Annotated in this window: 694 protein-coding genes, 7 tRNA genes and 6 pseudogenes (1 of these 707 only partly in view); 322 read left to right on the forward strand and 385 right to left on the reverse strand. The window is 71.0% G+C overall.

Annotation, left to right across the window (positions count from 1 at the left end; translation table 11 throughout):
• On the reverse strand, positions 1 to 510 hold the 5' portion of the coding sequence (htpG, locus tag HND91_RS00245) for a molecular chaperone HtpG (RefSeq protein ID WP_181704514.1). It extends 1,380 nt beyond the left edge of the window; only the first 510 of its 1,890 coding nucleotides appear in the window; it begins with the start codon at positions 508 to 510; its stop codon lies off the left edge, out of view.
• Positions 511 to 729: 219 nt separating this feature from the next.
• On the opposite strand from htpG, the gene HND91_RS00250 reads away from it, so the two are divergent.
• From HND91_RS00250 to HND91_RS00270, 5 genes are all read left to right on the forward strand, one after another.
• Positions 730 to 1,356: an NAD(P)H-dependent oxidoreductase gene (locus HND91_RS00250; RefSeq protein ID WP_181704515.1), complete on the forward strand. Its 627-nt coding sequence runs from the start codon at positions 730 to 732 to the stop codon at positions 1,354 to 1,356.
• 475 nt (positions 1,357 to 1,831) lie between these two features.
• Positions 1,832 to 3,349: a DUF6212 domain-containing protein gene (locus tag HND91_RS00255; protein ID WP_181704516.1), complete on the forward strand. Its 1,518-nt coding sequence runs from the start codon at positions 1,832 to 1,834 to the stop codon at positions 3,347 to 3,349.
• 8 nt (positions 3,350 to 3,357) lie between these two features.
• Positions 3,358 to 6,249: a glycosyltransferase gene (locus HND91_RS00260; protein WP_181704517.1), complete on the forward strand. Its 2,892-nt coding sequence runs from the start codon at positions 3,358 to 3,360 to the stop codon at positions 6,247 to 6,249.
• A 34-nt stretch (positions 6,250 to 6,283) separates the two neighbouring features.
• Entirely contained in the window at positions 6,284 to 7,615 is a 1,332-nt protein-coding gene (locus HND91_RS00265) for a polysaccharide pyruvyl transferase family protein (RefSeq protein WP_181704518.1), read from the forward strand.
• Positions 7,612 to 8,442 (forward strand): family 16 glycosylhydrolase, encoded by an 831-nt coding sequence (locus tag HND91_RS00270; RefSeq protein ID WP_181704519.1) that lies wholly within the window; start codon positions 7,612 to 7,614, stop codon positions 8,440 to 8,442. Before HND91_RS00265 ends, HND91_RS00270 begins: the two co-directional genes overlap by 4 nt.
• 43 nt (positions 8,443 to 8,485) lie before the next feature.
• On the opposite strand, the gene HND91_RS00275 is transcribed toward HND91_RS00270, so the two are convergent.
• The 9 genes from HND91_RS00275 to HND91_RS00315 all read right to left on the reverse strand — a co-directional run bounded on the left by HND91_RS00275 (position 8,486) and on the right by HND91_RS00315 (position 21,362).
• The gene (locus HND91_RS00275) at positions 8,486 to 9,808 is read right to left on the reverse strand and encodes a glycosyltransferase family 4 protein (protein WP_181704520.1); all 1,323 of its coding nucleotides are present in this window, start codon (positions 9,806 to 9,808) and stop codon (positions 8,486 to 8,488) included.
• Positions 9,805 to 12,084, reverse strand: a complete 2,280-nt coding sequence (locus HND91_RS00280; protein ID WP_181704521.1) for a glycosyltransferase — start codon at positions 12,082 to 12,084, stop codon at positions 9,805 to 9,807. The genes HND91_RS00275 and HND91_RS00280 overlap by 4 nt, the downstream gene beginning before the upstream one ends.
• Before the next feature lie 25 nt (positions 12,085 to 12,109).
• A complete protein-coding gene (locus HND91_RS00285; RefSeq protein WP_181704522.1) occupies positions 12,110 to 12,892 on the reverse strand; it encodes a hypothetical protein in 783 nt (260 codons plus the stop codon).
• Positions 12,892 to 14,151 carry a glycosyltransferase family 4 protein gene (locus HND91_RS00290; protein WP_181705163.1) on the reverse strand — a complete coding sequence of 420 codons (1,260 nt, stop codon included), beginning with the start codon at positions 14,149 to 14,151 and terminating at the stop codon, positions 12,892 to 12,894. The genes HND91_RS00285 and HND91_RS00290 overlap by 1 nt, the downstream gene beginning before the upstream one ends.
• Positions 14,148 to 14,981: a class I SAM-dependent methyltransferase gene (locus HND91_RS00295; protein WP_181704523.1), complete on the reverse strand. Its 834-nt coding sequence runs from the start codon at positions 14,979 to 14,981 to the stop codon at positions 14,148 to 14,150. Before HND91_RS00295 ends, HND91_RS00290 begins: the two co-directional genes overlap by 4 nt.
• A complete protein-coding gene (locus tag HND91_RS00300) occupies positions 14,978 to 17,179 on the reverse strand; it encodes a glycosyltransferase family 2 protein (protein WP_181704524.1) in 2,202 nt (733 codons plus the stop codon). Before HND91_RS00300 ends, HND91_RS00295 begins: the two co-directional genes overlap by 4 nt.
• Before the next feature lie 68 nt (positions 17,180 to 17,247).
• Positions 17,248 to 17,907: a calcium-binding protein gene (locus HND91_RS00305; protein ID WP_181704525.1), complete on the reverse strand. Its 660-nt coding sequence runs from the start codon at positions 17,905 to 17,907 to the stop codon at positions 17,248 to 17,250.
• 376 nt (positions 17,908 to 18,283) lie between these two features.
• Positions 18,284 to 19,627, reverse strand: a complete 1,344-nt coding sequence (locus HND91_RS00310) for an HlyD family type I secretion periplasmic adaptor subunit (protein ID WP_181704526.1) — start codon at positions 19,625 to 19,627, stop codon at positions 18,284 to 18,286.
• Between the two features lie 7 nt (positions 19,628 to 19,634).
• The gene (locus HND91_RS00315) at positions 19,635 to 21,362 is read right to left on the reverse strand and encodes a type I secretion system permease/ATPase (protein WP_181704527.1); all 1,728 of its coding nucleotides are present in this window, start codon (positions 21,360 to 21,362) and stop codon (positions 19,635 to 19,637) included.
• A 259-nt stretch (positions 21,363 to 21,621) separates the two neighbouring features.
• On the opposite strand from HND91_RS00315, the gene HND91_RS00320 reads away from it, so the two are divergent.
• Positions 21,622 to 22,860, forward strand: coding sequence for a glycosyltransferase (locus tag HND91_RS00320; protein WP_181704528.1), 1,239 nt, complete (start codon positions 21,622 to 21,624; stop codon positions 22,858 to 22,860).
• Positions 22,861 to 22,918: 58 nt separating this feature from the next.
• Here HND91_RS00320 and HND91_RS00325 read toward each other — a convergent pair.
• Positions 22,919 to 22,995 (reverse strand) — tRNA-Arg (locus HND91_RS00325).
• Positions 22,996 to 23,214: 219 nt separating this feature from the next.
• Between HND91_RS00325 and HND91_RS00330 the strand changes: the two genes are divergently transcribed.
• Together HND91_RS00330 and HND91_RS00335 are read left to right on the forward strand one after the other, a co-directional pair.
• Positions 23,215 to 24,117, forward strand: a complete 903-nt coding sequence (locus tag HND91_RS00330) for a thermonuclease family protein (protein ID WP_181704529.1) — start codon at positions 23,215 to 23,217, stop codon at positions 24,115 to 24,117.
• A gap of 80 nt (positions 24,118 to 24,197) precedes the next feature.
• Positions 24,198 to 25,712, forward strand: a complete 1,515-nt coding sequence (locus tag HND91_RS00335; RefSeq protein ID WP_181704530.1) for a M48 family metalloprotease — start codon at positions 24,198 to 24,200, stop codon at positions 25,710 to 25,712.
• Between the two features lie 77 nt (positions 25,713 to 25,789).
• Here HND91_RS00335 and HND91_RS00340 read toward each other — a convergent pair whose 3' ends face one another.
• The 6 genes from HND91_RS00340 to HND91_RS00370 all read right to left on the reverse strand — a co-directional run bounded on the left by HND91_RS00340 (position 25,790) and on the right by HND91_RS00370 (position 34,278).
• Complete coding sequence (locus HND91_RS00340; protein ID WP_181704531.1) at positions 25,790 to 26,656, reverse strand: RNA polymerase factor sigma-32; 867 nt, start codon at positions 26,654 to 26,656, stop codon at positions 25,790 to 25,792.
• A gap of 575 nt (positions 26,657 to 27,231) precedes the next feature.
• Positions 27,232 to 27,819 (reverse strand): CarD family transcriptional regulator, encoded by a 588-nt coding sequence (locus HND91_RS00345; RefSeq protein WP_181704532.1) that lies wholly within the window; start codon positions 27,817 to 27,819, stop codon positions 27,232 to 27,234.
• Positions 27,820 to 28,243: 424 nt separating this feature from the next.
• On the reverse strand, positions 28,244 to 28,582 hold the full coding sequence (gene fdxA, locus HND91_RS00355) for a ferredoxin FdxA (RefSeq protein ID WP_181704534.1): 339 nt from the start codon (positions 28,580 to 28,582) through the stop codon (positions 28,244 to 28,246).
• A gap of 135 nt (positions 28,583 to 28,717) precedes the next feature.
• Positions 28,718 to 29,212, reverse strand: a complete 495-nt coding sequence (locus HND91_RS00360) for an RNA-binding S4 domain-containing protein (protein ID WP_343057000.1) — start codon at positions 29,210 to 29,212, stop codon at positions 28,718 to 28,720.
• 45 nt (positions 29,213 to 29,257) lie between these two features.
• Positions 29,258 to 32,632, reverse strand: coding sequence for a helicase-related protein (locus HND91_RS00365; protein ID WP_181704535.1), 3,375 nt, complete (start codon positions 32,630 to 32,632; stop codon positions 29,258 to 29,260).
• Positions 32,633 to 33,420: 788 nt separating this feature from the next.
• Positions 33,421 to 34,278, reverse strand: a complete 858-nt coding sequence (locus tag HND91_RS00370) for a DUF3108 domain-containing protein (protein ID WP_181704536.1) — start codon at positions 34,276 to 34,278, stop codon at positions 33,421 to 33,423.
• Between the two features lie 408 nt (positions 34,279 to 34,686).
• On the opposite strand from HND91_RS00370, the gene rpmB reads away from it, so the two are divergent.
• Both rpmB and HND91_RS00380 read left to right on the forward strand, forming a co-directional pair.
• Positions 34,687 to 34,983, forward strand: coding sequence for a 50S ribosomal protein L28 (gene rpmB / locus HND91_RS00375; protein ID WP_181705165.1), 297 nt, complete (start codon positions 34,687 to 34,689; stop codon positions 34,981 to 34,983).
• Positions 34,984 to 35,322: 339 nt separating this feature from the next.
• Positions 35,323 to 35,877 carry a VUT family protein gene (locus tag HND91_RS00380; protein WP_181704537.1) on the forward strand — a complete coding sequence of 185 codons (555 nt, stop codon included), beginning with the start codon at positions 35,323 to 35,325 and terminating at the stop codon, positions 35,875 to 35,877.
• A 32-nt stretch (positions 35,878 to 35,909) separates the two neighbouring features.
• Here the strand turns inward: HND91_RS00380 and HND91_RS00385 are convergent, their stop codons facing one another.
• The 4 genes from HND91_RS00385 to HND91_RS00400 form a co-directional block, all read right to left on the reverse strand.
• On the reverse strand, positions 35,910 to 36,944 hold the full coding sequence (locus HND91_RS00385) for an esterase-like activity of phytase family protein (RefSeq protein WP_181704538.1): 1,035 nt from the start codon (positions 36,942 to 36,944) through the stop codon (positions 35,910 to 35,912).
• Positions 36,941 to 38,872 (reverse strand): cobaltochelatase subunit CobT, encoded by a 1,932-nt coding sequence (cobT, locus tag HND91_RS00390; protein ID WP_181704539.1) that lies wholly within the window; start codon positions 38,870 to 38,872, stop codon positions 36,941 to 36,943. Before cobT ends, HND91_RS00385 begins: the two co-directional genes overlap by 4 nt.
• Positions 38,873 to 39,081: 209 nt before the next feature.
• Positions 39,082 to 40,068: a cobaltochelatase subunit CobS gene (gene cobS, locus HND91_RS00395; RefSeq protein ID WP_181704540.1), complete on the reverse strand. Its 987-nt coding sequence runs from the start codon at positions 40,066 to 40,068 to the stop codon at positions 39,082 to 39,084.
• A gap of 193 nt (positions 40,069 to 40,261) precedes the next feature.
• Positions 40,262 to 40,885: a J domain-containing protein gene (locus tag HND91_RS00400; RefSeq protein ID WP_181704541.1), complete on the reverse strand. Its 624-nt coding sequence runs from the start codon at positions 40,883 to 40,885 to the stop codon at positions 40,262 to 40,264.
• A gap of 126 nt (positions 40,886 to 41,011) precedes the next feature.
• On the opposite strand from HND91_RS00400, the gene HND91_RS00405 reads away from it, so the two are divergent.
• Positions 41,012 to 41,275, forward strand: coding sequence for a BolA family protein (locus HND91_RS00405; protein WP_181704542.1), 264 nt, complete (start codon positions 41,012 to 41,014; stop codon positions 41,273 to 41,275).
• 13 nt (positions 41,276 to 41,288) lie between these two features.
• On the opposite strand, the gene aroB is transcribed toward HND91_RS00405, so the two are convergent.
• Entirely contained in the window at positions 41,289 to 42,437 is a 1,149-nt protein-coding gene (gene aroB / locus HND91_RS00410) for a 3-dehydroquinate synthase (protein ID WP_181704543.1), read from the reverse strand.
• A complete protein-coding gene (locus HND91_RS00415) occupies positions 42,434 to 43,105 on the reverse strand; it encodes a shikimate kinase (protein ID WP_181704544.1) in 672 nt (223 codons plus the stop codon). Before HND91_RS00415 ends, aroB begins: the two co-directional genes overlap by 4 nt.
• A gap of 163 nt (positions 43,106 to 43,268) precedes the next feature.
• Between HND91_RS00415 and HND91_RS00420 the strand changes: the two genes are divergently transcribed.
• From HND91_RS00420 to HND91_RS00440, 5 genes are all read left to right on the forward strand, one after another.
• Entirely contained in the window at positions 43,269 to 43,460 is a 192-nt protein-coding gene (locus tag HND91_RS00420; RefSeq protein ID WP_181704545.1) for a histidine kinase, read from the forward strand.
• Positions 43,453 to 44,382, forward strand: coding sequence for a site-specific tyrosine recombinase XerD (locus HND91_RS00425; protein ID WP_181704546.1), 930 nt, complete (start codon positions 43,453 to 43,455; stop codon positions 44,380 to 44,382). Before HND91_RS00420 ends, HND91_RS00425 begins: the two co-directional genes overlap by 8 nt.
• A 210-nt stretch (positions 44,383 to 44,592) precedes the next feature.
• Positions 44,593 to 45,552: an acetyl-CoA carboxylase carboxyltransferase subunit alpha gene (locus HND91_RS00430; protein ID WP_181704547.1), complete on the forward strand. Its 960-nt coding sequence runs from the start codon at positions 44,593 to 44,595 to the stop codon at positions 45,550 to 45,552.
• A gap of 252 nt (positions 45,553 to 45,804) precedes the next feature.
• Entirely contained in the window at positions 45,805 to 47,349 is a 1,545-nt protein-coding gene (locus HND91_RS00435) for a L,D-transpeptidase family protein (protein ID WP_181704548.1), read from the forward strand.
• Positions 47,350 to 47,544: 195 nt separating this feature from the next.
• A complete protein-coding gene (locus HND91_RS00440) occupies positions 47,545 to 48,057 on the forward strand; it encodes a GNAT family N-acetyltransferase (protein WP_181704549.1) in 513 nt (170 codons plus the stop codon).
• Between the two features lie 268 nt (positions 48,058 to 48,325).
• On the opposite strand, the gene HND91_RS00445 is transcribed toward HND91_RS00440, so the two are convergent.
• Both HND91_RS00445 and HND91_RS00450 read right to left on the reverse strand, forming a co-directional pair.
• On the reverse strand, positions 48,326 to 49,789 hold the full coding sequence (locus tag HND91_RS00445) for a Y-family DNA polymerase (RefSeq protein ID WP_343057059.1): 1,464 nt from the start codon (positions 49,787 to 49,789) through the stop codon (positions 48,326 to 48,328).
• Positions 49,790 to 49,805: 16 nt separating this feature from the next.
• Entirely contained in the window at positions 49,806 to 50,864 is a 1,059-nt protein-coding gene (locus tag HND91_RS00450) for an ImuA family protein (RefSeq protein ID WP_181704550.1), read from the reverse strand.
• A gap of 280 nt (positions 50,865 to 51,144) precedes the next feature.
• On the opposite strand from HND91_RS00450, the gene ppa reads away from it, so the two are divergent.
• The 3 genes from ppa to HND91_RS00465 all read left to right on the forward strand — a co-directional run bounded on the left by ppa (position 51,145) and on the right by HND91_RS00465 (position 53,359).
• Entirely contained in the window at positions 51,145 to 51,690 is a 546-nt protein-coding gene (gene ppa / locus HND91_RS00455; protein WP_181704551.1) for an inorganic diphosphatase, read from the forward strand.
• A 224-nt stretch (positions 51,691 to 51,914) separates the two neighbouring features.
• Entirely contained in the window at positions 51,915 to 52,520 is a 606-nt protein-coding gene (locus HND91_RS00460) for a LemA family protein (RefSeq protein WP_181704552.1), read from the forward strand.
• Positions 52,517 to 53,359, forward strand: a complete 843-nt coding sequence (locus HND91_RS00465) for a TPM domain-containing protein (protein WP_181704553.1) — start codon at positions 52,517 to 52,519, stop codon at positions 53,357 to 53,359. The genes HND91_RS00460 and HND91_RS00465 overlap by 4 nt, the downstream gene beginning before the upstream one ends.
• A 49-nt stretch (positions 53,360 to 53,408) precedes the next feature.
• Here the strand turns inward: HND91_RS00465 and HND91_RS00470 are convergent, their stop codons facing one another.
• Complete coding sequence (locus HND91_RS00470) at positions 53,409 to 54,005, reverse strand: N-acetylmuramoyl-L-alanine amidase (protein ID WP_343057002.1); 597 nt, start codon at positions 54,003 to 54,005, stop codon at positions 53,409 to 53,411.
• A gap of 312 nt (positions 54,006 to 54,317) precedes the next feature.
• Here HND91_RS00470 and HND91_RS00475 point away from each other — a divergent pair, with 312 nt between their 5' ends.
• A complete protein-coding gene (locus tag HND91_RS00475) occupies positions 54,318 to 59,111 on the forward strand; it encodes an NAD-glutamate dehydrogenase (RefSeq protein ID WP_181704555.1) in 4,794 nt (1,597 codons plus the stop codon).
• Positions 59,112 to 59,150: 39 nt separating this feature from the next.
• Here HND91_RS00475 and gluQRS read toward each other — a convergent pair whose 3' ends face one another.
• Positions 59,151 to 60,026 carry a tRNA glutamyl-Q(34) synthetase GluQRS gene (gene gluQRS, locus HND91_RS00480; protein WP_181705167.1) on the reverse strand — a complete coding sequence of 292 codons (876 nt, stop codon included), beginning with the start codon at positions 60,024 to 60,026 and terminating at the stop codon, positions 59,151 to 59,153.
• A gap of 205 nt (positions 60,027 to 60,231) precedes the next feature.
• On the opposite strand from gluQRS, the gene HND91_RS00485 reads away from it, so the two are divergent.
• The 9 genes from HND91_RS00485 (at position 60,232) to HND91_RS00525 (ending at position 66,804) form a co-directional block, all read left to right on the forward strand.
• Positions 60,232 to 60,873: a DNA-3-methyladenine glycosylase family protein gene (locus HND91_RS00485; protein ID WP_181704556.1), complete on the forward strand. Its 642-nt coding sequence runs from the start codon at positions 60,232 to 60,234 to the stop codon at positions 60,871 to 60,873.
• Between the two features lie 24 nt (positions 60,874 to 60,897).
• The gene (locus tag HND91_RS00490) at positions 60,898 to 61,551 is read left to right on the forward strand and encodes an alpha/beta hydrolase (protein WP_181704557.1); all 654 of its coding nucleotides are present in this window, start codon (positions 60,898 to 60,900) and stop codon (positions 61,549 to 61,551) included.
• A gap of 85 nt (positions 61,552 to 61,636) precedes the next feature.
• A complete protein-coding gene (locus HND91_RS00495) occupies positions 61,637 to 61,828 on the forward strand; it encodes a twin transmembrane helix small protein (RefSeq protein ID WP_181704558.1) in 192 nt (63 codons plus the stop codon).
• Between the two features lie 120 nt (positions 61,829 to 61,948).
• Entirely contained in the window at positions 61,949 to 62,563 is a 615-nt protein-coding gene (locus tag HND91_RS00500) for an acyloxyacyl hydrolase (RefSeq protein ID WP_181704559.1), read from the forward strand.
• 111 nt (positions 62,564 to 62,674) lie between these two features.
• Entirely contained in the window at positions 62,675 to 63,253 is a 579-nt protein-coding gene (locus HND91_RS00505) for a cob(I)yrinic acid a,c-diamide adenosyltransferase (RefSeq protein WP_181704560.1), read from the forward strand.
• Between the two features lie 36 nt (positions 63,254 to 63,289).
• Complete coding sequence (locus HND91_RS00510; RefSeq protein ID WP_181704561.1) at positions 63,290 to 63,997, forward strand: rhomboid family intramembrane serine protease; 708 nt, start codon at positions 63,290 to 63,292, stop codon at positions 63,995 to 63,997.
• A 146-nt stretch (positions 63,998 to 64,143) separates the two neighbouring features.
• Entirely contained in the window at positions 64,144 to 64,893 is a 750-nt protein-coding gene (locus HND91_RS00515; protein WP_181704562.1) for an electron transfer flavoprotein subunit beta/FixA family protein, read from the forward strand.
• Positions 64,894 to 64,915: 22 nt separating this feature from the next.
• The gene (locus HND91_RS00520) at positions 64,916 to 65,848 is read left to right on the forward strand and encodes an electron transfer flavoprotein subunit alpha/FixB family protein (protein ID WP_181704563.1); all 933 of its coding nucleotides are present in this window, start codon (positions 64,916 to 64,918) and stop codon (positions 65,846 to 65,848) included.
• Positions 65,849 to 65,925: 77 nt separating this feature from the next.
• Positions 65,926 to 66,804, forward strand: coding sequence for a 3-hydroxybutyryl-CoA dehydrogenase (locus HND91_RS00525; protein ID WP_181704564.1), 879 nt, complete (start codon positions 65,926 to 65,928; stop codon positions 66,802 to 66,804).
• Positions 66,805 to 66,826: 22 nt separating this feature from the next.
• Here HND91_RS00525 and purH read toward each other — a convergent pair whose 3' ends face one another.
• From purH to htpX, 4 genes are all read right to left on the reverse strand, one after another.
• Positions 66,827 to 68,413, reverse strand: a complete 1,587-nt coding sequence (gene purH / locus HND91_RS00530; RefSeq protein WP_181704565.1) for a bifunctional phosphoribosylaminoimidazolecarboxamide formyltransferase/IMP cyclohydrolase — start codon at positions 68,411 to 68,413, stop codon at positions 66,827 to 66,829.
• A gap of 82 nt (positions 68,414 to 68,495) precedes the next feature.
• Positions 68,496 to 70,247: a heparinase II/III family protein gene (locus tag HND91_RS00535; RefSeq protein WP_181704566.1), complete on the reverse strand. Its 1,752-nt coding sequence runs from the start codon at positions 70,245 to 70,247 to the stop codon at positions 68,496 to 68,498.
• 338 nt (positions 70,248 to 70,585) lie between these two features.
• Positions 70,586 to 71,890: a transcription antitermination factor NusB gene (locus HND91_RS00540; protein WP_181704567.1), complete on the reverse strand. Its 1,305-nt coding sequence runs from the start codon at positions 71,888 to 71,890 to the stop codon at positions 70,586 to 70,588.
• Positions 71,891 to 72,258: 368 nt separating this feature from the next.
• Complete coding sequence (gene htpX / locus HND91_RS00545) at positions 72,259 to 73,224, reverse strand: zinc metalloprotease HtpX (RefSeq protein WP_181704568.1); 966 nt, start codon at positions 73,222 to 73,224, stop codon at positions 72,259 to 72,261.
• Positions 73,225 to 73,469: 245 nt separating this feature from the next.
• Between htpX and HND91_RS00550 the strand changes: the two genes are divergently transcribed.
• On the forward strand, positions 73,470 to 73,706 hold the full coding sequence (locus HND91_RS00550; RefSeq protein ID WP_181704569.1) for a DUF1674 domain-containing protein: 237 nt from the start codon (positions 73,470 to 73,472) through the stop codon (positions 73,704 to 73,706).
• A gap of 399 nt (positions 73,707 to 74,105) precedes the next feature.
• Positions 74,106 to 74,621 (forward strand): disulfide bond formation protein B, encoded by a 516-nt coding sequence (locus tag HND91_RS00555; protein ID WP_181704570.1) that lies wholly within the window; start codon positions 74,106 to 74,108, stop codon positions 74,619 to 74,621.
• 25 nt (positions 74,622 to 74,646) lie between these two features.
• Here the strand turns inward: HND91_RS00555 and HND91_RS00560 are convergent, their stop codons facing one another.
• Positions 74,647 to 75,186, reverse strand: coding sequence for a DUF924 family protein (locus tag HND91_RS00560; RefSeq protein ID WP_181704571.1), 540 nt, complete (start codon positions 75,184 to 75,186; stop codon positions 74,647 to 74,649).
• Positions 75,187 to 75,223: 37 nt separating this feature from the next.
• Positions 75,224 to 77,020 (reverse strand): long-chain-acyl-CoA synthetase, encoded by a 1,797-nt coding sequence (locus HND91_RS00565; protein ID WP_181704572.1) that lies wholly within the window; start codon positions 77,018 to 77,020, stop codon positions 75,224 to 75,226.
• Positions 77,021 to 77,382: 362 nt separating this feature from the next.
• On the opposite strand from HND91_RS00565, the gene HND91_RS00570 reads away from it, so the two are divergent.
• The 5 genes from HND91_RS00570 (at position 77,383) to HND91_RS00590 (ending at position 79,294) form a co-directional block, all read left to right on the forward strand.
• Positions 77,383 to 77,883 (forward strand): copper chaperone PCu(A)C, encoded by a 501-nt coding sequence (locus HND91_RS00570; protein WP_181704573.1) that lies wholly within the window; start codon positions 77,383 to 77,385, stop codon positions 77,881 to 77,883.
• A gap of 2 nt (positions 77,884 to 77,885) precedes the next feature.
• Positions 77,886 to 78,494 carry an SCO family protein gene (locus tag HND91_RS00575; protein ID WP_181704574.1) on the forward strand — a complete coding sequence of 203 codons (609 nt, stop codon included), beginning with the start codon at positions 77,886 to 77,888 and terminating at the stop codon, positions 78,492 to 78,494.
• Positions 78,495 to 78,579: 85 nt separating this feature from the next.
• Positions 78,580 to 78,786, forward strand: a complete 207-nt coding sequence (locus HND91_RS00580) for a hypothetical protein (protein WP_181704575.1) — start codon at positions 78,580 to 78,582, stop codon at positions 78,784 to 78,786.
• A gap of 26 nt (positions 78,787 to 78,812) precedes the next feature.
• On the forward strand, positions 78,813 to 79,025 hold the full coding sequence (locus HND91_RS00585; protein WP_181704576.1) for a hypothetical protein: 213 nt from the start codon (positions 78,813 to 78,815) through the stop codon (positions 79,023 to 79,025).
• A complete protein-coding gene (locus HND91_RS00590; protein WP_343057005.1) occupies positions 79,022 to 79,294 on the forward strand; it encodes a sulfurtransferase TusA family protein in 273 nt (90 codons plus the stop codon). The genes HND91_RS00585 and HND91_RS00590 overlap by 4 nt, the downstream gene beginning before the upstream one ends.
• A 15-nt stretch (positions 79,295 to 79,309) precedes the next feature.
• Here the strand turns inward: HND91_RS00590 and HND91_RS00595 are convergent, their stop codons facing one another.
• The 3 genes from HND91_RS00595 to HND91_RS00605 all read right to left on the reverse strand — a co-directional run bounded on the left by HND91_RS00595 (position 79,310) and on the right by HND91_RS00605 (position 82,304).
• A complete protein-coding gene (locus tag HND91_RS00595; protein WP_343057006.1) occupies positions 79,310 to 80,677 on the reverse strand; it encodes an MFS transporter in 1,368 nt (455 codons plus the stop codon).
• A gap of 106 nt (positions 80,678 to 80,783) precedes the next feature.
• Positions 80,784 to 81,731, reverse strand: coding sequence for an AEC family transporter (locus HND91_RS00600; protein ID WP_181704578.1), 948 nt, complete (start codon positions 81,729 to 81,731; stop codon positions 80,784 to 80,786).
• 111 nt (positions 81,732 to 81,842) lie between these two features.
• Complete coding sequence (locus HND91_RS00605; RefSeq protein WP_181704579.1) at positions 81,843 to 82,304, reverse strand: tautomerase family protein; 462 nt, start codon at positions 82,302 to 82,304, stop codon at positions 81,843 to 81,845.
• Positions 82,305 to 82,408: 104 nt separating this feature from the next.
• Here HND91_RS00605 and HND91_RS00610 point away from each other — a divergent pair, with 104 nt between their 5' ends.
• A complete protein-coding gene (locus tag HND91_RS00610) occupies positions 82,409 to 83,275 on the forward strand; it encodes a LysR substrate-binding domain-containing protein (protein WP_181704580.1) in 867 nt (288 codons plus the stop codon).
• Here the strand turns inward: HND91_RS00610 and ureG are convergent.
• The 8 genes from ureG to HND91_RS00650 form a co-directional block, all read right to left on the reverse strand.
• Complete coding sequence (ureG, locus tag HND91_RS00615) at positions 83,265 to 83,912, reverse strand: urease accessory protein UreG (RefSeq protein ID WP_181704581.1); 648 nt, start codon at positions 83,910 to 83,912, stop codon at positions 83,265 to 83,267. The genes HND91_RS00610 and ureG overlap by 11 nt on opposite strands.
• Positions 83,909 to 84,742, reverse strand: a complete 834-nt coding sequence (locus tag HND91_RS00620) for an urease accessory protein UreF (RefSeq protein ID WP_343057060.1) — start codon at positions 84,740 to 84,742, stop codon at positions 83,909 to 83,911. Before HND91_RS00620 ends, ureG begins: the two co-directional genes overlap by 4 nt.
• A complete protein-coding gene (locus tag HND91_RS00625; RefSeq protein WP_181704582.1) occupies positions 84,645 to 85,313 on the reverse strand; it encodes an urease accessory protein UreE in 669 nt (222 codons plus the stop codon). Before HND91_RS00625 ends, HND91_RS00620 begins: the two co-directional genes overlap by 98 nt.
• Before the next feature lie 15 nt (positions 85,314 to 85,328).
• The gene (locus tag HND91_RS00630; RefSeq protein WP_181704583.1) at positions 85,329 to 85,820 is read right to left on the reverse strand and encodes a DUF29 domain-containing protein; all 492 of its coding nucleotides are present in this window, start codon (positions 85,818 to 85,820) and stop codon (positions 85,329 to 85,331) included.
• A 102-nt stretch (positions 85,821 to 85,922) separates the two neighbouring features.
• Complete coding sequence (gene ureC / locus HND91_RS00635) at positions 85,923 to 87,638, reverse strand: urease subunit alpha (protein ID WP_181704584.1); 1,716 nt, start codon at positions 87,636 to 87,638, stop codon at positions 85,923 to 85,925.
• A gap of 126 nt (positions 87,639 to 87,764) precedes the next feature.
• On the reverse strand, positions 87,765 to 88,070 hold the full coding sequence (locus tag HND91_RS00640) for an urease subunit beta (protein WP_181704585.1): 306 nt from the start codon (positions 88,068 to 88,070) through the stop codon (positions 87,765 to 87,767).
• Positions 88,071 to 88,082: 12 nt separating this feature from the next.
• The gene (locus HND91_RS00645) at positions 88,083 to 88,385 is read right to left on the reverse strand and encodes an urease subunit gamma (protein ID WP_181704586.1); all 303 of its coding nucleotides are present in this window, start codon (positions 88,383 to 88,385) and stop codon (positions 88,083 to 88,085) included.
• 141 nt (positions 88,386 to 88,526) lie between these two features.
• Positions 88,527 to 89,396: an urease accessory protein UreD gene (locus HND91_RS00650; protein WP_181704587.1), complete on the reverse strand. Its 870-nt coding sequence runs from the start codon at positions 89,394 to 89,396 to the stop codon at positions 88,527 to 88,529.
• A 626-nt stretch (positions 89,397 to 90,022) separates the two neighbouring features.
• Between HND91_RS00650 and HND91_RS00655 the strand changes: the two genes are divergently transcribed.
• The 4 genes from HND91_RS00655 to HND91_RS00670 all read left to right on the forward strand — a co-directional run bounded on the left by HND91_RS00655 (position 90,023) and on the right by HND91_RS00670 (position 93,358).
• Positions 90,023 to 91,288 (forward strand): D-alanyl-D-alanine carboxypeptidase family protein, encoded by a 1,266-nt coding sequence (locus HND91_RS00655; RefSeq protein WP_246329233.1) that lies wholly within the window; start codon positions 90,023 to 90,025, stop codon positions 91,286 to 91,288.
• Positions 91,289 to 91,326: 38 nt separating this feature from the next.
• Positions 91,327 to 92,589, forward strand: coding sequence for a GTP-binding protein (locus tag HND91_RS00660; protein WP_181704589.1), 1,263 nt, complete (start codon positions 91,327 to 91,329; stop codon positions 92,587 to 92,589).
• Positions 92,590 to 92,675: 86 nt separating this feature from the next.
• Entirely contained in the window at positions 92,676 to 92,861 is a 186-nt protein-coding gene (locus tag HND91_RS00665) for a hypothetical protein (RefSeq protein WP_181704590.1), read from the forward strand.
• Positions 92,862 to 93,112: 251 nt separating this feature from the next.
• Positions 93,113 to 93,358: a hypothetical protein gene (locus HND91_RS00670; RefSeq protein WP_181704591.1), complete on the forward strand. Its 246-nt coding sequence runs from the start codon at positions 93,113 to 93,115 to the stop codon at positions 93,356 to 93,358.
• Between the two features lie 225 nt (positions 93,359 to 93,583).
• On the opposite strand, the gene tlpA is transcribed toward HND91_RS00670, so the two are convergent.
• On the reverse strand, positions 93,584 to 94,231 hold the full coding sequence (gene tlpA / locus HND91_RS00675; protein WP_181704592.1) for a thiol:disulfide interchange protein TlpA: 648 nt from the start codon (positions 94,229 to 94,231) through the stop codon (positions 93,584 to 93,586).
• Between the two features lie 34 nt (positions 94,232 to 94,265).
• On the opposite strand from tlpA, the gene argH reads away from it, so the two are divergent.
• The 4 genes from argH (at position 94,266) to HND91_RS00695 (ending at position 99,992) form a co-directional block, all read left to right on the forward strand.
• Positions 94,266 to 95,669, forward strand: coding sequence for an argininosuccinate lyase (gene argH, locus HND91_RS00680; protein ID WP_181704593.1), 1,404 nt, complete (start codon positions 94,266 to 94,268; stop codon positions 95,667 to 95,669).
• 46 nt (positions 95,670 to 95,715) lie between these two features.
• Entirely contained in the window at positions 95,716 to 95,940 is a 225-nt protein-coding gene (gene lptM / locus HND91_RS00685) for an LPS translocon maturation chaperone LptM (protein WP_181704594.1), read from the forward strand.
• A gap of 54 nt (positions 95,941 to 95,994) precedes the next feature.
• The gene (gene lysA / locus HND91_RS00690; RefSeq protein ID WP_181704595.1) at positions 95,995 to 97,263 is read left to right on the forward strand and encodes a diaminopimelate decarboxylase; all 1,269 of its coding nucleotides are present in this window, start codon (positions 95,995 to 95,997) and stop codon (positions 97,261 to 97,263) included.
• A 128-nt stretch (positions 97,264 to 97,391) separates the two neighbouring features.
• The gene (locus HND91_RS00695; protein ID WP_181704596.1) at positions 97,392 to 99,992 is read left to right on the forward strand and encodes a TIGR02302 family protein; all 2,601 of its coding nucleotides are present in this window, start codon (positions 97,392 to 97,394) and stop codon (positions 99,990 to 99,992) included.
• A gap of 114 nt (positions 99,993 to 100,106) precedes the next feature.
• On the opposite strand, the gene HND91_RS00700 is transcribed toward HND91_RS00695, so the two are convergent.
• The 4 genes and pseudogenes from HND91_RS00700 to HND91_RS23315 all read right to left on the reverse strand — a co-directional run.
• Positions 100,107 to 100,502, reverse strand: coding sequence for a response regulator (locus tag HND91_RS00700; protein ID WP_181704597.1), 396 nt, complete (start codon positions 100,500 to 100,502; stop codon positions 100,107 to 100,109).
• A gap of 20 nt (positions 100,503 to 100,522) precedes the next feature.
• On the reverse strand, positions 100,523 to 101,068 hold the full coding sequence (hpt, locus tag HND91_RS00705; RefSeq protein WP_181704598.1) for a hypoxanthine phosphoribosyltransferase: 546 nt from the start codon (positions 101,066 to 101,068) through the stop codon (positions 100,523 to 100,525).
• A gap of 31 nt (positions 101,069 to 101,099) precedes the next feature.
• Positions 101,100 to 101,876, reverse strand: coding sequence for a hypothetical protein (locus HND91_RS00710; protein WP_246329234.1), 777 nt, complete (start codon positions 101,874 to 101,876; stop codon positions 101,100 to 101,102).
• 21 nt (positions 101,877 to 101,897) lie between these two features.
• Positions 101,898 to 101,996 (reverse strand): annotated as a pseudogene (locus tag HND91_RS23315) (zinc-ribbon domain-containing protein); the annotation flags it as partial.
• A gap of 209 nt (positions 101,997 to 102,205) precedes the next feature.
• Between HND91_RS23315 and ftsE the strand changes: the two are divergent.
• The 4 genes from ftsE (at position 102,206) to HND91_RS00730 (ending at position 105,545) form a co-directional block, all read left to right on the forward strand.
• Complete coding sequence (ftsE, locus tag HND91_RS00715; RefSeq protein WP_181704600.1) at positions 102,206 to 102,865, forward strand: cell division ATP-binding protein FtsE; 660 nt, start codon at positions 102,206 to 102,208, stop codon at positions 102,863 to 102,865.
• A complete protein-coding gene (locus HND91_RS00720) occupies positions 102,862 to 103,890 on the forward strand; it encodes a cell division protein FtsX (protein ID WP_181704601.1) in 1,029 nt (342 codons plus the stop codon). Before ftsE ends, HND91_RS00720 begins: the two co-directional genes overlap by 4 nt.
• Positions 103,891 to 103,968: 78 nt before the next feature.
• Positions 103,969 to 104,694: a YdcF family protein gene (locus tag HND91_RS00725; RefSeq protein ID WP_210272525.1), complete on the forward strand. Its 726-nt coding sequence runs from the start codon at positions 103,969 to 103,971 to the stop codon at positions 104,692 to 104,694.
• 59 nt (positions 104,695 to 104,753) lie between these two features.
• Entirely contained in the window at positions 104,754 to 105,545 is a 792-nt protein-coding gene (locus HND91_RS00730) for a lysophospholipid acyltransferase family protein (RefSeq protein ID WP_181704602.1), read from the forward strand.
• Between the two features lie 7 nt (positions 105,546 to 105,552).
• Here HND91_RS00730 and HND91_RS00735 read toward each other — a convergent pair whose 3' ends face one another.
• Positions 105,553 to 106,071: a gamma-glutamylcyclotransferase gene (locus HND91_RS00735; RefSeq protein WP_181704603.1), complete on the reverse strand. Its 519-nt coding sequence runs from the start codon at positions 106,069 to 106,071 to the stop codon at positions 105,553 to 105,555.
• Between the two features lie 137 nt (positions 106,072 to 106,208).
• Between HND91_RS00735 and HND91_RS00740 the strand changes: the two genes are divergently transcribed.
• Positions 106,209 to 107,204 carry a DUF2125 domain-containing protein gene (locus HND91_RS00740; RefSeq protein WP_181704604.1) on the forward strand — a complete coding sequence of 332 codons (996 nt, stop codon included), beginning with the start codon at positions 106,209 to 106,211 and terminating at the stop codon, positions 107,202 to 107,204.
• A gap of 48 nt (positions 107,205 to 107,252) precedes the next feature.
• Here HND91_RS00740 and HND91_RS00745 read toward each other — a convergent pair whose 3' ends face one another.
• The 3 genes from HND91_RS00745 to HND91_RS00755 are packed head-to-tail and all read right to left on the reverse strand — an operon-like array spanning position 107,253 to position 110,208.
• Entirely contained in the window at positions 107,253 to 108,179 is a 927-nt protein-coding gene (locus HND91_RS00745; RefSeq protein ID WP_181704605.1) for a prephenate/arogenate dehydrogenase family protein, read from the reverse strand.
• Complete coding sequence (hisC, locus tag HND91_RS00750) at positions 108,176 to 109,282, reverse strand: histidinol-phosphate transaminase (protein ID WP_181704606.1); 1,107 nt, start codon at positions 109,280 to 109,282, stop codon at positions 108,176 to 108,178. The genes HND91_RS00745 and hisC overlap by 4 nt, the downstream gene beginning before the upstream one ends.
• Before the next feature lie 53 nt (positions 109,283 to 109,335).
• On the reverse strand, positions 109,336 to 110,208 hold the full coding sequence (locus HND91_RS00755) for a chorismate mutase (protein ID WP_181704607.1): 873 nt from the start codon (positions 110,206 to 110,208) through the stop codon (positions 109,336 to 109,338).
• Positions 110,209 to 110,510: 302 nt separating this feature from the next.
• On the opposite strand from HND91_RS00755, the gene metX reads away from it, so the two are divergent.
• On the forward strand, positions 110,511 to 111,725 hold the full coding sequence (gene metX, locus HND91_RS00760; RefSeq protein WP_181704608.1) for a homoserine O-acetyltransferase MetX: 1,215 nt from the start codon (positions 110,511 to 110,513) through the stop codon (positions 111,723 to 111,725).
• Positions 111,726 to 111,729: 4 nt separating this feature from the next.
• Positions 111,730 to 112,359 carry a methionine biosynthesis protein MetW gene (gene metW / locus HND91_RS00765; protein ID WP_181704609.1) on the forward strand — a complete coding sequence of 210 codons (630 nt, stop codon included), beginning with the start codon at positions 111,730 to 111,732 and terminating at the stop codon, positions 112,357 to 112,359.
• 24 nt (positions 112,360 to 112,383) lie between these two features.
• On the opposite strand, the gene HND91_RS00770 is transcribed toward metW, so the two are convergent.
• Positions 112,384 to 113,151, reverse strand: coding sequence for a class I SAM-dependent methyltransferase (locus HND91_RS00770; RefSeq protein ID WP_181704610.1), 768 nt, complete (start codon positions 113,149 to 113,151; stop codon positions 112,384 to 112,386).
• A gap of 202 nt (positions 113,152 to 113,353) precedes the next feature.
• Here HND91_RS00770 and gloB point away from each other — a divergent pair, with 202 nt between their 5' ends.
• Positions 113,354 to 114,121 carry a hydroxyacylglutathione hydrolase gene (gene gloB, locus HND91_RS00775; protein ID WP_181704611.1) on the forward strand — a complete coding sequence of 256 codons (768 nt, stop codon included), beginning with the start codon at positions 113,354 to 113,356 and terminating at the stop codon, positions 114,119 to 114,121.
• Positions 114,118 to 114,564 carry a cupin domain-containing protein gene (locus tag HND91_RS00780; RefSeq protein WP_181704612.1) on the forward strand — a complete coding sequence of 149 codons (447 nt, stop codon included), beginning with the start codon at positions 114,118 to 114,120 and terminating at the stop codon, positions 114,562 to 114,564. The genes gloB and HND91_RS00780 overlap by 4 nt, the downstream gene beginning before the upstream one ends.
• Here HND91_RS00780 and yddG read toward each other — a convergent pair whose 3' ends face one another.
• Entirely contained in the window at positions 114,565 to 115,461 is an 897-nt protein-coding gene (gene yddG / locus HND91_RS00785; RefSeq protein WP_181704613.1) for an aromatic amino acid exporter YddG, read from the reverse strand.
• A gap of 158 nt (positions 115,462 to 115,619) precedes the next feature.
• Here yddG and HND91_RS00790 point away from each other — a divergent pair, with 158 nt between their 5' ends.
• Positions 115,620 to 117,776 (forward strand): bifunctional diguanylate cyclase/phosphodiesterase, encoded by a 2,157-nt coding sequence (locus HND91_RS00790; RefSeq protein ID WP_181704614.1) that lies wholly within the window; start codon positions 115,620 to 115,622, stop codon positions 117,774 to 117,776.
• A 92-nt stretch (positions 117,777 to 117,868) separates the two neighbouring features.
• Here HND91_RS00790 and HND91_RS00795 read toward each other — a convergent pair whose 3' ends face one another.
• From HND91_RS00795 to HND91_RS00810, 4 genes are all read right to left on the reverse strand, one after another.
• Complete coding sequence (locus tag HND91_RS00795; protein WP_181704615.1) at positions 117,869 to 118,426, reverse strand: HNH endonuclease; 558 nt, start codon at positions 118,424 to 118,426, stop codon at positions 117,869 to 117,871.
• 149 nt (positions 118,427 to 118,575) lie between these two features.
• Positions 118,576 to 119,424: an SDR family NAD(P)-dependent oxidoreductase gene (locus HND91_RS00800; RefSeq protein ID WP_181704616.1), complete on the reverse strand. Its 849-nt coding sequence runs from the start codon at positions 119,422 to 119,424 to the stop codon at positions 118,576 to 118,578.
• 57 nt (positions 119,425 to 119,481) lie between these two features.
• Positions 119,482 to 120,504, reverse strand: a complete 1,023-nt coding sequence (locus tag HND91_RS00805) for a patatin-like phospholipase family protein (protein ID WP_181704617.1) — start codon at positions 120,502 to 120,504, stop codon at positions 119,482 to 119,484.
• Between the two features lie 31 nt (positions 120,505 to 120,535).
• A complete protein-coding gene (locus HND91_RS00810; protein ID WP_181704618.1) occupies positions 120,536 to 121,318 on the reverse strand; it encodes a 3-hydroxybutyrate dehydrogenase in 783 nt (260 codons plus the stop codon).
• Between the two features lie 187 nt (positions 121,319 to 121,505).
• On the opposite strand from HND91_RS00810, the gene HND91_RS00815 reads away from it, so the two are divergent.
• Genes HND91_RS00815 through HND91_RS00825 form a run of 3 tightly spaced genes read left to right on the forward strand, consistent with a single transcriptional unit; the run spans position 121,506 to position 124,365 of the window.
• The gene (locus HND91_RS00815) at positions 121,506 to 122,063 is read left to right on the forward strand and encodes a transcriptional repressor (RefSeq protein ID WP_181704619.1); all 558 of its coding nucleotides are present in this window, start codon (positions 121,506 to 121,508) and stop codon (positions 122,061 to 122,063) included.
• Entirely contained in the window at positions 122,064 to 123,335 is a 1,272-nt protein-coding gene (gene ispG, locus HND91_RS00820; protein ID WP_181704620.1) for a flavodoxin-dependent (E)-4-hydroxy-3-methylbut-2-enyl-diphosphate synthase, read from the forward strand.
• A 25-nt stretch (positions 123,336 to 123,360) separates the two neighbouring features.
• A complete protein-coding gene (locus HND91_RS00825; RefSeq protein WP_181704621.1) occupies positions 123,361 to 124,365 on the forward strand; it encodes a 2-hydroxyacid dehydrogenase in 1,005 nt (334 codons plus the stop codon).
• A 63-nt stretch (positions 124,366 to 124,428) separates the two neighbouring features.
• Here the strand turns inward: HND91_RS00825 and HND91_RS00830 are convergent, their stop codons facing one another.
• Positions 124,429 to 125,361: a polyprenyl synthetase family protein gene (locus HND91_RS00830; RefSeq protein ID WP_181704622.1), complete on the reverse strand. Its 933-nt coding sequence runs from the start codon at positions 125,359 to 125,361 to the stop codon at positions 124,429 to 124,431.
• A 238-nt stretch (positions 125,362 to 125,599) separates the two neighbouring features.
• Here HND91_RS00830 and HND91_RS00835 point away from each other — a divergent pair, with 238 nt between their 5' ends.
• A complete protein-coding gene (locus tag HND91_RS00835) occupies positions 125,600 to 126,181 on the forward strand; it encodes a HupE/UreJ family protein (RefSeq protein WP_181704623.1) in 582 nt (193 codons plus the stop codon).
• A 241-nt stretch (positions 126,182 to 126,422) separates the two neighbouring features.
• On the opposite strand, the gene HND91_RS22510 is transcribed toward HND91_RS00835, so the two are convergent.
• Entirely contained in the window at positions 126,423 to 126,884 is a 462-nt protein-coding gene (locus HND91_RS22510; RefSeq protein ID WP_343057062.1) for an Lrp/AsnC ligand binding domain-containing protein, read from the reverse strand.
• Positions 126,885 to 127,702: 818 nt separating this feature from the next.
• On the opposite strand from HND91_RS22510, the gene mtgA reads away from it, so the two are divergent.
• A complete protein-coding gene (gene mtgA / locus HND91_RS00845) occupies positions 127,703 to 128,455 on the forward strand; it encodes a monofunctional biosynthetic peptidoglycan transglycosylase (protein WP_425485411.1) in 753 nt (250 codons plus the stop codon).
• A gap of 192 nt (positions 128,456 to 128,647) precedes the next feature.
• Positions 128,648 to 128,833, forward strand: a complete 186-nt coding sequence (gene rpmF / locus HND91_RS00850) for a 50S ribosomal protein L32 (RefSeq protein WP_181704625.1) — start codon at positions 128,648 to 128,650, stop codon at positions 128,831 to 128,833.
• Between the two features lie 206 nt (positions 128,834 to 129,039).
• Here rpmF and HND91_RS00855 read toward each other — a convergent pair whose 3' ends face one another.
• Positions 129,040 to 129,408 carry a hypothetical protein gene (locus HND91_RS00855; protein WP_181704626.1) on the reverse strand — a complete coding sequence of 123 codons (369 nt, stop codon included), beginning with the start codon at positions 129,406 to 129,408 and terminating at the stop codon, positions 129,040 to 129,042.
• 191 nt (positions 129,409 to 129,599) lie between these two features.
• On the opposite strand from HND91_RS00855, the gene HND91_RS00860 reads away from it, so the two are divergent.
• Positions 129,600 to 131,276: an EAL domain-containing protein gene (locus tag HND91_RS00860; RefSeq protein WP_181704627.1), complete on the forward strand. Its 1,677-nt coding sequence runs from the start codon at positions 129,600 to 129,602 to the stop codon at positions 131,274 to 131,276.
• Between the two features lie 207 nt (positions 131,277 to 131,483).
• Here HND91_RS00860 and phaR read toward each other — a convergent pair whose 3' ends face one another.
• Positions 131,484 to 132,071, reverse strand: a complete 588-nt coding sequence (phaR, locus tag HND91_RS00865) for a polyhydroxyalkanoate synthesis repressor PhaR (RefSeq protein WP_181704628.1) — start codon at positions 132,069 to 132,071, stop codon at positions 131,484 to 131,486.
• 337 nt (positions 132,072 to 132,408) lie between these two features.
• Here phaR and HND91_RS00870 point away from each other — a divergent pair, with 337 nt between their 5' ends.
• A complete protein-coding gene (locus HND91_RS00870; RefSeq protein ID WP_181704629.1) occupies positions 132,409 to 133,584 on the forward strand; it encodes an acetyl-CoA C-acetyltransferase in 1,176 nt (391 codons plus the stop codon).
• Between the two features lie 128 nt (positions 133,585 to 133,712).
• Positions 133,713 to 134,441: an acetoacetyl-CoA reductase gene (gene phbB, locus HND91_RS00875; RefSeq protein ID WP_181704630.1), complete on the forward strand. Its 729-nt coding sequence runs from the start codon at positions 133,713 to 133,715 to the stop codon at positions 134,439 to 134,441.
• Between the two features lie 122 nt (positions 134,442 to 134,563).
• Here phbB and HND91_RS00880 read toward each other — a convergent pair whose 3' ends face one another.
• Positions 134,564 to 135,436 (reverse strand): SDR family oxidoreductase, encoded by an 873-nt coding sequence (locus tag HND91_RS00880; protein ID WP_181704631.1) that lies wholly within the window; start codon positions 135,434 to 135,436, stop codon positions 134,564 to 134,566.
• 244 nt (positions 135,437 to 135,680) lie between these two features.
• Here HND91_RS00880 and HND91_RS00885 point away from each other — a divergent pair, with 244 nt between their 5' ends.
• The 4 genes from HND91_RS00885 (at position 135,681) to HND91_RS00900 (ending at position 139,183) form a co-directional block, all read left to right on the forward strand.
• On the forward strand, positions 135,681 to 136,769 hold the full coding sequence (locus HND91_RS00885) for an SDR family oxidoreductase (RefSeq protein WP_181704632.1): 1,089 nt from the start codon (positions 135,681 to 135,683) through the stop codon (positions 136,767 to 136,769).
• Positions 136,770 to 137,191: 422 nt separating this feature from the next.
• Positions 137,192 to 137,542, forward strand: a complete 351-nt coding sequence (locus HND91_RS00890; RefSeq protein WP_181704633.1) for a hypothetical protein — start codon at positions 137,192 to 137,194, stop codon at positions 137,540 to 137,542.
• Between the two features lie 138 nt (positions 137,543 to 137,680).
• Positions 137,681 to 137,766: transfer RNA gene (locus HND91_RS00895), tRNA-Leu, on the forward strand.
• 190 nt (positions 137,767 to 137,956) lie between these two features.
• Entirely contained in the window at positions 137,957 to 139,183 is a 1,227-nt protein-coding gene (locus HND91_RS00900) for an ATP-binding response regulator (protein WP_181704634.1), read from the forward strand.
• Positions 139,184 to 139,316: 133 nt separating this feature from the next.
• Here the strand turns inward: HND91_RS00900 and HND91_RS00905 are convergent, their stop codons facing one another.
• The gene (locus HND91_RS00905) at positions 139,317 to 141,317 is read right to left on the reverse strand and encodes a methyl-accepting chemotaxis protein (protein ID WP_181704635.1); all 2,001 of its coding nucleotides are present in this window, start codon (positions 141,315 to 141,317) and stop codon (positions 139,317 to 139,319) included.
• A gap of 220 nt (positions 141,318 to 141,537) precedes the next feature.
• Here HND91_RS00905 and HND91_RS00910 point away from each other — a divergent pair, with 220 nt between their 5' ends.
• Together HND91_RS00910 and HND91_RS00915 are read left to right on the forward strand one after the other, a co-directional pair.
• Complete coding sequence (locus HND91_RS00910) at positions 141,538 to 142,944, forward strand: lipopolysaccharide biosynthesis protein (RefSeq protein ID WP_181704636.1); 1,407 nt, start codon at positions 141,538 to 141,540, stop codon at positions 142,942 to 142,944.
• On the forward strand, positions 142,941 to 144,128 hold the full coding sequence (locus tag HND91_RS00915) for a GNAT family N-acetyltransferase (protein ID WP_181704637.1): 1,188 nt from the start codon (positions 142,941 to 142,943) through the stop codon (positions 144,126 to 144,128). The genes HND91_RS00910 and HND91_RS00915 overlap by 4 nt, the downstream gene beginning before the upstream one ends.
• A gap of 25 nt (positions 144,129 to 144,153) precedes the next feature.
• On the opposite strand, the gene HND91_RS00920 is transcribed toward HND91_RS00915, so the two are convergent.
• Together HND91_RS00920 and HND91_RS00925 are read right to left on the reverse strand one after the other, a co-directional pair.
• Positions 144,154 to 145,803, reverse strand: a complete 1,650-nt coding sequence (locus HND91_RS00920; protein WP_425485414.1) for an AMP-binding protein — start codon at positions 145,801 to 145,803, stop codon at positions 144,154 to 144,156.
• Between the two features lie 142 nt (positions 145,804 to 145,945).
• Complete coding sequence (locus HND91_RS00925) at positions 145,946 to 146,533, reverse strand: CAP domain-containing protein (protein ID WP_181704638.1); 588 nt, start codon at positions 146,531 to 146,533, stop codon at positions 145,946 to 145,948.
• A gap of 257 nt (positions 146,534 to 146,790) precedes the next feature.
• On the opposite strand from HND91_RS00925, the gene HND91_RS00930 reads away from it, so the two are divergent.
• Positions 146,791 to 147,957 (forward strand): M20 aminoacylase family protein, encoded by a 1,167-nt coding sequence (locus tag HND91_RS00930; RefSeq protein ID WP_181704639.1) that lies wholly within the window; start codon positions 146,791 to 146,793, stop codon positions 147,955 to 147,957.
• 42 nt (positions 147,958 to 147,999) lie between these two features.
• On the opposite strand, the gene HND91_RS00935 is transcribed toward HND91_RS00930, so the two are convergent.
• The 8 genes from HND91_RS00935 to HND91_RS00970 all read right to left on the reverse strand — a co-directional run bounded on the left by HND91_RS00935 (position 148,000) and on the right by HND91_RS00970 (position 156,436).
• Positions 148,000 to 148,974, reverse strand: coding sequence for a type II secretion system F family protein (locus tag HND91_RS00935; RefSeq protein ID WP_181704640.1), 975 nt, complete (start codon positions 148,972 to 148,974; stop codon positions 148,000 to 148,002).
• Between the two features lie 7 nt (positions 148,975 to 148,981).
• Positions 148,982 to 149,983 (reverse strand): type II secretion system F family protein, encoded by a 1,002-nt coding sequence (locus HND91_RS00940; RefSeq protein ID WP_181705173.1) that lies wholly within the window; start codon positions 149,981 to 149,983, stop codon positions 148,982 to 148,984.
• A 20-nt stretch (positions 149,984 to 150,003) separates the two neighbouring features.
• Positions 150,004 to 151,491 carry a TadA family conjugal transfer-associated ATPase gene (locus HND91_RS00945; RefSeq protein WP_181704641.1) on the reverse strand — a complete coding sequence of 496 codons (1,488 nt, stop codon included), beginning with the start codon at positions 151,489 to 151,491 and terminating at the stop codon, positions 150,004 to 150,006.
• Between the two features lie 24 nt (positions 151,492 to 151,515).
• Positions 151,516 to 152,802 (reverse strand): CpaE/TadZ family protein, encoded by a 1,287-nt coding sequence (locus tag HND91_RS00950; protein ID WP_246329236.1) that lies wholly within the window; start codon positions 152,800 to 152,802, stop codon positions 151,516 to 151,518.
• Entirely contained in the window at positions 152,802 to 153,524 is a 723-nt protein-coding gene (locus tag HND91_RS00955) for a CpaD family pilus assembly protein (RefSeq protein ID WP_181704642.1), read from the reverse strand. The genes HND91_RS00950 and HND91_RS00955 overlap by 1 nt, the downstream gene beginning before the upstream one ends.
• 26 nt (positions 153,525 to 153,550) lie before the next feature.
• Positions 153,551 to 154,978, reverse strand: a complete 1,428-nt coding sequence (locus HND91_RS00960) for a type II and III secretion system protein family protein (RefSeq protein WP_181704643.1) — start codon at positions 154,976 to 154,978, stop codon at positions 153,551 to 153,553.
• Between the two features lie 38 nt (positions 154,979 to 155,016).
• On the reverse strand, positions 155,017 to 155,805 hold the full coding sequence (cpaB, locus tag HND91_RS00965) for a Flp pilus assembly protein CpaB (protein ID WP_181704644.1): 789 nt from the start codon (positions 155,803 to 155,805) through the stop codon (positions 155,017 to 155,019).
• A gap of 112 nt (positions 155,806 to 155,917) precedes the next feature.
• Positions 155,918 to 156,436, reverse strand: a complete 519-nt coding sequence (locus HND91_RS00970; protein ID WP_181704645.1) for an A24 family peptidase — start codon at positions 156,434 to 156,436, stop codon at positions 155,918 to 155,920.
• Between HND91_RS00970 and HND91_RS00975 the strand changes: the two genes are divergently transcribed.
• A complete protein-coding gene (locus HND91_RS00975; RefSeq protein ID WP_181704646.1) occupies positions 156,420 to 156,566 on the forward strand; it encodes a hypothetical protein in 147 nt (48 codons plus the stop codon). The genes HND91_RS00970 and HND91_RS00975 overlap by 17 nt on opposite strands.
• Positions 156,567 to 156,637: 71 nt before the next feature.
• Here the strand turns inward: HND91_RS00975 and HND91_RS00980 are convergent, their stop codons facing one another.
• Positions 156,638 to 156,811: a Flp family type IVb pilin gene (locus tag HND91_RS00980; protein WP_181704647.1), complete on the reverse strand. Its 174-nt coding sequence runs from the start codon at positions 156,809 to 156,811 to the stop codon at positions 156,638 to 156,640.
• Positions 156,812 to 157,253: 442 nt separating this feature from the next.
• Between HND91_RS00980 and HND91_RS00985 the strand changes: the two genes are divergently transcribed.
• The 4 genes from HND91_RS00985 to HND91_RS01000 all read left to right on the forward strand — a co-directional run bounded on the left by HND91_RS00985 (position 157,254) and on the right by HND91_RS01000 (position 160,763).
• On the forward strand, positions 157,254 to 157,724 hold the full coding sequence (locus HND91_RS00985) for a pilus assembly protein N-terminal domain-containing protein (protein WP_181704648.1): 471 nt from the start codon (positions 157,254 to 157,256) through the stop codon (positions 157,722 to 157,724).
• Between the two features lie 124 nt (positions 157,725 to 157,848).
• Positions 157,849 to 158,412: a TadE/TadG family type IV pilus assembly protein gene (locus tag HND91_RS00990; protein WP_181704649.1), complete on the forward strand. Its 564-nt coding sequence runs from the start codon at positions 157,849 to 157,851 to the stop codon at positions 158,410 to 158,412.
• Complete coding sequence (locus HND91_RS00995) at positions 158,406 to 158,996, forward strand: TadE/TadG family type IV pilus assembly protein (protein ID WP_181704650.1); 591 nt, start codon at positions 158,406 to 158,408, stop codon at positions 158,994 to 158,996. The genes HND91_RS00990 and HND91_RS00995 overlap by 7 nt, the downstream gene beginning before the upstream one ends.
• Positions 158,997 to 159,122: 126 nt before the next feature.
• Positions 159,123 to 160,763 carry a hypothetical protein gene (locus HND91_RS01000; protein ID WP_181704651.1) on the forward strand — a complete coding sequence of 547 codons (1,641 nt, stop codon included), beginning with the start codon at positions 159,123 to 159,125 and terminating at the stop codon, positions 160,761 to 160,763.
• 143 nt (positions 160,764 to 160,906) lie between these two features.
• Here the strand turns inward: HND91_RS01000 and HND91_RS01005 are convergent, their stop codons facing one another.
• The 14 genes from HND91_RS01005 to HND91_RS01070 all read right to left on the reverse strand — a co-directional run bounded on the left by HND91_RS01005 (position 160,907) and on the right by HND91_RS01070 (position 175,947).
• Positions 160,907 to 161,815 (reverse strand): ribokinase, encoded by a 909-nt coding sequence (locus tag HND91_RS01005; RefSeq protein ID WP_181704652.1) that lies wholly within the window; start codon positions 161,813 to 161,815, stop codon positions 160,907 to 160,909.
• A gap of 111 nt (positions 161,816 to 161,926) precedes the next feature.
• Positions 161,927 to 162,556, reverse strand: a complete 630-nt coding sequence (gene upp, locus HND91_RS01010) for a uracil phosphoribosyltransferase (RefSeq protein WP_181704653.1) — start codon at positions 162,554 to 162,556, stop codon at positions 161,927 to 161,929.
• Positions 162,557 to 162,704: 148 nt separating this feature from the next.
• The gene (locus tag HND91_RS01015; protein ID WP_181704654.1) at positions 162,705 to 163,949 is read right to left on the reverse strand and encodes a URC4/urg3 family protein; all 1,245 of its coding nucleotides are present in this window, start codon (positions 163,947 to 163,949) and stop codon (positions 162,705 to 162,707) included.
• A gap of 90 nt (positions 163,950 to 164,039) precedes the next feature.
• On the reverse strand, positions 164,040 to 165,302 hold the full coding sequence (locus HND91_RS01020) for a GTP cyclohydrolase II (protein ID WP_181704655.1): 1,263 nt from the start codon (positions 165,300 to 165,302) through the stop codon (positions 164,040 to 164,042).
• Between the two features lie 64 nt (positions 165,303 to 165,366).
• Entirely contained in the window at positions 165,367 to 166,356 is a 990-nt protein-coding gene (locus HND91_RS01025) for an adenosine deaminase (protein WP_343057063.1), read from the reverse strand.
• Between the two features lie 58 nt (positions 166,357 to 166,414).
• Positions 166,415 to 167,632: a phosphopentomutase gene (locus HND91_RS01030; RefSeq protein WP_181704657.1), complete on the reverse strand. Its 1,218-nt coding sequence runs from the start codon at positions 167,630 to 167,632 to the stop codon at positions 166,415 to 166,417.
• Positions 167,633 to 167,673: 41 nt separating this feature from the next.
• Complete coding sequence (gene deoA, locus HND91_RS01035) at positions 167,674 to 168,990, reverse strand: thymidine phosphorylase (protein WP_181704658.1); 1,317 nt, start codon at positions 168,988 to 168,990, stop codon at positions 167,674 to 167,676.
• A gap of 99 nt (positions 168,991 to 169,089) precedes the next feature.
• Complete coding sequence (gene deoC, locus HND91_RS01040; protein ID WP_181704659.1) at positions 169,090 to 169,863, reverse strand: deoxyribose-phosphate aldolase; 774 nt, start codon at positions 169,861 to 169,863, stop codon at positions 169,090 to 169,092.
• Entirely contained in the window at positions 169,863 to 170,678 is an 816-nt protein-coding gene (locus tag HND91_RS01045; protein WP_181704660.1) for a purine-nucleoside phosphorylase, read from the reverse strand. The genes deoC and HND91_RS01045 overlap by 1 nt, the downstream gene beginning before the upstream one ends.
• A complete protein-coding gene (cdd, locus tag HND91_RS01050) occupies positions 170,675 to 171,097 on the reverse strand; it encodes a cytidine deaminase (RefSeq protein ID WP_181704661.1) in 423 nt (140 codons plus the stop codon). The genes HND91_RS01045 and cdd overlap by 4 nt, the downstream gene beginning before the upstream one ends.
• Positions 171,098 to 171,103: 6 nt before the next feature.
• Positions 171,104 to 172,075, reverse strand: coding sequence for an ABC transporter permease (locus HND91_RS01055; RefSeq protein WP_181704662.1), 972 nt, complete (start codon positions 172,073 to 172,075; stop codon positions 171,104 to 171,106).
• A gap of 10 nt (positions 172,076 to 172,085) precedes the next feature.
• On the reverse strand, positions 172,086 to 173,204 hold the full coding sequence (locus HND91_RS01060; protein WP_181704663.1) for an ABC transporter permease: 1,119 nt from the start codon (positions 173,202 to 173,204) through the stop codon (positions 172,086 to 172,088).
• Between the two features lie 64 nt (positions 173,205 to 173,268).
• Entirely contained in the window at positions 173,269 to 174,786 is a 1,518-nt protein-coding gene (locus HND91_RS01065) for an ATP-binding cassette domain-containing protein (protein ID WP_181705175.1), read from the reverse strand.
• 165 nt (positions 174,787 to 174,951) lie between these two features.
• Positions 174,952 to 175,947: a BMP family lipoprotein gene (locus HND91_RS01070; RefSeq protein ID WP_181704664.1), complete on the reverse strand. Its 996-nt coding sequence runs from the start codon at positions 175,945 to 175,947 to the stop codon at positions 174,952 to 174,954.
• Between the two features lie 413 nt (positions 175,948 to 176,360).
• Here HND91_RS01070 and HND91_RS01075 point away from each other — a divergent pair, with 413 nt between their 5' ends.
• Positions 176,361 to 176,759 carry a methylglyoxal synthase gene (locus HND91_RS01075; RefSeq protein WP_181704665.1) on the forward strand — a complete coding sequence of 133 codons (399 nt, stop codon included), beginning with the start codon at positions 176,361 to 176,363 and terminating at the stop codon, positions 176,757 to 176,759.
• An 80-nt stretch (positions 176,760 to 176,839) separates the two neighbouring features.
• Entirely contained in the window at positions 176,840 to 177,868 is a 1,029-nt protein-coding gene (locus HND91_RS01080) for a glucokinase (protein WP_181704666.1), read from the forward strand.
• Positions 177,869 to 177,875: 7 nt separating this feature from the next.
• Here the strand turns inward: HND91_RS01080 and HND91_RS01085 are convergent, their stop codons facing one another.
• From HND91_RS01085 to HND91_RS01115, 7 genes are all read right to left on the reverse strand, one after another.
• Positions 177,876 to 178,466, reverse strand: a complete 591-nt coding sequence (locus HND91_RS01085; RefSeq protein WP_181704667.1) for an NAD(P)H-dependent oxidoreductase — start codon at positions 178,464 to 178,466, stop codon at positions 177,876 to 177,878.
• 54 nt (positions 178,467 to 178,520) lie between these two features.
• Positions 178,521 to 179,099, reverse strand: coding sequence for an NAD(P)H-dependent oxidoreductase (locus HND91_RS01090; protein WP_181704668.1), 579 nt, complete (start codon positions 179,097 to 179,099; stop codon positions 178,521 to 178,523).
• Positions 179,100 to 179,106: 7 nt separating this feature from the next.
• Positions 179,107 to 180,531 carry an FAD-binding oxidoreductase gene (locus tag HND91_RS01095; protein WP_181704669.1) on the reverse strand — a complete coding sequence of 475 codons (1,425 nt, stop codon included), beginning with the start codon at positions 180,529 to 180,531 and terminating at the stop codon, positions 179,107 to 179,109.
• Complete coding sequence (locus HND91_RS01100) at positions 180,528 to 181,886, reverse strand: cytosine deaminase (RefSeq protein WP_181704670.1); 1,359 nt, start codon at positions 181,884 to 181,886, stop codon at positions 180,528 to 180,530. Before HND91_RS01100 ends, HND91_RS01095 begins: the two co-directional genes overlap by 4 nt.
• A 4-nt stretch (positions 181,887 to 181,890) precedes the next feature.
• Positions 181,891 to 182,745 carry an ABC transporter permease gene (locus HND91_RS01105; protein WP_181704671.1) on the reverse strand — a complete coding sequence of 285 codons (855 nt, stop codon included), beginning with the start codon at positions 182,743 to 182,745 and terminating at the stop codon, positions 181,891 to 181,893.
• A complete protein-coding gene (locus HND91_RS01110; RefSeq protein ID WP_181704672.1) occupies positions 182,745 to 183,560 on the reverse strand; it encodes an ABC transporter ATP-binding protein in 816 nt (271 codons plus the stop codon). Before HND91_RS01110 ends, HND91_RS01105 begins: the two co-directional genes overlap by 1 nt.
• A gap of 94 nt (positions 183,561 to 183,654) precedes the next feature.
• Complete coding sequence (locus tag HND91_RS01115; RefSeq protein ID WP_181704673.1) at positions 183,655 to 184,674, reverse strand: ABC transporter substrate-binding protein; 1,020 nt, start codon at positions 184,672 to 184,674, stop codon at positions 183,655 to 183,657.
• Between the two features lie 285 nt (positions 184,675 to 184,959).
• Between HND91_RS01115 and HND91_RS01120 the strand changes: the two genes are divergently transcribed.
• The 5 genes from HND91_RS01120 (at position 184,960) to HND91_RS01140 (ending at position 190,921) form a co-directional block, all read left to right on the forward strand.
• Complete coding sequence (locus HND91_RS01120) at positions 184,960 to 185,349, forward strand: RidA family protein (protein ID WP_181704674.1); 390 nt, start codon at positions 184,960 to 184,962, stop codon at positions 185,347 to 185,349.
• The gene (locus HND91_RS01125; RefSeq protein ID WP_210272527.1) at positions 185,346 to 185,924 is read left to right on the forward strand and encodes a Uma2 family endonuclease; all 579 of its coding nucleotides are present in this window, start codon (positions 185,346 to 185,348) and stop codon (positions 185,922 to 185,924) included. The genes HND91_RS01120 and HND91_RS01125 overlap by 4 nt, the downstream gene beginning before the upstream one ends.
• Positions 185,925 to 185,932: 8 nt before the next feature.
• On the forward strand, positions 185,933 to 187,276 hold the full coding sequence (locus HND91_RS01130) for an 8-oxoguanine deaminase (RefSeq protein WP_181704675.1): 1,344 nt from the start codon (positions 185,933 to 185,935) through the stop codon (positions 187,274 to 187,276).
• A gap of 152 nt (positions 187,277 to 187,428) precedes the next feature.
• Positions 187,429 to 188,226 carry a creatininase family protein gene (locus HND91_RS01135; protein WP_181704676.1) on the forward strand — a complete coding sequence of 266 codons (798 nt, stop codon included), beginning with the start codon at positions 187,429 to 187,431 and terminating at the stop codon, positions 188,224 to 188,226.
• Positions 188,227 to 188,644: 418 nt separating this feature from the next.
• Positions 188,645 to 190,921: a heavy metal translocating P-type ATPase gene (locus HND91_RS01140; RefSeq protein WP_181704677.1), complete on the forward strand. Its 2,277-nt coding sequence runs from the start codon at positions 188,645 to 188,647 to the stop codon at positions 190,919 to 190,921.
• Positions 190,922 to 190,962: 41 nt separating this feature from the next.
• Here HND91_RS01140 and HND91_RS01145 read toward each other — a convergent pair whose 3' ends face one another.
• The 3 genes from HND91_RS01145 to HND91_RS01155 all read right to left on the reverse strand — a co-directional run bounded on the left by HND91_RS01145 (position 190,963) and on the right by HND91_RS01155 (position 194,355).
• The gene (locus tag HND91_RS01145; protein WP_181704678.1) at positions 190,963 to 191,508 is read right to left on the reverse strand and encodes a TspO/MBR family protein; all 546 of its coding nucleotides are present in this window, start codon (positions 191,506 to 191,508) and stop codon (positions 190,963 to 190,965) included.
• A gap of 165 nt (positions 191,509 to 191,673) precedes the next feature.
• The gene (locus HND91_RS01150; RefSeq protein WP_181704679.1) at positions 191,674 to 192,498 is read right to left on the reverse strand and encodes an inositol monophosphatase family protein; all 825 of its coding nucleotides are present in this window, start codon (positions 192,496 to 192,498) and stop codon (positions 191,674 to 191,676) included.
• 180 nt (positions 192,499 to 192,678) lie between these two features.
• Complete coding sequence (locus HND91_RS01155; RefSeq protein ID WP_181704680.1) at positions 192,679 to 194,355, reverse strand: acyl-CoA dehydrogenase family protein; 1,677 nt, start codon at positions 194,353 to 194,355, stop codon at positions 192,679 to 192,681.
• 157 nt (positions 194,356 to 194,512) lie between these two features.
• Between HND91_RS01155 and HND91_RS01160 the strand changes: the two genes are divergently transcribed.
• Positions 194,513 to 195,427 (forward strand): YihY/virulence factor BrkB family protein, encoded by a 915-nt coding sequence (locus HND91_RS01160; protein WP_181704681.1) that lies wholly within the window; start codon positions 194,513 to 194,515, stop codon positions 195,425 to 195,427.
• Between the two features lie 90 nt (positions 195,428 to 195,517).
• Here HND91_RS01160 and HND91_RS01165 read toward each other — a convergent pair whose 3' ends face one another.
• The 4 genes from HND91_RS01165 to HND91_RS23005 all read right to left on the reverse strand — a co-directional run bounded on the left by HND91_RS01165 (position 195,518) and on the right by HND91_RS23005 (position 201,460).
• A complete protein-coding gene (locus HND91_RS01165) occupies positions 195,518 to 197,140 on the reverse strand; it encodes an FGGY-family carbohydrate kinase (protein ID WP_181704682.1) in 1,623 nt (540 codons plus the stop codon).
• Positions 197,141 to 197,291: 151 nt separating this feature from the next.
• The gene (locus tag HND91_RS01170) at positions 197,292 to 198,146 is read right to left on the reverse strand and encodes a sterol desaturase family protein (RefSeq protein ID WP_181704683.1); all 855 of its coding nucleotides are present in this window, start codon (positions 198,144 to 198,146) and stop codon (positions 197,292 to 197,294) included.
• Between the two features lie 154 nt (positions 198,147 to 198,300).
• Positions 198,301 to 201,162: a GGDEF and EAL domain-containing protein gene (locus HND91_RS01175; RefSeq protein ID WP_181704684.1), complete on the reverse strand. Its 2,862-nt coding sequence runs from the start codon at positions 201,160 to 201,162 to the stop codon at positions 198,301 to 198,303.
• A gap of 172 nt (positions 201,163 to 201,334) precedes the next feature.
• Complete coding sequence (locus tag HND91_RS23005; RefSeq protein WP_281378985.1) at positions 201,335 to 201,460, reverse strand: hypothetical protein; 126 nt, start codon at positions 201,458 to 201,460, stop codon at positions 201,335 to 201,337.
• Positions 201,461 to 201,801: 341 nt separating this feature from the next.
• Here HND91_RS23005 and HND91_RS01180 point away from each other — a divergent pair, with 341 nt between their 5' ends.
• Complete coding sequence (locus tag HND91_RS01180; protein WP_181704685.1) at positions 201,802 to 202,488, forward strand: D-lyxose/D-mannose family sugar isomerase; 687 nt, start codon at positions 201,802 to 201,804, stop codon at positions 202,486 to 202,488.
• A gap of 83 nt (positions 202,489 to 202,571) precedes the next feature.
• A complete protein-coding gene (locus HND91_RS01185; protein ID WP_181704686.1) occupies positions 202,572 to 203,456 on the forward strand; it encodes a dimethylarginine dimethylaminohydrolase family protein in 885 nt (294 codons plus the stop codon).
• A gap of 22 nt (positions 203,457 to 203,478) precedes the next feature.
• Here HND91_RS01185 and HND91_RS01190 read toward each other — a convergent pair whose 3' ends face one another.
• The 5 genes from HND91_RS01190 to HND91_RS01210 form a co-directional block, all read right to left on the reverse strand.
• Positions 203,479 to 204,225, reverse strand: coding sequence for an amino acid ABC transporter ATP-binding protein (locus HND91_RS01190; RefSeq protein ID WP_181704687.1), 747 nt, complete (start codon positions 204,223 to 204,225; stop codon positions 203,479 to 203,481).
• Complete coding sequence (locus HND91_RS01195; RefSeq protein WP_343057023.1) at positions 204,222 to 204,890, reverse strand: amino acid ABC transporter permease; 669 nt, start codon at positions 204,888 to 204,890, stop codon at positions 204,222 to 204,224. The genes HND91_RS01190 and HND91_RS01195 overlap by 4 nt, the downstream gene beginning before the upstream one ends.
• Before the next feature lie 59 nt (positions 204,891 to 204,949).
• Positions 204,950 to 205,711, reverse strand: a complete 762-nt coding sequence (locus HND91_RS01200; RefSeq protein WP_181704688.1) for an amino acid ABC transporter substrate-binding protein — start codon at positions 205,709 to 205,711, stop codon at positions 204,950 to 204,952.
• 128 nt (positions 205,712 to 205,839) lie between these two features.
• Positions 205,840 to 206,931, reverse strand: a complete 1,092-nt coding sequence (locus tag HND91_RS01205) for a patatin-like phospholipase family protein (RefSeq protein WP_181704689.1) — start codon at positions 206,929 to 206,931, stop codon at positions 205,840 to 205,842.
• A gap of 80 nt (positions 206,932 to 207,011) precedes the next feature.
• Positions 207,012 to 207,857, reverse strand: coding sequence for an SIR2 family protein (locus HND91_RS01210; protein WP_181704690.1), 846 nt, complete (start codon positions 207,855 to 207,857; stop codon positions 207,012 to 207,014).
• A gap of 172 nt (positions 207,858 to 208,029) precedes the next feature.
• Between HND91_RS01210 and HND91_RS01215 the strand changes: the two genes are divergently transcribed.
• Positions 208,030 to 208,206, forward strand: a complete 177-nt coding sequence (locus HND91_RS01215; RefSeq protein ID WP_181704691.1) for a hypothetical protein — start codon at positions 208,030 to 208,032, stop codon at positions 208,204 to 208,206.
• An 87-nt stretch (positions 208,207 to 208,293) separates the two neighbouring features.
• Here HND91_RS01215 and HND91_RS01220 read toward each other — a convergent pair whose 3' ends face one another.
• The 4 genes from HND91_RS01220 to ccrA form a co-directional block, all read right to left on the reverse strand.
• Positions 208,294 to 209,055, reverse strand: a complete 762-nt coding sequence (locus HND91_RS01220; protein ID WP_181704692.1) for an enoyl-CoA hydratase-related protein — start codon at positions 209,053 to 209,055, stop codon at positions 208,294 to 208,296.
• A gap of 13 nt (positions 209,056 to 209,068) precedes the next feature.
• Positions 209,069 to 210,691, reverse strand: coding sequence for an acyl-CoA synthetase (locus HND91_RS01225; protein ID WP_181704693.1), 1,623 nt, complete (start codon positions 210,689 to 210,691; stop codon positions 209,069 to 209,071).
• Positions 210,692 to 210,804: 113 nt separating this feature from the next.
• On the reverse strand, positions 210,805 to 211,710 hold the full coding sequence (locus HND91_RS01230) for a DMT family transporter (protein ID WP_246329237.1): 906 nt from the start codon (positions 211,708 to 211,710) through the stop codon (positions 210,805 to 210,807).
• 209 nt (positions 211,711 to 211,919) lie between these two features.
• The gene (gene ccrA / locus HND91_RS01235) at positions 211,920 to 213,203 is read right to left on the reverse strand and encodes a crotonyl-CoA carboxylase/reductase (protein ID WP_181704694.1); all 1,284 of its coding nucleotides are present in this window, start codon (positions 213,201 to 213,203) and stop codon (positions 211,920 to 211,922) included.
• Positions 213,204 to 213,696: 493 nt separating this feature from the next.
• Here ccrA and HND91_RS01240 point away from each other — a divergent pair, with 493 nt between their 5' ends.
• Positions 213,697 to 215,778, forward strand: a complete 2,082-nt coding sequence (locus HND91_RS01240) for a protein meaA (protein ID WP_181704695.1) — start codon at positions 213,697 to 213,699, stop codon at positions 215,776 to 215,778.
• Between the two features lie 106 nt (positions 215,779 to 215,884).
• Here the strand turns inward: HND91_RS01240 and HND91_RS01245 are convergent, their stop codons facing one another.
• The 3 genes from HND91_RS01245 to HND91_RS01255 all read right to left on the reverse strand — a co-directional run bounded on the left by HND91_RS01245 (position 215,885) and on the right by HND91_RS01255 (position 218,252).
• Positions 215,885 to 216,382: a pyridoxamine 5'-phosphate oxidase family protein gene (locus HND91_RS01245; protein WP_181704696.1), complete on the reverse strand. Its 498-nt coding sequence runs from the start codon at positions 216,380 to 216,382 to the stop codon at positions 215,885 to 215,887.
• A gap of 78 nt (positions 216,383 to 216,460) precedes the next feature.
• On the reverse strand, positions 216,461 to 217,231 hold the full coding sequence (locus HND91_RS01250) for an alpha/beta fold hydrolase (protein WP_210272528.1): 771 nt from the start codon (positions 217,229 to 217,231) through the stop codon (positions 216,461 to 216,463).
• 34 nt (positions 217,232 to 217,265) lie between these two features.
• Entirely contained in the window at positions 217,266 to 218,252 is a 987-nt protein-coding gene (locus HND91_RS01255) for an NAD(P)/FAD-dependent oxidoreductase (protein ID WP_181704698.1), read from the reverse strand.
• Positions 218,253 to 218,352: 100 nt separating this feature from the next.
• Between HND91_RS01255 and HND91_RS01260 the strand changes: the two genes are divergently transcribed.
• Complete coding sequence (locus tag HND91_RS01260; protein WP_181704699.1) at positions 218,353 to 219,636, forward strand: FAD-binding domain-containing protein; 1,284 nt, start codon at positions 218,353 to 218,355, stop codon at positions 219,634 to 219,636.
• Between the two features lie 40 nt (positions 219,637 to 219,676).
• On the opposite strand, the gene pyc is transcribed toward HND91_RS01260, so the two are convergent.
• From pyc to HND91_RS01285, 5 genes are all read right to left on the reverse strand, one after another.
• The gene (pyc, locus tag HND91_RS01265) at positions 219,677 to 223,117 is read right to left on the reverse strand and encodes a pyruvate carboxylase (protein WP_343057027.1); all 3,441 of its coding nucleotides are present in this window, start codon (positions 223,115 to 223,117) and stop codon (positions 219,677 to 219,679) included.
• Between the two features lie 336 nt (positions 223,118 to 223,453).
• A complete protein-coding gene (mdoH, locus tag HND91_RS01270) occupies positions 223,454 to 225,655 on the reverse strand; it encodes a glucans biosynthesis glucosyltransferase MdoH (RefSeq protein ID WP_181704701.1) in 2,202 nt (733 codons plus the stop codon).
• Positions 225,643 to 227,226, reverse strand: a complete 1,584-nt coding sequence (locus tag HND91_RS01275; protein WP_181704702.1) for a glucan biosynthesis protein — start codon at positions 227,224 to 227,226, stop codon at positions 225,643 to 225,645. The genes mdoH and HND91_RS01275 overlap by 13 nt, the downstream gene beginning before the upstream one ends.
• A gap of 555 nt (positions 227,227 to 227,781) precedes the next feature.
• Positions 227,782 to 228,450: an exopolysaccharide biosynthesis protein gene (locus tag HND91_RS01280; RefSeq protein ID WP_246329238.1), complete on the reverse strand. Its 669-nt coding sequence runs from the start codon at positions 228,448 to 228,450 to the stop codon at positions 227,782 to 227,784.
• A gap of 192 nt (positions 228,451 to 228,642) precedes the next feature.
• On the reverse strand, positions 228,643 to 229,461 hold the full coding sequence (locus HND91_RS01285) for a DeoR/GlpR family DNA-binding transcription regulator (protein WP_181704703.1): 819 nt from the start codon (positions 229,459 to 229,461) through the stop codon (positions 228,643 to 228,645).
• Between the two features lie 187 nt (positions 229,462 to 229,648).
• Here HND91_RS01285 and HND91_RS01290 point away from each other — a divergent pair, with 187 nt between their 5' ends.
• On the forward strand, positions 229,649 to 230,416 hold the full coding sequence (locus HND91_RS01290; RefSeq protein ID WP_181704704.1) for an SDR family NAD(P)-dependent oxidoreductase: 768 nt from the start codon (positions 229,649 to 229,651) through the stop codon (positions 230,414 to 230,416).
• On the opposite strand, the gene HND91_RS01295 is transcribed toward HND91_RS01290, so the two are convergent.
• The 5 genes from HND91_RS01295 to HND91_RS01315 form a co-directional block, all read right to left on the reverse strand.
• Complete coding sequence (locus HND91_RS01295) at positions 230,391 to 231,533, reverse strand: NAD(P)/FAD-dependent oxidoreductase (protein WP_181704705.1); 1,143 nt, start codon at positions 231,531 to 231,533, stop codon at positions 230,391 to 230,393. The two genes, HND91_RS01290 and HND91_RS01295, sit on opposite strands and share 26 nt — an antisense overlap.
• On the reverse strand, positions 231,530 to 232,252 hold the full coding sequence (locus HND91_RS01300; protein ID WP_181704706.1) for a methyltransferase domain-containing protein: 723 nt from the start codon (positions 232,250 to 232,252) through the stop codon (positions 231,530 to 231,532). The genes HND91_RS01295 and HND91_RS01300 overlap by 4 nt, the downstream gene beginning before the upstream one ends.
• A complete protein-coding gene (locus tag HND91_RS01305; protein WP_181704707.1) occupies positions 232,249 to 233,322 on the reverse strand; it encodes a type III polyketide synthase in 1,074 nt (357 codons plus the stop codon). Before HND91_RS01305 ends, HND91_RS01300 begins: the two co-directional genes overlap by 4 nt.
• The gene (malQ, locus tag HND91_RS01310) at positions 233,319 to 235,517 is read right to left on the reverse strand and encodes a 4-alpha-glucanotransferase (protein ID WP_181704708.1); all 2,199 of its coding nucleotides are present in this window, start codon (positions 235,515 to 235,517) and stop codon (positions 233,319 to 233,321) included. The genes HND91_RS01305 and malQ overlap by 4 nt, the downstream gene beginning before the upstream one ends.
• 82 nt (positions 235,518 to 235,599) lie before the next feature.
• The gene (locus HND91_RS01315) at positions 235,600 to 236,088 is read right to left on the reverse strand and encodes a YciE/YciF ferroxidase family protein (RefSeq protein WP_181704709.1); all 489 of its coding nucleotides are present in this window, start codon (positions 236,086 to 236,088) and stop codon (positions 235,600 to 235,602) included.
• A gap of 183 nt (positions 236,089 to 236,271) precedes the next feature.
• On the opposite strand from HND91_RS01315, the gene HND91_RS01320 reads away from it, so the two are divergent.
• Positions 236,272 to 236,718 (forward strand): response regulator, encoded by a 447-nt coding sequence (locus tag HND91_RS01320; protein WP_181704710.1) that lies wholly within the window; start codon positions 236,272 to 236,274, stop codon positions 236,716 to 236,718.
• Positions 236,719 to 236,878: 160 nt separating this feature from the next.
• Here HND91_RS01320 and HND91_RS01325 read toward each other — a convergent pair whose 3' ends face one another.
• The 11 genes from HND91_RS01325 to HND91_RS01375 form a co-directional block, all read right to left on the reverse strand.
• Positions 236,879 to 237,073, reverse strand: coding sequence for a hypothetical protein (locus HND91_RS01325; protein WP_181704711.1), 195 nt, complete (start codon positions 237,071 to 237,073; stop codon positions 236,879 to 236,881).
• A 157-nt stretch (positions 237,074 to 237,230) separates the two neighbouring features.
• Positions 237,231 to 239,126 (reverse strand): response regulator, encoded by a 1,896-nt coding sequence (locus HND91_RS01330; RefSeq protein WP_181704712.1) that lies wholly within the window; start codon positions 239,124 to 239,126, stop codon positions 237,231 to 237,233.
• On the reverse strand, positions 239,123 to 240,901 hold the full coding sequence (locus HND91_RS01335; protein WP_181704713.1) for a response regulator: 1,779 nt from the start codon (positions 240,899 to 240,901) through the stop codon (positions 239,123 to 239,125). The genes HND91_RS01330 and HND91_RS01335 overlap by 4 nt, the downstream gene beginning before the upstream one ends.
• Positions 240,898 to 241,932 (reverse strand): chemotaxis-specific protein-glutamate methyltransferase CheB, encoded by a 1,035-nt coding sequence (cheB, locus tag HND91_RS01340; protein WP_181705180.1) that lies wholly within the window; start codon positions 241,930 to 241,932, stop codon positions 240,898 to 240,900. The genes HND91_RS01335 and cheB overlap by 4 nt, the downstream gene beginning before the upstream one ends.
• Before the next feature lie 32 nt (positions 241,933 to 241,964).
• On the reverse strand, positions 241,965 to 244,508 hold the full coding sequence (locus HND91_RS01345) for a response regulator (protein WP_181704714.1): 2,544 nt from the start codon (positions 244,506 to 244,508) through the stop codon (positions 241,965 to 241,967).
• 16 nt (positions 244,509 to 244,524) lie between these two features.
• Positions 244,525 to 246,201, reverse strand: coding sequence for a methyl-accepting chemotaxis protein (locus HND91_RS01350; protein WP_181704715.1), 1,677 nt, complete (start codon positions 246,199 to 246,201; stop codon positions 244,525 to 244,527).
• Positions 246,201 to 246,764, reverse strand: coding sequence for a chemotaxis protein CheW (locus HND91_RS01355; RefSeq protein WP_181704716.1), 564 nt, complete (start codon positions 246,762 to 246,764; stop codon positions 246,201 to 246,203). Before HND91_RS01355 ends, HND91_RS01350 begins: the two co-directional genes overlap by 1 nt.
• 1 nt (position 246,765) lies before the next feature.
• A complete protein-coding gene (locus HND91_RS01360) occupies positions 246,766 to 248,334 on the reverse strand; it encodes a CheR family methyltransferase (RefSeq protein ID WP_181704717.1) in 1,569 nt (522 codons plus the stop codon).
• The gene (locus tag HND91_RS01365; RefSeq protein WP_181704718.1) at positions 248,331 to 248,843 is read right to left on the reverse strand and encodes a chemotaxis protein CheW; all 513 of its coding nucleotides are present in this window, start codon (positions 248,841 to 248,843) and stop codon (positions 248,331 to 248,333) included. Before HND91_RS01365 ends, HND91_RS01360 begins: the two co-directional genes overlap by 4 nt.
• Before the next feature lie 93 nt (positions 248,844 to 248,936).
• Positions 248,937 to 250,547 carry a putative bifunctional diguanylate cyclase/phosphodiesterase gene (locus HND91_RS01370; RefSeq protein ID WP_181704719.1) on the reverse strand — a complete coding sequence of 537 codons (1,611 nt, stop codon included), beginning with the start codon at positions 250,545 to 250,547 and terminating at the stop codon, positions 248,937 to 248,939.
• A 264-nt stretch (positions 250,548 to 250,811) separates the two neighbouring features.
• A complete protein-coding gene (locus tag HND91_RS01375) occupies positions 250,812 to 251,720 on the reverse strand; it encodes a diacylglycerol kinase family protein (RefSeq protein ID WP_181704720.1) in 909 nt (302 codons plus the stop codon).
• A 262-nt stretch (positions 251,721 to 251,982) separates the two neighbouring features.
• Here HND91_RS01375 and HND91_RS01380 point away from each other — a divergent pair, with 262 nt between their 5' ends.
• Genes HND91_RS01380 through glgB form a run of 3 tightly spaced genes read left to right on the forward strand, consistent with a single transcriptional unit; the run spans position 251,983 to position 260,786 of the window.
• On the forward strand, positions 251,983 to 255,264 hold the full coding sequence (locus HND91_RS01380; RefSeq protein ID WP_181704721.1) for a maltotransferase domain-containing protein: 3,282 nt from the start codon (positions 251,983 to 251,985) through the stop codon (positions 255,262 to 255,264).
• A 3-nt stretch (positions 255,265 to 255,267) separates the two neighbouring features.
• Complete coding sequence (gene treS / locus HND91_RS01385) at positions 255,268 to 258,585, forward strand: maltose alpha-D-glucosyltransferase (protein WP_246329239.1); 3,318 nt, start codon at positions 255,268 to 255,270, stop codon at positions 258,583 to 258,585.
• Positions 258,586 to 258,593: 8 nt separating this feature from the next.
• Complete coding sequence (gene glgB, locus HND91_RS01390; protein ID WP_181705182.1) at positions 258,594 to 260,786, forward strand: 1,4-alpha-glucan branching protein GlgB; 2,193 nt, start codon at positions 258,594 to 258,596, stop codon at positions 260,784 to 260,786.
• An 85-nt stretch (positions 260,787 to 260,871) separates the two neighbouring features.
• On the opposite strand, the gene HND91_RS01395 is transcribed toward glgB, so the two are convergent.
• The 3 genes from HND91_RS01395 to HND91_RS01405 all read right to left on the reverse strand — a co-directional run bounded on the left by HND91_RS01395 (position 260,872) and on the right by HND91_RS01405 (position 266,279).
• Positions 260,872 to 262,425, reverse strand: coding sequence for a TadE/TadG family type IV pilus assembly protein (locus tag HND91_RS01395; protein WP_181704722.1), 1,554 nt, complete (start codon positions 262,423 to 262,425; stop codon positions 260,872 to 260,874).
• A gap of 205 nt (positions 262,426 to 262,630) precedes the next feature.
• Positions 262,631 to 264,118, reverse strand: a complete 1,488-nt coding sequence (locus HND91_RS23155; protein WP_181704723.1) for a L,D-transpeptidase family protein — start codon at positions 264,116 to 264,118, stop codon at positions 262,631 to 262,633.
• A gap of 223 nt (positions 264,119 to 264,341) precedes the next feature.
• Positions 264,342 to 266,279 (reverse strand): AI-2E family transporter, encoded by a 1,938-nt coding sequence (locus HND91_RS01405; protein ID WP_181704724.1) that lies wholly within the window; start codon positions 266,277 to 266,279, stop codon positions 264,342 to 264,344.
• Between the two features lie 370 nt (positions 266,280 to 266,649).
• On the opposite strand from HND91_RS01405, the gene HND91_RS01410 reads away from it, so the two are divergent.
• Positions 266,650 to 267,177, forward strand: a complete 528-nt coding sequence (locus HND91_RS01410) for a Dps family protein (protein WP_181704725.1) — start codon at positions 266,650 to 266,652, stop codon at positions 267,175 to 267,177.
• Between the two features lie 544 nt (positions 267,178 to 267,721).
• On the opposite strand, the gene HND91_RS01415 is transcribed toward HND91_RS01410, so the two are convergent.
• From HND91_RS01415 to otnI, 3 genes are all read right to left on the reverse strand, one after another.
• Positions 267,722 to 268,606, reverse strand: a complete 885-nt coding sequence (locus HND91_RS01415) for an NAD(P)-dependent oxidoreductase (RefSeq protein ID WP_181704726.1) — start codon at positions 268,604 to 268,606, stop codon at positions 267,722 to 267,724.
• A gap of 113 nt (positions 268,607 to 268,719) precedes the next feature.
• Positions 268,720 to 268,923 carry a hypothetical protein gene (locus tag HND91_RS01420; RefSeq protein WP_181704727.1) on the reverse strand — a complete coding sequence of 68 codons (204 nt, stop codon included), beginning with the start codon at positions 268,921 to 268,923 and terminating at the stop codon, positions 268,720 to 268,722.
• Between the two features lie 558 nt (positions 268,924 to 269,481).
• Positions 269,482 to 270,264 carry a 2-oxo-tetronate isomerase gene (otnI, locus tag HND91_RS01425; RefSeq protein WP_181704728.1) on the reverse strand — a complete coding sequence of 261 codons (783 nt, stop codon included), beginning with the start codon at positions 270,262 to 270,264 and terminating at the stop codon, positions 269,482 to 269,484.
• Here otnI and HND91_RS01430 point away from each other — a divergent pair.
• Positions 270,263 to 270,403, forward strand: coding sequence for a hypothetical protein (locus HND91_RS01430; protein ID WP_181704729.1), 141 nt, complete (start codon positions 270,263 to 270,265; stop codon positions 270,401 to 270,403). The genes otnI and HND91_RS01430 overlap by 2 nt on opposite strands.
• Before the next feature lie 42 nt (positions 270,404 to 270,445).
• On the opposite strand, the gene HND91_RS01435 is transcribed toward HND91_RS01430, so the two are convergent.
• From HND91_RS01435 to HND91_RS01460, 6 genes are all read right to left on the reverse strand, one after another.
• On the reverse strand, positions 270,446 to 271,690 hold the full coding sequence (locus tag HND91_RS01435; protein WP_181704730.1) for a Gfo/Idh/MocA family protein: 1,245 nt from the start codon (positions 271,688 to 271,690) through the stop codon (positions 270,446 to 270,448).
• A gap of 37 nt (positions 271,691 to 271,727) precedes the next feature.
• Positions 271,728 to 272,768: a LacI family DNA-binding transcriptional regulator gene (locus tag HND91_RS01440; RefSeq protein WP_181704731.1), complete on the reverse strand. Its 1,041-nt coding sequence runs from the start codon at positions 272,766 to 272,768 to the stop codon at positions 271,728 to 271,730.
• A gap of 5 nt (positions 272,769 to 272,773) precedes the next feature.
• Positions 272,774 to 273,730, reverse strand: a complete 957-nt coding sequence (locus HND91_RS01445; RefSeq protein ID WP_181704732.1) for an ABC transporter permease — start codon at positions 273,728 to 273,730, stop codon at positions 272,774 to 272,776.
• 12 nt (positions 273,731 to 273,742) lie between these two features.
• On the reverse strand, positions 273,743 to 274,681 hold the full coding sequence (locus HND91_RS01450; RefSeq protein ID WP_181704733.1) for an ABC transporter permease: 939 nt from the start codon (positions 274,679 to 274,681) through the stop codon (positions 273,743 to 273,745).
• Between the two features lie 2 nt (positions 274,682 to 274,683).
• Entirely contained in the window at positions 274,684 to 276,186 is a 1,503-nt protein-coding gene (locus HND91_RS01455; RefSeq protein ID WP_181704734.1) for a sugar ABC transporter ATP-binding protein, read from the reverse strand.
• 123 nt (positions 276,187 to 276,309) lie between these two features.
• Positions 276,310 to 277,326, reverse strand: coding sequence for a substrate-binding domain-containing protein (locus tag HND91_RS01460; RefSeq protein ID WP_181704735.1), 1,017 nt, complete (start codon positions 277,324 to 277,326; stop codon positions 276,310 to 276,312).
• Between the two features lie 365 nt (positions 277,327 to 277,691).
• Between HND91_RS01460 and HND91_RS23160 the strand changes: the two genes are divergently transcribed.
• The 3 genes from HND91_RS23160 (at position 277,692) to HND91_RS01475 (ending at position 281,746) form a co-directional block, all read left to right on the forward strand.
• Positions 277,692 to 279,722 (forward strand): ATP-binding cassette domain-containing protein, encoded by a 2,031-nt coding sequence (locus tag HND91_RS23160; RefSeq protein WP_181704736.1) that lies wholly within the window; start codon positions 277,692 to 277,694, stop codon positions 279,720 to 279,722.
• On the forward strand, positions 279,719 to 280,996 hold the full coding sequence (locus HND91_RS01470; RefSeq protein ID WP_181704737.1) for an SEL1-like repeat protein: 1,278 nt from the start codon (positions 279,719 to 279,721) through the stop codon (positions 280,994 to 280,996). Before HND91_RS23160 ends, HND91_RS01470 begins: the two co-directional genes overlap by 4 nt.
• A gap of 66 nt (positions 280,997 to 281,062) precedes the next feature.
• Entirely contained in the window at positions 281,063 to 281,746 is a 684-nt protein-coding gene (locus HND91_RS01475; RefSeq protein WP_181704738.1) for a response regulator transcription factor, read from the forward strand.
• Positions 281,747 to 281,900: 154 nt separating this feature from the next.
• Here the strand turns inward: HND91_RS01475 and HND91_RS01480 are convergent, their stop codons facing one another.
• The 20 genes from HND91_RS01480 to motA form a co-directional block, all read right to left on the reverse strand.
• On the reverse strand, positions 281,901 to 282,335 hold the full coding sequence (locus tag HND91_RS01480; protein ID WP_181704739.1) for a hypothetical protein: 435 nt from the start codon (positions 282,333 to 282,335) through the stop codon (positions 281,901 to 281,903).
• Positions 282,336 to 282,502: 167 nt separating this feature from the next.
• Positions 282,503 to 282,952: a hypothetical protein gene (locus HND91_RS01485; RefSeq protein WP_181704740.1), complete on the reverse strand. Its 450-nt coding sequence runs from the start codon at positions 282,950 to 282,952 to the stop codon at positions 282,503 to 282,505.
• Positions 282,952 to 283,338 (reverse strand): flagellar protein FlgN, encoded by a 387-nt coding sequence (locus tag HND91_RS01490; protein WP_181704741.1) that lies wholly within the window; start codon positions 283,336 to 283,338, stop codon positions 282,952 to 282,954. The genes HND91_RS01485 and HND91_RS01490 overlap by 1 nt, the downstream gene beginning before the upstream one ends.
• Positions 283,335 to 283,835, reverse strand: a complete 501-nt coding sequence (locus HND91_RS01495; protein WP_181704742.1) for a rod-binding protein — start codon at positions 283,833 to 283,835, stop codon at positions 283,335 to 283,337. The genes HND91_RS01490 and HND91_RS01495 overlap by 4 nt, the downstream gene beginning before the upstream one ends.
• Positions 283,836 to 283,888: 53 nt before the next feature.
• A complete protein-coding gene (locus HND91_RS01500) occupies positions 283,889 to 284,290 on the reverse strand; it encodes a hypothetical protein (RefSeq protein ID WP_181704743.1) in 402 nt (133 codons plus the stop codon).
• A 33-nt stretch (positions 284,291 to 284,323) separates the two neighbouring features.
• Positions 284,324 to 285,079 carry a flagellar biosynthetic protein FliR gene (locus tag HND91_RS01505; RefSeq protein ID WP_181704744.1) on the reverse strand — a complete coding sequence of 252 codons (756 nt, stop codon included), beginning with the start codon at positions 285,077 to 285,079 and terminating at the stop codon, positions 284,324 to 284,326.
• Positions 285,080 to 285,103: 24 nt separating this feature from the next.
• Positions 285,104 to 287,194: a flagellar biosynthesis protein FlhA gene (gene flhA / locus HND91_RS01510; protein ID WP_181704745.1), complete on the reverse strand. Its 2,091-nt coding sequence runs from the start codon at positions 287,192 to 287,194 to the stop codon at positions 285,104 to 285,106.
• 116 nt (positions 287,195 to 287,310) lie between these two features.
• Positions 287,311 to 287,577, reverse strand: coding sequence for a flagellar biosynthesis protein FliQ (gene fliQ / locus HND91_RS01515; RefSeq protein WP_181704746.1), 267 nt, complete (start codon positions 287,575 to 287,577; stop codon positions 287,311 to 287,313).
• Entirely contained in the window at positions 287,574 to 287,963 is a 390-nt protein-coding gene (gene flgD, locus HND91_RS01520) for a flagellar hook assembly protein FlgD (protein ID WP_181704747.1), read from the reverse strand. Before flgD ends, fliQ begins: the two co-directional genes overlap by 4 nt.
• On the reverse strand, positions 287,911 to 288,393 hold the full coding sequence (gene flbT / locus HND91_RS01525) for a flagellar biosynthesis repressor FlbT (protein WP_181704748.1): 483 nt from the start codon (positions 288,391 to 288,393) through the stop codon (positions 287,911 to 287,913). Before flbT ends, flgD begins: the two co-directional genes overlap by 53 nt.
• Positions 288,390 to 288,737 carry a flagellar biosynthesis regulator FlaF gene (gene flaF / locus HND91_RS01530; RefSeq protein ID WP_181704749.1) on the reverse strand — a complete coding sequence of 116 codons (348 nt, stop codon included), beginning with the start codon at positions 288,735 to 288,737 and terminating at the stop codon, positions 288,390 to 288,392. The genes flbT and flaF overlap by 4 nt, the downstream gene beginning before the upstream one ends.
• Positions 288,738 to 288,769: 32 nt before the next feature.
• Positions 288,770 to 289,813, reverse strand: a complete 1,044-nt coding sequence (locus HND91_RS01535; protein WP_181704750.1) for a flagellar hook-associated family protein — start codon at positions 289,811 to 289,813, stop codon at positions 288,770 to 288,772.
• 5 nt (positions 289,814 to 289,818) lie between these two features.
• On the reverse strand, positions 289,819 to 291,288 hold the full coding sequence (flgK, locus tag HND91_RS01540; RefSeq protein ID WP_181704751.1) for a flagellar hook-associated protein FlgK: 1,470 nt from the start codon (positions 291,286 to 291,288) through the stop codon (positions 289,819 to 289,821).
• Positions 291,289 to 291,307: 19 nt separating this feature from the next.
• Entirely contained in the window at positions 291,308 to 292,543 is a 1,236-nt protein-coding gene (locus HND91_RS01545; protein WP_181704752.1) for a flagellar hook protein FlgE, read from the reverse strand.
• 179 nt (positions 292,544 to 292,722) lie between these two features.
• Positions 292,723 to 293,157 (reverse strand): hypothetical protein, encoded by a 435-nt coding sequence (locus HND91_RS01550; protein WP_181704753.1) that lies wholly within the window; start codon positions 293,155 to 293,157, stop codon positions 292,723 to 292,725.
• Complete coding sequence (gene flhB / locus HND91_RS01555) at positions 293,154 to 294,248, reverse strand: flagellar biosynthesis protein FlhB (protein ID WP_181704754.1); 1,095 nt, start codon at positions 294,246 to 294,248, stop codon at positions 293,154 to 293,156. Before flhB ends, HND91_RS01550 begins: the two co-directional genes overlap by 4 nt.
• A 62-nt stretch (positions 294,249 to 294,310) precedes the next feature.
• The gene (locus HND91_RS01560; RefSeq protein ID WP_181704755.1) at positions 294,311 to 295,339 is read right to left on the reverse strand and encodes a flagellar motor switch protein FliG; all 1,029 of its coding nucleotides are present in this window, start codon (positions 295,337 to 295,339) and stop codon (positions 294,311 to 294,313) included.
• Between the two features lie 25 nt (positions 295,340 to 295,364).
• On the reverse strand, positions 295,365 to 295,634 hold the full coding sequence (fliN, locus tag HND91_RS01565; RefSeq protein ID WP_246329274.1) for a flagellar motor switch protein FliN: 270 nt from the start codon (positions 295,632 to 295,634) through the stop codon (positions 295,365 to 295,367).
• Between the two features lie 130 nt (positions 295,635 to 295,764).
• Positions 295,765 to 296,679, reverse strand: a complete 915-nt coding sequence (locus tag HND91_RS01570; protein ID WP_246329240.1) for a flagellar motor switch protein FliM — start codon at positions 296,677 to 296,679, stop codon at positions 295,765 to 295,767.
• 27 nt (positions 296,680 to 296,706) lie between these two features.
• Positions 296,707 to 297,585 carry a flagellar motor stator protein MotA gene (gene motA, locus HND91_RS01575; protein ID WP_181704758.1) on the reverse strand — a complete coding sequence of 293 codons (879 nt, stop codon included), beginning with the start codon at positions 297,583 to 297,585 and terminating at the stop codon, positions 296,707 to 296,709.
• 154 nt (positions 297,586 to 297,739) lie between these two features.
• On the opposite strand from motA, the gene HND91_RS01580 reads away from it, so the two are divergent.
• From HND91_RS01580 to HND91_RS01700, 25 genes are all read left to right on the forward strand, one after another.
• On the forward strand, positions 297,740 to 298,993 hold the full coding sequence (locus tag HND91_RS01580; protein WP_181704759.1) for a DUF1217 domain-containing protein: 1,254 nt from the start codon (positions 297,740 to 297,742) through the stop codon (positions 298,991 to 298,993).
• A 3-nt stretch (positions 298,994 to 298,996) separates the two neighbouring features.
• Positions 298,997 to 299,722: a flagellar basal-body rod protein FlgF gene (flgF, locus tag HND91_RS01585; protein ID WP_181704760.1), complete on the forward strand. Its 726-nt coding sequence runs from the start codon at positions 298,997 to 298,999 to the stop codon at positions 299,720 to 299,722.
• A complete protein-coding gene (gene fliI / locus HND91_RS01590; protein ID WP_181704761.1) occupies positions 299,719 to 301,101 on the forward strand; it encodes a flagellar protein export ATPase FliI in 1,383 nt (460 codons plus the stop codon). Before flgF ends, fliI begins: the two co-directional genes overlap by 4 nt.
• A gap of 174 nt (positions 301,102 to 301,275) precedes the next feature.
• A complete protein-coding gene (gene flgB / locus HND91_RS01595) occupies positions 301,276 to 301,656 on the forward strand; it encodes a flagellar basal body rod protein FlgB (protein ID WP_181704762.1) in 381 nt (126 codons plus the stop codon).
• A 5-nt stretch (positions 301,657 to 301,661) separates the two neighbouring features.
• Positions 301,662 to 302,078, forward strand: coding sequence for a flagellar basal body rod protein FlgC (gene flgC / locus HND91_RS01600; protein ID WP_181704763.1), 417 nt, complete (start codon positions 301,662 to 301,664; stop codon positions 302,076 to 302,078).
• Positions 302,079 to 302,080: 2 nt separating this feature from the next.
• On the forward strand, positions 302,081 to 302,395 hold the full coding sequence (gene fliE, locus HND91_RS01605; protein WP_181704764.1) for a flagellar hook-basal body complex protein FliE: 315 nt from the start codon (positions 302,081 to 302,083) through the stop codon (positions 302,393 to 302,395).
• A gap of 10 nt (positions 302,396 to 302,405) precedes the next feature.
• Entirely contained in the window at positions 302,406 to 303,194 is a 789-nt protein-coding gene (gene flgG, locus HND91_RS01610; RefSeq protein ID WP_181704765.1) for a flagellar basal-body rod protein FlgG, read from the forward strand.
• 25 nt (positions 303,195 to 303,219) lie between these two features.
• The gene (flgA, locus tag HND91_RS01615; protein ID WP_181704766.1) at positions 303,220 to 303,690 is read left to right on the forward strand and encodes a flagellar basal body P-ring formation chaperone FlgA; all 471 of its coding nucleotides are present in this window, start codon (positions 303,220 to 303,222) and stop codon (positions 303,688 to 303,690) included.
• Positions 303,690 to 304,784 (forward strand): flagellar basal body P-ring protein FlgI, encoded by a 1,095-nt coding sequence (locus HND91_RS01620; RefSeq protein ID WP_181704767.1) that lies wholly within the window; start codon positions 303,690 to 303,692, stop codon positions 304,782 to 304,784. Before flgA ends, HND91_RS01620 begins: the two co-directional genes overlap by 1 nt.
• A gap of 65 nt (positions 304,785 to 304,849) precedes the next feature.
• Positions 304,850 to 305,356 carry a MotE family protein gene (locus HND91_RS22530; RefSeq protein WP_181704768.1) on the forward strand — a complete coding sequence of 169 codons (507 nt, stop codon included), beginning with the start codon at positions 304,850 to 304,852 and terminating at the stop codon, positions 305,354 to 305,356.
• Complete coding sequence (gene flgH, locus HND91_RS22535; protein ID WP_181704769.1) at positions 305,353 to 306,045, forward strand: flagellar basal body L-ring protein FlgH; 693 nt, start codon at positions 305,353 to 305,355, stop codon at positions 306,043 to 306,045. The genes HND91_RS22530 and flgH overlap by 4 nt, the downstream gene beginning before the upstream one ends.
• A gap of 11 nt (positions 306,046 to 306,056) precedes the next feature.
• Positions 306,057 to 306,557, forward strand: a complete 501-nt coding sequence (locus HND91_RS01635; protein WP_181704770.1) for a flagellar basal body-associated FliL family protein — start codon at positions 306,057 to 306,059, stop codon at positions 306,555 to 306,557.
• Positions 306,554 to 307,306 carry a flagellar type III secretion system pore protein FliP gene (gene fliP / locus HND91_RS01640; protein WP_181704771.1) on the forward strand — a complete coding sequence of 251 codons (753 nt, stop codon included), beginning with the start codon at positions 306,554 to 306,556 and terminating at the stop codon, positions 307,304 to 307,306. The genes HND91_RS01635 and fliP overlap by 4 nt, the downstream gene beginning before the upstream one ends.
• Before the next feature lie 126 nt (positions 307,307 to 307,432).
• Complete coding sequence (locus tag HND91_RS01645; protein ID WP_181704772.1) at positions 307,433 to 308,377, forward strand: flagellin N-terminal helical domain-containing protein; 945 nt, start codon at positions 307,433 to 307,435, stop codon at positions 308,375 to 308,377.
• 219 nt (positions 308,378 to 308,596) lie between these two features.
• Positions 308,597 to 309,550 (forward strand): flagellin N-terminal helical domain-containing protein, encoded by a 954-nt coding sequence (locus HND91_RS01650; protein WP_181704773.1) that lies wholly within the window; start codon positions 308,597 to 308,599, stop codon positions 309,548 to 309,550.
• A 236-nt stretch (positions 309,551 to 309,786) separates the two neighbouring features.
• Entirely contained in the window at positions 309,787 to 310,731 is a 945-nt protein-coding gene (locus HND91_RS01655) for a flagellin N-terminal helical domain-containing protein (protein WP_181704774.1), read from the forward strand.
• A gap of 142 nt (positions 310,732 to 310,873) precedes the next feature.
• Positions 310,874 to 312,550 (forward strand): flagellar basal-body MS-ring/collar protein FliF, encoded by a 1,677-nt coding sequence (gene fliF / locus HND91_RS01660; protein ID WP_181704775.1) that lies wholly within the window; start codon positions 310,874 to 310,876, stop codon positions 312,548 to 312,550.
• Positions 312,531 to 313,136, forward strand: a complete 606-nt coding sequence (locus HND91_RS01665) for a hypothetical protein (protein ID WP_181704776.1) — start codon at positions 312,531 to 312,533, stop codon at positions 313,134 to 313,136. Before fliF ends, HND91_RS01665 begins: the two co-directional genes overlap by 20 nt.
• Positions 313,133 to 314,527, forward strand: coding sequence for a MotB family protein (locus HND91_RS01670; protein ID WP_181704777.1), 1,395 nt, complete (start codon positions 313,133 to 313,135; stop codon positions 314,525 to 314,527). The genes HND91_RS01665 and HND91_RS01670 overlap by 4 nt, the downstream gene beginning before the upstream one ends.
• Entirely contained in the window at positions 314,524 to 315,960 is a 1,437-nt protein-coding gene (locus tag HND91_RS01675; protein ID WP_181704778.1) for a hypothetical protein, read from the forward strand. Before HND91_RS01670 ends, HND91_RS01675 begins: the two co-directional genes overlap by 4 nt.
• Complete coding sequence (locus HND91_RS01680; RefSeq protein WP_181704779.1) at positions 315,950 to 317,554, forward strand: flagellar hook-length control protein FliK; 1,605 nt, start codon at positions 315,950 to 315,952, stop codon at positions 317,552 to 317,554. The genes HND91_RS01675 and HND91_RS01680 overlap by 11 nt, the downstream gene beginning before the upstream one ends.
• A 52-nt stretch (positions 317,555 to 317,606) precedes the next feature.
• Positions 317,607 to 318,074, forward strand: coding sequence for a transglycosylase SLT domain-containing protein (locus tag HND91_RS01685; protein ID WP_181705183.1), 468 nt, complete (start codon positions 317,607 to 317,609; stop codon positions 318,072 to 318,074).
• 122 nt (positions 318,075 to 318,196) lie between these two features.
• Complete coding sequence (locus tag HND91_RS01690) at positions 318,197 to 319,729, forward strand: bifunctional metallophosphatase/5'-nucleotidase (protein ID WP_246329241.1); 1,533 nt, start codon at positions 318,197 to 318,199, stop codon at positions 319,727 to 319,729.
• A gap of 429 nt (positions 319,730 to 320,158) precedes the next feature.
• On the forward strand, positions 320,159 to 320,356 hold the full coding sequence (locus tag HND91_RS01695) for a hypothetical protein (protein ID WP_181704780.1): 198 nt from the start codon (positions 320,159 to 320,161) through the stop codon (positions 320,354 to 320,356).
• Positions 320,357 to 320,511: 155 nt separating this feature from the next.
• Positions 320,512 to 322,740 carry an MHYT domain-containing protein gene (locus HND91_RS01700; protein ID WP_181704781.1) on the forward strand — a complete coding sequence of 743 codons (2,229 nt, stop codon included), beginning with the start codon at positions 320,512 to 320,514 and terminating at the stop codon, positions 322,738 to 322,740.
• A gap of 21 nt (positions 322,741 to 322,761) precedes the next feature.
• On the opposite strand, the gene HND91_RS01705 is transcribed toward HND91_RS01700, so the two are convergent.
• Both HND91_RS01705 and HND91_RS01710 read right to left on the reverse strand, forming a co-directional pair.
• Positions 322,762 to 323,466, reverse strand: a complete 705-nt coding sequence (locus tag HND91_RS01705) for an HAD family hydrolase (protein ID WP_181704782.1) — start codon at positions 323,464 to 323,466, stop codon at positions 322,762 to 322,764.
• 90 nt (positions 323,467 to 323,556) lie between these two features.
• Positions 323,557 to 323,838, reverse strand: a complete 282-nt coding sequence (locus tag HND91_RS01710) for a DUF427 domain-containing protein (RefSeq protein WP_181704783.1) — start codon at positions 323,836 to 323,838, stop codon at positions 323,557 to 323,559.
• Between the two features lie 254 nt (positions 323,839 to 324,092).
• Here HND91_RS01710 and HND91_RS01715 point away from each other — a divergent pair, with 254 nt between their 5' ends.
• The 5 genes from HND91_RS01715 to HND91_RS01735 all read left to right on the forward strand — a co-directional run bounded on the left by HND91_RS01715 (position 324,093) and on the right by HND91_RS01735 (position 329,078).
• The gene (locus tag HND91_RS01715) at positions 324,093 to 325,196 is read left to right on the forward strand and encodes an ABC transporter ATP-binding protein (protein WP_181704784.1); all 1,104 of its coding nucleotides are present in this window, start codon (positions 324,093 to 324,095) and stop codon (positions 325,194 to 325,196) included.
• Positions 325,193 to 326,110: an ABC transporter permease gene (locus tag HND91_RS01720; RefSeq protein ID WP_181704785.1), complete on the forward strand. Its 918-nt coding sequence runs from the start codon at positions 325,193 to 325,195 to the stop codon at positions 326,108 to 326,110. The genes HND91_RS01715 and HND91_RS01720 overlap by 4 nt, the downstream gene beginning before the upstream one ends.
• Complete coding sequence (locus tag HND91_RS01725) at positions 326,103 to 326,903, forward strand: ABC transporter permease (protein ID WP_181704786.1); 801 nt, start codon at positions 326,103 to 326,105, stop codon at positions 326,901 to 326,903. Before HND91_RS01720 ends, HND91_RS01725 begins: the two co-directional genes overlap by 8 nt.
• A 36-nt stretch (positions 326,904 to 326,939) precedes the next feature.
• Positions 326,940 to 327,971 carry an ABC transporter substrate-binding protein gene (locus tag HND91_RS01730; RefSeq protein ID WP_181704787.1) on the forward strand — a complete coding sequence of 344 codons (1,032 nt, stop codon included), beginning with the start codon at positions 326,940 to 326,942 and terminating at the stop codon, positions 327,969 to 327,971.
• Positions 327,972 to 328,046: 75 nt separating this feature from the next.
• Complete coding sequence (locus HND91_RS01735; RefSeq protein ID WP_181704788.1) at positions 328,047 to 329,078, forward strand: histone deacetylase family protein; 1,032 nt, start codon at positions 328,047 to 328,049, stop codon at positions 329,076 to 329,078.
• Between the two features lie 81 nt (positions 329,079 to 329,159).
• Here the strand turns inward: HND91_RS01735 and HND91_RS01740 are convergent, their stop codons facing one another.
• The 6 genes from HND91_RS01740 to HND91_RS01765 all read right to left on the reverse strand — a co-directional run bounded on the left by HND91_RS01740 (position 329,160) and on the right by HND91_RS01765 (position 335,732).
• The gene (locus tag HND91_RS01740) at positions 329,160 to 330,731 is read right to left on the reverse strand and encodes a phospholipase D family protein (protein ID WP_181704789.1); all 1,572 of its coding nucleotides are present in this window, start codon (positions 330,729 to 330,731) and stop codon (positions 329,160 to 329,162) included.
• Positions 330,732 to 330,825: 94 nt separating this feature from the next.
• Positions 330,826 to 331,947 (reverse strand): sn-glycerol-3-phosphate ABC transporter ATP-binding protein UgpC, encoded by a 1,122-nt coding sequence (gene ugpC, locus HND91_RS01745; protein ID WP_181704790.1) that lies wholly within the window; start codon positions 331,945 to 331,947, stop codon positions 330,826 to 330,828.
• A gap of 12 nt (positions 331,948 to 331,959) precedes the next feature.
• On the reverse strand, positions 331,960 to 332,856 hold the full coding sequence (locus tag HND91_RS01750; RefSeq protein ID WP_181704791.1) for an ABC transporter permease subunit: 897 nt from the start codon (positions 332,854 to 332,856) through the stop codon (positions 331,960 to 331,962).
• Positions 332,857 to 332,865: 9 nt separating this feature from the next.
• Entirely contained in the window at positions 332,866 to 333,750 is an 885-nt protein-coding gene (locus tag HND91_RS01755; protein WP_181704792.1) for an ABC transporter permease subunit, read from the reverse strand.
• Positions 333,751 to 333,833: 83 nt separating this feature from the next.
• A complete protein-coding gene (locus HND91_RS01760; RefSeq protein WP_181704793.1) occupies positions 333,834 to 335,171 on the reverse strand; it encodes an extracellular solute-binding protein in 1,338 nt (445 codons plus the stop codon).
• Between the two features lie 192 nt (positions 335,172 to 335,363).
• Positions 335,364 to 335,732, reverse strand: a complete 369-nt coding sequence (locus HND91_RS01765) for a hypothetical protein (RefSeq protein ID WP_181704794.1) — start codon at positions 335,730 to 335,732, stop codon at positions 335,364 to 335,366.
• 272 nt (positions 335,733 to 336,004) lie between these two features.
• Between HND91_RS01765 and HND91_RS01770 the strand changes: the two genes are divergently transcribed.
• Both HND91_RS01770 and HND91_RS01775 read left to right on the forward strand, forming a co-directional pair.
• The gene (locus HND91_RS01770) at positions 336,005 to 336,937 is read left to right on the forward strand and encodes a sugar phosphate isomerase/epimerase family protein (RefSeq protein WP_181704795.1); all 933 of its coding nucleotides are present in this window, start codon (positions 336,005 to 336,007) and stop codon (positions 336,935 to 336,937) included.
• A 197-nt stretch (positions 336,938 to 337,134) separates the two neighbouring features.
• Positions 337,135 to 338,631, forward strand: a complete 1,497-nt coding sequence (locus HND91_RS01775) for a pyruvate kinase (RefSeq protein ID WP_181704796.1) — start codon at positions 337,135 to 337,137, stop codon at positions 338,629 to 338,631.
• A 12-nt stretch (positions 338,632 to 338,643) separates the two neighbouring features.
• Here the strand turns inward: HND91_RS01775 and HND91_RS01780 are convergent, their stop codons facing one another.
• Positions 338,644 to 339,882 (reverse strand): Zn-dependent hydrolase, encoded by a 1,239-nt coding sequence (locus HND91_RS01780; protein WP_181704797.1) that lies wholly within the window; start codon positions 339,880 to 339,882, stop codon positions 338,644 to 338,646.
• 846 nt (positions 339,883 to 340,728) lie between these two features.
• On the opposite strand from HND91_RS01780, the gene HND91_RS01785 reads away from it, so the two are divergent.
• The 13 genes and pseudogenes from HND91_RS01785 to HND91_RS01845 all read left to right on the forward strand — a co-directional run.
• Positions 340,729 to 340,818, forward strand: a tRNA-Ser gene (locus tag HND91_RS01785).
• Positions 340,819 to 341,463: 645 nt separating this feature from the next.
• Positions 341,464 to 342,315 carry a methylamine utilization protein MauF gene (locus tag HND91_RS01790; RefSeq protein ID WP_181704798.1) on the forward strand — a complete coding sequence of 284 codons (852 nt, stop codon included), beginning with the start codon at positions 341,464 to 341,466 and terminating at the stop codon, positions 342,313 to 342,315.
• Between the two features lie 78 nt (positions 342,316 to 342,393).
• Positions 342,394 to 343,689 (forward strand): methylamine dehydrogenase (amicyanin) large subunit, encoded by a 1,296-nt coding sequence (gene mauB, locus HND91_RS01795; protein WP_181704799.1) that lies wholly within the window; start codon positions 342,394 to 342,396, stop codon positions 343,687 to 343,689.
• Between the two features lie 7 nt (positions 343,690 to 343,696).
• Positions 343,697 to 344,251: a MauE/DoxX family redox-associated membrane protein gene (locus tag HND91_RS01800; RefSeq protein WP_181704800.1), complete on the forward strand. Its 555-nt coding sequence runs from the start codon at positions 343,697 to 343,699 to the stop codon at positions 344,249 to 344,251.
• A 13-nt stretch (positions 344,252 to 344,264) separates the two neighbouring features.
• A complete protein-coding gene (mauD, locus tag HND91_RS01805) occupies positions 344,265 to 344,888 on the forward strand; it encodes a methylamine dehydrogenase accessory protein MauD (protein ID WP_181704801.1) in 624 nt (207 codons plus the stop codon).
• Between the two features lie 48 nt (positions 344,889 to 344,936).
• Positions 344,937 to 345,494 (forward strand): methylamine dehydrogenase (amicyanin) small subunit, encoded by a 558-nt coding sequence (gene mauA / locus HND91_RS01810; RefSeq protein WP_181704802.1) that lies wholly within the window; start codon positions 344,937 to 344,939, stop codon positions 345,492 to 345,494.
• 83 nt (positions 345,495 to 345,577) lie between these two features.
• On the forward strand, positions 345,578 to 345,943 hold the full coding sequence (locus HND91_RS01815) for an amicyanin (RefSeq protein WP_181704803.1): 366 nt from the start codon (positions 345,578 to 345,580) through the stop codon (positions 345,941 to 345,943).
• A 21-nt stretch (positions 345,944 to 345,964) separates the two neighbouring features.
• Complete coding sequence (locus HND91_RS01820) at positions 345,965 to 346,840, forward strand: methylamine utilization protein MauJ (protein ID WP_181704804.1); 876 nt, start codon at positions 345,965 to 345,967, stop codon at positions 346,838 to 346,840.
• A complete protein-coding gene (gene mauG, locus HND91_RS01825) occupies positions 346,837 to 347,901 on the forward strand; it encodes a tryptophan tryptophylquinone biosynthesis enzyme MauG (protein WP_246329242.1) in 1,065 nt (354 codons plus the stop codon). Before HND91_RS01820 ends, mauG begins: the two co-directional genes overlap by 4 nt.
• Positions 347,902 to 347,911: 10 nt before the next feature.
• The gene (locus HND91_RS01830; RefSeq protein ID WP_181704805.1) at positions 347,912 to 348,265 is read left to right on the forward strand and encodes a cupredoxin domain-containing protein; all 354 of its coding nucleotides are present in this window, start codon (positions 347,912 to 347,914) and stop codon (positions 348,263 to 348,265) included.
• 40 nt (positions 348,266 to 348,305) lie between these two features.
• The gene (gene napG / locus HND91_RS01835) at positions 348,306 to 348,968 is read left to right on the forward strand and encodes a ferredoxin-type protein NapG (protein ID WP_181704806.1); all 663 of its coding nucleotides are present in this window, start codon (positions 348,306 to 348,308) and stop codon (positions 348,966 to 348,968) included.
• Positions 348,965 to 349,906 carry a quinol dehydrogenase ferredoxin subunit NapH gene (gene napH / locus HND91_RS01840; RefSeq protein ID WP_181704807.1) on the forward strand — a complete coding sequence of 314 codons (942 nt, stop codon included), beginning with the start codon at positions 348,965 to 348,967 and terminating at the stop codon, positions 349,904 to 349,906. Before napG ends, napH begins: the two co-directional genes overlap by 4 nt.
• A 241-nt stretch (positions 349,907 to 350,147) precedes the next feature.
• Positions 350,148 to 350,714 (forward strand): annotated as a pseudogene (locus tag HND91_RS01845) (integrase core domain-containing protein); the annotation flags it as partial.
• A 4-nt stretch (positions 350,715 to 350,718) separates the two neighbouring features.
• Here HND91_RS01845 and HND91_RS01850 read toward each other — a convergent pair.
• From HND91_RS01850 to HND91_RS01885, 7 genes are all read right to left on the reverse strand, one after another.
• Complete coding sequence (locus tag HND91_RS01850; protein WP_181704808.1) at positions 350,719 to 350,997, reverse strand: hypothetical protein; 279 nt, start codon at positions 350,995 to 350,997, stop codon at positions 350,719 to 350,721.
• Positions 350,998 to 351,278: 281 nt separating this feature from the next.
• The gene (locus HND91_RS01860; RefSeq protein WP_181704809.1) at positions 351,279 to 351,860 is read right to left on the reverse strand and encodes a DUF305 domain-containing protein; all 582 of its coding nucleotides are present in this window, start codon (positions 351,858 to 351,860) and stop codon (positions 351,279 to 351,281) included.
• 375 nt (positions 351,861 to 352,235) lie between these two features.
• A complete protein-coding gene (locus HND91_RS01865) occupies positions 352,236 to 354,632 on the reverse strand; it encodes a heavy metal translocating P-type ATPase (RefSeq protein ID WP_181704810.1) in 2,397 nt (798 codons plus the stop codon).
• An 87-nt stretch (positions 354,633 to 354,719) separates the two neighbouring features.
• Entirely contained in the window at positions 354,720 to 354,992 is a 273-nt protein-coding gene (locus HND91_RS01870; protein ID WP_181704811.1) for a hypothetical protein, read from the reverse strand.
• A complete protein-coding gene (locus HND91_RS01875; protein ID WP_181704812.1) occupies positions 354,985 to 355,197 on the reverse strand; it encodes a DUF2933 domain-containing protein in 213 nt (70 codons plus the stop codon). Before HND91_RS01875 ends, HND91_RS01870 begins: the two co-directional genes overlap by 8 nt.
• Positions 355,194 to 355,502, reverse strand: a complete 309-nt coding sequence (gene copM, locus HND91_RS01880; protein WP_425485415.1) for a CopM family metallochaperone — start codon at positions 355,500 to 355,502, stop codon at positions 355,194 to 355,196. The genes HND91_RS01875 and copM overlap by 4 nt, the downstream gene beginning before the upstream one ends.
• Positions 355,503 to 356,014: 512 nt before the next feature.
• Complete coding sequence (locus tag HND91_RS01885; RefSeq protein ID WP_181704813.1) at positions 356,015 to 356,404, reverse strand: hypothetical protein; 390 nt, start codon at positions 356,402 to 356,404, stop codon at positions 356,015 to 356,017.
• 140 nt (positions 356,405 to 356,544) lie between these two features.
• Here HND91_RS01885 and HND91_RS01890 point away from each other — a divergent pair, with 140 nt between their 5' ends.
• Entirely contained in the window at positions 356,545 to 357,366 is an 822-nt protein-coding gene (locus HND91_RS01890) for a F510_1955 family glycosylhydrolase (protein WP_181704814.1), read from the forward strand.
• A gap of 75 nt (positions 357,367 to 357,441) precedes the next feature.
• Here the strand turns inward: HND91_RS01890 and HND91_RS01895 are convergent, their stop codons facing one another.
• The 13 genes and pseudogenes from HND91_RS01895 to HND91_RS01955 all read right to left on the reverse strand — a co-directional run bounded on the left by HND91_RS01895 (position 357,442) and on the right by HND91_RS01955 (position 368,979).
• Positions 357,442 to 357,717: a copper-binding protein gene (locus tag HND91_RS01895; RefSeq protein ID WP_181704815.1), complete on the reverse strand. Its 276-nt coding sequence runs from the start codon at positions 357,715 to 357,717 to the stop codon at positions 357,442 to 357,444.
• A gap of 36 nt (positions 357,718 to 357,753) precedes the next feature.
• Positions 357,754 to 358,224: a cupredoxin domain-containing protein gene (locus tag HND91_RS01900; protein ID WP_181704816.1), complete on the reverse strand. Its 471-nt coding sequence runs from the start codon at positions 358,222 to 358,224 to the stop codon at positions 357,754 to 357,756.
• 66 nt (positions 358,225 to 358,290) lie between these two features.
• Positions 358,291 to 359,685, reverse strand: coding sequence for a multicopper oxidase family protein (locus HND91_RS01905; protein WP_181704817.1), 1,395 nt, complete (start codon positions 359,683 to 359,685; stop codon positions 358,291 to 358,293).
• Positions 359,686 to 359,699: 14 nt separating this feature from the next.
• Positions 359,700 to 361,148, reverse strand: coding sequence for a TolC family protein (locus tag HND91_RS01910; protein ID WP_181704818.1), 1,449 nt, complete (start codon positions 361,146 to 361,148; stop codon positions 359,700 to 359,702).
• Complete coding sequence (locus tag HND91_RS01915; protein ID WP_181704819.1) at positions 361,145 to 361,360, reverse strand: hypothetical protein; 216 nt, start codon at positions 361,358 to 361,360, stop codon at positions 361,145 to 361,147. The genes HND91_RS01910 and HND91_RS01915 overlap by 4 nt, the downstream gene beginning before the upstream one ends.
• A gap of 978 nt (positions 361,361 to 362,338) precedes the next feature.
• Positions 362,339 to 362,632, reverse strand: a pseudogene (locus HND91_RS01920) (transposase); the annotation flags it as partial.
• A gap of 255 nt (positions 362,633 to 362,887) precedes the next feature.
• Positions 362,888 to 363,553, reverse strand: a complete 666-nt coding sequence (locus tag HND91_RS01925) for a flavin reductase family protein (protein WP_181704820.1) — start codon at positions 363,551 to 363,553, stop codon at positions 362,888 to 362,890.
• A 7-nt stretch (positions 363,554 to 363,560) separates the two neighbouring features.
• Positions 363,561 to 364,250: a GntR family transcriptional regulator gene (locus HND91_RS01930; protein ID WP_343057031.1), complete on the reverse strand. Its 690-nt coding sequence runs from the start codon at positions 364,248 to 364,250 to the stop codon at positions 363,561 to 363,563.
• 101 nt (positions 364,251 to 364,351) lie between these two features.
• Complete coding sequence (locus tag HND91_RS01935; RefSeq protein WP_181704822.1) at positions 364,352 to 364,846, reverse strand: nucleoside deaminase; 495 nt, start codon at positions 364,844 to 364,846, stop codon at positions 364,352 to 364,354.
• Positions 364,847 to 364,870: 24 nt separating this feature from the next.
• Positions 364,871 to 365,950, reverse strand: coding sequence for an ABC transporter ATP-binding protein (locus HND91_RS01940; protein WP_181704823.1), 1,080 nt, complete (start codon positions 365,948 to 365,950; stop codon positions 364,871 to 364,873).
• A gap of 15 nt (positions 365,951 to 365,965) precedes the next feature.
• On the reverse strand, positions 365,966 to 366,778 hold the full coding sequence (locus HND91_RS01945; protein WP_181704824.1) for an ABC transporter permease: 813 nt from the start codon (positions 366,776 to 366,778) through the stop codon (positions 365,966 to 365,968).
• Positions 366,778 to 367,701 carry an ABC transporter permease gene (locus HND91_RS01950; RefSeq protein WP_181704825.1) on the reverse strand — a complete coding sequence of 308 codons (924 nt, stop codon included), beginning with the start codon at positions 367,699 to 367,701 and terminating at the stop codon, positions 366,778 to 366,780. Before HND91_RS01950 ends, HND91_RS01945 begins: the two co-directional genes overlap by 1 nt.
• Before the next feature lie 150 nt (positions 367,702 to 367,851).
• Positions 367,852 to 368,979 carry an extracellular solute-binding protein gene (locus HND91_RS01955; protein WP_181704826.1) on the reverse strand — a complete coding sequence of 376 codons (1,128 nt, stop codon included), beginning with the start codon at positions 368,977 to 368,979 and terminating at the stop codon, positions 367,852 to 367,854.
• Between the two features lie 613 nt (positions 368,980 to 369,592).
• Between HND91_RS01955 and HND91_RS01960 the strand changes: the two genes are divergently transcribed.
• The 7 genes from HND91_RS01960 (at position 369,593) to HND91_RS01990 (ending at position 376,314) form a co-directional block, all read left to right on the forward strand.
• On the forward strand, positions 369,593 to 369,745 hold the full coding sequence (locus tag HND91_RS01960; protein WP_181704827.1) for a hypothetical protein: 153 nt from the start codon (positions 369,593 to 369,595) through the stop codon (positions 369,743 to 369,745).
• 120 nt (positions 369,746 to 369,865) lie between these two features.
• Positions 369,866 to 370,756: a LysR substrate-binding domain-containing protein gene (locus HND91_RS01965; RefSeq protein WP_181704828.1), complete on the forward strand. Its 891-nt coding sequence runs from the start codon at positions 369,866 to 369,868 to the stop codon at positions 370,754 to 370,756.
• Between the two features lie 226 nt (positions 370,757 to 370,982).
• A complete protein-coding gene (locus tag HND91_RS01970; protein WP_181704829.1) occupies positions 370,983 to 372,464 on the forward strand; it encodes a sodium:solute symporter family transporter in 1,482 nt (493 codons plus the stop codon).
• 80 nt (positions 372,465 to 372,544) lie between these two features.
• Positions 372,545 to 372,847, forward strand: a complete 303-nt coding sequence (locus HND91_RS01975; protein ID WP_181704830.1) for a hypothetical protein — start codon at positions 372,545 to 372,547, stop codon at positions 372,845 to 372,847.
• 31 nt (positions 372,848 to 372,878) lie between these two features.
• Complete coding sequence (locus tag HND91_RS01980; protein WP_181704831.1) at positions 372,879 to 373,865, forward strand: LLM class flavin-dependent oxidoreductase; 987 nt, start codon at positions 372,879 to 372,881, stop codon at positions 373,863 to 373,865.
• Entirely contained in the window at positions 373,862 to 375,181 is a 1,320-nt protein-coding gene (locus tag HND91_RS01985) for an LLM class flavin-dependent oxidoreductase (protein WP_181704832.1), read from the forward strand. Before HND91_RS01980 ends, HND91_RS01985 begins: the two co-directional genes overlap by 4 nt.
• 89 nt (positions 375,182 to 375,270) lie before the next feature.
• A complete protein-coding gene (locus tag HND91_RS01990) occupies positions 375,271 to 376,314 on the forward strand; it encodes a YeiH family protein (RefSeq protein WP_181704833.1) in 1,044 nt (347 codons plus the stop codon).
• Between the two features lie 241 nt (positions 376,315 to 376,555).
• Here HND91_RS01990 and HND91_RS01995 read toward each other — a convergent pair.
• The 4 genes and pseudogenes from HND91_RS01995 to tnpB all read right to left on the reverse strand — a co-directional run.
• Positions 376,556 to 376,944 (reverse strand): annotated as a pseudogene (locus tag HND91_RS01995) (DDE-type integrase/transposase/recombinase); the annotation flags it as partial.
• A gap of 49 nt (positions 376,945 to 376,993) precedes the next feature.
• Positions 376,994 to 377,152 (reverse strand): transposase domain-containing protein, encoded by a 159-nt coding sequence (locus HND91_RS02000; RefSeq protein ID WP_181704834.1) that lies wholly within the window; start codon positions 377,150 to 377,152, stop codon positions 376,994 to 376,996.
• Positions 377,153 to 377,333: 181 nt separating this feature from the next.
• Positions 377,334 to 377,987 (reverse strand): annotated as a pseudogene (locus HND91_RS02005) (IS66 family transposase); the annotation flags it as partial.
• Complete coding sequence (gene tnpB, locus HND91_RS22420) at positions 377,936 to 378,313, reverse strand: IS66 family insertion sequence element accessory protein TnpB (RefSeq protein WP_343057032.1); 378 nt, start codon at positions 378,311 to 378,313, stop codon at positions 377,936 to 377,938. The gene tnpB and the pseudogene HND91_RS02005, both read right to left, overlap by 52 nt.
• Before the next feature lie 441 nt (positions 378,314 to 378,754).
• Between tnpB and HND91_RS02015 the strand changes: the two genes are divergently transcribed.
• Positions 378,755 to 379,504 carry a Stf0 family sulfotransferase gene (locus tag HND91_RS02015; protein WP_246329243.1) on the forward strand — a complete coding sequence of 250 codons (750 nt, stop codon included), beginning with the start codon at positions 378,755 to 378,757 and terminating at the stop codon, positions 379,502 to 379,504.
• 140 nt (positions 379,505 to 379,644) lie between these two features.
• On the opposite strand, the gene HND91_RS02020 is transcribed toward HND91_RS02015, so the two are convergent.
• The 6 genes from HND91_RS02020 to HND91_RS02045 form a co-directional block, all read right to left on the reverse strand.
• Positions 379,645 to 380,622 (reverse strand): 5-oxoprolinase subunit C family protein, encoded by a 978-nt coding sequence (locus tag HND91_RS02020; protein WP_181704838.1) that lies wholly within the window; start codon positions 380,620 to 380,622, stop codon positions 379,645 to 379,647.
• Positions 380,612 to 381,487, reverse strand: coding sequence for a 5-oxoprolinase subunit B family protein (locus HND91_RS02025; RefSeq protein WP_181704839.1), 876 nt, complete (start codon positions 381,485 to 381,487; stop codon positions 380,612 to 380,614). Before HND91_RS02025 ends, HND91_RS02020 begins: the two co-directional genes overlap by 11 nt.
• A gap of 19 nt (positions 381,488 to 381,506) precedes the next feature.
• Positions 381,507 to 382,886 (reverse strand): acetyl-CoA carboxylase biotin carboxylase subunit, encoded by a 1,380-nt coding sequence (locus tag HND91_RS02030; protein ID WP_181704840.1) that lies wholly within the window; start codon positions 382,884 to 382,886, stop codon positions 381,507 to 381,509.
• A 5-nt stretch (positions 382,887 to 382,891) separates the two neighbouring features.
• The gene (locus tag HND91_RS02035) at positions 382,892 to 383,134 is read right to left on the reverse strand and encodes an acetyl-CoA carboxylase (protein ID WP_181704841.1); all 243 of its coding nucleotides are present in this window, start codon (positions 383,132 to 383,134) and stop codon (positions 382,892 to 382,894) included.
• A 30-nt stretch (positions 383,135 to 383,164) separates the two neighbouring features.
• The gene (pxpA, locus tag HND91_RS02040) at positions 383,165 to 383,899 is read right to left on the reverse strand and encodes a 5-oxoprolinase subunit PxpA (protein WP_181704842.1); all 735 of its coding nucleotides are present in this window, start codon (positions 383,897 to 383,899) and stop codon (positions 383,165 to 383,167) included.
• A gap of 124 nt (positions 383,900 to 384,023) precedes the next feature.
• Positions 384,024 to 385,388, reverse strand: a complete 1,365-nt coding sequence (locus HND91_RS02045) for an amidase (protein WP_181705188.1) — start codon at positions 385,386 to 385,388, stop codon at positions 384,024 to 384,026.
• Positions 385,389 to 385,735: 347 nt separating this feature from the next.
• Between HND91_RS02045 and HND91_RS02050 the strand changes: the two genes are divergently transcribed.
• Positions 385,736 to 386,656: a LysR substrate-binding domain-containing protein gene (locus HND91_RS02050; RefSeq protein WP_181704843.1), complete on the forward strand. Its 921-nt coding sequence runs from the start codon at positions 385,736 to 385,738 to the stop codon at positions 386,654 to 386,656.
• 29 nt (positions 386,657 to 386,685) lie between these two features.
• On the opposite strand, the gene HND91_RS02055 is transcribed toward HND91_RS02050, so the two are convergent.
• From HND91_RS02055 to HND91_RS02110, 12 genes are all read right to left on the reverse strand, one after another.
• A complete protein-coding gene (locus tag HND91_RS02055; protein WP_181704844.1) occupies positions 386,686 to 387,924 on the reverse strand; it encodes an ABC transporter substrate-binding protein in 1,239 nt (412 codons plus the stop codon).
• Between the two features lie 92 nt (positions 387,925 to 388,016).
• Positions 388,017 to 389,105, reverse strand: a complete 1,089-nt coding sequence (locus tag HND91_RS02060; RefSeq protein WP_181704845.1) for a CobW family GTP-binding protein — start codon at positions 389,103 to 389,105, stop codon at positions 388,017 to 388,019.
• Positions 389,102 to 389,428 (reverse strand): hypothetical protein, encoded by a 327-nt coding sequence (locus tag HND91_RS02065; RefSeq protein ID WP_181704846.1) that lies wholly within the window; start codon positions 389,426 to 389,428, stop codon positions 389,102 to 389,104. The genes HND91_RS02060 and HND91_RS02065 overlap by 4 nt, the downstream gene beginning before the upstream one ends.
• A gap of 57 nt (positions 389,429 to 389,485) precedes the next feature.
• A complete protein-coding gene (locus tag HND91_RS02070) occupies positions 389,486 to 390,367 on the reverse strand; it encodes a polysaccharide deacetylase family protein (protein WP_181704847.1) in 882 nt (293 codons plus the stop codon).
• Between the two features lie 54 nt (positions 390,368 to 390,421).
• Positions 390,422 to 391,531, reverse strand: coding sequence for an ATP-binding cassette domain-containing protein (locus HND91_RS02075; RefSeq protein ID WP_181704848.1), 1,110 nt, complete (start codon positions 391,529 to 391,531; stop codon positions 390,422 to 390,424).
• A gap of 89 nt (positions 391,532 to 391,620) precedes the next feature.
• Positions 391,621 to 392,853 (reverse strand): ABC transporter substrate-binding protein, encoded by a 1,233-nt coding sequence (locus HND91_RS02080; protein WP_181704849.1) that lies wholly within the window; start codon positions 392,851 to 392,853, stop codon positions 391,621 to 391,623.
• 26 nt (positions 392,854 to 392,879) lie between these two features.
• A complete protein-coding gene (locus HND91_RS02085; RefSeq protein WP_181704850.1) occupies positions 392,880 to 393,635 on the reverse strand; it encodes an SDR family NAD(P)-dependent oxidoreductase in 756 nt (251 codons plus the stop codon).
• Positions 393,636 to 393,658: 23 nt separating this feature from the next.
• Positions 393,659 to 394,408, reverse strand: a complete 750-nt coding sequence (locus tag HND91_RS02090) for an SDR family NAD(P)-dependent oxidoreductase (RefSeq protein WP_181704851.1) — start codon at positions 394,406 to 394,408, stop codon at positions 393,659 to 393,661.
• Positions 394,405 to 395,250, reverse strand: coding sequence for an ABC transporter permease (locus HND91_RS02095; protein WP_181704852.1), 846 nt, complete (start codon positions 395,248 to 395,250; stop codon positions 394,405 to 394,407). The genes HND91_RS02090 and HND91_RS02095 overlap by 4 nt, the downstream gene beginning before the upstream one ends.
• A 3-nt stretch (positions 395,251 to 395,253) precedes the next feature.
• Positions 395,254 to 396,126 (reverse strand): ABC transporter permease, encoded by an 873-nt coding sequence (locus HND91_RS02100; RefSeq protein ID WP_246329279.1) that lies wholly within the window; start codon positions 396,124 to 396,126, stop codon positions 395,254 to 395,256.
• A 73-nt stretch (positions 396,127 to 396,199) separates the two neighbouring features.
• The gene (locus HND91_RS02105) at positions 396,200 to 397,276 is read right to left on the reverse strand and encodes an ABC transporter ATP-binding protein (protein WP_181704854.1); all 1,077 of its coding nucleotides are present in this window, start codon (positions 397,274 to 397,276) and stop codon (positions 396,200 to 396,202) included.
• Positions 397,277 to 397,424: 148 nt separating this feature from the next.
• Complete coding sequence (locus HND91_RS02110; RefSeq protein WP_181704855.1) at positions 397,425 to 397,778, reverse strand: hypothetical protein; 354 nt, start codon at positions 397,776 to 397,778, stop codon at positions 397,425 to 397,427.
• A 139-nt stretch (positions 397,779 to 397,917) separates the two neighbouring features.
• Here HND91_RS02110 and HND91_RS02115 point away from each other — a divergent pair, with 139 nt between their 5' ends.
• The gene (locus tag HND91_RS02115) at positions 397,918 to 398,931 is read left to right on the forward strand and encodes a GntR family transcriptional regulator (protein WP_181704856.1); all 1,014 of its coding nucleotides are present in this window, start codon (positions 397,918 to 397,920) and stop codon (positions 398,929 to 398,931) included.
• Positions 398,932 to 398,992: 61 nt separating this feature from the next.
• Here HND91_RS02115 and HND91_RS02120 read toward each other — a convergent pair whose 3' ends face one another.
• A complete protein-coding gene (locus tag HND91_RS02120; RefSeq protein ID WP_181704857.1) occupies positions 398,993 to 399,634 on the reverse strand; it encodes an NrsF family protein in 642 nt (213 codons plus the stop codon).
• Positions 399,631 to 400,170 (reverse strand): sigma-70 family RNA polymerase sigma factor, encoded by a 540-nt coding sequence (locus HND91_RS02125; protein ID WP_343057035.1) that lies wholly within the window; start codon positions 400,168 to 400,170, stop codon positions 399,631 to 399,633. The genes HND91_RS02120 and HND91_RS02125 overlap by 4 nt, the downstream gene beginning before the upstream one ends.
• 201 nt (positions 400,171 to 400,371) lie before the next feature.
• Between HND91_RS02125 and HND91_RS02130 the strand changes: the two genes are divergently transcribed.
• Genes HND91_RS02130 through HND91_RS02145 form a run of 4 tightly spaced genes read left to right on the forward strand, consistent with a single transcriptional unit; the run spans position 400,372 to position 402,853 of the window.
• Positions 400,372 to 400,668, forward strand: coding sequence for a BufA1 family periplasmic bufferin-type metallophore (locus HND91_RS02130; protein ID WP_181704858.1), 297 nt, complete (start codon positions 400,372 to 400,374; stop codon positions 400,666 to 400,668).
• Positions 400,669 to 400,728: 60 nt separating this feature from the next.
• Positions 400,729 to 401,586: an MNIO family bufferin maturase gene (bufB, locus tag HND91_RS02135; RefSeq protein ID WP_181704859.1), complete on the forward strand. Its 858-nt coding sequence runs from the start codon at positions 400,729 to 400,731 to the stop codon at positions 401,584 to 401,586.
• On the forward strand, positions 401,583 to 402,356 hold the full coding sequence (locus HND91_RS02140) for an HvfC/BufC family peptide modification chaperone (protein ID WP_181704860.1): 774 nt from the start codon (positions 401,583 to 401,585) through the stop codon (positions 402,354 to 402,356). Before bufB ends, HND91_RS02140 begins: the two co-directional genes overlap by 4 nt.
• Entirely contained in the window at positions 402,353 to 402,853 is a 501-nt protein-coding gene (locus HND91_RS02145; RefSeq protein WP_181704861.1) for a DoxX family protein, read from the forward strand. Before HND91_RS02140 ends, HND91_RS02145 begins: the two co-directional genes overlap by 4 nt.
• A 333-nt stretch (positions 402,854 to 403,186) precedes the next feature.
• Here HND91_RS02145 and HND91_RS02150 read toward each other — a convergent pair whose 3' ends face one another.
• The 12 genes from HND91_RS02150 to HND91_RS02205 form a co-directional block, all read right to left on the reverse strand.
• Positions 403,187 to 404,986, reverse strand: coding sequence for an NAD(P)/FAD-dependent oxidoreductase (locus tag HND91_RS02150; protein ID WP_181704862.1), 1,800 nt, complete (start codon positions 404,984 to 404,986; stop codon positions 403,187 to 403,189).
• Between the two features lie 182 nt (positions 404,987 to 405,168).
• Complete coding sequence (locus HND91_RS02155; protein ID WP_181704863.1) at positions 405,169 to 407,052, reverse strand: sigma-54-dependent Fis family transcriptional regulator; 1,884 nt, start codon at positions 407,050 to 407,052, stop codon at positions 405,169 to 405,171.
• A gap of 100 nt (positions 407,053 to 407,152) precedes the next feature.
• Entirely contained in the window at positions 407,153 to 408,922 is a 1,770-nt protein-coding gene (locus HND91_RS02160; RefSeq protein ID WP_181704864.1) for an ABC transporter ATP-binding protein, read from the reverse strand.
• Positions 408,919 to 409,863, reverse strand: a complete 945-nt coding sequence (locus HND91_RS02165) for an acetamidase/formamidase family protein (RefSeq protein ID WP_181704865.1) — start codon at positions 409,861 to 409,863, stop codon at positions 408,919 to 408,921. Before HND91_RS02165 ends, HND91_RS02160 begins: the two co-directional genes overlap by 4 nt.
• A gap of 2 nt (positions 409,864 to 409,865) precedes the next feature.
• The gene (locus HND91_RS02170; protein ID WP_181704866.1) at positions 409,866 to 411,485 is read right to left on the reverse strand and encodes an ABC transporter substrate-binding protein; all 1,620 of its coding nucleotides are present in this window, start codon (positions 411,483 to 411,485) and stop codon (positions 409,866 to 409,868) included.
• Positions 411,486 to 411,520: 35 nt separating this feature from the next.
• A complete protein-coding gene (locus HND91_RS02175; protein ID WP_181704867.1) occupies positions 411,521 to 412,441 on the reverse strand; it encodes an ABC transporter permease in 921 nt (306 codons plus the stop codon).
• Positions 412,441 to 413,328, reverse strand: a complete 888-nt coding sequence (locus HND91_RS02180; protein WP_181704868.1) for an ABC transporter permease — start codon at positions 413,326 to 413,328, stop codon at positions 412,441 to 412,443. The genes HND91_RS02175 and HND91_RS02180 overlap by 1 nt, the downstream gene beginning before the upstream one ends.
• Complete coding sequence (locus HND91_RS02185) at positions 413,306 to 413,914, reverse strand: ANTAR domain-containing response regulator (protein ID WP_181704869.1); 609 nt, start codon at positions 413,912 to 413,914, stop codon at positions 413,306 to 413,308. The genes HND91_RS02180 and HND91_RS02185 overlap by 23 nt, the downstream gene beginning before the upstream one ends.
• On the reverse strand, positions 413,911 to 415,005 hold the full coding sequence (locus tag HND91_RS02190; RefSeq protein WP_181704870.1) for a transporter substrate-binding protein: 1,095 nt from the start codon (positions 415,003 to 415,005) through the stop codon (positions 413,911 to 413,913). Before HND91_RS02190 ends, HND91_RS02185 begins: the two co-directional genes overlap by 4 nt.
• 399 nt (positions 415,006 to 415,404) lie before the next feature.
• Complete coding sequence (locus HND91_RS02195) at positions 415,405 to 417,669, reverse strand: xanthine dehydrogenase family protein molybdopterin-binding subunit (protein ID WP_181704871.1); 2,265 nt, start codon at positions 417,667 to 417,669, stop codon at positions 415,405 to 415,407.
• Positions 417,659 to 418,717 carry an FAD binding domain-containing protein gene (locus HND91_RS02200; RefSeq protein WP_181704872.1) on the reverse strand — a complete coding sequence of 353 codons (1,059 nt, stop codon included), beginning with the start codon at positions 418,715 to 418,717 and terminating at the stop codon, positions 417,659 to 417,661. The genes HND91_RS02195 and HND91_RS02200 overlap by 11 nt, the downstream gene beginning before the upstream one ends.
• Positions 418,714 to 419,229: a (2Fe-2S)-binding protein gene (locus HND91_RS02205; protein ID WP_181704873.1), complete on the reverse strand. Its 516-nt coding sequence runs from the start codon at positions 419,227 to 419,229 to the stop codon at positions 418,714 to 418,716. The genes HND91_RS02200 and HND91_RS02205 overlap by 4 nt, the downstream gene beginning before the upstream one ends.
• 186 nt (positions 419,230 to 419,415) lie before the next feature.
• On the opposite strand from HND91_RS02205, the gene HND91_RS02210 reads away from it, so the two are divergent.
• The 4 genes from HND91_RS02210 (at position 419,416) to HND91_RS02225 (ending at position 426,796) form a co-directional block, all read left to right on the forward strand.
• A complete protein-coding gene (locus HND91_RS02210) occupies positions 419,416 to 419,997 on the forward strand; it encodes a TetR/AcrR family transcriptional regulator (protein WP_181704874.1) in 582 nt (193 codons plus the stop codon).
• A 214-nt stretch (positions 419,998 to 420,211) separates the two neighbouring features.
• Positions 420,212 to 422,836 carry a bifunctional diguanylate cyclase/phosphodiesterase gene (locus tag HND91_RS02215; protein WP_343057038.1) on the forward strand — a complete coding sequence of 875 codons (2,625 nt, stop codon included), beginning with the start codon at positions 420,212 to 420,214 and terminating at the stop codon, positions 422,834 to 422,836.
• Between the two features lie 283 nt (positions 422,837 to 423,119).
• The gene (locus HND91_RS02220) at positions 423,120 to 423,926 is read left to right on the forward strand and encodes a substrate-binding domain-containing protein (RefSeq protein ID WP_246329244.1); all 807 of its coding nucleotides are present in this window, start codon (positions 423,120 to 423,122) and stop codon (positions 423,924 to 423,926) included.
• Positions 423,927 to 423,928: 2 nt separating this feature from the next.
• Entirely contained in the window at positions 423,929 to 426,796 is a 2,868-nt protein-coding gene (locus HND91_RS02225; RefSeq protein ID WP_181704877.1) for an EAL domain-containing protein, read from the forward strand.
• Positions 426,797 to 426,806: 10 nt separating this feature from the next.
• Here HND91_RS02225 and HND91_RS02230 read toward each other — a convergent pair whose 3' ends face one another.
• On the reverse strand, positions 426,807 to 427,832 hold the full coding sequence (locus HND91_RS02230; RefSeq protein WP_181704878.1) for a 2Fe-2S iron-sulfur cluster-binding protein: 1,026 nt from the start codon (positions 427,830 to 427,832) through the stop codon (positions 426,807 to 426,809).
• A gap of 40 nt (positions 427,833 to 427,872) precedes the next feature.
• Entirely contained in the window at positions 427,873 to 429,591 is a 1,719-nt protein-coding gene (locus HND91_RS02235; protein ID WP_343057039.1) for an ethylbenzene dehydrogenase-related protein, read from the reverse strand.
• Positions 429,592 to 429,914: 323 nt separating this feature from the next.
• Here HND91_RS02235 and HND91_RS02240 point away from each other — a divergent pair, with 323 nt between their 5' ends.
• Genes HND91_RS02240 through HND91_RS02250 form a run of 3 tightly spaced genes read left to right on the forward strand, consistent with a single transcriptional unit; the run spans position 429,915 to position 431,601 of the window.
• Positions 429,915 to 430,256 (forward strand): ArsR/SmtB family transcription factor, encoded by a 342-nt coding sequence (locus HND91_RS02240; protein ID WP_181704879.1) that lies wholly within the window; start codon positions 429,915 to 429,917, stop codon positions 430,254 to 430,256.
• Positions 430,253 to 430,729 carry an SRPBCC family protein gene (locus tag HND91_RS02245; RefSeq protein ID WP_181704880.1) on the forward strand — a complete coding sequence of 159 codons (477 nt, stop codon included), beginning with the start codon at positions 430,253 to 430,255 and terminating at the stop codon, positions 430,727 to 430,729. The genes HND91_RS02240 and HND91_RS02245 overlap by 4 nt, the downstream gene beginning before the upstream one ends.
• On the forward strand, positions 430,726 to 431,601 hold the full coding sequence (locus HND91_RS02250) for an SRPBCC family protein (RefSeq protein ID WP_181704881.1): 876 nt from the start codon (positions 430,726 to 430,728) through the stop codon (positions 431,599 to 431,601). The genes HND91_RS02245 and HND91_RS02250 overlap by 4 nt, the downstream gene beginning before the upstream one ends.
• 114 nt (positions 431,602 to 431,715) lie before the next feature.
• Here the strand turns inward: HND91_RS02250 and HND91_RS02255 are convergent, their stop codons facing one another.
• From HND91_RS02255 to HND91_RS02265, 3 genes are all read right to left on the reverse strand, one after another.
• Entirely contained in the window at positions 431,716 to 433,119 is a 1,404-nt protein-coding gene (locus HND91_RS02255) for an HWE histidine kinase domain-containing protein (protein WP_181704882.1), read from the reverse strand.
• Positions 433,116 to 434,588 (reverse strand): DUF7125 family protein, encoded by a 1,473-nt coding sequence (locus tag HND91_RS02260; protein WP_246329245.1) that lies wholly within the window; start codon positions 434,586 to 434,588, stop codon positions 433,116 to 433,118. Before HND91_RS02260 ends, HND91_RS02255 begins: the two co-directional genes overlap by 4 nt.
• A 288-nt stretch (positions 434,589 to 434,876) precedes the next feature.
• A complete protein-coding gene (locus HND91_RS02265) occupies positions 434,877 to 435,164 on the reverse strand; it encodes a hypothetical protein (RefSeq protein WP_181704884.1) in 288 nt (95 codons plus the stop codon).
• Between the two features lie 482 nt (positions 435,165 to 435,646).
• On the opposite strand from HND91_RS02265, the gene HND91_RS02270 reads away from it, so the two are divergent.
• Positions 435,647 to 435,931 (forward strand): hypothetical protein, encoded by a 285-nt coding sequence (locus HND91_RS02270; RefSeq protein WP_181704885.1) that lies wholly within the window; start codon positions 435,647 to 435,649, stop codon positions 435,929 to 435,931.
• Between the two features lie 186 nt (positions 435,932 to 436,117).
• Here HND91_RS02270 and HND91_RS02275 read toward each other — a convergent pair whose 3' ends face one another.
• Both HND91_RS02275 and HND91_RS02280 read right to left on the reverse strand, forming a co-directional pair.
• Positions 436,118 to 436,477 carry a c-type cytochrome gene (locus HND91_RS02275; protein WP_181704886.1) on the reverse strand — a complete coding sequence of 120 codons (360 nt, stop codon included), beginning with the start codon at positions 436,475 to 436,477 and terminating at the stop codon, positions 436,118 to 436,120.
• On the reverse strand, positions 436,477 to 437,823 hold the full coding sequence (locus HND91_RS02280) for a PQQ-dependent sugar dehydrogenase (RefSeq protein WP_181704887.1): 1,347 nt from the start codon (positions 437,821 to 437,823) through the stop codon (positions 436,477 to 436,479). The genes HND91_RS02275 and HND91_RS02280 overlap by 1 nt, the downstream gene beginning before the upstream one ends.
• 257 nt (positions 437,824 to 438,080) lie before the next feature.
• On the opposite strand from HND91_RS02280, the gene HND91_RS02285 reads away from it, so the two are divergent.
• The 4 genes from HND91_RS02285 (at position 438,081) to HND91_RS02300 (ending at position 443,856) form a co-directional block, all read left to right on the forward strand.
• Positions 438,081 to 439,880 carry a hypothetical protein gene (locus tag HND91_RS02285; RefSeq protein ID WP_181704888.1) on the forward strand — a complete coding sequence of 600 codons (1,800 nt, stop codon included), beginning with the start codon at positions 438,081 to 438,083 and terminating at the stop codon, positions 439,878 to 439,880.
• 171 nt (positions 439,881 to 440,051) lie between these two features.
• Positions 440,052 to 441,029, forward strand: a complete 978-nt coding sequence (locus tag HND91_RS02290) for an ABC transporter substrate-binding protein (protein WP_181704889.1) — start codon at positions 440,052 to 440,054, stop codon at positions 441,027 to 441,029.
• Between the two features lie 7 nt (positions 441,030 to 441,036).
• The gene (locus tag HND91_RS02295) at positions 441,037 to 442,770 is read left to right on the forward strand and encodes an ABC transporter permease (protein WP_181704890.1); all 1,734 of its coding nucleotides are present in this window, start codon (positions 441,037 to 441,039) and stop codon (positions 442,768 to 442,770) included.
• Positions 442,771 to 442,782: 12 nt separating this feature from the next.
• Entirely contained in the window at positions 442,783 to 443,856 is a 1,074-nt protein-coding gene (locus HND91_RS02300) for an ABC transporter ATP-binding protein (RefSeq protein ID WP_181704891.1), read from the forward strand.
• Positions 443,857 to 443,872: 16 nt separating this feature from the next.
• Here the strand turns inward: HND91_RS02300 and HND91_RS02305 are convergent, their stop codons facing one another.
• Positions 443,873 to 445,429 carry a flavin-containing monooxygenase gene (locus HND91_RS02305; protein ID WP_181704892.1) on the reverse strand — a complete coding sequence of 519 codons (1,557 nt, stop codon included), beginning with the start codon at positions 445,427 to 445,429 and terminating at the stop codon, positions 443,873 to 443,875.
• Between the two features lie 153 nt (positions 445,430 to 445,582).
• Between HND91_RS02305 and HND91_RS22540 the strand changes: the two genes are divergently transcribed.
• Both HND91_RS22540 and HND91_RS02315 read left to right on the forward strand, forming a co-directional pair.
• The gene (locus HND91_RS22540; protein WP_181704893.1) at positions 445,583 to 446,047 is read left to right on the forward strand and encodes a hypothetical protein; all 465 of its coding nucleotides are present in this window, start codon (positions 445,583 to 445,585) and stop codon (positions 446,045 to 446,047) included.
• The gene (locus HND91_RS02315) at positions 446,044 to 447,372 is read left to right on the forward strand and encodes a GAF domain-containing protein (protein WP_181704894.1); all 1,329 of its coding nucleotides are present in this window, start codon (positions 446,044 to 446,046) and stop codon (positions 447,370 to 447,372) included. The genes HND91_RS22540 and HND91_RS02315 overlap by 4 nt, the downstream gene beginning before the upstream one ends.
• 21 nt (positions 447,373 to 447,393) lie before the next feature.
• On the opposite strand, the gene HND91_RS02320 is transcribed toward HND91_RS02315, so the two are convergent.
• Both HND91_RS02320 and HND91_RS02325 read right to left on the reverse strand, forming a co-directional pair.
• Entirely contained in the window at positions 447,394 to 448,038 is a 645-nt protein-coding gene (locus HND91_RS02320) for a response regulator (RefSeq protein WP_181704895.1), read from the reverse strand.
• The gene (locus HND91_RS02325; protein ID WP_181704896.1) at positions 448,035 to 449,399 is read right to left on the reverse strand and encodes an ATP-binding protein; all 1,365 of its coding nucleotides are present in this window, start codon (positions 449,397 to 449,399) and stop codon (positions 448,035 to 448,037) included. The genes HND91_RS02320 and HND91_RS02325 overlap by 4 nt, the downstream gene beginning before the upstream one ends.
• A gap of 168 nt (positions 449,400 to 449,567) precedes the next feature.
• On the opposite strand from HND91_RS02325, the gene HND91_RS02330 reads away from it, so the two are divergent.
• A complete protein-coding gene (locus tag HND91_RS02330) occupies positions 449,568 to 450,092 on the forward strand; it encodes a DUF3280 domain-containing protein (RefSeq protein ID WP_181704897.1) in 525 nt (174 codons plus the stop codon).
• 140 nt (positions 450,093 to 450,232) lie between these two features.
• On the opposite strand, the gene HND91_RS02335 is transcribed toward HND91_RS02330, so the two are convergent.
• The 5 genes from HND91_RS02335 to HND91_RS02355 are packed head-to-tail and all read right to left on the reverse strand — an operon-like array spanning position 450,233 to position 456,858.
• Positions 450,233 to 451,075 (reverse strand): ferric iron reductase, encoded by an 843-nt coding sequence (locus HND91_RS02335; RefSeq protein WP_181704898.1) that lies wholly within the window; start codon positions 451,073 to 451,075, stop codon positions 450,233 to 450,235.
• A 5-nt stretch (positions 451,076 to 451,080) separates the two neighbouring features.
• On the reverse strand, positions 451,081 to 453,051 hold the full coding sequence (gene fhuB / locus HND91_RS02340) for a Fe(3+)-hydroxamate ABC transporter permease FhuB (protein ID WP_181704899.1): 1,971 nt from the start codon (positions 453,049 to 453,051) through the stop codon (positions 451,081 to 451,083).
• Complete coding sequence (locus HND91_RS02345) at positions 453,048 to 453,923, reverse strand: ABC transporter substrate-binding protein (RefSeq protein ID WP_181704900.1); 876 nt, start codon at positions 453,921 to 453,923, stop codon at positions 453,048 to 453,050. The genes fhuB and HND91_RS02345 overlap by 4 nt, the downstream gene beginning before the upstream one ends.
• Before the next feature lie 11 nt (positions 453,924 to 453,934).
• Positions 453,935 to 454,750 carry an ABC transporter ATP-binding protein gene (locus HND91_RS02350; protein ID WP_343057040.1) on the reverse strand — a complete coding sequence of 272 codons (816 nt, stop codon included), beginning with the start codon at positions 454,748 to 454,750 and terminating at the stop codon, positions 453,935 to 453,937.
• A gap of 5 nt (positions 454,751 to 454,755) precedes the next feature.
• Positions 454,756 to 456,858 (reverse strand): TonB-dependent siderophore receptor, encoded by a 2,103-nt coding sequence (locus HND91_RS02355; RefSeq protein WP_181704901.1) that lies wholly within the window; start codon positions 456,856 to 456,858, stop codon positions 454,756 to 454,758.
• Positions 456,859 to 457,226: 368 nt separating this feature from the next.
• Between HND91_RS02355 and HND91_RS02360 the strand changes: the two genes are divergently transcribed.
• Together HND91_RS02360 and HND91_RS02365 are read left to right on the forward strand one after the other, a co-directional pair.
• Entirely contained in the window at positions 457,227 to 458,090 is an 864-nt protein-coding gene (locus HND91_RS02360) for an AraC family transcriptional regulator (RefSeq protein WP_181704902.1), read from the forward strand.
• A 166-nt stretch (positions 458,091 to 458,256) separates the two neighbouring features.
• Positions 458,257 to 460,401, forward strand: coding sequence for a TonB-dependent siderophore receptor (locus tag HND91_RS02365; RefSeq protein ID WP_181704903.1), 2,145 nt, complete (start codon positions 458,257 to 458,259; stop codon positions 460,399 to 460,401).
• Positions 460,402 to 460,437: 36 nt separating this feature from the next.
• Here the strand turns inward: HND91_RS02365 and HND91_RS02370 are convergent, their stop codons facing one another.
• A complete protein-coding gene (locus HND91_RS02370) occupies positions 460,438 to 462,423 on the reverse strand; it encodes a response regulator (RefSeq protein ID WP_343057041.1) in 1,986 nt (661 codons plus the stop codon).
• A gap of 94 nt (positions 462,424 to 462,517) precedes the next feature.
• Positions 462,518 to 468,250: a HAMP domain-containing protein gene (locus HND91_RS02375; protein WP_181704905.1), complete on the reverse strand. Its 5,733-nt coding sequence runs from the start codon at positions 468,248 to 468,250 to the stop codon at positions 462,518 to 462,520.
• Positions 468,251 to 468,520: 270 nt separating this feature from the next.
• On the opposite strand from HND91_RS02375, the gene HND91_RS02380 reads away from it, so the two are divergent.
• Genes HND91_RS02380 through HND91_RS02390 form a run of 3 tightly spaced genes read left to right on the forward strand, consistent with a single transcriptional unit; the run spans position 468,521 to position 469,440 of the window.
• A complete protein-coding gene (locus HND91_RS02380; RefSeq protein WP_181704906.1) occupies positions 468,521 to 468,883 on the forward strand; it encodes a hypothetical protein in 363 nt (120 codons plus the stop codon).
• A gap of 5 nt (positions 468,884 to 468,888) precedes the next feature.
• On the forward strand, positions 468,889 to 469,158 hold the full coding sequence (locus HND91_RS02385; RefSeq protein ID WP_210272533.1) for a DUF5985 family protein: 270 nt from the start codon (positions 468,889 to 468,891) through the stop codon (positions 469,156 to 469,158).
• Positions 469,159 to 469,170: 12 nt separating this feature from the next.
• Positions 469,171 to 469,440, forward strand: a complete 270-nt coding sequence (locus HND91_RS02390; protein WP_181704907.1) for a DUF5985 family protein — start codon at positions 469,171 to 469,173, stop codon at positions 469,438 to 469,440.
• 183 nt (positions 469,441 to 469,623) lie between these two features.
• Here the strand turns inward: HND91_RS02390 and betC are convergent, their stop codons facing one another.
• Both betC and HND91_RS02400 read right to left on the reverse strand, forming a co-directional pair.
• Positions 469,624 to 471,138 carry a choline-sulfatase gene (gene betC, locus HND91_RS02395; RefSeq protein ID WP_181704908.1) on the reverse strand — a complete coding sequence of 505 codons (1,515 nt, stop codon included), beginning with the start codon at positions 471,136 to 471,138 and terminating at the stop codon, positions 469,624 to 469,626.
• Between the two features lie 69 nt (positions 471,139 to 471,207).
• Complete coding sequence (locus HND91_RS02400; protein WP_181704909.1) at positions 471,208 to 472,143, reverse strand: choline ABC transporter substrate-binding protein; 936 nt, start codon at positions 472,141 to 472,143, stop codon at positions 471,208 to 471,210.
• A 160-nt stretch (positions 472,144 to 472,303) separates the two neighbouring features.
• Here HND91_RS02400 and HND91_RS02405 point away from each other — a divergent pair, with 160 nt between their 5' ends.
• The gene (locus tag HND91_RS02405; RefSeq protein WP_181704910.1) at positions 472,304 to 473,227 is read left to right on the forward strand and encodes a choline sulfate utilization transcriptional regulator; all 924 of its coding nucleotides are present in this window, start codon (positions 472,304 to 472,306) and stop codon (positions 473,225 to 473,227) included.
• Positions 473,228 to 473,392: 165 nt separating this feature from the next.
• Positions 473,393 to 475,054: an amidohydrolase gene (locus HND91_RS02410; protein ID WP_181704911.1), complete on the forward strand. Its 1,662-nt coding sequence runs from the start codon at positions 473,393 to 473,395 to the stop codon at positions 475,052 to 475,054.
• Positions 475,055 to 475,139: 85 nt separating this feature from the next.
• On the opposite strand, the gene HND91_RS02415 is transcribed toward HND91_RS02410, so the two are convergent.
• Entirely contained in the window at positions 475,140 to 476,384 is a 1,245-nt protein-coding gene (locus HND91_RS02415; protein WP_181704912.1) for an extracellular catalytic domain type 1 short-chain-length polyhydroxyalkanoate depolymerase, read from the reverse strand.
• Positions 476,385 to 476,408: 24 nt separating this feature from the next.
• Positions 476,409 to 476,825 (reverse strand): CopG family transcriptional regulator, encoded by a 417-nt coding sequence (locus tag HND91_RS02420; RefSeq protein WP_181704913.1) that lies wholly within the window; start codon positions 476,823 to 476,825, stop codon positions 476,409 to 476,411.
• A 196-nt stretch (positions 476,826 to 477,021) separates the two neighbouring features.
• Here HND91_RS02420 and HND91_RS02425 point away from each other — a divergent pair, with 196 nt between their 5' ends.
• Positions 477,022 to 479,313 carry a fused MFS/spermidine synthase gene (locus tag HND91_RS02425; protein ID WP_181704914.1) on the forward strand — a complete coding sequence of 764 codons (2,292 nt, stop codon included), beginning with the start codon at positions 477,022 to 477,024 and terminating at the stop codon, positions 479,311 to 479,313.
• Between the two features lie 88 nt (positions 479,314 to 479,401).
• Here the strand turns inward: HND91_RS02425 and HND91_RS02430 are convergent, their stop codons facing one another.
• Positions 479,402 to 479,848 (reverse strand): SRPBCC family protein, encoded by a 447-nt coding sequence (locus tag HND91_RS02430; protein WP_181704915.1) that lies wholly within the window; start codon positions 479,846 to 479,848, stop codon positions 479,402 to 479,404.
• A gap of 110 nt (positions 479,849 to 479,958) precedes the next feature.
• Between HND91_RS02430 and HND91_RS02435 the strand changes: the two genes are divergently transcribed.
• Entirely contained in the window at positions 479,959 to 481,179 is a 1,221-nt protein-coding gene (locus HND91_RS02435; protein ID WP_181704916.1) for a helix-turn-helix domain-containing protein, read from the forward strand.
• 35 nt (positions 481,180 to 481,214) lie between these two features.
• Positions 481,215 to 481,847, forward strand: coding sequence for a Vgb family protein (locus tag HND91_RS02440; protein WP_181704917.1), 633 nt, complete (start codon positions 481,215 to 481,217; stop codon positions 481,845 to 481,847).
• A gap of 85 nt (positions 481,848 to 481,932) precedes the next feature.
• Here HND91_RS02440 and HND91_RS02445 read toward each other — a convergent pair whose 3' ends face one another.
• The 7 genes from HND91_RS02445 to HND91_RS02475 form a co-directional block, all read right to left on the reverse strand.
• Positions 481,933 to 483,558, reverse strand: a complete 1,626-nt coding sequence (locus tag HND91_RS02445; RefSeq protein WP_181704918.1) for a dihydroxyacetone kinase subunit DhaK — start codon at positions 483,556 to 483,558, stop codon at positions 481,933 to 481,935.
• A 14-nt stretch (positions 483,559 to 483,572) separates the two neighbouring features.
• Positions 483,573 to 484,568 carry an ABC transporter ATP-binding protein gene (locus tag HND91_RS02450; protein WP_181704919.1) on the reverse strand — a complete coding sequence of 332 codons (996 nt, stop codon included), beginning with the start codon at positions 484,566 to 484,568 and terminating at the stop codon, positions 483,573 to 483,575.
• A complete protein-coding gene (locus HND91_RS02455) occupies positions 484,561 to 485,658 on the reverse strand; it encodes an ABC transporter ATP-binding protein (protein WP_181704920.1) in 1,098 nt (365 codons plus the stop codon). Before HND91_RS02455 ends, HND91_RS02450 begins: the two co-directional genes overlap by 8 nt.
• A gap of 3 nt (positions 485,659 to 485,661) precedes the next feature.
• Positions 485,662 to 485,850, reverse strand: a complete 189-nt coding sequence (locus HND91_RS02460) for a hypothetical protein (RefSeq protein ID WP_181704921.1) — start codon at positions 485,848 to 485,850, stop codon at positions 485,662 to 485,664.
• Positions 485,847 to 486,785: a carbohydrate ABC transporter permease gene (locus tag HND91_RS02465; protein ID WP_181704922.1), complete on the reverse strand. Its 939-nt coding sequence runs from the start codon at positions 486,783 to 486,785 to the stop codon at positions 485,847 to 485,849. Before HND91_RS02465 ends, HND91_RS02460 begins: the two co-directional genes overlap by 4 nt.
• Positions 486,782 to 487,729 (reverse strand): carbohydrate ABC transporter permease, encoded by a 948-nt coding sequence (locus tag HND91_RS02470; protein ID WP_181704923.1) that lies wholly within the window; start codon positions 487,727 to 487,729, stop codon positions 486,782 to 486,784. Before HND91_RS02470 ends, HND91_RS02465 begins: the two co-directional genes overlap by 4 nt.
• 101 nt (positions 487,730 to 487,830) lie before the next feature.
• The gene (locus tag HND91_RS02475) at positions 487,831 to 489,156 is read right to left on the reverse strand and encodes an ABC transporter substrate-binding protein (protein ID WP_181704924.1); all 1,326 of its coding nucleotides are present in this window, start codon (positions 489,154 to 489,156) and stop codon (positions 487,831 to 487,833) included.
• A 175-nt stretch (positions 489,157 to 489,331) separates the two neighbouring features.
• Between HND91_RS02475 and HND91_RS02480 the strand changes: the two genes are divergently transcribed.
• Positions 489,332 to 490,381, forward strand: coding sequence for a LacI family DNA-binding transcriptional regulator (locus HND91_RS02480; protein ID WP_181704925.1), 1,050 nt, complete (start codon positions 489,332 to 489,334; stop codon positions 490,379 to 490,381).
• 339 nt (positions 490,382 to 490,720) lie between these two features.
• Here the strand turns inward: HND91_RS02480 and HND91_RS02485 are convergent, their stop codons facing one another.
• The 12 genes from HND91_RS02485 to HND91_RS02540 all read right to left on the reverse strand — a co-directional run bounded on the left by HND91_RS02485 (position 490,721) and on the right by HND91_RS02540 (position 501,815).
• Positions 490,721 to 492,037, reverse strand: coding sequence for a TRAP transporter large permease (locus HND91_RS02485; RefSeq protein ID WP_181704926.1), 1,317 nt, complete (start codon positions 492,035 to 492,037; stop codon positions 490,721 to 490,723).
• A complete protein-coding gene (locus HND91_RS02490; protein WP_181704927.1) occupies positions 492,030 to 492,620 on the reverse strand; it encodes a TRAP transporter small permease subunit in 591 nt (196 codons plus the stop codon). Before HND91_RS02490 ends, HND91_RS02485 begins: the two co-directional genes overlap by 8 nt.
• 70 nt (positions 492,621 to 492,690) lie before the next feature.
• Positions 492,691 to 493,704 (reverse strand): TRAP transporter substrate-binding protein, encoded by a 1,014-nt coding sequence (locus HND91_RS02495; RefSeq protein WP_181704928.1) that lies wholly within the window; start codon positions 493,702 to 493,704, stop codon positions 492,691 to 492,693.
• Between the two features lie 286 nt (positions 493,705 to 493,990).
• The gene (locus HND91_RS02500) at positions 493,991 to 495,187 is read right to left on the reverse strand and encodes a BatD family protein (protein ID WP_181704929.1); all 1,197 of its coding nucleotides are present in this window, start codon (positions 495,185 to 495,187) and stop codon (positions 493,991 to 493,993) included.
• A complete protein-coding gene (locus tag HND91_RS02505; protein ID WP_181704930.1) occupies positions 495,181 to 495,798 on the reverse strand; it encodes a hypothetical protein in 618 nt (205 codons plus the stop codon). Before HND91_RS02505 ends, HND91_RS02500 begins: the two co-directional genes overlap by 7 nt.
• The gene (locus tag HND91_RS02510) at positions 495,795 to 496,679 is read right to left on the reverse strand and encodes a VWA domain-containing protein (protein WP_181704931.1); all 885 of its coding nucleotides are present in this window, start codon (positions 496,677 to 496,679) and stop codon (positions 495,795 to 495,797) included. The genes HND91_RS02505 and HND91_RS02510 overlap by 4 nt, the downstream gene beginning before the upstream one ends.
• A complete protein-coding gene (locus HND91_RS02515) occupies positions 496,676 to 497,617 on the reverse strand; it encodes a VWA domain-containing protein (protein ID WP_181704932.1) in 942 nt (313 codons plus the stop codon). Before HND91_RS02515 ends, HND91_RS02510 begins: the two co-directional genes overlap by 4 nt.
• On the reverse strand, positions 497,614 to 497,961 hold the full coding sequence (locus HND91_RS02520) for a hypothetical protein (RefSeq protein WP_181704933.1): 348 nt from the start codon (positions 497,959 to 497,961) through the stop codon (positions 497,614 to 497,616). The genes HND91_RS02515 and HND91_RS02520 overlap by 4 nt, the downstream gene beginning before the upstream one ends.
• Positions 497,942 to 498,784: a DUF58 domain-containing protein gene (locus HND91_RS02525; protein ID WP_343057042.1), complete on the reverse strand. Its 843-nt coding sequence runs from the start codon at positions 498,782 to 498,784 to the stop codon at positions 497,942 to 497,944. The genes HND91_RS02520 and HND91_RS02525 overlap by 20 nt, the downstream gene beginning before the upstream one ends.
• On the reverse strand, positions 498,781 to 499,731 hold the full coding sequence (locus tag HND91_RS02530; RefSeq protein ID WP_181704934.1) for an AAA family ATPase: 951 nt from the start codon (positions 499,729 to 499,731) through the stop codon (positions 498,781 to 498,783). Before HND91_RS02530 ends, HND91_RS02525 begins: the two co-directional genes overlap by 4 nt.
• A 99-nt stretch (positions 499,732 to 499,830) precedes the next feature.
• The gene (locus HND91_RS02535; RefSeq protein ID WP_210272534.1) at positions 499,831 to 501,159 is read right to left on the reverse strand and encodes a sensor histidine kinase; all 1,329 of its coding nucleotides are present in this window, start codon (positions 501,157 to 501,159) and stop codon (positions 499,831 to 499,833) included.
• Positions 501,156 to 501,815: a response regulator gene (locus HND91_RS02540; RefSeq protein WP_343057043.1), complete on the reverse strand. Its 660-nt coding sequence runs from the start codon at positions 501,813 to 501,815 to the stop codon at positions 501,156 to 501,158. Before HND91_RS02540 ends, HND91_RS02535 begins: the two co-directional genes overlap by 4 nt.
• Before the next feature lie 212 nt (positions 501,816 to 502,027).
• Here HND91_RS02540 and HND91_RS02545 point away from each other — a divergent pair, with 212 nt between their 5' ends.
• The 8 genes from HND91_RS02545 (at position 502,028) to HND91_RS02580 (ending at position 511,120) form a co-directional block, all read left to right on the forward strand.
• Complete coding sequence (locus HND91_RS02545; RefSeq protein WP_181704935.1) at positions 502,028 to 502,672, forward strand: helix-turn-helix domain-containing protein; 645 nt, start codon at positions 502,028 to 502,030, stop codon at positions 502,670 to 502,672.
• Between the two features lie 265 nt (positions 502,673 to 502,937).
• On the forward strand, positions 502,938 to 503,333 hold the full coding sequence (locus HND91_RS02550) for a group II truncated hemoglobin (RefSeq protein ID WP_181704936.1): 396 nt from the start codon (positions 502,938 to 502,940) through the stop codon (positions 503,331 to 503,333).
• 193 nt (positions 503,334 to 503,526) lie between these two features.
• On the forward strand, positions 503,527 to 505,152 hold the full coding sequence (locus tag HND91_RS02555) for a trimethylamine N-oxide permease (RefSeq protein WP_181704937.1): 1,626 nt from the start codon (positions 503,527 to 503,529) through the stop codon (positions 505,150 to 505,152).
• A gap of 72 nt (positions 505,153 to 505,224) precedes the next feature.
• Positions 505,225 to 505,818, forward strand: a complete 594-nt coding sequence (locus HND91_RS02560; RefSeq protein WP_181704938.1) for a dimethylamine monooxygenase subunit DmmA family protein — start codon at positions 505,225 to 505,227, stop codon at positions 505,816 to 505,818.
• Positions 505,815 to 506,768 (forward strand): PDR/VanB family oxidoreductase, encoded by a 954-nt coding sequence (locus HND91_RS02565; RefSeq protein WP_181704939.1) that lies wholly within the window; start codon positions 505,815 to 505,817, stop codon positions 506,766 to 506,768. Before HND91_RS02560 ends, HND91_RS02565 begins: the two co-directional genes overlap by 4 nt.
• Positions 506,769 to 506,787: 19 nt before the next feature.
• Complete coding sequence (locus HND91_RS02570) at positions 506,788 to 507,843, forward strand: heme-dependent oxidative N-demethylase family protein (protein WP_181704940.1); 1,056 nt, start codon at positions 506,788 to 506,790, stop codon at positions 507,841 to 507,843.
• Positions 507,844 to 508,080: 237 nt separating this feature from the next.
• The gene (locus HND91_RS02575) at positions 508,081 to 509,796 is read left to right on the forward strand and encodes a trimethylamine N-oxide permease (protein ID WP_181704941.1); all 1,716 of its coding nucleotides are present in this window, start codon (positions 508,081 to 508,083) and stop codon (positions 509,794 to 509,796) included.
• A 196-nt stretch (positions 509,797 to 509,992) separates the two neighbouring features.
• Positions 509,993 to 511,120: an aminomethyl transferase family protein gene (locus HND91_RS02580; protein ID WP_181704942.1), complete on the forward strand. Its 1,128-nt coding sequence runs from the start codon at positions 509,993 to 509,995 to the stop codon at positions 511,118 to 511,120.
• A 360-nt stretch (positions 511,121 to 511,480) separates the two neighbouring features.
• On the opposite strand, the gene HND91_RS02585 is transcribed toward HND91_RS02580, so the two are convergent.
• The 10 genes from HND91_RS02585 to HND91_RS02630 all read right to left on the reverse strand — a co-directional run bounded on the left by HND91_RS02585 (position 511,481) and on the right by HND91_RS02630 (position 525,448).
• Positions 511,481 to 513,775, reverse strand: coding sequence for a trimethylamine N-oxide demethylase (locus HND91_RS02585; protein ID WP_181704943.1), 2,295 nt, complete (start codon positions 513,773 to 513,775; stop codon positions 511,481 to 511,483).
• A 74-nt stretch (positions 513,776 to 513,849) separates the two neighbouring features.
• A complete protein-coding gene (locus HND91_RS02590) occupies positions 513,850 to 515,205 on the reverse strand; it encodes an NAD(P)-binding domain-containing protein (RefSeq protein ID WP_181704944.1) in 1,356 nt (451 codons plus the stop codon).
• 625 nt (positions 515,206 to 515,830) lie between these two features.
• Positions 515,831 to 516,427: an aminomethyltransferase family protein gene (locus tag HND91_RS02595; protein ID WP_181704945.1), complete on the reverse strand. Its 597-nt coding sequence runs from the start codon at positions 516,425 to 516,427 to the stop codon at positions 515,831 to 515,833.
• Complete coding sequence (locus tag HND91_RS02600; RefSeq protein ID WP_181704946.1) at positions 516,417 to 519,395, reverse strand: sarcosine oxidase subunit alpha family protein; 2,979 nt, start codon at positions 519,393 to 519,395, stop codon at positions 516,417 to 516,419. The genes HND91_RS02595 and HND91_RS02600 overlap by 11 nt, the downstream gene beginning before the upstream one ends.
• A complete protein-coding gene (locus tag HND91_RS02605) occupies positions 519,392 to 519,709 on the reverse strand; it encodes a sarcosine oxidase subunit delta (RefSeq protein ID WP_181704947.1) in 318 nt (105 codons plus the stop codon). The genes HND91_RS02600 and HND91_RS02605 overlap by 4 nt, the downstream gene beginning before the upstream one ends.
• 19 nt (positions 519,710 to 519,728) lie before the next feature.
• Positions 519,729 to 520,979 (reverse strand): sarcosine oxidase subunit beta family protein, encoded by a 1,251-nt coding sequence (locus HND91_RS02610; RefSeq protein WP_181704948.1) that lies wholly within the window; start codon positions 520,977 to 520,979, stop codon positions 519,729 to 519,731.
• A 72-nt stretch (positions 520,980 to 521,051) separates the two neighbouring features.
• A complete protein-coding gene (gene glnT, locus HND91_RS02615; RefSeq protein ID WP_181704949.1) occupies positions 521,052 to 522,353 on the reverse strand; it encodes a type III glutamate--ammonia ligase in 1,302 nt (433 codons plus the stop codon).
• Positions 522,354 to 522,496: 143 nt separating this feature from the next.
• Positions 522,497 to 523,765: an FMN-binding glutamate synthase family protein gene (locus HND91_RS02620; RefSeq protein ID WP_246329286.1), complete on the reverse strand. Its 1,269-nt coding sequence runs from the start codon at positions 523,763 to 523,765 to the stop codon at positions 522,497 to 522,499.
• A 79-nt stretch (positions 523,766 to 523,844) separates the two neighbouring features.
• A complete protein-coding gene (locus tag HND91_RS02625; protein WP_181704951.1) occupies positions 523,845 to 524,552 on the reverse strand; it encodes a protein glxC in 708 nt (235 codons plus the stop codon).
• Positions 524,549 to 525,448: a class II glutamine amidotransferase gene (locus HND91_RS02630; protein ID WP_181704952.1), complete on the reverse strand. Its 900-nt coding sequence runs from the start codon at positions 525,446 to 525,448 to the stop codon at positions 524,549 to 524,551. The genes HND91_RS02625 and HND91_RS02630 overlap by 4 nt, the downstream gene beginning before the upstream one ends.
• Positions 525,449 to 525,854: 406 nt before the next feature.
• Here HND91_RS02630 and HND91_RS02635 point away from each other — a divergent pair, with 406 nt between their 5' ends.
• From HND91_RS02635 to treS (HND91_RS02645), 3 genes are all read left to right on the forward strand, one after another.
• On the forward strand, positions 525,855 to 526,520 hold the full coding sequence (locus HND91_RS02635; protein WP_246329246.1) for a hypothetical protein: 666 nt from the start codon (positions 525,855 to 525,857) through the stop codon (positions 526,518 to 526,520).
• Positions 526,493 to 527,017 (forward strand): DUF3124 domain-containing protein, encoded by a 525-nt coding sequence (locus HND91_RS02640; RefSeq protein WP_181704953.1) that lies wholly within the window; start codon positions 526,493 to 526,495, stop codon positions 527,015 to 527,017. The genes HND91_RS02635 and HND91_RS02640 overlap by 28 nt, the downstream gene beginning before the upstream one ends.
• Before the next feature lie 124 nt (positions 527,018 to 527,141).
• On the forward strand, positions 527,142 to 529,208 hold the full coding sequence (treS, locus tag HND91_RS02645) for a maltose alpha-D-glucosyltransferase (RefSeq protein ID WP_181704954.1): 2,067 nt from the start codon (positions 527,142 to 527,144) through the stop codon (positions 529,206 to 529,208).
• A 116-nt stretch (positions 529,209 to 529,324) separates the two neighbouring features.
• On the opposite strand, the gene HND91_RS02650 is transcribed toward treS (HND91_RS02645), so the two are convergent.
• The 4 genes from HND91_RS02650 to HND91_RS02665 form a co-directional block, all read right to left on the reverse strand.
• Positions 529,325 to 530,080: a sulfite exporter TauE/SafE family protein gene (locus HND91_RS02650; RefSeq protein WP_181704955.1), complete on the reverse strand. Its 756-nt coding sequence runs from the start codon at positions 530,078 to 530,080 to the stop codon at positions 529,325 to 529,327.
• Between the two features lie 156 nt (positions 530,081 to 530,236).
• Positions 530,237 to 531,457, reverse strand: a complete 1,221-nt coding sequence (locus HND91_RS02655; RefSeq protein WP_181704956.1) for an HPP family protein — start codon at positions 531,455 to 531,457, stop codon at positions 530,237 to 530,239.
• A 239-nt stretch (positions 531,458 to 531,696) separates the two neighbouring features.
• Positions 531,697 to 532,329, reverse strand: a complete 633-nt coding sequence (locus tag HND91_RS02660; protein WP_181704957.1) for an exopolysaccharide biosynthesis protein — start codon at positions 532,327 to 532,329, stop codon at positions 531,697 to 531,699.
• 182 nt (positions 532,330 to 532,511) lie between these two features.
• Entirely contained in the window at positions 532,512 to 533,231 is a 720-nt protein-coding gene (locus tag HND91_RS02665) for a hypothetical protein (RefSeq protein ID WP_210272536.1), read from the reverse strand.
• Between the two features lie 233 nt (positions 533,232 to 533,464).
• On the opposite strand from HND91_RS02665, the gene HND91_RS02670 reads away from it, so the two are divergent.
• Positions 533,465 to 533,860 (forward strand): hypothetical protein, encoded by a 396-nt coding sequence (locus HND91_RS02670; RefSeq protein WP_181704958.1) that lies wholly within the window; start codon positions 533,465 to 533,467, stop codon positions 533,858 to 533,860.
• A gap of 46 nt (positions 533,861 to 533,906) precedes the next feature.
• Here HND91_RS02670 and uxuA (HND91_RS02675) read toward each other — a convergent pair whose 3' ends face one another.
• The 4 genes from uxuA (HND91_RS02675) to HND91_RS02690 are packed head-to-tail and all read right to left on the reverse strand — an operon-like array spanning position 533,907 to position 537,984.
• The gene (gene uxuA / locus HND91_RS02675; RefSeq protein ID WP_181704959.1) at positions 533,907 to 535,115 is read right to left on the reverse strand and encodes a mannonate dehydratase; all 1,209 of its coding nucleotides are present in this window, start codon (positions 535,113 to 535,115) and stop codon (positions 533,907 to 533,909) included.
• Positions 535,116 to 535,153: 38 nt separating this feature from the next.
• On the reverse strand, positions 535,154 to 536,431 hold the full coding sequence (locus tag HND91_RS02680) for a TRAP transporter large permease (protein WP_181704960.1): 1,278 nt from the start codon (positions 536,429 to 536,431) through the stop codon (positions 535,154 to 535,156).
• 2 nt (positions 536,432 to 536,433) lie between these two features.
• Positions 536,434 to 536,952: a TRAP transporter small permease gene (locus tag HND91_RS02685; protein ID WP_181704961.1), complete on the reverse strand. Its 519-nt coding sequence runs from the start codon at positions 536,950 to 536,952 to the stop codon at positions 536,434 to 536,436.
• A 57-nt stretch (positions 536,953 to 537,009) separates the two neighbouring features.
• Positions 537,010 to 537,984 (reverse strand): C4-dicarboxylate TRAP transporter substrate-binding protein, encoded by a 975-nt coding sequence (locus HND91_RS02690; RefSeq protein WP_181704962.1) that lies wholly within the window; start codon positions 537,982 to 537,984, stop codon positions 537,010 to 537,012.
• 87 nt (positions 537,985 to 538,071) lie between these two features.
• Between HND91_RS02690 and HND91_RS02695 the strand changes: the two genes are divergently transcribed.
• Both HND91_RS02695 and HND91_RS02700 read left to right on the forward strand, forming a co-directional pair.
• On the forward strand, positions 538,072 to 538,776 hold the full coding sequence (locus tag HND91_RS02695) for a GntR family transcriptional regulator (RefSeq protein ID WP_181704963.1): 705 nt from the start codon (positions 538,072 to 538,074) through the stop codon (positions 538,774 to 538,776).
• A 123-nt stretch (positions 538,777 to 538,899) separates the two neighbouring features.
• A complete protein-coding gene (locus HND91_RS02700; RefSeq protein WP_181704964.1) occupies positions 538,900 to 539,589 on the forward strand; it encodes an alpha/beta hydrolase in 690 nt (229 codons plus the stop codon).
• Positions 539,590 to 539,594: 5 nt separating this feature from the next.
• Here the strand turns inward: HND91_RS02700 and HND91_RS02705 are convergent, their stop codons facing one another.
• From HND91_RS02705 to HND91_RS02725, 5 genes are all read right to left on the reverse strand, one after another.
• Positions 539,595 to 540,419: an ABC transporter ATP-binding protein gene (locus HND91_RS02705; protein WP_181704965.1), complete on the reverse strand. Its 825-nt coding sequence runs from the start codon at positions 540,417 to 540,419 to the stop codon at positions 539,595 to 539,597.
• Positions 540,416 to 542,164 (reverse strand): dipeptide/oligopeptide/nickel ABC transporter permease/ATP-binding protein, encoded by a 1,749-nt coding sequence (locus HND91_RS02710; protein ID WP_181704966.1) that lies wholly within the window; start codon positions 542,162 to 542,164, stop codon positions 540,416 to 540,418. Before HND91_RS02710 ends, HND91_RS02705 begins: the two co-directional genes overlap by 4 nt.
• Entirely contained in the window at positions 542,161 to 543,108 is a 948-nt protein-coding gene (locus tag HND91_RS02715; protein ID WP_181704967.1) for an ABC transporter permease subunit, read from the reverse strand. The genes HND91_RS02710 and HND91_RS02715 overlap by 4 nt, the downstream gene beginning before the upstream one ends.
• A 27-nt stretch (positions 543,109 to 543,135) precedes the next feature.
• A complete protein-coding gene (locus tag HND91_RS02720) occupies positions 543,136 to 544,707 on the reverse strand; it encodes an ABC transporter substrate-binding protein (RefSeq protein ID WP_181704968.1) in 1,572 nt (523 codons plus the stop codon).
• A 180-nt stretch (positions 544,708 to 544,887) separates the two neighbouring features.
• Complete coding sequence (locus HND91_RS02725; RefSeq protein ID WP_181704969.1) at positions 544,888 to 546,102, reverse strand: alpha-D-ribose 1-methylphosphonate 5-triphosphate diphosphatase; 1,215 nt, start codon at positions 546,100 to 546,102, stop codon at positions 544,888 to 544,890.
• A gap of 261 nt (positions 546,103 to 546,363) precedes the next feature.
• Here HND91_RS02725 and HND91_RS02730 point away from each other — a divergent pair, with 261 nt between their 5' ends.
• Positions 546,364 to 547,293 carry a DMT family transporter gene (locus HND91_RS02730; protein ID WP_181704970.1) on the forward strand — a complete coding sequence of 310 codons (930 nt, stop codon included), beginning with the start codon at positions 546,364 to 546,366 and terminating at the stop codon, positions 547,291 to 547,293.
• Here HND91_RS02730 and HND91_RS02735 read toward each other — a convergent pair.
• Positions 547,290 to 548,042 carry a YoaK family protein gene (locus tag HND91_RS02735; RefSeq protein ID WP_181704971.1) on the reverse strand — a complete coding sequence of 251 codons (753 nt, stop codon included), beginning with the start codon at positions 548,040 to 548,042 and terminating at the stop codon, positions 547,290 to 547,292. The genes HND91_RS02730 and HND91_RS02735 overlap by 4 nt on opposite strands.
• A 233-nt stretch (positions 548,043 to 548,275) precedes the next feature.
• Here HND91_RS02735 and HND91_RS02740 point away from each other — a divergent pair, with 233 nt between their 5' ends.
• On the forward strand, positions 548,276 to 549,244 hold the full coding sequence (locus tag HND91_RS02740; RefSeq protein WP_181704972.1) for a dienelactone hydrolase family protein: 969 nt from the start codon (positions 548,276 to 548,278) through the stop codon (positions 549,242 to 549,244).
• Between the two features lie 25 nt (positions 549,245 to 549,269).
• Here HND91_RS02740 and HND91_RS02745 read toward each other — a convergent pair whose 3' ends face one another.
• Complete coding sequence (locus tag HND91_RS02745; RefSeq protein WP_181704973.1) at positions 549,270 to 550,439, reverse strand: LacI family DNA-binding transcriptional regulator; 1,170 nt, start codon at positions 550,437 to 550,439, stop codon at positions 549,270 to 549,272.
• A 171-nt stretch (positions 550,440 to 550,610) separates the two neighbouring features.
• On the opposite strand from HND91_RS02745, the gene HND91_RS02750 reads away from it, so the two are divergent.
• From HND91_RS02750 to HND91_RS02795, 10 genes are all read left to right on the forward strand, one after another.
• Positions 550,611 to 551,885: an ABC transporter substrate-binding protein gene (locus HND91_RS02750; RefSeq protein ID WP_181704974.1), complete on the forward strand. Its 1,275-nt coding sequence runs from the start codon at positions 550,611 to 550,613 to the stop codon at positions 551,883 to 551,885.
• A gap of 91 nt (positions 551,886 to 551,976) precedes the next feature.
• On the forward strand, positions 551,977 to 552,861 hold the full coding sequence (locus HND91_RS02755; protein WP_181704975.1) for a carbohydrate ABC transporter permease: 885 nt from the start codon (positions 551,977 to 551,979) through the stop codon (positions 552,859 to 552,861).
• The gene (locus tag HND91_RS02760) at positions 552,858 to 553,757 is read left to right on the forward strand and encodes a carbohydrate ABC transporter permease (RefSeq protein WP_181704976.1); all 900 of its coding nucleotides are present in this window, start codon (positions 552,858 to 552,860) and stop codon (positions 553,755 to 553,757) included. The genes HND91_RS02755 and HND91_RS02760 overlap by 4 nt, the downstream gene beginning before the upstream one ends.
• A gap of 53 nt (positions 553,758 to 553,810) precedes the next feature.
• Positions 553,811 to 554,908: an ABC transporter ATP-binding protein gene (locus HND91_RS02765; protein ID WP_343057065.1), complete on the forward strand. Its 1,098-nt coding sequence runs from the start codon at positions 553,811 to 553,813 to the stop codon at positions 554,906 to 554,908.
• A 49-nt stretch (positions 554,909 to 554,957) separates the two neighbouring features.
• Complete coding sequence (locus tag HND91_RS02770) at positions 554,958 to 555,722, forward strand: sugar phosphate isomerase/epimerase family protein (protein WP_181704978.1); 765 nt, start codon at positions 554,958 to 554,960, stop codon at positions 555,720 to 555,722.
• A gap of 92 nt (positions 555,723 to 555,814) precedes the next feature.
• Positions 555,815 to 556,885 carry a Gfo/Idh/MocA family protein gene (locus HND91_RS02775; protein ID WP_181704979.1) on the forward strand — a complete coding sequence of 357 codons (1,071 nt, stop codon included), beginning with the start codon at positions 555,815 to 555,817 and terminating at the stop codon, positions 556,883 to 556,885.
• Positions 556,886 to 557,231: 346 nt separating this feature from the next.
• Positions 557,232 to 558,413, forward strand: a complete 1,182-nt coding sequence (locus HND91_RS02780; protein ID WP_181704980.1) for an ABC transporter substrate-binding protein — start codon at positions 557,232 to 557,234, stop codon at positions 558,411 to 558,413.
• A gap of 93 nt (positions 558,414 to 558,506) precedes the next feature.
• A complete protein-coding gene (locus tag HND91_RS02785; protein ID WP_181704981.1) occupies positions 558,507 to 559,727 on the forward strand; it encodes an ABC transporter ATP-binding protein in 1,221 nt (406 codons plus the stop codon).
• Complete coding sequence (locus HND91_RS02790) at positions 559,724 to 560,677, forward strand: ABC transporter permease subunit (RefSeq protein ID WP_181704982.1); 954 nt, start codon at positions 559,724 to 559,726, stop codon at positions 560,675 to 560,677. The genes HND91_RS02785 and HND91_RS02790 overlap by 4 nt, the downstream gene beginning before the upstream one ends.
• On the forward strand, positions 560,674 to 561,486 hold the full coding sequence (locus HND91_RS02795) for an ABC transporter permease (RefSeq protein ID WP_181704983.1): 813 nt from the start codon (positions 560,674 to 560,676) through the stop codon (positions 561,484 to 561,486). The genes HND91_RS02790 and HND91_RS02795 overlap by 4 nt, the downstream gene beginning before the upstream one ends.
• Positions 561,487 to 561,679: 193 nt before the next feature.
• Here the strand turns inward: HND91_RS02795 and HND91_RS02800 are convergent, their stop codons facing one another.
• The gene (locus HND91_RS02800; protein WP_181704984.1) at positions 561,680 to 562,129 is read right to left on the reverse strand and encodes a VOC family protein; all 450 of its coding nucleotides are present in this window, start codon (positions 562,127 to 562,129) and stop codon (positions 561,680 to 561,682) included.
• Positions 562,130 to 562,139: 10 nt separating this feature from the next.
• Entirely contained in the window at positions 562,140 to 563,636 is a 1,497-nt protein-coding gene (locus tag HND91_RS02805) for an amidohydrolase family protein (protein WP_181704985.1), read from the reverse strand.
• 112 nt (positions 563,637 to 563,748) lie between these two features.
• Between HND91_RS02805 and HND91_RS02810 the strand changes: the two genes are divergently transcribed.
• Entirely contained in the window at positions 563,749 to 564,225 is a 477-nt protein-coding gene (locus HND91_RS02810; RefSeq protein WP_246329247.1) for a nucleoside deaminase, read from the forward strand.
• A gap of 107 nt (positions 564,226 to 564,332) precedes the next feature.
• Positions 564,333 to 565,865, forward strand: a complete 1,533-nt coding sequence (locus HND91_RS02815) for an amidohydrolase family protein (RefSeq protein WP_181704986.1) — start codon at positions 564,333 to 564,335, stop codon at positions 565,863 to 565,865.
• Positions 565,866 to 566,000: 135 nt separating this feature from the next.
• Here HND91_RS02815 and HND91_RS02820 read toward each other — a convergent pair whose 3' ends face one another.
• The 3 genes from HND91_RS02820 to HND91_RS02830 all read right to left on the reverse strand — a co-directional run bounded on the left by HND91_RS02820 (position 566,001) and on the right by HND91_RS02830 (position 569,022).
• Entirely contained in the window at positions 566,001 to 567,302 is a 1,302-nt protein-coding gene (locus HND91_RS02820; protein WP_181704987.1) for an amidohydrolase family protein, read from the reverse strand.
• A gap of 109 nt (positions 567,303 to 567,411) precedes the next feature.
• Positions 567,412 to 568,197 carry a creatininase gene (locus tag HND91_RS02825; protein WP_210272537.1) on the reverse strand — a complete coding sequence of 262 codons (786 nt, stop codon included), beginning with the start codon at positions 568,195 to 568,197 and terminating at the stop codon, positions 567,412 to 567,414.
• A gap of 33 nt (positions 568,198 to 568,230) precedes the next feature.
• Entirely contained in the window at positions 568,231 to 569,022 is a 792-nt protein-coding gene (locus HND91_RS02830) for an SDR family NAD(P)-dependent oxidoreductase (protein WP_181704988.1), read from the reverse strand.
• Between the two features lie 292 nt (positions 569,023 to 569,314).
• Between HND91_RS02830 and HND91_RS02835 the strand changes: the two genes are divergently transcribed.
• Positions 569,315 to 570,022, forward strand: coding sequence for a Crp/Fnr family transcriptional regulator (locus tag HND91_RS02835; RefSeq protein WP_181704989.1), 708 nt, complete (start codon positions 569,315 to 569,317; stop codon positions 570,020 to 570,022).
• A 102-nt stretch (positions 570,023 to 570,124) separates the two neighbouring features.
• Entirely contained in the window at positions 570,125 to 571,786 is a 1,662-nt protein-coding gene (locus tag HND91_RS02840) for an HWE histidine kinase domain-containing protein (protein WP_181704990.1), read from the forward strand.
• Positions 571,787 to 572,042: 256 nt separating this feature from the next.
• Here HND91_RS02840 and HND91_RS02845 read toward each other — a convergent pair whose 3' ends face one another.
• The 4 genes from HND91_RS02845 to HND91_RS02860 all read right to left on the reverse strand — a co-directional run bounded on the left by HND91_RS02845 (position 572,043) and on the right by HND91_RS02860 (position 575,700).
• Positions 572,043 to 574,310, reverse strand: coding sequence for a xanthine dehydrogenase family protein molybdopterin-binding subunit (locus HND91_RS02845; protein WP_181704991.1), 2,268 nt, complete (start codon positions 574,308 to 574,310; stop codon positions 572,043 to 572,045).
• A gap of 11 nt (positions 574,311 to 574,321) precedes the next feature.
• Entirely contained in the window at positions 574,322 to 574,777 is a 456-nt protein-coding gene (locus HND91_RS02850; RefSeq protein ID WP_181704992.1) for a (2Fe-2S)-binding protein, read from the reverse strand.
• Positions 574,778 to 574,859: 82 nt separating this feature from the next.
• Positions 574,860 to 575,225, reverse strand: coding sequence for a hypothetical protein (locus HND91_RS02855; protein ID WP_181704993.1), 366 nt, complete (start codon positions 575,223 to 575,225; stop codon positions 574,860 to 574,862).
• A 256-nt stretch (positions 575,226 to 575,481) separates the two neighbouring features.
• Positions 575,482 to 575,700: a hypothetical protein gene (locus tag HND91_RS02860; RefSeq protein WP_181704994.1), complete on the reverse strand. Its 219-nt coding sequence runs from the start codon at positions 575,698 to 575,700 to the stop codon at positions 575,482 to 575,484.
• Between the two features lie 569 nt (positions 575,701 to 576,269).
• Between HND91_RS02860 and rplU the strand changes: the two genes are divergently transcribed.
• From rplU to HND91_RS02940, 16 genes are all read left to right on the forward strand, one after another.
• Positions 576,270 to 576,584 (forward strand): 50S ribosomal protein L21, encoded by a 315-nt coding sequence (rplU, locus tag HND91_RS02865; protein WP_181704995.1) that lies wholly within the window; start codon positions 576,270 to 576,272, stop codon positions 576,582 to 576,584.
• A 140-nt stretch (positions 576,585 to 576,724) separates the two neighbouring features.
• Complete coding sequence (rpmA, locus tag HND91_RS02870; RefSeq protein ID WP_181704996.1) at positions 576,725 to 576,994, forward strand: 50S ribosomal protein L27; 270 nt, start codon at positions 576,725 to 576,727, stop codon at positions 576,992 to 576,994.
• A gap of 133 nt (positions 576,995 to 577,127) precedes the next feature.
• On the forward strand, positions 577,128 to 577,784 hold the full coding sequence (locus HND91_RS02875; RefSeq protein WP_181704997.1) for a GNAT family N-acetyltransferase: 657 nt from the start codon (positions 577,128 to 577,130) through the stop codon (positions 577,782 to 577,784).
• Between the two features lie 138 nt (positions 577,785 to 577,922).
• Complete coding sequence (locus tag HND91_RS02880; RefSeq protein ID WP_181704998.1) at positions 577,923 to 578,516, forward strand: GNAT family N-acetyltransferase; 594 nt, start codon at positions 577,923 to 577,925, stop codon at positions 578,514 to 578,516.
• 225 nt (positions 578,517 to 578,741) lie between these two features.
• A complete protein-coding gene (obgE, locus tag HND91_RS02885; RefSeq protein ID WP_181704999.1) occupies positions 578,742 to 579,785 on the forward strand; it encodes a GTPase ObgE in 1,044 nt (347 codons plus the stop codon).
• Between the two features lie 53 nt (positions 579,786 to 579,838).
• Complete coding sequence (gene proB / locus HND91_RS02890; RefSeq protein ID WP_181705199.1) at positions 579,839 to 580,966, forward strand: glutamate 5-kinase; 1,128 nt, start codon at positions 579,839 to 579,841, stop codon at positions 580,964 to 580,966.
• Between the two features lie 51 nt (positions 580,967 to 581,017).
• Positions 581,018 to 582,304, forward strand: a complete 1,287-nt coding sequence (locus HND91_RS02895) for a glutamate-5-semialdehyde dehydrogenase (protein ID WP_181705000.1) — start codon at positions 581,018 to 581,020, stop codon at positions 582,302 to 582,304.
• A 94-nt stretch (positions 582,305 to 582,398) separates the two neighbouring features.
• Positions 582,399 to 583,052 (forward strand): nicotinate-nucleotide adenylyltransferase, encoded by a 654-nt coding sequence (locus HND91_RS02900; RefSeq protein WP_181705200.1) that lies wholly within the window; start codon positions 582,399 to 582,401, stop codon positions 583,050 to 583,052.
• A gap of 282 nt (positions 583,053 to 583,334) precedes the next feature.
• Entirely contained in the window at positions 583,335 to 583,766 is a 432-nt protein-coding gene (rsfS, locus tag HND91_RS02905; protein WP_181705001.1) for a ribosome silencing factor, read from the forward strand.
• Positions 583,767 to 583,829: 63 nt separating this feature from the next.
• A complete protein-coding gene (gene rlmH, locus HND91_RS02910; RefSeq protein WP_181705002.1) occupies positions 583,830 to 584,312 on the forward strand; it encodes a 23S rRNA (pseudouridine(1915)-N(3))-methyltransferase RlmH in 483 nt (160 codons plus the stop codon).
• Positions 584,313 to 584,436: 124 nt separating this feature from the next.
• The gene (locus tag HND91_RS02915; RefSeq protein ID WP_181705003.1) at positions 584,437 to 585,816 is read left to right on the forward strand and encodes a murein hydrolase activator EnvC family protein; all 1,380 of its coding nucleotides are present in this window, start codon (positions 584,437 to 584,439) and stop codon (positions 585,814 to 585,816) included.
• Entirely contained in the window at positions 585,813 to 587,153 is a 1,341-nt protein-coding gene (locus HND91_RS02920; protein WP_181705004.1) for a S41 family peptidase, read from the forward strand. The genes HND91_RS02915 and HND91_RS02920 overlap by 4 nt, the downstream gene beginning before the upstream one ends.
• A 452-nt stretch (positions 587,154 to 587,605) precedes the next feature.
• Positions 587,606 to 588,745: a divergent polysaccharide deacetylase family protein gene (locus HND91_RS02925; protein WP_181705005.1), complete on the forward strand. Its 1,140-nt coding sequence runs from the start codon at positions 587,606 to 587,608 to the stop codon at positions 588,743 to 588,745.
• A 143-nt stretch (positions 588,746 to 588,888) separates the two neighbouring features.
• On the forward strand, positions 588,889 to 589,398 hold the full coding sequence (locus HND91_RS02930; protein WP_181705006.1) for an RNA pyrophosphohydrolase: 510 nt from the start codon (positions 588,889 to 588,891) through the stop codon (positions 589,396 to 589,398).
• 173 nt (positions 589,399 to 589,571) lie between these two features.
• Positions 589,572 to 590,117, forward strand: a complete 546-nt coding sequence (locus HND91_RS02935; protein WP_181705007.1) for an RNA pyrophosphohydrolase — start codon at positions 589,572 to 589,574, stop codon at positions 590,115 to 590,117.
• Entirely contained in the window at positions 590,114 to 590,614 is a 501-nt protein-coding gene (locus HND91_RS02940; protein WP_181705008.1) for a flagellar protein FlhE, read from the forward strand. The genes HND91_RS02935 and HND91_RS02940 overlap by 4 nt, the downstream gene beginning before the upstream one ends.
• Positions 590,615 to 590,730: 116 nt before the next feature.
• Here HND91_RS02940 and HND91_RS02945 read toward each other — a convergent pair whose 3' ends face one another.
• The 6 genes from HND91_RS02945 to HND91_RS02970 all read right to left on the reverse strand — a co-directional run bounded on the left by HND91_RS02945 (position 590,731) and on the right by HND91_RS02970 (position 598,288).
• On the reverse strand, positions 590,731 to 591,132 hold the full coding sequence (locus HND91_RS02945; RefSeq protein WP_181705009.1) for a F0F1 ATP synthase subunit epsilon: 402 nt from the start codon (positions 591,130 to 591,132) through the stop codon (positions 590,731 to 590,733).
• A 109-nt stretch (positions 591,133 to 591,241) separates the two neighbouring features.
• Positions 591,242 to 592,678: a F0F1 ATP synthase subunit beta gene (atpD, locus tag HND91_RS02950; protein ID WP_181705010.1), complete on the reverse strand. Its 1,437-nt coding sequence runs from the start codon at positions 592,676 to 592,678 to the stop codon at positions 591,242 to 591,244.
• A 34-nt stretch (positions 592,679 to 592,712) separates the two neighbouring features.
• A complete protein-coding gene (locus HND91_RS02955; protein WP_181705011.1) occupies positions 592,713 to 593,585 on the reverse strand; it encodes a F0F1 ATP synthase subunit gamma in 873 nt (290 codons plus the stop codon).
• Between the two features lie 88 nt (positions 593,586 to 593,673).
• Entirely contained in the window at positions 593,674 to 595,203 is a 1,530-nt protein-coding gene (gene atpA / locus HND91_RS02960; protein WP_181705012.1) for a F0F1 ATP synthase subunit alpha, read from the reverse strand.
• A complete protein-coding gene (locus HND91_RS22545; RefSeq protein WP_181705013.1) occupies positions 595,203 to 595,763 on the reverse strand; it encodes a F0F1 ATP synthase subunit delta in 561 nt (186 codons plus the stop codon). Before HND91_RS22545 ends, atpA begins: the two co-directional genes overlap by 1 nt.
• Positions 595,764 to 596,047: 284 nt before the next feature.
• A complete protein-coding gene (locus HND91_RS02970) occupies positions 596,048 to 598,288 on the reverse strand; it encodes a primosomal protein N' (protein WP_181705014.1) in 2,241 nt (746 codons plus the stop codon).
• Positions 598,289 to 598,439: 151 nt separating this feature from the next.
• Here HND91_RS02970 and pdxY point away from each other — a divergent pair, with 151 nt between their 5' ends.
• The 5 genes from pdxY to HND91_RS02995 all read left to right on the forward strand — a co-directional run bounded on the left by pdxY (position 598,440) and on the right by HND91_RS02995 (position 603,298).
• Positions 598,440 to 599,321 (forward strand): pyridoxal kinase, encoded by an 882-nt coding sequence (gene pdxY, locus HND91_RS02975; protein ID WP_181705015.1) that lies wholly within the window; start codon positions 598,440 to 598,442, stop codon positions 599,319 to 599,321.
• Complete coding sequence (locus tag HND91_RS02980; protein ID WP_181705016.1) at positions 599,318 to 600,046, forward strand: DUF429 domain-containing protein; 729 nt, start codon at positions 599,318 to 599,320, stop codon at positions 600,044 to 600,046. The genes pdxY and HND91_RS02980 overlap by 4 nt, the downstream gene beginning before the upstream one ends.
• A gap of 169 nt (positions 600,047 to 600,215) precedes the next feature.
• Positions 600,216 to 600,923: a carbonic anhydrase gene (locus tag HND91_RS02985; protein WP_181705017.1), complete on the forward strand. Its 708-nt coding sequence runs from the start codon at positions 600,216 to 600,218 to the stop codon at positions 600,921 to 600,923.
• Between the two features lie 153 nt (positions 600,924 to 601,076).
• Entirely contained in the window at positions 601,077 to 602,189 is a 1,113-nt protein-coding gene (gene leuB, locus HND91_RS02990; protein ID WP_181705018.1) for a 3-isopropylmalate dehydrogenase, read from the forward strand.
• 272 nt (positions 602,190 to 602,461) lie between these two features.
• Positions 602,462 to 603,298 (forward strand): exodeoxyribonuclease III, encoded by an 837-nt coding sequence (locus tag HND91_RS02995; RefSeq protein WP_181705019.1) that lies wholly within the window; start codon positions 602,462 to 602,464, stop codon positions 603,296 to 603,298.
• A gap of 25 nt (positions 603,299 to 603,323) precedes the next feature.
• Here HND91_RS02995 and HND91_RS03000 read toward each other — a convergent pair whose 3' ends face one another.
• Together HND91_RS03000 and HND91_RS03005 are read right to left on the reverse strand one after the other, a co-directional pair.
• Positions 603,324 to 603,788, reverse strand: a complete 465-nt coding sequence (locus HND91_RS03000) for a cyclic nucleotide-binding domain-containing protein (protein WP_181705020.1) — start codon at positions 603,786 to 603,788, stop codon at positions 603,324 to 603,326.
• A gap of 53 nt (positions 603,789 to 603,841) precedes the next feature.
• A complete protein-coding gene (locus tag HND91_RS03005) occupies positions 603,842 to 604,525 on the reverse strand; it encodes a response regulator transcription factor (RefSeq protein WP_181705021.1) in 684 nt (227 codons plus the stop codon).
• A 114-nt stretch (positions 604,526 to 604,639) separates the two neighbouring features.
• Here HND91_RS03005 and HND91_RS03010 point away from each other — a divergent pair, with 114 nt between their 5' ends.
• Entirely contained in the window at positions 604,640 to 605,251 is a 612-nt protein-coding gene (locus HND91_RS03010; RefSeq protein ID WP_181705022.1) for a L,D-transpeptidase family protein, read from the forward strand.
• On the opposite strand, the gene HND91_RS03015 is transcribed toward HND91_RS03010, so the two are convergent.
• On the reverse strand, positions 605,232 to 606,461 hold the full coding sequence (locus HND91_RS03015) for a ubiquinone biosynthesis hydroxylase (protein WP_181705023.1): 1,230 nt from the start codon (positions 606,459 to 606,461) through the stop codon (positions 605,232 to 605,234). The two genes, HND91_RS03010 and HND91_RS03015, sit on opposite strands and share 20 nt — an antisense overlap.
• 125 nt (positions 606,462 to 606,586) lie before the next feature.
• On the opposite strand from HND91_RS03015, the gene tesB reads away from it, so the two are divergent.
• The 7 genes from tesB (at position 606,587) to HND91_RS03050 (ending at position 615,767) form a co-directional block, all read left to right on the forward strand.
• Positions 606,587 to 607,444 carry an acyl-CoA thioesterase II gene (gene tesB / locus HND91_RS03020; RefSeq protein ID WP_181705024.1) on the forward strand — a complete coding sequence of 286 codons (858 nt, stop codon included), beginning with the start codon at positions 606,587 to 606,589 and terminating at the stop codon, positions 607,442 to 607,444.
• A 486-nt stretch (positions 607,445 to 607,930) separates the two neighbouring features.
• The gene (locus HND91_RS03025; RefSeq protein WP_181705025.1) at positions 607,931 to 608,269 is read left to right on the forward strand and encodes a P-II family nitrogen regulator; all 339 of its coding nucleotides are present in this window, start codon (positions 607,931 to 607,933) and stop codon (positions 608,267 to 608,269) included.
• 32 nt (positions 608,270 to 608,301) lie between these two features.
• Complete coding sequence (locus HND91_RS03030) at positions 608,302 to 609,708, forward strand: ammonium transporter (protein ID WP_181705026.1); 1,407 nt, start codon at positions 608,302 to 608,304, stop codon at positions 609,706 to 609,708.
• Positions 609,709 to 610,024: 316 nt separating this feature from the next.
• Positions 610,025 to 610,363 carry a P-II family nitrogen regulator gene (locus HND91_RS03035; protein WP_181705027.1) on the forward strand — a complete coding sequence of 113 codons (339 nt, stop codon included), beginning with the start codon at positions 610,025 to 610,027 and terminating at the stop codon, positions 610,361 to 610,363.
• 434 nt (positions 610,364 to 610,797) lie between these two features.
• Complete coding sequence (locus HND91_RS03040; protein WP_181705028.1) at positions 610,798 to 612,027, forward strand: aminotransferase class I/II-fold pyridoxal phosphate-dependent enzyme; 1,230 nt, start codon at positions 610,798 to 610,800, stop codon at positions 612,025 to 612,027.
• Positions 612,027 to 614,924: an FtsK/SpoIIIE family DNA translocase gene (locus HND91_RS03045; RefSeq protein ID WP_425485416.1), complete on the forward strand. Its 2,898-nt coding sequence runs from the start codon at positions 612,027 to 612,029 to the stop codon at positions 614,922 to 614,924. The genes HND91_RS03040 and HND91_RS03045 overlap by 1 nt, the downstream gene beginning before the upstream one ends.
• Before the next feature lie 195 nt (positions 614,925 to 615,119).
• Positions 615,120 to 615,767 carry a LolA family protein gene (locus HND91_RS03050; protein WP_181705029.1) on the forward strand — a complete coding sequence of 216 codons (648 nt, stop codon included), beginning with the start codon at positions 615,120 to 615,122 and terminating at the stop codon, positions 615,765 to 615,767.
• Here the strand turns inward: HND91_RS03050 and HND91_RS03055 are convergent.
• Positions 615,745 to 617,568: a sensor histidine kinase gene (locus HND91_RS03055; protein WP_181705030.1), complete on the reverse strand. Its 1,824-nt coding sequence runs from the start codon at positions 617,566 to 617,568 to the stop codon at positions 615,745 to 615,747. The two genes, HND91_RS03050 and HND91_RS03055, sit on opposite strands and share 23 nt — an antisense overlap.
• Positions 617,569 to 617,827: 259 nt before the next feature.
• Between HND91_RS03055 and treZ the strand changes: the two genes are divergently transcribed.
• Both treZ and HND91_RS03065 read left to right on the forward strand, forming a co-directional pair.
• Positions 617,828 to 619,639, forward strand: coding sequence for a malto-oligosyltrehalose trehalohydrolase (gene treZ, locus HND91_RS03060; RefSeq protein WP_181705202.1), 1,812 nt, complete (start codon positions 617,828 to 617,830; stop codon positions 619,637 to 619,639).
• 58 nt (positions 619,640 to 619,697) lie between these two features.
• On the forward strand, positions 619,698 to 621,296 hold the full coding sequence (locus HND91_RS03065) for an alpha-amylase family glycosyl hydrolase (RefSeq protein WP_181705031.1): 1,599 nt from the start codon (positions 619,698 to 619,700) through the stop codon (positions 621,294 to 621,296).
• Positions 621,297 to 621,444: 148 nt separating this feature from the next.
• Here the strand turns inward: HND91_RS03065 and HND91_RS03070 are convergent, their stop codons facing one another.
• Positions 621,445 to 622,230 carry a hypothetical protein gene (locus HND91_RS03070; protein WP_181705032.1) on the reverse strand — a complete coding sequence of 262 codons (786 nt, stop codon included), beginning with the start codon at positions 622,228 to 622,230 and terminating at the stop codon, positions 621,445 to 621,447.
• A gap of 570 nt (positions 622,231 to 622,800) precedes the next feature.
• Here HND91_RS03070 and HND91_RS03075 point away from each other — a divergent pair.
• Both HND91_RS03075 and HND91_RS03080 read left to right on the forward strand, forming a co-directional pair.
• Positions 622,801 to 624,954: a GGDEF/EAL domain-containing response regulator gene (locus HND91_RS03075; protein ID WP_181705033.1), complete on the forward strand. Its 2,154-nt coding sequence runs from the start codon at positions 622,801 to 622,803 to the stop codon at positions 624,952 to 624,954.
• Entirely contained in the window at positions 624,951 to 627,122 is a 2,172-nt protein-coding gene (locus HND91_RS03080) for a sensor histidine kinase (protein ID WP_181705034.1), read from the forward strand. The genes HND91_RS03075 and HND91_RS03080 overlap by 4 nt, the downstream gene beginning before the upstream one ends.
• Before the next feature lie 55 nt (positions 627,123 to 627,177).
• Here HND91_RS03080 and HND91_RS03085 read toward each other — a convergent pair whose 3' ends face one another.
• Positions 627,178 to 628,170 (reverse strand): crotonase/enoyl-CoA hydratase family protein, encoded by a 993-nt coding sequence (locus tag HND91_RS03085; RefSeq protein WP_181705035.1) that lies wholly within the window; start codon positions 628,168 to 628,170, stop codon positions 627,178 to 627,180.
• 539 nt (positions 628,171 to 628,709) lie between these two features.
• On the opposite strand from HND91_RS03085, the gene HND91_RS03090 reads away from it, so the two are divergent.
• The gene (locus HND91_RS03090) at positions 628,710 to 632,087 is read left to right on the forward strand and encodes an error-prone DNA polymerase (protein WP_246329248.1); all 3,378 of its coding nucleotides are present in this window, start codon (positions 628,710 to 628,712) and stop codon (positions 632,085 to 632,087) included.
• Between the two features lie 131 nt (positions 632,088 to 632,218).
• Positions 632,219 to 632,803, forward strand: coding sequence for a septation protein A (locus HND91_RS03095; RefSeq protein ID WP_181705036.1), 585 nt, complete (start codon positions 632,219 to 632,221; stop codon positions 632,801 to 632,803).
• Between the two features lie 24 nt (positions 632,804 to 632,827).
• Here the strand turns inward: HND91_RS03095 and HND91_RS03100 are convergent, their stop codons facing one another.
• The 3 genes from HND91_RS03100 to HND91_RS23010 form a co-directional block, all read right to left on the reverse strand.
• Positions 632,828 to 633,298, reverse strand: a complete 471-nt coding sequence (locus HND91_RS03100; protein WP_181705037.1) for a GNAT family N-acetyltransferase — start codon at positions 633,296 to 633,298, stop codon at positions 632,828 to 632,830.
• A gap of 143 nt (positions 633,299 to 633,441) precedes the next feature.
• Entirely contained in the window at positions 633,442 to 634,851 is a 1,410-nt protein-coding gene (gene leuC, locus HND91_RS03105; protein WP_181705038.1) for a 3-isopropylmalate dehydratase large subunit, read from the reverse strand.
• A gap of 114 nt (positions 634,852 to 634,965) precedes the next feature.
• Positions 634,966 to 635,094, reverse strand: a complete 129-nt coding sequence (locus HND91_RS23010; RefSeq protein ID WP_281379004.1) for a hypothetical protein — start codon at positions 635,092 to 635,094, stop codon at positions 634,966 to 634,968.
• A 113-nt stretch (positions 635,095 to 635,207) separates the two neighbouring features.
• On the opposite strand from HND91_RS23010, the gene HND91_RS03110 reads away from it, so the two are divergent.
• Positions 635,208 to 635,753, forward strand: a complete 546-nt coding sequence (locus HND91_RS03110; RefSeq protein WP_181705039.1) for a Uma2 family endonuclease — start codon at positions 635,208 to 635,210, stop codon at positions 635,751 to 635,753.
• Positions 635,754 to 635,888: 135 nt separating this feature from the next.
• Here HND91_RS03110 and HND91_RS03115 read toward each other — a convergent pair whose 3' ends face one another.
• From HND91_RS03115 to HND91_RS03145, 7 genes are all read right to left on the reverse strand, one after another.
• Positions 635,889 to 636,725 (reverse strand): class I SAM-dependent methyltransferase, encoded by an 837-nt coding sequence (locus HND91_RS03115; RefSeq protein WP_181705040.1) that lies wholly within the window; start codon positions 636,723 to 636,725, stop codon positions 635,889 to 635,891.
• A 165-nt stretch (positions 636,726 to 636,890) separates the two neighbouring features.
• Positions 636,891 to 637,322: a 50S ribosomal protein L19 gene (gene rplS / locus HND91_RS03120; protein ID WP_181705041.1), complete on the reverse strand. Its 432-nt coding sequence runs from the start codon at positions 637,320 to 637,322 to the stop codon at positions 636,891 to 636,893.
• Positions 637,323 to 637,612: 290 nt separating this feature from the next.
• Complete coding sequence (trmD, locus tag HND91_RS03125) at positions 637,613 to 638,347, reverse strand: tRNA (guanosine(37)-N1)-methyltransferase TrmD (RefSeq protein ID WP_181705042.1); 735 nt, start codon at positions 638,345 to 638,347, stop codon at positions 637,613 to 637,615.
• On the reverse strand, positions 638,344 to 638,934 hold the full coding sequence (gene rimM, locus HND91_RS03130) for a ribosome maturation factor RimM (protein ID WP_343057048.1): 591 nt from the start codon (positions 638,932 to 638,934) through the stop codon (positions 638,344 to 638,346). The genes trmD and rimM overlap by 4 nt, the downstream gene beginning before the upstream one ends.
• 165 nt (positions 638,935 to 639,099) lie before the next feature.
• A complete protein-coding gene (rpsP, locus tag HND91_RS03135) occupies positions 639,100 to 639,456 on the reverse strand; it encodes a 30S ribosomal protein S16 (protein ID WP_181705043.1) in 357 nt (118 codons plus the stop codon).
• 151 nt (positions 639,457 to 639,607) lie between these two features.
• The gene (gene ffh, locus HND91_RS03140; protein ID WP_181705044.1) at positions 639,608 to 641,167 is read right to left on the reverse strand and encodes a signal recognition particle protein; all 1,560 of its coding nucleotides are present in this window, start codon (positions 641,165 to 641,167) and stop codon (positions 639,608 to 639,610) included.
• A gap of 283 nt (positions 641,168 to 641,450) precedes the next feature.
• Positions 641,451 to 642,479 carry an AraC family transcriptional regulator gene (locus tag HND91_RS03145; RefSeq protein WP_181705045.1) on the reverse strand — a complete coding sequence of 343 codons (1,029 nt, stop codon included), beginning with the start codon at positions 642,477 to 642,479 and terminating at the stop codon, positions 641,451 to 641,453.
• Between the two features lie 201 nt (positions 642,480 to 642,680).
• Here HND91_RS03145 and HND91_RS03150 point away from each other — a divergent pair, with 201 nt between their 5' ends.
• The 7 genes from HND91_RS03150 (at position 642,681) to HND91_RS03180 (ending at position 654,569) form a co-directional block, all read left to right on the forward strand.
• Complete coding sequence (locus tag HND91_RS03150) at positions 642,681 to 643,781, forward strand: helix-turn-helix transcriptional regulator (RefSeq protein WP_181705046.1); 1,101 nt, start codon at positions 642,681 to 642,683, stop codon at positions 643,779 to 643,781.
• 83 nt (positions 643,782 to 643,864) lie between these two features.
• Positions 643,865 to 644,743 carry a diaminopimelate epimerase gene (gene dapF, locus HND91_RS03155; protein WP_425485417.1) on the forward strand — a complete coding sequence of 293 codons (879 nt, stop codon included), beginning with the start codon at positions 643,865 to 643,867 and terminating at the stop codon, positions 644,741 to 644,743.
• Between the two features lie 113 nt (positions 644,744 to 644,856).
• The gene (gene mtaB, locus HND91_RS03160; RefSeq protein WP_181705047.1) at positions 644,857 to 646,113 is read left to right on the forward strand and encodes a tRNA (N(6)-L-threonylcarbamoyladenosine(37)-C(2))-methylthiotransferase MtaB; all 1,257 of its coding nucleotides are present in this window, start codon (positions 644,857 to 644,859) and stop codon (positions 646,111 to 646,113) included.
• A 45-nt stretch (positions 646,114 to 646,158) separates the two neighbouring features.
• Positions 646,159 to 647,460, forward strand: coding sequence for a signal recognition particle-docking protein FtsY (ftsY, locus tag HND91_RS03165; RefSeq protein WP_181705048.1), 1,302 nt, complete (start codon positions 646,159 to 646,161; stop codon positions 647,458 to 647,460).
• A 160-nt stretch (positions 647,461 to 647,620) separates the two neighbouring features.
• Complete coding sequence (locus HND91_RS03170; protein ID WP_181705049.1) at positions 647,621 to 650,932, forward strand: transglutaminase family protein; 3,312 nt, start codon at positions 647,621 to 647,623, stop codon at positions 650,930 to 650,932.
• Positions 650,933 to 651,067: 135 nt separating this feature from the next.
• Positions 651,068 to 653,599: a circularly permuted type 2 ATP-grasp protein gene (locus HND91_RS03175; RefSeq protein WP_181705050.1), complete on the forward strand. Its 2,532-nt coding sequence runs from the start codon at positions 651,068 to 651,070 to the stop codon at positions 653,597 to 653,599.
• A gap of 13 nt (positions 653,600 to 653,612) precedes the next feature.
• Positions 653,613 to 654,569 carry a transglutaminase family protein gene (locus HND91_RS03180; protein WP_181705051.1) on the forward strand — a complete coding sequence of 319 codons (957 nt, stop codon included), beginning with the start codon at positions 653,613 to 653,615 and terminating at the stop codon, positions 654,567 to 654,569.
• Positions 654,570 to 654,588: 19 nt separating this feature from the next.
• Here the strand turns inward: HND91_RS03180 and HND91_RS03185 are convergent, their stop codons facing one another.
• Together HND91_RS03185 and tsaD are read right to left on the reverse strand one after the other, a co-directional pair.
• Entirely contained in the window at positions 654,589 to 655,569 is a 981-nt protein-coding gene (locus tag HND91_RS03185) for an NAD(P)H-dependent glycerol-3-phosphate dehydrogenase (protein ID WP_181705052.1), read from the reverse strand.
• A gap of 25 nt (positions 655,570 to 655,594) precedes the next feature.
• Positions 655,595 to 656,671 carry a tRNA (adenosine(37)-N6)-threonylcarbamoyltransferase complex transferase subunit TsaD gene (tsaD, locus tag HND91_RS03190; RefSeq protein ID WP_181705206.1) on the reverse strand — a complete coding sequence of 359 codons (1,077 nt, stop codon included), beginning with the start codon at positions 656,669 to 656,671 and terminating at the stop codon, positions 655,595 to 655,597.
• Between the two features lie 190 nt (positions 656,672 to 656,861).
• Here tsaD and hemC point away from each other — a divergent pair, with 190 nt between their 5' ends.
• From hemC to HND91_RS03220, 6 genes are all read left to right on the forward strand, one after another.
• Positions 656,862 to 657,800, forward strand: a complete 939-nt coding sequence (gene hemC / locus HND91_RS03195; protein ID WP_181705053.1) for a hydroxymethylbilane synthase — start codon at positions 656,862 to 656,864, stop codon at positions 657,798 to 657,800.
• Between the two features lie 6 nt (positions 657,801 to 657,806).
• Positions 657,807 to 660,491 carry a uroporphyrinogen-III synthase gene (locus HND91_RS03200; protein ID WP_181705054.1) on the forward strand — a complete coding sequence of 895 codons (2,685 nt, stop codon included), beginning with the start codon at positions 657,807 to 657,809 and terminating at the stop codon, positions 660,489 to 660,491.
• Between the two features lie 19 nt (positions 660,492 to 660,510).
• The gene (locus HND91_RS03205; protein WP_181705055.1) at positions 660,511 to 662,328 is read left to right on the forward strand and encodes a heme biosynthesis protein HemY; all 1,818 of its coding nucleotides are present in this window, start codon (positions 660,511 to 660,513) and stop codon (positions 662,326 to 662,328) included.
• A gap of 119 nt (positions 662,329 to 662,447) precedes the next feature.
• Positions 662,448 to 662,523, forward strand: a tRNA-Thr gene (locus tag HND91_RS03210).
• A gap of 192 nt (positions 662,524 to 662,715) precedes the next feature.
• Positions 662,716 to 663,171, forward strand: a complete 456-nt coding sequence (locus HND91_RS03215; RefSeq protein WP_181705056.1) for a tellurite resistance TerB family protein — start codon at positions 662,716 to 662,718, stop codon at positions 663,169 to 663,171.
• A 66-nt stretch (positions 663,172 to 663,237) separates the two neighbouring features.
• The gene (locus HND91_RS03220) at positions 663,238 to 663,984 is read left to right on the forward strand and encodes a glutamine amidotransferase (RefSeq protein WP_181705057.1); all 747 of its coding nucleotides are present in this window, start codon (positions 663,238 to 663,240) and stop codon (positions 663,982 to 663,984) included.
• A 493-nt stretch (positions 663,985 to 664,477) separates the two neighbouring features.
• Here the strand turns inward: HND91_RS03220 and HND91_RS03225 are convergent.
• A tRNA-Ala gene (locus HND91_RS03225) sits at positions 664,478 to 664,553 on the reverse strand.
• A gap of 187 nt (positions 664,554 to 664,740) precedes the next feature.
• Between HND91_RS03225 and HND91_RS03230 the strand changes: the two genes are divergently transcribed.
• Both HND91_RS03230 and HND91_RS03235 read left to right on the forward strand, forming a co-directional pair.
• Positions 664,741 to 665,034, forward strand: coding sequence for a YggT family protein (locus HND91_RS03230; protein WP_181705058.1), 294 nt, complete (start codon positions 664,741 to 664,743; stop codon positions 665,032 to 665,034).
• A 56-nt stretch (positions 665,035 to 665,090) separates the two neighbouring features.
• Complete coding sequence (locus HND91_RS03235) at positions 665,091 to 665,393, forward strand: DUF167 family protein (protein ID WP_181705207.1); 303 nt, start codon at positions 665,091 to 665,093, stop codon at positions 665,391 to 665,393.
• A 47-nt stretch (positions 665,394 to 665,440) separates the two neighbouring features.
• On the opposite strand, the gene HND91_RS03240 is transcribed toward HND91_RS03235, so the two are convergent.
• The 4 genes from HND91_RS03240 to HND91_RS03255 all read right to left on the reverse strand — a co-directional run bounded on the left by HND91_RS03240 (position 665,441) and on the right by HND91_RS03255 (position 668,202).
• Positions 665,441 to 665,644, reverse strand: coding sequence for a Trm112 family protein (locus HND91_RS03240; RefSeq protein ID WP_181705059.1), 204 nt, complete (start codon positions 665,642 to 665,644; stop codon positions 665,441 to 665,443).
• 81 nt (positions 665,645 to 665,725) lie between these two features.
• The gene (locus HND91_RS03245) at positions 665,726 to 666,406 is read right to left on the reverse strand and encodes an LON peptidase substrate-binding domain-containing protein (protein ID WP_181705060.1); all 681 of its coding nucleotides are present in this window, start codon (positions 666,404 to 666,406) and stop codon (positions 665,726 to 665,728) included.
• A 213-nt stretch (positions 666,407 to 666,619) separates the two neighbouring features.
• Positions 666,620 to 667,561, reverse strand: a complete 942-nt coding sequence (gene trxA / locus HND91_RS03250) for a thioredoxin (RefSeq protein ID WP_181705061.1) — start codon at positions 667,559 to 667,561, stop codon at positions 666,620 to 666,622.
• 131 nt (positions 667,562 to 667,692) lie between these two features.
• Positions 667,693 to 668,202 carry a prolyl-tRNA synthetase associated domain-containing protein gene (locus HND91_RS03255; RefSeq protein WP_181705062.1) on the reverse strand — a complete coding sequence of 170 codons (510 nt, stop codon included), beginning with the start codon at positions 668,200 to 668,202 and terminating at the stop codon, positions 667,693 to 667,695.
• 174 nt (positions 668,203 to 668,376) lie between these two features.
• Here HND91_RS03255 and HND91_RS03260 point away from each other — a divergent pair.
• Positions 668,377 to 668,451, forward strand: a tRNA-Gly gene (locus tag HND91_RS03260).
• A gap of 193 nt (positions 668,452 to 668,644) precedes the next feature.
• Here HND91_RS03260 and HND91_RS03265 read toward each other — a convergent pair.
• The 5 genes from HND91_RS03265 to HND91_RS03285 all read right to left on the reverse strand — a co-directional run bounded on the left by HND91_RS03265 (position 668,645) and on the right by HND91_RS03285 (position 677,021).
• The gene (locus tag HND91_RS03265; protein WP_181705063.1) at positions 668,645 to 669,958 is read right to left on the reverse strand and encodes an NtaA/DmoA family FMN-dependent monooxygenase; all 1,314 of its coding nucleotides are present in this window, start codon (positions 669,956 to 669,958) and stop codon (positions 668,645 to 668,647) included.
• Positions 669,959 to 670,354: 396 nt separating this feature from the next.
• Positions 670,355 to 671,695 (reverse strand): HlyD family type I secretion periplasmic adaptor subunit, encoded by a 1,341-nt coding sequence (locus HND91_RS03270; RefSeq protein WP_181705064.1) that lies wholly within the window; start codon positions 671,693 to 671,695, stop codon positions 670,355 to 670,357.
• A gap of 63 nt (positions 671,696 to 671,758) precedes the next feature.
• A complete protein-coding gene (locus tag HND91_RS03275; RefSeq protein WP_181705065.1) occupies positions 671,759 to 673,825 on the reverse strand; it encodes a type I secretion system permease/ATPase in 2,067 nt (688 codons plus the stop codon).
• Positions 673,826 to 673,888: 63 nt separating this feature from the next.
• Positions 673,889 to 675,760 carry a hypothetical protein gene (locus HND91_RS03280; protein WP_181705066.1) on the reverse strand — a complete coding sequence of 624 codons (1,872 nt, stop codon included), beginning with the start codon at positions 675,758 to 675,760 and terminating at the stop codon, positions 673,889 to 673,891.
• Positions 675,761 to 675,866: 106 nt separating this feature from the next.
• Positions 675,867 to 677,021 (reverse strand): hypothetical protein, encoded by a 1,155-nt coding sequence (locus HND91_RS03285; RefSeq protein WP_181705067.1) that lies wholly within the window; start codon positions 677,019 to 677,021, stop codon positions 675,867 to 675,869.
• Positions 677,022 to 677,642: 621 nt separating this feature from the next.
• Here HND91_RS03285 and HND91_RS23320 point away from each other — a divergent pair.
• Positions 677,643 to 677,993, forward strand: a pseudogene (locus HND91_RS23320) (transposase); the annotation flags it as partial.
• 262 nt (positions 677,994 to 678,255) lie between these two features.
• Here HND91_RS23320 and HND91_RS03295 read toward each other — a convergent pair.
• On the reverse strand, positions 678,256 to 678,789 hold the full coding sequence (locus HND91_RS03295; protein WP_181705069.1) for a hypothetical protein: 534 nt from the start codon (positions 678,787 to 678,789) through the stop codon (positions 678,256 to 678,258).
• Between the two features lie 111 nt (positions 678,790 to 678,900).
• On the opposite strand from HND91_RS03295, the gene HND91_RS03300 reads away from it, so the two are divergent.
• The 3 genes from HND91_RS03300 (at position 678,901) to HND91_RS03310 (ending at position 682,037) form a co-directional block, all read left to right on the forward strand.
• The gene (locus HND91_RS03300) at positions 678,901 to 679,500 is read left to right on the forward strand and encodes a hypothetical protein (RefSeq protein WP_181705070.1); all 600 of its coding nucleotides are present in this window, start codon (positions 678,901 to 678,903) and stop codon (positions 679,498 to 679,500) included.
• Positions 679,501 to 679,749: 249 nt separating this feature from the next.
• Positions 679,750 to 680,745 carry a glycosyltransferase family 2 protein gene (locus HND91_RS03305; protein ID WP_181705071.1) on the forward strand — a complete coding sequence of 332 codons (996 nt, stop codon included), beginning with the start codon at positions 679,750 to 679,752 and terminating at the stop codon, positions 680,743 to 680,745.
• 302 nt (positions 680,746 to 681,047) lie between these two features.
• A complete protein-coding gene (locus HND91_RS03310; RefSeq protein WP_181705072.1) occupies positions 681,048 to 682,037 on the forward strand; it encodes a glycosyltransferase family 2 protein in 990 nt (329 codons plus the stop codon).
• Between the two features lie 51 nt (positions 682,038 to 682,088).
• Here HND91_RS03310 and HND91_RS03315 read toward each other — a convergent pair whose 3' ends face one another.
• Positions 682,089 to 682,565 (reverse strand): DUF2231 domain-containing protein, encoded by a 477-nt coding sequence (locus tag HND91_RS03315; protein ID WP_246329249.1) that lies wholly within the window; start codon positions 682,563 to 682,565, stop codon positions 682,089 to 682,091.
• Positions 682,566 to 682,717: 152 nt separating this feature from the next.
• Between HND91_RS03315 and HND91_RS03320 the strand changes: the two genes are divergently transcribed.
• The 3 genes from HND91_RS03320 to HND91_RS03330 all read left to right on the forward strand — a co-directional run bounded on the left by HND91_RS03320 (position 682,718) and on the right by HND91_RS03330 (position 684,258).
• The gene (locus HND91_RS03320; RefSeq protein WP_181705074.1) at positions 682,718 to 682,918 is read left to right on the forward strand and encodes a hypothetical protein; all 201 of its coding nucleotides are present in this window, start codon (positions 682,718 to 682,720) and stop codon (positions 682,916 to 682,918) included.
• Positions 682,919 to 683,048: 130 nt separating this feature from the next.
• A complete protein-coding gene (locus HND91_RS03325; protein WP_181705075.1) occupies positions 683,049 to 683,858 on the forward strand; it encodes an SGNH/GDSL hydrolase family protein in 810 nt (269 codons plus the stop codon).
• 64 nt (positions 683,859 to 683,922) lie between these two features.
• Positions 683,923 to 684,258: a hypothetical protein gene (locus HND91_RS03330; RefSeq protein ID WP_181705076.1), complete on the forward strand. Its 336-nt coding sequence runs from the start codon at positions 683,923 to 683,925 to the stop codon at positions 684,256 to 684,258.
• A 70-nt stretch (positions 684,259 to 684,328) separates the two neighbouring features.
• On the opposite strand, the gene HND91_RS03335 is transcribed toward HND91_RS03330, so the two are convergent.
• Positions 684,329 to 684,964: a GDSL-type esterase/lipase family protein gene (locus HND91_RS03335; RefSeq protein WP_181705077.1), complete on the reverse strand. Its 636-nt coding sequence runs from the start codon at positions 684,962 to 684,964 to the stop codon at positions 684,329 to 684,331.
• A gap of 92 nt (positions 684,965 to 685,056) precedes the next feature.
• Positions 685,057 to 686,106: an SDR family oxidoreductase gene (locus HND91_RS03340; protein WP_181705078.1), complete on the reverse strand. Its 1,050-nt coding sequence runs from the start codon at positions 686,104 to 686,106 to the stop codon at positions 685,057 to 685,059.
• A 175-nt stretch (positions 686,107 to 686,281) separates the two neighbouring features.
• Between HND91_RS03340 and HND91_RS03345 the strand changes: the two genes are divergently transcribed.
• On the forward strand, positions 686,282 to 687,313 hold the full coding sequence (locus HND91_RS03345) for a glutathione S-transferase family protein (protein ID WP_181705079.1): 1,032 nt from the start codon (positions 686,282 to 686,284) through the stop codon (positions 687,311 to 687,313).
• 146 nt (positions 687,314 to 687,459) lie between these two features.
• Positions 687,460 to 687,651, forward strand: coding sequence for a hypothetical protein (locus tag HND91_RS03350; RefSeq protein WP_181705080.1), 192 nt, complete (start codon positions 687,460 to 687,462; stop codon positions 687,649 to 687,651).
• Between the two features lie 316 nt (positions 687,652 to 687,967).
• Here the strand turns inward: HND91_RS03350 and HND91_RS03355 are convergent, their stop codons facing one another.
• The 3 genes from HND91_RS03355 to HND91_RS03365 all read right to left on the reverse strand — a co-directional run bounded on the left by HND91_RS03355 (position 687,968) and on the right by HND91_RS03365 (position 692,480).
• A complete protein-coding gene (locus tag HND91_RS03355) occupies positions 687,968 to 688,243 on the reverse strand; it encodes a hypothetical protein (RefSeq protein ID WP_181705081.1) in 276 nt (91 codons plus the stop codon).
• Positions 688,244 to 688,376: 133 nt separating this feature from the next.
• On the reverse strand, positions 688,377 to 689,678 hold the full coding sequence (locus HND91_RS03360) for a PQQ-dependent sugar dehydrogenase (RefSeq protein ID WP_181705082.1): 1,302 nt from the start codon (positions 689,676 to 689,678) through the stop codon (positions 688,377 to 688,379).
• Positions 689,679 to 689,780: 102 nt separating this feature from the next.
• Positions 689,781 to 692,480 (reverse strand): cation-transporting P-type ATPase, encoded by a 2,700-nt coding sequence (locus HND91_RS03365; RefSeq protein WP_181705083.1) that lies wholly within the window; start codon positions 692,478 to 692,480, stop codon positions 689,781 to 689,783.
• Positions 692,481 to 692,680: 200 nt separating this feature from the next.
• On the opposite strand from HND91_RS03365, the gene HND91_RS23165 reads away from it, so the two are divergent.
• The 9 genes from HND91_RS23165 to HND91_RS03410 all read left to right on the forward strand — a co-directional run bounded on the left by HND91_RS23165 (position 692,681) and on the right by HND91_RS03410 (position 700,250).
• Positions 692,681 to 693,895 carry a GNAT family N-acetyltransferase gene (locus tag HND91_RS23165; RefSeq protein WP_181705084.1) on the forward strand — a complete coding sequence of 405 codons (1,215 nt, stop codon included), beginning with the start codon at positions 692,681 to 692,683 and terminating at the stop codon, positions 693,893 to 693,895.
• 174 nt (positions 693,896 to 694,069) lie between these two features.
• Positions 694,070 to 694,444, forward strand: a complete 375-nt coding sequence (locus tag HND91_RS03375) for a DUF2382 domain-containing protein (protein WP_343057051.1) — start codon at positions 694,070 to 694,072, stop codon at positions 694,442 to 694,444.
• A gap of 5 nt (positions 694,445 to 694,449) precedes the next feature.
• Positions 694,450 to 695,427, forward strand: coding sequence for a YsnF/AvaK domain-containing protein (locus tag HND91_RS03380; RefSeq protein WP_181705085.1), 978 nt, complete (start codon positions 694,450 to 694,452; stop codon positions 695,425 to 695,427).
• A gap of 159 nt (positions 695,428 to 695,586) precedes the next feature.
• On the forward strand, positions 695,587 to 695,859 hold the full coding sequence (locus HND91_RS03385; protein ID WP_181705086.1) for a hypothetical protein: 273 nt from the start codon (positions 695,587 to 695,589) through the stop codon (positions 695,857 to 695,859).
• Between the two features lie 152 nt (positions 695,860 to 696,011).
• A complete protein-coding gene (locus tag HND91_RS03390; RefSeq protein ID WP_181705087.1) occupies positions 696,012 to 696,299 on the forward strand; it encodes a YciI family protein in 288 nt (95 codons plus the stop codon).
• A 5-nt stretch (positions 696,300 to 696,304) separates the two neighbouring features.
• The gene (locus HND91_RS03395) at positions 696,305 to 696,760 is read left to right on the forward strand and encodes an EVE domain-containing protein (RefSeq protein ID WP_181705088.1); all 456 of its coding nucleotides are present in this window, start codon (positions 696,305 to 696,307) and stop codon (positions 696,758 to 696,760) included.
• A complete protein-coding gene (locus HND91_RS03400) occupies positions 696,685 to 697,422 on the forward strand; it encodes a class I SAM-dependent methyltransferase (protein WP_425485412.1) in 738 nt (245 codons plus the stop codon). The genes HND91_RS03395 and HND91_RS03400 overlap by 76 nt, the downstream gene beginning before the upstream one ends.
• A gap of 298 nt (positions 697,423 to 697,720) precedes the next feature.
• Positions 697,721 to 699,664: an acetate--CoA ligase gene (gene acs, locus HND91_RS03405; protein ID WP_181705090.1), complete on the forward strand. Its 1,944-nt coding sequence runs from the start codon at positions 697,721 to 697,723 to the stop codon at positions 699,662 to 699,664.
• A gap of 169 nt (positions 699,665 to 699,833) precedes the next feature.
• The gene (locus tag HND91_RS03410; RefSeq protein WP_181705091.1) at positions 699,834 to 700,250 is read left to right on the forward strand and encodes a DUF2794 domain-containing protein; all 417 of its coding nucleotides are present in this window, start codon (positions 699,834 to 699,836) and stop codon (positions 700,248 to 700,250) included.
• A gap of 78 nt (positions 700,251 to 700,328) precedes the next feature.
• On the opposite strand, the gene HND91_RS03415 is transcribed toward HND91_RS03410, so the two are convergent.
• The 4 genes from HND91_RS03415 to HND91_RS03430 all read right to left on the reverse strand — a co-directional run bounded on the left by HND91_RS03415 (position 700,329) and on the right by HND91_RS03430 (position 705,217).
• Positions 700,329 to 700,865 carry a GNAT family N-acetyltransferase gene (locus HND91_RS03415; RefSeq protein WP_181705092.1) on the reverse strand — a complete coding sequence of 179 codons (537 nt, stop codon included), beginning with the start codon at positions 700,863 to 700,865 and terminating at the stop codon, positions 700,329 to 700,331.
• 152 nt (positions 700,866 to 701,017) lie between these two features.
• Positions 701,018 to 701,767 carry a Bax inhibitor-1/YccA family protein gene (locus tag HND91_RS03420; RefSeq protein WP_181705093.1) on the reverse strand — a complete coding sequence of 250 codons (750 nt, stop codon included), beginning with the start codon at positions 701,765 to 701,767 and terminating at the stop codon, positions 701,018 to 701,020.
• Between the two features lie 156 nt (positions 701,768 to 701,923).
• A complete protein-coding gene (locus HND91_RS03425) occupies positions 701,924 to 704,494 on the reverse strand; it encodes an ABC transporter permease (RefSeq protein ID WP_181705094.1) in 2,571 nt (856 codons plus the stop codon).
• A 12-nt stretch (positions 704,495 to 704,506) separates the two neighbouring features.
• Positions 704,507 to 705,217, reverse strand: a complete 711-nt coding sequence (locus HND91_RS03430) for an ATP-binding cassette domain-containing protein (RefSeq protein WP_181705095.1) — start codon at positions 705,215 to 705,217, stop codon at positions 704,507 to 704,509.
• A gap of 143 nt (positions 705,218 to 705,360) precedes the next feature.
• On the opposite strand from HND91_RS03430, the gene HND91_RS03435 reads away from it, so the two are divergent.
• Positions 705,361 to 706,017, forward strand: a complete 657-nt coding sequence (locus tag HND91_RS03435; protein WP_181705096.1) for an arylesterase — start codon at positions 705,361 to 705,363, stop codon at positions 706,015 to 706,017.
• Between the two features lie 178 nt (positions 706,018 to 706,195).
• Positions 706,196 to 707,248, forward strand: a complete 1,053-nt coding sequence (locus HND91_RS03440) for an aldo/keto reductase (protein WP_181705097.1) — start codon at positions 706,196 to 706,198, stop codon at positions 707,246 to 707,248.
• A gap of 258 nt (positions 707,249 to 707,506) precedes the next feature.
• On the opposite strand, the gene HND91_RS03445 is transcribed toward HND91_RS03440, so the two are convergent.
• A complete protein-coding gene (locus HND91_RS03445; RefSeq protein WP_181705098.1) occupies positions 707,507 to 708,538 on the reverse strand; it encodes an aspartate-semialdehyde dehydrogenase in 1,032 nt (343 codons plus the stop codon).
• Between the two features lie 468 nt (positions 708,539 to 709,006).
• Between HND91_RS03445 and HND91_RS03450 the strand changes: the two genes are divergently transcribed.
• The gene (locus tag HND91_RS03450) at positions 709,007 to 709,411 is read left to right on the forward strand and encodes a hypothetical protein (protein WP_181705099.1); all 405 of its coding nucleotides are present in this window, start codon (positions 709,007 to 709,009) and stop codon (positions 709,409 to 709,411) included.
• 92 nt (positions 709,412 to 709,503) lie between these two features.
• Here HND91_RS03450 and acnA read toward each other — a convergent pair whose 3' ends face one another.
• Positions 709,504 to 712,179, reverse strand: a complete 2,676-nt coding sequence (acnA, locus tag HND91_RS03455) for an aconitate hydratase AcnA (RefSeq protein WP_181705100.1) — start codon at positions 712,177 to 712,179, stop codon at positions 709,504 to 709,506.
• Positions 712,180 to 712,563: 384 nt separating this feature from the next.
• Here acnA and ccmA point away from each other — a divergent pair, with 384 nt between their 5' ends.
• The 6 genes from ccmA (at position 712,564) to chrA (ending at position 717,175) form a co-directional block, all read left to right on the forward strand.
• Positions 712,564 to 713,280 (forward strand): heme ABC exporter ATP-binding protein CcmA, encoded by a 717-nt coding sequence (gene ccmA, locus HND91_RS03460; protein WP_181705101.1) that lies wholly within the window; start codon positions 712,564 to 712,566, stop codon positions 713,278 to 713,280.
• Positions 713,277 to 713,945, forward strand: coding sequence for a heme exporter protein CcmB (ccmB, locus tag HND91_RS03465; protein WP_181705102.1), 669 nt, complete (start codon positions 713,277 to 713,279; stop codon positions 713,943 to 713,945). Before ccmA ends, ccmB begins: the two co-directional genes overlap by 4 nt.
• A gap of 156 nt (positions 713,946 to 714,101) precedes the next feature.
• Complete coding sequence (locus tag HND91_RS03470) at positions 714,102 to 714,830, forward strand: heme ABC transporter permease CcmC (RefSeq protein WP_181705209.1); 729 nt, start codon at positions 714,102 to 714,104, stop codon at positions 714,828 to 714,830.
• Positions 714,830 to 715,027, forward strand: a complete 198-nt coding sequence (gene ccmD / locus HND91_RS03475; protein ID WP_181705103.1) for a heme exporter protein CcmD — start codon at positions 714,830 to 714,832, stop codon at positions 715,025 to 715,027. Before HND91_RS03470 ends, ccmD begins: the two co-directional genes overlap by 1 nt.
• An 83-nt stretch (positions 715,028 to 715,110) precedes the next feature.
• The gene (locus HND91_RS03480; RefSeq protein WP_181705210.1) at positions 715,111 to 715,701 is read left to right on the forward strand and encodes a DsbE family thiol:disulfide interchange protein; all 591 of its coding nucleotides are present in this window, start codon (positions 715,111 to 715,113) and stop codon (positions 715,699 to 715,701) included.
• 157 nt (positions 715,702 to 715,858) lie between these two features.
• Complete coding sequence (gene chrA, locus HND91_RS03485; RefSeq protein WP_181705104.1) at positions 715,859 to 717,175, forward strand: chromate efflux transporter; 1,317 nt, start codon at positions 715,859 to 715,861, stop codon at positions 717,173 to 717,175.
• 93 nt (positions 717,176 to 717,268) lie between these two features.
• Here the strand turns inward: chrA and HND91_RS03490 are convergent, their stop codons facing one another.
• A complete protein-coding gene (locus tag HND91_RS03490) occupies positions 717,269 to 717,943 on the reverse strand; it encodes a YggS family pyridoxal phosphate-dependent enzyme (RefSeq protein ID WP_181705105.1) in 675 nt (224 codons plus the stop codon).
• Positions 717,944 to 718,138: 195 nt separating this feature from the next.
• Here HND91_RS03490 and leuS point away from each other — a divergent pair, with 195 nt between their 5' ends.
• The 3 genes from leuS to holA are packed head-to-tail and all read left to right on the forward strand — an operon-like array spanning position 718,139 to position 722,344.
• Positions 718,139 to 720,760 (forward strand): leucine--tRNA ligase, encoded by a 2,622-nt coding sequence (leuS, locus tag HND91_RS03495; RefSeq protein ID WP_181705106.1) that lies wholly within the window; start codon positions 718,139 to 718,141, stop codon positions 720,758 to 720,760.
• A complete protein-coding gene (gene lptE, locus HND91_RS03500) occupies positions 720,747 to 721,292 on the forward strand; it encodes an LPS assembly lipoprotein LptE (protein WP_181705107.1) in 546 nt (181 codons plus the stop codon). Before leuS ends, lptE begins: the two co-directional genes overlap by 14 nt.
• Before the next feature lie 5 nt (positions 721,293 to 721,297).
• Positions 721,298 to 722,344, forward strand: coding sequence for a DNA polymerase III subunit delta (gene holA / locus HND91_RS03505; RefSeq protein ID WP_181705108.1), 1,047 nt, complete (start codon positions 721,298 to 721,300; stop codon positions 722,342 to 722,344).
• A gap of 840 nt (positions 722,345 to 723,184) precedes the next feature.
• On the opposite strand, the gene HND91_RS03510 is transcribed toward holA, so the two are convergent.
• From HND91_RS03510 to hemE, 8 genes are all read right to left on the reverse strand, one after another.
• Complete coding sequence (locus HND91_RS03510) at positions 723,185 to 724,063, reverse strand: ParB/RepB/Spo0J family partition protein (protein WP_181705211.1); 879 nt, start codon at positions 724,061 to 724,063, stop codon at positions 723,185 to 723,187.
• A gap of 76 nt (positions 724,064 to 724,139) precedes the next feature.
• Positions 724,140 to 724,973: a ParA family protein gene (locus HND91_RS03515; RefSeq protein WP_181705109.1), complete on the reverse strand. Its 834-nt coding sequence runs from the start codon at positions 724,971 to 724,973 to the stop codon at positions 724,140 to 724,142.
• A 49-nt stretch (positions 724,974 to 725,022) separates the two neighbouring features.
• Entirely contained in the window at positions 725,023 to 725,679 is a 657-nt protein-coding gene (locus HND91_RS03520) for a 16S rRNA (guanine(527)-N(7))-methyltransferase RsmG (protein ID WP_210272543.1), read from the reverse strand.
• Between the two features lie 10 nt (positions 725,680 to 725,689).
• Positions 725,690 to 727,558, reverse strand: coding sequence for a tRNA uridine-5-carboxymethylaminomethyl(34) synthesis enzyme MnmG (gene mnmG, locus HND91_RS03525; RefSeq protein WP_181705110.1), 1,869 nt, complete (start codon positions 727,556 to 727,558; stop codon positions 725,690 to 725,692).
• Positions 727,559 to 727,760: 202 nt separating this feature from the next.
• On the reverse strand, positions 727,761 to 729,074 hold the full coding sequence (gene mnmE / locus HND91_RS03530) for a tRNA uridine-5-carboxymethylaminomethyl(34) synthesis GTPase MnmE (protein WP_181705111.1): 1,314 nt from the start codon (positions 729,072 to 729,074) through the stop codon (positions 727,761 to 727,763).
• A 194-nt stretch (positions 729,075 to 729,268) separates the two neighbouring features.
• Positions 729,269 to 730,534 carry a transcription termination factor Rho gene (rho, locus tag HND91_RS03535; protein ID WP_181705112.1) on the reverse strand — a complete coding sequence of 422 codons (1,266 nt, stop codon included), beginning with the start codon at positions 730,532 to 730,534 and terminating at the stop codon, positions 729,269 to 729,271.
• A gap of 421 nt (positions 730,535 to 730,955) precedes the next feature.
• Positions 730,956 to 731,393, reverse strand: coding sequence for a protoporphyrinogen oxidase HemJ (gene hemJ / locus HND91_RS03540; protein WP_181705114.1), 438 nt, complete (start codon positions 731,391 to 731,393; stop codon positions 730,956 to 730,958).
• Complete coding sequence (hemE, locus tag HND91_RS03545; protein ID WP_181705213.1) at positions 731,390 to 732,466, reverse strand: uroporphyrinogen decarboxylase; 1,077 nt, start codon at positions 732,464 to 732,466, stop codon at positions 731,390 to 731,392. The genes hemJ and hemE overlap by 4 nt, the downstream gene beginning before the upstream one ends.
• Before the next feature lie 634 nt (positions 732,467 to 733,100).
• On the opposite strand from hemE, the gene HND91_RS03550 reads away from it, so the two are divergent.
• The 5 genes from HND91_RS03550 to dnaQ all read left to right on the forward strand — a co-directional run bounded on the left by HND91_RS03550 (position 733,101) and on the right by dnaQ (position 736,880).
• Positions 733,101 to 733,949 carry a pyruvate, water dikinase regulatory protein gene (locus HND91_RS03550; RefSeq protein ID WP_181705115.1) on the forward strand — a complete coding sequence of 283 codons (849 nt, stop codon included), beginning with the start codon at positions 733,101 to 733,103 and terminating at the stop codon, positions 733,947 to 733,949.
• A 45-nt stretch (positions 733,950 to 733,994) separates the two neighbouring features.
• Positions 733,995 to 734,588 (forward strand): Maf-like protein, encoded by a 594-nt coding sequence (locus tag HND91_RS03555; RefSeq protein ID WP_181705116.1) that lies wholly within the window; start codon positions 733,995 to 733,997, stop codon positions 734,586 to 734,588.
• Positions 734,585 to 735,424 carry a shikimate dehydrogenase gene (locus tag HND91_RS03560; RefSeq protein ID WP_181705117.1) on the forward strand — a complete coding sequence of 280 codons (840 nt, stop codon included), beginning with the start codon at positions 734,585 to 734,587 and terminating at the stop codon, positions 735,422 to 735,424. Before HND91_RS03555 ends, HND91_RS03560 begins: the two co-directional genes overlap by 4 nt.
• Positions 735,421 to 736,011 (forward strand): dephospho-CoA kinase, encoded by a 591-nt coding sequence (coaE, locus tag HND91_RS03565; protein ID WP_181705118.1) that lies wholly within the window; start codon positions 735,421 to 735,423, stop codon positions 736,009 to 736,011. The genes HND91_RS03560 and coaE overlap by 4 nt, the downstream gene beginning before the upstream one ends.
• 140 nt (positions 736,012 to 736,151) lie before the next feature.
• Positions 736,152 to 736,880 carry a DNA polymerase III subunit epsilon gene (dnaQ, locus tag HND91_RS03570; RefSeq protein ID WP_181705119.1) on the forward strand — a complete coding sequence of 243 codons (729 nt, stop codon included), beginning with the start codon at positions 736,152 to 736,154 and terminating at the stop codon, positions 736,878 to 736,880.
• Positions 736,881 to 736,989: 109 nt separating this feature from the next.
• On the opposite strand, the gene secB is transcribed toward dnaQ, so the two are convergent.
• The gene (secB, locus tag HND91_RS03575) at positions 736,990 to 737,457 is read right to left on the reverse strand and encodes a protein-export chaperone SecB (protein WP_181705120.1); all 468 of its coding nucleotides are present in this window, start codon (positions 737,455 to 737,457) and stop codon (positions 736,990 to 736,992) included.
• A 167-nt stretch (positions 737,458 to 737,624) separates the two neighbouring features.
• Positions 737,625 to 738,128 (reverse strand): FxsA family protein, encoded by a 504-nt coding sequence (locus HND91_RS03580; RefSeq protein ID WP_181705121.1) that lies wholly within the window; start codon positions 738,126 to 738,128, stop codon positions 737,625 to 737,627.
• A gap of 229 nt (positions 738,129 to 738,357) precedes the next feature.
• Between HND91_RS03580 and HND91_RS03585 the strand changes: the two genes are divergently transcribed.
• Genes HND91_RS03585 through HND91_RS03600 form a run of 4 tightly spaced genes read left to right on the forward strand, consistent with a single transcriptional unit; the run spans position 738,358 to position 741,213 of the window.
• Complete coding sequence (locus tag HND91_RS03585) at positions 738,358 to 739,074, forward strand: Tim44/TimA family putative adaptor protein (RefSeq protein ID WP_181705122.1); 717 nt, start codon at positions 738,358 to 738,360, stop codon at positions 739,072 to 739,074.
• Between the two features lie 12 nt (positions 739,075 to 739,086).
• Positions 739,087 to 740,208 carry a murein transglycosylase A gene (gene mltA, locus HND91_RS03590; protein WP_181705123.1) on the forward strand — a complete coding sequence of 374 codons (1,122 nt, stop codon included), beginning with the start codon at positions 739,087 to 739,089 and terminating at the stop codon, positions 740,206 to 740,208.
• Positions 740,198 to 740,770, forward strand: coding sequence for a Smr/MutS family protein (locus HND91_RS03595; RefSeq protein WP_181705124.1), 573 nt, complete (start codon positions 740,198 to 740,200; stop codon positions 740,768 to 740,770). Before mltA ends, HND91_RS03595 begins: the two co-directional genes overlap by 11 nt.
• A gap of 50 nt (positions 740,771 to 740,820) precedes the next feature.
• The gene (locus HND91_RS03600; protein ID WP_181705125.1) at positions 740,821 to 741,213 is read left to right on the forward strand and encodes a helix-turn-helix domain-containing protein; all 393 of its coding nucleotides are present in this window, start codon (positions 740,821 to 740,823) and stop codon (positions 741,211 to 741,213) included.
• Between the two features lie 29 nt (positions 741,214 to 741,242).
• Here the strand turns inward: HND91_RS03600 and HND91_RS03605 are convergent, their stop codons facing one another.
• The 3 genes from HND91_RS03605 to HND91_RS03615 all read right to left on the reverse strand — a co-directional run bounded on the left by HND91_RS03605 (position 741,243) and on the right by HND91_RS03615 (position 745,491).
• Positions 741,243 to 743,762 (reverse strand): ATP-binding protein, encoded by a 2,520-nt coding sequence (locus HND91_RS03605; protein WP_181705126.1) that lies wholly within the window; start codon positions 743,760 to 743,762, stop codon positions 741,243 to 741,245.
• A 57-nt stretch (positions 743,763 to 743,819) separates the two neighbouring features.
• Positions 743,820 to 744,323 (reverse strand): putative pterin-binding protein, encoded by a 504-nt coding sequence (locus HND91_RS03610; protein WP_181705127.1) that lies wholly within the window; start codon positions 744,321 to 744,323, stop codon positions 743,820 to 743,822.
• A 118-nt stretch (positions 744,324 to 744,441) separates the two neighbouring features.
• Entirely contained in the window at positions 744,442 to 745,491 is a 1,050-nt protein-coding gene (locus tag HND91_RS03615; RefSeq protein WP_181705128.1) for an HD domain-containing phosphohydrolase, read from the reverse strand.
• 716 nt (positions 745,492 to 746,207) lie between these two features.
• On the opposite strand from HND91_RS03615, the gene HND91_RS03620 reads away from it, so the two are divergent.
• The 4 genes from HND91_RS03620 (at position 746,208) to HND91_RS03635 (ending at position 749,366) form a co-directional block, all read left to right on the forward strand.
• Positions 746,208 to 747,815, forward strand: coding sequence for a hypothetical protein (locus tag HND91_RS03620; protein WP_181705129.1), 1,608 nt, complete (start codon positions 746,208 to 746,210; stop codon positions 747,813 to 747,815).
• A 104-nt stretch (positions 747,816 to 747,919) separates the two neighbouring features.
• On the forward strand, positions 747,920 to 748,681 hold the full coding sequence (locus tag HND91_RS03625) for an RluA family pseudouridine synthase (RefSeq protein ID WP_181705214.1): 762 nt from the start codon (positions 747,920 to 747,922) through the stop codon (positions 748,679 to 748,681).
• A gap of 88 nt (positions 748,682 to 748,769) precedes the next feature.
• The gene (hemP, locus tag HND91_RS03630; protein WP_181705130.1) at positions 748,770 to 748,949 is read left to right on the forward strand and encodes a hemin uptake protein HemP; all 180 of its coding nucleotides are present in this window, start codon (positions 748,770 to 748,772) and stop codon (positions 748,947 to 748,949) included.
• A 105-nt stretch (positions 748,950 to 749,054) separates the two neighbouring features.
• Positions 749,055 to 749,366 carry a hypothetical protein gene (locus HND91_RS03635; RefSeq protein WP_181705131.1) on the forward strand — a complete coding sequence of 104 codons (312 nt, stop codon included), beginning with the start codon at positions 749,055 to 749,057 and terminating at the stop codon, positions 749,364 to 749,366.
• Between the two features lie 75 nt (positions 749,367 to 749,441).
• Here HND91_RS03635 and HND91_RS03640 read toward each other — a convergent pair whose 3' ends face one another.
• The 6 genes from HND91_RS03640 to HND91_RS03665 all read right to left on the reverse strand — a co-directional run bounded on the left by HND91_RS03640 (position 749,442) and on the right by HND91_RS03665 (position 756,890).
• Entirely contained in the window at positions 749,442 to 750,689 is a 1,248-nt protein-coding gene (locus HND91_RS03640; protein WP_181705132.1) for a Gfo/Idh/MocA family protein, read from the reverse strand.
• A gap of 375 nt (positions 750,690 to 751,064) precedes the next feature.
• Positions 751,065 to 751,895, reverse strand: coding sequence for a sugar phosphate isomerase/epimerase family protein (locus tag HND91_RS03645; protein ID WP_181705133.1), 831 nt, complete (start codon positions 751,893 to 751,895; stop codon positions 751,065 to 751,067).
• Positions 751,896 to 751,969: 74 nt separating this feature from the next.
• The gene (locus tag HND91_RS03650) at positions 751,970 to 753,397 is read right to left on the reverse strand and encodes an enolase-like domain-containing protein (RefSeq protein WP_181705134.1); all 1,428 of its coding nucleotides are present in this window, start codon (positions 753,395 to 753,397) and stop codon (positions 751,970 to 751,972) included.
• A gap of 1 nt (position 753,398) precedes the next feature.
• Positions 753,399 to 754,565, reverse strand: coding sequence for a dihydrodipicolinate synthase family protein (locus HND91_RS03655; RefSeq protein WP_181705135.1), 1,167 nt, complete (start codon positions 754,563 to 754,565; stop codon positions 753,399 to 753,401).
• 3 nt (positions 754,566 to 754,568) lie between these two features.
• On the reverse strand, positions 754,569 to 755,714 hold the full coding sequence (locus HND91_RS03660) for a Gfo/Idh/MocA family protein (protein ID WP_181705136.1): 1,146 nt from the start codon (positions 755,712 to 755,714) through the stop codon (positions 754,569 to 754,571).
• A gap of 384 nt (positions 755,715 to 756,098) precedes the next feature.
• Positions 756,099 to 756,890: a TetR/AcrR family transcriptional regulator gene (locus HND91_RS03665; protein WP_181705215.1), complete on the reverse strand. Its 792-nt coding sequence runs from the start codon at positions 756,888 to 756,890 to the stop codon at positions 756,099 to 756,101.
• Positions 756,891 to 757,334: 444 nt separating this feature from the next.
• Between HND91_RS03665 and HND91_RS03670 the strand changes: the two genes are divergently transcribed.
• From HND91_RS03670 to HND91_RS03695, 6 genes are all read left to right on the forward strand, one after another.
• Entirely contained in the window at positions 757,335 to 758,624 is a 1,290-nt protein-coding gene (locus HND91_RS03670; protein WP_181705137.1) for an ABC transporter substrate-binding protein, read from the forward strand.
• A 5-nt stretch (positions 758,625 to 758,629) separates the two neighbouring features.
• Positions 758,630 to 759,583: a carbohydrate ABC transporter permease gene (locus HND91_RS03675; RefSeq protein WP_181705138.1), complete on the forward strand. Its 954-nt coding sequence runs from the start codon at positions 758,630 to 758,632 to the stop codon at positions 759,581 to 759,583.
• Positions 759,576 to 760,439, forward strand: a complete 864-nt coding sequence (locus HND91_RS03680) for a carbohydrate ABC transporter permease (RefSeq protein WP_181705139.1) — start codon at positions 759,576 to 759,578, stop codon at positions 760,437 to 760,439. The genes HND91_RS03675 and HND91_RS03680 overlap by 8 nt, the downstream gene beginning before the upstream one ends.
• A gap of 89 nt (positions 760,440 to 760,528) precedes the next feature.
• On the forward strand, positions 760,529 to 761,554 hold the full coding sequence (locus HND91_RS03685) for a Gfo/Idh/MocA family protein (RefSeq protein ID WP_181705140.1): 1,026 nt from the start codon (positions 760,529 to 760,531) through the stop codon (positions 761,552 to 761,554).
• A complete protein-coding gene (locus HND91_RS03690) occupies positions 761,551 to 762,630 on the forward strand; it encodes a Gfo/Idh/MocA family oxidoreductase (protein WP_181705141.1) in 1,080 nt (359 codons plus the stop codon). Before HND91_RS03685 ends, HND91_RS03690 begins: the two co-directional genes overlap by 4 nt.
• A gap of 40 nt (positions 762,631 to 762,670) precedes the next feature.
• Positions 762,671 to 763,789, forward strand: coding sequence for an ABC transporter ATP-binding protein (locus tag HND91_RS03695; RefSeq protein WP_181705142.1), 1,119 nt, complete (start codon positions 762,671 to 762,673; stop codon positions 763,787 to 763,789).
• Between the two features lie 121 nt (positions 763,790 to 763,910).
• Here the strand turns inward: HND91_RS03695 and uxuA (HND91_RS03700) are convergent, their stop codons facing one another.
• The 7 genes from uxuA (HND91_RS03700) to HND91_RS03730 form a co-directional block, all read right to left on the reverse strand.
• Complete coding sequence (uxuA, locus tag HND91_RS03700) at positions 763,911 to 765,092, reverse strand: mannonate dehydratase (protein ID WP_181705143.1); 1,182 nt, start codon at positions 765,090 to 765,092, stop codon at positions 763,911 to 763,913.
• 124 nt (positions 765,093 to 765,216) lie between these two features.
• On the reverse strand, positions 765,217 to 765,480 hold the full coding sequence (locus HND91_RS03705; protein ID WP_181705144.1) for a hypothetical protein: 264 nt from the start codon (positions 765,478 to 765,480) through the stop codon (positions 765,217 to 765,219).
• 152 nt (positions 765,481 to 765,632) lie between these two features.
• Positions 765,633 to 766,472, reverse strand: a complete 840-nt coding sequence (locus tag HND91_RS03710; RefSeq protein ID WP_181705145.1) for an ABC transporter ATP-binding protein — start codon at positions 766,470 to 766,472, stop codon at positions 765,633 to 765,635.
• Between the two features lie 130 nt (positions 766,473 to 766,602).
• The gene (locus HND91_RS03715; protein ID WP_181705146.1) at positions 766,603 to 767,328 is read right to left on the reverse strand and encodes a TetR/AcrR family transcriptional regulator; all 726 of its coding nucleotides are present in this window, start codon (positions 767,326 to 767,328) and stop codon (positions 766,603 to 766,605) included.
• Positions 767,329 to 767,421: 93 nt separating this feature from the next.
• Positions 767,422 to 768,240, reverse strand: coding sequence for an ABC transporter permease (locus HND91_RS03720; RefSeq protein WP_181705147.1), 819 nt, complete (start codon positions 768,238 to 768,240; stop codon positions 767,422 to 767,424).
• A gap of 100 nt (positions 768,241 to 768,340) precedes the next feature.
• Positions 768,341 to 769,642 carry an NtaA/DmoA family FMN-dependent monooxygenase gene (locus HND91_RS03725; protein ID WP_181705148.1) on the reverse strand — a complete coding sequence of 434 codons (1,302 nt, stop codon included), beginning with the start codon at positions 769,640 to 769,642 and terminating at the stop codon, positions 768,341 to 768,343.
• Between the two features lie 157 nt (positions 769,643 to 769,799).
• On the reverse strand, positions 769,800 to 770,831 hold the full coding sequence (locus HND91_RS03730) for a putative urea ABC transporter substrate-binding protein (protein WP_246329251.1): 1,032 nt from the start codon (positions 770,829 to 770,831) through the stop codon (positions 769,800 to 769,802).
• A 606-nt stretch (positions 770,832 to 771,437) separates the two neighbouring features.
• Between HND91_RS03730 and HND91_RS03735 the strand changes: the two genes are divergently transcribed.
• The 4 genes from HND91_RS03735 to HND91_RS03750 all read left to right on the forward strand — a co-directional run bounded on the left by HND91_RS03735 (position 771,438) and on the right by HND91_RS03750 (position 776,403).
• Positions 771,438 to 771,896, forward strand: a complete 459-nt coding sequence (locus HND91_RS03735; RefSeq protein WP_181705150.1) for a Ros/MucR family transcriptional regulator — start codon at positions 771,438 to 771,440, stop codon at positions 771,894 to 771,896.
• A gap of 294 nt (positions 771,897 to 772,190) precedes the next feature.
• Positions 772,191 to 773,621: an amidase gene (locus HND91_RS03740; protein WP_181705151.1), complete on the forward strand. Its 1,431-nt coding sequence runs from the start codon at positions 772,191 to 772,193 to the stop codon at positions 773,619 to 773,621.
• A 106-nt stretch (positions 773,622 to 773,727) separates the two neighbouring features.
• Positions 773,728 to 776,013 carry a beta-glucosidase BglX gene (gene bglX, locus HND91_RS03745; protein WP_181705152.1) on the forward strand — a complete coding sequence of 762 codons (2,286 nt, stop codon included), beginning with the start codon at positions 773,728 to 773,730 and terminating at the stop codon, positions 776,011 to 776,013.
• 171 nt (positions 776,014 to 776,184) lie between these two features.
• A complete protein-coding gene (locus HND91_RS03750) occupies positions 776,185 to 776,403 on the forward strand; it encodes a hypothetical protein (RefSeq protein ID WP_181705153.1) in 219 nt (72 codons plus the stop codon).
• Positions 776,404 to 776,429: 26 nt separating this feature from the next.
• Here the strand turns inward: HND91_RS03750 and HND91_RS03755 are convergent, their stop codons facing one another.
• The gene (locus tag HND91_RS03755; RefSeq protein ID WP_181705154.1) at positions 776,430 to 777,164 is read right to left on the reverse strand and encodes a Crp/Fnr family transcriptional regulator; all 735 of its coding nucleotides are present in this window, start codon (positions 777,162 to 777,164) and stop codon (positions 776,430 to 776,432) included.
• Positions 777,165 to 777,434: 270 nt separating this feature from the next.
• Complete coding sequence (locus tag HND91_RS03760; RefSeq protein WP_246329298.1) at positions 777,435 to 778,739, reverse strand: HD-GYP domain-containing protein; 1,305 nt, start codon at positions 778,737 to 778,739, stop codon at positions 777,435 to 777,437.
• Positions 778,740 to 779,154: 415 nt separating this feature from the next.
• Here HND91_RS03760 and HND91_RS03765 point away from each other — a divergent pair.
• Both HND91_RS03765 and HND91_RS23325 read left to right on the forward strand, forming a co-directional pair.
• A tRNA-Arg gene (locus tag HND91_RS03765) sits at positions 779,155 to 779,228 on the forward strand.
• A gap of 70 nt (positions 779,229 to 779,298) precedes the next feature.
• Complete coding sequence (locus HND91_RS23325; RefSeq protein WP_181705156.1) at positions 779,299 to 780,480, forward strand: DUF6538 domain-containing protein; 1,182 nt, start codon at positions 779,299 to 779,301, stop codon at positions 780,478 to 780,480.
• Positions 780,481 to 780,699: the final 219 nt, after the last annotated feature.

Below are 780,699 nucleotides of genomic sequence, written 5' to 3' on the forward strand. Positions count from 1 at the left end.
GGCGATCTGGAACGTGCCCTTGCCGTCGCTCTCCCAGGCGAAGGCCTCGGCCGTGCCGGCCTTGCGCGAGACGACGCGCACCCGCTCGGCCACCATGAAGGCGGAGTAGAAGCCGACGCCGAACTGGCCGATCAGCTGGTTGCCTTCCTTGGCGTCCTTCAGGCTGTCCAGGAAGGCGCGGGTGCCGGAGCGCGCGATGGTGCCGAGGTTGTCCTTCAGCTCGTCGTGGCTCATGCCGATGCCGTTGTCGGCGACCACGAGCCGCCCGTCGGCGGCGTCGCCCGCGATCGTGATGGCGAGCGGGCTGTCGTCGCCGGCGAGGAGCGAGGTGTCGGCGAGCGACAGGTAGCGCAGCTTCTCGCACGCGTCGGCCGCGTTGGAGACGAGCTCGCGCAGGAAGATGTCCTTGTCGGAATAGACGGCGTGCACCATCAGGTGCAGGAGGCGGGACACCTCCGCCTCGAAGGCGTGGCGCTCGACGGCCGGCGTGTCGCTGTCGATGGTCGTCATGGGTCGCTTCTTCTTTGCACTGGCAGCCCGGCGAACGGGCGCTCGATGACGATGGGCGGGAAGATCGTCTCCTCCCCGGCGGCCGAGATATCGCCTCGGCTCGGCCCGGATTCAAGCTTTGATCGGGGCGCCGATCCGGGCGGCTGACCTGGATCAAGGCGCGCCGCCGGCGGTTCGGCGAGGATCGCATCCTCCCGGACCAGCCGAACGGCGCCAGCCATGACCGCAGACCAGTCCCCCTCCCCCGCCCCATCCGCCGCCCCGACCGGCCGGCGCATCGTCGTCGTCGACGGGCATCCGGACCCGGACCCGGCCCGGCTCTGCCACGCGCTCGCGGCCGCCTATGCCGACGGGGCGCGCGAAGCCGGGCACGCGGTGGAGGTGATCCCGCTCTGCCGGCTGGACATCCCGTTCCTGCGCACCCAGGCGGCCTTCGAGCACGGGGCGGTGCCGGACAGCCTGAAGCCAGCGGCGGACGCCATCGTGGCGGCGGACCACCTGGTGCTGGTGTTCCCGCTGTGGCTGGGGACCGCGCCGGCCCTGGTGAAGGCCTTCCTGGAACAGGTGGCGCGGCCGGGCATCGCCTTCGCCTACCGGGAGAAGGGCTTTCCGGAGAAGCGCTTCAAGGGCAAGTCGGCCCGCCTCGTGGTGACCATGGGCATGCCGGCGGCGATCTATCGCTGGTGGTACGGCGCCCTCGGGATCCGCGGCATCGAGCGCAACATCCTCGCCTTCGTGGGCGTCTCGCCGATCCGCCGGACCCTGATCGGCGGCGTCGGCGCCCCGGGCGGGGCCGCTCGAGCGGCCCTCGAGCGGATGCGGGCGCTCGGCGCGCGAGCGGCCTGACGGTCCAATCCAGGCCTGAGAACCGCCGCACGGGCCCGGCGGGTCGGGACCACACGCCGGCCGCGCCCGCGCCGAAGCGGCCGGCGCGCCCCGGCCTTTGCCGGTTTCTTCCCTGTATTCCGTCGATTGATCCGACCCCGTTAAGCATCGCTTCACGGCCCGCCCGCGGGCGCCGGTCCGCCGGCGCAAGGTCGACGCGACTTAACGGGGTTTCTGCGGCCGGTTTCAACGACGGTTAATAATGCGCTGCACCCCCGATCGATCTCCAGGCGGCGGAAACCCGGCTTGCGTTCAATTTGAACGATCGCCGGAAGTTGATGCGGCGGATTTTCTATAAAAAGATCTTGTTGCACGCATCCTTCGGAGCATCCACACTGGTGACAGTGAGATTGAGAGAAAATTTACTTCCATGAACGGGAGATTATCTGCCCGGATTGGAAGCAACTCTTGAAAACCGCGCGATCGGGAGTTTTCGATGGCCCAGGCGGCACAAAGGTTTGAGCTGAACCCGGAATACCTGAGCGGTCTTCTGTCCGAGCCGGTGGTGATCGCGGTCGGTCTCGATCGCGACGCGCTCGGGGACGAACTGATCCATGCGGCCACGGTGGTGTGGTTCGACGGCGTGCGCGACGGCGCCGCCACCTTCACGGACGCCCGCAACGTGGTGTCCACCCTCGTGGAGGCGCCGCTCTACACCGCCGCCATCCTGGTGCAGGAGCGCGGATCGCTGGCCGAGAAGCGGCTGCTGCGCTGGCTGGAGGACCGGGGCGTGACCGCCCGGGTGCCGGTGCTGGAATGGTGCCTGGAGCGCCGGGCCGACGGCATCGCCCGGGTGCTGAAGGAGATCACCAAGCTCGTGACCGTCAGCGCCCGCGGCCGGGTGCAGGCCTTCCGCGAGCTCTCGGCCCTTCGCCAGATGAACGAGGACCTGCAGAACCGCTTCGCCGCCCTGGAGGGCTTCCTGCAGCGCCGGGGCCTGCAGCCCCACGACCTCGTCTTCTCCAACGACCCGGTGATCGACCCGTCCCACCCGAACCTGATGGCCGAGTTCGCCGCGGACGGCATCGCCCAGATCCTGCCGGTCGCCTCCAACGGGGTGAGCGCCATCGGCATCCACTTCGACCAGCCGCCGGTGGACATGGACGCCCGGCTGCTCGTCCAGCTGGTCAGCCTGGAGGACCAGCGCATCCTGGACCGGTGGATCGTGCCGGCGAACGAGATCGCGACCGGCTGGACCATCCTCGGCCTTCGCCGCGCGCTCGCCGGCGTGCGCCGGACGTTGGAGCTGCGCCTGAAGCTGCAGGGCGACGAGCAGTCCATGCCGGGCCTCTCCCTCGGCGGCCTGCAGCCCCTGGAGATGTTCCGCATCCGCAACGCCGCCACGGGCGGCGCCATCCTGAAGAACAGCCTGGCGCTCCAGGTCTGGTGCGGCCTGCCGGGCGTCTCCCTGCCCGGCTGGGCGACGGTGATCCCGGCGGTGACGCCGGAAACCCTGCGCGACGGCTTCCGCGACGTGCCGGTGGCGCCGGGCATCGTGGACCTCATCGAGCTCGCCAACCCGGACGAGGTGTCGTTCGACTTCGCCGCCGTCGCGCCCATCCCGCAGGAGCGGGCGGTGCAGTGCCATCCGCCGGCGGTGGGCATGACCATCGGTCGCCTGCCGGCCGTGTGCCCGCCGTCGGTGATCCGGGTCTCCGGAACCGCGACGGTCGCCAACGAGAAGGCGCGGCCGGTGGAATTCGCCATCGTGGTGGCCGGCGACGCCGCCAAGGCCCGGGCGCTTCTGGCCGGCACGCGCCTGCCCGCCCCCGGCGAGGCCTTCTCCGGCTGGGTGCGGTGCGCCTCGGACGAGGAGCGCCGGGTGAGCGCGTTCATGACCGACCAGATCGACGCCTGGCAGAACATCTTCGTGGCGACCCGCATGCTGGAGCCCGGCGACAACAGCTTCGCCTGGGCCCGGATGTCCGACATCAGCCTGATGGTCAACGAGTGAGCGGCGCCATGTTCGATCAGCAGACCCTGCCCGACGGCCGCGCCGGCGCCCGCCCCGCGCACGCCCTGAAGCCCGCCGAGGCGGACGCCACCGTGGCGGTGGTGATTCCCGCCTACAAGCACTCGGTGCTCCTGACCGAGGCGATCGAGGCGGTGCTCGCCCAGGAGGCGCCCTTCCCGATCGCCACCATCGTGGTGGACGACGGCTGCCCCTTCCCGGAGACCCAGGAGATCGGCCGCACCTATGCGCTGGCCGAGCCGAGCGTGCACTACCTGCGCAAGCCGAACGGCGGCCTGTCGTCGGCCCGCAACCACGGCATCGCCTATGCGCTGCGCACCTTCCCGGATCTGGAGGCGATCTACTTCCTGGACGCGGACAACCGCATCACCTCCACGACCATCGCGTCGGTGCTGGCCTTCCTGAAGGCGCGGCCGAACGTGGACTGGGTCTATCCCAACATCGACAAGGTGGGCATCGGCTGGAACGGCAACTACACGGCCGAATACTCCCGCCTCCTGCACCTGACCTTCGACAACATCTGCGAAGCCGGCAGCATGGTATCGCGCAAGCTGCTGGAATCCGGCGTGCGCTTCGACGAGACCATGCGCCAGGGTTTCGAGGACTGGGACTTCTGGCTCCAGGCGATCGACCGGGGCTTCGAGGGGGCCAACTACCCGTTCTTCGGCTTTGAATACCGCCAGCGGGCCGAGAGCATGCTGCGGGACTCCAACCGCGCCCGGGACTCCATCCTCGGCTACATCCACAAGAAGCACAAACGCCTGTTCAAGGCCGACACCCTGCTGGCCTGGGAGCACGAGGAGGCGCCCCGCTACGCGGCCGTCGGCGTCGGCACCTACCAGGTGGAGACCTTCACGGACGCGACCCTGCCGCACGCGAGAATCGGCCTTGAGGAACTGGTCCGCCGGTTCTGGGCCGCCAAGGTGGAGCCCGAGACCTTCGGCGTGCCGCCCTTCATGCTCTGGATGACGCCGGGCCACCGGGACGCGCTGCGCCGCCTCGGCCTTCTGCACAACGTGCTCTGGCTCGGCGAGCGCCTTTCGGAACGGTCCAACTTCGTGGCGCTGCGCCTGGAGGTGAGCCCCGCCCGCATCGAGGTGGACGTGCGCCGGGCCGGCCCGGACACGGGCGTGCGCTTCGACCAGCCGGCCGCCTGGATGGCGACCCGCACCATCATCAACGCCTGCGTGGACGACGCCACGGACAGCTGGGTGCGGACCCTGCGCACCCAGGCCCCGTCGCCCTCGGTGACCGAGATCGTGATCCGGGCGCCGTTCACGGCGGACGAGATGCAGGGCAGCGCCCTTTCGGCCACCAACACGCTGCTCGCCACCCTGGGCGCCCTGCGCGACTCCGGCTACCGGTCCCAGGCCGGCAAGCGCTGGATCTGGCGCTCGCCCTACCTGCCGGAGCGGTCGCGCTACGGCGAGCAGCTGCGCCGGGCCGTGGGCTCCGGGGCCGTGATGCCGCGGGTCTCGGCCGAAGGCGGGCCGCTGCGCGTCGGCTTCCTCCTGCCGATCGCCAGCTTCGGCGGCGTCGAGAAGGTGGCCTACGCGGTCGCCCGGGTGCTGAAGGCGGCGGGCTGCGAGGCGCACCTCTACATTCTCGGCAAGCCGGTGTTCGCCCGCTCGCCGGAGGCGGAGGGCGTGTTCGCCTCGGTGAACTTCTTCGCCGACGACTACCCGATCTGGGGCGGGCCGAACACCTTCGCGGGCCACGAGGTGACGCTCGCCACCGACCCGTCGTCCCGGACGGAGGACCTCGTGGGCTTCCTGTCGGGCCTCGACGTGGTGATCAACAACCAGGTGGCGGTGGCCAACGCGGCGCTCGGCGCGCTGCGCCAGCAGGGCGTGAAGGTGCTGGACTACGTCCACGTGCTGGACAAGACGCCGGTCGGCCGCGACGCCGGCCACCCCTATCTGGCGCTCGCGTTCGAGCACGTCTACGACACCATCCTGACCTGCTCGCGGGACATGGCCAACTGGCTCCACGGCATGGGCGTGCCGGCCGCCAAGCTGATGCACATCCGCAACGCGGCGAGCTACACCATCACCGAGGAGGAGCGCCACCAGGTGCTGGCCCAGCGGCGGGCCAAGCCGACGGGACGGCCGCTGAACGTGCTCTTCCTCGGCCGCCTGGACCCGCAGAAGGGCATCGAGCGGCTCTATGCGGCCGCCCGGGAGCTGAAGCGCCGGGGCGTTCCGATCGAGTGGCGGGTGGTCGGCAGCGACGTGATCGCGACCGGCACGGGCGGCTCCTGGAAGGACCGCTTCCGCGACATCGGCGTGCCGGTGGTGCCGCCGATCCACACCAGCCGCGACCTGAACCGGGCCTATGGCTGGGCGGACGTGATGGTGCTGCCGTCCCGCTGGGAAGGCGCGCCGCTCGCCATCCTGGAAGCCCAGCGGCTCGGCTGCGTGCCGCTCGCCACGGACGTCGGCGCGGTCTGCGAACTGATCGACCACGGGGCCGACGGCCTCATGATCCGCGGCGCGGACGACGGCACCATCGTGCGCTCCATCGTGGAGACCCTGACCCGCCTCGCCGCCGACGAGGCCGAGGTGGCGCGCCTGTCCGAGGCGGCCAGCCGCCGCGGAGCCTCGGCCAACTGGAAGCGGCAGGTGGATCCCCTGGTCCGCCAGCTGGCCTCCTGGTTCCCCGACCGCATGGCCGTCCAGCCGCGGGTGGAGACCCTGAAGGGCATGCGCCTGATCCGGCGCTCCCGCAGCGAGACCGCGGACGCCCCGGCGCCCGCGCCGGCCATCCTTGCCCCCAATCCCCTACCCCCGGCCGACCGGCCCGCGGCGGGGCCGGACCTGACGGTCCGCCCGCCCGACCGGATCGCGCCGTCGACCATCACCGTCGCCGCCATTGCGTCGTGACGCCGACCGACCACGTTTTTGAGGAGTGGACCTGATGAAGAAGCTTTTCGTGCTGAACGGCGGCGCAGCCGTCAAGCCGGGAAACAAGTCGGCCTATCTGGATTTCAAGGATCCGGTCGCGGCCTTCATGAAGGGCGGCATCAACACGGGCGACGTGCTCGTCTACGACGCCACCCTGAAGGCCCTCGCCTATGACGAGATCCGCAACGTCCAGTTCAGCCACGCCAAGGACCAGAGCCTGTGGCCGGCGGACGGCACCTATGACGCCACCATCATCCGCGGCTCCAACTACCTGACCGAGACCCTGGACCTCGGCCACGTGGTGCCGCTGCTGGAGAAGCTGAAGGGCCCGATCGTGCCGATCGGCGTCGGCGCCCAGGCCGGCAAGTACAAGAAGCTGTCGCTGCCGGCCGGGACCGTGAAGGCCTGGAAGATCATCGCCGACAAGTGCGAGACGATCGGCGTGCGCGGCTTCTACAGCGCCGAGGTGTTCAACGACATCGGCATCAAGAACGTGCGCGTGATCGGCTGCCCGAGCTTCTACCGCTCGCTGCGCCCGTCGATCACCCTCGGCAAGCTGGACCCGGCCGCGGCGCGGGTGGGCCTGACGCTGAACAAGTACCTATCGGCGGACTACGCCTCCAACGCCACCAAGACCAACCGCATGCAGCGCGCCCTCATCGAGGCCGTCGCCAAGCGGCCGACGAGCACGCTCTACTCCCAGGGCGAGCGCGAGGAGACCCTGGCCATCTACCTGACCGGCGAGGAGAAGACCGCCCAGGTGCGCTCCATCCTGGCGAAGTTCGACCTCCTCGGCCACAAGGAGGCGGAGGACCTGCTCGCCAACCGCATGCGCGCCTGGTTCGACGTGGACGACTGGGCCAAGGACGCGGCCAAGACCGTGGACGTGATGGTGGGCTTCCGCCTGCACGGCAACGTGATCGCCCTGCACCAGGGCATCCCGGCGGTGTTCTTCACCTACGACACCCGCATCCGCGAGCTCGCCAACACCTTCGCGGTGCCGGCGGTGGAGATCGAGGACTACATGCCGGTGGACCTGGAGAAGATCCTGGAGAAGGCCGACTTCTCGAAGGTGGAGCATATCTACCGGCAGAACTATGCCGAGTATCACCGCTTCCTGACCGAGAACAAGCTGAACCACGTGCTCGCCAAGCCGGTGGCCCACCCGCCGGAGAAGGCCCTGTCGACCCCGAACCGGGTGGACGTGCAGCCGAGCATGGAGGACGTGATCGCCTGGTTCCGCGGCGAGGTGGACAGCCTTTCCGGCGAGATCGAGACCCTGCGCGGCCGCGCCTGGGGGCTGGAGCTGGCGCTGCGCGACGCCCGCCAGCCGAAGGCCGCGTGAGCGGCATCATCACGGCGCGGCGGGGCTTCACCCGCCGCGCCTTCCTTGCCCATGGGGCCGGCCTCGTGGCCGGCCTCGCCGTTTCGAAAGGTCCGGCCATGGCGACCGAACCGTCGCCGCCGTCCCTGCTGCCGGCCTCGCCGCCGGTGCCGCTTAAGGGCATCGGCGGCGCCTGGAACCTCGCCTTCTCGGACGACTTCTGCGACGCCCGCGCCGTCGACGACCGCTGGATCCGGATGGAGATCGGCGGCGACCAGCACCCGACCCAGCGCCTGCCGGAGAACGTGACCGCCGGCGCCTGCGACCTCGGCCTCGCGCTCGGCCACCAGGACGACGCCAAGCGTCCGTTCACCGGCGGCTACGTGAAGACCCGCCGCTTCCGCCAGACCTACGGCTATTTCGAGTGCGCCATGCGGATCGCCGCCGAGCCGGGCGTGAACAACGCCTTCTGGCTCGTCTCCGACCCGGCGAGCGAGCGGGACGGGGTGCAGTACGAGCTGGACGTGGCGGAAGCCAAGTATCCGGACCGGGTGAATCTGGCGGTGCACCGCTGGAAGCCCGGCCCGAAATGGGCCGACGGCCACTGGTTCCGCGCCCGCACGCCGCTGTCGAAGCGCTTCCACCGCTACGCCCTGTTGTGGACGGCGGAGACCTTCGTGTTCTTCTTCGACGATCGCGAAGTCTGGCGGTGCCCCAACACCCTCGCCCATTCGCCCGCCGAGATCCGCTTCTCCAACGCGGTCGCGCCCTTCGCCGGACGCCACGATGGCGACGTGCGGGGCGCCGCCACCACGATCGGCTGGGTGCGGGTGTTCGCCCCGGCGTGACGCGGAGCGCCGGAGGGCCGTCCGTGCGCGCCCGGGCCTCGGCTCAGCCCTCGGCCGCGCGCGCGAGCGTGTCGTCGCCGAGGGCCGAGCCGGCCTTGCGGGCGAGGATGTCCCGATAGAGATCCACGTGACGGCGGGCCGCCGCCTCGGCGGCGACCGGCGGCCGGATGCCGGCGGCGAGCCGGGCCCAGAGGCCGTCGGCGTCCATCGCGTGGCGGAGCGCGGCGGCGAGCGCGTCGGCGTCGCCCGGGCGCGCGTGGAGGCCGTCCACGCCGGGACGGACCGCTTCGGCGATGCCGCCGAGGCCGCTGCCGATCACCGGCCGGCGGTGCAGGAAGGCCTCCTGGATGACGACGGGCGCGTTCTCCCACCAGACCGACGGCACCACCACCCAGTCGACCGTGGCCATCAGGGCGGGCAGGTCCTCGTTGCGGTAGGGCCCGTGGAGGCGGACGCGCGGGCCGGCGGCGGCGAGGAGCGCCTCGACCCGCGCCTGGAACGCCGGCCGCTGCTTCTCCAGGTGGCAGCCGGCGACGAGAAGGCACGCGCCTTCCGGCCAGTGCGCCTGCGGGATGCGGGCGACCGCCTCCAGGAGCACGTCGATGCCCTTGTAGGGGTTGAGCTGGCCGAAGAAGCCGAACCGGACGGGCCTCGCCGTTCCGGCCGCCACCTCCGGCCGGTGCGGCGCCGGGTCGGCGCCCGCGAGCCCGTTCGGCAGGACGGAGAACCGGTCCGGGTCGAGGCCCCAGGCCACGTGCCGATCCTTCAGGAAGCGGCTCGGCGAGACGAAGTGGTCGGCGGCGCCGAGCATGGCCTTCAGGAAGCGCTCGCGCACCACGAAACGGCCGGCGGGCTCGTGCGGGAAGCAGCCGTGGCAGGCGGCGGGGCTCGGCTGGTGGCAAAGGTCGAGGGTGCCGGCCTTCACCATCTGCCCGTCGGACCGGCAGAGCGCCGCGTATTCGTGAAAGGTGACGACGATCACCGCCTCCGGCAGGGCGCGGCGGAGGCGCGGCAGAAGGTCGGCCCCGAAGCCGAACACGTGGTGGAGGTGGACGACGTCCGGCCTGAAGTCCGCGAGGGCCGGCAAGAGGTCCGCCTCCAGGGCGTCGTGGTCCGAGGCCGCGATGGTGAAGCCGTCCACCGGGCCGGCGTGGAGGAGGAGGTCGCGCGGCTCGCCCTTGAGGCCGGCGAGCGCGGTGCCGTCGTGAGGCGGCGGGCCGGCGGCGCAGGCGACGAACAGGCTCTCCACCTCCGGCATGGCCGTGAAGGCGCGGTGGAGGGCGTGGGAGGCGATCTCGGCCCCGCCGGCGGACAGGCGCGGGTGGCCGTGGGCGAGGACGGCGACCCGGAGCGGCGGACGCTTCATGCGGCGCGCCCCTCCCGGGCGCTGGTCGGAACGGGCGAGGCGAGCAGGAGACGGTCCGCCAGGCGCGCGATGCGCTCGGCGGGTCGAGGCGGATCGGTCGCGATGGCGATCGCGTCGGCGAGCCAGAACGACCGCACGCCGGCGGCGGCGAGCCGGCGGCCGAGGGCCTCGCCCCGGCCGGCGCGCCCGGTGAGCGGGCCCCGGTAGCCGCCGGCCGCCAGAAAGGCCTGGCGCGGGACGACGCAGCATTCGGCCGAAAGCATCTCCACGGCGATGCGGCCCTTGAGGCCCATCAGCTGGGCCGGCCGGCCCTTGCGCGCCGGACCCGCCCAGCGGACGGTGCCGTCGTCGTGGAGAAGCGTGGGCGCCACGGCCGCGTCCGGCCCGGCGGCTCTCGCAGCCGCGAGCAGAGCGCGGATCGTGCCGGGCGCGGCCGGCACCACGTGGTCGGGGACGAGGGCCAGCCAGTCGGCGCCCGCCTCCCGGGCCCCGAGCGTCATGGCGTCCAGGCCGACGGCGACGTCGTCGCAGAAGACGAGCCGGACCTTGAGGTCGTGGAAGGCGGCAAGACGGCGGATCTCCGGCACGGCGGCCCGGAGCGCCCGCGCCGGGGCGGCGACGACGATGCCGGTGCGGTCCGGATCGACCGCCTGGATGGCGAGGCGGGGGAGAAGGTCGGCAAGGTCCGGCCCGAAGCCCATGAGCACCGCCGTCCGGGCGCCGGGCTGGAAGCCGATGTCCTCCACGCCGGCGATCGACGGCGCGCGGGCGGCCTCCAGGCCGTCGAGAAGCGGCAGGAGGTGGCGCTCCACGGCGGCGGCGGCGGCCGCGGGCAGAGGAAAGGTGGCGTCGAGGAGGTCGTGGAGCGCGTCCCGGTCGCCCGGCCGGGCGTCCAGGGGCCGGTGGACGACGCCGTCCGGGCCGAGGTCGACGGAGATGTGCAGGCCGCCGGCCGGAAGACCGGTGGCGTGGGCGAGGAAGCCCTGGAGCGCGTCCGGCTCGCTCCGGCCGTCGAGGCCGGGATCGGCGCGGAGCGCCGGCCGGACGTCCGGCCGGGCGATGCGCGTCCACCGATCGTCGAGGCGCGCGCCGGCCGGGCCGCCGCCGACCATGACGGCGCGGACCCGGCGTTCCGGATCGAACAGCCAGCCGCAGAGGGCGAGGCCGCCGCCGGGCAGCGCGAGGCAGCGGTCGACGCCGAGGCGAACGGGAAGCGCCACCTCGGACAGGGTGTCGCGGCCGGCGAAGCGGCAGGCGGCGGCACGGACGGCGGCGGCCGTCTCGGGCGGGCCGCTCGCCTCGGCGAGGTGCGCGGCGAGATGGCCGGGGCAGGCGTCCGGCTCGACGACGAGGCGGTCGCGGTAGAGGTCGAGGGCGCGCCAGCCGGACGCGGTCTCGACCAGGACGGCGGTGGCGGCCGCCGCCTCGACCGGCCCGTCCACGGCGAGGACGCCCGCATAGCCCCGTCGGCCTTCGGGCAGGTCGGCCCGGGGGAAGCGCACGGCGGCGAGGCGGCCGCGCCGGGGCTCCGGGGCGAGCACGACGACGGGCGCGGGCTCGCCGGGCAGGTCGCCCGCCCAGCCCTTGACCATGAGGTCTCCGGCCGCGAACCGGCCGATGGCCTCCACGAGGCCGCCGGGCGTCGCCGCCGCATGGGCGAGGACCGCGGCGAGACGGGTGCGATCGGGGAATGGCTCGAGCTTGAGGAGAGCGCTCGCGAGACGGCCGGCGACGGTCGGAAAGGCTGCGCCCGCGGCGGCGGCGGCGGACTTCAGGACGGCCTCGACCGGCACCGCCTTCGGCTGCACCGGGTGGACGACCGGGCCGCCCTCCCCGTCCACCGCGACGGCCGACAGACTGCCGCGAAGGCCGCGCGGGATGGGGAGGAGGATGAGCGCGCCGGCGCCGTCCGGACCGGACCAGCCGGCGATGTCCGCCTCCACAAGGTGGGCGCCGTCCGCCCCGACCCGGACCGGCGTCGCCCCGTCGCCCACGGGATGGCGGCCGAAGGCGAGCACCAGGCGACGGTCGACGAGTCCCGCGACGAGGCGCATCGCGTCAGGTCCCGCCGGGAGTCGCTTCGCGTCAGGTTCCGCCGGGAGTCGCTTCGCGTCAGGCCCGGCGACGAGGCGCATGGCGTCGGGCGCCGCGACGAGGCGCTTCGCGTCAGGTTCCGCTGCGAGACGCTTCGCGTCAGGTCCGGCGATCAGGCGCATGGCGTCGGGCGCCGCGACGAGGCGCTTCGCGCTGTCCGTCTCGGGCGTGTCGGCCGCCATGGGGTGTCTCCGGAGAGCTTCGGGGTCAGAGCGCCGCCAGGGCGAGGGCCGCGCCGGCCACTACGCCGGCGAGGGCGGCCGCCACCAGGAGGAGCGGCCTCGCGTGATGGTTGCCGCTCGCCTGGAGGGCGAGAATGCGCTGGTCGAAGCTGCCGAGGGTGCTGTCGAAGCGGACGAGGAAGACCTCGATGTCGCCGACCCGCTCGGCGATCTCCCGCTGCATCACCTCGACGCCGCGCACGGCGGTCTCGAGCGACCCGCCCTCGGCGGCGATCTCGTCCATGCGGGCGGTGAGCCTGGCAAGGGCCTGGGCGGCGTCGCGCTGGGCGAGCTGGAGCTGACGCTGGGCGCCCGCCACCACGTCCATCTTCTCGAACAGGCGGTTGACGGGCGCCGCGATGGCGGCCTCCGCCGCCCGTTCGGCCGGGCGCGGCATGGGGAGGACGAGCGGCGGCTTGGCGCCGGACAGAGCGACCACCTCCAGGGCGTCGAGCCGGTCCATGGCCTCGGCCGGCAGGTCCACGTCGAAGGCGTGGCCGCCGTCGCCGACGCCGTTGCGGCGCAGGTCGACGCGCGGCCGGTCGGCGCTGACCGAGGCGATCTCCCGGCCGGCGAGCCGGACCTTGACGACGAGCCGCTCGCTCGGCGCATCCGGATCGAAGGCCCAGCCGAACAGGCGGTTGCCCTCCAGCGCGTCGAGCCGGCCCTGCAGGCGCGGGGCGGCGGGAGCCGGGGGCGCGGCGGTCGCGGGAGCCGAGGCCAGGGTCGGTGCGGGGGTCGGGGCGGGCTTCTGGTCGACGGCGCTCATCAGGCGACCTCCTCGATGCGGGTGTCGCGGGCGAACAGGGCGAGGTGCTCCGCCGCGCAGGCTTCCATGGTGCGGGCGGGCGGGATGGCGGCGGCCATGGCGCGGGCGAGGCCTCGCTCCTCGGCGGCCCTGCGCATCACCCGGGCGAGATCGGACGGGTCGTTGGGGGCGGCGTGGAGGCCTGTCACGCCGTCCGTCACCATCTCGGCCATGCCGCCGATGCCGCTGGTGATGACCGGGCGGCGGTGCTGGAACGCCTCCTGGATGACGAGCGGCGCGTTCTCCCACCAGATGGACGGGACGACGACCCAGTCGACCGCCGCCATCAGGGCCGGCACCTGGTCGGCCGTGTAGGCGCCGAGACGGACGATGTCCGGCTCCACGGCCTTGGCGAGCCGATCGATCTCGGCGCGGAAGGCGTCGGTCTGGAACGGGGCGCCGCCGTGGAGGCGCAGTTCGAACGGCACGCCCTGGTCGCGCAGGCGCTGGGCGGCCTGAAGGAGAACCGGCACGCCCTTCCAGCGGCTGAGGTTGCCGAAGTAGCCGAACACGACCGGCGCGGTGGGGGGCACCAGCCGGGTGGGCGCGGGGGTGACGGACGGGCGGGCGTTCTCGATCACCTCGATCCGGTCCGCCGGCAGGCCCCAGTCCACGTAGCGTCTGCGCAGGAAGGCGCTCGGTGCCACGAATCGGTCGACCGCGCGCAGGAGCGTCTTCAGCTGGCGCTCGCGGAGGAGGAACTTGTCGGCCGTGATCTCCGGGAAGCAGGCGTGGCAACGGCTCGGCGTGGCGCGGTCGCAGCGCTCCTCGCCGCTGGTGCGCACCATGAGGCCGTCCCGGTGGCAGATCGGGTAGTAGTCGTGGAGGGTGAGGACGATCCGCGCCTTCGGCAGGATGCGCCGGACCACGAAGGGGAATTCGGCGCCGACGAGGAGCAGGTGATGGAGATGGACGACGTCCGGCCTGTAGTCCTCCAGGAGCCGGATGAGGTCCTGGACCACGCCGTAGCTGTCCACCTGGGACAGGTTGAACCGGTCGAAATGGCCGGCCCAGAGCACCACCTCGTCGCCGGACGGGCCGACCGCCTGGAAGCTGGTGCCCGGCCGCTGCTCCCGGTGGAGCGTGTTGGTGGCGGCGAGGAAGAGCGCCTCGTGCCCGGCGGCCTTGTAGGCCATGAAGAGGTCGCGGGCGAAGATCTCGGTCCCGCCCGGGTGGAAGTCCGGATGGTTGTGGGCGACGACGAGGATGCGGGTCATCAGGCGGCGCTCCGCGGCTTCTCGGCGAGGACGATGTCCTGGTAGTGGGCCGCCTCGATGCCGCGCCAGCGGCCGAGCCGGGTGCGGACGGCCGCAAGGCCGCTGTCGGCGAGGACGCCCTCGATCCAGCCCTCGTCGAAGGCGACGGCCCCGAACGGCGCGGTCGGGTCCGCGTGCCAGTCGGGCCCGGCGGCGGTGCGCTGGAAGGCGCAGCGCGGATCGCGGGACCGGCCGGTGCGGCCGATCTCGTCCATCACGAAGGCGGTGAGGAAGAGCCGCCCGCCGGGGGCGAGCACGCGCGCGATCTCGGCCGCGTAGGCCTTCACCTCGTCCGGCGGCAGGTGCGTGGCGACGGAGGTGAGGAAGCAGAAGTCGAACCGGCCGTCCGGAAAGGGCAGCGCCATCTCGGCGCCCTTCAGCCGGCCCTTCGGATTGTAGATCGGGTGGTGCACGTCGAGGCGGGCGAAGCGGAAGGCCGGGTAGAAGGGCGTGATCACCCGGGCGCACCAGTCGACGCCCTCGGCGACCGGATCGAGCCCGTCGTAGGTGGCGGCCTCGTCCAGGAACTGGGTGAGCGGCATGGCCATGCGGCCGATGCCGGAGCCGATGTCGAGCACCCGGTCGGACGGGCGAAGGCCGCCGATGCGGACGAAATGCTTCAGGAATTCCGTGCCGATCGCCCGGTAGTCGCCGTCGCCGACGAAGACGCTCTCCGGGTCCGGCTCGGGCAGGAAGCGGTTGCGCTGGATGGCCTCGGCGAGAAGGTCGAGGCGGATCTCCTCGCGGGCGGAAAGGTCCGCCCGGGCCTGGGTGGTGAGAGCCGCCATGGTCATGCCGCAACCTCGCGCGCGATCGGATGGGAAGGGGTCATCAGGGCCTGCATCGTGTCGGCCCAGCGCCGGGCGTGCAGCCAGGAATTGTATTGGGACGTGACGCCGCGCATGTAGTCGCTGCTCGCTTTGATCGACCGGCGCTCCAGGTGGTAGAGCTCGGCGGCGGGCACGTAGCGGATGGACGCGCCGGCGGCCCGCATCTTGAGCGACAGGTCGCTGTCCTCGTAGTCGCCGATCACATAGTCCTCGGTGAAGCCGCCGACCCGGTCGTAGAGCGCCTTGGTGGTGACCACGCAGGCGCCGGTGATGGCCGGCACGTCGCGCTCCACGTCGGCGGGCGCGTAATGGCGCGGCATGCCCTTGTGATAGTGATGGTTGTGCCAGCGGCCCCGGTGGTCGCGGGCGAAATACATGCCGGCGTGCTGGACGGAGTCGTCCTCGAACAGGAGCTTCGGGCCGACCGCCCCGACGCCGCCGCGACCGAGCCGCTGGGCGAGGACGCCGAGCCAGCCGGGCTCGATCGGGATCACGTCGGAGTTGAGGAGCGCGAGGAGCGCGCCCCGCGCCACCGCCGCGCCACGGTTGCAGGCGGGCGCGTAGCCGGCGTTCCGCGGCATGACCACGAGGGTGATCGGCAGACCGTAGACCAGGTGGAGGCCGGTGAGGAGGTGGTCCACCTCCTCGGCCTGCTCGGGGCTGTCGAGGACGTAGACGATCTCGGCCTTCTGGGCGATCTGCGGATCGGACGCGAAGGCGGCGACCTGGAACTTCAGGAAATCCAGCACCTTGTAGAGCGGGATCACCAAGGAGGCGAGCGGCCGGTCCACCGGCGTGCCGATGCGCCGGACCGTGGGCGCGCCGAGCCCTTCGACCAGGCGGCGCTGCAGGTCGCCGAGGACCGGCGCGAGGCAGCCCTCCAGAACGGCGTCGTCGATCGCCTGGGGCGGCACGGCGCGCAGCGCCATGGCGCGGGCCTCGCCGAGATCCACCGGCTGCGGGTCCGGCACCAGGAGGTGGCGGGCGCCGGACTTCAGCTCCAGGAGGAAGCGCGGCTGCAGCAGCGGCGCCCGGACGCCCGGCACGAAGGCCGTGAAGCCGGTGACCGGCTGGCGCTGGCCGGCCGGGCCTTCCACGAGGCCCGGATAGGTGTGGAAGGCGCCGTCGAGCGGCCGGGGCGCGTCCGTCTCGTCGAGGAGCGACAGGCGGGACACGAAGCCGCCCGGATCGCGCCACCAGCCGGAAGCGAGAATGCCGACGGAGGACGACACGGCGAGCTCGATCTGGGCGGCCGGCAGGCCCTGGCCGCCGTTCACCCGCCGCGGCTCGATGGGGCAGCGGAGCTGGAATTCGAGCGCGGCGGCGCGCGCGGTCTCGGACCGGCGATCGAGCGCGCCGACGATCCACTCGCGCAGGGCGGCGTCCCGGTCGGGGCGGTTGCGCCACCAGGTCTCCAGGGCCGTATCGCGCTCGGGGCGGACGACGCGGCGGATCACCAGCGCCTTGTCGCCGCGAAGGATGAGCCAGTCGTCGCCGGCGCCCGCCTCGGGCAGGTCGGCGACGAGCCGGTGCAGGGTCTTGCCGTCCTTGGACCGGCGGTCGACCGTGACGTCGGCCTTCAACGGCAGGACGGCGCCGGCGCGGGCGAGATGGCAGGATTTCACCTTGAGGAGCGGCGCCTTGGCGGCGAACTCCAGGAGGCAGGCGCCGCCCGCCCGGGCGACCACCGGCGCGACGGACGCCTCGCCGGCGAGAACGCGGGCGAGGCGCTGGACGAAGGCGGCGTAGCTGCGGCTGCCCTTCAGCCGGAAGAGGCTGCTCCAGCCGTCCAGGATGGCGGACGCGAGGGTGAGGCGCGCGGCGGGCGTGAGGCCCTTGAAGAGGGCGGCCGGATCGACGGCCCGCGCCTCGGCCCGGGCGTAGCGGATCTCGGCGCGCACGCCGGCCATGCCGGTGCCGACGATCATGGAGACGTCGTCCTCCGCCGGGCGCGGCATGGCGACGACCACCCGGACCCCGCCGCCGACGAGCGGCAGGCGGACGCTGGCGAGGCGGGCGATCGGCTCGCCGAAGCTGCCCTCCACGGTGGTCGGCTCCTCCGGCGCGCCGGGAAGGCTCCACACCACCAGCGCCGCCTCGGCCGACAGAAGCCCAAGCACCGGCGCATCGCCGCCAACGTCGATCGGTCCCGCATCCGCCATGAACTGCCCCCGGAGATCTGACCAAGGTGGCGCTCCCTCGTGAGGGAGACGCCGGGATCGTTGCCGGATCAGGCGACGATGAAGTAGGCGCTCGGGTTGTTCTGAACGTCGGCCACGTCGACGTTCTTCAACACGATGCTGTCGCCGTTGCCGAGATCGATCACGGTGCTCCCGTTGACGCCGACGGCCCGTGCCGCGATGTCGTCGGCCGACGCGATGCCGGTGCCGTTGATGTCGGAATCGATCTGCAGCAGGTCGTCGCCGACCACGAAGTCGATGATGACGTCGTTGCCGCCGCCGCCGGAGAACACGAACACGTCCTGGCCGGCGCCGCCGGAAAGGATGTCGTTGCCCGCGCCGCCGTCGAGCACATCGTTGCCGATGCCGCCCTGGAGGATGTCCGCATCCGCTCCGCCATAGAGCAGATCGTTCCCCGTGCCGCCGGTGAGGGTGTCCCGGCCGTCGCCGCCGGCCAGGAAGTCGTCGCCGGCACCGCCGACGAGAACGTCGCTGCCGAGGCCGCCATCCAGGAAGTCGCTGCCGTCGTTGCCGAACAGCGAGTCGTCGCCGTCCTCGCCGAACAGCATGTCGTCACCGGCGTTGCCGAAGAGGGAATCCTTCCCCTCCCCGCCGATCACGATGTCGGACCCCGCACGCGCAAAGATCGCGTCGGAGAATCGGGACCCGAGGAGGGTGTCGTCAAAGGCACCGCCTTCGAGAGTTGCCATGTCATGCTCCTATGTTGCGCTGACCAGTTGGTCACTGGTCTCTCGGGCGTTCGCCCCCTATGCCGGCGGTTTACAGCACCGCTCTTGATGCCGATAATAGGAACGCGAAAGTAACAAGCAACAAAAATCATTCGGTTTAGACTATACTAGATGTATTGAGAAAATATCCGCTAAGGTGAAGTTCGTTTTACTAAAATTCCCGATCGGAATTAACTTTGCGTCAACCATGACGGAAAGGGCCGGGAGGCGGCGATGCCGAGGGCGCGGATGGCCGGCGCAAAGCTCGGCACGGGCCTGCTCGTGCCAGCCCTGGCGTCGACGACGGCGGGACGCGGCCGCGATGCGGACCGCTTCCCATGCGGCCGGGGGCCGGGCCTCACTCCTCGCGGAACGCCTTGCTGAAGCTTTCCGTGATCGGCGAGAGCAGGTAGTCGATGGCGCGGCGCGGCTGGTTCTTGATCTGCAGTTCCGCCGGCATGCCCGGGTAGAGTCGGACTTTCGGCAACTGCTCCAGCGAGGCCTCCGAGATGGTGGCCCGGACCACGAAATAGGACGACCGGCTCTGCTGGTCGACGGTGCGGTCGGCCGCCACGTAGGTGAGCGTGCCGTCGAGCGGCGGCACCTTGCCGTAGGTGTAGGCGGTGAGGCGCACGCGCACCTCCTGGCCCGGCTTGACGGTGTCGATGTCGCGCGGATCGATCATCGCCTCCACCATCAGCTGCTCGTTCTCGGGCACGATGTCGAGAATGGGCTGGCCGGCCACCACCACGCCGCCGGGCGTGCGGGTCTGGATGTCGGCCACGATGCCGTCCTGGGGGGCGCGGACCTGGACGCGACCGAGCACCTCGCTCGCCTGCTCCATCTTGTCCCGCACCGACTGGATCTGGATCTGGGTGTCCTGAAGCTCGCGGGCGACCTCGCTCTGCCACTCGGTCTCGATGCCGATGATCTCCAGCTCGGCGCCGGCCCTGGCCTGCTCGGCCTGGGCCCGCTTGGCCGCGTGCTCGCCCTCGTCGCCCACGATGGCGCTGTAGCTGGTCTGCAGATCGGCGAGCTGGGCGCGGGTGGCGTAGCCCTTGTCGACGAGACCCTGGATGGAGGCGATCTGCTCCTCGTAGAGCACCTTCTGCCGGCGGGAAGCGTCGGTCTGGGCGGAGGCGGCCGCGGCCTCGGCGGCGAACTCCTCGATGCGCTTGCGCTGGATGTCGATGCGGCCGGCCTTGGTCTCCTTGCGCCGGGCGAACAGTCTGCGCTCCGTCTCCAGCACGTCGATCACGAAGGGTTCGGCGCTCGTCAGGAGCTCGGGCGGGAAGGCGATCGCCGGGTCGTCCCGCTGCTCCGCCCGCAGCCGCGCGGCCCGGGCCTCCAGGCCGATCGCCTGGGCCTTCAGCTGGTTGAGCTCGGTGCGCGGCCGGGTGTCGTCGAGGAGGACCAGCGGCTGGCCGGCCTTCACCACGTCGCCCTCCTTGACGAGGAGGCTGTGCAGGATGCCGCCCTCCAGGTGGCTGACGGTCTTGCGCTTGGTGTCCACGATGACGGTGCCGCCCGCGATGGCGGCGCTGTCGAGGCTCGCCCCGTAGCCCCAGGCGAGGAAGCCGCCGAACGCGACGGCGATGACGAGGGACCCGGCGAGGATGGGCCCCTTCAGGGACGGCAGCGGATCGGAGGGGTCGGCCTGGAGGGTCCAGGACGCGGGGACGGCGGCGGACTTGGCGCTCATGGGCGTCTCACGCCTCCTTCACGGGGGGAACGGCCTGGGGCCGGAGCGGCTGGACCTTGCCGTCGCGATCGACGGCGCCGGCCACGGACGAGCGCGGGCCGAACTGCCAGCGCTGGTTCTTCTCCAGGACCAGGAGCTTGTTGGCCGCCTGCATGATCGACGGCCGATGGGCGATCATCACCACGATGGAGCCGAGCGCGCTCATCTCGCCGATGGCGCGCACGAGCGCCGCCTCCCCTTCCGCGTCGAGGTTGGCGTTGGGCTCGTCGAGGACGATCAGGCGCGGGTCGCCGTAGAGGGCGCGGGCGAGCGCGATGCGCTGCTTCTGGCCGCCCGACAGGGTGAGCCGGCCGTCGCCGACGGGCGTGTCGTAGCCGAGCGGCAGGCGGCCGATCATGTCGTGCACGCCGGCGAGGCGGGCCGCCCGGATGACGAGCGCCGGATCCTCGTCCTGCATGCGGGCGATGTTCTCCCGGATGGTGCCGTCGAGGAGCGAGATGGACTGGGGCAGGTAGCCGACCGCCCGGCCGAAGGAGCCGCGCTCCCAGCCGTAGACGTTGTGGCCGCCGAGGAAGATGCCGCCCGCGTTGGGCTTGATGGTGCCGACGAGGAGGCGGGCGAGCGACGACTTGCCGACCGCCGACGGGCCGATGATGCCGAGCACGTCGCCGGGCTCCAGGCGGAACTCCAGCCCGCGCAGAAGCGCCACCGTGTTGCCGGGCACGCCGTAGACGAGGCCTTCCACCACCAGCGGGCCTTCCGGCAGCGGCAGGGGCGTGGTCTCGCGGTTCGGCCGCCAGGCCTCCAGGGTGTCGCGGATGCGCTCCCAGGCGGACCCCGCCGAGCGCCACGAGCGCCAGTTCTCGATCATGTTGTCGAACGGCTGGAGCACCCGGCCCATGATGATGCTGGCGGCCACCATGGCGCCCGGGGACACGAGCCCCTCGATGACCAGGATGGCGCCGAGCGCGATGGTGGCGACCTGCATGCCGTAGCGCACGGTGCGGGAGAGGGCCGACACGGCCTTCGCCCGGCGGGTGCCGACGTCCATGAGGCCCATGGCGGTGCGCTGGGCCTTCTCCCATCGCCGGCCGACGGCGGGCAGCATGCCCATGGCCTCGATCACCTCCGCCTGGCGAAGGGCGGCGGCCATGCGGCCGGTGGCCTCCAGCTGGGCGTCGTTCGCCTCCTTCAGCACCTGCTTGGAGAGGAGGTCCGCCACAAGGCTGAGCGCCACCACGGCCACCGCCGAGATGAGCGCCACCAGGCCGTAGAGCGGATGGAGCAGGGTGAGCACGGCCATGAAGATGGGCGACCAGATCGCCTCCATGGGCGCGCCGACCGCGTTGCCGGTGATGAAGCCGCGCACCTCGGACAGGTCACGCAAGGCCTGGGTGGCCTTGCCGAGACCGTCCTGCTGGGCGGCGCCGAGGGCGGCCTCCAGGGTGGGCAGGTTGAGCTGGCGGATGAGCCGGTTGCCGAGCACCAGGAAGGTGGACGACCGCACGTATTCGAGCGCCCCGTAGGTGACCAGCGCCCCGACCGTCAGGATCGTCAGCATGGTCAGGGTGTCGTAGCTGTGGCTGGTGATCACCCGGTCGTGGGTCTGCAGCATGTAGATGGGCACGGCGAGCTGCAGGATGTTGATGAAGGCGCTGACCACGCCCGCCCACACGAGGCCGCGCAGGAACACGCGCCGCCCCTCGTTGATCGTCGCCAGGGTGTCATTGCCCATCCGCCGCCACCTTCTTCTTCGTCCGAACCGATCAAATTTGAAAAAATTTGAAGAACAAAACTCTCTTAACCAGACTGGCCGCTCAACAATTCCCTTATGGACTACGTATTCAACTTACGCAATGATCTGACGCGAAACCATGAAGGCTGGCTTAAAGAGCTGTTTTCTGTCGAATTGTCCGGATCGACATGGAAATCCGGTGGAAAAGCTCTGAAGCCGGCGGATGGAGCGGACACGTGGGCGAGCGGCGGGGGATCGGGTGAAGGTTCTGTTCGTGCACCGCAACGGCCCGGGCCAGTTTCTGCACTGGGCGAGCCGCCTCGCCGCCCGGGGCGACGACGTCACGCTCCTCTGCGAAACCGCCGACCAGCCGCTGCCCGGCGTGCGCGTGGTGACCCACGCGCCGGAGCCGCCGTCCGGGCCGGGCGCCCGGGCATCCGGGGCCGCGGTGGACTATCACCTGAGGCTCGGCGAACGGGTGGCGGCGGCCATGGACGCCCTCGCCCGGCGCACGGGCGCGCCGGACGTGGTGGTGGGCCATGGCGGCTGGGGCAGCCTCCTCTTCGCCAAGGACGTGCTGCCGTCGACGCCGGTGCTCGGCTACTGCGAGTTCTTCTACCGGGCGAGCGGCGCCGACGTGGGTTTCGACCCGGCGGACGTGGTCACCATGAAGGACCGCCAGCGGCTGAGCGCCCGCAACCTCGCGCAGACCTCCACGCTCGCCTCCGTGGACGCGGGCCTCAGCCCGACCCGCTGGCAGCGGGCGCTCTACCCGGCCGAGTTCCAGGGCAAGATCGGCGTCTGCCACGACGGCATCGACACCGCCCGCTGCCGGCCGGACCCGGGCGCCCGGTTCACCCTGCCGGACGGCCGGGTGCTGGACCGGTCGCAGCCGGTGATCACCTTCACGGCCCGGGACCTGGAGCCCTATCGCGGCTTCCCGCAGTTCCTGCGGGCCGCGGCCCGGGTGGCGGCGCGGCACCCCTCCGCCACCTTCGTGGTGGTGGGCGGCGACGGGGTGAGCTACGGGCGCCCGGCGCCCGATGGGCGGTCGTGGCGCGCGGTGATGATGGAGGAGACCGGACTCGACCCAGCGCGGGTGCACTTCCTGGGGCGCATTCCCTACGGCGACCTCATCCGCCTATTCCAGGTGACGACCGCCCACGTCTACCTGACCTATCCGTTCGTGCTCTCCTGGTCGATGCTGGAGGCGATGGCGTGCGGGGCGCTGGTGGTGGGTTCGGCGACGCCGCCGGTGCGGGAGTATGTGGCGGATGGCAGGAACGGGCTGCTGACCGACTTCTTCGACGCGGACGCCCTCGCGGACCGGCTTGCGGACGTGCTGGCGCGACCCGCCGCCTTCGATCCCCTGCGGGCGGCCGCCCGGCAGACCGTGCTGTCCCGCGCCGACCTCGACCAGTGCCTCGCCCGGCTGACCGGCGGGATCGAGAAGCTCGTCCAGCGGAGCGCGCCCCGCTATCCGATGGCGGCGCAGTAGGCCGACGGGGGCCTTCCCGCTGGCGGGCGGATCGGGTTCGGTATTCGGGTGGACGGCGTGGTGTCCCGGAAGGGATTCGAACCCCTGACCCCAAGTTTAGGAAACTTGTGCTCTATCCTGCTGAGCTACCGGGACGCCGTTCGCCTGTCGCAGGGCGGACGCGGCCCGGCGCACGCGCCTTTATGGGCCGACCAGGGGGCTTCGATCAAGAGGGCTTCGCGCGATCGACCGGCGTCGGAGGCGACCTCGCCGCCGCCGGAGCGTCCCGGTTTACGCATGGCGAAAAGCGGATGGCGCACTGCACCCAATCGCGAAGCATGATATGCTCTCCGACCAAATCAGGGAGTGCGAGGCGTGAGCGGGAACCGCTGCCCGTTGCGGCCGACGGGCCGCCTCACCGGTCCGCTCCGGCGGGCGCCGACGCTCGCGCTGATGCTGGCCGCGGCGACGGTCGCGTTCGGCCCTGAGCCGGGACGGGCGGACGACCAGGCGAATCCCGCGCCGACGGCGGCGAGCCGGCCGATCGACTGCGCCGGACCGGGGCAAATCGACCTTGCGGCGCGCGCGGCGCCGGTCGGGCCCGCGGGCGCGGTGCGGCCCGGCTTCGAGCCGGCGGAGACCGGACCGGGCCTCAGGCTGGACGGCGTGATCGTGCCGGCGACGGCGGACCGGTCCGCGCGGGCCGCCCTCGGCACCCGGCTGGCGGATGCCGCCGGACGGGGCACCATCGCGGTGCGCGGCGCGGACGGCCGGGCGGACCGGCACGGCCGGATCTCCGGCCAGGCGGAGGACGCGAGCGGCGCCTGGATCCAGGCGGCGCTGGTGCGCGACGGACTGGCGCTCGGCGACGGGACCGGCCCCTGCGCGGCGGCTCTCCTGGCGGTGGAGGCCGAGGCTCGCAAGGCGGGACGCGGGCTCTGGGCGGAGCCGCGGTTCCGGGTCCGGATCGGGCCCGGCGGCCGCGCCAGGACACCGGCGGACTTCGTGATCGCGGAGGGTCGCCTCGAATCGGTGGGAATCGCGGGGCGCACCACCTATTTGAATTTCGGATGGGCCTTCGGGCGGGATTTCACGATCCTGATCGACGGCCGAACTTATGCCCGCTTTGACGCGGACAACCGGCCCGAGACCTGGGCGGGACGATGGATCCGGGTCCGCGGCTGGGCCGTTCCCGACGACGGCGGCACGCTTCGCCTCGCCGACGTGGGGGCGATCGAGGTGACGAACGAGGAGCGGGACACCCGCTTGGGACGATGACCATGGCATGCGGCACCAATCCGGCGCGATCGGACGCGGACACGTCCGGCGCGATCGGTCCGGGGGCGACGAGGACTGGCATGACGGTTGGACGGCAGCAGGGACCGGGCGGGATCCGGCGCCTTCTGAAGGCGGGCTCGGCGCTCGCCCTGTCGCTGGCGCTCGCCGGTTGCGTGGGCGCGCTCGGCGGCCGGTCCATCGACGAGGCCGTGCAGGCCAACCAGCTGGCCGCGACGCCCCGGCCGGCGAGCCGCACGCCGGAGGTGGACGCCCGCGAGGTGGCCATCGCCGAACGCGAGCACCCGAAGATCCTGGCCTCCTTCGGCGGCACCTACGAGGACCCGGAGGCGGAGGTCGCCATCGCGCGCGCGGTCGGCCGCCTCGTGCGGGCGAGCGACGAGCCGTGGCGCAGCTACCGCGTCACCATCCTGAATTCGCCGGCCATCAACGCCTTCGCGCTGCCGGGCGGCTATGTCTACGTGACGCGCGGGCTGCTGGCGCTCGCCAACGACACCTCCGAGGTGGCGGCGGTGATCGCCCACGAGATGGCCCACGTGACCGCCCGCCATGCGTTCGCGCGCGCCGAGCGGGCCGAGGCGGCCGCCGTGGCGAGCCGGGTGGTGCAGGACGTGGTGCAGGATCCGGCGGTTGCCCGGCTCGCGCTCGCGTCCACGCAGATGTCGCTCGCGCGCTTCTCGCAGATCCAGGAACTGGATGCGGACGCCGTCGGCATCCGCACCCTCGCCAGGTCCGGCTACGACCCCTACGCGGCCGCGCGCTTCCTGACCTCCATGTCGCGTTTCGCCGCCTACAAGACCGCCTCGCCCGCCGACGACGGCAGCGCGGACTTCCTGTCGTCGCATCCCTCCACGCCGGAGCGGATCGCCCAGGCGAACGCCGCCGCGGCCGCGGCCGCCGTCGCGGCCGGCGGCGACCGGGACCAGGACGCCTATCTGAAGCGGGTGGACGGGCTGATGTTCGGCGACGACCCGGTGGAGGGCTTCGTCCGCGGCCGGGAGTTCCTGCACGCCAAGCTCGGCCTCGCCTTCGCGGTGCCGGCCGGCTTCACCCTGGAGAACACCGCGCGCGCCGTGCTGGCGACCGACCGGGGCGGCACGGCCATGCGCTTCGACGGCGCCGACGTGAAGGCCGGCGACGACCTCATCGACTATCTGACCTCCGGCTGGATCAACGGCCTCGACCCCGCGTCGGTGCAGACCCTGTCGATCAACGGCATGCCGGCCGCCACCGCGTCGGCGGCGGCGCGCGGCTACACCTACCGGGTGGCGGTAGTGCGCTTCGGCGACCAGACCTTCCGCTTCCTGTTCGCCACCCGCTCGCTGACGCCGGACTTCGACCGGGCCTTCCGCGAGACGATCGGCAGCTTCCGGCCGCTGGGGGCGGACGAGCAGGCGCGGCTGCAGCCGCTGCGGATCCGCATCGCGACGGTCCAGCCGGGCGACACGGCGGAATCCCTCGCGGCCCGGATGGCGCCGGTGGACCGGGCGGTGGATCTCTTCCGGGTGTTCAACGGCCTCGGGGCGGGCGAGCAGCCCGCGGTCGGCCGCAAGGTGAAGCTGATCGTCGACGGCTGACGGGATCGCGCCGCGCGGCGCAGGGGCGTGTCTTCAGCCCGCGATGCGCCGGGCGGGTCCGGCGTCGGGCGCGTCCGTCAGGCGGAGGCGCCGAACTCCGGATGGGCGGTGAGCAGCGCCGCCTTCAGCTTTTCCAGCGCCCGGTTCTCGATCTGGCGCACCCGCTCCTTGGAGATGCCGAGCCGTTCGCCGATGGCCTCCAGGGTGGCGCCGTCATCGCGCAGCCGACGTTCCTTCAGGATCCGCATCTCCCGGTCGGTGAGAACACCCATGGCCTGGCGGAGCCAGCGCACGCGGCGTTCGCCGTCGATGGCTTCGCCGACCGCCTCGTCCGGCAGCGGCTGGGCGCAGACGAGGAAGTCCATCCGGTCGGATGCGGCGCCGTCGCTTTCGCCGATGGGGGCGTTGAGGGACGTGTCCGGGCCGGAAAGGCGCGCCGCCATGGTGGCGACATCGTCAGTGGAGACGCCGATCGCCAGGGCGATCTCCTGGTGAACCTCGTTCTCTGTCTTGGTGGTGCCGGCGCCGGAAAGCTTGGCGCGCAGCCGGCGGAGATTGAAGAACAGCGCCTTCTGGGCGGACGACGTGCCGCCGCGGACGATGGACCAGTTGCGCAGGATGTAATCCTGGATGGACGCCCGGATCCACCAGGTGGCGTAGGTGGAGAAGCGCACGTTGCGGTCGGGCTCAAACCGGGCGGCCGCCTCCAGGAGACCCACGTGGCCCTCCTGGATCAGGTCCGCCATCGGCAGGCCGAAGTTGCGGAAGCGGGCCGCCACGGCGATCACCAGGCGCATGTGGGCCTGGGTCAGGAGATGCAGCGCCTGCTGGTCCCGTTCCTCTTTCCAGCGCACCGCGAGGGCGTGTTCTTCCTCGCGCGCCAGGTAGGGCGCCTGCATGGCGGCGCGGACGAAGGAACGGTTGGCTGCTGGTCTCCGCGGCATCCGGTTGCCTCCCTGGGGTGCGCTTGATCCACCCCCATCTCGGATTGGCTTACGGACCGCGATCCGCCTCGGATCAGACGCCGCCCTCCCCCTTTCGAAGGAGAGCGCGGCCGCTCCGCGCAAACGCGATCCTCTTGGTCCTGCCGGACGGTCACTCCACACGACGATAACGTCCACCCGCCCAACCCCGGCCGACACCGGCCGGTTCCGTCGCGAACGACACGCGGGCGGCGACCTGACGAGGACGTGAACGGGGTGCGGCGATCCGCTCAAAGGATCGGGAGCGAGCGGGGAGACGACCGGGGCCGGCCGGGCGGTCGCCAAAACGCGAAACGCCCGGCCAGGGCGGCCGGGCGTCTCGGTGTTGCTTCAAGGTGGCGTTCGGGCTTCGGCTGCCGGGCTTCGGCTATCGGGCCTCGACCGGTGAGGGCGCCGGCGTTCGGGCCGCCGGTACCCCGTCTCCGGATCCAGGTTTCCGGGGGCGATGGCCTCTTGGAGGATGTCCCCCAGAGGCTTGTTCCCGGAGCGCCGTACCCTGCCGTCCATGACCGGCGGCCGCGTGCGGCCGCGCCGGATCAGGCGGCTTCCGCCTCGTCCTCGTCGTCCTCCGCCTCGTCGGCGGCGTCGCCGCGGGCGGCGACCCGGCGCGGGCTCTTGTTCAGGCTGTCCTCGATCTTGCGGATGGCCTCGGTCTCGGTGGTGCGGTTCACCGCCGAGATCTCGCGGGCCATGCGGTCGAGGGCCGCTTCATAGAGCTGGCGTTCCGAATAGGACTGCTCCGGCTGGCTGGAAGCGCGATGCAGGTCGCGCACCACCTCGGAGATGGCGATCAGGTCGCCCGAATTGATCTTGGCCTCGTACTCCTGGGCGCGGCGGCTCCACATGGTGCGCTTCACCCGGGCGCGGCCCTTGATGATCTCGAGAGCCTTGTCCACCGTATCCCCGTCCGCCAGTTTGCGCATGCCGACGGTCTCGGCCTTGGCGGTCGGGACACGCAAGGTCATCTTGTCCTTCTCGAAGACGATCACGAACAGGTCGAGCTTCAGACCCGCGATCTCTTGTTCTTCGATCGACACGATTTGGCCCACGCCGTGGGCCGGGTAGACGATGTATTCGCTGGTCTTGAACCCATTGCGGACGGCGGATTTCTTCGCAGTGGCCATTCGGTCCATCCACTCCTGGTGACGGCAGACCGCCAGAACGCACGCAAGTCGCCCGACCCGGTGGCCGGCTTGCTCGCCTGAAAATGCGTCATGGTCGACGGACCGGACGGTCCGCCCTGCCGGCACGCTCTCGCGTTGTTTCAGTCGATCCGGGTGATGACCCGAGGGCGCGAAGAACCGGAGAGGGGTGCCGGTGAAACCGGTTCCGAGTAATCCGGAACACGGCCGTTCATAAAAAAGCCCCCGGAGGGGACTTTTCGCGCGATCGGGACGATATGTCGACTGTCGATGACTTATATAACACGAACCGGCGGAAGTTCAAAGCCTACAACGGCCGGCGTGCCGATTTCGCACACGCCGTCCGCGCTATTCACAGGGTCTTCGGCGAAACCCGACAGGAGCACCCGCCAAATGCGACGTGCCGTCAGTCCCCCTTGCCGGGGTTCGGCGAGAAGAACTTATCCAGCTTGCCCTCGACGCCGTCCATGGCCTTGGCGTCGTCCGGCGGCGTGCCCTTGGACGTGATATTGGGCCACTGGGACGCATAGTCCGCGTTGAGCTTCAGCCAGCTTTCAAGGCCCGGCTCGGTGTCCGGCTTGATGGCCTCGGCGGGGCATTCAGGCTCGCACACGCCGCAGTCGATGCATTCGTCAGGATGGATGACGAGCATGTTCTCGCCTTCGTAGAAGCAGTCCACCGGGCAGACTTCCACGCAGTCCATGTACTTGCAGCGAATGCAGTTGTCGGTGACGACGTAGGTCATGGTCGAGCTCTTTGATCCCGCTCCGCGCCGCCGTGGGCGCGAGCCGAGACGCTGGGTAACGAACTTCGCCCCAGGGCGCAAGAGGCAGATCCCGCAGTGCGGAACCGTGCCGCGGCGGGCGTCGGTCGCCCCGCCTCAGCCGGAGCCGTCCGGCTCGAACCGGTCGAACCGGCGGCGGTCACGCTTGGTGGGCCGCCCCTCCCCGCGCACCGGCCGGGGCCGATGCGGCAGTCCCGCGGGCTGCGGCGGGGCGCCCGGCGCGGTCGCGCCCGCGGCCGCATCGTCGTCCGGGCCTTCGGCGTCATCCTCGTCCGCCCCGTCGGGCCGTCCGGCGTCGTCGCCGGAGGCCGACGGCCTCGGCGGCGGCGGGGCGAGGTCCTCGTAGAGGAGCTGCGCCTGCGGGAAGGAGCCGCGACGCTCGGCGAAGGCCAGCACCTTCAGCACCCGCACGTGTCCGCGAAGGCCGAGGGTGAGCACGTCGCCGACCTTCACGGGCTGGCTGGCGGCGTCGATCTTGCGGCCGTTGATCCTGACGTGTCCTGACTGGGCGAGATCCTGGGCGACCGAGCGGGTCTTCGCCATCCGGGCGAACCAGAGCCACTTGTCGATCCGCTGGCGATCGTCCGCCACGTCAGCCTTTCCGCCGGGGGGCGGCCGCCGGGGCGGCCGGTCCGGTCACTTCTTCTTCTGCTTCTGCTCCAGGTCCGCCTTGAGGGCGAGGAGCGCCGCGAACGGCGAATCGGGATCCACCGGCTTCTCCGGACGGCGGGGCCGGTCGCCCTGGGGCGGACGGCGGTCGTCGCGGCGCTCGGGCCGGTGATCGTCCCGGCGCGGACCCCTGTCCTCGCGCGGACCGCGGGCGCCCTCCCCTCCCTGCGGGCCGCGCCCGCCTTCCGGACCCTGCGGGCCGCGGCCGGCCTCGGCGCCCTGGGGACCGCGCCCGCCGCCCTGCCAGGGACGACGCTCGCCGCGCCCTTCCGGACGCTGGCCCTCGCCACGGCCGCCGCGCTGGTCGCGGCCGCCGCGCTGCTGGTCGGCCCGGTTGTCGGGACGGCGGTGCCGGTCGAATCGACCCGGCCGCCAGACCTCGACCTCCTTCTCCTCGAAGGCGGCCGCCGGAGCGGCGGCATCGGCCGGAGCGGCGGCGCCCGTCTCGGCGGCGGCGTCGGCCGGAGCGGCGGCGGTTTCGGCGGCGGACGCCTCGTCCGGAGCGGCGTCGGATTCGGAGCCGTCGGCCGGCACGCCCGTCGACACGGGCGCGGGCTCCGGCGCCCCGGCGAGAACCGGCTCGGCCTCGATCGGCGCGGCTTCGGCCGGCGCGGCATCGGCGGAGACCGACGCGGCGGCGAGGTCCACGGCCGCCACGACGGCGGGCTCCACGTCCATGCGCGAGGCGTCCTGGACCGCCGGCGCGGCGACCAGGACGTCCGTCGCGGCCGCGTCGAGAGCCTGGGCCTCGACCTCGGCCGCCATGGCGACGTCGGACGGAACGTCAGCGGCGGCGTCGGCCGGGGTCGCGACGTCCGCCGAAACGGCTGCGTCGCCGGCGGGGCTCGCGCCCGGGCGCAGCGGAACGCGGATGGTGCGCTTCTCCATGCGGTAGCCCAGGCCGCGCAGGATGGAGGCGAAGTCCTCGCCCGAGCAGCCGAGGAGCGACGTCATCGACACCGTGACGGTGAAGCCGCCGCCCTGCGGAATGGCGCCGTCCGGCGGCGTGGCGTCGCCGACCGGCTTCCAGGCGATCAGCGGCCGGATGATGTCGGCGAGGCGCTCCAGGATGTCGAGGCGCACCGCCCGCTCGCCGGCGACGCGGAAACCGACCAGGCGGTAGAGCGTGCGGTCGAAGGCCGGGTCCACCTTGATGGAGGTGCGGCCCGACGCGGAGAGCTGGGGCAGTTCGGCGAGGCCCGGCATGTCCATGGAGCCGTGCTTCAGCGCCCAGAGATGGGCCACGAGGGCGGCCGGCGCCGGCTTCAGGAGCGCCGGCACGTAGATGTGGTAGGCGCCGAAACGGACGCCGTACTTGCGCATGGCGGCGCGGGCGGTCTGGTCGAGGGCCTTGACGTCGTCGGCCACCTCCTGGCGCTCCAGGGTGCCGAGCGCCTCCACGAGCCGGAAGGCGACACCCCGGGCGATGCCTTCCAGGTCGGGCGCGGTCTTCAGGTCGAGGAGCGGCTTCAGGAGGGTCTGGATATGGGCGCCGATCCAGAGGTCCAGGCGGCCCTGGACCTTGTCGCGGGCCGGGCCGGTCAGCTGCTCGTCGGCGAGCAGCATCACGCGCGGCGCCAGCGCGTCGTCGCCGGCGACCAGCTTGGCGACCGGCTGGCCGAGCCAGCGCAGCGCGCCGTCGGAAGCCAGCACGATGTCGTCGTTCGGCGCCTTGGAGAGGCGCTCGGCGCGCTTCTCGAGTTCGTTCGCCAGCGCCTTGGCGGCCGCGGCACGGACCGCCTTGCCGTCCGGACCCTCGGCGCTGGCCGTCTGGTCGGGCGCGAACCGGAACCCGTGGAGCTCGCCGACGTGCTGGCCCTCGACGAGCACGGCGCCGGTCTCTGTGATTTCGGCTTCGAGCATGGCGTTTTCTCTCAGTCGTTTCATCAGGACGGAAGTACGACGGTCGACGAACCGCTGCGTCAACCGCTCGTGAAGGGCATCGGACAGACGGTCCTCTATCGTGCGCGCGCGCTCCTGCCAATGGAGAGGATCGGCGAGCCAGTTCGGACGATTGGCCACGTACGTCCAAGTGCGGATGTCGGCAAGCCGCGCCGAGAGCGCGTCGATGTCGCCGTCCGCACGGTCGCAGTTCGAGACCTGCCGTGCAAACCATTCGTCCGGTATCACTCCCCGGCCGACGAGGAAACGGTAGAGTGCGACCACGAGGTCGCCGTGCTGCGCCGGGGAGATCTTCCGGAAGTCCGGCACCAGGCAGGCGTCCCAGAGCAGCTGCACGGCCTCGGGGGTGGACGCCGCGTCCTGGATCGACGGATCCCGGAGCGCGTATTCGAGCGCCCGCACGTCGTCGGACGGCAGGGCGCGGGCGAGGCCGTCGAGGCCGGGCGGCCGCTCCAGCGAACGGCGGAGCGCGTCCACGGACGCGAAATCGAGGGCGGTGTTGCGCCACTGGAAGGTGCGCACCGGCTCGAACTCGTGGCTCTCGATCGCCCTGACCACGTCGTCGTCGAACGGATGCACCTGGCCGGTGACGCCGAACGTGCCGTCGTTGAGATGGCGGCCGGCGCGCCCGGCGATCTGGCCGAGTTCGGACGGGTTGAGGTTGCGGTACTGGTAGCCGTCGAACTTGCGCGCCTGCGCGAAGGCCACGTGGTCGACGTCGAGGTTGAGGCCCATCCCGATGGCGTCGGTGGCCACCAGGAAGTCCACGTCGCCCTCCTGGAACAGTTTCACCTGGGCGTTGCGGGTGCGCGGGCTGAGGGCGCCCATGACGACGGCGGCCCCGCCGCGCTGCCGGCGGATGAGCTCGGCGATGGCGTAGACCTCGTCGGCCGAGAAGGCCACGACGGCGGACCGGCGCGGCAGCCGGGTGATCTTCTTCGAACCGGTGTAGACGAGCTGGCTCATGCGCGGCCGGCCCACGACCGTGACGCCCGGAAGCAGCTTCTCGATCAGCGGCCGCGCGGTGGCGGAGCCGAGCAGCATGGTCTCGGAGCGACCGCGGATGTTGAGGATGCGGTCTGTGAAGACGTGGCCGCGCTCCAGGTCGCCGGCGAGCTGCACCTCGTCGATGGCCACGAAGGACACCACGAGGTCGCGCGGCATCGCCTCCACGGTCGAGACGAAATAGCGCGCCCCGGGCGGGACGATCTTCTCCTCGCCGGTGATGAGGGCGACCTGGTTGAGGCCGGCGCGCGCCGCCACCCGGGTGTAGACCTCGCGGGCGAGGAGCCGGAGAGGCAGGCCGATGGCGCCGGTGTCGTGACCCAGCATGCGCTCGATGGCGAGGTGGGTCTTGCCCGTGTTGGTCGGGCCCAGAACCGCCGTCACGTTGCGGGTGCGGGCGGTCGCCGGCGTCGGCGCGATGGGGGAAACGGTCATGCTCGGATCTTCGGCCGGCGTCTGGTGAACGTCGTCTCGAGGGGCACGGGGGCGGACGCCGACCCGGATCATCGAGGGCCGAACATGTCCCGTCTGTAACACAGGGCCACGGAGCGTGCTCGCCTTTTCTCATGCCCGCGACCACGGTCCCGGACCCGGACGGAGGCGGACGGGCGCCCCGGCGGGGCGGACCGGCCCTCGCCCGGCCATATGGGAATCAACCATGAACAGAGCAAGACCGAATCGCAGTATGGAAGAGATTCAGGGTTCGTTCTCACATCATCTGGTGTCGCGGCGAGTCTAGACCGCATTCTGTTGACTCGTTCGACTCAGGTCCGGAGTCGAGCGACTCGCCGGGCCGAGTCGCTGTCAAGTCGATTCTTGCGGCTCGACTCGGCGGGCCGACAGGTTGACGCCTCGTTACTTGCCGAGTACCCGACGAGACCTCGGCCGTTAACCGGATCAACGAAGCCGGAACGGACGAAGCACGAATCGGCTGCCGGGTGGCGTTCCGGATTCGGACCCCACGAGCGGTGGCGTGGGCGGGGCCGCCCACCCCCAAGATGCAGGCAGGCAAAGCGAGGGTGGCGGCGGCGCGGCGCGCGGCGGTTAACCGCTTCGTCCCGGTTCGGCACGGCGAGGGGAGCGCCGGCGCGAACGGGACACCCATCCCGGCCGGATACACATGATGGCGCCGACCGTCGCCGAACGAAAAAGGGCGCCCGTCGAGGGCGCCCATCTTGGATGTCGAGGATCGGTCCCGGAGCCCGGCCGAGCGCCGCGGCCCGTCAGTTGGAGGCCTTGGTCATGGAGGATCCGTCGCCGAACTGGCGGGCCTGCACGACCAGCATGCCGCGCATGGTGCGGACGGCGATCTTGTACGGAAGCGCGATCGCGCCGTCCTCGCTCGGCACGAACCACGCCTCCAGGTCCTTGTTGTTCTGCATGAAGCGAGTGGATTCCTTGCCTTCCCGGTGACCGGCGACCGGCACCCAGCGGGCGCCGCAGACGATCGCGTCGCCCGCATAGCCCGGCACGTTCACCCGCTCGGTGGCCTTGTAGCTGAGCTTGATGTCGTAGCGGGTCCAGCCGTCGAAGATCGGCAGGGTGCGGTCGCAGACCTCGCGGCCGACGCCGTCCTTGCTCTTGGCGGGGATCGGCAGCAGCACGGCCGACAGCGGATCCATCACGTTGCGCTTGTGGGCGGACGTGACCGGGACCCGGTCGTCGCGCTCCATGAGTTCGGGAATCGCGCGGAGCGACTTGATCGACCCGCCGCCGAGCCCCATGGACACCTGGGTGACCTTGTCGCCCCTGGACATGAGCTCGTAGGCGGCCGGGGTGAGGCCGCGGCCGATCCGCCCCTTGGCGGTGGCGATGCTCTCCTCCGAGGAGATGATGCGGGCGAGACCCGACGTGGAGATGTGGAGCTTGGCCGCATAGGCGCCGCGGTCGACCTTGACGGCGAGCGAGCCCTTGGCGATCCCCAGCCCCATGAAGGAGACGTCGTAGAGCGCCTTGCTCTCGCCGGCCGAGGCGGTGGGTGCGGCGCCGGCGACCGGCGCCGACGTGAGGGCGGCGCCGACGGCGACCGCCGTGGCCGCACGGGCGACCTTGGAACGGGTACGGGAACCGAAAAGGGACACGGGTTTTAAGCCTCCAGGACGCCGGGTCGGCCGCGTCCGCCGGGGAACGGCCCTACGCGCCCCGCGTTCCGTGAGCCATCACGGCGGCGGAACACGACGGGTGGGTTGCCTTCGATCGGATGCGGCGGCCAGGAACGAGTGTCGCGTGTCCCGGCCGGCCCGGACGATCTTCGTGCCGATATGGTAACTGCTTCGTTAACGTCCGTCACCCCGCCGCGCTTCGCGAGCGCCGCCGCGCGCGAGGCCGTGGACCGGCCGTGGCGAGGGTTGACGCGGGCAGGCCGCGCCCTTATAGACGAGCGACTTTCGAGGCAGGGTGGCCGTTCCCGCGAGGAGCGGACGCCGACGCATGTACGGGACGGTCCGCCGACGCGGGATCTCCCCTTGAGACGAGAAGGAATGACCCCCATGGCTCGGCGGTGCGAACTGACCGGTAAGGCCGTGCTGACGGGCAACAACGTCAGCCACGCGAACAACAAGACCAAGCGGCGCTTCCTGCCGAACCTGCTCAACGTCACCCTGCTCAGCGACACGCTGGGCCAGAGCGTGCGCCTGCGCATCTCGGCGAACGCCCTGCGCTCGGTGGAGCATCGCGGCGGCCTGGACGCCTTCCTGGCGAAGGCCGGCACCGAGGAGCTGTCGACCCGCGCGCGCCTGCTGAAGAAGCAGATCGAGAAGAAGCAGAGCGAAGCCGCGGCCGCCTGACGATCGCGGCCGGGTTCGCCCGGCCCGACGCGGAGTTGCCCGTCGCACCGCCTCATCGGCCGTCGAAGCATCCCGACCGGGATCCTTTCGGCGGCCGTCTGCTTTGTCCGGAAGGGGACCGCATCGTTCCGGTCGGACACCCGGCCGCCCCACGACCCGGTTCGCCGGGCGCGCGCGACCGAAGCCGGCCCGAACGTATCCCGGCCCCGCGGAGGTCGGCTGACGGAGCGCCGGACGCGGCCCGCACGGCTTCGCGCCAAGGTTTCGCGCCAAGAGTGTCCACCGGCTCGCCCTCGTGGACCGGCTCACCCTTCATCGGATCACAAGAGGACTGCCCCGATGCTCGCCTTCGACCGCCGCCTCGTGCCGTCGATCGTCGCCATGGCGGTGATCGTGATCGCCTCCAACATCCTGGTCCAGTATCCGGTCACGGCTTTCGGCCTCGGCGAGATTCTGACCTACGGCGCCTTCACCTATCCGTTCGCCTTCCTGGTGACGGACCTCACCAACCGCTGGTTCGGCCCGGCGAAGACCCGGCTCGTGGTCTGCGTCGGCTTCGCGATCGCCGTGGCGCTGTCGCTGGTGCTGGCCGACCCGCGGATCGCGATCGCGTCCGGCGCCGCCTTCCTGTCGGCCCAGCTGATCGACGTGACCCTGTTCAACCGCCTGCGCGCCGGCACCTGGTGGCGGGCGCCGCTCGTGTCGTCCACGGTCGGCTCGGCGCTCGACACGGCGGTGTTCTTCTCGCTCGCCTTCGCCGGCACCGACGTGCCCTGGGTGAGCCTCGCCCTCGGCGACTTCGCCGTGAAAATGGCGATGGCGCTCGTCAGCCTCATCCCCTACGCGGGCCTGATGAACTGGGTGAAGCCCTACGGGAACGCGCTCGCCCGCTGAGGGGGCGCGGCGCACCGCCACGCCGGCCGTCGTCAGGGCGCGGCGAGCACGAATTCCAGGTAGACCGTCCGCTGCAGGAAGGAGCGGTTGTCGTCGGACAGGAGCGACAGGCGGGTGCGCCCCGCCCGGTCCGTCCAGACGGCGATCGCCTCCATGTTGTCGATCTGGTGCCGGAGGTCGGCCTCCAGCACCACCTCTCCGTCCACCCTCGCGCCAGGCTTCAGGTCCGCCGCCTTGATGCGGCGGATGCGGCAGCGCACGCCGTCGCCGAGGGAGAACGACCGCTCCAGGATGAAGAGGTCGTCCCCCGGGCCGAACTTGGCGTCCGTGACGCTGAACAGGCTGTTGTTGGCGACGAGGAAAGCGCCGGGCGCCGGGCCGCCGATGATCCAGCCGGGGTTGTCGTCGCTCGTTGCGCCCCGGGCGGGCTCCTCCGCGATCGTCACGATGGCGCCGTCGAACGGGCCGCCGGGCCGCCCGAACACCACCGTCTCCAGCCCCTTGGACCCGCGCAGGCCGCCGAGCGTCGGCGGCAGCCGGATCTCCTTCAACGGCCCGAGGAAACCGTCCGCCTCGACCGTGCCGGCGAGGATCTTCGGCCGGCGCCCCTCCACGCTGACGACCGCGTCGTGGCCGCGCACGTCGATGGATTCGGTGTCCGCGTCGATCTTGCCGCGGAACGGCCTGCCCTGCCGGTCGAGGAGCGGCTTCAGGCGCCCGTCCTCCAGCGCGACCGGACGGCCCGCGTCGTCGCGCCGGATGCGGGCCTGGAGGGCGAGGCCATCGTCCGTGATGGTCAGGAAGGCATCCCCGCCCTCCGTCATGACGATGCCGGAGAGACCGCCGACCGCCCGGACGGAGCCCTCGACCTCCAGGCCGCCGAGCCATTCCAGCGCGCCGAAGCGGGTGGTCTCCGGATCGCCGATCAGGAAGGAGCGGATCGGATGGGTGGCGAGCGTGACCGTGGGCGGCAGGGTGGCGGCCCCGGCGGAGAGGGCGAGCACCGTTCCGCCGACCGAAAGGGCGACCGCCGTGGAGGCGACGGCCAGCCGGCGGCGGAGCGTCACTTCAGGCCCACCCGGACGGGAGCGCGGCCGGCGGAGGGCCGCGGCGCCGGCCGGGCGGCGCCGGCGCGGTCGCGGGAGCGCTCCTCCTCGAACAGGGAGGCGAGCTGCTCGGTCATGGCGCCGGCCAGCTCCTCCGCGTCCACGATGGTGACGGCGCGGCGATAGTAGCGGGTGACGTCGTGGCCGATGCCGATGGCGATGAGCTCCACCGGCGAGCGGGTCTCGATCTCCTTGATGACGGCCCGCAGGTGCCGCTCCAGATAGTTGCCCGGGTTGACCGAGAGGGTGGAATCGTCGACCGGCGCGCCGTCCGAGATCATCATCAGGATCTTGCGGTTCTCCGGCCGGGCCAGCAGACGCTGGTGCGCCCAGTCGAGCGCCTCGCCGTCGATGTTCTCCTTGAGGAGCCCTTCGCGCATCATCAGGCCGAGGTTGCGTCGGGCGCGCCGCCAGGGGGCGTCGGCGGCCTTGTAGACGATGTGGCGAAGGTCGTTGAGGCGGCCGGGCTGCGCCGGCTTGCCGGCGGCGAGCCAGGCCTCGCGCGCCTGCCCGCCCTTCCAGGCCTTGGTGGTGAAGCCGAGGATCTCCACCTTCACGCCGCAGCGCTCCAGCGTGCGGGCGAGGATGTCCGCGCAGGCGGCGGCGACCGTGATCGGCCGGCCGCGCATGGAGCCGGAATTGTCGAGGAGCAGCGTCACCACCGTGTCGCGGAAGGTGGTGTCGCGCTCCATCTTGAAGGCCAGCGGCTGCATGGGGTCGGTCACCACGCGGGTGATGCGCGCGGTGTCGAGGAGGCCCTCCTCGAGGTCGAAGTCCCAGCCGCGGTTCTGCTGCGCCATCAGGCGGCGCTGCAGCCGGTTGGCGAGGCGCGAGACGACGCCCTGCAGGTGGACCAGCTGCTTGTCCAGGTAGGCGCGCAGCCGATCGAGCTCCGCCGGGTCGCAGAGGTCCTCCGGGCGGGTCACCTCGTCGAACTTCTGGGTGAAGACCTTGTAGTCGTTCTCCGGCGGCTGGTTGGTGAAGGGCAGCTCCGGCCGCTTGCTCTCGCCGGCGTCGCGCGCCTGGTCGGCGGCGTCCTCGTCGATGGTCTCCTCGGCGGCGTCGGCGTCCACCTCGGTCTCGCCGGCCTCCTGCTCCTCGCCGGTCGCCTCCTGCTCCTGCGGGGCGGCCTGCTCGGTGGCGGTCTGGTCGTCGGCCTCGCCGGAATTCTCCTCGGCGGCGGCCTCGTTCTCCTTGCCCTCGCCGTCGTCCTCCGGCTCCTCCGGCTCGCCGCCGAGTTCGTCGGCCATGTCGAGCGAGACGAGGAGGTGCCGGACCGCCTTGGCGAAGTCCTTCTGCCGACCGATCACCGCCTCCAGGCCGGCGAGATCGGGGCCGGCCTTCTCCTCGATCCAGTCGCGCCATTGGGCGAGCACCGGCTCGGCGCTCGGCGGCGGCTTCAGGCCGGCCAGGCGCTCGCGCACCAGGAGCGCGACAGCGTCCTCCAGCGGCGCGTCGGCGCGGTCGGTGACCTCCTGGTAGTTGCCGCGGAAGTAGCGGTCCTCCAGCATCACGGTGAGGTTCTGGGCGACGCCCGGCATGGCGCGAGCGCCGAGGCTTTCGCAGCGCGCCTGCTCCACCGCGTCGAACACCGCGCGGGCGGTCTTGCCCTCCGGCACGTAGTCCCGGTGGACCGAGGCGTCGTGACAGGCGAGCCGGAGCGCCATGCTGTCGCCGAGGCCGCGGGTCACCGCCACGTCGTGGGCGGTGGGCTTTCGCGGCGGCTCGGGCAGGCGCGCCCGGTGGCCGGAGAGCGACGGCCGGTCGGTGGCGTAGACGACCTCCAGCTCATGGTCGCCCGAGATCGCCCGCATGGCGACGCCCACCGCCTTCTTCAGCGGTTCGGTCTGCGGCTGGGTCCGGGCGGGATGGGAAGGTTCGCGTGCCATGGGTCGGGTCTTCAGGCCTTGTGGGCTTGGTGCCGCGGATCCTTCCCCTCGGGGAAGGCGGTCGGCGGGGCCGACCGGAAGGGGTTGATGTGGACCGCCGTCCGGCGGCTCCGCCTCTGGAGTTCCCGTGCGGCGGCCAAGGACGAAGGCGGGCCCTCCCTCTCGCCGCGCTCGAACCCTCCCTCAAGGGGAGGGGTTCGGGAACGCCCTCAGCCGAGCACCATGTTGGCGGCGCTTTCCGGCAGTTCCCGGCCGAAGCAGCGCTGGTAGAACTCCGCCACCAGGGCGCGCTCCATCTCGTCGCACTTGTTGAGGAAGGTCACCCGGAAGGCGAAGCCGAGGTCGCCGAAGATGGCGGCGTTCTCCGCCCAGGTGAGCACCGTGCGCGGGCTCATGACCGTGGAGAGGTCGCCGTTGACGAAGGCCGAGCGGGTCATGTCGGCGACGCGGACCATCTTGCCGACGGTCTGGCGCCCCTCCTCGCCCTTGTACTGCTTGGCCTTCGCCAGGATGATGTCGACTTCCTTGTCGTGCGGCAGGTAGTTGAGCGTGGTGACGATCGACCAGCGGTCCATCTGGCCCTGGTTGATCTGCTGGGTACCGTGGTAGAGGCCGGACGTGTCGCCGAGACCGACGGTGTTCGCGGTGGCGAACAGCCGGAAGGCCGGATGCGGGCGGATGACCCGGTTCTGGTCGAGCAGGGTCAGCTTGCCGGCCACCTCCAGCACGCGCTGGATCACGAACATCACGTCCGGACGGCCGGCGTCGTACTCGTCGAACACGAGCGCGGTGTTGGTCTGCAGCGCCCAGGGCAGGATGCCGTCGCGGAACTCGGTCACCTGCTTGCCGTCGCGGATCACGATGGCGTCCTTGCCGACGAGATCGATGCGGCTGATGTGACTGTCCAGGTTGACGCGCACCAGCGGCCAGTTGAGCCGGGCGGCCACCTGCTCGATGTGGGTCGACTTGCCGGTGCCGTGATAGCCGGACACCATGACGCGCCTGTTGTGCGCGAAGCCGGCCAGGATAGCGAGCGTGGTGTTGCGGTCGAACAGATAGTCCGGATCGTAGTCGGGAACGTACTCGTTGGCTTCCGAATAGGCCGGAACCTCGAGATCGCTGTCGATGCCGAACACCTGGCGGGCCGAGATCTTGAGGTCCGGAAGGGGCGCGGCGTCGATCGCAGTCTGAACCATGGAACCTCCAGGAGGCGCGCGGCGGGACGGTCTGGCGCGCGCCGAACTCGGATCGCGGGGTGCTGGATCCCCGGCTTGGCGAAAATCGGGTGACGTCCGCCGGAGGGCCGCACCCGTGCGGGTGTCGAACAGGCAAGATCCGTGCCCGGTCAACGATGCCGAGGCGGCAAAGCTGCCCGGGACGGCGGCGACGTTAGCAGAAGCCCGCCGCCTTGAGGTAGTTATAGGCTTGGATGATTTGCCGCAACCGTTCCTCGGACGTGCGGTCGCCGCCGTTGGCGTCCGGATGATGCCGCTTCACCAGCACCTTGAACTGCGCCTTGATGTCGGCCTTGTCGGCGTCGATGTCGACGCCGAGGGTGTCGAACGCCTTCTGGGTGGCCGAGGACACCCGGCGCTTGGGCGTCTCCACCCGGGCGTGGGAGCCGGCCGGACGCGAGCCGTGGAACATGCCGAACGGGTCGTGCACCGTCGCGTCGGGCGACACGGTGGCGTCGCGCGTGCCGTCCGCCGCCTGGCCCCAGCGGTTGACGCCCATGGTCCAGGTCGGGCGGTGTCCGGTCAGGGCGTCGCGCTGGTAGGCCTGGATGGCGTCGTCGCCCATGCCGGCGAAATAATTGTAGGACTTGTTGTAGAGGCGGACGTGGTCGATGCAGAAACGGTGATACTTACCCTCCTGCCCGCGACCCTTCGGCGCCTTGTGCTCGCCGGCGAGGTCGCAGCCCTCCCACTCGCAGGGCGGGAACTCGGCCCGGGCCTGCTCGGCCGCGTCGGGCCGGATCCTGATCTTGTCGAACAGCTTGGAGTTCATTTTCATGGTCGGTGGAGTATGGGGTGCGACACCCCCCTCGGCAAGCGGCCACACGGGATCGAAAAAGACCAATCCATGCATGACAGCCGCGTCGCGCGAGCGACTTGTCGAGCCTGACCAGGAGACAGACCGATGACCCGACGACAGGACCGGATCGTCCGCGCCCTCACCCAGGCCTTCGCGCCGCTGGAACTCCAGGTGGAGGACGACAGCCACCGCCACCATGGGCACGCGGGCGCCCGGCCGGGAGGCGAGACCCACTATTCGGTGCGCATCGTGGCCGAGGCCTTCACCGGCAAGTCGGCGGTGGCGCGGCACCGGCTGGTCAACGAGGCGCTCGCGGACGAATTCAAGTCCGGCCTCCACGCGCTCGCCATCGACGCGCGCTCGCCCTGAGGACCTTTCGCCGTCAGCCGGCGAGTTCGTCGTGGAGGAAGGCCTTCACGGCCTCCCCGGGCACGTCCCTGGCGATGAAGCTCTGGCCGATGCCGCGGGTGAGGATGAAGGTGAGCGCGCCCCGGCTCACCTTCTTGTCCTGGGCGATGAGGGCGAGGAGCCCGTCCGCGTCCGGGATGCCGCCCGGCACCTGGTCGAGCCGGGTCGGCAGGCCGACGGCCTCGAAGTGACGGCGGACCCGGATCGCGTCGTCCGGCCCCATCAGGTTCATGCGCACCGAGAAATCGTGGGCGAGCACCATGCCGATGGCGATCGCCTCGCCGTGGACGAGACGGTCGGAATAGCCGGTGGCCGCCTCCAGCGCATGGCCGAAGGTGTGGCCGAGGTTGAGGAGCGCCCGGTCGCCGGTCTCCTTCTCGTCGCGGGCCACGATCGCCGCCTTGGACCGGCACGAGACCGCGATGGCGCGGGTGCGGGCCGGGCCGCCGGCGAACACCTGCCGCCAGGTCTCCTCCAGCCAGGCGAAGAAGCCCGCGTCGTCGATGAGGCCGTACTTGGCGACCTCCGCGTAGCCGGCCCGGAAGTGGCGCTCCGACAGGGTGTCGAGCACCGCCGTGTCGGCGAGGACGAGGTCCGGCTGGTGGAAGACGCCGACGAGGTTCTTGCCGTGGCGGACGTTGATGCCGGTCTTGCCGCCGACCGAGGAGTCCACCTGGGCGAGAAGCGTGGTCGGCACCTGGACGAAGCGCATGCCGCGGCGGACGACGCCCGCGACGAAGCCGGAGAGATCGCCCACCACGCCGCCGCCGAGGGCCACGACCGCGTCGCCGCGCTCGTAGCGCCCGCCGATCACCTGATCCACCACGCTCTCGAACACCGGGAAGGACTTCGACCCCTCCCCCGGCGGAATGACGACGGCGCCCGCGTCCACGCCCGCCTCGTCGAAGCCGGCCTTCAGGGCGTCCAGGTGCCGCGCCGCCACGGTCTCGTCGGTGACGATGCAGGCGCGCGCCTTCGGCAGCACGGCGCGGACCAGCCGCCCGGCCTCGGCGAGGAGACCGTCGCCGATGAGGATGTCGTAGGACCGGTCGCCGAGCGCCACCGGCACCCGGACCGGGCCGGTTTCGCCGGCTCCGGCGCGGCTGGAGTCGTCGGCGCTCATGGGGTCTCCTCGTGGGGCGTGTCGTGGGACCGGTCGGCGGGCTCGTCGCCGGCGCGGGTCTCCAGCGCCTGCAGCACCAGGTCGACCACCTGGTCGTGGGGAACGTCGTGGGACGGGACGGTGAGGTCGGCGAGGGCGTAGACCGGATACCGTTCCTCCACCAGCCGCCGCAGGGTGCCCTCCGGGTCCGGCGTCTGCAGCAGGGGGCGGTTGGCGCGGCGCTTCACCCGGTCGAACAGGACGGCGACGTCCGCCTTCAGCCAGACCGAGACGCCCGCCTCGGCGATGGCGCGCCGGGTTTCCGGGTTCATGTAGGCGCCGCCGCCGGTGGCGATGACCTGCTGGCGTTCGCGCAGGAGGCGGGCGATCACCCGGCGCTCGCCGTCGCGGAAATAGGCCTCGCCGTGCTCGGCGAAGATCTCCGGTATCGACTTGTTGGCCGCCGCCTCGATGGCGTGGTCGGCGTCCACGAACGGCAGGCCGAGGCGCACGGCGAGCCGCTTGCCGACGCTCGTCTTGCCCGCCCCCATCATGCCGACGAGCACGATCGACCGGCCGCCGAGCCCGGGCAGGATGGCGGCGGCCCGGTCCGGATCCGCCGGGGCGGCCGGCACGAGCGCTTCGGCCGGATGAGGATCGGCGAGAACGCCGGGGTGGTTGTCCGTCATGACCTTGTTCTTGCGGCCCGGCCTCGCGATCTGTCAAGCGAGGGGAGGCTCCGGAACCGCCGCGTGCGGGCGCCATCGGCAAAACCGCCCCGGCTTGGCGCGGGCGCCGGCGTGGCGCACCATCCTTGCCGATCGTTAACCCTTCTCCCCCATGGTCGACGTCATGCCCACGCTCACCCGTTTCGTCCGCACCGTCGTCCTGGCCGTGGGCTTCGTCTACGCGGTGCTTTGGTCGCTGGCCACCCTGGTGGAACCCCGGTCTCGCCTGATGAGCGAGCCCGTGGACAGCCGCATCCTGCGCGATGCGGGCCGGGCGCCGGCGATCCGGGCGGAGAGGATCGATCCGAATGGCTGACGGACACCTGGTCGAGGCCTTCCTGGAGGCGATGAGCGTGGAGCGCGCCGCCGCCGACAACACCCTCTCGGCCTATGCCCGGGACCTGGAGGACTATCGCGCCCACCTGGCGGCCCGGGGCCGGGACGTGGCGAGCGCCGACCGGCCGGACGTGGAGGCCTACATGGCGAGCCTCGCCGGCCGCGGCTTCGCCCGCTCGTCCCAGGCGCGGCGCCTGTCGGCGGTGCGCCAGCTGCACAAGTTCCTCTATGCGGAAGGCCACCGGGGCGACGACCCGACCACCACGGTGGACCGGCCGAAGGCCTCGCGCGGGTTGCCGAAGGTGCTCTCGGTGGCGGACGTGGACCGCATGCTGACCGCCGCCCACGAGGCCGCCCGGGCGCCTGTGGAGAAGCCGGCCGACGCGCTGCGGCCGGCCCGCTTCGCCGCCATGCTGGAGGTGCTCTACGCCTCGGGCCTGCGCGTCTCCGAGCTCATCAGCCTGCCGGCCTCGTCGATCCGCCCGGACACCCGGGCCATGACCGTGCGCGGCAAGGGCCGCAAGGAGCGGCTGGTGCCGCTCGGCCCCAAGGCCCGGGAGGCGGTGCTGCACCATCGGGCGCTGATGAAGGCCGCCGGCCGCCACCAGGGCAGCCGGTTCGCCTTCCCGGCCCTCAGCGAGACCGGCCATGTGACCCGCCAGGCCTTCGCGCGCGACCTGAAGGAGTTCGCCGCCGGCCTCGGCATTCCGGCCGCCAAGGTGTCGCCCCACGTGCTGCGCCATGCCTTCGCCAGCCACCTTCTCGCCGGCGGCGCGGACCTGCGCGTCGTGCAGGAACTGCTCGGCCACGTGGACATCGCCACCACCCAGATCTACACCCACGTGCAGGACGAGCGGCTGACCCGGCTCGTCACCGATCACCACCCTCTGGCGCGCACCTGAGACCGGCCGCCCGCGGCTGTGTCCGGGACCGCCGGACCCGGGGCGGCAGCGGCCCGCCGGCCGGTTCGCGCCCGGCCGCGCTTGACAAGCGGCCGGGTTCGACGCCAGTGTCCGCGCCGTCGCGATCCCCCCGCCGGGCAGTGCCTGCCGTGACGCGGTGCGCCTTTCCCGCCGACCGCCGTCGGCCGGCGCGTGACCATTGAGAGACGGATGCGAAGCTATCTCGAGTTTGAAAAGCCGGTGGCCGACCTGGAAGGCAAGGTCCAGGAGCTGAAGGCGCTGTCCCAGTCGGGCGAGGCCGTGGCCATCGACGACGACGTCGCCAAGCTGGAGGCGAAGGCCGCCCAGGCGCTGGTGGACATCTACGCCAAGCTGACGCCCTGGCAGAAGACCCAGGTGGCCCGCCATCCGGACCGGCCCCACGCGCTCAACTACATCCAGGGCCTGATCACCGACTGGACCCCGCTCGCGGGCGACCGCTCGTTCGGCGAGGACGCCGCGATCGTGGCCGGGCTCGGCTCGTTCCGGGGTCGCCCGGTGGCCGTCCTCGGCCAGGAGAAGGGCAACGACACCCAGAGCCGGATCAAGCACAACTTCGGCATGGCGCGGCCGGAAGGCTACCGCAAGGCGATCCGCCTGATGGAGATGGCCGAGCGGTTCCGCCTGCCGGTGATCTCGTTCGTGGACACCGCCGGCGCCTATCCGGGCGTGGACGCGGAGGAGCGCGGCCAGGCCGAGGCCATCGCCCGCTCCACCGAGGCCTGCCTGAAGCTGACGGTGCCGAACGTGGCGCTCGTCATCGGCGAGGGCGGCTCCGGCGGCGCCATCGCGGTCGCCACCTGCAACCGCGTCTACATGCTGGAGCATTCCATCTACAGCGTGATCTCGCCCGAGGGCGCCGCCTCCATCCTGTGGAAGGACAGCGCCAAGGCCCAGGACGCGGCCACCGGCATGAAGATCACCGCCCAGGACCTGATGCGCTTCGGCATCATCGACGGCATCGTGAAGGAGCCCATGGGCGGCGCCCACCGGGACCCGGAGGCGGTGATCGCCGCCGCCGGCGAAACCCTGGAGGGCGCCCTGGCCGAGCTCTCCGCCCTGTCGCCGGCCGACGTGAAGAAGGCCCGGCGCGACAAGTTCCTGGCCATCGGGCGGGAGCTCAAGGTCTGACCGCCCGCGACGTCTCCGGTCGGACCGGGGACGGCCGCGGCGAGGCGGCCCGGGTTGCCCGGGGGGTTGCGTCGGCGGCCGGTTTCGGCGGATGCTGTGAATGTGGGTGACATCCTTCATATGGGATACCGCATACGATCCGTTCCGGTAACGGTCTGGTAAGGGTATCCGTCAAGGATGAATTCAGGCTTGTCCGAGGGGCTGGTGGGGCATCCCTCGTTTCCGACGACCGGGCGATCAGGCAGGAATATCATGGCTTCCACGACTTTGCGGCGGGCGGCTGCCCGTCTTCTCGGCGCGGCCCTCCTCACCGGCGTCCTGATGGGCTGCCAGGCGGACGAACTCGGCTACGGGCCGAAGCATCTTCGCGAAGTGTCGGCCCAGACCAAGGCCACCATGGCCAAGCTCGGGGTGGAGACCACCGCGCCGGTCCTGATGCGCATCTTCAAGGAAGAGAACGCCTTCGAGGTCTGGCGCAAGGACAAGGCCGGCCGCTACGTGCTGGTGAAGAGCTACGAGATCTGCAAGTGGTCGGGCAACCTCGGCCCGAAGATCCGGGAAGGCGACCGGCAGGCCCCCGAGGGCTACTACACGATCACGCCGGCCCTGATGAACCCGAACTCCCAGTACTATCTGGCGTTCAACACCGGCTTCCCGAACGCCTACGACCGGTCGAACGGCCGCACCGGCACCGCCCTGATGGTGCACGGCGCCTGCTCGTCGCGCGGCTGCTACGCCATGACGGACGAGCAGATCCAGGAGATCTACGCCATCGCCCGCGACGCCTTCCGGGGCGGGCAGAGGTCGTTCCAGCTGCAGGCCTACCCGTTCCGCCTGACGCCGGAGAACATGGCGCGGCACTGGAACGACCCGAACATGCCGTTCTGGAAGATGCTGAAGGTGGGCTACGACCACTTCGAGCTGACCCGGATGGAGCCGAAGGTCGACGTGTGCGGCCGCCGCTACGTGTTCAACGCCAAGCCCAAGGACGGCGTGGAGATGTCGCCCGTGCGCGACTGCCCCGTGCTGGAGGTGCCCGAGGAACTGCGCATGGCGGCCGAGCGCAAGGCCGCCGAGGACGAGCAGAAGGCCATGGTGATCGCCCAGCGGCTGGACGGCGAGAAGAAGGCCGCCGAGGAGCGCGAGATGATGATCGCGGCCCGCAAGGCCGAGGAGATCCGCGTCGCCGAGGAGCGCCGCCTGCTGCTGCAGGAGCGCGGCAAGGCGCTGGCCTCCCTGTTCGGCGGCTCCGCCGAGCCGGCCCCTGCCGAAGCCACGGTGGCCGAGGGGAGTGTGGCCGAGACGACGGCGACCATGGCCGCCGCCGCGCCCCTGCCGACGACCGGCCCGAACGGCGAGCCGCTGCCGCGCCGCAATCCGCGCGTGGACACCACCGCCCTCGCCATGGCGCCGGCGGAGGCCACCCAGGCGCGGACGAGCAGCTCCATGTTCTCGCGCCTCTTCTCCTTCGGAGGCGAGGCCGCCTCCACCGACGACGGCGCGCTCGCCGGGTCGGTGGCGACCGCCGCGCCGACCGCCGGATCCGACGCGAGCGCCGCCGTGACGGCGGTGGTGCCGACCGAGCCCCCGGCCGCGGCGGCGACGGCCGCTGTCCCGACGACCGCCGCTCCGGCGGCCGCGCTCCCGACCGGCGCGCGGCCGGCGGCGGCCGCGGCGGCGGGAGCCGCTCCGGCCGGGACCACGCCGGCGGAGGCCCCCGCGCCGGCCGCGGTGGCGGACGCCACGCCGCCGGCTCCGGCGAAGTCGTCCTTCTGGCCGTTCGGCAGCCTCTTCTGAGCATCGCCCGGCGACACGCGAACACCCGTCCACGGCCCACTTCGGCGGGCCGTGGCGCGTCCGGGGCCTGCGGCCCGGCCCCGTCGAGAGCGTCGGCGACACGCGCGCAACCGTGATCGCGGCACCGCGTCCGATGGGAGGATCGGGATCGTTTCCGACTTTCCCGGCCGCCATCGACGGGTTAAGCTCATCCCCATGAGCACCGTGTCGATCGATATCCGGCGTGCCCGGCTGGACGATGCCGCAGGCATCGCGGCCGTGCACGACCAGGCTTGGCGCTATGCCTACCGGGGGATTCTCCCGGGCATCGACCTTGAACGCATGGTGGAGCGCCGCGGACCCGCCTGGTGGTCCAAGGCCATCCGCCGGCACGTGATGGTCCTGGTGCTGGAGGTGGACGGCCAGGTGGTGGGCTATGCCACCGTCGGTCCCAGCCGCATGCGCACCTTGCCCTACAAGGGCGAGATCTACGAAATCTATCTCCTGCCGCAGTACCAGGGCCTCGGCCTCGGCCGGCGGCTGTTCCAGGCGGCCCGGCGCACCCTCGGCGACCTGAAGTTCAACGGCCTCGCCGTGCGGGCGCTGCGCGCCAACGACGGCGCGGTGGGCTTCTACCGCCGGCTCGGCGGCCGCACCGTGGTGGAGACGGGCGAGCGGGTGGGCGACACCGTGCTGCCGGTGCTGGTGTTCGGCTGGGACGCCGGCTGAGCGGCGGCGGGCAGCCTTTCTTTCCAGTGCGGGTCCCGTTCCGGCGCAGCGTTCTTTTGAGGACCGCCCTCCTTTCCAGGGCGGAGTCCCTTTCCGGCGCGGCGTTCCTTCTGGTGCCGCCTTCCCTTCCAGTGCGGGTCCCGTTCCGGCGGCGCCTTCCTTTCCGGTTCGGCCTTCGGGCGACGCCGTGCTCTTCTTCCGAAGCCCGGCGGCGGGGCCGGGATCCGGCCGGTCTCACCGCTTCCCGAGCCGGCCAGCCCTCTCCCGGTCAGGCGAAGAGGCCGTGCATGTACCAGCGCGGCGCCTCCACCTCGCGCACGTAGAGGCCGTCGCGGAACATCCAGAAGCGCCGGCCGTCCGCGTCCTCCACCCGGAAATAGTCGCGCGTGAAGGCCGCCTCGCCCTTCCACCACTCGGGCGCGATCCGCTCCGGACCCTCCGCCCGCACCACGTCGTAGAGCACGCGCCGCCAGCGGAAGCGCAGGGGCGGGCCGTCCGGCACGCCGGCGACGGTCTCCACCAGCTCCGGCTCGCCGAGGAGGCGGACCGGAAAGCGCGGCGGCTCGCCCGCGTCCGGCCGGGGCGCGTCCGCGAAGGCGAGCGCCCGCTCGGCGACGGCCGCCGCCGGGGCGAGCGCGGCGGTGAGCTCCGGCACGTGGCTGTCGAGGGGCAGGAAGCGGGTGACGGCCGAAAGGCCGAAGCGGGCGCCGAGCCGGTCGACGAGACGCTCCACCTCCACCGAGCGGTCCACGTCGCCGGAAAGGTCCGCCTGGGCGGCGTCGAGCGGCGCCGCGAGCCGCACCGTCAGGCGGACGAGGTCGTAGCCGAAGCCCGGATCGAGGCCGCCGCCCGCCCGGGTGGCGAGCCGCTCGCCGATGAGGCCGACGAGCGCCTTCGGGGTCCGGACCGGCCGGGCGGTGCCCACCTCCACCCGCGTCACGTGGCCGTCCGCCCGGAAGAGGGCGAGCTCAACGAGGCGGGCGCCCTCGCCCCGGGCCTCCAGGCCCTCGCAGAGGGAGCCGGCGAGCGACACCACCGTCGCCTCCACGGCGTCGAGCTGGGTGACCGGCTCGGCGAAGCGCCGTTCCGCCATGGCGGACGGGGCCGGCAGGCGCGGCGTGATCGCCTCCCCCTCGCGTCCGAAGGCCTGGTCCAGGCGGCGGGCGAGGAGCGGGCCGAAGCGGGCGGTGAGCGGCGCCCGCGGCGCTTCCGCCACGTCGGCGATCCGCTTCAGGCCCACCCGGTCGAGCGCCGCCACGGTCTCGGCCGGCAGGCGCAGGGCGGCGAGCGGCATGGAGAGGAGGAGCGGGCCGTGGCCGCCCGGCTCGGCCACCGGTCCGGGCCCCGGCCCGCCGGCGGGGGCGAAGCGGGCGAGCGCCCAGGCGGCGCCCACCGTGTCGGCCACCGCGCCCCGGACGGCGAAGCCCTGGGCGGCCAACCGCCCGGTCATGTCCGCCAGCATGGCCGCCTCGCCGCCGAAGAGATGGGCGCAGCCGGCCACGTCCAGCGCCAGCCCGTCGGGCGGGTCGAGGCCGACGAGGGGCGTGTAGCGGTCGGCCCAGTCGGCGATGGCGGCGAGGAGCGCCGCGTCGGCGGCCGGGTCCGCGTCGTCCACCGCAAGGGCGGGCAGCAGCGCCCGGGCGTCGGCGAGGCTGAGGCCGGGCCGGACGCCGGACGCCCGGGCGGCGTCGTCCACGGCGGTGAGCCGGACGGCGCCGGCGACGGTCTCCACCTGCGCCCGGGGCGGCTCAGCCGGAGCGCCGGCCGGCCTGGAACGCCACGACCGCCCCAGCCGGAGGCGGGCGAGACGATCGGTCGGCAGCCGGGGCAGCCAGATCGACAGGAAGCGGGCGCGGCGCGAGGTCTTTGAAGCGGCGTTCGTCACTGTTCCACTCCAGGTCCAGGCGGCCGGTGCGGCCGTCGCGGTTCTTTTCCAGGACGAGGGTCCAGGCCGGAAAGCCGGCCCCCTCGGTGAAGCCGTCCACCGGCTCGGACGGGCGTGGCGCCACCAGGAAGCGGGTCGCCGCCGCGGACGGACCGGGTGGCGCCCCCTGGAGCGCCAGGAAGAGCGGCACGCCGCTCTCCCGCGCCCGCAGCGCCAGCCGGCGCGAGGCGGTGAGGTCGAGCGCCCGCGGCAGGCCCTGCATCTCGCCGATCACCACGGAAAGGCCCGGGCAGCCGAGCCCCTCCTCCACCGCCCAGAGGACGTCCGCCGGCTGGCCCACCTCCACGACGAGGACGCGCGACGGGTCGAGGCCGAGCTGGGCGAGGCCGAGCGCCGCCGGCCGGCCGGCCTCGCGGGCGGCCCGGACGTCGCGCACCCAGAGCACCGGCCCGCGCCGCCCCTCGCCGAGGCTGGCCGCGAGCGCCGCCAGGAAGCCGCAGGCGGCCCCGGCCGCCCGGGTCTCGTCCGTGCGCACCATGTGGAGGGCGCCGAGCGGCAGGCCGCCGGCGAAGAGGCCGTCGAAGGCCGGCGCGCCCAGGCGGAAGCGCCCGCCCGCCTCGCCTGGACGGGCCGCCTCGCCCGGATCCGCCATCCCGCCGGCCGGCGGCGCGGACGGGCGCGGCGCCTCCAGGCGGGCGGCCGGGGCGATCCGCCCTTCCAGAACCGCCACGGCGCGCCGCAGGTCGTCGAGGCTGGGCGGCGCCGAACCGCCGGGGACCACCTCCGGGCGGCCGGCAGGGTCGCCGTCCGGACAGCCGTCCGCCGCCTCCGGCAGGAAGGCCGGGAGCGGAAGGGGAGCGGGCCGGTCGCGCAGGAACGCACGGATCCGTCCCGCGTCCTGAGGGCGGACGCGCGGCTGCATGCTCTCTCAAACTCTCTTTGTTCCACTTATGTTCTCATAGATTCCGAGCCGGCCCGAAAGAGTCAAGGGCTGGAGCGGAGCCGCGAGCGAAAGCACGCCCGCGCTGCCGGAAAGGCACAGGAGCCGGGTCCGCCGTCCGGCGCGGACCGGGTCCGTCCGGCTCCCGGGTTTGCTGCATCGCACAAAGGCGGACTTGGCGGCAGGCCCGGAAACGGCTAAACAGCCCCATCCTGCGCATGAGAAGCGCAGTCCGTTCGAGCAAGGATCTGGAGACTCGACCATGCGCATCGACGCCGTGCCGATTGGCAAGAACCCGCCCTACGACATCAATGTCATCATCGAGGTTCCGCTCGGCGGCGAGCCCATCAAGTACGAGATGGACAAGGAGGCCGGCGCGCTCTGGGTCGACCGCTTCCTCTACACCTCCATGCGCTACCCGGGGAACTACGGCTTCGTGCCGCACACCCTGTCGGACGACGGCGACCCGATCGACGTGATCGTCTGCAACACCCGCGCGATCATCCCGGGCGCGATCATGAACTGCCGCCCGATCGGCGTGCTGAAGATGCAGGACGAGAGCGGCGGCGACGAGAAGATCATCGCGGTGCCGGCCAGCAAGCTGACCAAGCGCTACGAGAAGGTCGAGAGCCACACCGACCTGCCGGACATCACGCTGAAGCAGATCGAGCACTTCTTCGAGCACTACAAGGACCTGGAGCCCGGCAAGTGGGTGAAGGTGATCGGCTGGGGCGACGCCGAGGAGGCCCGCTCGCTGATCCTGGAGGCGATCGAGAACGCCAAGAAGGCCAAGACCGCCGCCGAGTGACGCCGCCCGCCGGGGCAAGCCCGACATCGGAGCTTCTGGACGAAGGGTCGGCGCCGCGCCGGCCCTTTTGTTCATGGGGCCGCCCCAGAGCGGCGCCGGCACCGGCCGCCCCGCCGGGGACGGGCCTCGGTCCGGCGGTCTTCCAGGGGCGCGGGGTCTTGCCGAAGCCGGGCGGGCCGATCATCGTCCGGTGCCGAGCCGCTCCATTTTCCGCGGAGACCCGAATGACCGCCGCCGCCGTCCGTCCGCCGCTTCGCCTTCTCGTCGTCGCCCTCATGGGTCTCCTCCTCGCCGGCTGCGGGATGAACAGCATCCCGACCTACGAGGAGCAGGCCAAGGCCGCCTGGGCGCAGGTGGAGAGCCAGTACCAGCGGCGCGCCGACCTCATCCCCAACCTCGTCGAGACCGTGAAGGGCTTCGCCGCCCAGGAGCGGGAGGTGCTGACCGCCGTGGTGGAGGCCCGCGCCAAGGCCACCCAGGTGACCCTGCCGCCGGAGGCCCTGTCCGACCCGGACGCCTTGAAGCGCTTCGAGGCCGCCCAGGGCGCCCTCGGCGGCGCCCTCGCCCGGCTTCTCGCCGTGAGCGAGGCCTACCCGGACCTGAAGTCCAGCCAGAACTTCCTCGCCCTCCAGTCGCAGCTGGAGGGAACGGAGAACCGCATCGCCGTCGCCCGGCGGGACTACATCGAGGCGGTCCGCCTCTACAACACGGAGCTGCGCACCTTTCCGGGCCGGCTGTGGGCCTCCTTCCTCTATCCGGACGCCAAGCCCATGGCGACCTTCACGGCCGCCCCCGAAACGGCGACGCCGCCGAAGGTGAGCTTCCCATGACGGCCGCTCCGTTCGCCGGGCGCCGCGCGCGGCCGGTCGGCGCGGCCGCCCTGACCGGCGTCCTCCTCGCCGGCCTCGTGCTCGCCCTCGTGGCCCTCGCCGCGCCGGCGCTCGCCCAGGTGCCGCCCCTCACCGGCCGGGTGGTGGACGCCGCCGGCGTGCTGCCGGCGGACGTGGAGGCGCGCCTCACCGGGCGGCTGGAGGCCATGGAGCGGACGTCCGGCGACCAGCTGGTGGTCGCCACCCTGCCGAGCCTCGGCGAGCGGCCGATCGAGGACGTGGCCGTGGAGGCGTTCCGGACCTGGGGCCTCGGCCAGAAGGAGGAGAACAACGGCGTCCTCCTGCTGGTCGCCCCGACGGAGCGGCGGGTGCGGATCGAGGTCGGCTACGGGCTGGAAGGCGTCCTCACCGACGCCACCGCCCGGATGATCATCGAGACCGACATCCTGCCCCGCTTCCGCGACGGCGACCTGCCGGGCGGCGTGGTGGCCGGCGCGGAGGCGATCGCGGGCGCGCTTTCCGGCGACGCGGCGGATCTCGCCGAGCGGGTCGCCGCCTACGAGGCGCGCGAACGGCAAGCCGAGCGGGTGGAGACCCTGATGGTCTTCGGCGTCTTCGGCCTGGTGGCGGCGATCATGATCTGGCGCGTGGTGGCCGACTGGATCTGGCCGGAGCGCCGCGCCCGCCGCCTCGCCCGGCGGCGGGAGCGGGCGATGCGCGATCCCCTGTGGCCGAACCGGGGCTCCCGCACCGGCAGCCGCTCGTCCGACCGGCGGTCGGGCGGCTTCCGGGGCGGCGGCGGATCCTCCGGCGGCGGCGGGGCGTCCGGCGGCTGGTGAGGCCCGCGCCGTTCCCGGCCCGGAACGCCCGGCGGCGCCTCAAGCCCGGTCAGGCCCGGCCGAGGATGCGGGTGCGGACGGCATCGAGCGGGAAGGCCGGGCCGGGATCGGATTTGCGGCCGGGCGAGATGTCGTCATGGCCGAGCACGTCCAGGAAGCCGTAGGCCGCATGGAGCGCCTGGCCGATGGCGACGGTCTGATCGATCTGTGCGGCCGTGTATTCGTGCCAGCCGGCCTCGCCGGTCTCGTTCTTGTGGCGCGCGATCACCACGTCGGACGCCGGGACGGGCTTGCCCGTGCTGGTCTGCCAGGTGCCGTCCGCCTTCTTCGTCAACCGTCCCGCGTTGACGATCTCGATCCCGATCGACGAGCCGTTGAGCCCCTCGATCCCCTGCCAGCTGCTGCGGCCGGCATGCCAGGCGACCTTGTTGAACTCCACGAGCTGCGTGGCGGCGCCGGCCGGATCGAGGACGATGTGCGCCGAGGCCTTCGCCTCCGGGTTGGTGAGCCAGGACACCGCGCCCGACGCGGTGGTCCCGGCCGTGTAGTGGATGATGAGGTAGAGCGGCTTCAAGGCCCCGCCGCGGTTGGGCGACCGGTCGAACGGGACCGGCTGGCCGGCAAACTGCAGGACATGGGATTTCACCAAAAACGACATGTCGTCCCCCCGATGCATACGAATGATAGGCATGCCAAGGGAGTTTATACGGATTTTTGCTCGTGTGAATAACATGAGCGAGCACATGCAATCATGTCGCGAGCACCCGGCGCTGCGGAATGAACCGCGGGGTCGGGCGCCGTCGATTGGGCGCTTTCCGGCCATCTATTCCGTTTTTCGAACCGGCAGACTCACTCGGCATTGAACAAAGGCCGCCGCGGCGCGCTACAAGGATCGGGATCCCCGACGGGTACGGGACCGGGCGGCCGGCCCCTCCGCGAGGGATCCGGAGACCCTTGCATGCCGCAGACCTTCGACCTCCTCAAGGACGCCCGGATCGACGAAGCCGCCGCGATCGCCACGACGCGCGGCCAGACGGACCTCGCCGACTTCGTGCGCGTGTTCTTCGCCCGCGGCGCCGCGGAGGACGTGGCGGTCTACACGCCGGCCGAGCTGGTGGCCCTCGCCGAGGCCGCCATGGCGGATCTCGCCGGGCGCACCATCGGGCACCACCGGGTGACGGTGTTCGACCCGGACCATCCGGCCGCCGGCACCGCCCACACGGCGGTGACCGTGATCGAGATCCTCAACGACGACATGCCCTTCCTGGTGGACTCGGTGATGCAGGAGCTCGCCGAGAGCGCCGTGGACGTGCGCCTTCTCGTCCATCCCATCCTCAGCGTGCTCCGCGACGAGACCGGCGGCTTCCTGGGCTTCGCCGAACCGGGCGCTCCGAGCAGCGTGCGCGAGAGCCTGATCCACATCCACATCGCCCGGGTGCCGGACGCGGCGACCCGCAACGAGCTGGCCGCCCGGCTCGACACGGTGCTGCGGGACGTGCGCGCGGCCGTGACCGATTGGCCGGCCATGCGGGCGCTGCTCGCCGGCGTGATCGCAGACTACCGGGCCGCCCCACCGCCCCTGCCGGCCGAGGAGGTGGCGGAAGCGGTGGCTTTCCTGGACTGGCTCGCCGACGACAACTTCACCTTCCTGGGCTGCCGCGAATACGATGTCGAGATGGCGACCGGCGAGGCCGACCGCATCGCCCTGAAGCCGGAGACCGGCCTCGGCATCCTGAAGGACCCGGACGTGCGGGTGCTCCGGCGCGGGCGCGAACTGGTGCAGGTGACGCCCGAGATCCGCGATTTCATGAACCGGCCGGAGGCGCTGATCGTCGCCAAGGCCAACGTGAAGAGCCGCGTGCACCGGCGCGCCTACATGGACTACGTGGGCATCAAGCGCTACGACGGCGCCGGCACGCTGAAGGGCGAGGTGCGGATCGTCGGCCTCTTCACGGCGACCGCCTACACCCGCTCGGCCCGGGTCATCCCCTATCTTCGCAACAAGGTGGAGCGGGTGATCGCCAAGGCGGGCTTCGACCCGGCCGGCCATTCGGCGAAGACGCTGGCGGCCGTGCTGGAGAACTACCCGCGCGACGACCTCTTCCAGATCGACTTCGACACGCTCTACGAGTTCGCCATCGCGATCCTGGAGCTCGACGAGCGGCCGCGCATCCGCGTGCTGCCCCGCCGGGACAAGTTCGACCGCTTCGTCTCCATCCTGGTGTTCGTGCCGCGCGACCGCTACACCACCGAGGTGCGCATCCGGATCGGCGACTTCCTCGGCGCCATCTACCGGGGCCGGGTCTCGGCCTTCTATCCGTTCTTCCCGGAAGGCACCCTCACCCGCATCCACTTCATCATCGGCCGCGACGGCGGCGAGACGCCGAACCCGACCCGGCCGGAGCTGGAGGCGGGCGTCGCCGCCCTGGTGCGCACCTGGGGCGACGCCTTCCAGGACGCCGCGCGCCATCGCTTCAGCGCCGACCAGGCGCAACTGATGGTGAACCGCTGGGCGGGGGCCTTCTCGGCCGCCTACCGGGACAGCTACGACCAGAAGGAGGCTCTCGACGACGCGGCCGCGCTCGACCGGCTCGCCGCTCCCCGGACCACCGCCATCGCCTTCCGGGTGCCGCGCGACGCCTCGGCCGGCGAGGTGGCCATGAAGCTCTACCACCGTGGCGGCCCGGTCCCGCTGTCGGAACGGGTGCCTATGCTGGAGGCCATGGGCTTCCGGGTGATCGAGGAGCAGACCTTCGACGTGCCGCTGCCGGAGGCCGGCACGGTGATCCACGACATGCGCCTGGTGCGGGCGGACGGCCGCGAGGTGCCGCTCGACCGGTTCGCCGAGCCGCTCCGGGCACTCGCCATGGCGGTGATGTTCGGCGAGGCGGAGAGCGACCGGCTGAACGCGCTCCTCGTCTCGGCCGATCTCGCCTGGCGGGAGATCGCGCTCCTGCGCGCCCTGTCGCGCTATCTGCAGCAGGCGCGAATCCCCTACGAGCAGGGCTACATCGCCGACACGCTGAACCGGCATCCGGCGATCGCGGCCGTGCTCCTGGAGCTGTTCCGGGCCCGCTTCGACCCGGACCTCGCCGGAGACCGCGCCGTCGCAGAGGCGCGGGTGGCGGCCGACCTCGACGCCGCCCTGGAGGCGGTCACCAGCCTCGACGACGACGTGATCCTGCGCCGGATGGCCAATCTCGTCCGCGCGGCGATGCGGACCACCTTCTACCAGCTCGGCCAGGACGGCCGGCCCCACCCGGTGATCGCCCTGAAGTTCGACCCGACGAAGGTGGACGACCTGCCGGCGCCGCGTCCGTTCGCCGAGATCTGGGTCTATTCCCCCCGGGTGGAGGGCGTGCACCTGCGGTTCGGCAAGGTGGCCCGCGGCGGCCTGCGCTGGTCGGACCGGCCGCAGGACTTCCGCACCGAGGTGCTCGGCCTCGTGAAGGCCCAGCAGGTGAAGAACGCCGTGATCGTGCCGGTGGGCGCCAAGGGCGGCTTCTTCCCGAAGAAGCTGCCCGCCGGCCCGCGCGAGGCGGTGTTCGAGGAAGGGACCGCCGCCTACAGGCTGTTCGTCGGCACGCTCCTGGACCTCACCGACACCCTGTCCGGCGACGCCGTGGTGCCGCCGGACCGCACGGTGCGCCACGACGGCGACGACCCCTACCTGGTGGTCGCCGCCGACAAGGGCACGGCCACCTTCTCGGATACGGCCAACGGCATCGCGGACGCCCGCCGGTTCTGGCTTTCCGACGCGTTCGCGTCCGGCGGCTCCGCCGGCTACGACCACAAGAAGATGGGCATCACCGCCCGCGGCGCCTGGGAGGCCGTGAAGCGCCACTTCCGCGAGATGGACACCGACATCCAGACCACCCCCTTCACGGTGGTGGGCGTCGGCGACATGTCGGGCGACGTGTTCGGCAACGGCATGCTCCTGTCGCGGAAGATCCGCCTGATCGCCGCCTTCGACCACCGGGACATCTTCATCGACCCGGACCCGGACCCGGAGACGTCCTACCAGGAGCGCGAGCGCCTGTTCGCCCTCCCCCGCTCGTCCTGGGCCGACTATGACGCGACGCGGATCTCCGCCGGCGGCGGCGTCTTCTCCCGCAGCCTGAAGGCGATCGCGCTCTCGCCCGAGGCGCAGGCGGCCCTCGGCCTGGAGACGGCCCGCGCCACCCCGCAGGAAGTGATGCGGGCGATCCTGAAGGCGCCCGCCGACCTCCTGTGGTTCGGCGGCATCGGCACCTACGTGCGCGCCGACACGGAGACCGACGCGGACGCGGGCGACCGGGCCAACGACGCCATCCGGGTGACCGCGGCGGACCTCCGCGCCAAGGTGATCGGCGAGGGCGCCAACCTCGGCATGACCCAGCGCGCCCGCATCGCCTACAACCTGAAGGGCGGCCGCTCCAATTCGGACGCGGTGGACAATTCCGCCGGCGTCAACTCCTCCGACGTGGAGGTGAACATCAAGATCGCCCTCGGCCGGGCCGTCCGCGACGGCCGCCTGACGATCCCGGACCGCAACCGCCTGCTCGCCGCGATGACCCCGGACGTGGCCCGGCTGGTGCTCGCCAACAACTACCGCCAGAGCCTCTGCGTGTCCGTGGCCGAGACGGCCGGCATGGCCGACTTCGGCCACCAGCGCCGGCTGATCCAGTGGCTGGAGAGCCGAGGCCGCCTGGACCGGGCGGTGGAGACCCTGCCGGACGACGCCGCCCTCTCCGCCCGCGAGAAGGCCGGGCGGCCGCTCACCCGCGCCGAGATCGGCGTCCTCATGGCCTATGCCAAGATCGTGCTCTTCGACGATCTCCTGGAGAGCCGGGTGCCGGACGACCCGGCCTTCACGGATACGCTCATCGGCTACTTCCCCGCCGCCATGCGGGATGCCTACCGGGCCGACATCCTGGCCCACCGGCTCCGCCGCGAGATCGTCGCCACGGTGGTGGCCAACGCGGTGGTCAACCTCACCGGTCCGACCGTGACGGTGCGGCTCGCCGACCAGACCGGCGCTTCGGCGGGCGAGATCGTGGAGGCCTGGGCGGTGGCGCGGGCCGCCTTCGACGTGGACGCCCTGGTGGAGGCGGTGGACGCTCTCGACACCAAGGTGCCGGGCGCGGTCCAGAACGACCTCTACGGCCGAATCCGCACGGTGCTCCTGGAGGCGCCGCTCTGGATCCTCAGGAACGCGGACGCCACCGGCGGCCTCGACGCCCGCATCGCCCGGCTTAAGCCGGGGATCGCCGACTATGCGGTCCTGATGGACGAGGAGCCCCTGTCCGAGGCCGAGGCGGCGGACGCGGGCGCCCTCACACGCGCCGGCGTGCCGGCGGCCCTCGCCGCCCGGGCGGCGCGGCTTTCCCGGCTTGTGGGCGCGCTCGACGTGATCCGGGTGGCCGAGGCGGCCGGACGGCCGATCGCGGCCGCCGCGGAGGCGACCGCCGCGGTGTCGCGCCTGTTCCGGATCGACCGCATCGACGCCCTGGCGACCCGGCTGAAGCCCGCCGACTACTACGAGGGCCTCGCGCTCGACCGCGCCCGCCGGACCCTCGCCGAGGCGCACCGGCGTATGGCGACCGCCGCCGTCGCGCGCGGGATGAACGGCGCGGGCGTGGAAGCCTGGCTCGCCGACAATCGCGAGGCGGTGGACCGGACCTCCGCGACCATCGCCGAACTCCTGGCCGGGACGCCGAGCGTGGCGCGCTTCACCGTGGCGGCCGGGCTCCTCGCCGACGTGGCCGGCTGAGACGACGGACCGGGCCGAGGCGCCGTCCGCCGTCCGCCGTCAGAGCCCGACCATGCGGCGGATGTCCGCCGGGCTGGCGCCGGCGTCCCGGAGCGCCCTCAGGCTCGTCGAGCCGGCGGACTTGGAGAGCTTGCGTCCGTCGTCGCCGAGGATCAGCCGGTGGTGCCGGTAGACCGGCTCCGGCAGGCCGAGGAGCGCCTGCAGGAGCCGCTGCACGGCGGTGGCGAAGAAGAGGTCCTGCCCGCGGATCACCTCGGTGACGCCCTGGTCGGCGTCGTCAACCACCACGGCGAGATGATAGCTCGCCGGCGCGTCTTTGCGCGCGACGACGACGTCGCCCCAGGCGCGCGGATCGGCCGGGATCCGGCCGGTCCGGCCGTCCGGGCCGGCGCCGAGCTCGGTCCAGGCGAGTGGCCCCGCGAGCATGGCCGCCCGGTCCATCCTCAGACGCAGCGCGTGGGGCTCGCCGGCGGCCATGCGGCCCGCCGCCACCGCCGGATCGAGATCCCGGTCGAGCCCCGGATAGACGGGCGCGCCGTCCGGATCGCGCGGCCAGGGAACGCCCGTGCGGGCCTCCGCCTCGGCGATGGCCGCCTTCACGGCCGCGCGGCTCGCAAAGGACGGATAGGTGAGACCGAGGGCGTTCAGCCGATCGAGCGCCGCCCGATAGGCGGCAAGGTGCTCGGACTGCCGCCGCACGGGCCGTTCGTAGGGGACGCCGAGCCAGTCGAGATCGTCGAGGATGCGTTGAACGAAGACCGGGCGGGAGCGCTCGCCGTCGATATCCTCGATCCGCACCAGGAGGCGGCCGCCGGTCCGGTGGGCGGCCTCCTGGTTGAGGAAGGCCGACAGGGCGTGCCCCGGATGGAGGTCGCCGTTCGGCGACGGCGCGAAGCGGTAGACCGGCCCATCCATGCTCACCGAAGCGCCTCGCTGTTCCGTCCGGCCATGATGCCCTCCCGGTGATCCCGCCACGGCGTCCGGGCGAGCGCAGACGACCCCTTGCGGGTCCGGGACTTCTTCTACAGCCTCTTCGCCATCCGGCGGAACCGGCAGCCGCGAGCGTGGCTTTCGGGCACGCCGCCGGCGCCCTTGCCGGACGTGATGCCGAGAACCGCCCATGCGCCTCCTCCTTTCCGCCGACGACATGACCGAGGGCCTCGACGCCCTGGTGGCTGCCGATCCGCGCCTCGGGCCGCTTCGCGAGGCCTGCGGCACGGTGGAGATCCGCCACCGGCCGCCCGGCTTCGAGGGCGTCGCCCGAATCGTCGTCGCCCAGATGGTGTCGGTGGCGAGCGCCACCGCGATCTGGAACCGGCTGGACCAGACCCTCGGCACGGTGACCGCCGAGACCGTGCTCGCCGCCGACGACGCGACCCTCAGGGCGGCGGGCCTGTCCGGCGCCAAGTCCCGGACCCTGCGGGCGGTGGCGGCCGCCGTCCGGGACGGGCTCGACCTGCAGGCCCTCGCGGAGGCGCCCGCCGACGACGCGGTCGCGGCGCTCGTCGCCCTGCCGGGAATCGGTCGCTGGACCGCTGAGATCTTCCTTCTCTTCTGCGCCCGGCACGCGGACGTCTTTCCAGCCGGCGACCTCGCCCTCCAGGTGGCCGCCATGGAGGGCCTCGGCCTTCCGGCCCGGCCGACCGAGAAGGAGATGCGGCAGATGGCCGAGGCCTGGTCGCCGTGGCGGGGCGTTGCGGCCAAGCTCTTCTGGGCCTACCACAAGGTCTGCCGGGAGGGCCGCGCCGCCGTTCCGGTCTGACGCCCGCTTCAACCGGAGACGCCGATGAGTTCCCTGGATGGTCCCCGCCTCGCCCCCGCCGCCGGCGGCCAAGCCACCGGCCTCGTGGTCCTCGTCCACGGCTACGGGGCGGACGGCAACGACCTGATCGACATCGGACGCGCCTTCGCGCCGCATCTGCCCTCCGTCGCGTTCGCGAGCCCGCACGCGCCGAGCCCGTGCGGCATGTCGGCCATGGGCCGGGAGTGGTTCCCGCTCACCTTCCGCGACCCCGCCGAGTACCGGCGCGGCGTGCAGGCGGCCGGGCCCGCGCTCGCCGCCTTCCTGGACGCGGAGCTCGCCCGGCTCGGGCTTGCCGGCGACCGGCTGGTGCTGGTCGGCTTCAGCCAGGGCACCATGATGGCGCTCCACGCCGGCCTCAGGCGCACCGTCGGCCCGGCCGCGATCGTGGGCTACTCCGGCCTCCTCGCCGATCCGGAGGACCTGTCCGGCATCACCGCACGCCCGCCGGTGACGCTGATCCACGGCGACCGGGACGACGTGCTGCCGATCGCCTTCATGCACCGGGCCGCGGCGGCGCTCGGGGAGGCGGGCGTGCCGTGCGCCTTCCACGTCTGTCCGGGCGTCGCGCACGGCATCGACCAGCGCGGCCTCGCCCTCGGCCTTTCGGCGATCCGCAGCGCTCTCAGCCCCGCCTGACGCCGCGTGGCCGCCCGTCCCCTTGTGGGGTCGGCCGACCGCGCCATATGCCGTTGCCGTGCCGCTCCTCCCGCCAAGGATTCCCATGCTGACGTTCGCCCAGTTCCTCCTGCCGGTCGCCCTCGCCGCGGTGGCGATCGTGCTCTTCCTCGGTCTCGCCAACATGGTGCGGGGTGGCAGCTCGAGCCGGTCGCAGACCCTGATGCGCTGGCGCGTGGGCCTGCAGGCCATCGCCGTGGCCGTCATCATGCTGACGATCTGGCTGATGGGGCGCTGATGCAACGGTTCCCATAAAACCTGCATGACGGGTGATTGAAGGCGGCGGCGCACGGTTGTCCCGGCGACGGCTCTCGGCCACGGTCGAGGCCTTGATCGATTCGCCTCGCGGAGCCTTCCGATGCTGTTCAACCTCGGCCGCCGATCGGGCGGCCTGTCGTCCGTCCTCCTGACGGGCGCGGTTCTCCTCGCCCTCGCCGGTCCGGCCTTCGCGGCCGACCTGGATCCGTCCCACGCGGCCGCGACGCCCCTGGCCGAAGCCGCCCCGGCGGAGGCTTTCCGGCTGTTCGACGAGGTTCGCGCGCGGATGCTCGGCACGGCCGTGTTCGAGGACGACACGGGGGTCGGCGTCGGCGCCGAGATCCTCTCCTCCGGCCTGCCGATCGACAGCGGCAATTCGCTCGTGGATTTCGTCTTCGGGCCCCGCCTTCATGCGGGCGTGGTGGCGCCGGTCGACTCCGACCCGGCCTATGGCTACGCGGGCTTCACCTGGACGATCCCGGTGACGGACGCGCTGTTCCTGGAGGCCTCGCTCGGCGGCGCGCTCAACACGGGCGGCGACAACGGCCCGCTCGGCTGCGTGGCCACCTTCCGGGAAGCGGCGGCGGTGGGCTGGTCACTGGACGAACACTGGCGCATTCTCGCCGGCATCGAGCACCTGTCGCACGCGGACCTCTGCGGCGACGACAATCCGGGGATGACCTCCGTCTCCGCCTCCGTGGGCTACCGCTTCTGACGCCCGGCCCGCCGACCCGCGACGACCGTCGCGGAGGTCGGCCGCCGGTGTGAGATCCGGCTCCGGGCGCGGCGGGAGGCCCGTCGCGCCGGACACGGAAAGGCTGACCAGATGGTGGTTCTGAACCGAATCTACACCCGCACCGGGGACGCCGGCACCACGGCGCTCGGGTCCGGCGAGCGCCGGCCGAAGTACGACCTCCGGGTCTCCAGCTACGGCACCGTGGACGAGACCAACGCCACCATCGGTCTCGCCAGGCTCCATACCGCCGGCCTGCCCGACGTGGACGCCATGCTGGCGCGCATCCAGAACGACCTGTTCGACCTTGGCGCCGACCTCGCGACGCCGGACACCGGCGAGCCGCTCGGCTACGAGCCCCTGCGCATCCTCGCCTCCCAGGTGACCCGCCTGGAGGGCGAGATCGACGCGCTCAACAAGGACCTGTCGCCGCTGCGCTCCTTCGTGCTGCCGGGCGGCACGCCGGCGGCAGCCTACCTGCACCTCGGCCGCACGGTCTGCCGGCGCGCCGAGCGCCTGGTGGTGGAACTCGCCGCCGACCCGGCCGAGCCGGTCAACCCGGAGGCGGTCAAGTACCTGAACCGGTTGTCCGACTTCCTGTTCGTGGCGAGCCGCTGGGTGAACGACAAGGGCGCCGCCGACGTGCTCTGGGTGCCCGGCAAGACCCGCTGACGACCCCGCGACGGCGAGGCGGAGACCGCAAGACCGATGTTCGTGCCCCTCTACGACCACAACCCGCTGGAGCATATCCCGCGCCCATTCGTGAACTGGTCGATTATCGCGGTCACCTGCCTCGTCTACTTCGTGTTCCAGAGCGACATGGTGGTGGAGGCCTACTACGCCGCCGCGTTCGGGCTCGGCCTGACGCCGCTCTACCTGTTCGACGGCCTGCCGGCGCCGGAGGGGCTGGACCTCGTGCCCGAGTGGACCACGGTGGCGACCTACGCGCTCGTCCACGGCGACGTGTGGCACCTTCTCGGCAACATGGTCTTCCTGTGGGTGTTCGGCGACAACGTGGAGGACGCGGTCGGCCATCGGCGCTACCTTGCCTTCTACGTGCTCACCGCGGCCGCGGGCGGGCTGACCCATGCGGCCATGATGCCCCATTCGGACACGCTGCTGGTCGGAGCGTCCGGCGCGGTGGCGGGCGTGGTGGGCGCCTACCTGATGCTCCACCCGCGCACCAAGCTGTGGATCCTGGTGCTCGGCCGCATTCCGCTCCGCCTCACGGCCCGCTGGCCGCTGGCCCTCTGGGTCGCCATCCAGGTGGTCTCGGCCGTCACCACCGAGGAGGAGGCGGTCGCCTGGTGGGCCCACGTGGGCGGGCTCGTCGCCGGCGTGCTGCTCATCCTGGTGATGCGCCGGCCCGGCGTGCCGCTGTTCGACCGGAACCTGGTGGCGCAAGCTCCCACTTGACGCAAACGTAAGCCAAAGGTTCGATGCGACCACGGTATGCGTTGACAGTCCCTCGGCGCGGTCTTTAGGGTCCGCCGGGATATTGCGCCGCAATAAGTCCGATACATCGGCCGCCGCGACAGAACGGCGGCCCGGGAGGTATCCTCATGAAGATTCTCGTGCCCGTGAAGCGGGTCGTCGACTACAACGTGAAGATCCGCGTGAAGGCGGACGGCACCGGGGTCGACCTCGCCAACGTGAAGATGTCGATGAACCCGTTCGACGAGATCGCCGTCGAGGAGGCGCTGCGGCTGAAGGAGGCCGGCAAGGCGACCGAGGTGGTGGTGGTGTCGATCGGCCCGGCGCAGGCCCAGGAGACGATCCGCACCGCGCTCGCCATGGGCGCCGACCGCGGCATCCTCGTCCAGGTGGACGGCATCGTGGAGCCGCTCGCCGTCGCCAAGATCCTGAAGGCGGTGGCGGCCGAGGAGGCCCCGGGCCTCGTGATCCTCGGCAAGCAGGCGATCGACGACGACTGCAACCAGACCGGCCAGATGCTGGCCGCGCTGACCGGCTGGGGCCAGGGCACCTTCGCCTCCAAGGTCGAGCTCGACGGCGAGGCCGTGAACGTCACCCGCGAGGTGGACGGCGGCCTGCAGACCGTGCGGCTCACGCTGCCGGCGATCGTCACGACGGACCTGCGCCTCAACGAGCCGCGCTACGCCTCGCTGCCGAACATCATGAAGGCCAAGAAGAAGCCGCTCGAGACCAAGTCCGCCGCCGACTACGGCGTCGACACCGCGCCGCGGCTGAAGGTGGTGAAGACCGCCGAGCCGAAGGGCCGCGTGGCGGGCGTGCGCGTCGCCTCCGCGACCGACCTCGTGATGAAGCTGAAGACCGAAGCCGGCGTGCTCTGAGCGACGGGAGAGAGATGACACCATGACCACCCTTCTTCTCGCCGAACACGACAACGCGACGCTCAAGGACGCCACCGCCAAGTCGCTCTCCGCCGCTCTCCAGATGGGCGAGCCCGTGCACGTGCTGGTCGCCGGCTCCGGCGCCTCCGCCGTCGCCGCCGAGGCCGCCAGGTTCGCCGGCGTCGACAAGGTGCTCGTCGCCGACGACGCCAGCCTCGCCCACCAGATGGCGGAGCCGCTGGCGGCTCTGATCGTGGCGCTCGCCCCCGCCTACCGGGCGATCGTCGCCCCGGCCACCACCACGTTCAAGAACGCCCTGCCCCGGGTGGCGGCGCTTCTCGACGTGATGCAGGTGTCGGACGTCACCGCCGTCGTCGGCCCGGCCTCGTTCGAGCGGCCGATCTATGCCGGCAACGCCATCCAGACCGTGGAGGCGACCGACCCCAAGGTGGTCGTCACCGTGCGCACCGCCGCCTTCAAGGCGGCCGAGGCCGGCGGCTCCGCCCCGGTGGAGACCGTGTCCGCCGCCGGCGACCCGGGCGTCTCGTCCTTCGTCGGCGAGGCGATCTCCGAGAGCGACCGGCCGGAGCTGACCTCCGCCAAGATCATCGTCTCCGGCGGCCGGGCCCTCGGCTCGGCGGAGAAGTTCCAGGAGGTGGTGATCCCGCTCGCCGACGCCCTCGGGGCCGCCGTCGGCGCCTCGCGCGCGGCGGTGGACGCCGGGTACGCGCCGAACGACTGGCAGGTGGGCCAGACCGGCAAGGTGGTCGCCCCCGACCTCTACATCGCCCTCGGCATCTCCGGGGCCATCCAGCATCTGGCCGGCATGAAGGACAGCAAGGTCATCGTCGCCGTCAACAAGGACGAGGAGGCGCCCATCTTCCAGGTCGCCGATTATGGACTTGTCGGGGACCTGTTCGACGTCGTACCAGAACTCACCAAGGCGCTCGGATGATCGATGGTTCCGGCGCACCCAGGGCGGTGCGCCGGCCGCCGTCGGGAGCGGGCCCGCGTTAGAAGTCGAGGACGGGTATGGTCGAGATCAACTCCGTGGGCGTCATCGGTGCCGGCCAGATGGGCAGCGGCATCGCCCATGTCTGCGCCCTGAAGGGCTTCAAGGTCGGCCTGCACGACACGTCGCCCGACCGGATCGAGGCCGGTCTCGCGACCATCAACGGCAACCTGACCCGCCAGGTGGCCGGCAAGAAGATCAGCGAGGAGGAGCGCGTCGAGGCGCTCGGCCGGATCCACCCCGTGCTGACCCTCGACGAGTTCGGCGACTACGACCTCGTCATCGAGGCCGCCACCGAGAACGAGACGGTGAAGCGCAAGATCTTCAGCGCGCTCTGTCCGTCGCTGAAGCCGGAGGCGATGGTCGGCACGAACACGTCGTCCATTTCGATCACGCGCCTCGCCGCCTCCACGGACCGGCCGGAGCGCTTCATCGGCATTCATTTCATGAACCCGGTGCCGGTGATGCAGCTCGTCGAGCTGGTCCGCGGCATCGCCACCGAGGACGAGACCTTCGACGCCGCCAAGCAGTTCGTCGCGCGTCTCGGCAAGACCATCGCGGTGTCGGAGGACTTCCCGGCCTTCATGGTCAACCGCATCCTGCTGCCGATGATCAACGAGGCGATCTACACGCTCTACGAGGGCGTCGGCTCGGTGGACGCCATCGACACCGCCATGCGGCTCGGCGCCAACCACCCCATGGGCCCGCTGCAGCTCGCCGACTTCATCGGCCTCGACACCTGCCTGTCCATCATGCAGGTGCTCTACGAGGGCCTCGCCGACAGCAAGTACCGCCCCTGCCCGCTGCTGGTGAAGTATGTCGAGGCCGGCTGGCTCGGCCGCAAGACCCAGCGCGGCTTCTACGACTACCGCGGCGAGACCCCGGTTCCGACCCGCTGAGGCGTCGAGGCCCGTCCGCCGCTCAGTGGCGGAAGTGGCGCATGCCGGTGAACACCATGGCGAGGCCGGCGGCGTCGGCGGCGGCGATGACCTCGTCGTCGCGGACCGACCCGCCCGGCTGGATCACCGCGGTGGCGCCGGCCTCGATGGCGGCCTCCAGGCCGTCAGCGAAGGGGAAGAAGGCGTCTGAGGCGACTACCGCGCCCTCCGTGAGCCGCTCCGCGACGCCGGCCGCGCGGGCGGCGTCCTCCGCCTTGCGGGCGGCGATGCGGGAGCTGTCCACCCGGCTCATCTGGCCGGCGCCGATGCCGACGGTGCGGCCGTCCTTCACGTAGACGATGGCGTTCGACTTCACGTGCTTGGCCACCTTGAAGGCGAACAGCATGTCGGCGAGCTCCCGGTCGGTCGGCGCGCGCCGGGTCACGACCTTGAGGCCGTCCGCGGTGACGACGCCGTTGTCCCGCGACTGGAACAGGAGGCCGCCCGCGACCGTGCGCACGGACAGGCCCGGGGCCCGCGGGTCCGGCAGGCCGCCGGTGACGAGGAGGCGCAGGTTCTTCTTGGCGGCGACCAGCGCCACCGCCTCGTCGGTGGCGTCCGGCGCGATGATGACCTCGGTGAAGACATCCACGATCCTCGCCGCCGCGTCCGCGTCGAGGGTCCGGTTGAGGGCCACGATGCCGCCGAAGGCCGACACCGGATCGCAGGCGAGCGCCTTGCCGTAGGCCTCCGCGAGGCTGGCGCCGGTCGCCACGCCGCACGGGTTGGCGTGCTTGATGATGGCCACGGCGGGCTCGTCGGCGAACTCGGCCACCAGTTCGAACGCCGCGTCCGTGTCGTTGATGTTGTTGTAGGAGAGCTGCTTGCCCTGGAGCTGCCGCGCCGTGGCGACGCCCGGCCGGTTGCCGCCGCCCACGTAGAAGCGCGCCCACTGGTGCGGGTTCTCGCCATAGCGCAGCGCCTCCTGGAGCCGGCCGCCCACGGCCGCGAAGTCGCCGGTCTCGCCGCCGAGGGCGCCGGCGAACCAGCCGGAGATCGCCGCGTCATAGGCGGCGGTGCGGCTGAAGGCCTTCGCGGCGAGCCGCCGGCGGAGGTCGAACGGCACGCCGCCCGCGTCCAGTTCGGCGAGAACGGCCGCATAGTCGGCGGGCTCTACGACCACGGTCAGCCAGGCGTGGTTCTTGGCGGCGGCGCGGATCATGGCCGGCCCGCCCACGTCGATGTTCTCGATGGTGTCGTCCACGGAGGCGCCGCGGGCGACGGTGGCCTCGAACGGGTAGAGGTTGACCACCAGGATGTCGATCGGCTCGATGCCGTGCGTCCGCAGGGCCGCCTGGTGCTCGGTGTTGTCGCGCACGGCGAGGAGACCACCGTGCACCTTCGGGTGCAGGGTCTTCACCCGGCCGTCCATGATCTCCGGGAAGCCCGTCATGGCGGCGACCTCGGTCACCGGCACGCCGGCCTCCTCCAGCATGGCCCTGGAGCCGCCGGTGGTCAGGACCTCGACGCCCCGGTCGGCGAGCGCCCGGGCGAACTCCACCAGGCCAGCCTTGTCCGAGACGGAGATGAGAGCCCGCTTCGGCTGGATGCGGTCGAGGTGGCCGGTCATGAGAGGACTCCGGGGCAAGCGCAGAAGGGTGGCGCGCGCGATAGCACGGATCCGCCCGCGGCGGAACCCGGCGCGCCCCGCCTCAGCCGAAGAGATCGGGCCCGACCTGGCCGGCCCGCGCGCGGCCGCCGCGCACCCGGTTGGAGAGCCCCGTCCGGGTGAGGGTCCAGCCCACCTCCGGCGTCACCCGCGCGCCGCCGGACAGGACGATCTGGGCCGATCGGCGGCGGCCATGCACGTCGGAGAGGTAGATGCTTTCCGCCAGCACCGGCTCGATCAGCGGGCAGGAGAAGGTCCAGGCCTCCCCGTCCGGCGACAGGAGGAGGATGTCGCCGCCGGCGGTGCGGTTCGCCCGCACGGCCGGATGGAGGTGGAAGCGGATATCGAAGCGCCGCCGCCCGTCCGCCCCGCCGCTGCGGGTGATCAGCCGGTCGAGGCCGGTGAGGACAGACCCGTCGGCGTTCAGGACGATCTGCCGCTCGTGGATGAGGCCGAACCGGCGCGAATAGCCGTCGTGCCGCGCCACCACCTCGATGCCGGCAGGCCCCTCCGTGCGGCGCGCCGTCACCGACGACGGGCCGCTGACGAGGAGCGGCCCCAGGCGGCGGCGGAGGGCCGGCTGGGTGAGGAAGCTGGCGGACGAGGTTTCCTCCACGGTGAGGGTGGAGTGGGCCGGCGTGGCGCGGGCGATCTGGCGCCAGCGCTCGTCGCCCTCGGCGACCCCGCAGTTGACGATGAACCGATGCGCGGCGCCGCTCATCTCGAACGACAGGAAGCCCGCGTGGGCGCCGGCGCTGAGGGCGAGCGGCGGCGGGCCGCCCACGTCCATCAGCACCAGCGTGCCGCCCGCCTCCAGCCGCTGGTAGCCGGAATAGCTGGCGTCCTGCACCGGCCGGCCGCGCACGTCGTCGTAGGCGAGCACGGTGGCGAGCTGGTCCGCCGGGGTCGAGCCCATGCCGTTGAAATGCGCGAAGGCGCCGTCCGAATGGCGGAAGAAGCGCAGCATCGGCATCATCCGGTCGATCGCCCCGATGAGGGTGTTCGACGGGGTGAGGCCGCGCGCCGTATAGGCCTGGCGGAGCGGCAGGAGCTCGGTGAGGATCTCCAGGAGGATGCCGGGGTTCCGGCTCACATGGCCGCCGTCCGACAGCACCTGGTCGGACAGCTCCTGGTCGAGCCGGTGAGTCGCCTGGCGCACCAGGCGCTGCTGGCCGTCGAGGGACAGCGCCGCCTCGGCGACCGCGATCGCCGACAGGAGCCGCGGCCAGCCCTCCTGGGCGTCCAGGTAGCGGGTGCGCAGCCGGCGCAGCTGGCGGGTCAGCGAGCGCAGGAAGCGGCGGTAGAAGCTGCGGTCCGCGTCCTCCAGGATCAGCGGCGACTGGGTGATCCAGGCCAGCACACGGTGGGCCAGCACCTCCGCCTCGAAGGCGAGCGGCGGCGCCTTGGCCTCCTGGGCGATCCAGTCGGCCACCAGGGCGCGGGCGTTCTGGCGGGTCAGCGCCCCGTCGGCCGCGCGCAGGTGCCGGAGCCAGGTGAAGCCGTGGAGGACGCGCATCCAGTCGTCGGACGCCTCCCGGACCTCGAACGGCGATCGGCCGCCGGTCTCCACCACCTTGCCGGCGAAGGCGAACAGGCCGGCGTAGATGTCGGCGGCGAGGGTCGGGTCGGCGGTGCGGATGTCCTGGGGGGCGATCACGAGCCGTTCGGGCGTCGGGCCGGGCCAGCGCCAGCGGGCGAACGGACCCGCTTCCACGGCCACGACGGCGCGCCGCGCCGCGACGCCTGCCGCATGGGCCAGGAGTCGGGCGTATCCGGTGGCCGACTCCCAGGCCATGATGTGCGCGTCTCCTCTCCTCATCGCCCGCATCGACGCGGCTCGCGCTCCGGGCGCGTCGCGCCGGATCGGGGCCGACGGGCGTGAGCAGGGCCCGCGGGGCGGCTCTCCGCCGTCCGTCGCGCCGTCACCGGTCCGGCGACGCCGCGGCCCGACGCCGCCCGAATCGCGGACGGCCGCGGCTTGCCCACGCCGGACCATTGGACCCGGACGTGGTTACCAATTCGTGTTCATCAGTCATCAAATGAGATCGGTCTCCGCCCGGACCCGACATGCGGCGGCCCTCGATGCCGGCGTGAGACCGGCGTCGTCAGGGGCCGCGCGCCGGCCGTGCCGCGTCACACCCGCCGGCGGAGGCGGGCGGCGAAGAAGCCGTCGAGGCCGGACAGGCGCGGGTCCGGATTGGGCAGGTGGGTCGGCAGGGTGCGGATGTCGCCCTCCGGCGTCACCAGGTCGGCCATCCCGAACACCTCGTCGGAGGTGACCGGCACCCGGTCGACCGGGGCGTCGATCAGCATCAGGCGACGGATCTGGTCCGGCCCCTCCTCCGGCTCCAGCGAGCAGGTGGAATAGACGAAGAGGCCGCCGGGCTTGAGGCTGCGGATCGCCTGGTCGATCAGCTTGCGCTGGAGAGCGGCGAGGGACGCCAGATCGCCCGGCCCCTTGGCGGTGAGCCCGTCCGGATGGCGCCGGAGCGTGCCTGTGGCCGTGCAGGGCGCGTCGAGCAGGATCATGTCGAACGGGCCGGCGAGCCACTCGGAAATGTCCGCCGTCACCACGTCGGCCTTGAGGCCGAGGCGGTGCATGTTGCGCTGCAGGCGGGCGAGCCGGAAGCCGGACACGTCCACGGCCGTGACCTGGGCGCCGAGATGGGCCAGGAGGGCCGTCTTGCCGCCGGGGGCGGCGCAGAGGTCGGCGACCTTCTTGCCCTTCACGTCGCCGAGCAGGCGGACGGGCAGCGTCGCGGCCGCGTCCTGCACCCACCACTCGCCGTCGTCATAGCCGTCCAGCTTTTCGATGGCGCCCTGGGTCGGAATGCGGACCGTGCCGTTCGGCAGCACGATGCCGCCGAGCCGGGCCGCCCAGCCCTCCGGGTCGCTCTTCACGGACAGGTCGATGCTCGGGTCGACGAGCTGGATCTCGGCGATGCCGCGGGCCGTCTCCGGCCCGTAGGTGGCCGTCCACCGCTCCAGCATCCAGGCCGGGGTGTTGAGGACGGCTGCGTCCTGCTCGGCGAGGATCAGCTCCTTGGCGGCCGCCACCCGGCGGAGCACCGCGTTGACGAGGCCCTTGAACGGGCGGGCCGCCTTGTCGGCGTCCACCACCTCCACGCCGAGCGCCACGGCCGCATGGTCGGCGATGTCCATGAACAGTACCTGCGCCGCCGCGACCGCCATGGCGGCCTTCAGCGATCCGGCGTCGTCCGGCAGCGGGCGCTCCAGGAAACGCCCGATGGCGTCCTCGATCTGGCCGTGCCGGCGCAGCGTAATGCCCACGATGGCGCGCACGAGGCCGCGGTCGCGCGGTTCGAGCAACTGGTAGCGGTCGGCGAGCTTGCCGTTGTCGAGAACCACGTCGAGGAGCTTGCCCTTGCGCACCGTGGCGACGAGGTCGACGGCCAGCTGGCGGGCCGCGAGGCCCACCTGGGCCCGGCCCCGCGACGCTCTCTCTCCGTCCTGCGCTCCCCGCCCGCCGCGCGGGCCGCCCCGGAACCCGCCGGCGCCGGCCGGACGGGATCCGCCGCCGCCCGGCCCCTTGCCCCGGAACGGCTTGCCGCCGGCGTTTCCGCCCGCCTTGCCGTCGACCGACCGGGCCGGGCGATCATCCGCCGCGCGCGGCGGACGGTCGTCGGCACGACCCTCGCGTGAACGACCCGGCCCGCCGTGCGGCGGACCGTTGCGTCCCGGCGCGCCTGCGGGACGATCCCCCCGGCTCTGGCGACCGCGGCCCTGTCCCTCGCCGCCCTCGGGCGGGCGGCGTCCGGAGCCGGAGCCCGGTGTCTTCGGTGGTCTCATCCCCAGGGTCCACGACGGTTGCTGCGGCTGTCGGTCGGCGCGCTCGACCGTCCCCACGGACCCTGCCGGGCCGGCTCCGCCACGCGCTCCGTCCGCATGGGGGCGGCCGGGCGGCCGATCTCACGGGCGAAGTCCATCAGCGCGGCGATCCGGTTCTCGGTGGCCGGGTGGGTCGAGAAGAGGTTGTCCATGCGCTGACCCGACAGCGGATTGATGATGAACATGTGGGCCGTAGCAGGATTCGCCTCGGCCGTCATGTTGGGAATGCGCGCCGCGCCGCCGGCGATCTTGCCGAGCGCGGAGGCCAGCCACTGCGGGCTGCCGCAGATTTCCGCGCCGAGGCGGTCGGCCGAGTATTCCCGGGTCCGGCTGATCGCCATCTGCACCAGCATCGCCGCGAGCGGCGCCACGATCATGGCGAGAAGGACGCCGACGAAGCCGAGCGGGTTGCCGTTGTTGTCCCGGTTGCCGCCGAAGAAGAAGCCGAAGTTGGCCAGCATCGAGATCGCGCCGGCGATCGTCGCCGTGATCGTCATGATCAGGGTGTCGCGGTTCTTCACGTGGGCGAGCTCGTGCGCCATGACGCCCGCCACCTCCTCCGGCTCCAGCATCTCCAGGAGGCCGGTGGTGGCCGCCACGGCGGCGTTCTCCGGGTTGCGGCCGGTCGCGAACGCGTTCGGCTGCGGATTGTGGATGATGTAGACCTTCGGCATGGGCAGCTGCGCGTTGGCGGCGAGCTGGCGCACCATGCGATAGAACTCCGGCGCGGTATGCTCGTCCACCTCCTGGGCGTGGTGCATGCGCAGCACCATCTTGTCCGCGTTCCAGTAGCTGAAGAGGTTCATGCCCGCCGCGAACACGAAGGCGATGACCATGCCCTGCTGGCCGCCGATCAGGAAGCCGACGCCCATGAAGAGCGCCGTGAGGGCGGCGAGGAGAAGTGCGGTGCGGACCATGTTCATGGGGGACGAGACGCGACGCTAGGGCCCGAAGGTCGCCGGCGGGGCGGATCCGGCGTCCGGCACGGGACAAGGCCCGTGGGGACGCCTATATGATGGGGTGGACGACGCACCGCATCAAGAATGAGGCCCGTTCCGGCGCTTGACGCCCGGACCGCCGGTCTTCCCGAGCGGGCGCGCCCGACAGACCCCGCCCGTCAGACCCTCTGGCGTGGATCCATTTGCGCGCGACATCCGGACCGACGACCATGACCGACCCCGTTCCCGCCGCCCCGACCGCTCCCGAGCCCACCGAGGCCGCCCCCGCACGCCGGTTCGAGGACCTTCCTCCGGCCGCCCAGCGCGCCCTGAAGGAGGCGGAGGCCCGCCGGGCCGAGGCGGAAGCCGAAGCCGCCGCGGCCCCGCGCGAGGTGAACGGGCGCGGCGGCCTGGAGCCGGTCCGCTACGGCGATTGGGAGATCAAGGGCCTCACCGCCGACTTCTGACCCCGTGCACGGCGGGGTGGACCGCGGCGGTCGAGAGCCGGCGCGAGCGGTCGTTCGGACCGCACGATCGGGGTTCGGCCCCGCCGGACGGTCGGGCGCCGTCACATCCGGTTACAAACTTTCTTGAGATCGCCTCTTTTCGGTCCAGCCTCCGCCGTTCCGGGGCTTGAGGATCCTCCCGTTGTCCCGGACCGGTCGGCGGAGCGGCTTCGCATTCCAGCCCCCCAGCCCCACGGAGCCGAAACGACGACGTCGCGGGCCCTAGCTCGCGGGGTCCGGGGCAATCCTCTCCTCGTCGACGGCCCGCCGGTCACGGCGGCGCGAGGACGGGCGCAGCCGGATGGACGCGGCGGCCCGCCGATGCTAGGCGAAGGTCGCCCGCATCCCGCCGGAGTGTCCATGGCCGCTCTTTCCCCCCGCACGCCCGTTCCGGTTCTTCCTCTCGCCGCCGCCTTCGCGGTCGGGCTCGCCGCCATCGCGGCCGCCTGGGGCTTTCAGCTGATCGGCGGCTATGTGCCGTGCAAGCTCTGCTACCAGCAGCGCATTCCCTACTACGTGGGTCTGCCGCTGCTCCTGGTCGCCTTCCTCCTCCGCCGGCGGGCGCCGGCGCTGGCGCGTGTGGCGGCCGGGCTCGGCGGCCTCGCCTTCCTGGTCGGCGCGGCGCTCGGCGGCTATCAGGCGGGCGCCGAATGGGGCTTCTGGCCGGGCCCGTCCGACTGCGGCGGCGGCACCGGCCCGACCACGAACGCCGGCGACCTCCTGTCCCAGATGCGCGCGACCCGGCTCGTCTCCTGCACGGAGGCGAGCTGGCGCCTCCTCGGCCTGTCGTTCGCCGGCTGGAACATGGTGGCGTCCGGCTTCGTGGCCGTCGCCGCGCTCGCGGGCGCCGTCGTGAAGCCGGCGGAGCGCGCCTGACCGTCGCCCGGCAGGCGCCCGCCGCTCAGCCCTTGAAGCCGCCGCTGGCCAGATAGGCCTCCTCGGCCGGCGTGGACGGACGGCCGAGGATGGCGTTCCGGTGCGGGAACCGGCCGAAGCGGCGGATCGCGTCCATGTGGATCAGGGCGTAGTGGTAGACCTCCATGCCGAGCGGGCGGGTCATGTCCACGCAGATCTCCTGGGCGGCCATGTCCTCCGCATGGGTGAAGGGCAGGTAGAAGAACACCCGCACGTCCTTCGGATAGGCCCGGGGAAAGCCCTCCTCCATGGCCCGCCGCGCGATGGCGAGCGCCTTGTCGTCGGTGGCGAACGCCCGCGGCGTGCCCCGGAACACGTTGCGCGGGATCTGATCGAGCAGGATCAGGAGGGCGAGCGTGCCGTGCGGCGTCTCCTGCCAGCCGTCGAGCGCCCCGGCGGCGGCCTCCTCGTGGAGGGCGAGCAGCGTGTCCCGGCAGCGCTCGTCGAAGCCCGGATCCGCCCGGAACCACTCCGCCGGCCCGGCCTGCCACCAGAAGTCCAGCACGTCCATCGCCCGATCGTTCATCCGTCGTCTCCCGTCGCGCGCGGCCCCCCGGCCGTGGTCAGAGCCGGATCCCGCCCGAGACGATCGCCCGGTAGAGATCCCCGTCCAGCCGAACGTAGCGCTTTTCGGCCGGGTGCAGGAAGAAGATCGGATCGGCGATCCGGTCCGGGTCGAACCCTTCCTCGACCAGGTCCAGCTTCTTCAGCTTGAACGTGCCGGTCACCTCGATGTCCGACTTGATGCGCAGGAAGATGGGCTTCGCATAGGCCGGCAGCTGGGAATCGAGATGCCGGGACAGGCCGTCGAGGTCGATCTCGGTGGCGCAGACGATCGCCGCCATGCCGGCCCGCCCCTCGCGGCCGGGCACCGTGACGCCGTAGACGTTCGGCGTCGCGATGCCCGGGTAGACGCCGAGCGCCTCCGACACCTCCGACGTCGCCACGTTCTCGCCCTTCCAGCGGAAGGTGTCGCCGATCCGGTCGACGAAATAGAAGTAGCCGAGGGCGTCCTTGCGGACGAGGTCGCCGGTGCGGAACCAGCGGTCGCCGGGCCGGAACAGGTTTTCGGCGATCTTGCGGGCCGTCGCCGCCGGGTCCGCGTAGCCCTCGAAGCGTTGGGCGGGCTTCGCCGGGTCGTTGACGATCTCCGACACCATCTCGCCCACCTCGTCCGGCGCGCATTCGATCGCGTGGCCGTCGAGGTCGCGCAGCATCTCGCCCGTCTCCAGGTTGGTCTTCACCACCTTGATCGGGAAGCGTCGCTGGATCCACTTGGGCACCCGGCCGATCGAGCCCGGTTGGCCGTCCATGTTGAAGAGCGCCGCGTTGCCTTCCGTCGCCGCGTACCACTCCAGAATGCGCGGAATGCCGAACCGGCTCTTGAACGGCAGCCAGATGTCGGGCCTCAGGCCGTTGCCGCTGACGATGCGGATGCGATGCTGGCGCTCCTTCGGGTGCGGCGGCGAATTGACTAGGTAGCGGCAGAGCTCGCCGATGTACTGGAACATGGTGCAGTCGTGCCGCACGATGTCGTCCCAGAACCGGCCCGCGGAGAACTTGCGGGCGATCACCACCGAGCCGCCCACGGTCAGCACGGTGCCCACCGCCAGCACACCGCCGGACGTGTGATAGAGCGGCAGCGACACGTACATCCGGTCCTCGCCGGTCGCCCTCGTGGCGGCCGAGAAGCCGTTCATGATGGCCTGGACCCGGTAGTGGTTGATGTTCGCCGCCTTGGGCAGGCCCGTGGTGCCGGAGGTGTAGATGTAGAGGCAGCGGTCCTCGATGGTGAGGGCGGGCTTCATCTCCGGCGGCAGGTCCTCGTCGGACGTTTCCGCGATCGCGTCGTCGAGCCGGGAGCCGACGTTCGACGGCCCGAACGACCAGACCTCGGGCCCGCCGGCAAGATGGGGCCGCGCGGTCTCGAAGGCGCCGGCGAGATCGCTCGCCACGATCACGTGCTTGGGCTTCACGATGGCGATGCAGTGGGCGAGCGACGGCCCGGTGAGATTGGTGTTGACCAGCGCCACCACCCCGCCGGCCCGGGTGATGCCGAGCCAGATGGCGAGATATTCGGCCCGGTTCGGCATGAAGAGCGCCACGCAGTCGCCCTTTCCGACGCCGTGGGCCTGCGCCCAGCGGGCATAGCGGTTGCCGCGCCGGTGGTAGTCGCGATAGCTGAGGGTCTCCTCCTCGGAGATCAGCGCGGTCCGGTCGCCGAACCGGTCGGCGAGATCCGCGACCACATCCGGCCAGACCCGGTCGCGCGCCTTCGCGACGGGGGTGACCCGCCGCAGCATGCGGACCAGGCCGGACGCGTAGGCGAACTCGCTGCGGGCGCGGTGGGCGAAACTCATGCCGTCTTTCCTCCCCGAGAACCGTCTGCCGCGGTTCTTCTCGTCATGCCACCGGGACGGAGTCCCGATCCGTCCGTCACCATGTCCTGTTCACAATGTGACGTGAACGTAAGCGTCAACATGCCGGCTTGCACGGCAGCACGCAAGCGTGATCAGGCAAGTATACGGTGGACCCCGTGATTTTGGGGGCACGACACGATATGTGTGCGACCAAAGGCCGGATCGAAACGGGAAGGCGCTCAGGCAACCTGCGAAGGAGCCTGCGCGCCGGCCCGGACCGAAGCCGGCCGCCACCCGTCGTCCGCCCGGAAAGGCTCGTCCGACGGCGGGATCACGAACAACAACCGGAGGAAACCTCGTCCATGCGCCTCGATCCTCGTGCCTTGGCCCTCGCTCTCGCCGTCGCTGTCGCGCCCGCCGCCTTCGCCCAGTCCATCCAGGAGGCGCCGGTGGACTTGCCTTCCGTCCGGGTCGGCGACCTGGAGTTCGTGGCGCCCTGGTCGCGCGCGACCCCGCCCGGCGGCAAGGTGGGGGCCGGCTACCTGGTGATCCGCAACCACGGCGCCAAGCCGGCGGTGCTCACGGGCGGCTCGGTGCCGTTCGCCCAGCGGGTGGAGCTTCACGTCATGGGCGTGAAGGACGGCTACATGCAGATGCAGAAGACCGACACCCTGGAGGTGCCGCCGGGCGGCGAACTGGAACTGAAACCGGGCGGGCCCCATGTGATGTTCGTGGGCCTGACCCAGGCGCTCCGGGTCGGTAACGCCTATGACATGACCCTTTCCTTTGCCGACGGCACCAGCGCCACCGTGAAGGCGGTGGTCTGGGACGTCGGCCTCATGCGGACCGAGAAGAAGAGCTGACCATGATCAAGTGGGTGCGGATCGTCACCTGGGCCCTCGTCGCCTGTCTCGTCGCCGCCACCGGCTGGCTGGTGTGGGCCGGCCGGACCGGCGAGGGCCCCGCCGCGGTGACCACCACCGGGGAGGCCGCCGTGGGCGGTCCGTTCACCCTCGTCGACCAGGACGGCAAGCCGGTCACCGAAGCCCTGGTGGCCGGCAAGCCCTACGCGGTCTTCTTCGGCTTCACTCACTGCCCGGACGTCTGCCCCACCACGCTCGCCGACATGGCGCTCGCCCTGAAGGAGATGGGTCCGGAGGCCGACGACCTGAAGGTGCTCTTCATCACGGTGGACCCGGAACGGGACACGCCGGACATCCTGAAGAGCTACGTGGCGTCCTTCTCCGACCGGATCGTGGCCCTCACCGGCACGGAGGCCCAGATCGCCGACGTGGTGGAGAAGTATCGGGTCTACCGGCGCAAGGTGCCGAACGAGGACGGGACGGACTACGCCATGGACCATACGGCCGCCGTCTACCTGATGGGGCCGGACGGTCGGTTCCGCGGCACCATCTCCTACGGCGAGCCGCAGGCGGACGCCCTCGCCAAGCTGAAGCGCCTGGTGGCGGGCTGAACGGGAAGGCGCTAGACTGGCCAGGAATTCATCGAGCCCGGACGTGGAATGCCTCCCGCCTGGCCCGACACGCGGGATCGCCGCCATGTCCAGTTTCGATCGTCCCGCCCGGGACCCTGACGACGCCGCGCCTGGGGCGGCATGGGCGAGCCCGGCCGTGGAGCGGGGGATCGTCTGGGGCGGCATCGGCCTGATCGCGCTCGCGGCGGTCGCGACCGTCGTCCTCAACCTGATGTTCGGCGAGGCCGCCTTCGCGGCCCGCCTCATGGCCGGGATCGCCGGCTGCCTCTGACCGAGACGTTCCGCCGGGACCCGTCGATGCCCAAAACCTCCCCGACCGACACCGCCCCGATCGACACCACCCCGACCGCAGTCGACCCTGCCCGGATCGCGCCGGGCGTTCGCCGCAGCGATCTCGTTCTGTCGGTCCTGCTGCCGCTCGCCGTGATCCTGGTGGGCGTCGCCCTGTCCGTCGGCCCGTCGGCCGCCCTCGACGCTGTGGTCGACCTCTGCCTTTCCGTGATCCGGTGACGGCCGCTCCCGTGGACGGCGCCCCGGATCTTGAAGGGTCCGAGCCGCTGCGGCTCGACCTCCGCGGCCTCAACTGCCCGCTTCCGGTGCTGAAGACCCGCCGCGCCCTCGCCCGGCTCGCACCCGGAGCGCGCGTGCTGGTGGAGGCGACCGATCCCATGTCGGCGATCGACCTGCCGCATTTCTGCGCGGAATCCGGCCACCGGCTGGTGGACCGGGCGACGGACGGGCCGGTCCTCCGCTTCCTCGTCGAGAAGGGCGCAGGGTAGGCGCCGGCCGCCGCCTCAGCGTCGGGGCGCCGGAACGCCCCGCAGGAGCACCGCCCCGGTCACGAAGAAGACCAGGAGCGGCACCACGCCCATCCGCTGGCTGTCGGTTAGATCGGTGGCGATGCCGACGAGCAGCGGCCCGCCGAAGCTGGTGATCTTGCCGGTGAGCGCGAAGAGGCCGAAGAAGCGGCCGGTCTCGCCCTCCGGCGCGAGCCGGCAGAGAAGGGTGCGCGACGCCGCCTGGACCGGCCCGACCGCAAGGCCGATCAACGCCCCGAACAGCAGGTAGGCCTTCTCCGGCGGGCTGCCGTAGAGCCCGTCGCCCGGCTGCGGGCCGGTCGTCTCGACGACGAACAGGAGGTGGTTGGCATCCACCGACAGGATGAGGAGGCTGCAGGCCGTGAGGAGCGCGAGCGCGCCGAGCACCACCGCCTTCGACCCGAACCGGTCGTCCAACCGGCCGCCCACGAAGGCACCCAACGTGCCCGTGACCGTCAGGAGGATGCCGAACAGGCCGATCTCGATGGTGCCCCAGCCGAAGGTGCCCGCCGCGTAGACGCCGCCGAAGGCGAACAGGGCGACGAGGCCGTCGGTGTAGATCATGTTGGCGATCAGGAAGCGGCCCATGCCGGGGCGGTCCTTCAGCCGGCTCAGCGTCTCCTTCAGCGACGAGACGGCGCCCCGCACCGCCGCACCGACCGGCATGCCGCCGCCGCGCCGGCCATCCGGCGTGAAGAGGAGAAGCGGCAGCACGAGGACCGCGAACCAGATCGCCGTCAGCGGCCCGGCCGCCCGGTCGCCCTCCCGCGCGGCGGCGTCGAGGCCGAACAGGGGCTCGAACCCGGCGAGCGTGCGGCCGGTCTCCGGGTCGGCGGCGAGGAACCCGAGCACGAAGGCGAGCGACAGGAGCCCGCCCGCGAACCCCGCCGCCCAGCCCGTGCCGGACAGGCGGCCGAGCCGCTCCGGCGGCACCAGCCGCGTCATCATGGCGTTGTTGAAGATGATGGCGTATTCGGCCCCGATGGTGCCGAGGGCGAAGAGCACCAGCGCGACCGGCACGAGGTCCGTCCGCCCGGGCTCCACCACCCAGAGGCCCGCCGAGGCGACCGCCATCAGGCCGCCGAAGAGGGCCACGAAGGGCTTGCGCCGCCCGGTCTCGTCCGCGATGGCGCCGAGGAAGGGGGCGGTCAGCGCGATGGCGAGCCCGGCGGCCGCGGTCGCATAGCCCCAGAGCGCCTGGCCGGCCGCCGGCGTCTCGGCCACCGCGGCGGCGAAGTAGGGCGCGAACACGAAGGTGGTGACGAGCGTGAAGAAGGGCTGCGTCGCCGGATCGAACAGGATCCAGCCGATCACGCCGCGCCGGTCGGCATAGGGATGGCTCACCGTCACCTCGCGGGCCGAATGCTTGGGAAAGAGTGCGCTACCCTCGCCGAAGCCTCCGGGTTGGACAAGCGAATTTCCGGACAGGACCGGACCGCCACCCGCCGGATCAGACCCCGAGCAGGAGCGCCCAGGCGGTGACCGAGAGCGCCCCGAGCGCCGTCGTCAGCGTGATGACCGACGAGGCGAGGCCGTGGCCGACGCCGAAGTGGCTGGCGATCAGGTAGGCGTTGACCCCTGTCGGCACGGCGGAGGTGAGCACGATGGCGGCCGTCCAGGTGGGCGGCAGGTCGAGAAGGTGCGCCGCCACGAACACGCAGGCCGGCATCAGGAAGAGCTTCAGGGCCGCGAGCGTCACCGCCGGCGCCCCGTGGCCGGAGAACCCGTACTTGCGGACCGCCATGCCCATGGCCAGAAGCGCAGCCGGCCCGGCGATCTGGGCGATCTGGTCGATGATCACACCCGGCATGCCGCCGGTCGGCACCCCGAGCACCCGCGCGAGCGAGCCCGCCACGAGGCCGATCACCAGCGGATTGCGCGCCAGATTCCGGCCGACCTGGGTCAGGATGGCGCCGAGGCCCCGGCCGGGCTTGCCGGCCACCTTGCGGTCGGCCCGCTCCATCATGAGCGTGCCGGCGATCATCATCACCGGCAGATGCACGCAAAGGAGAATGGAGAGGGCGACGACGCCCTCCGCGTCGAGCACCCGGTCGATCAGCGGCAGGCCGATGAAGACGTTGTTGGCGAAGGCGGACGAGACGCCCGCCACCACGCCGAGCCGGGTTTCGCGCTTGAAGAGCCGGGTCGCCGCGAGGTGGCCGGCGGTCCAGGTGACCACCACGCCGAAGAAATAGGCGAGCCACAGGCCCCACGGCGAGGCGCCGTGAAAGTCAGCCCGGGCGACGGTGCGGAAGAGGAGCACCGGCACGGCGATCTTGAACACGAAGTCGCTGAGCGCGTCGCCCACCTCCGCCTTCAGGAGCCCGCCCGCCACCGCCGCCCATCCGATGGCGATGAGCACGAAGATGGGCAGCACGTCGAAGGCGATGTCGGTCATGGCGGGCGGATCGCGCGGGAGGAAGGGACCGCGGCGGTCGCGCGTCCAGCCTCCCTGGCTTAAGCCCGAACGGCTCGTCGGACAAGACGGAATTTGTCCGACAACCCCTCGTCAGCGGACGCCGTGGTCTCCGATCGCCGCCGCCGCCGCCGCATTCCGGGTGGCCGCGTCCAGGAGTTCGGCCACATGGCGGAATTCCTGGGTGAGACCGCCGTAGCCATAGGCTTCCGCCCGCGCGTCCGACACGTGCACGTAGCTTTCCGGGAACAGCGGTCCCAGCACCTCCGCCATTCCGGCATGGACGGCGGCCAGGAAAGCCGCCTTCTCCCGCTTGGTGTTGGTGCCGTCCGTGATGGTGATGGTCAGCGCGTAGGTGGCGAGGCCCGACCCGGCGACCGTGCGTCCGCCGACGGTCCAGGATTCGGCCGGCACCCGCTGGACGATCACAGCCGTGAGGTCCGGCCGCTTGTGCAGGCAGGAGGCCGCGAACCGGGTGACGAGACGGGCGATGGCCGGCTTCAGCACCTCCCCGTCGGGACGATCGGTGGCATAGGAAACGGTGATCAGCGGCATGGGTCCAACCCCTCTTCACGTGGGATGACCCACCCTAGTTCCTGCGCTTGCCATTTGTGAAAGGAATAGACAGAATATCAAAAATCAAGTTTCGGAATGGCCCTATGAGCCTCGACATCGACCTCCTCCGCACCTTCGCGGCCGTGGCGGACACGGCGAGCTTCACGGCCGCCGGCCATCAGGTCGGCGCGACCCAGTCGGCGGTGAGCGTTCGGCTGAAGAAGCTGGAGGAGCGGCTCGGCCGCCCGCTTCTGGAGCGGACGCCCCGGTCCGTGGAGCTGACCACCTTCGGAAGTCGCTTTCTGGTCGATGCCCGGCGCGTGCTGGCGGCCCATGACGACGCTCTCCGCCGCGCCCTCGTGGGCGACACCGCCGTGTCCCTGTCGATCGGCGTCAGCGAGCACGCGGGCGGCCTGTCGCTCGCCCGCGCCCTGGCGGAGGTGCGCGGGCTGATGCCGCGCCTGACATTGAAGGTGATGCTCGGCCTTTCCGACGAGCTGACCGGCGACTACGAGGCGGGCCGGCTCGACGCCATCGTCATCCGCCGCACGCCGGGACCGGGCGCGGGCCGGGTGCTCTATCGCGACGATCTCGTGTTCGTCGGCGCGCCCGACCTCGACTGGAGGCCCGGCGAGCCGGTGCCGCTCGTCTCGGTGGACCCGCCCTGCAACACGAGGCAGGCGGCCATCCGGGCTCTCGACGAGGCGGGCGTGCCGTGGACCGACGCGTTCGTGAGCCGGGGCGTCGCGGCCGTCCAGGCCGCCGCCGCCGCGGGGCTCGGCATCGCCTGCCTCGGCCGGCGGTTCCGGCCCGAGGGCACGACCGTGCTCGGCCGGGAGAGCGGGCTGCCGGCGCTGCCGGAGAGCGAGGTCGCGGTTCTCGATTCCACCCGCGACGCCGCCGCCTCCCTGGCGGTCCGGCGCATCGCGGACGCGCTCACGGCCGTCGTCATGGACGAGGTCAGCCGGTGAGGCCGCCCGCCTCCTCGATGAAGCGGACGACGTCCGCCACATTGTGGCCGGCGCGCACGTTGGTGAACACGAACGGCCGTTGGCCGCGCATCCGGCGGGCGTCCCGGTCCATCACCTCCAGCGAGGCGCCCACGTAGGGGGCGAGGTCGATCTTGTTGATGACGAGGAGGTCGGACCTGGTGATGCCCGGGCCGCCCTTGCGGGGGATCTTGTCGCCGGCCGACACGTCGATGACGTAGATGGTGATGTCGGCGAGCTCGGGCGAGAAGGTGGCGGCGAGGTTGTCGCCGCCGGATTCGATCAGGATGACGTCGAGGGTCGGGAAGCGCTCGTTCATGTCCGCCACGGCGGCGAGATTGATCGAGGCGTCCTCGCGGATGGCGGTGTGCGGGCAGCCGCCCGTCTCCACGCCGGCGATGCGGTCGGCAGGCAGGGCGCCCGAGCGGGTCAGGAACTCCGCGTCTTCCTTGGTGTAGATGTCGTTGGTGATGGCGGCGATGTCGTAGCGATCGCGCAGCACCTTGCAGAGCGCGTCCATCAGCGCCGTCTTGCCGGAGCCGACGGGCCCGCCGACCCCGACGCGAAGGGGACCGTGGGCTCGCGCGGGCTTCGGCGGGGTCTGGGTCTCTGCGCTCATGAGCGGAACAGCCTCGTATACTGGGTTTCGTGTTTCATGGACGCGATGTCGGCGCGGAGTGCCGCGCCGCCCAGGTCGTCCGGGTCGGCCGCGAGGGCCTCGGCCGCCGTCTCGGCCACCACGGGCGCCAGCGCCTGGATCAACCGCTGGCCGTCGGTCTGGCCGAGCGGCACGGCCCGAACGGCGGCGGAGACCAGATTGGCCACGAAGGCCGTCAGATGCGCCTCGGCCAGCGCGCCGAGCGGGACGTCATGGTCGGCGCCGGCGACACCCACCGCGACCGCGTAGGCGACCGGCGTGGGCGCAATGCTGGCGGCAAGCTCCGCCAGGGTCGGCGCGCCCCAGGTGGCGTCGACGGCGGTCACGAAGGCCTTGCCCTGGGCGCCCGCCTCCAGCCGCCGCTCCTTGGAGGGCTGGAGCGCGAAGGCGAGGTCGCCCACCGCCTTCAGACGGGCGGCGTCCCCCGCCCGCGCGGCGCGCCAGGCCTCGCAGAGAAGGACCGCGTCGGTCCGGCCGGCGCCGTGCCGGAGGATGTCGGCGATCCAGACGCGGAGGTCGTCCGCGGTGCGGACCGTGCCGTCCTCGATCGCCCATTCCAGGCCGTGGCTGTAGGTGAAAGCGCCCACCGGAAAGGCCGGCGACAGCCACGTCATCAGCCGCACGAGCGCCGCACCGTCGGGCGCCGCGCGTTCCAGGTCCGTCGACCGGGCGTCTCCCGGAAGGGACCGACCATCAGCCATGCTTGTGGCCATGGTCGTGGTCGTGGTGGTGGGCGTGGTCATGGTCGTGATGGTGGCCGCATCCGCACGCGTCGCCATGGGCGTGGTCATGACCGGGATGGGCGTGGTCGTGGTGCGCATGATCATGGGCGCCGTGTTCGTGATCGTGGCCGTGCCCATGGTGATCGTGGTGGTCGTGGTGCCCATGGTGGTCGTGGTGCCCATGCCCATGGTCGTGGCCCTGGACGGTCCCGTGCCCGTAGGCGCCGCCTTCCGGGTCGAACGGCGCGGCCACGTGCGCCACCCGGGCGCCGAGCTTCACCAGCATGTCCTCGATCACGTGGTCCTCGCGGATCCTGAGCCGGTCGCCGAGCAGTTGCGTCGGCAGGTGGCGGTTCCCGAGGTGCCAGGCGATGCGCACCAGGTGCCCGGCGTCGTCGGCCGTCACCTCCAGGAGCCGCTCGGGCTTGGCCACCACGGCAATCAGGCGGCCATCCTCCAGCTCCAGGGCGTCGCCCTCCTTCATGACCTGCGCCTCGGGCAGGTTGAGGAGGAAGACGGTCTTCTCCACACAGCGCATGACGAGCCGGCGGCGATGGCGGTCGTCGCGCTCCAGGACGAGGCTGTCGGCCGGTTCGCCCGTCCAGGTGCCGGCGGGAAGGATGCGGGTGGCGGTAATCATGAAGATGTCCTGTGCTCAGTCCAGAACGAGGTCGTCGGGGGACCAGGGCCGGCCGGGCATGAACCCATAGTCAAGACTATCCCGGACGTCATAGGGGCAGCGATCGGGAAGCGTCCGCAGATCGCGGCGCATCTCCTCGGCGGCTTCCCGGCGGGCCGTAGCATAGGCCTGATCGATCACGCTCTCCGGGAACGCGGCAAGGCTCGGGCTGTCCTCGATGAGACCGTCGATGTGCGTGCGCATCTCGCCGATCGTGGTCTGCCAACTCATCGAACGCCGTTCAGGCTGGTGCTCCCACTTGAGCAGATGAGCGAGGAGCTTGATCAGTCGGCTGCGGATCTCGCGCTTTTGCGAACGGCCCACGCTGTCGATCTCCTCGGCGAGGTTATCCCAGTCGATGTCGTTGTGGGCACGCCCGCGCAGCTTCGCCGCCTGCTCTTGCGTCCAGGCGAAGAAATCCTCCTCGTAGAGGTCGGGCCGTGTCGGCTTTTCAAGCGGTTTTGCCATGAGTACCAGTCTAGAACAGGACGGAGCGCTGCGCCATGGACTCCACGCCGAGCCGATCCACCTGCACCATTTGGTCGTCGGCCATCCGACCCTCTCCTCCAATCAGAACAGGAAGTAGCGCTGCGCCATGGGCAGCACCTCGGCCGGCTCGCAGGTGAGGAGTTCGCCGTCGGCGCGGACCTCATAGGTCTCCGGGTCCACCTCGATGTGGGGCGTCGCCGAATTGTGGACCATGGAGGCCTTGGATATGCCGCCGCGGACGTTCTCCACCGGCAGCACCAGGCTGTCGAGGCCGAGCCGTTCCTTGATGCCGTCGTCATAGGCGGCCCTGGACACGAAGGTGACGCGGGAGGCCTGAAGCGCCTTGCCGAAGGCGCCGAACATGGGCCGGTAGTGGACCGGCTGCGGCGTCGGGATGGAGGCGTTCGGGTCGCCCATGGGGGCCGCCGCGATGGTGCCCATCTTGATCACGAGATCCGGCTTGACGCCGAAGAAGGCGGGCGACCAGAGCACGAGATCGGCGAGCTTGCCGACCTCCACCGACCCCACGTGCCTGTCGAGGCCATGGGCGATCGCCGCGTTGATGGTCACCTTGGCGATGTAGCGCTTCACGCGGAAGTTGTCCGCCCCGGTACCCACGTCCTCCGCCAGGGTGCCGCGCTGGACCTTCATCTTGTGGGCGGTCTGGAAGGTGCGGATGATCACCTCGCCGACGCGCCCCATGGCCTGGCTGTCGGACGCGATGATCGAGAAGCCCCCCATGTCGTGGAGGATGTCCTCGGCGGCGATGGTCTCCTTGCGGATCCGGCTCTCCGCGAAGGCCACGTCCTCCGGGATCGACGGGTCCAGGTGGTGGCAGACCATGAGCATGTCGAGATGCTCGTCGAGAGTATTGCGGGTGTAGGGCCGCGTCGGGTTGGTGGACGACGGCAGCACGTTGGAAAGGCCAGCCACCTTGATGATGTCCGGCGCGTGGCCGCCGCCGGCGCCCTCGGTGTGGAAGGCGTGGATGGTGCGGCCCTTCATGGCCGCCACCGTGTTCTCCACGAAGCCGCTCTCGTTCAGCGTGTCCGTGTGGATCATCACCTGGATGTCGTAGGCATCGGCGACGGAGAGGCAGTTGTCGATGGTCGCCGGCGTGGTGCCCCAGTCCTCGTGAAGCTTCAGCGCGCAGGCGCCCGCCTTGATCTGCTCTTCGAGGGCCGCCGGCAGCGCCGCGTTGCCCTTGCCGGAGAAGGCCAGATTCATCGGGAAGGCCTCGGCGGCCTGGATCATGCGGGCGATGTGCCAGGGGCCGGGCGTGCAGGTGGTCGCCGCCGTGCCGGTGGCCGGGCCGGTGCCCCCGCCGAGCATGGTGGTGACGCCGGACATCAGCGCGTCGTCGATCTGCTGCGGGCAGATGTAGTGGATGTGGGTGTCGAGCGCCCCGGCGGTCAGGATCTTGCCCTCGCCGGCGATCGCCTCCGTGCCCGGGCCGACGATGATGTCGACCCCCGGCTGGACGTCCGGATTGCCGGCCTTGCCGATACCGACGATGCGCCCGTCCTTCAGCCCGACGTCGGCCTTCACGATCCCCCAGTGGTCGATGACGAGGGCGTTGGTGATGACCGTGTCGACGGCGCCTTCGGCCCGGGTCGCCTGGCTCTGCCCCATGCCGTCGCGGATCACCTTGCCGCCGCCGAACTTCACCTCCTCGCCATAGGTGGTGAAGTCCTTCTCCACCATCACAAAGAGCTCGGTGTCGGCGAGGCGCACCTTGTCGCCGACGGTCGGGCCGAACATGTCGGCATAGGCGGCGCGGGACATGCGGAAGGACATCGGGTCGGCTCCTGGGGTCGGGACGAGGCCGGCGCCGGGCACCGGCCGGGCCGAGGTCTGGCTAAGAGGAAAGGCGCGGGCGGAACAGGCGTGGGCCGCGACCGGACGGCGGGACGGCGGCGGGCCTTACAAGGGCCCCATCACCAGCTGCCGGAAGCCATAGACGGCGCGCTTGCCGCGGTAGGGCACCAGCGTGACGCTGCGGGTCTGGCCGGGTTCGAACCGGACCGCGGTGCCGGCCGGGATGTCGAGCCGCATGCCGCGGGCCTGATCGCGGTCGAACGCCAGGGCGCCGTTCGTTTCGGCGAAATGATAGTGGCTGCCCACCTGGATCGGCCGGTCGCCGGTGTTCGAAACGTCCAGCGTCACTGTCGGCAGACCGGCGTTGAGTTCGATCTCGCCGTCGGCGGCGATCACTTCCCCGGGGATCATGGCGCGTCTCCTTCAGCGGATCGGTTCGTGCACGGTGACGAGCTTGGTGCCGTCCGGAAAGGTGGCCTCCACCTGCACGTCGTGGATCATCTCGGCGACGCCGGGCATCACCTGCTCGCGGGTGAGCACGGAGGCGCCCGCGGCCATGAGATCGGCCACCGTCCTGCCGTCGCGCGCGCCTTCCACCACGAAGTCGGTGATGAGGGCGACCGCCTCCGGATGGTTGAGCTTCACGCCGCGCTCCAGCCGCCGGCGCGCCACCATGGCGGCCATGGCGATCAACAGCTTGTCCTTTTCCCGAGGCGTCAGATTCATGGCCCGTTCCCGCGCGTTCTTGAAACCCTGGATCCGGCATGGTCCAGATCCGAAATCCCGGAAGTCCAATGGCCGGGAGGACAGGCCTTGCGACCGTTCCCCCAAGCCTCGTTCCGCCGGCGCTGCGGCCGGCGGCCCTGGTCAGAGCGCCCACACCCGCGGCAGCGCTCCGCCGATCAGGTGCTCCATCAGCGGCGCGATCCCGTCCCTCAACGCGCGCCCGTCGGCGCCGAGCAGGCGCACGGCAAGGAGACCGTCGAAGGCGCTCACGCCCGCCTCCAGCCGCCCGCCGGCCCGCTCGCAGGCCTCGTCGAGCACGCCGCGCACCGCGTCCAGCCGCTCGGCCGCGTCCGGCGCCGCCTGGACGACGGACGCGAAGGCCCGGGCTCCGCGCCCCGTGGCGCCGCCGGACAGAATGGCCCGGGTGTCGCCTTCGAACCGGAGCGCATCCGCATAGACGAGGCGCCCGCCGCGGCGGATCCGCCACCGGTCGGAGAGCGACAGGGTGGTCACCTCCTCGCCCATGGCGGTGCGGCCCATCACCACCATCTCGCAGCCGGTGAAGCGGGCGTCGGCGGCGAGATCCACCTCGAGGGTGCGGACGAGACCCGCCCGGTCGAACACGATGGTCTCCTGGGGCAACCAGAAGGCCTCGGCGCCGGCGCCGACCACCAGGCGGTTCTCTACCCGGCCGACGCCCTCTGACCGGCGGTAGATGCGCTCGGCCGCCTGGGCGGTCACGGTGGCCCGCGCGCCGTCGCCCCACTCGGCCTCGTAGACCAGATGGTCGCCGCCGGTGATGCCGCCCGCCGTGTTGAGGAGCACGGCCACCGGCCCCCGCCCGTCGTAGACCCGCGGCAGGCGGATCTTGGCCGAGCCGTCCTGGACGAGATCCTGCAACCGGGTCTGGTCGCCCGCGCGACGGAAGGTCACCCGGCCGATGCCGCGCGCGCGCTGAAGGCGCGGCGGACCGGAGGCGGCCACGAGAAGACGCGGGGTGTGCAGGGTCATGCGGGTGTCGACGGATCCGAAGCCAGGGCGCGAGCGCTGAGGCACGAGAATAACCACGCCCCGCCCGCGCGCAAGCCGCCGATGACGGCATGACCAATTTTTCGGCAGATGTGGCCGGGCGACCCGACGTCGCGTGCGGGCAGGCCTCGGCCTGACGTCGCCCGGAACGCGCCGCGACAGGTGGCCCGGCCCGTCACATCGCTATTGCAGCACCTTGTGGACAAATCGGAATCGCTCTGGCCCACGCTCATCAAACGGCCATGATCGGCCGGTAACGGCGATCGTCCCGGCCGCCGGAGCCGCCGTCGCGCCGCACGGGATTCTGCATTGCACGGGACTTTGCAATGCACGAATGTCGGCCGGGAGGAGAAACGGGGACAACCACTGATATCGTGCGCCGGACGGGGGTCCGGCGCGGCCCGGCCGGGACCGTCCGGCCCGACTGCAAGGCCCGGCTCCCGGGCGTAAGCCTGGCGTCAGGTTCATGCCTGAACGCTGGAGCCGACCCGACGCCGCGCGAGCTTGAGGAACCGACCGCAATCGTGACCGCCCTTCTTCGCTCTTTTTCGACAGCAGCCCGCCCCCGCCGGGTTCGCGCGGCCCTGGCCGGGCTCCTGGTCGGCGCCTTGGCCCTCGCGGCGCCGGCGACCGCCGCCCCGTACCTGGTCTTCGACGCGGGCACCGGCGAGGTCCTTGCCGAGAACGACGCCTTCCACCCGTGGTATCCGGCGTCGCTGACCAAGATGATGACCGCCTACGTGACCTTCCGCTCCGTGCGCGAAGGCCGGATCCGGCTGGACAGCCCGGTGGTGATGACCGCCAACGCCGCCAAGGAGCCGCCGTCCAAGATGGGCTTCAAGCCCGGCACGGCGCTGACCGTCGACACCGCCCTGAAGATGCTGATCGTGAAGTCCGCCAACGACGTGGCGGTCGCGCTCGCAGAGGCGGTGGGCGGCACCGAGCAGGGCTTCGTGGCGCGCATGAACGCCGAGGCCCGCCGCCTCGGCATGGCGTCGACCCTCTTCACCAACCCGAACGGCCTGCCGGACGAGCGCCAGTTCACCACGGCGCGCGACTATGCGCTGCTGACCACCGCGATCATCCGCGAGTTCCCCGAGCACCACGACCTCTTCCGCATCACGGCCCTGTCGCTCGGCTCCAAGCTCATCAAGTCCCACAACCATCTCCTGGAGCGCTATCCGGGCACGGACGGCATGAAGACCGGCTTCATCTGCTCGTCGGGCTTCAACGTGGTCGCGACCGCGACGCGGGAGAACCGGCGCCTCGTCGCCATCGTGTTCGGCGCCCGCAACGCCAAGGTGCGGGCGGAGACGACGGCGCGCCTCCTGGAGACCGCCTTCCAGTCGCCGGGCGGCGGCCTGTTCGCCAAGCGCACCAAGATCACGGCGCTCCGCCCGTCCGAGCCGCCTCCGGCGGCGCCGACCGACCTGCGCCCCTACGTGTGCGGCAAGAAGGCTCCGGTGGGCGAGGACGCGGACGACCAGGCGGTCGCGCGGGCCGGAGTCGCCGGCGAGGTGAAGTCCTACCTGGTGGCTCCGTTCAAGCTGATGGACCCGGTGCCGGTGACCCTCGCCACCATCGCGGATCCGGCGGGCGCGGCCGCCGACCTGAAGGACGCCATCGGCGATCTGCCGCCGCTGCCGAAGGCCCGGCCGGGCCGCGCCGTCGCGTCCGGCGCCCCGTCGGGCGGCGCCGCGGCCTTCGCGCCCGAACCGGACGCCGGCTCCGGCGACACCGGGGCCGAGATGCCGACCGCCGGCGGCGTCGATCTCGTCAGCCCGCCCCCGGAAGCCGGCGCCCGCGTGCCCGCCCTGCCGGGCGCCGTGCCGCCGCCGATCGAGATCCTCGGGTTGAAAGGCCGGGGCGGCTGATCCATGGTGCCGGGCCGTCCTTCCCGGAGAGCCCGCCCGTGACCGCCCCGACGCCCCGCGCCCCCAAGGAGCCGATCCCCGTCACCGTTCTCACCGGGTTTCTCGGCGCCGGCAAGACAACGCTCCTGAACCGGCTGATCCGGGAGGAGGCCTTTCCGAACGCCGCCTTCGTGATCAACGAGTTCGGCGAGGTAGGCCTCGACCACCTGTTCGTGGAGGGCGCCGAGGACGGCGTGGTGGAACTCTCCGCCGGCTGCCTCTGCTGCACCGTGCGGGGCGACCTCGTCACCACCCTGGAGGACTTCCTGCGCCGGCTCGACAATGGCCGGATGGCGACCCTGTCGCGGGTCGTCATCGAGACCACCGGCCTCGCCGACCCGGCGCCGGTGCTCCACACCATCATGGCGCACCCCTATCTGGTGCTCCGCTACCGGCTGGACGGGGTCGTCACCGTGGTGGACGCCGTGAACGGGTCCGCCACCCTGGACGCCCATCCGGAGGCGGTGAAGCAGGCGGCGGTGGCCGACCGGATCGTGCTCGCCAAGTCGGACCTGCCGGAGGCCGCCGGCCGCGTAGGGCCCCTCCTGCGGCGCCTGAAGGCCCTCAACCCGTCCGCCCATGTGCTCGACGCCGCGAAGGGCGAGGCGATCGCGGCCGCGCTCGTCGACACGGGGCTCTGGAACCCGGCCACCAAGTCGGCCGACGTCGCGCGATGGCTCAACGAGGAGGCCTTCCTGGACCGGGAGAAGGCCCGCGCGGCCCTCGACGCCGAGGACCACGTCCACGACGAAACCTGCGGCTGCGGGCACGACCACCACGGCCACGACCACCATCACGAGCATGGGCACGACCATGGGCACGACCACGGCCATGGGCACGGGCACGGCCATGCCCACGACGTGAACCGCCACGACGCCGGCATCCGGTCGTTCGCGCTCGTCGCCGACAGGGCCCTGCCCCTTTCCGGGGTCGAGATGATGCTGGACCTCCTGCGCTCGGCCCACGGCCCGAACCTCCTGCGGGTGAAGGGAATCATCCGCATCGCCGAGGACCCGGACCACCCGCTGGTGGTGCACGGGGTCCAGGACATCTTCCATCCGCCGGTCCGCCTGCCTGCCTGGCCGGACGGCGACCACCGCACCCGGCTCGTCTTCATCACGCGCGACCTCGCGGAAGGCTTCGTCCGGCGCATGTTCGACGCGTTCGCCGACACGCTGGCGGTCGACACCCCGGACCGGGCCGCCGTGGCGGACAACCCGCTGTCGCTGCGCGGCTTCAAGCTCCCGCCCGCGACCGGCTGACCGATCCGGCGGACCTCGGGCGCCATTAACTCCGCCTTGACGACGTTGGCGCCAGGATGCGGGCCGAGCCCATCCGAGGACCCGTCATGGACGTTGCCGCCATCGCCGCCTTCCTGGTCGCCGCCAAGGCGGAAACCACCCGTTCGGCGGTGTCGACGGAGATGACCCGTCAAGCCCTGAAGCAGGGCGAGAGCGTCGTCTCGCTCCTGTCGGAGGGGCTGCAGGCCGCGCCGCCGGCCGGCATGGGCCAGGCATTCGACAGGACGGTCTGACCGGCCTCAGGCGGCGCTTGGCATCGCTCAATTGTCATTTTTGACGATTTCTGTTGCCTCTCGCACGGCGATATCGCACAGTCTGTGTCACGTGCTGCTGATTTGATCGCAGGTTGTGGCCCCTGGGTTGCGCCGTTAACCAGCGATTAACCAAATCGGCCGGAATTTGAACCGTAGCCGGACCGCGCTTCAGACTGTCGCACGCGACGTCTGGATGAACCGCAACACCCGGCAAGAGACGAGGCGAGCCCGTGCCGACAGATCTGACCCAGCCGGAAGACTATCTCATCTCGTTCAAGCACAACGGCGAGACCGTCGCCGTCCGGGTCCAGGGCTATTCCTACGCCGATGCGCGGGCCCGCTTCCTGGCCATGTCGCCGTCCGAGCGACGCGCCATGACCATCGGCCGCCTCGCCCCGCGCGACGAGGACCAGCTCGGTCGCTTCGCCGATTGGATCCGCGGCAAGGCCCGCCAGGCCGGCTTCCAGTTCGGCTGACGCCGCCACCGTCCAAGAGCGAAGGTCCCGGCCCGCCGGACGGCACAGTGATTTACGGGCGGATCGTCCGCTCGCCGATCCCCGACACGGCCGATCGGTCTCCAGCCGCCACGCCCCATATCCGGCACCACGGTCCCGATCCCCGTCCGCCGACCGATCGTCGGGCCTCGGCCGCGAACCGTTTCCGGACGGCCGCCTCCCGTCGGCGAACCGACGCGCCGCCCCTCACCCGGCGAGCGCCGCCTCGATGAGGCGGACCGCGTCCGGCGAGTCCCATTCCGCCGGGCCGTGCAGGGCGCCCACCTGGCAGCCGTTCGGGTCGATGAGGAGCGTGGTCGGCATGCCGAAGGCGAGGCCCTTGGCCTTCAGGGCGTTGAAGCTCGCCATCGTGGGGTCGCGCCAGTCCTTCAGGGCCGTGATGCCTGTCTCGGTGAGGAAGGTGGACGCCTTCGCCGGGTCGCCGATGTCGATGTTGACCGCCACCACCTCGAAGCGGTCCGACCCGTGGGCGGCCTGCAGCCGGTTGAGCGCCGGCATCTCCTTGCGGCACGGCGCGCACCAGGTGGCCCAGAGGTTCAGGAGCACGGTCCGGCCGGCGAAGGATCCGATCGTGACCGGCGCGCCGGACGGATCCTTGAACGCCACCGAGGTCACGTCCGCGGGCTCGTCGGCCGGCAGGAAGGCCGCCACCTCGCCGACCGCGAGCGGCTTCAGCCGGCCGGCGACGTCGGTCGCGCCGGCGCAGGCCCGGGCTTCCTCGTTGCCAGCCCCCCATCCGGTCACGTATACGCCTGCGAGCCCCGCGAGGAGTCCGGCGAAAGCGGCCACGGCCGCGATCTTCAGCGATCCGCCTCGGCGGGATGTCTCGGCCATGACTGTCTCGTCGACCTCCGGAGTTCCAAAAGACATGAGCAACCGCATGTGGGGCGGCCGCTTCGAAACCGGCCCCGCCGCCATCATGGAGGAGATCAACGCCTCCATCGGGTTCGACCAGAAGCTCTACGCTCAGGACATCCGGGGATCGAAGGCGCACGCCGCCATGCTGGCCGCCCGCGGCATCATCTCCGCCGAGGACGCGGCGACAATCGCCGAAGGGCTCGACCGCATCAAGGCGGAGATCGACGAAGGCCGCTTCACCTTCTCGCGAGCGCTGGAGGACATCCACATGAACGTGGAGTCCCGTCTCGCCGAGCTGATCGGCCCCGCCGCCGGCCGGCTTCACACCGCCCGGTCGCGCAACGACCAGGTTGCGCTGGATGTGAAGCTCTGGGTGCGCGACACCCTCGACCACATCGACGGCCAGCTCGCCGACCTGATGCGCGCCCTGGTGACGCGGGCCGAGGAGCACGCCGGCACGGTGATGCCCGGCTTCACCCACCTGCAGTCCGCCCAGCCGGTCACCTTCGGCCACCACCTGATGGCCTATGTGGAGATGCTCGCCCGCGACCGCGGCCGGATCCGCGACGCGCGCGCGCGCCTCAACGAGTCGCCGCTCGGCGCCGCCGCCCTCGCCGGCACCTCCTTCCCGATCGACCGGCACATGACGGCCGCGGCCCTCGGTTTCGACCGGCCGACCGCCAATTCCCTCGACAGCGTGTCCGACCGCGACTTCGCCCTGGAGGCCATGAGCGCCGCCTCCATCTGCGCCATCCACCTGTCGCGCTTCGCCGAGGAGATCGTCATCTGGTCGTCCGCCCAGTTCGGCTTCATCCGGCTGAGCGACGCCTTCTCCACCGGCTCGTCCATCATGCCGCAGAAGCGCAATCCGGACGCCGCCGAGCTCGTCCGGGCGAAGACCGGCCGCATCATGGGCGACATGACGGCCCTCATGGTGGTGATGAAGGGGCTGCCCCTCACCTACCAGAAGGACATGCAGGAAGATAAGGAGCAGATCTTCGACGCCCTGGAGACGCTCTCCCTCGCCATCGCGGCGACCACCGGCATGGTGCGGGACATGACCGCCAACGCAGAGCGCATGCGCGCGGCCGCCGGCTCCGGCTACGCCACCGCCACGGACCTCGCCGACTGGCTCGTCCGTGTGCTCGGCATCCCGTTCCGCGAGGCGCACCACGTCACCGGCCGCATCGTGGCGATCGCCTCGGCGCGCGGCGTCGGCCTGGAGGAGGTCACCCTGGAGGAGATGCGGTCCGCCCACGCGGGCATCACCGAGGACGTCTTCTCCGTGCTCGGCGTCGACCGGTCCGTGGAAAGCCGCGTCAGCCACGGCGGCACCGCCCCGGCCAACGTGCGCGAGCAGGCGGCCCGCTGGGCCGCGGCCCTTGCGGCGGAGGCGGATCCATCGGCATCCTGACCGGCGACCTTGCCGCCTCCCCTCTCCCCCAGCGCCGGACCCAGCCATGCCGAAACCCCGCCTGTCGACCCTCACCCGCGCGGTCGTGCTCGCCGCCGCCGTCGTGACCGCCCTCTCCGCCTGCGGCCGCAAGGGCGACCTGGAGCCGCCGGGCGGACTGCCCCAGCGGGACGCCACGCCGGCCTCGCTCTTGGGCGCGGCGGTCGGCGGCCCGGACCCGGCCGCCCCGCCGAAGCCGGACCGGCCCTTCGTCCTCGACCCCCTCATCTGACCTGATCCCTCACCGTCAGCGGCCCGCCGCGCCGCCGACCGGAGACCGACCGCCGTGCACCATTTCGCCTATCGTGACGGCGTCCTCCACGCCGAGGACGTCCCGGTCCCGCGGATCGCCGAGGCGGTCGGCACGCCCTTCTACGTCTATTCCACGGCGACCCTGACCCGGCACTACCGGGTGTTCTCCGAAGCCTTCTCGGGCATGCCGGCGCAGGTCTTCTACGCCATGAAGGCGAACTCCAACCAGGCGGTGATCGCCACCCTGGCGCGCCTCGGCGCGGGTGCCGACGTGGTGTCCGAGGGCGAGCTGCGGCGGGCGCTCGCGGCCGGCATCCCGGCCCACAAGGTGGTCTTCTCCGGCGTCGCCAAGACCGCCCGCGAGATGGCCTTCGCGCTCGACGCGGGCATCAAGTGCTTCAACGTGGAGAGCGAGCCGGAGCTCGAGCGCCTTTCCAGGGTGGCGACCGGCAAGGGCGTCGTCGCGCCCGTGTCCCTGCGCATCAACCCGGACGTGGACGCCAGGACCCACGCCAAGATCTCCACCGGCAAGTCGGAGAACAAGTTCGGCATTCCGTGGGTGGATGCGCCGCGGGTCTACGCCCACGCGGCCGGCCTGCCGGGCATCCGGGTGACCGGCATCGACATGCACATCGGCTCCCAGATCACCGAGCTCGGACCGTTCGACGCGGCGTTCGGCCGGCTCGGCGAACTGATCGGGCGGCTGAGGGCCGACGGCCATGGCATCGACCACATCGACCTCGGCGGCGGCCTTGGCATCCCATACCGGGACGACAACGCACCGCCGCCGGACCCGCGCGCCTACGCGGACGTGGTGCGCCGGCACGTGGAGGCGCTCGGCTGCGAGGTGCTGTTCGAACCCGGCCGGCTGATCGTCGGCAACGCCGGCATCCTGGTCACCGAGGTGGTCTACGTGAAGGCGGGCGCGTCCAAGACGTTCGTGATCGTGGACGCCGGCATGAACGACCTCATCCGCCCCACCCTCTACGAAGCCCACCACGAGGTGCGCCCGGTCCTGGAGCGCGCGCCCGGCGCCGCGCGCATCACCGCCGACGTGGTCGGCCCGGTCTGCGAGACCGGCGACTATCTCGCCCTCGGCCGCTCCCTTCCGGTGACGGAGGAGGGCGAGCTCCTGGCGGTCTTCTCGGCCGGCGCCTACGGGGCGGTCCAGGCCGGCACCTACAACACGCGCCTCCTGGTGCCGGAGGTGCTGGTGGACGGCGACGCCTTCCACGTGGTGCGCCCGCGGCCCACCTACGAGGACCTGATCGGCCTCGACACCCTGCCGCCCTGGCTCGCCTGAGCGGCCCGTCCGCCCGGCGGCACACGGGACTGTGAGTCCGCCCGCGACCCGCCGCGCTTGGCGAAACGCGCGCCTGTGCTATCTTCGGACGGGGATCGGGGGACGCTCCAGCGCTGAAGGACATCCGGGTGGCGGATCCGTTGCACACTGAACCATCGGCAAGGCCCGGACCGGAAACCGATCCGCTCGCGGCTCTCTCCCACAAGACCAGGCTCGCCAGGGGCTCGCTGATCTGGGAACGGATCTGGCCGCGGCTCCTGCCGGCTGTCGCCATCGCGGCGACCTTCGCGGCGCTCGCGTGGCTCGGCGTCTTCGAAAGCGTCGGGCCGGTGGTCCGGCTCGCCCTCGTGGCGCTGTTCAGCCTCGCCTTCCTGGCCGCCCTCGTCCACCTCGCCCGCATCCGCCTGCCGGGCCGGTCCGAGGCGCTCGGCCGGCTGGAGCGGGACAGCGGCTTCGAGCACCATCCGCTCGCGACGCTGGCGGACAGCCGCGCGACGGGCGGCGGCGACGCCGTGTCGGATGCGCTCTGGCGCGCCCATCGTCGGCGGGTGGCGAGCTCGCTCTCCGCAGTCCAGGTGCGCGCGCCGTCGCCGCGCATGGACCGGCGCGACCCCTATGCGTTCCGGGCCGCCGTCTTCCTCCTGTTCGTGGTCGGCCTCGTGGCCGCCCGCAACGATCCCTGGTCGCCGATCGCGAGCGCCTTCAGCCTGCCCGAGCCGCCGCCTTCCCCGGTGCGGATCGACGCATGGGTGACGCCGCCGGGCTACACCGGGCGGGCGCCCATCTACCTCACCACCGCCCAGGCGGCCGGCCCGGCCACCGCGGCCGACCCGTCCGCCGCTCCCCCGCCGGTGGCGAGCGCCGAGAACCCCCTGCAGATCCCGGAGGGCAGCGTGCTGGCGCTCCGCGTCAACGGCGTGGAGGGCCCGACGGCCCGCTTCGTGCCGGCCGGCGGCACCGACGCCCAGCCGATCGAGGGCGCCGCTCCGGCCGAGCGGGCGACCGGCCGTCCCGACGACGGCATCATCCGGCCGACCGCCTTCGAGTACACCCTGACGAACTCCGGTACCGTGGACCTCACGGCCGCCGACGAGGCGCTGCGCGCGTTCCACTTCAACGTCAGCCCGGACCTGCCGCCGACCATCCGCTCCGTCGAGGATCCGGCCGCCACCGTGAAGGGCGCCTTCCGGCTCGCCTACGAGGTGGTGGACGACTTTCGGGTGGCGGGCGCGCGGGCGATCTTCGAGGACCCGCGCACGGCCCTCTCGCCTTCGTCGGATGAGCCCCGGCCCCTGGTCGGCGCTCCCGAGATGCCGCTCGCCCTGCCCCGCAAAGGCGCCGAGAAGCCCGTGGCGGAGACCTTCCGCGACCTTTCCGCCCACCCCTGGGCGGGCGCCACCGTGGCGCTCCGCCTGGAGGCGCGGGACGACGCCGGCAAGGTGGGCGTCTCCGATCCGATCGACGTGGTCGTGCCGCCCCGGCCGTTCCGCAACCCGGTCGCCCGCATGCTGGTGGAGCAGCGGCGCGTGCTGGCGCTCGACGCCAACGCCCAGGACTACGTGTCGGACGTGGTCGGCACGGTGATCGATCGATCGCCGGCCTTCGTGGAGGACGCGTCGATCCACGTGGGCCTCGCGGTCCTGCACAGCCGCCTCACCAACGCCCGCACGGACGACGACCTCCGGAGCGCCCTCGACCTCATGTGGGAGATGGCGCTCGCCATCGACGGCGGCGACGCGTCGCTCGCCGAGCAGCGCCTGCGCGAGGCCCGCGAGGCGCTGCGCGACGCGCTCCAGAACGGCGCTCCGCCGGAGGAGATCGCCCGCCTGACGGAAGAGCTCCGCAAGGCGATGGAGGAGTATATGCAGGCCCTCCAGGAGCAGATGCGGAACGATCCGTCGCTCGCCCAGGAGATGTCGCCGCAACAGCAGCAGAACGCCCAGGAGGTCTCTCCGGAGGACTTCCAGAAGATGATCGACCGGATCGAGGAGCTGTCCAAGCTCGGCGACCGGGAGGCGGCCGAGCAGCTCCTCAGCCAGCTGGACCAGATGCTGGAGAACCTCCAGATGGCGCGGCCCCAGCAGGGCCAGCAGAACCAGCAGCAGGGCCAGCAGGGGCCGATGAACCAGATGATGAACGAGCTCGCGGACATGATCCGCCGTCAGCAGGAGCTGATGAACGAGACGTTCAACATGTCTCCGGACGGCCGCCAGCAGGGCAAGGACGGCCAGCCCATGACGCCGGAGGAGCAGGCCGAGGCCATGCAGCGCCTCCAGCAGGGCCAGGCCGACCTCCAGAAGCGTCTGGAGGAGATGATGGGCCAGATGCAGCAGGAGGGCATGCAGCCCGGCGAACAGCTGGGCGAGGCCGGCAAGTCCATGGGCGAGGCCCAGCAGTCCCTCGGCCAGGGCGAGAGCGAGAGCGCGCTCGGCCAGCAGGGCCAGGCGCTGGACCAGCTCCGCCAGGGCGCCCAGCAGCTGGCCGAGCAGATGGGCAACCAGGAGGGCCAGGGCCAGGGCCGCGGCGGCCAGCGCGACTACGCGGAGGACCCCCTCGGCCGGCCCCAGCGCCAGGAGGGCCCGGACTTCGGCGACAGCGTGAAGGTGCCCGGCGAGATCGAGGTTCAGCGCGCCCGCCGCATCCTGGAGGAGCTGCGCCGCCGCTTCTCCGAGCCGACCCGCCCGACCATCGAGCTCGACTACCTGCAGCGGCTCCTGAACCCGTTCTGACCGGACAGGCCGCCGGGCTCGGCGCCTCCGGGACGAGACTGAGCGAACGGCCGGCGGACGCCCTCCGCCGGCCTTTCTCCGTTCAGGTGGTCAGGAGAGGATCGAAGTCCGCGCTCAGCCGGCGAGCCGCTGGTCGCCCGGCCGCACGCCGGCAAGCGCCATGTCCACCGCCCGCCGGATCTCGGCGAGGCTGAACGGCTTCGACAGCACGTCGTGGACCAGCTGGTCGAGCCCGTGGGCGCGCTCGCGCTGCTCGGCGTAGCCGGTCATCAACAGGATGGTGAGTTCGGGAAAGTCGCGGGCGGCCGCCATGGCGAGCGCGATCCCGTCCATCACCGGCATCATGATGTCGGAGAGGAGGAGATCGAACCGCCCCTTCTCGGCGGTCAGGATCTCCAGCGCCATGCCGCCGTCCTCGGCGGTGGTCACCGTATGACCGTCCAGCTCCAGCGCCCGGCGGACGAAGGCCCGGACCGAGTCGTCGTCTTCGGTGAGAAGGATGTTGGCCATCGTATCGATCCTCTTGACCGTCACGCCGCCTTGTCGGCGTCGTCCACGACGACCCCGACGAAGGGCAGCTGGCGCCACTGATGCGCCGCGTCCATTCCGTACCCGACCACGAACTTGTCCGGGCAGACGAAGCCCACGTGGTCCGCTTCACACGCCGCCTGCCGCTTTCCCGGCTTGTCGAGCAGCACCGCCACCTTCACGGAGGCGGCGCCCCGTTCGGCCATCAGCGCCCTGGCGAAGGCGAGCGTGCGGCCGGATTCCAGGATGTCGTCCACCAGCAGCACCTGGCGGCCGCGCACGTCCGTGTCGATGTCCCTGACGATGCGGACCGAGCCGGACGACACGGTGCCGGCGCCATAGCTCGACAGCATCATGAACTCCACCTGCGGGGCGAGACCTTCCCGGTGCAGCGCCCGCAGAAGGTCCGCCGCGAACATGAAGCTGCCCTTCAGGATCGCCACCACCAGGAGATCGTCCGGACGCGGCGCCGCGACGGCGCGCGCCAGCGACCCCACCGTCTCGGCGATCACCTCCTCGGAAAAAAGAACCTCGATCCTCTTCGTCATCCGAACTCCTGAAAGCCCCCGCGGGCCTGCCTCAGCCGGGCGGCGCGTCGGAGAACCGCACGCTCACCGTGCTCGCCGCTTCCGGCGGCGCGGGCAGGCGGCTCTTGAACGGCATCGTCTCGCCCGGGTCCAGGGTGGACTTCGCCGGCTCCATGGTCCAGGCGTAGAGTTCGCGCCCCGTCGAACTGATGAGGCCGAACCGGATCCGCGCCACCGGGCGCGCGCCCTCCGTCACGTTGCGGACGCTGCCGTCCACCACCAGAACCGGCGTCGCCCCGTCCATCTCGCGACGCGTCTCCACCGGCCCGAACTCCAGGCCGCGCAGGTTCACCTCGAGGCCCGCCAGCGCATAGAGGCCGGCGAGGTCCGGCACGAGCCGCACCGCCGTCTCCCGCGCCAAGAAGGCCCCCGCGATGGTCCCGACCACGATGCCGCCCGCGATCGTCAGCACCGCCGCCGACAGGACGGCGGACGGACCCGCCTTCGCCTTCTTCACCGGCTTCTTCGCCCGGATCGGCCGACGGGGCCGATCGGCGGTTTCCACGAAACCGGCCGGGCTCGCCTCGATGGTGGGCGCGGCCTCGCGGTCGTCCACCTCGGGCTCCTCAGCCCGGAACGGCACCACGTTGGTGCCCGCCGGGTCGACCGCCTCCAGCTCGCCGCCTTCCGCCGGCAGGCCCGTGCCGGCGTCGGATGGCGTGGTGGGCTCGTCCTCCTCCAGGGCGCGGCGCCAGGCGTCCACCTCCTCGTCGCTGGCGCCCTCGGGCTGGCCCTCGGAGCCGGCCTCCGGCTCGAAGGGGTCTTCCATCCCCGGCATCGCTCGCCATATCGTGCCGCATCGGGTGCAGCGAACCTTCCGGCCGGTCGCTCCGAGAGCGCCGTCGGCCAGCTGGTAGGTCGACTCGCACGAGGGACACCTGATCTTCATGGCACCGGATCGTTGACGTCCCGGCGCCGCCCCGCCCGACGAGGCAGGACAACCGGACGGGCGAATCAGTTGCGACGGGAAGCCGCCGCTCTCCCCGCCGCACCCCTAGCGGACGCTCAGATGTTTAATGAAACGTTAAGATCGACATCCCACCATCCTTTCCGGCCGCGGCGCGTCGTCGTCAGGTGCCGATCGGCGAGGAGTTGGACGTGATCCGGTTCGAGAATGTGGGCCTGAGGTATGGAATGGGACCGGAGGTGCTGAGCGATCTCACCTTCGAGGTCGAGCCCCATTCCATGCAGTTCCTGACCGGCCCGTCCGGCGCCGGCAAGACCACGCTTCTGCGCCTCCTGTTCCTCGCCCTCAAGCCGACCCGCGGCCTCATCCGCATCTTCGGGCGCGAGACGACGCGCATCGACCCGCGGGAACTGCCCAAGCTGCGCCGGCGGATCGGCGTCGTGTTCCAGGACTTCCGCCTCCTCGACCACCTGACCACCTACGAGAACGTGGCCCTCCCCTACCGGGTGCTCGGCTACGAGGAGGCGACCTACCGGGCGGACGTGGTGGAACTCCTGAAGTGGGTGGGGCTCGGCGAGCGCATGCACGTGCTGCCGCCCATCCTGTCCGGCGGCGAGAAGCAGCGCGCCGCCATCGCCCGGGCGCTCATCACCAAGCCGGAGATCCTTCTCGCCGACGAGCCCACCGGCAACGTGGACCCGCCGCTCGCCCGTCGCCTCCTGCGCCTGTTCGTCGAGATGAACCGGCTCGGCACCGCCGTGGTGATCGCCACCCACGACATCGCCCTCATGGAGCAGGTGGACGCCCGCCGGCTGGTGCTCATGGACGGCCGACTGGAGATCTACGAATGAGCCGGTCGAAACGCCGCTCGCCCGCCCCTCCGGCCGCTCCGCCGCCCGACGCCGATGCCGGGGCCGAAGCCGCCGCGCCGGCCCCGGAGCGCGCCCCGCCGCGCCGGCGCGAGCCCGGCTTCCCGCGCACCGGCCAGACGCCCATCGTGCCGCCGCAGACCATCGCCGGCCGGGCGCTGACCCTCGTCATCGCCATCATGACCTTCCTGGCCAGCCTCACCATCGGCGCCGTCACCATGGTGGACGACGCCGCGCGCGCCTGGCAGTCGGACATCGGCCGGGAGGTGACCATCGAGGTCCGCCCCGTCGACGGCGTGGACATCGCGGCGGAACTCTCCGAGGCGGCGGCGCTCGCCTCCGAGTTCCCCGGCGTCGCCGGCGCGCGCGCCCTGTCCGACGAGGAGACGCGCCGGCTCCTGGAGCCCTGGCTCGGCGCGGGGGTGGACCTCGGCGCACTGCCGGTGCCGCGTCTCGTGGTGGTGACCGTGGGCGACCCCTCCGCCTTCCGGGTGGTGGACCTCGCCGCCGCGGTGGAGCGCGAGATCGCGGGCGGCAGCCTGGACGACCACGCCGCCTGGGTGGACCGCCTGCGCGCCATGGCGACCTCCATGGTGGCGATCGGCGTCGGCGTCCTGGTGCTGGTGCTCGTCGCCATGGTGCTGTCGGTGGTGTTCGCCACCCGGGCCGCCATGGCGGGCAACCGGCAGATCATCGAGGTGCTGCACTTCTGCGGCGCCGAGCACCGCTTCATCGCGGGCGAATTCCAGCGCCACTTCCTGCTCCTCGGCGTCAAGGGCGGGGCGATCGGCGGCGTCCTCGCCCTGGCGATCTTCGCGGTCCTCGGCATGGTGGTGCGCCGGTCCAGCGGCCTGCCCGGGGCGGACCAGATCGACACGCTGCTCGGCGGCCTCAGCATCGGGCTCTTCGGCTACGGGGCGGTTCTGCTGCTGGTGGTCGGCGTCGCTGTGTTGACGGCGGCGACGTCGCGCCTCGCCGTCCACCGCTCGCTGGCGTCCATCGACTGAGGCCGGAACCATGGCGAAAACGCTTGCCGCCCGGACGCCGCAATCCCATAGAATGATCCCGCCATGAAGCCGAGCCCCATGTCCGCCTTGGCCGACCCGCGCGAGGACCGACCGGCCGACGCCGCCCGCCCGGCGCCGGATCGCCAGGGCGCGCCCGGCGACACGGGCCTGCCGCCCTGGGTGCGGCACGCGGCCGTGACGCTCGTCTGCCTCGGCCTGTTCGGCACCGGCATGGCGGCGGGCGGCTTCCTCAGCTTCGCCCAGACCGTCTCCCGCCTCGCCGCGACCGCCCCGATCGACGCGGACGGCATCGTGGTGCTGACCGGCGGCGCCGAGCGCATCGCCGGCGCCATCGACCTCCTCGCCGGCGGCCACGCCCGGCGCCTGCTCATCTCCGGCGTCCATCCGGAGACGAGCGCCCGGCAGATCGGCAAGGTGCTCGACGCCGGCCCGAGCCTGTTCGACTGCTGCGTGGATCTCGACCGCCGGGCCGCCAACACCATCGGCAACGCCGAGGAGGCGGCCAAGTGGGCCCGGCGCCACGGGTTCCAGTCGCTGATCGTGGTGACGAGCGCCTACCACATGCCGCGCTCGCTCGCCGAACTCTCCTCCACCATGCCGGAAGTGGACCTGAAGCCCTATCCGGTGGCGCGCGACCGGCTGGGCCTGGAGCACTGGTACGGCAGCCGGGAGACCTTGACGCTTCTCCTGGAGGAATACCTGAAGTATATGGCCACCCGGGCGCGCCTGGCGTTCGCGACGGCCGACGGCATGCCGGCCCGCCTCGCGGCACTCGGACGCTGACCGGCGCGAGCGGTCGTCCCGTCGCGCCGCCGCCTCATCTGCAACGCCGCGGACGCTCGATGGTCATCCGGTCCCTCGTCTTCTACACCCTCTTCTACCTCGGCACCTTTACGGCACTCGTCCTCGGCACGCCCTTCGTGCTGCCGTTCGGCCAGAAGGCCGTGATGGCGGTCGCGCGCGCCTGGGGCGCCAGCGTCATGGCGGTCCATCGGGCCGTGCTCGGCGTGCGCCACGAGGTCATCGGCCTTCAGAACATCCCGGACGGCCCCTGCATCATCGCGGCGAAGCACCAGTCCGCCTGGGAGACCATGGCGCTCCTGCCGTTCGTGCCGAACTTCGCCTTCATCCTGAAGCGGGAGCTGATCTGGATCCCGCTGTTCGGCTGGTGGGCGGCCGTCGCCGGCATGATCCCGGTGGACCGGGGCCGCGGCGCGCAGGCCCTCGCCGGCATGACGGAGGCGGCGAAGACGGCCATGGCGAACGGCCGCCAGATCATCATCTTCCCGGAAGGCACCCGACGGGAGGCCGGGGCCGAGCCGCGCTACAAGTTCGGCGTCGCCCACCTCTACCGGGATCTCGGCGTGCCGATCGTGCCCGTCGCGCTCAACTCCGGCGTCGTCTGGGCGCGCCGCGCGCCCTGGCAGCGGCCGGGCACCATCACGATGGAATTCCTGCCGCCGATCCCGCCCGGCCTCGACCCGCGCGAGGCGTTCGAGCGCCTGCAGGCGACCATCGAGACCGAATCCGACCGCCTGCTCGTGAAGGCCGCCGACGAGGGCATGCGCCTGCCGCCCGCCGCCGCCGCCCGGGTGGAGGCGCTGCGCGCCGCCGGCGCCGTGCCGGCCGCCTGATCGGTCGTCACGCCAGCTCCGCTACCAGCCGCTCCACCCGGTTGTCGCGGATGCCGAGGTCCAGGAGGTGCGCGGCCGTGGAGCGCACGTAGTCCGGGTTGGGGCCCGACCGCCCGACGCCCGCGCGGACCAGGCGGAGCTGCTCGTCATGGTCGAGCCGGCCCGCATATTGCGGGTGCCGGCGGTCCACCACGTAGGTCACCGCCTCCACAATCGCGCCGCCGGCGAGACGCACCGGCCGGGTCGCCTCGATGTAGACGGAGGTCACCTGCTCGCGGGCGCGCAGATAGGCGAGCGTCGCCTCCCGGTCCTCCGGCTCCACCCGGAACGCCAGGCCCCGGCAGGCCCCGCCCCGGTCGAGCCCGAACACCAGGCCCGGTCGTTCGGGCGTGCCGCGGTGGACGTAGGAGTAGACGCAGAGGGACCGATGCGCGCCCTTCAGGAGCGCCGGCTCGACCCGGCTGTGGGGAAATCCCGGGTTCCACATCAGGGACCCGTAGCCGAACACCCACATCCCGTCGTCCATCGCCCGAGCGCCCCACCGGTTCGTGAGCGCGGTAGCAGACCCGGCCCCGGTGCCGCAAGGGCGCCGATGCGCCTTGACGCCGCCACACGGATGGGATCGACAGGGAGCCCTCGCCTTTTCAGACTTCCGGATCGAGCATGCGCCGCAACGTCGTCAGCCTCCTTCTCCTCGTCGCCCTCGTCGTCGCAGGATGGACCTATGCCTGGACGAAGGTGCGCGACCAGGTGGTGGCCGGGCTCGACCGGTCGATCGCCGACCTCGCCGCCGACGGCGTGACGGTGACCTGTCCGGAGCGGGCCGTGGGCGGGTGGCCGTTCCGGATCTCGGTGGACTGCGCCGACCCGAGCGTGCGCCTGCCGGACGGCAGCATCATCCGAGCCGAGCGGCTGGAGGCGAACGGCGCGGTGGTGGATCCCGACCTGACGGTGGTCCGGATCGCCGCGCCGGTGACGCTGACCGCCCCGGACGGGTCCCACGTGGACGCCACCTTCGCCGAGATGCGCGCCAGCGTGCGCATGGCCGAAGGCCGGCTCGGCCGCGTGTCCGTGGAGGCGCGGGACCTCGCGGTCAACGGCACCGTCTTGGAGCGCACCATCGGGCGGCTCACGGCTCGCCATGGCGAGGCGCACCTGTCGCCCCAGGCGAACGCCCCGGAGAGCCTGGAATTCGCCGTCGTGCTCACCGCCGCCAACCTGACCGCGGGCGCCGCGGACCTGCTGCCGGCGGAGGCGGACGCCGGCGCCTCCATGGTGGTCCGCCAGGCGGGACTGATCGACGGCTCGCCGGAAAGCTTCCGGGCCTGGACGGCGGCGGGCGGGGAGATCGGCATCACCCAGATCGCCCTCGACGTGGGCGAGACGCGCCTGGAGGCGAGCGGCACGGCGCGGGCCGACGACGGCGGCAGCCTTGCCGGCAACCTCGACGTGGTCGGCACCGGCCTCGCCTGGCTGACCAGGCAGGTCTCCGCCGGCAAGCCCCTCGCGGCCCAGCTCGGCGCGCTCGGCACCGCCTTCATGATCTTCGGAAAGCCCGTGGAGGGCGCCGAGGGCGCCCGCCGGATCAGCGTGGAGATGCGCGACGGCGCGGTCACGGCCAACGGCTTCGCGCTCGGCTCCGCCCCGCGCCTGTTCTGACCGCCGGTCCGGAAATCGGGTCCGGCGAGCCGCGCGGCCCGCCGGCGCTCAGCCGGTCTTGTCCGTCCGCCGGCCGAAGTCCGGCGCCGGCGTCTCCTGGCCGAGGCCGATGATGCCCCGGCGGATCGCCCGTGTGCGGGAGAAGAGCTCGTAGAGCCGGTCCGCCTCGCCCCAGCGGATCTGGCGTTGGAGAGCGATCAGGTCCTCCGTGAATCGGCCCAGCACCTCGATCACCGCCTCCTTGTTGTGGAGGAAGACGTCGCGCCACATGGTCGGGTCGGACGCCGCGATGCGGGTGAAGTCGCGGAAGCCGCCGGCGGAGAACTTCATCACCTCCGACTGGGTCACGGTCTCCAGGTCCGCCGCCGTGCCGACGATGTTGTAGGCGATGAGGTGCGGCACGTGGCTCGTGATGGCGAGCACCAGGTCGTGGTGGTCCGCCGTCATGGTCTCCACGTTGGAGCCGAGCGCCCGCCAGAACCGGCTCAGCGCCTCCACGGCCGCCGGGTCGCTGTCCTCCAGCGGCGTCAGGATGCACCAGCGGTTCTCGAACAGCTCCGCGAAGCCGGCGTCCGGGCCGGAAAATTCCGTGCCGGCCACCGGATGGGCCGGCACCAGGTGGACATGCGCCGGCAGGTGCGGCTGCATCTGCCGGATCACCGAGCCCTTGACCGAGCCCACGTCGGACACGATGGCGCCCGGCTTCAGGTCGCGGCTGATCAGCTTGGCGACCTCCTCCGACGCGCCCACGGGGACGCACGAGATGACCAGATCGGCCCCGACGACCGCCGCGTCGGCGCCCGCGTGCAGGCTGTCGCCGAGGCCGAGGGCCTCCGCCCGCTCCAGGTGGTCCGGCGAGCGGTCCGCGATGGCGATGTGGCCGGCGAGCCCCCGGGCCCTGACGGCGCGGGCGATGGACGAGCCGATGAGGCCGATGCCGATGATGGCGATCCGGCCGAACAGAGGATCCGTCATGCCGCCCCCAGGAAATCGCGGAGCGCCGCCACGGTGGCGCGGTTGGCCTCCTCGTCGCCGATCGACATGCGAAGCGCGTTCGGCAGCCCGTAGGCCGCGACCCGGCGCAGCACCACGCCGCGCGAGACCAGGAAGTCGTCCGCCTCGGCGGCGGTGCGGCCCGCCGTCTCGGGGAAGTGAATGAGGACGAAGTTGCCGACCGACGGGGTGACCTTGAGGCCGAGCTTGCCGACCTCCTCGCTCACGAAGGCGAGCCAGGTCTCGTTGTGCCGCACGGCCGCGTCCACGAAGGCCTTGTCCCGCACGGCCGCCGCCCCGGCGGCGATCGCCGGCGAGGACATGTTGAACGGCCCGCGGATGCGGTTGATCACGTCCACCACGTGCTCCGGCCCGTAGAGCCAGCCGATGCGCAGCGCCGCGAGGCCGTGCACCTTGGAGAAGGTGCGCGTCATCACGACGTTGTCGAACGAGGAGACGAGCTCGATCCCGCTCTCGTAGTCGTTCCGCCGCACATATTCCGCATAGGCCGCGTCGAGCACCAGGAGCGTGGACTTCGGCAAGGCCGCGTGCAGGCGCCGCACCTCCTGGATCGGCAGGTAGGTGCCGGTCGGATTGTTCGGGTTGGCGAGGAACACGACCCTGGTCCGCTCGGTGACGTGGGCGAGAAGCGCGTCCACGTCGGTGGTCAGGTCGGTCTCCGGGGCGATCACCGGCGTCGCGCCGGCGGCCAGGATGGCGATCTTGTAGACGAGGAAGCCGTGCTCCGTGTAGAGCCCCTCGTCCCCCGGCCCCAGGTAGGCCGACGCCAGGAGATGCAGGAGTTCGTCCGAGCCGTTGCCGCAGAGGATGCGGTCCGGATTGAGGCCGTGGGCCTCGGCGATCGCCTGCCGCAGCGCCGTCGCCGAACCGTCCGGATAGCGCTCCAGGCTGCCCGCCTCCTGGCCGAACGCCTCGATGGCCTTCGGCGAGGGACCGAGCGGCGTCTCGTTCGACGACAGCTTGTGGAGCTTCACGCCCGGCGCCGCCTTGGAGCGGCCCGGCACGTAGGCGTCGATCTGCATCAGGCTGGCGCGCGGGACGGGGCGAACAATCGTGTCGGACATGGGTCGGGCTCGGCGAAGGGGGACGAAGACGAAAAAGGAGCGGGAAAGGGCCGTCAGGGGGCCGGATAGGCGATCGGCGCCGCATAGCCGCCGATTGGCCGGAGCTCCGCCAGGATGACGCCGCACCGGTCGCGGGCCGCCTCCACGAGGCCCGCCGCGACCGCCGACGGCTCCCGGCCGTCCGCCGGAACGGCGATGACGAGCTCGGCGCCGACCGCGCCCGTGTGGTTACCCCACGGGGCGTGCCAGGCCAGCACTTCGGCCCTCAGGTCGGCGAGCGACGCGTGGGAGGCCGCGTCCGCCGGGCCGCGGCCCGCGAAAACGTGCACCTCCGGCGACACCGGATCCTTCAGCGGCATGGAGACCACCACCGCCGGCGTCGCCACCGGGCGCGGCACGACCCCGATGAAGGGCAGCCGGCCGATCACCCGCGGGCGGGCGTCCTCGGCGGACAGATCCAGCCACCAGGGCTCGGCCGCCTCGCCGAGCCGGACGACGGCGAGGTCCGAGGTGGACCGCGCGACCGCCGCCACCGCGTCCACCGGCTGGTCCACCGTCTCGAACGGCACGGTGAAGCCGAAGTAGAAGCGGGCGACGTCCCGCGTCTCGGCCGCGTCGCCGGTCGCCACATGGACCGTGTAGGGCGCCTGCAGCCAGGTGAAGGTGGAGATGATCTCCCGCCACACGTGTTCCACCGTCACGAGCGGCAGGTGGCCGCGGTGGCGATCGACCAGCGCGTGCATCATGGCGGCCTCCCGGGCCGGCCGGAAGGCGGCGCCGGTCTCGGCGATGCGCTTCACGCTGATCAGCTGGTCGATGATCTCGCTGCGGCGGATCAGGAGGCCGTGCATCTCCGCGTCGATCGCGTCGATGCGCGCCCTCAGGTCGGCAAGGTCGCGCGGCGGGGCAGGATCGTCGAGGGCCATGGCGGGTCTGTTTCAAGCAGGGTCGGAAAGGGTCGGCCGGCAAGGGCCGGCCCGGCGCGGCGGCGCTATTCATAGGCGTCGAACACCGCGAAGGCAAAGGAAAAGCCGGGCGGCCCGCCCCGCTGCGGCGACCTCGCGCGGCGACCCCGGCCGGCGGCCGCGCCGCCCCGCCCGCACCGGCGCGCGGTCGGCGCGGGCGGGGATGCCGGCAGGTAGGCGGACCCCCGAGCCCGCGCGCTTGACAGCGCCCCGTCCGGATCCCTAGCTAGCGGCCTTCGAACGGGTTTCTCCGAAAGTCCCCCATGACAGCCATCGACGCCCTCGATCCGGACGCGCAGAACGCCCTGAAGCGTTCCGAAGCGGACCACCCCTCCAGCCCGGTGCTGTCCTGTCCGGCCGACGCGCCGCTGGCGCTCCAGTCCGGCGCCGCGATCGGCCCCTGGCAGATCGCCTACCAGACCTACGGCACGCTCAACGCAGGCAAGTCGAACGCCATCCTGATCTGCCACGCCCTCACCGGCGACCAGCACGTGGCCAACGACCACCCGGTGACCGGCAAGCCCGGCTGGTGGACGCTGATGGTGGGCCCGGGCCGGCCGATCGACACCGACCGCTTCTTCGTCATCTGCGCCAACGTGCTCGGCGGCTGCATGGGCACCACCGGCCCGGCCTCCACCAACCCGGCCACCGGCCGCGCCTACGGGCTGGACCTGCCGGTCGTGACCATCGCCGACATGGTGAACGCCCAGGCCCGCCTGGTCGATCACTTCGGCATCGAAACGCTGTTCGCCGTGGTCGGCGGGTCCATGGGCGGCATGCAGGTGCTGGAATGGGCCGCCTCCTACCCGGAGCGCGTGTTCTCGGCGGTCGCCATCGCGGCGAGCTACCGGCACTCGTCCCAGAACATCGCCTTCCACGAGGTCGGCCGCCAGGCCGTGATGGCCGATCCGGACTGGGCGGGCGGGCGCTACCTGGACCAGGGTCGCAACCCGAAGAAGGGGCTCGCGGTCGCCCGCATGGCGGCCCACATCACCTACATGTCGGACCGGTCGCTGCACGCCAAGTTCGGCCGCAACCTGCAGGACCGGGAGCACCTGACGTTCGGCTTCGACGCCGACTTCCAGATCGAGAGCTACCTGCGCCACCAGGGCATGACCTTCGTGGACCGGTTCGACGCCAACTCCTATCTCTACGTGACGCGCGCGATGGACTACTTCGACCTGACCGCCCGGTCGGACGGTTCGCTGTCGCGCGTCTTCAAGGGAACCCGGACGCGCTTCTGCCTGATCTCCTTCACGTCCGACTGGCTGTTCCCGACCGCCGAATCGCGGGCCGTCGTCCATGCGCTCAACGGCGCCGGCGCGTCGGTCTCCTTCGTGGAGATCGACAGCGACCGCGGCCACGACAGCTTCCTCCTGGACATCCCGGAACAGTACCGGATCGTGCGCGGCTTCCTCACCGGCGCCGCCCGGGCGCGCGGCATCGACGGGCCGGCGCCGCCGCCGGCGGGAGAGTGAGCCGATGGCCGACCTGAGCCTGCCCAATCCCGACGTGCGCGTCGATTTCGATCTGATCGCCGACCTGGTGGACCCGAAAAGCCGCGTGCTCGACGTCGGCTGCGGCGACGGCGACCTCCTGGCGCTCCTGGAGACCGTGCGCCAGGTGGACGGCCGCGGCATCGAGCTGTCCCAGGCGGGCGTCAACAAGGGCGTCGCCCGCGGCCTCGCCGTCATCCAGGGCGACGCCGACCGGGACCTCGACCAGTATCCGGACCGGGCCTTCGACTACGTGATCCTGAGCCAGACCATCCAGGCCACGCGGAACCCGAAGGTCGTTCTGGAGAACCTCCTGCGGATCGGCCGCAAGGTGATCGTGTCCTTTCCGAATTTCGGTCATTTCGACGTGCGCCTTCGCCTCCTGCTCGGCGGGCGCATGCCGGTATCGAAGCGCCTGCCCTACACCTGGTACGACACGCCCAACATCCACTTCTGCACCATCCGGGACTTCGTCGCCCTGTGCGACGAGATCGGCGCCACGGTGGAGAGGGCGATCGCCCTCGACGGCAACGGCAACAAGCTGCCGTTCAACGCCCCCTGGTGGGTGTGGAACCTGATCGGCGCCCAGGGCGTCTTCCTGCTCTCCAAGCCCTGACGGGCCGGACGCGGCGGGCGGTCGTCAGCCCTCGGGCGGGGCCGGCACGGCAGGCGAGATGCCCGCGCCGGCGGGCGTCGGGATGAGCGCCGGCCGGAACGCCGGCGCGCGCACCGCCCGGCGGGTCACCGGCAGGCCCTGGTAGAGCTGCTTGGTCGCCTCCACGACGATCACCCCGGCGAAGGCCGGCCAGAGACGGCGGCCGATCTGCTCCCAGGTGTTGGCCGAGCGGCGGAAGCGGCGTCGGTTCAGCGGCATCATGTGCAGCGCCTCGCCCCAGCCGATCGGCGAGAACAGGCTTTCCCTCAAGAGCTGGGTCAGCTGCCCGCGCGAGAACGGCCGGCCGTAGCCGAACGGCGAGGTGTCGACCCGCGCCCAGAGGCCGCGCCGGTTCGGCACCACGGCGATCAGCCGGCCGCCGGGGGCGAGCACGCGCCAGAGTTCGCGCAGGAGTTCGCGCGGGTCCCCCGCCATCTCCAGGGCATGCACGAGCAGCACCCGGTCCACCGCCGCGTCCGGCAGGGGCAGCATGTCCTCGATGACGAGCGCCGAGGTGGACGGCCCGTCCGCCGGCCAGTTCACCACCCCTTGGGTGGCCGGCATGAAGGCGAGCACCCGCTCCGCCTGCGGCCGGAACGCGCCGAGATAGGGCGTCGCGTAGCCGAGCCCCAGAATGCGCTCGCCGGTCACGGTCGGCCAGCGCTCGGCGATCCTCTGGATGAGGATCTCCCGCACCGTGAACCCGAGGTCCTGGGTGTAGAAGTCGCGGAGATCGACCACGTCGAGATACATTGACCACCTGTCCCCGGCGCCGGACGGAGGCGGGCTTGCCGCCTTCCGCTCCCGCGCCATGTTCCCACGCGCCCGCGCGGCGTGCCAGCCTCGCCCGGCCGGCCGCGCCGCCGGGGCGGCTGCCGAACCGCCGCGACCTCGTCTATGGTGGCCGGGAAGACGTGAAGGCCGCGTTGCCGCCGACCACCCGCAAGGATTTCGCATGCCCCCGGACGTCGATCTGATCCCGTGCCTCGCCGACAACTACGCCGTGCTTCTCCACGATCCGGCGAGCGGCGCCACCCTGCTGGTGGACGCCCCCGAGGAGGCGCCGATCGCGGCGGCCCTCGACCGGCGCGGCTGGACCCTGACCCACATCCTGATCACCCATCATCATGGCGATCACGTGGGCGGCCTCAAAGCCCTGAAGGCGCGGTCCGGAGCCACCGTGATCGGCCCCGCCGCCGAGGCGTCGCGGATCGACGGCCTCGACCGCACGGTGGCCGACGGCGACCGGTTCGATGCCGGTCCCTGGCCGGTCCAGGTGATCGCGACGCCCGGCCATACCCTCGGCCATGTGGCCTACCACCTGCCGACCGCCGGGGTCGCGTTCACCGGCGACACCCTGTTCTCGCTCGGCTGCGGCCGCGTGTTCGAGGGCACGCTGGAGGCCATGTGGGGATCGCTCGACCGCCTGCGCGCCCTGCCGCAGGAGACGGTCGTCTACTGCGGCCACGAGTATACCGCCTCCAACGCCCGCTTCGCCCTGTCGGTGGACCCGGCCAACGAGGCGCTGAGGGCCCGCGCGGCCGAGGTGGAGGCGCTTCGCGCCGCAGGCCGCCCCACCCTGCCGACCACGATCGCGGCGGAGCTGGCCGCCAACCCGTTCCTCCGGGCGGACGACCCGGCGCTCGCCGCCGTCGTCGGCCTTCCCCCGGGCGATCCGGCCGCCGTGTTCGCCGCCCTCCGCCGCCGCAAGGACGCCGCATGACCGCCACCGCCAAGGACATCGTCCGCGCCCTCGGCATGCAGCCCCATACGGAAGGCGGCTGGTACGTGGAAACCTTCCGCGATCCCGCCACGGACGCGGACGGCCGGTCCCGCTCCACCGCCATCTACTTCCTTCTCGGCGCCGGCGACGTGTCCGCCTGGCACCGGGTCGACGCCGTGGAGGTCTGGCACTGGCACGCGGGCGCGCCGCTCGCCCTCACCATCTCGCCGAACGGCCACGACGCCTCGTCGATCCGGCTCGGCCCGGACGTGCTGACGGGCCAGCGCCCGCAGGCGGTGGTGCCGGCGCACCATTGGCAGACGGCGGAGAGCCTCGGCGCCTGGACGCTCGTCGGCTGCACGGTCGCGCCCGGCTTCCGCTTCGAAGGCTTCGAGCTCGCTCCGCCCGACTGGCGGCCGACGCCGCGGCCGGCCCGCGGCTGATCAGGCCGCGGACGGCTCGGGCTTGCGGCCGGCGAAGAGATCCTTGGCGGCGAGAAGCGCCCCGCCGGTGACGAGCAGGCACGCAAGGCCGGTGACCCGGTCGAGCGTGCCGTAGCCGGCCGCCACCAGCGTCAGCGTGGAGAGCACCGGCGCCGCATAGGCGGCCGCCCCGAGCACCTGGATGTCGCCCCGCTTCACCCCATGGTCCCACACGAAGAAGGCCGCCCCCACCGGCAGCGCCGCCAGGAGGCCCACCATGGTCCACTGCAGCGGACCGGCCGGCAGCACGGTCTCCTCGAACAGCGCGTGGGCCACGAAGGAGAGCGCCGCCGTCGCGAGGCAGAAGCCCGCGACCGCCTCCGTCGGCACCGACGCCATCCGGCGCGACACCACCGAGTAGATCGACCAGGTGAGCGCCGAGGCGACGGCCGCCCCGTAGCCGAGCGCGTGGGCGGAGGAGAGCGACAGGCCGCCGCCGCGTCCGATCAGGAGGGCGGCGCCGACGAAGCCGAGCCCGACGCCCGCGACATGGTGCGCCCGCAACCGCTCGCCCGGCAGGAGACCGGAGAAGAGCACGATCAGGAGCGGCCAGAGGTAGTTGATGAGGTTGGCCTCCACCGGCGGCGCGTGGCGCAGCGCCGTGAAGTAGAGCGCGTGGAAGCCGAACAGCCCGCCGGTGCCCACCAGCCACACGCCCGGCGGCTGACGCAGCGACGCGAGCGTGCGCCCGGACGCCACGAGCCAAAGCGTCGCCGCGAGCCCGGACAGGCCGAAGCAGAGCCCGTTCAGGAGGAACGGCGGCACGTCGCCGGAGGCGGCCGTGAAGACGCCGAGCAGCGACCACATGACGACGGCGGTGAGGCCGATGGCGGTGGCTCGGCGGCGGGTCGGGATCATGGCGGGCGGTTGCGTCCGGATGGAGGATCGGGTTTCTTCCCCTTAGGGTCCGCGCGCGGCGGCCGCAACCCCCGCCGGGTCGGACGTCGCCTGTCCGCACGCGCCGGTTCGTTTCCGTTAAGTCGCACCTGCTAGAACGGCCGTCGCGGAGGCAGGGGATGGGGCAGGCGAAGTCGCAGGATCGTCGTAAGGCCGAGTTCGTCCTCGGCGTGGCGCTGCCGGCCCTGCTCACGCTGGCGGCGACGGCGGTCGTGGTCTTCCTGGGTCTCGGCCGCATGGCCGACGAGGTGAACGCGATCGACCGCGGGCACGCCGTCCGGGACGCCCGCACGGCCCTCGAAATGGTGCTGTCGCGGATCACCGCCGGCCATGCGGACTATGCCATCTGGGACGACACCGTCCGCAATCTCTACGGCATTCCCGACCCGACTTTCGTGCGCGAGAACCTGCAGGACTCCACCGCGGTGGGCAAGGTCTTCGACACCGCCTTCCTGATCGACGAGGCGGGCCGGACCGTCAGCGCCTTCCACGGCGGGGAGAGGCTCCCCGGCCCGGCGGAAACCTATCTCGGCCCCGGTCTGAAACGCGTGACCGACGGCGCGTCGCCTGGCGGCCGATCCGCCGCCACGGTCGCCTTCCTGCCGTCCCCCTGGGGCCCGATGGCTGTGGCGGCGGGGCAGGTGGTGCCCTATTCGGATCTGGTCGAAATTCCCGCCGGCCAGAGCCGCATCCTGGTGCTGGGGCTCACCCTGACGGCGGAGCGGGTGGGCGAGTACGGCCGCATCCTCAGCCTCGCCGATCTCTCCCTGTCCGACGGCCAGCCCGCCCGCGGCCCGTTCATCCCGATCACGGACGTGGACGACCGGCCGATCGCCAGTCTCGCCTGGACGGACCGCAGCCCCGGCGACGAGGCCTATGCCAACGCCGTGCCGCCGGCGCTCGGCGTGCTGGCGCTCCTCGGCGGCGTCATGGCGGTGCTCGTCTGGACCTCGTGGCGCAACCTCAAATCCGTCTACCGGGGCGAGGAGGACGCCCTGCACGCCTCGCTCCACGATCCGTTGACCGGCCTCGCCAACCGGGCCGCCTTCCAGCGCCACCTGGACGAGGCGCTCGCGGCGACCGACGCGGAGGCGGTGAGCGTCATCTTCGTCGACCTCGACGGCTTCAAGGAGACCAACGACACCTACGGCCACGAGACCGGCGACACGCTCCTGCGCGTGGTCGCGGCGGCCTTCCGCGCCACCCTCGGCGGCGGCGGCTTCCTCGCCCGGATCGGCGGCGACGAGTTCGCCGTGGTGACCACCGGGTTCGAGGCGGGCCGGCGGGCCTCCCTTTCGGCGGAGCGCATGATCGCGACCCTGGAGCACCCGCTCGACATCGGCGGCCGGGCGGTGGCGGTCGGCGCCTCCATCGGCATCGCGGTCGCTGACGAGGAGACCATGTCGGCGGTCGAACTGGTCCGGCGCGCGGACGTGGCCATGTACGCCGCCAAGGAGCGCGGCAAGCAGCAGGCGGTGATCTATCGCCCCGAACTCGACGACCAGCGCGCCGAACGGGCCGCCGTCGCGTCGGCCCTCCTGGCGAGCCTCCGGCAGGACGACCTCGCCGTCGCCTACCAGCCGCTCGTGGACGCGGCCACGGGCCGGCTGGTCGGCGTGGAGGCGCTGGTGCGCTGGACCCGCCCCGGTTTCGGCGCCGTGCCGCCGTCGGACTTCATCCCGATCGCCGAGGAGATGGGCATCATCGAGGAGCTCGGCGCCTGGGTGCTCCGGCGGGCCTGCCGCGACGCGCGCCAGTGGCCGTCGCTGCGCGTGTCGGTGAACGTGTCGCCGGCCCAGTTCCGCAACCCGAACTTCGAGGTGCTGGTGGAGCGCGTCCTGGCGGAGACCGGCCTGTCCGGCACCCGCCTGGAGATCGAGATCACCGAGACCTTCCTGATCGCCCACCCGGACCGGGCGCAGGAGATGCTGGCCGCGGTGCGCCGGCTCGGCGTCAGCGTGGCGCTCGACGACTTCGGCACCGGGTTCTCGTCCATCGGCTATCTGCGGCGCTTCGCCTTCGACAAGGTCAAGATCGACCGCAGCCTGGTGAACGGAATGACGGCCGACAAGGCGACCCAGAAGCTGGTGCTCGCCTCCATCGCGCTCGCGAACGCCCTCGGCATCCGGGTGGCGGCGGAGGGCATCGAGACCGCGGCCGAGGCCGCGCTTCTGGCCGAGGCCGGCTGCCACGAGCTCCAGGGCTACTACTTCGGCCGGCCCATGGCGGCCGAGCGCATTCCGGCGGACCCCGCGCTGGTGGACCGGGCGTCCTGACGGGCGCATCGCCGCAGGCGGTCGTCGGATCGGCGCTCGTGTCGGCGAAGACGCTCGTGTCGGCGAGGGGGGTCCGCGCCGGGGCCCGGCGATCAGGGGTCGAGCTCGGTGTCCCAGTAGAGGAAGTCGAGCCAGCTGTCGTGGAGGAAGTTCGGCGGGAAGAGCCGGCCGTTGTTGTGCAGGTCCTGCACGGACGGGGCGAACGGGTGCATGTGCAGCACCATGCCGGCCTCGCCGACCGTCTTGTTCGCCTTTTTCAGATTGCAGGGGGAGCAGGCGGTGACGACGTTCTCCCAGGTGGTCTGGCCGCCCTTGGATCGCGGCACCAGGTGGTCGAACGTCAGGTCTTCCCGGGAGCCGCAATATTGGCAGCTGAAACGATCGCGCAGGAAGACGTTGAAGCGTGTGAAGGCAGGGTGTCGGGACGGCTTGACGAAAGTCTTGAGGGAGACGACGGAGGGTAATCGGAACTCGAAGCTCGGACTTCGGACAACGAGATCGTATTCGGATACGATGTTGACCCGATCCAGGAAGACAGCCTTGATGGCGTCCTGCCACGACCAGAGCGACAGGGGATAGTAACTCAGCGGACGGTAGTCCGCATTGAGAACCAGCGCCGGATGCGCGTCCGGCGAGACGGCAATCGTCACCTCACGCTCTCCTCGACCGAATCCGGGGTGAACCTTAGAGACGTGGTCGGGATAATGTATAGCGTCTGTGTCAGGCCTGTGAAGCGTGTGATTCGCCGAAAGATGTCTTTGTCACAGGCAAGTGGCCCGCGCTCCGGCGTTCCTCGCGGTCATTGCTCAGCGTCCGAGGCCTTCTCCAGGAACCGGTTCCAGACCCGCGTCGGCAGCACCCGCTTGACGATCGCGAGCGTCTTCGTCGGCGTGGTCACCCGGTAGACCGGCCGCGGCGACCGGCTCTCGCACGCCTCGATCAGGCACGCGACCACCGACTCGGGCGGCAGCTTGAAGCGCGACGCTCCGCCCCGCTCCATCCGGGCCAGCCGGCGCTTGTAGACCTCCCTGTGCGGCGAGGTCTCGATCGCGATGGTCTCATGGAACCGGCGCATGGAGGCGGCCACGAAATTGGTCGCGATCGGGCCGGGCTGGATCGACACCACGTCGACGCCCGTGCCGGAAAGCTCCAGCCGCATCGTGTCGCTGAGGCCCTCCAGGGCGTGCTTGGAGGCGATGTAGGCGCCCCGGTATTTCATCGCCATGAAGCCGAGGATGGACGAACACTGGACGATCCGCCCGAACCGGCGCGCCCGCATGGCCGGCAGCACCCGGCAGGTGAGGTCGTGCCAGCCGAACACGTTCGCCTCGAACTGCGCCCGGAGCACGTCCGGCGTCAGGTCCTCCACGGCGCCGGGCTGGCCGTAGGCGCCGTTGTTGAAGAGGGCGTCGATCCGCCCGCCGGTCTCGTCCAGCACCCGGTCCGCCGTCGCGGCGATCGTGTCAGGCTTCGTGTAGTCCAGGGTCAGCGCCGTCACGCCGGAAAGGGCGCCCACCCGCTCGGCGTCCGCGTCCGTCCGCACGGTCGCGTAGACCCGCCAGCCCCGCGCCGCCATGTCGCGCGCGGACGCGTAGCCGATCCCCGACGAGGCCCCCGTGATCAGGATCACCCGCTTGTCGTCCGCCATGGTCGCTGGTCTCGTCTCGTCAGGATGGGAGGGCATGATCGCCTGAAGGCCTGGATGTCACGCGAAGGCGCCGCGCAGGTCCAGCGTCCCGCGCACCCCGATGTCGTCGAAGTGGTCGTCGAGGAACCGGTGCGCCGCGTCCCGGCCGATCGCCTTCAGATCCTCGAAGAAGGCGAACGACGTGTCCAGGCGCGTGGACCCCGAATAGGCGGCGAGGTCTTCGGCCCCGTCGATCCGGTGCACCCGGTTGGTCTGGTAGAGCGTCGGGTCCAGGCGCCCTTCCGCGTTCATGCGGTTCACGAAGTCGATGGCGCGCAGTTCGCGCAGCAGCGAGCCGTTGAACGTGATCTCGTTCACCCGCTCCAGGATGTCCTTGGCGGTGCGCGGCACCTCCGGCCGGACGATGGGGTTGATCTGGACGAGCAGGATGTCGCCGGTGCGGGTCTCGCCGAAGAAGGGGAAGAGCGGGGGGTTGCCCATGTAGCCGCCGTCCCAGTAGTGCTCGCCGTCGATCTCCACCGCATGGAACAGCATGGGCAGGCAGGCGGACGCCATCACGGCGTCCGGCGACAGGTCCCGGTTGGTGAAGACCTTGATCTTGCCGCTGGTCACGGTGGTGGCCGAGATGAAGATCTTCAGGTCGCGGCAGCCTTTCAGCGCCTCGAAGTCCACCTGTTCGGCGATCAGGTCCTTCAGCGGGTTCACGTTGAGCGGATTGAAGTCGTAGGGGCTCGCCATCTGGGCGAACAGGTCCAGGAAGGGCAGCTTCGGCGTCTTGAACGGCATGTGCCAGGCGCCGAACCAGGTCTCCAGAAGCGTGGTCCGCGGCCCCGCCACCCGGCCCTCCAGGCTGATCCCGCGCCAGAACCGGTCGAGCGCGAGGCGCGCCCCCTCGGTGCCGCCCGTCGCATATCCGGCCGCCAGCACCACCGCGTTCATGGCGCCGGCGCTCGCCCCGGAGATCGCCTCGAAGCCGATGCGCTCGTCCTCCAGGAGCGCGTCGAGCACGCCCCAGGTGAAGGCCCCGTGGGCGCCGCCGCCCTGGAGGGCGAGGTTGACGATCTTGCGGCCGGGGCTCATGCGGCCAGCCGCCGGACGGTCTGGAGCACGCTCATTGGGCGGTCCAGCCGCCGTCGATCGGCAGCGTCGCCCCGGTGATGGAGCGGGCCGCGTCGGTGGCCAGATAGACCGCGAGCGCCGCCACCTCGTCCACGGTCACGAACTCCTTGGTGGGCTGGGCGGCGAGGAGAACGTCGCGCCTCACCTGCTCTTCCGTCAGGCCGCGGGCCTTCATGGTGTCGGGGATCTGCTTCTCCACGAGCGGCGTCCACACGTAGGCGGGCGCGATCGCGTTGACCGTGATGCCATGGGTGGCGAGTTCCAGCGCCACGGTCTTGGTGAGGCCCGCGATGCCGTGCTTGGCCGCCACATAGGCCGACTTGTAGGGCGACGCCACCAGCGCGTGGGCGGACGCCGTGTTGATGATCCGGCCGGAGCCCTGCCGCTTCATGATCGGCACCGCCGCCCGGATGGTGTGGAAGGCCGACGTGAGATTGATCGCGATGATCTGGTCCCACTTCTCGGCCGGGAAGTCCTCCACGGGGGCCACGTGCTGGACGCCCGCGTTGTTGACCAGGATGTCGAGCCGGCCGAACGTCCGGTCGGCGAGCGCGATCAGGTCGGCGATCTCCGCCGGCTTCGTCATGTCGGCGGCCGAATGGAGCACCCGCACGCCCGTCTCGGCCTCCAGTCCGGCCCGCACGCGCTCGATCTCGGCGGGATCGCCGAGACCGTTGAGCACCACGTCCGCGCCCTGGCGGGCGAAGGCCGTGGCGATCGACAGGCCGATTCCGGACGTGGATCCGGTGACCACCGCCGCTTTTCCCTTGAACATGACGGTCCTCCGATCGAACCTTTGCCGCAGTCGCACAAGACTATGGCGCGGCGCACCCTGAACGCCAGCCCCACCGGTTCCCGATCTGGTGATCGCCGCCCGCGACGGCGGCCGGACCGAACCGCCCTTCCGCCCCGGGGGCGAGGTGGCTATATGAGGGGCGAGGACAACCCGCGAGGCTCTCGCCGTGCACGGCCACGACGACCAAGACGACGGTCACGACCACGGTCACGACCACCAGATCTGCCGGCACGACGCCCTCAGCCGCGCCGAGAAGCGCTGCGAGACGCGCGGACTGCGGCTGACGGCCCAGCGCCGGCAGGTGCTGGACGTGCTCCTCGCCCGCCATGTGCCCATGTCCGCCTACGAGATCATCGACCGCATCGCCGACCGGACCCGGCGGCCGAGCCCGATCTCGGTCTACCGGGCGCTCGACTTCCTGGTCGCCAACGGCTTCGTGCACCGTATCGAAAGCCGCAACGCCTTCCTGGCCTGCAGCCACGACCACGGCGAGGAGCCCGGCAACCCGGCCCTCGTCTTCCTTCTGTGCGAGGCCTGCGGCGTAGCCGCGGAGGCGGAGGACGCCGGCCTCGGCGCCCTCCTCGACCGCATGGCGGACGCGGCCGGCTTCCGGCCGGCCTCCGCCGTCCTGGAAGTGCGCGGCGTCTGCGGCGCCTGCCGGGCCGTCGGCGCGACAGCGCGGACCGGCGCGGCCGAACCCGCCCTCACCTTCGGAGACGACTGAATGACCGATTTCACCGCGCCCCAGCCGCGCCGGGCGTCCGTGCCCGTGCGAGTCGGCTCCGTCCTCGTCGGCGGATCGGCGCCCATCGTCGTCCAGTCGATGACCAACACCGACACCGCCGACGTGGACGGCACGGTCGCCCAGGTGGCCGCCCTCGCCCGGGCGGGCTCCGAATTGGTGCGCATCACGGTCGACCGCGACGAGAGCGCCGCCGCCGTCCCTAAGATCCGGGAACGGCTGGAGCGCCTCGGCCTCGACGTGCCGCTCATCGGCGACTTCCACTACATCGGCCACAAGCTCCTCGCCGACCACCCGGCCTGCGCGGAGGCGCTCGCCAAGTATCGGATCAACCCGGGCAACGTCGGCTTCAAGGACAAGAAGGACAAGCAGTTCGGCGACATCATTGAAACCGCCGCCCGCTGGAACAAGCCGGTGCGCATCGGCGTCAACTGGGGCTCGCTCGACCAGGACCTCCTCACCCACCTGATGGACGAGAACCAGGCGAACGGCTTCCCCCTCTCGGCCCAGGACGTGATGCGCGAGGCGATCGTCCAGTCCGCCATCCTGTCCGCCGAGCGGGCCGAGGAGATCGGCCTGCCGCGCGAGAAGATTATCCTGTCGGCAAAGGTCAGCCAGGTGCAGGACCTGATCGCCGTCTACGTGGAGCTCGCCAAACGCTCCAACCACGCCCTCCACCTCGGCCTCACCGAGGCCGGCATGGGCACCAAGGGCATCGTGGCGTCGTCCGCCGCCATGAGCATCCTCCTCCAGCAGGGCATCGGCGACACCATCCGGGTCTCGCTGACGCCGGAGCCGAACGGCGACCGCACCCGGGAGGTGCAGGTCGCCCAGGAACTCCTGCAGGTGATGGGCTTCCGCGCCTTCGTGCCGGTGGTCGCCGCCTGTCCGGGCTGCGGGCGCACCACGTCCACGGTGTTCCAGGAGCTCGCCAAGACCATCCAGGACCAGATCCGCGAGTCCATGCCGGTCTGGCGCGAAACCTATCCGGGCGTCGAAGGCCTCAAGGTGGCCGTCATGGGCTGCGTGGTGAACGGGCCGGGCGAATCCAAGCACGCCGACATCGGCATCTCGCTGCCGGGCACCGGCGAGGCTCCGGCCGCGCCCGTCTTCATCGACGGCCGGAAGGCCGTCACGTTGCGCGGTCCGCGCATCGCCGAGGACTTCCAGGAGCTGGTGCTCGACTATATCGAGAAGCGCTACGGGCGGGGCGCGCCCGTCGCCCCGGCGCCGGAGAGCGAGACCGCCGCCTGACCGGCGGTCGGACAAGGGGTCGGCCATGGACGTCGCCGTCTTCAACACCAAGCCCTACGACCGGCGCTATCTGGAGGCCGCGAACGCGGACGGCCGCCACGGCCTCCTGTTCCTGGAGCCGCATCTCTCCCCGGAAACGGCGCTGCTTGCAAAGGGCCACGCGGCCGTCTGCGTCTTCGTCAACGACCGGCTGGACGCCCCCGTCCTGGAGCGCCTCAACGACGGCGGCGTCAGCCTGATCGCGCTCCGCTGTGCGGGCTTCAACAACGTGGACCTCGCCGCCGCCAAGGCGCTCGGCCTGACGGTCGCGCGGGTGCCGGCCTATTCGCCCCATGCGGTCGCCGAGCACACCATCGCCCTGATGCTCACCCTCAACCGGCGCATCCACCGCGCCTACAACCGCGTCCGCGAGGGCAATTTCGCTCTCGACGGCCTGATCGGCTTCGACCTCCACGGCAAGACCGCGGGCGTGGTCGGCACCGGCAAGATCGGCGCCCTCGTCGCCGGCATCCTGAAGGGCTTCGGCTGCCGGGTGATCGCCTACGACGCCCGTCGCGACCCGGCCTGCGAGGCGGCGGGCGTCGCCTACGTGGACTTTCCCACCCTCTGCCGGGAGAGCGACGTCATCACGCTCCACTGCCCGCTGACGCCGGACACCCACCACCTGATCGACGCCGAGGCGATCGCCGCCATGAAGCGCGGCGTCATGCTGGTCAACACCAGCCGCGGCGCGGTGGTGGACACGGCCGCCGTCCTGAAGGGGCTGAAGTCCGGCATGATCGGGGCCGTCGCCCTCGACGTCTACGAGGAGGAGGGCGACTTCTTTTTCGAGGACCTCTCCAACCGCTACATCGGCGACGACCTGTTCGCCCGCCTGCTGACCTTTCCGAACGTCCTCATCACTGGCCACCAGGCCTTCCTCACCCACGAGGCGCTGACCGCCATCGCCGAGACGACGATCGGCAACATCACCGCCTTCGAGACGACCGGACGGGCGCTCCATCCGGTGTCCGTCGAGAAGGTCGGCTGAGGCGGGCCCGACGTCGAGCGGGGCGCCCCCGACATCCGTCCGCGCTCGCGCCGCGGCCGGCGTTCAGCGTCGCCGCGTCGCCACGAAGGCCGCCGTCGCCGTCAGCACCTCTGCGGCCGGCCCGTAGGGTTCGAGCAGCATGCCCGCCTCCGTCACCAGGCTCTGAAGGGTGCCGCGGGCGGCGTCCACGCCCATCAGCGACACCAGCGTGCCCTTGCCGGCGGCGGCGTCCTTGGCGGTCGCCTTGCCGACCGTCGCGGCGTCGCCGATGACGTCCAGCAGGTCGTCGGCGAGCTGGAAGGCGAGCCCCAGGATCTCGCCGTAGCGGACCATCCGGGCCCGGTCGTCCGCGCCGGCGCCGGCGAGCCGCGCGCCCGCCTCGCAGGCGAAGCGGATCAGCGCGCCCGTCTTCAAGGCCTGCAGGCGCTTCACCGCGTCCGCGTCGAGGGCGAGCGGCGCGCCGCCGGCGAACCGGCCCTCGGCGGCGAGATCCAGCATCTGGCCGCCCACCATGCCGCCGAGGCCCGCCGCCCGGGCGAGGTCGCGCACGAGGGCGAGCCGCACGCCCGGGTCCGGGTGCACCGCGTCGTCGGCCATCAGGTCGAACGCCAGCGTGAGAAGCGCGTCGCCCGCCAGGATGGCCGTCGCCTCGTCGAAGGCCTTGTGCACCGTCGGCTGGCCGCGGCGGAGATCGTCGTCGTCCATGGACGGCAGGTCGTCGTGGACGAGCGAATAGCAGTGCACGCATTCGAGCGCCGCCGCCGCCCCGAGGGCGTCGATCTCCTCGCCCGCGCCGAACAGGCGCGCCGTCTCCACCACCAGGAAAGGCCTCAGCCGCTTGCCGCCGGCCAGCACCGCGTGCCGCATGGCGGCGGTCAGCCGGCCCGGCCGCTCCGTCTCCCCCGGCCGCGGCGCGTCGGCGAGCACGGCCTGGAGCCGCGCCTCCACGGCCGCCGCCACCGACGCAAGACGCTGTTCGAACCCGGTGTGCTGCATGGTCCCGCGCGGCTCCCTCATGTCGGCCGCAGCCCTGCCCGAACCCGCGCGGGCCGTCAAGCGCGGGCGTACCGGTCGTCCGGCGAGACCTCCGCGCCGAAGCTCGCGTCCGCGCCGGCGCTCGGCTCGCCGTCCGGCAGGCATCTTGCATGTCCAGCGTCGATCCTCGTCCTCGCCGGTCGCGACCCTGCCGTCGACCGGCCCCCGTCCACCACGCCTCACGTCCAAGGACCCGAAGATGCTTCGTTCTCTCTCGCTCGCCGTCCCCGTCGCCGTCCTCGCGCTCCTGCCGACCGGGGCCCTCGCCCACAGCGGCGCCGACCACGTGCACGGCTTCGCGGCCGGCCTCACCCATCCGATCCTCGGCGCAGACCACCTGCTCGCCATGGTGGCCGTCGGCCTGATCGCCGCCCGTGCCGGCGGACGGGCCATGGCTGCCCTGCCGGCCGCCTTCGTGGCCGCCATGGTGGGCGGCGCGGCGGTCGCCATGGCCGGCCAGGCGCTTCCCCTGGTGGAGGTGGCGATCGCCCTGTCGCTGGTGGCCTTCGGGCTGGTGATGGCTTTTGGCGCCGGCCTGCCGACGGGCGCCGCCGTCGTCCTTGCGGCGGCGGCCGGCCTCGCGCACGGCGCCGCTCACGGCGCCGAGGTGCCCGAGACCGCGAGCGGCCTTGCCTACGCGGCGGGTTTCGTGCTGGCCACCGGCGCGCTCCACGGCGTCGGCGTTGTGGCGGGCCGCCGGCTGATGCTGGGCACGCCCGGCCGCCTTCTCGGCGCCGGCCTCTCGGTGGCGGGCCTCGCCTTCGCGGCGGCGGCGGTCTGAAGCGGACACCCCGGGCGGACCGGGCGGCGGACCGTTCGCCCGCCCCTCCGTCCTCCGCCGCCCGCGACACCCGAGGCGACAACCCAGGCGACAGGGAGACCACCATGCGCGTGAGGCTCTTCCGCCAGCCGGACCCGAACCCCGCCCAGCGCCCGGCGCGCGCGCACCGCCTGCGCGCCTGGATCCACCGGCTGCTGGAAATCCGCGCCCGGCGTCTCTGATCCCGGGCGCGGCGGTGTCGTCACAGCGGCAGGGCGGTGGAGTGCTTCACCTCTTCCATCACCGGATAGGTGTGAGTCTCGCGCACCCCCGGCAGCGCCATCAGCACGTCGGCCAGGAAGGCCCTGTAGGCCTCCATGTCCTTCACGCGCGCCTTGACCAGATAGTCGAAGCTGCCCGCGATCAGGTGGCACTCCAGCACCTCCGGCGCCCGCGCCACGGCCGCCGCGAACTGGGAGAACACCTCAGGGTTCATCCGGTCGAGCTTGATCTCCACGAAGACGAGCAGCCCCCGCTGCAGCTTCCCGGGGTCCAGCCGCGCCGTGTAGCCCTGGATGTAACCGTCCCGGGTCAGGCGTTTCACCCGTTCGGCGGTGGCCGTCGGCGAGAGCCCCACCTTGTCGGCGAGTTCCAGGTTGGTGATTCGCCCGTCCATCTGGAGGGCGGAGAGGATCTTCCGGTCGATCCGGTCGAGGCCGGGTATCTCCGGGTCGGTGCGTCGGTTGAAACGTTCGCTTGTCACGCTACTCACGGCGGCAGGCCCTCCTCCGGCGGCGCAAGGCGGCCGAACGGTCCGTCGAAGCCCGGCTTTCGGCCGGGCCGTTCCCACGTGAAGGACACTCCGTGACAGGATCGCGGACGCAAGGCGGCACGCCTCACGCGTGCTCCCCGATGCCCCCGATCCCCATCCCCCGGGTGATCCCTCCCCTACCCCGCGCGCGGTTCTTGTTCGTCGACCTGCTGCGGGACGGAGAAGCCAAGCACGAACGCGACGAAATGGCCATGCGACACGTCCGTTCATGCCGACGGTGTGGCGAGACCGACCGGTGCTCTCGCGCCGCATGGGTCCATCCGGGACGCATCGGGAGGCGGAACGGTCGTGCGGGGAGGCTCGGGTGGCCCGGACCCGGCCGGCTCGCCGGGTCATGCGCGGGCGTCGCTGCCTTCGGACAGGCCGAAGGACAGGTTCGGGCAGGCCCATAAAAAAACAGGCCGGACAAACCGGCCTGAGTTTGGGAGGAAAGGTCAAGAGAAGCGCCGTCCCGATGGACCGCCGCGCGATCACCGGAAGGGCGATGCCCGGAAGCAACTCTCACGAACAGAGTCTCACGCTGCCTGTTTGCTGGCCATTTCAAATATTGAGCGAAAGCTGCTCATTCGTTAGGCAAGTGACGCTTTGCGCGGCGAACGCCGAACGCCCCGGTTGACGGATCGGCGACGGTCCCGCGCCGGTGCGCCCATCTGGAACGTTCGACGCGCGGCGCGCTTCGTATAGGATGCCCGCGAGCGGGCGGAGCGATGATGACGATCCAGGACGGCGATGCGATATCCGAAACCGACGCAGGCTCCGGCCGCACCGGCGCGGACGCGCGTGCGTGGTCGGTCCGCGCCATGATCCGCCGCATCCTGGTCGGGCTGCTCGTCCTCGCGGCGATCCCGCTGGTCCTGGCGCCCATCCACGCGGTCGTGCGTCCGGTCTCCACGCTCATGCTGTGGGATCTGGTGACCCTCAAAGGCTACACGCGCACCTGGACGCCCATAGAGACCATATCGCCCCACCTGATCCGCTCGGTGATCATGAGCGAGGACGGCCGGTTCTGCGAACACGGTGGCGTCGACTGGACGGCGCTCAGCCTGGTGCTGGAGGCGGCCGACGAGGACGGCCCGGCGCGCGGGGCCAGCACCATCAGCATGCAGACGGTGAAGAACCTCTATCTCTGGAATTCGCGCAGCTATATCCGCAAGGGCCTGGAACTGCCGCTGGCGATCTACGCGGATCTGGTCTGGTCCAAGCGCCGCACCATGGAGATCTACCTGAACGTGGCCGAATGGGGTCCCAACCTCTACGGCGCGGAGGCGGCCGCCCAGGCCTATTTCGGCAAGAGCGCCGCCAAGCTGACCCGGCGCGAGGCGGCCCTGATGACGGCCGCGCTGCCGAACCCGATCGCCCGCAATCCCGCCAAGCCCACCAACCGGCAGCGCCGCATCGCCGGCATCGTGGAGCGGCGGGCCGCCCAGTCCGGCGCCTACACGGCCTGCGTCCTCAAGTCCTGATCCGCCCGTGGCCGGCGCCATCGGCCAACCAACCGGATCCGGGCAACGCGGTCGCGTTTTCTCCGCCACCCCACTGGCCAAAGCCGGCCGATGTCTGTATACAGCCGCGATCTTTCTAGAACAGAGCGTCTCCGGCGCCGCGGCGAAGCCGTGCGCCAGGCCGGCGACCCGAGAGACGATGGAGTTTGTGACATGGCCGTCCCGAAGCGAAAGACGTCCCCGTCGAAGCGCGGCATGCGCCGCTCGGCGGATGCCCTCAAGCAGCCGACCTATGTGGAGGACAAGACCTCCGGCGAGCTGCGTCGTCCGCACCATGTGGACCTGAAGACCGGCATGTATCGCGGCCGCCAGGTCCTGGAGCCGAAGGAGACGGTCTGATCCGCCTCCGGCGCCGGCCCTTCGGAGGCCCGCCGACATCCTGCCAAGTTCGTGAAGAAGCCGGCGCCCGCGCCGGCTTTTTTGCGTCTGCGCCGGCTCTTTGCGTCCGTGACGGTGAGGGCCGCGGTCCTGCCGCGTGACCCGATCCGGCACGGCGGCGGCAAGCTTGTCCCGGAACGGTGCTCCCCCGGCGACCGGGTCCGGTCTCAGACCGATCGTTCGGTGAGGAAGCCGGGCTCCAGGTCGCTGCCCAGCCGGTCCGCCGACCGGTAGGCGGCGCTCGCCCGCGGGGCGACGCCCCGGGCGTCGCGGCGGACGCGGCGCTCGCCCTCGGCGGCCTCCACGAACCGGCCGGAGAGCAGCTGCGTGAGGTAAGGCGCGGCCCCCGCAGCTGGGACAGGCGACGTGTGCGAGAGGCGCGGGCCCGCGGCCACCAGGGCCCGGCCCGGCGCCGGCGCGCTCGGCCGGCGGTCGTCCCGCCGGGCGTCCGCCGCGGCCCCGGAGGGCGGCACGGATCGGCCGGTCGGGGTGGCCGCGCGGTCGTATCCGGTGATGGGGCGGGGTCCGTTCAGCATGGCCGTCGCGCTATCCGGGGGATCTGTGCCAGATCGGCACGGATCGGTTGATCATCCTCATCCATCGCAAGCCTGGGGCCAAGGTTTTGTCCGACTTGGCCGGAGCCATTGGCCGCCTGTTAACAGCCGCCGGCCTAATTCGGACGGACAGCGGACGGAGGTGATCCGTCGACGATCCATCGGGGAGTGGCATGCACGCGGCGACTTCATCGCTCTTCCAGACTTCGGCCGATCCCAGCCCAACGCTGGAGACCGAAGCGGGGTTCGCCTCGCTCGCCTGGTCCATGTCGTCGGATCGCATCGTCTTCTCCGACAACGCGGCCGCCGTGCTGCAGATCGACCCCGCCAGCCTGCCGGGCACCGGCCGCGCCTTCCACCGCCTGTTCACCCCGGACACCCAGGGCGCCCGGACCGCGGTCGTGCCCGCCCTCGGCCCCGGCCCGGACGGCGCCGACCGATCGGGGACCTACTGCGTCCGCTACCGGCTTCGCGCGGGCGACACGCCGATCCCGGGCGTCGTCATCGAGGAGCGCGGCCGCTGGCGCGTCGATGCCGCCGGGCGGCCGGTGAGCGCAACCGCCATCCTCTATCCGGTGGACGCCCCCGCCGACCGGACGGCCGCCAAGGCGGCATCCGCGGTCGTCTCCCGCGACGATCTCCTGGCCGATCTCGCGGCGGATCTCTCCACTCTGGTCCGCGACCGGCAGGGAACCCTCGGCTTCGTGATCATCGCGCTCGACGATCTCGCCGGGCTGAATCGGCACTTCGGCTTCGAGACCGGCGACCGGATCATCGAGGCGGTCGGGCAGCGCATCGCCCGGCGCCTGCGCGGCGGCGACATCCTCGGCCGCCTGTCCGGCCACAAGTTCGGCGCCGTGCTGCGCAACTGCTCGGAGACCGCCCTCGCGGTCGCGGCGGACCGGTTCCGCGACACGGTCGGCGAGGAGCCGGTCGCCATCGCGGAGACCCGGATCCGGGTGTCGGCGTCGGTCGGGGCCATCCTGGCGCCGCGTCACGCGCCGGACCTCGACGCCGCCCTCGGCCGCGCCGAGGAGGCCCTCGACGCCGCCCGGCATGCCGGGCGCGGTCAAGTCCGCGTCTACGCGCCCTCCACCGAGCGCGACCGGCTCCGCCGCCGCAACCTCGACCTCGCCGGCCTCCTGCAGGACGGCCTCGACGAGGCGCGGCTCGCCGTCGCCTGGCAGCCGGTTGTCGAGACGGCAACCCGCGCCGTGGTCGGCCACGAGGCCCTGGCGCGGGTCCGCGCCGCCGACGGAGCGTTCGCCGACACCCGCGCGGTGGTGGATCTCGCGGCCCGGCTCGACCTCGCCGACCGGCTGGATGGTCCCATGCTGCGGCGCGCCCTCGCCGTGCTTCGGGCCGACCCGGCCGCCTGCGTTTCGATCAACATATCCGCCGCCACCCTCGCGGGCGACGGCTGGCTCGCCGCCCTGGAGGAGGAGGAAGCCGCGGCCCCCGGCCTCGCCGGCCGGCTCACGGTGGAGATCGCCGAGGCCGCCGTCCTTGGCGACCACGGGAACCTCCGCCCCGCGCTCGACCGCCTCGCCGCCGTCGGGTGTCCGGTCGCCCTCGACGACGTCGGCGCGGCGGGCCTGCAGGCGTTCGGAAGGGTTCCGGTCGCCATGGTGAAGATCGAGGCGGGGCTCGTCCGGGCCGCCGTCACCCACGCCGGCCCGCGAGCCGTCATCCGGGCGATCGTCGAGGCGGCCACCGCCGCCGGGGCGGTGGTGGTCGGCAAGGGGGTGGAGTGCGAGGACGCGGCCGCCATGCTGGCCGCGTGCGGCGTCGCCCGGCTGCAGGGCCACCTGTCCGGCGCCCCGGTGGTCGGGCCGTCGCCCGCGCGCTGACGCGGGCAATCGCCAGCAGGGTCGAAAAGCGCAGCGAGCCGCCCGGCTCCGCCGCCTGTCCGGTTCTGAAGTCCTACTGCGAGCCGGCCCACCGGGCGCGGCGCGAACCGGCCGTTCAGGCGCGGCGCCGCGAACCGGGATCCGCCGGCCACGGCGGATCGGGCGGGTCGGCGCGTCGGCCGCCCCGCGCGGTCGGTCAAGCCCGGCTCACTTCTCCGGGGCGAGCTGATCCAGGCGCTTCTGCATCGCCTCGAGCTGCTTCTTCAGGGCGTCGAGGTCGTCCGAGCGCGGCGCCGTCGCCGGCTTGGTGGCCGCTTCGGCCTTCGCCTGGGCGTCCGCGTCGCCGCTGAACGGCAGGAACATCCGGAACGCCCGCTCGAAGATCTCCGTGTTGCGCCGGATCGTCTCGTCCATGGCCTCGAAGGCGACCGCGCCGCCGAAGGCCTGGCCGAGCTGCTGGCGGAACTTCTCCTGCTCCCGGGTCAGCTGGCCGATCGAATGCTCCAGGTAGCTCGGCACCAGGGTCTGCATGCTGTCGCCGTAGAAGCGGATCAGCTGGCGCAGGAAGGTGATCGGCAGCAGGTTCTGACCCTTGTTCTCCTGCTCGAAGATGATCTGGGTCAGCACGGAGTGGGTGATCTCCTCGCCGGTCTTGGCGTCGAACACCACGAAATCCTCGCCGCCCTTCACCATGCCGGCGAGGTCCTCGAGCGTCACGTAGGTACTGGTGCCCGTGTTGTAGAGCCGCCGATTGGCGTATTTCTTGATGATCGTCGGCTCGTCGGACTTGGCCATCGGTTTCATCGTGCCCCCTTGGGGTTCTTTGTCCTCGAGCGTCCGTCCTTTGCGGCCGGACACCTCTCCCGCCAGCGATGTTAGGAGCTTTTGTGCGGCGCGGCCATAGGTTTCGCACGGCCCCGGTCGCACCCGGATGCGCCGTTCGTCGTAGCGAAATACGCGCATGCGACAAAACGGAGGAGACGTCGTGCCGCGACCATAGGCCGGTCGTCTGAGTTGACAGCACCGCCGCCGTCGAACTGTAGTGCGACGCAAGAGAGCGGCGGTTCGGCGAGGGGGTCCCTTCGGAGGACGACAGCTGCCCGTACGGACCTAATCTATCGGGAGGTCAGGCATGTCCACGGATGTCGTCATCGTCGCCGCCAGGCGCACGGCGGTCGGAGCGTTCAACGGCTCGTTCGCGAACACCCCCGCGCACGACCTCGGCGCGGCGGTGATCAAGGCCGCGCTGGAAAGCGCCGGCGTGGAGCCGGGCGAGGTGGACGAGGTCATCCTCGGCCAGGTGCTCACCGCCGGCCAGGGCCAGAACCCCGCCCGCCAGGCCTCCATCAAGGCCGGCCTGCCGATCGAGACGACCGCCTGGGGCCTCAACCAGGTGTGCGGATCGGGCCTGCGCGCCGTCGCGCTCGGCCTGCAGCAGATCGCCAACGGCGACGCCGCCATCGTGGTCGCCGGCGGCCAGGAGAGCATGAGCCTGTCGCCGCACGTGGCGCACCTGCGCGCCGGCACCAAGATGGGCGACATGTCCTTTATCGATTCCATGATCAAGGACGGCCTCTGGGACGCCTTCAACGGCTACCACATGGGCACCACCGCCGAGAACGTCGCCAAGGCCTACCAGATCACCCGCGACGAGCAGGACGCCTTCGCGGTCGCCTCGCAGAACAAGGCCGAGGCCGCCCAGTCCGCCGGCAAGTTCAAGGACGAGATCGTCCCCTTCACCATCAAGGGCCGCAAGGGCGACATCGTCGTCGACAGCGACGAGTACATCCGCGCCGGCACCACGCTCGACGCGGTCGCCAAGCTCCGTCCCGCCTTCTCCAAGGACGGCACCGTCACGGCCGGCAACGCCTCCGGCATCAACGACGGCGCCTCCGTTGTGGTGCTGATGACCGCCGCCGAGGCGGCGCGCCGCGGCCTCACTCCGCTCGCCCGCGTGGCCTCCTGGGCGACCGCCGGCGTCGACCCGTCCGTCATGGGCACCGGCCCGATCCCGGCCTCCCGCAAGGCGCTGGAGAAGGCCGGCTGGTCGGTCGGCGACCTCGACCTCGTGGAGGCCAACGAGGCCTTCGCCGCCCAGGCCTGCGCGGTCAACAAGGACATGGGCTGGAACACCGACATCGTGAACGTGAACGGCGGCGCCATCGCCATCGGCCATCCGATCGGCGCGTCCGGCAACCGCGTCCTCGTCACCCTCCTGCACGAGATGCAGAAGCGCGACGCCAAGAAGGGCCTCGCCACCCTCTGCATCGGCGGCGGCATGGGCGTCGCCCTCACCGTCGAGCGCTGAGATCCGGCATCCGGGCCGCCACGCGAGGAGGCGCGGCGGCCTGTCTTCCAACAAGCATCACACGGCGGTCCGGACCGCGTCGGACGAGGACGCGGCCGAACAGCCCGGCATTTTTCGGGGAGCGAGACATGAGCAAGGTTGCAGTCGTCACCGGCGGCACGCGCGGCATCGGCGCGGCCATCTCCAGGGGCCTCAAGGACGCGGGCTACACAGTCGCCGCCACCTTCGCGGGCAACGTGGAGAAGGCCGAGGCGTTCAAGGCCGAGACCGGCATCCACGTCTACCAGTGGGACGTGTCGGACGAGAAGGCCTGCGCGGAAGGCCTCGCCAAGGTGGAGGCCGAGCTCGGCCCGGTGGAGATCCTGGTCAACAACGCCGGCATCACCAAGGACGGCATGTTCCACAAGATGTCGTTCGACCAGTGGCGCGCGGTGCTCTCCACCAACCTCGACAGCATGTTCACCATGACCAAGCCGGTGATCGAGGGCATGCGGTCGCGCGGCTTCGGTCGCATCATCAACATCTCGTCCATCAACGGCCAGAAGGGCCAAATGGGCCAGACCAACTATTCGGCTGCCAAGGCCGGCGTGATCGGCTTCACCAAGGCGCTCGCCCAGGAGAACGCCTTCAAGGGCATCACGGTCAACTGCATCTGCCCGGGCTACATCGACACCGACATGGTGGCGGCGGTGCCGGAGGACGTGCTGAAGGGCATCATCAAGTCCATCCCCGTCGGCCGTCTCGGCAAGGCGGAGGAGATCGCCGCCCTCTGCGTCTTCCTGTCGTCGGATCAGGCCGGCTTCTTCACCGGCGCCGTCCACACCATCAACGGCGGCCAGTACATCGCCAACGGCTGAGGGCGCAGGCTCGGCAGGCGTCATCCCGGCGAAGGCCGGGATGACGGTCGAGGCTCGCGGGACGTCGGAAACGAACGGCCACCTCCGGGCGGCCGTTCGCGTTCGGAAGGCCTTCGCGGCCCTCACAGCATCGGGCGGCCGCCGGTCACCGGGATGATGGCGCCGGTGATGTAGCTCGCCTCCGGCGAAGCCAGCATCACGTAGGCGCAGGCGAGCTCCACCGGCTGGCCGGCGCGGCCGAGCGGGGTGTTCTTGCCGAAGCTCTCCACCTGCTCCGGCGGCATGGTGGACGGAATCAGCGGCGTCCAGATCGGCCCCGGCGCCACCGCGTTCACCCGGATGCCCTTGTCGGCGAGAAGGCCGGCGAGGCCCGCCGTGTAGTTGGCGATCGCGCCCTTGGTGGTCGCATAGGCCAGAAGCGTCGGCGACGGGTTCTTGTGGTTGATCGACGTGGTGTTGATGATGGACGCGCCGGCCTTCATGTGCGGCACGGCCGCCTTGCACAGGTAGAACATGCTGTAGATGTTGGTGCGGAAGGTCACGTCCCACTCTTCCGAGGAGATGTCCTCCAGGCTCTCGAACGTCGCCTGGTGGGCGGCGTTGTTGACCAGGATGTCGAGGCCGCCGAGCTCGGAAACGGCCCGGCCCACGAGGCTTTTGCAGAAGGCCTCGTCCTTGATGTCGCCGGGCGCCACCACGGCCTTCCGGCCGGCCTGCTCCACCCAGCGGGCGGTCTCCTTCGCGTCCTCGTGCTCGTTGTAGTAGGAGATCAGCACGTCCGCGCCTTCCCGGGCGAACGCGATGGCGACCGCGCGGCCGATGCCGCTGTCGGCGCCGGTGATCAGCGCCTTGCGGCCCTCAAGCTTGCCGCTTCCCTTGTAGCTCTCCTCGCCGTGGTCCGGCTTCGGGGTCATCTCGGTGGTGGACCCGGGCATGTCCTGCTGCTGCTTGGGCTGCGGCGGCTTCGGGGCGTCGTTCTTCGGATCGAGGATCATGGGGCTCTCCGTCGGGGGTCGGCGAGGGGGCGGCGCGCGGCTGGACAGCCGTGGCGGGCCGTTGCGGGTGTCCCGTCCCTAACAGGGGCGTTCGCCCCCGGGTTCCTCGCCCGCCCGTCCTCGGGCGCGAAAACCCTGCCGCCCTCGGGCGCGAAAACCCACCACCGCCGACGACCAGGAACCGCCCGGCCCCAGGCACCGTTACCGTCATCAGCCCCATGGGACCCTGACGAGGAGGAGCGGCATGGCCGAAGCGACCACGACCGGACGGACGGTCGTCATCACCGGCGCGTCGAGCGGCATCGGTCGCGCCACCGCCGAGGCCTTCGCCCGCGAGGGCGCGCGGCTGGTGCTCGCCGCCCGGGGCCGGGAGGGTCTCGACGAGGCGGCCGCGGTCTGCCGGGCCCTCGGCGCCGCCGTCGTGGTGGCGCCGACCGACGTCACCGATCCGGCCGCCTGCCGGGCGCTCGTCACCGAGGCGCTCCGCGCCTTCGGGCGCATCGACGTCTGGTTCAGCAACGTGGGCATCGGCGCCGTCGGGCGCTTTCACGAGACGCCCATCGAGGCCCACGAGCGGGTGATCCGCGCCAATCTTCTCGGCCACATCAACGACGCCCATGCGGTCGTGCCGGTGTTCATCGAGCAGGGCCACGGCATCTTCATCAACATGATCTCGGTCGGCGGCTTCGCGTCCACGCCCTTCGCGGCGGCCTACGGGGCGAGCAAGTTCGGGCTGAGAGGCTTTTCCGAGGCCCTGCGGGCCGAGCTCGCCGTGCACAAGCGCATCCACGTCTGCGACATCTATCCGTCCTTCGTGGACACGCCCGGCATCGCCCATGGGGCCAACTACGTGGGCCGGCGCCTCGCCGTGCCGCCCGGATCCCACGACCCGCGCGCCGTCGCCGAGGCGGTGGTGCGCACGGCTGGGCGGCCTCGCCCCACCGTGGTGGTCGGACCGGAGGTGCAGGCCATCCGCTTCGCCCATGCGCTGGCGCCAACCTGGTACGCGCGCATCCTCGCCCGGTTCATGGACTTCTCCTTCCGGCGCGCCCGGCCGGTATCCCGGTCGGACGGCACCCTCTACCAGCCGCCCGCCCGGTCGGACGGGGTGGACGGGGGCTGGCGCTCGCCCGGTCAGCGGGAGGTGATCGGCCTCGCCGCGAGCGCGCTCCTCGCCATCGGCGCGGGCTACCTGGTCGGCGCCGCCACCCGGCGCTGGCGCGTCGCCGATCTCGTCGGCCGCAAGCCGCCCCGCAGGACCCTGGCGGACCGGACCGGGCTCGCCCGCGTCCTGCCGTCCCGGCCCTCCCGGCGCCGGTCCTTCTGGTCCTGAGGACGCCGGCCGACCGTCTGGACGGCATCGCGGCGCCTCTCGGCAATGCCACGAGCCGGCGCGCGCCGGCTCCGATGCCGGCCGGGTGGGTTTCACGCAAGCCCCGAGCCGATTCAAGCTTCCATCCAGAGTTCCTGGATTTCGTTTCGACGAATACCTGTCAGCGGATCGATGAGAGGTGGATTTCGGCCCGTAACAGCACGGCTAAGGCTTGAGTCTTGAAAATTCCTTCCGATGCGCAGGGTAGAAAACAGGGTAAAGGTGGCATCTTTTTTCTGAACGGCGAGTCCGGCAGCCACCGAGTTCTAAATTGCAGGCCTAAATTTTCCTGTACGGTAAAAATCGCCATTCAAAGCCTTGTCGACCAAAGTATATGGGAGCATGCTCAATACTGTAATTGGCTAGCCCGATAGGAGGGCGATATGCTTACCCATACTTTTATGACGACTTTCGTTGCCGCATGCGCAGTGTCCGGAGCGGCCTATTCTGGAGAATTGAAAGCTCTGCATGGCAAGAGTGTTATGCTGGGCACGGTCACCGGCAGCACATACTATACAGCCGAGCCTGGTGGCTATCAGATGGTGACGACATTATCGTCCGGTGACGATCAGTTGCCTGTGCGCTTCGTGACGACGCTTGTCAAAGGCCAACGGCTCACGATCGCGGTTCCGGGCGCCGTCGGCGAACCTGAGACGACCATGACGATCGAACGGATCGGCGATCAGGTCTTCATCAGCGACACCGGACAGAAGACGGCCGCGCTGGAGAACTGAGCGGTCCATCGGCAGGGCGAGATGGAGGCCATGTCGCCCTGCCCATGATGTCTCTGGGGGATCTTCTGCCGAAGACCTCGTGCCACCGCGCCCCGCGGCCTTTTCTTGGCGTCCCACAGCCGCTATAGGAGGAGGCAGGCCGCTGTGGTGGAATCGGTAGACACAGTTGACTCAAAATCAACCGCCCAAAAGGCGTACCCGTTCGAGTCGGGTCAGCGGCACCACACTCCCTCGCTTCACGCTTCCCCGCTTCCCTGGATGGTCGGCCCCGGCCGGTCCGCGCGCGCCCGCTCTCCCCGGCGCGGCGGCGAACGTGTTCAGTCGCGCTTGGTGATGTCGCGGCAGCTGAGGTCGCGGCTGGTCGCCCGGCCGGACGGCGCGGGGTAAACGCGGCCTTTACCCTGGTCCGGCATCATGGCCGCCATGGACGATTCCACCCGCACGGACCATCGCCGGAACCCATTGCCCGCCGCCGGGTCGCCGCCCGCCGCGACCGGACCGGCGTGCCTGGACGACCTCGCCCACGAGATGCGCGGTCCCTTGGGGGCGATGCTGGCGCTCAGCGACCTCCTGCTCGCCCGCGACCTCGACCCGGCCACCCGCCCCGTGGTGGACCTGATCCAGCTTGCCGGCCGTCACCTGATGGCGCTGGTGGACGGCATCGGCGAGGCCGCCGGGCGGGATCCAGCGGTCGGCGTCTCCGCCGGAGCGGTCCTTCCGGCCGAGCTGGCCCGCTCCGTCGCGGCCCTCTACGCGCCCTTCTTCGCCGCCGCCGGCGTCGCCATCGAGGTGGAGGTCGCGCCGGACCTCCCGGCGAGCGTGGCCGCGGACGAGACCCGCGTGCGCCAGATCCTCGCCAACCTCCTGTCCAACGGCCTGAAATTCGCCGCCCGCCGGGTGGTGATGGCCGTCCGCCCGGAGGGCGGAGATGTGGTCTTCCAGATCGCGGACGACGGTCCCGGCCTTCGGGCCGGCGCGCCCGGCCGCGCCGATCCGGTCACCGGCCGCCCGGGCTCCGGCCGGGGCCTTCCCATCGCGCGCCGCCTTGCGGCCGATCTCGGCGGATCGCTCCATCTGGAGGACGGCCCCGAAGGCGGCGCCCTGGCGGCCTTCCGGCTGCCCGTCGCGCCCGCGGCCGCCCGCCCCGGGCCGGCCGCGTCGTCCGAATCCCGGTCCGAGCGCCGCCTCGGCGGTCGCAGGCGCTTGCGGCGTCGGTTCGCCCTCAAGGGCCGGCGGGCCATCACGGACCTCGCCGGCACGTCCGTGCTGGTGGTCGACGACAGCCTCGTCACCCGGCTCCTGATGATGACCATCCTGGAGTCCTTCGACATGAAGGCGGTCGCTGTCGGGTCCGGCCAGGAGGCCGAGGCGGAGGTGCGCCGCCGGCGGCCGGACCTCGTCTGCCTCGACTGGACCCTGCCGGGCGAGACCGGCGAGGACGTGCGGCGGCGTCTCGCCGCTGTCCTCGACGACGACGCGCCGCCCATGATCGCCGTCACCGCCCTCCCGTCTCCGGCGCGCCTGCGCGAGGCCGGGTGGAGCGGCGGGCCCGTGGTGCCGAAGCCCTTCTCCCCGCGCGACCTCTACGTGGCCATGCACCACGCCCTGATCGGCGCGTCGTCCGCCGCCACCGCCGGCTGACCGCCGGCCCGGCCCGGCGCCCCTCCCGACCAACGAGAAAGTCCGCCGGCGCGAGCGCCGGCGGATGAAGAACGTCGTCGCGGGGGCTGACGAATGCCCGGCGTCGGCCGGGCGCTTCGCCCTCCTCGGGCCGTCAGGCCGCCACGGCCGCCAGGAACCGGCCGATCGCGGCGTCGAGGTCGCGGGTGCGATCGACCACCGAGGCGGCGGCGCGGCCCACCTCCGCGGCGGTCTCGTTGGTCTCGCCGAGCGCCATGGAGACGGACGCCACGTTGTCGGTCACCACCTGCGTCTCCGAGGCGGCGTCCTGGACGTTGCGGCTGATGTCGCCGGTCGCCGCGCCCTGCTGCTCCACGGCGGCCGCGATGGCGGCGGTCGTGTGGTTCACGTCCTCCATGATGGCGGCGATCGACTGGATGGCCGCCACCGCCTCGGTGGTGCTCGCCTGGATGCCGGAGATCTGGGCCGAGATGTCGCCGGTCGCCTGGGCGGTCTGGCTCGCCAGCGTCTTCACCTCGCTCGCCACCACGGCGAAGCCCCGTCCGGCCGCTCCCGCCCGGGCCGCCTCGATGGTGGCGTTGAGGGCGAGAAGATTGGTCTGCTCGGCGATGCCCCGGATCAGGGTCACCACCTGGCCCACCCGGCCGGCGGCTTCCGCAAGGCTCGTGACCGTGTCGTTGGTCCGGCGCGCCCGCTCGGTCGCGTCTGCCACGATCGCGGTGGTGCGGGCCACCTGGGCGCCGATCTCCCCGATGGAGGCCGCCAGTTCCTCCGCCGCCGCCGCCACCAGCGACACCTTGCGCGACGCGGTGCCGGACGCCGAGGAGGCGTCCGCCGCCCGCCCCGCGCTCTCGTCGGCGGTCCGGGAGAGCGTGCCCGCCGTCGCGTTCATCTCGTCCATGGTGGCGGCCACCGCCGTCGTCAGGCTGGCCACGTCCCGCTTGAAGGCCGCGATGGCGGCGTCGATCTCCTCCTGCCGGCGGGTCCGCGCCAGGGCGGCGGCGCGGCCGTCCGCCTCCAGGCGCCGGCGCTCCTCCGACATGGTCCGGAACACCGCCACCGCGCGGGCCATGCGGCCGATCTCGTCGCCCCGGTCGACGCCGGCGATGTCGGCCACCGGCCGGCCCTCGGCGAGATCCGCCATGGCGCCCTCCAGCCGGCCGAGCGGGCCGGTGATGCCCCGCGCGATCGCGAACGACAGGCCGAGCCCCGCCGCCACCGTCAGCGGCACCGTCACGGCGAGCACCGCCACGGTCCGGTTCTCCGCGGCGGTGAGCGCCGCTTCCGCATCCGTTTGCCGGGCGGCGGCGGCCGCCTCGATCTGGCGCGTCGCCGGTCCCACCAGGTCGAACGCGAGACCGATCTGGTCCACCACCCGCACCCGGTCGCCGACCGCGGCCGCCCAGGCCGTGAAGGCCGTCTCGGCGGCGGCGAGCGGGGCCGCGATCCGCGCCTTGGCGTCGTCCGGGATCTCCGCCCCGTCCACCGCCCGCCTCAGGCGCGAGGCGGCCGCGTCGAAGCCGCCGCGGGCGAGGTCGTCTCCCGTCAGGGCGAACTCGGCCCGGGCCTGGCCCATCTGGGCGAAGGCCTGCACCACCCGCGCGGTGGCCGGGTTCTGGCCGCTCTTGGAGACCTTGTTGATCTCCGTCCGGATCGCCGCGAAGGCCGCGTTCACCTCGCCCTCGAGGCCGGACGCCCCGTCGTGGCCGACGCGCTCCTGCAGGGCGGTCAGGTCCGCGATCGACGCGCCGATCCGCTCCAGCGCGGTCACCAGGTCGGCGACGGCCGCGTCGCCGGCGATCGCCGGGTCGGCCCGCATCGCGGACACCAGCGCCACCGCCTCGCCATGGCGCTCGGCCATCGCCTTGGCGCTCGCCGCGGAGGGCTCCAGGAGGAAGTCGCGCTCGTCGGCGATCAGCGCCGCCACGGAGGCCTGCACCGCGCGCGCCTTGTCGGCGACGCCGCCGGCGGCCTTCACCTCCTCCTCGGCCAGCATCATCCGGTCGAGCCCCGCGTAGGTGGACGCGGCCACGACGCCGAGGCCCAGGAACCAGACCGCCGACACGGCGATCAGCCGCGCCTTGATGCCGAAACGGCCGAGGCGGGCCCTCATGCCTTGAAAGGTATGTGGCATGCATTGTCTCCGAAGCGGGCGTGACAAACGCTGGTGCGGTCGCGCCCCGTCGTCTCTCCTTACGGTCTTTTACTTAAGACGTAGTGAATACTAGTTGCGATGAACACTGTGCCGAACGGCAAGCAACGGCTACCCGCGCCGTGCCCGCCCCGCCGCCTGACGGAAATTTAACGGCCAGCCTCGTAGCCTGCATCCATCGCCCCTCGCCCGGATGCCGCCCTTGACCGACCTCCTGCTGGCCCCCTTGCGGCGCCTTCTCCCGGCGACCGTCGCCGGCCGGGTCGACGCGCTCCTCGGCGCGGGCAGCCAGGCGGAGGCGGGGCGCACCGCGCTCGCCGCCTTTGCCCTGAGGGTCGCCGGCGCGGCGATCGCCTACCTGTCCCAGGTCGTGCTCGCCCGCTGGATGGGCATGTACGAATACGGCATCTTCGTCGTCGTCTACGTCTGGATCACCATCCTCAGCCAGATCGGCAACCTCGGCTTCTCCAGCTCGGTGATCCGCTTCATCCCCGAATACCGGGCGACGGGCGATCTCGCCCGCCTCTGGGGCGTCCTCAGGGCCAGCCGGCTCGCCGCCGCGGGCTTCTCCACCGGCCTCGCCGCCGTGGGGGCGCTCGCCGCCGTCACCCTCCCCGGCGCCGTGGACGAGCACTACGTGCTGCCCATCCTGCTCGGGGCCGTCTGCCTCCCGCTCTTCTGCCTGACGGAGGTCCAGGACGGCATCGCCCGCTCCTTCGCCTGGTCCGACCTCGCCTTCGGCCCCACCTACATCTGGCGCCCGGTCGGCGTCCTCGCCGTCATGGTGGCCTTCCACGAGGCCGACCTGCCCATGACGGCGGTCACCGCCTGCCTCGCCATGATCGTCGCCACCTGGATCACCGCCCTCGGCCAGCTCGTCGGCCTCCGTCGCCGGGTCGCCGCCGCCGTGGAGCGGCGCGCCGCCCGCACCGACTGGCGCGTCTGGCTCGGCGTCTCCCTGCCCATCCTGCTGGTGGACGGCTTCTACGCCCTCCTCACGTCCGTGGACGTGCTGATGATCTCTCACTTCGGCACGCCGGAGGACGTGGCGGTCTACTATGCGGCCACCAAGACCCTCGCCCTCGTCCACTTCGTCGCCTACGCGGTCCGGGCGGCCAGCGGCCCGCGCTTCGCCTACGACCACTACGCCGGCGACCGGGTCGGCCTGGAGGCCATGGTGCGCACGGCCGTGCGCTGGACCTTCTGGCCCTCGGTCGCCGTCTCCACGCTCGTGCTTCTCGTCGGCGACCGGCTCCTCGCCCTGTTCGGGGCGGATTTCGCCGGCGGCGCCGGCCTCCTGGTCATCCTGGTGTTCGGCATCCTGGCCCGCGCCTCCATCGGGCCGGTGGAGACGCTCCTCACCCTCGCCGGGCGCCAGACCACGTGCGCGGCCATCTTCGGCGTGGCGCTCGCCGTCAACGTGGCGCTCAACCTCGTCCTCATCCCGGCCTACGGCCTCTACGGCGCCGCCGCCGCCACCGCCGTCGCGATGGTGGCGGAGGCGCTCCTCCTCGCCGCCGCCGTCCGCCGCCATTTCGGCCTCACCGTATTCGTCTTCCGCCTGCCGCCGCGAAACGCCCTGACGGCGGCGCGGGGGTCGTCCGCATGACGGCCCTCCCCCGCCCCGCCCTCGCGCCCCTCGAGACGGGCGGCCCCGCTCCCCTGGTGCTGCCGCTCCGCGAGGCGACCGAACGGCTCGGCGCCGCCTGGGACCGGCTGGCCGACGAGGCGGCCGAGCCGAACGTCTTCACCGACCGGGCCATGCTGCGGGCCGCCGCCGGCCGGGTGGAGCCGGACGACTGGTCGGTGATCGCGCTCCCGGCGATCGGCCCGGAGGTGGGCCCGGCATCCGGCGGCGCACGCCCCCTCGACGCGCTCGCCGTCGTCCGGCGCGCCCGCGTCCTTCCGGGCGTCGGCCCGGTCGTCACCGACCTCTTCGCCAGCCGCTACGGGCCGCTCGGCACGCCCCTCGCCCAGCCCGGCTTCGACGCCGGCCGGCTGATCGACGCCCTCGCGGTGATCGGGCCCGTGGCGCGCCTCCCCTACCAGCGGCTGGACGGCCCCTTCGCGGCCTCCCTGGCGCGCGCCGCCGAGGGGCGCGAGATCCACCTCGCCACGGTCGACGCGCACCACCGCGCCGCTCTCCGCCTCGCCGACGGCCCGGACCTCTACGGCCCCGGCCTGCAGGGCAAGCGCCTGAAGGAACTCGGCCGGCTCATGCGCCGCCTCGACGGGGCCGGCGGCGTCCGCCACGAGGTCGCCACCACGCCGGTCGAGGTCGCCAACGCCTTTTCGCTCTTCCTCGCCCTGGAACACGCCAGCTGGAAGGGCCGGGGCGGCACCAGCCTTGCGGTCGCCCCCGGCGGCACCGCCTTCGCGGCCGATCTCGTCGCCGAACTCGCCCGCACCGGCCGCGTCCGCGTCGACCTTCTCGCCGTCGCCGGCCGGCCCGTCGCCGCCCTCATCAGCTTTTTCGCCGGCGTCAGCGGGTTCATCTGGAAGATCGCCCACGACGAGAGCCATGCCGCGGCCTCGCCCGGCGTCCAGCTGATCCGCCTCGTCTCGGAGGACTGGCGCGCCGCCGGCCGCCTTGCCGACGTGGACAGCCTCGCCACCCCGGGCCATCCCATGATCGACCGGCTCTGGGCCGGCCGGTTCGCCATGGGGACGATCATCCTCGCCACCCGTCCGGGCGCGAACGGCCTCGCCGCCCGGGCGGCCGACCTTCACGCCCGCCGCCGCTCGCTCGCGGCCGCGGCCCGCGCCGCCTTGGGCCGCCTTCGCGGCGGCTGAGCGCGCCCGACCCGAACGCCGGCCGTCAGCCGTTCCCCGCGGCGTCCTCGGTCTCCGCCCGCGCCCGGTCGCGGAAACCGCGCCGGATCAGCTTGCCGGTGGTGGTCATCGGGATGTCGTCCACGAAGGCGATCTCGCGGGGGTATTCATGGGCCGAGAGCCGCTCGCGCACATGGGCCTTCAGGGCGTCGGCCAGCGCGGCGTCGCCGGTCTCGCCCGGCTTCAGCCGCACATAGGCCTTCACCACCTCGGTCCGCACCGGGTCGGGCTTGCCCACCGCCACCGCCAGCTGCACGGCCGGGTGCGACAGGAGGCAGTCCTCGATCTCGCCGGGGCCGATCCGGTAGCCGGCGGAGGTGATCACGTCGTCGTCCCGGCCCACGAAGGCGATATAGCCGTCCTCGTCCATCATGCCGGCGTCGCCCGTGGTCATCCAGTCGCCCACGAACTTGCCCGCCGTGGCGGCGGGATCGCCCGCATACTCCAGGAACATCACCGGGTCCGGCCGCCGCACCGCGATCTCGCCCATTTCGCCCGGCCCCACGGGCTCGCCGCCCGCCCCGAGGATCGCCACCTCGTGGCCCGGTATGGCCTTGCCGATGAAGCCCGGCTTGCCGACGCCGAGGGCGTGGGCCGAGCCGATCACCGCGTTGCATTCGGTCTGGCCGTAGAATTCGTTCACCGGGATGCCGAGCTCCGCCTGCGCCCAGCCGTAGGCCTCCCGGCCGAGCGCCTCGCCGGCGGAGCCGACCGCGCGCAGCGACAGGGCGTGGCGCTGCCGGATGCCGGTCAGCTGGCGCATCAGCTTCAGGGCCGTCGGCGGCAGGAAGGCGTTGGTCACGCGGAAGTCCGCCATCAGGCGGCAGGCGAGCTCCGGGTCGAACTTCTCGAACCGGTGCGCCACCACCGGAACGCCGAAATGGAGCGCCGGCATCAGGGCGTTGAGGAGGCCGCCCGCCCAGGCCCAGTCGGCGGGCGTCCACATCACGTCGCCCGCCTGGCCGAGGCTGTCCTGCGACAGGTCGATGCCCGGCAGATGGCCGAGGAGCACGCTGTGGCCGTGGAGGGCGGGTTTCGGCATGCCGGTGGTGCCGGAGGTGAAGATCATCAGGGCCGGGTCGCGCGGGCCGGTCTCCGCCGCCGTGAAGGCGTCGGAGGCGCGCTCCATCAGCGCCTGCAGGGACACGGCGCCGGGCGCGCGTCCGTCCGCCGCGATCACCAGGCTAAGGTCCGGGCAGTCGGGCGCGACCTCGGCCACCCGCTCGGCCGCCTGCCCGGTGGCGATCACCACCTTGGCGCCGGCCCGGGACAGCCGGTACTTCAGTGCGTCGACGCCGAACAGGATGGAGAGCGGCAGCGCCACCGCGCCCAGCTTGTAGGCGGCCACGTGCGCCACCACCGCCTCCACGGACTGGGGCAGCAGGATGGCGACACGGTCGCCCCGGCCGACGCCATGGGCGGCCAGCACGTTGGCGAACCGGTTGGAGAGGCGGGCGAGGTCGCCGAAGGTGGTCACGTCCGCCCCGCCGTCCGGCCGGCGGCTCAGGATGGCCGGGCGCCCCGGATCCCGGGCCGCCCAGCGGTCCGACACGTCCACGCCCATGTTGAGGCGCGACGGGATCTCCCAGCGGAAGGTGCGCTTGAGATCGTCGAAGGTGAGGCGCGACAGCACGATGGCAACACTCGATCACGGACGTTGACGGCCGGCGAGTGTGATCGCGTGCGCTGCGGGATGCAATTGCGCATCGCCGAAGACGGCTAATGACTAGACAAAAGGCGGAGGCGACGCCCACGCCCTCGGCCGGTTCTGGCGCGCTTCAGCCCCCCACCCGGGCGCCGGCCACCGTCACGAGGCTCGGCGAGGCGGCAACGCCGGGCGTCCCCACCGCGACGCCGCGCGGCCGGGAGAAGATCAGGCACCAGAACACCTTGTACTTGGAGTTCGGGTTGAAGGCCGTGCCGATGCCCATGTGGGTCATGTCCCGGTCCTTCATGCCGCGATCGTGGGCCGGGCTCTCGCGCCAGCCGGAGAAGGCCTCCGCCAGGGTGCGGTAGCCGGCCGCGATGTTCTCGCCCGCGGCCTCGAACGCGTAGCCGTTCGCCTTCAGCCGGTTGCCGAGGCGCGCCTCGTCGGAGAGCGAATGGCTCATCCGGTCCGCCGCCGCCATCTCCCTGGCGTAGGCGCGGGCGATGCGGCCGAGCTCCGGGTCGAGCGACAGCGGCCCGGAGCCGTTCCTCAGCCGGTACTGGTTGATCATCGACAGGGCGCGCTGCTGGTCCACCTGGGCGGTCGGCGACGCGAGGTCCTCGTAGAAGGTGGGCTTGGTGGCGACCGCGGCCTTCTCGGTCTGGCAGGCGGCGAGAACGAGCGGGGCGGCGAGGAACACGCGGCGGCTGAGCGTCATGGCAGGCGGAATCCGGGAGGAGAACGGGTGGAACGGCGAATCGCCGATCGGCGCGAGACGAGATAGCACGTCGCCTGAGGCGGCGGTGTGGCCGCGACCTGCGGGGATGCGACGGCGCGAGGCGGTGTGGCCGTATCGCCGTGCCTGTGGGACCGGCGCGTTGATGAGGCGCCGTCCGCGCCCGCTTCATCTCGCGCGCTTGCGTTCCCGGCCCCGCTCCCCGAAGCTGCGGCTTCGCCCGTCCGGAGACCCCGCCCTTGCCCGTCCTCAACCGCGTCGCCGACCTCGCCCCCGACATCGCCGCCTGGCGCCAGGATTTCCACCGCCACCCGGAGGTCCTCTACGACGTGCACCGAACGGCCGCGATCGTGGCGGAGAAGCTGAGGGCCTTCGGCTTCGACCGGGTCGAGACCGGCGTCGGCCGGACCGGCGTCGTCGGCGAACTTCACGGCCGCGGCGGTCCCGGCGGCCGGCGCATCGCCGTGCGCGCCGACATGGACGCCCTGCCGATCGAGGAGATCGTCGACCGGCCGTACAAGTCCGCCATCCCCGGCGCCATGCACGCCTGCGGCCACGACGGCCACACCGCCATGCTGCTCGGCGCGGCCCGTCATCTCGCCGAGACCCGCGGCTTCGACGGCACGGTGGTGTTCATCTTCCAGCCGGCCGAGGAAGGCGGCGCCGGCGCCCGCACCATGCTGGAGGACGGGCTCCTGGAGCGCTTCCCGTTCGACGAGGTCTACGGCCTCCACAACATGCCCGGGATCGAGGTCGGCCGGTTCGCGATCCGGCCCGGTCCCATGATGGCGTCGGCCGACGTCTTCACCATCCACCTGGAAGGGTCCGGCGGCCATGCCGCCAAGCCGCACCTGACCGTCGACCCGGTGCTCGCCGGCGCCCACGTGGTGACGGCGCTCCAGTCGATCGTCGCCCGCAACGCAGATCCGCTGGCGGCGGCGGTCCTGTCGGTCACCCAGTTCCACGCCGGCGACACGACCAACGTCATTCCGCAGACCGCGACCCTCTCCGGCACGGTGCGCACCCTCGACCCGGAGGTGCGCAAAGCGGTCGAGGACCGCCTCCGGCAGGTGGCGATCGGCACCGCCGCGGCCTTCGGAGCCACCGCGACCGTCACATATAACGCGGGCTATCCGGTCACCCTGAACGACCCGGACGCCACCCGCTTCGCCGCCGACATCGCCCGACATGTGGCCGGCGATTCCGCGGTCGACGAGGCGACAGAACCGATGATGGGGGCGGAGGATTTCAGCTACCTGCTGGAGCGGCGGCCGGGCGCCTACATCTTCATGGGCAACGGCCCCTCCGCCGGCCTCCACCATCCCGCCTACGACTTCGACGACGCCGCCATCCCCTACGGGGTCAGCTGGTGGGTGACCCTGGTGGAGCGGGCGCTCGCGCGGTGAAGCCCGCGCGGGCGAACGCCAAGTGCTTGAATTGGCTCGCGATCAGAGCGACATGATCTTGATGATCGCCGGCGCCATGATGACGGCGAAGAGCACCGGCAGGAAGAAGACGATCATCGGCACCGTCAGCTTCGGCGGCAGCGCCGCCGCCTTCTTCTCCGCCTCGTTCATGCGCATGTCCCGGTTCTCCTGCGCCATCACGCGCAGCGTGGTGCCGAGCGGCGTGCCGTAGCGCTCCGACTGGATGAGCGCGAGGCAGACCGACTTCACGCCATCGAGACCCACCCGGTTGGCGAGGTTCTCGTAGGCGGTCTTGCGGTCGGGCAGGAAGGAAAGCTCCGCCATGGTGAGGCTGAATTCCTCAGCAAGCTCAACGGATTGCATGACGATCTCCTCGGCCACCTTGCGCATGGCGGTCTCGATCGACATGCCGGATTCCACGCAGATCAGCAGGAGATCGAGCGCGTCCGGAAAGGCCCGCTTGATCGAGGTCTGCCGCTTCTGGGTGGCGTTCCGGACATAGAGGATCGGCAGATAGAAGCCGAAAAAGCCGACGCCGAGGCAGATGCCCACCTTGAAGATCGGCGGCCGGTCGAGGGCCAGCACCACGTAGACGTAGAAGGCCGCCACGGCGATGAAGACGAACGGCAGCACGAAGCGGGCGAACAGGAAGATGGTCAGCGGCGCCTCGCCGCGATAACCGGCCTGGAGCAGCATCTGTTCGGTCTTCTCGTCGGCGAGCGCCTTTTTGAGGCTCAGCTTTTCGACGAGATCGCGCATGTAGCGCTTGGATTCCTTGCTGCGCAGGCTGCCGCGGGCGCTCTCGGCCTGCAGCCGCGCCCGTTCGCGCGCGCGGATCTTGTCGCGCTCCACCGCAACCGCCTTCATGCGGTTCTGCAGCTTGTCCGGCTGCAGCATGGGCACGGCCACGGAGATGACCGTCAGGAAGATGGCGACGGAAACGAACAGCGAGAGAAGGAAGACCGGGTCGCGGACCGTGTCGATGAAACCGCCCATGTCGCCCTCAGATCTCGAAGTTGATCATGTTGCGCATCACCAGCACGCCGCACATCATCACCAGTGCGGAGGCGCCGAGCACGAGCTGGCCGCGCGGATCCGTCCACAGGATCGAGATGTAGTCCGGGCTCGTCAGCCACACGAGGATCATCACGATGATCGGCAGCGAACCGATGATGGAGGCCGACGCCTTGGCCTCCATGGACACCGCCTTGATCTTGGCGCGCATCTTCTTGCGCTCGCGGAGCACCCGCGAAAGGTTGCCGAGCGCTTCGGAGAGGTTGCCGCCGGCCTTCGACTGGATCGAGATCACGATCACCAGGAAGTTGGATTCCGGCAGCGGCATGCGCTCGAACAGCCGGCCGATGGCCTCGTCGAGCGGGATGCCGATGGTCAGCGCCTCCACGACCGACCGGAACTCGGTGCGCAGCGGCTCCTTGGCCTCGGTGGCGATCATCCGCAGGCAGTCGTTGAGCGGAAGGCCCGCCTTCACGCCGCGCACGATCACGTCCACGGCGTTCGGCAGTTCCTCCAGGAACGCCGCCTGACGACGCTTGCGGATGAAGTTCACCAGGAAGCGCGGCAGACCGAACGCGCCGACGATCCCGAGCCCGACGGTCAGCGGCAGCGGCAGGGCCGAGGCGAAGCCGACGATGACGAAGATGAGGCCGACGACCACGCTGAAGACCACGTAATGGGTTATGCTGATCTTCATGCCCGCCTGCTGAAGGCGCAGCATCAGCGGCGGGTTGGTCGACCGGGCCGCCTTGAACTTCTGCTTGACCTCGATCTCCTTCAGCGTGTCCTGCACGGACTTGCGCCGGGACGACACCGGGTCCTGCTTGCGCCCGCCGGCGGGACGCGCGCCCACGCCGGCGATGCGGTCCAGCCGCTCTTCCGTCTGCTGGGCCGCCGAGATGCGCGTGTAGAGGAGCCCGTAGGCGAGGGCCGCCGCCGAAAGGGCGATCAGCCCGACGAAGGCGAGGATCGTGGTGTCGAGACCGAACAGCATGGTCGTCTCCGGTCCCGTCAGGTGAAGGTCTTGATCTCGTTCGCCTCGGCGGCGTCGAGGGCGGCGGCGAGCCGCTTGTCCTCGCCGTAGTAGCGGGCGCGGTCCCAGAAGCGCGGCCGGCCGATGCCGGTGGAGCGGTGGCGGCCGATCAGCTTGCCGTGCTCGTCCTCGCCGAGGATCTCGTAGAGGAACAGGTCCTGGGTGACGATCACGTCGCCTTCCATGCCGACCACCTCGGTGATGTGCGTGATCCGGCGCGAACCGTCGCGCAGGCGTGCCGCCTGCACGACCACGTCCACCGAGGCGCAGATCATCTCGCGGATCGTGCGCGACGGCAGCGTGTAGCCGCCCATGGTGATCATGGACTCCACGCGGGAGAGCGCCTCGCGCGGCGAGTTGGCGTGGAGCGTCCCCATGGAGCCGTCGTGGCCGGTGTTCATGGCCTGGAGGAGGTCGAACGCCTCCGGGCCGCGCACCTCGCCGACGATGATGCGTTCGGGACGCATGCGCAGACAGTTCTTGACGAGGTCGCGCATGGTCACCTGCCCCTCCCCTTCCAGGTTGGGCGGGCGCGTCTCCAGGCGCACCACATGCGGCTGCTGCAGCTGCAGCTCCGCCGCGTCCTCGCAGGTGATGATGCGCTCGTCGCTCTCGATGAAGGCGGTCAGGCAGTTCAGGAGCGTGGTCTTGCCCGAGCCGGTGCCGCCGGAGACGATCACGTTGCATCGGGACTTGCCGACGATCTCCAGGATGGTGGCGCCTTCCGGCGAGATCGAGCCGAACTTGACCAGCTGGCCGAGGGTGAGCTTGTCCTTCTTGAACTTTCGGATCGTCAGGGTCGGCCCGTCGATGGCGAGCGGCGGCGCGATCACGTTGACGCGCGAGCCGTCCGGCAGGCGGGCGTCGCAGATCGGCGAGGCCTCGTCCACGCGGCGGCCCACTTGGCTGACGATGCGCTGGCAGATGTTCATCAGCTGGGCGTTGTCGCGGAAGCGGATGCCCGTCTTGTGCACCTTGCCGGCGACTTCGATGTAGGTGGTGTTCGCCCCGTTGACCATGATGTCCGCGATGTCGTCGCGGGCGAGCAGGGGTTCCAGCGGGCCGTAGCCGAGGACGTCGTTGCAGATGTCGTCGAGCAGTTCCTCCTGCTCGGAGATCGACATCACCACCGCCTTCAGCTGGATGATGTCGCCGACGATGTCGCGGATCTCCTCGCGCGCGGTCTCGCTGTCGAGCTTGGCGAGCTGGCTGAGGTCGATGGTCTCGATGAGGGCGGAGAAGATGGACGACTTGACGTCGTAGTAGCCGTCCGACTTGCGCCGCTCGCCCGGCATGGGCGTGGCGGCGCCCTGGCCGGGCGGCACGTGGACGGGCGTCCTGGCGTCCTGGCGCGGCGGCGGGGCCGCGGCCGGCGCCACGGCGGGCGGCGGAGGGGCCATCGCGCCGGCTTTCACCGGCTTCGATGCCCCGTCACTCTGGCCGAAGGATCCACGCTTGCCGAACATTGTGTCTGATCACTCCCTGCCCGGTCAGCCGGCGGAACGGCGGCCGAGCGACAGACGCGACAGGATGGGCGCCAGCGCCGTCTTGCGCGCCTTGCGGACGGGCGCTCGCCCCATGACTCGGCGGGCGAGATCCGTGAAGGTTTCGGCGATCGGGCTCTTGGCGTTCACCTCGGCGATCATCTGGCCGTTGTTGGAGGCCGCCCCGAAGAGGGCCGGGTCGAACGGGATGACCGCCGCGAGTTCGATCTCGAGCGCCTTGCGGAAGTCGTCAGGCTTGATCTCCGGACGCTTCGGCACGCCGACCTGGTTGATGACGAGCCGCGGCGCGAGGTCGTTCGGCCGCATCAGCTTCAACTGGTCGACGAGGTTCTTGGTGTTGCGCAGCGAGGCGAGGTCCGGCATGGCCGTGATCACCACCTCGTCGGCGACGAGCAGCGTCTGGCGCACCCAGCCGGACCAGACGTGCGGCAGGTCCGCCACCACCGCCGGCACGCCGGACCGCATCACGTCGATCAGCGTCGTGAAGGCGCCCTCGTCGAAGTCGTAGGTCCGCTCCAGCGTCGCCGGCGCGGCGAGCAGGCTGAGGTTGTCGGCGCACTTGGCGAGGATGCGGTCCAGGTAGACGTCGTCGATCCGGTCCGGCGAGAACACCGCGTCCGCGATGCCCTGCGGCGGATCCTGGTTGAAGTCGAGGCCGGCCGTTCCCCAGGCGAGATCGAAGTCGCCGATCACCACGTCCGAATCGAAGCTGCGCGAGAGCGCGAAGCCCACGTTGTGCGCGATGGTGGACGAGCCCGAACCGCCCCTGGCGCCGATGAAGGCGATCGTCCGCCCCACCGGCCCGGCGGACGGCGACAGGTAGAGTTCGCCGATCTCCCGGATCACGTCGAAGAGATCGAACGGCGCCACCATGTAGTCGCTGACGCCGCGCTTCAGGAGTTCCCGGTAGAGGCTCACGTCCTCCGTGTGGCCGATCAGGATCACCTTGCTGCCGGCGTCGCACACGGCCGCCAGACGGTCGACCGCCTCCAGGGCCTTCTCGCGCTTCTCCCGGGTCTCCACGAACAGGAGGTTCGGGGTCGGCGCGGTCGAATAGAAGTCGGTCGCCGCCGAGATGCCGCCCATATGGATCTTCACGTGGGTGCGGGCCATGCGCCGGTCGCCGGCGGCCTGCTCCAGGGCGGCCGCCACCTCCGGCGTCTCGCAGAACGCCTGGATGGCGATGCGCGGGATGGGCCGCAGGTCCACGTTCTCGGCGATCCGCTCGGCGGCCACCGGCATGCCCCGGTCGGTCTTCTGCATCGGGTCCATCAACCGCCCCCTCCGACGCTCGACACGGAGCCGCCCTCGACGGGCGCGCTCGACGCCGGCGATTCGCCCGCCACCCACTTGCCGTACTGGTTCGAGCGGCGCGCGCCGCTGATCGGCGTCGGCGCCCGCGGGGCGATCAGGTCCTGCGGATCGGCCACCATGGCGGCGAGATTGGCCTGGGTGGAGCAGCCGAACTCCCGGTCGCTGTCGTTGGTGCCGTCCCGGTAGAGGTTTTCCGTCCAGGCGCCGCACGGGGGCGAGACCGCCTTGATGCGGCTGTAGCTGAGCCGGATCGGCGCCGCCGCGTCGGGTTCGGCGACCGCGTAGGGACGGGTCTCCACCAGCGCCCTCGGCAGGCCCGCCCGCTGGACGGTGGCGTGCACCGAGCGGGCCACCGCCGCGGCGGTCACGTCGTTGGCGGCGCCCGACGGCACCATGATGACGAGGGAGCCGGTGGCCTTCTCGCGGGCGTCCGCCGCAAAGGCCAGCACCCGGTCCCGGTCGTTCGGAGCAAGGCCTGGCGAGCCGTAGCCGACCGGGATGTCGAGGGTCTCCGGCGCTTCCTCGACCGTGATCGGGTTGCGCTTGCGCCAGTCGTCGCTCGGCAGCGAACCGGTGACGTCCGGCGGTGTCGAGCAGGCGGTGACGAGCGCCGCGACCGCGAGACCGAGGGCCGCGACCGAGCGCCGCCCCCGGCGGCCCGACGGACCAAGCTTCTGCATGGCGGGATCTCCTGGTCCTCTTGAGGTCAGTCGTAGACGAAGCCGACGCGGCCATGGTAGGCGCCCTTCGGCGTCGCGCCGGGGCTCGCATAGACGCGGTTCAGCTGGTTCAGAAAGACGGCCTGGGCGTCGCCCGGGGGGGCGAAGTTCTGGTCGGGCCGGGTCAGGGCCGCCTGGGCCACCGGGTTGACGATGTAGGGGCTGACGAAGACCGCGAGTTCGGTCTGGTTGCGCTGGTACTCGCGGCTCTTGAACAGGGAGCCGAGCACCGGCAGGTCCATCAGGCCCGGGTAGCCGGTCAGCGTCTGGCGGACGTTGTCGCGGATGAGGCCCGCCATCACGATCGAGCCGCCGGACGGCAGCTCCACCGTGGAGTTGGCGCGGCGGACCGTGAGCGCCGGAATGGTGAGGCCGCTCACCTGAACGGCGCCTTCGTTGGAGAGCTCGCTCACCTCGGTCTGGATCTTCAGGCTGATCCGCCCGGGCGACAGCACCACCGGCTCGAACGCCAGGCTGATGCCGAACTGCTTGAATTCGATGACGATCTCGCCGTCGGACTGGCTGACCGGGATCGGGAACTCGCCGCCGGCGAGGAAGCTCGCCTGCTCGCCCGACACGGCGGTCAGGGTCGGCTCGGCCAGGGTGCGGACGACGCCCTGCTGGTTGAGGAGCTTCACCACGTTGGAGAGCCGCATGCCGTCCGCGAGGCCGACGGCGCCGCCGGCGCTCCGGGCGATGGTCCCGGTGTAGTCGGTCACGGCGGACCCGTTCAGGGACGCGGCGGTCTCGGCGATCTCCTTGACGACCGAGAACGCGATGCCGGTGTTCTGGAGGAGCGACTGGGTGTCGATGCCGAGGTCCTTGATCACCGCCCGCTGCACCTCGGCGACCACCACCTTCAGGTGGACCTGGTCGCTGCCGCCGACGGCCAGCATGTTGACGACCTTCTCCGGGTCGCCGATGAACTTGGCGGCGAGGTCGGCGGCCTTGCCGGCCTCCTCCGCGCTCTTGGCCGTGCCGGAGAGCACGATGCTCTCGCCGATGGTCTGCACGGTGATGGCGTTGCCCGGCATGACGGTGGACAGCATGGCCTGGAGGCCGACCGTGTCGCGGCTCACCACCAGCTCGAACTGGGCGAGCTGCCGGTTGCCGTCGCCGAACAGGAAGATGTTGGCTTCGCCGGCCTTCATGCCGATCAGGTAGATCTTGCGGGCCGACCGGACCACGGCATCGGCCACCTGAGGATTCGATACGAGGACGTCGCGCACGTCCTCCGGCAGCTCGATCACCATCGACTTGTCGATGGCGAGGTGGATCACCCGGCCGGACAGCTCCGCGCTCGACGACAGCACCAGATTGGAGGCGTCGGCCGCGACGGCGGGCGCCGACCCCGATCCGAGAACGCCGGCGGCAAGAAGCACGGCCGCGGCGAGGCGGACGATCGAACGCTTCATGGAGCGGATCCTTGTGTGAGGGCGCGGTCGACGATGGGTCACTGCTTGTCCTTCGCGGTCACCCGGGTCGGGACGCCGAACTTGATGACGGTGATCCCGTCGGTGCCGACCACCTCGGTGACGGTGTCGATGTCCTCGATGGAGCGCAGCGCCAGGGAGATCGTGCCCACCTGCTGGGCCTGGATGATCAGCTCGGCCTGGTCGGGGGTCAGCTCCAGGGTGGCGGTGTCCTGCGCCACCACGGAATTCTGCTTCTGCTCCTGGTCCTCGACCACCTGGTCGATGGCGAGCACCCGGACGTTGCGCAGGATGGTCTCGCTCATCGGCTCGGCCCCGTCGGACTTCGGCGGCTTGATCAGGATGATGTCCACCCGGTCGTTGGGCAGCACGAAGCCGCCGGCCGTGGAGGCGGCGTTCACCCGGACCGCGACCGCGCGCATGCCCTTGGGCAGCACGGCGGAGAGGAAGCCCTGGTCGGTCCGGACGAGCTTGCCTTCCTTGATCGGCTCGCCGGCGAGGAAGGGGCTGCGCGCCAGCGTGCCCTGCAGTTCCGTGACGGCGTCCGGCCGGGCGGTGCGGGAGATGTAGTCCTCGGCGAGGCCTTCCTTCGGCCAGAGCCGCCAGGTGACCGTCTCCGGCGTGATGGGCGTGCCCATGCGGATGCTGCCGGCCGTGACGAGGATCTCGGCGGTCTCCATGGCCGGCGCGCTCGGCGCCTGCGCGACCACCGGTTCGGGCGTGGTGGCTGCGAGCCGCATGGCCACCATGCCGGCGAGGCCGGCGGCGCCGAAGGCGACGAGAAGAATGACGAGTTGAATGGGGCGCATCGCGAATCCTGACCGAGCGGTCCCGGAGGACCGACCTTCACGGATTTCAATGCAAAGCCCTGAATTTATGGTTAATGTCTTATTTCGTATTCGACAGGTGGCGGGACGCCCGTCAGAGAAGCGGCGCGAGGGCCTTGAACCACGGCGTCGCCGGGAAGGCCGCCATGGCGCCGGCCGCGATCGCGATGCCGTAGGGCACGCCGTTCTCCCGGCCGTGCAGGCGCAGGATCCACTCTTCGCGGAGCGCCATCTGCGGCAGCGGGATCGCCCGGAAACTCAGGAAGGCGAGCGTGAGGCCGCCCCCGAACAGGGCGGTGTAGACGCCGAAGGGCAGTCCCTGGCCGGGGCCCATCCACAGGGCCAGCGCCGCCGCCAGCTTGGCGTCGCCGCCGCCGATCCACCCGGCCGCGAACATCCCGAAGGTCAGGCAGAGCACGCCGAGGCCCACGAAGAGGTGTAGCGCGGCCGTCCACCCGTCGAGGCCGGCCACAGGCACGGCGAGGGCGAAGGCCGCCACCAGCACCAGGGAGATCCGGTTCGGGATCCGCATGGTGAAAAGGTCGGACACCGCCGCGTAGACGGTCATGACCGGCAGAACAAGGATCGGCAGGGCGATGACGATCGACGGCATGATGTTCGTTCCAGGATCGGCGCGCGGCCAGGACGTGGTGTGGATCCGGACTGTAGAGCGCGGCGGTAAACAGGCGGTTCCCGTCGACCAGGCGCTGATCCGACGTCTCCGGAACCAGGTTCTCCAATGAAAAAGGCGGCCCGCTGGTGGCGGACCGCCATTATCCGATCGACAGCGGCGCGAACGGAGCGCCGCCAAGGATCAGTTGGTCTTGGTGAGCTCGTCGGAGACCTTCTTGAAGGTCTGGCCGACCTCGGTGCCGAGGGTCGACGCGGCGGTGATGATCGCGACGGCGATGAGCGAGGCGATGAGGCCGTACTCGATCGCGGTGGCGCCGGACTCGTTCTTGATGAAGCGCTGGAAGAGGGTCTTCATGATCAAACTCCTACTCGACTTGGACAGCACAGGTTCGAGGGTCTTTTGTGATCGCCCGACCGATCTGAACCGAGATGAAATCTAATCTGAGCATGTTTCCACGAGGTTAAATCGGATGCAGAAGCTCCGCATCGTCCGGATCGAAGAATTCGCGGTTAAATATCTGCTAGTTTTTCCTCAAAGTCGAAGCATTAACCACCTTCCGAAGGCTTTCGTTTACACGTGCAACCCTCATTCAAACCGTTTTAGGTCGCGGATATCCAGAGTTTCCGGGGCTGCGAGGCTCCTCAACGCCATCGGAGCGCCGGCTTCGCGCGCCGCGCCGGCGGGCGTCGGGCAGCATGACCGGGGTCGCGTCTTTCGGAGGGTGCGTTAGCGAAATGTTCACTTAGATATCGAATGTTCTATGGAGTCTGAGCCTCGGAACCCGCTGGGGAACCCCATGCCGCTGCGCCGCGCCACCCTCCTCCTCGTCTCGCTGGCGACCATCCTCATGGCGGCCGTGTCGCCCGGAGCGGCCGAGACCATGGAACCGACGGCGCCGGTTGTCGTCACCATGGACCAGGCCAAGGTGATGCGAATCTCCGCGCCGGCCGCCACCATCATCATCGGCAATCCGTCCATCGCGGACGCCACCATGCAGGACAGCCAGACCCTTGTGATCACCGGCCGCTCCTACGGAGTGACCAACGTGATCATCCTCGACAGCGAAGGCGAGCCGATCGCCGACACGCAGGTTCAAGTCCAGGCGCCGACCTTCAATCTGGTGACGGTGCAGAAGGGCGGCAGCCGCTACAGCATGAGCTGCCTCGATCGCTGCGAGCCCACCCTGGTGCCGGGCGACGACACGGAGTTCTACACGAACATCCAGAACCAGAACGCCCTGCGCAACGGGACTGCGGGTGGAAACTGAGTCGCCGCTCCGTAACATGCATTAAATCCTATACGGAATCTCAACCACCCCCGTGTTGGTCTTGGCCGAAGGACCGCAGGGCGCCGGCCCGGCGCGTGCGGTCGATCAGGACGGGTGCGAAACCATGACGAGACTGCGAAAGCTTGCGACAGGCTGGGCGCGGCGGGGCTCCGGGCTATCCGGCCGGTTCGCCCGGCGGGCCGACGGGTCGGTGGCCGTCGAGTTCGCCATCGTGTCGGTCCCCTTCTTCGCCCTTCTGTTCGCCATCCTGGAGACGGCTCTCATCTTCTTCGTCGGCCAGATCCTGGACACGGCCGTGACCCAGGCCGCCCGGCAGATCCGCACCGGTCAGGTCCAGCAGACCAAGCTCAACGCGGACGGCTTCAAGGCGCTGGTCTGCTCCGGCCTCGCGGGCTTCGGCGACTGCGCCGGCAACCTGGCGGTGGAGGTGGTCCGCTACGACGACTTCAACAGCGTGACGCTCGGCTCACCGGTCGGAGCCGACGGCAAGGTCAAGGACGACTTCGGCTTCGATCCCGGCAAGCGGGGCGACGTGGTGGTGGTGCGGGGCTTCTACCAGTGGCCCGCGTTCTTCAACATGTTCGGCACCTCGTCGACGCCGCTCGCCAACGGCAAGCACCTCCTCGGCGCCGCCGTCGCCTTCCGAAACGAGCCCTTCCCATGGTGACCGCCGTGCGCGCCTTCCTGATCCGCGTCGCCGCGCGGGCAGCCGCCCTTCGGGCCGACCGCCGGGGCGTCTCGGCGGTGGAGTTCGCCCTCATCCTGCCGATCATGCTGGTGATCTACGCCGGCTGCGTGGAGCTGAGCGAGGCCCTGTCGATCGACCGCAAGGTCAACCGGATCGCCGCCACCATCGGCGACCTGTTCTCCCAGTATTCGACGATGACCGCGACCGACGTGACCAACGTCCTCAACGCCTCGTCTGCCATCATCGTGCCCTATGCGTCCGGGAATCTGAAGCTGATGATCTACACGGTCAACATCTCGGCCACCGGGGAGCAGAAGGTCGGCTGCGCCACCTCCCGCAACAGCCCCACGGGCGTGCCGACCAAGGGGTCGTCCGTCTTTCCGCACCCCATTCCGACCGGCATCGCCGAGAACAACAGCCAGGTCATCGTCGCCTACAGCGAATACAGCTACTCGTCGCCGTTCTCGACCATCCTGAAGCAGTATACCGGCAAGGATTCCTACAGTCTCAGCCACGTCTACATGATCCGGCCGCGCCTCGGCACGCCCGTGACCTGGTGCTGATCCGGTCCGGCCGGATATGACAGGTAATTAACCAATTCAAAACACGTTGTGTGATCTTGTCGACTGAAGATGGTCGGTCGCGCCCGTGACCTGACGACGATCATCGTGCGGCCGGGGAGGGATTCGGTGGCTGGAGACGGGGGACGTCGCCGCATTCTGGTCGCCGCCTCGGTGGTCGCCGGCCTGTGCGCCTTCGTGACGACCGCCCTCGTGGGCATCGGCGTCGGGACGATCCTCGCCCAGCGCGACCGAACCTACCACCTGGAACGTCTGTTCGCCGCCACCGAACTCACCTTCCAGGCCGCCCTCGACCCGCGCTACCAGACCAAGGCGGAGGAGATCGGCCGGGTCGCCACCCGCCTCTCCGTCCTCGACGTGGTAAAGGGCGGGGCCATCTTCGACACCTCCGGCCACCTGCTGCAGACCTTCGGCGAGGCCGCCTCCACGTCCTTCCGGGACATCACCGCGAACGCCCGCACCATCCACCCGACGGCCGATCCGGCCCGGGTGGAGTTCTACCTGTCGCCCGAGCTCACTGCGACGCCCTTCCACATCCTGACCCGCATGGACACGGGGCCGACGGCCGAGCTCCAGGCGCTCGCCCTCACCCACGCGGTGATCATATCGCTCACCGCGGCGGTCGGGGCGGCCCTCGGGGCGGCCCTGGTGATCGAGGCCCGGATGGCCGCGCCGCTGCGCAAGACGCTCGACATCCTCGCCCTCGTGATGAAGGACCCGGCGCTCGCCGACACCGGCGACCGCCTGCCGAGCGACCGCACCGAGGTCGGGCGGCTCGGCGCCGAGTTGGAGCGGTTCCGCGGCTTTCTCGCCGAGATCTGGCGCAAGAAGGTTCTGGTGGCCGAAAGCCTCCTGGAGCAGTCTCCCTTCGCCATCGTCCAGATGGTGGCCGACGGCACGCCCACCTTCGCCAACCCGCCCGCGAACGCCCTGTTCGACCGCGACCTGGTGCGCTCCCAGGTGTCGGCCCCGCTGGTGATCCGCGACGTGGAGAGCGGCGTGCGCTCCGTCCTCAAGGAACACGCCGACCGGTTCGGCGGCGAATGCCGGCTGGTGGAGATCATCACCGCGGAAGGCGCCCGCTACGCGATCTGCGGCGGCCTGATGGTGGGCCGGCAGACGCGGACGCCCACCTACGTGGCGATGTTCGCGGACGCCACCCAGGCCCAGCGGTCGCGGCTCGCGGCCGAATCCGACCTGCGCGAGCAGAAGCGCCTGCTGCGCCAGTCCGAGCGCCGGACTTTGGAGGTCAAGCTGTCCCTGGAGGCCTGTCTCGCCCTCATGGGCGGCGCCGGCGACGGCGCCAGCCAGCACATGGAGGTGGTGGACTTCGCGGAGGAGTGGTTCTCCGTCGCGCAAGGGTCCGGTCTCGTCACCGCCTTCAACATCGGCAAGGAATCGCCGCTCCTCGCCGGCGCGCGGGACGACCTGCGGGCCGTCATCCGCCTCGCGCTCCTGGTCGCCTATGCGCGGGTCGGCAGCGCGCCGGTGATGATGACCTTCGACCTGAAGGGCATCAACTTCGAGACCGCCGGCCTCAGCATCAAGGCCCAGCGCGCCGCCCTGGAGGCGACGGAGGACGACGCCATCGTGGCGGACTGGCACCTCGCGGTCGCGGCCCTCCGGGCGAGCGCCCGGCGCGTGGGCGCCCAGATCGGCGACATCGTCGCCACCGACGAAGGCACCCAGGTGCGCCTCATCCTGAAGGGCGCCGCCGAACGCCTGCAGACCGGCATGAAAGCCGGCTGACCGGCATGAAAGCCGGCTGACCGGCATGAAGACCGGCTGACCGGCATGAAGACCGGCTGACCCGGCCGAGCCTCGGCGCCGCCGCGGAGCGCCGGCACGGGCTCCCGGTCCTTGGACGATCGCCCGGCCTCTCCTCTTCGCCCTCAGCGCGTGGCCTTCAGGCCCGCCGCCCGGGCGCGGATCGCGTCCGCGCCGGGCAGGCTCGGCTGCGCGCCGGCCGCCTCGACCGCCAGGCTGCCGGCCGCCACGCCGTCGAGGAGCGCGTCGGCAAGGCTCGCGCCCCGATCGAGCGCCGCCGCGAACGCGCCGACGAAGCCGTCGCCGGCGGCGGTCGTGTCCACCACGGTCACGGCCGGCGGCGCGACCGACACGGTCTCGCCGCCCGACGCCGCGAACGCGCCCTCCGCGCCGAGCGTCACCACGCAGGCGCCGCCCGTGCGGGCCGCCCAGGCTGCCGCGAAGGCCTTCGGCTCGTCCGGCAGGCCGGCGCTCGCCGCCACCTCGGCGGCCTCGTGCTCGTTGACGATCAGGACGTCCAGGAGCGCCGCGAGAGCCGTCGGCACCGGGCCGGCCGGGGCGGCGTTGAGGATGACCCTGGCGCCCGCTCGCTTCGCCGCCTCGGCGGCCGCCAGCACGGCGGCGTCCGGCACCTCGAACTGGAGCAGCAGCCAGTCGCCCGCACCGATGCGGGACGCGACGCCCGCCGGGTCCGCGAGGGCGTTCGCGCCGCTCGCCACCACGATCTGGTTCTCCGCCCGTTCGTCCACGGCGATCAGCGCGATGCCGGTCGGCGCGTCCGCCGCCGCGACCCCGGACAGGTCCACGCCGGCCGCGTCGAGCAGGGACAGGGCCTCGGCCCGGAAGCCGTCGTCGCCGACCGCCCCCACCATGGCGACGGACGCGCCCGCGCGCCGGGCGGCCAGCGCCTGGTTCGCGCCCTTGCCGCCGGGAAAGGTGCGGTAGCCCGGGCCCTTCACGGTTTCACCCGGGCCGGGCAACCGCGGCACGGCGGTGACGAGATCGACGTTGATCGACCCGAAGACGACGATCATGGGCGGTCCTCCCGGGACGGTTCCGAGGCCCACGGCGGGCCGGGCGTCCTCATGGCATGGGTCTGGGGCGGGCTCGGCCGCGACGTCCGGCGCCGCGAACGCGCGCCGGCGTCACTTGGTGCCGTACATCCGGTCGCCCGCGTCGCCGAGGCCGGGCACGATGTAGCCCTTCTCGTTGAGGTGGTCGTCGACGGCCGCGGTGAAGATCTCCACGTCCGGGTGCGCGCCCCGGAACCGCTCGATCCCCTCGGGAGCGGCCAGCAGGCAGACGAAGCGGATGTCCCGGGCGCCGCGCTCCTTCAGCCGCTCCACCGCCGCGATGGCCGAATTGGCGGTCGCCAGCATGGGGTCGACCACGATGGTGAGACGGTCGGCCAGGTCGTCCGGCGCCTTGAAATAGTATTCCACCGCCTCCAGCGTGTGCGGATCCCGGTAGAGACCCACGTGGGCGACGCGGGCGGCCGGCACCAGGTCGAGCATGCCCTCCAGGAGACCGTTGCCGGCCCGCAGCACCGAGGCGAACACCAGCTTCTTGCCGACGAGGGTCGGCGCCTGCATGGGGCCGAGCGGAGTCTCGATGTCGACGGTGGTGAGTTCCAGCCCCCGGGTCACCTCGTAGCAGAGCAGCGTCGCGATCTCGCGCAGGAGCCGGCGGAAGCCCGCCGTGGAGGTCTCCTTGTTCCGCATGATCGTGAGCTTGTGCTGAACCAGCGGATGATCGACGACCGTGACGCCCTGCATGGAACCCCTCTTCAACTCCGGACCGACTTCTCTTCAGGCCGGCTTCTCTTCAGACCGACGTGTCCGGCCCAGACCCTATCGCGCTCCGCCGCCGTAGGGAATGCGCGTCCGTGACGATCGGACGCGCATTCCCTACGGCGGATCGGCGTCAGAACACCGTGCCGTCGCTCTCCACCGTCAGCGGCGGACCGCCGCCCGGCCGCAGCTTGCGGGCGATCTCCCGGCCCGCCGCCCACGTGCCGCCTTCCAGCACCTTGGCGAGCGGCAGGCTGACCGCGTCGCGGCCGAGGCTGCGGCGGATCTCCTCTGCGATCCGGTCGAGGAGCGCCACCGTGAGCGCCCGCCACTCCACCACGAGAGCGGATCCCACTGGGTGGGCGACCGCCGCCTCCGCCGGGTCCTTGAGGGCGATCACGCCCGTGTCGAGGAAGAGGCCGCCGTTGCGGTATTCGGCGAGCCCCGTCAGCCCGTCCACGTCCGTCACCCCGACCCCCGCCCAGGCGAGCGGCTCGATTAGCGAGTAGGCGAGCCACTGGGAGAGCTTGTGGAAAGGCACGAGACCGCTGGTCGCGTCCGCCGTGACGAGGGCCGGATGGTGCCAGGTGTCGCCGAGGTCCACCCCGGCGAGCCGCGTGCGCCCAGGCCAGATCGGCCCCAGCGTCTGCAGCAGCACCTCCAGGATGCGGGGCGCCGGCAGGCTCCCCTCCCCGGCTTCGGCCTTCAGGACGTCGAACAGGCCGCCGGGGCGCGCGGCGTCCACGCGGGCGAACACGTCGGGCGCCGCCTCCGCCACCCGGCCGAGCCGGTTCAGGAGCGCGGCCCGGCCGTCCAGGCCGACCATCGGATTGCGCTCGTCCACCTGGAAACCGGACGCCAGTTCCTCGACCGTCAGCCCGGCGAGCGCCGAGGCGTCCGCCCGGAACGGCTTCACCGGCACCGCCGAGAAGAGGCCGGAGGTCATCATGTTGAAGCTCGCCACCGCGAGCCCCTCGGAGCGCGAATAGGTCTCCCCGGTCACCGCGTCCGCATAGTGCCAGGACGCGCCGGCCCCGGCGTCGAGGAGGACGGACACGATGGCAAGGTCGTAGGCGGCGCGGCCCATGTCGTCCACGTCGTCGAACCCCACCGCCTCCGCATAGGCCGACCAGCGATCGAAGCCGCCGGCCTCGAAGTGGCGCCAGCGGGCATGGAACGGCACGTCCAGGCTCGGATAGGCCCGCCGCATCACCTGGAGCACGAAGTCGGCGGCGGCCGGCAGCTTGTCCAGGTGGACGGTGAAATGCTGCAGCCGGTCCGCGAGGCCGGCGTCCAGCATGGCGTGGGCGCGCTCGCGCACGGCGCCTGCGGTCAGGAGTCCGCGGGCGAGGGTCTCGTCGCTGGCCGCTGTGGTCATGGCATCCTCGAAGGCTGGCCGGGGGAAAGGACGTTCCGGCATCCCGCCCCGACCGGCGGTCCGGTGACGACGGGCCGCCGGACCCGCCGCTCAGAACTCGTCGAGCCCGCGCCCCTGGGTGGCCAGAAGCGCATCCTCGTCCGGCGGTGGCGCCGGGGTGAAGTAGCCGGCCGCCTTCTTGGCCTCCATCTCCACCCGCGCGTCCACCGGGATGCGGTCGTCCGGGATCGCCACCCGCTCGCCGATCTCGATCCCGGAGCGCACCACCGCATCGTGCTTCATGTCCGACATGGAGACGAACCGGTCGATCCGGGTGATGCCGAGCCAGTGCAGGACGTCCGGCATCAGTTCCTGGAACCGGGCGTCCTGGACGCCGGCCACGCACTCGGTGCGCTCGAAGTACTTCGCGGCCGTGTCTCCGCCCTCCTGGCGCTTGCGGGCGTTGTAGACCAGGAACTTGGTCACCTCGCCCAGCGCCCGCCCCTCCTTTCGGTTGTAGACGATGAGGCCGGCGCCGCCCGCCTGGGCCTCCGCCACGCACTCCTCGATGCCGTGCAGCAGGTAGGGCCGGCAGGTGCAGATGTCCGAGCCGAACACGTCCGAACCGTTGCACTCGTCGTGCACCCGGCAGGTCAGCCGGCGCGTCGGGTCGGTCATCGCCTGCGGGTCGCCGAAGATGTAGAGCGTGATGCCGCCGATCGGCGGCAGGAAGACCGACAGGTCCGGCCGGGTGACGAGCTCCGGATACATGCCCGCCGTCTGCTCGAACAGCACCCGGCGCAGCTTCTCCTCCTTGACGCCGAAGCGCTCCGCGATCCCGGGCAGGTACCAGACCGGGTCGACGGCCGCCTTGATCACCGACACGTCGCCGTGCTCGCGGACCACCGTGCCGTCCACCTTTAGGCGGCCGAGGCGGATCGCCTCCTGGATCTCGTTGAGGGTCAGGCGCGCCTTGGTGATCGCGATGGTGGGCCGGATGTCCACGCCTTCCGCGATCAGGTCCGCGTAGACGTCCGCTGCCAGATGGCCGAACGGGTCGAGCGAGACGATGCGGGCCGGGTCCGACCACTGCGGGAACGGCCCCATGGGCACCACCGGCGTGGTGTTGGTGAGGTCCGGTCGCTGGATCGGGTTGAGCGCGCCCGACGACACGGCGAGCGCCCGGTAGAGCGAATAGCTGCCGCCGTGCGTCCCGATGGTGTTGCGGTCCTGGGCGCGCGACACGCTGCCGATCACGGGCCCGCGCGTCTTCGGGTCCGCCTCGCCCCAGCGGATCGGGAAGCGGGTCGGCAGTCCCGCCCCGGGATGGGAGGTGAGGCGGATGTGGCTGGGCCGGTTGTCGGTGCCCGTCATGGGTGTCCTCTCCGGCGCAGGCGTTTGCGCCGCGTACTCGTCAAACCGGAAATATGACGTAGTCTCAGCCTCTTGGGAAGGCGGGTTCGTGGCCCTGAAGCCGCGCCCGAAGGCGCGCCCTGGTGGCGTCGTCGCAAAAGGCCGCTTCGATCGCCGCCGCCGTGACGGCCACGAGGTCCGCCTCGCTCTGGCCCAGGTGGTCGTGGGCGATGCGATATTCCCGCCCCATGGACGTCCAGAAGAAGGGCGGGTCGTCGGAGTTGAGCGTCACGATCACGCCGGCGTCCTTCAGCGCCTTGAACGGATGGTCCTCGAACCGGTCGAACACCTTCAGGGCGATGTTCGAGCCCGGACAGCATTCCAGCACGACGCCCTCGTCCGCGAGCCGGCGCACCAGGGCCGCGTCCTCGATCGCCCGCACCCCGTGGCCGATGCGCCGCACCGGCAGCGCGTCCAGGGTGGCGCGCACGCTCTCCGCCCCCATCACCTCGCCCGCGTGGGACGTGAGCGGCAGGCCGGCCTCGTGGGCGATCATGAAGGCAGGCGCGAACTCGGCGACGGCGTGAAGCCGCTCGTCGCCCGCCATCCCGAAGCCGACCACTTCCGGGATCAGGTGGGCCACCGCCGTCTTCGCCGCCTCCACGGCGGTCCGCGGCCCGAAGTGCCGCTCGATCAAGGGGATCAGGCGGCCGACGATGCCGTGCGCCGCCTCCGCGCGACGCATGCCGTCCACGATGCCGCCGATATAGTCCTCGTAGGGGATGCCGGTGCGCCGGGCGTGGTCGGGCGAGACGAACACCTCCGTGTAGATCACGCCCTCCGCCGCCGAGGCGGTGAGATAGGTCTCGGCGAGCTCCGCATAGTCCTCCCGGGTGCGGAACACGGCCGCCGCGCCGTCGTAGGCCGTGATGAAGCTGGAGAAGTCCGACCAGGCATAGTCGCCCGCCTCGTCGAACAGGCGGCTCACGTCCACTCCGTGCTTCCGGGCGAGCCGGCGGACGAGGTCCGGCGGCGCCGCCCCCTCGATGTGGCAGTGCAGTTCCACCTTGGGAATGGCGAGGGTCATCGAGGTCCGGATCCTTGAACGAGGGCAGGCGGCAGGGGGCGGCGGATCAGAGCATGGCGGTCCCGTGCGGACCGGTCGGCAGGCCGAGCCAGGCCGCCACCGTCTCGCCGATGTCCGCGAAGGTCGTCCGCCGGCCGGCGAAGCCGGGCTCCACGCCGGCGCCCGCCATCAGCACCGGCACCTGCTCGCGGGTGTGGTCGGTGCCGCGCCAGGTCGGGTCGCAGCCGTGGTCGGCGGTCAGCACCAGGAGATCGCCCGGCGCGAGAGCCGCCAGGAGCTCCGGCACGCGGGCGTCGAACGCCTCCAGGGCCGCCGCATAGCCGGCCGGGTCGCGCCGATGCCCGAAATTCGTGTCGAAGTCGACGAGGTTCGCGAACACCAGGTCGCCGTCGCGCGCGTCCGAAAGAGCCGCGAGCGTGGCGTCCACCAGCGCCCCGTTGCCGGCCGCCTTGCGCACCTCCGTGACGTTCGTGTGGGCGAAGATGTCGCCGACCTTCCCGACGCCGATCACCCGCCCGCCGGCCGCCTCCACCCGCGTCAGCAGGGTGGGCTCCGGCGGCGGCACGGCGAAGTCGCGCCGGTTGGGAGTGCGGGTGAAGGTGTCCGCCGTCTCGCCCACGAACGGCCGGGCGATCACCCGGCCGATGCCGAGCGGATCCACCAGCCTGCGCGCGATCCGGCAGTGCTCGATCAGCCGGTCGAGCCCGTAGTGGGTCTCGTGGGCGGCGATCTGCAGCACGGAATCCGCCGAGGTGTAGAGGATGGGCTTGCCGGTGCGCACGTGCTCCTCGCCGAAGTCGGCGATGACGGCGGTTCCGGAGGCATGCCTGTCGCCGAGGATGCCGGGCACGCCCGTCTCCCGAACGAAGGCCTCCACCAGGTCCCTCGGCAGGCAGGGCACCGTCTCGGGGAAGTAGCCCCAGTCGAACGGCACCGGCACGCCGGCGATCTCCCAATGGCCGGACGGGGTGTCCTTGCCCTTGGAGCGTTCCGCCGCCGCCGCGTAGCGCCCGGTGATCCGGTCTGCGTCGAGCCCCGGCGGGCGGCGGCCCGTGGCGGCCTCCGCCGCGGCGCCGAGCCCGAGGGCGTCGAGGTTCGGCAGCATCAGCGGGCCGGCGCGCAGGCCCTCCCGGTCCGCCGCGCCCGTCGCGCACGCCTCGGCGATGTGGCCGAGCGTGTCGGCGCCCGCGTCGCCATAGCGGTCCGCGTCCGGCGCGCCGCCGATGCCGACGCTGTCGAGGACGATCAGGATGGCTCTCGGCATGTGCTACCCTTCCGCCCGGGTCGCGGTCCCGCGCCCGGATCTCACCCGGTCACCCGCTCGATGATCACCGGCCCTGCCGGCGTGGCCGCGCCGAGCCGGTAGGCGGCCTTGAGGGCCGCCGCCGCCCGGTCGGCCATGTCGTCCCGCGCCGCGTGGACGACGCCGAGCGGCCGCTCCCCGTCCACCGCCGTCCCGATCCCGGCGAGGTCGGTGAAGCCGACCGCCGGGTCGATCCGGTCCTCCGGCCGGGTCCGCCCGCCGCCGAGCGCCACCACGGCGACGCCGATCGCCCTCGCGTCGATGGACGCCACGGTGCCGGGCTCGTCGGCGAACACCGGCCGCACCACCGGCGCGCGGGCGAGATGGGCGTCGGCGCGGGTCATCAGGTCGGCCGGGCCGCCGAGCGCCGCCACCATGCGGCCGAACACCTCCGCCGCCCGCCCGCTCGTCAGGGCGGCCTCGATCGCCGCCCGCCCCGCGTCGAGATCCGGCGCGAGCCGGCCGAGCACCAGCATCTCGGCGCCGCACGCCACCGTCACGGTCCAGAGCCGCGGGTCCACCCGGGCGCCGGAAAGGAAGTCGATGGCGACGCGCACCTCCAGGGCGTTGCCCGCGGCCGTCGCGAGCGGCTCGTTCATGTCGGTGATCAGGCCGACGGTCGGCAGCCCGGCCCCGTTCGCCACCGACACCAGGCTCTCCGCCAGGCCGCGGGCGTCGTCGAGGGTCGCCATGAAGGCGCCCGACCCCGCCTTCACGTCCAGCACGAGGCCGTGGAGCCCGGCCGCGAGCTTCTTCGACAGGATGGACGCCGTGATGAGGTCCAGGCTCTCCACCGTGGCGGTCACGTCGCGAATGGCGTAGAGCCGCTTGTCCGCCGGTGCGAGGTCGGCGGTCTGGCCGATGACGGCGCAGCCCACCTGCCGAACCACGGCGCGGAAGAGCGCGTTGTCCGGCTGGCTCGCATAGCCCGGGATCGCGTCCAGCTTGTCGAGCGTGCCGCCGGTGTGGCCGAGGCCGCGCCCGGAGATCATCGGCACGAAGCCGCCGCAGGCCGCGACCGCCGGCGCCAGCATCAGCGAGACCGTGTCGCCGATCCCGCCGCTCGAATGCTTGTCGAGCGCGGGCCCGGGCAGATCCGACCAGTCGAGCACCGTGCCGGAGTCCCGCATAGCGAGGGTCAGCGCCACGCGCTCGTCGCGGCTCATGCCGCGGAAGATCACCGCCATCGCGAAGGCCGCCGCCTGACCCTCGGTCACGGTGCCGCGGGTGAGCCCGTCGATGAGGAAGCGAACCTCCTCCGCCGAAAGCGACTGCCCGTCCCGCTTGCGGCGGATGATCTCCTGGGGAAGATAGGTCATCGGCCCTCGTCCTCGCGTGTCCCGTATCCGTCGTCCCGGCTCTTCGAGGCCCTCGAGCCGAAGCCGGCGCTGAAGGCCCGCCGGCCGCCGCCGGTCCAGTCAGTAGCCGGTGCCGCCGTCCTCCTGGCGCCCCTCCAGGGTGGCCACCAGGGCGTCGAGCAGCCCGCTCGCCCCGAACCGGAAGGTGGACGGCCGTGCCCAGGCGGACCCCATGGCGGCGTCGGCGACCGACAGGTAGTTGGCGGCGTCCTCCAGGGTCCGGATGCCGCCGGCCGGCTTGAAGCCGAGGTCCTGCCGGCCGGAGCGGGCGATCACGTCCAGCATCACCCGGGCGGCCTCCACGGAGGCGTTCACCTTCACCTTGCCGGTGGAGGTCTTCAGGAAGTCCGCGCCCGCCTCGACGGCGAGCTCCGCGGCGGACCGCACCAGCGCGAGGTCGCCGAGCTCGCCGGTCTCCAGGATCACCTTCAGCCGCGCGCCCTTGGCGCGCACGATGTCCGCCACGAGGGCGATCTGCTCGCGCGCCACCTCGGGCCGCCCTTCCCGGAAGGCCCTGTAAGGCATCACGAGGTCGATCTCGTCGGCGCCATCGTCGAGGGCGGCGCGGGTTTCGGAGAGCACCGCCGGCGTGTCCTCGCCGCCGGCCGGGAAATTCACCACGGTCGCGACCTTCACGCCCGTGCCGGCGAGGAGCCGCTTCGCCTGCGCGACGAAGCGCGGATAGAGGCAGACGGCTGCCACCGACCCGTGCGGCGTCACCGCCCGGGCGCAGAGCCGGTCCACCGCCGCGGGGGTGCATTCGTCGGAAAGGTCCGTGAGGTCCAGGAGGCCGATCGCCCGGCGGGCGACGGCGACGGCATCGGCGCTCTCCATCAGGCGCTCCCGTAGGCTGCGATGACGCGGGGCAGGAGACGCATCAGCTTGGCAGCGCCCATGGGTCCCACCTCCTTCACGTCCTCGTGGCTCAATTCCACGTCGGTCATGCCGGCCGCGTAGTTGGTGATGGTGGAGACCGCCGCGACCCTGAGGCCGAAGAAGCGCGCCAGGATGACCTCCGGCACGGTCGACATGCCGACCGCGTCCGCCCCCAGGATGCGCGCCGCCCGGATCTCCGCCGGGGCCTCGAACGACGGACCGGAGAACCACATGTAGGTGCCTGTCGCGAGGCGGATCCCTTCCTCGGCGGCGGCCTGGTGGAACAGGGCCTGGAGATGCGGGTCGTAGGCCTGGCTGAGGCCCACGAAGCGCCGGTCCGTCGGCTCGCCGAACAGCGGATTGGTCCCGGCGAAGTTGATGTGGTCGGTGATCAGCATCAGCTCGCCGGGCGGCACCTCCGGGTGGAGACCGCCGGCGGCGTTGGTGAGGATCACGGCCGTGCAGCCGAGCGCCTGGAAGGTCTCCATGGGCGTGCGCATCACGCTGGCGTCGCCGTGCTCGTAATAGTGCGCACGGCCCGCCATCACGGCCACCTCCACGCCCGCCACGGTGCCGAGCACCATCTCGCCCGCGTGGCCCGATACGCCCGAGAGCGGAAAGCCCGGCAGTTCGGCGTAGGAGAAGCGCACGGCCTTCTCCACCGCGTCCGCGAACGCGCCGAGGCCGGAGCCGAGCACCAGGCCGACCCGGGGTGCGCAGGGGCGCCGGGCGCGGATCACCTCGGCGCAGGACGGGCCGTGGGAGCCTTTCATCGCTCGGTCTCCAGCGAGAAGCCGGCCGGCAGCAGGTCCTTCATCAGCACCATCATGTGCCGGCCCTCCGGGTCGCACGAATAGATCGGCGTCTCCGGCCCGGCGAATTCGGATAGCCGCTGGCGGCAGCCGCCGCAGGGCGTGCAGAATCGCCCGCCCGGCGTGCCGGCGAGGTCGATCCGCGGCGCGACGACCACCGCCATCACGATCCGGCTGCCTCCCCCCATCACCAGGTGGCCGATGGCGGTGGTCTCCGCGCACCAGCCTTCCGGATAGGAGGCGTTCTCGATGTTGCAGCCCGCGTGCACCGTGCCGAGATCGTCGAGCAGCGCCGCGCCCACGTGGAAGCGCGAATAGGGCGCGTGCGCCTTGTCGCGGGCGGCCGAGGCGGCCTTGAACAGAATGTCGAACGTCGTCATGGGCGCTCACCGCTCCTTGGTGTAGGGCACGCCGCCGGCCTTCGGCGGAATGGCGGTGCCGATGAAGCCCGCCAGAAGGATGCAGGTGAGAATATACGGCAAGGCCTGGAAGATCTGCACGGGCACTTCGCCGACGAGCGGCACGGGCGTCCCCTGCAGGCGGATCGCGACGGCGTCGAGGAAGCCGAACAGGAGGCAGGCGAACATCACCGGCACCGGCTTCCACTTGGCGAAGATCAGCGCCGCCAGCGCGATGTAACCCTTGCCGGCGGTCATATCCTTGATGAAGCCCGCCGACTGGGCGATGGCCAGATAGGCGCCGGAGAGGCCGCAGAAGATGCCCGCGCAGATCACCGCCCGGTAGCGCAGCCACGACACCGAGATGCCCGCCGTATCCACCGCCGCCGGGTTCTCGCCCACCGCCCGCAGCCGCAGGCCGAACCGGGTGCGGTAGAGCGCCCACCAGGAGAAGGGCACGGCGATGAAGGCGAGATAAGTGAGGATGCTGTGGCCGGAGATCAGCTCCGCGTAGAGGTAGCCGACCACCGGCACATCCCGCGCCGCCGCCGCGCCGGGCAGTTCGATCGGGTTGAACCGGGCGGTATTGGGCAGCTGCGGCGTCCGCCCGCCCTGGCTGAACCAGTTCTGGCCGAGAAGGACGGTGAGACCCGCCGCCACGAAGTTGATGGCGACGCCGGAGACGATCTGGTTGCCCTTGGCCGTGATGGACGCGAAGCCGTGGACCAGCGACAGCAGGACCGCGATCAGGATGGAGCCGGCCAGCGCCAGCCACGGCGACCCGGTCACGATCGCGATGGAGCCGGCCGCGAAGGCGCCCGCCAGCATCTTGCCTTCGAGGCCGATGTCGAACACGCCGGCCCGCTCCGAATAGAGGCCGGCGAGGGCCGCGAACAGGAGCGGAATGGTGAGCCGGATCGTCGAGTCGAGGACGAGCACGGCGGTGGTGAAGAGATCCATGCCGCCCCCCTCAGGCCTTGGCCGCGGCCGCCCGCGGCGCGCGCCAGAAGAGCCGCGCCAGCGCCGGCCGGAACATGGTCTCCAGCGCCCCCGCGAACAGGATCACGAGGCCCTGGATCACCACGATCATGTCCCGCGTGATGGCCGGGATCCAGAACGAGAGCTCCGCGCCGCCCTGGTAGAGGACGCCGAACAGGATGGCGGCGAACACGATGCCGAGCGGGTGCGAGCGGCCCATCAGGGCCACCGCGATGCCGACGAAGCCGGCCCCGCCGACGAACTCCACCTGCAGGCGGGCGGAGGCGCCCATCACCGGGTTGAGCGCCATCATGCCGGCGAGCCCGCCCGACAGCAGCATGGTGACGATCACCATGCGCTTGTACGGGATGCCGGCGTAGATGGCGGCGGTCGGGTTGGTGCCCGTGGCGCGGATCTCGTAGCCGAGCCGGGTGCGCCAGATCAGCAGCCAGACGAGCACCGCCATCACGAGGGCGATCACGAAGGACACGTTGAAGGGCGCCGCCCCGAGCTTCGCGCCGAACAGCTCGAACGGCCAGGTCAGCTTCGGCAACTGGCCGCCCTCGGCGAACACCCGCGTCTCCGGCGCCATGGCGCCCGGCACCTTCAGGACGTTGACCAGCAGGTAGACCATCAGCGCGGCGCCGATGAAGTTGAACATGATCGTGGTGATCACGATGTGGCTGCCGCGGCTCGCCTGCAGCCAGGCGGGGATCAGCGCCCAGGCCGCCCCGAAGAGGGCGGCGAACAGCACGGCCACCGGCATGGTCAGGTACCAGGGCAGCACGTCGCCGAGCGACAGCGCCACCAGCGCGGCCCCGAGCCCGCCGAGGTAGGCCTGCCCCTCGCCGCCGATGTTGAACAGGCCGCAGTGGAAGGCGACCGCCACGGCAAGGCCCGTGAAGATGAAGTTGGTGGCGTAGAAGAGCGTGTAGCCGATGCCCTCGCCGGTGCCGAGGGCGCCGGTGAGGAGCACCTCCACCGCCTCCCACGGGCTTTCGCCGATGAAGGCGACCACGAGGCCGGAGATCAGGAAGGCGACGGCGAGGTTGAGCACGGGCATCAGCCCGTAGGTCACCCAGCGCGGCAGCGGAGCGGAGGCGGCGCTCATCGGGCGGGCATCCTGCGGTGCGGGGCGGACGGGGTCGGACGGCGGGACGTGGCGGATGCGCCGGTCATGGGCCGATGCCCGCCATCATGAGGCCGAGGGTCTGCTCGCTGGCCTCCGGCGTCTTCTCGCCCACCACGCGCCCGGCGAACATCACGATCACCCGGTCGGCCAGGGCGCGGATCTCGTCGAGCTCCACCGACACGAGCAGGATGGCCTTGCCGGCGTCGCGCATCTCCACGATCCGCCGGTGGATGAACTCGATGGCGCCGATGTCCACGCCCCGGGTCGGCTGGCCGATGATGAGCACGGTCGGGTCGCGCTCGATCTCGCGGGCGAGCACGATCTTCTGCTGGTTGCCGCCGGAGAAGTTGGCCGTCTTCAGCCGCGGGTTGGGCGGCCGGATGTCGTACTTGGCGATCTTGTCCCGGGCGTCGGCCCGGATCGCCTCGATGTCCAGGAAGGGCCCCCGCACGAAGCGCGGATCGTCGTGATAGCCGAGGATGCTGTTCTCGTACTCCTCGAACTTCAGCACCAGCCCCATGTGGTGCCGGTCCTCCGGCACATGGGCGAGGCCGCGCCGCCGCAGCATGGCCGGATCGGCCCCGAGTGTGCTCTTCCCCTCGATCAGGATGTCGCCGGAGGCCGGCTTGCGGATGCCCGCGAGCGCCTCCAGGAGTTCCGACTGGCCGTTGCCGGCGACCCCCGCGATGCCGACGATCTCGCCGGCCCGCACGTCGAACGAAACGTCGTCCACCATGGTGACGCCGCGATGGTCCCGGACCGTCAGGTTGCGCACCGAGAGCGCCACCGGGCCCGGCTTCGCCGGCCCCTTGTCCACCTTCAGCAGCACGCGCCGGCCGACCATCAGCTCGGCCAGTTCCTCCACCGTGGTCTCGGCGGTCGTGCGCGTCGCCACCATCTCGCCCCGGCGCATCACCGAGACCGCGTCGGTGATGGCCATGATCTCGCGGAGCTTGTGGGTGATCAGGATCACCGTCTTGCCCTGGTCGCGGAGCACCCGGAGGATGCGGAACAGGTGGTCCGCCTCGGCCGGCGTCAGCACGCCGGTGGGCTCGTCCAGGATCAGGATGTCGGCCCCGCGGTAGAGCGCCTTCAGGATCTCCACGCGCTGCTGGCGGCCGACGGGCAGGGTCTCGATCACCGCGTCGGGATCCACGTCGAGGGCGTATTCGGTCTCCAGGCGCTTCAGCTCGGCCCGGGCCTTCGCGATGCCGGTCTTCAGGAAGGCGCCGCCTTCCGCTCCCAGCATCACGTTCTCCAGCACGGTGAAGTTCTCCACCAGCATGAAGTGCTGGTGCACCATGCCGATGCCCGCCGCGATCGCCGCCTGGCTGTCCTTGATCACGATCGGCCGCCCGCCGACCCGGATCTCCCCCCGGTCGGCCTGGTAGAAGCCGTAGAGGATGGACATCAGCGTCGATTTCCCGGCCCCGTTCTCGCCGATGACGCCGTGGATGGTGCCGCGCCTCACCGTGAGGTGGATGTCCTTGTTGGCGTGGACCGGGCCGAAGCTCTTGTCGATGCCGACCAGCTCGATGGCGGGCGCGTCGGCGTCGGGCACGGTGCGGACGGGGGCGTTCAAGGCGGGGACACTCCGGCGACGCGGCGGGTCGTTGGGGCGGAAGGCCGGCGCGCGACGGCGCCGGCCTTGCCGTGGCGGGGGATCCGACGGGCGGAACGGCCGGGAACGGGGCGGCCGATGGGGGGACGGCCGCCCCGGATCCCGTCAGTTCGGGCAGCTGTTGTCGGTCATGTAGTCGTGCACCTTGATGGTGCCGGCGATAATGTCCGCCTTGGCCTTCTCCACGGCGGCCTTCATCTCGTCGGTCACCAGCTTGGCGTTGTTGTCGTCGAGCGCCCAGCCCACGCCGTCCTCGGCGACGCCGAGCGCCAGGACGCCCGGCTCGAACTTATCGTTCTTCACGTCCATGAAGGCGTTGTAGACCGCCAGGTCCACCCGCTTGATCATGGAGGTCAGCACCGATCCCGGGTGCACCCCGTTCTGGTTGCTGTCGACGCCGATGCCGAGCTTGCCGGCGTCGGCGGCGGCCTGCAGCACGCCGAGGCCGGAGGCGCCCGCGGCCGCGTAGATCACGTCGGCGCCCTGGTCCATCTGCGACTTGGCGAGCTCGCCGCCGCGCACCGGGTCGTTCCAGGCGGCGCCGGTGGTGCCGATCATGTTGCGCAGCGTCTTGGTGCCGTCCTTGGCCGCCGCGGCGCCCTGGGCGTAGCCGCAGGCGAACTTGGAGATCAGCGGAATGTCCATGCCGCCGACGAAGCCGACGGTCCCGGTCTCGGAGGCGAGGCCCGCCAGCACGCCGACGAGGTAGGAGCCCTCGTGCTCCTTGAACACCACCGAGCGGACGTTCGGCTTCTCCACGACGCTGTCGATCAGGTAGAACTTGGTGTCGGGGAATTCCGCCGCCACCTTCTCGATCGCCGAGGTCCAGGCGAAGGACACGCCCACCACAGGGTTGAAGCCGCGGCTGGCGAAGTTGCGCAGCGCCTGCTCGCCCTGGGTGTCGTTCGTCGGCTCGAAGTCCCGGTACTCGATGCCGGTCTCGGCCTTGAACCGCTCGGCGCCGCCATAGGCGGCCTCGTTGAACGACTTGTCGAACTTGCCGCCGGTCCCGTAGACGACCGCCGGCTTCACGTCGGCGGCATGAGCCGGCGCCGCGAGCGCCGCGGCCACCACGGCGGCACCGATCACCTTCTTGAACATAACCTGCCTCGCCCTCTCGGAAGTATTGTTTCAAGCGGCGGAGGCGCCCTCGCGTGGGACGCTTCACCACCACCCGACCGCAAGCTAATCACCTTTTCCGGCGGTTTGCATCGGCTTTGTTGTTGGTTTTTGACCAAGCGGACAATTAAAGCGGGACGCGTTTGCCGGATCGCCGGAGATCACTCTGGGCCGCCGCGCGATCCATCAAATGACCATGAGCAGGACACTTCTGACAAGGCCCGGGCGATGGCGCCGACGGCGGATCGCTCGGCTCCGCCCGCAAAGCGGCGTGGCCGACTCTCTGTTCCGCCGCACCGGGCCACATGGGATCTTTGTTCCCGGCGCGAAACGGAGTATGACGGACCATACTAATTACGGACCACAAAATAAGTGGCCCGACGGGAGGGATCACCATGAGCGCACGCCCCGCCCTCGCCCTCGTCGCCCATGACGCGAAGAAGGACGAGATGGTCGCCTTCGCGAGGGCCAACGCCGAGCGGCTGAAGGCCTTCGACCTCGTCGCCACCGGCACCACCGGCGCCCGCGTGGAGGCGGCCTGTCCGGACCTGCCGGTCACAAGATTGAAGAGCGGGCCGCTCGGCGGCGACCAGCAGATCGGCGCCCTCATCGCCGAGGGCCGGCTCGACGGCCTCATCTTCTTCGTCGATCCCCTGTCCCCGATGCCCCACGACGTGGACGTGAAGGCCCTCACGCGACTGGCCCTTGTGTACGACATTCCGATGGCGCTCAATCGCCGGACGGCCGACCTTCTGATCACGACCGACCGCCTCGCCGGTTCGGAGCCCGCCTGAGGCCGGCCTGTCGTCGCGGGACACGGCTCCCGCGCCCGCCGCATCCATTCCGACGCTGACGACGAAGAGCGAGTTACCCGATGGTCCGGCAGCTTTCCGAAGACGATCTCAAGGCCCTTCCCTTCCCGGTCCTGTTCGCCGACATCGGCGGCACCAACGCGCGCTTCGCCCTCCTGTCGGACACCCACGCGGAACTGCGCCACTTCGCCAACGTGGAGACGCGCGCCCACGCCTCGATCGAGGAGGCGCTCGCCGCCGAGGTGATCGACCACACGTCCATCCGCCCCCGCAGCCTGATCTTCGCCGTCGCCGGGCCGATCGGCGAGGAGCGGACCCAGCTCACCAACTGCCCCTGGGTGGTGGAGCCGCGCGCCCTCCTCGACCGCTTCGATCTCGACCACGTGATCCTGTTCAACGACTTCGAGGCCCTCGCGCTCTCCCTGCCGGCCCTGGAGGCGAAGGATCTCGTCGCGATCGGCCCCGCCCTGCCGCCGGACGACGGCACCAAGATCGTGGTCGGGCCGGGCACCGGCCTCGGCGCCGCCGGCCTCGTCCACGCGGCCCATTCGTGGATTCCCGTTCCCGGCGAGGGCGGTCACATCGACCTCGCGCCGGTCACCGCCCGGGATCTGCAGATCTGGCCCCACATCGATCGGGTCGGCGAGCGCGTGTCGGGCGAGACGATCGTCTGCGGCTCCGGCATGGTGCGCCTCTACCGCGCCATCGCGGCCGCCGACGGGCTTCCGGCCGTCTGCACCACTCCCGCCGAGGTCACGGCCGCCGCCGAGGCCGGCGACCCGCTCGCCGCCGAGACGCTCGACCTCTTCGCCGTCCATCTCGGCCGCGTGGCGGGCAGCCTCGCCCTCGCCTTCCTGGCCAAGGGCGGCGTCTATCTCGCCGGCGGCATCCCGCCCCGGATCGCCGCCACGCTCCGGAAGGGCGGTTTCCGCGCGGCCTTCGAGGACAAGTGGCCCCACGGCGCCCTTCTCGCCTCCATCCCGACCGCCATCATCACGCACGACCGTCCGGCCCTCGCCGGCCTCGTCGCCTTCGCCCGCACCCCCACCCGGTTCGGCGTCCACCTGAAGGGCCGCCACTGGGTCCGGTGAGGGGGCCTCAGCGCATCCGCGCGCAGCGCTCGCTCACCTCGGCGAGATAGCGCTCGCGCCGCTCCGCCGACACCGTGTCCATGCGGTAGAGCGCCGTGTAGCTCGTCCGGCAGAGCGGGTGGCAGATCGCCCGCAGCCCCCGGGTGAGCGTCTTCCGCCCCGGTTCGCCCATCAGCTTGGAGAGGGCCCAGGTGGCCCCGCAGGTGGTCACCACGTCGATGCGGCGGATGTTGCGCAGGTTGCCGCGGATCCCTTGCGTCTCCGTCGGCAGGGTGAAGGCCACGTGCGGCACGAACACCCGGTCGAGCCAGCCCTTCAGCATGGCCGGCAGGTTGTACCACCAGGTGGGATAGACGAAGAGCAGCGCCTCGGCCCATCTCACGTGATCCACATGGGCGGCGACCTCCGCCTCGTTCACGCCCGCGTCGTGGTACTGGCGGCGCTCCAGGGCGGTCATGTGCGGGCGGAACTCCTCCCCGTAGAGGTCCACCAGCCGCACCGCGTGGCCGGCCCTGCCGAGGCCCGCGAGCGCCGCGTCCTTCACCGCGGCCACGAACGAATCCGCGCAAGGGTGGCAGTAGACGACGAGTACGTTCACGATCGAAACCGCTCCAGACTTGATCCTTGAGAACGCCCGGCCAGGCGTTTCCGCTCAGAACCGCTCCATCGACCGCCGGACCTTCGCCAGGAACGCCGCCCGGCTGGCGTCCGTGGAGCGGTTCATGTCGTAGTGGGCGAGATAGGTGAGCGCCGGGAAGCCCATGGTGACCCGGAACACCCGCTCGGCGATCTTGCGCGGCGGGTCGCCGGCGAGGATCGCCCGCCAGCGCGTGCCGCCATAGGTGGTCACCACGGCGAGCTTGCGGATGTTCGTCAGGGTCGGCGCCACCTTGCCGTCCCGCATCACGAAGGAGACGCCCGGCAGAAAGACCCGGTCCACGAAGCCCTTCAGGATGGCCGGCAAGCCGTAGTTCCACACCGGATAGACGAGCACCAACGCCTCGGCGGCGAGCAGCCGGTCCACATAGGGCCCGACGCCCGCCCGGTTGGACGGGATGTCGTGGTAGCCGATCCGCTCTTCCCGGGAGAGCACCGGATCGAACGTCTCCGCGTAGAGATTGAGGTCGTCCACCTGGTGCCCCGCCAGGGCGAGGCTCTTCACGACGGCCGCGTGCAGAGCCGCGTTGTAGCTCGTCTCCACCGGATGGGCATGGATCACCAGAACGCGCATGGCGCCCTCACCCCGCCTGCCTGAGACCCGGGAAGAGATAGGTCTTCGCCGCCGAGAAGTCGTAGGCCGGATCCTCCCAGGCGATCATCTTGCCGGGATTGAGCAGGCCCTTCGGGTCCGCTTCCCGCTTGAACGCCAGCTGGATGGCGTCGGTCTGCTTCATGCCGCCCTCCTCCAGGGTGTATCGGTGCGGGTTGAAGATCGGGCAGCCGTGCTCCTCGTGGAGGCGGATGATCTCCTCCAGCCGCTCCTCGGTCGTGTAGCGGACGACCGGCAGGCCGAAGCAGGTGATCTTGCCGTCGAAGCGCACGAACTCCAGGTGGCCCGGCACTTCGTCGCCGAAGAGCGCGGTCAGCTTGGCCACCTTGGCGATCTGGTCCGGGAACGGGTAGAGCACCTGCAGGTAGGTGATGCCCGGATCGACCCGGAGCCCGCGCAGCGTCGTGTGGTTCCACGAGAGCTCGTAGGAGGGCGGCAGGCTCTTCAGGTCGTCCGCGCTCGCCCGGTCGGACCGGTAGACCACGTCCGCCCGGGCGTCGCGGGCCGTGAAGGTCAGCATGGCGTCGAGCGCGAAGGGCGCCACCATGACGGCCACCAGGGACTGGTCGCGGCGGATGAACTTCTGGTGCCTCAGGAAATAGTCGTGCGGCATGGGCGCCGCGATCACGGCGAGGTTCTTCAGGAGGATGCCGTCCTCGTTGCCGAGGGCGTCCGCGAAGGCGGCCGCCGCCACGAAGTCGTCGAAGCCGACGAGCACGTCCACCCAGTCGTAGGCGGGCGCGAGCGGCACCTCCACCTCGGTGATGATGCCGGTGGTTCCGTAGGCGTGGCTCACCTTCGCGATGTCCTCGCCGGTGAGGTCGAGGATCCTCGGGGTCGCCTCGCAGGTCACCACCCGGGCCCGGATGATGTTGCCGAGGTCGCGCAGGCCGCCCCAGCGGATCGACCCGACCCCGCCGGACCCGCCGGCGATGAAGCCGCCGAGGGTGGCGGTCCGGTAGGTCGACGGGTGAAGCCGCAGTTCCTGGCGCGAGTGCGCCTTCGTCTCCGCGTCGAGCTTCTCCATGATGACGCCCGCCTCGGCTGTCACCACGCCGGGCCGGATCGCCTTCACCCTGTCGAGGTCGGCGAGGTTGAGCACGACCCCGCCGGAGAGCGGCATCGCCTGGCCGTAGTTGCCCGTGCCCGCCCCGCGGGTCGTCAGCGGCACCCCGTGGGCGTAGGCGGCGCGGGCCACCTCGACCACCTCCGCCTCCGTCTTCGGCGTCACCACGAGATCGCCGGTCACATGCTCCAGCTGGCGCTTCAGAACCGGCGAATACCAGAAGAAGTCGCGGCTCTTCTGGCGCACGATGGCGGGGTTGTCCTCCTGGGCGATCGGCCCCAGGGCGGCGCGGAAGGCGGCAAGGTCGGCACTCGGGGCTGCGCTCATGGGCTGGCGTCTCCGAAGAGGTCGTCGAGGTCGCGGTAGTCGGGCAGCGCGGCGGCCGTCAGGCGTCCGTCGCGGAGAATGACGCGGTCCGCTTCCGGGCGCGCCAGCAATTCTGTGTAGGTCCGCCCCCGGAACAGCACGAGGTCGGCCGGCCCGCCCACGCGGATCCGGCCGAAGCCTTCCTCCCCGATGGCGTCGGCGGCGTCCCGCGCCACCGCGCCCGGCCAGCCGCCGTGGGGATGGTCGAGGTGCAGGATGCGCGTCGCCTCGCGGAACACCTCCAGGCCGTCCAGGTCGCCGTAGGCGTGGAACGGGTCGCGCGTGTTGTCGGAAGCGACCGCCACCCGGATGCCGCGGGCCTTCATCTCGTGGGCGAGCGTCACGCCCCGCCAGCGCGGCGTCCGGCGCGGCCCTTCGCCGGCCTCGTCATCGCCGGCGAGGTGGCGGTCCTGCAGGTACATGTTGCAGATCGGCAGCGACACCACGTCGATGCCGGCTTTCGCGACGAGGTCGAGGGTCCGGTCCACGGTCGCGTCGTCCTGGCGGGCGAGCGAGCAGCAGTGACCCGCCACCGCCCGGCCCTCGAAGCCCTGCGCCAGGATCTCCTGCGCGTAGATCGCCAGCGCGCCGGAGGACGGGTCCTCCGTCTCGTCCACGTGGAGGTCGAGGTCGAGGCCGTGGCGGATCGCGGTCGCGACCGTGGTGGCGACGGCGGCCCTGACCTCCGGGAAGGCCGCGATGGCGCCGCCGAGAGCGCCGCCCGCCGCTTTCGTCCGGCGCGCGACGGCGTCCATCACGGCCGGGTCCACCATGCTGTCCGGCCCCACCAGGGCGACACCCTGCACCTCGATCCGTCCGGCCCAGGCGTCGCGCAGCGCCTCGAACACCGGCCAGGACAGGCCGTCCTGGGGCGGGATGGAGTCGATGTGGGTCCGGATCACGCGGGTTCCGTGCGCATAGGCGCACCGGAGCGAGAACTCGAACCGCCGCCGCACGTCCTCCGGCGACCAGGCCGTCTCCCGGTCCGCCTTCACGGCGAGGAGCGCGCTCATGAACCGCCCGTCCGGGTTCGGCGTGCGCGGCCAGATGTGCCCCTTGTCGAGATGCGTGTGCATGTCGACGAACAGCGGCCAGACCATGCCCCTGTCCACGTCCACCGCCAGGGGGCCTTCCGCCGTCGCGCCGGCGGGCGCGATGGCGGCGATGCGGCCTTTCACCACGGTGAGATCCAGGCGCACGAGCCCGGACCGATCCGCCGGCGGCGCCGGGCCGTCCACCAGGCAGGCCGGCACGGTGGCGTTCGTCAGCCGGAAGGCCCCGTCGGTCCGGGACAGCGCGTCGCGCGGGTGCGTCATCGGGTCAGGTCTCGCGGGTCAGCGCGCTCTCGTGCCAGCGGCGGAGAGCCAGGTGGGACGCCAGGCTCGTCATCCAGAAGATGACGACCCCGGTCGCCGACAGGAGGATGAGGCCGGCGAAGAGGCGGGGGATGTTGAGGCGGTACTGGCTCTCCAGGATGCGGAAGGCGAGGCCCGACCCCGCCCCCGCCGACCCGGCCGCGAACTCCGCCACCACGGCCGCGATGAGGGCAAGGCCGCCGCCGATCTTCAGGCCGGCAAAAAAGTAAGGCTGCGCCGCCGGGATCTTCAGGAGCAGGAGGGTCTGCCAGCGGCTCGCTCCGTAGAGCTCGAACAGGTTGAGGAGATTGTGGTCGACGCTCTTCAGCCCCTGGGTGGTGTTGGAGAGGATCGGAAAGAAGGTGACGATGAAGGCGCAGAGAAGGACGGCGGCCTGGGTGTCCGGCACGTAGATGAGGATCAGCGGCGCGATCGCGACGATCGGCGTCACCTGCAGCACCACCGCGTAGGGAAAGAGCGCCAGTTCGACGATCTTCGACTGGACCAGCAGGATGGCGAGCAGCGTGCCGCCGACGAGCGCCAGGAAGAGCGCCGTGAAGGTGATCCGGATCGTCACGAAGAGCGCCCCGGAGAGCGTGCCCCAGTCCTTCACCAGGGTCTCGGCCACCAGGAAGGGACCGGGCAGGATGAAGGGCCTGATCGCGTAGGCTCTCACGTACCAGTCCCACACGAGCACGACGAGGACGAGGATCGCGAGCGGCACCAGCACCCGAAGCAGCCGGTCGCGCCACGGGCCGGGTTCCGCGGGCGCCCGGGCGGCGCGGTCGGACGCCGGAGCGACGGTCTCGGGCAGCGCCATCACGCGACCTCCCGCCCGGCCGCCTGCATCGCCCGCGTCAGCGCGTCGGACGCCTGCCGGCAGAGCGCCACGTAGTCCGGCGAGGTCCGGAAGGCTTCGTCGCGCGGTCGCGGCACCGGCACCTCGATCTCCTCGAACACCCGGCCGGGCCGGGCCGCCATCACGACGATGCGGGACGAGAGATAGACGCTCTCGAACACCGAATGGGTGACGAACACCACCGTCCAGCCGAGCTCGGCCTGCAGCTGCAGGATGTCGTTGTTCAGCTTGAAGCGCGTGATCTCGTCGAGCGCCGCGAACGGCTCGTCCATCAGGAGGAGCTTCGGCCGGGTCACCAGCGCCCGGGCGAGCGAGACCCGCATCTTCATGCCGCCGGAGAGTTCGCGCGGGTAGGCGTCGGCGAAGGCGGTGAGGCCCACCCGCTCCAGCGCCTCCATGACGGCGTCCCGGACCGACGCCTTCGACCGGCCTTTCAGGCGGAGAGGCAGCCACACGTTGTTGAACACGGTCGCCCACGGCATCAGCGTCGGCTCCTGGAAGACGAAGCCGATGGACCGCTCCGGAGCGCCGCCCGCGTCGTGGGGCGTCGCCGGCCAGTCCACCCGGCCGGCGGTCGGCTGGCCAAGGCCCGCGATGATCCGGAGCGCCGTGGACTTGCCGCAGCCGGACGGGCCGAGGAGGCTCAGGAACTCGCCCGGCCGCACCTCGAGGGTGAGCCGGTCGAGCGCCAGCGTGCCGTTGGCGAACGACTTGGTGACGCCCTCCAGCCGGACGACGGGGCGACGGGATGGGTCGGCGGAGGCGGTGGACGACATCGGTTCCCGGGGGCAGGCGGGGAACCGCCCGTCGGGGCGGCTCCGGACACGGAAGCGGACGGGCGGCGCCCGTCCGGCACGCACGGCAAGGGGCTCAGCCGCCGCCGAGCGCCTTCTTGACGTCGAGGCCGACGCCCTTGCACGTGAAGGCGAGCGTGTAGGCCTTGGTGACGTCCACGGAGGCGTCGATGACGCCGGCCTTGACGAGCTTGTCGGCGAAGGACTTGTGCTGCTCGTCCGTCATGCAGCCGATGCCCTTCTCCAGCGCGGCCCCGGATTCCAGGATGCCGTATTCCTTCATCTTGGCGATCGAGAAGGCGATCTGCTCGTCGGACATCTCCGGATTGTCCGCCTTGATCAGCGCGTTGGCGGCCGTGTTGTCGCCGTAGAGATAGGTGTACCAGCCGATCGCGCTCGCATCGACGAAGCGCTGGACGAGATCGGGGTTCTTCTCCACGAGTTCGGCCTGGGTGTCGATGGTGGTCGAATAGGTGTCGAAGCCCGCATCCGCCAGGAGGAAGATCTTCGGCTTCCAGCCCGCCTGCCGCTCCACCTCGAACGGCTCCGAGGTCAGATATCCCTGCTGGGCCGACTGCGGGTCGGCGATGAACGGGGCCGGGTTGAAGGTGTAGGGCTTGTACTGCTCGTCCTTGAAGCCCGGATAGGCCGACTTCATCCACTGGAAGAAGCTGATGAAGCCGTCCTTGCCCATGAAGATGGTGGGCAGCTTGGCCAGATCCTCGAACGTCTCCACGCCGGCGGTCGGGTGCGCCATCAGGATCTGCGGGTCCTTCTGGAACGTCGCCGCGACCGTGACGGTCGGGATGCCCTGCTTCACCGCGTCCAGGCCCTCCAGCATGTTGCCGCCCATGTAGAACTGGATCTGGCCGGCGATCAGCAGCGACCGGTTGGCCGCCTGCGGGCCGCCCTGGCGGATCGTCACCTTGAGCCCGTGCTTCTCGTAGGTGCCGTCGGCGACCGCCTGGTAGAAGCCCCCGTGCTCGGCCTGCGCCAGCCAGTTGGTGCCGAAGGTCACCTCGTCGAGCGCCAACGCGGGCCCGGCGGCGAGGGTGCCGAGAGCGGCGGCGGAGAGTACCAGAATTCGCGAAGCCATGATCGGAGCCCCTTCCCGCGACACGTCGCCTGAACCGATGGCGACATTTGAGATTTTGATCGGATGATTGGCAAGAGCCATGCCAGGGGTATTGGCCGGGCCCCGCCCCGGCCGATACCCCCGTCGTGCGGGCTTCTCTACGAGCGGCGATGCGCGTTTGGATCCCTTGCACAAGGATTGGGCAGAAAGCCCCGCCGGAAAGCCGGAGTCTGGCGCTTGCTTCGGCTTGTCTTGGGCGAGCGGCTCACCCTAAGGTGCCGCCCAGCCGACCACGTCGAGACGCCGATGGCGACGAGCCTCACCCCCACCACCATACGCCCGCCTTTCGGCCGCTACAGCCACGGCATCGTGGTGCCGGCCGGCGCGCGTCTCCTGGTCACCTCCGGCCAGCTCGGCGTCCGCCCCGACGACACCGTGCCGGACGACGTCTCCGACCAGGCGGAGATCTGCTTCGCCGCCTGCGCGGCCATCCTGGCGGAGGCTGGCATGAGTTTCGCCGACGTCATCCGGATCAACGCCTTCGTGACCCGCCGGGAGGACTTCCCCGCCTACATGGCGGTCCGCGACCGCTGGGTCTCCGCCCCGCCGCCGGCCTCCACCCTCGTCATCGTCACCGGCTTCACCCGGCCCGAGTTCAAGGTGGAGGTGGAAGTCACCGCCGCGAAGGTGCCATGATGGCCAAGCGGACGGCGCGGGGGCGCGCGATGGGCGACATGACGATCGAGCGCATGGACGCGGACACCTTCCTGGACTGGTGCACCCGGCAGGAGGGGCGGTACGAGCTCGTGGACGGCGTGCCGCGGATGATGGTCGGCGCGCGCAAGGCCCATGACCGCGCCGTCCGACATGGTCTGTCGGCGCTGGATCGGAAGCTGCGCGGAGGCCCGTGCGAACCCTTTACGGAAGCGATCGGCGTGCGGATTCCGGACGGCAATGTGCGCCGCCCGGATATCCTCGTCGATTGCGGCCGGGGCGACCCGGATCTCCTTCACGCCGACAAGCCGGTCCTCGTGGTGGAAGTGCTCTCGCCGACGAACCGGCAAGCGGACCTCATCCACAAGGTGGCCGAATACCAGCGCGTTCCGTCCATCGCCCACATCCTGCTGGTCGCGCCGGACGAACCCGCGGGCCTGCTCCACACCCGCGGCGACGGCGACACCTGGTCCATGCAGGCCCTCATCGGCCCGGACGCGCCGATTGCCCTTCCCGCCCTCGGCATCTCCCTCGCCCTCTCCGACTTCTACGAGTGACACCGCCCATGCGTCTGTGGATCAAGGACCCCATCGCCATCCTGGCCGACGGCGCCGAACGCGGCGTCGTGGTGGAGGACGGCCGGATCGTGGAGCTCGTCGGGGCGGGAGCCGAGCCGGCCGCGCCCGTCGACCAGACGTTCGACGCGTCCCGCCACGTGATCACGCCGGGCCTCGTCAACACCCACCACCACATGTTCCAGACGCTCACCCGGGCGCACCCGAAGGCGATCAACAAGGAGCTCTTCCCCTGGCTGGAGGCGCTCTTTCCCATCTGGGCGAAGAACGTCACGCCGGAGAACCTGCGCCTCGCCACCCGGCTGTCGCTGACCGAACTCCTGATGTCCGGCTGCACCACCGTGTCGGACCACCAGTACCTCTTCCCGCCGGGCCTCGAGGACGCCATGGACATCCAGGCGGAGGAGGCGGGCGCGATCGGCATGCGCATGACGCTGACCCGCGGCTCCCTCAACCTCACCGTGGAGGAGGGCGGCAACGCCATTCCGGGCGCCTGCCAGGACGCCGACGTGATCCTCGCCGATTGCGAGCGCGTCCTGTCCAAGTACCACGACCGGTCCGACGGCTCGATGCTGCAGGTCGCGCTCGCGCCCTGCGCGCCGTTCAACGTGACCAAGCGGCTGATGGTGGAAACCGCCCGTCTCGCCGAGACCTACGACTGCGCGCTCCACACCCACCTCGCCGAGACGCAGGACGAGGTGGACTACTGCAAGTCCAAGTTCCGGTGCACGCCGGTGGACTATATCGAGGAGACCGGCTGGCTGACCGACAGGGTCTGGGTCGCCCACGGCATCCACTTCAACGACGAGGAGGTGGGCCGGCTCGGCCGACACGGCGTCGGCGTCTGCCACTGCCCGGCCTCCAACATGGTGCTCGCCTCCGGCATGTGCCGCACCAAGGAGCTGGAGGCGGCCGGCGCCAAGGTCGGCCTCGGCGTGGACGGCTCCGCCTCCAACGACAGCTCCAACCTGATCGAGGCGGTCCGCCACGCCCTGATGATCGGCCGCCTGCGCTACGACGCCGCCTCCGTCACCCATTTCGACGCCTTCCGCTGGGCGACCGAGGGCTCGGCCAGATGCCTGCGCCGGGACGACATCGGCGTCATCGCCGTTGGCAAGCAGGCGGACCTCGCCTTCTTCACGCTCGACGAACTGCGCTTCTCCGGCGCCGGCGACCCGATCGCCGCCCTCGTCCTCTGCGGCGCCCATGCGGCCGACCGGGTGATGGTGAAGGGCGGCTGGCGGGTGAAGGACGGCATGCCGGTGGGTGTGGACGTGGCGCGCCTGCGCTATGAACACGGACAGGCCGCGCGGCGCTTCCTGGAAGCGATCTGACGGCGGCCGTCGCACGCCACCGGGGATCACCCGCGACCGGGGATCACCCGCGGCCGAACCTCGCCATCAACGGCCGCCCTTGAGGGCGGCCGACTTCCGCCCTCAAGGGTCGCCCGCCAGGGCGGCCGCCATAGCCTGTCCGGACCCTTGCCATGCCCACCCTCCCCCGACGCCACTGGCACGAGATGACCACCACCGACTTCCGGGACGGCGACACCGCCTCCTGGATAGCGATCCTCCCCGTGGCGGCGATCGAGCAGCATGGCCCGCACCTGCCGGTCTACACGGATGCCTGCATCGCCGAGGGCCAGGTGCGACGGGTGATCGACCTTCTCGGCGGCGAGCTCCCGGCCACCTTCCTGCCGGTCCAGGCGGTGGCGAAGTCCAACGAGCACATCGACAGCCCGGGCACCCTCACGCTCGACTGGGAGACGGTCACCAAGGCTTGGCTCGACATCGGCGACAGCGTCGCCCGGGCGGGCGTGCGAAAGCTCGTCATCGTCACGTCCCACGGCGGCAACGTGCCCATCATGGACATCGTCGCCCGGGAGCTCCGCATCCGCCACCGCATGCTGGCGGTCGCCACGTCCTGGGCCCGGTTCGGCCAGCCGGACGGCGTGTTCCCCGCCGAGGAGTTCGTCTATGGCATCCACGGCGGCGACGTGGAGACCTCCATCATGCTCCACCTGAGACCCGATCTCGTCCGCATGGACAAGGCGGCGGACTTCCGCTCCACCCAGCACGAGATGATCGACACCATGGCGCACTTGAGGGTCCATGGCCCGGCGCAGTTCGGCTGGAAGGCCCAGGACCTGAACCCGGCCGGCGCCGTCGGCAACGCCGCCGCCGCCTCGGCCGAGAAGGGCAGGCTCTCCCTCGACCACGCTGCCCGCGGCTTCGTGGACCTCCTCGCCGACGTCGCCCGGTTCGATCCCGCCCGTCTGACCTGATCCGGCCTCAGCTCTCCACTCGGTGGAAGCCGCGCCGGCCCGACCGGGGCGATGAGACTCGGCCGCCGTGAACCATTGTTATAAATGACGACTGAACAGATCGTGAAGGGATGAGCGTTTCATATATAGTTCTTTATCTATTTCGAACCGCCTGCCCTTAAGGTGCTGTAAACCATCATTGTTCAAGTTTCCGCATAAGAACAAACCAAGATCACAAAGGCTTACAATCAGCGTCCGCCCCGCTCCGCCTTCCCGTTCTGATGGCGGGTTCCGGGTGGCTGCCGGAGCCGTCGGCTCCGGCCGTTGCGCGTCCGGTGTCATTGCCCCTTGACCTTCCAGTCGCTGGAAGGCCCACCTTCCCGGCCGTCCCGTTGCGCCCGGCCTTGACCCGGGCGTCGAACCGACGCGAGGTGACAAGATGACGGCCCTGACCCGACCCAAGCCCGAACCCGCGCCCGACGGCGCCTCCACGCGCGTGTTCGACATCCGGGGCATGACGTGCGCCGCCTGCGCCACCCGGATCGAGACCGTCCTGAAGAAGACGCCGGGTGTTGCCGACGCCACCGTCAACCTCGCCCTGGAGCGGGCCGACGTGGTGCTGACGCCCGCCGCCGACGATGCCGTCGTGGTCGAGGCGGTGGACCGCGCCGGCTACGAGGCGAGCCCCCGCGCCGCCGACCCGGCCGAACGCCGGCGCCAGCGCGAGGCGGAGGAGGTGGCGCGCCGGGCCGCCTACCGGCGCACGCTTCTGGTGTTCGCGGTCTCCGCCGTCCTCACCCTGCCGTTCCTCGCCTCCATGGGAGCCATGCTGACCGGCGGCGGCCATCTGATGGATCCCTGGACCGAGCTCGTGCTCGCCACCATCGTCCAGGTGGTGGCCGGCGCGCGCTTCTATCGCGGCGCCGCCAAGGCGCTCGCGAGCGGCGGGGCCAACATGGACGTTCTGGTGGCGCTCGGCACCACCGCCGCCTGGGGCTTCTCCACCTGGATGGTGCTGACGCGCGGCCACGCGGCCGCCGGCCATCTCTATTTCGAGGCCTCGGCCGCCGTGCTCACGCTCATCCTCGCCGGCAAGCTGATGGAGGCGCGCGCCAAGGCCGGCACCACCGCCGCCGTGCGCGCCCTGATGGCGCTCCGCCCGGAGACCGCCACCCGCCTGCGCGACGGCCGCGAGGAGCCCGTGCCGGTGGAGGATCTTCGCGCCGGCGACCGGGTGCTGATCCGGCCCGGCGAGCGCATTCCGGTGGACGGCCGGATCGTGGAGGGCCTCGGCCACGTGGACGAGAGCCTCGTCACCGGCGAAAGCGTGCCCGTGGAGCGCGGCCCCGGCGACCCGGTGGTGACCGGCGCGCTCAACGGCGAGTCCGCCCTCGTGGCGGCGGTCACCGCCACCGGGGAGGACACCACGCTCGCCCGCATCACCCGCCTGGTGGAGAACGCCCAGAGCGGCAAGGCGCCCGTCCAGGTCCTGGTGGACCGGATCAGCGCCGTCTTCGTGCCGGTGGTCGTCGTCGTGGCGCTCGTCACCTTCCTCGGGTGGCTCGTGGCCGGCCAGGGCTTCGAGGCCGCGCTCGTCGCCGCCGTCTCGGTGCTGGTCATCGCCTGCCCGTGCGCGCTCGGCCTCGCCACGCCCACAGCGCTCGTGGCCGGAACCGGCGCCGCCGCCCGCGCCGGCATCCTGATCAAGGACATCGAGACCCTGGAGCGGGCGACCGACGTGGACGTCGTGCTGTTCGACAAGACCGGCACCCTCACGGTCGGCCGTCCCACGGTGGTGGACATCGCGGCCCGGCCGGGCGTTTCGGATGACGAGGTCCTCGCCCTTGCGGCCGCCGTCCAGCACTTCAGCGAACACCCGCTCGCCCGCGCGGTGGTGGACGCCGCCGCCGCCCGCGGCCTGCCGCTGAGGCCCGCCACCGGCTTCAGGGCCGCGGTCGCGCGGGGCGTCGCCGCCACCGTGGACGGCCATGCGGTCGCGATCGGCAACAGCGCCCTCATGGCCGAGCGCGCCATCGACACGGCCGCCCTCGCCGACGCCTTCGCGCGGTTCGAGGCGGCGGCGCGGACGGCGGTCTGGGTCGCCCGCGACGGCGAGGTCATCGGCGTCCTCGCTCTCGCCGATCCGGTCCGCCCGGAGGCCCGCGCGGCTGTCGCCACCCTGAAGGCGCGCGGCATCGAGAGCCGCATGCTCACCGGCGACAACGCCGCCGTGGCGTCGTCCGTCGCGGCCGACATCGGCCTCGGCGGCTGGCGCGGTCCCGTCCTGCCGGCCGACAAGGCGGGCGAGGTGGAGGCGCTCCGCAACGCCGGCAAGACCGTCGCGATGGTGGGCGACGGCGTCAACGACGCGCCGGCCCTCGCGGCCGCGGACGTCGGCATCGCCATGGGCACCGGCACGGACGTCGCCATGGAGACCGCCGCCATCACGCTGATGCGGCCGGACCCGCGGCTGGTGCCGGCGGCCCTGGAGGTCGCGAAGGCCACCCGGGCGAAGATCCGCCAGAACCTCTTCTGGGCCTTCGCCTACAACGTGATCGGCATTCCGCTCGCCGCCTTCGGCGTGCTGACGCCGGCCCTCGCCGGCGCCGCCATGGCGCTCTCCTCCGTGTCGGTGGTCACCAACGCCGGGCTTCTCACCCGCTGGACCGCCCGCCTCGCACCGGAGGGCGACGGGGCCGGACGTCCCGCCAACTGATCACGGCCGGCCGCGCCCGGCGATGCGGGAGGCGCGGCCGGTCAACCGTTCAGCGCGAGGATGGAAACGTTGAGCACCGCCGCGAAGGCCACCCAGGCGAGATAGGGCGCGAGCAGCCACGTCATGCCGCCGATCACCGGCCGCGCCGCCCGCATCAGCCACACGATCGCGGCGAGGAGCGCGGCGATCACCGCGATGCCGCCAGCCGGGGAGTGCAGGCCGAAGAACACGATCGACCAGGCCACGTTGAGCACGAGCTGCACCACGAAGGCGAACAGCGCCCGGCTCCGCAGCCGCCGCCCGCCGCCGTCCGCCGCCGGCGTCCGGTAGATCTGCCAGAGCACGACCGCCATCAGGCCGTAGAGGACCGTCCACACGGGCCCGAACACCCAGTCGGGCGGATTGAACGGCGGCTTCCGGAGCGACGCGTACCAGCCGCCGATCTCCGGCGTCGTCACCGCGCCGCCGATGCCGGCCGCCGCGAAGCAGAGCGCCAGCGACAGCACGAGGGCGACCGGCGCGAACGGCCGCGGGCCGTGGAAGGCGGGCGAGGCGCCCTCGCCGGGGCGGCGGTCGGCCAGGCTCATGACGATCGGTCTCCTGGTGGGGGGCGAGACAGGGTGTTTCCGTCGAAAAACGCCGCGCGGCGTCGAATGGCTCCGCCCGGCGGCATACGAGCCGCCGTCCCCGCCGGATCCCCGTCCGGCCGGCGCCGAAGCGCCCGGCGCCCAAGGGAGAGCCGCCCCGCAGGCTCAGTCGAACAGCACGTCCCGGAGAAGGTCCCACGTGGCCTTGTCCGGCGCCAGCAGCAGGCCGCCGTCCCGGTGTTCGGGCCGGTAGTCGGACCCGTCGAACCGGGCCGAATAGCCGCCCGCCTCCCGGTGGATCAGCGCGCTGCCGGCGAAGTCCCACGGCGAGAGCTTGCCGTAGAGGGCGAAATGGCCGCCGCCCTCGTTGATGAGGCGCATCTCCTGGCCGCCGCAGCGGTAGCTGTAACCGCCCCAGAGCCGCGCGGCGCCCTTCAGCATGCGTTCGCGCACCGGCCCGTCCACATAGGCCCAGTTGAGGGCCCCGTGCATCTGGTCAAGCGGCACCGGCTTCGCCACCCGGATCGCCCGGCGCGGCTGCTTCGGCCCTTCCAGGAAGGCGCCCCGGCCCTTGAGGGCGAACTGCCAGTCGTCCCGGATCGGGTCGTAGAGGACGCCCGCCATCGTCTCGCCGCCTTCGACGACGGCGGCGATCACCGCGAAGGCCGGAATGCCGTTGGCGTAGTTGAAGGTGCCGTCGATCGGATCGATCACCACGGCCCGCTCGGCGCTCGCCAGCCGGTCCACAACCGTGGCGTCCCGCTCGAAGATCTCCTCGCCGACGAACAGCACCTCGCCGAACCGCTCCGTCACCCGCGCCTCGATGAAGCGCTCCGCCGCCTCGTCCGCCACCGTCACCAGATCCGACGCATGGCTCTTCGCCTTCACGTCGCCCGCGGCGAGGTTGGCGAAGCGCGGCAGGATCTCCACCCGCGCGGCGTCGCGCAGGATGGCGATGAGGTCGGCGAGCTCGGTCTCGGAAAAGGCCATGGCATGGACATCCGGGCTGATGGAAGGAAGCCCGGGAGTAGCACGAAGCGTGTGGCGGCGCACCATGGAAGCGCCGGCCCTGGATCGGGATCGAACGGGATCAGGGGCGAGCCGGCGGAGATCGAAACGCCGGGCCGCCGTGATCCGTCCTGCCCGCCCCTTCCTCGGCCTCGGGCCGCCTCACCGGCCGTCGAGCAGCCGGCGGGCGATAACCTGGGCCTGGATCTCCGCCGCGCCCTCGAAGATGTTGAGGATGCGGGCGTCGCAGAGCACGCGGCTGATGGCGTATTCGAGCGCGAAGCCGTTGCCGCCGTGGATCTGCAGGGCGTTGTCCGCCGCCGCCCAGGCGATGCGGGCGCCGAGGAGCTTCGCCATGCCGGCCTCCAGGTCGCAGCGCTTGTCCTCGTCCTTCTGGCGGGCCGAGAAGTAGGTCAGCTGGCGGGCGATGTTGATCTCCACCGCCATCATGGCCAGCTTGTCGGCGACGCGCGGGAAGTTGATCAGCGCCTTGCCGAACTGGACCCGGTCCATCGCATACTGGAGCCCGATGTCGAAGGCCGACTGGGCGACGCCCACCGCGCGGGCCGCCGTCTGGATGCGGGCGCTCTCGAAGGTCTGCATCAGCTGCTTGAAACCCTGGCCCTCCACGCCGCCGAGGAGGTTGGCCGCCGGCACCTCGAACGCGTCGAAGGCGATCTCGTATTCCTTCATGCCGCGATAGCCGAGCACCTCGATCTCGCCGCCCGACATGCCCTTGGCCGGGAAGGGCTCCTCGTCCGTGCCGCGCGGCTTCGGGGCGAGGAACATGGACAGTCCGCGATAGTCGGTCGTGTCCGGGTTGGTCCGGGCGAGCACCGTCATCACGTCCGCGCGCACCGGATGGGTGATCCAGGTCTTGTTCCCGGTGATCCGGTAGACGTCGCCGTCCTTCACCGCGCGGGTGCGGAGCGAGCCGAGGTCGGAGCCGGTGTTCGGCTCGGTGAACACCGCCGTCGGCAGCACCTCGCCCGAGGCGATCTTCGGCAGCCATTCGGCCTTCTGCTCGGCCGTGCCGCCGCACAGGATCAGCTCCGCCGCGATCTCCGACCGGGTGCCGAGGGAGCCGACGCCGATGTAGGCGCGCGACAGCTCCTCGGACACGACGCACATGGATTCCTTGCCGAGCCCGAGGCCGCCGAACTCCTCCGGGATCGTCAGGCCGAACACGCCGAGTTCGGCGAGCTTGGCGACCACGTCCAGCGGAATGTAGGCATTCTCAAGGTGCCACTCATGGGCGTGCGGCAGCACCTCCTCCTCGGCGAAGCGGCGCATCTCGGCCCGGAAGGCCTCCATGGTCTCGTCGAGGCCGGAGTTGCCGACGATCTCCGCCGGCGTCTTCTGCTTCATGGTCTCCACGAGCGCCGCGCGGAGCGCCGGCTGGCTGCCGGTCTCCATCAGGCTCTCGGCCGCCGCCGTGCGGGCCTTCGCGACCGTCCGGGCGTCCACGCCGAGGTCCGCGAGGCGGATGAACTCGCCCTGGTTCATCGGGATGCCGCCGAAGATCTGGGCGAGGTATTCCGCCGCGCCGATCTCCACGAGAAGCCGCTCGGTGTCGCCGTAGGCGCCGGTCTCGCCCAGCCGGTCGGCATAGGAGAGGAGCTGCTTCAGGCTCTCCCCGTAGGTGGCGAGCCAGGCGAGGCCGTGGGCGGCATGCTGCTCGCGCTCCATCGCCTCGCCGGAAATCCTGCCCCCCACGGTCACCCGGGCCGCGACGGCCTGGGTGGCGGCCGCAATTAGATCCTCGATCGCCGGAAGCGCCTGCCTCAGGCGCTCGTGCGCGTCTTCGACGGCGGTCGTCAGATCGGTTGCAGCGCTCATCTTGCGTTCCTCCTCAGGGTCGGCATGATCGTCGTCGGCATGGATGTTTGGCGCGCACGCTCGGCGAACTGCCCAAGAATCTCAATGCATCTTTGGTACGGGTGACCCAAAGAAAGCGTGAAGGCGTACAAATTCGCAGGCCGGGAAAGGAATTCCGATGATACCGACCAAGTGGCTGCGGCAGACCATCGCAGTCGTCTGGACGGCGATCGACCAATTCAACAGAACCGATGGCTGGGCGATTGCCAGCCACGTGGCCCTCACCGCCCTGATGGCCATGTTTCCATTCCTGATCTTCCTCACCGCGGTGGCGGCCTTCCTGGATCTCACCGATCTCGCCCAGACGGTGGTGGACCTCATCTTCGCCGCCGTGCCGGCCTCCATCGCGGCGCCGATCGCCAAGGAGGTCAACAACGTCCTTCTGATTCCGCGCGGCGACCTCCTCACCATCGGCGTGGCGCTCGCGGTCTGGTTCGCGTCGAACGGCGTGGAGGCGCTCCGGGTCGGCCTCAACCGCGCCTACGGGTGCATGGAGGAACGGTCCTTCCTGCTCCTCAGGCTGGAAAGCATCGGCTTCGTGGTGATCGGCAGCCTGGTGCTGCTCACCCTGGCGGTCCTCGTCATCGTCGCCCCGGTCGTCTGGCACTGGGTGGTGGCGCTCGCGCCCATCGCCGACGAATTCTCCAAGACGTTCACGGTGCTGCGCTACGCGGTCACGCTCGTGATCCTCGGCGCCGCGCTCATCATCGCCCACCTGTGGCTGCCGTCCGGCAGGCGCACCCTGTCGGAGGTGATGCCCGGCGTGGTCGTCACCCTCTCGGCCTGGATCCTCGGCGGCGTCGGCTTCGCCACCTATCTCTCCAACTTCGGCAACTACGCCTCCACCTACGCGGGTCTCGCCGGCGTCATGACGGCGCTCGTCTTCCTCTACCTGATCGCCGCCATCCTGCTGTTCGGCGCGTCCATCAACGCCGCCCGGATCGAGCACAAGAAGATGGAGCCGCTGATCGAACAGATGTCCAGCCACGGCGAGGTGCCGATGGAAGAGACGCGCGAACTCGACAAGGTGTGAACGGACCGCACGGCTCGCCATCCGCGACGTCGGGCGCGGCGCGCCCGCCTTCGTCTCCCGCCGGGCGCGCGTCTGTCGACCCCCTGTGGCTCAGATCCCCGCCATCAGGGCGCGGCTTTCCCGGTCGAGGGCGCGCATCCGGTCGTAGACCGTGCGCTTGGCGGTATGGAAGTCCGCCACCCGTCCGCCCGCCGGCTCCACCACCGACGCGAGGGCGCACATGCGGTCGCCCGCGGCGGAAAGGTCCGGCATCAGGCCGCCCGCCACCGCGCCCAGCATGGCCGAGCCGAGCAGCACCGGCTCCGCCGTCGCCGGCACCGCCACCGGCACGCCGGTGGCGTCCGCCAGGATCTGCCGCACCAGGGGCGAGCGCGAGGCGCCGCCGCTCACCACCAGCATGTCGGCCGGCACGCCGGACCGGCGCAGCGCCTCCAGCACCTCCGCGGCGCCATAGCCGAGGCCGCAGAGGCCGGCCACGTACAGCCTGTCCAGGCTGTCGTCGTCGGCTTCGAGGCCGAGGCCCGCCATCACGGCCCGGGCGTCCGGGTCCGCGAAGGGCGAGCGGTTGCCGAGGAAGTCCGGCAGTACATGGACGGCGCGCGCCAGGAGCGCCGTCTCCGCCGGCGACGCGCCGCGGGCGAGCACACGCCGCTCCAGGAGCGCCACCGGGTCGCCGCCCTCGTCCCGGGCGGCGGCGGCGAGCTTGGGATAGGCCGGATGCAGGCGGATCAGGTGGTCGATCGCCGCCCCGGCCGCCGACTGGCCTCCCTCGTTCAGCCAGAGGCCCGGCATCAGGGCCGCGAAATAGGGCCCCCAGACCCCGTCCACGAAGCGCGCCTCCGGGGTGGAGGCCATCACGCAGGCGGACGTCCCCATGATGTAGGCGATCCGACCCTCCGTCCCGCCTCCCTCGCCGCCTCCCAGCGACCCGACCGCCCCCGCGTGCGCGTCGATCAGGGAGGCCGCCACCGGCGTGCCCGGCTTCAGGCCGAGTGCGGCCGCCGCCTCGGCGGTGAGACCGGCGCCGAGGGGGGTTCCGGGCGGCACGATCTCCCGGCCGATCCGGCGGTGATCGTCGGCGGTCAGGTCCTCCAGGCCCACGGCCCGGAAGAAGGCGTCGTCCCAGCGGGACTCGTGGGCGAGATAGGTCCACTTGCACGTGACCGTGCAGACGGACCGGGCGAGGCTGCCGGTCGCCTTGAAGGTGAGGAAGTCGGAGAGATCCAGGAAGTGCCCGGCTTCCGAGAAGGTCTCCGGCAGGTGCGTCTTCAACCATTTCAGCTTCGGCGTCTGCATCTCCGGCGAGATCGCGCCGCCCACGTAGGCGAGCACGCCGTGGTCGCCGGCGTTGATCGCCCGGGTCTCGGCCAGCGCCCGGTGGTCCATCCAGACGATCACGTCTCGCGCCGGATCGCCCGACGGGCCCACCGGCAGCGACCGGCCGGCAGGGTCCAGGACCACCAGCGAGCAGGTGGCGTCGAAGCCGATGCCGCGCACGTCGGACGGCGCAACGCCGGCCTCGGTCACCGCGCCGCGAATCGCCGTCGCGCAGGCCGACCAGATGTCGGCGGAAGACTGTTCGACGATGTCGCCGGGTTCGTGCCAGATGCGGATCGGCTGGCGGGCCGACCCGAGCAGGCGCCCGTTCAGGTCGAACACGCCGGCGCGCGCGCTGCCGGTGCCGACATCGACCCCGATGACGACTTCGCCCATCTCGTCTCCCTCCCTTGGTGCTCCGGCGTAGACCGCCGCGTGTGCTCCGGAACGCTATCGCCCTTCGGCCGCGCCCGCAAACGCTAGGCCACGGACCGCAAGGCCCGCGACTGCCGGCCGGAACGATCGTACCTTCGCGATCGCCCGGCCGTCACTCGGCGGGCGCCGCCGGGGCGTCGGCGGCCGCCGGGGCCCGGGCCGGCCGCTGCGGCTCCGGCACGGGCGGACCGACGAACCGCATGGGCGCCTGCTCGGCCTCCAGGGCCGCCACCATCCGGTCGTAGCCGGGGTGGGCCGTGCCGAGCAGCCGGTCCCAGACCGAGAAGTAGTTGGCGAAGTTGTACCTGAACTCGCTGTGGTGGAGATCGTGGTAGGTGGCGCAGAGGAGCGGCCATGGGTGCCGCGCCGTCCGGGATTCGAAGTATTCGAAGCCCGCGTGGCCGAACGTGCCGTTCACATGGTCGAACACCCGGTGGGCGACCAGGATCACGGGCGGGATCGGCAGGATGAAGGGCACCACCGCATAGAAGCCCTGGCAGATGGCCGTGTCCACGAGCCCGATCGAATCGCTGCTCCAGACCGTCGGCGCCACGCTGCGGTGATGCAGCAGATGGTACTTGTAGAAGGGCTTGGTGTGGAGAAGCCGGTGGCCGAAGTAGAACCAGGCGTCGAACAGCACCATGGTGACGAGGAAGAGCGGCACGGCCGTCCACCAGGTCAGCTCGAACGGCGTGAAGGGCGTCCATCCCTTCAGGAGCGCGAACACCCCGATGGACAGCGACGCCGCCGTCACGGCGATCGATTTCAGGCTGTGGCGGATCTCCTCGCGGATCCGCTTGTCGCCGCGCCGGGTCTTCTGGATCCGCCGCTCCGGATTGCGCCTGTTGAGGTAGTCGATCGCCCCGCAGACCGCGAAATAGGCCGCCACGTTGCAGCCGTACACCGCCGCGTAGAGGGCGGCGAACTCGAGGCAGGTGGTCAGGAAGGTCGAGAGTGCGACAGCCATCGGCCCCGATCGAGAAGTGAGGAGAGCGTCGAGAAAAGGGTCGGCGTCCGGAGCGGCCGTCCGGGCGCCGTCACCGGACGGCCGCGACACTAGCACCGGCCCGCCCCCGTTTAAAGGATGGGAGTCGCACGAAGGGCGCGCGCCGCGCCGGACCTCAGGCGCCGGGCGCCATCGTCCGGCGGCGTCCGCCGGCCTGGTGCCGGGAGAGGAAGAGCGGCACCTCGCCCGCCGGCATGGGCCGCGCGATCAGGAAGCCCTGCGCCACGTCGCAGGCGTTGCGGGCCAGGAAATCCCGCTGCCACCGGGTCTCCACGCCCTCCGCCACGACCCTGATCCCGATGTTGCGCGCCATGCCGAGCACCGCCTGCACGATGGCGGCGGAGTCCCGGTCGGTCTCCAGGTTGGACACGAACGAGCGGTCGATCTTCAGCCAGGACACCGGATGTTTCTTCAGGTGGGTCAGCGAGGCGTATCCGGTGCCGAAGTCGTCGAGCGTGATGGCGACGCCCGCCGCGTGCAGCGCCCGGAGCGCCGTCGAGACCGCCTGCTTGCCGCTCTCCAGGAGCACGCTCTCGGTCACCTCGATCTCCAGCACGGACGGCGGCAGGCCGCAGGCGGCGAGACGGCCGAGGATGCCCGGCACGAAGGACGGCTGATGGAATTCCGGCGCCGCCACGTTGATGGCCACCTGGCCGTAGGGCACGCCGGCGGCCGTCCAGGCGGCCATGTCGGCCGTCGTCTTGGCGAGCATGCAGGCGCCGAGCCGGGCCGAAAGCCCGGCGTCGGCGAACGCCTCCTGGAGGCTCGCGGGGCTGCGCAGCGCCCCGTCGTCGCGCCACCGGAGCAGCGCCTCGAACCCCACCACCCGCCCGTCGGCGAGCGAGACCTTGGGCTGGTAGACCGGCACGATGGCGTCGGTCGCGAGCGCCCGGCGGGCGTTCCGCAGCACCGTCACCCGGCGGTCGAGCTCGGACCGCATGGCCGGAGCGAACCGGAACGCCTGCCCGCGCCCGTCGTGCTTGGCGGCGTAGAGGGCGATGTCGGCGTTCTTCAGGAGCGCGGAGGGGTCCGGATCGTGCAGCGGATGGATGGCGTAGCCGAGGGTCGCGGCTCCGTCGAGGTCGCGGCCGGCCACCGAGAGCGGCTGGCGCAGGGCCTCCAGCACCGCGTCCACCGCCGCCGTCACGTCCGCCTCCCCGTCCGCCGGCAGCAGCACGCCGAACTCGTCGCCGCCGAGCCGCGCGATGGTGGTGGCCGCCGGCAGGGTCGCCCGCAGCCGGTCGGCCACGGTCGTCAGCACGTGGTCGCCGGCGTCGTGGCCGAGGCTGTCGTTCACCTCCTTGAAGTGGTCGAGGTCGATCAGGATCAGGCCGACGCAGCGCCCGTCCGCCCGCACCGCCGCCACCTGCCGCTCCAGGTCCTCGTGGAACAGCGCCCGGTTGGCGAGCCCGGTCAGGTCGTCGGTCCGCGCCGCCCTCAGGATCGCCTCCTCGGCGGTCTTGCGCTTGTGGATGTCCGCGATGATGCCGACCCATTCGCCGATCCGGCCGTCCTCGTCCACGAGCGGCACCACCCGGTCCACCACCCAGCGCCATTCGCCGCTCACGTGGCGCAACCGGTATTCGCTCGAATAGGGCCGGCCCGCCTCCATGGCGTCCCGGCTCGTCCGCCAGACCTCATCCCGGTCGTCCGGGTGGATCACCGCCAGCCAGCCCCGGCCGTCCGCCTCCTCCAGGGACTGGCCGGTGAACTCGGTCCAGCCGTTGCCGTCCTTGGCGTTCTGCTCCGCGTTGGTGTGCCAGACGATCTCCGAGGTGGCGGCGATCAGCGCCTGATGGCGCCGGAAGGCGAGCTTCAGGGCCAGCCGGGTCTCGTGCTGCTCGGTCACGTCCTGGAAGGTGCCGATCCGCCGGAGCGGCCGACCCTGCTCGTCCAGGACGACCCGGCCCTGCGACTTGATCCACCGCACCGCGCCGGTGTCGGCCCGCACCACCCGGAAGGTGGCGCTCGGGCTGCCGGCGGTCTGCAGGAAGGTGGTCACGTTGTGGCGCGCCACGTCCGCCCGGTCGTCCGGGTGCACCCGATCCAGGAGCAGGGCCTCGGTCTCCACCGCCTCCGGCGGCAGGCCGAGCATGGCCTTCAGCTCGTCAGACCATTCCCGGGCGCCCGTCCGCACGTCCACGTCCCAGGTGCCGAGACCGGTCGCCTCGATGGCGAGCCGCAGCCGCTGCTCGCTCCGCCGCAGCTTCTCGTCGGCCCGGCGCCGGTCGTGGATATCGGTGATGATCCCGATCCAGTCGGTGATCTCGCCGTCCGGACCGAGCAGCGGCACGCCGTGGTCCTCCACCATCCGCCACTCGCCGCTGCGGTGGAGAAACCGGTAGTCGATCATGTAGGGCCGCCGTGCCGCCGTGGCGGCATCGATGTCCGTCAGCGCCCGGTCCCGGTCGTCCGGATGCATCCAGGCGAGCCAGCCGTGATGGTCCTCCGCCGCCAGCGCGTGGCCGGTGAAGGCCTCGAAGCCGTGCCGGTCGCAGCGCCCGGCGCGGAGGTCCAGGTGCCAGACGATCTCCGCCGTCGCCTCCTTCAGCGCCCGGTGCAGGCGCTCGCGCCGGTCGAGGGTCGCCGTCAGCGCCGCCTCCTCCGACACGTCCCGGGCGACCGCCAGGAGCCGGACCCGCCCATCCTCAGCCGGTGCCCGCGTCACCGTGGAGCGCCAGTGGCGGACCGTGCCGTCCGGGCCTTCCACGCGGCCGGTGACCCGGGCACATCCGCCGTCGGCGGCGATCCTGAGGGCGTCCCCGGCCGGCGCCCTGTCGGCCTCGTGGAAGAAGTCCGGCCAGGACCGCCCGACCGCCGCCGCCGGATCGACGCCGAACGCCCCGGTGGACCCGCCGTCCGCCGAAAGCACCTCGCCTTCCGGCGACAGGACGAACAGGAGATCGCCCGAAGCCGCCACCGCGAGACGGAGGATGTCGGCGCCGAGAACTCCGGAAGGCGGCTGCTGGATCGACATGGGTGGGGTAATCGCGTCGGCAGGTCGCAAGATGTGCGAGCGGAACGCTAGGTCACCCGAGGTAAAGAAATGACAAAAAACGAAGTGTTACTCTCACATCTGTTTTTGCGGACATCAGGTTCGCGGACCTCTGGCCCGCACCGGCGCCCGCTTGTGCGCCGGCATCGGCACGTCACGCGTCCGACGGGCGGGTCTCCGACGTAGGGCGCTTGCGCTCCCGCGCGTCCAGGCGGCTGAGGAGATCCGCCATCCGGTCGCTCAGGGGTTCTTCCAGCACCGCGTCCGCACCCAGCCTCACGCAGCGTCCCAGGTGACGCTGCAGATCGTACGAAAGCTTCGGCTCATGGTTCGGCATCATTGGCGGCCCTCGGACCCAAGCGGCGCATTCGAATAAAATTCGCCGTCGCATGGTGAACACGCCAGACGCCCCGAGAGATCCCGCCTTGCGGCAACAGGGTTAACGCTCCGTTGCGATCCCATCGGTTTTCGCCGTCCGATCGGCAGTTCCGACAGGCCGCAGCCCCGCCCGTCGCGGCCCGCCCTCACCCCCACCGTGGACAGCCGCCCGGCGGTTGCCTACACACGACGGCATGGACCGAGACCGGCGCGTCGAACCGGTCCGGCGAGAGGAAAGCCCCCATGAAGAGGTCCGAGATCAACGCCCACATCGCCCGCGCGGAAGCGGACTTCCGCCGCGCCGGGCTCGCCCTCCCGCCGTTCGCCGCCTGGACGGCGGACGACTGGGCCGCCGCCGGCGAGGCCGCCCGCGGCCTGGTGGACACCGGCTGCGGCTGGGACGTCACCGACTTCGGCGGCGGCGACTTCGCCCGCCGGGGCCTCCTCCTCTTCACCGCCCGCAACGGCCGGCCGGAGGGCGGCGACGGCAACCGGCCCTATGCGGAGAAGATCATGATCTCTCGCCGGGACCAGCTGACGCCCATGCACCGCCACGTCCACAAGGTGGAGGACATCATCAACCGGGCGAGCCTCGATGCGGGCGCCACCCTCGGCATCAAGCTGTTCGAGGCCGGCCCGGACGGCGCGATCGACAAGACCCGGGTGGTCGTCGCCCACCTGGACGGCCTCGTCCGCCACCTGGACCCCGGCACCGTCGTCCATCTCCGGCCGGGCGAGAGCATCACCCTCTTCCCCGGCACCTTCCACGCCTTCTGGGGCGAGGGCGGCGACGTGGTGATCGGCGAGGTGTCGTCGGTCAACGACGACGCCACCGACAACTATTTCGCCGAACCTCTGGACCGCTTCTCCTCCATCGAGGAGGACGAGCCCGTCACGCGGCCGCTCGTGAACGACCGCCGCCTGCCCTGAGCGGCGCGCCAGCCCTCGCCAGCCGCCGACGGATCGGCCGTCGTGCCGGTCCGCAGACCGCAAGACCAGGAACAGGTGACGCGATGACCGCCCCCGCGCCGAAGTGGACGATCGACAGCGAGACCGGCGTCCTCAGGGACGTCCTCCTCTGCCCGCCCGACTTCTACGAGTGGATCCCCACCAACGACATCGCCCGCAAGACGCTCGCGTCCGGCGGCGGCATGCCGGACGTGCAGGCGCTCCAGTCCCAGTTCCGCGAGCTCACCGACTGCCTGGAGAGCGCCGGCGTCACGTGCCACTACCTGACGCCCGAGCCGCAGCTGCCCTACCAGATCTACACCCGCGACTCCTCGCAGGTGACGCCCTTCGGCCCGGTTCTCACCCAGCTGTTCCGGCCCCAGCGCCGGGGCGAGATCGCCTCGGTGATCCGCTTCTACGAGGAGAGCGGCTGCCCCATCGTCCGCTACGCCTCGTCCGGCGCCGTGGAGGGCGGCGACATCCACATCATCCGACCGGGCGTGATGGCGATCGGCTACACGGGCGAGCGCACCACCGCGGAGGGCGCCGAGCAGTTCGCCGCCTGGTTCCGGGCCGACGGCTGGGACGTGCGCGTCATACCCTTCGCCGAGCACTTCCTCCACCTCGACGTGATCTTCTCCATGGTGACGGACGGCCTCGCCATCGCGTGCGTGGACGTGATCGACGACGAGCACCTGGACTGGTTCCGCGCCCACGGCATCCGCCTCCTGCCGGTCACCTACAAGGAGGCCATGGGCCAGATGGGCTGCAACGTGCTCGCCCTCGGCGGCGACCGGGTGGTTAGCCCCCGCCACTCCCGGCGCATCAACGACATGCTGAAGGCGGATGGCATCGCGGTCTACGAGCCCGACCTCAACCTCTTCTCCGCCGGCGGCGGCAGCGTCCACTGCATGACCATGCCGCTCCGGCGCGATCTCCTCGCCCGCTGACGGACGCGGGCCGGCGGCCCGCTCAGCCGCCCTGCCCGGCCAGGATCTTGCGCAGGAAGCCGCGGGTGCGCTCGTCGGAGGGATCGGAGAACAGCCGGCCCGGCGGTCCCTCCTCGACGATCCGGCCCCCGTCCATGAACACGACCCGGTCCGCCACGTCGCGGGCGAAGCTCATCTCGTGGGTCACCACCAGCATGGTCTGGTGGCTTTCCGCGAGGCTCTTCATCACGTCCAGCACCTCCTGCACCCATTCCGGGTCGAGCGACGACGTGGGTTCGTCGAAGAGGATGAGGTCGGCCTCGAGCGCCATCGCCCGGCCGATGCCCACCCGCTGCTGCTGGCCGCCCGAAAGCGCCGCCGGATAGGCGTCCGCCCGGTCTCCGAGGCCGACGCGGTCCAGGATGGCGCGCGCCCTCTCCAGCGCCTCGCGCTTCGGCACCTTCTTCACCACGATCAGGCCTTCGGCGATGTTCTGGAGCGCGGTCTTGTTGGCGAACAGCGCGTAGGATTGGAACACGAAGGCGGTGGCGCGGCGGAGCGCCAGGATCTCGGCCTTCGTCGCCGTGCGGGCGTCGACCGTCACGTCGCCCACCCGGACGATCCCGGCGTCCGGCCGTTCCAGGTAGTTGAAGCAGCGCAGGAGCGTCGACTTGCCGGTTCCGGACGGGCCGATCACGACCACGATCTCGCCGCGCCGGATCGACAGGTCCACCCCGTCGAGCACGGTCCGGTCGCCAAAGCGCTTGACGAGCCCCTCCACGGCGATCATCGGCGGTACGCCCGGCCGAGCGCCGTCTCCAGCCGGCGCTGGACCACGGAGAGCGCCTCCACCACCACCCAGTAGATCACCGCCACGGCCAGGAAAGCCTCCAGGTAACGGAAGCTGCCGGCCGCCTCCTTCTGGGTCGCGCCCATCAGTTCGGTGACCCCGAGCGTGAAGGCGAGGGAGGTCGATTTGATCATGTCGATGAAGTAGTTCATCAGCGTCGGCGCGGCCACCCGCGCGGCCTGCGGCAGCACGATCCGGCGCATCATCTGGCCCGTCGTCATGCCGACCGAGAGCGCCGCCTCGCTCTGGCTGCGGTCCACCCCCACGATCGCCGCCCGGATCGATTCCGCCATGTAGGCGGCAAAGTGCAGCGTCAGCCCCAGGATGGCGGCGGTGATGCCGTTGATGGCGAGGAGGAAGCCGATCACCTGCGGCAGGCCGTAGTAGAACAGGAACAGCTGCACCAGGAGCGGCGTGCCGCGGAAGAAGGAGATGAACAGCCGGACGACGAGGTCGAGCCCCGGCACCGCCAGCACCCGCACGATGGCGAGCAGGCAGGCGAGCACCAGGGCGAAGGCCATCGACGCCGTCGCGATCTGGAGCGTCAGCGGCAGGTAGCCGAGGAGGACGGGCATCAGCCCGATCATGTAGCCGACGTCGAACACCGGGACGGCGCTCCCCGCGTGGCGATCAAGGGGTGGTCAAGGAGTGGTCGGGAAGGCGGTCAGGGCGCGGTGGTGACGTCGATCCCCAGCCACTTCATGGAGATCTCCTTCAGCCGGCCGTTCTCCTTCAGCGTCGTGATCGCCCGGTCCACCCGGTCGCGGAGCGCGAGGCCGGCCTCGTCGTTGCGGAAGGGCAGCGCGTTCTCGATGGTGGAGAAGGGCTTTCCGGCGAGCTGCAGCGGCAGTCCCTTCTCCTTGATCACCTGGCTGGCGCTCACCCGGTCCATCACGAAGGCGTCCACGCGCCCGAGCGCGGTGTCCTGCTCGATGTTGCTCTCATAGGTGCGGATGTCGATCTCGCTGGCGTAGGGCAGCGCCTTCATGAGTTCCTCGAAATTGGACCCGAGGTTGACCGCCACCGAGCGCCCCTTGAGGGACTCCGGACCGGTAATCTCGTCGTTGCCCTGGCGCGTCACCACCTGGGCGCCGTCGTAGACGTAGGGCTGCGAGAAGGCGAAGCGGGCCTTCCGCTCGTCCGTGATGGTGATCTGGTTCGCCACCGTGTCGATCCGGCCCGCCTGCAGCGCGCCGATCAGGCCGGAGAAGCTCATGGTCTCGAACTGGATCTCGGCGCCGATCTCCTCGCCCACCGCCCGCATGAAGTCCACCTCGAAGCCCTTCAGTTCGTCCTGCTCCACGAAGGTGAACGGGAAATAGCCGCCGGACATGCCGACCCGGACGGTCTCGGCGGACGCCCCCGTGGCGGCGAGCGCGCCGGCGGCGGCGAGAAGGGCGGCGAGGGTGGAGCGGATGGTCGGCATGGGGTCGGGCCTTCCTGGAACAAAGGTCTCGGGGAGAAACGGGCTGCGGGTCAGGCCAGAAAGGGTCGGGGCCCGGCCTTTGTTCCCGCGCGCCGGTCAAGCTCGCGCCGTCGAGCCGGCCCGCGCCGTCAAGCCGCCGCCGCGCGCCCCTCCCGCACCCGCACCACCGTGAGGCCGGCCGCCCCGCCCGGCACCGCCAGCGCCGCCGCCATGTCCTGCCGGCCGCGGTCCCAGCGGGCGTCCAGCATGGCGCGCGAGAAGTCGAACATCTTCTCCGAGTAGGCCTCGCGGCCGTCGTTCCGATAGGCCATGTGCACCACCAGCCGGTCGCCCGTCACCGCCTCCCGGCGGGCCGCCTCGTCGTCGCCCGCGAGCCGCCCGATCAGCCGCCGCAACCGGTCCTCCCGGCCGGCCGCCTCCAGGATCGAAGCGGTCTGGCCGCCGAACAGAAGGTCGAGCCGCCGTTCGGCGGCGGCTCCGAGGCTCCCCGGCCGCGCCCCGTCCACCGCGAAGAGGTCGAGCACGAGGCAGCGCAGGTCGCGTCGGCGCGCCTGCGGGTCGCCCAGCACCAGGTGGAGTGGCGCGTTGTGCCGGAAGGCGCCGTCGCCGAGCACCCGGCCGGCCACGGCCACCGGCGCGAAGTCCGGCATCAGGCCGGACGCCGCGATCAGGTGGTCGGCCCCGATCCGGTCACCGGCGGCGGTGTCGAACACCACCTCCTCGCCGGTCGCCACGTCCACCGCAAGGAGGGTGAACCGCACCGCGCCGTCGTTCAGCCGGTCGAAGTCGACGGAGCGCTCCAGAAGCCGCCGGAGCGGCGCGTTGTCGTAGAGACTCGGCACGCCGCCGCTGTCCGTGGTCGGCGGCACGCGCGGGCGGAAGAGGCCCGGGTTGCCGGCGAGATGGGTCTGAGCCGCCGAGGCGAGGCCGAGCGCCCGCTCCATCCAGTCCGGCCCCGTCCAGCCGACCGCCGATGGCCGCGGCACCGGCGGGCTGAAGCTCGCCGCGTCCCAGAAGGCCTTCAGTCGCGCGGCCGCGTCCTCGCGCGGTCCGCCGAGGAGGATGGCCCCGTTGACGCCGCCGATCGAGGTGGCGGCGATCCAGGCCGGCCGCACCTGCGCCTCGGCCATCGCCTCCAGGGCGCCGCCCTGGTAGGCGCCGAGCGCGACGCCGCCGGCGAGCACCACCGTTTCCATCCGGCCTTCGGACGCTTCGGACATGACGGGCCTTTCCGTTCGAGGTTCACCCGGGCCGAAGCATCCGCCGCGCCCTTCGGTTCCGACCGTCCGGGCGGATGCGCTCAGTCGCCGGCCGCCTCCGCCACCGCGGCCGCCAGGTCCTCCAGGAAGCGCCGGAGCGCCTCGCCCGGATCGTCCCCTTCGCCGGACAGCACGGTGATCCCCCAGTGGCCGAGCACGGTCCGCTGCACCGGGTTGTCCTCGGGCAGGAACACGAAGGAGGGCGGCCGGTCCGCGTCGTGGCCGGACGTCCTCCACACCCGCCAGAGCTGGTAGAGCAGCATGCGGATGTTGATGTCCGACATGGAATAGCCGACGAACAGCAGCGTCCGCCCCAGCGCGTCCGCCTTCAGCTTCATGTCGAGCGGCCCCTCGAAGGCGAGCCGCTCGAAATAGTCGCTCTCGGCGAGCACCAGCGAGAGGTCGTCGTCGAAGTCGCCGTGGAACTTGACGATCTGCGTCACCGTGTCGAGCGCGCGGGAGATGTCCTTGGCGTTGGTGACCTTGGCGAACGGCCGGCCGTGGATCTGGTGGGCGACCTCCAGGTTGCGGTCGAAGTTCGTCGTGTAGATCAGCGGAAAGCCGAGCGACACGATCAGCCGGTGGATCTCGGACCCGGCCACCGCCTCGGTCGAGACAGACCAGTGCCGGTCCATCCAGCTCCGCAGCGGCCCGATCGCGCCCTGGCGGATGCGGTAGTATTCGGCGAGCGTGTGGTAGCCGGTGCCGCCGCCGAGCCGGGCGAGCGTCGGGTCCACGCCCGCCTCCGCTGCCATGTATTCGATGAGGTCGGCCCAGGACGGCAGGCCGACCGCCATGGAGACGCCCGCGCCCGCGAACAGGATGCAGCGCCGGTCGCGGATCGCCGCCGCTAGGGTCGTGAGGTCTGCTCTTTGGGCCGTCGCCATCGGGTCCGTCGCCTTTTCGCTCCCGAACAGCCGGAACGGGCCGCCGTTCCCGCCGCGACGCCGGGACGCTCGCCGACCTCGTCCGGGCGGGCCGGAACGGGAGCGGACGACGGGGGTTAGCCTTCAGGCAGGCCCGGCTCACCGCCGGGTCGGACAGGAAAGGACCACGCACATGGCCGAATCCAACCAGCAGGGCACCATGGGCCAGGCTCTCCGCAAGGACATGGAGCACGACAAGGAGCTGGATACCGTCAAGGGCCAGAAGCCGGCCGGCAAGTCCGGCGGCGGCCAGGGGTCCGGCGCGGACAACGCCGGCGGGTCGAAGTCCGACCAGAGCCGCAGCGGTTGACGCACGGCTGTCGCGGCTGGCCGACGGTTTCGCCCGTCGGCCGCCGTCCCGCGAACCGGCCGGCCGCCCGGGCCGGCCGCGCGGCGCTCACGACCTGCCGAGGAAGCCGTCGATGAGGCGGCCGGTCTCGGCGAGGTCCATGTTCTCGGCCATGCGCCGGCCGGCGAGGTCGTAGGCGTCCGCGACGGCGAGCCCCGCCTGATCGCGGACGAGCCGCTTGCCGAGTTCCACCGCCGCCGGCGGTTTGCGGGCGATCAGCCCCGCCGCCTCGTCCACGGCGCCGTCGAGGTCGGCCGCCGGCACGGTCGCGCTCACGAGCCCGATGGCCGCCGCCCGCTCCGCCGGGATCAGCCGCCCGGTGAAGAGCAGGTCGAGCGCCTGCTTCGGCGCCACGGCCCGGGTCAGCGCCACGGACGGCGTCGAGCAGAAGAGGCCGAGGTTGATGCCGCTGACGCCGAACTTCGCTCCCTCCGCCGCATAGGCGAGGTCGCAGGTCGCCACCAGCTGGCACCCGGCGGCCACCGCCGCCCCCTGCACCTTGGCGATCACCGGCACCCGGCAGGCAGCGATCCGCTGCATCATGGCCGAGCAGCGGGCGAACAGCGCCTCCCGGGCCGCCTGGTCCGGCAGGTCGCGCACCTCCGCCAGATCGTGCCCGGCTGAGAAGATCCGCCCCTTGGCGGCGATCACCAGCACCCGCACCGCCGGGTCCGCGTCCGCCGCCTGGATCGCGCCGTCGAGCGCCTCGATCATGGCGGCCGAGAGCACGTTCGCCCGGTCCGGCCGGTTCAGCGTCAGCGTCGCCACGCCGTCCGCCACGGCGACGGTCACGTGCGGTTCCTCGGTCATGGCTTCCATCGGCCTAGCCCTTCACCTGGTCGCGCAGCTTGAACTTCTGGATCTTGCCCGTGGACGTGCGCGGCAGTTCGGAGAACACCACGTGGCGCGGCGCCTTGTAGTGGGCGAGGTTCTCCCGGCACCAGGCGATCAGCTCCTCGGCGGTCGCGGTCGCGCCGGGCTTCAGCTCCACGAAGGCGCAGGGCGTCTCGCCCCACTTCTCGTCGGGCTTGGCCACCACGGCGGCGCTCGCCACCGCCGGATGCTTGTAGAGCACGTCCTCCACCTCGATGGACGAGATGTTCTCGCCGCCGGAGATGATGATGTCCTTGGACCGGTCCTTCAGCTGCAGGTAGCCGTCCGGGTGCTTCACGCCGAGGTCGCCGGAGTGGAACCAGCCGCCCGCGAAGGCCTCGCCCGTGGCCTTGGCGTTCTTCAGGTAGCCCTTCATCACCACGTTGCCGCGGAACATCACCTCGCCGATGGTCGCGCCGTCCGCCGGCACCGGCGTCATGGTCTCCGGGTCCATCACGTCCAGGCCGTCGAGCAGCAGGTAGCGAACGCCCTGCCGGGCCTTGCGGGTCGCCCATTCGGAGGCGCCGAGCGCGTCCCAGTCGCTGTTCCACTCGTTCACCACCGCCGGCCCGTAGGTCTCGGTCAGGCCGTAGAGGTGGGTCACCGCGAAGCCGGCCGCCTTCATGGCGGCGAGCACCGCCTCCGGCGGCGGCGCGGCGGCGGTGAGGAAGGTCACCGGCACGGTCACGGGCCGCTTCTCCTCCTCCTTGGCGCCGAGGATGATCGACATCACGATCGGCGCGCCGGACATGTGCGTCACGCCGTGCTCCGCGATCGCATCATAGATCGGCGCCGCCCGCACCGCCCTCAGGCACACGTGGGTGCCGGCCACCGCCGACACCGACCAGGGGAAGCACCAGCCGTTGCAGTGGAACATCGGCAGGGTCCAGAGATAGACCGCGTGCTTCGGCATGGCGCAGGTCACCACGTTGCCGAGAGCCAGCAGGTGCGCGCCCCGGTGGTGGTAGACCACGCCCTTCGGGTTCGACGTGGTGCCGGAGGTGTAGTTGAGGCTGATGGCGTCCCACTCGTCGGCCGGCGCGGCCGTGAAGGCCTCGTCGCCCTCGTCAAGCAGCGCCTCGTAGTCGAGCGCGCCGAGCCGCGCGCCCGTCTGGGCGAACTCCGGATCGTCGTAGTCGATGACCAGCGGCTTCACGGTGGCTATCGACAGCGCCTCCGCGATCACGGCGGAGAACTCCCGGTCGGTGATCAGCACCTTCGCCTCGCCGTGGTCGAGGATGAAGGCGAGCGTCGCGGCGTCCAGCCGGGTGTTCAGCGTGTTCAGCACCGCCCCGCAGAGCGGCACGCCGTAGTGGCACTCGATCATCGCCGGCGTGTTGGCCAGCATCACCGCCACCGTGTCGCCCCGGCCGAGGCCACGCGCCTTCAGGGCCGAGCCCAGCCGGTGGGCCCGGGCGCGCAGGTCGCGGTAGGTCTGGCGCAGGCGCCCGTGCACGATCGCAACCCGGTCCGGGTAGACGTCCGCCGCCCGCTCCAGGAAGGTCAGGGGCGTCAGCGGCTGATGGTTCGCAGGGTTCTTGTCGAGGCCGACGTCGTAGATCGTGGTCGCCATGCACGCCCTCCCAGCCGAAGCGGCTTGTTCCGATGTGCGGCGATTTGGTCGGCTCGGGCCGGGGAAGTCCAGACCCCCTTTGGATTAGATCCCCCGGACCGCGCCTCGTCGGATCAGGCCTTGCCCTTGCGCGTCGCCACCCGCACCGCCGCCACCACCAGCACGGTGCCGACGATCTGCACCGGCTGCAGCGTCTCGCCGAAGGCGATCCAGGCGAAGAAGGCCGTGGTCGGCGGCACCAGGTAGAAGAGCGTCGCCACCGACGACACCGCGCCCCGGCGCATCAGCCACAGCATCAGGAGCACCGCCCCGATGGAGAGCACCAGCACCAGCCAGCCGGTCACGAGCGCCAGCTGCATCGAGGGCACGTAGGCGAAGCCTTCGGAGGCGGCCATCGGCACCACCACCAGCGCCGCGCCCACGAACTGCAGCGCCGTCCCCGGCACCAGCGCGCCGCCGGCGCCGGTCCGCTTGCTGTAGACGGTGCCGAACGCGATCGCCGCCACCGCGCCGAGCGCCACCGCCGCCACCACGGGATCGACCGAGTCGATCCCGGTCAGCTTCGGCGCCAGCACCAGGGCGATGCCCGCAAGGCCGAGCACGAGGCCGGCGAGATGCGCGCCCGTCAGCCGCTCGCCGAGGAGCAGGCGGGCGAACAGCGCCGTCAGCACCGGCTGGAGCCCCACCACGAGGCCGGAAAGGCCCGCCGGCAGGCCGTGCTTCACCGCCCAGAAGATGCCGCCGAGATAGACGCCGTGGATGAGCGCGCCCGCCACCATGGCGTGGACGGCGGCCCGGCCGCGCGGCCACTCGGCCCCGAGAAGCAGCGAAAGCCCGGCGAGGATCGGCACCACCAGGGCCATCCGGAGCGCCAGCAACGAGAACGGCCCGGCCACCGGCGCGCCGAACTTGGCGGCGATGAAGCCCGTCGACCAGAGCGCCACGAACACCAGCGGCGCCGCGCGCACCAGCGGCGGGTCCTTCGAAACGGTGAGGACGGGCGATGCGGTCTCGGCCAAGATGTCCTCCGCGGCGGCAGGCCTTGAGGTCCGTGGGTGATCCAGCACCGTCTATGCGGGCCCGCCCGGCCGGACAATGCCGAAATCCGACAAGGTGCTTCGCCGAAGACCGCTCGCCCGCCGGCCCGGCGGACCCGTCCGCCCCTCCCAGCCGAATGAAAAAGGCGGCCCCGGAGGGCCGCCTCGAACCGTCGCGTCGCCGTGCGCCGTCAGCGGGCGGCGCTCGCCTCCAGCACGTCCTCGTAGGTCACGAGGCCGGCCTTCGGGGCGCTGACGAGCACCGCCATGTTGCCGGGCGCGTGCTCGTTCCGCCACATCTTCATGTGCGCCGCCGGGATCTGGTCCCAGGCGAACACTTCCGACATGCACGGGTCCACCCGGCGGTCGAGCACGAAGCGGTTGGCCTCGGACGCCTGCTTCAGGTGGGCGAAGTGCGAGCCCTGGATGCGCTTCTGGTGCATCCAGACGTAGCGGGCGTCGAAGGTGATGTTGAATCCGGTGGTGCCGGCGCAGAACACCACCATGCCGCCGCGCTTCACCACGAAGGACGACACCGGGAAGGTGCTCTCGCCCGGGTGCTCGAACACGATGTCGACGTTGTTGCCCTTGCCGGTGATGTCCCAGATGGCCTTGCCGAACTTGCGCGCCTCGGCGAACCAGGTGTCGTACTCGGGCGAGCCGACCGTCGGCAGCTGGCCCCAGCACTTGAAGTCCTTGCGGTTGATCACGCCCTTGGCGCCGAGGCTCATCACGTAGTCGCGCTTGCTCTCGTCGGAGATCACCCCGATGGCGTTGGCGCCGACGGCCGCGCAGATCTGCACGGCGAACACGCCGAGGCCGCCCGAGGCGCCCCAGACGAGCACGTTCTGGCCCGGCTTCAAGGTGTGCGGCGCGTGGCCGTAGAGCATGCGGTAGGCGGTGGCGAGCGTCAGCGTGTAGGACGCGGCCTCCTCCCAGGTCAGGTGCTTGGGCCGCGCCAGCAGCTGGCGGCTCTGCACCCGGCAGAACTGCGCGAACGAGCCGTCGCCCGTCTCGTAGCCCCAGATGCGCTGGGTCGGCGACAGCATCGGGTCGCCGCCGTTGCATTCCTCGTCGTCGCCGGCGTCCTGGTTGCAGTGCACAACCACCTCGTCGCCCACCTTCCAGCGGGTGACCTTGGAGCCGACCGCCCAGACGATGCCGGAGGCGTCCGACCCGGCGATGTGGAAGGGCTGCTTGTGACCGTCGAAGGGCGAGATCGGCTTGCCGAGCGAGGCCCAGACGCCGTTGTAGTTGATGCCGGCCGCCATCACGAGCACCAGCACCTCGTTGCTGTCGATCTCCCAGGTCGGGACGACTTCCAGCTGCATGGCCGTGTCCGGCGGGCCGTGCCGCTCGCGGCGGATCGCCCAGGCCCACATCTTCGACGGCACGTGGCCGAGCGGCGGGATCTCGCCGACGTCGTAGAGGTCCTTCAGAGGGGGCTCGACGGCCTTGGATTGCACCGCGGTCATGACGTTTCCTTTCCTCGTTCGGGCCGGTCGCGCTCTTTTCCTGTCGCGCCTCTGCCGGATTGGACACGACGGCCACGCTCCTCCGGCGCCGTCATGCTGCACTGCGATGATCTTGGGTGACCCGTCCGGGATGCACCATACGACCTTCTGCGGATCCGGCCGGAGGTCTCCCGCCGGCGGCCCATCCGCCAACACATGCCCGAGACGCCCGCCAACCACCCACCAGTATTTTCTGAACGGCGCTTCAACGGAATTTCCGCCGCCCGGAAAAGCCGGGAAACCGCGGCCCGTCGCGCCGGATCCGCCCCGGACCCGCGACTTTTGGCCGGGTTCCTGCCGGATCGAACGGGCCTGTAGAGTGCGCTGCGAGAAGACCCGGACCCGAACCGCCCGTCAGGCCCAGCGACCGAGCGTCGCGGCGCCCGGGCGGACCGGCACCGGACATCCCGCGGCGGTCGGCGGCCCCGCGCGGCACCCTTTGGAGGAGAGCACGATGGCTGAGACGACCCCGACCGGGCCGGCGACCCCCCCACGCGGCCCCGTCAGTTCCGCCCCCCTCAGCTCCGGTTCGGCCAGCCCCGCCTCCGGCGCGGGCGCGCCGGTTAAGCGCGACCAGCCCTGGATCATCCGCACCTACGCGGGCCATTCCACGGCCGCCGCGTCCAACGCGCTCTACCGCTCCAACCTCGCCAAAGGCCAGACCGGGCTCTCCGTCGCCTTCGATCTTCCCACCCAGACCGGCTACGACCCGGACGACGTGCTCGCCCGCGGCGAGGTCGGCAAGGTCGGCGTGCCGATCGCCCACCTGGGCGACATGCGCCGCCTGTTCGACCAGATCCCGCTGGAGCGGATGAACACGTCGATGACCATCAACGCCACGGCCGCCTGGCTGCTGGCGCTCTACGTGGCGGTGGCGGACGAGCAGGGGGCGGACCGGGCCAAGCTCAACGGCACCACCCAGAACGACATCATCAAGGAATACCTGTCCCGCGGCACCTACGTGTTCGCGCCGACACCCTCCATCCGGCTCACCACCGACATCATCGCCTGGACCTACACGGCGATGCCCAAGTGGAACCCGATGAACGTGTGCAGCTACCACCTGCAGGAGGCTGGCGCCACGCCGGTGCAGGAGCTCGCCTTCGCGCTCGCCACCGCCTGCTCCATCCTGGACGGCATGAAGGCCTCCGGCGCCATCCCCGACGCGGAGTTCCCCCAGGCGGTCGCCCGCATCTCCTTCTTCGTCAACGCGGGCATGCGCTTCATCACCGAGATCGCCAAGATGCGGGCGTTCACCGAGCTCTGGGACGAGATCCTGGAGAGCCGCTACGGCGTCACCGACCCGAAGCTCCGCCGCTTCCGCTACGGCGTCCAGGTCAATTCCCTCGGCCTCACCGAGCCGCAGCCGGAGAACAACGTCACCCGCATCCTGATCGAGATGCTGGCGGTCGTCCTCTCCAAGGGCGCCCGCGCCCGCGCCGTCCAGCTGCCCGCCTGGAACGAGGCCCTCGGCCTGCCGCGGCCGTGGGACCAGCAGTGGTCGCTCCGGATGCAGCAGATCATGGCCTTCGAGACCGATCTCCTGGAGCACGAGGACATCTTCGACGGCTCCACCGTGATGACCGCCAAGGTGGAAGGCCTGAAGGCGGAGGCCCGCGAGGAGCTCGACAGGATCCAGGCCATGGGCGGCGCCGTCGCGGCCGTCGAGAGCGGCTACATGAAGCGGGCGCTGGTGGAGAGCAACACCCGCCGCCTCGCCGGCATCGAGAGCGGCGAGCAGGTGGTGGTCGGCGTCAACAAGTTCACCGAGACGGAGCCCTCCCCGCTCGCCGCCGGCGCCGACGGCGGCATCCTCACCGTGCCGGAGCACGTGGAAGAGGAGGCCGTGGAGGCCGTGAAGGCCTGGCGGTCCGGCCGCGACCAGAAGGCGGTCGAGGCGGCCCTGGAGGCGCTCCGCAGCGCCGCCGCCGAGGGGCGCAACATCATGGAGCCGTCCATCGCGGCCGCCAAGGCCGGCGTCACCACCGGCGAGTGGGGCCGGACGCTGCGCCAGGTGTTCGGCGAATATCGCGCCCCCACCGGCGTCGGCGCCGCCGCGTCGGCCTCCGCCGGCGAGATCGAGGCGGTGCGCGCCGCCGTGGACGCCCTGTCGGACGCCCTCGGCCGGCGCCTGAAGTTCCTGGTCGGCAAGCCGGGCCTCGACGGCCACTCCAACGGCGCCGAGCAGATCGCCGTCCGGGCCCGCGACTGCGGCATGGAGGTGGTCTATGAAGGCATCCGCCTGACGCCCGCCGAGATCGTCAACGCGGCCCTCGAAGAGTCCGTCCACGTGGTCGGCCTCTCCATCCTCTCCGGCAGCCACGTGCCGCTGGTGCGCGAAGTGATGGCCCGCATGCGCGAGAACGGCCTCGACGACGTGCCCGTGGTGGTCGGCGGCATCATCCCGCCCGACGACGCGGAGGCCCTCAAGGCCATGGGCGTCGCCGCCGTCTACACGCCGAAGGACTTCCAGCTCACCGACATCATGGCCGATATCGTCCGCATCGTCGGCACGGGCCTCAAGCAGGCTGCGTGAGGCGGGCTCGACCAGGTCTTGAACGCGAACCGGCGGCCGATCCCTCGGGAACGGCCGCCGGTTTTCCGTTCGGCAGGGTCGCGGTGCGGCCCGTCCGGCTTTTCGCTCAGAACGTCACCTTGCCCACGTCGCCCGGGTGCGGGCGCTCGCCGGTGAGGGCGGCCTTCACGTAGCCGTAGGCGTGCACCAGGGTGCTGGACGGGCTGTCCCAATAGGCGGCGCTGTCCACCTGCACGCGGATGAGCGCGATGTTCGGGTCGTCCTTGCCGCCCGGGAACCAGGTGCGCATGCTCTCCTGCCACAGCTGGTCGATGGTGCCCTTGTCCACCACGATGGAGGCCGTGCCGTCCACCGACACGTAGGTCTGGCTGTCCCAGTCGGCGTAGGTGAGCAGCACCCGGTGGTCGCCTTCCAGCTGGTCCACCTTGTGGCTCCGCTTGTCGGTGAAGAACCAGAGCACGCCGTCGAACTCCTGCTGCGTCGCCACCATCGGGCGCGCATGCATGTGGTCGCCGCCGGCATGGGTGGCCATCATGGCGACCTTCACCTTGCGGATCAGGTCCCAGATCTTCTGCTTGGACTCGGCGTCGGTCTTCTGGTCCATCACGTCCTCCGGTGTTGCTTTCCGAAGGGTATGACGCGTCAGGTCCGGTGAAGTTCCGCGCCGCCGCCGGCCTCTCCGTCAGTCGCCGCGGATCTGGTCGGCGATCAGGCGGGCCACCTCCCGGTGCGCCTCCAGGTGCGGCATGTGGCCGACCCCGTCGAACCGGTGCACCGCGACGACGCCCGGCAGCCCGTCCGCCTGGTGAACGGGCAGGATGCGGTCCTGCCGGCCCCAGATCACCTTCACGGGCGCGTCCAGGTCGCCGAGCGCGGCCCGGTCCACGGTCTTCTGCCGCGTCCCGTCCAGGATGGCCTCCGCCACCGCGGCCAGCACCTCCGACCGCCGGGACTCCTTCCGGCTCTCGGCGATCTGCCCCGCCATCCGGCGGGACGGCGGGCGGTCGAAGCCGAAGAACTGGTCGAGGAGCGGCGCGATCTCCGCCTCGCTCCGGGCGATCGCGAACGCCCTCAAGGTCCGGTGCGCGATCTCGGCCCCGAACCCGCCCGGCGCCACCAGCGTCAGGCTCGCGATCCGCTCCGGGGACCGGAGCGCGATCAGGCTCGCCACCGCACCGCCCATGGAGTGGCCGACGAGGTGCACGCGCCTCAGCCCCAGGGCGTCGAGGCTCGCCGCCACCGCCTTGGCGCTAAGGCCCGCGTGGCCCACCTCCGGCCAGTCCAGCGCCCGCCCGTGGCCGGGCAGGTCGAACGCCACCGTCAGCCGACGCCGCGACAGCGCCAGCTGCACGTTGGTCCAGCCGAGCGCATCGCCGGCGAAGCCGTGGAGGAGCACGACCGGGGGCCGGTCGTCGGCGATCCCGTGGTCGCTATGGGGCAGCACGTCGGGCATGCGCATCCTGGTCCGGGGGAAAGCGGGCGGGCCGTCAGCCGTGGGCGGCCTGCAGGGTGCGGGCGATCAGCGCGTCGGCGAGCCCGTCGCCGGAGGCCCAGGCGCTCTCCACCCGCGGGGCGATCAGCCAGTCGCCGCAGACGCCGATCCGCCCGTCCGGCGACAAAAGGAAAGTCTCGCCCACCGCCTTCTCGACGAGGGCGTAGCGCCACCGATGCACCGCCTCGTGGGTGCGGGCCGGCATCGGCCCCACGGCCTCCTCCAGAAGACGCAGGAGTTCGTCCCGGATGCTCTCCGCGTCCTGCTCCAGGTGCTCGCGCGACCAGGCCGGGTTGGCCTGCGCCACGATCGTCTCGCCCTGGCGGCCGGGCTTCGTTCCGCTGCAGGCGATCCACTGCAGCGGGCCGCGGTCGCGGGCGACGTCGAAGCCCGGGTCGAACGGCGCCGAGAGGGCGAGGATCAGCGTCCAGCAGGGCGCCATGGCGGCATCGGCGATGCGCTCGAACGGCGCTCCGAACGGCCTCACCAGGGCGGCCGCCTGCGGGGCCGGAACCGCCACCACCACCCGGTCGAAACCGGGCGCGGAGGTGCCATCCTCGAAGCTCAGGGTCAGCGCGCCCTCCATCTGGTGGATGGCCGTCACGCGCTTCTCGTTCGTCACCGTGTAGCCGTCCACCAGCGCGGTCACGAGCCCGCTCATCCCCGGCATTCCGACCAGCCAGTCGTCCTCGCCGTCCTTGCCGCGCGGCGCCCAGGAGGCTGCCGCCCCCTCCAGCTTGGCCCGCGCCACCCAGGCCTTGAAGGCCGGCTCGCGGGCGGTGAAGTATTGCGCGCCGTGGTCGACGCTCGCGCCCTCGACGCGGCGGGTCGCGAGCCGGCCGCCGAGCCCCCGGCTCTTCTCGAACACCGAGATGGCGGCGCCCGCCTTGGCGAGCTTGCGCGCCGCCGTCAGGCCGGCGATGCCGGCGCCCACCACCGCCACCGCGATGCCGTCGAGTGGTCTCAGATCATTGTCGGCCATGCGGGCTCCCCGGACGAGACGCGTGTTGGACGGGACGCGCTCCGACCCCGCCCTATATAGGCCGTCGGTGCCGCCCGTCTCCCCACCCCTTAAGTGCAGCATGATGGACGTCTTGGACAACAGCCTTGTTTTCCCCGCCACCCGCGCCGAGGGCCTCGCCCGCCTGCGCGCCTTCCTGCCCCGGGCCGGCCAGTCCTACGCCAAGGAGCGAAACCACGACCGGGGCGACGCGGAACCGTCCGCCGTATCGCGCCTCTCCCCCTACATCCGCCACCGGTTGATTCTGGAGGAGGAGGTGATCCGTCCGGCCTTCGTGCGCCACGGTCCCCGGCACTCCGCCCGCTTCGTCGAGGAGGTGATGTGGCGCACCTACTGGAAGGGCTGGCTGGAGCTCCGCCCGGACGCCTTCCTGCGCTACGAGGCCGATCTCGTGACGGCGGTGGAGCGGCTCCAGGCCGACGCCGCGCTGTCTCGCGACTACGAGGCCGCCGTCGCCGGCCGCACCGGCATCGACGCCTTCGACGCCTTCGCCCGGTCCCTCGCCGCCGACGGCTGGCTCCACAACCACGCCCGCATGTGGTTCGCGTCGATCTGGATCTTCACCCTGCGGCTGCCCTGGGAGCTCGGCGCCGACCTCTTCCTGCGGTCCCTTGTGGACGCGGACCCCGCCTCCAACACGCTCTCCTGGCGCTGGGTCGCCGGGCTCCAGACCAAGGGCAAGACCTATCTGGCCACCGCCGACAACATCGCCGCCTTCACGGGAGGCCGGTTCCGGCCGGAAGGCCTCGCCACCCGCGCCGAGCCGCTCGAGGAGGCGCCCCTGCCTCCCCCGCGCGGCCTGCCGGCCGCCGATCTCGCGCCGGCCGCCGACGGCGCGCCGCGCCTGCGCCCCGCCGACAGGGTCGGCCTCCTGGTGACCGAGGAGGATTGTCTCGCCGAAGCGCTGGGGCTCGATGGCGACGCGGTGGCGGCGATCGCCGCCGTGGCGCATCCCGGCGCCCGGGCTCGCGCCGGCTTCGGCGAGACCGGCGCCGCCGCCCGCGCCTTCCTGTCCGGCGCCCTCGACGACGCCCTCGCCCGCGCGGCCGCGACCGCCCCGGCCGCTTCGGCCGTTCGCCTGCCGGACGACGCGGATGCCGCCGCCGTCGCAGACTGGGCGGTCGCTCACGATCTGGAGGCGCTCGTCACCGCCTACGCCCCGGTCGGCCCGGTCGCCGCCTGGCTCGACCAGGCCCGCGCCGCCCTCGGCGACGCCGGCATCCCGCTCCTCACGGCCCGCCGCGCCTGGGACACCCGCGCCTGGCCCCTCGCCACCAAGGGCTATTTCGCCTTCCGGGAAAGCATCCCGAAGCTCCTGGACCAGGCCGGCATCCGGGCGGATTGAGAGCCGGCGGAGGCGCCGAAGCGATCGGCGCCGCCTCCCCTCACCCCGCGTAGACCAGCAGCAGGTCCTTGGCGTCGATCTGCGCGCCGCGGTTCGCCACCACCTCGGCGATGGTGCCGTCCCGCTCCGCGTGAATGGACGTCTCCATCTTCATGGCTTCAATGGAGAGGAGCACGTCGCCCGCCTTCACGGCCTGGCCGGCCTTCACCGCCAGGGTGGAGACGACGCCCGGCATGGGGGCGGCCACATGGTTGGGGTTGCCCTCCTCGGCCTTGCGGCGCACGCCCTTGCCGGCGGCGGCGAGGCTGCGGTCCGGCACCTTCACCATGCGGGGCTGGCCGTTGAGTTCGAAGAAGACGCGCACCATGCCGTCGTCGTCCGCCTCGCCGATCGCCTGGCAGATCACCACCAGCGACTTGCCCTTCTCCAGCTCCACCGACAATTCCTCGCCGGGCGTCATGCCGTAGAAGTAGACGGGGGTAGGCAGGGCCGACGTCGGGCCGTAGGTCTCCCGCGCCTTGGCGAAGTCGGAGAAGACCTTCGGGTACATGAGGTAGGAGGCGAGGTCCTCGTCCGTCGGCGTCGCGCCGATCTTCTGGGCGAGGTCCACCCGCACCGAATCGAGGTCCGCCGGCGGCAGCAGCGAGCCCGGCCGCACGGTGATCGGCTCCTCGCCCTTCAGGATCTTGCGCTGCAGGTCCGCCGGCCAGCCGCCCGGGGGCTGGCCGAGGTCGCCCTTGAACATCTGCACCACCGAATCCGGGAAGGCCACGTCCTTGCCCGGGTCGGTCACATCCTCCGGCTTCAGGCCGGACGCCACCATCAGGAGCGCCATGTCGCCCACCACCTTGGACGACGGCGTCACCTTCACGATGTCGCCGAACAGGCGGTTCACGTCCGCATAGGTCTGCGCCACCTCGTGCCAGCGGGACTCCAGGCCCAGCGAGCGGGCCTGTTCCTTGAGGTTGGTGAACTGGCCGCCGGGCATCTCGTGGAGGTAGACCTCCGAAGCCGGTCCCTTGAGGTCGCTCTCGAACGCCGCGTACACCTGCCGGACGGACTCCCAGTAGAAGGAGATCCGCCGGATGGCGTCCTGGTCGAGCCCGGTGTCGCGGGCGCTTCCCTCCAGGGCCGCCACGATGGAGCCGAGGCAGGGCTGCGACGTGGTGCCCGAGAAGGCGTCCATGGCGGCGTCGATGGCGTCCACCCCCTCGTCCACCGCGGCGAGCACGCTCGCCGCCGCGATGCCCGAGGTGTCGTGGGTGTGGAAGTGGAGCGGCAGGTCGGTCGCGTCGCGCAGCGCCCGGAACAGCACGCGCGCGGCGCTGGGCTTCAGGAGGCCGGCCATGTCCTTGATGCCGATCACGTGGGCGCCGGCCCGCTCCAGTTCCTTGGCGAGCGACACGTAGTACTTCAGGTCGTACTTGGCCCGGTCCGGATCGAGGATGTCGCCCGTGTAGCAGATCGCCGCCTCGCACACCTTGTCGGCGTCGAGCACCGCGTCCATGGCGACGCGCATGTTCTCCACCCAGTTCAGGCAGTCGAACACCCGGAACACGTCCACCCCGCTGTCGGCCGCCTGGCGAACGAAGTAGCGGACCACGTTGTCCGGATAGTTGGTGTAGCCGACGCCGTTCGATCCGCGCAGCAGCATCTGCAGCAGGAGGTTCGGCGCCCGGTCGCGCACCAGGGCGAGGCGCTCCCACGGGTCCTCGGTCAGGAAGCGCATGGCGACGTCGAAGGTCGCGCCGCCCCAGCACTCCAGCGAGAACAGCCCCGGCAGGGAGCGGGCGTAGGCCTCGGCCACCGCCGCCACGTCATAGGTGCGCATGCGCGTGGCGAGCAGCGACTGGTGGCCGTCGCGCATGGTGGTGTCGGTCACCAGCACCCGGCTCTGCTCGCGCATCCACCGGGCCAGCGCCTTCGGGCCACGCGCCTTCAGGAGGTCGCGGGTGCCGGGCTGGATCGACGTCTTGAAGGTCGGGGCCTCCGGCCGGGCGAGCGCGGCGGGCTTCGCCCGCTTGCGGGTCTCCGGATGGCCGTTCACCGTCACGTCGGCGATGTAGGTGAGGAGCTTGGTCGCCCGGTCGCGGCGCTTCACCTGGACGAACAGCTCCGGCGTCTCGTCGATGAAGCGCGTGGTGTAGCGGTTCGCCTGGAATTTCGGGTGGCTGATGATGTTGTCGAGGAAGGTCAGGTTGGTCGCAACGCCGCGGATGCGGAACTCGCGCAGCGCCCGCTGCATCCTGAGGATCGCCTCCTCGGGCGACGGCGCCCAGGCGGTCAGCTTCTCCAGAAGCGGGTCGTAGTAGCGGGTGATGAAGGCGCCCGCGTAGGCGGTGCCGCCGTCGAGCCGGATGCCGAAGCCGGTCGGCGCCCGGTAGGCGGTGATCCGGCCGTAGTCCGGAATGAAGGTCTGCTCCGGATCCTCGGTGGTGATGCGGCACTGCAGGGCGTGCCCGTTGAGGACGATTGCCTCCTGCGCCGGCACGCCCGACTCCGGCGTGCCGATCTTCGCCCCTTCCAGGATGTGGATCTGAGCCTTGACGATGTCGATGCCCGTCACCTCCTCGGTGACGGTGTGCTCCACCTGGATGCGCGGGTTCACCTCGATGAAGTAGAAGGCGCCGGTGTCGGCGTCCATCAGGAACTCCACGGTGCCGGCGCCGTAGTAGTTCGTCGCGTGGCCGATCTTCACCGCGTGGGCGGTCAGGTCCGCCCGCTGGGCGTCGGTCAGGTAGGGCGCCGGCGCGCGCTCCACCACCTTCTGGTGCCGCCGCTGGACCGAGCAGTCACGCTCGAACAGGTGCACCACCTGGCCGTGCTTGTCGCCGAGGATCTGCACCTCCACATGGCGCGCCCGCTCGACGAGCTTCTCCAGGTAGACCTCGTCCTTGCCGAAAGCCGCCTTGGCCTCTCGCTTGGCGGTCGTCACCTCCTTCAGCAGGGTCGCCTCGTCGCGGATCACCCGCATGCCGCGGCCGCCGCCGCCCCAGGAGGCCTTCAGCATCACCGGATAGCCGATGCGCCGCGCCTCCGCCTTCACCACCTCCATGTCGTCCGGCAGCGGGTCGGTCGCCGGCATCACCGGCACGCCGGCCGAGATGGCGAGGTTGCGGGCCGCCACCTTGTTGCCGAGCTGGCGCATGGTCTCGGGTGACGGGCCGATGAAGATGATGCCGGCCTCCGCGCAGGCCTCGGCGAACTCCGGGCTCTCCGACAGCAGGCCGTAGCCCGGGTGGATGGCGTCGGCGCCGCTCTCCTGGGCGACGCGGATCACGTCCGGGATGCTCAGATAGGCCTCGATGGGCCCCAGCCCCTTGCCGATCTGGTAGGCCTCGTCCGCCTTGAACCGGTGCAGGGCGAGCTTGTCCTCCTCGGCGAACACCGCCACGGTCTGAAGGCCGAGTTCGTTGGCCGCCCGGAAGACGCGGATCGCGATCTCGGAGCGGTTGGCGACGAGCAACTTCTTGATTGGCACTCTTGGCCCCCTGAACGGAACGCTGACCCAGCCTGAGCTGAATCCTTTTAGTAGATGAGTTTGTGCCCGAACAGACGGCATGCCCCGCCCTGCGGCGAAAGGGCCGACCTGAAAGTCGTATTGCCCTGCAGGAAGATCGCGGAACGTGCGGAGGGACGGCGCGCCGGGCGCGTCGGCCCGCATGTCTGGTCTGCAGAATCCGGGACCGTCGGCCTGTCGGGGCGCGGTCGGCGCGATCATCGGGCGCGGCCGCCGGCCGGCGCGGTCCGGCCACCCTCTTCACCGCCGGAGCTCTCCTCGCCGGAGCGGTCCGTCAGGGTTCACCGGCCGCGGCGCCTACTCCGCCGCGGCTTCGGAGCGCCGCACCGGCAGGCGCGCCAGCGCCTCCACCAGCTTCGGCGTCGCGATCAGGGTGGAGCGCTCCTTGGTGTCCATGAAGGACACCGCCTCCTCCGCCGTCTCGGCCTCGGCGATCTTGGCCGCCACCAGGGCGGAGATCGGGTCCACCTTGCCGCGCGGCCGCTCGGGCAGCTTGTCCACCAGGGACAGGTGCGCGCGCCGCCAGGCCGGGTCGCTGACGAGCCGCACGATATCCGGCGTCCGGTCCAGCGCCGCCTCGTAGGCCGGCCGCGCGCTCGCCATCAGGTGGCGGATCTCCGGCGGGTTCGTCTCCTCCGGCGTCTTCAGGAAGCCGATCCGCTTGACGGCCCGGCCGATCGCCGCCGAACCGGTCATGGCCGAGATCGGCACCGCCAGGAAGAGGCCCGTCACGGCCGGCGCCAGCCAGGCGAGCAGCACCCAGCTGTCCGCCAGCGCCGCCGCCGCGAGCGCGACGCCGGAGATCATGTGCCAGCGGTGCCGGTGGATCAGCTCGCGCAGCGGCAGGCCGCCGTCGTCGCGCCGCTGCGGCTTCCAGCCCGCGTCCCGGCGCATCAGGATCTCCGAGATGGCGCCGGTCTGGATCAGCATCATGATCGGCGCGATCAGGGCCGAGACGATCACCTCGAACACGAAGCTGCCGAGAAGGCCGAGGACGCCGCCGGAGGCCTTGCGGGCCTTGCCGTCCAGCATGAAGGCGATCAGCCCCATGATCTTCGGCCCGAACAGCACGCCCATGGTGAGCCCGAAGAGGGCGAGCGCGCGCTCCGGGTCGATCCGCGGCCAGGACGGGAACAGCTGGAACTCGTCCTTGAAGTATTCCGGCCGGATGAAGTGCGCCTGCAGGGCGAGCGCGAGGCCGGCGAGGATCAGCAGCAGCCACAGCGGCGAGGCCGCGTAGGACATGATGCCGGTCAGGAGGTGCATCCGGCTCACCCAGTGCAGCCCCTTGGCGCCGATCACCTTGGCGTGCTGCAGGTTGCCCTGGCACCAGCGCCGGTCGCGGACGGCGAGGTCGATCAGCGACGGCGGGCTCTCCTCGAACGAGCCGCTGAGGTCGTCGGCGATGATCACCGTCCAGCCGGCCCGTCGGATGAGCGCCGCCTCCACGAAGTCGTGGCTGAGGATGTGGCCGCCGAACGGCGGCTTGCCCGGCAGGTCCGGCAGGCCCGCGGCCGACATGAAGGCCTCGGTCCGGATGATGGCGTTGTGGCCCCAGAAGTTGCCTTCCTTCTGCACCCACCAGGACAGGCCGGTGCCGACCACGGGCCCGTAGACACGGCCGGCGAACTGCTGCAGGCGCGCCACCACGGTGGTGCCGTTGACCAGCATCGGGATGGTCTGGATCAGGCCCGCGTCCGGGTCCGCCTCCATCCGCCGGGCGAGCTCCACGATGGTGCGGGCGTCCATCAGGCTGTCGGCGTCGAGCACCAGCAGGTGGTCGTAGCTGCGGCCCCAGCGGCGGCAGAAGTCGGCCACGTTGCCGGCCTTCTTGGCCACGTTGTTGCGCCGGCGGCGGTAGTGGATCCGCGCCTTGTCGCCCAGCCGCTGGCGGGCGGCGAGCAGCGCCGCCTCCTCCTGGAGGGCGATCTCCGGGTCCGTCGTGTCGGCCAGGACGAACCAGTCGAACGCGTGGCCCTGGCCGAGATCGTGCACCGACACCGCCATCGCCTCGATGGCGGCGAAGATGCGCGACGGATCCTCGTTGTAGGTCGGCATCAGCATGGCGGTCCGCCGCGCCAGCGGCGCGGCCGGCGCCTCCGGCCGGCCGGCGAGGCGCCGGGACACCAGCGTGGCGAAGCCCGCCAGGGAGGCGACGAACGAGATGGCGATCCACGCGAAGGTGACGGCGAACAACGCCAGCACCACCGCCTCCACCGGCGTCAGGTCGCCGATGGAGAGCACGCCGTACATCTCCGACACCGCGTAGGCGATGAGGGCCAGCGATCCGCCCATCACCAGCAGGCGCTTCAGCCGGCTCGACCGGGACGCCGGGCTGACGAGGGCGCGCCTCGCCCGGCGGTCGAAGGTCGACAGGCTCTGCGCTGGCATCGCGCCGGGCGTTTCCGGCGGCATGGCGGCGGTCACGGTCGCGGTCGGGGCCGCGGACGTCGGGGCGCTGTCGGCCGGTTCGGCCACGAGGCTGATCACGCGGTCCATCGGTACACCCAGGTTTCGGCCGGCGCGCCCGTCTCGAAGGTCAGGTTGGCGCGCAGCTCGATCAGCGGTTCGTTCTGCGGGTCCAGCTGAAACGACAGCCGGAGCCCGCCGATGGTCGGGTTGTCGTGGATCACCACGTTGCGGATCGTGCCCTTGGAGGCGCTCACGGTCGCCTTCGGGGCGCCGAGGGTGCCCCGGTCGACGCCGGGCACGAACGTGTAGTCGATCACGAACAGCCGCTCGGGGGTCGGCTGGCCGATGTCCGCCCGCCCGGACCGGGTCGCGTGGATCACCGCCGAGCCGAGGCCCATGGCCGGATCGCCGCCCCAGGCGAGCCGGTAGGCGTAGAAATATTCCGAGCCGGCCGGGATCCGGTCCTGCGGCGACCAGAAGGCCACGATGTTGTCGTGGATCTCCGCGTTGGTCGGGATCTCCACCAGCGTCACCGCGCCCGCGCCCCAGTCGCCCACCGGCTCCACGAAGAGGCTCGGCCGCCGCTCGTAGCCGGCCTCCAGGTCCTGGTAGCTGTTGAAGTCCCGGTCCCGCTGGATCAGGCCGAAGCCGCGCGGGCTTCGGTCCACGAAGGCGGAGATCTGCAGGTCCTTCGGGTTGGCGAGCGGCCGCCACAGGCGCTCGCCGCGCCCGGTGATCATCAGGAGGCCGTCGCTGTCGTGCACCTCCGGCCGGAAGTCGTCCACGTTCTGTCGGCCGTTGGACGAGAAGAAGAACATGGAGGTGCCGGGCGCGAGGCCGATCCGCTCCAGGTCCACCCGGGGGAAGAGCTGCGCCTCCACGTCCATCAGCGTCGGGATGCCGGGCCGGACCGTGAACCGGAAGGCGCCGGTGGTGGACGGGCTGTCCAGAAGCGCGTGGATCACGCAGGTCTCGCTGCCGGCGACCGGGGTCTCCACCCAGAAGGCCCGGAACATGGGGAATTCCTCCCCCTCCGGGTCGCCGGTCTTGATGGCGAGCGCCCGCGCCGAGAGGCCGTAGATCTGCCCCCGGCCGAGGGAGCGGAAGTAGCTCGCCCCCTGGAACACCACCACCTCGTCATAATAGTCGGGCCGGTTGATCGGCCCGTGCAGGCGGATGCCCGAGAAGCCGATGTCCTCGGTCGGCACCGGCTGGGGCACCAGCGGCCCCATGTTGAACATGGTCGGGTCGTAGGCGAGGTGCTTCGCCTCGCCGTTCTCCACGATCGCCACCTCCACCGGCTCCTTGTAGTAGAAGCCCCGGTGGAACAGCTGCATCTGGAACGGCAGCCCCGTGTTGGCCCAGATGCCCCGGTCCGGCTTGAAGCGGATGTCCCGGTACTGGTCGTAGGTCAGTTGCGCCAGCACCTCCGGCAGGGAGGCGTCCAGCGGCTGGAACGGCGCCTTGGCCAGGCTTCGGGCTGCCTCGGCCACCGTGGAGCGGGTGAAGCGGCCCGTGACGGCGAAGTTCGCCTGCACGGCGGCCTGGGCGAGAGCCGGTTCGACCCCGGCCGCCAACAGGACGGTGGCGAGCGCGGACGCGGCGGTCTTGAGCACGTCGCGACGGTTGGGGTCGCTTGTTCCGAAATTGAGATCCACAGGGGCTCCACTCGACCAGAGATACGCCGCGGTCCGGCGGGTGGAGCACGTGCGGGGAGAGCCGGCGATCGGCCGTCAGACCCGGGACGCGTTCCGCCAGTCGGACCACGAATTCGCTGCGACGCAACATGTTTTCGCGCCGGCATCCGCCGTCCGGCCCGCCGATCGCCCGTCAGGTCTCGACATGCGGAGCCGGCCCGCGCCATGGCCCCGCGCGAGACCGACCGACGATGTCGGCCGGAGGCGGGGCACGGCTTGGAAGACCGGAACGAAATGACGGGACCGAGAAGACCGGGGGGATGCGGCGAAACGATGACGGTAGCTGTTTGAAATCATAATGAAGTTTGCGCCGGAACGGAATAGGCGAGCGCAGCCTTGGCCGTCGATGCCGCACGAGCGCGCGCAGCCGCACGGCGGCGTGCGGCCGGCAGGGCGGTACCCGACGTGGCGCTTCTCACTGGACATGGCGAGCCAACGCTCAAGGCGGGGCGTTGTTCCGCGCCCCGAAAAGAACCCGTTCATGATGCGGGTGCGAAGACAAGGCGCGGATTCTGCTCAGAAAACCGCCTCGCCCACGAAGAGGGCAGCCTTCGTCAGCGCGTAGAGGACGCCGCCCACGAGGACGAGCGAGGCCGACGACGACACGAGGCCGAGGAGCGCCGTCAGGCCGTCCCGCTCCAGGACGGCGATCGACAGAAGGCAGATCGAGAAGGCCGGCAGCATGTTGCCGAGGGGGATCGGCAGCACCAGGATCAACGAAAGGACGAGACAGAGCACGCCGATCACCCGGGCGAACGGGCCGCGCACCAGCCGCACCAGCCTCGGCCGGGACAGCCGCTCCGCCCGCTGCAGCCAGGGCAGCATGGAGCTGACGAGGCTGCCGAACGTGTCGCGCGGGATCGACCGGTCGGCGATCACCGGCGGCAGCCAGGGCCGGCGCCAGCCGAGCGCCAGCTGGGCGGCGAGGAAGATCAGCGGGATGCCGAGCACCGTGGAGGTTCCGGGCGGCGTCGGGATGGCGTTCGGCAGGGCGAACACGATGAGAAGTGCCCCGAAGGCCCGGTTCTGCATGCCTTCGAGGAGCGTCCCGATCGAGATACGGTCGCGCGCCGGATCGTTCGCCAGCGCCACGAGAATGTCCGACAGCCGCCGCCGGCCGCGGCGGCCGTCCTCGCGCGGCGGCCGCCGGCGCAAGAGGGCCCGCAGACTTTCAACCATACCCATCCGCACCAGGATCCCGCGTTCGGACGTCTCGCCCCACCGGACGTCCCATCCCACGAACCGGACCCTAGCAGGGCTTCGTGTCCGTATCATGAGGAGACCTCGCCGAATTTGAGGGCAGGGTCAACGGCCGGTTGGCGCCGTCCGCCTCCAGCGGCCCCTCGGCCGCCCCTCCCGGCCGGCGCCGGCCGGCGGTCAGCCGGCGCCGACGCCCGTCGCGTCGCCCGCCGCGCGGTCCGCCACCGCGCCTTCGTCCCTCAGCGCCTCCACGAGCCGCACGTCCGCCTCCGCGAGCAGGCGGCGCACCCGCTCGCTCGGGCACACGTCGGTCACGAACGTGTCCACCTGGTCCACGGTGCCGATCCGGACCGGGGCGGTGCGGTCGAATTTGGTGCTGTCGGTGACGAGGATCACGTGGCGGGCGTTGGCCATGATAGCCTGGGCCACCTTCACCTCGCGGAAGTCGTAGTCGAGCAGCGAGCCGTCCTCGTCGATGGCCGACGTGCCCACGATGGCGAAGTCCACCTTGAACTGGCGGATGAAGTCCACCGCCGCCTCGCCCACGATGCCGCCGTCCGACCGGCGCACCACGCCGCCGGCGATTACCACCTCGATCTTCGGGTAGGACCGCATGATGTTGGCGACGTTGATGTTGTTGGTGATCACCATCAGGCCGGTGTGCTGCAGCAGCGCCTGCGCGACCGCCTCCGTGGTGGTGCCGATGTTGATGAAGAGCGAGGCGTCGTTCGGGATCATCTCCGCGGCCGCCTTGGCGATCGCCGCCTTCTCCCGCGAGGCGATCTGCCGGCGGGCGTCGTAGCCCACGTTCTCCACCCCGGACGCCAGGATCGCGCCGCCGTGCACCCGGGCGAGCAGGCGCTGCTCGCAGAGCTCGTTCAGGTCCTTGCGGATCGTCTGGGGCGTGACGTCGAAGCGGCTGGCGAGGTCGTCCACCGTCACCCGCCCGATCTGCTTGGCGAGATCCAGGATGGCGTGCTGGCGCGCGAGTAGCATGATGTTCGATCGCCCTTCGGATTGGGTTCGCTTGGCCCGGAGGAGACGAAATCTAACGCACTTTCGCGAAGGGCGCATCCGCCGCCGATGGCCGCGTCCCCGGCCGCGGGAAACGGCGCGGTCTGGACAGGACCGACCGTTTCGGAGGATCCATGGGGTCCGATCCACCTGTTCAGGACCTGTTTCCATGCCGTCTCGCGCCTTCTATCCGGACCTTGCCGCCGCGTCCGTCTTCGTCACCGGCGGCGGCAGCGGCATCGGGGCGGCGCTCACCCGCGCCTTCGCGGCCCAGACGGCGCGCGTCGCCTTCGTGGACATCGCCGAGGAGGAGAGCCGCGCGCTCGTGGACGCGGTCGCGGCGGAGACGGGCGTCGCGCCCCTCTTCATCCCGTGCGACATCCGCGACGTGCCCGCCCTCCAGGCGGCGGTCCGCCGGGCCGGCGAGGTCCATGGCGACGTCGGCGTCCTTCTCAACAACGCCGCCAACGACCAGCGCCACCGGGTGGAGGACGTCACCCGCGCCTACTGGGACGACCGCATGGCCATCAACCAGCGGCCGATGATGTTCGCCGCCCAGGCGGTCCTGCCCATGATGAAGCGGCTCGGCGGCGGCTCCATCGTGAACTTCGGCTCGATCTCCTGGAAGCTCGGCAACGGCGGCATGCCCGCCTACACCATGGCGAAGGCCGCCGTGCACGGTCTCACCCGCGGCCTTGCCCGCGACTTCGGCCCGTTCGGCATCCGCGTCAACACCCTCCTGCCCGGCTGGGTCATGACCGAGCGCCAGAAGGCCCTCTGGCTGACGCCCGAAGCGGAGGCCGAGATGCTGAAGGGCCAGTGCCTGAAGATCCGCATCGAGCCCGACCAGGTGGCCGACCTCGCGCTCTTCCTCGCCTCCGAGGCCTCCTCGGCCTGCACGGCCCAGGAGTTCACCGTGGACGCGGGCTGGAGCTGAGCGCCCCCGTCGGCCGGTCGCGCGCCACCCGGGTCGCCGCCGCGACGCCGGCGAGGATCACGGGCGCCGCCCGCACCGCCATGGACGCGGCCGCCAGCGCCGCCGGCCGGTCGAGGAGCGCCGCCACCACGCCCGCCCGGCGCACCGGCGCACGGGTCCGCTCCGCGAGCGCCGCCTGGAAGTCCGCCGCGTTGCCGCCGGCCAGGAAGGCCTCCGCGGCGAGTCGCGCGCTCACGAGCGCGATCGCCATGCCGTCGCCCGTGAAGGACGGGATCACCGCCGCCTGGTCGCCGAGCCACCACACCGGCCCGTCCGTCCGCGTCCGCACGAAGCCGTAGGGCACGCGCGCGATCGCGAGCGGCTTGTCGGACAGCGGCGCCGCCCCGTCGAGCCGGGCGGCGAGGAGCGGCGATTCGGCCAGGAGGTCCGGCACCAGCGCGTCGAACCGCCCGCCGGCCGCGTGCAGGCGGCTCCGGTCCACCAGGAAGCAGAGGTTGAGGTCGCCGGTCCCGATCGGCTGGATGCCCGCGTAGCCGCCCCGGAAGGGCGCCACGTCCACCCGGTCCGCCGCGAGCCCGTCGAGGCCCCGGCCGCCCCGGTAGGCCATCTTGAAGCCGACGAGGTCGTTGCCGCCGGGCGGTCGCGGCCGGCCCGGCAGGTCGTGCTTGCCGGTCGCCACGAACACCGCGCGCGCCCGCACCACCTCGCCGTCGTCGAGCCGCACCGCCGCCCCGTCCGCCGACGTCACCAGGGCGCGCGCCGCACGGCCGCGCGTCACGGTCGCGCCCGCGTCCGCCGCCGCCTGGAGCAGCGCCTCGTCGAGCACGCGCCGGCTGAGGCTCGCGGCCGGAAACGGCAGGCGCGCCGCCACCAGCCGCCGGCCGGCCGCGAACCCGACCCGGCCGATCGGCACCGCGCCGAGGCGGCCCGGATCGAGCCCCAGCGCCTCCAGGGCCGCCATCGCCTCGCCGCTGAGGAAGGCCCCGCAGACCTTGTCGTGCGCCGCCGCCTGCTTCTCCACCAGCCGCACGCGACGGCCCGCCCGGGCGAGCCGGATCGCCGCCGCCGGTCCGGCGAGCCCGCCGCCGATCACCGCCACGTCCACCGGTCCGGTCATTTCACCCGCCCGAGACAGAGCCTGTAGGGCAGCCACCACTCGATCGAAACGCCCCGCGCCGCCAGTCCCGCCGCCACCAGCAGGCGCGACCAGTCCTCCCGCCGGAAGCCGCGGGCGATCGACAGCGGCCCGTCGTGGCGCACGAACCGGTGCCAGCGCGCCGCCGTCGCGATCGCCCGGAAGCCGTGGTAGGCGACCGGGTCCCGGTGGAGGTCGTTGACGAACCAGCCGAGCGCGGCCTCTTCCTCCATCCATTCCAGGAAGCGCACCAGCGCCGCGTCGTCCAGGTGGTGGGTGAAGAGCGCCGAGATCACCAGGTCCGGCGGATGGTCCGGCCGGAAGGCGAACGCGTCGCCGGTCACGAACCGCACCGGCAGGTCGTCCGGCGTCGCCTCCCGGGCCGCGCGGGTGGACCACGGGTTGAGGTCCACGCCCGTGAGCGCCACCGGGATCCCCCGCCGCCCCGCCCAGAGGGCGATCGCCCGCAGCGTGTCCCCGTAGCCGCTGCCCACGTCGAGCACCCGCAGCGGCCGGCCCTCGGGCAGCCGCCCGTCGCCGACGAACCGCTCCAGGAAGCTCAGGGTCGGCCGGTAGCCGAACGAGATCCGGTTGACGCTGGACAGGTCCTTGAGGCAGTCCCGGAAGTCCTCGAACGGCACCGTCTCGGTGTCCATCAGCTCCTGCAGCGTCGAGCGCCGGTCGATCCGGAACGCCGTCATGGCCCGCCCACCAGGCGGAAGCGCATGGTCTCGGCGGTCAGCCCCGGCCCGAACGCCATGGCGAGCCCCGGCCCCTCGCGGCCCGCCGCCATCATGCGGGCGAGCACGAACAGGATGGTGGCCGAGCTCATGTTGCCGAACTCCCGCAGCACCGCCCGGGAGGCGCCGAGCGCCTGGGCCGGCAGCCGGAACGCGGCCTCCACCGCGTCGAGCACCGACCGCCCGCCCGGATGCACGGCCCAGTGCTCGATCGGCGCGTCGGCGTTCTCGGTGAACCGGCCGGAGCGGGTCTCCAGGGCGCCGCGCAGCGCCCCCGGCACCTTGCCGGACAGCACCATGTCGAAGCCCGCGTCGCGCACCGACCAGGTGATCAGGCCCGGGTCCTCGGAGACCAGGATGGTCTGGAAGGCGTCGAGCGCCAGCCCGTGCGGCTCGCCGCTCACCAGGGCCGCCGCCGCGCCGTCGCCGAACACCAGGAAGGAGAGCACCTGCTCCAGGTCGGCGCTTTCCTGGAGGTGCAGCGTGCAGAGCTCCACCGACACCACCAGCACCCGCGCGGACGGCTCCGACCGCACCACGTGCCGGGCGAGCCGCAGCGCGTTCATGGCCGCGTGGCAGCCCATGAAGCCCACCACCGTCCGCTCGATGTCCGGCCGCAGTCCCAGCCGGTCGACGAGCAGCAGGTCCAGCCCCGGCGCCATGAAGCCCGTGCAGGTCACCACGATCAGGTGGGTCACCTCGCTCTCGCGGCCCTCAAGGTCCAGCGCCCGCACGGCCTCCTCCGCCAGCGCCGGCGCGGTCTCCTCGTAGCGGATCATGCGCGCGCCGGTGGACGGGAAGGCGCCCGGGCGGAAGAAGTCGCCGTCGTCCACGCTCGCGCCCGCCGCCCGGCTCGGGTTCGGCCGCAGCGCCGACCAGCGGTGCTCGATCTGGCCGCGTTCCGCCATGCGGCGGAACAGGGCCCGGTCCCGGTTGGTCGCCAGCATCCGCTCGGCGAAGGCGATGAAGGTCTGGTGGACGTCGTGGGGCGGCACCGCATGGCCCACCCGGTTCAGATAGGCAGCCGTCATCCGCTCTCCGTTTCCCGGCCGGACGCGTCCGGTCCGCCGGCCCGGGCGGCGTCGCCGTCGGCCCGCTCCGCCATCAGCCTGGCGATGTGGGCGAAGGCCCCGGACGTCGCCAGCCGTTCCACCGTCTCGGCGTACTTGCGACGCCAGTTCGGCGTCTCCCTGTCGGTCGCCGGAATGTTCACCTGGTCCTTCTCGCCGGTGATGTCGTCGAGCTGAACCACCGCGAGCGCCGAGGTGGTCAGCGACAGGTGCCGGTGGGCGGCGTCGACGAAGCTTTCCACCCGGATCGGCCCCTCGGTGGCCAGCAGCTTCTCCCGGTGGAGAAGGGTGGCGAGCTCGCGCCGCTCCCGGTCGCGCAGCTCCCGCTGGCGCGTCGCCTCCGCCTCGTCCGGATAGAGGCCGAGCGCGTCCTTGGCCTGCACGTCGCGGGCCTGCCACCAGCCCTTCAGGGTGGCGAGGTCGTGGCTCGCCGCCACCGCCACGGACAGCACCGGATAGGCGCCGGTCGGCGCGAAGCCGCCGGTCTCCTCGTCCTTCTCGAACGCCAGCACCCGGTAGGAGAGCACCTGCGCGTCCGCCATCCTGTCGCGGAAGCCCTCCGGCACCGTGCCGAGGTCCTCGCCGACCACAAGGCACCGGTTGCGCGCGCTTTCCAACGCCAGGACGCCGAGAAGGTCGTCCACCGGATAGCCAAGGTAGGCGCCCTCCCGCGGGCTCGATCCCTTCGGAATGCAGTAGAGGTGCTGCAGCCCCATCACGTGGTCGATCCGAAGGCCGCCCGCGTGGCGCATGTTCGCCCGCACCAGGTCGATGAAGCTCCTGTAGCCCTCCTCGCGCAGCCGGCGCGGGTGGAAGGGCGGCAGGCCCCAGCTCTGGCCGGCCGGGTTGAAGAGGTCCGGCGGCGCGCCCACCTCCACGCCGTCCAGCACCGCCGCGGCGTTGGCCCAGGTCTCCGCGCCGGCGAGGTCCGCCCCCACGGCGAGGTCCCGGTAGAGGCCGATCGCCATGCCGCCGGCCCGCGCCGCGTCGGCCGCCATCGCCAGCTGGCCGTCCGCCACCCACTGGGTCCAGGCGAAGAAGTCCACCGCGTCGCGGTGCTCCTCGGCGAAGCGGCGCACCTCGGCCGAACCCGGGTCGCGAAACGGCTCCGGCCACCGGTGCCAGTCGGGATTGTCCTCCTCGCGGGCGAAATGGTCGCGAAGGGCCAGGAACAGCGCGGCCCGCTCGAACCGATCGCCCCGCTCCGCCCGGAAGCGCTCGAAGGCCATCGCCCGGTCCGGGTCGGACGCGCGCCGGAAGGCCTGATGGCAGCGGCGCAGCGCCTCCAGCTTCAGATCCGCGACCGCCGTGTAGTCCACCAGCGGCGTCGCCCGGGCGGCGGCGATCCGGTCCGTCACCGCGTCGGAGCCGATCCAGGCCGCCACGTCCGGGTCCGCCGCCTCGGGGAGGAGCGGCACCGCGATGTTGAGGATGTTGAGGAGGAGCCGGCTCGCCGGCGAATAGGGCGAGGCGTCCTCCGGAGCGTCCATGAACTGGGCGTGCAGCGGGTTCAGGCCCACCACCGCGCAGCCCTCGTCCGCGAGCGCCTCCACCAGGAGCACCAGGTCGGCGTAGTCGCCGATGCCCCAGTTGGCTTCGGACTTCAGGAGATAGAGCTGGACGGACACGCCCCAGAGCCGGCGCCCCTCGGTCAGGCCCTCCGGCAGCCAGCAGGCGCCGGGCGTGACCACGAGCGTCGCCTCGGTCGCGGTCCCGTCCGCCTGAAGGTCGAGCCGGTGATAGCCGAACGGCAGGTCGCCGAGGTCGAGCGCGCCGCCGTCCACCGCGCCCTCCCGCTCGGCGCCGTCCTCGGCCACCGCCCGCCAGCGGCCGGCGACCGGCCGCGACAGGCTGATCCGCACGCGCCCGTCCGCCGGGCGCGCCACGATCACCGGCGGCAGCAACCGGCCGGCCGCCTCCTCCTCCAGCCGGGCGAGGGCGCCGGCGACGTCGGAGAGGTCCACGCCCATGGCGGCGAGGAGCGCCCGCCGGATCTCGTCCGAGGTCTCCACCGTGGCGCCGTTGGCGTCCACGAAGGACGGCTCGATGCCGTAGGCGTCCGCGAGCCGCGCGAGGGCGTCGCCCTCCGCGCCGGGGCCGCCGGCGGCCTCCATCGATGCCGCGTCGGCCGCCGTCACGTCCGCCATGGGGTCCATCAAGCCTCTCCTCCGCCGTCAGGTCGTTCCGCCGTCAGGGTCATCGCGATCAGGCGGCGCCCGCCGTCAGGCGTTTCCGCCGTCACGCGGCCTTGGGGTTCACCACGTCCTCGGCGAGTTCCGACAGGAGGTCGTCGGTGGACTCCTCCTCCGCCAGCGTCTCGGCGAAGAGGTCCGCCGCCTCGTCCTGGCCGAGCTGGATGGCCCAGGCCCGGAGCGTGCCGTAGCGGGCGATCTCGTAGTGCTCCACCGCCTGCGCGGCGGCGATCAGGCCCGCGTCCCGGGCGGCGCCCGCCGGGAAGGCGGCGACCACTTCGTCGGCCTCCTTGGCGAGGCCCTCCAGCGCATGGCACTTCTCGCCCGAAGGCTTCTCGTCCATCAGCTCGAACACCCGCTCCAGGCGCTTCAGCTGCTGGGCGGTCTCCTTGGCGTGGGCGTCGAACGCCTCCTTGAGGGCCTTGTCGCCCGCCGCCTTGGAGAGGGTCGGCAAATGCTTCAGGATCGCATTCTCGGCGTAGTAGACATCCTTCAGCGTGTGCAGGAAGATCGCCTGAAGAGACTGTTCGGCCATGGGTCTTCTCCTTCTTGGAGCGGTTACGACCCTCAACCGGCCGACGCCCGGATCGTTCCTGCGCCGTCCCGGCCCGGAGGCGGGCTCCGTCCGGTCGGGCGCCTGCCTGCCGGCCGGGAACAAAGGGTCGCCGTTCGGCGTTCGACCCATCGGTCGAGGGTCCTCGACCGGGAGGCCACGCTCTTGGACGCCATCACAAAAACGAAACCGGCCCACGCCATCCCCATGGAGGGCTTCGGCCTGGCCAGCCGCGGCTCGCCCCGGCAGGCGCCGCCGCTCGCCACCATCCTGCTCGTGGACGACGATCCGCTCGTCCGCGACGTCACCTCCGCCATGCTGGAACACCACGGCTACGCGGTCCTGGAAGCCGCCTGCGGCCGCGACGCGCTCGCCGTGATCGAGCGCGGCGAACCGGTGGACATGCTGCTCGTGGATTTCCAGATGCCCGGCATGAACGGCGTCGCCGTCGCCGAGGCCGTCACCCGCGCCCGGCCGGACATGCCGGTGCTGTTCCTGACCGGCTACGGCCAGGCCGCCGAACTCAACGGCGTCAAGGCCGACAGCATCGTGGAGAAACCGGTGCGCGACGCCGATCTGGCGCGGCGCGTCCGCGCGAGCCTCGCCGCCTGAGGCGGCGCCCCGGCTCGCGCCCGTCTTCGAAAACGACCGCCGCCGCCCGGACCACCGGGCGGCCGCCTCTCGTCGCGTGCCGCCGCCCGCGGTCTTTTCCGCGCTCCTGAGGCCGATCAGGCCCATGAAGCCCATCAGCCCCGGCCGCCGCCCGCGTTTGTCAGCCGCTGTTGGAATCCTGGTCCGCGGTCCCGTCCGCCGGCGGCAGCGCGCCGGTCCCGGGTGTCTTGTCCGGGTCGATCAGGGTCGGGTCCGCGTGCGGGCCGGCCGGCTCGCGGCCGGGTTCGGGCGGCCCCTTCCGGTTCCGGTCGTCTCCGGGTCCCCGTTCGGTCGTCGTCTTCGGTTCGTCCGCCATGGCCTGCCCAGCGTCTGGAGGTCCGCCGGCCCTCGAGGGCCGGCGCCGTCCGGGCGCGTCGCCCGGTCCGGTGGATGGCCCCCAATCGCCCGGCGGGCCGCCTGTTCCATCGCGCCCGCCGGCGCGGCTTTTTCCATCGCGCCCGCCGGCGCGCCTGTCAGGCCACCAGGTCGGCGATCGCCATGGCGAGGTCGTCCTGGCGGAACGGCTTGGCGAGATAGCGGTCCATGGCGGCCAGCGCCTCGTCCTCCGCGTGCCCGGTCACGAACAGCACCGGCATGCCGGGCCGGCGGCGGCGGGCTTCCTCGGCCACCTCCACGCCGGTCATCCCCGGCATGGCGTAGTCCACGATGAGGAGGTCCGGCCACAGCCCCCCGTCGAGGAGCGCCAGGGCGGAGGCCCCGTCCGCCGCCTCGGAGAGGGCGTGCCCCATGGCGGTCACGAAGGCGGCCGTCACCTGGCGCACAGCCGGGTCGTCGTCCACCACCAGGATGGTCAGCCGCCGCTTCGGCCCGGTCACCGCCGGCTTCGCCTCCTCGCGCCCGCCCTCGTCGCCGCTGTCGAGCGGCAGCACCAGGGTCACCGTGGTGCCGCGCCCCACCTGGCTGTCGATCTCCACCGTGCCGCGCGCCTGGGTGGCGAAGGTGTAGACCATGGACAGGCCGAGGCCCGTGCCCTTGCCCACCTCCTTGGTGGTGAAGAAGGGCTCGAACACCCGCGCCAGCACGTCCGGCGGCATTCCCTCGCCCGTGTCGGAGACGCTCACCGTCACGTAGTCGCCGGGCGGCAGGGCGCCTCCGTCCGGCACCGACCGGTTGCCGGTGGAGACGGTCACCACGCCGCCCGCCGCCATGGCGTCGCGGGCGTTGATGCAGAGGTTGAGGACGGCGAGCTCCAGCTGGTCCGGGTCCACCCTCACCTTGGCGGGCCGGGCCTCCAGGCGCCGCTCCACCGACACGGTGCCGCCGAGGGCGTGGTCGAGGAGGTCGCGCATCCGGCCGACCAGCGCGTTGGCGTCGACGACCGCCGTGCTGGCGTCGGTCTGGCGGCTGAAGCCGAGCAGCCGCTTGGTCAGCACCGCGCCCCGCTCAGCCGCCTCCCGGGCGCCGGTCACGTAGCGGTGCAGCCGCTCGTCCTCCGGCAGGCGCCGCTCGGCCAGCTCCAGGCCGCCGATGATGGCGGTGAGAAGGTTGTTGAAGTCGTGCGCGATGCCCCCCGCCAGGGTCCCGAGCGCCCGCATCTTCTCCGTCTGGGCGAGCCGCGCCTCCATCTGGCGGGCCTCGGTCACGTCCCGCTCCACGGTCATCAGGAAGGCCGGCCGGCCGTCCTCGCCCGGGATGGGCACGCGGCGGGTGGAGAGGTGGACCGTGCGGCCGGTCTCGTCCGTCTCCTCGCCCACCTCCTCGTCCTCCCGGCCGGAGGCGAGCGCCGCCCGGTCGGCCGCCTCCACGGCGGCGCCGTCGGGCCGGAGCTCGCTCTCCCTCAGCCCCACGCAGTCCGCCGGGTCGAGCCCGAAGGCGGCCGCCTTACGGGCGTTGAGACGCACGAAGCGGCCGTCCCGGTCCTTGAACGAGATGGCGTCCGCGCCGCTCTCCAGGAGGCCGCGCACGATCGCCCGCTCGGTCGCGAGGTCGCGGGCGAGGCGGGTGCGCTCCGCCGTCGTCGCCACCAGGCTCTTCAGGGCGGCCGCGTCCCAGGGCTTCGCCACATAGGCCACGATCCCGCCCCGGTTCACCGCCGAGGCGACCGCCCCGAGGTCCGCGTAGCCGGTCAGCAGGATGGCGCCCGCGTCGGTGATCGCCCGCGCCCGCTCCAGGAAGGCGTCGCCGGTCATGCCCGGCATGCGCTGGTCGGAGACGATCACGGCCACGTCGGGCTCGGCCCGGAGCCGGCCGAGCGCGTCCGCCGCCGAGGTGGCGGCCAGCACCCGGAACTCGTCCTCCAGGAGGTCCTCCAGGGCCGTCAGGATGTCCGGCTCGTCGTCGACCACCAGCACCAGCGGCAGCGGCCGGGTCCGGGTCGGCCCGAGGGCCCTCTGGGCGATCTGGCTCATGGCGTCCTCCGCGGGATCCGGATGACGAAGCGCGCGCCGCCTCCCGGGGCCGTCTCCACCGCGATGTCCCCGTTGTGCGCCAGCACCACGCCGTAGGAGATGGCGAGGCCGAGGCCCGTCCCGGCGCCCACCGGCTTGGTGGTGAAGAAGGGCTCGAAGATCCGATTCTTCAGGTCCGGCGGCACGCCGGGGCCGTCGTCGCTGATGGCGATCTCGTACGTCCTGTCGTCCGATCGCGTTTCGATGGCGATTGTTCCCCTGTCGCCGATGGCGTCGGCCGCGTTTCCGATGATGTTCATGACCACCTGGTTGAGGAGCGCCGGCGAGGCGACGAGCGTCGGCTCCGCCTCGTAGCGCCGGGTGACGGTCACGCCGTCGCCGAGCTTGTGGGAGAGGAGCGACAGCACCGTCTCGATGGACGACGGCACGTCCAGGGTGTCGGCGTCGCCCTCGTCGAGGCGCGAGAACTTGCGCAGGTTGAGCACCAGGTCCTGGATCCGCGTCAGCCCCACCCGCATGCTGGCGAGCCGGTCGAGCGCCTTGCCGGCGCGCGCGGCCGCCTCCGGGTCGTCCGCCACCCGGTCGGCGAGCGTGCGCACCGCCCGCTCCACCGTGCCGTGGTGGGCGAGCACGAAGGCGAGCGGGTTGTTGATCTCGTGGGCGATGCCGGCCACGAGCTCGCCGAGCGAGGCCATCTTGGCCGCGTGCACCAGCTGCGACTGGGTCTCCTGCAGGCGCTGGTTCGTGTGCGCGAGGTCCCGGTTGGCCTGCTCCAGTTCCCCCGCCAGCGCCGCCCGCGCCTCCGCCGCCTCCGCGTCCGCCCGCGCCCGCTCGACGGCGAGCTCGCGCGCCCGGAAGTCGCTCTCGATCCGCCGGTTCTCCTCGCGCAGCAGCTTGCGCCGGACGAGCGCCCGGATCCGGAGGTCCAGGAGATCCGGCTCCGCCGTCGCCGGCACCATGTCGTCGACGCCCGAGCCGTAGATCTCCGCCACCGCCGCCGAGGACAGCCGCTCCTCGTCGTAGAGCGCCACCAGCACGAAGTCCGGTTCCGCCGGCCCTCCGCCCTCCGGCCCGGCGCGCAGCCGGTCGAGCTCGGTCACCAGCGCCGGCCCGTCGAACCGCTCCGACATCAGGTCCACGATCACGCAGTCCACCGCCGAGGGCGCTTCGGCGAGCCGGGCGAAGGCCGCCTCCGCCGTCGCGGCCGTGCTCACCGCGAAGGCGTCGCGCGCCGTCAGGCCGCGGGCGAGCGCCGCCGCCGCCCCGTCCGGCGGCTCCCGGTCCGACACCAGGAGGAGGCTCGCCCGCCGGAAGGTGGAATAGCGCGGCGAGCCGGCGCCCGCCGATCCCTCCTGCGCCTCGGCCGTCCCCGGCCGGCGCCGCATCAGCGCCTTGATCCTGAGGAGAAGCAGCGTCTGCGGCGCCGACTTCGGCACGTAGGCGTCGGCCCCGCTCTCCAGGCCGTGCCGCTCCACCTCCCGCTCGGAGGCCTCGGTCAGCATGATCACCGGCAGCGTCCGGGTCTGCACGTTCATGCGGATCTGCCGGGCGAGCCCGTCGCCGTTCATGCCCGGCAGGTGGAAGTCCGCGATCACGAGGTCCGGCGTGCGCTCGTTGAGGATGTCGAACGCCGCCTCCGCGGACGTCGCCCACTCCACCTGGTAGCCGGCGGTCTCCAGCACGTGGCGCAGCTTCAGCGCCTGGGTGGGGCTGTCCTCCACCACCAGGATGCGGTCTCGGCGGCATTCCGGATCGGACACGGGCGGCGCCGTCATGAGCGCCCCCCCGCGAGCCGGAGAAGGCGCGGGCCGACCAGGTCCAGCGGCAGGCTCACCCGCGACCCGCCCATCCGGACGGCGGCCGCCGGCATGCCGTAGACCACCGCCGTGCTCTCGTCCTCGGTCACCGTGAAGCCGCCCGCCTGGCGCAGCGCCGTCAGGCCCGCGGCCCCGTCCTCGCCCATGCCGGTGAGGAGCACGCCCACGGCCCGCGGCCCGTAGACCGCCGCCAGCGAGGAGAACAGCACGTTCGCCGACGGCCGCTGGCCGCCGACCGGCGCATCGTCCGTCACCTTCAGGAGACCGCCGGCCGCCGCCACGCTCAGGTGCCGGTCCCCCGGCGCCACGTAGACGTGCCCGGCCTTCGCCACCTCGTCGGAGGCGGCGAGCCGCACGGTCATCGGCACCAGCCCGTCCAGCCAGGCCGCGAAGCCCTCCATGAAGGGCGCGCCCATGTGCTGCACCAGCAGCACCGGCAGCGGATAGTCGGCGGGCAGCGCGCCGAGCACGCGGGCGAGCGCGGGCGGGCCGCCGGTGGACGCCGCGACCGCCACCACCGCCGGCGCCGCCACCGGCCCGGCGAGGTCCGGGACCGGACGGCCGGGCGCCGGCCGCTGGCCGATGCTGCGCCGTCGGATCACCGGCACCTGGCTCATGATGAAGAGCTGGGTGCAGATCGTCCCCGCCACGGTCTCGTACTTGGCGTTGCCCAGACCCACCGGCTTCTCGACCACGGACAGGGCCCCCAGCCGGAGCGCGTTCAGCGAGATCTTGAGCGAGGTGTCCTCCACCGCGTCGGCGATCACCACGATCGGCGTCGGCCGCTCCGCCATGATCCGGCTGATCGCCTCCAGGCCGTCCATGCCGGGCAGGCGGATGTCCATGGAGATCACGTCCGGCTGCACCCGGTGCACCTCCATCAGGGCCTCCTCGGCGGTCTCCACCGCCGCCACCACCGTCAGGCGGGAATCGCGCGAAACGATGTGCGCCAGCAGGCGGCGGACGACCGCGGAATCCTCCACGATCATGACGCGGACGGGGGTGCGGGGGGCGCCGGCGATCACAGCAGCTGTCCGATCGTGGCCAGGAGGTCGCGCTGGTCGAAGGTCTGCTTCGTCACATAGGCGCTCGCACCGAGGTCGAGACCCCGGCGCACGTCCTCCGGCGCGGCGCGGGACGTCATCAGGATGACCGGCAGCGCCGCGAAGCGGCTGTCCGCCCGGATGGCCTGCAGGAGGCCGAAGCCGTCCATCCGGGGCATCTCCACGTCGGCGATCACCAGGTCGACGACCGCCTCGCCGGCGCGCAGCGCGTTGAGGGCGTCGAGCCCGTCCACGCTCAGGATCACCCGGTAGCCCTGCGCCTCCAGGATGCTCTTCTCCAGGGTCCGGGTCGTGATGCTGTCGTCCACCACCAGGATGGTCACGGGCTTCGCCTCGGCGGCCGGGCGCCAGTCCGACAGGCCGACGCCCCTCGCGGCGGCCCCGTCCGTCTCCAGCCAGCGCTCCACCAGCGCGGCGCCGTCCAGCACCGGCGCCGGCAGCCCGTCGTCGGTCAGCACCGCCCCGGACACGATCCTGCCGTCCGCCCCGAACCCGTCCACGGCGCTCACGATCATGGATCGGGCGTCCTTGAGGGCGTCCACGGCAAGGCCCAGCCGGCGGTCTCCCCGCCGGATCGTCGCTACGGTGAGGGTTCCGGCATGGACGGGAAGCGGCACGGCGGCAAGACCCAGAACGTCAGGCAATGTGATGATCGGAACCACAACGTCCTGTCCGCCGAATTCGATCCAGACCGCCGGCCGGCCCTCCACACTGTGAAGCGCCGCCTCGGGCACCCGCAGCAGGCGCTCCACCCCATGGCTCGGCAACCCGTAGGCGCGCCCGGCCGCCTCCAGGACGACGATCGACTGCAGCGCCGCCGCGAGCGGCACCGACAGCACCGCCTCGGTGCCGAACGGCCGGCGGGGCCGCAGCTCCACATGCCCCCGGTGCCGGCGCACCGCCTCGGCCACCACCGACAGGCCCACGCCGCGCCCGGACAGCCGGTCCACCGCCGGCGCGGTGGAGAAGCCCGCCTCGAACACCAGGGCCAGCAGCCGGTCCGGCGAGGGCGGCGGCGCCCCGAAGGAGCGCGGCTTCATCAGCCCCCGCTCCACCGCGACCGCCTCGATGCGGGCGAGGTCCGGCCCGCGCCCGTCGTCGGAGACGGTCAGCGTGAGCCGCCCTCCCCCGACGGCGGCGGTCACCGCCACCTCCATCTCCGCCGGCTTGCCGGCCGCCGCCCGCGCCTCCGCCGGTTCGCCCCCGTGGCCGACCGCGTTGCGGACGAGATGGAGCACCGGATCCTTCAGCCCCTGCAGAAGCCGCCGGTCGACGAGCGCCTCGAAGCCGTCCGCCCGGAACCGGACCGCCAGGCCCTGGGCGCGCGCAAGGTCGCGCACCATGCGGCCGAGCCCCCCGAGCACGGTCTCCACCGGCACCAGCGACACGCCCTCCACATCCTCGGCGAGGCGCGTGGCGGCGCGCTCCAGCGAGAAGGCCTGCCGGCGCTCCGCCTGGGCCAGCCGGTTGAGGTCCACCTGCAGCGCCGTCGCGACCGTCTCCACCTCCGCCAGCCGCCGCGCCAGCCGGCGCGCCACGGCGGCAGGCGTGCCCGGCCCGTCGCCCGCGCGGCCGAGGTCGGCGGCGATCCGGGCCGCCGGCTCGCGCACCTCGCCGAGCGCCCGCGCCAGCGAGCGCGCCGTCGCGGCCAGGTTCTTCAGCTCGGCCGGCAGGCCCTGGCGAGCCTGGACCTCCCCCAGCACGAGCGACAGGGAGGCCCCGAGCCGTTCCACCTGCCGGGCGGACACCCGCAGCACCTCGCTCCCCTCGTCGGGCGCCGTCGGCTCGGCGCCGCGCGCGGCCTCCTCCGCCAGCGCCTCCCTCCCGTCCCCCGACGCCGCGGCGCCGTCCGGCTCGGGCGCGGCGGCCGCCGGGTCCCGGCGCATCGCGTCGAGCCCCGCCGAACCCTCTCCGGCGGGCACGCCGCCGGGCGCATCCGCGCCCTCCGGAACCGGCGCTCCCGCCGTCCCGGCCGCAGCCGCCGTGTCCCCCGGGGCCCGGTCGGCCGGTTCGTCGCCGGTCACGGCGGCGGCCGGAGACCGATCCGCGACCCGCGGCTCCCCACCGGCTTCCGGCTCGGCACCCGGCGCGGGCTCCGGCCCCGCCGGCGACCCCTCCGCCCTCTCCGGCGCCTCCACCCTCTCCAGCGCCTCGGCCGCGGCCGCCATCGCCTGAGGGTCGCCACCCCCGTCGAGCGTCGCCACGTGTCCCTCGATCGCGTCGAGCGCCTGCTCCACCGCCGCCCGCACCGGCGCGTTGAGGCGGAGGTCGCCGTCGATCACCCGCTGCACCAGCGCCTCCAGCCGGTGCGCCAGATCCTCCACGGGGCCGATGTCCACCGCCCGGGCGGCGCCCTTCAGGCTGTGCGCCCGGCGGAACACGTCGGCGAGGTCGACCGGCTGGCCGGACGCGGCGCGGTCCAGCGCCCGCCGGATCACGCCGACGTGCTCCCTGTGTTCCGCGTCGAAGGCGGCCAGAAGCTCCTTGAGGAGGTCGCTCACCCGCTGTGGCCTCCCGTCAGATCCGGTAGCGGTTGGAGAGGGACAGGAGCGCGTGGGCGAGGTCGGCGAGCGTGCCGGCCGCCTGGTCCAGCTGGCGGGTGCCGGCGGCGGTCTGCTGGCTCGCCTGCCGGATGTTCTGGAGCGCCCCCATCACCTGCTCGATGCCGAGCTGCTGCTGGTTGGTGGAGGCCACGATCTGCTGGAAGGTGTGCACGCTGTCCTGCACCCGCTGGGTGATCTCGTCGATGGTCTTCTGGGTCACGTCCGACTTCTCCTTGCCGGCCGCCACCCGCTTCACCGCCTCCTCGGTCAGCATGACCGAGGCGTTGATGCCGCGCTGGATGTCGCCGAGGATGGAGCGCACCTGTCCGGTCGCCTCCTTGGCCTGGTCGGCGAGCAGCTTCATCTCCGCCGCCACCACGGCGAAGCTGCGCCCGCTCTCCCCGGCCGCCGCCGCCTCGATGGCGGCGTTGAGGGCGAGGAGGTGCGAGCGCTCGGAAATGTCGTTCACCGTCGTGATGATCTCGCCGACCGCCTGGGTCTTCTCGCTCAGCGCCACGATGTTGCCGGCCACCGCCTCCGCCTGCTCGCGGATGGCGTCCATCGCCCGGGCCGTCTCCTCCACGGCGTCGAGGCCGGCGGTCGAGGTCTGGGCGGTCGCCTGGGCCGAGGCGATCACCTCCTGGGCCCGCTTGCCGATCTGGCTGCCCGCGTGGGTGATCTCGTCCACGGTGGCGGCGGTCTCCTGCACGGCGGCCAGCTGCTCCTCCACGCTCGCCGCCTGCTCCTGGGTGGAGGCGCGGATCTCCGCCACCGCCGCGTTGAGGTTCTCGGTCGCCTCCCGGCTCTGGCCGGCCAACTGGCGCAGGCCCTCCACCATGCCGTTCAGCGTCACGCCGAGCCGGCCGATCTCGTCGCGGCCGGTCGCCGCCGCCGCGCCGGAGAGGTCGCCGCGGCCGATCTTCTCCACGAAGCCCATGAAGGCGGAGAGCGGCGTCACGATCGACTGGCGGATCGCGAGCCCGATGACGAGCGCCAGCAGCGCCGTCGCGCCGATCCCGATCGCGATCGACGACCGGCTTTCCGTGTAGACGTCCGCGACCCGCTGCTGGCCGAGCCGGACGGCCGCGTCGAGTTCGGCCTCCGCCGCCTGCAGCGAGAGCGCCAGGGCGTCGCGGATCGTCGCCACCGGGCCCGCGCCCGCCAGCACCGCGTCCACGTCGCCCGCCCGCACGGCCGCGATCTGGGCCTCGCTCGCCTCCCGCAGCCGGCGCATGTCGGCGGAGGCGTCCGCCAGGCGCTGGCGGATCGCCTGGAAGGCGGCGGCGCGGGCCGGGTTCACCGCCTGCCCGGCGAGCGCCTCCGCCTGGGCGATCGCCTCGGCGAGGGTCCGGTCGTTGACGTCGAGCTGGCGCTGCCACGCCACCAGCGGGTCCGCGTCGCCCGCCGCCGGCCGGCCGGTCGCCCGGGCGAGAAGGCCGGTCACGGCCGCGTCGCGGACGGCCGCCAACCGGCTCTGGTCCGCCTGCACGCGGGTCACCTGGCGCAGCACCAGCAGGTCGCGCGCCACGATGGTGCTCGTGGTGTCGCGCACGTCGGCGATCTGGCCGAGCGCGTAGGCGCCGATCCCCACCATGAGGGCGATGATCAGGAAGAAGCCGAGAAGGATGCGGTTGGCGATCGAGACGGTCATCAGGAGGTCACGCCTTTCGGAAAGGCCAGCGGAAGGGGAAAGAGCGGCGCGGTCAGCGCCGGAAGGTCGAGGAGGGTCACCGCGCCGCCCGCCGGGCCGTCGAGCCGGGCGTGCCCGGCCACCGCGCCGCCGGCGCTCCCGCCCGCGCGGGCGCCGTCGCCGACGGCCCTGCCGGCCTCGGCGACGGCTTCGGGCGTGGCGGTCCCGCGCACCGCCTCCACGGCGAGCGCCACCGGCGGCTCGGACCGGAGGAGGACGAGGAAGCCCGCCCGCTCCGCCGCCGGCAGGGCGAGCGCGGCGGAAAGGTCGATCACGCCCACGAACCGCCCCGCCTGGTGGGCGATGCCGACGACCGCCGGGTGCGTGCCCGGCAGCGGCGCGACGGCGCCCGCCGGCGTCACGCCCCGGGTGGCGGCGAGCGGGACGCCGAACACCGTCCCGCCCGTCTCCACCAGAAGCTGCGCCGTCCCGCGCGGCGCCGCCGGCGCGGACCGGCCGCCGCGGGCGAGCTCCCGGGTGCGGGCGTCGAGGATGCGTCGGCGGCGGCGGATCTCGTCGGGCATGTCAGCGCCCTCCCATCGATCGGTGCGCCGCCGGGCCGGACGGCGGCCGGCCGGCCGGAGCCGCCCCGTCGAGGAGGACGCGCGCCATGGCGTGCAGCGTGCCGGCAGTCAGGCCGTCCCCCTCCGGCAGCGGGTCGTCCTCCGGCAGCCGGGCCGCGAGCCGGGCCGCGTTGGCGACCGAGCGGCGGCCGTCCGCCGCCCGCCCCGTCTCGATCAGGGTGAGCCCCAGGTGGTAGTGGGCCATGACGAAGTCCTTCTGGAGGAAGAGCGCGCGCCGGAACGCCGCCTCGGCCCGGTCCGGCCGGCCGGAGGCGCGGTCCACGAGGCCTTCCAGGTGATGGAACACCGGGTCGGCCGGATGCCGCCGCCGCCCTTCCCGGCAGGCGGCGAGCGCGGCGGAGAAGTCCCCCCGGTCCGCGCTCGCCCGCGCGGCCGCGCCGAGCCTTGCCGCCGGTTCGGCGTCCCCGTCGAGCGGCTCCGGCGCCGATGGGGCGATCGGCGGCGCCGCCGCCCGGACCCGCGCCGGATCCGCCGCCCGCCGCTCCGCCCGCCGGCCCGTCGTGCCCGTCCCGCGCGCCGAGGCCCGTTCCGCGCCCGCCCCGGAGCGCCCGGACCGCATCGCCGTCTCGCCCACCGGCGCCGCCGTCCCGCCCGCCGCCGCCGTCTCGCCGGTCGCCGGGGCCGTCCCGCCCGCCGGGCGGCGGCGGAACACCAGCGTGCCGCCGAGGTCCACCGGCGTCACCGGCCCGCCGAAGGCCGGGTTGATCTCCGCGTGGCCGAGCAGCAGCCAGCCGCCCTCGGCCAAGGTGTCGCCGAGCGCCGCCACGATCCTCGCCACCGTGTCCGGGTGGAAGTAGATCAGCACGTTCCGGCAGAGGACGAGGTCGAAGTCGGAGAACTGCAGCGGCGACGTGCCGTCAAGGAGGCTGAGGAGGTTGTGCGGCTCGAACCGCACCAGCGACGCGTAGGGCCGCTTCAGCGCGAACGTGTTCGGCCGCTCCCCCGCCGTGAACCAGCGGTCCCGCTCCTCCGGCCCCAGCGAGCGCAGCGCCCAGCGCCCGTACACCGCCTGCCGCGCCATCGCCAGGAACTGCTCGTTGATGTCCGTGCCCACGATGGAGACGCGCCAGTCCCGGACCGCCTCGCCGAGGAGGTCCCGCACCAGGATGGCCAGCGAATAGGCCTCCGCCCCGGTCGCCGCCCCGGCGCTCCAGATCCGGATCCGCCGGCCAGCCGCGTTCCGCTCCAGGATCTCCGGCAGGATGGTGTCGCGAAGGGCCGCGAACTGCTCGGCGAAGCGGAAGAAGAAGGTCTCCCCGATGGTGATCTCGGCGACCAGCGCCGCCCATTCGGCGGGCCCGCCCGCGCCGTCCTCCAGCCGCGCCCGGTAGGCGGCCAGCCCCGCCGCCCCGGTCGCCGCCATCCGGCGGCCGATCCGCTCGGCGAGCAGCCGGTCCTTGTCCTCGTAGTAGTGGTGCCCGGTGCGGTCGATGACCAGCCGCTTCAGCGGCGGAAAGCCCGGGTCGGCCAGGATAGCCGCCACCGTCCCCTCGGGGTCCCGTCCGGTCATGCGTCGGCCCAGCGGGCGGCGCGCTCGGCCTCGAGCCGGGTCAGCGAGGCGAGCCGCTCCCGTTCGCTCGCGGTCAGCAGCCGGTCGGCGGAGACGAGCGGCACGAGGCCGCCGCGCAGGGCCACCTCCATCTCCACGCAGCCGTTCAGGGTCGCGTCCGGCGCCACCGGCGTGGCGGTCACCGGCCCCGCGGTGACGACGTCCAGCACCCGGTCCACCAGGAAGGCGACCGTCAGCGCCTCATGGCCGACCACCAGGAGATGGGCGTCGAGCGGATCGATCTCCGGCGCGCGGTCGGCGAGGCCGAACAGCATGGCGAGCCGCACCGCCGGCAGGGCCGCGCCGGCCCGGTCAAGGAAGCCGGCGAACGGGGCGGGCGACCCCGGCGGCCGGCTCAAGTGCGGCAACGGCAGGACTTCGCGCACGCTCGACAGCGGCACGGCGGCGGTCACGCCACCCACGTCGAAGAGCACGGCCGACAGCCGTTCGATCACCATGATGCGACACAAGAACCCGTTCCGCGGACGGATCGTTGAACGCACGGCGCGCCGATCGGTTCCGCTCACGGTGACGCCCGCCGGGTTTTTCACCGGCCGGCGCGGTCAGGCGGTCCGGCGCAGCGCCACCACCCCTTCGGCGGCATAGCGGGTAAGGAAGCCCGGCACCTCGTCGGCCGGCATGGCCGGGGCGAACAGGAAGCCCTGGCCGGTGGAGCAGCCCAGGCCCTCCAGCAGCGCCCGGTTGCTCTCCGCCTCGATGCCTTCCGCCGTGGTGGGCAGGCCGAGGCTGAGGCCGAGGCCGATGATGGCCTCCACGATGCGCCGGCTGTCGGCGTTCTCCCCCATGTCCTTCACGAAGGACTGGTCGATCTTGATCTTGTCGAAGGGCAGCGAGCGCAGCCGCTGCAGGCTGGAATAGCCGGTGCCGAAATCGTCGATCGAGATGGAGACGCCCTCGTCCTTCAGGGAGGCGACCACCAGGTCGAGCCCCGCCACCTCGTCGATGAAGGCGTTCTCGGTGATCTCCACCTCCAGGCGCTTCGGGTCGAACCGGCTCGCCTTCAGCACCTCGCGGAATCCGGCCAGGAAAGCCGGGTTGCGCAGCACCGTCGGCGACACGTTCACCGCCAGCATGATGTGGTCGCCCCAGGCCGAGGCGGCCCGGCAGGCCTTGCCCAGCAGGTCGAGCGTCAGCGGCTCCAGGATGCCGATCTCGTCGGCGATCGGGATGAACACCGACGGCGCGATGTAGCCGACGGTCGGGTGCTGCCAGCGGGCCAGGATCTCGAACCCGGCCACCTTGTTGCGCGACAGGTCGATCAGCGGCTGGAAGTAGGGCACGATCTCGCCGGCCTTCAGCGCGCCCGCGATGGAGGTCTCGATCATGGCGCGGTATTCGAACGCGGTCTTCATCTCGGCATCGAAGGCCGAGACCGCGCCGGGTCCCTTGCGCCGGCTGTGGTGGACAGCCAGATCCGCCCGGTCGAGCAGCGCCATGGCGCCGATCGTGCCCGCGCGCGCCGTGGCGGTGCCCACGTGGATCCGGGCCGGGATGACGAGGCCGTCCACCGCCAGCCCGCCCCGGAAGGCGGCCAGGATGGCGGTCACCTCCTCGTCCGTCGCCGTGAAGGCCGCCGGGCCGGTCACGGCGCGCACCAGGTAGAAGCTGCTGCCCGGGCCGCGGGCGAGGAAATCCCCCGTCCGGACCAGGCCGGTCAGCCGGTCGGCGATCTCCCGCTCCATCGCCTCCTGAAGCGCCGTCCCGTGGACGTCGCGGATCAGCGGCAGGTTGGCGAACTCCACCGCCACCAGGTCCACGAAGGCGCCCTCCCGGGCCTCGGCGAGGAGCCCGTCCAGATAGGCGAGGAGACCGTAGGTGTTCGGCAGGCCGGTCACCGGCTCGGTCAGCCGGTGGGCCTCGAAGGCGGCCATCAGGGTGCTGCGGGCGGCGTGCGCCCGGGCGAGCTCCACCCGGCGGCCGACGCTGAAGACGCCGAGCCCGGCCCAGAGGCCGCCCACCACCGCCACCACCACCGTGCTGCCGAACGGGATCTCCCGGGACAGGAACACCGCGACGGCGCTCATCAGGCCGAGGCGGAACTCCAGGAACACCAGCACGGCGCAGAGGCCCGCGATGCTGAGAAGCTCCACGGCGCTCCGGCCGTTCGGCGCCGCGCCGTCAGGCCCGCCGGCGTTCGGCGAAAGCGCGGTCATCGGCCGGCCCCCCAGGCCCGTTCGGCGCGTCCGGCGCGGACGTCGGGTGGGGTTGCGTTCTTCCGAGCAGACATCATCCGAACCGGACCCTCGCGGACGCTCATCCGAGCGCGACGACACGTCCCGCTCGGGCCTCGATAAAGCATCACAACCTCTGAATTTATCAATAAGCCGGCGCTTTCGCCCCAGGCGGCGGCGCGCGGGTTCTGGCGACAGGGTGAATTCCGTCTTGATGAAAAGCATCCGACTGGCCGGTGGCGGGTCTCAGCCCCTCGGCGCGGCCAGCACCGTCAGGGCGCCGGGGCGCTTCATCACCCGCGCGGGCAGGTCCACCCGCTCCAGCTCCCCGTCCACCGTCACCGCGAGGGTGCTCGAGCGCCCCTTGATGACGAGGTCGGTCGCCGAGGTCACGCTGATCCGCGGGTCGTCCCTCCAGGTGCCGCGCACCACCGCGGTGGTCAGCTGCAGGAGGTCCCCAAAGGCGCGCGACGTGCACACGTAGACGCCGAGCCGCCCGTCGGCCGGGTCGTCGGCGAACGGCAGGTGGCCGGCGCCGTAGAGGCTGTTGGAGACGACGAGGCCCGTCGCGGCGACCGGCGTCTCCGTCCCGTCCTCCACCAGCGTCAGCCGCATCACCCGGGGCCGCCGGAACACGGTGAACAGGGCCCGGGCGGTGGCGAACAGCTTGCCGGCCTTGCCGCCCACCAGCGCCCGCCGGCGCACCCGCGCCATGTGCGGCTGCACGCCGAAGCCGAGCTGGTGGATGAAGAGCCGCCCGTTCACCTCGGCGATGTCCGCCGGCCGGGGCTCGGCGGTCGCGAGCGTCCGGACCGCCTCCTCGAAGTCGATCGGCATGCCGAGGCTGCGGGCGAAGAGGTTCATGGTGCCGAGCGGCAGCACGCCGAGGGCGACGCCCGTGCCGGCCAGCCGGCCGGCGGCCGTGCTGACGCTGCCGTCGCCGCCGCCGATCACCACCGCCTTCGGGCCGCCGCCCGCCTTCGCCTCCGCCACCACGGCGTCGAGCCGCTGGGCGAGAGACTCGCCCGTCACGCCTTCGACGGTGACCGCGTGCCCGGCCCGCTCCAGTTCGGGGATGATGACCCGTTCGGCGGCCTCGATCCCGAGCGACCGCATCGTGCCGCTGTGGCGGTTCAGGAAAACCCGGATCTTCACCCCGCACCCCCTTCGCCCGCCGCGCCGCGCCGGGCAAGGCGGTCGGCGTCGGCGGATCCGGAGATGGAAACCCGCACGGCGGCGAAACGTTCGCCCGGTCCGGCCGGATTGGCGCCGGCGCGGCGTCCCGACGGGGCCACCCGCGCGGCGGACGGGTGGCGCTCCGATCCTGCCCGGTCGGAACAAACCCATCCCGGCACGGTTCACCGACCCCGAGGGCCGGCTCCGGTCCTTCTCCTGAAACGACGGCGACGGACGGTTCATGCGAGACGATCGGCTGCAGCGGCAACGGCTCTACTATCTCCATCCCCTCAACGTTGGCGACCTCGCCTCCTTTGACGGCCACTTCGACAGGGCGGCCGCGATGGCGTTCGACGCCGTCGTGATGGCGCCGCCCTTCCAGCCCGGGCCGGCGGGCAACATCCTCCTGGCGGCCGACGACGGTCGCCTCCACCCGGCCCTCGGCTTCGACGGGTCCGCCGAGGACGGACTGGCGCGCCTCGCCGACGCCGCCAGGGCGCGCGGCCTCGCCCTGATGCTGGACGTGGTGGCCGACCGGGTCGCCGCCGGCGGCCCGCTGGCGGAGCGCTTCGGCTTCCGGCCGGACGGCCGGTCCGACGGTCTCGATCCGCGAGTCGCCCCGGCGGAGCGCGGCTCGGCCAGCCTGCCCGCCGACCCGTCCGCCTGGCTCGACCACCTGGCCGACCGGCTCGCGGCGCTCGCCCGGCGCGGCGTCGCGGGCTACCGCTGCCTCGACCCGGACCGTCTCGGCCCGGACCGCTGGCGCGCGCTGATCGGCCGGGTCCGCGACAGCGCGCCGGACTGCCTCTTCCTGGCGGTCACCCCCGGCGTCGCCTTCGAGGCCCGCCGCGCGCTGGAGGGCGTCGGGTTCGACGCGGTCTTCTCGTCCCTGCGCTGGTGGGACGCCCGCTCGCCCTGGCTCGTGGACGAGAACGACATCCACCGCCGGATCGGCCCGTCCATCGCCTTCCCGGAGGCCCCGTTCGGCAAGCGCCTCGCCGGCGAGGCGGCCGGCGAGGAGGAGACCCGGCGCGTGCTCGGCCGCGCGCTCTGGCTCTCCGCCGCCCTCGGCGACGGCATCCTGGTGCCCATGGGCTTCGAGTACGGCGCCCGCGAGCCCCTGTCGCCCATCTCCGGCTCCCCGGCGGCGTTCGAGCGGCTGCGCTCCGTCGCGAGCGTCGACCTCTCCGACGAGATCGCCGCCGCCAACAGCTTCGTCGGCCGGTCCGACGGCGCCTTCGCGGCCGCCGACATGCGCGTCCTCACCGGGGCGTCCGCGCCCGTCACGGTGGTGCTGCGCACGGACGCGCCGGACATCCGCCAGGCGGACCGGGCCCGGCTCGTGCTCGTCAACCCGGACCTGCGCCGGGGCGCCGTGGCGGACGCCGACCAGTTCCTCACCGACACCGGCGGCCGCTTCCAGCGCTTCGTCGACATCGCCGGCGCCACCGCGCTCGGCCTGGACAGCACCCTGCCGCTCGGCCCGGGCGACGTGCGCGTCCTTGAGGGCGACGCGAGCGACCCGATCCTGCTCACCCGCCAGGGCGCGGTGCCGGACGTCATGGCCGCCGTCGCGTCGCCCCGCCTCGCCATCGAGGCGCTCCAGCCGACCGTGGACGGGGGCCGCTTCCAGGCCCGCCGCACCGTGGGCGAGGTGGTGCAGGTCACCTGCGACCTCATCGGCGACGGCCACGACAAGCTCGCCGCCGCCCTCCTCTGGCGCACCGCCGACCAGGACGTCTGGCGGGAGGTGCGCATGAGGCCGCTCGGCAACGACCGCTGGGGCGCCGACATGCCGCTGGAGCGCCTCGGCCGCCACGAGTTCACCGTGGAGGCCTGGCGCGACGCCTTCGCGACCTTCCACAACGAGCTGTCCAAGAAGCACGCCGCCGGCCTCACCGTCACGCTGGAGCTGGAGGAGGGCCGCCGGCTCGTCGAGCGCACCCTGGAGGAGACCGCGCCCGGCCCGCTCGCCTCCCGGCTCGGCGAACTCCTCGCCCGCGTCACCGACGGGCCGGACAGCGACCGGATCGCGGCCTTCCTCGCCGACGACACGGTCGCCCTGATGGCCGAGGCGGATCTCAAGCCGTTCCGCGTCCGCCACGAGCCCGCGATCCCGCTCGACGCGGAGCGCACCGGCGCGAGCTTCGCCTCCTGGTACGAGCTCTTCCCCAGGTCCCAGAGCGGCGATCCCAATCGCCACGGCACCTTCGACGACGTCATCGCCCAGCTGCCGCGCATCCGCGACATGGGTTTCGACGTCCTCTACTTCCCGCCCATCCACCCGATCGGCCGGACCAACCGCAAGGGCCGCAACAACAGCCTGAAGGCCGGCCCGACCGATCCGGGCAGCCCCTACGCGATCGGCTCGGAGGCGGGCGGCCACGACGCGCTCCATCCGGAGCTCGGCACGCTCGACGACTTCCGCCGCCTGGTCGCCGCCGCCGCCGACCACGGCCTGGAGCTCGCCCTCGACTTCGCCATCCAGTGCTCGCCCGACCACCCGTGGCTGAAGGAGCACCCGGACTGGTTCGACTGGCGGCCGGACGGCACCATCCGCTACGCGGAGAACCCGCCGAAGAAGTACGAGGACATCGTCAACGTCGACTTCTACGCCTCCGGCGCCGTCCCGTCGCTCTGGATCGCGCTCCGCGACGTGGTGCTCTTCTGGGTCAACGAGGGCGTCCGGCTGTTCCGCGTGGACAACCCGCACACCAAGCCTTTCCCGTTCTGGGAGTGGCTGATCGACGACGTGCGCGCCCGTCATCCGGACGCGGTCTTCCTCGCCGAGGCCTTCACCCGCCCGAAGGTGATGGCGCGCCTCGCCAAGATCGGCTTCTCGCAGAGCTACACCTACTTCACCTGGCGCAACACCAAGCAGGAGCTCACCGAATACCTGACGGAGCTGACCCGGACGTCGCTCAAGGACTATTTCCGGCCGCATTTCTTCGTGAACACGCCGGACATCAACCCGGCCTTCCTGCAGCGCTCGGAACGCTCGGCCCATCTCATCCGGGCGGCGCTCGCCACCACCATGTCCGGCCTCTGGGGCATGTACAACGGCTTCGAGATCTGCGAGGGCCGGCCCTATCCGGGCAAGGAGGAGTATCTCGACAGCGAGAAGTACGAGATCCGCGCCTGGGACTGGAACCGCCCCGGCAACATCATCCCGGAGATCACCCGGCTCAACCGCATCCGGCGCGACAACCCGGCGCTCCACAGCCATCTCGGCATCACCTTCCTCAACGCCTTCAACGACAGCGTCCTCTGGTTCCAGAAGGCGACGCCCGCGCGCGACAACGTGCTCCTCGTCGCCGTCAGCCTCGATCCGCACGCGGTCCAGGAGGCCGACGTGGAGATCCCGCTCTGGGAGTGGCACCAGCCCGACCACGGCTCCCTCGCGGTGGAGGACCTCGTCCGCGGCCACCGCTTCTCCTGGCACGGCAAGACCCAGCGGCTGCGGCTCGACCCCCACGAACTTCCCTATTCGATCTGGCGCATAGACGCGTCCAAGGAGAGCTGATCCATGGCGGACGGCACCAAACCGACCACCAGCGCGATGATCGGGAACGATCCCCTATGGTACAAGGACGCAGTCATCTACCAGTTGCACGTGAAGTCCTTCTTCGACAGCAACAACGACGGCATCGGTGACTTCGCGGGCCTGATCGCAAAGCTCGACTACATCGCCAGCCTCGGCGTCAACACCATCTGGATCCTGCCCTTCTACCCGTCGCCCCGGCGCGACGACGGCTACGACATCGCCGAGTACAAGGACGTCTCGCCCGACTACGGGACGATGCAGGACGCCCGCCGCTTCATCCGCGAGGCCCACGCCCGCGGCATGCGGGTGATCACCGAGCTCGTCATCAACCACACCTCCGACCAGCATCCCTGGTTCCAGCGCGCCCGCCGCGCCAAGCCCGGCTCCAACCACCGCAACTTCTACGTCTGGTCCGACACCGACCAGACGTATCCGGAGACGCGGATCATCTTCCTCGACACGGAGAAGTCGAACTGGACCTGGGACCCGGTGGCCGGCGCCTACTTCTGGCACCGCTTCTACAGCCACCAGCCGGACCTCAACTTCGACAACCCGCAGGTCCTCAAGGCCGTCCTCAACGTCATGCACTTCTGGCTCGACCTCGGGGTCGACGGGCTCCGGCTCGACGCCATCCCGTACCTCGTCGAGCGGGAGGGCACCAACAACGAGAACCTGCCCGAGACCCACGACGTCCTGAAGAAGATCCGCGCCGAGCTCGACGCCCACTACCCGGACCGCATGCTCCTCGCCGAGGCCAACCAGTGGCCGGAGGACACCCAGGAGTATTTCGGCGACGCGGACGAATGCCACATGGCGTTCCACTTCCCGCTGATGCCGCGCATGTACATGGCGATCGCCAAGGAGGACCGCTTCCCGATCACCGACATCATGCGGCAGACCCCGGAGATCCCGGAAACCTGCCAGTGGGCGATCTTCCTTCGGAACCACGACGAGCTGACGCTCGAGATGGTCACCGACGAGGAGCGCGACTACCTCTGGAACTTCTACGCCGCCGACCGGCGCGCCCGCATCAACCTCGGCATCCGCCGCCGCCTCGCGCCGCTCCTGGAGCGCGACCGCCGGCGCATCGAGCTGATGAACGCCCTCCTCCTCTCCATGCCCGGCACGCCCGTCATCTACTACGGCGACGAGATCGGCATGGGCGACAACATCCACCTCGGCGACCGCGACGGCGTGCGCACGCCCATGCAGTGGAGCCCGGACCGCAACGGCGGCTTCTCCCGGGCGGACCCGGCCAACCTGGTGCTGCCGGCCATCATGGACCCGCTCTACGGGTTCGAGGCGGTCAATGTGGAGGCCCAGTCGAGGGACCCTCACTCCCTCCTCAACTGGATGCGCCGGATGCTGGCGCTCCGCCGCCAGCGCCACGCCTTCGGCCGCGGCGCCCTGCGCTTCCTCTATCCGGGCAACCGCAAGATCCTCGCCTACCTGCGCGAGCACGGCCACGAGACCATCCTGTGCGTCGCCAACATGTCGCGCACGCCCCAGGCGGTAGAGCTCGACCTCTCCGCCTTCGCCGGCCGCGTGCCCGTGGAGATGACCGGCGGCTCGCCCTTCCCGCCCATCGGCCAGCTCACCTACCTCCTCACCCTGCCGCCCTACGGCTTTTACTGGTTTGATCTCATGACCGAAGCCGCCCAACCGGCCTGGCACGTCAGCGCGCCCCAGCAGCTGCCGGAATTCTCCACCCTCGTCCTGCGCAAGGGCATCGAAGAGATCGGCGAGGCCAGGCACCGTCAGGTCCTCGAGGGCGAGGTCCTGCCCGCCTACCTGCCCATGCGCCGCTGGTTCGGCTCCAAGGACCAGGCGATCGAGGGCGTCCGCATCGCGGCGCTCGCCCCCGTGCCGGGCGCCGGCGTCCTCCTCGCCGACGTGGCGGCCGAGCTCGACGGCCGGTCCGAGCACTACCTCGTGCCCCTGGAGATCTCCTGGGAGGAGCCCAACCAGCCGCCGCTGCCGCAGCAGCTGGCGCTCGCCCGGGTCCGCCAGGGCCGCCGGGTCGGCGTCCTCACCGACGCCTTCTCCGGCGAGGCCCTCGCCCGCGCGGTCATCGACCACCTGCGCCGCCAGACGCGGGTGCCCCTGGAGGACGGCGAGATCCGCTTCCTGCCGACGAGCCGGCTCCAGGAGCTGGACATCCCGGCCGACGCTGCCATCAAGTGGCTCTCCGCCGAACAGTCCAACTCCTCGCTCATCCTCGGCGACAAGGTGGTCGTGAAGGTGGTCCGCCACACCTTCGGCGGCATCCACCCGGAGGTGGAGATGACCCGCCACCTCACGGAGGCCGGCTACGCCAACACCGCGCCTCTCGTCGGCTCGGTGGCGAAGTTCGGCGCCGACGAGACCTGCCACGTGCTCATCGTCGTGCAGGGCTTCATCCGCAACCAGGGCGACGCCTGGACCTGGATGCTGGAGACCCTGAAGCGCGCCATGGAGGACGCGCTCCTGATCGGCGCCAACGCCGGCGACGGCGGCGCGCCGCCGGAGCGGCAGGACGGCGTGTTCGAGAGCGCCACCAGCTTCGCCCGCCTCCTCGGCCGCCGTCTCGGCGAGCTCCACGCGGTGCTCTCCCGCCCGTCGGACGACGACGCCTTCGCGCCCGTCGTCATCGGCGACGCGCAGATCCGGACCCTGGCGGACAGCGCCCGCGGCCAGCTCGCCGGCGCCTTCGAGGTGCTGGCCTCCCACGATGCCGGCGACGACGCCGGCCTCGCCGAGGCGATCCGGCTGGTGCTCGCCGACCGGCAGGCCATCGAGGCGGCGGTGGACCGGCTCGCCGAGGCCGGCCGGGGGGCGCTCGTCACCCGCATCCACGGCGACTTCCACCTCGGCCAGATCCTGGTCGCCCAGGGCGACGCCTACCTGATCGACTTCGAGGGCGAGCCCGCCCGCTCGCTGGAGGACCGCCGGTCCAAGTCCAGCCCGCTCCGGGACGTGGCCGGCCTCCTGCGCTCCCTCGACTACGCGGCCGCCACCGTGCCGCTGCCGGACGAGGACGGCAACCCGACGATCCGCGACCGCCGCGAGGGCCTCCTCGACCGCTTCCGCCGGGAGGCGGAGGCCGCCGTCCTGGAGGGCTATCGCGCGGCGCTCGCCGAGGCCGACCACAAGTGGGTGGAGCCGGCTGCCGAAGATCCGCTCCTCGACCTCTTCCGCCTGGAGAAGGTCGCCTACGAGGTGCGCTACGAGGCCGCCAACCGGCCGAAGTGGCTCGCCATTCCGCTCCGCGGTCTTGCCGCCGTCGCCAGCCGCATCCTCGCAGGAAAAGGAACCCCCTGATGGCGACAATGCTCTCGCTCGATCCGGCCGCCGGTCTCGACCCCGGCGCGGTGGACGCCCTCGTCCATGGCCGCCACGGCGACCCGTTCTCCATCCTCGGCCCCCACCGGCAGGGTGACGCCACGGTGGTGCGCGCCTACTTCCCCGGCGCGCAAGGCGTGGAGGTCCGCGCCCGCGGCGGCGGCGACAAGCTCGGCGACCTGGCGCTCGTCCACCCGTCCGGCCTGTTCGCCGGCCCCCTCTCCCGGGGCGGCCCCTACGTGTTCCGGGTCCGCTGGCGTGACGCCGTCCAGGAGACCGAGGACCCCTACAGCTTCGGCCTCCTCCTCGGCGAGCTCGACATGCACCTCTTCGCCGAGGGCAACCACTACGAGCTCGGCCGGGTCCTCGGCGCCCAGCCCATGGTGGTGGAAGGCGTCGCCGGCACCCGGTTCGCCGTCTGGGCGCCGAACGCCCGGCGCGTCTCCGTGATCGGCGACTTCAACGCGTGGGACGGGCGCCGCCATCCCATGCGGCTTCGCCGCGAGGCCGGCGTGTGGGAGCTGTTCGTCCCCCGCGTCGGCGTCGGCCAGCGCTACAAGTTCGAGCTCGTCGGCCCCGACGGCCAGCTCCTGCCCCAGAAGGCCGACCCCATGGCGCGCGCCAGCGAGGCGGCCCCGGCCACCGCGTCGGTCATCGCCCCGGCGGAGCCCTACGCCTGGACCGACCAGGCCTGGATGGAGTCCCGCGCCGCCCGGCACCGGGTCGACGCGCCCATCTCGGTCTACGAGATCCACGTGGGGTCCTGGCTGAAGGTGGACGGCCGCACCCTCGACTGGGACGAGCTGATCGACCGGCTGATCCCCTACGTGGCCGGCATGGGCTTCACCCATGTGGAGCTCCTGCCCATCATGGAGCACCCGTTCGGCGGCTCCTGGGGCTACCAGCCGCTGGGCCTCTTCGCCCCCACCGGCCGCTACGGCCGGCAGGAGGATTTCGCCCGTTTCGTGGACCGCTGCCACGAGGCCGGCGTCGGCGTCATCCTCGACTGGGTGCCGGCCCACTTCCCGACCGACCCCCACGGCATGGTCCGCTTCGACGGCACCGCCCTCTACGAGCACGCGGACCCGCGCGAGGGCTACCACCAGGACTGGAACACGCTCATCTACAATCTCGGCCGCAACGAGGTGCGCGGCTTCCTCCTCGCCAGCGCCTGCGAGTGGCTGGAGCGCTGGCACGTGGACGCGCTGCGGGTCGACGCGGTGGCGTCCATGCTCTACCGCGACTATTCCCGCAAGGCGGGCGAGTGGGTGCCGAACCGGTTCGGCGGCCGCGAGAACCTGGAATCCGTCGACTTCCTGAAGCACCTCAACGGCATCGTGCGGGACCGCAATCCCGGCGCGGTCACCATCGCGGAGGAGTCCACCGCCTGGCCGGGCGTGTCCGCCCCGCTCGAACAGGGCGGCCTGGGGTTCCATTACAAGTGGAACATGGGCTGGATGCACGACACCCTCCACTACATGGAGGAGGATCCGATCAACCGGCGCTGGCACCACGACAGCATGACCTTCGGCATGGTCTACGCCTGGTCGGAGAAGTTCATGCTGCCCTTGAGCCACGACGAGGTCGTCCACGGCAAGGGCTCGCTCCTCAACAAGATGCCGGGCGACCCCTGGCAGAAGCGGGCGAACCTTCGGGCCTACTACGGCTTCATGTGGGCCCATCCGGGCAAGAAGCTGCTCTTCATGGGCGGCGAGATCGGCCAGTGGCGCGAGTGGAACCACGACGGCTCCATCGACTGGCACCTCCTGGACGACCCGGGCCACGCGGGCATCCAGGCGCTCGTCCGCGACCTCAACCGGCTCTACGCGGCCGAGGCGGCGCTCCACGCCACCGACGCGGACCCGAACGGCTTCGCCTGGGCGGTCGGCGACGACCGGGAGAACTCCGTGTTCGCCTTCCTGCGCAAGCCCGCGGACGGCGGGCCGCCGATCCTCGCCGTCTCCAACCTCACGCCCGTGCCGCGCCACGACTATCGCGTCGGCGTGCCGCTGCCGGGCTTCTGGCGGGAGATCCTCAACACGGACGCGGCCGAGTACGGCGGCTCGGGGCTCGGCAACGGCGGCGGCCGGGAGGCCGAGGCGGTGTCCGCCCACGGCCAGCCGCAGAGCCTGCCGCTCACGCTCCCGCCGCTCGCCACCGTCTGGCTGAAGCCCGCCTGACGGCAGGCCGGCGCCCGCGCCGCCGCGGGGCGGCCGGACGGACGTTCGGACCAGGGCCGCCGCCGAAAGGCCGGCGGCCTTGCCGTCACTGGGACAGCCGGATCTTGCCCACGGACTTGCCGATCGCCTCGAAGACGGCGGTCAGGCTGTCGCTGGCGGACGGGAAGTAGGCGTGCCCCGTGGATGACGCGCAGGCGCCCATCAGCGTCCGGGTGGCCGTGTCCGACACGTCGTAGGTGATCGTGTAGACCTCGATCCCGGCCGCCTTCACGCCTCCGCAGAGGGTCGCGAGGCGCGCGTCCATCTTGTCCTGGATCACCGACGTGGTTCCCGTCGTGATGCCGAGCCGCCCCTCCGCCACATAGCCGTAGGCCGAATAGGTCGACCTGTTGATGTTGGTCTGGGCGTTGAGCGTGTTCTCGCCGTCGGTCATCAGCACGATCACCTTGCGCACGCCCTTCGCGTCATAGAGCTTGCCCTCCGTGAACGGCTCGCCGGGCGAGATCGCCCGCCAGCCCCAGGCGAGCCCCTCGGTGATGTTGGTGCCGCCGTAGGCCGTCATGCCGCCGATCGCCGCGTCGATCACCGCCGTGTCGGAGGTCAGCGGCTGGATGGCGGCGGAATCGCACATCATGTTCGGCCCGTAGCGGGTGCCCGCGACGAGGGCGGTCTTCGGCGTGGTGCCGTTGTACTTGCAGCCGTTGCGCTGGCGCGTCTGGTCGCCGGCCGAGCCGGACAGGGTCGTGCAGCCGCTGCCGACGTCGTCCGTCAGGTAGTTGTTCATGTAGCTGAAGGACTTGTTCGTGCTGAAGTCCGGCTCGTCCGGCGCGAAGGACGGCACGAAGTAGGTCGCCTTGTCGGCCGGCGTCGGAACCGCGTCGGTCACGTCGTGCCCGCCCGTCCGGGCCTCCACGCAGCCGCGCCAGGAGACCGACTTCATCTTGGAATAGAGGAGAAGCCGGTTCACCCCCACGTTGAAATTGGTCGAGTGGGAGGGCGCGGTCCCGCTCGTGTCGATCCAGGTCGCCGCCGCGTGGGCGGGTCCCACGTTGACGAGCGCCGCGAACGGCACCAGGGCGTAGCGCACCGTGCCGTGGGCGGTCGCCTCCACGGTGTCGACCAGGCTCCCGGCCGCGTCGCGCAGGCGCGCGATCCGGTTGTTCGCCGTCATGGATCCGGAATTGTCCAGCACCATGACGATCTCGATCTCGTCGTTGCCGATCCGCGTCTCCGACGCCGCCGCAACCGGCACGTCCGGGATGCCGGCGAGGCCAAGGAAGCTCGTCGGGCTGCGGACGGTCGCGGTGGCTTTCACGTAGCGATCGCCGTCCGTGCGCGACAGGGCCGCCTCGAAGCTCGTCAGCTTGTAGTCGAGGCCGTAGTCGGCCTTCAGGTGCTCTTCCAGCCGCGCCCGAGCCTCGTCCGCCGTGGTCGCCGGGGTCGAGGCGCTGAGCGCCGCCAGCGCCGCCATGTCGAGCGCGTTCTGCAGCCGGGTCTGCTCGCTGGCCGCCCGCGTGTAGTCCACCGCCGCCCCGACGGCGATCAGGAGCGGCACCACCGCCACCGCGAACACGATCCCGATCGTGCCGTTCCGGTCCTCGGCGAGCCGTCGAAGCACGGTCGAAAGCGATGCAGTCATCGGAAGCCGCCTGATTAAATCACACAATTCGGCTTCAGCTTGTATGTGTGAGGACTGAACGAGTCCTTACCGCGCCCGCCCTTCCTCCGAAGGTGGGAGATCGCCCTCCCGGCCGCGCCGATTCTCCCGCCCGCGCCCGGCGCTTCCCGCCCGCGCCCGGCGCCTCCCGGCCGCCGCCGCCCGCCTCGTCTCCCGTCCCCCCGCGTCAGTCCACGAAGTCCACCGGCACGCCCTTGGCGACCATGTGGGCCAGTTCGTCCGCGTCCCAGTTGGTCAGGCGCACGCAGCCGTGGCTGAAGCCCTTGTCGATGGCGTCCGGGTTGGGCGTGCCGTGGATGCCGTAGGTGGGCTCGCTCAGGTCGATCCAAACCGATCCCACCGGCCCGTTCGGCCCGGGCGGCAGGCGCAGCGGCTTGGTGTTGTTGCCCTGGCGGAAGTTCACGTCCGGCCGGTACCAGTAGTCCGGGTTGATGGCGATCGCCTCCACGGTGTGGCGCCTGCTCGGCGAGGGCAGGCTGGCGCTGCCGATGGTGGCCGGATAGGCCGCCACGATCCGCCCCGCCGCGTCATAGGCCACCACCTGCTTGGCCCTCTTGTCCGCCACCACGTGGGCCACCTTGGCGCGCACCGGCTTGCCGGGCCTGGCCACGGTCACCACCGTGCCGGCGCGGGTGAAGTCCGCGCCCGGGTTCAGCTGCTGCAGGAATTCCAGGTCCATGTGCACCCGCTCGGCCAGCCGCTCCGCCGGGTCCCGGTAGGCGAGCCCCGGCAGCTTGGCCATCTCGCCGTAGTCCGACGGCAGGTGCGGCACGAACGGGCCGGCCACGTCGTCCTCGGTCAGCGTGTAGGGCGCCAGCACCGCCTCGGTCTCGTAGAGCGACAGCGCCGACCAGGTCGCCCCGTCCATGACGCCGTCCGCCGGCAGGCCCTGGGCCGCCTCGAAGGCCACGATCGCCTTGCGGACGTTGAGCCCCATGTAGCCGTCGATCACCCCCGGCGACATGCCGGCCCGGTCGAGCAGCACCTGCATCTTCACCACCAGCGGCGACTGGGTGAGCTTGCCGGGCACCCGGTCGCCGAGGTCCGCCCCGGCGGCGAACCGGGCCTCCAGGGTCGCGGCGATCAGGGCGTCGGGCGACAGCGTCGGCGGCGCCGCGATGCCGGGCTTCGGCGGGGCCGCGATCCCCGGCACCCGCTCGCCCGCCACCGGCGGCTCCGCAGGCGGCGCGGCGGGCGGGGCCGCCGGACCCTCGTCCGGGGACGGCGGCTCCAGGTCCAGCGAGCCCGGCGGCCCCTCCTCGGGCGGAGTGTCCTCGTAACCCCGCCCGTCCCGCTCGTCCCGATAATCCCGTTCGTCCCGATAATCCCGCTCGTCCCGATAGTCCCGCTCGTCCCGATAGTCCCGCTCGTCCCGATAGTCCCGCTCGTCCGGATAGGGCTCCGGCGCGTAGTCCGGCTCCGGCGGATAGCCAGGATCATCCCCGTAGGGCGGCGGCGGACCGTAGGGGTCGTCCGGATAGGGCCGCGACGGGTCGCCGTAGGGGTCGTCGTCCCAGCCGGGGGGCGGGCCGAGGTCGCGCCGGTCCACCGGCGGTTCGAGGCTCCCTCCGCCCCAGGGGTCGTAGATCTGGGCGCTGGCGGGTCCGGCGAGCACCGGCAGGAGGAGAAGCAGGCCGAGGAGCCGGGGCGTCACGTGTGTTGTGTCTCCGGGCCGTATCCGGCCGTCTGGGGTCTCCCGGCCGTGTCCGGCCGTCTTGAGTCTCCCGGCCGTGTCCGGCCGTCTTGAGTCTCCCGGCCGTATGCGGCCGCCCGATCGTCGGGGGGAAGCCGCGCGCCGGCGTGGCCGGCGGGCGCTTCGCCGGCCCAGACACCACCGGATCTGGGCATCAGCAAGGCCCGTCCCGGCGCGCCGCCCGTCACACCCGGTCGCTCACCGGGTCCGCCGGCGCCGCCGCGGGCGTCTCGGCCGGCCGGGCGGCGGCGTCCACGATCCGCCCCAGCACCTCCTGGAACGAGGCCGCCGTCTCGTCGATCCCGAGCTCGCGCGCCGCCGCCGGGTCGACCGTCCGCTCCCCCGGCATCACCAGCATGATGCGGGCGCCCGGCAGCCGCCGGCGCAGGCGCCGCACCGCGTGGCGCAAGGGCAGCGCCCGCCCGGCGCTCATGGCGACGAGGCAGACGAGCCGCGTCCCGGCGGCGCGCAGCTGGAAGATCCGCCGGGCCGACAGGGCGTCCGCCCCCTCGCTCCGCGTCCCGATGCCGTGCTTGGCCACCAGCTGGCGCAGCATCAGGGCGGCCGCCTCGTCGAGGGCGCTCTCCGCCGCGATGCACAGCACGGCCGCCTCGCCGGTCCAGCCCTCCTGCAGCCGTTCCGGCGGCAGCACCGCCACCTCGGACCGGTCGGCGGTCGCCTCCAGGGCCGCCGCGCCCTCCGGCCCCGGCGGCCGCGCGGCGTCCGGCTGCACGTCCTCATAGGCGTCCAGGTCCTCCACCACCTCCTCCACGGTGGCGCGGATCCGCCCCGCCCGGTCGTCGCCGAGAAGGCCCCGCTCGCTGTCCTCCAGGGCCAGCCGCAGGCCCGGCACGGCGATCTGGTCGTAGTATTCCGACAGCGACCGCGCCCGCAGCACCTCCTCGGCCACCCCCACCATCTCGGCGGAATCCCCCGCCAGCGCCCGCTGGTAGAAGAGCTGCGGCGGCGACAGCGCCGGCCGGTCGCCGAGCAGCACCTCCAGGAAGGAGAGGCCCTTCACGTGGCGGCCGAGCACCACGAGGCAGACCGTCAGCGGCGTCGCCAGCAGCAGGCCGATCGGCCCCCACAGCCACGTCCAGAAGGTCGCCGCCACCACCACCGCCACCGGCGAAAGGCCCGTGGTCCGCCCGTAGGCGAGCGGCTCGATGAAGTGGCCGACCAGCGGCTCGATCACGGCGAACAGCGCCGCCGTCCAGATCAGCATGGTCCAGCCCGGGTCCACCGCGGCGGCGAGCGCCAGCGGCAGGGCCGCGCCGATGATGGCGCCGATGTAGGGCACGAAGCGCAGCACCGCCGCCAGGATGCCCCAGAGCACCGGGATCGGGACGCCGATGATCCAGAGCCCCGTCCCGATGGCGATGCCGAACAGGGTGTTCATGGCGAGCTGGATCAGGAGCAGCCGGCTCAGCCGCCGCGCCGCGTCGTCCAGCGCCTCGGTGGTCTTCTGCAGGTCGCGGGTTCCGATCAGCTTGATGAAACGGTTCCTGAGGTCCTCCCGCTGGAGAAGGATGAAGATCACGAAGATGATCACGATGCCGGTGATGGCGAACGGATGGAGCAGCGGCGTGATCAGCGCCGCCAGGGTGGAGAGCGCCCCGGGCTGCGGCTCCAGCACCTGCACGGTCAGCGGCCTCGGCTCGTCCGCGGGGGCCGGGGCCGCCTCCGGGGCGGTCGTCTCCAGCTCGCTCCCCACCGTCTCCAGGAAGCCGGAGACCTGCCGCAGCGCCTCGCTGGTGGCGGTCGCGCCCTTGAGGGACGCGATCTTGGCCTGCACCGTCTCCTGGTAGCGCGGCAGGTCGCGCACCAGTTCGGAGACCTGCGCGGTCATCAGCCAGCCGAGGGCGAAGAGGAGCGCGAAGGCGGAGAGGACGGACAGCACCACCGCGACGCCTCGCGGCAGCCCCACCCGGCGCAACAGCCGCACCAGCGGCGCGAGCACGAAGCTGAGGAGCACGGCGAGCGCCAGCGGCACCAGCAGTTCCCGGGCGATCGACAGCACCGCCACGATCATCAGGCAGAGCGCCACCAGGGCCGTCGTCTCCACCACGCCGCGCCGCCCGGGGGCGCGCGTCTCGTCCGGCGTGGCGAGGTCCAGGTCCATGGGCGGCGTCCTTGATCGGTGAGGAGGGTTCGGGTCGAGGCAGCGTCGGGCGAGAGCGGGTGTCGGTCGGCGGAGGTCCGTCGGGCGGAGAGGCTCGTCGGGGCGGACGGATCGCCGGCCTCGCCACCGGACGGCCGCCCGTGGTCGGGCCGCCCGAGACGTCCTGTCCGGGCGACATTCCACAACGTGCCGGCACGCCATCCGGATCCGGCCGCTCGCAAAAGCGTGACCGGGGGCACGGCCGTCCGGCGGGAACGGCCGGCGGGGTGTTCACGTTCGTGCCGGTGAGAGGGTGGTCGGCAGGGCGTGCCCGCGCGGCTGCCCGACCGCGTCCCGTCCCCCGCTCCAGGCCATCCCGAAGGAAGTCACCATGGGCAAGTCCGCCGCCAGCGACCGCGTCCGCCGCCCGCTCGCCACCCCGAGCGATCTCTCCAACGACGCCACCCGGGACGTCTCGGCGGCGCTGAACGGCCTCCTCGCCGACAGCTTCGCCCTCTACATGAAGACCAAGAACTTCCATTGGCACGTCAGCGGCCCGCACTTCCGCGACTATCACCTGCTGTTCGAGGAGCAGGCGGCCGAGATCCTGGCGAGCACGGACGAGATCGCCGAGCGGGTCCGCAAGATCGGCGGCACCACGCTCCGCTCCATCGGCCACGTCTCCCGCACCCAGCGGGTGGAGGACAACGACGCCGACTACGTCGACCCGAAGGACATGCTGGCCGAGCTCCACGAGGACAACAAGGACTTCGCCGCCCGCCTGCGCGAGGCCCACGGCCTCTGCGACGAGCACGACGATGTCGGCACCGCGAGCCTCCTGGAGGAACTCCTCGACCAGACCGAGAAGCGCGCCTGGTTCCTCTTCGAAGCCGGCCGCTCCCAGGTCGGCCACGCCTGACCGCCTGTCCGCCCGACGCCCCCAAGACGAAAACCGCCGGCCCACCAGGCCGGCCACTCACCACTGCGTCGGCCGCCTCATCCCCAAGTCGAGCACCTTATCCCAAGTCGGGCGCCCCATCTCAAGTCGGGCGCCTCATCCCAAGTCGGGCGCCTCATTCCCAAGTCGAGCGCCCCAACATCCTTCCCCTAAGGGGAAGGTGCTGAGCGCAGCGAAGCGGAAGGGGTCGTCTTTGTCCCTTCCCTTCGATCCGGCGGCCATCCAAACCCGCCCCGCCCGAACACAACCCCTTCCGGCGCTCCGCGCCACCTTCCCCTGAGGGGAAGGATCTCCCCTCCCCCATCAGCCCCGCCCGACAAACGCCGGCGTCGCCGAGCGACCAATCCCAACCTCAAGCTCGGCGCCCCAACATCCTTCCCCTCAGGGGAAGGAGCTGAGCGTAGCGAAGCGGAAGGCGTCGTCTTTGTCCCTTAACCCTCCAATCCGGCGGCCATCCAAACCTGCCCCGCCCGAAGACACCCCTCTCCCCCCGCCCCTCCCCCCGTCACCGCTCCGCCTTGTCCCGCAGCGCCAGGATCAGCCCGCTGTGGTCCACGTCGCCGTGGGCGGCGAGGAGGTGCTCGAACAGCGACCGGGCGAGCGCGCTGAACGGCTGGGCGGCGCCGACCGGCGCGCCGGTCGAAAGCGCGTTGTCGAGATCCTTGAGCTGGATGGAGGCGCGCCCAAGGGGCGTGAAGTCGCCCCGGACCATGCGGTCGCCGTGAAGGTCGAGGATGCGGCTTTCCGCGAAGCCCCCGCGCAGCGCCTCGCGGACCTTGGCGGCGTCGGCGCCCGCCCGCTCGGCGAAGGCCAAAGCCTCGGCGACGGCCCCGATGGTGATGCCGACGATCATCTGGTTGGCGAGCTTGGCCACCTGGCCCGCCCCGCTCTCGCCCACACGGGTCGGCCGGCCCATGGCCGACAGGACCGGGACGGCCGCGTCGAACACCGCCTCCGGGCCGCCCGCCATGATGGAGAGGGTGCCGGCCTCGGCGCCCACCGTGCCGCCGCTCACCGGCGCGTCGAGATGATGGACGCCGTGCCCGGCGAGTCGCCGGGCGTGGTCGCGCGCCTCCGCGGGCGCGATCGAGCTCATGTCGATCACCACCGCGCCCGGCCGGATCGCTTCCGCGACGCCGGTCTCGAACAGGACCGAGCCGACGGCCTTTCCGTCGGTCAGCATGGTGATGATCACGTCCGCGCCGGCCACAGCCGCCGTCGGGCTCGACGCCTCGACGGCCCCGGCGCCGGTCAGCGCCGCCGCCTTTCCGGGCGAGCGGTTCCAGACGGTCACCCGGTGGCCCGCCCCGAGCAGCCGGGCGGCCTGGGGCACGCCCATCCGGCCGAGACCGAGGACGGCGATGGAAGCGGGATGCGGCAGGGTGATCATGGGCGAGCTCCGGTCGTCGGCAGGCTCTCCCTGACTATCGCGCCGCCGCGCCGCCGGGAAGGCCGCGCCGGGCCTTTCCCGACTTGACGGGTATCCTCAGGAGACGAGCGTCCTCAGGACAGGACCGGGCCGCCGCCGGTCAGGATCAGGGCCGCGAGCACCACCATGGCGCCGGCCGAGAACATCCAGGCCAGCACTTCCAGCTGCGCCTTGTCGGTCGCGAAGGTCGGACCGTTGGGCAGCAGCACCCGAACCGCCGCCGCGCCCGCCGCCGCCAGCACGGCGACGCAATAGAAGAATTGAAGGCTCTCGCTCATGAAGGGCCGCGCTCCCACCACGTTATCGTCATCGACGCGTCCGCCCCGTCGCCGTGTTGCCTCTGACGGCGGCGGCCGGATGCAGTCTCGTCATGTGATCGACTCATTAATCACCGGAACGACAAGCCTTCTGATCGCTCGCGTCCTGGAGATCAAGTCGGGACTTCTACGCGACGGAGCGGGTTTTCAGGGGCGATTCCAGCAGGATGGCCCATCCGCGATGCCGGGCTCCGTCACCGCACGGACAAGATTACGGCCCAAATGCAAACGATTCGTTAACCATGCCGGGAGCTGTGCCGGGCCGGGGCGCGCGGGCGCGAAGCCTTTGGGCAGCCTCGTGAAAGTGACCCTGAAACGAAGAAACCGCCGCCCCGAGGGGCGACGGTTTCCGATTCAGCGCCCGCGGCGGTGGGGGGCGATGACTGCGAGCGCTGCTACTCCAACAACGACCTCGGCGGAGGTTCGTTCCACCCGCCCCGAACTTTTTTCGATTTTTTTTGCGGGCGCTCGCCGGACCCGCTCCGGGAGCCGCCCAGGCGATGCGTCGGCGCCCGTCGATCAGCCACGCCGCTCCGTCAGTGCGCCGAGCCAGCCGAGCCCGTCGAGGGTCGCGCCCCTCGGCCGGTACTCGCAGCCGACGTGGCCCCGGTAGCCGAGGTCGTCCAGCGTCCGGAGGATCCGGCCGTCGTCGAGCTCCCCGGTGCCGGGCTCGTTCCGCCCTGGCACGGCGGCGATCTGAACGTGCCCGATCAGCGGCATCAGCGCCGTCAGGGACGTGAGCACGTCACCGTGGAGGATCTGCCGGTGGTAGACGTCATACTGCAGGCGGACGTTCGGCCGGCCGACCCGGGCGATGATCTCCGCCGCGAGGTCGAAGCCGTTGAGGAAATAGCCCGGCATGTCCCGCCCGTTGATCGGCTCGATCATCAGGTCGAGCCCCGCCGCCCCCAACCGGTCGGCCGCCTCGGAGAGGCTGTCCTCGTAGGCGGCCCGCGCTGCCGGGTCCGCCGGGTCGGCGATCCCCGCCATCACGTGGAGCCGGGGCACCGTCAAGGCGGCCGCGTAGACGAGCGCCTCGTCCACCGACGCCCGGAACGCGTCGCGCCGTCCGGGGAGAGCGGCGAGCCCCCGGTCGCCCGCCGCGAAATCCCCGGGGCGGAGATTGAACAGCACCACGTCCACCCCCGCCGCCTCCCGCCGGGCCGCCACCACGTCGGCCGGGTACTCATAAGGAAAAAGGAATTCGACAGCGCCGAACCCCGCGTCGGCGGCCGCCTGGAAGCGGTCCGGGAAGGGCCATTCGGTGAACATCAGGCTGATGTTGGCGGCGAACTTGGGCATGGGCGACCTCCGGCCGACAGGAACGCCGATGGGGCGTGAGGTGGCGCCGACGTCGGGCGACGTCGGCCTCGCGTTTCAGGAATCGGCGGCCGACGTCGGCCACGTCATCGACGACCATGTGTCCCCGCCGGCGCGGTGAAAAGGGCCGTCGGTGTCACGCCCCGGATACCGCCCGGTCGGCTCAGGCCTCGGGCCGGGCGACCGCCGGCACGTAGTCGTCCAGCGGCTCGCCGGCCTTCACGGTCCGGCCCTCCTCGGCGCTCTTGTAGAGCGCCATCAGCATCTCCACCACCGCGACGCCGTCGTGGAACGTCTCCAGCGGGGTCTCCCCGCGGCGGAAGCAGTCCACCATGTGGCGGTTCTCGTCCACGTAGCCGTAGATGCCGGGCTCGTCCTCCAGCACCGGCATAAGCCCTTGTTCGGCATTCTGTTTCTCGACGAGGTCCTCGCCCTCCCCGCCACCGATCCGGCGCGACAGGAACACCTTGAGGCCCGTGGAAAGCGAGGAGAACTCCATCGCGTATTCCGGTCCCAGCAGCTCCAGCTGGATCCGCAGCCCCGCCCCCACATAGGCCCACGAGGTGGTCGCCTCGATGACGACCTCCTCGCCGGCCTCGTCCTCCAGGGTCAGCATCCCGCGCGCGAAGTCCTCAGCCGGCCGGCGGCCGTAGTCCACCGTCGGCCCCATCCGGGCCTTCAGGTCCGCCGCATAGGCGGGCCGCGTCCATTTCAGGTTCGCCACCGCCCCGGTGGCGGATTTCAGCCGGAGGGACGACCGCGGCGCCCCCGGCGCGGTCAGGAGAAAGCGGGCGACCTCGACGGAATGACACATCATATCAAGGAGAACGCCGCCCCCTTGGGTCTCGCCGCGCCAGAACCACGGCTCGTGCGGACCCGCGTGCTCCTCCGCCGCCCGGGCGAGATAGGGCCGGCCGGCGGACGGCACCGCCCGGCGCCAGATGATGTCCTTGCCCCGCTGGACCGCCGTGGAGAACACCTGGTTCTCCAGGTAGCCGTGGTTGAGCCCGGCACCCTCGGCGAGCGCCAGCATGGCCTTCGCCTCCTTCAGCGTCCGGGCCAGCGGCTTCTCGCAGGCGACGGCGAAAACCGTGCTGCGGCCGGCCTTTACGGCGTCCGCGAGGGTCTCCATGACGGCGAGCCGGGTGTCGTTCGGCGACAGGATCCAGATCGCGTCCACGTCCCCCGCCTCCACCAGCGCAGCAAGACTTTCATGCGCCGTGCACCTTCCGAGGTCGAGGTCCGACACCGCCCGCGCGAACGCGTCCCGCTTCGCCGGCGTCGGCGAATAGACGCCGGTCACCTCCACGTTGCGCACGCCGAGAAGCGCCTTCAGGTGGAAGTGCGCGATGAAGCCGCTGCCGACGAAGCCGACCCGCAGGACCGGACGGGGAAAGCTTGGAGCCATGGGACCTCCCTTGATTCTTTTGGCTTTTCTTCAGATGTCAGGGGGTCGCCGCCGCCAGCGCCCGGGTGGCCGCCGCACGGTCGGCGACCGGGGCGGTCGACGTGCGCACCACCAGCTGGGTCGGCACCACCACCTCCGCCTGGAACCCCGGCCCGGTTTCCAGCCGCTCGATCATCAGCGCCATCGCGCGGGCGCCGATCTCCCGCTTGGGCTGGCGGATGGTGGTGAGCGGCGGGTCCACCGCCGCGGCGAACACGGTGTCGTCGAAGCCGACCACCGACACGTCCTCCGGCACCCGCAGCCCGTGGGACCGCAACTCGTTGACGGCGCCCGCCGCCATCTCGTCGTTGGCGGCGAACACGGCGGTGAACGGCACGCCGCGGTCGAGGAGGCTCGCGACCGCCGACCGCCCGGCCTGGAGGCTATAGTCGCCCCAGACCAGCAGCGCCGGGTCCGCCTCCAGGCCGGCCGCCGCGAGAGCGGTCCGCCAGCCGTCGGCGCGGGCGATGCTCATCAACTCCGGCGTCGGCCCGCTGATGTGGGCGATCCGCCGGTGCCCGAGCCCGACCAGATAGTCCACGGCCGCCGCAGCGGCCGCCGCGTTGTCGATCCTGACGGTCGGCAGCCGGCCACCGTCGATGTATTCGAGCGCCACCACCACCGGCGGCAGCGTCTCCATGGCGAGGTCCGGCGGCAGCGAGCCGGTCATCAGGATCAGGCCGTCCGCGTGCCGCTCCCGCACCATGTCCAGGTAGAGGCCCACCCGGGCCGGGTCGCGACGCGCGTCGCCCATCAGCACCTTGAAGCCCGCCGCCGAGGCCGCCTCCTCCACGCCCTTGTAGACGTCGAGGTAGAAGGGGTTGCCGATGTCGCGGACGAGCAGGATCACCGTGTCGCTCGCCTGCCGGCGGAAGGCGCGCGCCTGGGCGTTCGGCACGAAGCCGAGCTCCGCCACCACCTTCAGCACCAGGTCGCGGGTCTCCGGCCGCACCTTGTCCGGCTCCTTCAGGGTGCGCGAGACAGTCGCGACCGAGACGCCGGCGCGCTCGGCCACCGTCCGGATGGTGGGGGTCGCCATGGCGGTCACACCCTCAGCCGGGCCTGCCGGCCGTAGAGCAGCATGAGGACGAGCAGCGTCGCCCCGAAGATCACCTGCCGGCTCCAGAACTCCATCTGCAACGTGGTCAGCACGCTCTGCAGGAGCACGAGCGCGATCGCCCCCAGGATGGTTCCCGTATAGCTGCCCGAACCGCCCGCCAGCGAGGTGCCGCCGATCACCACGGCGATCACCGACGGCAGCACGTACTGGTCGCCGACGGAGATGAAGCTGTTGCCCGTGTAGCCGATCACGCAGACGCCGGTGACGCCCGCGAAGAGGCCGCTGAGCCCGTAGAGAATGGTGCGGATCCGCCCGGCCGCGAGCCCGGTCAGCACGGCGGCGCGCTCGTTCGACCCGATCGCGTAGATGGACCAGCCGAAGGCGGTGCGCCGGAGCACGAAGGCCATCAGGACCGCGATGGCGGCCCACACGAACAGGATCCCCGGAATGCCGAGCACGAACGGCTGGTTGACGAAGGCCATCAGGGCCGGCGCCGCGTTGCCGGACGGAACGCCCCGGGAGAGCACCACGAGCGCGCCCTGGAGCACGCCCATCATGCCGAGCGTCATGACGAGCGGCGGGATGCGCACCACCGTGACGCCGAGGCCGTTGACAATGCCGACCAGGAAGCCCGCGCCCGCCGCGGCGGCGACCGCCGGCAGGATGGCGGCGTCGTTGCCGCTCATCACGTTGCCGGCGATGACGGCCCCGAGCGAGATCACCGCCCCGACCGACAGGTCGATGCCCTCGCGCCCGCCCAGCACCACGAGGTTCTGGCCGGCCGCCACGATGCCGAGGATGGCCGCCACCGTGAGCAGCCGGACGATCTGGTCGCCGCGGGCGAAGCCCGGCGACAGGAGTTCGCCGGCCCCGAGCAGCACCAGGATGGCGAGGGCGGCGATCAGCAGCGGGTCCTTCAGGATCTGGATGAGGCGGTCCATCGGGATCCTCCGTCAGCGCCGGGCGACCAGCACGCCGCCGGCGAGGGCGGCGAGCACGATCAGCCCCTGGACGAGCGTCTGGTATTCGAACGGCAGGCCGGCGAAGAAGATCACGTTGCCGATCATGCCGAGGACGAGCGCCCCGAGGAGCGAGCCGAACGGGCCGCCGACGCCGCCCGCGAGCGCGGTGCCGCCGAGCACCACCGCCGAGATGGACGACAGCGCCAGCGTCTGGCCCATCAGCGGGTCGCCGCTCGCGGTCTCGCCCGTGAGGCAGAGGCTGGCGAGCGCCGCGAACACGGCCGAGAGCACGTAGGCGGCGATGCGGAGCCGCCCCACCGAAAGGCCGGTCTGGAAGGCGGCGGTGCGCTGGCCGCCCACGGCCCGCAGCCGAGTGAAGAAGGGCCTCCGGCCGACGACGGCGATCGTCACCAGGGCGGCGGCGAGCACCAGGACGACGGTGGGCACGCCGAAGAGCCCGCCCGCATAGCCGCGCCAGTAGGCCTCCGGCACCGGCAGGCCCGCGTCCGGCAGGATGCGGAGCGCGAGGCCCGCGAACACGATGCTGGTCGCGAAGGTGGTGACGATCGGCTGGAACCGGAGCACCGCCACGAAGAAGCCGTTGACGAGACCGCAGGCGATGCCGACGCCGATCCCGGCGGCGAGGCCGGCGAGGACGGACTGGCTGTCGCCCCCGAGCGCCGCGATCACGCTCACCGTCGTGACGTTGACGAGCGCCACCACCGCCCCGACCGACAGGTCGATGTCGCCGGCGAGCACCACGTAGGTCTGCCCGATGGCGACCAGCACCAGCGGCAGGAAGGTGGTGAGGTTGGACTGGAGCACGGAGGGCTCCAGGAAGTTCGGCTGCAGCGCCGCGTTGACGCCGACGAGCACCAGGAGCGCCGTGAGGGTGATCAGCCAGAGCCGGCCGTCGAGAAGGGTCGCCATGGTCAGGCCGCCTCCCCGTAGGCGGCGCGGGTCAGCGCCATGGCGTCGAGGGTCGAGCCCGTGAGGTCGGCGGTGATCCGACCGCCGTTGAAGACGAGCACCCGGTGGCAGAGGCTGAGGAGGTCCGCATCCTCGGACGAGTAGATCAGGATGGTGGCGCCGGTGCCGGCGAGCGCCCGCACGATGGCGAAGAAGTCCGCCTTGGCGCCGAGGTCGATGCCCTTTGTGGGATCGTCGAGGAGAAGCACCGAGGGCCGCGCCGCGAGCCAGCGGGCGATGAAGATCTTCTGCTGATTGCCGCCCGAGAGCGACCCGATCGGCGCGTTGAGCCCGGCGTAGCGGGTCTTCAGCCCGGAGAGCGTGCGGCTGAACCGGGACCGGAGCGGCCCCAGCAGGATGAGGCGCGCCTTGTCCCGCACGAGGCTCGCCATGGCGGCGTTCTCCAGGATGGAGCGGCCCGGGAAGGCGGCGTCCCGGGCCCGGTCGCCCGAGACGAGGCCGAAGCCCGCCGCGATGGCGTCCGCCGGCCGGCGCGGCGCCACGGGTTCGCCATCGAGGAGCACGCGCCCGCCGGTGAAGGGATCGGCGCCGAAGAGGCCGGCGAGCAGGCGCTTCTGGCCCTGGCCCTGCAGGCCGCCGAGGCCGAGGATCTCGCCACGCCGGGCCGCGAAGGAGACGCCCTGCAGCCGCCCGCCCGTCACGCCCTCCACGGAGAGCCGGATCTCCGCCGCCTCGGCCGGGGCGGCCGTGCCGCCCTTCGGGCCGAGCCGGACGTCGCCGACCATCTCGCGCACGATCGCCTCCGGCGTGGTCTCGGCGGTGGCGAAGTCCGCCACGGTGGCGCCGTTGCGCATCACCGTGATGCGGTCGGCGACCCGGAACACCTCGTCGAGCCGGTGCGAGATGAAGATGGACGAGATGCCCTCGGCGCGCAGGTCCTTCATGATGCTGAAGAACACGTCCACCTGCCGCCGGTCGAGAGCGGCCGTCGCCTCGTCGAAGATGATGAGCCGGGGCTTGCGGGCGAGGACCTTCAGGATCTCGGTGATCTGCCGCTGGTCCGGGGAGAGGTCGGACACGCGGGTCCGCGCCGTGAAACCCTCGCCCGCGACGCCGGCGAAGCGGCCGATCAGGAGGTCGGTCCGGTCGTTGAGGGTGGTCTCGTCCACGAAGCCGCCGAAGCCGCGGGGCTCGTGGCCGAGGAAGACGTTCTCCGCCACCGTGAGTTGCGGGACGAGCGAGAGTTCCTGATAGTAGAGCGCGATGCCGGCCGCCTCCGCCGCCCGCGGCGAGGCGAGCGCCCTGGCCTCGCCGGCGACGCGGATCTCGCCGTCGTCGCGGGCCACCGTGCCGGCGATGATCTTGCAGAGCGTGCTCTTGCCGCAGCCGTTGGCGCCGAGGAGCGCGTGGACCTCGCCGCGCCCGACGGTCAGGCGCGCGTCGTTGAGCGCCACCACGGCGCCGAACCGCTTCGTGACGCCGGAGGCTTCCAGGGCAGGCGGCATGCGAAACCCTATCGACGGATCATGGACCATGGCGGACCGGCGCGGCGGGCGCGCCGGTCTGGTTGAGGCTGCCGGTCGACCGGCCGGACCGAGCGGACGCCCGGCCCGGCGCGACGCGTCGGGTCACTTGAAGAAGGCGGCGGCCTCGTCGATGGAGACCTGCGCGGTGACCGACCAGTAACCGGGCTTACCCTCTGCCGCTTTCAGGTTTTCGGCAAGGTTCTCGTTCGACACGAACGGGATTGGGATGTAGATCGCGTTGCCGTAAACGCCGCCGAACACGTCGTCCTTGAACTCCTTGCCCATCAGCCGGTGCACGGCCACGTTGAGGGCGCTCGCCATCACGCCAGGCGGGTTCACGGACGCGCCGGAGGTGAGGCCCTCCTTGGACCAGAGGTCGAGGAAGTCCTTGCGGATCTCGCCGGTGGCGACGATGTCCTTGGTCTTGCCGGCGGACATGATGGCGCGCCAGGCGCCCGCCGCCATGCCGTCCTGCACCCAGATGCCGTTCACGTCCGGATAGGTGGCGAGAAGGGTCTGGGTGGTCTGCTGGCCCTGGGCTTGGTCCCAGTTGGCGTTCGCCTCGTTGAGGATCTTGATGTCCGGGTGTCCCTTGAAGACCTCCTGGTAGCCCTCCACGCGCATCTGGTTCGCCGGGTGGCCGGCGACGCCGTTGATGGTCACGATGCTGCCCTTGCCGTCCAGGGTCTTGGCCAGCCACTCGGCCGACTTCATCGCCCAGCCCTTCTGGTCGATGCCCACGTAGATGGCGTCCTTGGAGGACACTTCCGCGTCGGTGGAGACCACCAGGATGCCCTTGGCCTTCGCCTGGGCGAAGATCGGGTCGAACGCCGTCGGGCTGTTCGGATTGATGATGATGGCGTCGACGCCCTGGTTGATGAAGTTGCGCACGTGGCCGATCTGGCCCTGCACGTCCACGTTGGAGCTCTGCACCACCACGTTGACCGTGACGCCCTTGTCCGCCCACGCCTTGGCGGCGGCCTCCGCCTCCTCGATCATCTGGGTGCGCCACTCGCTGCCGACCCAGCCGTTGGAGAGGCCGATGGTGAACGTTTCCTGGGCGTTCGCCCCGGTGAGCGCGGCGAGCGCGAGACCGGCCGCCAGAAATGCTGCCTTCATGATGTCCTCCCGATATGCCGAGCGCTTTTGGGGCTCGTGGTCCGAGAGTGTAACCGGTTACATCCCTTGTCAATGCGCCCAGGCCGCAACCGGATGCCACCTTGGGGGGATGGTCGGGGTGATCGGGTCTGGAGGAACGCCGGAAATCCGGTCCGGCCGGGTGCGCTGGCGTCTCCCCGCGACGGCCTTACCCCGCGCGCCGGGGCTGGCAGCGGTCGGATCCCGGCCGGGCCGGTCCTGCAACCGGGCGCTCCGTGGGGCGGAGATGGATGCGTTAACCCTTCGTTAACCATTCTTAAGCAGTTCTTACACTGCAATAAGCATTTATGCCGAATCAAGGCCGACCTGCAAGGGAGACGTCCTTCGTGATCTCCGGGCTCAACCTCGACTCCGCGGCCGCGGCCCTGCGGATCGTCCTGCCGGGCCTGCCGGCCCCCAGGCCGCGCGCGAGCGGCTACCGCGACCGGATCGAGACGCCGGCGAAAGCGGCCGGCCACACGGTGGAGCCCGTGGCCGCCACCTTCGCGGCGGTCGCGGCGGGCCGGCACGGCTTCCCGGCGATCCTGGTGCTGAAGACCGGCGACTGCCTGGTGGCCGAGCAGGCGGTCGCCAGTCGCGGCACCGTCGCGCTGATGCTGACCGACCCGTTCGCCGCGGAAGCGCCCCCTGTCGAGGTGGACGAGCTGCGCCTCCTCGGCGGCTGGGACGGCGCTGTCCTGCGGGTCCGGCCGGTCGGCGAGACGCCCCACCGGAGCGGCCGCTCCGACGTCGCGGCCGCCCTGGCGAGCCCGCTCGGCCGCTCCGTCGCGGCGGCCGGCGCCGCCCGCGCGCTGATCGTCCTCGCCGGCGCCGGCGCGGTCGGCTGGATGGTGGATTCGGCGGTCCACGGCTTCGAAACGGTTCCGCTCGCCCTCGCCGGGGCGGCGCTCACGGCGGCGGCGGTCGGCGCGGTTCTCGCCCATGTGGCGGACCGGGCCGTGCTCGGCGAGGCCGCCCTCCTCGCCGACAACGCCCGGTCCACGCTCCTCGACACGGCGCTCGACGCGCCCGACCAGGCGCGGGACATGGCGCGCAAGCTGCGCGACCTGGACGAGACCTTCGAGACGAACGCCCGTTCGGTGGCCTCCACCACGGCGGAGGCCGCCGCCTCGCCCATCGTGATCGGCGCGGTCGGGGTGATCCATCCGGCCGCCGCGATCGCCCTCACCGTCGGCGCCGGCCTCGGCGCCTGGACCGGGTGGCGCGCGATCCGGGCCGCCGAGGCGCTCCGCCGGCACGGCGACCGCCGCCGGCGGACCGTGGAGGACATGCTCTCCGCCCTCCCGACCCAGGCCTCCTGGGTCCCGTCGGCGCGGAACACCGGCCCCGCCCGCCGCTTGTGGCAGGTCGCCGGCCCGGCCGCCCGCCCGGACGCGCCGGCCGGCGTCCCGTCGGCCGGCCTCGCCCTCCTGGCTCCCTTGACGGCGGTGGGCGCGGTGGCGTTGATCGGGACGGCGGACAACATCCTGCCGCTGTCGGCGGCGGGGTTTGCGGCCGCCCTCTGCCTCCTGGCGGCCGCCACGGCGCTTCCCTTCGGCCGGGTGGCCGGATCGGCCGCCGCCTTCGCGGACCTCCTGGCCATCGTCCGGTCCGGAGCCGCCGCGAACACCGCCCTCGCGGCCGCCGGCCGCCGCTCGATGCACCGGCCGACGGTCGATCGCGGCCTCGTCCTCCGGGCGGTCAGGACCGGCTGGGACGGCCCGGAGGACGTCGTTCTCGACGGACTGGTCGCGGAGTTCCCGGCCGGAACCATGACCGGCGTCCTCGGCGCCCCGGGAGCCGGCAAGAGCACCATCGCGCGCATCCTGGGCCGCCGCATCCGGGACTATGGCGGCCGGATCGAGGTGGACGGCGTCGACCTGAGGGCGGTCGACCCGGAACACTGGGCCGCCACCCTGGCGATCGTGTCGGCCGAGGCGGACGGACTGCCCGGCGCCCTCGCCGCCGGCGGCGCGTTGCCCGAGGCCGACGAGGCGGCCCTCAGGGAGGCGCTGAAGGCGCTCGGCGTCGGCCGGCTCGCCAACCGGCTGCCGCTCGGCCCCGACGGCCTGCAGGCGGACCTGGAGCCGGCGCTCTCGCGCGGCGAACGCGTTCTCGTCACCCTTGCCGGCGCGCTCGCCTCGGACGCGCGGCTGATCCTGATTGACGGCGCCCTCGACGGGCTCGACGCCGGCAGCCGCGACCTGGTGTTCGCCGCGCTCGCCGCCCGGGCGCGCCAGCGCACCGTTCTCCTGCTGTCGGTCGACCCGGACGTGGTCGACCGATGCGACCGCCGGATGAGGCTCGAGGGCGGACGCCTCGTCGAGCCGGTCGTGGCCGCGCCGCCCCACCGCCTCAGACAAGGAGCCCGGTCTTGATCACCAAGCTGCTATCGAGGCGCCGGGGCGCCACGCCCGCCGGGTCCGACACGCCCGTCTTCTCGCCGGACCCCGCCACCGGCGTCGTGGCGGACGCGGAGCCCCGGCTGCGGCTGCGCCGGGTGCTGGCCGCCGCCGAGGCCGGCCACGTGGAGGCGATGCTGGATCTCGCCCAGCGCTACGAGACGGGCGACGGCACCCTCGCCAATCCGGCGGACGCGGCCCACTGGCTGCAGCGCGCGGTGGACGCGGGGTCGCCGGAGGCCTGCCGCAAGCTGGCCGCCCTGCTCCTGTCGGGCTCGACCGCCGGCCGGACGGCCGTGCCCGCGACCGACGCCATGGCGGTCCTCTTCCCCCACGGGGCGAGCCTGGAGCGCGACCCGCGCCGGGCCCGCATCCTGGTGCGCTCCGCGGCCGAGGCCGGCGACATCGAGGCCCAGGCGACCCTCGGCTACCTGCTAGCCACCGGCGTCGGCGGGCCGGCGGAGCCCTACGAGGCGGTGCTCTGGTATCACGAGGCGGCCTCCAAGGGGCACGCCAAGGCGTCCGTCGGCCTCGGTTCGCTGCTGTCCAGCGGCCAGGTCGGCGCCGCCGACCACCAGGCGGCGCGGCGCTGGTTCACGTCCGCCGCCGACAAGGGAAGCGGCGCGGCGCACCTGTCGCTCGGCCTGCAGTTCCTCTACGGCCTCGGCATCGCGGTCGACCACGACGCCGCCCGGCGCCACTTCGAGGCGGCGGCGACCCAGGGCAACGTCCAGGGCCTGCGCTACCTCGGCATCATGACCCTCGACGGCGACGGATGCGAGCCGGATCCCGCCGCCGCCGCGCTCCACCTGCGCCAGGCCGCCGCCCGCGGCGACACCGATTCCATGGTCCGCCTCGGCGACATCCTGGCGGCGGCCGGCACCGCCCCGGACCGGGCGAAGGCCGAGGTCTGGTACCGCCGCGCCGCGAAGGCCGGCCATGCGGTCGCCCGCTCCCGGCTGGTCGACCTGCGGAGCCGGCCGCACGTCCCGCCCCCGTCCGCGGAGGGCGCGGCGGCCGGGCCGGACGCCGTGCCGCCGCCCGCGCCGGTGCCGGACGCGCCGAGCACCGGCCGTTGGATCAAGACGGCGCTCGGCCCCGACCAGCCGTGGCCGGCCAAAGACGCGCCGCCACCGGAAAGACCGGCGACACCGCCGCCCGGCAGACCGGCGGCGCCCGCCCCCGCGACGGCCGTCGCGGTCGCCGACGCCCGCAGCGCCACCCCGCAACCGCTCGCCGTCTCCGGATGATCCGCCACAGACACGGCGATCAGCACACCGGCGCCAGCTCAGGCAAGTCCTTCGAGGCCCAATCCCATGTATGTCATCGTCGACAACCGCCAGCTCGTCACGACGGTCTATTCGTCCGGCTTTGAAAAGGCCGGCATCTCGGCGCTCGGCCTGGATCCGGGGTCCTTCTCGGACTGGATCCGCTCCGCGTCGGATTCCGACATCTTCGCGGTGGACGCCTTCTTCATCGGCAACGGCGACCAGCGCGCCCGATGGCCGAGGCAGATCCGCGTGCAGGGCAGCACCGCCCCCATCATCGCCCTCATCGAGGCCCCCTCGCTGGAGGAGACGCTGGAGCTTTTCGCCGCCGGCGTCGACGACGTGGTGCGCAAGCCCGTCCATGTGGCCGAACTGCAGGCGCGCGTCGGCGCCATCCACCGCCGCTCCGTCGCCGCCACCCGGCAGGAGGGCACCGACATCGGCGTCCTCAAGGTCTTCTTCGACGGCCGCGACCCGGAGGTCCACGGCGAGGCGATGCCGCTGCCCAGGCGCGAGCGCCGCATCCTGGAGTATCTCGCCCGCAACGTGGGCCGGCGCGTGAGCAAGACGCAGATCTTCAACAACGTCTACGGCGTCCTCAGCGAGGACGTGGACGAGGACGTGATCGAGAGCCACATCAGCAAGCTGCGCAAGAAGCTGAAGCAGGCCGCCGGCGTGGACCTCATCGATTCCCGCCGCTATCTGGGCTACACGCTGACGACGGACGCCTGAGCGGCCGCGCGGGCCCCACGCCCCCCGCGTCCACGTTCACCAAAGGCGGCGGCCGGTCCCCATCACGCGGGACCTTCAGTCCCCGTCACACGGGACCTTCGGTCCCCGTAACGTGGGACCTTCGGTCCCCGTCACGCGGGGCGTCCGGTTCCCGTCAGTTGCGGCGCGCGGCCCTGGAGCCGTTCACGCGGCAGTCCCGGATGGCGGCGCGCAGATCGTCCAGCCTTTCGCCGTCCGTCCGCCCGTCCCCGGCCGATCGGATCGCCAGCAGATGGACGCGCCCCTCCTCGGGGCCGATGTCGAAGCCGAGGTCGGCGCCGAGCCCCTCGTGCCGGAAGGCGACGGTCAGGCGCACCCGGTCGCCCCCGTCCGTCGACACCAGCGCGCATTCGCCCGCATAGGCGACGGTGCCGGCCGGGAACACGAGTTCCGCCGCGCTCTCGACCAGGTCGGCGATGTTGCCGTGCTCGCGGCGGAGCACATGGCCCTTCATCAGATGGAAGTCGATCAGAAGCAGGTCGGCCATCACCTCGGCGAAACCCGCCGCCATGTCGTCGCTGTCGTCGGGGGTCTGGCGCCGTCGTGACATGGTGCTTCTTGAGGATTGGCCAGGCCGGTCGACAGCCCGTGCCACGGAACGAGGGCACGGCACGCGACCGGGGCCGGACGACGCCACGCCGGGCCGCCGAGCGACAATAGGCATGGGGATGCCGGCTTATCAAGCGCGCCGGCCGGCGCTCCGCAGCGGGCCGCCCGTCAGCTCGCCAGCTCTTCCGGGCGGCGATAGCCGAACTGCTCCACCAGCACGTCGTGGACGATCCTGGTCCCGAACCGCTCGTTCACCGCGTCGCGCACCTTGGCGGTGAGGGCGCCGAGATCGGTCTTTCTCATCTTCTCGAAGTCGAGTGCGTCGTCCGCGTAGATCAACCGGAAGGCGAAGTCCGTCACATAGGGCTTCGGGTCCACCTTCATGCGGTGCAGCACGCTGGCGTCGGCCGTGAAGACGAGCTGGAGGAGGACATAGCCCCGGATCCGGCTCTGCCGGATCACCGGCACATAGATGGTGTCGGTCTTCTCGTACTCCAGCACGTCCAGGTAGGCGTCGTCGCTCTTGGTGGCCTTGTCGAGGAACCAGATGGTGCCGGCGAAACCCGACGCCACCATCACCAGACAGATCCAGATCGTCGCCAGCACGGTGGTGTTCATCAGGCCCTCCCGGCCGGCGCGCCGGTCACGCTGTAGGTTCCGTCGGACGTGTCCTGCCGAACCGCGTCGGTGATGATGTCGGAGATCCGCCGCACCGCGTCCATGTGGAGGGCGAGGAGCGCCACGTCCTCGGCGATGAGGGTCCTCAGGGCGTCGAGACGCCGGGCGAGATCCGGCGTCGGCCGCGCCAGGGCCGCCTCGCGGCCGAGGCGCACGAGGTCCAGATAGATCTGGCTCTTGCGGAAGGTGGTCTCGGAAAGATCGAGCGGATCGCCGGACCGCAGCGCCGCGATCTCCCGCCCGACCACGTCCTCCGCGCGGGCGAGCGCCGCCGCCAGGGGATCGGCCGCCACGGCGGCCTCGGCCGAAAGACCGGCAGGCGTCATGCGGTCTCTCCCAGGCGCCGGACGAGGTCGCCGATGCCGAGGGAGCCGCGCTTGGCGACCGCGTCGGCGATCTTGTCGGCCAGCATGGACCGCCAGACCGGCCCGGACACCTTGTCGCCGAAGAGAGCGTCGCCTTCGCCCGCCATCATGGTCTCCACGCTGGAGCGGACGATGAAGGATTCGAACCGCTGCTCGGGACTGAGGATGGGCTGGTCCACCCGCGTCTGGGACTTGAGGACGGCGAGCTGGTCGAGGACGTCGGGGCGCAGGTCCGCGCCGCCGGCGGCGCGGCCGGGCTCCTCGGGGACGTCGCCATTCTCGTCGAGGAAGGCGGTCGCGGTCCGGTCGAGGGTCGACGCGGCGCCCTGAAGGGCCGACGCGAAGGAGGAGGTCGGCCCTGCGGCCTCCGCGAGCCGCGCCACGGCGGCCCGGCTGCGGACGGGATCCGCCGCCCGCGCCACGTCGAGCACCAGATCCGACACGGGATTGATCGGCATCAGAACCTCTCGTCCTTCGGAAGAGCACCTTGCGAAACCCTAGGCGGACGACCTTATCCGAGGCTGTCGTCGGTCCGGCCGGCGGCGGCCTCGCCGATGTCCATCAGCGTGCGACGCTCCGCCTGGTCCGCCTCCCGGCGGGCGAGCGTCCGGTGCCGGCGCTCCAGCGCGTCCGCCCGTCCGGTCTCCGCCCTGGCCGCCTGCGCCGCCTCGGCCTCCGTCTTCGCGGCGGTGGCGATCGAGACGTCGAGCCGGGTCAGCCGCGTGGCCGCCAGGGTGACGATCAGGTCCGCGTGGGCCGCGTCCGCCTCCGACAGCGCCGTCAGCAGCCGTTGCCGGTCGGCCGAGAGGGAGGCGCTCGCCGCCGAGGCGCGCGCCAGCTGCCAGTCCGCGCGCTTGCGGATCTCCCGCTGCACTCTCAAGAGCCGTTCGATGCGCCGAAGGTCGTCTGCCATGGTGCGTCTTTCGAAATGGGTACGGGGCGCCGCTCAGCCGAAGGCGAGCCAGGCGGAGAAGACCTCGCCGTAGACGGCCACCACCGCCCCGAGCGTGGTCATGAGGAGGATGAACCCGCCGAGCATCACGAACGGCTGGGCGATGAAGAACACCGGCAGCGCGGGCATCATCTTGTTCACGAGCCCGGTGCCGAGGTTCACCAGGAAGCCGTAGAGCATGTAGGGGCTGGTCACCTGCAGGGCGGTCAGGAAGGCTTGGCTGATCCTGTCCACCAGCCAGTCGAGCCCCGAACCCGCCGGGTAGCCGGTTCCGACCGGAACGGTCGCGTAGCTCGCCCAGAGGCCGCGCAGGATCTCCAGGTGAAGGTCCGTCAGGAACAGGAGGAGCACGGAGAAGAGCGTGATCAGCGTCACCAGCGCGGGCGCCGCCTCGGTGTCCTCCACCGGCGCCCCGGGCATGGCCGCGATGCCGAGGAAGGAGTTCGTCGCCGTCGCGAGCGCCTGGAGGGCCGCCAGGAGCGACCGTCCGACGGTGCCGATCAGGAGGCCGACCACCACCTCCACGGCAACGAGCGCCAGGAAATCGGTCTCGCCCTCCGCCCTCACCACCGGCAGCACCAGCGGAACGAGGCCGGGCGCGAGCGCCAGGGTGACGCCGAACGCCAGGAAGAGCCGAACCTGCGTCGGCACCCGCGCGCTGCCCACCCCGGGCAGCACCATCAGGCAGGCGCCGATCCGGCAGAACAGGAGGAAGACCGACAGGATGAGGGCCGGCACCGTCTCCGCCATGGGGTCACGCTCCGGCGCGGGGCGTCACGACAGCGACCCCAGGGTCTCCACTTCGACGCCCTTGGCGATCTCCGCGTGGCTCAGCACCGGCAGGGTGGGGAACATGCGCTCCACCAGCATGCGCACGTAGGGCCGCGCGTCGGGCGTCACCAGAAGGGCGAAGCGCTTGCCGAGGGTGAGCCGCTCGCGCACCGCCGCCGACACCGCGGTGGCGAACTGCTCCACCAGCTGCGGATCCACGTCGAACTCCACCACGTCGCCGGCGCCGTCCCGCTTCAGGCTCTGGTGGAAGACGAGATCCCACCGCGGCCCGAGCCGCAGCACCTTGAGGACGCCGCCCTCGGAGATGTCGCCGCAGATCTGCTGGCTCATGCGCAGCCGAACGTGCTCGACGATCTGCTCGGCCCGGCGCACGTGCGGCACGATCTCGGCGATCGCCTCCAGGATGAGGCCGAGGTTGCGCACGGAGACCCGCTCGGAGAGCAGCCGCTTCAGGATGCCCTGCAGGCCCGAGAAGGAGATGTTCGACGGGCAGATGTCGTCGACCAGCCGCTTGTACTCCGGGTCGAGCCGGTCGAGGAGCGCCCGCATGTCCTTGTAGGAGAGAAGCTGCGGCAGGTTGTTGCGGACGGTCTCGCTGAGGTGGGTGAGCATGACCGACATGTTGTCGATGCCGGAGACGCTCTGCCGCTTCAGCTCCGCCTGATAGTTGCCGGCCACCCACCAGGCCTTCATGCCGTAGGCCGGCTCGCGGGTCTCGTCCACCGGCACGTCCGGCGGGCTGTCGCCGTCCGCCAGCACCAGCAGGTCGCCGATCCTGAGCGCGTGGCTCGCCACAACCGTGCCGTGGATGCGGATCTGGTAGCTCTTCGGGTCGATGGCGATGTTGTCGGAGAGCCGAACCTCCGGCACCACGAAGCCATACTGCTCGGCGAACTTGCGCCGCATGCGGCTGACCCGGTGGGCGAGGTCCGAATGGCTCGACAGCATGCTGACGGCCAGCTGCTTGCCGAGCACGAGCTCGATCTCGGCGGTGCGCAGGGTGTCCTTGACGCTGTCGCGGCCGGCGAGCTTGGCCTGCTCCTCCTCCTGCTGCCGCACCACCTCCATGGCGGCGCGCCGGGCCGCCTCCTTGCGCGGGATCGCGATGCCGACCCCGAGGAGCAGCGCGGAGAGGAGCGCGAAGGGCAGGAAGGGCAGGCCCGGCACCACCGCGATGACGAGGAGCAGGAAGCCGGCGAGCGTCAGCGCCCGCGGCTGGGCGCTGATCTGGCCGATGACCGCCGCGTTGGTGGCGCCCTGGGTGCCGCCCTTGGAGACCAGGAGGCCGGCCGCGAGCGACACGATGAGCGCCGGGATCTGGGTGACGAGGCCGTCGCCGACCGAGAGCTTGACGTAGACGTCCGCCGCCTCCGAAAGCGGCATGTCGTGGCGGGTGGCGCCGATGACGATGCCGCCGAAGACGTTGACGGACGTGATGATGAGGCCCGCGATGGCGTCGCCGCGCACGAACTTGGAGGCGCCGTCCATGGCGCCGAAGAAGGCGCTCTCCTCCTCCAGCTCCCGGCGGCGCAGCTGCGCCTCCTTGTCGTCGATGGTGCCGGCCGCGAGGTCCGCGTCGATCGCCATCTGCTTGCCCGGGATGGCGTCCAGGGTGAAGCGCGCCCCCACCTCGGCGATGCGGCTGGCGCCCTTCGTGATCACGATGAAGTTCACGGTGACCAGGATCACGAAGATGATCAGGCCGATCACGAAGTCGCCGCTCATGACCAGGTAGGCGAAGCCCTCGATCATCGAGCCGGCCGCGTGGGTGCCCTCGTGGCCGTGGGAGAGGATGAGTCGGGTCGTGGCGATGTTGAGCGCCAGGCGCAGCATGGTGGCGATCAGGAGGACGGTCGGGAAGGACGAGAAATGCAGCGGCTTCTCGATCCAGAGCGCCACCATCAGGATCACCACCGAAAGGGCGACCGAGATGGCGAGGCCGATGTCCGTCAGGATGGGCGGGATGGGCAGGAAGAGAATGCCGAGGATGATCGCGATGCCGACGGCGAACCCCATGTCCCGGCTGACCGGCGCACGGCCGATCGGCTTCAGCGGCGAGGTGATGTTCGTCATCCGGGCTCCGTCTCCTGTTGCTTCGCCGCGCGTCTGTCCGCGACGGCGCCCCGCGCCGCGCCGTCATGGCCCGCGCGCCACCCGTGTCCGCGGCCGCCGAACGAGCGGCGGCCGGTTCAGAAGCCGCTTTCGATCCGGCTGATGAGCCCGTCGGTGAACGTCGCCAGGTGGGCCCCGACGAACGGGCCGGTGAGCGCCGACACCACGAGGACGATCACGATCTTCGGCACGAAGGTGAGCGTCATCTCCTGGATCTGCGTCAGCGCCTGCAGGAGCGCGATCACGATGCCGATCACCATGGCGGCGGCGACCGCGGGGCCGCTGCCGAGCATGACCATCCAGATCGCCTCGCCGATGAGATCGAGCGCGTCTCCCTCGGTCACGACACCGACACTCCGTCGGTGATCTGGACTTCCTTGCCGGTGTCCAGCTTGGCGGAGCGGCCCTCGGCCGTGATCTTGACGGACGTCACGGTCCCGGTGGTCCCGTCCGGCGCGGTCAGCATCCGGCCGATCAGGCCTTCGGCGCTGCCGATGGAGAGGGAATTGTGCAGGGTGTCGAGCTTCTTGTTGATCTTGATACTCTGCTCGACCTGCGAGAATTGCGCGAACTGCGACATGGACTGGGCCGGGTCCATGGGGTTCATCGGATCCTGGCTCTTCATCTGTGCGATCAGGAGGCGCAGGAACGCGTCGTAGTCGAGGTCGGTCCGGTTCCTAGTAGGTTGCGGCGACGCGCCCGCGGCGGGCGTCACGCTTGGAACAGTCATCGGAAAACTCCTTTCCGGAGGGCATGGGGTCGGCCGGCGAAGCGCCCAGGATGGCGGCCTCCACCGGATAGAGGGCGCGAATGGCCTTCAGGGCGTCCACGAGGCGCCCGTCGGACACGAGCATGCCGATGTCGAGGAGGCCGGCCCGCAGCTCCGGCGATCGCACCGCGGTCAGCAGAGACGTGTGGAGGCCGAGATAGAGGGTCTCGGCCGGCTGGCGGTTGGCCGGATCGATCAGCATCGCCTGGACGGAGAAGTAGAGCTGGCGAAGCGGCGTGGTGGTGTCCTCCGCGTGGAGCACGTGCTGCTCCAGCAGGAAGACCGCGTCGTTCATGAGCTCGATGGGCGTCTTCTGGGCAAAGCGGATCACCGCCCCGTTCACGAAGAACCGCTCTCCGGCCCGAATGACCAACTGGATAGGCTTCTTCATTCGAGCCCCTTGGCGATGATCTGGTTGAGATCGATGAGCACGTCGAAGTCGGACGATTCGCCCTGGCGGATCCGCTCGGCGTGGTTGAGCATGAAGAGGCCGATGGAGATGAGGTCAGCCCTGAGGGCGGGCTGGAAGCCGTTCTCCGGCGTGGCGAGATCCTCGATCAGGATCGCCCACAGGCGACGCATCTGGTAGATCGCGTTGACGGCCTCGATCGAGTTCGGCCCCCGGTCGCGCGCCGACCGCAGCTCGCCGATGACGAATTCGAAGGCTTTGCGCTCGTTGGCGCGGCCTTCCGCGGCGGTTTCCTGAACGGCCTCAGCATAGTTGATTCTGTACATGTCGGGATCTCGTCCGATTGTCGTCGGTTCGCTCAGCGGAGGAAGGACAGAAGACTGAGATTCTTCAGGCGCGCGGTGATCTGGTAGGCGGCTTCCAGCTGCGTCTGGGTGGCGGAGAGCTTGGCGGCGGTCTCGTAGGGATCGACGCCCTCCAGGTCGGCGAGGCGCCGCTCCGTGATCTGGTCGCGCAGCGTCAATTCGGTCTCCACGCGCTTCAGCTGCTGTTCCGCACGGCCGAGGTCGCCCATGCGCTGGGTCAGGCGCTCCATGCCGGCGTCCACCTTCTGGAGCGCCTTGTCGATCAGCACCGTCGCGGCCTCCTTGGACAGGGTCGTGACGTCGAAGGAGGCGATCATCGCGTAGCCCTCGGCCAGATCGCGGAAGGCCTGGTCGTTGGCCGACATCGACGTCGGCACCACCAGCCCGTCGGCGATGCGCGCCGTCGGCGCCGTGTCGGACGCCCTCGACCAGGTGTTCGCCCAGGCCGGATCGTCGAAGAGCGCCGCATGGGGGCCGTCGAGGAAGGCCGTCATGGCGGCCGCCGTCGCCGAGCGGGCGGCCGTTCCGCCGGGGCCGCCCGGGAAGGCGGTCGTGAAGGCCGCCAGCACGGCGCTCTCTGGCGTGGTGCCGGTGCCCTTGTAGGACGAGAACGGCGCTTCGCCGGTGTTGATGCCGCCGAACAGATACTGGCCGTCGAACGACTGGTTCAGCGACGTCGCCAGTTCGGCGAGGCTGGACTGCGCCTTGGGACCGAGGGCCGCCATCGACCGCCCGTCGCGCAGGGCGATCAGGTCGGAGCGCAGGCTGGCCGCCGTGTCGAGGGCGGTCTTCAGGGACGCCTGGACCACGCCGAGGCGGGTCGTCACGACCGCGTTCGTGGTCTTGCGCGCGTCCAGCTCCTTGGCGACCTGGCGCAGGGAGACCGCTTCGCCGGTGTCGTTGCCAAGCGAAAGACCCGTGTCGGCCTTGCGGCCGGTGGTCTGCTCGGACTTCAGCTCGTTGAGGGCCCGCGTCTGCTGGGCGATGGCGAGGCGCGTCGCCTCGCTCATGGAACGGTTGGAGACGGAGGTGGTCATGGCGCTCACCGGACCACGGCCAGGAGGTCGTCGTAGAGGCGGTCGACGGCGCCGAGCAGCTTGGCCGACGCGCCGTAGGATTTCTCGATTTCGATCATCGCCTGGAGTTCCTCGTCGAGATTGACGCCGGTCCGGTTGGAATAGGCCTGGTCGGTCCTGGACAGCGACACTGCCGCCTGGTCCGCGGTGGCGCTGGCCGCCTTCCGCTTCGCTTCCAGCCACGACACGGTGGAGGCCGCGAAGGCGTTGAGGGTCGTGTTCGGGGTGGACGCCACGGCCGGGTCGAAGGCGCGGCTGGCCCCGAAGCCGTCCATCAGCGACCGCAGACGGTCGGAATAGGACGCGGCGCCCGCCGTGTTCTGCCGATAGGCGGTCCCGGCGATCCCGCCGTCGCGGATCCGCTCGATCACCCCGCCCTGGTCCGGGTCGGCGGCGGCGTTCACCCGGATGCTGCCGGCGATGCCGACGGACCGGGCGCCGGGCGCCGGCACGGCGGGTCCGCCCGACCAGGTGAACAGGCCGGCCTGGGCGGTCTGGCCCGTGGCGGTCTCGCGGAACGTCTCGACGAGCGCGCGCGCGATCTCGTCCAGCTGCGCCTGGAAGCCCGGCGCCGCCCGGTCGCGGATCTCGGCGAGGCCGGCAAGGCGGCCGCCGACCAGCGGCTGCCTGGCCGTCGGGCCGGTCACCGGGATCCCGTCCACATGCACCGCCGCGCCCTCGGTGCTCGCCCCGAAGGCATGGGTCCGCACCATGGTCACCGTGCGCGGCTCGGTCTCGAACAGCATGGCGCCGCCGTCGGTGAAGAGCACGAGGTCGTTGTTCTCGCGCTTGAGGGCGCGCACGCCGATCTCGGCGGACAGGTCCATCAGGACCTTGTCGCGGGCGTCGAGCGCGTCCGACACGTCCGCGCCCGCGATGGTGCCCTGGACAACCTGCTTGTTGAGGTCGCCGAAGCGGCGGAGCAGGTCGTTGATCCGCTCCACCGACGTCGCCATCTGGCTGTCCGCCTCGGTCCTCTGGGCGTCGGCGGCCGCGGACGCCTGGTTGAGGGAGCGCACCAGCATCTTGGCCTTCTCCAGCGTGTCGCGGGCGCTGTTCACGTCGCCCGGCCGGGCCGACTGGGCCTGGAGCGCCGAGAAGAGGTCGCCGAGCCGGGCCGCCGGCGACATCTCGTCGTGCGGCCCGCCGATGGCGTTGCGGAGCGCGTCCAGCTTCTCGATCAGAACCTTGGCGGCCGCATCGGCCGACTTGGCGGCGGAGAGGTCGCCGAAGAGGGCCGCGTCCTGCGCCCGGGAGATCCCGTCGACGCGGACGCCGCCGGTCTCCTTGCCCATGACGAGCGTGGACAGCAGCGCCGTCTTCCGCGAGAAGCCGGGCTGGTTGGCCCCGGCGATGTTGCGCGACGTGACCGAGATCTCCGTCTGTCGGGCAAGGAGGGCCGACGTCGCGATCTTGAAGGCGCTCGAGAGGCTCATGGCGGGATTCCGATCGCGGTCAGCGCTTCAGGTTGACGAGTTCCGTCAGGAGGTCGGCGCCGGTCTGGAAGACCTTGGAGTTCGCCGTGTAGCTGCGCTGGGACTCGATCATCTCGGTGAGTTCGCCGGCGAGATCGACGTTGGACTGTTCGAGCGCGCCGGACTTGATGGCGCCGAGGCCGCCGGTCCGCGGCAGGCCGACCTGCACCGCCCCGGACTCCTGGTTGGCCGAGTAGAGGTTGCCGCTGAAGACCGAGAGCTTGTTGGCCGCCGCCACGTCTCCGAGGGCGATCTGGAACAGATCGCGCGTGGTGCCGCTCTCGTAGACGGCGCTGATCAATCCGTCCTGGTTGATCTTGTACTCGCGCACCTTGGAGGGCGGGTTGCCGTCCACGTTGGCCTGCCGGACCTCGAATTCCTTGGCGAGCTGGGTCGTGTTGCCGAGGTCGAGCGCGAGGCTGCCGCCGCCGGGCACCGCCACCGTCAGGGACTGGCCGGCGGTGATCTGACCGTTGCCGTTGAAGGTCTGCGAAACGGTCGCGAGCGCCGCCGCGGTGTACGGCAGGGTGCCGGTCGTCGGCCGGTTGGCCGCGTTGAAGACCGCCACCTCCCAGGTGTTCGCCGCGGTCTTGGAGTAGAAGACGTCCAGGGTGACGGCGTTGCCGAGATTGTCGTAGGCGACCAGCGAGGTCTTGGAGGTGAACGACGGGGTGCCGGTGGTGGAGCTCGCCGGCGTGGTGACCACGGCCGCGTTGGAATTGAGGTTCACCGACAGGGTGCCGGCCCTCGACGGGACCGCCGACAGATTGACCTGCGACAGGTTGATCGGCACCAGGCCGGCGGTGCTGTTGGCCGCCATGGTGCCGCCGGGCACGGAGCCGAGCAGCTTCATGCCCGACGCGTTGACCAGGTTGCCGTTGGAATCCGGCACGAAGGACCCGGCCCGGGTCAGGAAGGTGCCGCCGGATTCGTCCTGCACCACGAAGAAGCCGCCGCCCTCGATGGCGAGGTCGGTGGTCGACTGGGTGCTGCGCATGGAGCCGGCGTCGCCGATCGAACGGATGATGTTCGACCGGACGGACCCGCTGTCGTAGTCGCCGCCGCCCTGTCCGAACACCATCGTGGAAAACTCGACGGACGATCGCTTGTAGCCGGTGGTGTTCGCGTTGGCGATGTTGTCGGCCACCGTCCCGAGCTTGTTGGCCTGGGCGTTCATGCCGGAGACGCCGGTGCGCAGGACGCTGCTGAGGCTCATGAGAGTTCTCCGTTCTGTCTGCCGCCATCTCGCCCGAACGAGCTTGTGCGGGGCTTTCCAAGCGGATCGACCGTGCGGTCCAGGTGTCCGGGGCCTTGCGTCGCTGGCGGGCGCGCCGCCGCGATCCCGCGGATCGCGCGCGGGCGCCGATCTGGACCGAAGACCCTCGCGGCGACCGGTCAGGCCCGGACGTTCGGCCGACGGGCCGCGTGCAGGGCCCGGACCACGTGGGCGAGGTCGTCTCCGCCGTCGGCCGTACGGCCGTCCACCATGAGCGCCATCACCGAAACGCCCGCGTCGACGGTTCCCATCGTGGCGCGGAAGGCGAGGAAGACGCCGGCGTGCTGGAACTCCAGGTCCAGGTGCAGCACCGGCGGGCGGCCCCATGCGACCTCCAGTTCGGACGACCAGGCGTAGGTCACCGCCCGCTCGCGGAAGTGGAGCTCGGTCGCGGAGACGACCACGTCCTCGATGTTGGCGTGGGACTGGGCGAAGATCAGCCCCGCCAGGGTGTCCATGTCGACCTGGCGCAGTTCGGCCAGCACGCCGACCATGCTTTCCGCCAGGTGGCGCTCGTAGGCGAAGACCGGAGCGGTTCGGACCTGCGCGATCATCGGGCGACCGACCTCCGGCCGACGTCCGATCCCTTCATGCAATGGACGTGATAGATGACTTCGGCCACGGCTCTGTAGAATTCAGGCGGGATCATCTGGTCGACCTCGGTGCTCCGGTAGAGCGAACGGGCGAGCGCCACGTTCTCGATGATGGGGATGCCGTGCTCCTCCGCGATGGCGCGGATCCTGAGGGCGACCAGGTCCTGTCCCTTGGCGAGCACGATCGGAGCGCCGCCCTCCGCCTGCACGTAGCGGAGCGCGACGGAGAAGTGGGTCGGGTTGGCGATGACGACGGTCGCCTTCGGCACCTGGTCCATCATCCTGCGCCGGGCCCGGTCCCGGGCGATCGAGCGCTGGCGGGCCTTCAGGATCGGGTCGCCCTCGCTCTGCTTGAATTCGTCCTTCACCTCCTGGTGGCTCATCTTCAGGTTCGACCGCCAGGCCATCCGGGAGCGGATGATGTCGAGCACCATGATCAGGATGGTCACGACGGTCACCACGCTGAGCAGGCGCACCGCGATGACGAGGATCAGCTCGGGCAGTTCGCCGGGATCGGTCCGCATGGTGCTGATGATCCTGTCCTGTTCGGCCTGCAGCTGCACAACCACGACGATGCCGACGGCGATGACCTTGAGACATGTGATGCCGAATTCGGCGAGACCCTGAAGGCCGAAGATCCGCTCCCAGCCGGCGATGAGGGAGATGCGCGACAGCTCGGGCTGGATCTTCTCGGCGACCATGCGGGGCGAATTCTGGGCCATGCTGGCGGCGAGTCCGCACACCGCCAGAATGGCGAAGAGCGGCGCCAGCACGGCCACGAGGGGCAGGACCAGCGCCGAAAGGGCCGCGATCGCGTCCCCTCCGGTGCCGAGCGGCCGCGCCGCCGCCGACGCGAAGCCGGCGGTGAGGCTGGCCACCAGCAAGGGCGCCACCGCCGGGAACACCATCACGAGGTAGAGCACAAGGCCGACCAGGGCCGCCACCACGCCCGCCTCCTTGGAGACGGGGATGTTTCCCTTCTCCAGCGCGTCCGAGATCTTCTTCTCGGTCGGCTGTTCGGTCTTGCTGTCCTTGTCCTCCGATCCGGCCACCGGCCGTCTCCTTTTCCGGCCGCGGCGATCGGCCGGCCGCCGCAGCGGCCGTCAGTCGGTCGTCAGTAGAAGGTGGCGCGCTCGTCCTCGGCGTTGAGGTCGATCACGCCCTTGCTGCCGAGGTCGAGGGCGAGGTCGGTGATGGCCCGCCTGGCGTCCAGCACCTCCTTCTGGGTGGACGGCGCGCCGGTCGCCAGCTCGGCCTGGACGATGCGCCGGGCCCGTGCCGTGAGCGAGCCGAGGACAATCTCGCGGAAGCCCTCGTTGGTGCCCTTGAGGGCGAGCACCAGGCGGTCCGTGGGCACCTGGTCGAACACCAGCATGAGCGAGCGGCCGTTGAGCTTGACGATGTCGTCGAAGGTGAACAGGAGGCCCTTCAGCACCTCCGCGGACTTCGGCCGCACCTGCGCCAGGTCGCCGAGCGCCTCCTCCAGCTGCGCCCGCTCCATCTTGTTCAGGATGTCCGCCATGCGGGCGTGGGTGTCGGAGCCGCTGGTGCGGGCGAAGTTCAGCAGGAAGTCCTCGTGGAGCGTGCGCTCCGCCTCGCGGACCACCGATTCCACGATCGGCTTCAGGCTGATGATGCGCCGGGTCAGGGCGTTGCGCCGGTCGGCCGGCATCTGGCCCATGATCTTGGCGGCGGTCGAGGGCTTGATCTTCGACAGGATGAAGGCGGCCGTCTGCGGGTGCTCCTTGTTCAGGTAGTTGGCCAGCACCTGTTCGGAGATGTTGGAGATCCGGTCCCAGATGCTCCGGTTGGAGTTGCCCATCACGTCGGACATGATCTCGTTGAGATCTTCCTCGGGCAGCACGCCGCGCAGCATCTTCTCCACGCCGTCGACGCTGCCCATCAGGCTCACGCCATCGGAGAACTTGCTCAGGAACTCGTCGATCACCTTGTCCAGTTCCTGGTGCGCCACGCTGCCGAGTTCGGTGGCGGACCGGGAGATCTGCAGGATGTCGTCCCGGTCGAACCGCTTTAGGATGCGGGCGGCGGCGTTCGGCGTGATCGCCAGGAGGAGCGCCGCCACCTTCTCGGCTCCGCCGAGGCGGGGCGTGCGGACAGTGGCCAGAGACGCCTTGTTGGACATGGATCAGCCTTTCTTCACGCGGGACTCAGACCGACCCGGCACCGCCGGCCGGAGAGACGATCTCGGTCAGGGACACGCCGAAGCGCGAGCTGTCGTCGTCGACGACCACGATCTCGCCGCGCGCCACCACGCGCCCGTTGACCGTGATGTCGACCAGTTCGCCGATCCGGTGGTTGAGCGGGATGACCGCGCCGCGGTTGAGCTTCATCAGCTGGGCCACCGGCATGGTGGCCGAGCCGAGCACCACCTGGATCTCCACCGGAATGGCGAGCACGGTGCCGAGGTGCTGGTCCATCCGGACGTCCGGCTCCGCGGCGGTAAGCTCGCTCTCGGCGAGGGTGCTGTCGGTCTTGGTGGTCCGGTTGGAACGGGCTGGCGTCTTCATGGGGCGGAGGCTCCGGGCGGTCGGGGTGTTGGGACGCGGGTCAGGGCAGCGTCTGGACCACGTCCAGGACGGACATGCCGTCCGGCGTGGCGGTGGCCTCGACCTGCAGCGTGTAGGCGCCGTCCGCCTGGCCGAGCAGGCAGTGGAACAGCGGCTGCCGGTTGCAGTCGAGGCGCACCATGGAGCGCGGCGTGGCGTTGAGCTCGATCACGTCGCCGACCTTGAAGGCCGCCACGTCGGCGAGCGTCATCGGCAGCTCCTCCAGGATGGCGTTGACCGTGACGGCCGACCGCTGCACCTCGGTCTGGAACTGGCGGGCCCACTTCTGGTCACCCGAGGAGGGTTCGCTCGACGTCACCCGCGCGAGGGCGTGGCGGAACGGGGTGAGCACCGACTGCGGGATGAGGACGAAGAGCTCGCCGCCGCGGCCGAGCGCCTGCAGGAGCAGGCTGCCCACCACGGCCGGGTTGTTGCGCCGGCCGAGCACCGCGAAGTCCATGCGCGTCTCGATGCGCTCGATCCGGAAGGTCACCGGCACGATGGCGCTGAAGGCGGACTGGAACGACTGCGCGCCCTCCACGAACAGCACCTTGGCGAGGCGCAGCTCGATGTTGGAGAAGGCGCGGTCCTCCTCGTGGGGCGGCTCGGTGCCGTCGGCGCCGAGGAGCACGTCCACCATGCTGAACAGGAAGTCCCGGTCGAACCCCATCAGGATGCGGGCGTCGAGCTCGGGCGAGTAGAGCACCGCCACGATGGCGGTCGATTCATACTGCTCCAGCGTGTCGCCGATCCGGTCGTTGCGGATGAAGCTGACCGAGATGTAGGGCGGCGTCGCCGAGAGCTGGCGCAGCGATTCCGCGAACGTGCTCGCCAGACGGTCGAAGATCACGTTCAGCATCGGCAGGCGGTCGACCGCGACCCCGCCGCTGTCCAGAAGCCGTTCCGGTCCGTTCATGTGGGCGTTCATCCTGTCCCTCGCGCGTCAGGCGGCTTCGGCGGTGGTGCCGATACTGGCGTTCACGGACTTCTCCTCCACCATGTCGATGGACGGGCGGTCCGCCGCCGCGATCATCTTGCGGCCGTGTTCCAGCGCGGTCTGCGGCGCGGCGCCGTTCATGAAGGCGAGCAGCGTCTGCTTGACGATCACGAGGCGCCGGATGTTCTTCTCGCGGATGTACTTGATCTTGTAGGCGATCGGCGCGCACAGCGAGTAGCTGAGGAAGATGCCGAGGAAGGTGCCCACGAGGGCGGCGGCGATCAGCGAGCCGAGCACGGCCGGGGACTGGTCGATGGCCCCCATCGCCTTGATGACGCCGAGGACCGCCGCCACGATGCCGAGCGCCGGAAGCCCGTCGGCCATGCTCATCAGGGCGTTGTAGGGCTTCATCTGCTCCCGCGTGATGGTGGCGATATCCTCGTCCATCAGCGCCTCGATCTCGAACGGCCGCACGTTGCCGATGGTGATCAGGCGGAAATAGTCGCAGATGAAGGCCACCAGCTCCCGGTCGGCGAGGACCTTCGGATGGGCCTTGAACACCTCCGACTCGCCAGGGTTCTCGATGTGCCGCTCGATCTCGTTGCGGCCCTTCGCCTTCATCTCCCGCATCAGCGTGTAGAGGACGGCAAAGATCGACAGGTAGGTTTCCTGGCCGGGCCCCTTGGAGAAGAGCCCCTGCCGGACCCCCACGAGGGTGTCGAGGATCGTCTTCGTCGAGTTGGCCATCACGAAGATGCCGACGGCGACGCCGCCGATGATCAGGAGCTCGAACGGCTGGATCAGCACGTTCACATGGCCGCCCATGGCCATGAAGCCGCCGATCAGCGAGCCGACCGAAACGATGAGACCGATGAAGAAGCTCACGGAAGACACCTCCGGGGCCGTGACGCGGACCGAACGGACCGGACCCTAGGCGGCGAGCCTTGCGCCGACCTTGAGCGATCACCCCGTCCCGGCCGGCCAGCCCGGCGCAAGGCTTCGGGGCGAAGCTTCCGGCCGAAGCGGAGAGGACGTTCCCATGGTCGACACCAGCTTGCGCTACCGGATGATCCTCCAGGACATCGATCGGCAGGCCAAACGCGCGGCCGCGGCCGCGGCTCCCCCGCCGACCGCGGCCGAGACGGCGGCGCGCATCAAGGCGGACCGGGCCTATTACGAGGCCAAGGCCACCTCCATCCGGACCGTCGACGACCTCCTCGCCGACGACCGGATGCTCGGGATCGTGCTGAAGGCCTTCGACCTGGAGCACGCCCGGAACGCCAAGGCGCTTCTGGCGCAGGTCCTCGCCGAGGGCTCGCGCCCGCTCGGCGAGGACAAGCAGCCGATCGCCCGGACCTTGTCCGACAGGCGCTTCCTCGGTCTCGCCGAGACGCTCGACTACAGGACCTTCGGCCCCCACACCTTGTCGGCCACGTCCGTCAGGACGGCCGTCCTCAACAAGTACGAGGCCGCCATGAAGGCGCCCCCGGCGCCGCGGCGGGACCTGCCGATCGACCGGCGGACGGAGGAGGACCCGAAGGTTCGGCGCGACACCGAGCACTATCTCGCCACCATCGAGAACGTCCGGACCATCGAGGACTTCCTGAAGAGCGGCCGGGTCTTCAACTACGCCATGAAGGCCTTCGGCCTGGAGGAGATGATCAACTCCAAGGGCCTGATCCGGAAGGTGCTGCAGAGCGACCTCTCGGACCCGAACAGCTACGCCCGGCGGCTGAGGGACGACCGGTTCCAGAAGCTCGCCGCTGCCTTCGACTTCCGCGGCTATGGCGAGAACGCCACCCGGCTCGCCGCCGTGCGCGAGCCGGTGGTCGCCGCCTACAAGCGGCAGGTCATGGAGGCGACCGTCGGCGCGGAGAACGAAGGCGTCCGGCTCGCCCTCAACTTCCGCCGCGTGATCGCCGACATGTCGCTGCCGCTCTCGGTGCCGAACCGCACCGACGCCGAGGTCAGGCACAACAACATCATGAAATTCCTCGGCGAGCCGGCGCTCATCAAGGTGGTCCGCACCGCCCTCGGGATTCCGGCCTCCAGCGCGTCGGCCAACCTGGAGGCCCAGGTCCGGGCGCTCGCCTCGAAGTTCAATCCGGCGGAACTGCAGCGCGATCCGAAGAAGCTCGACGCCTTCCTGCAGCGCTTCGCCACCCGCTTCGATCTGGACCAGGGCGGCGGCCAAGGGCTGAACCCGGCCGTCGCGCTCTTCACCAACCAGCAGACCGCCGCGACCGAGAGCCTGCTCCTGTCGCTCCAGACCCTTCGGCTCGGAGGCCGGTGACCCATGGGCATCTCCAACTACATCGCCCTGTCCGCCCAGGTGGCGACGGACCGGCGCATGGCCACCATCGCCAACAACATCGCCAACATGACCACCGTCGGCTTCAAGGCGGACGCCATCCGCTTCGAGGCGATCATGAAGGGCGTCGGCCAAGACAGCGCCGCCTACGTGGACGGCGGCACCACCTTCCTCGACCGCAGCCAGGGCGGCCTGAACGCCACCGGCAACGACCTGGACGTCGCCATCTCCGGCGACGCCTGGTTCGCCGTGGAGACGCCGAACGGCCGGGTCCACACCCGTGACGGTCGCCTGAGACTCCGCGACGACGGCAGTCTGGTGACGCTTCTCGACCATCCCGTGCTCGACCCATCCGGCCAGCCGATCCAGATCGATCCGGCCGCGGGTCCGCCGACCATCACGCCGCAGGGCCAGATCCTGCAGAACGGCCTCCCGGTCAGCGGCCTCGGCCTGTTCCGCCTGCCGGAGGACGCCACCCTCACCCGCGCCGGCAACTCCGGCGTCACCTCCGACAAGCCCGCCGAGCCCGTGCTCGACGGCCGGGACGTGGTCGTGCAGCAGGGCTACCTGGAACAGTCGAACGTCGTGCCCATCCTGGAGATGACCCGGATGATCATGGTCCAGCGCACCTTCGAGGCCGCGGCGAAGGCCGTGGAGACGGCGGAATCGACCGAGACCACCGCGGTCCGCGAACTGGGGGCGACCACGTGACGGCCACCGCCGCGGATCGCGCGGACGGCCCGGCGGCGGATCGGGCCGGCGGCCCGCCGCCCGCCTCCCTCCTCGACCGCCTCGCCGACGCGGTCGGCGCGACCGCGTCGGAGCCGGCGGTCCGCGTGAGCGGCCGCGTCACCGACATCCGCCCCTCCGCCTTCGCGGTCGCCGGCCTGTCGCGCTTCGTGCGTCTCGGCGAACGGGTGGGCTGCCCGGTCGACGGCCGGATGGTGGCCGGCGAGGTGGTGCGCATCGACGCCGGCACGGCCGTGGTCAAGCCCTACGACACGGACGTGGAGATCGGGATCGGCTCCGTGGTGGAACGGCTCGGCCCGCTCGCCCTCCACCCGGACCCGTCCTGGAAAGGCCGGCTCATCGACGTCTTCGCGCGCCCGATCGACGGCGACGGCCCGCTCGCGGCCGGGTCCGTCGGCCGCCCGCTCAGGGCCGCGCCGCCGCCGGCCGTCCACCGCGACCGGGTCGATCAGCCGGTCCGCACCGGCGTCAGGGTGATCGACCTCTTCACGCCCATCTGCGCCGGCCAGCGCATCGGCGTCTTCGCCGGCTCCGGCGTCGGCAAGACCACGCTCCTGTCCATGCTGGCGGCGGCCGCCGAGTTCGACACCATCGTGGTCGCCCTGGTGGGCGAGCGCGGCCGCGAGGTGCGCGAATTCGTCGAGGAGGCCCTGTCGCGGCACCGGGACCGGTCGGTCGCCGTGGTGTCCACCGCGGACGAGAGCCCGATGCGGCGGCGTCTCGCGCCCGTCACGGCCATGGCGATCGCCGAATACTTCCGCGACCGCGGCGAGAAGGTGCTGCTCATTCTGGATTCGGCCACCCGCTTCGCCCATGCGGCGCGCGACGTCGCGCTGGCGGCGGGCGAGCCGCCGGTGAGCCGCGGCTATCCGCCGAGCGTCTTCACCGAGCTTCCCATGTTGCTGGAGCGCGCCGGCCCCGGCGCCAAGGGGGCCGGCTCCATCACGGCCGTGATCTCCGTGCTCGTGGACGGCGACGACCACAACGATCCGATCGCGGACGCGATCCGGGGCATCCTGGACGGTCACATCGTGCTGGAGCGGTCGATCGCCGAGGCCGGCCGCTATCCGGCCGTGGACGTGTTGAAGTCGATCTCGCGCCTGTCCCACAAGGCCCGGTCGCCGGACGAACTGAAGCTGGCCGGCCGGCTGCGCGGCCTCGTCTCGCGCTACGAGGACACCCGCGACCTGCGGATGATGGGCGGCTACACGCCGGGCGCCGACACGGACCTCGACCAGGCCGTCGCGCTCGTGCCGAAGATCTACGAGGCCCTGATCCAGGGCCCCGCCGACCCGGTGTCGCAGGACGCCTACCGCGAGCTCGCCGCCGCGCTCACCTGAACCGGCCGCCCGCATGCCGGGTCGATCAACCCGCCCCGAAATCGCGCCCGCAGAGCTCGTCCGTCGGGCCCGTCCGGGGAGATCTGTCGGGGCGACCGGCCGGAGACCCCGGGCCAGCCTCGGGCAAGCTCGTCCCGGCATCATCCGCATCTGAAACGACCCGAAGGCAAACCGATGGATCCCGTCCACCTCTTCAAGCTCGGCTTCGACCGGCTGTCCTGGCTCTCCACCCGCCAGTCCGCCATCGCCGGCAACGTGGCGAACGCCAACAGCCCCGGCTACGCCGCCCGCGAGATCGAGCCCTTCGACCAGGAGATGAAGCGCTTCCATCTGCGGCTGACGGCGACCCAGCCGCGCCACATGGACATCCGCGGGGCCGAGGTCGCCCAGGGGATCGCCAAGGAAGCGGATCCCTGGGCCGTGTCGGCCTCCGGCAACTCGGTCTCGCTGGAGCAGGAGATGCTGAAGCAGGTGAACGTCGCCGCCGACCAGTCCCTCGCGACCGCGACGGTCCGGTCCTTCCACAAGATGATGCTGCTCGCCGCGAGGACCTGACGGCCATGTTCGATCCGCTCAACGCCACCCTGTCGATCGCCTCCCACGGCCTGCGCGCCCAGACCGTCCGGCTCCGGGTCGTGTCGGAAAACCTCGCCAACGCCCAGTCCACCGGCGAGACCGCCGGGGCCGAGCCCTACCGGCGCAAGGTCGTCAACTTCAAGACCGAGTACGACCGGGCCGCGGAAGCGGACCTCGTGGAGGTCAAGTCCATCGCCCGGGACAAGAAGCCGTTCGTCCGCGTCCACGAGCCGGGCCACCCGGCGGCCGACCAGACCGGCTACGTCCAGTACCCGAACGTCAATCCCCTGATCGAGCTCGCCGACCTCAGGGAGGCGAACCGCACCTACGAAGCCAACCTGGAAGTCGTGAAGCAGGCGCGCAGCATGACGATGCGCATTATCGACCTCATGAGGAGCTGAGCATGATCGACAACGTCTTCAAAGTCCTGCGGGGCGTCGCCGGCATCGGGGCCGCGCAGCGCCCGGACCTGGCCGCGCCGGTCTCGCCCGGCCCTTCGTCCGCCAGCTTCGGCGACGTCTTCCGGGAGGTGGCGAGCGAAGCCTACGACAAGCTCAAGACCGCGGAGGCGACCTCGATCGCCGGTCTCGCCGGCAAGGCCTCGGCCCAGGAGGTCACGGAGGCGACCCTGGCGGCGGAGCTCACGCTCCAGACCGCCGTCTCGGTGCGCGACCGGGCGGTCGCGGCCTATCAGGAAATCAGCCGGATGCCGATCTGAGGACCCCGCCATGCGCTCTCTCGCCATCGCCGCGACCGGCATGTCTGCCCAGCAGACCAATGTCGAAGTCATCGCCAACAACATCGCCAACATCAACACCACCGCCTTCAAGCGGGCCCAGGCGGAGTTCTCCGACCTGATCTACCAGACCGAGCGGCTCCAGGGCGTACCCAACCGCGGCTCGGATAGCCAGGTCCCGGAAGGCGCCCAGATCGGCCTCGGCACCCGCACGGTGGCGATCCGCAGCCTGCACCGCCAGGGCTCGCTCGCCCAGACCGACAACACCCTCGACGTCGCCCTCGACGGTCGCGGCTGGTTCCAGGTGGTCGGGCCGGACGGCGAGATGCTCTACACCCGGGCCGGCAGCTTCAACACCAGCGACGGCGGCCAGATCGTGACGGCCGACGGCTATCAGGTCGACCCGGCCATCGTGCTGCCGCCGGACTCCGTCGGCGTCACCATCAACGAGGACGGGCGCGTGTTCGCCCGCTTCAGCGACGGCCGCCAGCCGGTCGACGTGGGCCAGTTCAACCTCGCCCTGTTCGCCAACGACACCGGCCTGGAGGCGCTCGGCGGCAACCTGTTCCGCGAGACGACCGCCTCCGGGCCGCCGATCGGCGGCTTCGGCGGCGATCCGGGCTTCGGCCGCATCCGCCAGGGCTTCAAGGAATCCTCCAACGTGGATCCGGTGAAGGAGATCACCGAGCTGATCACCGCCCAGCGCGCCTACGAGATGAACTCCAAGGTGATCCAGGCCTCCGACGAGATGGCCGCGGTGGTCACCAAGGGCCTGCGCTGACGTCCGCTTCGAGGAGGATCCGACCATGAGCCCAAGCCTGAGCACCGCGGTCCGCGGCGGCGTCGCCCTCCTCTGGCTGTCCGGCGCCTCGCCGGCCGCCGCCGACCCCCTGATGCTGCCGGTGCCCCGGATGGTCATCTATCCGGGCGAGATCATCACCGGGGACATGCTCGACGACGGCCTCTTCCCGCCGTCCGCCGTGACGGAGGAGCCCCTCGTCCGTTCCCCGGACGAGGTGATCGGCCGGGCCGCCAAGCGCACCCTGCTGCCGGACCGGCCGATCCCGATCCGCGCCACCGCCGCGGCGGCGGTCATCTCGCGCGGCACCATCGTCAGCGTCGTGCTGGAGGATGGCGCGCTCGTCATCTCGGCCAAGGCCCAGAGCCTGGACAACGGCGGCGTCGGCGACCTGGTCCGGGTCCGCAACGTGGACAGCGGCCTGGTGGTGCAGGGCACCGTCGGATCGGACGGCACGGTCAGGGTCGGGATCAACTGATGCGCGCCCTCGTCGCCCTCGCCCTCCTGGCCGCGCTCGCCGGCCCGGCGCACGCCGCCCGGATCAAGGACATCACCCAGGTCCAGGGCGTCCGCTCCAACCAGCTCGTCGGCTTCGGCCTGGTGGTCGGCCTGAAGGGCACGGGCGACGGCGTCCGCAACATCCCGTTCGCCGAGCAGGCGCTCCAGTCCATGCTCGACAGGATGGGCATCAACATCCACGACGAGCGGCTGCGCACCAAGAACGTGGCGGCCGTGACCGTCACGGCGGACCTGCCGGCGTTCGCCGGCCCCGGCACCCGGATGGACGTGTCGGTGTCCTCCATCGGCGACGCCTCGTCGCTCCAGGGCGGCACGCTGATCGCCACCCCGCTCGTCGGGCTCGACGACCAGACCTACGCGATCGCCCAGGGGCCGGTGGCGGTCGGCGGCTTCGACATCCAGGGCGCGGCCGAGACCCTGTCCCAGGGCGTGGCCACCAACGGGCGCATCGCCAACGGCGGCGTCGTGGAGCGCGCGGTGCCGGACCGGTTCGCCGACCTTCCGGCCCTGTCGCTGGAACTGAGGAACCCGGACTTCGTCACCGCCGCGCGCATCGCCGACGCCATCAACGGCTACACCCGGCGGGTCTACGGTGCGCCGGCGGCGATCGACCGGGACCTGCGCACCGTGGCGCTCACCCTGCCGCGGGGCGTGTCGCCGAGCCGCTTCATGGCCGAGATCGAGCTCCTGCAGGTCGACGCGGACGTCGCCGCCAGGATCGTCATCGACGAGCGCACCGGCACGGTGGTGATCGGCAGCAACGTCCAGGTGTCGCCGGTGGCGGTCACGCACGGAGCGCTGACCGTGCGGGTCACCGACCGGCCGGTCGTGTCCCAGCCCGCTCCGTTCAGCGGCGGCGAGACGGCCGTGGTGCCCCGCACCGAGATCGACGCCTACCAGGAGGGTGGCCAGATCGCCATCGTCCAGGGCACAGACCTGCGCACGCTCGTGTCCGGTCTCAACCGCATCGGGCTCAAGCCCAACGGCATCATCGCCATCCTGCAGGCTATCAAGTCCGCGGGGGCCCTGCAGGCCGAACTCGTCGTCCAGTGACCGACCGCCCGGCGGGCCGCGGCCGCGGCGTCCGGGCGCCGGCCCCCTTTCCATGGAGGTGGTTCATGCACGCGTCCAGCCGTCGCCTCAGCTGTCGCGCCCTCGTCGTCCTCGCCGTCGCGACCGTCGCGCCGCCGGCGCTCGCCGCGGACGACGTCGCCGTGGTCGAGGCGAACGACTTCTGCCGCAACAACGCCCCCGTCGCCGAGGAGATCGGCCGGGAGCTGCAGATCCGCCGTCTCGTCCTCACCGAGCAACGCATCAACGCCCGGATCGAGGCGCTGAAGGCCGCCACCGAGGAGACCCGGCGCTGGCTGGAGCAGCGCGACGAACTCCTCGGCAAGGCCGACGACCAGCTGGTCGAGATTTACAGCCGGATGCGGGCGGACGCCGCCGCGGCGCAGCTGTCCGTGCTCGGCAACGACCTCGCGGTCTCGCTGATCATGCGGCTTCCGCCGCGCGCCATCGGGCCGATCATGAACGAGATGGAGAGCGGCCGCGCCGCCGCGCTCGCCGGGGCCGTGGACCGGCTGAGGCGGGCATCCGACGCGAACGGCGGGAACAACTCGTGAGAACGGCCGCCATCCTCGTCGCGGTCGCGCTCGGTGGCTGCCAGGCCATCCAGGACGTCGGCCAGGAGCCGCCGCTGTCGCCGGTCGGGTCGGGCTTCGCCCTGTCGCGCCACGACCTACCGACCGCGGCGGAGCCCCTCGGCCAGCGGTCGTTCAACTCCCTGTGGACCACCTCCGGCCAGGACCTCTTCAAAGACAGCAGGGCCCGCCGCGTCGGCGACGTGGTCACCGTCAAGATCTCGATCGACGACCGCGCCACCCTGGACAACGCCTCCAACCGGGAGCGGAGCAACCGATCCGGCTTCGGCCTGGACTTCCTGTTCGGCGCCGACGGGGTGCCCGCCAAGGCGAACGGGACCGTGGAGTTCGAGGGCTCGTCCAAGTCCCTCGGCCGCGGCTCGGTCGACCGGTCCGAGGAGATCAAGCTCTCCATGGCGGCGATCGTGGTGGAGGTCATGCCCGAGGGCAACCTCCTCGTGGCCGGCGCCCAGGAGGTCCGCGTCAACGCCGAGATGCGCGTGCTGCAGATGTCCGGCATCGTCCGCGCCCGCGACATCCGCGCCGACAACACCATCGACTACGACAAGATCGCCGAGGCCCGCATCTCCTACGGCGGGCGCGGGCGCCTCAGCGAATTCCAGCAACCGCCCTTCGGCCAGCAGGTCTTCGACCGCATCGCCCCCTATTGAGGATGACCGAGATGGCAGCCGCCGCGTCCCAGTCCGACATGACGGGCAAGAGGATCTCCCTCCTGAAGAGCGTCATCTTCGTCGTCCTCCTGTCGCTGACCGCCGCCGCGATCGGCGTCGGCTCCAGCGTCTACCTGGTGGAGCTCGCCAAGGTTCGGCTCGCCGAGGAGCAGGAGAAGGAACGGGAGGCCGCCAAGACGGCGAGCGAGATGGAGCGGGGCAGCCGGATGGTCCGCCTCCAGTCCATGGTGACGAACCTGCGCCGGCCGGAAAGCGTCTGGATCCGCCTGGACGTGAGCATCCTCCTCAACGCGGAGGCCGGCACCAGCACCGAGGTCACCCAGGCGGAGATCGAGACCGACTTCCTGGCCTATCTGAAGACCCTGGAACTCAGCCAGATCGAGGGGTCCATCGGCCTCCAGGCGCTCCGGGAGGATCTCCAGGAGCGAGCCATCCTGCGCGCCGACGGGGTCGCCCGCGAGGTGGTCATCAACGGCATGGTCGTCCAATGACGCTCCGCCTCCTCGCTGTGGCCGGCGCGCTCGTCCTGACCGCGGGCGCCGCCGCCGCCCAGACCATCGACCTGTCCCAGGTCCTTCCCGCCGGCGAAGCCTCCGCCGCCGGCCGCATCGTCCAGGTGATGGCGGTTCTGACGGTGCTGTCCCTCGCCCCGGGCATCCTCGTCATGGTGACGAGCTTCACCCGGTTCGTCATCGCCTTCTCGTTCCTCCGGTCGGGCCTCGGCCTGCCGAGCACGCCGTCGAACCTGATCCTGATCAGCCTGTCGCTGTTCATGACCTTCTACGTGATGGAGTCCACGTTCCAGGCCGCCTGGCGGGATGGTCTGAGGCCGCTTCTCGCCAACGAGATCACCGAGCAGGAGGCGTTCGGCAAGATCGTGGATCCGTTCCGCTCCTTCATGCTGGACCATGTCCGCGAGAAGGACCTCGCCCTCTTCCAGGACCTCCGGTCCGCGCCGGGGTCTCCGGCCCCGGCGGCCCCGGCGGCCGACGAGGCGGTGCCGCTCACCATCCTCATCCCGGCCTTCATGATCTCCGAACTCCGGCGCGCCTTCGAGATCGGTTTCCTGATCGCCCTGCCCTTCCTGGTCATCGACATGATCGTGGCCACCGTCGTCATGTCCATGGGCATGATGATGATGCCGCCGGCCGTGGTGGCGCTTCCGTTCAAGGTTCTCTTCTTCGTGCTGATCGACGGCTGGAACATCCTCGTGGCGGGCCTCGTCCGGTCCTACGGCTGACGCGCCAGCCTGGCGCAAGCTTCGCACGCTAGGGTGACCGCGTCGCTGCCGGATCTCCAGGCCGGCGCCCCCGCTCCAAGGCCCGCCGGACCGGTGGGCCCCACTCGACACCGGGAACATCGAGACATGGCCAGTATCCTGACCAATGCTGCGGCCCAGACGGCGCTGGCGACCCTCGCGTCGATCGACAAGTCGATCGACAAGACGTCGAACCGGATCGCCAGCAGCCTTGCCGTCGCCAACGCCGAGGACAATGCCGCCTACTGGTCGATCGCCACCACCATGCGGTCGGACAACAACAGTCTTTCGGCCGTGAACGACGCCCTCGGGTTCGGCGCCGCCACCGTGGACGTGCAGTACACCGCCCTCGTCGGCGCGGTCGACATCCTGGCCCTGATCAAGGAGAAGCTGGTCGCCGCCAAGAGCGTCGGCGTGGACCGGAACAAGATCCAGGCGGACCTCACCCAGCTGCAGCGCCAGCTCGCCCTCGCGGCCGAGAGCGCGTCCTTCAACGGCCAGAACTGGCTGTCGGTCGACAGCAGCTCCCCCGGGCACGACAACGAAAAGCTGATCCTGAGCAGCGCGGGTCGGCCCGAAGGGGCGCAGTTCTCGGTCGAATACATCACCGTGAACACCGACGACCTCACCCTGTTCGATCCGAAGACGCCGGGGCCGGCCGTCGGCATCCTCGATCGCACGCGCATCTACCCGGATCCGGGCGGCGACACCGCCGCGGTCTCGTCGATGACCGTGGCCGGCCTCACGGACGCGCCCGCCGACCTGGCGAGGATCGAGAACTACGTCACGATCGTGGATCAGGCGCTCAACGACGCGACCGACGCCGCGGCCCTGGCGGGAGCCACCAAGAAGCGGATCTCCCTTCAGCAGAGCTTCCTGAACGTTCTGCGGGACTCGGTGGATCGCTCCATCGCGGTCCTCGTGGAGACGGACCTGGAGCGGGACTCCACCCGGCTGAAGGCGCTCCAGACCCAGCAGCAGCTGGGCATCCAGGCCCTGTCGATCGCGAACGGCAACGCGTCGTCGATCCTGGCCTTCTTCAAGTCACCCTGATCCGGGGCGTCCCGATGCTCCGGCCCGGAGCATCCGCCCCGACGACCAGCGGTGAAGCCATAGCCGTCGCGGACAGCGGACCCGGAAACCGGTCCGCCCCGCGTCGGCTGCCGACGGAGGCGTCCCCCGATCCGGGCGGACGCCGGGCATGAGGCCGTATCCGTCGGGCCGGTGATACAACCCGGTATGTCCCACACGACCCCAAGAAGGGACAACCAAATGGCCAGCTTGCTTACCAACGCGTCCGCCCAGATCGCGCTCCAGAACCTCCAGTCCATCAACAGGACGATGGACGGCGTGCAGAACCGCATCGCCACCGGCATGCGCGTCAGCACGGCCGCCGACAACGCAGCCTACTGGTCGATCGCCACCACCATGCGGTCCGACAACATGGCCCTCGACGCGGTCAAGGACGCGCTCGGCCTGGGCGCCGCGACCGTGGACGTCCAGTACACGGCCCTCAACTCCACCGTCGACGTGATGAAGGAGATCAAGGCCAAGCTCGTCGCCGCTCTCCAGCCCGGCGTCGACCGGGTGAAGATCCAGTCGGACATCACCCAGCTCCAGGGCCAGCTTAAGACCATCGCCAACTCCGCCGTGTTCAACGGCCAGAACTGGCTCGACGTGAACTCCGCGGCGACCGGCTTCTCCTCGACCCGGAAGATCGTGAGCGCCTTCACCCGGGACGCGGAGGGCAAGACCTCCATCAGCACCATCGACGTGGACCTCTCGACGATCATTCTCAACGACGCGGTCACCGGCGCCACGTCCAAGGGCATCCTGAGCGTCGAACACTCCATCTCGTTCAGCGCGAGCGCCAGCATCTCGGGCGCGCAGACGGTCCTGGGCTTCACCATCAAGGCGCTCACCAACAGCGATGCCGACCGCGAGGCTCTCATCAAGCTCACCGACATGGTCGATGGCCAGCTCGGCAAGATCACGGCCGCGGCCACCGATCTCGGCTCCGCCAAGAAGCGCGTGGATCTCCAGAAGACCTTCGTGAAGGCGTTGACCGACGCGGTGGAGCGCGGCATCGGGCAACTCGTCGACGCGGACCTCGACAAGGACTCCTCGATCCTCAAGGCGACCCAGGTCCAGCAGCAGCTCGGCATCCAGGCGCTGCAGATCGCCAACGGCAACAGCCAGAACATCCTGGCCCTGTTCCGCAACTAAGCGGGCGGCGTTCCGGCGACGATCGCCCATCCGGGCGACCGTCGCCGGGCGCAAGCCGAATGACACATTCACCAGGTTTGTTTACGGTCCGGTAAGGGTCGGGGCCCTATGGTTCCATCACGTCGGACGAACCGCGCATTCAAACGACCGGTTCGAAGGCATGATGCCACCCTCCGACGGGCCGGTGCTCCCAATCCGGTATGTCCCAGCTGTATCGAGTCGACAGGGACATCACCATGGCTAGCTTGCTGACGAACGCGACCGCCCAGGTCGCGCTCCAGAACCTCTCGTCCATCAACAAGACGATGGACGGCGTGCAGAACCGCATCGCCACCGGCCTCAAGGTCGGTTCCGCCGCCGACAATGCGTCCTACTGGTCGATCGCCACCACCATGCGGTCCGACAACATGGCCCTCGGGGCGGTCAAGGACGCGCTCGGCCTTGGCGCAGCGACCGTGGACGTCCAGTACACGGCCCTCAACTCCACCGTCGACGTCATGAAGGAGATCAAGGCGAGGCTCGTGGCCGCCCAGAGCGGCAACCCCAAGCTGATCCAGGCCGACATCACCCAGCTTCAGGACCAGCTGAAGACCATCGCCAAGTCCGCGACCTTCAACGGCCAGAACTGGCTCGACGTCAACTCCGCGGCGACCGGCTTCTCCTCGACCCGCAAGATCGTGAGCGCCTTCACCCGCGATGCCGACGGCAAGTCCGCCATCAACACCATCGATGTGAACATCTCGAACGTCATTCTCACCGACGCGGTCACCGGCGCCACGTCCAAGGGCATCCTGAGCGTCGAACATTCCATCTCGTTCAGCGCGAGCGCCAGCATCTCGGGCGCGCAGACGGTCCTGGGCTTCAGCATCGCCACGCTGACCGGCTCGGATGCCGACAAGGAAGCCCTGGTCTCGCTCACCAACATGGTGGACGAACAGCTCGGCAAGATCGCCGCGGCGGCCACCGATCTCGGCTCCGCCAAGAAGCGCGTCGAGCTCCAGAAGAGCTTCGTCAACGCCCTGAGCGACGCCGTCGAACGCGGCATCGGTCAGCTGGTGGACGCGGATCTCGACAAGGACTCCACGCTCCTCAAGGCCACCCAGGTCCAGCAGCAGCTCGGCATCCAGGCCCTGCAGATCGCCAACGGCAACAGCCAGAACATCCTGGCCCTGTTCCGCTGATCGTCGCCTCTCAAGTCCTGCGGCCGCGCTCCTCCCCGGAGCGCGGCCGTTCGCCGTCGCGGTGCGCGGCGTGCCCATGGAGGCTCCGCGCAAGCTTGCGCGGGCAGAGTGCCGGGCAGTCCTGTCGAGGAGACTGTCGCCCATGGCAACGGCCCTGCCCCAAGCCGAACAGATCTGGTCCAACATTCTCAGCCTCGGTGCCCGACGGCTGGTCCTGCTCGCCGCCATCATGGCGGCCACTCTCGCGGCCGTCGGCGGCAGCGCCTACTATCTCAGCCGGCCGCAGCAGGCGGTTCTCTACTCCGGTCTCGCCAGCGAGGACGTCAGCCGCATCGGCGCCGCCCTGCAGGAGACCGGCATCGCGTTCGACGTCAGCGCAGACGGCACCACCGTGCTCGTCAACACCGGATCGACCGCACGGGCGCGCATGTTCCTGGCGGAACGCGGCCTGCCCCAGGGCGGCACCGCCGGCTACGAGCTGTTCGACCGCGTCGACGGCCTCGGGCTCACATCCTTCATGCAGGAGGTGACCCGCACGCGCGCCCTGGAAGGCGAACTCGCCCGCACCATCCAGACGCTCAACGGCGTCAAGGCGGCCCGCGTCCACCTGGTGCTGCCCGAGCGCGGCACCTTCCGGTCGGATCGCCAGCAGTCGTCCGCCTCGGTCGTCGTCCGGGGCGAGCGGTTCGACAATCAGGAATCCACCCGCGCCATCCGCCTGCTGGTTTCGGCGGCCGTTCCGGGCCTCGCGCCCGAACGGGTGACCGTGCTCGACACGACGGGCCGGTCCATCTCGTCCGCGCTCGACGCCACGGCGGCCGGAGGCGGCCAGATGGCGGACCTGGAGCAGTCCGTCGCGGAGCGGCTCGCCGAGAACCTCAAGCGGACACTGTCCCCGCACCTCGGCGTCGACAACTTCCAGATCAGCGTCACGCCGGTCCTCAACACCGACCGGGTGCGCATGGCCGAGACCACCTTCGACCCGGAAAGCCGGGTGGAGCGGTCGATCCGCACGGTCCGGGAATCGGAGATGGCCCAGAACGCCTCCACCGAACGGCCCACGACCGTCGAGCAGAACCTCCCGGAACCCGGCGGCGCCGGAACCCAGGCGGACAGGTCCAACCAGGAGGTCCAGAAGCGGGAGGAACTGGTCAACTACGAGCTGTCGTCCCGGACCACCGAGACCACCAAGGACGGCTACGACCTGAAGAAGCTCTCCATCGCGCTGGTGGTGAACCGCACCCGGCTGCAGGCGATCGCCGACGCCGAGGGCGGCGCGCCGGTGGCCGACCAGATCGCCAACCTGGAGCGGATCGCCGCCTCCGCGGCCGGCATCGACCAGAGCCGGGGCGACCAGATCACCGTCACGGCGGTCGACTTCCTCTCCGCCGACGAGCAGCTGACGCCGATCGAGCCGATCAGCATCCTGGAGGTGGTCAACCGGCACTTCGCGGACGTCATCAAGGCCGTCTCCATCCTGATCGTCACCTGCCTGCTGATCTGGTTCGGCCTGAAGCCCGCGGTCGCCGCCCTGGTGCCGGCGCCGTCGCCGAGCACCCCCGCCGGCGCCAACATGGTGGTCGGACCCGACGGCAAGTCGATCCTCGTCGGCCCGGACGGCAAGCCGTTGGACGGCAGCCTGCTGCCGCCCAACCCGGAGGAGACGCTCGCGCTCCTGGAGGACCTCGCCACCAAGCCGAACCGCGACAAGATCCGCCGGCTGGAGGCCGCCATGCTGGCCGACGAGGACCAGGCCATGATCGTCCTCAAGCAGTGGCTGTACCAGTGGGGGCCGAGCTATGCGTCGAATTCTGATTGACGAACTGGCCTTCATCCCGCCGGCCAATCGCGTCGAGGCGTCCCCGCCGGTGGAGCGGGCCCGGGTCGAAGCGGTCGTGGACCTGGACGCCGTCCTGGCGGAGGCGCGCGCCGAGGAGCGGGTGATCGCCGCGGAGGCCGCGGCCCTGGCCCGGGAGCAGGCCGATCTCGCCCGCGAGCGTGCCGTCGCGGAGGCGCGGGAGGCCTGGGCCGCGAGCGAGGGCGCGGTCCTGGCGGCGGCGCTCTCGGACGGCCTCGCCCGGATGGAGCGGGCGCTGGGCGACGCGGTCGCCCGCGTGCTTCTGCCCTATGTGGACGGCCTGCAGCACGAGCGCCTTCTCGCCGCCTTCGTGGAGGCCCTGCGCGCCGCCGTGGAGGATCCCGCCCGCCCGCCGCTGACGATCCGGGGCCGGCCGGACCTCCTCGACGCGCTGCGCCGCGCCTATCCGGACATCGACACCGTCGCGTCCCTGCGAAGCGCCGACGGCGCCAACCTCGTCCTCGACGCGGACCCGCTCCAGCTGGCCAGCCGCTTCGGCGACTGGGCCCGCCTTCTGACGCGCGCGACCGAGGCAGGTGAACCATGAGCGAGTTGACGTCTTCGGCCGTGATCGTCCGCCGCTACAACCGGGACACCGCCGAGGTCACCAAGGGCGGCGCCTGGAAGGTCGCCCATGCGGACTTCATGACCGCCATGATGGCCTTCTTCCTGGTCATGTGGCTGGTGAACTCCACCGACGAGGAGGTTCGGCGGGGCGTCGCGCGCTATTTCAACCCGATCCAACTGACCGAGACCCGCGCCGAAGGCCGGGGCCTCAACGACCCGAGCTTCTCCGCCGGCGCCGCCACCGACCGGGTGGCGAGCCAAGGGCAGACCCCCTCGACGGAACCGGGCGGCACCCCCGCCGCGTCGGCGACCGACGACGTGACGTCCGAGGTGGAGCTCTTCTCCGACCCCTATCTCGCCATCGAGACGATCGCGCAGGCCGCCAAGCCGGAGGCGGCCGGCGAAGGGCCGCGGTCGCCCCTGTCCGGAACGCCGGACGGAACCAGCGGCAACGGCGTCCGGGACCCGTTCGACCCGACCTCCTGGACGCGTCCCTTCCCGAAGACGTCCGAGGAGGTGGGCACCTCCCGGGCGGCGGAGGCCGACCACGCGCCGAGCAAGGTCGCGGCGGGCGCGGACGGCGAAGGCGCCCCGGACGCGGCCCGGCAAACCGCGCCCGCCGCCCGCGCGGGCGCGGACGGAACCCTGGACACGGCTAACCTCGACCCGCGGGACGGGACGCGCACCGGCACGGCCGCCGAGACCACAACCGGCGACCGGCCGGGCGACACCGCCGCCCCGCCCGCCGCCGCCCCGTCTTCCGCCGCCCAATCCTCCGCCGCCCAATCCTCCGCCGCCCAATCCTCCGCCGCCCAATCCTCCACCGCCCAATCCTCCACCGCCCAGGCCGCCACGGGCGCCGCCGCGAACCCGGCGAACGCGGCCGGCGGGGGTGAGGCGAGCGAGGAGACCCGCCTGGAGGCCAGGATCGACGGGCTGAGGCTCTCCCTGGCGAAGCTCGACGACGGCGAGGGTCCGCTGGTCGAGGTGGAACAGGTGCAGGGCGGCATGCTGATCAACCTCACCGACCGGGCCACGCGCTCGATGTTCGCAAGCGGCTCCGCCTCGCCGACCCCCGAACTGATCTCCGCCATCGACAAGATCGCCGCCGCGGTGAAGAGCATCGACGGCCAGATCATCGTCCGCGGCCACACGGACGGGCGGCCGTTCCGGTCGAAGTCCTACGACAACTGGCGCCTGTCCACCGCGAGGGCCCACATGGCCGCCTACATGCTGGTGCGCGGCGGCGTCGCCGAGACTCAGATCGACCATGTGGAGGGCCACGCCGACCGCAAGCTGAGGCGGCCGGAGGATCCCGGCGCGGCCGAAAACCGGCGGATCGAGATCCTGGTGAGGCCGAACGCCCCATGACACGCCTCCTCGCCCTCCTTCTCGGCGTGGTCCTCGCGTCGGGCGCGGCCGCCGCTCCCGAATGGCTGATCGCGCCGCCGGGCGCGCCCGAGGCCCCGCGCGCCGGACCTCGGCTCCCCGGCGGCGCGGGCGTCCCCGGCACCGCCCCGGATCCTGCGCGCGTCTTCGCGGTCCGACCGGGTCCGGTCATCGCCGATCGGCTCTGGCCGCCCGGCGACGTCACCGCCTGGCCCTGGGAGGCGGACCCGACCGCCACCGGGGCGATCTGGGGCTTCTTCGCCGAGCGGCCGCCCCTGCCGGAGGATCCGACCTTCCCGTTCCCGCAGCCGTTCGAACTCGTCCGCGCGCTCCTGCAGCAGCAGGAGCGGATCGGGCTCGGCGACGTGAAGGCCTACCAGACCCTGTCGGACACCCTTGAGCGCACCGCCGGGCAGATCGCCGCCATGCCGCCGGAGGTGTGGGCCGTGCGGCGGAACGGCCGCGCCCTCGCGGTCTTCGTGGCGATCGGCGGCGATCCCTCCACGGCCGAGCGGCTTCTGGCCGACGGCACCGACCTCGGCCTGCCGGCCGACCTCCTGGAGGGGCTCGTCGCCTATGGGCGCGGCGAAATGGACGCCGCCACCCGTCTCCTCAGGTCCATCGATCCCGGCGCGCTGCAACCCATCCTCGGCGGCCATGTGGCCCTCGTCAGGGCCGCCCTCGCCACCCGGGTGAAGAGCGACGACGCGGCCGCCCTCTTCGACATCGCCCGCGAACTCCTGCCCGGCACGCTGGTGGAGGAGGCCGCCCTCAGGCATGGCGCCGTCCACGCGGGCCGGTCCGGCGATTTCCAGCGGTTCAGGCGGCTGTCCGGCCTCTACGTCCGGCGCTTCCACCGCTCGGTCTTCTTCGGCGACATGCAGCAGCAGGCCGCCATGGTGATGCTCCAGCTCACCACGGCCCGCGCCAAGGGGCGCTTCGACGAGATCCGGACCCTGATCGACGAGTTCGAGCCCACCTACCGGCGCGACATCTACCTGCTGCTCGCCCGGCGCGGTCTGATCGGGGGCGATCCGGAGATCGCCGTCGTGGCCGGCGAGGTGGCGACGCCTCTCGCCGCCGACGACGACGTGAGCCGGGCCCGCGCGGATCTCTACCTCGGCACGGCCGAGATGTTGAACGGCCGCGTCCACAGCGCCCGCCGGAGGCTCGACGCGATCCGCGAGGAGGCGCTGCCCGATCGGGACCGTCCGATGCTGGCGGCGTCCAGGTCCTTCGCCCGGCGGCTCCTCACCCAGGCCGACGTGGGATCCGACGACGACCAGGCGCTGATCGACGAGACGAAACGGCGGGCGAGCCTGCCGGATCCGTTCGCCTCCGTCGTGTCGGCGCAGGCGGACCAGGTGGCCGCGGCCGCGCTCGACGTCCTCAAGGAGGCAAGCCATGTCCCATGATGCAGCGGCGGGCCCTGTCCGCGCGGCCCCTCCCGGGCGGCCGACGGCCCAGGCGCGTCCGGAGAGCGGCCCCGGCCAGGGGGACGGCTTCGCCGGCCACGTGGCCTCCGTGGCGGCCGAGCAGAAGCGCGAGCCGAACGGCGGGACGCCGGGCGCTGACGACCGTCAGCGGGGCGGGAACGGCGGCTCCGGCGGCGATGCCGCCAAGGCCGCCCGGACGCCGGCGCAGAAGGACGGTCGCGCGGACGCGACCGGCGCGACGACACCGGACGACAAGGCGGCCGACGCCGGGTCGACGGACGCAACGGCTCCGGACCGGCCGGCGCAGGCGGCGTCGGACCCTGGCGTCGGCGCCCAATGGTCCCTCGCGGCTCTCGCCGCCGCCGGCGCCCGGGACCCGGGCGCCAGCTCCGCGCCGCTGGATGCCGCCGCGGCCTCGCGGCCCGGACAGCGGCCCGGCGGCGCCGGGACCGACGGCCGCGACCCGTCCTCCGCCCGTGGCCCCGGCGGGCCGGACCTCATGGCGGACCTGGTCCTGCCGGACCTTGAAACCTTGAAGCGCCAGCTGGACGCCAGGGGGGACCGGGCCGCGCAGGGCCGTCCCGCTGGGGCCGACCCCGCGCGCCCGGACGGCCAAGGCGCAACCACGCTCGCCCTCATGCTCCAGGAAACGGCCCGGACGGCTCCGGCCGGCGCGCCGGGTGCCGCGGGCGGCCAGGGCGCGACCATGCTCGCCCTCATGCTCCAGGGGTCGCCCCGGACGGCGTCGGGGGGCGCTGGCGGCCCGCTTCCCGATACGCTGAACGGCATCGCCGGCGCGGCGGCGGACGGGTCCGACCCGGCCGAGGATGCCGGGCCGGAGCCGAAGGGCGGCCCGGAGGCACCCCGGCACGGCCGCACCTCCGCGAAGGCCCTCTTCGAGCGGATCGCCGCCAGGGTGGCGCCGGCCGTCGAGGAGACCATGCGTCGCGCCGACCGGTTCGACTTCGACGCCGCCGAGGCCATCCGGGCCGAGGTGGTCCGCCAGGAGACCCATCTGCCGGTCATGGCCGATCTATCGCTCGCGGGCCAGCAGGTGTCCGCGCGCCTGGAGTCCGCGCTCGCCGCCCTGCCGAAGCCGGGCGCCGCGCCGGGCGTCAAGGTCGATCTCTCCGCGCCTCCGGTGCACGTGATGGAGATCCAGCTGCAGCCGGAAGCGCTCGGCTCCGTCCGGGTGGAACTGCGCGCCGCCGGCGATCGGCTGGCGGTCAGGATCATCGCCGACAACCAGGAGACGGCGCGTCTCCTGGAGGCGGACTCCAGCGCCCTCACCCGGCGCCTGGAGACGGCCGGCTACGCGGCCGACCGCCTGCAGATCCAGGTGGTCACCGACGGGTCGGTGCCCCGCCTCGCCCTCGACCCGGCCGCGCTCCAGGCAGGCCTGGATCGGGGCGCGGCAAGCGCCGGAGGCGGAGCCGCCACCCCTGGCGGAAGCGGGCAATCCTCCTGGCGCCAGGGCCAGGACGAACGGAAATCCTCCCGGATCGACCAAGATGCATCGGATCGTCAGCCTGATCTCGTCCGCCGTCATCCTGACGGGGCTCTCTATCTCTGACGGGGGAGCCGCGCCCCGCGGCGCGGCGCCCGACCCGGTCTGCGAGCGGGAGATGATCCAGGCCTCCAAGGAATGGGGCGTGCCCCTCGGGGTGCTCTATGCGGTCGGGCTCACCGAGAGCGGCCGCAAGGAGAGCCTCAGCGCGCTGGCGCTCAACGTGGAGGGCACGTCGGTCTTCCCGGACAGCCGGGCGGCGGCGCTGCGCCGCGTCCGATCGGAACTCGCCCGTGGCCGCAAGCTCATCGACATCGGCTGCATGCAGATCAACCACCACTACCACCGGGACCAGTTCCCGTCCCTGGAGGCCATGTTCGAGCCGCGCGAAAACGTCCGCTACGCGGCCCGCTTCCTCAAGGAGCTGCGCCAGCGGCAGGGCAACTGGACCATGGCGGTCGCCCGCTACCATGCCGGGCCGAACAACGACCCGGCCCAGAAGCGCTACGTCTGCACGGTGATCCGCAACATGGTGGCGTCCGGGTTCGGCAACTGGACCCCGAACTCCTCCTCCTTCTGCAAGTGACGCCGGCGCGGAACGCCATTTGTCGGCCCGAAGTGTCTCGACGCTGTCGCCGTCGCCGTGCTCTCCTTCGTCACCGGTCGCGCCCGCGTCGCGACCTGCCGATCGACGGAGGTGCTCCTGTCATGCGGACCATGATGACCTTGCCGAGAATGATGACCAAGGGCCGGACGGCGGCCGCGGCCATCGCCGTCCTGGTGGCGCTCACCGGCCATCCGGCGCTCGCCGAGACGGTGACGCTGCGCTTCGTGCAGACCAACGACCTCGACCGGATGGGCGAGAAGGACGGGCGCGGCGGTCTCGCCCGGGTGGCGGCGGCCGTGAAGGCCGAGAGGGCGAAGCCCGGCACCACCTTCTTCGTCCACGCGGGCGACGCCATCTCGCCGTCGCTCCTGGCCGGCATCGACAAGGGCGCCCACATGATCACCCTCCTCAACGCCATGGGGGTGGACGTGATGACGCCGGGCAACCACGAGTTCGACTTCGGCGACGCCGTGTTCGCCGAGCGCATCGGCGAGGCCCGCTTCCCGATCGTCACCTCCAACGTGCGCGGCCCGGACGGCGCCCAACCGGCGAACACGGTGGACGAGAAGATCGTCGAGGTCGGCGGCGTCAAGGTCGGCTTCTACGGCCTCACCACGGAGACGACCGTGGAGGTCGCGAGCCCCGGCGCCTACACCTTCGCGCCGTCGGTGGAGACCGCCGAGGCGAAGCTGAAGTCCCTGCGCGACCAGGGCGCGGACTTCGTGGTCGCGATCGCCCACGAGGGCGTCGACGTGGACCGCGACCTCGTCGCCGGGACCCTGGCGGACCTCGTCCTCTCCGGCCACGACCACGACCTCACCATTTCGTACAACGGCAAGACGGCGCTGACCGAATCGAGCTCCCAGGGCGACTATGTGGTGGTCACCACCGTGACCCTCGACAGGACCGAGAAGGACGGCAAGACCACCGTGACCTGGCGGCCCGACTTCGACGTCCTGGATTCCGCCGCGCTGACGCCGGATCCGGAGATCGGCGCGCTCGTGAAGGGCTTCGAGGACAGGCTCGACGCGGAGCTCAACGTGGAGATCGGCAAGACCGACACGCCGCTCGACAGCCGCCGGGCCACCGTGCGGGGCACGGAGGCGGCGATCGGCAACCTCATCGCAGATGCGATCCGGCAGGCCGTGGATGCGGACGTCGGCATCGTCAACGGCGGCGGCATCCGGGCGGACCGGGAATATGCCGCCGGCACGGTGCTCACCCGCCGCGACATCCTGGCGGAACTGCCGTTCGGCAACCGCACCCTGAAGCTCGCCGTCACCGGCCAGCAGCTCTGGGACGCGCTGGAGAACGGCCTCAGCCAGGTGGAGAAGGGCGCCGGCCGCTTCGCGCAGGTCTCCGGCCTCGTCCTGGAGGCGGACCTGAAGGAGCCGGTCGGCAGCCGCCTGAAGACGGTGACCATCGGCGGCGAGACCCTCGACCTCGCCCGGACCTACACCCTCGCCATCAACGACTACGCGGCCGCGGGCGGCGACGGCTACGGGATGCTCCGATCCGCCGAGCGGCTGATCCCGGAGGCCGCGTCCGTCCTGATGGCGAGTCAAGTGATCGACCATATCGCCAAGGCCGGAACGGTCGCCCCGAAGACCGAGGGGCGGATCGTCTTCCGCTGACACGCGGCCCCCACATGCATGTCGCCGACACGCGGCGGCGGAGCGCGACCCGCTCCGCCGCCGTTCCTCGTCCGCCAGAGCCGCATCCCTTGGCCGCGCCCTTTCCGGTTCTCCGTCAGTCCGCCGCCGCCGCGCCGCGCGGCGGCCTACTCGCCCGGACCGCCTCCCTCCAAGATCTCACCAAGCCGACCGCGTGCAGCGCAGCATTCTCTTCCGCAGTGGCGCAGATCGATACGGAAGCGTGGACGCGGCCGCAAGCATTCGATCGGACTTGGTAAGTGTCTGTTAATCCTAATGGGGCCCTCTGTCTCATACGGGCACAGGACTAAGCTTAACGAGCACTGAATCGAACTGGCCCGATACTTGCGACGTGACCCGCCTCGGCGGGCAGCGGGTCCCGCCATCCTGTTGTGAGACGAGGAGGCTGACATGGACGAACTTCGCGCGATCAATCCGGCTCGCATCCAGCCGACCCAGAGCGTTCCGAAGGGCTTCGCCGCCGCCCAGCTCGGCGCGCGCACCGTCTGGTACGGCCCCCTCTACCGGGTCTTCGAGGCGCCGACCGACAGCGCGCTCCTGGTCCATCCGGCGGACGCCGCGGGCGCGACGGTCAAGGCCCAGGCCTGACCACCCCCACCGGGCGCCCCGCCCGGGAAGCCCATCCGGGCGCCGATCCTCGGCCGCTCCGATCGGGGGCATGCAAAAAATCAAAGGTGCGCGGGAACAAAGCTCGCGCACCGGCGTTTAGGGTCGTCGAAGGGCGGCCGAAGCGCCGGTGAGGGATGACGATAGGGTCGCACGACCGCCTGCTTGTTCTCCTGTCCGTTTTCATCGCCATCGCGGCCGCCTATACGGCGCTCGACCTGGCGGGACGCATCCGCGCGTCCGCCGGGACTGCTCGCCACGCCTGGACCGCGGCGGCCGCTGTCGCCATGGGTGGCGGCATCTGGTCCATGCACTTCATCGCCATGCTGGCGTTCCAGATGCCGATGCCGATCGGCTACGACGCCGGCGCGACCGTCCTTTCCCTCGTCCTGGCGATCGGCGCCACCGGCGCCGGCTTCGTGGTCGCCGGGCGGCGCACCCTGCCGGCGCTCGCGGCCGCGGGCCTCCTGATGGGGGTCGGCATCGGCGGCATGCACTATCTCGGCATGGCGGCGATGCGCATGGACGCCACGGTCCGCTACGACCGCGTCCTTGTCGCCGTCTCGCTCCTCATCGCCATCGGGGCCTCCACCGTCGGCCTCTGGATCGCGCTCCGCAACACCGGGCTCACCGGCCGCCTGATCGCCGCCATCTCGCTCGGCGTCGCCGTCTCCGGCATGCATTACACCGCCATGCGGGCCGCCGTCTTCACGGCGACGAGCCACACCGACGGCGTGCACGGCGCCGCCTCCCTGGCCCAGACCCAGCTCGCCATCGCGGTCGCGACCGCCACCCTGGTGATCCTCTTCCTCGCCTCCGTGGCGGCCCTGTTCGACCGGCGGTTCGGCGTCATGGCCGAGCGCGAGGCCGCCGCCCTCCGCGAGAGCGAGGCGCGCTTCCGCGCCCTCTACCGGGAGGCGCCGCTGCCGCTCTACAGCCTCGCCGAGGACGGCACCGTGGAGGAGGCGAGCGACGCCTGCCTGGACCTCCTCGCCCACGCGCGGGACGCCGTCATCGGCCGGCCGCTCACCGACTTCATGGACCCGGCGTCCGCCGAGGTCTACCGCGCGCGCCGGCGCGCAGGCCCGCCGAAGCCCGGTGCCGAGGAGGAATACTTCTTCCGCACCAGCGACGGCCGCACCCTCGACGTCGCCCTCCGCGAACGGCCGCACGAGGACCCGCGCGGCGCCCGCCGCGTCCTCGGCGCCCTCACCGACATGACCGCCCGCAAGCGCCTGGAGGCGGACCTCCGCCAGGCCCAGAAGCTGGAATCCATCGGCCAGCTCACCGGCGGCCTCGCCCACGACTTCAACAACCTCCTGGCCGTCATCATCGGCAATATGGACCTTCTCGCCCGGCGCGTCGCCGGCGACGAGCGCGCGGCCCGCATGGTGGCGAGCGCCTCGGCGGCGGCGACGCGCGGCGCCGCCCTCACCCAGCGCATGCTGGCCTTCGCGCGCCGCCAGGACCTGAAGCCCCAGCCGACGGCGCTCCACAGGCTGGTCGCCGAGATGCAGGACCTCCTCAGCCGCTCGCTCGGTCCGTCGGTCCGCATCGAGCAGCACGTCCCGGCGGACCTTCCCCCCGCCATGGTGGACGCCAACCAGCTGGAGATGGCGCTCGTCAACCTCCTGGTGAACGCCCGCGACGCCATGCCGGACGGCGGCCTCGTCACCATCGCCGGCCGGCACGAACCGGCCCTGCCGGGCGAGCGCCCCACCGGCGCCGGCTACGCGGTGGTGAGCGTCACCGACACCGGCGAGGGCATGGACGAGGCGACCCTCGCCCGGGCGGCCGATCCCTTCTTCACCACCAAGGGCGTCGGCAAGGGCACCGGTCTCGGCCTTTCCATGGTCCAGGGCCTCGCCGCCCAGTCGGGCGGCCGGCTGGTCATCCGCAGCCGCAAGGGCGCCGGCACCACGGCCGAGCTCTGGCTGCCCGTCGCGACCGAGGCGGCCGCCCTTTCGGCGCCGGAGCCTCAGCCGGCCGCCCGGCCATCCGGGCGGCTGACCATCCTTGCCGTGGACGACGACCCCCTCGTGCTGATGGGGACCGCCGCCATGCTGGAGGACCTCGGCCACCGGGTCGTGGAGGCCACCTCCGCGGCCGCCGCGCTCGCCGAGCTGGAGCGCGGCGTCGCCGTGGACGTGCTCGTGACCGACTACGCCATGCCGGCCATGAGCGGCGGCGAGCTGGTGGTCGCCGCCCGCAGGCTCCGCCCCGGTCTGCCGGCGGTGCTGGCGAGCGGCTACGCGGATCTCTCCAGGGCCGACGGGCTCGCGGCCGTGCGGCTGCCGAAGCCCTTCCACCAGTCCGACCTCGCGCAGGCGCTGGCCGAGGCGGTCCGCCAGACGGCGCCGGCCTGACCGCCCGCCCGGCGTCGCCGCTCAGCCGTCGTGGAGCCCCGCCACCAGGGCCGGCAGGTCGCCGAGCGTGTCGATCCGCCGGAAGCGCGGCGCGTCCTCGGGCGGCTCCGCATGCTCCAGCGCCCAGGTGAGCGGATGCGGCACGTGCACGCCCCAGGCGCCGGCGGCGATGGCCGGGATCACGTCCGACTTCAGGGAATTGCCCACCATCAGGGCCGCCTCCGGGCCGCCTCCGTGCCGGCGGAACACCCGCTCGTAGACCGCGGGGCTCTTGTCGGAGACGATCTCCACCGCGTCGAAGAAGTCGCCGAGGCCGGACTGGGCGAGCTTGCGCTCCTGGTCGAACAGGTCGCCCTTGGTGATGAGCACGAGCCGGTAGGCCCCATGGAGCGCCTGGAGCGCGTCCCGGGCGTGCGGCAGCGGGTCGATCGGGTGGGTGAGCAGGTCCCGGCCGATCGCCAGGATGTCGTCGATCACCCGGGTGGAGACGCGCCCCTCGGTCGCCTCGATGGCGGTTTCGATCATCGAAAGCGTGAAGCCCTTGATGCCGTAGCCGTAGAACCTGAGGTTCCGCCGCTCCGCTTCCAGGAGCCGGGCGGAGATCGCCTCCGCCTCCCCGTGCTCGGCGAGAAGCGCCGTGAAGCGCTCCTCGGTCAGCCGGTAGTAGTGCTCGTTCTGCCAGAGCGTGTCGTCGGCGTCGAAACCGATGGCGGCGAGGGACGGCATGGGCGGGCTCCGGTGGCCGGATCGGACGGGCGGATCGGACGGGCGGAGTGTACCGCCCGCCCCGCGTCCGTCCAGCCCCGGAGGTGGCGGTCAGGCCACCCGCACGCCCTTCCAGAACGCGACCCGGCCTTTGATCTCCGCGGCGGCCGGCTTGGGGTCCGGGTAGTACCAGGCGGCGTCCGGGTTCTCGGCCCCGCCGGCCACCACCGTGTAGTAGGAGGCGGTGCCCTTCCACGGGCAGACCGTCCTGGCGCCGCTCGGCTTCAGGGCGGCCGGATCCACAGCCTCCAGCGGGAAATAGTGATTGCCCTCCACCACGACCGTGTCGTCGGAGGTCGCGATGACCGTGCCGTTCCAGATCGCCTGAACCATGATGCCTCCAAGCTTGGGCGCGAGCGGCCGCCCGCGATCGAAGACATAGGGGGCCCGTCCCCCACATCCAGGCCGACCGGGCCGTGGCGCGAACGATCCGGTCCGGGCGAGTCGCCGTGCATTCATCAGACATAAAATGGAGACACGCTCGGGATTCCCGATTGTCAACGCGCGGCGCTTGTGATCACATTCGGCTACAGGGTGACGACAGGTTTGGGCCGAGGCCCTTCGAACAGCGGGTGAGTGTCTGATCGATGAGCGCGGCTGACGCGATCGCTGTTGCGGGCGTAACGAAAGTGTTCGGGTCCGGGAACGGTCAGGTCGCGGCCGTCGACGACATCACCGTATCGATACGGAAGAATGAATTCTTCACGCTTCTCGGCCCGTCCGGCTGCGGCAAGACCACGTTGCTTCGCCTGATCGCGGGTTTCGAGTTCCCCACCTCCGGCGCCATCTGGCTCGACGGCGCGGACGTCAGCGACACGCCGCCCTTCCGGCGCCCCATCAACACGGTGTTCCAGAACTACGCCCTCTTCCCGCACATGACCGTGGAGGAGAACATCGGCTTCGGCCTGAAGATGCTGAACCGGCCGAAGGCGGAGATCGCCGAGCGGGTCGCCGCCATGCTGAAGCTCGTCCGCATGGAGGCGCTCGCCGGCCGGCGCACCAACCAGATCTCCGGCGGCCAGCAGCAGCGCGTCGCCCTCGCCCGCGCGCTCGCCCCCGCCCCGAAGGTGCTGCTCCTCGACGAGCCCCTGTCGGCGCTCGACTACAAGCTGCGCAAGGAGATGCAGATCGAGCTGAAGCGCCTGCAGGCGGAGACCGGCATCACCTTCATCTTCGTCACCCACGACCAGGAGGAGGCGCTCACCATGTCGGACCGCATCGCCGTCATGGCGGCGGGCCGCATCCTCCAGGTGGGCAGCCCGCGGGAGGTCTACGACGCGCCGGCGGACCGCTTCGTCGCCGGCTTCATCGGCGAGAGCAACCTCCTCCCGGGCACGGTGGAGCGCGTGTCCGGCGGCCTCGCCTCCGTGACCCTCTCGGTCGGCGGCCGGATCGAGGCCGTGGCGCCGGACGGCTTTTCCGGCGGCGGACCCGCCACCGTGGTGCTGCGCCCGGAACACGCCCGGCTGATGCCTGCAGCCGGCGCGCCGGAGGGCGCCATCGCCGGCACGCTCGCCACCGCCGTCTACTTCGGCACCGACACCCACTATCACGTCCGCCTCGCCGACGGGTCGGACTTCACGGTCCGGGAGCAGAACCGCCCGTCCGTGGAGGCCCGCTTCCACGCCGGCGACGCGGTGGCGGCGGTGGTGGAGCCCCGGGCCGCCCGGCTCCTGAGAGAGCGGCCATGATCCGCCCGGACGGCGCCCTGGAGGCCGCCCGGCGGCGGGACGTGCGCGCGCGCTGGCTTCTCTCGGCCCCGGCCCTCCTCATCCTGGCGTTCGCCGCCATCGGGCCGCTCCTCGTCGTGGTCCTCTACTCCTTCCTGACGCCCGGCCCCTACGGCGACGTGATCTGGTCCTTCTCCACCGACGCCTGGGTCGGCGTCTTCCTGGAACGGGACATCTTCGACGACACCCTGTCCCTCGCCGACGCGCACATGAGCATCTTCGTGCGCTCGCTCACGCTCGCGACCGCCACCACGGTGCTGGCGCTCCTCATCGGCTTTCCCACCGCCTACTTCATCGCCACCCGGCCGGAGCGGACCCGGGAGCTCTGGCTCTTCCTGATCACCATCCCGTTCTGGACCAACATCCTGATCCGGACCTTCGGCATGCTGGAGATCATCCGCAACGAGGGCCTGATCAACACGTCCCTCCGGACCCTCGGCCTCATCGACCGGCCGATCCAGATGCTCTTCACCGACGGCGCCGTGATGGCCGGCATGCTCTACGTCTACCTGCCGCTCATGGTGCTGCCGCTCTACGCGAGCCTCGAAAAGCTGGACTTCCGGCTGGTGGAGGCCGGCTACGACCTCTACGCCACGCCCTTCCGGGTGCTCACGCGCATCGTCCTGCCGCTCGTCAAGCCGGGCATGATCGCCGGGTCCATCCTGGTCTTCATCCCGGCGCTCGGCGCCTACGTGACGCCCCGGGTGCTCGGCGGCGGCAAGACCATGATGCTCGGCACCCTGATCGAATTGCAGTTCGGCCAGGGCCGCAACTGGCCCCTCGGCGCGGCCCTGTCCATCACCCTGATGGCGATGGTCATGGTCGCCCTCCTGGTCTACGTGCGCTACGCCGGCCGGGAGGTGCGCCATGGCTAGGCCGTTCGACGTGCGCCGGCAGCGCGGCTTCACGGTTGTCGCCGCCTTCTGCTTCGCGCTCCTCTATCTGCCCATCGTGGTGCTCGTCACCTATGCGTTCAACGCGGGCGAATCCATCGCCAACTGGGAAGGCGTCTCGCTGCGCTGGTTCGTGGCCGCCGCCGGCAACGCCCAGGTGATCGATGCCTCGATTCGCTCCCTGCAGATCGCCACCGCGGCCGCCCTCATCGCCACCACGGCCGCCACGCTCGCGGCCCTCGCCACCACCCGAACGGCGCCCTACCGCGGCCAGGCCGCCACCTTCGCGGCGCTGAACCTGCCGCTCATGGTGCCGGAGATCGTCACGGCGGTCGCGCTCCTCATCGTGTTCGCCCGGATCAAGATGGCGACCGGCTACACCGGCCTCGGCTATCTGATCGCCGCGCACACGGCCTTCTGCATCCCGTTCGCCTACCTGCCGATCCGGGCCCGGCTCGACGGCATGGACCTCAACCTGGAGCGGGCCGCCGCCGATCTCTACGCCACGCCCGTCCGGGCCTTCCGGCACGTCACGCTGCCGCTTCTCTGGCCGGGCATCCTCGCCGGCTTCATGCTCGCCTTCGTGATCTCCCTCGACGACGTGGTGATCACCGAGTTCGTGAAGTCCGGCGGCCAGGAGACGCTGCCCACCTACATGCTGGGCCAGCTCCGCCGCGTGATCACGCCGGAGATGAACGCGATCTCGACCGCCTTCCTGGCGCTCTCGATCGTGGTCGTCACCGTGTTTTTCCTGGTGAGCCGAAAGCGGGACTGAACCCGCGGGGCCGCCTGACGAGAGGGGAAGAAGCCGATGCGCCTCAAGACCACGCTCGCGGTCGCAGCCATGTTCCTGGCGACGACCGGCCTCGCCCGCGCCGAGGGCGAGCTCAACATCTTCAACTGGGGCAACTACACCAGCCCCGAGCTGATCAAGAAGTTCGAGGACACCTACAAGGTCAAGGTCACCATCACGGACTACGACAGCAACGACACGGCTCTCGCCAAGGTCCGCCAGGGCGGCCACGGCTTCGACATCGCCATGCCGTCGCAGAACTACCTGCCGATCTGGATCGAGGAGGGCCTCGTCCTCGAGACCAATCCGGGCCAGATGGAGAACGCCAAGAACATGCTGCCCGAGTGGGCGGACCCCGAGTTCGACCCCGGCCGCAAGTACAGCGTGCCGTGGGCGCTCGGCACCGTCGGCGTCGTCGTCAACACCGACGTCTACAAGGGCCCGATCGACACCTGGGCGGTTGTGTTCGATCCGCCGGCGGAGCTCCAGGGCAAGATCAACATCGTGCCGGAGATGAACGACGTCATCCACGCGGCGATCAAGTTCCACGGCGGCGAGATGTGCTCGGCCGACAAGACGCTCCTGAAGCAGGTGCGCGACACCCTGGTGGCGGCGAAGCCCCTCTGGGTGGCGATGGAATATTCCACCATCGAGAAGATGGTCGGCGGCGACTTCGCCGCCACCACGGACTGGAACGGCTCCGCGCTCCGCCAGCGCCTGCAGAACCCGAAGATCCAGTTCGCCCTGCCGAAGGAAGGCTTCCAGCTCTGGTCGGACAACGCGGTCGTCCTCAAGGACGCCAAGAACGTGGAGAACGCCAAGCTCTTCCTGAACTTCATCATGGACCCGGAGAACGCCGCCATGATCTCGGCCTTCTCGCGCTACGCCAACGGCATCAAGGGCTCCGAGGCCTTCATGCCGGAGGACATGAAGACCGCCCCGGAGGTGATGGTGCCGGCCGACCTCCTCGCCACGGCGGACTATTCCAAGACCTGCCCGCCGGAGGCGCAGGAGCTCTACACCCGGATCTGGACCGAACTCCAGAAGTGACCGCACGGCCGCCGGGCGGGCGACGCTCCCGCCCGGCGGTCCCCGCATGAGGACCGGACAGCCGAGGGCGCCCCGATGAGAACCGTCTATTCCGAGAAGCACGCCGGCCACGCCGGCAACCTGGAGCTGGTGGCGGGCGCCATCGTGCCGGCCTTCGAGATGCCCTCGCGCGCCGAGTTCGTCCTCGCCCGCCTGAAGGCCGTCGGCCTCGGGCCCGTGGAGGCGCCGGCCGAGCACGACCTGTCCACCGCCGCCAAGGTGCACCGGAAGGACTTCCTCGACTTCCTGCCCACCGTCTGGGACCGCTGGACCGCCGCCGGCCGCACCGGCACCGCGCTCCCGTTCACCTGGCCGACGCGCGGGCTTCGCGGCGACAAGCCGCCGGCCTTCATCGACGGCCTCCTCGGCTACTATTCGTTCGACGCCGGCATCGGCTTCGTGGAGGGCACCTGGTCGGCGATCAAGGCGTCCCACGACACGGCGCTCTCCGCCGCCGCCCTCGTGGCCGGGGGCGAGCGGTCCGCCTTCGCGCTCTGCCGCCCGCCCGGCCACCACGCGGGGGCCGGCTTCATGGGCGGCTACTGCTACATCAACAACGCCGCCGTGGCCGCCCAGTGGCTGCGCGACACCGGCGCGAAGCGGGTGACGATCCTCGACGTGGACTATCACCACGGCAACGGCACCCAGGAGATCTTCTACCACCGGGCCGACGTGCAGGTGATCAACCTCCACGCCGACCCGATGCAGGAGTATCCCTATTTTCTCGGCCACGCGGACGAGCACGGCGCCGGCGAGGGCGAGGGCTTCAACGTCAACTACCCCATGCCCTGGGGCACCACGTTCGAGACCTGGAAGGCCGCGCTCGACGACGGCTGCGCCCGGCTCCTCGCCTACGCGCCGGACGTGGTGGTCGTCTCCCTCGGCGTCGACACCTTCGAGCGGGACCCGATCAGCCGGTTCAAGCTCACCACGGACGCCTACCCGGTGATCGGCGAGACCATCGCCCGGCTCGGCCTGCCGACGCTCTTCGTCATGGAGGGCGGCTACGCGGTGGAGGAGATCGGCGTCAACGCCGTCGGCGTCCTCACCGGCTTCGAGGGCCGCTGAGAGACCCGCCCGCGCGGCCGGCCGACCCGGTCCGGAGCCTCTTCTGGCCGGCCAGGTCCCTTTGCTCGGCCCGCGCCGGCGCTAGAGCTGCGCCTCCATGGGCAGGACGCCGACGAGCCGGGCGATCACCCGCTGCAGGACGCTCGCGCCCGGCTCCCGGCGCGCCACCTGCGTCGCGCCGCCGTCGTCCGCGGTCCAGACGAGCCCGCCCCGCTCCAGCGTCACCCGATAGCTGCGGCGCGGGTCGGCCAGCCGCTCCTGCTGGCGGGCGACCCGCTCGGCGAAGCGCGGCTCGTCGATGAGGACGCCCATCTCGGTGTTGAGGTTGGCGGACCGCTGGTCGAGGTTGAACGAGCCCACGAACGCGATCCGCCGGTCCACCACCACCGCCTTGGTGTGCAGGCTGGCGCCGCTGGAGCCGAAGATCCGGTGCCGCTCGCCGGGCGTCCGCTTCAACTCGTGCACCTCCACGCCCGCCTTCAGGAGCCGCAGCCGGTAGCGCGCGTAGCCGGCATGGACCGCCGTCACGTCGTTGGCGGCGAGCGAGTTGGTCACCACCGCCACCCGCACGCCCCGCGCCCGCAGATCCTCGATCAGCCCGGTGCCGATCTCCCCCGGCACGAAATAGGGCGAGATCAGCAGCAGCTCGCGCTCGGCCTTGGCGATCACGTCGTCCAGCCGGTCCGCCACCTCACGCGAGGCGGTGCGGTCGCGGGCCTTCTCGGGCCGGTCCGCGATCACCTCGGCCCGGCGCACCGGATCGAAGCGCAGGCTGCCGGCGAGGTCCTCCGGCGCCGCGTAGGTGGCCCCGAGGGCGTCCAGATAGGGCTTCGCCTCCGGGTCGGTCCGCACCTTGGCGATGCGCGCCCGGAAGGCGTGGAAGCGCCAGGCGCCGAGCCGGGTGTCGGGCTTCAGGAAGGTGCGCACCCCGCGCACCACCGTGCTCGTCCAGAAGGTCTCGAACACCCGAAGCGCCTCCGTCACCGGCGGGCCGAGGAGCAGCACGTCCAGGTCCTTGAAGTTGAACAGGCCCGAGGCGTCGAAATAGTGATCCGACACGTTCCGCCCGCCGATCAGCGCCGCCTTGCCGTCGGCGATCCAGGCCTTGTTGTGCATGCGGTGGTTGAGGTGCCAGCCGCCGAGGGCGAACTCGATCCCGAAGCCGATCAGCCCCTGCGACCGCCACGTGGTGGCGTTGAACACCCGCACCTCGATGTTCGGATGCCGGTCGATCAGCTGGAAGGCCCGTTCCCGGCCGACCACGCTGGTGTCGTCCAGGATGATGCGCACCTTCACGCCCCGGTCGGCGGCGGCCAGCACCTCCAGCGTCAGGAGGCGGGAGGTCACGTCCTTGTCCCAGGAGTAGTATTGCAGGTCCAGCGTCTCGGTCGCCGTGCGGGCGAGCATCACCCGGCTGGCGAAGGCCTGCACGCCGTCGGTCACCAGGGCGGCGGCGTTCGGCGCGCCGGCCGCCGCCAGCCGCTCCGCCACGATCGCGCCGAGCCGCGGCCCGAGGGCGCCGGTGGCCGGGTCCGGACCCGGCGGACGGGCGCGGCGCCGGACGAGATCGGCGAGGCGCGCTCGGGCCCCGGTCCGGTCTCCCGCCCGAAGGTTCCCCGTCTCCTGGTTCGCGCGGGCCGTGACGTCCGCCATGCCTCACCTCGTTGATGGCCTTCTACCACAACGAACGGCTGGCGAGCCGGTTCTATTCGGCGGGAGGCGGGCGAACCCGGCGCGGCCGGTCCGGTCAGACCGCCTCCAGCACCGGGGCGCCCGGAACCGCGGCCGGCGCGCGCTCGCCGGAAAGGCGCCGGCCCGTGCCGGCGTCGAACAGCTGCACCTCGCCCGCGGGCACGTCCACGCCGAACCGGTCGCCCGGCGACAGGTCCCGCCCGTCGGAGAGGCTCACCACCACCATGGCGCCGCCGGTCGTGCCGTGGACGAGGCGCGCCGCGCCGAGCTCCTCGGAGAATTCGAACACGGCGTCGAGGCCCTGGCCGGGCCGCGCCATGCGGGCGGCTTCCGCCCGGAAGCCCGCCATCACGCGCCCAGCGCCCGCCCCGGCCCAGCGCTGCCGGTCGTAGGCGAGCCGCTGGCCGCCCTCCAGGTGGACGACGCCGGCGCCCGGGTCGAGAGTGCCGGGCAGCAGGTTGAGGCCCGGCGTGCCGATGAAGCCCGCCACGAACGTGCTCTCCGGCCGGCCGTAGACCTCCTTCGGCGTGCCCACCTGCTCCACCTTGCCGGCGTTCATCACCACGATCCGGTCGGCCAGCGTCATCGCCTCCACCTGGTCATGGGTGACGAACAGGGTGGTGGTGCCGAGCCGCTGGTGCAGCTTGCGGATCTCCACCCGCATGGCGACGCGCAGCCGCGCGTCGAGGTTCGACAGCGGCTCGTCGTAGAGGAAGACCTTGGGCTCGCGGATCATCGCCCGCCCCATGGCGACCCGCTGGCGCTGGCCGCCGGAAAGCTGGCCGGGCTTGCGGTCGAGAAAGTCCTCAAGGCCGAGGGAGGCCGCCACCGCCTCCACCTTCGCGCGCCGCTCCGCCTTGCCGAGCCCCGCCACCTTCAGGGCGTAGCCGATGTTGTCGGCAACCGTCATGTGCGGATAGAGCGCGTAGTTCTGGAACACCATGGCGCAGCCGCGCTCGCGCGGCTCCAGCCGGTTCACCACCCGCCCGCCGATGGCGATCTCGCCGGCCGAGATGGCCTCCAGGCCGGCGATCATGCGCAACAGCGTGGACTTGCCGCAGCCCGACGGGCCCAGGATGACGACGAACTCCCCCGCCCGGACGGCGAGGTCGACCCCGTGGACGACCTGGACCTTGCCGTAGGTCTTCTTCACGCTGCGGATGGCGATCTCGGCCATGGAACGGCTCCGTCACTTGTCGGTGGAGATGAGGCCGCGCACGAACCATCGCTGCAGCAGGATGGTGACGAGCACGGGCGGCGTCAGAACGATGAGATTGGCCGCCATGGCGACGTTCCAGATCGGCGGCTCGCCGAAGGCCGGGCCGGGCGTGATCTTCTGCAGCTGCATGGTCGCGGTGGCGAAGGTCTGGTGGTCGGTCACCACCAGGAGCGGCCAGAGATACTGGTTCCACGACCAGACGAACATGATGGTGGCGAGCGCCGCCATGTTGGTCTTGGAGAGCGGCATCAGCACCTCCAGGAAGAAGCGGACCGGGCCGGCGCCGTCCATCTTGGCGGCCTCGGTCAATTCGTCCGGAACGGTCAGGAAGAACTGCCGGTAGAGGAAGGTGCCGGTGGCCGTGGCGATCAGCGGCAGGATCAGGCCCGAATAGGTGTTGAGGAGGTTCCACTCGGGCAGGTCGACCGACAGGCCGACGGCGTCGAACATGGCCTGGAACGGGCGCAGCGCGTCGGCCGCCACCGCGTAGGTGGGCACGATGCGCACCTCCAGCGGCAGCATCAGGGTCACGAAGATGACCCAGAACACCAGCATCCGGAGCCGATAGTTGAAGTAGACGATCGAGAAGGCCGACAGGGCCGCGATCACGATCTTGCCCACCGTCACGCCGAGCGCCACGATCAGCGAGTTCACCATCACCCGGTCGAAGTTGCCCTTCTGCCAGGCGACCGCCAGGTTCTCCGCCAGGTGGTCGCCCGGCCACAGCGGCATCGGCACCTGGTTCACCGTGTGGAAGTCGTGGCTCGCCGCCACGAACACGATCCAGAGCGGCATCAGGAGAAGGACGAGCCCGGAGACGAGCACCAGGTGGGTGACGAGGTTGAGCAGGGGCGTGCGCTCGATCATGGCGTCCTCTCAGGAGTAGTGCACGCGCCGCTCGATGAAGCGGAACTGGAGGAAGGTGAGGCTGACGACCAGAACCATCAGGACGATCGACTGGGCCGCCGCCAGGGAATAGTCCTTCCCCTGGAAGCCGTCCGAATAGATCTTGTAGACCATCAGGTCCGTGGCCCGGGCCGGCCCGCCGTTGGTGGTGATGTCCACGATGCCGAAGCTGTTCACGAAGCTGTCGGTGATGTTGATGATCACCAGGAAGAAGAGGGTCGGGGTGATCAGCGGCAGCTGGATGTCGCGCATCCGCCTGAGGACGCCGGCGCCGTCCATCGCGCCCGCCTCCACCAGCGTGCGCGGAATGGACTGGAGCGCCGCCAGGAAGAACACGAAGTTGTAGCCCGCCATGTTCCAGGCCTGCGCCATGATGATCAGCGCCAGCGCGTCCGTGCCGTCGAGGGCGGGGTTCCAGAGGTTGGGGAACACCCGGTTGATCGCCGACACGAAGCCGGCGTCCGGCGCGAAGATGAACCGGAACGCGAGGCCCACCGCCGGCGCCGCCAGGGCGTAGGGAATGAAGTAGGTGAACTTGTAGATCTGGTGGCCGGCGAGACGCCTGTCGACGAAGAGCGCCAGGAGCACCGCGATGGCGAGCGAGAGCGCCGTCGTCAGGAGCGCGAAGATGACCGAGACGCGAACCGAGTTCCAATACTTCGGATCGGCGAACACGGTCTCGAAGTTCATCCAGCCGACCCACTGGTTCGAGCCGCCGAACGGCGGCTCCAGAGTGACGGCCCAGTAGAGCGCCTCGCCCGACGGCCAGTAGAAGAACACGAACACGAGCAGGAGCTGCGGCGCCACGAGTGCGGCGGCGAGCCAGAGGTTGGAGAAGGTGGCGCGTTTTTCCACGGGATCGGCCGCTCTCGTGTCATCCGGATGGAAGGAAGGCGGCGCCGCGGGTCGCGCGGCGCCGCCGGTGCCGGGAGGCGCGATCAGGGCAGAGCGGCGCCCTTGTAGGTCTGCTCGTAGCGGCGCAGGATGTCGTTGCCCGCCTTCACGGCGTCGTCGATGGCGACCTGCATCTCCTTCTGGCCGGTGAAGGCCGCCTCGAGCTCCGAGCGGAGCTGGGCGCGGATGGAGGTGAAGTTGCCGAGGCGGATGCCGCGCGACAGCGGGCCGACCTCGGAGGCGGTCAGGGACTGGATGGCGATCTCGCGACCGGCATACTTCGGATCGGCGTAGAAGCCTTCGGCCTTCAGGAACTCGAAGCCCGCGGTCGTCACCGGGATGTAGCCGGTGTTGGAGACCATGAACTTCTCGCCGGTGTCGGAGGCGGTCACATACTTCAGGAAGGCGGCCGCGGCCTCGTATTCTTCCTTCGACTTGCCTTCCATCACCCAGAGCGAGGCGCCACCGACGAGCGAATTCTTGCGGGCCGCGGCGTCGATCACCGGCAGCATGGCGACGCCCCAGTTGAGGTCGGCCGCCTGGGTGTTCTTCACCGTGCCGTGGTTGGCGATCGAGGTGATCATGGAGGCGCAGGACTTGTCGGCGAACGCCTGGACCATGTTCTTGCCGACCTGGGCGGTCTGGATCTTGGCGTAGCCGGCGTCCAGCCAGGCCTTGTAGTCCTTCATGTGGTCCACGAAGGCGGTGGTGTTGAAGACGAGTTCGGCGCCGAGGCCGCCGTAGCCGTTGTCCAGGCTGGCGATCGGCAGGTTGTTGGTGGCCGAGAACTGCTCCAGGTTCTGCCAGGTGTCGAAGTCGAACGCGAAGCCGCACTCGACGCCGGCGGCCTTGAGGGCCTTCAGGTCCTCGCCGAACTCGGCCCAGGTCTTCGGAGCCTCGGACTTGCCGATCTTCGACCAGGCGTCCTTGTTCCAGTAGAACACGGCGGTGGAGGAGTTGTACGGGAAGGACCACATCTCGCCGCCGGCGGTGGCGTAGTAGTTCTTGATGCCCGGGAAATAGCCGTCCCAGTCGACCTGCAGGCCATAGTCCTCGGCGAACTTCTTGGCCGGGTAGATGGCGCCGGAGAGCATGAAGTTCACGGTGCCGGCGTCGTAGATCTGCACGATGGTCGGGTGCTGCTTGGCCCGGTAGGCCGCGATGGTGTTCTGCTCGGCCTTGTCATAGCCGCCCTGGCCCGTGCACACCGCCTCGTACTTGTCCTGGCTCTCGTTGAAGAGCTGGCAGTGCTTGGCCATCACCTCGCCGAGGTCGCCGGTGAGGCCGTACCAGTATTCGAACTTGATGCGCTCGGCGGCGCCGGCCGTGCCGGCGGACAGCGCGACGGCGGCGGCCGTCGCGAGGAAGGAAACGCGGGTCATTCGTGCTCTCCGGAAGGCTCCGGGCCCAGTCGGCCCGCCGCCCCTCGTAGCGAGCCCGAATGACAGGCTGACAACCGACCGATTGCGCCGCGATGACGGTTCCACGGCGCTTTGATGAACCGTCCGGCCGACCGCCCCGCGGGACGGCCGGAGCCGCCGGCGGTCCGTTTCGGCCTCCCCGCCGCGCGGTCGTCAGACGCCGAAGTCGCGGATCTCGAACACGTTGCCGCCGCTGGTCACGAACCGGCGGGCGGACACCCGCTCCACCGTGTAGCACTTCTCGCCGCCGGCCCGCATGGCCCGCCATGCGGTGCAGATCCGGTTGCCCTCCAGCGTCCAGCGCCCGGCATCCGCCTCCGCGCGCGGGCTGTCCACGGTGATCTCCGCCCGCCCGTCCGGCGCGAGCACCAGGCCGCCCGCGTGCCAGCCGCCCTCCTCCCACCAGCCGATCGCGTGCCCGACGAGCTCGTCGCGGATCTCCTCGGCGGTGAGTTCGGTGGCCGCCGCCGGAGCGGTCAGGCCCGAGAGCGCGACGAGGACGGGAACGAGACGGCGGGCCATGGGAGGTCTCCGGCTGATGCACAGTTGGATGACAGTGTGATGACGTTTGCCGGCTTCTGTCCAGCATCCGTTGGGGACAGGATCATGAAGAGGGCGCCCGGCTTGTTCCCGGCCGTCAACGAACCGTCACCGCCGTGTCAGCAGGGCGACATGCCCGCGCGTTTATGTGACTCTCGACGACGGGGATCGGCCGCCGTCCGGCATGTCGCCGACGTGGGGCATGTGGCCGCCCCGGAACGACCCGACACCGACCACAACGAAGGACATCGACCATGCTGGCGAACGGAGTTCAAGGAACCGGCATATCCGCCCACAAGCGGCTGAACGACCTGTCGGATTTCGGCGCCGAGCTCGACATGATCGAGGCCCTCGGCGTGGAGACGATCGAGCTGCCGACCTACGACATGGACATTGTCGTGGGCGGGCGTATCCGCCGCCCGCAGATGGAGGCGCTGAAGCGCGCCTGCGCCGGGCGGAGCGTCGTCTACTCGGTACACGGCCCCCTCGCCATCAACTTCATGGACGAGGCCTACCGGCTGCAGCGCCATTTCGACGTTCTCGCCGCCTCCCTGGAGGTGGCCGCGGAGGTCGGCGCCGGCAACTACGTGATTCACTCCGGCCTCGCCCCCATGCAGCAGGGCGCCGGCCTGGAGGCCGCCTACGCCCGGCAGCGCGAATGGCTCGCCAGGAGCGGCGACATGGCCCGCCAGCTCGGCCTAACCCTTTGCGTGGAAACGCTGTTCGCCGGTTTCGACGGCACCGTGCACGCCTCCTCGCCGCGCCGCCTCGCCGAGGAGCTGGCGGCGATCGGCCACCCGGCCGTGATGGCGACCCTCGACTTCAGCCACGCCTACCTGAAGCTCGACTACGACGGCGTCCGGACCACCTTCGTTGACGAGGTCGCGGCGCTGGCGCCCTATGCCAAGCACTTGCACATGCACGATAGTTTCGGCCGCCAGGACGACATCTGGATGTTCACCGAGGGCGAGCGGCTGGCCTACGGCCACGGCGACCTGCACCTCCCCGTCGGCTGGGGCGACATCCCGTGGGACGACCTGATGGACGCCTGCCGCTTCCCCGAAGGCGTGGTGTTCAACATCGAGCTCAAGGACCGCTACTGGTACGCCGCCGAGGAGTGCGTCGCCGCCACCAAGGCCCTCGCCGCCCGCGCCGTGACCCTGCGGTCCGCCGAAGCCGCCGAGTGACCCTGCCGGCCTCTCGGCCGGCGACTCGACCCGAAAGCGCCGGCGTCTCGGCCGGCGACCCGACCCGAAAGCGCCGGCCTTTCGGCTAGCGACCCGACCCGAAAGCGCCGGCCACTCGGCCGGCGACCCCGGACCTGACGGCGCCCGGCAGCCCGCCGGCGCATCCGCCCGGCCGCGGTCCGGCCGGAGGGGGACGCATGATGACCGACCAGCCCGCCCTGCCCGCTCCGCCTTCCGCCGAACCGGCCGACCGGCTGCTGGCCGACCTGATCGCGCTCCGCGCCGCCGTTCTCGCCGAGGCCGGGGAGCGCCTCGCGCGGCTCGCGCCCGGCGGCGACGCGGGTGCCGGAATCCACAACCTGGCCAACTACCTGGCGCTCCGCGGCCACGACCTGCGCCCGCTCCAGCGCCGCCTGATGAGCCGCGGCCTCTCGTCCCTCGGCCGGCTGGAAAGCCGCGTCCTGCCGACCCTCGACGCGGTGATCGAGGCCGCGGCCGCCCTTGCGGGCGCACCCTCCCCGACCGCCGCGCCCGATCCCGCCGCCTTCTTCGCCGGCGAAACCCGGCTCGCCGCCGAGGCCGACCGGCTGCTCGGGGAGGCGCCCGGCCACCGCCGCACCCGCATCATGGTGACGCTGCCGAGCGAGGCCGCCGGCGACCCCGGGCTCGTCATCGACCTCGCCCGCCGCGGCATGGACGTCGCCCGGATCAACTGCGCCCACGACGGCAGCATCGCCTGGCGCGCCATGGCGGCCCACGTGCGCACCGCGTCCAGCCTGACCGGCCGCCGCCTGACCGTGCTGATGGACATCGCCGGCCCGAAGATCCGCACCGAAGCCGTCGCGACGCCGGACAAGAAGGCCCGCATCGCCGCCGGCGACGCGATCCGCTTCGTCGCCGAGGGCGAGCCCCGCCCCACGGCGGACGCGCCGTTCTCGGCGGTCGTGTCCCTGCCGGACCTGGTCACCCGCCTCGCGGTCGGCGACCGCGTCCGCTACGACGACGGCAAGCTGGAGGGCGTGGTGGAGAGCCTCGCGCCCGGAGAAGCGGTGGTGCGGGTCCGGCGCGCCAAGACCGGCGGCGTGAAGCTGAAGTCGGAAAAGGGCCTCAACCTGCCGGACACCGCGCTCGGCCTGTCGCCCCTCACCGCCAAGGACGAGAACGACCTCGCCACGGTGATCGAGTGCGCCGACATGCTCGGCTATTCCTTCGTGAGCCGCCCGGAGGACCTGGACCTTCTGGAGGACGCCCTCGCCCGGCGCGGCGCCACGGAGAGCCGTCTCGGCCTCGTCGCCAAGATCGAGCGGCCCGAAGCGGTGCGCAACCTGCCGGCGCTGATCGCCCGGGCGAGCGGCCGCCGTCCCTTCGGCGTGATGATCGCCCGCGGCGACCTCGCCGCCGAGATCGGCTTCGAACGCCTCGCCGAGATGCAGGAGGAGATCCTCTGGATCTGCGAGGCCGCCGGCGTCCCGGCCGTCTGGGCCACCCAGGTGCTGGAGGATCTGGTCAAGGACGGGGTTCCGTCCCGAGGCGAGATGACGGATGCCGCCATGGCGGCGCGCGCCGAATGCGTGATGCTGAACAAGGGACCGGAGGTTGGCCGGGCGATCGAGCTCATCGACCGGCTGCTCTCCCGCATGGACGGGCACGTGTTCAAGAAGACCCCGACGCTGCGCGCCCTCGCGTCCTGGTGAAGACCGCCGGCGTCAATAGGCGAGGTCGTGCAGCCCCGCCGCCAGCACCCTGATCCCGGCGACGATGTCGTCGAGGGACGAAAACTCCTCCGGCGTGTGGCTGCGCCCGTCCTTCGATCGGACGAACAGCATCACGACGCGGGCGATCTCCGCCATTTGCTGGCTGTCGTGGCCGGCGCCGCTCGCCATGGTGAGGAACGGAATGTCCTGCCGCCGCGCCGCGTCCTCGAAGGTGCGGACCAGCGCCGGGTCGGACAGGCACGGGGCGTGGTCGACCAGGATCTCCCAGGAGATGTCGAGCCCCCGGCGCGCCGCGACCTCGCGCATCAGCGCCTCGTGGCGGGCGTAGAGCAGCGCCCGCATGGCCGGGTCGGGATGGCGGGCGTCCACGGTGAAGCGCACCGTGCGCGGCACGATGGCCGGATAGTTCGGATCCGCCGAGACCCGGCCGACGGTGGTGACCGCCGGCCGGCCCATGCGATGAGCCGTGTCGATCACTCCGCCGGCGATCTCGGCGAAGCCCGCCATCGGGTCGCGCCGAAGGTCCATCGGAAAGGCGCCGGCGTGGTTCTGCTCGCCCGTGAGCGTCACGTGGTAGTGTCGCATGCCCGTGATGGCGTCCACCACCGCGACCGGCTTCCCCGCCTGCTCCAGCACGGGCCCCTGCTCGATGTGGAGTTCCACGAAGACGTCGATGTCGTCCCGCCCCGCCTCCGGAATGCGCGCCGGATCCAGACCGACCGCCCGCATGGCGTCGGCCATGGTCTCGTCCTCGTAGCCGCGCATAGTCTCCGCGTCGCCCTGGCGGACGGCGCGGGTCACCGCGCGCGAGCCCCAGAAGTTGGCCGACGGAAAGCGGCTGCCCTCCTCCTCGCAGAAGGCCAGGGCTTCCAGCGTGCGCTTCGGGCGCCCGAACCGCCGGAACAGCGCCTCGATCGCCACGAGACCGCCGATCGACCCGAGCGCGCCGTCATAGCGGCCGCCGGGCTTCTGGCTGTCGATGTGCGACCCGGACACGATGGAACCGCCCGGCTCGGTTCCGGCGAGCCGTCCCCACACATTTCCGACCGCGTCGCGGCGCACCTCAAGCCCGGCATCCGCGCACCAGGCCGCATACTGGTCCGTGGCCGCCACCCACTCGGCCGAATAGACCGTCCGCCAGACGCCGGTGTCGAAGCAGGCGCCATGGCGCGCAAGGTCCAGGATGCGTCGCTCCACCAGCGACGGATCGATGTCGACGCTGACCCCCATGCCACCCTCCCTTCCATCCGCCGTCCGCCGCCCCCCCTGGGCGACCGCCTCCCCCGCCCCTCCGGCCGGTCAACCCGCCGCCCGGTGGCCGGCCCTGTCCATCGCGGAGGCGATCGTCCGGCAGGGACGACGATCCAGGCCGGCGAAACGAGCGTGCCGAACAGGCGCTGCCCGCATGATCGGGCGGATCCGCGCCGTCCCGGCCGTCGCGGCGGCCGGGAGACTGGAGGACGGTCCGGTTCGTTCGAGCCTGACGGCCACCCGGCGGTCGGGCAAGGCGAATTGCTCGCCATCGACGCTGAAAGAAACGACACGGGAATCCTGCAGCCGCGCATCGGCCGTCGCCGATGCGGTCCCAAGACCGACTTTCAACCCGCGCTGGGAGAAGCCACGCGGCCCCCACGCCGGCTCGGATCGGCGGCCGGTGACAAGGCCCCAAGACAGACACCCGTCCGGTGCCGGCGGAAACCACATGGACGGCACGCGGTCTCGGATCGGCGGCCGACGATGCGGTCCCGGGACCGACACCCGACCGGCGCCGGCGGAACCACAGGGACGGCGCGCGGTCTCGGATCGGCGGCCGACGATGCGGTCCCGGGACCGACACCCGTCCGGTGCCGGCGGAAACCACAGGGACGGCACGCGGTCTCGGATCGGCGGCCGACGATGCGGTCCCGGGACCCACCGCAAGATCCGCCTTCCCGCTGGACATCGCCCGGTTCCCTCGCTATATCACCGCCCGTCGACCGCTCCCGCCGACGCCATCGTCGCCGGGACACACCACCAGGCGCCCTCCCCAGCCGCCCTGCCAAGCAGCGAGCGGCAACCGGGAAGGATCCAGGTCACGGAGAGGTGGCAGAGTGGTTGAATGCACCGCACTCGAAATGCGGCATGCTCGCAAGGGCATCGGGGGTTCGAATCCCTCCCTCTCCGCCATTGTTTTCGTCTAAGCCATTGCGTTCAATTGAACTTTGGCGTTTGCGACTGTTCCTACCCTGTTTATCGCCCCAAGAGTCTGTTGATATGGAACGCCGATTCGCATGAGCCTTCGTGCGACTCCGCTCCTCTGAGCCTGATGCCTGCGTTAGCGCCAACTTGACCAGTTTTAGAGATCTGCGTCATGGCGGCGGGATGGAACTCGTCCCTGGTCCTGTTCAAACCACGCAGCCTTGATCGGTCTAGGCGTTCGGGCCGGCTTTGAACGCTTCTACGTGCCGGCTTGGGATATGGCTGGCGCGCTTCCTCCGCCAGACATATGGCAGATAAGCCAGTGGTTATAGTTGAAATAGGCTCGCGAGCGTTCACGAGCGGCAGAATGCAGCAGGTGCGCGGCTGATCCAATCGCAAACGCAGCTTCGGAATTGAAAGCCCCAAAGCCAATCCGCACAAAATCGGTGCACAGTGCCTTTTTTCTGGCGTTTCGAAATGCCGCCAGCGTGTGCTTATGCTTTCCTTCTAGGCAATCTTTTTGCGACAGTCTCTTGAAGAGAAATCGGAGTTCCTGTTAGTGTCCTCGCAACAAGAAATTTTGTTGCGCTCAAAGAACGCGGCAAAGCGAGGAAACAACAGGGAGACCGTGGCATGTCCACATTATCGCAGCCGTCCCCGCGGCGCGAAACGCTACCCCATGCCCTGGGCGAGGGCATCCCGGACCGGATCGACTTCTCCGAAGGCGGGTCCGCGATCAGGCGCGGCGTCCTCCTGGCCCTGGCGGCCGGTGGCGGCGTGGCGCTCGGCGTGACCGCCGAGGCGACCGGCTCGACCGCCTTCACGGCCTCGATGCTCGGCGGCCTTGCGTTCGCCGGCGGCCTTCTGTCCACCTGGTCCCCGTGCGGCTATTCCAGCCTCTGCCTCCTCCGCCCGATCGGCCGGTGGTCGGCGCAGACGATCCTGCGCTGGATGCCCACCTTCGCGGCCCACGGCCTCGGCTATGCGGCGGGCGCCCTCATTCTCGGCGCTGTCCTCGGCGGCGCCGGCGCGCTCCTCGGCTTCGACGGGCTGACCGGCGGCATTCTTGTGGCGCTCGCCCTCGGCGCGCTCCTCTACGGCGCCCACCAGTTCGGCTTCGTGCGGGTTCCCTATCCGCAGCGCCGGGCGCAGGTGCCGCACGACGCGCGCCAGCGCTTCTCCATGCCCTTCATCGGCGGGCTCTACGGCATCGCCCTCGGGCTCAACTACCTGACCTACGTGCAGACGCCGATCCTCTACCTGGTTACGGCCGCCGCCCTTCTCTCCGGCGATGTGGCGAGCGCCATCGGCCTCTTCGCGCTGTTCAACCTTGGCCGGTTCCTGCCCATTGCCGTCAATCTCTTGCCGGTGACGGACGTGCAGGTTCAGACGTGGCTGGCCAACCGCCAGGAAGCGGCCGCGACCCTCGACGGGGCGCTCCTGACCGCGGCGGGCATGGCCCTCCTCGTCACCGTGGTCCTCTGATCCCGGCGCGACAAGGCGCCGGCCCCTACCCTCGACACCGACCTATCCGCACTCCGCCTGAATAAAGGGAGGACAATGATGACTCATGCCTATCGCCCGGGGAAAGCCAGCCTCAGGAGCGGGATCGCCCTGTCCGCCGTCCTGCTTGCCCTGACTGCGCCGACCGGTGCCCTCGCCCAGGACACCCAGACCCCGACCGCCCAGACCCAAACGCCAGCTGAGACCGCTCCGGCCCCGCTCGCGGCCGGGGAGACGCACGGCACCCGAGCTGCGGCTGAAGCCGCCGCCCACCTCGCCGCCGGCGGCGAGGACGAGCCAGTCGTCCTGCAGGCCCCGGCCCCGGACGCCCGCCGCGTCTACGTGAACGACCCGGCCCACTTCGCGGCGATCACCCAGCAGTACATCGTCGACGGCAACACGGCCCGCGTGGTCGGCATGGTGGACGCCGGCTTCCTGCCCAACCCGGTGGTGGCGAGCGACGGCTCGTTCTTTGGCCACGTCAGCAGCGTGTGGTCCCGTATCGCGCGCGGCGAGCGGACGGACTACGTGGAAGTGTTCGACCCCGTCACCCACGAACCGACGGCCGACATCGAGCTGCCGAACACGCCCCGCTTCCTGGTCGGCACCTATCCGTGGATGTCGGCGCTCACGCCGAACAACAAGACCCTGCTCTTCTACCAGTTCTCTCCGACGCCGGCCGTCGGCGTGGTGGACCTCGCCGGCAAGCGCTTCGACCGCATGATCGAGGTGCCGGACTGCTACCACATCTTCCCGTCCAGCGATCAGACCTTCTACATGCACTGCCGTGATGGCAGCCTCCTGAAGGTCACGCGCGGCGAGGGCGGCGAGCCGCAGACCCAGAACACCGAGGTGTTCCACCGCGAGGACGAATACCTCATCAACCACCCGGCCTATTCGCCGAAGAACGGCCGCCTGGTCTGGCCCACCTACACGGGCAAGATCTTCCAGGCGGACCTCGGCGGCGAGAACGCCACCTTCCGCGAGCCCATCGAGGCGTTCACGGAGGAGGAGAAGCAGGCCGGCTGGGCGCCGGGCGGCTGGCAGCAGGTGGCCTATCACCGCGACAGCAACCGCATCTTCCTGCTCGCCGACCAGCGTCCGCAGTGGACGCACAAGACCCCGAGCCGGTTCGTGCTCGTGATCGACGCGGAGACCGGCCAGCGGATCGCCCGCTACGACCTCGGCCGCAACATCGACTCCATCGCGGTCAGCCAGGACGCGGAGCCGCAGCTCTACGCCCTCTCCACCGTGGAGCGGACGCTCTTCATCCACGACGCCGCCACCGGCGAGGAGACCAGCTCCGTCGATCAGCTGGGTCACGGCCCGCAGGTCATCACCACCGCCGACATGTGAGGCCGACATGACGCTCCCCGCCGATCCCCTGTTCGCGACTTTCGTCAGGGCCTTCCTGGTCATGCTGTTCCTCGGCGCGGCCATGTCCAAGCTGCCCCGCCGGGAGGAGTTCTACGGCGTGGTCCGGAACTTCCGGATCCTGCCGGAAGCCCTGGCCCGGCCGGTGGCCCTCGCCCTGCCGGTCGCCGAACTGGTCATCGCCGGGGCGCTTCTCGCCTCTCCGACAGCTCCCGCCGCCGCGCTCGCGGCGGCGGCCCTCCTCGCCGTCTTCGGGGTGGCCATCGCCGTCAACGTCCTGCGAGGCCGCACCGCCATCGACTGCGGCTGCCTGCGCGGCGGCATGAAGCAGCCGCTCGGCTGGATGCTGGTCGCCCGCAACGGCGTGTTCGCGGCGGCCGCCGTCTGGCTCTCCCTCACCCTCTCGACCGCCGGACCGGCCGACGTCCTGTCCCTCACCGTCGGCACGGCCGCCGCGGCCCTCGCCATGCTCATTACCCTCGGCGCGTCCCTCCTCGGCGGGCTTGCCGCCGCGGGCCGCAGCCAGTCCTCGTCCTCCACCTGAAAGTCACGTCCAAATGACGCAGTTTCTCATCGCCTCGAACGTCCTGCTCTGGATCGGCCTTCTGGCCATGGGCGTGGTCATGCTCGGCCTCCTGCGCCAGATCGGCCTCCTGCACGAGCGCTCCTCGCCGATGGGCGCCATGATCACCGACCATGGCCCCGACGTTGGCGACCTGGCGCCGAGCTTCGAGGTCGCCGACATCCACGGCAAGCCGGTCCGCATCGGCGGCCCCGGTGAGGGCGGACGCTCCACGCTCCTGATGTTCACCGCGCCGACCTGCCCCGTGTGCGACAAGCTCTTCCCGATCATCAAGTCGATCGCCCGGGCCGAAAAGGTCTCGGTCGTCATGATCAGCGACGGGGATGCCGTCGAGCACGAGCGCTTCCTCGCCAAGCACGACCTCGGCGGCATCCGCTACGTGGTCTCGGCCGAGGTCGGAATGCGTTTCCAGGTGGGCAAGATCCCCTACGGCGTCCTGCTCGATCCGACCGGCGTGATCCGCTCCAAGGGCCTGACCAACACCCGCGAGCACCTGGAAAGCCTGCTCGAGGCCGACCGCAGCGGCTTCTCCTCCATCCAGCAGTTCATGGCCAGCCGGCGCAAGGGCCGCCACGAACATGGATCCAACGCCGCCTGACGATCCGCGGCGTCTCAGCTTCGCTCTGCAATCAAAAGGAACAATGCCATGATGGGGAAATCGCACTTCGATGATCTGTTCGAGACGCTGTCCCGCAAGGTCGCCGGACACACCAGCCGCCGCGGCTTCCTCGGCCGGGTGGGCACGGCGGTCGCAGGCGTCGCGCTCGTGCCGCTGCTGCCGGTGGACCGGCGCGGCCGCGTGAGCCGGGCCAACGCCGCCGAGGGCGCCGCCGACCCGCGCCGCAAGTGGACGCCGCAGGACACCGACGTGCAGGCCTGCGACTACTGGCGCCACTGCTCGATCGACGGCAACATCTGCGACTGCTCGGGCGGTTCGCTCACCAACTGCCCGCCGGGCACCAAGCTGGCCTCCAGCTCCTGGGTGGCGAGCTGCTACAACCCGACCGACGGCCAGAGCTACCTCATCTCCTACCGCGACTGCTGCGGCAAGAACGTGTCGGGCCGCTGCGGCTGCCTGAACACCGAGGGCGAGCTGCCGGTGTACCGCCCCGAGTTCGGCAACGACATCATCTGGTGCTTCGGCGCCGAGGATGACGCCATGACCTACCACTGCACGATCTCGCCGATCGTCGGAAAGGCCTGAGCCCTCCCGTGCGCCGACGGCCGCGCAAACCCCCGGCGCACCCCAGGTCCCAAAACAACGCTTATCCAAGGAATGCTGCCATTATGCGTACCCTCGTGTCCGCGACGCTCTGCCTGACCCTTCTTTCGGCTCCGGCCTTCGCGGCTGACTCGATCCAGGTCATCACCGACGGGAACGCCGCCGCCGGCGGCGCCACCGTCGAAATCGCCAAGATGAAGTTCGCCACGCCGGAAGTGACCGTGAAGGCCGGCGAGGCCGTCACCTGGACGAACACCGAAGCGCTTCCCCACAACGTCCACTTCAAGACCGGCCCGGGCCTGACCGAGGAGCACGAGGGCCCGATGCTGCGGTCCAAGCAGACCTACACGGTGCAGTTCAACGAGCCCGGCACCTACGAATACATCTGCACGCCACATCCCTTCATGAAGGGCAAGGTGGTGGTCGAGTAGCCGCGGACCGGAGACGCGCCGATGTGGATCCCCTACGGACTGAGCGAAGCGGCGAAACCGGAGAGCGAGCCTGCCGTCGTGCAGGCCTCGCGCGACGACCGGACGATGCGCGACATCCTGGTCGGGTTCACCGTCCGCAATCCGGTCACCCAGGCCTACGAGATCGACGTGGCGCTGGCGACCGCCAGCCCCGTCACCTCGGACTCCGTCGGCGGCTTGCCGGCGGAGATCTCCTTCCACGGCGTCGACGGTGGCGCCAAGGTGAGCGAGATCGTCTACCGGGCGAAGGGCGTCGATCCCTTCGCCGTACTCCACGACTGCCGCAAGGACCTGGAGGATCGCCTCGGCCGCTGGTCGGTGCAGCTCGGCCGCGGCATGGCCGTCGCCGGCTGGCGCCTCGCCGATCCGAAGAACCGCGCCCGCTGGCGCTGCACGCCGTTCCGGCCGAGCGCCCTTGCGCTCGAGATGACGCGCGCCGACCAGGCGCCCGCCGCGTTCGCGGGCGTGCTCGACCTCTACCGCCGCGCCCGGAACGCCACCGATCCGGCGTGGCGCCTGCTGCTCGCGACCGCCGTGCTCGACCTTTGGCGGGCCGGCCGCCAGCCTTTCGCGCCCGCCGACCGGGACGCGGAGCACAAGGTGACCTTCGACATGCTGATCTACAGCAATGCCCTCTCGACCGCGGCGGACCTTCAGGACCAGCCCTTCGCGGCCCTTCTCGCCCGCCTCGACGGCCGCCGGGCGACGGTCCTGTCCGTCCTTGACGGCGGCGCGGACCCGGCCGCGCTCGCGGCCGACGACGGCCTCTCGCCGATGGCGGATCTCGCCGATCTGGCGGCCCGGCACGTGCTCCTCGCCGCGCTCGCCGCCCGCGCCCACGAGGGAGAGTTCGCATGATGCGCCGCGTCCCGGGCCGGTGGGGGGGCCTGCTTCTCGGCCTCTGCCTTTCCGTCGCCGTGCCGTCGGGCGCAGTCGCGGCGCAGATCGCCCCGGTCGCCTCGCCGGCGGCCGGGGGCGTGCCTCTCGACGCGTTGAAGCAGACCTTCCGGCGCCCGGCCGCGACGCCCTTCCCGGAGACGAACCCGTACACGCGGGAGAAGGCCGCGCTCGGCAAGGCGCTCTTCTTCGACCCGCGCCTGTCGCGCACCGGGTCCGTGTCCTGCGCCAGCTGCCACAACCCCAGCCTGGGCTGGTCGGACGGCCTGCCGCGCGCGGTCGGATACGGCATGAAGCCGCTCGCCCGGCGCACCCCGTCGGTCCTCAATCTCGCCTGGGGGGCGGCCTTCCAGTGGGACGGTCGCGCTCCCTCCCTGGAGACGCAGGCCGTGATGCCCATCTCGGCACCGGACGAGATGAACATGACGATGGACCTGGTCGCCGAGCGCCTGAAGGCAATCGCCGGCTACCGGCCGCTGTTCGACGCGGCCTTCGGCCCGGGCGCAGAGATCGGCTCGGAGACGGTCACCGCCGCGCTCGCCACGTTCCAGCGCACGCTCGTTTCCGGCGAGGCGCCGTTCGACCGCTGGGTGGAGGGCGACGACCGGGCGATCGGTCCCGAGGCGGTGCGCGGCTTCCAGCTCTTCACCGGCAAGGCCCGCTGCAGCAGCTGCCACGCCGGCTGGCGGTTCACCGACGACAGCTTTCACGACATCGGCCTTCACACCACGGACCTCGGCCGCGGCAAGTTCGTGCCGCCGGCGGTCGTCGCCATGCAGCATGCGTTCAAGACGCCGTCGCTGCGCGACCTGCGGCTCCAGGGCCCGTACGGCCACAACGGCGGCCTTGCGTCGCTCGACGCCGTGCTCGACCACTATGCCCGGGGCGGCGAGAAGCGGCCGAGCCTCTCCTACGAGATGCGCGCGCTGGAGCTTTCGCCCGCCGAGCGCGCCGACCTCGTCGCCTTCCTCAAAACGCTCCAGGCGCCGCCGGCGCCCATCGAGCTGCCCCTGCTTCCATGAAGAGGCCTGAATGACGCTGCATAGAACGCTTACCCGATGGACCGTCGCCGCCATCCTCGCGATGGCGGCTTTTGCGTGCGGCCCCGCCGCCGCCGAAGACTTCGAAATCGTGGTGCACCACGCCGAGATCAATGACGTCCGGATCAGCCCGAAGGTGGGCGACACCCTGACCTTCGTGAACGAGGCCGGCATCGCGCACAACCTCTACGTCACCTACCCGGACGGCACGTCGGTCACCCTGGACACCCAGCCCCCCGGCACCCGCCGGTCCGTCACCCTGACCCAGAGCGGACCGGCGGTCGTCCGCTGCTGGATCCATCCCATCATCCGCATGGACGTGACCGTCGGGCCGGCCGCCGAGTAGCGCGGCGGCTCGCGGCCGGGCGTTCGGAAGGAGCGCTGCGATGACCAGGAAGAGCACCATGAACCGGCGCGAGGTGCTGGCGAGCGTCGCCAAGGCCGGCGGAGTGACCTGTCTCGCCGGCCTCGCCCTCACGGCCTACGTGGAGTCGACCAGCAAGGCGGAGGCGACGGCCCTCCGCCCGCCCGGCGCACTCCCGGAGGACGACTTCCTGTCGGCCTGCGTGCGCTGCGGCCTCTGTGTCCAGGCGTGCCCCTACGACACGCTCCACCTCGCCACCCTCGGCGATCCGGCGCCGCTCGGAACGCCTTTCTTCCTGGCGCGGGACACGCCGTGCGCCATGTGCCGCGACATCCCCTGCACCCGCGCGTGCCCGACCGGCGCCCTAGACGCGGGCCTCACCGACATCCGCGAGGCGGACATGGGCGTCGCGGTCCTCGTCGGCCACGAGACGTGCCTGAACTACAAAGGCATGACCTGCAGCATCTGCCACCGGGTCTGTCCGATCCGCGACGAGGCGATCACCCTGGAGCGACAGACCATCGACGGCCGGAGCCTCGTCATCCCGACGGTCCACTCCGACCGCTGTACCGGCTGCGGCACCTGCGAGAAGCACTGCGTGCTCGGGCACGCGGCCATCCGGGTGCTGCCGCGCGATCTCGGCCTCGGCGGCAAGGGCCGGAACCAGGCGGGGCGCCCGACATGACGACCGCCCGCCTCACGCCGACCCGCTTCGCCGCCGCCTGCCGCCGTCTCGCCATCGCCGAGAAGGGCTGGCTGCGCGCCCACAAGTGGTGGCTGCTCCGCCGCGCCTCGCAGGCCGGCGCGCTCCTCGTTTTCCTTGTCGGCCCGGTGCTCGGCCTCTGGGTCGCGTCGGGCAATTTCGCGTCGAGCTCCATCCTCGGCGTCGTGCCGCTCAGCGATCCCTATATCCTGCTCCAGTCCGTGGTGGCGGGTCATGCGCCCGCCACGACCGCATTGACCGGCGCGCTCCTGATCGTCGTCTTCTACGCGATCGTGGGCGGGCGCGCCTATTGCGGCTGGATCTGCCCGGTCGGAGTCATCACCGACACGGCCCACTGGTTGCGCGAGAAGCTTGGCATCACCCGCGACCGCAAGCTCGATCGCCGGACCCGCTGGTGGGTCCTTAGCGGCACCCTGCTGGCGTCCGTGGCGACCGGCTCGGTCGCCTGGGAGTTCGTCAATCCGGTCAGCATGGTGCAACGAGGCCTGATCTTCGGCGTCGGCTTCGGCTGGGCCATCGTCGCCGCCGTCTTCCTGCTCGACCTGGTGGTGACGCGACGCGGCTGGTGCAGCCATCTCTGCCCCGTCGGCGCCTTCTACGGCATTGTCGGCACGGTCAGCGCCACCCGTGTCGCCGCCGCCCGGCGGGAGGACTGCACCAACTGCGGCGCCTGCTTCTCGGTCTGTACGGAGCCCCAGATCATCACGCCCGCCCTGAAGGGCGACGGCACGCGCCTGATCCGTTCCGGCGCCTGCCTCAACTGCGGCGGCTGCATCGACGTCTGCCCGGTGGACGTGTTCGAGATGACCGCCCGGGGCTGGGCCGCCGACCCCGCCGGCAAGGATGCCGCCGTCCGGCAGGATCTCGAGCCCCCCGCGCCGGCCCGTGAAGCCGCCTGACTGGCGTTCCTCCGCCGCCTGGCCGCGTGCCCCGCGCCGGAGGGTCGCCGCTCAAGTCAGGTGCCCGGCACCTTGTTCGTCCCGGCGACCGCATGGCAGACGTCCGCCATTGTCGTTGCTTGAGCTACTATAATTCCACGGGATCAAGCGCTTCAAACTATTGTTACCCTAGAAGCAAACTGGGCGACATCTGCTTGCGAGATGGTCCTGCCTTTGTAGCCGGTGACCTGCCACTGCCTCTTTCCTCCACGTCGCGTTCGAGTCCGGCCTGATCGACGACGTGACCCGGGAGTGCCTTGCAGCGATCCCGGACACGTCCATCTCCGGACGCCGCGTCGCGCGGGAACTGACGACCCTGATCGCCAGGCGCGGCAAGCCGGGCATGATCGTCTCCGATCACGGGACGGAGTTCACCCCCGCCTTCGCGGGGGCAGGCTCTCGAACGCCATGCTCGCCTGAGCGTCCGAGCAGCGGGTGACTTGGCACTTCATCGCGCCGGGCAAGCCGATGCAGAACGCTTGACGCGAGAGCTTCAACGGCCGCATGCGCGACGAGCTCCTGAACGAGAGCCTGTTCTTCGGCCTCGACCATGCCCGGGCGAAGATCGCCGCCTGGGCGGACGACTACAACCGGAGCCGACCTCGCTCGGCTCTCGGCTCACGGCTACCAGGCCCCGACCGTCTATGCGGCCAATCTCAACGCAATGGCCGATCGGCTGCGCAACCCAGACCAGCTCCGCCGATCGACCATTGCTCCACCCGCGCCAGACGGCGCACAATCCGCCGAGGCTCTAATCGCCGCTGGATGAAAGTTCAGTGGCAGGTCATCACCCGGAAGAGTTCAAGATCACCGAGCTCGGCAACTGGTCGATCAACCCGCGGATGGTGATCGCGCGCCGCTACGACCGTCCGATCCGCGCCTTCCTGATCGACCGCGGCCTGCAGGTGGACGAGGCGACCTTCGAGAAGATGCGCCACGAGGTCCGCCGCGCGCTGCGCCAGGTACACGAGACCCTCGGTCGGCACGCCGAGGGCGACTACCGCCCGGACCCGGACGCCGGCCGGTTCCCACCGGCCAAGATCATCAGGCACGCGCTTACGTCGGCGGAGGAGCGCAAGGCCAGGACGCGTGTCTCGCTGGCGCCGCCACTACAACACAAGGCGGCCACACTCCTCGCCCGGCTACCATCCGCCGGCACCCGCCGTGCCATGGCCGGCTGCCCTACCCCAACCCGCTTCGCCGGCCAGCTCAACCTTCGCCGAAAAGTCCACCATGCAATGGATTTGAACCGTGCCACCTCATGGGGGCAGGCCAGGCGGTTTGGCGTGACTGCCCGCACAAAGACTATAAACGCGCCGGGTTGCCTGCATGCCTACAGCGGCTTGTCCTGCAGCAGCTTGCCACTCAACAAATCTCGAGCCTCGCTCGCCCCCTCGTCCGTCAAAGTCGCAGGACCGGCCTCGAGTGGTGCGTTGCCACGCCTGCTATGCTGCTCGATATCATCGACCAGCATCTTCATTTCGGCGATTTCCTTGACTTGATCGCGGATAATCCGGTCCGCGAGATAGCGCACGCGCGGATCACGGATGTCGGCGCGCCGCGCATTGTTGATGGCGATGGAGTGATGAGGAATCATCGACTTCATGAAATTCGTGTCGCCGATGAGCGCCTGGCTGCGGTTCACCACCAGCAGCGCCGCGCATCCGATGATCGCGACCGCAAGGACAGCGATTTTCGCAGCCGCCGGCCGATACATGCGCCACATGAAAGCCAGCATGACTGCCGTCATCACGCAGCCCATGACCAAAGAAGAGACGAGCCGGGTCAAGCTGAACAGTGCATGATCCCAGCTGTAGACGAGTTGGTACATCAGGAAAAACATGATGACGGTCGAGGTGGTGATCATCGCAGCGAAGCGGCCCCAGCCCATGCTCATCGTCTGCTGCTGATCCATCGCAGTCTCCTTTCAATTCTGAAGCTGAACGGGCGACAGGAGCTGTAGGTTCACTATCCCGCTCCCGTCACCTTGGCCTCAGGTCATAGGCACCCCTCCGCCGGCGAATCCGCCGTTCTCGCTCCTGCCCCTCGCGACCCATCGAACCGATCAATCCGTCGAGATCCGTGGACTTCGCCGTACAGCCACAGGCCCATGCCTGGCCCCGGAGCCTCCAGGGTTGGCTTGCGAGCCGGTTCCACTTGCAAGCCGCTCGGCCGACCTCGGGAGAGAGAAAGCCTCACGAGGAGAGAGCACGTACGACGGCGGTGACCTCATGGCTCCTGCGGAGGACATAGTCCTGCCGAAGCCGCAGGCGCACTGGAGTGTTCCGCCTCAGATCCGGGTCACCCGCAGCCTCAGCGCATTCACGATCACGCTGAAGGAGGACAGCGCCATGGCCGCCGCCGCGATGATCGGCGAGAGCAGAAGCCCCATGACCGGATAGAGCACGCCCGCCGCCACCGGAACCCCCGCTGCATTGTAGACGAAGGCGAAGAAGAGGTTCTGGCGGATGTTGGACATGGTCGCCCGGCTGAGCCGGCGGGCCTGGACAATGCCCATGAGATCACCGCGCAGCAGCGTCACGCCCGCGCTCTCCATGGCGACGTCCGTGCCGGTTCCCATGGCGATGCCGACGTCGGCAGCCGCCAGCGCGGGCGCGTCGTTGACGCCGTCGCCGGCCATGGCGACCACCCGGCCTTCGGCCCGGAAGGCGGCGACGATGTTGCCCTTGTCCTCCGGCAGCACCTCGGCCTTCACCTCGTCGATGCCCAGCCTGCGGGCGACGGCCTCGGCGCTGGTCCGGTTGTCGCCGGTCAGCATCACGATGCGGATGCCGGCGTCGTGCAGGGCGCGGATGGCGTCCGGCGTCGTCGGCTTCACGGGATCGGCGATGGCGAGCACGCCCGCCGGCCGGCCGTCCACGGCGGCCAGGATGGCGGTGGCACCGTCGCCGCGCAGACGATCGGCTTCCGCCTCGATCGCGGCCACGTCCGTTCCGATTTCGGCCAGATAGCGGGCATTGCCGAGCGCCACGGTGCGACCGCCGATCCGGCCGATGACGCCCTTGCCCGTCGGGCTGTCGAAGTCCTCCACCGGGTCGAGCGCGAGGCCCTTCTCCCTGGCGACCGCCACGATGGCGGCGGCGAGCGGGTGCTCCGACGCCTGTTCCAGGCTCGCGGCAAGGCGCAGCAGCTCGTCCTCGGTGAAGCCCGGCGACGGGCGGAGGGCCGTCACCTTGGGCTTGCCCTCGGTCAACGTGCCGGTCTTGTCGACGACGAGGAGGTCGACCTTTTCCATCCGCTCCAGCGCCTCGGCGTTCTTGATCAGAACGCCCGCCTGGGCGCCGCGGCCGACGCCCACCATGATCGACATGGGCGTGGCGAGCCCGAGGGCGCAGGGACAGGCGATGATCAGCACGCTGACCGCCGCGATCAGCCCATAGGCCATCGACGGCTCCGGCCCCCAGATCGCCCAGACGACGAAGGCGACGATGGCGATCAGCACCACGGCGGGCACGAACCAGGCGGACACCTGGTCGGCGAGGCGCTGGATCGGCGCGCGGGAGCGTTGCGCCTTGGCGACCATCTGCACGATCTGCGACAGCATCGTGTCCGCGCCGACCTTCTCGGCCCGCATCACGAAGGAGCCTTGGCCGTTGATCGTGCCGCCGATCACCGTGGCGCCGGCCGCCTTCTGAACCGGCAGCGGCTCGCCCGTGACCATGGATTCGTCCACGTTGGAGCGCCCCTCCAGCACAGCGCCGTCGAGCGGGACCTTGTCTCCGGGCCGCACGCGAAGCCGGTCACCGACCTGGACGTGGCCGAGCGCCACCTCCTCCTCCGAACCGTCCTCGCGGATGCGGCGGGCGGTCGCCGGGGCGAGGTTCAGAAGCGCCCTGATCGCGCCGGAGGTCTGCTCGCGGGCGCGGAGTTCCAGCACCTGTCCGAGCAGCACCAGCACGGTGATCACCGCCGCCGCCTCGAAGTAGACCGCCACCGATCCGTCGTGGCCGCGGAAGGCAGCCGGGAAGACGCCGGGCGCGAGGGTCGCGACCACGCTGTAGATCCAGGCGATCCCGGTGCCCATGGCGATCAGCGTGAACATGTTGAGCGCGCGGGCGACGAGCGAGTTCCAGCCCCGCACGAAGAAGGGCCAGCCCGCCCAGAGCACGACGGGCGTCGCGAGGATCATTTGCAGCCAGTTCGACGTCCGGCCGTCGATGATGTGGTCCAAGCCGAGGAAGTGCCCGCCCATCTCCAGCGCGACGACCGGGACCGATAGCGCGAGCCCGATCCAGAAACGCCGCGTCATGTCGCGCAGCTCTTCGCTCGGTCCTTCCTCGCCCGTGGCGATCTCCGGTTCGAGCGCCATGCCGCAGATCGGGCAGCTGCCGGGTCCGATCTGGCGGATCTGCGGGTGCATCGGGCAGGTGTATATCGTGCCCTCGGGAAGGGCTGTCGCGACGGGTGCGGGCTTCGGTTGCGTGTGACGGTCCGGAGCCGCCTTGAACTTGGTCTCGCAGCCGGACGAGCAGAAGAAGTAGGTCTCGCCGCCGTGCTCCGCCCGGTGAGGGGTGGTTGCCGGATCGACGTCCATGCCGCAGACGGGATCCTTCACCGACGTGTCGGGTACGCCGTGGCGGTGATGGCCGTGCGCGTGCCCGTGTGCATGGCCGCTGTGACGGTTGTGGTTTTGACCGCCATGGTCGTGGTTCGTATCCGAGGTCATGGAAGCCTCCGGGTTCGTGAACGACGCGACCCTGAGGCTTCCAGCCACTGGAAGGTCAAGGGGACAAGACGTGCCGCCCCGAACGGTTCAGATTCGGCGCTCCCGGCCCCTGGCGAGCGCGTTGTATACCGGTGCGAAGGCGAGGGCCGCCAGCCACGCGGCCGCGACGTTCGCCAGGGCCGCACCCGCCACGCCGGCGGCCGTCAGCGGCGGGTAGCCGCCGAACAGCGCCAGCCAGGCATGGGTGAAGGCAAGTCCCGGAGCCGCCAACGCCACGACCGCACAAGCGGCATAGATCGCCACCAGCGCGGCGGAAAGGGCGGCGCCGAGCGCCACGAAGTCGATCGGTCGTTCAGACATGGCCGTGGTCCTTTCGATTGCCGTGCCTGCCCTGGCCCCGGTGCAAGGCGAGGTGCAGCAGCGGGCAGGCAAGTATGAGCAGATAAGGCAGCGCCCCGAAGAGGTGCGCCCGGTGGTCGATCGCGGCAAGCGCGATCCCGGCGGTCAGCATCAGAAGGATGATCCGGCCCGACGCCGTTTCGGGAAAGCGGGACGCGGGCGTCATCGAGCCGCTCCCTTGTGAGCGAGGAGCCACCGGCGCAACTCGGCCACCTCGGCCTCCTGCGCGGCGATCACCCCTTCGGCGAGCTTCCGGATCTCCGGATCCTCCCCGAACTGGAGGACGGTTTCGGCCATCTCGATCGAGCCGCGGTGATGGGCGATCATGCCTCGCACAAAGTCGGCGTCCGCATTTCCGGAATAGTCCACCGCCATCCCGGCGTGCATGCGGGCGTTGGCGATCCGATAGGCCTTCGTCGACGCGCTGTCGTCGGCCCTGCCGCCCATTCCCATGGAGGGTCCGCCCGGCATGGCGCCGCCCGGCATCGGTCCTCCCGGGGCGCCGCCGCCCATCATCATCGGCATCCCGCCGGACGCCGTTCCGCCCATCATGCCCATGCAACCCATGTTGCCCATCATGCCTCCCATGCCTCCCATGCCTCCCATGCCTCCCATGCCGGTCGTGCCGGGCGCTCCCGACCGGGCAGTGGACGCGGCGGGCGCGCCCGAAGTGGCGGGTGAAGCCGGCGCGACCGGTTCGGCAGGGGCGGGAATCCCCTGGGCCAGGGGCGTCTCACCGCCCGGATGATGCACGGAATGGTCCTCGGCATCTTGGGCGAAGGCCGGCGCGGTGATGAGGAAGGTGGCGGCCGCGAGGGTGCGGATCAGGTGCGTGGTCATGGCTTCGGTGTCCTGCGATGAGGGATTGCGTGGCCGTGGAGAACGGCTGGTTCGACGCGTCGGGCGCTCGATTGCGAGTTCGGCTGATCAGGTCCGACGCTATTCGTGCCGGGGAACCGGAGGAGACTCGACGATCCCGGGGATCAGACGCCGCGTCTGGGCGGGTCCAGCAGCGGTCCGACAGTCCGGCCCGACGCCGCTGTGTCGGCCGGCGCCCAGGTCGGCGCGACCGGCGGCAGGACGGCCGGCAGGGTTGCGGCGACGGAGAAGAGATCGCCGGCGGGACAACCGGGGTGCCGGCAGCAGGTCGTGTCCAGACAGGCGCCGGCCGCATCGGGGCAACCGGGATGGGCCACTGGCCGGGCGCCGGCATCGGCGTGCGGGCAATCCGGGTCTTCGCCGTCCTGCACCGTGGCGATGACGGCTTTGTCGGACATGACATGCTCACCGAACATGGCATCGGCCGCCGCCGACCCGGAAGTCGGGCCGAGGATCATCGCCAGCACGGCGAGAATGATCACGGCGAAGCGCACGACGGACGACTCCCTCAGTGCCCCCAATATACCTCTTCACAAATGTCCGATCTTTGACCGGGATCAACCAGGCGCGGGACATGGCCTCTTGAAATCGGCCGGCCCGGGCCGACAATGACACGAACGCCCGACCGGAGTGCATGATGAAGCCCGCCGCAGCCGCCTTGCTGGTTCTGATCGCCATTCCGGCCCGTGCCGCCTCTCTGGACGGCACGCATGTCCACGGTCTTGCGTGGGACCCGGCCGACCCGGATCGCCTCCTGATCGCCACGCATCACGGCTTGCTGGCACTCGAGGGCGGAGAACTGGCGATCGTCTCGGAACGCCAGGACGATTTCATGGGCTTTTCCGTCCATCCGGGCGGGAACGGCGTCTTTCTGGCGAGCGGCCACCCGAAAGGCGGCGGCAACATGGGCGTGATCGTCAGCAGGGACGGCGGCAGGACCTGGACGCCCCTCTCGCCGGGCGTGGGAGGCCCGGTCGATTTCCATCAGATGGATGTCAGCAAGGCTGATCCGAACATCATGGTGGGCGTGTACGGAAACATCCAGGCGAGCCGTGACGGGGGCAGAAGCTGGACGGTGACCGGCCGCCCGCCCGCGCCAATGATCGGCATCGCCCTGTCGGCGATCGACCCGGAGGTGCTCTACGCGGCGACGCAGGCCGGGCTCTTCCAGAGCCCCGACCTTGGCGCGACCTGGTCCAGAGCGGCGCGGGTCGAAGCGGCCGTCACCACCGTGGCGACGCTCGCCGATGGAACGATATACGCCTACGACGTGGAGAACGGCCTCACTCGCAAGGCGGCCGGCGCGGATGCTTTCGAGATCGTCGGGCCGACGATGGGCGACGACGCGATCCTGCATCTCGCCGTGAAGGACGGCGAACTGGCCGCCGCGACCTACAAGGGAGCTCTGGTTCGGTCCGTGGATGGCGGTCGGAGCTGGCAGCCTCTCGTGGACTGACAGCCTCTGGGCACTCGACACCGGTCGGCCGCAGAAGACGCGGGCGGCCCGAACCGGACCGCCGACGCGCTGACCTTACTTGGTGATCGACGTCACCGTGATGGCACCGTTCACGCGGTCGGCCTCGAAATTGACCTTGTCGCCAACCTTCACCTGCTTGAGAAAAGCCGGATCGGCGACGCGGAACACCATGGTCATGGCGTCCATGTCGAGGTTCGGAATCGGCTCGTGCTTGATGGTGATCTTACCGGCGGATTCGTTGATCTTCTTGATCTCGCCACCGACAGGCTCGGCATTCGCGGCGGTCATCGACAGGGCGGCGAGGGTCAGTGCAAAAGTGAGCGTTCTCATGGATCCGGTCCTTTCTGGGGCTTGAGGGACAGCGGCTCAGTCGACAGTGACCGAGCCGTGCATGCCGGCGTCGCGGTGGCCGGGGATCAGGCAGGCGAAGTCGAAGGTGCCGGCCTTGCTGAAGTGCCAGACGATCTCGTCACCGGCCCCCGGCGCGAGGCGACGGCCGTTCGGATCGTCGTGCTCCATGTCCGGGTTCTTCATCATCTCGATGGCGTGCTTGTCGTTCTCCTCGCGGGTGGCGAGCACGAGTTCGTGGTCCATCTCGCCCGTGTTGACGAGCTTCAGGCGGATGGTCTCGCCGCGCTTCACGGCGATGTGGCGCGGCTCGAAGATCATGGCGCCGTCCGCCGTCTCGCCCATGGCGATCTCGATGGTGCGGTCGGCCTTTGCCGGGTCGCCCGGCTCGCCGAAGGCGAACTCGTCGTCATGGGTATGGCCCGTCCCGGTCGCGAGGGCGGCCGAGCCGGCGAGGGCGAAGGCGGCGAGGGCAACAATCAGTCTCATGGCAACTCCTGTCTTGGATATCGTTCTGGGGCTTCCCAGCGCTGGAAGGTCAAGGGAGGTGTGCGTTCAGTGATGGCCGTCGTGGGCCGAGGCCCCGGGCTTGACGACGCGGACTTCCGCGTCCGTCGGCTTCACCGGGTCGGCGGGCGCGAGAACCGCGTTCTGGCTTTCGCCCGTCCACTCGTAGGACACGGTCCCGGGCGGGTGCTCGTACCAGCCGGGGTCGTTGTAATCGCCGGCGGCGAGGCCCTCGCGGACCTTCACCACCGAGAACATGCCGCCCATCTCAACAGGCCCGAACTGGGCGAAGCCCGTCATCATCGGCAGCGTGTTGTCGGGAAGCGGCATCTCCATCTCGCCCATGTCGGCCATGCCCGCCGTGCCCATGGGCATGTAGTCGGGCACCAGCGCCTGGATGCGCCTGGCGATCTCGCGCTTGTCCACCCCGATGTAGTTGGAGAGGTCGTGCCCCATGGCGTTCATGGTGTGGTGCGACTTGTGGCAGTGGATCGCCCAGTCGCCCGGCTTGTCGGCCACGAAGTCGAAGGCGCGCATCTGGCCGACCGCGCAGTCGATCGTCACCTCCGGCCAGGCCGCCGCCTCGGGCACCCAGCCGCCGTCCGTGCACGACACCTTGAAGTCGTAGCCGTGCATGTGGATCGGGTGGTTGGTCATGGTCAGGTTGCCGAAGCGGATCCGGACCTTGTCGCCCTTGGCGCAGACGAGATGGTCGATGCCCGGGAAGACGCGGCTGTTCCAGGTCCAGAGATTGAAGTCGGTCATCTCCGCGACCCGGGGCACATAGGCGCCGGGCTCGATGTCGTAGGCGCTCATCAGGAAGACGAAATCGCGGTCGACCCGGCGGAAGGCGGGGTCCTTCGGGTGGACCACGAAGAAGCCCATCATGCCCATGGCCATCTGGACCATCTCGTCGGCATGCGGGTGGTACATGAAGGTGCCGCTCTTCTGCAGCACGAACTCGTAGACGAAGGTCTTGCCCGGCTTGATGTGCGGCTGGGTGAGCCCGCCGACGCCGTCCATGCCGGAGGGCAGCAGCTGGCCGTGCCAGTGGATGGTGGTGTGCTCGGGCAGCCTGTTCGTCACGAAGATGCGGACCTTGTCGCCCTCCACCGCTTCGATGGTCGGCCCCGGCGACTGGCCGTTGTAGCCCCAGAGGTGGGCCACCATGCCGGGGGCGAACTCGCGGACGACGGGCTCGGCGACGAGATGGAACTCCTTCCAGTCGCCGTTCATGCGCCAGGGCAGCGTCCAGCCGTTGAGCGTGACGACCGGGTTGTAGTCCGGCCCGGTGGTCGGCACGAGCGGCGGCTGCATGGTCGGCTCGGCCATGGTCGGCGCTTCGGGGATCGAGGCGGCCTGGACGCGCCCGGAGACGACGCCCGCGCCGACGAGGGCGGCCGCGCCTGAGGCTCCGATGAAGGATCTGCGGGATACGGTCATGGGTTCGTCTCCTCTCAGTGTCCGCCGGCGTCGGCGACGGCGGTCGCGCCGCCGGTCTCCGCCCCGGAGCCGCCGCCGCTTCCCCCGCCGCCGATCAGCGCGGCCTGGAAGTCAACCTCTGCGATGAAGAAGTCGCGCTTGGCCTCGATGGCCGCGACGTTGCTGTCGATGGTCTCGCGCTCCGTGTTCAGGAGGTCGAGGATGTCGATCAGCATGCCGTTGTATTCGAGAAGGGATTCCTCCTCGATCAGGTTGCGCAGCGGGATCACCCGGTTCTGGTATTGCCGGGCGATGTCGTGGGTGGCGCGGTAGGCCCGGTAGGCCTCGCGCGCTTCGGACCGGACGTTCACGGCCCGCTCGACCAGGCGGTTGACCGCCTGCATGTAGGTCTCCACCGCGCGGCGGCGGCCGGTCTCGCCAAGGTCCCAGATCGGGATCTCGAGGTGAAGCTCTAGCGAACCGGTCTCCTCCCGCTCGGTCTCGCCGTCGTGCCGCACCCACTCGGTCGTGCCCGTGCCGGTGAGTTCCAGCACCGAGACGAAGCGGGTGGCGTTGGTGAGGCCGAGGTCCTTGGCCGTGGCGTCGAGCTCCAGCCGCGCGGCGATCAGGTCCACGCGCCTGCGGACCGCATCGGCCTCGACCTCTGCGACGGTGCGGAGCTTCGGCAGCTTCGGCAAGGTGGACGGCAGCTTGAAATCCGCTGCGGCCGTCCCCCACAGGCCCATCTGGCGCGTCAGCGCCTCCCGCGCCCGGTCGGCGTCGAGGCGGGCTTTGGCCAGCTCGGCCGAGACCTCGGCGTAGAAGGCGCTCGCGCGAGCCTGGGCGCCCCGGGTCGCGGCCCCGGTCTCACCGAGCTTGGTGGTGAGCTCGGCGGCGAGCGACGCCGTCTGGCGCGCTCGCTCCAGAAAGCCCACCCGCTGCCGCGCACCGACCGCCTCGTAGAAAGCCCGCCGCGTTTCGGCCGCTGTCCGGAAGGTCGCCTCGATCGCGCGGTACTGGGCCGCCTCGAAGCTCGTGGCGGCGATCGCCCTGCGCTTCGGCCACGTGGCGAGCTTCACGAGTCCGACGGCAAGGCTGCGCTCGATGCCGAACTCCCACTCCGTCAGCGCCCGCTCCACCGAAAGGGCCGGGTTGATCGGCGGCAGCGTGGCGGCGACATAGTCCGCCTCGGCGATGCCGAGCGCGTTGTACTCGGCTTGCAGACCGCGGTTGTTGAGGAGCGCCACCTGTACGGCGGCGTCCGCCGTCAACGACTTGGCGAGGAGGGCTCGAACGCGCTCACCGACGCCGAGTTCGTCGGCGGCGGAGGTGATCTTGACGGTGTCCTTTCCGAGTTCGAGCGACACGCGGCTCGCCACCGGAGCCATGCCGCCGTCAGGCGTGAAGGAGGCGCAGGCGCCGAGCAACAACGCGGTCGCGAGGCTCGGGGCGAGTCGCGCCGCGGGTGAATGGAGGCGCCTCATTCGGCCCCTCCCGGCGCCACGCGCTCGTTCACGTCGGCCCACGGGCGCGGGTCGACGGGTCGGTGGTCCACGGTCCCCGCCATGACCGGAACGGCAGCAACAGCGGGAATGGGGGCGAACGGATCGGCGACGGCAAGCGCCGAGGGGCCGGGTGGCTCGGCCGTGCAGGCGGACAACATGGCGGCGACTGCCACCACGATGGGAAGCTTCATGGAATCCTCGGGAGGGAGGAGGAAGAGGTCGGACCGCCATGAGAGGCGATCGGCACGGAGGCCCAAGGCTTCGCACGCGATCGGCGGACGCGGTCAGTTCGTGACGGGCGTCGGCAAAGCTCCGCCGACGGGAGGCGTCAGGCCGTTCTGGGCGGACGCTCAGGCCCGACCGGCACCGAACCCAGCAAGGCGGTGGGATCGGCGACACGATGCCGCCAGGTCTCGGCGGCATGGCTCAGGGTCGTGCCGCAGGGAAGGTCCGCAATCACGTGGCACGCGAACGCGCAGCAGGTGGACTCAGAGTCGTGACCATGGTCGACGAGGTCCGAGCAGCCATCCGTGTCAAGACAGGCGGCGTCCGCATGCGAATGCGCGTGATCGCCGTGGTCTGCCGACGCGGCAGCGGCGGCCGGCTGCAAGGCGGCTCCGTGGCCCGCCCAAGCGACGGACGCCACCGCGAGGAACGCGGCGACGAGCCAAGTCGTAAGGAGGCGGGCGAATCCGTGCATGTACGTAGCTAATGCCGAAGAAGCACGCACGATGCAAGGGCCGGCTGGTTTTGCTTTTTGAATGAGGCGGTCCTTGAGAAGGATTCCAGCCCCCGAAGATTTATAGCCCCGAGCCGTTCAGGAGAACCGCTTCTGGCGCAGAAGCTGCCACCGCCCTTTGCGGTCGTCGCTGCCTTCAGAGCTCGATCTGCTCCGCAATCTGCAGAGCATCCGGCTTGCCAAAAGGCTCGGCGCGATCGTCGTCATGATCGGCGTCAACGACGCTGTCCGCGCGGCCGCCTTGGTCGATCCCGTGCCGCTCGACGTAGACCGGCTGCTCGCGCGCGCCAACCGCGTCGCCGATCTCCTCGCCAGCCGCTGATGCTGACAAAGACGCAGCGGCAATCTTGACGAGCATTGCTACAGTCGTGATGGACGTTGTTACAACTGAAAAATACACTACTCTGCGTTCCTGCATCGATGCTTCCGCGCCATCCAGTCCGAGACGGCAGAACCAGCGGTAGGCCAGATTGATATGGACCTCTTCGCAGAGCCGGCGCTCCAATCGGATCCCGAAGCAGTAGCCCACGAGCAGCATGCGGATATCAGTTCCGGGTCGATCGAGGGGCGCCAGGTGGAGCTATAGAATGGCTTCAGGTGGGCTCGTATCCCGGAGGTCGACGAAGCGGTCGATCGCCCGGACGAGGTGACCGGCAGGAACGTGGCGCTCCAGGCTGAACTCGCAAAACAGAGCCTCCTGAACCCCGCTGCGTTCGCCCATCATCGCTCCGCCCTCCTGTTCGGAAGCCAAGTGAATCAAGACTTCAGGCCCGCAGCAACGCCGCGTTTTTCAACGGCATCGACGCGAAGCGGAAATGTCTTCCGAACACTCCGGACCGGAGCGGACATACGCCGGATCGTTGTATAGGCCCGCAAGGGCCAGACGGGCGGCTTGGTGACGTGAAGAATCAAGCTCGGCAGTCGCCATCCGTCCGGGAACAGGGGATCTCTCCACGCGAGTTCCGCGATCCGACGAGCATCACAAGGTATCCGGTTCGAAAGCGCTTGCCGGTCCTGCCTCAAATTCCGACGCCCTCGGCGTTGACATATCCCAACGGTCCCTGATCGTGCAGCAAGTATCGCCGCCGAGTCTGGCGATGGCATCGAGCACCGCCGGGTTCACGGCGAGGCGCTCCGTGTCGACGGCGTCTGCATGGAAATGCGCGTGGAGGATCTCGCCGAGGATGATCTGGCGCGATTTCCCGAGCTCCAGGGTCATCGTTCGCCGGCATTCGAATGAAGCGGGCGATTCTGCAATCCAGGGTGATGGGACGGCCTTGCCTGGCCGCGCCGTCAGGCGCGCGAGGGCCAGCTCGTTCGCGCCGTCGGGAAAGTCGGCCGCGCAGACGTGCATCGCCTCGGCGATCGCCACTGACACGATGTTGACGGTGAAGACCTCCGTCAGGCGGATATTGCGGGCCGTATGCTTGAGCGACATGTCGGGCCGGTTCTCGATCCCGAGCGCAAGGATGGGCGGGTCGGAGGAAAGGCAGTTGAAAAAGCTGAACGGGGCCGCGTTGATGCGACCCTCCGGATCGACCGTGGTGACCAGAGCGATCGGGCGCGGCACGATGGCGCCGATCATCAGCTTGTACTTGTCGCGGCCCGAAAGCGCGGTGAAATCGAAATCGATCGTGTTCGGCATCTTCGCTCTACCGCCCCTCGATGACGCGCAGGCGCTCGGCGAAGGGCGCCAGAATGTTCCGAACGTCCGTCTCCGGCGGGGGCTTCAAGAGCGCACGGCCCGCGACGTGGTCGAGATGACTGCCCATCAGGTCTGCGGCTTGTCCTGCATCCCCCTCCACGAGGGCGGCGAGGATCTCCTCGTGCTCGGTCGCGCCGCAGTCGGCCGAATGAGGGCGCGCATACATTGCCAAGATGAGCGAGCAGCGGGAGACCACTTCGGTGACGTAGCGGATCAGGAGAGGACGCTCGGTGAGGCGCGCGAGCACGAGGTGGAACTCGCCGGCAAGGCGGATGGATTCCGGTTCGTTGTGCCCGGCGACTTCCTTCTCGCGTTCGACATGGGCTCGAAGCGTCGCGCGTGCATCCGCCGTGAGGCGTCCGGCCAGGCATTCGGCGACGGTGCGTTCCAGGCTGCGGCGGACGAGAAAGGCGTCGTGAGCCTCCTCCAGTGAAGGATTGGCGACGAAGGCGCCACGATTGGGCAGCAGGTTGACGAGTCCCTCAACGGCGAGCCGGCCGAGCGCCTCGCGGGCGATGGTCCGGCTGGTCCCGAAGGTCTCGCCGATGGCGTCCTCCGGCAGTTTCGCGCCCGGCCGGAGCTTCTGTTCGATGATCGCTTGGCGAAGTGCCTCGTGGACGGCTTCGGTACGGGACACGGACCGGGTACGGTTTGCCGGACGGGGAGGTCCCTTGCCCTTCGCGGTTGGATCGTTCACAGAGCGGTCCGCCGCACCCGACGTCTTTCTTCCCGCCATGATTATCCGGCCTTCTTCAACTCGACCCAGTTCTCGAGAACGCGGACCGCGGCGGCGTCCAAGTGCTGCTCGGCCGGCATGCGTCGCTCCTCGACAGGCAGCGCGCACTCGGAGGAGAGCACATCCGGGTCGATAGGGTGCCGCTCTGCCTTCGTCAGGGTCTCGAAAGCCTTGCCCGCCTGCGCCATGGACGCGGCATAGTAGAGCCTGCCGATGCCGACGATGTTCATGGTGGCCACGCACAGCGCACAGGGTTCGCAGGTCGTGTAGAGCTCCGCACCCGTGAGGTCCACGCACTCAAATCTACGGCAGGCATCCCGGATCGCCTCGACCTCGCCATGGGAGGTGGGATCGAAATGGGCCGCCGAGTGGTTCAGGCCCTCGCCGACGATGACGCCGTCGCGCACGACGACGCACCCGAACGGCTCCGTGCCGGGCTTCGTCAGCGCCTCTCGCGACAGGTCGAGGGCGCGTTGCATGAAGCGCTCTTCGTACATGGTCATGCTCCTGATTGGCTGGGATCAGCGGAAGTCGGGAAGGAGCCAGGCATGGCGCGGCTCCCAGGATAACGAAATCTGACGGCCCGGCGCGAGATCGAGCGCCTCGATCTCGTGCTGCTGCTTCTGGATACGGAACTCGTGACCGGACGCCGTCTCGACGAACACGGTCTGGGTGGAGCCCACGAACTCCAGACCGATCACGGTCGCATCAAGGCCGCCGTATGTGCCCGCGGCAGCGAGGGCGATCCGGTCGGCGGCGATCACGAAGGCGGCCTTGCTGTCGACGGGATGGGTTTTCCTCGTGGGCACGTCGAAGCTTCCGAGCGGCGTCTCCAAGGCGAGGCGTCCGGCGCTCGCGCCCCGTACCGTGCCGCGGAGAATATTGTTCATGCCCATGAACTCGGCGACGAAGGCGTTCACCGGCTCGCGGTAGACGTCCTGCGGACGCCCGACCTGCTGGATCGCTCCGTCGCTCATGATGACGATCCTGTCGGCGAGAGCGAAGGCCTCGGATTGGGCGTGGGTGACGTAGACGAAGGTGATCCCGAGTTGCTTGTGGAGGCGCGAGAGCTCCGTCTGCATCCTCACACGGAGGTGCGCGTCGAGCGCCGACAAGGGCTCGTCGAGGAGCAGGATGGACGGCTGGGTGACAAGCGCCCGGGCGATCGCCACGCGCTGGCGCTGGCCGCCGGACAACTGGGCGATGTCGCGGTCCGCCATTCCGGCGAGGCCCATCCGGTCGAGCCATTCCAGCGCGCGCCGCCGCCGCTCAGCTGCGCCGACCTTCTTCATCCGCAGCGGGAACGCCACGTTTTCGGCGACCGTGAGGAACGGAAACAACGCCAGAGACTGCCAGACCATCGGCGTGTCGCGCTGGAAGGCCGGTATGCCGCGCATGCTGCGGCCGCCGATGCGGATGTCGCCGCCCGTCGGCTCGTCCAGCCCGGCGATCAGGCGTAGCGTCGTCGACTTGCCGCAGCCGGAGGGACCCATGATGGCCACGAACTCGCCGGCAGCGATCTGAAGGTCGATGCCGCGGACTGCATGGTGGCCGGGGAAGCGCTTGTCGAGACCCTCGAGGGCGACAAAGGGAGCGGACATGTCTGGGTCTCCGGCTCAGGTCGGGTCGGCGCGCTTGCCGACGCGCACGCCGACGAACCATTGGGCGAGAACGACGAGCACGATGCTCACGGCGAGCACGACGGTGCCGATGGCGTTAATCTTGGGGTTCACCTGCCCTTGAAGCAGGTTGAGGATGCGGACGGGGATGGTCTCGTGGACGCCGCCGACAAACCAGGCAATCATGAACTCGTCGAACGAAACCGCCGCCGAGAGAAAGAAGGACGCGATCAGCGCCGGCCGGCAGAATGGCACGACCACCGTGAAGAGCGCGGCGGCATGCGAGGCGCCGAGGTTCCAGGCCGCCGGCTCCAGGTCGCGGCCGAAGTCGTTGAGACGCAGGCGGATCAGCGCCATGGAGAAGGAGGACGCGACGGCGGTGTGGCAGGCGATAACCGCCTCCAGCCGGCCGAACAGGCCGAGTCGGGACAGGAAGGCGAGCATCGCCATGCCGAGGATCGTGACGGGCACCGCTGGCGGGATCGCGACCAGGAGAACGAAGGCGCGCTTGCCGAAGAACCGCCAGCGATAGTCCACATAGGCGGCCGCGAAGCCGAGCAGGGTCGAGAGCACCGCCGTCCCGAGCCCGACCAGGATGCTGTTGAGGAAGGCGTCGCGCACCATTGCGTCCTCAAGAATTGCGCGGTGCCACTCCAGGCTGAAGCCGCCCCAGGGGATGGTCGGGAAGCGGTTGGCGTCGAAGGAGAACACCACGATCACCAGCATCGGCGCCGCAATGAAGACGAACAGCCCCGCGAGGAAGAGATGCTGGGCGAGACGCGACAGGCGCGGGAGTATCCGGGTGGCCATCAGCGTCCTCCTCGGCGCAAGCGGGTCCGCCGCGACAGGACCTGGCCGAGGGCGAGCACCGCGACGAGGATCAGGAGCATGGAGACGCCGACGACGGAGGCGCGGGGCCATTGCGACCCGGACTTCACGGTGTCGACGACCACGATGGACAGTGTCGGCGGCTTGCTCCCGGTCATGAAGAGCGGGCTGACGTAGTCGCCGAAGGCGAGCAGGAAGCTCGTGGTCGCAGCAAGGGCGATCGCGGGGCGGATCGCCGGCAGCAGCACGTGGGCGACGACCCGGCCACGCCGGCAGCCGAGGTTCTCCGCCGCTTCGATCAGCGTGCGGTCCACGCCCGCGAAGCCGAAGGTGAGGATCAGCACGGCGATCGGCAGTGTCAGGGTGAGGAGGCCGATCTGCAGCGAGAAGGCGCCGCCGAGGAGCGGCAGCGGCTCGACGCCGATGAGGCCCGCGATGCCGTTGATCACACCCTGCGGCGACAGCACCACCTGCCAAGCGTAGATCCGCAGGATGTAGCTTGAGAACACCGGCACCACCAGGAAGGCGACCGCGAAGTCCCTGAGGCGCGGAGACAGGCGGAAAGCGATGGTGTAGGCGGCAGGAAGCGCGATGGCGGTCGCCAGCACCGTGGTGGTGCCGGCGACCGTGAGCGTATGCCCGAGGGCGCGGAGAAAGGCGGTCGACGTCAGCACCTTCTCCCAGTTGTCCGCCACGAAGGCGGGCGAGAGCCGGAAGGACTTCACCTGCCAGAAGGTGATGACGACCAGGAAGACCAGCGGCCCGGCGAAGAAGATGATCTGCCAGAGGAGGACGGGCAGCCCGAGCAGCATCGCGAACACGGCCGGCGATCCGGCCGTGGACCGGCTGCCGGTGAGGAAGCCGCGAGGGCTATCGGCTGCTCCTGGCGGTGAACTGCCTGTCATGAACGTCTCCGCGGGTCGAAGGGCATCGTGCTCTGCGCGAGATCCGGACTCCCGGGTCTCCATACGCTCGCAGCCTCCGTGGCCGACGCCCGATCGGGCCGACCTCGGCGCGGGTCGTCCCGACCGATCGGGACGATCCAGCGCCCTGGATCAGAGGCTTTTGAACTCGCTCCAGACGTCGTTCCACTCCTCGATCGACTGCTGCGACGGCAGCTGGCGGAACTGGATCTTCTTGGCCTTGTACTCGTCCATGACGTTCGGCGCGTCGAGTCGCATGCGCAGGATCTCCGCCTCTTTCGGCATGGTCTCGTTGAGCAGCTTCCAGCCGGCGATCGAGGGGATGGACTTCTTGTTGTCCACCTTGGTCGCCTGCAGCACCTGCCCCTGCGGCGAGGCGGTGTACTGGATGAATTTGCGGGCGAGGTCCTTCTTCGGCGTGCTTTTCACGATCGAGAGCGACTCCGTCCACTGCAGGCCGCCTTCCTCGGGGATGATGGTGTCGACCGGCACGCCGCTCTGGCGCAGTCCGAGCGTGATCCACTCGCCGATGCCCGGGATCAGATGCGCCTGACCGTTGGTCAGCGAGGAGAAGATGTCAGCGATGGTGTAGAAGCCCGACGCCTGGGGCTTCAGGGAGAACAGCTTCTCCTTCAGCGCCTCGAACTTGTCTCCGTCGATGTCGAAAGGCGGGCGATTGCCGTTGGAAAGGCTGACGCAGCCCATCGATGGCAGGTACCAGTCAAAGAAGCCGACCTTGCCCTTGGCCTTTTCCGCCCACATCGCGGCGTAGGAGGAGAGTTCCTCCGGCTTGTAGACGCTGGTGTTGTAGCTAAGGCCGAGATAGCCGAAGTCGGTCATCACGCCGTAGAGCTTGTCGTCGAACCAGTGCAGCGGAAACTTCTGGAACTCGGGCCAATAGTCCTTCAGCGGATAGTCAGCGGGGTCCAGTTCCTCGATGAAGTCGGCTTCGTGCAACAGATGCATGTACTCGGCATCGGCGAGAACCACGTCGAAGGAGCCGGGCGGGGACTGGTTGATGACGGCGAGCATCTGGTCACCGCCGACATATTCTTTGATACGTATCTTGCAGTTGTTCTCCTTCTCGAAAGCCTCGACGAGATAGGGATCGGCGTTGCCGGGCCAGGAGAGGTAGTTGAGCACACCGGGCTCGTCGGCGAGGGCCGGCGACCAGCGGGAGGTGGCGGCGAGCGCGCCGGCGGCGGCGCCGGCCTTGAGGAAACCGCGTCGGCTGAGGTCAGGAAGGAAGGGCTTGGGCACTGCACGGGACTCCTGATGCGAGAGGAATCTGCATGCGATAGTGCATGCAGATTATCTCTAAGCACGGTCCGTGCCATGAGCGGAATCGATCGACCGCGCCGGCTTCATGGACCCCGATTTCGGGCGCCGACGTCGTTTTCCGCAGCAAATGATGAATATCTACTCATAACGCGACGGCGCTGGATCGTATGCAATCGGGCGCACGGTTCTCCACGACATCAGGGTGCGGAGCGTTTCGCCGGAGGTGCCAAACGCCGGCGCGGATCGCCGCGATCCTGTTCGCGGCCGCCCATCGGCCGATCTCCCATCCCGTCAGCGCGAATGCCACCGGGTCCGGGAACTGGTCCGGTTTGCGGCGGCCGTGTCCTTGTCGTCGTAGACCGGTGTGGCCACCATGAACATCGTCGGCATCGGCAGGCGTCCCAACGCGCACCCATGCACGCGGCCAGCAGGGTAGCGCGCTGAAGATCCGAACCGGGCTTCCGGAGACCCTGGACGAGCAATTTCCGATCATCTCAGCTCCCTTTGCGATGCAGACGAGGCCGCGCACCAGGTCGGCGTCGCGTTCGGAGAAGGACCGGCGCTCCTTCGGTGCGCAGCGTGCGGCCCCGCCATGGAACCCCTGACCAGCGCCGAGCGCCGCACGTTGGACATGGACGGCCAAGACGACACCGTTTCCCTGGACGAGGGCGACCGCGAATCGGCCGGCCTGATGCACGCACGCTCGGCAGAGATCCTCGGAGACCGCAAAAACAATGTTTGGTAGGCCATCACAGGCGGAACGATTTAGGTAAGCAAAGCCGTTTTTGCGCTGCCAGTCGGCATCGCTGGCTTGGCACGATGACTGCTTGTCTTGACTTGCTTTCACAGTCAGGCAGGCGAGCCAGTGACGCTAGAGCAGTTGAGAATTTTCATTGCGGTGGCCCGACAGGAGCATTTTACCCGCGCCGCCGAAAAACTTGGCCTAAGCCAGTCATCGGTCAGCAGTGCGGTCGCGACACTTGAGCAGGATCTGCGCGTCACGCTGTTTGACCGCAGCCGCCGGCATGTGGAGTTGACGGCAGCCGGCAATGTCCTTCTTGCCGAAGCGGAGCGCATTCTCGGGGCGGTCGAACTCGCCTTGAGGCGGATGGATGACCTTGTGGAACTCCGGACAGGAAAGCTCGCCCTTGCCGCGAGCCAGACGGTTGCGAACTACTGGCTTCCCGACCGCCTCATCCACTTCAAAGCCCGTTATCCCGGCGTTGAAATCGATCTTTGGCATGGCAACTCGACCCAGGCCGAGAAGCGGGTCGCGACCGGACGGGCGGATCTCGCCATCATCGAGCAGGAGCCGACCGACCCTACGCTTGTGGTCGAACCGGTCGGCCGCGATCTATTGATCCTCGTCGTCGGCCCACATCATCCCTGGTTCGCCCGGGGATCCGTCGGGTGGCCGGATCTGCGATCGTCCACATGGATCGCTCGCGAGCAAGGATCCGGAACACGGGCGCTGTTCGAGGCTGCTCTTTCAAGGAACGGCGTCTCGCCGGCTGATCTCGACATCAGTCTGGTCCTGAAGTCCGGTGAAGCCGTCCGTCACGCCGTTCAGGTCGGCACATCCGCGGCCGTGCTCTCGGAATTGGTTGCACGCGCCGGACTCGACTGCGGCCTTCTGAGGAGGGTCGCCCCCTTGGCAATCGGCCGGCACTTCAACGCTGTCACGCCGGCGGACCGGCCCCCTACGAAGGCGCTCTCCACCTTTCTTGACCATCTCCGGACCACTGCGCAGGCCTGATTTCGGTCGAATCGGCTCTGCCTATCGCAGCAATCGCTTTGCCGGATGACCAAATCGCGCGCCTTGCCGGATTGCACGGCAAAGGTTCTTCGTATGGGCAGAACTTTTCCGATATTGGTATTTAACGGGCCAATAAGCGGTTACATCTTCTGGCACGCTCCTTGCCATTCCACCCTCCAGTGTGTCTCGCCCAACCCAAAGGTTGCGGCGGTTATTGGAGGCTGCCATGGACGCATCCACACTTACGATGTCATCAGGGTTATCAGCAGGGCTAGGCGTCGCCTTGATGGTCGGCAGCGGTCTTCTTTTTCTGATCATCGCTTTGATCGTCAAGAAGAGGCTTGTCCACAACACGCATGATTTTATCATTTCCAACCGTCAGATCGGCCTCGGCTTCGGCGTCGGAACAGTCATCTCGGTCTGGACCTGGGCGATGGCCGTGATGATGAGTTCCGCGATGACATACCAGTGGGGGCTGTCAGGCCTGTTCTGGTTCGTCGTGCCGAACGGCTTCGCGATCATGGCGATGATCCCTCTTGCCCGAGTGCTCCGGGCGCGCATGCCAGACGGATACACCATCAGCCAGTTCGCTCATGTGCGGTTCAACGGATCCAACCTCGCGTCCGGCGTGGTGACGGTGACCATGATCTTCAACGTCCTTCTGGAGATCCTGGTCAACCTCAAGGGAACGTCGGTCGTGATGTCGACCGTCTTCCCGATCGACTGGAAGGTGGCCACGCTCATCACGATCGTCACGGTTTGCACCTACGCCTACTTCGGCGGCCTGTGGACCAGTGTCATGACGGGCACCATCAACACCTGGATGATCACCGTTCCGGCGGCAATCGTCTTGGTGGCGGTGTTCGACGTCATCCCCGGCGGCGCTCCGGCCGTGTTTTCCGCGGTCCAGGGAGCCGACCCGACGAACCTGTCCATATTCGAGGCCGATGCCGCGGCCGGATTCGGCATCACGCTGGCCTTCGGTCTGCTCGCCTCGGTCGTCGCAGACCAGACATTCTGGCAGAAGGTCTGGGCGATCCGCGCGGATCAGGTCACCCGGACATTCCTCTGGGCGGGCGCCTGGTTCTACCCGATCCCGGTCTGCCTTGGTCTCCTCGGTCTCGTCGGGCTGGCCTATGGGATCACTCCGGAGATGATCGGCGGCGACATCGTGGCGATCGGCCCCTATGTGATCTCGCACATCGGCCTGCCGACTGTTCTCATCATCGCCTACGTGCTGGTGATCCTGGCGGCCTGCTACTCCACGATCGACGGTGCGAGCGCCGCTCTCTCCTCGATCGTCGCTGTCGATGTGGTGAAGCGCTACTTCAAGAGCACCACTGAATCGCGCCTCTTCTACATCACCAAGGCGTCCATGCTCTTCGGCGGCATCATCGCCACGATCATCGTCCTTTCCGGTGTCGACTTCACCAGCCTCGTTCTGGCGACCTTCGCCCTCAAGACGGCGATCCTCGTGCCGCTGGTGCTGGCGATCCTCTGGCCGCGCACGAACACCATCGGCTTCTCCGGCGGTGTGACGCTTGCCATCCTGATCGGCATGCCATTGCGCGAGGTCTACGGCGAACTCGTCGGCACCTTCGCCATCCTGGGCATCAGCGGGTTCGTGGTGGTGGCAGCGGCCTATCTGATCCCGACCGAATTCGACATGCGCCGCCTGAAGGAGGCCGACGTCGTTCCCGGCGAATGACCCCGCCGGAGCTGGGCGGTCGATCCGCCCAGCTCCCGTCCCGGCGTCGACTTCTTCCACTCATCGAAAGGAACCCAGCCATGTCCCTCTACATGACGATCGCTCTCCTGCTTGGGGCTGCCGCAACCCTGCTGTTCGTCCTCGGCTACGTGAAAGGAACCACGAACGCCATCCGGAATCATCAAAGCGGCACCCAACCGCCCGCCGCTGTCGCCGATGCCGGTGAGAGCTCGACCTGGAAGATCGCGTTTGCGGTTCTCGCGGCAGCCGCGCTCATCGGCCTGATCGGGGTGAGCCCGTCGTTCTTCTACTTGCCGCCGCTGCTTGTGATCGGGACCGCCGCCGTGAACGGATTCGCCTTCTTCTTCGACAAGGACGGCTGAGACGACGGGCAGACGGAGCGGGACGACAAACATGCAGCTCGGCCTTTGGCTTCCTGTCTATGGTGGTTGGCTTCGTTCGGCGGGCTTCATGCACGCGCCGTCCGCCGCCGAATGCCTGGAAGCCGGGGTCTTGGCGGAACGCCTTGGACTCTCGCTCGTCTATGCCTCGGAGAACTTCCTCAACTGCGTCCAGGGGCCGAACACGCCGGTGGTCGACGCCTGGACCCTCCTGGCGGCGCTCGCCGCTCGGACCGAACGGATCCAACTCGTCGGCGGATTGAAGCCGTCCTTCCGGCCGGCCGCGGTTGCTGCCCAGATGCTGAGAACCCTCGGGGCACTCGCACCCGGCCGCGTCGCGCCCAACGTGGTGTGCGGCTGGTGGCGGGAGGAATTCGACGCGTGCGGAGTGACTTGGCAGCCCCACGAGGAGAAGTACGCCGTCGCGGCCGACTACCTTGCCGATGTGCGCCGACTTGTCGGTTCGGGACTGGCGACGCCCTTCGTATCCGGCCACTCGGATCCCGCGTTTCGGCTGGCCGCGGACACGGGCGCCACTCTCTTCCTGAACGGCATGCCCCCGGAGGCGGTCGCGGACGTACGGCACCGCTTCGCCCGACTGACATCGAGCCGGGCCAAACCGAGGATCGCCGTCAATGCTCTCATTCTGCCAGCCGACACCGACATGGCCGGCGAGGACAGGCGCCGCGCGATCGCCGATGGCGCGGATGCCGCGCTGATCTCCCTGTTCAAGTCCGCAATTCTCACCTCGGGGGCGCAGTCCTGGGGTGTGCCATCCGACGCGGATCTGATCGACACGAACGGTGCCTTCACAACCGCGCTCGCGGGAGCGCCCGACACCATCGCGGACCGGCTTTCGGCCTATGCGGAGGCCGGGGTGGACCTGGTCCTCTGCCAGTTCCCCGACACGCTTCGAGACCTGGCGGCCTTCGGCTCAACCGTGATGCCGCTCCTCGATAGGCCGGTCATGCCGGCACCCAGATCTGGAGACGTTCCATGACCAAGAAGAAGGCTCATCTGCTCGGCTTCATCCAGCACGGCGTGAACAGCCATGCGACCGGGATGTGGCGGCATCCCAAGGACAAGGTCGGCTGGAACTTCGCCCGGCCGGCCTACTGGGAGCACATGGCCCGGACCATGGAGCGTGGCTTCTTCGATGCCATGTTCATCGCCGACGAACTCGCCCCCTACAACACCCACGCCAACAGTTCCGACGAGACCGTCCGTTGGGCGGTCCAGTGCCCGACCCACGAGCCGTCCACCATCGTGCCGATCATCACCGGCGCGACCACGCACCTCGGGGTCGGGGTGACGCTCTCGACGGCCTTCGAGCACCCCTATTCCATGTGCCGCCGGCTCTCCAGCCTGGACCACCTGTCCGGTGGCCGCGTCGCCTGGAACATCGTCTCGTCCTACTCCAAGAGCGAGTGGGAGGCCTACGGCGCCGAGATGAGCGAGCGCACGGAGCGCTACGAGCGGCTCGAGGAGTACATGGAGGTCTGCTACAAGCTCTGGGATTCCTGGGAGCCCGACGCCATCATCGCCGACAAGGCGAGCGGCATCTACGCCGACCCGGCCAAGGTGCACGAGGTGGTCCATGAGGGCCGCTATTTCCGCTGCCGCGGCCGCCACTTCGTGGCGCCATCCCCGCAGGGTCGGCCGGTGATGTGGCAGGCCGGCTCATCCGGCCGGGGCCGCGACTTCGCCGCCAAGCACGCCGAGGCGATCTTCGCCGTCCATCCCAACGTCGACCGCATGCGCCAGTACGCCGACGATCTCAACGAGCGCATGCACGGCAAGTTCGATCGGCCAGCCGGATCGGTCAAGCTCATCTACGGCCTCCAGACGGTCGTTGCCGAAACCCGGTCTGAAGCAAAGGAGAAGTACGAGCGGATCGTCGCCAATATTCCGCTGGAGGGCGCACTGGCCTGGATCTCCGGCCACTTCGGTCTCGATTTCTCCAAGATCCCGCTCGGCGAGTTCGTACAGAATATCGAAGTTCCAGGTATTCAGGGCCTCTTCGAGTCGATCATCTACGCCAAGGGCGGAGCACCGGTGACCGTCCGAGAGGCCGCCCTGATCTACGCGCAGGGCATGGGCATGCCGGTCGCTGTCGGCACCGCCGCAGACATCGCCGACCAGATGGAAACATACATGGATGTTGGCGGGGCCGACGGCTTCATGCTCGCCGCGACCTACACGCCGGGATGTTACGAGGAGTTCGTCGACCTTGTGGTTCCTGAACTGCAGCGACGCGGTCGACTGAGGACCCGGTATGAAGGGGCCACCCTTCGCGACAATCTCATGGAAACCTGAGCGATCGCAGCGTTGCCAGGACCGCCTCGTCATCTGCAGACGCGGTGCGCCGCCATGTTCGGCGCACCGGCCAGCGCGAGTAGCTGATCATGCCATTGCTTCCCGGAGCGCCGGCGTCCCGTAACGCGTTGTCGGACGTTCGCGCCATCGCCATTCAGCGCACCACCTGTGTTCTCGACCTCCTACCAGGTCTGACGATGGCGGCCTTTGGCGCCGCGCTTGCGACGTACCTGTCTGCCGTCACCGGAGGTCCGGCCTCGCTCTTCGCAATGATGGCAGGACTGGCTCTCCGCGCAGCCGCACATGACCCGAACTGCAGACCAGGACTGACATTCTCCTCCGGGCGTCTGCTCCAATGGTCCATCGTCCTTCTCGGTGCGCAGATTTCTTTTCACGAAGTCATTGCCTACGGATCGGGACCATTGATCGTAGTCGGCGTCAGCCTTGTCGGCGGATTGGCCATAGCGCTCGGGCTTGCCAAACTCCTGAAACTTGAGCCCGGATTCGCCTGGGTCGCCGGTCTGGGCGTGGCGATTTGCGGGGCTTCAGCAGCGTTTGCTGCGGCCAGCCTTCTGCCACGCACGGCCCAGCGTGACACGCACGCCTTGCTCGTGGCCTTGGCAGTGACGGTCCTTTCCACGGCTGCGATGGTGGTCTACCCGCTTCTAGCCGTTGTTCTGGGCTTCGACGCCACCGAAACAGGCATGTTGCTCGGCGCGACGATCCATGACCTTGCCCAGGTGATCGGCGCTGGTTACGGCGTGTCCGCGACGGCAGGCGATGCCGCAGTGGTGACGAAACTGATCCGGGTAGCCCTTCTGGCTCCTGCTTTGCTGGCGATGGCATGGGCAATCGGGGCCAAATCCGAGAACCGGATCGGTGTGCCGCCGTTTCTTTTGGCCTTCCTTCTTCTCTCTCTGTTGACGAGTACTGGCCTCGTCCCGTCCGCGATCGGAACGGTATTCGCCCAAATCAGCAGCGCTGGCTTTCACATGGCAATCTGTGTCATTGCCATGCGCCTACAATGGTCCGATCTCCTCCAGGCGGAGCCTCGACAGCTTGGCGTACTGGCTGCCCACACATTGGTGCTATTTTTGATAGCTACGGCTGTATTGGCTTTACTTCAGACCTAGAGTAAAAGTTTCCGAGGCGTACCGTACGATCTGCGGACCGGGAGAGCCGCCTGGATGGTCAGTTCGATGACCGATGGCAACTTTCAATACATTGATGACATGAGTTCCATTTGGGAAGAGCGCTCGTTAGATTGATGTATATCATACAAACAGCCACGCTAAGTTTTTCAGGCTTACCCTAGATGTTCATTTCCAGCATGTCATGGCTTGGTTGACGGACGAATAGCTCCGGCTTTTCGGCGCTGCGGATGGTCGCCTCCATGATCGTGCGGACCATCCGCTCGGCCCGGCCGTTGGTCCAAGGGTGATTTGGCTTGGTGAGCCTGTGCTCAATTTTGTGTTCGGCACAGACCCTTCCGAAGACGTGGGCGACAGAGCCGCCCTTGGTCCTCTTGTCGTGTTGGACGAACTGAACGCCGTTGTCGGTCAGCACCGTATGGATCTTGTAGGGAACCGCTTTGAAGAGAGCCCTGAGGAAGCCCGCCGCCAGCAGCTTCGTTGTTTCCGGTAGAGTCTGGCGAGGACCAGCTTGGAGGTGCGATCGACGGCCCCGAGCAGATAGGCCTTGCCGCCCTCGTATCGCAGTTCGGCGATGTCTAGATGGAAGTAGCCGATCTCGTATGCCTTGAACGTAAGCATCCGGCGAAGACCGCGGGGAAGCGGCTCGCGGGTATCCTGGTCAGGCCGCATTCGTCCGCTGGTCTGCCACGTTCCAGTTCCACGGCAGCAACTCGTCGATTGACTTGACCGGATGGCCGGGCATCTTGGCGAGGACGTCCGCGAGCCCGGCTCGCGGGTCCACGTCGTTGAGCCTAGCGGTCTCAATCAGGGCGTACATGGCAGCGGCGCGGCGGCCGCCGGCGTCAGATCCGGCGAAGGTCCAGTGCTTGCGGCCGAGCGCGATGCCGCGGACCGCCCGCTCGGCGGCGTTGTTCGACGGGCAGAGGCGTCCGTCGTCGAGGGTGAGCGCAGCGAACCGTGAAGGCCGGCCAGCGCTTCAGCATATAGTCGGTCGCCCAGGCGGTGTCGCACTTGGGCGAGAGCCTGGCGCGGTCGGCGCGCAACCGGGTTTCGAGGCCGGCGACCAGTTGGGCGCTGCGTGTCTGTCCGACGGCGCGGCGTTCGTCGTGCGGCCGTCCGTTGATCTCGCGTTCGATCTCGAAAATAGAATCGATCGCCTTCACGGTCGCTGCCGCCATCGGTGCTCGTCGTAGGTCGGCCAATTCGAAGAACTTGCATCGGGCGTGGGCCCAGCAGCCTACTTTGAGGATCGGCCCTGGCGTCCGATACGGCTCGTAGAGCCGGTTGTGGCCTGCGAAGGCGTCGGATTGCATCGCGCCGGCGTAGCCGGCGAGCCAAGCCTCGACGTGCTCGCCCGAACGGGTGGCCGAGTTGAAGTAAGCCGCAGCCGGCGCAGCCCTGCCGGTGAAGAGGCGGTCGTCGTGGACCAGGGTCCAGAGATGGCCGGTGCGGGTCTTGCCCGGCGCGAGGACCGGTACCGGCGTGTCATCGACTTGGATGCGGGACGCCCCGCGCACATGGGCCTCGATCCGCTCGACGAGGGGTGCGAGCGAGACCGTGACGGCGCAGAGCCAATCGGCCAGCGTGCTTTCGGTGAGGGTCACGCCCTCGCGGGCGAAGCGCTCGCCCTGACGATGGAGCGGCAGGTGCATGCCGTACTTGGCGGTGACAATCTCGGCCAGGAGGTATCCGGCCGCCGTCGGACGCCACGTCTTCTACGGCATCCGCAGTCGATCCCTTCCAGCAGGTATCCGAGTTGCGCTGCCGTGATCGTCACCGTGCCGTCGGCAGTCGACGGCCACAGGTACCGGCCTCGGTCCAGCCATTTGGAGAACAAGCACATGCCCTGAACGTCGTGCCAGAGGATCTTGATCAGGTCGCCCCAGAGACCCCTGAACACGATCAAATGGCCCGAGTGCGGGTCGCGCTTCAGCGTCTCCTGAGCGATGAGCGCCAGGCCGTCGGAGCCCTTGCGCATGTCCGTGTGGCCCGTCGCCAGCCAGACCCTGACGCCGGTCGGGACCGGGGTCACCGGCCCCCCAGGACATCGAGGACACGACGCAGCGCATCGGCATCGACATCGCGATCCACCCGTACTCGTCGACCTCACCGAGGGCGATCTCGATCAGACCCGTCACCCGGCGGGAGCGATCCGGCCCGCAATCAGCGTCGGTGGGAGAAGCAAGGCCCAGGAGGGAGTGGAGACGCGTTTTCGGAGCCCGTCGACGCGGCCACCGCCCGTGGTACGGGCGGCAGCGGCAGTGCACTTATGCCGCTCATGACGTCTTCGTTGGACAGCCGGCCTCGGGCCGTGGCGGGGCATGATCCCAGGTTCATCTACAGGAACCGCCCCGTCGCTGCCCCGGTTGTCGTTGGGTGGTCACACGAAGCGGCTACGCTGCGGGCGATGCTGAACACAATGTCCTACGTGATCTGCACGTCCCCGCGCAGCGGCAGCACTCTTCTGTTCAAGATGCTCGCCGCGACCGGCATAGCAGGACGGCCCGCCTCGTATTTCTTTGGACCTTCGCTTGAAGACTGGCTGGACGATCTGGGCATCGCGCCAGAGGAATCCAGTTGGGAGCGCGACCGTCTGGAAGCGGCATTCCGTGTGGCGCGTCTCAAGGGGTCCGGCAGCAACGGAGTGTTCGGCCTGCGCCTGCAGGGACACAGTCACGGCTTCTTCTGCGAAAAGCTGGCAGTCCTTCATCCTGAAGGAGCGACCGATCGCGAGCGTTTCGAGCGCGCCTTCGGACCGACGCTGTTTGTGCACTTGATGCGCCGCGACAAGGTCGATCAGGCGGTCTCGTACCTGAAGGCCCGGCAAACCGGACTGTGGCATGTGGCGCCGGACGGCACTGAACTGGAGCGCCTCGCCCCCCATGGAGAGCCGAGGTACGACCATGACGCGATCCAGGCCTGCATCGACATGATGGTCGGCTACGATCGCGGTTGGACCGACTGGTTCGTGCAAGAGGGGATCGAGCCGGTCCGCGTCTCGTATGACGACCTGTCCGCCGACCCCAATGGCACCCTCCGCCATGTCTTGGAGTGCTTGGGATTGGAGCCCACCGCGGCGGACGGCGTGACGCCCGGCGTGGCGAAGCTCGCCGACCGCGTCAATCGTGACTGGGTGGCGCGGTTTCGCGCCGAGCAAGGGTACGCTTGAAGCGATAGCGTCGTCGCACCGTCCGCAGCCTGCGCGACCGCATTCGGTCGACCCTGACGGCCTCGCCGAGCGGAAGCCCGCGGTCACGTCACGGTTTCCGGCCCCGGGCGGCGGTACGGGACCGCCACCCGTCCGGATCGTCAGCCGGCGAGCGCGGCCTTCACCTCATCCAGCATGCGGGCGCGGTCCTTGCGGGCCGCGAGGGCCGCGGGCATGTCCACGGCCTCGAAGCGCGCGGACTGGTGCGGCTGAAGCTGGCCGATCAGGTCCATGTCGGCCGAGATCACCGTGCCGATCATGAAGTATCCGCCGCCCGACACCGCGTCGCGGTGGAGCACGATGGGCTCCGTGCCGCCCGGCACCTGGATGGAGCCGTAGGGATAGCAGCTGTCGACGATGTTGGACGGGTCCGAGCCCGCCCCGAACGGCTGCTCGCGCGGCACGAAGTCGAGCGGCCGGCCACCGCGGAAGCGATAGCCGATCCGGTCGGCTTCCGGCGCCACCTTCCAGGTGTCCTCGAAGAAGCGACGGCCAGCCTCCTCGGTGATCCGGTGCCAGTAGAGGCCCGGCAGCACCCGGAGCACCGGCGATGCGCCCGGCCCGCGCCGGAGCGCCTCCGGCACGCTGGCGTTCGGCTGGGCCGCGCGGCGAACGGTGCCGACCGGCAGATTGTCGCCGGACTTCAGCGCCCTCCCCTCGTGGCCGCCGAGGGCGCCGAGCGGATAGGTCGATCGCGAGCCGAGGACGACCGGCACGTCGATGCCGCCCGAGACCGCCACATAGGCGCGGGCGCCGGATTTCAGAAAGCCGAACGACAGCACCTGGCCGGCCTTGACGGTGAAGGCCGTCCAGGTCGGCTGCTCCGCGCCGTCCACCTTGGGCGGCAGGTCCGCGCCGGTCACCGCCACTGTGGCGTCCGCGCCGAACCGGATCTCCGGGCCGAGGAAGACGGCCTCCAGCACCGCGTCGCCCTCGTCGTTGCCGACCAGCAGGTTGGCGGCGGCGAGCGCGTAGCGGTCCATGCCGCCGGAAAGCGGAATGCCCAGGTGGTAATAGCCGGGCCGGCCCAGGTCCTGCACCGTGGTGGAGAGGCCGGGCTTCAGGATCTCAAGCGCCATGGAGCACCTCCAGGAGCTTCGCGTTGGTGGCGGCCGGATCGGCCTGGAAGTCGTCGAGGGAGAAGCGCACCTTGCGGATCAGCGGGTCGAACCGGCCCTTGTCCACCGCCTCCACGGCGGCGTCGTAGTCGTCCCGGTTCACCGGCTTGAACTTCACGATGTCGCCCGGCTTGAAGAAGATCATGAATTCGCGCAGATAGCTGATCTCCTGCTTCGGATCGTAGATCGGCATCGGCGTGATGCCGAACATCTGGTAGCCGCCCGCGCCGCGCACCGAATAGATGCAGCCGAAGCAGCCTCCGTGGCCGACGGTGAGCTTCGGCGTGTCGGTGCGGGGGCGCAGGTATTTCGGGACCTGGATCTGCCTGGAGCGCTCGACCATCTGGTACATGAACGGCAGACCGGCGACGAAGCCCACCATGGAGACGAACCAGGGCGAGCCCGCGTGCGCGGCCACGAAGCTGTCCACGTCCGCGTAGCCGTTGATGCGCGCCCCGTAGTCGAGGTCGGTGCCGCTCGGGTCCTGGTGGCGCTCGCGGAAGCGCATCAGGGTCTCGTGGGTCCACGGGTCGTTGTAGAAGACCGGGATCTCGATGATCCGCGTCTCCAGGGTGGAATCCGCCTTGGCGGCCGCGTTCTCCAGGCTCTTCAGCTCGGCCAGCATGTCGTCCGGCGCGATCAGGTCCGGGTCGAACTTGATCTGGAACGACGCGTTGGCGGGGCAGATCTCGGTCACGCCGCGGATCCGGCTCTCCCTGACGGCGTTGGTCATGGAGAGGCTCTTGAAGAAGGCCTCGAGCGACATCTCCTCGTCGACCTCGACGAAGATGTGCTCGTCGCCCCCGAACGAATATCTCGTGTTCATCGGCACGCTACCTCCCGGTTCATCCGTTGCGGGGCGTCGGCGGCGCGAGCGGGTTGGCGTCCAGCCACCCCTCCAGCCACCGGGTGTGGAAATCTCCGGCGGCGACCGACGGGTCGGCCGCCAGGGCCTGGTGGAGCGCCGCCGTGGTTGTGATCCCGTCGACGCGCAGTTCGCCGAGCGCGCGGGCGAGACGCTTCAGTGCGCCGGCGCGCGTCTCGTCCCAGACCACCAGCTTGCCGAGCAGGCTGTCGTAGAAGGGCGGCACCGCGTAGCCGGGGTAGAGCATGGTGTCGAACCTGACGCCCATGCCGCCCGGCACGGCGAGCGCCGACACGACGCCCGGGGCGGGCATGAAGGCGTTGGCCGGGTCCTCGGCGTTGATGCGCACCTCGATGGCGTGGCCTGAGAGGCGCACGTCCTCCTGCCGGTAGGCGAGCGGCGCGCCGCCGCAGACGCGGATCATTTCGCGCACCAGGTCGATCCCGGTCACCATCTCGCTGATCGGGTGCTCCACCTGGATGCGGGTGTTCATCTCGATGAAGAAGAACTCGCCGGTGCGGGCGTCGTAGAGATATTCGAGCGTGCCGGCGCCGCGATAGCCGACGCTCTCGGCGAGCCTGACGGCCGACGCGCAGAGCGCCTCGCGCGCCTCGGGGCCGAGGCAGGCGGCCGGGGCCTCCTCCCACACCTTCTGGCGTCGGCGCTGGAGCGAGCATTCCCGCTCGTAGACGTGGATGGCGCGCTCCCCGTCGCCGAGGATCTGCACCTCCACGTGCCGCGCCTCGGCGACGAACCGCTCCAGGTAGAGCCCCCCGTCGCCGAAGGCCGCCAGAGCCTCGGCGCTCGCCTGCGGGATCAGGGTCTCCAGTTCAGACGGGCTTTCGGCCACCCTTATGCCACGCCCGCCGCCGCCGGCGGACGCCTTGATCATCACCGGATAGCCGATCTCGCGGGCCACCCGGCGCGCCTCCTCGACACCGTCGACCCGGCCTTCGGAGCCCGGCACCGTGGGAACGCCTGCCGCGGCCGCCATGGCGCGGGCGGTCGCCTTGTCGCCCATCGCCCGGATGGTCTCAGCCTTCGGGCCGACGAAGACGAGGCCGGCCGCCTCCACCCGCTCGGCGAAGTCGGCGTTCTCGCTGAGAAAGCCGTAGCCGGGGTGAACCGCGTCGGCGCCGCTCGCCCGGGCTCCGGCCAGCACGGCGTCGATGTCCAGGTAGGACTTGCGGGCGTGCGCCGGGCCGATCTCCACCACGGCGTCGGCCATGCGGGCGGCCAGCATGTCGCGGTCCGCCGCGCTCACCGCCTGCACCGTGCGGATGCCGAGCTCGCGCGCGGCCCGGATCACCCGGACGGCGATCTCGCCCCGGTTGGCCACGAAGAGGCTGGAGATCGCCATGGGCGTCACGCCTCGAGGTCGTAGAGCGGCTGGCCGGCCATGACGGCGTCCTCGTTCTCCACGTGGAAGGCGACGATGCGGCCCGCCTCCTCGGCCACGACCGGCGTGAAGGACTTCATCACCTCGATGAGCCCCACGGTGTCGCCGGCGGCGACCGCGTCGCCCTCCGACTTGAACACCGGCTGGTCCGGCGCGGGCTTTCGGTAGAAGGTGCCCGGAATGGGGGCCTGGACGGTCTTGGTCGGCATGCGGATCTCCTCGGGGAAAACGGGGTCGGGTCAGCCGGCGGGAACGAAGCCCTCGGCCGCGAGCGTATCGCGGAGCACGCGGGCGACGTCGGGGGCGCCCGGCGTGTCGGAGTGGACGCAGATGGTCTCGGCGCGGACGCGCACGTCGCGCCCGCCGACCGAGCGGACCAGCCCCTCCCGGCAGGCGCGCAGCGACCGCGCCGCGGCCGCGTCGGGATCCACCGCGTCGTGCTCGCGGGTGATGATCAGCCCGCCGTCGTCCGCATAGTCGAGGTCGGCGTAGAACTCGGCGATGAACCGGTGGCCGCGGGCGGCGTAGACCCGCTCGTGTTCGGTCTCGATCAGACCGAGCAGCGGCACCTTGAACACGTCGGCGGCGTCGCACACCGCGTGGGCGATCTCCGGGTCGCGGGCCGCCATGCCGTAGAGGGAGCCGTGCGGCTTGATATGGTGGAGCGCCATGCCTTCGGCGTCCAGGAATCCCTTGAGGGCGCCGATCTGATAGATCAGGCAGTTGGCCATCTCCTCGCGGCCGATCTTCATCTCGCGCCGGCCGAAGCCCTGGCGGTCCGGCAAGGAGGGATGCGCGCCCACCCGCACCCCGTGGCGCTTCGCCAGCCGCACGGTGCGGCGCATGTGGTTGAAGTCCGAGGCGTGGAAGCCGCAGGCGACGTTGGCGATGTGGATCGACGGCATGATGCGCTCGTCGTCGCCGAGCTTCCAGATGCCGAAGCTCTCGCCCATGTCGCAGTTGATGAGGGTCATGGGATCATCCTCGCTTGCCCCCCCGCCCGGGCCGGCCCGGCTGCCTCGCAGCCAACCTTGAACCGGGGCAAAGCCCTTGTAAAATCGCGAATATCGCAGGCCCGCATCAGCAAAATCGATAGGCTCAGCCGGCCGGTTCGGCCACGACCGCCTCGGCCGCGAGCGCGAACGACAGGACGGCCTCGTCCGTGTTCGCGCCGCCGGAGACGAGAAGCCCGACCGGCATGCCGGCGTCGCCGCGGCCACACGGCAGCGTGACGCCGCAGAAGTCCAGGAAGTTGCCCAGCATGGTGTTGCGCAGCGTCTTGGCGTTGACGGCGACGAAGTGGTCGTCGTCCGCCTCCAGGTCGGCGATGGGCGGAGCGACGTGCGGGAGCGTCGGATGGATCAGGACGGCGTCGCCGAGATCGGCCCGCGCGGTCTCGGTCAACCGGGCGCGTGCGGCCTGCACGGCGATGTAGTCGACGAGGCTGATCTTGGCCCCGAGCCGTGTGCGCGCCACCACGCGCCGGTCCATCTCGGACGCTCCCGGACCGGCGAGCCGGTCGGCGTGCAGCGCGTAGGCCTCGGCGGTGACCAGCGGCCCGTGCCTGCCGAGCACGGCCAGCACCTCGTCGAACGCCGGAAACGGCCGGCGTTCGACCGTCGCGCCCGCCGCGCGCAGCCGCTCGAGCGCCGCCTCGAAGGCCGTCACGACGCCGGACTCCGCGCCGTCGAAGACCACGTTGCTGGGCACCACCAGCCGGGCGCCCTCCACGCGTCCGCGCAGCACCGGCGATGAAACCCGGCCGGTGAGGGCGGCGTCCACCGCCACCGCGTCGGCGACGGTGCGGCAGAGCACGCCGAGGGAATCGAGGCTCGAGGAGAGCGGATAGACGCCGGCCATGGGGTAGCGGCCCCGCGTCGCCTTGTAGCCGACGATCCCGTTGAAGGCCGCCGGAATGCGCACCGATCCGCCCGTGTCGGTGCCGATGGACACCGGCACAAGGCCGGCCGCGACCGACACGCCTGAACCGGACGAGGATCCGCCCGGAATGCGCGGCACGTCCCGGCCATGCGGGTTTCGGGGGGTCCCGTAGTGCGGGTTCAGGCCGAGGCCCGAGAAGGCGAACTCGGTCATGTTGACCTTGCCGACCGACACCATGCCGGCGGACTTCAGACGCGCCACCACCGGCGCGTCCGCCGCCGCCGGCGGATCGTCTGCCAGCACCCTGGACCCGGCGGTGGTGACGATCCCCTCTATGTCGAAGAGGTCCTTCCAGGCGACCGGAACCCCATCCAGCGGACCGCGCGGCCGGCCGCTCCGGATCCGGCGCGCCGCTTCGCGCGCCTCCGTCAGGGCGCGCCCCGCGGTCACCCGCGTGAAGACGGCCGGATCGTCCGACGCCTCGATCGTCGCGATCGTGCTCTCGGCCACCTGCTCGGCGTCGAGAAGGCCGGACTGGATCAGCGCTCCGAGTTGAAGAGCAGACCTTGCCTTGATGTCGATGTCGCTCACTTCGCGCCTCCTCTCTCCGGCTTCATCAGCCCGCCATCATCCGCAGTCATATCCAATATACGCAGGACGATGTACTTTCGACGCCCTACTCTTGCGCAACGATGACGTTTCTGATCCGCAATGCTAAATGGATAACTTGAGAGAAATACAGAAACTATTCCTGTTCCATCTTGAAATTAAGGCCTGTTCGATCTAGAGGTCGACGGCAGGATCTAGCCCGGCGCGATGCGCAGAGCGCCAGTCTGGCCCTGCCGGCCATTTCGGCACAAATAGGATTTTGTCACCGGTGCTATCTGGTTTTCAGATAGACTGACCGGATTGGCCGGAGGTCGCGTCTCGTGTCGGTCTCGTTGAAGCAGATCCGCTATTTCATCGCCGCCGCGGAGTCCGGCCAGATTTCCCACGCGGCGGTGGAGCTCAACGTGTCGCAGTCGGCCGTGACGGCCGCCATCCAGCAGTTGGAGGCCATCCTCGGCGTCCGGCTGTTCGACCGTCATCCGGGCGGCGTCTCGCTGACGCCGGAAGGCAGCCGCTTTCTCCTCCACGGCCGCAACGTCATGGCGGCGGTGGAGGAGGCCATGCGCGTGCCCCGCACCTCCAACGCCAGCGCGTCCGGCACGGTCCGGGTCGGCGTCACCTACACGGTGGCAGGCTATTTCCTGCCGCGCCACCACGCCCGCTTCGCCCGCAACTTCCCCAATGTGACGCTCGACCTCTACGAGGCGTCGCGCAGCGTGATCGAGCAGGCGCTGATCGACGGCGCGCTCGACATCGCCGTCATGCTGGTCTCCAACCTGGAGGCGCGCGACCGGATCCAGTCCGAGATGCTGATGCGCTCCCGCCGGCGCCTGTGGACGCCACCGGACCATCCGCTGCTGCGCGAGCCGAGTGTCGGCCTCGCCCAGGTGGCCGAGCATCCCTACGTGATGCTGACCGTCGACGAGGCGAGCCACACGGCGGGCCGCTACTGGTCCCGCACCACCCACCGGCCCAACGTCATCTTTCGCACGTCCTCGGTGGAGGCTGTGCGCAGCATGGTGGCCGCCGGCATGGGCGTCACCATCCTGTCCGACATGGTGTTCCGACCCTGGTCGCTGGAAGGGCAGCGGATCGAGACCCGGCTCCTGGAAGACGAGATCCCCACCATGGACGTGGGCCTCGCCTGGAAGCGGGACGCGGCGCTCAGCCCGGCCACGCGGGCGTTCCAGGAGTTCCTGAGCCTCGCCTATACCGGGGGCGGCCAGGCCCTGACGGAGTGACGCCGGCGGCCGGCGGCGCGGCGGCGCGCTCATCGGCCGACGAACTGGGTCCAGCGACGGACCAGGTAGTTGTGCTCGTCCATGGTGGTGTTCCAGACCGCGATGCTGCTCGCCCGCTGCCAGTAGGAGCCGCCGCTGCGCGCCGAACCGGCCCGCACCGTGATGGTGCCGTCCGGCCCCGGCAGGTCCACGGGCGTCGGCTCGCCCTCGTACCAGTAGGCCCACTCGGCGGCCGAGAGGTGCGGGCGGACGCGGGTCGGGATCGAGACGTAATAGCCCTGGCGGGCCACCACCGCCCCGGCATAGCCCTCCAGCCACCAGTTCAGATACTCGTAGGCCACGTCCAGCGTGCGGCCGGACAGGCGGTTGGACAGGCAGAGGCCGCCGTGCCACGCGCGATATCCTTCCTGCGGCACCGCCTCGGCCACCGGCACGCCGCGGCGGCGGAGGGCGGTGACGCCCGGCGACCACATGCTCTGGATCACCGTCCGGCCGTCGGCCATCATGTCGGCCGCCTCGGCGGCGGTTCGCCAGAAGCCGTGGAAGTGGCCGGCGCGGCGGCGGCGGTCGAGAAGATCGATCAGCTGGTCGATCTCCGCCGTCGTCATGTTGCCGATGTCCCGGAAGGTCACCTCCCCGAGCGCCTGGGCGGCCAGCGCCGCGTCGAAGATGCCGATGGCGGGCTCGTCCACCAGGGCGGCGCGGCCGTGCCAACGCTCGTCCAGCAGCGCCGCCCAGGATGCCGCCAGATCGCTGTCGCCGTTCACCACGTCCGGCCGAAAGGCGAAGCTGTCCAGGTTGTGCACCGTCGGCAGCATGGAGATCCACCGCGACGGCATCGGGCCGAGCGACTGGCTCGGCTGCACGAACAGCTTGGTCACTGGCGCGTCGCCGTGGCCGAACGAGGCGTTCGGGCCGATGCGGCCCGTCTTGGTGAGGTCGGTCACCTCGTCCCAGCGCCGGATGCGGTGGAGGTCGATGGGCTGGATGGCGCGCCAGAACCACACGATGTCCAGGTTGTGGAAGCACTGGTCGTAGACGTCGTAGGCCTCGGGCCGGGTCGCGGCCTTGCGCTGGGCGCTGAGAAAATCGAGGTTTTCGAACTCCACCTCGATGCCGAGGTCCTCCTCGGCCCGCCGCTGCACTTCCCCGAGCGCGGTGATCTCCGTGCCCAGCACCTTGAGGCGCGGCCGACCCGCCGTCCGGACGGCCGGCATCGGCAGGGCGTCGGGCGGTTGCAGGTCTTCCGGGAGAAGGGTCTTGGTCATCGCGGGGAAAGGGTGTCTCGGCGGGCCGGCTGGAGGAAGGCGTTGGCGCGCGATACGGCGGATCGCCCGCGGCGGCAAGCGGGTCTGCGGCGTCAGCCGCCATCCCCGGCGGGCTGAAGCGTGCGAGCCGGCGCGGCGAGGCCGTTGAAGGCCGCGAGGGAGCGGCGGATCAGGTCCGGGTCGAGCCCGTCGACGATGAAGACGATGCGCGAGCGGCGGTCGTCGCTCGGCCAGCCGCTCATGTGGACGGGCGTGTGCACCAGGTGCTGGACGCCGTGGATGGCGACCGGCGCCACCTCCCCGGCGATCGACAGGATGCCCTTCACCCGCAGCACCCGCTCGCCGTGACGGTTGAGCAGCATGCTCAGCCAGATGCCGAAGGCGGTCCAGTCGATCGGCTCGTCCACCACCACCGTGAAGGACCGGATGCGGCCGAGATGGCTGTTCCGGTCGAGCGCGCCGTGCGGATGGGCGTCGCCCGCCGGCGCGCGGGTCGGGTCGTCGCTGCGGAAGGTCTCCGAGAACCAGGCCCGGGCCGAGTGCGAGGGACCGCTGGTCGCCGCCACGTCGCGGCCGATCAGGGCCTCCACGTCCAGGTCGTCCGCGGCGTCCACCAGCGGGGCCGCCGGGTTCAGCCGGCGCAGGCCCGCCGTCAGATCGGCCACCGCTGCCTCGTCGGCGATGTCCGTCTTGGTGATCACCAGCCGGTCGGCCACCGCCGCCTGCCGGGCGGATTCCGGATGCCGCTCGATCTGCCCGAGGCCGTTCACCGCGTCCACCGTGGTCACCACGTTGCCGGGCCGGACATGGTGACGGAGCACGGGGTCCGCCTTCAGGGTGGACAGGATGGGGAACGGGTCGGCGAGGCCGGTGCTCTCCACCACGATGCGGTCGAAGCCGGGCACAAGGCCGCGCTCGCGCTTGCCGAGGAGGTCGCGGATCGCCTGGGAGAGTTCGCCCCGGATGGTGCAGCAGAGACAGCCCGACTGCAGCAGCACCATGGTGTCGTCGATGCGGTCGAGAAGGTGGTGGTCGAGCCCCACCTCGCCGAACTCGTTGATGAGGACGGCGGTGCCGGCGAGCGCCGGGTCCGCCAGGAGGCGGCGCAGCAAGGTGGTCTTGCCCGATCCGAGGAATCCGGTGAGGAGGTTGACGGGCGTGAAGGCGGGGACGTCCGTCATGGCGCCCGCTCCACGGCGGCCATCACGGCGGGATCGAGAGGATCGCACGGCCGGCCGATCAGGCGCTCGGCGGCGGGCCACAGGTGGCCGAGATCCTCGATGATCTCGGTCTTGCCGGTGCGGGTGGAAAGCAGGAAGGAGGTGCCCTGCCAGTCCGCCAGGGACAGTCCGAAGGGCGCCAGCACCCGGTTGGCGAGCCGGACGCGGTTCATGCGCTCGCGGCGGCGGTCCACCCGCTCCGTGTTGCGGGTGTAGACGCCCGGCCGCGCCACCGCGTCGGCCCAGTGCTCGTTGCCGCCGATCACCCCACAAAGCGAACACATGATGCACGGCTCCTCGACGGTGAGGCCGGGCGTCTGGCGCCGCCCGGCCCCGTTCCGTCACTTCTGGCGCGGGAATCGGCGGGCGAAATCGTCCGCCATCTCGTTCATGGTGACGAACTTCACGCCCGGGTGCTTGATCATGTGGGCGTAGAGACGCTCCAGCATCATCAGCACCTGCGGCCGGCCGGCCACGTCCGGGTGGATGGTGATGGGGAACACCGCATAGTCCATCTCGCGGTAGACCCAGTCGAACTGGTCGCGCCACATCTGCTCGATGTCGTGCGGATTGACGAAGCCGTGGCTGTTCGGCGCCTTCTTGATGAACATCATCGGCGGCAGGTCGTCCAGGTACCAGGACGCCGGAATTTCGATCAGGTCGGTCTCCTGGCCGCGCTTCAGCGGCACCATCCAGTCCTCAGGCTTGCGGGAATAGTCGATCTTGGTCCAGCTGTCGCCGACGCGCACGTAGTAGGGCGTGAAGTCGTTGTGCATCAGGGAGTGATCGTACTTGATGCCGCGCTCCAAGAGCAGCTCGTTGGTGACGGTGGAGAATTCCCACCAGGGCGCCACGTAGCCGGTCGGCCGCTTGCCGCTGAGCTTGGTGACGAGCTCGATGCACTTGTCGAGCACCGCCGTCTCCTGCTCGCGCGTCATGGCGATCGGGTTCTCGTGGGTGTAGCCGTGGATGCCGATCTCATGGCCGGCGTCGGCCACCGCCTGCATCTGCTCCGGGAAGGTCTCGATGGAGTGGCCCGGGATGAACCAGGTGGTCTTGATGCCGAAGCGCTCGAACAGCTTCAGGAGGCGCGGGCTGCCCACCTCGCCGGCGAACAGGCCGCGCGAGATGTCGTCCGGCGAGTCCTCGCCGCCGTAGGAGCCGAGCCAGCCGGCCACCGCGTCCACGTCGATGCCGAAGCCGCAGAGAATTTCCTTCGCCATGTCCTGTCCTCCAGAGTGTCGCAGGGGTCTTGGATGTCGGTGTCCGGTCGCCGCTCAGGCGGCCGGGATCACGGTCGCCTCGGCCGGCGTCCAGGCGAGCAGGATGTCGCCGCCCGGACGGAAGGCGCCGGGCGGGTACTTGTCCACGTGGGCCTCCAGGGCCACGGCCCGTCCGCCCGGCAGGTCGACCGACAGGTGCGAGACGTGGCCGACCACGTCGGCCCGGCGGATGCGCCCGGCGACCACGTTGCCGCCGGTCTTGGCCGCCACGCTCTCCCGCGCGCCGGGAACGGCGGCGTGCACCTCGATCGCCTCGGCGGGCACCACCACCTGCGCGCGCCCGCCCTCCCGCACGGGGCCGTTGGCGGCGCCGCTGAGGACGCCGAGCGGCGTCTCCACCACGGCGGCGCCGTTCGCGAGGCCGCGTACCTCGCCGTCCAGGATCGTGTTGCGGCCGATGAATTGGGCCACGAAGGGCGTGTTCGGCCGGGTGTAGAGGGCGTGCGGCGGCGAGATCTGCTCGATCCGGCCCTGGTTCATCACCACGATCCGGTCGGACAGCGACAGCGCCTCCGACTGCGCGTGGGTGACGAACACGAAGGTGATGCCGAGGGTCTTCTGCAGCAGCTTCAGCTCGTTCTGGATCGCCTTGCGCAGGTTGGCGTCGAGCGCGCCGAGCGGCTCGTCCAGGAGCAGGATGTCGGGCTCCACCACGAGGCCGCGGGCGAGCGCGATGCGCTGACGCTGGCCGCCGGACAGCCGGTCCGGCCGCTTGTCCGCCACGTCGTCGAGGCCGAGCGTCGCGATGATGCGGTCCACCTTGGCGTCGCGCTCGGCCTTTGGAAGCCCTTTCACCTCCAGGCCGTAGCCGATGTTCCGGCGCACATTCATGTGCGGGAAGAGCGCGTAGTTCTGGAAGATCATGGACGTCGGCCGCCGCTCGGGCGGCAGGTCGTTGACCCGCGCGCCGCGGATCAGCACGTCGCCGGACGAGATGGACTCGAAGCCGGCGATCATCCGGAGCGTCGTCGTCTTGCCGCAGCCGGACGGTCCCAGGAAGGCGATGAACTCGCCCTTGGTCACGGCGAGGTCGAAGTCGATCACGGCCGGCGTGCCGTTGTCGTAGACCTTGCCGACGGTTCTGAGTTCGAGGTCGAGGGTCACGGCGCTGCGGTCTCCGGATGACGCAAGGGTCGGTCCGCCGGGCGGGCGGAGGGGGCGCGGCCGTCCGGCCGCGCCCGGCTTGATGGTCCTCAGGCGCTGAGGAACTCGTCCCACTTCTGGATCAGGTGGTCGTACTCGTCCGGCCACTGGTGCCAGTAGGCGACGTTCTTGGCGCGCTCCTCCAACGACCCGCCGTCGCGCAGGTCGCCTTCCTTGATGCCGCGCTCCTCCGCGCCCACCCAGGGCTTGCCCTCGTACCAGAAGGCGTACTTCTCCGGCGCCATCACGTCCTTGATGTTGGTCGACGGCGAATAGTAGCCCTGCTCGGACACGGTGATGCCCGGGGCGCCGGACAGCCAGTAGTCCGCGTAGGCGCTGACGGCGGCCGCGTTCGGGGAGCCGGCGATCATGGACGGGCCGATCGCCCAGCCGCGATAGCCTTCCTTCGGCACCGCGTACTTGCACGCCTTGCCCTGCGCCTTGACGGCCATCACGGCCGGCTGCCAGGCGTCGGACACCACCATCTCGCCCGAGGCGAGCAGGTTGACGAGCTCGCCGAAATCGCCCCAGAGGGCGCGGAACTGGCCTTCCTTCTTCTTGGAGATCAGGAACTTGGCCGCCTCGTCGATCTCCGCCGCCGACGGGTTGCCCGGGTTGGCCACGTTGGAGAGGCCGAGCGAGTTCATCGCCATCACGGCCTGGCCGAACGCGATCAGCGGGTCGGTGTTGAGGCCGGACTTGCCCTTCCACTTGCTGTCGAAGATGCACGCCCAGGTGTTGGCTTCCTCGGCCGATACGACGTCCGGATTGTAGCCCACGCTGTCGTAGTTATAGACGGCCGGGACCATGTAGAGCTTGGTCTGCGCCTCGTCGGCCCAGATCTGGCCGACGATCTGCGCCCGGCGCTCCCACTTGTCGCTCGGTGTCGTGAACGTGTCGCGGATGTTGGCCCAGTTCTTCAGCGACGAGGCCTCGATCGGCTCGACGTTGTTGGTCATCACCACGGCGGGCAGGCGCTCGCCGATGACTTCCCAGCAGTCGTAATCCTTGGAGCCGGACAGGATCTTGGTCTGGGCGTCCGGGAAGGTGGCGGCGGTGCCGGAGGTGGAGCCCACGCCGGAAGCGGCCTTGAAGTCCGCCAGGATGCGCTCCTGAACCGTCACCGACAGGCCGATCGTGCGCAGCTGCTGGCCCGCCAGGTCCTGCGCCTGCGCCCAGGCGGCGCGCGAGTTGAGGAAGGGGGTGCCGGCGCCCATCGCCACCGCCATCATGCCGGCGGAGCGCTTCAACAGCGACCGCCGCGTAAGCTCGTACTTGTCCATCGTTCCACCTCTTTGGTTTTTTGCTTTCAGTAGCGGCCGACCAGGAGGCCGCCATCCACCGCCACCACCTGGCCGGTCATGTACCGGGCGCCGGTGGAAGCCAGGAACGTGATGACGTCGGCGATGTCGTCGGGCTCGCCGATGCGTCCCATGGGAATGAAGGCGCCGGCGGCCTCGGCACCCTCGGGGCCGAGCGAATGCTCCCTGGAGAGGAGCTGGGCGGTGCGGATGTAGCCGGGCGCGACGCCGTTGACCCGGATGCCGTCGCTGGCGAGCTCCACCGCGAGCCCGCGCACCAGGCCGACGACGCCGGCCTTCGCGGCCGAGTAGTGGACGTGCTCGTCCCAGCCGTAGGCGACGCCCATGATGGACGACAGCGCCACGATGGCGCCGGACTTGCGCGCCCGCATGCCGGCGAGGGCCGGCCGAACCACCCGGAAGATGCCCTTGAGGTCGACGTCGAACGTGTGGTCCCACTTCGCGTCGGTGAGGGCGGCGAGCGGCACCCGGTGCGCGATGCCGGCGTTGGCGACGATCACGTCGACCCCACCACGGCGGGCTTCCACGTCCGCCACCAGGGCGTCGGCCGCCTCGGTGGAGGTGACGTCGAGCCGGGCGAACTCGGCCGACCCGCCGGCCGCCTCGATCTCGTCCGCCACCGCGCGCCCTTCGGCCTCCAGGATGTCGGTCACCACCACATGGTCGCCGAGCGTCGCGAAGGCCTTGGCCGTGGCCCGGCCGATGCCGATGCCTCCGCCGGTGATCAGGACAGTTCTGGACATGGGACGGCTCCAGGTTGGAAGGGTCAGAGCATCACGTCGCCGGAGTTCGGGCCGAGGGTCTGGCCGACGAACAGGCTGGCGGCGGGCGAGGCCAGGAAGGACACGACGGCCGCCACCTCGTCCGGCTCGCCGAACCGGCCGAGCGGCAGTTCGGCCGCCTTGCGGGCGCGCCAGTCCTCCGAGAGGGCCTGGACCAGGGGCGTGTTGATCGGGCCGGGCGCCACCGCGTTGACCCGCACCCCGCGCGAACTGACCTCGCGGGCGAGCGCCTTGGTCATCCCGATGATGGCCGCCTTGGCGCCCGAATAATGGACGAGTTCGACGCCGCCGATCTGGCCGAGCTGGGACGCCACGTTGACGATCACCCCCTCGCCGGCTTCCAGCATGGCCGGCAGGACGGCCCGCATCGCCAGGAAGGCGCCGCGCACGTGCACGGCGAACATGCGGTCGAAGTCGGCGGGCGTCAGTGTCTCGAACAGGCCCTGGTGCACGTGGCCGGCGCAGTTGACCAGGAGGCCGACGGTGCCGAACGCCTCCCGGCCGGCCGCCACGGCGGCGTCCACGTCCGCCTCGGACGAGACGTCGCCGGCGACCGCGACGGCCCGCCCGCCGGCTGCCCGGACGGCGGCGGCGACAGCCTCGGCGGTGTCCGCGTTGAGGTCGTTGGCGACCACCGGATAGCCGTCCGCCGCGAGCCGGAGCGCGATGGCGCGGCCGATGCCGGACCCGGCGCCGGTGACGAGGGCGGCCTTCAAGGGCGTTTCGGTCGTCATGCGTCCTCCTGGATGGCGACGCGCTTGGCCCGGCGGACCGACAGGGTCATCAGCACGGCGTAGACGCCGAGCAGCGCGAAGGAGAAGAGCGTGGTCAGCACGCCGAAGGCGAACACGTTCGGGTGGATCTCCACCGAGAAGGTGCCGTAGATGGCGAGCGGCAGGGTGAGATCGCGGCCCGACGCGAACAGGGTCCGGGAGAACTCGTCGTAGGAGAGCGTGAAGGCGAACAGCATGGCCGACAGCACGCCCGGGAAGATCAGCGGGAAGGTCACCTTGCGGAAGGTGCGGGCCGGCGACACGCCGAGCGACCAGGCCGCTTCCTCCATGCTCTGGTCGAAGCGGTTGAAGATGGCCAGCATGACCAGGAAGGCGAACGGGAAGGTGTAGACCACGTGGAGCACGAACGCGGTGCCCCACCAGTGCCGGTCGATGCCGAGCGTGTTGGCGACGAGCGCCATGCCGAGGCCGACCAGCACGCCCGGCACCATCATGCCGAGCACGATCAGGTAGAAGACGACGCCCGAGCCGCGGAAGCGGGTGCGGAAGGCCTGGGCCGCCGACACGCCGAGCACGGTGGAGACGATCATGGTGGCGACCGCCAGCACGAGCGAGCGCACCAGACTCTCCTCGATCGGCAGCGGCGCGATGCGGGACGGCGGCGTCAGCCCGAACAGGTGCTGGTACCAGTAGGTCGACCACTCGATGATGGGAAACTGCGGCCCGCCCTCCGGCCCGGTCTGGAAGGACAGGATGGCCAGCACCAGGAGCGGCCCGTAGAGGAAGAGCAGGAAGAGGCCGGTGTAGACCGCCAGGATCGGCTTGATCACGGTGGAGTGCATGGCTCAGAGCTCCTTGCGCAGGTCGACGACGCGCAGGAGCGCCGCCACCACAGCGCCCATGATCACCGTCAGCACCACGCCCACCACCGCGGCGAACGCCCATTTCAGCGAGCCGACCTGGGTGACGATGATGTTGCCGAGCAGGTTGACCTTGCGGCCGGAGAGCGCCGCCGAGGTGGCGAACTCGCCGAGCACCATGACGGACACGAAGATCGCGCCCACCACCACGCCCGGCATGGAGAGCGGCAGGATGATGGTGCGGAAGATCCGGCCGAACCCGGCGCCGAGGTCGCGCGCGGCCTCGATCACGTTGGGATCGATGCGGCCCAGCATGAAGGCGATCGGCCCGACCATGAACACGCAGTAGATCTGCGTCATGCCGATCACCACGGACAGCTCGGAGAAGAGCAGCGCCTCGATCGGCGTGTCGATGATCCCGAGCCCCTGCAGGATCAGGTTGATGGCGCCTTCCTTGCCCAGCATGGGCCGCCAGGCGAGAACGCGGATCAGGAAGGACGTCCAGAACGGGATGACGCAGAGGACGAGCAGGACGGTCTGCAGCGTCTTGTTGCGCACGAAGAGGCCGACGAAGAGGGCGGTCGGGTAGCCCACCAGCAGGGTGGCGACGAGCACGGTCAGCCAGATGCGGACCGTGGTCCAGAGCGAGCTCAGGTAGGTCTCGCTGGTGAAGAAGGTGACCCAGCTCTTCACCGTCAGCGTCGGCTCGATGGTGAAGGTGGTCTGGGTCCAGAACGACACGTAGACCATCATCAGGATGGGCAGCACCAGGAAGAGCACCATCCACAGGACGCCCGGCGCGAGCAGCCAGAGCGCGGTTCGGCGCAGGGCCCGCTGCCGTGCGGCGGCGGCCGGCATGCCCTCCGTTGCGGTGGTCGTCGTCATCCGGTGCGTCTCCCTCGAACTCGGTTCGGCCGCCTCGCCGGGCCGGTCATGCGAACACCAGCGCCGCGTCGCGCTTCCACACGAGGCCGTAGGTCTCCTGCGGGGCGTACACGGGCGGCGCCCGGTGGCTGAGATGGTCCTCCACCTCGAACACGCGGCCGTCCGGCAGCTGGAAGAAGGAGAGCACGGAGGAGCCCGTGTATTCGCTCGCCACGAACGCCCCGGTGATGCCCACCTCGTCGGGGGCGACGGGGGCATTCGGCGGGCGCACCTCCACGCGGTCGTAGCGGACCGCGTAGGCCGGGCCGCCGCCGAGCGGCTCGGCGCGTGGCGGCAACGGCAGCGCGCCGACCGGCGACACGAAGGCGCCGTCGCCGAGGCGGCCTTCGAACAGATTGTAGCAGTTGAGAAAGCGGGCCACGGCCGGCGACGCCGGCCGGTTGTAGAGCGCGTCCGGCCCGTCGATCTGCCCGACGTGCCCGCGGTCGAGCACGATCACGGTGTCGCCCATGGCGAGCGCCTCCGTCTCGCTTCCCGTGACGTGCAGGAAGGTGACGCCGAGCCGCTCCCGGATGGCGCGAAGTTCGCCGCGCATGCGGGTGCGCAGGTTGGCGTCGAGAGCGCCGAGCGGCTCGTCCAGGAGCACGAGGCGGGGCTCGGTGACGAGCGTGCGGGCGAGCGCCACGCGCTGCCGCTGGCCGCCGGAGATCTGGGTGACGCCCCGGTCCTCCAGCCCCTTCAGCCCGACGAGGTCGATCATCTCGGCGACCTTGCGGCGGATGGCGGCCGCGTCGAGGCTTGGACCGGTTTCCCGGTTTTCCAGCCCGAACGCCACGTTGCGGGCGACGGACAGGTGCGGGAAGAGCGCGAAGGTCTGGAACACGAAGCCGATGCCGCGCCGGTGCGCCGGCGTGCCGTCGATCCGCTTGCCGTCCAGCGTGACGGAACCGCGGTCCGGCTCCTCGAACCCGGCGATCACCCGCAGCAGCGTGGTCTTGCCGGAGCCGCTCGGCCCCAGGAGCGACACGTAGCTGTTGCCCGGCACGGACAGCGTGACGCGGTCGAGCGCCGGAACGCCCGCATAGATCTTCGAGACGTTCGACAGTTGAAGGACAGTCGTCAAGACCAACTCCCCTGTACGTCTTCGATCCTGCGAAGCACAGCCAATGGCGATCCGTTCCCCATCCACGGTTCACGCGGATGCAGGCAAGACGACATCGTCCGTCTACGCGCGTCGGCGCGGACGTTGCAACTCGTTCGGCGATCGAAGACTAGACAAACACCTCTGGAACGCTTCTGGCGGCGTTCGATTTCAAAAACGGTAATCCGAACGGTTTTTGTATGCAACAGCATTCTTCGCGGCAGTGCGCATAGATCGCGGGCAGATGCGAAAGCGGGCATATACCTCCATCAGGGCAATCGATGCGGCGCCGCGGCGGTCCTGATAACCGACCACCGTCTTCCGCACATGAAGGGCGGAAATGAGCCATTTCCGGATCAGGCAGCACCGCTTCGATCTGAAATTTCGATACCGGCCCGCAGCTTTGCTCATACCGCATGGCGCAACGAAACGGGCCGCGCCGGATGACCTCCGGAGCCTCCAGCCGCGCGCCGGGTCCGGTCATGTGGATCCTCCTGACGACTTGGCGTTTGCATTTGGTATGCAAAGCGCGTTTTCGTCTTTCGGACGCGGACATCGGGCGTGACGGTGGAAACCGGACCCGTCCCGCGCGATCATGCCGGCGCCGAGAGGACAGACGCGGAATGACCAGCAGTCGACCGAACCAGACCGCAGCCCAGCGCCGCTACGAGATCGTCGAGGACGTGTTGCGCGCCAATATCGCCGATGGCTCGCTGCCCGAAGGTCTGGTGCTGCTGGAGGGGCCGATCGCCGAGATCATGCAGACGTCCCGCGCGCCCGTGCAGCGCGCCTTGCAACGGCTGGAGGCGGACGGCATCGTGCGCCGGTTCGACGGGCGCGGCTTCCTGGTGGGCGGCCCGGCGAGCCGGGCGGCGCCGCTCCGCGCCGACCTGAAGACCGTCGGCCTGGTGGTGCCTCAGGCGGTGGACGAAGCGCTGCAGAGCCGGTCGTCCTGGGAGCGGATCTATGACGTGGTGGAGGCGGACGTCGCCGGCTGCGTGGTGTTCGGCCAGTACCGGATCGTCGAATCGGCGCTCGCGGAGCACTTCAGCGTCAGCCGGACGGTGGTGCGCGACGTGCTGAGCCGCCTGCAGGAGCGCGGCCTGGTGCGCAAGAACCAGAGCTCCCACTGGATCGCCGGGCCGCTGACCGCCAAATCCATCAAGGACCATTTCGCGCTCCGTCGGATCCTGGAGCCGCCGGCCCTGGTCAGCGCCGCGCCAACCCTGGACCGCACGCGCCTGGAGGAGCTGCACGCCCGCTTTCGCGAGCGGGAACAGAACCTCGCCGACATGGCGGACGACAGCCTGGAGCAGTTCGAGACCCTCCTGATCGACGCCTGCGTGCTGACGACGCCGAACGAAAAGCTGGCGGCGCTGATCCGCGACAATCTCCTGCCGGTGCTGGCCTCGGAGCGTCTCCTCCGGCAGCTCGGCCTGCCGAGCGACCGGGCGGCGGTGACGGAGCACAGGCTGATCGTGGAGCTTCTGTTGCGGGGAGCCGTGGAGGCGGCGGCGGAAATGCTGAACCGGCACCTGGACGCCGCCATGAACCGCAACATCGCCCAGATGAAGATCGTGGCGGTGATCCCCGAACCCAAGTCGATCGCCACCTACCTGACGCGGGTGGACGACTGAGGCCCGTGGCGCTCGGCCGGACGACCCGGGACCCGGGTCTCCGGCTTCCGGCATGATGGGATCACCAGCGCGCCACCACGCGCGCCGTCGCGGCGCCGAGCGCCGCGAGGCCGCCGATCGCCAGCAGGTACCAGGTGGCGACGAACAGCGGTGAATCGTCCGGGCAGTAGGCCGCGTAGACGGTCGCGGCGATCGCTCCGGCCAGCAGGCCCGCCGCGATCCCGGAGAGCGCCGGATGGGCGGGCGCGGCGCGGCGGAGGGCGAGAACGAAAAGCCCGAGCGGCCCGATCCCCATCAGCGACACGTTGACGAGGCACGCGACGCTGTTGCTGCCGACGAGGCTCCGCGTGACCGCGTCTGCCGGCAGGGCGGCGAGTTCGAACGCCACGCACGAAAGCACCACGACGGCCGGCACGGCGAGAACGAGCAGCCTGCGCCGATGCACGCCTTCCGGATAGGCGCTTTCGCGGAGCACCGCATAGGCGGCTCCAGCCAGGGACAGCGTCACGGCGAACTTCAACAGGAAGCGGATTTCGCCGACCGCGCCGGCGATGTCGGGCCTGATCTTGCCGACGAGGACCGCGAAGACCACCACGGCCAGGAGGGTCCCCGCCAGCGCGGCGGGCAGGATCGTCGGAGCGGGGCGCCGGGCGCTCCGCTTCGCATCGGCCGTCAGGCTCGCGATCAGGTCTTCGGTCCTCACGACGCACCTCCAACCAGCGCGCGGATGCGAGCAAGAGCCCGGTGGAAGGCGACGCGCACGGCGACCTCCGTCGTGCCGAGCCGCGATGCCGTCTCGCGGATGCTCCTGCCCTCGATCGTGAGGGCGCTCACCACCAGGCGCTGGCCGCGGGGCAGTGAAACGAGAGCGGCGTCGATCAGGTCCCGCGGACAGGTCTCGTCGTCGGAGGGCGCCGCCAGGACATCCACGACGTCGTCGATGTCCACCGTCCCGCGGGATCCTCGCCGGCGCATCTGGTCCACCATCTTGTGTCGGGCGATGGCGCCGATCCAGGGCCCGATCGGGCGGTCCCGGCGCCAGGTGTGGCGCTTGGCGTGGATGGCGAGGATCGTCTCCTGCACGATGTCCTCCAGGTCGCTCGGATCCGCCAGACGGAGCTTCCAGCGGGCGAGCGCGCGCACGTGCCCGGCGACGCGCTCCAGAAAGGCGCGGTAGGCCCGCTCGTCGCCGTCGAGGGCCCGGGTCATGAGATCCGCGAGCTCGCATTCGTCCCGCACCTGCCGCGCTCTCCTTGAAGCGTTGTTCGGGCGGCACCGCCCCTTGCGACCGTCGGCAGTTAAGCGGAGGTCGCGTTCAGAAGCACATCACGAAACTGTGGCGGCGGACGTGAGGTAACAAACCGGGAAGCAGCGCGAAGGATGAGCGCCGGACGATCCGGTCCAACCGGAACCCGGACCTGAACAGCGAAGGAGCGCTCCATGAACCGACGTACCGCCACGCTTGCCCTTGCCGGATCCCTCGCCGCCGCCATGACCGGCTTTGCCGAACGCGCGGCCCTTGCCGACGACGCCCAGGAAAAGTGCTTCGGCGTGGCCCTCAAGGGCCAGAACGACTGCGCCGCCGGTCCCGGCACGACCTGCGCCGGAACCTCCACCGTCGACTACCAGGGCAACGCCTGGAAGCTCGTCCCCAAGGGCACCTGCACGACCATGGAGCTTCCCGGGGACCGGACCGGCGCCCTGGCGGCGCTCGACCGCGACCTGCCGAAGTCCTGAGGCCGCCGGCCGCGGCTCGACGGGCCGCGGCCCACTCCCCGCCTGCCGTTCGAGGTCACCATGACCGCCACCGTCTCCCTCCCGCCGCGTTCGGGTCTCGGCCTGAAGCCGGAGCATTGCCGCGCCATCCTGGCCGAGACGCCGGACGTCGGCTTCTTCGAGGTCCATGCCGAAAACTACATGGGCGCTGGCGGCCCGCCCCACCGCTGGCTGACGGCCATCCGCGAACGCTACCCGCTCTCCATCCATGGCGTCGGCCTCTCGATCGGCGGCGGCGCCCCTCTCGACCGGGACCACCTGGCGCGCCTGAGACGTCTCGTCGACCGCTACGAGCCGGAGAGCTTTTCCGAACACCTCGCCTGGTCGACGCACGACGGCGTCTTCCTCAACGACCTCCTGCCGCTTCCCTACACGGACGCGACCCTCGCCGACGTGGTCCGCCACATCGACCAGGTCCAGGAGGCCCTCGGCCGACGCATGCTCCTGGAGAACCCGTCGAGCTATCTGGCCTTAGAGGAGAGCGCGTGGCCGGAGACCGACTTCCTCGGCGAGATCGCCGCGCGCACCGGATGCGGTCTCCTCCTCGACGTCAACAACGTCATGGTCTCCGCCGTCAACCTCGGCTACGACCCGGTCCTCTACCTCGAACGGTTTCCGATGCGGCATGTGGGCGAGATCCACCTCGCCGGCTACGACGAGACGGCCGATGCGGACGGCGCGCGTCTTCTGATCGACTCGCACGCAAGCCGCGTGCGGCCCGACGTCTGGGGCCTCTACGGCCATGCCCTCCGGCTGACTGGACCGGTGGCGACGCTGGTGGAGTGGGACAACGACGTCCCGCCGCTGTCCGAACTCCTCGCCGAGGCCGCCGTCGTGGACCGCAAACTGTGCGAGGCTTCCGCCCGGAGGGTCGCGTGACGTCCTGGTCCGGTCGGTCCGCCTTCGCCGGCGCGCTCGCGGATCCCGACGGACCGGTACCCGCCGGCATTCTCCGCGGGTCCTCGGAGGCGGCGCAGTCGCGCTTCGCGGTCTATCGCAACAACGTCGCCTCCGGCCTCGTCGGCGCTCTCGCGAGCCGCTTCCCGGTGACGGCCGCCATCGTCGGCGACGCCTTCTTCAGGGCGATGGCGTCCCGTTTCGTCGACGGATGCAAACCCACCTCGCCCCTCCTGATGACCTGGGGCGACGAATTCCCCGCCTTCATGGAGACCCTGCCGGCCGCCGCGGCGCTTGCCTATCTGGCCGACGTCGCGCGCCTGGAAGTCGCCGTGTCGGCGGCCTACCACGCCGCCGAGGCGCCGCCGCTCCCGGTTCCGGCTCTCGCCGGGATCGAGGCGGCCGCCCTGGCCGAGGCCCGACTGGTCGCCCATCCGGCGGCGCGGCTCTTGCGTTCGCCCCATCCGGTGGGGTCGATCTGGTCCGCGCACCAGCCGGGCGGCTCCCCGGCCGACGTGGCGTTCCGTGCCGAGACGGTGCTCGTGACGCGGCCCGGCGCGGAGATCCGCCTCTCTCTTCTGACCCCGGCCGAAGCGGCCTTCGCGGCGGCGCTTCTCGCCTCGAAACCGCTCGGCGAAGCCGCCGCCCTCGGCGTCGCCGCCGACGGGTGCTTCGACTTCGGGCAGTCCCTCGTCGCCGCCGTCGCCGGCGGCGCCTTCACCGCGATCACCCTGAAAGGCCCTGACCCATGACCGAGATCACCGTCCGGAAATCCACGCCCGCCCGGACAGCGCTGGCGGTCCTCCTCCGCGCCGATGCGCTCCTCGCCCGCTGCCCGCGGTCGATCCCGCTCTTCGCCCTGCGGATCGCCCTCGCGGTGCCCTTCTTCAACTCCGGGCTCACCAAGTGGGATGGCTTCCAGCTCTCCGCCGGGGCCCGTTACCTCTTCACCGAGGAGTTCCGCCTCCATATCCTCGGCGACACGTTTCCCTATCCGGCTCCCATCCTGATGGCCTATGGGGCTGCCATCGGCGAGATCGTGCTGCCCATCCTGCTCGTCCTCGGACTCGGAACGCGGCTGGCGGCGCTCGGCATCCTGGCGATGACGGCGGTGATCCAGCTCACCATTCCGGATGGATGGGCGAACTTCCACCTGCCCTGGGCGGCCATGGCCCTCGCGCTGCTCGCCTTCGGTGGCGGCCAGGCCAGCATCGACCACGCGATCCTGCGGCCGACCGACCGACGGTGACCGATCAGCCGGCGGCACGGCTGAAGGGGCCACGCCGGGAGGTCGGACCAGGGCGTCTGCCGGTCGCGGGCTGCGGGCGAGGCGGATGGCGTGGAGGGGGACGCGGCGATCCGGTGCGGCGCGCGGATCCCCTCCCTGTCGACAGGTCCGGCAGGCGCTTCGGCGGTCCCTGGAGGCGGTGGCTCGGTGGACCGGGACCGTGATCGGCTCGGACCGGGCGACCGGACGGCTCGGGCCGGACAGGATCCCTCCCCGGCCTGCCCCCGGCCCGCCAGCCCGGCATTGCCGACCGGGCGGCGCTCGTCACGGCGCGCCGCCCGTTTCACCTCGCCGTCAGCCCTTGTGGTGCACCGGCTGAAGCCCGTAGACCGGCGTCGGGATGCCTTCCATGCGCGCCTTCAGCTGCAGCGACAGATACTGGGAGTAGTGGCGCGACTGGTGCAGGTTGCCGCCGTGGAACCAGAGCCCCTCCTGCTGGGTGGGCTTCCACATGTTGCGCTGCTCGCCCTCCCACGGACCCGGGTCCTTCGGGGTGTCGGAGCCGAGCCCCCAGACCTTGCCGACCTTGTCGGCGGTCTCACGGTCCACGAGGTCGGCCACCCAGCCGTTCATGGAGCCATAGCCGGTGGCGTAGACGATCACGTCGGCGGGGATCTCCTGGCCGGTGTCGAGCTTCACGCCCGTCTCGGTGATCTCCTCCACCTGGCCGCCGACCAGCTTGATCTTGCCGTCGATGATGAGCTGGCTCGCCCCGATGTCGATGTAGTAGCCCGACCCGCGGCGCAGGTATTTCATGAAGAGGCCGCTGTCGTCGGCGCCGAAGTCGAGCCGGAAGCCGGCCTTCTCCAGGGCGGCGTAGAAGTCGGCGTCGATCTCGCGAATCTTGTCGTACACCGGCTTCTGGAAGGTGTGCATGATCCGATAGGGCAAGGACGCGAAGATGAGATCCGCCTTGGCGGTGGTCATGCCGGACTGGACGGCCCGTTCCGAGTAAAGGTCGCCGAGGCCGATCTCCATGAGCGGATCGGACCGGACGATGTGGGTGGACGAGCGCTGCACCATGGTGACGTCGACGCCGTTCTCCCACAGGGCGGCGCAGATGTCGTGGGCCGAATTGTTGGACCCGATCACCACCACCTTCTTGTCCTTGTAGCGGTCCGGTCCGGGATGCTGGGACGAATGGTGCTGCTCGCCCTTGAACCGGTCCATGCCCTTGAACGACGGGATGTTGGGCTTACCGGACATGCCGGTGGCGAAGACGAGCTGCTTGGGCTTGAGGACGATCTCCCGGCCGTCCCGCTCCACCACCACGGTCCATTCCTTGGCGGCGTCGTCCCAGGTCGCGCTCTTGGCGGTGGTGCTGGTCCAGTAGTTCAGCTCCATCACCTTGGTGTACATCTCCAGCCAGTCGCCGATCTTGTCCTTCGGGGCGAACACGGGCCAGGTCTTCGGGAAGTCGATGTACGGCAGGTGGTCGTACCAGACCGGATCGTGCAGGCAGAGCGACTTGTAGCGCTTGCGCCAGCTGTCGCCCGGGCGCTCGTTGCGCTCCACGATGATGGTCGGCACGCCGAGCTGGCGCAGGCGCGCCCCGAGGGCGATGCCGCCCTGGCCGCCGCCGATGATCAGCACATAGGGCTGGCGCGCGAAGCCGAGCGTGGCGGCCTCCTCCTCGCGCTCCTCCTTCCAGGTCTTCGCGCCGGCGTTGACGCCGTGCCTGGCACCGAGCGGACGGGTGAAGCCGGCCTTCTCCTCGTGGCCCTTCAGCTCCACCATGGTGGTGAGCAGGGTCCAGATCAGACCGTCCTTCAGCCGAATGAGGCCATAGCCGCGGGCCACCTCGGTCTCGAACGCGATCCAGGCCTCCGTGACGCCGCCGGCCTCCGTCGCCTCGGTGCCCTCGGCCACGTGCCAGCCGCGCGGCTTCACCGACGCGAGGCAACTGGCGAGGAGGTCGCGGACCTCGTCGCGGCCCTCCACGGTCTTGATGTTCCAGGTGAAGGCGACGAGGTCGCGCCAGTAGCATTCGGCCGCGAACAGGCTGACCGCCTTGTCGATGTCGGCCGCCTCCAGGGCGGCGCCGAAGCGCTCCAGGAACGCGTTCACGCGGGACGTGGGCGTGGTGTCGAGCATGGGTCTCCTCCCGATGGTTTCTTGGCGGCGGCTCCTCCAAGCCGCCTCGCCGGGGAGGATGGCAACGGCCGTGCCAAACGGGGCCGGCCGGAATTCCCTTGTCTTTCAGGGCTCGGAGCCGCCTTTGCGCGGATCGGGCCGTGGCGCGCGCAACGGCGGGCGCCACACCTGTGGCGCCACGGTCAGGACGCCCGGGCCTTGCGCAGGCGGCGGTGGACGGTGGTGCGGTCGACGCCGAGGCGGCGGGCGAGCTCCGAGACGTTGCCCCCGCAGGCGGCGAGCTGGGCGAGGAGGCCGTCCGCACGCGGCGGAGCGGGCGACGCCGACGGCCCGAGACCCTGCAGGCGGTCCGGCAGAACGGCGACGGTGATCTCCGCCTCGTCGGAGAGCGCGGCCGCGACCCGGAGCGCGTTGGCGAGTTCGCGCAGGTTGCCGGGCCAGGCATGGGCCTTCAGCGCCCGCATGGCGGCCGGCGACAGGTGGTGGGCCTCGCCGGTCTCCCGGTCGATGCGGGCGAGCACGTGCCCGGCGAGGCGTTCGAAGTCCAGCCGCTCGCGCAGCGGCGGCAGGCGAAGGGTGGCGGCGGCGAGACGGAAGTAGAGGTCCTCGCGGAAGCGGCCGTCGGCCACCAGGAGCTCCAGCGCGTGGTGGGAGGCGGAGATGAGGCGCAGCTTCACCGGCACCGGCTTGTGCGCGCCGACCGGCACCACCTCCCCTTCCGACAGGACGCGCAGGAGCCGGCTCTGGAGCGCCAGCGGCATGTCGCCGATCTCGTCCAGGAACAGCGTGCCGCCGTCCGCCGCCTCGATCAGCCCCGTGCGGCCCCGGGGGGCGGCGCCCGTGAAGGCGCCGGGGGCGTAGCCGAACAGCTCCGCCTCGATCAGGTGTTCAGGGATGGCGGCGCAGTTGACCGCCACGAAGCGGCCGGGGCTCGGCCGGCTGTCGTGGATGGCGCGGGCGAGATATTCCTTGCCGCTGCCGGTCTCGCCCTGGATCAGGATCGGGATGTCGCGGGCGGCGAGCCTCGCCGCCTTGGCCTGGACCGCCTCCATGGCCGGGTCGCCGAAGCTGAGGTCGCGCAGCGCCTTCGGCATCGCCGGCCGGGAGGCCGGCAGGCCGCGGAAGCTCGCCACCGGGGCGACGGCGCTGGCGAACAGGGCGAGGCCGGACCGGGTGCGGACGAGCCGCTCCCGGTCAGGCCGCCCGCGCATCAGGCGCGGCAGCTCGTTGACGTCGAGCTGAAGGAAGCGGTCCACCGGCTGGCCGACGAGGGCCGGCGTCTTCTGGCCGTCGATGCCGAGGAAGCCGGCGAGCGCCCGGAAGCCGCCGTGGGTCATGCCGGTGATGCGGCCGGAGCCGTCGAGCGAGAGCGCGCAGTCCGGGTCCACGTCGAGGAAGTCCGGCGAGCGGGACAGGCGGAGCACCCAGTCGTTGCGGGTGCGCGCCATCAGGTTGGCGAGCTCGATCCGCCGGGCGGTGGCCGAGACGAGGTGCAGCGCCAGCTTCTGGCTGGCCTTGGCGGTCGGCGAGCGGAGCTGGGAGATGTCCAGCACGGCGGTCAGGTCGCCGAGGGTGTCGAAGATGGGGGCGGCCGTGCAGGTGAGGCCGATGTGGCTGGTGTCGAAATGGTCGTCCTGGTGGATGATCACCGGCTCGCCGGACACGATGCAGGCGCCGACCGCGCAGGTGCCGGCGCGCTGTTCCGACCACTCCGACCCGAGGTAGAGGCCCGCCTTGCGCAGCTGGTTGTCGAAGGTCGGGTCGCCCATGAAGTCGACCGTGACGCCCCGCGCGTCGGAGAGGAGCAGCACGTAGTTCTGGCCGGCCACGTGGCCGAACAGGCCCTCTAGTCCCGACCGGCCGATGCGGATCAGCTCCTCGGCCTGCTCGCGGTGCTCCTTCAGGGTCGTCTCCGGCACGATATAGGCCTCCTGGCCCCGCGCCGGATCGAGCTGGTAGTCGTTGATGCAGCGCAGCCACGATTGCACCACCGGCGCGTCGCGCCGGCCGCGGTCGCCCATGGCGACGCGCGCGATCTCCTCGACGTGCGAACGGGTCGACACCATCGCGCAATCCTCCCGGGGCGAAGCTTGTCACCTGGAGGGCGCGGCCGCAAATACCAATCGCGATCGTGGATCCATCCCGCACGGGCGCGGTCGACGCGGCTCACTCCGCGACCAGATGCCCCCCGCCGACATCGACGAGGCGAACCCGGGCGGGACCGCCGCCGACCGGGTGGACCGGGCTCGGCACCTCGCCCGCGAGGCGCACCGTGGGGGCGCGCACATGGGCCGGGTCGGGCACCGGGACCGCCTCGATCAGCCGGCGGGTGTAGGGATGGCGCGGGTCGCCGAACACCTGGGCGCGGGTGCCGAGTTCCACGATCTGCCCGAGATACATCACCGCCACCCGATCGGAGATGTTCTCGACCACCGCCATGTCGTGGCTGATGAACAGGATGGCGATGCCGAACTCGGTCTGCAGCGCCCGGAGCAGATCGAGCACCCGGGCCTGGACGGAGACGTCGAGCGCGGAGACGGACTCGTCGGCGATGATCAGGTCCGGCTTCAGCGCGAGGGCGCGCGCGATGCAGATCCGCTGGCGCTGGCCGCCGGAGAATTCGTGCGGGTAGCGGTCGATCTGGTCGGCGGACAGGCCGACGTGCCGGAAGAGGTCGGCGACCCGGGCCCGCCGCTCGGCGGGCGAGCCGATCCGGTGGATCACGAGCGGTTCGGCGACGAGATCCCCGACGGTCATGCGCGGGTCGAGCGCGGCCATCGGATCCTGGAAGACGATCTGGACCCGTCGGCGCAGGGCCTTCTGGTCGGCCGGCCGGAGGTCGGCGAAGGCCGTGCCGGCGATCTCGATCCGGCCCTGGTGCGGCACGAGGCCGACGACCGCGCGGGCGATGGAGGACTTGCCGCAGCCGGATTCGCCCACGAGCGAGAAGGTCTCGCCGCGGCGGACGTCGAAACTCACGTGTTCGACCGCGTGGACCTGGCGGGTGACCCGGCCGAACAGGCCGGAGCGGACGGGGAAGCGCACGACCACGTCGTCGAGCCGGGCGACCGGCTCGCCGATGGCGGACGAGCGCGGCTTGCCGCGGCCGATCCGCGGCACGGCGGCGAGGAGGTCGCGGGTGTAGTCGGCGGCCGGCCGCTCGAACACGTCCAGGGTCGACGCGGTCTCGACCATCCTGCCGTGGCGCATCACCACCACGCGGCCGGCCATCTCGGCGACGACGCCCATGTCGTGGGTGATCAGGATGATGGCGGTGCCGAGGTCGCGCTGGAGGTCGCGCAAGAGGTCCAGCACCTCGCGCTGGACGGTCACGTCGAGCGCGGTCGTCGGCTCGTCGGCGATCAGCACCTCCGGCCGGAGGGCGAGCGCCATGGCGATCATGACGCGCTGGCGCATGCCGCCGGAGAGTTCGTGCGGATACTGGTCGAGGCGCTGCTCGGGCTGGGTGAGCCGGACCGCCTTCAGGGCCTCCAGGGCGCGGGTCCGCGCCGCGCCGCGCGAGACCGGCTCGTGGGCGCGGATCGCCTCGACGAGCTGGGCCCCGACGGTCAGCACCGGGTTCAGCGACGTCATCGGCTCCTGGAAGATCATGGCGACCCGGTCGCCGCGCAAGGACCGCATCCGGCCCTCCGGCAGGGACAGGAGGTCGGTGTCCTTCAGCCGGATGGTACCGCCGGTGACCCGGACGGCGGGCGGCAGGAGGCCCATGACGGCGAGCGAGGTGATCGACTTGCCCGAGCCGCTTTCGCCGGCGATCGCTAGCGTCTCGCCGCGCCTCAGCGCGAAGGAGAGGCCGTCGACGAGCGTCGTCTCGCCCGCGTCCGTCCGGACCGAGACCCGCAGGCCCTCGACGGCGAGGACCGTGGTGTCGTCCGGGGCCGTGGTCCCGGACGTGATCGTGGAAAGGGCGGTCATTCGAAGACGCACCGGGGGAAGTAGAAGCTGACCACCCAGTTCGGCATGTCGACGATCTCCGAGATGCGCAGGTCGCCGCAGGTGGACACCAGCATGTAGGCGTCGACCGGGTTCATGTTCCGCGTGGCGGCCAGGAAGTCGACCATGGCCGACACCGCGTCGCGGGCGGCGGTCATCAGGTCGGGCCCGATGCCGGTGGTGACCTCGTAGCCCTTGGCGTCGAGGTGACGGGTCACCGGACCCGGCGTCGTGAAGCGCGGCGTCCTCAGGTTGGCGCCCTTCACGAGGTCGAGCGTGAGGACGACGTCCATCGGGCTTTCGATCGCGGTGCCGCAGACCTCGCCGTCGCCCTGGGCGGCGTGGGTGTCGCCCACGCTGAACAGCGCGCCGGCCACCTCCACCGGCAGGTAGAGGGTGGTTCCGGCCGCGAGGTCGCGGATGTCGAGGTTGCCGCCGACCCGCCGGGGCGGGACGACCGAGTGGTGGCCCGGCTCCTTGAGCGCGTTGCCGATGGTGCCGGCGAAGGGCTTCAGCGGCACGCGGCCGTGGGCGCCGAACATGGCCGGCTCCAGGGTCGCGGGGTCGTACGTCCAGAGGTGCAGCGCCGGCTCGGTGAACTGGTCGGCGAGCAGCCCGAAGCCCGGAATGTTCGCCGTCCAGCCGAAGCCCGACGGCGCGAAGCTCTCGATCGTCACCTTGAGGGCGTCGCCCGGCTCCGCGCCCTCCACATGGATCGGCCCGGAGACCGGGTTGACCATGCCGAAATCGAGCGTCCGCACGTCCTCCACGGTGGACGACGGGCCGAGTTGGCCCGCCGAACTGTCACGGCAGTGGAACAGGATGGTGGACCCGGGCTCGACCCGCTCGGCCGGGACAAGCGAGTTGTCCCAGCCGAAGTGGCTCTGGTGTCCGTGGATCGTGTAGTTGCAGTGTTTGCACATGGTCACTTCACGTAGACGTAGTCGTAGTTGACCGGGATCGACACCGGGTCGACGTAGAGGGCGTCGGCGCCGCCCATCCGCTCCGACTTCATGGTGTAGCGCTGCTCGTTGAACACCGGCACCCAGGGAGCGTCCTCCATGACGCCCATGTAGACGTCCGACCAGAGCTTCATCCGCTCCTCGGTCTTCGCCGGATCGGTGATGCTGTCGGCCTCCGTCGCCTTGGCGTCGAGCGCCTTGTTGCAGTATTTCGCCCAGTTCCAGCCGCCTTCGGCCGCGCCGGAGCAGCCGAGGATCGGGCCGTAGAAGTTGGACGGATCGGGGAAGTCCGCGATCCAGGCCATGCCGCCCGACCAGATCATCGGCGCGGTGCCGGCGCCGCCGGCTTCGATGACGTTCGCCTGGGCGAGCGACTGGATCGACGCCTTGACGCCGATCGCCGCCAGATCCTGCTGGATCGCCTGGGCGATGCGCGGGTTCGGGTCGGTGTTCATGACGAAGAGCTCGGTCTCGAAGCCGTCGGCGAGGCCGGCGTCGGCGAGGAGCTTCTTGGCGCCCTCCACGTCGAAGGGGTAGCCGGCGTAGCCCTCGGTGTAGCCCGGCATCGACGGCGGCAGCGGCTGGGTCGCCGGCTTGGCGCGGCCGTTGATGATCTGGGTGATGCGCTCCTTGTTGATGGCCATGTTGATGGCCTTGCGCACCTCGGGCTTGTCGAGCGGCGGGACGGTGACGTTGAGCGTGATGTAGCCGGTGTGAAGCTGGCCGCCCTCCACCACCCGGGCCGCCTGGGCCGGGTCGCCCATCACCTCGACGAACTTCGCCGGCGGGATGCCGTCGCCCGGCACGTCGACCTCGCCCTTCTGGAGGCGCAGGAGGGCCACGATGGGCTCCTGGCCGACCTCGAACACGATGCTGTCCAGATAGGGCACGCCCTCGCGCCAGTAGTCGGCGTTCTTCTCGAACACGAGCTTCTGGCCGAGGGTCCATTCGGCGAGCTTGTACGCGCCGGTGCCGACCGGCTGCTTGCCGAAGTCGCCGCCCGCCGCTTCGACGGCCTCCCGGGGCACCACCGAGGCGAAGTTCAGCGCCATCACGTGCAGGAAGGTGGCGTCCGGGCGGGAGAGCTCGACCCGGACGGTGAGCGGGTCGACGACGGTGACGCCGGCGAGGCTCGTCGCGGAGCCGTCCATCATCTGGTCGTAGCCCTTGATGGACGCGAAGAACCCGGCGCCGGGCGACTGGGTGGCCGGGCTCGTGACGCGGTCGAGCGAATACTTGACGTCCTCGGCGGTCATCTCGCGGCCGTTGTGGAATTTCACCCCCGGGCGCAGCTTGAAGGTGAAGGTCGTGCCGTCCGGCGAGATCTCGTAGGAGTCCGCAAGGCCCGGCCGCAGCTCGGTGGTGCCGGGGACGTAGTCCATCAGGCCGTCGAAGATGGACTTGATCATCGACCAGTTCTGCCAGTCGTAGCCGATCGCCGGGTCGAGCGTGGCGACGTCGTCCTTGTAGGTGATGGTGATCGAGCCGCCGGGCTTGGCGTTCGGATCCGGCTGGTAGTCCGCCGCGACCGCCGGCGAGGCGAGCGACAGGGCGAGAGCCGTGGAAACGAGCCATTTTGTCATTGGTCTTCTCCTCTGGACAGACGGGCGGGATCCCCTCACCGCAGGCGGATGCGGGGATCGATCAAGGGGGCGACGAGATCGGCGACGAGGTTGCCGAGGACGATGGCGCAGGCGGAGACGAGGGTCACACCCATGATGATCGGGATGTCGACCCGCTGGATCGCCTGCCAGGCGAGCTGGCCGATGCCGGGCCAGCCGAACACGCTCTCCACCACCACGATGCCGCCCATGAAGATGCCGATGTCGATGCCGATCATGGCGATCACCGGCAGGATGGCGTTCGGGACGGCGTGGCGGAGCACGACGCGCGTCCGCGACAGGCCCTTGGCACGGGCGGTGCGGATGTAGTCGGCGCGCAGCACGTCGATCATCGACGAGCGCATCATGCGCGAATACCAGCCGGACCCGATGATGCCGAGCGTGACCGCCGGCAGCACCAGATGGGCGAAGGTGCCGTAGCCACCGATCGGGAACCAGCCGAGCTGGACCGCGAACACGTAGAGAAGCAGCAGGCTGACCACGAACTGGGGCGCCGAGACGGTGACGAACGACGTCATCATCAGCACCTGGTCGGTCGCGCGGCCGCGCAGGAGCGCCGCCGCGATGCCCATGCCGAGCCCCAGGACGAGCTCGCACACGATGCCGCCGGCCATCAGCTGGAGCGTCGCCGGTAGCCTGGAGGCGATCAGGGACGCCACCTCGGTTTTCTGGAGATAGCTGCGGCCGAGATCGCCCTGCAGCAGCCCGGTGAGGTAGTGCCAGTATTGGACGAGGAAGGGCTGGTCGAGACCGAGCTGGCGGCGGATGCTCTCCACGGTGGCGGCGGTCGCCGAGCGGCCGGCGATCTGGCGGACCGGATCCGCCGGCAGCACATAGAGCAGGAAGAAGGTGATGAAGCTGACGCCGAGCAGGATCAGCGCCGCCTGTCCCAGGCGACGGGCGAGATAGACCGCCATCACGCCCTCCCCCGCTGTGTGGGATCGAGCACGTCGCGCAGCGCGTCGCCGACGAGGTTGAAGGCGAGCGCGAGCAGCAGGATCGCGGCGCCCGGGATGAAGACCAGCCAGGGCGCGGCCTGGAAGTAGGTCTGGTTCTCGAAGATGATGTTGCCCCAACTGGGGGTCGGCGGCTGGACGCCGACGCCGAGGAAGGAGAGCGTCGCCTCCAGGAGCACGGTCGTGGAGATGCCGAGCGTGCCCCAGACGATGATGGTCGGCACCAGGTGCGGCAGGATGTGGCGCCACAGGATGCGCCCGGTGCCGGCGCCGAGCGTCTTTTCCGCCGCGATGAAGTCGCGCTCGGCGAGGGACGTGGTCTCGGTGTAGAGGATGCGCGCCGTCTGCACCCAGTTCACGAGCGCGATCACCATCGCGACGATCCAGAGCGAGGGCGAGAAGATCGCCGCGAGGCAGATCGCCAGGAGGAGAGCCGGAAAGGCCATCATCAGGTCCGTGAAGCGCATCAGCGCCGCCCCGACCGCCCCGCGGAACCAGCCGGCGGTGACGCCGACGAGCGTGCCGATCAGGAGCGCGAGCCCGTTGGCGACGACGCCGATGATCAGCGAGGTCTGCGCGCCGTAGAGCATGCGGGAGAGAAGGTCCCGCCCGAGGAGGTCCGTGCCGAGCGGGAAGGCCCCGCCCGGCGGCACCGGCGCGCCTTCCAGGGTCAGGCCGTCGAAATGCTGGGCGTTCGGATCGTAGGGCGCGAGCCAGGGCGCGAACACGGCGCCGGCGACCACGGCCACGATCAGGGCGAGCCCGAAGAGGGCGAGCTTGCGCCTGAGGAGCCGGACGAGCGCGCCGGCCGGCTTCGGGGCGGCGTCAGCCGCGACCACGTCGGTCATGCTCGCCCTCCTCGTCCGTGGTGCGCCCGACGATGCGGGCGGCGGCTTCCTCGAAGGTGATGCGCCAGGCCATGGCCATCTGGCGAAGCTGGGCGTAGGCGTCGGCTTCCGAACGACCGCGCGCCGCCAGCTTGCTGACCGCGAGCACGACGGTCTGGCGCTCGTCGAGCCGCCGGCGGAGGCCCGCGATCTCCGCCGCGAGGGCGCGCTCGGCGTCGAAGGCCGCGCGGGCGATCAGGAGGGCCGCGTAGGCGCCGTTGTCGCCGACGGGTTTCAGGAGATGAGCGTGGGCGCCGGTCTTCAGCGTCCACTCGATCCGGCCGGGAGCCTCCGAGCCGACGAGCGCGACCATGGGCATCGGCGGCGACCCCTCGGGCCAGGGGAACTGGCCCGCATGGCCCATGTCGGCATCGAAGAAGAGGAAGTCGGCGCCGAGGGCTTCGGGACCGAGCTCGCTCCAGACCGGCTCCACCTCCAGGCCGATCGCGGTCAGCTGGCGGGTGAGCGCCTGGACGGTCGGATGCGGGCGGTGGAGGATCAGCGCGCGGGCGCCGCCGAGGTTCTGGGTGCGGATGGGGCGTCTCATGAGACGACTCTCAAGGTGGGCTGGGCGGCGGCCGCGGAGCGCGATCGCGTGAGATACGGGTCGCCGGCCACCGAGCCGAGGTGCTGGAGGACGTGGAAGGCGCCGTCGCGCGCCTCGGCGATGATGACGGGCAGCGTCGTGTGGTGGGTTTCCGGGTCGATCACCCCGGCCCGGCCCTGGTCGCTCGCCAGAAGCCGGGTGAGGCTTTCCGTCTCCGCCCCGGGCCGGTGGGCGAGCAGGCGCGCGAGCTCCCGGACGGCCGCGAAGGCCGCCGCCTCGTGGGAGCTCCCGAAGCTGGCGCCTCCGGGCCAGCCGGACACGCCGCGGAAATAGGGCCCCGCCGCGACCAGCCCGCGGGCGTGGTCGCCGAGCGCGGGAAACTCGCACTCGGTCATGTTGCAGGAGAGGACCGGACAGGTCTCCGGCCGGAAGTGGGCGTCGGCGCGGCCGAGCTCGTGGTAGGCGGCCATGAAGGCGTAGGAGGACGGGCCGATCAGCGAGTTGAGAATGAAGTCGGGCCGGGAGAAGCGGACCTCCGCGATCATCCGGTCCACGTCCGGCGAGCCGATCGGCAGGTAGCGCTCCGCCAGGACCTCGCCGCTGGAGGACGTCAGGACCTCGCGGGCGAGCCGGTTCAGCTCCCAGCCCCAGATGTAGTTGGACGCCGCCAGGTAGGCCCGCCTGCCCCTAGACGTCATGGCCCAGTCGAGGAGCGGCAGCAGGTGCTGGTTCGGGCAGGCGTGGGTGTAGACCACGTGGTCGGAGGCCTCGAAGCCTTCGTAGGGGACCGCGTACCAGAGCGTGCCGCCGAACTTCTCCACGGTCGGGATCACCTCCTTGCGGCTCCAGGAGGTGACGCAGCCGACCACGTGCCGGGCCGAAGTCTCGCCGAGGATCTCGCCGCAGAGCGGGCCGTAGAGGTCCACGTTGCCGGCCGGGTCGCGCTCCACCGGGACGAGGTGGATGTCCAGGCGAGGGTCGGCGTTCACCATGGCGATGGCGGCCAGCGCGCCCGTCCGGCACGCCTCGGAGATGAGCGAGTAGCTCCCCGACCGCGAGTAGAGCAGTCCGACTTCGATCCGGCGTTTCATGCCGCCCCGTCGAGTGTTCGCGAAAAAAGAAAAAGCCCCGCAGCAGCCCACTCCCGTGGACCGCGTGCAAGGGCTCTGATGCCGCGCCGGCCTTCGCGGCCGATGTCCCGACAACGTTACCGGACCGACGGGACCAGTCAAGGCCGATGGGCGATCCGCCCGCCCCGCGGCGGCCGGGCGCGCATCTGATGGGCAGCGGACGCCAGGGCGTGTGCAGCCGCCGGACCGCGGAACGCCGGAATTGCGACCGGGCTCGGCGCATCCGGAGGGGCTTTGCCCGATTGGGAGGCACGGGTACGGAATGTCGCAGGCGCCCGCCCCGCTCCGGGACGGGCATGGCGGTCGGGCGGGGCCCGGCGCCGGAGCGGCGCGGGACGACGGGCGCCCCGCGGCCGGCGGTCAGCGCAGGTGGCCGATAAGGTCCTCGATGCGGATCGGGAAGCGCCGCGGCCGCACGCCCGTCGCGTGCCACACCGCGTTGGCGATCGCGCCGGCCGTGCCGGTGATGCCGATCTCGCCGACGCCCTTGACGCCGAGGACGTTGACGACCGGGTCCTCCTCCGGAACCAGGATCGCGTCCACGGCCGGCACGTCGGCGTTGACGGGAACGCGGTATTCGGCGAGGTCCGCGTTCATGATCCGGCCCGTCCGCGCGTCGGTGACCGCCTCCTCGTGCAGCGCGAAGGAAACGCCCCAGATCATGCCGCCGAGATACTGGCTGCGGGCCAGCCGCGGGTTGATGATCCGCCCGGCCGCGAACGCGCCGACGAGCCGGGTCACCCGCATCTGGCCTAGGCTGGGGTCGATCTTGACCTCGGCGAACACGGCGCCGTGCGAATACATCGCGTAGCCGGACGCGGTCGACGGGTCGCGCTCCGCCTTGGCGAAGCCCACCACCGCGGACTGGCCGGCGCGGGCGAGGATGTCCGCGTAGCGCTCGCTTCGGCTCTCGTCGTCTCGCCGGACCAGGCGGCCGCCGCGGGCCTCCACGCCGATGTTGCCGGCGCCGAACAGCGGCGAGGCCGGATCCGCCGTGGCGATCTCCGCCAATCGGGCGATGGCGTTCCGCCCCGCGCCGTCGATCGCCGAGCCGGCGCTGGCGGTGTGGGCCGAGCCGCCGGCGACGCCGCCGTTCGGCAGGGTGGACAGGCCGGAATGGAACTCCACCTGATCGAGGTCGAGGCCGAGCGACTCGGCCGCGATCTGGGCGAGCGCCGTCCAGGCCCCCTGCCCCATGTCGGCCCCCGCCGTCTCGACGAGCGCCGTGCCGTCGGCCCTCAAGGTCGCGCGGGCCTCCGCCGGGAAGTGGGGACACGGGAAGACCGCCGTCCCCATGCCCCAGCCGACCAGGAAGCCGGTCTCGTCGCGCATCCGGCGGGGCTCCAGCGGCCGGTCGGCCCAGCCGAACCGGCGCGCGCCGTCCTCGTAGCAGGCGCGCAGGGCCTTGGAGGAGAAGGGCTTGCCGTTGCCCGGCTCGGTTTCCGCGTAGTTGAGGAGCCGGAAGGCGAGCGGGTCCATGCCGCAGGCTTCCGCGGCCTCGTCGATGGCGACCTCCAGGGCGGCGGAGCCCGACGCCTCGCCGGGCGCCCGCATCGGCCCGGGCGTGCCGGTGTCGAGGCGCAGGCCCTCGTGCTCGGCCAGGATGGCCGGGCTGGCGTAGAGGGGCAGCGAGGCGTTCGCGGCCGGCTCCAGGAAGTCGTCGAAGGTCGACGTGGCGCTCAAGGACCGGTGGTGGAGGGCGGTGAGCCGTCCGTCCCCGTCCATGCCGAGCCGCAGCGACTGCCACGTCTGGCCGCGGTGACCGACCGGGCCGTACATCTGCGCCCGCGTCAGCACCAGCTTGACCGGGCGGTCCAGCATGCGGGCGGCCATGATGGCCAGCACCTGCGGGCCGTTCAGGATCGCCTTGGAGCCGAACCCGCCGCCGAGAAACGGCGACCGGATCGTCACGTTGCCGGGCGGCACGCCGAAATAGGCGGCGTAGGACGCCGCGCTGAGGGCGAGCGCCTGGTTCGGCATGTCGAGCGTCAGGCGGTCGCCGTCCCACTCGGCCACCACCGCGTGCGGCTCCATGGCGTTGTGGTATTGGGCGGGCGTCACGTAGTCGGCCTCCACCACCCGCGCGGCCTCGGCGAGGCCCGCCTCCACGTCGCCGTAGGACGTGCGCGGCGGACTGCCGACGCCCACCGCCTGCGGGGCGAAGCGCTCGCCGTCGTCACGGCTGGTGCGGGCCGGCAGGGTCTCGTAGCGCGGGTCGAGCAATGCCGCGCCTTCCGTGGCGGCCTCCAGCGTCTCGGCGACGACCAGGGCGATCGGCTGGCCGGGATAGCGCACCGTGTCGTCCTGCAGCACCTCGATGCGGAAGCCGAACGGCGGGATCTTTTCGTTCGGGTCGTGGGCGAGCGCCGGCCGGTTGTCCGGCGTCAGCACCTCCACGACGCCCGGGTGGGCCTTGGCGGCCGCCACGTCGAGGGCGACGACCCGGCCCCGCGCGATGCGGCTGGCGGCGATCACCGCGTAGAGCATGCGGTCCGGATGGTTGTCGGCGGCGTAGACGGCGCGGCCGGTGACCTTCAGCTCGCCGTCGCGGCGGGTCGGGGGCTGGCCGTCGTTGGAGCCGAAGCGCGTCGGCCTCGGCATCTGGGACAGGACGTCATGCGGCATGGTCCGCTCCTGCGGCAGCGGCGAAGGGGGAAGCCGGCAGCGCCGGCATGACGGCCGGCGTTCCGGCCAGGGCGAGCGCCAGCGCCCGCGCCACGAGGCGGCGCGCCAGCTCGATCTTGAAGGCGTTGTCGCCGGAGGGTCGAGCGTCGGCGAGCGCGATCCCGGCCGCTTCGGCGAAGCTCCGCTCGTCGGCGGGCCGTCCGGCGAGCGCGTCCTCCGCGGCCCGGGCGCGCCAGGGCCGGGCCGCGACGCCGCCAAGGGTGATGCGCGCGCCCCGGATCGTGCCGCCGTCGAGGTCGAGCGCCGCCGCGGCGGACACCAGCGCGAAGGCGTAGGAAGTGCGCTCCCGGAGCTTCAGGTAGCGGGCGTTGCGGCTGAACGCGGCGGAGGCGCCCGGAATCCTCAGCGCCACGATGAGGTCTGCGCCGTCGAGTTCGGTCTCCCGCTCCGGCGCGTCGCCCGGCAGCCGATGGAAGATGTCCAGCGGGATCTCGCGCCGGCCCGCTCGCCCTTCCACCTCCACGACGGCGTCGAGCGCCGCCAGTGGCACGCAGAAGTCGGACGGGTGGGTGGCGATGCACCGCTCGCTCCAGCCGAAAACGGCGTGCAGGCGGTTTTCGCCCTGGAGAGCATCGCAGCCCGAGCCGGGGTGCCGCCGGTTGCAGGCGCTCGCGGTGTCCTGGAAGTAGGCGCACCGGGTGCGCTGGAGCAGATTGCCCCCCACCGTGGCGGCGTTGCGCAGCTGCGCCGACGCGCCGGACAGGAGCGCTTCGGCCACCGCCGGGAAGGTCGCGGCGAAGCGTGCGTCGTAGGCGAGATCGGAATTGCGGACCAGGGCCCCGATCCGCACGCCGCCGTCCGGCAGCCAGTCGATCCGGTCGAGGCCGGGCAGCCGGCCGATGTCGATCAGCCGCGCCGGGCGGGAGACGCCGATCTTCATGAGATCGACCAGATTGGTCCCGGCGGCCAGATAGGCCGAGCCGGGCTCGGCCGCGAGCGCGACCGCGTCGGCCACGCTCGTCGGCCGAAGGTAGTCGAAGCGGTTCATGCCAGGCTCCTTTCGGTCCGTTCGGAGGGGGCTGTCCGTTCGGCGAGGGCGCGCCCGGCCTCGATCACCGCCTCGGTGATGCCCTGGTAGGCGGCGCAGCGGCAGATGTTGCCGCTCATCAGCTCCCGCACCCGCTCCGGATCGTTGCCGGCGCGGCCCTCGGCGATGAGGCCGACGGCGCTCATGATCTGGCCGGGGGTGCAGTATCCGCACTGCATGCCGTCGCAGGCGATGAAGGCGGCCTGCACGGGATGCAGGTCGTCGCCGTCGGCGAGTCCTTCGATGGTGGTGATCTCGCTGCCGTCGAGGCTGACGGCGAGCGCCAGACAGGCGTTGACGCGCCGGCCGTCGACGAGAACCGTACAGGCGCCGCACTGGCCGCGGTCGCAGCCCTTCTTGGCGCCGGTGAGGGCCAGCCGCTCGCGCAGAAGGTCGAGCAGCGTCACGCGCGGATCGTCGAGGATGATCGTGCGCAATCGGCCGTTGACGGTTAGACTGACGGAGAGTGACAAGCGCTACTCCCTTCAGGATCGGTGCTGTATGGATCGGACCCGCCGTCCGGCGGCGGAACGTGCGGGTGGGCGCTGGCCGCTGTGCGCGGGACTTTCGCCACGGTCGGTGCGTTTCAGGACGAACCACCCGGAATGGGTTATACGGAGGCACCCTCCGTTTAGCAAGCGGCAGGCGCTTCTTTTCTGATGGCGATCACGGAGAGTTCAAAGGCGAGACGGAAGACCCGGGCGGACTCGATCCGAAACCGGGAGCGGCTCCTGGCCGCCGCCGCGGACGTCTTCGGCGTCGGCGACGGCCAGGCGAGCCTGGAGGCGGTGGCCCGCAAGGCAGGCGTCGGGATCGGCACCCTCTACCGCCACTTTCCGACGCGCGAGGCCCTATTCGAAGCCGCCTACCGTCACGAGGTCGATCAGCTGGCCGCCCTCGCGGAGGATCTCGCCGCCGGATCGGACCCGGTCGACGCCCTCCGCCGGTGGATGCAGGCCAACGTCCGGCTCGTCGCCACCAAGCGCGGCATGGTCGAAACGCTCCAGCTCGCCGCCTACGGCTCGTCCGAGCTGAAGGCCTATTCCTCCGAACGGCTTCTCACGGCCGCGCGGCAGCTCGTGGAGCGCGGGGTCGCGGCCGGCGTCATCCGGGGCGACATTCCGGCGGAGGATCTCCTGCGCGCGCTGGCCGGCATCCTCTACGCCCAGACGGCAGGCGACTGGCAGCCCGCGGCGCTCCGGCTGATCGACGTCCTCGTGGACGGCATGAGGGCGCGCTGACCGCCGCCAAGCATGGCTGCCGCACTCACCAGATGAAAAAAATCAATGGGGAAACCGGCCTGATAACCAAATCGCAAGCCGGCCGGTCCAGGATCGGCGATGGCATGTCGCTGGACCGGTAAGGCCGCCTTGGATGACCGCTAAGCATCGGGAAGACTCCACATCGAAGTCGGCGCGCGTCTCCTGGTTTCGTGCAACGGATATTCCGGCCGTCGTGGCGCTTCTGGTGATCAGCTGCCTGGGGCTGCTGGCGGAATGGCAGAACCGGACGATCTACCAGCACGAGATCCGGTCGGACGTCGCGAGCAGGCTGTCGCTGGTCCGGGCTCGGCTGGAGGGCAATCTCGGCGGCGATCTCCAGTTGATCCGCGGCCTGGTGGCGACGCTCTCCACGCGCCCCGACCTGGACCAGGACCAGTTCGCCCGGCTGGTCGCCGTTCTGATGGAGAGCCGGACCGCGGTCAGGCACGTCGCGGCGGCGCCCGGCCTCGTGGTGCGGATGGTCTATCCGCTGGCCGGAAACGAGCGGGCGCTCGGTCTCGACTACGCGGCCAACCCCAGCCAGCGCGAGGGTGCCCTCAGGGCGCGGGACACCGGCCAGCTCGTGCTCTCCGGGCCGCTCCGGCTCGTTCAGGGCGGCGAAGGGCTGATCGGCCGCTTTCCCGTGTTCACGCGCGGCCCGGACGGCAGCCGCGCCTTCTGGGGCATCGTCTCCGCCGTCATCGACGTCGAGCTCCTGTTGCGGTCGAGCGGCGTTTCGGACCCGGAGCTCGGCCTCGACATCGCGGTCGCGGGGCGCGACGGCACGGGGGCCGGCGGCGAGATCTTCTATGGCAGCGCCGAGATCTGGGCCAACGATCCGGTCCTCGCCGACGTGCAGCTCCCGTCAGGCACCTGGATGATCGCGGCCGTGCCGACCGACGGCTGGCGGCTGCAGCCCCCCAACACCGTCACGCTGGTCGGTCTGGTGGTGTTCGCGGGCCTGTTCGTCGCCGTCCCGGTCCTGGTGATCGGCCGGCTCTACTCGGAGCGGCGTGAATATGTGAGCGAGATCGCCCAGCGGCGGGCCGAGCTGGAGAAGCTCTCCAACCGGCTGGAGCTCGCCCTCGACGCCTCCAAGGTGGGCGTGTGGGAGATGGACATCGCCACCAAGGATCTCGTCTGGGACGACCGGATGCACGAACTCTACGACGTGCCGCGGACCGGAGAGCCGATCTCGGAGAGCACATGGTCCGAGCGGCTTCATCCGGACGACATGTCGGCGGCGCTGGCGGACTTCGACAACGCGATCCGGACGAGGCAGCGCTACTTCTCCGAATTTAGGGTACTGCTGCCCGGCGACGTGGTGAGGACGATCCGCACCGTCGGCGCGGTGCGCCAGCTGGACGGGCGGGACAAGATCATCGGCGTCAACTGGGACGTGACCGCCGACGTGGCCCTGACCAGGGATCTTCAGACCGCGCGGTGTCTGGCCGAAGCCCGGAGCCGGGACCTGGAGGAGGCCAACCGGACCATCGAGCACGCGTCGCTGCACGACGCCCTGACGGGCCTTCCGAACCGGCGCTATCTCACCCAGTACCTGGGCGAACTGGAACAGGTGGGCGGCACGCCGGTGGCCGTCCTGCACCTGGATCTCGACCGGTTCAAGCAGATCAACGACACCCTCGGCCATGCGGCCGGCGACGCCGTTCTGCTCCATGCGGCCTCCGTCATGCGCGACGTGTTCCGCCAGGCGGATTTCGTCGCCCGGATCGGCGGCGACGAGTTCGTCGCCGTGCTGGTGGAACGCGACGTGGAGGTCGTGGCGGCCCGCCTCGCGGACGCGCTCGTGACGGCCATGAAGCGGCCGGTCCTCCACGAAGGGCACCACTGCCGCCTCGGCATCAGCGTCGGAATCGCGGTGTCGGCGGACGGCCGCTCTTCCAGGCGCCTCCTCGTGGACGCCGACATCGCCCTCTACCGGGCCAAGAACCGCGGCCGGGGACGCTACGAATTCTACACGGAAACGATCCACGGCGAGATCATCACGACGAAACGCATCGCCGACGAGATCCTCACCGGCCTGGAGCAGGGCCAGTTCGTGCCGTTCTACCAGCCCCAGTACGATGCCCGTACCCGCTGCATGGTCGGCGTGGAAGCCTTGGCGCGGTGGCGGCATCCGACCGAAGGCCTGCTCGCGCCCGACCGGTTCCTGAAGATCGCCGAGGACATCAACATGGTGTCCGCCATCGACCGGATCATCCTGGTCCAGGTGCTCGCCGACAGGCGGCGCTGGCGCAGCAAGGGGCTCGACGTCCCGCGGATCGCCGTCAACGTCTCGCTGAAGCGGCTTCACGAGCAGACGCTGGTCTGCGACCTGAAGGCGCTGGACATCGAGCCCGGAAGCCTGTCCTTCGAACTTCTGGAATCGATCTACCTCGACGAGCAGAACGAACTCGTCTCGTGGAACATCGACGGCATCCGCGAACTCGGCATCGCCCTGGAGATCGACGATTTCGGCACGGGCCACGCGTCGATCCTGAGCCTGGTCAAGCTTCGTCCGGACCGCTTCAAGATCGACCGTCAGCTGACCGCCGATGTGGTCTCCAATCCGGCCCAGCGTCAGCTCGTCCGCTCCCTGGTCGAAATCGGGCAGGCCATGGCCGTCGGCATCGTCGCCGAGGGCGTCGAGACTGCGGCCCAGGCGGACGTGCTCGCGCAGATCGGGTGCGAGACGCTGCAGGGTTTCCACTTCTCGAGGCCCATGGATCCCCTCGGCATGGAAAGGCTGCTGGCCGCCGCCGGGTCCGTCCCTCCGGCACCCGAGCGCCGGGCGGCAGTCACGGCCGGGGTGATCTGACCCGCGTCGCCGGCACGGATGGCCGCCCGCGCCGCGACCGTCGCGCGCGGCAGATCTGGTTCGCGATTTCGACCGCACGACCGGAGGCGTGCACGCGGTTACCGTGGACACTGGCGCGCATCGGAGTATTGTCCTGGTATTTATCACGATATGAGGGTTGCGTATGGCCAAGTACTGCCTCCGTTAGCCTCGGTAACGCAGATTCGCGACGCCGCCCGTAACCAAATCTTCAGGTCCGCGATCGATCACTAGTTGAGCTTGAACAAATATGTGGAGCTCGAGCATGAGACGGACAAAAATCATCGGAGCCCTACTGGCTTTCGGCTTGTCCCTGTCGCCGGCGTCGAACGCCGCCGCGAACGCGCTGACGATCGTCGGAACCGGCGATGGGCTCGACATGATGAGGGCCGTGGGCGCTCTCTACCTGACCAGCGAGGGCAAGGAGGTCGTCTTCCCGGCCAGCATCGGCTCCGGCGGCGGCATCGCGGCCGTCGCGGCCGAAACGAACGCGCTGGCGCGCGTGGCGAGGCCGCTGAAGCCCACGGAAATGGACGCCGGCCTCGTGGCCGTGCCGCTCGCGAGCCTGCGATCCGCCTTCATCGTCCATCCGGACGTCGGCGTGACGTCCCTCACCTCCGCCCAGGTCGGCGACATCTACGCCGGCCGTATCACCGACTGGGCGGACGTTGGCGGCAAGCCGCTGAAGATCAAGGTCGTCCGCCGCGAGGATGCGGACTCCACCCTGCAGGGCCTGCGGGCCGGCATGCCGGGCTGGAAGGATCTCGTCTTCACGGAGCGGTCCAAGGTGGCCGTCACCACCCAGGACGCGGTGGACACGGTCCGCACCGTGGAGGGCGCCATCGGCTTCGCGCCCTATTCCACGTCCCTCCTGGCGGACACGGTGGTGCTGAAGATCGACGGGCGGCGCCCGATCGATCCAGGCTACCCGAGCGCGGTCGAACTGTCCCTCGTCTACAAGAAGGACAACGTGACGCCCGAGGTCACCGCCTTTCTGGAATTCGCCCGCTCGGACAAGGCCCGAGACCTTCTGAGCGCCTATGGAGCCGTTCCGCCGCCTCGGAGTGACTAGTCGTGCAGGTCCGCTCGCTGTCCATACGATTCATTGTCTCGGCGCTGATCGCAGTGACGGCGGGCTTCACCCTGTTCATCAGCACGGTCTACACGCGGCTCGACGCCAGCCTGAAGATCCAGGTGGAGTCGCTCGAACAGTTGGCCACCGACAACATGTCGGACCTTCTCAAGGCCGACATGGACCTGGCGGCCGCGCGGCTTCGCTTCCTCTCCGAGGACGTCGCGCGGCGGACCGAGGCGATCACCTACCGGGCGGATGTCGCCGACGTGATCGCCTCGCGCAACAACGTCGCCATCTCCGAACTCCTCGGTCCGGCCGCCCGGAACGCGGACGTCGACACCCTGATCGTTCTCGATCGCGACCTCAACGTGATCGGCGGCTCGTCGGACACGTATGATCTGGTCGCCATCGGGCGCGCGATCGGCGGCAGCACCGCCGTCGCGGCCTTCCGGACCGCCATGCGGGACGCCGAGACGGACCGCACCCGGCCGCTGGTGATGCTCCTCACGTCCGCGGAACTGCCCACCGTGGACGGCTGGACGGCGAACGCCTTCGCCCAGCTGGTGGTGCTGCAGCCGATGTGGGACGAGTTCGGCGAGGTGGCGGGCGCCGTGCTCGCCCGGCGCTCGATCCGCCCGCGCGAGGCGACGCTGGAGGAGTTCGCCACCATCACCAAGGTCGGGATAGCGGTCTTCTCGGGGGACCGCCTGGTCTCGTCCGCGGGCCTGGACTTCGCCGACCTCACCGCCCCGCCCCAAGGCTTCATGGACCCGAGCCGCCATTTCGTCTCCCACTGCGGCGTGGCGATGGCCAAGCTGACGATCTGCACGCTGAAACCCATCGTCGAACTCTATCGGGCTCAGGACCAGGTCACCAAGATCGGACGGGCGGAGACGATCGACCTCGTCCGGTGGCTCGTCCTCGTCGGCGTCGGCTCGTCGGTCTGCCTCATGGGCGTGCTCTGGCTGGCCGCCCGGCCGATCACCCGGCCCATGCGGCGCCTGGCTCAGGCGGTTGGCCAGATCGCGGACGGGATCTACGACGCGCCGATCGAGGGCCAGCAGCGTCTCGACGAGGTGGGATCGATCGCCCGGGCCGTGGCGACGCTGAACGACAGCGTGAAGGAGCGGGATCTCCTGAGGGCCGACATCCTGGAGAAGAACGCGATCCTGCTGACGCGCGAGGCCCAGCTGCGCACCCAGAACCGTCTGTTCGACGCGGCTCTCAACAACATGTCCCACGGCCTCTGCATGTTCGACAAGGACCAGAGGCTGATCGTCTCCAACCGGCGGTACGAGGAGATCTTCGGCATGTCGCGCGGCGACGCCGCGCCGGGGCTCGGCTGGGAGGAGTTGAAGGCGCTGGAGAACATCGCGACCGAGACGGTCGAGGCGGCCTACGACGCGGTCGTGCCCGTGCACGGCGGCGAGTCCCAGCGCACGGTCGCCCACATCCAGCTCAACGACGGGCGCACGATCCTGACGACCCGCCAGCCGCTCGTCGGCGGCGGCTGGGTGGCCATCTACGAGGACGTGACCGAGCGCCAGCGCGCCCGGGAGCGCCTGGTTCACCAGGCCCGGCACGACGCGCTCACCGGGCTGCCGAACCGGGTGGCGCTGCGCGAGCACCTCGGCGCGCAGCTCGCGACGCTCCAGACGTCCGGCGGCGCCTTCGGCGTCCTCTGCCTCGATCTCGACGAGTTCAAGACCATCAACGACACGCTCGGCCATCCCGCCGGCGACCGTCTCCTCTGCGAGGTGGCGCAGCGGCTGCGCGCGTGCATCGACGAGACGGAGCTCGTCACCCGACTCGGCGGCGACGAGTTCGCGATCGTGACCTCGCCGGTGTCCTCGGCCGAAGGTCTGGCGATCCGCTGCGAGGAGATCATCCGGGCGATCTCGGGCTCGTTCACGATCGACGACCACGATACCCCGGTCAGCGTCTCCATCGGCGTCTCGATCGCGCCGACCAACGCCCGCGACCCGGACTCTCTTCTGAAGCAGGCCGATCTGGCGCTCTACAAGGCGAAGTTCGAGGGCCGCAACACCTACCGGTTCTTCGAGACGGAGATGGAGGTCGCCGTCCGGGCCCGCCACGACATGATCACCGACCTGCGCGGCGCCATCGCGGGCGGGGAGATGGAGGCCCACTACCAGCCGCAGGTCAGCTTCGCGACCGGCGAGGTGGTCGGCTTCGAGGCCCTGATGCGCTGGCGGAGCCGGCGTCTCGGCATGGTGTCGCCGATGGAATTCATTCCGCTCGCGGAGGAGACCGGGCTGATCGTCCCCCTCGGCGAGTGGATCCTGAGGGAAGCCACCCGCGAGGCGAGCCTCTGGCCGGATCCCGTCCGGGTCGCGGTCAACATCTCGGCGCGCCAGCTTCAGCGCCCCGACTTCCAGGAGGTGGTCCGCTCCGCGATCCGGGAGAGCGGCCTGCCGCCCTATCGCCTGGAGCTGGAGGTGACCGAGAGCGTGCTCCTGGGGGACGACGCCGTCACCCGGGACACCCTTTCCGCCCTGAAGACCATGGGCGTGAAGATCTCGCTCGACGACTTCGGGACCGGGTACAGCTCGCTCAGCTGCCTGCGCAGCTTCCCGTTCGACAAGATCAAGATCGACCAGTCCTTCGTCCGCGCCATCCCGACGAGCGACGAGGCGAAGTCCATCGTGGCGGCCGTCATCAGCCTCGCCCGGGAACTCGGCATCGCGACGACGGCCGAAGGGGTCGAGACCCAGGACCTCTACGACATGCTGAAGTACAGCGGCACGACCGAGGGCCAGGGATACTGGATCGGCCGGCCGGAGCCCGCCCGGAAGGCCTACGAGCGCCTCCATCCGCCGGCCGCGGCCTCGAACGGGCCCCGGTGAGGGCCGCCCGTCAGGGCTTCAGGAAGAGGAGATCCTTCGTCGCCGCGTGGGTGGCCCGACGGATCGGCGCGAGCAGCCGCCTCGTCAGCGACAGCGTCTTCTCCGCGGCATAGAATGGATCGGCGTAGAACATGGCGTCCTGCGCCAGGGCGATCGACCGCGCCAGATCCACATGGCTGGGCGAGCCGGCCGCATAGACCACGTCGTTGGAGCGGACGAACGACAGGAGGGCGGCGGGTCGCTCCCGCCGCACGAGACGCCCGTCGCCATCGCCGGCCGTCAGCACGACGAGGGCTCCGTTCGCCCGCAGCCATGCCGCCGCCTCGCCCATGTAGAGCTGGGACGAGGTCCGGGCGCCTGCGATCACGCACACCCTTCGGCCCGGCTGGCCCTTGAGGGCGGCGACCGCGATGGCCCAGACCGGCGCGAACCCGGTTCCGGTCGACGCGAGGACCAGGTTTTCCGGCTGGCGGCGAAGGAAGGCGTTGCCGAACGGGCCGCGGATCCTGACCTTGTGCCCGGCCTTGATGGCGCCGCCCAGGTTCTCCGACACCGCGCCGCCCGGATAGCGCCGGATGTGGAAGACGAGGGCCTCCTCGTCCACGTCCAGGTCGAACGGGAAGGTCGGGCTGTAGTCGCGGGGCGGGAAGCCGTTGAAGGTCAGGCGGACATACTGGCCCGGCAGCCAGGTTAGCTTCCGGTCCGGCCGCAGCCGGACCTCCAGGAGATCCAACCCGATCGGCCGGATGCGCTCGACGACCGCCGGCACGGAGCGGACGAGGGGGACGGCGTCGAACTCCACGACGGCGTCGCCCTCGACGGTGGCGAGACAGCCCAGCACGGTGCCGCGCTCCAGCGTTCCCTGGCTGTCGACCTCTCCAGAGATCACCCGAACCCGGCAGCTTTCGCACTGACCCGAACAGCAGTCGTGGGGAAGGACGACGCGCTGCGCCAGCGCGGCGTCGAGCAGGGTGTCACCCGGCCGCGCGACGACCGGCTTGCCGTTCAAGGTGAGCGTACACGTGGAACCGGACATGTCGTCCCCGCTCGGGCTGGATGGAGTGTGGAGGATGGCGTCACTGCAGGTCGAGGACGACCGGGCGCAGGTGCCGGGTGTGCCGAGTCTGGGTCCGGTCGAACACCGCGACCCACAGATAGAGACCGGTTTCGATCGGGAGGTCCTTCAGGTCGTCCTCCGTCGCGAGGCTCCTCGTCGCCTCGAGCGTCCAGTGGCCGTCCGCCCAGGACGCCGCGCCGGTCACATCCGCCCGGCTGCCCGAATAGGTTCCGGTGATGAGGACCGCCGGGATGACCGTGCCGACCGGGATGGCGGCGTCGGCTTCCGGGCTGTAGGGCACGGTCTCCGCCTCGTGCATCCACCACTGCGCGTCGGGAGAGTCGTTCTCGTTCGGATCCAGGCTGAACGTCCCGATTTTGGTCATCGTGGCGCGCCAGTCGGCCGGCAGCCGCTTCACCTGCACCGGGCCGCGGTAGCCGCCGGGCGGTTCGTCCACGTAGTTGTAGACGTAGAACTTGGATCCGGCATCCCCGTCGTAGCCCGCGCTGTAGCGTGCCGTTCCGGCGGCCTGCGCCGGATTGGGAGCGACCGGCGGGCCGAACCACATGTCGTCGATCTGGCCGAGCAGACCGCCGCGGGAGGCCTTCCACTGCCACATGTCCATGTAGGTGCCGTCGGTGGTGTAGTGGAGCCCGCGCTGGTTGAGGGCGCCGGGGCCGTCGGTGAGTGGCTTCGGCCCCATGTGCGTCGAGCCGTTGACGCCGTAGCCGGCCGTCCGCGAGAAGGTGACCGCGAACTTGTCCTCGTAGTAGACGTCCTCGTCGGCCACGTCGGCGCCTTCGTGCAGCAGGCGCCAGCCGTCCTCCGCCTTCACCAGCGGCAGGCGCTTGATCGACCGGTTCGGATCGGCCCACCGGAAGGCGAAGTAGACGCGTTCGGCGTCCCGGACCGCCCGGATCTCGACCGTCGACGTCCCCGAGCCTCCAAGGTTCACCCCCTGGTTCGTGTGCACGGTGACCGGCGCGGCTTCTCGCCAGACGGCGTCCGAAAGGTCGCCGTCGAGCGCGGGGGCGTCAGCGACCGCGGGGATCACGAGCCGGTCCACCACGCTCTCGTCCAGCAGATAGGCCGCCGCCGCGGTGGCAAGGCCCGCCGCGGACGCGACGGCGAGGGGCTTGGCGATCGCCCCCGGCCTGATCCTCAGCGGCTGCGGCCGGAACAGGCGGAGCCACTGGCCGACGCCGCCGTACATGTAGTGGCCGACCAGATGGACCACGATGTAGCCCATCACCACGAGGGCGGACACGTAGTGGACCTGGACCACCACCCCGCCCTGGCCGACGTAGAGCAGTATGCCCGTGACCGTGAGCACGAGGATCGCCCCGAACAGCACCCAGTGCAGGAGAGCGTTGACGGCGCCCCAGCGCACCTTCGGCGCCGTGGGAAGCGTCAGGACGACCGCCTTGCGCAGCGAGGTCCTCCGATGGAGGTTCGCGGCGTGGCGGTAGATCGGATAGGCCACCACGCATCCGAGAGCCGCGATGGCCGAGATGAGGTGCGGCGTCCAGATCTCGCCCTGGGGGAGGATGGCGCTCAGCGCGGCGGCGAACCAGGACCCCGGCGCATCGGCCGACAGGCGCAACCCGGTCGCCAGGCTGACCAGCACGGCCACCGTCATCAACCAGTGGAGGACGATTGTCCCCACGTCGCTTCGGGCCGGCAGCGCCTTCGGCGCGAGCCCCTCCACCATATGCCGGACAGGTTTGAGTTCGCCCACCTCTCCACCTCCGATTGGCCTGCATCGTGGTTGAGAAAAGGTTAATGCCTGTCTTTCGCGTATTTGGATATATGAATCTTACATCATGGTTAACACCGGACCGCGCCTTGTGATTAGGCGCATCCGGCCTTTCACCGATGGACGCGGCGCGCAGACCGGTGGCCGGATCTCACCGTTCCTTCACCTGGCGAGCGGCCGCATAGTCCTTCCGTCCGCGCGCCGGAAGGAACCGTCGTCCCAGCGTGCCGGGGAACGGTCAAAAAAGTTAGCCGATCTGCAAACTATTCCTTCCCAGCAGGGTCGGTCCGGTGATAGTTAGACGCATGGCTAAGCATGATGTGGATCTCTCGCAGATATTCCAGGCCCTGGCGGACCCGACCCGGCGGTCGATCCTGACCCGGCTCGCCAAGGGGCCCGCGCCGGTGAAGGAACTGGCCGGCCCGACCGGACTGCGCCTGCCGACGGTGATGCGGCACCTGTCGGTGCTGGAGGACGCGGGACTGATCGCCACGTCGAAGGACGGGCGGGTGCGCACCTGCGCCCTCGTGCCGGACGCCCTGACCGCGCCGCGGACATGGCTCGACGACCAGCGCGCCCTCTGGGAAGCCCGGCTCGACCGGCTGGACGACTACGTGATGACCTTGATGAAGGAGCGTGAGACATGATGCCGGACCTCGATCCGACCACGGACCTGAGCTTCACCCGAACGCTCGCCGCCCCGCGGCGGCTGATCTGGGAATGCTGGACGACGCCGGAGCACATCCCGCACTTCTTCATTCCCGCCCCTCACCGGGTGACGGCGGTGGACATCGACCTCAGGGTCGGCGGGCGGTTCAACACGACCTTCGAGGTGGAAGGCGCCGTGATGGACAACAAGGGCGTCTATCTGGAGGTGGTGCCGGAAACGAAGCTGGTCTTCACCGACGCCTACACGGAAGGGTGGAAGCCCTCGCCCGAGCCGTTCATGACGGCGATCCTGCTGCTCGGCGACGCGCCCGGAGGCGGCACGACCTATACGGCGATCGCCCGCCACCGCTCTCCCGACAGCCGGAAGACGCACGAGGACATGGGCTTCCTCGAGGGCTGGGGCACGGTGGCGACCCAGTTGGAGACCTACGCGAGGGGGCTGGCGCGATGAGCGGCCGTTTCGCGACCCTGACCTTCGAGCGCACGGTGGCGGCGCCGACGTCCACCCTGTGGCAGGCCTGGACGGCTCCCGCGGCACGCGCGGTGTGGGCCTCGCCGGCGGCGTCGGTCGCGGTGGAATTCCTGGAGGCCGACACCCGGGTGGGCGGGCGCGAGGTCTCGCTCTGCAAGGTCGAGGGCCAACCGGACGTCCGCTGCGACGTGGGCTGGCTCGACCTGCAGCCCGACGCGCGCAGCGTGAACTACGAGGTCGTCTCGTCCGAGGGCGTCACGCAGTCGGCGGCGCTCGTCACCGCCGAGTTCTCGGCCGCGGACGGCGGGAGCCGAGCGGTCGTGACCGTGCAGCTGTCCTCCCTCGCCGAGGACATGGAGGCCGGCTACCGGCAGGGCTTCGGCGCCGGGATGGACAACCTGGCGACCGTGGCCGGACGGACCATGGTGCTCCGGCGGGTGATCCGCGCGCCCCGCGCCCTCGTGTGGGACGCCTGGATGAATGCCGAGACGCTGCCGCGCTGGTGGGGGCCGGACGGGTTCTCCTGCCGGACCAGCCGGATCGAGCTCCGGACGGGCGGCGAATGGCTCTTCGACATGATCGGCCCGGACGGCACCGTCTATCCGAACCACCACCTCTACGGAGAAGTCCGGCCGACGGAAAGGATCGCCTACACGCTGCTCTGGGGCGAGAACGGGCCGAAACACGCGGACGCCTGGGCCTCGTTCGAGGAACGGGACGGGGCCACCCTGGTGACGCTCGGCATGATCTTCAGCACGGCCGCGGAGTTCCAGGACGCGCGGGGCTTCGGCGCGGAGGAGCTGGGCCTGCAGACCCTCGGCAAGCTGGCCCGCTTCGTCGGGGCGGCGTGAGCGACGAGCCCGAACGCCTGTCCGTCGTCATCAAGGATTCCGCGGCAGGATTCGCCAAGGTCATCGGCCGGCCGGCCGTGGCCGCGGCCGTGTGGCGGGATCGTCGCGGGCTCCTCACGGGAGCGGGATGACGGCCTCGACGACGAGACCCGGCGAGCCGTACCGGAACTGGACCTCGGCGCCGATCTGCTGCTTCAGCACCCGCTGCAGCAGCTTGGTGCCGAAGCCCGCGTGGGTGGGCGGCCGCACGGGCGGGCCGCCCGTCTCGCGCCAGCACCACGTCACGCTCGCCGGCGCGTCGCGCCGGAGCGTCCAGTCGACCTCGATGGCCCCGTTCGCCGCCGACAGCGCGCCATACTTCGCCGCGTTGGTAGTGAGCTCGTGGATGGCCATCCCGAGTGGCACCGCGATGTCCGACGACAGTTCGAGGTGCGGCCCGGAGAGGGTGATCCGCCTGCAGTCCGCGTAAGGGGCGAGTTCAGCGTCGAACAGGTCGCGGAAACTCACCTGCTGCCACTGATCGCCGGTGAGGAGCGTGTGGGTGCGGGCGAGGGCGGCGATGCGCGCCGAGAAGGCCTCCTGGAACTCCTGCATGCTCGTGGAGGCCCGCGCCGTGGACCCCATCACGGCCTGCACCGTCGCCAGGGTGTTCTTGACCCGGTGATGCAGCTCGCGGATCAGCAGGAGCTGCCGGTCCTCGGCGATCTTCTCGCCGTCGATGTCCTCGGTGGTGCCGTACCAGCCGACGATGGTTCCGTCCGGGTTCCGGCGCGGGAAGGCGCGGGAGCGCATCCAGCGGTACTCGCCCGACTTCATCCGGATCCGGTGCCGGACGTCGTAGCCCGTTCCCGTGGCGCAGGAGGTCCGCCAGGCGTCGATCGTCCGCTGGAGGTCGTCCTCGTGAATGGCGTCGCCCCAGGAATCGCCCAGTCCGGACGTCCCGGTCCAGTCCTGCCAGCGCGCCGCCACGCGGTCGAGCTCCCCATCGGGCCGGGCCGTCCAGGTCACCTGCGGGTTGAGCTCGATCGTATGCCGGTAGTGGTCCTGGCTTTCCTCGAGGGCGAGCGCTCCCGCCGTCAGTTCCTCCAGCATGCGCCGCGCCTCGTACTGCCGCCTGCGGCTGCGGATCGCCGCCGCCACGAGGCTGATGAGCGTGACCGGATGGAACGGCCGCTCCAGGAGGGACACGTTCCCGAGCAGAGCGCCGATCGACCGGGCGGCGGGGGCGGCAGTGCCGGCGCCCTTGTGCAGGCTCATGACGATGAATGGAAAATCCGACCAGGCCGGCTGGGCCTCCAACCAGGCCTCCAAAGGCCGGGTATCCTGGTTGCGGAGCGCCTCCTCGGCGACGATCGCGGCGCCGGCGCCGGCGTGAAGCGTTTCCGCAAGGGCCGCGAGGTCGGGGACGCAGAGGACGTCATGGCCCGCGCCGGAGAGGATGCCGGCGGCGATCGTCGCGTCTCTGCCGAAGGGCGCTAGAATGACGACCTGTTCCGACACTTGCGTCCGGCTGATCACGTGGCATCGTCCTTCAGGAGCCCGCTCCGGTCCCCATCGAAGCTCGGCACGCCTCTTAGCACACCGTGGAACCCCTTCACGGTCCTTCCGATCCGCAGACCCGAGGAGCCGATGCGGTACTCGCGGATCGTGTTCTCGTGCGAGCCCAGGCGCTTCTTCACCACCGACAGCGCCCGCCGCACTTCGCCGCCGGCCTCGAAGTATCGCAGCAGCACGACCGTGTCCGCCAGGTAGGTGATGTCGATCGGCGTGCGCATGTCGCCGACGAGGCCGTGCTGGGCGACGGTGAGGAAGGTCGAGGCGCCCCGCCGGTTCAGGAACTGGAGAAGTTCGTGCATGTGGAGGATGAGGAGGCGCTCGTCTGGCATGGCGGCCTGGTAGCCGTTCAGGCTGTCGATGACGACGCAGGTGGCCCCGAGTGTCTCGACCGCGCGGCGCACCAGGTGGGAGAACTCGCCCGGCGACATCTCGGCCGCGTCCACCTGCTGCACGTGGAGGCGGCCGCCCTCGCGCAGCTCGGACAGGTCGATCCCCATCTCGCCCATGCGCCTGGTCAGGAGCGCCCGTTCCTCGTCGAAGATGAAGATGGCGGCGGCTTCGCCGCGGGCCAGGGCCGCCTTGGCGAAATGCAGGCCGAACAGGGTCTTTCCCGTGCCGGCCGGACCGAGCACCAGCGTGCCGGAGCCCTGATCGACGCCGCCTCCGAGGATGTCGTCCAGTTCGGGAATGCCGCTCTGGAGCCGGGAGCGCCGGAACTCCGCGTAATGCTCGCCGGCCACCAGGCGCGGATAGACCCGGACGCCGCCGCGCCCGATCGCGAAATCGTGGTAGCCGCCGCGGTACTGCTTGCCCCGATACTTGAGCACCCGCAGGCGGCGACGCTCGGCGCCGAATTCCGGCGCGAGCTGTTCCAGCTTGATGACGCCATGGGTGAGGCTATGCATCGTCCGATCGTGCCCGTCGGACGTGAGATCGTCGAGCATCAGGACGGTCGCGCCGAACCGCGCGAAATGGTGTTTCAGCGCCAGGATCTGCCTGCGGTAGCGCAGGGAGCTCTGGGCGAGCAGGCGGATCTCGGACAGGCTGTCGATCACCACACGCGCCGGCCTGACCCGGTCCATGGCGGCGATGATGTCCTTTGCGGTCTCGCCGAGCTCCAGGTCGGAGGTGTACAGCAGCGACTGCTGGTTCTCCTCGCTGGCGAGGCTTTCCGGCGGCACCAGCTCGAAGATGACCACGTCGTCCCCGATGGTCCAACCGTGGGAGGCCGCCCCTTCGCGGATCTCCCGCTCGGATTCCGACAAGGTTATATACAGCGTCTTCTCGCCGGCCCGAGATCCGGCCAAAACGAATTGCAGGGCGATGGTCGTCTTGCCGGCGCCGGGCTCGCCCTCGACAAGAAAGAGATGCCCGCGCGTCAGTCCGCCGTTCAGAACATTGTCCAGACCGGCAACGCCGGTCGAAGCCATTTCCATCGTCGCCAGCCCACTGTTCGTTTCCATCTCGCGACCGAAGGCGGTCACCTTCGAGCCTACGCTGACTTCGGAAACTCGGAGCGGCTGAGAACGTTCGGTCGGCCCGCGTCGGGCGGGGCCGGCCCGACGGTCGGCAGGATTGCCGCCGGGCCGGCAGGATCCGGAGGCGGGTGGCGACGGAGCTCCGTCCGACCCGACGGGTTGGTCAGGTTTTCCGACTCGGTCGGAGAGCGCTCCAGCCCGGCCGGGCTTCAACACCCGGCCGAGGCTCCCACCGCCGGGTCAATAGTCGCCCTGGGACGCGAACGGATCCAGGGAGGGGGCGTAGACGACCGCGGCCCCGCTGTCGTTCGTCGCAACGGCGGTCGTTCTGGACGACAACTCCGCGAGATGGCGGTCCCGGCTGTTGCGCGCCGGATCGTAGCTGGAAACAGGCCCGCCGGTGCCGACCGCCCCCTTGCCGGCAAGCGAGGCGACATATTGGTCGCGGGTGGAGTTGGCGGGGTCGAATGCATGGACGTTGGTGGTGGACGCGACTATGGCCGCAAAGAAAGCAATGCACCTTCTCATTGTCTTTGTCCGAAAAAAGGGTGAGCCGGCCTACCTCTTCTCAGAGGTCTGCAAACAAAATACCGGGTCGGCTGGGGCGGCTCACCTGGAATGTCCGGCTCGGTGACGCTGAGTAAGGTACGCTCTGTTCTGGTCCGCGCCTAGCCGTTACCTGTTGAACATTCCAGGTGCAAAAACCAGGAACTATGAACGAAAGACTGCACGGGTCATGGAATACGGCCGCTCCACGGTCGATCCGGCCGTGAGGCTCGGCCTGGGCCGCGGGCGCGAGGCCATGTCGGGCACGGCTGTCCGGACCGAGAGGTCGGCGTCGGCGAATGTGCGCTGGCTCACAGAACGAGCCGCCGTCTCGCGGCACAGTCGCGTCATCGACCGGGCAATGACGTCGGCCGATGCGGCTCTCCCATGAGGACGGTTCGGGCAGCAAGGTCCGGGCGCTCCCGGAGAACCGCAGGTGAAGACCACCCACAGGATGACCCATGATGACCAAGATCACTTCGCTTGCCACCGCTCTTGTTCTGCTTGCCGCCCCGGCGCTCGCCTCGCCGTTCGACCCGGCCCACACCAGCCGCGACGCCTACGTGGACATGCTGGCGGCCAAGGGCCGCGTCGGCACCGGCGGCCCGGTGACAACCTACGACCCGTCCAAGACCAGCCGCGACCGCGCGCTCGCCGCTCTCGGCGCACGGGGCTCGGCGGTCGCCACGCACGGCCGCATGACGGTGCGCGTCCCGACGCTGGACCCGTTCTCCTACAGCCACGACTGACCTCATCCGCCGGATGACGGAAGAGAGGGGCGTCGCCGCGCGCGGCGCCCTTCCTCTCGTGCCGTGCCGGCCGATCTCCGGCCGACCGCCTGTCCCCTCCCGTCGAAGCCGCGGCGCCGATACGCCGCGTGGAGTGGGCGCGATCGGCCCGACCGCGTCCACGCCCGTCGCGCATGGATCCGAGGTCTACGGCAGCTTCGCCTCGACCTTCACGCTGGAATACCACTTCGCGAGATCTCGAATCGCCTGGTCTTCAAGACCCTTGGCGATGATCGACATCACCTCGTGCTGTCGCTGCCCGCTTCGATACGCCAGCAGCTGCCGCTCGATGTAGGTGGCGGCGCTGCCCGCGATGGTCGGCATGTCCGGCATCTTGGCGATGCCGTCCAGCCCGTGGCAGGTGGCGCACTGGCCGGCCAGCCGGCGGCCGGTCTCGGCGCTGGATTGCGCCGAGGCGGCCCCGAGCGGGACGACCGCCGATCCCGCCGCCGCCAGGACGGCGAGCAGGATCGGCAGCGGCAGGAACCCGACCGAGCTCCGGATCATCACTGGGCCGGCGCCGGTTCGGACGTGCCGGCGGGCCCCCCATCGGCCGCGGCGGGCGACGCCGTGGTGGTTCCGCCGGCCGAACTTGCCGTCGCGCCCGCCCCGCCGCTGTAGGAGATCCGGTAGATCGCGCCGGCGAAGTCGTCCGAGACCAGGAGCGACCCGTCGCGAAGCTGCGCCACGTCCACCGGACGGCCGAGGTATTCCCCGTTCTCGTTCAGCCATCCCTCGGCGAAGACCTCGGTCTCGCCCGCGGTCCCGTCATCGTTCACCGGCGTGAACATCACGCGCGCGCCGACCGGGGTCGTCCGGTTCCAGGAGCCGTGCTGCGCCGAGAAGATGCCCTTCCGGTACTTCTCCGGCAGGTTCGTGTTCCGATTGAACCGCATGCCGAGGTCGGCGGCGTGGGCGACCATCTCCACCTCGGGGAAGACCGCGTCCTTGGGCGGCTCCTCGCTTTCATACTCCGTGGTGCGGATCTTGCCGCCGCCGTACCACGGGAAGCCGAAGTTCTGGCCGGCTTCGGTCGCGCGGTTCAGTTCGCCCGGCGGGATGTCGTCTCCCATGCCGTCGACCTGGTTGTCGGTGAACCACAGGTCGCCGTTGGCGGGGTTGAAGTCCATGCCGACGGAGTTCCGGATGCCCCGGGCGTAGACCTCCCGGTTCTTGCCGTCCCGGTCCATCCGGATGATGCCGCCGATCCCGACCTCGTTGTAGAGCTCCCGCTTCTCCGGCGGCGGCACGTTGAACGGCTGGCCGAGCGAGATGTAGAGCTTGTTGTCCGGCCCGACCGTGCAGACCCGTGCCCCGTGGTTGAAGCTCTCCTCGGAGACGGGGATCAGCTCGCCCTGCTTGACGATCTCGCCCACGGCGACGTCCGGGCTCTCGTAGAAGAATTCCGCGGCCGGGAAGACCAGGACGCGGTTGTGCTCCACGATGTAGAGGAACCCGTCGGGGGTGAAGCAGACGCCGTTCGGCACGGCCATCTCGAGAGACGGCGCGAAACGCTTCACCTCGTCGGCGATCCGGTCCCGGTTGCGATCGGTCACCGCATAGACGTCCGCCTTCCTGGTTCCGACGAAGACGGCCACGCCCTGCGGACCGACGGCCATGTGCCGCGCGTCCGGCACGATAGCGTAGAGGTCGATCTTGAAGCCGTCGGGAAGCTTGATGTTCTTCAGGTTGGTCCTGATCGGACCGGCGACCGAATCGTCCTGCGGCACGAGTTCCATCCGCAGAGGGGCTCCCGTCGTCTGCATTCCCTGCAACTTGCCGAGATTGTCCTGTGCGGCGCAGACCGTCACCGTCCCCGCCATGGCGACTGTCGCCAGAAGTGTTGCACGCATGCGTTCCTCCCGTCGGCTCTTGTTTTCCTCACCGCCGCCACCAAGGTACATGACCCGCTTTGATCGGACAAATAGTCGCGCTTCCGCTTGTCGGTCCGGCCGAACCTGTGGCGGCGCCCGCTTCAACACCATGCCGCGCGGCGCCGGCAGACATCCCGCCGCCCCGGGACGCCGATGGCGCGGCCGCGCATCGCGGGGCCGCTTTCAAGAACCCGCATGAAGGCGTAAGACAGACCGAGAAGCACGGGCAGTGCCCCATGGAAACGCCGGTCCAACGCAACGACGGACTGCCGACCATCGCCGTGCTGCCGTTCGCGGCGGCGGACGGCGACGCGTGGCTCGCGCTCGGCCTCCATGAGGACATCTGCTCCGAACTCACCCGCTTCCGGGGCATCCGCGTCATCGCGCCCGCCTCTGCCGGCGTCGTCGTGGACCATGCGGACGGCGAGATCGCCAAGGCGCTCGGCGCCACCCACGTCCTGCGCGGCCGCCTGCGGCGCCAGGCGGAGGCGCTGCAGCTCTCCGTCGCGCTCGCCGACGCCCGCGCGGCCGTGCAGCTCTGGGCCGAGCGCGTGACCCTCGCCGGCGCCGACGTCCAGGGGCTCGAGAGCCTGCTCGTCGGCCGGATCGCCGCCACGCTGAACGCCCGCCTGGAGGAGGCCGCCAACGCCGCCGCGCAGCGGCGCGGCGCCTCCGGGCTCGCGGCCTACGAGCTGACGGTCCGCGGTCTGAAGCTCATGCGGGACGGGACGCTCGAGGCCGACGAGGCGGCGCGCGCCTGCTTCGAGGAGGCGATCCGGCTCGATCCCCACTTCGCCCGGGCGCATTCCGGCATCGCCCTCAGCTGGTTCAACGAATGGAGCTGCCAGTTCTGGGACCGTTTCGAGGAGGCGAGCCGGAAGGCCTACGTCCACGCGCACCGGGCGCTGCAGCTCGACGACACGGACGCCATGGTGCATCTCGTGCTGGCCAAGGTGGCGCTCTTCCGCCAGTCCTACGAGCAGGCCGCCTGGTACCTGGACCGGGCGCTCTCGCTCTGCCCGCACGACGCGGACCTCCTCGTCCAGGCCGCCATCCTGGAGGTCTATCTCGGCCGGCCGGACGCGGCGGTGGAGCATGCGGAGCTGGCGCTCCGCCTCAATCCCCACCACCCGGCGTTCTACCACGTGGTCGCGGCCTTCGCGCACGTGTTCGCCGGCCGGCTGGAAACGGCGATCGCCTGCGGCGCGCGGTCGGACGCGATCCCCTTCGTGGACGCGCCCGCCTACCTCGCCTTCGCTCACGCCCACCTCGGCAACCTGGACGCCGCCCGGGCCGAGTACGGCCGCTACCTTGACGCCTATCGCGAGAAGATCGCCTTCGGACAGCCGTTCGAGCCGGACGCCCCGCGCGAATGGCTGTTCCGCAACAATCCGTTCCGCCGGGACGAGGACATGGACTTCCTGCGTCGGGGCTTCGATCGCCTGGGAGTCGCCGGGCGGCGATCGACGGAGCCGCCGGTCCCCCTCCCGGGCCCGAACCTCCTCTCCAGGGACGGCGACGGATGGATCGCCGTCTATGGCGGCCGCCGCGCCACCTTGCCGGACCTCAAGGGGCTGCGGGACATCCGGCAGCTCCTCGGCCATCCGGGCGAGGAGATCCATTGCCTGGACCTCGCCGGTCGCGAGCTCATGGGCGCCGGCGACGCCGTCCTGGACGAGAGGGCGCGGGCGGCGCTGAAGCGGCGCCTCGGCGATCTTCAGGAGGAGATCGAGGACGCCGAGGACGCCAACGATTCCGGCAGGGCCGAACGGGCCCGGGCCGAGCGGGAGCGCCTCGTTGAGGCGCTCGCCGCCGCGCTCGGCCTCGGCGGCCGCAACCGCCGTCTCGGCGACCAGGCCGAGAAGGCGCGGACCTCCGTCACCTGGCGCATCCGGCACGCGCTCCGGCGCATCGAGGCCTCGCATCCCGCGCTCGGCCGCCACCTCTGCAACAGCATCCGGACCGGCACCTTCTGCCGCTACAGCCCCGAGGCGCCGGTCGCCTGGACCCTGCCGGCAGACGCCCCGGGCCGCTGAAGACCGCGTCTCGCGGCGGGAGGCCGCCCCCGGGAGGCCGCCCGTCGCGAAACCGTCAGGACGCCGGGCCCGGCGCCGCGGCGCCTTGAAGGGCCCGCGTCGCCTGTCATGTACCGGTCAAGGAAGACTGGTACGCGGCTTCCACATGCCGCTGTCACGAAGGACCTTTCCATGCGTCATCTGCTGATCGCCGCCGTCGCCGCCATGACGTTCGCCGGAACCGCGCTCGCCGACGTGTCCGGCAAGCTCGTGCTCTACACGTCGCAGCCCAACGAGGACGCGCAGAAGACCGCAGACGCCTTCATGGCGGCCAATCCCGGCGTGACGGTCGAGTGGGTGCGCGACGGGACGCCGAAGATCATGGCCAAGTTCCGCGCCGAACTCGCCGCTGGCGCGCCCCAGGCCGACCTCCTTCTGATCGCCGACAGCGTCACCATGGAGGGTCTGAAGGCCGAGGGCCTGCTGATGGCCTATCCGGAGGCCGACACCTCGGCCTACGAGCCGGGCATCATGGACGCTGACAAGGCCTGGTTCGCCACCAAGCTGATCACCACCGGCATCGTCCACAACACCGCCGCCCCGGTGAAGCCGGCCTCCTACAAGGACCTCCTCGCGCCGGAGGTCACCGCCGCCTTCATGATGCCCTCGCCGCTCGCGTCGGGCGCGGCGACCATCCACATGGTGGCCGTGACCGGCGTGCCGGACCTCGGCTGGAGCTTCTACGAGACTCTCGCCAAGCAGGGCGCGCTGGCCGAAGGCGCGAACGGCGGCGTGTTCAAGGCCGTCGCCGGCGGCGAGAAGCTCTATGGCTTCCTCGTCGACTTCCTGGCCATTCGCGAGAAGGCCAAGGGCGCCCCGATCGAGTTCGTCTTCCCCACCGAAGGCGTGTCGGCGGTGTCCGAACCCGTCGCGATTCTGGCCAACACCAAGAACCCGGACGCCGCCAAGGCCTTCGTCGACTTCCTGATCTCGGAGGAGGGCCAGAAGGTCGCCGCGGAGATGGGCTACCTGCCCGCCCATCCGGCCGTGGCCCCGCCCGCGGGCTTCCCGGATCGCGCGGCCATCAAGGTGCTGCCCTTCGATCCGGCCAAGGCCCTGGCCGCCGAGGCCGAGAACAAGGCGCGCTTCACCGAGATGTTCGGCGGCTGAGCCCGGCATGACCCTCGTGAACGGCGCGGTCCGGGCCGAACGGTCCGGGCCGCGCGCGCTGTTCGGCGACCCGCTGCTCCTCGCCCTGCTCGTCACGGCGGGGCTCGTGCTGTTCGTGCTGCCGCTCGGGGCGGTGCTGCGGCTCGCCCTGTCGGAGCCGGGCGGCGGAATCGGGGCCGTCGCCGCGGCGCTGGAAAGCCGATCGGTGCGCCGCGCGCTCTGGCACAGCCTGGAGGCGAGCGCGCTGTCCGCCGTGATCGCCACCGCGACGGGCGGGGCGCTGGGGCTTCTCATCGGCCTCGCGGATCTGCGCGGCCGGGTCGCGCTCTCTTTCGTGATTCTCCTGCCGATGATGATCCCGGCCCATGTGGTCGCCATCGCGTGGATGCAGACGCTGGGGCCCGCGAGCGTGATGACCGCGCTGCTCGGCCTGCCGGCGACGCCGGGGGCGACGCATCCGCTCTATTCCCGGGAAGGCGTGATCGCGCTTCTGGCCCTGCAGCAGATGCCGCTCGTGTTCCTGACCGTCCGCGCGGGCCTGCGCTCCCTGCCGCGCGATCTCGCCGAGGCGGCGCGGGTCGCCGGCGCCGGGCCGGGGCGGCTTCTGTGGCGGGTGGTGCTGCCGCTGATGCGCCCCGCGCTCGTCGCCGGCTTCGCGCTCGCCTTCGTGTCGGCGCTCGGCAACTTCGGCATTCCGGCCCTTCTGGGCGTGCCGGGGCGCTACGTCACCCTGCCGGTGCTGATGTGGCAGCGCCTCGCGTCCAGCGGCCCGTCGGTGCTGACCGACCTCGCCGTGCTGGCGCTGCTCATCGGCGCGGTCGCGGCGGTCGCCCTGCCGGTGCAGATGGCCCTGCAGCGGCGGCTCTCCGTGGCGCTGATCGGGGCCGCGCAGCGGCCACTCGGCCTGCCGCTCGGCCGCGCGCGCCCGTGGGTCGAGGCCGTTCTCTGGCTGGCCCTCGCCGCGCTCGTGCTCGTGCCGCTCCTGTCCATGGTCGTCACCGCGCTCCTGCCCACCTGGGGCGTCGCGCTGACCTTCGACACCGCGACGCTCCGGCAGTTCGACGAGGTGCTGTTCAGGCAGGACGTGACGACCCGCGCGCTGGCGAACTCGACCGTGCTGGCGATCGTCGCGGGCGCGGTCGTCGCCCTGATGGCGCTGGGGCTCGTGCCCTTCCTGCGCCGCGGCGGGTCGGGCGGCCGGGCGGCGCGGACCGTCGCCCTCCTGGCGGAACTCTCCTATGCCCTGCCGGGGCTCGTGATCTCGGTGGCCTTCATCATCGTCTTCCTGCGTCCCCTGCCGCTGGTCGGGGTCTCGATCTACGGCACGCACCTCATCATCCTCGGCGCCTACCTGTCGGCCTTCCTGGCCATCGCGCTGAAGCCGGTCAGCGTGGCGCGCGACGCGCTCGACCCCGCGCTCGGCGACGCCGCGCAGGTTGCCGGCGCGGGCTTCTGGCGACGTCTCCTCAGGATCGAGGCGCCCCTCCTCGCGCCCGCGGCGGCGTCCGGAGCCGTGCTCGTCACGCTCGTGGCCTTCAGCGAGGTCACGCTGTCGTCCATCCTCTGGACGCGCGGCACCGAGACCCTCGGCACCGTCATCTTCAACTACGAGGACGGCGGCTACACCGGGCTCGCCGCCGCCATGTCGGTTATCGCCGTCCTGACGACGCTCGCCTTGATGCTCGCGCTCGACCGCATCGGGCGCCGCCTGCCGCCGGGCATCGTGCCTTGGCGGAGCTGAAGAGGAAACCGGATGTCCATAGCCCTGACCGACGTCACGCGCCACTTCGGCGTTCTCGCGGCCGTGGACGGGCTCACCGCGCTGGTCGAGACGGGGCAGTTCTTCACGGTGCTCGGGCCGTCCGGCTGCGGAAAGTCGACGCTCCTGCGGCTGATCGCCGGGCTCGAGCCCCTCGACGCGGGCCGGATCGCGCTCAACGGCCGCCCCGTCGCCGGACCGGGACTCGACCTGCCGCCCGAAGCGCGCGGCCTCGGCGTCGTGTTCCAGTCCTATGCGCTCTGGCCTCATCTCGACGTCCTCGGCAACGTGGCGTTCCCCATCGAGGCGGCCGGCCGGCGGCGGCAAGCCGCTCGCGCGGAGGCGGAGGCGCACCTCGCCAGCGTCGCGCTCCAGGGCCTCGGGACGCGGCGGCCAGCGGATCTTTCGGGCGGCCAGCGGCAGCGGGTCGCCCTCGCGCGCTGTCTCGCCGGGCGGGCCCGCGTCGTCCTGATGGACGAACCCCTGGCCAACCTCGACCCGCATCTGCGCGCGGCCATGGAGGAGGAACTCGCGGCATTCCACCGCACGTCCGGCGCGACCACCCTCTACATCACCCACGACCAGCGCGAGGCGATGGCGCTCGGCGACCGGATCGCCGTGATGAACCAGGGACGGTTCGAGCAGATCGGCACGCCCGAAGACATTCACGACCGCCCCGCCACCGCCTTCGTCGGGCGTTTCGTCGGGCGCGGCGCGGTCCTGCCGGTCGACGTGCTGGCCATCGCGGGCGGCCGGGCCCGCCTCGGCCTGGCGGGAGCGGAGATCGAGGCGGCGGCCCCGCCTGGCCTGTCGCCGGGTCCGGCCAACCTCCTCCTGCGGCCGAAGGATGTGGCGCCGGACCCGGACGGCCTGCCGACCGTGGCCCGCGGATCGACCTACCGGGGCGGAGAATGGGAGATCCGCCTCGCGCTCGCCGGGATGCCCGAGGCCGACCCGCTCGTGCTCCTTCAGACCGGCCGCCCGCCGGCCGGTCCGCCGCCGAACCTTCGCGTCCTCGGCGGCTGGGTGATACCGGGCCGGGCCCCGGCGGAGTCGGACCCGCCCTGACCGCCGGACGAGGCGGTCAGCCCGCCCGGCGGATCGCCTCGGGCGCGCCCGGGCGAGGCGACGCGAGGACGAGATCCCTGAGGCTTGCCTCCTCCGCCGTATAGGCGTTGCTCCCGTCCCGGCCGAAGCTCGCCGCGGCGAGCGCGGTACGCTCGGCCGCGTACGGCAGACGGTCCGGGCCGTCGAGCCGGAAAGATGCCGGCGCGAGCGGGCCGAACAGAAGCGAGCGCTCCAGGTCCGGCCAGGCGGCGGGATCGGGCTCCACGCCGGCCCGACGGGCGAAGAGGACCGCGAGGGCGTGCATCGGCGGCGGCCCCATGCTGCGCAGGGTCCGGCCTCGCTCCAGCGCGGCCTCCAGATCCGCCGGCGTCGGCGCCGGGATCACGCCCGCGAAGGTATAGGCCACCCACCGGGCCTGCAGTTCCAGCACCGGGAAGTAAGGACCGACCAAGTCGTAAAGCCCCACGAAGGCGAGGCCCGGCAGGTCCGGGTGGAAGGTGTGGTCGGCCAGGTCGAGGTCTCCCGAGGCGGCGCCGAGGGTTCCGGCGAGGTCTGGCGCCAGGAAGGGCAGCGACGGTCCGTAGCCGGTTCCGAGAAGGAGCGCGTCGGCGTCCGTCGTCCGCCCGTCCAGAAAGCGGATCGTTCGTCCCTCGACCGTCTCGATCCACGGGCGGACCGTGATCCGCCCGTCCGCCACGGCCGGCAGATAGTGCTGCGACTGGGTGATCCCCGCGGCGAAGATGTTGTCGGCCGGCGCGTCGGCGCCGTACTGCGCCGGGCTGCCGGCGGCCCTCAGGACGGCCGCCTTCAGCCCGCCCGCCACGGCCTCGGGCGGGAGCCGTTCGCCGGCGAGCGCGGCGGCGCGGTTGAACATCACGTGGTCGGTCGGAACGCCGCCGATCAGTTTCGGCAGGACATAGCGCTGGCGGCGCTGGGCCGTGACCACGCGCCCGCCGTTGAGAGCGATCTCCGACGCGATCTCCAGCGCGCTGATCGAACAGCCGGCCACCACCACCGTGGCGCCGCGATACCGGGCCGGACCGTCGTAGGCGGCGGTGTGCGCAACGCCGAGCGCGCCGCTGAAGGTCCTGAGGCCGGGGATGGCCGGAACGCGCGGGTGCGTGTGGCGCCCCGTCGCCACCACGACGCGCGGGAACACATCCCGCCGCTCGGCGCCGTCCGTCGCCGACACGACCAGCCAGCCGGCCTCCGCCCGCTCCAGGCGCGCCACGCGCGTCCGGAACCGGATCCGGCGGGCGACGCCGGTCGCCTCGGCATAGCGCGCCAGATAACCGTGCATCGCCTCGCGGGTCGGATAGGTCGGCGTGCCGTCCGGATGATCGAGATCGGAGAAGGCGGTCAGCACGCGGCTGGTGTTCGTCCGCATGCCCGGCCACGTGGCGCTCGTCGGCGCGGACGCGTTCCACTGGCCGCCAACCGCGTCGGAGGCCTCGAAGAGCACCGGCGCGAGGCCATGCCTCGAAAGCCAGGCGGCGGCGGCGAGGCCGGCTGGCCCGGCGCCGATCACCGCGACGGCGTCCGCGGGCATCGGGGTGATGTGATCGTCTTGCATGTTGGAAGGCTCCCGAAGGTGGTGTGGAGAACCCTCGATACGTCGCGCCGCCTGCGGATGCGTCCTAAGTTGTTCCTACCGCGCCCTTTTCGGTCCTAAGATGTTCCTAAGCGCGGCGAGATCGCCGCAGGGGCGGGTACATGGGAGGGCGTCGTGCTGGACGAGGAGAGGCGGAGCTTCGTGACGAGCCCGGTGATGATCATCCTCGCCGGTCGCGGCGCCGATCTCCAGCCATCGATCGGCCGCGGGCTCGGCGCCCGGGTGACCGGCGACGACGCGGTCGAGATCGTCGTGTCCGAATGGCAGTGGCCGCAGGCCGTCGCGGACATCCGGCGGACCGGCGCCGCGGCGGCGACCTTCGCGCGTCCCGCCGACTACGTCTCCTACCAGGTGAAAGGCGCCGCGGCCGTGCGGCCGGCGATGCCGGCGGACACCGCGCTCGCCGACCGCTACCTGGAGGAGATCGGACGGACGCTGGCCGACCTCGGCCTCCAGCCCGCGCTCGTCGCGCCCTGGTTCGTCGGTCGCGGTCACGTGGTGGTGCGCCTGAAGATCCTCGAGATCTATGTCCAGACCCCCGGCCGCACGGCGGGCCTCGCCCTCGGAGGCGCGTCGTGACCCCGTCCCTTTCCGACCTCGACGCCTGCTTCGAAGGCGTCATCCCGTCGATCGTCGCGACCTGCGACGCGGCCGGTGTCCCCAACGTGTCCTATCTCTCCCATGTGGTCCGGCTGGACGATCGTCACGTCGCCCTGTCGAACCAGTTCTTCGGAAAGACCGCGCGCAACGTGCAGGACAACCCGCGCGCCTCGATCCTGCTGGTGGATGCCCGCACCGGCGCCCAATACGCCCTTGCCGCCCGCTACCTCCGGACCGTCAGGGACGGACCCTCTTTCGACCGGGTCGCCGCCGCCATCCGGGCCGGCGCCGCCGAGGGTGGCAAGGCGGCGGAGATGCGCCTCAGGGGGCTCGACCTCTACGAGGTCGTGGACGTGGTGGCGGTGCCGTCCGCGACCCTCGCCGAACCGACCCCTCCGGCGCGCCGGGCGGCCTTTGCCGACGTCGAGGCGATCGCGGTGGCCGTCCGGGACGCCGCCGACGTGGAGGCGGCCCTCGACGCCCTCGTCGACGGCCTCGCCTCCCGCCTCGCGATCCCGCATGTGCTCCTCCTCCTCCTCGACGAGACGCGGGACGTGCTGGTCACGATCGCGAGCCGAGGGTTCGCGGCGGCCGGAACCAGTTCGGAGGTGCCGCTCGGCCAGGGACCGATCGGCGTCGCGGCCGCCGAACGGACGGCCGTCCGCATCAGCGACCTCAGCCGGGTCCGCCGTTTCAACCGCGCCGTCGAGAGCGGCTCGGCCGACGAGGATCGCACCCGGACCGTGCCGCTGCCGACGCTACCCGACGTGATGAGCCTCGTCGCGGTGCCGGTCGTGGCCCGCGGCCGGCTGCACGGCGTGATCTATGCGGAAAGCCCGGCGCGGCTCGCCTTCGGCAGCGAGGAGCAGGCTGTCCTGTCGCTTCTGGCGGGCCAGTTGGCCGCGTCCCTGTCGGCGCTCGAGGGCCTTCCCGACGAGCCCGGCTTGAAAAGCGAGCCCGTCCCGCCGGCCAGGGTCGGCCGCCGGATCGCGGTCGTCCGCCACGCCTACGACGACAGCGTCTTCATCGACGGACGCTATCTGGTCAAGGGCGTTCCGGGCCGCCTCCTCGTGCATATGCTGGCCATCTACCTGAGCGAAGGCAGGGCCGAATTCACCAACCGCGAGCTGCGCCTCGCTGAGGCCCTGAAGCTGCCGGACGTGAAGGACAATCTGGAGACGCGCCTCCTCCTCCTGAGGCGGCGATTGATCGAGAAGTCCGCCCCCATCGCGTTGGAGCGACTGGGCAGAGGGCATCTGCGGCTCGTGGTGGACGGCCGGCCGGAGCTCGACCAGCGCGGGTGAGGCCGCGCCCGCGTCTCTCGGTCAAACGTCGGAGCCGTCGATGCCGGCCCGCGCGGCCGCGAGCGCGAGGCCGAGGTCGGTGCGGGCGCCCAGCTTCGCCTTGATGGCGTAGTGGTGGTTTCGGACGGTCTTCGGGCTGAGGTGCAGGGCCTCGGCGATCTCGTCCACCGCCGAGCCGGCGATCAGCATGCGCAGGATGGTGAACTCCCGCGCGCTCAGGTCCGCCAGCGCGCTCTCGCCCTGGTCCAGCTGCCCCAGCGCCAGGTCGCGCGCGACGTCCTGGCCGACCCATCGCCGGCCTCGCGCCACCTCGGCGGCGGCGGCGAGGAGTTCGCTCGGGCCGCTCGCCTTGCTGACATATCCGAGGCTTCCCGCCGCGAAGGCCTGCTGCACGAAGACGGGCCGCGTGTGGATGCTGACCACCAGGATCCGGGCCGTCCTGTCCCACTGCCGGATGTGCCGCACCGCCTCGATTCCGCCCGCCCCCGGCATGGAGAGGTCCATGATCGTCAGGTCCGGCCGGGTCTCCCGATAGCGCTTGTAGGCCTCTGCGGCGTCCGCCGCCTCCGCGATCACGCGGAAATGCGGGACGCGGTCGAGGAGACGCCGGTAGCCCTCCCGCACGATCGGGTGATCGTCGACCAGCAGGATGGTGGAAGGGGTCATGGCGGAGCTCCGGCCGAAAGGGGAACGGAGGCGCGCACGCGCGTGCCCTCGGCCGTCCGCTCGACGTCGAGCAGGCCTCCGAGCGACGCGATCCGTTCGCGCATGCCCATCAGGCCGAACCCGGACGGACCGTCCGGCGGCCCGCCGCCGCCGTCGTCCTCGATCTCCAGGCAGCAGGTGCCGCCGGGTCCGTTCGCCGGCCGCCGCGTCGCCCGGATCCGGACCCGCCCCGGACGGCCGTGGCGCGCGGCGTTCGTCAGGCATTCCTGCGCCACCCGGAACAGCCCGAGGGCGAGCTCGGGCGGCAGGTCCCGCACCCTGTCGTCGATGGCGATGTCCACGGGGATGCGGGAGCCGTCGCGGCGGACGAGGACGCTGTCCCGGCCGAGGATCAGGCCGCGCAGGCTTTCCGCGAGGCCGTAGTCGTCGAGTTCCGGCGGCCGCAGGCGGGCGAGAGCGCCGCGCACCGCGTCCGACATCCGGCACGCGAGCCGCTCGATGAGCCGAGCGTCCTCCGCGGTCCTTGTGCCGTCGCAGTCGATCGCGATGCCGGCCGCGAGCGACTGGACGGCCGTCAGGCACTGGCCGAACTCGTCGTGCAGGTCGCGGGCGAGCACCCGCCGCTCCTCCTCCTGGGCGCCGATCAGGCGGCGGGTGAGGTCGGCCCGCTCCCGCGTGACGTCGCCGAGCCGTTCCGCAAGGCCGTTGAAGGCGGCCGCGAGGGCGTCGAACTCGGCGACGCCGCACCGCGTCAGGCGGACGCCGTAGTTCTCCCGGCGCAAGGTGCCCAGGCCGTCGAGCGCCTGCCGCAGCGGTCGCAGGGTCCGGCTCACGACGGCGAACAGAAGGACCGCCATGGCGAGGGTCACCGAACCGGCGATGCCGGCCGCGGTGGCCACATGGCGATAGGCCCGGTCGACCGCGGCCGCCGGGTCGGTGTCCACCGTCAGGGATCCGACCCGGTCGCCGCCGACCACGACCGGGCGCGTGACGTCGCCGCCGTCGCGCAGGACCAGCCCGAACAGAGCGCCGAACCAGCGCGGCGCGGCGCCCGGGGTCGCGTCGTGTCCGGCGCAGCGGGTCCAGGTCTCGTCCCTCGATGTGAAGCGGATGCAGTGGCCGGAGCCGAGGGCGTCGGCGGGCAGGCCGTCGACGGCCTGGAAGCTGCTCTCGCCGCCCCCGTAGCCGCTCCGCCGCTTGGTGAGGTCGAGTTCGATCCGCCGGCCCGCGAGATCCGCGACCGCGCCGGCCTCCGCCCGGATCGATCGCACGGCGTCCGTCACCACATATCCGGTCGCGACGAGAACGCAGACGAGGCCGATCGCCATGAACCGAACCAGCAGCCGCGCGAGCAATGTCATGGACGCGCCTCCCACGTGAACCGCCCCGGAGAGTGGACCGCCGGACGGGCGCCCTCAAGGTGTCGCGCCTCACGTCGGGCAATTTGCCCGGCCTCGCCGGGCATGGTGCCGTCGCCCTCCGGCCAGCCGGCGTCCACCCTTTCCATCGCTCGACAAGGGAGTTCATCAATGACGACAAGCCTGCGCATCGCCGCCCTGCTGGCGGGCCATGTCCTTCTCGCCGGCGTCGCCGCGGCGGAACCGCCGCGGCAGACGATCGCCGTCCTGCCCTTCGACATCATCGACACGTCCGGGGAGCCGCGCGACCAGTCGGCCGACCATGCCCGGTGGCTCGCGGCGCTGCGGTCCCAGGTCGCCCACGGCCTCGGCGACCGGGGTGTCTACCACGTGGTCGACCTTGCGCCCGTCCGGGACCAGGTGGAGGCGGCGTTCGCCCGCGAACGGCTGCACGCCTGCAACGGCTGCGAACGCGCGCTCGGCCGAAAGGCCGGCGCCGACCGGGTGCTGGTCGGCTGGGTGAAGAAGGTGAGCACGCTGGTGATGAGTTTCGAAGCCGAGGTCCGGGACGTGGAGACCGGCCGGACCGTGATCCACAAGTCCCTCGACTTCCGCGGCGACAACGACGAATCCTGGCGGCGGCTCGGCCTCTATCTTGTGCGCCGGTTCGAGGAACTGCCGGCGGACGCCCGATAGCGGACCGCGCCGCCACGCCCGCGTCGGGCGGCCGGGCTCCTTGCCGGACCGAGCGACAGGCCGGCCGCCCACCGTCCGACCCGGCCTAGGCTTCGCCGGGGCCGTCCCGCCCCGCCTCGCGCGGACGCGCGCCCGGCCGGTCAGGCCGTCGCGCTGGCGGCCCGGGCGTCGAGGAGGGCGCGCAGGCGCGCCTCCACGTCCTCCGGCTCGCGGAGGACGCAGGTCGCGCAGGGCTCCTGGCCGGGCACGGTATACCACCGGCAGCAGCCGCCGCGGCTGACGAACCATTCCGCCGCGCAGGCGCAGCCGCTCTCCACCCGCACGAAGCTCGTCTGCCGGTTCGCCAGCGGGCAGCCCGCGCAGCGAAGGATGGCCAGCGCCTCCGTGCGGGCGGCGTCCTCCCGTCCGGCCCGCCGGCCCGCGTCCAGGTAGGCGCTCGCGACGGCGTCCGACACGATCCTCCATAGGGCGGCGCGGCCGAGCAGCCGCCGCGCCGCCAGCGCGTCCACCAGCGGCCGGTGCAGCCGGTCGAGCGTGAGGCGGAGGGCGGCGCCGGGGTCGTCCGCCGCGGGGGTCGTTTCGGCGCGGTCCGCCGCGAACCGCAGGGCATAGCGGTCCGTCACGCCGCTGAGGGCCCCGACCGTCCAGCGGTGCGGCTCCCGCACGAGTGCGACGTCGACCGGGTGGAGGTCCGGCACCGCGCCGGCGGCGAAGCGCAGGGAGACGAGGACGCCGCACACCGCGTGGGCGATGCGGCCGGTCAGGAAGGCCGCCGCCGCTTTCCCGTCGAGCCCGGGCGTGAGCGCCGTCTCGGCGGCAAGCCAGCGGTCCAGCACCGCGCCGTCCGCCGCCAGGTCCGACAGTCGCGCGCCCGCCCCGAGGCCGTCGAACGCGGCCGAAAGGTCCGGCCGCGCCGCCGCGATCGACGCGAGGGCGGCCGCGTAGGACGACGGCACGGGCGGCGTCAGGGATGCAGCGCTCATGAGGGTCACCGCCTGTTGAGAAGGAGAAGAAGCACGGGCGCGCCCACCAGGGTGGCCACGAGCCCGGCCGGCAGCTGGTAGGGGAAGGTCGCCATCCGGCCGATCCAGTCCGCCGCCACCAGGAGCGCGCCGCCGATCAGGGCGGCGGCCGCCGCCTGGGGCAGCGCCCGGGCGAAGCCCAGTTCCCGCGCGATGTGCGGGGCGATGAGGCCGGCGAAGCTCAGCGGACCGACGATCAGCGTCGCGGCCGCGCTGGCCGCGGCGGCGACCGTGAAGAGGACGATGCGGGCGGCCCCATACGGGACGCCGAGGCTCGACGCGGTCGCCCGGCCGAGCGGCAGGATGTCGAGCCAGCGCCGCGCCGCCGCGACGGCCGAAAGGGCGATCGCGCCGCCGGCGAGCGCGACCAGCGCCGCCGCGCCCGTCGCCCCGTAGGTGGAGCCGCCCATCCACCGCAGCAGCCGGAAGCCGCGCGGGTCGCCCGTCGCCATGATGACGCCGGAGAGCGCGTCCGCGAGCGCCACGAGGCCGATGCCGACGAGGAGGATGCGCTCCGCCGTGTGGTCGCTTCGTCCGCCGAGACGAAGCACGCCCCCGAGCGCCACCGCCGCGCCGGCCGCGGCGGCCGCCGCCTCGGTCGCCGGGCCGGGCTCGGGCAGCAGGAAGAGCGCCGCCATCAGCCCGAGGCCCGCGCCCGCGCCGATGCCGGTCACCTCCGGGCTCGCCATCGGGTTGCCGGTCAGCCGCTGCAGCAGCGAGCCGGCCGCCGCCAGCATGGCGCCGGCGCCGAACGCGGCCGCCACGCGGGGCCACCGCCAGGGAAGGAGGTCGGCAAGATCCGATCCGAGCGCCAGGGTCCAGTCGCCGTTCGGGGCCCGGCCGACCAGGAGCGCGAACGCGGCGAGCCCGACGACCGCCGCGCCGGCGATGGCCGCCGAGGCCGGTCCCCGCGCCAGGGTCCCGGTGCCGAAGGCGGCGGCGGATGGGGGCGGTGCCGTCGCCCTGAGGCGCGGCAGGAGGAGGAGAAGGACCGGCACGCCGAAGAGGGCGGTGACCGCGCCCGTCGGCACGAACAGGCCGGTGCCGGCGGTCAGGACCTGCACGCCCATGTCCGTCGCCCACAGGAGGACGGCGCCGATCGTGGCGGACCAGACGAGCCGGTCCCGAATCGACCGCGCGCCGGCGAGGCGGGTGAGCGCGGGCGCGACCAGGCCCACGAAGGCGATCACGCCGACGGCGCTCGTGACCGCGGCGGTGAGCGCGACCGCGAGGGCGATCCCCGCCAGCCGCACCGCCGTCACCGGCACCCCGCGCGCGCGGGCGGCCGCGTCGTCGAGGTCGAGAAGGCCGAGCGGCCGCGCCAGAGCGGCCGCCAGCACGGCGAGCGGCAGCACCCGAAGGCCAAGGGCGAGGGCCGGGGTCCAGTCGTGCTGGACGAGCGAACCGCGCCCCCACAGGAAGAAGCCCGACAGCCAGCGCTCGTTGGCGAGCACCACCACCGCGGTCAGCGATCCCGCCCAGAGGGTCAGCACCAGACCCGCGAGCACGATGGCGAGCGGCGCGAAGCGGCGCCGGGCGGTGAGGCCGAGCAGAAGGGCCGCCGCCGCCGCGCACCCGAGAAGGGCCACCGCGTCCCGTCCGAGCCCGCCGAGGGTCGGGACGGACACGGTCGCGGCGGCGATCGCCAGAGCGCCTCCCGCCGAGACCCCGAGGGTGCCCGGTTCGGCGAGCGGGTTGCGCAGCAGCTGCTGCAGCAGCGCCCCCGCCAGCCCGAGCGCCGCGCCCGCCACCAGCGCCACCGCGAGCCGCGGCAGGGTCGCGTGGAGGAGCACCATCCGGCCGACGTCGTAGGAGGCCGACATGTCCCACCTGCCGTCCCACAGCGGCGGCCACACCACCACGACCGTCGCCGCGAGGGCGGCGAAGGCCAGGAGCGCCGCAAGGCGGGGCGGCGACAGGCTGACGGCCGGGTTCACGCGCGCGCCTCCAGGTCCTCGACCGCCAGCCGGGCGAAGCGCAGGGCCGACGACACGCCCCCGAACATCAGCGACGCCGGAAGCACGGACACCCGCCTCGCCGCCACGAAGGGAAGAGCGGTCCACAAGGGGCTTCGCGCCAGGGTGGGCGCCGCGTCCGGCGGCACCGGCTCCAGGCTCATGAGGTGCAGATCCGGCGTCAGGGAGGCGAGATCCTCCACGGCCATGACGCCGAAACCCCAGTCGTTGGCCTCGCCCGTCCAGGCGTTGGAAAGGCCGATCCGGTCCATCACGGACTGGTAGAGGCCCGGCCGCCCGAAGATGCGCGCATGGCGGGCGTCCTGGAAGGCCACGACCGCGATCGGCGGCGGACGCAGCCGCGCGACCCGCCCGGCAAGGGCGTCGAAAGCCCGGTCCGCCGCCGCCAGATAGGCGCCGGCGGCGTCCGGCCGGCCGACCATGTGGCCGAGCTCCAGCGCCGCCGCCCGCGCCCTCGCCAGCGGGTCGCCGCCCGCGTAGAGCGCGAACTCCCGGACCGGCGCGATCCGGCTCGCCAGCGGCCCCACGGCCGCCACGTAGGGGGTCGTCAGGATCATGTCCGGCTTCAGCGCCGCGAGAAGCTCCAGGTTCGGCTCCAGGCCGGCGCCCACGTCCACCACACCCGGCGGCAGGGGCGGCTCGACCACCCAGACGTCCCAGTCCTCCGCGCCCGCGACCCCGACCGGCGGAATGCCGATCCCCACCAGCATCTCGGCGAGCGCGTAGTCGAGCGACACGATCCGCGGTGCAGGTCCCGCCTTGGCCGGCGCGCGGCCCGCCAGCGCGGCCGCGAGGCCGGCGAGAACGGCGCGGCGGGTGGGGCGGACCGACATGGCGCTCGTCCTCAAAGCGGATAGGCCAGGGGGCGGGCCGAGCCGGCGGCGAGCGCCATCGGCACGGCGAAGATCTCGGTCAGCCCATCCGCCGTCAGGATCTCGTCCGGAGTGCCGGACCGGATCACCCGGCCGCCGCGCAGGGCGACCAGCCGGTCGGCGAAGCGCGCCGCCATGTTGATGTCGTGGAGCACCATCACGATCCCGACGCCGCGGATCTCGGCGAGCGAGCGGACGAGCGCCAGCACCTCCAGCTGGTGGCCGATGTCGAGGGCGGACGTGGGCTCGTCGAGGAGGAGGAAGCGGCTCTCCTGGGCGACCAGCATGGCGATCCACGCCCGCTGGCGCTCGCCGCCGGACAGGCTCGCCACGTCCCGGTCCGCGAAGCCGGCCGTACGCGTCACCTCCAGCGCCGCCTCCACGGCGGCCCTGTCCTTCGCGCCGAACCGCCCGAAGGGTCCGTGCCGGCAGTAGCGGCCGAGGCCGACCAGGTCGCGCACCGTGAAGCCGGCCGCGGCGGCCGGCTCCTGCGGCAGGTAGGCGATCTCGCGGGCGAGCGCCCGGGCCGCCCAGGCGTGCACCGGCTTGCCGCCGAGTGTGGCGGCGCCGGCGCTCGGCCGCAGCTGCCCGGCGAGGACCCTGACCAGCGTGGACTTGCCGGACCCGTTGTGCCCCACGAGCGCGTGCACCGTGCCGGCCGCGAAGGCGGCGCTGACCGGGCCGAGGATGGTGCGCCCGCCCGCCGCCACCGAGACGTCGCGCACGGCGATCGCGTCCCGGTCGACCGCTTGCGAGGCGCCCGGTTCCCCCGCGAAGTACACCGCCACGGCGCTCACCAGCGGTACCGCAGGCTGGCGATGACGCTGCGGCCGGCTTCCCGGTAGCAGTAGCCGGACGTGCAGGTCACCTCCCGGTCGTCGAAGAGGTTGGTGGCGTTCACCTGGAGGCGGGTGCCCTCCAGGTCCGGGTCGAGGCCGCCGAGGTCGTAGTGGACCGCCGCGTCCACCAGGACGCGGGCGTCGTTCTCGAAGGTGTTCAGGTCGTCGCCGAAGCTGGCGCCCACGTAGCGAACGCCGGCCCCGAAGCCGAGGCCCACCGCCGGGCCGGACGGGATGGTGTAGTCCGCCCAGAGCGAGGCCGTGTGGTGCGGCACGCTGGAGAGCCGGTTCCCCGCCGTGCCGGCGGCGCCGCGCTCGATGGTGAGGTCCACGTAGGCGTAGGAGGCGATCAGGCTCAGGCCGTTGCGGAAGCTCGCCGCCCCCTCGATCTCGAAGCCCCTGGAGCGCAGATCCAGCTGCACCTGTTCGTTCACGCCCGAGGAGGCGTCGAACACCACGCCGTTCGTCTGGCGGATGTCGAACAGGGAGGCGGTGATCACCGCGTTGGTGTCGGGGATCTGGTACTTGACACCCACCTCCACCTGCTCGCCCTCGGTCGGCCGGGCGGGCGTGCCGTCCACCAGGATGCCGACGTTCGGCGCGAAGGAGGTGGAGTAGAGCGCGTAGGGGACGAGGCCGAGGTCCGTCCGCCAGGACAGGCCGGCGCGGCCGGAGAAGTCGGTATCGTCCTCCGTCGTGGAGGACCGTCCGCCTGCGCCGTCCGGCGTCTCGGTCTCGGCCGACAGCCAGTCGTGCCGCGCCCCGAGCGTCAGGGCGAGGTTGCCGAAGCGCATCTCGTCCTGGACGTAGACGCCGGCGTTCAGCATGTCCTGGGCGGACGCGAAGGCGAGGCCCGGCGGCGTGCCTTCGCCCGGGATCGCGCCGAAACCGTTGCGCTGCTCGTAGGTCACATAGCCGAGGTCGGCGCCGACCAGCAGGGTGTGGCTCACCGGCCCGGTATCGAATCGGGCTTCCAGCTGGTTGTCCAGCACCACCGTGTGGACCTCCTCCGCATTGAGGCCGGCGGCGCGGGTGATCGGGCTGGTGGTCGGATCGACCACGTAGGCGTATTCCAGACGGTTGTCGATGTGGGCATAGCGGGCGTTCTGGCGGACCGTGAAGGTCTCGTCGAAGCGGTGCTCGAACTCCCACCCGATCCGCTGCTGCTGCTGGTCGAAATCATTGTAGCGCGGGTCGCCGGAATAGATGTCCGTGACGTCGCTGCCGTCGTTCTCGAACGCCGCCGTGCCGCCGGTCCTGGAGTCCATCACCTCGCCGAGGACGGTGAGACTGGTGTCCGCGTCCGGCCGCCAGGTGACCGCCGGCGCCAGATAGAGCCGGTCGTCCGGGAAACCCTCGATCTCGGTGCCGCTGGCGCGCCCGACGCCGGTCAGCCGGTAGAGGAGCGTGCCCTCCGCGTTCGCCGGCCCGGACAGGTCGACGTTCACCTGCTTGCGGTCGTGGCTGCCGTAGCTCACCTCGACCTCGCGGAAGGCTTCGTCCAGCGGCCGCTTGGAGATGACGTCCACCAGTCCGCCGACGCTCGCCGGCCCGTAGAGGGCCGAGGCGGGACCCTTCAGGATCGTGATGCCCTCGATGCCATAGGGCTCGGTCTTGAAGATGGCCGTGGGGCTGTTCATCTCCCGCAGGCCGTCGCGGAAGCGGCCGGTATAGGTGGCCGGGAAGCCGCGGACGAAGAAGGCGTCGAAGCGCGGGTCGAACCCGTAGGCGCCGGTCCGCGCGCCGGGAACGTACGCGAGGGCGTCGAGCAGGGTCTGCGGGTTACGGTCGTCGAGCTGCTTCTCGCTGACGGTGGAGACCGACTGCGGCACCTCGATCAGCGGCGTCCCGGTCTTCGTGGCCGCCCGGGCCTCGCCCGTCACATAGCCCTCGCTCGTCATCACCGTCTCGGACTGGCCGTCGACCGTGATCGGCTCCAGCACCACCGCCTCGTCCGCCGCATCGCCGCCGGCCGGTTGGTCCTGGGCCATGGCGGCGGAGGCGAGGGCCAGCAGGGAGGCGGAAGCGAGAAAGGCGAGCCGGACCGGAAACATCATGGAACATACTCGATAGGAATGAGCTATGCCGTCTCGCTATAAAACCTGAACTGAAGAGTCAAGTTTCGCTTTCGACCCTTGCACCCGGGATGCGCGCAGGGTCGGCCGGCAGGGCCCCCGTCCAATGCGGTCCCCTGCAGGCCGCGAATCGGCCGCTTGAAGACCGCACCACATGCATCCAGCGCGCCCGGCGCCGGTCGGGACCGAGGGGCCTTTGACGGCCGATGGCGGTCTTGCATCCGCCAGGTCACGCACTTTCCGATTTGTGGAGTAATAAACTCCAGTTTATAGGAACAAGCCGAGCCCGTCCAACACTGCGACGCTTGCGACAGACCTGCTTCATGGCCGCCTTGACCTTCAGACCTCGCATGCGGACCCGCCTCAGCGGCTTTTCGCCCGGCGCCGACCTCCGCGTGCGCGCCTACGACGGCATCGTGACGGACCTCTGGACGGTCGGATGCGCGGCGAGCGCCGGAGGGGAATACGTCGCCCGCGACCCGCGCATCGTCGTCATCCTGGAGGGCGCCGGTCACGGCGACATCGCGGTGGACCTGCCCACGGGCGGGCGCAAAAGCCGGCCCGGCAATGCCGTCACGGTCAGCTACATACCGGCGGACTACCCGATCCGGGCCGAGATCACCGGGCTCGCTCGGCTTCGGCATCTGGACATCCATTTCGATCCGACCGCCTTGGCCCGCCGGTGTCCGAACGTCCTGGACCGGACCCGGCTCGAAACGCCGCGCGTGCTCGTCACCAACGAGCGCGTGGCGTCCCTCGCCGGGCTGATCGCGGCCGATTGCGCGTCCGACGCGCCCCGGCATGCCCTGTTCGGCGAGAGCCTCACGCTCGCGCTCATCACCGAAACGCTGGAGATCGACGCGCCCGCCGACAAGGGCGGCGCCCCGCTTCGGCCCGCGGCGCTTCGCCGGGTCATCGCCCACCTGGAGGCCCATGCGACGGAGACGGTCCGCGTCCGCGACCTCGCGGATCTGGTCGGCCTGTCGGAGAGCCACTTCTGCCGCAACTTCAAGGCCGCCACCGGGCTCACGCCCCATCGCTGGCAGATGCGCGCGCGCATCGAGAAGGCCCAGGCGCTGCTGACCGAACGGCCCTGCCTGCTGACCGACGTGGCGGCAGCCACCGGCTTCGCCGACCACTCGCACTTCAGCCGCGTGTTCAGGAAGATGACGGGCACCTCGCCGAGCGCCTGGCTGGCGAGCCGTGGCGGGTGATGCCGAAAGGACACGAGCGACGCTGGACGCCGTCGGCACGTGCGACGGGAGCGCAGGCCCGTTCCAGCACAGCGGATTCGTCCAAGCCAGCTCCGAAAACTTGAGTTATTGGCTCATCTATATGGCCGGCCAGGGCCGGCGCGTTCAGGCGTTCAAGGTGGGTGACATGGTCCAGGCTTGGTGGGGCACGACGGGGCGGGATCTGCTGAGCGGGACGGCGGCTGCCGCGCTTCTCCTCGCACCCGCGCTCGCCGACGCGCAGACTGCGCCGGTCGCGCTCGAGCCCATCGTGGTGGAGGGGTCCGGCGACGGAGCGACGGATCCGGTCGAGGGCTATGTGGCCGGGCGGACCGCCACCGGGTCCAAGACGGCGACGCCGGTGGAGGAGATCCCGCAGGCGGTATCGGTCATCGGCCGCGAGCAGATCGAGAACCTCGGCGCCGAGAAGGCCGACGAGGCCCTGCGCTACACCGCGGGCGTCTTCGCCCAGCCGTTCGGTCCGGACACCGACACGAACTGGTTGTTCATCCGGGGCTTCCAGGCCACCCAGACCGGCCTCTACCTGGACGGCCTCCAGTCCTACGGCTTTGGCTTCGGCGGCTTCTTGATCGACAGCTATCTCCTCGACCGGGTGGAGGTGCTGAAGGGCGCCGCGTCCGTGCTCTACGGCGGCAGCAACCCGGGCGGCCTCGTCAATCTGGTCAGCCGGCGTCCGGTGTTCGAGCGCCTGCGCGCGCTGGACTTCGGCATCAACGACGCCGGAACCGGCTACGTGGGCTTCGACGTCGGCGATGCCGTGGACGCCGAGACGGCTTATCGCGTGACCGGCCGCGTCCTCGGCGGGCAGGGCTATTCGGACGAGCAGGACGAATTCCGGGGGACCGTCTCCCCGGCGGTGACGATGAACCTCGGTGAAGACACCACGCTCACCGTTCTCGCCAATCTCACCGTCATGGACCAGAACCACGGCGGCGGCAGCTTCCTGCCCTATGTGGGCACAGTCGTTCCGGCCCCGTTCGGCTTCATCGATCGCGACACGAACTTCACCGAGCCCGCCGTCGACACCTACGAGCGCAAGCAAGGCCACATCGGATACGACCTGGAGCACCGGCTCGAGAATGGCTGGGAGATTCGCCAGAACGCCCGCTACGGGCACAGCGACCTGCGCGAGGTCTCGATCTATCCCTACGGCTACAACGCCTTCTCGCCGACGCCGACCGACCCGTCCGGCCTCCTGTCGCGCATCAACTTCGAGCACGACACGGTCGTCGACACCGTTCTCGTCGACACTCAGATCGAGGGCGAGGTGCGGACCGGCCCGGTGGACCACCAGCTGCTCATGGGCATCGACTACAAGTTCTTCCGCATGGACCAGATGCAGGCCACCGGGGCGGTGACGCCGATCAGCGCGGTGGATCCGGTCTACGGCGGCGTGGTCGGTCCTCGTACCCCGTACATCGACGAGGTCATCAGCCAGCACCAGATCGGGCTCTACGCCCAGGACCAGATGCGCTTCGGCGACGGCTGGATCGTCACGCTGAACGGCCGGTACGACTACGTGTCGACGGACGTGGACGGCCTGCGGACCGGCGGCGACGACACCGGTGAGTGGAGCGGTCGCGCCGGGCTCGCCTATGCGTTCGACAACGGCATCACCCCGTACGCCAGCGTCTCGACCTTCTTCAACCCGCAGATCGGGTCGTCGCCGGTGGCCGGGTTCTACAAGCCGGAAACCGGACACCAGGTCGAGGTCGGCGTGAAGGTCAAGCCCGAGTGGTTCGACGGCCTGTTCCAGGTCGCCCTGTTCGATCTCACGCGCAAGAACGTCGTCACCGGCCCGTTCCTGGCCGAGACGCAGATCGGCGAGTTCAACTCGCGTGGCATCGAGGTGGAGGCGCAGGCGAACATCACCGAGAACCTGCTCCTGACCGCCGCCTTCACGGCCTTCGACCTGGAGATTACCGAGGACGCGAACGCGACCCTGATCGGCAACACCCCGTTCATCGTGCCGGAGACCCAGGCCTCCCTGTCCTTCCATTACACCTTCGGCACGGGCCTTCTGGAAGGCTTCACGGTCGGCGGCGGCGTCCGCTACCAGGGTTCGTCCTGGGTGGACAACGAGAACACGCTGAAGGTGCCGTCCGCGACGGTGTTCGACGCCAAGGTCGGCTTCGACGCCGAGGACTGGTCCGTCGCCCTCAACGTGAACAACATCTTCGACCGAGACTATGTGGCGAGCTGCCAGACCCAGTTCGCGTGCAGCTACGGCGAGGGCCGCGTGGCGAAGCTGACCGCCCAGATCAGGTTCTGATCCCGTGGAGCCCTGACGGCCCGCGCGCCGTCAGGGCTAGCCCGGGGGCGCCAGCAGTTCCCGGATCGTCCCGACGAGGCTTTCGTCTTCGAAGGGCTTGGTGAACACCGGCACGTTGGGCGGGCAGTCCGCGATCCCGCTCGTATCCGCATAGCCCGTGATGATGATGATCGGGAGGTCGGGACGAAGGTTTCTGGCGAACCGGACCACGTCGAGACCGGACACGATGGGCATGGCGAAATCGGTGATGATCAGGTCGAAGCGTTGGGGCTGCTTCTCCAGAAGACCCATGGCCTCGCCCCCGCCGGATGCCGTGACCACGTTGAAGCCGCTTTCCTTCAGCAGGGCGGCCGTGATGTCGCGGACGGAGGCGGTGTCGTCGACCAGCAGGATGCTGCGACCGCGGCCCGCGCCGTCCGGCACCTTGCGGGGAGTTGGGTCGGGGCTCGCCGGGCGGCTCTTGGGATCGGAGACCTCCACCGGCGACCTTGGCAGCCAAAGCTCCACCGTGGTCCCGGTCCCCTCCTTGCTGTTGATCGTGATGGTGCCGCCGGACTGCTGCGCGAACCCGTACACGGTGCTGAGCCCGAGGCCCGTTCCCTTGCCGACGTCCTTCGTGGTGAAGAAGGGCTCGATGACGCGGGCGAGATTCTCCGGCGAGATCCCGCAGCCCGTATCGGACACGGTGAGGACGACGTAGTCCCCCGCCGGCAATCCGCCGATCTGGTGGTCCGACGCGGTGCGGTTGGTGGCCGACACCCTGACGGTTCCGCCGGCCGGCATGGCGTCCCGCGCGTTGACGATCAGGTTCATCAGCGCCAGTTCCAGCTGCCCGGTGTCGACGTAGGCGGCCCACAAGGTCTCGTCCACCGCCCATTCGAACCGCACCAGGCCGCCGAGGATGTGGCCCACCATGCCTTCCATGTTGCCGCGCAGATCGTTGATCTGCACCACCGCCGGCTTCAGGTGCTGGCGCCGGGAGAAGGCCAGCATCCGCCGGATCAGCTCGGCCCCCTGCTCGGCGGCGTGCCGTGTCATGTGAAGCACCTGGCGGGCGTCCTCCGACAGGGTCGACCGGCGCTCGATGAGGCCGAGCCCGCCCAGCACCGACGCCAGCAGGTTGTTGAGGTCGTGCGCGACGCCGCCCGTCAGCTTGCCGATCGCGTCCAGCTTCTGCGCCTGGACCAGTTGGTCCTCCAGCTTGCGCCGGTCGGTCACGTCGAGGAGCGTGCCGGCGATGCCGATCGGCACGCCGTCCGGGTCGCGCAGGAGCACCGACTTGTCCAGGAAGTGCTTGAACTGGCCGTCGGCGCAGTTCCATCGATACTCCGACACCGCGACGCCGTTCTTGAACAGGGCCGCCGGGGCGTGCAGGCGGAGCGCCCGGTCGTCCGGGTGGATCCGCTCGTACCAGAAGGCGTGCGCGTTGAGCTCCCTGTCGTTGAAGCCGGTCAGGGCGTGGAGGTCTCCGCCGATGAAGCGCGGGGCGCGATCCTCGCCCGAAAGGTCCTCCTCGTAGAGCGCTACGGGGAGCGAGCGCAGGATCAGGGCCTGCCGCTCCTCCACCTTGAGGAGCGCCTTCTCCATCTCGAGCCGCTCGGCGTTGGCCCGGAGGTTCTCCTCGTAGAGACGCTGCTGCTGGACGGCGTTGCGCTGGATCTCCTGGGTCTTCTCGTAGAGGTCGACGAAGACCGCCACCTTGGACCGCAGGATGACCGGGTCGAACGGTTTGAACACGTAGTCGACCGCGCCCATGTCGTAGCCGCGCAGCATGTGCGCGTCTTCCTTGTTGATGGCGGTCAGGAAGATGATCGGCGTGCGCTTGGACTGCTCCCGCTGCCTGATGAAGCGGGCCGTGTCGTAGCCGTCGAGCCCGGGCATGTAGACGTCCAGGAGAATGACGGCGAACTCCTGCTTCAGCAGATAGCGCAGGGCCTCCTCGCCCGAGGCGGCGGTCACCACGTCCGCGACGGTGTCGAGGATCGTCGAGATCGCCAGGAGGTTCCGCTCATCGTCATCCACGACCAGGATCTTCGCGGGCGAGTCACCCGGCGCGGGCGAGGACGAGGGTCCGGACATGGAGGCTGTACTCTGAAGGACGCTCACCATCCGATCCTCATGCCGGCACCGTCAGTCCGGCCGTTCCGACCTGGCCCCGATGGCGGGACCGGCGGATCCAGACGCGCAGGAGCGCCAGCAGCAGCTCGATGTCGACGGGCTTGGCCACGTAGTCGGACGCGCCAGCGTCCAGGCATTTCTGCCGGTCCCCCTTCATGGCCTTGGCGGTCACCGCGATCAGCGGCAGCTCGGCCAGCGCCGGCCGCCGGCGGATCTCGCCCATGGTCTCGTAGCCGTCCATCTCGGGCATCATGATGTCGATGAGGGCGACGTCCATCCCGGGGTTGCTCTCCAGGATCTCGATGCCTTCCCGGCCGCGTTCGGCGTGCAGCACCTCGATGCCGTAGGTCTCGAGGACGCTCGTCAGCGAGTAAATGTTGCGGATGTCGTCGTCGACGATCAGGACCTTCGCGCCCGCCAGGTCGGCCATGTCGGAGGAACCCGGCATGTCGCCGACCTGCTCCGGTTCCTCGCCGAGGGCGCCGGGCAGCGCGGTGGCGAGCTGCTGCAGCGTGTCCGCGCGGAACACCGGCGCGTCGAACGGCTTCTGCTGGATCGCCTGGTCCACCGCCTCGCTGTGGAGGCCGTAGATGACGAGCGCCCGGATCGGCTCGCCCTCCTCTCGCCGGCGCACCTCCGCCAGCACGTGGGCGTTCGCCTTCGCCGACCGCCCCAGGCCGAGCACGACCGCGTCGAAGGCCGAGACGTCGTGATCCTCGGCGGCTTCGGCGATGGACGGAGCGGCGGTCACGATCGTCACCCCGTCGCGGATCGCGTCGACGAGGATCAGCCGCTGGTCCGGATCGGCGTCCGCGACGAGCACCCGCCGCTGGACCCGGCCGCTGCCGGTGGCGATGCTCTCGAAGACGCGGAACAATTCCTCCTGCGAGGCCGGCTTGGCGGTCGCGCTCGCGGCGCCCTTGCTGAGAAGCGAGGACACGTCGCTCGCCCCGGAGATCACGTGGATGGGGATCCGCCGGGTCTTGGGATCGTGGCGCAGAAGATCGAACAGCACCCAGCCGTCGATGTCGGACAGGCCGAGGTCGAGACTGATCGCGTCGGGCCGCACCTTCCGGGCGAGCGCCAGCGTGCCCGCTCCGGCGAGCGAGATCACGGCCTTCAGCCCCGCGTCCCTTGCGAGGTTGAGCAGGATGCTGGCGAAGGTCGGGTCGTCCTCCACGATCAGCAGCACCCGGTCGCCCGGCTGGATGCCGTTGCGGTCGTCGACGATGTCGATCGGGCCGGACACGAGCGGGACGATCTCCGCCCCGGCGCCGCTCTGGCGCCCCGGCGACGGGGCGGACGGGACGAGCACCTGATCGGCGGTCGCCTCAAGCGGGATGTAGAGCGTGAAGGTGGACCCTTCGCCCGGACGCGAGCGCACGTGCAGCTCGCCGCCGAGGAGCCGCGCGATCTCGCGGCTGATGGACAGGCCGAGGCCGGTGCCGCCGTACTTGCGGCTCGTGGTGCCGTCCGCCTGCTGGAACGCTTCGAAGATGAGCTTCTGCTTGTCTTCCGGGATGCCGATGCCGGTGTCCGACACGGCGATCGCCAGCGCCTTGGTGGTTCCCTTCAGGGCCGCGCTCGTGGTGCTCCAGCCGTCGCTGGCGAACTTGAACTCCAGCACGACGCCGCCTTCGGCGGTGAACTTGAAGGCGTTGGACAGGAGATTGAGGACGATCTGCTGCAGCCGCTTCTCGTCGGTCCGGATCGACGACGGCAGGCGCTCGTCCATCTCGATGGTGAAGGCGAGGCCCTTGTCGGCGGCGAGCTGGCGGAAGGTGCGCTCCATGTGCTGGCGCAGGTTGGACAGCGGGACCTCGCCGATCTCGATCGACACCGTGCCGGACTCGATCTTCGACAGGTCGAGGATGTCGTTGATGAGGTTGAGGAGATCGGTGCCGGCCGAGTTGATCGTCCGGGCGAAATCCACCTGCTTCTCGTTCAGGTTCCCCTGCTGGTTGGACGCCAGCAGCTTGGACAGGATCAGCAGCGAATTGAGCGGCGTGCGGAGCTCATGGCTCATGTTGGCCAGGAACTCGGACTTGTACTTGGAGGTGAGCGCCAGCTGCTCCGCCTTCTCCTCCAGGGCGCGGCGCGCCATCTCGATCTCGAGGTTCTTGTTCTCGACCTGCTTCTTCTCGTTCTCCAGGAGCTGCGCCTTCTCCTGCAGCTCCTCGTTCGTGGCGTGCAGCTCTTCCTGCTTCTTGGTCAGTTCCGACTGGCGGGCCTGGAGCTCGGCAGTGAGCAGCTGCGACTGCTTCAGCAGGCCTTCGGTGCGCATGGTGGCGGCGATCGTGTTGAGCACGATGCCGACCGATTCCATCAGCTGGTCGAGGAAGGACTGGTGCGTCTCGCGGAACTCGCCGAAGGACGCGAGTTCGATGACGGCCTTCACCTCGTCCTCGAACAGGGCCGGCAGGATGATCACGTTCGCCGGGCCGGAGTGCCCGAGGCCGGAGGAGATCCGCAGGTAGTCGGCCGGGACGTTGTTGAGGAGCATGCCCCGCTTGTCGGCGGCCGCCTGTCCGATCAGGCCTTCCCGGATGGCGAACCGGCGCTTCATCTCGCTGCCGCTTTCCGCGCCATAGCTGGCCGCGAGCTCCAGGTAGGTCTCGGTCTCGTCGCGGCCGGTGACGTAGAAGACGCCGTACTGGGCGTTCACCAGCGGCGCCAGTTCCGACATGATGAGCGTCGACACGGTCGTCAGGTCGCGCTCGCCCTGCAGCATGCGGGAGAAGCGGGCGAGGTTCGTCTTCAGCCAGTCCTGCTCCGCGTTCTTCAAGGTCTGGTCCTTGAGGTTGCGGATCATCTCGTTGATCGTGTCCTTCAGGGCGGCCATCTCGCCCGAGGCCTCCACGGCGATGGAGCGGGAAAGATCGCCCTTGGTCACGGCCGTCGCCACCTCGGCGATGGAGCGCACCTGGTTGGTGAGGTTCGCGGCCAGCTGGTTCACGTTGTCGGTGAGGTCGCGCCAGAGGCCGGCCGCGCCGGGCACGCGGGCCTGACCGCCGAGCTTGCCTTCGATGCCCACCTCGCGGGCCATGTCGGTCACCTGGTCGGCGAAGGTGGCGAGCGTCTCGATCATGCCGTTGATGGTGTCGGCGAGGGCCGCGATCTCGCCCTTGGCGTCCACCGAGAGCTTGCGCTTCAGATTGCCCTGGGCCACCGCGGTCACCACGTCGGCGATGCCGCGCACCTGATTGGTCAGGTTCGTGGCCATCAGGTTCACGTTGTCGGTGAGGTCCTTCCAGGTGCCGGCGACGCCCTCCACGCGGGCCTGTCCGCCGAGCTTGCCTTCCGTGCCCACCTCGCGCGCCACGCGCGTCACTTCCGACGCAAAGGAGTTGAGCTGGTCCACCATGGTGTTGATGGTGTTCTTCAGCTCCAGGATCTCGCCCTTCACGTCCACGGTGATCTTGCGGGAAAGATCGCCGCGGGCGACCGCGGTCGTCACTTCGGCGATGTTGCGCACCTGGCCGGTCAGGTTCTGCGCCATCGAGTTCACGTTATCGGTCAGATCCTTCCACGTGCCGTCGACGCCGCGCACCTGGGCTTGGCCGCCGAGCTTGCCTTCGGTGCCCACCTCGCGCGCCACGCGCGTCACTTCGGACGCGAAGGAGTTCAGCTGGTCCACCATCGTGTTGATGGTGTTTTTCAGTTCGAGGATTTCGCCGCGCACGTCCACGGTGATCTTCTTGGAAAGGTCTCCCGACGCCACCGCCGTCGTCACCTCGGCGATGTTGCGCACCTGGCCGGTCAGGTTCTCGGCCATGGAATTCACGTTGTCGGTGAGGTCCTTCCAGGTGCCGGCGACGCCGCGCACCTGCGCCTGGCCGCCGAGCTTGCCTTCGGTGCCCACCTCGCGGGCCACGCGCGTCACTTCGGAGGCGAAGGAGTTGAGCTGATCCACCATGGTGTTGATGGTGTTCTTCAGTTCGAGGATCTCGCCGCGCACGTCCACGGTGATCTTCTTGGAAAGGTCTCCCGACGCCACCGCCGTCGTCACCTCGGCGATGTTGCGCACCTGGCCGGTGAGGTTCGCCGCCATGGCGTTCACGTTGTCGGTCAGGTCCTTCCAGGTGCCGGCGACGCCTTCCACCCGGGCCTGGCCGCCGAGCTTGCCTTCCGTGCCCACCTCGCGCGCCACGCGGGTCACCTCGGAGGCGAAGGAGTTCAGCTGGTCCACCATCGTGTTGATGGTGTCCTTCAGCTCCAGGATCTCGCCCTTCACGTCCACGGTGATCTTCTTGGAAAGGTCGCCGCGGGCGACAGCCGTCGTCACCTCGGCGATGTTGCGCACCTGCCCCGTCAGGTTCTGCGCCATCGAGTTCACGTTGTCGGTCAGATCCTTCCAGGTTCCGGCGACGCCCGGCACCTGCGCCTGGCCGCCGAGCTTGCCTTCGGTGCCCACCTCGCGGGCCACGCGCGTCACTTCCGAGGCGAACGAGTTGAGCTGGTCCACCATGGTGTTGATGGTGTTCTTCAGCTCCAGGATCTCGCCCTTCACCACCACGGTGATCTTCTTGGAGAGGTCTCCCGACGCCACCGCCGTCGTCACCTCGGCGATGTTGCGCACTTGGCCGGTCAGGTTCTCGGCCATCAGGTTCACGTTGTCGGTGAGGTCCTTCCAGGTGCCGGCGACGCCGCGCACCTGCGCCTGGCCGCCGAGCTTGCCTTCGGTGCCCACCTCGCGGGCCACGCGCGTCACTTCCGAGGCGAACGAGTTGAGCTGGTCCACCATCGTGTTGATGGTGTTCTTCAGTTCGAGGATCTCGCCCTTCACGTCCACGGTGATCTTCTTGGAAAGATCCCCGCTCGCCACCGCCGTCGTCACCTCGGCGATGTTGCGCACCTGGCCGGTCAGGTTCTCGGCCATCAGGTTCACGTTGTCGGTGAGGTCCTTCCAGGTGCCGGCGACGCCCTCCACCCGGGCCTGGCCGCCGAGCTTGCCTTCCGTGCCCACCTCGCGCGCGACGCGCGTCACTTCGGAGGCGAACGAGTTCAGCTGGTCCACCATCGTGTTGATGGTGTTCTTCAGTTCAAGAATCTCGCCCTTCACGTCCACGGTGATCTTCTTGGACAAGTCTCCGCTCGCCACCGCCGTCGTCACCTCGGCGATGTTGCGCACCTGGCCGGTCAGGTTGGTCGCCATCGCGTTGACGTTGTCGGTGAGGTCCTTCCAGGTGCCCGCGACGCCCTCCACCCGGGCCTGTCCGCCGAGCTTTCCTTCCGTGCCCACCTCGCGCGCCACGCGCGTCACTTCCGACGCGAACGAGGCGAGCTGCTCCACCATGGTGTTCACGACTCGGCCGATGCGCAGGAACTCGCCGCGCAGCGGACGCCCGTCGATCTCCTCCATCATGGACTGGCTGAGGTCGCCCTTGGCGACGGCGCCGATCACGCGGGCCACCTCGGCGGTCGGCTGCACCATGTCCTCGATCAGGTCGTTCACCGACCGGATGCACGTCTCCCAGCCGCCGGTGGCGCTGCGCACGTGACCGCGCTCGCCGATCCGGCCGTCCTTGCCGACCACGCGGCTCAGGCGTTCGAACTCGCTGGTCAGCTGCTCGTTGAGTTCCACCACTTCGTTGAAGGCCGCGGCGATCTCGGCGTCGACGCCCTGGTAGTCGTCGTCCAGCCGGACCGTGAAATCGCCACGCCGGAACGCGCGCAAGGCATTGAGGAGCTCGCGCCGGTCGAGCTGCTCGCGCGGAACTTCAACGTTCATGATGCCCCCCGAGGGCCGCCGGCAGCAATTCACCGGCAGCGCCGTTTCATGTCCAAGGTGTTGACGGAGCTCTCAACGATTTACATCGTTAAAAGAAGTATAGAGTCGTCCGGGCGAACTTCGCCGATGGCGCTAACGCGAGCTGCGGTGATTTGTTCCGAATGAATGTGTCAGACAGAGAATATTCTCCAGCCCCTTGCCACCCGGGGCTCGGGTGCGCACACTGCCGCCCATGGTCTGGCTGGGCGGCGTATCCTCAAATTTTCCGAAATGACTGACGAGCTTGCTGAATTCATCGACACATCGTTCAGCAGCGTGTGGGCGCTCGAGGTTCTGCTTCTGCTCCACCGGTCCGGTGACCGTTGGTGGACGCCCGCGAACCTGGTCGCGGAATTGCGCGGCAGCGAACAGGTGATCAGCGACAGCGTCGTGTCGCTCATGCGGGCCGGGCTCGTCGACGTCGGCCCCGACGGCGCCATCCGCTATTGCGCCGCGTCAGCCGAACAGCACGAGTTGGTCATCCAGCTGGACGATCTCTACCGACGGAAAGCGGCGGCAGTGCGGCGCGCCATCGTCCGGACCGGAAACGACAAGCTCCAGACGTTCTCCGACGCGTTCAAGTTCCGGAAGTGATCCTGATGATCGAGCTCGTGAAAGTCGCGATCTACGTGTTGTGCTTCGGGACGGCGGCGGCCTGCGCCGGGCTGCTGGTGCGCGGATATCTGTCGAGCCGTGTCCGTCTTCTGCTCTGGAGCGGCGTGAGCTTCTTCTTCCTGGCCGTGAACAGCCTCGTCGTCGTGCTCGATCTTTTCGTCTTCCCCGATCTGAACCTCTTGGTCCTGCGCTATGTCGCCACCCTGCTGGCGGTCGGCGTCCTGATCTTCGGTCTGGTCTGGGAAAGCGCCTGAGGAGGCCATCGCATGTTTCAGTTCGCCTCGGGCGTGATCACCATGGGTTTTCTGGTGGCCAGTCTCTTCTTCGTGCGGTTCTGGCGCCAGACGAGCGACGGCCTTTTCCTCGCCTTCGGCGTCGCCTTCTGCCTGCTGGCGCTGAACCAGGCGATCCTGGGTCTCACGAACCTTCCGGTCGAGGAGCGAAGCTGGATCTATCTCCTCCGGCTCGCCGCCTTCCTGGTGATCATCGTGGCCGTGCTGCAGAAGAACAGCCGGTCCAGGATCGCCAAGCGGTGACCGCATGGCCGGGAAGGCCACCGTCCAGCGGCCTATGCCCCGCGCTCGTCCGCGACCGAGGCCGGCCTTCGGCGCGGCCGTGATCCGTGCTTCTCGCGGCCCGTCGTCCGCGATCCGTCCGGACGCCGCGACGGCGCGTCCGGACAGGCGCGCCATCGACGCCAGCGGGTTTCCGTCCGCGCCTCATTCCCCGCGCGGATAGCGCTGCGCCTCCTCCAGGACGTTGAGGTCCATGTGGTTGCGCATGTAGCGCTCCGATGCGCGCTGCAGCGGCTGGAAGTCCCACGGGTAGTAGGCGCCGTTGCGCAGCGCCTCGTACACCACGTGGCGGCGGGCCTGGCTCGCCCGCACCTCCGCGTCGAAGCGGGCGAGATCCCAGCGGGCCCGCATGGTCCCGCTCAGGCGCGCGAGCACGTCCGCACTCTCCGGGTCGGCGGCCCGGTTGCGCAGCTCGTGCGGGTCCTCGTCGAGGTTCGTCAGGATGGGCGGATCGAGGTCGCAGAGCACCAGCTTCCAGGGTCCGTCCCGGAGCGCCACGAGCGGCGCGTACGAGCCCTCGGCCGCATACTCCATGGGAACGGGCCCGCGGGGCGCCTCGCCCGTCGCCGCCCCGACGAGGGATATTCCGTCGGTCCAGGGCCGCAGGCTTTCAAGATCCAGGCCGGTCAGCTCGCCAAGGGTCGGCAGCACGTCGAGGGTCGACGCCGGCTCGTCGATCCGTCGCGCCGGCAGCCCGGGCGCGGCGATCATCAGCGGCACCCGGGCGGACCCTTCGAAGAAGTTCATCTTGAACCAGAGGCCGCGCTCGCCGAGCATGTCGCCGTGGTCCGAGACGAAGACCACGATGGTGTCCTCCGCCATGCGCCCGCGATCCAGGATGTCGAGGAGTTCGCCGATCTTCTCGTCGATATAGGAGATGTTGGCGAAATAGGCCCTCCGGGACCGGCGCACGTCGTCGTCGGTCAGCGGGCTGCGCGCGTGGTCGCTCGCCAGCATGAGACGCCGGGAATGCGGATCCTGCGCCTCGAACGGGATCGGAGCGACCACCGGGTCGAGCGCCGGGCAGTCCTCGTAGAGGTCCCAGAAGCGGCGCCGCGCCACATAGGGGTCGTGCGGGTGGGTGAAGCTCACGGTCAGGCACCAGGGCCGGTCGTCGTGCCGGCGGGCGAGGTCGTAGAGCTTGCGGCCGGCGTGGTAGGCGACCTCGTCGTCATACTCCAACTGGTTGGTGATCTCGGCGACGCCGGCGCCGGTGACCGATCCGAGATTGTGGTACCACCAGTCGATCCGCTCGCCGGGGCGCGTGTAGTCGGGCGTCCAGCCGAAGTCGGCCGGATAGATGTCGGTGGTCAGCCGCTCCTCGAAGCCGTGCAGCTGGTCCGGCCCGACGAAGTGCATCTTGCCGGAGAGCGCGGTGTGATATCCGGCCCGGCGCAGATGGTGGGCGTAGGTCGGAATGTCGGAGGTGAACTCCGCCGCGTTGTCGTAGACCCGCGTCCGGCTCGGCAGCTGGCCCGACATAAAGGACGCGCGCGCCGGCGCGCACAGCGGGCTCGCCGTATAGGTGTTGGCGAACCGCGCGGACCGGGCGGCGAGCGCCTTCAGGTTCGGGGCGTGCAGGAAGTCGGCCGGCCCGTCGGGAAACAGGGTTCCGTTCAGCTGGTCGACCATCAGTATGAGGACGTTCGGGCGCTTCATCGCGGTCTCGGCGGCGTAGTGGTGAGCGGAACCGGCCGGACGGCGGAGCGGCCCGGCCGGCAAGAGGGGTCAGAGACCCAGGGCGGACTTGACGGCCGGCAGGCCGGGCTCGCCGTCGAAGGTGGTGACGCCCTCCAGCCACGGGCCGAGCACGTCCGGGTTGTCCTTCAACCAGCTTTCCGCGGCGGCGCCCGGCTCGTCGCCGTCGTCCAGGATCTTGCCCATCATGGCATTCTCCATGGAGAGCTCAAACTTGAGCTGCTTGAAGAAGGTCGCCGCGTTCGGGCACTCGGCCGACCACCCGGTGCGCGCCAGGGTGCGAACCTCGGCCCCGCCGAAGTTCGGGCCGAAATAGGCGTCCCCGCCGGACAGGTAGGTGATGTCGAACGTCTCGTTCATCGGATGCGGCGCCCACGCCAGGAAGACGATCCAACCCTCGTCCGACTCGGCCCTCCGGACCTGGGCCAGCATGGCCTGCTCGCCGGATTCCACCACGCTCCAGCCGGACAGGCCGAAGTCGCCGGCCTGGATCATCTTCTGGATGTTGGCGTTGGCCGGCGCGCCGGGTTCGATGCCGTAGATCTTGTTCTCGAATTTCCCGGCATTCGCGGCCAGGTCCTTGAAGTCCTTGACGCCCGCCTCCGCCACATAGGACGGCACGGCGAGGGTGAACTTGGCGCCGGTGAGGTTGGTGCCGAGGACCTCGACCGCCTTGGCGGCCTCAAGGTCGTCGATGAAGGCCTGCTGGGCCGGCATCCAGTTGCCGAGGAAGACGTCGATGTCCTTGTTCTTCATGGCTTCGTAGCCGATCGGCACCGACAGGGTCTTCACCTCCGGCTCGTAGCCGAGGGCGGAGAGGATGGTGGCCGCGATGGCGTTGGTCGCGGTGATGTCGGTCCAGCTTGGATCCGACATGCGGATGGTCTGGCACGAGGGCGCGTCGGCGGCGAAAACCGGCCCGGCGGCGACGAGCGCGGCGGCGGCGATCAGATGGAAGCGGATCATGGCGACACCTCTGGAGAGGGGTGAAGGCCGCGACGGCGGCCCGGCCCGCCGGCGGGCCGTCTGGCGCGGCCACGTCCGGCTTGCTCTGCAAGGCATCAGACATCTAAATAGCCAATGCTGTGCAGCTGATCTTTTTCAATACCAGACCTCAAGGATCCTTATGGCAGAGCGCCCGCTGGACCTCGCCTGGATGCGCGTCTTCGAGGCCGTCGGCCGCCTCGGCAGCCTGACCGCGGCGGCGGCCGAGCTGAAGCTGTCGCAGCCGGCCGTCAGCTATGCGGTCCGCCAGCTGGAAGGCCAGATCGGAGCGCCTCTCCTCGCCCGCGGCCATCGGGGCAGCGCCCTCACCCCGTCCGGCCGGCTTCTGTTCCGGGCGGTCCAGGGGGCCGTCACGGAGATCGACGGCGCCACCCGCGAGATCCGCAGCCTCAACCGGCGGCCGATCGTCCGGCTTTTCACCGACTACGGCTTCGCCTCCCTGTGGATGATGCCGCGCGTCGCCGCCTTCCGGTCGGTCTGCCCGGAGGCGGAGGTGCACATCGTGGCCTCGAGCGCCGCCGAGCCCGGCGGGGCCGAGGGCGTCGACATCGCCGTGCTGTTCGGTCTCAGGTCGGATTTCCCGACGTCCGCGACCCAGCTCTATGCAGAGCGGGTGGTGCCGGTCTGCAGCCCGGCCTTCGCGGCCGTCCATCGCCTCGGCGACGATCCCCGGGCGCTGACCCGAACCCCGCTCCTCCACCTGGACAGCACGCCGCATCCGCGCTGGTTCACCTGGCGCGACTGGCTCGCCGCCACGGGCGTGGAGCGATCGCCCGGCCCGGGCGACCTGAGCCTCAACACCTATGGGCTCGTGGTCCAGGCGGCCATCGCCGACCAGGGCCTCGCGCTCGGGTGGTCGGGCCTCGTCGACGGCGCCCTCGCCGACGGGTCGCTCGTCGCCGTCGGCCCGCCCCTGACCCGGACGGAGAGCGGCTACTTCATGGTGGAAGCTTCGGCACGGAGCGCCACGGCGCGCATCCTCGCCCGCTTCATCGCCGAGGAGGCGGGCCGGGCGGCGTCGGTCGGGTCCGGACCGGCGGCGTAGCGGGTCGTCTCCCGCCCGGCGCTTCGATGCCCGGCCCCGACGCGCTCGCTTCCCAAGCTTTACCGGAGGTTGCTAGGATGGCGGACCGCTTCCGGCGGCAACGCGCTTCGACGGCAGGCGCCGGCCGTCACCGGCCGGGATCCGCACAAGGGACATCTGCTCATCATGACGGCCGACCTCATCATCACCGACGCCCGCGTTCTGACCCTCGATCCGGATCGGCCGCGCGCGGAGGCGGTGGCGGTCAAGGACGGCCGCATTCTGGCGGTCGGGTCGACCGGGGAGGTGCTGGCGCTCGCGGGCCCGGGGACCCGGCGCCTGTCCGGCGCGGCGCGCACCCTCATCCCCGGTTTCTCCGAGAACCACATGCACCTGTTCGCCGGCGCCGGCGAGATGCACCATCTGCAGCTCTTCGGCCTGCACGGGCGGGACGCGCTCGCCGATGCGGTACGCGCCTACGCGGCCGGGCATCCGGACGAGCCGGTGCTCTACGCCCAGGGCGCCGACTACACCATCCTCGGCGCCGAGCCGCCGACCCGCCAGAGCCTGGACGCCATCCTGCCGGACCGGCCGCTGATGCTGATGGCGCCCGATCACCACACCGCCTGGGCCAACACGGCCGCGCTCGAGCGCGCCGGCCTCCTTCACGGCCGCGCCCTGCCGCCCGGCAACGAGGTGGTCATGGGGGCGGACGGCCTCGCAACCGGCGAACTCCGCGAAATGGCCGCGTTCGACCCGGTGCTGGCGGCCGGCGGGGCGGACCGCTGCAGGACCGGCCTCTCCACCGGCCTCGATCCGGATCCCTGGCCGACGGGCGCCGCCTTCGAGGCCGACATCGCCATCATGAAGCGCGGCCTCGCCTTGGCGGCGCGCCACGGCATCACGTCGATCCAGAACATGGACGGCAACCGCTACCAGCTGGCCCTTCTGGCCGAACTGGAGCGCCGGGGCGAGCTGCCGTGCCGGGTCAAGGTGCCCTTCCACTGGCGCCCGTCCATGGATCTCTCCATCCTGGAGGAGGCGAGCGCGCTCCACCGCGACTTCCGGTCGGGCAAGGTGACGTCCGGCTTCGTGAAGATCTTCTACGACGGCGTCCTCGACAGCGGCACCGCCGTGCTTCTGGAGCCCTACGCGGACGAGCCGGGCTGGACGGGGGCGCCGCTGATGACGCCGGAGCGGTTCGCCGAGGCGGCCGTCGAGATCGACCGGCGCGGCCTGCAGATCGCCGTCCACGCCATCGGCGACGGGGCGGTGCGGGCCGTGCTCGACGGCTATGCGGCCGCCCGGCGAGCGAACGGCGCGCGCGACAGCCGCCACCGGATCGAGCACATCGAGCTCGTCCATCCGGACGACGTGCCGCGGTTCGCCGAGCTCGGCGTGATCGCCTCCATGCAGCCGTCCCATCCGCCGGGGGCGCTCGGCTTCCCCCTGGAGCCGACCATCACCCGCATCGGCCGGGCTCGCTGGCCCCATGCCTACGCGACCCGCACCCTGAAGGAAGCCGGCGCGGTGGTCGCCTTCGCGTCGGACTGGCCCGTGGCGCCCATCGACCCGATCCTCGGCATCAAGGCCGCCCTGACCCGCGAGCCGTGGGACCCGGCCGACCCGGACCAGCGGCTGACCCTCCTGGAGGCCATCGAGGCCTACACGGCCGCCGGCGCTTACGCGGAGTTCCTGGAGGATCGCAAAGGGCGCTTGAAGCCTGGCCATCTCGCCGATCTCGTCCTGTTGTCCGCCGACCTGGAGGCCGTGCCGGCGGCCGACCTCCACGAGGTCCACGCGGCCGTGACCGTCTGCGACGGCGAGATCACCCACGAGGCTGCGTGACCAGCCGGCGATCCGCCGTCCGCCCGCGTTCCGACGCCCGGGATGATCGCAGCGGCGTCGGGCGCGCCGATCGGTCGTCCCGCCGTCAGTCCCGGCGGCCCGCGGAGCGGGCCTCCAGGAAAAACCGGACCATTTCGGCCGAGGCGTCCGGACCGGCCGGATCGGTGTAGGATCCGGACGGGTGGCCGCCCGACCAGCTGTGGCCGTGGTCGTCCAGCACCCAATGCTCGAGCACTCCCGCGCCGTCGGCCGCCCGGTAGACGGTCCGCTCGAAGCGCCGGCCCGCTTGGGTTCGCCCGGCGTGACGGTCGACCGAGGCCGTGCCGCGCCGGCGCAGGGAGACGATCGCGTCCGCGTTGGACGGGTGAACGACCGTGTCGGCGGCGCCGTGGAACACGATCAGCCGTGCGCTTGATCCGGGCGTCGACCGCCCGTCGCTCCGGCGCCGGCCGGCCATGGCCGCGAAGGCGGACGCCATGTCGCCGGCCGCGCCGACCGGCAGGCCGGAGTGGATGCCGGCGGCCGAGAAGACGTCCGGATAGGTTTCCGCCAGGATGGCCGCCATGGCGCCGCCCGCCGACAGGCCGGCGACGAAGACGGCGTCCGGCGGAACGGCGAACTCGTCCGCCACCGCGCGCGCGAGCCCCGCCAGGATGGCCGGTTCGCCGGAGCCGCGGGTCTGGTTCGCGGCATCGAACCAGTTCCAGCAGGCGGACGGGTTGGCTCCGGTCGGCTGGGCGGGATAGACGACGATCAGGCCGTCCGCGTCCGCCTTGCTGTTCATCGCCGTCCCGGTCGCGAAGTCGTCGGGGTTCTGCTTGCAGCCGTGCAGCATCATCACGAGCCCCTTCGCGCCGGCCGACGCGGACGCCGGCACGTAGACGCGATAGGGCCGGCCGCCGTGCGGACCGGCATAGGTGCGCGCCAGATAGCGCGCGCCGTCCGGGACGGGCGGCGGCGGGGTCGCCTGCAGGCCCTGCGGCAGACCCGCGAAAGTCCTCCGGCCTGCGGCGAGGTCGCGGATCGCCTCGGCGAGCGGCCGCGTGCGCCGGTCCGAACCGGCGACGGGATCCGGGCGGACCGGGCCGGCGTCGGCCGGGGACGTCGGGCCGGGCGCCGGCCGGCGCGCGCCGACCGTTTCGGCGGTGAGATCGAGGGTCGGCCGTGCGGAGAGCGTCCGCTCCGGCCTCGCCTTCTCGGTGTCGGAGGGAGCCGTCGAGGGATCGAGGCCGCGCAGCGCGTCCTGGATGGCCCGGGTGGCATCGCCGAGGCTTCCGCCGCGCGTGAGATCGGTGGCGCGCCGAAGCGCGGCCGCGAAGGTCTTGTTCATGTCTGGATGTCCTTCCTTGCCGGCCTATCGGATGCGGTCCGACAGGGCCGACCGGATCGCCGGCGACGCCTGGAGCGCGCCGAGAACGGTGATCGAGCCGATCGTCGCGGCTGCGAGATCGGGAGTGACGTCGGGGGCGAACCGGGCGAGCCCCACCACCCGGATGTGCAGCGTGGCGCCTTCGGCCCGCGCCGCTTCGAGTTCGGCCCGGGTGATGTCCCGGAGGCCGAGTTCGAGCGTGCGCCGTTCGACGGACCGGGCGATGACGTCGGCGTGCGCGGTCAACTGGTTGCGGATCGCCGTGCGGATGAAGTCGGACCGGTTGGAGTAGAACCCGTCCCGCACCATCAGGTCGATGCGGCCGAGGTCGACATAGCCGAGGTTGATCGTGATCTTCTCCGACTCCTCGGCACGCTTGGAAGCAACAGGCTCGTCCGTCATCCGATGTCTCCGCCATCCACCTGGATGGTAAATGGATGGCGTAGGCCTGATCTGCAATGGGCGACATGCATCCGGGCCGCCGATTGGTCCCTCCGCCCGCGAATGGCGCCGGCCGGATCGCGGCGAAAACATGCAGTTTTAGCGGAATAGAAAGTTCGTCCTGCTTTGATGCGCCCCGTCGGCACCGGAGTTTTCCATGACCAACGCGGACACGGACTTCAGCCTTGGAGCGGCGCGCGCATCCGCCGGCGCCGGCGTCGCGGCCCTTTTCGCCGCCACGCTCTTCCTCTCGGCCTTCCTTCTCTTCTCCGTCCAGCCCATGTTCGCCAAGCTCGTGCTGCCCAGGCTCGGCGGGTCGGCGTCCGTGTGGTCGGTCGCGATGGTCTTCTTCCAGGCGATGCTGCTCGCCGGCTATGCCTTCGCCCATCTGCTCACGAGCCGGTTCGAGCCGAAGGTGGCCGTGGTCGCGCAGCTCACGGTGCTGGCGGGTTGCCTTACCGTCCTGCCGGTGGCGCTCCCGGACGGCTGGGGCGCGCCGCCGGAAAGCGGCACCGCGTTCTGGCTGATGGGGCTCTTCGCCGCCGCGGTCGGACTGCCCTTCTTCGCGGTCGCCGTGAACGGCCCCCTCCTCCAGGCCTGGTTCGCCCGCACCGGTCACCCGCACGCCAGGGATCCCTATTTCCTGTACGGGGCGTCCAACATCGGTTCCTTCGCGGCGCTGATCGCCTATCCGATCCTGGTCGAGACCACGCTCGGCGGCCACGCCCAGACTCTCGGCTGGACCGGCGGCTTCGTCCTCCTGGCGGTCATGATCGCGGCCTGCGGCGGCGCCATGCTGCGCTCGGGCCCGGTCGCCCATGCGATCCCCGTCGAGCGGGAGCTGACCGGCGACGTCCCGTCCCTCGGCCGGCGCCTGCAATGGATCGCGCTCGCCTTCGTGCCCTCGGCGCTCCTGGTCGCCGTGACCGCCCACATCTCCACCGACATCGCCGCGGTGCCCTTCCTGTGGGTCGTGCCGCTCGCCCTCTTCCTTCTGACCTTCGTGCTGACCTTCCGGCGGAATGCGGCCGCGTCCCACCGCCGGATGCTGACGCTGCAGCCGATCGCCCTCGGGATCCTGGTCGTCGTCACCTGGGGCGGGCTCCAGCTTCCGCTTCCGGCCGGCATCGCGGTCCACCTCGCCGTGTTTTTCATCACCGCCATGGTCTGCCATGGGGAACTGGTCCGTCGTCGCCCGCCCCCCGCCCGCCTGACGGAATTCTACCTGCTGATGTCGCTGGGCGGCGTCCTCGGCGGCGGGTTCGCGACCCTCGCCGCCCCGGTGCTCTTCTCAACCGTCGTCGAATACCCGCTCCTGCTTGTCGCCGGGCTTCTCTGTCGGCCGGGCGTCTGGTCGGGCGAGCCGTCGGCGATCCGTCGCGACGCATCCCTGATCGCGGCGCTCGCACTGGCGCTCGGCCTGCCGGCCATCCTGCGGGTTCCGCTCGACGGGGTCACCGGGGCGCCGTTCGCGATGATCGTCGCCGCCGCCGCCGGGCTCTCGATCCTGGCGCGCCGGAACGACCGGCGCTTCGCCGGTTTCATGGCGCTCGTCGTCGCCGGCGCCCTCGCCTACGACCCGTTCTTCGCGAAGGCCGAATCCCACCGCAGCTTCTACGGCGTCCACCGCGTCGTCGACTCGCCGGACGGCGAGCACCGTCTGCTGATGCACGGCACCACCATGCACGGGGTGATGCGGATCCGGAACGCTGACGGGTCCGCGTTCACCGGGCGGCCGGAGCCGCTCGCCTACTACTGGGACGGATCCGGCATCGGACAGGCGATCTCGGCGGTCCGGGCGGCCCATGGCGGGCGCCTCGGCGACGTGGCCGTCGTGGGTCTCGGCAGCGGCGGGCTGGCGTGCGCGGCCGAGCCCTCCGAACGGTGGCGCTTCCTGGAGATCGACCCGGTGGTGGCCGCCATCGCCCGCGACCCGGACCGTTTCCGCTATCTGCAGGCGTGCACGCCCGATGCCCCGGTCGTGATCGGGGACGCGCGGCTGACGATGGCCGCGGACGACGGCATCCGGTTCGACCTCGTGGTCGTCGACGCCTTCTCGTCGGACGCCATCCCGGTCCACCTGATGACGCGGGAGGCCGTCCGCCTGTTCGTGGGCAAGACCACGGAGCGCGGTGCCGTCGTCTTCCACGTCTCCAACCGTCACATGGAACTGACGAGCGTCGTGGCCGCCGCCGCGGCCGCGGAAGGCTGGGTCGCCGTCTCCGGCGCCGTGAACGAGCCGAAGAGCGGCGAGCCCTTCCGCCTGCCCACCCAGGTCGTCGTGATCGCCCGCGATGCGGCCGACCTCGCCGGGCTCGCCGCGACCCCGGACTTCCATCCGGTCCGCGCCGGGCCGGCGGTGTCCCCGTGGACGGACGACTTCTCCAACGTCCTCGGCGCCGTGTGGCGGAACTACGCCGGACGGCCCGGGTACGAGCGCGTCGACTGACCGGCGGCAAAGCCTCGTCCAGGCGCCTGAACGGGTGTTGCCGCAGTCCGAGGGCGGCCGCCCGGCCGCCCACCGGCCCGCCGGCGGCTCAGTTCCAGTTGTCGATCTTGACGTCATGCGGGTGGGGAGACCCCGCGCCGCCTTCCACGAGCGACTTCAGGCTCATCAGGAAGACGCCCCACTTGGTGCTGCAGTGGTGCATGAACTCGACCGGCTCCGCCCAGCCCTGGTGGCGGAAGAGCACGATGGTGTGCTCGCCGTCCTGCCGGAGATCGAAACGCACCCGGGTGCCGATCCACTCGCCGGGTCCGTCCACCACCTCCCAGAGCACGCGCGCGTCCTGGTCGAGGTCGAGGACCTTCATGTCGAACCCGCCCGGCGGACCGAAGCGGAACCGGATCACGCCGCCGGGACGGCTCTCGCCGTGCGTGTCCGTCGTCCACCAGCCGCGAAGCCCGTCGATGGTGGAGAGAGCCTGGTAGGTTGCTGTCGGCGACGACGCCTTGATACCAACCCTGTGCAGAATGTCCGACATTTGCGAGTGTCCTTTCGGATCCGGTTGCCGCGACCACGTCTGTCGTGGCGCGGGCTCACGCTAGGATCCGCCCGCAGGGCGGCGGGAGTGACAAGTGTGTCGGGATTGCGATGGACTCGTTGATGACGGCCGCCGCCCGCGCGCTCGCGGCGGGTGACCCCATCGGGGCGCTGAACCGGGTCGCGCTGCGCGAGGACGCGCCGGCGCTCGCGCTTCGCGGCATCGCGATGGCGCAACTCGGCGACCTTCCTCGCGCCAAGGTCCTCCTGAGGCGAGCCGCGCGCGCCTTCGGACCGAGGGAGGCGGTGGACCGCGCCCGGTGCGTCGTCGCCGAAGCCGAGATCGCCCTCGTGTCCCGCGACCTCGCCTGGCCCGAGACGGCGCTCGCCAGGGCCAGGGCGATCCTGGACGATCACGGCGACCGGCCGAACGGCGCGCACGCGCGATCCCTGGAAGCGAGGCGGCTCCTGCTGATCGGGCGGCTCGACGAGACGGAGGCGGCGCTCGCCAGCCTCGATCCCACGTCCCTGCCGCCCGCCCTGCAGGCGACCCATGCCCTGGTGCTCGCCGGCCTCGCCATGCGGCGCCTGCGCACGGGCGCGGCCCGCTCCGCGCTCCAGGACGCGGGGCGCGCGGCGCGCCGGGCCGGCATTCCGGCCCTTGTGGCGGAGGTCGACACGGCAAGGCTCGCCTTCGAGGCGCCCGCCGCACGGCTGATCGCGCGGACCGGGGAGCGCCCGCTCCTGATCGACGAGGTCGAAGCCCTGCTGGCGTCGGAGGCTCTCGTGGTCGATGCCTGCCGCAACGTGGTGCGGGCGCGCGGCAAGGTGGTCTCGCTCGCCACGCGGCCGGTGCTGTTCGCGCTCGCGCGGGCGCTCGGCGAGGCCTGGCCCGGAGACGTGGCGAGGGACAGGCTGCTCGCCCGCGCCTTTCGGGCCAAGCACGCCGACGACTCCCATCGGGCGCGGCTGCGGGTGGAGATCGGGCGCCTGCGCAGGGAGATCGCCCCGCTCGCCGACATCGAGGCGACGCCGCATGGCTTCGCGCTCGCGCCGCTTGCCGCCGGTAAGACCGTCGTGCTCGCCCCGCTCATCGACGACGAGCATGCCACGGTGCTGGCCCTTCTGGCGGACGGCGAGGCCTGGTCGAGTTCCGCGCTTGCGCTCGCCCTCTCCGTCAGCCCGCGCACGGTGCTGCGCTCGCTCGACCGGCTGGCCCGGGAGGGCAAGGTCCAGTGGTTCGGCCGCGGGCGCGCGCGGCGCTGGCTGGCTCCGCCCACGCCTGGTTTCCCGACAAGCTTGTTACTCCCGGGTCCGCTGCCGGGCGGCTAAACCGGCTTCGGGGCGGCATGTCGAGGAGAAGACGGATGAAACGATCAGCGGCCGAGATCCTTCGCGAATACGGACCCTTCCCAAGCGTCGACGCCGTGCACGGCGTCACCTTCGACGGCCGGCACGTGTGGTTCGCCTCCGGGGACAGGCTGAACGCCTTCGATCCGGAGAGCGGATCGCAGGTGCGCGCGCTCCATGTCGCCGGCCACGCCGGAACGGCGTTCGACGGCAGGCACTTGTTCCAGCTCGCCGAGGACCGGATCCAGAAGATCGACCCGGAAACGGGCCGCGTGCTCGCCACGATCCCGGCGCCCGGCGGCGGCGGAGATTCGGGCATGGCCTGGGCCGAGGGGTCGCTCTGGGTGGGACAGTACCGCGAGCGCAAGATCCACCAGATCGATCCCGAGACGGGCGCGATCCTTCGCACCATCGCGTCCGATCGCTTCGTCACCGGCGTCACCTGGACGAAGGACGAACTCTGGCACGGCACCTGGGAAGGCGACGAGAGCGCTTTGCGGCGGGTGGACCCGCGGACGGGAGAGGTCCTCGAGCAGGTCGACCTGCCCCCCGGCATGGGCGTGTCGGGGCTCGAGGCGGACGGCGGCGATCGGTTCTTCTGCGGCGGCGGGCCGAGCGCGACGGTGCGCGCCGTCCGCCGTCCGGGGTAGGGCCGGAGCGCGGATCGCGGTCCTGATCCCTGCCGGACGGCCGGCGGCGCGCCGCCGCGACCGTCCACCATCGGTCCGGAGGACCTCAGGTCCGCAGCCGCTCGAACAGGATGGCGACGGCCTCCGCGCCCGGGTCCACATGGCCGCGCAGCTGCTCGGCGTTGATGTAGGTGGACCGACCCGCCTTGGCGCGGACCATGTCGGCCGTCCGGTTGGCGCCGTCCCGGGCCGCGCGCGCCGCCGCCGCCATGCCGCCGTCCGACAGGGCCGCGAGGGCCGGGGCGAGGGCGTCGACCATGGTGCGGTCGCCGAGCTGGGCGCCGCCGATCTCCTGCATGCGGGCGAGGCCCGCCTTCAGCGCTTCGGTCAGCGACGTGCCCGACGAGGCGGCATCGCCGGCGGCGGCGAAGAAGATGGCGAGGAGCACGCCCGAGGAGCCGCCCATGGTCTGGCTGAGCTCCAGGCCGATGGCCCGGCAGAGCTGGGTGTGGTCGGCGAGCGGCAGCTCGTCGATCACAGAGAGGAGCGCGCGGGCGGCGCTCGCCAGGGTCGATCCGGTGTCGCCGTCGCCGGTCTTGGCGTCCAGGTGGTTCAGGTCCGCCTCGGCGGCGATCAGGATCTCGCAGCACCTCGACAGGAAGGCGCGGGTCTCCGGGTGCCCGGACGGCAGCGGCTTGATGGGCTTCAGCCCATCCGGCAGGGCGCGCACGTCGAGCGTCGTCAGGCGATGCACGCCCGGCCAGGCGGAGGGCGCACACGGCGCCTTCAGGGCGGCCAGGTGCTCCGCGTCCGCCGCATAGACCGAGACCGAGAAGCCGCGCATGTCGAGGGACGTCATCATGGCGGCCGGCCCGACCACATGGCCGATCCGGTCGCCGATGGACGACAGCGCCAGTTCGCGCAGGAGGACCTGCATCTCCAGCACCGAGGCGCCGCCGAGGTTGTTGAGCAGCACCGCATGGGTGACGCCGGGCGTCATGAAGGGCGACAGCTTGTCCGCCACCATCGCCACCGCGCCGCGCGCGTCCACGTAGTCCACCTGCTCGACGCCGGCCTCGCCGTGGATGCCGAGGCCGAGTTCCGCCTTGCCGGCCGGGATCCGGTCCTCCTTCGGGGCGCCCGGCACCGTGCAGGTGTCGAGCGACATGCCGATGGAGTGGATGCCGCCGATCACGCGCTCGGCGGCGGCGGCGACCGTGGCGAGGTCCGCGCCCGCCTCGGCGAGCGCTCCGGCGATCTTGTGCACGAACAGCGTTCCGGCGACGCCGCGGGCCTGCGGCAGGTCGGGCAGGGCCACGTCGTCGTCCACGATCACGACCCGGACGTTGAGCCCGAAGGCGCGGGCCCGTTCCGCCGCGAGGCCGAAGTTCAGCCGGTCTCCGGTGTAGTTCTTCACGATCAGGAGGCAGCCGGCCGGGCCCGTGACCGCCAGGATGCCGGCGAGCACCGCGTCGACCGAGGGGCTGGCGAAGACGTCGCCGCAGATGGCGGCCGTCAGCATGCCCTGGCCCACGAAGCCGGCGTGGGCCGGTTCATGGCCGGCGCCGCCGCCGGACACGAGCGCGACCCTGGACCTGTCCCAGTCGGCGCGGACCACCACCCGGATGTGCGGGTAGCCGTCCAGCCGGGCGAGCCTGCCGTCCGAGGCCGAGATCAGCCCGTCGATCGCCTCGGCGACGATGTCTTCCCTCTTGTTGATGAACTGGGTCATGCCTGCCCCCTCCTTCACTGCAGTCTGGCGCCCGAGGCGTCGAAATAGAACGGCTTTTCAGGGCGGATGCGGACGATGTCGCCGGAGCGCAGACGGGTGTGCACCTCGGTCACCGTCACGATCGCGTGGTCGCGGAAGGACAGATGCAGCCGCGTCTGGTCGCCGAGGTGTTCCACCCGGGTGACGAGGCTGTCCTCGCCCTCCCCCTGCCGGATCTGTTCGGGCCTGAGGCCGATCGTCCGGGCGCCGGCCGGGGCGGCGCCGAAGAGATCCGCCGGCAGGAGGTTGATGCGCGGTTGCCCGAGGCGGCTCGCCGCATAGACGCTGACCGGGTTCTCGTAGATTTCCCGCGGGCTGCCGAACTGCACGAGGGCGCCCTCGTCGAGCACGCCCACATGGGTTGCCATGGTCATCGCCTCGATCTGGTCGTGGGTGACATAGAGGAAGGTGGCGCCGGAATCCGCCTGGATGCGCTTCAGCTCCACCCGAAGATCGGTGCGCAGCTTGGCGTCGAGCGAGCTCAGCGGCTCGTCCATCAGGTAGACCGCCGGGTCGCGCACCAGCGCCCGGCCGATGGAGACCCGCTGCATCTCGCCGCCGGAGAGCGCGGTCGCGCGATTGTCCAGCTTGTGGGCGATCTGCAGCATCTCGGCCACCTGGCGGACCTTGCGGTCGATCTCGGCCGGCGGCGTGCGCAGCATCGGCGACTTCAGCGGAAACGCGAGGTTCTCCCGCACCGTCAGGTGTGGATAGAGCGAGTATTGCTGGAACACCATGGCGACGTTGCGCTCCGCCGGGGTGAGGTGCGTCACCCGGCGCCCGCCGATCTGGATCTCGCCGGCGTCGGGCCGGTCGAGGCCGGAGACCATGCGCAGCGTCGTGGTCTTGCCGGCGCCCGTCGGCCCGAGAAGCACCACGAAGCCCCCGTCCGGGACCGTCATGGTGACGTCCCGCAGGGCGGCGACCTTGCCGAAGGACTTGGAGACGGCGTTGAGGACGACCTCAGACATGGCCAAGGCTCCTTTCGTTCGCGGCCGAGCGGAGGGCCCGGCCCCGCTCCCCCTCGAAGAGGGTTATGGTGCGCGGGTCGAACCTGAGGCCGACCGTCTCGCCGACGCCCACGTGCCGGTCGGCCGGCAGCCGGGCCTTGATCTCCCCGTGGGCCGCGCTGAGCGTGACGATCTGGGTGGTGCCGAGATATTCCGTGGCGAGCACCAGCGCCCGGTAGCGCGAGCCGTCGTCAAGCCGCACATGCTCGGGCCGGACGCCGAGCACCAGCCGGCCGGACGCGCCGTCGCGCGACAGCGGGATCTCGACCGGCACGCCGGAGAGGTCGACGCTTTGCGACCCGGCGCCGACCATGCCGTCGAAGCGCAGGAAGTTCATGGACGGCGAGCCGATGAAGTTGGCGACGAACATGGTGGCCGGCCAGTCGTAGATGTCCTGCGGCACGCCGAACTGCTCCACGACGCCGTGGTTCATCACCACGATCTTGTCGCCCATCTGCATGGCTTCCAGCTGGTCGTGGGTGACGTAGACCGTGGTGGCGCCCATGCGGTCGTGCAGCGCGCGCAGTTCCTCGGCCATGTGCTCGCGGAACTCCGCGTCGAGGGCGCCGAGCGGCTCGTCCATGAAGAAGGCCTTCGGCCGCCGGACGATCGCCCGGCCGAGCGCGACGCGCTGCCGGTCGCCGCTCGACAGGCCGCCGATCGACTTGTCCAGGATGGCCTCGATGCCGAGGATCCTGGCCACCTCCTGCACCCGCACGCCGGTCTCCGCACGGCTCATGCCCTGCGAGCGGAGCGGATAGCCGATGTTGCCGCGCACCGTCATGTGCGGATAGAGGGCGAACATCTGGAACACGAAGGCGATGTCGCGCTGGCTCGCCCGCTTCTGGGCCACCTCCTCGCCGTCGATGTAGATCTCGCCGGAGGTCGGCAGCTCCAAGCCCGCCATCATCCGCAGCGTCGTCGTCTTGCCGCAGCCGGACGGGCCGAGCAGCATGAAGAACTCGCCGTCCTCGATGGTGAAGCTGGACGACCGCACGGCGGTGAAGGCCCCGAAGTCCTTCCTGAGGTTCTGGATCCGGATCTGGGCCATCGGTCACTCCGGGAACTTGCCGACGATCATGAAGAGGATGGTGCCGGTCAGCGTGACGGCGAACGACCAGCTGTAGGCCGCCATGCTGAAGGGTTGCATCATCATCACGACGCCGAGGGCGATCAGGCCCGAGGCGAGCATTTCCCACGCGCCGCGGCGCAGGGTCATGAGGCCGGTGAGGAATCGCGTCATTTGCGGACGGCTCCGAAGGTGATGCCGCGAAGGAGGTGCTTCCTGAGCAGGATGGTGAACACCATCACGGGCAGGAGGAAGAGCGTCGCGCCGGCGGCCACGGCCGGCCAGTCCTGGCCGCCGACGCCGATGATGGTCGGGATGAAGGGCGGCGCCGTCTGCGCCTGGCCGGAGGTGAGCAGCACCGCGAAGGCGTACTCGTTCCACGCGAAGATCAGGCAGAAGATGGCCGTCGAGGCGATGCCGGTGGCGGCCTGCGGCAGCACGACCTTGTAGAAGGCCTGGAAGCGCGTGTAGCCGTCGATGAGGGCGGCCTCCTCGTACTCCACCGGGATCTCGTCGATGAAGCCTTTGAGGAGCCAGACCGAGAGCGACAGGTTCACGGCGGTGTAGAGCAGGATCATGCCCGCGTGCGTGTCCGACAGGCCGACCGCCCGGTACATGAGGAAGATCGGGATGGCGACCGCGATCGGCGGCATCATCCGGGTGGAGAGGATGAAGAAGAGGAGATCGTCCTTGGCGGGGATCCTGAACCGCGAGAAGGCGTAGGCCGCGAAGGTGCCGAGGAAGACCGACAGGAAGGTGGACCCGAAGCCGATGACGACCGAGTTGAGGAAGCGCTCGCCGAAGCGGGACGGCCCGACGATCGTCATGTCGTATTGCGCGACGATCCGGTCGTACCAGGTTTCCGGCGGGTTGGCGGCCATGACCTCCGGCGGCTGCCGGGTGCGGGTGGTGAAGAGGTTGACGTAGCCTTCCAGGGTGGGCTCGAACACGACCTTGGGCGGATACGCGATGGCGTCCGACGGTGTCTTGAAGCCCGTCGCGATGATCCAGACGAGCGGCAGGATCGAGATCAGCGCGTAGGCCACCACGAGGGCGCCGGCGAACCACTTCTGCCCGGCGGAGGGTTCGGTGATCGAGGTGCTGCTCATCGCTGCTTCACCCTGTTGAGCGCCTTCACGTAGATGGCGGCGAGCCCGTAGACCGTCACGAAGAGGATGATGGCGTAGGCGGACGAGTAGCCCGTGCGCCACTTCTCGAACGCCTCCCGCTTCAGGTTGATGGAGGTGAGTTCGGTGACCGAGCCGGGCCCGCCGCCGGTGAGCTGCACGACGAGGTCGAACATCTTGAAGTTCTCGATGCCCCGGAAGAGCACCGCGAGCATCAGGAAGGGCAGCACCAGCGGGACCGTGATGGTCCAGAACTGGCGCCACTTGGACGCCCGGTCGCATTCGGCGGCCTCGTAGAGGGAGTCCGGGATGGAGCGAAGGCCGGCCAGGCAGATCAGCATCACGAACGGCGTCCACATCCAGGTGTCCACGATGATGATCGCCCAGGGGGCGAGCGTCACGTCCGCGATCATGGAGAAGCTGGACGGGTCCGCGCCGGTCAGGAAGCCGACCGCGTAGTTGAAGAGGCCGATCTGCGGCTGGTAGAGAAAGGTCCAGAAGTTGCCGACCACGGCCGGCGACAGCATCATCGGCAGCACGATGACGGTGGTCCAGAGGTCGTTGCCCTTGAACTTCCGGTTGATCAGCCAGGCGAGCCAGAAGCCGATCAGGATCTGGAGGAACAGGGTCCAGAACAGGAAGTGGGCCGTCGCCTGCATGGTCAGCCAGATGTCGTCGTCCGACAGGATCCGGCTGTAGTTCTGCACGCCGACGAACTTCACCTCCTCGTTCGGCCGGTTGACCCGGAAGTTCGTGAAGCTCAGCCAGATCGTCCAGATCAGCGGGAAGATGTTGACCGCCAGCAGGAGCAGGATGGTCGGCCCCACGAAGATCCAGGCGAGCGCCCGGTCCGACAGGCCGCGGAAGCCGCGCGCGATCCTGCGCGGCGTCGCCTGGGCCGGGCGATCGATCGCTATCTTGGACATCGGATGTCCTTCTTGTCGCTAGGGAGGGCGTGCGCGGGGGTCGGGACGGCCCTCGCCCCGCGCGGCTCCGTCGCTCCGCCGAGGGCGGAGCGCACCGGTGCTCAGAGCTTGCCTTCGTCCTCGAAGACTTCCGTCCAGTCCTTCACGAGGCCGTCGAGAGCTTCCTGGGCGGTGCCGTTGCCGGCCACAACGTAGTTGTGGACGTGCTTCTGCATCGCCTGCAGGAGCGACGCGTAGGAGGGCTCGGCCCAGAAGTCCTTCACGATGGCCATGCTATCGAGGAAGGTCTGGGCGTAGGGCTGGCTGGTGGCGAAGCCCGGGTCCTCGACCACGGAGCGCAGGGCGGAATAGCCGCCCACGGACCACCACTTCTTCTGCACCTCCGGCTGGGCGAACCACTTGATGTAGGCGAGCGCCGCATCCTTGCTGTCGGTGTTCGCCACCACCGAGATGCCCTGGCCGCCCAGCTGGGCGAAGTGGCCCTTCGGCCCCGGCGGGTTGGGGAAGTAGCCGGACTTGTCGCCGCCGACGTTCGGATCGGCGTGCACGCCGGGCCAGATGAAGGCGAAGTTCATCTGCAGCGCCACCTGGCCGGACTTGTAGGCGTCGATGGTCTCGGACATGTACCAGTCGGACGCGCCCGGCGGGGTGCAGCAGTCGTAGAGGGCCTTGTAGAACTCCAGGCCCTTGGCGGCGTCCGGCGAGTTGACGAAGCCCTCCAGGTCGTAGGGCTTCGACGGGTTCTGGTACTCGAAGCCGTAGTTGTAGAGGGCGTTGGTCACCCCCATGGTGATGCCCTCGGACCCGCGCTCCGTATAGATGGAGGCGCCGTACACCTTCTTGCCGTCGATCTCCCGGCCCTGGAAGAACTGGGCGATGTCCTTCAGCTCCTCCAGCGACTTCGGCACGGCGAGGTCGCGGCCGTAGGCCTTCTTGAACTCCTCCTGGAGTTCGGGCCGCGCGAACCAGTCCTTGCGGTAGGTCCAGCCCACCACGTCGCCGAAGGCGGGCAGCGCCCAGTAGTTCGGCGTGTTCTTCGGCCACTCGGCATAGCCGACCACCGTCGCCGGGATGAAGTCTTCCATCTTGATGCCGTTGGCATCGAAGAACTCGTTGAGCTTCAGATAATGCCCGTTCTCGGCGGCGCCGCCGATCCACTGGCTGTCGCCGATCATCAGGTCGCAGAGCTGCCCGCCTGAATTGAGCTCGTTCAGCATGCGGTCGGCGAAGTTCGGCCAGGGCACGAACTCGAACTGCATCGTATGGCCGGACTCCTTCTCGAAATCCTTGGAGAGCTCGACCAGCGCGTTGGCCGGGTCCCATGCGGCCCAGCAGAGCGTCAGATTGTCGGCCTTGGCGGATCCTGTTCCCAGCCCGAAACCGGCGACGGTGCCGGCGAGCGCCAGAGTGGCGATGTTTGCCCTCATTTCGAACGTCCTCCCGTTCTTGTGCCGCGTCTCCTCCCGCAGCAGCATCATTCATAAATGAGGTGCGTACCTCATTGCAATCTAATTCTGAGGTACGTACATCATACTGAGCCGACGTCCTCTTGCCGTGGCTCGCGAAAACGACAACAAGGACAGGATCGGGAACGGAGAGCCTATGCGTCCGACGACGAAAGATCTGGCGAGGGCCGCGGGCGTCAGTCTGGCCACGGTGGACCGCGTGTTGAACGGGCGAGCCGGCGTCCGCCAGGCCACCGTGGACGCCGTGAACGACGCGATCGAAAGGCTGGGCTTCGTCCGCAACCTGTCTGCCGCCAATCTGGCGCGCAGCCGCACCTACCGGTTCCGTTTCCTGCTGCCCCGCTCCGGCGATCTCTTCCTGGACAGCGTGGTGTCGCACATCGAGGAGGCGCGGCAGGCCTTCGCGGCGGAATTCGTCAACGTCGACCACCGGCGCGAGATCGGCAGCGATCCGCACCAGATCGCCCGCGTCCTGTCCGAGATCGACCTCGACACCCTGGACGGCGTCGCCCTGATGGCTCCGGAATCGCCGCAGGTGCGCGACGCCACCGCACGCCTGCGCGAACGCGGCGTGCACGTGGTCCAGTTCGTCTCCGGCCAGCCTGGGGATCGCGGGGTCGACTTCGTCGGCGTCGACAACCGCGCCGCCGGCGCGACGGCGGGGCGCATCCTCGGTCGCTTCTGCGCGGGTCGGGGCGGCGAGATCCTCGTCATCACCGAAACCATGAACGCCCGCGACAGCCTGGAGCGACGCCACGGCTTCGACCTGGTGCTCGGCCGCGACTTTCCGAACCTGACGGCGCTTCCGACGCTGGAGAGCCACGGCGACGCCGAGCGGGCCCGGCTCATCGTCCGCAACGCCTACGCCAATCACCGGGCCATCATCGGCGCCTACGTGCTGAGTTCGGAGGCGAGGCTGGCCCTGGAGGCCATAGCGGCCGTCAGCGATCCGACGTCCCAGGTCATCATCGCGCACGAGCGGACGCGCTTCTCCGAGGCGCTTCTCTGCAACGGCCAGCTGGACGCGGTGATCGCCCAGAACCCCGGCCATCTCGTCCGCAGCGCCATCCGCGTCCTCCGTGCCCGCTGCGACGACCGCGAGCCCATCGCGTCCCAGGAGGAGATCCGGATCGAGATCCTGCTCCAGGAAAATCTCGGCGACCGGTTCACGGCGAGGCGGGCCTGAGCGGACCCGCCGGGCCGGTGAGGGCGGCCCACCTTGGCGCCGGCGGGAGTGGCGCGGGCCCAGCGCGCCCCCGAGTGAGCTCGACGGCAAGGCCGAGCCGGCGGCCGGCACCGTCCGCGACCGAAGGCTCGGACAGCATGGCGGCGCGCGTTCCGGCAGCGGACCTCACGCCGTCGGCGCAGACAGGAACTGGTCATGGCCGGGCGCAGCAGGAGGCCGCAGACGACGAGACCGTCGTCCGTACCCGCCCGATCCGCCTTGGGAGCCGCCGCTGCCACGCCGATCCCCTCCTCCCCCTCCCGTCGCACCCCTCACCCCCGGCGCCGCTCTCCGCCCGGGTCAGCGGTACCAGAGCGCCAGCACCGGGAAGGCGATGACGAGCGCGAGGGCGAGCACCTGCAGGGCGATGAACGGCAGGAGCGAGCGGAAGATGGTGCCGAGCGAGATGTCCGGCGGCGCCACGCTCTTCAGGTAGAAGGCCGCGGGGCCGAACGGGGGCGACAGGAAGGACACCTGCATGTTCAACGAGAACAGCACGCCGAACCAGATCGGGTCGTAGCCGAGCGACACGACGATCGGCACGAAGATCGGAATGGTCAGGAGGGCGATGCCGACCCAGTCGAGGAACATCCCGAGCACGGCGAGGATCAGCATCATGACGAGGATGATCACGATGGGCGTGTCGGAGACGCCGAGCAGCAGGCCCTTGATGAACTCGATGCCGCCCATGAGATTGTAGACGCCGATGAGGGCCGTCGCCCCGACGCCGATCCAGACGATCATGCCGCAGGTGCGCAGCGTCTGGAGCGCGGCGTCCATCATCATGCGCCAGGTGAACTCGCCCCGAAGAATCGTCGACAGCACGACGCCGACGACGCCGATCGCGGACGCCTCGGTGACCGACGCGATGCCGCCGTAGATCGACCCGAGCACGAACACGACGACGAGCAGCGGCAGCACGAGGCCCTTGAGGAGACGCAGCTTCTCCTTGGAATCGACGCGCTCCTCCACGCTCGGCACCGGGACCTTCTCCGGCGAGATCAGCCCGAGCACGAGCACGTAGCCGATGTAGAGGCCGGCCAGGAGGAGCCCCGGCACGAAGGAGGCGGTGAACAGCTCGCCGATGGAGACGTTGGCGGACAGGCCGTAGATGATCAGCACGATGGAGGGCGGGATCATCGTGCCGAGGGCGCCGCCGGCGCACACGATGCCGATGGCGAGCCGCCGGTCGTAGCCGAGCCGCAGCATCTGCGGCAGGGCCAGCAGGCCAAGCAGCACGATCTCGCCGCCGATGATGCCCGACATCGCCGCCAGCACCACGGCGACCAGCAGGGTCTGCACGCCCACGCCGCCGCGGATCCGGCCGGCGAACAGCCGCATGGCGTCGAAGAGGTCGCGGGCGATACCGGACCGGTCGAGCACCGACGCCATCAGGACGAACATCGGCACGGAGACGAACACGTACTGGGTGAGGAAGGAATAGATGCGCGTCGTGACGATCGGCACCGCCATCGGGCCGAACCATCCGAGGGCGAAGACGAGTGCCACCAGGATGGTCACGAAGGCGAGCTGCATGCCGGTGACGAGCAGCGCCAGCAGCAGTCCGAACATGGCGAGACTGCCGCCGCCGATCCCGAGCGCCTGAAGATCAAACATCGTCGAACCGACCTTCCCCGGGAACGCCATGGTGCGCGTCCTGGTGAGGATCGCGTCTGAAGTGCCGCACGGCCTGCAGGATGAACTGCACGCACATGACGCAGAGGAGGATGAAGAGCGTCGCCTTCACGATCGCCGGGGTCGGCGGGTTCCAGGCGCTGCCGCTCGTCTCCAGCCGGAACTGGCCGCCCGGCATGTAGAAGGCCTTGTAGGCGAGGCTCCACGCCGCCCACGCCATCAGGGCGCAGGAGGCGGCGCCCACGAGGCTGATCACGATATCGAGCCGCCGCCGCGTCGGCGGCGAAACCTGGTCGTAGAGGAGGACGACCCGGATGTGCCGGTCCGTCGCCAGGCAGTAGGCGCCGCCGAAGGCGAAGCAGAGCGCCGTCATGGCGATGGTCGTCTCGTGCACCCAGATCGTCGGGGCGTTGAAGACGTAGCGCATCACCACCTCGTAGAAGCTGAACAGCGTGACGAGGAGGAAGGCCACCGCGAAGATCGGCGCGAGCGGCATCAGGGCCGCCGACAGGGGGTCCTGGGGCACATCCCGCACCTCCAGCCGCGGCTCGTTCTCAAGGCTCATCCGGCAACTCCTTCGGTGGTTGGCCGGGCACGCGGCCCGGCCGGACGCTGCGGCGAAGCGAGAGAACCGATCAGAGACGGCCTTCCTGCTTCAGGTAGGCCGTGAGCGTGTCGTACACCTTCCGGGCATTCTCGGACCGCTCGGCGAACGCCGCCCACTGGTCCTGGGCGATCTGCCGGAACTTCTTCTTCTCGTCCTCGGACCAGCTGTGGATCGTGACGTCGCCCCGGGCGCGCAGCTTCTCGGCGACGGCTTCGTCGCGCTCGCGGATGCGCTTGGCGAGATCGTCGGCGTAGTGGGTGACCGACTCGGTCATGATCTGCTTCAGGTCGTCCGGCATGGCGTCCCACTTCGCCTTGTTCATCGACACCTCGTTGAGGGGCAGCGAGTGGAAGCCGGGCCAGATCGGGTGCTTGGCGACGTCGTGAAGACCCATGGAGTCGTTGGTCGCGAGCGTCGTCGCGTCGGCCGCGCTGATCACGCCCTTGTCCAGGGAGGTGAAGACCTCCGACTGGGGCAGGTTGACCGGCGACGCGCCGGCGGCCGCGAAGGCGGATTGCACCATGCCCTCGGGCGCCCGCATCTTGACGCCCTTCAGGCCGTCCACGCCGTCGATCGGCACCTTGGACGGGATGGCTTCGGCCGTCTGGGCCGCCGCGCCCAGGAACTGGACCCCATAGGGATTCAGGATCTCGTTGTAGAGCTCCTTGCCGCCGCCGTTCTCGAAGAAGCCGCGCAGCTCCTCCGGCGACGAATAGGCCCCGACCGGATTGCCGATCAGCGCGAAAGCCGCGTCCTTGCCGGTGAAGTAGGAACTGTCCGTGATGTGGCCGTCCAGGATGCCCGCGCCGACGGCGTCCAGGGTCTCGCCGTATTCCACGATCGATCCCACCGGCAGCATCTCGACCTGGATGCGGCCGCCGGACACCTCGGCGAGATGCTTGGCCCAGTCCTGCTGGACTTCGAAGGCGGCGGTTCCAGACGTGTCGCTGCTCTGGAACTTGAGTTGATAGGTTTCCTGGGCGGACGTCGCCGTCGACCAGAGACCCGCGATCACGGTCGCGGCGAGGAGCTGTTTGAACATGGCGAATGCCTCCCGATTATTCTTGAGGTGAACGCGGAACGTCGCACCTTGCGGTCACGAGCCTCCCCACCGCGTGACGGAGCGACTGTCCGACACCACGACACGCAGATCAACCATGCAGGTTTTCCCATAAAGTTGCGCGGAGAGACGCGATCGCGGACGCGCCGGTCCCGCAGCAGGACCCGGCGCGCGAAGGGTGTGAAGGACTGCGGGCGGCCCCGGGCACGCCGCCGCGCCCCGGCAAAGGTGGCGGCCCGGTTCGGACGCGACGCCAGGCGCGCGCGCTCTAGCCTGGCGTCCCGGCCGGCCCATGGTTGCGGGCCGGCGGCCGGGGACGCGCGAGGATCGACGCCAGGACGGTCTTCCCGTCCGGCGACCCCGGCGTCCTGCCGTAGAGCGCCGCGTCAAGCTCCGCGGTTTCCCGTCCGGTCACCGGCAGGCCGAGGTCCCGGCGGCGGGCGAGATACCGGTCGGCCGCCCGCCGGAGGGCGACGAGGTCCCCGGACCGTGCGGCGCGGCGCACCGCCCGGCGCGTCGGGTCGAACGGAACGAGCCGCCTCAGGATCCGCAGCGCGTCCGCCCTGCGGCGTCGGGCCTGTCCGGCGAGCGCGGCCGCGAGCCCCGCCACGAGGCCCGACCCGCAGGCGGCGGCGGCGATCCAGACCTGGTCTGCCGGCAGGCGGTCGAGGCCGCCGCGGTTTTCGCGAAAGCTCACGTAGCCGAACGGAATGGCCGGGATTTCGGCTGTCCGCAGGCGCCGGGCGGCCGTGTCGAACCAGGGGATCGTCACAGCCGGAAGCACCCCCGGCTCGCCGGTCCGGGGACGCAGGTGCCATTCCCACGTGACGGTCGTGACGGGGCCGTCCGGGGTCGGCCGGGTCTCGCGGATCTCCGGGGCGGCGAAGCTGATCAGCCAGGGCTCCCGCATGGCGGGGCGCGGCGGCAGCTGCTGGGGCAGCGCGCCCTCCGCCCGGATCGTCATGCGGCGGACCAGCGTCTCCCCGTCGCCGAGCGCGCCGGGGGGCGCCGACAGGCTGTCCTCCACCGTCAGGGCGCGCGCTGAGAGCGGCGGCGTTTCGGCCGGGAACGGCGCCACGGTCAGCGTCACCGGCTCCGCCGTCACCGGCAGGGCCTCGCGTCCGGTGGGGCCTCCGGTCACGGTGAGCTGATGGGTCACCGGACCGATCGTCAGCCGGCCGGCCCGGCGGGGAAACACCGCGATCCGGCGCTGGAACACCCGCACGGTGCGCCCGTCGATCCGCTCCTCGGTCCAGGAGTCGCGGGAGACCTGCATCCAGTCGTACTGGTCGGAGGACGGAAAGGTGAGCTTCTCCAGGGTGATCAGGCGCGTGTACTCGCCCCGGACCGTCACCGGCACCATCTCGCCGGCCACCGGCGCGATCTCCGGCACCAGAAGACGCAGGGTCTCTGCCCGCGCGACGCCGGCCATGAGGAAGAAGGTCAGCGCGAGGCGGATCACCATGGGTCGCCCTCCTCCGGTCGCACGAGCCCGAGCGCGGCCCGCCGCTCGTGCTCCTTTTCCAATCGCAGGCGCAGGAATTCGCCGGGGTCGTCCGTGATGGTCTCCAGCCAGGCGTCGGTCGCCACGAAGCCGCGCGCCTCGATCGGCTTCTTCCATTCCGGGTCCGGCGTGCTGGGCCGGCCCTCGCCGTTCGGGGCGCCGGCCCCGGACAGGCCGCCCGCCCCCGCCAGACGTCCCGGCGCGACGCTGTCGCCGCGCACCTTCGGCACCATGGCGTCGATCAGGTCCCGGACGCGCCGGGCCTCCGCGTCGGCCGGGTTGGCGAACAGCACCGCGTCCAGGTAGGCCACCGCCAGGGCATGCTCGCCCGTGGCGGCGAGCGTGAGGGCGCGGTTGAAGGTCTGTCCGCGACCGGCCTGCGCGAGGGCGGCGTCCGCCGCCTCGAAGTCGCCGGCCCGGTAGAGGGCGAGCCCCTTCGCGGCCGGATCGTCGAGCATCACCGCGGCCGCGCCCGGAGCGCCCGCCCAAAGGGTCAGGCGTCCCCAGGCGGACGGACCGCCGAGGGCCACGCAGGCGACGCCGAGGAGCGCCATCAGGGCCGCGCGTCTCATCGGCGCCTCCGGAACAGGGCGAGAAGCGGCAGGGCGGCGAACGCCGCCACCCCGGGTCCGAGATCGCGGAACCGGAGGGCCGCAAGGGACGGGTCGCGGCCGAGCGCGCCGGCCCCGGACAGGCTTTCGATCACCGGCGCCGGCGCGCGGGCCGGAGCGGCCACCGCGGCGAGCCCGGCGAGCGCCTCGGGGTCCGCCGCCCCGCCCGCCGTCCCGTCGAGTGTCAGGACCATGAGCCGGACGCCCGCGCCGGCGAGCCGGTCCGCCTCGGCGACCGTCGCGTCGTCCACGCCCCCGCCGTCAGAGATCAGCACCACGTCGGCGTCCGGGCTTGCGTCCAGCATCTGCCGCGCGAGGGCGAGGGCCGCCGCCGGCCGGCTGCCCCGGCCCGGCATGGTCTGCGGCCCGAGCACGGCAATCTGGCTTTCAAGGGTCGTCGGATCGGCCGTCGGCGCGGCGACGTCATAGGCCTCGCCCGCGTAGAGGACGAGGCCCACCGGCCGGCCGCCGGCGGCGGACAGGATCTCGGCGGCGGCGGCCTGCGCGTCCGCGAGGGCCGGACCGGACGCGACTGACGGCGACAGGTCCATGGCGATCAGGATGGCGCCGGTTCCGGCGAGAAGCGGCGCGTCCGGCCGTGGCACCGCCGGGCCGGCGAGGCCGGTCGCGATCAGGCCCGCGGCGGCGGTGGCGGCAAGCCCGCGGCGTTCGCCGCCGCCATGGAGATGGCCGAGCGCCCGCATGGCGGCCAGCATGGCGGGGGGCATCACCCGCTCCCAGCCGCCCGCCGAGGGTCCGCGCCGCCACAGCCAGACGGCCGTGACCGCGAGCGCCGGCAGGGCCGCCAGCCACCAGGGCCGGAGAAGCACGAGATCGGTCATGGGGCCCTCCTGACCGCGACGAGTAGAGCGAGCGCCAGGGCGGCCGCGCCCGGCCAGACCCAGAGATCGCGCCAGACCTGGGTCGGCGGGCGGCGCATGGGGTTGGGCTCCAGCCGGTCCAGCGCCTCGGCCATGGCCTCCAGGTCGTCCATGGTGCGGACCCGGAAGCTTTCGCCGCCGCCGGCCGCCGCCACGGCGCGCAGCGTCGCCGCGTCCACCGCGTCCCGCGACTGCGGCGCGCTCTCCAGATCCGCCGGGCCGAGCGCGATGGTGTGCACCCGGATGCCGTGGCGCGCCGCGAGTTCGGCGGCGTCGGCCGCCCGCACCTTGCCGGAGGTGTCCACGCCGTCGGACAGGAGCACGACCACCTTGGACGTCGCCTCGCTCACGGTCAGCCGCTTGGCCGCGAGCCCGAGCCCGTCCGAGATGGCGGTGGACCGGCCCGAGATGCCGATCTGCGCCGTCTCGATGGCGGTGGCCACCGAGTTCACGTCGAAGGTGGGCGGCTGGGCCACATAGGCCCGGTCGCCGAAGATCACGAGGCCGATCCGGTCGCCCTTGCGCGACCGCACGAACCGGGAGGCGACCCGCTTCACCGCGTCGAGACGCATGAGCGGCTTGCCGTCGAGCACGAAGTCCTCCGCCACCATGCTGCCGGAAAGATCGAGCGCCAGGAGGATCTCCCGACCGGACGCCGTGACGAGGTCGGTCGTCGTCGCCACGCGCGGACCCGCAAGGGCGACGACGAGCGCGATCCAGGCGCCGATGAGGAGGGCCGCGCCGGCGCCGTCGTCCCGCACGCCGGCCGGCAGGGCGGCCGCGAAGGCGCCGGGCGGCACCGTGAGCGACGCCGGGGTCGCGGCCTTCGACGGCAGGAAACGCCGGACCAGGAAGGGCAGCGGCAGGAGGAGGAGCGCGAGCGGAAACGCGAGGCTCATCGGCGGGCGCGCCTCGCGGTCAGGGCGACGCGCTCGATCTCGTCGTCCGGCAGGGCCGGTGCAGCCCCGTAGGCGGTCGGCCGCAAGGCGTCCGGCAGGTGCCCGAGGACCCGGGCGACCTCGAGCGCGCGCTCCTCCGCCGGCAGGCCCCGCGTGGCGCGGATCCGGGCGCGGCGGGACGGCGCGCGCCCGACGAAGGGCGCGAGCAGCATGGCGAGGCAGGCGCCGAGCACCAGCCCGATACCGACGACAGCCAAGATGTCCCCGGCCTGGAGCTGCATCATCGTCGAGGGCAGCCGCCCGGCGGGCAGGGCGGCGATCAGGTCAGCCTGGGTCGGCGTCATGGGCGATCACCTGGAGGGCGACGTTGAGGGAGCGCATCCGCCGGTCGAGCGGCGCGGGGTCGAGCGCCGTCAGCCGCGCCACGCGGCCGGACGGGCCGGAGCGGATCGGCAGCGCCGCCCCGGGCGGGGCGGTCTCGACGGGATCGAGCGGCAGGAGGACGGACACCCGCCGCCGCCGGGCGAGCCGGGCGAGCGCCGGGTCGTCCTCCGGCTCCACGCTGTCCGGCCCGGTGGCGAACAGCACCTCGGCCCCCGGCGGGGCGAGCCGCGCCGCCCGCACGAGGGCTCCGGAAAGAGCCGGGCCGCGGCCGCGACCACCGAGCGCCCGGTCGTGCAGGTCCGCCAGCATGTGGGCGATCCGCGCCATCTGGGCCGCGCCGGTGGCGAGCGGCACGCTCACGACCCCGTGCGCGTCCACCGCCATGGCCGAAACGGCGGCGCCCCGCGCCACCGCCTGCCAGCCGCGCCGCGCCAGGGCGCGCGCGCCCCGCACGGACCGCAGGTCGGAGCGCGTGCCCCACAGCATGGCGGGCCGGAAGTCGGCGATCAGCAGCACCGTGTCGTCCCGGTCCTCGTGGAAGCTGCGGATGTGCGGCAGGCCGGTACGCGCCGTCGCCGCCGGATCGATCCGGCGGGCGTCGTCGCCCTCCACGAAGGCGCGGATCTCGCGAAGGTCCATGCCGGCCCCCTGCGGCTTGGCCGGGACGGCGCCGGGCCGCCGGGTGGCGGGCCGATGCCGGCTCCGGTCCGGGGCCGCGTCGCGCAGAGAGATGAGATCCTCCGCGCTCACGCGAAGGCCCGGCGCGTCCGGGACGGCGTTCACCACGGCTCCACCGCGGCCAGGATGTCGGCGACGAGGCTGCGGCCCGTCCGGCCTTCGCCGATCGCCGCCCAGGTGGGGATCAGCCGGTGGGCGAGCGCGTCGGGCGCGAGCGCCGCCACGTCCTCCGGCAGGGCGTAGTCCCGCCCCTTCAGCCAGGCCCGCGCCTGGGCGGCCGCCGCCAGCGCGAGCGTGCCGCGCGGCGAGATCGCGTGCTCCACGAAAGCCGCGACCGCGCCGCCCGGCCGGGAGGCCATCACCAGGCGGACGATATAGTCCTTGAGGGCGGGCGACAGGTGCACCTCCGCCGCCTCGGCCCGCGCCCGGTGCAGGGTGTCCACCGCGAGCGGATCCGCCGCCGGCCCCGCCGGCGCCACCCGCTCCGCCGCCACCAGGTCCAGGATGGCGCGTTCCTGCTCGGCCTCGGGCAGGCCGAGGGAGAGATGGAGGAGGAAGCGGTCCATCTGGGCCTCGGGCAGCGGGAAGGTGCCCTCGTGCTCGATCGGGTTCTGGGTCGCCACCACCATGAAGGGATCGGGCAGCCGCCGGGTCACGCCGGAGGTGGTCACCTGGCTTTCCGCCATGGCCTCCAGGAGCGCCGACTGGACCTTCGGCGGGGCGCGGTTGATCTCGTCCACCAGCACCAGGGAATGGAACAGGGGACCCGGCACGAACTCGAACGCGCCCGTCTCCGGGCGGAACACCTGCGTGCCGGTCAGGTCCGCCGGCAGCAGATCCGGCGTGCACTGGATGCGCGCATGGCTCCCCGGCAGGTAGGCCGCGAGCCGCTTCACCGCCCGGGTCTTGGCGATCCCCGGCGGCCCCTCGATCAGCACATGACCGCCGGCGAGGAGCGCGACCAGCAGGCGTTCCACCATCTCCTGGTGGCCGACGAGGCCGGCGGCGACATCGCTGCCGAGCCTCGCGATCGGATGAATCATCTCGTTCATGCGGGCGGTCTCCCTTCGCCCGACGAGAATGGTCCGGCGCGCCGGCACCGGACAGAGACGCCCTCCCGGGTCACCCGGGAAGATCACCCGGGCGGCGCGTCAGCGCGGCAGGCGGGCCGTGGCGCGCATGCCGCCTTCCTGCGGTTCCAGCGCGAAGCTGCCCCCCAGGGCGCCCACCCGCTCCTGGATGCCGAGGAGGCCGAAGCCGTCGCCAATGGGCCCGCCCGCCCGGGCGCCGCCGTCGTCCGCCACCACGAGCAGGATCTCCGGTCCGACGTCGATGGTCGCCGCGATCCGGGTCGGCGTGCCGTGCCGGACCGCGTTGGTCAGGCATTCCTGCGCGATCCGGTAGAGACTGAGGGCGAGGTCGTCCGGCACCCGGTCGAGATCGCCCCCGAGGTCCAGGGTGAAGCGCACCCCCGGCAGGCGGCTCCGCCAGTCGGCGACCAAACGCTCGAGCGCGGGGCGAAGCCCCAGTTCGTCCAGGTCCGGCGGCCGCAGGCGCGAGAGTTCCGCCTTCAGGCTGTCCATCATGTGGCCGGTGATCTCGGCGATCCGCTCGCCCTCGCCCGCGGTGCTCTCGCCCGACTGGGCGACGGCGGCGGCAAGCGACCGGGTGGCGGTCAGGCATTGGCCGAACTCGTCGTGCAGCTCCCGCGCCAGCGCCCGGCGTTCGCTCTCCTGCACGGTGAAGAGGCGGCGGGTCAGTTCCGTGCGCGCGTCGCGGGCCTCCTGCAGCGCCTCCGCGGTGTCGTTCAGCGCAAGGCTCAGACGGTCGAACTCTGCGACGCGCAGGCGCGGCTGGCGGGTGGAGAAGTCGCCGTGCTGCAGCCGCTCGATGCCGCGCAGGATGGTCCGGAACGGCGCGAGCAGCCGGGCGATCACGAGCCCGGTGAGGACCGCGCCGCCGACCGCCATGCCGACGGCCACGCGCATCAGGTCGCCGGCCCGCTCCCAGGCGCGCGTGGTGATCACGGTGGGGTCCGCGATCGCGGTCACCCGCCCGTCCGCGATGAAGCGCGACCGAACAGGCACGGAGATGGGACCGGGTATGAGGCCGATGTGTTCGGCGAGCCAGACGAACCAATCCGGGGCGGGCGTCTCCGACACCACGTAGGGCCCGCAGCGGCGATGGGTGGGCTGGTCGTCCGCGCCGAACTCCACGCAGATGCCCGGGGCGATCAGCGTCCAGGCGGGAAACTGCTGCCAGTCGCGGAACACGGGCGTCGGCGCGACGCCCCCGAAGGCGAGGCCGACGAAGTCCGGCCGCGCGTCGATGGCGACCGCCACCCGCGTGGCCGTCAGGTCCGCGTCCCGACGGGCGGCGTTGGCGGTGTCCCACAGCACCCAGGCGGCGGCGGCCACGACGGTGACGAGGCCCGCCGCCAGCATCCTCACCACCAGTTGCGGCAGCAGTCCCCGGATCATGGCGCCTCGGTCAACCCCGCCCGCTGGGCCTTCAGCACCAGGTCCGCGTCGCCGGACGCGTTCAGCTTCAGGCGGATCTGCGACAGGTTGTTCTGCACCGTCTTCGACGACAGCCCGAGGCTTTCGGCGATCGACCGGCCGTTCATGCCGCGCGCCAGCATCATCAGGATCTCGCGCTCGCGGGGCGTCAGCGAGGCCACGTCGTCGCTGCCGAGGGACGTGTGCGCCACTTCCTGCGCCATGTCGGACGACAACACGCGGCGCCCGGCCATCACGATCTTGATGGCGCGGACCAGTTCCTCCGGCGGGCTGCTCTTCGACACGAAGCCCCGCGCGCCCGCCGCCATGGCGCGCTGGGCGAAGATCGCGCCCTGGTGCATGGAGACGACGATGATTCGCGCGTCGGGGTCGCGGGCGAGCATCGCCTGCACGGCCGCGAGCCCCCCGGACCCCGGCATGGAGAGGTCCATCAGCACGATGTCCGGCGCGAACGCCGCGAAGGCGTCCACCGCCGCCTCCCCGTCCCCGGCTTCGGCGACCACGGACATCCCGGGCTGCCGGCCGAGCAGGCGCCGGTATCCTTCGCGCACGATGGGGTGATCGTCGACCAGGAGAATGCGGATCAGTACCATGCCGGAACGATACAGGGCGCGCATGCCAGCACAACCGGGTGAATCGATGCAGGCGGAAAGGCCGCGCCGCCCCGCTCAACAATTCTTGTTCGCGGCGGCCATATCGCGCGCGCGAACAACAGCCTAGAACCCACCGGTCCATATCCGCGACGGATCGTGGCGATAGCCTCCCTGTCGACGGCGCGACCTCGCCGGCGCGGTCGCGCCCGGACGTCATCATTTCCAAGGAGACACACATGGTCGAGACATCCCGGACCGCGGTCGCCGCGTCGGATGACCTGTCCACGGGCTCGAATGCGCCGGGAACGACCGAATACACCCTGGAGCGGGCCATCGGCGGCCAGATCCGCAACCAGCGCAAGCGCCTCGGCATCACCGGGGCGGAACTGGCGGCGGCGGCCGAGATCTCCGCCGGCATGATGTCGAAGATCGAGAACGGCCAGATCTCCGCCTCCCTGTCCACCCTGTCGGCGCTCGCCAGGGCGCTCAACATGCCGATCTCGTCCTTCTTCGCCGCGTACGAGGAGCGCCGCGACTGCTCCTACGTGAAGGCCGGCCAGGGGGTCAGCATCGACCGGCGCGGGACGAAGGCCGGGCACCACTACCAGCTTCTCGGCCATTCGCTCGGCGACGGCATCGTGGTGGAGCCCTTCCTGATCACGCTGTCGGAGGAGGCCAAGCCCTACACGGCGTTCCAGCATTCCGGGATCGAGCTCATCTACATGCTGAGCGGCAAGGTCGCCTATCGACACGCCGACCAGACCTATGTGCTGGAACCGGGCGACACGCTGTTCTTCGACGCGGGCGCCGTTCACGGTCCGGAGGAGCTGATCGAGCTGCCCATGACCTACCTGTCGATCATCATCTATCCGAACGACTGAGACTGCCCCCGTCCGTCCGGCCCCATCGAGGGCGACGGGCCGGCTCCTTCAGGCGGAGGACCGGCCCCGTTCAGGCCGGCGGACCGGCCCCCGCCCGGCGGGGCGGGCCGGCTCCGCGCCGGCGCGCGCCAGCCATCTCACCGGCGGGAAGCACAACCGTCGCGCGGCCTTGCCGCCTCGATCTTCACGGACCTTGACCTTTCATATTCCCCATAGGAAAATCGTGTGACTCCTGATAAAACGGGGATGAGGGAGGCATCGGGCCATGGCGGATCATCGGGGGCCGCTCTACGACCGCATCGGCGGTGAGGCCGGCGTTCTGGCCCTGGTGGCGGCGTTCTACGACCGGATCCAGACCGATCCCGCCATGGCCATCCTGCACCGCCTTCATCTCAGAGGCAACGGCGTCGGCCACTCCCGGGTCGAGCAGGCCCGGTTCCTCTCGGGCTTTCTCGGCGGTCCCCGCCTCTACGTGGAGCATCACGGCCACTCGAACGTGCGCCAGATGCACGAGCATGTGACGATCGACCAGACCGCCCGCGACGCTTGGTTGCTCTGCATGGAGCAGACCGTATCCGACCTCGGCATCGATCAGGAGACGTCCGAGGATCTGATGAGACACTTCCGACGGGTGGCTTACCTTCTGCAGAATGCGCCATAATACAGACTACAACGACGAATCTACGTACGCCTTACTCGCGCCGCGAGCCAGCGCGCGCACCGAAATCTTTCTCGCCGTCAATCTAATCGCCCGAACGTCGCAATAATTCTGCCCCGAACACGCTTCCGTGCTTGACGGCGTTGATTTCTTGCCGGACACTCAATTTTATCGCAGGGAAATATTGAGGTGCGGTATGACGGCGGTTCAAACAGCATTGGGAGGTGCTGGGGCGGCCTCGACAGGGGAGCTTCAGCGCAGGATCGGCTGGCGCGACGCCTTCTGGATCGCGAGCGGCGTACCGGCGCTCGTGCTCTTCTCGGTCGGCTCCATCGCGGCGACGGTCGGAACGCCGTCGTGGCTCGTCTGGATGATCTCCATTTCGATGGGCTTCGTCCAGGCCTTCACCTACGCCGAGATCGCGGGGCTCTTTCCCAACAAGTCCGGCGGCGCGTCCGTCTACGGCGCGGTCGCCTGGGTGCGCTACGGCAAGCTATTCGCGCCGCTGTCGGTCTGGTGCAACTGGCTGGCCTGGTCGCCGGTGCTGGCCATCGGCGCCGGGCTCGCGGCGGGCTATGTCCTGTCGCTCCTCTTCGCGGCCGACGCCGCCATCAACACGTGGCAGCTCACCATCCTGGATCTCGGATCCGTCAAGGAGGGCCTCACGCTCCGGATCAACGGCACATTCCTGGTCGGCGCCGTGATCCTTCTCATCGCTTTCGCGATCCAGCACCGGGGCATCTCGTCCACCGCCAAGGTGCAGACCATCATCGGCGCGGCGGCCCTGATGCCGCTCATCATCATCGGCGTGGTCCCGCTGCTCACCGGCGACGTGGTGATGGCCAACCTGACGCCGCTGGTGCCGCTCGCCCACGACGCGGCCGACAATCCGGTGCCGGGCGCCTGGACCACCGCCGGCTTCACGGTCATGGCCGGCGGCCTCTTCATCGCGGCCTGGTCCACCTACGCCTTCGAGACGGCCGTCTGCTACACGCGCGAGTTCCGCGATCCGGGCCGGGACACCTTCAAGGCCATCCTGGCGTCGGGCATCCTCTGCATCCTGGTGTTCTCGATCGTCCCGCTCACCTTCCAGGGCGTGCTGGGCCTTGAGGGCATGCTCGCCCCCGAGATCTACGACGGCACCGGCGTCGCCGCCGCCATGGCGGCCATGGTCGACGGCGGCCCGCTGGTGGAGACCGTGATCGTCGTCATGCTGGTGTTCTCGCTCGTCCTGGCGATCATCACCTCCATGGCAGGGTCCTCGCGCACCCTCTACCAGGCCGCCAAGGATGGCTGGCTGCCGCGCTACCTGGACCAGGCGAACGAGAACGGCGCCCCCACCCGGGCCATGTGGACGGACCTCGGCTTCAACCTCGTGCTCCTCATGATGTCGGACTACGTGTTCGTGCTGGCGATCTCGAACGTCTGCTACATCATGTTCAACTTCCTGAACCTGAACTCCGGCTGGATCCACCGGCTCGACCGCCCGACCTGGGACCGGCCGTTCCGGGCGCCCACGTGGCTCCTGGCCATCGGCACCGCCTTCTCGTTCGTGAACCTCGTCTTCCTCGGCATGGGGGCGAACATCTGGGGCGAAGGCACCCTCGTCACCGGCGTGCTGGTGGCCGCCATGATCCTGCCGGTGTTCGTGTGGCGCCACTACGTGGTCGACAAGGGCCACTTCCCGGACGCCATGAAGGAAGACCTCCACCTCGGCCCCGGTCAGGCCGTCGTCAGGCGGGCGGGCGTCCTGCCCTACCTCGCCCTCGCCGCCGGCGTCGCCGTCGTGCTGATCGCCAACGCCGTCGCGTCCTCCGGCTGACGCGGAGAGGCCCGGCGGCGGGGAGGCCGCCGGGCCTCGACCTTTCCATCAAGAGACGAGGGAACAGGACACGTGCTGATCTCCGGCATTCACAGCAGACCCAAGTACGCCGGCCTGAGGGTCGATCGGTCGGGTACGCATCACATCATCCTCTCCGACACGCCCCGTGACATCGCCCGGATGGTCGAGGGCCTGGAGCCCGCCCCCGGTCCGACCGAGGTGTGGACGGTGGTCGGGGCCTGCACCGTCACGGCCGCGGAGGAGCGCGGCCCGGACGGGTCCGTCGTCCGGCGGGCCTTCCGGTCCCGGCCCCTGATGTTCGACATGCTCGGCCATCGGCTGGCGCGGGAATCCATGGGCCTTCGCCTCTACGCCATCGGCGAGGAGGCCTTCCTGTGGGACGTCGCCGCGCTCGCCCGCTCCTTCGGGGTGGACGGGGATGAGATCCAGCTCGACCACGCGGGATCGGAGCGCCGCCGGGTGTTCTGCGTCCACTGCCGGGCGATGACCGAGAACGTCAGGACCAACATCGTGGCCTGCGTGGGCTGCGGCGCGCACCTGACGGTCCGGGACCATTTCTCCAAGCGCCTCGCCGCCTTCATGGGCGTCCAGGCGGACGCGGAAGTGCGCGGAGACCTGCCGCCGGTGGAGGAGATCTTCCGATGACGACCGAATTCCTCGTTCCGCTGCGCGTCCGCGAGGTCGAGCCGCTCTCTCCGCTCCTGAAGTCCTTCGTGTTCGAGGCGGCGGATGGCGGCCCGGTCCATCCGGCCGGCGCCGGCGCGCACCTGCGCCTCCTGCTGCAGAACCGGCACCAGCGCTGGAAGAACGCCTATTCAATCGTTTCAAACCCGCATGACCGCAGCCATCTGTCGATCATCGTCCGCAAGGTGGCGCAGTCGCGGGGCGGCTCCGCCTTCATGCACACCGAAGTGAGGACGGGCGACGTCCTCGCGTCCAACCCGCCGGCCAACCTCTTTCCCATCGCCAAGACCGCCCGGCGGCACGTGATGGTGAGCGGCGGCATCGGGGTGACGCCCTTCCTCTCTTACATCCGGGCGTTCCAGTCGTCCGGCGCCCCGTGGGAGCTGCACCACTTCTGCCGCGAGGACGAGGGCGCCCTGTTCGAGCGGCTGCTCGCTCCCTACGGCGGCGGGCGGATTCACGTCCACGCCGGCCAGGACCTGTCCATCCTCGACGCCTCCCTCCGCTCCCAGGCGCTCGGATCCCACCTCTACACCTGCGGGCCGGGGCCCATGATGGACGCGGTGCTGGAGAAGGCGGCCGGCGCCGGCTGGCCGAAGGGCAAGCTCCACTCGGAATCCTTCGGCGGAGAGGCGATGGGCGGCGCCCCCTTCACGGCGGTGCTGATGAGGTCCGGCATCGAGGTGGAGGTCGGCCCGGAGACGACCCTCCTCGACGCCCTGGAGGCGGCCGGCGTCGACGCGCCCTGCCTCTGCCGGGGAGGAGCCTGCGGGCAGTGCGAGACCGCCGTCATCGAGGGCGTCCCGGAACACCGCGACCACTATCTCAACGAGGCCGAGCGCGCCTCCAACACGTCGATCATGACCTGCGTGTCGCGGTCGAAGACACAGCGGATCCTGCTGGATCTCTGACCCTATCGGGAGGACGGACATGACTCTCAGTTTCAAGCCGCAGGAGACGTTCCGCGACGACTTCTCCTACCGGAACAGCGACGAAGCGATCCTGCGCTTCCCGTTCCCGTTCGTCGAAGACAGCTACATGTATTCGGTGAACATCGAGCCGCACGTGAAGGGCGGTCCGACGCCCGCCTTCCACGCGGCGTTCGACGTGGACGAGCACTATGTGGCCGAGTGCCAGGAGCGGGCGATCGTGCTCGCCCAGGATCCGAGCCGGTGCAAGGTTCTGCCCCACATGATCGAAGCCGAGTGGGACACGCTCGAGCTCATCATGGAGAGCCTCGCCGCCGACTATCCCGAGCACTTCTCGCTCACCCGCTCCGGCACCGCCTGGACCTGGGAGAACCGGCCGCTCGGCATCCGCGACAGCTTCACCTTCGGCGACGCGACCACCCTGCCCTACGGCCCGTTCGAATACATCACCCGCCAGGCCCAGGGCGACTTCACCCTCCAGGACCAGCGCGACGACAACCTGTTCGTCGACGGCGGCATGATCACCTGCCAGGCGGACTGGTCGCTGGAGTTCAACATCGGCATGAGCTTCCACGAGTGGCACGGCCCCGTGCCGCTCGCCCACGAGAAGGGCGTGTTCGACCGTGCCCTGAAGTATCTCCTGCGCCTGCAGAACGGCCAGCCCGTGCGCCGGCTGAACTGGACCATGACGGTGAACCCGCGCATGGACACCAGCCCGGAGAACTACCCGCTCTGGGGCGCCGACCGTACCACGGTCACGCCGGAGAACGTCGGCCGCAAGCTGCACCTCCGGGTGGAGTTGCAGACCCTGTTCAGGCTGCCGCGCTCCAACGCGATCCTCTTCGGGATCCGCTGCTACCTCTGCAACCTGGAGGACATCGCGCGCGTGCCGAAGTGGGGCAAGCGCCTGCACCGGGTCCTCCGCGATCTCGATCCGGCCCTGGAGGACTACAAGGGCCTGACCCGCTATCGCCAGACCGCCGTCGCCTACCTGTCGCGGTTCGACGACGGCGCCGACCTCTCCCTCGGCATCCAGCCGGACGTGGACCGGCTCTGACCGGCCCCGTCCCCGGCTGACCCCACTCCCGAGGCCGAAGCCCCGGGCGCGACGCCGGCGCAAGCACGCGCCGGCGCGACGCCGGCCGTCTGTCCGGCGAGGACCTTTAAGCCTCCTGTCCCGGTAAACCGGATTGGTTCGCGCAATCACCCCCCGCGGCGCCCTCGAGGCCGCGGGACCGCGATCGCATGTCCGGACCTGTTCGTCAGCTGCAACCAAGGAAAAAGGGGAACGGACATGACAGCCGTCTTGGAAACGCCGGGCGTCGCGCCGGCAGGCAAACTGCACCGATCGATCGACTGGACAGGGGCCTTCTGGGTCGCCAGCGGCGTGCCGCCGCTCGTCCTGTTCTCGATCGGCGGCATCGCCGGCACCACGGGCAACATCGCCTTCATGATCTGGACCGTGTCCATGGTCATGGGCTTCCTGCAATCCTTCACCTATGCGGAGATCGCGGGCCTCTTCCCGAACAAGTCCGGCGGCGCGTCCGTCTACGGAGCCTCCGCCTGGGTGCGCTACAGCAAGCTCATCGCGCCCCTGTCCGTGTGGTGCAACTGGTTCGCCTGGTCGCCGGTGCTGTCGCTCGGCTGCTCCATCGCGGCCGCCTACATCCTGAACGCGCTCGCGCCGATCCCGAGCGTCGAATCCGCCGCCGTGGCCGACTGGCTGGCGGCCAACGGCGCGTCGCTCGCCGTTCCGGACGCCGAGAAGGCGGCCGCGGCGGTCACCGCCCTCACGCCGGAGATCCGCACCTGGACTCTCCACAGCCAAAGCCTCGGGCCGGTGAGCTTCTCGCTGAACGCGTCCTTCTTCATCGGCGCGGCCCTCATGCTGTTCGTGTTCGCCGTCCAGCACCGGGGCATCCTCGGCACCGCCAACGTGCAGAAGTGGATCGGCGTGTTCGTGCTCGTGCCGCTCGTCATCGTGGGCCTCGTGCCGCTGATCACCGGCCAGGTGGACTGGGGCAACTTCTCGCCCTTCGTGCCCCTGTCCGAGCCCTACGTGCCCAGCAACGGCAGCTGGACCATCGCCGGCTGGACCCTCGCGCTCGGCGGCATGTTCATCGCGGCCTGGTCCACCTACGGGTTCGAGACCGCCATCTGCTACACGAGCGAGTTCAAGGACCCTTCGCGCGACACCTTCAAGGCCATCTTCTACTCCGGCCTCCTCTGCCTGACCCTGTTCACCCTGGTCCCGTTCACCTTCCAGGGCGTCCTCGGCCTCGACGGCATGCTGGAGACCTCCATCGTGGACGGCTCCGGCGTGGCGGCGGCCATGGCCGCCATGGTAGGCGGCGGTGAGATCGCCGAGAACATGCTCGTCATGCTGATGATCCTGGCGCTGCTCCTCGCCATCATGACGGCCATGGCCGGGTCGTCGCGGACGCTCTACCAGGGTTCCGTGGACGGCTGGCTGCCGCGCTATCTCAGCCACGTCAACGAGCACGGCGCGCCGACGCGGGCCATGTGGACCGACCTGATCGTCAACCTGGCGGTGCTGGCCATCGCCTGCGCCGACGCGACGAGCTTCTTCTTCATCCTCGCCGTTTCCAACTGCGGCTACATCATCTTCAACTTCCTGAACCTCAACGCGGGCTGGATCCACCGGCTCGATTCCGCCCACATCCCGCGCCCCTACCGGGCGCCGGCCTGGCTGCTCGGCCTCGGCGGCGTCTTCGCCTTCGTGAACGCCGTCTTCATGGGCGCCGGCGCGAAGGTGTGGAACCCGATGGCGCTCTGGGCCGGGCTCTTCACCGCGGGCCTCATCATCCCGGTCTTCCTCTACCGTCACTACGTCCAGGACGGCGGGCGCTTCCCGGACCAGATGCTCGAGGACCTGCACATCCGCTCCCAGGCGGACCTCTCCAGGCGCAAGGCGGGCGTCCTGCCCTACCTGGCGCTCGCCGGCGGCATCGTCGTCGTGCTCGTCTCCAACTGGCTCTTCCAGCTCTGAAGCGGCGGTCCGCGTCCTGGCTCGCGTGCCCCGGCACGCGAGCCTCCACCGTCTCTTTCCATTCTTCAAGGGAAACTTTGTTGACAGTCAGGGATGCCGGTGGCAACGTGATGTCGGGCCAGAACGACTGTCCGGCACAACAAAAAGTTCGACGACCGAACAAAAAAGAATTCGCCCAACCAGGATAGGTCAAGACATGACGAAGAACTTCTCTCGCAATTCCGTGCTGAACCAACGTCATGAACAGCTCGGAACCAAGTTCGAAGCCTCGTGGAACGACATGCCGCTTCCGCAGTACTATTCGACGGATCCGTACGAGGAGACGGCGGCGGTACGCTATCGGGCGGGTCTGTTCGACGTCTCGGCGCTGCGGATGATCAACGTCACCGGGCCGGACGCCGCCGCCATGCTGGACGCGCTCCTCACGTCCGACATCCGCAAGCTCCGGAAGGGCCAGTCCGCGATCAGCAACATCGTGGACGAGAACGGCTCGCTGATCGACGACGTGCTCGTCTACTGCGACGGACCCGACGCGTTCCGGCTGTCCCACGGCGGCGGCTCGCTGGAGGAGGTGCTGCCGGCGTTCGCCGAAGGCCGCGACGTCAAGGTGGAGAAGGACAGCGACGTCCACATCCTGTCCCTGCAGGGCCCCAAGGCGCTCGACATCCTGAAGCCCCACACGCCGTTCGACCTCTCGTCCCTGCGCTATTTCCAGCACGCGGAGACCACCCTCTTCGGCCGCAAGGTGTCGCTCGCCCGGGGCGGCTACTCGGCGGAGCGCGGCTACGAGGTGTTCTGCTCGGCCGCCGACGCGGTCCATCTCTGGGACGCCATCCTGGAGGCGGGCAAGCCCTACGGCGCCATGCCGGTGTCCTGGGCCTGCCTCGACATCGTGCGCGTGGAAGGCGGACTCCTGTTCTTCCCCTACGACATGCCGCGCGGCGACGAGACCCCGTGGGAGGTCGGCGCCGACTGGACCGTCGACCTCGACAAGGCGGATTTCCGGGGCAAGGCGGCGCTGATCCGGCGCAAGTCCGAGCAGCGCGTGAAGCAGGCCGGACTGGAGATCGATCATCACGCCGCCATCGAGCCCGGCGCCAGGCTCTACAAGGACGGCCGTGAGGTCGGCACGGTGAACAGCACCACCTACAGCCGGCACCTGATGCGCTCGATCGCCCTCGTGCACGTCACGCCCGACCTCTCGGCCTACGGGACGGAGCTGGAAGTGCGAAGCAACGACGGCACGTTCACCGGCCGGATCGTCAAGACGCCGTTCTACGACCCGCTACGCCTGCGCACCCACCCGCTTGACGAGCGCGCCTGACATCGGTCCGTCAGGATGCGACACGACGGCCGCCGGCCCCATACGGCGGCCGTCGGCATTTTCAGGACGAAGCCCTTTCCACCCCGTTCCTTGCCTCTGGTCGATTTTGAGAGATGGCCACCCCTTCGCCGGCGGCTGACGCCGGTCGACGGATGCGGGCGCCGGCGGGCCGCCTCGGACGGAGATCCGGGCAAAGCCGTCCGACCCGCTCATCGGGCCCGATGGCCGACCGATCCAACACCAAAATGCCCGCCGGATCGCTCCAGCGGGCCTTTTTTTGCGGTCTCGGACGGTCCGGCCGAAGCGGCGGGCGCCGGCGGCGGAGCCTTCTGCCCGGGCCGCCGGCGGGTCTTCCTCCCCTCACGCCCTGACGCGGGCCTTAGTCGGGTCGTAATGCGGGAAGGGCACCACGGTGGCCGGGATGCGCTTCTGATGGCCGTCCAGCTTGCCGACCTCCAGGGTCGAGCCCGGTTCGCCGTAGGTCACGTCCACCCGCGCCAGGGCGATCACCTTGCCGAGCACGGGCGAGCGGGTCGCGCTCGTCACCACGCCGACCTGCGCCCGGCCCACATGGATGCAGTCTCCGTGGCCGATCGGATCGTTGCCGGCGAACTCCAGCCCGACCAGCCGGCGGGCCGGGTGCTCGCGGCGCCGGGCCAGGGCCTCCTTGCCGACGAACCAGTCGGGCTTGTCCGCCGGCACGGTGAAGCCGATGCCGGCTTCGAACGGGTCGGTCTGGTCGCAGAAGTCGTAGCCCGCGAACACGAGGCCGGCTTCGATCCGCACCATGTCCAGCGCCGCGAGGCCGAACGGCACCATGCCGTGCAGCGTGCCTGCCGCCTCGATAGCCTCCCAGACCGCCGCGCCGTTGGCCGGATGGCACCAGACCTCGTAGCCGAGCTCGCCGGTGTAGCCCGTGCGCGAGATCATCACCGGCGCGCCGGCGATCTTGCCCATGGTGAAGCGGAACCACTTCAGCTCGTCCATGCCGGCCTGGTGCGGCGGCGTCTCGACGATCGACCGCAGGATCTCCCGCGACTTCGGTCCCTGCACGGCCGCGTTGTGCAGCTGGTCCGTGGACGATTTCACCCAGACCTTCAGGCCGTGCGTCTCGGCGAGCTGGCGCATCCAGACGCCGACGAACTCGTCGCCGCAGACCACGCGGAAGTTGTTCTCGGCGAGGCGGAACACCGTCCCGTCGTCGATCATGCCGCCGTGCTCGTAGCAGATGGCCGTGTAGACCACCTGCCCGACCGCCAGCTTGCGGATGTTGCGCGTCACCGTCATCTGCACCAGCGCCTCGGCGTCGGGGCCGAGCACCTCGAACTTGCGCAGGGCGGACAGGTCCATGATGACGGCCCGTTCGCGGCAGGCCCAGTATTCCTCGATCGGGCCGGCCGTCGCGAAGCTTTCCGGCAGCCAGAAGCCGCGGTACTCCTGGAACTTGCGCGTCCGGGCCGAGGTGCTCGGGTGGAACCCGGTCTCCCGGGTCAGCTTCGGGGCGGAATCGGGGGTCATGCGGTGCGCTATGCCTTTCGAGAAGGAGCAGGACGCGTCATAGACTCGGACGTGGATGTCCGTCGGGTCCCAGCCGTTCGCCGGGTCGATGTCGTCCGCGCACGAGGACGAGGCGCAGACGAGGTCGGTGAGGGCGCGCAGGAGCACGTAGTCTCCCGGCTGCGACCACGGCTCGTCCATGCCGATCCGGTCGTCGGCGCCGACGAAGGTGTTGTAGAAGAAGTTGATCGCCGGCCACCCCATCCTGGACGCCACCCCGTACGGGGCGAGCACGCGGTTGAAGTTGTCCGTGCAGTTGTCGTGGCCGGGATAACCCATATCGTCGTAGTATTTCGCGCTGCACGCCAGCATGAAGGTGTCGTGCCGCCCGACCGTGTCGCGGACGATCTCGACCAGGGGGCGCTGGCGTTCGTCGAAATACTTGGAGTGGAGGCCCGGTCCTGGGTTCGCCGAGCCCATGAGCGTGCGGGTCGTGGTCGGGTCGAGGCCGAACTCGCGGCCTTCCGCGAGCGCGGCGGCGTCGAAGGCCAGGAAGTCGGAACACTGGCGGCCGTCGACGTCGATGATCTGGATGTAGTCGCCCGCCTTCACCCGGTAGGCCTCGGCCGTCGCCGCCCGCACCCGCAGGTCGAGCTTGGGCTCCGCCAGCGGCGCCGGCGCCCGGCCGCGGTTCGCGGCGCCCGCTTCGATCTCCACGACGAGGTCCGTCGGGGCGTCCTGGCTGTCGGGCGCCATGGGCCCGCCCGGCGCGACGAGGAGGCAGGTGAGCGCGCCGTCGGCGGTGAAGCTCACCCGCGATCCCGGCGCGCCGTCCGCCCCGAACATCCTGGCGATCCGGAGACCGCCGGCTGCGGCGGCCCGGAAGGCGTCCGCGTCGCCGGCCGCGCCCTGCAGCGCCGCCGCCACGACATCCACGGTCGCGGCCTCCACCTCGAGGGCCGGCTCGAACCGGGCCTCGCCGGAGCCGGCGAGGACCAGCACGCCGGCCTGGCGGCCCTCCGGATCCACGATGTGGACCCGGTCGCCCGCCTCCACGGCGAAGATCAGGCCGCCCCCGCCCGGCACCCCGTGTCGGACGCGGCGCTGCGGATCGGCGAGAGCGGGGCTTTGCGGGACGGGTCGCGCGGTCACGTTCATGGCGGGCCTCACAATGGAAAGAGCCAGGCGGCGGACCGCCTGGCGACAGGGATGGCGCGGGTCCGGGGAAGCGGCTATTCGGCCGCGACCGGAACCGTCAGGAAGGCCTCCAGACTGTCGTCGAGAGCCTCGATCCAGGCCGTGTGGTGGACGGGCGCCCGGTTGCCGGTCATGACCGAGACATAGGAATTGTCCCGGTAGCCCATGATGCTCTTCTCCTTGTCGTGCTCCCACTCCTTGAAGAGGTCGCAGACGCGCTTGATGTCGAACATCGGGTAGTCCGTCGCCCCGATCAGGTCCTGGACGTAGTCGCCCTGGAAATCGATGCTCTGGAACGGATCCTCCAGCGCCTCCTCGCGGGTGCGCCAGCCCCGGATGTCGGCGTCCTGGTCGGCGTCCGCCGGCAGCGCGATCCGGCCCAGCATGACGTCGCGGGCATACCAGGCCTGGGCGTCGAACATGTTGAACGTGAAATACTGGTCCTGCATCCCGAGATACATCAGCTTCGGATTGCCGCGCCAGAAGATGCCCTTGTAGAGATTGGCCGGATAGAGTCGGTTGTTGGTCTTCAGCCGCAGGCTGTCCGGCAGGAACGGGAAGTGGTGCAGGTAGCCGGTGCAGAGCACGATGGCGTCGACGTCCGCCGACGTGCCGTCCTTGAAGTGCGCCACCTTGCCGGTCAGCCTGGTCAGGAGCGGCTTGACCGTGAAGCAGTCCGGCCATTCGAAGGTCAGCGGCCGGGTCCGATAGCTGAACGTAATCGATTTAGCCCCGTACTTGTAGCACTGGCTGGCGATGTCCTCGGCCGAATAGCTGCTGCCGACGACCAGGAGGTTCTTGCCGACGAACTCGTTGGCGTCGCGGAAGTCGTGGGCGTGCATGACGCGCCCGGGGAAGACCTCGATGCCCGGGAAGTGCGGCACGTTCGGCGTGGAGAAATGGCCCGAGGCCACGACCACGTAGTCGAACTCCTCCGAATAGAGCTCGTCCTTCTTCAGGTCCTTGACCGTCACGGTGAACTTGCCGGTCTCCTCCGAATAGTCCACCCAGCGCGCGACGGTGTTGAAGCGCACGAAGCGCCGGACGTCGCTCTTGGCGACCCGGCCCATGATGTAGTCGTGCAGCACGGCGCGCGGCGGATAGGACGGGATCGGCCGGCCGAAATGCTCCTCGAAGCTGTAGTCGGCGAACTCCAGGCATTCCTTCGGGCCGTTCGACCACAGATAGCGGTACATGCTGCCGTGGACCGGCTCGCCGTATTCGTCCACGCCCGTCCGCCAGGTGTAGTTCCACAAACCGCCCCAGTCCGACTGCTTCTCGAAGCAGACCAGGTCCGGAACCTCGGCTCCCGTCCGGCCGGCCGATTGGAAGGCGCGCAACTGGGCGAGTCCGCTCGGCCCGGCTCCGATGATGGCGACACGTTTCGTCATGTCTCTTCCCTGTCTGGTGTTCGCGGGAACTCGGAGCCGAGGTCTCGATCGAGGCTCCTCCCCCGACTTTGGCTCCTGACAAGGATGGTCGGCCATCATTTCTTGGTTGTCAATCAGATTGCCTGAAGAAATATATACGTCGGACTATTGGGCGCCAACATTCTTATAAAGAAACCCATTTACTCTCCATGGAAAGTCGGCTAGCGTCATGAAGCTCGGAAGCCTCCAGTTCCGAGCCGAACGACCGGACGGGCGAAGCAGCCGGTGCGCCATCGCCGGCGCTTCCTCCGGGCCCCGCTCCCTGGCCCGCACGACGGTACTTTGGCGGAAGGACCTCTCCCTCGAGGTCCTTCCGCCCATTCCCGTTTCGTCACGGATCGGGCCAAAGCCACCCTCGAAAGCCACCCTCGAAGCCACTCTCCATGGCCCGTCCCGCGCGGCCCCGGAACCATGGCCGGAAAGGCCCCGCCATGACCGGCGCGGCCTTCCCCGAGCCGCGGCGCGGCTTCAACCAATCTGAGGCCCGGCGGGCGAACCGCTGACGTCCGATGGGCCGCCGCCCGGCGGCTCCACCTGTTGGCGCAACCGCCGCCGGCGACGGGCCGGCCCGGCGGCCGGCCTCGCCTCATGCGGCGGCGACCGAGACGCCGAATTCGGCGGCGGCGTGCACGACCGCCTCCAGGAGCGACTCGCCGTAGCTCCGGGACACCGCGAGCTCCAGGCCGCCCGACGGCGTCCGCCGGACCTGGACGCTCATGCCGTGCAGCTCGGTCTGCGCCGCCGTCCCCTCGGCGAGGGCGGCGACGTCCAGCCGGATCAGCTTGCGCAGGGCCGGCCGGCTCTCCGGACCGTCCAGCCGGATCACCGCGAACCCGTCGGTCACGTCGAGGAAGGCCCCGTCCGGCCCGACCGCCTCGCGGAGGCGATCCGCGTCCCGGCCGCGGTCCGCCCCGGACAGCACCACGTGCCAGCGCCCCGGCCCGGCGCCCAGCACCTCCACCGCCCCGGGCGATGCGCCGCCGGCGCGCCGGGCGAAGGCCGCGAGACGATCCCGCAGGGCGGCGGACGCCCCTTTCCGCGCCTCCACGGCGATCCGCACGTGGGGCGGCTGCAGCAGGATGGACACCCGCTCGCGCCCGGGCACCGTCCTGGTGTCGACGACCGGCATCCCGATCGCCGGAGCGAGAGCCGCGTGGCCCGATGAGGCGGGTCTAGGCGTCATGGATGCGGTTTCCTTCCGGATCGACGAAGCAGGGCGGCACGATCTCGGCCAGCATGTCCGTGTTGCGGATGCCGTCCCAGACCCGGACGACCTCGCCCAGGCGGTCAGGCCCGCCGGCCACCATGGCGAGCGCGATGGACGACCGGGCCGTGGGCGACCAGGCGGCGGAGGTGATCCAGCCGAGGTCGTTGGCCGCCTCCGGAGCCGCGCCCTTGGCGAGCACGTGGGCGCCGCCGCGCAGCCGATCGGCCGCATCGACCGGCTTCAGGCCGACCAGCCTGGCCCGCCGCCCGTCGGTCAGATCCTGGCGGGCCGACAGCACGCGGCCGACATGGTCCTTGTCCGTCGCGAGGGCCGGGGCGAGCCCGAGATCGGCCGCGGTGGTCTGGCCGTTGATCTCGGCGCCCGCCGGGTAGCCCTTCTCCACCCGCATCACGGCCATCGCCTCGGTGCCGTAGGCCGTGATGCCGTGCTCGGCGCCGACCTCCATGATCCGCCGCGCGAAGGCCTCGCCGTAGCGGGCCGGCACGCCGATCTCGAATGCCCGCTCGCCCGAGAAGGAGAGGCCGTAGAGCCGGGCCGGCACGCCGCCGCACACGGTCACCTCGCGGCAGCTCATGGGCGGAAAACCCGCCATGTCCACCACGGTCGGCGCGTCCACGAGGGCGCCCACCACCCGGGCCGACTTCGGACCAGCCACGGCGAGCTGCGCCCAGGCGTCGGTCACGGCCGTCAGCGTCACGTCGAGGTCCGGCCACAGCACCTGCCGGCAGTATTGCATGTGCCGGTAGACCGCCGCCGCGTGGACGGTGGACACGAAGGCGAAGAAGCGGTCCGGCGCGAAACGGGCGATCATCCCGTCGTCCTTCACGATTCCGTCCTCGCGCAGCATCACCATGTAGCCGCAGGAGCCGACCGGAATGGCGCTCGGCCGGGTGGCGCAGACACGGTCCAGGTAGGCGGCCGCGTCGGGGCCCTCCACCTCGATCTTGCCGAGCGTGGAGACGTCGGTCACGCCGACGGCGGACCGTACGGTCTCCACCTCCCGGTTGACCGTCTGGAGCCAGTCCGTCTCGCCGGACCGCGGGAAGTATTGCGGCCGCTTCCACTGGCCGACATCCACGAACACCGCGCCGAGCTCCTGCGCCCAGCCGTGCACCGGGGTGCGCCGGACCGGCCGGAAGGCCGTGCCCCGGTGCCCGCCGGCGACCGCCCCGATCGCCAGCGGCACGGTCGGCGGCCGGGCGAGGGTCACGCCCGTCTGCGGGATCGACTGGTGGCTGAGCAGCGCCATGATGGCGAGGCCGTCCGTGTTCGACGTCCGCCCCTGGTCCGTCGCCATGCCGAGGGTGGTGTAGCGCTTCAGGTGCTCCACCGACCGGAAGCCTTCCCGGTGGGCCAGCATCACGTCCGAGGCGGCCACGTCGTGCTGCAGGTCGACGAAGGCCTTGGCGCCGATGTCGCCCGGCGCGGGCTGCCACCAGGCGGTGCCGACGTCATGGCGCACCACGGCCGTGGTGGGCATCCGGATCGGTTTCATGGCGATGCCGATCTCCCCGAGGGCGTCGCCCGCCGCCCGGATGCCGTCGGCGAGGTCCGCCGAAAGCCCGTAGTGGCCGGCGGCGGCGCCGGCGCAGCGGATCCCCTTCACCGGCTGCGGGATCACGAACCCGGCGATCCGCTCGTTCCAGGTCGGCCGCACGCCGAAGTGGCTGATCAGCTGGATCGACGGATTGAAGCCGCCGGAGACCGCCACGACGTCGACGTCGAGGCGGGATGTCCCGGCGGCGCTGGCGACGTCGATGGCGGTCACGCCGAGCCGGCCATGGGTGTTCGTCACGCGCCCACCGGGGACGGTGCGCACCCGGGCGCCCACGTCCTCGAACCCGGGCGGCGTGGCGCCCCGCGTGTCGATCACTGCTGCGACGGCGGCGCCAGCGGCCAGGAGGTCGCGGGCGGCCGTCCAGCCCGCGTCGGTCGCGGTGTACACGGCGATGCTCTTGCCCGCCGCCACCGCGTGCCGGTTGGCGTAGGACTGAACGGCCCCGGCCAGCATGACGCCCGGCCGGTCGTTGTTGGGAAACACGATCGGCCGTTCGGTCGCGCCGGTCGCCAAGATGGCGGCCTTTGCGACGATGGTCCAGAAGCGCTGCCGGGGCTGGTGGGCCTTCGGCGCCGGCATGTTGTCGGCCACCCGCTCCACCGCCGCGAACGTGCCCTGGTCGAAGGCCGCCACCACGGCGGTCCGGGTCAGCACGGTCACGGTGGGCAGGGCCTTCAGTTCGGCCGCGACCGCGTCGGCGAAGTCCGGCCCGGACTGCCCGTCCACCTCGACCCGTTCGGCGAGGAGCCGCCCGCCGAGGCGGACGTCGTCGTCGCAAAGAACCACCCGCGCGCCGGCGCGTCCGGCGGAGAGCGCCGCCATCAGGCCGGCCGGCCCGCCGCCGACCACGAGGAGGTCGCAGTGGAGGTGGTCGCGCTCGTAGGCGTCCGGATCGGCGACGCCCGCCGCCCGGCCGAGGCCGGCCGCGCGCCGGATGATCGGCTCGTAGACCTTCTCCCAGAAGGATGCCGGCCACATGAAGGTCTTGTAGTAGAAGCCGGCCGCGAACGCCGGCTTCAGGAGGCCGTTGACCGCCATGGCGTCGAATTGGAGAGACGGCCAGCGGTTCTGGCTCATGGACTCCAGGCCGTCGTAGAGCTCCACGACCGTGGCCTTGGTGTTCGGCTCGCGCCGCGCGCCGCTCCGCAGCTCCACCAGCGCGTTCGGCTCCTCGTGCCCCGCCGACAGGACGCCGCGCGGGCGGTGGTACTTGAACGAGCGGCCGAACAGCCGCACGCCGTTGGCAAGGAGCGCGGACGCCAGGGTGTCGCCCGGATGGCCGCCGTAGACGGCGCCGTCGAACGTGAAAGAGAGCCGGCGCGCGCGGTTGATCAGCCCGCCGGTCGGGAGGCGATGGGAGGTCACGACGCCACCTCCATGGTGCGGACCACGGCCGGCGCGGGCTCCTCCTCGCCGGCCGCGTAGGCGACCTCGAGGATGTCGTGGGTGCGCGTGTCGCGCGTGACCAGGAGCCAGCTCTGGCAGCCGATGCCGTGGTACCAGTGCTCCACGTGAAGGCCGGCCGGATTGTCGCGAAGGTACACGTAGTCCACGAAGGCCTCTCGGGCCGCCGGCGTGTCGAGCTCATGGGCCTCGAACACGGGCCTCTGGCGGGCCTCGCCGTGGACGGTGAACTCGATCACGTCGCGAGGGCCGCAGAACGGACAGGGGATGCGCATCTGGTGACACTCGTCTCGGTCAGTGGAGGTTCGGAGAGGGGCCGACCCCCTTCTCGTCGATGACGCGGCCGGTCGCGAACCGGTCGAGGCGATAGGCCGCCGCGGCCGGATGGGGCGTCCCGCGGGCGAGAAGGTGGGCGAAGCAGAAGCCCGACGCCGGCGTCGCCTTGAAGCCGCCGTAGCACCAGCCGCCGTTCAGGTAGAGGCCGTCCACGGGCGTCTCGTCGATGATGGGCGAGCCGTCCATGCTCATGTCCATGATGCCGCCCCAGCTGCGCAGGATGCGGAGCCGGCCGATCATCGGCATTAGCGCCATGGCGTTCTCGGTCACGTCCGCGAAGGTGGAGAGGCTGCCGCGCTGGGCATAGGACGGGAACGGGTCGAGGTCGCCGCCGAAGACGAGGCCGCCCTTGTCCGACTGGCTGATGTAGAAGTGCCCGGCCCCGAAGGTGATCACCGTGTCGATCAGCGGCTTGACGCCCTCCGACACGAAGGCCTGCAGCACGTGGCTCTCGATCGGCAGGCGCAGGCCCGCCAGGGCGGCCACCTTGGAGGAATTGCCGGCGACCGCCATGCCGACGGTCTTCGCGCCGATCGGCCCGCGGGTCGTCTCCACCCCGACCACGCGGCCGTCGTCCATCCGGAAGCCGGTGACCTCGCAGTTCTCGATGATGTCGACCCCGCGCGCGTCCGCGCCGCGGGCATAGCCCCACACCACCGCATCGTGCCGGGCGGTGCCGCCGCGCCGGTGGAGGAGGCCACCCTGGATCGGAAAGCGGGCGTTGTCGAAGTCGAGGTAGGGAGCGATCGCCCGCACCCCGTCGCGGTCCAGGAGTTCCGCGTCCACCCCGTGGAGCCGCATGGCGTTGCCGCGCCGCACGTAGGCGTCGCGCTGGCCGTCCGAGTGGTAGAGGTTCAGCACGCCGCGCTGGCTCACCATGGCGTTGTAGTTGAAGTCCTGCTCCAGGCCCTCCCAGAGCTTCATGGAGAACTCGTAGAAGGGAATGTTGCCGGGCAGCATGTAGTTGGACCGGATGATGGTCGTGTTCCGGCCGACGTTGCCCGAGCCGACCCAGCCCTTCTCCAGGACGGCCACGTTGGTGACGCCGAACTCCTTGGCGAGATAGTAGGCGGTCGCCAGCCCATGCCCGCCGCCGCCGATGATGATGACGTCGTAAGCCGGTTTCGGAGACGCCTTGCGCCAGTGCGGTGTCCAGCCGGACTGGCCGGTCAGCGCGTTCCGCAGGACAGAGAAACCAGAGAACCTCATCGAACCACGTTCCTTGCTCGTTGCCCTTCAGGGCGGCGCCGGAAGCCTCCCGGCGCCGCCACGGCCGACTGGTCAGCAGTCGAGCGTGTTGTCGCGCTCCCATTGGGACAGGTGGCGCGTATAGGAGCTCCACTCCTGGTTCTTCATCTTGACGAAGGCCGACACGAAGGAGCTGCCGAGCCCCTCGCGCAGGGCCTCGGACCGGTCCAGGAGCCGGATCGCGTCCAGCATGTTGAGCGGCAGCCGCTTGGCGTCGGTCACCGTGTGGCCCTCGGCATACATGTCGATGTCGAGGCGCTGGCCCGGGCTGAGGTTCCGCCGCAGGCCGTCGAGCCCGGCCGCCAGGATGGACGCCTGGAGGAGGTACGGGTTGGCGGCGCCGTCCGCGAGGCGGAACTCGAACCGGCCGCCGTCCGGGATGCGGATCATGTGGGTCCGGTTGTTGCCCGTATAGGTGATCGAGTTCGGCGCCCAGGTGGCGCCCGAGGTGGTCCGCGGCGCGCTGATCCGCTTGTAGGAGTTCACCGTCGGGTTGGTGATGGCGCACATGGCGTCGGCGTGCTCCATCAGGCCGCCGAGGAAGCGGTAGCCCACGTCCGAAACGCCGAGCTCGCCGGCCGGATCGTCGAACACGTTGCGCTCGCCGCGCCAGAGCGACACGTGGCTGTGGCAGCCGGAGCCGGTCTGGTTGAGGAAGGGCTTCGGCATGAAGGTCGCCCGCATGCCGTGCTTCTCGGCGATCGACTTCATCATGTACTTGAAGAAGGAGTGGCGGTCGGCCGTCAGCAGGGCCTCGTCATACTCCCAGTTCATCTCGAACTGGCCGTTCGCGTCCTCGTGGTCGCTCTGGTACGGGTTCCAGCCGAGCTGGAGCATGTAGTCGCAGACCTCGCTGATGATGTCGTAGCGCCGCATCAGCGCCTGCTGGTCGTAGCAGGACTTGGTCTGCCCGTCGGCCTGGTCGAAGCAGCCGCTGCCGTCCGGCTTCAGGAGGAAGAACTCGCACTCCACGCCGGCCTTCATGGTGTAGCCGCTCTCGGCGGCGGACCGGATCGTCCGCTTCAGCACCGTGCGCGGGCACTGCTCCACCGGCCGCTCGTCCATCCACAGGTCGGCCGCGAGCCAGCCCACCTCCGGCTTCCACGGCAGCTGGATGAGGCTGGCCGGATCCGGGCGCGCGAACAGGTCCGGCATGGCCGGGGTCATGTCGAGCCAGGTCGCGAAGCCGGCGAAGCCCGCGCCGGTCACGGCCATCTTGTCGATGGCCTGCGCCGGCACGAGCTTCGCCCGCATCACGCCGAGAAGATCCGTGTAGGCGATGAGGAAGTATTTGATGCCGCGCGCTCGCGCGATTTCGGAAAGCCTCTCAGACATGTCGGTTCCCTTTGTTCCCCAGTGGCCGAAGGCGGGGCGCTTGTCCTTCTTGGTCTTGGGCGCTGCTCCGGTTTGGATCGTGCCGCCGTCCGGGGCGGCCAACGCGATGGCCCGCCGGTCGGAGCGACCGGCGGGCCTTGGATTCAGAAGGAGCCCTGACCGGGGATCCAGTTGGTGCCGGCGAGCGGTACCCCGGCCATCGCGGCCGCCTCGATGGAGAGCGCCACCAGGTCCTCCGGCTCCAGGTTGTGCACGTGGCTCTTGCCGGCGGCGCGGGCGATGGTCTGGCACTCCAGCGTCATCACGGCCAGGTAGTTGGCGAGCCGGCGGCCCGCGAGCTCCGGATCGAGCCGCTTGGCGAGGTCCGGGTCCTGGGTGGTGATGCCCGCCGGGTCGCGGCCCTCGTGCCAGTCGTCATAGGCGCCGGCCGTGGTGCCGAGCTTCTGGTACTCGGCCTCCCAGCGCGGATCGTTGTCGCCGAGCGCGATCAGGGCCGCAGTGCCGATCGCCACCGCGTCGGCCCCGAGCGCCAGGGCCTTGGCCATGTCGGCGCCGGAGCGGATGCCGCCGGAGACGATCAGCTGCACCTTCCGGTGCATGCCGAGGTCCTGGAGGGCCTTCACGGCCGGCCGGATGGCGGCGAGGATCGGGATGCCCACGTGCTCGATGAACACGTCCTGGGTGGCGGCGGTGCCGCCCTGCATGCCGTCGAGCACCACCACGTCCGCGCCGGCCTTCACGGCGAGCGCCGTGTCGTAGTAGGGCCGCGACGCGCCGACCTTCACGTAGATCGGCTTCTCCCAGTCGGTGATCTCCCGCAGCTCCTCGATCTTGATCTCCAGGTCGTCCGGGCCGGTCCAGTCCGGGTGCCGGCAGGCGGAGCGCTGGTCGATGCCTTCCGGCAGGCAGCGCATCTTGGCGACGCGCGGGCTGATCTTCTGGCCGAGCAGCATGCCGCCGCCGCCGGGCTTGGCGCCCTGGCCGACCACCACCTCGATGGCGTCGGCGCGGCGCAGGTCGTCCGGGTTCATGCCGTAGCGCGACGGCAGGTACTGGTAGACGAGCGTCTTGGACTGGCCGCGCTCCTCCGGCGTCATGCCGCCGTCGCCGGTGGTCGTGGAGGTGCCGATCATCGAGGCGCCCCGGCCGAGCGCCTCCTTGGCCTGGGCGGAGAGCGCCCCGAAGCTCATGCCAGCGATGGTGACGGGCGTCTTCAGGTGGATCGGCTTCTTGGCGTACCGGGTGCCGAGGACCACGTCCGTCCCGCACTTCTCGCGGTAGCCCTCCAGGGGGTACCGGCTGATCGAGGCGCCGAGGAACAGGAGATCGTCGAAGTGCGGCAGCTTGCGCTTGGTGCCGCCGCCGCGGATGTCGTAGATGCCGGTGGCGGCCGCGCGCCGGATCTCCGCCATGGTGGCGGGATCGAAGGTCGCCGACAGGCGCGGCACGGTCTGGGGAGGACGAGAGTGTTCGTTCACGGTGAACCCCTGATCAATAGGCCGAAGCGTTGTCGACGTGGAAGTTGTAGAGGGTGCGGGCCGAGCCGTAGCGCTTGAACTCGCCGACATCGACCTCGCCGGCGACGCCCGCCTCCTTCAGCTTGGCGTAGAGTTCGGCGCGATGCTGGTCCTTCATGGGCTTCTCGATGCAGTCCGCCCCGAGGCTCTTCACCGTGCCGCGCACGAACAGCCGGGCCTCGTAGATGGAGTCCCCGAGCGCGTCGCCGGCGTCGCCGAACACCACGAGGCTGCCCGCCTGGGCCATGAAGGCCGACATGGGGCCGATGGAGCCCTTCACCACGATGTCGATGCCCTTCATCGAGATGCCGCAGCGGCCCGACGTGTTGCCGTCCACCACCAGAAGGCCGCCCTGGCCGGTCGCGCCGGCCGCCTGGCTGGCGTCGCCCTTCACGTAGACTCGCCCGCTCATCATGTTCTCCGCCACGCCGATTCCGACATTGCCGTGGACGATGACCGTGGCGCGCTTGTTCATGCCGGCGCAGTAGTAGCCCGCGTCGCCGTCCACCTCGACGGTCACGTCGGCGTCGAGGCCGCAGGCGAGCGCGTGGGCGCCGCGCGGGTTGAGGATGCGCCAGTGCGAAAGGTTGGTCCGGTCGCCCAGCCTGTGCAGGCTCTGGTTCAGCTCCCGCAGGCTGACGGTCGCGAGATCGACGGTCTGAGAGGTCGGAATCGTATTCATTCGGCGCGGTCCCAGAAATACACGGTGGCAGGATCGGGTTCGAAGACGCGGGCCTTCTCGATGCCGGGCAGCACGCTGAGGGCGCGGTATTCCGACCCGAAGGCGACATACTGGTCGGTCTCGGCCATCACGGCGGGCTTGCAGCCGATGGCGTCCCTCAGAACCCCGAACCCGGTGTCGGTGCCGACCACGAAGGTGTAGAAGCCGTCGAGGTCGTCGAGAGACGCGCGCAGGGCGTCGTCGAGCTTGTCCCCCTGGCGCAGGCGCCAGGACAGGTAGCCGGCCGCCACTTCCGTGTCGTTCTCCGTGCGGAAGGTGATGCCCTCGCGGATCAGCCGGCGGCGCACCTGGTTGTGGTTCGACAGGGAGCCGTTGTGCACCAGGCACTGGTCCGATCCGGTCGAATAGGGATGGGCGCCGTCGGTGGTGACGGCCGACTCGGTCGCCATGCGGGTGTGGCCGATGCCGTGGGTGCCGCTCATGGACGCCAGCCCGAAGGCCTTCGCGACGTCCGCCGGCAGTCCGACCTCCTTGTAGACCTCCATCCGGCTGCCGATGGAGGCGACCGTGGCGTCCGGCGCGATCCGGCCGAGCGCCGTCAGGCCGTCCTCCAGCCGGTCCGCCGGCAGGCTCAGCACCACGTGCGACCCGCGGACCGTGGAGGACACCGGCTCGCCGAGGGCTTCCGAAAGCCCGCTGACCACCGCGTCGGCGCTGGCGCCGGCCGCGAGGCGGACCGTCACCTTGGTGGTGTCGGCGGACCCGGCGCCATAGACCGCGAAGCCGGCGCTGTCCGGGCCGCGATCGGTCATCACTTCGAGCATGGCCGCGAGGTGCTTGCCGAGTTCGGGCTCGAGAGCCGGATCCTTAATGAATATGCCCACAATTCCGCACATCGAGGTCACCTCTGTGGCCAAGGAGTTTCTTTGAACGAAACTAGTGTGCGCAGTAGGAAAACACAAGCGGATTTTTTGCCCGCCGAGGATAGAGTTTTCTCACGGCGAAACTCACCCGTCCAGGTCAATGCTTAGGCAGCCCACCCTGGCGGTTGACCGACCGGGCGGCAGTGCCGGGGCCGGACGGGCGACGCGGCAACGGCCCGGCACAGATCCGCCCCAAATCGACCCGATCGTGACAGTCGGGGCGTTGTTTCAGCCCCGGCCAGCCAGGTATCTGACGAGATCGGGAGGCGGCGTCATGGCCAGAAACGCGACGGACCGAGCCCGCCGACGGAGCGCTCGAGCGTGGCGGACGGCGCCCTTTGCGGTCGCCGCGGGGCTCCTGCTCCTCCCGCTCGCGGCCATGCGGGTCACCGACGAGGTCGCCTGGGACGGAGCCGATTTCGCCGTCTTCGGCGCCATGCTGCTCGCGGCCTGCGGCGCGGTCGAGCTCGCGACGCGCGCGACCGCCAGCCTCGCCTACCGTGGCGCGGTCGGCATCGCGGCCGTGGCGGCCTTCCTGCTCGTCTGGATCAATCTGGCGGTCGGCGTCATCGGGTCGGAGGACGATCCCGCCAACCAAATGTTCGCCGGCGTGCTCGCCGTCGCGCTCCTCGGCGCTCTGGTGGCGCGGTTCCGGCCACGCGGGATGGCGCGCGCCCTCGCGGCGACGGCGCTCGCGCAAGGGCTGGTCGGCGCCTTGGCGGTTGCTGCCGGGCTCGGCACCGAGGGAGCGAACTGGCGGGTCCCATCCTGGGGCTCACCGGCGTCTTCACCGCGCTGTGGCTCACGTCGGCGGCGCTGTTCCGGAAGGCGGCAAAGGCCGAGGCGTCCTCAGGTCCACGCCCCTGAGGCCGGGCGGACCCCGCCCGCCGGCGAGGCATCCCGACGAGATCCGGACGGCGCGGCCGGCCTGATCCGGCGACCGGCCGGCGGCAACCCGTCAGGCCCATCCGCCGTTGCCGTTTTGTCGCTGCCGCAAACCGCTCCGAGAGACCGCCGATGCGCCGAGCCACCGCCGTCCTCCTGATCGTCGCCGTCGCCGCCGGTTTCCCGCCCCTTCCGGCGGCGGGCGCCGACGAGGGCCCGCTGGTCGTCCGCCCGGAGGCCGTCACGGCGATCCCGAACGCGGCCCCGGCCGTGAAGGCGCGCAGCCTCGTGCCGATCCATTCCTCGCTCCTGTTCGGCAGCAAGGGCCGGAAGATCGACTTCTCGGCCGTCCTCAACGTCCACAACGCGGACCACCGGCAGATCCTCGTCGTCGACCGGATCGAGTACCGGGACAGTTCGGGCGCCGTCATCGAGGCGTTCGAGGGTTTTCCGATCGCCTTGAAGCCCTACGCGTCGCTTCAGATCCTCATCAAGCAGAACGACACGCGCGGCGACGTCGGCTCCAGCCTGACCGTCGACTGGTCCTCGACGGCCACGATCGATGAGCCGCTGGTGGAGGCGGCCCTGATCTCCACCTCCGGCGTGCAGGGCTTCAGCCTGGTGTCGCAGGCCCGCCGGGTGTCGAGGCCCGACTGACGGCGGGATCCGCGCCCGCCCGACCGACCGTCGCGCCCCGAACCGACCGGGCGCGGGAACCATATGCCGGCCGAGGGGGTACTCCGGCTGGCGCACGACGATGCGAGGCCTTGAGGAGCAGGACATGCGGAATTTCGATCCCGGCTACGTGGAATGGCTTCTGGAGCGGTCCATGCTGGACCATGCCCGCAAGCTCACGAAGCGGTACGTCGGCCAGGGTCGCTTCTGGAACAACCCCTACGCGGAGGCCCGTCCGAGAGCCGCGTCCGCCATCGCGTCCGTCTGGTTCACCGCCTATCCGGCGTCGCTGATCACCCGCGACGGGGAGACCGTGCTGCAGACCCTCGGCGACCCGTCCCTCTGGCGCTGCCTGTCGGCGGTCGGCGTCCAGGGCGTCCACACCGGTCCCATGAAGCTCGCCGGCGGCTACCGGGGCACCACCTACACGCCCACCGTCGACGGCAACTTCGACCGGATCAGCTTCGACATCGACCCGGCCTTCGGCACCGAGGAGGAATTCGTGGCCATGAGCCGGACGGCCGCGGCCCACAACGCCATCATCATCGACGACATCATCCCGGCGCACACCGGCAAGGGCGCCGACTTCCGCCTGGCCGAGATCGCCTATGGCGACTATCCCGGCCTCTACCACATGATCGAGATCCGCGAGGAGGACTGGCCCCTCCTGCCCGAGGTCGCCGAGGGCCGCCACGCGGTCAACCTGCCGCCCGCCGTCGTCGACCAGCTGAAGGACAAGGGCTACATCGTCGGCCAGCTCCGCCGGGTCATCTTCTTCGAGCCGGGCATCAAGGAGACGGACTGGAGCGCCACCGACGTGGTGGTCGGGGTCGACGGCGTCGCGCGGCGCTGGGTCTACCTGCACTACTTCAAGGAGGGCCAGCCCTCGCTCAACTGGCTCGACCCGTCCTTCGCCGCCCCGCAGATGATCATCGGCGACGCCATGCATTCCATCGACGTGCTCGGCGCGCGCGGCCTGCGCCTCGACGCCAACGGCTTCCTCGGCGTGGAGCGCCAGCCCGCGGGCCCGGCCTGGTCGGAGGGGCATCCGCTCTCGGTGGTCGGCAACCAGCTCATCGGCGGCATGGTCCGAAAGGCCGGCGCCTTCTCGTTCCAGGAGCTCAACCTGACGGTCGACGACATCGCCGCCATGTCGAAGGGCGGCGCCGACCTCTCCTACGACTTCATCACCCGCCCGGCCTATCACCACGCGATCCTGACCCGGGACACCGAGTTCCTGCGGCTCATGCTCCGGACCGTGCTCGACTACGGCATCGACCCGGCCTCGCTCATCCACGCCATGCAGAACCACGACGAGCTCACGCTCGAGCTCGTCCATTTCTGGACGCTCCACGCCAACGACACCTACAGCCTCGGCGGCAAGAACTGGCCGGGCCATCTGCTGCGCGACCACATCCGCACCGAGATGTACGAGCGCCTCACCGGCGAGAACGCGCCCTACAACCTGCGCTTCGTCACCAACGGCGTCTCCTGCACGACCGCGAGCGTGATCACCGCCGCCCTCGGCATCCGCGACCTCGACGCCATCGGCGAGGCGGAGAGCCGCCTCATCCGGCGCGTCCACCTGCTTCTGGCCATGTTCAACGCCTTCCAGCCGGGCGTCTTCGCCGTCTCCGGCTGGGATCTCGTCGGCGCGCTGCCGCTGCCGGCCGACGCGGTCCGGGACATGATGGCGGACGGCGACACCCGCTGGATCGAGCGCGGCGCCTACGACCTCGGCAACGTGGACCCGGAGGCGACCCACTCGCGCGCCGGCCTGCCCAAGGCGCGCATGCTCTACGGCCCCCTCCCCGTCCAGCTCCAGGACCCGGACTCGTTCGCCAGCCAGCTGAAGCGCCTGCTCGCCGTGCGGCAGGCCTACGGCATCCACGCCAGCCGGCAGGTCGCCATCCCGGACGTCGCCAACCCGTCCGTCCTCCTGATGGTCCATGACCTGCCGGACGGCCGCGGCCTCCAGGTGACCGCGCTCAATTTCGGGCCGGACCCGGTGGAGGAAACCGTGTCCGTCCCCGGCGTCCAGCCCGGCCCGGTGGTCGACATGGTGGAGGAGACGATCGTCGGCGACGTCTCCCCGGCCGGCGACTTCGCGCTCCGGCTGGAGGGCTTCGAGGGCAAGTCGCTCAGGATCGTCAGCGCCATCCCCCAGACCTGACCGCACGGGAAAACCCGACCCGAAGACCGGACCGGAAGACCCGACCCGGCCGGCGCAGCCCGCGGACCGCCGCGGCCGGGGCACCGGCCCGCTGTCCGCTTCCGGGCCGGCCCGCGTCACGGGAAGGCGCGGACCGTCATGTCGAGCCCGAGCAGCATCAGGCAGACCAGGAACCAGCGGCGGAACGTCCCGGGGCTGATCCGCCGCCGGATCAGCTGCCCGGCGGCCATGCCGGCGAGCGCCGGGGCGACCGCCAGCGCCGACAGCGCCAGGTCGGCCGGCCGGACCGCGTCGTGGGCCGCAAGGCCCGCGCCGAGCGCCAGGGTGGAAAGCGTGAAGGAGAGCCCCAGGGCCTGGACGAGATCGTCCTTCTCCAAGTCGAGGGCCTGCAGGTAGGGCACGGCGGGCATCACGAAGACGCCCGTCCCGCCCGTCACGACGCCGGTCGCGAACCCGACCGCCGGGGACAGCCACCGCTCGTGGCGCGGCGGCACCCTCGGCTGACGGGCGGCGAGCGTGTAGACCGCGTAGAGGACCAGCGCCGCCCCAAGGCCGGCGGTGGTCAGCCGCGCGTCCCCGCGCGCCAGAACGGCGGACCCGGCGAGGGTGCCGACGACGATCGCCGCCATCATCGGCCAGAGCCTGACCGCCAGCGGGCGGAGCCGCGGCCCGGCCGCGAGCTGCCAGACATTGGTGACGAAGGATGGCACGAGCAGCAGGGCCGCGGCGGCGAGTGGCGACAGCACCGAGCCGAGCACCCCCATGGCCACCGTGGGCAGGCCCATGCCGGTAACGCCCTTCACCAGGCCGGCGACGAGGAAGGTCGCCGCGACCACGGCCACCGTGATGGTCTCTGACGCGACATCCGCCATCGGCGCCTCCGGGATCGTGCGGCCGCAGGGCGGCACCATAGAACGGGCGGCCGCATGGCCGACGCGGGCCCAGCGCCATCGCCGCCTGGCGACCGCCGTCGCCGAACCTCCGCGCCGGTCAGGCCTTCGGCCGCCGTCGCCGAGCCGCCGCGCCGGTCAGGCCGTCGGCCGGCGCGGGCTCGCCGCGGGCCGGACCGGCCCCGCGCCGGCCGCCGGGTCCGCGAGGCTGACCTTGAAGAGGGCCGCCACCAGGTCCGACTGGGTCACGATCCCGGCGATCCGTCCGTCCGCGTCGACCACCGGCACATGGTGCAGCCCCCGGTCGGCCATGGCGGGCACGAGCCGGGCCACCGGCGTGTCCGGGGTCGCCGTCGTGACGTCCGCCGTCATGATCTCGCGCACCCGGGTGATCGGGTCCCGCTCCAGCCGGACCACCGTCTGGGCGAGCCGCCGCAGGCCGGTCCGCAGGCCGTGGCGCGGGTCCCAGTCGGAACAGCGCATGAAGTCGGTCTGGGTGAGGATCCCGACCAGCGTCCGGTCCGGGGCGACCACCGGCAGCGCCTTGATCCGGTGGCGCCGCAGAAGCGCCCAGGCGTCCCTCAGCAGCGCGTCCGGCGCCACCGTCGCCACGTCCTTCGACATGATGTGGCGGCAGGTGATCGCCTGGTGACGCCGGCCGTGCGCCTCCATCTCGGCTTCCAGGAACAGGGCGGAGAGGTCGCTCCGGTCCACGTCGAGGAGTTCGTCGTGCCGGCTGAGGACCGCGTCCAGATCCTCGGTCCGCACGCCCAGCCTGTGCGTCGGCGCCGCGTCCGCCGTCCGGTGCGGGTTCGGGGCGGGCGTCGCCGCCACGTGCGGATAGGTGCGGCCGCTCAGCCGGTTGTAGGCCACCGCCGCCAGGAGGAGCGTCAGCGACGCCGGCACCACGGGCCAGAGCACGAAGCCGAAGCCCGCGTCCGTGATCGTGTCACCCCCGAGCACCGCCGTCAGCGCAATGGCGCCGCTCGGCGGGTGGAGGCAGCGCAGGAGGAACATCGCGCCGATCGCCGCCGACGCGGCGAGGGACGCCGCCATCGTGGCGTCCGGGATCCAGCGGGCGCACCCGACCCCGATGGCGGCCGAGATCAGGTTGCCGCCGAGGATCGACCAGGGCTGGGCGAGCGGGCTCGCCGGCAGGGCGAACAGCAGGACGGCCGACGCCCCCATGGGCGGGATGAGGGCCGACAGGCCGTGGGTCTCCGATCCGAGGAGCGCGCTCATCAGCCCGACCGCCGCCAAGCCGAGCAGGGCGCCGACGCAGCCGCGGATCTGCTCGGCCCGGCTGACGGGCGGCATGGCGGGTACGAACCGGGAGAGCTTCGTCCAAACTGCAGGCATTCTGCTTCCTTGCGGGGCAGCGGATCAGCCACAATTCTGTGCGTTATGCATAAAAGGCGGGCAGCTCTGGTTGTAAGGGCAGTCGTCCCCCGACGGAAGACGTGAAAAGTGCGCGTCGAGGCTCGCGCGCGGAAACTTTTTGCCGCGGGCGCGGCCGGGCGCGTTGCCGCAACCGCGGCCGGCCGCGGACGCCCGGCGCGCGAGGACGGGGACGCTTGGCGAACCGGGGAAAGAACGGGTCAGCCGAAGGCGTAGTAGAGGCCCGCACCGCCGCCGACCACCAGGACCGCGATCGCGATGGCGATCAGCGCGCCGTCGCGGACCGTCAGGCCGAGCGCGATGAAGCTGACCACGGCGGCGCCGATCGTGTTGGAGAACGGGATCGCCTCCAGGGGCGGCATGGTGATGCCGATGATCGCGCAGACCGCCGCCATGATCCGCGAATAGGGCGCGGCGGCCAGCCATTCCATCCGGGGGTGGATGATCCGGTCCGTGAACCGGGCGACCGGGCGCAGGAAGCGCATGACCTTGCCGAGCCTCTTCTGCGAGACCGGCTTCCTCAGCAGCGCCTGCGGCAGCCAGACGTGCTTGCGGCCGAACAGCATCTGAACGGCCACGAGCGCGATGAGGATGCCCATCACGCTGTCGAAGCCCACGAAGGCCGACAGCGGCGAGATGATCAGCAGCGCGGGCAGCAGCAGCAGCGGCCCGTAGCTCGCCTGGCCGAGCGCCTTGAGAAGGTCGGCGAGCGAAACCTCGCCCCGGTCGGCGGCAAGCTCGTCCACCTCGTCGAGGAGCGGCCCGAGCCCCTCGAAGGTCTCGCCGGCTTCCCCGTTCGTCTCCGGCCGATCCGCCACCGACGATCTGGACATCCCGATCTCCAATCCTGCCGTTCCGTCCGCCCCGAGAGCCCCACCGGCGGCCATCGGCCCCACCGGCGGCCATCGGCCGCGCCGGCGGCCATCGGCCGCGCCGGCGGCCCCAGCGCCGCCGGTCCGACGGCGACCGCCCCCGGTTCAGCAACCGAAACCGAGCCGGCCCGGTTCCCGCCGGCTCACTCGGCCAGGAGCAGCGCCGCATAGGCGAGCGCGCCGAGGCCGAAGGGCACGAACCGGCTCTGCCGCTCCTCGGGCAGTTCCTCCTTGAGGACGTTCAGGACCACGCCTCCCGCCAGGAAGGCGAACAGCACTCCGACCACCCACTCGGGCACGTCCGTCGCGATGCCGAGCGCCCACCCGGCCACCACCGCGGCGGCGAGCACGAAGCGCGCCGTGTGGTCGTAGGCGCGGCTGTGGTCCTTGCGCAGCCCGTAGTCGTTGCTTGTGAAATGAAGCGCCATGGCGACGAAGTAGGTCGCGAGGGGAAGGAGGCCCTCCTCCTCCCGGTGCACCAGGAGATAGCCGATGAGGGCGTTGTAGAGCGCGAACGAGCCGATGTGGATCCAGAACACCCCCCGGCCGGATCCCGCGTCCGGGCGGTCGCCCTCCACCGGCGTGCGGACCATCCGTTCCAGGCCGTAGAAGGTCAGGAGGCCCAGAAGCGAGACGCAGTAGACCGCCATCTCGGCGCGCCCGGTGCCGAAAGCCTCCCGGATCGTCTCCTGGTGGGAGGCGAGTTCGGGCAGGACGTGCAGGAAGATGTAGGACGCCGCCGCGCCGCCCGCCGCCGACAGCCACTGGCTCCGCGGCACCACGTCGATGAAGCGCGCAAGCCCGATGAGGAGATGGATGGCGGCGAAAGCCAGAGCCATGATGCCGGTGACGATCTCGATCAAGCGGCGGCTCCGTTCCCGGGGTGGCGTCACCTGTCGAACAGCCGAGCGCCGGAACAGTTCGCCGATTGGCGCGGACCGCGGCGGCCCGGCCGTACGCCGCCTTGGCGCGGCCCCTTCTTCACCGTCTCCGACCTTGACGACGCCGCGTCTCAGCCCAAGGCTGAGCTTGAAGGCCCGGCTCGCGCGGACCGCGGCGCCGTTGAGACCCGGCGATGGATTGGAGGAGGAGAGACATGACGAGGAGACCATTCGCCGCCGTGCTGCTCGCGATCGGGGCGACCGTGGGCGCCGCCGGCTCCGGTGCCGCCGCCGGGGAGAAGCCCATGTCCGGCGCGCGGATCAAGGCGGTCATCGACGACCACGGCCGGATCGCGCTTGGCGGCCCCGGCGAGGGCTACAGCGGGATGCTGGTCTTCAACAAGGACGGCACCGCCGCCGGCAAGGTGACGCCGGACGGCGGGTCCGCCATCACCATCAAGGGGACCTGGACGATCAAAAAGAACCAGTTCTGCCGCACCTGGACCGAGATCGATCCCGGCAAGGAGGTCTGCGAGGACTGGGTCCCGTCCGGCTCCCGCCAGGCGGAGGTCATGGTCAAAGGCAAGCGGTCCGGCCTGAACAGCTGGTAGCGGCCCCTGCGAGCCGCTCCGCCGGGCCGGAATCGCCGCCCTTTCGTCAGCGCCGGCCGGCGACGCTGGCGAGCGCCCGCTCCACGCCGCGCAGCTCCGCGAGCCCCTTCAGCCGGCCGATCGCCGGATAGCCCGGCTGCGCCCCGCGCGCGAGGTCGTCCAGGATGTCCTGTCCGTGGTCGGGCCGCATGGGCAGCACCGCGTCCCGACGGCCCTCGGCGCGCCGGCGCGCCTCCTCGTCGAGGAGAGCCCCGATCACCGCCACCATGTCGGTGTCGCCGGCCAGGTGCTCGTCCTCGTGGAAGGAGCAGGGCACGCCCGCCGTCTCCCGGCGCACGTTCCGCAGGTGCACGAAGTGGATCCGCGGGCCGAGCCGCCGCGCCATCCCGGGCAGGTCGTTGTCGGGCCGGGCGCCGAGCGAGCCGGTGCAGAGGGTGACGCCGTTCGCCGGGCTCGGCACCGCGTCGAGGATCGCCCGGTAGTCGGCCTCCGTGGACAGGATCCGCGGCAGGCCCATCAGCGGGAACGGCGGATCGTCCGGATGGCAGCAGAGCCGGAGGCCGAGGCTTTCCGCCACCGGCGCCACCGCCTCCAGGAAGCCGATCAGGTTGGCGCGCAGGCGCTCCGCGTCGATCTCGGCGTAGCGGGCGAGCTCTCCCCGGAGCCGGTCGAGCCCCACCTCCGCCTCGCCGGGCAGGCCGGCGTTGACGGCGGCGGAGAGCCGGCTCCGGTCCGCGTCGCTCATGGTCGCGTTCCGGTCGTCCGCCGCCCGGGCGACCGACGGCTCGTAGTCGTCCCGGGCGCCCGCCCGCCCGAGCACGTGGATGTCGAACACCGCGAAGTCCACGAGGTCGAACCGCATGGTGGTGCCGCCGTGGGCCACGCGCCAGGTCACGTCCGTGCGGGTCCAGTCCAGGACCGGCATGAAGTTGTAGCAGACCACCTCGATGCCCGCCGCCGCCAGGTGATGGAGCGAGGTCGTCCAGGCCTCCACGTGGCGGCGCCAGTCGCCGGTCCGGGTCTTGATCGCCTCGGAGACCGGCAGGCTCTCCACCACCTCCCAGGCGAGGCCGCTCGGCGCCTCGGAGGGCAGCGTCGCCACCTCGCGCTGCCGCCGGGCGATCTCCTCCGGCGTCCAGACCTCGCCGGCCGGAACGTGGTGGAGCGCGGACACGATGCCCTCCGCGCCCGCCTGCCGGGCGTCGGCGATCGTCACCTTGTCCACCGGGCCGAACCAGCGCCACGTGTGTCTCATGTCAACCTCGATATGTTTATCGGCGCGGCCGGCAGCGGTCAGCCGAAGGCCATGTTGGGCAGCCAGAGCACCACGCCCGGCAGGAAGAGCAGCGCCACGATCAGCGCCACGACGGCGGCGATGAACGGGATCGACTCGATGCTGTATTCCTCGATGCTCACGTCCATCAGCGAGCAGACGGCGAACATGGCCGCGCCGCTCGGCCAGGTCATGCCGCCGAGGGTCACGATGCTCATCATCAGGATGCCGAAGTGCACCGGGTCCATGCCGACCGTCTTGATGATCGGCACGAAGATCGGCGTCAGCAGGAGCACCATCACGGTGCTGTCGAGCGCGAGGCCGGCGAGGAGCAGGAAGACCAGGATCACCATCACGATGAGGGACGGGCTGGAGAGCCCTTCCAGCATCCAGGACGCCATGGACTGGGGCACCTGCAGGTAGATGGTCGCGAAGCCGATCATGCCGCTCATCAGGATGATCAGCATGATGAGGCCGACGTCCGTGGACGCCTGCACGAACGCGTGCCAGACCTGCGGCGGGGTCAGCTGCCGGTGGGCCAGGAAGCCGACCGCGAGGGCGTAGACCACCGCGAAGGCGCCCACCTCCGACGGGGTGAACACGCCGCCTCGGATGGCCAGCACCAGGGCGACCGGGAAGAACAGGGCCCACTTGGCGTCGAGACAGGCCCGGGCGAGTTCGCCCACGGTCGGCCGGGTGGCGCTCGCCACCACGTAGCCGCGCCGGCGGGAGATCACGTACACGGTCAGCATCAGCACCAGCATCATCAGGATGCCCGGGATGATGCCGGCCAGAAACAGCCGCCCGATCGAGACGTTGCCCACGTAGCCGTAGAGGATGAGGCCGATCGACGGCGGGATGGTCGCCGTGATCAGCGAGCCGACCGCGATCGCCGCCGCCGAGAAGGCCCTGCCGTAGCCCTTGGCGACCATGGTGGGGCCGAGAATGCGCGCCTCCATGGCGGCGTCCGCCACCGCGGAGCCGGACACGCCGCCCATCAGGGTGGAAAGCACGATCGCCACCTGGGCGAGCCCGCCGGACATCCACCCGACCGCCACCAGCGACACCTTGAGCAGGCGGTCGGTGATGCCGCTCTCGTTCATCAGGTGGCCGGCGAGCACGAAGAAGGGCACGGCCAGCAGCGGGAAGCTCTGGCTCATGCTGGCGATCTTCTGCACGCCGATGGACATCGGCATGCCCGGCTCGGTGAGGAAGAAGAGAAAGCCCGCGATCCCGGTCGCGAAGGCCACCGGCATGCCGATGGCCATCAGGACCACAAAGACGACGCCCATCAGCATGGTCAGAGCTCCAGAGCCGAGGGCGCTTCGCGGTCGGCCGCGGTGCGCGTGTAGGGAAGGACGCCGGTCGCGCGGCGGCGCCAGGCGTCCAGCATGTTGAAGGCGAGGCTGCAGGCGATGAGCACGCACCCGACCGGCACGGCCACCGTCACCCACGCGTAGGAGAGCGTGCTGTCGCCGAACTGGCGCTCCAGGTTGAGGAGCGTCAGCTTCACGCCCTCCACCGCCAGCACCAGCAGGAAGGCGATCACGAGGCCCGAACAGGCCATCTCGACGGTGAACCGGTTCCGGTCGCTGAGGCGCTTGGCCAGCACCTCCATACCGAGGTGGGCCTTCGCCCGCATGGCCCGCGACCCGCCGAGGAAGCAGAGCCAGATGAAGAGGAGCTGCGCCATGTCCACCGACCACGTCAGCGGATGGCCGAAGAAGCGCATGAGGGCGGCCACGAACACGAGCCCCGTGATGGCGGCGAGCAGCAGGAAGAGGAGCGCCGCCTCCAGCGCGTCCAGTCGCTTGAGCATGTGTGTCTCCGGATCCGGTGACGGGGAGGCGGGCGCCGATGGCCCGCCTCCGCGCGATCAGTTGTTGGCGATCGCCTGCAGCTGGTCGCGCAGGTCTCCGTAGCCGAGCTTTTCGTAGACGCCGGCGGTCGCCTCGCGGAAGGCCGCCGTGTCGGCTTCGCTCACGGTCATCCCGGCGTCGGTCAGCTCCGTCTCGATCCGGGCGAGCGCGTCCCTCGTGCCGTAGGAGGCGGTGTCGCCGGCCTTCAGGGCTTCCTCGCGCAGGATGGTCTGGAGCTCGGCCGGCAGGCCGTCGAACCAGGGCGCGCTCGTCACGATGCCGGTGATCAGGTTGATGTGGGCGGTCTTCGTCAGGTGCTTGGTCACCTCGAACAGCTTGGCGCCCTGCCCGGCCGGCAGCTGGGCCTCCACCGCGTCGATCACCTTCTGCTCCAGGCCCGAATAGACCTCCGAGAAGGGCATCGGCGTCGGCGTCGCTCCCATGGCGCTCACGGTCTCCACCCAGACCGGCGCGCCGGGCGTGCGCATGCGCACGCCGCTGAGGTCGGCGGGGGTCTTGACCGGCACGTTGGTCCACAGGTGCCGCTCGCCCTGCCACCAGTTGAACGACAGGATCTGGTGGCCGGAGCTGTCGTGCAGCTTCTTCACCCACTCCTCGAACAGCGGGGAGGTGACGATCTTCCGGATGCCCTCGTAGCCGGAGGCCAGATAGGGCGCGCCGAGGACGCCGAACTCCTTCTGGAACACCGCGAGCCGTCCGCCGTCCACAACCACCGCCACCGGCGCGCCGGCGCGGGCCTGCTCCAGCACGTCCTCGTCCGCGCCGAGCTGCGAGTTCGGGAACAGCTTGACCTCGAGCGCCCCGTTGGACCGCTCGGCGACCGCCGATTGAAACGCCTCCAGGCCCTTGTAGAGTGGGTCGGCGGTGGTCAGGGCGGTGTTGATGCTGAGCGTGTAGTCGGCGGCATCGGCCGTCTCGGCGCCAAGGAACGCGGTCAGCGCCACGAGCGCCGTCATCATGGTGGTCTTCATCTGGATCCTCCCGAAAGGCGCTGTCCTTTCCCCCTGGAAGCGCTTACTTGTATGCTAGTATGGTAGTCTAAGGCCGTCAACATGGACATGCTCTCAGCCCTTGCGACCCTCGACGAGGACCACCCCCGGAACCGGCGGGTGACCGTCAGCGGACGCGTGCTCGACACGCTCCGCGACGCCATCATCCAGCTGCGCTTCAGCCCGGGTAACCCGCTGTCGGAGGCGGACGTCGCCCGCCAGCTCGGCGTCTCGCGCCAGCCGGTGCGCGAGGCCTTCATCAAGCTCGCCGAGGCCGGCCTCCTGGAGATCCGCCCCCAGCGCGGCACGTTCGTGCGCAAGATCTCCCGCCGCGAGGTGGCCAACGCCCGCTTCATCCGGGAGGCGATCGAGGTGGCGATCGCCCGCAAGGCCGCCGCCGAGGCGACCGGCGACCGCCTGTCCGACCTCGACGCCTTGATCGAAGGCCAGCGCCGGGCCGCCGGGGACGGCGACCACGCCGGCTTTCTGCGCCTCGACGAGGCCTTCCACCAGGGCCTCGCCGATGCGGCCGGCTGCGAGGACGCCTGGCGGGTGCTGGAGGGCCTGAAGGCCCAGATGGACCGGGTCCGCTACCTGTCGCTTCCGGACGCGACCCCGCTCCACGTGCTGATCGAGCAGCACGCCGCCATCCTGGACGGGGTCCGCGCCCGCGACCCGGACCGGGCCGAGGCGGCCATGAAGCGCCACCTGTCCGAGATCCTCTTCTCGCTGCCCCGGCTCGCCGAGGCCCATCCGGCCTTCTTCCTGGATTGACCGGACCGGCGGCCACGGCTCCCTCCTGCCGGGAACCATCGCCCGCCCGAGCGACTTCGGCGGGGCGGCGACCTGCCGGCCCCCGGCCGGGCGAGACCGCCGCCGCAAAGGCCGGAGGACAGCATGGCACGATCGGAGTCCCACGCGGACGGACGCCTGACGGCCCGGCCGGGCGCCGCCGCAGTCCCGGCGGAGCGGCGGGTCGGGCTGTTCGCCCTCGGGCTCCAGGCCGGGCGCGACGGCGTCGCCTACGTGCCGCCGGCGGCGATCGCCGCCCCGGCGCCGGTTCCCCTCGTCCTCCTCCTCCACGGGGCGGGCGGCGACGGGGCCAGCGTGCTGCCGCTCCTGCGCGAGGAGGCGGACCGGCGCGGCTTCGTGATCCTGGCGCCGGACTCCCGCCTGTCGTCCTGGGACATCGTGCGCGGCGACCTCGGGCCGGACGTCGCCTTCATCGACCGGGCGCTGGACCGCCTGTTCGCCGCGATCCCGACCGATCCCGGCCGCCTCGCCATCGGGGGCTTTTCCGACGGGGGCTCCTACGCGCTCACCCTCGGCCTCCTCAACTCCGATCTCTTCGGCGACATCCTGGCCTTCTCGCCGGGGTTCACCGCCGTGCGCCGGGCGGAGCCGAAGCCGGCGGTCTTCATCTCCCACGGCGTCGCCGACACGGTCCTGCCGATCGACCGCTGCGGCCGGTTCATCGCCCGCACCCTTTCGGACGCCGGCTTTCCGGTGGACTACCGGGAGTTCGACGGCGGCCACGTGGTGCCGCCCGCCATGGTGACCGCCGCGATCGGCGGCTTCCTCGGCTGAGCCGGTCAGCGGGCGGCAAGGAGCGGGATGGAGGCGACCAGGCGCCGCGTATAGGGATGGGTCGGTCGCCGGAGCAGCACGTCGGGCGCCCCCTCCTCGACGACCTCGCCGGCCCGGAGCACGATCGCCCGGTGGGCGATCGCCTCCACGACGGCGAGGTCGTGGCTGATGAAGAGGTAGGTGAGGCCGAGCGTCCGCCGAAGCTCGGCGAGGAGCCGCAGCACCTGGGCCTGGACCGACACGTCGAGGGCCGACACCGGCTCGTCGAGCACGATCACCCGCGCGCCCGCCGCGAGCGCCCGCGCGATGCCGACGCGCTGCGCCTGCCCGCCGGAGAGCTCGTGCGGATAGCGGTCGAGGAAGCCGCGGTCGAGCCCGACCGCCTCCAGGAGGTCCCGCGCCCGCGTCTCGCGCGCGTCCGCCGGCAGCCCCGCCAGGAAGCGCAGCGGCGCGTCCAGGGTGCGGCGGACCGGATGGCGCGGGTTGAGCGACGACTGCGGGTCCTGGAACACGTACTGCACCGCCTGCGCCACTGCCCTCGGTCCGCCGGCGCCGAGGTCCTGGAGGCTCCGCCCGCCGATCGCGATCGCCCCGGAGGTCGGCCGGGTGAGGCCGACCAGGCAGCGCGCGAGCGTGGTCTTGCCGCTACCCGATTCCCCGATGATGCCGAGCGTCTCGCCCTCCTCTACCCGGAGCGACACGCCCCGCAGCGCCCGCACCGGGGGCCGGCGCGGCCCGAACAGACGGAAGCGGGCCGGATGCACCTTGACGAGGTCGCGCACCTCCACGGCCGGGGCATCGGTCGAAGCGGGCGCCGGAACGGGCGTCATCGGGCGCCCCCCTCGACCGGCGCGGCCAGGATGTCGCGCGCCCGGCCGGGGATCGGCACCGCGGCCACCAACTTGCGGGTGTAGGGATGGCGCGGCTCCGCCAGAACCGCCGCCGCCGGCCCCTCCTCGACGATCTCGCCCTTCAGCATCACCGCCACCCGGTCGCACAGGCGGGCGATCACGCCGAAGTCGTGGCTGATGAAGATCACCGCGAGGCCCCGGTCGCGCCGGAGCCCGTCGAGAAGGTCGAGGATCTCCGCCTGCACGGTCACGTCGAGGGCGGTGGTCGGCTCGTCCGCGATGACGAGGTCGGGGTCGTTGGCGAGCGCCATGGCGATCGACACCCGCTGCCGCTGGCCGCCTGAGAGCTCGTGCGGATAGGCCGAGCCGATGGTCTCCTGGTCCGGCAGCCGCACGGCCGCGAACAGCCGCGCGGCCTCGGCCGTCGCGGCCGCCCGCGCCATCGGCCGGTGGGCGCGGATCGCCTCCGCCACCTGGTCGCCCACCCGCATGAGGGGATGAAGCGTGGTCAGCGGGTCCTGGAACACGTAGGCGATCCTGCCGCCCCGCAGCCGCCGCAGCACGCCGGGGGGCGCCGCCAGCAGGTCCTCGCCGTCGAAGCGAACCGACCCGCCCGTGATGACGCCGGGCGGCGAGGCGACCAGCCGGCCGATGGAGAGCGCCGTGACGGACTTGCCCGACCCGGATTCGCCGATGATGCCGAGGCATTCGCCCCGCCGGACCGAGACGCTCACCCCCTTCACCGCGTCCACCGGCCCGTGCGGCGTCTCGAACGCGGTCCTGAGGTCCGCCACCGCCAGGAGCGCGTCCCCGCTCGCCGGCCCGCCCGCGCGCGCCGCCGGACGGCGCACCCGCGTCACCGCGCCCGGCCGGCCCGGAACGCCGGCCCGGAGGCGCGGGTCGAGGGCGTCGCGGACGCCGTCGCCGATGAGGTTGAGGCTGATCACGATCAGGAACACCAGGAGGCCCGGCACCGCCGCCACGTGGGGCGCGTTGATCAGCACCTTGCGCCCCTCCCCCAGCATGGAGCCGAGGTCGGCCTCAGGCGGCTGCGAGCCGAGGCCCAGGAAGGAGAGGCCCGCCGTCTCCAGGATCATCCAGCCGACCGTGGTGGAGAGGGTGATGACGATTACCGGCGTCACGTTCGGCAGCACCTCGGTGAGGAGGATCCGCGCCTCGCCCTTTCCGGAGAGCCGCGCCGCGTCCACGAACTCCCGGCTCCGCAGGCCCGCGGTCACGCCCCGCACGGTGCGGGCGAAGAACGGGATGTTGACGATCACCACCGCATAGAGCGCGTTGAGGAGGCCCGGCCCGAGCGCCGCCACCACCGCAAGCGCGAGGAGCAGGTAGGGAAAGGCCATCAGCGTGTCGATGCCGCGCATCAGCACCGTGTCGGTCCACCGCCCCGCGTAGCCGGCCACGAGCCCGATCGCCGAGCCGATCAGTGCGGCGAGGAGCGATGCCGCGATCCCGACCGCGAGGCTGAGCCGCGCGCCCCAGATCAGCCGCGACAGGAGATCCCGGCCGAGCGCGTCCGTGCCGAGGAGCGCGCCGTCCGTGAAGGGCGGCTTCAGCCGGCGCACCGGGTCCGTGGCGTTCGGGTCGGCGAGCGGCAGCACCGGCGCGAGCACGGCCACCAGGAGGATCGCGGCGAGGAGCACGAGCCCCGCCGCCGCCAGCCGGTTGCGCATCACCCGGCGAAGGAGCGCCGCGAAGCCCCTCATGCGCCGATCCTCGGGTCCATCAGCCGCTGCAGCACGTCGGCGACGAGGTTGAGGAGCACGTAGCTCGCCGCCACCACGAGCACGCCGCCCTGCACCAGCAGGATGTCGCGGGTGGAGATGGCGTCCACCAGCATCCGGCCGATCCCCGGCCACTGGAACACCGTCTCGATGTAGACCGCCCCGCCGAGCACGAAGCCGGCCTGGACGCCGATCACCGGGATGACGGTCACGAGCGCCGCCCGGAGCGCGTGCACGAACACCACCCGCCGCTCCGGGAGGCCCTTCGCCCGGGCGGTGCGGATGAAATCCTGGCGCAGCACCTCCAGCATGGCCGATCGGGTCAGCCGGGCGATGATGCCCGCCGCCACGATGGCGAGCGTCGTGGCCGGCAGCACCAGGTGGCGCAGGAGGTCGGCCGCGTCGCCGCCCCCGTAGATGGCGTACATGCCGCTCACCGGCAGCACCTTCAGCCGGACCGAGAACGCGAGGATCAGCAGGAGGCCGAGCCAGAAGGACGGCATGGAGATGCCGACGAGGACCGCGAGCGTCACCAGCTTGTCGGCGAGGCCGTACTGCCGCACCGCCGACACGATCCCGGCCAGGAGCCCCAGGACGGAGGCGAGCACCAGGGCCGCGCCGGCGAGGATCAGCGTCGCCGGGAAGCGCTCCATCACCTCGTCAAGCACGGGCCGGTTGAGGCTCGTGGACTGGCCGAGGTCGCCGGCGACCACGTTGCCGAGCCAGGTGGCGTACTGCACCGGCAGGCTGCGGTCGAGCCCGAGCTCCCGGTTCAGCCGCTCCACGTTCTCCGGCGTCGCGTACGAGCCGAGGATGGCCGTCGCCGGGTCGCCCGGGATCAGCGCCATGATGGTGAACACGATCAGGCTGAGCCCGAACAGCACGGGCACGAGCGCGATCAGCCGTCCGGCGATGTAGGCTGCCACGGGCGCCCCTCCTCGGTCAGCCCTCCATCAGCCCTTCGACACGCCGGCGAGCAGCAGGAAGAAGGACGGCTGCAGCGAGAAGCCCTTCACGGCGTCGGTGGTCACCGCGTTCTGCCGCCAGTGCGCCACGAAGGCCCAGGGCGCGTCGTCCACGATGATCCGCTCCGCCTGCCGGTAGAGTTCGGCCCGCCGGGCCGGGTCGGTCGTCCGGCGGGCGTCCTCCAGCAGCCGGTCCACCTCCGGATTGGAATAGTAGCCGGAGTTGAAGCCGCCCTTGTCCGGCAGCGCCTCGGTGCGCAGCGTCAGGTAGGGCAAGGTGTCCGGGTCGTTGGTCATCCAGGCCATCTCGGCCATGTCGCCCTTGCCCTCCAGGCCCGGGTTCACGGTGGCGAGGTAGGTGTTCCACTCGTAGGTCTCGATCGAGACGTTGAGCCCCACCTCGGCGAGGTCCGCCTGGATGGCGGTCCCCATGGCGACCGGGTCGAGCATGCCCGATCCGCCCTCCGCCACAAGGAGCGTCAGCTCCGCCCCGTCCGCGCCCGCTTCCTTCAGGAGCGCCCTGGCGCGCTCCGGATCGTGCGGATAGCCCAGAAGAGCCGGGTCGTGCGCCCACTCGAACGCCGGCGCGATGATGCCCTTCGCCGGTACCGCCGTGCCCTGGAGAAGCTCATTGGCGATCGCCTCCTTGTCGATGGCGAGGTTCACCGCCTGGCGCACCCGCTTGTCGGCGAGCGGGCCGGAGCGCGTGTTGAGGATCAGGAACCAGAGATGCGGCCCCGCCTGCTCGTGCACCGCGAAGCTCTCGAAACCCTGGAACTGGGCGAGCGCGTCCGGCGGCACCTCCACCATCACGTCGATCCCGCCGGAGAGCATCTCCGCCGCGCGGGTGTTCGGGTCGGTGATCGGCCGGAACACCACCGCCTGCAGCTTGGCTTCCTCGCCCCAGTAGTCCGGGTTGCGCTCGATGGTCACCTGCCGGTTGCCCTGCCATTCCTTGAACCGGAACGGCCCGGTGCCGACCGGGTTGCGGCCGAACTCCTTGCCGCGCTCGGTCACCGCCGTCGGCGACACGATGAGGCCGGTCGGATAGGCGAGGTTGGAGAGGAAGGGCGCGAACGGCTCGTTCAGCGTGAACCGCACCGTGCGGGCGTCCACCGCCTCCACGGTCTTCACCGCCGAGAAGAAGAAGGAGAGCGGGAACGGCCCGGTCGCCGCCGCCGGATGGGCCGGGTCGAGCATGCGGTCGAAGTTGAACGTCACGGCCGCGGCGTCGAGCGGGGAGCCGTCGTGGAAGGTCACGCCCTCGCGGAGCGTGAACGTGTAGACGAGTCCGTCGTCGGAGATCGTCCAGCTTTCCGCCAGCGCCGGCTCCACCTCCAGGGTGCCGGGCCGATAGCGGACGAGGCCCTCGTAGAGGTTGATCAGGATGCGGAAATCGTTCGTGGCCGTCGCCACCGCCGGATCCAGCGACGCCGGCTCGGCGATCTGCCCGACCACCAGAACGTCGTCCGGCACCTGCGCCGTGGCCTCGTGAAGCGGCGCGAGCGCCAGGATAATCGCGCCGGCGAGCGCCGCCAGCGTGCCGCGGATGGTAGCCATGCGGATCCTCCCGAACAGACCGGCCCTGCCGTGGGGCCCATTGCCCCAACTGCCGCGCCGGGCATTTGTTCGGCCGGTCCCGTGTTCATCGGCAACGGTTCCCGCCCGGCCACGCGGCCGCCCTTTCGGCTTGCCGGCGCGCCTCGCTCCCTGGCGCCCTTTCGGCCCGCCGGCGTCGCCTCAGCCCGCCGGCACCGCCCGATAGGCCTCCCGGCCCGCCACCAGGGTCAGCCGCGGCACGGGAGCGCCACCCTCCGGCCAGTCCACCAGCACCAGGTCGGCCCGCTTGCCGGGCGCGATCACGCCCCGGTCGTGAAGGCCCGACGCCGCCGCCGGGTTGGCCGAGACCAGCTTCCAGAGCTCGTGCACCGTCCCCACCCCGTCGGCGTGCATGCGCGCGACGGCCATGAGCATGGCCGGATAGAAGTAGTCGGAGGCGAGGACGTCGCAGAGGCCGGCCCGCACCATATCGGCCGCGCCCGGGGATCCCAGGTGGCTGCCGCCTCGGGCCGCGTTCGGGGCGCCGAACACGATGGCGTCGCCCGCGTCCCGCGCCGCCCGGGCCACGTCCATGGTCATCGGGAACTCGCTGATGCGGGCGCCGACCCCCCGGTAGTAGTCGCGCGTCTCCACCTGGCTGTCGTCGTGCGACAGCATGGAGGCGCCCGCGGCCCGGCCCATGGCGGCCACCTTGGCGATCACGCCCGGCACCTCGGGCCGGCGCTCCCACACGGCCCGGATCAGCGTCACGAACTCGCCGGTCGTCATGTGCGAGCGCTTGGCCCGCGCCTCCATCTTCTGGGCGAAGTCCGCACTCTCCATGTCCACCGTCGGATAGTCCGGCGCGTGGTCGAACGGGCGCGTCTGCAGCGGCACGGCCGGGTCGAGCACCGCCATCGACGTGTGGTCGTTGAAGGCGACCGAGGGCGCGAGCGGGCCGGCGAGCGCCTCCTCGATCAGCGGCAGGGCCTCGAAGCAGAAGGTTTCCCAGCGCAGCTGCACCCGGTTCTCCACGGTCAGCCGCGGGGCGAGGTCGCGCATGGCCCGCGTCACGGCGCCCGCCGTCTCCACCGACCTGAGGCCCGGTTCCCAGCTGATCGTCACCGCGTGGAAGGCCGTCGCGATGCCGTTGGCGGCGAGCTGTCGGTCGGTGTCGAGGAGCGCCGGCTCCACCGGGACGGCGACGCCCGGCCGGGGCATCACCTGCCGCTCGAACGCGTCGCCGTGGATGTCCACGAGCGCCGGGGCGAGCAGCATCCCTCGCCCGTCGATCACCCGCGCGCCGTCGCGCGCGGTGTCGAGCCCGGTGATCACGCCCGCGTCCACGCGCACCGACGCGGTCCGGATCCCGTCGTCCAGCAGCACCCGCGCGCCTTCCACCACAACAGCCGTCATGCCGTTCCCTCCGCTCGCCGGGCGACCGCGGCCGCCCCGAAGCCGGATGGCTTACGAAAATCTCATGACAGTCCCATGGTGCCGCCGCATGGACATGCCCGTCGCATCGGCGCGCGGCCGCCGGAGGGAACGGCCGGCTCCACCGGAAGTTTACCCGACCGACGCCGGGCGCTACCCTGGCGCGGGTCGCCGCCCGGCGATCCGGCGTCGCCATCCCGCCACGCCCGGCGGCCCACGGCGAAAGGGCCGGACGCACCCGCGATGACGCTTCTTGTCGATTCGGCCCGCCGCATGCCGGCCGCCTTCCGCAGGCTCCCGCCCGATCTGGCGGCCTCGGGCCTGATGCTGGCCTCCTTCCTGGTCTTCACCGCCATGGCGGTGCTCGCCCGCACGGTCGGCGACACCATTCCGGTGATCGAGATGGTGTTCGTCCGTCAGGTGGCGGCCTTCGTCTTCATGGCGCCCCTCTACGCCCGCTTCTGGCCGGCCATCCGGGCGCCCAGGCGTCTCGGCCTCCATGCGGCCCGAGGCGTGGCGGCCGTCGGCGCCATGATGTGCGGCCTTTCCGCCGTCATCTGGATCCCGCTCGCCGACGCCACCGCCATCCAGATGACCGAAGCCCTGTTCGCCACCGCCTTCGCGGGTCTCATCCTCCGCGAGAGGGTCGGCTGGCGGCGCTGGCTGGCGGCGGCGGCCGGCATCGCCGGCGTGGCGATCATGATCCGGCCGTTCGGCGGCGGGCTCGACGTCTACGCCCTCGTGGCGCTGGCCGGCGCGATCTCCGGCGCGTTCGGCATGATCCTCGTCCGCCTCGGCTCGGAGTACGACCGCACCGAGACGGTCATGTTCTGGCAGGGCGTGGTCGTCCTCGTCCTGGTCACCCCGCTGGCGGCGATCCACTGGGTCACTCCCTCCCTCGACGACGCCGTCCTCCTGTTCGTCATGAGCCTCATCTTCACCATCGGCCAGTGGCTGTTCACGGCGGCCCTGCGCATGGGCGACACCTCTGCGCTCGCCCCCTTGCACTACCTGCGCCTCATCATGATGGCGGCCGTCGGCTGGTTTCTCTACGGCGAGGTGCCGACCCTCGCGACCGCCGCCGGCGCCGTCCTCATCCTCGGCGCCGCCACCTACACCCTGCGGGCGAACGCGCGGCCGGACCGCCGCCCGCCGCCGTCCCGCCCGATCTAGCCGGACCGGCGCCGGTCGCCCCGGACCATGAGGGACGGCGCCGTCAGGGCGGCCAGGAGGGCGGCGAGCGGCAGGGCGAACACGACGCCGCTGATTCCGAACCCGACCGCCCCGGTGATCCCGCCCGCCAGGAAGGCGCCGAGGAGGCCGGACAGGAGCGCCAGCTTGCGCCGGTCGGCGGTCACCCCGGCCGCCCGGGCGGCCTCGCCGCCGAGCCGCCGGATCGTCAGCCGCCCGAGTTCGATGCCGATGTCCGTCGCGACGCCGGTCATGTGGGTGGTGCGCACGCGGGCGCCGGAGATCTTGGTCACCGTGGCGTTCTGCAGCCCCATCACGAAGGACAGGAGCGGCACGGCCGTCGCGACGGTCATGAACCCGCTCGCCGGCAGGCCGGACAGTCCGAACGCCGCCAGGAGCACCGCTTCCAGGAGCAGCGGATAGGCGAACGGCCCCGCCTGCCGGCGGATCCGGGCGAGGTTCACCAGGACGGCCGAGGTCGCCGCCCCCGCCACGAAGGCGAGCACCGCGGCGGCGCCGGCGGCCGCGAGCGCCACCGCCCCGAGCGCGAGGTTGTCGGCGACGCCCGACAGGATGCCGGTCACGTGGGAGGTGTACTGGCCGACCGCGAAGAAGCCGCCCGCGTTGATCGCCCCCGCCACGAAGGTGAGCAGCAGCCCCAATTGCGCGTCCCCCGCGTCCGTCCGCTCCGTCGCCAGCGCCCGGCGGGCGGCGTGGATGTAGGGCTTCATCGTCTGGTCGCTCGTCCCTCGTCGGCCCGCCGCGCCGGTCGGGCATGCCACGCCCGCGTGCAGGCGGGCCCGGACACTATAGCAGCGGGACATCCCGGCGGGACACGCCCCCGCATCGGGAGACTTCCTCCATTTCCATGCGAACGACCGCGTATTTTTCCATCCGGCGGCTCCCGCTAGGATGCCGGACGGACCAGCGGATCCGCTGGTCCGCCCCGAGGAGGTTCGACGGCATGATCCCAGCCCTCGCCCGTCACGGCGCGCGCCTGATCCTCGCGGCGCTCGTCCTCGGACCCGGCCCGGCCGCCGCCCTCGACGAGGAGATCGAGGTCCCGACGCGCACCCTCACGGACGCCGCCTTCCTCGCCGGCGACGCCGCGGGCGGAGACCCCGTGACCATCACCGGCCGGCTCACCGGGCCGGACGGCCCCGGCCGGCAGCCGGTCGTCATCCTGCTCCACGGCACCGACGGACCGCGCAGCGGCGCGGCCGGCAGCTGGCGCGCCTATCTGGACAGCCTCGGGATCGCGACCTTGCGGCTCGACAGCTACACCGCCCGGGGCCTCCGGGAGGTGTCGCGCGACCAGCAGGCCTTTCCCCAGTTCGCCCAGGTCTACGACGCCTACAGAGCCGCCGACGTGCTGGCGGGCCATCCGGCGGTGGACGGATCGCGCATCGTGCTGATGGGGTTCTCGCGCGGCGGCAACGCCGCCCTCTACGGGGCCATGCGCCGCTTCCACGAGGGTCACGGGCCGCGGCGCGCCCGGATCGTCGCCTACCTGCCCTTCTATCCGGCCTGCAACATCGACCTGGAGCGGGGCGACGAGATGGTGGACGCGCCGATCCGCCAGTTCCACGGCGAGGCGGACGACTGGACGCCCGTCCAGCCCTGCCGGGACCTGTTCGCCCGCCTGGAGGCGGCCGGCGCGGACGCCGAGCTCACCGTCTACCCGGGCGCCCTCCACGGGTTCGACAACCCCGGCAACCCGGCCCTCTTCGTGGATCCGGACGCCCGGACGTCCGCCGGCTGCCGGCGGCGGGAGGTCGGCGGCGCGCTGGTCAACGTGGACACCGGCCGGCCGTTCACCTACGCGGACGCCTGCGTGACCACCGGGCCGAGCTCGCGCTACCAGGACGCGGCCGCGACGGCCGCGAAATCGGCCGTGAAGGCCGTCCTCTCGGCCGTGTTCGCGAATCCCTGAGCCTGAGCCTCGGAATGCGGCGCCGTCATCGCCGCGGCGGCGCGCCCGTGCTCTCGGCCACCTTCAGCTCCGCCCCGAGCACCCGCGCCCCGGGCGGCGACGGCTCGCCTCGGATCGCCGCCACCAGGAGCCGCGCCGCCTCGCGCCCCATGTCCCGGCTCGGCTGGCGGATGGTGGTGAGCCGCGGCGCGCAATAGTCGCCCACCTCGATGCCGTCGAACCCCACCACCGACACGTCGCCCGGCACCCGCACCCCCGCCTCCGCGACGCGCCGGATGAAGGCGAGCGCCATCTCGTCGGAGACGGCGACGACCCCGGTCGGCCGGCGCTCGGCCGGCAGCGCCAGGAAGAGGTCCGCCGCCCGGGTGCCGGCCGCGAAGGTGTAGTCGCCCTCCGCCCTCTGGATCGCCTCCGCCCCCAGCCCCGCCGCGGCCGCCGCCTCGGTGAAGCCGCGCCAGCGCGCGATCTCGTTGCCGTTGCCCCGGGGGCCGGACACGTAGAGGAGCCGCCTGTGGCCGAGCCCGACCAGGTGCTCCACCTGGGTGCGGGCCGCCGCCGCGTCGTCGATCAGCACGGCCGGGATCTGCGGGTCGTCGGAGGCCACGCACACGCCCACCATCGGGATGCCGGCCTGCTTCATGGTGCGGGCGCCGTGGCGCGGCACCCGGCCCGACAGGATGAGCGCCCCGTCGATATGGCCGGCGAGCGCGATGTCCACCAGCCGGTGCTCCTTGTCGGCGGTGTTGTCGAGGTCGCCGATGATCATGCCGAAGCCTTCGGCCGTCAGCGCCTCGTCGGCGCCGCGCACCACCCCGTTGAAGAACGGGTTGGCGAGCTTCGGCACCACCACGAGCACCATGGAGGTCCGCCCGGCCCGAAGGTTCCGGGCCGCCGCGTTCGGCGTGTAGCCGAGCTCGCGCACGGCGGCCAGCACCCGCTCCCGCTTGTCCGGGCTCACGCTGTCGGGCGCCGCCAGCGCCCGGCTCACCGTCGCGGTGGAGACGCCCGCCCGGGCCGCCACGTCGGCGATCTTCGGCAGCGCAGGCCGGCCGGACCCGTCCGTCGCGCTCCGGCTGCGGGGCCGGGCGGCCGGATCGGCCGGGGTGCCGTTCGGGGCGTCTGTCGGCGTCCTTCGCCCCGCCGCGGCGGCGGGCGTTCGGGGCGGGGTCTTGGCGGACCGGCGGGACGTCGGCATGGGCGGTTCCGTCTGAAACGTGCAGATGCGGCAAAGTGACTTGCCAGCGACCCCGCAAACGGGTATCCTGAATTTGTAATCGATTACAAAGCGCACGTCAAGGCGCACCCCGGGCCGCAACGAAGGCCCCCGAACGCCAACCGATTACTTCATCCCCAGGGAGGATGTCCCATGTCCAAGCCGATCCAGTCCCAGCCGATCCAGTTCAAGCCGGTCACGTCCAGGCTGATCCGGGGTCTCTTCGCCGGCGCCGCGCTCCTCGCCATGGTGGTCCCGGCCTCGGCCGAACCGAAGGCCGAGGTCATCCACTGGTGGACGAGCGGCGGCGAGAGCGCGGCCGTGAAGGTGTTCGCCGAAGCCTACGGCAAGGCCGGCGGCACCTGGATCGACACGGCGGTCGCCGGCGGCGAGAACGCCCGCTCGGCCGCCATCAACCGCGTCGTCGGCGGCAACCCGCCCACCGCCATGCAGTTCAACACCGGCAAGCAGTTCGACGACATCGTCGCCCAAGGGCTCGTCAACGACGTGGAGACCGTCGCGGCCCGCGACGGCTGGCGCGACTTCCTGCCGAAGCCGCTTCTCGACGCCGTCTCCCGCGACGGCAGGATCTACGCCATCCCGGTCAACGTGCACGGCCAGAACTGGGTGTTCACCTCCACCAAGGCCTTCGAGGCCGCCGGCGTGAAGCCGCCGCAGAGCCTCGACGAACTGGTGCCTGCCCTCGACGCCCTCAAGGCCGCCGGCATCACGCCCATCGGGCACGGCGGCCAGCCCTGGCAGGACGGCATGATGTTCAACGCCATCCTGCTCGCCAAGGGCGGCCAGGACCTCTACCGCTCCATCTACGCCGACAAGGACGGCGAGGCGGTCCGCTCCGAAGCCTTCCGGGCGGTCGTCGACTACTACGGCAGCCTGCGCGGCTATGTGGACCCGGGCTCGCCGGGCCGCCACTGGAACGACGCCACCGGCATGCTGATCAGCGGCAAGGCCGGCGTCCAGTTCATGGGCGACTGGGCCAAGGGCGAGTTCAAGGCCGCCGGCCTCACCGCCGGCGAGGAGTTCGGCTGCTTCGTGGCCGGCCCCGACTACATGATCGGCGGCGACGTCTTCGTGCTCGCCAAGACGGACGACCCGGACCAAAAGGCCGCCCAGGAGCTTCTGGCCACCACCCTCCTGTCCCCCGAGGCGCAGGTGGACTTCAACCTGATCAAGGGGTCCGTCCCGGTCCGCCCGGACGTGGACACCGCGCGGTTCGACGTCTGCGGCCAGACCGGGATGGAGCGGCTGAAGGACGAGGGCCGCCAGATCGGCAATCCGGAGATGCTGTCGAGCGCGGACCTCGTCGGCTCCACGCGCGACGTGATCACCGAGTTCTGGAACACGCCGGACATGACCACCGACGACTTCGTCGAGGGCTTCGTGGAAGCCCTCGAGATTGCCGGCTGACGTCTGTCCGACGCCGGGAACCCGCGGGCCGCGACCGTCCTCCCTCGCGGACCCGCGGGTTCCCCCGCCCCTCCATCGCCGGAGACCGATCATGAGACCGCGTCGCACGAGCGCCACGGGGACGCTCGCCCTCCTGCCCGTCTGGGCGGTGGTGATCGTCGCCTACCTGGGCACGATCGCCTGGACGGTGGTGATCTCCTTCACCGCGTCCAAGTCGCTGCCCGTCTACGAGTTCGTCGGACTCGCCCAGTACGAGCGCCTGTTCCGCACCAGCCGCTGGCTCGTGTCGGTGGAGAACATCCTGATCTTCGGGTCGCTCTTCATCGGCACCTGCCTCGTGGTCGGCTTCCTCCTCGCGGTGGCGCTCGATCAGCGGATCCGGGCCGAGGGCGCCTTCCGGACCATCTATCTCTACCCCTACTCGATGTCCTTCATCGTCACCGGCCTCGTCTGGCAGTGGATCATGAACCCGGCGCTCGGCGTCCAGGCGACGGTGCGTGGCTGGGGCTTGGAAGGCTTCACGTTCGACTGGGCCGCCAACCGCGACATGGCCATCTACGCGGTCGCGGTCGCGGGCGTCTGGCAGGCGTCCGGCCTCGTCATGGCCATCCTCCTCGCCGGCCTGCGCGGCATCGACCAGGACCTCTGGAAGGCCACCAAGGTCGACGGCATCCCGACCTGGCGGGTCTACGCGTCCATCGTGCTGCCGCTCCTCAAGCCCATGATCGTCACCGCCGTGGTGCTCCTCTCCGTCGCCGTCGTGAAGGCCTACGACCTCGTGGTGGCGCTCACCCGCGGCGGTCCCGGCATCGCCAGCGAGGTGCCGGCGAAGTTCGTCATGGACAACCTCTTCGAGCGGTCGAACATCGCCCTCGCCACCGCGGCCTCCACGGTCATGCTCGTCAGCGTGCTCGCCGCCCTCGCGCCCTGGCTCTACGCCGAATACATCCGCGCCTCGGGAGCGCGCGCCGCATGACCGCCCCCTCCGCCTCCGCCGTCGTCGCCCGCGGCGCCCGGCCTAGGACGATCACCGCCGGCCGGATCGGCCTCTACGTCTTCCTCGCCGTGTCGGCCCTCTACGTGCTGACGCCGCTCTACGTGATGGTCGTCACGTCGCTGAAATCCATGGAGGAGATCCGCCTCGGCGGCATCTTCGCCCTGCCGGCCGCGCCCACCGTGGCCCCGTGGGTGGAGGCCTGGTCGACCGCCTGCACGGGCCTCACCTGCGACGGCATCCAGGTCGGCTTCTGGAACTCCGTCGCCATCCTGGTGCCGAGCGTGATCCTCTCCGTGCTCGCGGGCGCCATCAACGGCTACGCCCTCTCCTTCTGGCGGCCGCGCGGGGCGAACGTGCTCTTCACGCTCCTTCTCCTCGGCGCCTTCATCCCGGTGCAGGTCTTCATCTATCCGCTCGTCCGCATCTCCGCGGTCCTCGGCGTCTACGGCACGCTGCCGAACATCGTCGCCATCCACATCATCTTCGGCCTGCCGATCACCACGCTCCTCTTCCGCAACTACTACGCCGGCGTGCCGGTGGAGCTGTTCAAGGCGGCGCGCGTCGACGGCGCCGGCTTCTGGCGGATCTTCCTCCAGGTGATGCTGCCCATGTCGACGCCCATCGTGATCGTCGCCTGCATCCTGCAGGTCACCGGCATCTGGAACGACTTCATCCTCGGCCTCGTCTTCGCCGGGCGGGACAACCTGCCGATGACGGTGCAGCTCAACAACGTGGTCAACACGACCACCGGCGAGCGCCCCTACAACGTCCACATGGCGGCCACCATCCTGACGGCCTCCGTACCCCTCCTGGTCTACTTCGTCTCGGGCCGCTGGTTCGTGCGCGGCATCGCGGCCGGCGCGGTGAAAGGATGATGCCCATGCATGCGACCATCTCGGCCGCCGATCTCAGGCTGGCCCAGGCCCCGGTGGAGACGAGCGTCTCCGTGCGCGACCTGAAGATCGCCTACGGCGCCCTCACGGTGCTCGACAGCCTCTCCCTCGACGTGGCGAAAGGCGAGTTCCTCGTCCTCCTCGGCCCGTCCGGCTGCGGCAAGTCCACCCTCCTCAACGCCGTCGCCGGCCTCATGGACATCACCGACGGGGAGGTCTGGATCTCCGGCCGCAACGTCACCTGGGCGGAGCCGAAGGACCGGGGCATCGGCATGGTGTTCCAGTCCTACGCCCTCTATCCGCGCATGACGGTGGCGGAGAACATGTCCTTCGGCCTCAGGATCGCCCGCCTCTCCAAGGCGGAGATCGCCGAGCGCGTGGACCGGGCCGCGAAGCTCCTGCACCTGACGCCCCTCCTCAACCGCCGCCCGGCCGAACTCTCCGGCGGCCAGCGCCAGCGCGTCGCCATCGGCCGCGCGCTGGTGCGCAACGTGGACGTCTTCCTCTTCGACGAGCCGCTCTCCAACCTCGACGCCCAGCTCAGGGCGGAGCTCCGGATCGAGATCAAGAAGCTCCACCAGTCCCTCGGCAACACGATGATCTACGTCACCCACGACCAGATCGAGGCCATGACCCTCGCGGACCGGATCGCCGTCATGAAGGGCGGCGTGGTGCAGCAGCTCGCTCCGCCGCAGGAGATCTACAACCGTCCGGCGAACCGCTTCGTCGCCGGCTTCATCGGCTCCCCGGCCATGACCTTCCTGAACGGCGCCCTGAAGGGCCGCGCCGTCGATCTCGGCGCGGGCGTCACCGTCCCGCTCGACGGCTACGCCTTCGCCGAGCCGGCGCGGGCGAGCGGGCCTGCGGTGCTCGGCGTCCGGCCCGAGCACGTGGCGCTCCTGCCGGCGGGCGCCGGCGGCGCCGTCGCCCAGGGCCGTTTCGCCGCCACCGGCACGGTGCGGATGATCGAGCCCACCGGCGCCGACATGACCCTCTGGACCGAGATCGCCGGCCAGCCCCTCACCATCCGGGCGCCGGCGGACCTGTCGATCCGGGTCGGCGACGCCATCGGCTTCGCCCTCGACCTCACCCGCGCGTCGCTCTTCGACGCCGACACCGGGGCGCGGCTCTGACGGCCGCCCCCGTTCCAGCCTTTCCAGCCGCATTCGGAGGACGCCCGCGATGGCGCTCGCGCATACCCTGTCGTTCCAGCTCTATTCCTCGCGCAACTTCCCGCCCCTCGGCGACCAGCTGCGCACCCTGAGGGCGCTCGGCTACACCAACGTGGAGCCCTACGGCGGCCTCTACGCGGACCTTCCCGCCCTGAAGGCCGCCCTCGACGACACCGGCCTTGCCGCCGAGAGCGGCCACATGGCCCTCGACCGGCTGCGGACCGACCTTCCCGGCGCCGTCGCGATCGCCCGCGCGCTCGGCATGCGCACCCTCGTGGCGCCCTATCTCGACGCCGCGAGCCGCCCGGCGGACGCCGCCGGCTGGCGCGCCCTTGCGGCCGAACTCGGCCGCATCGGCCGGGCCCTTCGGGCGGAAGGCCTCGCCTTCGCGTGGCACAACCACGATTTCGAGTTCGTGGCCCTTCCCGACGGTTCGCTCCCGATCGACCACATCCTCGCCGAGCCCGACGTGGAGCTGGAGCTCGACCTCGCCTGGGTCCACCGGGCCGGCGCCTCCCCGCGCGACTGGCTCGCCCGCACCCGCGGCCGGCTCGCCGCCGTGCACGTGAAGGACGTGGCGCCCGCCGGCGAGAAGGCGGACGAGGACGGCTGGGCCGACGTCGGCGCCGGCGTCCTCGACTGGCCGACCCTCTGGGGCGAGGCGGTCGCCGCCGGGCCGCGGCTGATGATCGTGGAGCACGACAACCCGTCCGACTTCGCCCGCTTCGCCCGGGCGAGCGCCGCCTTCGTCGCGTCCCTCGCCGTCCCGGCCTGAGGCGACCGCTCTCCCCCTCCGGCCCGCCCGTCCGGCGGCGGGCCGGCTTCCGGACCGCCCCGGACCGGTTCCAGACACCACAGGATCCTCCCATGACCATGCACATCGGCATCGTCGGCTGCGGCAACATCTCGGACATCTACCTCACCAACCTCGCCCGCCTGCCGGGCGTGGCGGTCACGGCCGTCGCCGACATCGACCCGGAGGCGGCCCGGGCCAAGGGCGCCCGCCACGGCGTCCCGGCCCTTCCGGTCGACGCGCTCCTGGCGCGCGACGACGTCGACACCGTGCTGAACCTCACGATCCCGGCCGCGCACGCGGCGGTGTCCCTGGCGGCGCTCGAGGCCGGCAAGCACGTCTATACCGAGAAGCCGCTCGCCACCTCGGTCGAGGACGGCGTCCGGATCCTGGAGCTGGCCGAGGCCCGGGGCCTCCGCGTCGGCGCCGCGCCGGACACCATCCTCGGCGCGGGCGTCGAGACCGCCGCCGAGCTGATCCGCTCCGGCGTCGTCGGCGAGATCGTCACCGGCACCGCCACCGTGCTCGGTCGCGGCATGGAGCACTGGCACCCGAACCCGGGCTTCTTCTTCCAGCCGGGCGGCGGCCCCGTGCTCGACATGGGCCCCTACTACGTCGCCGCCCTCGTCACCCTGCTCGGGCCGGTCCGCACCGTGCGCGCCACCGCCCGCATCGGCCGGCGCGAACGCCTCGTCACCGCCGAGGGTCCCATGAAGGGCCGCACCGTCGCGGTGGAGGTGCCCACCTCTGTCAACGCCGTCTACACGTTCGACAGCGGCGCCCACGTCACCTTCCTGGCCTCCTGGGACGTCTGGGCCCACAGCCACGTGCCGATCGAGCTCCACGGCACGGCCGCGTCGCTCCGGGTGCCGGATCCGAACTTCTTCGGCGGGATCGTCCAGGTGGCCGACGAGGGCGGCGCCTGGCGCGACATCGACACCGCCTCCAAGCCCTACGGCAGGCCGAACTGGCCGGCGGAGGACCCCACCCGCGCCAACTGGCGCGGCCTCGGCCTCGCCGACATGGCCGCCGCCATCGCGGAAGGCCGGCCGCACCGGGCGAACGGCGCCCTCGCGCTCCACACCCTTCGGGTCATGATGGCGACCCTCCAGGCCGCCGAGACGGACCGGGTCATCGCCCTTTGAGGCGTGACCCGGCTCCCGCGGGGCGCCCCTCTGGCGCCTCGGTGCGCCGGCGGCGGTGCCCCCACCGCCGCCGGCGTTCGCCTTCGGCCCGGATGGAGCATCCGTTACGGCCGGGGCGAACATCGACCGCGGGGCGGCGCGCCGGCAGCCGCCTTCGGCGGCATCTGACCATTCGGTGGGCATGTCCCTGATGGCGCCCCGGCGCGCCGCCGCGCCGCCTTCCGGGTCCGGCCGCTGTCCGCCCCGCCCGCCCGGCGCTTGGCCCCGTCCTTGCTATTTCCCTCCCTGGATCTTTCACGACCGGCCGCATGACAGGCCATGACCGGTCGGCAGACAGGGGGGCTCGATGACCGACACGTCCGATACTGTGACCGGTGCGTCCGGGGTGACCGGCGGAATGGCGGCGCCGTCGCGGCGCGGGGTGCTGCAGGGCATCGGCGGCCTTGCGGCCGCCAGCACCTTCGGCACCTTCACGATCATCTCCAGGTCGGCCCGGGCGGCCGAGCCCCTGCGCATCCTGTGCTGGCCGGGCTACGAGGAGAAGTCGGTCATCGAGGAGTTCGAGGACATCCACAAGACCAAGGTGGAGTTCAAGATCTACATCGGCGGCGAGCAGATGCTCCAGTTCTACGCCCAGACGCCGCCGGGCACCTTCGACGCCATCATCTCGGACGCCGAATACGTCCAGAAGCTGGTCGCCCAGAAGGCCGTGGAGGCCTTCCCGTCGGCCGCCATCCCGGAACTCGCCAACTACCACCCGAAGTTCGCCGACTTCGCGCCCATGCGCGCCGGCGACGGCGCCATCTACGGCGTCGCCACCCGGTTCAGCTTCTACGGCATCTCCTACAACAAGGACTACATGTCCCCGGAGGAGGCGCAGGACTGGTCGTCGCTGCTGCTGCCGAAGCTCACCGGCAAGGTGGGCGTGTTCGACTGGTACCTGCCGAACCTCGGCAACGCCAGCCTCGCCGTCATGCCGAACAACCCGACGCCCTACGACATCACGTCGGACCAGCTCGCCAAGGTGCGCGAGTGGCTGCTGCAGCTGCGCCCGCAGGTGTCCATGTTCGGCTCCGCCGGCCAGCCGATCATCCAGGCCATGATCGCCGGCGACGTCTACGCCTCGCCGACCGGCGACCTCGACATCGACCTGAAGCTCGCCGGCTACGACAACTTCGACAGCACCATCCCCAAGCAGGGCGGCATCCGCTGGCAGGAGGTGGCGACCCTCTGCGCCGGCAGCACCAAGAAGGACCTCGGCCTGGAGTGGATCAAGTACATGTCCACCGCCAAGGTCCAGTCCAACCTCGTCTACACCCAGGCGTTCAAGGCCCGCGCCCCGAACCTGAAGGTCGTGGAGCACTGGAACGACGACCAGAAGACGCTTCTCCACTACGTGCCGGATCCGGCCGACCCGTCCAAGCTGCTCGTGGAGGACCTGATCGACCGCTCCGTGCCGCGCGGCCTGCCGGCCCAGCAGCCCGAGCGGGAGTGGATCGACATCTTCAACGAGTTCAAGACCGCCTGATCACGCCGGCGAGATCTCCGGGCGGCGGGCCACCCGCCGTCCGGGCATCCGTGAGCCCGCCGTCCGGGCGCGCATGAGGGAGACGAGGGTCCGATGACCGAGGCGTCCGATCAACCGGACCTTGAGCTTCTGTCGGTGACGAAGCGGTTCAAGGGCTTCACCGCCGTCGACGAGGTGAGCCTCAAGGTGCGGCGCGGCGAGTTCGTGGCCATCATGGGCCCGAGCGGCTGCGGCAAGACCACGCTCCTGCGCATCCTGGCCGGCCTGGAGACCATGACCACCGGCCAATTGCGCATCCGCGGACGCGACGTCTCGGACGTGCCGGTCAATCTCCGGTCCACCCGGCTCGTCTGGCAGAACTACGCCCTCTTCCCCCACCTCGACGTGTTCGAGAACATCGCCTTCGGCCTCACCCTGAAGCCTCACGACAAGGCGGTCGTGTCCGGCAGGGTGAAGGCCATGGCCGACCTCGTCGGCATGCGGGACTTCCTCGACCGGCGCATCGGCCAGCTCTCCGGCGGCCAGAAGCAGCGCGTGGCCCTCGCCCGCGCGCTCGTCACCGAGCCGGAGATCCTCCTCCTGGACGAGCCGCTCTCCGCCCTCGACGCCCACCTGCGCCTGCGCATGCAGGGCGAGCTGCGCCGCATCCAGCAGGCGCTCGGCGTCACCTTCATCTACGTCACCCACAACCAGATCGAGGCCTTCTCCATGGCCGACCGGGTGGTGGTGATGAACGCCGGCCGGATCGAGCAGGTGGACACGCCGGAGCGGATCTACACCTTCCCGAAGACCCATTTCGTCGCCCGCTTCGTCGGCGCCAACAACCTGTTCGAGGGCCGCGTCTCGGCCGTGGACGAGCGCCACACCGCCGTCGCCTGCGGCCACGGCACCGTGACGGTGACGAACCGGGGCGCGACGCCCGCCGTCGGCGAGACCGTCACGGTCGTCGTCCAGGCCGACCGGATGCGCCGCGCCGCCGCCGGCGGTCCCGGCGAGAACACGGTGCCGGTGACGCTGAAGGGCCGCGAGTTCGCCGGCTCGCAGAACATCTACCTGTTCGACGGGCTGGACGGCACCGAGATCAAGCTCGTCGCCCAGGAATCCATGGGCAGCGCCGCCGTCATGGCGGTGAACGCGTCCATGACCGTGCATTTCTCCCCGGAGGACGCCTCCATCATCGGCTACGCCGGCCCCGCCGCCGCGCCGGCCGCGGACGCTCCGGCGCAGGCCCCGGCGGCCGTCTCTGCGCCGCCCGTCCAGGCTCCGCCGCCCGTCCAGGCCCCGACGCCCGAGCCCGCGGGAGCCGCCCCGTGACCGCCGCCGCGGCCGGCGACGCCGCGATCGGGGCGCCCGCCCGCGCCCGGCGCATGCGCACGCCGAACGACAGCCCGCTCAAGATCCTCTGCCTCGCCCCGATCGTGATCTGGTACGCGATCTTCTTCGGCCTGCCGCTGGTCTTCCTGCTCTGGATCGGCTTCTGGCGGGTGGAGAACTACCAGTCGATCCCGGACGTCTCGCTCCAGAACTACCAGGAGATCTTCCAGAACTGGGTGGTGAAGTCCCGCTACGGCCTCGCCATGCTCCAGTCCTTCTGGGTGGCGTCCACCACGGCCGCGATCGCCACCGTGCTCTCCTTCCTGATCGCGCTCGCCCTCGTGTTCGCCGTGCCGGCCAGGCGCCAGCGGCTGGCGCTCCTGTTCGTCATCGCGCCCTTCTGGTCGAGCTACGTGCTCCGCCTCTATTCCTGGCAGACCATCCTGTCCAAGAACGGCGTCCTCAATTCCATGCTGAAGGCGGTGGGCCTCGACGACTGGCGGCTGGAGATCATCTACACCCAGATCGCCACCCGGGTCGGGCTCGTGCACTTCCTCACCCCGGTCCTGGTGGTGATCCTCTACGTGACGGTCATCAACATCGACCGCACCCTCATCGAGGCCGCGCGCGAGCTCGGCGCCAGCCGCTGGCAGGCGTTCACGCGGGTGATCCTGCCGCTGTCGCGCTTCGGCCTCATCACGGCGGCGAGCTTCGCCCTCATCATGGGCCTCGGCGACGCCCTCTCCGGCGCGCTCCTCGGCGGCGGCGCGGGCGCGTCCGTGCTCGGCAAGTACCCGCTCTACTCCGCCATGCTGATGACCGACTACGCCAGTTCCACCAACCTGCCGCGCACCTCCGCCCTCGCCACCATCCTGGTCGTCGCCATGGTGGCCATGATGGCGCTCGGCGTCTGGGTCGCCGAGCGGGCCCGCCGAAGGGTGTCCGAATGATCGCCGGCGACCGCAATCCCTGGCCGGCGCTCGGCCGCGTCTTCCTGGCGCTCTCCTACGTCTTCCTGTTCCTGCCGCTCGTCCTCCTGGTGGTCTTCTCCTTCCAGGCGAACCGCTTCCCGGGCCTGCCGCTGCAGGGCTGGACGCTCGCCTGGTACGAGAAGATGATCGACCAGGGCACGCTGCTGCCGGCCCTCGGCCATTCCATGCTGGTCTCGCCGGCGGCCGCCACCGTCGGCACCATCATCGGCTTCTTCGCCGCCTACGCGCTGAACCGGTTCGACTTTCCCGGCAAGACGGTGCTCCTCGGCATCATCGCGCTCCCGATCCTGATCCCGCCGCTCATCCTCGGCGTCGCCTTCCTGGGCCTTCTGGCCCGGGTCCACCTCAACGGCACGCTGTTCTCCATCTTCCTCACCCACGTGGTGCTGGTCACCGCGCCGGCCCTCTCGGTCATCCAGCTCCGCCTGTCGCAGATGCCCAGGCAGATCGAGGAGGCGGCCTGGGATCTCGGCGCGACCGAACTTCAGACCCTGATGCGCGTGGTCCTGCCCTTCGCGGTGCCGGGAATCCTCGGCGGCTGGCTCCTCGCCTTCACCTTCTCGTTCGACGAGTTCATCATCGCCTGGTTCGTGTCCGGCTTCGACCAGACGCTCCCGGTCGCCATCTACTCCATCCTGGTCGCCTCGATGGAGCCGACCCTCAACGCCATCGGGGCGATCGTCTTCGCCATCTCGGCCCTGGTCCTCATCGGCATCGAGGTCCTCCTCCTGCCGCTCCTCTTCCGCAAGGACACGGAGGAGGCCTGACCGCGAGACGCATCAGGACGAGATCGGCCGCGGTCCGGCGACGCGCGATCCCGTCCTGCCGAACCGGCGAGCGTACCACGCGCCGAGACGGCCGGCGGGGCGTCCCCCGCCGGATCGGGCGTTCCGAGCACTCGGCCCCAGTCCTCTCGGCCCCCGTCTTCCCGGCCCCAGTCCTCTCGGTCCCGTCCTCCGGTCAGCCCGCCCCGTCGGCCCCACCGGCCGGGCTGCCGTCGATCACCCGCGGCGGCCCCATCCAGTGGTAGAGCTCCCACAGGTGTCCGTCCGGGTCGGTGAAATAGGCCGCGTAGGCGTTCCACGGCCAGGCCTTCGGAGGCCCGTAAAAGGCGACGCCCGCGGCCGACAACCGGACATATTCGGCGTCCACCGACGCCACGTCCGGCAGCCGCACCGCCACCATGACGGACGACGGCCCGCCCGTGGCGGAGAGGCCCGGCACGTAGGCGGCGATGTCGGACCGCAGCCAGAGCGCCAGCACCACCCCGTCGGTGAAGAACTCGGCAAAGCCGGTGTCGAGCCGCTTCACCGCAAAGCCCAGCCGGTCGCGGTAGAAGGCGACCGACCGGTCCATGTCCTCCACCAGGAGGCAGACGTCCGTCAGTCCGGCGACGGGCGGGGATGGCATGGGCCTGTCCTCAGGTGCACGAGAAGGTGGCGTAGCGTTCGATGTGATAGGGGTGGCGCGACAGCCCCATGCAGAACGACCCCACGCAGGCCTCGAACGCCGGCGCGATCGCCTTCGCGGGCGCGTTCAGCTCGGCGAGGCGCGCGTGGGCCGCTTCGACCTTGGCGGCGAGCGCGTCCATGTCGCAGCGGGTGTGCCGGCCGTCCTTCACCACCAGGTCGCCGCCCACCATCACGTGCTTCACGCCCGTGCCGTCCTCCGTCAGCACCATCTGGTTCGACGGCTCGTTCACCGGCATCCAGTTCACGGACTTCAGGTCCAGGAACACGATGTCGGCGTTGAAGCCCGGCGCGATGGTGCCGATCTTCGAGAAGCCCGTCGCATAGGCGCCGCCCACCGTGGCGGCCTTGATGATCTCCGGCGTGGTCAGCCAGCGGGTGTAGTCCGGCCCGCGCACGTTCGACACCATCGAGGCATAACGCATGGCCTCGTACATGTTCTGGTTGTCGGCGCAATTGGCGCTGTCCGTCCCGATCGCCAGATTGACGCCGAGCTCCAGCATCCGGCGCGCGTCCGCGATGCCCGATCCGAGCCGCATGTTCGACCCGGCATTGTGCGAGACCGAAGCGCCCTTGTCGGCGAGCCGCCGCATGTCGTCGTCGTCGAGCCAGACGCCGTGCGCCACCGTGAAGTCCGGCCCGATCAGCCCGAGGTCGTCGATGTGGGCGGTGATCGTCTTGCCCCAGAGCTTGAAGGCCGACACCGCCTGGGTCTTCGATTCCGCCACGTGGCTGTGCAGCACCACGCCGTAGTCGCGGGCGAGCCGGGCCGAGCCGACGATCAGCTCGTCCGTGCAGTGAAGCGGAATGGTCGGCGCGACGCCGAGCCTCACCCGCTCGGTGTCGAGCGTCCAGTTGTCTAGGGCGTGCTTCATGGCCCCCAGCACCGCCTCCGGCCCCTTGCGGTCGGTCACGGCCGCGATCTGCTGCAGGCGCGGCGGCAGGGCGTCGAAGAGGCCTGGAATCGCCTCGTAGAAGGAAAGATCGGCGATCATCGGAGCAAGCACCGCCCGCATCCCGGCGTCTTCGTAGGCACGGCCGATCGCGATCAGGTCATCGGTCGTGGCGAACGGCACCCCGAAGGTCAGATCATAGGCGGTGGTGCACCCCTTCAGCACCATTTCGACGGCGCCCAGATAGGCGTTCAGGTACTTCAGCTCCGTCGTCTGGTGGTCCAGCATCTCGTGGGCGCCGGTCCACAGGAGCTCCAGGGTGAAGCGGTCCGACTGGCCCTTGCACAGGTTGCCCATGCCATGGGTGTGGCCGTTGACGAGGCCCGGATGCAGGATCGTGCCGGCCGCGTCGAACAGAACCGCGTCGTCCGGCGCTGGAAAGCCCGGCGGCCCCACCTCGGCGATCACGCCGTCGATGACCAGGATGTCCGTCGGGTCCGCCTTGCGGGCCGCCCCGTCGATCAGCCGCCCGCCCCTGATGATCGTCTTTCCCATGGCACCGCCCTCCCGGGTGTTCTTGATGCCGATCGAAAAGCAATCCTCGTGCCGCACTGGCATGGCGCTTGCTGGCCCTTCCGCCAAACGAAGCCGACCAGGGAGGAAGACCATGCGCCTGAGCAGTCGCGAGATCATGGCCCGCGCCATCGAGCTCGGCCGCCGCGAGATGCGGGAGAGGGGCGTCAGCCCGTTCGCCGCCGTCATCGTGCGCGACGGCGAGATCATCGGCGAGGGCTGCAACGACACCGCCGTCACGTTCGATCCGACCGCCCACGGCGAGGTCGTGGCCATCCGCGACGCCACCCGCCGGCTCGGCTCGGCGGACCTGTCGGGCGCCACCCTCTACACCACGTGCGAGCCCTGCTCCATGTGCGTCGCCGCCATGTGGTGGGCCCGGATCGACAAGCTGGTCTACGCCTATTCGCTTCAGGACTGCCTCGCCCTCGGCATCGACTGCGCGCCCCTCGTGGCCGAGGTGTCGAAGCCCGTCGAGGCTCGCGCGCTCCCGTCCGAACAGCTGATGGCCGAGGAGGCGCACGGGGTCTTCACCGAGTGGATGGCCTCGGGCCCGGCGATGCCGCGCTGACCGACAGCGCCCGACCCGACACGCCCACCCATACGCCCGGCCCCATTCGCCCGGACCCATCTGCCCGGACAGGCACGCCGCACCCACGCACTCGGACGCTGACGCCCATGACCATCTTCATCCGGAACGCCACCCTTCTCACCCTGGAGGGCGAAGGCGGCACCGAGCCCTTCGTCGGCAGCCTCCTCGTCCGCGACGGCCGGATCGCGGCGATCGGGCCGGACCTCGTCCCGCCCGAGGGCGCCCGCGTCATCGACGGACGCGACCGGCTGGTGATGCCCGGTCTCGTCAACAGCCACCTCCATTCCGGCGAGACCTTCTTCAAGGGCCGCTACGAGCACATGCCGCTCGAGATCTGGATGCTCTACGCCTATCCGATCCTGATGGGGCCGCGGATCCCGGAGCGCCTCCTCTACCTGCGCACCCTCCTCGGCGCGATGGAGTCCCTGAAGAACGGCGTCACCACCATGGTGGACGACTGGTTCGATCCGCCGACCCAGGAGCTCGACCGGCTCGCCACGGTCTTCACCGCCTACGAGCACGCCGGCATCCGGGCGACTGTCTCCAACTGCGTCATGGACAAGAACGTCCTCGACACCCTGCCCTTCGCGCGCGAGCTGGTGCCGCCCGGCCTCCAAGCGGAGGTGGAGGACTCCTCCGTCACCGTCGACGGCTACATGGACTACTGCAAGGCCGTGTTCGACAGCCTGCACGGGCGGGCCGGGCGGGTGAACTTCATGGTCTCCGCCTCCGCGCCCCAGCGGGTGACCGTGGAGTTCATGCAGGCCTGCAGCGAGCTCGCGGTCGCCCGCGGCGTGCCGCTCCACACCCACATCCTGGAGACCAAGACCCAGGCGGTCACCGGCCAGGAGTTCTACGGCAAGACGCTGATCCGCCACATGCACAACATCGGCGTCCTCCATCCGGGCGTCACCATCGCGCATTCCATCTGGGTGACGGACGACGACATCGCCCTCATGGGGGCGGCGGACGTCTCGGTCGCCCACAACTGCATCTCCAACCAGAAGCTCGGCGCCGGCGTCGCGCCGGTCCGCCGACTCCTCGACGCGGGCGTCAACGTGGGCCTCGGCACCGACGGCCTCTGCTCCAACGACACCGCCCGCATCTTCGACGTCATGCGCGCCGCCGGCCTCATCCACGGCATCGCGACGCCGGATCATGGCCGGCTGGTCTCCTCCCGCGAGATCCTGAAGGCCGCCACCATCGGGGGCGCCCGCACGGCGCTCCGCCATCGGGAGACCGGCTCGCTGACGGTCGGCAAGGCGGCGGACCTCCTGGTGCTCAGGATGACCGGCTTCAACTGGACGCCGCTCAACGACGTCTGCCACCACCTCGTCTACTGCGAGAACGGTTCGTCCATTGAGACCGTCCTAGTGGCCGGCGAGGTGGTGGTGGAGAACGGCCGCCTCCTCACCGTGGACGAGGACGCGATCCTCGCCGAGGTGCGCGAGACCGTGCCGGCCTGGCTGGAGCAGCACCGGCTCGTGGAGGACCGCAACCGGGTGTTCGAGCCCTTTTTCGCCGAAATGCACCGCCGCGCCACGATCCAGGACATCGGCATCAACCGCTATCAGGGCGACCTCCCCCTCTGGACCGGCCAGAACCGCCCGACGGCGTGACGATCGCCGGACGGGCGGCGGCGGGGCACCAAGCGTTTCCCCGGGGCGCCGGCGAAGCCGATGCCGGCAACACCCGTGCCGCCGAGGCCGGTCGCGACCCCGAGCGGGACGGATGCCCTCCCGTTCGGGCCTTGCTCAAGGGCTCCCGCCCTCCACCGGCGCATAGAGCCACGGCTCCACCGTGCCGGGCCGGCCGGGCAGCGACAGGGTCGCGGTGCGCGGCGGCGTCTCGGCGATCACCTTGCCCCGGCGCACCACCGCCAGCCGGTTGGGCTTCAGCCGCACCGCCTCGATCGGGTCGCGGGCGTCGAGGAGCACGAAGTCCGCGTGGCAGCCGGGCTCCAGGCCGTAGCCCTGAAGGCCGAACACCTTGGCGGGCGCCGTCGTCACCGCGTCGAAGCAGGCCGCCACCGCGGCCCGGCTCGTCATGTGGCCGGTGTGGACCGCCATGTGGGCCACCTCCAGCATGTCGGCCCCGCCGAACGAGTACCAGGGGTCCATGCAGCTGTCCTGGCCGAGCGCGACGGTGACGCCGAGCGCCATCAGCTCCGGCACCCGCATCATGCCGCGCCGCTTCGGATAGGTGTCGTGCCGGCCCTGGAGCACGATGTTGGCGAGCGGATTCGGGATGCAGTGGATGTCCGCCTCGGCGATCAGCGGCAGCAGCTTGGAGGCGTAGTAGTTGTCCATGGAGTGCATGGACGTCAGGTGCGAGCCCGCCACCCGGCCCTGGAGCCCGAGCCGCCGGGTCTCGCAGGCGAGCGTCTCGATGTGGCGCGACATCGGGTCGTCCGTCTCGTCGCAGTGGAGGTCGACCAGGAGGCCCCGCTCGGCGGCGAGCTCGCAGAGCGCCGTCACCGACCGGCGGCCGTCCTCCATGGTGCGCTCGAAGTGCGGGATGCCGCCGACCACCTCCACGCCCATGTCGAGCGCCCGCGCGAGGTTGGCCGCCACCGTCGGCGAGCGGTAGTAGCCGTCCTGCGGGAAGGCGACCAGCTGCAGGTCCAGGTAGTCCTTCACGGCGTCCTTCACGTGAAGGAGCGCCTCCACGCCGACGAGCCGGTCGTCGCACACGTCCACGTGGCTGCGCACCGCCAGCAGCCCCTGGGCCACCGCCAGGTCGCAATAGCGCAGCGCGCGCTCCACCACCGCCTCCACGGTGAGGAGCGGCTTCAGCTCGCCCCAGAGCCGGATCCCCTCCAGGAGCGTGCCGGACCGGTTGAGCCGCGGGATGCCGAGCGACAGGGTCGCATCCATGTGGAAGTGGATGTCCACGAAGGGCGGCGACAGCAGCCGCCCGCCACCGTCGACGACGCGGCCGGCGTCGGCCGGAAGCCCCGGCTCCACCGCCGTGATGCGGCCGGCGGTGACGCCGACGTCGAGGCCGCGGCGGCCGTCGGGCAGGGAGACGTTGCGGACGAGAAGATCGAAGGACATGGGCGCTGCTTTGGGTCCGGATCGGGGGATGGAACGGAGGAAGGTCGGGGTGCCTCTCGAAGCGCCCGGGCGCGCGTGGGCGGGCCGGGCGCGCGAGGGCGGGCGACGGTCAGTCCGCCGGCTCCGCGAAGGCCGTGTCGAGGGCGCCCGAGAGCGTCGCCACATATTCGTCGTAGAAGAGCCGGCCCTTTTCGGCGCTGGCCCCGATGGCGGTGGCGAGCACGCCGTCCGCCGGCACCAGCCGCTCGTCGTAGGGCCACATGTCCCAGAGCGGCAGCTTCGCCGGCGGGTGCGGCCGAAGCCGGTCCATCGTCACCAGGCTCGGGTGGAGGTGCAGCATGACGGACGTCTCCATGATGCCCGCGTGCTCCAGCGACCAGTCCGGGAAGGTGTCCCCGAAGGCGGCCCGGATCGTGTCCTCGCCGAGGAATTCCCAGTAGCCGACGGTCATGATCCGCGGCGCCTTCAGGCCCAGCATGCGGGCCTCCCGGAGCGCCAGGTCGCAGGCCTCGTTGACGAACCAGGTGTTCTCCATGTGGCCGACCACGAAGGCCAGCTTGGAGACGCCGTGGCGGGCGAATTCCCGCACCATGTCCTTCACCTGGTTGATCAGGGTGGCGGCGTCCACGCTCGTGGTCCCGCAGAAATGCTGGCCGCCGCCGCACCGCGGCAGCGACTTGTAGCCGTAGGTGATGCTGGGCGCGAGCAGGCGTCCGCCCCGGCTCGCGCAGGCCCCGCACACCGCCTCCGGAATCAGGCAGTCGGTGGCGAGCGGCAGGTGCGGCCCGTGCTGCTCGATCGCCCCCACCGGCACCAGCACCACCGGGTCCTCCTCCGCCAGCCGGTCCCGGTAGTCGGTCCAGCTCAGGTCGGCCATGCGAAACGGTCTCGTCATCGAGGATCTCCGGAACAGGGAAAGAAGGAAGGATCAGCGGGCGCCGGCGGTCGCGCCGCCGTCCACCGCCACCACGGCGCCGGTCATGAAGGCGGCCGCGTCGGAGAGGAGGAAGCAGACCGCGTGGGCGATCTCGTGCGGCCGGCCCAGCCGCCCCATCAGGGTGCTCGCCGCCTCGCCGGCGAGCGCGGCCGCGGGGTCGGCCGAAGCGGCCGCGAAGGCGTCCAGCATGGGCGTCGCCACCGGCCCCGGGCACACGCAGTTCGCCCGCACGCCCTCGCCCGCGTGGTCGACGGCGAGAAGCCTCGTGAAGTGCACCACGCCGGCCTTGGACGTCGCGTAGGCGCTCGTCGCCGGCACGCCCTTGAGGGCGAGTTCGGACGCGATGGTCACGACCGCGCCGCCGCCCGCCGCCGCCAGGTGCGGCAGGGCCAGCGCGCACGTCCGCATGGTGCCGATCAGGTTGACGTCCATGACGGCGCGGAGGTCGTCGCCCGTCGTCTCGGTGATTCGCCCGCTCCGCAGGATGCCGGCGGCGGTGACGAGCCCGTCGAGCCCGCCGAGGGCCGCCACGGCCGCCGCCACCGCGTCCCGGCACGACGCCTCGTCGGCCACATCCGCCACGATCGCCGACGCATGGCCGCCGCCCGCCCGGATCTCGTCAGCGGTCTGCGCCGGATCGGCCCGGTCCAGGAGGGCGACCGCCGCGCCGAGGCGCGCCGCCCCCACGGCCACCGCCCGCCCGATGCCGGACGCGGCGCCCGTCACGAGCACGCGCCGCCCCGCCATCCGGATGGCCGATCCGAGTGCTGCCCCCTCCGTCATGCCGTCCCGCCTCCTTCTCGTCCCGGCCCCGCGCCCCGGCCCCGCGTCACTTCGGAAGCGAAGAGCCACCGCGCGGGCCGAACGGTCACATCCGAATGTCCATGCAAGAAGCGGGCTAGCGCTGGCCCGGGGAGCGCGCCGGCCCGCCCTCCCGCGCCCGCCGCGACTCCCCGGCCGCCTGTTGCGACGCACCATCCGGATCCGCCGCTTTCGACACGCAAAATTCCGCTCGCCTCGGGATCTTTGTCAGGCGCCGGCCGTTTTGTCCGTATGGTTCAGCGGTGACTTCGCCATGCCGACGCACCTGATCCGCAAGCTTGCTCGCTACGGTCCCCTGTCCGACCACGAACGGCGCATCCTGCAGCGTGCGACTGACCGGATCCGGACCGTGGAGGCGGACGGCGACATCGTCGCCGACGGCGAGACGCCGGGCCACTGCCGGCTGCTCGCGGAAGGCTTCGCCGCCCGCACCAAGATGCTGCAGGACGGTCGCCGTCAGTTGACCGCCATCCACGTGAAGGGCGACTTCCTCGACCTCAACGGCTTTCTCCTGAGCCCGCTCGACCACGGCGTCCTGGCGCTCACCCGCTGCGCGGTCGCCGAGATCCCCCATCGCCTTCTCACCGAGATCACCGAGGAGGAGCCCAATCTCACCCGCCTCCTGTGGCGGTCCACCCTCATCGACGCCGCCACCCAGCGGGCCTGGATGGTCAGCCTCGGCCGGCGCTCGTCCGTCGGGCACTGCGCCCATCTCCTGTGCGAACTCTGCGTGCGGCTGGAGGCGGTCGGCGAGGTCTCGCCGGACCGGAGCTTCCGCTTCCCGATCACCCAGACCGAGCTCGGCGACGCCCTCGGCATCTCGTCCGTCCACGCCAACCGGGTGCTGCAGGAACTGCGTGGCGACGGCCTGATCGTCTGGTCGGGCGGGACGGTCCGCATCGAGGATTGGGACCGGCTGGCGGCGCTCGCGTCGTTCGATCCCGCATACCTCGGTCTATGACGCAACCATTTGCGGTATATTGTCGGATGTTTCCGTCCCTGCACGGACCGGAAACCGTGTAAACCAGTCGCTCACCGGCGGCTCGATGCGGCGAGGCGGGCAGTGACCTTATCCCAGCGGCTGTTCACCTTCGCCCTTCTGGCGCTCCTGCCCGTGTTCGCGGTCGTCTGGCTCCTGGAACAGGAACTGCGCCAGGCCCGCCACCAGGAGGTGCGCGATCTCGTCGCCAGGCAGACCCAGCAGGCCAATTCCGAGATGGTGCGCCTCACCGAGGGCATCCGCACGCTCCTCACCGCCGTCGCGGCCTCGCCCTCCGTCGTGGCGTTCGAGCGGGAGCCCTGCTCGGCCTATGTGGCCTCGCTCACCCGCAGCCTGCCGCACCTGCGCTCCATCCTGGTGCTCGACCTCGACGGCGACGTGCGCTGCGTCGACAATGCCCGCCGGCCGGCCGCCAACTACCGCGACCGGCTCTATTTCACCCAGGCGCTCGCCGACGACGCCTTCGTGACCGGCGTCTACACGGTGGGCCGCACCAGCGGGACCGCCGGCCTGCCCATGGCGCAGCCGCTCCGCGGCCCGGACGGGCGGGCGATCGGCGTGGTGGCGGCCGTCCTCAACCTCGGCCACATCCAGGGAATCGTGGACGCCTGGGCCGTGCCGCCGAACGGCTCGCTCACGATCGCGGATCGCAACGGCGTGATCCTCGCCCGCAACCCGCTGCCGGAGCGGTTTGTCGGCACCGCCATTCCGGAAACCTTCGTCACCCGGTGGGTCAGGGCCGCGGAGCCCGGCGTCGACGAGGTGACGAGCCAGGACGGCACGCGGCGGGTCATCGCCTACAACCCGGCGACCCGCGAGCCGCGGGGCATCTACGTGTCCTCCGGCATGGCGCGCGCGGAAGCCTACGCGGTCGTGGACCGGAACTGGGTGTGGAATCTCGCGGTCCTCGCCGCCGGCGTGGTCGGCGCGCTCGCCACCTCCGTCCTCGCCGCCCGCGTCCTCATCCGCCGGCCGGTGGACGATCTGGTCGCCCTCGCGAAGGCGTGGGCGAAGGGCGAGCCGAGTTCCGTCCCCCGGCCGATCGCCACCCCCGAGTTCGAGACCATCGCGCTCGCCCTCGACGCCATGGGCCAAGGCATCGAGGAGCGTACCTCCGAGGCGGCGCGCCACCAGGAACTGCTGGTCTCCGAGCTCAACCACAGGGTCAAGAACACGCTCGCCCTCGTCCAGGCGATCGGCACCCAGACCGCCGCCTCCGTGCAGGACCCGGCGGAGTTCAACGTCCGCTTCGGCGAGCGCCTGCGCTCGCTCGCCCGCACCCACGACGTGCTCACCCGGCGCAACTGGTCGGGCGTGTCCCTGCGCGAGCTGATCGAGGCGGAGATCGCCGTCACCCCGGCGGCCGACCGGGTCACGATCGAGGGACCGGACATCAAGCTGCCGCCGCAGCTCGCGGTGTCGATCAGCCTCATCGTCCACGAACTCGCCACCAACGCCGTCAAGCACGGCTGCCTCGGCCGCACGGGCGGCGAGCTGGCGGTGCGCTGGTCCAGGCGCGACGATCCGGGCGCCGGAACCCTCGACCTTTCCTGGAGCGAACGGTGCCCGACGCCCGTCCCGCCACCCACCCGGACCGGCTTCGGGTCCAAGCTCATCCAGCGGACGGCGAACTCCATCGGCTCGGCGAAGAGCACCTTCGCGGACACCGGCCTCGCCTTCCACCTGGAGGTGCCGCTGGACGGCTGGCTGAAGCAGGCCGCGTGAAAAACGCCTTCCGGCCGGAACGGGAGCGCGCCGGCCGCGGTTCGGCCGACGACGCCCGGAGGGTTCATGTTCGTCTTCTTCTCCAATCGCCTCGGCTGCCTCGGCTCGATCCTGGTCTCGGCCGTCCTCACCATTCTGGTCCTGGCCGTCCTCGGCGTGCTCTGACGCGGCGCCGGGGCGCGGCCGTCCGGCCCGCCGCCCGCGGGCGGGACACCGCCGCCGGCCCACTTACGAAGGCCGGCGGCGGCGCGTCTCGTCAGGCCGGAACACGGTCCCGGCGGGGCGGCAGGCCCGCGTCCCGCTCGCCGAGGTCGACGCCCGACAGCGGCAGGGTGCGGATGCGCTTGCCCGTCGCCTGGAAGATCGCGTTGACCAGCGACGGCGCCGCCGAGACCGTGCCGGTCTCGCCGATGCCGCCCGGCGCGGCGTCGCTCTCGATGATGTGCACCTCGATCGGCGGCACCTCGTTGATCCGCATCTGCGGGTAGGTGTCGAAGTTGGACTGCTCCACCTGGCCGTTCGCGAACGTGATGCCGTTGTAGAGCGCCGCCGACAGGCCGAACACCAGGCCGCCCTCGATCTGGGCCTTCACGGTGTCCGGGTTCACCACCATGCCGCAGTCGACCGCCGCCACCGCCCGGTGCAGCTTGACGGCGCCGTCCTCGCCGACGCTCGCCTCCAGCACCACCGCCACGAAGCTGCCGAACGCGCCGTGAAGCGAGACGCCCCGGCCGTGGCGCGGCGGCAGGTCGCCGCCCCAGCCGGACCGCTCAGCGGCCAGGCGCAGCACGGCCGCCGCCCGCGGCTTCTCCTTCAGGAGCGACATGCGGAAGTCGACCGGGTCCTCGCCCGCCGCCTCGGCGAGTTCGTCCATGAAGCTTTCCACCACGAACACGTTGTGGGTCGGCCCGACGCCGCGCCACCAGGTCACCGGAACCGGCGGGTCGGCCCGGATCCAGTCCACCAGCAGGGTCGGGAAGCCGTAGGGCGTGTCGGCGGCGCCCTCGATGGCGTCGCTGTCGATCGTCCCTTCCGGCAGGCCGCCCGGCAGGTAGGCGCCAAGCACCGAGCCGCCGGTGATCCGGTCCATGAAGGCGACCGGCCGGTTGTTCTGGTCGAGGCCCGCGGAGATGCGGTCGTAGTAGGCCGGGCGGTAGAGGTCCTGGGTGATGTCCTCCTCCCGGGTCCAGATGATCTTCACCGGATAGCGGACCTGCTTGCCGATCAGCGCCGCCTGCTCGATGGAATCGGCCACCAGGCGCCGGCCGAAGCCGCCGCCGATCACCTGGTTGTGCAGCCGCACCTTGTCCAGCGGCAGGCCCAGCCGGTCCGCCGCCACCTTCTGGGCCGCCGTCGGCACCTGGGTGCCGACCCAGATGTCGCAGCCGTCCTCGGTCACGTGGATGGTGGTGTTGATGGGCTCCAGGGCCGCGTGGGCCAGGAAGGGCAGTTCGTAGGTCGCCTCCACCCGCCTGGCGGCTCCCGCCATGGCGGCGGCCGCGTCGCCCTCCTGCCGGCCGAGGATGGGCGTGCCGGACTGCGACGCCGTCGCCAGCGCCTGCCGGAGGGCGGCGGTGTCGAGGCCGGCGTTCTCGCCCGGGTCCCACTCGATGTCGAGCGCCTGAAGGCCCTGGTTGGCGGCCCAGAAGTGGTCGCCCACCACCGCCACCGCGTTCTCGATCCGGATGACGTCGACGACGCCCGGGATCGCCCGGGCGGCCGTGTCGTCCACCCGCTTCAGCTTGCCGCCGACCGTCGGCGACGCCTTCACGGTGGCGACCTTCATGCCCTCCACCTTGATGTCGATGCCGAAGGTGGCGGTGCCGTTCACCTTGCCGGCCGACTCCACCCGCCGGGCGGGGGTGCCGATCAGCCTCCAGTCCGCCTTCGGCTTCAGCGGCACGTCCTGGGGCACCGGCATTTTGGCGGCGTCGTCCACCAGCTCGCCGTAGGAGAAGCCCTCGCCCGTGGCCGGGTCGATCACCCGGCCGCGCTCGGCCCGGAGGCTGCCGGCCGGCGCCTTCATGCGCTCCGCCGCCGCCGCGATCAGCATCATGCGGGCGGCCGCGCCGGCCTGGCGCAGCGGCTCGAAGGCGCCGCGGATGGAGGTGGAGCCGCCGGTCGTCTGCGACTGCAGGATCGGCTGCTTGTAGAGCTCCTCGTTCGGCGGCGCGGCCAGCACCGTCACCTGGTCGAGGCCGACCTCCAGCTCCTCGGCGATCAGCATGGCCTCGGCCGTGTAGATGCCCTGGCCCATCTCGACGTTCGGCACGATGAGGTGGATGGCGTTGTCCCGGCCGATGCGGATGAAGCCGCCCGGCGCGAAGCCCTCGAAGGCGTCGCCGGTGTCGATGGTGCCGTCGCCGATGGCCCTGAGGCTCGGCTCCTCGCCGGCCGCGTGGGCCTTCCGGCGGCCGACCGCCAGGAAGGCCAGCATCATGCCGCCGCCCATGAGCGCCTGGCGGCGCGAGATGGCGGCGGTCCGGGCGGCGTCCACGAGCCCGAATGCGGGGGTCTTGGTCATGGCGCGCTCCCTCAGGCTTCTGCGGCGGTCTTGATGGCCGCGCGGATGCGCGGATAGGTGCCGCAGCGGCAGATGTTGCCCGCCATGGCGTCGTCGATGTCGGCGTCGGTCGGCTTCGGCGTCGCCTTCAGGAGGGCGGTCGCCGACATGATCTGGCCGGACTGGCAGTAGCCGCACTGGACCACCTCCAGGGTCAGCCAGGCGTCCTGGACCTTGCGGCCCTCCGGCGTCCCGCCGACCGCCTCGATGGTGGTGATCGCCCCGGCGCCGACGGCGCTCACCGGCGTGACGCAGGATCGGATCGCCTCCCCGTCCAGGTGGACGGTGCAGGCGCCGCACTGGGCGATGCCGCAGCCGAACTTCGTTCCGGTGAGCCCGACCACGTCGCGCAGCACCCAGAGAAGCGGCATGTCCTCGGGCACGTCCACCTGACGCGCCTCGCCGTTGATCGTGAGGTCGAATTTCATCCTGTCGGTCCTTGAAGGTCGGCTGGCACGCGAAGCCCGGACGGGCCCCGCACGCTGGCACTGTGAGAGGCGCGAGCCGGCGCTACGGGCGCGTGGTGAGGGTGCAGTCCCCGTCCGGGGCCGCGGCGGCGGTGGAGCCGTCGGCGGAGAGCCAGGCGGAGGAGCTGTCGGTGCCGGTCAGCGTGTCGCCGGCGGCGGCGGGCCCGGCGTCCCCGGCGGCCGCCACGGACCCGGCCGTGTCGGCGGACGCGTTCGCGCCGTCGGCTCCATCCGTGCTTCCGGTCGGGTTGTGGGGCGACGGCGCGGCGGCCGCCTCGTCGGCGCCGGGCGCCGGCTTGACGGCGCACCGGTCGGTGCCGGCGGCGGGCGCCGGCGTCTCGGCACGGACCGCCGGGGCGGACAGGAGGGCAATCGCGGCGGCGGCCGCGAGCGTCAGATGGCGGGTCATCACTCCTCCGGGGGACGTGGCGCATCGGGGCGCCGGATCGGGCGGGGCTCGGGCGGGCGCACGTCGCCCGGCCCCGGCCGGGTAACCCCGCGGCGGCCGACGGGTTCCATGAGGACGTCGCCAGGACCGGTGGAGTGGACCGCCCCGCTGCCGGCGCAAGAAGCGCGGGGGCCGGCGCAAGAGGCGCCGCTGGCGGCGACAAGAGCGCGGGAGCGATCGAAAGGAGCGCCCCTCCGCCGGTCCCCGCGACCGCCCGTCAGCGGCTCCGTTCGGGTGGCCGGGCCGGGCTGGCGAGCGGCAGGTCCACGCGCTTCGACAATCGGCGCGGGCGGCGCCGGGTCGCCAGGTGGCGGACGACCAGCAGCGGCGCCGCCACGATCAGGACCGGAACGAGGGCGAGCACGATCAGGGACCCGATCGTCAGACGGGCCGTCACCAGAAGCGCGGTCATCGGGATGACGAACACCTTCGTCACGACGGAACGGTCCTCCTGACCCTCGGCCACCCTGCGGCGAGCGCCGCCCGACCGCGGACCCGGCACGATCGCGGCGATCGCCACCCGATCCCGCCCGGAGCGGTCCTCCGGCGGCCGGCGGTCCCGTCGGAAGCGGCGGGGCGGCGGTGGTCGCCCGCAGTGTGTGTCAGGAATCATTAATATAGACAAGCGCATTGATCGACCGCCGGACGCCCGCTTTTCCGGACCGGGCGCGTTGACTTCCCGGCTTTGTTGCGTGTAAAACCCCACTCCCGTGGGAAAGGGCCGGAATCGCGCCTTTTCTTCGCAGCCCGAGGCTCAAGGACTTCCCCTTCCGGGAAGCGGCGCCAGCCGGTTCGTCCGGTCGGCAGGGACTTCAGGCCGGTCGCCCGGGCCGCACGGCCCGACGATCCCGGCGTCAAGGTCCGCCATTCCTTTCCAAAGCCCGCGCGACCGGCCCGTCCGGTCTTCACGCGCGGCGCCACAGGGCGCGTCGATCTCCCGCGGCAAACGGCCAAAGCCAGGCGACCGACCTGGCCAAGAACAGATGAAGAAGGACTGGTTCGACCATGTTCGCAGTGATCAAGACCGGCGGCAAGCAGTACAAGGTCGCCGAAAACGACGTTCTGACGATCGAGAAGCTCGAGGCCGAGGCCGGCAGCACGGTCACCTTCGCGGAGGTGCTGATGGTGTCCGGTGACGCCGGTGTCAACGTGGGCGCGCCCGTCGTGGCCGGCGCCAGCGTGACCGCCGAGGTGGTCGAGCAGACCCGCGGCGAGAAGGTGATCTCGTTCAAGAAGCGTCGCCGGCAGAATTCCAAGCGCAAGCGGGGCCACCGTCAGCTGCTGACCGTGGTCCGGATCACCGGCATCAAGGCCGCCTGATCCAGCGAGCGTCCCTGATCCAAGCGGGCGACGACCGGCGCGGCCGTCACCCGATCCGACTTCAACGCCCTCGTCCGGCGTCTCGAGCCGATCATCCGGCTCCGTTCGGCGAGGCAACCAGGACCTGAAGGAGTTATCCCATGGCTCACAAGAAAGCTGGCGGCTCGTCCCGCAACGGCCGCGACTCGGCCGGCCGCCGCCTCGGCGTGAAGAAGTTCGGTGGCGAAGCCGTCGTCCCGGGCAACATCATCCTGCGCCAGCGCGGCACCAAGTGGCATCCGGGCCAGAACGTAGGCCTCGGCGTCGACCACACGATTTTTGCGCTCACCGAAGGCCGCGTGGCCTTCGCGACCAAGTCGAACGGCCGCGTCTACGTGTCCGTTCTCCCGATGACGGCAGCCGCAGAGTAAAGCCGGATGGTCTCGAGCGGCCTGCCGGCGTCCCACGGACCCCGGCGGATCGCTCCGATTGTGTCGAGAGCACCGCGAGGGGAGGTGGGCCGCCACCTCCCCTTTCTGCATCTCGCGACACGAGGACGAGATCATGTCCAGACCCGACCGAAGCGGAAGCGAAGAGCTTGAGAGCATAGTCGGCGAGGCCGGCGAACGGGCGCTTGTCCGGCCGTTCCATGGCCTCGTGATCGAGACCCGCCGGCTGGTGCTCCGCGCCCCGGTGGCGATCGATGCGCCCGCGATCGCCGAGATCGCCGACAATGCCCGCATCGCCCAGAACCTCACGAGCCTGCCCCATCCCTATCGGACCGATGACGCGCTCGCCTGGGCCTCCGAGCTCGCCGACGACAGCGAGCAGAAGCATCTCATCTGCCTGAAGCGGTCGGACGGCCGCCGCACCCCGATCGGCGCCATCACGCTCGATTTCCGGCGCGGCGCCCGCCTGCCCACCCTCGGCTACTGGATCGGCGAACCCTGGTGGGACCGGGGCTTCGCCACCGAGGCGGCCCACGCGGTGATCGACTACGCCTTCCTGCACCAGGGGCACGAGCGGCTCTCGGTGTCGTGCCGGGTCACCAACGGGGCGTCCCGGCGGGTCATCGAGAAGTGCGGCTTCCAGATGGTCGCCCAGGAGCTCGGCCACTCCGCCTTCTTCCAGGCGGTGGTGCCGGTGGACCGGTTCCAGCTGGACCGGCGCACCTGGGAAAGCCTGCGCCGGTGGGAGCCGTTGCGGCTCGCCAAGGGTTGACGGACGAGCGGTGGACGAAGGCTCCGGCGGCGCGGCGTTTTGGCGTTCACGGCGGAGGTGTTTGACGGCATGATACGGCTCAGGAACAGTCGGCGCCCGCCCTGGCGCCGGCCGGCGGCCGGTCGGAGAGCGGCGGCGATGGATATCGGAAGCCTGAGCGGGTTCGGTCTGCGGCGACGCGCCAACCTGCATCCCACCCTGGAGACCCCGCGCCTCCGGCTGAGGCCGGTGGTGCGCGAGGACGCCGCCGCCTTCGCCCGCCATCTGGCGGACCTGGAGGTGACGCGCTGGCTCGCCCGGGTGCCGCATCCCTACCGGCTCTCCGACGGGCTCGCCTTCGTGGACCACGTCCGGCACGCGGCCCTGATCGGCTCGGCCGTCACGCTCGCCCTCCTGCCGGCCGAGGCGGAGGAGCCGGTGGGCGTCGTCGCCCTCCACGGCCTCGACGGCACGCCGGAGTTCGGCTACTGGCTCGCCCGGCCCTACTGGGGCTGCGGCGTGATGACCGAGGCGGTCGGCGCGGCCCTCGACTGGATTCACCGGTCGCTGGCCGTACCGACCATCACCAGCGGGGCCTTCGTGGGCAACGAAGCCTCCCTCAGGATCCAGGGCCGGTTCGGCTTCAAGGTGGTGGGCCGCAGCCGGCGCGAATGCCAGGCGCTCGGCCGCGACTTGGAACACGTGGACACCCGGATGGATTGGCAGGCCTACGAGAAGGCCGCGCGGACCTGACGGGCCGCTCCCGGCGCTAGGGGCCGACCCGGCCCCTCAAGGCCGGCCCTGTCCTTGAAGGCCGGCCCGGTCCCTTGGGACCGGCCGGGACCCGACGCCGCCGTTGCGCGCACGGCGGAACTGACGCATAGGAAGCGGCCGGCGTGGGCCGCGGGCGATGGCGGCGGCCCGACGGGCCGGCCACCGCCCCAAGCACGGCTTTCAAGGCCGACCGAGACGAGAGACATGAAATTCCTGGACCAGGCGAAGGTCTATATTCGCTCCGGCGACGGAGGCGCGGGCGCCGTATCCTTCCGTCGCGAGAAATTCATCGAGTTCGGTGGCCCGGACGGCGGCGACGGCGGGCGCGGCGGCGACGTGTGGGTGGAGTGCGTCGATGGCCTCAACACCCTCATCGACTACCGCTACGCCCAGCACTTCAAGGCCAAGACCGGCGTCCACGGCATGGGCCGGAACCGGCACGGCGCCAAGGGCGCCGATGTCACCTTGAAGGTCCCGAAGGGCACCGAGATCCTGGAGGAGGACGGCGAGACCCTGATCGCCGACATGACCGAGGTCGGCCAGCGCGTGCTCCTCGCCAAGGGCGGCAACGGCGGCTTCGGCAACGCCTACTTCAAGACCTCAACCAACCAGGCCCCGCGTCGCGCCAACCCCGGGCTTCCCGGCGAGGAGCGCTGGATCTGGCTGCGCCTGAAGCTGATCGCCGACGCCGGCCTCGTGGGCCTGCCGAACGCCGGCAAGTCCACCTTCCTGGCGAGGACGACGGCCGCCAAGCCGAAGATCGCCGACTATCCGTTCACCACGCTCCATCCGAACCTCGGCGTGGTCCGGGTCGGCACCCGCGAGTTCGTGCTCGCCGACATCCCGGGCCTCATCGAGGGCGCCCACGAGGGCACCGGCCTCGGCGACCGCTTCCTCGGCCACGTGGAGCGCTGCGGCGTGCTCCTCCACCTGATCGACGCCACCCAGGACGACGTGGCGGACGCCTACCGTGTCGTCCGCGGCGAGCTGGAGGCCTACGGCAACGGCCTCGACGAGAAGCCGGAGGTGGTGGCCCTCTCCAAGGTGGACGCCCTGGCGCCCGATCTCCTCAAGGGCCGGATCAAGGCGCTGAAGAAGGTCATCGGCCGCGAACCGATGACCCTCTCGGCCGCGAGCGGTGAGGGCGTGGACGACGCCCTCCGGGTGCTCTGGCGCACCATCGACAAGGGCCGGCGCGAGGCCGAGGACGAGTCCCCCGCCCTGAAGACGGAGACCTGGGAGCCATGACGGCCCTCACCGACGAGACCCGGACGAGCCTCGGCGCCGCGCCGGCCGCCCCCATGGGCGGCCTGCTCTCCCCCTTCCGGCGCGTGGTCGTCAAGATCGGCTCTGCCCTCCTCGTCGAGGGGCGGACGGGCGTCCTCAAGCGCGCCTGGATGGAGTCCATCGCCGACGACGTGGCCCGGCTCGCCGCCGGCGGCGCCGACGTCCTCATCGTGTCGTCCGGCGCCATCGCGATGGGTCGCGGCGTGCTGGGCCTGCCGGCGGGCCGGCTGAAGCTGGAGGAGAGCCAGGCGGCCGCTGCCGTCGGCCAGATCGCCCTCGCGCGGGTCTGGAGCGAGGTTCTCGGCGCCCGCGGCCTCACCGCCGGCCAGGTGCTTCTCACCCTCGGCGACACGGAGGAGCGGCGGCGCTACCTCAATGCCCGCGCCACCGTCGGCACCCTCCTCAAGATGAAGGCCGTGCCGGTCATCAACGAGAACGACACGGTGGCGACCACCGAGATCCGCTACGGCGACAACGACCGGCTCGGCGCGCGCGTCGCCGCCATGATGGGGGCGGACCTCCTCGTGCTCCTCTCCGACATCGACGGCCTCTACACGGCCCCGCCCGCCCAGGATCCCGCCGCCCGGCACATCCCGGTCGTGGACCGCATCACCCCGGAAGTGGAGGCCATGGCCGGCGCCGCCGGGTCGGAGCTGTCCCGCGGCGGCATGAAGACCAAGATCGAGGCCGGCAAGATGGCGACCGTCGCGGGCGTCGCCATGATCATCGCGTCCGGCAAGGTGGACCGGCCCCTGAGCGTGGTGGACGCCGGCGGCATCCACACGCTCTTCAAGGCGGAGGCGAACCCGGTCACCGCCCGCAAGGCCTGGATCGCCGGCCACCTGGAGCCGCGCGGCGCCCTCACAGTCGACGCCGGCGCCGTTCGGGCGCTCAATCAGGGCCGCAGCCTCCTGCCCGCCGGCGTCACCCGGGTGGAGGGCCGCTTCGGCCGCGGCGACGCGGTCCGCGTGCTCGACCCGTCGGGCCTGGAAGTCGCCCGCGGCCTCGTCGCCTACGACGCCGACGTGGCCGAGCGCATCCGCGGCCGCAGCTCCGGCGAGATCGAAACCCTCCTCGACATCGCCGGCCGCACCGAAATGATCCACCGCGACGACCTGGTGCTGAAGGGCGAGGCCGGCTGACCGGCCGCCCCGCCGTTCCTCTTCCCGACCTTCTTCGGATACCACCGCCCCATGCTGCACACTCTTTCCGAGACGCCCGAAAGCCTCGACCACACCATGCGGGAGATCGGCCGGCGCGCCCGCGCCGCCGCGCGGCGGCTGGCGATCGCGACCGCCGACGAGAAGCGCGCGGCCCTGACCGCCATGGCGGCGGCGGTGCGGCGGCGGTCGGCGGAGATCCTGGCGGCCAACGCCATCGACATCGCCGAGATGACCGTCAACGGCCAGACCGCCGCCTTCCTGGACCGGGGCACGCTCACCGACGCCCGGATCGAGGCGATCGCCCGGGCGCTCGACGAGATCGCCGCCCTGCCCGATCCGGTCGGCCGGGTGCTCGCCGCCTGGGAGCGGCCGAACGGGCTGCGGATCGAGCGGGTCGCGACGCCCCTCGGCGTCATCGGCATCATCTACGAGAGCCGGCCGAACGTGACCGCGGACGCCGGCGCACTCGCGCTCATGGCCGGCAACGCCGCCATCCTGCGCTGCGGGTCGGACAGCCATGCCTCGTCCACCGCCATCCTGGAGGCCCTGAAGGAGGGCATCGTCGCCGCCGGCCTTCCGGAGGACGCCATCCAGCTCGTCCCCACCCGGGACCGGGCCGCGGTCGGCCACCTCCTCGCCGGCCTCGGCGGCACCGTGGACGTGATCGTGCCGCGCGGCGGCAAGAGCCTCGTCGCCCGCGTGCAGGCGGAGGCGCGGGTGCCGGTGTTCGCCCACCTGGAAGGCATCTGCCACGTCTACGTGGACAAGGCGGCGGATCTCTCCATGGCGGTCGCCATCGCGGTGAACGCCAAGATGCGCCGGACCGGCATCTGCGGCTCGGCCGAAACCCTCCTGGTGGACCGGGCCGTCGCCGGCACGCACCTCGTCCCCGTCCTGGACGCCCTCTCCGCCGCCGGCTGCGCCATCCGGGGCACCGACGAGGTGCGGGCGCTCTGGCCGGGGGCCGAGCCGGCCACGGAGGCCGACTGGTCGACCGAATATCTCGACGCCATCCTGTCGGTCGCCCTCGTGGACGGGGTGGACGCCGCCATCGAGCACATCGAGACCCACGGCTCCCACCACACGGAGAGCATCGTCACCGACGACCTTGCGACCGCCGAGCGCTTCATGGCGCGCATCGACAGCGCCATCGTGATGCACAACGCCTCCACCCAGTTCGCCGACGGCGGCGAGTTCGGCATGGGGGCGGAGATCGGCATCGCGACCGGCAAGATGCACGCCCGCGGGCCGGTCGGCGTGGAGCAGCTGACGAGCTTCAAGTACCGGGTCCGCGGCACCGGTCAGCTCCGGCCGTGAGCTTCGGCCATGGGTTCCGGCCATGCGCTCCGGCCGTGACGGACCGCCGGTCGTGACCGGCCGACGACCGGCGCCCCGCGCCGCCCGCCCGACCATGCCGGCGCCCCGCGCCGCACGCCCGACCATGCCGGCGACCGTGCCCGGCCTCAGGATCGGCCTCTTTGGCGGCTCGTTCGACCCGCCCCACGCCGGCCACCGGCACGCCAGCCTGACGGCGCTCCGCCGGCTCGGCCTCGACCGGGTCTGGTGGCTGGTGTCGCCCGGCAATCCCCTGAAGGACACCGGCCGCCTGCCGTCCATCGGCGAGCGCATGCGCGCCGCCGCGCGGGTCGCCGCCCACCCGCGCGTGGTCGTCACCGACCTGGAGGCCCGCCTCGGCACCCGCTACACCCTGGACCTCATGGAGGCGCTCGTCCGCCTGAAGCCGGACGTGCGCTTCGTCTTCCTGATCGGCGCCGACAACTGGGCCACCTTCCACCGCTGGCAGGACTGGCGGCGCATCGCCGCCACCATGCCGATCGCGGTGGTCGACCGGCCAGGCTCCACCCTGAAGGCGCTCGCCTCCCCGGCCGCCCGGACCTTCGCGTCCGCCCGGGTGCCGGAGCGCGACGCCGCCGGCCTCGCCGACCGGAAGCCCCCCGCCTGGGTCTTCCTCACCGGCCACCGGGTCCCCATCTCGTCCACCGTGATCCGCCTCGCCCGGACGCGCCGCAATGCCGGCCTGCCGCCTTTGGTCGATCCGTCTTGAAATTGTCGCCCCGAGCACCCATTGTAGCGGGGTGCGGATGAGCCACAGGAAGGTCACGGCGCCGGTTCGGGGTCGAAGCCGAAAACGGGCCAGCCTTTCGAAGGCAGGGCCGCTCCATGTGGCAAGGTCACTCCCTTTGACGAGCACACCTCCCGTGGCGCAGTCTCGTGTGACGCAAGGTCCAGGCTCCCGGCTGTCCGGGTCTTGGCTCTTCGTGGCGCGGTCCGTGAGAACTCATCGGTCGGCAGCGGTCGACACGATCGAAAGGTACAGCCCCTGAGCATGACACTCTCATCCGAGGGCGCGGTGTCCCGCGCGCCTCAGACCTCGGCATTGGCCGCCTCCTCGGCGGCGGAGCCGACCGTTGGAGCCCCCGCCAGCCTCCTCGCCGCGGTCCTCGCGAGCCTGGACAACGCCAAGGCGGAAGAGATCGTGGCGATCGACATCGCCGGAAAGACCCCCATCGCCGACCACATGGTGGTCTGCTCGGGTCGGTCCCACCGGCACGTCGGAGCGATCGCCGACCACCTCCTGAAGGACATCAAGGACGCCGGTTTCGGCACCGCCACCGTCGAGGGCATGACCGCCTGCGACTGGGTGCTGATCGACACCGGCGACGTGATCGTCCATGTGTTCCGCCCGGAAGTGCGCCAGTTCTACAATCTGGAAAAGATGTGGGCTGCCGACGCCGCTCCCGCTCGGATCCACGGCTGACCGGCCTCGGCCGGTGAACCGAACGGCCGCCGCGCATCCGGCGCGGCCGGCGGCGGGAGACCCATGCGGATCGCCATCCACGCGGTCGGCCGGCTGAAGGCCGGGCCCGAACGGGAGCTGACGGACCGCTACCTGGACCGGGCGGCCAAGAGCGGCCGCGCCATTGGCATCACGGCGGTCGCGAGTCGCGAGATCGCCGAGAGCCGCGCCGCGCGCGCCGAGGCCCGCAAGGACGAGGAGGCGGCCGCCCTCCTCGCCGACCTCCCGGACGGCGCCGTGACGATCGCCCTTGACGAAGGCGGCGAGACCATCGACAGCGCCCGCTTCGCGGCGCTGGTCGGGTCCGCGCGCGACCGTTCGGTCCCGGCGCTCGTGCTCCTCATCGGCGGCGCGGACGGGCACGGGCCGGCGCTTCTCGCCCGCGCGTCCCTGAAGGTCGCCTTCGGGCGCCTCACCTTTCCGCACCAGATCGTCCGCATTCTCGCCGCGGAACAGGTCTATCGAGCCATCACCATCCTGTCCGGCCATCCCTATCACCGCTCGTGAGGGGGGCGGACAGGCGCCGATCGTCACTCCGGGCGGGCCCGCCCCGGGGGCGGCGGCTGTTCATCGCAGGGGGAAGCGGTCTAGGGTGAACCGGATTTTGACGCGCGCGCTGAAGACCGTCCCGATGCGGCCCACACGACACCTGCGCCTCCTGTTCGCCGCCGGCCTCCTGGCGGCGGGCACCGCCCTGGCCGGTGCCCAGGAGCCGCAAGGCGCGCCACCCGCCCCCCTTCCGCCGGCGGACGGAGCCGCCCCCGGCACCCTCGTGCCGCCGGTGCGCGCCGCCGGCGACCCGAAGGACCCGGCCGTCATCGAGGCGGAACGCACCCTGAAGGGCGCCGAGCTGGAGGCGATCCGCCGCGACATCGAGCTCACCGCCACCCGGCAGGAGGAGATCGCCGCCGAGATCGCCCGCATCGCCGACGACAGCGCGGCCATCGACCGCGACCTGATGGCGACCGTGGAGCGGGTCCAGAACCTGGAGAGCAAGGTGTCCGAAAGCGAAGGCCGGCTCGCCCGCCTCGCCGACGAGGAACGGGTCGTCCGCATCAGCCTGGACAGCCGCAAGGCCGTTCTCGCCGAGGTGCTGGCCGCCGCCCAGCGCATCGGCCGGCGCCCGCCGCCGGCTCTCGTGGTCAAGCCGGAGGACGCGGTCGGCGCCGTCCGGTCGGCCATCCTGCTCGGCGCCGTCCTGCCGGAGATCCGCGTTGAGGCGGAGGCCCTCGCCGCCGACCTCGGCGCCATGGTGGCGCTCACCCGCCAGGCCGAGGCCGAGCGCGACGCCCTCAAGGCGGACGCCGTCCGCATCGTGGAGGAGCAGAAGCGCCTGGAACTCCTCCTCGACGAGAAGCGCCGCAGCCGGGAGGCCCGGACGGCCGCGCTGGAGGTCGAGCGCCGGAAGGCCGAGGACCTCGCCGGCCGGGCAAAGTCTCTCGAAGAGTTGATCGGCACCATGGAGCGCGACCTCGCCTCCGTCAGGGAGGCGGCGCGGCAGGCCGCGGAGGCCGCAAGGCGCGAGCGGCCGGCCCCGTCGGACACCGGCCGGCTCCAGCCGGCCATCGCCTTCGAGGACGCCAAGGGCCGCCTCGCCCTGCCGGTCCGGGGCGTCACCGTCCAGGAGTTCGGCGCCGACAACGGCCTCGGCGGCACCGCCGCCGGCCTGTCGGTCGCCACCCGGGCCGGCGCACGGGTCACCGCCCCGGCGGACGGGTGGGTTGTCTACGCGGGCCCGTTCCGCTCTTATGGGCAACTCTTGATCCTGAATGCCGGCGGTGGATATCATGTCGTACTCGCTGGCATGGATAGGATCGACGTTGAACTCGGTCAGTTCGTGTTGACCGGTGAACCCGTCGGGGTGATGGGGAGCCAGCGGCTTGCGAGTGCAGCGGTGCCGGATGCGAGCCTTTCGCAGCCGGTGCTCTATATCGAGTTTCGCAAGGATGGCGCTTCGATCGACCCGGCTCCGTGGTGGGTCGCGTCGCAGGATCGGAAGGTTCGCGGATGATCAGGAAACTCTCGCTTCTCGCGGCCGGCGCCTGCCTCGGCGCCGCCGTCACCGTCGTGTCCGGCAACGGCCAGCTCCCGGGTCTCGGGGCGGCCGTCGCGGCCAGCGCCGACACCTATCGACAGCTCAACCTGTTCGGCGACGTGTTCGAGCGCATCCGCGCCGACTACGTGGAAGAGCCGGACGAGGCGGCGCTGGTTGAGAACGCCATCAACGGCATGCTCACGTCGCTGGATCCCCATTCCAGCTACATGAGCCCGAAGAACTTCCAGGACATGCAGGTCCAGACCAAGGGCGAGTTCGGCGGCCTCGGCATCGAGGTCACCATGGAGGAGGGCGCCGTCAAGGTCGTCACCCCCATCGACGACACGCCGGCCGCCCGGGCGGGCGTGCTCGCGGGCGACCTCATCGTCGGCCTCGACGGCGAGCAGGTTCAGGGCATGACCCTGCAGCAGGCCGTGGAGAAGATGCGCGGTCCGGTGAACACGCCGATCACCCTGCAGATCCAGCGTAAGGGCACCGACAAGCAGCTCGACATCAAGGTCGTGCGCGACGTGATCCGGATCCAGTCGGTCCGCTCGCGGGTCGAGGGCGACGTCGGCTACGTGCGCATCACCCAGTTCACCGAACAGACGTTCGAGGGCCTGAAGGGCGCGCTGGACAAGCTGAAGAAGGAGATCGGCGAGGACAAGCTCAAGGGCTATGTCATCGATCTGCGCAACAACCCCGGCGGCCTCCTCGACCAGGCGATCGCCGTGTCCGACGCCTTCCTGGACAAGGGCGAGATCGTCTCCACCCGCGGCCGTCACGAGAACGAGACCCGGCGCTACTCCGCCCGCAGTGGCGACCTCACGGGCGGCAAGCCGGTGATCGTGCTCGTCAACGGCGGTTCGGCCTCCGCGTCGGAGATCGTCGGCGGCGCCCTGCAGGACCATCGCCGGGCCACCATCGTGGGCACCCGGTCGTTCGGCAAGGGCTCCGTGCAGACCATCATCCCGCTCGGCGCCAACGGCGCCATCCGGCTCACCACGGCGCGCTACTACACGCCGTCGGGCACCTCCATCCAGGCCAAGGGCATCACCCCGGACATCGAGGTGCTGCAGGAACTGCCGCCGGAGTTGAAGGACCAGGTGACCGAGACCAAGGGCGAGGCGAGCCTCAGGGGCCACCTCAACGCCGAGGACGGCGCCGACAAGGAGGAGTCCGGCTCCCAGGCCTACGTGCCGCCGGACCCGAAGGACGACAAGCAGCTGAACTACGCCTACGACCTCCTCCGCGGCCTCCAGGCCAACAGCGCCTTCCCGCCGAGCCAGGACAAGGCCCCGATCCCGAACTGACCGGGATCGGCCAAGAGGCCCACCGACAAGCCCCGCCGGCCACGCCGGCGGGGTTTTTTCATGTCGTGACCACGGCTCTGTCGGACATCAGGCCGCGAGTTGCCGTCTCAAGTCCCGCGTCTCGTCTCCCCCGCCGGTCCAGAGTATCGTCCGGGACGTTGATCGGCTGCAGGTCCTCCTCGGATCATCGCAGGATCAAGTCCCTTCCGGTTGCATCAGCACCGGAATTCGCCAGCCTGTGCCGTCCTGCGGCTCCTTGGTTCTGGACCGGACTGTCGGCCATGCGAGGGCACGGGCCCGCTGTCCGGGCGCAGCCAGGCGTGTGACGCCCGCTCATTCTCCCCGTGCGAACCGGGAAATAGTTCGAATTTACCATTCATTATCCATTCCGAACGACTGTGCTGGACAGGCGCGTCGCCGCGTGGGCGACCGGTGCGCCGCAGCAGGCCCGGATGAGCGACCTCACCTCCCCTCTCGGCTACAAGCCGCCTCCCCTCAGCCGCAAGACGGCGCCGGTCGGCATGATCCTGGCCTCGGTGCTGGTGGCGCTCGCCGCGCTCGTGGTGCTCTGGGTCGTGGTGGTGGACGACCCCCATGGCGGCGAGCCGGTCGCGGTCGCCGAGATCGAGGACGGCGGCGGGCCGGTGCAGCGGGAGGACGTGACCGTGGTCGGCGTCAAGTCCGGCTCCGGCGAAATCCTGCCCTCCGTGTCCGAGCCCGCCCCGGAGGACGCGATCGAGACCGTGGATGTTCCACAGGACACGCCGGCGGCCGCGCCCCGGACCATCGCGACGGCCCCGGATCCGGACCTACTGGAGGAGACCGCGTTCGGAGCGCTCCCCAAGGTGTCCGCCTCCGGCCTGCGGCCGCTCGACGCCTATGCGCGGCCGGTGCCGTCCTTCGTCGGCACCGCGCCGAAGATCGCCGTGGTGATCGGCGGCCTCGGTCTCAGCCAGACCGGCACCCAGGAGGCGCTGCGGCTGCTGCCGCCGGACGTGACCCTCGGCTTCGCGCCCTACGGGTCCAGCCTCGACCGCTGGGTCGCCAAGGCCCGCGAGGGCGGCCACGAACTCCTGCTCCAGATCCCCATGGAGCCTTACGACTATCCGGACAACGACCCGGGCCCCCATACGCTGCTGACCACCCTCGACAAGGAGCGCAACCGGGAGCGGCTGCACTGGCTCCTCGGCCGCATTTCGCTCTATGTGGGCGTGCAGACCTACATGGGGGCGCGGTTCACCGCCGAAGGGCCCGCCCTGGAGCCGGTGATCGCCGAGATTGCCAGGCGCGGCCTCCTGTTCGTCGACGAGGGCAGTTCCTCCCGCAGCACCGCCGACCAGGTCGCCGCGACCCGCGCCGCCCCGTTCGCGAAGGCAGACCTCATCATCGACGCCATCCCGTCGGAGGCGGACATCACCGGCCGGCTGACCCAGCTGGAGCAGATCGCCCGCTCCCGCGGCTTCGCGGTCGGCACAGCGAGCGCGCTTCCGGTCACCGTGCGGGAGGTCGCCGAATGGGCCCGGACGCTCGACGCCCGCGGCATCACCCTGGTGCCGATCAGCGCCACCCAGGCGATGGCCGCCCGCCCCTGAGGGCGATCCCACCCAGGCCTGTGCCGGCCCGCCGTGGCCGGGCGCGGCCCGCCGGGGCGCCTCGGCCGGCGGCGGCCGAGGGGTGGCGCGCCGGCGGGAACACGTGCATCTTGGCGCCGCCAGCCCCATCAGGAGACGCGCCCATGCCCGACCATGACGACCTGCCCTATCGCCCCTGCGTCGGCGCCGTCCTGATCAACCGGGACGGCCTCGTCTGGATCGGACGGCGCCGGGACGCCGCCGGCGACGGCGACGACGGCTGGCAGATGCCCCAGGGCGGCCTCGACCCGGGCGAGGATCCGCTGGAGGCCGCCAGGCGGGAGCTCTACGAGGAGACCAACGTCTCCTCCGTCACGCTCCTCGCCGAGGCGCCGGACTGGTACGCCTACGACCTGCCGCCGGACGTCGGGTCGGACAAGTTCAAGCGCAAGTGGCGGGGACAGACCCAGAAGTGGTTCGCCTTCCGGTTCGACGGCACCGAGGACGAGATCGACATCGACCGCCCGGCCGGAGGCGCCCACGATCCGGAGTTCGGACGCTGGCGCTGGGAGGCGCTCGACCGGTTGCCGGCACTGATCGTGCCGTTCAAGCGGCCGGTCTACGACAAGATCTTCGCCGCCTTCGCGCACCTGGTCGTCCCCGCCGGGCGATGAGAAGTCGCCATCCGTCGTCGTTCCGCCGCCAAGGCCGACAAGGACCCACGTCCGCCGTGTCGTCGGACTGTCGTCGGTCCGCATGATCCTGATCGGTCGCCGATGGGGCGACGACAAAGGCCGTGTGGGACCTCGCGTCGCCGCCATGTGGCCCAACCGAAATACGAGGTCCGATGCAGGACATCCTCCCCGCCGCCGACGACTGGAAGGCCGGCCTGCCGCACCGGCCGAACGTCGGCATCTGCCTGTTCAACCGGTCCGGCCTCGTCTTCGCCGGCCGACTGGTGCCCAACCCGGACGGCTGGCCGGACCCGGAGCGGACGGCGCCCGGCGCCGACTGGTCCATGCCCCAGGGCGGCATCGACCCGGGGGAGGACATCGAGGCGGCGGCAAGGCGGGAGCTCTGGGAAGAGACCGGCGTCACCACGGCGACCCTGCTCGCCATCACGGACGATTGGATTCTCTACGATTTTCCAAGCCGCGGCGCCCCCACCCACAAGCTCCACCCCTTCCGCGGCCAGCGCCAGCGCTGGGCCGCGTTCCGCTTCGAAGGGGAGGATGGCGAGGTCCGGATCGACGCCGCACACACCCACGAGCCGGCGGAATTCCTGGAATGGGCCTGGCGGCCGCTCGCGGATCTGCCAGGCATCGGCCTCCATCACCGCCGCCCGGTCTACCAGCAGGTCTTGACCCTGTTCGGCCGGTTCGCCGCGACATGAAGAGCCGGCCCGCCGCGACCCTCGCCCTGCTGCCGGCCCTTGCCGTCGCGGCGATTTCACCAGCTGCGGCAGACACTTGGACCGGAAGCCGCAATGCCCCGCTGCTTTCCCCGGACGGCCGCTGGAGCGCGCCGGTGCGGCTCGCCCCGCCCGGCGAATTGGGCGGCCGGACGGTCGCGACCGTGTCATGGCTGTTCGCCTACGACCCGCCGGCCGGCACTGTCGAGGCCGAGATCTGCGTCGGCGACCGGTGCATGGTCGCGACCCGGCCGGAGGTCTACGACGACCGCTCCCTCGCCGGCGCCGCCGTCGCGCCGCTCGCCCTCCGCTTCCGCTGGTCCGCGCCGGGGTCGCGGACGGCTGTGCTCACCGGCGGGCCGGTTCGGGTGACCGTGACGACGGAGGGGCCTTGGCGCCGGACCGTCGGAAGCGCTCGGCAGAGCCGGGACGAGAGGCAAAGGTCACTCGCCGAGGAGCCTGACCGCGCCGGCCGGTGACGGCGAAACCTGTTCACCTCCAGAGACTTGTCGTCTCGGACCAGCTTTCCGGCGTGGTCAGACGAAAAAGCCCCGGACCAGGTCCGGGGCTCTGTCACGGGCGCCTGGCGATCGCCTCAGGCGGCCTGCAGGGCCGATGCGACGTCGCGCAGCTGGGCGAGCTTCTGCTCGGCGCGGGTACGGGCGTCCGGCGTCTTGGCGTCCGCCACGTCCTCCTCGGCGTCCCGGATCTCGGCCGCGATCTGGTCGGGCTTCAACTCGGCAACCGGGATGGCGGTCTCGGCGAGAACCGTGAGGCCGGCGGGGGAGACGTCGGCGAAACCGCCGCGCACGAAGATGCGCGTGGTCTCGGAGCCGGTCCGGACGGCCACGATGCCGGCGCGGAGGGTCGACAGGAAGGGGGAATGGTTGGCGAGCACGCCGAAATCGCCGTCCACGCCCGGCAGGTCCACCTGATCCACCTCGGTGGAGAGGACCAGCCGCTCGGGGCTCACCAGTTCGAACTTGAAGGTCGCCATTGCGGACACTCCCGGGAGCTTGGGTCAAGAAAAGCGGGCGGCAAGCCGCCGCCCGCCCGCATCGGCGCGGAACCGAAGGCCGGTCCGCCGCGCGGCGGACCGGTGCGCGTCAGGCCGCCTGGGCGGCGAGGCGCTGTGCCTTCTCCAGGGCTTCGTCGATGTTGCCGACCATGTAGAAGGCGGCTTCCGGCAGGTGGTCGTACTTGCCCTCGCAGAGGCCCTTGAAGCCCTTGATGGTGTCTTCCAGCGCCACGAGCTTGCCCGGCGAACCGGTGAACACCTCGGCCACGAAGAAGGGCTGCGACAGGAAGCGCTCGATCTTGCGGGCGCGGGCCACCGTCAGCTTGTCCTCTTCGCTGAGCTCGTCCATGCCCAGGATCGCGATGATGTCCTGGAGCGCCTTGTAGCGCTGCAGGATCTCCTGCACGCGGCGGGCGACCGCATAATGCTCGTCGCCGATGATGGTCGGGTCGAGCATGCGCGACGTGGAGTCGAGCGGGTCCACCGCCGGGTAGATGCCCTTCTCGGCGATCGAGCGGTTGAGCACCGTGGTGGCGTCCAGGTGGGCGAAGGAGGTGGCCGGCGCCGGGTCGGTCAGGTCGTCCGCCGGCACGTAGATCGCCTGCACCGAGGTGATCGAGCCGCGGGTCGTGGTGGTGATGCGCTCCTGGAGGGCGCCCATGTCGGTGGCGAGCGTCGGCTGGTAGCCCACCGCCGACGGGATGCGGCCGAGGAGCGCCGACACTTCCGAGCCGGCCTGGGTGAAGCGGAAGATGTTGTCCACGAAGAAGAGCACGTCCTGGCCCTTGTCGCGGAAGTGCTCGGCGACGGTCAGGCCGGTCAGGGCGACGCGGGCGCGGGCGCCCGGCGGCTCGTTCATCTGGCCGTACACGAGGGCGCACTTGGACCCTTCCGTGGAGCCGTGCTCCTTCGGGTCCTTGTTCACGCCGGACTCGATCATCTCGTGGTAGAGGTCGTTGCCCTCGCGGGTCCGCTCACCCACGCCGGCGAACACGGAATAGCCGCCGTGCGCCTTCGCGATGTTGTTGATGAGCTCCATGATGAGCACGGTCTTGCCCACGCCGGCGCCGCCGAAGAGGCCGATCTTGCCGCCCTTGGCGTAGGGGGCGAGAAGGTCGACCACCTTGATGCCGGTCACGAGGATCTGCGCCTCGGTGGACTGCTCCACGTAGGACGGGGCGGACTGGTGGATGGCGCGGGTGCCCTCGCCGACGACCGGGCCGGCTTCGTCCACCGGCTCGCCGATCACGTTGACGATGCGGCCGAGACAGGCGTCGCCCACCGGCACGGAGATCGGGGCGCCGGTGTCGACCACTTCCTGGCCGCGCACGAGACCCTCGGAGATGTCCATGGCGATCGTGCGCACGGTGTTCTCGCCGAGGTGCTGCGCCACTTCGAGCACCAGGCGGCCGCCGTTGTTGGTGGTCTCGAGGGCGTTCAGGATCGCCGGCAGATGGTCGTCGAACTTCACGTCGACGACGGCGCCGATGACCTGGGTGATGCGTCCGACCTTCGTGTCAGCCATCGTGTTCGTCCTTCAAGTCGCTTGTATTCTGCGGTCAGAGCGCTTCGGCGCCCGAGATGATTTCGATGAGTTCCTTGGTGATCATCGCCTGGCGCGAGCGGTTGTACTGCAGCGACAGCTTGTTGATCATGTCGCCGGCGTTGCGCGTCGCGTTGTCCATGGCGGACATGCGCGCGCCCTGCTCGGAGGCGGCGTTCTCCAGGAGCGCCGTGAAGATCTGCACCGCGATCGCGCGCGGCAGCAGCTCCTCCAGGATTTCGGTCTCGCCCGGCTCGTAGTCGTAGAGCGCGCCGCCGGTGCTGGCGGCCGTCTCGACCTCGAAGGGGACGATCTGCTTGGCGGTCGGGATCTGGGCGATCACCGAGCGGAAGCGGGAATAGAACAGGGTGCAGACGTCGAACTGGTTTGTCTCGAACAGCTCCAGCACCTTCTGCTGGATGCCGGCGGCGACCGAGAAGTCGAGCGTCTTCAGCCCGCGCAGCTCGATGCGCTCGATGATCCGGCCGCCGTGGTCGCGACGAAGCGCGTCGGCGCCCTTCTTGCCCACGGTGATGATCTTCACCTCCTTGCCCTCGGCGAGGAGACGGTTGATGTGCTCGCGGGCGAGGCGGACGATCTGGCTGTTGAAGCCGCCGCACAGGCCGCGCTCGGCGGTGCAGACCACCAGGAGGTGGACCTGGGTGCGGCCGGTGCCGGCCATCAGGCGCGGCGCGTCGTCCCGGCCCACGGCGCCGGCCGCAAGGTTGCCGAGCACGTCGGCCATGCGGGTCGCGAACGGACGGGCTGCCTCGGCGGCTTCCTGGGCGCGGCGCAGCTTGGCCGCGGCGACCATCTGCATCGCCTTGGTGATCTTCTGCGTCGCCTTCACGGAGGCGATGCGGTTCTTCAGATCCTTCAAGCTCGGCATGTCGGCTCCTGCCCCGATCCGTCGGAGGCGGCACGATGTCGGCGTCAGAGGGTCCGCCGCGCGTCGTCGGCGCGGCGGACCGTTCGGGTCAGGCGAAGGTCTTGGCGAACGCCGAGATGGCGTCCTTCAGCTTCGCCTTCAGGTCGTCGGTGATCTGCTTCTCGGCCCAGATGCCGTCGAGGATCCCCGGGTGCTTGTCGCGCAGGAAGCGCAGCAGCCCTTCCTCGAAGGCGCGCACCTTGCCGACCGGCAGCGGGTCCAGGTAGCCGTTCACGCCGGCGAAGATGACGGCGACCTGCTCCTGGGTCTTCAGCGGCGAGAACTGCGGCTGCTTCAGGAGCTCCACAAGGCGGGCGCCGCGGTTGAGAAGCTTCTGGGTCGACGCGTCGAGGTCCGAGCCGAACTGGGCGAAGGCGGCCATCTCGCGATACTGGGCGAGCTCGCCCTTGATGGTGCCGGCCACCTGCTTCATCGCCTTGATCTGGGCGGCGGAGCCGACGCGCGACACCGAGAGGCCCACGTTCACCGCCGGACGGACGCCCTGGTAGAACAGGTTGGTCTCCAGGAAGATCTGGCCGTCGGTGATGGAGATGACGTTGGTCGGGATGTAGGCCGACACATCGTTCGCCTGGGTCTCGATGACCGGGAGAGCGGTCAGCGAGCCGAGGCCGTTCTCCTTGTTGAGCTTGGCGGCGCGCTCCAGAAGGCGGGAATGCAGGTAGAACACGTCGCCCGGATAGGCCTCGCGGCCCGGCGGACGGCGCAGCAGCAGCGACATCTGGCGATAGGCGACGGCCTGCTTGGAGAGGTCGTCGTAGGCGATCAGGGCGTGCATGCCGTTGTCGCGGAAGAACTCGCCCATGGCGCAGCCGGTGAACGGCGCCAGGAACTGCATCGGGGCCGCGTCGGAGGCGGTGGCCGCCACGACGATCGAGTACGGCAGCGCCCCGGAGTCCTCGAGCTTCTTCACGAACTGGGCGACGGTGGAGCGCTTCTGGCCGATGGCCACGTAGACGCAGTAGAGCTTGATGCTCTCGTCCGCGCCCTCGTTCAGCGGCTTCTGGTTCAGGAAGGTGTCGAGGATGATGGCGGTCTTGCCGGTCTGGCGGTCGCCGATCACCAGCTCGCGCTGGCCGCGGCCGATCGGGATCATGGCGTCGATCGCCTTGATGCCCGTGGACATCGGCTCGTGCACGGACTTGCGCGGGATGATGCCCGGCGCCTTCACGTCCACGCGGCGGCGCTCGACGTACTCGATCGGGCCCTTGCCGTCGATGGGGTTGCCGAGGGCGTCGACCACGCGGCCGAGCAGGCCCTTGCCGACCGGCACGTCCACGATGGCGCCGGTGCGCTTGACCGTGTCGCCTTCCTTGATGTCGCGGTCGGCGCCGAAGATCACGACGCCGACGTTGTCGGTCTCCAGGTTGAGCGCCATGCCCCGGATGCCGCCCGGGAACTCGACCATCTCGCCCGCCTGGACGTTGTCGAGCCCGTAGACGCGGGCGATGCCGTCACCGACGGACAGAACCTGGCCGACCTCGGAGACTTCGGCCTCTTGGCCGAAGTTCTTGATCTGCTCCTTGAGGATTGCGGAAATTTCCGCGGCGCGGATATCCATCAGCCGACCTCTTTCAGTGCGATCTTGAGCTGGTTGAGCTTGGTCTTGAGCGAGGTGTCGATCATGCGGCTGCCAAGCTTCACGACGAGGCCGCCGATGAGCGACGGATCGACGCTCGTGTTGAGGAGTACGGCCTTGCCGGTGATCTCACCGAGCGCGGCCTTCAGGTCGGCCGTCTGGCCGTCCGAGAGCGGTTCGGCCGACACCACGGTCGCGGTCCGCTCGCCCCGGTGGGCGGCGAGGAGCGCGCGGTAGGCCTTGAAGATGTCCATGACGACGAAGAGGCGCCGGTTGCGGGCCGCGAGCTTGACGATGTTGCTCACGTAGCCGCCGATCCCGGCCCGGTCGAGCACGGCGGTGACCGCCTTCAGCTGGTCGTCGGCGGAAAAGACCGGCGAGCGGACGAGGCGGACGAGGTCCGGGCTGCCGGCCATCAGCGCTTCGAAACGGGCGATGTCCGCCGCCACGGTGTCGAGGCTGCCGCCGTCCCGGGCGAGTTCGAAAAGGGCGAGGGCGTACCGTTCCGCCACCCCTGATGTCGTAGACGCCGTTTCGCTCACGGAAGCTCGATCCCCCTCATGCGCCTCTGGCCGATCGCCGATGTGACGGCAAAGCCCTGAAACGACTTGCGAATTTAGGTGGATAAGTGGGGGATCCACGTGCACCCCCACCCGGAAGTCGGCCCCATCTAGCACATGGGTCTTGGTTCCGCAACTGATCCGCCGGAATCTGAAAATGGCTGATTTCCGCGGTTTTGCCGGGCTTCGATCCGCGCCGGTCGGCGGCTCGGCCGAAAGGCTGACGGAAATCGCGTCCTGGATCGTTTTAGTCGCATCCGGCAGGGTCAAAGGAAGCTCTGAGGGTCGATGTCGACGAGCACGTCGATGCCTCCGGTGGCCTTCGGTGCGGCACTCAGCCACGCACGCATGTAGGCGGAGAGGTCCACGTCCCGGCGCGGCGCGTGGGCGAGCAGCCGGAAGCGATGACGGCCGCGCACCATGGAGAGCGGCGCGTCGGCGGGGCCGAGCACCTCCACGCCCGGATCGGAGGGCGCCGCGCGCGCGAGCGCCCGGGCGTGATCCTCGGCCCTCTCCCGGTCCGGGCCGGACACGACCACGGCCGCGAGGCGGCCGAACGGCGGCATGCCGGCGATCTGCCGCTCCTCCAGCTCGGTGGCGTAGAAGCGCTCCGGGTCGCCCGACACGAGCGCGCGGATCACCGGGCTCTCCGGCGCGTAGGTCTGCAGGATGCCGAGGCCCGTGCCGGCGACGCGGCCGGCGCGGCCGGTCACCTGGGCGAGGAGCTGGAACGTGCGCTCCGCCGCCCGCGGGTCGCCCTGGGAGAGGCCGAGGTCCGCGTCCACCACGCCGACGAGGGTGAGGCGCGGGAAGGTGTGGCCCTTGGCGACCAGCTGGGTACCGATCACCACGTCGCACTCGCCCTTGGCGACCGCCTCCAGCTCCGCCCGGAGACGCTGGATGCCGCCGGCCATGTCGGAGGAGAGCACGATCGCCCGCCGGTCGGGCAGGACTTCCTGCACCTCCTCGGCGATGCGCTCCACCCCCGGCCCGCAGGCGACGAGGCTGTCGAGCGCGCCGCATTTCGGGCAGGCCTCCGGCCGCGGCTCCATGTGGCCGCAGTGATGGCAGGTGAGCCGGCCGCGGAAGCGGTGCTCCACCAGCCAGGCCGAGCAGTTGGGGCACTGGAAGCGGTGCCCGCACGAGCGGCAGAGGGTGAGCGGCGCGTAGCCGCGCCGGTTGAGGAAGAGCAGCGCCTGTTCGCCGCGCTCGGTGGTGCGGCGGACCGCCTCCAGGAGGCCGGGCGCCAGGAAGCGGCCCCGGGGCGGGCCGGCCTTGCGCATGTCGATGGCCGCCACCTCCGGCAGAGCCTGGCCGGTGGCCCGCGCCGGCAGGACGAGGTGGGCGTAGCGGCCCCGGTCGGCGTTGACGCGGGTTTCCAGGGACGGCGTCGCGGAGGCGAGCACCACGGGCGCGTTCTCCATCCGGCCGCGCACCACCGCCATGTCGCGGGCGTGATAGGTGGCCCATTCCTCCTGCTTGTAGGCGGGGTCGTGCTCCTCGTCGACCACGATGAGGCCGAGTTCGCGGAACGGCAGGAAGAGCGCCGAGCGCGCCCCGACCACCACGCGGACGCGCCCCTCCGCGACCCCGCGCCAGGCGCGGGCGCGCGCCTTCGGGCCGACGTCCGAGTGCCATTCGGCCGGCAGGGCCCCGAAGCGCTCGGCGAAGCGCTGCAGGAAGGCCTTGGTGAGGGCGATCTCCGGCACCAGGATCAGCGCCTGCCGGCCCTGCCGCACGGTCTCGGCTACGGCCTCCAGGTAGACCTCCGTCTTGCCGGACCCGGTGACGCCGTCGAGGAGCGTCACGTTCGCCCCCTCGCCGACCCGCTCTCTCAGAGAGGTGGCGGCGCGCGCCTGGTCGGCGGTCAGCCTGGCGGGCGCGAAATCGGCCTCCGGCGCCCGGATCGGCGGGCCGGCCGGCAGCTCCACGTCCACGAGCGTTCCGGCTGCCAGGAGGCCGTCGACGACCGAGATCGACACGCCGGCCGTGGCGGCGAGGCCGGTGCGCGTCCAGGCCATGCCGTCGTTCTCGTCCATCAGCTGGAGCACCCGGTGCCGCGCCGGCGTCATGCGGTCGGGCGCGGCGCCGGCGCGGGCGACGCCCCGCAGCGGCGCTTCCGGCTCCAGCGCCTCCGGCGCGCGCAGCACCATGCGCATCACCATGCCGCGCGGCGTCAGCGTGTACCGGGCCACCCAGTCCACGAAGTCCAGGAGCTCCTCCCTCAGCGGCGGCGCGTCGAACACCGTCTCGATGGAGCGGAGCCGGTTGGACGTGGCCGTGAGGGTCGGCTCCTCGGCGGTGACGACCCCGAGCACCTGACGCGGCCCCAGCGGCACCCGGACGATGGACCCGGGGCGCACGTCCGCACCCGCCGGCACCTTGTAGGTGTAGCTGTCGTCGAGGGCGACCGGCGTCAGCACCTGGACCACCCGCTCGCGGGCGGGCGCGTCGGCGGGCGGGTCGAACAGGTCGTCGAGAAGGGTCGGATCGTCGCGTCTGGTCATCGCTTCACAACATTCGGGCTGCCGCGGCCCGTGGCTTACGATATGGGAAGGAAGTCGCCGCCACCCTAGACCGGTTGCGCCGCTGCCGCGAGGGCCGAGCCCGCGGGCCGGCGCGGCCGCCCGGAAGGCCGGCGCAGTCGAAGGGTCCGTCATGTCGCTTCCCGCCGTCCTGGTCGTCTCCTCCCACGTGGTCCGCGGGTCCGTGGGCGCCCGCGCCGCCTTCGTGCTGGAACGGCTCGGCCACCGGGTCTGGTCGCTGCCGACCGTGATCCTGCCCTGGCACCCCGGCCACGGCCGGGCGCACCGGGTGCCTCTGCCGGCCGCCGACTTCGAGGCGCTCGGCGCCGACCTCGCCCGCGCGCCCTGGCTCGGCGAGATCGGCGCCGTCGTCTCCGGCTACCTGGGCGATCCGGCCCAGGCGGACACGGTGGCCCGTCTCGTCGCCGCCGTCCGGGAGCGCAACCCTCGGGCGCTCTACGTCTGCGACCCCATTCTCGGCGACGACGGCGGGCTCTACGTGCGCGAGGAGGTGGCCATCGCCCAGCGCGACGTGCTCCTGCCGATCGCCGACGTGGCGACGCCGAACCGGTTCGAACTCTCCTGGCTCGCGGGGCTTCCGGCGGAGACCCTCGGCGAGGTGGCGACGGCCGCCCGCGGCCTCGCGCCGCCCACGGTGGTGGTCACGTCCGCCCCCGCCATGATGCGCGGCAAGATCGCGACCGCCCTGGTGACGGCGACCGACATGGTGGTGGCCGAGACCCAGCGGATCGAGGGCGCGCCGTCCGGCACCGGCGACCTCTTCGGCGCGCTTCTCGTCTCCCGCCTCCTGGAGGGCCGGCCCGGCGAGCAGGCCCTCGCGGCGGCGGCGGCCGGCACCGTCGATCTCATCGCCCGCAGCGTGAAGGCCGGGTCGGACGAGTTGGACCTCACGGTCAACCAGGACAGCCTCGTCCGCCCGCTTTCCCTGGTCGACCTCCGCCGTTGGGCGCCGCCGGCCCGCCCCCGCGCGCCGAAGGCGGGTCCGGCCCCGTGACCCGGGTCGCCGGCGTGGACGGCTGCCCGGGCGGCTGGATCGCCTGGCTGATGGACCCGGCCGACCCGGCGGGCGCCGAGATCCGCGTGATGCCGCGCCTCTGCGCGCTTCTCGGTGACGCCGGCGCGCCGGCCGTCGTGGCGGTGGACATGCCGATCGGCCTGCCGGACAGGGTCGGCATCGGCGGCCGGCCGGCGGAGCGGGCCGTCCGCGGCTTCCTCGGCGCGCGCCAGTCGAGCGTCTTCTCCGTGCCGTCCCGGTCGGCGGTCTACGCCGCCGACTATGCCGAGGCCTGCGCGGCCGCGCTCGCCACCTCCGATCCGCCCCGGAAGATCTCCAAGCAGGCGTTCCACCTCTTCCCGAAGATCCGCGAGATCGACGCACTTCTCGCCGGCGACCCCACCTTGCGGACCCGCGTGTTCGAGGCCCATCCGGAGGTCGCCTTCGCGGTCCTCAACGGCGGCCGCGCGATGGCGCTGCCGAAGAAGGTGAAGGGCGCCGTCCATCCGCCCGGTCTCGACGAGCGGCGCGCGCTGCTGGCGGCCCTCGGCCTGCCGGCCGCCCTTCTCGCCGGCCGCCCGCCGCGGGGCGCCGCGGCGGACGACCTGCTCGACGCCGCCGTCTGCGCCCTCGTGGCGGCCCGGATCGCCAAGGGCGTCGCCGTGCCGCATCCGGCCGAGGAGGTGCGCGACGCCGTCGGGCTGCGTGTGGCGATCTGGGCCTGACCCGGACGGGAACCGGCGGTCCGCGCCGCCGTTCATCCGGCCGGTTCCCCCGAAGGGATCATCTGCCGTCGTGGCGCACAGGCTTGTGCGACGCGGCGCGAGGGACTAGTGAACGGCCAGTCCCCCGTCGGTTCCCTCCCCGTATCGCACCCGTTCCGAAGGACCGCCGATGTCGACCGAAAGCAGCCTCCAGCCGACCCGCCCGCCTCTTCCGGACGCCTTTCCGGACCGCCTGGTGACCGGCTACCAGTCCTTCCGAACCGGCCGCTACCCCACCGAGGAGGAGCGCTACCGCCGTCTGGGCGACCTCGGCCAGAAGCCGGAGATCATGGTGATCGGCTGCTGCGACAGCCGCGTGTCGCCGGAGGTCATCTTCGACACCGGTCCGGGCGAGATCTTCGTCGTCCGCAACGTCGCCAACTTGGTGCCGCCCTATACGCCCGACGGCGAACTGCACGGCACCTCCGCCGCCCTGGAGTTCGCCGTGGTGGCCCTCAAGGTGCGGCACATCGTCGTGATGGGCCACGGCCGTTGCGGCGGCATCCACGCGGCGCTCGCGGAGGGCGGCGATCCGCTCACCCCCGGCGACTTCATCGGCAAGTGGATGTCCCTGATGGACGAGCCGGCGAACCGGGTGCGCTGCGACCACACCATCCCGCAGGAGCGCAAGCAGCGCGCCCTGGAGCACGAGGCCGTGCGCGTGTCGGTGCGCAACCTGATGACCTTCCCGTGCGTCCAGACCCGCACCGCCAAGGGCTCGCTCCGGCTCCACGGCGCCTGGTTCGACGTCTCCGAAGGCGCGCTCCACGTTCTGGACCCGGCCACCGGCGCGTTCCGGGTGGTGGACGACGAGGACAGCCCCTTCCGTTGCGCCTGACCGGCGGGACGGGAGCGAACGCAAACGCTCCCGGTCCCCCAGCGCCGCGGCCGGCGGGCCTTCTCCGCAGCCGCTTGATCGCGGCCGCCGGCTTCTGTACTTGGGCTGGAATACCCGAGCGCGCGCTCGCTTCTGCCCCGAGGATCACGACCCATGGCGACCCACAGCCTCTTCCTCCTGCCCGGCGACGGGATCGGCCCCGAGATCATGGCGGAGGTGAAGGGGCTGATCGATCTCCTCAACGCGCGCGGGATCGCGAGCTTCACCACCGACGAGGGTCTCGTCGGCGGCGCGGCCTACGACGCCCACGGGGCGGCCATCTCGGAAGCCGACATGGCGAAGGCGCTCGCCGCCGACGCGGTGCTGTTCGGCGCCGTCGGCGGGCCGAAGTGGGACGGCGTGCCCTACGCGGTGCGCCCGGAGGCGGGCCTCCTCAGGCTTCGCAAGGATCTCGGCCTCTTCGCCAACCTGCGTCCCGCCATCTGCTACCCGGCGCTCGCCGACGCCTCCAGCCTGAAGCGCGAGGTGGTCGAGGGTCTCGACATCCTGATCGTGCGCGAGCTCACCGGCGGCGTCTACTTCGGCGAGCCGAAGGAGATCGTCACCCTGGAGGACGGCCAGAAGCGCGCCGTCGACACCCAGCTCTACACCACGTCCGAGATCGAGCGGATCGCCCGGGTGGCGTTCGACCTCGCCCGCACCCGCGGCGGCCGGGTGGCATCCGCCGAGAAGCGCAACGTCATGAAGTCCGGCGTGCTCTGGAACCAGGTGGTGACCCGGGTCGGCAAGGACGAGTATCCGGACGTGGCGCTCGAGCACGTGCTCGCCGACAACTGCGCCATGCAGCTCGTCCGCTGGCCGAAGCAGTATGACGTGATCGTCTGCGACAACCTGTTCGGCGACATCCTGTCCGACGTGGCCGCCATGCTGACCGGCTCGCTCGGCATGCTGCCGTCCGCCTCCCTCGGCGCCCCGGACCCGGCGACCGGAACCCGCAAGGCGCTCTACGAGCCCGTGCACGGCTCGGCCCCCGACATCGCCGGCAAGGGGATCGCGAACCCGATCGCCATGATCGCGTCCTTCGCCATGGCGCTGCGCTACTCGTTCGGCCTCGTGGACCTTTCCGACAAGCTCGACCAGGCCATCGCGGCCGTGCTCGCCCGAGGTCTTCGCACCCGCGACATCGGCGGCGACGGGGCGACGCTGGTCTCCACGCGCGAGATGGGCGAGGCTATCCGGACCGAGTTCCAGGCCCTGCTCGGCTGAGCGGGGCGGCGGGGGGATCCCGCCCGGGTTCCTCACGAAAATGTCAAAAACCGAATGCTTAACTTTGCGTCCCCCGACCATACATCAGGCTCAGGCGGTCGCGTCCGATATTCGGTAGTGCCCCCCGTCTCGCCGAGGACGGGCCGCCCCGCTGGAGATCCCTCCCAGCGAAGCGTCTGCCAGGACGCCGCGCCCAGTCTCCCCCGGGACTGGGCGCTCCTGTTTCCGGTCCACGGTCGCCTCCGATCCCGATCCCCGCGGAAGGACCTCCCATGACAGCGGCGTTCGCCGTCGCCAGGCCGTCTCCCCTGACCGTCGCGACCTGGAACATCAATTCCGTCCGGATGCGGCTCGGCATCGTGACCCGCTTCCTGGAGACGGAGGCGCCCGACGTGCTCTGCCTCCAGGAGACCAAGTGCGGCGACGGCCAGTTCCCGACCGCCGCCTTCCGCAGGATCGGCTACGGCCACGTGGCGCTCAACGGCGGCAAGGGCGGCTGGCACGGGGTGGCGATCGTCTCCCGGCTGCCGCTCGGCGACGTGGCGGTGCGCTCCTTCTGCGGCAAGGGCGACCCTCGCCACGTGACCGCCAGCGTGGACGTGGGCGGCCGGCGGGTGCGGCTGCACAACTTCTACGTCCCCGCCGGCGGCGACGAACCGGACGTGGAGGTAAACCCGAAGTTCGCCCACAAGATGGACTTCCTGGCCGAGATGGCCGCCTGGCTTCCCCATGCGCGTGACGAGGGCGCCACGCTGGTGGTGGGCGACCTCAACGTCGCCCCCTACGAGACCGACGTTTGGTCGCACAAGGCGCTCGTCCGGATGGTCAGCCACACGCCGGAGGAATGCGCCGCCCTGGAGAAGGTGCGGCTCGACGGCGGCTGGGTGGACATCGCCCGCCGGTTCATTCCCGTGGAGCAGAAGGTCTACACGTGGTGGAGCTACCGCGCGAAGGACTGGCGCTCCGCCGACAAGGGCCGCCGTCTCGACCACGTCTGGGCGACGCCGGACCTTGCCGAGCGGGCGACCGCCTTCCGGATCCTGAAGGACGCGCGCGACTGGCCGCGCCCCTCCGACCATGTGCCTCTGATGGCGACCTTCTCGCTCTGAGCCGGGTTTCGGGGGCGCGAGGGCCTCAGAGATCCTCGATGGCGTCCAGGCGGGCCTGGACGGCCGCGAGCGCGGCGGCCGTCTCCCTCAGCCCGTCCGCGATCCGCGCCTTCAGGCCCTCGGCGATCTCGGGATATTCCTGCAGCATGCGGCGGAAGAGCGCGCGTCGGATCTGGATCGCCGTGACCGGCCCCCGCGCCACCGCCGTGAACGGGCGGACGCCGTCGACCAGCAGCGCCATCTCGCCCAGCATGATGCCGGGCCCGACCTCCGTCTCGCCGCCGCCCTGGTCGTCCGGCGCTTCGAGCGCGACGCTTCCTTCGGCGATCACGAACGCCGAATCGGCCCGTTCGCCGGCGGCGAACAGGCGCTGGCCATCCCGGAAGCTGCGGTTCTCGGCGGAAAATGCCAGGAGGCGCAGCTTGTCCTCGGTGAATTCCGCGAGGAAGGGGAGGCTTTCAAGAAGTCTGACGTCGCTTTCAAGGCTCATTCGACGGCCTGATCACCTCCTCTGTCGCCGCCGGTCCGGCGGCGCGGATCGGATCACGGGACTAGCTTGTATCCGCCGCCCTCGGTGACGAGCAACTGCGCGTTGGACGGATCCTTCTCGATCTTCTGCCGGAGCCGGTAGATGTGCGTTTCAAGCGTGTGGGTGGTGATGCCGGCATTGTAGCCCCACACCTCGTGGAGAAGCACGTCCCGGGTGATCACCTTCTCGCCCGCCCGGTAGAGGTATTTCAGGATCGACGTCTCCTTCTCGGTCAGCCGCACCTTGCCGCCCTTGCCGTCCACCAGCAGCTTGGCGCTCGGCCGGAACGTGTAGGGACCGATGGTGAAGACCGCCTCCTCGGACTGTTCGTGCTGGCGCAGCTGGGCGCGCAGGCGGGCGAGCAGCACGGCGAACTTGAACGGCTTCGTCACGTAGTCGTTGGCGCCGGCCTCCAGGCCCAGGATCTGGTCGCTGTCGCTGTCGTGGCCGGTCAGCATGATGATCGGGCTGGCGAAGCCGCCCTTGCGCAGGATCTTCACCGCCTCCCGGCCGTCCATGTCGGGCAGGCCCACGTCCATCAGCACCAGGTCCACGTGCGCGGCCCGGGCCGCCTGCACGCCCTTCGTGGCCGTCTCCGCCTCCAGCGGCTCGAACTCCTCGTAGAGCGAGAGCTGCTCGACGAGGGCTTCCCGGAGGTCCGCATCGTCGTCGACGATCAGGATCTTGCGCGCGGTCATGCGGTGGTCTCTTGCGAAAGGAGCTGTTGCGGAGGGTCGCCGCCTGGAAAATGCGGCGATAGGCATTCACTATCGTGGCCGAAAAGACCGATTTTCGATAGGGGGTCAAGACCGATGCACGTGACGCACGCGAAGGTGAAGACCGCGAGAGGCGCCATCACGCGGCTTTCACTGCGCGTCCTGTCGTCGTCAGCCCGGCGCGGGCGCCTGGAGGCTCCGGGCGTCTCGGTGCCCTGCGCCCTCGGCCGGACCGGAATCACCCGGCTGAAACGCGAGGGCGACGGCGCCACCCCGGCCGGAGGGCTGCGCATTCTCGGCGGCTGGTACCGGCCCGACCGGTTCCGCGTCCGCCCCGCCGGCGCCTTGCCGCTTCGACCCTTGCGGCGGGACGACGGCTGGGGCGACGACCCGGCGGACAGGAACTACAACCGCTGGGTCCGACGTCCCTACCCGTCGAGCCACGAGGCGCTCTGGCGCGACGACGGCCTCTACGGCGTGGTCCTGGTGCTCGACTGGAACCTCAGGCCGCGCGCCCGCGGGCGCGGCAGCGCGATCTTCTTCCACCTGGAGCGGCCGGACGGCGGGCCGACCGCCGGCTGCGTCGCCGTTTCGGAAGCCGACATGCGCCGGCTGCTCGCCCGGCTCGCCCCCGGCGCGGTCCTCCACGTGGGCGGCGGGCCGGGTCGACCGCTCGGTTCGGCGCCCGTCAGATCGCCGCGCCGGTGAGAAGCTTCGGCTGGGCGCCGCCGCCGCCCGCCGCCTCGCCGATGAAGTAGCGCTTCAGCACGGGCAGCCTGTCCACGAGGCCGAGCCCCACGTCGCGCACGATCCGCACCGGCGCCAGGTCGTTGGAGAACAGACGGTTGAGCACGTCCGTCACCGCCGCCATCTGCCAGGTGTCGAACCGCCGCCAGCGCTCGTAGCCCTCCAGCACGTCGATGGCGCCTGGATCCCCGCCGATCCGCAGCGCGTCCGCCAGCACCTCGGCGAGCGCCGCCACGTCGCGGAAGCCGAGGTTCAGCCCCTGGCCGGCGATCGGGTGGATGCCGTGGGCGGCGTCGCCGACGAGGGCGAAGCGAGGCTTCACGAAGTCGCGCGCCAGCGTGAGGCCGAGCGGATAGGCGACGCGCGGTCCGTCCACCCGGACCTCGCCGAGATGGTGGCCGAGCCGGCGGATCAGCTCCACCTCGAAGACCATGTCGTCGCCCCGCACCAGGCGGTCCGCCACCTCGGTGCGCTCGGTCCAGACCAGGGACGAGCGGTTGCCGGTGAGCGGCAGGGTGGCGAACGGGCCGGCCGGCAGGAAGTGCTCCTCGGCCCGGCCGTCGTGCGGACGCTCGTGCGCGATGGTGGTGACGATGCCCGACTGGCCGTAGGACCAGCTGGCCGTCCGGATGCCCGCGAAGGCGCGCAGGCGCGACCGGACCCCGTCGGCCGCCACCAGGAGCCGCCCGCGGAGCGTTCCGCCCGAGGCGAGCGTCACCCGGACGTCGTCGTCCCCGACCGAGAAGTCAGTGACCCGGTCCGGCGCGACGATCCGGACGCCGAGCGCCGCCGCCCGGTCGAGGAGCGCGCCCACCAGCCGGCCGTTCGGCACCATGTGGGCGAACGGTTCGCCGTCCTCGGTGCGGCCGTCGAAGGTGAGGAAGACCGGCCGCGTCACATCGTCCAGGCGGCTGTCGGTGACCACCATGTCGAGGATGGGCTGGGCGTCCGGCTCGATGGCGCTCCAGACGCCGAGGGTCTCCAGCATGCGCCGGGCTGCCGCCGCGATCGCAGAGGCGCGCAGATCGGCGGCCGCGTCGGCCGGCCGCCGCAGGTCGATCACCGCGACGGCGATGCCCGGCACGGCGTCCGCCAGGGCGACCGCGAGGGAAAGGCCCACGTAGCCGCCGCCGGCGACCACCACGTCCGCATGCTGTTCAGACCCGGTCATGTGCGTTCCGTTCCTGCTGGGCGGCAGCCTTTCACTTGACGTAAAGGTCAGCTGCGCCTCTGATGCTCGCTCCCGGACCGCCGACGCCCCGACCGCGCCGCCGATCCCCTTTGGAGTTGTCCTTCATGTCGCCCGTCGAAGCGCTGCTGTCCACCCTGGATCTGGAAGTCCTGGAGCAGAACCTCTACCGGGGCGTCTCGCCGACCGTGGGATGGCAGCGGGTGTTCGGCGGGCAGGTGATCGCCCAGGCTCTGGTGGCGGCCCAGCGGACCGTGGACGCCAGCCGGCCGGTGCACTCCCTGCACGGCTACTTCCTGCTGCCGGGCGACCCCAAGGTGCCGATCGTCTACGAGGTCGACCGGATCCGCGACGGCGGGTCCTTCACGACCCGCCGGGTGGTGGCGATCCAGCACGGGCGCGCCATCTTCGCCATGTCGGCCTCCTTCCACGGCGACGAGGAAGGCCTGTCGCACCAGATCGACATGCCGCAGGTGCCCCAGCCGGAGGACCTTCCCTCCGACGCCGAGTTCGCCGCCGCCATCGCGCGGTTCGCCCCGGAACCGGTGAAGCGCTACTGGCAGCGGCCCCGCCCGCTGGACCTCAGGCCGGTGGACCTCGGCCGCTATCTCGGACGCACCCCGTCGGACCCGCGACAGTACATCTGGGTGCGCGCGGCGGGGCCGGTGCCGGCGGAACCCGCCATCCACCGGGCCGTTCTGGCCTACCTGTCCGACATGACCCTCCTCGACACCGCCCTCGTGGTCCACGGCCGCTCGGTGTTCGACCCGGGCCTGCAGGTGGCCAGCCTCGATCACGCCATGTGGTTCCACCGCCAGCCCATGACCGACGAGTGGATGCTCTACGCCCAGGACAGCCCGTCCACCTCCGGAGCGCGCGGCTTCACCCGCGGATCTCTCTACGATCGGTCCGGCATTCTCCTCGCCTCCGTGGCCCAGGAAGGTCTGATCAGGCCCCGCGCATAGGTTTTGCACGAACATTGGGCATGCCACGTCAGGGTCGGACCTTCCCAGGGAGGACCGGACGGAATCCTCGGAGCCCTGCTTACCGCAGCGTTTCGAGCCTGCTGATTCCAGGTCCGTTCTGCCGGTTGCACAGACGCCCTGCCGCTCGCGGCCCGCTGCATACGCCAGACACATTCGGCCATGCGCATAGGCGTCTGCTCAAATACTGAGCACTCACTTTCAAGGCACTTGATCAATTCCTGGGCTGAATCAGAGCTCCGCCTGATTTTCGCCGCTCCGGCCCGCCCTGCCGGCGCCGACCCGGCGTTCGCGGTCGGCCGATCGCCCGGATTTCCGCGTCTCCTCGGTCCTCCTCCGATCCTGGCACGAAGCTTGATTACGGCATGGCCCATCTGACACGCGGCCGTCGAAGGCTTCCACCATTTCGTCCGATCCGGGGTCCGGGCGGGCCGTCGGGTCGGATGGACCAGATCGAGAAGGACATCCATGAAGATCGTCTTGGCCATCATCAAGCCGTTCAAGCTCGACGAGGTGCGCGACGCCCTCACGACGCTCGGCGTGCACGGGCTCACGGTCACCGAGGTGAAGGGCTATGGCCGCCAGAAGGGCCATACCGAGATCTATCGCGGGGCCGAATATGCCGTCAGCTTCCTCCCCAAGCTGAAGCTCGAGGTGGCCGTCGCGTCCGAGCAGGCCGACAAGGTGGTGGAGGCCATCGCCGCCGCCGCCAAGACCGGCCAGATCGGCGACGGCAAGATCTTCGTCTACCCGATCGAACAGGCGGTGCGCATCCGCACCGGCGAGACCGACACCGAAGCGCTGTGAACTGCCCGCGCGTCATCCATGAGAGGAAGTCGATGAAGACCATCAAGACACTTCTCGCAGCAGCACCGCTGATGGTGCTCGCTGCGACTGCCGTGTTCGCGCAGGATGCCGCGGCACCGGCGGCCGATGCGGCGGCGGCGGCCGCCCCGGCGGCGCCCGTGCCCGACAAGGGCGACACCACCTGGATGCTTCTGTCCACCATCCTGGTGATCCTGATGACCCTGCCGGGTCTCGCCCTGTTCTACGGAGGCCTCGTCCGCTCGAAGAACATCCTTTCGGTCCTGATGCAGGTCTTCATCGGCTTCTCGCTGATCGCCATCCTGTGGGTCGTCTACGGCTATTCCATCGCCTTCACCGGCCCGGGCACGGCCGAAGAGGTGACGGCGCTCTCGCCCTTCTTCGGCGGGCTCTCCAAGGCCTTCCTGTCGGGCGTGAAGCTCGACTCGCTGGCCGAGACCTTCACCCAGGGCGTGTTCATCCCCGAACTCACCTTCGTGATCTTCCAGCTCACCTTCGCGGGCATCACCCCGGCCCTCATCATCGGCGCCACCGCCGAGCGCATGAAGTTCTCGGCCGTGCTGTTCTTCCTGGTGCTGTGGTTCACCTTCTCCTACCTGCCCATGGCCCACATGGTCTGGTGGTGGGGCGGTCCGAGCGCGCCGGACGCGCCGACCGGCTACTTGTTCGCGGCCGGTGCCTATGACTTCGCCGGCGGCACCGTGGTGCACATCAACGCGGGCATCGCCGGCCTCGTGGCCGCCATCATGGTCGGTCCGCGCGTCGGCTACGGCAAGGAGAACATGGCGCCGCACAACCTGGTGTGGACCGTCATCGGCGCGAGCCTGCTCTGGGTCGGCTGGTTCGGCTTCAACGCCGGCTCCAATCTGGAGGCCAACGGCCTGACCGCCCAGGCGATGCTCAACACCATCGTGGCCACCGCCGCGGCGGCGCTCGCCTGGACCTTCATGGAATGGCTGACCCGCGGTCATCCGAGCGCCCTCGGCGCGGCTTCGGGCGCCGTGGCGGGCCTTGTTGCCGTGACGCCGGCGGCGGGCTTCGCCGGCGCCGGCGGCGCGATCTTCATCGGCCTCGTGGCCGGCGTGGTCTGCCTCTGGGCCGTGGTGTGGCTGAAGGCCAAGCTGAAGTACGACGACAGCCTCGACGTGTTCGGCGTCCATGGCGTCGGCGGCATCGTGGGTGCCATCCTGACCGGCGTGGTCGCCTCGGAATCTCTCGGCGGCTTCCCGCTCGCCGGCTACGAGATGGGTACGCAGGTCTGGAACCAGATCCACGCGGTGCTGGTCTGCATCGTCTGGTCCACGGTGGTCTCGGTGGTCTCGCTGCTGATCGTCAAGTCGGTGATCGGGCTGCGCGTGCCGGAAGCGGCCGAGCGCGAGGGCCTGGACGTCACCACCCACGGCGAGCGCGCCTACAACTGATCCCGACGAGGCTGCGGGCGGGGCTCCTGAAGCGCTCCGCCCGCAGCCGTCCTTCGCCGGCCCGCACCGCCGGCGCCATTGCCGAAAATTGAGGCTGCCGAGACGGCCCGAGCGGGCCGAAAGGCAACAGGTCGCGGTTGCGGGACCGAAGACATGCCGGCAAGATCAACCCGTGTTTGACGAGGCGACTGACCAGCCGCGGCCGGCACCGCGACGACCCGGTCGCCGCGACCGCCGCCGAACCGGTCTCCGGCGTCCCGCCCCCCATCGTCCGGCCGACAAGCCGGTCAGCATCCCCGTATCCAGGAGGAAGCTCATGAAGATCGTCATGGCCATCATAAAGCCGTTCAAGCTCGACGAGGTCCGGGACGCGTTGACCGCCGTCGGCGTCCACGGGCTGACCGTGACCGAGGTGAAGGGCTATGGCCGCCAGAAGGGCCATACAGAGATCTACCGCGGGGCCGAATATGCCGTCAGCTTCCTGCCGAAGCTGAAGGTCGAGGTTGCCGTGTCCGGCGACCAGGTCGACAAGGTGGTGGACGCCATCGCGGCAGCCGCCAAGACCGGCCAGATTGGCGACGGCAAGGTGTTCGTCTACTCCATCGACCAGGCCCTGCGCATCCGCACCGGAGAGACGGCCGACGAGGCGCTCTGACGCTTGGCCCGGCGGGGCGGGCCGCGCCCGCCCGTCCCTTTCCTGGCGAAGACTCCGTTGCCGTCGGCGACTGATCGTGGTGGTGTTCGCGGTCGACACCGTTGCCCTCCAGAGCCCTGCGGGCGCCCACCCTCTCGCGAGTGCGGAAGATCGAACGCTCGTCTGACGATTGGGCGAGTGTGGGCGGAGAATCTTGCAGCATTGTTTGAGCCGTCGAGAACCGTCCTGAAGAGGCCGCCCCACCCCGGGCGGCCTCTCGGCGTTCGGGCCTCAGGCCTGCACGCCCCGGCGGCACGACCGTGTCCGCGGAGTTAAACGGCGATTAACCACATGTTCGCTAGGCTGCATGTCGATGGAGCCGCCGGTTCGGGCGTCGACCCGTCGCCTCGCGCGCGACGCTGCGCCCGCCCCCTCACGGAGCCCGACCCCCGCCGATGACCTCCCGACCGATCCCGATCGCCTCGCCCTTCCAGAGGCTCGCCGCGCTTCTGTCGGGGGTGACGCCCGGCCTGCCTCCGATCGACCTCACCATCGGCGAGCCGCGCCATCCGGTGCCGGACTTCGTCGCCCCGACGCTGGCGGGGTCGATCGCGGATTTCGGCCGCTACCCGCCCATCAAGGGCACTGCCGCGTTCCGGCAGGCGGTCGCCGACTGGCTGACCCGCCGCTACGGCCTTGCGACGCCGGTGGACCCGGAGGCCGGCGTCCTGCCGCTCAACGGATCGCGCGAGGGCCTCTTCTTCGCTGCCCTCCAGGCTGTGCGCCGACGCGGCGCGGGGACGGACCGGCCGGCGATCCTCCTGCCAAATCCCTTCTACCAGGTCTACGCGGCGGCCGCCGAGGCGGCGGGAGCCGAGGCCGTGCTCCTGCCCGCCGGGCCGGAGACCGGCTTCCTGCCGGACCTCGCCGCCCTCGATCCGGCCCTCCTCGCCCGCACGGCCGCGGTCTTCTACGCCTCGCCGGCAAACCCGCAAGGCGCCGTCGCCAGCCTCGCCACGTGGCGGGAGCTGATCGGCCTCGCCCGGACCCACGGCTTCTACGTGTTCGCCGACGAGTGCTATTCGGAGATCTGGCGCGGCGCGCCCCCCGCCGGCGTGCTTGAGGCGGCGGATGCGATCGGCGACGGCTTCGGCAAGGTGGTGTCGTTCAACTCCCTGTCGAAGCGCTCCAACCTGCCGGGCCTGCGCTGCGGCTTCGCCGCCGGGGATGCGGACTTTCTCGCCGAATGGGCGGTGTTCCGCAACGTGGCGGCGCCCCAGGTGCCCCTGCCGGTCCAGGCGGTCGCCGTGGCGGCCTTCGCCGACGAGGCCCACGTGGCGGAGAACCGCCGGCTCTACGACCTGAAGTTCGCCGGCGCGCAGGCGCGGCTCGCGCCCCTGTTCGGCTCCGTGACCCCGCCCGGCGGCTTCTTCCTCTGGCTCGACGTGTCCCGCTGGGGCGGTGGCGAGGCGGTGACCCGGCGGCTCTTCGCGGAGGCCGGCGTGAAGGTCCTGCCCGGCGGCACCCTGGCCGCCGAGACCTTCGACCCCGAGACCGGCGACCCCGAGACCGGCGACCCCGGGGCCGGACGCAACCCGGGGGCGGACTACATCCGGATCGCCATGGTGGAGGCGCCGGACCGGACGGACGAGGCACTGGCGCGGCTGACGGGAGTGTTGACGTGATGGACGGCATCGAGGCGCGACGCGGCGCCAGCGTGATGACGGCGGGCCACGGGGAGCGCGTGCGCTCCGGCCGGCGCGAGGTCGCCGGCGGGCGGGGCTCGGCGGTCCGCAAGCCCGTGGCGGACTCCCGGCCGAGGCCGGAGGAAAGCCGCATGGGCCGGACGGTCCGGCGCAACCTGTCCGCCGCGGCGGGGCTCGCGCTCCTGGCCGGCCTCGCGGCCCTGGCGGCCGCCCTGGTGACCTGGTCGGTGGACGATCCGAGCTGGAGCCATTCCACCGACGCGGTGCCGCGCAACCTGTTCGGCGCGCCGGGCGCCGTGGTGGCCGACCTCGTCCTGCAGCTGATCGGCGTCACCGCCGCGGTCTTCCTCGCCCCGGTCGCCATCTGGGCCGTCCAGCTGATGACCGGTCGCACCGTGGAGATCGCCCGCAGCCGCTGGCTCGCCTGGATCGCCGGCACCTTCACCGGCGCGGCCTTCATGAGCGCCCTGCCGCCGACCGCCGGCTGGCCCCTGCCGACCGGGCTCGGCGGCGCGATCGGCGACCTGGTGCTGCAGGTCCCCGCGGCCTTCACGGGAGGCGTCCTCACCGACACCAACCGGCTCGTCTGCATGATCCTGTTCGGGCCCGTGACGGTGGCCTTCCTGGTGTTCGCGGCCGGCTATCCGCGGAGCGCCGAGGAGGACCTGGACGCGGACCTCGACGACGACGGCGCCGACGAGCCGGAAGGCCGCCTGCAGGCGGTGGCCGGCGCCCTCGCCCACGGCTTCTTCATGGTCCGCGCGCGGCTGTCCCGCCGCTTCGGCCGCAAGCCGGACTACGCCTATCCGGGCGAGGACGACGGCTGGGAGATTTCCGAGGACGACGCGCCGGGGCCGGAACCGGTGCGCGGCCGGGCGCGCGGCGCCGCGGTCGCCGGCCGGGTGAGCGGCTTCATCCGGGCCCTGACCGAGCCGCGCGACGGCCTCGACGACCTGGTGCCCGCCGGCCGCGGGCGCGACGCGGCCTTTTCCGGAGAGGAGCCGCCGTTCGACGAGGACGCGGACGACCCGCGCTTCTCCCTGGACGAGCGCCTGATGGACCGGGCCGGGACGGCGCCGAGGGTCGACGGCCGCGACGGCGTGCGCGCCCCGGCGGGCCGTGCCGTGGCCGGCGACGAGGACGACGACGGCTTCGAGCCGCCCCAGCCGGTCGCCATGGCGCCGCCCAAGGCGGCGAGCCGGCCGATCCAGGTTCCGCTGCGCGGTCCCGCCGCCCGCATCGCCGGCGGCCAGCCGGTCGCCCAGCCGCGCGTCGCGGGCCGGGTGCAGGCGCCCGCCGCCCCGCCCCAGCCGGGCCGGAACGGCGTGGAGCAGCTCTCGCTGCTCGACGGCTGGCAGTTCCCGCCGCTCCAGCTTCTCGCCGAGGCCAAGGCCTCCGGCGGCCCGGTGAAGATCTCCGCCGACGCGCTGGAGCAGAACGCGCGACTTCTCGAAGGCGTGCTGGAGGACTTCGGCGTCAAGGGCGAGATCATCAACGTCCGCCCCGGTCCCGTGGTGACCCTCTACGAGCTGGAGCCCGCGCCGGGCATCAAGTCGAGCCGGGTGATCGGCCTCGCCGACGACATCGCCCGCTCCATGAGCGCCGTCGCGGCCCGCGTGGCGGTGATCCCGGGCAAGAACGCCATCGGCATCGAGCTGCCGAACCAGCGGCGCGAGACGGTCTACCTGCGCGAACTCGTCGGCGCCCAGGACTTCGAGCGGTCCAAGGCCCGGCTCGCCCTCGCGCTCGGCAAGACCATCGGCGGCGAGCCGGTGATCGTGGACCTCGCCCGCACGCCCCACATGCTGGTGGCCGGCACCACCGGCTCGGGCAAGTCCGTGTCCATCAACACCATGATCCTGTCGCTCCTCTACCGGCTGAAGCCGGAGGAGTGCCGGCTGATCATGATCGACCCGAAGATGCTGGAACTCTCCGTCTACGACGGCATCCCTCACCTCCTCTCGCCGGTGGTGACCGACCCGCGCAAGGCCGTGGTGGCCCTCAAGTGGACGGTCCGCGAGATGGAGGACCGCTACAAGAAGATGTCGAAGCTCGGCGTGCGCAACATCGAGGGCTTCAATGCCCGGGTGGCGCAGGCTCTGGAGAAGGGCGAGAGCATCGCCCGCACGGTGCAGACCGGCTTCGACCGGGAGACCGGCGAGCCCATCTTCGAGACCGAGGAGATGGACCTGAAGCCGCTGCCCTTCATCGTGGTGATCATCGACGAGATGGCGGACCTGATGATGGTGGCCGGCAAGGAGATCGAGGGGGCGGTGCAGCGGCTCGCCCAGATGGCGCGCGCCGCCGGCATCCACGTGATCATGGCGACGCAGCGCCCGTCGGTGGACGTGATCACCGGCACCATCAAGGCAAACTTCCCCACCCGCATCTCCTTCCAGGTGACCTCCAAGATCGACAGCCGCACCATCCTCGGCGAGCAGGGCGCCGAGCAGCTGCTCGGCCAGGGCGACATGCTCTACATGGCCGGCGGCGGCCGCATCCAGCGCGTCCACGGACCGTTCGTGTCCGACGGCGAGGTGGAGGCCATCGTGGCGCACCTGAAGGCCCAGGGCGCGCCCGACTACCTGGACGCCGTCACCGAGGACGAGGACGGCGGGGAAGGCGGGGAAGCGGGCGGCGAAGGCTGGCCGAACGGCATGGCCGACGGCGAGGGCGCCGACCTCTACGACCAGGCGGTCGCGGTGGTCCTCAGGGACAAGAAGGCGTCCACCTCCTACATCCAGCGTCGGCTCGGCATCGGCTACAACCGCGCCGCCTCGCTCATCGAGCGCATGGAGAAGGAAGGCATCGTGGGGCCGTCCAACCACGCCGGCAAGCGCGAGATCCTGGTCGGCGGCGGCGCCGAGGAGGACTGAGCGCGACCGGCCGCCGCCGGGAATGGATCGGCCGGCCCGGATCGACCGGCCCGGACCGGCGAGCATGATCGTCGGGCATGATCGTCGGGCATGGATCGAACGTGGTTTTGCCACGTTCCCTTTCTTAAGTGACGCGATGGACACGGGCGGCGGCCGCCGCCCCGGCCACCGTCACGATCGCTGGAACGCCTCACGATGTCTTTTGCCGCCTTCGCCCGCCGCGCCTGTCTCGCCATCGCGGTGTCCTTCGGCCCGGGGCTCCTCGCCTCGACCGCCCCGGCCGTCGCGGCCCCGCAGCTCGGCCAGATGTCGCCGGAGCAGCGCGCGACTCTCGACGCGGTGAACACCTACTTCAACTCGATCGTCACGCTGGAGGGCAAGTTCGTCCAGACCGGGCCGGACGGCGGCCAGACCACCGGTTACTTCGTGATCGAGCGCCCGGGCAAGTTGCGCTTCCGCTATTATCCGCCGGCCAAGCTCGACATCATCGCCGACGGCAAGACCGTCGCGATCGACGACAAGGCGCTCGGCGAGCAGACCCTGCTCCTTCTGTCCGAAACGCCGCTGCGCTTCCTGGTGCAGACCAACATCGACCTGACCCGCGAGGCCGTGGTCCGCCAGGTGACCGCCGACGCCGACCTGATCACGGTCGTCATGGAGGACACCGCCGTCTACGCCGCCGGCAGGCTGACCCTGATCTTCGACGCCCGCACAATCGAGCTGAAGCAGTGGACGGTGACCGACGCCCAGGGTCTCGACACCACGGTGGCGCTCTACGAGGTGAAATCCGGCACCGAGACGAACCCCAAGTGGTTCGAGATCAACTACCGGAAGTACCGCTGACGTCTCGCCGGGCTCCCGGCGCCCGGCCAGCCGCCGCCCGCTCTCCCGGCTCCAGCTCGCCGGCCGCCCCGTGGCCGGCCCCTTCCCCGTTTGGTCCTCGACCGTTCGGGATCAGGATGTCGAAGCAGGCGCCGCCGTCGCTCGATAGGGCGAGCCGGCCGCCCTCCTTCTGGACGAAGCCGGCCACGAGGGTGGTGCCGAGGCCGGACGGCGACCCGTCGGCGGCCGGCAGGCCCCGCCCGTCGTCGCGGATCCTGAGGTGGAGCCCGCCCGCCACCGGTTCGAAATCCACCGTCACGCTGCCCCGGTCGCGCTCCGGGAAGGCGTGCTTGGCCGCGTTGGTGACGAGCTCGTTGACGATGAGGCCGAGCGACAGGGCCGTGTCGGCGGAGACCATGACGCTGTCCGCCCGCACGCGAAGATCGACGGCCGGCGTCGCCGGCAGGGTCTGGCGGATGGCGGCGCAGATCTCCTTCAGATAGTCCCCGAAGTCCACCGTCCCGAGCCGGCCCGAGCCGTAGAGGGCCGCGTGCAGCTCCGCGATCGTGGCGATCCGGTTTCGCACGCGGTCGAACTGGTCCCGCACGGCCCTGTCGTCGGTCGCCCGTCCCTGGAGCAGCAGGAGGCTGGAGATCATCTGGAGATTGTTCTTGATCCGGTGGTTCATCTCGCGGAACAGCGCCTCGGCCTGGCGGAGGGCCTCGTCCCGGGCGAGGTCCGCCGACTTGCGGTCGGTGACGTCGCGGATGAGGAGGCCGAATGTGTCCGCCTCGATCGAATAGGCGTAGACCTCCAGCCACCGCCGGAAGGTGCTGGACCAGCCTTCCATGCGGTCCGGCGCACCGGTTCTCACCACCCGGTCCACGAAGGCGAGCCAGTCCGGGTTGACCGGCCCGAGGAGCGTCGCGATGCGCGCCCCGGCCAGCGCCTCCGGACTTTGGCCGACGAGGCGGGCGGCCGCCGGGTTGGCGTCCACCAGCCGGCAGTCCACCACGGCGCCGGACCGGTCCCGCACCGCCTCGCCCACCAGGAAGCCCTCCGTCATGGCGTCGAACAGGCGGCCGGTGCGGGCGCGGCTTTCCGCCAGGGCGCGCTCCGCCTCCAGGCGCTCGGTCATGTCGATGTCGAGGCCGGTCATCCGGATCGCCTTGCCGCCCCCGTCGCGGCGCACCTCGCCGCGGGTGGCGAACCAGCGCAGCGCCCCGTCGGGCCGATGCACCCGGTAGACGATCTCGAAGTGGTCGCCGTGGTCGAGGGCGGACCGGAGCGCCACGCGCCACGCGGTCCGGTCCGCCGGGTCGACGAGCGCCTCCATGCTGTCGAAGCTCGGCTTGAAGCGGGTGGGGTCGACGCCCATCAGGGCCGCCAGGCCTTCCGACCAGCGGAGATCGCCGGTCTGCGGATCGAAGGTCCAGTCTCCCACCCGGGCGGCCCTGTGGAGGAGGGCGAGGCGGGCCTCGCTCGCCTCCAGCCGCCGCGTCGTCCGGCCGAGCCGATCGCCGAGGACGACGAGCAGGCCGCCGGTGATCAGGAAGAGGGCAAGGTTGAGCCAGATCGACGCCAGCTCCCGCCCGGCCTCGACCATGATGGCCGTCGCCGCGACCGCGCTCGCAAGGAGCGCGGTGACGCCGGGACCGGCGGTCCAAAGCAGCGTGGCGAGGAGAACGACCGGATAGAAGAACACGAAGGGCGCAAGCGCCGGGTCCAGGGCGCCCGCCGCGAACCGCAGGGCGGCCGCTGCCCCGGCCAGGGCGGCGGCGGCGGCATGGCGCGTCAGGGTCCTGGCGACAGTCGGCACCATCTCGGCCTCTACCATCGGGGGCTAGACCGATCCCGGAGAGGACGATAGGCGCGCGCCAGCGTGAGCGAAAGCTGTCAAAATCCCGCAACGACGGATGGCGCCCCGGTGGCGGCGAGGCATGCTGGAACAAGGACGATGGACGCCCGTTCAGCCAAGCAGCCGCGGGGTCGGGCCCGGCCGACGAGCCCCCGGGCCGCGGCGCGCCGGACGGCCTCGACGGTCGGTCCGGGACGGCGAAAGGACGACACACGTGACGACCATGATCGGCGGATCGCTGCTCGCGGGCGGTGGCGCCGCCTTCCGGCTCTTCGCGCCCGACCATCCGTCCGCGACCGTGGTGGTGGACGGTCGCGACACGCGCCTCGATCCCGAAGGCGACGGGTGGTTCTCCGGCCGCGTGCCGGACGCCCGGGCGGGCTCGCGCTATGGCTTCCGGCTCGGCGCCGGCCCGGATCTCGTTCCGGACGTGGCGTCGCGCCATCAACCGGACGGCCCGCACGGCTTGAGCGCCCTCCTCGACCACGACGCCTTCCCCTGGACGGACGCGGGCTGGACCGGGGTCGCGCTCGACGACGCCGTGATCCTGGAGATCCACATCGGCACCTTCACGCCTGACGGCACCTACCGGGCCGCGGCCGACAAGCTGCCGCTCCTCAAGGAGGCGGGCATCACGGTCGTGGAGCTCATGCCGGTGAACGACTTTCCCGGCCGCTTCGGCTGGGGTTACGACGGCGTCGGCTGGTTCGCGCCGGTCGCCGTCTACGGCGAACCGGACGACCTGAAGGCCTTCGTGGACCGCGCCCACGCGCTCGGCCTCGCCGTCATCCTGGACGTGGTCTACAACCACCTCGGCCCGGACGGCCAGATGCACCGGCGCTATGCGGAAAGCCACTTCTCCCGGCGCTACGAGAACGAGTGGGGCGACCCGCTCAACTTCGACGACGACGGTTCGGCCGGCATGCGGGCGCTCGTGGTGGAAAGCGCCGCCGCCTGGATCCGCGACTATCATCTCGACGGCCTGCGTTTCGACGCCACCCAGCAGATCTTCGACGCGAGCCCCGTCCACGTGGTGGCGGAGGCCGCCGCCGCCTGCCGGATCGCCGCGGGCGGGCGCGAGCTCATCCTGGTGGCCGAGAACACGCCCCAGGACGTGGCGGTGATCAAGCCGGCCGACGCCGGGGGACAGGCCCTGGACGGCCTCTGGAACGAGGACTTCCAGCGCGCCGCCCGGATCGCCGCCACGGGCGAGCGGGACGCCTACTATTCCGACCTTTCCGGCTCGGCCGCCGAGCTGGTCGCCGCGCTGCGCTGGGGCTTCCTCTACCACGGGCAGCGGTCCGCCTGGGACAAGGCCCCGCGGGGCAGCTGGGCCTTCGGTACGGACCTGAAGCGCTTCGTGGCCTTCCTGGAGAACCACGATCAGGTGGCGAACAGCCGGACCGGCGATCGGCTCGCCCGCATCGCCGACCGAAGCCTCCTGCGCGCCCTGACGACGCTCCTCCTCCTGTCGCCCCAGACGCCCATGCTGTTCCAGGGCCAGGAGTTTGGCTCGACCCGGCCGTTCGTCTTCTTCTGCGACCACGGGGGCGATCTCGGCCAGGCGGTGCGCGCCGGGCGCAAGGGCTTCCTCGACCAGTTCCCGGCCGTGAGGCACGACGCCATTCCGGACCCCTGCGCGGAGGCGACGTGGCGCTCGTGCGTGCTGGACTGGTCGGAGCGGGAGCGGAACAGCGCCGCGCTGGCGCTCCACCGGGATCTGCTGGCGCTCCGCCGGGCGGACCCGGTGTTCCGCCGTCCCTTGGAGCTCGCCGTCTCGACGCCCGTCCCGGATCTCGCCCTGATGCGCTGGTTCGGCGACGACGGGGACCGGCTGCTCGTCCTCAACCTCGGACCGGGCCGGACCGTCGAGACGCTCCCGGACCCGCTGTCCGCCCCGAGGCCGGGCCGGCCCTGGCGGATGATCTTTTCCAGCGACGACGACGTTTACGACGGACGCGGCGCCGTGCCGGCCCTCGACGCCGACGGCGTCTGGTGGCTGCCGGGGCGCAGCGCCGTGGTGCTCGCCGGCTGAGGGCGCGCACCGGCCGGTCCGCCGGCGCGACACGATCTATGGCACAAGGAGACGGACGATGACGGCCGCGACCTGGTGGAAGACCGCCACCATCTACCAGATCTATCCGCGATCCTTCCAGGACAGCGACGGCGACGGCGTCGGGGACCTCGCGGGCGTCCGCGCCCGGCTCGACCATCTGGTCGACCTCGGCGTGGACGCGCTCTGGCTGTCGCCGATCTTCGTCTCGCCGATGCGCGACTTCGGCTACGACATCGCCGACTACACGGCCATCGACCAGGTGTTCGGCACCATGGAGGACTTCGACGCCCTCATCGCCGAGGTCCACCGGCGCGGGCTGAAGATGATCCTCGACCTGGTGCCGAACCACACGTCCGACGAACACGCCTGGTTCCGGGACAGCCGCGCCGGGCGGGACTCGCCGAAACGCGACTGGTACATCTGGCGCGACCCCGCGCCGGACGGCGGCCCGCCAAACAACTGGCAGTCCGAGTTCGGCGGCAGCGCCTGGGCCTTCGACGAGGCCACCGGCCAGTACTACTACCACGCCTTCCTGGCCAGCCAGCCGGACCTCAACTGGCGCAACCCGGCGGTCCGCGAGGCCGTCACCGACGTGATGCGCTTCTGGCTCGACAAGGGCGTGGACGGCTTCCGCATCGACGTGCTGTGGCACCTGATGAAGGACCAGTCCTTCCGCGACAACCCGGAAAATCCCCGCTGGCGGAATGGCGACGCCCCGACGGACCGTCTGATCAAGCTCTACACCACCGATCTCCCCGAAATGGAGGAGGTCGTCCGCCTCCTCCGCCAGACCGTGGAGCCCTATGGCGACCGTGTCCTGATCGGCGAGATCTACCTGCCGACCGAGCGGCTGGTGCGCTACTACGGTGCCGACGACGACGGCGTGCACCTGCCGTTCAATTTCGCGCTGATCGACGCGCCATGGGACGCGCGGCACATCGACCAGATGATCCACGACTACGAACGGGCGCTACCCGAGGGCGGCTGGCCCAACTGGGTGACGGGCAACCACGACAAGCCGCGGCTCGCCACCCGCGTCGGCCTCGCCCAGGCCCGGGTGGCGGCGGTGCTGCTTCTCACCCTCCGTGGCACCCCGACCCTCTACTACGGCGAGGAGATCGGCATGGAGCACGCCGTGTTCGACGACGCGACCGCCCTTGATCCGTTCGCCCGCCAGGTGCCGGGCTTCGGTCTCGGCCGGGACGGCGCCCGCACGCCGATGCAGTGGCGGCCCGGTCCGAACGCCGGCTTCTCCGATGGCACGCCCTGGCTCCCGGTGAGCCGCACGGACGAGGCCGCCACCGTGGAGGGCCAGCGCGACGATCCCGCGTCCATGCTGTCGCTCTACCGCCGCCTCCTGGCGCTCCGGCGGACCCGCGCCGCCTTCACCGAAGGCGTCTACCAGGGCCTCGCCGCCGAAGGGGATCTCCTCCTCTACCTCCGGGAGGCCGGCGCCGAGCGCTTCCTGGTCGCCCTCAACCTCGGGTCCACGCCCATCTCGGTCCGGCTCACCGGGCCGGCCGCGGCCGGCGAAGTGGTCATCTCGGCCCGTCCGGGACGGGAGGGAGAGCGGGTGGGCGGCGAACTCCACCTGGACGGCGACAACGCCCTCGTGATCGCCCTCGACCCGACCTGAAAGCGGCGGCCGATCGAACGCCCGCCGGCGGCGATCGCCGGCGGGGGCGACGAACGAGGCTCATGGACGGTCGATCCTGACCATGAAGAGCCCCGGCCGATGACCGGGGCTCGCCGACGGACGCGCCGTTGAAGATGGGAGCGGACGTTCAGCCCTGGCCGGGCGTGCTCGGCTTGGTGCCGCCGGGGCGGGCCTGGTCGCGGGCATTGTCCGGACCGCCCTTGCGGGCCGGACTGTCCGGGCCGGCCGACCCCGACGTGCCGGACGACGAGCTGCCACCGGAGGTGGAGCTGCCACCGGAGGTGGAGCCGCCACCAGAAATGGAGGGCCCGCCGGTGGTCGACGAGGTACCGCCCGTCGTCTGGCCGCCGGCGCCGGACGACCCGCCGCCGGACGTCCCTCCGCTGGAGGCCGACCCACCACCCGTCGTCTGTCCGCCACCCGTCGTCTGGCTGCCGGAGGTGGACGAGGAGCCGCGCGTGGTCGCCGGGCTGGACGACGGCCCGCCCGCTCCGACGGACCCACCGGCGGGGGACGACGACCCGCCGCCCAGGGAGCCACCCGCCGTTGCCGCTGAGCCGCCGACGCCCGTGGACCCGCCCATGGCGGACGCGCCGCTGCCCGTGGCCGGTCCGGAGGGAGCCGGACTGTAGCGGGACGCGAGAGCGTCGGCCCGCGCGCCGGACGGCTGCTGGCTCTCATTGTCGAACGACAGGGAGCGCCCGTTGACGCCCATCCAGGCGAGCGTTCCGCCGGCGGCCGCCCCGAGCAGGCCGATCAGCCCGCCACGGCGCAGCCCCCAGTGGACCAGGAGGCTGCCGCCGAAGACGGCGGCGATACGGTCGGTCCGGTCGAGCGGGGCGCCGCCGGAGGCGGTCGATCCGACACCGTGACGCAGGCTGCGGCTCTCCAGGTCTGACAGGTCGCGCGGCATGGTCTGTCTCCGACTGTCCACCCCGGTCGGGGGCGGGCGTTGCTTGTCCAAGCGATGAACCCGGAGGTGCGGCCTTCCGTTCCGAGCCCGTCCGGGGCGGCGACCGCATGCGACACGCATGTGCCGACGACTTGCCAATTCAGACATGACGATCGTTGTTTCGCGCGCCGCGTTTCCAGATCTTCGATGGCTTTCCGCCTGTCTTCATCCATTTGGCGCATGACCATGCGCCGATCACTTCGTCATGAGTACGGAGTGCAGCTGGACGGGACCGAAGAGAAACACGGAACAGCCGAGTATCGGTGAGGACCCGCGGGACGGTCTGACTGGGAGAAGGGCGGCCAAGACCCTCTCCTATAAGAGAAATTAACTTTCGACTGCGACCCTGCCGGTCTCGGTACTCCCGGCGGCGGTCGAGGCGCGAGACGCGTCGGACCCGTGGGCCGGGCCCGCCGGGGCCTGTCTGGACGGCCGGATCCGCCGGCCGTCCGTCCCCCAGGAGCCGGCGACGCCGCCGGCAGCACGACCGCCGCCCACCGCCCGGGCGACCGTCCAAGCCGCAGGTGCGCCATGCCGACGATCGTCATCCTGGATGATCAGATCACCAACCAGAAGATCTTCGCCAAGATGGCGGCGACGATCGGGGAGGACGTGGAGGTCTTCACCTTCGGGGACGCCGACAAGGCGCTCGCCTTCGCGGCCGAGCGGGTGCCGGACCTCGTCGTGACCGACTACGAGATGCCCGGCATGAACGGCGCGGACTTCATCCGCCGCCTGCGCGCGGTGGCGGAGCTCGCCGACGTGCCGGTGATCGTCGTGACGGTGTTCGAGGAGCGCTCCTTCCGTCTCGCGGCCCTCGACGCCGGCGCCACCGACTTCCTGCAGAGCCCGGTGGACCGGCGCGAGTTCGCCGCGAGGGCGCGCAACCTCCTGAAGCTCCGCCGCCAGCAGCAGGAGCTGGAGACCCGGGCCGTGACCCTGGAGAAGCGGCTCCACGAGAGCGAGCGGACGCTGGAGCGGGCGATCCGCGATTCCAGCGAGCGCCTCGCCCAGGTCATCGACACCGTCCCGGCCATGGTGAGCGCCACCGACCGGTTCGGCCGCCTCCTGTTCATGAACGGCTTCCAGGCCCGGCTCATCGGAGTGGACCCCGCGGCCGTCGCCGGGCGCCGTCTGACCGAGATCCACGGCGACGAGAAGGGCGAGCGGGCGGCCGCCCTCGACCGCATGGTGATGGGCAAGGGCGAGCCGATCCGCAACCTGGAGGAGGAGATCGTCGACGCCAGCGGCGCCCGGCGCTGGTTCCTGACCACCAAGTCGCCGCTCCGGGATGCGTTCGACCGGATCGCCGGCGTGGTGACCTCGTCCCTGGAGATCACCGAGCGCAAGGCGACCGAGACCCACCTCCACTACATCGCCCACCACGACCAGCTGACCGGATTGCAGAACCGCACCGCGCTCGCCGCGCGCCTGCGGCTGGAAGTCGCGCGCGCCCGCCGGGGCGAGCGGACCTTCGCGCTTCACCTGATCGACCTCGACCAGTTCAAGAGCGTCAACGACGTCCTCGGCCACCCGATCGGCGACGCCCTTCTCGGCCTCGTGGCCGATCGTCTGCGCACGCTCGAAGGCGACGGGGCCGCCATCGCCCGCCTGGGCGGCGACGAGTTCGCCGTGCTGCAGACGAACGTGACGGACATGGAGTCCGCCGCGGATCTCGGCCGGGCCATCTGCGCCCTCATCGGCCAGCCGTTCCGGATCGGCGACACGCCCATCACGACGGCGGCGAGCGTCGGCATCGCGGTCTTCCCGCACGACGGCACGGACTACGAGGAGCTGTTCCGCAACGCCGACCTCGCCATGTACCGCGCCAAGGGCTCCGGCGGCGGCCGGCACTGCTTCTACGCCTCCGACATGGCCGTCAGGGTGCGCCAGTCGGCGGTTCTGGACCAGGCCCTCCGCGAAGCCCTGGAGAAGGGCGAGTTCCTCCTCTACTACCAGCCGCAGGTGGACGCCCGGAGCGGCGACATCGTGGGCGCCGAGGCGCTGATCCGCTGGCGGCGCGGCGACGGCCGGATCGAGACGCCGGTCGCCTTCCTGCGCCGGGCGGAGGAGAACGGCATGATGCTGCCGATCTCCGGCTTCGTCATGCGCGAGGCCTGCCGCCAGGCCGCCGCCTGGAAGCGCCAGGGCCTGCCGCCGCTGCGCATGAGCATCAACATCTCGCCGGTGCAGTTCCGCGGCCGCAGCCTGCCGCTGCAGATCGCCTCGCTGATCGGCGAGACCGGCATCGACCCGGCGCTCCTCGACCTGGAGCTGACCGAGACCACCGTCATGGAGGACCTGGAGGCGGTGGCCGAGCAGTTGGCCGAGATCCGCGCCCTCGGGGTGACCATCTCGATCGACGACTTCGGCACCGGCTTCTCCTCCCTCGCCTACGTGAAGCGCTTCCCCGCCGATCGGCTGAAGATCGACCAGGCGTTCGTGCGCGACCTGATCGACGACCCGAGCGACGCCGCCATCGTGCGGGCGATCGTCAACCTCGGCCACAGCCTGGGCATGGGCGTGGTGGCGGAAGGGGTGGAGACGGAAGCCCAGGCCGAGAGGCTGCGCGAGGAACGGTGCGACGAGTTGCAGGGCTACCATTTCGGCCGTCCCATGCCGCCGGACGACTTCGCGGCGCTGTTCGGCGTCCGGACCGCCAACCGGAACGGACAGGCCCGATGACAGGCTTCCGTTTCCGGCCGCTCCGGGCTCTCGGCCACACGGTCGGCCGCATGCGGCGGCGCCTGCGGCAGCGGCCCGACAGCGAACACGAGATGACGCTGAACCGGCTGGCCTTCGCCGGCCTGGTGGTCGGCTGGCTGTCCGTCGCCACCGCCCTCGGCGACGCGAGCGCGGCCGCCATGCTGGACCAGACGGCCCTCGCCTTCCTGGTCTTCTTCGCCGTCGCCATCGGGATCTTCTGCCACATCCTCGCCTACCCGGGGGAGTCGGTCGCCCGCCGGCTGTTCGCCATGGTGGCGGACTTCGCCATGATCTCCGCCGCCGCCGCCGCAGGGGGCGACAGCACGGGCTTCTTCTACCCCCTCTATCTGTGGACCGTGTTCGGCAACGGCTTCCGGTTCGGCATTCCCTATCTCAACGCGTCCATGATCATCGCCCTCGTGGGGCTCGCGACCGCGCTCCACGAGACCGGCTACTGGCGCGAGCACGTCGGCATGACGGTCGGCATGCTGGCCGGCCTCGTCATCCTGCCGCTCTACGCGGGCGTCCTCATCCGCAAGCTCCGGGAGGCCAAGCGCGTCGCCGAGGAGGCGAGCCAGGCCAAGAGCCTGTTCCTGGCGAGCGTCGGCCACGAGCTGCGCACGCCGCTGAACGCCGTCATCGGGCTGTCGGACCTTCTCGGCCGCGAGGCCCTGACCCGCGGACAGGCCGAGATGGTGGAGACGATCGCCCAGTCGGGCCGGTCGCTTCTCACCCTCATCAACGCGCTCCTGGACTTCTCGCGCCTGGAAGCCGGCCGCATGCCGACGGTGGTGAACAGCTTCACCCTGTCGGAGATGGTCGATCGCGTCGCCGCCATGCTGCGCGTGGAGGCGGACCGAAAGGGTCTCGCCTTCGACGTCTCCATCGCGCCAAACGTGCCGGCGCGGCTCGTGGCGGACGAGCGCCACCTGGAGGAGGTGCTGGTCAACCTCGCGTCCAACGCGGTCAAGTTCACCGAGAGGGGCCGGGTCGCCATCGCGGTCGACCGCCTGGATGGGGACGACGGCCGCGACCGCGCGACGCTGCGCGTCGCCGTCTCCGACACCGGCATCGGCATCGCCCCGGAGGCGCAGGAACGGGTGTTCGAACGCTTCACCCAGGCGGACGAGACCATCATCGACCGTTTCGGCGGCACCGGCCTCGGCCTTGCGATCTGCAAGCAGCTGGTGGAGCTGATGGGCGGGCGCATGGGCCTCGTCAGCGAGCCCGGCCGGGGCAGCACCTTCTTCTTCGAGCTGGAGACCGGGATCGCGGCGCCGGTCGATCCGGCCGAGGCGGCAGCCAGGGCCGAGCCGGACCTGCCGCGCCTGCCGTCCCTGTCGGTTCTCGTGGCGGAGGACAACCGCACCAACCAGATGGTGATCTGCAAGATGCTGGAGGCCGCCGGCCACCGCCCGACCACGGCGGACGACGGCGAAATGGCGCTCTCGCTCCTGCGCGAGCAGTCGTTCGACCTGGTGCTGATGGACGTCAACATGCCGGTTCTCAACGGCATCGAGGCCACCAAGCTGTGGCGCTTCATGTCGCTCGGCCGGCCGCGCACCCCGATCGTGGCGCTGACCGCGGACGCGACGCCGGAGGCGCGCGCCCGCTGCCTGGATGCCGGCATGGACGCCTGCGCCACCAAGCCCATCGACGGGCGCCGGCTGGTGGAGGTGATCGCCTCCGTGCTGCCCGCCGGCATGACGGACGCGCCTTCCAAGGGCCCGATCGACGCCCTGGAGGCCGAGGCTGACCCCCTGGCGGGCATGCCGGGCGGCCGCCCGCTCGACCCGGTGAAGCTCGACGACCTGGAGCGGCTGGGCGGGCCGGAGTTCGTCGCCGATCTCGCGCGCGAATTCATCCGGGAGGCCGACCGGCTGGTGGGCGATCTCGGCGACGCGGTCGCCCGCGACGACGTCTACGCCTTTCGGGCGCTCGCCCACGCGCTGCGGAGCGCCGCCGCCAACGTGGGCGCGGAGGGCATCTTCGAACTCTGCCTGTCCTGGCGCGAGATGGACGCGGCGACGCTCGCCCGGGACGGCGAGCGCAACGTGCGCGCCCTGGAGGCCGTGTTCACCGAGGCCCGCGCCGCCTTGGAGGCCCACGTGCGCTCGGTCGGCGCGCGCGACTGGGTGGCGTCCTGACGCGAACCCCTGAGGCGGCCCCGGCTCGCGCGGCCGTCCCGCCCGCGGGCGGCCGTCAGGCGCCGGCCTCCTTCTGGAGCCGGCGCACCTGCGCCATCTGGAGGTGTTCCATCCGCCTCAGGTCCGCGGCCGGGAGGCGCATGGCGGTGTCGACCCAGAGGTCCGTCACATCCCGGAGCTCGGCGAGCGACAGCGGGTTCACCCGCTGGCGGACCTTGAACAGGGTCTGGCGCACCGCGTGGCTCTGACGCTCGGCCAGATAGGTCGCGACCGCGTGCTCGCCCTCGCCCTCGTCGACCACCTGGTCCACGATGCCGATGTCGCGCATCTCGTCGGCCGAGTAGATCTTCCCGGAAAAGATCATCCGCTCGGCCCGGGCGGCGTCGAGCCGGCGCGCCAGGAAGGAATAGGCGCCCATGCCGGGGAAGCTGTTGAACAGGATCTCCGGCAGGCCGAGCTTCACCTGCCGCTCGGCGATCAGCACGTTGCAGCAGAGCGCTCCTTCAAGGCCGCCGCCGAGCGCGTCGCCCTGGAGGAGACCGACCGACACCACGCCGGAATCGAACCCGATCGCGATGTGATAAACCGCGTCCACGCAGTCGAAGGCGTAGCGGCGCACCGCCTCGCGGTCGCCGGCCCGGATCGCCTGGGTCAGGAAGGCGAGGTCGCCGCCCATGTTGTAGATGCCCGGAATGCGGGAGCCCTGCACGTAGTAGCGGATATGCGGCTCCTCGCCGGGCGCCTGGGACGCGGCGAGCGCCTGGATTGACCGGTGCAGCACGATCAGCTCGCGCACCATGGCGGGCGTGAAGCTCGGCGGTCCGCTCGGCCGCATGTGGCACCACAGCGCGCGGGTGTCGGGATCGAGGCGCACGTCCAGCTCGCGCCACGTGCGGTTGAGAAAGGCGAGGAGTTCCTTGGACGAGCTGGCAGCCTGGCGGTCCGGTCCGGTGCGGTCCGCCGGCACGTCGGATGGGCGCCGCAGGGAGGGGGAGGCGGCGGTCTGCGATCGGTCTTCAGCCTTGAGGATCGTGCTCGCGTCGGTCATGCGGGCTCTCCGTTGCGCTCCGGGGAGGGCGGAGCAGGCAGCGTGACGGGGTTCCGGTCCGGTGGTCCCGAGCCCCGTCCACAATCCTGAGGCACTGATTAAGGATTTGTTAAGGATTATCTTCGAAGCCGCTGCCGGATGGTTAATGACATCGGTTTTTACGCCATTCGGCTCCGCTGTCCGGCATGTCACGAGGGTCGTCCTACCCGTGCTATTTCCGCCATGGCGTCTCTCGACGATCCTTCTGACGAGCCTCGGACCATCGTGGGGAGCGCTCCAACTTCGCTCGCGTGTGGACTGTTCCCATTCGTCTGAAGATCCGAGTCGGGCGGCAACCTGGAGGCGTCCCCGGGGCGCGGCGGGAGCGCCGGAACGCTTCCGGCCGTCGGCACGGCGACGCCATTCCGGCTCGTGCCGAGCCCGCGAACCGCTCGTCCAGGGCTCGTGCCGAGCCCGCGAACCGCTCCGTCCAGGGCTCGTGCCGAGCCCGCTCGAGGCTCGTCCAGGGCTGTTGACTCCGATCCGGCCCTCTGGAATCCATGTGCGAACAAAACAGGAACATCGACTCGTCCTACATGGCCTATGCCGAACTCGTCGCCGCGTCCAACTTCTCCTTCCTGCGGGGCGCCTCCCACCCGGAGGAGCTTGCCGAGGCGGCGGCGGCGCTCGGCCTGAAGGCCTTCGCGGTGACCGACCGCAACAGCGTGGCCGGCGTGGTGCGGGCCCACCAGGCCGCCAAGGACCACGGGGTGCGCTTCGTGCCCGGCACCCGCCTCGCCTTCGCCGACGAAACGCCCGACATCGCGCTCTGGCCCATGGACCGGCCCGCCTGGGGCCGGCTCTGCCGCCTGCTCAGCCTCGGCAAGCGGCGGGCCGACAAGGGCGACTGCCGCCTTGGCCTCGACGATCTCCTGGCCTTCTCCGAGCGCAGCCATCTCGCCGTGCTGCCGCCGGAACGCCTGGACGCGGACGGGCTCCGCCGGCTCGGCGCCACGCTCCGCCGGCTTGCCGCCGAGACGCCCGGCCGGGTGCGGCTGGCCGTCGCCTGGCGCCAGGACGGGGCGGACCGCCGGCGCCTCGCCCGTCTCGTCCGCCTCGCCCGGGACGCCCGGGTGCCGGTCATGGCCGTCGGCGACGTGCTCTACCACCACCCGGACCGGCGCAGCCTCCAGGACGTGCTCACCTGCATCCGCGAGCACACCACGCTGGCCGAGGCCGGGCGGCGGCTGGAGCGCAACGCGGAGCGGCACCTGAAGGCGGAGGAGACCATGCGCCGGCTCTTCCGCGACCTGCCGGAGGCGGTGGACGAGTCCGGCCGCCTTCTCGCCGACCTCGCCTTCTCGCTGGACGAGCTGCGCTACGAATATCCGGACGAGCCGACGGAGGGGCACCCGTCGCCCCAGGCGGCCCTGGAGGCGCTGACCCTGGAGGGCGCCGCCCGGCGCTATCCGGCCGGCATCCCGGAAAAGGTGAAGGCGGCCGTGGAGCACGAGTTCGCCATCATCCGGCAACTCGGCTACGCGCCCTACTTCCTCACCGTCCACGACATCGTGCGCTTCGCCCGCTCCCGCGGCATCCTCTGCCAGGGCCGCGGCTCGGCGGCCAACTCGGCGGTCTGCTTCTGCCTCGGCGTGACCGAGGTGGACCCGGAGCGCGGCGACCTCCTGTTCGAGCGCTTCATCTCGCCGGAGCGGCGCGAGCCGCCGGACATCGACGTGGACTTCGAGCACGAGCGCCGCGAGGAGGTGATCCAGTACATCTACGGCAAATACGGCCGCGAGCGCGCCGGCCTCGCCGCCACGGTCATCTCCTACCGGGCGCGGTCGGCCATCCGGGAGGTCGGCAAGGCGTTCGGCCTCTCCGCCGACACGGTCGGGGCCCTCGCCGGCCAGATCTGGGGCTGGTCGTCGGCGAGCGTGCGGCCCGAGGACGCCCGGCGCGCCGGCGTCGATCCGGCCGACCGGTCCGTCATGGACGTGGTGCGCCACGCCAGGGCGCTCGCCGGCTTCCCGCGCCATCTGTCGCAGCACGTGGGCGGCTTCGTCATCACCCGCGGCCGCCTCGACGAGGTGGTGCCCATCGAGAACGCCGCCATGGAGGACCGCACGGTCATCGAGTGGGACAAGGACGACCTGGACCTCCTGGGCATCCTGAAGATCGACGTGCTCGCCCTCGGCATGCTGTCCTGCGTGCGCAAGGCCTTCGGCATGCTGGCCCGCCACTACGGCCGGCCGCTCACCATCGCCACCATCCCGCCGGAGGACCCGGCCGTCTACGACATGCTGTGCCGGGCGGACAGCGTCGGCGTCTTCCAGGTGGAGAGCCGGGCGCAGATGACCATGCTGCCGCGCCTTCGCCCGCGCACCTTCTACGACCTCGTCATCGAGGTGGCGATCGTCCGACCCGGCCCCATCCAGGGCGACATGGTGCACCCCTATCTGCGCCGCCGCCAGGGCCTGGAGCCGGTGACCTTCCCCAAGCCCGAGCTGGAGGCGGTGCTGGGCAAGACCATGGGGGTGCCGCTCTTCCAGGAGCAGGCCATGCGCATCGCCATCGTGGCGGCGGGCTTCACCCCGTCGGAGGCCGACAAGCTCAGGCGCGCCATGGCGACCTTCCGCAAGGTGGGCACCATCGGGACCTTCCAGGCGAAAATGATCGACGGCATGGCGGAGCGGGGCTACGACCGCGACTTCGCCGAGCGCTGCTTCCGGCAGATCGAGGGCTTCGGCGAATACGGCTTCCCGGAAAGCCATGCGGCGAGCTTCGCGCTCCTCGTCTACGCGTCGTCCTGGCTGAAGTGCCACTATCCGGACGTGTTCTGCGCCGCTCTCCTCAATGCCCAGCCCATGGGCTTCTACGCTCCCGCCCAGATCGTGCGCGACGCGGAGGACCACGGCGTGGAGGTGCGCCCCGTGGACGTGAACCGGTCCGACTACGACAACACCCTGGAGCACGGCCCCCACGCGGCCGACCGGCTGGTGCCGCGCCACCGGACCATGCGGCCGGTGGTCTGGTCGAGCCATGCGGTCCGGCTCGGCCTGCGCCAGATCAAGGGCGTGCGCGAGGACGACATGCGCCTCCTCGTGGAGCGGCGCGGCGCCGGCTACGACAGCGTGCGCGACGTCTGGCTGCGCACCGGCCTCGCCCGCGCGGTCGTCGAGCGGCTCGCCGACGCGGACGCCTTCCGGTCCATCGGCCTCGACCGGCGGGCGGCGCTCTGGGCGGCGCGCGGCCTCGGCCGCACCGGCGACGAGGAGACCCTGCCGCTCTTCCTCGCCGCCGCCGGCGAGGGGCCGAAGCGCGAGCCGGACGTGCACCTGCCGCCCATGCCGCTCGGCGAGCACGTGGTGAACGACTACCGCTTCCTCTCCCTGTCGCTGAAGGCCCATCCGGTGACCTTCGTGCGGGCCGAACTGGCCCGTCTCGGCGTGGCGCCCAGCGAAGCCCTCGCGGTGCTCGCCCCGGGGCGGACCGTCACGGTGGCGGGCCTCGTGCTCGTGCGCCAGCGGCCCGGCTCGGCCCGGGGCGTGATCTTCATGACCGTGGAGGACGAGACCGGCGTCGCCAACCTGATCGTCTGGCCGAAGGTGTTCGAGGCCTTCCGCGGCGTCGTCATCGGCGCCCGCTTCGTGCGCGCCACCGGCCGGCTCCAGCGCGACGCGGGCGTCATCCATCTCGTCGTGGAGCGGATCGTGGACGAGACGCCCCGCCTCGTCCGGCTCACCGGCGACCTCGACGGCGTGGACGCCCTCGCCCGCGCCGACGAGGTGAAGCGCCCGGTCGCGGAAGGGCGCGACGACAAGCCGAGGCCGCGCCTCGTGCACATGCTGAAGGAGACGCCCGAGATCGCCGACGACCTGAAGCGCGCGGCAACCGGCACCGCGCGGGTGATGCCGAAGGGCCGGAACTTCCAGTGAGCCCCCAGCCGGCGCCGATGCCGGGCGCCATTCTGCGGCGGTCCGGCCTCATCCGAGGGCCTTTCCCATTGTCCGCCCCGCCCCGACCGACTAGATGGAGGGCACCACGAGCGGCAGGGACGAACCACGCGATGGAATTCGAAAAGGGGCCGAACGATCCGGCGACGCGGACGGAGCATCCTCTCGTCAAGCTGGCGCTGGAGCTCGGGCCGCTCGGTGTGTTCTTCTTCGCCAACGCCCGCTTCGACATCTTCGTCGCCACCGCCGCCTTCATGGCGGCCATGCTGGCGTCGCTGACGATCTCCTGGATCCTCACCCGCCGCCTGGCGGTGATGCCGGTGGTCACCGGCGTCGTGGTGCTGGTGTTCGGCACCCTCACCCTGGTGCTCCACGACGAGACCTTCATCAAGATGAAGCCCACCATCGTGAACGGGCTGTTCGCCGCCGTGCTCCTCGGCGGACTCTTCTTCGGCAAGGCGCTACTCGGCTACGTGTTCGACAGCGCCTTCCGGCTCGACGCGGAGGGCTGGCGCAAGCTCACCTTCCGGTGGGGCCTGTTCTTCATCCTGCTCGCCGTCCTCAACGAGGTGGTCTGGCGCACGCAGACGACCGATTTCTGGGTCGCCTTCAAGGTATGGGGCATCATGCCCATCACCATCCTGTTCTCGGCGCTGCAGCTGCCGCTTCTCACGCGGCACAGCCTCGACAGGGAGTGACGCCGTCCACGGCGTCCGGCGGGCTCAGGCCAGCGGATCGATGACGATCTCGTAGAGCCGCGCCGTCGAAGGCCGGGCGATCTCGTCGGCCAGCGACGCCTCCGGCAGGCCGGTCGCCGACGGGTCCACCGGCTTCGGCAGCATCCAGCGCAGGCGCGCCCAGCCCCGGCTCTGGCCTTCCGTCACCAGGGTCTCGACAAGCCGCCGGTCGACGCCCTCCCCGAACACCTCCGGGGCGGTGTAGAGCGCCTCGATCATGCCGACCCTGAGGCCCGACACCGGGTCCGGCAGGTCGAAGAAGACCGCGAAGCCGACCAGGCGATCGCCGTCGAAGGCCCCCACCACCTGGGCGGTGCGGTCCGACACCAGGAGCTCGGCGTAATACTCGTCCGGCCGCCGGGGCGCGCCGCGCTTCACCGCCTGGGCGTTCGCCGCGATGAGCGGCGCGAGGTCATGCGCATCCTTCTGGCCGAGCGCCCTCACGGTCACGGTCATGAAACTCCCCACCCGCTTGGCTGCAGCCCGCAAAGAGGCCTGGCGAACGCGAACGGCCGGCCTCGCCTGGCGAAGCCGGCCGTCGAATGTTGTCGTCGTCCACCGGGCGACCCGTCAACCCCGTCTCAAGGGGGAGACGGCGATCAGGCGAAGGTCCGGATGTCCACGAAGCGGCCGGCGATGGCCGCCGCCGCCGCCATGGCCGGCGACACCAGGTGGGTGCGGCCCTTGAAGCCCTGGCGCCCCTCGAAGTTGCGGTTCGAGGTGGATGCGCAGCGCTCGCCCGGCTTCAGCTTGTCGGCGTTCATGGCGAGGCACATGGAGCAGCCCGGCTCGCGCCACTCGAAGCCGGCGGCGAGGAAGATCTTGTCCAGCCCCTCCGCTTCCGCCTGCAGCTTCACGAGGCCGGAGCCCGGCACCACCATGGCGGACACCGTGTCGGCCACCCGGCGGCCCTCCACCACCTTGGCGGCGGCGCGCAGGTCCTCGATGCGGCCGTTGGTGCACGAGCCGATGAACACCTTGTCGATCGCGATGTCGGTGATCTTCGTGCCCGGAGTCAGGCCCATGTAGTCGAGCGCCCGCCACTTGGAGGCCCGCTTGTTCGGATCCTGGATGTCGTCCGGGTTCGGCACCACGCCGTTGACCGACACCACATCCTCCGGCGACGAGCCCCACGAGACGATCGGCGGCAGGTTGGCGGCATCGAGCCGCACCTCCCGGTCGAAGTGGGCGCCCTCGTCGGAGAAGAGGGTCCGCCAGTAGGAGACCGCCCGCTCGAAGGCCTCGCCGGTCGGGGCGCGCGGCTTGTCCTTGATGTAGGCGAAGGTCTTCTCGTCCGGCGCGATCAGGCCGGCGCGGGCGCCGCCCTCGATCGACATGTTGCAGACCGTCATGCGGCCTTCCATGGACAGGGCGCGGATCGCCTCTCCGGCATATTCCATCACGTAGCCGGTGCCGCCGGCGGTGCCGATCTCGCCGATGATGGCCAGGATGATGTCCTTGGCGGTCACGCCGTCGGGCAGCTGCCCGTCGACGGTGATCCGCATGTTCTTCGCCTTCTTCTGGATCAGCGTCTGGGTGGCGAGCACGTGCTCCACCTCCGACGTGCCGATGCCGTGGGCGAGCGCCCCGAAGGCCCCGTGCGTGGACGTGTGGCTGTCGCCGCACACGATGGTCATGCCCGGCAGGGTGAAGCCCTGCTCCGGCCCGACCACGTGGACGATGCCCTGCCGCCGGTCGAGCTCGTTGTAGTATTCGATGCCGAATTCCTTGGCGTTGATGGCGAGCTGCGCCACCTGCTCGGCGGATTCCGGATCGTCGATGCCGTGGCTGCGGTCGGTGGTCGGCACGTTGTGGTCGACGACCGCCAGCGTCTTCTGCGGCTGGTGGACCGGCCGGCCGGACACGCGCAGGCCCTCGAAGGCCTGCGGGCTCGTCACCTCGTGGACGAGGTGGCGGTCGATGTAGAGGAGAGCGGTGCCGTCCGGCTGCTGGTCGACCACGTGGTCGTCCCAGATCTTGTCGTAGAGGGTGCGCGGCTTCGTGGTCATGGCGTGCGCTTTCTCGGCTTGGAAGGTCTTCGGGAAGGGTCGCCGCGGCTTTGCTGGCGGCTGGCCTTCGGAACTGGGGAACGGAAATTCGGGCGCGCGGGCGTCGGTCTCGGATCAGCCGCTAAGTCGACCGTCCGCCGCGATCAGGCGCGCGAAGAAGCGCCACGGCAGGCGCGCGTGGTCGTGCACGGGGGTATAGTCCTCCGTGGTCGGCAGCACGACGCGGGCGAGCGATCTCTTCATGGCTCCGTCATATACGGAAAGCCGGGGAAAACGGCAACGGCGGTCTTGTGCTAGACTGCATTCCGGCGCGATCGGCGATGGGGGCTCAGATGGCGGACCAGGCGGTGAAACGCATGACGGTCGACGAATTCCTGGCCTGGGAGGCGCGCCAGGAGCTGAAATACGAACTCGTGGACGGCCAGCCGGTGATGATGACCGGCGGAACGGCCGCTCACGACACCGTGCGTGGGTCCATCTACGCGCAGTTCCGGCAGGCCGTGCGTGGCCGTCCATGCCGCGCCTTCCTGGACATGAAGGTCGTCTGCCAGAACGGCAACGTCCGCTACCCGGACGCCCAGATCGACTGCGGATCCACCCGGGACCGGGACATAGCCGCGGCCGGGCCCGTGGTGGTCGCGGAAGTCGTCTCCCCATCGTCCACAGTGACAGACTACATCGCCAAGGTTCGAGACTACGGCACGGTGCGGACGATTTCCACGTACCTGATCGTCCGGCAGGACGAAGTGGAGGTCACGGTCCTGAGGCGGGAGGGCGATCGGCTGGAATTGTCCGAGGTTCTCCGGGACGTCACGGACATGATCGACCTGCCCGAGGCCGGCATCAGGCTGGGCCTCGCCGACATCTACGGCGACGACACGCCCTCGACGCCGAACGGCTAGAGCATTCTCCGATCAAGTTGCACGACTTGATCGCCGAGAGAATGCTCCAGCTTATTGACTCTGGAGCGATTTCTTGTCGACCTGACGATTCAGTCAGGTCGGAAAGCTCTCTAGCCATGTCCACTCACGGCAGGATCAGGCCGGCTTCTCCGCCGTCAGCGAGAAGCTGAGCGGGAAGCGCACCGCGCCGTCCGGCAGGCGGTACGTGATCACGCGGCCGTCCTCGTCCCGGTCGGCCGGCACCATGGACGGGTAGAGCCGGTAGGGCAGCGTCTCGTGCTCCTGGAACCGCACGAGACGCAGGCCCGCATCGAGCACCCCGCCGAGGATGACCGACAGCGGGTGGATCCACTCGTAGTTCCGGGTGTTGGCGATCGGGCGCGGATCCCCCGTGTAGCTCGTCTCATCGTCCGTGGCGATCGGCGCGTCCGCGGCCGTCCGCCACGAAAACCGCGCCTCGATCCGGCCGTCGACCTCGTCGAGAACGAGCGCGGACGGATGCGTCTCGGCCAGGAACAGCCGCCCGCCGGGCCTCAGGAGCGACGCGGCGACGGCGGCCCAGCGGCCGATGTCCGGCAGCCAGTTGATGGCGCCCCAGGTCACGTAGACGAGGTCGAAGTCGCCGGAGAGCGCCTGCCGGGCCGCGTAGACGTCGGCCTCCACGAAGCTCACGTCCGGACGCCCGGCCCGCGACGCGAAGTCGCGCGCGGCCGCGACGGCGTTCGGCGAGAAGTCGAGGCCCACCGGCGAGGCGCCCAGGTGGGCGAGCGACAGGGTGTCGAGGCCGATGTGGCACTGGAGGTGGGCGACGCGCAGGCCCGTCACGTCGCCGATGCCGGCGCGGTCCACCGGATGCAGGCAGGACCGGCCGGCGAGAACGGCGGCGATGCCGTACATGCCGGTCTTATCGGTGGCGTGGAGGGCGGCCCGGTCGTCCCAGTTGGCGCGGTTGGCGGCGCGGAACGCATCCATGGGCTCTGCCTCCTCCGATCGAGAACCGGTCATCGCAGCCCCCGGAAAACACGACCGGACCGAAGCCGGCCCCTGGAAAAACAGAACGGGCGGCCGAAGCCGGTCCCGGAAACAGAACGGGCGGCCGAAGCCGCCCGTGATGGATCGCCAAAGGCTCGGCGCGCCTTACTCGGCGGCGTCCGCGGCCGGGGCGGCGTTGCTCGCCTTGGCGGCGTCGTTCAGCTTGCGGGCGCGGGCGTTGGTGGCCTCGAAGATGCGGGCCGACTTGCCGCGCAGATTGCGCAGGTAGTAGAGCTTGGCGCGGCGCACCTTGCCGCGGCGCACGACGTCGACCGAGTCGATCATCGGCGAGTACATCGGGAACACGCGCTCCACGCCCTCGCCATAGGAGATCTTGCGGACGGTGAAGCTCTCGTTGAGCCCGCCGCCGGACTTGGCGATGACGACGCCCTCATAGGCCTGCACGCGGGTGCGGCTGCCTTCGGTGACCTTCACGTTCACCCGGACGGTGTCGCCGGAGGAGAAGGCCGGCAGCTTGCGCTGCTTCTCGATCACGGCCATCTGCTCGGCTTCGAGCTCGAGGATGATGTTGCTCATCGTGTGTCCAATGCCTTTGTTTGATGCTGACCGACCAGAGCGTCCACGCGATCGTCCGAGGCATTCGTCCGACGAGGCCGATCGGCTTCGTTGCGGCGGGAATGCCCCGACCTGTTCCAGTCCGGAGCGATTGTGGCGACCGGGCGAGACCGCCAGGTCGAAAATCGCTCGAGGCGACGGGGGCGAATTCGTCGTTCTTGGCTATGCTTGGAATGACGGATGCGGGCTCTTACACCATGAGGCCCGCTTTGTCGACAGGGGCGGCGCTCGAAAAGCGGCGCTGGGCGGCCTCACCGGCCGGGCGGCAGCAGGTCCGGCCGCCGCTCCCGGGTGACGCGCTCCGCCTCCTCCCGCCGCCAGCGGGCGATCCGGCCATGGTCGCCGGAGAGGAGCACGGGCGGGATCGGCTCGCCCTCGAACACCGGCGGACGCGTGTACTGGGGATGCTCCAGGAGGCCGGTCTCGAAGCTCTCGGTCTCGCCGGACGCGTCGTTGCCCATCACGCCGGGGAGAAGCCGGACCACCGCGTCGAGGAGCACGAGGGCGGCGATCTCGCCGCCGGAGAGCACGTAGTCGCCGATCGACACCTCCTCCAGGCCGCGCCGGCGGACGAGGCGATCGTCCACGCCCTCGAACCGGCCGCAGACGATCACGGCGCCGGGTCCCGCCGCGAGCGCCCGCACCCGCGCCTGGGTGAGCGGCCGGCCGCGCGGCGTCATCAGGATCCGTGGCCGCCGATCCCCCTCCGGCGCGGCGGCGTCGATGGCGGCGGCCAGAACGTCGGCGCGCATCACCATGCCGGGGCCGCCGCCGGCGGGCGTGTCGTCCACGTGGCGGTGCCGGTCGGTGGCGAAGTCCCGGATCTGCACCGGCTCCAGCGCCCACCGGCCGGCCTCCAGCGCCCGGCCGGCGAGACTGACGCCGAGCGGGCCCGGGAACATTTCCGGATAAAGCGTCAGCACGCTCGCCCGGAACGGCCCTGCGCCGTCCCGGACGTCGTCGGCGGCGGTCGGGACGCCGGTCATTGGTCGTCGTCCCCGGACGGTGCCGGCCCGTCCGGGCCGTCCGCCCCGGCGGGCGGTTCGCCGGCCTCGTCCAGAAGGCCGTCCGGCGGGTCGATCACCACCTTGCGGGCCTCGAAGTCGACGGTCGGCACCACCGCCCGGGTGAACGGCACGTAGAGGGACGAGCGGCCGGGCCGGCGCACCTCCAGGAGGTCGTCGGAGCCGAAGTTCGGCACCGCCACGACGGTGCCCACCGGCTCTCCGGCGATCGTCTCGACCGCAAGGCCGATCAGGTCCGCGTGGTAGAACTCGTCCTCGTCGTCCGGGTCCGGCAGGGCGGACCGGTCCACATGGAGCCGGGTGCGGTTCAGCTTCTCCGCGGCGGTCCGGTCGGTCACGCCCTTGAAGGCGACCACCAGCATGTCGGCCTTCAGCGGCCGGGCGGAGACCACCTCGAACGTACGCCCCCGGTCGTCGTGGAGAGGACCGTAGTCCTGGAAGGCCTCCGGATCCGCCGTGTGCGACTTCACCCGCACCTCGCCCCGGACGCCATGGGCGGCGCCGATCTCGGCGAGGAGGACGGACGTGGGCGGCAGGTCTCTGGTCACGGATCGCCTCTCGTCAAGTCATCGGACACACGGCCCGGCTGCCTGCGGGCCCGGTCGGAAACGGAACGGCCCCGGCGAGGACCGTCCGCCGTCAGGCGGACCGGGTCCCGTCGAGGCCGCGGGGTCCGGCGCCCGTCGGACGCCGGAGGCTCGGATGCGGACCGATCACTCGGCCGAGGCGGCCTCGGCGGCCTTGGCCTCGCGCTCGGCGGCGCGCTCCTTGGCCTTGGCGCCCGGCTCGGCCTTCTGCGGGTTGCTGCGGGCGGGACGCTGGGCGAGGCCGGCGGCGTCCAGGAAGCGCAGCACGCGGTCGGTCGGCTGGGCGCCGTGGGAGAGCCAGTGCTTGGCCCGGTCTACGTCGAGCTTCACCCGATCCTCGGCATCGCGCGGCTTCAGCGGGTCGAAGGTGCCGATCTTCTCGATGAAGCGGCCGTCGCGCGGCGCGCGGGCGTCGGCGATGACGATCGAGTAGTGCGGGCGCTTCTTGGCGCCGCCGCGGGCGAGACGGATCTTCAGGGACATGGCTTTGGTCTTCCTCAGGTTGATCTTCGTGTGGTGTCTTCGGACGCGCCGGCCGAACCGGTCGCCGTCGAGGCTTGTCGGGACGGTCGCCTGGACCGCCCCTGCGAGGAGCGCCCGCCCACCCGTCCGAAGGGTGCGGCCGGCGCCCGGCTCATTTCTTCTTCGGGCCCTTCCCCATGCCGGGCAGGCCCGGCAGTCGGGGCATGCCGCCCATGCCGGGCAGGCCGCCGAGGCCGGGGGGGAGGCCCTTCGAAAGCCCGGGGGGCAGGCCCGGCGGAAGACCGCCTGCGCCGCCGCCCATGCCCATGTCCTTGGCCATCTTCTCCAGCGCGGCCGGATCCATGTTGGCGAGGTCCGGCATGCCGCCGCCGCCGCCCAGCATCTTGCCGAGGCCGCCGAACAGGCCGCCCTTCTGCTTGCCCATGGCCTTCATCATGTCGGCCATCTGCCGGTGCATCTTCAGCACCTTGTTGACGTCCGCCACGTCCGTGCCCGAGCCGGCCGCGATCCGCCGCCGCCGCTTGGCGTCGAGGAGGGCCGGCTTGGCGCGCTCCTTCTTGGTCATCGACTGGATGACGGCGATCTGGCGCTTCAGGAACCTGTCGTCGAGGCCGGCGGCGGCCATCTGGCCCTTCATCTTTCCCATGCCGGGCATGAGGCCCATGATGCCGCCCATGCCGCCGAGCTTCTGCATCTGCTTCAGCTGCTCGGCGAGGTCATCGAGGTCGAACTCGCCCTTGCCCATGCGGGCGGCCATCTTGGCCGCCTTCTCGGCGTCGATGTTGGCCGCGGCCTTCTCGACGAGGGCCACGATGTCGCCCATGCCGAGGATGCGGTCGGCGACGCGTGACGGATGGAAATCCTCCAGCGCGTCCGCCTTCTCGCCGACGCCCATGAGCTTGATCGGCTTGCCGGTCACGGCGCGCATGGAGAGCGCGGCGCCGCCGCGGCCGTCGCCGTCCACGCGGGTCAGCACGATGCCGGTGATGCCGATCCGCCCGTCGAAGGCGCGCGCGGTGTTCACCGCGTCCTGGCCGGTGAGCGCGTCGGCGACGAGCAGCACCTCGTGCGGGTCGGTGATGCGCTTGACCTCGGCCGCCTCGCCCATCAGGGCCTCGTCCACGGTCACGCGGCCGGCGGTGTCGAGGATCACCACGTCGTAGCCGCCGAGGCGCGCGGCGGTCATCGCCCGCCCGGCGATCTCCACCGCCGACTGGCCGGCGACGATCGGCAACGTGTCGACGCCGTTCTGCTCGCCGAGCACCCGCAGCTGCTCCATGGCGGCCGGACGGCGCGTGTCGAGCGACGCCATCAGCACCCGCTTGCGCTCGCGCTCCTTCAGGCGGCGCGCGATCTTGGCCGTGGTGGTGGTCTTGCCGGAGCCCTGGAGGCCGACCATCAGGATCGGCACCGGCGCGGCCGCGTGCAGGTCGATCGGCCTGGCGTCCGACCCGAGGGTCGACACCAGCTCGTCATGAACGATCTTGACCACCATCTGGCCGGGGGTGATCGACTTCACCACCTCGGCGCCGACCGCGCGGGCCTTCACCCGGTCGGTGAAGGACTTCACCACGTCGAGCGCGACGTCCGCCTCCAGGAGCGCCCGCCGCACCTCGCGCATGGCCTCCGACACGTCGGCCTCCGACAACGCACCGCGGCGGGTGAGTTTGTCGAAGATGCCGCTCAGGCGATCGGACAGGCTCTCGAACATCGGGTCTCACTTTCACGAACCGGAGGGAAGCCCCGTTCATGTGGTCGCGGTCGTCGCCGGACCCAAGCCCGTCCGGTCGCCTTGCGCCAGACGCCCGACGCGACGGCCCGGACGGGCCATGGCGCAAAGGCGAAGCGCACCCGCGGGCGCGTCGCGCTGGCGGGTGGGGACCTCCGGGGTCACGGCCCCGGTCGGTGGCTCGGGCACGAAACGGCCGAGAATGAGCGGGTCGTTACGCCGTCGGGCCCGTCGAGTCAAGACCATCCGGCCGCCGGGCGGTCGATCAGGTCCCGCTCGACGGCATGTCGGCGACGCCCGCCCGGTAGTCGCGCGGCGTCACGCCGAACCGGCGGCGGAAGGCACGGTTGAAGGTGGAGAGATCGTGGAACCCCACCGCGAACGCCACGTCGCTGATCCGTTCGGCACCGTCCGGCCGGCGGATCAGGTCGGCGGCCCGCGCGACGCGGATCTCGCGCAGCCGGTCCGAGAAGGTGTCGCCGTCCTCCTCGAGGAGCATCTGGACCGACCGGACCGACATCCCCATGGCGCCCGCGACGGCGGCGAGATCGAGGTCCGGGTCCGCATGCCGCTCCACGATGAGGTCGCGCAGCCGCTGCCGGCGCGCGGCCCGGATGCCGTCCCGCCCCGAAACGTCCGGCGCCTCCGGCCTCAGCGTGGCGGCCACCAGGTCGGCCACGTGCCGGCCGGCCGTGGGTCCGAGGCGATCGAGGAGCGCAGGGCCGGAGGAGCGCAGGGTATCCAGGTAGCCCTTGAGGAGACCGAGGCAGTTGGCGTCGGTCGGCCCCAGCTGGCCGCCGATCCGCTCGGCGTCCACCCCGCGGCTGCGCAGATCCGCCTTGGCGATCTTGATGCCGATGAAGCCGCCGCCGGCCGGCACCGCCACGCGGCTCGGCCGCGCCGTGTTGAGCACGGCCACCTGCCAGGGCCGCAGGTCGAAGCCCGAGCCGCCGCTGGAGGCGCTGAGCACGCCCTCCGTCACAAGGTTGACGGTCACGCAGTCCTCGTCGGCGGCCGTGTGGCGGGACGCCCGCGAAAACGCGATCGCGCTCAGCTGATAGTAGGCGACGAACACGGGCCCGCCGAGGACCAGATCCACCCGGGCCCGCATGGGACCGAGCGCGAGCGGCTCCACGTCCACAGCCAGGACGGTCTCGGAGAAGCGGCGGTTGAACGTCTCCACGGACGCCCGGTCCAGGCGCTCGCCCGGGGACGAGAGATCGATCCGGCGCGCGAACGGCTTGCCGTCCCCGGGCCCGGTCAGGGCGTCCGTCGTCGTCGGAGCCTCCGTCATCTCTCATGCCCCCCACGTCCCGTCGAAGCATAGGCCGATGCGCGTGTTTTGCGCGAGTCGCCGAGGATCCTTGCGTCCGGTGCAGAGACGGTTCGGTGTGCCTGTGGTATGTTTCTGGACTGTAACATGGGATCGGACGCTTGCGAAACGGGCGCGCCGTCCCTTTCGGTTTCTGCTTGTGACGGTGTTGAGGGACCGGCCATGCGGTCGACGACCCATAACCTCAGCGAAGATCTTCTCGAGGCGATCTACGCTTGCGCCCTGGCGCCGGAACGGTGGCCGGCGACCCTGCAGAGCGTGTGCGACGCCGTCGGCGCGGACGCCGCCGCGCTCGTCGTGCACGACCAGACCAGCCGGACGGCGTCGGCCGTCAACGCGGCCAGCACCGACCCCATCCTGGCGCGGGACTATTGCGAGCGGTTCGCCCGGCTCAATCCGCACCTGGCGCACATCCGGACCAATCCCCTGGAGGGCCGCGTCACCACCAGCCTGACGGCGCTGGAGCCCGCGCGTTTCCGCGGCTCCCGCTTCTACGAGGAATGGTGCCGGCCGAGCGGCATCCACGAACTCGCGATCGCCGAACTCGCCCGCACGCCCACCCACCTCGGCACGCTCGGATTCGCCCGCGCCGACGCGGCCGGCCCGTTCGACCTGGAGGCGGTCGAGGTCCTGGAGGCCTACGCGCCCCACCTCGGCCGCGCCGCGCGCCTGTCCGCGCTCGTGCGCGAGGAGCGCGCCGCCGCGGACGCCCTCGGCGCCATGGTGGAGCGGCTCGCGGTCGCGACCCTCGTGGTCAACGCCGCCGGACGCGTCGTGCGGGCCAACGTCGCCGGCGAACGCCTGATCGAGGAGGGCCGGATGCTGACGGCCCGGGACCGACGGATCCGCTTCGCCGACCCGAAGGCCGACGCCACCGTGCAGCGGATGGTGTCCGGCCGGGGCGGCCTGCCGGTCTTCGTGGTCGCCCGCGACGTCGGCGGCACGGCACGCCTCGTCACCGTCATGCCGCCCTCGGAGGAGACCGGCGGCCTCGCCGTGGTGCTCGTCGGCCGGGCCCAGTCCCAGCCGGCGGACACGGACCGGATCATGACCGACGTGTTCGGCCTGACGGCGGCGGAGAACCGGGTGCTCGGCCTCCTGGTCGGCGGCCTGTCGCCGACCGAGGCGGCGGACCGGCTCGGCCTCTCCATCGCGACGGTCCGCACCCACATCCGCCGGGTGCTCGACAAGACCGGGACCAGCCGCCAGGCCGACCTCATGTGCGTGGTCCACCGGGTGGTGCCGCCGCTCACCCTGGAATGACCGACGCGGCCGCACGCCCTCTTCCGCCGGACGGCGGAAAGGCTTAAGTGACCGCAAGGGCCGCCCCGGAGCGGCCGTCCAGCATGGGCGAGGCGCGTCGGGCCATGGGTGTCCCCTTCGTCAAGATGAACGGCATCGGCAACGAGATCGTCGTGGTGGATCTGCGCGGCCGGAGCGAGCGGATCGGCCCGGACGCCGCCCGGGCGATCGCCGCCCTGCCGGGCGCCCGCTTCGACCAGCTCATGGTGCTGATGACGCCCGTCACGCCCATGACCGACGCCTACATGCGGATCTGGAACGTGGACGGGTCCGAATCCGCCGCCTGCGGCAACGGCACCCGCTGCGTCGCCCGGCTCCTGTTCGAGCGCGAGGGCAAGTCGGCCGTGCTGCTGGAAACCCGCGCGGGGCTTCTCAAGGCGCGCGACGCCGGCGGGCTCGTCACCGTCGACATGGGCTCGCCGCGGTTCGGCTGGCAGGACATCCCGCTCGCCGAGCCGTTCGCCGACACCCGGGCGATCGAATTGCAGATCGGCCCCATCGACGCGCCGATCCTGCACTCGCCGAGCGTCGTCAACGTGGGCAACCCGCACGCGGTCTTCTTCGTCGACGACGTCGACGCCTACGACCTCGGCCGCATCGGCCCCATGCTGGAAAACCACCCCATCTTCCCGGAACGGGCCAACATCTCGCTCGCCCGCGTCACCGCGCCCGACGCCCTGACCCTGAAGGTGTGGGAGCGCGGCGCCGGCCTGACCCGGGCCTGCGGGTCGGCCGCCTGCGCGGCCGCTGTGGCGGCCGCCCGCACCGGCCGAACCGGCCGCACCGTCACGGTCGGCCTGCCGGGCGGCGACCTGATCGTCGAGTGGACCGGCGACGACCGCATCCTGATGACCGGCGCCACCGAGCACGAGCACGAGGGCGTGCTGCCGGCGGAGGTGTTCGGCCTCGCCGCCGCCGGCTGAGCCCGCGCGGGGGTCTGCGGACCGGCCATGCGCTGGCAATTTCGGTCCGTTTCCGCCATATAGCCCGCGACGGGCCGGTGCGGCCCCACGACGACGGGAACGGACGACGACCCATGGCCATCGAGGTGGTCACGTTCGGGTGCCGGCTCAATACGGCCGAATCCGAGGTGATGAAGAGACAGGCGGAGGCCGCGGGCCTCACGGACGCCGTGCTGGTCAACACCTGCGCGGTGACCGGCGAGGCCGTGCGCCAGGCCCGCCAGGCGATCCGCCGCGCCCGCCGCGAGAACCCGGCCGCCCGCATCATCGTCACCGGGTGCGCCGCCCAGACCGACCCGGCCGGCTTCGCCGCCATGGCGGAGGTGGACCTCGTCGTGGGCAACGCCGAGAAGCTGACCGAGACCGCCTATGCGTCGCTCCCGGACTTCGGCGTCTCCGCCGAGGAGAAGACCCGCGTCAACGACATCATGAGCGTGACGGAGACCGCGCTCCACCTGGTGGACGGGTTCGAGGGCCGCGCCCGCGCCTTCGTCCAGGTGCAGAACGGCTGCGACCATCGCTGCACCTTCTGCATCATTCCGTTCGGCCGCGGCAACTCGCGCTCCGTGCCCATGGGCGACGTGGTCGGCCAGGTGCGGCGCCTGGTGGAGAACGGCTATGCGGAGGTGGTCCTCACAGGGGTCGACCTCACCTCCTACGGCGCCGACCTGCCCGGCGCGCCGCCCCTCGGCCGGCTCACCCGGACGCTCCTCAAGGAGGTGCCGGACCTGAAGCGGCTGCGCATCTCGTCGATCGACAGCATCGAGGCGGACGCCGACCTGATGCGGGCGATCGCCGAGGAGGAGCGGCTGATGCCGCACATGCACCTGTCGCTGCAGCACGGCGACGACCTGATCCTGAAGCGCATGAAGCGCCGGCACGGCCGGGCGGACGCCATCCGCTTCTGCGACGAGGCCCGGCGCCTGCGCCCCGACATGGTGTTCGGGGCCGACCTCATCGCGGGCTTTCCGACCGAGACCGACGCCATGGCGGACAACTCCGCCCGCATCGTGGAGGAGTGCGGCCTGACCCACCTCCACGTCTTCCCCTATTCGCCGCGTCCCGGCACCCCCGCCGCCCGCATGCCCCAGCTCGACAAGGCGCTCGTCAAGGACCGGGCGGCGCGCCTTCGCGCCGTCGGCGAGGCGGCCTTCGCCCGCCACCTCGCCGGGGAGGCGGGCCGCGCCCGGCAGGTGCTGGTGGAAAAGCCCGGCGTCGGCCGCACCGAGCAGTTCACCCTGACCGAGATCGACCGCGGCGCTCCGGGCGAGATCGTGCCGGCGGTCGTCACCGGCCACACCGTCCGGGCGCTCGTCGCCCGCGCCGCCTGACGGGCCCTCGCGCCCGGCCCATCGCACACGAAGGACGGACAGCCCATGGCCGAGGACAAGAAGCCGGGATTCTTCCGCTCCCTCTTCGGAGGCGGCAAGCCGGAGCCGGCCGCGCCGGACCCCGCGCCCGAACGCCCTTCCTCCCCCGACCCGCAGACCTCCCCCGACCCGCAGGCGTCGCCCGAACCCATGGAGATGCCCGAGCGCGCCCGCGACGCCACCGAGGCGCGCCGGGCCGACGAGCCGCCCTCCCGCCTGCCCCTGCCCATCTACGGCGCCCCGCCGCCGGACCCCGAGCCGGTCGCCCCCGGGCCCGCGCCGGCCCCCGCAGAACCGTCGCCTCCCGTCCCGCCGTCCCCCGCGGCCGTGTCTCCGACGTCCGCGCCCCCGGTCGCCGCCTCTCCCGCCGTCCAGGACGGCGGACCCAAGCGCTCCTGGCTGCAGCGGCTGCGCGAGGGTCTCGGCCGCTCGTCCAACGCCATCGGCGGCGGCATCGTGTCCATCTTCACCAAGCGCAAGCTCGACGACGAGACGCTGGAGGAGCTGGAGAACGTGCTGATCCAGGCCGACCTCGGAGTGAAGACCGCCCTCGCCATCACCGGGCGGCTCGCCGAGGGCCGCTTCGGCAAGGACATCGGCGACGCGGAGGTCAAGGCCATCCTGGCCGACGAGGTGGAGAAGGTGCTGAGGCCCGTGGCCGAGCCCTTCGTGGTCAAGCCCGAGCACAAGCCGCACGTGGTCCTGGTGGTCGGCGTCAACGGGTCCGGCAAGACCACGACCCTCGGCAAGCTCGCCGCCAAGTTCACCGCCGAGGGCCGGTCGGTCCTCCTCGCCGCCGGCGACACCTTTAGGGCCGCCGCCATCGACCAGCTGAAGGTCTGGGGCGAGCGCACCCGCGTGCCGGTGGTGGCCCGTCCGGTCGGGTCCGACGCGGCCGGGCTCGCCTTCGACGCCGTGACCGAGGGCAGGGCCAAGGGCCTCGACATCGTCCTGATCGACACCGCCGGCCGCCTGCAGAACAAGGCGGAGCTCATGTCCGAGCTCGAGAAGGTCGTCCGGGTGATCCGCAAGGTGGACCCGTCCGCGCCCCACGATGTGCTCCTGGTGCTCGACGCCACCACGGGCCAGAACGCCCTCAACCAGGTGGAGGTGTTCGAGCGGAGCGCCGGCGTCACCGGCCTCGTGATGACGAAGCTCGACGGCACCGCGCGCGGCGGCATCCTGGTGGCGATCGCCGAGCGCTTCCGGCTGCCGGTGCACTTCATCGGCGTCGGCGAGGGGGTCGACGACCTGGAGCCGTTCGCCGCCAAGGATTTCGCGCGCGCCATCGCGGGCCTGGAGGGCTGACCGGCGCCGGACGAGCCTCGCGCCGGGCCCGCCGTCGGCCCGGGGCACCCCTTGCCTGCCTTTTTCGTCACCATGCCTATCCGGTGGGCTTCCGTCCCGACCTCAAGTGTCGTGTAATGCCGGCCCCGTTCCCCGGCGTCCCGCAGAGGCTCCCCGATCGATGGCGATACTGACGAAGCTGACCCACGTCACCCGCTACACGTATGACAAGCCGGTGACCCTCGGGCCGCAGGTGGTCCGCTTGAGGCCAGCCCCGCACAGCCGCACCAAGGTCCCGTCCTATGCGCTCCGGATCAAGCCGGACGGCCATTTCGTCAACTGGCAGCAGGATCCCCACGGCAACTGGCTGGCCCGCCTCGTCTTCCCCGATCCGACCACGGAATTCGAAGTGGCCGTCGACCTCCTCGCCGAGATGGCGACGGTCAACCCGTTCGACTTCTTCATCGAGGACTACGCCCAGAAGTTCCCCTTCGCCTATGCGCCGGAGCTGGCGGTGGAGCTCGCGCCCTATCTGGTGCGCGAAACCGAGGGCGACCTCTTCGCCGACTACATCGCCGGCGTATCCCGCCGGCTCGTGCCGACCATCGACTTCCTGGTGGAGCTCAACCAGAGCCTCCAGCAGGACATCCGCTACGAGATCCGCATGGAGCCGGGCGTCCAGACGCCCGACGAGACGCTCACCCGCCGCGCCGGCTCCTGCCGGGACTCCGGCTGGCTGCTCGTCCAGCTTCTCCGCCACCTGGGGCTCGCCGCCCGCTTCGTGTCCGGCTACCTGATCCAGCTCACCTCGGACCTGAAGGCCCTGGACGGGCCGACCGGAACGGCGGTGGACTTCACCGACCTCCACGCCTGGTGCGAGGTCTACATCCCGGGCGCCGGCTGGATCGGCCTCGACCCCACGTCGGGCCTCCTCTGCGGCGAAGGCCACATCCCGCTGGCGGCGACACCGCACTACATGTCGGCGGCTCCCATCAGCGGCGGCTATACGGGCGCGCCGGACACGAAGACCGATTTCGCCTTCGAGATGACGGTGGAGCGCATCGACGAGCGGCCGCGGGTCACCCATCCGTTCTCCGACGATGCCTGGGAGCGGCTGGTCGCGCTCGGCGACATCGTCGACAAGGATCTGAAGGACCGCGACGTCCGCCTCACCATGGGCGGCGAGCCGACCTTCGTCTCCGTGGACGACTACCAGCCGGCCGAATGGAACACCGCGGCGGTCGGGCCGACCAAGCGCTGGCGCGCCGACACCCTGATCCGCCGCCTCGCGGACCGGTTCGCGCCCGGCGGCTTCCTCCACTACGGCCAGGGCAAGTGGTATCCGGGCGAGAGCCTGCCCCGCTGGACCTTCTCGCTCTACTGGCGCAAGGACGGCAAGCCGATCTGGCGCAACCTGGACCTCGTCGCCCGGGAGAACCGCCCGGAGGGCGTCGGCGCGGACGACTCCGGAGCGCTCATCCGGGGCATCGCCCGCCGCCTCGCCATTCCGGCCGAGTTCGCGGTCCCGGCCTACGAGGATCCCGGCCACTGGATCCTCAAGGAGCAGGGCCTGCCGGAGAACGTCACCACGGACGACAGCAAGCTGGAGAGCGCGGAGGAGCGGGCCCGCATTGCCCGGGTGTTCGAACGCGGCCTCGGTACGCCCACCGGCCATGTCCTGCCGGTCCAGCGCTGGCAGTCCCGCGCCGGCCAGGGCTGGGCGTCGGAACTGTGGTCGTTCCGGCGCGGCAAGCTGTTCCTGATCCCGGGCGACTCGCCGGTCGGCTACCGGCTGCCCCTCGGCGGCCTGCCCTACGTGGCGCCCGCCGCCTATCCCTACGTCGTCGAGCGCGACACGTTCGCGCCGAGGCCCGACCTGCCGGATCCGGAGGACATCCATCAGGTCTACCGCCGCTCCGAGGAGGTGACGCCGGACGACCCGCGCGTGCAGCAATGGCTCACGGGCGTGGGCGCCGTCCGCACCGCCCTGTCGGTGGAGCCCCGCGACGGCCGGCTCTGCGTCTTCATGCCCCCCGTGGTCGGCATGGACGACTATCTGGAACTCCTCGCCGCCGTGGAGAACGCCGCCGAGGAGCTCGGCCTGCCGGTCCACGTGGAGGGCTACCAGCCGCCGTGGGACCCGCGCATCGGCGTCATCCGGGTCGCCCCGGACCCGGGCGTCATCGAGGTCAACGTGCACCCGGCCGCCTCCTGGCGGGAGTGCGTGGAGATCACCACCGGCGTCTACGAGGAGGCGCGCCTGTCCCGGCTCGGCACCGACAAGTTCATGGTCGACGGCCGCCACACCGGCACCGGCGGCGGCAACCACGTGGTGGTTGGCGGCGCCACCCCGGAGGACAGCCCGTTCCTGCGCCGGCCGGACCTCCTGAAGAGCCTCGTCCTCTACTGGCAGCGCCACCCGTCGCTCTCCTACCTGTTCTCCGGCCTCTTCATCGGCCCCACGTCCCAGGCGCCGCGCGTCGACGAGGCGCGCCACGACCAGCTGTACGAGTTGGAGATCGCCCTCGCCCAGGTGCCGCGGCCCGGCGAGGGCTGGGCGCCCCTGCCCTGGCTCGTGGACCGGCTTTTCCGCAACCTTCTCGTCGACGTCTCCGGCAACACCCACCGGTCGGAGATCTGCATCGACAAGCTGTTCTCCCCGGACGGTCCCACCGGCCGGCTCGGCCTCGTGGAATTCCGCTCCTTCGAGATGCCGCCGGACGCCCGCATGTCGCTCGCTCAGCAGCTTCTCCTGCGCGCCCTCGTGGCCTGGTTCTGGGATCAGCCGCAGACCGGCGGCTTCACCCGCTGGGGCACCGACCTCCACGACCGCTTCATGCTGGAGCATTTCGTCTGGGCCGACTTCCTGGAGGTGCTCGCCGACCTGAGGCGCGCCGGCTATCCCATGGATCCGGTCTGGTTCGACGCGCAGCGGGAGTTCCGCTTTCCCTATTTCGGCACCGTGGAGCGCCAGGGTGTCGGCCTGGAGATCCGCGGCGCCCTGGAGCCCTGGCACGTCACCGGCGAGGAGGGCGCGGTCGGCGGCACCGTCCGCTACGTGGACAGCTCGGTGGAGCGGGTCCAGGCCAAGGTCACGGGCTTCAACCCGTCCCGCCACGTGCTCGCCTGCAACGGCCGGCGGGTGCCGACCCTCGCCACCGGCGTCAACGGCGGCTTCGTGGGCGGCATCCGCTTCAAGGCGTGGCACCCGGCGAGCGGCATCCACCCCGTCCTGCCGGTGAACGCGCCGCTCACCTTCGACGTCATCGACACGTGGTCGGGCGTCTCCCTCGGCGGCTGCGTCTACCACGTGGCCCATCCGGGCGGCCGCAGCTACGACACCTATCCGGTCAACGCCTACGAGGCGGAAGCCCGCCGGCTCGCCCGCTTCCAGGACCACGGCCACGGTATCGGCCGGGTGGACGCCCCGCCGGAGGAGCGCCCCGGCGCCTTTCCGGCCACCCTGGACCTGCGCCGCCCCGCCTGGATCTGACGGACGGGCCCCGGCGGGAGACGGGGTCGAGCCCGCGGGCCTCCTCTCTCCCGTCCGATCGGGTTCGTCGCATGAAATGATCCTTTCAGGACGTCGGCGCGCCCGCTAGGCTCGCGCTCGTCACCCGGACTGGACATGACCCAGAAGCAGACCCCCTCGCCGTTCTCCCGCGCCGCCGCGCCGGGCGCTCCGCGCGCCGCCTGGGTGCGAGAGGCGCTCGCGGCCTATCGGCCGCTGCAGGGCGTCTACGACGAGCTGATGCGGCCGGACGGGAGCCTGCGCGAGCCCTGGAGCCGCTTCTTCGACGAGCTCGGCGGTCTCAGCCGAGGCCAGATTGGCGACGCCTTCGCGTCCGCCGACCGGCATCTCAAGGGCTCGGGCGTCTTCTACCGGGTCTACGACGATCCGGCGGGCGGCGAGCGCCCCTGGCCGCTCGCCCCCGTGCCGCTCCTGATCGGCGCCCGCGAATGGGCGGCGCTGAAGGAGGGCGTCGTCCAGCGCGCGCGCCTCGCCGAGGCCATCCTGGCCGACCTCTACGGCGACGGCCGGCTGGTGCGCGACGGCGTGCTGCCGGCCGCCGCCGTCGCCGGCAGCCCGGACTTCCTGCGCCCCCTCGTCGGCCTGAAGCCGCCGGGCGGGCGCCATCTCCACTTCTACGCGGTGGACATCGGCCGTGGCCCGGACGGGTCGTGGTGGGTCCTGTCCGACCGCACCCAGGCCCCGTCGGGCGCCGGCTACGCGGTGGAGAATCGGATCGCGCTGTCCCGCGCCCTGCCGGAGACCGTGCGCGCCCTTCACGTGGAACGGCTCGCCGCCTTCTTCCAGACCTTCCGGGACGAGCTCGCCCGCCTCAACGCCCGCGCGGAGGCGCGGGTCGGCCTCCTCACCCCCGGGCCGCTCAACGAGACCTATTTCGAGCACGCCTATCTCGCCCGCTATCTGGGCTTCCTTCTGGTGGAAGGCGGCGACCTCACCGTGCGCGACGGCGCCGTCTACGTGCGGACGGTCTCCGGCCTGAAGCGGGTGGACGTGCTCTGGCGCCGCCTCGACGGCGATTTCGCCGATCCGCTGGAGCTGCGCACCTCCTCCCGGCTCGGCGTTCCGGGCCTCGTCCAGGCGATCCGGGAGGGCGGAGTCACCGTCTCCAACGCGCTCGGCTCCGGCGTGGTGGAGAGCCGCGCCCTCATGGGCTTCATGCCGGCGCTCGCCCGCGCGGTCCTCGGCGAAGACCTGATCCTGCCCAACCTCGCCACCTGGTGGTGCGGCCAGCCCCGGGAGCGGGAGGTCGTCCTCGACAACCTGGACAGCCTGGTGGTGGCGCCCGCCTTCGAGCCCGAGATCCCCGGCCTGCCGGGCGTGCGCACCCTCCTCGGCTCCGCCCTTTCGGCGTCCGACCGGGCGACCTTCCTGGACATCGTCCGCCGCCGCGGCATGGACGTGGTCGGCCAGGAGGCCGTGAGGCTCTCCACCATGCCGGTGTGGCAGGACGGGCGCCTCACGCCGCGGCCCTTCGTGCTCCGCCTCTTCCTCGCCGCCACCGGCGACGACGGCTGGACCGTGATGCCAGGCGGCTTCTGCCGCATCTCGGGCTCCACGGACGCCCGCTTCGTGTCGCTGCAGCAGGGCGCCAGCGCCTCAGACGTGTGGGTGATCGGCGAGGGGCCGGTGGCCGAGACCTCGCTCCTGCCGACGCCCGACAAGGTGCGGGTGCGCCGGACCACCGGCACCCTGCCGAGCCGGGCCGCCGACAACCTGTTCTGGCTCGCCCGCTACCTGGAGCGGACCGAGGCCACCCTGCGGCTCGTCCGGGCGCTGCTCGGCCGGGTGGTGGAGGGCGGCGTCGGCGCCGACCGTCCGCTCGTCGACCGGCTGGTCCTCCTCCTGAAGCGCATGGGCGCGCTGCCGGCGGACAGCGACCGGCTGCCGCCGGCCCGGCTCGCCATCGCGGTGCTCACCGATCGCGCCGCCGTCGGGGCCCTGCCCCAGACGACGGCCATGGCCCGGTCTGCCGCCGCCGTGATCCGGGACCGGCTCGCCCCGGACGCCTTCCAGACCGTGACCGAGATCGCCACCCGGTTCGAGCGTCTGGACGGCCGGCCCATGACGCCCGGCCAGGCCCTCGACCTCGCCGGCTCGACCCTCCGGCTCCTCGCCGCCTACGCGGGCCTGCAGGCGGAGAACATGAGCCGGCTCACCGGCTGGCGCTTCCTGGAGATCGGCCGGCGGATCGAGCGGGCGGTCAACACGGCCCGGTTCGTGCGCCAGTTCGGCGAGGAGGGTGCGCCCGCGGGCGCCCTGGAGGTGATGCTGGAGCTCGGCGACAGCCAGATCACCTACCGCTCCCGCTATGTCGTCACCCCGTCCCGGGTGCCGGTGCTCGACCTCCTGGTCCTCGACGGCAACAATCCCCGGTCGGTCGCCTTCCAGGTCCACAGGGTGCTCGACTACCTGGAGACCCTGCCCGGCACCACCGTGGACGGACGGCCGGTGCCGGTTCTCCGCTCCGCCCGCCGCCTCTCCGCCGACCTCGACACCCTTCCGGTGGAGGACATGGCGATCCTCCAGCTCGACGGGGTGGTCAACGAGCTCTTCCGGCTGTCGGAAGGCATCTCCGAGCGCTTCTTCCGCCAGGCCCCCTCGGAGGATCTTCCCGAGGACCTCGGATGACTGGGAGCCGACCATGATCTACGACGTCCGGCAGGTGACCACCTACGACTACGGGTCGGTGGTGCCCTTCTCCCGCCACGTGGCCCGGCTGACGCCGGTGGACCGGCCCGGCCAGGCGGTGCGGGTGGCGGCGCTCGGCATCGAGCCGCCGCCGGCGGAGCGCAGCGAGGCGGACGACTTCTTCGGCAACCGCATCACCAGCTTCGCCCTCGACCACCCGCACGACCTCCTGAAGGTGGAACTCCGGGCCCGGATCGAGGTGGCGCCGGCCGAGCCGCTGATCGGCGGCCTGACGCCGCCGTGGGAGACCGTCGCGGACCTCGCCCTCGGCAGCGACGATCTCGACCCCCGGTCGCCGGCCCACGGGCTCTATCCGTCCCGGCGCGTCACCCTGGAAGCGCCGATCACCGCCTACGCGGCCGGCAGCTTCCCGGCCGGCCAGCCGATCCTCGACGGGGCGAGCGACCTCATGCGCCGGATCAGGCGGGACTTCCGCTACGCCCCCGGCAGCACGGATGCCGCCACCCGCCCGGACCAGGCCTTCGCGACGCGCCGCGGCGTCTGCCAGGACTTCGCCCACGTGATGATCGCCGGCCTGCGCGGCCTCGGCCTGCCCGCCCGCTACGTGAGCGGCTACCTGAGGACCGACCCGCCGCCCGGCCGGCCGCGGCTGGAGGGGGCCGACGCCACCCACGCCTGGGTGTCGGTCTGGTGCGGGGCGGACGCCGGCTGGGTCGGTCTCGATCCCACGAACGCGATGCTCGCCGGCGAGGATCACATCGTGCTCGCCATCGGCCGCGACTATGCGGACGTCTCGCCCCTCGACGGCGTGATCATCGCCTCCGGCGGCCACACGCTGGACGTGAAGGTGGACGTGATCCCTGTCGGGCCGCCGCCGCGGGACCGGCCGGCCCTCGCCCGCGTCGCGGAACGGACCCCGGCCCGGCGTGCCGGCGGCGCGGACGACTGATCCGCCGCCGACCCCATCGTCAGATCACGTCTTCCCGCTTCAAGGGCCGGGACAGGAGCCGGTCCACCGCGCCGTCCACGCCGATCCGCCCCTCGATCACATCGGCCACCGCCTGGAGGATCGGCGCCTCGATGCCGAGCGCCGTCGCCCGTTCCAGCGCGATGCCCGCCGTGAAGGCGCCCTCGGCGAGCTTGCCGAAGGCGTGCGGATCCCGTCCCTCGCCGATCGCGAGGCCGAAGGCGAAGTTGCGCGACTGGACGGACCGGCAGGTCAGCACCAGGTCGCCGAGCCCGGAGAGCCCCATCAGCGTCTCGGCCTTGGCGCCCCAGGCGGCGGCGAGGCGGCGCATCTCCACGAAGCCGCGGGTGATCACCGCCGCCTCCGCGCTCGCCCCCAGGCGCCGCCCGGCCACCACGCCGGCCGCGATGGCGAACACGTTCTTCAGCGCGCCGCCGAGCTGCACGCCCGTGAGGTCGCCGGTAGCGTAGGGCCGGAAGCCCGGGGCCGCCAGGACGCGGGCGAGCGCCTCGGCGGTCAGCCGGTCGTCGGCCGCCACGCTCACCGCCGTCGGCAGGCCCGCCGCCACCTCCATGGCGAAACCCGGCCCGGACAGGACCCCGACGGGCCCGCGCAGCCAGGTGGCGGCGATCACCTCCGAGACGAGGAGGCCGGTCGCCCGGTCGATGCCCTTGGCGCAGGAGATCACCGCCGTGCCGGGCTTCAGCACCGCCGACAGGGGCGCCACGACGACGTGGGTCGCCTGGGCGGGCACGCAGCAGAGCACCACCTCGGCCCCCTCCAGCGCCGCAAGGTCTGCCGAGGCCCGGACCCGGGGGTCGAGCGGCACGCCCGGCAGGGCCGGCGTCTCGTGCCGGGCGTTGATCGCTTCGATCACCTCGGGATCGCGCCCGACGATCAGCGCGTCGTGCCCCGCCCGGGCGGCCACCTGGGCGAGGGCCGAGCCCCAGGCCCCGGCGCCGAAGATGCCGATGGTCGTCATGCCGGTGCCTCCGTGATGGTGCGAGTCATACCTTGGCGCCGAGCCGCCCGTGGCCGACCACCGGCGCGGTGTCGCCGTCGAGCGGCCAACGGGCCCGGGCCGGCGCCGCGAGGTCGTCGTGGAGGCCGAGCGCCAGTCGTTCGGCGCCCGCCCAGGCGATCATGGCGCCGTTGTCCGTGCAGAGCGCGAGCGGCGGCACGATCAGCCGGGCGCCCTCCCGGTCGGCGAGGCCGCGGAGCCGCGCCGCGATCGACCGGTTGGCCGCCACGCCGCCCGCGACGACCAGCACCGGCTGGACGTCGGCCGCGTCGGCCCGGAACGCCCGGAGCGCGATCCCGACCCGGTCCGCCACCACGTCGCCGACCGCAGCCTGGAAGGCGGCGCAGAGATCCGCCACGTCCTTCGGGCCGAGCGGCGCGGCCGCCTCGGCCTCCAGCCGCACCGCCGTCTTCAGGCCCGAGAAGGAGAAGTCCGGCGCCTTGCGGCCGGTCATCGGCCGCGGCAGCGCGAACCGGGACGGATCGCCCGCCGCCGCCGCGCGCTCCACCGCCGGGCCGCCCGGATAGCCGAGGCCGAGGAGCTTGGCGGTCTTGTCGAACGCCTCCCCGAGGGCGTCGTCGATGGTGGTGCCGAGCCGCCGGTAGCGGCCGACCCCGTCCACCCGGACGATCTGGGTATGGCCGCCGGAGACGAGAAGAAGCAGGTACGGGAAGGCGACGCCGTCGGTGAGCCGCGCGGTCAGCGCATGCCCCTCCAGGTGGTTGACGGCGACGAGCGGCTTGCCGGCGGCGAACGCCAGCGCCTTGGCGGTCGTCAGGCCGACGAGCACGCCGCCGATGAGGCCGGGCCCGGCGGTCGCCGCCACCGCGTCGACGGCGGACAGCGCGACGCCCGCCTCCGTCAGCGCGGCCCGCACCACCCCGTCGATCGCCTCCACATGGGCGCGGGCGGCCACCTCCGGCACCACGCCGCCGAAGGCCGCGTGGGCCTCCACCTGGGACAGGACCACGTTGGACAGGATGCGTCCGCGCCCGTCCGCGTCGCGCGCCACCACGGCCGCGGCGGTTTCGTCGCAGCTCGTCTCCAGGCCAAGGACGAGGATCTCGGGCATCGCGCTCAGCGGCTCCTGTTCAGGCGAAGGCAGGCCGCGATTCCGGGGCCGCGGAGAATCCGGGCCGCGGACCGGGTCGGCACCCGCCGGCGGCGGCGAGGACGGCTTTCGTTCCAGCCGCGACCGGCGTATACCGGCCGTCGCGCCGCCCGACCGGCCCCTAGCATCTGGACGACCGCCCGTGCAATCAAATCCCGTCCGCATCGGAACCCGAGGCAGCCCGCTGGCGCTCGCCCAGGCTCACGAGGTGCGCGACCGGCTGGCCGCCGCCCTCGGCGAGACCGCGCCGCCGTTCGAGATCGTGGTGATCAAGACCTCCGGCGACCGGATCCTCGACCGTCCTCTCTCCGAGGTGGGGGGCAAGGGCCTGTTCACCAAGGAGATCGAGGAGGCTTTGATCGCCGGCGACATCGATTTCGCCGTGCATTCGTCCAAGGACATGCCGACGCTGCTGCCCGCCGGCCTGGTGCTCGACCATTTCCTGCCGCGCGAGGACGTGCGCGACGTCTTCATCTCGACGCGCCACGGGTCCCTCGCCGCCTTGCCGGCGGGCGCGGTGGTGGGCACCGCGTCGCTCCGCCGCCAAGCGCTCGTCAAGCGGCTGCGGCCGGACCTTGAGGTCGTCACCTACCGCGGCAACGTCCAGTCGCGCCTGCGCAAGCTGGAAGCCGGCGAGGTGGACGCCACCCTCCTCGCCCTCGCGGGCCTCAACCGGCTCGGCCTCCAGGAGGTCGTCACCGAGATCCTCCCGCTCGGCGATTTCCCGCCCGCGGTCGGCCAGGGCGCCATCGGCATCGAGAGCCGGGCCGGCGACGAGCGGGTCCACGCGCTCCTCGCCGCCATCCACGATCCGCACACGGGCGTCTGCCTTGCCGCCGAGCGGTCGCTGCTCGACGCCCTCGACGGCTCCTGCCGGACGCCCATCGCCGGCCACGCGACCCTCGGCGCCGACGGCACGCTGCAGCTTTACGGCCTGATCCTCACGCCGGACGGCGCCGTCGCCCACGACGGCCATGTCGCCGGCCGCGCGGCGGACGCCCGGGCTCTCGGCGCGGGCCTCGGCGCGCGCCTGAAGGATCTCGGCGGCCCCGACTTCTTCGCCGCCCACCCGGGAGCCTGACCTCCCATGCGGGTTCTGATCCTCAGGCCAGAACCCCAGGCGAGCCGCATGGCGGCCGCGCTCGACGCCATGGCGATCGATGCCGAGCCGGCGCCGCTCCTGACCGTGCGGCCGATCGAGGGCGCGTTCGCGGCTCTCGGGCCGGAGCCGATCCAGGCGATCCTGTTCACCAGCGGCGCCGGCGTCGCGATCGCCGCGGCGCACCTGCCGCGCGACCGCCCGGTCCTCGCGGTCGGCGCCGCCACCGCGGAGGCCGCCGCCGCCGCCGGCTTCAACGACGTCCTCGTGGCGGCGGGCGACGGCGAGGCCCTCGCCGAACTCGCCCGAAAGCGCCTGCGTCCGGACCTCGGCCGGCTGGTGCACGTGGCCGGCCGGCATCGGGCGGTCGACCTTCAGGCCCGCCTCGGCGCCCATGGCTTCCGGGTCGACCTGGTGGAGGCCTACGAGGCGCTGGACGCGGACGGCTTCCCGCCCGGCGCTCTTGAAGCGCTGCGGGCCGACGCCGTCGATGCGGTCGTGGTGGCGTCCGCGCGAACCGCTGCGGCGCTGCGGCGTTCCTGGATTTCGGCCGGTCTTCCGGCGCCCGCCGGGCGGCCGGCCGTGGTGGCCATCTCGGATGCCGCCGCCGAGCCGGTCCGCGGCTGCTTCGACCACGTGGTCGTGGCGGCCGCACCGGACGGCGAAAGTCTGACCAAGGCCGTGGTTGCGCTTCGCGGCGCGGTCGAAAAGAATGGCGTGGGCTCGGGGCCCCACGAAGCATCATGTCGCGCGGCGCCGAACAGGCCGTCGCGCTCTCAACCGGAGGAACGGACGGCCATGGCATCCGAGACCGACGACAAGCGCACCGGCGGAGGAGGCGCGGAGCGCGGCTTCGACTCGCGCGGCCGCCGCAAGGGCAAGCCGACCACGCTGGACCTGACCGCGACGGAAGTCCCGCCGGGCGCCGAGACGGCCGACACGACCACCGCGGCCCCCGTCACCACCGGCACGGCCGCCGACGCCCCGATCCCGGGCGACGCGCCCCTCGCCAGCGACACCTCCACGGCCGCTCCGTCCACCGCGGGAGACGCCTCGACCGTCGAGCGGCCGGCTTCCGCCGAGACGACGCCCGGATCCGCTGACGGCCCTGGCGCGGCCGATGCGCCGGACACCACGGGCGGCGCCTTCGGGTCGGCCGCCGATGCCGACCGGGCGGCCGCCGGCGCCACGGGCGCCTCGAGCCTCCATGGCTCGTCCGGCCACGGATCCTCTGGCCATGGCACGGCCGCGCACGATCCGTCCGCCGCGCCCGACCGTCGGCGTTCCGGCGGCCTCGGCGCCTTCGCGGCCGCCCTCCTCGGCGGCGTGGTGGCGCTCGGCGGCGGCGCGGCCCTGATGGCGAGCGGCGTGCTCTCGCCCTACCTGTCGAACACCGCCGACACCACCGCGGTGTCGGACCTGGAAGGCCGGGTCGCCGACCTCGGCAGCCAGCTCGCGGCCCTGGAGAACCGGCCCGCTCCGGAAGCGCCCGCGCCGGATCCGGCCATCGGCGAGCGCCTCGCCGCCCTGGAGACCGCCGTGCGAAACCTGCCGGCCGCGCCGACCGGCCCGGATCCGGCCGTGGAGGAGTTGCGGACCGCCGTCGCCGACCTGCGGGCGGCCATTGACGGCATGGCGCCGGTCCGGGAGGAGGTCGCCGGACTGTCCGAGCGGCTGAACGCGGTGGACGCCCGTCCGGTGCCGGCCGACCCGGCCCCGCGTCTCGACGAGATCGCCCGCGCCCTCGACGGCCTGCGGGCCACCGACGAGGCCCAGCGCGCCGCCCTGGAGCGGCTGACCGCCGCGACCGCCCGCCCGGTCGTCGAGCCCGGCCGCGTGGACGCCCTCCAGGCCGACCTCGACCGCCTCGGCCAGAGCCTCGCGACCCTGGACGCCAACCTGAACCAGCGCGTCGGCTCCCTCGACGGCAACGTCACCCAGCGCCTCGGCACCCTCAACACCGCCGTCGGCGAGCTGAAGGGTCAGGTCGAGGGCACGGTCGCCGACCTCAGGACCCGGGTCGACGCCGCGGTCGCGGACGTGGACAGCCGCGTCAACGCGGCCGTGGAGGAGATCCGCACCGCCGTCGCCCCGGTCGACCAGCGGGTCGGCGCCCTGGAGACCCGGATCGCGAACGAGCCGGCGGCCGCCACGGTGGCGGCCCTCTCCCTCGCGGTCACCACGCTGGCGTCGAAGGTCAATGCCGGCGAACCCTTCGCCACCGACCTCGCCGTGATCGAGAACACCGGCACCGAATTGCCGGACCTCGGCCCCCTCAAGGCCAACGCCGAGACCGGCGTGGAGACCACGTCCGACCTCGTCCGCACCTTCCCGGTGGACGCGATCCTGGACGCGCGGCCCATGGACCCGAACGTGGGCGTGTGGGACCGGGTGGTGGACGGCGCCAAGTCGCTCGTCAACTACCGCGAGGCCGGCGAGACGGCGACCGACCCTCTGTCCGAGCCGCTCGACCGCACGCAAGGCGCCCTCGCGGCCGGCGATCTCGCCGGCGCGCAGGCCGCCTGGGCCGACCTGCCGGACTGGGCCAAGGCGGCGTCCGCCGACTGGAAGGCCAAGCTCGACGCCCGCGTGGCGGTCGACCAGACGGTCGCGACCCTGACCGACCAGACCATGAGCCGCCTGCAGCCGCAGACGACCGGGACCGCACAGTGAGAAAAGGAAGGGCACGTTCATGATTCGTGTTCTCGTCGGCATCGCGGTCCTGTTCGGCGCCGTGTTCCTCCTGGACTGGCTCGGCGGCGTGCCGATCCAGGTCGCCATCAACTGGCCGGGCGGCGCCATGGCGCCGCCGCTCCGCGTGGTGGTGGTGTCCCTCCTGGTGTTCGCGCTCGCCGCCATCGTGCTCTGGAAGCTGATCTCCGGCATCCTGCACACGCCCGGCGCCGTGCGCGGCTTCTTCCGCGCCCGCCGCCGCGACCGCGGCTACCAGGCGCTGTCCCGCGGCATGATCGCGGTCGGGTCCGGCGACACCCGCCTCGCCCACCGCTATGCGGGCGAGGCCGGCAAGCTGATCGCCCAGGAGCCGCTGGTGCTGCTTCTGGACGCCCAGACCGCCCAGCTGGAAGGCCGGCGCGACGACGCCCGCTCCGCCTTCACCCGCATGCTGGACGACCCGGAGACCCGGCTCCTCGGCCTCCGCGGCCTCTTCATCGAGGCCAACCGCGCCGGCGAGACCGACGCCGCCCGCCACTATGCGAGCGAGGCCCAGCGCATCGCCCCCGGGGTGCCCTGGGCGGCGACGGCCACGATGGAATACCAGTCGAGCGAGCATGACTGGGCCGGAGCCCTCGCCACCCTGGAGCAGAGCGCCGGCGCCCGTCTCGTCGACAAGGCGCAGGCGCGCCGCCTGAGGGCGGTGCTGCTCACCGCCCGCGCCCTCGACGTGGAGGACGCCGAGCCGGAGAAGGCCCGCGGCTTCGCCCTGGAGGCGCACCGGCTGGCGCCGGACTTCGTGCCGGCCGCGACGGTCGCCGCCCGCGTCCTCACGCGCCTCAACGACACCCGGAAGGCCGCCAAGGTGGTGGAGACCACCTGGAAGCAAAGCCCCCATCCGGATCTCGCCGAGGCCTACCTGCACGTCCGTCCGGGCGACTCCGGCCAGGACCGGCTGAAGCGCGCCCGGGTGCTGGCCGGCCTGCGCTCCCACCATCCGGAGTGCGCCGTCACGCTCGCCCGGGCGGCGCTCGACGTCCGCGACTTCGCTCTCGCCCGCGACCAGCTCGCCAAGGCGCTGCGCCAGTCGCCGACCCAGCGCGTCTGCCTGATGATGGCCGAACTGGAGGAGGCGGAGCACGGGGACCGCGGCCGCGTGCGCGAATGGCTCGCCCGGGCGGTCCGCGCCCCGCGCGACGAGGCCTGGACGGCCGACGGCGTGGTGTCCGACACCTGGCAGCCGGTCTCGCCCGTCACCGGGCGCCTGGACGCGTTCGAGTGGCGGGTGCCGGTGTCGACCGACAGCGGCGCGACCGAGCTCGACGGATCGGACCTCGCCGAACGGGCGGCGCTGCCCCTGGAGACCCCGACCCTGCCGACCTATGCGGGCGACGCGCCGGCGGGCCATGCCGCCGACGCCGAGGAGCCCGCGCCGGCCGTCCAGCCCGTGGCGGCGCACGCCGAACCGGTGCGGACCGCGGACGCCCGGCCGGTTGAAACGCGGCCGTCCGAACCCCGATCCGCCGCGACCCGGCCCGCGCCGTCCCCCGCGGCCGCGGCCGAACCGGTCAGGCCCGCTCCCCCGAAGCCCGCCGCGGCGCCGGTCTCCTACTTCTCGCTGACGCCGTCGGCCAATCCGGGCGGTCCGCTGCCGACCCGGCTGCCGTTGCCGATCTACGGCCCGTCCGGCGGGCCCGCCAAGACCGCGCGTCCCTCGGCCTCGGCGGAGAGGCCGAGGCTCACCGAATATCCGCTGCCGTTCCGTCCGGACGATCCGGGCCCGGTGGACGACCAGGAGCCGCCGAAACCCCGGGTCAAGACAGGCGTTTTCGGCTGAACACCGATGCCGCGACGATCGCCCTTGAATTCGGCGATCGTTGCGGCTATCAACCCCGCCAAGCCGCATGGGGTCGTCCCGGCGGTGCGCCCGGTGCGTTTCGCCGGGTCTCGTGTAGGGCCGCAGTAGCTCAGCTGGTAGAGCACGTCATTCGTAATGATGGGGTCGGGGGTTCGAGTCCCTTCTGCGGCACCACCATCCTTCGTCAGCGTCATGGATCCGGATCGTCCGCGCGCGGCCCCTGGCACCCACACGCGATCGTGACGGCCACAACCCTTGCGGTCAGCCCCGGACGGGCCGATGTGAGCGCCGGGTCCGGCCCCGCCCTGGACCATCCACCGGTCCGCCCTCGTCCCTGACGGGGCTCCCTCGAGAACACCCGCCATCATGTTCGACAGCCTCAAGTCCCTCCTAGCAGACCTCTCCGGCCCGCGCCGGGAGGAGAACGCCATGGACGAGCGCCTGGCGACCGCGGCCCTCCTGATCCACACCATCGCGGTGGACGGCGAGATCTCGCCGAAGGAGCGGGCGCAGCTCCGGGCGGCGCTGACCGGCGCCTTCGGGCTCAGCCGGACCGAGACCGACGCCCTCATCGAGGAGGCCCGCGAGCGGGACAGGGAGGCGGTCGACCTCTACGGCTTCACCAGCGTCCTGAAGCGGAGCCTCGACGCCCCCGGCCGGGAGCGCGTGATCGAGATGATGTGGGAGATCGTGTTCGCGGACGGCGGCGTCCACGAGTTCGAGGACAACATCGTCTGGCGCGTGGCCGAGCTCCTCGGCGTCTCCGCCCGCGACCGGATCCGTCTGCGCAAGCGCATCGAAGGCCGGCTTGCGCAGTCCTGACGATTTGGCCCATGCTGCGGCCCGGCCCGTCGCGGCCGAACCGACCAGGGTAGCCGATTGCCCGTGATGGACCTCTCGCCCGCAGGGGACGCCGATCGCGCCGCGCGCGCGCCCGTCCTGATCGTCCTCCACCAGGAAACCTCCAGTCCGGGCCGGGTCGCCGACGCGCTCCGTCGCCTCGGCTTCCCCCTCGACATCCGCCGACCGCGCTACGGCGACCCGCTTCCGGACACCATGGCGGAGCACGCCGGCGCCATCGTGTTCGGCGGCCCCATGAGCGCGAACGACCCGGACGACTTCGTCAAGCGCGAGATCGACTGGCTGGCCGTGCCGCTGAAGGAGGAGAAGCCCTATCTCGGCATCTGCCTCGGGGCCCAGATGCTGGCCAAGCATCTCGGCGCGTCGGTCGGCCCGCATCACGCCGGAATGGCGGAGATCGGCTATTATGCGCTCCGGCCGACGCCGGCCGGCACGAGCCTGCTCGACTGGCCGCCCCACGTCTACCAGTGGCATCGCGAGGGCTTCGACGTGCCGCGCGGCGCCGACCTCCTGGCGTCCGGGGATCTCTTTCCGAATCAGGCCATCCGCGTCGGGTCCCGGGCCTATGGCATCCAGTTCCACCCGGAACTCACCTGGGCGATGATGAACCGCTGGTGCGTGCGCGCCGCCGACCGCATGCTGATGCCCGGCGCCCAGCCCCGGACCGACCATTTCCGCGGCCGGCACATGCACGACGCGCCGATCCGCGCCTGGCTCGACCGCTTCCTGGCGATCTGGCTCGCCGACGATCCGGCGCGAAGCCTTTCCCGCTGACCGCCGGACCGGCCCCACGCGGGGCGGCGCTGGACGGCGCCAAGTCGTTGACCCTCGCGCCGCCCTGTCCTTCGTGCGATTCTGCCGCTCGCTCGCCCTTCAGTCCCACGGTGCCGCTCACGGGCGGCGTCCCGGAACGGCACGGTTTCGAAACCTTCTATCCAGACGCGCGCCGCTGGCTGCGAACCGAATGGAAACCCTTTTGTGCGATTGTTCGTTCGTCGGCAGCTTGTCTCGCGTAGCCGACGAAACCGGACGGAAGTGCCGTCGCTCCCATCAGGTCTCGCGTAGGGAGCGCGGCTTCCGGTCCGGGGGTTCCCGGGCCACGGCCGGACCCGGCGCCAGCCGCCCCGAAGATCCCCCACCCGCCCGAACGACCCGCCGCACGCGTGCCACCCGTCCCGCTCGCAAGGCGTTTCGCCGGCGCGAGACGAGATGCCGCGACAGGCATAGTCGCGATGACGGCATGGATATCAGGAAGGGGAGGTCGACCTGGTGGAGCCGAGGGGAATCGAACCCCTGACCTCTGCAGTGCGATTGCAGCGCTCTCCCATCTGAGCTACGGCCCCGTCCAGGTGGGCGCATTTAGGAGACCGGGCCCGCGGCTGTCAAGCGGGTCCACGCGTCCGGCCGCACGGGATCGACCCGAACGCCGCCGCTGCACCCGCTTCTCGGGCTTCCGGCGGGACGCAGGGTTGCGGCGGGCACACCGGCCCGCTACATCGGAGTGACCTTCAGCTCGAACGAACCAGAGCCATGCTCGCCATCCTCGACGTCGTCCTGCTCGCCCTGCAGCTCTACACCTATGTGATCGTCGCGGCGGCGATCTTCTCCTGGCTCTATGCCTTCAACGTGGTGAACCCCCGCAACCAGTTCGTCTCGATGATCGGCAACGCGCTCTATCAGCTCACCGAGCCCCTGCTGCGGCCGATCCGCCGCATGTTGCCGGCGATGGGCGGCCTGGACCTGTCGCCGATCGTGCTCCTGCTCGGCATCTTCCTCGTCCAGCAGATCATCGTCCGCTACCTCTACCCGGCCGCCCTCTTCTGAGCGGACCCGTGGCCGCGTCCCGGCCACCGGCCGACGCGCCCGTCGGGAGCCCGCTCCTGAGGGTCGGCGAAGACCTCGTCCTCCTGGTGCGGCTGACCCCGCGCGGCGGCCGCGACGCGCTGGACGGCATCTCGACGCTGTCCGACGGACGGACCGTGGCGGCGGCTCGCGTCCGGGCGCCCGCCGAGGACGGCAAGGCCAACACCGCGCTGCTGGCGCTCGTCGCCGCCGCCGCCGGCGTGCCGCGCTCGTCCGTGACGCTGGAGGCGGGAGCGACCAGCCGCCTGAAGACGGTCCGGATCCGGCGCGCGGGCGTGCCGGCCGAAGCGGCTCTCGGGGCCGCGCTCGCCGGGCCCTGAGTCAACGGTTGCGGAGACGGTCGAGCGGACGGCGCGGCCGGGGCCGCTCAGTCCTCGTCGGCGATGGAGCGGGCTTCGTCCGGCAGCATGATCGGAATGCCGTCCCGCACAGGATAGGCGAGCTTCGCCGAGCGGGAGATCAGCTCCTGGGTCTCCGGCCGCCATTCGAGCGTGCTCTTGGTGAGCGGGCAGACCAGGATTTCCAGAAGCTTGGGGTCGAGGGCGCCGGCGCGCCGTGAGGCATCACTCATGGGCGGTCCCTCCTTGCGAAAGCGGGGGCGCCGCGGCCGTTTCGGGCGCCGCGGCCGTTCCAGGCGCCGCCGTGCCGGGCGTCACTGCAGCGGCGGCGCCTCGCCGCCCTTGCCCCGCGCGAGCGCGATCTCGGTGATGGCCACCAGGGTGTCGGCCCGGGTCTTCAGGTCCGGCGCCTCCAGGAGAGCCTGTTTCTCGGGCGGCCCGAACGGGCTCATCATCGAAAGGGCGTTGACCAGCGCCTCGGTCGGCGTCCGGTTGACGCTGTCCCAGTCGGCCTCCAGGTTGTTGGCCTCGAAGAAGGCCTCCAGCGCCTTCAGGAGCGCCGGCCGGTCCACATCGCCCTCCCCGGCCCGGGCGAGATAGTCGCCCGCGAAGCCGGAGCCGTCGATCCGGCACATCCGGAACAGGCGGCCGGACCGCACCTCCTCGACGATGCGGAACCGCGCCACCCCGGTCAGGGTGATCAGGTAGCGCCCGTCGCCGGATTCGCTCAGCGAGGTGATTCGCCCGGCGCAGCCGACGCCACAGAGGGCCGGATCGGAACCCGGCCGCACGGTGCCCTCGTCGAAGCGCGGCTGCACCATGCCGATCAGCCGGTCGGTCGTCATGGCATGGTCCACCATGGCGAGGTAGCGCGGCTCGAAGATGTTGAGCGGCAGCTGCCCCCGGGGCAGCAGCAGCGCTCCGCTCAGCGGGAACACCGGGATCTCCCGCGGCAGGTCGTCGGCCGATGAGTAGCGCGCGTTGCCGACCATCATGGTGCCGTCGTCGTCCTTCCTGACTTGAGAGCCTGGAGCATTTTCCGATCGGGTTGCAGGACTTGATCGCCGAGAGAATGCTCCAGCTTATCGAATCCGGAGCGATTTCTTGTCGGCCTGACGAGTCCGTCAGGTCGTGAAAACGCTCCAGACCGGCGGGCCATGACGCCCGCCCGATCCGTAGATAGGTCGCGGCGCCGGAAAGGCGACGCCTCAGGCGAAGAGGACGGACGAAAGCCGCCGGCGCCCGTAGAGGGTCGCCGGATCGGTCGGCCCCCAGGCTTCGAAGAACTGGACGAGCTGCTTGCGCGCCGCCTCGTCGTTCCAGCCCCGCTCGCGGCGGACGATCTCCACCAGGTGGTCGGCCGCCTGCTGGCGTTCGCCGCGGGCGTTGAGCGCGAGCGCGAGCTCGAACCGGGCCTCGTGGTCGCCCGGATGGGTTTCCACCCGGCGCACGAGCTCCGCGGCATCGCCCAGACTCGCCGCCTGCTCGGCGAGCTCCAGCTCCGCCCGGGCGCCCGCCACCGCCGCGTCCGACTGCCTGGCCGCCGGCACGCGGTCGAGCACCGCGCGGGCGTCGTCCAGCTGGCCGACGCCGATCAGCGCGCGGGCGAGGCCGGCGAGCGCCCCGACGGTCTCCGGCTCCTCCTGCAGCACCGCCATGAAGAGTTCGGCCGCCTGCTCGTAGGCCTTCTCGCCGAGGGCGGCGAGGCCCGCCTCGATCAGCTGCTCCACGTCGCTCGGCCCCACCGGGCCGGCGACGCGCTCGATGAACTGCTTCACCTGGCTTTCCGGCAGCGCGCCCATGAAGCCGTCGAGCGGCCGGCCCTGGCTGAAGGCGATCACCGCCGGGATCGACTGGATGCCCAGCTGGCCGGCGATCTGCGGATGCTCGTCGATGTTCATCTTCACGAGCTTCACCTTGCCGCCGGCCGCCTTGACGACCTTCTCCAGCACGGGGGTCAGCTGCTTGCAGGGCCCGCACCACGGAGCCCAGAAGTCCACCAGCACCGGAACGGTCCGGGAGCCCTCCAGCACGTCGCGGGCGAAGGTCTGGGTGGTGGTGTCCTTGATCAGGTCGCCGGCCGGCGCCCCGGTCGGGGCCGGGGCCGGCTCGCCGAGGCTGGAGCCGAAGGTGAAGGTGGGTCCGCTCATGGGTCTGTTCCGAACTGGTCTGGCGTGGGTCCGGCGGCGCGGTCCGCCCGTCGGCTGTCGGCCCTTATTTGGCGTGAATTCGTCCGAATGACAAATGGTCGCCGGACGAATCACGGTCCGGCGCCTCCGCCTCAGGCATCAGCGGCGAGCGGCAGGTCCGTCACCACCGGCGGATGGCCGGTCGCCTCCAGGAAGCGGATCAGGTCCGCAGGCGCGATCGACGTGGTGGCGGTGTTGCGCAGCGGGTGGAAGTTCACCGGCTCCAGGGCGAGCAGCGCCTTCTCCAGCACCACGGTGACGCGACCGTCCGTGTCGTTGATCGCCCCGAACGGCGTCACCGACCCGGGCTTGACGCCCCAGACCTCTTCGAGGAGCTCGCCCGAGCCGAACGACACCCGGCCGGAGCCGCCGATCGCCGTGTGGATGGTCTTCAGGTCCAGCTTCGCGTCCTCGCGCGCCGTGACCAGGAAGAGGCGGCTCTTCTTGTCCTTGACGAACAGGTTCTTGGAGTGCCCGCCGGGGATGTCGCCACGCAGGCCCTGGCTCTCCTCCACGGTGAAGAGCGGCGGGTGTTCCACGGTGCTGTGGGTGATTCCGAGCTGGTCGAGGAAGGCGAAGAGGTCGTCCGTCGTTTTCGGCATGGGCGTCCCGTCGAGAGCAGAAGGCGTGGAACCGCTGATCTAGCCGGAACCGCGCGGGCCGGAAAGGACCCAGGCGACACCTCCCATCGAAGCTTCACATTCCCTGTTGCAATCCCCTCCGATCTGGTCCATATACGCCTCGCTCCGGCCACGGAGCCCCGGGAAACGGGCGGTGCGGGTGTAGCTCAGGGGTAGAGCACAACCTTGCCAAGGTTGGGGTCGAGGGTTCGAATCCCTTCGCCCGCTCCAGTTTCCCTCCCGACCAGAAGCCGCGGTTCGCCGCGGCTTTTGTCGTTTCCGGGGTCGCGGAACCGCCACCGGCGCCGCCCTTCGCGCTTTCCGGGAGACCCCGTCCGCGTCGGTGGCCGCGCCCTTCGCGCCCCGCCCCCGCCGTTCCGCGCGAGGGCGGACGCCGGCCGTCGCCGGTGTCCGCGGGATGTGGTCAGAACTCCCGAAGAGTGTCCCGCAGCAGCTCGTGCCGGTAGGCCGTCCGGGCAAGGCCGCGCTTCTGAAGCGCCGGCACCAGCCCGTCGGCGATCTCGACGAGGTAGCGGCGGCTGACCCGAAGCACCGGCGTGGTGATCAGGAAGCCGTCGCCGCCCACCTCCGCCATGGCCTCACCCATGCGCTCGGCCACCTGGTCGGGCGTGCCGATCAGTTCCAGGGACGACACGAGGCCGCCGCCGCCGTCGACCACCAGCTCGCGCAGGGTCTTGCCGCTGCCCCACTGCTGGAACTTGTCGAGCGTGCCGGACTCCCCGTTGGTCACCAGCTTCTCCGGCAGCGGCTTGTCGAGATCGAACCGGGCGAAGTCGATCTCGGTGATCGCCGAGATGGAGGCGAGCGTGTCGACGATGAAATGGTCGGAGGAGATCTGCCGCCCGTATTTCTCCCTCGCCTCCGATTCCGTTTCGCCGAGGGTGGGTGTGATGCAGAACAGTACCTTGATCTCGTCGGGGTCCCGGTCGATCGCCGCCGCGCGGGCCCGGATGTCGTCGCGAAACGCCTTCATCTCCTTCACGCCCGAGGCGACCGAGATGATCGAGTCGGCGAAGCGGGCGGCGAAGTCGCGGCCGCGCGGCGAGGCGCCGGCCTGCACGTAGATCGGCCGGTACTGGGGCGACGGCACCGTGTTGAGCGGCCCGCGCACCTGGTAGTGCTTGCCCTTGTGGTCGATGGTGTGGACCTTGGACGGGTCCGCGTAGATGCCCTTCTGCCGGTCCAGCACCACCGCGTCCGGCTCCCAGCTGGCGAAGAGCTTGTTGACCACCTCCATGTATTCTTCGGCCATCTCGTAGCGCGTCTCGCGCAGCGGCAGCTTGTCCATGCTGAAGTTCTGGGCGGAGAGGTCCTCGGCGCTGGTCACGATGTTCCAGCCGAACCGCCCGCGGGTCAGGCTGTCGATGGTCGAGCACAGGCGGGCGAGCAGGAAGGGCGGATAGGCCATGGTCGACATGGTGGCGACCACGCCCAGCCTGGAGGTCGCCATGCCCATGGCGACGGCGAGCGGCGCCGGATCGTGCTTCGGCACCATCATGGCGTTCTTCAGCGCGACGTCCCGCGATCCGCCATAGGTCTGCGGCACCATGAGCTTGTCTTCGATCATGATGTAGTCGAAGCACGCCCGCTCCAGCGTCTGCGCCATCTCGACATAGAAGCGCCCGTCCCAGGGATAGCCTCCCTGGCCGAACGGCTCGCGCCATTCGTCCGGAGTGAAATTCATGAACCAGGCGAGGTGCATCGGCTTGGGTGCCATCGTAAACGGACCTCTCTGACCAGCAGCGGCGAACACGGACGCCATTCCGGGCGCGCACGAGCCAGGTCGAGACGCGTCGCGCACCGGATTGACCTCGAGGCGGAAAGCTTCGAGCCGCACCAGCTAAGCAAGCGTTTAATAGTTCTGCAACATGGAAATCGGGAAGACTTGTTTATAGGCAATCGCCGCCGCATCTCAGGCTTGAAAGACCAATTTTGCGTCTTTGCTAAGCTGTGATGCCCGATCGATGGACAGAATCCAGGTCAAGTTCGCTTCGACAATACCCGATCCTGTGCCGGCGCGGCCGCGACCCGGTTTCCAAGGCTCCTGACACGGGCCGCGTCCAGCCGCCGCGGGTTACCCCGACCGGCCGGGTCGGGCCGCCCCTCTCGTCCGTCAGGTCTCCCGGAACGCGCGGCTCATGCTGTCCTTGATCGGGCGCATCAGATATTCGAAGAAGGTCCGGTCCTCGGTCTTGATGTAGACCTCCGCCGGCATGCCGGGCGTCGGCTCGAAGCCGGCCACGTGCTTGGCCATGGCGGCGTCCAGGCGGATCCGGGCCACGTAGCTGTCCGGCACCTGGGAGGCGCCGCGCCGCTCGTCCGGCAGGGCGTCGGCCGACACGTAGACCACGCGCCCCTCCACGATGGGGGTGATGCGCTGGCTGAGGGCGGTGAGGCGCACGAAGGCCTCCTGGTTGCGCCGGACCGTGTCGATGTCCTGCGGTCGGACCTTGACCTCGATGATCAGGTCGTCCTGCAGGGGTACGATGTCCAGGATGGGCTTGCCCGGCTCGATCACGCCGCCCGGCGTGTGATAGCGCAGCTTCACCACCACGCCCCGCGACGGCGCCAGGATGAGCGAGCGGTTGAGCACATCCTCCGCCGCCCGGATCATCTCGCGCAGGTCGTTGAGTTCGGCCCGCACCTCGTGCAGCTGCTCGACCGCCTGCTTCACCGCCGCCTTCCTCAGGCCGAGCGCCTGCTCGCGCGCCCGCGCGATCCGCTCGTGGGCGTCGCCGATGTCCCCCTGGAGCCGGCCGACGTCGCCCTCCAGGGCCGACTGGGCGCGCCGGAGCGCCAGCACCTCCGCCCGGCGGATCAGGCCCTTCTTCAGGAGCCCCTCCTTGTTGCCGAGCTCGTCCTTGATCAGCGCCAGCTGGTCCCGGACGGCGGCGAGCTGGATCCGGCTGCCGCCGATGCGCTCGTTCAGCGCCGCCACGCCGTCGTCAACGGCGTCGAGCTCGCTGCGAAGGGTGGCGCGCCGGGCCTCGAAGGCGAGCGTCTGCGCCTCCACGATGGCGGCGACGTCCGGGTCCGACGCCGCGCTCCCCTTGAGGGCGGGCGGGATCTCCAGGGCGTCCCGGTCCAGCATCTCGGCGGTCAGCCGGGCGTCGATCGCCATCGTCCGCGCCTGGCGCAGGATCAACCGGCGCAGGTCCGCCCCCGCCGCCGTGCCGTCGAGCCGCACCAGGATCTGGCGCGCCTCCACCACGTCGCCTTCCCGCACCAGGATCTCCGAGATCACGCCGCCCTCCAGGTGCTGGATGGTCTTGTTCTGGCCCGTGGTGACGAACACGCCGGGCGCCACCACGGCGCCGGCGATGGGCGCGCTGTTGCCCCAGACGCCGAACAGGAGCCCGGCCCCGAGAAGCACCCCGAAGCCGAACAGGGTGGGCGCGCGGGTGCCGCGGGGCACGTCCGCATACCATTCGTGCGACCGGGCCAGCATGGACATGGCAGTCTCCTCCATTCCTTTCCGAGAGCGACCGGACCGAGCCGGCGCTCCTCGCGCCCCGGCTCAGGCCACCCCGAACGCCTGGCCGCCGCCCTTCTTGCCCGACAGGACCGGCAGCATCTCGTCGCGCGTTCCGAGCGCCTGCACGGCGCCGTCCTTCAGGATCATGATCCTGTCCACGCTCTTCAGCAGCATCGGCCGCTGGGTGATCGCCACCACGGTGATCGACTGCGCCTTCGCGCGCGTCAGGGCGCGGGCCAGCGCCTGCTCGCCCGGCGTATCCAGGTTGGCGTTCGGCTCGTCGAGCACCACCAGCCTTGGGGCGCCGAAGAAGGCCCGGGCGAGCCCGATCCGCTGCTTCTGGCCGCCGGAAAGCGGGCTGCCGTCCATGCCGATCTGCGTCTCGTAGCCCTGCGGCAACTGGGAGATCATCTCGTGCACGTCGGCGATCTCGGCGGCGCGGAAAATGGCCTCGTCGGTCACGTCCTCGCGCATGCGGGCGATGTTGGCCTTGATGGACGCCGGAAAGAGCTGCACGTCCTGAGGCAGGTAGCCGACCACCTCGCCGAACTGCCGAGGGTCCCAGTTGCGCAGGTCCATCAGGTCCAGGCGCACGTTGCCGGCGGTCGGCGTGATCGACCCCACCAGCATGCGGGCGAGCGTGGACTTGCCGGCGCCCGACCCGCCCACGATCGCGAGCGACTCCCCCGGCGCCAGGCTGAAGCTGAGCCCGTTCAGGATCACCCGCTTGCTCGGCTGCGGCACGTAGAGCACCCGTTCCACGCTGAGCGCGCCCTGGGGCGCCGGCAGGCGCAGCCGGTCCAGGTTCAGCGGCGAACTCTGCAGGAGCGCCCGGATGCGCGCGAAGGCCGAGCGGGCGTGGACGAGGCTGCGCCAGCCCTCGATCGCGCCCTCCACCGGCGCGAGCGCCCGGCTCGACACGATGGAGGCGGCGATCACCATGCCGCCGGTCAGCTCCGAGTTGATGGAAAGCCACGCCCCCCAGCCCAGGATGGCGATCTGGGTGGAGAGGCGGATGAACTTGGAGACGCCGGCCATCAGGATGTTGCGGTCCTGGGCGTGCACCTGCGCCTTCAGGGATTCCGCCGTCTCCCGGCCCCACACCATCACGCCCTCGGGGATCATCCCCATGGCGTTGATCACCTGGGCGTTGCGCGCCATGGCATCCGCCTGGAGGTTCGCCCGCGCCGAGAAGGCGCTCGCCTTGGCGAACGGCACCGCGGTCAGCCGCTGGTTGAGCACCGCGACGCCGAGAAGCGCCGCCCCGGTACCGGCCACGATGAAGCCGAGGTCCGGATGGATCAGGTAGATGGCGGCGAGGTAGACCGGCGCCACCGGCGCGTCGAGCAGGTTGAGGAGCACCGGCCCGGTCAGGAAGCTGCGAACCTGCTGCAGGTCCGCGAGCGTCTGGAACTCCCGGCTCGAACCGCCCTGGGAGGCCTTGGCGGCGGCCGCCAGGACCGGCGCGCCGAGGCGGCTCTCCGCCTCCACGGCGATCCGCATCAGGATCACCCGGCGCGTCATGTCCACCACCACGTGGACCAGGATGGCGCCGGCCACGAACACGGTGAGCATCACCAGGGTGTCGATGCTCCGGCTCGTGTAGACCCGGTCGGACAGCTGGAACAGGTAGATCGGCACCGCCAGGATCAGGAGGTTCACCGAGAAGGAGAAGATCGCGACCGTGATCAGGTTGCGCCGGCAGCCGGCGAGCCCCCTGGTGAGCACCTCCCGGAAGTCCTGGTCGCTCGACCGGTACACGAGGCGGTTCGGGTCGCCCCCGGCGTTCGGCCAGGCGGTCGCGCCCCCACCGGGCTTCGGCTTCGACGGCGGGGCCGGCGACGGGCCGACCTGCGAGGGACCGACCGGAGGCCTGTCCGCCGCGGGCTTCACTGAAGCGACGGGCACCGCGCCCGCCTGAACCTTCGCGGAAGCGGCCGGCGCGACGCCCGCCTCGCCCGGGCGCGGCCCGGCGGGCCGGGCGGGTCCACCGTCGGCCGGCGCGGCGCGCGGCGCCTGTGCGCCGCCTGCGAGCGACTTCGGCACCACCGGCGTCGGCGGCCGGTCGAAGCTGGCGGTGGCGTGGGGATCGGGATCGAAAGGAGCCATCGGTCGGGTCCGCTCTGCCGTCCGGCGCCCGGCCCCCCGGCGGGCGACGGCCCGGTTGGAAGGTCAGGTCAGGATGCTGCCGAAAAGGTCGGCGCCGCCGGTCGGCGGCGGCAGCCAGGTCTCGTCCGCGTCCGAGCCTTCCGCCCCGTCGTCGGTCACGAAGGCGACCGTCTCGCTGGCGAGCCCGGGGTCGCCCGGAGGTGCGGCCGGATCGTCGTCCGAGAGGACGAGATTGGCCTGGATCAGGAGGGAGTCCTCGTAAGCGGCGCCGGCCACGTAGGTCTCGGCCGGGCCGACGTCGATCACCGTGGCCGTGTTGCCGAGTTGGTTGCCGCCCTCCCCGACCACGGCCGCTCCGGCGGAGACGGCGTCGATGCTGTCGCCGTCGAAGAGCACGTTCACCTGCGCGACCAGGTTGACGTCATAGTAGTCGCCGGAGACCACGAGCACGGTGAAGACGCCGTCGTCCGTCCCGTTGAACTGCCACCAGGCGGACGGCCCGATGTCGTCGCGCGCCAGCAGGCGGTCGATCACGCCCTCCATCCCGGCGGTCGGCTGGCCGAAGGCCGCGGCCCCGTACTCGATCACCGAGGCCGTGTTGAGGAGGACGTCGTCGCCCGGACCGCCGGTCGCCCCGTCGACGCCCGACGGATCGACGATCAGGTTCACCTGGCCGATGATGGTGGCCTTGTGGAACGACCCGGTCACCACGATGAGGTCGTAGCCGCCCGACAGGGCGTGGAGCGACAGCGCGTTGCCCTGGGTGTTCCCCCCCATGGCCACGTAGGAGGCGCTCGCCCCGCTGGTGGTCTGGAGCACCGTGTCCCCGTCCACCATGACGTTGGTCTGGACCAGCGTGGTCACGTCGTAGAGGTCGCCCTCGACCATCTCGACCAGCACCGCGAGGGCGTCCGGCCGACCGGCCGGGTCGAGGACGGCCGGCAGGGCGCGCTCCTCGAAGCTCGCCACCGCGTGGAGCCCGTCCGCCGGACCGGTCCCTCCGGCCATGCCGGCGAGGAGGCGGGCGGCCATGTCCGCCGCCCCGTCCACCGCGTCGGCCCGGATGTTGATCTGGACCACCGCCGTGGTGGTGTGATGGTCGCCCTCGACGATCAGCGTCGCGCCCGCCTCGGTCGCGTCCACCAGCACGGCCGTGTTCTCCAGCCGGTTCCCGCCCGTTTCGATCCGGTGCCCCGGGGCCGGACCATCCGGCCCGGTCCCGTCCGGGTCCGGAAGGCGGGGGATCGCCGCGCCGGGCGGCGCGAGAACGCCGTCCACGAAGGTCCCGGTCGCGACCGGCGCGCCGTCGTCCTCCCCGGCCGCCGCGGCCTGGTGAGCCGCGACCGTCGCCACCACGTCGAGCGGCAAGGCGGTCTGCGGCAGGATCGACGGCGCCAGGTCGCCGGCCGCCACGAGGGCCGCCTCGACGACCGCCGTCGCCTCGGCCGACAGGGCCCCGAAATCGAGCGCGGCCGCGAGGACCGCCTGTCCGGAGAGGATGTCGCCGTCGGTGAGCACGTTCGCCTGGCGGACGAGCACCAGGGCGTCGCCGCCGCCGTCCAGGTAGGTCAGCCGGTAGGCGAACCCGGGCCCGGCCTCCACGGCTGGCGCAGGCGTTGAAGACCCACCCGGGTTCGCCGGCCCGACCACGGGGCCGACCGCCACGACGGGCGGTTCGAAGTGGAAGCCGCCCTGGCGCACGATGTCGACCGCCGCCGGACCGTCCCCGATGCGCGGCGCCCGCAGTTCTTCGGACGGCAGGTCGGCCACGTCCACGGTCGGCAGCCTGCCCTCGCCCGGATCGGCGAAGACGAGGTCTTGCTCCGCCTGGGGAGCGCCGGCGAAGTCGGGCCGGGACCGCGCCAGCTCTTCGATCAGGTGGAGGTAGCCGGCGAAATGCCAGATAGCCTCCGTGGCGCCCGTGCTCGTGATCATCCAGGTCTCCGACACGCGTCGTTCACCCGCGTCCTCCCGGCCGGGAGGACGCCGCCCGCGCCGGCCTTGGGGCCGGCGCGGGCCGAAGTCAGATGGATCCCAAGGATCAGGCGTCGTCGCCGATGTCGATGTTGCCGTTGCCGCCCACGAGCGAGGTCTCGACGTTGTTGTACTGGACGTTGGCGCCCATCACGATGTTCTGGGTGAAGGCCTCCATGGACGAGAGGCCGTCCGCCGTCGTCGACCCGCTGACCGAGCCGTCGTCCTGGTCGATGTTCCCGAGGCCGGACCCGCCGTTGACCGTGCCGCCGAAGACCGAGCTCGACTGGCCGAAACCGGCCACGTTCGAGACGGTCGGGCTGACGAGGCTGTCGCCGTCGACGAGGCTGCTCACCTGGCTGATGTTGAACGAGGTGTCGTTGCCCTCGCCGTTCAGCACGTCCTGGAGGGCGGCGAGGCCGGTGATCGCGGCGGTGCCGTCCAGGTCGATGAAGTCGTCGTCGCTGTTGTCCAGCTCGAAGGCGAGATCGACGTCCGTGTTGTAGCTGTCCGTCGCGGTGTCGTTGTCCTGGTCGTTATCCTGGTCGTTGTCTTCGTTGAAACTGTCGAAGATGTCATTATCCTGCGAGTTGTCCGTATCGTTGTCCTGGTCGTTGTCCTGATTGTAGCTGTCGCTCGTCGCCGTGGTGACGTCGTTGTCCTGATCGTTGTCCTGCGAGTTGTCCGTATCGTTATCTTCGTTGAAGCTGTCGAAGATGTCGTTGTCCCAATCGTTGTCATTGTCCTGGGAGTTGTCCGTGTCGTTGTCCTGGTCGTTGTCCTGATCATGACTGTCCGTGTTGCGGATCCGGGTCGTGATGTCGTTGTCCTGGTCGTTGTCCTGGTTGTTGCTGTTCTCGTTCGCCGTCAGGGCGAACGACCGCGTCGAGTTGTCGGTCGCCTGGTTGAAGCTGTCGTCGATGTCGTCGTCGCTGTCGTTGTCCTGCGAGTTGTCGGTCGCGAACGACTGGGTGTTGCTGGCGTCCGTGATCGTGTCCGTGTCGGAGTTGAAGCTGTCGTCGATGTCGTCGTCGCTGTCGTTGTCTTGCGAGTTGTCGGTCGCGAACACCTGGTTGGTGCTGGAATCCGTGTTGCTGGTGTCGTCGTCGGAGTTGAAGCTGCTGTCGGTGTTGGCTTCGCTGACCGCCGACGTGGTGTTGACGTCCCCCGACAGATCGTTGCCGACGTCCATGTCGAGGAGCGAGAGATTGCGTTCAGCCATGATGCGTCTCCGAAGGAGCTAGGACGCACGTCGTCTCCGCTGCCGCCGATCTTCTCCGCCGGCGACCTCCGGAGCGTTCGTGCTCGCGTGATGGATTTCTGGAGTGGTTTCGGGTCGGGGCGCGCGCGGCCGTCGGACGGGCGCGCCGGGTGTCATGCGGATGGACGGCCGGGTCTTCTCCCCTGTCTGGAACGCCCCTGTCCCGCCGAGCCTTCGGCAACCGCTGATCGCACCGCAGCAGAGCACCGTCGGCATTGCTTCAAATTGCGACCGGGGCTTCCCCGGTCGCCGATTGTCGTTTGCTGCAGATCTCAGGAACGAAAGCACAGGTCATCTATTGCTGCGCAAAAACGCAGCCGACCAAGGATAAAACTCGCACAGTAAGATTGCTTCTGCTCCGTGAGCAGCTAATCGGATCGATTCGTTTCTGTCGAATTCTTCCCCGTGATGCAATCAATGGTTAATGATTGATTAAAGAAGCGTCAAGGTGTAAAAGAAATACCCAATTCCGCGAGGCATATTGCCATGAATGTATTTCACGTACCCACGACGGGACGGCGGGATTTCACCTTCGCCCACTCCTGGACGGCGCCGCCCGCGTCCACGTCTCCCTGCTTCCACGACGAAGAGGCCGCGCACGCCTATGTGGAGGCGCGGCTCTGGGGTGACGCGCCGGTCTGCCCTCATTGCGGGAGCGTCGGCCGCTCGGGACGGATGTGCGGCGCGACCACCCGGATCGGCGCCTACAAGTGCTACACCTGCCGCAAGCCGTTCACCGTCAAGGTCGGCACCCCGCTGGAGGGCAGCCACGTGCCCCTGCACCGGTGGCTGCAGGCCCTCCACCTCGTGGCGCAATCCCGTCCGGTGATCGGCAGCACCGATCTCCACCGGGTTCTCGGCGTCACCCTGAAGACGGCGGCATCGATGGCGCGCCGGATCGGCGGGCCGGACCCGGCGTCCGGGGAGGAGGGCGACGGCCGACCCGCGCGCCGGCTGCGCCTGGCGGCAACGCGCGCCGGCCGGAACCCGGCCGTTCCGCAGGATGGCGAGGGCGGCCCGGACGAACGCGCCGACCGGTCCGCCGAGCCAGGGTCCGCCTGCCGGCGCCAGTCGGCCGTCTATCTCGCGGCGGTGGCCGACCACCGCTGCGGCGAACCGGACGAGCGCTTCGACGAGGCGTTCCGCCGCTTCCTGTCGGCCGGCTGACGCCGAACGTCGGCCGGCTGAGGGCGGTTCACCGGCCGCCGCCGACCCGGCAGGCGGCGAGGTGCGTCTCGGCGGCCGCCTCGAACGTGGCCTCCCAGACAGCGAGCGCGTCGGCGAGCGCGTCGGCTCCGCCGCCGGCCGGGCCCGCCTCCGCCACCTGGGCGACGATCCGGACCCAGTCGCCGCCTGCCGAAAGGAGCGGGTCCACGCTCGTGCCGGTCAGCGCCTCGAACACCGAGACGGCGTCGGCGCAGCCCGCCGAGAAGGCCGGATGGGAGGACAGGGACAGGCCGATGATGTCGGACCCGATCAGATCGTCCTCCACGGCGCTCAGCCGCCGCCACGCCCGGGTCTGCACCGACGCGAGCCGGTCGGATCCGAGCGGCCCCACCGCCCGCGTCGCCACCAGCGCGATCAGGAGGCCCAGATGACCAACCGCATAGGGCTCCAGGAAGAAGCCGTCCGGCAGCGCCGGCAACCGGGCGCGCGTATGGGCGACGAGCGGCGCGAGGGTGTCCACCGCGGCCCGGTAGGCTCTGCGCTGGCGCCCGAAGCAGATCATGGGGTCGCTCCCGCATGGCCGGCGGCCCGCCGCGGTCCGCCGGACCGCCGCGCCGCCCATACGCCGAACGGCGCACCGACCGTCCGGTTCGCCGTCGCCCGGAGGTGACCGATGTCCCGCCTGCCGCCCCGTCCCCGGTTCGAGAGCATCGAGGCGAGCGCCCGCCGGACCGCCGATCGGCGCACCGGCATCCTGGCTCTCGTCGGCAATCTGGTGTTCGCATGGTCCAACAACGAGAGCCTGTTCATCTATGCCCTGATGGTGCTCGCCCGGACCGACGAGGCGGCGGCGGCCATCATCTTCGGCACCCTCAACACCACCCGCGCGAGGCTCGACCTCGTCCAGCGGCTCGCCAAGGCGCGCCTGCGCGATCCGCGCCTCGCCGCCGAGCTGGACGCGCTGATCGACGCCTTCAACGACGCCACGCGGCTGCGGAACGAGCTGATCCACTCCATGTACATGGTGGACGAGCACGGCGACATCACCCACACCAATTCCATGAAGATCCAGGAGCGCCGGGGCGAGGTCCGGTTCGGCGCGGTGAAACCCATGAGCGGCGAGCGCATTGAGGAGATCCAGGCGGCGATCCTGGACCTCTGCCGCCTGAACCGGACCTTCTGGGATCTCCTGCCCCGCCTGGAGGCCGCCATGGAGGCGGGCGAGACCGGCACGGCCCCGCACCCGCTGCCCCGCCCGCCGCCGGGCGGATGAGGCAGGTGCGACGTGGCGTTGCTTGCCTGTATTTTCCCCGAACAAGAGAACCTGAGGAAAAACAGGTAAGATGAACAAGACATAGGGCGATGCAGACATGGCATCGAGTCTTCGACTTTAACCAACGGCGCATTTCCGCCTCGCCGGATCGCCCCAAAACATCCGCATACCGGAAAATACTCTTGCAAGCCGATGTGACGGCACGCTTTGATGGTCCATCATTTGATGAGGGTGTGGGGCACTTCCATCATGACCGATCATCCGTTGCCGTTGGTGGCCGTCGTCACGCCCGTGTACGACGGCGAGACCTTCATCGCGCGCGCTCTGACGAGCGTGCAGCGGCAGACCTATCCGAACATCGTCCACGTGGTTCTCGACAACGCGTGCCGGGACCGCACGCCGGAGATCGTCGCCGGCTTCGTCGGCGGCAGGGTGCCGGTCCGCGTGGTTCGCAACGAACGCACGCTGGACCAGGTGTCCAACTGGAACAAGGCCATGGGCCTCGTCCCGGAGGAGGCCCGCTACGCCAAGCTCCTGTGCGCCGACGACTGGATGGAGGACGACGCCATCGAGAAGCTCGTCGCGGTCGCCATCGCCGACCCGGAGATCGACTACGTGGGCGCCATGGACCAGGTGGACGGCATCGTGATGCGCAACGGGCTCGACCCGAACCAGCGCGTCTACACCGGCGCCGAGTTCACCCGGCTGGCGCTCGCCGGTCGCGCCCACTGCCACCCGTGGGCCCATATGTTCTTCCAGCTCCGGCCGGGCCTGACCCGCGATCCGTTCGATCCGGCGCGCTTTCCCGGCATCGACGCCGACTTCGTCCTCCGCGCCCTCACGGACCGCAAGGTGGCGATGATCCAGGAGCCGATCTATCACTCCCACGAGGGCGACGAGACCGTGACCCGGAAGCTCGGCGGGACCCAGCCGTTCGAGTTCACCAATTTCGAGCGCACCCTCCTCCACGGCCGGCGCGCGCTGAACCCGGACGCCTATGAGGAGGCGATGCGGTTGGGCCTCCTGCACCTGAAGCGGTGCATGCTCGTCTGGACCGCCCGCGGCGAGATCCGCCAGGCGGCGGCCGTGCGCGAGGGCCTCGCCCGGCACGGGATCGTGGTGACGCCGCTTGATCTCGCCTGGACGCTCGTCGGCTGGGCCGGCCGGATCATCGAGAAGCGGACCGTCCGTCTCCTCCGGTCCACGGATCCGTCCCCGCCTCCAAGGGCCGGCGCCGGCCCGTGACCGGCCGCCGCCGCGGTCAAGCATCTGCCGAACTCCATCCGGGGGGCTTGTCGACCTGACGGAGACGTCAGGTCGACAAGAGTCGCCCCAGATTCAACAAGCTGGAGCATTCTCCCGGCGATCAGGTCGTGCACCTTGATCGGAGAATGCCCTGGCGCCGCCCGCGTGGGCGCGATAGCTTCACCGCGCTCGGCGTCGGCCGCCGCCCGCGAGGCGACGATCCGTCGACGCCCGCACGGGCGCCTCCCCGGGACCGACCGCCGCGGACGCCCGCCGGCCCGCAGATCCAGGCGACACAGCGCATGAAGCATATCTCGGTGATCATTCCCTTCTACCAGAAGGAAGCCGGCCTCCTTGCCAAGGCCCTCCGATCGATCGAGAAGCAGACCGTCGCGGACGGATGGTCCGTCGAGGTCATCGTGGTGGACGACCAGTCGCCCGTCCCGGCAGCCGACGAAGTGGCCGGGTTCCGCCCTTCCGACCTCGCCGTCCGGGTCGTCCGCCAGCCGAACGGCGGCGCCGGCGCCGCGCGCAACCGCGGTCTCGACGAGGCGGGAGACGCCACGCTGGTGGCCTTCCTGGATTCAGACGACGCATGGCCGGAGGATCACCTGGCGCGGGCCGTGGCGGCCGCCGAGGCCGGCTGCGACATCTACTTCTGCGACAACCGGCGCGAAGGCTTTCACGATGCCTACCTGGATGAGCGCGCGCCCCTGACGGCCGCGCTCGTCAGAACGGCGCCGCGCGGCCCGGGCGGCGTCCACCTGGACGCCCAAGACCTGTTCGGCCTCGTCGTCCGGGAGTTCCCCACCCAGCTCTCCACCCTCGCCTACCGGCGCGCGATCGCCCCCGGCCTGCGGTTCGAGTCCAGCCTGCGAAACGCCGGCGAGGACGTGCTCTTCGTGGCCGCGCTGGTCCAGGCCGCCGGCCGGGTCTGCTTCGGCGAGGGCAGCGCGGTCACCTGCGGGGCCGGCGTCAACGTCTTCTTCAGCAATCTCGATTGGAACAACCCGGCGCTGCTCGCCATCAAGCACGACCAGATCCGCTGCGAGCTGATCGCCCGGCGCGTCGACGGTCTGTCGCCCGCCGCCCGCCAGCACCTGGAGGCGTCGCTCCAGGAGCATCGGGTGGAGTTCGCCACGCTCCTCCTCAAGGCGCTGCACGCCCGACGGCCGGACGCCCTGCCGTCCGCCCGCTCGATCATCGCGGCGGACCCGTCGGCCGTCGTGTGGCTGCCCGCCCGCATCGGCCAGGTCGCCTTCCGGGCGTTGTGGCGCAAGGTCGCCGCCTGATCCGGCCGCGCCGCTGCCGGAGCCGACGTTCGGGTCCGGCGGCTCGGGGCTTCAGATCCGGTCGGCCGACTCCCCGCCGCCGATCTCAGGCGACACGCCCACCCCGTGCTTGTAGCTGAGGTCGCCGCCGAGCCAGCCGCTGATGCCGAGCAGCACCACGGTGGCGAACGACAGGATCATGTTGAGCGCGGTCACGTCCGTCCCGGACCGGGTCGCCCAGTTGACGAGCGCCAGCAGCATCACGACGCCGTTGATGAGGCCGTGCGCCCAGGCCTTGCCCAGCTGGCGCGCCCGCGGCACGCGCATCAGGTCCCAGGCGCCGAGGGCCGCCGCGGCGACGCCGGTCACGATGCCCACCACGATCAGCGTCAGCGACGCGCGGGCCCAGAAGGGGTCCTCGGACACCAGATGGGCGATGTCCGCCACGAAGCTGAACATCAGGCTCGCCAGCGGGAAGGGCACCACCATCGGGTGGAGGGGATGTCCGGAGATGGCGGCGGCGGAGCCGCTGCCCTGTGGATGGCGCATGGGTGACCCCTTGTTCATCGGCGGTTGGAGAACCGGGGCTTGTCCCAGAAGTTCCTGGCCGCACGGAGCCAGGCGGGCTCCGTGCGGGGGGCGGCCGGCGGATCGAACGGGCCGGTCGGGCGTTGGTCGGAAACCAACCCAAGGAGGATCCCATGCCGAAGACCCGCGAAGAGGACGTCCGCGCCATCCTGTCCAAGGGCGACAAGCCCGCCCCGGAAGCCTCCGGCGAGGCGCCCCTGACGGCGTCGGAGAACCACGATCCGCTGCCGAAGCACAGGGACGCGCGCCAGAGCGAGTTTCCGGTCAGCCGCCAGGGCATGAACCAGGAAAGCCGCCAGCACAACAAGGGCTGAGCCGGACCAGATCCGTCCCGCGCGCGGCGGCGTCGGTCCCGCGGCCGGCCGGCGTCGGCGCCGGTCGCCCGCGCGAGGGCGTTCCGCCGGACTGCGCCGCCCCGGGCGGCGCGCAACGAGGCCGATAGAGGTGCGCATCCTGTTCGCCATCACGATTGCCGGGCTCACGCTCCTCGCCGGGCTCCCGGCCGGCCCCGCCGCGGCCCAGCCCCCGTTCGACCGCCTCGTGGTGTTCGGCGACAGCCTGTCCGACACCGGCAACGCGGGTCGCTTCTCCGACGGGCCGGTCTGGGTGGAACATCTCGCCCGGGCTCTCGGCCTCCCTCTGCGGCCCCGGGCCGCCGGCGGCACCAACCACGCGGTCGGCGGCGCGCGCATGTCCGGCGCGAACGGTCTCGACCGGCAGGTGGAGGCCTTCCTGGACGAGCGGCGGCGGCCCGGACGCGCCCTGGTGGTCCTTTACGGCGGCGGCAACGACGTGATCGCCGGCGCCGCCCGACAGGCTTCGCCCGCCGAGGTGGAGGCGGCCGGCCGGCTGGTCGGGCGTCTCGTGGAACGACTCGCCGCGGCCGGCGCCACCGACATCCTGCTGCCGAACCTGCCGGACGTCGGCATGACGCCCGCCGTCGCCGCCTACGGGCCGGCCGCGGCCGCGGAGGCGAGGCGGCTGAGCCGCCTCTTCAACGAGGCCGCGGAGGCGGCCCTCGGCGCCGCCGGCCGGACCGTCCGGCTTCACCGGCTCGACGTCTGGAGCCTCGCCGAACGGGTCCGCCGCGATCCGGCCTCCGCCGGCTTCCGGACCGTCACCGAGCCCTGCGGCGGCCGGGGGTCGTGCGAGGGATATCTCTTCCACGACGGCGTCCACCCGACAACCGCCGCCCACGAGCGCCTCGCCCGGGCGGCGCTGGAGGTCCTGTGGGGAAAGCCGGCCGGCCGCTGAGCCGTTCCGAACCGCAGGCCCCCGTCGCGACTTGATGGAGACAGGCCAGCGAGGGGAACCGCCCGTGTCCACCATGCCGATCACCTTCTTCACCAGCCGGACCGGCAGCCGCCGGGTCACGCTCTACAGCCGCCCGGCCGCCGGCGACCTGGTCGTCTGCCGCACCCGGCGCCCGCTTGAGGATGTCCTCGCCTTCTGCGCGGCGGTCGGCATCCCGGTCGTGGACCGGTGCCCAGGCTGCCCGCCGGGCGACGAGCTTCACGACGCGACGCCCCGCCACGAGGGCGACGAGACGGCGCTCCGCCTCTTCCTCTCCGGCACCCGGCACGAGCCGCGCCAAAGGGCCGCCCGGCGAAAGGCGGTCGCCATCGGGCCTGAACCGGTCGCCCGGGCGCCCTGATCCGCCGTTCACTGCAGAACCAGGACGCCTGACCGTCGGTGCCTGGACGAGGATGCCCGGACGGGGCCGGTCAGACGTAGACCGTCGTCCGGCCCCGGTCGAAGTCGTGCTCGGACACCACCGTGCGGATGACGGCGGCGATCTTGCGGCCACCTTCCGCCGAGGGCTCGATCGGATTGGCGAAATCCCGGTCGTCGGAACAGGTGAGTCTCAGGTCGATCAGCGGGTGGCCGGCGCGCGCCACCGCCCGGGTGATCTGGTCGTTGAGGGCCGCGAGCGCCGTCGACGCCACCGCCCGCTGGCCGGGATCCGGGTAGCGGGGATCGTAGATGGTGCAGAAGGCGGCCGGCAGCCCCGTCGCGGCGACGCGGGCGACCACGTCCCGGTAGGCCACCCCGAACCCGGCCCGGACCCGGGCCACCAGGGCGAGGCTTTCGGCCACCGTCGACGCCGATCCGAGGAGGACGGACGACGCCCTCAGGGCGTCGTTGCCGCCGACGCTGACGATCAGGTGGCTGGCGTCGCGCGGAATGCGGTCCACCTGCCGCGGCAGGTCGGCCATCACGGCCCCGTCCAGCGCCAGGAGCACGGGCTCCATGCCGGCCGGCATCATGGCCCGCAGGTGATCGAGCACGGCGGGCCCGCCGGCCACATAGGCGGCATTGTCGAACACCGAGTCCCCCAGAAGAACCACCTTGCCTGCCATGCCGGGCTCCTCCCTCGTCCGTCTCCGGCCGAAGCGGCGGGCCCGGCGTCCTGTTCCGGACGATCTCGCGAAGGCTTGAAGGCAGGCCCGTGTCAGCGGTCGCCCAGGCCCGGCAGGCGGTCGACCAGGCGCCGCCCGCCGGCCGCCGCGCCGCGCCCGGCCCGCCAGGCGAGCGCGCAGCCGGCGATCCCGACCGTCGCGGCGAGGGCCAGCACGCCGAGCCGGGCCGTCGTGTCGGACACGGCCACCACGGCGGGCCGGGAGCGCGACCCGAACCGCCCGGCCGCCCCAGGGTCGCCCGGCGGCGGCGCCGTCAGGTTGCCCGGCCGCGGGTCGGCCGCCTCGTTCGTCATCTGCCCGTCCCAGGCCCGGCTCGCCAGCATGCGGTCGAGAAGGCCGGGGGCCGCCAGGGTGCCGAGGATCGCCTGGAGGGTCGGCGAGCCGATCCAGAGTTCGCGCGGCGCGGTCCCGGCCGCCTTGACGATCGCCTCGGCGACGGTCTCCGGGTCGTGGATCGGCGGCACCGGCTGCAGGCGGCGGTGGAGGTGGCTGCGCGCCCAGTCGAACTGGGGCGTGTTCACCGCCGGCACCTGCACCATGGTGAGCCGGATGCGGCTGCCGTCGTGGATGAGTTCGCTCCTGAGCGAGTCCGTGAAGCCGCGCACCGCCGCCTTGGCGGCGCAATAGGCCGACTGGAGCGGGATCGACCGGTAGCTGAGCGCCGACCCCACCTGCACGATCGTGCCGGCGTCGCGCGGGCGCATGTGCCGGAGCGCCGCCAGGGTGCCGTGGACCTGGCCGAGGTAGGTCACGTCCGTCACCCGGCGGATCTCGTCGGCGGTCATGGCCGACACGGGCCCGAACACCGTCGCCATGGCGTTGTTGACCCAGACGTCGATCCGCCCCCAGGTCGCCACCACCCGGTCGGCGGCCGCGTCCACGGCGGCCGCGTCGGCGACGTCCGCCGGGATCACCAGCGCCGTCCCGCCGGCCTCCTCCACGTCGGCGGCCGCGCCCGCCAGGCGCTCGCTGCCGCGCGCGATCAGCGCCACCCGCAGGCCCCGGCGGCCGAACGCCACCGCGATGGCGCGCCCGAGGCCGGCGGACGCGCCCGTAACCACCACCACCGGTGCCGTCGTCATGAACGATCTCCCTTGAGGCCAGCGACGGACGGATGACGTGCGGCGCGGCCAGGAAGTTCCTGACCGCCCGCGCCCCGGCTCCCGGCCGGGCCTCTCCCTTCCCGTGCCGGGCCATCGATGCAACGATGACGCCGGCCCGCGGTTGGGGACAGACGGCACGCCGGGAGACACGCTGATGGGACTTCTGATCGACGGCCAGTGGCATGACGCCTGGTACGACACCAAGACCACGGGCGGGCATTTCGTCCGCCAGGAGTCCCGCTTCCGCAACTGGGTCACGCCGGACGGCGCGCCGGGGCCGACCGGCGACGGCGGCTTCCGGGCGGAGAGCGGCCGCTATCACCTCACCGTGTCGTTCGCCTGCCCGTGGGCGCATCGGACGTTGATCTTCCGGGCGCTGAAGGGCCTTGACCGCCACATTGGCCTTTCCGTGGTGAACTGGCTGATGGGGCCGGAAGGCTGGACATTCGAGGACGGTCCGGGCGTCGTTCCGGGCCCGGTCGTCGGCGCCAAGCGCCTCCACCAGGTCTACACGGCGGCGGACCCGGCCTTCACCGGCCGCGTCACCGTCCCGGTCCTCTGGGACAAGCGGACCGGCACGATCGTCTCCAACGAGTCGGCCGAGATCATCCGGATGTTCAACTCGGCCTTCGACGCCGTCGGCGCGACGCCGGGCGACTACTATCCGCCGGACCTGCGGGCGGAGATCGACGCCCTCAACGGCGAGATCTACGACCGGGTCAACAACGGCGTCTACAAGGCCGGCTTCGCCACCACCCAGGCGGCCTACGAAAAGGCCGTGCACCCGCTGTTCGACATGCTCGACCGGCTGGAGGATCGCCTCGCCGACCGGCGCTTCCTCTGCGGCGAGAGGGTCACCGAGGCGGACTGGCGGCTGTTCACCACCCTGGTCCGGTTCGACGCCGTCTACGTCGGGCACTTCAAGTGCAACATTCGGCAGCTGAAGGACTATCCGAACCTGTGGGCCTATGCCCGCGACCTCTACCAGTGGCCGGGCGTCGCCGCGACGGTCCACTTCGACCACATCAAGGGCCACTACTACCAGAGCCACGGCACCATCAACCCGACCGGCGTCGTGCCAGCCGGCCCGGCGATCGACTGGACCGAGCCGCACGGACGCGAGCGCCTCGGCGGCCCGCCGCGCGCCGAGGCGGCCATGCCCGCCGCGGACCTCGGCGCCACCTGAGGGCCGGAGGCTTCACGTGTCCGTCATTGCCTCTTTGTCAGGCAGTGGCCCGGAACTCTTGAAATGGCCGTTCGTTGGATGGCCATAGACCAGGCCGGCACCAGGGGGAGGAGCGGCCATCCCGTCCTCTCGATCCCAGGTGCTTCATGATCGACCTCGTGCTCGTCGTCTGCCTGTCCGCCGCTCCCATCGAATGCCGGCGGGAGCGCCTGCCCTTCGAGGGCCAGATCTTCGCCTGCGCGATCCACGGCCAGCAGGTCGCCGCCGAATGGGTGCAGAACCACCCGAAGTGGCGCGTCGCCGGCTGGACCTGCGGGCCCGCCGAGACCGCGATCTGACGCCGGTGCCGCGAGGACCCTGACCGTTCTCGCCGGCCGGACGCTGTCCCGCCAGGCCCGGAGCCATCCCCGTCCCCGAGCCCCGACCGTCTCCGCCGTTCTTCCGGAGGACCCCGGCGCGTCTCGCCGACGCGGCCGGGTTTCCGCTCCGAACGCACCCCCGCGCCTGAAGTTGCGGCGGGCGCTCCCGCTCGCCGGCCGCCACGACGACACGCGACAGCCCGGCCCCGCCGGGCGGCCCGATCCGGATCCCCTGCGGGGGACCCGGACGCCGTCCGGCGGAAGGCCGGGCCCGACAGGTCCGTGCGCGGCCCCGTCAGTTGCCGGTCGAGCCGCTCTCCACGCAGGTCTTCCGCCGCTCCGTGGTGGAGCCGGCGAGATCCTCGCTCTTGGTGGTGGTCTCCGTGCAGCTCTGCACCGACGGCGACGCCGGCTCGGCGGGCGTGACCACGACCGCGCCGGTCGGCGGCGTCGGCGGGGGAGCCGGCTCGCTGACGCCCGGGCGGACCACCACGGTGGTGTCCGCGGCGGCGATCTGCGGCGCACCGGCGACGGCGACGATGACGGCGGCGATGAACATGGACGTCTTCATGGGAACCCTCCCTCATGCGATGACGCATCAACCGGGAGGGCGGTTTCGAAGTTCCGGACCGCCCGGGCGAGCCACGGGGGGCGGCTGAGACCCACCGCGCCGGCCGAGCCCGCCTGGCCGGCCGGACGCCCGATCACGCCCCCGTCACGCGCCAGACCACGTCGCCCACGTCGTCCGCCACCAGAAGCGCGCCGTCCGCCGCGAGCGTCACGCCCACCGGCCGGCCGAAGGCGTGCTTCTCGTCGGCCGACAGGAAGCCGCTGAGGATGTCCCGCGGCGGCCCGGACGGCCGTCCGCCCTCGAACGGCACGAACACGACCCTGTAGCCGCTGAGCGTGCTGCGGTTCCAGGATCCGTGCTGGCCGATCACCATGCCGTCCGGAAAGCCCGGCAGCGTGCCGGCCGGCATCCAGCAGAGGCCGAGCGAGGCGGTGTGGCCGCCGAGCGCGTAGTCCGGCTGGATCGCCCGGGCGACCAGCGCCGGGTCCTGCGGCACCCGGTCGTCCACCGTCCGGCCCCAGTAGCAGTAGGGCCAGCCGTAGAAGCCGCCGTCTTGAACCGACGTCAGGTAGTCGGGCGGGGTCTCGTCGCCGAGGCCGTCGCGCTCGTTCACCACGGTCCAGAGCACGCCGGTGGTCGGCTCGAAGGCGAGACCCACCGGGTTGCGCAGGCCCGAGGCGAAGATGCGGCTCGCGCCCGACGCGACGTCGATCTCGTAGATGGCCGCCCGGCCCTCCTCGGCCTCCATGCCGCGGTCGCCGATGTTGCTGAGCGAGCCGACGCCCACATAGAGCTTCGACCCGTCCGGGCTCGGCAGGATGCTGCGGGTCCAGTGGCCGCCCGGCTTGAACCGCGCGATCGTCCGGCCCGGCCCGGTGACGCCCGGGGCGCCCGCCGGCCAGGAGAAGGCCACCACGCCGTCCGTGTTGCCGACGTAGAAGGTGTCGCCGAGGCGGGCCATGCCGAACGGCTGGTTCAGGCCGTCGAGAAAGGTCTCCTTCACCTCCGCGACCCCGTCCCGGTCCCGGTCGGCGAGCCGGGTGATCCGGTTCGGGCTCACGCCCACCGCGCCGGCCCGCTTCATGGTGCTGTGGGCCGCATGGTCGAACAGGCTTTCGGCCGGCTCCGGCACGCTCAGCGCCTCGGCGGCCAGCACGTCGCCGTCCGGCAGCACGGTCAGCCAGCGCGGGTGGCGCAGGCCCGTCGCGAAGGCGTTCACCGCCAGGCCCGGGGCCGCCACCGGCAGCTGACCCGGCGCCCAGCCCTTCGCGGTCGGCATCTTCAGGGTCGGCAGCTTGCCTTGCGGCCGGGCCGCAGGGATCGAGGGCGCGCCCCCCACCGCCTGCTTGGACGGCACGCCCTGGGCGCGGCGAAGAAGGATCATGGTGGCGCCGACGAGGGACACCGAGCGGGCGATGAGGCCTGAAAAGGTCATGTGCGGTCCTTGGGATGAAGCGGCGCCACCCTAATGAACCCAACACCGCTTGGGAACCGCCGCCGGACCCGCGTTCCGTCCCGACAGGCCTCCCGCACTCCCTCACCGCCGCCGGGCGGCCCAGCGCTTCTCCGCCTCCACCACCGCGAACAGCACAATCCCGGTCGCCATCACCGCGAGGCCGTCCGTCAGGGAGACCGGTCGGCTGTCGAACACCGCGTTCATGACGGGCAGGTAGGTGAAGGCGAGCTGGGCGACGATGACGCCGCCGACCCCGAGCAGAACCGCCGGCGTGCCCATCGCGCCGCGAACGGTGAGCGAAGCGCCATGCACGTAGCGGACGCTGAAGAGGTAGAAGATCTCCATCACCACGATGGCGTTCACCACCAGCGTCCGGGCCACCTCGACCGGCTGGCCGCCGCCGAGCGCATAGGCGTAGACGCCGAAGCAGCCGGCCACCATCAGCGCCGACACGCCGAGGATGCGCAGGGCGAGCCGGCCGGTGAGCAGGGGCTCGTCCGGCGGCCGGGCGGGCCGGCGCATGGTGCCGGGCTCGGTCGGCTCGAACGCCAGGGTGAGGCCGAGCGACACGGCCGTCACCATGTTGATCCAGAGGATCTGCACCGGCGTCACCGGCAGGGTGAGGCCGAACAGGACGGCGATCATGATGACCAGCGCCTCGCCGCCGTTGGTCGGCAGGGTCCAGGCGATCACCTTCTTGACGTTGTCATAGACCGTCCGCCCCTCCCGGACCGCCGCCACGATGGAGGCGAAGTTGTCGTCCGCGAGCACGATCTCGCTCGCCTCCTTGGCGGCCTCCGTGCCCTTCGCCCCCATGGCGACGCCCACGTCCGCCCGCTTCAGGGCCGGTGCGTCGTTCACCCCGTCGCCGGTCATCGCCACCGTGGAGCCGTCCGCCTGCAGGGCCTCCACGAGGCGAAGCTTCTGCTCCGGGCTCGTCCGGGCGAACACGGTCGCCTCCCGGGCATGCCGGCGGAACCCATCGGCGTCCAGCCGGTCCAGGTCCCGGCCGGTCACCGTCCTGGGGTCGTCCGCAAGGCCGAGCTGGAGCGCGATCGCCCGGGCCGTCGCCGCGTGGTCGCCTGTGATCATCTTCACGCCAATGCCCGCCGCCCGGCATTCCGCCACGGCGTCGGTCGCCTCCGGCCGGGGCGGATCGATCAGGCCGACGAGGCCGAGGAGGGTGAGCCGGCCTTCGAGGTCCGCTGCCCGGACCGGCTCCCCGCCGCGCGCGAGCCGCCCCGTCGCCACCGCCAGCACCCGCTGGCCGTCCGCCGCCAGGGCCTCCACCGCCATGTGCCAGCGCGCCCGGTCGACCGGCGCGCCGTCCGCCTCGGCCGCGAGCTCGATCACCGCCTCCGGGGCGCCCTTCACGTAGACGAGGGTTCCGCCGTCCCCGGCCGGATGGGCCGTCGCCATGAACCGGTGCCGGGCGTCGAACGGCAGCAGGCCCGTCCGCGCCGCCGCGGTCCGCTCCCGGTCCGGGTCGAGCCCCGCCTTGGCGGCGAAGGCCACGAGCGCGCCCTCCATGGGGTCGCCCTCCACGGTCCAGTGGTCGCCCGACCGGGCCAGGACGGCATCGTTGCACAGAAGCACCGCCCGGGCGAGATGGCGGAGCGCCGGGTCGGCCGCCGGATCCAGCGGTCCGTCACCCGCCGTGAACGCGCCGTCCGGCCGGTAGCCCACGCCGTCCACCACGACCGCCCGCCCGTCCGCCGTCACGGCCGAGCGGACCATCATCTCGTTGCGGGTCAGGGTGCCGGTCTTGTCGGTGCAGATCACCGACACCGACCCGAGGGTCTCCACCGCCGGCAGGCGGCGCACGATGGCGTTCCGCCGCGCCATCCGGCGGACCCCGACCGCGAGCGCGATGGTCAGCACCGCCGGCAGGCCTTCCGGGATGGCCGCCACCGCGAGGCCGATCACCACCATCAGGGCGTCCTCGAACGCATAGTCCCGCACCAGGGTCGCGTAGGCGAGGACCACCACCGACACCACGCCGACCGCGAGCGAGACCTGCCGGGCGAACTGGTCCATGCGCCGGACGAGCGGCGTCGCCAGCTGCTCCACCTCGCCGAGGAGAGCGCTGATGCGGCCGAGCTCCGTGCCGGCGCCCGTCGCCACCACCACGCCGGTGCCCTGGCCGGCGGTCACCAGGGTGCCGGAGAAGCCCATGGAGGTGCGGTCGCCGACGGCGGCGTCCAGCGCCGCCGGCTCCACCGTCTTCTCCACCGGGACGGATTCGCCGGTGAGGACCGATTCGTCCACCCGCAGGCTGTGCGCCGACAGGAGACGGACGTCCGCCGGGATCCGGTCGCCCGCCTCCAGGGCGAGCACGTCGCCGGGCACCACGTCCCGGGCCGGGATCGTGGCCCGCCGGCCGCCCCGGATCACCGACGCGCGCGGGTCCAGCATGCCCCGGATGGCGTCCAGCGCGGATTCGGCCCGGCCCTCCTGGACGAAGCCGATCACCGCGTTGGCGATCACCACAGCGGCGATCACCAGCGCGTCGGTCGGGTGGCCGATGGCGGCCGCCACCGCGCCGGAGGCGATCAGGACGTAGATGAGAAGGTTGTGGAACTGGGCGAGGAAGCGCATCAGGGCGCTCCGCCGGGGCGCTTCCGCCAGCCGGTTCGGCCCGTGGACTTGGAGCCGCCGCGCCGCCTCCTCGGTCTGAAGGCCGGCCGGCCCGCTCGACAGGGCGCCAAGCACCGCCTCCGGGCTTGCCGCGTGCCAGCCCGCGCGCGCCGCGTCCGCGATGCCGTCCGGCCGATCCGTCATCCGCCCACTCCTTCCCGGCGCCGTCGCGGCGCGTCGGGGCTCCATTCGGGGCACGCTAGGGTCCCGGGCCGTCCGCGTCCATTCCGGTGCCGTGCGGACGGCAGAACTACACCCCGCCGTTAAGCAAACGGGCCGATCCCGATTGCAGGCTTCTGGTCGAAACCCCTAGTCTGGCGGCAGTTCTTCGGGGGGGTGTCCGGGTGGGTGTCATCGGGGTTCTTTCGTCGTCCCTCGCGCAGGCGATCGCGGCCGGCGCCGTGTGGCCGCTCGGGTGGGCGGGCTCCCGCCCGATCGCCCGCGACGGCCTCTCCGCCGTCCTCCTCGACGGCCTCGACGACCCGCGCCTCCCGGCCCTTCTCGACCGCATGCCGGCAAGGCCGCCAAGCCCCTTCCAGGAGCCCGGCTTCATCTCCGACCTGATGGCCACCATCGGGGCCGCGACCGGGACCCGCCTCGTCCTCGTGGCGGTCTCGGACGGATCGGGCGAGCCCGTGATGGTGCTGCCCTTCGGGCTGCGCCGCCAGGGCTTCACGCGCGTGCTCGAAGGGCTGGACCTGGAGGTCTCCGACTACTGGGCGCCGCTCGCGGTCGCCTGCCGGCGCTTCGGCGCGGCCGACCTCGACGCGATCTGGCGCGCCGCGCGCGCGGTCCTGCCGCCCGCCGATCTGGTGATCCTGCGCAAGGTGCCGCTCGCCATCGGCGGCGAGCCGCATCCCCTGGCCGCCTGGTCCCGGCTGAAGGTCATGGGTGCCTCCGCGGTCCGCCTGTCCCTCGTCGGCCCGGACGGCGAGCCCGCCCCGATCTCGGGTCTGGGCGGCGTCAAGGACGGCCGCCGCAAGGAACGCAAGCTCGCCAAAAGCGGCACGATCGCCTTCGTGGAGGCCGACGCCGCCACCCTCGGGCCCGTCCTGGACCGGATGATCGAGCAGCGCCTGGAGCGGTTCCGCGCCATGGGCCGGCCCGACCTCCTGGACCGGCCGGAGGTGGAGGACTTCTACCGGCGCCGCGCCTGGAACGGTCTCGCCGACGGCTCGGTCCGCGTGTTCGCCCTCCTGGTGGACGGCGAGATCCTGGCCGTCAGCTACGGCCTCCGCCGCGCCGGGACGCTCACCATCGTGGTCACGAGCATGACCTCCGATCCGCGCTGGACCGCCTTCTCCCCGGGCCTCATCATCATGGTGCGCGCCATCGAGTGGGCCGCGGCCGCGGGCCTCCACACGGTGGACCTCAGCGTCGGCGCCCTCGCCTACAAGACCCGGTTCGCCGCCACCGCCACCGAACTCGCCGAGGCGCAGATCCCGCTGACCCCGCTCGGCCTGCCCCTGGCGGCGTGCGGAACCCTGCGTCGCTGGGCCCGCCGGGCCATGCGCCGCCACCCGGCCCTCGCCCGCCTGCGCGCCGGCGCCGGACGCTAGGACGGGGCGCCGGAACGGGTCGCCGAAAGCAACCTTCGGCTTGATCCAAGCAATTGATATCCAACATTTTTTTCTGGAACGATGGTCGATAAGCCCCGTTGCCTTGCCGGATGAGAACTGCTCGTCCGACGGGAAGGGCTGACGGATTTGGAACCGGATCGGGACACCACCATCGTGACCGCCGCCGAGGAGACCGCCCGGGTCGAGACCCAGGAGGTCCTGACCGGCCGCGTCGTCGTGGAGACCTCCGTGGATGTGGTGGACGAACCCGTCCGTGCCACGCTCGACGGCGACGTGGTCGACGTGGTGCGGGTGCCTCGGGACGAAGTCGTGACCGTCCTGCCGGAGATCCGGGTGGACGGCGACGTCACCATCATCCCGGTCGTCGAGGAGGTTCTTGTCGTGGAGAAGCGTCTCGTCCTCAAGGAAGAGCTGCACGTCCGGCGGCGCACCGAGACCCGAACGGTCGAGGTGCCGGTCCGGCTCAGGCGGCAGACCGCCACCATCCGGCGCGAGGACGCGGACGGGATCGACAACAGCGAGGCATAATGACCATGGCTTACGGGATCGACAGCACTGGCGACAACCGCCTGATCACCGCCTTCTTCGACGACCGGTCCGCCGCCACGCGGGCGGTGGAGCGCCTGGTGGCGCTCGGCGTGCCGGAATCGCAGGTTCGCCTGACCGAGGGCGCGAGCACCGGCAGCAGCGCCACCACCACGACGGAGCATCGCTCCGGCGGCTTCCTCGACGCGCTCGCCGACCTCTTCATGCCGGACGAGGACCGCTACACCTACGCCGAGGGCCTGCGCCGCGGCGGCTACATGGTGTCCGCCACCGTCGGCGACGGCTACTACGACCGGGCGATCGACATCCTGGACGACGACGGCACCGTGGACCTCTCCGAGCGCGAATCCACCTGGCGGTCCGAAGGCTGGACCGGCTATGACGCCAACCGCTCCGACATGGGCGACGTGCCCCTGACCGAGAGCATGGGGGTGAGCGGCACGCGCACCACGGGTACGGGCGCCACCGGCATGGACTCCGCCGGCATGGGCACCGGCCTCGGCGCCACCGGCGGCTTCGGCTCCGGCGCGACCGCCCGCGCCTCCGACAGCGGCTACGACACCGGCCTGACCGGCCGCGACGAGGCCATCCCGGTCGTCGAGGAGCGGCTCCGGGTCGGCAAGCGCGACGTGAACCACGGCCGCGTGCGGATCCGCTCCTATGTGATCGAGCAGCCCGTGCACGAGAGCGTGAACCTGCGCCAGGAGCATGTGGACATCGAGCGCCGTCCGGTCGACCGGGCCGTGACCGCCGGCGACGACCTCTTCCGCGAGCGCACCATCGAGGTGGAGGAGCGCGGCGAGGAGGCCGTGGTCTCCAAGGAGGCCCGCGTGGTCGAGGAGGTGCGCCTGCGCAAGGACGCGACCGAGCGCACCGACCAGATCGACGACACGGTCCGCCGGACCGAGGTGGAGATCGAGGACGACCGCGGCGTCCGCCGCGACCCGCTGAACCGCGGCCTCTGATCCCGGTCGCCTGACCGTCGCCTGACCGTCTCCGGGCGGCCGCGCCGTTCCCGCCGGGCCCTCATGGTCCGGCGGATCGGCGCGGCCGCCCGTCTGCCGTCCGCCAACCGCTCGTTAACCATTCCGCTTCATCATCGCCCGGCCAGAGGAGGTGCGGCGATGCGCGAAGTCATGGTCGAGGATGGATTGACGGTCCGGTTCCCGGGACGCTCGGTGGAGTTCCTGGAAGGCGTCGACATCGGCCTTCTCATCGCCGACCTCGCCGCCGGCCATGGCGACATCACGCGCCGGATCCGCCGCTCCGGCCTGAAGCAGGCCGCCGACGTGGCGAACGGCTTCGGCTACCGCTGCACCACGGTCGCGGAAGGCGACGACTGGATCGAGATCAACGTCACCAACCGCCGCCGCCGCCCGGTCCTGCGCGTGGTCTGACCGGTCCGCCGACCGCCCTATCGGACGAAACGCCGCTTCCCGCCGAAGGTCCGCGGCATCCTTCGCCGTGTGGGCCCGGCCCCCTTGTGGCGAGCGCCGGTCCCCTCTACCGTCCCGCGTCGATCAACGCCAAAGGACGGACCCGACCTTCCATGCTCTTCGCCGTGACCTGCATCGACAAGCCCGGCCACGCCGGCGTGCGCACCGAGAACCGCGCCGCCCACCTGGATTTCCTGAAGGCCAACGCCGACGCGGTGAAGATCGCCGGCCCGTTCACCAGCGACGACGGCAGCGCCATGGTGGGCTCGCTCCTCGTCGTCGAGGCGGCCGACCGGGCCGCGCTCGACGCGCTCCTCGCCGCGGACCCCTATGCGGCGGCGGGTCTCTTCGAGCGGGTCGAGATCCGGCCCTGGCGCTGGGTCATCGGCAACCCGGGCTGAGCGCCATGGCCAGGTGGCTGTTCAAGTCCGAGCCCTTCAAGTGGTCGTTCGAGCAGATGAAGGCGGCCGGCGCCCGCGGCACCCAGTGGGACGGTGTGCGCAACTATCTCGCCCGCAACAACATGCGGGCCATGCAGCTCGGCGACCTCGGCTTCTTCTATCACTCCAACGAAGGTCTGGAGGTCGTCGGGGTCGTGGAGGTGTGCGCCCTCGCCCACCAGGACACCACGACCGACGATCCGCGCTGGCAGTGCGTGGACGTGCGCGCGGTCCGCGACATGCCGCGCCCGGTGACCCTTGCGGCCATCAAGGCCGAGCCGAGCCTCGCCGGGATGAGCCTCGTCACCTCCATGCGCCTCTCGGTGCAGCCGGTCACGGACGAGGAGTGGGCGATCGTCTGCCGCATGGGCGGTCTCGACCCGCTCGACATCGTCTCCCCCTACGCCGACGTGACGTCATGACCGGCGACGGGCCCGCGCGCGACCCGGTCGCCTTCATCCGCGCGGAGACCCGCCTGATCGCCCCGCCCCACGTGCCGGAGATCCGCCTCCACCTCGCCGACGAGGCGCTCGACCTCTGGCGGCGCACGGAGGAGGAGCTCGACCAGATGGGCCTGCCGCCGCCCTACTGGGCCTTCGCCTGGGCGGGCGGCCAGGCCCTCGCCCGCCATGTGCTCGATCATCCGGAGCTCGTCGCCGGCCGGCGCGTGCTCGACTTCGCCTCCGGCTCCGGGATCGTCGCCATCGCGGCGGCGATGGCCGGCGCCGCCTCGGTCACGGCGACGGACATCGACCGCTTCTCCCTCGCGGCCATCGCGCTCAACGCCGAGGCGAACGGCGTCGCGGTCACGCCGTCCGGGGCGGACGTGCTCGCCGGAGGCGCCGCCGGCCACGACGTGGTGCTCGCCGGCGACGTCTTCTACGAGAAGCCCATGGCCGACCGGGTGGAGCCCTTCCTGAGGGCCGCCCAGGCGTCCGGCGCCCTGGTGCTCTTCGGCGATCCCGGCCGCAGCTATGTCCCGAAGTCCGGCGTGGAGGCGATCGCCACCTACGAGGTGCCGGTCACCCGGGCGCTGGAGGACAGCGAGGTGAAGCGCACCCGGGTGTGGCGCCTCCTGCCCTGACCGGCGCGCAGCCGGCGCCGCTCCCGCGAGGCTGCCGGTTGCGCCGCCCACCGCCGCCGAGGCCAGGATCGCCGCCGGTTCGCGCGGCCAGGAAGGCTTGCGCCATGCGGTTTTTCCCGCACCGCAAACGCCCTATTCGACGAAGTGTCGAGACCCGCCGACGCCCCCGGTGCGGTTTTCTCAACCAAAGTTCGACCGGCTCCCGGTGGACGCTGTCCCGGCGACCGCCGATAATGCCGGCCAACTGAAGAGAGGCCGCCGCAGGGAGGAAGGCGGTGGCCGCCCCAGGGAGAAGACCATGTCCAGCGAACTCTTTCCCGTTCCGGAATCCATCGCCCGGTCGGCACTGATCGACGACGCCAAGTATCAGGCCCTGTATCGCGAATCGGTCGAGGATCCGGACGGCTTCTGGGGCCGGGAGGGTAAGCGTCTCGACTGGATCAGGCCCTATACCAAGGTCAAGGACAGCCGCTACGCGCCGGACGTGTCGATCCGGTGGTTCGAGGACGGCCAGCTCAACGTGTCGGCCAACTGCATCGACCGCCACCTCGCCACGCGCGGCGACCAGACCGCCATCATCTTCGAGGGCGACGATCCGAACGACTCGCGCCATATCACCTATCGCGAGCTCTACGCGGAGGTGTGCAGGTTCGCCAACGTGCTCAAGGCCCACGGCGTCAAGCGCGGCGACCGGGTCACCATCTACCTGCCGATGATCCCGGAAGCCGCCTACGCGATGCTCGCCTGCACGCGCATCGGCGCCATCCATTCCATCGTGTTCGCCGGCTTCTCGCCGGACAGCCTCGCGGGCCGCATCGAGGACTGCGCGTCCAGGATCGTGCTCACCGCCGACGAGGGCCTGCGCGGCGGCCGCAAGGTGCCCCTGAAGGCCAACGTGGACGCGGCCCTGAAGAAGACGCCCGGCGGCGAGACGGTGATCGTCGTCAAGCGCACCGGCGGCGCCGTGTCGATGACCGAGGGCCGCGACTTCTGGTACGAGGAGGAGGCCGCCAAGGTGCCGGCCGAGTGCGAGCCGGAAGCGATGAACGCCGAGGATCCGCTCTTCATCCTCTACACGTCCGGCTCCACCGGCAAGCCGAAGGGCGTGCTCCACACCACCGGCGGCTACCTGGTCTACGCGTCCATGACGCACGAGTACGTGTTCGACTACCACGACGGCGACATCTACTGGTGCACCGCCGACGTCGGCTGGGTCACCGGCCACAGCTACATCGTCTACGGCCCGCTCGCCAACGGCGCCACCACGCTGATGTTCGAGGGCGTGCCCACCTGGCCGGATGCCGGCCGCTTCTGGCAGGTGATCGACAAGCACAAGGTCAACATCTTCTACACGGCGCCGACCGCCATCCGGTCGCTCATGGGCGCCGGCAACGACCATGTGACGAAGACGTCCCGCGCCTCCTTGCGCATCCTCGGCTCCGTGGGCGAGCCCATCAATCCGGAAGCCTGGCTCTGGTATCACAACGTGGTCGGCGACGGCCGCTGCCCGATCGTCGACACCTGGTGGCAGACCGAGACCGGCGGCATCCTGATCACGCCGCTGCCCGGCGCCACCGCCCTGAAGCCCGGCTCCGCGACCCGGCCCTTCTTCGGCGTCAAGCCGGCGGTGGTCGACGCGGAAGGCAAGTTCCTGGAGGGCGCCACCGAGGGCAACCTCGTCATCACCGACAGCTGGCCCGGCCAGATGCGCACCATCTACGGCGACCACGAGCGGTTCGAGCAGACCTACTTCTCCACCTACAAGGGCCTCTACTTCACCGGCGACGGCTGCCGGCGCGACGCGGACGGCTACTACTGGATCACCGGCCGCGTGGACGACGTCATCAACGTGTCCGGCCACCGCATGGGCACCGCCGAGGTGGAGAGCGCGCTCGTCGCCCACCCGAAGGTGTCGGAGGCGGCCGTGGTCGGCTACCCGCACGACATCAAGGGCCAGGGCATCTACTGCTACGTCACCCTGATGGCCGGCGAGGAGCCCACCGAGGCGCTTCGCAAGGAGCTGAAGGACTGGGTGCGCCGGGAGATCGGCCCGATCGCGACGCCGGATCTCATCCAGTTCTCGCCCGGCCTGCCGAAGACCCGCTCCGGCAAGATCATGCGCCGCATCCTGCGCAAGATCGCTGAGGACGAGTTCGGCAACCTCGGCGACACCTCCACCCTCGCCGACCCCGGCGTGGTGTCGGACCTCATCGACAACCGGCAGAACCGCAAGGCCGGCTGACGACGCCCCGCTTCCCGGCGGACTTCGGTCCGCCGGCCCGGCGGCTCCGTCCGCGATCGGCGCCGCCCGACCCTCGCCCTCCCGCACCGCGGGAGGGCTTTTTCGTTGCATCCTCGGCCGGGGGCGGCGATCATGACAGCCCGATGACCACTCGAACCGGGAGGCTTGGTTGACCGAGAGGGTGGATGACGAAAACCGGACGACCGCGGCGGTGGTGGTGCTGAAGCCCGCCGACGCCGGCGCCGCGGCCCCCGCCCAGACCCCGGCCGGCGGCCCGAGGGAACAGCCCTACACCGCCTTCGACCGGCGGGAACTCTCCGAGATCCTGAAGGTCTACGGCCGCATGGTGGCGGCCGGGGAATGGCGCGACTACGCGATCGACACCCTGAAGGACAGGGCGGTCTTCTCGATCTTCCGGCGCACCTCCGAGGTGCCGCTCTACCGGATCGAGAAGAACCCGAAGCTCGCCCGCCGGCAGGGCGCCTATGCGGTCATTTCCCAGACCGGCATGATCCTGAAGCGCGGGCCGGACCTCGCCCGGGTGCTGCGCGTCCTCGACAAGAGCCTCAGCCTCGTGGACGCCTGAACCCGGCGGAGCATTCTGCGGGCCACCTCGCCGCGTCTGCGGGCCGCGAGGCCTCACGGCGTCGTCCGTCGATCCGGGTCAGCCCGGCGGCGTCCCGCCGCCGGCCCCGAGCGCGCGCTGCATAAGCACCTGGTCGAGCCAGCGGCCGTGCTTGAACCCGACCGCCCGCGCGATGCCGACCAGTTCGAAGCCGAGCGACCGATGAAGGCCGATCGAGGCCGCGTTGGCGCTATCGCCGATCACCGCCATCATCTGCCGGAAGCCGCGCCGCGCGCTCTCCTCCACGAGCCCTTGGAGGAGCGCGCGGCCGACGCCCCGCCCGTGCGCCGACGGGTCCACGTAGATGGAATTCTCCACCGTCCAGCGATAGGCCGCCCGCGGCCGGTAGGGCCCGCAATAGGCGTAGCCGAGGAGCCGCCCCGCCTCGTCGAGGGCTGCGAGGTAGGGATGGTCCGCCTCCGCCACCGTCCGCATCCGCCGCCCCATCTCGGCCTCGTCCGGCGGCTCGGTCTCCCACGAGGCGGTGCCGTGGAGGACGGCGTCCGCGTAGATGGCCGTGATGGCCGGCAGGTCGTCGGCGGTGGCCGGGCGGATCGTCGGGCGGGGTGCGGTCAAGGCGCCAAGTCCTCCAGGCGGGCGGGATCCGCCGTCTCATGCCAGAGCCGGCGTCCGCCGGAAAGACGCGGCTTGGCGGGCTCAGGCGCCGGCGCACAAAAAAAGCGCGGGGCCGAAGCCCCGCGCCTGTTTGCCATCGATGACCGACCGCCTCAGTCGCGCTGCTGGCCGAACAGCTGCAGCAGCATGAGGAAGAGGTTGATGAAGTCCAGGTAGAGCGCGAGCGCGCCCATGATGGCCTTCCGGCCCGCCGTCGCCACGTCGTCGCCGGCGAAATACATCTCCTTGATGCGCTGGGTGTCATAGGCCGTCAGGCCGGCGAACACCAGGACGCCGATCACCGACACCGCGAAGGCGAGCGCCGAGGACTGCAGGAAGATGTTCACCACCATCGCGATGATGATGCCGATGAGGCCCATGATCAGGAAGGAGCCCATGCCCGACAGGTTGCGCCTGGTGGTGTAGCCGTAGAGGCTGAGACCGCCGAACGCCGCCGCCGTGACGAAGAACACCTGGCTGATGGACGTGCCGGTGTAGACGAGGAAGATGGACGACAGCGACAGGCCGACCAGCGCCGCGTAGACCCAGAAGGTCAGCTGCGCCGCCCCGACGCTCATCCGCTCGATGCGGAAGGACAGGAAGAACACCGCCGCCAGCGGCGCCAGCATCACCACCCAGCGCAGCGGGCTCTGGTAGAGCGCCTGGCCGAACGGGGTGAGCGCCGTGCCGGTCTGGTCCACCGCCATCTGGAAGGCCGCGAAGGCGACGACGCCCGTCACCGCGAGGCCGATGGCCATGTAGTTGTAGACCTTGAGCATGTATGCGCGGAGACCCTCGTCGATCTCCGCCGCCGTGATGCGGGCGTCGTAGCGCGCATTCACGTTGCGATCCGGGTATGCCATGGAGATTCCCTCTGGACGTGTCCGCAAGCGACCGGCGGACATGCCGGCCCCTTTGCACTACCATATGGCCCCGGCGGCGATTGTCCACAAGGCGGCGGCCTTTTCCCGCCGCCTCCGGACCACGCGGTTACCCGCGGCTTGCCGGGCACCGACCGCTCAAAGATCGCGCAGCACCGGCGCGGCCTTCTGGCCGAGGATGCGCCAGGTGCCGAGGAGGCCGAGGCCGACCGTCAGCACCAGGGCGACGGCCGCCGCCCCGATGGCGACCCACGGGTCGAGCGTCGCGTCGATCTCCATGATGCCGGTCAGCACGCCGAAGGCGGCCGCCGAGCCCGCCACCACGCCGAACACCGCCGCCGCGAGCCCGAGCAGCGCGTATTCCGCCACGAAGGCCGACAGCACCCGCGCCCGGGTCGCCCCGAAGGTCTTCAGGAGCACCGCGTCGTAGATCCGCTGCCGATGGCCGGAGGCGAGCGCGCCGGCGAGCACCAGCACGCTCGCCACCAGCGCCACGGACGCCGCCGCGCGGATCGCCACCGCCAGGTTGGCCACGATGTCGTTCACCGCCGAGAGCACGTCCTTCACCCGCACCGCCGTCGCGGTCGGGAAGGTGTCCACCACGGCCTTCATGAGGGCGAGTTCCTGCTCGCGGGTGCCGCCGTCCTTGAGGCTGGCGGTCGCCAGCCAGGTGTGCGGAGCGCCCGCGAAGGTGTTCGGCGAGAACACCATCACGAAGTTGATGGAGAGCGACTCCCACTCCACCCGGCGTGTGTTGGCGATGCGGGCGGTGATCTCGCGCCCGAGCACGTTCACCGTCACCGTGTCGCCGACCTTCAGGCCGAGCTCCTTGGCGAGTTCGTCCTCGTAGGAGACCAGCGGCTCGCCCGCATGGTCCGCCGGCCACCACTCCCCGTCCACCAGGGTCGAGCTCGCCGGAACGGTGGGTTCGTAGGTGACGCCGCGCTCCCCGTCGAGCGCCCAGCGGGCGCCCGGCGGCGCCTCGATCTGGTCCACCGGCGTGCCGTTCAGCGCCACCATGCGGCCGCGCAGCATGGGCACGCGCTGGAGGGTCGCGCCGGGGGCGGTGGTCTTCACCAGCTGCTCGAACGCCTCGATCTCGGCCGACTGGATGTCCAGGAAGAAGAAGCTCGGCGCCTGCTCCGGCAGGGTGCCGACCAGCTGGCGGCGGAGGTTGCCGTCGATCAGCGCCAGCGTGACGAGGAGCGCGAGCCCGAGGCCGAGCGACAGCACCACCGACACCGTGAGGCCGCCCGGCCGGTGGATGTTCCGGATCGCGAGCCGGAACCCGGCCGAATGCACCTGCGGCGCCCGCCGGGCCACCGCCATCACGCCGTGCGCCACCAGCCAGAGCACCAGGAAGGACGCCGCCGTGGCGCCCACGAACACGGTCGCGACGAACCGGTCGTAGGCGAGCAGGATGGCGAGCCCGCCGAGCACCGCCACCGCCACCGTGGTGGCCGCCAGATAGGTCTTCCGCGGGATCCGCCGCTCGGGCGCGATCCGCTCGCGGAAGAGCGCCGACACCGGCACGTCGTGGGCCCGCCCGAGGGCGTAGGTCGCGAAGGCGAGCGCCGTGAGCGCCCCGTAGAGGGCCGCGAGGCCGAGCTCGATCGGGTAGACGCCGATCCGGATCGGCAGGTTGAGGGCATCCGCCAGGGCGTCGCCGCCGAGCCACGGCACCAGGAGGCCGAGACCGAGGCCGATCACGATGCCGACGAGCGTGATGCCGACGATCTGCAGGAGGTAGACCAGCACCACGAACCCGCCGGGCGCGCCCAGCGACTTGAAGGTCGCGATCGTGTCGCGCTTGCGGTCCACGTAGGACTTCACCGCATTGGTCACGCCCACGCCGCCGACCACCAGGGCCGTCAGCCCCACCAGCGTCAGGAACTGGGCGAAGCGCTCCACGTTGCGCTGCAGGCCGGGCGAGGCGTTGTCGCGGGTGGAGATGCGCCAGCCCGCGTCCGGGAAGCGGCGCTCCGCCTCCGCCTTGACGGCCGCCACCCGCTCGTCCGTGCCGCCGTCCGCCAGCACCACGCGGGTGGAGTAGCGCACCAGGCTGCCCGGCTGCACGAGGCCCGCCGCGTCGAGCCCCGCCCGGCTCATCATCACCCGCGGGCCGAAGTCGATGCCGGAGCCGATCTTGTCCGGCTCGGACCCGACGGTGGCGCGGATCTCAAACGTCCCGTTGCCGATCCGCACCCGGTCGCCCACGGCCGCGTCCAGCCGCGCCGCCAGCAGCGGATCGACCGCGATGCCGTGCACCCCGTCTCGCTCCCGGAGCGCGTCCGCGAGGCCGAGCCCCTCCTCCAGCGCCACCGTGCCGCGCAGCGGATAGGCGGCGTCCACCGCCTTGATCTCCACGAGCGCCTGGGACTCGCCGGTCTCGGTGCGCGCCATGGCCCGCATGGAGGCGATCGTCGACGTCGGGCCGAGGCTCGACAGATAGGCGAGCTGGTCCGGCAGGATGTCCTGGTGGATCTGCGTAAACGAAAGGTCGCCGCCGAGGATGGTGCCGCCTTCCGCCGAGATGCCCTCGGTGATGCCGCGCGTGGTGGACCCCACGCTGGCGATCGCCGCCACGCCGAGCGCGATGCAGGCGATGAAGATGCGGAAGCCGGAAAGGCCGCCGCGCAGCTCCCGGAGCGCGAAGGTGACGGCCTTGGAGAGCGGCGGCCCGGACCGGGACGGCAGGAAGGCGGACATGGATGCGTCTCCTCAGGCCGTCACGGGGGCGCGGGCCGGGCCGAGGATCACGTCTTCGACGATCTCGCCGGAGCGCATGGAGATGCGCCGGTCGCACCGGTCGGCGAGCGACCGGTCGTGGGTGACGAGCACCAGGGTGGCGTTCCGCCCGGCCTTGGCGGCGAACATCAGCCGGATGATCTCCGCGCCCGTGTCCGCGTCCAGGTTTCCGGTCGGCTCGTCGGCGATCAGGATGGAGGGCTCCGGCGCGAGCGCGCGGGCGATCGCGACCCGCTGCTGCTCGCCGCCGGACATCTCCGCCGGATGGTGATCGAGCCGATGGCCGAGGCCGACCGCCTTCAGCTCCGCCTCCGCGCGCTCGAAGGCGTCGCGGCGGCCGGCGAGTTCCAGCGGCACGGCCACGTTCTCGAGCGCCGTCATGGTGGGCATCAGGTGGAAGGACTGGAACACGATGCCGACGGACCGGCCCCGGAACCGGGCGAGCCCGTCCTCGTCCAGGCGCTCCAGGCTTTCGCCCGCCACCGTGATCGTGCCGGCGTCCGCCCGCTCCAGGCCGGCCAGCACCATCAGGAGCGTGGACTTGCCCGATCCGGACGGCCCCACGATGCCGACGCTCTCGCCGGCGCGGATGTCGAGCGACAGCCGCTTCAGGATGTGCACGCGGGCGGCGCCGGAGCCGAGGCTCAAATCCACGTGTTCGAGGCTGATCGCTGGTTTCGCCACGGTGAGGAGCCCTATATGGAACGCGCCGGCGGTGGCCGGTCTTTGATCGATGCGTGTCGCCGGACGGGATCGTCCGCCCGTCCGAGCATATGGGATACGCGGCAGAGCGGAAAAGGCGAGGTCACAAGCCCGTGAGAAGTGTAATGGAACGTATCAGGCCGGCCCTCTCGGCGATCGCCCTCCTGGTCCACCTCCTCCTCGCCCCGCTCGTGTCCGCCGCTCCGGCGGCCGCGGACACGGTCCGTCTCGTGGCCTTCGGCGACAGCCTCACCGCCGGCTACGGCCTCTCCCCGCGCGAGGCCTTTCCGGCCAGGCTGGAGGCCGCCCTGAAGGCGCGCGGCCACGACGTCGCCGTCGTCAACGCCGGGGTCTCCGGCGACACGGTGGCGGCCGGCCTCGCCCGGGTCGACTGGACCTTCTCCGAACCGTTCGACGGCGCCATCGTGGAGCTCGGCGCGAACGACGCCCTGCGCGGCCTCGATCCGGCCCGCACCCGCGCCGATTTCGACCGCCTGGTCGGCCGGATCGCCGAGACGGGCAAGCCCATCCTGATCGCCGGCATGCTGGCGCCGCCCAACCTCGGCGAGGACTACGGCCGCGCGTTCAATTCCATCTTCCCGGACACGGCCGAAAAGTACGGCGCCCTCCTCTATCCCTTCTTCCTCGACGGCGTGGTGGCCGACCGGCGCCTCAACCAGCCGGACGGCATCCACCCGACGGCCGAGGGCGTGGACATCATCGTGGAGCGCATCCTGCCGAGCGTGGAGGACCTCCTGCGGCGGATCGAGGCGGCCGGCTGATCCCGTTCGGCCTTGCGCGGCCGAACGGGGCCGCTATGGTGCGGTGCCCCATAACCCTTCCCAGCCCGGCGAGGCCGACGCTCCACCGGCGTGCGTCCCGTCGACGCCGCCCGCATCGAACCGTCCGGCCCCGGCGAACCGCCTCTCTGATCCCGATCCGCACCAGGAGACCCGCCCGATGGAGTTCCGCCGTCTCGGCCGCACCGACCTCATGGTCAGCCCCATCTGCCTCGGCACCATGACGTTCGGCGAGCAGAACACCGAGGCCGAGGGCCACGCCCAGCTCGACCGGGCGCTCGACGTCGGCGTCAACTTTCTCGACACGGCCGAGCTCTACGCCATCCCGCCGCGTCCGGAGACACAGGGCCGCACCGAGGAGATCATCGGCACCTGGCTCGCCGCCCGGAAGAACCGCGACCGGGTGATCATCGCCTCCAAGGTGGTCGGCCGCACCGCCAACACCTGGTTCCGGGACGACGGCTCGCCCGGCCGGCTCACCCGCCGGCAGATCGAGGAGGCGGTGGAGAAGTCGCTCCGGCGGCTCCGCACCGACGTGATCGACCTCTACCAGCTGCACTGGCCGGACCGGGAAGTCTCCCAGTGGGGCACCAATCCCACCCGCTTCAAGGCCTTCACGCCGGCCGTGGACGAGACGCCCGTCGAGGAGCAGCTCGCCGTCCTCGCCGACCTCGTGAAGGCCGGCAAGATCCGCCATATCGGCCTCTCCAACGAGAGCGCCTACGGCACCATGCGGTTCCTGTTCGCCGCCGAGAAGGGGATCGGGCCGCGGGTCCAGTCGATCCAGAACGCCTACAACCTCCTCAATCGCACCTACGAGACCGCGCTCGCCGAGATCTCGATGCGCGAGGAGGTCGGGCTCCTGGCCTATTCGCCGCTCGCCCAGGGCTATCTCACCGGCAAGTACCAGGGCGGCGCGCTGCCGAAGGGCAGCCGCAAGCAGCTGTTCAACCGGCTGCAGCGCTACGAGCAACCCGGCTCGGCGGAGGCGGTGGACGCCTACCTGTCCGTCGCCCGCGACTTCGGCATCCACCCGGTCGCCTTCGCGAACGCCTTCGTGATGGCGCAGCCCTTCGTGACCGCCTCCATCATCGGCGCCACGTCGGTCTCCCAGCTCGACGAGAACCTCGCGGCAGCCTCGGTCACCTGGACCGAGGAGATGCAGCGCCGGGTCGACGAGGTGCACCAGCTCCACGGCAACCCGGCGCCGTGAGGAGGCGGAGTGAGGGGTGGCCGCCCGTTTTTCGGGTCCGCTCTTCTCTCGTACGCGGGACGTCACCCCGGCGAAAGCCGGGGCCCAACCGCACGCCCCATCACCCGCGCCGGTCCCGAACTCCCGGCGTCGGCTGGATCCCGACTTTCGCCGGGATGACGGTCGGGGGCAGCGCCCGACGGCTGACGCCGCCTCCCCGTCCCACGGCTCCATCGTCATGGTCCGCTGCAGGCGGACCATGACGCATTCGAGCCACCCTCAGGCCGCGGCCTTGGCCTTGATCAGCCCGCGGTTGACCAGCACCTCGGCGATCTGGACCGCGTTGAGAGCCGCGCCCTTCCGCAGGTTGTCGGAGACGACCCACATGGAGAGGCCGTTCTCCACGGTGATGTCCTCGCGGATGCGGCTGATGTAGGTGGCGTCCTCGCCGGTCGCCTCGTAGGGCGTGATGTAGCCGCCGGGCTCGCGCTTGTCGATCACGAGGCAGCCGGGCGCCTCGCGCAGGATCGACCGCGCCTCGTCGGCCGAGATCGGGTGCTCGAACTCGATGTTCACCGCCTCGGAGTGGGACACGAACACCGGCACGCGCACGCAGGTGGCGGTGAGCTTGATCTTGGGGTCGAGGATCTTCTTGGTCTCGACCACCATCTTCCACTCTTCCTTGGTGGTCCCGTCCTCCATGAAGACGTCGATGTGCGGGATGAGGTTGAAGGCGATCCGCTTGGGGAACTTGCTCGCCTCCACCGGGTCCGACACGAACACCGCCCGGGTCTGGGTGAAGAGCTCGTCCATGCCGTCCTTGCCGGCGCCGGAGACGGACTGGTAGGTGGCCACCACCACGCGCTTGATCGTCGCCTTGTCGTGCAGCGGCTTCAGCGCCACCACCAGCTGGGCGGTGGAGCAGTTCGGGTTGGCGATGATGTTCTTCTTCGTGAAGCCCGCGACCGCGTCGGCGTTCACCTCCGGCACGATCAGCGGCACGTCCGGGTCCATCCGGAACGCGGACGAGTTGTCGATGACCACGCAGCCCGCGGCGCCGATCTTCGGCGACCACTCCTTGGAGACGGTGCCGCCCGCCGACATCAGGCAGATGTCCACGCCGGAGAAGTCGAAGGTGTCGAGCGCCTTCACCTTCAGCGTCTTGTCGCCGTAGGAGACCTCCTGTCCCTGGCTGCGCCGGGACGCGAGGGCGATCACCTCGTCGGCGGGGAAGCCCCGCTCGTCGAGGATGGCGAGCATTTCACGGCCCACGTTGCCCGTGGCACCGACGACGGCGACCTTGTAACCCATGAGACTAGACCCTTGTCAGCGAACCGTCCCCCCGCTCGGCTCCGGCCGCCTCGCGGGGCGCCCGCTGTGGGGGGCCTGGAGGCTCGCCGCCGCCCCCTCGGACCCCGAGGAGGACAAGCGGGGAGCGAGAGGGTCGATCACGTCGTGGTCGTGGTTTTCGTCCCCGTCGCCGTCCGCACGCAGATCATCGGCCGTCCGTTCGACGGCGGGACTGCAGGCGGCACAAGGGCGGCGAAACGCATCATCGACCGGACAACCTCTCGAATGGGCACGTTCTTCGGGGATCGGGCCGATGAAGTCAAGAGATCCCGGCCTCTCTCCGGCAAAACACGGAGCGATCAAAGCCCGGTGAAGGAAGTGTTGGGGCGGAACGGAAACTTGGCGGTCCGGTTTCAGCCTCATGTTTGCATCTGATTGATACAAAGAATTCGATGGTTCGCGGCCCGCCGCCGCGCCGGAACAGATCCCATGGAAACACCTCTTTCCGACACGGTCCTTCTCGCCCTCTGCGCGGTCGCCTTCGTCGGCACCCTCGTTTCGTCCGCCTCCATCGGCCTGATGAAGGGCGCGCTCCGGCGGGCGTCCGTGCCGGTCCTCGACACCGCCGATCCGTTGCTCGCCATCCGGGGCCTCCACGCCACCATGGTGCTCGCCTGGATGGGCCTGTCCTACTGGCTGTTCGGCCTCGCGGTCGTGGTGGTCCACGGCCTCGCGGCGATCCAGTTCGGACGCCTGGAGACCGGCCGCGTGCTCGGCGCCCGCGTCGTGGAGCGCTATGGCGTCCACGTGCTCGCGCGGACGACCCTCGCCGTCGCGGCCGTCGTGGTCATCGCCGCCATGAGCCTCTACGCCGCCGGCCGGAGCGGCGCCTGAACGCGCGCCGCCGCGCCGCCCGAGTTCGAATGGAAAAGGCCGGCGGGTCGCCCCGCCGGCCTTTCCGATGTCGTCTATCCGCCCGGCGCCGGTCAGGCGGCGAGGCTGCGCAGCACGTACTGCAGGATGCCGCCGTTCTTGAAGTAGTCGAGCTCGTCCAGCGTATCGATCCGGCAGAGGAGCGGCACCTCCCGGCTGGACCCGTCCGCGTAGGTGATCTCGGCGGTCAGGGTCTCGCGCGGCTTCACCGTCTCGATGCCCCGGATGGTGACCGTCTCGTCGCCCTTGAGGCCGAGCGTCTGCCAGCTGTCGCCGTCCTTGAAGGTCAGCGGCACGATGCCCATGCCGACGAGGTTCGACCGGTGGATGCGCTCGAACGACTGGGCGATCACCGCCTTCACGCCGAGGAGGTTGGTGCCCTTGGCCGCCCAGTCGCGGGACGAGCCGGTGCCGTATTCCTTGCCGGCGAAGACGACGAGCGGAACGCCCTCTTCCTTGTACCGCATGGCGGCGTCATAGATCGGCATCTGGGCGCCGTCCGGATGGTGGACCGTCACGCCGCCCTCCACGCCGGGCACCATCTGGTTCTTGATGCGGATGTTGGCGAACGTGCCCCGCATCATCACTTCGTGGTTGCCGCGCCGGGTGCCGTACTGGTTGAAGTCCGCCGGCTTCACCCCATTCTCCACCAGGTACTTGCCCGCCGGGCTCGCGGCCTTGATGGAGCCGGCCGGCGAGATGTGGTCGGTGGTGATGCTGTCCAGGAAGAGGCCCAGGATCCGCGCGCCGTGGATGTCCGACACGTCGCCCGGCTTGCGGCCCATGCCGACGAAGTAGGGCGGGTTCTGCACGTAGGTCGAGCCCTCGTCCCACGCATAGGTGAGCCCGGCCGCCACCGAGATGGCCTGCCAGTTGGCGTCGCCCTTGAAGACGTCCGCGTACTTCGTCTCGAAGATCTCCTTCGTGACGTTCCGCCGGATGAACTCGGCCACCTCCTGGGAGGACGGCCAGATGTCCTTGAGATAGACCGGCTGGCCGTCGGACCCGGTGCCGAGCGGCTCGGTGGCGAGATCCACCTGCATGGACCCGGCGAGCGCGTAGGCGACCACCAGCGGCGGCGAGGCGAGATAGTTCGCCCGCACGTCCGGGTTCACCCGGCCCTCGAAGTTGCGGTTGCCCGAAAGCACCGCCGCGGCCACCAGGTCGGCGGCGTTGATCGTCTTGGAGATCGCCTCCGGCAGCGGGCCGGAGTTGCCGATGCAGGTGGTGCAGCCGAAGCCCACCAGGTTGAAGCCGAGCGCGTCCAGGTCGCCCTGCAGGCCGGCCTTTTCCAGATACTCGGCCACCACCTGGCTGCCGGGCGCCAGCGAGGTCTTCACCCACGGCTTGGACGTCAGGCCCTTGGCGACCGCGTTGCGGGCGAGGAGGCCGGCGCCGATCATCACCGACGGGTTGGAGGTGTTGGTGCACGAGGTGATCGCCGCGATCACCACGTCGCCGTGGCCGAGGTCGAAGTCGGTGCCGCCGACGAGCGTGCGCTCGCTGGCGTCGGTCTTCTTGAACTCGGTCTCCAGGCTCTTCAGGAAGCCCGCCTTGGCGTCCCTCAGGAGCACCCGGTCCTGCGGCCGCTTCGGCCCGGCGAGCGAGGGCTCCACGTCGGAAAGGTCGAGCGAAAGCGTGGAGGTGAACACCGGGTCCTCGGCGTCCGCCGTCAGCCACAGGCCCTGGGCCTTGGCGTAGGCCTCCACCAGCGCCACCCGGGCCGGGTCGCGGTTGGTGTCGGCGAGGAAGCGCACCGTCTCGCCGTCGGTCGGGAAGAAGCCGCAGGTCGCGCCGTATTCCGGCGCCATGTTGCCGATCGTGGCCCGGTCCTCCAGGCTCATGTTGCCGACGCCCGGGCCGTAGAACTCCACGAACCGGCCCACCACGCCGTGCTTGCGCAGCATTTCGGTCACGGTCAGCACCAGGTCGGTGGCCGTCACGCCTTCCTTCAGCTTGCCGGTCAGCTTGAAGCCGACGACCTCGGGGATCAGCATGGAGAGCGGCTGGCCCAGCATGGCGGCCTCCGCCTCGATGCCGCCGACGCCCCAGCCGAGCACCGCCATGCCGTTCACCATGGTGGTGTGGCTGTCGGTGCCCACGAGCGTGTCCGGATAGGCGACGGTGGCGCCGCCCTCGTCCCGGGTCCAGACCGTCTGGGCCAGGTACTCGAGGTTGACCTGGTGGCATATGCCGGTGCCCGGCGGCACGACCCGGAAGTTGTCGAACGCCTGCTGGCCCCAGCGCAGGAAGCGGTAGCGCTCGCCGTTGCGCTCGTATTCGAGTTCCACGTTGCGGTCGAACGCCTTCGGCGATCCGAACTCGTCCACGATCACCGAGTGGTCGATCACGAGGTCCACCGGCACCAGCGGGTTGATCTTCCGCGGGTCGCCGCCGAGCGCCGTCATGGCGTCGCGCATGGCCGCGAGGTCGACCACCGCCGGCACGCCGGTGAAGTCCTGCATCAGCACGCGGGCCGGCCGGAAGGCGATCTCGCGGGTGGACGTGCGGGTCGTCATCCACTCGGCCACGGCGCGGATGTCGTCCGCCGTCACGGTGCGGCCGTCCTCGAAGCGCAGGAGGTTCTCCAGGAGCACCTTCAGCGAGAAGGGCAGGCGGGAGATCCCGGCGAGCCCGTTCTGTTCGGCGTCGGTCAGGCTGAAGTAGACGTAGGTCTTGTCCCCTACGGTCAGCTCCTTGCGGCAGTGAAAGCTGTCGAGCGACGACATCGGCGGTAGGTCCCTCGTTGTTGGGACGGCATCGACCGCGAAGGGGATCGGTGGGAACGGGCGCTCGTCCGTGGGACGGGCCGCACCTGCCGGTCCGCTCCGTCGGCCCCACCGCGAAAGTCGCCGCGATGAGGTGCCGTCAGGGCGGAAAGCGTTGACGTTTACGTAAGGGTCGTGTGAACGACCTTTCGAACCCGCGGGCGTTATAGAGATATTCGTAGCACGTGACTAGGATGACGAAAGACTCTAAGTCGCTTTCCTATCGCGACGCTGTCATGACGGTGCCGACGATCGTTTTCCACGCCGCGGCCCCGGTCGGCCGCAGCTTCTCCGGACAGCGCCGCCGCACCTCCGAAGGCCCCGATCGATGGACCCGCTCGCCCCGTGACGACGCCCGCCCCGACCCCACCGGACTTCGAGCCTCTCGCCCCCTATCCGCCCGTCCGCCTCGCCGTCGCCGATCTCGTCGTGGAGCGCGGCGGCCGGCGGGTGCTCGACGGCGTGTCGCTCACCCTGGCGCCGGGCGAGGCCCTGCTCCTCACCGGGCCCAACGGCGTCGGCAAGTCCACCCTCATCCGCACCCTGTTCGGCCTCGTCCGTCCGGAGGCCGGGCGCGTCCTCATCGAGGGCGAGGGCGTGGAGGATCCGGACGAGGTCGCGCCCGCCTGCCACTATCTCGGCCACCGGGACAGCCTGAAGACCGCCCTTTCGGTCGCCGAGAACCTCGCCTTCTGGCAGGCCTTCCTCGGCCGTCCGGGCCTTTCCGTCGCGGCCGCGCTCGCCGCCGTGGACCTCGACGACCTCGCCGACCTGCCGGCCGCCTACCTGTCCGCCGGCCAGCGCCGCCGCCTCGCCATCGCGCGCCTCCTCGCCGTCCGCCGGCCGATCTGGCTGCTGGACGAGCCGACGGCCGCGCTCGACCGGGCCTCGGAGGCGCGCCTCGCCGGCCTCATGCGCCGGCATCTCGCCCTCGGCGGCAGCCTTCTCGCCGCCACCCACCTCACGCTGGACCTGCCTGGGGCCCGCGCGCTCGCGCTCTCGCACCAGCCGGCGCCCGACGCCGACTGGGCCGAGCCGGACGCGGAAAGCGTCGTCTCATGACATCCTACACGGCCCTTTTCGTGCGCGAGCTTCGCCTCGCCGTCCGGGTCGGCGGCGGCGCCCTCATGGGGGTGCTCTTCTTCCTGATCGTCGTGTCCGTCATCCCGTTCGCCTTCGGGCCGGACCTCAACCTCCTGTCCCGCCTCGGCCCCGCGGTGCTCTGGCTCGGGGCGCTCCTCTCCACCCTCCTCGGCCTCGACCGGCTCTACGAGGCGGACCGGGACGACGGCGCCCTCGATCTCATCGTCGGGTCCGGCCGGTCGCTGGAACTGATCGCCCTCGTCAAGGCGCTCGCCCACTGGACCGCCACCGGCCTGCCGCTCGTGATCGCGGCGCCGCTCTTCTCGCTCTTCCTCGCCATGCCGCCGGCCACCATCGGGTCCACCATGCTGACGCTCCTCGTCGGCACGCCCGCCCTCACCTTCCTGGGCTCCATCGGGGCCGGTCTCACGGTGTCGCTTCGCCGGGGCGGGCTGCTGGTGCCCATCCTCATCCTGCCCTTCTGCATCCCGGTGCTCATCTTCGGCGTGTCCGCCTCCACGGCCGTCGCCTTCGACCCGGCCGGCTTCCACACGCCCTTCTATCTCCTCTGCGCCGTCTCCCTGCTCGCCGCCGTCACCGGCCCGGTCGCGGCGGCGGCCGCCCTTCGCGGCGGGCTCGACTGACCGGAGGCGAGGGCGCCCGGTCCCGCCGCCCGCCGACGCGTCCGGACGACCGTCGGCGCAGAGACCCTTCGCCGCAGCCCCATGGCGAAAAACCGCCTCCGGGACCGCACTTCATTGCGCGGTTCGGGGAGCCGGACTAGATAAACGGCCATGGCCATCTCGATCACCGCCCTCGCCAACCCGACCCGCTTCCTCGGCCTCGTCGACAAGGCCGTGCCCTGGCTCGCCGGGCTGACGGCGCTGACGCTCCTCGGCGGCCTCGCCCTCATGGTCCAGTCGCCGCCCGACTACCAGCAGGGCGAGACGGTGCGGATCATGTACATCCACGTGCCGGCCGCCTGGCTCTCCATGTTCACCTACGCGCTGATGACCGCGTCCGCCCTCGGCACCCTGGTCTGGCGCCATCCGCTGGCGGACGTGTCGGCCAAGGCCGCCGCCCCCATCGGGGCCGCCTTCACCTTCCTCGCCCTCGTCACCGGCTCGCTCTGGGGCAAGCCCATGTGGGGCACCTGGTGGGTGTGGGACGCGCGGCTCACCTCCGTGCTCGTCCTCTTCATCATGTATCTCGGGCTGATCGCCCTCTGGCGCACCATCGAGGACCCGACCCGCGCCGCCCGGCCCGCCGCCGTGCTCATCCTGGTCGGCTCGGTCAACCTGCCGATCATCAAGTTCTCGGTCGACTGGTGGAACACCCTGCACCAGCCCGCCTCCGTGTTCCGGATGGACGGCCCCACCATCGACGGCTCCATGCTGACGCCCCTTCTCGTCATGGCCATCGGCTTCACGCTCATGATGGTCACGCTCCATCTCCTCGCCATGCGCAACGAGGTCCTGCGCCGGCGCGTGCGCGCCCTCGGCCTCATCACCGCCGGAGGCGCGCGCTGATGCTGACCGACCTTCTCGGCCCGCACGCGGGCTTCATCGTGGCGTCCTACGCGATCACCATCGCGGTGGTGGCGGGCCTTATCGCGTGGGTGGTGGTGGACCATGGCGCCCAGAAGCGCCGGCTCGCCGATCTGGAGGCGCGCGGCGTCCGCCGCCGGTCGGCCGCCCGGCCCGTCGACCGGGAGAGCGCCGCGTGACCGGCCCCACCGATCGCACGCCCGTCCCGGAGCGGACGCCCGAGACGGGTCAGTCGCCCGGGCCGGCCGCCCCGCAAGTTCCCGTGGCCGGCCCGCCGCCGCGCCGCCGGACCGCGATCTGGGCCTTCCTGCCGCTCCTTCTCTTCGCGGCGCTCGCCGCGCTCTTCTACGTGCGCCTCTACGCGGGCGACCCGTCGGAGCTTCCGTCCGCCCTCATCGGCCGCCCGGTGCCGGCGTTCGAGCTGCCGCCCGTGGAGGGCCTCGCCCGGAACGGCGCCCCGGTGCCGGGCTTTTCGGCGGCGGATCTCAAGGGCGAGGTCACGGTGGTGAACGTCTGGGCGTCCTGGTGCGGCCCGTGCCGGGCCGAGCACCCGCTTCTGGTGGAACTCGCCCGCGACGACCGCTTCCGTCTCGTCGGCCTCAACTACAAGGACAGTCCGGCGAACGCCACGCGCTTCCTCAACGCCCTCGGCAATCCCTTCTCGGCCGTCGGAGCGGACCAGAGCGGCCGGGTCGGCATCGACTGGGGCGTCTACGGCGTGCCGGAAACCTTCGTGGTCGGCCGCGACGGCACCATCGCCTTCAAGCACGTGGGCCCGCTCGATCCGGACAGCCTGGCGACCAGGCTCAAGCCCGCCATCGAGGCGGCGCTGGCGAAGCCCGCCACGAGCTGACGGGCGGCCGACCGGTCTTGCCCTCGGGCGGAGCATCGCCCGCCCGTTGCCGGTCGCCGGCTCTCCGACCGGAAGATCATCCGCGCATCCCACCCCATATCGCCGTCACACACCGCGCGGTAGGATCCACTCCCCTGCCGAACCGGATCCAGCCCTGATGGACGCACCAGACACGCCCGCCGCCCCGCCGACCCTTTCGGACCTCGCGGCGGTGTTCGCCCGCGTCGGCGTCCTCGGCTTCGGCGGTCCGGCCGGCCAGATCGCCCTCATGCACCGCATGATCATCGACGAGCGCGGCTGGCTGACGGAGCGGCGCTATCTGGCCGCCCTCAACTACTGCATGCTCCTGCCGGGGCCGGAAGCGCAGCAGCTCGCCACCTATGTGGGCTGGCACCTGCACGGCGTGCGCGGCGGCCTGATCGCCGGCCTCCTGTTCGTACTGCCGGGCTTCGTGGTCATCACCGCCATCGCGGCCGTCTACGCGGCCTTCGGCGAGACGCCGCTGGTGGACGCCCTCTTCTTCGGCCTCCAGGCGGCCGTCCTCGCCATCGTGGTGGAGGCGCTGATCCGGATCGCCCGCCGCTCGCTGACGAGCCCGCTCGCTCTCGGCCTCGCGGGGGCCGCCTTCCTGGCCATCTTCGCCCTCCACGTGCCGTTCCCGGTCGTGATCCTGGTCGCCGCCGCGGTCGGGGCCGTATTCGGGCGCGGCGTCGCCCGGCCGGTGGACGCCGGCGACCCGCCGCGGCCCCGCTCGGCCGCCGGCACGGTGCGGACGGCGCTCGTCTGGCTTTCGGTCTGGGGATCGCTGCCGCTTCTCGTCGCGCTCGCCACCGGGTTCGACGGCACCTTCGCGCGGCTCGGCGCCTTCTTCTCGTCGCTGGCGGTGGTCACGTTCGGGGGCGCCTACGCGGCCCTCGCCTACGTGGCCCAGGCGGCCGTCGCCACCTACGGCTGGCTCACCGCCCCGGAGATGCTGGACGCCCTCGCGATGGCCGAGACCACCCCCGGCCCCCTGGTGCTGGTGCTCGTCTTCATCGGCTATCTCGCGGGCTTCCGCGAGCCCGGCGGTTTCGATCCGGTCACCGGCGGCCTTCTCGGCGCGCTCGTGACCGCCTGGGTGACGTTCGCGCCGTCCTTCCTGTGGATCTTCGTCGGCGCGCCCTATGTGGAGCGGATCATCGCGTCGCCCCGGCTCGGCGCCGCCCTCTCCGCCGTCACCGCCGCGGTGGTCGGCGTCATCCTGAACCTCACCGTCTGGTTCGCCCTCAACGTGCTCTTCCGCGAGGTCGGCACCGCCACGGCCGGGCCGGTCAGCGTGTCCGCGCCGGTTCTCGCCAGCCTCGACCCCGCCGCGCTCGCCCTTTCGATCGTCGCCGCCGTCATGGTGTTCCGCCTGAAGGCCGGCCTCACGGTCACGCTCGCCGTGTCCGCCGCCCTCGGCCTCCTGGTCGTCTTCGCGCCCCGCCTCCTCTGAGGCAAGCGCCGGCCGGTCGGCTCCGGGGTGAGCCGCCCCGGGCACTCGACCGCGCGGCCATCAGCCGGCCCCGAGTGCTGGACCGGCCGGCCATCAGCCGGCCGGAGAGGGCCGCGACCCGAAGATGGCGCTTCCCACCCGCACGTGGGTGGCGCCGTGGCGGATCCCCGTCTCGAAGTCGCCCGACATGCCCATGGACCGTCCGGCCACACCGGCCCGGAGCGCGAGTTCGTCGAGGAGCGCGAAGTGCGGCGACGGGTTCTCGTCCACCGGCGGAATGCACATCAGCCCTTCGATGGCGAGCCCGTGCTCGGCGCGGCACCGCTCCACGAAGGCCACCGCCTCGGCGGGCGGGATGCCGGCCTTCTGGTCCTCCTCGCCGGTGTTCACCTGGACGAACAGCTTCGGCCGGCGCCCCTGGCGGTCCATCTCGGCCTTGAGGGCGGCGGCGATCTTGTCCCGGTCCACCGTATGGATCACGTCGAACAGCGCCACCGCCTCGCGGGCCTTGTTGGACTGCAGCGGCCCGATCAGGTGCAGCTCCAGGCCGGGGGTCTCGTCGCGGAGCGCCGGCCACTTGCCCTGGGCCTCCTGCACCCGGTTCTCGCCGAACACCCGCTGGCCCGCCTCGATCACCGGCCGGATGTCGTCCGCCCCGAACGTCTTCGACACGGCGATCAGGGTCACGGACCCGGCGGGCCGGCCCGCGTCCCGCTCGGCGACGCTGATTCGGGCCTTGATTTCGGCGAGGGCTGTGGCGGCGGACATGGGCGATCGGTCTCCGGTTCGGGCGATGTGTTTCGGGCCGGGACGGTGCTGTCAAGTCTCCGGTTGCCCGGAACCCGCCGTCGGCATTGACCGGCCCGTGCATTTCTGGTGATGGTCTGGCACCTCCCCGCGCCTCGCCCATGCTCCCCCCGCATGCGCCGGCAGCTTGACCTTAGGACCGCGAAAAGACACCCGATGGCGACCGAGCGATACAACGCCCGCGAGGCGGAAGCCCGCTGGCAGGCGGCATGGACCAAGACCAAGGTCTTCGAGACCGACAACGACGACCCGCGGCCGAAATACTACGTGCTGGAGATGTTCCCCTATCCGTCCGGGCGCATCCACATGGGCCACGTGCGCAACTATTCCATGGGCGACGTGGTGGCCCGGTTCAAGCGCGCCAAGGGCTTCAACGTCCTGCACCCCATGGGCTGGGACGCGTTCGGCATGCCGGCCGAGAACGCCGCCATGCAGAACAAGGTCCACCCGAAGTCCTGGACCTACCAGAACATCGCCACCATGCGCGGCCAGCTCCAGTCCATGGGCCTGTCGCTCGACTGGAGCCGCGAGTTCGCCACCTGCGACCTGGAATACTACACCCGCCAGCAGCGCCTCTTCCTGGACTTCCTGGAGGCCGGGCTCGTCACCCGCCGCCAGTCCAAGGTCAACTGGGACCCGGTCGACATGACCGTTCTCGCCAACGAGCAGGTGATCGACGGCCGGGGCTGGCGGTCCGGCGCGCTCGTGGAGCAGCGCGAGCTCACCCAGTGGTTCCTGAAGATCACCGACTACGCGGAGGACCTCCTCACCGCGCTCGACGGCCTGGACCGCTGGCCGGAGAAGGTCCGCACCATGCAGAAGAACTGGATCGGCCGGTCGGAAGGCCTGCGGATCCGGTTCGAGATCGCCGGCAACCACGCCCCCGCCGGCCAGCGCACCGTGGAGGTCTTCACCACCCGCCCGGACACGCTCTATGGCATGAGCTTCCTCGCCCTGTCGCCGGACCACCCTGTCGTCAAGGCGCTCGCCGCCGACAACCCGGATCTCGCCGCCTTCGTGGACGAGTGCCACCGCATGGGCACGTCCGTGGCCGTCCTGGAGACCGCCGAGAAGAAGGGCTTCGACACCGGGCTCAAGGTGGTCCACCCGTTCACCGGCGAGACCTTCCCGGTCTACGCGGCCAATTTCGTCCTGATGGACTACGGCACCGGCGCCCTCTTCGGCTGCCCGGCCCATGACCAGCGAGACCACGAGTTCGCCTCCAGGTACGGCCTCGCCATCCGGCCCGTGGTGGTGCCGGACGGCGTCGACCCGGCGGCCTTCTCGGTCGCCGACGCGCCCTTCCTGGACGACGGCCGCCTCGTCAACTCCGACTTCCTCGACGGCCTGTCCGTGCCGGACGCCAAGGAGGCGGTCGCCCGCCGCCTGGAGTCCGTGACCCTCGACGGCGCCCCCGCCGCCACGCGCCAGGTGAACTACCGCCTGCGCGACTGGGGCATCTCGCGCCAGCGCTACTGGGGCTGCCCGATCCCGATCATCCACTGCGACGACTGCGGCGTGGTGCCCGTCCCCAAGGCCGACCTGCCCGTCGCCCTGCCGGACGACGTGGAGTTCGACCGGCCCGGCAACCCGCTCGACCGCCATCCCACCTGGCGGCTCGTGGACTGCCCGCGCTGCGGCAAGCCGGCCCGGCGCGAGACGGACACCATGGACACCTTCGTGGACAGCTCCTGGTACTTCGCCCGCTTCACCGCGCCGGACGCCGACGATCCGACCATCCCGGCCGTCGCCGACGCCTGGCTGCCGGTGGACCAGTATATCGGCGGCATCGAGCACGCCATCCTGCACCTCCTCTACTCGCGCTTCTTCACCCGCGCCATGAAGGCGACCGGCCACGTGAGCCTGGAGGAGCCGTTCCGCGGCCTCTTCACCCAGGGCATGGTGGTGCACGAGACCTACAAGGCGCCGGACGGCAGCTGGATCTCGCCCGCGGAGCTCCGCATCGAGGAGACCGAGGGCGGCCGGCGCGCCTTCCGGCTCTCCGACGGCGCGGAGGTGACGATCGGCTCCGTGGAGAAGATGTCCAAGTCGAAGAAGAACACGGTCGACCCGACGGACATCATCGAGAGCTACGGCGCCGACACCGCTCGATGGTTCGTGCTCTCCGACTCGCCGCCCGAGCGCGACGTGGAGTGGACCGACGCGGGCGCGCAAGGCACCAACCGCTTCCTGCAGCGCGTCTGGCGCCTGGTCACCGAGGCCGCCGCCGTGATCCCGCCGGCCGCCGGCGCCGCGCCCCGGAGCCCGGAGGCGACCGCCCTCCTCAAGGCCGCCCACAAGGCGCTCGCCGCCGTGGAGGAGAGCATCGAGGGCCTGCGCTTCAACGTGGCGCTCGCCAAGATCTACGAGCTCGTCAACGTGCTCGGCTCCACCTTCGCCAACGACAAGGCCCGCTTCCAGGCGGACCCGAGCTTCGGCCCCGCGTTCCGGGAGGCGCTCGGCATCCTCGTCCAGGTGATGGCCCCGATGACGCCGCACCTCGCCGAGGAATGCTGGTCCGCCCTCGGGCGCGACGGCCTCGTGGCGCTCACGCCCTGGCCGGCGGTCGAACCGGCCCTCCTGGTGGAGGACGAGGTCACCCTGCCGGTGCAGATCAACGGCAAGAAGCGCGCCGACGTCACCGTGCCCCGGGACGCGGACGCCGCCGCCGTCGAGGCGGCCGTGCTGGCGCTCGACGCGGTCGTGAAGGCTCTCGAGGGCAAGCCGCCCCGCAAGGTGATCGTCGTAGCGCAGAGGATCGTCAATGTCGTCGCCTGACCGCAGACCCGTCCGCCCCGGCCTCGCGGGCGGGTTCGCCCTTGTGGCGATCGCCGCCGCCCTCGTTCTCCCCGGCTGCCAGGTGCGCCCGCTCTACGCCACGGCGCCCGCCGGCTCGCCCGTGGTGGCGGACCTGACCGCCATCGGCGTCGAGCCCCTGAAGGATCGGCTCGGCCAGAGCCTCGTCAACGAACTCATCTTCGCGCTCCGCGGCGGCGCGGCCCTCACCGATCCGCGCTACCGGCTCCGGCTGATTGTCACCAGCCGGCGATCCGAGCTCGGCATCCAGGAGTTCGAGGATGTGCCGCGCTCCAACCTGATCGCCGTGACGGCCTCCTACACGCTGACCGAGACGATCACCGGCCGGGTGGTCACCACGGGCACCACCTACACCACCGCGTCCTACGACTTCTCGTCCCAGCGGTTCGCGAACCTGCGCGCCGAGCGGGACGCGGAGGACCGCGCCGCCAAGGCGGCCGCGGAGGACATCCGCACGCGCCTCGCCACCGTGCTGGCGCGCGAACCCGGCTGACCGGCGTGGTCGCCGCCAAGGCCCAGGACATCGACCGCATCGTCGCCCGCCCGCCGGCGGGCGTCTGGCTGTATCTGGTCTACGGGCCCGATGGCGGGCTCGTGGCCGAGCGGGCCGCCACCATCGCGGCCGCGAGCGCCGATCCGGCCGATCCCTTCTCGCTGATCAAGCTCGACGCCGCCGACCTCGGCCGCGACCCGAGCCGGCTCGCCGACGAGGCCTACGCGGTCTCCATGTTCGGCGGCCGGCGCGCCATCCTGGTCCGCGACGCCGGCACCCGGCCGACCGTCGCCACGGCGGTCACGGCCCTCCTGAAGACGCCGCCGCCGGAGACGGTCGTCGTCCTGGAGGCCGGCGACCTGAAGAAGTCCCACGCCCTGCGCACCCTCGTGGAGCGGGACAAGACCGCCTACGCCCTGCCCTGCTATGTGGACGACGACGCCGCGATCGGCCGGTTGATCGACCAGGAGACCAAGGCGGCGGGCGTGTCCATCGCGCCCGACGCCCGCGAGGCGCTGATCGGCCACCTCGGCGGCGACCGCCTGGTCTCGCGCGGAGAGGTGCAGAAGGTCTGCCTGTTCGCCCTCCACAAGGGCCGCATCGAGCTCGCCGACGTGCAGGAACTCGTCGGCGACAGTTCCACCATCTCGGCCGAGGAAGTCGTCGACGCGGCCGCGCTCGGCGACATGGCCGGCCTGATGGCCGCGCTCACCCGGGCGGCGAGCGAGGGCGTGGATGCGAACGCCCTCGCCGGCACGGGTCTGCGCGTCTTCCAGATGCTGGACGACCTCCGGGCCGACGTGGATGCCGGCCGTCGTCCCGAGGACGTTGTGGACGTCGCCCGCCCGCCGATCTTCTTCAAGCGCAAGCAGACCGTCATCAAGGCCCTCCGCCTCTGGACCCCCGCCCGCCTGGAGCGCGCCCTCGCGCTCCTCGCCGACGCCGTCCGCGACGCCCGCCTCAACCCCGCCCTCGCCAACGCCATCATCGGCGACATCCTCCTGCGCATCGCCCGCGTCGCCGCCCAGGCCCAGGGCCGCAACGGCCGCTGAGCGGGACGGCGCCGGCGGACGTGCCGCCAAGCGGGCCGGCCCGGACCAGACACGACGGCCCACCTATAAGAGGCAGCCCGTCATGGTCGGCATCAGGCCGACCATCCACGCATCCGGCCCGCCCTGCCCGCCCTCTCAGCCGTCATGGTCGGCTTCAGGCCGACCATCCACGCATCCCGCCCCGCCCGCCTTCCCAACCGACATGGTCGGCTTCAGGTCGACCACCCACGCATTCCGCGCGGAGCACACTCCAAGGCGTAGGCGGTCCGCCTTAGCGGACCGTGACGGAGAGGGCGAGCGTTTCGGTCGGCCGACCAGCGCACCACCAATCCCCAAACGCGACCCTCGACATCAACCCCGATCGCTCAACCGCTCCGCCCGCCCTCCCAACCGTTATGGTCGGCTTCAGGCCGACCATCCACGCATCCCGCCCTGCGCGCCCGCCCTCTCAACCGTCATGGTCGGCGTCAGGCCGACCATCCACGCATCCCGCCCGGAGCACCCTCCAAGGCGTGGGCGGTCCGCCTTCGCGGACCGTGACGGAGAGGGCGAGCGTTTCGGTCGGCCGACCAGCGCACCACCAATCCCCAAACGCGACCCTCGACATCAACCCCGATCTCTCAACCGGCCCGCCCGCCCTCCCCAACCGTCATGGTCGGCGTCAGGCCGACCATCCACGCATTCCGCCACAACCCTCCCCTCGTGTGGATCGCCTGCGCCTACGACCGTTACGGAAGGTGCGCCTTCAGTCCGACAGACCCGTCCTCCACCCGACCCAACGAAAAAGGGCCCGCCAATCGGCGAGCCCCTCCGTTCCCACTCGTTTCGCTCTCGACTCGACTATTCCCCGGCGAGCCGCCGCGCCACCTCGTCCAGCTGCTCCAGGCTGGCGTACCGGATCCGGATCTCGCCGGAGCCGTTCGGCTTATGGGCGATCTCCACCTTCAGCCCGAGCACGTCCGAAAGCTTGGCCTCCAGGGCGCGGGTGTCCGCGTCCTTCTCCGGCCTGTCGGCCTTGGCGCGGCCCTTCCGCTCCGGCGCGGCGTCCTGGGCGAGGCTTTCCGCCGCCCGGACAGTCAGCCCCTCCTCGACGATCTTGCGGGCGAGCCCAACCGGGTCGGTGGCGGTCACCAGCGCGCGGGCGTGGCCGGCGGTGAGTTGGCCGTCGTTCAGGTACTGGCGCACCGGGTCCGGCAGCTTCAGGAGCCGAAGGGTGTTCGCCACGTGGCTGCGGCTCTTGCCGATCACCTGGGCGAGGTCGTTCTGGGTGTAGTCGAAGTCGGCGATCAGCTGGTCGTAGCCGTAGGCCTCCTCCAGCGGATTGAGGTCCTGCCGCTGCACGTTCTCGATGATGGCGATCTCCATGGCCTCCTTGTCGGAGACTTCGTGGATCACCACCGGGATCTCGTGCACGCCGGCCTTCTGGGCTGCTCGCCACCGACGCTCGCCGGCGATCAGCTCGTAGTAGTTGCCGCTGCTCTGGGCGGGGCGCACCACCACGGGCTGGATCATGCCGTGCTGCTTGATGGAGCCGGCCAGTTCCTCCAGCTCCTCCTCCTTGAACAGGCGGCGCGGGTTCTTCGGGTTCGCCTTGATCAGGTCAATCGCCACCTTGCGCGTGCCGCGGACGCGCTCGACGACCTCGAACTCGTTGCCGGCGTCGCCGATGAGAGCCGCGAGCCCGCGCCCCAGGCGCCGGCGTCCGCTTTCGTCCGTCATGGTCATGGCAGTCTCTTTCCTGTCGAGGCGTCCGCCCGGGCGGCGCCTCCTGGTCCCTCGAACGAGCCGCCGGCCGTCAGGCCGCGTTGGCGGCCCGCAGGCGCCGTTCGCGCTGGATGATTTCGGAAGCGAGCTTCAGGTAGGCCTGGCTGCCGCTGCACTTCAGGTCGTAGAGCAGGGCCGGCTTGCCGTAGGACGGCGCCTCGGAGACCCGCACGTTGCGCGGGATGATGGTCTCGTAGACCGTCTCGCCCATGTGGCTGCGCACGTCGCTCACCACCTGGCCGGACAGGTTGTTCCGGCTGTCGTACATGGTCAGCACGATGCCGTGGATGGTGAGGGTCGGGTTGAGCGACTTCTTCACCTGCTCCACCGTCTGAAGCAGCTGCGAGAGACCTTCCAGGGCGAAGAACTCGCACTGGAGCGGCACCAGGATGGAGTTGGCCGCCGCCATGGCGTTTACGGTCAGAAGGTTCAGCGACGGCGGGCAGTCCACCAGGATGTAGCTGAAGCGCTTCGTGGCGCCGGTCTTGTCCGCCGCCGCGGTGTCCGCATGGGCCCGGATGGCCTTGCGCAGCCGGAACGCGCGGTCGCCCTGCTGGGCGATCTCCAGCTCGACGCCGAGGTTGTCCAGGGTGGACGGCGCCACGGTCAGGCGCGGCACCACGGTCTCCACCAGCGCCTCGGACAGCGGCACGTCGCCCACCAGCACGTCGTAGGTGGAGACGGACCGCGACCGCCGGTCGATGCCGAGGCCGGTGGAGGCGTTCCCTTGCGGGTCGAGGTCCACGATCAGGACCTCCTCGCCGATCGCCGCGAGGGCGGTTCCGAGGTTGATGGCGGTGGTCGTCTTGCCGACGCCGCCCTTCTGGTTGGCGAGTGCCAGGACGCGCGGTTGGTCTTCGGTCATGGAGCGGGCCTCTCGTCCCTTGCCGCCGGGACGTCTTGACGGGTGGGCATCACGATCCGGCGCGGCGGCGCACGTGGCTGAGCACGGCGATTCGCCCGCCCGGATCGATCCGGCTCGGCTGTTCTACCAGATCGAACGTCCAGGTTTGAACGGCCACGTTAACTTCCGATTCAAAATCCAAGCCTTTGTGCAGCACCGCGCGCGCTCCGGCCGCCAGCCAGGGCTCCGCGAGACCGAGAAGAGCGTCGAGCGAGGCGAGCGCCCGGGCGGAGACCGCCTGCACCGGGTGGACGATCCGCTCCGGCCGTTCCGGAACCGACTCGATCCGGGCGTTGAGCACCGTGGCGGGCAGCTTCAGCTCCCGGATCACCGTCATCAGGAAAGCCGCCTTGCGGCCGTTCGCCTCCACGAGCGTCACATGGGCGCCCGGCCGGTCCGCCAGGAGCACCGCCGTGACGAGGCCCGGAAAGCCCGCGCCGGATCCGAGGTCGAGCCAACCGGTCACGTCCGGCGCCGCCAGGTGCGCCTGCGCGCTGTCAGCCACGTGGCGCCGCCAGATGTCCGGCAGGGTGGAGGGCGCCACCAGGTTCTTCACCGGCTGCCAGCGGCGGACAAGCCCCACATAGCGGGTCAGCCGGTCCCGCATGGCGTCGTCGAGCGGCATGAGGGCCTCGACCGCCTTGAGGCCGTCCGCGTCGTCGGTCATCGGCGCTCCCTCACGCCGCGCCACGGGACGCGCCCCGGCGCAGGTGCGCCAGGATCAGCGTCACCGCCGCAGGCGTCACGCCGTCGATCCGGGCCGCCTGTCCAAGCGTCATCGGCCGGGTGGCGGAAAGCTTCTGCCGCACCTCGTTGGAGAGGCCCACCACGACCCCATAGTCGAAGTCCCCAGGCACCGCGAGGCTCTCGTCCCGCCGGAAGGCCGCGATGTCCGCCTCCTGGCGACCGAGATAGACGGCGTAGAGCGCCTCGATCTGAAGCGCCTCCCGGGCGACCGGCGGAACGGCGCCAAGCTCGGGCCAGACGGCGGCGAGCCGGTCCAGCGTCATCTCCGGATAGGAGAGGAGGTCGTAGGCGCTCCGCCGGGCCCCATCCTGGTTCAGCTGCAGCCCGTGCTCGGCCGCCCTCTTCGGCGTGATCGTCAGCGACCGGGCAAGCGCCCGAGCTTCGTCCAGCGCCGCCATCTTGGCCCCGAAGGCCGCCCGCCGTCGCGCGCCCACGAGTCCGAGGGCGTCGCCCTTGGCGGTCAGCCGCTGGTCCGCGTTGTCCGCCCGCAGCGTCAGCCGGTATTCGGCGCGGGAGGTGAACATCCGGTAGGGCTCGCTGATTCCCTTGGTCACCAGGTCGTCGATCATCACGCCGAGATAGCCTTCCGACCGGTCGAACACCACGCCGTCGGCCGCCCCCGCCCGCCGGGCCGCGTTGAGGCCGGCCACCAGGCCCTGGGCTGCCGCTTCCTCGTAGCCGGTGGTGCCGTTGATCTGGCCGGCCAGGAACAGGCCCGCCACCCGCTTCGCCTCCAGCGTCGGCAGAAGCTCGCGCGGGTCCACGTGGTCGTACTCGATCGCATAGCCGGGCTGCAGGACGGTCGCCCGCTCCAGTCCCGGAATGGTGGCGAGGAAGGCCGCCTGCACGTCTTCCGGCAGCGACGTCGAGACGCCGTTCGGATAGACGACCGGCGTGTCCAGCCCCTCCGGCTCCAGGAAGATCTGGTGGCCGTCCCGGTCGCCGAACCGGACGATCTTGTCCTCGATCGACGGGCAGTAGCGCGGCCCCCGGCTTTCGATCCGGCCGGAATACATGGCCGACCGGTGGATGTTGTCCCGGATGACCCGGTGCGTCGCTTCCGTCGTCCGAGTCACCCCGCACGAGACCTGGGGCGTGGTGATCGCCTCCGTCAGGGTGGAGAAGGGCTCCGGTTCGTCGTCGCCCGGCTGCATCTCCAGGGACGCCCAGTCGATGGTCCGCCCGTCGAGCCGGGCCGGCGTGCCGGTCTTCAGCCGGCCGAGCGCGAGACCCATGCGGGCCAGCGTCTTCGACAACCCCTGGGCCGGCGCCTCCCCCACCCGGCCGGCCGGGATCGTCCGGTCGCCGATGTGGATGAGCCCGCCGAGAAAGGTCCCGGTGGTCAGCACCACCGCGCCGGTGGCGATCCGACGGCCGTCGGCCATCAGCACCGCCGCCACCCGCCCGTCGCGGATCTCCAGGTCGTCCGCCTCGCCTTCCACCACGTCCAGCCCGGTCGTGGCGCGGATCTCCGCCTGCATGGCGGCCCGGTAGAGCGCCCGGTCCGCCTGGGCTCGCGGACCGCGGACCGCCGGACCCTTCCGGCGGTTCAGCATGCGGAACTGGATGCCGGCGACGTCCGCCACGCGGCCCATCAGGCCGTCGAGGGCGTCCACCTCCCGCACCAGGTGACCCTTGCCCAGCCCGCCGATCGCCGGATTGCACGACATCACGCCCACCGTGTCGAACCGGTGGGTCACGAGCGCCGTCCGCGCGCCGGTGCGGGCCGCCGCATGGGCCGCCTCGACTCCCGCATGGCCGCCGCCGATGACGACGACGTCGAACTGGTCCTTGGTCATGATCGGATCCGGAAAAGCGGGCCCGCGCCCGGTCGACGCGACCCGGCCGCTTTCTACAGACTTTCCCCCCGTAGGTCAAAGCCGCAGGACCCGGAAGCGACGTCAGGCCCGGGCCGTCATCCGCGATCGGATCGGCTTCGAATCGAGGTCTGTCCCGGATGTCCACAGGCTGTGGATTGTTTCACGTGAAACACGGACCCACTCACTTGCCGATGCAGAAGGCCTGAAAGATGGCGCCCAGCACCTCCTCCACGTCCACCTGACCCACCAGCCGGCCGAGTGCCGTCAGGGCGACCCGGATCTCGTCCGCCCTCACCTCCAACGGCGCGCCGTCATCGTCCGCGCGCTTCAGCGCCGCCACCGCCTCGGCGATGCAGTGGCGCTGCCGCTCGTGGGCGATCAGCGCCGGTTCGCCGAACCCTTCGCCGAGGGTATCCGCGATGGCCCCCAGCAGGACGTCCACGCCCGCCCCGGTGACGACACTCACATCAAGTCGGTTCGGATCCGACTCGATCGCCCGGCCCACCCGGTCCGCCTGCGAGCGCACCCGGATCACCGGGCAGCCCGGCTCCAGGTCGCCGGGCGGTGGCCGTCCATCCGGGTCCATCCAGACCACGAGATCCGCCTGTCCGGCCCGATGGCGCGCCCGGCGCACGCCTTCCTGCTCGATCCGGTCTTCGCTCTCCCGCAGCCCCGCCGTGTCAACCAGCGTCACCGGCAGCCCGCCGAGATCCAGGTGCACCTCCAGCAGGTCGCGGGTCGTGCCCGGCGTCTCGGTCACGATCGCCACGTCCCGCCCGGCCAGGTGGTTCACGAGGCTGGACTTGCCGGCGTTGGGCGGACCGAGCACCACCACCTGGAAGCCGTCCCGGATCCGCTCTCCGCGACCCCGGTCGTCGAGCACCCGCTCCATGGCGGCCCGAACCGAGCGGGCGAGCGAGAAGCCCTGGTCCAGCACCGATCCCGGCACGTCCTCCTCGTCGGAGAAGTCGAGGTCCGCCTCGATCAGGCTTCGGGCGGTCAGGAGGTCCGCCCGCCACGCGAGGGCGAGCCGGCCGAAGGCGCCGTCCGCGAGGCGCAGCGCCTGACGGCGCTGCAGCTCGGTCTCCGCATGGACGAGGTCCGCCAGGCCCTCCACGGCCGTGAGGTCCAGTTTCCCGTTCTCGAATGCCCGGCGGGTGAAGGCGCCGGCCTCGGCGGGCGCCAGCCCCGGCAGGCCGCCCAGACGGGCGAGCAGGGCCGCCACTACCGCCCGGCCGCCGTGGCCATGAAATTCGGCCACGTCCTCCCCGGTAAAGCTGCGCGGACCCGGGAAGAAGAGAGCCAGCCCATGGTCGATCACCGACCCGTCCTCGGCCAGGAAGGCTCCGTAGGCCGCCGTCCGGGGCGCCGGCACTCGGCCGAACACCGCCAGCAGCGCGGCCTGCACCTGCGGCCCGCTCACCCGCACCACCGCCACCCCGGCCGGTCCCCGGCCGGTGGAAAGCGCGAACAGGGTGTGTGCCTCCATCGCCATGCCTCTGCCCTCTCGTGGTGGCGAACCGAACCGGATCCGAATCGAGCGCGCGCCCGCTCGTGATTCACGTGAAACAACCGGGCGGCCGGCCCGGCCAGTCTACGCTTGTCGCCTCGGAAACGCCGAAGAGGCCGCCCGTCTCCGGAGCGGCCTCTTCCCATCGTGTTTCACGTGAATCCGCCGGGCCGCCCCGGTCAGGTGTTCATGCTGTCGAAGAAGTCCGCGTTGGTCCGGGTCTGGCGCAGCTTGTCCAGCAGGAACTCGGTCGCGTCCGTCGTCCCCATGGGGTTCAGAATACGCCGGAGCACGAAGGTCTTCTTCAATTTGTCGGACGGAACCAGCAGGTCCTCCTTGCGGGTGCCGGACCGCTGGATGTCGATGGCCGGGAACACCCGCTTGTCCGAGATCTTCCGGTCCAGGATGATCTCCGAGTTGCCGGTGCCCTTGAACTCCTCGAAGATCACCTCATCCATGCGGCTTCCCGTATCCACCAGGGCCGTCGCGATGATGGTGAGGGAGCCGCCCTGCTCGATGTTGCGGGCCGCGCCGAAGAAGCGCTTCGGCCGCTGCAGGGCGTTGGCGTCCACGCCGCCGGTCAGCACCTTGCCGGAGGACGGCACCACCGTGTTGTAGGCGCGGCCGAGGCGGGTGATGCTGTCGAGCAGGATCACCACGTCGCGGCCGTGCTCCACCAGGCGCTTGGCCTTCTCGATCACCATCTCGGCCACCTGCACGTGGCGCACCGCCGGCTCGTCGAAGGTGGACGACACCACCTCGCCGCGCACGGAGCGCTGCATGTCGGTCACCTCCTCCGGCCGCTCGTCGATGAGCAGCACGATGAGGTAGCACTCCGGATGGTTGGACGTGATCGAGTGGGCGACGTTCTGCAGCAGCACCGTCTTGCCGGTGCGCGGCGGCGCCACGATCAGGGCGCGCTGGCCCTTGCCGAGGGGCGCCACGATGTCGATGATCCGGGCGCTCAGGTCCTTGCCGGTCTGGCCCTCCACCTCCATGCGGAAGCGCTCGTCCGGATAGAGCGGCGTCAGGTTGTCGAAGTGGACCTTGTGGCGCGCCTTGTCCGGGTCCTCGAAGTTGACGGTGTTGACCTTCAGGAGCGCGAAATAGCGCTCGCCTTCCTTCGGGCTGCGGATCTGGCCTTCCACCGTGTCGCCGGTCCTCAGGGAGAAGCGGCGGATTTGGGAGGGCGAGATGTAGATGTCGTCCGGGCCCGGCAGGTAGTTGGCGTCCGGCGAGCGCAGGAAGCCGAAACCGTCCTGCAGCACCTCCACGACGCCCTCGCCGATGATGTCCACGTCCTGCGCGGCAAGCTGCTTCAGGATGGCGAAGAGCAATTCCTGCTTGCGCATCGTGGAGGCGTTCTCCACTTCCAGCTCTTCGGCGACCGCCAGGAGTTCGGTCGGGGTCTTCTTCTTCAGATCCTGGAGTTTCATCTCCGCCATGAAGGCTTGTCTCGTCTTAAGGTTGGGATGTGCGACGGCCGATCCATCGAGGAGGCCGTCGGGAAGGCAGGGGTCGGGACGGAAATACGCTCGGGCACGGGAACGGCGGCAGGTTCCGCCGAAGATCCGGATGGGCTGGGGTTCGGCGGTCCGAACACCCGCGCCAACCGGCGACACAGGCTTTCTGAGGGCCTTGGCATGTCCCTGCGCCCGGGGAGAGCGCGCATGCCGCTTGGACGTCGACTGATGTCAAGCCGGATATAACTGCTTCGTCCGGCCGGGACAAGACCGCCCAGCCCGCGTTTTCGTCCGGACTGTTCCCGATCCGGGCGGAAAACCGGCTCCGGCCAGCCGGCCATCCCGGACCCGCCGAACGGGAGCCGGCCGGTCCGGCCGATGGGGCCCGGCCGGCCGCGTCCCGTCAGACGGGCTTCACCACCACCAGGATCACAATCGCGACGAGGAGCAGCGTCGGCACCTCGTTGGCGATCCGGTAGAAGCGCGCCGGGCGGGTGTTGCGGTCCTCCGCGAACGCCCGGGTCCAGGCCGCGCAGGCGCCGTGGAAGCCGGAGAGCGCCAGCACGAAGACGAGCTTCAGGTGAAGCCAGAGGCTGCCGTCGGTGAACCAGCCGCCGCGGATGGCAAGCCAGAGGCCGAAGATCCAGGTGGCGATCATGGCGGGCGTCATGATGGCCTTCAGGAGCCGCCGCTCCATGACCTTGAACGTCTCGGAGGTCGGCGAGCCCTTCACCGCGTCCGCGTGGTAGACGAACAGGCGCGGCAGATAGAACACCGCCGCCATCCAGGCGATCAGCGACAGGATGTGGGCCGTCTTCAGCCAGAGATAGAGGTCGGTCACGGTCGGGCTCGTCCTTCGGTGGCGCCGCGCACCCGGTCCACCATGCGGGCGACCGCGTCGGGCGAGGCGTCCGGCGTGATGCCGTGTCCGAGGTTGAAGATCAAGGGGCCGCCGCCGAGGCCATTCAGCACGTGGTCGACGCCGCGGTCGAGCGCGTCGCCGCCGGCGATCAGGCGCAGCGGGTCCAGGTTGCCCTGCACGGGCACCAGCGGCTGCACGTGGTCGCGCACGAAGGCGACCGGCGTCTGCCAGTCGATGCCGGCGGCCGTCACCTGCGTGCGGCGCACATAGTCCGGCAGGCGGGCCGAGGCGCCCTTCGGGAAGCCGATGATGCGCGCCCCCGGCACCGCCGCCCGCACGCCCGCCACGATGCGCGCCACCGGGTCCACCGCGTAGGCCTCGAAGCCCTCGTCGTCGAGGGCGCCGGCCCAGGTGTCGAAGATCTGCACCGCGTCGGCGCCCGCCTGGAGCTGGGCCACCAGATAGCGGACCGACGCGTCCACCAGCATGTCCATCAGCCGCCTCAGGCCCTCCGGCTGGAGGAGGGCGGCCTTCCTGGCCGGCCCCTGGTCGGGCGTGCCGCGCCCGGCGATCATGTAGGTCGCCACGGTCCAGGGCGCCCCGCAGAAGCCGAGGAGCGTCGTCTCCGGCGGCAGGGCCGCCCGGATGCCCGCGACGGCGTCCAGCACCGGCGCCAGCCGGTCCAGGAGCCGCGTCGGGTCGAGGGCGTCGAGCCTGTCGAGGTCCACGGGCGTCAGCCGCGGGCCCTCCCCTTCGGCGAACCACACCTCCTGGCCGAGGGCGTGCGGCACCACCAGGATGTCGGAGAACAGGATGGCGGCGTCGAAGCCGTAGCGGCGGATCGGCTGCAGCGTCACCTCCACGGCGAACTTCGGCGTGTAGCAGAGATCGAGGAAGCCGCCCGCCTCGGCCCGTGTCGCCCGGTACTCAGGGAGATAGCGCCCGGCCTGGCGCATCATCCAGATCGGCGGCGGGAACAGTCGCTCGCCGTCGAGCACGCGAACGACCGCCCGCTTCGAAGCCGACGGCGCGGCGCTGGTGTCGGGCTGCACCCCCGACCGGTGGTCTCGGTCCGTGTCCACGGCGCGTCCTCTTATGAAAAGAGAGAGTCTAAGAGAGATCTTTTGGTTTCTATTAGGGGCGTGGATACCAGTGATGCCGGCTTCTCCACAATCCGCCCCGACCGACTACATAGGGCGTCGCCGCCGGGACGCGATCGGCGTCGGCGACGCACCCCTGTGGACGATCCGTCGGCGAACGGCTGTTTCGCGCCCGAATCGAGGGCGACGGCGGCCGTCGCCGCTGTGGACGGGGAGTCGACGCCCGCCCGCCCGCCGCGGCCAAGGGCCCGCCGTCCTCTCCGCCCACAGGTCCGACGGGCCCCGTCCCGGCGGGCCAGCCGCTGTTGATGGTCGGGCCCCCTCCGGGAGAGGCCGGTGCCGCCGGCCGGTTTCGGCCCGGCTTCTCCCCAGCGCTCGACAGGGCCGGCGCCGCTCCGGTGGACAGACGCCGGTCCCGGTATGCCACACACTTGATTCAATTTGACGATTTCGCCGCCCCGGAGCGTCGGCCGCCGGTGCACGAGACCCGCGCCCGAAGCCTCCCGACGCCCTTGAAGGCCCGGACGTCGCGCCCTTACCCCTCGCGCGCGCCCGTGGCAGACTGGGGCACGCCAGAGGAGACCTCATGAAGCGCGGCCACATCTATTTCCACCTGCATCTCGTGTCGGACTCCACCGGCGAGACGCTCCTCACCGTCGGCCGGGCGGCCGCCGCGCGCTACGAGAGCATCGCGCCCATCGAGCACGTCTATCCGCTGGTGCGCTCGGCCCGGCACCTGGAGCGGGTCATCGCCGACATCGAGGCCTCGCCCGGCATCGTGCTCTACACCCTCGTGGAGCGCGACATCGCCGAGCGCCTGGAGGCCGCCTGCCGGGACGCCACCCTCCCCTGCCTCAACGTGCTCGACCCGATCGTGGACGTGTTCCGCAGCTACCTGAACCTGCCGGCGACCGGCAAGGCCGGCGCCCAGCACGCCCTCGACGCGGACTATTTCCGCCGGATCGACGCCCTCAACTTCACCATGATGCACGACGACGGCGTGCTGCCGGAGGACATCGAGGAGGCCGACATCGTCCTCATCGGGGTCAGCCGCACGTCGAAGACGCCGACCAGCATCTATCTCGCCAACCGCGGCATCCGGGCCACCAACATGCCGCTCGTCCCGGACGTGCCCATCCCGGAGAAGATCCTGAAGGCGCAACGCCCGCTGGTGGTCGGCCTGATCGCGAGCCCGGAGCGGATCATGCACATCCGCCAGAACCGGCTCCTCTCCCTCAATGCCGGCGACCGGGACACGCCCTATGTGGACAAGCACGCCATCGCCCGGGAGGTGGCCTATTCGCGGCGGCTCTGCACGGAGAACGGCTGGCCGATGATCGACGTCACCCGCCGCTCCATCGAGGAGACCGCCGCGGCCATCCTTGCGCTCTACGACCAACACCGCTACGGCAGGCTCAAGGAATCCTTCGTCTGACGGCGGCCCCGGGGCCGCCCGACCGCTGACCTCGCAAGGTGTCCCATGTCCCTCGTCCTCGCGTCCGGCAGTCCCACCCGCGCCGGACTTCTCACCCAGGCCGGCCTCCTCTTCGAACGGGAGAGCCCGGACGTGGACGAGCGCGCCGTGGAGGCGACGCTCGCCGACACCGGCGTCTTCGCCGACGACGTCGCCCTCGTGCTCGCCGAGGTGAAGGCGACGGAGGTGTCCGCCCGCCGGCCCGGCAGCCTCGTGATCGGGGCCGACCAGACCCTTTCGCTCGGCGAGGAGCGCTTCCACAAGCCCGCCGACATGGAGGCGGCGCGCCGGCAGCTGCTGGCGCTGCGCGGCCAGACGCACCAGCTCCATTCGGCGGTCGTGGTGGCCGAGGACGGCGACGTCCTGTTCCGCCACGTCTCCACCGCCAACCTGACCATGCGCGACTTCACCCCCGCCTTCGTCGGTCACTATCTGGCGGTGGTCGGCGACAGGGCGCTCGGCAGCGTCGGCTGCTACCAGGTGGAGGGCTACGGCATCCAGCTGTTCGAGGCCATCGAGGGCGACCACTTCACCATCCTGGGCCTGCCGCTCCTGCCGCTCCTCGCCTTCCTGCGCACCCGGGGCGTGGTGGAGACATGAGCGGATCCTCCTCGCCCACCGTCGGGGTCATCGGCTGGCCCATCGCCCATTCGCGCTCGCCGCTCATCCACAATCACTGGATGGCGGTCCACCGCGTCGAGGGCCGTTACGACCGCCTGCCCGTCGCCCCCGACGCGATCGAGGGCTTCCTCGCCGACTTCCCCTCGAGCGGCCTCGTCGGCGCCAACGTCACCATCCCCTACAAGGAGATCGCCTACCGGGCCGTCGCCGAGCGCGACCCGGTGGCGGAGCGGCTGAAGGCTGTGAACTGCCTGTGGACGGACGGTGGGCGGCTCGTCGGCGCCAACACGGACGTCCAGGGTTTCGTCGGCAATCTGGACGTCGCCCTCCCCGGCTGGGACGATAATCCCCGCGTCGCCTTCGTGCTCGGCGCCGGCGGCGCCGCCCGGGCGGTGGTGGACGGCCTCGTCCACCGGGGCTACGCCGTCCGCCTCGCCAACCGCACCCTCGCCAGGGCCGAGAGCCTCGCCGCCCTCTATCCCGGCCGGGTCGCCGTCTGCGACTTCGCCGACGCCGCCCGCGCGGCGCTCCAGGCGGACGTGGTGGTCAACACCACGTCCCTCGGCATGAAGGGCGAGGGCGAGATCCCGCTCGAGCTTCACCGCCTCGGACCCGAAACGATCGTCGCCGACATCGTCTACGTACCGCTGGAGACGCCCTTCCTCGCCCGCGCCAGGGCGGCCGGGCTTCGCACGGTCGACGGCCTCGGTATGCTACTCCACCAGGCGGTGCCGAGCTTCGAACACTGGTTCGGCGTCCGGCCTGTCGTCACGGCGGAGCTCCGCGCCCTCGTGGAAGCGGACCTCCTGTCGTGATCGTCGTCGGCCTCACCGGCTCCATCGGCATGGGCAAGTCCACGACGGCGGACCTCTTCCGCCGGCGCGGCGTGCCCGTGTTCGACGCCGACGAGGCCGTCCACCGGCTGTACGCCGGGCCGCTCGCTCCCGCCGTGGAGGCCGCCTTCCCGGGCACCGCGGCGTCGGGCGCCGTGGACCGGGTCGCCCTCTCGCGGGCGGTGCTCGGCGATCCGGCGGCCCTGAGGCGCCTGGAGGCCATCGTGCATCCGGCCGTGCGGGCAGCGGAACGCGCCTTCCTCGCCGAGGCGGCGTCCGCCGGCGCGCCGGTCGCAGTCCTCGACATCCCGCTCCTCTACGAGACCGGCCGGGAGGCGGACGTGGACACGGTGGTGGTGGTCAGCGCCCCGGCGGACGTGCAGCGCGCCCGGGTCCTCGCCCGGCCCGGCATGACGGCGGAGAAGTTCGACGCCATCCTGGCCCGCCAGCTGCCGGACGCGGAGAAGCGCGCCCGCGCCCACCACGTGATCGACACCGGGTCCGGCGTGGAGGCCGCCGGCGCGGCGGTCGACCGCCTCCTCGCGACCTTGCGGGACGGGCCCGGCTGAGCCTCCGGCGTCACAGTGCGGATCGGAACCGCATTCAGCCTTGGATGACGGCCTGAAGGCCGTTGCGCCCGTCCGGTCCAGGTGGCACGGTCGCGTCGAATGCCGGTCCCGGTTGGGGGCCGGCCCTGCCAGGAAGCGTGATGCGCGAGATCGTGCTCGACACCGAGACCACCGGCCTCGATCCGAAGACCGGCGACCGCCTGGTCGAGATCGGCTGCGTCGAGCTCCTCAACCAGTTCCCCACCGGGCGGACCTATCACGTCTACATCAACCCGGAACGGACCATGCCGCGGGAGGCCTTCGAGGTCCACGGCCTGTCCGACGCCTTCCTGGCCGACAAGCCCCGCTTCGACGACGTGGCCGACGCCTTCCTGGACTTCATCGCCGACGGCCGGCTCGTCATCCACAACGCCCAGTTCGACATGGGCTTCATCAATTTCGAGCTGAAGCGCAGCGGCCGGTCCACCATCGGCGACGACCGGGTGCTCGACACCCTGCAGCTCGCCCGCCGGAAGCACCCGGGCTCGCCGGCGAGCCTCGACTCCCTCTGCTCGCGCTACGGCATCGACACGTCGAAGCGCGTGAAGCACGGCGCGCTCCTCGACGCCGAACTCCTCGCCGAGGTCTACATCGAGCTGAACGGCGGCCGTCAGGCCGACCTCGGCCTCGTCGCCGCCTCCACGTCCACGGCCCGCCTCAGGGCCGTCGGCCGCAAGGCCGAGGCCCGCCCGCAGCCGCTGCCGAGCCGGCTCACCGCCGAGGAGGCGACCGCCCACCGGGCCTTCGTCGAAACCCTCGGCGCGGGCGCCCTGTGGGGCCGCTATCTCCAGACGGAAGAGCCGCCGGCGGCGGCCAGCGGCTCTCACTGATCCGATCGATCGGGCACCTCGTCTCCTGTGGACCGAGGAACCCGGCGGCGCATCATTCGACCCGCCTCGTCCGTCGCTCCCCGCCGGAGAGCGACGGCGGCCGGTCCCGTTACTGCTGCACCTGGGCCTGCGCCTGCATGCGGGCGAGGTACTGCTGGTAGAGCTGCACGAAATCGATCGGGTCGATCATCAGCGGCGGGAAGCCGCCGCGCACGCTCGCGTCGGCCACGATCTGGCGGGCGAACGGGAACAGGAGGCGCGGGCATTCGATCATGACGAACGGGTGCAGGTGCGCCTGGGGCACGTTCTGCACGCGGAACAGGCCGCCGTAGAGCATCTCGATCTGGAAGACCGTCTCGCCCTTCTGCTCGGCCTTCACCTCGATCTTGAGGTCGACCTCGTATTCGACGCCGGAGCGCTGGCGCGACGACACGTTGACGCCGACGCTGATCTCCGGGGAGCCCTCGCGCGAGCGCAGGCTGTCCGGCGCCTTCGGGTTCTCGAACGACAGGTCCTTCAGGTACTGGGCGAGGACGTTGAGGGACGGCTGCTGAATGGCGCCCTGGGTATCGGTCATGGCGGTCTCGTATCTCCTGCGGCGTCCCGGAACGGCACGCGCTCTCGGCAGATGCGGCTACCACCGGCGGCGGCCGGGCGCAAGGCTCGCCGGGGCCGAAAACCCCGCGCCGGCCGGCCCGAACCGCCGGAGTGCACACGGGGTCCGGTCCCGTCCGGCCGCCCGCGTCAGGCGCCGCCGATCCGCGGCGGGCCGTCCTCGCCGGACCAGGGGCTGTGCCCGCCGCCGCGCCGCTCGTACTCGTCCGCCTCCAGGTCGAGGACGCCGGAGCCGGCGCGGGACGACGTCCAGGATGCGGTCGTGCGGGCACCCTGGCTCACCACCGTGATGTTCCGGCGCACGCCCGAGACCACCAGCCCCCGCACCGGCGGCAGGAGGAGCAGGAAGGCCGCGATGTCCGACAGGAAGCCCGGCAGCAGCAGGAACAGACCGGCGAGCGCCAGCAGCGCCCCGTGCACGATCGTCTCCGCCGGCATGCGCCCGGCGGCGAGGTCCGCCCGCGCGGCCGCCACCAGCCGCAGGCCCTGCCAGCGCAGGACGAGCGCGCCGAGGACACCGGCCCCGATCAGGAGGCCGAGAGTCCCGAGCACGCCGATTTCGCGCCCGACCACCACGAACATGGCGATCTCGGCGATCGGCACCAGGAGAAGGAAAAGCGCGGCGATACGCATCGAGGTCAGGTCCTCAGCGGGTCGGAGCAACGGGGCGGGGGTGGCCATGACGATTGAAAGACGGCTCCCAAACGGGCATAGGCTTGGGACGAGAAGCTTTGTATCCGAGCCATCGCCCCTTTATGCTGGCCGGACGCGGCATACATAAGGAGTGGAGCGGGGCCTCGCCAGGGATATCGGGCGGCGGCGACCGAGCACTCTTGTCTCCAGAACGGGCCCGATAGCCGAGATGAACGGATTCCTCGACGTCTACAGCCTGGTCTTCCTGTTGGTGGCCGTGGCCATCTTCTGGAAGCTCCGGAGCGTGCTCGGCCGGCGCACCGGCCACGAGCGTCCCCCGCAGGATCCGTTCGCCAGGCGCGAGGAGCGTCCGGCCGCCCCGGCCCCCGAGACCAACGACAACGTGGTCGCCCTGCCTCGGGCAACCCGGGCGCCCGCCGCCACCGCGGAGGCCCAGGCCGCCGGCGTGGACGCGGTGGCGCCGGCCGGTTCCGCCCTCAACGGGGCGCTGCGCACCATCGTGTCGGCGGATCGCAGCTTCGACGCCCGCCACTTCCTGGACGGCTCCCGCGCCGCCTACGAGATCATCGTCGGCGCTTTCGCGTCCGGCGACCGCGACACCCTGAAGATGCTCCTCAGCCCGGACGTCTACGAGGGCTTCAGCGCTGCCATCGCGGACCGGGAGAAGCGCGGCGAGAAGATCGAGACCACCTTCGTCGGCATGGACAAGGCCGACATCGTGGAGGCCGCCCTGAAGAACGGGCAGGCCCAGATCACCGTCCGCTTCGTCAGCCAGCTCATCTCGGTGACCCGCGACCGCGCCGGCGCCGTGGTCGACGGCGACCCGGTCAAGGTGGCCGAGGTGACCGACGTCTGGACCTTCGCCCGCGACGTGAAGTCGCGCGACCCGAACTGGAAGCTCATCGCCACCGAGGCGGACGGCTGACGGTCCGTCCCGATGACCGAGCCATCGACTGCCCCGGCCCGCCTGCGCCGGGTCGCCTTCGACCGGCTGGCCGGCTGGGCCGGGGACGACCACGCGGCCGCCTTCCGGGCCTTCCGGCTGTCCGCCGCCCGCATCCTCGACAGCCTGCCGAAGACCAGGGCTCTGCGGCTCGACGGGGCCGCCCTCCGGGCGCCCGCCGATGCCGCGCTCGCCCTTTCGGCCGGTCTCGACGGGCCTGCCGCCCGCGCCTTCTTCGAGCGCTGGTTCGAGCCGGCCCGCATCCTCCCGCGCGAGGGAGCCGGCTTCGTCACCGGCTACTACGAGCCCGAGGTGGAGGGCTCGCGGGTCCGTACGCCGGACTTCCCGGTGCCGCTCCATCGGCGGCCCGACGATCTCGTGGAGATCGGCCCCGAGGACGACCGGACCGGCCTCGACCCGTCGCTCACCTGGGCCCGCCGGGCGGACGGCCGTCTGGTGGAACACCCGGACCGGGGCGCCGTCATGGCCGGCGCCCTCGACGGGCGCGGCCTGGAACTCGTGTTCCTCAAGAGCTGGGTGGAGGCCTTCTTCATCCACGTGCAGGGATCCGCCCGCGTCCGCCTGCCGGACGGCGCGGTCATGCGGGTCGGCTTCGACGGCAAGTCCGGCCACGCCTATTTCCCGATCGCCCGGGTCCTCGTCGAGAAGGGCCTGATGACCGCCGCCGAGGCGACCGCCGACGTGCTGCGCGCCTGGCTGGAGGCGAACCCTGACGAGGCCGGCGCCGTCATGGCCCGCAACCGGTCCTACATCGTCTTCCGGGAGACGCCGGTGCCCGATCCGGCGCTCGGGCCGCTCGCCGCCGCGCAGGTGCCGCTGACCCCCGGCCGCTCGCTCGCCGTCGACCGACACCTGATGACCTTCCACATGCCGATCTTCGTGGAGACGAGCCTCGACGGCGAGACGGCCGGCCAGAAGCTGCCGTTCCGGCGGCTGATGATCGCCCAGGACACCGGGTCCGCCATCCTCGGCCCGTCCCGGGGCGACATCTTCTTCGGCACCGGCGAGGAGGCCTGGGCGAAGGCCGCCCGGGTCCGCCACCCGGCCCGCTTCACCGTGCTGCGGCCGCGACCGGAGCCGACCGGTGGCCCGTGACCGTCGCCGCCTCGGCCCGGAGGAGGAGGCGCTCTGGTCCCTGGTCCAACGGACCGTCAACCCGCTCCGGAAGCCGAAGAGCAAGGCAAAACCCGTCCCGCCGCCGCCTCCGATGCCGGAGGCCGTGCCGCCGCCGCCCGCCGACATCGCGCCCGTGACGCCCAAGGTGGAGCCGCCGCGCCAGCCCTCCCGGCCGGCCATGCCGACGCTCCAGACCCTCGACCGCAAGGAGAAGAAGCGCGTCGTCCGCGGCACCCAGGCCCTCGACGGCCGGCTCGACCTGCACGGTCTGCGCCAGGACGAGGCGCGCGCCCGGCTCCTCGGCTTCCTCTCGACAGCCCAGGCGCGGGACGCCAAGATCGTCCTCGTCATCACCGGCAAGGGCTCGGGCGGCGGCTTCGAGACCCTCCACGGCGCCGAGCGCGGCGTCCTGAAGCGCATGGTGCCCCTGTGGCTGAGCCTGCCGGAGTTCCGCGACAAGGTGCTCGGCTTCGAGGACGCGCACCTCGCCCACGGCGGCGCGGGCGCGCTCTACATCCGCATCCGCCGCCGGCGCGGCTGAGGCGGCCCGCCGCGGACGTCCGGGACGCGCGAAGCGCGAAGGGGAGGGGCATGACGCCGTTCGGAGCCAGGATGCGCGAGCTGAGGACCGCCCGCGGCGTCAGCCTGAAGGACATGGCCGCCGCCCTCGGGGTCTCGGCCACCTACCTGTCCGCCCTGGAGCACGGCCGGCGCGGCCGGCCGAGCTGGTTCATGCTCCAGCGCATCATCGGCTATTTCAACGTCATCTGGGACGAGGCGGAGGATCTGCAGCGCCTCGCCGAACTGTCGCACCCGCGCGTCGTGATCGACACGGCCGGGCTCGACCCGAAGGCGACCCGGCTCGCGAACCTCCTCGCCGAGACCATCGCGGGCCTCGACGGCGCCACCCTCGACCGACTCCTCCGCGATCTGGAGGACGCCCTCCCCGGCCGGGTCCTCCGCCCGCCCGCCCGGTCCGGCTGACCTCCCGCCCGTCGCCCTTGAACGTCCCGTCACGCCGCCGCGGCCTTCAGGCCGTAGCGCGCCCGGGCCGCGTCCGCGGCGGGCTCCGCGTCGGAGATCGCCAGGATCAGCCGGCCGAGCCCGTTCGGGTCCAGCGGCCCCTTGGTGGCCAGGAGGTCGGCAGCGAGCGCCTCGATGGCCGAGAAGCCCACGTTGGCGGCCGAGCCCTTCAGGGTGTGGAGCACCGCCCGCAGGGCCGCCTCGTCGCCCGCCTGGAGCGCCTCCGACATCTCGCCCACGAGGCCGACCGTGTCATCGAGGAAGCTCGTCAGCAGGAAGTCCACCGCGTCCGGGCCGAGCTCGTCGTGGAGCGCCGCCACCCGGCTCATGCGGACCGCTCCCTTTTCGACCGCCGCGACGGCGGCCGCCTCCGGCGGGGCGGCGGCCCGGCCGCCCGCCAGCGCCGAAAGGGTGGCGGCGAGCGAGGCCCGGTCCACCGGCTTCGTCAGGAACCCGTCCATGCCGGCGGCGAGGCAGGCGTCTCGGTCGGTCGTGAACGCGTTTGCCGTCATGGCGATGATCGGCAGCCGCCGGCTCTGCTTCTCGCCGGCGCGGATCGCCCGCGTCGCCTCCAGGCCGTCCATCACGGGCATCTGCATGTCCATCAGCACCACCGAGAAGGTCCGGCTGGAGACGAGCGCCAGCGCCTCAGCGCCGTTGTTGGCGATCGTGACCCGGTGACCGAGCCGGCCGAGGATGCGCGCCGCCACCTCCTGGTTCACCACGTTGTCCTCCGCCACCAGGATGTCCAGCGCCTCCGCGGCCTCCGCCGCAGGCCGTTCCGCCGGCCGTGGCTCCGGCGCCCCGGTCCCGGGCGCCGCCGGCGCAGGCGCGAGGGCCGCCCCGAGGGTCGCCGGCGAGAGCGCGGCGTCGGCGAGGTCGCGGCTCTCTCCGCCCGGCAGCCGCACGCGCGGCACCAGCTTCGGCGGCTCGTCCTCCTCCAGCACCGTCAGCGCCGCGATCCCGTCGGCGCCTTCGTCCGCCAGGATGGCGCCCGCATAGGCGGCCGCCGTCCGCAGCGCCTCCGTCTCCAGCCGCGACCGGCCCCGGACGGCGACCCGGCGGCCGAGGAGCGGCGCCTCCGGCATGGCCTTGCCGGCCACCACCGGCAGGGTCAGTTCGAACCAGAAGGTGCTGCCCTCCCCCTCCTCGCTCTCCACCCCCACGCTGCCGCCCAGGTGCTCGATCACCCGCCGGCAGATCGCAAGGCCGAGCCCCGTGCCGCCGAAGCGCCGGGTGATGCTGGCGTCCACCTGGCTGAACTCCTTGAACAGGCGCTGCAGCCCGGCTTCCGAGATGCCGATGCCGGTGTCCGCCACCTCCACCCTGAGACGCGCCGCGTCGCCGGTCCGGGTCTCCGACAGGCGCACCGCCACCGTGCCCGCCTCGGTGAACTTCACCGCGTTGGAGAGGAGGTTGAGCAGCACCTGCCGCACCCGCCCCGGATCGCCGAGGTAGAGCCGGTCGTTCGGCAGGGCCGGCGCCAGCACCAGGGCGAGCTGCCGGTCCCGCGCCCGGGAGGCCACCACCTGGAGGGCCGTCTCCGCCTCCGCGACCGGATCGAACGCGGTGGTCTCCAGGTCGAAGCTGCCCGCCTCCAGCTTGGAGAAGTCCAGGATGTCGTTGATCAGCTCCATCAGCGTCACGCCGCAGGTGCGGATGGTGCGGCTGAACCGGGCCTGGTCGGCGGAAAGCTCCGTGTCCATCAGGAGGTCCGCCATCCCGATCACGCCGTTCAGCGGCGTGCGGATCTCGTGGCTCATGGTCGCGAGGAAGGCCGATTTCGCCCGGTTGCCCGCCTCCGCCGCCTCCGCCGCCTCGGCGAGGTCCCCTGCCATCTCCTCCAGGCGGCTGCGCGACAGCGTCACCTCCCGGATCTGGCGGATCAGCACGGCCACCACCAGCGCCATGCTGATCGTGAGGGCGAGCACCAGCCCGCCGAGCAGGGTGTAGAGCGACTGCACATAGGTGCGGTTGGCGGTGCGCAGCCCGGAGAGGACGCCGTTCGCCTCCGTCACCATGATGGAGGTCGCCCGGTTCATGTCCTCGAACGACGCCTGGAGCCGGTCGAGGAGGTCCGCCGACAGGGGCGCGCCGCCCTGGAGGGCGTCGAAGGCCGCCACCTCGCGCGCCAGCGTGGCGTCCACCAGCGCCATGGCGGCCACGATGTCGGCGTCCTCCCGGAACACGGCCGGATAGGCGCCGTTCCGGAGCACGCCCAGGCGGCTGTAGAGGATGTCGAACCGCCGCAGCATGGCGGCCTCGGTCTCGGGAGACGGCCGGGTCCGCGCGTCGTCCATGGCCCGGAGCAGCTTGGCGGTCTCCCGGTCCAACTGGTAGGTCGCCCAGAGCGCGTCCTCCTGGATGCTGAGGCGGCTGTCGCGCGCCTGCCGCATCAACAGCCCGAACACCGAGATGGCGGCCATCAGGAACAGCACCGCCACGAGGGCGAGCAGCGTCAGGCTGCGGGCGCGAGGCGAGGCGCGCCCGGTATCGGGGCTGATCGGCATGGGGGAACGACTCTTCGGGCATGGGCGGGCGGCGCCTGCCGCCCGCCGCCGGCCTCGTCAGCGGACTTCGATGGTGGCGATCTGCCAGACGGAGCGGTTGAAATACTGCTCCGTGTAGAGGCTCGGGTCCGCGTCGAACGGATAGATCAGGAACAGCGGTCCCTTGTCGCGGACCGACATGGGCTTGCCGTTCATGCTGGTGGCGAGGATCACGTCGTGATCCACCAGGTCGGCGGCCGGCACGTCGGCCGAATAGTCGTTGAGCGCCGTCACCTTCAGCATGGCGCCGGTGGCGCCCACCGCCTCCAGCACCGCCCGGCCGAGCGGTCCCTCGAACCTCGTCTTGCCCTCGGTCCACGGGGTCTCCACCTCGGTCACCCGGGAGGCGAGGGCGGTCAGCATGGCGAGGTCGAATTCGGCCCCGGCCTCGCTGTTGGTGTTCGTGATGGCGCCCTTGACGGTGAGGATCACCGGGCCGGTCGGGCGCTCCAGCGCCGACGCGGGCAGGATGGCGGCGGCGACCAGGGCCGCGGCGGCGAGGATGGTCGAGCGGATGGTCATGCGGTCTTTCCTCGATGAGCGGGGAGTGTCGGGACGGGCCGTCCGTCCGGGCTTCGCGCCGCGCCGAAGCGGTCTCCGGGCGCCGCGCCTTTTGGGAAGGGGAGGGGGCCGGGACGGCTCAGGCCGCGAGGCCGCCCGCGTCCGGCTGTTCCTCCAGGATCCGCAGGATGCGGTGCAGCCGGGCCTGGAAGGCGGCGACCACCTTCGGGTCGAACTGGGTGCCGGCGTTCTCCACCAGATAGTCCACCGCCTTCTGAACCGGCCACGCGTCCTTGTAGGGGCGGGGCGACACCAGGGCGTCGAACACGTCGGCGGCGGCCGCGATCCGGCCGGAGATCGGAATCATGGTGCCGGCGAGCCCGCGCGGATAGCCGGAGCCGTTCCAGCGCTCGTGGTGGGTCTCGGCGATCTCCGCCGCCAGCCGGATCAGCCGGGAATCCGAGCCGGCCAGGATGGAGGCGCCCACCGCCGTGTGGGTCTGCATCAGGGCGCGTTCGTCGGCCGTCAGCGCCCCCGGCTTGCGCAGGATGGCGTCCGGCACGCCGATCTTGCCGATGTCGTGCATGGGGGCGGCGAGATAGATGTCGCGGCAGAACTGGTTGGTCATGCCCAGTTCCTCGGCGATCTCCCGGCAGGTGCGGGCCATCCGCACCACATGGGCGCCGGTGTCGCTGTCCCGGTATTCGGACGCCCGCGACAGGCGCAGGATGATCTCCTCCTCCAGGAGCGACATCTCGTAGGTGGCCTTGCGTACCTCCGCGGAGAGCCATTCGGCCCGGTCGCGCATCTTGTTCTGCATGTCGCGCAGGCTGGCCAGGTTGCGCACGCGCGCCTTCACCTCCGCCATGTCGACCGGCTTGGTCAGGAAGTCGGTGGCGCCCGCTTCCAGGGCGTCGTAGCAGACCTGCTTCTGATCCACCGTCGTGACCATCACGATCGGCACGTCCGCATAGTCCGGCAGCGCCCGGAGCGCCTTCACCACCTGGAGGCCGTCGAGCCCGGGCATCATGTAGTCGCAGAGCACGATGTCGAACTGCACCACCTTGGCCTCGGCGAGCGCCGCCACCGGGTCCTTGAACGAGACCACGTCCGCAAGGCCGGCGTTCTGCACCAGCTTGCTCAGCATGAAGAGGTTGGTCGGATTGTCGTCGATCAGAAGTGCCTTCATGGTCCCCACCAAACGTCGCTACCGAAGCGCACGATACGCCACCAAACATGAAACATTCGCCAATCTGAATGGCAAACCGCGCGTTGAACGGAATCGGTGGGATTCGCCGAGGCGGGTTGACGGACGGTTCACCACGCCCGGCTGGCCGGCGCTCCGGCGCCCTCGTGGCGGCGGTGTCCGTTAGCACCGATCGCTCCGGTTTGTCCGCCTTCGGATCCGCCACGGCCCGCCGGTCGCCGGAATGGTGAACCATTTGTCCAGCGCCCTGCCACAACCGGCAGTACCGTCCCGCTTGCGTCAGGACTGGCGCGCGATCGACCGGGCCGGGCGGAGATCGGCGGTTCCGCGTCCGGTCCGCGGGGCCTAGGGTCGGTCCGGACAGCGAGGACCGCAGACCCGATCAAACGCCTCGGACGTCAGAAGAGGGACGCCAGCCCAAGACCCTCCATAACAAACAGACCTTGACGGGCGGCGGAGAGAACGGCTCCGCCGCCCGTCTTTTTCGTGTCGCCCGTCGTCCCCGCGCCCGTCCGCCCGTCCGCCCGTCCGTGCTCCGCCCCGCCCGCGACCGCGCCTCCCCGCCCGACGGAACGAGATCACGGCCCGGGTTCGCCGGCCATGATCCGGAGAGAGGGCCGATGGGCGCTTCGCGGTCGCACACAAATCCTCAACCTCCGGATGGGTAGTCTCGGGCCGGGTGATGACGGGAGCGGTGCATGCGGGAGATGATCGGTGGCGGTCCGTGGACCGGCCGGCGCGATGGCCGGCGGCCCTGGCTCGTGCTGGCCGCCGCCACCCTCTTCCTCGTCGCGGCCGGCGCGGTGGAGGCCACGTCCGTCGCCCTCGCCCGCCACCGTGTTCTCCAGGCCGTCGAAGCCGCCACTCTCGCCGCCGCCCGGTCCCCTCGCGAGCCGCGTCCCGCCGCCCACGCCGTCCTGGCGCGCGCCGGACTCGACCCGCTGGACGCCTCCTTCACGGTCGGCGACCCGGATGGCGCTTCGGACGGCCCTGCCGCCGAGCCCACGGCTCGCCGCATGGTCGCCGCCTACCGGTTCCGGGTGCCGTCCGCCCTGCTCGGCTGGTCTCCCGTCGGCCTCGGCTGGACCGTGGGCGCGTCCGCCACAGCCGAGACCGTCGGCCGCGTCGCCGTGACGGTCCGGCCGGATCTCGCGGCCGCCCCGCACCCGGTCCGGGAAGCGGTCGTGGCAAGCCTGTTCGGCCTCTCCGGACCCGGCGCCGACGCGGTGATCACGGGCCTTGCCGGCGCGCCGGTCGGCGCCGACGACATCCTCGCCGTCTGGCGCGACGTCTCAGGCGGGGACCCGGCGCCCGACATGGCGTTGCCGCTCGACACCCTGTTCGCCGGCCTCGCCGTCCGCGCGGGCCTGCCGCCGGTTCAGCGCGGCTGGTCCGCCCTCGTCGGCGCGCCGGCCGTCACGGAGCGGACGATCCGGCTCGACGCCCTTCTGGATCCCCTGATGCTGCGCGGAGAAGCGAGGGCGCCCGGCGCCCTGGCGCTCGACGGCCTCGACGTCGCGGTCGGGGCGGGCCTGCGCGCTCTCGGGTCCGGGCCGCTCACCGCCCGGCTCGACGATCCGCACGGGGCCGCCGGCACCATCGTGCTGACCCTGCAGCCCCTGTCGGATCTCGCCGGTCACCCGCTCGTCGATTGGCTGGATCTCGGCGAGACCGCCGTGACGCCCCGCTTCGACCTCGCCGTCTCGGCCACGGTCGGCGGCTCCCGGAGCGCCGCCGTGCCGACGGTGGATCTTTCGGTCGGCCTCCGGTTCGGCGGCGGCACCCTTCGGCCGGTGGACCTCGGCTGTCCGTCGGCCTCGTCCGGCACGGCCGCCACCCTCGCCGTCGCGCCCGGCCCCATCGACCTGCGGTTCGGCCTTCCGCCGGAGGCCGACCCGCCGTCGGCGGACCTGACCTCCGATGGCGGACTGATCCTGAAGGCGTTCGGCCGCGAGACTATCCCGGCCCCGGAGGCCCGGTCCATGGCGATCCCGGCCGAAGCGATCGGCCCGGGCCACCGGGTCGAGGCCCGGGGCGTCGCCGAGACCAGGCCCGCCCTCGGCCAGTTCCTCTCCGCCGCCGACGTGCGGGTCGGCCTCAAGGCCGACGCCTCGGAGGCGGTCCGGAGCATCGGCGAGGCCCGTCTCCGGGCGGCGGCGGCCGAACTCCTCCGCGATGCCGCCGGCCCGGTCGCCGACGCCGTGGAAGCCTTCACCGGGGCGCTCGGCATCGCCCCCGACCGCCTGGCCGTCTCGGTCCTCGGCGTCGACTGCGACGGCGCCCGCCTCGCCGCCCTGCCGGACTGAAACCCGACCCCGGCGACGCGCCGGTGCCGACCGGCGGACCTGCCGGCTGGCGGACCGACGCCGGCCCGCTGGCCGCCGGGCCCGCTTCGGGCTATCAGGGCGCCATGACGCCCGACGCCCTCCTCGCCCGCCTTCTCTATCGCGACGCCCTGATGCTGGTCCTCGACAAGCCGGCCGGTCTCGCCGTCCACGCCGGCCCGAAGGGCGGCCCGACCCTGGACGACTACCTGGACGACCTGCGCTTCGGCTTGCCGCGCCGGCCCGCGCTCGCCCACCGGCTGGACAAGGACACGTCCGGCTGCCTGGTCCTCGGCCGCCACAAGCGCTCCACCGCCGAGCTCGGCGCGCTGTTCGCCGGCCAGAAGGTGCGCAAGACCTATTGGGCGGTGGTCTGCGGGGTCGTCGACGGGGAGGCCGGCACCATCGAGGCGCCCCTCGGCCGCGCCAGCCACGACAGCCGGTCCTGGTGGATGAAGGTCGACCCGGAGGGTCAGGAGGCGGTCACCGACTGGCGGGTGCTGGGGCGCGGCGAGACGCTCACCTTCGTGTCTCTCAGCCCCCGCACCGGCCGCACCCACCAGCTGCGCGTCCACATGGCCCACCTCGGCCATCCCATCGTGGGCGACGGCGTCTACGGCGGCGACCGGGCGAGGGGGGTCGACAAGCGGCTCCACCTGCACGCGCGCGCCATCGAGGTGCCGCTCTACAGGAAGAAGCCGCCCGTCCGCGTGGAAGCCCCGGTTCCCGAGCACATGATGCGCCTCATGAAGCGCTGCGGTTTCCTGGAGAGCGTCGAGCCATCGGCGTCGGCCACCGGGGTCGTTCCGCCCGCCGGTCCGGACGGGGAGGCCGATGCTTCCTCTTGAGACTGGTGAGTCGGGGAGGGCGCTTGCGCAGGGTGAAAAACTTGAGTATCAAACTCAGGTATTCACCACGCAGCCGGAGACGCAGTCCATGAGCGCCGTCAGCACCCTGCCGAACCGTCCCGCCCTCCTGCCTGAAGCCGCCCAGGCCGGGCGCGTCCTTGCGAGCGCCGACATCCTGGATGGCTCCACCGAGGTCATGATCACCCACCGGGGCGAGGTCTACCGCCTGCGCCAGACCAAGCTCGGCAAGCTCATCCTCACCAAGTGACCCGGGCCGTCGTGCGCCCGCCGCCCCGATCGGGCAGGATGCCCATGGAGCGATTCGGCCGGCCGTCGCGTTGACGGTGGCGATCACCCATGGAGACACCACACGATGTACACGCTGGAGATCGACGGCACGCCCGTCGCGGTGACGGACGCTGACGAGGCCGGGGCTCAGGAGATCTTCGCGAGCGACGATTTCCGCGAGGACCTGCGCACCTTGACGAGCGACGGCAAGCCGCTCTGGAACGGCACCTCGGCCTTCACGGTCCGCCCCGCGAACGACGACGAGTCCGACCTGTTCGAGGAAGCGGTCGTCGAGGAGGACGAGGACGACGCCGACGACGAGGAGCCCGGTTTCGAGGTCATGTTCCTCGTCCCGGTCGACCAGTTCGGCGAGGACGACGACGAGGACGAGGCCTGACGGCCCGAGCTTGCCCCAAGGCGAACGGGAGGCGCAGGCCGCCTCCCGGACCGTCTTCCCGGTCGGGCGGCTGGTTCAGAAGATCCCCGGCGGCGCGATGTCCTGAAGCCGCACGGCTCCGCCGGTGCGGGCGCTCTTCAGCGCCGCGAGCCCCGTCAGCACCGAGACGGCGCCCGCCCGCGAGCCGGCCCGCTGGCCGAGCGGGTCCGGCCGCTCGCCCTTGAAGATCATGTCGCGCATCAGGTTGTCGCCGCCGTAGTGGCCGCCCGGCTGGTGCGGCATCTCGATCCGCTCCACGCCGCCGCCGAAGCTCCTCACCACCAGGATCTCGTCCGCCTTCGGCATCTCCCACGGCTGCTTCTCGTACTGCCGGAGCTCGATCCGGCCGAGATGCCCGTTGAACGCGATGTGGTGACCCTCCACCGGCATGTAGGTGTTGAGCGAATAGCTCACCTGGGCGCCGCTGGCGTACCGGATCACCGCCGTCATGGTGTCCGGGATGTCGATGTCCTCCCGGAACACGCAGGCGTCCCGCACGTAGCCGTCCACCTCGGACGGGTCCTCGTAGAGCGCGTCGAGGAAGCCGTCGGCGGCGAGGTCGAAGAAGTAGGGGCACTCGTCCCTGTGCGGGCAGATCCGGCAGCGCGGGCCGCGGAACGGCCCCTTGGCGCCATAGTGGAGAAGCTCGCCGAAGGCCTTCACCTCCACCGGGTCCGATCCGAGGTACCAGTTCAGAAGGTCGAAGTGGTGGGTGGCCTTGTGGACGAACAGGCTGCCGGAATTCTTCTCGAAGGCGTGCCAGCGGCGGAAGTAGTCGGCGCCGTGCCGGTTGTCCAGGTACCAGTGGAAGTCCACCGAGGTCACCTGGCCGATGGTGCCGGCGTCGATCAGTTCCTTCATCTTCGCCGCGGTCGGGGCGAAGCGGTAGTTGAACGACACGTCCACCCGCCGGCCGGTGCGCGCCTCCGCGTCGCGGATGCGGGCGATCTTCTCCACCGTCGTGGTCAGCGGCTTCTCGCTGATCACGTCCGCCCCGGCCTCCAGGGCCGCCACGATGATGTCGTCGTGGTTGTGGTCGGGCGTGCACACGATCACCAGCGAAGGCTTCTGCTCCGCCATCAGGGTGGCGAAGTCCGCGTAGAGCGGCGCGTCGCCGCCGATCATGCCGCGCGCCCGCTCGGCCCGCATCAGGTTGAGGTCGCAGATCCCGACCAGGTCCACGTGGTCGCTCCAGCCGGCGAGAAGCTCGCCGCCCCACATGGTCGTGCCGCGATTGCCTGTCCCGACCAGCGCATAGCGGGTGCGGTTATGGGTATTCGACATCAGATCCACTCCTCCGCCCGCCCTGAAGGACGGGTCCTCCAAACCGCCGCGCCACGTCACGCGCCGCGCGATCCTCACCAATCCGGCCGCTCCCGCGCATCGTCCTCGCCCGGAACGAAAGGACCCCGCTCCCGCCGAAGCCCCGATCTTCATCCCCCTGAGGCCAAGGGCCCGCTCCCGCCGAAGCCCAGACCATCCTTCCCCTCAGGGGAAGGTGGCCGGCGAAAGCCGGCCGGAAGGGGTCGTCTTTTCCCTCCAACGTCGGCCGCGCCGCCCGGAAAACCAAAAATACGACCCCTTCCGGCCCTTCGGGCCACCTTCCCCTGAAGGGAAGGATCCCGCTCCCGCCGAAGCTCGTGTCCAAATCCACTCCCCTCAGCACACCGTCCGGTAGCGCTCCACGCAGGTCCTCAGCACCTCGTCGCCCGGCCTGCCGCCCCAGTTCTCCGAGAAGATCTCCACCTCCTGGGGCCCGTGGAACCCCGCGGCCTCGATCATCGCCCGGAAGCCCTTGAGGTCGATCACCCCGTCGCCCATCATGCCCCGGTCGTTGAGCACGTGGAGCGTCGGCACCAGCCAGTCGCAGATGTGATGGGCGAGGATGCGCCCGCCCTTGCCGGCCCGAGTGATCTGGGCGGCAAGGTCCGGGTCCCACCACACGTGGTAGACGTCGATGGCGACCCCGATCCCGTCGCCGAGCGCGTCGCAAAGGTCGAGCGCCTGGCCGAGGAGGTTCACGCAGGCCCGGTCGGCCGCGTAGAAGGGGTGCAGCGGCTCGATGGCGATCGGCACGCCCGCCGCCCGGGCATGCGGCAGGATGGCGGCGAGCCCGTCCGCCACCATGGCGCGGGCCGCGCCGATGTCCTTCGATCCTTTCGGCAGGCCGCCCACCACCATCACCAGGCAGTCGGCCTTGAGGGCCGCCGCCTCGTCGATCGCCCGCCGGTTGTCGTCGATGGCCGCCTGCCGGCCCGCCGCGTCCGCCGCCGGGAAGAAGCCGCCCCGGCAGACGCCGGTCACCCTCAGGCCGTTCGCCGCCACGATCCGGGCGGCCTCTGCAAGACCCGTCTCGTGGATGTGCTCCCGCCAGGGCGAGATGGCCGTGATGCCGTGGTTCAGGCAGGCGTCCACGATGGCGCCGAAGCTGCCGATCTGGCGCACGGTCGCGAAGTTGATGGACAATCCGGGCACGGCTGGTGCGGTCATGGGCGTCTCTCCTCCGTCGTCTTGTGGTCGGCCGGGCGTTCGGGCGGCCCGGCCCGGTGGCCGCCGATCCGGCCTCAGGCCCGAAGCGCCGCGAAGGCCGCCTCCGCCGCCGGCCCGGCGACGCCGAGCCCGGGCGCCCGCAGCGCCGAGCCGAAGGCGATCCGGCCGCCCTCGATCGCGAGCCGCGGCCGCCCGCCCGGTCCGGCCCGATAGAGGTCGCCGTGGTGATCGAGGAAGGCCGCGGCCTCCCCGGCGCCCGCCCCTTGCATGCCGTCCACATAGTGGTGGCCGTTCCGCTCCACGTGGCCGGCCCCCACCAGGGCGGCGAGCACCAGGTCCTGCTGCACGGCGATGCCGGCCTGGGTGGTCAGGTCTTCGGCGGAGAGGAAGAAGCGCCCGTCCCCGGCCTCCGCGTTCCAGGCCGCCACCCGGGCCGCGTTGAGGAGCGACCGGTAGAGCCCCTTGCAGGACTTGGACGACACGCCCGTGTAGCCGAGCGCCTTCGCGGTCCGGAACGCCTCCATGCCGCCGTCGCTCTCGTCGATCTCCAGCGCCACCCGGTCCGCCGCCGCCGTCACCGGCCGCGACAGCGCCACCGCCCGGGCGATCGGCTGCTCCACGAACAGGAGGTTGGCGCGAAGCCGCGCTGCCCGGGGCTCCGCCGCCAGCCGGTCGAGGAAATCCACCAGCGTGTCGGCGTCCGGATACTGCTCGTTGCCGTCCAGCGTCACCCGGTAGTCCGGCAGCCGGTCCAGCACGGCCGCGATGGATGTCACACGTGAAACATCGCGCATGGGATCGCCGGTCAGCTTCAGCTTGAAACGGTCGAGCCCGTAGGTGCCGATCGCCGCCTCAAGGCTCTCCGGCAGGCCGTCGCCGATCCGCGCGCCGGGGTCCACCTCCGCCTCGGTCAGCGCGTCGGCGAAGCCCACCGTGTGCCGGGCCTTCAGGCTGTCGGCCGGATCGAGGCGCCCCAGGAAGCCGTCGAGGTCGAAGCCCGCAAGGTCCGGCGCGGTCCGGGCGTCCATGCCCGGCCGGTTCGCCCGGAGCGCGTCCGCGACGGCGACGCCGTCCAGCCGGCAGAGCGCGTCGAGGATCGCCCGGTCGACGAGCGCGAGCCCGAACGACGCCACCAGCCCCGGCAGGTCCTCGCCGGCCGCCACCGCATGGAGCGGCGCTTCCACCGCCGCATGCAGCCCGAAGGCGGTCCCCGGCCCGGCCGCCGACATCGCCTCGATGGCGAGCGCCAGGGACCGGCGGAGCTGCGCCTCGTTGTCCGCGTTGGACAGGTCCGGCGCCTTGTCGAACCACTTCGGCACCATCAGTTCGGCCGCATGGCCGAAGCCCGTCCGGCCCGCGCCGTCCTCGATCCGCACCCGCAGGAACGCCTGGCGGGCTTCCCTCAGGGTCACGGCGCCGAACCGGAACGGTAGGCGAAGACTCACGGGCCGCTCGAACACGGCGGCGTCCACCAGCCGCACGATGGGAAGATCCGTGCCCATGTCAGCCGATCCCGTGCACGGAGAGAAGCCGGCCCATCCGCCCGGCCGCGAGGTCCGGGTCCGTCAGGGCGTTGGCCTTATCGGCAAGCCGGAACAGCTCGGCCAGGTGCTGGACCGACCGGGCGCTCTCCTGGCCGCCCACCATGACGAAATGGTCCTGCAGGCCGTTGAGCCAGGCGAGGAAGACGACGCCCGTCTTGTAGAAGCGGGTCGGCGCCCGGAAGATGTGCCGCGACAGCGGCACCGTCGGCTCCAGGATGTCGAAGAAGGCCCGCTCGTCGCTCCGGCCGAGAGCCGCGAGGCCGGCCGAAGCCGCCGGCGCGATGGCGTCGAAGATGCCGAGCAGGGCGTCCGAGTGGCCCGCCTTGTCGCCGCGGATCAGCTCCGCGTAGTTGAAGTCGTCGCCCGTGTACATGCGCACGCCCGCCGGCAGGCGCCGGCGCATGGAGATCTCCTTCTCCTTCGACAGGAGCGAGATCTTGATGCCGTCCACCTTGGCGGCGTGGTCGGTCAGGATGGCGAGGCAGGTGTCCATGGCGGCGTCGTGGTCCGCCGAACCCCAGTAGCCCGCAAGGGCCGGGTCGAACATTTCGCCCAGCCAGTGGATGATCACCGGCTGCCGCACCTGCGAAAGGATGCGGCCGTAGACCCTGGCATAGTCGTCCGGCCCCTTGGCGGCGGCCGCGAGCGCCCGGCTCGCCATCAGGATGATGCGCCCGCCGTGGCCTTCCACGAACGCCACCTGCTCCTCGTAGGCGCGGATCACGTCGTCCACGGTCACGGCCGGGGAGGGGGCCAGGTGGTCGGTGCCCGCCCCGCAGGCGATCAGGGCGTCGTCGCGGCTCTTCGCCTCGGCGAGCGCCCGGCGGATCAGGTCCCGGGCGTCGGTCCAGGAAAGCCCCATGCCCCGCTGCGCCGTGTCCATGGCCTCGGCGACGCCGAGGCCGAGGTCCCACAGCCGGTGCCGGAAGGCGAGGGTGCGGTCCCAGTCGATCGCCGGCTCCAGCCAGGGGTCGTAGGTCGCCAGCGGGTCGGCCACCACGTGGGCGGCCGCATAAGCGATACGCGGAAAGTCCGCCGCCCTGCGCCGCGCCAGCTCCGGCGGCCGGCCGGTGAGCGTATAGGTCTCGATCGATCGGTCGGCGGTCGGCAGCCGGAGGCTCGTCATGGCTCAGGCCCCCAGCGCCGGCACGTCCAGCCAGCGGCGCTCGCGCCACGATTTCAGGCCCAGTTCGGCCAGCTGCACGCCCTTCACGCCTTCCATCAGGTCGAAGCGCCAGGGCGCGTCCTCGGCCACGTGGCGCAGGAACATCTCCCACTGCACCTTGAAGCCGTTGTCCGCCGGCCAGTTGTCCGGCACCTCGTCCCAGGTCTTGAAGAAATCGATCGTCTGCGGCTGGTCCGGGTTCCACACCGGCTTCGGGGTGTTCACCCGGTGCTGGGTCCAGCACTTGGTGAGGCCCGCCACCGCCGACCCGTGGGTGCCGTCCACCTGGAAGGTCACCAGGTCGTCGCGCCGCACCCGCACCGCCCAGGAGCTGTTCAGCTGCGCGACGACGCCGCCTTCGAGCTCGAAGGTCGCATAGGCGGCGTCGTCCGCGTCCGCCGCATAGGTCCGGCCGGCTTCGTCCACGCGCTCGGGAATGTGGGTGGCGCCGAGGCAGCTCACCGCCTTCACCTCGCCGAACAGGTTGTCCAGCACGTAGCGCCAGTGGCAGAGCATGTCGAGGATGATACCGCCGCCGTCCTTCAGGCGGTAGTTCCAGGAGGGGCGCTGCGCCGGCTGCCAATCGCCCTCGAACACCCAGTAGCCGAACTCGCCGCGTACCGACAGGATCCTGCCGAAGAAGCCGCTGTCGCGCAGCATCTTCAGCTTCATCAGGCCCGGCAGGAACAGCTTGTCCTGGACGACGCCGTTCTTCACGCCCTTGCGCCGGGCGAGCTCGGCCACCTCCAGGGCCGCCTCCACGTTTTCGGCGATCGGCTTCTCGCAATAGACGTGCTTGCCCGCGTGGATCGCCTTGGCGAGGAGGCCGGCCCGCATCTGGGTCGTGCCGGCGTCGAAGAACAGGATGTCCTCCGGGTTGGCGAGCGCCGCGTCCAGGTCGTCCGTGTAGCGCTCGATGCCGTGGGCCTTGGCGATCGCCGCCACCTTGTCGAGGTTGCGGCCGACCAGGATCGGGTCCGGCATCAGCCGCTCGCCGTTGGAGAGAAGCACGCCGCCCTGCCGGCGGATCGCCACGATGGAGCGGATCAGGTGCTGGTTGAGACCCATCCGGCCCGTGATGCCGTGCATGATCAGTCCGATGCGGACCATGGCGTCGTCCTCCCGTGTTCAGGTGTCGGTGGGTGGCTTCTTGTTGCGCCGGCCGGATCGTCGATGGGGGCCCGCCGGCGCGCCACTTGTAACTAGTTGGTTATAACCTGCCGCCGATCGGACCGGCTTGTCAACGGTCGAGACGAGGACAATCGGACAAAAGGCCCTCCGGTGACGGCGGGGGAGACCGCGCGGCGGAAGCGACACGCGCGCGCCGACAAGGCCGACATCAGGCTCTTTGTGGGCCGATGCCGGGGCGACGCCGGCCCATGTGGCCCCGGTTTTCGCCACCACGAAGCGACGATGTGGACCACGTGTGGGGGCGGATCACCGGATCCGCCCCAAGACGCAAGCGGGATTCGGAGGACGCGACGGGGAGGGGTCTCAGGCCTTGATGGCGGCCAGCGTGGTCGCCACCACGTGCTCGCCCCAGTGGTCCAGCATGGCCGGCGCCTCCAGGTCGCGCCGGAAGATGGTCGACAGCGTAAACCGATTCGAAAGGTAGAAGAAGCCGAGCGCCGCAATGGTCAGGTAGACGTCGACCGGGTCGAGCCCCTTCTTGAACACCCCTGTGCTTTCGCCGCGCTGCAACACGGCGGCGAGTTCCGTGATGAAGTTCGAGTGCATCGCCGTGATGGTGGGCGAACGCTTCAGGTGGCGCGCCTTCATCAGGTTCTCGGTGCCGAGCAGGCTGAGAAATTCCGGGTGGTCCAGGAAATAGTGCCAGGTGAAGAGGGCGAGCTCGCGGATGCCCTCCTCCGGGTCCCGGCGGGCGAGGTCCAGCCGGCGCTCGGCGAAGCGGATCGACCCGTAGGCCTCCTCAAGGACGCGCAGATAGAGCGCCTCCTTGTCCCCGTAATAGTGGTAGAGCATCCGCTTGTTGGTGCCCGCCCGCCGGGCGATCACGTCCACGCGGGCGCCGTCGAAGCCCTTTTCGGCGAACTCCCGGATCGCCGCCGCCAGGATGGAGGCGGCCGTCCGCTCCGGGTTGCGCGGGGCCGACCGGCCGCGCGATTTCGCCGGTTTTCCGCCGTCCGGCGCCGCGTCCGCGGCGGCTCTGCGGGGCGTCCGAGGCGCGCCGGGGGCCGCGGCCTTGGCCCGCGGCGCCGCGCCGGAGCGGCGGTCCGCTCCCGTGTCGTCCGCGTCCGCTCCGGTCGCCGCGCCGGCGCCCGGCACGGCCTCCCGGCGAGCGGCATGCGGCCCGTCACCCGACGCGCCCGTGGCTGCGCCCGGACCGGGGTCGTCCGCCGCCGGGCCGGCCGTTGCCCTGGTCCCGCCCTGGCCTTTGCTCTCGCTCACCGTCACCGCCGTCTGTCCCCAGTCCCAGCGGCTCATGCTATCCTTCGGGTGGTCCACGTCAAACGCCGCCACCGGGTGCTTGGCCCCGTCCACGTCGGCGACCGATCGCGCCGGTTCCTCGACCGTCCTGTCGTCCTCGTCGGTCACGTCGGCCACCAATCCTTTCCGATCAAACAGTATCCGAAGCGCATGGGATCCTTGACAAGCGCTCCCGACGATGCGCTACTTGTAACCGAATGGTTATAAACCGGCAACAGACCGGCCCATCGCCGGGGCGAAAGAACCCGCCCCTTGCAGTCTTGTTCCAGGGAGGAGCAGAGCATGTCCGACTTCCGCATCGACCGTCGCACGCTGATCAAGTCGTCCGCCGCCGCGCTGGCGCTGTCCGCCTTCGGCGCCCGGCCCCTGTTCGCCCAGGACCAGCGCCTTCGGTTCATCTGGTGGGGCTCCCAGGAGCGGGCCGACCGCACCAACAAGGCGATCGCCGCCTACCGGGAGATCAACCCAGGCCTCACCGTCGACGGTGAGTTCGTCGGCTGGTCCGACTACTGGACCCGCCTCGCCACCCAGGTCGCCGGCCGCAACGCGCCCGACCTGATCCAGATGGACTACCGCTACATCTTCGAATACGCCCGGCGCGGCGCCCTCATGCCGCTCGACGAGTATGTCGGAAACGCTCTTCAGATCAGCGACTTCGGCCAGAACAACATCGATGCCGGCAAGGTCGACGGCAAGCTCTACGGCATCAATCTCGGGGTGAACTCCTCCGCGGCCCTCTACGACGCTGCCGCCTGGGAGGCCGCCGGCGCCACGCCGCCGTCGAAGGCCGTCACCTGGGATCAGTTCGCCGAGAACTGCGCCGCCTTCGCCAAGGGCAACAAGAAGTCCAACTTCTACGCCACCGCCGACGCGAGCGGCCTGGAGCCCTCGTTCGAGCTCTGGCTGCGCCAGCAGGGCAAGGCGCTCTACAACGCCGACGGCAAGGTCGGCTACGAGCCGAAGGACGCCGCCGCCTGGTTCGCCTACTGGGGCGAGATCCGCAAGGCCGGCGGCTGCGTGACCCCGGACATCCAGGCTCTCGACACCCTGACGATCGAGACCAACCCGCTCACCACCGGCTACGCCGCCACCGGCTTCGCCCATTCCAACCAGTATGTCGGCTACCAGGCGCTCAACAAGTCCAAGCTGGTGATCTCGTCCTACCCGGTGCGCGAGGGCGGCCAGCCCGGCCACTACTACAAGCCGTCCATGCTGCTGTCGCTCTCCGCCGGCACGCAGGCGGCCGACGCCGCGGTCAAGCTCGCCAACTTCCTGGTCGCCGACGCCACGGGCGTCAACATCCTCGGCGTGGAACGCGGCGTTCCGGCGTCCGACGCCATGCGCGCCCAGCTCGCCTCGTCGCTCGACGAGACCAGCAAGGCCATGGTCGACTACATCGCCGACATCGAGGACGTGGTCGGCGCCCTGCCGCCGCCGCCGCCGAAGGGCGCCGGCGAGATCGCCTTCGCGCTCACCCGGATCAGCCAGGAGGTCGCCTTCGAGGCCAAGACCGCCGAGGAGGGCGGCGAGCAGCTGGTCGTCGAGGCCACGTCCATCCTCGAGCGGGCCTGACGGCCATGACCTCCCAGACGTCGTCCGTGGGAGCGGCCGTGCCGGCCGGAGGGCGCAGCGCGCCCGCCGGCCGCACCCGGCGGGCGTTCGGGCAGACCACCGCCGGCTACCTCTTCCTCGCGCCCTGGCTGATCGGCTTCTTCGGCCTCACGCTCGGGCCGGCGCTCGCCTCGCTGTGGCTGTCCTTCACCAACTACGACCTTCTGCAGTCGCCGACCTTCATCGGCACGGCCAACTACGTCCGGATCGCAACGGCCGACCCGAAGTTCGCGGCCGCCATGAAGGTCACCTTCCTCTACGTGATCCTGTCGGTGCCGCTGAAGCTGGTGTTCGCGCTTCTGGTCGCCATGGCGTTCAACCGCGGCATCCGCGGCCTGCCGCTCTACCGGGCGATCTTCTACCTGCCCTCGCTCCTCGGCACCTCGGTGGCCATCGCGGTCCTGTGGCGCCAGCTGTTCGCCGCCGACGGCCTCGTCAACGCGGCCCTTGCCAACTTCGGCATCATCGGGCCGAGCTGGATCTCGAACCCGAACTACTCGCTCTACACGCTCGTGGTGCTGTCCGTCTGGCAGTTCGGCTCGCCGATGATCATCTTCCTCGCCGGCCTTCGCCAGATCCCGACCGACATGTACGAGGCGGCGAGCCTCGACGGGGCCTCCAGGACCCGGCAGTTCTTCAAGATCACGCTGCCGCTCCTGACGCCGGTGATCTTCTTCAACTTCGTCATCCAGACCATCGACGCCTTCAAGGCCTTCACCCCGGCCTTCATCATCTCCGAAGGCACCGGCGGGCCGATCAACTCGACGCTCTTCTACACGCTCTACCTCTACCAGGAGGCCTTCGGTTTCTTCCGGATGGGCTATGCGTCGGCGCTCGCCTGGATCCTCGTGATCATCATCGCGATCTTCACGGCCTTCTCCTTCCTCAGCGCGCGCTACTGGGTGCACTACGATGACTGACGTCCCCTTCCACGGCGCCGCCCGGTCGTCCGTGACCCGGTCGGTCCTCATCCACGCGGCCCTGATCGTCGCGTCCATCCTGATGCTCTATCCGCTCCTGTGGATGCTGTCGGGTTCGTTCCGGCCGTCGGAGGAGATCTTCGGCTCGTCGTCGCTGATCCCCTCCTCGATCGACATCGGGGCCTACTGGCGCGGCTGGAACGGCCTGCAGGTCTCGTTCGGAACCTTCTTCTGGAACTCCTTCGTCATTGCGGTCCTGTCCACCATCGGCAACGTGATGGCCTGCTCGCTGACCGCCTTCGCCTTCGCGCGGCTCAACTTCCGGGGCCGGAACGTGTGGTTCGCCATCATGCTGGGCACGCTCATGCTGCCCTACCATGTGACGCTGATCCCCCAGTACATCCTCTTCCTGCATCTCGACTGGGTGAACACCTGGCTGCCGCTCGTGGTGCCGAAGTTCTTCGCCGTGGACGCCTTCTTCATCTTTCTCATGGTCCAGTTCTTTCGCGGCATCCCGCGCGAACTCGACGAGGCCGCGATGATGGACGGCTGCAGCCCCTGGCGGATCTACTGGAAGATCATGCTGCCCCTCTCCACCCCCGTGCTGGCCACGGCGGCGATCTTCTCCTTCCTGTGGACCTGGGAAGACTTCTTCGGCCCGCTCATCTATCTCAACGACATCCAGACCTACACGGTGCAGATCGGTCTCCGCTCCTTCGTGGACAGCACGGGCTCGTCCGACTGGAGCGCCCTGTTCGCCATGTCGGTGCTGTCGCTGATCCCGATCTTCCTGGTCTTCCTCTTCTTCCAGCGCCTGCTGATCGAGGGGATCGCCACCACCGGCATGAAGCGCTGAAGACGCCGATCGCCGAGGATCCCGGCGGGATCCCGATGGCCGCACGTTCCGGCGCGCGGTCCAGACCCGACCCTCACAAGGACAATGCCATGGCCCCGCTCCGCTTCGCGGCGATCGGTCTCAACCACGACCACATCCACGGACAGGTGCACGTTCTCCTGCGCGCCGGCGCCGAGTTCGTCGGCTTCCACGCCGCCGAGGACGACATCGCCGCCGCCTTCGCCGACAAATATCCCGGTATTCCGCGGGTTGCCGACGCCCGCCGGCTGATCGAGGACCCGAGCATCCAGATGATCGTCAGCGCGGCGGTCTCCTCGGAGCGCGCCGACCTCGCCATCGCGGCCATGCGCGCCGGCAAGGACGTGATGCTGGACAAGCCGGGCATGACCACGCTCGAACAGCTGGAGGCCGTGAAGGCCGTCCAGGCGGAAACCGGCCGCATCGTCTCCATCCTCTATTCGGAGCATTTCGAGACGGCCGTCACCGTCAAGGCGGGCGAGCTCGTGAAGGCCGGCGCCATCGGCGAGGTGGTGAACACGGTCGGCCTTGGCCCCCACCGGCTGCGCAAGGCCTCCCGGCCGGCCTGGTTCTTCGACCGGCCGCGCTACGGCGGCATCCTGACCGACATCGCCTCGCACCAGTGCGAGCAGTTCCTGTTCTTCACCGGCGCCGACGATGCCGAGATCCTGTCCGCCTCGATCGGCAACCGGGCCAATCCGGACACGCCGGGTCTCCAGGACGTGGGCGATATGCACCTCCGGACGCCCGCCGGCCAGACCGGCTACGTGCGGGTGGACTGGTTCACGCCGGACGGCCTGCCGACCTGGGGCGACGGTCGCCTGACGATCATCGGCACCGAGGGCTATATCGAGCTCCGCAAGTATGTCGACGTCGCCGGCCGTCCGGGCAAGGACCACCTCTTCCTGGTCGACCGGAAGGGCGTGCAGCACATCGACTGCCAGGACATGGACCTGCCCTATGGCCGCCAGCTGGTCGCGGACGTGCGCGACCGTACCGAAACCGCCATGCCCCAGGCCCGCTGCTTCAAGGCCATGGAACTGGCGCTGAAGGCCCAGGCCCTCGCCGAGGCCGCATCCGGGAGCATCAAGTCGTGAGTTCGCACATCAAGACCGTCGCGGTCGTCGGCTGCGGCATCGGCCGCTCGCACATCGTGGAAGGCTATATCGACGATCCGTCCCGCTGGCGCGTGCTCGCCGTGTGCGACCTCGACCAGGCCCGCCTGGACGCGGTGGCGGACGAGTTCGACGTGCCCCGCCGCACCCGGGCGTTCGCCGACCTCCTCGCCATGGACGACCTTGACGTCATCGACGTGTGCACGCCGCCCGGCTCCCACAAGGAGCTGGTGATCCAGGCGCTACGGGCCGGCAAGCACGTGGTCTGCGAGAAGCCGCTCGTCGGCTCCCTCGCCGACGCCGACGACGTGATCGCCGTGGAGAAGGACAGCCCGGGCCTCCTGATGCCGATCTTCCAGTACCGCTACGGCGACGGCGTCCAGAAGGCCAAGCGCATCATCGACGCCGGCATCGCTGGAAAGCCCTATCTCGGCACGGTGGAGACGCTCTGGAAGCGGACGGCGGACTATTACGACGTGCCCTGGCGCGGCAAGTGGGCGACCGAGCTCGGCGGCGTCCTGATGACCCACGCCATCCACCAGCACGACATGATGACCTACCTGATGGGTCCGGTCGCGAGCCTGTTCGCCCGGGTGGCGACGCGGGTGAACGCCATCGAGGTGGAGGACTGCGTCTCCGCCTCCTGGCTGATGGCGAGCGGCGCCCTGGTGTCGGCGAGCGCCACCCTCGGCTCGCAGGACGAGATCAGCCGCTTGCGCCTCGCCTTCGAGACCGTCACCTTCGAGAGCGGCGGCGGCTGCTACTCGCCGGGCGACGACCCCTGGACCATCCTGCCGGCCAACGACCGGGTCGCCGCCGAGATCGACGGGCTCCTGAGGGACTGGCAGCCGGTCGGCCGCCGCTTCAAGGGCCAGATGCGCGCCTATCACGACGCCCTCGTCGGGCGCGGCCCCCTGCCGGTCACCAGCGCCGACGCCCGGCAGGCCCTCGAACTCGTCACCGCCTTCTACACCTCGGCGGAGACCCGCACGGACGTGGCCCTGCCGATCGGCCCGGACCACCCGAAATACAGGAGCTGGCGCCCCGACACGGCCTGAAGGCCGGCAGCGCCGCCGAAGACCTGGGAAGGAGACACCAATGGCGACGAGCATCGTCCTCGACAAGATCGTCAAGCGCTACGGGTCCGTGGAGGTCATCCACGGCATCGACCTGAAGATCGAGCCGGGCGAATTCACCGTGTTCGTCGGCCCGTCCGGCTGCGGCAAGTCCACGCTGCTCAGGATGATCGCCGGCCTGGAGGCCATCTCCGGCGGGGACCTCCTGATCGACGGCGAGCGGATGAACGACGTGCCGGCGTCCCAGCGCGGCATCGCCATGGTGTTCCAGTCCTACGCCCTCTATCCGCACATGACGGTCTACAAGAACCTCGCCTTCGGCCTGGAGACGGCCGGCTACAAGAAGGCCGAGATCGACCGGCGTGTGCGCGACGTGGCGAAAATCCTGAAGATCGAGGACTATCTCGCCCGCAAGCCGAAGGCGCTCTCCGGCGGCCAGCGCCAGCGCGTCGCCATCGGGCGGGCGATCGTGCGCGAGCCGAAGATCTTCCTCTTCGACGAGCCGCTCTCCAACCTGGACGCGGAGCTCCGGGTCGCCATGCGGGTGGAGATCGCCAAGCTCCACCAGAGCCTCGGCAACACCATGATCTACGTCACCCACGACCAGGTGGAGGCGATGACCATGGCGGACAAGATCGTGGTCCTGAAGGACGGCAACGTCATGCAGGTCGGCGCGCCGCTCGACCTCTACAACCGGCCCGCCACCCAGTTCGTCGCCGGCTTCATCGGCTCGCCGAAGATGAACTTCGTCGCCGGCACGGTGGAGAGCGCCGACGAGCGCGGATCGGTGCTGACGATCGCCGGGCGGACGGTCCGGCTGCCGGGCCTCGCGGTCGCGGCGCCACGCGGCGCGGCGGTCACCTTCGGGGTCCGGCCGGAACACCTGACCGTCGGCGGCGAGACGGGCGAACTCCTCGGCGACGTGACCGTGCAGCTGGTCGAGCATCTCGGCGGCGAGACGGTGCTCTACACGTCCAACGACGCCGGCGACACCCTGAACGTGGCGGTGGACGGCCAGCTGCGGGTGAAGACCGGCGAGCGGGTGCCGCTCCGGATCGATCCCGCCCTCTGCCACGTGTTCGACGGCGCCGGCCGGGCGGTCGCGACCCCCGTGGCCCGGACGGAAGCGCGGGTCGCCTGACGGCGCGGAAACCCGGGCGGAATGCGGCTTCGGCAACAGCCGGCCCGGGCCGCTCGATGCGGATCAGGCCGGCGTTCGCCCCTGGCGGGACCTGGCCGGCCTCAGGCCGGAGCGGCCGGCCTCAGGCCGGGACGAGCTTGTCCACGGCCGTCATGACGCCGCGGAGCTCGGCGAGGCCCTTCAGCCGGCCGATCAGGCTGTAGCCCGGGTTGGTCTTCCTGGTGATGTCGTCGCCGAGGAGGTGGCCATGGTCCGGCCGCATGGGAATGGCGGCGTCCGCCCGCCCCGCCGCGGCGCGGCGGCGCTCCTCCGCCATCAGGACCTGGATCAGAGACACCATGTCGACGTCGCCGCCGAGGTGATCGGACTCGGTGAACGAACCGTCGGGGTCCTTGCTGACGTTGCGCAGGTGCACGAAGTGGATGCGCTCGGCGAAATCTTCGGCCATGGCGACCACGTCGTTGTCCGGCCGCGACCCGTAGGACCCGGCGCAGAGGGTGAGGCCGTTCGCGGGCCTGTCCACCGCCTTCAGGATCGCCCGGGCGTCGTCGGCCGTGGAGACGATCCGCGGCAGGCCGAACAGGGAGAATGGCGGGTCGTCCGGGTGGATGGCGAGCCGCACGCCCACGTCCTCGGCGACCGGCACCACCTCCTTCAGGAAGTCGACGAGGTTCGACCGCATCTCGTGGGCGCCGATGCCGTCGAAGGCGGCGATCCGCTCGGCGATGGCGGCGCGGGTGTAGCTGTCCTCGCCGCCCGGCAGGCCGGCGATGATGGTCGTCTCCAGCGTGGCGATCTCCGCCTCGCTCATCCTCTCGAACCGCTCCAGGGCGCTGTCCACCAGCGACTGAGGATAGTCCGTCTCGGCGCGGTCGCGCTTCAGCACGAACACGTCGTAGGCGATGAAGTCGACCATGTCGAACCGGAGCGCATACCCCGTGGACGGCATCCGGTGGAGGAGATCGGTGCGCGTCCAGTCCACCACCGGCATGAAATTGTAGCAGACCACCGGCACCCCGGCCCGGCCGAGGTTGGCGAGGCTGTCCTTCCAGGCGTCGAGATAGCGGCGCCACGGACCCTGCCGGAGCTTGATGGACGTGTGCACCGGGATGGATTCGCACACCGACCAGGCGAGGCCCTCGGCCTCGATCATGGCCTTCCGGGTCTCCACGTCCGCCGGCGTCCACGCCCGGCCGTCGTAGATGTGGTGGAGGGCGGTCACGACCCCGGCCGCGCCGGCCTGTTTCACATGCTGGAGCGGAATGGGATCTTCCGGGCCGAACCAGCGCCACGTCTGCAGCATCGCACACATCTCCCGTCGCCGGCTGCCGGACCGGCCTTTCGCTGGGGGAGTGTTTGCCCGTTCCGGCCGCGCGCGTCCAGTGCCGGACCGATCGGAACGGGCGGAAACCGGCTCCCGCGCCGGCTCAGCCGACCGGGCCGCTGATCTCGATGGGGTCCTCGGACGGATCGCGGCGGATGGGCGTCGCCGGATCCGGGTCGTCGATCGGGTCGCCGTCGGGAACCGGGTCCTCCGGCGGCTGGCGGATCTCGTCCGGGAGCCGGTCCGGCTCCTCCGGCGGGATCACCGGATGGCCCGGCTCGTCGATCGGCGGCGGAACCGGGATGCGGGGCGGCACCGAGGGCCCCGTGGGCGGAGACGGGTCGGGGCCCGGCATGGGATCGGACATGGCGGAGAGCTCCGGTGTGGTCGGTCGGTCGTGGGGCCAACCGGTCTTCCACGGCGGAAGTTCCGCCGGCCCGATCCCGCCGATGGACGGCGGGACGGGACCGTCGAGCAGGACGCTGGGAAGCCGGGCGGTGGGAAGCCCGGACCCGCGGCCTACTGGGCCGCCATCAGGCTCGCCTCCCGGTCCGTCCGCGCGGAGCTGCCCGTGCCCGGGAAGGTGACGAGCGTCCCGGCCGCGCGCATCGCCTCCTGCTTGCGGCTGTCGCGCACGATCTTCGGGCGAACGCTGAAGTCGCGGGTGATCGTCGCGCCGTAGCGTTCCGGCGCCTGGGGGTCGTGCCGCATCCTGTCCACGGCGACCACGCGGGTGCCGAGGAAGAAGGCTTCCGGCAGGTCGTGGGTGACCATCACGATCGTCATGGCGTTCTCCTCCCAGAGTTCCTGGACGAGCACGTGCATGAGCTTGCGCGTGCCCGGGTCGAGCGCCCCGAACGGTTCGTCGAGGAGGAGGACCTTCGGCTCCATGATGAGCGCCTGGGCGATCGCGAGCCTCTGCTGCATGCCGCCGGAAAGCTGCGCCGGGTACTTGTCGAGCGCATGGCCGAGGCCGACGCGCTCCAGGAGCGCCACCGCCCGGTCCTGGAGCGCGCGCCGGGCGGCCCCGAACAGGGCGCCGAACACGGGTGAGGCGAGCCACTGCGGTCCGGCCATGACGTTCTTCAGAACGGTCATGTGCGGGAAGACCGAATAGCGCTGGAACACGACGCCCCGGTCCTGCATGGGCTCCGGCGCGATCGGCCTGCCGTCGATCAGGATACGGCCGCGCGTCGGGATCTCCTGGCTGATCAGCATGCGCAGGAGCGTGGACTTGCCCGCGCCGCTGGGGCCCACGATCACCAGGAATTCGTTGTCCGGCAGCGTCAGATTGATCCTCTCCAGGATGATCGTGTCGCCATATTCCTTCCAGACGTCTTCGAGCACGATTTCAGCCATGCCGGATCTCCATGAGAGGGCCCGCCCGCGCGGCGGCCGGGCGTACGCAGTGTCCCTTAAGGGAAAGCAAGGACCGTTCCAGGTTCGCCGCCCCGTGCCCGGAACACGGACTTCGGCCCGGACCAGCCGCTCACGCCTCGTCGGGCTCCACCGCCAGGTGGCTGAGGAGCATGGCGTAGGCGGCGGCGATGTCCCGGCGGTGCAGCCCGGTGGGGGTGATCACCTCGCGCACCAGGATGCCGTCGATGAGGGCGGACGCCAGCCGGACCACCTGGTGGACATCCACGCGCCGGAACACGCCGGCGATCACGCCCGCCTGGATGATGGAGCGCAGGATGGTTTCCTCATGCTCGTAGTAGCCGCTGATCACCCGGTCCACGACGGCCGTACGGTCGAGGCTGCTCGCATAGTCCAGGCACATCTTCAGGAAGCGCTGGACGTTGTCGAACTCGTCCGCGTGCACCTCCGCCCAGAGGGCGAGCGCCCGGTCCGGCGAGATGCCTTCGGCCGTCAGGCCGCGGAAACGCTCCGCCGCCTGGCCCAGCATGGCGTTGAGGATGGAGAGGAAGAGGTTTTCCTTGCTGGCGTAGTAGTAGTAGATCAGCGCCACGTTGACGTCCGCCGCCGCGGCGATGTCCTTGACGGTGACGGAGCCGTAGTTGCGCGAAGCGATCAGGCGCAGCGCGGCGTCGAGGATGACGGCGGCGCTCGACGCGGCGACGGGATCGCCGGCGTCGCCCGGCGGCCTGGGCTTGCGGCCGCGCGGCCGCCGTCCGACCGCCGCGTCCCCTTCGCCGGCCTCCGGGTCCGGCCCGACCAGCCGCCGCGCGGTCTGGCCGCGCGCACTGTCCGCCATGGCCGGTCCTTTCGTTCTGCCAGGTTCGCCCCGCCGCCCCAGTCCTCGCGACCGGCCGCCGAGGTCGGCCCGGCGCCAGGCAGAACGCCGCGCTCAGGTCTGGTTCTGGTTCGCCCAGGGATAGTAGTAGGCGCCGAGGCGCTTCAGTCCATAGTCGGTGATGAAGGCCAGCAGGGTGATCCAGGCCACGTAGGTCAGGATGATGTCCATGGCCATGTAGCGACGGACCAGGAACAGGCGGTAGCCGAGGCCGCTGTCGGAGGCGATCGCTTCGGCCGAGATAAGGAAGAGCCAACCGGCCCCGAGCGACAGGCGGAGCGAGTCGAGGAGGCGCGGCATCACCTGGGGCACCACCACATGGACGATCATGTGCCAGGTAGAGGCCCCGAGGGTCTGGGCCTTCACGATCTGCTCGCGCGGGATCTGGGTTACCTGCAGCGCCACGTCGCGGACGAGGAAGGGCGCGATGCCGATCACGATCAGCACCACCTTCGACACCTCGCCGAGGCCGAACACGATGAAGAGGATGGGCAGGATGGCGAGCGGCGGGATCAGCGACAAGATCGCCAGGATGGGCGAGAAGGCCGCGCGCAGGTGCGGGATGAAGCCCACCAGGACCCCGAGCACCAGCCCGATCGTGGTGGCGACGCTCATGCTGGCGAGGAGCCGGCCGAAGCTCACCACCGTGTCGGACCAGAGCAGGATCTGGCCGGTGGCCAGATCGACCTTGGCACCCATCAGGACGGCCGCGTCCCACATCTGGGACAGGCCGGGCATCAGCTTGTCGCGCGGATTGGCGGCCAGGCGCTCGGCGGAGGCCGCGAAATAGGCAGCCAGCATCAGGGCGATCGGGATCGTCCCCGCCACGATCGCGCCGCCGCGGCTCGGATGATAGTTGATGATGCGTCTCATGATCACCTCCCTCGGGCCGGCGCCGCCGTCCGAAGACGGCGGACCGGCCCCGTCGCCGGATGCCGGGCGGCCCGGCCGGCCGCGGCCGGGACCTGATTGATCAGAACTCCTTCAGGGTGTCGCGGAGGGTGGACTTGGTGTAGGCCGTGCGGGTCACGCCGCGGCGCTGCAGGGCCGGGACGAGGCCTTCGCACACCTCGTTGATGTACTGGCGGCTCACCCGCTGGAAGGGCGAGGTGATCAGGAAGCCGTCGCCGCCCACCTGCTCCATCACGTCGGCCATGCGGTCGGCCACGGTCTCCGGCGTGCCGACCACGCCCTCCAGGCCCCAGGTGGCGTTCTCCACCGTGAGCTGGCGCAGGGTCTTGCCGCTGCCCCACTGGGCGAAGGCGTTGAGCGAACCCTGCTCCCCGTTGGTGGTGAGCGGCGGCAGTTCCTTGTCGAGATCGAACTGCGAGAAGTCGATGTCGGTCACCGAGGCGATCACGGACAGCGTCTTGGCGATATAGGAGGGCGAGCCCACGTAGCGGTCGAACTTGGCCTTGGCTTCCGCGTCCGTCTCGCCGAGGATCGGCTGGACGATGAAGAAGACCTTCACCTCGTCCGGATCCCGGCCGGCCGCCGCCGCGCGCTTGCGGATGTCGTCCCGGTATTCCTTCATGGCCTCCACGCCGCTGGCCGCCGCGATGATGCTGTCCGCCGTCTCGGCGGCGAACTGGCGGCCGCGGGGCGAACCGCCGGCCTGCACGAAGGCCGGGCGTCCCTGCACCGGCGGGACGCAGTTGAGCGGCCCGCGCGACTTGAAGAACTTGCCCTCGAAATTGATCGGCTTGACCTTGGTGAAGTCCGCGTAGGTGTCGGTCTCCCGGTCCAGCACCACGGCCCCCGGCTCCCAGCTTCCCCACAGGGCCTTCACGAGCTGCACGTACTCGTCGGCCATGTCGTAGCGCTGCTGGCGGGGCGGCAGTTCGTCCATGCCGAAATTCTGGGCCGCGTGGTTCTCGCCGCTGGTCACGATGTTCCAGCCGAACCGGCCCTCGGCGATGTTGTCGAGGGTGGCGCAGAGGCGCGCCAGCATGAAGGGCGGATAGGCCATGGTGGAGAGCGTCGCCACCACGCCCATCTTCGACGTCTGCGACGCGATGAGGGCGGCGAGCGGCGCCGGATCCCCCTTCGGCCCCATCAGGGCGTACTTGAGGTAGGCCTCCATGGAGCCGCCGTAGGCGTCCGAGATCATCAGCGTGTCTTCGATCATGATGTAGTCGAAGCAGGCCCGCTCCATCGCCTTGGCCATGTCCACGTAGAACTGGCCGTTCCACGGCTTGCCGCCGGAGGCGAACGGCGCGTTCCACTCGTCGACGGAAAAGTTCATGAACCAGGCGAGGTGAAACGGCTTGGCCATGGCGGGCTCCTATGGAATGGACGTGTCGTGAGGTCGTGTCGGGCAGGACGGGCCGGGCCCGGCCGTCGATCGGCTGCACCGGGCGGGCTCGGCGTGCGGGATGAGGGGAGGGCGCGGGCGGGACCGCGGGGTCTACGCCGCGCCGGTCACCGGGGCGTCAGAGCGCGCCGTCCATCGCCATCTTGGTGAAGGTCGGGTCGATGTGAAGCATCACGTTGGCGTCGTCGCCGAGGACGGTTCCGTCGGCGAACCTCGTTCCGACGATGTCGTCGAGCGTGCGGGCGCTCTGGCCGAAGAGGCCGTTCTCGAACGCGAAGTCGCGGATGTAGGTGAAGGTTTCGGTGAGCTTCTTCTCGGTCAGCGACGTGTAGGCTTCCGCCGGGGTCAGGAACTGGGTCGTGGACAGCTGATCCTCGAGCCCGGCGATGTCGGTCTGTAGCGCGCTCGCCATGAAGGCCTTCACCTCCGGGGCGCGCGCCGGGTCCTTCAGGGCCTCCATGGTCTCGTACCAGGCGCCGGTCAGGGCCTTGGCGAACTCGGGCGACGCCTTCAGGGTCTCCGTCCTGGCGATCATCAGGTCCATGACCTCCTGCGGGATGGACGAGGAATCGAAGATCTCGGTGGAGGACGGGACACCCGCCATCATGGGGCCGGAGGCCGGCTTGTAGGTCACGATGTGCTCGATCTCCGGACGCGCCACATAGGCGGCCGCCTGATCCGCGTCGGACAGGTTCGTGGTGGTCACCGCGTTGGGAGGCATGCCGTTCATGGCCAGCGCGCGTTGCAGCACATAGTGCGAGATGGTGAACTGCATGACCCAGACCGTGCCGCCGGCCAGATCCTTCATGGTCTTGGCGGTCTTGGAGATGATCTGGTCGTTCCCGTCCGAGAAGTCCGTGATGAGGAAGATGGACGTCTCTGTGCCGCCGGCCGCCGGCATCGTCAGGGCGTCGAGGCTGGTGGTCGCGAAGGCGTCGATCTCGCCGGCGGTGAACTGCGTCATGCCGCCCACGTAGTCGTTGGCGATCATCACGTCGATCGTGATGCCGTACTTGTCGGCCCACTTCTTCAGGACGCCGGACTGGTGCATCCAGCGCAGCGGCTCGAAGCCGATGTAGGTGGCGAACGCGACCTTGAACTCCTTCTGCTGTGCCTGGACCGGCGAGGCGATCAGGGTGGACAGGACCATGGATGCGACCGCGGCGGCAGTCGTTACTCGAGTAAACAGTCCCATTTCAGTCTCCTGAAAAGAAGGCCGGCAGGTCGCTTCAGATATGATCGTGGTCCAGCCACGCCCGATACTGACGGTTCGAGTCCGGATGACCACGCATTTATTAAGCCCGCGCTTAGGCGGGCTCGCAACCGGAAACTCCGACTTTCGGTCCACTTGGACGAAAAAAGTCGGAAACTGCCAAGTAATCATTCAGATGCAAACACTATAGGCAGGCAGAGCTTCGGATTTGACCCGGCTCCAGTTGGCCACAAGTCTCGGAACTTGGACGGTGTCCGGAGATGGCGAGGCGGGGATGCGGTTTCGCCGAGTGTTGTCCGCCGGGATACGCGCCGGGTTCCGCTCCTGAACGTAATGAGCGAAAACTTTCCGTCGGGGAACGACCTGCCTGGCCCGAACAGGCCTGTTCTCCTTCGCCCGTGATCCGCATATCGGCCGAAACGAATACCGGTTCGGATATCGATAACGAATTTTTGCGACCGAGGCTTGTCGAATTACTATGGCCTGCTGTATTGCTGATCGAAGCAGGTGCTTCGCCATCAATATAGCAATGGAAACGACGAAATGACTGATGAGACCGACTCGGTATCGATCGCCCTGGCCGCCGACATCGTGGCCGCTTATGTCAGCAACAATTCGGTCCCCGTGTCCGAGCTGACCGGGCTCATCGGCAGCGTTTATCAGGCTTTGTCGAAGGCGGGCCGCAAGGAAGTGGAGCCGGAGCCTCAGCCGCTGTCTCCGGCCGTGTCGATCAAGAAGTCCGTCACGCCGGATTACATCGTCTGCCTCGAGGACGGCAAAAAGTTCAAATCGCTGAAGCGGCACCTGCGCACGCACTACAATCTGTCGCCGGACGAATACCGGGCCAAGTGGAACCTCCCGGCCGACTATCCGATGGTGGCGCCGAACTATGCGGCCGCCCGGTCGGAGCTCGCCAAGAGCATGGGCCTCGGCCAGCAGCGCAAGCGCGCTCCGGAGCCCAAGCCCGCGACCACCCGCGGCCGCAAGAAGACGGCCGCCTGACCAGGCGCGCCCGAAAGCCTCAGGGACACCAGAACGGCGGCGGGCCTTCCGGGTCCGCCGCCGTTCGCGTTCCGGGCGGTAGCAAAGGCCGGGCAGCCAGTTCTCTTTCGCCCAGTCTCGTTCCGCCCGGTCTCGTCGCGAGCGGTCTGGTCGCGAAGGATCTCCGGGCGCGATCGGCCGGGCCGATCCGCGGACGGCGGGTCGGATCCGGTTTCCGGTCCCGGCCCGAACGTTGCTAAGCTGCCGACCGCATCGGCGCAGGCATGACAGGCGCCGCCCATCCGGAGTGAGCCCATGACCGCGTCCGTCGACATCGCCTATCTGTCCGGGATCGAGGCCCTGACCCGCTTCAAGGCCGGCGACCTTTCGCCGGTCGATCTCCTGGACGCGGTGATCGCCCGGGCGGAGGCGACGGAGCCGGCGGCCAACGCCATCGCGGATCGCTTCTACGACCGCGCCCGCGACGCTGCGAAGGCGGCCGAGGCGCGCTACCGTGCGGGCGCGCCCGCCGGTCCGCTCGACGGCCTGCCGCTCGCCGTCAAGGAGGCGGACAAGCTCGCCGGCACCCGCCGGCCGAACGGCTCCCTTCTGCACACCGACCGGATCGACCGGGAGAGCGCCCCCGTGGTGCAGCGCCTCCTCGACGCGGGCGCCATCCCGCACATGAAGACGACCGTGCCGGAGTTCTGCATCCTTGGCGCCACCCACTCGCGCCTCTATGGCGTGACCCGGAACCCCTGGAATCCCGCGTTCGGCCCCGGCGGCTCGTCGGGCGGCTCCGGCGTGGTGCTCGCCACGGGAGGGACGACGCTGGCGACCGGGTCCGACATCGGCGGCTCCATCCGGATCCCGGCGTCCGCCTGCGGGGTGGTCGGCTACAAGGCGCCCTACGGCCGCAATCCGAGCCCGCGCGGCTCCAACCTCGACACCTACGGGCATTATGGCGTCATGGCCCGGACCGTCGGGGACGCGGCCCTGATGCAGAACGTGGTCTCCGGCCGGCACCCGGAGGACATCGCCACCGTGGCGGAGAAGGTGGTGGTCCCCACGGTGGCGCCGGAGAGCCTGAAAGGCCGCCGGATCGCCTATTCGATCGATCTCGGCGCCTATGAGGTGGACGAAGGGGTCCGGCGGGCGACGCTCGACGCGCTCACCGTCATGCGGGATCTCGGCGCCACCCTGGAGGAGGTCGACCTCGGCTGGTCGACGGACATCATCCGGGCGGCCGAGATGCACTTCGCCCATGGCTGGGGCAACACCATGGCGGCCAATCTCGATCGCGACCGGTCGCTGATGACCGACTACGCGATCGACTACGTGGAAACCGCCCTCAAGGCGACCGTTGCGGATTTTCATGCCTCGCGCCGGATCGAGATCGCCATGTACGCGACCTTCGGACCGCTGATGGAGCGGTTCGACGCCTTCGTGTGCCCCACCCTGTCGGTTCCGAGCGTGCCCGCCGAGTTCGTGCCGGGGCGCACCCCCATCGAGGTGAACGGCCGGTCCAGGATGGTGACCGACGACGAATGGGGGATGACGTCGCCGTTCAACACCCTGAGCCGCTGCCCGGTGCTGGCGGTGCCGAGCGGCTTCCATCCGAACGGGGTGCCGACCGGGATCCAGATCGTCGGACGGACCTTCGACGACGGTTCGGTGTTCGAGGTGGGCCTCGCCTTCGAAGCCGCCGCCCCGTGGCTGCAGCCGGGGCGCCGTCCGCTCGTCTGAGACCCCTCGATCCGACGGATGCCGGGCGGGCATCCGGCTGCGGAGGCCCGATGGCGGCTCCCCGGAGCCGCCCCCCTTTGGAGCCGCCCCCATCACGGAGCCGCCCATGACCGAGACCGAGTTCCTGGACGATCTCCTCGCCCGCATGACCCTTGCGGAGAAGATCGGCCAGCTGAACCTGGTCACGCCCGGCGGCGACACCGCGACCGGCGCCGTGGTGAACACGGGCGTGGCCGACAAGGTGCGGGCGGGCCGGATCGGCAGCGTCTTCGGGGTGAAGTCCCTGGCCGCCGTGCGCGGCTTCCAGGACCTGGCGCTGCAGTCTCGCCTCCGGATCCCGCTCATGTTCGCCGAGGACGTGATCCACGGCCACCGGACCATCTTCCCCCTGCCGATCGCGCTGGCGGCCGCGTTCGACCCGGCCCTCGTCCGGCGCACGGCCCGGGTCGCGGCGGACGAGGCGAGCGCCTGCGGCATCGACCAGGTCTACGCCCCCATGGTGGACGTGTGCCGGGACCCGCGTTGGGGCCGGATCGCCGAAAGCCCGGGCGAGGATCCCTATCTGGCGTCGCGCTACGCGGCCGCCATGGTGGAGGGCCTGCAAGGGGAGGGGATCGACCGGCCGGATTCCGTGATGGCGTGCCTGAAGCACTTCGTCGCCTACGGGGCGCCGCTCGGCGGGCGCGACTACGCGGGCGCCGACATGAGCCCCGCGCGTCTCCACGACGTCTACCTGCCGCCGTTCCGGGCCGGCCTCGCCGCGGGCGCCGGCAGCGTGATGGCCGGCTTCAACACCCTCAACGGGGTCCCGATGCATGCCCACCGGCGGCTCCTCGCGGGCCTCCTGCGGGAGCGGCTCCGCTTCGACGGGCTGGTGGTCGCCGACTATACGGGGGTGGCGGAACTCATGGCCCACCGGGTGGCCGAGACCGGCGCCGACGCGGCCCGGACCGCGCTGGAGGCCGGGGTGGACCTCGACATGGTGTCCGAACTCTTCGTCGCGACGCTCGCAGCCGAGGTGCGGGCGGGCCGCGTCGCCGAAGCGGACGTGGACGGGGCCTGCCGACGGGTTCTTGCCGCCAAATGGCGGCTGGGGCTGTTCGCCGATCCGTTCCGGCGGATCGACCGCGCCCCGGCCGGCGACCGCCTTCTCACCCGCGCCAACCGTCGGCTCGCCCGGAAGGCCGTGGCCGAGACCTGCGTGCTCCTGAAGAACGCCGGCCCGGTGCTGCCGTTGAGCGGGCGCGGCGTGCTGGCGCTCGTCGGCCCGCTCGCGGACGACCGGGTCAACATGAGCGGCACCTGGGCGGTGAACAACCGTCCCGCCGACGTGGTGCCGATCCGCGCCGGCCTCGCGGCCGTGGCCGGACCCGGCCTCGCCATCCGCCACGCCAAGGGCTGCAACATCGTGGACGACCCGGTGCTCGCCGCCCGGCTCAACGTGCACGACGGCCACGAGAAGTCCGTCACCATCGACGACCGGACGCCGGAGCGGATGATCGAGGAGGCGGTCGCGGTCGCCCGCGGCGCGGACGTGGTGGTGGCGGTCGTCGGCGAAGCCAAGGAGTATTCCGGCGAATCCTCCTCGCGCGTGGACCTTCGCCTGCCTGCCGGCCAGCGGCGCTTGCTCGAAGCCCTCCGCGCCGCCGGACCACCCCTCGTGGTCGTGGTCATGACAGGCCGGCCGTTGATCCTCCACGAGGAGGCGGCCCTGGCCGACGCCCTGATGATCGCCTGGTTTCCAGGCACCGAAGCCGGCCATGGCCTCGCCGACGTGCTCATCGGCGAGGCCGAGCCCTCCGGCCGCCTGCCCGTGTCGCTGCCCTTTCACGAGGGCCAGATCCCGGTCGCCTATGCGGAGCCGCCCACCGGGCGGCCGTTCAGGGGGCGGTTCGAGAAGTTCCGCACCGGCTACGTGGACATGCCCGACGGTTTCAGCCATGACGGCGGCGTCCATCCGTTCGGCTTCGGCCTGTCCTACACCCGGTTCGCCTACGGGACCGTCCGCACGGACCGACTGTCGGTGTCTCCCGGCGGTCGCCTTCGCGTCGAGGTGCCCCTCCGCAACGTGGGGTCCCGCACGGGCTCGGACGTCGTGCAGCTCTACGTGCAAGCGCCCGCCGGGCCGGTGAGCCGGCCCGTGCTGGAGCTGAAGCGCTTCGCCAAGGTGACGCTGCGCCCCGAGGAGGAGCGGTTGGTGGTTTTCGAGCTGACCGAGGACGATCTCGCAGCGTCGACGGCGGAGACCATCGAGGATACCGGCCGCCGGGCCCAGTCCGGCCTGTGGCGGATCTATGTCGGGCCGAACGCCCGGGCTCTCGACAGCGTCACGGTGGACTGGCGCACCGGACCCGCTCCGGCGCTCCCGGCCGACGCGCCCGGGCGCTCGTAACGCCCGCACCTTTCCTCCGCCCCGCGCGTCACCCGAGCGAAGCTCGTGCGCGATCTGTGCGTTTCCTCACATATGTCCCGGCCCGGCGCTCCCATTCTGCGGGTCTTCACCGCTCCGAGGGAGCCCGGCGCGCCGCCAGCCGGCGCGTCGCCAGCAAGGGACCGCTCACCCATGTTCATCGACGGCTTCTACCGATCGTGCCAGTCCCGGCGGCCGGCCCGGCGCGTCGCCACGACCGCTTCCACCTGGATGGTCGGGCCGGCCCGCCTGTCCGTGGCGCTCTACCTCATGGACGACGACGAAGGCCCGGACTGCCCCGTGGTGGAGCTTCCGCTCGCCAAGGCGGACGAGGAGCGGTCGCCGGTCTTCTACCGCGACCCGCTGCTCTGACCCGCCAGGCGGCCGGACCGGTTGCCCTAGCCCGAGCCCTGTCTGCGATCCGCCGCCGGAGTCGCCACCCGCCCGGACAGGGCGAGCACATCGGCGACCACGATCCGGCCGGCCTCCTTGACGATCAGTCCGTCCCGGGCGAGCGCGCCGAGTTCGCGCGTCACCGCCTCCCGGTGGGTTCCGATCCGGGCGGCGATCTCCGCATGAGTGACGTCCGGAACCACGCCCGTCCGCGGGCGGCCCGTCACCGGGCGCGCAAGCCGCAGGAGTTCCATCCGCACCCGCTCGGCCACCGTGAGGCTGGCGAGCTCGTGGACGCGATGGTCGAGGTCGCGGATCCGGGCCACCAGGAGGCGGAGCACGCCGTCGCACACGGACGGGTGCCGGTGGATCAGGTCCAGGAAGACGGCGGCCGGGAGGGTCGCCACGGTGACCGGCTCCAGGGCGATCACGCTCGCCGACCGGGGACGCCCGTCGATGGCCGACATGTCGCCGAACACGGCCCCGGCCTCCAGGTCGCCCAGGATCAGCTCCCGCGTCTCGCCGAAGATCATCACACGCACCCGACCGGACACGACCGCGTGGACCTCCCGATCCTCGTCCTCATGGGCGACAATCCACTGGCCCTCGTCGTGGCGGTCGATCCGGACATGCCGCGCCGCCGCCGCGAGATCGGCCTCCGAAAGGCTCCGGAACAGGGGCAGGGCCGCAAGGGCCGTCGCTCGGGGATCGGCCGGCCGCGCGTCGGAAAGCTCCGTCATGGGCGATCGGCCGGAACGGCCGCCGCATGAACGATCGCCCCATCCGCCGCAAAAACGCCGTCGGATCCCGCCGGCACGCCTGCGGACCGGAACGGCGGGTCATCGGTCCGGGGGCGGAGTGGAAGCGGGCTGTCGCCCATGCGGTCGAACTCCCTGATCGAGATGCCGCCGGGTCCGATGTGGTCCCGCGACCGCCTCCAAGCCTGCGCCAGGCGGAAGCGCTTCCGCAAGCCACCGGAGGGCTCCGGCGCGATAAGACCGGCAAACGTCTCAGGCCGCCGCCGCGGGCGTGAGCCGGTCCAACCCGCGCTCCAGGGCCGCGAAGCACACCGGATCGAGGCCGGGGCCCACGTCCGCCCGCATGATCGAAAGGGCCTTCTCCACCGGAAGGGCCGCCCGGTAGGGTCGGTCCGCCGTGAGCGCGTCGAAGATGTCCGCGGCCATCAGGATCCGGCTCTCGAGGGCGATCTCGTCACCCTTCAGCCCCTTCGGGTAGCCGCGACCGTCCAGGCGCTCGTGATGGGCCGCCGCGATGGCCGCCATATCGTCGAACGCGGCCACCCGGGACAGGATGGCCTCGGTCAGCGCCGCGTGGCGGCGAAGCGCCGCCCATTCGGCGTCGTCGGGCTTGCCCGGCTTGTCCAGGATCGTGTTGCTGACGCCGAGCTTGCCGATGTCGTGAAGAAGCGCCGCCCGCTTCAGCCAGCGTCGATGCTCCGCATCGAACCCGAGTTCCTCGGCGATCAGGTCGCCGAACACGGCGACCCGCCGGCTGTGCCCGTTGGTGAACGGGCTCTTGGCGTCGATCACCTCCGCGAAGGCTTCCGCGATGGCGTCCAGATAGTCCTCGTCGGCCGTTCGCACGTGGATGGCCGGCTCCAGGTCGAGCAGCCGGTCCGACAGGTCCGGCGCCGACAAGGTCGACCAGAAGTGGGGCGCCCGGGCGGCCGCTTCCAGGGCGTCCACAAGCGTGGGATCGAACCACGTGCCGCGGCGGGCCCGCGCTTCCCGCAGGGCCGCCGCCGGGCTTTCGCCGGTGCGGAATACGTCCACCACCTGGGCGAGGAGGGCGATGCGCGCCGCCAGCGGAATGTCCGTGCCGCCAAGGCGATCGGGCCAGCCGCTGCCGTCCCAGCGTTCGTCCAGCGACTGGATTCCGGCCGCCACCGTCTCGGAGAAGCGCATGCGGCGGGCGATGGAGGCGCCCCTCTGGCAGCGGGTCTCGATCAGCTCGCGAGCGATCTCGCCGCCGTTCTGGAGCACGTGGATCATCGCCCGGAACCGTTCGGCGAGCCCGGCGGAGAGACCGGTGTGACCGAGGACGAAGCGAAGGGCCGACGACAGGCTGCCGTCGATCCGCTTGAAGTCCCGCTTGAACGCCAGATCGTCGGCAAGATAGAGCCCGCAGATCCGGGCCGCGTTGCTGGAACAGCCGAGGTCCTTCAGGAGAAGCGTGTAGAAGAGGTCCGAGAGCTCCTCTTCGGACAGACCGATGCTGCGGCCGACACGAAGGCCGATCACGGCGACGCGGATGCAATGACCCTGCGGCTGGCCTTCCGTGAGGTCGAGCGCCATGCTGAGCGCGCCGAGGAGCTCGCCGAGGCGGAGCGTCGCCGGCGGCCCACGCCGCCCGGCCCATCGTCGAGGAACAGTGCCGCCGGTCACCTGAACCATGATGCCTCGCTCGGACAATCGCGCCTCGACGACGACATGAAGGCGGTGAACACCGGGTTTCCGCGCCGGGACGCGGCCGGATCCAGGAGAAACAAACCGTTTCCGATATCCGTGGTCCTGTCATCCGCACGAGTAAAGGCGGCGCGGACGCCCGCATCCGACATCCTGATCCGTCTTCGAAACTCAGCGGACCACGCACCAGCGAACGCGATCCGTTCGCATGGCCGCTTCGCGCCAGCCGTCGTTTCCCTCTTTGCCTCCCGGTCAAGACGCGCTATACGGACACCATCCACCGGCGCAACGCGCCGGCCGTGCTGCACCCGTAGCTCAGCTGGATAGAGTGCTGCCCTCCGAAGGCAGAGGTCACAGGTTCGAATCCTGTCGGGTGCGTTTCCCCTTCTATAGTCAAGTGTCTGCAAACGCTCTGGAAATCGTCTTTCTGACGGTCGGGGCGTAGAACATGGCGTATAACAATCGGGTTCGTTTCTGCTTCCGCAAAGGCGGCGTTTTTTATTTTGTGAGGCGTGTCCCTGCCGATCTGGCAAGCGTCTACAAGCACACTCGCATCTCATTCTCCCTTAGAACCAAGTCGCGAACCGTTGCGCAAAGCCGGGCTATGGCTGTGGCTGCACGGTTGGAGGAGCACTGGTTCCGTCTGAGATTAGAGAGAGACGGTCCGCCTGTTTCCTTGTCGGTGCCGGTTAAAAGTCTGTTCGCGAATCAAGCCGCCCTATCGGAGGTCACGCTCTCCTCGACCACGCTGACCCAAGCGTTGGAAACCTACTTGCGCCTACGCGGCGCTGGACGGTCACAGTTGTTCCGACGCACAACAGAGCGTGCGGTTGGTTACCTCATCACTGTGTGCGGCGACCGTCCGGTTGCTGAACTGACGCGCCGCGACGCAAACGCATTCCGAGATTGGCTGATTGCCAAGGGGCTTACCGGCAGCAGCGTCGGACGGATGCTCTCGTGCGTTAGGGCCGTCATCAACGTGGCCGCGAATGAGGAGGGGATCGATTCGCCCAGAGCCTTCTCCAGCGTCCAGTACGACCGCAAGGCCGGTGTCGTCTCTCGCGCACCAGTCCCGCTTGTCGCCCTTCGTCGGGTGCAGACGGCCTGTGTCGAGGCCGACGACGACCGACGTTGGCTTGTCGCCCTCATAGCGGACACTGGCCTTCGCCTCTCCGAGGCGGCCGGACTCGCCCGGGCGGACCTCGTGCTGCATCACCCAGAAGGGGCGTTCGTCGAGGTTCGGCCACATGACTGGCGACCACTGAAGACGGCCTCCAGCGCACGCCGGGTTCCGTTGGTCGGAAGCGCCGAGTGGGCCGCCCGCCGAGTGCTCTCCAAGGCAAGCCGATCGGCATACGCCTTTCCTCGGTATGTCAGCGGGGACGGGGTCAAGGCCAACGCCGCGAGCGCCACGCTGAACAAGTGGCTTATCCCTCTCGTGCCGGAAGGATGCTCCATCCATGGTATGCGGCATGCCTTGCGGGACCGTCTCCGGACCGTGGAGTGCCCGTCCGATATTGTCGATCAGATCGGTGGGTGGACCACGGCAGGAGCCGGTCACGGGTATGGCAAAGGCTATCCGCTGACCGTGCTACGTAAGTGGATGGAAGCTATGACGAATGTTACGTGAGCCGCCCTGTAGGCGGCCCCAGCCATGTTCTACGCCCCGACCGTCAGAAAGACGATTTCCAGAGCGTTTGCAGACACTTGACTATAGAAGGGGAAACGCACCCGACAGGGTGTGACGCCATTTCCGATGCCGTGGTCTGACGTGCGGCTCTGTTGATTCAAGGGCTTACGTCGGACCGGGCGAGGACACAAGACGGTCTTGTTCTACGGGCTGTTTCAT

It is taken from the genome of Chthonobacter rhizosphaerae (genome assembly GCF_013839525.1).
GTDB classification, from domain to species: domain Bacteria; phylum Pseudomonadota; class Alphaproteobacteria; order Rhizobiales; family Pleomorphomonadaceae; genus Chthonobacter; species Chthonobacter rhizosphaerae.

Bases quoted from the DNA above. Each gene is read 5' to 3' on its own strand.
- HND91_RS00250 (WP_181704515.1), top strand. From the start codon at position 730: ATGACCGCAGACCAGTCCCCCTCCCCCGCCCCATCCGCCGCCCCGACC.
- HND91_RS00255 (WP_181704516.1), top strand. From the start codon at position 1,832: ATGGCCCAGGCGGCACAAAGGTTTGAGCTGAACCCGGAATACCTGAGC.
- HND91_RS00260 (WP_181704517.1), top strand. From the start codon at position 3,358: ATGTTCGATCAGCAGACCCTGCCCGACGGCCGCGCCGGCGCCCGCCCC.
- HND91_RS00265 (WP_181704518.1), top strand. From the start codon at position 6,284: ATGAAGAAGCTTTTCGTGCTGAACGGCGGCGCAGCCGTCAAGCCGGGA.
- HND91_RS00275 (WP_181704520.1), bottom strand. From the start codon at position 9,808: ATGAAGCGTCCGCCGCTCCGGGTCGCCGTCCTCGCCCACGGCCACCCG.
- HND91_RS00280 (WP_181704521.1), bottom strand. From the start codon at position 12,084: ATGGCGGCCGACACGCCCGAGACGGACAGCGCGAAGCGCCTCGTCGCG.
- HND91_RS00285 (WP_181704522.1), bottom strand. From the start codon at position 12,892: ATGAGCGCCGTCGACCAGAAGCCCGCCCCGACCCCCGCACCGACCCTG.
- HND91_RS00295 (WP_181704523.1), bottom strand. From the start codon at position 14,981: ATGACCATGGCGGCTCTCACCACCCAGGCCCGGGCGGACCTTTCCGCC.
- HND91_RS00300 (WP_181704524.1), bottom strand. From the start codon at position 17,179: ATGGCGGATGCGGGACCGATCGACGTTGGCGGCGATGCGCCGGTGCTT.
- HND91_RS00305 (WP_181704525.1), bottom strand. From the start codon at position 17,907: ATGGCAACTCTCGAAGGCGGTGCCTTTGACGACACCCTCCTCGGGTCC.
- HND91_RS00310 (WP_181704526.1), bottom strand. From the start codon at position 19,627: ATGAGCGCCAAGTCCGCCGCCGTCCCCGCGTCCTGGACCCTCCAGGCC.
- HND91_RS00315 (WP_181704527.1), bottom strand. From the start codon at position 21,362: ATGGGCAATGACACCCTGGCGACGATCAACGAGGGGCGGCGCGTGTTC.
- HND91_RS00335 (WP_181704530.1), top strand. From the start codon at position 24,198: ATGACGGTTGGACGGCAGCAGGGACCGGGCGGGATCCGGCGCCTTCTG.
- HND91_RS00340 (WP_181704531.1), bottom strand. From the start codon at position 26,656: ATGCCGCGGAGACCAGCAGCCAACCGTTCCTTCGTCCGCGCCGCCATG.
- HND91_RS00345 (WP_181704532.1), bottom strand. From the start codon at position 27,819: ATGGCCACTGCGAAGAAATCCGCCGTCCGCAATGGGTTCAAGACCAGC.
- fdxA (WP_181704534.1), bottom strand. From the start codon at position 28,582: ATGACCTACGTCGTCACCGACAACTGCATTCGCTGCAAGTACATGGAC.
- HND91_RS00365 (WP_181704535.1), bottom strand. From the start codon at position 32,632: ATGACCGTTTCCCCCATCGCGCCGACGCCGGCGACCGCCCGCACCCGC.
- rpmB (WP_181705165.1), top strand. From the start codon at position 34,687: ATGGCTCGGCGGTGCGAACTGACCGGTAAGGCCGTGCTGACGGGCAAC.
- HND91_RS00380 (WP_181704537.1), top strand. From the start codon at position 35,323: ATGCTCGCCTTCGACCGCCGCCTCGTGCCGTCGATCGTCGCCATGGCG.
- cobT (WP_181704539.1), bottom strand. From the start codon at position 38,872: ATGGCACGCGAACCTTCCCATCCCGCCCGGACCCAGCCGCAGACCGAA.
- cobS (WP_181704540.1), bottom strand. From the start codon at position 40,068: ATGGTTCAGACTGCGATCGACGCCGCGCCCCTTCCGGACCTCAAGATC.
- HND91_RS00400 (WP_181704541.1), bottom strand. From the start codon at position 40,885: ATGAAAATGAACTCCAAGCTGTTCGACAAGATCAGGATCCGGCCCGAC.
- HND91_RS00405 (WP_181704542.1), top strand. From the start codon at position 41,012: ATGACCCGACGACAGGACCGGATCGTCCGCGCCCTCACCCAGGCCTTC.
- aroB (WP_181704543.1), bottom strand. From the start codon at position 42,437: ATGAGCGCCGACGACTCCAGCCGCGCCGGAGCCGGCGAAACCGGCCCG.
- HND91_RS00415 (WP_181704544.1), bottom strand. From the start codon at position 43,105: ATGACGGACAACCACCCCGGCGTTCTCGCCGATCCTCATCCGGCCGAA.
- HND91_RS00420 (WP_181704545.1), top strand. From the start codon at position 43,269: ATGCCCACGCTCACCCGTTTCGTCCGCACCGTCGTCCTGGCCGTGGGC.
- HND91_RS00425 (WP_181704546.1), top strand. From the start codon at position 43,453: ATGGCTGACGGACACCTGGTCGAGGCCTTCCTGGAGGCGATGAGCGTG.
- HND91_RS00430 (WP_181704547.1), top strand. From the start codon at position 44,593: ATGCGAAGCTATCTCGAGTTTGAAAAGCCGGTGGCCGACCTGGAAGGC.
- HND91_RS00435 (WP_181704548.1), top strand. From the start codon at position 45,805: ATGGCTTCCACGACTTTGCGGCGGGCGGCTGCCCGTCTTCTCGGCGCG.
- HND91_RS00440 (WP_181704549.1), top strand. From the start codon at position 47,545: ATGAGCACCGTGTCGATCGATATCCGGCGTGCCCGGCTGGACGATGCC.
- HND91_RS00450 (WP_181704550.1), bottom strand. From the start codon at position 50,864: ATGCAGCCGCGCGTCCGCCCTCAGGACGCGGGACGGATCCGTGCGTTC.
- ppa (WP_181704551.1), top strand. From the start codon at position 51,145: ATGCGCATCGACGCCGTGCCGATTGGCAAGAACCCGCCCTACGACATC.
- HND91_RS00460 (WP_181704552.1), top strand. From the start codon at position 51,915: ATGACCGCCGCCGCCGTCCGTCCGCCGCTTCGCCTTCTCGTCGTCGCC.
- HND91_RS00465 (WP_181704553.1), top strand. From the start codon at position 52,517: ATGACGGCCGCTCCGTTCGCCGGGCGCCGCGCGCGGCCGGTCGGCGCG.
- HND91_RS00475 (WP_181704555.1), top strand. From the start codon at position 54,318: ATGCCGCAGACCTTCGACCTCCTCAAGGACGCCCGGATCGACGAAGCC.
- gluQRS (WP_181705167.1), bottom strand. From the start codon at position 60,026: ATGGATGGGCCGGTCTACCGCTTCGCGCCGTCGCCGAACGGCGACCTC.
- HND91_RS00485 (WP_181704556.1), top strand. From the start codon at position 60,232: ATGCGCCTCCTCCTTTCCGCCGACGACATGACCGAGGGCCTCGACGCC.
- HND91_RS00490 (WP_181704557.1), top strand. From the start codon at position 60,898: ATGAGTTCCCTGGATGGTCCCCGCCTCGCCCCCGCCGCCGGCGGCCAA.
- HND91_RS00495 (WP_181704558.1), top strand. From the start codon at position 61,637: ATGCTGACGTTCGCCCAGTTCCTCCTGCCGGTCGCCCTCGCCGCGGTG.
- HND91_RS00500 (WP_181704559.1), top strand. From the start codon at position 61,949: ATGCTGTTCAACCTCGGCCGCCGATCGGGCGGCCTGTCGTCCGTCCTC.
- HND91_RS00505 (WP_181704560.1), top strand. From the start codon at position 62,675: ATGGTGGTTCTGAACCGAATCTACACCCGCACCGGGGACGCCGGCACC.
- HND91_RS00510 (WP_181704561.1), top strand. From the start codon at position 63,290: ATGTTCGTGCCCCTCTACGACCACAACCCGCTGGAGCATATCCCGCGC.
- HND91_RS00515 (WP_181704562.1), top strand. From the start codon at position 64,144: ATGAAGATTCTCGTGCCCGTGAAGCGGGTCGTCGACTACAACGTGAAG.
- HND91_RS00520 (WP_181704563.1), top strand. From the start codon at position 64,916: ATGACCACCCTTCTTCTCGCCGAACACGACAACGCGACGCTCAAGGAC.
- HND91_RS00525 (WP_181704564.1), top strand. From the start codon at position 65,926: ATGGTCGAGATCAACTCCGTGGGCGTCATCGGTGCCGGCCAGATGGGC.
- purH (WP_181704565.1), bottom strand. From the start codon at position 68,413: ATGACCGGCCACCTCGACCGCATCCAGCCGAAGCGGGCTCTCATCTCC.
- HND91_RS00535 (WP_181704566.1), bottom strand. From the start codon at position 70,247: ATGGCCTGGGAGTCGGCCACCGGATACGCCCGACTCCTGGCCCATGCG.
- htpX (WP_181704568.1), bottom strand. From the start codon at position 73,224: ATGAACATGGTCCGCACCGCACTTCTCCTCGCCGCCCTCACGGCGCTC.
- HND91_RS00550 (WP_181704569.1), top strand. From the start codon at position 73,470: ATGACCGACCCCGTTCCCGCCGCCCCGACCGCTCCCGAGCCCACCGAG.
- HND91_RS00555 (WP_181704570.1), top strand. From the start codon at position 74,106: ATGGCCGCTCTTTCCCCCCGCACGCCCGTTCCGGTTCTTCCTCTCGCC.
- HND91_RS00560 (WP_181704571.1), bottom strand. From the start codon at position 75,186: ATGAACGATCGGGCGATGGACGTGCTGGACTTCTGGTGGCAGGCCGGG.
- HND91_RS00565 (WP_181704572.1), bottom strand. From the start codon at position 77,020: ATGAGTTTCGCCCACCGCGCCCGCAGCGAGTTCGCCTACGCGTCCGGC.
- HND91_RS00570 (WP_181704573.1), top strand. From the start codon at position 77,383: ATGCGCCTCGATCCTCGTGCCTTGGCCCTCGCTCTCGCCGTCGCTGTC.
- HND91_RS00575 (WP_181704574.1), top strand. From the start codon at position 77,886: ATGATCAAGTGGGTGCGGATCGTCACCTGGGCCCTCGTCGCCTGTCTC.
- HND91_RS00580 (WP_181704575.1), top strand. From the start codon at position 78,580: ATGTCCAGTTTCGATCGTCCCGCCCGGGACCCTGACGACGCCGCGCCT.
- HND91_RS00585 (WP_181704576.1), top strand. From the start codon at position 78,813: ATGCCCAAAACCTCCCCGACCGACACCGCCCCGATCGACACCACCCCG.
- HND91_RS00600 (WP_181704578.1), bottom strand. From the start codon at position 81,731: ATGACCGACATCGCCTTCGACGTGCTGCCCATCTTCGTGCTCATCGCC.
- HND91_RS00605 (WP_181704579.1), bottom strand. From the start codon at position 82,304: ATGCCGCTGATCACCGTTTCCTATGCCACCGATCGTCCCGACGGGGAG.
- HND91_RS00610 (WP_181704580.1), top strand. From the start codon at position 82,409: ATGAGCCTCGACATCGACCTCCTCCGCACCTTCGCGGCCGTGGCGGAC.
- ureG (WP_181704581.1), bottom strand. From the start codon at position 83,912: ATGAGCGCAGAGACCCAGACCCCGCCGAAGCCCGCGCGAGCCCACGGT.
- HND91_RS00620 (WP_343057060.1), bottom strand. From the start codon at position 84,742: ATGACCACGCCCATGGCGACGCGTGCGGATGCGGCCACCATCACGACC.
- HND91_RS00625 (WP_181704582.1), bottom strand. From the start codon at position 85,313: ATGATTACCGCCACCCGCATCCTTCCCGCCGGCACCTGGACGGGCGAA.
- HND91_RS00630 (WP_181704583.1), bottom strand. From the start codon at position 85,820: ATGGCAAAACCGCTTGAAAAGCCGACACGGCCCGACCTCTACGAGGAG.
- ureC (WP_181704584.1), bottom strand. From the start codon at position 87,638: ATGTCCTTCCGCATGTCCCGCGCCGCCTATGCCGACATGTTCGGCCCG.
- HND91_RS00640 (WP_181704585.1), bottom strand. From the start codon at position 88,070: ATGATCCCCGGGGAAGTGATCGCCGCCGACGGCGAGATCGAACTCAAC.
- HND91_RS00645 (WP_181704586.1), bottom strand. From the start codon at position 88,385: ATGAATCTGACGCCTCGGGAAAAGGACAAGCTGTTGATCGCCATGGCC.
- HND91_RS00650 (WP_181704587.1), bottom strand. From the start codon at position 89,396: ATGACCCTGCACACCCCGCGTCTTCTCGTGGCCGCCTCCGGTCCGCCG.
- HND91_RS00665 (WP_181704590.1), top strand. From the start codon at position 92,676: ATGGACGTTGCCGCCATCGCCGCCTTCCTGGTCGCCGCCAAGGCGGAA.
- tlpA (WP_181704592.1), bottom strand. From the start codon at position 94,231: ATGGCCGAGACATCCCGCCGAGGCGGATCGCTGAAGATCGCGGCCGTG.
- argH (WP_181704593.1), top strand. From the start codon at position 94,266: ATGAGCAACCGCATGTGGGGCGGCCGCTTCGAAACCGGCCCCGCCGCC.
- lptM (WP_181704594.1), top strand. From the start codon at position 95,716: ATGCCGAAACCCCGCCTGTCGACCCTCACCCGCGCGGTCGTGCTCGCC.
- HND91_RS00700 (WP_181704597.1), bottom strand. From the start codon at position 100,502: ATGGCCAACATCCTTCTCACCGAAGACGACGACTCGGTCCGGGCCTTC.
- hpt (WP_181704598.1), bottom strand. From the start codon at position 101,068: ATGACGAAGAGGATCGAGGTTCTTTTTTCCGAGGAGGTGATCGCCGAG.
- HND91_RS00710 (WP_246329234.1), bottom strand. From the start codon at position 101,876: ATGGAAGACCCCTTCGAGCCGGAGGCCGGCTCCGAGGGCCAGCCCGAG.
- HND91_RS00720 (WP_181704601.1), top strand. From the start codon at position 102,862: ATGAGCCGGTCGAAACGCCGCTCGCCCGCCCCTCCGGCCGCTCCGCCG.
- HND91_RS00725 (WP_210272525.1), top strand. From the start codon at position 103,969: ATGTCCGCCTTGGCCGACCCGCGCGAGGACCGACCGGCCGACGCCGCC.
- HND91_RS00730 (WP_181704602.1), top strand. From the start codon at position 104,754: ATGGTCATCCGGTCCCTCGTCTTCTACACCCTCTTCTACCTCGGCACC.
- HND91_RS00735 (WP_181704603.1), bottom strand. From the start codon at position 106,071: ATGGACGACGGGATGTGGGTGTTCGGCTACGGGTCCCTGATGTGGAAC.
- HND91_RS00740 (WP_181704604.1), top strand. From the start codon at position 106,209: ATGCGCCGCAACGTCGTCAGCCTCCTTCTCCTCGTCGCCCTCGTCGTC.
- HND91_RS00745 (WP_181704605.1), bottom strand. From the start codon at position 108,179: ATGACGGATCCTCTGTTCGGCCGGATCGCCATCATCGGCATCGGCCTC.
- hisC (WP_181704606.1), bottom strand. From the start codon at position 109,282: ATGTCCGACACGATTGTTCGCCCCGTCCCGCGCGCCAGCCTGATGCAG.
- HND91_RS00755 (WP_181704607.1), bottom strand. From the start codon at position 110,208: ATGGCCCTCGACGATCCTGCCCCGCCGCGCGACCTTGCCGACCTGAGG.
- metX (WP_181704608.1), top strand. From the start codon at position 110,511: ATGACAGCCATCGACGCCCTCGATCCGGACGCGCAGAACGCCCTGAAG.
- metW (WP_181704609.1), top strand. From the start codon at position 111,730: ATGGCCGACCTGAGCCTGCCCAATCCCGACGTGCGCGTCGATTTCGAT.
- HND91_RS00770 (WP_181704610.1), bottom strand. From the start codon at position 113,151: ATGTATCTCGACGTGGTCGATCTCCGCGACTTCTACACCCAGGACCTC.
- gloB (WP_181704611.1), top strand. From the start codon at position 113,354: ATGCCCCCGGACGTCGATCTGATCCCGTGCCTCGCCGACAACTACGCC.
- HND91_RS00780 (WP_181704612.1), top strand. From the start codon at position 114,118: ATGACCGCCACCGCCAAGGACATCGTCCGCGCCCTCGGCATGCAGCCC.
- yddG (WP_181704613.1), bottom strand. From the start codon at position 115,461: ATGATCCCGACCCGCCGCCGAGCCACCGCCATCGGCCTCACCGCCGTC.
- HND91_RS00790 (WP_181704614.1), top strand. From the start codon at position 115,620: ATGGGGCAGGCGAAGTCGCAGGATCGTCGTAAGGCCGAGTTCGTCCTC.
- HND91_RS00800 (WP_181704616.1), bottom strand. From the start codon at position 119,424: ATGGCGGACGACAAGCGGGTGATCCTGATCACGGGGGCCTCGTCGGGG.
- HND91_RS00805 (WP_181704617.1), bottom strand. From the start codon at position 120,504: ATGAGCCCCGGCCGCAAGATCGTCAACCTCGCCCTCCAGGGCGGCGGC.
- HND91_RS00810 (WP_181704618.1), bottom strand. From the start codon at position 121,318: ATGTTCAAGGGAAAAGCGGCGGTGGTCACCGGATCCACGTCCGGAATC.
- ispG (WP_181704620.1), top strand. From the start codon at position 122,064: ATGACCGATTTCACCGCGCCCCAGCCGCGCCGGGCGTCCGTGCCCGTG.
- HND91_RS00825 (WP_181704621.1), top strand. From the start codon at position 123,361: ATGGACGTCGCCGTCTTCAACACCAAGCCCTACGACCGGCGCTATCTG.
- HND91_RS00830 (WP_181704622.1), bottom strand. From the start codon at position 125,361: ATGCAGCACACCGGGTTCGAACAGCGTCTTGCGTCGGTGGCGGCGGCC.
- HND91_RS00835 (WP_181704623.1), top strand. From the start codon at position 125,600: ATGCTTCGTTCTCTCTCGCTCGCCGTCCCCGTCGCCGTCCTCGCGCTC.
- mtgA (WP_425485411.1), top strand. From the start codon at position 127,703: ATGACGATCCAGGACGGCGATGCGATATCCGAAACCGACGCAGGCTCC.
- rpmF (WP_181704625.1), top strand. From the start codon at position 128,648: ATGGCCGTCCCGAAGCGAAAGACGTCCCCGTCGAAGCGCGGCATGCGC.
- HND91_RS00855 (WP_181704626.1), bottom strand. From the start codon at position 129,408: ATGCTGAACGGACCCCGCCCCATCACCGGATACGACCGCGCGGCCACC.
- HND91_RS00860 (WP_181704627.1), top strand. From the start codon at position 129,600: ATGCACGCGGCGACTTCATCGCTCTTCCAGACTTCGGCCGATCCCAGC.
- phaR (WP_181704628.1), bottom strand. From the start codon at position 132,071: ATGGCCAAGTCCGACGAGCCGACGATCATCAAGAAATACGCCAATCGG.
- HND91_RS00870 (WP_181704629.1), top strand. From the start codon at position 132,409: ATGTCCACGGATGTCGTCATCGTCGCCGCCAGGCGCACGGCGGTCGGA.
- phbB (WP_181704630.1), top strand. From the start codon at position 133,713: ATGAGCAAGGTTGCAGTCGTCACCGGCGGCACGCGCGGCATCGGCGCG.
- HND91_RS00880 (WP_181704631.1), bottom strand. From the start codon at position 135,436: ATGATCCTCGATCCGAAGAACGACGCCCCGAAGCCGCCGCAGCCCAAG.
- HND91_RS00885 (WP_181704632.1), top strand. From the start codon at position 135,681: ATGGCCGAAGCGACCACGACCGGACGGACGGTCGTCATCACCGGCGCG.
- HND91_RS00890 (WP_181704633.1), top strand. From the start codon at position 137,192: ATGCTTACCCATACTTTTATGACGACTTTCGTTGCCGCATGCGCAGTG.
- HND91_RS00900 (WP_181704634.1), top strand. From the start codon at position 137,957: ATGGCCGCCATGGACGATTCCACCCGCACGGACCATCGCCGGAACCCA.
- HND91_RS00905 (WP_181704635.1), bottom strand. From the start codon at position 141,317: ATGCCACATACCTTTCAAGGCATGAGGGCCCGCCTCGGCCGTTTCGGC.
- HND91_RS00915 (WP_181704637.1), top strand. From the start codon at position 142,941: ATGACGGCCCTCCCCCGCCCCGCCCTCGCGCCCCTCGAGACGGGCGGC.
- HND91_RS00925 (WP_181704638.1), bottom strand. From the start codon at position 146,533: ATGACGCTCAGCCGCCGCGTGTTCCTCGCCGCCCCGCTCGTTCTCGCC.
- HND91_RS00935 (WP_181704640.1), bottom strand. From the start codon at position 148,974: ATGGGCGGTTTCATCGACACGGTCCGCGACCCGGTCTTCCTTCTCTCG.
- HND91_RS00945 (WP_181704641.1), bottom strand. From the start codon at position 151,491: ATGTTCGGCAAGCGTGGATCCTTCGGCCAGAGTGACGGGGCATCGAAG.
- HND91_RS00950 (WP_246329236.1), bottom strand. From the start codon at position 152,802: ATGGACCCGATGCAGAAGACCGACCGGGGCATGCCGGTGGCCGCCGAG.
- HND91_RS00955 (WP_181704642.1), bottom strand. From the start codon at position 153,524: ATGCAGAAGCTTGGTCCGTCGGGCCGCCGGGGGCGGCGCTCGGTCGCG.
- HND91_RS00960 (WP_181704643.1), bottom strand. From the start codon at position 154,978: ATGAAGCGTTCGATCGTCCGCCTCGCCGCGGCCGTGCTTCTTGCCGCC.
- cpaB (WP_181704644.1), bottom strand. From the start codon at position 155,805: ATGCGCCCCATTCAACTCGTCATTCTTCTCGTCGCCTTCGGCGCCGCC.
- HND91_RS00975 (WP_181704646.1), top strand. From the start codon at position 156,420: ATGACGATCGACGGCATGATGTTCGTTCCAGGATCGGCGCGCGGCCAG.
- HND91_RS00970 (WP_181704645.1), bottom strand. From the start codon at position 156,436: ATGCCGTCGATCGTCATCGCCCTGCCGATCCTTGTTCTGCCGGTCATG.
- HND91_RS00980 (WP_181704647.1), bottom strand. From the start codon at position 156,811: ATGAAGACCCTCTTCCAGCGCTTCATCAAGAACGAGTCCGGCGCCACC.
- HND91_RS00985 (WP_181704648.1), top strand. From the start codon at position 157,254: ATGCCGCTGCGCCGCGCCACCCTCCTCCTCGTCTCGCTGGCGACCATC.
- HND91_RS00990 (WP_181704649.1), top strand. From the start codon at position 157,849: ATGACGAGACTGCGAAAGCTTGCGACAGGCTGGGCGCGGCGGGGCTCC.
- HND91_RS00995 (WP_181704650.1), top strand. From the start codon at position 158,406: ATGGTGACCGCCGTGCGCGCCTTCCTGATCCGCGTCGCCGCGCGGGCA.
- HND91_RS01005 (WP_181704652.1), bottom strand. From the start codon at position 161,815: ATGATCGTCGTCTTCGGGTCGATCAACGTCGATCTCGTCACCGCCGTG.
- upp (WP_181704653.1), bottom strand. From the start codon at position 162,556: ATGCAGGGCGTCACGGTCGTCGATCATCCGCTGGTTCAGCACAAGCTC.
- HND91_RS01015 (WP_181704654.1), bottom strand. From the start codon at position 163,949: ATGACCACAGCGGCCAGCGACGAGACCCTCGCCCGCGGACTCCTGACC.
- HND91_RS01020 (WP_181704655.1), bottom strand. From the start codon at position 165,302: ATGACGGGCACCGACAACCGGCCCAGCCACATCCGCCTCACCTCCCAT.
- HND91_RS01030 (WP_181704657.1), bottom strand. From the start codon at position 167,632: ATGCCGAGAGCCATCCTGATCGTCCTCGACAGCGTCGGCATCGGCGGC.
- deoA (WP_181704658.1), bottom strand. From the start codon at position 168,990: ATGACCTATCTTCCCCAGGAGATCATCCGCCGCAAGCGGGACGGGCAG.
- deoC (WP_181704659.1), bottom strand. From the start codon at position 169,863: ATGGAGAGCGCCGATGCCGTCGCCGTCGCCCGCCGGGCGATCGGCCTC.
- HND91_RS01045 (WP_181704660.1), bottom strand. From the start codon at position 170,678: ATGAAAGGCTCCCACGGCCCGTCCTGCGCCGAGGTGATCCGCGCCCGG.
- cdd (WP_181704661.1), bottom strand. From the start codon at position 171,097: ATGACGACGTTCGACATTCTGTTCAAGGCCGCCTCGGCCGCCCGCGAC.
- HND91_RS01055 (WP_181704662.1), bottom strand. From the start codon at position 172,075: ATGGATCTCTTCACCACCGCCGTGCTCGTCCTCGACTCGACGATCCGG.
- HND91_RS01060 (WP_181704663.1), bottom strand. From the start codon at position 173,204: ATGAGCGCCGCCTCCGCTCCGCTGCCGCGCTGGGTGACCTACGGGCTG.
- HND91_RS01070 (WP_181704664.1), bottom strand. From the start codon at position 175,947: ATGTTCAAGAAGGTGATCGGTGCCGCCGTGGTGGCCGCGGCGCTCGCG.
- HND91_RS01075 (WP_181704665.1), top strand. From the start codon at position 176,361: ATGAGCGCACGCCCCGCCCTCGCCCTCGTCGCCCATGACGCGAAGAAG.
- HND91_RS01080 (WP_181704666.1), top strand. From the start codon at position 176,840: ATGGTCCGGCAGCTTTCCGAAGACGATCTCAAGGCCCTTCCCTTCCCG.
- HND91_RS01090 (WP_181704668.1), bottom strand. From the start codon at position 179,099: ATGCGCGTTCTGGTGATCCATGCCCATCCGGTGGAGACGAGCTACAAC.
- HND91_RS01095 (WP_181704669.1), bottom strand. From the start codon at position 180,531: ATGAGCGCAGCCCCGAGTGCCGACCTTGCCGCCTTCCGCGCCGCCCTG.
- HND91_RS01100 (WP_181704670.1), bottom strand. From the start codon at position 181,886: ATGACGCACCCGCGCGACGCGCTGTCCCGGACCGACGGGGCCTTCCGG.
- HND91_RS01105 (WP_181704671.1), bottom strand. From the start codon at position 182,745: ATGGCGCTGCCCGAGACCGTCGCTCCGGCGTCCGACCGCGCCGCCCGG.
- HND91_RS01110 (WP_181704672.1), bottom strand. From the start codon at position 183,560: ATGTCGTCCACCGCCTCCGCCGACCCATCCCGTCGCCCCGTCGTCCGG.
- HND91_RS01115 (WP_181704673.1), bottom strand. From the start codon at position 184,674: ATGGCTTCGCGAATTCTGGTACTCTCCGCCGCCGCTCTCGGCACCCTC.
- HND91_RS01120 (WP_181704674.1), top strand. From the start codon at position 184,960: ATGGCGACGAGCCTCACCCCCACCACCATACGCCCGCCTTTCGGCCGC.
- HND91_RS01125 (WP_210272527.1), top strand. From the start codon at position 185,346: ATGATGGCCAAGCGGACGGCGCGGGGGCGCGCGATGGGCGACATGACG.
- HND91_RS01130 (WP_181704675.1), top strand. From the start codon at position 185,933: ATGCGTCTGTGGATCAAGGACCCCATCGCCATCCTGGCCGACGGCGCC.
- HND91_RS01135 (WP_181704676.1), top strand. From the start codon at position 187,429: ATGCCCACCCTCCCCCGACGCCACTGGCACGAGATGACCACCACCGAC.
- HND91_RS01140 (WP_181704677.1), top strand. From the start codon at position 188,645: ATGACGGCCCTGACCCGACCCAAGCCCGAACCCGCGCCCGACGGCGCC.
- HND91_RS01145 (WP_181704678.1), bottom strand. From the start codon at position 191,508: ATGAGCCTGGCCGACCGCCGCCCCGGCGAGGGCGCCTCGCCCGCCTTC.
- HND91_RS01150 (WP_181704679.1), bottom strand. From the start codon at position 192,498: ATGGCCTTTTCCGAGACCGAGCTCGCCGACCTCATCGCCATCCTGCGC.
- HND91_RS01155 (WP_181704680.1), bottom strand. From the start codon at position 194,355: ATGAGCGCTGCAACCGATCTGACGACCGCCGTCGAAGACGCGCACGAG.
- HND91_RS01160 (WP_181704681.1), top strand. From the start codon at position 194,513: ATGATACCGACCAAGTGGCTGCGGCAGACCATCGCAGTCGTCTGGACG.
- HND91_RS01165 (WP_181704682.1), bottom strand. From the start codon at position 197,140: ATGGGCGAAGTCGTCATCGGGGTCGATGTCGGCACCGGCAGCGCGCGC.
- HND91_RS01170 (WP_181704683.1), bottom strand. From the start codon at position 198,146: ATGGCTGTCGCACTCTCGACCTTCCTGACCACCTGCCTCGAGTTCGCC.
- HND91_RS01175 (WP_181704684.1), bottom strand. From the start codon at position 201,162: ATGTCGATCCAGCAGCCGCCTTCCGGAGTTCTCGGCGCCGACATCCTC.
- HND91_RS01180 (WP_181704685.1), top strand. From the start codon at position 201,802: ATGAAGAGGTCCGAGATCAACGCCCACATCGCCCGCGCGGAAGCGGAC.
- HND91_RS01185 (WP_181704686.1), top strand. From the start codon at position 202,572: ATGACCGCCCCCGCGCCGAAGTGGACGATCGACAGCGAGACCGGCGTC.
- HND91_RS01190 (WP_181704687.1), bottom strand. From the start codon at position 204,225: ATGATCGCCGTGGAGGGGCTCGTCAAGCGCTTTGGCGACCGGACCGTG.
- HND91_RS01200 (WP_181704688.1), bottom strand. From the start codon at position 205,711: ATGCCGACCATCCGCTCCACCCTCGCCGCCCTTCTCGCCGCCGCCGGC.
- HND91_RS01205 (WP_181704689.1), bottom strand. From the start codon at position 206,931: ATGTCCGAAGCGTCCGAAGGCCGGATGGAAACGGTGGTGCTCGCCGGC.
- HND91_RS01210 (WP_181704690.1), bottom strand. From the start codon at position 207,857: ATGGCGACGGCCCAAAGAGCAGACCTCACGACCCTAGCGGCGGCGATC.
- HND91_RS01215 (WP_181704691.1), top strand. From the start codon at position 208,030: ATGGCCGAATCCAACCAGCAGGGCACCATGGGCCAGGCTCTCCGCAAG.
- HND91_RS01220 (WP_181704692.1), bottom strand. From the start codon at position 209,055: ATGACCGAGGAACCGCACGTGACCGTCGCCGTGGCGGACGGCGTGGCG.
- HND91_RS01225 (WP_181704693.1), bottom strand. From the start codon at position 210,691: ATGGCGACCACGATCTACGACGTCGGCCTCGACAAGAACCCTGCGAAC.
- ccrA (WP_181704694.1), bottom strand. From the start codon at position 213,203: ATGACCGCGGTGCAATCCAAGGCCGTCGAGCCCCCTCTGAAGGACCTC.
- HND91_RS01240 (WP_181704695.1), top strand. From the start codon at position 213,697: ATGGCTGAGACGACCCCGACCGGGCCGGCGACCCCCCCACGCGGCCCC.
- HND91_RS01245 (WP_181704696.1), bottom strand. From the start codon at position 216,382: ATGGACCAGAAGACCGACGCCGAGTCCAAGCAGAAGATCTGGGACCTG.
- HND91_RS01250 (WP_210272528.1), bottom strand. From the start codon at position 217,231: ATGCCCGACGTGCTGCCCCATAGCGACCACGGGATCGCCGACGACCGG.
- HND91_RS01255 (WP_181704698.1), bottom strand. From the start codon at position 218,252: ATGGCCGACAATGATCTGAGACCACTCGACGGCATCGCGGTGGCGGTG.
- HND91_RS01260 (WP_181704699.1), top strand. From the start codon at position 218,353: ATGATGGACGTCTTGGACAACAGCCTTGTTTTCCCCGCCACCCGCGCC.
- mdoH (WP_181704701.1), bottom strand. From the start codon at position 225,655: ATGGACCGCGTGATCAGCCTCGTGGCCGAACCGGCCGACAGCGCCCCG.
- HND91_RS01280 (WP_246329238.1), bottom strand. From the start codon at position 228,450: ATGGGTATGGTTGAAAGTCTGCGGGCCCTCTTGCGCCGGCGGCCGCCG.
- HND91_RS01285 (WP_181704703.1), bottom strand. From the start codon at position 229,461: ATGCTACTCGCGCGCCAGCACGCCATCCTGGATCTCGCCAAGCAGATC.
- HND91_RS01290 (WP_181704704.1), top strand. From the start codon at position 229,649: ATGCCGTCTCGCGCCTTCTATCCGGACCTTGCCGCCGCGTCCGTCTTC.
- HND91_RS01295 (WP_181704705.1), bottom strand. From the start codon at position 231,533: ATGACCGGACCGGTGGACGTGGCGGTGATCGGCGGCGGGCTCGCCGGA.
- HND91_RS01300 (WP_181704706.1), bottom strand. From the start codon at position 232,252: ATGACGGCGTTCCGGATCGACCGGCGCTCGACGCTGCAGGAGCTGATG.
- HND91_RS01305 (WP_181704707.1), bottom strand. From the start codon at position 233,322: ATGACGGCTGCCTATCTGAACCGGGTGGGCCATGCGGTGCCGCCCCAC.
- malQ (WP_181704708.1), bottom strand. From the start codon at position 235,517: ATGGACCCCATGGCGGACGTGACGGCGGCCGACGCGGCATCGATGGAG.
- HND91_RS01315 (WP_181704709.1), bottom strand. From the start codon at position 236,088: ATGGCCGAACAGTCTCTTCAGGCGATCTTCCTGCACACGCTGAAGGAT.
- HND91_RS01325 (WP_181704711.1), bottom strand. From the start codon at position 237,073: ATGGCGGACGAACCGAAGACGACGACCGAACGGGGACCCGGAGACGAC.
- HND91_RS01330 (WP_181704712.1), bottom strand. From the start codon at position 239,126: ATGAGCCAGATCGCCCAGAGGGCCCTCGGGCCGACCCGGACCCGGCCG.
- HND91_RS01335 (WP_181704713.1), bottom strand. From the start codon at position 240,901: ATGACGGCGCCGCCCGTGTCCGATCCGGAATGCCGCCGAGACCGCATC.
- cheB (WP_181705180.1), bottom strand. From the start codon at position 241,932: ATGATCGTGGAGGATTCCGCGGTCGTCCGCCGCCTGCTGGCGCACATC.
- HND91_RS01350 (WP_181704715.1), bottom strand. From the start codon at position 246,201: ATGACCGTCTCGATCGCCAACCGCATCCTTCTCGGCTTCTTCCTGATC.
- HND91_RS01355 (WP_181704716.1), bottom strand. From the start codon at position 246,764: ATGCCCGACGAGATCCGCCGCCGCCGACGCATCCTCGACGCCCGCACC.
- HND91_RS01360 (WP_181704717.1), bottom strand. From the start codon at position 248,334: ATGACCGGACGGGACCCCGAGGGGACGGTGGCGGCTATCCTGGCCGAC.
- HND91_RS01370 (WP_181704719.1), bottom strand. From the start codon at position 250,547: ATGACCGCGCTTTCGCCGAACGCCGGCGGGCCTGACGGCGCGGCGCCG.
- HND91_RS01380 (WP_181704721.1), top strand. From the start codon at position 251,983: ATGCGAGACGATCGGCTGCAGCGGCAACGGCTCTACTATCTCCATCCC.
- treS (WP_246329239.1), top strand. From the start codon at position 255,268: ATGGCGGACGGCACCAAACCGACCACCAGCGCGATGATCGGGAACGAT.
- glgB (WP_181705182.1), top strand. From the start codon at position 258,594: ATGCTCTCGCTCGATCCGGCCGCCGGTCTCGACCCCGGCGCGGTGGAC.
- HND91_RS01395 (WP_181704722.1), bottom strand. From the start codon at position 262,425: ATGACTGCATCGCTTTCGACCGTGCTTCGACGGCTCGCCGAGGACCGG.
- HND91_RS01405 (WP_181704724.1), bottom strand. From the start codon at position 266,279: ATGGACCTGGACCTCGCCACGCCGGACGAGACGCGCGCCCCCGGGCGG.
- HND91_RS01410 (WP_181704725.1), top strand. From the start codon at position 266,650: ATGGGCAAGTCCGCCGCCAGCGACCGCGTCCGCCGCCCGCTCGCCACC.
- HND91_RS01415 (WP_181704726.1), bottom strand. From the start codon at position 268,606: ATGATCACCCTGCCGCATCCCGCTTCCATCGCCGTCCTCGGTCTCGGC.
- HND91_RS01420 (WP_181704727.1), bottom strand. From the start codon at position 268,923: ATGAGCGAGAGCCTTCAATTCTTCTATTGCGTCGCCGTGCTGGCGGCG.
- HND91_RS01430 (WP_181704729.1), top strand. From the start codon at position 270,263: ATGGGCGACCTCCGGCCGACAGGAACGCCGATGGGGCGTGAGGTGGCG.
- otnI (WP_181704728.1), bottom strand. From the start codon at position 270,264: ATGCCCAAGTTCGCCGCCAACATCAGCCTGATGTTCACCGAATGGCCC.
- HND91_RS01435 (WP_181704730.1), bottom strand. From the start codon at position 271,690: ATGGCTCCAAGCTTTCCCCGTCCGGTCCTGCGGGTCGGCTTCGTCGGC.
- HND91_RS01440 (WP_181704731.1), bottom strand. From the start codon at position 272,768: ATGGCGACCCCCACCATCCGGACGGTGGCCGAGCGCGCCGGCGTCTCG.
- HND91_RS01445 (WP_181704732.1), bottom strand. From the start codon at position 273,730: ATGGACCGCCTCATCCAGATCCTGAAGGACCCGCTGCTGATCGCCGCC.
- HND91_RS01450 (WP_181704733.1), bottom strand. From the start codon at position 274,681: ATGGCGACCCTTCTCGACGGCCGGCTCTGGCTGATCACCCTCACGGCG.
- HND91_RS01455 (WP_181704734.1), bottom strand. From the start codon at position 276,186: ATGCCGCCTGCCCTGGAAGCCTCCGGCGTCACGAAGCGGTTCGGCGCC.
- HND91_RS01460 (WP_181704735.1), bottom strand. From the start codon at position 277,326: ATGAAGGCAGCATTTCTGGCGGCCGGTCTCGCGCTCGCCGCGCTCACC.
- HND91_RS01475 (WP_181704738.1), top strand. From the start codon at position 281,063: ATGTATGTCATCGTCGACAACCGCCAGCTCGTCACGACGGTCTATTCG.
- HND91_RS01480 (WP_181704739.1), bottom strand. From the start codon at position 282,335: ATGTCACGACGGCGCCAGACCCCCGACGACAGCGACGACATGGCGGCG.
- HND91_RS01485 (WP_181704740.1), bottom strand. From the start codon at position 282,952: ATGAACACCACCGTGCTGGCGACGATCTGGATCTGTCTGGTGATGGTG.
- HND91_RS01490 (WP_181704741.1), bottom strand. From the start codon at position 283,338: ATGACGCCTGCCGGTCTTTCGGCCGAGGCCGCCGTGGCGGCCGATCCC.
- HND91_RS01495 (WP_181704742.1), bottom strand. From the start codon at position 283,835: ATGCCGATCAATCCCGTGTCGGATCTGGTGCTCGACGTGGCGCGGGCG.
- HND91_RS01500 (WP_181704743.1), bottom strand. From the start codon at position 284,290: ATGGCAGACGACCTTCGGCGCATCGAACGGCTCTTGAGAGTGCAGCGG.
- HND91_RS01505 (WP_181704744.1), bottom strand. From the start codon at position 285,079: ATGGCGGAGACGGTGCCGGCCCTCATCCTGTCGGTCTTCCTCCTGTTC.
- flhA (WP_181704745.1), bottom strand. From the start codon at position 287,194: ATGACGAACATCACCTCGCCGCTGAAGCCGATCGGCCGTGCGCCGGTC.
- flgD (WP_181704747.1), bottom strand. From the start codon at position 287,963: ATGACTGTTCCAAGCGTGACGCCCGCCGCGGGCGCGTCGCCGCAACCT.
- flbT (WP_181704748.1), bottom strand. From the start codon at position 288,393: ATGAAGAAGCCTATCCAGTTGGTCATTCGGGCCGGAGAGCGGTTCTTC.
- flaF (WP_181704749.1), bottom strand. From the start codon at position 288,737: ATGTACAGAATCAACTATGCTGAGGCCGTTCAGGAAACCGCCGCGGAA.
- HND91_RS01535 (WP_181704750.1), bottom strand. From the start codon at position 289,813: ATGACCACCTCCGTCTCCAACCGTTCCATGAGCGAGGCGACGCGCCTC.
- flgK (WP_181704751.1), bottom strand. From the start codon at position 291,288: ATGAGCCTCTCGAGCGCCTTCAAGATCGCGACGTCGGCCCTCCTTGCC.
- HND91_RS01545 (WP_181704752.1), bottom strand. From the start codon at position 292,543: ATGAGCCTCAGCAGCGTCCTGCGCACCGGCGTCTCCGGCATGAACGCC.
- HND91_RS01550 (WP_181704753.1), bottom strand. From the start codon at position 293,157: ATGATCGCGCAGGTCCGAACCGCTCCGGTCTTCGCCTACGAGCGCCAC.
- HND91_RS01560 (WP_181704755.1), bottom strand. From the start codon at position 295,339: ATGTCCAACAAGGCGTCTCTGGCCACTGTCCGCACGCCCCGCCTCGGC.
- fliN (WP_246329274.1), bottom strand. From the start codon at position 295,634: ATGGACCAGCACCTCGGCACCGTGCTCGCCATTCCGGTGGAGATCCAG.
- HND91_RS01570 (WP_246329240.1), bottom strand. From the start codon at position 296,679: ATGAACGGACCGGAACGGCTTCTGGACAGCGGCGGGGTCGCGGTCGAC.
- HND91_RS01580 (WP_181704759.1), top strand. From the start codon at position 297,740: ATGGTCGACACCAGCTTGCGCTACCGGATGATCCTCCAGGACATCGAT.
- flgF (WP_181704760.1), top strand. From the start codon at position 298,997: ATGGGCATCTCCAACTACATCGCCCTGTCCGCCCAGGTGGCGACGGAC.
- flgB (WP_181704762.1), top strand. From the start codon at position 301,276: ATGGATCCCGTCCACCTCTTCAAGCTCGGCTTCGACCGGCTGTCCTGG.
- flgC (WP_181704763.1), top strand. From the start codon at position 301,662: ATGTTCGATCCGCTCAACGCCACCCTGTCGATCGCCTCCCACGGCCTG.
- fliE (WP_181704764.1), top strand. From the start codon at position 302,081: ATGATCGACAACGTCTTCAAAGTCCTGCGGGGCGTCGCCGGCATCGGG.
- flgG (WP_181704765.1), top strand. From the start codon at position 302,406: ATGCGCTCTCTCGCCATCGCCGCGACCGGCATGTCTGCCCAGCAGACC.
- flgA (WP_181704766.1), top strand. From the start codon at position 303,220: ATGAGCCCAAGCCTGAGCACCGCGGTCCGCGGCGGCGTCGCCCTCCTC.
- HND91_RS01620 (WP_181704767.1), top strand. From the start codon at position 303,690: ATGCGCGCCCTCGTCGCCCTCGCCCTCCTGGCCGCGCTCGCCGGCCCG.
- HND91_RS22530 (WP_181704768.1), top strand. From the start codon at position 304,850: ATGCACGCGTCCAGCCGTCGCCTCAGCTGTCGCGCCCTCGTCGTCCTC.
- HND91_RS01635 (WP_181704770.1), top strand. From the start codon at position 306,057: ATGGCAGCCGCCGCGTCCCAGTCCGACATGACGGGCAAGAGGATCTCC.
- fliP (WP_181704771.1), top strand. From the start codon at position 306,554: ATGACGCTCCGCCTCCTCGCTGTGGCCGGCGCGCTCGTCCTGACCGCG.
- HND91_RS01645 (WP_181704772.1), top strand. From the start codon at position 307,433: ATGGCCAGTATCCTGACCAATGCTGCGGCCCAGACGGCGCTGGCGACC.
- HND91_RS01650 (WP_181704773.1), top strand. From the start codon at position 308,597: ATGGCCAGCTTGCTTACCAACGCGTCCGCCCAGATCGCGCTCCAGAAC.
- HND91_RS01655 (WP_181704774.1), top strand. From the start codon at position 309,787: ATGGCTAGCTTGCTGACGAACGCGACCGCCCAGGTCGCGCTCCAGAAC.
- fliF (WP_181704775.1), top strand. From the start codon at position 310,874: ATGGCAACGGCCCTGCCCCAAGCCGAACAGATCTGGTCCAACATTCTC.
- HND91_RS01665 (WP_181704776.1), top strand. From the start codon at position 312,531: ATGCGTCGAATTCTGATTGACGAACTGGCCTTCATCCCGCCGGCCAAT.
- HND91_RS01670 (WP_181704777.1), top strand. From the start codon at position 313,133: ATGAGCGAGTTGACGTCTTCGGCCGTGATCGTCCGCCGCTACAACCGG.
- HND91_RS01675 (WP_181704778.1), top strand. From the start codon at position 314,524: ATGACACGCCTCCTCGCCCTCCTTCTCGGCGTGGTCCTCGCGTCGGGC.
- HND91_RS01680 (WP_181704779.1), top strand. From the start codon at position 315,950: ATGTCCCATGATGCAGCGGCGGGCCCTGTCCGCGCGGCCCCTCCCGGG.
- HND91_RS01685 (WP_181705183.1), top strand. From the start codon at position 317,607: ATGATCCAGGCCTCCAAGGAATGGGGCGTGCCCCTCGGGGTGCTCTAT.
- HND91_RS01690 (WP_246329241.1), top strand. From the start codon at position 318,197: ATGCGGACCATGATGACCTTGCCGAGAATGATGACCAAGGGCCGGACG.
- HND91_RS01695 (WP_181704780.1), top strand. From the start codon at position 320,159: ATGGACGAACTTCGCGCGATCAATCCGGCTCGCATCCAGCCGACCCAG.
- HND91_RS01700 (WP_181704781.1), top strand. From the start codon at position 320,512: ATGACGATAGGGTCGCACGACCGCCTGCTTGTTCTCCTGTCCGTTTTC.
- HND91_RS01705 (WP_181704782.1), bottom strand. From the start codon at position 323,466: ATGCCGTCCCTCGCCGCCATCGGTTTCGACGCCGACGACACGCTCTGG.
- HND91_RS01710 (WP_181704783.1), bottom strand. From the start codon at position 323,838: ATGGTTCAGGCGATCTGGAACGGCACGGTCATCGCGACCTCCGACGAC.
- HND91_RS01715 (WP_181704784.1), top strand. From the start codon at position 324,093: ATGAGCGCGGCTGACGCGATCGCTGTTGCGGGCGTAACGAAAGTGTTC.
- HND91_RS01720 (WP_181704785.1), top strand. From the start codon at position 325,193: ATGATCCGCCCGGACGGCGCCCTGGAGGCCGCCCGGCGGCGGGACGTG.
- HND91_RS01725 (WP_181704786.1), top strand. From the start codon at position 326,103: ATGGCTAGGCCGTTCGACGTGCGCCGGCAGCGCGGCTTCACGGTTGTC.
- HND91_RS01730 (WP_181704787.1), top strand. From the start codon at position 326,940: ATGCGCCTCAAGACCACGCTCGCGGTCGCAGCCATGTTCCTGGCGACG.
- HND91_RS01735 (WP_181704788.1), top strand. From the start codon at position 328,047: ATGAGAACCGTCTATTCCGAGAAGCACGCCGGCCACGCCGGCAACCTG.
- HND91_RS01740 (WP_181704789.1), bottom strand. From the start codon at position 330,731: ATGGCGGACGTCACGGCCCGCGCGAACCAGGAGACGGGGAACCTTCGG.
- ugpC (WP_181704790.1), bottom strand. From the start codon at position 331,947: ATGGCCGAGATCGCCATCCGCAGCGTGAAGAAGACCTACGGCAAGGTC.
- HND91_RS01750 (WP_181704791.1), bottom strand. From the start codon at position 332,856: ATGATCGAGCGCACGCCCCTGCTCAACCTCGTCACCCACCTGGTGCTC.
- HND91_RS01760 (WP_181704793.1), bottom strand. From the start codon at position 335,171: ATGACCCGCGTTTCCTTCCTCGCGACGGCCGCCGCCGTCGCGCTGTCC.
- HND91_RS01765 (WP_181704794.1), bottom strand. From the start codon at position 335,732: ATGGCCCGCCGTCTCGTTCCCGTCCTCGTCGCGCTCTCGGGCCTGACC.
- HND91_RS01770 (WP_181704795.1), top strand. From the start codon at position 336,005: ATGCTGGCGAACGGAGTTCAAGGAACCGGCATATCCGCCCACAAGCGG.
- HND91_RS01775 (WP_181704796.1), top strand. From the start codon at position 337,135: ATGATGACCGACCAGCCCGCCCTGCCCGCTCCGCCTTCCGCCGAACCG.
- HND91_RS01780 (WP_181704797.1), bottom strand. From the start codon at position 339,882: ATGGGGGTCAGCGTCGACATCGATCCGTCGCTGGTGGAGCGACGCATC.
- HND91_RS01790 (WP_181704798.1), top strand. From the start codon at position 341,464: ATGTCCACATTATCGCAGCCGTCCCCGCGGCGCGAAACGCTACCCCAT.
- mauB (WP_181704799.1), top strand. From the start codon at position 342,394: ATGACTCATGCCTATCGCCCGGGGAAAGCCAGCCTCAGGAGCGGGATC.
- HND91_RS01800 (WP_181704800.1), top strand. From the start codon at position 343,697: ATGACGCTCCCCGCCGATCCCCTGTTCGCGACTTTCGTCAGGGCCTTC.
- mauD (WP_181704801.1), top strand. From the start codon at position 344,265: ATGACGCAGTTTCTCATCGCCTCGAACGTCCTGCTCTGGATCGGCCTT.
- mauA (WP_181704802.1), top strand. From the start codon at position 344,937: ATGATGGGGAAATCGCACTTCGATGATCTGTTCGAGACGCTGTCCCGC.
- HND91_RS01815 (WP_181704803.1), top strand. From the start codon at position 345,578: ATGCGTACCCTCGTGTCCGCGACGCTCTGCCTGACCCTTCTTTCGGCT.
- HND91_RS01820 (WP_181704804.1), top strand. From the start codon at position 345,965: ATGTGGATCCCCTACGGACTGAGCGAAGCGGCGAAACCGGAGAGCGAG.
- mauG (WP_246329242.1), top strand. From the start codon at position 346,837: ATGATGCGCCGCGTCCCGGGCCGGTGGGGGGGCCTGCTTCTCGGCCTC.
- HND91_RS01830 (WP_181704805.1), top strand. From the start codon at position 347,912: ATGACGCTGCATAGAACGCTTACCCGATGGACCGTCGCCGCCATCCTC.
- napG (WP_181704806.1), top strand. From the start codon at position 348,306: ATGACCAGGAAGAGCACCATGAACCGGCGCGAGGTGCTGGCGAGCGTC.
- napH (WP_181704807.1), top strand. From the start codon at position 348,965: ATGACGACCGCCCGCCTCACGCCGACCCGCTTCGCCGCCGCCTGCCGC.
- HND91_RS01860 (WP_181704809.1), bottom strand. From the start codon at position 351,860: ATGGATCAGCAGCAGACGATGAGCATGGGCTGGGGCCGCTTCGCTGCG.
- HND91_RS01865 (WP_181704810.1), bottom strand. From the start codon at position 354,632: ATGACCTCGGATACGAACCACGACCATGGCGGTCAAAACCACAACCGT.
- HND91_RS01870 (WP_181704811.1), bottom strand. From the start codon at position 354,992: ATGTCTGAACGACCGATCGACTTCGTGGCGCTCGGCGCCGCCCTTTCC.
- HND91_RS01875 (WP_181704812.1), bottom strand. From the start codon at position 355,197: ATGACGCCCGCGTCCCGCTTTCCCGAAACGGCGTCGGGCCGGATCATC.
- copM (WP_425485415.1), bottom strand. From the start codon at position 355,502: ATGCCGGGCGGACCCTCCATGGGAATGGGCGGCAGGGCCGACGACAGC.
- HND91_RS01890 (WP_181704814.1), top strand. From the start codon at position 356,545: ATGATGAAGCCCGCCGCAGCCGCCTTGCTGGTTCTGATCGCCATTCCG.
- HND91_RS01895 (WP_181704815.1), bottom strand. From the start codon at position 357,717: ATGAGAACGCTCACTTTTGCACTGACCCTCGCCGCCCTGTCGATGACC.
- HND91_RS01900 (WP_181704816.1), bottom strand. From the start codon at position 358,224: ATGAGACTGATTGTTGCCCTCGCCGCCTTCGCCCTCGCCGGCTCGGCC.
- HND91_RS01905 (WP_181704817.1), bottom strand. From the start codon at position 359,685: ATGACCGTATCCCGCAGATCCTTCATCGGAGCCTCAGGCGCGGCCGCC.
- HND91_RS01910 (WP_181704818.1), bottom strand. From the start codon at position 361,148: ATGAGGCGCCTCCATTCACCCGCGGCGCGACTCGCCCCGAGCCTCGCG.
- HND91_RS01915 (WP_181704819.1), bottom strand. From the start codon at position 361,360: ATGAAGCTTCCCATCGTGGTGGCAGTCGCCGCCATGTTGTCCGCCTGC.
- HND91_RS01925 (WP_181704820.1), bottom strand. From the start codon at position 363,553: ATGCCGAACACGATCGATTTCGATTTCACCGCGCTTTCGGGCCGCGAC.
- HND91_RS01935 (WP_181704822.1), bottom strand. From the start codon at position 364,846: ATGTACGAAGAGCGCTTCATGCAACGCGCCCTCGACCTGTCGCGAGAG.
- HND91_RS01940 (WP_181704823.1), bottom strand. From the start codon at position 365,950: ATGTCCGCTCCCTTTGTCGCCCTCGAGGGTCTCGACAAGCGCTTCCCC.
- HND91_RS01945 (WP_181704824.1), bottom strand. From the start codon at position 366,778: ATGGCCACCCGGATACTCCCGCGCCTGTCGCGTCTCGCCCAGCATCTC.
- HND91_RS01950 (WP_181704825.1), bottom strand. From the start codon at position 367,701: ATGACAGGCAGTTCACCGCCAGGAGCAGCCGATAGCCCTCGCGGCTTC.
- HND91_RS01960 (WP_181704827.1), top strand. From the start codon at position 369,593: ATGGAACCCCTGACCAGCGCCGAGCGCCGCACGTTGGACATGGACGGC.
- HND91_RS01970 (WP_181704829.1), top strand. From the start codon at position 370,983: ATGGACGCATCCACACTTACGATGTCATCAGGGTTATCAGCAGGGCTA.
- HND91_RS01975 (WP_181704830.1), top strand. From the start codon at position 372,545: ATGTCCCTCTACATGACGATCGCTCTCCTGCTTGGGGCTGCCGCAACC.
- HND91_RS01980 (WP_181704831.1), top strand. From the start codon at position 372,879: ATGCAGCTCGGCCTTTGGCTTCCTGTCTATGGTGGTTGGCTTCGTTCG.
- HND91_RS01985 (WP_181704832.1), top strand. From the start codon at position 373,862: ATGACCAAGAAGAAGGCTCATCTGCTCGGCTTCATCCAGCACGGCGTG.
- HND91_RS01990 (WP_181704833.1), top strand. From the start codon at position 375,271: ATGCCATTGCTTCCCGGAGCGCCGGCGTCCCGTAACGCGTTGTCGGAC.
- HND91_RS02000 (WP_181704834.1), bottom strand. From the start codon at position 377,152: ATGTACGCCCTGATTGAGACCGCTAGGCTCAACGACGTGGACCCGCGA.
- tnpB (WP_343057032.1), bottom strand. From the start codon at position 378,313: ATGCGCAAGGGCTCCGACGGCCTGGCGCTCATCGCTCAGGAGACGCTG.
- HND91_RS02015 (WP_246329243.1), top strand. From the start codon at position 378,755: ATGTCCTACGTGATCTGCACGTCCCCGCGCAGCGGCAGCACTCTTCTG.
- HND91_RS02020 (WP_181704838.1), bottom strand. From the start codon at position 380,622: ATGGCGCTTGAGATCCTGAAGCCCGGCCTCTCCACCACGGTGCAGGAC.
- HND91_RS02025 (WP_181704839.1), bottom strand. From the start codon at position 381,487: ATGAACACGAGATATTCGTTCGGGGGCGACGAGCACATCTTCGTCGAG.
- HND91_RS02030 (WP_181704840.1), bottom strand. From the start codon at position 382,886: ATGGCGATCTCCAGCCTCTTCGTGGCCAACCGGGGCGAGATCGCCGTC.
- HND91_RS02035 (WP_181704841.1), bottom strand. From the start codon at position 383,134: ATGCCGACCAAGACCGTCCAGGCCCCCATTCCGGGCACCTTCTACCGA.
- pxpA (WP_181704842.1), bottom strand. From the start codon at position 383,899: ATGACCCTCATCAACTGCGACATGGGCGAGAGCTTCGGCATCTGGAAG.
- HND91_RS02055 (WP_181704844.1), bottom strand. From the start codon at position 387,924: ATGACCAAGACCCTTCTCCCGGAAGACCTGCAACCGCCCGACGCCCTG.
- HND91_RS02060 (WP_181704845.1), bottom strand. From the start codon at position 389,105: ATGACGGACGTCCCCGCCTTCACGCCCGTCAACCTCCTCACCGGATTC.
- HND91_RS02065 (WP_181704846.1), bottom strand. From the start codon at position 389,428: ATGTGTTCGCTTTGTGGGGTGATCGGCGGCAACGAGCACTGGGCCGAC.
- HND91_RS02070 (WP_181704847.1), bottom strand. From the start codon at position 390,367: ATGGCGAAGGAAATTCTCTGCGGCTTCGGCATCGACGTGGACGCGGTG.
- HND91_RS02080 (WP_181704849.1), bottom strand. From the start codon at position 392,853: ATGGACAAGTACGAGCTTACGCGGCGGTCGCTGTTGAAGCGCTCCGCC.
- HND91_RS02085 (WP_181704850.1), bottom strand. From the start codon at position 393,635: ATGTCCAGAACTGTCCTGATCACCGGCGGAGGCATCGGCATCGGCCGG.
- HND91_RS02090 (WP_181704851.1), bottom strand. From the start codon at position 394,408: ATGACGACCGAAACGCCCTTGAAGGCCGCCCTCGTCACCGGCGCCGGG.
- HND91_RS02095 (WP_181704852.1), bottom strand. From the start codon at position 395,250: ATGCACTCCACCGTGATCAAGCCGATCCTGGCGGTCTACACCGGCCTC.
- HND91_RS02100 (WP_246329279.1), bottom strand. From the start codon at position 396,126: ATGCCGGCCGCCGCCGCACGGCAGCGGGCCCTGCGCCGAACCGCGCTC.
- HND91_RS02110 (WP_181704855.1), bottom strand. From the start codon at position 397,778: ATGACCGGACCCGGCGCGCGGCTGGAGGCTCCGGAGGTCATCCGGCGC.
- HND91_RS02115 (WP_181704856.1), top strand. From the start codon at position 397,918: ATGACCAGCAGTCGACCGAACCAGACCGCAGCCCAGCGCCGCTACGAG.
- HND91_RS02130 (WP_181704858.1), top strand. From the start codon at position 400,372: ATGAACCGACGTACCGCCACGCTTGCCCTTGCCGGATCCCTCGCCGCC.
- bufB (WP_181704859.1), top strand. From the start codon at position 400,729: ATGACCGCCACCGTCTCCCTCCCGCCGCGTTCGGGTCTCGGCCTGAAG.
- HND91_RS02145 (WP_181704861.1), top strand. From the start codon at position 402,353: ATGACCGAGATCACCGTCCGGAAATCCACGCCCGCCCGGACAGCGCTG.
- HND91_RS02150 (WP_181704862.1), bottom strand. From the start codon at position 404,986: ATGCTCGACACCACGCCCACGTCCCGCGTGAACGCGTTCCTGGAGCGC.
- HND91_RS02155 (WP_181704863.1), bottom strand. From the start codon at position 407,052: ATGGTGTCGACCCGTTCGCACGTCGAGGAGATCGCGCGCGTCGCCATG.
- HND91_RS02160 (WP_181704864.1), bottom strand. From the start codon at position 408,922: ATGACCGCCCTTTCCACGATCACGTCCGGGACCACGGCCCCGGACGAC.
- HND91_RS02165 (WP_181704865.1), bottom strand. From the start codon at position 409,863: ATGTGCAAACACTGCAACTACACGATCCACGGACACCAGAGCCACTTC.
- HND91_RS02170 (WP_181704866.1), bottom strand. From the start codon at position 411,485: ATGACAAAATGGCTCGTTTCCACGGCTCTCGCCCTGTCGCTCGCCTCG.
- HND91_RS02175 (WP_181704867.1), bottom strand. From the start codon at position 412,441: ATGGCGGTCTATCTCGCCCGTCGCCTGGGACAGGCGGCGCTGATCCTG.
- HND91_RS02180 (WP_181704868.1), bottom strand. From the start codon at position 413,328: ATGACCGACGTGGTCGCGGCTGACGCCGCCCCGAAGCCGGCCGGCGCG.
- HND91_RS02185 (WP_181704869.1), bottom strand. From the start codon at position 413,914: ATGAGACGCCCCATCCGCACCCAGAACCTCGGCGGCGCCCGCGCGCTG.
- HND91_RS02190 (WP_181704870.1), bottom strand. From the start codon at position 415,005: ATGAAACGCCGGATCGAAGTCGGACTGCTCTACTCGCGGTCGGGGAGC.
- HND91_RS02195 (WP_181704871.1), bottom strand. From the start codon at position 417,669: ATGCCGCATGACGTCCTGTCCCAGATGCCGAGGCCGACGCGCTTCGGC.
- HND91_RS02200 (WP_181704872.1), bottom strand. From the start codon at position 418,717: ATGAACCGCTTCGACTACCTTCGGCCGACGAGCGTGGCCGACGCGGTC.
- HND91_RS02210 (WP_181704874.1), top strand. From the start codon at position 419,416: ATGGCGATCACGGAGAGTTCAAAGGCGAGACGGAAGACCCGGGCGGAC.
- HND91_RS02220 (WP_246329244.1), top strand. From the start codon at position 423,120: ATGAGACGGACAAAAATCATCGGAGCCCTACTGGCTTTCGGCTTGTCC.
- HND91_RS02230 (WP_181704878.1), bottom strand. From the start codon at position 427,832: ATGTCCGGTTCCACGTGTACGCTCACCTTGAACGGCAAGCCGGTCGTC.
- HND91_RS02240 (WP_181704879.1), top strand. From the start codon at position 429,915: ATGGCTAAGCATGATGTGGATCTCTCGCAGATATTCCAGGCCCTGGCG.
- HND91_RS02245 (WP_181704880.1), top strand. From the start codon at position 430,253: ATGATGCCGGACCTCGATCCGACCACGGACCTGAGCTTCACCCGAACG.
- HND91_RS02250 (WP_181704881.1), top strand. From the start codon at position 430,726: ATGAGCGGCCGTTTCGCGACCCTGACCTTCGAGCGCACGGTGGCGGCG.
- HND91_RS02260 (WP_246329245.1), bottom strand. From the start codon at position 434,588: ATGGCTTCGACCGGCGTTGCCGGTCTGGACAATGTTCTGAACGGCGGA.
- HND91_RS02265 (WP_181704884.1), bottom strand. From the start codon at position 435,164: ATGAGAAGGTGCATTGCTTTCTTTGCGGCCATAGTCGCGTCCACCACC.
- HND91_RS02270 (WP_181704885.1), top strand. From the start codon at position 435,647: ATGACCAAGATCACTTCGCTTGCCACCGCTCTTGTTCTGCTTGCCGCC.
- HND91_RS02275 (WP_181704886.1), bottom strand. From the start codon at position 436,477: ATGATCCGGAGCTCGGTCGGGTTCCTGCCGCTGCCGATCCTGCTCGCC.
- HND91_RS02280 (WP_181704887.1), bottom strand. From the start codon at position 437,823: ATGCGTGCAACACTTCTGGCGACAGTCGCCATGGCGGGGACGGTGACG.
- HND91_RS02285 (WP_181704888.1), top strand. From the start codon at position 438,081: ATGGAAACGCCGGTCCAACGCAACGACGGACTGCCGACCATCGCCGTG.
- HND91_RS02290 (WP_181704889.1), top strand. From the start codon at position 440,052: ATGCGTCATCTGCTGATCGCCGCCGTCGCCGCCATGACGTTCGCCGGA.
- HND91_RS02295 (WP_181704890.1), top strand. From the start codon at position 441,037: ATGACCCTCGTGAACGGCGCGGTCCGGGCCGAACGGTCCGGGCCGCGC.
- HND91_RS02300 (WP_181704891.1), top strand. From the start codon at position 442,783: ATGTCCATAGCCCTGACCGACGTCACGCGCCACTTCGGCGTTCTCGCG.
- HND91_RS02305 (WP_181704892.1), bottom strand. From the start codon at position 445,429: ATGCAAGACGATCACATCACCCCGATGCCCGCGGACGCCGTCGCGGTG.
- HND91_RS02320 (WP_181704895.1), bottom strand. From the start codon at position 448,038: ATGACCCCTTCCACCATCCTGCTGGTCGACGATCACCCGATCGTGCGG.
- HND91_RS02325 (WP_181704896.1), bottom strand. From the start codon at position 449,399: ATGACATTGCTCGCGCGGCTGCTGGTTCGGTTCATGGCGATCGGCCTC.
- HND91_RS02330 (WP_181704897.1), top strand. From the start codon at position 449,568: ATGACGACAAGCCTGCGCATCGCCGCCCTGCTGGCGGGCCATGTCCTT.
- HND91_RS02335 (WP_181704898.1), bottom strand. From the start codon at position 451,075: ATGAGCGCTGCATCCCTGACGCCGCCCGTGCCGTCGTCCTACGCGGCC.
- HND91_RS02345 (WP_181704900.1), bottom strand. From the start codon at position 453,923: ATGTCGGTCCGCCCCACCCGCCGCGCCGTTCTCGCCGGCCTCGCGGCC.
- HND91_RS02355 (WP_181704901.1), bottom strand. From the start codon at position 456,858: ATGATGTTTCCGGTCCGGCTCGCCTTTCTCGCTTCCGCCTCCCTGCTG.
- HND91_RS02360 (WP_181704902.1), top strand. From the start codon at position 457,227: ATGCGGACCCGCCTCAGCGGCTTTTCGCCCGGCGCCGACCTCCGCGTG.
- HND91_RS02365 (WP_181704903.1), top strand. From the start codon at position 458,257: ATGGTCCAGGCTTGGTGGGGCACGACGGGGCGGGATCTGCTGAGCGGG.
- HND91_RS02375 (WP_181704905.1), bottom strand. From the start codon at position 468,250: ATGAACGTTGAAGTTCCGCGCGAGCAGCTCGACCGGCGCGAGCTCCTC.
- HND91_RS02380 (WP_181704906.1), top strand. From the start codon at position 468,521: ATGACTGACGAGCTTGCTGAATTCATCGACACATCGTTCAGCAGCGTG.
- HND91_RS02385 (WP_210272533.1), top strand. From the start codon at position 468,889: ATGATCGAGCTCGTGAAAGTCGCGATCTACGTGTTGTGCTTCGGGACG.
- HND91_RS02390 (WP_181704907.1), top strand. From the start codon at position 469,171: ATGTTTCAGTTCGCCTCGGGCGTGATCACCATGGGTTTTCTGGTGGCC.
- betC (WP_181704908.1), bottom strand. From the start codon at position 471,138: ATGAAGCGCCCGAACGTCCTCATACTGATGGTCGACCAGCTGAACGGA.
- HND91_RS02400 (WP_181704909.1), bottom strand. From the start codon at position 472,143: ATGATCCGCTTCCATCTGATCGCCGCCGCCGCGCTCGTCGCCGCCGGG.
- HND91_RS02405 (WP_181704910.1), top strand. From the start codon at position 472,304: ATGGCAGAGCGCCCGCTGGACCTCGCCTGGATGCGCGTCTTCGAGGCC.
- HND91_RS02410 (WP_181704911.1), top strand. From the start codon at position 473,393: ATGACGGCCGACCTCATCATCACCGACGCCCGCGTTCTGACCCTCGAT.
- HND91_RS02415 (WP_181704912.1), bottom strand. From the start codon at position 476,384: ATGAACAAGACCTTCGCGGCCGCGCTTCGGCGCGCCACCGATCTCACG.
- HND91_RS02420 (WP_181704913.1), bottom strand. From the start codon at position 476,825: ATGACGGACGAGCCTGTTGCTTCCAAGCGTGCCGAGGAGTCGGAGAAG.
- HND91_RS02425 (WP_181704914.1), top strand. From the start codon at position 477,022: ATGACCAACGCGGACACGGACTTCAGCCTTGGAGCGGCGCGCGCATCC.
- HND91_RS02430 (WP_181704915.1), bottom strand. From the start codon at position 479,848: ATGTCGGACATTCTGCACAGGGTTGGTATCAAGGCGTCGTCGCCGACA.
- HND91_RS02435 (WP_181704916.1), top strand. From the start codon at position 479,959: ATGGACTCGTTGATGACGGCCGCCGCCCGCGCGCTCGCGGCGGGTGAC.
- HND91_RS02440 (WP_181704917.1), top strand. From the start codon at position 481,215: ATGAAACGATCAGCGGCCGAGATCCTTCGCGAATACGGACCCTTCCCA.
- HND91_RS02445 (WP_181704918.1), bottom strand. From the start codon at position 483,558: ATGACCCAGTTCATCAACAAGAGGGAAGACATCGTCGCCGAGGCGATC.
- HND91_RS02450 (WP_181704919.1), bottom strand. From the start codon at position 484,568: ATGTCTGAGGTCGTCCTCAACGCCGTCTCCAAGTCCTTCGGCAAGGTC.
- HND91_RS02455 (WP_181704920.1), bottom strand. From the start codon at position 485,658: ATGGCCCAGATCCGGATCCAGAACCTCAGGAAGGACTTCGGGGCCTTC.
- HND91_RS02460 (WP_181704921.1), bottom strand. From the start codon at position 485,850: ATGACGCGATTCCTCACCGGCCTCATGACCCTGCGCCGCGGCGCGTGG.
- HND91_RS02465 (WP_181704922.1), bottom strand. From the start codon at position 486,785: ATGAGCAGCACCTCGATCACCGAACCCTCCGCCGGGCAGAAGTGGTTC.
- HND91_RS02470 (WP_181704923.1), bottom strand. From the start codon at position 487,729: ATGTCCAAGATAGCGATCGATCGCCCGGCCCAGGCGACGCCGCGCAGG.
- HND91_RS02475 (WP_181704924.1), bottom strand. From the start codon at position 489,156: ATGAGGGCAAACATCGCCACTCTGGCGCTCGCCGGCACCGTCGCCGGT.
- HND91_RS02480 (WP_181704925.1), top strand. From the start codon at position 489,332: ATGCGTCCGACGACGAAAGATCTGGCGAGGGCCGCGGGCGTCAGTCTG.
- HND91_RS02485 (WP_181704926.1), bottom strand. From the start codon at position 492,037: ATGTTTGATCTTCAGGCGCTCGGGATCGGCGGCGGCAGTCTCGCCATG.
- HND91_RS02490 (WP_181704927.1), bottom strand. From the start codon at position 492,620: ATGAGCCTTGAGAACGAGCCGCGGCTGGAGGTGCGGGATGTGCCCCAG.
- HND91_RS02495 (WP_181704928.1), bottom strand. From the start codon at position 493,704: ATGTTCAAACAGCTCCTCGCCGCGACCGTGATCGCGGGTCTCTGGTCG.
- HND91_RS02500 (WP_181704929.1), bottom strand. From the start codon at position 495,187: ATGGTGATCCGCCTCGCGCTGACCTTCTTCCTCATGGCCGGCGTCGCG.
- HND91_RS02505 (WP_181704930.1), bottom strand. From the start codon at position 495,798: ATGAGACGCGCGGCCCTGATGGCGCTCCTCGGCGTCGCCTGCGTGGCC.
- HND91_RS02510 (WP_181704931.1), bottom strand. From the start codon at position 496,679: ATGACCGATCTCGTGCTTCTCCGGCCCTGGTGGCTGGCGGCCCTGCCG.
- HND91_RS02515 (WP_181704932.1), bottom strand. From the start codon at position 497,617: ATGAGCCTCGCGTTTCCGCTCGCGCTCCTCCTCCTGCCGCTGCCCTTC.
- HND91_RS02520 (WP_181704933.1), bottom strand. From the start codon at position 497,961: ATGACGCCGACCCAGGCTGACCTGATCGCCGCCCTGCCCGCCGGGCGG.
- HND91_RS02530 (WP_181704934.1), bottom strand. From the start codon at position 499,731: ATGAACGAGATGATTCATCCGATCGCGAGGCTCGGCAGCGATGTCGCC.
- HND91_RS02535 (WP_210272534.1), bottom strand. From the start codon at position 501,159: ATGATCCGGGGACTGCTGCCGCAACTGGTGGTGAGGATGCTGGCGGCG.
- HND91_RS02540 (WP_343057043.1), bottom strand. From the start codon at position 501,815: ATGCGCGCCCTGTATCGTTCCGGCATGGTACTGATCCGCATTCTCCTG.
- HND91_RS02545 (WP_181704935.1), top strand. From the start codon at position 502,028: ATGGTCGAGACATCCCGGACCGCGGTCGCCGCGTCGGATGACCTGTCC.
- HND91_RS02550 (WP_181704936.1), top strand. From the start codon at position 502,938: ATGGCGGATCATCGGGGGCCGCTCTACGACCGCATCGGCGGTGAGGCC.
- HND91_RS02555 (WP_181704937.1), top strand. From the start codon at position 503,527: ATGACGGCGGTTCAAACAGCATTGGGAGGTGCTGGGGCGGCCTCGACA.
- HND91_RS02565 (WP_181704939.1), top strand. From the start codon at position 505,815: ATGACGACCGAATTCCTCGTTCCGCTGCGCGTCCGCGAGGTCGAGCCG.
- HND91_RS02570 (WP_181704940.1), top strand. From the start codon at position 506,788: ATGACTCTCAGTTTCAAGCCGCAGGAGACGTTCCGCGACGACTTCTCC.
- HND91_RS02575 (WP_181704941.1), top strand. From the start codon at position 508,081: ATGACAGCCGTCTTGGAAACGCCGGGCGTCGCGCCGGCAGGCAAACTG.
- HND91_RS02580 (WP_181704942.1), top strand. From the start codon at position 509,993: ATGACGAAGAACTTCTCTCGCAATTCCGTGCTGAACCAACGTCATGAA.
- HND91_RS02585 (WP_181704943.1), bottom strand. From the start codon at position 513,775: ATGAACGTGACCGCGCGACCCGTCCCGCAAAGCCCCGCTCTCGCCGAT.
- HND91_RS02590 (WP_181704944.1), bottom strand. From the start codon at position 515,205: ATGACGAAACGTGTCGCCATCATCGGAGCCGGGCCGAGCGGACTCGCC.
- HND91_RS02595 (WP_181704945.1), bottom strand. From the start codon at position 516,427: ATGACGCCTAGACCCGCCTCATCGGGCCACGCGGCTCTCGCTCCGGCG.
- HND91_RS02605 (WP_181704947.1), bottom strand. From the start codon at position 519,709: ATGCGCATCCCCTGTCCGTTCTGCGGCCCTCGCGACGTGATCGAGTTC.
- HND91_RS02610 (WP_181704948.1), bottom strand. From the start codon at position 520,979: ATGAGGTTCTCTGGTTTCTCTGTCCTGCGGAACGCGCTGACCGGCCAG.
- glnT (WP_181704949.1), bottom strand. From the start codon at position 522,353: ATGTCTGAGAGGCTTTCCGAAATCGCGCGAGCGCGCGGCATCAAATAC.
- HND91_RS02620 (WP_246329286.1), bottom strand. From the start codon at position 523,765: ATGGCGGAGATCCGGCGCGCGGCCGCCACCGGCATCTACGACATCCGC.
- HND91_RS02625 (WP_181704951.1), bottom strand. From the start codon at position 524,552: ATGAATACGATTCCGACCTCTCAGACCGTCGATCTCGCGACCGTCAGC.
- HND91_RS02630 (WP_181704952.1), bottom strand. From the start codon at position 525,448: ATGTGCGGAATTGTGGGCATATTCATTAAGGATCCGGCTCTCGAGCCC.
- HND91_RS02635 (WP_246329246.1), top strand. From the start codon at position 525,855: ATGCGGGTCACCGACGAGGTCGCCTGGGACGGAGCCGATTTCGCCGTC.
- HND91_RS02640 (WP_181704953.1), top strand. From the start codon at position 526,493: ATGCGCCGAGCCACCGCCGTCCTCCTGATCGTCGCCGTCGCCGCCGGT.
- treS (WP_181704954.1), top strand. From the start codon at position 527,142: ATGCGGAATTTCGATCCCGGCTACGTGGAATGGCTTCTGGAGCGGTCC.
- HND91_RS02650 (WP_181704955.1), bottom strand. From the start codon at position 530,080: ATGGCGGATGTCGCGTCAGAGACCATCACGGTGGCCGTGGTCGCGGCG.
- HND91_RS02655 (WP_181704956.1), bottom strand. From the start codon at position 531,457: ATGCCTGCAGTTTGGACGAAGCTCTCCCGGTTCGTACCCGCCATGCCG.
- HND91_RS02660 (WP_181704957.1), bottom strand. From the start codon at position 532,329: ATGTCCAGATCGTCGGTGGCGGATCGGCCGGAGACGAACGGGGAAGCC.
- HND91_RS02670 (WP_181704958.1), top strand. From the start codon at position 533,465: ATGACGAGGAGACCATTCGCCGCCGTGCTGCTCGCGATCGGGGCGACC.
- uxuA (WP_181704959.1), bottom strand. From the start codon at position 535,115: ATGAGACACACGTGGCGCTGGTTCGGCCCGGTGGACAAGGTGACGATC.
- HND91_RS02680 (WP_181704960.1), bottom strand. From the start codon at position 536,431: ATGCTGATGGGCGTCGTCTTTGTGGTCCTGATGGCCATCGGCATGCCG.
- HND91_RS02685 (WP_181704961.1), bottom strand. From the start codon at position 536,952: ATGCTCAAGCGACTGGACGCGCTGGAGGCGGCGCTCCTCTTCCTGCTG.
- HND91_RS02690 (WP_181704962.1), bottom strand. From the start codon at position 537,984: ATGAAGACCACCATGATGACGGCGCTCGTGGCGCTGACCGCGTTCCTT.
- HND91_RS02695 (WP_181704963.1), top strand. From the start codon at position 538,072: ATGCTCTCAGCCCTTGCGACCCTCGACGAGGACCACCCCCGGAACCGG.
- HND91_RS02700 (WP_181704964.1), top strand. From the start codon at position 538,900: ATGGCACGATCGGAGTCCCACGCGGACGGACGCCTGACGGCCCGGCCG.
- HND91_RS02705 (WP_181704965.1), bottom strand. From the start codon at position 540,419: ATGACGCCCGTTCCGGCGCCCGCTTCGACCGATGCCCCGGCCGTGGAG.
- HND91_RS02710 (WP_181704966.1), bottom strand. From the start codon at position 542,164: ATGAGGGGCTTCGCGGCGCTCCTTCGCCGGGTGATGCGCAACCGGCTG.
- HND91_RS02720 (WP_181704968.1), bottom strand. From the start codon at position 544,707: ATGGCTACCATCCGCGGCACGCTGGCGGCGCTCGCCGGCGCGATTATC.
- HND91_RS02725 (WP_181704969.1), bottom strand. From the start codon at position 546,102: ATGACGGCTGTTGTGGTGGAAGGCGCGCGGGTGCTGCTGGACGACGGG.
- HND91_RS02730 (WP_181704970.1), top strand. From the start codon at position 546,364: ATGACGCTTCTTGTCGATTCGGCCCGCCGCATGCCGGCCGCCTTCCGC.
- HND91_RS02735 (WP_181704971.1), bottom strand. From the start codon at position 548,042: ATGAAGCCCTACATCCACGCCGCCCGCCGGGCGCTGGCGACGGAGCGG.
- HND91_RS02740 (WP_181704972.1), top strand. From the start codon at position 548,276: ATGATCCCAGCCCTCGCCCGTCACGGCGCGCGCCTGATCCTCGCGGCG.
- HND91_RS02745 (WP_181704973.1), bottom strand. From the start codon at position 550,439: ATGCCGACGTCCCGCCGGTCCGCCAAGACCCCGCCCCGAACGCCCGCC.
- HND91_RS02750 (WP_181704974.1), top strand. From the start codon at position 550,611: ATGTCCAAGCCGATCCAGTCCCAGCCGATCCAGTTCAAGCCGGTCACG.
- HND91_RS02755 (WP_181704975.1), top strand. From the start codon at position 551,977: ATGAGACCGCGTCGCACGAGCGCCACGGGGACGCTCGCCCTCCTGCCC.
- HND91_RS02760 (WP_181704976.1), top strand. From the start codon at position 552,858: ATGACCGCCCCCTCCGCCTCCGCCGTCGTCGCCCGCGGCGCCCGGCCT.
- HND91_RS02770 (WP_181704978.1), top strand. From the start codon at position 554,958: ATGGCGCTCGCGCATACCCTGTCGTTCCAGCTCTATTCCTCGCGCAAC.
- HND91_RS02775 (WP_181704979.1), top strand. From the start codon at position 555,815: ATGACCATGCACATCGGCATCGTCGGCTGCGGCAACATCTCGGACATC.
- HND91_RS02780 (WP_181704980.1), top strand. From the start codon at position 557,232: ATGACCGACACGTCCGATACTGTGACCGGTGCGTCCGGGGTGACCGGC.
- HND91_RS02785 (WP_181704981.1), top strand. From the start codon at position 558,507: ATGACCGAGGCGTCCGATCAACCGGACCTTGAGCTTCTGTCGGTGACG.
- HND91_RS02795 (WP_181704983.1), top strand. From the start codon at position 560,674: ATGATCGCCGGCGACCGCAATCCCTGGCCGGCGCTCGGCCGCGTCTTC.
- HND91_RS02800 (WP_181704984.1), bottom strand. From the start codon at position 562,129: ATGCCATCCCCGCCCGTCGCCGGACTGACGGACGTCTGCCTCCTGGTG.
- HND91_RS02805 (WP_181704985.1), bottom strand. From the start codon at position 563,636: ATGGGAAAGACGATCATCAGGGGCGGGCGGCTGATCGACGGGGCGGCC.
- HND91_RS02810 (WP_246329247.1), top strand. From the start codon at position 563,749: ATGCGCCTGAGCAGTCGCGAGATCATGGCCCGCGCCATCGAGCTCGGC.
- HND91_RS02815 (WP_181704986.1), top strand. From the start codon at position 564,333: ATGACCATCTTCATCCGGAACGCCACCCTTCTCACCCTGGAGGGCGAA.
- HND91_RS02820 (WP_181704987.1), bottom strand. From the start codon at position 567,302: ATGTCCTTCGATCTTCTCGTCCGCAACGTCTCCCTGCCCGACGGCCGC.
- HND91_RS02825 (WP_210272537.1), bottom strand. From the start codon at position 568,197: ATGACGAGACCGTTTCGCATGGCCGACCTGAGCTGGACCGACTACCGG.
- HND91_RS02830 (WP_181704988.1), bottom strand. From the start codon at position 569,022: ATGACGGAGGGGGCAGCACTCGGATCGGCCATCCGGATGGCGGGGCGG.
- HND91_RS02835 (WP_181704989.1), top strand. From the start codon at position 569,315: ATGCCGACGCACCTGATCCGCAAGCTTGCTCGCTACGGTCCCCTGTCC.
- HND91_RS02845 (WP_181704991.1), bottom strand. From the start codon at position 574,310: ATGACCAAGACCCCCGCATTCGGGCTCGTGGACGCCGCCCGGACCGCC.
- HND91_RS02850 (WP_181704992.1), bottom strand. From the start codon at position 574,777: ATGAAATTCGACCTCACGATCAACGGCGAGGCGCGTCAGGTGGACGTG.
- HND91_RS02855 (WP_181704993.1), bottom strand. From the start codon at position 575,225: ATGACCCGCCATCTGACGCTCGCGGCCGCCGCCGCGATTGCCCTCCTG.
- rplU (WP_181704995.1), top strand. From the start codon at position 576,270: ATGTTCGCAGTGATCAAGACCGGCGGCAAGCAGTACAAGGTCGCCGAA.
- rpmA (WP_181704996.1), top strand. From the start codon at position 576,725: ATGGCTCACAAGAAAGCTGGCGGCTCGTCCCGCAACGGCCGCGACTCG.
- HND91_RS02875 (WP_181704997.1), top strand. From the start codon at position 577,128: ATGTCCAGACCCGACCGAAGCGGAAGCGAAGAGCTTGAGAGCATAGTC.
- HND91_RS02880 (WP_181704998.1), top strand. From the start codon at position 577,923: ATGGATATCGGAAGCCTGAGCGGGTTCGGTCTGCGGCGACGCGCCAAC.
- obgE (WP_181704999.1), top strand. From the start codon at position 578,742: ATGAAATTCCTGGACCAGGCGAAGGTCTATATTCGCTCCGGCGACGGA.
- proB (WP_181705199.1), top strand. From the start codon at position 579,839: ATGGGCGGCCTGCTCTCCCCCTTCCGGCGCGTGGTCGTCAAGATCGGC.
- HND91_RS02895 (WP_181705000.1), top strand. From the start codon at position 581,018: ATGCTGCACACTCTTTCCGAGACGCCCGAAAGCCTCGACCACACCATG.
- HND91_RS02900 (WP_181705200.1), top strand. From the start codon at position 582,399: ATGCCGGCGCCCCGCGCCGCACGCCCGACCATGCCGGCGACCGTGCCC.
- rsfS (WP_181705001.1), top strand. From the start codon at position 583,335: ATGACACTCTCATCCGAGGGCGCGGTGTCCCGCGCGCCTCAGACCTCG.
- rlmH (WP_181705002.1), top strand. From the start codon at position 583,830: ATGCGGATCGCCATCCACGCGGTCGGCCGGCTGAAGGCCGGGCCCGAA.
- HND91_RS02915 (WP_181705003.1), top strand. From the start codon at position 584,437: ATGCGGCCCACACGACACCTGCGCCTCCTGTTCGCCGCCGGCCTCCTG.
- HND91_RS02920 (WP_181705004.1), top strand. From the start codon at position 585,813: ATGATCAGGAAACTCTCGCTTCTCGCGGCCGGCGCCTGCCTCGGCGCC.
- HND91_RS02925 (WP_181705005.1), top strand. From the start codon at position 587,606: ATGAGCGACCTCACCTCCCCTCTCGGCTACAAGCCGCCTCCCCTCAGC.
- HND91_RS02930 (WP_181705006.1), top strand. From the start codon at position 588,889: ATGCCCGACCATGACGACCTGCCCTATCGCCCCTGCGTCGGCGCCGTC.
- HND91_RS02935 (WP_181705007.1), top strand. From the start codon at position 589,572: ATGCAGGACATCCTCCCCGCCGCCGACGACTGGAAGGCCGGCCTGCCG.
- HND91_RS02940 (WP_181705008.1), top strand. From the start codon at position 590,114: ATGAAGAGCCGGCCCGCCGCGACCCTCGCCCTGCTGCCGGCCCTTGCC.
- HND91_RS02945 (WP_181705009.1), bottom strand. From the start codon at position 591,132: ATGGCGACCTTCAAGTTCGAACTGGTGAGCCCCGAGCGGCTGGTCCTC.
- atpD (WP_181705010.1), bottom strand. From the start codon at position 592,678: ATGGCTGACACGAAGGTCGGACGCATCACCCAGGTCATCGGCGCCGTC.
- HND91_RS02955 (WP_181705011.1), bottom strand. From the start codon at position 593,585: ATGCCGAGCTTGAAGGATCTGAAGAACCGCATCGCCTCCGTGAAGGCG.
- atpA (WP_181705012.1), bottom strand. From the start codon at position 595,203: ATGGATATCCGCGCCGCGGAAATTTCCGCAATCCTCAAGGAGCAGATC.
- HND91_RS02970 (WP_181705014.1), bottom strand. From the start codon at position 598,288: ATGACCAGACGCGACGATCCGACCCTTCTCGACGACCTGTTCGACCCG.
- pdxY (WP_181705015.1), top strand. From the start codon at position 598,440: ATGTCGCTTCCCGCCGTCCTGGTCGTCTCCTCCCACGTGGTCCGCGGG.
- HND91_RS02985 (WP_181705017.1), top strand. From the start codon at position 600,216: ATGTCGACCGAAAGCAGCCTCCAGCCGACCCGCCCGCCTCTTCCGGAC.
- leuB (WP_181705018.1), top strand. From the start codon at position 601,077: ATGGCGACCCACAGCCTCTTCCTCCTGCCCGGCGACGGGATCGGCCCC.
- HND91_RS02995 (WP_181705019.1), top strand. From the start codon at position 602,462: ATGACAGCGGCGTTCGCCGTCGCCAGGCCGTCTCCCCTGACCGTCGCG.
- HND91_RS03000 (WP_181705020.1), bottom strand. From the start codon at position 603,788: ATGAGCCTTGAAAGCGACGTCAGACTTCTTGAAAGCCTCCCCTTCCTC.
- HND91_RS03005 (WP_181705021.1), bottom strand. From the start codon at position 604,525: ATGACCGCGCGCAAGATCCTGATCGTCGACGACGATGCGGACCTCCGG.
- HND91_RS03010 (WP_181705022.1), top strand. From the start codon at position 604,640: ATGCACGTGACGCACGCGAAGGTGAAGACCGCGAGAGGCGCCATCACG.
- HND91_RS03015 (WP_181705023.1), bottom strand. From the start codon at position 606,461: ATGACCGGGTCTGAACAGCATGCGGACGTGGTGGTCGCCGGCGGCGGC.
- tesB (WP_181705024.1), top strand. From the start codon at position 606,587: ATGTCGCCCGTCGAAGCGCTGCTGTCCACCCTGGATCTGGAAGTCCTG.
- HND91_RS03025 (WP_181705025.1), top strand. From the start codon at position 607,931: ATGAAGATCGTCTTGGCCATCATCAAGCCGTTCAAGCTCGACGAGGTG.
- HND91_RS03030 (WP_181705026.1), top strand. From the start codon at position 608,302: ATGAAGACCATCAAGACACTTCTCGCAGCAGCACCGCTGATGGTGCTC.
- HND91_RS03035 (WP_181705027.1), top strand. From the start codon at position 610,025: ATGAAGATCGTCATGGCCATCATAAAGCCGTTCAAGCTCGACGAGGTC.
- HND91_RS03040 (WP_181705028.1), top strand. From the start codon at position 610,798: ATGACCTCCCGACCGATCCCGATCGCCTCGCCCTTCCAGAGGCTCGCC.
- HND91_RS03045 (WP_425485416.1), top strand. From the start codon at position 612,027: ATGGACGGCATCGAGGCGCGACGCGGCGCCAGCGTGATGACGGCGGGC.
- HND91_RS03050 (WP_181705029.1), top strand. From the start codon at position 615,120: ATGTCTTTTGCCGCCTTCGCCCGCCGCGCCTGTCTCGCCATCGCGGTG.
- HND91_RS03055 (WP_181705030.1), bottom strand. From the start codon at position 617,568: ATGGTGCCGACTGTCGCCAGGACCCTGACGCGCCATGCCGCCGCCGCC.
- treZ (WP_181705202.1), top strand. From the start codon at position 617,828: ATGATCGGCGGATCGCTGCTCGCGGGCGGTGGCGCCGCCTTCCGGCTC.
- HND91_RS03065 (WP_181705031.1), top strand. From the start codon at position 619,698: ATGACGGCCGCGACCTGGTGGAAGACCGCCACCATCTACCAGATCTAT.
- HND91_RS03070 (WP_181705032.1), bottom strand. From the start codon at position 622,230: ATGCCGCGCGACCTGTCAGACCTGGAGAGCCGCAGCCTGCGTCACGGT.
- HND91_RS03075 (WP_181705033.1), top strand. From the start codon at position 622,801: ATGCCGACGATCGTCATCCTGGATGATCAGATCACCAACCAGAAGATC.
- HND91_RS03080 (WP_181705034.1), top strand. From the start codon at position 624,951: ATGACAGGCTTCCGTTTCCGGCCGCTCCGGGCTCTCGGCCACACGGTC.
- HND91_RS03085 (WP_181705035.1), bottom strand. From the start codon at position 628,170: ATGACCGACGCGAGCACGATCCTCAAGGCTGAAGACCGATCGCAGACC.
- HND91_RS03090 (WP_246329248.1), top strand. From the start codon at position 628,710: ATGTGCGAACAAAACAGGAACATCGACTCGTCCTACATGGCCTATGCC.
- HND91_RS03095 (WP_181705036.1), top strand. From the start codon at position 632,219: ATGGAATTCGAAAAGGGGCCGAACGATCCGGCGACGCGGACGGAGCAT.
- HND91_RS03100 (WP_181705037.1), bottom strand. From the start codon at position 633,298: ATGACCGTGACCGTGAGGGCGCTCGGCCAGAAGGATGCGCATGACCTC.
- leuC (WP_181705038.1), bottom strand. From the start codon at position 634,851: ATGACCACGAAGCCGCGCACCCTCTACGACAAGATCTGGGACGACCAC.
- HND91_RS23010 (WP_281379004.1), bottom strand. From the start codon at position 635,094: ATGAAGAGATCGCTCGCCCGCGTCGTGCTGCCGACCACGGAGGACTAT.
- HND91_RS03110 (WP_181705039.1), top strand. From the start codon at position 635,208: ATGACGGTCGACGAATTCCTGGCCTGGGAGGCGCGCCAGGAGCTGAAA.
- HND91_RS03115 (WP_181705040.1), bottom strand. From the start codon at position 636,725: ATGGATGCGTTCCGCGCCGCCAACCGCGCCAACTGGGACGACCGGGCC.
- rplS (WP_181705041.1), bottom strand. From the start codon at position 637,322: ATGAGCAACATCATCCTCGAGCTCGAAGCCGAGCAGATGGCCGTGATC.
- trmD (WP_181705042.1), bottom strand. From the start codon at position 638,347: ATGACCGGCGTCCCGACCGCCGCCGACGACGTCCGGGACGGCGCAGGG.
- rpsP (WP_181705043.1), bottom strand. From the start codon at position 639,456: ATGTCCCTGAAGATCCGTCTCGCCCGCGGCGGCGCCAAGAAGCGCCCG.
- ffh (WP_181705044.1), bottom strand. From the start codon at position 641,167: ATGTTCGAGAGCCTGTCCGATCGCCTGAGCGGCATCTTCGACAAACTC.
- HND91_RS03145 (WP_181705045.1), bottom strand. From the start codon at position 642,479: ATGACGGAGGCTCCGACGACGACGGACGCCCTGACCGGGCCCGGGGAC.
- HND91_RS03150 (WP_181705046.1), top strand. From the start codon at position 642,681: ATGCGGTCGACGACCCATAACCTCAGCGAAGATCTTCTCGAGGCGATC.
- dapF (WP_425485417.1), top strand. From the start codon at position 643,865: ATGGGCGAGGCGCGTCGGGCCATGGGTGTCCCCTTCGTCAAGATGAAC.
- mtaB (WP_181705047.1), top strand. From the start codon at position 644,857: ATGGCCATCGAGGTGGTCACGTTCGGGTGCCGGCTCAATACGGCCGAA.
- ftsY (WP_181705048.1), top strand. From the start codon at position 646,159: ATGGCCGAGGACAAGAAGCCGGGATTCTTCCGCTCCCTCTTCGGAGGC.
- HND91_RS03170 (WP_181705049.1), top strand. From the start codon at position 647,621: ATGGCGATACTGACGAAGCTGACCCACGTCACCCGCTACACGTATGAC.
- HND91_RS03175 (WP_181705050.1), top strand. From the start codon at position 651,068: ATGACCCAGAAGCAGACCCCCTCGCCGTTCTCCCGCGCCGCCGCGCCG.
- HND91_RS03180 (WP_181705051.1), top strand. From the start codon at position 653,613: ATGATCTACGACGTCCGGCAGGTGACCACCTACGACTACGGGTCGGTG.
- HND91_RS03185 (WP_181705052.1), bottom strand. From the start codon at position 655,569: ATGACGACCATCGGCATCTTCGGCGCCGGGGCCTGGGGCTCGGCCCTC.
- HND91_RS03200 (WP_181705054.1), top strand. From the start codon at position 657,807: ATGCGGGTTCTGATCCTCAGGCCAGAACCCCAGGCGAGCCGCATGGCG.
- HND91_RS03205 (WP_181705055.1), top strand. From the start codon at position 660,511: ATGATTCGTGTTCTCGTCGGCATCGCGGTCCTGTTCGGCGCCGTGTTC.
- HND91_RS03215 (WP_181705056.1), top strand. From the start codon at position 662,716: ATGTTCGACAGCCTCAAGTCCCTCCTAGCAGACCTCTCCGGCCCGCGC.
- HND91_RS03220 (WP_181705057.1), top strand. From the start codon at position 663,238: ATGGACCTCTCGCCCGCAGGGGACGCCGATCGCGCCGCGCGCGCGCCC.
- HND91_RS03230 (WP_181705058.1), top strand. From the start codon at position 664,741: ATGCTCGCCATCCTCGACGTCGTCCTGCTCGCCCTGCAGCTCTACACC.
- HND91_RS03240 (WP_181705059.1), bottom strand. From the start codon at position 665,644: ATGAGTGATGCCTCACGGCGCGCCGGCGCCCTCGACCCCAAGCTTCTG.
- HND91_RS03245 (WP_181705060.1), bottom strand. From the start codon at position 666,406: ATGATGGTCGGCAACGCGCGCTACTCATCGGCCGACGACCTGCCGCGG.
- trxA (WP_181705061.1), bottom strand. From the start codon at position 667,561: ATGAGCGGACCCACCTTCACCTTCGGCTCCAGCCTCGGCGAGCCGGCC.
- HND91_RS03255 (WP_181705062.1), bottom strand. From the start codon at position 668,202: ATGCCGAAAACGACGGACGACCTCTTCGCCTTCCTCGACCAGCTCGGA.
- HND91_RS03265 (WP_181705063.1), bottom strand. From the start codon at position 669,958: ATGGCACCCAAGCCGATGCACCTCGCCTGGTTCATGAATTTCACTCCG.
- HND91_RS03270 (WP_181705064.1), bottom strand. From the start codon at position 671,695: ATGTCCATGCTGGCCCGGTCGCACGAATGGTATGCGGACGTGCCCCGC.
- HND91_RS03275 (WP_181705065.1), bottom strand. From the start codon at position 673,825: ATGGCTCCTTTCGATCCCGATCCCCACGCCACCGCCAGCTTCGACCGG.
- HND91_RS03280 (WP_181705066.1), bottom strand. From the start codon at position 675,760: ATGATCACGAGCACGGGCGCCACGGAGGCTATCTGGCATTTCGCCGGC.
- HND91_RS03285 (WP_181705067.1), bottom strand. From the start codon at position 677,021: ATGGCTGAACGCAATCTCTCGCTCCTCGACATGGACGTCGGCAACGAT.
- HND91_RS03295 (WP_181705069.1), bottom strand. From the start codon at position 678,789: ATGATCTGCTTCGGGCGCCAGCGCAGAGCCTACCGGGCCGCGGTGGAC.
- HND91_RS03300 (WP_181705070.1), top strand. From the start codon at position 678,901: ATGTCCCGCCTGCCGCCCCGTCCCCGGTTCGAGAGCATCGAGGCGAGC.
- HND91_RS03305 (WP_181705071.1), top strand. From the start codon at position 679,750: ATGACCGATCATCCGTTGCCGTTGGTGGCCGTCGTCACGCCCGTGTAC.
- HND91_RS03310 (WP_181705072.1), top strand. From the start codon at position 681,048: ATGAAGCATATCTCGGTGATCATTCCCTTCTACCAGAAGGAAGCCGGC.
- HND91_RS03315 (WP_246329249.1), bottom strand. From the start codon at position 682,565: ATGCGCCATCCACAGGGCAGCGGCTCCGCCGCCGCCATCTCCGGACAT.
- HND91_RS03320 (WP_181705074.1), top strand. From the start codon at position 682,718: ATGCCGAAGACCCGCGAAGAGGACGTCCGCGCCATCCTGTCCAAGGGC.
- HND91_RS03335 (WP_181705077.1), bottom strand. From the start codon at position 684,964: ATGGCAGGCAAGGTGGTTCTTCTGGGGGACTCGGTGTTCGACAATGCC.
- HND91_RS03340 (WP_181705078.1), bottom strand. From the start codon at position 686,106: ATGACGACGGCACCGGTGGTGGTGGTTACGGGCGCGTCCGCCGGCCTC.
- HND91_RS03345 (WP_181705079.1), top strand. From the start codon at position 686,282: ATGGGACTTCTGATCGACGGCCAGTGGCATGACGCCTGGTACGACACC.
- HND91_RS03350 (WP_181705080.1), top strand. From the start codon at position 687,460: ATGATCGACCTCGTGCTCGTCGTCTGCCTGTCCGCCGCTCCCATCGAA.
- HND91_RS03355 (WP_181705081.1), bottom strand. From the start codon at position 688,243: ATGAAGACGTCCATGTTCATCGCCGCCGTCATCGTCGCCGTCGCCGGT.
- HND91_RS03360 (WP_181705082.1), bottom strand. From the start codon at position 689,678: ATGACCTTTTCAGGCCTCATCGCCCGCTCGGTGTCCCTCGTCGGCGCC.
- HND91_RS03365 (WP_181705083.1), bottom strand. From the start codon at position 692,480: ATGACGGATCGGCCGGACGGCATCGCGGACGCGGCGCGCGCGGGCTGG.
- HND91_RS03380 (WP_181705085.1), top strand. From the start codon at position 694,450: ATGGCTTACGGGATCGACAGCACTGGCGACAACCGCCTGATCACCGCC.
- HND91_RS03385 (WP_181705086.1), top strand. From the start codon at position 695,587: ATGCGCGAAGTCATGGTCGAGGATGGATTGACGGTCCGGTTCCCGGGA.
- HND91_RS03390 (WP_181705087.1), top strand. From the start codon at position 696,012: ATGCTCTTCGCCGTGACCTGCATCGACAAGCCCGGCCACGCCGGCGTG.
- HND91_RS03395 (WP_181705088.1), top strand. From the start codon at position 696,305: ATGGCCAGGTGGCTGTTCAAGTCCGAGCCCTTCAAGTGGTCGTTCGAG.
- acs (WP_181705090.1), top strand. From the start codon at position 697,721: ATGTCCAGCGAACTCTTTCCCGTTCCGGAATCCATCGCCCGGTCGGCA.
- HND91_RS03420 (WP_181705093.1), bottom strand. From the start codon at position 701,767: ATGGCATACCCGGATCGCAACGTGAATGCGCGCTACGACGCCCGCATC.
- HND91_RS03425 (WP_181705094.1), bottom strand. From the start codon at position 704,494: ATGTCCGCCTTCCTGCCGTCCCGGTCCGGGCCGCCGCTCTCCAAGGCC.
- HND91_RS03435 (WP_181705096.1), top strand. From the start codon at position 705,361: ATGGAACGTATCAGGCCGGCCCTCTCGGCGATCGCCCTCCTGGTCCAC.
- HND91_RS03440 (WP_181705097.1), top strand. From the start codon at position 706,196: ATGGAGTTCCGCCGTCTCGGCCGCACCGACCTCATGGTCAGCCCCATC.
- HND91_RS03445 (WP_181705098.1), bottom strand. From the start codon at position 708,538: ATGGGTTACAAGGTCGCCGTCGTCGGTGCCACGGGCAACGTGGGCCGT.
- HND91_RS03450 (WP_181705099.1), top strand. From the start codon at position 709,007: ATGGAAACACCTCTTTCCGACACGGTCCTTCTCGCCCTCTGCGCGGTC.
- acnA (WP_181705100.1), bottom strand. From the start codon at position 712,179: ATGTCGTCGCTCGACAGCTTTCACTGCCGCAAGGAGCTGACCGTAGGG.
- ccmB (WP_181705102.1), top strand. From the start codon at position 713,277: ATGACATCCTACACGGCCCTTTTCGTGCGCGAGCTTCGCCTCGCCGTC.
- ccmD (WP_181705103.1), top strand. From the start codon at position 714,830: ATGCTGACCGACCTTCTCGGCCCGCACGCGGGCTTCATCGTGGCGTCC.
- chrA (WP_181705104.1), top strand. From the start codon at position 715,859: ATGGACGCACCAGACACGCCCGCCGCCCCGCCGACCCTTTCGGACCTC.
- HND91_RS03490 (WP_181705105.1), bottom strand. From the start codon at position 717,943: ATGTCCGCCGCCACAGCCCTCGCCGAAATCAAGGCCCGAATCAGCGTC.
- leuS (WP_181705106.1), top strand. From the start codon at position 718,139: ATGGCGACCGAGCGATACAACGCCCGCGAGGCGGAAGCCCGCTGGCAG.
- lptE (WP_181705107.1), top strand. From the start codon at position 720,747: ATGTCGTCGCCTGACCGCAGACCCGTCCGCCCCGGCCTCGCGGGCGGG.
- HND91_RS03510 (WP_181705211.1), bottom strand. From the start codon at position 724,063: ATGACGGACGAAAGCGGACGCCGGCGCCTGGGGCGCGGGCTCGCGGCT.
- HND91_RS03515 (WP_181705109.1), bottom strand. From the start codon at position 724,973: ATGACCGAAGACCAACCGCGCGTCCTGGCACTCGCCAACCAGAAGGGC.
- HND91_RS03520 (WP_210272543.1), bottom strand. From the start codon at position 725,679: ATGACCGACGACGCGGACGGCCTCAAGGCGGTCGAGGCCCTCATGCCG.
- mnmG (WP_181705110.1), bottom strand. From the start codon at position 727,558: ATGACCAAGGACCAGTTCGACGTCGTCGTCATCGGCGGCGGCCATGCG.
- mnmE (WP_181705111.1), bottom strand. From the start codon at position 729,074: ATGGCGATGGAGGCACACACCCTGTTCGCGCTTTCCACCGGCCGGGGA.
- rho (WP_181705112.1), bottom strand. From the start codon at position 730,534: ATGGCGGAGATGAAACTCCAGGATCTGAAGAAGAAGACCCCGACCGAA.
- HND91_RS03550 (WP_181705115.1), top strand. From the start codon at position 733,101: ATGAAGCGCGGCCACATCTATTTCCACCTGCATCTCGTGTCGGACTCC.
- HND91_RS03555 (WP_181705116.1), top strand. From the start codon at position 733,995: ATGTCCCTCGTCCTCGCGTCCGGCAGTCCCACCCGCGCCGGACTTCTC.
- HND91_RS03560 (WP_181705117.1), top strand. From the start codon at position 734,585: ATGAGCGGATCCTCCTCGCCCACCGTCGGGGTCATCGGCTGGCCCATC.
- dnaQ (WP_181705119.1), top strand. From the start codon at position 736,152: ATGCGCGAGATCGTGCTCGACACCGAGACCACCGGCCTCGATCCGAAG.
- secB (WP_181705120.1), bottom strand. From the start codon at position 737,457: ATGACCGATACCCAGGGCGCCATTCAGCAGCCGTCCCTCAACGTCCTC.
- HND91_RS03580 (WP_181705121.1), bottom strand. From the start codon at position 738,128: ATGCGTATCGCCGCGCTTTTCCTTCTCCTGGTGCCGATCGCCGAGATC.
- HND91_RS03585 (WP_181705122.1), top strand. From the start codon at position 738,358: ATGAACGGATTCCTCGACGTCTACAGCCTGGTCTTCCTGTTGGTGGCC.
- mltA (WP_181705123.1), top strand. From the start codon at position 739,087: ATGACCGAGCCATCGACTGCCCCGGCCCGCCTGCGCCGGGTCGCCTTC.
- HND91_RS03600 (WP_181705125.1), top strand. From the start codon at position 740,821: ATGACGCCGTTCGGAGCCAGGATGCGCGAGCTGAGGACCGCCCGCGGC.
- HND91_RS03605 (WP_181705126.1), bottom strand. From the start codon at position 743,762: ATGCCGATCAGCCCCGATACCGGGCGCGCCTCGCCTCGCGCCCGCAGC.
- HND91_RS03610 (WP_181705127.1), bottom strand. From the start codon at position 744,323: ATGACCATCCGCTCGACCATCCTCGCCGCCGCGGCCCTGGTCGCCGCC.
- HND91_RS03615 (WP_181705128.1), bottom strand. From the start codon at position 745,491: ATGAAGGCACTTCTGATCGACGACAATCCGACCAACCTCTTCATGCTG.
- HND91_RS03620 (WP_181705129.1), top strand. From the start codon at position 746,208: ATGCGGGAGATGATCGGTGGCGGTCCGTGGACCGGCCGGCGCGATGGC.
- HND91_RS03625 (WP_181705214.1), top strand. From the start codon at position 747,920: ATGACGCCCGACGCCCTCCTCGCCCGCCTTCTCTATCGCGACGCCCTG.
- hemP (WP_181705130.1), top strand. From the start codon at position 748,770: ATGAGCGCCGTCAGCACCCTGCCGAACCGTCCCGCCCTCCTGCCTGAA.
- HND91_RS03635 (WP_181705131.1), top strand. From the start codon at position 749,055: ATGTACACGCTGGAGATCGACGGCACGCCCGTCGCGGTGACGGACGCT.
- HND91_RS03640 (WP_181705132.1), bottom strand. From the start codon at position 750,689: ATGTCGAATACCCATAACCGCACCCGCTATGCGCTGGTCGGGACAGGC.
- HND91_RS03645 (WP_181705133.1), bottom strand. From the start codon at position 751,895: ATGACCGCACCAGCCGTGCCCGGATTGTCCATCAACTTCGCGACCGTG.
- HND91_RS03650 (WP_181705134.1), bottom strand. From the start codon at position 753,397: ATGGGCACGGATCTTCCCATCGTGCGGCTGGTGGACGCCGCCGTGTTC.
- HND91_RS03655 (WP_181705135.1), bottom strand. From the start codon at position 754,565: ATGACGAGCCTCCGGCTGCCGACCGCCGACCGATCGATCGAGACCTAT.
- HND91_RS03660 (WP_181705136.1), bottom strand. From the start codon at position 755,714: ATGGTCCGCATCGGACTGATCATGCACGGCATCACGGGCCGGATGGGT.
- HND91_RS03670 (WP_181705137.1), top strand. From the start codon at position 757,335: ATGTCCGACTTCCGCATCGACCGTCGCACGCTGATCAAGTCGTCCGCC.
- HND91_RS03675 (WP_181705138.1), top strand. From the start codon at position 758,630: ATGACCTCCCAGACGTCGTCCGTGGGAGCGGCCGTGCCGGCCGGAGGG.
- HND91_RS03680 (WP_181705139.1), top strand. From the start codon at position 759,576: ATGACTGACGTCCCCTTCCACGGCGCCGCCCGGTCGTCCGTGACCCGG.
- HND91_RS03685 (WP_181705140.1), top strand. From the start codon at position 760,529: ATGGCCCCGCTCCGCTTCGCGGCGATCGGTCTCAACCACGACCACATC.
- HND91_RS03695 (WP_181705142.1), top strand. From the start codon at position 762,671: ATGGCGACGAGCATCGTCCTCGACAAGATCGTCAAGCGCTACGGGTCC.
- uxuA (WP_181705143.1), bottom strand. From the start codon at position 765,092: ATGCTGCAGACGTGGCGCTGGTTCGGCCCGGAAGATCCCATTCCGCTC.
- HND91_RS03705 (WP_181705144.1), bottom strand. From the start codon at position 765,480: ATGTCCGATCCCATGCCGGGCCCCGACCCGTCTCCGCCCACGGGGCCC.
- HND91_RS03710 (WP_181705145.1), bottom strand. From the start codon at position 766,472: ATGGCTGAAATCGTGCTCGAAGACGTCTGGAAGGAATATGGCGACACG.
- HND91_RS03715 (WP_181705146.1), bottom strand. From the start codon at position 767,328: ATGGCGGACAGTGCGCGCGGCCAGACCGCGCGGCGGCTGGTCGGGCCG.
- HND91_RS03720 (WP_181705147.1), bottom strand. From the start codon at position 768,240: ATGAGACGCATCATCAACTATCATCCGAGCCGCGGCGGCGCGATCGTG.
- HND91_RS03725 (WP_181705148.1), bottom strand. From the start codon at position 769,642: ATGGCCAAGCCGTTTCACCTCGCCTGGTTCATGAACTTTTCCGTCGAC.
- HND91_RS03730 (WP_246329251.1), bottom strand. From the start codon at position 770,831: ATGGTCCTGTCCACCCTGATCGCCTCGCCGGTCCAGGCACAGCAGAAG.
- HND91_RS03735 (WP_181705150.1), top strand. From the start codon at position 771,438: ATGACTGATGAGACCGACTCGGTATCGATCGCCCTGGCCGCCGACATC.
- HND91_RS03740 (WP_181705151.1), top strand. From the start codon at position 772,191: ATGACCGCGTCCGTCGACATCGCCTATCTGTCCGGGATCGAGGCCCTG.
- bglX (WP_181705152.1), top strand. From the start codon at position 773,728: ATGACCGAGACCGAGTTCCTGGACGATCTCCTCGCCCGCATGACCCTT.
- HND91_RS03750 (WP_181705153.1), top strand. From the start codon at position 776,185: ATGTTCATCGACGGCTTCTACCGATCGTGCCAGTCCCGGCGGCCGGCC.
- HND91_RS03755 (WP_181705154.1), bottom strand. From the start codon at position 777,164: ATGACGGAGCTTTCCGACGCGCGGCCGGCCGATCCCCGAGCGACGGCC.
- HND91_RS03760 (WP_246329298.1), bottom strand. From the start codon at position 778,739: ATGGCGCTCGACCTCACGGAAGGCCAGCCGCAGGGTCATTGCATCCGC.
- HND91_RS23325 (WP_181705156.1), top strand. From the start codon at position 779,299: ATGGCGTATAACAATCGGGTTCGTTTCTGCTTCCGCAAAGGCGGCGTT.